Origin of the sequence: Egicoccus halophilus (assembly GCF_004300825.1) — a bacterium.
Taxonomy (GTDB): Bacteria; Actinomycetota; Nitriliruptoria; order Nitriliruptorales; family Nitriliruptoraceae; genus Egicoccus; species Egicoccus halophilus.
The window spans coordinates 800,996-1,723,741 of sequence record NZ_CP036250.1 but is presented as its reverse complement, the minus strand read 5'-3'; the positions used below and the strand labels follow the sequence as shown (position 1 = coordinate 1,723,741).

Genomic DNA, 922,746 nt, shown 5'->3' with positions numbered 1-922,746 from the left:
GGCAACCCGAGCGCCATCGCCTCGATCGGCGCGACCGCGAACCCCTCGTGACGCGAGGGCAGCACGAACACGTCCGCCGCCGACTGGTAGACGAGCAGCTCCTGCCGGTCGGCGACGTACTCGTCGCGCCACCGCACCGAGGACCACGCCGGCCCAGCGAGACGCCGGTGCAGCTCCGCGGCGTCCGGGCCGGTGCCGACCAGCAACAGCACCGTCTCGCCGTCGGGGCCGGTACCGCGCACCCGCGACCACGCGTCGAGCAGGACGTCGAGTCCCTTCCGGTGGATCGTGACCCGTCCGTACCACAGCACGACCCGCGCGGCGTCGGGGATCCCGAGCCGGGCCCGGGCTGCCGTACGGTCCGGTGCCGGTGACCCGGCGAGGTCGAGGGCGTTGGGGACCGGCGCGATCCGCTCGGGTGGCACGTCGTAGTCGGCCATCACCCGGGCGCGCTCGTCGGCCGAGGCGATCATCAGTCCGGCCGCCGCCCGGACGGCCCGGCGACGTACCAGCGCGTCGAGGCGACTGCGGGGACGCACGCCTCCCTGGAAGGTGGCGTACACCGGCACCCGGAGCAGGCGGCCGAGAGCGACGAGCACGTCGAAGCGGGCGTGCTCGTACTCCTGGGTCAGCACGGCCTCGGCGCGGCATCGGCGCAGCTCGGACGCCAGGGCGAGCAGCGGCAGCGAACCGTACGAGGCGAGCGACTTCAGCGACCGGCGTCCCGCGAAGCGTCGCCCGAGCGCCCGCAGCAGGCGGTGGCGACGTGGGGCCGGCAGGATCGTGACGGCCGCGCCGGTCGGCCGGTGCCGGAACCGCGTCACCGTGCCCACCCGGGCGGAGACGTGCACCAGCGTGGTGCGCACACCGACGCGGGCGAGCGCCTCGACGTAGGCGAACAACCAACCACCGGTCAGCTCGTCGCGGAAGCGTCGGAGGTCCACGCCGATCGTGTCGTGGAAGTCCTCGAACAGGTCGCCCCACATCACCAGTACGAGGCGTCGTTCGTCGTCCGTCACCGACCGCGTGACGGTGTCGCGCGCGCCGGTCACGGCGTCACCGCCAGCGCCGCACGGACCCAGCCGTCGCTGCCGTCGGGCCATGGTGGTGAGGGGCGAACCCAGGCCCGCCCCAGTCGCGAACGCGGCTCCTCGGTGGCGACCCGCGCCGGCAGCGGGACCAGCGTGCGGGCGACTCGGCGGCCGGCACCGGGGTGCCCGGCGCGACGGGCACGCCAGGCCAACCGTCGGGCCGCGGCCCGGTCCCCCGCGCGCAGCGCACCGTTGCCGACCCAGCGGTAGAGGTCCTCACGATCGAGCGGTGCGCCGTCACGCAGGTCGCGATGGCGGACGTCGAGGACGTCGACGCCCTGCAGCATGCGGGCGACCCCGCGGGACATGTTGCCGCCGTGGAAGCGGTAGGCGACCACCGGGTCGGCCACGAGCCCCGGCGCGCCGCCCCGCGCGAGGCGGATCCACAGGTCCCAGTCCTCGGCCGCCGGCAGCGACGGGTCGAACCCGTCGAGCTCGCGCAGCACGTCACGGCGGACGACGACGTTGGACCCCCCTCCCGGGACGACGTTGCGCCAGGGCAGCTGCCGCCACTCCCCCGCAGCCACCGGGTTGACCCGCACCAGCCGTCCGGCCGGGCCGATGTCCAGCCCGGCGCCGTAGGACCACGCCGCATCGGCGCGTTCCGCTGCGGCCAGCTGCCGAGCCAGCTTGTCCGGTGCCCACAGGTCGTCGTCGTCGACGAAGGCGACCCACGGGGCGCGCGCCTCGGCGAGCCCGGCGTTGCGGGCAGCCGGCAGGCCACGCGGCCGGTCGGCGGTCAGGCACCGCACCCGCGGATCGTCGCGCCCCTGCACCCAGGCGGCGGTGCCGTCGGTCGAGCCCTCGTCGACGACCACCACCTCCAGCGTCACCCCGCGCTGGCCGAGCACCGTGTGCAGGGTCTGGGCCAGCAGCGGCAACCGGTCCCGGGTCGGGATCACGACCGTGACGTCCGCGCTCATCGCCCGCCCCGATCCCGCAGCAGCACGCGCAACCGTGCCCGTCGGCGTCCTGCAGCGTGTCGCAGCGCAGCCAGCCACGGACGGCGGTAGGGCAGCCACGCCCGCCGCAGGGCCCGACGCAGCCGGGGGTCGGTGACGCCACGCGCACGCAGGTGCGCCTCGTACCAGGTGAGCCAGTCGCGCAGCGCCGCGTGGTAGTGCTCGCCGGTCGTGACGGCCACCAGCTGCCCGGGATGACGCCGGTAGCGGTCCCAGACCCGGCTCGAGACCCACACGTCGGCGACCAGGTAGGCCTTGCCGAGGAATCCCTGGTCCTCGAGGACCGGGTGCACGTGTTCCTCCCAGCCACCGATCTGCTCGACGAGCTCCCGGCGCAGCAGCCACGACGACGGGCACGGGGCGACGCCACGGCCGAGCGGGCTCAGTCGCACGGCCAGCTCCGGCGGTCGGTGGATCCGGTCGGGCTCCACCCCGATCGGCATGATCCGGTCCTCGCGTTCGGCCGCAGCACCGGCCCAGCTCCACCAGTACCGCGAGGCGCCCACGACCAGGCCGACCTGCGGATGGCGATCCAGGATCGCGACCTGCTCGGCCAGCTTGTCGGGCTCCCAGACGTCGTCGGCGTCATGCACCGCGAGGTAGCGCCCCCGGGCGGCACGGACCCCGAGGTTGCGGGCGGCTGCGGGACCCCGATTGGCGTGCGCCGGATGCTCCACGTGGCGCACCCGGCCCGGATGCTCGCGTGCGCAGGCGCGGGCGAGGTCCGTGCTCCCGTCGGTGGCCCCGTCGTCGGCGAGGACCAGCTCCCAGTCCCGATAGGTCTGCGCGAACACGCCGGCGATCGCCTCGGGCAGGAAGCGGTGGTCGTCATGGAAGATCAGCACGACCGACACGGTCGGGGCGGCGCCCACCGCCGCGGCGTCCACCGCGTCGGCGCTCACGGCGGTCCCGCCGCGGCGTCGTCGTACAGCAGGCGCAACACGTCGTCGGGCAGCTCGTGGCGCTGCACCCGACGGCCGGCGCTCCCCCGTTCGCCGGTGTCGACCACGTGCGCCGGCCGTGGCGGTCGGGGATGGGCCGTGCGGGCCATGCCGCGCAGGCCCGGCCCCGGACGGGTGCGTGCGGCCCGGAGGTAGGCGGCCGCGGCCGGCAGCCGCCGCCCGGCGCGCAGCCAGCTCATCGCGATCCACAGGTGGGTCGGACCCGGATCCAGCGGCCGACCGTCGCGCGCGTCCCGCCAGCGGCGATCCAGCACCGTGAGCTCGCGCAGGATCCCCTCGGGATGCAACGACATCGCCCCCGGGTGCAGGCGGTAGGCCACGCCGATCCCGGATGCGGCGGCCGGCGGTCCGCCCTCCCGTAGGCGCATCCACAGGTCCCAGTCGGCCAGGTGCCCGAGCCCGGCGTCGAACCCCCCGGCGGCGACGAAGGCGTCGCGGCGGACCAGCACGTTCGACGCCCCGGCCGGGATCACGTTCTTGGTCGGCAGCCGTGCGACGACCTCGGTGGGGACGGGTGGCGGCATCACCTGCCACACGACCGGCCCGGCGGCGAACTTCACCGCGCCGGTGTAGGCCCAGTCCGCCCCGACCTCGACCAGCGCGTCGAGCTGGTCCGCGAGCTTGCCCGGGGCCCACAGGTCGTCGTCGTCGCAGAACGCCACGACGTCGGCGTCGACGACCTCGGCGCCGCGGTTGCGTGCCCGGGCCACGCCGCCGGCGCGTTCGCTGCGCACGACGGTCAGCCGGGGGTCACCCGTCAGCTCGGCCAGCGCGTCCGTCTGCGGGGTGGCGGAGCCGTCGTCGACGACCACCACCTGCAGCGCGACGTCGCGCTGGGCGAGGATGCTGCGCACCGTGCGTCGCAACAGCACCGGCCGGTCCTTGCTCGGCACGACCACGGCCACGCTCAGTCCCACGGCCGCGCCAGTCCCCGCAGCACGGTGGTGCGGAAGCGGTCGATCGGGAGATGCCCCAGGTCCCAGCGTCCGCGTCGCATCGGCTCGTCGTCGGCGCGTGCCACCCGCTTGGCCGTGGTCCAGGCGCTGAGGTAGCCGGCGTCGCGGGTCGCCGCGGCGACCCGGGCGTCGGCGTGCCCGTGCGGGTAGGCGAAGCGACGCAGTGGGGTCGCGAGCTCCGCCGCGAGCTCGTCCCGCCCCGCGGTCAGCGCCGCGCGCAGGGCCGCGTCCGGCAGACTCGGCAACGACGGGTGCGCGAACGTGTGGAAACCGATCTCCATGCCGGCGGCGACCAGTGCGCCGGCCTGGTCGCGCGTCATGGTGTCGCTGCCACCCGTGGCGCGCGAGGTCAGCCGCAGGGACCCCGGCGTGCCGGTCAGCGCGCCGGCCAGCGCACGAACATCGGTCGTGGGCGCCAGCCCGAGTGCGGCGGCGACCGTGGCCACGCCCGACGACCGCGCGCAGCTCTCGAGGTGTTCCCACCAGTACGGCCCGGCCGCGGTGCGCCAGCGTCCCGACAGGAAGAAGGTCGCCGGCAGATCTCGCGCCCGTAGCAGCGGCAGCGTCTCGCGGACGTGTCCGGGGTCGTCGTCGTCGAAGGTCAACGCGAACGCCGGGCGTCTCCGTCGGCCGAGGTGCTCGAGCTCCGCCAGCGCGACGACGTCGCCGAGCTCCCGCAGGACGTCGAGCTGCTCGGCCAGGTCAGCGGTCGCGACGCTGCGGACGACCTCGTCCTCGCCGGGTCCCTCCGGACGGACACGGTGCCACAACAGCACGAGCCCGCGACCGCGCCGCCCCGCCGACGCGGCGGCCACCCGCTGCGCGACCCGCTGCTCCACGACGCGGTCCGCGACCGCACGTCCTCGCCGCTTCACCGACTGCATCGCGGCAGGGTAGCCGGGGCGGATCCGGCGCCCCGGGCTCACGCGGCGGCCACCCGGATGCGTGCACAGACCAGCACCGGGAACCGCGCGTCCGCGTCCGCCAACTCCCGGGTCCGCAACTCCTCGGCGGCGATGCCGTGGAGCGCGGCGGTCGCCGCGACGAGGTTGCCGTAGCCGGTCACCTCGACGGCGGCGTCGGGCGCCGCCCGGCGGACGGCGGCAGCGAGGCCGGCCGGCCAGTACCGCCAGCGGTCGAGGCCGGCGGGCATCCGCTCGTCGTGGGGAACCAGCGCCGGCACGGCGACCAGCAGCACGCCGCCGGGCCGCAGCGCCTGGAGGCAGTTGCCCAGCGCGAGGTCCGGCTCGGCGACGTACTGCAACGTCTGCACCACGAGCAGTGCGTCGAACCGGGCCGTCGGAAGGCTGCCGGGGATGCCGAGGTCGGCCACGAGCGTCGCCCGCGGGTTGCCGGCGTGGAGGTCGATGATCTCCACCTGCTCCACCGACGGGCCACCGAACCGGCGCGTGTAGTGGTCCTCGGCGATCTCGCCGACGACGCCGCGCAGGTCCTCGCGGTGCCGTTCGAGCCAGCGTTCGAGGTAGTACCGGTCGACCGGCGTGCCACGGTCGAAGCCGAACACGTCGCTGACCGGCCGCATGCGCCGCAGACCGCCCCAGCGCGGCCGGCGCAGCCTGCGTCGCAGCCACCGCCGCCACGTCACGGGCAGCCGCCGCCACCACCCCGCGACCGGTCCGGTCACCCGTGCACTCCCCGGTTCGTCGGCCGTGGACGATAGCGCCGCTGGCAGCCTGGATTGCCGGACTAGTCGTGCCGGGCGGTTTGCGGACAACGCCGGAGCGCCGTGACGAACTGGCTCCGCGACCAGTCGTGACTCGTTACCGTCTCCCCGTCGTCGGTCGACCACGGGGGATCCGCCATGCCGGGGCTCCCCCGTCACGTGTCCGACCGACGGCGGCGACCGGACACGGGTGTCGACGGTCCCGCCGAACACCAGCCGTCCGGAGTGGAGGAACGACGTCGATGACCGACGCCGTCCCACCACGCCCCGGGACCCCGCGCCGCCTGATCGGCGGACACGTCCGCGACGCCCTGCTGCGTCTTCCGGCCCGGCTGCAGCCGGCCAAGGTCCGGCACCGGCAGGAGTGGGCGATCGGCGTCACGACCGGCCCGCACCTGCACGCCCTGCAGCCGAACGGTGCGGAGGCACTGGCGATCACGACCGCCGAGATCGACGACGTCCCGGCCGACATCGTCGCCGATCCCTTCCTGATCTGCTCGGGTGGGCGTCGTCTGCTGTTCTTCGAGGTGCTCAACCGGCGCAGCGGACGGGGCGAGATCGGCCTGGCCGAGCACACCGGCGCCGGCCGTTGGCGGTACCGCGGACGCGTACTCGTCGAGCCGTTCCACCTGTCCTATCCCCACGTGTTCCACCACGAGGGCTGCTGGTACCTGGTGCCGGAGACCGCCGAGGTGGAGCAGGTACGGCTGTACCGCGCGGTCACCTTCCCGGATCGGTGGGAGTACGTGACGACGCTGCTGGAGGGCGGGTACTTCCACGACGCCACCCCGTTCCGGCACCAGGGGCGGTGGTGGATGTTCGTCGAGACCTCGTCCGCGTTCGACACGCTGCGGCTCTACGTCGCCGACGCGTTGACCGGCCCGTGGCGGGAACACCCGGCCAGTCCGGTCGTCGCCGGTGACGCCAGCCGCGCGCGGCCGGCCGGTCCGGTCGTCGTGGACGAGTCGGGCCCGATCCGCTTCTCGCAGGACTGCCTCGGTGACTACGGACGGCGGGTGGACGCCTGGCGGATCGTCGAGCTGACGCCTGACGCCTACGTCGAGGAGCCGCTCGGTCCGGTCCTCACGGCCAGCGGCGTGGGATGGAACGCGACCGGCATGCACCACGTCTGTCCGGTGCGACGACCGGACGGCACCTGGGAAGCCGCCGTCGACGGTCGTGGGCCCGGACGACCGCGGATCCCGACAGCAACGATGAACGTGCGCCCGATCCGATCGGGCCGATCCAGAGGAGCAGGTTCGTGAACCCCTTGTCCGGTGCCGCCCAGGCCGCTCGGCTGCGACGCGACTGGCTGCAGACCCGTGCCAAGGTCCTGCGGCCGGCACTGCGCACCCTCGAACTGCGGACCGAGGTGCGACCGGCACGCGGCGCCGTGCTGCTGTCCTACATGACCGAGGCGTTCGCCTTGCAGGACGGCACCTTCCCCGCGCCGCACACCAACCTGTGGGAGTGCCGGGAGATCGCCCGTACCTATCTCGAGCTCGGCTACGACGTCGACGTCGTCAACTACCGCAACTTCCTGTTCACCCCGCGGCGGCACTACGACCTCGTCATCGACACCCGCAACAACCTCGAGCGACTCGCGCCCTTGCTCGACGACGACTGCATCCGGGTGCACCACATCGAGGTCCAGCACCTGTTGTTCCAGAACGCGGCCGAGTTCGACCGTCTGGTCGATTTGCAGCAGCGGCGTGGCGTGTCGCTGCAGCCCCGTCGGGTCGAGCGCAGGACCAACCTCGCGATCGAACACGCCGACCTCGGCGTGCTCTACGGCGGCCGGCACGCCGCCCAGCGGTGGGCGTACGCGGGCAAGCCGCTCTACCCCGTTCCGGGCACCCCCATCCGGACGTTCGACCGGCCGGTCGAGAAGGACGTCGACCGGGTGCGCAACCGCTTCGTGTTCCTGAGCAGCGGCGGACTGGTCCTGCGCGGCCTCGACCTGGTGCTCGAGGCGTTCGCCGAGCTGCCGGACTGCCATCTGACCGTCTGCGGCCCGATCGACGACGAACCCGACTTCCGCGCGGCCTTCCACCGGGAGCTGTTCGAGACGCCCAACATCACCACCCTCGGCTGGGTGGACGTCACCGGGCCGCAGTTCGAGGCGCTCATGCGCGACACCATCGGTCTCGTGTATCCCACGGCCTCCGATGCGCAGTCGGGCTCGGTCATCACCGCGATGCATGCCGGCCTGATCCCGATCATGACGCCGGCGGCCGGCATCGACGCGCCCGCCGACGCCGCGGTCGTGCTGCAGGAGGCCAGCGTCGCGTCGATCCGGTCAGCGGTCGGCGAACTGGCCGCTCGCAGCACCGACGAGCTGCGCCAGGCGGCCGACCGCGCCTGGACCTATGCCCGGTCCACGCACACGCGGAGCCGCTTCGCCGCCGCTTACCGCGAGCTCGCGGCGGGGCTGGTCGGCGATGCGCCGATGCCGCGGCCGGTACACGTCCCGACCGCAACGGTCAGCGACGACGAGGCGGACGCGGTCGGGCTTCGTCGCTGAGCGCCTGCACGATGCCGTCGGCGAACCGCCGGGCCATCTCCTCGACGGTGTAGGACGCGCGGGAACGACGACAGCCCTCGGCGAGTCGCGTGCGCCGTCGCGGGTCGAGCAGCAGCTCGGCCACGGCGGCGCCGTAGACTCGCGGGTCACCTCCGTCGGCGACCAGGACGCCGTCCACGTCGTCGGTCACGTAGGCGATCTCCGGCGGGTGTGGACGGTCCGAGCTGGCGACCGGTGGCACTGCTCCCGCGAAGGCGTCCAGGACGACCAGGCCGGCCCAGGCCGGGATGAGCAGGACGTCGGCGACGGCGAGCAGCTCCGCCTTGCCGGCACCGAAGCGCGCGCCGACGTAGTGCAGCCAGGGGCGTCGTTGCGCCGCCTCACGGACCACCGGCTCGAGCGGGCCGGCGCCGGCGATCACCAGGTGGAAGTCGGGCACCCGCTCGCGGACGGCATCGGCCGCAGCGATCACGTCAGGCAACTGCTTGTCGTGCGAGAGCCCGCCCACGAACAGGCCGACGTGCTGCTCGGGCAGGTCGAGCTCCGCCCGGATCCGACGGCGATCGGCGACATCGAGTCCGTCGACGAGGCCGGCCAGTGCCTGCGTGTCCACGGCGTTGCGGACATCGGTGATGCGCTCGCGCGGGAAGCCGGTCGCCGCGACCAGGTCCGCGGACTCCGAGGTGTAGGCGAACCACCAGTGACACTGGGGCGTCAGGCGTGCCTTGACCCACTCGCCGACCTTGCTGGTCTGTTCGGCGTGGTTGCGGCCGTGGCCCCAGTAGGCGAGGCGTCGTCGCCCGAGCAGCTGCTCCAGGCTCAGCCGGTAGTTGATGACGTGGCGGCTGGCCTGCTCCACGATCACCAGGTCACCGCGTCGGACCAGCTCGCGGCAGCGTTGCCAGAGCAGCTCACGACCGCCGAGCGGGAGTCGCCGCATCGGCACGTGGTGCGCCCACGGCAGGTCGACGGCGTCGCCCCAGACGTCCTGGTCCGCCGGAGGATTGCTGTGCACGAGGTCGAGGTCGATCCCGGCCTCGTCGAGACGACGTCGCAACAGCCGGTAGAACGGCACGCGGTACTGCAGGACCACCGCCTGCACGATCACGACCCTCGGACGCGCAGCCTTGCGCTCGCGGTGCCTCACGCGACGCTCCGGAGGATTCCAGGAGCTCGGCGAGAACGCAGCGACCTCGACGCGCCGTCGCTAGGGTCCGCCCCTGCGGCGACCGGCCGGCTCTCGGGGGGGATGCGATGCGCGTGTTGGTGTCGGCGTACGCCTGCGAGCCACATGCCGGCTCCGAGCCGGGGGGCGGGTGGAACTGGTCGGTCGCCCTGGCCCGTGCCGGTCACCGGGTGACGGTGCTGACCCTGCCCAACACGCGGCCGCAGATCGCGGCGGAGTTGGCGCGACACCCGGTCCCGGGCCTCGAGTTCGTCCATGTTCCTGCACCACGATGGTCGCAGCGGGTCCCCGGTCAGGCGGGAGTCTACGTCCACTACCTCGCTTGGCAGTGGCGAGCCCACCGGGTCGCGCGGCGCCGGCTCGCCTCCGACCCCGTCGACGTCGTCCACCACGTCTCCTACGGCAGCCTGTCCCTCGGGTCGCTGCTCGGACGCCTGCCCGTGCCGTTCGTGCTGGGCCCGGTGGGTGGCGGCCAGTGCACCCCGCCCCGTCTACGAAGGATGTACGCCTCCGGGTGGACCGCCGAGGTCGCGCGACGGGTGGTCGTCCGCTACCTGCTGCGCCTGGTTCCGACCGCACGTCTGGCCGTGCGCGACGCCGCGGTGGTGCTCGTGGCCAACGACGAGACCGCCGAACTCGCCGAGCGGTTGGGAGCCAGGCAGACGATCCCGATGGCCGACGTCGGCGTCTCGGCGGACGCCCTCGTGCCGTCCGACGTGCCGTCCGGGGCCGACAGGCTCCGGCTGCTGTGGGTCGGTCGCTACTACGCGCGCAAGGGTCTGCCGCTGGCGCTGCGGGCGATGGCCGCCCTGCCCCGGGACCTCGACGTGACCCTGCGGATCGTCGGTCACGGCCCGCTGGAAGCGGAGCTTCCCGCGATGGTCGCGCGGCTCGGTGTGGAGGACCGCGTGCAACTCGTCGGTCGCGTCGCCCACGAAAACATCGCGCAGGAGTACCGGGCCAGCGATGCGCTGCTGTTCACCAGCCTGCGCGACTCCGGCGGGGTGCAGATGCTCGAGGCGCTGTCACAGGGCTGCCCGGTGATCGCCCTCGACCACCAGGGCGCCGCCGTGATCCTCGACGACGCAGCGGCGTGCAAGGTCCCGGTGTCGGACGTCGCTGGCACGGTCGCCGGGCTGCGCGACGCCATCGTCGCCCTGGCCGAGGACCCCGAGCGGCGGCGTCGGATGCGTGCCGCCAGCCTCGAGCTCGCACGTCAGCACACCTGGGAGGGCAAGGCGGATACCGTCGGCCGGATCTACGAGCAGGTCGTGCGCGACGCGGCCCGCTGACGACGCGGCCCGCTGCCGACGCGGCCCGCTGACGCCGTCAGGCCGGCTTGCTGACCAGCACGTTGCCCACGGCGAGGTGTCGCAGTCCGGTGCGCTGCAGGACGTCCACGGCATCCCGCGCCGACGCGACGATCGGTGCCCCGTGCAGGTTGAACGAGGTGTTGAGCAGCACGCCCCGTCCGGTCCGCTCGCGGAAGAGGGTGACCAGCCGGTGCAGGTCCGGGTTCTGCCGCTGGTGCAGCACCTGCGGTCGCGCGGTCCGGTCGTAGGGCTGGATGGCGGCCGGGAACTGATCGGAGCGCCGGGTGTCGAAGGTCATCATCATGTGGGGCGAGCGCAGACCCTTGGGGTTGTGCAGGTACTCCTGGGCGTCCTCGGCCCGGACGATCGGCGCGAACGGCATCCAGAAGTCGCGGCTCTTGATCATGTCGTTGATGACCTTGACCACCTCGACGCTGCTCGGGTCGGCCAGCAGCGAACGGTTGCCCAGCGCCCGGGCGCCGAACTCCATCGGACCCTTCGCCCGCGCGACGACCTGCCCGGCGACCAACAGCTCCGCCACCGCGGCCTCGATGTCGTCGGGACGCTGGACCTCGAACCCGTCGCGGCGGAGGTCGCCGACGAGCGCGCCGACCTCGGCGTCGCTGATCGTCGGACCCCAGTACACGTCGTCGACCGGCTGCACCCGACCGCCGCCGTCGAGCGAGGTGTGCCGTTCGAAGGCCGCGCCCATGGCGTTGGACTCGTCGCCACACGACGGGAAGACGAACAGGTCGTCGAGTCCGTCGATCTGCCCGATCCGTTGGTTCGCCTTCACGTTCATGAAGACCCCACCGGCGACGGCGACCCTGGGGATGCCCGTGGCGGCGATGGCGTTCTCCACCCAGGTCACCAGGTGCTGCTCGGTGAAGCGCTGGAGCCCGGCGGCGATCCAGTCGAACCGGTGCAGTTCGAGGCGCTGGCGGAAGTAGCCGTAGGCGTGGTCGAGATGTGGGACGTCGTCGCGCCGTTCCCAGCTGAGCCCGTCGTCGGCGAAGCGCAGCACGCCGTCGAACTGCGCGAAACTCCGCTGCGCGCCGCTGTCGGGGGCGTAGGGCGCCAGGCCCATCAGCTTGTACTCGTGCTCCAGCGGCACCATGCCCGACAGCGCGGTGACGGTCGCGTAGACGCTGCCCAGGGAGCTTCCCCCCTTGACGGTGGCCAGGGGGTCGGAGAGCTGTCCGGCCTGTCCGATCCGGACGCTCGCCGACAGGCCGTCACCCTGCCCGTCGCAGGTGAGCACCAGGACCGGCTCGTCGTCCCACGGCGAGCCGTGGTAGGCGGCCGCGGCGTGCGAGGTCTGGTGCTCGACGAACGCGAGCCGCTCGAGCGGCAGACCTGCCGCACGCGCCTCCGCACGTCGTTCGGCGCGCCGCTGCCGGCGTCGGACGCGATACAGCGGCGACCGCCGGGCCGCCCGACGCACGCGCGCGTTGACGCGGTCGCCCTCGACGTAGGACCGGATGAGGTCCGTACCCGTGAAGGCACCGGGGATGTGCTCGCTGGCGACGGCGACACCGTCGAGCTGCTCGGGATCGGTCTCCGTCGCCTGCAGCAACCAGGCGACCGACTGCTGCGGGAAGCAGTAGTGGTTCTTGATGCGCGTGAAGCGCTCCTCCTGCACCGCGGCGACCACCCGGCCGTCCTCCACCAGGCAGGCCGAAGCGTTGTGCTGGTCGTTGACACCGAGAATACGCACGCGTCCCCCATCGTCCCTGTCATGTCCCGAAGTGCACCGTAGTGAGGCATCTGCCCGAGCGCGACCGGCGGCTCCCGACCGTCAGCGCGCGTCGCACGCGCGACAAGGTGACCGCGTGCTCCGCGATCCCGACGGGTACCGCGCACCGGAACCCACTACCCTTCCGCCCCGCACAGTCGCGGCTGGACGTCGCGGGGGGCGCGCGACAGGGGAAGCGTTCGTGGCACAGGTCTCCGTGGTCATCTCGACCTACAACCGGCGTCGATTGCTGTCCGCGGCACTCGACAGCGCGCTGGGCCAGCGCGACGTCGACCACGAGGTCATCGTGGTCGACAACGGCTCCGAGGACGACACCCGCGCGTTCCTGCGCGAACACGACCACCCGCGACTGCGGGTGATCCGCAACGAGACCTCCCTCGGCAGCGTCGGTGGGCGCAACACCGGCCTGGCCGCGGCCACCGGGCGCTGGGTCAGCTTCCTCGACGACGACGACCTGTGGGCGCCGGACAAGCTCGGGGCCCAGATCGCCGCCGTGGAGGCGACGGGGCGCCACTGGGCCTACACCGGCTGCGTCCACATCGACGGCGCCGACCAGATCATCGGTGGCCGTCCGGCGCTGCCACCAGCACAACTGATGGCCGAGCTCCCCTACCGGTTCGTGCTGCCGGGGGGCATGTCGAACGTGCTGTGGGAACGCGGGCGTCTGGGAGGCGACGAACTGCTCGACCCGCGGCTGCCGTTCCCGGCCGACTGGGACGTGGCCTTGCGGCTCTCGCGCAGCGGCCCCCCGGCGCTGGTGCCGCGTCCGCTGGTCGCCTACCGGCAGCACGGCAGCAACATGTCCCGCAACCGCGCCAACCTGCACGCCGAGCTGCGGATCTTCGAGGAGAAGCGGGCCGACCTGGCCGACGGCCGTCCCATCGACTGGGGTGCCCAGTACCGCTTCGAGGCCGGCGAGGAACTGCGGGCCGGTGCCCGTCTGCCGGCGGCGCGCGCCTACGCCCGGGCGATCCGTGCCGGGGACCTGCCGTCGCTGGCACGCTGCGGCGCGGTCGTCCTGCCGAGGCGCGCGCAACGCTGGTTCCGCGACCGGCTGCTCTCCGACGCCGACTGGGTCGCCGACGCCGAACGCTGGCTGCGGGCCAGCAACGGCGACACTGCGGGGCCCGGTCCCGGCCGAGACGCAGCTCAGTAGCGCCGTTCGAGCGCTTCCAGGAACGCCCGTCGGGCGCTGACGCCTCGCCTGGCGTCCGCCCGGGTCGGGTCCAGGGTGGCGCCCGACGCCTCGAGGTAGCGCCGGAACTCGACCGGCGCGTCACCGACCCGGACCCCGGCGGCGTCGGCGTAGGCACGCAGGCAGGCGCCCACCCAGCCGCCGCCGTCGAGCCCGTGCAGGACGGTGGTCAGGTCGGGACGACCCAGCAGTGCGCTGCCCTGGACGAGGAAGTGGAAGACGTCTTCGAAGGGCGGTCGCTCGTCGTCGGCCACTTCCCAGTCGACCAGGCACCAGCCGTCCCGGGTCGGCAACAGGTTCCACGGCGCCATGTCGCCGTGCCCGTTGCCCCCCGCCCCCCGACCGCTGGCCCGGTGGAACGCGCCGAGTGCGGCGGCCACGTCCGGATGCAACCGCCAGGGGTCGGCGCACACCCGCCAGCGCACGGGGGCCGTCGCGAGCCGTCCCGGATCGGCGTGTCGCAGCTCGGGGGCCCACAGCGGTGCGGGCAGAAGCGGTCCGAAACGCTGCAGGTTCGCGGCCTCGCGCGCGAGTTGCGCCTGCCCGACCTCGTCCGCACTGACCTTCACCACCAACTGGGCACGCGCGTGCCGATCCAGCACGAGCACCAGGGCGCGGCCGGCGTGGTTGCTCCGTGCCGTGGCGACGGTCCCTCCGGGAGGCACGAGGTCACCGACGGCGTCCAACACCCAGGCGGCGGGCCGGGTGGGGGTCAGTACCCGCAACGCGCCCACCCGCGTCACGGTGCCGGCCGCGGCCCACATCGCCAACGCCCGCGGGCTGACCGGTCGATGGATGCGCAGTCCCGCCAGGGAGGCGCGACGCGGCGTCCGCGGCAGCACGAAGCGGGCGTCGCGAGCGGTGGGCAACGCGACCCACTGTGCTGCGGCCGTCGCGGCACGCTCGAACGCGAACGGCAGGACGTCCTCCGGGGGCTGGCGGGCGTCCCACAGCAGCATGCGGCGGCGCGAACGGGCCAGTCGCCGCCATCGCGCGTTCTGACGCGCCAGTTCCTCGGCCGGCAGCTCCGCCTTGCGGGCCAGCAGTTCCTCCACCGGTGCCGCGAGGACGATGCTGCGGTCGGGCCGCGGGAGCAGCAGCCCGAGCAGCCGGTGCAACCGCGGACGCGCCGTCAGTCGGTACCGGCGAGGGTCGACCGCGAGGTCCTCCCAGCCACGCTCGAGCACCACCGTGCCACCGGCGCGGACCACCGGGCGCACCCGGAGCAGCCAGCCCAGCACATAGTCGAGGTACAGGTAGACCAGCTTGAGCGCGGACGCGCCCGGCCCGTACGGCGGATCGCGATGCGGGTCGGTGACCGGCCCCTCGTGACGGGTCTTGCCGGGCAGCACCCTCGGCCGGTGGTGCAGGTGCAACACCGGGCCCGGCGCGGCGGCGTCGCACAACACCGACGCCACGTGGGACTTCCCGCTGCCGTCGGGACCGGCGACCACCAGCACCGTTCCCCGCGCACCCGTGCTCGAGTGCCCTCGGGCTCCGCCCTGTCGCACGTCGTCCCTCTCGCCCCGCCGCAGGCTATCCGGACCCCCGCCCCGGCGAGCCTGATTGGACCGACGGATCGAGCAGCGCCAGCAGCGCCGCTGCGACGCGTTCGGGGACGAACGGCGCCACGCGTTGCGGCCCCTCGCGTCGCAACTGCTCGCGACGGACCGGGTCGTCGAGCACCCGCAGGATCCCGTCGGCGACCGCCTCGACGTCGCCGACCGGCACGAGCTCGCCGTAGCGTCCGTCCTCGAGCAACCACCTCGGCCCGGACGGGCAGTCGGTGCTCACGACCGGCGTGCCGAGCGCCAACGCCTCGAGCAGCGAGAGCGGCAGCCCCTCGTTGCGCGACGTCAGCGCGAAGACGTCCGCGCGCGCCACCAGCGGCAACGGATTGGACACGAAGCCGAGGAGCGCGATGCGGTCGGCGATGCCCGCCGACCGGGCGAACGCCTCGAGCCGCGCCTGCAGGCCCGCGTCCGACGGTCGGCCGACGACGGCCAGGCGCACCGTCCGTCCGGTGCGTTCGTTGACCCGCGCGACGGCCCGCAGCAACGTCTCGGGATCCTTGCGGGGGTGCACGTTCGCGACGCTGACGACCACCGGGACGTCGGCGTCGTCCGCGAACCACGGATGGTCCGGATCCTCGGCGGCGAGCACCGCAAGGCGGTCCCAGCGCGTCAACGGCGGCGGGACGACCGCGACCTTGTCGCGCACGCCCGGGAAGGTGCCGGTGAGGTCCTCGGCGATCTCGGGCGCGACCCCGACCACGGCATCGGCCAGCGGCAGCAACCGGGCGTTGACGAGATCACGGACCCGGCGGTGGGTCCAGGCGTAGCTCGAGTAGTGGTTGTGCTCGACGGTGACCACGAACGGTCGGTGCCGCAGCCAGCGGGTTGCCAGCACGGCGGCCCGGGACGGGCCGTTGCCGTGGGCGTACACGACGTCGGGGCGGAAGCGGCGGATCACGGCGCGCAGCCGCGGGATCGCCGGCCACGTGCGCGACGACGAGATCGAGAGATCCAGCGTCCGGGTCCCGGCGACCGCCGGCCGCCCCGTCGGCGCGGAGCCGGCGACCAGCAGCACCTCGTGGCCGAGGCGGGCGGTCTGCTCGGCGAGGACGGTCGCCACGTCGGCGATGGCACGCCCGTTGAAGGCGTGGACGAAGACCAGGACCCTCATCCGTACGGTGCCCGACGCGGATCCCGGCCGCCAGGGGTGGTGACGACCTCGTGGTCGCGGGCGACCTCGGCGAGCCAGCCGTCGCGGTCCTCGGGGACGATGCGGTCGTGGTCGCGGATCAGCGTCACGACCGGGCAGCGCGGGGCGAGGTGGTACAGGAACCACAGCCGGCTGAGGGCCGTCCGGGGCTCGAGCAGGCTGCGGGCCAGGCACCAGGCCTCGACGCGGCGCATGGCGGCGAGGTCCCAGCGGCCGGCGACCACCGCGTCGATGCCCCGCTGCAGCGGCCGGCGGGCCGGGCCGACCAGCCGGGTGGCGGCCGTCGCACCGGCCGGGTCGGCCGCCAGCAGCTCGGCGACCCGCTTGGTGCGCAGGCCCTCCTCGTTGGCCCCACCGCCCCGGCGGGTGCCGTTCATCAACAGCTTGATGACGCCCTCCGCGCCGGGGCGCACCCGTCGGAACCCGCGTTCGTCGCGTTCGCTGAGCGCCTGCAGGTCCCGGTCGTCGACCAGGGTCGAGCCGCGCCAGGTGCCACACTGCTTGACGTCGAGTTGGACGAGGAACGGCGAGTCGGGGTCCAGCGCGAGGTAGTGCGGACCCTGGGGGATGTGCCGGCACACGATGACCGGGCCCAGGCCGTTGCGCGCCGCCCAGGCCTCGAAGACCGCCCGGATGGCGTCCCAGTCCTCCGGCGGGCCGAGCGAGTCGACGTCGCCGGTGCCCGCGAAGGCCGAGTCGACGTTCTTCCAGATCGCCCAGCCCGGGTGGCGTTCGGTCAGCTCCCGCAGCAGCGGCAACCACAGTGCCGTGCGGTCGTACGCGCCCTCCACCCCGACCTCCCCGCCGCCCCGAGGACGGGAACGCTAGCCGACCCCGCGCGGTGCCGAGCCGAGTGCCGCGAGCTGCCGCAGCCAGCTGGCAGCGACCTGGTCCCAGCCCAGGTGCTCGGCCACGTGACGACGGGCCCGCTGTCCCACGGCGGCGGCCTGCGGTGCGATCAGGCGCCGCAACCCGTCCGCGAGGTCCTCGACCGTCGGGGGCACGACCAGGCAGGCACCCGCGGCGCCCAGCTCCCGCGCCAGCGGATACGGGGTGGCCAGGCACGGCACGCCCAGCGCCGCCGCCTCGGCCAGCGAGTTGCCGAAGCCCTCCCAGCGCGAGGGGTAGACCAGGCCACGGGCGCGGGCCACGACCCGCCACTTGTGTTCGCCGTGCACCGGCGGGCCGACGGTGACGACGTCGGCGAGCCCGAGGTCCGCGACCAGGCCCTCGACGCGCACGCGACCACCCCGCCAGTCCGAGCCGTGCAGCCGCAGCTGCGGGCGTCGGCCGGCCGGCAGGGCCGCGCAGGCCCGCAGCAACAGGTCGATGCCCTTGTGCTCGGGGTCGTAGCGTCCGAGGTACAGGACGTAGCCGCCGCTGCCGCCGTCCCAGGACGTGTGTCCGGGTGGGACCACGCCGTTGGGGGCGACCAGCAGCCGCACCGGGACCTCGAGCTCGTCGAGGTGGCGGCCCTGTTCGGGGAAGAAGACGTGCACCGCGGCAGCGTCCGCGACCAGGCGCCGCTCCCCCAGCTGCCACCACACGCGCTTGGCCCGGGCTCGACGCTGCAGGATCAGTGGGTCGTAGGCGCCCCGGGGCGCCAGCACGTAGGGCACCCGCTGGCGGCGGGCGGCCGCCCCCAGGCGCAGGTTGGCGGCCGTCCAGGCCGAGTTGAGCACCAACCAGTCGGCGCCACCCAGTGGTCCGAGGCCGTCGACCGGCACCCGGAGGGCTCCCCGACCGACGTGCCGGATCGGCCACCAGCGCACCCCGTCCTCGTCGAACGGTCGGCCGCGGCCGTCGAAGGCGATCACGGGCACGGCACCCTGCCGCGCCCACGCCTCGGCGAGCCGCCGCACGGAGTTGGTGATGCCGCCGTCACCGACCCGTGCCCGCGGGTGGTAGTTGACGATGCGCACGACGCTCCCCGCTAGGGTCGACGGACGTGCCCCCAGGCAGGAGAGCCGCCCTGTCCCGTGCCGCGGACCCGACGGTCGTCATCGTGCAGCGGGCGATCCGACGCTATCGCGCCGGGTTCTTCGACCGCCTCCGCGACGACCTGGCGGTCGACGGCATCCGGCTGGAGGTGCTGCACAGTACCCCGCCACCGGAGCGCGACCCGCGCGACGACGCGCTGGAGGTGCCGTGGGCGACCCGCCTGCCCTCCCGCACGGTCGCGGTGGCGGGCCGGACCCTGCAGTGGCAGCCGCTGGTCCCCTCACTGCGCACCGCCGACCTGGTGATCGTGGAGCAGGCGTCCAAGCTGGTGCTCAACCACCGGCTGCTCGCGCGCCAGCGTCGCGGCGGGGCGCCGGTCGCGTTCTGGGGGCACGGCCGCAACTTCGGCGACGACCCGCATCCGGCCGGTGAGTGGCTCAAGGCCCGGGTCTCCCGGCAGGCGCACTGGTGGTTCGCCTACACCGCGCGCTCCGCCGAGGTCGTCCGCGGGCTGGGCGTCGACGCGCAGCGCATCACGGTCGTCGACAACGCCATCGACACCCGGCGTCTGCACGCGGACCTCGCCGCGGCGGCCCAGGGACCGGCCGCACGCCTTCGCGCGCAGCTCGGCCTCGGCGACGGACCGGTCGGGCTGTTCCTGGGCACGTTGCGGGCCGAGAAGGGCCTCGACCTGTTGCTGGAGGCCGCCGACCACATCCACGCCCGACGTCCCGACTTCTCGCTGCTGGTCGTCGGCGGGGGCGAGCTCGGCCGGATCGCCGAACTCGGGGGCGCCCCTCGCCCGTGGTTGCACGTGCTGGGTTCGCGCTACGGCGTGGACGCCGCGGCGGCGCTGCAGCTCGCCGACGTGCTGCTGCTGCCGGCCGCCATCGGACTGGTCGTGATCGACAGCTTCGTCGCCGAGGTCCCGATCGTCACCATCGCGGGCCGCGCCCACAAGCCCGAGATCGCCTACGCCGTGGACGGGGCCAACGCGGTGCTGCTGCCGGAGACGACGGACGCCGCGGGCTACGCGGAGGCGACCCTGGCGCTGCTCGACGATCCCGGGCAGCTGGCACGGCTGCGCGAGGGCTGCCGGCAGGCCGCTGCCCGCCACACGCTCGAACGGATGGTTCAGCGGTTCGCGGAGGGCATCCGTGCGGCACTGGCGGCCCCGCCGCGCTGAGTGCCCCGACGCGCCAGCCACCGTGCGGCCCAGGTGGGCACCATCCCGAGGATCGCGGGAACGGTCAACGCCAGGATCAGCAGGTCGCTCACCAGCGAGACGCTGGCGACATAGCGCAGGTCGGTCGCCACGTGCTCCTGCATCGGCCGGCCGTCGTCGCGCTCGGTGACCTGCCACAGGCCCGTGATGCCGGGCTTGACCGCGTGACGGGCGTGCTGCCAGGCGGCGTAGACGGCCACGACCTCGGGCAGTTCGGGACGGGGGCCGACCATGCTGAGGTCCCCACGCATGACGTTGACCAGCTGCGGGAGCTCGTCGAGGCTCGTCCGTCGCAGGAAACGCCCGAGACGGGTGTGACGCGGGTCGTCGGGCGTCTTGTGGGTCCGGCGGCGTCCCTCGGGGGCCTGCCGACGTTCCTGCTGCCGCCGCTCGGCGACCCGCCGTTCGGGTCCGTCGTAGGGTGCGGTCGAGACCCGACGGTCCGTGCTGCCGCGCCGGTCGGTGGCGGCGCGCCGGTCGGGACGGGCCACACCCGTGGCGTCGCGACGCCGGTCGCTCTGCATCGTGCGGAACTTCAGCATCTGGATCCGGCGGCCGTCGAGGCCGACCCGTTCCTGGCGGTAGAGCACCCCCGCCCCGAGCTCGTACCGGACGAGCACGGCCACCAACGCGAACAGCGGACTCAGCACGAGCAGCAGCACGGCCGCCACGGTCCGGTCGAACACCGGCTTGACGAACCGCTCGTAGGGCGAGCGCACGCGCCCGGCCTCCGGTGCCGGCACCGGAGCCGAGGGCCCGCCCTGGGGCGCGGTCGGCAGGTGCTTCGCGTCCCCGACGAATGACGTGTCCCCGTGCATGCCCCAACTCCATGACCACGTCGTCGATGACGTCGTCCGCGTCCCCTGGGACGTCGTCACCTGTTCGGCCCGGCGTCCGTTCCGGCCACCGGAGGGATGATAACTACCTGCGACCGCACGAGCGCCGATTGCGACCGTTCGGTCGGTACAGTCTGTCCGATCGTCCGGTTGGCCGGCTTTGTCGTCGGTTCGCGGGGAGGAGGGGCAGCTCGTGTCGGACCATGACACCTTGGCACGACCACAGCCGTCGCCGTCCGATCCGCGCTCGGGCGGACGGTCCCGCTGGCTCTGGCTCGGGGCGCTGGTCGTCGTCGCAGGATGGCTCCTGCTGGCCGGAATGCTGCTCTTCGACGCCCAGGGTCACCTGCGCGCGGCACAGGGCGAGCTGCCGGGCGCGGTCGCCGCCCTGGCGGCCAGTGACCTCGACACGGCTCGCGCGACCCTCGCGGCGGCGGAGGCCGACCTCACCGCGGCGGCCGACCGGCTGCGGTCCCCAGCGGTCGTCCCCCTCCGCTTCGTCCCCGTGTTCGGGCGCGACCTGCGCGCGGTCACGGCGGTCGCCGACGGCGGCGAGCGCGTGACCGTCGCCGCCGGCGAGCTCGCCGAGGCGCTGGCGGGGCTGACCGCGCCCCCCACGACCGCGGCCTCGACGGGCGGGCTGCCCGTGGCCGCCGTGCAGGGCCTGGCCGACCCGATGAACTCGACCGCCCGGACGCTACGGGCGGCGCTGACCGACATCGAGGCGGCCGTCGACTCCGGCCGCGTGCGTCAGGTCAGCGAGGGACGACGACAGGTCCTCGAGCTGCTCGAGCCTGCCACCACGAGCGCCGAGACCGCGGCCGCGCTGACGGCGACGCTGCCGGCGTTCCTGGGCAACGACGGCGAGCGGCACTACCTCGTCGGCGCCTCGACCCCGGCGGCGCTGGGCGGCACGGGCGGGTTCGTCGGCTCCACCGCCGCGCTGCGCGTCACCGACGGCGAGCTGACCTTCGGTCGCTTCGAGCCGGCCGACGAGTTCCCGGTCCTGCCCGCCGACCAGCTGCCCGCACCGGTCGCCGAGGACGCCCAGCGCTGGAGCCGCTACGGCGGCACCGGGGACTTCCTGACCCTCAACCGTTCGGCGCACTTCCCCGCCGCCGCCCGGGCGATGGTCCAGCACTGGGAGACCACCCACGACCAGCAGCTCGACGGCATGATCGTCGTCGACCCGTTCGCGCTGCGGGCGCTGCTCGCCCTGTCGGGGCCGGCGCCGGTCCCCGGCACCGAGTTCGTGCTCGACGCCGACAACGTGGTCGACTTCGTCGCCAACGAGGCCTACGAGGAGCTGGGCTTCGGTGCCGAGCGCAAGGAGCTGCTCGGCGCCGTCGCCGCGATGACCCTGCAGCGGTTCCTGGTCACCGGCGCGGGGATGCAGGACCCGACGGCACTCGCCTCGGCGATGACCGAGCTCGCCGCTCGCGGCCACCTGCTGCTGTACTCCGAACACGACGACGAGCAGCAGGCGTTCGCCCGCACGCCGGTCGCCGGCGCGCTGGCCGATCCCCCGGGCGAACTCGTGAACGTCGTCGCCAACAACGGCACCGCGACCAAGATCGACTTCTTCGGCCGCCGGGAGCTCGAGCTGGACGTCGACCTGCTCGAGAGCGGCACGTCGGCGACCCGGATGCGGTTGACGATCGTCAACGACGCCCCGTCGGAGGGGTACCCGCGTCACATCATCGGCCCGAACAACCCGACCCTGGACGCCGGGGACAACCTCCTCGACCTCAGCGTCTACCTCGCCACCGCCGCCCGGTTCGTCGAGACACCGGCCGGCGAACCGTCGCTGCCCGCGTTCGAGGAGACCGAGCTCGGCCACCCGGTGCACGACCACTGGGTCCGGATCCCCTCCGGCACGTCCGTCTCCCGCGAGTACGCCTGGCAGACCGACCACGCCCACACCGAGACCGACGACGGCGAGGTCGTCTACCGACTGCTGCTGCAGGGACAGACGGTGTTGCAGCCGACCGAGGTGACGGTGCGGATGGCCGTCCCCGACGGCTTCACGGTGGTCGACCTGCCGCCGGACGCCGAGGACCTCGGCGACACCGTGCAGCTGTCGACCGACAACCAGGGCGAGGACCTGCGTTTCGAGGTCCGGCTCCGACCGGCCGGGTGAGTGCCCGAGGCGCACACCGTCTCGGACCTGACCCGACGAACGGAGCCCAACGGCAGACACCGGCCACGCTGCGTGCTAGCGTCGACTCGCTGAGCAAACGACACTCGCTGAGCAGACGACAGGGGTCGAACATGCGGGGCACGGTCATCGGAGTGGTCGCGGCGGGTCTGCTGACCGTCGGGTCGGCCGCCGGGGCACAGGAAGCCGGCGACGACAACATCTGCCACTACGACCCCACCGCCGAGGTGTGCGTCGACGAGCCCGACGAGGTGCTCGACCGTGACGTCGAACGGGCCGAGCCGCTGCAGCCGAAGCTGGCCGACACCGGTGGCGACCTCGGCCTGGCGGTCTTCGGCGGCTCCGCGCTGCTGCTGGGTGCCGGCATCGTCGCCGCGACCCGCCGACGCGGGGACGCCCTGAGCGACTGACCGCTCGCACCAACCGACGAACGGCAGCACCCTCCGGGGTCGCTGCCGTTCTTCCGTTTCGGCTTCCGACGACACGACGAACCGGCGACATGGGACGGCGGTCTCGCCTACCGTCCGGTATGGCTCGAGGATTCCACCGTCCCCGGGGAGACGCATGCGGTTGCCGACATGACCAGGACGACCGGCCCGGCGGTCGTCACGCCGGTGACCTCGGTGCGCCCACCTCGGCCACGGCATTGGCCGGCACTCGTCGTCGCGACCGCGCTGATGCTCGCCTGGCTGCTCGTACTCCCCCGCGTGCTCGACCACATGTTCGTCGACGGCGTGTCCTACCTCGACATCGCCGAGCACTATCTCGCCGGCCGGTGGGACGTCGCGGTCAATGCCTACTGGAGTCCGCTGTGGTCGTGGCTGGCCGTGCCGGTGCTGGCCACCGGAGCGGACCACTTCCTCACCGCGCGTGTGCTCGGACTGTTCTCCGCGCTGCTGACGCTGCTCGTCGTGCATCGTTGGCTCCTGCGACTGGGCGTCGACGCGGGTGCTGCGGGGATCGTCCTCGCGGGTGGGTTGCCGTTCCTGCTGGCGGCTTCGGTCCTGGCGAGCCCCGACCTCCTGCTCGTCGCGATCCTGCTCACCCACCTCGACCTCGCGACCCGAGCCGACGCGTGGCGACCGCGGACGGCCGCGCTCGCCGGCGCCCTGGCCGGCTCGGCGTACCTCACCAAGCTGTTCGCGCTCCCGTTCCTGGTCGTGATGGTTCCGCTCCTCGTCGGATTGCAGGTGTGGCGCGACCCGGCGCGGACCCGGACGTGGGTGCGGGCCGGCGTGGTGCAGTTCGGCGTCTTCCTGGCCGTCGTCGCGGCCTGGGCGAGCGTGCTGAGCATCGACCTCGGCCGTCCGAGCGTCGGGACGGCGGCCGAGGTCAACCTCGAGACGACCGCCGAGGGGTCGCACGGGACGCCGATGATCCACGGCGGTCTGACCGAGCCGCCGCATGCGACGTCGTCGAGCCCATGGGAGGACCCGGCTCGCCTCAACCAGCACCCGGGCCGAACGGCGCGCACCGACCGCGCGGATGCCACGCCACCGGGGACGCAGCCCGTCACACGGGCGCCGGCACGTCCGGAGCCGCGAGCGGGCATGGTCGGCGTCGTCGAGGCCAGGCTGCGTGCCGTGGGCGTCAACCTCCAACGGGCCGGCGACGAGTTGCGGCGTTGGCGATTCTTCGTGCCCGTCGCCCTGCTGGCCCAACTGCCGCTGTGGTGGCGGGCGCGGCCCCGCGACCTCGGGCTCGTCGCGCTGCCGGTCGCCAGTGCCGTGTATCTGGGTGGCCTGCTCGCCATCCACCTCGATGAGCGTTACGCCTGGTTCGCGTTGCTGGCCCTGCTGCCCGGGGCGACGGCCGGGGCGGTCACCACCGGGCACCGGCTGTGGGGTCGCGGCCTCGGACGGGAGTGGGACCTCGGCGTGATGCGGCGTCGTCCGTATCGATGGGTCCTCGTGGCCGTGATCGCGTGCACGCTGCTGTGGCCCGGGCTCCGCTACCTGACCGCAACCATCCGCAGCGCTCCGCACGCGGCTCCCCTCGCGCGGGAACTCGAGCCGGATCTGCTCGACGGCCGCGAGGTGGCATCCGACAGCGACTGGATCGCGACCATGCAGCTGTGCGCCCACGCCGGATGCCGCTACCACGGGATCACGGGCCCCGGGCTGCATGCCGACTGGCGGCGACAACTCGCAACCCACCGGATCGACGTCTATCTCGTCTGGGACCCGACGAACCTGCCTCCTGGCGTCGGAGCCCGCGTGTACACCGCCACCAGTGCGGGCGGCGTGCAACACCAACTGCACGTCGTCGACACGCGCACGCTTCCTGCGGGCTGACCGACACGACGCACCCCGATGCCCGATCGCGTCGGGTCGGCTGGCCGGTCGGGACACCACGGTCGTTTATCTTGGACGGCCGCGCCCCCGGTTCCCGCCCCCCGCCCCCGCCCCGAGGTAGTCCCGCATGGCAGACGTGCCCACGCTCAGCGCCGGACAGGTCCTCGACGTCAGCCTCGAGTCGCGGATGGAGCAGGCGTTCCTCGACTACTCGATGTCGGTCATCGTCGGTCGTGCGCTGCCCGACGTCCGCGACGGGCTCAAGCCGGTGCAGCGCCGCATCCTGTACTCGATGTACGAGTCGGGACTGCACCCCGACCGTCCCTACCGCAAGTGCGCCTCGGCCGTCGGTGAGGTCATGAAGACCTACCACCCGCACGGTGACTCCTCGATCTACGACGCGCTGGTGCGCATGGCGCAGGAGTTCGCCACCCGCGAACCGCTGGTCGACGGGCACGGCAACTTCGGCTCGATCGACGGCGACCCGCCGGCGGCGATGCGCTACACCGAGGCCCGCCTGTCACCACTGGCGATGGAACTGCTGGCGGGCATCGACGAGGAGACCGTCGACTTCGTCGACAACTACGACGGCTACGACACCGAGCCGGTCGTGCTCCCCGCGCGCTTCCCCAACCTGCTGGTCAACGGCGCGTCGGGCATCGCGGTCGGCATGGCGACCAACATCCCGCCGCACAACCTCGGGGAGGTGATCGACGCGTGCCTGACGCTGCTCGAGGATCCCGACGCCGACCTCGACCGGCTGATGCGGCACGTGCCGGCGCCGGACTTCCCGACCGGGGCGCGCATCGTCGAGGGTGACGGCATCCGCGACGCCTACGCCGCCGGCCGTGGCGCCGTCGCCGTCGAGGCCGTCGCCTCGACCGAGACGCGCACCGGCAACCTGCCCCGCATCGTGATCACGGAGATCCCCTACCAGGTCAACAAGTCGGCGCTGCTGCAACGCATCGCCGACCTGGTCTCCAACCGCAAGATCGACGCGATCCGTGACCTGCGCGACGAGTCCTCGCGCGACGGCATGCGCATCGTCATCGAGCTCAAGCGCGGCGAGGATCCGGGCAAGGTGCTCGAGCGGCTGTACCGGTCCACCGACCTGCGCACGAACTTCAACGTCAACCTGGTCGCGCTCGTCGACGGGGCACCGCGCACGCTGGGTCTGGTCGACTGCCTGCGCCACTACCTCGCCCACCAGCGCGACGTGCTGACCCGCCGCACCGAGCACCGGTTGCGCAAGGCCCGCGACCGCGCCCACGTCGTGGAGGGCCTGCTGCTCGCCCTCGACCACCTCGACGAGGTCATCGCGCTCATCCGCGGCAGCGAGTCGGCCGCGCATGCCCGTACCGGACTGATCGAACGTTTCGCGATGTCCGAGATCCAGGCGCAGGCCGTCCTCGACATGCAGCTGCGGCGGCTGGCCGCGCTCGAGCGGGCCGCACTGGAGGACGAGTACCAGCAGCTCCAGGGCCGCATCGCCCGCCTGGAGGAGATCCTCGGGGACGCGTCGGTGCTCGACGGCCTGCTCGGCGACGAACTGCGCGAGATCAAGCGGCTGCACGCCACCCCACGCCGCTCGCGGATCGTCGGGGCCGGCATCAGCGCCGAGGACGTGCTGGCCGGCGGGTCGCAGGCCGGGTTCGAGGCGCAGGAGGTGACCGTGCTGGTGACCCGCGGCGGCTACCTCAAGCCGCTGGCACGCCGGCGTGCCACACCGGCCCACAAGCATCCTCACGACCCGTTGGTCGCGGTGCTGCGCTGCACCACCGACGACACCCTGCTGCTGGTCGACGAGGCCGGCACGGGTCACCGGGTCGGCGTCGGCGACGTCCCGGTCGTCAAGGCCAACCAGCGGGGCACGCACGTCGGTGGACTCCTCGGTGGCGGTCCGGACGCGAAGCTGGCCGGGGCGGTCGTGCTCGGCGAGGACGAGGCCGTCACGCTGGTGACCGTGTCCGCGGCCGGGCAGGTGAAGCGCACCGCGATGTCGGAGTTCGCCGACGCGCGGCAACGCTCGCTGCAGGCGGCCGGTGTCAAGGACGACGACCACCTCGCCGCCGTCGCGACGTGCCGGGACGACGACGACCTGCTGCTGGCCCACACGGGCGGCTACGTCACGCGCTTCCCCGCCGGCGAGGTCCGCACCATGGGACGCACCGCCAGCGGCGTCGCCGGCATGAGCGTGCCGAAGGGAGCGCGGATCGTGTCGTTGTCGGTCACGCCGGCCGACGCGACCGACGTCGAGGTGCTGACCGTGGCCGCCGACGCCACGGCCAAGCGCACGCCGCTGGCCGAGTACCCGGCCAAGGGGCGCGGCGGCAAGGGCCTGATGACGGGCGCGTCCGAGCTGCTGTGGTGCGGCGTGGCCAGCGATCTGCACCTGCACGGCGACGACCCGGTCGTCGTGCGGGCCGTGGACCTGACGCCGGCCAAGCGTGCCGGTCGCGGTGAGCCGCTCGGGGTCGAGGTGGCTGGTCCGGCCGTCCCCGAAGCGATGACGCCGGGCACCGAATGAGGCGAACTTCTCGGCCCGCCGGACGGTTGCGGTTGCCCGGCTCGGCGGTCGGTGCCCCGTAGGCTGGCTGGTGGCCGGGCCGCGTCGATGCCGTCCCGCCTCCCTGCGCTCAGGAGTCGTCGTGCAGTCCGAACTGCAGCAGTTGACCGCCGAGATCCCGGTCGTCCAGGCCCGCGCCCGTGGCGAGGTCCGCTGGTTCAACCAGGAGAAGGGCTACGGCTTCATCGCGCCGGACGACGGCAGCGACGACGTCTTCGTGCGCTACTCCGCGATCGACGGCGACGGGTTCAAGACGCTCGCCGCCGGACAGCAGGTCACCTACGAACGCAGCGACGACGGTCGTGGCCCCCGCGCGTTGCAGGTCCGGCCGGCCTGACGTCGGCGTGCACCGGCCGTCGGCGTGCGCCGGGGCACGTGCACGTCGGCCAGGCCCGTGGCGGGCTGCTGCCGGTGGCGGTCAGGAACGCTCGTCGAGCGGGAGGCTGCCGTCGGCCCGGTGGGCGTCGGCGTGGATGGTGAGCAGCTGCTCGTCGACCGGTGGGGCGTGCGAGTCGAGCACGTCCAGCCCGGCCAGGTGCCGGGTGACGGGACCCTCGGCGCGGTCGAACGCGCGCGCCCGGGCCAGCACGTCGGCGACCTCCTGGTCCATCCGCGCGTGCTGGGCGAGGTGTTCCTCCCAGTCGTGCACGACGAAGAACTCGGTGATCCGGGTGGGACGGTCCGCGTCGCGGTACAGCGACCACCGGTGCGCACCGGTGCGGAAGCGTTGGCGGCGCAGATCGCGCATCACCGCCAGGAACTCCTCGGCGTCGTCGTGGTCGATCTCCCACGTGTTGGCCACGAGCACCGGCGAGCCGGCCACGTGCCGGGCGTGGCGGGGCACGTGCCAGTCGTCGGGGGCGGCCGGCTCGTCGAACTCCCCCAGCACGGGCAGGCCGAGCCGGAAGGCCAGCAACCCGAGCAGCACCGTGCCGACGTTGAACACCGCCACCGACGTCCCGGCGCCGACCCACTCGGCCAGCGCCCCGGCGGCGAACGCCCCGACCGGCTGCACCCCGATCGCCAGCACGTACAGCGACACGACCCGGCTGCGGACCCACCGCGGCGCCAGCAGCTGCACGGTCGCGTTCATCGTGACCAGCGTGTAGACCCAGCACAACCCGTTGACCGCCAACGCCGCGCCGGCGAGGACCGGGTGGGGGGCGACCCCGAACACCACTCCGGACACCCCGAAGGTCAGCACCGCACCCGGCAGCATCCGTCCGGCGAAGCGGACCCGGGCCCGTTCACGGGTCAGCACGCCCACGAGCGCGCCGGCACCGAACAGGCCGTAGAGCACGCCGAAGCCGGTACCGCCCAGCCCGAGCTCGGTCGACACCACCGGCAGCAACGACTGGATGCTGGCGGTCGTCAGTGCGAACGTGGCCGTGACCCCGAGCAGCACCCGGATCGGCCGGGTGAAGCGGGCGTAGCGCACCCCGGCCGCGGTGGAACGCCACAGCGGCTGACGGCGGGTGTCCTCGACCTTCGCGCGCGGGAAGGTCAGCAGCACGCCGACGATCGCGAGGTACGAGGCGGCGTTGGCCCCGAAGGCGCTGCTGGCGAACCCGGCCCCGACGACGATCCCCCCGATGGCCGGACCGATCGCCCGCGCGACGTTGAACGCGCCGGAGTTGAGCGTGATCGCCTGGGCCATCATCCTGCGCGGCACGAGATCGGGGATCAGCGTCTGGAACGACGGCAGGCCGATGGCGTTGCCGACGCCGAGCACGAACGTCAGCCCGAGCAGCCAGTAGGGCGTGAGGATGCCGGTCGCCGTCATCACCGCCATCGCCGCGACCGCCAACGCGCTGGTGAACTGCCCGATCAGCATCAGGGTGCGACGGTCGACGATGTCCGCCAGTGCGCCGGCCGGCAGGGTCAACAGCAGCCGCGGCATCGTCAGGGAGGTGGTCACCAGCGCGACCAGCAGCGGCGAGTTGGTCATCTCCTGCATGACCCAGGGCGCGGCGGTCAACTGCAGGAACGTGCCGAGGTGGCTGACCAGCGCCGCGATCCAGATGCGGCGGTACTCGGGCACCTGCAGCGGCGCGAACGTCGTCACCGGCGCCTGCTGGGGCGCCGGTGACGTCGGGGTCAGTCGGGTCGGGTCGGTGGTCACGGGGCCCAGTCAAGCGCACACGGACGGGGCCGCCGATCGGCGGCCCCGCCTGCGTGGTGGTGGTCAGCGTTCGTGCCGGCGCGGGTCGTCGGCCGGCACGTGCACCATCCGCTGTCCGGGTGCCTGCTCGGGTGCTTCGAAGCTCCCCAGCAGCGACGACTCGCCGCGGTCCCAGGAACCCAGCACGTGCTCGGTCAGCTTCGCCTCGAGCCGGCACAGCGCCAGGGCCCCGAACACGACCTCGCCGAGTCGGTCCGGGTCCTGCTCGACCAGCCCACCGGCCAGGTCGGTGGCGGCGACGGTCTGGTGGTGGGCGTCGGCCACCACGTGCGTGTCGAAGAACAAGCACGTCCACGGGTCGAACTCGAGCCGGCGCAGCGCCGTGCCGAACCGGGCCATGGTCGTCACCGAGGACATCTCGAACACCGCGAGGTGCCCGATGACCGCGCCCAGCCAGCGCCGGTGCAGTCCGAACATCGACACCAGGTTCACCGTCGCGAGCGTGATCCCCGGCAGCAGGTCGAGGTAGTGGTTTGGCCGCGCGGACAACCCCAGTCGCTCCATCGTCAACGCGTACAGCTCGGCGTGGACGTCCTGGTCCACCCCGTCGCCGTACTCGTCGGCCTGGATCTCCACCAGCGCCGCCTTGGGCCGGCCGCCCAGCCGGGGGATCGCCCAGCTGTGCGGGTCGGCCTCCTTGAGCTGCCACGCGGTGCGGTGGATCGCCTGCTCGCGGAACTGGTGCAGGTCCCCCTCGGCCTCGATGAACTTCGAGATCGAGCGCCCCTCGCCGCTGCCGTCGTCGGTCGTCAGCTGTTGCAGGAAGGTCGTGACGTCGTCGACGTCGGGCATGTCCCCCACGAGCTCGACCAGACCCGCCTCGAAGCGCTGCTCGAGCTGGCCACGCAGCCGGATCAGGTCCGGGTGCCACTCCCAGCGCTCGTCGACGCCCTCGACCCCGCGGTAGTGCAGTTCGTAGACGAGATACAGCGCGAGGTGGGTGTCCTCGCCGGTGAGCGGGTCGTCCTCCGGCGCCGGCCACAGCGGCAGGTCGTGCGGCGCGCGGGTCAGGTGCTCCACGAGGAAGCTGCTGACCGGCCCGCGCGGCGTCGGCAGCGGGCAGGGCAGGTGCCGACCCGGGGTCTGCACCGGGCGGGGGGCCCCGTCGGTGATCGGGGTCGCCGACGACGTCTCGCGCGGCGTTTCGATCGCAGTCACGGCTGTTCGTCCTTTGGGTCCGCCTCGCCACCAGGAACGGCGGGGCTGGTCGCTCGACCTCGAGGACGGTACGAAGCGGAGCTGGTGAGGCCGCGACCCGTGAGCCGACCGGCCGGCCATGACCCGCCCGCTGCGGCGGCCGTACGGGCAGCGACCCTGTCCGTCGCCTGAATCCGCTCGGACGCGTCACGCCAGGGTGGGCAGCTCCTGCTGCAGCCGCGCGACGGGGGCGAACAGGTCCCCCTGGGCCTCGACGCGGGCGATCACGTCGTCGAGCTCGAAGCGCAGCGCCTCGGGATCACCGTCGTCGGCCGCGTCGGACACCTCGTCCCAGGTCACCGGCGTGGACACCGTCGGACGCTCGCGTGCGCGGGGCGAGTAGACACACACGGTCGTCTTGGTCAGCGTGTTCTGGTACCAGTCGATCAGCACCCTGCCCACGCGTTCGGTCTTGGTCTGCCTGGAGACGACCAGCTCCGGATGGACCCGCTCGAGCAGTTGCGCGATCTGCTGGGAGAACCCACTGGTGTCGTCGTAGGTGACGCCCTCGACGTTGAGCGGCACGTACAGCTGCAGACCCTTGCCCCCGGAGGTCTTGGGCACGGCGGTCAGCGACAGCCGGTCGAACACCTCGCGCAGGCGCAGTGCCACCTGCGCGCAGGTGATCACGTCGGCGGGCGCGCCGGGGTCGAGGTCGAACACCACCGCTCGGGGCGTGGACGGATCGGGCGCCCGGCCCATCGGCACGTGCAGCTCCAGCGCGCCGAGGTTGCCGGCCCACACCAGCGCGGCGGTGTCGGCGAGGTCGCAGTGCTCGACGAGCTCCTCGCGTTCCCCCGGTCGCGGTCGGCGACGCTCCTCGGGTGGGATCGGTCGGCCCCAACGACCGGTCCCCCGCTTGGGCAGCGTCGTGGTGGCCAGCCAGTCCGGCTTGTGCGGTGGGCAGCGCTTCTCGAAGAAGCTCTGGCCCTCGACCCCGTCCGGGTAGCGCTTGAACGTCACCGGTCGGTGCGCGAGGTGGGGCAGCATCGCCGGCGCGATCGCGACCAGGTAGTTGAGGAACGCCGCCTTGGTGGTGCCGCGCTGCGGCCAGTACACCTTCCCGAGATTCGACACGCTCAGCCGGCGCACCACCGACGTCCCGTCGGCGGCGGTCCCGGGCACCTCGACGGTCTGGCGCTGCGCCGCACCCGTCGCCATCAGGCCGTGTCGCGTCGACCGGCGTCGCGCGGCTCGTCCCCGGCCTTCGCGGCCGACAGCGACGCCTCGAGCGCCGCCATCAGGTCGACGACGTCACCGGCGTCGCGCTCGGGCGTGCTCGCCTCGGCGAGGTCCTCGCCCTCGGCCTTGCGCTCGATCAGCTCCAGCACCCGCTGCCGGTGCTCGTCCTCGTAACGGGTCGGGTCCCACGCGACGGTCATCGACTCGATCAGGCTGCTCGCCATGGTCAGTTCGCGGTCGGCCACCTCGACGTCCTCGGGGAGGCCGTCGAGCTGCGCGGGCGAGACCACCTCGTCGTGGTAGAGCAGCGTCGAGACGGCGAGCGCAGGTCCGACCGGGCGCAACACCGCGAGGTACTGCTTGCTGCGCAACGTGAACCGGGCCACGCCGGCCTTGCCGGTCTCCTGCATCGCGCGGCGCAGCAACTCGTAGGACTTGCCGCCCATCTCGCCGGGCAGCAGGTAGTAGGACGACTCGTACTGCAGCGGCTCGATGTCGGCGAGGTCGACGAAGTCCTCGATGTCGATCGCACGCGACCGCCCCGGATCCAGCGCCTTGAGCTCGTCGGGATCGAGCACGACGTAGCGGTCGGGCGCGATCTCGTAGCCCTTGACGATCTGGTCCTGGGTGACCTCCTCGCCGTCGTTCGCCGCGACCTTGCGGTGGCGGATGCGCGAGTTGTCCCCCCGCCGGACCTCGCGGAAGCTGACCTTCTTCGACTGGGTGGCGGTCACCAGCTTCACCGGGATGTTGACCAGCCCGAAGCTGATCGCGCCGTTCCAGATCGCGCGTGGCATCGCGCCCTCCTCGGTTCCGCGTGCGCACGGTGCGGTGGGCAGACGCCACGGCGGCCCGCGACGTCGCGCCCGACGGGCGGTGCGCGCACGAGGCACGGTAGCGCTGCCGATGGTCGCGTCGCTGGCCGGACGGCGGGTCGGCGGCCGGTCAGGTCTCGCGCACGACCTCACCGGCGGCCTTGTCGGCGCGGCGGCCGAGGTAGACCGGATGGCGCAGCCGGCCGTCGGGGGTCCACTCGGTGAAGCGCACGTCGATCACCAGCTCCGGGTCGGCGAAGCACGCGTCGCGGTGCTCGACCGGGTCGACGAACGGTGAGTCCCGGCGCGGTGTCAGCGCCGCCTCCAGCGCGGCGATCTCCCGTTCCGACAGGCCCGACCCGACCCCGCCGGCGTAGCGCAGCCCGGTCGCGTCGTGGACGCCGACGAGCAGCGAGCCGATCCGCCCCGAGCGGTGCCCCTTGCCGGGCCGCCAGCCGCCGACCACCACCTCCTGGCGGCGGGCGAGCCGCAGCTTCACCCAGGCGTTCGAGCGCACGCCCGGCCGGTAGGGCGCGTCGAGACGCTTGGCGACCACGCCCTCGAGATCGCGGGCGCGGGCGATCGTCAGCGCCGCGTCGAGGTCGTCGGTGTCGGGCGGGACCGACCACGGCCCGCCACCGGCCAGCTCCAGCTCCGCCAGTGCGGCCCGACGGCGCTGTTGCGGCCAGGCCAGTCGGTCGTCGCCGTCGAGCGAGAGCAGGTCGAACAGCAGCAGCGCGACCGGTCGCGCCGCCGCGGCACGGGCCGCACGCGTCGGGTCGGCGAGGTGCATGCGCGGCTGCAACGCCGCGAACGACGGCCGGCCCTGCTCGTCGAAGGCGACGACCTCGCCGTCGAGCACGGCGGGACGTCCGATCGCGTCCGCCAGCCCGGTGAGCTCGGGATACCGGGCGGTGACGTCGACGCCGTTGCGGCTGCGCAGCTGCAGCCGGCCGTCGGTGTCGACACCGACGAGCGCCCGGACACCGTCCCACTTGAACTCGTACCGGTGCCCGGTCCGGACCTCCTGCTCACGGCCGGGCACGGCCAGCATCGGTCGGAGGGCGGCGAGGTCCATGCGGGTCCCGACGGCGGCGACGGTTGCGGGGCCGGGACGGTCCGCGACCCTTCGGTAGCGTGCCGCACGGCCGGTCCGAACGGAGTGTCGAACATGAACGAGCGTCTGGTGCTGCGTCCGGTCCGCGACGAGGACGCCCCGCGACTGATCGCGCTGATCGGGGCCGCCTACGACGAGTACCCCGGCTGTGTGCTCGACCTGCCCGAGCTCGACGACGACCTGCCCGTGCCGGCCACGACCGCGGCCCGCCGGGGCGGCCGCTGGTGGGTGCTCGAGGACGAGGGCCGCCTGGTCGGCAGCGTCGGTACCGGCGCGTTGCAGGACGACGGCAGCGTGGAGCTCAAGCGGCTCTACGTCGCCGCCTCCCATCGCCGGCGGGGACTGGCCAGCCTGCTCGTCGGCCGGGTCGAGGCCCAGGCCGCCGGCGTCGGCGCGTCCCGGGTCGTGCTGTGGTCCGACACCCGCTTCCTCGACGCCCACCGGCTCTACACCGGCGCCGGGTTCGTCGACACCGGGGCGCGTCGCGACCTGCACGACCCGTCGCACACGACCGAGATCGAGTTCGCCAAGCCGGTCGAGGTCGAGCCGTCCCTGCACGCCGTCCGGTCGTGGGACGGCCCGTTCGGTGTCGAGCAGGTGCGCTGGCTCGACCTGCCCGACGGGGCGAGCTTCCTCGGGGAGGTGCCGGGCACCGGTGACGACCACCTCGGCGGCCCGGTCGCCTACACGGTCGAGGTCGACGACGCCTGGCGCACCCGCCGGGCCACGGTCGCCGGCCCGCACGGCCGGCAGGTGCTCACCAGCGACGGCGCTGGCCGCTGGTGGCGCGACGGCGAACCGGCCGACGACCTCGCCGGCTGCCTCGACGTCGACGTCGAGGTGACCCCGCTGACCAACACGCTGCCGATCCGCCGCGCCGGCGCCGGTGACGTGCGCGCGGCGTGGGTCCGCGTCCCCGGACCGACCATCGAGCCGCTCGGCCAGACCTACACCGACGAGGGCGGGGGCCGGTGGACCTATCGCAGCGGCGGCGGGTTCGTCGCGGACCTCACCGTCGACGACGACGGGTTGGTCGTCGACTACGCCGCGGTCGACGACGCCGGCACCCGCACCGCGGTCTGGTCCCGCCGCTGACCGCCGCCCGGTGACGACCTCCCGACGCCGAGGCACGACCCGACGGGCCGATCGGCACGCGGAGTCGGGCGGGAAGTCCCGGGTGCTCGCGGGTCCGGTGATCGACAGTGACCGGTGACGGCCGACTCCCGGGCCGTCCCCGCACACCCAGGAGCACCGCTCGTGCGCACCATCCGCCAGGTCGCCATCGCCGACGGCCGCCGCATCACCCTCGAGCAGTCCGTCACCAGCATGCAGGGCGTGCCGCTGCGCTGGCTCGTCCACGAGGCCGGCCCCGACAGCCGCACCATCGGTGCCGTCGTGCGGGCCGGCGCCGAACTCCCCTGGCGTGCCGACGCCGGGCCGCTGCAGTGTGCACACCTGTCGTTCGGGCACACCGCCATCACCACCGCGGTCCGTGACGTCGTCGACGCCGCCGCCCGCTGAGGACGTGACGGCTTCCCTCGCGGCAGCGGGTGCGCGGGCAGCCGCGCCCGGGACCGCGTGGCGCGGCGGTGTTGCGGGACGGACGTAGGCTTGGCGCCTCCCGTCCCCCCAGGAGTGCCCGTGTCGGCCGACCGCGTCGTGCCCGAGGACCGAGACGACTTCGTCGGGCGCGTGATCGGGACCGAGGACGCGACCCCGTTGGAGTTCTGGGTCGGGGTCGCGCCCGAGCGGTTCCTGCAACTCGACGACGTGGTGGCGTTGCAGCGCACGCCGCCCGGCCGCGACCCGGTGTCGATCTACGGCATCGTCAGCCAGGTCCGGGCCCGCCACGAGGGCGCCCGGTTCGACTCGGACGTGTTCCTGATCGAGGACGGCGTGCTGCCCGCCGAGGTGGCCGAGGCCGCCAAGGTGCTCAGCACCCGGTTCGAGCCCGAGGTGTTCGTCCCACCGCTGCCGGGCCAGGCCGTGCTGAAGGCCGAGGGCCACGACCGCGACCAGGCGCTGTTCTTCGACCGGATGGCCTCGCGCCTGCCGGCCGGGCTGTCCCGCGACGGCCAGCCGGTGTTCGTCGACCTGGAGTTCCTCGACGGCACCCGGGGTGCCCACGTCAACATCTCCGGGGTGTCGGGCGTGGCGACCAAGACCACCTACGCCACCTTCCTGCTGCACAGCCTGTTCACCTCGGGGGTCGTGCCGGCCGCCCACAACGCCAAGGCGCTGATCTTCAACGTCAAGGGCGAGGACCTGCTCTTCCTCGACCACGCCAACCGCAAGCTCGACGACACCCAGCGCGACCGGTACGCCGCCCTGGGGCTTCCCGCCAGCGCGTTCCGGTCGGTCGACTTCTGGGCGCCGCCCCGACGCGGCGCCAGCAGCGCCGCGCCCGACACCGGCGCCCGCAGCGAGGGCATCACCTCGTTCGCCTGGTCGCTCGAGGAGTTCTGCCGGGACGGCCTGCTGCCGTTCCTGTTCGCGGACGCCGGTGACGACCGCCAGCAGTACACGATGGTGGTCCACAACGTCACCGCCCAACTGGAGCGCACCGCCGTCCCGATCGGTGACGGTGCGGTCTCGATCGACGGTGAGTCGGCCCGCACCTTCCGCGAGCTGATCGACCTGATCGCTGCGCGGGTCCAGGACGAGCTGACCGCACCGGAGTGGGCCGGACGTGCGGTCGGCATCGGCACGGTCAACGCCTTCGTCCGCCGCCTCTACGGCTCGCAGCGCCACCTCGAGCACCTGATCCGGGGTGACCTGTCCGACCCACGCCGACACCGCATCTCGCACGACGCCCAGGTCACCGTGGTCGACATCCACAACCTCAACGACCGGGCCAAGCGGTTCGTCGTCGGGGTCGTGCTCCAGCGCGCCTTCGAGGCCAAGGAACGCTCCGGCAGCCCGGACCCGTTGACGTTCGTCGTGCTCGACGAGCTCAACAAGTACGCCCCACGCGACGGGACCTCCCCCATCAAGGAGATCCTGCTCGACGTCGCCGAACGTGGACGCTCGCTGGGCATGATCCTGATCGGCGCCCAGCAGACCGCCTCGGAGGTCGAGCGGCGGGTGGTCGCCAACTCGGCCATCCGCATCGTCGGTCGCCTCGACGCCGCCGAGGCGTCCCGCGAGGAGTACGGCTTCCTGCCGCCCGTGCACCGCCAGCGCGCCACCATCGTCAAGCCGGGAACCATGATCGTCAGCCAGCCGCAGCTCCCGGTGCCGCTGGTGGTCGAGTTCCCGTTCCCGGCCTGGGCGACCCGTCCGTCGGAGGCCGGCGAGGGTCCGCCCCGGCCCGACGGCGCGCTGGTCACCCAGCCCGACGACCCGTTCGCCGACCTCGACGCCGGTGACGGCGGACTGCCGTTCTGAGGATCAGATCGTGCTCTGCTGGCGGGTGATCTCGATCGCCTCGCGGTAGAACGCGTTGGACTCCAACAACCGCTGCGGCGCGTCGATGGCCTGCAGCCGCCCGTCGACGACCACCATCACCCGGTTGCAGATCGACAGCGTCGACATCCGGTGGGCGACCAGGAACAGGATCATCTCGCCCTTGAGCGAGCGCAACGACTCCTGCACGCCCATCTCGGACTTGACGTCGAGCGCGCTGGTCGGTTCGTCGAGGATCAGCACGTCCGGGTCGCCGGCCAGCGCACGCGCCAGGCACAGCCGCTGCCGTTGCCCCCCGGACACCGCCGAGACCCGCTCACCGACGACGGTGTCGTAGCCGTCGGGCAGCGCCAGGATCTCGTCGTGGATGTGTGCCCGTCGGGCCGCCTGCTCGACCGCCTCCTGCGGGATGTCGGGGCGGTAGAAGCGGATGTTCTCGGACACGGTCCCCCAGATCAGCTGCGGGGTCTGCGGGACGTAGGCGACCCGACGGTTCCACTCCGCGCGGCGGAAGCGTCGCGCGTCCTCGCCGTTGACGTGCAGGCGGCCCTCGTCGGGATCGCGCAGCCGCAGCAGCAGTTGCACGAGCGTCGACTTGCCGGCCCCCGACGGTCCGACGACGCCGATGGCCTCGCCCGCGGCCACCTCGAAGTCGACCTCCGTGAGCACCGGATCACCGGGTTGGTAGGCGAACGAGACCGTGTCCATCCCGAGCCGCTCGACGGGCGGCAGGGGCTCGGCGCCGTCCTGCTTGGGGTGCTCGGCGTAGTGCGTCAGGGACTGCCGCAGGCGGTCCATGAACGGGACCAGCTCGTCCATCTGCGTGACCGCGCTCTGCAGTTGCTGTCCGTAGCTGACCGAGCGGATCAGGATCAGGACCACGGCCCCGAGCGAGGCCAGCTGGTCGCCCCCGACGACGGCCACGATCGCGAGCGCGAGGATCAGCAGCAGCAGCGCGACGCTCTGGTAGAGCACCGGGACGAGCTTGCCGAGGAAGCGGGTGCGCAGCAGCGGCAGCCGCACCAACTCGATGCGGCGGTGGAAGCCGTCGCGGTACTCCTGCGACGGGCCGAAGACCTGGATCTCCTCGGCCATGCGCACGACTTCCTGCATGCCCTGGGAGTACTCGACGTTCTCCGCGCTGAGCGCCTTGGCGTGGCCACGCAGCCGACGCGAGAGCGGCTGGAGCAGCACGAACAACAGCGCCGAGGTGACGATCAGCACCAGCGCGGTGGGCAGGCTCAGCACGAACGCCGACGCGACCAGGGTCAGGAACATCAGCAGGGCGCTCATCGCCTGCCCGAGCAGCACGATCGCCTTCGAGGTGCTGGAGACGTGACCGCCCATCAGGGCCTGGAAGTGGCCGTCGCGCTCGGAGGCCTGCACCGACCACGACGTGCGCGTGAAGGCCTCGAACAGCTGCTGGCGCAGGTTCGCCATCGCGTTGGCGCTCATCGCCGCCGGTAGGTAGGCGGTCAGGATCTGGAACCCGCCGCGGACGACCGCGAGCGCGAATCCGATCCACAGCAGCGTCACGGTCGACGCCGTCGTCTCGAGCGGCCCCAACGACAGCGCGACACTGCCGCGTCCCTCCGAGAGGCTGGCGGCCAGGGCGGCGATCAACGCGAGCAGCACGGCCTCGGCGAGACCGACGCCGACCGACGACGCCCCGAGCCCCAACAGCTTGCCGCGCGAGGCACCGAGGAAGGGCGACACCCGCCGCCAGGCGTTGCCGGCCCGGCGCAGCAGCGCGAGCCGGGAGCGACGGGACGGGCGGTTCGCCAACACGACTCCTCGAGACGGCGACAACGGACAGTGGAGCAGGGGACGGGAGCGGTGGCGACCCGACGGGGCGTCAGGCGACGCCGCGGACGCGGCGACGGGCCCGGCGGACGACGTCGGGGACGAGCGTTCGCCCGAGCAGCTCCCAGGCGCGGATGGTGGTCGGCGACAGCAGGCACGCCCGTGCCGCCAGGTGCCGGGCGGTGCGGAGGTCGCCGGAGGCGGCGACGCGGTGACGGCGGGCGCTCTCGAGCAGGAACAGGTGCGCCACGCCAGCACGTCGCAGCTCGCCGCGGTGACGACCGTACAGGACGTCACGCGCGGCGAGGTTGGCGTCCAGCTCGAGCGACTTGCGGGGTTGGTCGGCGGGGTCGTGGTAGCGCGACAGCGGCTGCGGGACCACCTCGACGTCGAAGAAGCGGGCCACCCGCAGCCAGTACTCGTAGTCCTCGATGGCGGGGATGGACTCGTCGAAGAACCCGACGGTCGCCACGACCTCGCGTCGCAGGACCACGCTGGAGGTCCCGTGCACGACGTTGCGTCGCAACAGCTGCGCATGGAGGTCCCCCTGGTGGGTGGCCCGACGCGGACGGCGGTTCCCGAGGCCGTCGTCGTCCTCGACCCCGGCGTACACCATGGCGACGGAGGCGGGCAGCGCGGCGAACCGGCGCATCTGGCGGGCGAGCTTGTCGGGGAACCATTCGTCGTCGGAGTCGAGGAAGGCGAGGTAGTCGCCCCGTGCCGCACGGATGCCGCGGTTGCGTGCGGCGCTCACGCCCTGGTTGGGGACCTGGCGCAGGTAGCGCACGCGGGGGTCGGGATGGTTCGCCACCACCGGCTGGGTGCCGTCGGTCGAGCCGTCGTCGACCACCAGGACCTCGAGGTCGGCCATCGTCTGGCGCAGCGCGCTGTCGAGCGCCCGGGTCAGCAGGTGCACCCGGTTGTAGGTGGGCACCAGCACGCTGACCAGCGGACGCCGCGGCGTCACCGTCACCGACGCCGGTGCCGGCACCACGTCGAGGGCGGCGCGCGCCGAGCGCTGTCCGAAGTCGATCTCGACGTCGATCTCGGCGTCGAGATCGACGTCGATCTCGGCGTCGAGGCCGTCCGGCGCGGCACCCTGGCGTGCCGTCCCCGACCCCGGGCGGGCGTGGCGGCGCCGCTCGAGCCGGTCGCGGACGCCGTCGATCCCCCGCAGCCGTACCCGTCGGGTCTCCTCGGCCGCACGGTGGGCGAGACGGGCGGGGAGCGCCGGTCGCTCGAGCGCGGCCAGGGTGCGACAGCGCCGTGCCAGGGCCGGATCGGCGACCTCGGCGAGAGCGGCGACGTCGAGGAACGCCCGGGCGACGGCATGGCGGTGGCGGGGCAGCTCGCCCTCGAGTTCCAGCCGGTAGCGGACCTTGCGGACGACCTCGAAGCGCGAACGCACGCCGCGGGCGGTCGTCCGGGTGTCGCTCAGCGAGGTGGCCGCCTCGTGGCGGCGGTAGAGCAGCTCACCCCGGGACGCCTCGACCATCGGCGTGCCCCCGACCAGCGCACGCAGCACCAGGTCGCCGTCCTGGTTGTTGTGCAGCCGCTCGTCCCATCGGCCGGCCCGCTCGAACGCCTCGCGCGACCACAGCACGGCACTGGTCGGGTGGTACCAGCCGGTCAACCAGGCGTCGAGCGGGTCCTCCCCCGCCCGCCGGGGCCGACACGAACGGCGCCGGCGGACCCAGCGGCCGTCCACGGCCTGCAGACGTGACCACGGCGCGAGGGCGACACCGTCGGGAGCCTCGGCGAGCGCCTCCACCAGCCCGGCGAGCGTGTCGGGCGCGGCGACGTCGTCGGCGTCCACGAACCACAGCGCGTCACCGCTCGCCTGGTCCGCGCCGAGGTTGCGCGCAAAGGGCGCCCCATGACCAGCGCTGCGCAGCAGACGCACATGGGCGGGCCACCGCGCGACGAACCGTCGGGCGATCTCCGGGCTCGCATCGCTCGACCCGTCGTCGACCACGAGCACCTCCGCGGGTGGGGAGGTCTGCTCGAGGAGCGAGCCGAGGGTCTGGGCGAGATGGGTCTCCCCGTCGCGACAGGGGACGATGGCGGTGACGGTCATGGCGCGCAACGTAGTGCCGGCGACCGCCACCGAGGACCACGGCCGGCGCGCCGACCACGGTGCGTCATCGCGCGAGCGCTCGCTACGGTGTGTCTAGACACGACGATTCGACGCCACATGGACATCACGCTCGCCTCGCTCGGCATCCGCCGTCTCGTGCTGCTCTCCCGCAGCACGGTGGACGGTCAGCCGCGGCTCGGTGACTGGCAGCTGGCCAACGTGCTGTCCCGGCGCCTGCCGCTGCTGTACGTCGCCCCGCCGGTCGTCGCCCGGCCGTTGGCGACGGCGCGGGCCCGGACGCGCCCCCGGGTCGACCTGCGCGACGTCGACGGCCTGCAGACGCTGCAGACGGTCGTGCCCCCCGGCAGCGACCGACGCGACGCCGCCCAGCTCGGCGACGCCGCCCTGAGCTGGCAGCTGCGTCGCCAGCTGGGCCCGCGGGCCGCCCAGGACACGGTGCTGGTGATCTCCGACCCTCGCCGCGGCCCGCTGTCGAGCGTGGCGCGCCGCCTGGCGGTCTACTGGCGCCGGGACCGCTTCGGCGCGCACGGTGGGACGCGCCACGTCCGCCACCTCGCCGCCCGTGACGACGCGCTGCTGCGCCGATGCGACCTCGTGATCGGGATCTCCCCCGAGCTGGTCGAGGAGGCCCGGGAGGTGGGGACCCGGGCGACGTGGATCCCCAACGGCGTGGACTTCGCCCACTTCGCCGGCGTCGAGCTGGACGTCGACGTCACCGGCCGGCGACCGCAGATCGGTTTCGTCGGTGGGCTGTCCTGGCGCGTGGACGTGGAACTGCTGTGCGAGCTGGCCCACCGCAGGCCCGACTGGGACGTGCACGTCCACGGTCCCGGTGCGGCCGAGCTGCCGGACATCGACAACCTCCACGTCCACGGCGAGGTCGACTACCGCGAACTGCCCCGGGTGATGGCCGGGTTGGACGTCGGCGTGATCCCCTACGTCGACAATGCCTTCAACCGCGCGTCGTTCCCGCTCAAGACCTTCGAGTACCTGGCCGCGGGCGTGCCCGTCGTCTCGACCGACATCCCGGCGCTGGCGGGCTACGCACCCTACGTCCGGTGCGCCGCGGACGTCGGCAGCTTCGTGGCGGCCGTCGACGCGGCACTGACCCCGCCGTTCACCCGCGAAGACGCCCGGGCCTTCGCGGCCGACCAGACCTGGGACCGCCGGGCGGACGCGTTCCTCGCCACGGTGGCCGACACCCTGCGCCAGACCGCCGCGAGCACCGCCGGGCGGTGATCGCCGGCGGTGCCCGGACGTGCGGACGTCCGGTGGCGGCGCGTCACGGGCGCTGGCGGCGCGGGCGGTGCTCGCCGGCCGCTCCCCCGGTGGTGGCGACCACCTGCAGGTGGCTCGACAGGCGACGTACCTGCCGCCGGACGTCGAACTCCTCCTCGACGCGACGTCGGGCGGCGGAACCCAGTGCGCCGGCGAAGGCCGGGTCCTCGTGCAGTCGGCGCAGGTGTCGCGCGAGCGTCGCGTCGTCGCCCTCGGGCGCGAGCAGCCCGCTGCGTCGGTCCTCGACCAGCTCCGGGATGCCGGAGTGGTGACTGGCCACGACCGGCAGGCCGGTCGCCATCGCCTCCATGAGCACGACCGGGATGCCCTCGGTGTCCCCGTCGGCCGCGGTCACGCTCGGACACAGCAGCACGTCGTGCGCCTGCAGGGACGCCACCACCTGCTCGCGTGGTCGCGACCCGAGGAACGTGACCCGGTCGTCGAGCCCGCGGTCGCGGACCTGCTGCTCGAGGGTCACGCGCAGCGGCCCGTCGCCGATCACCCGGTAGTGCGCGTCGATCCCCTGCTCGCGCAGGCGGGCCACCGCGTCGATGCCGTGGGTCAGGCCCTTCTTCTCCACCAGTCGACACACCGACAGGATCCGCAGTCGCCCGGTCGGGTCGGGTCGACGGTCGGGGCGCGAGAACTGCTCGACGTCGACACCCATGCGATGGACGACCAGCTTGTGGGCGGGTGCACCGAGCGCCGAGAGCCGCTCGCGCCAGTGCTCGCTGACGGGCAGCAGCAACTCCCCCTCGGCGAACAGCCGGTCGAACGCGCGGGGACCGAAGCGTTCCACGTGGCGGCTGACGTCGAAGCCATGGAAGGCGGTCACCACCGGGGCCGGCAGGCCCAGGTGACCACGGACCTCGACCAGGTCGCGACCGAGCACCCCGAAGTGGGCGTGGAAGACGTCGGCGTCCCCGAGGTCGTGCAGCACGGGCACGAGGTCGAGCAGTTCGCGGCGACGGCCGAGCGACAGCCTGCGGTCGGCCAGCAACGACGCGGTCGCGCGCGGCGCCACCCGCAACGCCGCGAGCAGCGACCGTGCCGCATGCGTCCGCCGAGCCGCACGCCCGGACGGCGGCGGCTGGCGGTAGCGGATCCGCCGCACCACCGGGTCGGGAACGGTCCCGGGTGCGGGCGCCTCGCCGGGTCGGGGCGGCTCGGCCAGCACGGTCAACCGGTGGCCGGCATCGAGCAGCCCGACGAGCTGGTCGAGGACGAAGGTCTTCGACACGGCCGGGAAGTCGCCGACGAGCGCGACGACGTGCAGCGGCTCGGCTCCGGGTTCCATACGGCTTCCTGGGTCGGGGCAGCCGGCGGCGCCCCCGCGGCACGCCGTCGCGACGCCTGGCTCAGCGCGAGGAGAGGTCCCGCGCCCACTCGGTGGGTAGCTGACGCCGGTCGAGCACCCAGGAGCGCACCCGGGTGGTGACGGCCACACCGAGGAACAGGGCCAGTCCCGGCCACGACGTCGGCCGACGCAGCGCCTGCTGCAGATGGGCCAACGTGGAGCTGGTCGTGGGCGGTGACAGCGGCACCTCGGTCTGGCGCTCGAGCGCGCGGTTGAGTCGCTGCACGCGCACGGCGCGGCGCAACTGCAGGCGCAGCGAGCGTGGCGGTTCGATCGCGAACGGCAGCGCGACCGACGCCCGGTTGGCGGCCGGCACGAGTCGCTGCACGAAGGCGTCGTCGGGGAGGTCCAGCGGCCAGCGGTCGAAACGGGCCCGGCCATCGGCGTCGAGCGCGAACGCCCCCGCACCGATGTAGCCCTCGCCGAACACCGGCAGCTGCTCGACGAACCGGAAGTACTCGCGCACCGCCCACGTGCGCTCGCCGAGGGCGAAACGGAGCCGCGGTGCGACGGCCTCGATGCCCGGCTGCGCGAGGCGGTCCACCAGCGCACGCGCGCCCGCCGTCGTCAGCTGCACGTCGGCGTCGAGGTAGATGCGTGGGAAGGCGCCGACGGCCTCGTCGCCGGCCTGCAGGGCCGCCTGCTTCGATGCCTGGGGGATCGAGCGCACGCGCACGCCGGGGTGGCGCGCCGCCCGCTCGGCCGTGTCGTCACGGCACGCGTTGCAGACGACCACGACCTCGAACTCGCCCTCCCCGGCCTCCGCGAGCAGGCTCGTCAGACACCGGTCGATGACCGCGGCCTCGTCGTGGGCCGGCACGATCACCGCGGCGCGGGGCGGCGCGGTCAACGCCGCACCGCCGGACGCGGCGTCGGTTCACCGATGGCTCGCACGTCTCCCCCGTTCGTGGGTCACCACGGTCGGCGTGACCCTACCGATCCCGGCGGACGGATGGGCTCACCAGCGGCGGACCTGGCGGTCGGGCGTGTTCACCACGCGGCGAGCACGTCGGCGACCGCAGCCGGGTCCACGCGGAGGTCGCGGTCGATGGGGCGGCCCTCGCCGACACCGGTCCCCGCGACGAGCCAGTAGGGATGTCCGAGTGCCGCGGCCAGGGCATAGAAGTTCGGGTTGGGAAAGCTCAGGTCGGCGATCTCGATCACGGCGGTCCCCCGCGGGCAGAACAGCATGTTGGTCAGCCCGGCGCCGTGCGGCGCCGCGAGGACCTGCGTGTCGCGCATCAGCGCGACCTGCGCGTCGAAGTCGAGTTCTTCCATGAACACCCGCTCGAACCCGGCGTCGGCGAACAGCGGCCACACCTCGTCCTCGTTGACCAGCCGGCGACGGTTGGCCCGGTCGCGCGAGACGTAGACGCGCCGTCGTCCCGCCGGCACGGCGTCGAGCCCGTGCGCACGTTGCAGCGCGCACAGCAGCTCCGGGCGGAAGCGGTCGGTGCCCACGAGGGTCAACCGGCCGACGCGCAGGGGGCGTGACGGGTCGAAGGTGCGAAACCTCGCGGGGTCCATGCCGAGCTGGCGCAGGGACGCCTCCATCGCCGGGCTGCGCACGGGTGGGAGCAGGACGTCGTCGAGTTCGCCGCGCTCGCGCAGCAGCAGCAGCTTCGGCAGGTGCGCGGTCAGCCAGTGCGAATGGTTGTCGTAGACCCGCTCGAGCACCCAGGTGGCGCGTTCCATCCGCGCCGGTGGCGGCGCCGCCCGCAGCGTGCGGGCATGCGGGTGACGGAAGCGGATCTCGCGCAGGTCCAGCGCGTGCCCCTCGCGGGTGACCAGCGCCGGGTAGAAATCGTCGCCGCGATCGGGGTCGCGGTACCAGGTCACGGTCACGTCGGGCAGCGTGGCCACGAACGTCTCACCGCCGGTGCGCGCCGGCACGTCCCGGAACGCGTAGCCCCACCACCCGGCGTCGCCGGGCAGTTCCTCGCGCTCGGAGACGTTGCGTGGCAGCGGAGCGTGCGCGACCGCCTCCGGGTGCACGGTCTCGTAGCGGACGGTCCCCCGCCCGTTCGCATGGGAAGCATGCTCGGCGACCGTCTCGCGCGGCAACCACCGCCAGCCGAGCCACGCGGGCGGTACTCCCCGTCCCAGCGCACGACGGCCGAGCGGTTCGAGACCACGCTGCAGGCGGGAGCGGAGCAGGGCGATCCCTTCGTGACACGGACGAGCGGGCGCCCACCACGCTAGCTGCGCGCGCTGGTCACCGGACGGCGTCCCGCTCCGCCGAACCGGCTGCCCGGTCGCCGGACCGCCCGACGGCGCGACCGGAGGCTGGACCGGCCGAGGGCGAGTCGGCGGCAGGGTCGGTCACCTGCAGTGACCATCGGCCGAGACCGGCCCGGGGCAGGTGGGCGAGCAACGTCGCGATGAACAGGCCGGCACCGACCATCTCCAGCCCCTCTTCGACGCACGTCAGCACCAGGTAGCCGACGCTGTCGTAGCCGTGGGTCGTGGCGTAGGCGCCACCGAGCATCTCGACCCCGACCGCGCCCCCCACGAACACGCCGCCGGCGAGCAGGAACCCCCAGCGGGTGCGGGCGGGCAGGCGCCGCAGGAACGGTACGAACGCGAGTGCGAACAGGGCGACGGCGACGATCGCCGGCACCACCCAGGCGAAGTACAGCAGGCCGCCGCTGATCTCGAGCCGGTCGCGGACCGGATCGACGAGCAGCTCGTGCCAGCTGCCGAACTCGTCGATCGCCAGTGCCAGGAACGCGACCGCCAGCAGCGTCCAGTACCAGCGGTCACGGCGGCGATCGACCTGCTTCCGCCACGCGATGACGGCCAGGAGCGCACCGGCCCCGAGCAGCAACGTGGTGGCGAACAGGGTCGCCAGGCTCTGTTCCGAGCCGACGTGCACCAGCTTGAGCGCCAACGAGCCGGTCCGGCTCGGCGAGCGCCACTCGAGCAACTGGACGACGAACGTCGAGGCGACGAACACGGCGGCGAGGCTCAACACCACCCCGAGCACGAGGCGGGGACGAATCCGCACGTCGATCGGTCGGTCGTCCACGTCGGCTCCGGTCGCTCGGTCCTGCGTCTCGTCGTCGGTGGTCGTGCCGTCGCCGCCCCGACACCGCTACGTGACCTCCCCGTCACCCAGCCGCCGCCCACCCTACTGCTCGCGGTGGTCGGCGTCCGGCGTGCGTGCCGGGACGACGCCGGCCGAGGGTGGTCGACCGACCCGTCGCGGCCCACTAGCGTCACCGCGACCGGAGGTCACCCGTCGTGCCGACAATCCGAACGTCCCGTGCCCTCGGCGTGGCTCTCGCCGCCGCGCTGACGCTGTCCGCCTGCACCGGCAACGGGGCGTCCGACCCCGAGGCCGGGTCAGCCGTCGACCGCGACGACCCGAGCGCGGCGCCGGGTGCGACCGCCGAGCCGGACGCCGACACACCGGACGGGCAACGCGACTGCGCCGGGGCAGGACCGACCGACGAACTGACAAATCTGACCGGGTCGGACGCCGCCGAGGTCGCCAGCCGGGTCGCCGAGCAGACGCACACGTGCGCCGACGTGGTCGTCGTCGCCGACACCACCACCCCGTGGGCACCGACGCTGGCGGCGCCGGTCGCGGCGGCCGTCGACGCGCCGCTGCTGACGGTCGACGGCACCGTCGGCACGACCGTGACCGACGTCATCGGACGTCTCGCACCGCGCCGGGTCATCACCGTCGGACTGCCCGCGGATCGCACCGCGGACCTCACGGCCGCGCTCGGCGACGACGACGGGATCGACGTCGTGGAGCTCGGCTCCTCGCTCGGTGCGGACACCGCCGGGGACGGCGCCACCGGCGACCCCGACGTCGATCCGACCGACGACCCGACCGACGACCCGACCGACGACCCGACCGACGACCCCGCGGACGGCCCCGCGAACGGTCCCGCCGACGAGGAGCCGAGCGCTGCCGGCACCGACACCGGGGCCACGGACGGCACGGACGAGGGAGCCGGCGCGCTGCCGCTCGCCGTCGAGGTCGTCGAGCACCTCGAGGCCGCACACGTGCTGGCCGTCGTGGAGGGAGACACCGGCTCGCGCGCCGCCGCACTCGCGCGTGCGGGCGAGGGAACGCCGCTGCTGCCGCTGCCCGAGGACGCGGACGCGCTCGAAGCGGCCGTGACCACGCTGCCGGCCTCGCTGCGCCTCGAGGTCCTCGCCCGGAGCGAGGACGACGCGCAGGAGCTGGCCGGACGACTGGTCGACCTCGGCGTCGACGCGGAGGCCAGCACCACCGCACGCTTCGACGGCGAGCCCGCCGAGGTCGCGTGGTTGGCCGACCCGACCGACGAGGCCGGCTACGCGCTCGCCGCCGCCGCGGCCGGCGGCCGCGACGAGGCCCTGCTCCCGGTCGACGGCCAGGCGCCCTGGCGCGACCCCGAGCGCACGCAGCGTCTGCAGCAGGTCGATCCCCAGCGGCTCGCGCTCGTGGGTGCCCTCGACGCCGAGGCCGCCGACTGGCAGCTGCGCACGGTGCTCGGCTCGCCGCCCCTGCCCAACGGCGGCTACACGCTGTTCGACCGCGAGCGGATGGTGGCGCTGTACGGCACCCCCGGCTCGCCGGTGCTCGGTGCCCTCGGCGAGCAGGGGCTCGACGCGACCATCGCGCGGCTGCGGGAGGTCGCCGAGCCCTACGGTGCCGACGGCTACGAGGTCCTGCCGGCGTTCGAGATCATCACGACCGTCGCCGCGGCGCAGGCCGGCAGCCGCGGCGACTACAGCAACCGGATCGACCCGGACGTGCTGTGGCCGTGGATCGAGCGGGCCGCCGAGGAGGGCATCTACGTCATCCTCGATCTGCAGCCGGGGCGCACCGACTTCCTCGACCAGGCCCGCGAGTACGAGGACCTGCTGCGCGAGCCGCACGTCGGACTCGCGCTGGACCCCGAGTGGCGGCTGCGCGACGACCAGGTGCACCTGCGACAGATCGGTGCGGTCGAGGCGGAAGAGGTCCAGCGGGTCGCCGACTGGCTGGCCGAACTGGTCCGCGAGGAGCAGTTGCCGCAGAAGCTGCTGCTGCTGCACCAGTTCCGCTTCTCGATGCTGCCCGACCGGGACACCATCGAGGTCGGTCCCGAACTCGCCGGCGTGGTGCACATGGACGGCCAGGGCCCGCTCGGCGTGAAATACGACACCTATGCGGCGATCACCGCCGGTGCCGAGGACCGCTGGCTGTGGGGCTGGAAGAACTTCTACGACGAGGACTCGCCCACCGCCACCCCGTCGCAGGTCCTGGACCTCGATCCGCTGCCGGTGTTCGTCTCCTACCAGTGACGGACCCGGGCTCGAGCGGCATCAGGCCGCAGCGGCGTACACGACCACGTTGTCGACGTAGTGCCGGGTGCTGCGGTCGAACTCGCCGCCGCACGTGATCAGCGTGAGGCGTCGCTCGCTCGTGACCGGCCAGATGTCGTCGACCGGCAACTCGTCCTTGGGCGTACGGGTCGAGGACTCGACCACGAACTCGGCGACGTCGCCACGGTCGTAGTGGACCAGGATGATGTCGCCGGCCACGAGTTCACGCAGTCGGAAGAACACGTCGGGGCCCTGTCGCGAGTCGACGTGCGCGGCGATGGCGGCCGGTCCGGGGTGGCCGGGCATGGGGCCCTCGGCGTACCAGCCGGCGAGACCGAAGTCGGGCACCTCCATGGCGCCGTCGTCGGCCAGCCCGAGCGACACCAGCTCCGCGTCGACCGCGATCGCGGGGACGGCGACCCGGACGGGGATGCCGTCGGGAACCGCCGGCTCGACCGGTGCGGCGACGGGAGGCGGGGTGGCGTCCGGGGTCATGGCCGGCGCCGGCGGGGCGGCGAACTCTTCGCCCGAGTCGACGGCGCAACTGCCGAGGGCCAGCATGACCGCGGCCGCCGCCACCGCGACGAGGCGGTGGCGGCGGCCGACGCGGAACGTCGGCGACACGTCGGTCAACGACGCAGGAGGCGACGCGTGCCGGACAGGCCGGTGACGGCGGCCAGCCCGAGCAGGCCAACGAGCGCGGTCAGGCCGGTGTCCTCGGCGGCACCGCCCGCGCCGGCCTCGACCCGGTTGGGCCGGACGACCGCGACCGGCGTCGCGCCACCGTTCGACGTGCCACCGGTGCTGCCCCCGGTGCTGCTCCCGGTGCTGCCCCCGGTGCTGCCCCCGGTGCCACCACCGGTGCCGGCCGGGACGATCTCTCCTGCGCTCAGCGCCAGGTAGCCGGACTCCTGCGCGGCGACCGCCACGTAGAAGTCGAGCTGACGACCCGTCGGGACGGCGAAGTCGAAGCTGCCGACCCCGTCGCTACCGGCGTTCGCGACACCGACGACGTCGGGTTCGCCGAACAGCTCGAAGGCCTCCTCGTCGTCGATCTCGCCCGCCTCGAGGTCCGCGACGAGGTCACCGAGGTCGCGGATCTGCTCGACGAGCTGTTGCAGGCTGAAGTACTGGACCGCGTACGCGAACTCCCCGGCGGTCATGTCCTGCGCGGTGCAGGTACCGGTGGTGCCGGCGGTGACGGGGTCCGGGCAGTCGAGCTCCCCGAAGGTCAGCTCGAAGCCACCGAACACGAGGCCGTAGAACTCGTGGTGGAAGGTCTCGGCGCCGGACCGTCCCTGACGCACGACACCGAACAGTTCACCGACGAGCACCTCGGCGGGCACGGCGAACGCGAAGGTCGCGGTGCCGTCGGCGGCCGGCGTGAGCACCTGCTCGTAGACCTCGATCGGGCGGTCCTCCACGTCCTCGCCCGCCTCACCGAGGTCCGCCTCGGTGAGGCCGAACAGCTCGCCCTCGAACACGGCGTCGGCAGCGGGGTCGAGCCCTTCGGCGACACAGGTGACGCGCTCGCCCGGTACGAACAGGTAGGCGACCTCGTCCTCGTCGTCGAGCCGTTCCGCGTCGCAGCGGACGGCCTGGGTCCCCACGGGCGCGCCGTCGCCGTCCTCGGTCGGCTCCCCGCCGGTGGCGGGCTCGTCGGTCCCCGTACCGGGCTCTGCGGGTTCGGGTCGTGCGTTCCCCGGCTCCTCCGTGCCCGGCGCCTGGGTACCGGGTGCGTCGGTCCCCGGCTCCCCCGTCCCGGGTTCCCCCGTCCCGGGTTCCCCGGTCCCGGGTGCCGGCGCGTCCCCGTCGGCCTCCGACGGGTCGGTTCCGGTCTCGGCCGGATCACCCGTCCCCGCCGACGGCTCCCCGACGTCGCTCGGCGTGTCGACGACCGCACCGTCGTCCTCGACCTGCGCGAGGGCGCTGGGAGCGGCGACCGCTCCGGCGGCGAGCGTCGCCGCCAGCGCCCCGGCCAGCAGGGCGCGGTGACGACGCAAGAGCAGAGCTGACTGCATGAACGTGTACCCCTCGTGAGATGGCGTGGCCGAGAGCCCCGATTGGCCGGCACACGCGACGTCGCGAACGCGACCGAGGGAAGATACGAAACACCCGACCGATTCTTCCGCCGTTCGGCCGCCCCGAGCGTTCAGCGCATCTTCAGACAGCACCGTCGGCGGGCGGCGGCCGAATGTGCTGCACACGAGCCGGCACCCACGCCGGTCTTCCACCGCCGCGTGGCGTGGCGGGGTTGGACGGACGCGTCGCAGCGGCTCCGTAGAGTGGCGCCATGCGCATCCTCCACACCAGTGACTGGCACGTCGGTCGCACCGTCCGCGGCCGTAGCCGTGCCGACGAACACCGGGCCGTGCTCGCCGAGATCGCCGGCATCGCCCACGAACGCGAGGTCGACCTGATCCTGGTCGCCGGCGACCAGTTCGACACCGCCGCCCCCTCGGCGGAGTCCGAGGCGATCGTCTACCGCGCGTTGCTCGACCTCGCGGCGACGGGCGCGCACGTGGTCGTGCTCGCCGGCAATCACGACAACCCGCGGCGGTGGGCGGCGGTGCGTCCGCTGCTCGAGCTCGGCAACGTGCACCTCGCCGACCGCATCCTGCGCCCCGACCAGGGCGGTGTGCTCGACCTGCCCACGCCCTCGGGCGAGGTGGCCCGCGTCGCACTCGTGCCGTTCCTCTCCCAGCGCTCGATCGTGACCGGCGACCAACTGATGGCGCACGACGCCGCGCAACAGTCCTCGACCTACGCCGACCGGGCGCGGCGGATCCTCGCGGCGCTGACGGCGGACTTCGGCTCCGGCGACACCGTCGACGTGGTCGCCGGCCACCTCACGGTCGCCTCCGGCGAGCCGGTGCTCGGTGGAGGCGAACGGCAGGCCCACACGATCTTCGACTACGTGGTCCCTCCGCAGGCCTTCCCCGCCACCGCCCACTACGTCGCGCTCGGGCACCTCCACCTTCCCCACCGGGTGCCGGGGCCGGCACCGACCTGGTACTGCGGCTCGCCGTTGCACCTCGACTTCGGCGAGGCGGACCGGGGCGCGAAGCAGGTCCTGCTGGTCGAGGCGGCCCCGGACACGCCGGCGAAGGTGGAGGGTGTCGACCTCACGGCCGGCCGTCGGATGCGCACGCTGCGCGGCAGTGTCGAGCAGGTGCTGGCCCGCGGCCGCGAGCTCGGCGACGACTTCGTGCGGGTGCAGCTCGAGGAGCCGCCGCGTCCCGGCCTGGCCGACCAGGTGCGTGACGCCCTGCCGCAGGCGGTCGACGTCAGCGTGCTCCGACCGACCGACGACGACGCCCCGGGCACGGAGCTCGACGCGGCGTTCGACGCCCAGGACCTGCGCCAGTCCCCGGTCGCGTTGTTCGCCGAGTACCTCGCCGACCAGGGCATCGCCGATCCGCGCCTGGACCGGCTGTTCGCCGAGCTCCTCGAGGAGACCATCCGCCCCGAGCCCGGCGAGGCGACGAGTGAACGCAGCGAGCGCGGCGCGCGAGACGCCCCCAGTGGCGGGAGGGAGCAGGCATGAGGCCGACCAGACTGGAGCTGGAGGGGTTCAGCAGCTTCCGGGACGCGACCACGGTCGAGTTCGCCGATGCGGAGCTGTTCGTGCTGTCGGGTCCGACGGGCGCGGGGAAGAGCTCCTTGATCGACGCGGTGGTGTTCGCGCTGTACGGCAACGTGCCGCGCTACGACGACCGGCGGCTCATCGCCCCGATCGTGAACCAGGGCCGCAACGAAGCCCGGGTGCGGCTGACGTTCACGATCGCCGAACGCACCTATCAGGCCACGCGCGTGGTGCGTCGCACGAAGACCGGCGCCACCACCAAGGAGGCGCGGCTCGAGGACGTCACCGCGGGCGGTGTGGTGACGTTGGCGGGCAACGCCGACGAGCTGTCCGCGGCGGTCGGGCGGCTGCTGGGTCTCAGCTTCGAACAGTTCACCCGTTCGGTGGTGCTCCCCCAGGGAGCGTTCGACCGGTTCCTGTTCGCCAAGCCCGCCGAGCGCGCCGACCTGCTGGTGCAGCTGCTCGACCTCGGGGTGTACGAGGCCATCGGCAAGCGCGCCCGGTTGCGTGCGACCCAGGCCGAGGCGCGGGTCGCCGAACTGCAGCGACGGCTCGACGGGGAGCTGGCCGAGGCCACGCCGCAGGCACGCGACCAGGTTGCCGCGCGGCTGGACACGTTGCGGCAGCTCGCGGTCCGCTGCGAGGAGCTGCAGCCGCAGCTCGACGAGATCGTCGAGGAGGGCCGCCGTCGACGGCAGGAGGCCGACGAGGCCAAGCGGTCCGCCGCGGTGCTGACCGACCTGCGACAGCCACCCGGTACGGCCGAGCTCGGGGGGCAGCTGCGCGAGGCCACCGAGCGGCGCACGGCGGCGGAGGCGACGCTCGCCGAGGCATCGGCCGCAGTGGAGAGCGCGGAGCAGACCCTCGAGGCGCTCCCGGCCGGTGAGGACGTCGCGACGCTGGCCCGGGTCCTCGAGGAGCTGGCGGCGGCCGACGCCCGCCGGCAGGAGCTGACGCAGGCAGCGCGCCAGGCGGCCCGCGACGCCGCCGACGCCACGACCGAGGAGGCCCGCAGCGCACAGGCGGTCTCCGACGCGCGCGAGGCCGTGGAGGCGGCCACACGCAGCGAGCTCGCCGCCACGCTGGCCGAACACCTCGAGGTCGGCGCCGACTGCCCGGTCTGCCACGCCGAGGTGCGGCTCCTGCCCTCCCATCCACCGGCCGAACGCACCGACGCGGCCCGCGCCGCGCTGCGCACCGCGGAGCAGGCGCTCGAGACGGCCCGTCGCGCACAGGGGACGGCCGAACGACAGGCGGCGGCGACCGACCAGGCCGTCGTGGCCCACGCCGAGCGCCTCGAGGAGTTGGCCGCCCGCCGCGACGACGTGGCCGGGTCGCTCGGCGTCGCCGCCGACCCGGCGGCCGTGACGGCGCTGCAGCAGCGGGTGCGCACGGCGCAGCAGGCCCTCACGGGTGCCCGCGGCGTCGAACGTCAGGCGCGGGCCGACGCACGTGCCGCCGCGGCGGCGTCCGACGAGCTACGCAGCCGCGAACGTGCCGCCTGGACCGCCTTCGACGCCGCCCGCGACGCCGTCGCGGCCCTCTCGCCGCCGGCCGTCGACCGCAACGACCTCGTCGCCGCCTGGCAGGAGCTGCTCGCGTGGGCTCGCGAGCAGGTCCCGCAGGCCAGCCAGCGCGCCGCGACCGCGCTCCAGGAGGTCGAGCGGGCCAAGGCCCGCTGGCGCGAACTCGACGGCCGACTGCGCGCGGAGTGCGTCGGCGCCGGCGTCGGCGTCGAGCTGCCGGCCGGAACCGCGCCGGCGCTCGCCGTCGCCACGGCGCGCGAACGGGCCAGTTCCCGACTCGAGGTGCTCGAGGACCGGCTGGCACGCGCCGGGCAGGCGCGCGAGGAGCTGACGGCGGCCCGCGAGGCGCAGGCGGTGGCCAAGGCCCTGGGCGACCACCTGCGTGCCGACGGGTTCGAACGCTGGCTGCTGAACCGGGCCCTGCGACTGCTCGTGGTCGGCGCGTCGGGGATCCTGCGCGACCTGTCGTCGGGTGCGTACTCGCTCGCCCTCGACGACACCAACCAGTTCCTCGTCGTCGACCACCGCAATGCCGACGAGCCACGCACGGTGCGCAGCCTGTCCGGCGGCGAGCGCTTCCTGGCCTCCCTGGCCCTGGCCCTGGCCCTGGCGGAGCACGTCGCCGACCTCGCGGCCGAGGGCGCCGCGCGGCTCGAGTCGCTGTTCCTCGACGAGGGGTTCGGCACGCTCGACGCCGACACGCTCGACGTGGTCGCGGCGGCCATCGAGGAGCTCGGCAGCCGCGGGCGGATGGTCGGCATCGTGACCCACGTCGCCGACCTGGCCGAGCGCCTGCCGGTGCGCTTCGAGGTGCGCAAGGGCCCGTCCGGCTCGGTGGTCCGGCGGCTGTCCGCCGGCGAGACCCTGACCGACGCCGGACCCGACGTCGAGGTCGGGACCGCAGCGGCGACGGTCGCTGCCGCCGCACCGCTCGACGAGGGGGGCGCCGCGTGAGGCTCGCCGTGGACAGCTGGTCACCGGAGTTCGGTGCCCCCGGAGGCGGCGACGACCTGCCGACCGGGCCGGGCGAGGTCGATCCGACCGTCGAGGTCCCCGTCGACCGGTGGGCGCCCCGCGCGCCGGCTACGACCCCCGACGTCCCGGTCGGGTTCGTCGACGGCGTGCGGCGCGTCGAAGGTGTCGTGTGGGGCAACGGCGACGGCCCCGACGGTGAGGTCCGCCAGGCCGCCGCCGTCTCCATCGCGGCCGGCGCCGTGTGCTGCGCCGGCGAGCGGGCCACGATCACCTCGGCCGAGGTGCAGCGGTTGCTGGTCGGACCGGCCGGTTTCGCGCCGCTGACCACCCGCGCCGGACGATTCGAGCCACGGGCGGTCGCCGACGACGACCCGGCGGCACTCCAGCGTGGCATGCAGGAGCGGCTGCGACGGCTGGAGCGGCGCCTGCTCGACCGACTGCGCTGGCCCGACGAGGTCGGCGAGATCGGACTGCTGGTGCTCGACGGGCCCCTGGACGGCTCGGTCGAGGTGGACCACGCGATCGGCTACGTCAAGAGCCACCACGTGGCCTACCTGCCCGAGGAGGTGCGCCACGTCGTCGGGGCGTTGCTGCCCGGGCAGCGCACACCGCTGTTCCTCGCGCAGTCCTCCTGGACCCGCTTCTCGTGGTACCTGCGTCTGCCCTACGGCGGGGAGCATCCGTGGGCCGGCATCGTGCGGTGCGAGGCGAGCGCCGACGTCGGTGTCGGCGAGGCCGCGCGCCTGGCCGACCTCGCCGCGGCCCGGCTGCCCCGATTCGCCTCCCGACCGCACAAGGACCGGCGCGCACCGCAGAACCTGTATCCCATCGCCGGGCTGGAGCGGCACCTCAAGCGTCTGCTCGGCGACGGCAACCACGTGCTGCGGGCCCTGCGTGAAGCCGCCGCCGACACCCGGCGGGCAGCCAGCTGACACCGGCGCCCGCCGCTCGACGACCGCGCTCCACCCGACCGCCGAACGGCACACGACCGCCGGAGGAGCCCAGCCGATGAGCGAGACGTTCGACCGACTGCGCCGCGGTGCGCTCTACCGCGCCGACGACCCGGACATCGCCGCGGCCAACGCCCGCGCCCAGCGACTGCTCGACCAGTACGACGCCACCGGCCACGACGAGCAGGCAGGGCGCGACGAGCTGCTGCGGGAGCTGCTCGGTTCGTGCGGCGAGGACGTGGTGGTCAAGCCGACGTTCCGGTGCGACCTGCCCGCCGGCGTGGTCGCCGTGGGCAACCCGGCGCGGGTGCTGCGGGAGATCGACGAGCGCGACCGGGTCGAGGTCCCCGACCTCGGGCCGCGCTGACGACTCAGACGGTCGGAGCGGCAGCCAGCTGGGTCGAGATCTCGTCGGCCCAGGCCGCGATGGCGGCCCAGTCGCGGAAGTCGCCTTCCGGCGCCCGTACGACCCGGGCCAGCGCCCGCTCACCGACGCTCATGACCGAGCGGTCCAGCTTGCCCGCGAACACGCGGTGCTCACGGGCACCGAACCGGTCGAGCAGGTCCCGCGGTTCCTGCGCCGTCTCCAACGGCCGCGGCGGGTCCCCCACCGGTCCGGACGAGAACAGCCACAGCGGCCGCTCCGCGAGCTCGTCGCCGAGTCGGGCGACGAGCAGCCGGGCCGCCTCGACCCACCGACCGGCGTACACGGCGCTGCCGAGTACGACCGCGTCGTAGCCGTCGAGGTCGGTGACGACCTCGGCGTCGGCGACGACGACCCGCAGGCCGTGGCCGGCCAGGCGTTCACCGAGACACGCGGCGATCTCCCGGGTGCTGCCGTGCCGGGACGCGGTCGCGATCAGGACCTGCATGGCCGTACCTCCTCCGAGGGACATCCGAGCCGCCGACGGGCTCCTCGTGTCGCAGCATGCGCCTGAGGTGTCGGTACCGGCAGGGCACAGCGGTCCCTGCCGCGCCGGGTCCAAGGTCCCACCTGGCCGGCGGATGTCCGCTCGACCGTGGTCTGTCGGCCACCGTCGGTCGGTAGCGTTCGTCACGAGCCGGCGAGATGGGACGCGCGTGGGAAACTCCCTGGACGAGCTGGGGCCCAGCAGTGCCACGGGGGCACTGCGCTGGAGCGAGGAACGGTTTCGGCTCCTGGTGGAGAGCGTCTCCGACTACGCCATCTATCTGCTCGACGTCTCCGGCCGCGTGGAGAGTTGGAACCCGGGCGCGCAGCGGCTGAAGGGCTACCGCCCCGACGAGATCATCGGCCAGCACTACTCGGTGTTCTACACCGCGCCCGACCGGGCCGACCGGCTCCCCGACCGCCTGCTGGCGACCGCCCGCGAGCAGGGACGCACCCGGCACAGCGGCTGGCGGGTCCGCAAGGACGGCACCCGCTTCTGGGCCGACGCGGTCATCACCGCCCTGTTCGACGACGACGGGCAGCACACCGGCTTCGCCAAGGTCACCCGCGACATGACCGAGGCCCACCTGGCCACCGAGGCGCGGGAACGGGCGCTCGAAGAGCGCCAACAGGCGGTGCAACGGCTGGAGGAGCTCGACCGCTGGCGTCGCGACTTCGTCTCGATGATCGCCCACGACCTGCAGACCCCGATCGTCGGCATCAACGGCTTCCTCGACCTGGTCCTGGCCGGGCAGATCCCCGACGACGAACTGCCCGACGTCCACGAACGTCTGCGTTCCAACGCCCGCTCGATGCAGGAGCTGGTCGACAACCTGCGGGCGTACACACTGTTGCAGGAGGGACGGGTCGAGTTCCGACCCCAGCAGCTCCCCCTGGCCGACTTCACCGCCCAGCTGCTGGCCGACATGGCCCCGGTCCTGCGCGAGCACACCACCCGCGTCGACGTCCCGGACGACCTGCGGATCTCCATCGACCGGCAGGCGTTGGAGCGGATCCTGCGCAACCTGCTCGGCAACGCCGCCCGGCACACGCCGCCGGGGACCACGGTCAGCATCCGCGCCCACCGACAGGGGCCGACGGTGATCGTCGAGGTGCACGACGACGGGCCGGGCATCCCCGACGACCTGCTCGAGCGGATGTTCGAACGCTTCGAGCGGGGCAGCAGCGGCGGGACCGGTCTCGGGCTGGCGATCGCGCGCCAGCTGGTCGAGCTCCACGACGGCGCCATCGAGGTGATCAGCGAGCCGGGCGCCGGCGCGGTGTTCCGCCTGCGGTTGCCCGACACCGACCGGTCACGCGACGCTCACCCCGAGGACTCCGCGAGGTAGCGCCGCACCAGCCGGACGGGCGCCCGCCACTGCGGCAGGTGGTCGGAGCCGCCGATCCGTTCGGTCGTCCCCGGTCGTGCGAGCGCGAGGCGCCGCACCTCGTCCCGACGCGCCATCGTGCTCCTCCTCCGGTGTGCGTGCGAAGCTGCTGCCTCCTCGACGAGGTCGACCCCGGGATCGGCCCGAAACTCGTCGGTCGTCCACCGATGAGTTCCACCCGTCGGCGTCGTCTCCCGACGGGTGGAAACGACACGAGGAGGAACGCATGACCGGGGTACGACTGCTGGTCGGGACGGCGAAGGGCGCGTTCGTGCTGCGGTCCGACGAGCGACGGCAGTCCTGGGACGTGCAGGGACCGCTGTTCGGCGGGTGGGAGGTGTTCCACGTCCAGGGTTCGCCGGTCGACCCGGACCGCCTCTACGCCTCCCAGGCCGGTGGCTGGTTCGGCCAGATCGTGCAGCGCTCCGACGACGGCGGACGGTCATGGGAGCCGGTCGGCAACGAGTTCGCCTACGACGGCGACCCCGGCACCCACCAGTGGTACGACGGGACCCCGCACCCGTGGGAGTTCGCCAAGGTCTGGCACCTCGAACCGTCGCTGACCGACCGCGACGTCGTCTACGCCGGCATCGAGGATGCGGCGCTGTTCCGCTCCGACGACGGCGGGACGAGCTGGACCGAGCTGGCGGGGTTGCGCAAGGGCACCTCCGGATCTTCCTGGCAGCCGGGCGCCGGCGGGTTGTGCCTGCACACGATCGTGCTCGATCCCAGCGACGACCAGCGGATCCTCGTGGCCATCTCGGCGGCCGGGGTGTTCCTGTCCGAGGACGGCGGCGCGACGTTCCGGCCGGCGAACCAGGGACTCGCCTCGGGCGAGATCCCCGAGGAGGAGGCCGAGGTCGGCCACTGCGTCCACAAGATCGCCCGGCACCCCTCGCGCCCCCGCACGCTGTACATGCAGAAGCACTGGGACGTGATGCGCTCCGACGACGGCGGCGGCTCGTGGTACGAGGTCAGCGGCGACCTGCCCACCGACTTCGGCTTCGTCGTCGACGTCCACGCCCACGAGCCCGAGACGGTCTACGTCGTGCCGATCAAGAGCGACGCCGAGCACTACCCGATCGACGGGGCGCTCAAGGTCTTCCGCAGCCGCACCGGGGGCGGCGAGTGGGAGCCGCTGACCAAGGGACTGCCGCAAGCGCACTGCTACACCAACGTCCTGCGCGACGCGCTCGCGGTCGACCGGCTCGAGTCGTGTGGCGTGTACGTCGGCACCACCAGTGGGCAGCTGTTCGGTTCCGCCGACGCCGGGGACTCGTGGTCGCCGATCGTGACCGGCCTGCCGCGGATCCTGTCGGTCGAAGCGCAGACGCTGCCATGACCACGACCGAACCCACCGACGCCGCGGGTCCGCCGGCGACCGCCGCGCGTGTCCGCGTGAAGCTCCCCACGCACCTGCGCACGCTCGCGCGGACCGGCAGCGAGGTCCACCTCGAGGTCGCGACCCCGGTGACCGTCCGCGCCGTGCTGGACGCACTCGAGACCACCTACCCGGTCCTGCGCGGCACGATCCGCGACCATGGCACGGGCCGTCGGCGGGCGTTCGTGCGGTTCTACGCCTGCGGGCGCGACCTGTCGCACGACCCGGTCGACGACCCGCTGCCGGAGGCGGTCGTACGCGGCGACGAGCCGTTCGCCGTGGTCGGCGCCATGGCCGGCGGCTGACGTCCCCGGCGGCTCCTCGCGTCGTGACACCGCTCCCGCCGTCCAGCCGCGTCCGCCGGTCAGTCCCAGCGGAACCGGCGCGCTGCCACGACGCCGAGGCCGAGGGCCCAAGCCACCAGGACGACGAGGTGGAGCGTCGCCACGCCCTCGCCGGTCCAGGCCGCCTGCAACCCGTGCAGCGTCGCACCGGCCGGGAGGAACTCCCCGACGCGTGCCATCACCTCGGGCAGCTGGTCGGCCGGCACCATCAGGCCGCCGAGCAGCAACTGCGGGAAGAACAGCCCCATGCCGATCGCCGTGGCGGTGCTGGCCTTGGGCGCCAACGCGGCGACGGCGACACCCATGGCGTACAGCGCCGCCGCACCGAGCGCGAGGATCCCGACCACCCCGCCGGCCGAGGTGGGCACGCTCACGCCGAACCCGAACACCGCCACCGCGGCGGTCAACGCCAGACTGCCGACGAGCATGCCGAGGTGGACGAGCAGCTGCGCGCCGAGCAGGGCGCCCGGGTGGACCGGCGTCGTCGCCATCCGACGCAGCACCCCGCGCTCCCGGTAGCTGGCCAGCGTCACCGGCAGGACCTGCAGGGGCAGCATCGTCACGACCAGCACGAGCGCGATCGGGACGATGAAGATCTCGAAGGCGGTGAACCCGCCGAGCTCCGGGATCCGCTCCCGCATCCCGTCGCCCAGTCCGAAGCCGACCAGCAGGCCGAGCGGCAGGAGGAACGTCAGGGGCAGTGCCGACCGGTCCCGTCGCACCAGGGCGAACTCGGTGGCGGTCAGCCGGGCCAGCGGGCTCATGCGGTCACCTCGTCGTGGGCGTCGTCACGCAGTTCGTCGGGAACCTGGTCACGACCGGTGATGGCGACGAAGGCGTCCTCGAGGCTGGGTTGTCCGAGGTTGGCGCGCACGACGACGGCCCCGGCGTCGTGAACGGCCCCGACGACGGCGTGCAACAGGTCACCGTCACCGGTCACCACCAGCTCCTCGCCCTCGTGGCGCACCTCGCTGACGACGCCGAGCCCGGCCAGGACGGCGGTGTCCACCGGCGGGACGGTCCGCAACCGCAGCTGGGCGCCGGCCTGCACACCGGCGACGAGCCCGGCCGGTGTGTCGACGGCGACCACCCGGCCGCGATCGAGGACGGCGAGGCGGTCGCACAGCCGCTCGGCCTCGTCCATGAGGTGGGTCACGAGCACGACCGTGACGCCGGAGGCGCGGACCTGCTCGATCAGGTGCCAGGTGTCCCGGCGGGCCCGCGGATCGAGGCCGGTGGTGAGTTCGTCGAGCACGGCGATCCGTGGGTTGCCCACCAGCGCGAGCGCGATCGACAGGCGCTGCTGCTGACCGCCGGAGAGGTCCTCGAAGGCGGTCGTGGCCTTGTCGTGCAGGCCGAGCTCGCGCAGGAGCCGGTCCGGGTCGGCAGGGTCACGGTAGAAGGAGGCGTACAGCTCCAGCGCCTCCCGCACGCGCAACGCCTCCGGCAGGCGGCTCTCCTGCAACTGGACGCCGACCTGCTCGTGCACGCGACGGCCGTCGACCTGCGGGTCCAGCCCGAGGACCCGCACACGTCCGGCGTCCGGGCGTCGCAGTCCGACCAGGCACTCGACGAGCGTGGTCTTGCCGGCCCCGTTGGGGCCGAGGATGCCGAAGATCTCCCCGTCCTCGATCTCGAGCGACACGTCGTCGACGGCGACCGTGTCGCCGTACCGCTTGTGCAGCCCCTGCACCTCGATGACGGGCATCGCCGGTCTCCTGTCGTCCTCGGTGCCGAACGTCGGAACACCGTCGATCTACCGACCGGGGTCGACGATAGGCCGCGTGACGCGGCCGGGCGCCCTGTTCGTCCACGACACCGACCGCCCACGACCGCGCATCGGGCCACGGCGACGGCCGGCGGCGGCTACAACTGCGCGGCGCGGCAGCGTCGGGCCGCCGCACCGGGAGACCCCATGCTGCAGACGCGTCATGTCGTCGCCGCCGCCGAACTCGGCACGCTGGGCGGTGAACCGGACGCGCACGGGCGGGCGGTGGCCCTACTGGCGGACGCCCTGCGCTGCGACGCCGGCCAACTGGTGGCCGAGACCGCGACCGGGCCGCAGTCCCTCGCGACGCGCGGCTATCCCTCGACCCTGGCCTGGCACGCGACGCACACCTTCCGCGCCACCCCCTGGTGGTCGCTGGTGTCGGGTGCCGCCCTGCCGCCGTCCATCTCCGAGCTCCCGGAGGCCGGCTTCCAGCAGAGCGCGTTCTTCGAGCAGCACCTCGAACCCGCCGGCTTCCGCGACGGCTTGTCGGTGGCGCTGCGGCGCGATGGGCAGCTCGTCGGCATGGCCCACTTCTCGGCCGTCGACGAGCGGACCTTCGATCGTAGTGCCCGCGAGTTCCTCGGCGCCATCGGCGACAGCCTGGCCCGGTTGGTCGACCGGCGCCACCCGCGTCACCAGGCGTGTCCCGGGTGCTGCCCGCCGGACGCGTCGACCGCGGCCTGGTCGACCGACGGCGGGTGGATGCCCTACCCGGGCCGGACGGCTCCGCCGGTGCTGGCGGATCCGGACGACGAGGCGGTCGTGTTGCGGGCGGCCCGGACGCTCGACGGGGACACCACCTTCCTGCTGCGGCACGGTCGTGACCTGCACCGCCTCCGTCTGCACCGGGTTCCGTCGGCCGCGGTCGACGGCGGTGCCGTGCTGGTGACGAGCCACCAGGTGGACGCGCCGGCCGGCCTCACCGAACGGGAACTGCAGGTGCTCACCGCGCTGGCAACCGGGGCCTCGAGCCAGGCGATCGCCGACGACCTCGTGGTGAGCGTGCGGACCGTCCACACCCACGTCGAACGCCTGCTGGCCAAGCTCGCGTGTGCGAACCGGACCGAGGCGGCCCTGTTGGCGCGGCGTGACGGGCTGCTGCTGCCGGTCGCCGACCACCGTCGGCTCGCCGACGTCGGCCGGGTCCTCGCACGCCCCGGCGGGACGCCGCCGAATCGGTAGTCCTACCGACGCCGGCCGTGGCCCCCGTCCGTACCGTTCCCCCGGTCCACCTCGGGAGCGGGTGGTCGAAGCGGGCGAGGGAGGAACCGAGCATGGACGTCGACGAGTACACGCGAGCTGACGCGACCGAGTTGGCCGAGCTGATCCGCACCGGCCAGGTCAGCGCCGGTGAGGCCGCCACCGCGGCCCGGACCGTCCTCGACGCGGTCGAGCCGACGCTCAACGCCGTGGTCGAGGGACCGTTCGACACCCCGCTGGCGCATGCGGAGGACGGCCCCTTCGCGGGCGTGCCGTTCGTCGTCAAGGACCTGGTCCTGCACGCCGAGGGCGTGCCGCACCACATGGGCTCGCGGCTGCTCGGACCTGGCGTCCCGTTCCCGTACGACTCGGAGCTGATGCGGCGGTTCCGTGCCGCCGGCCTGGCGACCATCGGCGTCAGCGCCGCCCCGGAGTTCGGGTTCAGCACGGTCACCGAACCGGTGTTCCACGGCCCGACCCGCAACCCGTGGGACCCGCAGCGCTCCCCCGGTGGGTCCAGCGGCGGCTCGGCCGCCCTGGTCGCCGCCGGCGTCGTGCCGGTCGCCCACGCCAACGACGGCGGCGGCTCGATCCGCATCCCGGCGGCGTTCAGCGGACTCGTCGGCCTCAAGCCCTCCCGCGGACGGGTCAGCCCCGGACCCGACTACGCCGACCCGCTGTTCGGTCTGGGCGTCGAGTTCGCGCTCACCCGCACCGTGCGTGACAGCGCCGGACTGTTCGACGCGGTCCACGGCGCCGCCCCCGGTGACGGCCACCTGCTGCCCGACCCACCGGCCCCCTACCGCCGCCTGGCCGAGGCCGGCAGCCGCCCGCTGCGCATCGCCGTCAGCACCGCGCCGTTGTGTGGGCCGCTTCTCCGGGAGGGCCGTGCCGTCGACCCGGCCTGCTCCCAGGCCGTGCGCGACGTCGCTGCCGCGCTCGAGCAGTTGGGGCACCACGTCGAGGAGGCGGCTCCCGCGCTGGATGCCGAAGCGTTCGACGACGCCAACCTCAAGGTGTGGTGCAGCTTCCTCGCGGACGGTCTCGCCGGTGTCGCCGCGGCGTTGGGCGTCACGCCCGGGCCCGACACGGTCGAGGCGACGACGCTGGCCTGCGCGGAGTACGGCGCCTCGCTGTCGGCCCTCGACCTCTACGCGGTCGAGCGGGTGTTCAACACCGTCACGCGTGGCATGGCCGCGTTCCACCAGGACTACGACCTGCTGTTGACGCCGACCGCAGCCGTCCCGAACGTCGCCATCGGCGAACTGCGTGGCGACGACCCGTCGTTGGGTGCGCAGGGCTGGTACGACGCCATCTTCACCGTGGCGCCGTTCACGGCGCTCGCGAACGTGACCGGCAACCCGGCGATCAGCCTGCCGATGGGCACCTCGCCCGAGGGATGGCCGGTCGGCGTGCAGTTCTCGGCGCCGTACGCCGACGAGGCCACGCTGCTCGCGCTGGCCGGTGACCTCGAGCGCGCCCACCCGTGGTCCACGCGCCGGGCTCCCGTGCTGGTCGGCTGACGGCTCGAGCGACGCGCGGTCACTCGCTGGGTGGGGTCGTGGGCGCCGTCGAGGGTGATGCGTGCGGCGGCGCCTCGATCCGGACCCGTTCGGCGATGCGTCGCCGTACGGAGAGCACCTCGAAGCCGCGGCCGGCCAGCGCGATCCGGTCGCCGGCCACGGGTATCCGACCGAGCTGTTCGACGACCAGTCCGCCGATCGTGATGGCCTCACCGTCGTCCACCTCGACCGGCACCCCGAGGTCCTCGAGGTCGTGCACGGGGAAGCTTCCCGGCACCACCATGGCCCCGCCCGCCTCCCGGACCACCGTCTGCACGTCGCGGTCGTGCTCGTCGTAGATCTCGCCGACGAGCTCCTCGACCAGGTCCTCCACGGTGATGATCCCCTCCACCCCACCGTGCTCGGACACGACCAGGGCCAACTGCTGCCGCGCGGACTGCAGCTCCCGCAGTGCCACGACGGCGTTGAGCGACTCGGGCAGGGCGGTCGCCGGCCGGGCATGGTCGCCGACGAGACCGGCCCGCCCCACCAGCCCCAGCACCGACACGGTCCTGTCCGCGTCGTCCAGTTCGTCGGTGAACACCGGTGCTCGACTGTGACCGGCAGCGGCCAGCCGTCGCAGCGCCTGCTCGACCGGCGTGTCCGCCGCGAGGGCGACCACCCGCGAGCGCGGCACGACGATCTGCCGCAAGGTGCGGTCCGCGACCTCGAGCGCACCGTCGATGATTTGACGCTGCTGGTCGGTGTAGGACGTCTGCGCCGCGACCAGATCGCGGATCTCCTCGCTGGTGACGGCCTGACGGTCCACGTCCGGATCGCCCCGGAACAACCGGACCGTGAGGTCGGTGGCGAGCGAGAGCAGCCAGATCGCCGGCGCCACGACCTTCGACACCAGCATCAGTGGCCGAGCCGCCAGCAGACCCCAACTCTCGGCCCGTTGCATCGCCAGACGCTTCGGCGCCAGCTCACCGAAGACCAGGGTCACGAACGTCAGGCCGAGCGTGATCGTGAGGATCGCCGCGGGGCGGGCCGCTCCTCCGAGGAAGGACAGGGGCTCGACCAGCGGTTCGGCCAGCGCCACCGCTGCGGTCGCGGACGCCAGGAACCCGGCGAGCGTGATCCCGATCTGGATCGTGGACAGGAACCGGTTCGGTTCCCGCGCCAACTGCGCGAGTGCCCGACCGGCCGTCGAACGCTGCTCGAGGCGCGCCAGCTGGCCTTCCCGCAGGGAGATCAACGCGATCTCCGAACCCGCGAACGCCGCATTGAGCACGATGAGGAACGCGACCAGCCCGAGCTGGACGCCGATGTCGTTCACAGGTGACCGCGACCTCGAAGAAGGGGACGCCAGCGTACGGCAGTCGACCGCCGGCCATGGGCGGCCGCGTCGTGATCGCCGGGAACCCGCTCGGCGTCCGGCGCCGCGACCGCCGTGTCGGACTCAGGCCCAGCCGAGCTCGTGGAGCCGGTCGTCGTCGATGCCGAGGTGGTGGGCGAACTCGTGCACGACGGTCACGTAGATCTCGTCGACGAGGTGGTCCTCGTCCTCGCACACGTCACACAGCGCGAGCCGGAAGATGCGGATCACGTCCGGCATCGCACCGGCGTACTCGTCGCGTTCGGTGAGCGGGATGCCCTCGTAGATCCCGAGCAGGTCCGGCTCGTCCTCGTGGCGGTCCTCGACCAGGACCACCACGTTGTCGAACTGCGCGAACAGCTCGTCGGGGACCTCGTCGAGGGCCTCCCCGACGAGCTGTTCGAAACGTTCCTCCGGCAGGGGCTGCACGCGCAGGTCAGCGCAGCTTCGTACCGGCCGAACGCAGCATCTGGCAGGCCTCGACGACCCGCTGCGCCATGCCCTCCTCGGCCGCCTTGCCCCACGAGCGCGGGTCGTAGACCTTCTTGTTGCCGACCTCGCCGTCGACCTTGAGCACGCCGTCGTAGTTGCGGAACATGTGCTCGACGACCGGGCGCGTGAACGCGTACTGCGTGTCGGTGTCGATGTTCATCTTGACCACGCCGTGGTCGAGCGCCTCGTGGATCTCCTCGACCGTCGAGCCCGAGCCGCCGTGGAAGACCAGGTCGAACGGCTGCTTGCGCTCCGACGAGCCGGCGACCGCGTCCTGCAGGTCCTTGAGGATCGATGGACGCAGCTGCACGTGCCCGGGCTTGTAGACGCCGTGGACGTTGCCGAAGGTGGCGGCCAGCAGGTAACGGCCCTCGTCCCCGGTGCCCAGCGTCTCCGCGACACGCATGGCGTCACCCGGCGTCGAGTACAGCTTCTCGCTCATCTCCCCGACGATGCCGTCCTCCTCACCGCCGACGACGCCGATCTCCATCTCCATGATCGTCCGGCCCGACCGGCACAGCTCGTGCAGCTCGGCCGCGATCGACAGGTTCTCCTCGAGCTCGACCGCCGAGCCGTCCCACATGTGCGAGTTGAACAGCGGCGCCTCGCCCCGCTCGACCCGCTGGCGCGACAGGTCCGCGAGCGGACGCATGAAGTCGTCGAGCTTGTCCTTGGGGCAGTGGTCGGTGTGCAGCGCGACGTTGACCGGGTACTGCTCGGCGACGACCTTGGCGTACTCGGCGAACGCGACCGCGCCGGTCACCATGTGCTTCTTGGTCGGTCCCGACCAGTAGGCGGCCCCACCGGTGGACACCTGCACGATCCCGTCGCTCTCGGCCTCGGCGAGGCCGGCGAGGGCCGCGTTCAGCGTCTGCGACGAGGTGACGTTGATCGCCGGGTAGGCGAAGGCGCCCCGCTTGGCGCGGTCGAGCATCTCCTCGTAGACCTCGGGCGTTGCGATCGGCATGTGGCAGCTCCTGTTGGCGTGGTGGCGGACGCGTGCGGGTGCGGTGTCACCGCGGGTGCGGATGCGGCGGGAGGTTCCCGTTCTACCCCAAGCCGACGAAGGAGGCGAGGTCCCTGGCGACGGCGTCGGCGCGTGCGAGCAACTCGGTCGAGCGCGCCTCGAGGTCGTCGTCCTGCCGCAGCTCGCCGCGCAGGTCGACGTAGATCTTGAGCTTCGGTTCGGTCCCCGACGGGCGGATCAGCGCACGACCGTCGGTGAGCTCGATCGCGACCATGTCGTGCGCCTCGAGCCACGGTGGACGCTGCTCGGCGCCGACGCGGTAGTCGAGGGTCGACAGCACCTGTTGGCCGGCCAGCTCCTCGGGGACCCGCTCGGCCAACGACGCCATGGCCTGGGCGATCTCGGCCAGCCCGGCGGTGCCGGGGCGGGTGATCGAGTGCTGGTGGCTGACCCACAGGCCGTGGCGCCGGTACAGCTCCTCGAGTCGGTCGGCGACGGTGCGGCCCTCGGCCGCCAGCGACCGGGCCAGGCCGGCGAACGCGACCGCGGCACCGATGCCGTCCTTGTCACGCACGACCGTGCCCACCGACGAGCCGAGCGCCTCCTCGAAGCCGTAGACGAACGAGCGCCCGTCGGCCCGCTCGAGGTCACGCGCCGCCGCGCAGATCCACTTGAACCCGGTCAGGGTGAACTCGGCGTGGGCGCCGTGGGCGGCGGCGACGTCGCGGAACATCGGGGTGGACACGATCGAGGCCACCACCAGCGGGCGGTCGGCGTCGGTCCCGGACAGCAGGTGATCGGTGAGCAGCACGCCGATCTGGTTGCCGGTCAACAGCCGGTAGCCGCCGGCACCGTCGGGGACCGCGGCGGCCAGCCGGTCGGCATCGGGGTCGTTGGCGATCACCAGGTCCGCGTCGACCTCGCGGGCCAGCTCGACCGCGGCGTCCATCGCGCCCGGCTCCTCGGGATTCGGGAAGCGCACGGTCGGGAAGCGGCCGTCGGGCTCGGCCTGCGAGGGCACCACGTGCAGGTCGTCGAACCCGGCCGCGGCCATCGCCCGCTGCACCAGTTCGCCGCCGACCCCGTGCAACGGCGTGTAGACCAGTGTCAGGTCGGGCCCCGGCGTGTCCGGACGCGCCGCCGCGAGCTCGTCGAGGTAGCGGTCCACCACCGACGCCGGCACCGGCGCGACGAGTTCGCTGGCCAGCGGGTCGGCGAGCGGGAGGTCCTTCGCGGGGCCGACGGCCTCGATGGCGGCCGCGATGGCCGCGTCGGCGGGCGGCACGATCTGCGCGGCGCCCTCGGCGTAGACCTTGTAGCCGTTGTACTCGGGCGGGTTGTGACTGGCCGTGATCACCACTGCTGCCGCCGCGTCGAGGACCTTCTGTGCGTAGGCGACCAGCGGGGTCGGACGCGGCGAGGGGAACCACCGCACCTGCAGGCCCGCGCCGGCGAACACCGCCACGGCGTCACGGGCGAAGGTCTCCGAGTCGAGCCGGGCGTCGAAGCCCACGACCACGCCCCGTTGGGCCGCGTCGGGCACCGTGGCGAGCAGATGGTCGGCCAGCCCACGGCTGGTCCGGCGCACCACCGCCCGGTTCATGCGGTTGGTGCCGGCGCCGACGACGCCGCGCAGTCCGGCGGTGCCGAACTCCAGCGGCACGCCGACCCGTTCCTGCAGCTCGGCCTCGTCGCCGGCGTCCACCAGCGACTGCAGCTCGGCGCGGGTGGTCTCGTCGGGGTCACCCGCGATCCAGGCCGTGGCACGGGCCTGCAGGTCGGCGAGGGCGGCGGTGGTGGCGTCATCGTGTGCAGTCATGTCGGCGAGCCTAGGCGGGCACCGGCGTCGGCGACCCCACCGGGGGGCCGTGCCGTCGACCACCGGTAGGCCGACCAGACCAGGGCGGCCAGGTCAGGCGAGCCCCTCGACGATCCGGATGTCGCGCACCGCGCCGTCGCCCAACGCCTCGAGCGCCGCCTGGTAGTCGGCGCTCTCGTAGCACGCCACGGCACGTTCGACCGCCGGGAACTCGATGACGACCGTGCGCTCGTCCGCGGCCGCCTCGTACACCGCCGCCGGCATGCCACGGGCGAGGAACCGGCCGTCGAAGGCCGCGATCGCGGGGCCGGCGAGCTCCGCGTAGGCGCGCAACCGGTCGGTGTCACGGACGCTGCGGACCGTGTTGATCCAGTAGGCCTTCGGCATCGGGCCCTCTCGGGTCGGGAGGCGGCGGACACGAGCCATCCTGCCCGACACGTGCCGGTCCCGCCGGTCGGGTCAGTGGCCGGTCGCGCGGGCGAGCACGGCGGTGGCCAGACCGTGCAGCCAGTCACGTCGCTGCGGCAGGTGGCGAGCCTGCGGGTTGAGTGCCACCGAGTCGATCAGGCCGTGCACGGCCATCACGGTCCCGCGGGCCTCGGCGTCGTCGAGCGCCGGGGCACGGCGGCGCAGGGCGTCCACCCACGCGTCGAGGTAGCGACGGTGGTTGCGGTCGGCCAGCCGCCGGTAGTCCTCGGGCAGGTGACGCAGCTCGCGCACCAGCAGCACCAGCGCCGAGGGCTGGCCGAGGGCGAGTTCGAGCTGGGCGTCGAGCAGGGTGTCCAACGCCTCGTCGGGCGGTTGGGTCGCCGCCCGGTCGATCGCGGGTCGCAACTGGCCCCAGATCCGGTCGAGCACCGCCATCAGCAGCGCGTCCTTGGACGCGAAGTGGCGGTACAGGCCCGGGCCGGAGATGCCGGCGGCGGCACCGAGGTCGTCGACACTCGTGCCGTGGAAGCCGTGCTCGAGGAACAGCTGCTCGGCCGCGTCGAGGACGGCCTCGCGACGCCGCCGCCCCCGCGAGGTCGCGGGGACGGCGGCCGCCGGGGTCGGATCACCGGCCGGGACGCTCACAGTCCGAGCACGTCGCCGAGCAGCCGGCGGTGCAGGTGCGGGTCGCCGAGCAGCAGCTTGGTCGCCTTGGCCCGCTTGAAGTACAGGTGCGCGTCGTGCTCCCAGGTGAACCCGATGCCGCCGTGCAGCTGGATGCCGTCGGCGGCGATCGCCTCGTACACCTCGCTGCACAGTGCCTTGGCCAGCGGCGCGGCGATCGCGATCTCCTCGCGGTCGCCGGCGGCCACGGCGCGCGCGGCGTGCAGCGCGGCCGAACGGGCGGCCTCGAGCTTCACGAGGTCCTCGGCGAGCCGGTGCTTGACCGACTGGAACGACCCGATGGCGCGACCGAACTGGATGCGCTCGCGGGCGTAGCCGGTGGTCAGGTGCAGCACCTGCTGCGCGCCGCCGACCTGCTCACAGGCGATCGCGACGATCCCGGCCGCGACCGCGTCGTGCAGTGCGGTCACCGCCTCACCGGCCAGTCGGTCGTCCTCGGGCACGCGTACCCCGTCGTAGCGGATGCTCGCCAACGGCCGGGTCAGGTCCAGCGTCGGCAGCGACTCCCGGGCGAGCCCGGCCGCCTCGGCGGGCACGACGAACAGCTGCAGTCCGTCCTCGCTGGTCGCGGCCGTCACCAGGAGGTCGGCGGTGTGACCGTCGACGACGTAGCCGGCGGCGCCCTCGAGCACCCAACCGTCGCCGTCGCGGGTGGCGGTCACGCCCGGGTCGGCGGTCATGCGCCCGCGCTCGTCGAGGTGGGCCAGAGCGAGTCGGCTGGCACCGGTGGCGACGTCGGGCAACCACCGGGCCTGTTGCTCGGCGGAGGCGCCGACCTGCAGGGCGGTGGTGCCCAGCACCGCACTCGACAGCAGCGGCGCGGGCAGCAGCCGCTTGCCGGCCTCCTCGATCACGATGGCCAGCTCGACGAAGCTCGAGCCCGCGCCACCGTGCTCCTCCGCGATCGTCAGGCCGAGCAGGCCGTACTCGCCCAACTCCTTCCAGGCCGCGTCGTCGAGGGCGGTGTCGGTCTGCATCACCTCGCGGACGCGCTCGGAGGTGGCGCGCGCGCCGAGGAAGTCGCGCAGCATCTCGCGCAACTGCCGTTGTTCGTCGGTCTCGACGAAGGTCACCGCCGTCGCGGGACGCTGGGTGTCCGTGGTCATGTCCGTCTCCCTCGCGTCAGCTGCGCGGCACGTCGCGCCAGGCGACGTTCTTGTCGACCCGTGGCTCACCGGGCAGACCGAGCACCCGTTCGCCGAGGATGTTCTTCATGATCTCGCTCGTCCCGCCCTCGATCGAGTTGGCCCGCGAGCGCAGGTAGGCCTTGTGGACGTCCTCGGTGCGCGAGGAGGTCAGCTCCGGACGGACGAACTCGTAGCCGGCCGGGTAGGTCATGCCGTCGGGGCCGAGCAGGTCGATGGCGAACGAGGTGATCGCCTTGTTGAGGTCCGCCCAGTGCAGCTTGGCGGTGGAGCCCTCCGGTCCGGGGGTGCCGCGCTTGGCGGCCTCGCCGGCACGGATCGCCGTCAGACGCAGTGCCTCGGCCTCGATCCAGTAGGCCAGCAGCTGGTCGCGGGCGACCGGGTCGTCGCGGTCGGTGCGCTCCCAGGCCGCGACCGCGTGGGCGATGGCGCCGCTGCCGCGCGGCGCGACGTTGCCGCCGATGGCGACCCGCTCGTTCATCAGCGTGGTCATCGCGACCGACCAGCCCTCCCCGACCTCGCCGATGCGGAACTCGTCGGGCACATGGGCGTCGTCGAAGTAGACCTCGTTGAACTCCGCCTCACCGGTGATCTGGTACAGCGGGCGCACGTCGACGCCGGGCGCCTCCATGTCGACCACGAAGTAGGTCAACCCGGCGTGCTTGGGCACGTCCGGATCGGTGCGGGTCACCAGCAGACCCCACTTGGCGAGGTGCGCCAGGGTGTTCCACACCTTCTGCCCGTTGACCACCCAGGTGTCGCCCTCGCGGACCGCGGTCGTCGACAGGGCCGCCAGGTCCGAGCCGGCGCCCGGCTCGGAGAACAGCTGGCACCAGACCTCCTCGGTGGTGAACATCGGGCGCAGCCAGCGGCGCTGCTGCTCCTCGGTGCCGTGCGCGATCAGCGTGCCGGCGCCCATCCCGATGCCCAGGATGTTGCGGTAGCGGTTGGCGACCGAGCCGCCGGCGGCCTCGATGCGACGATTGATCTCGGACTGCCAGCGGGGGCCGACCCCGAGTCCGCCCAGCCCCTCGGGGAACTGCACCCAGGCCAGGCCGTGGTCGAACTGGGCGCCCCAGAACTCCTGCTCCGGCGTGTCCGCCGGCGGGTGCGAGGCGAACAGTGCCTCGAGCTGGTGCTCCACCCGTGCGCGTTCGTCGGTACTCACGCGAACGTCTCCCTCCCGAAAGTGAACGATCACTAACCGCAGCCTACCCACCCCCGCCGCGCACGACACGCTCCGGCACCGAGGTGTGCCCTCGCCGGCATCGCGGTGGTCGGCGCCTCCGGGCGGAGGGTCGGGCTCAGGCGCGCCGGGCGGCCCGGCGGCGTCGGCCGGCGCGGCTGGCGCCGTAGGTCGGGCGACGCAGACGGTTGACGAGTCCGACCGGTACCAGGTCGCGGCCGGTGTGCCAGGGGTCGAAGTCGACCGTGCCGTCGTCCGTCGGGCGAGGGTCCGGCGTCACCCGCACCCGGGCCAGCACCGGGCCGCCGGCGATGGCCACGACGAACGCTGGCGGTGCAGCGCCGTCGGCGACCTCGGCGTAGGTGCGCCGCGGTTCGCCTGCGGCCGCGTGGGCCACCAACGTGCGTCGCCCGAGGTGCGGCAGTTCGTAGGGCAACAGCGTCGAGTAGCTCGTCGTCAGGGCCCGGGCGGGACGCAGCACGTGTCGGCCCACCGGCCCGGCGCCCGTCGACGTCAACAGCAGGTCCTGGTCGCGACCGGCGCCGTACGTGTCGGGCAGCTTGACCGCGAGACCGAGCAGATCGGGGGCACCCACCGGCAGGCCGACACCCCGGGAGAGCCGGACGATCGCCGGGCGGCTCGCCGCGAGCAGCGGCGAGCCGCGCAGCAGCTGCCCGGCCTGCGGGGTCGGCTCCCAACGGGCGGCGAACACCAGTCCGCGGGGGTGGAACGCCCGCGCGCCCCGGAGGAAGGCCAGCGCTCGGAAGCCGGTCGGGAGCACGGCCACGGGGTTCTCCTGCTCGGCGGGACGTCGCGCACCGTCCGTCCACGGGCGCCAGCGCCGCCGCCATCGGTCGGTCGGTCGGTCGCGCACGCCAGCGAAGCGGTCACCGGCCGACGGCGGGACCCGCGCCACCGTCGTCCGCCGGGCGTCTCGCGGTGACGTCGACCGGGTACGACGTGACCGTACGGAGGTCGGCGACCACGGCCCGCGACGATCCGACGTCGCGCCCCCTGCGGACGACGGGGTGGCCCCGGCCTGCCGGACACGAGCCACCGTGCGCGTACCTGCGTAGCGTGCCGCTCGACGCGTGCCGTCCGGCCGAGTCGGGGATCAGCAGGGGGACCCATGGTTGCCGCGGGCCGCGACGTGACCCTCGACCTGATCCGTGGACTGTGCCTGGTGTCCATGACGCTCGCCCACCTCGCGCCCGGCTCCGTGCCGGACCGGGTGGTCAAGGCCGGCACGACCTCGCTGTTCGACGGGGCGTCGGGGTTCTTCCTGATCTCGGGCATCGTGCTCGGGCTCGTGCATCAGCGCCGGGCTGCGACCGTGCCGCTGCGCACCGTGGAAGAGGCCTCCCTGCGGCGGGCCGGCCTGCTCTACGTCGCCCACGTCGTACCGCTCGTCATCGCCCTGCTCGTCGCGCAGCAGGTGGCGACCGCCGCGGCGTGGACGGACGTGGCGCGCTACGGCGGCTGGGACGGCGCGCTGACGGCGGCCGCCACCCTGCAGCTCAATCCGCAGTACTTCGGCATCCTGAGTGTCTACATCGTGCTGATGCTGCTCGTCGCGGCCCTGCTGCCGCTGTTCCGGGCCGAGCGCCTGTGGACGGTCGCGGCGATCGTCGCCGGCGTGTACGTCGCCGCGTGGCTCGCACCGGTCCCCTTCACGCTGCCGGAGGCGCCGGGGGTTCGTGGCTTCTGGTCGTGGGGCGGCTGGCAGGCGCTGTTCTTCGTCGGGATGCTGCTCGGCTGGCGCTGGGAACGCTGGGAGCTGCGCCGCTGGCTCACCGACCGGCGCACCGTCGCCGTCGTCGCGCTGGTCACCGGCGCGCTGATCGCCTTCGCGCGGCTGCTCGTGATGGACGTGCCGGTCACGCCGGGCGGCGTCGTCGAGGAGGAGTTGCGTTTCGCGCTCTACGGCAAGGGCGCCATGGGGCCGCTGCGGATCCTGGTGTCGCTGGGCGGCGTCGCCCTGCTGTACGCCGTCGTGCAGTTCGTCACCGACCGCGGCTGGTTCGCCGGCGTCCGACGCGCCGTCGCCCGCATCGGACGCAAGGCGCTGGACGCGTTCGTGATCTCCCGCTTCGCCATCGTCGCCCTTCCGTTCCTGCCCTTCTCCGGACGCAGCGGATGGATCGCCGCCGGCTACGCCCTGCTCACCCTCGTGGTGAGCTGGGCCTGGGCGGGATTCCGCGAGGGCCAGGCGCGTACCCGCCGGGAGCGTGCCGCGGCGACGACGCCGACGACCACCGCGGTCACGGGTAGGCGTGACGGTAGGTCAGACTGATCCGGGGCCCGGCGCTGGCGACCTTGGGGACCGTGTGTTGCCAGGTCCGCTGACAGCTGCCGCCCATCACCAGCAGGTCCCCGGCACCGAGCGAGAACCCGATGCTGGCGCCCCCGTCGCGCGGCCGGAGCCGAAAGGTCCGCGGCTCGCCGAGCGAGACGATGGCGATCACTGCCTGCGGCAGGTCGCGGGCGATGCGGTCGCCGTGCCAGGCCACCGAGTCGCGCCCGTCGCGGTAGAGGTTCGCGCCCACCCGCTCGAAGTGTCGGCCGTAGCGTGCGTCGAGCAGTCGTCCGATCCGGGGCAGGATCTCGAGCCCCGCCGGCGGGTCGGCGACCGGGATGCTGGCCGTCAGCCGCGGTTGCAGCAGATCCTGCCCGTGGAGCCGCTGGGTGCGCTGCCCCCACGGCAGCTCCTGCAGTGCCGTGGCGAACACCTCGTCGGCCCCCTGCAACCATCCCGGCAGGTGGTCGACCCAGGCCCCGGCGGACAGCTCGGTGCGCACGAGGGCGTCGAAGTCCTCGTCCACGCTCGGGGCACAGGCCCCCAACAGTGAGCTCTGCCAGGCGAAGTCGCTCATGCGGCCCAGCCTATCGAACATCCGTTCGACTCACCGTGCGTCGTCACTCGGACCGCAGGTCGACGAGCTCGTAGCGTGGCGCCCGGGCCGGCCCGCCGTGGCAGGTGAGCGGCACCGGCTCGGTGTCGTGTGCGGTCACCAGCTCGGCGCGCAGCCGCCCGCCACCCGGTTCGAGGAACCGCACGACGTGCCGGTCGCCCTGCCGCTCGACGTCCACCACCTCGATCGCGTCCGTGCCCTGCACGTCGAGCCGCTCCCGTACCAGCACCTCGGCCGCCTGGACCGGGAAGGCGTGGCAGGAACGACCCCGGAAGTGGCGCAGCTCGATGCGTCCACCCTCGTGGGCCGCCACGACGGTCCGGGCGCTGGCGGGGTCGAGCTGCCCGTAGAACAGCCCGTCGGGCAGGCACACGAGGTTGCCGGCGAACCGGTCACCGCCCACGTGCGAGCACTCCCAGACCCGCTGCCCCACCACCTCGGCGAGCTCCTGCGCGACGGGCAGGCCGAACTTGGCGCAGCAGGGGTCGTGCTTGCCGTTGGTGCACACGAGGTAGAGCGGATCGATCACCCGCACGCCCCCGACCGTGGTGCCCTCGCGCAGCCCCTGCAGGTCGAGGTCGAGCACGTCGTCGACGTGGTCGAGCTCGAGCGCCTCGAGCCAGCTGCCGTGCGCTGTCGTGACGCCCGCGTACAGCCGGCGTTCCGTGCCCAACGGCCGCTCCCCGCCCGGACGCCGCAGCAGCAGGACCCGGGCCGGCAGCTCGCGCGCCACCGCCTCCAGGTGGGCGGCCACCGACGGCGGCAGGTCGGACTCCGCGACCGCGTCGCGGCCCCACGGGCCGGGTTGCTCGAGCAGCAGCCACCGTCGTGCCCGTGAGGCGGTGCCCAACGGCCGCTCCCCGCGGGCGCGCGAGCCCATGGCGCAACGCCCGGTCACGCCCGGTCCTCGGCTCCCCGGTCGAGCGTGAGCAGCCCCTCCCGTACCAGCCGACGACAGAGCACCAAGCGGCTGCCCTCGTCGAGCTGGTCGTCGAGATCGACCGGCCGGAGCCGGTCCTGCGCGACGATCCGGCCCAGCGTGTCGGACAGAGCGGCCGGCAGCCGCAGTCGGCGGTCGGCCAGGACCAACTCGACCGCGTCGGCCGCCGCGACCACCCGGGCACCGGTGCCCGCACGCACGCGCAGCGGCGTGAGGTCGTCGAGTTCGTCCAGTGCGAGCAGGTCCCGGAGGCCACCGCGCCGATCCGGGACGCGGTTGGTCCAGAAGTCCTCGGCCGCGTCGGTCAGGGCGGCCTCGGCGTCCCCGGCACGCAGGGCGTCCGCCAGCGCCTCGAGACCGGCGGCGAGCTGCTCGCGGTGGGCCGTGGGCTCGTTCGCCCACCCGGCCGGCACCGTGGCGTCGAGATCCACCTCGGTCAACGCCCGGTCGAACACCCGGCGGGCCAGCGTCGACCACCGCATCGTCCGCACACCGATCGTCAGGTGCAGGGACGGCAGCTCGACGGTCTGCGCGGCGTGTCGGGTGCCCGCCGGCAGGTAGAGCACGTCACCGGGCTTGAGCTCGAGGTCCCACGGCTCGTCCTGCCCGGGCGGGTGCACGACCCAGCGCTTGACACCGTGGGTCTGGACCGCGAACACGTCGTGCGGGTCCTCGTGCAGGTGCAGGCCCTGTGCCACCGGTGGCGTGAGGTAGGCGTTGGCCTGCACCGGGTGGGTGAGCTCGGCCTCGAGGGCGCGGCACAGCTCGGCGACGGGTCGCCACGAGCGGTGCAGGCCCTGCAGCACCACGCTGGCGCCGTCGGCGAAGGCCGCGTGCACGGCGGCGACGTCGGCGAGGTCGTCGACCGGGCGCGATCCGATCCGCACGCGCCGGGTGACGCGGGAGGACGGCACCGTGGCCCCGTCCTTCACCAGCCGGAACGAGGGGGCGCGCAACCCCGCGGTGGCGACGATGTCGTCGACGTGGTCGAGCCCCAACAGGTCGTCGAAGACGTCGGGGGCGCCGGCCGGAATGTGCAACGGGGCCTTCCCGAACACGTCGTCCAGGAAGGCCCGAGCATCCCCGACCAGGCGCGCCAGGGACGAGGTGCTGGTCGTCATGTCAGGCGTCGGTCCCGTCGGCGTCCGCACCGTCGGTGGCGTCACCGTCGGCCGTGTCGGTCGCGTCACCGTCGCTGCCGTCGGCGTCGGCACCGTCGGCGTCGCCCGTGTCGCCGTCCTGGACGTCGGTGGCGTCGCCGTCCTGGACGTCGGCGGTCGGGCTGGTCGCCGTCCCGCCCACGGTCTCGATGTCGGCGTCGGTCAGACCCTGCACTCGCATCGGTGCCTCCTCGAAGTCGCTGAGAGATGCACCGAGCCTAGGCCCGCCGCACCGCGCCCGGGCGGGGCCGTCCGGGCAGGCCGGTAGCCATCCGCGCCCGAGGACGGCCCCACGCGAGCGTCGGTTCCGCAACCAGTCCGGACCGCGGCGACCCGTTCGCGCCCATGCCCGCTACGGGCCGAGCGTCACTTCTCGGCGAACTGCGCCGAGGCGGCCTGTTCACTGCCGGGGGCGACGTCCGGGCGCCAGGCCAGCATCGCGTCGGTCAGCCGTCCGTTGCGGGCGGTGAGGAACTGCCGCCGGGAGCGCGACGCCGAGTTGCGCGGGAGGCGGTGCAGCTCGGCCACGTTGGCGGCGATCTGGTGCTGCGCCGCCGCCGCGCAGCTGCGGGAACACACCGTCCCGACCGCGGAGTCGTCACCACAGACGACGCAGCCGGTCAGCTCGAGCGCGTCGAGATCCGCCGCCGTCGGCGGTGGAGAGGAGGAAGAGGGGATCAGCACGGTGGGCGCCTGTCGTCGAAGTCGGTAGACGCCAGGTCCCGTTGCTTGACACCCGACCAGACGACCGTACCGAGCCACTGGACAACCCGCAAGAGCGCTGATAGGCGCTGGCGAGAACGCTACGCGTGGCGGATCCAGCGACCACCGGAGGCTGCGACGTTCTGCCCGACGCGGCGCCGCGGAACCCGGACGCGACGCGTTCGACCCGGGCGCGACGAGTCGACGGCGCGACCCGCGTCCTGATCGACGGCGCGTCCCGCGTCCTGGTCGGCCGCCGGGCTCGCCACGGCTCCCCGACGCTTCCGGTCCTCCTCCTCCGCTTCGATCGCCGCTTCGATCGCCTTCGTGGCGGCGTGCCGCCCGAGCACCCGGTACGCCTCGAAGCGCTCACCGGTGTAGAGCTGGCTCGTCGTCGGGTTGGCCGGGAACACCTTGTCCTTGGCGGCGTAGGCCCGCACGTCCCAGGGGAGGTCGTCGACCAACGCCGGGCGCAGGTACACCAGGCGTCCCGTCGTCCCGGGTGCGTCGCGGAACCGATACTCCCCGAGCTGGTAGGGGCGGCGGAACCGGACCGGCGCGTCGGGATCCGACCGCGGCTCGAGCATCTCGCCGGGGTCGAGGTCGACGTCCACCCCGGGGTCGACGCGTGCCGCGGCCAGCGACTCCCCCAGCGCGGCGGCGAACGCCCCGGGTGGTCCCCCGACGCGTCCAGGCAGTAGATCTCGGTGCACCCGCGGCGCAGCAGTTCCACCAGGCCGAGGTTGTCGTCGTGGCCACCGTCGGTCACGTACAGGAACCGACGGTCCTTGCCGTGCGACCCGGCAACCTCCCGCAGCAGGGCGAAGGGCCTCGGCACCCCCGGGGCGCTGCACCAGTCGACGATCCGCGGATGGCGGCGGTGCCAGTGCAGCCACCGCCGCTTCAGACGACCGCGCCGCGTCGTCGCCCCGCGTGGCACCAGGTTCGGCCGGTACGGACCCCCGTCTGCGCGCCCGGGCTCGGACGGAACGCCCGACGCGACCACGGCCGCGACGTTCGAGGGGTTGGGCAACCAGACGCCGAGACGCAGGTTGGCCAGGGCCAGCAGGAACCGCAGCGAGGGACGCGTCATCTTCCCCATCGACGGGGCGATGGCCGCCCCGGAGATGGCGACCGCGGCCGGCACGGTGAGCCGCCCCCTTCGGCGGGTCGGCCGCTTGTCCGGCTTGTCCGCTGGCCGGTGCACACCGTTGACGTACCACTCGTAGTCACGGGTCGCCAGCCGACCGACGAGCCCTCCGCCGACCTCCCGGGGGCCGAAGACGAAAGGGTGCACCGCGGTCGGACGCAGCCGCTGCGGGCCGACGCACACCGGTCGACACGACGAGAACGAGCGACGGCCACCCCCGGAAGGGCGGCCGTCGCTCGTGTCGTGGAGCGGATGACGAGATTCGAACTCGCGACCTCCACCTTGGCAAGGTGGCGCTCTAGCCAACTGAGCTACATCCGCGTGCGGTTGGGAAAGGTAACCGGCCCGGCCGCGCGGAGCAAAACGGCGCAGCCGGGTGCGCTCAGCCGGCGCCGACGCCCCGCCCCGAGGACCCGAAACCACCCGCTCCACGCGCCGTGTCGTCCAACGCATCGACCTCCCGTACCAACGCACGTCCGACCCGCTGGAGCAACAGTTGCGCGACCCGCTCGCCCCGGGCGAGGGTGACCGGCTCGGCGCCCAGGTTGACCAGCAGCACCAGTACCTCGCCGCGGTAGCCGGCGTCGATCGTCCCGGGCGCATTGGCCACCGTCAGCCCGTGGCGACGCGCGAGTCCCGAGCGCGGATGGACGAGACCGACCCACCCCGGCGGGATCGCGAGCGCCAGTCCCGTCGGCACCGCGGCCCGCGCGCCGGGGGCGACGACGACCTCCTCGGTGCTGCTGAGGTCGAGCCCCGCGTCACCGGCATGGGCGTAGGTGGGCACGACCGCGTCCGGGTGCAGGCGTCGCACGGACAGGACCACGTCGTCGAACACGTCGTCACGCACGTCGTCGCTCACGTCGTCTCCTCGACCTCGCCGGGACGTCAGCGGTCGCGGGCGGTGGCGGTCACGGCGTCCGCGCACCGGCAGAGGTCGTCGAAGGCGTCGCGCAGGTACCCGGTGACCCGCTCGATGTCGGGCAGCGTGTCGTAGTCGGCCGTGAAGCCGAAGTTGAGCCAGCCGTCGGTCGAGGTCAGTCCGACCGCGTACGACTGGGTCGCGGTCAACGGCGTGAACGGGAACGACCCGATCAGTCGGGCGCCGAGGCAGTACACCGGTTGCTGCGGACCCGGGACGTTGGTGACCAGGAAGTTGAACAACCGGCTGTGCACGGCCGCCCGGGCGGCCATCGCGTGCAGCGTCGGCGGTGCGAACTCCCCCAACCCGATCAGGAAGTCGGCGCCGACGGCATGGTGGGTCGAGCGGACGCCGGCCATCGCCTCGTGGCAGATGCGCAACCGCTCGATCGGGTCCTGCTCGAACACCGGCAGGTCGACGAACACCGACACGACCCGGTTGCCCAACGCGTGTTGCTCGGATCCGGCGCGGGTGCTCACCGGCACCATGGCGCGCAACCACAGGCGGTCGGTCACCGCCCCGTGGCCACGCAGGTAGCGGCCCGTGGCGTCGGCGACGGCCGCCAGCACCACGTCGTTGACGGTCGTGCCGAACGTGTCCTTGACCCGCTTGGCCTCCTCGAGCGCGATGCGCTGGATGGCGAAGCGCCGGTGGGGACCGGGCGGCTGGTTGAGCAGGCTGCGCGGCGCGCCGTGCACGAGCGTCGCACGCGTCATCGAGGCGGCCACGCGACCCAGCGACATCGCCCGCCGCAGCGTGGTCGTCGGTGCGGCGACCAGCCGGCCACCCGCGGTCACCAGGGCGGCCGGGTTGCGCAACGCGTCGCGGGCGGCGTCGCGCAGCAACTGCCCGGCGCCGGGGGTGGGCGCCGGCGACCACGGCGACGGCGACGGCAACTGCGGCGCCACGTCGGGCTCGGTGTCCAGCAGCACGCTGGTCAGGTCGATGCCCGAACGCCCGTCGACCATCGCGTGGTGGGTCTTGTTGAGCACGGCGAACCGACCGTCCTCGAGCCCCTCGATGACGTAGAGCTCCCACAGCGGGCGGTCACGGTCCAGCGGACGCGACAGGATGCGGGCGCAGTACTCGCTCAACTGCTGGATCGAGCCCGGCCGCGGCAGCGCGGCGTGACGCACGTGGTAGGAGAGGTCGAAGTGCTCGTCGTCCACCCACACCGGATTGCCCACCGGCAGCGGCGGAGCGGCGAGCTTCTGCCGGTAGCGGGGCACCAGGGACAGTCGGGCACGCACCAGCCGCAGGAACCGGGTGTGGTCGAAGTCCTCCGGGCCGTCCGGACCGGTCGGACGGTCGAAGACCATCAGGCTGCCACCGTGCATGTGCCGGTCGGGCGCCTCCATCGACAGGAACACCGCGTCGAGGGCACTCAGCCGCTCGCCGTGCTCCCGGCCGTCGGCGTCCCGACCGGAACGGTCCCGACCGTCGCGGTCCCGCAGCTCACCGGCTCGCTCGTCCACGCGCGTCCTTTCGACCGCCTGTCGTGCGTCCCGGGCGAGCGTACTGCTCGCCGTCCGTCCTCAACGCGGCGCCATGCGCAGTGACCCGTCGAGCCGGATCACCTCGCCGTTGAGATAGGAGTTCTCGACGATCTGGCTGGCCAGCAGGCCGAACTCGTCGGGGCGTCCGAGGCGGTGCGGGTGCGGGATGTCCTCGGCCAGCGCGGTGCGCGCCTCCGCGGGCAGGCCGGCCAGCATCGGCGTGTCGAAGGTGCCCGGCGCGATGGTGCAGACCCGGATCTGGTGGCGGGCCAGGTCCCGCGCGACCGGCAGGGTCAGCCCGGCGACCCCGCCCTTGGAGGCGCTGTAGGCGGCCTGACCGATCTGGCCGTCGAAGGCGGCGATGGAGGCGGTGTTGACGATCACGCCGCGGTCGCCGTCGTCGGGCTCGTTGTACGCCATCGCCTGGGCGGCCAGGCGCAGGACGTTGAACGTGCCGATCAGGTTGACCTCGACGACCTTGCGGAACAGCTCGAGGTCGTGGGGGCCCTGCTTGCCCAGCACGCGCGACGCCCAGCCCACACCGGCGCAGTTGACCGCCACCCGCAACTCCCCGACCTCGCTGGCCTGGGCGATCGCCTCGGACACCGCGTCGGGGTCGGTCACGTCGGTGGGGACGAACCGTGCCCGCTCCCCCACCTGCTCGGCGGCGGCGTCCCCGTCGGCACTGGGCAGGTCGAGCAGCAGCACGTGCGCACCCTTGGCGTGCAGGGCCCGGGCGGTGGCGTTGCCGAGGCCGGAGGCACCTCCGGTGACGAGGGCGACGGAACGGTCGGTGAGCTGCACGATGGCCTCCAGGCACGGCGGACGTCGCAGCGACGCGACGGCGCGTCAGGCTAGCGAGCACGGGGCCGGTGCCCGCAGCCGCACGGTGTCCCGCCGGACCGCCCTCAGGGCGTGCGCAGCTCGAAGACCACGGCCGCGTCCACGCCGGCCTGCTTCCCGGCCTGCCGTGCCCAGGAGCGCAACTGCAGGATCGTGTCCTGCCCTCCCTCGTCGCCGAGCTCGCGCAGGTACACCTCGTGGTGGCGCAGGGACGCGATGCCGGCCTCGAGGTGGTCGCTGACGTCGACCACGTGGGTCGGTGCGGTCGAACCCGAGAACGCGACGAACTCGACCGGGTCGCACGGCTCGCCCTCCTCCGGGAACACCCAGGGGTTGGCGGCGTCGCGCGCGGCGTCGAGCATCGCCACGCCGACCGCCCGGTGATCGACGTGGTTCCAGCTGGTCCCGCCCCACGAGTCGCGGTAGCTGATGCCGATCAGCACGTCGGGGCGGTGGCGACGGATCGCCGCGGCGAGGTCCCGGCGCAGGACGAGGTCGGCGACCACGAGCCCGTCGGGGTGGTCGAGGAACTCGAGCACCTCGACCCCGATCTCGTCGCAGCTGGCGCGCTGCTCGCGTTCGCGCAGCGGCGCGGCCTCGTCGGGTGGGATGGTCGCGATGCCGGCCTCGCCTCGCGTGACCAGCAGGTAGCGCACGTCCTTGCCCTGCGCGGTCCAGCGGGCCACGGCGCTGGCGGCGCCCCACTCCATGTCGTCGGGATGGGCCACGATGGCCAGCGCCCGGTCCCAGTCCTCCGGCAGGGTCTCGAGCTCGCCCATGGGGTCCCTCCTCCGTCTCGACGTCTGTCTGCGGGGCACGCTAGGTCACCGGATGCCACCTGTCCGCACGCGGGCGGGGTCACCGTCCGCGCGCGCTCAGGAACCGCTCGCGGGCCTCGGCGTGGTCGACCAGTGGGGCGGGGTAGCCGTCGTCCACACCGGCGAACAGCGTGTCCCGCGCGGCCCACGGTTCGTGCACCGCGCCGCCGGGCAGGTCGGCCAGCTCGGGCACGTGAGCCCGCACGTAGCCCCCGTCAGGATCGAAGCGCTGCCCCTGCGTGACCGGGTTGAACATGCGGTTGGGGCGCGAGTCGGTGCCCGTCCCGGCCACCCACTGCCACTGCGCGAAGTTGTTGGCGAGGTCGCCGTCGACCAGCCAGTCCATGAAGTGCCAGGCACCGAGCCGCCAGTCGACGTAGAGGTGCTTGGTCAGGAACGACGCGGTCAGCAGCCGCACCCGGTTGTGCATCCACCCCTCGCGGCGCAGTTGCCGCATGCCGGCGTCGACCACCGGATAGCCGGTCTCCCCGGCCTGCCAGGCGGCGAACGCCTCCTCGTCGACGCGCCAACGGTCACCGCGGCCGCGCAGCTCGGCGTACGGCAGGTCCGGGTTGGCGGCCAGCAGCTGGGTGTTGAACTCGCGCCAGCACAGCTGGCGGACGAACGACTCGTGGCCGGTGCGGCGACGGTCGACCCGCGCGTCGATCTCCGCCGGCGACAGGCAGCCGAAGTGCAGGTCCGCGGAGAGCCGGGACGTGTGCGCCGCCAGCCGGTCCCGGGTGTAGGCGTAGCCGGCCACCTCGTTCGCCTCGAACCAGGCGTCGAGGCGCTCGCGGGCCGCGGTCTCGCCGCCGGTCAGGACCTCGGGCGAGCGCTCGCCCTCGACCAGCGCGTGCCAGGCCGGGAGGTCACCGGGCACGACCGCGTCCGGCAGCACCACCTCGTCGGGCGGTGCGAGCAGTGGCCGGCGGCGCTGTGCCTCCCATCGGCGCCAGTACGGCGTGAACACGCGGAAGTGGTCGCCGCCGGTGGGGCGGACCGCCTCGGGCGCCACCACCGTGACGCCCGGATGCTGGGAGACGCTGAACCCGTGCTCGGCACCACGTGCCTGCAGGCCCGCGACCCGGCGTCGGGCGTGGGCGCTGTGGTCGGCCGACAGGCGGACGCGGTCGGCGCCGGTGACGCGACAGACCTCGACGACCTCGGCGAGGGTGTCGCCGCGCCGGACGACGAGGTCGCCACCGCGCTCGCGCAGCCGGGCCCGCAGGTCGGTGAGCGCCTCGACGAGGTAGCCGATCCGGTTGGGCGCGGCGTAGCGCGAGGCCAGGATGCCGGTGTCGAGCACGAACAGCGGCACGACGCGGTCGGCCTCGGCCGCGGCGGCGGCGAGCGCCGGGTGGTCGGTCACCCGCAGGTCGCGGGTGAACAGGACGACGGTGGTGGTCACGATCGGGTCCGACGATGGCAGCGAGCAGGCGAGGGAATTCGACGCCGTCGCGGCGGTGGACGGGAGGACGGCGGACGGAGGAGACCCGGACCGGCGGTGTCCCGACCGCCGGCTAGATATCCCACGGTCGTAGGTGTCAAGCAGCCAGGGTGAGCCGGTGTGCCCAGGCGATGTGTTCGTCGTAGAGGGTGTGGTGGCGTAGGCAGCCGTGGAGGATGCCCACGAGCCGGTTGCCGAGGGCGCGCAGGGCGCGGTGGTGGGTGTCGCCCGCGGCGCGGCGTTGGTCGTAGAAGGCGCGTGCGCCGGGGCTGGCGGTGATGGCGGAGAAGGCCCACTGGTAGCAGGCGTCAGCCAGGCGTTTGTTGCGGGCGTAGCGGGCGAGCACGACGTGGTGTTTGCCGGAGGCTTTGGTGATCGGTGACGTGCCGGCGTAGTTCTTGCGAGACTTCGCGGTGTCGTAGCGGTTCGGGTCATCGCCGAACTCTGCGAGCACCCGGGCGCCGAGGATCATCCCCAGTCCTGGCAGGGAACGGATGATCTTGGCGTCCGGGTGCGCCTCAAAACGTTCGTTCAACTGCTGTTCGAGCTGGCTGATCTGGGTCTGGATCGTGGCGATGACCGCGACCAGCGAGGACACCACCTCGCCCATCGTGTCGGCGACGATGGCGGGGGCGTGGAGATGCTCGGCGCGCAGGGCGGTCTGGATCTCGATGGTGCGCCGGTCGATGTTGCGTTGCCGGCCCCCACGCCGGAGTGCCGCGGCGATCTTGGATCGTGACAGCCGCCGGCCCTGCTCAGGCGTCGACGCAACCGCCAAGAGCGCCAGCGCGTCACCCGACGCCAGATCGTCGAACGCTTCGAGTGCAGCGGGGTAGAACTCCCGCAACGTCGAGCGCAGCTGGTTGGCCTGCCGCTGACGGGTCCACACCAGCCCCTGATGGGCCCGTGCGAGCACCTTGACCGCGACGGCGAGCTCGCTGTCGCCGGCCACGGGCCGGTGGTTGCGCACATCGGTGCGGGCCAGGTCGGCTAGCACCTTGGCGTCCCCGGGGTCGGACTTCGCACCCGAGGTCGAGTGCCGTGTCCGGTAGGCGGCGGTCGAGACCGGGTTCACCGCGAACACCCGGTAGCCGGCAGCCACCAGCGCGGCGACGAACAGGCCCCGGTCGGTCTCTGTCGCGATCACCACGCTGGCCGGGTCCTGGGCGTGCTCGGCGATCAGGGCATGGAACCTGGCGATCCCTTCGACCCCGTCAGCTAGTCGCACCTGCGCGAGCTGCCGACCCTCGCGGTCCTGCAGGTGAACGTCGTGATGATCCTCTGCCCAATCGTGTCCTACGAACAACGCATCCATCGTCCTCCCGATCGTCGTGTGAGCCGAGGCGACCAGCAGCGCCCTAATGGTTCAGTGCTCGAAGCACGTCATCCCACCAGCCATCAAGGTCGACCTCACCGACCAGCCGGCGCACGATCTAGCCGTAGAACTCGAGGTCCTGCGTCATACAGTGCTGACCGACCGGCGGCTCTCGACCATCCTGCAGTAACACCGGACGGTCGACACCCATTAGCGTCGCCGCGATGAGCGACCCGAAGCCCGCAGACCGCCCGCGCGACGACCCGGTCGACGACGCCGACGCGGTCCTGTCCCGCTTCAGCCCGCCGGTGCGCACGTGGTTCGCGACCACCTTCGCGGCGCCGACCGGCGCGCAGGTCCAGGGCTGGCCGGCGATCGCGGCGGGCGAGCACACCCTGATCCTCGCGCCGACCGGCTCGGGCAAGACGCTGACCGCGTTCCTGTGGGCGATCGACCGGCTCATGACCGCGCCGGTGCCGGCCAAGGACCAACGGCTGCGGGTGGTGTACGTCTCCCCGCTGCGGGCCCTGGCCGTCGACGTCGACCGCAACCTGCGGGCCCCGATCGAGGGCATCCGCCTCGCGGCCGAGCGGCTCGGGCACGGTGGCCGGGGCGGGGACGCCGCGACGGCGGTGCACCGGCCCGAGGTCGGCGTGCGGACCGGGGACACACCCGCGAGCGAGCGCGAACGCCTGCGCCGCACCCCGCCGGACGTGTTGATCACCACGCCCGAGTCGCTGTACCTGATGCTGACGTCGCGGGCACGCGAGACGCTGCGTTCCGTCGAGACCGTCATCATCGACGAGATCCACGCGCTCGCACCCACCAAGCGCGGCAGCCACCTCGCGCTCAGCCTCGAACGGCTCGAGCACGAGGTCCGCCACGGCGGGCTCGAACCCGACCAGGCACCGCGGCCCGCGCCGCAGCGGGTGGCGCTGTCGGCCACGCAACGACCGCTCGACGAGGTCGCCCGGTTCCTCGGCGGGCAGGAGCAGGGGCGCCCACGGCCGGTGACGATCGTCGACGCCGGGGTGCGCAAGCCACTGGAGTTGCAGGTCGTCGTCCCGGTCGAGGACATGGGCGACCTCGGCTCGGAGCTGCCGAGCGAGGACGCGCTGCCGCTGTCCGGCGGTCCCGCCGCGGCCGGGCCGGCGCGACGCTCGATCTGGCCGGCGGTGCACCCACGGCTGCTCGACTTCGTGCTCGAGCACCGATCGACGCTGATCTTCGTCAACGCCCGCCGGCTCGCCGAACGCCTGGCCGCCAAGCTCAACGAGCTGCACGCCCTGCGTGAGCACGAGGCGAGTCTGCGGGCGCAGGGCCTGCAGGGAGCGGAGCTCGAGGCGGCACTCGACGACTACGGGCGGGACCGCGACGCCCCACCGCCCGAGCTGGTCAAGGCCCACCACGGCTCGCTGTCACGCGAGCGGCGCCTCGCCATCGAGGACGAGCTCAAGTCCGGGCGGCTGCGCGGACTCGTCGCGACCTCCTCGCTGGAGCTCGGCATCGACATGGGCGCGGTCGACCTGGTCGTGCAGGTCGCCTCCCCCGGTGCGGTCAGCCGCGGCCTGCAGCGCATCGGCCGTGCCGGCCACCAGGTCGGCGAGCCCTCGCGCGGGGTGCTGTTCCCCAAGTACCGCGGGGACCTGGTCGAGACCGCCGTCGTCGTGCAGCGCATGCACGCGGGCGAGATCGAGTCGACCCGCTACCCGCGCAACCCGCTCGACGTGCTCGCCCAGCAGGTCGTGGCGATGGTCGCGCTCGAGGAGTGGACGATCGAGGACCTCGCCGAGGTCGTGCGCCGGGCGGCGCCGTTCGCCGAGTTGGCCGACGAGGTGCTGTTCGCCGTGCTCGACCTGCTCGCGGGCCGCTACCCGTCCGACGAGTTCAGCGAGCTGCGACCCCGGCTGGTGTGGGACCGCGTGGCGGGGACGGTGCGGGGCCGCGCCGGCGCGCAGCGCCTGGCGGTCACCAACCCGGGGACCATCCCCGACCGGGGCCTGTTCGGCGTGTTCCTGCCCGACGGCACGCGGGTCGGCGAGCTCGACGAGGAGATGGTCCACGAGTCGCGGCCCGGCGAGACGTTCGTGCTCGGCGCCTCGACCTGGCGCATCGAGGACATCACCCACGAGCGGGTCGTGGTCACCCCCGCGCCCGGTGAGCCCGGCAAGCTGCCGTTCTGGCACGGTGACGGCCCCGGGCGGCCGCTCGAGCTCGGCCGGGCCATCGGCACCTTCCACCGCGAGGTCCACGCCGCCGCCGGCGACGACCGCGACGCCGAGGTGGCCCGGCTGCGCGAGCAGGCCGACCTCGACCCGTGGGCGGCCGACAACCTCGTGGCCTACCTCGAGGAGCAGGCACAGGTCACCGGCGCGCTGCCCGACGACCGGACGATCGTCGTCGAGCGCTTCCGCGACGAGCTCGGCGACTGGCGGGTGTGCCTGCTCTCGCCGTTCGGGGCGCAGGTCCACGCGCCGTGGGCGATGGCGATCGAACGCCGCCTGCGTGCGGTCGGACTCGATCCGGAGATGCTGTGGGCCGACGACGGGATCGTCGTGCGACTGCAGGAGGCGGAGGAGGAGCTTCCTCTCGAGGAGCTGCTGATCGACCCCGACGAGGTCGAGTCGCTGGTCGTGGACCAGCTCGCCGGCACGGCCCTGTTCACGACCGTGTTCCGCGAGGCCGCCGGCCGGGCGCTGCTGCTGCCCAAGCGCCGCCCGGGCCAGCGCACGGCCCTGTGGCAGCAACGCCAGCGCGCCGCCGACCTGCTCCAGGTCGCCTCGCGCTACCCGAGCTTCCCGATCCTGCTCGAGGCCACGCGCGAGTGTCTGCAGGACGTGTTCGACCTGCCCGGACTGCGCGACCTGCTGCGCGACCTGCGGGCGCGCAAGGTGCGCCTGGTCACCGTCGAGACCCCCTCGGCGTCCCCGTTCGCCCAGTCGCTGCTGTTCGGCTGGGTCGGGCAGTACATGTACGAGTACGACGCACCGCTGGCCGAGCGTCGCGCGGCGGCACTGGCGTTGGACGCCGATCTGCTGCGTGAACTGCTCGGCGGCGACGAGTTGCGCGAGCTGCTCGACGCCGACGTGCTTGCCGCCCTCGAGCGCGAGCTCCAGCATCTCGCGCCGCTGGACGCCCCCGCCGGGGTGGGCGAGGTCGAGGCGGGCCTCGACCGTCGGGCCCGGGACGCCGACGAACTGCACGACGTGCTGCGCCGACTGGGCGAGCTGACCGCGGCCGAGCTCGCCGAGCGGGCCGTCGAGGACCCGACCGGCTGGCTGGAGCAGCTGCTGACCGAGCGCCGCGCCATCGAGGTCCGCCTCGGCGGCGAGGTGCGCTACGCCGCCGCCGAGGACGCGAGCCGGCTGCGCGACGCGATCGGCGTGGCCCTGCCGCCGGGCCTGCCCGCGGCCTTCACCGACCCCGTCGACGACCCGCTCGGCGACCTCGTCGCCCGCTACGCCCGCACCCACGGCCCGTTCCCCATCGGTGAGTGCGCGGCCCGGCTGACGCTCCCGGTCGAACGGGTCGAGGCGACCCTGCGCTGGCTGGAGCGCCAGGACCGGGTCCTGCATGGCGAGTTCCGACCGGGGGGCGTGCAGCGTGAGTGGGTCGACCGCGAGGTGCTGCGCCGGCTCAAGCGACGCTCGCTCGCGGCGCTGCGGGCCGAGGTCGAGCCGGTCGACGCCGGGGCGCTGGGCCGGTTCCTGCCCGTGTGGCAGCAGGTGCGGGCGGCGTCGGGCGGCTCGCGACGCGGACTCGACGCGCTGGTGGAGACGGTCGGGCAGCTGCAGGGGGTGCCGGTGCCGGCGTCGGTGCTCGAGGCCGACGTGCTGCCGGCCCGCCTCGATGGCTACCGGGCCAGTGACCTCGACCAGCTCGTGGCCGCCGGTGAGGTGGTGTGGCTGGGGGTCGAACCGCTCGGTGCCAGCGACGGACGGGTGGTGCTGTGCTTCCGTGACCAGGTGGCGCTGCTGGCACCCGAACCGGTCGGCGAACCGCCCGAGGGCGACGTGCACGACGCCCTGCGTGCGCACCTCGCGCAGCGGGGTGCGTCGTTCTGGCCCGAGTTGTTCGCCGCCTCGGGGGTCGCCGACCAGGATCTCGTGTTGGCCGCCCTGTGGGACCTCGTGTGGGCCGGCGAGGTCACCAACGACACCTACGCGCCGGTCCGTGCCCTGGGGGCGCCGCGGCGCGGTGGTACCGGCGGGCGGGGTGGCCGCCCACGTCCGGGACGGCTCACCCGCCTGGGACCGCCGTCGGCCCAGGGGCGCTGGTCGCTGACCCGGGACCTGCTCACCCCCGCCCCGACCCGGACCGAGCGCACCCATGCGCTCGCCGAGCAGCTGCTCGAGCGCCACGGGGTGCTCACCCGGGAGGCGCTGCGTGTCGAGTCGATCGTTGGCGGGTTCAGTGCGGTCTATCCGGTGCTCAAGGCGATGGAGGAGGCCGGTCAGGTCCGGCGCGGCTACGTCGTCTCCGGCCTCGGAGCGGCGCAATTCGCCGTTTCCGGGGCGATGGACCGCCTTCGCGGACATCGGGAGGTGCCCGAGGAGGAGCTGTACGTCGACGCCGCCGACCGTGGCGAGGGCCGGGTCGTGCTTCTCGCCGCCACCGACCCGGCCCAGCCCTACGGCGCCGCGTTGCCCTGGCCCGACAGCCCGGGGCGACCCGCGCGGGCGGCCGGCGCGTTCGTGCTCCTCGTGGACGGTCGACCGGCGCTGTTCATCGAGCGCGGCGGGCGCAGCCTGGCCACCTTCGGCCATCCGCAGCCACCGCAGCGATGGCTCGCCGCCCTGGGGTGGCTGGTCAGCGGCGGCCGGCTGCGCAAGCTCGAGGTCACCCGGGTGGACGGCGTCGCCGTCCACGAGCAGCCCACGTGGGTCGCGGCCCTGGAGCAGGCCGGCTTCACCGTCGGCTACCGGGGTCTGACGCGTCGTTCCTGAGCCGCCCGTCGCGTGGCCGGGCCCCTTCGGCGCGGGTCGGGTGCTGGCGTTGTGTGCAGCACGGGTTCTATGGTCCCCGGCCGGTCCGCTCCCGAAATTCACACCGAAGGAGACCGTCATGGCGGAATCGCTGATCGTGCAGAGCAAGGTGAAGGAGGCCGTCAAGGGCCTCGAGCTGCGGATGGACTCGAGCCTTCCCGACGCGCTCAACGAAAAGATCAACGCGCTGCTCCAGGACGCCGCTGCGCGTGCCAAGGAGAACGGCCGCGGCACCCTGCGTCCGTACGACCTCTGAGAGCAGCGTCGGTGGGAGCGGCTCACGCCGCATCCCACCGTCGGCCGGCCTTCCGCCGGCCACCGGACACCGACGAGCCCCCGCCGCGTGCGGGGGCTCGTCGCGTGTGTCGGCGTTGCCGGGGCGGTGGTGCGCGCCGTGGCGGGTCGCCGACGCGTCGTACGCTGAGTTCATGCCCGAGGGAGACACGATTCATCGCACGGCCGCGGCGCTGCGCCCGGTGCTGGTCGGCAAGCCGCTGACCCGCGTCGAGGTCCCGCGTGTCCGACCGCCGCTACCGGCGATCGGCGCGACCGTCGAACGGGTCGAGGCCCGTGGCAAGCACCTGCTCATCACCACCTCCGACGGCCTGGTCGTGCACACCCATCAGCGCATGACCGGTTCGTGGCACGTCTACCGGCCGGGTGAGCGGTGGCGGAAGTCGCCGCGGGCGGCCCGGGTCGTGCTGGCGGTCCCCGGTGCGGTGGCGGTGTGCTTCGCCGCACCGGTCGTCGAAATCCTCGACCAGTCCGGGCTGCGCCGTCATCCCGCCCTGCGACGGCTCGGTCCGGACCTGTGCGACCCCGCACCCGACCTCGACGAGGTGCGCCAACGCGTCGCCCGCCAGGACCCGTCGCGTGCGATCGGCGAGGTACTGCTCGACCAGACCGTCGCGTGCGGGATCGGCAACGTCTACCGCTGCGACGTCGCGTTCCTCCACGGCGTCGACCCGCACGCCGTGCTCGGGACGGTGCCCGACACGGTGGTCGACGCCCTGTTCGCCACGGCCGGCCGGCTGCTGCGCGCCAACCTCGACGCCGCCGAGCGCACGACCGTGACCGGCGCACCACCGGGGACGTTGTGGGTGTACGGCCGCGGCGCCCAGCCCTGTCGACGCTGCGGGATCCCGGTGGCGTCGGGACATCTCGGTGAGCAGCAGCGCCTCGTGTACTGGTGCCCGCTCTGTCAGCCGTCCGGGGCCACCGGCACCGTCACGGTCCAGGACGCCGGAGCGGACGACACGGTCGGCTGACCGGCATGCTGGGGGCCGGGACATCGGCGCGGTCGCGTCGGCCTTCGCGGACCGCGCCCCGCGGCGCGGGGTACGCTGCGCCGCCATGAGCACGAGCACCGCAGCGACCTCCCCGACCGACCGCCCGGGCCGGATCCCCGCCGAACGCCTGGCGGCCTGGCGGGCGTTCCTCGAGGCGCACGCGCGCGTGACCGAGGTCCTCGCCCGCGAGTTGCGTGACGAGGTGGACCTGCCGCTGGCCTGGTACGACGTGCTGGTGCACCTGCAGGAGGCGGACGACCAGCGCCTGCGCATGCAGGAGCTCGCCGAGGCGGTGCTGCTGTCCAAGAGCGGCCTGACCCGGCTGGTCGATCGCATGGAGTCGGAGGGGCTCGTGCGACGGGCGGCCTGCCCCGACGACCGTCGCGGCACCTTCGCGGAGCTGACCGAGCACGGGTTCGCCACGCTCAAGGCGACCGCTCCGACGCACCTGCGGGGGGTCGACGAGCACTTCACGTCCCTGCTCGACGAGGACGAGGCCCGCGTGCTCGCCGCCGCGCTGCAGCGCATCGCCGAGCGCGCGCGGGACACCGGCTCGGCCTGACGCGCCCGGACCACCGTCGGCGTCTGCCTCCCCGGCCGAGCCCCGAGAACGCGGTCGGGCGACGCGCCCGCTAGTTTCGGGGGTGATCCCCGCCGCTCTCGACCTACCAGGAGACCCCTGCCCGATGAGCGAAAACAAGGACACGCTCACCATCACCGACAACCGCACCGGGCGCACCTACGAGGTCCCGGTCGAGGACGGCGCGATCCGGGCGATGGACCTGCGCCAGATCAAGGTGGACGACGACGACTTCGGCCTGCTCGCCTACGACCCGGCGTTCAAGAACACGGCCAACGTCCGCAGCGACGTCACCTTCATCGACGGCGACGCCGGCATCCTGCGCTACCGCGGCTACCCGATCGAGCAGCTCGCGGACAACTCGTCGTTCCTCGAGGTCGCCTACCTGCTCATCAACGGCGAGCTGCCGACGCAGGACCAGCTCGACGGGTGGGTGTACGAGATCACGCACCACACGTTCATCCACGAGAACATCAAGCAGTTCATGGACGGGTTCCACCACGACGCGCACCCGATGGGGATGCTCGTGTCGACGGTCGGGGCCCTGTCGACCTTCTACCCCGAGGCCAAGGACATCGGTGACGCCGACAACCGGCACAAGCAGATCGTCCGGCTGATCGCGAAGTTCCCGACGCTGGCGTCCTTCGCCTACCGGCACTCGGTCGGGATGCGCTACGCCTATCCCGACAACGACCTGTCGTTCGCGGGCAACTTCCTCAACATGATGTGGAAGACCACCGAGCTCAAGTACGAGCCGGACCCGGTGCTCGAGCGTGCCATGGACGTGCTGCTCATCCTGCACGCCGACCACGAGCAGAACTGCTCGACGACCACCATGCGCACCATCGGATCGTCGGACGCCGACCCCTACTCGGCGGCGGCCGGTGCCACCTCGGCGCTGTACGGACCCAAGCACGGCGGCGCCAACGAGGCCGTGCTGACGATGCTCGAGGAGATCGGCTCGGTCGATCAGATCCCCGACTACGTCAAGGCCGCCAAGGAGGGCAAGTTCCGCCTGATGGGCTTCGGCCACCGGGTGTACAAGAACTACGACCCGCGCGCGAAGGTGATCCGCCAGCTCGCCCACGAGGTGTTCGAGGTCACCGGCAAGAACGCGCTGCTCGACATCGCGGTGGAGCTCGAGAAAATCGCGCTCGAGGACGAGTACTTCGTCCAGCGCAAGCTCTACCCCAACGTCGACTTCTACTCGGGGATCATCTACCAGGCGATGGGCTTCCCGACCTCGATGTTCCCCGTGCTGTTCGCCATGGGGCGCATCCCTGGCTGGCTCGCGCACTGGCAGGAGAACCTGCTCGACAGCGAGCAGGCCATCGTCCGGCCCCGCCAGCTCTACGTCGGCGAGGGCGAGCGCGACTACGTCCAGGTCACCGACCGCTGACCGGAAGCGCTCCACCCACGCACTCGGCGACGGCCGGCGCCCCAGGCGCCGGCCGTCGACGTCCCCACCGGCCTTCTCACGCCGGTTCACCGCGCTCCCCTCACGCGTGTTGGCCGCCCTCCTCTCACCTGCGCGCCTACCCCCGCCTCCCGGCCGGCCCTTGGCCGACGCACGTGCGTCCTCATCCGCACGGACCCGTCCTTCGACGCACGTGCGTGGACCGACGATCCGCACGTGCGTCCTCATCCGCACGGACCCGTGCTTCGACGCACGTGCGTCCAGGCCGCGGGCCGGCCGGCCGCGGTGCGGTTGTCCACCGTGAGATGCCTGCCGGGCGGTCGCTGCGGCGGTGCGTCCGCAAGACTGCCAGGCATGGGATGGTACGAACTGCACCGGATCGCGCGGCACGGGGTCGTGTGTCTCGCGGACGCGCCGATGGCCGGGATCCCGCGGCAGACGCTGCAGTCGAAGGCGCAGCGTGAGCGATGGCGGATGGTGGCCCCCGGCGTCTGGTTGCTGCCCGGAGCTCCGGCCTCCGGGGTGGCCCGTGCCTACGGTGCGACGCGGGGCGTGGCGGGCAGCGTCGCCACGGGCTGGACGGCAGCGAACCTCCACGGCCTGCTCCGAGCCGCCCCCGCCCGCGTCGAACTGCTGCGTCCGGTCGGTGTCGGCGACATCACCACCCAACAGCTGGTCGCACGTCGGACGCGGTCGCTGCCGGCCGTGGACCGCACGACGATCGATGGCGTCGCGGTGGTCACGGCCGCTCGGATGCTGCGCGAGCTGGCCCGGCGTGCCGACGCGGCGCGCTTGCGCAACCTCGTCATCGACGCGCGGGTCCGGGACCGGGCGATCCTCGCCGAGGTCGCCGCGCTGCTCGAGCGCGACCAACGGTTCCCCGGGCGTCGCCGACTGTCTGCACTCGTCTCGGAGTTGCAGGACGACGGCTCGGACTCGGGCTTCGAGTTCCACGCCGTCGGACGACTGCGCGAGGAGGGACTGGCGCCCGACCGTCAGCAGGAGGCGGTAAAGACGCACCTCGGGCCCCGGTTCTTCGATCTCGTGTGGCTCGCACAGGGTGTGGCCGTCGAGTGCCTCGGGTTCAGCTTCCACGCCAGCGCGGCACAACTGAAGCGTGACGTGGAGCGGCAGAACGCCATCGCCGCGGCCGGCGACCAGTGGCTCGTGCTCGGGCTGACGTGGGAGATGTTCCACCGCGAGTGGCCGGAGTTCGTCGCGGTGCTCCGCACGTGCCTCGAGCTGCGTGCCACGCGTCGCGCCGGCGGGCGCTGACCCGGAAAGCGCAACGGGCGCTGACCCGGAAAGCGCAACGAGGCCCCACCGAAGGCGCCAGGGCCCCCGAAGGCGCCAGGCCCCCGAAGGCGCCAGGGCCCCCGAAGGCGCCAGGCCCCCGAAGGCGCCAGGCCCGACGCACGTGCGTCCCCGGCCGGCGAGATCCGGACCAGGACGCACGCACGGAGGCGCCCCCGACGCACGTGCGTCCTGGACCGGTGGTTCGGACCAGGACGCACGTGTGCCGTCGCGCGGGGGCGGCCGCGGGCGGACGCCGACCGGACCGCCCGCACGCGGCCCGGCGTGGCGATTCGCGGGTCAGGGGGTCTGGGCGTGGTCCTCGGCGGTGACCAGGGGACGGCCGGCGACGGCCTGGCTGATTCCGGTCTGGTCGAGGTGTCGGCACAGCCCACCGAGGAAGAACGGGAAGCCCGCACCGAGGATCATGCCGGTGTCGATGTCGCGGGCGTCGGCGACCGTGCCGTCGTCGAGCATCCGCGCACACTCGTCGGCGGCTGCCTCGAGCGCCACCCGGCGGATCTCGTCGGCGCTCATCGGCGTCGCGTCCGCGTCCACCTCGACGGCCGCACGCACCGCCGCGAAGACCTCACCGCCGGCGGACCAGTCGTAGATCCCCGGCACGTCGGCGTGGGCGATGGCGCGGAAGTTGTCGTCGATCACGAACCGGTCGGGGAAGGCCTCGGCGAGCGTCTCGGCGGTGTGGAACGCGACCTGGAGCCCGACCAGGCCGAACAGCTCGAACGGCCCCATCGGCAGCCCGAGGCCCTTGACCGCCTCGTCGATCTCGCGGAAGTCGTTGCCGCGCCGCAACGCCTGCACGGCGGTGCCGTTGAAGCGGCTGAGCAACCGGTTGACGATGAACGCCGGCCGGTCGGCGCACTGCACGCCGGTCTTGCGCAGCTTCTTCGCCACGTCGAAGGCGGTCGCCATCGCCGCGTCGGACACGCCCTCGGGGCGGATCACCTCGACCAGCGGCAGGACCGCCACCGGGTTGAAGAAGTGGAACCCGACGACCCGTTCCGGGTGCGCAAGCTTCGCCGCCATCTCCCCCACCGACAGCGACGAGGTGTTGGTGGCCAGGACGGCGCCCTCGTCGAGCACCTCCTCGAGGTCGGCGAAGATGGCCTGCTTGAGGTCCATGCGCTCGAGGACGGCCTCGATCACCCAGTCGGCGCCCCGGACGTCGTCGTACGAGGTGGTGTAGGTGACCAGCCCCTTGAGGAACGCGGCCTTGCCGGGCTTGAGGCGGCCCTTGGCCACCTGCTTGTCGAGTTCGCCCTCGACGTGCTCGCGGCAGCGGTCGAGAACGCCCTCGTCGATGTCCTTCAGCACCAGCGGCAGTTCGAGTCGCTGCAGGTGCAGGGCACCGAGCTGGGCACCCATCAGGCCGGCACCGACCACGGCCACCTTCGACAGCCGGCGTGGCGGTGCGTCGGGTCGCCAGGGCTGCTTCTTCGCCCGGTTCTGCACCAGGTCGAACGCGTAGACCGACGCCTGGGCCTGGTCGGCCGGCAGCAGCTGCGCGAGCGCCTCGGACTCCTTGCGGCGGCCCTCGTCGAGGTCACCACCACGGGCGGCGAACTCGATCAGCTCCAGCGCCAGGTACGGCGCGCGGGTGGCGCCGTGCACCTTCGCGTCGACGAACGCGCGGACGTCGGTCAGCGCCTCGTCGAGGCCCTCGGTCGGGTCGACCCCGTCGGCCCCCGGACGCTCGATGGTCTCCTGCCCGGTCACCAATCGCTCGAGCAGGGCGAGCGACTCGTCGAGGAACACGGCCGAGTCGATCAGCCGGTCGGCGAACCCGCGTTCGAAGGCCTCCCGGGGCTTCATCACCTTGTTGTTGTTGAGCGCGTTGACCACGATGGCGTCGAGGGCGTTGCGGGCACCGACGACCCGGGGGGCGAGCTGCGTGCCGCCCCAACCGGGAACGATCGACAGGAACACCTCCGGGAACGCGATCGCGGCCGCGCCGGTCGACACGGTGCGGTAGTCGCAGTGCAGGGCGATCTCGAGTCCACCACCCATGCAGGCGCCGTTGATGGCGGCCAGGGTCGGGAACGGCAGCGCCATCAGGCGGGCGAAGACGGCATGACCGCCCTCGCCGCCCGCACGGGCAGCCTCGGCGTCCATGCCGGTGAACTGGGTCAGGTCGGCGCCGACGGCGAAGATGAACTGCTTGCCGGTGAGCAGCAGTCCCTTGACGTCGGTCTGTGTCTCGAACTCGTCGAGGGCCTCGTCGAGCGACGCGAGGGCCTGCGCCCCGAAGGTGTTGGGCTTGGTGTGGTCCCGACCGTTGTCCATGGTCAGGATCGCGAGCCGGCCGGCCGTCGGCGAGTCGTCGTAGGTGAGCTTGAAGCGCGTGTACACCCGGTCGCGGGTGGCCGTCGAGTTGGCGTCGTCAGACATCGGTCACTCCCAGAGAGGTCGAGGTGGTGCGTGCCGCGGGTCCGGAGGGGGTCACACCCGCTCCCACAGCACGGCGGCGCCCATGCCCAGCCCGACACACATGGTGGTCAGCCCGAGCCGGGCGTCGGGGGTGCGCTGGAAGTAGGTGGCGACCTCCATCGCGAGCCGCGCGCCGGAGAACGCCAGCGGGTGGCCCATGGCGATCGCCCCGCCGTAGGGTTGACGTGCGGCGCGTCGAGCGGCAGGCCGAAGTGGTCGAGGAAGGCGACGCACTGGACCGCGAAGGCCTCGTTCATGTCGATGACGTCGAGGTCGTCGATCGACAGGCCCCGGCGTGCGAGCAGCTTCTCGGTGGCCGGGATCGGACCCGACCCCATCGTCTCGGGCTCGACGCCGACGAACACGTAGTCGCGGATGCGCATGGTCGGCGTCAGCCCGTACTCGTCGACGGCCGTCCCCGACGCGAGCAGCACGCCGCCGGCGCCGTCGTTGAGGCCGGCCGCATTGCCGGCGGTGACGTACCCGCCGGGGCGGAACGGCGAGCGCAGCTTGGTCAGGTCCTGCATCGTGGTGCCCGGCCGGGGGTGTTCGTCGACCCGCACGACCCGCCAGCCGTCCTCGGCCGACCACACCGTGGCCGGCACGACGTGGGTGTCGAAGGCACCGTCGGCCTGCGCCTTGCCGACCCGCTCCTGCGACCCCAGCGCGTACTCGTCACAGCGCTCGCGCGTGACCGCGGGGAACTCGTCGTGCAGGTTCTCGGCCGTGTTGCCCATCACGAGGGCGGAGCCGTCGACGAGGCGGTCCGACAGGAACCGCGGATTCGGGTCGACCTCGGCCCCCATCGGGTGGTGGCCCATGTGCTCCACGCCACCGGCGAGCACGAGGTCCTGCGCGCCGACGCGGATGGCGTTGGCCCCGTTGACGATGGCGGTCAGGGCGCCGGCGCACATGCGGTCGAGTGCGTAGCCGGGGACCTGCTTGCCGAGTCCGGCGAGGATCGCCAGCGACCGGCCCAGGGTCAGTCCCTGGTCACCGACCTGGGCGGTCGCGGCCCAGACCACGTCGTCGATCCGGTCGGCCGGCACGGACGGGTTGCGGTCCAGCAGCGCACGGATGGCACGTACGGACAGGTCGTCGGCGCGGGTGCCGGCGTAGTAGCCGGTGTCCTTGGCCCGCCCGATGGGCAGACGGACGCCGTCGACGTAGTAGGCGTCGGAGAGCTCGGGCACGTTCGGTTCCGTTCGGTCGGGCAACGCGGCGTCGGACCGACGGGACGACCACCGGTGCCTCCCGTCACGGAACGATGTTCGCGCATCCGTTCCGCGGCGCGCAAGGTGACACCGGCGTCATGCCACCCCGGCCCCGTACGGCACCCCAGGACCCTGGGGCGTTCAGGCGAAGCGGTCCTCGATCTCGGCCTCGGCCTGCTCGAGACGGGTCTGGGCGTCCTCCCAGGCGGTCATCAGGTCGCTCGCGCGGTCCTTGGCCTGACCGTGCTCGGCCACCAGCCCCTTGACCCGGTTCCCGTCGGCGTACACGTCCGGGTCGGCGAGCTCGCGAGTGAGCTCGGCGACGCGCGCCTCGACACGCGCCAGTTCCTTCTCGACGCGCGCGACCTCGCGCTTGAGGTCCTTGGTCGCCTGGTGGCGGGCGTTGCGCCGCTCGGCCGCCCGGCGTTTGTCGACCGGTCCGCGTCCCTCGCCACCGCGTCCCTCGCCACCGCGTCCCTCGCCGCCGCGTCCGTTCCCGCCGCGTCCGTTCCCGGAACCGGCCGCCGGGCTCGTGCCAGCAGGGCGTCCGTCGGCGGGCCGCCGGCTCGTGGGCGCGCCACCGCGTGCACCGGGGTTCGCGGCGCGGCGGGACTGCAGCTCCTCGAAGGTGCCGTCGAACCACCGGGCGCGGCCGCCACCGACCTCGACGATGGCGTCGGCGACACCACGGATGACGTGGCGGTCGTGGGTGATCAGCAGCACCGTGCCCGGATAGGCCAGCAGCGCGTCCTCGAGGACGTCGCGGCTGGCGAGGTCGAGATGGTTGGTCGGTTCGTCGAGCAGCAGCAGGTTCACCGGCGACGCCATCACCTTGGCCAGTCCCAGCCGGGTGCGCTCGCCGCCGGAGAGCTCCCCCACCCGCCGGTCGGCGAGGTCACCCGGGAACCCGAACGCCCCCAGCATCGTGCGGGCGTTGACCTGCCGGTGGCGCTCCCCCAACGCGGTGCGGAACTCCTCCACGACGGTGCGGTCGAGGTCGAGCACCTCGGCCTGGTGCTGGTCGACCACCGCCACGTCGACGTTGTGCCCCAACGTGATCTCGCCCGCGTCGGCGGACAGCGATCCGGCCAGCAGGCGCAGCAGCGTGGTCTTTCCCGCGCCGTTCGGTCCGGTCATGGCGACCTTGCGGCCCCGTTCGATGACCAGGTCGACGCCGTCGAGCACGGCCGTGTCGCCGTAGGACATCCGTACGCCCGACAACTCGGCGACGACCCGCCCCGAGCGCTGGGGTTCGGGGAAGGCGAACCGGGCCACGAGCTGGCGGTGGTCGGGGATGTCGATGCGTTCGACGCGGTCGACCGCCTTGATGCGGGACTGGACCTGGCGCGCCTTGGACGCCTTGTAGCGGAAGCGCTCGATGAACCGCTCCGCCTGGGCCAGCTGGCGGTCCTGCTGCGACTTGGCGGCCCGCAACTGGGCCAGGCGCTCCTCGCGCTGGGCGACGAACGAGGCGAACCCACCCTGCTCGGCAGCGGTCGTGCCACCCCGCACCGTGTACTCGGTGGCGGTGCCGGCCGCGACCTCGACGATCCGGTCGGCGACCGCGTCGATGAAGTCACGGTCGTGGCTGACGAACAACAGGCCGCCCGGCAGGTCCGCCAGGGTCTGCTCCAGCCACGCGATGGTGTCGAGGTCGAGGTGGTTGGTCGGCTCGTCGAGCACCAGCAGGTCCGGCTTGCTCAGCAGCAGCCGGGCCAGGGCGACCCGCACCCGCCAGCCGCCGGAGAGCTCGCCCGTGGACCGGTCGGCGTCCTGGGGCGCGAACCCGAGACCGGCCAGCACCCGGTGCGCCTCGGCCTCGACCTCGTAGCCGCCGAGCTGGGTGAAGCGGTCCTGCACGTGCGCGTAGCGGCCGAGGAACCGCTCCTGCTCGGCCTCGTCGGTGGTGTGCTCGATGCGCCGTTCGAGCTCACGCAGCTCGGTCTCGAACTGCAGGATGTGACCGGCGCCCTCGAGGACGTGCCCGAGCACCGTGCCCGATTCCCCGACCGCGTCGACGACGTCCTGCGGCAGCCAGCCGATGCGCAGGTCCTTGGGCCGGCTCACGGTGCCCTGGTCCGGCTCCCGGTTGCCGACGACCACGTTGAGCAGGGTGGTCTTGCCGGCACCGTTGCCACCGACGAGCGCGACGCGCCGCCCCGGCGGGAACCGCAACGAGACGTCGGAGAACAGCGTGCGGGCCCCGAACGAGACACCGACACCGGACAGGGAGATCACGACGGGCCTCGCGGAAACGGCGGTGGCGAGCCGATGAGCCTACCCTCCGCCGCCATGCACCTGATGTCGCTCGACAACGTCGCGGCGTCCGTGGAGGGCCGGACCCTCTTCACGGGCGCCTCCTTCGGCCTGACCTCGGACGATCGCGTCGGCCTGGTCGGCCCCAACGGCTCGGGGAAGACCACGCTGCTGCGGATCATCGCGGGCGAGCGCCCGCCCGACGCCGGCAGCGTCGTCCCGCGCAGCGGCCTGCGCATCGGGATGCTCTCGCAGCAGCCCCGCCTCACCGACGAACGCGCGCTCGACGTCGTGCTCGCCGGGGATCCCACCGCGGCACCGCACGAGGCCGAACGGCTGCTCGACGTGGTCGGCATCGACCCCGAGCAGTCCACCGCGCGGATGTCGGGCGGCCAGCGACGGCGCGTCGCGGTCGCGCAGACCCTGCTCGCGCCCTCGGACCTGCTGATCCTCGACGAGCCGACCAACCATCTCGACGTCGACACCATCGACTGGCTCGAGGACGAACTGCGGCGGCGGGCGAGCGGGCTGGTGTTGGTCACCCACGACCGCTACGTGCTCGAGCGGCTCGCCAACCGGATGCTCGACCTCGCCGACGCCGGCACGTCCGGGACGGAGCGACCCCGCCAGGTCCACTGGCACGAGGGGTCGTACTCGTCGCTGCTCGAGGCCCGCGCCGAACGGGCCGCCTCGCGCGAGCGCTCCACCGCCCGCGCCCGCAACCTGCTGCGCAAGGAGGTCGCCTGGCTGCGTCGCGGCCCCAAGGCCCGCTCCTCCAAGCCCCGGTTCCGGGTCGAGCAGGTCGAGGTCCTGCGCGATGCGGCCGCCGGGGACCTCGAGGCGAAGCCGCTGGACCTCGGCACCGGACGCACCCGGCTCGGCAACGACGTGCTCGACCTGCGCGAGGTCACCGTCCGCCGTGGCGAGCACACGGTGCTCGACCGTGTCGACCTCGGCATCGGCCCGGGCGAGCGGGTCGGGATCGTGGGTCCCAACGGGGCCGGCAAGACCACCCTGCTGCACGTGCTCACCGGTCGGCTCGCGCCGGACGCGGGTGAGGTCCGTGTCGGTACCACGGTCGAGTTGGCGCTCTACGAGCAGGAACTGCGAGCCCCGGGACCGGCGGGACCCACCTCAGCCGGCAGCAGCGCCGGTGACGAGAACCGCACCGTGCTCGACACGGTGCTCGACATCGCCCCGTTCGTCCCGCTCGCCAACGGCGAGACGCTGCCCGCGCACCGGTTGGCGGAGCGCTTCGGCTTCGACGGACAACTGCAGCGCACCCCGCTGGAACGGCTCTCGGGCGGCGAGCGTCGGCGGGTCGCGCTGCTGCACCTGCTGGTCGCCGCGCCCAACGTGCTGGTGCTCGACGAGCCCACCAACGACCTCGACCTCGACACGCTCACGGTCCTCGAGGACCACCTCGACGGTTTCCGGGGCACCCTGGTGGTCGCCTCGCACGACCGCTACGTACTCGACCGGCTCACCGACCGCATCGTCGCCGTGGAACACGGCCGGCTCACCGAGCACCTCGACTGGGAGTCCTACCGCAACGAGCACCGGCTGCGGACCCGCGCCGCCGCCGACCGCGCGGCCGCCGAGGCCGCGGCCCCCACGGCCAGCGCCCAGGACAACAAGGCCCGGCAGGCGGCCCGCAAGGAGGCACGCCGGCTCGAGCAGCAGGTCGAGCGCCTCGGGGCGCGTCGGGACCGTCTGCACGCCGACATGGCCGCGGCCGCCACCGATGTCGCCCGGCTGGGCCGACTGCAGGCCGAGCTCCACCAGGTCGAGGGGGAGTTGACCGCCGCCGAGGACCGCTGGCTCGAGCTCACCGTCGACTGAGCCACGCACGCCGGGTGGGGGACCCACCGTGGACCGAACTGAAGAACAGCTGAGAGTCCGTGCCGGGGTCGTCGCCGCCACGAATCCGCAGGTCCGGTTGGGGCAGCCGGCCGGTAGGGTGCGAGCGAGCGTGGACGAGCAGGCGCCACCGGGGCGATCCGGGGGCATGCCGGGGGGTGAGCGTGGCCGAGACGGGCATCATCGCGGACCGGACCGGACTGCAGGAGCTGTGGTCGCGGGCGGCGGGGCGTGGGTACGTCCTGCTGAGCGAGATCCACGAGCTGCACGACCCGCTCGAGGATCCCGCCGGCTGGCCGGACGAGATCGCCACCATCGCCCGTGACGCCGGGCTGGAGGTGGTCGACGACCTGACCAGCGACGTGCCTCCACCGCCGTCGTCACTGCTCACGTCCACCACCGACGGTGTCCGCCACTACCTCAACGCCATCGGCCGCGTCGCGCTGCTCACGGCCGAGGAGGAGGTCGACCTCGCCAAGCGCTACCACGCGGGCGTGGCCGCGGCGACCGCGCTCCAGCGCGACGCCCTCCCGAGCCCGCGCCGCGCACAGCTGCGGCGTCTGGTCGAGGACGGCGCACGCGCACAGGAACGGCTGGTCACCGCGAACCTGCGGCTGGTCGTGTCGGTCGCCCGGCGCTACCTCGGCCGCGGCCTGTCCCTGCTGGAACTGGTGCAGGAGGGCAACCTCGGGCTGATGCGCGGCGTGGAGAAGTTCGACCACACCAAGGGCTACAAGTTCTCGACCTACGCGACCTGGTGGATCCGTCAGGCCCTCACGCGCGGCACCGCGAACAAGGCCCGCTCGGTCCGCCTCCCGGTGCACGTGCACGAACTGGTCGCCAAGGTGCGGCGCACCGAGTTCGAGCTGTTGCAGACGCTCGGGCGCGAGGCCACCGACGAGGAGGTCGCCGAGGACCTCGGGTTGAGCCTGCCACGACTGCGTGAGCTGCGCCTGGCCGGCCGCGAGATCACCTCGCTGGACCGCAGCGTCGGCGAGGACAGCGACGCCACGCTCGGCGACCTCGTCGCCGACGAGGACGCCGAGGACCCGGAGCTGCTCGCCACGGCGGGCATGGCGCGCCGCGAGGTGGTGCTGGCACTCGAGAGCCTCCACGAACGCGAACGGGGCGTGCTCGAGCTGCGCTACGGGCTGTCGGGCGACGAGCCCCGCACGCTCGAGGAGATCGGCGAGCTCTACGGCGTCACCCGCGAGCGGATCCGGCAGATCGAGAAGAAGACGCTGGCCAAGCTCCGGCACCCCTCCCACGCCCACCGTCTCCGGGCCTTCGCCACCGACCTGTAGGCCGGCTGGTGGCCGGCCGCCGTCCGATCCGCGGTGGCGGGCACGACCGCCCGTCGGCCGCGCTGGTTAGCGTGCTGCCGGTTCGACCAGGACGGGGTGCATGCGAACGCGGGCAGCGGCACGTGGCGGCATCGGGATCGCCGCGGTGGCCGCGCTCGCACTGCTGACGAGCGTTCTCGTCGGCGCCTCGCCCTCGCCTCCCTGGTCGTCCCCGGCCGGTGACCTCGCCGGCCCGGACACCGCGTCGGACGCCGTCCTCGACCCGACACGGACGCGACCGGCCGAGACCCCGACCGTCGACGAGGCCGCGCCCCCGCCCCCGCCCGACCCGTCCGCTCCGGACGGGCCGGCGACGGACGTCGCCGGTGGCGACCCCGGACCCGGTCCCGCGGCCGACGCGCCGCTGTGTCCCGGGTTCTCGGGACTGGGTCGCGCGAACCCGCTCGACGACGTGCTCGCCGGCCAGGTGGTCCTCAACGACCGCGCGCCCGTGGACGTCCGCGACGGCGCCGGGGGGATCGACTGGGGTCTGGACCCCTACGGCGACGCGACCTGGCGGCTGTGGTTCTCCTCGTTGCGCTGGCTCGGGTCGGCGATCCGTGCCGAGGACCCCGCGGGCCTGCGCTTCGCCCAGGACGTGGTGGCCGACTGGGCCGAGCGACACGAGGTCGCCGAGCTGACCGGGCAGGCCGCCGAGGCGGTCCGCCACCGCGCCAACGTGCTCATCTGCCTGCGCGAGCGGACGGGACCGGCCGACGGACTCGACGAACTCCTGGCCGACCACGCCGAGTTCCTGATCGAGCACTACAGCGGGGACTGGAATCACGGGCTCGACGACAACCTCGCCCTGTACGCGGTCGGCTGCGCGCTCGAGGACGACGACCTGCGCGACCACGCCCGCGAGCGCACCGAGGTGCTCGCCGCGGCCGCCCTGCATCCCGACGGCGGCAGCAACGAGCAGGCACCGGGCTACGACCTCTACGTCCACCGCCGGTTCGCGCTGCTGCTCGACCACGTCGAGCACTGCGGTGACGAGGTGTCCGACGACCTGCGCGAGCGCGTCGAGGCCATGCCGGCCTTCCTCGCCCACGCCACCAAGCCCGACGGCCACCTGCCCAACATCGGTGACTCGTACGCCACGGACCGTCCCGACGACGTCGAGGGCACCCCGATGGCCCACGCGCACCACCTCGGTGCGCAGGGGACGCCGCCCGACGCGCGCACCGCGGTGTTCGAGGTCGGGTACGCCTTCGGCCGCTCCTCGTGGGGCACGGGCGGTCAGGACTTCACCGACGCGTCCTGGTGGGCACTGCGCTTCGGCCCCGAACGCCTCGTGCACGGCCACGAGGACCGCACCTCGCTGCTCTGGTACGCCCGCGGCCGCGACCTGCTCGTCGACTCCGGCCACGTGGGGTACCAGGACACGTCCTACCGGGCGTTCCTGCGTGGCCTGCGGGCGCACAACGTGCTCACGATCGAGGACGAGCCGTTCGACAGCGCGCCGACCGAGCTGCTCGTGACCGACTTCCGCGACGGTGCGGACGTCCTCGCGGTCCGCGACCCGTCGTACCCGCGCTTCCCTCGGGAGCGGACCGTGATGATCGCCTCCTCCCCCGACGTGGTCGTCGTGCTCGACCGCGCAGCCGGGCCGGAGCCGCGGACCATGACCCAGCACTGGCACCTGCCCGCCGAGCTGACGGCGCACGTGACCGCTCCGGGACGGGTCGAGGCCGAGGCCGACGACACGACGCTGGTCGTCGAGCAGGTCCCGTGGCCCGGGACCTCCGTACCGTCGGACGGCACCGAGGTCGTCGTCGGCCGGGAGGATCCCTACCAGGGCTGGCGCTCACCGCGGGTGCACGAGCGCGTCGCGGCACCGACGGTCGAGTTCCGCCACACCACCGACGACCTCGCGCTGGTGACGGTCCTGGCGGCCGTGGATCCGCGGGCCGAGGTCCGCACCTCCCTGCACGCCGATGGCGACGGACACCGGCTCGAGGTCGTCGCCGGCGACGAGGCGCTGACCGCGGACATCGATGCCGAAGGTCGGATCACCCGCAGCGACTGACGCAGCGCACCCGGCGCCCCGCCGCCGTACCCTCGTCCGCCGAGTCCCGGTGGAAGGCAGACGGTGGCCTCGTTCGAACTGTTGGCGCTGCTGGGCCTGCTCGTCGTCGTGGCGCTGGTCCCGACGCTGTTCGTCGGCCTCGCGCGCGCCGTCGCCTGGGCCGAGGGGCTCGTCGTGCAGGTGCGGGCCGTCCCGTCGCGTCCGGGTCGGACCACCCGCCCGGGTCGGACCACCCACACGGGTCAGACCACGCGCCCGCCCGAGCGCCAGAAGACCCCCCGGTCGCGGTCGAGCAGCCCTTCGTCGACGAGGTGGCGTCGCAGGCTCGCGTAGTCGTCGTGGAACGGTGCGAGCAGTGCGTTGACCTCCGCCTCGGTGTAACGGCGCCCGGGCTCGAACTCGAGCGCCAACCGTTCGAGCACGACCAGGCGCTTGCTCCACGAGGCGGGGATCTCGGTCAGCCGCTGGCCGGTGAAGAACCGACCGAGGACGTCCGCCTCGTCGGATGTCATGCCGAAGGCGATCCGCGGGTGCGGTGGTGCGGCCTGTGGCAGCTGTTGCGACACCGACCGCCAGGCGGCCTCGTCGAGGCGGTAGCGCTCCCCCTCGCGCGTGACCAACCCGGCCTGCACCAGCGGCGCGAGCGTGCGTACGACGTCCCGACGGCGGACACCGGTCGACGTCGCGAGGTCGTCGGCACTCGCCCAGCGCAGCGCGACGGCGCCGACCACGGCGAGACGCGAGGGCTCGAGCAGGGTGCGCAGCAGATCCATGGCGTCCATGGACCCAGGTGTAGCGGCACTAGGATCGCCGTGTGCGCCCCCTTCCCCGCCCTGCCGTCCTGCTCGGCCTGCTGATCGGCGCCGTCGCGGTGTCGACGTCGGCGATCCTGGCCCGCGTCGCCATGGGCGAGGACCCCGGGGTCGCCACCGCCGCCCAGGGCAGCGCACCGGCCCTCGCCGTGGCCTTCTGGCGCACGGCCCTGGGGGCACTGGCGCTGGCCCCGTCGGCCGTGCGCCGCCAGCGCCGAGCGGGTCGGCCACTGACGACCGTCCGCCACCGACAGCTGTTCGGCTCCGGGTGTTCCCTGGCGCTGCACTTCGCGCTGTTCCAGGGGGCACTGGCGTTGACCACCGTGGCCAGCGCGGTGACCCTGGTCACCATGTCGCCGGTGTTCGTCGCGCTGGGCGGCTGGTGGTGGCTGCACGAGCGGACCGAGCGCCGCACGGTGGTCGGCATGGCGCTGACGATCGTGGGGGCGGTCGTGATCGGGGTCGGTGACGCCACGGCACTGGACTTCGGCCGGCAGGCGCTGCTGGGGGACGCGATGGCCTTCGGTGGGGCGATCGCCATCACCGGCTACCTGCTCGTCGGGCGGGTCGCCCGACGTGACGTCCCCGCGACGGTGTACTCGTGCGTCGTGTACGCCTGGGCCGCCCTGGTCCTGCTCGTCGTGTGCCTGCTGCTGCGCGTACCGCTGGTGGGCTACGCCCCGACCACCTGGCTCGCCATCGCCGGGATCGTGATCGGTCCGCAGTTGCTCGGCCACACCGTGTTCAACACGTTGCTCGCCAGCGTGCCGGCCACCGTGGTGTCGATCGTGGTGCTCTCCGAACCGGTCGGCGCCGGACTGCTCGCCTGGCTGCTGCTCGACGAACTGCCGGCCGGGCCGTTCGCGTTCGGCGCACCACTGGTACTGATCGGCGTGGCGATCGCGACCGCGCGACGCCGGCGGGCACGCGAGGCCGCCGAGGTCACCGCCCGCGAGACCTGAGCCGCGACGCCACGCGACCGCCAGCGCTCAGAACAGCAGCGGCAGGGTCGGGCGCTCCTCGACCACCCCGACGATCGCGCCGCTCACGGCACCCGCCCGGGCCAGGGTGTCGATCCGCGCCGCCAGCGCCACGGGATCCTCGTCGGCCGAGAGCACCGTGTCGCGCACGACGACGAGCATCGTCCCGCGCACGCGGCGGGCGGCCGCCAGCCAGCCGGCATCGACGGCGGCCCGAGGCGCGCGCAGCAGCGTGGCGTCCTGCTCGTCGACCAGGCGCAGGTCGTCGGCGTCCACGGAGAAACCGATCCGGGCACCACGCGGCAGGTCGACCCCGAGGAAGCCGGCGATCGCCGGCAGACCGCGCTCGTCCAGTGCCGCCAACAACCGCGGTCCCCGGCCGTGGGGCCCGACCGCCGCCACCAGCAGCGGCAGGCCGCGGACCTGCAGGAAGCGCAGGTGCACCGGGTCGTCGACGGCCGCCTGCGCACTCACGACGCCACCAGGCGACGGTGGGTCAGCGCCGAGACCCGACGGGTCACCGCGTCGGGAGCCCGGCGGGCCGCAGCCGCCACCACGCGGTCGGCGCGGCTCGGGGTGACGACCGCCCGGCCCCGCGCGAAGCCGCGCAACGCGTGCGTCACGACCTCGTCGGGTGACCGGACCAGGACCGGGGAGGACGTCGGCAACCGCTGGCCCGACGCCGCCGCGAAGCCCGTGGCCGTCAGCCCGGGGGCCACGACGCTCACGGTGACGCGGGTTCCCCGGGTCTCCTCGTGCAGGGCCTGCCCGAGGGCGTGCACGAACGCCTTCGAGGCCCCGTAGACGGCCGCGAACGGATCCGGTTGCCAGCCCGCCAGCGACCCGACCTGCACGATGCCGCCGGTGTCGCGGGCCAGCAGCTGCGGCAGCACCGCCCGGCTGCAGCGCAGCAGGGCGACGGCGTTGAGCGTGGTCAGCCGCGTCTGCTCGTCCACGTCCAGCTCACCGAACGCGCCGTAGGCACCCACGCCGGCCGCGTTGACCAGCAGGTCGACCGGAGCCGTGGTGGCGGCGAGCCGCTCCTCCACCCGGCGGGTCTCGGCCGGCCGGGTGAGGTCGGCGCCCAGCACCTCCGTCACCGTGGGCAGCGTGTCCGCCAGGGCGTGCAGGTGCTGCGCACGGCGGGCGACCAGCACCACCTCGACGCCCCGGTCCGCGAGGTGCCGGGCGAAGGCTTCGCCGATGCCGGAGGAGGCACCGGTGACCAGCGCGCGTCGGACGCGACCCTGCACCCGTTCTCCTTCTGGCTCGCGGCGATCCTGGACGGAACGAGGCTACTGGTTCGCTACCGTCGGCTCCGACGTCACGACCGCCAGGACCCGCCGTGCCCCCTCCTCCCGCGTCGCCCCGCGTCCTCGCCGTGGACGGCAACTCCCTCGGGCACCGGGGCTTCCACAGCGCTCGCGCGGAGGCCGAACGCGAGGGATGGTCGATCCCGTTCGTGACCGGTGCGGTGGTCGGGATGCTCGCCTCCGCCTGGATCGAGGGTCCCTACGACGCGGTCGTGGTCGGCTTCGACCACCCGACCAACCAGCGCAAGCTCGACCATCCCGAGTACAAGGCCAATCGCGCCGCCACGCACCCCGACCTGCCCGGTCACCTCCAGGCGTTGCGTGGCCATCTGCGCGACTGCGGGTTCACCGTCGCCGAGATCCACGGTGCCGAGGCCGACGACCTGCTCGCCGCCACGGTGGACACCTGCGCCGAACGCGGGTGGCCCTGTGACGTGCTCAGCTCCGACCGGGACCTGACCGCGCTGGTGGGGCCGAACACCCGGCTGCTGCGTCCACGCGCGACCTTCGCCGACCTCAAGGTCTACGACGAGGCCGCCGTGCAGGACGAGTACGGCGTGCCGCCCGCCGGTTACACCGACCTCGCCGCGCTGCGCGGTGACCCGTCCGACGGTCTGGCGGGCGCCACCGGCATCGGCCCGAAGATGGCGGCCCGTCTGGTGCGCGACTACGGCAGCGTCCTGGCCATGTACGACGCGCTGCAACATCTGGCCCCGCGGGTCGAGGCGGCGCTGCGTTCCAGTCGCGACCGCGTGCTGCGCAACCTCGAGCTGATGGCGCCGATCCCCCACCTGTCCGTCGACGTCGAGGGCGCCGTGGCCGCCGGCGTCGACCACCGCCGGGTCGAGGCCACGATGGACGGTCTCGGTCTGTACGCGGCCGCCCGTCGCTTCGTCCGTGCCGTCACCACGCCGCCGCCACCGCCACTCCCGCCGATCCCGTCGGATCCCGACGACCTGGTCGGTGCCTTCGCCGCGGCCGCGCCCACCCCGGTGACCACCTCGCCGGTGTCCGGTGAGCAGGTCAGCCTGTTCTGAGGGCGGCCCTCCCGCTGACCGGTGACCCGGGGCGGTTTGCACGGTTGGCACTTCGACGTCGCGCGATCGCCGGGCACCGCTCCGTACGGTCGTCGGCGACGCGCCCGACCACTGCGGTCGGTGCCCCGGACCAGAGGTGTCCGGCCCCCGACGTCGCCTTCGACAACGGGTTCCCTACCAGGAAGGACCAGCTGTGGCCATCCGACTCGGAGACGAGGCCCCGAACTTCACCGCTCCCACCACCGAGGGTGAGCTCAACTTCCACGACTGGAAGGGCGACGACTGGGCGGTGCTGTTCAGCCACCCGAAGGACTACACCCCGGTCTGCACCACCGAGCTCGGTGCCGTCGCCAACCTCAAGGACGAGTTCGACAAGCGCGGCGTGAAGGTCATCGGCCTGTCCGTGAGTCCGCTCGAGGACCACGAGGGCTGGGACAAGGACATCGAGGAGACCCAGGGCACGGCCCTGAACTTCCCGCTCATCGCCGACCCGGAGCGCAAGGTCGCCGACCTGTACGACATGGTGCACCCCAACGCCGACGACACCGCCACGGTGCGCTCGGTGTTCGTCGTCGGACCCGACAACAAGATCAAGCTCACGCTGACCTACCCGGCCGCCACGGGCCGGAACTTCGACGAGCTGATCCGCGTCCTCGACTCGCTGCAGCTCACCTCGACCCAGGGCCTGGCGACGCCGGCGAACTGGACCAAGGGTGACCGCGTCATCGTCACCCCGGCCGTCTCCGACGAGGACGCCAAGGAGCGGTTCGAGAACTTCGAGGCCAAGCGCCCGTACCTGCGCTACGTCGACGACCCGACCGCCTGACCGGCTCTCGGGACACCACCTCGCCCGACGCCCGAAGGCGTCGGGCGCGGCGCATGGTCGAGGTACCGTCCGACGGATGCGGCGCTTCTCGGTCCCCGGCCCCCTCGACCTGCTGACGTCCCTGCGTCCGCTGGTGCACTCGGCGCAGGATCCGACCATCCGCCTGCGGGCGACCGGGGTCGCCCGTTGCACCCGGACCCCCGACGGACCCGGAACGATCGAGGTCACGCGCGCGGGCGATGACGGGTTCGTCGCCCGCGCCTGGGGCCCCGGAGCCGCGTGGCTGCTCGATCGCGCCCCGGCACTGATCGGTGCGGACGACGACCGCACGGGCTTCCGGCCCGAACTGCACCCGCACGTGGCGCGTGCGGCGCACCGCCGTCCCGGCCTCCGACTGGGCCGCACGGGCGTCGCGTGGGACGGGCTCGTGCCCACCATCCTCGCCCAGCGCGTGACCTCGATCGAGGCGGCCCGCAGTTGGACGCGACTGGTACGGGCCCACGGGGAGGCGGCGCCCGGTCCCTACGACCTGCGGCTGCACCCGGCCCCCGACGTGCTCGCCGCACTGCCCTACTGGGCCTATCACCGCTTCGGCGTCGAACGCCACCGTGCCGAGGCGATCGTCGCGGCCGCGCGGTCCGCCGAGCGCATCCAGGCGGCGTTGACGCGTCCCGGACATGCCGCGGGCGAGACGATCTGCGGGATCCGGGGCCTGGGTCCCTGGACGGCGGCACTCGTGCTGCGCATCGCCACGGGCGACCCGGACCAGGTCGAGGTCGGCGACTTCCACGTCAAGAACCAGGTCGCGTGGGCCCTGGCCGGTGAACCGCGCGCGACCGACGAGCGCATGCTCGAACTGCTGGCTCCCTTCGCCGGGCACCGCGGGCGGGTCGTGCGCCTGCTGCTGGCGACCGGGGTGCGCGCGCCGACCTACGGCGCCAGGCAGCGGATCGTGGCGATCGAACGCCTCTGAGATGTCGTTCGTGCGCGGGAGGCGGACGACGACCGGCGCTCAGCCGGAGCTGTGCCCCGGGAAGACCCGCGCGGCGGGGTCGATGTAGACCGCCGCGTTGTTGACGGCGGTCGCCGCCTCACCGAAACCGACCGCGATCAGGCGCACCTTGCCCTCGTACTCGGTGATGTCCCCGGCGGCGAAGACCCCCTCGATCGAGGTCTGCATCCGCGTGTCGACGAGCACGTGCCGACCGTCGATCTCGATGTCCCACGACTTGAGCGGACCGAGGTCGGAGGTGAAACCGAGCGCGGCGACGACCGCCTGCACCTTGATCGTCTCCCGCTCGTCGGTCTTGTTGGAGAAGACCGTCGCCTCCTCGAGCCGGTCGGCGCCACGCAGCTGCGCGACCTCGGTGAACGTGAGCACGCGTACCGACGAGGCGTACAGCTTCTGGACCGAGTCCTCGTGGGCGCGGAAGCGGTCGCGCCGGTGGATCAGCGTGATCGAACGGGCGATGCCCTCGAGGTTGAGCGCCCAGTCCACCGCGCTGTCACCACCGCCGACGATCAGCACGTCGAGGTCCCGCATCGTCTCGAGTTCGCGGACGAAGTACACCAGCCCGCGTCCCTCGAACTCGGCCGCGTCCGGCAGCGGTCGGGGCGTGAAGGTGCCGATGCCCCCGGTGATCAGCACCGACCTGGTCGACACCTGCTCGCCCTTGTGCGTGCCGATCGTGAACGAGCCGTCGTCGTGCCGGGTCAACGTCTCGGCCCGGTGACCCAGCACGTAGGCGGGGTCGTAGGCGGCGGCCTGCTCGACGCAACGCTCGATGAGCTCCTGGCCCTTGATGGCGGGGAAGCCGGCGACGTCGTAGATCAGCTTCTCCGGATACAGCGCGGCGACCTGCCCACCCGGTTCGGGCAGCGAGTCGACCACCGCCGTGCGCATGCCCCGGAACCCGGCGTAGTACGCCGCGTAGAGGCCGGCCGGTCCGGCGCCGATGATGGTCAGGTCCACGGACTGTGTCGCCACGCTCGTTCTCGTTTCGTCGCTCCGACCCACCGCGCCGGATCACCGTAAACGCTCGACCACCACGGGCCCGTATCGGGTGGCGCGCGGTGCGTACCCGCTCGCGCGCCAAACGCTCGATGGGCTGAACGGCGTTCCGGTGGAGGAACTCAGCAGCGCACGACGACGGGCGGCACGCCGAGCGGGCCGGCCGGCGGTCCGGCGTCCACATCGCCGTCGGGGTCGGCGTCGGCGTCGACGTCGACGTCGGCGTCGACGTCGGCGTCGGGGTCGGCGTCGGCGGCGTCGTCGACCGGAGCCTCGTCCTCCGCGCTGGCCCCACCCTCGTGGCCCGCTTCGCCCTCGTCGCCCTCGTCGCCCGCCCCGCCCTCGTCCCCGTCGGCGCGCGCATCGCTCTCGGCGTCCTGCGGTGCCATCCGGACGTCGTCACCGACGGCCGGTTGCCGCACCTCGCACTGCTGCACGTCGGCGGCCAGCAGCAGGACCACCTCGTCCATCAGCGTGCGTACGAGCCACCGGCCGCGCTCGGCGTCGTTGCCGATGACGGCGAGGTGGTAGCGGCTGCCGTCGTCGCCGACCACGGCACCGGAGAGGCTGAGCACGTCGCTCAACGTCCCGGTCTTGCCGAAGAAGCGTCCGGCCGCCGGCGTGCCCCGCAACCGACGCTGCAGCGTCCCGCTCTCCCCCATCACGGCCTGCAGGGAGGCCCAGGTGACGGTCTGCTCGCCGCTCCACATGGTGCGGTCGAGGTCGACCAGCAGCCGGGCCGTGACGCGGTCGTCGCGCGAGAGCCCGGAACCGTCGGCGAAGGCCGCGCCGGAGTGGTCCACGCCGAGCTCGTCGAGCGCGGCCTTGACCGCGCGTTCCGAACGCTCCCAGCCGGCGCCTCCGGTGCGCTCGCGGCCGACGACGTGGAACAGGTGGTCGGTGAGGTGGTTGTCGCTGCGCTGGACCGCGAAGCGCAGGATGTCGACCAGCGGTGGACTGGCGACCTCCGCCAGTCCGCGTTCGTGGGCCGCGAGCCGGCGAGCGGCGTGCGCCTCGCCGTCGACCACCACCTCACGTTCGACGAGCAGGCGACGCAACTCCCTGGCCGCCTGCAACCGCGGGTCGGGGGCGAGCTCGACGCGCGCCAGCGGCGGGTCCAGGCCGGCGAGGCGCTCCTCGATCTGCTCGCGGGTGCCGATCAGCGGGATGCTCACGCGGTCGAGTTCCGTGTCCGTGTCCGTGTCCCCGTCCGACACCGCCACCTGCTCGGCCCGCTCGGCGTCGAGGTGCGGCCAGCGGATCGAGGTGGCCAGGCCGCCGTCGACGGTGAGTCCGCTGATGTAGCGGGCGTCGAAGTCGGCGAAGTAGCTGGGCCGCCAGCCCTCGGCACCGACGGGGTCGGCGTACCCCGGAGCGATGCCGCGCACGTTCCCGGTCACCCGTCGCAGTCCGGCCTCGACGAGCTGGTCGGCGAGCGACTCGAGCGGGGTGCGCGGCCGCGCCGGGTAGATCCAGCGCCCGTACTCGGGCGTCGCGAGCGTCGGGTCACCCGACCCGACCAGCACGAGATCGCCGTCCAACGTCCCGTCCGGTCCGATCGGGGCGGTCGCGTCGACCCGTGTGCGCAGGCGGTGGTCGGCGCCGAGCGTGGTGAGCGCCGCGGCGGCGGTGACGATCTTGAGCGTGCTGGCCGGCAGCACGTCCCGGTCCGCCTCGTGCGCCGCGACCTCGCGGCCGTGGGCGTCGGTGACCAGCACCGCCAGGTCCGCACCGTCCAGCGTTTCGACGGCGCCGGCGATCAGCAGCTCGAGCTGCGCGACCAACCGGTCGCGGGACTCCGGTGGTGGCGGTGGCGGTGGATCCGGCACCGACTCGGGCTCGGCCGGGACCGGGGCCACCTCCGGCTCGGCCGGGCGAGCCGCCTCCGGCGATGCCGGCGCCTCCGGCGGCGAGGCCGGCGCGGGTGCGTCGCCGTCAGGTGAGCAGGCACCGAGCAGCAGCGCCCCGACGAGCACGAGCGCGGTCACCGGGCCCGACGCCCGACCGCGCGGGGAAACCCACCGCCGTGGCCCCCGAGCGTCAGCTCGGGGCATCGACGTCGGCGGCGGCGCGGAGCGGAGCGAGCACGCCCGCCGCCCCCGAGCGTCAGCTCGGGGCATCGACGTCGGCGGCGGCGCGGAGCGGAGCGAGCACGCCCGCCGCCCCCGAGCGTCAGCTCGGGGCATCGACGGAGTCGAGCAGACCGCGCAGCTGGAACCCACGCGACGGGTGACGGAGCTTGGTCAGCGTCTTCTTCTCGATCTGCCTTATACGTTCGCGGGTCAGCCCGAACTGGGCCCCGATGTCCTCGAGCGTGTGTTCCTCGCCGTCCATCAGCCCGTAGCGCAGCATCAACACGGTCCGCTCGCGGTCGGTCAGCGCCGACAGCGCCCGCTCCACTTCGCGCTTGGCGAGGACCGCGGTGGCCGACGACTCCGGGTCGACCGCGTCCTCGTCAGCGACGAGCTCACCCATGGTGGCGTCGCCGTCCTCACCGATCGGCTTGTCGAGCGAGGCGACGTCCTGGGCAGCGAGCTTGACCTCACGCAGACGCTCGACCGGCAGTCCGAGCTCCGCAGCGATCTCGTGCTCGGTGGGCTCCCGTCCGAGCTGCTGCAACAACGCGAACTCGGCGTAGCGGACCTTGCCCATCAGCTCGTGGACGTGGACCGGCAGCCGGACCGTGCGGCCGGTGTTCGCCAGACCGCGCTGCAGTGCCTGGCGGATCCACCACGTCGCGTACGTGGAGAACTTGTAGCCCTTGGTGTGGTCGAACTTCTCGACCCCTCGGATGAGCCCGAGGTTGCCCTCCTGTATCAACGACAGCAGGTCCACACCGCGTCCGCGGAACTTGCGCGCGACCGACACGACCAGGCGCAGGTTCGCCCGGATCATGTGGTCCTTGGCGCGCTCGCCGCCGCGGGTGACCATCCGCAGCTGTGCCTTGCGGCGCGGCGTCAGCTTCTGTCCCGACCCGAGCAGCGCGGCCGCGGCCAGACCGGCCTGGTAGCGCTTGGCGAGGTCGACCTCCTGCTCCGGGGTGAGCAGATCGGTGCGACCGATCTCGTTGAGGTACTGGCGCACCGAGTCCGAGGAGGCCGACAGCGGCGTCGCCTCGGGACGGTCGGCGTCCTCCACCAGGTCGTCGAGGACCTGCATGTTGAGGTCGCGCGCCCGCTGGGCGGTGTCCTCGACCCAGTTGTCGGGCATCGTCAACGGGTCGAACAGGTCGTTGAGTTCCGACAGCAGCACGTAGCCACGGGAGGCGCCGCGCTCGAACAACTCGGAGGTGGGAGTGACGTCGCTCAAGAGGTTGTTCCGTCTCGTGCTGGCTCGCTGGCGGACCCGGACGGCGTGGCCTCGACGCGCCGCGACAGGTCGCGGCCCGGCAGAGTACGGGCGATCTCCCGACCCGTCTCCGGTTGCGCTTCCCGGGGCCGCGGACGGTACCCCCCTTTCGGCCAGTCGGCTCGCGCCCCCGCCGCTGCGACGGGGTCGCCGGTGCCGGGGCCCGTCTGGCGCACGCGCGGAACCCGACCGGTTCAGTCGACGCGTCGGGATGCCGATCGCGTCGCCCCCCACAGCAGCAGGCAGGCGACGACGAGGAGCGCCAGACCGGTGACCGGTAGCTGCCCGGGCGCGTCCGGTACCACGAACCCCCGGCCGGCGAAGGTGGCCAGGGCAGCGCACGCGGCGAGCGTGGACGCGACGACCGGCACCGGGGCCAGTCGACGCGTCCGCAGCCGTTGCACGCCCGCGACGGTGCGCCGTTCCACGGGCAGCACGGCTCGGGCCAGGACGATCGTGACGGCGGCATGGGCGACGAACCAGAGGGGTCGGGTGGCCCACCAGCCGGCGGAGGCGACCGGCATGCGCAGCAGTTCGCGACCGGGCGGCACCGCCAGCGCCACGCCGAGCACGGCGACCATGGCCGTCAGGTGCCACAGGTAGACGGTCATCGACACCATGCCGAGCCGAGCCGTCGCCCGTTGCACCCGGGGACGCCCGAGCCAGGTCGACAGGCGTCGGTGGGCCAGCATCAGCACGCCGAGGTGGCCGACCGAGAGCACGACGATCGCCAGACTCGGCGGCGTGTTGTTGCTGCGGACCTCGCCGGGCACCCCCACCATGGACAGCGGGTACAGGTCGAGACCCCGGGTGATCAGGTACAGCCCGCCGATCCCGACGCCGGCCAGCAGCGTCCAGACACGCCGGCCGGCGGCCCGGAGTCGACCGTCCTGCCAGAAGAACCCGAGCTGGTGGACGCTGCCCCACACGAGCGGGAACTGCAGCCAGCCGACGACCGGCACCCCGAGGCCCCGGCCGAGGACCTCGACGACCAGGGCGGCGGCGAGCAGCGCCGCGAGCGCGCGGACGCCGGACCGGTCGTGCCAGGCGAGCAGCGCCGGCGTGGCGGCGACGAGCAGCACGTAGACGGCGAGGAACCACACCGGCACCGCGACGACCTGCGTGGCCTCGTGCAGGGTCTCCGGGGCGAGCCGTGCCTGACGGACGGCGAGGGCGGCGACCGGCACCCAGAAGGCGACCAGCGGCAGCGTCGGCACGACCAGTCGTAGCCACCGTCCGGCGAGCCAGGCGCCGTACCCGCCGCCAGCGACGCGGTGGGAGCGCCAACTGGTGGCGTTGGCGAACGCACCCGCCAGCATGAACAACCCGATGACCTGCGCCCCCCAGGTCAACCACTGCGTCCACGGGGCCGCGGCGAGCAGGTGCTCGACGGCGATGCCACCGTCGGGGTGGAGCTGCACCCCGGCCAGCAGCCAGTGGCCGAGCGCGACCACCAGCAGGCTTGCCGCTCGGACGAGATCGACCACCCGGTCACGTCCGTCGGCGACGGCCACCGCCGTCTCGGATGTCGCCAGTTCCGTCGCCACGGTCGTCGCTCCCGGTCGTGCGACGCACCAGTGCGTCGTCGACGTGAGCATCCGCCCACCGACGGCCCTCGAACGTGGGGGCTGGCCCCTGGATCTGCCGGGGGTACCCCCACGACCGGAACGCGATCGACCGGGTCAGCGCTCGACGGCGGCCGGTGGCACGTCCCACCCGTACGCGCCCGGGTCCAGGGCCCGCCGACCGTCCGACGGCGTGGGTCAGCGGGACTCGTCCGGCCCGCCGGCACCGGAACCCTCGCCGGCACCGGGCCCTTCGCGCAGGTAACGCATCCAGGCGTCGTCGACCCGCTCCTCCTCCGTGCGCCGGTCGGCACGCGAGGGGTGGGGCCCGGCATCGTCGGCCGCGGTCACCACGGTCGCGCCCTGCGGGTCGTGGCGACGACCGTGGCCGTGGTCATGCCCGTGAGCGAGGGAGGGGGCATCGGGAGGACGACGCACGGCGACGGTCGCCGCCAGTGCCGTCGTCAACGGCACGGCAGCGATCAACCCCAGGGAACCGACCACCGTCTTGACGATCTCGACGGCGAGGATCTCGGAGTTGACGAGTTCGAGCACCGGGACCGGCCCGGTCGAGAACAGCACGAGCAGGGTCAGCGACGCTCCGGCGTAGGCCAGGAACAGCGTGTTGACCACGGAGGCGATGTGGTCGCGCCCGACCTTCATGGCGCGGGCGAACAGTGTCCGCCACGGCAGGGTGCGGTCGGTGTCGTGCAGCGCGAACACGGTCGACGCCTGGCTGACCGTGACGTCGTCGAGGACGCCGAGCGCCGCGATGATCAGACCGGCGAGCACCAGGCCGCGCAGGTCGATGCCCTCGACGGCGAACCGGACCAGGCCAGCCTCCTCGGAGGCGAAACCGGTGATGCGCGCGTGCTCGATGAACGCCACGCCGAGCAGGATCGTCAGCAGCAGGGCGACGCTGGTCCCCACGATGGCCGCCGTCGTCATCGGGTTGACCCCGTGGGCCAGGTACAGCGTGACGATCATCACGGCGATCGACCCGACCAGGGCGACGAGGAACGGGCTCGCACCGGCGAGGATCGCGGGCACGACGAACTGCACCACGATGAGCAGGCTCAGCGCGAGCCCGAGCAGCGAACGCAGGCCGTGGAAGCGCCCGATGGCGAGCACCGCCAGCACGAACACCCCGATCAGCAACCCCAGCGCGGGCAACCGTTGGAAGTCGGCCACGAAGTAGTTCTGGGTCCCGTCCCCCACGTTGGCAGCCTGGAGTTCGACCCGATCACCGACGCGGAAGTCGGGATACCCCTCGGCGGCGGCCCGGATCGTCGTGGTCGTCCCGGCGTCGGGCCCCTCGAGCAGTTCCGCCTCCAGGACGACCTCGTCCCCGAAGCCGCCGGCGACGGGGTCGTCCTCCCCGGCGATGACCTCGACCTCGCGCAGCACGGCCGTGTAGCGGTCGTCGAGCGGGGGCTCGTCGGACAGCTCGCGCGGCGCCGGCCACAGCGCGACCATGCCGACGATCGTGGCCACGAGCAGGACACCGACGACGCCGAGCAACCAGCGGTGGGTGCGGTCCTGGAGCATGTCGGGTCCGGTTCCGGGACGAGGACGAGGGACGGGCCGGATGCTACGACGGCCCTGGCGCGGTCGCCGTGGTCGGGGTCGGAGCGCACCTCGACCGGCCGCGGCGACCGGGCGCGGAACACGACGACGCCCGCCGGTGGGGAGACCGGCGGGCGTGGGGAGGTCGCGACGGCGCTGCCGTCGGGGCGGACCTCAGGCGGCCCGGTCGAGCACGTCGAGCAGTCCGGAGAGGTTGTGGGCGCGCGACGGGTGGCGAAGCTTGGCCAGGGCGCGGTTCTGCATCTGGCGGATCCGCTCGCGGGTCAGGCTGAAGTGCGCACCGATCTCCTCGAGGGTCTGGGGCTCTTCGCCGTGGAGACCGAACCGGAGCACCAGGATGATCCGCTCGCGCTCGTCGAGTGCGCCGAGCGCGGCCTCGATCTGCGCGAAGGCGTCCCCCTCGAGCGCGGTCTCGGCCGGGTCGACCACGCCGGCGTCGGGGATCAGGTCGCCCATCGTGGCGTCGCCGTCCTCACCGATCGGCCGGTCGAGGCTGACCAGTTCCTGCATCGCCTCGCGGACCTCACGGACCCGCTGGGCGGTCAGGCCGACCTCCTCGGCGATCTCGTCCTCGGTCGGGTCGGCACCCTTCTGCTGGCGCAGACGCAGTTCGGCGGAGCGGAGCTTGCCGTACAGCTCCCAGACGTGCGCGGGGACACGGATCGTGCGGCCCTTGGAGGCCACGCCGCGCTGCAGGGCCTGACGGATCCACCAGACGGCGTAGGTCGAGAACTTGTAGCCCTTGGTGTGGTCGAACTTCTCGACCGCGCGCAGCAGGCCGAGGTTGCCCTCCTGGATCAGCTCGATGAAGTCGAGGTCGCGTCCAGAGAACTTGCGGGCCTGCGGGACCACGAGCCGCAGGTTGGCCTGCACCATGCGTTCCTTGGCGCGCTCGCCGTCGCGGCTGACCTGGCGCATGCGGGCCTTCTGCGTCCGCGTCAGCTTGCGGCCGGAGCTCAGGATCTCGTCGGCGGCCATGCCAGCCTGGTAGCGCTTGGCCAGGTCCGCCTCGTCCTCCTTGGTGAGCAGGGCGTGGCGGCCGGCGTCGTTGAGGTACTGCCGCACCAGGTCGGTGGTCATGGCCCCGGTGTACTCCGCGACCTCCTCGGGCGCGTCGTCGGCGACGTCGTCGACGACCTGGGTGCCCTGGGTACGGATCTCGGCGACCACGTCATCGAGCCACGTGTCGCCGTGGAGTTCCGGCGCGTGCAGGTCCTGGAGTTCGGAGAGCAGTACGTAGCCACGCTCGGACGAGCGTTCGAGAAGTTCCTCGACGGCCACTTCTGCGGTGGGGAGTTCGGTCGGGTTCACCGTGGTCCTCCTCGACGGATCGGAGGGCGAGAGCGCGTCCGGGAGCGGGACGCGTGCGCGGGTGGGGGGCGGGCCGAGGGCGCGTTTCGGCCGGGTGACCCACCTGCGGCGAGGTGTGGGTTCCACCCTCGCACGTCTGGTTCGGAGCCGCGGAGGTCGCGGTGCCGACGCTGGGACGGGGGATGCGAGGAGGGGCGGGGCGATGGTGTCCCTCCGGCCGCGTCACGTGGCCGGAACACCGTCAGGTGGTACAACGCCACTATCGGTCGTTTCCGTCCACCGCCAGTCAGGGTGCGCAACGAGCGCACGAAACGACCCAGTCCGGTCGCTTTCCGCCCGAAGCTGCGCGACTAGTGCACACGCCCCTCGGGCGGATGCCGTCCCCGGTCAGTCAGCCGACACGAGCTCCACCTTCAGGCCGTCCGGGTCCTCGCAGAACAACGCGTAGTGCTCGGGCCCACCGGCCAGCGGGTGACGGTCCTCGTACAGCACCCGGCACCCACGCGCACGCACCGCGTCGGTGAGGCGGTCCACGTCCGCCCGGTCGCGCACACGGAAGGCGAGGTGGTTCAACCCGACGCCCCGCCGGTCGGCACCTCGTTCCGGCCGCGGCGCCTGGACGAACACCAGGTAGGCCGTGCCCAAGCGGAACGAGATCCCCTCGTCCCACTCCTGGTAGACCTCGTAGCCGAGCTCGGGCAGCAGCCACCCCCAGAACGCGACGCTGCGCTCGAGGTCGGCGACGTACAACTCGAGGTGATGCAGCATCCCCGGGAACGGCTGGACGGCGAGCGTCGACGGCGTCGGATCGGAGGTGGGCACGAGGGCGGTCCTGTGCGGCGACGTTGTCGCCGGGGACGCTATCGCTCCCGGGCCACCCGGCGCGTGCGCAGACCGGCGACGTGGTCCCCGACCACCACGACACCCTCGGCCGTGAGACGACGGGCGTGCTCCACCTCCAGGCCGGGCACCAGTCGACCGGCGGAGGTCACCACCCGCCACCACGGCAGGGGGCGCGACGTCGTGCGCAGCACCCGTCCGACCGCCCGCGCCGCGCCCGGTCGACCCGCCTCCGCGGCGACCTCGCCGTAGGTGGCCACCGTGCCCACCGGCAGACGCGCGACGACCGTCTCGATCGCCTCCCCGAAGCTCGTGCCTGCTGCCATGCCCGGACGCTACCGCGCGCCGCGACAACAGCTAGCGTGCCGGCGCACCCGTCGCCAGGAGTCCGTGTGATCACCGCCTTCGTGCTGCTCGACGTCCAGACCGACCAGGTGCCCGAGGTGGCCGAAGCGCTGTGCGACGTCGAGGGCGTGGTGGAGGTCTACTCCGTCACCGGCCGCTACGACCTGATCTGCAAGGTCAAGGTGGCCCGCAACGAGGACCTCGCCGACGTCGTGACCGGCCGGGTCGGCAAGATCCCGGGCGTGGCCGGCTCGGAGACGGTCATCGCCTTCCGCAGCTACTCACCGCGTGTGCTCGACGCGGGATTCGCGCTCGGGCAGGACCCCGTCTGATCCCGCCGCGGGCGGGGCGCCGTCCCCGTTCGCGCCGGGTGCGTCCCCGTCGGACGCCTCCGTGTCCCCGACCGGACCGGCGCCGTCCGACGACACGGAGGTGGCCGGCTGCGGCTTGCCCGGGTAGGCGATCCGGGGGTGATAGATGCCGACCAACGACTCCACGATGGTGTCACGAGCGGTCATCAGCTCGCGGAACGTCAGGTCGCACTCCTCGAACTGCCCGTCGTCGACCCGCTCCTGCAGCAGCCGGTCGACGGTCGACTCGATGTCGTCGCGCGGCAGGGTGCCGCGCGACATCGCCATGGCCCGGGTCGCCGCCTCGCAGCAGTCGGCCAGCAGCAGCACGGCCGCCTCCTTGCTGCGCGGCTTGTGCCCCTTGTAACGGAAGTGCTCCTCGTCGACCGCGTCGTGGTCCCCACCGGCGGCCTCGACCGCCCGGTCGAAGAAGTAGCTCACCAGCATCGTGCCGTGGTGCGAGCCGATGCAGGCCACGACCTCCGGCGGCAGCCGGTACTCGGTCGCCATCTCCACACCGTCGACGACGTGGTTCTGGATGATGACCGCCGACACCTCCGGTTCGAGGTCGTCGTGCGGGTTGGCGATGCCCTGCTGGTTCTCGATGAAGAAGTGCGGCTGCCGGACCTTGCCGATGTCGTGGTAGAGCGCCGCGACACTGCCCAGCAGCGGCTGGGCCCCGATCGCCCGGCAGGCGCGCTCGCACAGCGAGGCCACCATCACCGAGTGGTTGTACGAGCCGAGCGCCTTCGCCTCGAGCTCGCGCAACAACGGATGGTTGCGGTCGGCGAGGTCCAGCAGCGCGGTGACCGTCGGCAGCCGGAACAGGTTCTCCAGGAACGGCATCGCGCCCTGGACCGCGATCGCCGTCACGAGGCCGTTGAGCGCGCCGGCGAGCACCGCCGTGACCAGCTCGTCGCGCGGCCCGAACACGAGCACCAGCACCGCCGCGAGCACCGGGTAGCTCAGGCCGGCCCGCAACGTCGCCGAACGCAGGTCCGACCGCGAGCTGATCCGGGTCGTCAACGGGACGCTGACCAGGACGGCCGCCGCGGCGAACAACGCGACCGGCGCCGCCGAGGGCTCCACGAGCAGCACGAGCACGGCGGCCGGCAGCATGGTCGAGATGCCGACCACCGGATGGATCAACAGCGCGGCGAGCATCGCCAGCGCCCCGGCCGGCACCACGTAGGCCCAACCGTTCGAGGTCGCACCCGTCACCGCGGTCGCCCCCACGACGAGCCCGGCGTAGGCGGTGACCAGCAGCCCCAGCAGCAGCAGCTTCTTGCCGGTCACCCACACGCGCGGCTGCATCCGGTGCAGGTAGACCCCGCCGATGACCGCCACCATGGCCATCGCGGCCAACGCCCGCAGCAACGCGCGGGCCGGCGAGGAGCCGCTCAGGCCGAGGCTCTCGATCGCCCGCGCCTGCATGGGCCCGACGATCTCGCCCTCGCGCACGATCGCCTGCCCCGGCCGCCAGGTCGAGGCGAGCTCCTCGGTCTCCTCCGCGGCCCGCTCGCGACGCGCCGTGGTCGCATCCGGGTCCACCACCACGGTCGGACGCATCACGGTCCGGAGCACCGGATCCACGATCGTCTCCGCCGTGTCCCCCGGCAACGACTGCACGGCCAGCTCCACCGGCAACTGGTCGGCCAGCAGTTGCTGGACCTCGTCCTCGGGCACCGGCTGGCGCGCGAAGCCCTGCGCGATGGCGACCGTCACCTGTTCCACGGTCGCCAGCTGGGTCAGCGGCACCGACAGCAGCGCGTCGAGGACCTCGGGTTCGAGGCCGAGCTGCTCCTGTTCGAGCGCCTCGAGCTGCTGGGCCCGACTCGGCGTCATCGGCGGGACGTCACCACCGGCGTCGGGTGGCTCCCGGACCCCGCGCACCGCCGCGAAGATCTGGCGCGTCTCGCTGACGATCTCGGCCTGCGCCCCCGGGTTGAACACCTCGACCGGATCCACCGACTGCGCCGCCGTCTGGCGTGCCTGTTCGGTGGCCTCCTCGTCGACCTCACGGATCGCCTCGTCGGCGAACACCGTCCGTGGCGCCGGCTCACCCTCGCGGATCGGTTGTTCGTCGGCGACGGCGCCGATCGCCACCACCAACGGCACCACGACCACGACGAGCAGCACCGCGGCGATGCGGTGCCACACCAGGGAGCGGACCGCCCCGTTCGTGCTCACTCGTCCTCGAGTCCTCGACGTCCCGAGCGGCGCCGTGACACGCCCGACGGCGTGCTGACGGATCCGCACCGCCTCCAGTGTCGCGCATCGGGAGCCGTCCTGCTCGGCCGCGACTCGATACCGGTGGACCGGGCCCACTACGCTGGCCGGTCGTCGTCCGTGAGCAAGGCCTGCCGTGTCCGAGTCCCCGCTGCCCGCGCGGTCCCGCCGTGGCACCGGTCCACGCGCCATGGACGACGGCGCGGACGGCGACCCCTCCCCCTGGGTCGCACTCGCCCGCGAGGACTGGGCGGCACTGCGCTCCGCGACCCCGTTGACGCTGTCCGAGGCGGACCTCGCCCAGCTGCGCGGCATCAACACCCGCGTGTCGCTCGACGAGGTCGCCGACGTCTACCTCCCGCTGTCCCGGCTGCTCAACCTCTACGTCGCCGCGACCCAGGACCTGCACCGGGCCACCGACACGTTCCTCGGATCACTGGCGGCCAAGGTCCCGTTCGTGATCGGGATCGCCGGGTCGGTGGCGGTCGGCAAGTCGACCACCTCCCGCATCCTGCAGGCGTTGCTCTCCCGCTGGCCGGACCACCCCGAGGTCGCGCTGGTCACCACGGACGGGTTCCTGTGGCCCAACGCCGAACTCGAACGCCGGGGACTGATGGAGCGCAAAGGTTTCCCCGAGTCCTACGACGTGGCCAGCCTGGTCCGCTTCGTCGCGCGGGTGAAGGCCGGGGAGCCCGAGGTCGCGGCACCCGTCTACAGCCACCTCACCTACGACATCGTCCCCGACGAGCGGGTCCTGGTGCGTCAGCCGGACATCCTCATCCTCGAAGGCCTCAACGTCCTGCAGACCGGCACCGCCGCCGACGAGCGGCGGGTGTTCGTGTCCGACTTCTTCGACTTCTCGATCTACGTCGACGCCGCCGAGCAGGACGTCGAGCGCTGGTACGTCGAGCGCTTCCGCACCCTGCGTGGCACCGCCTTCCGCGACCCGCGTTCGTACTTCCGGCGCTACGCCGGCCTCACCGACGACCAGGCCGACGCCACCGCGCGCGACATCTGGGCCCGGATCAACGGGGTCAACCTGCGCGACAACGTGCTGCCGACCCGGTCGCGAGCCGACCTCGTGCTGCAGAAGGCCGCCGACCACGCCGTGCACACCGTCCACCTGCGCAAGCTCTGATCTGTTGCCGCCGGTTCCTGACGGGGCTGGTGGGGACTCCGGACGACGGTGGTGGCGAACGGTCACCGGCGGCGGCGCGCGTCGGGCGGTGGCCCGCAGGCGGACCTCCGAGCGCGCCGGTTCCTGACGGGGCTGGTGGGGACTCCGGACGACGGTGGTGGCGAACGGTCACCGGCGGCGGCGCGCGTCGGGCGGTGGCCCGCAGGCGGACCTCCGAGCGCGCCGGTTCCTGACGGGGCTGGTGGGGACTCCGGACGACGGTGGTGGCGAACGGTCACCGGCGGCGGCGCGCGTCGGGCGGTGGCCCGCAGGCGGACCTCCGAGCGCGCCGGCTCCTGAGGGGGCTGGTGGGGCGGAGGTGTCCGGCGCCTCGGCGGTCAGCCGCCGGTGGTGAGCACGCTGGGGGGCGGGGCACCGACCGGGTGCCAGGTCGCGAGCACCGCCCGCAGGGCCGTCACCGTGGCCAGCGGTTGGTCGAGCAGCAGGTGGTGGTGCGCCTCGGGCACCTTCACGAACGGCACCCCGGCGGCAGCGGCCGGTGAACCGGCCACCAGCTCGCGCATGTGCGCGATGACCTCGTCGTCCACGATCGCCGAGCGTGCCCCGTTGACGATCGCCAGCCGGCACGCCGCCCGGGTGAGGTCCTCGGCGTAGTCGCTCGGCCGGCTCGGACCGGTCCGCTCCACGAACACGCGTGGGTCGAACTTCCAGCGCCATCTCCCGTCGTCGAAGCGTCGCAGACTGTGCCGAGCCACCTCGCGCAGCAACCACGGCTCGGCCTCGGGCTGCGGAGGCACGAGGTGGAAGTGCTCCATGCCGGTGGCCAGGTCCGGGTACGCCTTGGGCTGGCGGAACATGCTGCGGCCGCGCCGACCGGCCTCCTCGGTCTCCGGGTCGGGCCGACGGATCGGGGCGTCGAGGACGATCGCGCCGTCGAGCGCGGCACCGTGCCGCGCCGCCGCGACGACCGTCACGAAGCCGCCCATCGAGTGGCCGACGACGACCGGTCGCCGTGGGCCGACGCGCTCGTGCTCGGCGACCGCCACCACCTCCTGTGCCCACCACTCCGCCCGGTACCGCTCCCGGTGGGCGCTGTCGCCGTGCCCGGACAGGTCGACCGCGACGACCCGGTGTTCCTCGGCGAGCAGGGGCGCGAGGGAACTCCACCAGTGGGCGTGCGCGGCGCCGCCGTGCACGAGTACGAGCACGGGGTCCCCGGGCCGCCCCCAGGCCAGGTAGGCGATGTCCACCCGGTCCACCGTCAGCACGTGCGACTCCGGCGTCGCCGCCAGCGAAGCCGCGAACCAGGCCGGCGCGACGGTCGGGTCCGCGGTCATGCAACTCCTCGACGCTCGACGACGCCACGAGCCTATGCGGACCCGGGTGGTCCTCCGAGTGCGGTAGCGTCGGCCGGTCCGCGTCGCCGAGTCCCAGGCCCTGCCCGTTGCATGCTCCCGCCCGCGGTAGCGCCACCTTCACCCCTGCGGACACCGCCCTGCTGCTCACCCTGGGCAGCATGTGGGGTCTGTCGTTCCTGTTCATCGAGCTCGGCCTGCGCGGTCTGGGTCCGGTGTCGATCGTCGCCGGACGCACGTTCATCGGTGCGACCGTGCTGCTCGTCGCCGTCGCGTTCCGCCGGCAGCGCACGCCGCGGTCGTGGCGGTGGTGGGGGCACGTGGCCGTGCTCGGGGTGCTCTCCAACGCGGTCCCATGGACGGCGGTCGCCGCGGCCCAACGCGCCATCCCCTCCGGCCTGGCCGCGCTGCTGATGGCGCTGGTACCGAGCAGCACCTTCCTCGTGGCCGCGTCGCTGCGCATGGAGCGGGTCACCGCCGCGCGGATCGCCGGGCTCGCGATGGCCCTCGCCGGTGTCGGCATCATCGTGGCGCCGGACCTCGGCGACCGTGGCCGGGTCCTCGCCGTGGTCACCGTCGTGGCGGCGACGGTGCTCTACGCGGGCGGCGCGGTGTACGCCAAGCGCTACGTCTCCGGGACCGCCGCCCCCCTGATGATCGCCACGGGCCAGGTCCTGACCGCCTTCCTGGCCGCCCTGCCGATGGCGCTGGTGATCGAGGGCGTCCCCACCCGTGCGGCGTTGCGGGCGGACGTCCTGGGCGCCGTGGCCGCCCTCGGCGTGTTCGGAACGGGCCTGGCCTACCTCGTCTTCTACCTGCTGATCGCGCGGGTCGGCGCGACCAACACCACGCTGACCACCTACCTGATCCCGCTGGTGGCGGTGGTCGCCGGCGCGCTGTTCCTCGGCGAGCGGCTCGGCGCACCGGCGCTGGCCGGCGGCGTCGCCATCGTCCTCGGGATCTGGCTGGCCCAGCGGCGCGCACCCGGCCCCGTGGAACAGCTCGAGCGGCTCAAGACCTAGCATCGTCGTCCCGCCAGTCCGCCAGTCCGCCAGTCCGCGAGGTGCCCGTGCCCGTCGACGTGCTCTCCCCGCTCCGCAGGACCTGGACCATCACGGCCGTCGGCGTCGTCCTGCTCGCCGCCGTCGTGTACGTCACCGCGGCGCCGGAATCGACGCTCCCGCCGGCGCTGCCGGTGCTGCTGGTCGGGCTGACGGGGATCGCGGCCGTCGGCGGGGTCGTCGGCGCCGAGCGCTCGCTGCTGGCGCAGCGGCCGGAACCCGGCGCGGCGGCGGCCCTGCTGCGCATGCAGGCCTGGCTCCAGTTCGCCGTCCTGCTGTTCCCGCTGCTGCTCTCGGTCGCCGCGGCGTACGTGCTCGGACCCGCCTGGGTGGTGGCCCCTGGCGCGGTGGCCGCACTCGCCGGCCTGGCCGTGAGCCGTCCGACAGCCGACCGGGTCGGCCGCATCGAAGGCGCCTGGGGCGTCGAGCCCGGCACCATCGCGGACGGCCGGCCCGCGACCGGCAGCGCCGTCGGCGACGACCCCGCCGCCGACGACGTCCAGACCGACGCCCACCACGTTCGCCGCGACGACAGGGACTCGAACCGATGACGACGACCGACTACGACGCGATCCTGCTGGTGTCCTTCGGAGGCCCCGAGCAGGAGGCCGACGTGATCCCGTTCATGGAACGGGTCACCGCCGGTCGCGGCATCCCCCGCGAACGGCTCGAGGAGGTCAGCCAGCACTACTTCCAGTTCGGCGGCCGCTCCCCCATCAACGACCAGAACCGGGCCCTGAAGGCGGCGCTGGAGACGTTGATCGCCACCGAGGGCCCGGACCTGCCGGTCTACTGGGGCAACCGGAACTGGCATCCGCTGCTCGCCGACACCCTGCGCGAGATGCGTGACGACGGCGTGCGCCGGGCGTTGTGCTTCGTCACGAGCGCCTACTCGTCGTACTCGGGCTGCCGGCAGTACCGCGAGAACCTCGCCGCCGCGCGTGCCGAGGTCGGCGACGGCGCCCCCGAACTGGACAAGATCCGCGTCTACTACAACCACCCGGGATTCGTCGAGCCGCAGGTCTCGATCATCCGGGACGCCCTGGGGCAGCTGCCCGAGGACGTCCGCGACGACGCCGCGTTGGTGTTCACCACGCACTCCATCCCCACCACCATGTCGCGCCACAGCGACTACGAGGTGCAGCACTACGAGACCTGTCGGCTGGTCGCGGAGGCGTTCCCGGGCCGTCCGTGGCAGCTGGTCTACAACTCGCGCTCGGGTCCCGCGTTCGTGCCATGGCTCGAACCCGACGTCAACGACCACCTCGAGCAGCTCGCCGGACAGGGCACGCGGGCGGTCGTGGTCGTACCCATCGGGTTCATCTCGGACCACATGGAGGTCATCTACGACCTCGACGTCGAGGCCGCAGCCACCGCCGGGCGGCTGGGGCTGGCGTTCGCGCGCGCCGCGACCGTGGGCACCGACGACCGGTTCGTGCGCGGCATCCGCGACCTGGTCCTGGAACGGGTCGCCGGAGGGCCGGTGGCGGCGCTGGGCACCCGCGGACCGAACTGGGACGTGTGCCCGGTCGACTGCTGCTTCACGCCCGGCCAGGAGGCCAGGCCGACGGTCGCCCAGGCCGCATCCCGACCGCGTCCCGGCGCCGACCGCCCGGGGGCCTGACTCCCGCCGCGGCACGAACGGCGCCGCCGAGCACGAGGCAGGACGGCGGGCACCGGAGCGACGCTCGCGCCGCGCGGCGAGCTCACGTGGCCACGGATGCCTCCAGGACCCGGCGCAGGTCGCGGGCCAGCGACGCGACCTGCGCACGCAGGGCCGCGTCCGGGTCGGTGGTCCCCTCCACCCGCTGCTCGAGCCGGATGGCCAGGTCCCCCGCCTCGACCTGCCCGAAGGTGCCCAGCGTGCCCGCCAGCCGGTGCGAGCGTGCGCGCACCTCGGCCCAGGCCTCGGCATCGGCGGGCGCGTCGAGGACGCGGACGGCTGCCGACTCGAGCGCTCGGGCCGTGGCGATCTGCTCCGGCGCCACCTGCTGCCACAGGGCCGCGATCGCCGCGGTCATCGGGTCCCCGCTCACGGCCGGTCCCAGCCCAGGAGCCCGGCGATGTCACCGGCCAGCGTCATGGGGTCGAACGGCTTGCTGATGACGCCGTCGACCCCCAACGCCCGGAGCCGCTCGATCTCGCTGCGCTGGGCCTTCGCCGTGAGGAACAGCACGCGCAGGTCCGCGCCGCCGGGCAGCGCCCGCAGCCGCTCGAGGGTCTGCGGGCCATCCTCGACCGGCATCATCACGTCGAGCAGCACGACGTCGGGCCGCACGGTCCCGACGGCGGCGGCCGCCTCGACCGCACTGCCCGCCTCGGTGACCGACCAGCCGGCGACCCGTTCGAGTCCCAGACGCGCCACCATCCGGATGGCGTCCTCGTCGTCGACGATCAGGACGTGTGGTGTCACCTGTGGACCTCGCTGTCCGCGGCCTCGCTGCCGGTGGGCAGGGCCGGCAGTGTCAGGTGGAAGCGGCTGCCGGAGCCGCCCTCGGACTCCACCTCGAGCCGGCCGCCGTGCTGTTCGACCAGCCCACGCGCGATCGGGAGCCCGAGACCGGTGCCTTCCTTCTCCCGACGGTCGGAGCCGTCGGCCTGACCGAACCGCTCGAAGATGCGCTGCTGGGCGTCGAGCGCGATCCCCGGTCCCTCGTCCGCCACGGTGAGGACCAGCCCCTCGGGTGCCGTCCGACACGAGACCCGCACGGTGCCGCCCGTCGGCGAGAACTTGATCGCGTTCCCGAGCAGGTTCGTCAGTACCTGCACCATCCGGTCGACGTCCACGAACACCGGAACCGGCTCCACGGCGGTCGCGATGGTCACCCCGGCCTCGTCGGCGAGCCCACCGACGTTGTCGAGCGCCGCGACCGTGAGCTCGCGCGCGTCGGAGGGCTCGCGTCGCAGGTCGAGGTGGCCGCCGACCATCCGCTCGAGGTCGAGGATGTCGTTGACGAGACGGATCAGCCGTTCCGTGCTGCTGTGGGTGACCTCGAGCAGGCTGCGGACGTCGGCGGGCAGCACGCCGGTGACGCCGCCCAGCACCAGCGCCAGCGTGCCCTTGATCGAGGTCAACGGGGTGCGCAGCTCGTGGCTGACCGTGGCGACGAACTCGTCCTTGAGCCGCTCGACGGTCCGACGTTCCTCCACGTCCCGGATCATCAGCACCGCTCCGCTGACGACGCCGTCGGCGACCAACGGGGTCGAGACGTACTCGGCGGAGAACGTGGTGCCGTCGGCGCGGTGGTAGCGCTCCTCGAGACTCTCGCAGGGACGCCCCGTCACCAGGGTCTGTCGGCTCGGACACTCCTGCCAGGGATACGGCGACCCGTCGTCGCGGTGGTGATGGAACCGGGTGTGCAGGTCCTCGCCCAGCAGCTCCCCCTCGGGCACGACGAACAGCCGGTGCGCCGCCGGGTTGGCGTACTGGATACGACCGTCGCGGTCGAGGCCGACGATCGCGTCCGCGGCGGCGTCGAGGATGGACGCGTACAGCTGCCGCAGGTTCTGCAGGGCCGCGTCGTGGCGACGTCGGTCGGTGACGTCACGGCCGACCACGACGTAGGTGTCGGTGCCGTTGGCGCTCGCGACGGTCACCTCGAGGGGGACGGCGGCGCCGTCGGGCCGCGCCACCTCGATCTCCGCGCGCAGCGGTGTCCGCAGCCTGCCGGCACCCAGCAGCTCCTCCAGCGCCGCCCGCGAGGTGCCCGTGGGGGGCAGCAGATCGGGAACGGCCGCGCCGTGCAGCACCTCCGACGGACGTCCGAGCAGTCGGCTCGCGGCCGCGTTGGAGGCCTCGATCCGGCCCGCGCGGTCGAACACCAGAATGCCGTCGCCCATGGCCCCCGTGATGGCCTCCAACCGTTGCCGCAGGCGGCGTTCCTGCAGCGTCACGGCGGCCAACTGCGTGCGGTCGAGCTCGGCCTCGACCCAACCGGCGAGGTCGGCGAGCAGGCTGAGCTGGTCCGCCTCCAACGCACGCGGCGCGACGTCGGCGACGCACAGCGACCCCAGCACGTGCCCCCCGGGCCCGCGCACCGGCATGCCGAAGTAGGCGCGCAGTCGTGGGTCCGTGGTGACCATCGGGTTGTCCACGAACCGCGGGTCGTCGAGTGCCTCCTCGACCAGTACCGGGCGGCCGTCACCGACCACGTGCGCGCAGAAGGATCGCTCGCGTTCCACCGTGGCGCCCTGGTCCATGCCGACGGCCGACTTGGCCCACTGGGCCTCGGCGGTGACCAGGTTCACCATCGCGATCGGCATGCCGAGCAACCGGCCGACCGTGCGGGTGATGCGGTCGAACCGCTCCTCCGCATCCGTGCCGACCAGGGCCAACGCGTCGAGGGCCGCGAGCCTCGCGGCCTCGTCCTCGGGGATACGCGGCGGATGCAGGGTCGACCTTTCCGGGTCGCGGAGCAGTATGCCCGGCCGGGCCGGGGACGCACGCAGCGGCCCGTGCACCCGGTCGGCGCGTCGCCCGGGTCGGATAGCGTTGCGGCATGGAACTCCTCCTCGTCCGACACGCGCAGCCCGAGTGGTCCCGCGACCGCACCGCCCGGGTCGACCCGGGTCTGACACCCCGCGGGCACGAGCAGGCGCGCCGTGTCGCCGAGCGGCTCGCCGCCGGCACCTTCGACCGGTTGCTGGTCTCCACCGCCACCCGCGCGCGCGAGACGGCCGCGCCGTTGCGCGCGCTGGTGCCCGACGTCGCGGCCGAGGAACGGGAGTGGCTGCACGAGATCCGGATGCCGGCGGCCTGGGAGGGCACCCCGCAGGAGGAGGTCGAGCGGGTCTTCCGTGAGGCACGCGTGCGTGGCCGCGAGGACTGGTGGAACGGCATCCCCGACGGTGAGAGCTTCCGGGACTTCCACGCACGGGTGACCGCCGGCCTCGAGCAGGAGCTGGCCGGGCTCGGCCTGCAGCGCGACGACCATGGGTTCTGGCAGCTGCCCGAGCACCGCCCACGGGTGGTCGTCGTCGCCCACGCCGGCACCAACAGTGTCGTCCTCGGCCACCTGTTGGGGCTGGCACCCGAGCCCTGGGAGTGGGAACGCTTCGCCTCCGACCACGCCTCGGTGACGCTGCTGCGCACGACCCGGATCGCCAGCGGACACGTCTTCAGCCTGCAACGCTTCAGCGACGTCGGCCACCTGCCGGACACGCTCGTCACGGGCTAGACCGGCCGGGCCGCCGGGGGGCCGCTTTCCCCGCGCGTGTACAGGGACCGGTGCCCGACGTGCCACACTCCGCCCGCCCAGCGGCACCCTCCAGGAGCATCCGTGAGCACCGACGTCGACCAGGACTGGGGGCCTCGTGTGCGCGGCGGCGGACGCCGACGACGGCCGACGGCCGTGCGCGTGCTGGCGGGCCTGCTGCTGCTCGTGCTGCTGGCGGTGGCACTGCTCGCCGCCTGGGTCACCACCCGCATCCCCAAGCTCGACGTCGACGGCCTGGCGCGCAGTGGCTCCCCGATGCACGTGCTCGTGGTCGGTTCCGACAGCCGCGAGTCGTTGAGCCCCGAGGAACGCCGCGAACTGTCCACCGGCAGCGCCGAGGGCGAGCGCACCGACACGATCTTCCTGTTGAGCGTCCGCGGACGGGACGCCGCGCTGCTCGCCTTCCCCCGGGACCTGCTGGTGCGCCGCTGCGACGGCTCGGAAGGTCGGATCAACGCCGCCGTGCAGATCGACGGACCGAGCTGCCTGGTCCAGACCGTGCGCGAGCTGTCGGGCATCCCCGTCCACCACTACCTCGAGGTCACCTTCGGTGGGTTCCGCGACGTCGTGGACGCCGTCGGCGGGGTGGAGTTGTGCCTCGAGGAGCCGATCGACGACCGCGACGCCGGCATCGACCTGCCGGCGGGCTGTCAGACCCTCGACGGTCGCGACGCGCTCGGCTACGTCCGGGTGCGCAAGATCGACGACGACTTCGGCCGCATCGGGCGCCAGCAGACGTTCCTGCGGGCGCTGGCGGGACGTATCGCCGACCCGGCCACCCTGCTGCACCCCGGTCGGGTGATCGCGCTGTCCAACGAGGCCGGTGACGCGGTCGCCGCGGACCGGCGGCTGGGCCTGCTGCCGCTCGCCCGCCTGGCCTGGGGCGGGCGGGCACTGGCCGACGGCAGCGCCACGACCTCGGTCGTGCCGGCCGACCCCGGCCGTACGTCGGGCGGCGCGGACGTGCTCTACGTGCGTCGCGCCGAAGCCGAGACCCTGTTCGCCAGCTTCCGCGACGGCAGCGTGTTCGACGGCAGCGCAGGCGAGGCGGGCATCGTCCCCGGCGAGGTCGCGGTCCGCGTCCTCAACGGCGCGGGCGTGACCGGGTTGGCCGGCCAGGTCGGGCAACTGCTCGAGTCACGTGGCTACGAGGTGGTCGGCGTGGGCAACGCCGAGGTGACCGACACCTCGGTGGTGCGCTACCCACCCGGCCAGGGGTCCGGCGCGGCGCTGGTCGCCAACGAGGTACCCGGCGGCGCGCGCACCGAGGAGTCCGGTGAGGTCGAGCACATCACGCTGGTACTGGGGCGGGACGCGGCGACGGCCGGCTGACGGCGCCGGTCAGCGACGCGTTCCCCGCAGCGGTCGGGCCGTGCGGGGATCCTGTGGCCAGGCGTGCTTGGGGTAGCGGCCGCGCAGCTCCGCACGCACCTGCGGATAGGCCCGCTCCCAGAACCCGGCCAGGTCGTCGGTGATCTGCACGGGCCGACGGGCCGGGGACAGCAGGTGCAGGACCACCGGCACCCGACCGTCGACGACCGCCGGGGTCGTCGTCGCCCCGAACAACTCCTGGAGCCGCACGGCCAGCACCGGTCGCAGACCGGTGTAGTCCAACCGGACGCGCGACCCGGAGGGCACCACCACCGCTTCCGGCGCCAGGCGATCGAGTTCGCGGCCGCCGCCCGGCAGTCGGGCGCGCACGACGTCGGCGACCGACACACGCCGCAGGTCGGCGCGGCGACGGGCACGGAGCAGGAACGGGGCGAGGCTCGTGTCCAGGGTCGCGGTCAGTGCGGCGTCCGAGACGTCCGGCCAGGGAGCACCGAGCTCCCGGTGCACCAGCTGGGCACGTGCCTGCAGCTGCCGGTCCGCCGCCGACCAGCCGAGCAGTCCGAGTCCCTGCTCGCGCAGCCCGTCGAGCAACGCGTCGAGCACCGCGTCCGGTGCCGGGTCGGCCAGCGGCGAGCGGCGCAGCACGAGCGCGCCGAACTGCTCACGTCGCTCGGTCACCACGTCCCCGGCGCGCCAGGCGACCTCCTCGACGACCGTGACCTCGTCCTCGAGCAGCTCGCGTGCCACCTCGGGATCCAGCGGCGCGGCCAGGTGGATGCGGGCCTCGCGCTCGCCCCGGTCCACGGCGGCGACGGCGAGCAGTGGCTCGTCGGCCAGTACGTCCGCGTCCGGCAGACGGGCCCCACGACCGTTGGCGAGCAGGAACGACCCTCGTCCGCCACGGGCCTGCCCGACCCGGTCAGGCCAGCCGAGCGCCACCAGCACCCCGACCGAGCGGTCCTCGTCGAGCTCGGGCGCTGGCGCACGTGGCGCCGGCAGTGCCTCACAGGCACGTTCGAGCCGGCCGACCTCGCGCCGGAGACGTGCCCGGGCGCCGGGCCGTACGGCGGCGTCCCCCGGCAGGGGCGTCCCGCGCAGCGCCGCGAGACGGACCCCGAGGTCGGCGACCGAGGCCGGGTGCCGGACGCGCACCGGGTCGCGGTCCCCGAGCACGGCGGCGATCTCCACGGCCAGGGACCCGAGCCCGAGGTCCCGCCCACGGACCAGGAGCTGCCCGATCCGCGGATGCACCGGGAGGCCCGCGAGACGACGACCGTGACGGGTGATGCGCCCCTCGCCGTCCAGCGCACCGAGTTCGGTCAGCGTCTCGCGGGCCCGGTACCAGCCGGCCGGGTCGGGTTGGTCGAGCAGGGCGAGCTCCTCCACCGCCGCGCCCCAGGCGGCCACCTCCAGGACGGCGCCCGTGAGGTCGTCGGTGCGGATCGCCGGCCGCGGGAACGCGTCGCGGCTCGGGTGCTCGGTCGCCGGCCACAGCCGGACGCAGTGCCCGGGGGCCGTGCGACCCGCACGTCCGGAACGTTGCTCGGCCGCCGCCCGCGACGCGGGCACCGTCACCAGGCCGGTCATGCCGGTCCGGGGATCGAAGCGGGGCTCCCGTGCGAGACCGGCGTCGACCACGACACGCACCCCCTCGATGGTCAGGCTCGACTCGGCCACGTCGGTGGCGAGCACGACCTTGCGCCGGCCGGCGACCGCGGGCGACAGGGCACGGTCCTGTTCCTCGGCGGGCAGACGCCCGTGCAGCGCGCGCACGTCGACGGTGGCCGGCAGCGCCCGACGGCCGAGTTCCCGGGCGCTGCGGGAGATCTCGGCCACGCCGGGCAGGAACACCAGCACGTCACCGGGCACCTCGACCAGCACCCGTGCCACGGCGTCGGCGACCGCGTCGGCCAACCGGCCGGGCGCCGGCCGGTCGCGGTGCTCGACCGTGACCGCGTGGCGACGTCCCGATGCCCGCACGACCGGAACGGCACCCGCCGGGGCGGACGGACCGGCCAGCAGCGCGGCGACGCGCCCGCCGTCGAGCGTCGCGGACGCCACCAGCACCCGCAGGTCGTCGCGCAACGCCGAGCGGCTCTCCAGCGCGAAGGCGAGCGCCAGGTCCGATTCCAGGTTGCGTTCGTGGAACTCGTCGAAGAACAGCGTGCCGACGCCGTCCAGTGCGGGATCGCGCTGGAGCCGCCGCAGCAGCACCCCCTCGGTCACGACCTCGATGCGGGTCCGTCGCGAGGTGCGCCGATCGTCGCGGGTCGTGAGTCCGACGGTGCCCCCCACCGATTCGCCGAGCGCCTCGGCCAACCGGCGCGCCGCGGCGCGTGCCGCGACCCGGCGGGGTTCGAGCAGGACCAACCGCCCGTCGAGCCCGGACGCGAGCAGGGCGAGCGGCACCCGGGTGGTCTTGCCGGCGCCCGGCGGAGCCTCGAGCACGACCCGACCGGCTCCGGCGAGACCGTCCGTGACGGCAGGCAGGACGGCCTCGACGGGGAGGTCGGTCGACGGTTGCGGGCGGGCGGACATCGACCACGACGCTAACCAGCCGGGCGGTCGGACCGAAACCGCACGTCGGTCCTTCAGCGCCCGCCGGTGGCTGCCGACGATGAGTCGGGCGCCGACGACCGCGTCCCGTCGCGTCCCGGTTGCGGGCCGGGCACGTGCCAGGCACCCGCGTCACCGACGTGTCCACCCGAAGCACTCCGGAGGCCCGCCATGTCCGCGACGACGGTGGGCGCGCTCCCCCGCCACGTGTTGCACGTCCGCGTCGCGCTGCCGGTGGTGGCCTTGGCGGTGCTGCTGTACGCGACCGGCTTCGGCCCCGCGCTCGTCGTGGTGCTGCTGCTGCCCGCGACCGCCGCCATCCGCACCGCCGGCGTCCGCAGTGCCCGGTACGGGTTGGGTTGGGCCGCTGCGACCGTGCTGGCGGGACAACTCGCCACGGTCGTCGGGCTCGCCCCGTCGCGCCTCGATCACCTCGCCGGGACGGCCCTGGCCGGACTCGGACTGACGACGCTGCTGCTCGCGGGAGTCCGGATGCTCCTGCTCGCCGAGACCCTCGGCGCTGCCGCCCGGCAGCTCGCCGGCGCGCGGGCACGACCGGCGACGGCCGCCCGCACGTCCGCCGGCGGAGGCGACGCGGACGACGTCGCCGACGGCCCGGCCCCGGCACGCACGCGCGAGCTCCCGGCGCTGCACGACCCGCTCACCCGCCTGGCCAGCCGCGCCCTGCTGCTCGACCGGCTCGAGCACACCGCCGCGCGGGCCGGGCGCTCCGGTGGCCCCTACGCGGTGCTCCACCTCGATCTCGACGGGTTCCAGACCGTCAACGACGCCCACGGCCACCGGATCGGTGACCTCGTGCTGCAGACCGTCGCCGACCGACTGCTGGACGCCGTCCGCGGCGCCGACACGGTGGCGCGGACCAGTGCCGACGAGTTCGCCGTCCTGCTCGACCACGGCAGCACGCCGGTCGACGCGGCCAAGGTCGCGCAACGGATGCTGGCGGCGGTGCGGCTCCCGATCCCCGTCGGCGGCCGTCGCCTGCAGCTGTCCGCCAGCATCGGCATCGCCCACGCCGAGCCCGACACCGACGCTGCGGAGGTCCTGCGCAACGCCGCCATCGCGATGCACCTGGCCAGGCAGGGCGGCGGCGACCGCTTCGAGGTGTTCGAGACCTCCATGCACGTCCGGGTCGTCGAGCGGCTGGAACTCGAGTCCGACCTCGCCCGTGCCGTCGAGCACGGCGAGCTCGAGGTCCACTACCAGCCCATCGTGCGGCTGGCCGACCGTCGCATCGTCGGCTTCGAGGCACTCGTGCGCTGGCCTCACCCGACCCGCGGCAGCGTGCAGCCCAGCCGGTTCGTCCCCCTGGCCGAGCAGAGCGACCTGATCGCGCCACTCGGCCGCCTGGTGCTCGGCGAGGCCGGGCGTCAGCTCGCCCGCTGGCGCGAGGAGCTGCCCGGGGCGCAGGCGCTCGTCGTCAGCGTGAACGTGTCCGTGCACCAGCTCACCCGCGGCGATCTGGCCGCCGACGTCGCCGCCGTCCTGCACGAGGCCGGACTGCCGCCCACGCCCTGACCCTCGAGCTGACCGAGTCCGCCCTGGTGCCCGACACCGCGACGACCATCGCCACGCTCGAGCGCCTCAAGCGGCTCGGGGTCCGCATCGCCGTGGACGACTTCGGGACCGGCTACTCGTCGCTGGCGTACCTGCACCGGTTCCCCGTCGACGTGCTGAAGATCGACCGCTCGTTCGTGACGTCGGTCGCCGCCGGACGCCAGAACCCGGCCCTGGCCCGCGCCATCGTCGAACTCGGCCGGTCGCTCGACCTGCTCACGGTCGCCGAGGGCATCGAGCACGAGGTCGAACTGGCGCAGTTCCGCGCGCTCGACTGCACCCTCGGCCAGGGCTACCTGTTCTCGGAGCCCGTCGACGCGCCGACGGCCACACAGCTGCTCGCCGACCAGTTGCCGCGACGCCGACCGGCCGTCCACCGCCGCGTGGGCCAGGTCGCCGGCTAGATATCCCACGGTCGTAGGTGTCAAGCAGCCAGGGTGAGCCGGTGTGCCCAGGCGATGTGTTCGTCGTAGAGGGTGTGGTGGCGTAGGCAGCCGTGGAGGATGCCCACGAGCCGGTTGCCGAGGGCGCGCAGGGCGCGGTGGTGGGTGTCGCCCGCGGCGCGGCGTTGGTCGTAGAAGGCGCGTGCGCCGGGGCTGGCGGTGATGGCGGAGAAGGCCCACTGGTAGCAGGCGTCAGCCAGGCGTTTGTTGCGGGCGTAGCGGGCGAGCACGACGTGGTGTTTGCCGGAGGCTTTGGTGATCGGTGACGTGCCGGCGTAGTTCTTGCGAGACTTCGCGGTGTCGTAGCGGTTCGGGTCATCGCCGAACTCTGCGAGCACCCGGGCGCCGAGGATCATCCCCAGTCCTGGCAGGGAACGGATGATCTTGGCGTCCGGGTGCGCCTCAAAACGTTCGTTCAACTGCTGTTCGAGCTGGCTGATCTGGGTCTGGATCGTGGCGATGACCGCGACCAGCGAGGACACCACCTCGCCCATCGTGTCGGCGACGATGGCGGGGGCGTGGAGATGCTCGGCGCGCAGGGCGGTCTGGATCTCGATGGTGCGCCGGTCGATGTTGCGTTGCCGGCCCCCACGCCGGAGTGCCGCGGCGATCTTGGATCGTGACAGCCGCCGGCCCTGCTCAGGCGTCGACGCAACCGCCAAGAGCGCCAGCGCGTCACCCGACGCCAGATCGTCGAACGCTTCGAGTGCAGCGGGGTAGAACTCCCGCAACGTCGAGCGCAGCTGGTTGGCCTGCCGCTGACGGGTCCACACCAGCCCCTGATGGGCCCGTGCGAGCACCTTGACCGCGACGGCGAGCTCGCTGTCGCCGGCCACGGGCCGGTGGTTGTGCACATCGGTGCGGGCCAGGTCGGCTAGCACCTTGGCGTCCCCGGGGTCGGACTTCGCACCCGAGGTCGAGTGCCGTGTCCGGTAGGCGGCGGTCGAGACCGGGTTCACCGCGAACACCCGGTAGCCGGCAGCCACCAGCGCGGCGACGAACAGGCCCCGGTCGGTCTCTGTCGCGATCACCACGCTGGCCGGGTCCTGGGCGTGCTCGGCGATCAGGGCATGGAACCTGGCGATCCCTTCGACCCCGTCAGCTAGTCGCACCTGCGCGAGCTGCCGACCCTCGCGGTCCTGCAGGTGAACGTCGTGATGATCCTCTGCCCAATCGTGTCCTACGAACAACGCATCCATCGTCCTCCCGATCGTCGTGTGAGCCGAGGCGACCAGCAGCGCCCTAATGGTTCAGTGCTCGAAGCACGTCATCCCACCAGCCATCAAGGTCGACCTCACCGACCAGCCGGCGCACGATCTAGCCGTAGAACTCGAGGTCCTGCGTCATACAGTGCTGACCGACCGGCGGCTCTCGACCATCCTGCAGTAACACCGGACGGTCGACACCCATTAGCGTTCCCGCGCCGGGGACGCGACGAAGGGAAGCCCCGTGGGCATCGTGGTACGGATCCTGATCAACGCGGCAGCACTGTGGGTCGCCGTCGCGGTCCTGCCCGGACTCGAGTTCACGGGCACGTGGCTCGCACTGCTGGGCGTCGCACTGCTGCTGGGCGTGATCAACGTGATCGTCAAACCGGTCCTGAGCGTGCTGTCGCTGCCGCTGGTCGTGCTCACCCTCGGGTTGTTCCTGCTGGTGGTCAACGCCATCGTGCTCGCGATCGTGATCGCCCTGTCGAACGCCTTCGACCTCGGGCTCACCTCCGACGGCTTCGGCTGGACCTTCCTCGGCGCGGTGGTGGTGTCGATCGTCAGCTGGGGTCTCGAGAGCGTGACCGGCACCCGCTGAAGGGACGGCCCGGGGCACCGGGAGGTCGCTCGCCGGCCCGGTCGGGACTGCCTACGCTCGACGGCCCGTCGAACGAGAGGCCGCACGTGACGTCCGTCGACCCCGGGCTGACCGGCCAGACCGTCGAGCTGCTCCAGCAGCTGATCCGCAACGCCTGCGTCAACGACGGGGCGCCGGGCTCCGGGGAGGAGTCACGCAACGCGGAGCTGCTCACCGGCCACCTCGACGGCCTCGAGCTGACCAGCTACGAGCCGCTGCCCGGCCGCCGCAGCCTGCTGGTGTCCCTGCCCGGCACCGACCCCGACGCGCCGACCGTGCTGCTGATGGGGCACACCGACGTCGTACCGGTGTCCCCCGACGACTGGCGCGAGGACCCCTTCGGTGGCGAGTTGATCGACGGCGAGGTGTGGGGCCGCGGCGCGGTCGACATGCTCAACCTGACCGCCTCGATGGCGGTCGCCGTGCGGGAACTGCACCGTCGGGGCCGGCCGCTGCGCGGGACGCTGAAGTTCCTCGCCGTCGCCGACGAGGAGGCCGGCGGGACCTGGGGCGCCGACTGGATCACCGCCAACGCGTGGGACGACGTCGCCTGCGACTACGTGCTCACCGAGAACGGCGGCATCCCCGCGCCGATGGCGTCGGGTCCCAAGCTCGTGATGACCGTGGCCGAGAAGGGCATCGGCTGGCGGCGGATCACCGTGCGTGGCACGCCGGGACACGGCTCGATGCCCTACGGCGCCGACAACGCGCTGGTGCTCGCGGCCGAGGTCGTGCGGCGCCTGCAGGCCTACTCGCCACGCGCCGTCGTCGGTGAGCTCTGGCGCGGCCTGGTCGACGCGATGGCCCTGCCCGACCAGCAACGCGACGCGCTGCTCGACCCGGGCCGGTTGCGCGACGCGCTGACCACGATGGACCCGAAGCTGGCGCGCTACTGCCACGCCATGACGCACACCACCTTCAGCCCCAACGTGATCCGCGGCGGGGACAAGACCAACATCATCCCCGACCGGGTCGAACTCGAGGTCGACATCCGCACGCTGCCGGGCGTCACCAGCGAGGACGTGGACGCGATGCTCGCCGAAGCGCTCGGCGACCTCGCCGAGCGGGTCGAACTGTCGCCGGTCGTCAAGGAACGCCCGGCCTCGGCCTCGGCGGTCGGCACCCCGATGTGGGACACGCTCGCGCGACGCGCACGGGCGGCGCACCCCGACGCCGAGGTGCTGCCGTGGATGCTCGTCGGGGGCACCGACGCGGCGTTCTTCCGTCGCCGCGGCGTGCCGAGCTACGGCGCCGGGCTGTTCAGCGCCAAGGCCTCGCTCCAGGAGTTCCAGTCGCGGTTCCACGGGCACGACGAACGCATCGACGTCGACTCGCTCGGTCTGTCGACCCAGCTGTGGCTCGACGTCGCCGAGGACCTGCTCGCCTGACCAGCTGTTGACTGCGTCCGGCACCGGTCGGACGTACGGGCTATGGTCCGGCCCATGCTGGAGTTCTTCCTCAGGGGGCAGTCGGTGACGCCGTTCATCGTCATCGGCGTCGTCGGGTTGGCCCTCGTCGTGCTCTCGCTCGTGCTCGGTGAGGTCTTCGAGGGTCTGCTCGGAGGGCTCGACCTCGACGTGGGCGGCGGGCTGTTCTCCGCCCCGGTGCTGGGCTCGTTCCTGGCCAGTTTCGGCTTCGGTGCGGCCCTGATCATCTACACGACGGGGGCGGGTGCCGCCGTGGGCGCCGTCGGCGGACTCGCCAGCGGCCTCGTCGTGGGGGGTGTCGCGCTGGGCATGATGCGATCGCTGGTCAACATGCCCACCGACGAGACCGTCACGACCAGCAGCCTGACGGGCGCTGCCGGGGTGGTCATCACGGCCATCCCCGCCGACGGGTTCGGCGAGGTGACCATCCGCCACCACGGCAGCCAGCACAAGTACAACGCGCGGGCCACCGACGGGCCGATCCCTGCCGGTGCCCCCGTCCGCGTGACCGCCGTGCTCTCCGCCTCGGCCGTGCAGGTCGAGCCCGCCTGACGACCGACCTCCCGCTCCCCCCGCCGCACAAGGCCGTGCCATGCTCGACTTCGTCCTCGAATCGCCGTTGGTCGCCGCCATCATCGGCGCCGTGGTCCTGCTGATCCTGGTCGCGTACCTGATCGTCAGCCGGATCAAGGTCGCCGGCCCCAACGAGGCCTACATCATCACCGGCCGCAAGGGCTCGCCGGTGAAGAACCCCGAGACCGGGCAGGTCTCGCACGACATGAGCGGCCAGAAGGTCATCATGGGGGCGAGCGTGTTCGTGCTGCCCTTCGTGCAGCGCCTGCACGTGATGGACCTCTCCAGCCGCCGGATCTCGGTGTCCATCCGCGGGGCCGTGTCGGCACAGGGCATCAAGGCCGACCTCGACGGCGTCGCCGTGGTCAAGGTCGGCGGCAACGAGGACGCCATCCGCGCCGCCTCCCAGCGCTTCCTCACCCAGCAGAAGGAGGTCGAGACCTTCACCACGGAGGTGCTCGCAGGTTCGTTGCGCGCGATCGTGGGCCGCTTGACCATCGACGAGATCATCAAGGACCGGGCCCGGTTCGCCTCGGCCGTCGCCGAGGAGGCCGAGGTGTCGCTCACCAACCAGGGGCTGACGCTCGACACCTTCCAGTTGCAGGACATCCAGTCCGAAGGCGACTACCTGCAGGACCTCGGTCGCCCGGAGGCGGCCCGCGTCGAGCAGGACGCCAAGATCGCCGAGGCGCGCGCCAACCAGGCCGCCGAGGAGGAGCGACTGCGGGCCGACGAGGCCATCGCCGTCCAGCAGCGTCAGCTCGAGCTGCGCAAGGCCGAGATCAAGGCCGAGATCGACCAGGCGCAGGCGCAGGCGGCCGCGGCCGGACCGCTGCGTGAGGCGGCCCGGAACCGCGAGGTCATCCAGGAACAGCAGCTGGTCGCCGAACAGGAGGCAACGCTGCGCGACCGACAGCTCGACGCCGAGATCCGCAAGCCCGCCGACGCCGAGCGCTACCGCATCGAGCAGGAGGCCGAGGCACGCAAGAACGCCGCCATCCTCGACGCGGAGGCCGAGAAGGCCCGCCGTGCCCGCATGGCGGAGGCGGTCGAGCTCGAGGGACGCGCCGAGGCGGAGGCGATCCGGGCCAAGGGTGAGGCCGAGGCCGAGGCCCGCAACAACAACGCACAGGCGTTCAAGCAGTACGGCGACGCCGCGATCATCGACCTGCTCACCCAGATCCTGCCCGACCTCGTCAGCGCGGCGTCCGAGCCGATCAGCGCGGTGGACAAGATCACCGTGATCTCGACCGACGGCGCGTCGGACCTGACCAGGAGCGTCGCCAGCAACGTCGAACAGGGCATCCAGATCGGCTCCGACCTCACCGGACTCGACCTCAAGGCGCTCCTCGGGCGCCTCGGTGGTCAGGACGACGACGCCTGAGGTCGCGCATGTCCCCGTCCGCTCCCCCTCCCGGCCGGTCGTCACTCGACGAGTTGGCGGCACTGCTGCAGCGCTGGCAGCTCGCCGGCCGCCCGGCCGAACGCGGACGGGTGGCGGCCGACGCGACGAGCTTCGTCCGCGGGTTGTCCGGCGACGAGCGTCGGGCCCTCGGCCGGGCGCTGGCCGACACCGGGTTCGCCGGCGTTGCCGGCCGACTCCACGACGACGCCGCCGAGACGCCCGACCCGGCAACGGTCGACGGACTGCTCGATCTCGACACCGACACGACGCTGGAGGTGCTCACCCGCCTCGAGACCGACGTCGGGTCCGCCGCCCAACCTCCGCCACCACCTCGCGAACCGGTGCCCGATCTCCCGCGGTCCGCACCCGTCTGGGAGACGGCCGTGCCGACGCCACTCGACCGGCCCGCGCCGGCGCCGGCGGCCTCCCCGCAACCCGTCGCCACCGCGCAACCCGCCCCGGCCTCGCGAACCGAGGCTCCTGCGGAGCCGGTTTCCTCCCCCTCGGACTCCGCCGGTTCCCCGCAGCCCCCGCAGCCCCCGGACGCGGCGCGACCCACTACAGCTGCCGCGGACGGTTCCATCGCGCGCCCGCGGACGACGGTGCAACCCGCGGCCACGACACCGCTCGAGGCACCGCCCGAGACACCGCTCGAGGCAACGGCGCCGTCCGCGGTCCCCGTCGAGGCGGACGTGGCCGGCGCACCGGGCACCAGCAGGCGTCCGGGCACTCCCCCGCTGCCGGCGCGCGCTGGCGGGCCGGCCGGGGAGGCGACGCCGGCGCGCGGTCGCGACCACGCGTCGGCGCGGATCCAGACGCTCACCCGGCAGCTGGCCGAGGCCCCGACCCGCGACGCGCTCGTCGAGCTCGACGCGCTGCCGGACGGCTGGCAGCGCCGGCGCGCCGTCGATCGTCTGCTCGACGCCGGCGTGCTGGACGGCATCGCTCCCGAGGCGCTGCTGGGCCGTTTCGGCCGCGACGGGGACCGCGTCCGGGTCGCGGCCCGGCTGCTCGAGGTGGGCCGCCTCGGCCCCGAGGAACTGACCGCCCTGCTGCCCGACGGTGCGGCGCGCCGACTCGGCCGCCGGGCGCGACGCGGCGGGTGACGCGATGGAGGGCCTGGCGGGGCTGATCGCCGGCGTCGGCTACGCGTCCGGGCTCAACCTCTACGCCGTCGTCGCCCTGCTGGGCCTGTTCGGCCGGTACGGCGGCGCGGACGTGCCCGCCGTGTTCGTGCGCACCGACGTGCTCGTGCTCGCGGGACTGCTGTTCCTGGTCGAGTTCGTCGTCGACAAGATCCCGTACCTCGATGACCTGTGGGACCTCGTGCACACCGCGATCCGGCCACTCGGCGCGGTCGGGGTCGCCTGGCTGCTGACCGGTGACGCCGGGGCCTGGGAACAGGCGGGGTCGTCGCTGGCTGCCGGCGGGTTGGCAACCGTCAGCCATGCCATCAAGGCGACGACCCGCGTCGCGGTGAACGCCTCGCCCGAGCCGATCTCCAACAGCATCGTCAGCCTGACCGAGGACGGGCTGGTGGCGGCCGTGGTCTGGCTCGCGGTCACCAATCCCGTGGCGGCGATCGTCGCGGTCGTGGTCCTGCTCGTCGCCGGCGCGGTGCTGGTCGCGTTCGTCTGGCGCGCCGCGCGCCGCAGCTGGCGGCAGTGGCGCCGGCGGCGCCGCCGACCCGACGGTGACGTGGTCACGCGGACGGCCGCGAACGGCGACCGCCGCCGGCCGGGCGCCTGAGCGACCGGACCGGCGGCGGTGGTACGTCGGTGGGTGCTACGAGAGCTCCGCCTTGAGGGCCGCGACGGCCGCACGGACGTCGGTCGCCTCGACGGCGCCGAGGTCGCGCTCGACGAAGCCGAGGAACGTCACGGCCTGCTTGGACCGGCCGCGGTCGGCGGCACCCTGCGCCTGGTCCAGGGAGCGCTCGATCTTGGTCAGTGCCTTGTCGCCGATGCCGTCGACCCGCACGAGCTGGTCGAGGGAGGCGCGCACCAGCGCGAACGACGCCGGGTGCTCGTAGCGCGCCTGCGTCTGCGGGTTGGTCTGGTCCTCACGGACGGTGAGCGCCGCGTCGATCTCGTTCTGCGTGAGCTCGTCGCTGCCCGACAGCTCCAGCACGTCGAAGCCGCGGGTGATGTCGGTGCCGTAGACCATGCCGTCGTACCAGTAGGCCGACCAGAAGCCTCCGCGCTGCTGCGCGCCGTCCGGGTCGGTCTGGATCGGCCCGCGGTCGAACCAGGCCAGCTCGACCGGGTTCGACGAGTCGGTGAAGTCGAACACCGTCATGCCGCCCTGGTACCAGGCCTGCACCATGACATCACGACCCGGGATCGGGATCAGGTTGCCGTTGTGGGCGACGCAGATCTCGTTCCACTCCTGGTCCGGCGGGATCTTGTAGTAGCTCTTGAACTCGAGGTCGATCGAGCCGTCGTCACCACGCACGACGTCGTAGATGCCGTTGGCACCCCACTCGGGCCGCTCGGCCTCGGTGCAGTAGCCCTGGCCGCCGCCACCCCACTCGTCGGTGAAGACCACCTTCGTGCCGTCGTTGTTGAACGTCGCCGAGTGCCAGTAGGCGAAGTTGCCGTCGGCCACGGCGGCCACCCGCTGCGGGTTGCGGGGGTCGGTGATGTCGATCAGGAGGCCGTTGCCCTCACACGCGCCGGCCGCGAGCCCGAGCTCGGGATAGGCGGTGATGTCGTGGCAGGCGTCCGAGACCGGGCTCGGCGACCAGATGCCCCGGCGCCGGTGGTCGGGACCGGACGGGTGCAGCGGCGTCGGCGGGGACTGCTGCAGGCCGTCGATCCGGCCGTCCTCGGCCATCAGGCGCGGACCGTCGGCGAGCAGCACGGCGTCCTGCGGCCGGGCCAGCGGGACCTCGACGATGTCGATGCGCCAGCGGGCGTCGTCCTCGTACGGCGTCTGCCCCGACGAGGCGGTGCGGCAGCCGAGCGCCGCACCGGGCGCGTCACGACGGACCGACGAGGTCCCCGAGATGTACAGGAACGCGCTCTCGCCGGCCGGGTCGGGCACGTAGGTGTGCGTGTGCGAGCCGCGGCAGGTCTGGACCGCGGCCACCTGCTGCGGACGGGCCTTGTTGCTGATGTCGAACACCCGGATGCCGGCGAAGCGCTCGTTGGTCGCGTTCGCCGACGTCGTGCAGTCGGTGTAGCTGGTGTTGTAGGTCTGTACCGACACGAACAGCAGATCGCCCTCGACGGACACGTCGTGCTGGTTGCCGGGACAGGCGACGGTGGAGACCAGTCGCGGGCTGTCGGCGTCGGCGACGTCGTAGATGTTGAAGCCGCCGTAGTTGCCGACGATCACGTGGCCGTCGGTGAACGCCATGTCGGAGTTCGTGCGGTCGGCCGCCTGCTCCGTGCGTGGCGTCGTCGAGCGGTGCTCCACGTTGGGCGTCATCGCCGATTCGGCGTCGAAGATGCCCGGGGCCAGTCCGCGCCGCGTCGGTTCGTCGGTCGCCGAGGCGGTGGGGGCGAGCCCCACCACCAGCGCGCTGGTTGCGACGGCCACGGCAACGCGCCGTGCGCGCCCCGCGTGTCGGATACTCATCGAGGTCGTCCCTCCGGATCCGCCGGGCGGTTCTCACCCGGTCGAACTAGTACCGTAGACCCGGTCCGTTCGGACCAGGGCCGAAGGGAGGCGCCCCTGCGCACCAGGCGCCCGATCCCGCGCGGTCAGACGCGCAGCGCCTCGTCGGCCGCGGAGCGCCAGCCCTCCTCGGCCGCCAGCCCGTAGACGCCCCGTCGCCGCGTGGCGATCGCCTCGTCGACGAGCAGCTCCCGCCGCTGCTCACAACCGGCCTGGCGCAGCAACGTGTCGGCGTCGGGGGCCGGCGGCGGGTCGGACAGCTGCGGGCCCGGGGGCAACCCGGCCAGCACACCGTCGATGGCCTCGGTGACCTGCTGGTAGGTCAGCCGGTTGACCGCGCACTCGACCGGCGCGGCGAGGTGCATCACGTCGAGGGCGTCGGAGAGGGCGAGCAGCGACGGGCCGAGGGCGAGCTCGCGCCTGCTGGGCAGCACGTCGTGCAGGACCGGGAACGTGCGGTGCTGCTCGGCGAGCGTCGACAGGTCCCTCGCGAGCTGTTGCAGCAGCGGCTCGGCCTGTCGGAACGTCGTCCCGTCGTAGGCCCGCGACACGATCTGCGCGGCGTCGTGGCCGAGCGCGTAGGTCTGCCGGGCCGTACTGCGCTCGTGGGCCGCTGCCGAGGTCAGCGACAGCAGGTAGGTCACCTCCAGCGTCACGGTGAACAGACCCGTTCCCGAGGCGACCACGGTGACGAGACGACCCAGGGTGTTGGTCGTCGAGAGGTCCCCCGTGCCCAGCGTGAAGATGGAGAACCCGGCCACGTAGAGCGTGTCGAGCAGCCCGAGCGGCGTGTCCTGACCGGTGACGACGACGCCGACGGCCGGATCGAGCAACGCGATCGTCCAGGCCGCCCACAGTCCGAGCGTCCACGAGACGACGACCGCGATGGTCATGGCCAGCCCCGCCGTCCGCGTCAGCCGGCGCGGCAGGATCCGAGCCACGCGGCGGCCGAGCCGGAGCACGCTGGAGGCGATCGGGCCGGTCTTCTCGCTCAGGTTGATGGTGGTGCGGATGGCGTCGCGCAGCACGAACAGTGCGAGGGTGGCACCCAGGGCGATCAGCACGTGGTTCGACTCGCGGCGTCAGCGGACGTGGCGTGGTGGCGTGAGCCAAGCCCGTCCGACGGTGGCGTGCACCGCGGCGGCTCTGGCCGAGCGGCCCCGCCGGTATCGTCGTCGCGCACCGCCACAGGAGGTACGAGGTGCGATTCCTGGACGAGCTGCGGCCGACGACCGATCTGACCTACGAGGACGTGTTCCTCGTGCCGGGACGCTCGGAGGTGACCTCGCGCCTCGACGTCGACCTCGCGTCGGTCGACGGCACCGGGACCACGGTCCCGTTGGTGGCGGCCAACATGACCGCCGTCTCCGGACGGCGGATGGCCGAGACGCTGGCCCGCCGAGGCGGACTGGCCGTGCTCCCGCAGGACATCCCGCTCGACATCGTCGAGGACGTCGTCGCGTGGGTGAAGTCGCGGCATCCGGTGTTCGAGACGCCCATCACGCTCGCCCCCACCGACACCGTCGGCGACGCGCTGCAACTGATCAACAAGCGGGCACACGGCGCGATCGTGGTGGTGGACGGCGGAGCGCCGGTCGGTGTGGTCACGCCGGTCGACCTCCAGGACGTCGATCGGTTCACGCAGGTCGGGCAGGTCATGACCGACTCCCCCGTCACGTTGCCGGCCGACGTCGATGCACGCGCGGCGTTCGACGCGCTCACCGAGGCACGTCACCGGCTCGCGCCGGTCGTCGACGCCGACGGCGCGCTGGTGGGTCTGCTGACCCGCACCGGCGCGCTGCGCTCGACGATCCACCGGCCCAACCTCGACGCCGACGGACACCTGCGCATCGCCGCGGCCGTCGGGGTCAGCGGGGACGCCGGCGACAAGGCCGCCCGGCTGTTGAAGCTCGGCGTCGACACCCTGGTGCTCGACACCGCCCACGGTCACCAGGGTCGGATGCTCGACGCGCTGCAGGCCGTACGCGACCTCGACCCGCAGGTACCGGTCGTGGCCGGCAACGTCGTCACCGAGCAGGGGGTGACCGACCTCGTGGAGGCCGGGGCCGACATCTGCAAGGTCGGCGTCGGTCCGGGCGCGATGTGCACCACCCGGATGATGACCGGCGTCGGCCGTCCGCAGTTCTCGGCGGTGCTCGCCTGCGCCCGGGAGGCGACGCGCCTGGGCGCCTCCGTGTGGGCCGACGGCGGCGTGCGCCACCCACGTGACGTGGCCCTCGCACTGGCGGCCGGTGCCACCAACGTCATGGTCGGCTCGTGGTTCGCCGGCACGCACGAGTCGCCGGGTGACCTCGAGCACGACGCCGACGGGCGGGCGTTCAAGATCTCCTTCGGGATGGCCTCGGCCCGGGCGGTCAAGCAGCGCACGGAGGGCGAGAGCGCCTTCGACCGCGCGCGCAAGGGCCTGTTCGAAGAGGGCATCAGTTCGGGCCACATGTATCTCGACCCGCAGCGGCCGGGCGTCGAGGACCTCGTGGACACCATCGTCGCCGGTGTGCGCAGCGCCTGCACCTACGTGGGCGCACGCACCCTGCCCGAGTTCGCCGAGCAGGCCGTGGTCGGCGTCCAGACCCGGTCGGGCTACGCCGAGGGACGCCCGCTCGCGCGCGGCTGGTGAGCCGCGCGCGAGCGGTGGTGGCTCAGGCCTGCGTGATCTCGTCGATGCGGTCGAGCACGTCGTCGGTCAGCTTGGGCAGCACCTCGAGGGCCCGCATGTTCTCGTGCACCTGCTCGACCCGGGACGCGCCGGTGATGACGGTCGAGACGTGCGGGTTCTTCGCGCACCAGGCCAGGGCCAACTGCGCGAGGCTGCACTCGAGCTCGTCGGCGACCTCCTTGAGCTGGCGCACGATCGCGTTCTGCTGCTCGTTGGTCAGCTGCTCGGCGAGCCAGCCGAACCCCTCGAGCGCACCGCGGCTGCCCTCGGGTACGCCGTCGAGGTACTTGCCGGTGAGCAGGCCCGACGCGAGCGGCGACCAGATCGTGGTTCCCAGCCCGATGTCGTCGTAGAGCCGCGCGTACTCCTTCTCGACGCGTCGCCGGTGGAACAGGTTGTACTGCGGCTGTTCGACGACCGGCTTGTGCCAACCGTGCCGGTCGGCGACGTCCCAGGCGGCGCGGATCTCGTCGGCCGACCACTCCGAGGTGCCCCAGTACAGCGCCCAGCCACGCTCGATCGCGTCCGACATCGCGCGGACGGTCTCCTCGATGGGCGTCTCCGGGTCGGGACGGTGGCAGTACACGAGGTCGAGGTAGTCGAGGTCGAAGCGGTCCAGCGAGTCCTCGATCGCCTCGAGCAGGTACTTGCGGTTGAGGGTGTTGCTCGTGTTCGGGCCGTCGTGCAGGCCCCAGAAGTACTTCGAGGACACCAGGAACTCGTGCCGCTTCCAGCCGAGCTCCCGGATGGCCTGGCCCATGATCCGTTCCGACTCGCCGCCCGCGTAGGCCTCGGCGTTGTCGAAGAAGTTGACCCCGGCCTGCTTGGCGGCGTCGAGGCACTCGATGGCGCGCTGCACGTCGACCTGGTTCTTGAACGTCACCCAGGAGCCGAACGACAGCACGCTGACCTTGATGCCGGCGTGGCCGAGACGGCGGTACTGCATCTGCATGTGGTCCTCCAGGATTGGTGGGGCGGGGAGCGGACCGCGACGGGTCGGACGTCGTCACGGGCCCCACGCGAGCGCGTTCGCGCACGCACGCGACGTCGGATGGCCGCGGGTCGCCTGCGTCGGCAGCCTAGGAGGCCGGCCCGCCAGCCGATGGTGGCCTGCCGGTAGGGTCGGTGGCCGGAACGCACCTGGACCAGGAGGCGCGATGACACGGGTGATGGTGACCGGGGCGACCGGGTTCGTCGGCGGACGGATCGTCGCCGCCCTGCGCGAGCGGCGCAACGAGGTCGTGGCCGCCGTGCGGACGCCGTCGGAGGCACTCGACCGGCTCGGTGTCGTCCAACACACGGTGCCGCTCGACGACGCCGACGCACTCGCCCGGGTGGCGAGTGGTGCCGACGCACTCGTGCACGCGGCCGCGGCCGCCGGCCCCGACCTCGCCGCCGCGCGGGTCGTCAACACGCTCGGCACCCGCACCCTGGTCACCGCCGCACGCACCGCCGGGGTGCCCCGCTTCGTGCACGTCTCGACCACGGCGGTGTACGACCTCCCCGCGGTCGGGGACGCCGAGGTGGCCGAGGACGCGCCCTTGGTCTCCGCCGAGGGCGGCGCGAGCCCCTACGCCGTCACCAAGGCGGAGGCCGAGGCGGAGGTGGCCCGCGGCGGCGCCCAGGGCCTGTCGGTCGCGATCCTGCGCCCACCGGCGGTGCTGGGAGCCGGCCCGACCTCGACCTGGGGGCGACGCATCCCCCAGCGCTACCGCGACGGTGAACTGCACGCGGTCGCCCCCGCGTCGACGTTCGGCTGGGTCCACGTCGACGACCTCACCGATGCCGTGCTCGCAGCGCTCGACACCGAGGTCGAGGCCACCCTCAACGTGGTCGGCGGTCACACCACGTTCGGGGGCTATCTCGCCGCGTTGCGCGCGTTCCTGCCCACCGCCCCCGCAACGGCGGCGGTCAACGACGACGTACCCTGGCAGGGGCGCTACGCCGACGACCGGCTGCCCCGGGTGCTGGGCCTCCACCCCACCCGCAGCTTCGAGGCCGCGATGGCCGAGATCCGCACCGACTGGGTCTGAGCGCCCTCCCTCCGAGGACCTTCCCCGGGGCGTCGAGCGCGCCACCGGCGTGTACGGGCGGCCCCGGCGGGTTCCCGGCTGCGAGGACCGACAGGGCGTATCGTCCCCGGCGACCGGTCGGTGGACGCCGCTGACCGGACGAGACGGCGACGACGACGTGGACGTGGACGAGACGACCAGATTCCTCGCGGGCCGCTACGTGCTGCTCGACCAGCTCGGCTCTGGTGGCGCGGGCGCGGTGTGGCGTGCGCACGACGAGGTCCTCGACCGGACCGTCGCGGTCAAGTTGCTGCACCGGGACCTCGCCCGCGACCCGGCCACGGCCGCGCGATTCCGCGCCGAGGCGTCGGCCGCGGCGAAGCTGACCCACCCCAACGCGGTGGTGATCTACGACATCGGCTCGGTCGCCGGCAGCGACTACCTGGTGATGGAGCTCGTCGAGGGCGGCACCCTCGACGACGTGCTCGACCAGGGACCGCTGACGCCGGGTGTGGCGGCCGCCGTCGGTGCCCAGGTGGCGCGCGCGCTGGGCACGGCACACGCGCGCGGCCTCGTGCACCGCGACGTCAAACCGGCCAACGTGCTGGTGACCGCGGAGGGCACCGCGAAGGTGGCCGACTTCGGCATCGCGCGCGCCCTGGGCGAGGCGACCTCCCGTCTGACCACCCCGGGTCAGGTGGTGGGAACGGCGCGCTACCTCGCTCCCGAACAACTGCGCGACCAGCCCATCGACGCGCGCGCCGACGTCTACGCCGTGGGACTGCTGCTGCACCAGGCGGTGACCGGTCGCCTGCCCTTCGGCGAGGGCACCGCGGTGGAGGTCGCCTCGCGGCGGCTCGTGGCCGACGGGTTGCCGCGACCCAGCGCGACGGGCGTCCACCTGCCAGCCGGCCTCGACGAGGTCATCGCCCGGGCCACGTCGATGGAGCCGGGCACGCGCTATCCCGACGGCACGGCCCTCGCGACGGCGCTCGGCCCGCTCGCCGCGCCCGACGCCGCCGCCGAGCTCGCCGCCCGCGTCGCCCGGGCCGCACAGGAACCGCTCGACCGGACCGCACCGTCCCCCCGTGCCACCGCCGGCCGTCCTCCGACCGCCCCGCCGGCGCCGGACACCGGCGGCACGGCCGCACTCCCGGCCTGGCGTGGCGCCACCTGGTCGCCCGGCGACGACCCGGACGTGACCGACCCGCGCCGCCGGACCTCCGTGCCCGCGACCGCCGCCGTCGGCGCGAGCCGCACGTCGCGTGCCGGCGAACCGGCGTCCGGCCCGCGGACCGCCGCACACGTCGCGCCCGCCGGGTCCCACGCCGACGAGCCCGACACCGCCGCGCCGGCCGGGCGCCGTCGCAACTGGCTGCCGTGGCTGGTGACGCTGCTCGCCCTGCTCGCCGTCGCCTGGCTGCTGTTCGCCGACCACCTCGGTACCGACGGGGCGGACGCGCCGGACGAGGAGCAACAACCGCTCGACAGCGAGGGCGACGCGCCGACGGGTGAGCTCGTCACCCGGCCGATCACGGCGACCGGCGACCACGACCCGTTCGGTGGCGGCTCGGAGAATCCCGACCTGCTCGACCGGGCCATCGACGGGGATCCCGACACCGCGTGGACGACCGTCGGCTACAACAGCGCCGCCCTCGGCAACCTCAAGGACGGCGTCGGTCTGTGGCTCGGACTCGACGAGCCCGCCGCGCTCGAGCAGGTGACGATCACCACCGACCATCCCGGCTACGACCTGACGGTGTACGTCGGGAACGGGCCGCCGACGCCCGGCACCGGACCGGACGAGTGGGGTCGTGCGGCCGGCGAGGTCTCCTCGGCGGGCGAGGTCGCCGAGATCCCGCTGCAGGACGCGCAGGGCGACACCGTGCTGTTGTGGTTCACCAACCTCGGCCCCGACGGCGGCCGGTACCGGGCCAGCGTCGCCGACGTCGAGGTGTCCGGCCGCTGACCCGTGACGCGGCCGGACCGCACCCTCGTGCGGACACCGTCGCGGCCGCAGCGAGCCCGGCCTACGATGCCGCGTCGTCCGCTCACGTCAGGACCGCGCCCGTGACCAGCACGATGCCACCGGCCATGCCCGGCTCCCGCCGTGCCGTTCCCGACCACCTCGACGCGGCCCAGTGCGCCCGTCTGCGCTGGCTGCTCGAGGACCCGGACCACTGGGTGCGGCGCAACCGCTGGGAGCGCTTCCTGCTGCAGGGTGACGAGTCGGTCGTCGTGCGCACCGATTCGCTGACGTCCGACCAGCGGGCCGCGGCGCTGGCATGGCTGCGCCAGCAGCGCCACCGACTGCACGCGGCGCTCGAGGGCGGCCGCCGGGCGCCGGAGGGATGGCTCGAGGCCTTCCCCCTCTACGACCGCCTCGGTGGCGAGTTCGGGCACCTGACCGCTCGTCGCTGACGTCAGTTCCGTCGTCGTCGCCGGCTCCGCCACGAAGGCAGGACCGGCGAGGGGTCCTCGTCGAGCTCTCCACGGCGCCCGCCCAGCGGACGTGGTCCACCGACGTCGGTCTGGTGACGCAGCCGCAGCTCGTTGGCGACCGCGGACGCCACCGCAGCCAGTGGGACCGCCAGGAAGGCCCCGACCACGCCGACCAGCACGGTGCCGGCCACCAGCACGGCCAGCACCATGATCGGATGCAGCGGCACGGCGACCAGGCGGCGCATGATCAGCGGCTGCAGGACGTCGGACTCGACCTGTTGCACGGCGATCACGATCGCCAGCACGATCAGCGCCGTGGTGGGGCCGCCGTCGGCGAGCGCCACCAACACGGCCAGCAACCCGGACACGAACGCCCCGATGATCGGCACGAAACCGCCGATGAACACCAGCGCCGCCAACGGCAGCACGAGGGGCACGCCGACGACGGCCAGGCCGATCGCGATGCCGATCGCGTCGATCGCGGCCACCAGGGCCGTCCCCCGCACGTAGCCGGCCAGGGCGTCCCAGGCGCGCTGCCCGACGCCACGCAGGGTGTCCCGGTGCGCTTCGGGCGCCCGCGCCAGGCACCAGCCCGACAACCGGTCGGCGTCCTTGACCAGGAAGAACAGCAGCACCAGCGCGAGGATCAGCGCGACCGCGAACTCGACCGCGGTGACCAGGGCGAGCAGCGCTCCCATCGCCAGGGCACCGGTCTGCTGCTCGAACTGCTGCAGGGCCTGTTCCCCGAACTGCTGCAGCTGTACCGGATCGAACCCGAGCGGACCGCCCTCGAGCCAGTCGAGCAGGTCCTGCACGGCCACCAGCACGGTCGGTACGAGCTCGCGGGTCTGCGCCACGAGCAGCGGCACGAGCGCGAGCAACGCACCGAGCACGAGCGCGACCCCGCCGAACACGACCACGAAGGCGGCGAAGGCGGGACGCCACCCGGCCCGAACCAGGCGCCGGGTCGGTGGTCCGGCCAGCGTGGCCAGGATCAGGGCGACCAGCAGCGGCACGGTGACCAGCGACAGTCTCGTCGCGACCTGGACGACGACCGCCGCGGCCAGCACCAGCAGCAGCAGACGCCAGGCCCACGCCGCGGCCGTGGCCAGCCACGACGGCACCCGGTCCTGCTCCCGCACCGGACCCGTCAACCGTGCCTCGCTCGCCCGTCCGCCCCGACGCGCGCGAGCCTAGAACAGCCGCAGCGCCAGGCGGCCCTCAACCGGCCCGACGGAGGGCCGTGGCAGGCAGGACGACCTCGACGGGACGCCCGTCGAGCGCCTGCCGCAGGTCGGCGGCCAATCCCTTCGCAGCCTGCTCGGCGAGGTAGGCCAGCGCCAGCGAGCCGTACTCGCGTCCGTCGCGGAGGAGGAACCGCACGGCCGGCGTTCCGGACTCGGTGCGTCCGTCGGCGTCGACCCGTTCGAGGGCGTCGAGCGGCACCCGGTGCGTGCGCCAGAAGGTCCGCACGCAGACCCGGTCGCGTGTCGGTTCGATGCGCGCCCCGGTCCGCAACGCCCGCAACGCCCCGAGCAGGCTCACCACCCCCGCGAGCCCGCCCCCTGCGGCCGGATCCCCGGAGACCACGGCGACCACCATGCCCGCCCCGACACCGGCCAACAACACCGGAACCAGCAACAGCGCCCGACCGATCCACGAACCCCGCACGTCGCCCCCCTTGCACGCACGCCGACTGTTCCCGTCGAGGCCGCCGGGCGCAACGACCCGACGACGATCACGGTCGTCGACGCGCGTTGCTCGCGCGAGGCGGGCGCGACGACCGTGGACGTGGGAGCGTTCCGGGCCAGGTGTGGCGGGCGCCGGGCGCGGTCGGAGCGCGACTGCCACGGCGGACGTGGGTCGACGCTCCACCGGAGCTTGCCGCAGGCGTGGAGTGGAGATCCGTGGGCACCTCGAACGACCCGGCGCGGGAGGGCTCGCCGACGTCCGTCCCGCGGGTCGCGCGTCACCGACCGTGGGTCTTCGTCGCCCTGTCGGCCCTCACCGTGCTGTGGCTGCTCGTGCAGGCGACGGCGGCGATCCGCAACAACGACCGGGCCTATCCGGTCACCGCCTACGCGATGTTCTCGCGCCCGACCGACGGCGAGCAGGTCGAGTGGCGGTTGCTGACCGGAAGCGCTCCCGAGCGTGTCGTCGCCCCGGGCGACTACGGTCTGACCCGGCTGCAGCTCAAGTCCCACCTCGGCGGGCTCGCCCGACAGGTCGAGGAGGGGGAACCGATCGACGACGAACTGCGCGTGCTGGCCGACGTCCTCGCCGATCGACACGACACCCGGGTATCGGGTCTGCGGCTGGTCGAACTCCGCACGGGATCCACCGACGACCGCCCGCGCGTCCGGGAGGTCAGCGCGTGGCAACGTTGACCCGACGCTGGCAGGCGTTCTGGTTCCCGGCCGTCCCGCTCGAGCGGCTCGCGATCTTCCGTGTCGCCGTGAGCGTCTTCGCGTTCCTCGACGTCGTGGTCGCCAGTCGCTACCTGCTCGGCTACCCGTCGGTCGCCCCGGTCTTCTTCGACCCGGTCTACCTGCTCGCCGGGTTCTCGCTCATGGGCCTCGACGTGCACCCGGTCCTGCCGACCGGGGCGTTCTCGGCGTTGTTCGGGCTGCTGCTGACCAGCCTGGCCGCTGCCGCGATCGGGTGGCGCACCCGGATCGCACTGGCCGTGGCCGCGCCGCTGTACCTCTACTTCTGGGCGGTCTTCAACTCCTGGGGCAAGATCAACCACGGCAAGATCCCGGTCGTCTTCGCCCTGTTCGTCCTGGCCGTGGCGCCGGCCGGCGCCAGGCTCGGCCGTGACGCGCTCCGCCGACGTCGCCGCGTCGTCGCGACCGAGGCGGACGCCGACCCGCTCGCCGGTTGGGCCCTTCGTGTCGTGGGCGTCGTGGTGGTCGCGTCCTACCTGCTGTCGGTCTACGCCAAGCTGGACAACACCGGACCCTCCTGGCCGCTCCAGCCGGTCCTGGCCATGCACCTGCGCGACGCCGGCGGCACGCTGGCGACGCTCCTCTCGCGTCAGCGGGAACTGCTCGTCGTGCTGCAGTCGGTCACCCTCCTGGCCGAGGCGCTGGCGTTCCTCGCGTTCACCAAGGGTCGGTCGCGCAACGTCGTGCTCGCGGTGCTGGGCAGCTTCCACGTCGTCTCCTTCGTGCTGATCGGCACCGAGTTCTTCGGCTTCGTGGTGTGCTACCTGGTCTTCTTCGACACGGAGGTCGGCCTGCGCCGGCTGGAGCAGCGCTGGCCGGGTCTGTCGACGACGATCCGTGGTCGCCGACCGTCCGCGGAGGTGCCCGTGTGAACGTCCCCGTCCCCTTCGTCGCGGCCGAGGCGCTGCAGCGCCGCCTGGTACCGGCCGCCACCGACCTCGACGGCGCCCTGCAGGAGCTGGCCAGGACCGTCGGTGAGTTGCTGGGGGCGCTGCCCGTGACCCTGGTGGCGGTCGTGGTGGGTCTCGGCGTCTGGCGCCTGCGGTTCCCGTTCGCCGGGGCCGTCGCCGCCGGGTCGATCCACCTCGCCGCCGCGACCGGGCTGTGGTCGGCCACCGCCGCCACCGCGCTGCACGCGACACTCGTCGCCCTGTTGGCATGGCCGTTGGCCGCCGTGGCCCGCTGGACGGCCCGATCGGCGCCCCGACTGCCCGCTGCGCTGCGCCGCCGGCAGGTCCTGGTGCCGCTCGTGTCGGCCCTCGTGCCGGTCGGCCTGACCGGCTGGGCGATCCTGCTCGGACGGACCTGGGTGCTGGCCGCCGTGGCGGCCACGGCGCTGGCGGCCGCGGTCGGGGCAGCCGCGCCACACGACCGGTTCCCGCGGATGCTGCCCACCCTGCTCGTCTCGCTGGCGGTCGTCCTGCTCGCCGGCATGCTCGGTGGCCCGGGGCTCGGCGCCGACCTGGTGCGGGCGGTTCCCACGGGCGAGATTCGCGACAGTCTCGCCACCGCCGTGGCGATCGCGGCGCTGATCGCCCTGACCACGGCCGTCGCGTCGACCAGCGGCCGCGACCCGGCCGCGTCAGCGACCGGGTCGGACGTGTCGGACGCGCCGACGGCGCGACGCCCCCTCGCCCAGGAGCCGGCGTGAGCTTCGAGGACCTCCGCGACCACGGCGACGGCGCGGTCCTCCGCGCCGACGTGTGCATCGTCGGCGGCGGGCCGGCGGGCATCACGCTCGCGCTGCACCTGGCCGAGGCCGGTGCCGAGGTGGCGTTGCTCGAGGGCGGCGGCGAGCGGTTCGACGCCGAGGTCCAGGCGCTGTACGCCGGTGACGTCGTCGGCTACGCGGACCGACCGCTCGACGTCAGCCGGCTGCGCTACTTCGGCGGATCGAGCAACCACTGGGAGGGGGTGTCACGCCCACTCGACCGGTCGGACTTCGCCGTCGCGCCCTCGGGCTCGTTGCCGGGCTGGCCCATCGACGAGGACGACCTTCGGGGGTACTACCCGCGCACGCACGAACTGCTGCAACTCGGCGACGCCCGCTACGAGCCCGAACGCTGGGCCGAGCAGACCGGCCGTTCCCTGCTGGCACTCGAGCATGGTCACCTGCGCAACGACGTGCTGTTCCGCAGCCCACCCACGGTGTTCGGCCGTGCGTACGGCCAGGACCTCGCCGACGCCGGCGTGCGGGTGTACCTGCACGCCAACGTCGTCGAGTTGCTCGGCGACCGGAACCGGGTGACCGGGGTGCGCACGGCCCAGTTCGACGGCACCACCCAGCAGGTGCACGCCGACACCGTCGTCCTGGCCACGGGCGGCATCGAGAACGCCCGTCTCCTGCTCAACTCGCCCGACGCGGACGGGCGCGTGCGCGGTGACCGTGGTGGATTGGTGGGATGCTGCTTCATGGAGCACCCGCACGCCGATGCCGGCTATCTGTTGTGCGACCCGGACCTCGACCTGTCGTTCTACACCCGGGAGCAGCCCATCGCGCAGGACGCAACGGTCCGCGCGACGTTCACGTTCCGCGAGGAGAGCCGGACGCAGCGGGGCATGAACAACGTGACGGCGATCCTTCGCGAGGTGGACGAGACCGACCAGGCCTCGGTGCGCTCGTCACTGCCGGGACTCGCCGGGATCGAGCAGTTGCGGGGGCGGCTGCAGGGGCCCGAGCGCACCCTGCGGGCCTACCACGTCGAGTTGATGGCCGAACAGTTGCCCAACGCCCAGAGCCGGATCCAGGTCACCGGTGCCCGACGGGACGCGCTGGGACAGCCGGTCAGCCAGCAGTCCTGGCAGCTGCTCCCGCGCGACCACGACACCCTGCGCTCCGCGATGGAGCTGCTGGCGGCCGGCCTGGCCGACGTCGGTGTCGGCCGGGTGCACAGTCTCGTGCACGACCGGCAGGAGCTCTACGTCAAGGGCGGAAACCACCACATGGGCACGACCCGGATGAGCGAGGACCCCGCCGCGGGGGTCGTCGATCCGGACGGTCGCGTGCACGGCAGCGAGGGCCTGTACGTCGCGGGCTCGTCGGTGTTCCCGACCGGCGGGTACGCCAATCCGACCTTCACGATCGTCGCGCTGAGCCTGCGGCTGGCCGACCACCTGCGGGAGCTGCGCTGATGGCCACCGGCCCGACCCTGTCCCGCCGCCAACTGCTCGGCGGCGCCCTGGTGTTGACGGCGGCGACCCTTCCCGCCGTCGGACGGGTCGTGCTCGACGCACCGGCGGGCGGCCCCGACCCACTCGCCAACCGACTGCTCACGCTGTTCGACCGGAACGCCCTGCGACCGCTCGGCCGGGCCGTGCTGGGCGAGCTGCCGCCAGGCACCACCTCGTCGAGCCTCGCCCGTCAGCTGGTACCCGGCGTCGGGAGCGTGGCCGCCGCGGACCGCGTGCCCGACGAGGTGCTGCTGGACGCCCTGGCGGCGGAGGTCGCGCACGAGTACGAGGTCGGCCGGGTGCGGCTCGTCGAGGGTTGGCTGCTCGCCGACACCGAGGCACGGCTGTGCGCGCTGGCGGCGCTGACCTGAAGCCACCGAGCGCGTACGTGCACCGACCTCAGGGCCACAGCGCGACGGCGAGCGGGGCGACGACCAGTGCCGGCAGGAAGTTCGCGACGCGGATCGGCCGGAGGTCGAGCAGCCGCAGCCCGATCCCGATCACGAGGAAACCACCGACCGCCCCGATGGCCGCGATCATCACCTCGGTGGCGACCGGACCGAGCGCAGCGGCCGCCAACGTCAGCCCGCCCTGGTAGACCAGCAGCGGCACGGCGGCGAAGGCGACGCCCAGGCCGAGCGCCGACGCGAAGGCCAGCGCCGCGAAGCCGTCGAGCACCGACTTCACCGACAGCAACTGGATGCTGCCGGTCAGCCCGTCCTCGATCGCACCGAGCACGGCCAGTGGCCCGACGCACACCAGCAGCGTGGTGACCACGAAGCCCTCGACGAAACGGGCCCGTCGGTCGTCGCTGTCGGGAGCAGCGGTGTCGAGGTCCCCCGGGACCGGGTCGGATCCGACGGGACCGCCGACGCGTCGGGAACCGGGAGCGTCAGCGGCCACGGTCGGGACCGACGCGCTTCCGAGCACGAGGTCCCGCAGCCGCTCGCCGGCCCGGGTCAGGCGGCCCTCGACGTCGACGAGCTCCCCGAGGATGCCGCCCACCAGCAGCGACCCGAGGACGAGCAGCACAGCACCGCGACCGAGCCGGTCCCCGAGCTCCGGCCCGAACGTCGTGAGCGCGTCGGCGATGCCGAGCACCACCACGAACAGCCCGAGCACGTCGGTCACCGAGCCGCGCACACGCGCCGGCAGCCGGCCGCCGAGCGCGGCGCCGGCCAGGGCGCCCACCACGATGGCGCCGACGTTGAGCAGGGTTCCGGTCACGACGGGCGCAAGGTAGCCGCTGCCCGTGACCGGCCGGTGCGCCGTGTCGATCGACGAGACCACCGACGACACGACCGGCGAGCGGCGTCGATCAGCGACCGTGCCCATCGGCGAGCGCGTCGAGCGCGGCCACGTCGTCGTCGGAGAGCTCGACCTCGGACGCCGCCACGTTCTCCTCGAGATGCGCGACCGACGAGGTCCCCGGGATCGGCAGCTGCACGGGCGAGGTCCGCAACAGCCAGGCCAGGGCGAGCTGCGAGGGGGTCGCGCCGGTCCGCGACGCGAGCTCGTCGAGCGGGCCACCCGCCCGAGCGAGGTCCCCGGTGGCGATGGGGAACCACGGGATGAACCCGATGCCGTCCCGCTCGCAGCGTTCCAGGACGTCCTGCGAGCCGCGGTCGAGCAGGTTGTAGCGGTTCTGCACCGTGGCGACGGGCAGCACCTGCTGCGCACGCGCGAGCTCGTCGACGCCGACCTCCGAGAGGCCGACGTGGCGGATCTTGCCCTCGTCGCGCAGCTCGGCGAGCACCCCGAACTGCTCCTGTTCGGGCACCTGGTCGTCGATGCGGTGGAGCTGGAACAGCTCGATCCGTTCGACGTCGAGGCGCCGCAGACTCATCTCACAGGCGAAGCGGAGGTACTCGGGGCGACCCAACTGGTGCCAGCGGTCGGGGCCGGTGCGGATCAGGCCGGCCTTGGTCGCCACGGTCACGCCGTCGTAGGGGTCAGCACCGCCGGAGTGCAGCGCCTCGCGGATCAGGTCCTCGGAGACGAACGGCCCATAGCTGTCCGCCGTGTCGATGAAGTCGACACCGAGCTCGACCGCGCGGCGCAGGACCCGTACCGCCTCGTCGTGATCGGCCGGTGCTCCCCAGATGCCCGGTCCGGTGATGCGCATGGCCCCGTAGCCGAGGCGGTGGACCGTCAGGTCGCCCCCGATGGCGAACGTGCCGGACGCGGTGGCGGGCGCGGTGCTGCTCATGCGGGCTCCGAGGGTGCGCGGGGGTCGGGCGGTCGCGAACCTAGGGCGTGCAGCGCGATCGCGCCGGCCGCCGCCACGTTCAACGAGTCCACGCCGTCGTGCATCGCGATCCGTGCGGCTCGGCTCGCCCCGCCGATGGCACCCGCGCTGAGGCCGGGCCCCTCGGCACCGAGCAGGAGCGCCACGCGCGCGGCCGGACGGGCCATCGTGGCGAGGTCCACCGCGTCGGGGCGCGGCGTCAGCGCGACGGTGGCAAACCCGGCGGCGTGCAGCTGCGGGAGGCTGGTCTCCAGGGCGTCGACACGGGCGAAGGGGACGTGCAGCACGTGGCCCATCGAGACCCGCACGCTGCGCCGGTAGAGCGGATCGGCGCAGCCCGGCGCCAACAGGACCGCGTCCGCACCCAGTCCACGAGCGGAGCGGAACAGCGTGCCCAGGTTCTCGTGGTCGTTGAGCCCCTCGAGCACGAGCACGGTGTCGGCCGAGGACAACACCTGCGCCAACGGCACCGCCGGCTGCCGTCCGCCGCAACCGAGCACCCCCTGGTGCAGCTTGAACCGCACCAGCTCGTAGAGCAGGTCGCGGGCCACCACGTACACCGGCAGGTCCGGGTGCGCGGCGAGCGGGGCACGCATCGCCGCGAGCTGCTCCTCGACGACGAGCACCGAACGGGTGGGGTACGCCGAGCGCAGCAACTCCCCGACGACATTGGGCCCCTCGGCGATGAACACGCCGAGTCGATGCTCGTAGCGCTTGCGCAGGGCCGGATCGTTGAGGGCGGCGTAGTCGGCCAGACGCTCGTCGCGCGGATCGTCGATCCGGACGAGGGTCACGACCCGCGACGCTCGCGACGGAGGCGCTCGCGGTCGGCGCGCGCGGCGGCCTCGGCCTGCTCGGCGGTCGGCGCGCTCCCGCCGAGGTGCGCTGGCTGCCACCAGGTGTCGTCGGGCCCCGACGGTGCCTGCGGGTAGGTGCGCTGCAGTTCGTCGACCATCGCCGCGACGGCCGCCATCAGACGCTCGTGGACCGCGGTCGCGTCCTCGTCGGGGGTGTACGCGATCGGCGGACCGAACGCGACGGTGACCACCAGCCCACGGAACAGCCGCGGCTTGCGACCCTTGGTGTAGACCCGGTGGGTTCCCCACACCGCACCCGGGATCAGTGGCGCCCCGGCGTCCATCGCCATGCGGGCCGCCCCGGGCCGGCCGGCCAGCGGCACGAAGGAGCGGCTGATGGTGCCCTCCGGGAACATGCCGACGAGGTGCCCGGCCGCCAGCGCGTCGGCCACCTCGCGCAGCGCGACGCGGGTGTTGCCCCCACGGTCGACCGCGATGTGCCCCATCGCCCGCATCAGCGGCCCCGACACCGGGTGGTCGAAGACCTCGCGCTTGGCGACGAACCGGAGGCGGCGACGGCCCTGGTGGCGCACCCCGTAACCGGCGAACACGAAGTCGAGGTAGCCGATGTGGTTGGTCGCGACGACACCGGGTCCGGTGGCCGGGACGTGCTCGTGACCGCGCACCCGGACGTCCCAACGCAGGACGCGGAACAGGGTGATGACGAGACCGATGACGATCGTGTAGACGGGGTTCACCGGAAGGCTCCTTGTCACCGGCGGCGGCGCCGAGCCTGCGTCGCCGCGGGTCGCCATGGGGTCGGGAGGGCTCAGACGGGCTGGGTCCAGTCGTGGGGGTCGGCTGCCTCGCCCCGCTGGATGGCCAGCAGCGCCTCGCGCAGCCGGGCGGTGTTGGGACCCATGCTGCCGTCGCCGACGGGATGACGCCGACCGCCGTGGACGAACGCGCCGACCGGGGCGAGGACCGCGGCGGTGCCGGCCAGCGCCGCCTCCCCGGTGCGCGCCCAGTCCAGCACCTCCTCGATGCCCAGGTCGCGTTCCTCGACCTCGTAGCCCAGGTCGCGGGCCAACGTCAGGATCGAGTCGCGGGTCACGCCGTGGAGGAACGACGGGTCCAACGCCTTGGTGACCACGCGCCGGTCGTCGAGCAGCAGGAAGTTGGCGGCCCCGGTCTCCTGCACGTCCCCGCCGGGGGCGAACAGGACCTGGTCGGCGCCGTGCTCGGCCCGGGCGCGGCGGGTGACCCCGAGCGCCATCGCGTAGTTGGCGCCGCACTTGACCTGACCGAACTGCGGCGTGGTGCGCGGCAGCTCGGTCTCGATCGCGAGCGTCAACCCGCCGTCGCCACGGAAGTAGTCACCCACCGGGCTGGCCAGCACGTACAGCAACGCCTCGGTCGACGGGGCCGCCGCCGCACCGATGTTGGGGTCCACCCCCAGCAGCACCGGGCGCAGGTACAGCGCTCCCGGAGCCGGCGGGACGTCGTCGAGGTTGGCGGCGACCAGTTCGCGCAGTGCGCCGGTGACCAGCTCGACCGGCGGCACCGGCAGCGACAACAGCTCGGCCGAGACCCCGAGCCGCTCGGCGTGCCGCTGGGGCCGGAACAGGCGCACCTTGCCGTCCACCCCCGGATGGGCCTTGAGCCCTTCGAAGCACGCGGAGCCGTAGTGCAGGGCGTGCGCCGCCGGGTGGAGCTCGACCGGGCCGGTGGGGACCACCTCGACCGCGCCGAAGACGCCGTCGTCCGTGGTCGCCAACGCCATCCTCGACGCCATGACGGTCCCGAACGCCGGTGCCGGGGTGGTCGAGACGCTCATGTTCGCTTCCTCCACGATCCGCCTCCCGCGTGGTGGGCGGCGAGGTCGCGGGAGCGTAACCGGCCGAGGCGGCGATCTCGCCGCTCACGCGGCGACGATCCGGACGAGCCTGCTGGCGTGGACGCTCGTCGACTGCCCGCGTACGGATGCCCGTTCTCCGCCACCCGCCCCTGACCGTCGGGTGGTGTCCGGGCACCGCCGTTCGATCGCCGCCGGCAGACTCCGCCCACCCTTCGTACACCTCCACGTCCTGTTCGTGCCGCAGCGCCGCCGTTACACCTGACCTCGACCGAACAACCCGAACGAAATCCCAGGAGGACACCGTGTACATCGGCCTCGGAACGCTGCTGCTCATCATCATCCTCATCCTGCTGTTCGCCTGAACCCCGCCCACGAACCGACTCGGGGGAAAGGCAACGACATGGCAGTGGATCTCAAGAGCGACACCGATCGGGTCAAGAGGGAGTTCGACGACCTGTCGAACTCGACACAGGTGTTCATCTGGTGCCTGGTCGGGCTCGGCGTGATCGTCGGTCTCCTCCTCGGCGGCGCCGTCGGGTACGGCGTGGCCGTCGAGGAAGTCGAGGGACGCGACTGCATCGAACACGACGACGAGCTCTACTGCGCCAACGACGGCGCAGGCACGACCGACGACGCGGCCGGCGAGACCGGCTGACTCGTCCCAGCGACGACGTCAGCGGAGACGGGCGCCAGAACGGCGCCCGTCTCCGCTGCATGTCCCGACGACCTGCGGAGCCTGGTGTGAACGACCGCGACTACGACCTGGTGCTGTTCGGCGCGACCGGTTTCACCGGCCGGCTCGTCGCCGGGCACCTGGCCCGCCGGACCGCCGGGACCACCGTGCGCTGGGCGGTGGCCGGCCGCTCCCGCGACCGGCTGCGAGCGCTCGCCGACGAGCTGGCCGGTCGTGCGCCGGCCGTCGAGGTCGTCGACCTCGACGACACCGACGGTCTCCGACGGTTGACGGCACGCACCGCCGTGGTCGCCAGCACCGCCGGACCCTTCGTCCGGCTCGGCGAGCCGTTGGTGGCCGCCTGTGTCGACACGACCACCGACTACGCCGACATCACGGGTGAGCCGGGCTTCGTCGCGCTCGTGCGCGACCGCTACGGCCAGCCCGCACTCGACGCCGGGGTGCGGCTGGTCACCTGCTGCGGATTCGACTCGGTCCCCCACGACCTCGGGGCCCGGTTCACCGCCGGCCTCCTGCCCCAGGACACCGAAGTGTCCGTGCGGGCCTACGTGCGGGCCGACGCGCGCTTCAGCGGTGGGACCGCCCACAGCGCCCTGGACGCGATCGCCTCGCGACGGATCGGCGACGCTGGACGTCCGGCGCCGGGTGCGCCCTCCCTACGACGGGTCCACGGCCTGGCGCTCCGACCCCACCGGGCCCCCGCCGACCTCGACGGGTACGGCGTCCCGTTGCCGACCGTGGATCCGGCGATCGTGCTGCGCTCCGCGCGGGCGCTGCCCGGCTACGGACGCTCGTTCGGCTACGGGCACTACGCGCTGGTCGGGAACCTGCCCCTCGCCGCGGCCGGCCTCGCCGGTGCCTCGGTGTTCGGGGTCGCGGCGGCGCTGCCGCCGACGCGCACGCTGCTACGCAAGCTGCTGCCGGCCGCCGGCACCGGGCCGTCCGCCGAGCGGCGGGCACGCAGTTCGTTCTCGGTCACCTTCGTCGGGAAGGGAGGCGGCCACACGGTCGTCACGCGCGTGTCCGGCGGCGATCCCGGCTACGACGAGACGGCACGGATGCTGGGCGAGGCCGCCTTGTCGCTGGCGCAGGACGATGCTGGCGAACTCACGGGGGCGCTGACGCCCGCCATGGCGCTCGGGGAGCCCTACCGCACCCGGCTCGAGCACCAGGGACTGGCCTTCGACGTGCTCGCCGCTGCCGACGACGACGCGGCCTGAACATGCCCGGCTCCTCCGCACACGCCCGCCCGCTCGTGCTCGAACGACCCGTCTGGTCGCTGGCCGCCCTGTGGCGCTTCGCAGCCGCCGGCCTGGTGCTCGCCGCGGCGTTGACCGGGGTCGGTCTCGGGTTGCAGTCCGACGGCCTGCCCGCGGGGGACGCGGCGACCTTCGACGCCGCCGCATCGGCCAGACGCGCCTGGACCGTGTCCGTCGCCCGCCTGCTGTCGTTCCTCGCCGACCTCGAGGTGGTGGCACTACTCACGGCCGTGCTCGGCACGGGTGTCTACCTCCGGGTCCGGCGTTGGGACCTCGTGTGGCTGGTCGTCGCGGCGGTCGGCGGGGCGCTGCTCGTCACCGGTGCCATCAAACTGCTCACCGACCGTGCCCGTCCCGAGGGGGCCCTGACGACCACGATCAGTTCGTCGTTCCCCTCCGGCCACGCGGTGCGTGGCATGGTCGTCTACGGGCTGGTGGCCTGGCTGGTGTTGCGTTGGGCCCGTCCCCGGCGGCTCGGTCCCCTCGACCTGCGCCACGTCACCATCGCCGTGGCGCTCCTGCTGGCCGCACTGACCGGACTCAGCCGCGTGTGGTTGGCCGTGCACTGGGCCAGCGACGTGCTGTTCGGCTACGCGCTCGGTGCGACGTGGCTGCTGACCACCCTCGTGGTGACCCGTCCGCGGCGTCTGCCCGCGGCGGACGTGGCGACCTCCACGGACGGATGGGCCGGAACGCCGCCGACCGACGGTCCCCCGACCGACGAGCAGGTCGACGCAGACCGGCACGGCCGGGGCGACCTAGGTTCCGGTACATGACCTCACTCACCTGCCTCGCCCTGAACTGCTCGCTCAAGGCCGACGGACCGTCGAACACCGACGTGCTGCTCGGTCAGGCGCTCGACGCGCTCGCCGAACACGACGTCACCGGCGAGGTCGTCCGCGTCGCCGCGCACGACGTCCTGCCGGGTGTCACGTCCGAGGCCCAGGGACCCGGTGACGACTGGCCCGCCCTGCGCGAGCGCGTGCTGGCCGCCGACATCCTCCTGCTCGGCACCCCGGTCTGGCTCGGCAACCCCTCCTCCGTCTGCAAGCGGGTCCTGGAACGCCTGGACGCGTTCATCAGCGAGACCGACGACCAGGGCCGGATGGTCAGCTTCGGCAAGGTTGCCGGCGTCGTGGTCACCGGCAACGAGGACGGCGCCCACAACATCGCCGCGCAGCTCTACCAGGGTCTGTCCGACGTCGGCTTCACCATTCCCACCAACGCGACCACCTACTGGGTCGGCGAGGCGATGGGTTCGGTCGACTACGGCGACCTCGACGAGACCCCCGAGAAGGTGGCGCAGACCACCTCGATGATGGCTGCGAACCTGGCTCACGTCGCCCGGCTGCTGCGGCAGCACCCGTACCCGCCGGTGAGCTGACCCGCCGCCGCCCCGCGACCTCCCGTCCGCCTGCTCGGACCCTCGACGCCGACCGGCGTCGCCGTCGATCAGCGGAAGCGCTGCTCGAGGAAGGGGTCCCCGACGTCGTGGTAACCGCGTTCCTCCCAGTAGCCGGGGACGTCACGGTCGAGCAGACGGATCTCGGTCACCCACTTGACGCTCTTCCAGCCGTACCGACTCGGGACGACCAGCCGCAACGGACCGCCGTGCTCCCGCGTCAGCGGCTCACCGTCGTGGGCCCAGGCCAGCAGCACGTCGTCTCGGCGGAGCACCTCGAGGTCGAGGTTGGTGGTGTAGGCGGGGTGCCCGGCCACGATCGCGTGCGTCGCCCCCGGTCGTGCGCCGGCCAGCTCCAGCACGTCCCGGACGCGCAGACCGGTCCAGTCGTTGTCGAGGCGGGACCATCCGGTGACGCAGTGGAAGTCGCTGCGGTCGGTGACCGTCGGCATCGCCTGCAGCTGGGCCAGCGACCAGCGGCGACGCTCGACGACCTGTCCGGTCACCGTCAACGTCCAGCGCTGGTCGGGCGTGTCGGGCATCCGGCCCACGTGCAGCACCGGGAAGCCGGCGGTCAGGTGCTGGTTGGGCGGTATCCGTGCCGGCTCGACGCCCCGGGTCGGTGCCCTCCGCACGCCGGGCGAGGGTCCCGCGAACGAGGCCACGAGCGCACGGTCCAGATCGCCGATGCGGCGCGAGACCTGGGAGGCCAACGCGCGGCGGCGCTCGTCGTCGGTCACCTCGTCGAGCAGGTCACGAGCGCGTTCGAGGACCTCTCCCGCCTGACCGATGACGGCCGACTCGTCGCGGCGGGCGGGGGCCGCCTTGACGATCTCGTCGGCGCGGACCAGCAGCTCGGTGATCCGGGTCTCGGCGTCCACGGCGGCTCCTGACGACGGCGGCCCGCGGCACTCAACCACGTCGTCGCACGGACCCGCGAACGCGGTGCGCTCCCGACGGCCGCGCGTGTGCGGGCCTCAGCTCGACAGACGCTCGAGCAGTCCGGCGACGAAGGCCTCGGCCGCCTGCAGCTGGGCGTGCTCGATCCACTCGTCGGCGACGTGGGCCTGGTCGATCGATCCGGGCCCGCAGACGACCGTGGACAGTCCCGCGGCCTGGAAGTGGCCACCGTCGGTGCCGAACGCGACCGTACGGGACGGCCCGGTGTAGCCGGTCAGTCCGCGGCACAACGTCTCGGCCGGGCCGCCGTCCTCGTCGGCCAACGCCCGGGCCATCGCGTCGACCACGAACTCGATCCGCCCGTCACCGCTGCCGCGTCGCAGCCGGGGCAGCACCTCCTGGTCGGCGAAGCGGCGGACCTCGTCGAGGATCGCCTCCGAGTCGTCGGCGGGGACCGGCCGGTACTCCCAGGCGAGTTCGCACCGGCGCGGCACGATGTTGATGGCCTGACCACCCTCGATCGTGGCCAGGTTGACGGTGGTGTGGGGCGGATCGAAGCGTTCGTCGGCGGCAGCCGTCTCGAGCCGGATCGCGAGGTCGTCGAGGAACGTCGCGATGCGCGCCGCGGCCGCGACCGCGTTCGCGGCCCGCTGGGGTTGGCTCGAATGGGCGTCGCGGCCGTCGACGACCGTGGTGAAGGCCCGCACGCCCTTGTGGGCGGTGACCACCTCCATCGAGGTCGGCTCACCGATGACGACCGACTCGGGGCGCGGCTGAGTGGCCACGAGCCGTTCGACGAGGCTCGGCGCCCCCACCGTGCCGACCTCCTCGTCGTACGAGAACGCGAGGATCACCGGTCGCCGCAGATCGGCCGCCAGCATGCTCGGCAGCGCCGCCAGCACCACGGCGAGGAAGCCCTTCATGTCCGCGACGCCACGGCCGTACAGACGGCCGTCGTCGGCGGCATGCATCGCGAACGGGTCCCGGCTCCAGGGCTGGCCGGCGACCGGGACGCAGTCGGTGTGGCCCGACAGCACGACCCCGCCCTCGACCGCCGGGCCGATGCGGGCGATCAGGTTGGCGCAGGTGCCGTCGGGGCTCCACACGCGCTCGTGCGGAACACCGTGGTCGTCGAGCAGCGCCTCGATGAACCCGAGCAGGTGCAGGTTCGGGTGCCGGGCGGTCGTGTCCATTCCGACCAGCGCGTCCAACAACTCCAGCGTGTCCAGGGCGGTGCTCCTCGCCGCTCGCCGGGCGCCGACCGTAGCGGGCCGTCGAGGCGGACCTCCGACGCCTCAGTCGAACAGACCGTCGAGGGTCTCCTGTTCGCGTTGCTGCCAGTGCGCGACGTCGTCGTGGGCCTCGGCGATCTCGTCGTCATCGAGGTGGTGCGCACCGTCAGGCGTCACGCGACACACGTCGATCGGGCCGCCGACACTCGGCGAGGTGACGGTCAGGGCGTCGATCACCCGCACGATCCCCATCAGGCCGTAGCGGACCGGACGCTTGACCATGCGGAAGTGCGCCAGCAGGGCACCCGCCTGCTGCGCCATGGGCGCCCCACTGCCGATGGCGTGGAAGCCGATGTCCTCGTACCGGCTCACCAGGCCGGTCGGGTTGATCTCCACCATCCAGGGCTCGTCGCGGGTGTAGCCGGCGGCCAGGACGTAGGCCGACGGCGTGGCGCCGAGCGATTCGCCCGGGACGTCCTCGATGAAGTTGTCGTAGTGGTGGCGCAGGATCGGCAGGGTCCGTGCCTGCAGTGCCCGGCCGACGTCCGTGGCCTCGAGCACCGTTCCCGAGGACTCGTGCAGGTCGGCGGCGAGGTCGTTGAGCACGCCGCGGGCGCCACTGCCACCCCAGGCGGCGTGCGAGCCCAGCGCGTGCAGCTTCTGCGCCGGATAGCTCATGCCGCGGTCGTTCTCGGTGATCTGGGTGTCGGCTCCGATGACGAGCCCGTCCGTGCAACGCAGCGCGAGTACGACGGTCACGTGGCCTCTCCTCCGCTCGGGGTCCTCAGCCAAGCCGCCGGTCGGCTCGCTGCCGCCCGACGGGCGCGGCCGTCGGACCGTGACCGATACCGTGCGCCGCCGTCCGACCAACGCTGGTGGTGCCCTTGTCCACGTCCACCGTCCCTGCCGCCGACCGCCGCGCGATCGTGCGCGACGCGGTCGGCATCGGCGTGGCGACCGGGACCTTCGGGCTGTCCTACGGTGCCATCGCGGTCGCCGCCGGGCTGAGCCTGCCGCAGACCGTGGCACTGTCGCTGCTGATGTTCACCGGTGCCTCGCAGTTCGCCCTGGTCGGGGTCGTGGGCGCGGGTGGTGGTCCGCTGGCGTCCGCGGCGACCGCCGTGCTGTTGGGCACCCGCAACGCGCTGTACGGCCTGCGGTTGAGCTCGCTGTTGCACACCCGTGGTCCGCGACGGCTGCTCGCCTCGCAGCTGGTCATCGACGAGAGCGCCGCGATGGCCGTGGCGCAGCCGGACGCGGCACGCTCGCGCGTCGGCTTCTGGGCCACGGGCGTGGCCGTCTTCGTGCTGTGGAACCTCGGCACCGTGATCGGTGCGGTCGGCGCCGACCTGCTCGAGGACCCGGCCGCGTTCGGTCTGGACGTCGCCGGGCCGGCCGCGTTCGTCGCCCTGCTCGCCCCTCGCCTGCGCGACGTGCCGGCATGGGTGGTGGCGGTGGTGGCCGCGCTCACGGCCATCGCCGTGGTGCCGTTCGTGCCGGCCGGCATGCCGGTCCTGGTGGCGGCCGCCGTGGCGGCGGTCATCGCGCTGTTCGGCCGCGAGCGCCCGGTGGTCGGAACCGCTGCCGAGCCCCCCGACGAGGGCGAGTCGTGAGCGCGGCCGCCCTGTGGACGGCGGTCGTCGCCGGCTCGCTCGGCTGCTACCTCGTCAAGCTGGCTGGTCTGTCCGTGCCCGATCGTGTGCTCGAGGATCCACGGGTGCGCCGCGTCGCCGCCATGCTGCCCGTCGCCCTGCTGGCCGCCCTGGTGGCCGTGCAGACCGTCGCCGACGGCACCCGTCTGGTGCTCGACGCCCGTCTCGCCGGGGTGGGCGTCGCCGTGCTCGCCGTCGCCCTGCGCGCCCCGTTCCTCGTCGTCGTGCTCGCAGCCATGCTCAGCACGGCGCTGCTGCGCCTGTGACCGCTGTGCGCGGCCGCCGGCAGCAGGCCGGAACCGTGGCACGACGCGAACGAGCCGGGCACGGGGCCCGGCTCGTTCTCGTGGGAGAGGTGGTGCAGATGGAGCGGGTGCTGCTGACGGAGGGAGATCGTGGGGATCCGCCGGTCCCGAACCGGCCACCAGTCTCGCTGGGGCTGCTCGGGGGGCCGCTCGGGACGCACGACGAGTGTGCGCGCACGCGAGGCGCCTGCCCACCGGTCGAACCGACGGGGGCGCCGGCCGTTCGGTCCCCTGGCGGACGACCACGCGTGGGTGGAGCCACCCTTCCCCCCGACCTCGGCACCGGCGTCCGGGGCGAGCCCGGGCACGCAGGCGACGGGCCGGGCAGTCGCCTGCCCGGCCCGTCGGAGACTTCCCGCCGCACGGCGCCCGTCGGGCGCCAGCGGTCAGAGCAGCCCGAGCTTGACGCCCTGCGACACGGCACCGGCGCGGTTGCGCACGCCGAGCTTGTCGTAGAGCTCCTGCGCGTAGGCCTTGACGGTGCGCTCGGTCACGCCGAGCTGTTCACCGATCTCAGAATTGGTCATCCCCTCGGCCATGCCCTCCAGCACCTGCTGCTGGCGCGGCGAGAGGTGCGGCCCGGTCTCGACCTTCGGCATCTCGAACACCATCGTGGCGTCCTCGCGCTGCATGGCAGCGGCGGGGTCCTCGAGGGTGGCGGTCAGCGGGCCGAAGCTGATCCGGTCGCCGTGACGGACGACGGTCGGCCCGGCGATGGCCTCGTTGTTGACCTTCGTGCCCGAGCTCGAACCGAGGTCGGTGACGATGAGCACGTTGCCGTCCTTGCGGATCTCCGCGTGGACGCGCGAGACGCGTGGGTCGGGCAGCACGTAGCCGTTGTCCTCGCGGCGCCCGAGCGTGGCGACGTCCTTGTCCACCCGCAGCCGGAGTCCGGCCAGGATGGGGTCGTCGAACCGCAGTGTGGGAACCGGGACGATCTTCTGGGCCTTGGGGGCCTGGGCTTGCATGGGCTGCACGGCGACTCCTCGCGTCGTGTCACGTTCGACCGGCTTCGTTCCGTCGAACTGGGAACCGCGAAACTCCACACTTCGCGGTGTGCGCCGAGTCTGACCTACCGGCCCGGACGAATGGCAGCGACCGCCTGGCCAGTCGACGCCATCTTTCGCCGGTGGCCGTCCGACCAGTCCGGCGCCGAGCGTCGCTGCGCCGACGTCGCCGGCGGCAGGATCAGTCCTCGGCCTCCTCCCCGTTGCCGAGGCTGTCGTCGACCTCGCCGCCGCCCTCGTCGTCCGCGTCGGCGCCCACGTCGTCGGCGTCCTCGTCGTCCGCGGCCCCGTCGTCCGCCGCCTCGTCCTCGTCGAGCCCGTCCGCGTCCGCCTGGGCGTCCTGGTCCATGTCGCCGTCGGGTGCGACGACGGCACAGGCCGCACGGTCGCCCCCGTCGCCGGTGTCGCGGGTGGCCTGGTCGGGACCCGGTTCGTCCGCGTCGTCGGACTGGTAACGGTCCGGGATGTGACCCAGGTTGTCGGGGTCGGCGTGGATCATCACCGCCAGCCCGTCCGGCGGCAGGTCGGCGAACCGGAACGCGGTCGTGAGGAAGGTGACGTAGGCACCGGTGTCGTTGACGAGCAGTGGCGGGAAGTCGCCCGGGTGCTCACCGTGGTCGGTGTCCGCAGGGGCCCAGTGCCCGCCGGCACCCTGGAAGGGCCCCTCGGGGTCGTCCGGATCGCAGGTCGGGTTCTCGTGCAGGTGGAAACCGCGCCAACCGGACTCGTCGAGCCCGTCGACCTGTGCCTCGACGAGCACGCCGTCGCTGGTCTCGGACATCGACACCGTGCCGACGGTCTGACCGTCCACGTCGACGAACTCACCGCTGACCCGCTGGTCGTCGGTCGTGGTCGCCGGGCCCGTGTCCTCACCGGGCGAGAGTTCCTCGCCCTCGACGTCGCCGACGTCCGCGGTGCCCTCGACCCCGTCGGTCTGGTCCGCCGTCGGGGACTCACCGTCCTCGCACGCCGCCAGGACCAGCGCCGGTGCCAGCAGCAGTCCGGCGACCGTACGTCGTGTGGAGCGCATGACTACCCCCGTCGTCGGGCACCCCACGCGGGCGCCGTGGGGCACCCTGGCAGGCCGGCGTCGCCCGTGCGCCGGCCGACCCGGCCGTCGGGCCAAGGTCCTGCGGTCGGTGGAGCTTGGCCGCCGGGCGCCGACCGGGCAGGCTGTGGTCCGGGACGAGGAGGAACCACCGTGGGACGCTGCCTGATCGTGGCCAACCAGACCCTGGGCGGGGCGAAGCTCGACGCGGCCGTGCGGGAACGGATCGACGCCGGGGTCCGGGACTTCCACGTCGTCGTCCCGTTGACCGAACTCGGCTACGAGGTGGCGGTGTGGTCCCCGCCGGACCCGTTCTTCGCGTTGCCGGCGGTGCCGATGGAGGACGTCAACGACGCCCGTGCCGAGGCGCGACGTCGGTGCGAACTGCGCTTGCAGCGCATGCTCGAGCGGTTGCGGGACGCCGGTGGCCGCGCCGAGGGCGAACTCGGCGATCCCGACGGCGCCGAAGCGGTCCGTCAGGCCCTGCAACACGTGCGGGTCGACGAGGTCCTGGTCTCGACCCTGCCGCCCGGCCTGTCGCGCTGGCTGCGCCTGGACCTGCCCAGTCGCATCGCCCGTGTCGTCGACGTCCCCGTCACCACCGTGGAGGCCGAGGAATGACCGGCCGGGCGACTCATGCCGTCGGCGGTGGTGCCGGCCGTGCCATCACGTCCGCGATCGGCCGCAGCGAGAACCACGGCACGTCCGTCGGCCGCTCCTCGCGTTCGCGCAGCAGCGCCGGCACCTCCTGGAGCGGGGTGAACGCCACCTTCCCGGCCACGAGCCCGCCGACGGCGCTCGCCAGGCCACGGTCGACCGCGGCCTCGACGAGGTAGTCGACGCCACGGACCGCCAGCCGCGTGGCCTGGATGCGATCGAAGGGCGACGGGTTGCCACCGGTCTGGACGTGGCCGAGGATCGCCTGACGGACGTCGAAGAGGTTGCCGCCCTCCTTCTCGAACAGTGCCCACAAAAACGGCGTGGTGTAGACCTCGTCCGCTTCCTCGGCCCGGATCACCAGCCCCAGGCTCTGCCCGTTGCGGAAGCTCTCGGTCAGCCCGCGAACGTGGTCCTGCAGCGCGTCGAGGGTGATGCCCTCCTCGGGGGTGTAGATGCGCTCGGCACCGGTGGCCATGCCGCTGGTCAGCGCCAGATAGCCCGACGACTTGCCCATCACCTCCACCACGAAGCAGCGCCGGGAGGCGACGGCCGACTGCTTGATCTTGTCGACGTCACTGACGATCGAGTTGAGCGCCGTGTCGACGCCGATGGACAACTCGGTGCCCGGGACGTCGTTGTTGATGGTCGCCGGCAGGCACACGATCGGCAGGTCGAGGGCCGGGTGCTCGTCGCGGGCGGTGAGCAGCGCGTGCGCCGCCTCGTAGCCGGACAGGCCCCCGATCATCAGCAGCCCGTCGATGCGCTGCTCCTCGACCGTGCGGGCGATCGCCGCCAGTTCGTCGGCCCCGAGCACCAGGCGGCTGGTCCCGAGCTCCGCTCCTCCCCGCGAGACCCAGCCACTGACGCTCATCCAGTCGAGTTGCGCCACGTCCCCGTCGCGCAGCCCCTTGAAGCCCCGCTGCACGCCCAGCATGGTGTGCCCGCGGTCGAGCCCCACCCGCACGGCGGCACGGGCAGCGGTGTTCATCCCCGGCGCCGGGCCGCCGGCATGCAGCACCGCGAGTCGCAACGAGGGCTCGCTGTCGATGGGCGGGCTCGGTTGCGCACGCACGAGGGTCCGCAGGGTCTCGAACGACTCGGCGAAGCTGCCGCCGCGCAGCAGCATGGCCTCGTCGTACTCCTGCCGCTGGAGGTGGTCGGCGACCGCGTGCGTGCGCTCCACCGCCTCCATCAGCGGCGACGAGGTGATCCGGTTGCGCCGGATGCCGATGAGCTTCGGTTCCTCGTCCGGCCCGAGCCGCAGCAGCTCCTGCACCGCGTGGTAGCCGCACTGCGTCGACAGGTTGCGGTCGAACGCGGAGGTCGCCCCGCCGCGCTGGACGTGCCCGAGGATCGTGACCCGGGTGTCCTCCCCCAGGCCTTCCTCGAGGATCTTCTGCACCCGGTCGGCGGTGATCGGCTCACCGTGGAGGTCGCGGGCGCCCTCGGCGACGACCACGAGGTTGGACCGGCGGCCGATGCGGCGGCCGGCGCGCACCATCGACTGCAGCGAGGCCTCCCAGTCGTCGATCTGCGGCGGGTTCTCCGGGATGAACGCCCAGTTCGCGCCGGTCGCGAGCGCCGACATCAGGGCGAGGTAGCCACAGTTGCGCCCCATCACCTCGACGACGAACGAGCGCTGGTGGCTCGCCGCGGTCGCGTGGATCGCGTCGATCGCCTCGGTGATGCGGTGCAGGGCCGTGTCGGCACCGATGGTCATGTCGGTGCCGAACATGTCGTTGTCGATCGAGCCGACCATGCCGGTCAGCCGCAGGTGCGGGTGCGCGGCGGCGACGTCCGCGTCGAGCTCACCAGCTTCCACGAGCTCCTCGAGCAGCTCGGGCCACTCGGAACGGAACAGGTTGGCGCCGGTGAGGCTGCCGTCGCCGCCGATGACCACCAGCGCGTCGATCCCGTGCGCCAGCAGGTTGGCGGCGGCCTGCCGCCGGCCGTCGCGGGTGCGGAAGCGGTCCGAGCGCGCGGTGCCGATCACGGTGCCGCCGCGGTGCAGGATCCCGCCGACGTCGTGCGATCCCATCGGCCGGATGGCGTCCCCGCCCTCGACCATCCCGCGGAAGCCCTCGTAGATCGCGTAGACGTCCACGCCTTCGGCCAGCGCGGTGCGCACCACGGCGCGCACGGCGGCGTTCATGCCGGGCGCGTCGCCTCCGCTGGTGAGGACGCCGATGCTGTCGGGTCGGTTCATGTCGCGTCGTGCTCCGGGCGCAGGGGGAACGTCCACGTGGTCTCCGTCGGTCTGGCGTGCTGATTAGCCGCCACACGCGAGCGGGGCAAGGTGGCCGTCCTGGCCACCTCGCCCCGGAGCCTGCGTGGAGCTCGCGCCCGCGCCGGCGTCAGCGCCCCTTCTTCGGGCCACCGGCGTGCGGTGGTGGCCCGGGCTGCCCCGCGTGGGGCGGGCGGCCCGGCTGGCCGGCGTGCGGCGGCGGGCAGCCCTTGCCCTGGCCGTTGCCCGGACGGTCCGGACACGGCTCGGGGTCGGTCCCCGGGTCCTGGTCACCGACGACGAACACCGCCGTGGTCCGCGCCGGCACCGAGAAGGTGCGCGTGGCCGCGTCGTAGGCGGACGAGCGCACGACCGGATCGGTCGACGCCGCCTGCACCGGGTGCAGGCGCCAGTCGCCGTCCGCCACCTCGGCGTCGTCGAGCACGTACGGGTCGGCCGAGGCGTTGAAGACCACGACCAGGTCGGCGTAGGCGTCCTCGCCGCCCGTCAGCGACATCGCGATGACGCCGAGGGTGGCGTCGTCACCGGTGTCGTGGAAGCGCAACTGTTCCTGCACCTGCTCGGCGGTGCGCAGGCGGAACAGCGCCGAGGAGTCCCGTATCGCGAGCAGCTCCCGGAAGTGCTCGGCGTTGCGGTCGATGTCGGCGGGCGCCGGTGCCGGCAGCCCACGCAGCAGCGGCCGCATCACGTCCCAGTTGTCGCGGTTCTTCTCGGCGGGCGGCAGCCCGACCCCCCAGTTGTTGGTCTGCCGGCTGAAGTCGAGCCGGTTGAACCAGTCCCCGGAGTCGTAGCTGTCGCGGTCCAGCGACTTGCTGCGCAGCAGGTCGCTGCCGGCGTGGAAGAACGGCGTGCCCTGGGCGAGCGCCACGACCGACAGGCCGAGGTTCTGCGCCCGCACCCGCTCCGCCATCGGCGCGTCGGTCGGCAGCTTGTACTGGATGGCGTCGAACAGCGTCTCGTTGTCGTGCTTGGAGACGTAGACGACGTTGTCGGTCGGCACCTCGGCGTAGCCGGCGGGCGAGCCGCCGTAGTCGAGCTCCCGCCCGGCCTTCACCGTGCCGTCGGCCGCCTCGAACCGGTAGTCGGCCAGGTTGCCGGCCAGCCCGATGCGCACCAGGTCGGCGAGCTGCCGGGCCCGGGTCGCCTGCTGGGCGGCCGTGCCCTGGTCGGTCGCGTTGGGGTCGACGGCCAGGCCGGTGACGAACCCCTGTTCGCGCAGCCCGCCGAACGGGCTGCCGCCCCGGGCCCCGTCACGCAACCGGTCGTTGAAGGTGCCGATGCCGGTCCCGGCGAGGTTGTGCTGCGTGGCCTGTACGAAGCGGGCGTCGTTCTCGACCTCGCCGAAGTTCCAACCCTCGCCGTAGAGCACGATCTTCGCCCCGTCGACGCCGTGCTCGGCGATCGTCAGCCCGTCCAGCGCCTCCCGCAGACGCAGCATCTGCGCCTTCGGGTGGTGACCCATCAGATCGAAGCGGAACCCGTCGACCTGATACTCGGTGGCCCAGGTGAGCACCGAGTCGATCATCAGCTTCTCCATCATGGCGTGCTCGGTCGCCGTGTTGGGGCAGCACGTGGAGGTCTCGATGACGCCGGTGTCGGACAGGCGGTGGTAGTAGCCGGGCACGATCTTGTCGAGGACGCCGCGGGAGTCCTGCCCCGCCGCGTGCGTGTGGTTGTAGACCACGTCGTTGACGACGCGCAGCCCGGTGCGGTTGATCGCCGCGACCATCTCGCGGTACTCGCGGATCCGCCGGGGACCGTCGGGGTCGGTGCTGTAGCTCCCCTCGGGCGTGGTGTAGTGGAACGGGTCGTAACCCCAGTTGAACCCGTCCCGGTCCCGCACCGCGGCGACCGCGGCCTGCGGTCCCTCCGAGGCCGGGTCGCCGTCGAAGGCGATGTCCGGCTCGACGCGGTCGGCCGGGTCCTCGGGGATGGTGGCGAGGTCGAAGGTCGGCAGCAGGTGCAGGTGGGACAGCCCGGCCCCGGCCAGGGCGGCGAGGTGGCGCATCCCGTCGGTGTCGGGGGAGGTGAAGGCCCGGTAGGTGCCCCGGTGCGGTGCCGGGACGGTGCGGTCGGAGATCGAGAAGTCACGGACGTGCAGTTCGTAGACGCTCAGCTCGTGCTGACCGGCGAACGCGGGCTTGGTCAGCGCGTCCCAGCCGCGCGGTCGGAGGTCGGCGTCCGAGAGCCGGACGAACTGTGAGCGCGTCGAGTCCATCGCCAGCGACACCGAGTACGGGTCGGTGACGAGGTTGGTCTCGACCCGGCCGGTCTCGGGCACGTAGACCTCGACCTCGTAGAGGTAGTACCTGCGGTTCCAGGTCGGCGAGCCGGCCACCGACCACACGCCGCCGTCGCGGGTCGCCTCGACGACCTGTCGCGGCTCGGTCGCGGTCGAGGTGTCGAACACGTGCACGGCGACGCGCTTGGCGGTCGGTGCCCACAGGTGGAGGCTCGGCCGCCGGTCCTGCCAGGTCAGCCCGAGGTCGGCGTCGGTGGCGTAGCGCTCGTCGAGCACCCCCGGCAGCTGCAGCGAGGTGGCCGCGAACAGCGTGCCGTCCGCGGTGGTCGCCGACACGGCGAGCTGCCCGGTGAGCCACGCGTCGAGGTCGACCTCCTCGGGGACCGACAGCGCGGCGCGTCCGGCGAGGTGGCGGAACCCGTCGCGCTGTGTGACCGCGTCCGGCAGCCCACCGTCGAGGACCTCGAGCTCCACCGCGTCGCCGCCGCTCACCCCGCCGTCGACGACGGCCAGGCCGCCCTCGGCCGCGTGGTGCAGCCGGTAGGTCGCCCCGGCCGGGGTGTCGAAGGGCCAGGCGATCAGGCCACTCGTGACGAAGGAGGCCCGGGCCTGCCGCAGGTCGGTGCTGCCGCCGGCCGGTCCGTTCCTCACCACGGGCAACAGGTACTCCTCGACACCCGACAGGATCCACACCTCGTGGCCGTAGCGTTGCAGGTCCAGGGTCTGGTCCTGCGGAAGGTCCTTGGTGTCGCCCCGGTGCAGGAGGTAGTTGAGCGATTCGGCGCCGGCGTCGAGCGGCACCTCGAACACCGGGCCGAAGCCGTCCGCGCCGGCCGGACGACGTGGCGTGGTCCACCCGGGGTCGGGCGCACCGTTCCAGGTGTGCAGGCCCCAGAAGTCGGTGTAGTCGTCGCTGGTCGCGTCGCCGTAGTCCCCGTCGGGCCGGTGGTAGTGCAGCACGGCGAGGTTCAGCGCCGCGGCGCGTGACGCGTGCACGGTCGGGTCGCCGGCACGCAGCCAGGCGCTCGGCGTGTCCGCCGGCGTCAGGAACAGGTCGGGCTCGAGCTCCTTGTCGGCGCCGCGACGGAGGATGAAGCCCAGTTGGGCGTCGACGTCGTCGACGGGGACCTCCCACCAGACGCCGTAGCCGTCGCGTCCGTCGGGTGGGCGTGGCGCGTCCCAGTCGGTGCCCGCACCGTCGGCGAGCGCGTCGCCCCACAGGTGCAGCCCGAGACCGCTGCCCGCGTCCCCGTCGGCGAGTTCGTAGCGGATGGTGACGTGGCCCTGCGCCGCCGCCTGGGAGGTGTACAGCGTCGGATCGCCCTGCTTCACCCACACCTCGGGGGTGCGGCGCGGGTCGAAGACGAGGTCGGCGTCCGGGTCCTTGGTGTCGGTGCCGATGCGTCCGACGACCAGACCGACCTCCTCGGCACCCGGCGCGAGCTCGAGCCAGGTGAAGCGGCCGTACTCGGTCTCACCCGTGAAGGGCTTGTGGTCGGGCCACTCGCGCTGCTCGGACGGGTCGAGGTCACCCCAGGGGTGCACGCCCCACTGGTCCTCGTCACCTGCGGCGCGCTGGTAGTGCACGACCGCGTGGTCGCGCTCCACGCCCGGCGGCGGCTCGACCGGGTCGTCGCCGGCGAGCACCTCGAAGCGCAGGTCGGCGTCCCCACCGTCGGTCGGCGGCGTGAAGTGCACACGCAGCCGCTGCCCCTCGGTCAGCTCGGCCCGCAGGTTGTCGCCGCCGCGGATGCCGCCCTCGCCGTAGTTGACGTCCCAGCCGCCGTCGAGGGCGACCTTGAACTCGTAGCTGCCGGCCGGCAGCCCCGTCGAGGTCCAGGTGTAGGTGCCGTCGCCGTCGAGGTCCTGCAGCCAGGTGCGGAAGCAGTCCGGCTGCCAGTCACCGGGGCAGCCGACCTCGCTCTGGACGTCGCCCGGGACGGTCGCGAACACGTGCTGGACCGAGTTCGCGACCCAGCCGGTGCGGTGGCTGAAGCGGAACGTGACCGTGGTCGGCTCGGCCAGCGTCAGGCTCAGGTTCGGGCCGTCGAGCACCCCGCCGGCGCCGTGGTTGCGCTCCCACGAGCCGTCGAGCGCGACCTTGTACTGCCAGGTGCCGGCCGGCAGGTCGAAGCTGCCACGCCACACGTCGCCGGTCGTGTCATAGGTCAGTGCCGTGGCCTCGCAGTCGGGCTGCCAGTCGCCGGTACAGCCGAGCTCGGACTGGAACTCGCCGGGCAGCACGACCAGGTCCGGCACGTCGGCCGGCGGGGTGTCGTCGGGACCGGGGGCCGGCGGCAGCGCACCGGTGACCTCGAACACCTCGGCGTCGCGCGTGTCGAGCGCGAGCTCGAGGCCGCCGTCGCTGCTGGTGGCCGTGCCGCCCTCGAGCAGCCCGGCGAGTGCCACGCCGGCGGGCACCTCGGCGCCGTACAGCTCGGCGAGGTCGACCGCGCGCGCGCCACCGCGGTTGATCACGGTCAGCAGGCGCTGGGCGTCGGAGACGCGTTCGAACAGGTAGAGGTCCCCGGCGGCGTGGACGGTGCGGTACTCGCCGTCGGCCAACGCGGGCTCGGTGTCGCGAAGGGCGTTGAGATCCTGCACCAGCGCCGCGACGTCCTCGTCGGGGCGCTGCAGCACGAAGCCGTCGCTGTCGGCATGGGGCCAGGTCGCGTCGTCCCACGGCATCGGCTCGCGGTACCAGCGGTCCACCCAGCCGCCCTCGGCGGCCTCGGTGTTGGCGGTCTGGCCCATGCCGAGCTCGGTGCCCTGGTAGACGATCACCGAGCCGGGCAGGGTGAACTGGGTCGTGATCGCGAGCTGCAGACGCTCGCGTGCCGCCGCGTCGTTGCCGGCGCGGAACACGAACCGCTGGACGTCGTGGTTGTCGAGGAAGCTCGGCGTCACGAAGCTGTCGTCGTAGGCGGCCAGGTCGGCGCGCACGGCGCCGTCGAGGCCGGCGAGCGAGGCGTTGCCCGCCAACGTCGACGTGAACGCGTCGTGCAGTGGGAAGTTCACCGCACCGTGCAGGGTGTCCTGGTAGCTCGCGATCGCGTCGCGCGGCGACCAGATCTCCCCGAACAGGTACTTGTCGCCCTCCATGTCGGCGACCCGGTCGCGCAGCGCGGCGAGGAAGCGCTGGTTGTCGTCGGTGCCCTCGGAGTCGACCGAACCGGGTCCCTTCGCGTGGTCGATGCGGAACCCGTCGAAGCCGAGGTCCTCGAGCCAGAACGGCACCACCTCGTCGAGCAGGTGGCGCGAGGCCGGCGTGTCGGGGGTCAGCAGGTCGAGTTCGGGCAGCTCGTCGATGCCGAAGAACTTCTGGTAGTCGGAGCAGTCCTCGTTGAACCGGTACCAGTCGACGTAGGGGCTGTCCTGGCAGCGCGTGCGTGCGTCGACGAAGAACGGGTGCTCGTCGCTGGTGTGGTTGGGCACGAAGTCGTAGACGATGCGCAGGCCGCGGTCGTGCACCTCGTCGACCAGGGCACGGACCGCCTCGACGTCGCCGAAGTTCGGGTCGACCGCGAGGAAGTCGGTCGGGTGGTAGCCGTGGAAGTACTTGTTGTCGTAGATCGGCCCGAGCCAGATGGTGTCGAACCCGAGTTCCTCGATGTGGTCGAGGCCCGCGCGGACCCCGTCGACGTCACCGCCCATCCAGTCCTTGAGCGCCTCGCTGAAGTCGAGCGAGGGGTCGACGTCGGGGTTGCCCGGGTCGCCGTCGCGGAAACGGTCGACGAACACCTGGTAGATCGAGGCCGTTCGGGCCCAGTCGGGGGCGGGTTGGGCCTCGGCCGATCCCGCACCGGGCGAATCGAGCCGCGCCGCCGAGTCGGGCGACACGGGTTGCGCCCCCGCGACGGCCGGTAGGGCGGTGAGCAACAGGGCGCAGGCCAGCAGGCCCGCCGACAGACGTCGCACGGCAGTTCTCCCTCTCTCCCGGTCCACGGACCGTCCCGGGCCCGTGCCCGCCACTCAAGCTTGCAGTGATGTTGCATGACAAGTAGAGAATTGCTGCAAGATTTTCCACCTCGGGCCCACCGCGGTCCGCTCGGGCCAGGAACTGGCGCGGAGACCGGCCTGGCTGACGGTTGCCGTCACTTCTCCGCGCGACCGCCGGGGCGTCCCCCGACGCGCAGCGGCCGTGTCACCATCGACGCGGAGCGCGACAGGCGCGCGACGGACGACGGCATCGCGCACGCCGGCGGGACGCGCGCGCCGGCGGGACCACTCAGTCGAGCCGGCCCATCAGGGCGACGCCCTCGAGGTCGTCGTGGAGCAGGTGCTGGAGGAAGACCCGCTCGACGCCGGCGTCGTCGAGCTCGGCCAGGCGTTGCCCCGCCTGGTCGAGCGTGCCGAGCACCCACACGTCGCGGCGGGCGTCGAGCCAGTCGTCGAGCGGCTGCTCGCTGCCGCCCAGCGCGTGCAGCCGGCCGGCCCGGTCCCGGAAGTCGGCCTCGTCCTCCCCCAGGACGCAGCCGGTCATCAACGAGAAGCGCAGCGGCTCACGTCCGGCCTCGTCACAGGCACGCAGGATGTTGCCGCGTCGTTCGCGGACCTCCTCGAGCGTCGCGTAGACGGTGTTGTACTCGTCGGCCCACCGGGCGGCGAGTGCCGCCGCACGTGGACCGGCCTTGCCCCCGAGGATGATCGGCAACCGCGACTGCACCGGCTTCGGACGTGCTTCGCAGCCCTCGAGCCGGTAGTGCTCGCCGGCGAAGTCGAACCGTTCCTCCTCGAACTGCCGGCGGACGATCTCGAGCTGCTCGGCGAAGACGTCGTAGCGGGTGCCGAGGTCGTGGAACGGGAACCCGTAGGTGCGGTGCTCGAGGTCGTGCCAGCCGGCACCGAAGCCCAGTTCGACGCGGCCGCCCGACACGTGGTCCGCCGTCACCACGCCCTTGGCCAACACCGACGGGTGGCGGAACGACGCCGGCGAGACCATGGTCCCGAGCCGGATGCCGGTCGTGACCGCACCGAGCGCCGTGATCGTCCCCCAGGCGTCCAACGAGCTGCGTTCGGTGATGCTCTCCACCGATTGGTAGTGGTCCGAGCGGAACAGGCCCTCGAGTCCAGCCTCCTCCACGGCGTGGGCGAGCGCCACCCACTGCTCCCAGCTCACGCTCTCCTGGCCTTCGATCATGAGGTTCCGTCGCACCGTGCCGCTCCTCGCGCCGCTCGACCACCATCGGGTCCGTACCCGCCGCACGGGCTGTACGGCCTCCGGCCACATCCAAGCCGCCGGGCGCTCCGGTCGCGAACGGGCGCGACACGGCTAGGGTCGAGGTGGCCCGGCCGAGGGACGCGCGCACGGCCCGCCGTGCCGCGTCGCGACGCACCTTCGGCCACGGCAGGCTGACGCGGGGCACGGGTGCCGCTGCGACGGGCGCGGGTCACCGAGGGCCCCGGACGGGTGCCAGGGACGCGAGGAACAGGAGCACGGGTGGAGTACCGGCGGTTGGGCGACTCCGGACTGGTGGTGTCCGCGGTCGGGCTCGGTGGCAACAACTTCGGACGCCGCCTGGATCTCCCGGGTTCCCGGGCGGTGGTCGAGGCCGCGCTCGACGCGGGCATCACCCTGATCGACACCGCCGACGTGTACGGCGACTCGGAGGAGTATCTCGGCAAGATCCTGACCGGGCGCCGCGACGAGGTGGTCCTCGCGACCAAGTTCGGCATGGCGGTCGACCACAACGGTCCGTCCTGGCAGGCCCGGGGCTCGCGCGCCTATGTCCGCCGCGCCGTCGAGTCGTCGCTGCGTCGGCTGCGTACCGACCACATCGATCTCTACCAGTTGCATGCCCCCGATCCGGCGACGCCGATCGAGGAGACCCTCGGCGCGATGACCGAGCTGGTCCACGAGGGCAAGGTCCGCTACCTCGGTTCGTCGAACCTCGCCGGCTGGCAGATCGTCGATGCCGACTGGACCGCCACGTCGTCGGGACTCGAGCGCTTCGTCAGTGCGCAGAACCACTACAGCCTGCTCGAGCGCGACGTCGAGGCCGAGGTCGTCCCGGCCTGCGAACACCTCGGCATCGGCCTGCTGCCCTACTTCCCGCTCGCCAGCGGGCTGCTCACCGGCAAGTACCGCCGCGGCGAGCCGGCCCCCGAGGGCACCCGGCTGCACGGTTCGCAGCGAGCGCAGCGATGGCTGAACGACGAGCGCTTCGACGTGGTGGAGGCGCTGCAGGACTTCGCCGACGCCCGCGGCATCGGGTTGCTGGACGTCGCCGTCGGTGGGCTCGCCGCCCAGCCCGCCGTCGGGTCGGTCATCGCCGGGGCCACCGCTGCCGACCAGGTCGTCGCGAACGTCGCCGCCGCTGCCTGGACACCGACCGAGGAGGACCTCGAGGAGCTCGACCGCCTGGCACCGACCCCCCGCTCGGCGTGAGCGGGCGTCGGGCGCGGCCTGCGACGACCCCGGTCGCGACGGCCGCAGCCGCGGACGACCGACGTCCGCGCCGGTGACCGGACGCTGACCGACGGGGACGCCGAGCGAGGAGGACGAGCACTGGATCAGCGCGCGCGCCGGTTCCTCGCGGCATGCACGGTCGTCGCGAGCGTCGCCGTGTGTCTCGCCCTGGTCGTGGCCTGGCGGGATCCGCGCCCCCTCGCGGACTGGTACGTCCTCGGCGTGGTCGTGGTCGGGGTCGTGGTGACGGCGTTCCCCCTCGTGCTCGGCCTCGGCCGGCACCGTGCCGCCTACGTGCTCGACGGCACGGTGTTCGTCCTGGCCGTCCTGCTGCTCCCCCCACCACAGGCGTTTTTGGCCATGACGCTGCCGACGGCCGGCTACGAGCTCGCGGCCCGACGCCGTGGACTGCGCCGACGGCTGTACTTCGCGTCCGGCACCGCGGTGTCGAACGCCGTCACGGTGGCGCTCTTCGCCGCGTTCGATCGATTCGTCGGCACGGACTGGCTCCGGGTGCCGCTCGCCCTGGTGCTCGCGTTCGCCAGCCTCGGGCTCTACCACGCCGGGATGCTGGTGCTGCTGCGGCTGCGGGGCCAGCGCCCCCCCGCGCACCACGGTCTGTTGCCGTTCCTGTTCCCCGCCTTCGGCGTCTATGCCGTGTCGGCCCTGGTGGGGGCCGCGATCGCCGAGGTCGGCACGATCGGTCCGCTCGCCTTCGGCCTCGCCGTCGCCACGGCGAGCGCGTTCCACCTGTTGTACTGGCAGTACCGCAACATGGTGGCCGCCCGCACCCGGACGGACCTGCTCTTCCAGCTGGCGGCGGAGCTGCCGACACTGGTGACACCGGCCGCGATCGAGCGGCGGGTCCGGGTCCTGGCCGCCGAACTGCTCAGTGTCGAGGACGTCGAGTTGCATCAGCAGGCGCCGCCCACCTCGGTGGTGTCCGCGGCGCTGACGGTCCGCGGACGTGCCCGGTGGCTGGTGCCGACGTCGACGATCAGCAACCTGCGACGGGAGCTCGACGCCGACCGCCGGGCGTTGCAGACGGTCGCCCGCGTGGCCGAGAACGCGCTCGAACGGCTCGAGTTCGAGTCCGAGCTGCGCGCCGAGTCCCGACGCGACCCGCTCACCGGCGTGCTCAACCGCACCGCGTTCGACGACCAGCTGCAGGCGGCGATCGCCCGCGCCCGCCGCGACGGCCGCGGCTTCGCCATCGCCTACGGCGACCTCGACGGCTTCAAACCCATCAACGACGCCCACGGCCACCAGGTCGGTGACGAGGTGCTGCGGGTGGTCGCCCGACGGCTATCGGAGGAGACCCGCGAGGGTGATGCCGTCGCCCGCATCGGCGGAGACGAGTTCGTCCTGCTGCTGCACGCGGCCGAACGGGAGTCCGACGTCCTGGCCGCCATCGACCATGCCGGCGCCGCCGTCGAGCAGCCGATCGAGGTCGGCGCGCTGACCCTGCAGGTCGGCATCAGCCTCGGGTGGGCACGCTGGCCCTCCGACGGCGACGCGTCGCACGAGCTGATCCGCGCGGCCGACGCCAGGATGTACGAGGTCAAGCGCCGACGCTGACCTCGCGTGGCCCGTCGCCCCGTTCCGCGGTCGCCTCCCGCCTCCGGGGCGGTTCACCGCCTCACGGTCGCCTCTCCGCCGCCTGGTCCCGACCGGGACGTCGGGTCGAGGGTCCCGGTCAGGTCGGGACCTGCGGCGGGCAGGCACGGGTCGTGTGCCTGGAGCGGCACACCCGGGGGTGGTCGACACTTGCTGTCAACGGCACCCCACCAGAAACGGTGCCACGGCCACCGAAAGAGCCCACGATGAGCACCCAGGTCACCGAACCCCGTACCGGCACCGCCCCACAGGTCGAGCTGAAGCTGCGTCCGAACCTGCTGTTCACCATCGTCGCGATCGGCGCGATCGTGGTCGGCGCGTTCTCCGCGCTGGGCGGCATCGGCGGGGCGATCTACACCTACCAGACCGCCGCGGTGGAGAACATCGTCACCCCCGACGACGCGGTCATCCCCGGCATCGACGTGCGTGGCCCGATCTCGATGTGGGTCCAGTCCGACATCATCACCTCCCACCAGCTCGCGGGCACCGACGGGCTGCGCTACGCCGAGATGGAACGGGTCGTCCCCCAGATCGACGAGGCCACCGGTGAGGTCGTGCTCGACGAGGCCGGCGAGCCGGTCATGGTGCCAAACGAGGCCCGGATGTCCTGGATCACCGCGACCAGCCTGACCAGCGTGCTGGCCCTGGGAATCCTGTCCTACGCCTTCTCGGCCTTCGCGTTCGTGGTCGGGCTGACCCTGGTCGGGCTCGGGCTGGTCGTGCTCAAGCTGCGCCGCGACGCGGTCGCCTTCGCCTGACACCGCACCACCCGACGTCTCCGCACACGACGGATCGGCAAGCTCCCCAGATCGGCAAGCTCCCCAGATCGGCAAGCTCCGCAGGGGTGGGGTCGCACGAGGGCCGGTGGCATCCGCCACCGGCCCTCCTGCCTGCACCACCGACACGACCCGCCACCCCCGACGCGACGCAGGTCGAACGGGCAGTTCCCGGATGCGGGACTCCCGGTGAGGGTGCCGGTAGGCTGTCGACACGTGGTGGTGCGGTGGCACGCCACCGCACCGGTACGACTGGGGCTGGATCTCTCCGCGCCACGAGCGCAGGAACGCCGAACAGCAGCAGCGTGGATCCGGTCACCGCGTCCCCGCCAGGGGACGCCTGACATGGTGGCATCGCCGGCCTCCACGGCCGGCACCCGACCCGACGGGGCGGCCGTCTCCGACCGCTCCGCCGACGAGCTCCGGCGCTCCGGACCGGGAGCTCGACGGGGACGAGACGACGTGCGTTCCGACGTCGCACGACGCGCCCGCCCAGGGCGTGTGCGGGCGTACAGGCACGAAAGAGACGACCATCAGCACGACGACAGCACCCCGGCCGGTCACGCTCGGTGACTACCGCGACCTCGCTCAGGCCCACCTCGACGGCCTCGCCGACGCGTCGGAGACCGCGGTCCTGCAGGCCCACCACGACGAGTGGGTCGAAGCCCTGCAGTCGCTCCGCCAGGACGTCCAGGCCACGATCGACCGCCTGCGCAAGGAACTGCACGGTCCCGAGCGGGCGCTGGTGCTCGCCGACTTCGAGGACGAGCGTGAGCGGGTCGACGACATGCTCGTCGAGCTCACCGGACGCGATCCGCGCCGCCCGGCCCGGCGCGAGGACCCCGAACGCCAGCAGGAGCCGCCCGCGCCCGTCCGCCCGCCGGTCGTCGGGGTGGCGCAGCTGCAACTGACCTGGGACCGCGGCGACGTGGTGGCCTGGGCAGGCGGGTTCGAGGCCGACAGCGACGACACCGAGTCGCTGCGCACCCGGCTCAAGCAGGTCGGAGCCGGCAGCGACGTGTGGGGGGACCACGAGCCGCTCAAGCTCCCGACCGGTGACCGGGTCGACGCCGTGGCCGCGCCGGTGCGCAGCTCCCTGGGCTGGCTGGTCGCGCTCAACGGCACCCACGACGACGAGGCCCTGGGTGCGTCGGTGACGTGGATGGGGCTGGCCGCCGCGCTGGCGGTGCGTCTGGTCGCCCACGGACGCATGGTCCCCCAGCTGCAGAAGGTCGGTGACGCACCCGCCAACCGGTCGTTCTTCGCCGTTCGCTGGGACGCGACGCTCATCGACCACGACGAGCTCACCGCGCTGGCCCGCTCGATGCCGGGCGTCGTGGCGGCGCTCGACCGTCGCGACCCGCGCGCGATCACCCGCTCGATCGTCGCGACCTTCGTCGACGCGATCTGTCGGGAGGCCGCCTCGCGGGTCGAGGTGCCCGCACCGCCGCCCCAACCGCGCAGCGCCTCCGAGGTCGCCGAGGCCGTCCTGGGACGGCTCGACGGCTCGACGTTCGAGGCGTTGCACCAGCAGGGCAGCGAGATCGCCAAGGGCCTCAAGACCTGGGCCGAGGGTGTCACCGGCGCCCCGAAGGTCGGTCTGACCGTCCAGCTCGACCCGCCCGACGAGGGCGACGCGTGGCTGCTGCGAACGTTGACCTCGGCGGCCGGCCGCAAGGAGGAGCCGGTCGAAGCGGCCATGTCGCGGGCCAAGCACGAACGCAAGGAGACCATCAAGCGCGAGCTCGAGCGCCTCGAGGGTCTCTACGAGCCGCTGGCCCGGGGCAAGGACACCCGTCGCGGCCAGGTGATCCTGTCGCAGGACGAGGCCTGGGACCTGATGGCCCACACCGGTCCGGTGCTGGTCGCGGCCGGCTTCGAGGTGCGGGTCCCGCCGCTGGCCAAGAAGAAGGCGACCCCGTCGCTGCGGGTGACCTCCACCGGTGAGCACGAGACCGCCGTCGGCGCCCAGCAGCTGTCCAGTGTGCGCTGGTCGGCGGTGTTCGACGACGTCGAGCTGACGGCCGACGACATCCAGCGGCTCGCCAAGGAGTCGCGCCCGCTGGTCAAGTCGCACGGCCAGTGGGTCGAGGTCGACCACGCCGACCTCGAGGCGGCCGCCGCCGCGCTCGCCGAGCGGCAGAACCAGACCCGGCTCACCGGCGCGGACATGCTGCGCTACGCGCTCGGGCTCGACGGCACGGCACTGGGCCGGCCGGTGTCGGTCGGCGGCGAGGGTTGGGCGGCCGATCTGCTGCACAGCGCCCGCAACATCCCGGCGCAGCCGCCGACCTCGCCCGAGGGGTTCGAGGGCGAGCTGCGCAGCTACCAGGCCAACGCGCTCGCGTGGCTCGAGTTCCTCGACGAAGCGGGGCTCGGCGGGTGCCTCGCCCTGGACATGGGGCTGGGCAAGACGCCGACGCTGCTCGCCCATCTCCGGCTGTCCCGCGGTGAGGGCCCCGTGCTGGTCATCGCCCCGCCGGCCGTCGTCGGCAACTGGGCCTCCGAAGCGGCCAAGTTCGTCCCCGAACTGCAGGTGCAGGTGCACCACGGCGTCGACCGCACCGAGGGAGCGAAGCTCGCCGAGGTCGTCGCCGACACCGACGTGCTGCTGACCACCTACGGCACCGCCCTGCGCGACGTCGAGGCGCTGGCCGCCATCGCGTGGAACAAGGTCGTGCTCGACGAGGCCCAGGTCATCAAGAACCCGACCTCGGAGACCGCGCAGCAGTTGCGCCGGCTCGAGGCCCGCAACCGGGTCGTGCTCACCGGTACGCCGATCGAGAACGGCCTGGGCGACCTGTGGGCGCTGATGGACTTCATCAACCCGGGGCTGCTCGGTGACCGGGCGACGTTCGTGGCGCAGATGCAGAGGGCGTCCGAGGCCGGCTCGACCGCCGAGTCGGCGCTCAAGACGCTCAACGGCGTGCTGGTGTTCCGTCGCACCAAGGCAGAACCGGTCATCGCCCAGGAGCTGCCCGACCGCATCGACGCACTCGACCACTGCCCGATGACGCCGGAGCAGATCGGCCTGTACCAGGCGGTGCTCGACGAGCTGGTGGCCGAGACCGCCGAGACAGAGCCCGGCGCGCCCAAGAAGAAGGGTGCGGTGCTGGCCGCCATCACCGCGCTGAAGCAGATCTGCAACCACCCGGCCGCCTACACCGGTGACGAGGGCGAGCTCGCGGGACGCTCCGGCAAGCTCACCCGGCTCGAGGAGATCGTCGACAACGTCTTCGAGGCCGGCGAACGGATGCTGATCTTCACCCACTTCGCCAGCTGGGGCGAGCGTCTCGCCGCGCACCTGACGGCCCGCACGGGCGTGCCGATCGCCTGTTACCACGGTGGGCTCGCCCGCGGCCGGCGCGACCGGTTGGTCACCGAGTTCCAGGCCGAGACCGGCCCGGGCGCGATGGTGCTCTCGCTCAAGGCCGGCGGCACCGGACTGAACCTCACCGCCGCGAGCCACGTGGTGCTCTACGACCGCTGGTGGAACCCGGCGGTCGAGGACCAGGCCCGTGACCGGGTGTGGCGCATCGGCCAGACCCGCACCGTGGTGGCCCACCGCCTGGTGTGTCCGGGCACCGTCGACGAGCGGGTCGAGGAGGTCGTGTCCGGCAAGCGCCAGATCGCCGACCTCGTGCTGCCGAAGTCCAGTTCGGTCGACGACCTCGACTCCGAGCAGCTGCGCCGGGCGCTGGGACTGGACACCGCCGCGGTGCTCACCGACGAGACCACCGCGCTGGTGACCACCGACGCAGGAGGACAGGCATGAGTGCGGCCCGCAACAATCCCGAGGGCTCCGGTCGCCGCTCGTCGCGCAACCGACGCGGCCGCAACCGCGGGAGCAATCCGCCGGCCGCGAAGGACGAGCGCCGTTCCGGCCAACGCGGCGGTCAGAGCAGCGGCAGCGGCGGCAACCCGGGCGGGAACAAGTCGAGCCGTGGCAGCAACCGGCGCAACCGGGGACGCAGCCGCAACCAGCCCGACCCGGTCGCGCTGTGGGGGGACCCGGCGCAACTGCCGGAGACCGAGACCGGCGTGCACATCACCGACGACCCGGCTGCGGTGCCGCGTTCGCTGGGCACGCCGCCCCTCCCCGGCCACGAGCAGATCGCGGCCAACTACTTCGCGGTGGTCTACGACCGGGCGGTCGCCACCGCCGGTGCCCTGGCCGCGGCCGGCGGCCTGATCGACCCGGACGGCCTCGTCGAGGACGACGAGGACTGACCGGCCCCTGGGCGCTGACAGCACGCTTGCGTCCAGAAGCTCAGGTCGGCGGCCGGCGGCGTCGACACTCCGGATCGACGGCCGGACCTCGGTGGTGCGGCCACGACCCCGTGGGGCCGCGCCATGCTCCTTCCTCCTCGTGTCCGCCGGCGTGGTATCGCCGCCCTCCTCGCCGCTGCTCTCGCGGTGACGAGCTTCGCCTCGCCGGTGCTGGCGCAGCCCGACGTCGACGGCGCCTCCGGCGTCGGCGACGTCCCGAAGCTCGGCATCGAGCTCCCCGAGCGCCCGTCGGCCGCACGCCTGCGCGAGCTGCGCGCGTCGGCTTCGACCACCCGCCACGCGACGGCGCAGGCGCCGGACCCGACCGACGCGTCCGCGGCCAACCTCCGCGGCCGGGCGCACGTGTACAACGACTACTGCGGTGACTCCGCGTCGTCACGGATGGACCTGCGCACGGCGGAGATCCGTGACTACGGGGTGTCCGTGCCGGGGTTGCTCGGCTTCGCCTTCACCACCTGCCGTGCGATCTCCCGCGCCGACCTGACCGGCGGCGTGACCCTGTTCCTGACGACCTCGGCCGGCCGGGACTTCTTCGTCGACGTCCTCGAGTTCGAGGGCCGACTTGTCGGGGTCGTGGTGGACCTGGACCTCGGCCAGGTGGTCTTCCGTGGCGACGCCCACCTATCCAGCGATGGCCATGGGGCCGAATTCGCGTTCCCGGGAGCGCGCCTGGGATCGCCGAGCGCGATCGCGTTCGAGGTCGTCGCCTTCGACGACGCCACGGTCGAACTCGACTGGATGCCGGAGGAGGGCGAACGCGTCGGCCTCTGGCCCGTGGAATCCTGCCAGTTCGTCGACTTCGCGACCCGGACCGTCGTCGCCGAACCCGGCGCGCTGCCGTTGGCGCTGGCCGCCGCGGAGGCCGCCGGCCTCGTCCCCACCTCGGTGCACGAGGCGTCGGGCCGCTTCGACGTGGTCCTCGACGTCGACGGGACCGACGCGGCGCTGCGGACGTTGCCCGGGGTCGCCGACGTCGAGGCGACCGAGCTGCTCGAACAGGCGGCGTTCGACGCCGGCGCGGACGCGGGCACCGTCACGGCCGCCGACGCCGGTGCCTGGTGGCGCGCGCAGGTGCGTGCCCCCTCGCCCACCGGCGCCGTCACCGGTGCCGGGGTCACGATCGGCGTCATCGACGACGGTGTCGACGGCTCACGCCCCGAGTTCGGTGGCCGGGTCGACGTCGGCCGCGACCTGGTGGCCGGCCGTCCCCTCGCCGCGAACGCCAACTCCGACCGCGGTGGGCACGGCACGTTCGTGGCCGGGGTCGCCGCCGCCTCGCCGACCGCGCGGGTGACCGGCATCGCGCCGGGTGCCCGCATCCGTCCGTATCAGGTGTTCGACTTCGCCGGCTGCGCGAGCCCGACCGCGGTCGCCGCCGGGATCGACGCCGCCGTCCGCGACGGCGTGCACGTGCTCAACCTGTCGCTCGGTGGGCTCGGCCGCACCCCGCCCCCGATCGCCGAGGCGCTGGTCCGGGCGCAGCAGGCCGCCACCGTCGTGATCGCTGCGGCGGGCAACGACGGGTTGGTCGACCGCCCCGCCTACCCGGCCGAGCACGCGTCCACGATCGCCGTCGGTGCGACCGACGCGTCGGGCGTGCGCACGCCCTACTCCAACCGTGCCTCGTGGCTCGATCTGGTGGCGCCGGGCGGCAACGGCACGACCGAGGCGAGCGGCATCCTCGGGCTCGGCGAACGCGGTGACTACGGGGTCGAGAACGGCACGTCGTTCGCGGCGCCGGTCGTGTCCGGTGCCGCCGCGCTGTACCTGCAGGCCAGCAACCACCGCGTCGCGGACCTGCGCACGAACCTCGGCGCCACCGCGTCGGATCGCGGCGCCCGCGGGCGCGACCCCGAGTACGGGTTCGGCCTGCTCGACGTCGAGAAGTTGCTCACCACCACCCGTGCCCGCCCGGTGGCCAGCGTGCGCGACATCACGGCGACCTGCCGCAACGCGGCCGCCGGTCGGTTCCCCGACGTCGCCCCGACCTCCACGCACGCCCGTGGGGTCGACTGCGTCGCCCATTACGGCATCGCCGGCGGCTACCGGGACGGTGACTACCGCCCGGGTGCCGCGGTCACCCGCGGACAGATGGCGACGTTCGTCGTCAACACCATCGAGCAGAGCGGCGGCACGCTGCCCACACGGCCGTTGCCGCTCACGGACATCGCCGGGCACGCCCACGAGGCGTCGATCCGCAAGCTCGCCTCGGCCGGGATCGTCTCCGGCTACGCCGACGACAGCTACCGCCCGAATGCCTCCGTCACGCGGGCACAGATGGCGACGTTCCTGGTCAAGGCGCTGGAGTACCGCACGGACCGGACGCTGACGGTGGCCGAGGCCGGGTACTTCTCCGACGTGACGGGCGCCCACCAGTCCAACGTCGACAAGGCGGCGGCGGCCGGGCTCACCGGCGGCAGCAACACCGGCCAGTACCTCCCCGCCGGCCAGGTGACCCGCGGCCAGATGGGATCGTTCCTCGCCCGCACCGTGGCCTACCTCGTCGACCACGGTCACACCCGGCCCCGTTGAGTCGCGCACGCCCCCGGGTACGGTCGCGTTCCGACGTCGACCGCCCGGGGGCCTTGCCGTGGCAGCGCAGACCTGTGCGCAGTGTGCGGCGAGCTGGCCGCGCCGCAGCCGCTGGTGCGGGCACTGCGGTACCCCCCTGCCGGCCGTGGCCAGCGCCGACCGGGGCGACCGGAGGCAGGCCCGCCGGCCCCGGCCCGCAGGCCCTGCGGTGCTGGCCGTGCTCGCCGTCGCAGTGGTCGCGGCAGGCCTGGCCACGCTGGCCCGGCTCCCGGCCCCGGACCTCACGCCGCCCGGGTCCGCACGGGACCTCGATGTGGAGCTGCCCGCCGATGCCCGCCCGGGACCCACGACCGACGACGACGCTGGCGGCGGGAACGGGTCGGACGGTACGACCGGGGACGGCGACCGGGCGCCGACCCCGTGCTTCCCGGGCGGCTGTCCCGTGTGGGTGGCCGACGAGGTCGACCACCGCAACGTCTGGGTCGGCGACGACCTGGCCGTGCACGCCGGCAGGAGCGGACTGCTCGGCATCGACCTCGACACCGGAGCGGTCCGTTGGCGACGGCCGGGTGGCGACGCCACGGCGGCATTCCCCTGGCACTACGCCGTGCAGGCAGCCGTGGACCGGGACGGCGTCGCCGTGGTCGACGACAGGGTGCTGCGGGTCCACGACCCGCTCGACGGTCGTCCCCGCGGCGAGCTGGTGCTGCCCTTCGAGCGACTCCACGACCTGCGTTGGAGCGAAGGGGTGTTGCAGGTCACCGGCGGTGGATGGCAGGCGGCCGGCCCGGACGTGTTGCTGTTCGTGTCCGCGGACGCGACCTTGCAGCACGCCGAGGAAGGCCTCGACGGTGTCGCGTTGCTCGACGAGGACACGCTGCTGACCCTCGACGGGGACCGGCAGCGGCTGCGTCTTCGGGGGGCGTCCGACGGTGCCGTGCGCTGGGAGTCGGCGGGCCGGTCCGTGTGGGCCACGGTGGGTGCGACGGTCGTGCACGCGATCGACGACGACGGTGCGGTGACTTCCGTGGATCGTGCCACCGGTGCGCAGCTCGCCACGACCGGCGTCGAGGGCCACGACCGGCCGGAGCCACTCGACGACTGGCTGCTGGTGCGCACCGACGAGGGTCGCACGTTGGTCGACCCACGCGCCGGCAGCGAACCGGTGCGGCTCCCGCCGGCACCCCGCCGTACCCCGGGCGCCGCGGTCGCGGTGCAGGACCGGGTGGTGTTCGCCGAGGTGACCGCCGGCGGCGACCTGGCCGTGGTGGCGGCGGACCGCGACGGTGGTGGCGCCAGCGAGCTGCTCGTCGCCGGCGACGACCTCGATGCGCGCTCGCGGGTCGAGGATCACGTCCTGCAGGTCCCCGACGCCCCCTCGGACGTGGTCGACGTCGTCCTCGGCGGCGGGCGCGTCCTCGTACGGCTGTCCGTCGACCCGCTCGAGGTGGTCGCGGTGGATCGGCGGGAGCTCCCCACCGGCGCGCAGGTCGCCTGGCACGACGGCGTGACGCTGGTCCGGCATGCGGGCGTGACCCGGGTCCTGGGGACGGCCGGGTCGGTCGAGCTGCCCGGAACCGTCGAGGTCGCCGCCACCGACCCCCTGCTGCTGCACGGCTCGCCCGGTCTGCTCCGCCTCGACCGTCGCACCCTGTTCGACACGGCCGGCTGACGTCCGGCACGACGGACGACACCACGCTCACCGGACGGCGAGGGCGGCGGCGACGTCGGTGACCAGGCCGGCGACGACCTCCTCGCCGGCGTGCGGCCGGGAGGTCGCCTCGTCGAGGTAGGTGTCGCGGCGAATCTCGAGCATCACCGACACGATCCGGGGGTCGCCCAGGTGCGCCGTGGGAACGAACGTGCCCGCGAAGGGCTCGTCGGCGGTGGTCGCGAGCCCGGCCGCCGCCGCCAGGTCCTCGACCGTGCCACGGACGTCGGGTGGTGTGTGGTCCGGTGTCGTCCCCACGCACAGCGGCGGTCGGGCGGCCTCCCCGTGCCGCTCGTAGGGCAACGCCACGGAAGGGTACGAGTGCACGTCGACGATCACGCAGCGCCCGAAGGCGGCCAACGTCGCGTCGACGAGCGCGGTCAGCGCCACGTGGTACGGACGGAACCAGCGGTCGAGCAGCAATTCGCGGCGCGCGGCGTCGGGCCACCGCAGCGGCCGGAGATCGCTGGTGGCGGTGTAGACGGCGCCCATGCCCACCGCCTCCATCTCCTCGAGATCCGGATCGAGGAAGCGTTCGGGATCGACGACCAGTCGGGAGCAGCGGTTGACGAACCGGGTGGCGCCGACCGAGGCCGTCCCGGCCGCCAGGACGTCGGTGCGGTGATCGGTCATGCGGCGCACTTCCTCGACGAGGGCGGCGTCGTCGAGCAGCAGCTCGTCGCGGACGTCGGCCGGGAGCTCGGTGCCGGCGTGCGGGACGTGGACGACCACCGGCGTGACTGCCACGTCCGGGCGCAGGACCGCGAAACCGTTCATGCCGCTCACCTGTCGCGTCGGCCGCCTGGGAGGCGGTGCACTCTACGGGTGCGTGCGTCAGGACCGGCGTCGCGCGCGCCGGGGCGCCTTCGGCGCTGAAGGGCTCCTGAGTGCCTGAATTCGGCCTGAGTCGCCTTCCCTCCCGACGGCGGTGGCCGCCCCGTACGGGCGCGCGAGGTGCCCCGGTCGGGCGTCGTGACCGCCCCGTCCTTCGACCCCACCCGCGGCCCGGGCCCCCTCCCGCGGCACCGTAGCTTGGAGCCATACCAAGACCTCGAACACGGATGGAACCGCTTCATGCAGATCCGACGACTGACTGCGATCGCCGCGGCTGGTGCCCTGGCCTTCGGTGCCGTCGCCTGTGAGGACGACACCGGCACGGACACCACCGACACCACGACCGACACCACGACCGACACCACCGACGACGGTCTCACCGACAACGGCGACGACGGTCTCACCGACAACGGTGACGACGGTCTCACCGACAACGGTGACGACAACGGCCTCACCGACGACAACGGTGACGACGGCCTCACCGACAACGGTGACGACAACGGCCTCACCGACGACAACGGTGACGACGGTCTCACCGACAACGGTGACGACAACGGCCTGACCGACGACAACGGCCTCACCGACAACGGTGACGACAACGGCCTCACCGACGACAACGGCTGAGTCGCTCCCCGCATCGCCATCCCGGCCGCTCCGCACCTCGGAGCGGCCGGTGGTGTATCCGGTTGCTCTCCCTACCGTGACGGCGCGGGATCGAGCCGTGGATCGAGCGCCGTGAGGACGTAGATTCCCTCCTCGCGCCACATCGCGATCACGCCGGGCCGGTCGTCGACGGCGAGACGGACGTCGTAGACCGGGGCGATCCGATCGCGGTAGCACTCCCGCTTCACCACCGTGTCGGGGCGACGGTCACCTCGGCGGCGCATCAGCAACCGGTCGTAGGGCACGTCGTGGTCCGCGAGCCAGCGCCGGATCACGGCCTCGTGCTCGTCAGGGCGCCCGGTGAGCAGCACGACCGCCGCATGATTGGCGACCCAGCCGACGAGGTCGACCAGCGCTCGCACCGGCGCGTCACGGGACATGCCGGCGAAGAACGCCGGCCAGTCCTTGCGTCCCGGCCCCGCCAGGTGGTGCTCGCGCCAGGCCGCGGAGGTCAGCGTGCCGTCGAGGTCGACGACGACGGCGGGAGGCCGGCCGGCACGGTGGTCCGCCGCGACGTTCGCTGGTGGTGCCGGGAGCGCGACGGGCACTCGACGGACCACGGTGGCGGCATCGACGGCGTCGGCCGACGACAGCACGTGCACGACGGCGAACGCCTCGTCGGTGAGCCCCGGCACCTGCCGCGCGAAGGTGGCGTGCTGGCGTTCGACCACGTCGGCGGCGACCGGGCGCTCCCGACGTGCCGCCGCACGTCGCCGGCAGATCTCCAGTGGCAGGTCGAGGGCGATGAGCGCGGCCGGCAGGTCGTGCCGCCGCGCCGTGCCGAGCAGACGGGCCCGCTCCCGTCGGGTCGTGTTGGTCGCGTCGACCACGGTGAAGCGGCGTCGGCGCGCCCGCTTGTCGAGCAGGAACCGGAGCAGACCGAACGCGTCGGCCGTCGCTCCCTGGTCGTCGGCGTCACCGGAGACGAGCTCGCGGGCGTGATCGGACGAGACGACGTCGGCGGCGGCGAAGTGGCGGGCGGCGAAGCTCGACTTGCCGCAGCCGGCCGGGCCGGCCAGGACCACCAGTCCTGGATCGGGGACCTCGAGCACGGGTCGAGCAGAAGACACGGGACCTCCGAGGCGCTCGTCGTCGACGGTCCGGCCAGGATCGGCCAGCACCCGCGGTTGCTGGTGCCCGGGTGGCCCGGCCGGACGGGCACACCACGGCCAGGGCGGTCCCCTTCGACCGGAGCCGGCCGACAGACAGCCGGGGCACCGACGTGCTGCCCTGGGGCGCCGTGGGCAGCGTGTGCCGCCAGGACGACAGCTCCGCCGAGACCGAACAGGACGTCGATGGCCTGGTACGACCTGCAGACCGCCTTCACCCTCGACGCGCCCTCCGAGCGGGTCTTCGCCGTCCTGGTCGAGCCGTACGACTTCCTGGCCGGCTGGGACCGGGTGTCCGACGTCGAACAGCTCGTCGCCGGTGACGTGGACGGTGTCGGTGCCGTGCACCGCGGCACCGTTCGCGCCGCCCTGCCCTACACGCTCACCTGGCAGATGACCACCGTGCGGGCCGAGTGGCCCTGCCTGCTGGAGTGGGAGGCGCGCGGTGACCTCGAGGGGCACGGCCTGTGGCGCATGTGGGACGACGGCGAGCAGACCGCCATCCGCTTCCGGTGGCAGGTCCGCACCACGCCCGCGTGGATGAACCTGCTGGCGCCGATCGGCCGACCGGTGCTGCGCTGGAGCCACGACCGGGCGATGTCGGCCGGCGCCTGCGCGCTGGCGGACTACCTGGGCGCGTCGGTGTCGGACGTCTCGGCCTGGTGAGCCGCCAACAGGGCGAGCACTTCCTCGTCGCTGGTCTGGGCGAAGTCGGTGTACCACTGCCCCACCGCACGGAAGGCGTCGGGCACGACCGGACACACCACCTCGTCGACCTCCTCGGCCAGCGCACGGACACCGGAGGCCGCGCCGACCGGGACGGCCAGGACGAGCCGTGCCGGTCGACCGGCGCGCACCGCTCGGCAGGCGGCGACGGCGGTCGCGCCGGTCGCGAGCCCGTCGTCGACCACCACCACGCTCCGACCGGTCAACGGTGGCAGCGGCCGTCCCTGTCGATAGCGGTGGACGCGCCGCTCGAGCTCCCGCCGCTCGGTCGCCTCGACCGCGGCGAGCGCGCCCTCGTCGAGGCGCAGCCGTTCGACCATGGTGGCGTCCAGGACACGCACGTCCGGTTCGGCGATGGCGCCGATGGCGAGCTCCGGCTGCGAGGGAGCACCGAGCTTGCGTACGACGACGACGTCGAGCGGCGCGTCGAGCGCGGCCGCGACGGGTGCAGCGATTGGCACCCCGCCGCGCGGCAGTGCCAGCACGACCGGGTCGTCGAGCTCCCGGGCGCGCAGGAGGTCGGCCAGCCGGTGGCCGGCGTCGGTCCGGTCGGCGAAGTGCACGATTCTGCTCCCGTTCGCGAGCTGGTCCTCCGGCGCCCGCCGGCTCGCCGCCGGGCGGGTCCCCACCGTGCGCGACGGTGCGCCACGACGCAAGCCGGCTGCCCGGAGCGCGGCCACGGGGCCTCGACACGGCGCTACAGCCAGCCGCTGCGCTTGAACAGGCGGTACAGGGCCAGGCAGATCGTCGCCATGGCCACCAGCACGGCGTGATCGCCGTACCTCCAGGTGAGTTCGGGCATGTGCGCGAAGTTCCTGCCGGAGACGCCGTCGACGAAGCGGGCCACGGCGAGTCCCACCGGAGGTCAGTCCTGCCCGTCGCCGTCCGACCCGGCGGAGGCGGGCAGTGCGCGGCTGCGCTGGGCGACGCCGGGAGCGCCGTAGGGGTAGTCGGCGACCGGCGGTGCGCTGACCCCGTCGAGCCGCGCCATCTCGTCGTCGTCGAGCCGCAGCCCGGCCGCCGCGAGGTTGTCGTCGAGCTGCTCGGTGGTGCGGGCACCGAGGATGACGGAGGTGACCATCGGGCGCTGGGCGACCCAGGCCAGCGCCACCTGCGCCATGCTCACCCCGCGGTCCTCGGCAATGGCCCGGACCACGTCGATGGTGTCCCACGTGCGATCGAGCGCCGAGCGACGGCTGTAGGCCTCCATGCCGCGTTCGGGGTCCTCCCCGAGGCGGGTGACACCCGACGGCGTCTCGTCACGGGAGTACTTGCCGGTCAGCCATCCACCGCCCAGCGGCGACCACGGCAGCAGTCCGAGGCCGTTGTCCTCGCAGGCGGGCACGATCTCCCACTCGATCTCGCGGACCAGCAGGTTGTACTGCGGCTGCAGGGTGACCGGGACGGACCAGCCGCGGAACTCGCAGCGGTCGACGACCTTCTGCAGCTGCCAGCCGGTGTAGTTCGACAGCCCGACGTAGCGGATCTTGCCGGCGCGCACCGCGTCGTCGAGGAAGCGGAAGGTCTCCTCGATCGGCGTCAACGGATCGAAGCTGTGGACCTGGTAGAGGTCGATGGTGTCCACGCCCAGCCGGTGCAGCGAGGCATCGAGTGCTCGACCGAGGTGACGTGCCGACAGACCGAGGTCGTTGACGTCCTCACCGGTCGGGAACCGGCCCTTGGAGGCGATGACCATCGCGTCGCGCACGCGGGCGGGTCGGTCGGCGAGCCAGCGCCCGATGATCTCCTCCGACACCGTGCCGCTGTAGACGTCGGCGGTGTCGATCAGGTTCCCGCCGGCGTCCGCGTAACGGTCGAGCTGTTCGTGGGCACCGGTCTCGTCGGTCTCCTGCCCGAAGGTCATGGTGCCCAGGGCGAGGTGCGAGACGACGCAGCCGCTGCGGCCGAGCGTGCGGTACTCCACGGGAACTCCTGTCGCGGGGGCGGGATCGGGAGCGAGACCGCGACGCTACCGTTCGCGCGCACCACCGAAAACCGCCCGCAGACCTCGGAAGCGCCGCGTGGACCAGTGGGTGGGCGTCGACGTCGGCGCGAGGCGCAAGGGTTTCCACCTCGCGGCCGTGGACGCCGAGGGGGTCGTGTGGCTGGCGGGGGCGTCGGGTACCGCGGCGGTGACCGACGCCGGGTCCTGGATCGCCGGGCGCGCCCCGCGCGGGTCGGCGTCGACGCGCCGCCGGCGTGGGCGCCGGGTGGCGCAGCCGCCCGGCCCGACGAGGTCGCCTTCGCCCGGGCCGGGGTGTGCGCGATCCGCTTCACGCCCGACGCCGCCACCGCGGCCGCCCGCACCGACGGCTACTACGCCTGGATCGAGCACGGCCTGGAACTGTGGGAAGCACTGCGTCGGGACGGGATCGAATCGGTGGAGGTGTTCCCGACCGCGTCGTGGACGTGCTGGCTGGGCCCCCGGGACGGGCGCAGCCGGGCAGCCTGGACCGCCGCCGGCGTCACCGCGCTGTACGACGCCGGGGTGGTGCGGGGCGAGCGGCCCGGCAACCAGGACGAGTGCGATGCCCTCGCCGCGGCCCTGACCGCCCGTCTCGCCGACGCGCCCGGCACCCGACGTTTCGGTCCCCTGGTCGTCCCGCCGACCGGCGCGCCCTGGTGTCCGGCGCGCCCTGGTGACCGACGCAGGTGCTGCTGCGCCGTTCGTGGCCGCTGCCGACGTCGGAGCCGACCACCGGTCGTCACCGTCGGCGAGGTTCCCACGGGGCGTGGCACCCTGGCTCGCCGGGTACCGGACGGAAACCGCCCGCGGCATCGGAGACACGACACTGGACGGTCCAGAGGAACTGGTGGACGCCTATCTCGCGGCAATCGTCGAGGTGGACCTCGACCGTCGTCGACTCGTGGTCGAGCCGGCGCCGGCAGACACCGTCGAGGGCTCGTTCCCGGACGGCTGCGCGCACCTGCACGTGATGACGGCACACAACCCCCGCTCACGGGTCCTGCCGGCGGCCGAGAACGCCGCTCGCAACCGGCGCCTGGCCGGCGACCTCCTCGCCGCCGGCCTCGACCACCATCCTGCGCTCGGTCGCTCCCCCGACGGGACCTGGCGCGAGCCGTCCTACGCGCTCGTGGACGTCGACGAGGCGGTGGTCCTCGACCTCGCCGACCGGTTCGGGCAGCACGCGGTCTACCGATGGACCCCGCACGAGCGGGCCGTGGTGTGGACCGGCGCCCAGCGGGGCCGTGTCGACCGCCAGGGGTGGCGACAGCGCTGAGGCGACGTGCGGCAGGTGGTCGCCTCGACGGCCGACGCTCGACGCCGCACCGAAGGCGCCGACGAACTGGGATACAGTGACGTATCCCAAGCCGACTCGCCGGCTGCCTCCTCTCTCCTCCAGGTTCCTTGCGCATGCCTCCTGCCGAGATGCCGCGCGGCCGTGCCCACGCACGCCGCGCATCACGCCGTCGCCCCACGCGCACGTCCGTGGCCGCCACCACCATCGGTGCCCTCGCCCTCGCCGGGGTGACCGGGGTGGCGGTCGGCGCGCGTGCGCTCCCCGCCTTCGCCTGCGAGGACGTTGGCGACCGTCCCGCGGCCGCCCTGGTCACCGCTCGCCTCGCCGACGACGGCGAGGTGCTCGAGACCAGTCGCCAGCTCGTCGTCGACGGCGTCGCCTGCGACCTCGACGGCACCGACGAGCCGAACCTGTCGGTCGCGGCCAGCGTCCTGCACCAGGCCGCCGACGGCACGTCGTTGGAGGCCAACCAGCTCGAGCAGCAGACCGAACCGGTCACCACGCTCGTCGCCGTGCGCGACACGACCGCCCGGCGAGCCACCGTTCCCGTCGACGGCCCGCAGGGTCTCGAGGAGCGCTCGGTGCGCCTGGGGGTGCCGCAGCTGGTGACGGTCACGCTGCGCTACCCGGGTTCGTGGGAGGTCACCGCCCCGTCGGCCAACGGGGTGGCCGTGCGGGTCACCGAGCAGGAGATCGAGGTCAGCACCACCGACCTGCTGTTCCCGCCGTTGACGGGCACCGAGCTGGCCCTCCAGGTCGGGGCGGTGCCGGGCGCCGGTACCCCTGACGTGCGCGTGGAGGCCACGCCCCTGTCCGACGACGCCGAGGTCGACCTCAGCGAGGAGTTGCTCGATCGCGACAGCGCCGCCGTGCTGGCCGCCCTGTCCAGCCTCACCGGCGACGGCGCCGAGGCCCTGGTCGAGGGCGCCGACGGCCTGGCCGAGGGCGGCGACGCCCTCGCCGAGGGGGCCGACGAACTGGCCGGCGGGCTGGACGAGCTCGCCGACGGGGTCGGACAGCTCGACGCTGGCCTGGACGAGCTCGCCGACGGCTCGCAGGAACTGGCCGGCGGCGGCGCGGAACTGGCCGCCGGCAATGCCCAGCTCGCCGCCGGCAGTGCCGAGCTGGCCGACGGCACCGCGCAGCTGGCCGCCGGACTGCCGCAGCTCGCGCAGGGAGCACAGGCGGTCGCCGCCGGCACCCGGGAGCTGGCCGACCAGCTGGGCACCGCGGCCGCGGGCGCCGACGACCTGGCCGACGGGGGCCGGGAACTGGCCGTCGGCGCCCGTCAGCTGGCCGAGGGCACCGGTGAACTCGCTGCCGGCGCCGTCGAACTGCGCGACGGCCTGCGCGAGGCGGTCGGGAAGCAGCTGCCAGCCGACGTCCTCGCCGAACTCCCGCCGGAGCTGCTGGCCGAACTCCCGCCGGAGGTGCTCGACGGCCTCGAGCACGCCGGCGCGGCCGTGGAGGGCGTCCTGGCCTTCGCCGACGGACTGGTCGCCAACTTCACCGAGCTGGCCGCCGGCGCCGACGCGGTGGCCGACGGCGTCGATGCGCTGGCCACCGGCAACCGGGAACTCGCCGCCGGGCTCGGCGCCGCGACCCAGGGCACCGGCGCGCTCGCCGACGGCGCCGGACAACTCGCCGACGGGATCGACGAGCTCGCCGGTGGCGCCGGACAACTCGCCGCCGGGGTCGACGAGCTCGCCGGTGGTGCCGGACAACTGGCGGCCGGCAGTGCCGGACTCGCCGACGGCCTGGCCGGCTTCGCCGCCGGCACCGGGGCCCTCAACGACGGCTCGGGGCAGCTCGCCGACGGCGCGGTCGGGGCCGCCGACGGCGCCGGCGAGTTCGCCGACGGACTGGGCGAGTTCGCCGACGGGCTGGGCGAGTTCGCCGACGGTGCCGCGGAGCTGCCCGAGGCCGTGGACGAGATCGTCGCCACCGCCGACCGCGCCGGTCAGCGCAGCGCCGCGACCAACGCCCTGCTGGTCGAGGGACGCCTGCGGGCCGATGCCCTGACCGGCGACGACGCCGACGCCGTCTCCTACGCCCTGGCCCATGCGGGCGAGCGTCCCGGATCACCGTGGTGGTGGGGGCTGCTGGCCGCCGTGGTGGCCGCCGGTGCCGGTGGCGCCTGGTTCTGGCAGCGCAGGAGCCGGGCATGAGCGCCGACACCACCGACGGCCACGGCGCGGGCCGTCGCCGCCGCACCCGTGCCGAGCAGCAGGCCGAGACCCGCGCGCGCCTGATCGAGGCCGCCGCCGAGGTCTTCGCCTCGCACGGCTTCGAGGGTGCCTCGATCGACCTGATCACCGAGCGTGCCGGCTACTCACGGGGCGCGTTCTACTCCAACTTCTCCGACAAGGCGGAGCTGTTGCTGGAGCTGTCGGCGGTCCGCATGGGCGACTTCGCCCGCGTGCTGCCCGACATCCTCGCCGCCTCCGACGAGGACCGCATCGGTGAGGCCGCCCGGTGGCTCACCGATCAGCCCCCGCACACCGAGGTGCTGCTGCTGGTCGAGCTCGCGCGGTTGCGCGACGAGCACACCGACGCCCAGCAGCTGCTCGCCCGGCTGACGGACTCGACCCTGGGCTTCGTCGACGACGTGCTCGACGAGGCCGACGAGACGCTCGCCACGCCGGCGGCGCACGACCGGCTGCGCCTGACGCGGGCCATCCTCGCCGCCATCACCGGCGCACAGCTGCTGCGCCACCTCGGTGTCGAGATGGACGCGCGGACCATGGAACTGTTGTTGGCCGGGGTACTGCGGTCCCCCGTGCTCACGGAGGAAACCGTCTCGTGAGTCGTGTCCTGGACCTGCTGGCGCGGATCGCGATCCGCGTCCCGGCCCTCACCCTGCTCGGCCTGCTCGCCGCCACGGTCGGCCTCGGGGCCGCTGCCGCGACCCTCGAGGTCGACACCGGCATGGACTCGTTCGCGCCGGAGGGCGGCGCCGCGGCCACCCTCGACGCGATCGAGGAACGCTTCGGCACGGTCGCCAGCGTCCAGCTGCTGGTCGACGACGGTCCGCAGGGCAACGTGCTGGACCGCACCGGCCTCCAGGTCGCCCAGCGACTCGAGGACGCCCTCGCCGGTGACACGACCGTGGCCGCGGCGTTCGCCCCGTCCCGCTCCGACGAACCGGCCGTCATCACCTGGGGCCTGCCGTTCCTCGCCGGCCTCGAGAACGGCGCGTCCGACCTCGACGACTTCGACGACGGCACCCTGCAGGTGTTCGTCGACACCGTCGCCGAGCAGGCCGGCGACCAGATCGAGGGACTGCTCAGCGACGACCTCGAGACCGATCCCGCCCGCGCACGCAGCGGCCTGGTACAGGTGGAACTCGACACCGCCGCGCCCTACGAGGTCCGCGCGGAGGCGTCGCGTGCCATCGAGCGGGTCGCCGCGGAGACCGACACCGCCGACCTGCGCGTGTCGGTGCTGTCGATGACCGCCATCGAGGACGGCATCGCGGGCGCACTCGAGCGCGACCTGCCGGTGCTGCTCGGCACCTCGCTGCTGCTCGTGCTGGGCGTGCTCGCCTGGCTGTTCCGGTCGGTGTCCGACGTCGTGGTCGGGTTCACCGGCCTGATCGCGTCCATCGTGTGGATGGCCGGCTTCGGCGCGCTGCTCGGCCCGGAGTTCCTCGGGCTCATCGGACCGATGAACCAGATCTCCATCGCCGTGCCGGTCCTGCTCGTCGGGCTGGGCATCGACTACTCGGTACACCTCACCTCGCGCTACCGCGAACAGCGGGCCCATGGCGACCGCCCCGACGACGCCGCCCGCGTCGCGCTGCGCACGGTCGGGGTCGCCCTGGTGCTGGCCACCGTCGCCTCGGTCGCCGGGTTCCTGGCCAACATCGTCACGCCGCTGCCGCCGATCGCCGATTTCGGCGTGCTCGCCGCGGTCGGCATCGTGTCCGCATTCGTCATCCTCGGGGCGTTCGTCCCTGCGACCCGGGTGCTGCTCGACCGTCGCCACGACGCCGCCGGCGAGGCCGACGAGACCGGGGCCGCCGCCAAGCGCGTCGCTGGCACCGACCCCCGCTGGGTGCAGCTGACCACCCACCTCGCCACCCGGCACATCACGCCGGTCCTCGCCGTCACGGCCGTGCTGCTGGTCGCCGGTGGGGTCGCCGCCACGGGGCTGTCGACCGAGTTCGACGACCGCGACTTCCTGCCCGAGGGCGACCCGGTCATCGTCGTGCTCGACCGGCTCGAGGCGCAGTTCGGCGGTGACGTCAGCGAGCGCACCTACGTGCTCGTCGACGGTGATCCGAGCGATCCGGAGCTGCTCGCCACGGTTGCGGCCTTCGAGAACCGACTCGCGGACGTCGACGACGTGCGCACCGCCGGCAACCGGGCCCAGGTGCAGTCACCGTTCCGCTTCGTCGACCAGCTCGGCGAGCAGGCCGAGGGGGCGCGCGACCGGATCGCCGACGAGCTCGACGACTGGCGCGACCCACAGGCTGCCGCCGCCCGCATCGAGTTGCCCGACACCATCGACCCCGAGCTCGTCGAGGGCCAGGACGATGCGGCGGTCGAGCTCCCCCAGGACCTGATCGACGCTCTGCGGCCGCGCCTGCCGGCCGACCGTGCCCCGACCGCGGCGATGATCGCGACCTCCGACCAGGACGAACTGCGCCGGCAGATCCGCGACGCCCTGGCCGACGACATCGCCGCGGAGCGTCCCGACGCGCTCGACGACGCGACGCTGGCCGAGCTCGCCGAGCGGGACGCGTCGGAGCTCACCCTGGGTGCGCTGGCCGACGCCGGCTACCCACTGGACCGCCTCGACGCGGACGAACGTCGACAGCTCGAACTGCTCGAAGACCTCGAGGCCGCCGGCTGGGAGGCACCCGCGGGAGGCGAACGTCCCGTCGACGGCCCGTCGCTGCGGTCCCAGCTCGACGTCGTCGCCACCTACGAGCCCGAGGACCTGGGCCGGCTGATGGACGCCGACGGCGTGGTCCTGATCGTGTCGACCGCCGCCGGTTCCGAGGGCGCCGAGGCACTGGCCGACGACCTGCGCGACGCCGCCGAGCCGATGCAGGACGCCGGTGGCGAGGTCACGGTCGTCTCCAATCCACTGATGCAGGCCGAGATCATCGAGTCGCTGTCGGCCGCGCAGCTGTGGGCGATCCTCATCAGCCTCGCCGCCGCCGCGGTGCTGCTGGTGACGGCGACCCTGTTCAGCTCGCGAAGCGTGATGCTGGGCCTGATCGGCATCGTGCCCTCCACCGTGGCGCTGGTGCTGGTGCTCGGGGCGATGTACCCGCTGGGGCTCGCGTTCAACGCGCTCACCGCCACCGTCGCCTCGATCGCGGTCGGCATCGGCGTGCCCTACGGCATCCACCTGATCAACCGCTTCCGTGAGGCCCGCGAGGAAGGTCTGGCCCCCGACGATGCCGTGACCGACACGCTGCGCAACACCGGTGCCGCGCTGATCGGGTCGGCCGTGACGACGGGACTGGCGTTCGCGGTGCTGATGCTGTCCGAGTCGACGCCGATCAGCCAGTTCGGGGCCGTCAGCACCATGATGATCGTCTTCGCCGTCCTGGCGTGCCTGTTCGTGCAGCCGGCGCTGCTGGTGCTGTGGGGCCGCCACCACGCGGATCCCGGGGAACCGCCGGTGGAGCGCGACTCGGCGCCCGCGCCGCGGCCCGCCGAGGCGGGCATGGCCTGAGGCTCGTCGCAGCAGCCTGACGTTCGCAGCCGGGCAGGGGCGTGCGCCCCGGTCCTGCCTTTCGGTCGCGTGCCCACGGAGCACCAGCTCGGCGCCCTGTCCACCGGTCATGCCGCGGATGGCCGGCGAAGTGCAGGGCCGTGCGGTGGTCACCCCCAACGCCTGACGCGCGGCTCCTCGGGGCGTTGGTCCCGTGCGGCACCGGGCCCAACGCCCCTGGGGGGCCGGTCGACGGCGGCGTACCGTCGACCACCGAGCGCCTCACCGATTCGGGGACAGGCGCCGGGGCCGCACGGTGACCTTCTGGTGTCACGCGAGGCGTGCGGCCCGCTCCCAGGCCGCCCCGGCGCTCTCCTCCGGGGCGGCCTGCTCCCTTCCCGGCCGAGCACCGAAGTGGGCGTTCCGGAGCAGTGTGTGAGAGCAACGAGCCCGTGGTGTGCGACCACCGCTCAGGCCTGACCGAGCGCTTGCACCGGGGCGGCCGGCGCCGATGGGACCAACATCAGGGACGTGCGGTGGACCTCTCCCAGCCACCGCGACCGCGGTCGGAAACTCCCGTCCACCGCTCGAGAAGCGCCCCGCTCCCAGGCCGCCCCGGTTCCCTCTCTCCCGGGGCGGCCTGCTGTTTCCCCACCTCCCCCCACCGACGGGCGAGGGCCGGACACCGGTGCCGGGGATGCCCGTCGCTCGACCGACCCGGTGCGCGTCCGCGGTCGGCTCAGGGGACGCGCAGGACGACCTTGCCGCGGACGCTGCCGCCGCTGGCCTCGGCGACCGCGTCACGCACCGCGTCGAGGTCGTGCACCGACTGCACGTGCGGGGTGAGTCTGCCGGCGTCGGCCAGTTCGGCGAGCGCCGTGAGGTGGGCCACGTCCGGCCGGACGAAGACGTAGCTCCCGCCGCGCTCCGCGGCCGCCTGCGGGTCGAGGATGGACACGACCCGGCCCGGCTTCGTCAACACCTCGTCGCTGGCCTCCAGCGCCCCGTCGGCGACGAAGTCGGCCACCGCGGTCACGCCCTCGGGTGCCAGCTCGCGGAGCCGATCGGCGAGCCCGTCACCGTAGGTGACCGGCTCGCCGCCGAGCTCGCGCAGGAAGTCGTGGTTGGGCTCGCTGCAGGTCCCGATCACGCGGGCACCGCGAGCCACGGCGATCTGGGTGGCGAGGTGACCGACGCCACCGGTCGCCGCGTGGATCAGCAGCGTGTCCCCCTCGCTCACCTCGAGGTCCTCGACCAGCGCCTGCCAGGCGGTCATGCCGGCCAACGGCAGACAGCCCGCCGCCACGGCGTCCAGGGAGGCGGGTGCCGGGGCCACACCGCGGGCGGGCACCGCGACGAGCTCGGCCCAGGTGCCGGTGCCGACGACGTCCTTGCGGGCATAGCCGAACACCTGTTGGCCGACCTCGACGTGCCGGACGGCCGGGCCCGCGCCGACGACCTCGCCGGCGACGTCCCAGCCCGGCACGAGCGGCCACAGCACCGGCCAGGCCGCGTCGAGATGACCCTCGACGATCTTGTAGTCGACCGGGTTGATGCTGGCGGCCCGGACCCGGACCAGGACGTCGTCCGGGCCGACGCGGGGATCGTCGAGCTCCCGGACCTGCAGGACGTCGGGTCCTCCGTACTCGTCGGCGACGACAGCGCGCATGAATGCCTGCTCCGGTTCGGCGGTGGCGAGGCCGCAGCGTGCCGAGCGCACACGCGACGACGCGTCCCGGCCCCTCCCGCATGGCCATGGCTGCACGCGACGGTGACGGCGGCGACTGCTTCCATGGGGGCACGGTGCGCCCGGCGGTCCGGCGTGCACCGCAGCACGGAGGCAGCACGGAGGCGGTTTCCCCGACGGATCGACACAGGCGCCGATGACCGACCTGCACCACGCCCGCGCCACGGAGCTGCTCGCCATGCTCGTCGCCGGCGAGGTCAGCAGCCGCGAACTCGTCGACCTGCACCTCGAGCGGATCGAACGGCTCGATCCGGAGTTGCAGGCGCTGGTGACCGTGGACGCCGACCGTGCACGCACCCGCGCGGCCGCGTGCGACGGCCAGCGGGTGCGGGGCCTCGCCCGCGGACCGTTGCACGGCCTGCCGATGACGCTGAAGGACGCGTTCGCCACGGCCGGCCTGCGCACCACGGCCGGGTTGCCCGGACTGGCCGACCACCTACCGACCCGCGATGCGGCCGCGGTCGCGCGACTGCGTGCCGCAGGTGCCGTCGTGCTGGGAAAGACGTCCTGCCCACCGGAGGTCAGCGGTCAGCAGACCGGCAACGCCCTGATCGGCACGACCCGCAACCCGTGGGATCCTGCGCGCAGTACCGGAGGCTCGTCGGGTGGGGCCGCGGCGGCACTGGCGGCCGGCCTGACCCCGCTCGAGCTCGGCAGCGACCTCGGCGGGTCGATCCGGCAGCCAGCGGCGTTCTGCGGGGTGTTCGGCCACTACCCCACCCACGGCCTGGTCCCGGCCCGCGGCCATCTGCCGTCGTTGCCGGTCGACGACGTCGAGGCGACCGAGGACCTGCTCGGCGTCGGTCCGATGGCCCGCTCGACCGCCGACCTCACGTTGGCGCTGGACGTGCTGGCCGGCGCTGACGACGTCCGCGGACGCGGCTGGCGCCTGCAGCTACCGGCACCGCCCGCGCACGAGGGCGCACGCGGGCTCCGGGTCGCGGTGTGGGACGACGACGAGGCCTTCCCGGTCGACCGCGCCGTCCGCGACGGGCTCCGGCGCGCTGCGGCGGGCCTGGCGGGCATCGGCGCGCGCGTCGACGAGCAGGCCCGCCCCGGCTTCTCCCTGACGGACGCGGAACGGATCGGCTTCGACCTGTGGGTGGCCGCGTCGAGCGCGTCGCTGTCGGACGAGGAGGTCGACGAGCAGCGTCGACGAGCCACCGAACGGCCCGACGACGACGACCGCATCGCCCGTCGGGCGCGTGCGGCCAGCATGACCCACCGCGACTGGCTCCACCTCGATGCTCGCCGGCGCCGTCTGCAACGCGCCTGGGACGAGTTCTTCCTGCGCTTCGACGTGCTGTTGTGCCCGGTCGTCCCGGTGGTCGCCTATCCAGCCGATCCGGACCCGACACGGGCACACGACTTCGACCACCGCGCCGAGCAGGTGATCGAGGTCGACGGCCACCCGCGTCCGTACCTCGACCAGCTGGTGTGGACCACGGCGGTCGGCGCGGCACGGTTGCCGTCCACGGTCGTTCCGATGGGTCCTTCGCCCGACGGCCTGCCGGTCGGCATCCAGGTCGTGGGGCGCCCCTACGCCGACCGGACCACCCTGCGGGTGTCCGCCCTGCTCGAGTCGCTCACCGGCGGGTTCCAGCCACCACCCGGCTACTGACGCCGGAGCACGTCCGTCAGCTTCCGGTCACCGGGTCGAGCGGGATGGCGGCGCGCGGCACGGCCAGGCCCCGCACCCCCGGTGTGAGGCGGAACAGCGCACCGGCGTGATCGCCCTCACCGCCGACCTCGGGTCCGCCGGTGGTGACGTAGAGGACGTCGAGATCCGGGCCGCCGAACGCACAGCTGGTCGGGTGGCTGACGGGGAACTCGACGAAGGCGTCCAGGGTGCCGTCGGGCAGGTAGCGACGCACGACGCCGGCGCTCCACAACGCCGTCCAGACGGCTCCCTCGGCGTCCACGGTCAAGCCGTCGGGCAGTCCGCCCTCGTCGCCGAGGTCGACGAACGTCCGTCGGTCGGTCACCTCGCCGCCTGCGCCCAGCGTCAAGGCGTCGATCCGGCCGCTCGGCGTGTCGGCGTGGTAGAGCAGGTGCCCGTCGGGCGAGAACCCGAGCCCGTTGCTGACCGTCAGACCGTCGCGCACGAGCTGCACCGCGCCGTGCTCGTCGACGCGGTGCAGCTGACCGTGGCCGGTCTCCTCCTCGAGGTCCATCGTGCCGATCAGCACGGCACCGTCGGGGGCGACGGTGGCGTCGTTGCAACGAACCCGGTCGTCGTCGGCCTGCAGTGGTGTCACGAGCCGAGGCGCGTGAGCGGACGCGGTCGGATCGAGGACGCCGAGGCCGTCACGCAGACCGACCAGGAGCGACCCGTCGGCGTGCGGCAGCACCGCGGTGACGAAGTCGTCGTGGTCGAGCAGGATCCGGCTGCTCCCGGCGTCCGGGTCGTGGGCGAGAACACGCCCGGCCTCGATGTCGACGTACAGCAGGCGACCGGAGGCGGCGTCCCACAGTGGACCCTCGCCGAGCTGGCAACGGAGCTCGTCGGCGGGTGATGCGGACAGGATGCGGGTCACGGCGCTTCCTCGGTCGAGCGGTCGTCGGCCTCGTCGAGCGCGTCGAGCACGGAGGCGACGAGCTCGTCGACGGGGGCACGAGCGTCGAGGCGCAGGTCGGCGGCCTCGGCGAAGCACCGTTGGCGGCGGGCCAACAAGGCGTCGGCAGCGTCCGGGTCGAGCGGACGCCGGTGAGCACCGGTGGCCATGCGAGAGACGAGCTCACCGACCGGCACGTCGAGCCACACCACCGTGGCGCGGTCGGCCAGCGCCTCGCGACATCGCGGCGCCTCCACGACCCAGCCCGCCGCGGCGACGACCGCGGGGCGTTCGTCCGCGAGCGCGTCGAGGAGCACCTCCTCCTCGAGGTGGTGGAGGTGGTCGATGCCGTCGGCGGCGGCGATCTCGGCGCCGGTATGGCCGGTACGTGCCTCGAGGTCGACGTCGCCGTCACGCAGCGGTCGGTCGAGGCGTGCCGCGAGCGCCACCCCGGTGGTGGTCTTGCCGGCGCCCATCATCCCCACCAGGACGACGTGCCGGTCCGAGCGTTCGCGCTCGTCGGAGCCAGACACGGTCAGCTCCGCACGGCGTGACCGCCGAACTGCTGACGCAGGGCCGCGATGACCCGCATCGCCAGCGGGTCGTCCTGACGCGAGGCGAAACGGGCGTAGAGCGCGGCCGTGATCACCGGTGCTGGCGTCGCGGTGGCGATTGCCTCCTCGACGGTCCAGCGGCCCTCGCCGGAGTCCTCGGCCCAGCCGCGGATGGCCGCGAAGCTCTCCTCGTCCTCCAGCGCCCGCACCAGCAGGTCGAGCAACCAGGAACGGACCACGCTGCCGTGCTGCCACCCACGGACGACTTCGGTGACGTCGACATCACCGGGTCCGCCCGCCTCGAGCAGTTCGATGCCCTCCGCGAAGGCCTGCATCATGCCGTACTCGATGCCGTTGTGGATCATCTTGGCGTAGTGACCGGCACCGACGGGGCCGGCGTGCGAGAACCCGCCCTCCTCGGGACGCAGCGCGTCGAACACCGGTTGCAGCCGGGCGACGGCGGCATCGGTGCCGCCGACCATGAGCGCATATCCCTCGTCGTAGCCCCAGACGCCCCCGGAGACCCCGGCGTCGACGAGTTCGAGGCCGTGTTCGCGCAGCCGCTCGGCCCGGGCGACGGTGGTGCGCCAGTTGGCGTTGCCGCCGTCGACGATGGTGTCGCCGTCGTCGAGGTGGTCGACGAGCTGGTCGATGGTGTCGTCGGTGGGGGCGCCGGCAGGCAGCATGAGCCAGACCAGGCGCGGTGACGGCAGCGCGTCGACGAGCGCGGCGAGGTCGGCGACCTCGGCCAGTCCGGGATCGCGGTCGTAGGCGACCACCTCGATGCCGCGGTCGCGCAGTCGGCGGGTCATGTTGCCGCCCATACGTCCCAGTCCGACCATGCCGAGCGTCGTCACGTCGCCTCTTCCTCTCGGGTGCTGCCTGGACCGTTCGCGTCGTCACGTTGGGGCGGGCAGCGACCTGCCGGATGGGGGCGTCCCACGGGCCGTCGCCGTTCTGTACGCCGCGTCCGCGACGCGTGGTGAGGTCCAGACGCTACTCGTCGCGCCGGGCACTGGCAGCCGGAAGCCCACCCCGTCAGCCGTCTGCTCGAGGGGACGTCGGGGCCCGCTGGACTGGTGGTCTGGCGAGTCCCGGACCTGGCGGGCTGGGTGAGCGGGGGCGGTCAGTCGCTGGACGTGCGCACCGCCTGGATCTGCTGCACCGACACCTGTTCGGTGGTTGCCGGGCCCGGCAGCTCTCCCAGCTCGAACGAGCCGTTGAGTTCCTCCAGCGGCGAGGAGACGACGTACGACGCTCCGTAGACGATGTTCGCGGACACCGCGTAGGTGCCGGCCGGGCCCTCGAGCGTGGACGCCACCGCGAACGTGTAGGAACAGTCCGTCGACTGCGACGCGAAGGCGACGGACGTGTCGTAGATGGATCCGGGTCCGTCACACGTCACGGCACCGCCGTCGCCCAGGGACCAGTCGACCCGCAAGGGCGCCAACGTGGCCGTCACCGAGATCGACCCGGCGGTGACGGTCGCCGACCGTGGTTCCCACGCCTGCGGTTCGATGGCCAGCCACGAGGGAAGGCCGGTCACGTGCGGCGCCGGTTGCGCCGGCGCCAACCGGAGCTCCCCCGTCCCGGCCTCCACCGACCCGAACGCCGTCTGGATCACCTCACGCAGCAATGCCTGCGGGCCGACGTCGTCGGTCTCGTCACCCGGCACGTACCACCGGTACAGGTCATCTCCATCGCAGTTGACGATGTACCAACGCGCATCCGCCGGGAAGTAGGACGTGTCGATCTGGTCGACATACGGATCCCAAGACCCAACCGACTTGTACTGGCAAGGGCTAGAAACTGCACTTGTCTCTTTCCCCCGTTCGGGGGAGGATCCGGGAGACGACGGTCGACGGTCAACGGCCACTATATCGACCGTCGATCCATCCGTTTTCGCACTGCCGCCGCTACAGATAATCGATTTGCAAGGTGGCTCCTTCTGAGCCCTGCCGCTCTCCTCTTCACCGTCGGCTTGCGCCGAGGCGGGCGCCAAGGCACACAGGATCAGCACACCCGACGCGAAGCAGGCTTGGAGAGCCCGTCCGACCGGCATTCCCAGCCTCCGCCGCAGCAGCAGACCTCTGACCGACGCCCTCGCAACCAGCACCGCCACCACGTCAGCAGTTCTCCACTTCCGCCAAACCGATCTCAGTCACCCGGTATTGAAGTGGCTTATCTTCCTCTAAGCGCACTAGCTCAACGAGCCGTTCTCGTGCCATAAACCTCACGCCAGCGGACTCAATTAAGTCGAGGGATGACTGTTCATACAAGCCGGTCCGTGGTCCTGTTCGAACGCATTCGCGCACAACGGCAGACCCACCGTTGAAATCTCGCACGTACATCCGAAGCACCTCAGAATCTGGCGAAAGTTCACGACCACCGGACTCACGAAGATGCGCAACAGTCCCTACAACGTCTTCATACGCCTCGCCAACATGAGTCAGTGACAAGACTTCCTCATCAACATGGCCGCTCGTATACGAGTCTTGTTCTGCCGTATACGCACGAGCAGCCGCAGTGAGGAGCTCTAGCTCGAGCTCGTCGTGGATGTCGTTGTCGGGGTCGGGTTTCAATTCTGGCAGTGGCGCGTAGAGGGGCTCGCCTTCTTCGATCACCGGGTCCGGATTCGGGTCCGCCTCGTCGCCCGGATCGGGCTCCGCTGATGCGTCGGGTTCGGGGGTCTCGACATGCTGCGCTTCGGGCAGCGGTTCGGTCTCGGCCCCAGCCTCGACTTCTTGCGGTGCGCCGGTACACGAGGACAACACCACCGCCGCAGCCACCGCTCCGGCGAGCCGTGCGCGGCCCCCGCTCCGCTTCGTCCCCACTGGCGAACCCCCCATTCCGTGCCCCCACGTGGTCGCTCACGTCCTCCCGGACGACAGCTGGACCATACCCATGCGGTACTAGTCACGCCAGGGTTCGTCCACAGTCACGCGCATCGCATCGCGTTCGGCGCGCCTCCTCCCCGACGGTCCGGGACGGGCCGAAACCTCGACGGGTCAGACGAAGAACAGCAACAGCAGGAACCCACCGACGAGCGCGTAGCCCAGTGCCGGCGCCATGGTGCGTCGCAGCACGTCTCCCTCCGCCCCCGTGAGGCCGACCGTGGCTCCGGCAGCCACGATGTTGTGGGGACAGACGATGTTGCCGACCGCCGAGCCGTACCCCTGTGCTGCGACCATCGGCGTCAACGGCAGTTCGAGTGCCTCGGCGGTGGCCGCCTGCAGGTCGGTGAAGAGCACGTTCGACGCCGTCGCGGACCCGGTGACGAACGTGCCGAGCACCCCCACGAACGGTGCCAGCACGGGCCACGCGCCTCCGGCGGCGGCGGCGGCTGCCTCCGCCAACGACTGGGTCATGCCGCCGTGCACCATGGTGCGCGCCAACGACAACATGGCGACCAGCGCGACCGTGACGCCACCGAGCTGCGCGAACGTGGTTCGCAGGGCCCCACGAACGGCGACCGGCGCCGCCCTGGTGAGCAGCGCGGCCCCGACGAACGACAGCGCGAGCAACGTGCCCGGATGCGCCAGCGGTCGGAACGAGCCGGTGAAGCCGCCCGGCAGGCTCCACGCCAGTTCGATCGCACGCAGCGGGTCCCGGATCGGTGGCACCAGTCGCGTGAGCAGCACCAGCACGATGAGCGCGAGGTAGGGGGCGGCGGCACGCAGCAGTTCGCCCGCGCCCGGTGCGTTCTCGACGGTGGCGGTACCGCCGGGGCGCTCGGGTGCCAGTTCGGGGGCCTCGTGATCGCCACGCCGCGGCCGTTCGATCGGTGGCGCCGGCGAGGCCACCGGCGGCGGAACGACCGAGGCGTCGTTGGTGCGCACCCGCCGGCGGCCGGCCAGTTTCAGTGCCGCCACGAAGACGGCGATGCCGATCAGTGAGCCGCCCAACGTCGGCAACTCCGGGCCGACGTACGTCGCGATGGCCCAGTACGGCACCAGGAACGCCGCACCTGCCAGGGCGGTCCATCCCCAGATGGCGCCCCGTGCCGGCTGGCCGACGGCCTTCGACGCGACCACCATCATGACGACCAGCAGCACCCATCCGGCCAGCAGGTGCAGTTGGGCGGTCGCTCCCGCGATCTCCAGCCCCGGCAGCCCGGTCGCTGCGGTCTGGGGCACGATGGGCGTACCGATCGCCCCGAACGACACGCCGATGGCGTGGCCCAGCATCGCGACCAGCACCGCGTCGAGCGCCCGGTACCCGACCCCGACCAGGAAGGGGGCGGCCAGCGCGACCGAGGCCCCGAACCCGGCGGCCCCCTCGACGAACAGCGCGAAGAACCAGCCGATCAGCAGGGCGAACAGCCGCGGATCGGCGGCCAGGCCGCCCAACGCCCGGCGCAACGTGTCGGTCGCGCCCGTACCGACCTGCAGGTGGTGGATCGCCAGGGCGGGGATGACGATCCACAGGATGGTCGCCGAGGTGAACAGCGCCTCGCTGAACGTGCCGACGAACGCGCCGGCGCCGGGCGCGTCGGCCGGCGTCCCGCGACCGAAGTCGAACGCGGTCACCGCGATGAGCAGGGCGAGTGCCGCACCGACGAGCCCGGCCCGGGATGCCGCCCAACGTCGACCGACCATCAACACCAGCACCACGAGGATCGGGATACCGGCGAGGAGTGCGGCCATGGTGCGTCCAGTCGTCGCGGCCACGCGAGCCAAGCAGCCCGGTGCGCTCGATGCCTACGGACAGGATCGACCGGACGGGAGGCCGCGGCAGCAGCCGATGGTCCCGTGCCGGCGTGACACTCGGCCGCCGGCCCAGCACCATCCGTGCCGAAGCTGGCACGGGCCCGGCCCCTGCATCCGCCGCTCGTCGAGCCGTGCGTCGGGTCGCGCCTCGGGTGGCGCCTCGGGTCGCGCCTCGGGTCGCGCCTCGGGTCGCGCCTCGGGTCGGGCCTCGGGTCGGGCGTCGGGTCGCGCGCCATTCGTCCCAGGCGTCGGATCTCCCATGCGTGGAGTCGTGAAAGCAGCGATCGCTTCCACGACTCCACGGATGAGGTGGCGATCCGTGGGCCAGCGCCAGCGGACACCCGGCAACGGCACGAGGGAACGTCTCCCCAGCGAGCGTCGCGCGCCGGAAGCCCGTCACGCCGTGAGCTCGCGTCGTGCGTGCGGAACAGGTGCAGCGGGCGGCCGAAGGCCGCCCGCTGCATCTGCACGTCCGGTTCCGCAGGGTGTCAGTCCCAGTCGGGACCACCCTCGGGGTCGATGAGCCGCTCCTGACGCTCGAGTTCCCCGATGCGCTGGAGCTCGTCGTCGTCCAGCTCGAAGTCGAAGACGGCGAAGTTGGTCCGGATCCGGTCGGGGTTGCCAGACTTGGGGATGGCGACCGTGTCCGGCTTCTGCAGCATCCAACGCAGGGTGACCTGGGCGGCCGACACGCCGTGTGCCTCGCCGATCTCGGTCAACGTGGCATCGTCACTGACGTTGCCACGGGCGAGCGGCGAATAGGCGGTGAGGAAACCACCGTGCTCCTCGAGCACCCGTTCGATCGCGTCGACCCCCAGGTAGGGGTGGTGCTCCACCTGGTCGGTGATGATCCCGGGCGAAAGCTCGTAGGCACGGGCGAGCAGCCTGGACGGGAAGTTCGACACGCCGATCGAACGGGTCAGCCCGTCGTCGACGAGCGCGGTCATCGCCTCGAGGGTCGCCTCGAGCGGCGCGACGTGCTCGGCCGGCCAGTGCAGCAGGATGAGGTCGACCTGCTCGACGCCGAGCTTGCGCAGGCTCTGCTCGCTGGAGGCACGCACGTCCTCGGGCTTGGCGTTCGACGGCTTGATCTTGGTGGTCAACCACACGTCGCCGCGATCGACCTCGCTGTCGGCGATGGCCCGACCCACCTCCTCCTCGTTGTCGTAGCCCTGCGCCGTGTCGACGTGGCGGTAGCCGACCTCCAGTGCGGTACGGGTCGACCGGTAGGCGTCCTCACCGTCGAGTTCGAACGTGCCGAACCCGAGCCGCGGGACGGTGAGACCGTTGTCGAGTGAGATCGTGGGACCCATGCATGCTCCGAGTGGGATGTCGCGGGCACGGTACGGCCACCCCCCTACCCGGCTCGACCGTCGGGTCCGACGGTCGGAGGTGGTCCGTCGCCGCACCGGTGGCCGAACGAGGCGGTGGGCGACGCCACCGGCCGCGTCGGACGCACGCACGGGCGTCCGGCGCGGGCGTCCGGCGCGGGCGGGCAACAGGACGACGAGCGGTCAGTAGCGGGGCCAGGTCCCGGCGAACGGCACCTGTCCGACACTGGGCGCCTCCCAGTCGCACACCCCGTCGGGGAACAGCGAGTGCAGGCGCTCGTGCTGCGTCGGGGTGAACTCGACCCCGTACTCCTCGAGGTCGACCGGTCGCAGCGTGCAGGCGATGACGTCGGAGGCGACCGAGGAGCCGGCCACGATCCGCGGCGTCGCCGCCGGCGGCATCAGCGTCTCGCACTGACCGAACACGCCGTACTCGGCGACCTCGAGGATGCGCTCCCCTTCACGGGTCCAACAGCTGTCGACGGCATCGTCGGGCCGGCGGTCGACGACCACCTCGGCCAACGGGCGACCCGAGGCGTCGGCGGCGATCGCATCCAACCAGTCCGCCATGGTGTCCAACCAGCGGCCCTGCATGGCGGCGTTGCCGACGCTGCCCGACGGCGCCCGCCACATCACCTGGTTGTCGGCGTGGCCGAAGGCGTCCTCCAACCGTTCACGCACGGTGAACGTGTGGCTGTAGGTGTGGAAGTCGGCTGGATCGGTGTACGGGCGCACGTCGAGGATCGGGACGTCGGACAGCGCGCCGCCGAGTGCCATCTGGCCGGTCGCGTACGCGATCTCGAGCGCGTCGCGGTCCGCGACCGACCGCTCGCCGACGACGTTGCCGTCCTGGTCGAAGCCGCCGACGCGTTCGTTGACGGCGAGGAACTGCTCGACGCCGATGGTGCCCGCCTGCAGTGCCCCGAGCCCGTACTGGACGCCGACGTTGTCGAACACACGTCGGGCGAAGCCGGTCTCGGGATCGGCGCCCCAGACGTTGATCATCGAGTCGAAGGTGGTGCAACGCACCCCGTCCGGGTTGGTCACCGGGTGGTAGCGCTCCGCGACGGGCACGTTGGACGAGCACCCGGTGGGCGCGACCAGCACGTCGGCGAAGGCGAGGTCCCACAGCAGACACGACGTGGCGGTGTGGTAGCCGGTCACCGCGTTCTGTTGGGCGGGGCTCAGGCCGCTGCCGGCGAAGGCGCGGCGCAGCAGGCGGCAGTCGGCCGGTTCGCTGAGCTGCGAGTCCTGGAAGGTCAGCTGCGGCACCAGCCCGTCGAGGATGCCCGGATAGTCGTTGGCGATGAGGTGCTGCTGGATGGCACCGCCGGAGCCACCGGTGCCCATCGTCCAGCGCGGGACGGTGCGCAGTTCTTCGGTCACGTGCTCCTTGACCATCATCGCGGTCTCGGCCGACAGCACCGCGTTGCAGGCGGTGCCGTGCACGTTGAGGCTGCCGGAGGCGACGGCGAGGCCGCGCGAGAGTTCCGCGTCGCTGAGCACGGTGCCCAGGCTGAGCGAACCCTGATGGAATCCGGTGCCGCACCCGCCGCCGAAGTTGTAGACCAGCCCACCGTTCCAGCCGGCACCGACCTCACCGCCCTCGGCGAGCACGGCGAAGCGGTAGATCGAACGGTTGATGACGCCACTCTCGACCCGCACGACGTAGTCGACGGTGCGTCCGTCGCGGGTCGTGGTCGTGGCCAGGTCGGACGGGCGGTCCTGCGGGTCGGCCAGCGGTTGGAAGCTGCCACCCGTCGTGCGGTAGTACCAGACCACCTGGGCCGGCACCGCGCAGGTCGCCGGGTCGGTCGGTGTACCCAGACCGGCCTGCTCGGTGGTGCAGGAGAACGGCGTCTGGTGCGGGCCGGAGAACACCGGGCCGCTGCTCGGGTGGTTGACGACCTCGAGGGCAGCGGTGGGCCGCCCCTGGCCGTTGCCGGTGCCGCTGACCCGGATGGTGTTCGTGCCGGGACGCAGGCCCTCCACGAGCCCGACGAGCCGGCGAGGGTCGGACGGATCGGGGGTGAAGGCGTCCGAGACGTCGCGTCCGGCGGCCAGCACCCGGACCTGGTGCTGGGGCACGTTCCGGGGCACGTCGATGCCGACGAGCACGTCACCGCCGGTGACCATGTCGGCCCGGGTCGACAGCGCCTCGACGGTGAACGCCCGGTCCTGCCCCGGTGGTCCGTTCCCATCGGGACCCCGTTCCGGACTGGCGCTGGCGGCGACTGGCAGGGTCGCGGCGAACAGACCCGCGACGGCCAGGATGGTGGCGCCTCGGCGCCACCGTCGCGTACGACATTGCACGGTGCTCTCCCTCTCCCAGGCATGGCCGCCGCTGGTCACCGGGCTCCCGACCGGCGCGGACGCGACCGTCCGGGACGCTAACAGAGCACCACGACACCGGTCCGTGAGACGCCGTCCCAGCCCACGCCGGGCGCAGCCGGGTACGCAGCCGGGTACGCACGGGTACATGGGGGCGCGGCCGAAACGAGGGCCCTGACCTGCCCAGCCGACGGATCCGGCGGGTGTGCAACGTCGGAACCCGCTCGCGTGCCGCCGGCGAGGACCGACGACGACGGTTCAGCGCGGTCGGAAGTCGCCGGGCAGCACCTCGGGCCGGATCCCGTCGGCGATGTCGACCTCGGCGGCGATCCGCAGTGCCCGGTCCGACGAGCGGAACACGCCGAAGTACACCCACCGGTCGTCGGTGCGCCGTTCGAGGTCATAGGTCCGGGGGTCCTCGGCGACGCGGACCACCCGCCAGCGGCCGTTGCGCGCTTCCCAGGACGGCGGCGAGCCGTCGATCCGACGGGTCGCGTACGCGCCTCGGGTGTTGCGCCGCCAGACGTCGCCAGAGACGGCGGTCCGAACCGAGCGACGTCGGTCAGCGATGCTCGAGAGCACGTCGGCGGCGACGGCCCGGCGTTCAGCGGCGCGCCGGCTCAGCCCGTCGACCCGCGAGACCAGGCCGTCCCAACCGTCGAGGTCGTGCCGCGGCGGCAACGGCGGCCCCCAACCGAGTTGTTCGAGCGTCGCGTTGCCCTTGCGCACGTTGCAGGGCCAGCAGGCGCTGACGAGGTTGTCGAGGTCGTCGGCCGGACCACCGACCGAGGCGGCGAGCAGGTGGTCGTCCGTGGCGTACTGCCAGTAGAACGCCGGATGCGTGCCGTCCATGCGCCAGCCGGGGGCACGCGGGAAGACGTCCGGACCGAAGCGCATCGCGGCGGCGGCCATCGCCTCGAGCGCCTCACGGGCGACGGTGCGGGTGCCGCAGTAGCGGCACCGGTAGCCGTCACGGGCGAACATCGCGGCGATGGTCACCGGGCTCGCGTCACCGCTGCGCCCGCGGCTCGCGACCGGCGGACGATGCAACGGCAGCGGTGGTAGCGGCCAACGCCGGATGCGAACGGCGTCGCTGGCCTCCCGGACCACCTCGGCGTCGTCCTGCGACAGCGCCGCGGCCAGGCGTGCCAGCTCGTCCGGGTAGCCGTCATCACCGTCACCGACGACGGCCGCCTCGAAGCTGAACGTCGTGTACGAGGCCACGCCGGTGTCCTGCCCTCTCCCGCGGTCCGCGAGCACCGCGTCCCCTGGTCGGCTCGGCGTCGGAGAAGTGGCCTTCACCGACCGCTTCCCCGACGCCGCTCGGCCGCCCCGGCCGTGCCCACGCGAACCGAAGTCGACCACGGCGGTGTGACACGAACATCACGCCGAACCGCGTCCGGACCGCCGGACGTCGACGCGACGTCGGGACCGCGCTCAGTCGACCGCCATCTCGCCCAGCTCCGACCACCCGTTCTGGTCGAGCGTGACGTTCACGACCTTCGGGGTGTGGAGCAGGTGCGGGGGCAGATCACGTCGGGCCTGCTGGAAATGGTCGGAGTTGACGTGGGCGGCGCCGGCCTCGTCGTCGCGGAACGCCTCCACGAGGACGTACTCGTGCGGGTCCTCGAGCGAGCGTGACCAGTCGAACCACAAACAGCCCTCTTCGGCGCGGGTCGCGGCGGTGAACGCCGAGGCGATCTCGGGCCAACGGTCGGCGGACTCGGGCTTCACCTGGAACTTGGCGGTGATGAAGATCACGGATGCAGCCTTCGCGAATCGGAACGGTCAGTTGTCGCCGGCGCCGTCGTCGGGCGACTCGGTGGTCTCGTCGAGCGGGACGGGGCCGCCCTCGGTGCCCGCGTCGTCGCACCCGAACAGCACGACGGCGAACGTCAGGGCGGTCAAGGACGCACGGACACGCATGGGACGACTCCAGGCTCGCGGGTGCCGCACGGTAGGCGCCCACACCACCGCCCCTCCCCGGCCGGCCGTCGACCGACGCGTCGCCCAGGCTGGACCGACGCGTCGCCCAGGCTGGACCGACGCGTCGCCCAGGCTCGACCGACGCGTCGCCCCGTCGCCGGGCGACCCCCTGGCGCCGGGCGTGGGGAGGGACGCACGGCGAATGCTCCGGACCGCACCGCGCCCGTCGCCGGCTGCCATCTTGCCGATGTGCCTCCGGCACGTCACGCTGGTGGTCAAACGGACGAGGAAGGAACCTCGATGCTCCACCTGTTCAAGCTCGCTGCCGCCGCCGTGGTCGGTATCTGGGCCGCGTTCCGCGCCGTCGAGGAGGGCTTCGCCGCCTGGGTGCGTCGCGAGACCCGTCAGCGTGAGGCTGCCGGACTCGCCCCGGCCTGACCGCAGCCGCAGCCGGCAGCCACACCGGCCGTACGATGTCGCCGGTCGTCCCCCCTGGGGGCGGCCGGCTTGCGTTTCGTGCGAGGCCACCGTCGAGGAGGCCCGAGCCGCGAGGCCCTCCGACGAGGCTCTCCCCCCGTCGCTGCGGTGCGGCGCCGTCGATGTGCGGGGTGCGACGCCGTCCGGTGTCTCGCATGCGCTCGACGTGGCCGAGGCGTCGTCTCTCGGGGTCGTCGCCGACGACTTCCTGATGGACTGGCGGCGACGTCACTGGCAGCCGTGACACTGGACGCATGGAACTCTCGATCCTCGCCTCCGTGGTCAATGCGGTGCTCGCCTGGTGGCGACGCCCCCTCACCGACACGTCGACCTTCCAGCATCCGGTCGGCCCCCACACCGTCTTCTGCGAGTTCTGCAGCGACTGGCATCCACCCGACAACTGCGCCGGTTCGTGGCCTTGAACGGCCCGCACGGCGCCGGCCGGACGGCTGGGTCGGTGCCCGGGCGCGCCCGACCGCACGCCGGCGACGACGAACGGGCGTGGCGAAGCACGACCGGTCGTGCGCTGCGCGAAGCCGCCGGCCGGACGCGGCGTTGCGGACCTGCGCCCGTGCGACGCTGCGAGCCTGATCGGTACGCGGGTACGGAGCAACGGGATGGTCGACCGGGCGGGATGGAAGGTCCAACTCGACCCTGCTGACGCGGACTCCGCCGCCGGGAGCAGTGCGCGAGCGATGGCGGCCGAGCTCGCCGCCGGCAAGAGCGGCTTCCGACGCTTCGCCGAGCGGCTCTTCGACGTCAAGACGCCGGAGCGGGCCTGGGCCAAGGGGGCGGCCGGCGAGGAAGCGGTCGGCCGACGCCTCGCTCGCCTGCCCGAACCGTGGGCGGTCGTGCACGACCTGCCGATCGGCACGCGTGGCGCGAACCTCGATCATCTGGTGCTCGGCCCGTCTGGCGTCTTCTCGCTCAACACCAAGCACCTCTCCGGGCGGGTGACCGTCTACGACCGGGCGGTCCTGGTGAACGGCCGCAAGACGGACGTCGTACCGAAGCTGCTTCGCGAGGCGGCCTTGGTGCAGAAGCGCCTGACGGCCGCGGCCGGCCAGGACGTCAACGTCTGGGCGGTACTGGTGGTGATGGGCTGCGAACTCGAGATTCGGCGGCGTCCCTCGGACTTCTCCGTCGTCGGGCGGCGTTCGCTCCCGCGCTGGTTCGTTCGGCAGCGAGCGACCGCGTGGCCACCAGCGCAGATCGCCGAGCTCGAACGGCTCGCCCGCTGGCCCCAGACGTGGACGCCGGCACGCCCGCGGCAAGCACCGGCGCGCACGCCGTCAGGATTGCCTCGGCACTTGCCGACCCCGACACCTGCGACGACGCCGACACCACCGACGCCGACACCACCGCTGCGGGCGGCGGCGGCCACCAAGCCACCACCACCCCCAGTGAGCCGGGACGCGAGCCACGCGCCGATCGCTGCGGTCGCGTCGCCCGTGTTCGCCGTACGGGAGTGGCAGCGCTACGGCAGGCACCGCTACTACGCCAACACCTCCGAGGGGCGCACCCTCGGCTGGATCGACGTGCCCACCGGCGAGTTGCACGTCGTGGCGCCCGCCGACGAGGAAGCGGTCGCCGGTCGCCTGCGTGCCGCACGGGCAGCGGCGCTGGCGCGCCGGCGCGAGGTGACGACCGAGCGCTGACCCCGACGGCGATCCGGGGACGGGGCGCCGACGGCTTGCTTCAGCCGCGACCCAGCGCGTGCGCGACCGCGACGGCGAGACCGACCGAGGTGGGCCGGGCCCAGGCGACCGTGTTGTCCGGGCGGACCAGGATCCAGCCGTCGCTGCCGCCGAGCAGGGCGCGCAGCCGCCCGGACGGGTCGGTGTGGCCGCCGGGGCCGACGTGCAGCACCGCCGTCCCCGAGCGCCCGCTGGCAACCTCGCGGTCAACGCGGTCAACGCGGTCAACGCGGTCAACGCGGTCAACGCGGTCAACGCGGTCAACGCGGTCAACGCGGTCAACGCGGGCAACGCGGTCGCCGCGGCCGTAGCGGGCTCCGTCCGGCGCGCCGGTCACGCGCAGCAGCACCGGCCCGATCGGCAGCAGATCGGAGAGGCGACACTCGCGACCTTCGGGTGTGCGCACCCGTGGGTCGGGGAGCCGGATCCCCGGCGCACGTCCGGACCGTGGCAGCAACGGGGACGTCGACGGGCGCAGGTCCGTCATCGTGAGACGTCGCAGTGCCGCCCGCTCCAGCGGCGGGACACGCAGCGCCAGCCGCTGCAGCGCGAACAGGGTGCGCCGCAGCCGCCTCGGTGAGAGCAGGAACAGCCGCGTCACGACGTCGGTGAACCGCGACACGTCGCCGACCACGACGTCGCGCCGCTCGGTCTCGTAGGCGCCGAGCAGGCGCTCGGCGTCGCCGTCGGCGAGTGCGCCGGCCAGCAGCCACGACAGCGTGAACGCGTCCTGGACACCGGCGTTCATGCCCTGGCCCCCGACCGGGCTGTGCACGTGGGCCGCGTCACCGGCCAGGAGCACCCGTCCTTGACGGAACCGGGGGCTGGCGCGGCGGTGGATGTGGAAGCGGCTGCTCCAGACGACCTCGCCGCCACCCGGACCGAGTACGAGGTCGGTCAGGCGCCGTACCTCGGCGTCGGTGACCGCGTCGACCTCGCTGCGGTCACGGGGGTCGAGGTGGATGAGTCGCCACCGCCCCGGTCGGAACCGGACGGCGACCGTGAGGCCGCCGTCGCGATCGTGCAGACGCGGCCACGGCAGTCGGTCGCGGTGGTCGTCGATGGCGATGTCGGCGAGCACCGGTCGCAGGCGGTAGGTCGACCCGTCGAAGGACAGGCCGAGAGCCCGGCGGACGAAGCTGCCCGCTCCGTCGCATCCGACGACCCAGTCGGCGTCCAGCGTCCGCGACCTCCCGTCGCGACGGTAAACCAGCGTGGCCGACGCCCCCTCCTGCTCGAGGCCGGTCACCTCGGCGTCGAAGACCACGTCGCTGCGACCGGACTCGCGGAGCGCGTCGAGCAGCAGCCGTTCGGTGCCGGACTGCTCGAGCAGCAGCAGACCCGGCCGGTCGACCTCGTCGTCGAGCCGGGTGAGGTCGGCGTGCAGCAACGGTCGAGCGTCTGCGGCGACGTCGGTGAGCGTCACCTGGTCGATCAGATGACCAGCGTCGAGGAAGCGCTGCTCGATCCCCCAACGGCGCAGCGCGTCGCGGGTGCGGACGTGGATGCCGGCCGCCTTCGAGTGCTCGCTCAGCCGGTTCGCGCGTTCGAGCACGACGCTGTCGACGCCGTGCCGGGCCAGCCCGAGCGCCAGGGCGAGCCCGACGGGACCGGCACCGACGATCGCCACGGACGTCGTGGCGGGGACGGCTGCTGGCGAGGACATTCGGACCTTCGGCGACGTGGCCCGCCCACCCTACGAGTCCGCCGGGGCGATTCCCAGCGTCAGTTCGTCAGCAGGCCGCCGTCGACGGGCAGGGTGATCCCGGTCACGTAGCTCGACGCGTCCGAGGCGAGGAAGACGACCGCCGCGACGAACTCCTCGGGTTCGCCCTTGCGTCCGGCGGGGACGCGCCCGATCATCTGCTCCAGGTAGCCGTCGGGGTACTGGTCGGTCATCTCCGAGGCGAAGAAGCCGGGTGCGATCGCGTTGACCCGGATGCCCTTGCGGCCGGTCCACTGGGCGGCGAGGTCCCGGGTCAGGCCGATGATGGCGGCCTTCGACGACGCGTACGCGGCCTGTGGCAACCCGGCGGTGGTGAAGCCGAGCACACTGCCGACGTTGATGATGGACGCGCCCGGCTGCATGACGCGGCCGCAGGCCTGGGCCATCCAGTAGCTGCCGTGCAGGTTGATGTCAGTGACCTGCCGGAACTGCTCGGGGGTCTCACGGGTGGCCGGAACGGCGGTGCCGATGCCGGCGTTGTTGAGCAGGACGTCGACCTTGCCGAAGGTCTCGGTCGCGGTGCCCACGGCGCGCTCGGCCGTCGCCGGGTCGGCGACGTCACCGGGGACGACCACGCAGCGGCGGCCGAGGGCCTCGACCTGGCGTTGGGTGTCAGCCAGCTTCTCGGCCCGGCGGGCGACGAGCACCAGGTCGGCGCCTGCCGCCGCGAGGCCCGCCGCGGCGGACACGCCGAGTCCGGACGACGCACCGGTCACGATCGCGACCTTGTCGTCGAGGGCGAAACGGGAGAGGACGTCCACAGCTGGCTCCGATCGCGACACGTGGCCCGACGACCCTAGGCGAGGGCATCGGATCCGTCGCCGTCGACCGCGACGAACCACGTCGCGGTCGGCCGCGCGGTCGACGCCGACGGAGGGACCGGACCGACATCACCCTGCCCGTGGACGACGCCGGCGACTCGCGCAGCGTTGGTCGGTGGCCGTCCGTGCCGGTCCGCATCGAAGGCGGCACGGTCGGTGACCGAAGTGCGCGGCCGGCGGGCCGTCATGGGATCGCCACGGGCGGATCCTCTCCCGCGGGCGGCTACCGCGATCTCGCCCGTCCTCGACCGGAGAACTGCCTGATGAAGATCGACAAGGACCAGATCACCGACATGCTCAAGCAGCGAGGTGACGACCAGCAGGCGCAGCAGGCCGACAAGGAACTGCCGCAGCAGGTCGACACCGAGGACGAGCAGGACCAGAACCTGCTGCAGAAGTTCGGCATCGACCCGCAGGCGCTCGCCAAGCAGTTCCTCGGCGGCAAGGGCATCCCGGGCATGTGAGCCCGCACGCCGCGATCCGGGTGGCGGGCCGTTGCGGTCCGCCACCGCTGCGGTCCGCCACCGCGGCGACATCGCCTCGACACCGGGAGGCACGTGGGGTACCTGTTCCGCTCGCTCCCGGCCCCGAACAAACGAGTGTGCATGGTTACCCACAGCATCGAACTGCTGACCTGCGCCGAGTACGGCTGCCCGGGTTGCGACTACCGCCACTTCCGGCGCACCGCGGACGGCCAGCAGCTGACGGAGGTTCCCGACGCCGGGCTGTACACCGCTGAACAGCTCGCCGTCCTCGGTCGGGCCGCCCTGGCCACCGGAGCGGTCGGACGCTGACCGCCATCGCACGGTCGGAAACTCCGTACGGCCCGGCCGGACGTGCCGTGCGGCCGCCGCGAACGTAGGGTCGGCGTCCCCTGCGAAGAAGGTGTGGCATGGCAACGGTGGTCATCGTCGGTGACGGACCGGGTGGGCTCGGCGCGGCCCTGTTCCTGGCTCGTGCGGAGCACGACACACGCGTGTACGGCACGGACAAGACGGCGATGCACCACGCACACCTGCACAACTACCTGGGCATCGAGGAACTCGGCGGCAGCGAGTTCCAGCAGATCGCCCGGCGCCAGGTGACGGCGGCCGGCGCCTCGCTTGACGAGACCGAGGTGGAGTCGGTCGAGCGTCGCGACGACCGCTTCGTAATCACGCTCGACGGCGGCACCACGGTCGAGGCCAACTACCTGGTCCTGGCCGGCGGGAAGTCGGCGCAGTCGCTGGCCGCCCAGGCGGGCGCGACGGTCGAGGACGGGCGGGTGTCGGTCGACGTGGAGTACCGCACGGACGTCGACCGTCTCTACGCCGTCGGACGGCTGGTCCGTCCCGAACGCAGCCAAGCGATCATCTCCGCCGGCGCGGGCGCAACGGTCGCGCTCGACATCCTCTCCCGGGAAGCGGGCAAGGACGTCCACGACTGGGACAGCCCGCCCGAGCAGTGACGAAGGGCTGGAGGGCCCCGGTCGCGCTCGTGGCCCGGACCGCGGCGGATGGCCCGGTCGACGCCGTCGTGGCCTTCACCACGGGCACGCGGGTACGAAGCCGTCCGGCGTGTCGGCGTGGATCGCCGGCCGGTCGAACGCCTGACGCCAGCCGCCGAGCGGACGGTGCCGTGCGGCGAGTTCCTCCGCGTGCTGCTGCAGCCGGTGCCGTTCGGCCGCGGCACGCGCACCGACGCGTCGGACGTCCACACCGACCACCGGCACGTCGTCCGAGTTCGCTCCGACACCGCCGACGGCGAGCTGCCGAACCCGGAGACGCGCCCGGGTGCCGTCGCGGACCGCCGAGGTGAGCACCCACGCATGTGCGACCGTCGGACGGCCCGGCTGCTGCAGCTCGCGCACGCGTACGGGCAGGGCGAGCACGGCAGCATCCGAGGCGAGTTCCCCGGTGATCACCGCGAGCTCGGTGAGTGGGTGACCTTCTCGCCGTGGCGCTCGCGCCGGCTGTCGACCACGATGTCGGCCGTGCCGTCGGTGAAACAGACCAGCAGCGGTGCCGGTCGCCGCTCCCCACCGAGCGTTCCGAGGAAGCCCGTCAGCCACGACTCGTGGTCCGCCCAGGTGATCGGCGTCGTCATCGCGACTCCTGACGTGCCGTCGACGGCGAGGGTCGCGTGTGCGGCGGCCGCCGGCGGCGGACCGCGTCGCGGGCGAGTTCGCGGACACGACGCCGGTGGACCGGACGGACCTGTCGCTCGACGCGTGCCGCGACCGGGGTGAAGCCGTAGCGGTCCTGCCAGCCGGGCCGCGACCTCCACGACCATGCCCCACCGCGACAGCGCGTAGGCGAGCCCGAGCGGACCCGGGCCGTCACCGTCGGGGACGGAACTGGACAGCGCGTGGCGCAGCATCGCCCTCCAGATCCCGTCGTCGCCCGACTCCCGGCGCTGCCAACGCACGGCGCCGTCGTCCTCGATCTCCCGCTCGAGCAGGTGGGCCGTCACGGTGACCTCGTCGCCCAGGCGTTCGGCGACCTCGACCACGATGCCGTAGGTCGCCAGCGCGGCACGCAGGTCCGGGTCGGCGACCCTCGGGTCGGTCGTCCGGGCCTGGCTGAACACCAGCAACTGGCGGATGCCGAGCTCGGGCACGAGCGCGCTCAACAGGCGCGGCAGCTCGTGGTGCCGGTCCTGGAGCATCCCGAGCCCGGCCTGCACCGCAACGTCGGGCGGCCGTTTTCGAAGCCGTACAGCGTCGGACGCACCGGCAGGCCGCGCCCTACCGGCACCGCAGCCTCAGCGCGGGCGCTCCCGATCGGATCGTCCCAGCGTGGCGGGCATCCCATGCCGCTCCCCTCGGTTCACGTCGGTGCAGCTTTGCCCACGATCGGTACGCGGGCCCCTCGGACCGTGCCCCGCCTGTGGACAGCCACCTCGGCCGACGGCCATGGTGCCGACCACCGTCGGCTTGCTTGGGTGAGGTCCGCGGGGGGGACGGCCGGCGTCCGGCGTCGACCGCCGCCCCACCTCCGCATCGACCCAAGGGAATGCCGTGCACGCCACCACCTCGATGACGCCGTTCGAAGCGGTCAACCACTTCTTCCAACGGGCGGCCGCGATCGACCGCCTGAGCGACGAGGCGATCGACGTGCTGTCCGGCACCTTCCGGGAGTTGCGCGTGCAGATCGCGGTGCGCTGCGAGAGTGGCAGCCGCAACGTCTTCTACGGCTATCGCGTCCAGCACAACGCCGCCCGCGGCCCCTACAAGGGCGGCATCCGTTTCCATCCGGACGCCGATCTCGAGGAGGTGCGGGCCCTGGCATCGCTGATGACCTGGAAGACGGCACTGGTCGACGTCCCCTTCGGGGGCGCCAAAGGCGGCGTCCAGGTCGACCCGATCAAGCTGAGCACGGTCGACCTCGAGCGGATCACCCGCCGCTACACCGAGCAGATCGGCCACATCATCGGGCCGACGCGGGACATCCCGGCGCCGGACATGAACACCAACGCGCAGACCATGAGCTGGATCCTCGACCAGTACGGCCGCCGCTACGGGCACACACTGGGCATCGTCACCGGCAAGCCGGTGGTGCTGGGTGGGTCACTCGGCCGGGAGCAGGCGACCGGCCGGGGCACGGTCGTGGTGCTCGACGAGGCGGTCCGTGACCTCGGCCTCGGGGTGCCGTCCGAGGTGTCGGTGGCGATCCAGGGCTTCGGCAACGTCGGGTCGTGGGCGGCGGTCACGGCGGCCGAGCGTGGCTACCGGGTCGTCGCCGTCTCCGACGTCGGTGGCGGCATCCACGCGCCCGGCGGTCTGGACATCGAGGCCGTCCGTGTCCACCTCGCCGAGCACGGCACGGTCGCCGACCTGCCGGGCACCGAGCCGATCAGCAACGACGAGCTGCTCGAGTTGGACGTCGACGTGCTGATCCCGGCCGCGCTCGGCGAGGTCGTCACCCACGACAACGCCGACCGCATCCGGGCCCGCATCGTCGTCGAGGGGGCGAACCACCCCGTGACACCAGCTGCGGACGAGATGCTCGCCGAGCGGGGTGTGGTGGTCGTGCCCGACATCCTGGCCAACGCGGGCGGCGTGACGGTCAGCTACTTCGAGTGGGTGCAGAACAGCCAGGACCTGCGCTGGGAACTCGAGGACGTCAACCGTCGCCTCGACACCAAGCTGCAGACCGCCTACCAGCAGTGTCGACGGTTCCAGGCCGAGCGGGCCGGCGAGGCCAAGGCATGGGGCGGCGACCGGTTGACGCTCCGCGAGGCGGCGTTCGCACTCGCGGTCGAGCGCGTCGCGGAGGCAGCGACCCTCCGCGGCTACATCTGAGTCACCGGGACCACGAGGAGCGAGGTGATCCGCGGCCACGCTCTCAGCGGGACGCCTCGGCGCCGGGGACGAGGACGGCGCTCCGCAGGATCAGGTCACAGACCTCGTGCACGTGCAGGACGTCGAGGCTCCTCGACTCGAGCAGCACCTGGATCGACAGCCCGTCGATCAGGCCGATGACCGCGTTGGCCAGGACCTGCGGATCACCCGGCTGCATCGTGCCGTCGCGCTGCCCCTCCGCGATGATCTCGGCCACGCGGCTGCGCCACGCGCCGTAGACCACGTCGTTGAGCTCCCGCAGGTCCGGGTCGTGCAGCGCCCCCACCCACAACTCGGCCCACACCTTCCACGCCTCGACCGTCACCGGCGACTCCGGCAGATACGAGGCGATGAGGCTGCGCAGGCGCACCACCGCGTCGCCGTCGCTGTCCAGGATCGCCGCGCGACGTGCCAACGACGCCTGGAAGTTGTGCTCGAACGCCGCCCGGATGAGGGCACGCTTGGTCGCGAAGTAGTAGTGCACCGTCCCGCTGCTGCACCCCACCCGCTGGGCGACGTCGGTCACCCGCAGGGAACGGAACCCGACCTCGGCCGCCACTTCGCAGGTCGCCCCCAGGATCTGCTCGCGTCGTGCCGCGACGACGCTCGTGCGGGTCATGACGTCCCCCTGTTCGGAGCTGGTCGTCGGGCGGCCGGCGACATCGACCCGAGGGTCGCGTCCCGCTGCGCCCATGCCACCACCTGCCTCGCCTGGTCGAGCACCGCCTGTCCGGCCGACTCGGCGGACAGGTAGGCGACGTGCGGGGTGACGACGCACCTCGGGTGGTCCACGAGCGGATGCGGCGCCACCGGGGGTTCCTCGGCCAGCACGTCCAGTGCCGCCCCCGCGAGGTGGCACTCGTCGAGCGCGTCGAGCAGTGCCGTCTCGTCGAGCACCGCGCCGCGCGCGACGTTGACGACCACGGCGTCGGCCGGGAGCAGGGCCAGCTCGCGCGCCCCGATCAGCCCCCGGGTCGCGGCGACGAGCGGTACGTGCAGGCTGAGCACGTCCGCACGGACCAGCAGCTCGTCCAGCGTGTCGGCGCGGGCGACGCCCGACGGCCAGTCCGGCGTCGTCGTGGCCGGGTCGTGGCCGACGACCTCGCCGACCAGCACCTGCGCCCGCCGCGCCACCGCACGGCCGATCCGCCCCATGCCCACGATCCCCCACGTCAGCTCCGAAGGGCGTCGCAACACCTGCGCCGTCGGGTCCCACGCCCCCGCCCGCACGGCACGGTCGAACACCACCACGCCACGCAGCGCGGCCAGTGCCAGCGCCAGCGTGTGGGTCGCGACCTCCTCGGTCGCGACCGCCGGGAGGTTCGCGACCCGGACACCACGGGCTGCGGCGGCGGCCAGGTCGATGCCGTCGGTGCCGACCGAGCGGGTGACGATCCCCCGCAGCCGCGGCAGCCGCTCGAGCTCCGGTTCGCCGATGCGCTGGTAGCCGACCAGCAGGTAGTCCGCGTCGGCGTGCGAGCCGGCCGACCATCCGGCCTCGGACCTGGGCGGGCGCACCTCGACGCCGGCCGCACACAGCAGGTCGACCCCCGGGCCGAGGTCCTCCTCGGGCGAGGCGTCGGTGTAGACCGCTACCGGCACACCGACGGCAGCCGCGGCGGTCACGTCGGCGAACCGAAGTGGTCTGCCAACAGCGCGACGTTGCGGTCGGCCAGGTCGAGGGCCGCCTCGCGCAACGACACCTGCCGCGCGTCGGCGTCGGCGACGACCGCCTTCACCAGGCGCCGCATCGTCGCCGAGGTCTTGGCGAACGAGGCCTCGGCAGTCGGTTCCACGTCGCCGTACACGACCCACCACCACCAGGCGTTGGTCGCCAGGTTGGTGAGGAAGTCGGGCAGCACCTCCACGCCACGGTCGCGCAGCCGCTCCTCCGCGGCGGGCAGGGTCGGCAGGTTCGCGCCCTCGGCCACCACCCCGGCGCGGACGTCGTCGACCTGGTCGACGTCGAGGACGTAGGACATCGCAGCCGGCACCAGCAGGTCGGCGTCGAGCCGGTACCAGTCGGTGCCGTCGCGCTGCGCGAGGGCCCCGACCCGGTCCCGGTCGACGACGCCGGACGCGTCCCGGACGCGCAGCAGCGCCTCGACGTCGAGGCCGTCCTCGTCGACGAGCAGTCCGGCCCGGTCGACGACCCCGACGACCCGGACGCCGGCCCGGGCGAGGTAGCGCGCGGTGGCCCCGCCGATCGACCCGAACCCCTGCACGACCGCGGTGAGCCGTGCGGGGTCGCGGCCACGCAGTTCGGCGTGTGCGACGGCGGCCTCGGCGACGCCGTACCCGCCGACGAGGTCCCCGAGCCCCACGCCGTCGACCTCGACGGCGAACGCCCGGGCGAGCCGGTCGCGGGCCGCCTCGGCGTCGTCGAGTCGGGCGAACACCGCCTCGACCGTCGACCGCAGGCCGATGCGGTGCGCGATCCGGTCGAGGGTCTCCTGTCGGACGCCGAAGTCCTCGCCGGTGGTCCACTGCTGTTCCACGACCGGCTTGATGGCACCGAGGAACCGGTGCAGGACCGCCTCCGCGTCCGGGGACGCCGGGTCGAGGTCGAGCCCGCCCTTGGCACCGCCCAACGGCAGGTAGCGGTCCGCGGGGTCGTAGACGATGGCTTCCTTGCGGCTCATGCCGCGTGCCAGGCCGGCGACCTCCTCGAGGTCGCAGCCGGCACGCACCCGCAGCCCGCCACTGGCGAGGCCGCGCACGAGCCGGTCGATCACCACGTAGCCGGGGGTGCCCGTCACCGGGTCGCGCCAGGTGATCTCGAGCAGGGGTGGCACCGTCACGGCGGCCTCCTTCACGGGGTGGACCCGGTGATCGTCTCGGGCACCCGCAGCAGCGTCGGGCGGTCGGCGGTCAGTGCGGTCTCGAGCAGCTCGGGCAACTGCGCCAACGTCCCGACCTCGTGGCCGTGACAGCCCAGCGCCCGGGCGGCGGCGGGAAGGTCGACGGCCGGCAGCTCGGTGCCGAGCGGGGTCTCGTCCCGCTCGAGCATCTCGCGGCGGATCTCGCCGTAGCCGCCGTTGTCGACGACGAGCACCGGCAGCGCCAGTCCGGCCTGTGCCGCGGCGGCGAGCTCGGGCAGCGTGAACATGACGCCCCCGTCGCCGAGGACGGCGACGACGTCGGTGTCAGGGCTGGCCAGCTTGGCACCCATGGCGGCCGGCAGGCCGTAGCCGAGCGTGCCCAGACCGGTCGGGTACAGGAACGCGCCCGGCCGGTGGCGGGGCAGGTTCGCCAGCACGCCGTAGTAGCAGGCCATCGTGCTGTCGCCGGCCACGACGGCATCATCGGCGAGCACCTCGGCGAGCACGTCGACGAGCCCGAGCCAGTCCGCGCCCTCCTTGCGGGCGTCGTCGCGCAGCCGCTGCCGCCACTGGGCCGCCCGGGCCTCGGCCTCGGCCCGGGTCTCGGCCGTGGCCACGTCGGTGGTCGTGTCCCCCGCGTCGGGGAGCCGAGCGAGCAGTGCGTCCAGCGTCGTCGCGGCGTCACCGGCCAGGGCCACCCGGGGACGGGCGTTGCGCACCAGCTGGCCGGCGTCGATGTCGACGTGGACGAGCTTGCCGTCGGTCGGCAGCGGGCCGTACCACAGGTCGGCCGGAGCGAGCTCGGTGCCGACGGCGACGACCGCGTCGCTGTCCTCCGCCAGCGCCTGCACCGCCGGATGATGGACCCCGGCACCGACCGCGAGCGGGTGGCGTTCGGCCAGCACGCCCTTGCCGTTGGTGGTGGCGACCACGCTCGCCCCCAGGCGTTCCGCCAGCCGCCGCACCTGCGCGGCCGCGGACCGGGCGCCCCCGCCGACGACCAGCACCGGACGCCGGGCGTCGGCGAGGAAGGCGGCGGCAGCGGCGAGGGCGTCGTCGGACGGGCACGGACGCGCGGTCGCCACCGGAGCGACGTCGGGCGTCGGCGCCGACGCCTCGAGCAGGTCGAGCGGCACCTCGAGGTGCACCGGGCGCGGCCGACCGGCGGTCATCGCGACGAACGCCTCGGCGACGGCACCGGGGATCTCGGCGACCGAGGTGACCCGGTGGCTGTAGGCGACCACCGCGTCCATCGCCCCGGTCTGGTCCTTCACCTCGTGCAGGTAGCCGTTGCCACGGGCCGGATGTGCCAGCGGCAGCCCCGGGGAGACGGCCAGCACCGGGACGGAGTCCGAGTACGCCTGCGCGAGCGCCGCAGAGACGTTCAGTGCCGCCGGACCGGTGGTGGTGATCACGACTCCGGGCCGTCCGCTGATCCGCGCATAGCCGTCGGCGGCGTAGCCGGCGCCCTGCTCGTGTCGGGGCGACACGTGTCGGATCCCGTGCGCGTCGAGGGCGGCGTAGATGGCGAGGTTGTGCGTGCCGGGGATGCCGAAGACGAGGTCGACGCCGTGGGCCGCCAACGCCCGGACGACCGCTTCGCCGCCGGTGCGCTCGATCATGGGGTGCTCCTGTCCGGCTGGCGACGAGGCCAGCGGTGACGTTCGGACGGCGGTCAGCGCGTCGACGGGGAGGAGATCTCCGCTGCCGGCTCGGCAGCAGCGGACGGGGAGGTCGCCGCGATTCCGGCACCGCCGTTCCCGGCACCGTCGTTCGCGGCACCGTCGTTCGCCGCACCGTCGTTCGCGGCACCGTCGGCGGGCAGGACCACGGCCGCGTCGGCGTCCCAGGTGACCACCACGGAGGCCCCCGGGGTGGGCGGCGGCTCGCTGGCGGGCACCCGTACGACCAGCACCCGGCCGTCGTCGACGACGAGTTCGCTGCGGAACTCCGAGCCGAGGTAGATCGTCTCGCGCACCGTCGCGGTCAGGGCGTTGGACGCGGCCGGGGGCTCGGTGCCGGCCGGCAGCAGTCGCAGCTTCTCGGGGCGGACCACGACGTCGGCGCGGGTACCGGGGACGCGCCCGGCGGTGTGCAGCATCCGACCGGTCGGCGCGTCGTGGCAGACGCCGTCGCGGACGTCGCAGACGAAGACGTTGGACTCGCCGAGGAACTCCGCGGTGTAGCGCTCGGCGGGGCGTTCGTAGAGCTCGGTGGGTTCACCGACCTGGACGACCCGGCCGTCGCGCAGCAGCGCGATGCGGTCGGACATCGCCAGCGCCTCCTGTTGATCGTGGGTGACGAACACGAAGGTGATGCCGAGCTCGCGGTGCAGGCGCTTGATCTCGAGCTGCAGTTGTTCGCGCAGTCGCTTGTCGAGCGCACCCAACGGTTCGTCCATCAGCAGCACGCTCGGGTGGAAGACGATGGCGCGGGCGAACGCGACCCGCTGCTGCTGCCCGCCGGAGAGCTCGGAAGGGCGGCGCTCCACGAGGTGCGCCAGTTCGACGGTGTCGAGGGCCTCGAGCACCCGACGCCGCACCTCGTCCTTGCGCACCCGCCGGCGACGCAGCGGGAAGGCGACGTTGTCGAACACGTTCATGTGCGGGAACAGCGCGTAGTGCTGGAACACCATGCCGAGGTCACGCTTCTGTGGCGGCACGCGGGTGAGGTCGCGGTCGGCGACCCGGATGGTGCCTTCGGTGGCCGGCACGAACCCGGCGATGATGTTGAGCAGGGTCGACTTGCCCGACCCGCTCGCCCCGAGCAGCGTGAGGAACTCCCCCGCCCGGATGTCGAGGCGGACACGGTCGAGCGCGACGACGTCGCGGTAGTGCTTGGAGACGCCCTGGACGCTGATCGCGGCCCCGGCCACCCCGGTCGCTCCAGCGGTGCTCATGGTGTCTCCGTGTCGTTGGCGCGCAGTCGGCGTCGCCGCAGCAGGCGACCGAGTGCGGCGAGGGTGAACAGCGTCAGGGTCATCAGCAGCAACAGGCTCGAGATCGCCGCGACGGTCGGGTCGACCGAGACCCGCACGCCGGACCACATCCGGACCGGCAGCGTCGTCACCTGCGGCCCCGACAGGAAGATGCTGGTGACGACCTCGTCCCAGGAGATGACGAACGCGAACAGCGCGCCGGCCAGCATGCTCGGGCCGATCAACGGCAGCGTGATTCGGAAGAACGTGCTGAGCGGACCGGCACCGAGGTTCTGCGCGGCGAGTTCGAGCCGCCGGTCGAAGCCGTAGAGCGCGGCGACGACGTTGATCGTCACGTAGGGCACCGCGAGCGCGGTGTGGACCAGCACGAACCCGAGCGTGGTCTCGGTCAGACCCAACTGCAGGAACACCGCGTAGACGGCCAGGCCGATGATGACGTAGGGCACGATGATCGGGGCCAGCACCAGGCCGGTGACCAACGAGCGCAGCGGCAGCCGGCCGCGCACCATCCCGAGCGCGGCGAGCGTCCCGAGCACGACCGACGCGACGGTCACCAGCAGCGCGATCCGCAGGCTGGTCAGTGCGCTCTCGGTCCAGGTCGGGGTGGCGAAGAAGTTCTCGTACCAGCGCAGCGACCACGCCTCGGGCGGGAACTGCAGCAGGGTGGCGTCGGAGAACGACATCGGCACGATGATCACGACCGGCAGCAGCAGGAACACCGCGGTGAGGACCGCGAGGGTCACCAACGCGCCGCGGGTGAGTTGACGGGTGGTCATCGGCTCACACCCAGGTGCCGGCGCAGGTCGACGAACCGGTTGACCAACGCCAGCAGCACCATGGTGGTGACGAGCAGCACGGCGGCGAGCGCCGCGGCGAAGCCCCAGCGGAGCACGGCGCTGACCTGTTGCACGATCAGTTCGCCCAGCATGATGTTGCCCGGTCCCCCGAGCAGCGCCGGGGTGATGTAGAAGCCGAGCGACTGGATGAAGACGAGCAGCAGTCCGGCGGCCGCGCCGGGGATGGTGAGCGGCACGAAGATCCGCCAGAACGCGAACGCCGGTGAGGCACCGAGCCCTTCGGCGGCCTGCACCAGCCGCAGGTCGATGCTGCGCATGCTGGCGTACAGCGGCAGCACGAGGAACGGCAACAGGACCTGCACCATGCCGATCACGACACCGGTGAAGTTGCGCATCAGCGCGACCGGTTCGTCGATGACCCCCCAGGCGAGCAGCGTCTGGTTGATGACCCCGGTGTTGCCCAGCAGCAGGACCAACGCGAAGCTGCGCACGAGCAGGCTGGTCCAGAACGGCACCAGCACGACGACCAGCAGCACCGAGCGCCACAACGGGCTGGCCAACGTCATCAGGTAGGCGTACGGGTAGCCGATCAGCAGCGTGACGCCGGTCACCAGCAACGCGGTCACGAACGTGTTGACCAGCACGTTGAGGTACACCGGGCTGCCGAAGAACGCGCGGTAGTTGTCCAGACCCAACGTCGGGTCGGTGAAGCTGCGGCTGAAGATGATCGCCAGCGGCGCGACGAAGACGACCAGCAGAAAGGCGACGAGCGGCAGGGTGAGCCCACCCCAGCCGTCCAGTGCCAGCCGTTCGCGCCAGCTGGCGTTCGTCGCCGGGAGGGGCGGCCCGGCCGGCTGCGGCGCCTCGGGAGGCGCCGCAGCCGCGTCGGGAGCGGAGGTCATCCGGCTGCCATCCACTCGTTGAGGCGCTCGGAGACCGGATCGTAGTGCTCGGACCAGTAGCGGTAGTCCATGACCGAGGCACGCTGGGCGGCGTTGTCCGGATGCGTCGGCAGCTCGATGGCGACGTCGTCGTCGATGAACTCCATCGCGGCCTCGTTGACCGGCGCGTAGGCACTGGCGTTGGCGTAGTCCGCCTGCGCCTGCGGGTTGTTGAGGAACCAGTCCATCCATTCCTGGGCGAGCTCGGTGTTGGGATAGCCCTGGGGGATGATGAGCTGGTCGTAGGACAGCAGGTGCTCGTTCCACTCGTTGGCGACCGGCTGTCCCGCTTCGGCGGCCTCGAAGATGCGGCCGTTCCAGGCCTGGATCAACGGCACCTCACCGCTGGAGACCAGCTGGACCTGCTCCTGACCGGTGTCGTAGAAGACGATGTCGTCCTTGATGGAGTCGAGCTTGGCGAACGCGCGGTCGATGTCGAGCGGGTAGAGCTCGTCGGGGGCGACGCCGTCGGCGAGCAGTGCCGCCTCGAACATGGCGCCGGTGGCGTAGCGCCAGAAGCCGCGCTGGCCCGGGAACGCCTCGGTGTCGAAGAACTCCGCCCACGACGTCGGGTGCTCCCCGGTCGGGAAGGTCTCGGTGTTGTAGGCGATGGTGAAGGCGTACTCGAGGATCGGCACCGCGCAGTCGTCGACGAACTGCTCGTCGATGGCGGAGACGTCGACCACGTCGAAGTCGATCGGCGTGGCCCAGCCGTTCTCGCAGGCGGTGTGGGCGAAGTTCGGCTCGACCTCGACCGCGCCCCACGTGACCCGCTCGGACTCGACCTGCGCCCGGATCTTGGCGTAGTCGCTCGGCGAATCCTGCCGGATCTCGACGTCCTGCTCCTCGGCCCACGGCATCACGAGGGCGTCGACGGTCATCTCCTGGTCCTCACCGCCCCACATGACCACGGTCAGGTCGGTGGCCTCGTCGGCGGCAGCCGGCTCGGCGCTGCCTCCTTCCGCGTCGTCGCTCCCCCCACACGCGGTCGCCGCCAAGGACAGCGCGGCCATCGCCGCGACCGTTCTTCGTGCAGCACAAGACAAAACCATGAACTCCCCATTCTCCAGGGCGCCAGTTGACTGGCGCGTCAATCAAACCCTGCTCTGCACGGTTTCCCCTGTCAAGGAGGCCCGCCGCGCACGGCGAATTCGTCGACAAAGCGCACAACCGCACGTCCGAGGTTGACGCGACCCGCTGCGAAGCGCTTGGTGCCGCTGCCCGCCGACTGCAGCGACACGCTCGCCGAGGGCTGGGTCGGTGCCGCGAACGCCTCGTGCTCGACCGCGACCTCTCGACCTCGTCGAAGGAGCGGGCCGGCTCACTCCGCAGCGCGACACGCGTCCTCGGCGGCGGTCGTCAGCTCGTCGACCTTCGCGCGGAAACCGGCAACGGCCCGCCGCGGCAGCGCACGGTCGGAGAAGATGCTCGCGAGTTGGGCGTAGTACCACGCGGTCTGGTCAGCGGACACGGAGAACCGGTTCCAGACGTCCGCCCCGGGCCCGTGGGGCTCGGTGGCGTCGGCCACGATGGCCGAGGCGTTGTGCAGCTTGTCGCACAGCGACACCAGTGCTGCCGGGTGCCCGGCAGCCACGAGCCCTCGGAGGTGTTCGAGGTAGGCGGCCTTGCGCGGTTTCCACGGCGCCTTCGGTTCGCCTTCCTCGCAAACGGCGTCGGAGAGCGCCTCGACGACGTCGGCGACCTCGTCACCGAACCTCGCACGGACGTCGTCGAGTCGGGGACGCCCGCCACCGTCCTCGACGACGTCGTGCAGTACCGCCGAGGTCGCCTGCACCTCGTTGCCGCCGTGCTCGAGCACCAGCGCGGCGACCGCGATCGGGTGACTGAGGTAGGGCACCGCCGTGCCCTTGCGGACCTGCGCACCATGGGCCTCGGCGGCGTAGCGCACCGCCTCGGCGAACCGTCCGTGCAACTCGATCTCCGACAAGCGGCCTCCGGATGGGACAGGTGACGCCCGTAGCATGACCGAGCCCTGCGACACGTCGCCGAGGATGCGCGCGTCTACCCGTCAGCGCCGAACGTCGTCTGGGCGTCCGCGCCGTCCCCGTTGCGGATCGGGACGGCGAGGCTGGCCCACATGCCGAGGTGGGTGAGGAAGGCGAGCGTGGCCACGCCGGTCGCACCGTCGCGCTGCCAGGTGACGTGCACCTCGCCGAGGCCGGCGTCGGGGGTGTCCACGTCCCGCAGTTCCTGGCGGTGCACGTACCAGTGCGCATCGAGTTGCGGCTGCAGCGAGGCGAACCGTTGCGAGACCTCCTGTGGCCGGGCGGGCTTCGCCGCTGCGGGCGACGCGAGGCCGGTCTCGGTCACCACGATGGCGCATCCGTGATGGACGGCCACCTCGCGCAGTCGTGCGGCGACGACGGACGCCGCGTCGCCGGACCGAGCGACGGCGGACATGCGGTCGATGACGACGAGCGACGGAGGCAACCCGGCGCGTTCCGCCAACGCCGACACGGCGAGTGCGAGCGTCACCGGCGTGACGGCACCGTCGGCAACGGCCCAGGACAGCGGCTGTCTCAGCAGCTCCCTGCGGGCCCGGCGGCCACGACGCTCGGCGTCGGCGGGTCGAGGTCGCGCCGACCACTCGCGCAACGGCACGCGTCCGATCGACGACAGCAGGCGCAGGTCGAGCTGCTCGGCGCGGAGGTGGTCGCTGAGGAAGAGGACCGGACGTTCTTCCCTGCACGCGACGTCGTGTGCCAAGCGCAGGGCCAGCGCGGTGACCCCCACCCCCGGTTCGCCCGTCACGAGCGTGAGCCCGGGCGCCGGGAGACCCCCGATGCGGTCGAGCTCACCGAGACCTGCCTGCAGGCGCGACGACGGTCGATCGCGTCCGGCAGGAACAGCGACCGGTGACGCGTCACCGGCCTGGTGGAGAACGAGCGTCATCCCGACACCTCGCCGACCGACTCGCGTCGCTCGTCTACCCACAGGACACCGCCGGCCGGGACGACCGGCACCGTGACGTCCTCGCTTCTCCCACCCATACGCTGCCTCCGCTCGTCCGCTGCCTGGCGCATCGTCGGACAGGCAGTCTGGAGCAGGGGTGTGACCGGCAGCGTCGAGCGGGTCAGGCGTACGTCGAGCGGGTCAGGCGTGCGTCGACGCACCCGAGGGAGCGCCCGAGGCTCGACGCGATGAGCGCGATGCCCGGAGCCCGGCCGGAGCGCACCCGGCGGCCGTCCGCGGTGACGTCCTGGCTCGTGTCACAGGTGTCGGGCACCATGCGGTCCGCTCGAGGTGAACGGGGGCCGTGTGGGTCTGCAGGTGTGGCGTTCGGAACGCGCCGACGGTCTGGTACGGCCGTTGGCGGAGCTGTTGGCGACGCCGCCGGCCGACCCGTTCGAGCGGGACGTCGTCGCGGTCCCGACCGCCGGCATCGAACGCTGGATCGCGCAGGAGCTGTCGTTGCGGCTCGGCGCGGCCGCCGGCGCGACCGACGGCATCTGCGCCAACGTCGACTTCCCGTTCCCGGGCACGCTGGTCACGATGGCGTTGGAGGCCACGGGCGAGCTCCCCGACGACGCCGACCCCTGGCGGCCCGACCGGCTGGTGTGGCCGCTCCTCGAACTGGCCGAGACGGACCCGAAGGCCGACTGCTGGGGTCCGGCCCGCAGCCACCTCGAGTCGGCGCGCGACGGCCGCCGCTTCTCCGCAGCCCGCCGGCTGGTCGACCTGTTCGACCGCTACGCCGTCCACCGTCCCGAGATGGTGCTGGACTGGGCCGACGGCCACGACGTCGGCCCCGACGGTGCCGCGATCGCCGACCGGCACGCCTGGCAACCGCAGCTGTGGCGGCGGCTGCGCGAGCGGGTCGACACGCCCAGCAGCGCGGAGCGGCTGACCGACGTCGCCGTCCGGCTCGAGGCCGGCGACGTGCAGCTGGACCTGCCGCAGCGGCTGTCGATCTTCGGGCTCAGCGCCCTGCCCGCGAGCTACCTGCGGGTGCTGATGGCGCTCGCGACCACCCGCGACGTGCACCTGTTCCTGCGACACCCGTCGCCGGCGCTGTGGGACCGGATCCGCGACGTGCACGCCACGACGACGCCGCCCAGGGGGCCGCGGCGGACGGACGCGACGGCGGACACGCCGCAGCATCCGCTGCTGCGCTCCTGGGGCCGCGACGCCCGCGAGATGCAGACCGTCTTCGCCGCCCTCGGCGCCCCCGACGCCGACCACCGCCCGGTGCCGGAGCCGCCGACCACGCTGCTGGGCCGGATCCAGGCCGACCTCCGCGCCGACCGCCCAGCGGTCCGCGTCCCGACCGCTGGCGACCGCCGCCCGCTGTTGGCAGCCGGCGACGACTCGCTGCAGGTGCACGCCGCCCACGGCCGCATGCGACAGGTCCAGGTCCTGCGCGACACCGTGCTGCACCTGCTCGCCGACGACGAACGGCTCGAGCCACGCGACATCATCGTCATGTGCCCCGACGTGGAGGCGTTCGCGCCGCTGGTCGACGCCGTCTTCAGCACCGAGGTCGCCACGTCCTCGGGCAGCACCACACCGCTGCGGGTCCGCATCGCCGACCGCTCCCTGCGGCAGACCAACCCGACGCTCAAGGTCGTCGCGCAGCTGCTCGACCTGGCCGACGCCCGCCTCACCGGCGCCCAGGTGCTCGACCTGCTGGCGCGCGAGCCGGTCCGGCGGCGGTTCCGGTTCGACGCCCAGGAGCTCGAGCGCATCGAGGGCTGGCTGCCGGAGCTCGGCATCCGGTGGGGCATCGACGCCGAGGACCGGGTCCGGTTCGACCTCGACGGCGTCGACGTCAACACCTGGCGCTCCGGGCTGCGGCGGTTGCTGACCGGCATCGTCATGGCCGACGAGGACCACCGCCTGGTCGCCGGCATCCTGCCGTTCGACGACGTCGAGGGCAGCGACGTCGAGCTCGCCGGCCGCTTCGCGGAGTGCGTCGAGCGGCTGACGGCCGCCGTCTGCGAGCTGCGGGATCCCCGCCCGCTCGGCGCCTGGCGCGACACGATCCTCGCCGTCACCGACCGGCTCACCGCCACCGGCACTCCCGACCGGTGGCAGCGGCTGCAACTGCACCGCGTCCTCGACGAGTTGACCGACGCCGCCCGGACCGCCGCGGACGCCACCGGCGAGGGCACCGCCGCGCCGGTCGAGCTCAGCCTCGCGGAGGTGCGCGTCCTCCTCGGCGACCGGCTGCGTGGCCGCCCGTCACGGGCCAGCCACCGCACCGGCGACCTCACGGTCTCCACCCTCGTGCCGATGCGGGCGGTCCCTCACCGGGTGGTGTGCCTGCTCGGCATGGACGACGGCGCGTTCCCGCGCCGCACCGTCGCCGACGGCGACGACCTGATCGAGCTCGAGCCGTTCGTCGGCGATCGCGACGCGCGCACCGAGGACCGCCAGTTGCTGCTCGACGCGCTGCTCTCGGCCACCGACCACCTCGTCATCACCTACTCCGGCCGTGACGAGCGCACCAACGAGCCGCTGCCGCCGGCCGTGCCGGTCGGGGAACTCCTCGACGTCGTCGACGCGACCGTGCGGAGTCCCGAAGGGCGCGCCCGTGACGCGGTGGTCGTCGAGCACCCGCTGCAGCCGTTCGACGTCCGCAACTTCACGCACGGCGAGGTCCGCGGCGAGCAGCCCTGGAGTTTCGATGCCTCGGCACTCGCCGGCGCCACGGCACGCGCCGGCGGTCTCGCCGACCCGCGACCGTTCCTGCCCCAGCCACTGCCCACGCCCGACCGGGACGTCCTCGACCTCACCTCGTTGATCCGGTTCGTCGAGCACCCGACCCGGGCGTTCCTCGCCGACCGGCTCGGTGTGTGGCTGCGGCAGGCCGACGACGCCCCCGAGGACGGCATCCCGCTGGACGTGGCGGGGCTCGCGAAGTGGCAGATCGGCGACCGTCTGCTGACGGCACTCCTCCAGGGGCACCGCCGGGAGCAGTGGGAGCCGGTGGAACGAGCCCGGGGAACCCTCCCGCCCGAGCCGCTCGCCAGCCAGCTGCTGGACGAGGTGTGTCCTGCCGCCGAAGCCATCGCCGAGGCGTCACGCGACCTGCTCGGTGACGGCGAGGTGTCGGCCATCGACATCGACGTGCGGCTCGACGACGGCCGCCGGCTCGTCGGCACCGTCGGCGGCATCCGCGGCACGACCATCGGTGACGTGACGTTCTCCGGGCTGAAGGGCAAGGCGCGGCTGGCCGCCTACGTCCGCCTCCTGGCACTCACGCTGACCCACCCGGAGACGGCGTGGGAGGCCCTGGTCGTCGCGCAGTGCAAGGACAAGACCAAGAACACCGTGGAGTGGTCCCGCCTGACGACCCGCGGGAACGACGCGTCGGCACGCCACGCGTGGGCAACCGCGTCGCTGGTGATCCTGCTCGATCTCTACGACCGTGGTATGCGGGCGCCAGCGCCGCTGTACCCCGGACTGTCCCCCGCGCTCGCCGAAGCGGCCGCCGGTGGGAAGCAACCCTGGTCGGCGTCGAAGGCGTGGGAGACCACCTACCCCACCTATCCCCAGGACGACCTCGACCCGTGTCACGTCGCGGTGCTCGGAGGGATCGCGAGCTTCGCCGAACTGCTCGCCGACCCGCCGCTCGACGACGAGACCGGGCACCCGTGGCCCGAGTGCGAGGAACGGGTGGTCGCCTGGGCACGGCGGCTGTGGGAGCCGGTGCTCGAGGTCGAGACGAAGGGCAAGCAGTGACGGCGCACACCACCCCCCACACCGCCCCCGAGGCGGCCCGGTTCGAGTTGACCGGTGACCTGCCCCGTGGGCGCACCATCCTCGAGGCCAGCGCCGGGACCGGCAAGACCTTCGCGATCGCCGGGCTCGTGGCCCGCTACGTCGTCGAGGACGGCGTGCCGCTTCCTCAGCTGCTGGTCGTCACGTTCACGCGTGCCGCCACCGCCGAACTACGCGAACGGGTCCGCGAGCGGCTCGTCACCACCGCCGAGCAGCTGACCCGCCGCCTCGCGGGCGAGCCGGTCCCGGGCGGTGACGAGGTCCTCGCCCTGCTGTGCGACCCGGCGGTCGGGCAGGAGGAGCTGCGTCTTCGGCTCGACCGGGCCAGCACGGCCGTGGCCGACTTCGACGCCGCCACCATCTCCACCATCCACGGCTTCTGCCAGCAGGTGCTGCGCACGCTCGGCTTCCGCGTCGACGCCGACCCGGACGCCACCGTCCTGCAGGATCAGAGCGAACTGGTCGCCACCGTGGTCGACGACCTGCTGGTGCAGCTCGCCACCCGGCACGGGCTCGCGGCGGTCAGGCGCAAGGACCTGATCGACGTGGCCGAGAAGCTGGTCAACAACCCCGACGCACGCATCGTGCCCGCCGTCGACACCGACGCCGACGTGGCCGACCTCGACGGCGACGCCGAGGTCCGTGCCTGGCTCGCCCACCGGCTGCGCAGCGGACTCGCCCGCCGCAAGCGCGACCAGCGGCAGCTCTCCTACGACGACCTGCTGACCCAGCTCCGCGACGCGCTCGTCGACCCCGACAACGGCCGTGCGGCCGCCGCAGCGCTGCGCGAGCGCTACCGCATCGCCCTCATCGACGAGTTCCAGGACACCGACCCGGTGCAGTGGGACATCCTCTCGCGTGCCTTCGCCGACCCGCAGGCGACGCTGGTACTGATCGGCGACCCCAAGCAGGCCATCTACTCCTTCCGTGGCGCCGACATCCACGCCTACCTCGACGCTGTCGACACCGCCGACGTCCGCGCCACGTTGACCACCAACTGGCGCTCCGACGCGCCGCTGCTGCAGGCGCTCGACACACTGCTCGACGGCGCCACCTTCGGTGACCCGCAGATCGCCTACCGCCAGGTCGAGGCGGCCCCCGGTCACCGGGGCCCCCGCATCACCGGCGGCCGCGCGCCACTGCGGTTGCGGGTGCTCCCCCACGGCAACGGGCTGCAGAGCTGGCGTGGCTGTGTCAACGCGCCAGCCGCCCGCGACCACATCGCCCGTGACCTCGCCGCCCAGACCGTCGAGCTGCTGCAGTCCGACACCGCCGTCCTGTGCGGCGGCGACGACCGCCGTCCGCTGCACGCCGGCGACGTCGCGGTGCTCGTGCGTACCAACGCCGAGGCGGTGCAGGTGCACCGGGCGCTGCGCGACGTCGACGTCCCCGCCATCATCAACGGGGTCGGCAGCGTGTTCGACACCTCGGCGGCCATGGAGTGGCAGCGGCTGCTCGACGCGCTCGAGCAGCCCGCCAACGGCAGCCGGGCTCGTGCCGTCGCCCTGACCAGTTGGCTCGGTTGGACCGGGGAACAGCTCGCCACCGCCGACGACGACACGTTCGCCGACCTGCACGACCAGCTGCACCGCTGGGCGGAGGTCCTGCGCGAACGGGGTGTCGCCTCGCTGGTGAGGACCATCTCCGACGACACCGACCTGTCGGCACGCCTGCTCGGTGTGACCGGTGGCGAGCGACACCTCACCGACCTGGACCACCTCGGTCAGCTGCTGCACCGTGCGGCCGTCGAGGAACAGCTCGGCACGGCTGCCCTGACGTCGTGGCTCACACGCGCGATCGCGCAGGTCGACGACGACCAGGTGCCCGCCGAGGAGCGTGCCCGTCGGCTCGAGTCCGACGCCCGCGCCGTGCAGATCCTCACGGTGCACCGCAGCAAGGGCCTGGAGTACCCGGTGGTGTTCGCCCCCTATCTCTGGTCGCCGGGCCTCTTGAACCCGCCCGTGCCGACCTTCACCACGGACGGTCGCCGCACCCTCGACGTCGGCGGCAAGCGCGAGGACGACTGGGACGACCACCGCGCGCTCGCCCGCCAGGAGATCGCCGGCGAAGGGCTGCGACTGCTCTACGTCGCCCTCACCCGCGCCGAACACGAGTTGGTCGTGTGGTGGGCTCCCTGTCAGGACAGCCACAAGGCCGGACTCGGTCGGGTGCTGTTCGCCCGTGACGGGCAGGGACGGCTCGACACGACGACCACCGCACCCAGGGTGCCCGACGACGCGACCGCCAAGCACCACCTCGACGCGCTCGAAGCAGCGGCCGGCGGCATGCTGTCGGTCGAGCACACACCGCGATGGCCCGCCAAGGACCGGTGGGAGGCGCCTGCCTTCGGCGAGACCGCCCTCGAGGCCGCCGTGTTCGACCGGCACCTCGACCGGGCCTGGTACCGGACGTCGTACTCGGCGATCACCGCCCGGGCGCACCACCGCCCCGTTGTCGGCTCCGAGGTCACCGAGGACGTCGTCGACGACGAGACGCTCGAGCCGGCACCACTCGGCGTCACCGGCGAGCGTGCGACCGACACCTCGAGCGCTCCCGAGACCGCGATGCCGACGTTGTTCGACGCGGTGGCGGCGGCGTCCGGGTCCGCACCGGTGCCGCTGGCCGACATGCCCGGCGGCACCGACGTCGGCACGTTCACCCACGTGGTGCTCGAACACGTCGACTTCGCCGCCGACGACCTGCGCCACGAGGTGGCACGCGTCACCGCCGAGGCGAAGCAGCGGTTGCGCACCGACGTCGGGGACGTCGACGTGTTCGTCGACGGGCTCGTCGCCGCGATCGACACGCCGCTCGGGCCCCTCGCCGGCGGGCAGGCGCTGCGGGACCTCGGGACCGCCGACCGGCTGAACGAGTTGGACTTCGAGCTGCCGCTCGACCCGCAGCTGTCCGGCGGTGTCACCGTCGGCCGCATCGCCCAGCTGTTGGACGACACGCTGCCGGCCGACGACCCGCTGTCCGACTACGGCCGGGAGCTCGCCGCAGCAGGACTCGACGGTGACCTGCGCGGCTTCCTCGCCGGCAGCATCGACCTCGTGCTGCGCGTGCCGGACGGTGACGGTGGGCAGCGGTTCCTCGTGGCCGACCACAAGACCAACCGGCTCGGCACCTCGGGTCAACCGCTCGTGGCCGACGACTACCGCCACGACGCGCTGGTCGACGCCATGGTGCGTGGCCACTACCCACTCCAGGCGCTGCTGTACCAGGTGGCCCTGCACCGCTACCTGCGCTGGCGGGTGACCGACTACCGGCCGGAACAGCACCTCGGCGGTGCGCTGTACCTGTTCGTTCGCGGCATGACCGGCCCCGACACGCCGGTCGTCGACGGCTGCCCGCACGGCGTGTTCGCCTGGCAGCCGCCGGCCGCGTTGATCGAGGCCGTCAGCGACCTGTTCGACGGAGGTGCCGCATGAGCGCGACGCTGCTGCCCGACGACCACCGCAGCGACCCGTACGAGGCCCGCTTCGTCGTCGACTGCCCGCCGACGCTCGTGCCGTACAACCTCGCGGGCGTGCTGCATCCCGCCGACGTGCACACGGCCGTGACGCTGTGCCGGATCACGGGCTGCGACGACCCGCAGGTGTTGCTGGCGGTCGCGCTCGCCGTACGCGGGCCGAGGGTCGGACACGTCTGTGTCGACCTCGCCGAGGTCGCCGACACCGTCGTCGCCGACGACGAGACCGCCGAGCAGGTCGCCGCGCTGCCGTGGCCGGCCGACGTCGCGGTCTGGTGTGACGCACTGGCGGCCGCCGACGGGCTCGTCGGCGCACCCGGCGCGGACACCCGGCACCCGCTGACACTGGACGGCACCCGGCTCTATCTCGACCGCTACTGGCGCTACGAGCAGCTGGTCGCCGAGCAGCTCCGCCGCCGCGCCGCCCGACCGGCCGACGACGTCGACGTCACGGTGCTCCGCACCGGGCTCGACGAGCTGTTCGGCGAGGCACCGGGAGACGGCGAGGTGGATCTGCAGCGGCTCGCCGCCGCGACCGCCGTGTTGCGCCGCCTCGCGGTGGTCGCCGGCGGACCGGGGACCGGCAAGACCACGACGGTGTCGCGGGTGCTGGCGCTGCTCGACCAGCAGGCCGCCGCGGCCGGGAACCCGCCTCCGCGGGTCGCCCTCGTCGCCCCGACCGGCAAGGCCGCCGCCCGGCTCGAGGAGTCGCTCCGGCAGGCGCTCGAGCGCGACGACTACGACGACGCGGTACGTGAACGGCTCGCCGCGGCCCAGGCTTCGACGATCCACCGGCTGCTGCGCCGCCACCCCGGCAGCAGCACCCGCTTCCGCCACCACGCCGGCGAGCCGCTCCCCCACGACGTCGTCGTGGTCGACGAGACCTCGATGGTGTCGCTCTCGCTGATGGCGAAGCTGCTCGACGCCTGCGCCGACCACACCCGGGTCGTCCTCGTCGGTGACCCGCAGCAGCTGCGCTCGGTCGAAGCCGGCGCGGTCCTCGGCGACATCGTCGGACCGTCGCTGCACGGCCTGCGACTCAGCGAACCGGCCCGCGAGCGACTCGCCGCGGCGAGCGGTGTCGACCTGCCGTCCGGGCCCGTCCGCCGGGCCGGCAACGACGGTGACGTCGGCACCACCAGCGACGCCGGCACCACCGGCGACGTGGGGGGCATCCGGGACGGCATCGTCGTGTTGCAGCGCGTGCACCGCTACGGCACGAAGTCCGGTATCGCCGAGCTGGCGAGCGCCATCCAGTCCGGCGACGCCGACGCGGTCGTGGCCCTGTTGCGCAACGGGCCCGACGACGTCACCTGGGTCGAGCGGGCCGACGACGCCGACGCCGAGTCGCCCGCCGCCCTCGCCAGCGTGACGGCCGCCGTCACCGCGGTCGGCCGGCGGGTGCGGCAGGCCGCCGAGGACGGTCACGCCGCGGCGGCACTCGGCGGGCTCGACGAACTGCGGGTGCTGTGTGCCCACCGGCGCGGCCCGTTCGGGGTGGCGGCGTGGGTGCCGATGGTCGAGGGGTGGCTCGGGACGACGGCCGCCTCGACCCGCGAGACGTGGCTGCCGGGCCGGCCGGTGCTGGTGACCGAGAACGACCACCAGCTCAAGATCTACAACGGCGACGTCGGCGTGGTGGTCGCCACCGAACAGGGGCCCCGGGTGGCGTTCCCGACCATCGAGGGGCCTCGACTGCTGTCCCCGAGTCGGCTCGAGTCGACCGAGACGGTGCACGCCATGACGATCCACAAGAGCCAGGGCTCGCAGTTCACCCACGCGGTCGTGGTGTTGCCCGACGCGAACTCCCGGATCCTGTCGCGCGAGCTGTTCTACACCGGCGTCACCCGCGCCGAACGGCAGGTCACGGTCGTCGGCTCCGAGGCCGCCGTCCGCGCCGCCGTCCACCACGTCGTCCGCCGGGCCTCCGGTCTCCGCGACCACCTCTGGCGGCCCTAGCAACGCTCGTTGCCGATGCCCACGGGAACCCCGGCCTCGCACGCTGGCGCGACCGTGACGTCGAACTGCGCGGGGATCGTCCACAGCCCCACGAGGACCCGAGCGCCGCGGCGACGGGACGCGTGCGAAGGTCGTTCCCTGCACCAGACGAGGCGGTTCCGTGGACGATCGAGCGCTCGACTCCACCTCCCGTCAACGGCAGGTGCTCGCCGCGCTGCGACGCCTGCACGAGCGCAACGGGTCGCCCCGTCGCTGCGGGAGTTGGCCGACGAGGTCGGCCTCGCCTCCCCCAGCAGCGTGCTGCACCACGTCCGGGTGCTGGAGCACCACGGCGCGATCGAGCGGCGCGCCGGCGCGGCCCGCACCGTCACGGCCACCGGTCCCCCGGCGACCGACGACCCTCTCACGGCGGCGGCGACCCCGCCGCCGGCAGTCCGAGCCCCGCCACCGGCGTGAACTCGACCCGCTCGGACATGCCAGCGATCAGCGGGCGCGCCCCGGCGATGGCGTCCTGGACGCTCGACAGCTCGAGCGACGCCTGGTGCGCGTCCGCGTCGGTCCACACCTCGTAGACGTAGACCGCATCGGGTGCGTCCTCGCGACGGCTGACCACGTACAGCAGACACCCGTGATCACCCAGCTCCTGCGTCCCCGCGACGAGGTGGCCGGCCAACTCCTCGCCGTGTCCCTCGGTCGCGTCGATGCGTCCGTGCAGCCCGTACATCCTCGCTCCTGTCGCCTCGACCCGGACGGCGCACCCTGCCACGTCCGGCTGCTCGTGCACCGCATCATCGACATCGAGGACCGCACCGGCCCGTCGGCGCGCGACGACGCTGCCCACGACCCACGACCGGTGCCTCGACCCCTGACGCGACGAGCGTGACCCGGTTCGACGAAGGGCTGACCACTCGACGTCGACCGCCTACGGTGCCGGGAACACGGGGAAGGTTGCGACGTGGGCGGCGCGGTGTGCGAGTGTTGTGGCGCGGCGGCGATGCGGCCGACGAGCCGCGCCCGACGGCTCCGCGACTGGTTCGACAGCGGCATCCATGGCATCGTCCGCCACCGCTGCAGCGTCTGCGGTGACGCGAGTTCGCATGGCGGCCGCGGCTACGTCCTGGTGCGCCCGCGGTCCCGTGGGCAGCAGCTGCTGAGGATGCCGGTCGACCTGGTGCAGGCGCTGCGGTGGGAACGCACCTGGCACCCGGTCCCCCGGTTCTACGCGTTCGTGGGCGTCGGGGCGCTCGTGCCCGCCACGGTCCTGGCCGCGCGGCTTCCTCGACGCCGACTGCTCGCGCTCGCCGGGACGCCGGCGGCCGCGATCGTCGGCGCCTTCGGGTGGTCGATGACCACCGCGGGTGGTCCCGACGGCCGCCGCGCGGTCGGCATGATCATCGCGCCGCAGCGGACGCGGCAACGCGTCGAGGCCGAGCGGCTCGCGCTGGTCCGGCGAGGCGTCGCCGAGCTGCCGCCGCTCGTGCCCGCCGACTGGGACGGCGAGATCCGCCTCGGCGGCCACGGCACCAGCAGCGGTCCCGGCAGTGACCAGCGGCTCGTGTCAGTGTCCGTGACGGCAGAGCACCGGGTCACCGGTGTCGGCGGACGGGTCCGGTCGCTGGACATCACGGTCGACCGGGACGTCGCTCGCAGCGAGCGCGACATCCTCGAACGCCTCGCCGACCTCGAGCGGGATCCGGACGCCGACCAACCTCCCGACGAGGCCGACGAGGCCGACGAGGCCACGCTGCTCCGCTGGTTGCAGGACCGGGACCGGCGGCGCGAACACCGGGCTGAACAGCTCGCCGACGCCTGGCACGAGATCACCGTCGTCGTCGAAGGAGCTCCGGTGACCGTCCGCCAGGCGGTCGGCGACGACGCCGCCGTTGCCGGGTTCCGGCACGACGGACTCGAGGTCTCGGTCGAGGCCCGGGGTCTGTCGACCGACGGGCTGCGGCTGCGACGGGTCACCGACGTCGAACCGCTGATCGACGCCATGCTCCGCCACGAACGCGCGGTGCTGGGCGGCCCGCGGTCCGACGAGCGGCCACGACGGAGCTTGCGACGTCGACGTCTCGGCAGCGGCTTCAGCGGCGTGGCGCTCACCTCGAACTCGTGATCCGCCTCGACGTGTCGGTCCGGGTGGTGCCGGCGCACCAGGTTCCGGTACGCCCGCCGGATCTCCCGGCCGTCGCACCTCGAGCGACGCCGAGCACCGCGTACGGATCCTGCAGGTGACACCACTCCACGCGGACGCCCGGGACGGTGCTGCCGCGGCCGATCGCCACGGCGGCCGAGGTCACGCCCGGCACCGCTGCTCGCCACAGCCGGACGCGTGCGATCCGAGTCCCCGTCAGTCCTGCTTGCGGGCGATCGCCTCCGCGAGTTCCTGCTTGGTCATCTTCGAGCGACCCTCGACGTCGAGGCGCTTCGCCCGCTCGTACAGCTCCGCCTTCGTGTTGCCGAACACGTCGACCCCGCCGGCTGTCCGACCGTCGGTCCCCGGTCCGCCACGCGCCGCCCGCTCGTCGGAGGGGCCCGGGTCGTCCTTGGGTTCCCAGTGGTCCCCGACCTTCTCGAACGAGTGCTTCACCGCCGCGTAGGCGGTCCGGTTCGCCCGCGCCTCGTCGCCGTCGTAGGTCTCCAGCGCCGAGTCGTGTGCCTTCGCGAACGTGCGCTGCGCCTTCTTCGGCGACCGCTGGAGCGTTCCCGGCAGGTCGCTCGGCTTCTCGATCGGCATCGCCACCCTCCTCACACCGCCCGGCCAGGTGCCCGGGCACCGGAACCCTCTGCCCGGGCACCCTGCCCCGCGGACCGCCGACCCCATGCGACGCGCCCCGCCGAAACGTCCGTGGCCGTTCGCAGGACGACGGAGGGCACCGCCTGCTTGGCGCCCCGTGCCCGTACCGGCACCCTGCGGCGGCGCTGCATCGCTCGGCTGCATCGCTCGGCTGCATCGCTCGGCTGCATCGCTTTCGGGGGGACAGGATGGGACACCTGTGGCCGCCAACGACGGTGGTCACCTCCGAGAGCTGCGAGCGCTGGTGCCACGACTCGGCCTCACCGGCGCTCGCATCTGGGTCAGCAACGTCAACGCGCAGAGCCGACAGTCGCTGGCCGGCGAGGAGGTCGTCTGGCTCCGCCGGCCCCGGTCCCGGAGCCTGCCCGACGCACTGGCGAACGCCGTGGCCGCCCGTCGCTGGCCGGCCGACTGCTGCAGGGCATCCGCAGATCCGCTGCTACAGCCAGGACGACCGCTGGTGCGACCGTCGCTGGAGCTATCGCGGCAGCGTCTTCGACGACTTCAGGGTGACCGCCACCGCACCGCGTCCGCTGCGCCGCTGGTCGTCTCGGTCGGCTCGTCGATCGTCTCGGCGTTCCCCCGACTGGTCGCCCACATGGTCGAGCTGCTGCCCGCCGACGCGTCCGTGTGCTGGCAGACCGGCGACACCGACCCTGCCGTGCTGACCCGCCTCGGCGTCGACGGGGCCCGCACGCTCGACGCCGCCATCCTCGAGCGCGCCGTGCGTGAGGCCGATCTCGTGGTCTGTCATGCCGGGACCGGTTCGGCGCTCATGGCCATGGGCGCCGGCACCATGCCGGTGCTGGTGCCCCGTGACCCCACGTTCGGGGAGCACATCGACGCCCACCAGGCCGAACTCGCCGACCGGCTCGCGCGGGGGACGGGCTGACCGTCAGCCGCCGGGTCGAGGACCTGCGGGCGGAGGACCTCGCGCACGCCGCCCGCCACCGCGTCCACCGTCACGCCGAACCGCCCGGCTTTCCGCTCCAGCCGTGACCGGCACGCGCCGCCGCCAGCGGCGGCGGCGGGCACGTGACCGGTCAGACGACTGCCGCGAGCAGGTCGGTGACCGCGGTGCGGAACGTCGCGGGAGCGAACGGTTCGGCGTGGCGGCGAACGTCGTCGGCGGGGAGCGCCAGCCGGTCGAGTTCGCGCAGCCCGGCCTGCATCTCGCGGACGTCCAGCGCGTCGAAGAACCACCCGCTGGCCCCCTCGACGACCGTCTCGAGGTAGCCGCCGGCGCGCAGCGCCAGTGTCGGCGTCCCGAACGACGCCGCCTCGGGTGGGGTCAGCCCCAGGTCCTCGAACGACGCCGCGAGCAGACACCCGGCCGCGGCGTACAGCCACGCCAGCTGCGCGTCGGTCACCGACCGCAACCAGCGCACGTTCGCCGGAGCACGCCGAACCATCAACTCACGCAGCGGCCCGTCACCGACGACGACGAACGTGCGCTCCGGGGTCGCCTCGGCGGCAGCCAGCACGAACTCGACGTTCTTGTAGGGCAGCAGCCGCGACACGACCAGCACGAACGGCTCCGCCTCCCGCACCGCCCGCGGCAGGCCGACGTCGCTGGGCGAGGCGGCCAGGAGGTCGGCCGAGACCGGCGGATGGATCACGGCGTGGACCTCGCGCCGGTAGCGCTGCCGAATGCGGCGCGCGACGTTGTGCGAGTTGGCGAGGTAGACGTCGGCTTCCGCCGCCGACCGCCGGTCCAGCCGCCGCAACCGCGGCCACAGCGTCGCTTCCAAACCGGCGCGGGCCAGCCGATGACCGGCCAGGTACTCGTCGGACTGGTACAGCCAGCGGGGCGGGTTGTGGCAGTAGACGATCTTGCGGCCCTCGGTCGGCACCAGGTGCGCCCAGCCGCTCGAGGAGACGAACAGCACGTCCTCGCGGGGACGCAGCGAGCCGACCGCCGGCGCGTAGAACGGCAGGGCGAGCCGATGCCGCTGCCGCAACGGGCGTACCTGGTTCAGCCACGAGGGCCGGACGTCGACGTCCGCGAAGCCCGGGAAGGTCGCTTCGGGCACGTACAAGCTGGTGTACATCGGCGCGCCGGGGAACGCGCGGGTCAACTCCAGCGCGACCCGTTCTGCGCCACCCCGTTGCGTCAGGTAGTCGTGTGCGAGCGCAACCGACGGTGCCAACGGATCCCCTGACGTCCCCGGGGCCCCCGCGACCCCGGCCCCCCGCAGCCGCCGATCCTTGCGGGGGGAACCAGCCTCCGCCGCGGGACGAGCGCCCAGGGGGGCGACATTCTCGCATACCGCACCGAATGCCGTCCCCGATCGCGGTGTGCACGCGAACGCCCACCCAACGCCACCGACACCCCTGCCCGTGTGGCGTATCCGGTCACAGTCGCCGCGTCATCTCGAAGCCGCGGGACCAGTAGCCGTCGCCCTCGAGCACGGAGGCCCCATCGGCGTCGCCCCCCAGGGTCGGTCCGTTGGCCGAGCGTCGCGAGTGGACGAAGCGGTGCGCGCCGTCGTCGTCCACACCGACGTAGATCCCGACGTGGTCGATGCGACCGTCGGCGTCATCGGGCGAGTCGAAGAACACCAGGTCGCCGGCCTGCAGCACCTCCGCGTCCAGTTCGCCGTCGGCGATCGGGACGACGCCCGGGGCCTCGGCGGCCTGCTCGAACGAGCGGCGCGGCAGCGACGCGCCGCCGTCGGGGCGCAGGCTCATCGGCATCCCGTGCCGGAACCCGAACACCGTGCGGACGTAACCCGAGCAGTCCAACGCCCGGTACTCCTCCGGGTCGGCCGGGTCGAGGCGTCCGCCGTAGCGCGCGTCGACGCCGAGGAAGTCGTGCCAGTCGGCACCGACGGGCCGCGAGCCGTCGGGCTGCAACGGCCCGTACGCGGCCGGACCGGACACCAGCTGCCCCGCGCCGTCGATCACCTCGGGAGCGTCGGCGAAGTACTGCGTCGACACCTCGAGCACGTCGGCGCTCCTGTCGGCCAGCGCGCCGGCCAGCCACGAGCGGTCGATCTCGCCGTCGAACGGCCGCTCGAGGACCCGCACCCACACGTCGGTGGTGACCGCGGTCGCATCCGGCTCGTCGAAGGTGCGCTCGGGGCCACGGACCACCACCGTCGAGGCCTCGTCGGTGAAGGTCGCCAGCCACCGCCCCTCGGCATCGGTGACCACGGAGCGCGCGGGGTCCTCGACGCGCACGACCTCGGCCTGCAGCGCCGTGGTCTCGGCCGCCGCGGCCACCGCGTCCAGCAGCGAGACCGGCCCGCCCACCAGCTCGCCGCGGTGGGCAACGGTCGCCTGGACCAGGACGGTCGAGGACACCAGCAGCACGCCGGCGGCGACCAGGGACCTGGAGATCTTGCGCACGAACACCCCGTCGAAGGACACGAGTGACTCCCGGGCAGCAAGCGGGAGCCGAGAACGGACGAGCGCTGGCGTGGTCACATCCGCCCGTCGGGACACCAACGAAGGTACAGAGACCGACCGCACGTGCAACCGGGTCAGCTCCCGTCGATCTGGGCGGCGAATCGGGCAAATCCGGCGCGAGAGAGAACGATCCGCGCGCGCTCCTCCCCCTCGGCCGGGGCTGGGCTACCGCGAAGCGGGTCGTTGGTCCTAGCTTGTCCGACCGGGACACCACGCCGTCCGGGACGACGGCCCCAGGACCGACGTGCTCCCCGAGGACCATGGCCGACTTCGTACTGCTCTCCGGCGACGACGCCGTCACGTTCACCGTGGCGGCGGCGCTCCTGCTGCTGCTCGTGCTCGGCGTCCTCGAACGTCGCCGCAACCGCCGCTCGCTCGACGCGGTCCCGGTGCGCATCAGCGTCAACGGCTCACGCGGCAAGTCCACGATCACCCGCCTGTTGCTCGGGGCGCTCTCCGCCGGCGGCCGACGCACCGTGGGCAAGACCACCGGTACCGAACCGAAGATCCTGCTCGGTTGGTCCGGCGAGGAGGTCGACCTGGAGCGTCGCCCCGAGGGCCCCAACATCAGCGAGCAGCGGCTGGTCAACCGGCGCGCCGCCGACGAGCGCGCCGACGCGATGGTCGTCGAATGCATGGCGGTCGACCCCGAGTACCAGCTGACGTTCCATCGCGACCTGATGGAGGTCAACCTCCTGGTCATCTGCAACGCGCTGCAGGACCACCTCGACGTGATGGGCCCCACCGTCGACGACGTCGCCGACGTGTTCGCCCAGAGCATCCCGACCGACGGCACGGTCGTGGTCGTCCCCGACGACTACACCGAGCTCTACCGACGGGTCGCGACCGAGCGCGGCAGCCAACTGCTGGTCGCCGACCCGTCCGCGGTCACCGAGGAGCAGCTGGCCGGCTTCGACCACCTGGTGCTCGACGAGCACGTCGCGGTGGCGTTGGCCGTCACCCGCTCGCTGGGCATCGACGACGAGGTGGCACTGCGCGGCATGCACGAGGCCCCCGTCGACCGCTACGCCATGCGCATCCTGCCGGTCGGTGACCCGCAGGAGCCGGCGTACTTCGTCAACGGCTTCGCGGTCAACGACCCGACCTCGACGCTGGCGGTCTGGGACCACCTGCAGGAGCGGGCCCTGCCCTCCGGGGAACTCACCGTCATCGTCCACTGCCGGTCGGACCGGGTCAGCCGCACGGAGCTGTTCGCGACCGACGTGCTGCCCAAGCTCCCGATCGACACGCTGGTGATCACCGGCGAGCAGACCCGCGCGATCCTCGACGCGGTCGCCGCCGGCACCATCGACGTCGACGACGTCGTCGATCTCACCGACCGACCCCCCACCGATGCGGTCGACAAGCTGCGCGACCGGCTCTCCGGCCAGATCGTGTACGGCATCGGCAACCTGCACGGCGGCGCGACCGAGTTGATCGCCGCCATCGAGGACCTCGCCGTCGACCCCTCCCCCACGCGCGGAGCCGCCTGATGTTCGGAACCGAGCTCTACCTGTCCCTGGTGATCGGGGTCGCCGTCAGTCTGATCTACGCCGAGCGCACCGGCGTGATCCCGGCGGGCATGGTCGTCCCCGGCTACCTCGCGCTGGTCCTCGACCAGGTGCTGTTCGTCGGGGCGATCTTCCTGATCAGCTTCACCACCTTCCTCGTCGTGCACTACGGCGTGTCGCGGTGGGTCATCCTCTACGGCCGCCGTCGCTTCGTGGCGATGCTCGGTGTGGGGATCCTGCTCAAGCTGATCTTCGACTACCTGTATCCCGCCCTGCCGTTCGAGGTGTACGAGTTCCGCGGCATCGGGGTCATCGTCCCCGGACTGGTCGCCAACTCGATCGCCCGTCAGGGACTGCCGCACACGCTGCTCTCGACGCTCCTGCTCGCCGGCGTGACGTTCCTGCTGGTGTTCGGCGTCAACCTGATCTTCGGGTGAGCCGATGACCGACTCCAACCCCCCGATCGACGCGCCGGCCACCACCTGGCGCGGCCGGCTGCAACGCCTGCTGCGCCGCCAGGCCCGCCGCGCCGGTCGCGACACCGGCGTCGCGCTGGCCATCACCGCCCTGGTCGTCGGCGCCGTCCACGGCTTCGGGGTGCTGGAGGGCGATCCGGCCGTCGCCGCCCCGCTCGACGACGACGCGGTGTTCCGGGCCGCGATGGTGGGCGACATCATGTTCGGTCGCCACGTCGAGGTCGCGGCCGAACGCCACGGTCACGCGCAACTGCTCGACGAGGTCGCCCCCCTGTTCGACGACGCCGACTACGTGACCGGCAACCTCGAGCAGGTCGTCACCGAGGATCCGGACGCACTTCCCGAGGCCGACAAACTCATCCACCTCTCCAGCGACCCGCGCGCCGTGCAGGCGCTGGTCGACGCCGGGTTCACGACCATGGCGCTGGCCAACAACCACCTGATGGACCATGGCATCCCGGGCCTGCGCGACACCGTCGCCGCCCTCGACGCCGCCGGACTCGCCCACACCGGCGCCGGCGAGTCATTGGCCGAGGCGATCGAGATCGACTACCAGGAGCACAACGGGCTCACCGTCGCGACCCTGTCGTTCAGCGACGCCTACGTGGTCGGCTTCGTGGCGTTGGCGTTCCAGGGCGGCGTGCTCTCGGCCGAGCCCGACCGCATGAGCCGGCTCATCCGCGAGGCGTCGTTCAACGCCGACCTGGTGGTCACCCACTTCCACTGGGGCACCGAATACGGCTTCGCGGCCAACCGCGACCAGCGCGAACTCGCCGAGCTCGCCGCCCTGGCCGGCGCCGACATCGTCATCGGTCACCACCCGCACGTGCTGCAGACGGTGGAGACGATCGACGACACGCTGGTGTTCTACAGCCTCGGCAACTTCGTGTTCGACCAGGGCTGGTCGCGCACCCGCGAGTCGGCGGTGGCCCGCTACCAGCTCGCCGAGGACGGCACCGCCCGCATCGAGATGATCCCGGTCGAGGTGCGTGACGGTGCACCGCGTCTGCTGTCGGGACCGCTCGAGGCCTACCGCCGGGCACGCATCTTCCAGCGTCTCGGCGGCGGCGAGGGCCTCGAGTGGCGCCAGGAGGGCGGCTCGCTGGTGGCCGAGATCGACCACGCACACGTGCTTCCGGAGACCACCTCATGATGACCGACCGCTGGCTCAACTACGTGCTCTCGGTGGTCGTCGTGCTCGGCATGGTCGGCGTCGCGATCTACAACCAACCCCGCGACCGACAGGAACGCGCCGAGTTCCTCGACCAGGAGCTCACCGAGCTCGAGGCGGACGACTGGGAACCGCCCAGCGACCGTGACCCCGTCCAGCTCCAACGGCGCGCCGAGGCCGCTCCCGTCGACGACGACGAGGAGGAGGTGGTCGAGGAGACCGAACTGCTCGACGAGTACGGCGTCAGCGCCAGCCACCCGGTCGCCGTCGACGTGGGCATGCAGGTGCTCGACGCCGGCGGCAATGCCGTGGATGCCGCCGTGGCCGTCGCCTACGCACTCGGGGTCGCCGAGCCGTTCGGCTCCGGCGTCGGCGGTGGCGGGTCCCTGCTGCTGCACCCGACCGAGGGCGAGCCGCGCTACTACGACTACCGCGAGACCGCCCCACTGAGCGGCGAGCTGCCCGCTTCCGACATCGGCGTGCCCGGCTTCGTGGCCGGCATGGAGCATATCCACGAGCAGCACGGATCACTGGCGCTCGACAGCCTGATCGAGTACGCGGCCCGGCTCGCCGAGGACGGCGTCGAGGTCGACGACTACCTCGCGGCCCGGCTCCAGGGCGCCGCCTACCGCATGCCGATCCACCTGCTGCCACGATGGTTCCCGAACGGCACCCCGATCGCCGCCGGGGAGACGCTGCACCAGCCCGAGTACGCCGAGGCCCTGCGGATGATCCAGGAGCAGGGCGCCGAGGTCATGTACACCGGGGAGCTCGCCGAGCAGATCGCCGACACCGTCGGTGGCCTCGAGCTCGAGGACCTCGCCGCCTACGAGGTGCTGGAGACCGAACCGGCGGTCGGCAGCTTCGCCGGACGCCGCATCGTCTCCGGTGGTGCGCCCGTGAGCGGCCCGCCGGTCATCCAGCTGCTGCAGATCGCCGATGCGGGCGGCATCGCCGACCTCGACCCCTACGGGGTCGACGGCATCCACCTGATGGCGCAGGCCTGGCGAGCGGCCAACGACCAGCGCTCCGCGTTCGTCGGCGACCCCAGCATGGAGGACGTCGACCTCGACGCGCTGCTCGACCCGGCCTACACCCAGGCGCTGGCGGACGCGATCCCGGACGACGGGTTCGTCCCGGTCGGCGAGGACGAGGGCGCGATCTCGTTCGAGACCGACACCACCCACGTGGTGGTCGTGGACCGCGACGGCAACGTCGTGTCGATGACGAACACGCTCAGCAACTTCTTCGGTTCAGGACTGCCCGTCTCCGGGTTCTTCCTCAACGACCAGCTCAAGAACTTCGACCCGGAACCGGACTCGATCAACGCGATCGCTCCCGGTAAGCGCCCCCGCAGCTTCGTCACGCCGACGGTGGTGCTCGACGACCAGGACCGGCCCGAGCTGGCGATCGGCTCCCCCGGCGGCCGCCGCATCCCCAACATCGTCGCGCAGGTGATCGTCCGGTGGGCCGCCCACGGCCAGCCGCTCGAGGAGGCGATCATGGGACCGCGCTTCCACCTCGAACGCTCGCGTCTCGAACTCGAGGAGTCCGTCGGCGGCGACGCGTCGAGCCAACTCGCCGCGCGTGGCTACGAGGTCACCACCCAGGTCCCGACCACCGAGTACTTCGGCGGCGTGCAGGCCCTGCGCATCGACTGGGACCAACGCACCATCGAGGGCGCGGACGACACCCGCCGCACCGGCACCTGGGCGTCCGGCGGCGGGTGAGCGCCGGTCCTCCGGCGAGGTCCCGACCGGCGGGATCCTGTGCCCGGCCGTCCTCGACCGGCTCGACGAGCGGTGACCATGCCGCGCCCGATCGGTGCGCTCCCGACGTGGCGCTGGGCCGGTGCGCCCCGCACCGGCCCAGCCGTCCTCCTCGACACGTGCCCCACGTGACGTCGGTCAGGGGGTGAAGCGCACCAGCGAGGCGCTCGGGAAGAACGCACCGATGGTGGCGTACACCGCTCCGTCGTCGGTCACCTCCACCGTCGAGGGGAACGGCACCTCGGCGAAGGTGGTGACCTGGCCGCCGGAGACGTGGCTGATCCGACCGCCGAACAGCTCCGCGACGTAGATGCTCCCGTCGGCGGCCACCGCGAGGTCGACCGCGCCGCTCAACCCCTCGGCGACCCGGCTGACGGCGCCGGTGCGACGGTCGACGCGGAACACCCCGCCGGTGCCGGGCAGCTCCGGGAAGCCAGGCAGCGACGAGACGTACAGGGCCCCGTCCGCACCCACCTCGACATCGGTCGGGACCGGCTCGGCACGGTAGGTCGCCCCCTCCACGCAAGCGGGCAGCGGCAGCTCGTACTCCTGCTCGACGAGCGCGACGACGTCGGGGGTGAACACCACCTCGACCGGTGGGAGCACGGCAACGGTGCTGATCCGACCGTTGCGTGACACCTTCAGGATCGAGTTGCCGGCGGCGTCGGCGACGAACCAGTCCCCGCCGGCGATGGCGACCGCGTACGGATTGGACTCGACGATCCCGTCGTAGGGCTCGAGGGGGAACCCGCCCAACTGCTCGGCGCAGGTGGCGTCGACCCCGGTGAAGCCGTAGCGGGCGCCCCGGTCCGGGTTCGCGCGGGCCTCGTACGCCTCGAGGTCGGTCACCGTCGTGGTGCGGCCGTTGGGCAGCACCCGCGTCAGCCCGGTCGGTCCCCCGCCGACGACCGCGACGTTGCCGCGGCCGGTCGCGTCGACCCCACCGATCGGTCCCTCGAAGGCGCTCGAGCGCCGGCCCTGCTTGTCGATGGCCGTCAGCGTCGAGAACGACTCGGCGACGTAGACGGTCCCGTCGTCGCCGATCGCGAGGCCGAGGGGCAGTTGCAGGTCTTCCGCGAGCGTGGTGGGCGTCGGCGCGGCCGATGCCGGCGACACGGTTGCCGTCGTCAGCACCAGGCCCAGCCCGGCGGCCGCGGCACGGCGGGTGCTGCGGCGTCGTACGTGCTCGGACACGAGCGTTTCCTCTCCAGCGGGTGGCTGCCCGGTGCAGCCGTCGTCCCTGCCCGGCAGCGTCCGACCCGGAGGTTGGGGCGAGCTTGGGTCGCCGTTGCGGCGCAGGGCAACGGGGTGGTCGAAGTGGGCACAACCGGCCGTCAACCGCCGGGCAAGCCCGCACCCGCAGGTTGCGGCCGTCGGCGCGGCCGGGCGTGGACGCGCACCGCACGGGCCGCATCACCCTCCCACTCCGCGTCTCCTCGGCGCAGGACCCCGACGACCAGCAGGTGCGACGACCAGCACGTCGATGCCCACAGGAGCACCACGATGACCAGCACCTCCACCACCGCCACCTCGACGCTCCCCGCGCCGGGCATCCCCGCCCCGGCCACCGACGCTGCCCCCGGCCCCCCGCCCGACGCCCTGGACTGGTACGCGCACAACTGGGACCGCGCCCGCCGCTTCGCCGCCGCCCGACTGCGCGACACCACCGAGGCCGAGGACGTCGCCAGTGACGTCCTGCTGCGCGTGTGGGCCCGCTGGGAACGGATCGGACGTCCCGACGACCCCGACGCCTACCTCTTCCGCGCGCTGCGCAACGAGCTGGTGACCCGCTATCGCCGTCGCGACCTCGAACGGCGGACGATGGATCGCCGACCGACGCCGAGCGTGATCGACGCGGGCCCCGAGGAGCACGTCGCGCACCGTGACGAGGTCGACCGACTGCTCGAACAGCTCGCCCCTGCCGACCGCCGCACGGTGGTGGCGCACTACCTCGAGGACCGCTCCTGTGACGACATCGCACAGGAGCTCTCGCTGGCCACGGCCAGCGTCCGCAGCCGGCTGCACCGCTCCCGCCGTCAGCTCGCCGCGAGCGCGGTCACGCGTCAGCCGTGACCCGAGGCGCGAACGCGGCGAACAACCGGCCGTAGGCGTGCTCACCGATGGCCGTCCCCAGGGCCCGGGCGCGCGCGAGTTCCGCCTCGGCCTCCGCCCGGTCCCCGGCGAGCAGGTGGACCTCTGCGAGCAGCAGCCGCCAGCAGGTGGTCGCATGCCGTTGCCCGGCCACCAGCAGCTGCTCGCACGCCTCGGCCATCCGGGGAGCCTGGACCGCCGGGTCGGCGCCCGTGCGCGCCAGCGCCCAGCCGTGCAGCGGCGTGACCAGCGTCGCCAGGAAGTGCAGACCCGTCCGCTCGCACAGCGCCAGGCACTCGTCGAGCTGCGCACGCACCAGTTCGGGACGATCGATCGTCGCGCACGTCCAGGCAGCGAACAGCAGCGCGTACCCGAGCGAGAACGGGGTGCCGACCGTACGGGCCTGGGCGATCAGGTCCGCGACCGCCGCCTCGGCCGCCGCCACCTCGCCGTACAACCCGTGCGCGATCGAACAGGCGACACCGAGCGACACCGACAGGTGCTCGGGCGTGATGGCCAGATCCACCGGACCCGCCTCCGCCTCGGCCTGCCGTCCACGACGCAGGTGCTCGCGCACGAGCGCCGGGTCCTCGCCACGGAACAGGCGCGTGTAGGCCGCGGCGAGGTGGGCGGCCACCCGCACGGCCGGGTCCGCTCCGGGCACCTCGGCGCGGGCGAGCAGCTCGGTGACCAGCTCGATCGACGCGTCCAGCTGCCCGCGGGTGGTCACGTTCGTCCACAGCGACCACCACAGCGCGAGGACGTCGAGGTCCAACCCCACCTGCCCGTCGAGCTCCCGCAGCCGCGACCCGACGAGTTCGTCGATGTCGTTGGCGACCCAACCACGACCGCGCGTGAGGACGTCGACCAGCCGCAGCCGCACCGCCAGCTCCAGACCGGGATCGTCGTTCCCGGCGTGCGAGAGCAGGTGCAGGGCACGGCGCAGGTGCTGCTCGGCCTGCTCCCAGGCGTACACGGCCAGGGCCTCGTCGGCGGCCGTGCGCAGCCAGGCGATCACCCGCGCCACGTCGACGACGTCCGCGGCCAGCCACAGGTGCTGGGCGACGGTGGCGGCCGGTGGCTGCCCGGCCGCCTCGAGGGCGGTGGCGGCCGCCGCGTGCAACCGGGCAGCTCGGCCCGGTGTCAGCTCCTCGTCGAGGGTCTCGCGCACCAACGCGTGCACGAACCGGTACGCCCCACCGGCCTGAGCACCCGCCCCGCCGGCATGGCCGGTCACCTCGACCAGCGCATGCTCGATGGCGACGTCGAGGTGGTCGAGGACGTCGAGCACGTCCATCCCCGTGACCCGGGCGAGCAGCCGGGCGTCGACGTCCTGCCCGAGCACGGCCGCCGCCTCGAGCACCCGACGCGTCCCGACGGGCACCAACTGCAACCGGCGCAGCAGCACGTGCCGCACACCGACGGGGACCGCGCCACGCAGATCGTCGTCGTCGTGCTCGAGCGCGAAGGCGGCCAGCTGCCGGGTGAAGAACGGATTGCCGCCCCCGCGACGCACGAGCTCGTCGACGAGCGTCGGGTCGGGCGCGGAGCCGGCCACGTCCGAGGCGATGGCCGCGACGTCCTCCAGTCCGAGGGCGCCGAGCTCGAGCGTCGTCGACGACGGCTCACGGGCGAGCTCGGCCAGGGCCGCGTCCAGCTCGGCGGTGCGGTCGGCGGCGGCACGACGATAGGCGCCGGCGAGGCAGACACCGGCCGGCGCCGCCCGGGCCGCCAGGAAGGTCAGCAACTGCAGCGACGGCAGGTCGGCCCAGTGCAGGTCGTCGACGACGACCACCAGCCCGCCTCCGTCGGCCCGTGCGGCGAGACGGTCGAGGAAGGTCGCGACCGCCTCGTAGAGCGTGAAGCGCGCCAGACCCGGGTCCGCGCCGAGCCCGGCCGGTTCGCTCCCCGCGCGTGCCGCCAGCTCGGGGACCAGCTGGGTGATCGGCGCCGCCGCGTCGGCCAGCGCCGCCCGTAGGGCCGCCCCGTCGAGATCCGCGGCGAGCTGGCGCAGCACCTCGACCCAGGGCCAGAACGCCGGCACCCCCTCGGCGTCGAGGCAGCGGCCGAACGCGACGGGGACCCCCGCGACGCGCGCCGCGGTCGCCAGCTCACGCAGCAGCGAGGTCTTGCCGATGCCGGGCTCGCCGGCCAGCAGCGTCGTTCCGCCGCGTCCGACGCGAGCGGCGTCGAGCGCAGCACGCAGGGCCCGGCGTTCGCTGCGACGGCCGAACAGGGCCGCACCCGGCACCGTGGCCGCGCCGGCGTCGACCGCGGCGGTGTCGACGGGGGTGCCGGTGTCGACGGGCGGCACCGACGACGTCGGCGGCGGGGACGCGGGGGGTCCGCCGTCGACGGACGTGGAGGAGGTGACGGCCGGGCCGGGCGTCGAGCTCGACTCGCCGGAAACCGAGCTCGACTCGCCGGAAACCGAGCTCGACTCGCCGGAAACCGAGCTCGACTCGCCGGAAACCGAGCTCGACTCGTCGGATGTCGCCGGAGTGAGGCCGCGGTCCTGGCGCAGGATGCGGTCGACGAGCTCGCGGAGTTCCTGGCTGGGGTCGAGGCCGAGTTCCTCGGCGAGTTCGGCACGGAATCCGGCCGCGACCTGCAGTGCCTCGGGACTGCGACCGGCGCGGTGCAGCGCCAGCATCAGCTGTCGTCGCGGTCGCTCGCGCAGGCGGTGGTGGCCGACGTGGGCCTCGAGCTCGGGAATCACCTCGAGGTGCTGGCCCAGTGCCAGCAGCACCTCGACGCGGTCCTCCGTCGCCGTCAAGCGCAGCTCGTCGAGCTTGGCGACGACCGGCTGGGCGTAGGGCTCGGTCGCGACGTCCGCCAGCGCCTCACCCCGCCAGGCGGCCAGCGCCTCGTCGAGCGCCAGGAGGCCGGCGCGCGCGGCGCCCCGGGCGACCGCGTCCCGCCCCTGCCGAGCCAGCCGTTCGAACCGGTGCAGGTCGATGGCGTCCGGCGCGATGGTCAACCCGTAGCCACGTCCTCCCGTGACGATGACCGGCGGCGCACCGGGCTCCTGCAGCAGGCGCCGCAGGTTCGACACGTACGAGCGCAGGGACACCAACGGCTGCGGCGGGGGCTGCTCCCCCCACAGATCCGCGACCAACCGGTCAGCGGGCACGGTGCGCCCGGTCTCGAGCAGCAGAAGCACGAGCAGGGCACGCAGTTTCGGCGCGCCGATCGCCACCGGCGTGCCGCCACGGTGGACCTCCAGCGGTCCGAGCAGGCGGAACTCCAACCCTCACCCCCTGCCGTCGACACTCCACACGTCGACGGGCCGATCTCCGGGGGACCGGCCAAGCTCACCGCAACGTAGCCCCAAGCAACGCGGCGCAGGCTCGGTTCGTCGGATCCGAGCGAGGCGGTCGCGGTGCGCACCCTGGTCCTGGACGTCCCCGGCGCCCACTGTGGTGCCTGCCGCGCCGCGATCGTCAGCGCACTGCAGGCCGCGGTCGGCGTCGTGTCGACCGAGGTCGACGTCCGACGCCGACTCGCGACCGTGACCTTCGACGAGCACCGCGTGACGGCCGCGGCCCTGCGCGACCTGCTCGCCACGGCCGGCTACCCGCCGGCCTGATCCAGGTGACGGGTGGACTCGACCGGTCGTGTTCTTGGCCCGGACGGGCAGGCGCTTCCCGACGCCGGCCGGCGGTCCGCCACGGTCAGGTGGCAGGCCGGTCGATCGGGGCCGGGACGTCCACCGGGGCGGCGAGGTCGCGCGGAGCCGTCGCCGGCGCCCCTGGCGTACCGCCGGCACCAGCCGTCCCGCCGGCACCGGCCGTGGCGTCGGACCCCGTGTCGGCGTCGGACCCCGTGTCGGCCGACACCACCTCGATGTCGCCGCCACCCTCCGACGAGCCCCTGTCGACGAGCGCCGGGTCGATCCGGTTGCGGTCGACCCCGGTGCCCTGGGCGTAGGACAGATGACCACCGAGGTAGCCACCGGCCCCCGCGGCGGTGGCACCGGCCAGCGCGGCGATCAGTGCACGGATCCGCCGGCCACGCCACGACGACGTCATCGAGGTCGCGTACATCCCCAGCGCGACGGTGTTCGCGGCGGCGTGAGCGACCCCCACCCGCTTCGCGGACGGCTCGGCACGCTGCCACTCGACCAGTCCCGTCGCGACGGTCGGGGCGGCGGCGAGCAGGCCGACCGCCGTCAGCGTCGACGCCGCACCGGAGTACCGGCGCGGCCCGAGCAGCCGCAGCACCGTGGCGCTGGTCCAGGTCCCCAGGGGCAGCAGCATCAGCAACGGGTGCAGCGTGTGGCCGAACGAGCGGCCCTCGAGCGCCCGGCGGGTGGCGGGGTCCAGCAGCTTCGCCGGCATCGCCTGCTCGAGCGCGTTCACGGCCGCGTCGAGGCGTTCGTCCTCTTCCAGGCCGACGGCGAGATCGTAGGGATGGCGCATCGGGGCACACCTTTCGGGCCAGGGACCGGCGTCGCCGGTCGAGGTCGACGACGCTAGGAGCCTGCCCGCCGGCGCGACACCGGTGAACCGACCGGCCGGCCAACCCACCGTGGCCGCCGGCACGCCGGCACCGACCAGCCACGTGGCGCCCCGGACACCGCCACCGGGCTGCACGGGGTACCCCGTGCGGCCCCGACGTGCCGGATCAGGCGGCGACCGTCACCGCGCGGGTCGACCAGCGTCGTCGCAGCGTCTGCACCGCCAGGTCGAGCAGCACGACCGCGACGTGTGCGGCGAGGGCGATCAGGACCTGCTCCATGGGGCCTCCCGGCTCGTGTGCCCGCCCTCGAGGATGACGTCGGCAGGTGACCGGGACGCCTGCCCGGGATGACGCCGGGGTGAACACTCGTCGCCCCAGCGGTGACGTGGTCCTCGCCGCGGCGAGGACTACGGTTGCCGGCCGCACTCCCACCGCCGGAGGACACCGCTCATGGACCGCGTCGTCTCGCTGCTGCCCTCCACCACGGAGATCGTGCACGCGCTCGGCTGCGGGGACCGCCTCGTCGGCCGCTCCCACGAGTGCGACCATCCCGCCGGGGTCGAGCGGCTCCCGATCGTGACCGAGCCGAAGGCTCCCATGACGGGGACCTCCGCCGAGGTCGACCGTCAGGTCCGCACCATCCTCGAACAGGCCTTGTCGGTCTACCGGGTGCACACCGACGTGCTCGTCGAGCTGGACCCGACCGTGGTGCTGACCCAGTCGCAGTGCGAGGTGTGCGCCGTCAGCGCCGACGAGGTGCAGCAGGCCGTCGACGTCCATCTCGACGGCCACGCCGAGGTGGTGGCGCTGGAACCCAACGGGCTCGCCGACGTGTACGCCGACGTTCGCCGGGTCGCGGTTGCACTCGGGGTGCCCGAGCGCGGCGAGCAGCTGGTCGCGGACATGACCGCACGCATCGACGCGGTCACCCGGCGCACCGCGGACCTGCCTCGGCGTCGGGTGCTCACGCTCGAGTGGATCGAGCCGCTCATGGCGGCCGGCAACTGGATGCCCGAACTGCTCGCGGCGGCGGGTGGACAGGAGCTGTTCGGCGTCGCCGGTCGCCACTCCCCCTGGCTGGAGTTCGACGCCGTGCGCGCGGCCGATCCCGAGGTGATCGTGATCCTGCCGTGCGGGTTCGACCTGCCTCGCACGCGCGAGGAGGCGGCCGTGCTGCGCGAACTGCCGGGTTGGTCCCAGCTGCGCGCGGTGCGCGAGGGCCGGGTGGCGTTGACCGACGGCAACCGCTTCTTCAACCGCCCCGGCCCTCGGCTGGCCGAGTCGACCGAGATCCTGGCCGAGATCCTGCACCCCGACGTCGTCGCGCCTGCGCACCGCGGAGACGCCTGGGAGCCCTTCCCGACGGCCTGATCTCCTGCGGGTCCGACCGCCGTCGTCCACCGGGGCGCCAGGACGCCGTCCCTGCGGCCGGCGTCGTCCCGACTCAGGCCTCGGCGCGTACCTGCACCGGTTCGGGCCGCTTGCAGGCGACGGCGTCCCCGCTGGACACCCCGCGGACGCGACGACCGACCCAGGGCAGCAGGTGCCGACGGACCCAGCGGACGTCACCGGCCAGCTTGGCGGTGCGGGCCGCCGGCACCCCCGATGGCAGCGGCGTCCGCCACCAGCCGACCGGGCCGCCACGGATCGCCTCGTCGTCGATCCCGAGCACCTCGAGGACGGCGCCGGCGACCCGCCGGTGCCCCTCGGGGGCGAGATGGAGACGGTCCTCGTCCCACACCCGGCGGTCCTGCAACGCGGCGACACCGCCGACGTCGACCAGGCGCGCACCGGTGCGCTGCGCGGTCCGTCGCACACCGGCGTTGAACAACGCGAACTTCCGGGCCAGTGCGTCGGCGAGACGGCCGGTGCCGCCGGCCCGCTCGAGCACCGTGAAGAGCACCACCTCGGCACCACCGGCCCGCAGCTCGCGCACCGCCTGCTCGTAGCGGCGCACCAGCGCCTCGACCTCGACCTTGGGGCGCAGCACGTCGTTGCCGCCGGCGTGGAACGAGAACACGTCCGCGTCCAGCGCCAGCGCGGCCGGGAGCTGGTCCGCGACGACCTCGTCGAGCAGCTTGCCGCGCACGGCCAGGTTCGCGTACGACAGCGTCCCGTCGGCGTTCGCCCGCGCGAGCCCCTCCGCGACCCGGTCGGACCAGCCACGGTGCCGGCCGTCCGGGCCGAGCTCGTCGTGCAGCCCTTCGGTGAACGAGTCCCCACAGGCGACGAAGCGACGCACCTCCACACGAACCTCCCGGATCCGACCACCGACACGGGGACCGGACGGTACCCGCGTCGCGGCCAGCGACGGCAGGCAGGAGCGGGGTACCGTCCGCGGCCATGTCCGCTGCCATCGCCCCTGCGCCCGCCGCCACCGCCGCCCCCCTCGAGCTGGGCGGCCTGACGGTGTGGCCACCGGTGGTGCTCGCGCCCATGGCCGGCGTCACCAACGCTCCGTTCCGCACGTTGTGCCGCCGCAACGGCGGCGGGCTGTACGTCTCGGAGATGGTCGGCGCGCGCGGACTGGTGGAGGGCAACCACACCTCGCAGTGGAAGGCGTCGTTCGCCCCGGGCGAGTCCCCGCGCTCGATCCAGCTCTACACGATCGACCCGGACGACGCCGCGGCGGCCACGCGCCTGCTCGTCGAGCAGGGGGCGCCCGACGGGCAGGGCGGCCTCGCACCGGTCGACCACCTCGACCTGAACTTCGGCTGCCCCGCGCCGAAGGTGACCCGGCACGGGGGCGGCTCGGCCCTGCCGTGGCGCACCGACCTGTACGCCGCGATCGTGGCCGCCACCGTCGCCGCCGCCGGCGAGGTCCCCGTCACCGTCAAGACCCGCAAGGGCATCGACGACGACCACCTGACCTACCTCGAGGCGGGACGCATCGCCGCCGACCTCGGGGTCGCCGCGATCACGCTGCACGGCCGCACCACCGAGGAACGCTACGGCCCGCCGGCGGACTGGCGCGCGATCGCCCGGCTGGTCGAGGCGGTCCCGGACCTGCCGGTGCTCGGCAACGGTGACATCTGGGAGGCGGCCGACGCCCTGCGGATGGTGGCCGAGACCGGCTGCGCCGGCGTCGTCGTCGGGCGCGGCTGTCTCGGTCGACCGTGGCTGTTCCGGGACCTGCAGGCCGCGTTCGAGGGCCGGGCCGTGCCGTCACCGCCGGAGCTCGGCGAGGTCTGCGACCTGCTGGTCGAGCACGCCGAACTGCTGGTCGCCGGCCTCGGCCCCGACCAGGGCATCCGCGAGTTCCGCAAGCATCCCGGCTGGTACCTGCAGGGCTTCCCGGTCGGCGGTGAGCTGCGCCGGGCGCTCAACCAGGTGGGATCCGTCGACGAGCTCCGCGAGCGTCTCGCCCCGCTCGAGCGCACGGTGCCCTTCGACGAGACGGTGCGTCGCCGCCCGCGCGGCCACACCGACCGGCCCAGACGCCCCCACCTGCCCGCGGGGTGGCTGGACTCCCGCACCTCCGGGGCACCGCTTCCCCCCCAGGCCGCCGCGGTGGTGTCCGGTGGCTGACCCACCCCTCGTGCTCGCCTCCGCCAGCCCGCGACGTGCGCAACTGCTCGCGCGGCTGGACCTGCACCCCGAGGTGCGCCCCCCGTCGGTCGACGAGACCCCCGGCGCGGCCGAGGGGCCCGCCGATCTCGTCCGGCGTCTCGCCGCGCTCAAGGCCATGGCGACCGAGGCCACCGACGACGAGGTGGTCGTCGCCGCCGACACCGAGGTCGTGCTCGACGGCCGGGTGCTGGGCAAGCCGGCCGATCGCGACGACGCCGCCGCGATGCTGCGGGCGCTGTCGGGACGTGGCCACGAGGTCCTCACGGGCGTCGCCGTCCGCCACGGCCCGATCGTGCACGTGGACGTGGTGCGTACCACGGTCATCTTCCGGACCCTCACCGACGACGAGCTCACCTGGTACCTCGACACGGGCGAACCGTTCGACAAGGCCGGCGGCTACGGACTGCAGGGAGCCGGCGCGGTCCTGGTCGAACGCCTCGAGGGCTCCGACACCAACGTCATCGGTCTGCCGCTGGCCGAGACGGTCGTCCTGCTGCGCCACGTCGGACTCGACGTCCTGCGCCCCTGATCCGCGCCGGCGCCGCGCCGACGCGACCCCGAGCCCGTCCGACGGACCCTCGCACGCCGATGCCGCCCCGCGTCCCTCCGGTCAGTTGCGCAGGTAGGACGCGCCGTTGACGTCCACGATCGCCCCGGTGGCGTACTCGGTGCCGGGCGTGGCCAGGAACACGATGGTGCGTGCGATCTCGTCCGGATCGGCCGCACGGCCCAGCGGCGACTGGGCCCGGATCGCCGCACCGCGTGCACCGGCGAGGTGGTCCTCGGTCATGTCGGTCTCGACGAAGCCGGGCGCGACGGTGGTCACGAAGATGCCGTGCGGCGCCAGCTCCTGCGCGAGCGACTGGCCGAGGCTGTTGAGTCCCGCCTTGGCGGCCCCGTAGGCCGTGTGGCCGGGCTCGCCGCGGAACGCGCCGCGGGAGGAGACGTTGACGATGCGTCCGCCGCCGGCCGCGATCAGGTGCGGGACCGCCCGGTGGATGAGGTTCGCCGGCCCGATCAGGTTGGTGCCCAACGTCCGCTGCCACGCCGCCTGCCAGGCCGCGTAGTCCGTGCCGGTGACGGGGTGGTCCTCGTAGATGCCGGCGTTGTTCACCACCACGTCGAGCCGTCCGCACGCCGCGACCACGTCCGAGACGAGGTCGTCGACGGCGACCGGGTCGGCGAGGTCGGCCGCCAGCGCGAGGTGGCCGTCGCCGGGCAGCTCGGCCAGGGTCGCCTCAGCCGCCGTCCGGTCCGCGCGGAAGTGCACCACCACCCGTGCGCCGGCCTCGGCGAAGCGCCGGCAGGTCGCGCGGCCGATGCCGCGGGAGCCGCCCGTGACCAGCGCCACCCTGCCCTCGAACGCCACGTCCACCACGCCTCCTGCCTCGCGGGCGCGGAGGCTAGCCGCTGACGTCGCGGTAGCGCTCGAGCAGCGCCGCGACCGGGTCCCACAACGGCGAGCGCGGCGCGCAGCGGTCCCGTGCCTGCTCGAGCGCCCGCAGGGCGCTCCGCAGCTCGCGTTCGTCGGCGGTGAGGTCGAGTTCGGCGGCCTGACCGTCGAGCTCCAACAGCGGGACGGTCGCCTGGCTGGCGGCGTCCGCCAACAGGTCGAGCAGGAGTTCCTTCTGGCGGACGCGCGCGGCCTGCTCGGGGTAGCGTCGCGGGCACGGCCAGACCACGTCGACGGTGTCGTCCCACAGCGCCGCCAGCGCCGGGCTCGGGTCCACCTGGAGCGAGGTGGCCATCACCGGCCGGCCGTCGCCGACGGCCTCCTGCCTCACGGCGCGCTGGACCGCGTGCACGGCGGCGTGCAGCGAGGGGTCGCTCATGCTGTAGCCGACGAACACCAGATGGTTGGTCAGCAGCAGCATCTGCAGCACCCCGGCGAGCGCGCCCCGTTCGGCCTGGAAGTCGAGCAACTGGTCGCGGGTGAGCAGCGGGTCGCCACCCTCGCCGCCGAGGCTGCCATGGAGCTTGACCAGCCGGCGGTCCCCGCCGGGGTGGGGCACGATCGCGACCTCGTCCCCGGCCGTCTCGCAGGCACGTTCGTAGCCGCGGTCGTAGTTGGTGGTGATCGCATCCAGCGCACCGAGGTTGGCCAACTCCACGTGCAGCAGCGAGGGCCGCTCGATCGCGAGTCGTTCGGCGAGCCGTTCGCGCAAGGCCGGGCTGCCACCGGGGTCGAGGTTGGAGATCACCTGGGCACGCGCGAACGGATCCGTCATGTGGAGCCGGTCCTGCGCGGACAGGCGCTCGAACAGCTGCGCCGCGCCCACCGGCGAGAGCTCGTCGAGCAGCGCCGACCACGTCGGCTGTCCGGCGGCACGACTCACACCGGCACCGAAGAACGGCACGAGCTGACCGACGGCGGCCCGCTCGGCCAGCGCCTCGAGTTCGGTACTCGCCGGGCGTTCCTCGACGTCGCCACCGGCGATGCAGCCGCGGCGCCAGCGGGCGAACACCTCGTCACGGTAGGAGCACTGGTCCACGCCGGGGCGCTCGGCCCACAGCCGGCGACGCCAGTGCCGGCACAGCGCCTCGTTGGTGGCCGACGAAGCGACGAGCACCACGTCGAGGTCGTGCTCGACGACGGCGGCGTCGAGCACCCGCAGCAGCGCGCTGACGACCGCGCCGGGTCGCGTACCCAGACCGTTGGCACCCGTGCCCACGACGGGCAGCCCGACCAGCGGACGCACCCGGCCCGCCACCCCGCCGGTCAGGTCCCGCGCCGCCTGCGCGAGGAAGCGCTCGACCCGGCCGAGCAACAGCTCGAGGGTGGCGGCGACGTCACCGTCGGAACCGTCGGGCGGATGCAGCCCCGCGGTGGCCGCCAGCCACACCTGCGGTCGTGCCGGGTCGTCGACGGTCGCCGCGGAGATGCGCTGGGGCTCGTCGGGCCAGGACGTGCCCGGCGCCGGCGGCTCGCCGACCAGCGCGCGCCAGGCCCCGCTGACCGACATCGTCTCGGTCGTGGGCACCAGGACGGCGTCACAGGCCAACTGCGTGAGATCGCCCCGGACCACGAAGACGTGTCCCGGCTCGCGCATGGTCGCCACCTCCGAACCCTCGCACCACGTGCCGGAGCGGCACACCCCCGCCCACCGGCGCGGCCCACCGTCCGGCACGGCCGTCGGCGATGCCGTCGCACGCTACTGCGCGCTCGGGACGCGGCCGACGGGATCCGGTCGCCCGGACGGCACCGGCCGGCGCCTCGCCGCCCGCACGCTTGCCCCGGGTACGAAGTGGCCGACCGGGGAGGCGTCGGGCGACGTCCACGGACCCGGTGCGGCCCGCGTGGCCGAACCCCCCACCTCCGTCAGGCAGGAAGCGCATGTACCGGCTCGCCCTCGAGGGTGTGGCGCCCGGCGAGGTCCTCGCCAAGACCGTCTACGACGACACCGGCCGGCCCCTGTTGACGGCCGGGACGACCTTGACGGCTGCCTACGTCCAGGCGCTGCGCCACCGCGGCCTGTTGTCGGTCTTCGTCCGCGACGGCCTCGCCGACGACGTGGTCCCCAGCGACCTCGTCAGCGAGCAGGTGCGCGCCACCATCACCGGACACGTCGCCGGCACCTTCACCTCGGTCGCGTTGGTGGCCGACGAACGCGGTCCCGGCGCCGACGGCGTCGCCGGCATGGTCGACCGACTCGGCGAACGACCGCTCGAGCTCGGTGAGCCCGCGACCCGCGCCATCGGTGAGCTCTACGCCGACGTCGAGTACCTCATCAACGAGGTGCTGGAGAACGACAGCGCCGCTGGTCTCGAGTCGCTCAAGACCCACAGTTCCTACACCTTCGAGCACTCCGTCGACGTGGCCGTGGTCGGGGCACTGCTGGGACGGCGACTCGGTCTGCCTCACGACCGGTTGCGCGAGTTGACGCTGGGCTGCCTGATGCACGACATCGGCAAGACCTACATCGACCGGGTCATCCTGGAGAAGCCCGGGCCGCTCACCGGCGAGGAGTTCGCCGTCATCCAGCAGCATCCGTACCTGGGCTTCGAACTGCTGCGGCGGATGCCGTTCCAGAGCCTGCTGCCCGCCCACGTGTCCTACCAGCACCACGAGAAGCAGGGCGGCGGGGGCTATCCGCGCGGACTCGTCGGCGACAACACGGTCGCCGGGCGCACCGCCCACGAGCGCGCCGGTGCCGGGCGGATGTTGCTCATCGCGGAGATCGGTGCGGTGGCGGACGTCTACAGCGCCTTGGCCTCCGACCGGCCCTACCGGCGCGCGCTGCCCCCCGACCAGGTGGCGGCCACGTTGACGCACATGGCCGGGACGCACCTGAACCGGGAGATCGTGGGCTGGCTACGACGGCTCGTTCCGGCCTACCCGGTGGGCAGCTGGGTCGAGGTCCAGCCCGGCAGCGTCCACGCCGGCTGGCGCGGGGTCGTCACCTCGGTACCGCTGGCGGCGGTCGACGAGCCGTCCGTCCGGCTCGTGCTCGACGCCGACGGCGAGGAGGTGGCCGATCCCGTCGAGCTCGACCTGCGCCGGAGTCCGGGGCTGCGGCTGGCCTCGCTCGCACCCGGCGCGCACGCCCCCATGCACCGGCGGCAGCCCGCCGAACGACGCACCGCCTGACCGTCGATCCTCCGAGCCGGTCGCAGCACCACCGTGGTCGACACCGGGGCACCCAACCGCTGCTCCCCCGCATCGGCGCGCTCGCGCCGAGGTGTCAGACCGGCACGCCACCGGGATGCACGACCTGTCGGACGGTGCGTCCTGCCGCGAGTTCGTCGAGTGCGGCGTTGAGGTCCTCGAGTGCGAGCGAGGAGCTGTGCATGCGCTCCACCGGCAACCGGCCGCCCCGCCACAGCTCGATCAACGCCGGGATGTCGCGCTGCGGCACCGACCCGCCCAGGTAGCTGCCGGTCAGCGTGCGGGCCTCGCCGACCAACTGCACGGCCGGGATGGTCAGCTCCTGCGAGGGGTGCGGCAGACCGATGGCGACCGTCGTGCCACCGCGGCGGGTGACCGCCCAGGCGTCCCCGAGCACCCGCGCCGAGCCGACCGCCTCGAACGCGTGACGGACGCCACCGGGCACCAGTTCGCGGACGGTGTCGACCACGTCCTCGACGCCGATGGCAGAGGTGGCGCCGAGCTCGAGGGCGAGTTCGCGCTTGGCCTCGAGGGGGTCGACGGCGATGATCGGATGGGCGCCGGCGACGACCGCCCCGAGCACGGCCGCGAGCCCGACGCCGCCCAGCCCGAACACGGCCACCGACTCGCCCGGCCGCACCTGTGCCGAGGAGAGCACCGCGCCGGCGCCGGTCAGCAGCGCGCACCCGAACAGCGCTGCGGTCGCGAAGGGCACCTCGTCGGGAACCACGACCACCGAGCCGCGGTCGACCACGACGTGCTCGGCGAACGCGGACACCCCGAGGTGGTGGTGGACCTCCTGTCCGCCGAGCGTCCCCCATCGGCGTCCGCCGCGCAGCAGCTCACCCGAGGTGTTGGCCGCCGCGGCCCGCTCGCACAGCGCCGGACGCCCGGCCGCGCACTCGGCGCAGGTCCCGCAGCGGGGCACGAACACGAGCACGACGTGGTCGCCGACCTCGACGTCGGTCACGCCGGCACCCACCTCGACGACCTCGCCCGCCGCCTCGTGCCCCAGCACCATCGGGGTCGGACGCGGCCGGTTGCCGTCGACCACCGACAGGTCGGAGTGACACAGACCTGCCGCCTCCACGCGTACGAGCAGCTCGCCGGCACCGGGAGGAGCCAGGTCGAGCTCGACGATCTCGAGCGGACGGCTCCGGGCGTAGGGCGGCTCGCGGTCGGTCGCGACCAGGACGGCAGCACGCGTGCGCAACAACGACCTCCCCGTCGTCGATTGGCCGCCGCACCCTAGTGGGGCGGCGACGCGCCGGCTCAGTCGACCGAGAAACGCAGCGCCGAGCGGTGCAGGTACGCCTCGCCCGGCTCGAGCACCGGCGAGGGGAACGCGGGCTGGTTGACCGCGTCGGGGAACTGCTGCGGTTCGAGGCAGAGCCCGGTGTGCCGCGCGTACGCCCGCCCGGCCCGGCCCACGACGGAGCCGTCGAGCTGGTTGCCGGTGTAGAATTGCACGCCCGGTTGGTCGGTCCACAGCTCCAGCCGGCGGCCGCTGGTCGGTTCGGACACCCGGGCAGCGAGGCGGACCTCACCGGGTTCGCCGTCGACCACGAGGTTGTGGTCGAACCCTCCCGCGACGGTGTCGACCAGGGCCGGGAGCCGGTCACCGATGCGCACCGCACGCCGGCAGTCCAGCGGGGTGCCGGCGACCTCGGCGATGTCCCCGGTGGGGATCTGCCCGTCGTCCACCGGTGTCCAGCGCTGGGCGAAGAGCTGGACCTCGTGGTCCTCGACCGTGCCGACCGGCTCACCGGCGAGGTTGACGTAGGCGTGATTGGTCAGGTTCACCGGCGTGCGCGCGTCGGTGCCGGCGCGGTAGGTGAGGCGGACCTCGCCGTCGACGACCTCGTAGACCGCCGTCACCTCCAGGCGACCCGGGTACCCCTCCTCACCGTCGGGGGAGACGTGATGGAACTCGACGCGCTGCGGCGAGACGTCCACCACCTCCCACACGACCCGCGCCAACGACCGCTCGCCACCGCCGTGCAGATGGTGTTCGCCCTCGTTGGGGGTCAACGCGAACCGGCGACCGTCCAGCACGAACGACGCCCCGCCGATCCGGTTGGCGACCCGTCCCACGGTCGCACCCAGGAACCCGTCCCCGGAGACGTAGCCGGACACGTGGTCGTGGCCGAGCACCACGTCGGCCAGTCGCCCGGAACGGTCCGGGGCCCGCACCGCGACCAGCGTCGCGCCGTAGTCGCTGACCGCCACCTCGAGCGTCCCGTCGGTGAGCGGGAACCGGTGGGTCGGACGGCCGTCGGGCGTGGTGCCGAAGTCGTCGGCGGACACGGTGGAGCACTTTCGTCGGAGACGCACGGACCGCGACTCTACGAGACCGGCGCCCCGCCGTGCCCCGGAGCGCCGCTGCCCCGGCCGGGCGGCCGGGCGCGGCGCCGAGTCCACGCGTGCGGCCCCCTAGCGTGGTCGACGACTGCCCGCGACGTCCGCATCCCGCACGAGGTCGAACATGCCGTCCACCTCCTCCCTCGGCAAGCTCGCCCTGGCCGCCACCGGCGGGGCCCTCGCGGCACGCGGTCTCCAGCGGTTGCCGCAGGCGCGCTTCGCCGGCATGAGCGGCACCTCGATCGCCGCGCCCGGCGCCGCCGGTTGGGTCACCGACTTCCTCAACGCCGCCTACTTCCGGCGGGACGCGGACCAGCGCAGCACCGCCGACCTGCGGCTCGCGTTCGGCATCCTGACCACCCGTTGGCACCGGGCCGGCGCCCGTCGCCTGCGCGCCGCCGACGTCGCCCCGTTCCACAAGGCGTTCGGCCGCGACCGGTTCGTCGACGACGCCGACAGCCCGCGCGGCACGCTCAACACCCGGCAGCTGCGCGAGGGTGCGGCCCGCCTGCTCGGGGACTGGTTCCTCGGCGCCTGGGACGACCCCACCCGACGTGCGTACGGCATCGCGTTCCCCGAGGTCGCCGACCGCGAGGCCTATCTGCCCGAGCTGCGGCTCGACCACGCCAAGCTGGGCGGGATCACCCCACCGCAGTCCCCCGCCGCCGAGCAGACCTGGCACACCTACCCGCCGGTGCTGCTGGGCGACGAGGCCGCCGCCGGACGCGCGCTCGAGCTGCTCACGCAGCCACAGACCTGGCCCGACTACGGCTCCTCGCTCGGCCGCTTCACCCCGGTGCGCTCCGGCGGGCTGGACGGCCAGACCTTCGAGATCGAGGTGCTGGGCGAGCCGGTCGGCCCCATCCCGGTGCTGCTGCGCGCCTACGTCACCGTCACCGAACTGCTCACCGCCGGCGACGCGCTCGACGGCTACACCGCCCGACTCAACGAGACCTTCGCCCGCTACGCGCCCTTCGACCCGGATCCGCTGCCCGAGGGCGCGGCACCCGCGGCGCTCATCGAGCTGACCACCCACGCCGGGCACTTCCTCGGCCGAGCCCGCAACCGGCTGCTGGTCTTCACCGCCGACGGTCAGGCCTGGGTGCGCGCGGTCGGCAACTGGGACCCGCTCGACTGGCACCTCGACCGCCTCTACGCCGGCATGGGCCGCTACTGCCAGCACGCCTTCTGGGGCATGGGGCAGGCCCACGAATCGGTGCTGCACCAGCTCGCCGATGCGGTCCGCAGCGACCTCGGGGGGCGCCGGTGACCCGCCACGACGCCATCGTCATCGGCGCCGGTCCCAACGGTCTGGCCGCCGCCATCACCCTCGCGCGCGCCGGACGCGACGTCGTGCTCTGCGAGGCCGCCGACGCCCCCGGTGGCGCGGTTCGCACGCAGGAGCTCACCCTGCCCGGGTTCCTGCACGACACCTTCTCCAGCGTCTACCCGGCCGGTGCCGCCTCCCCGGTGTTCGCCCGCTGGCCGCTGGAGGACTTCGGGCTCGAATGGGTCCACCCGGCCGTGTCGATGGCGCACCCGTTCCCCGACGGTGGAGCGGTCGCGCTCCACCAGTCGCTGGAGCGCACCGCCGCCTCGCTCGATGCCTCCCACGCCGGAGACGGCGCGGCCTGGGAACAGTTCGCCGGGCCGCTGCTCGAGGTGTTCCCCCAGCTGCGCCGGACGATGATCGGCGGCTGGTTCCCGGTCGTCGGTCCCGCCGGGCTGCTCGCCCGACACGGGATGCAGGGCACGCTGGAGTTCGCTCGTCTGCTCCTGGCCTCCGCCCGGACCTTCTCCACCGAACTGTTCGCGGGGCCGCGGGCGCAGGCATGGCTGGCCGGGTCCTGCCTGCACGGCGACGTCGCTGCCGACGACGCCGGCAGCGCGATCACCGGTACCTACCTGCAGCTGCTCGGACACTTCGTCGGCTGGCCCTCCCCGCGCGGCGGCGCACAGCGGCTCGCCGACGCGCTCGCCGGCTACCTCGAGTCGCTCGGCGGCACCCTGCGCGTCAACAGCCGGGTGACGAAGGTCATCACCGCCGGCGGCCGCACCGCCGGGGTCGAGCTGGCCAACGGCGAGCGTCTGCGCGCCAACGTCGTCGTCGCCGACCTGCTGCCCGGTGGGCTGCTGTCGGTCGCCGGCGACGCGCTCGGCAGCGCCTACCGCGCCCGCCTCGAGCGCTACCGACTCGGACCGGCGACCGTGAAGGTCGACTGGGCCCTCGACGACGTCGTGCCGTGGACCGCCGACGAGGCCCGCGGGGCGGGCACCGTCCACGTCGGCGGGCACCTCGAGGACCTCGTCGACGCCCAGCGCACCGTCGGCGCCGGGCGACTGCCCGAGCGCCCGTTCCTGCTGTTCGGTCAGCAGTCGGTCGCCGACCCGAGCCGGGCGCCCGAGGGCAAGCACACCGCCTGGGCCTACACCCGCGTACCGCAGTCGCACCGGTTCGACGCCGACGGCGTGACCGCGTTCGCCGAGCGCATCGACGCGCAGATCGAGCGCTTCGCCCCCGGATTCCGCGACCGGGTCCTGGCCCGCCACGTGATGGGTCCCACCGACCTCGAGGAGCGCAACGCCAACCTGCCCGGCGGTGACGTCGGCGGGGGCTCGTACGCCATCGACCAGCTCATCTTCCGTCCCGTGCCCGGCGTGTCCCCGTACCGCACCACCGTCGAGGGTCTCTACCTCGGTTCCGCCGCCACGTTCCCCGGCGGTGCGGTCCACGGCGCCTGCGGTCACGCCGCCGCCCGAGTCGCCCTGACCGAGGGTCGTGTCCGCCGCTGGCTGTGAGCGTTCCGTCGGGGACGACGTCGCGATCGACTGCGGTGGGTGACCACCGCTGCCGGACGCCGGTCAGTTGTTGCCGAAGAGGTTGCGCAGATTGTCGAGGATGCGCTCCACGACGTTGTCGACCGCCTCGTCGTCGATCTGGGGCAGGTCGGGAAGCTGGATGCCGCCGCCGTCCCCGCCACCGTCACCGTCAGCCGGTTGCTCGGCGGGCGGGTCGGCGGGCTGCTCGGGAACGGGGGCCTGGTCGAGCTGCTCCTCGCGCTGATCGAGCTGGCGTTCCCGGTCGTTGAGCGCGAGTTCACGCTCGTCGAGCCGTTCGCCACGCTCGTCGAGCTGTTCGGTCCGGTCGTCGAGCGCGGCGGAGCGTTCGTCCAGGGCCTGCTGCTGCTCGGCGACGGCTGCGTCGCTCTCCCCGGCGGCCGCCTCCAGCTCGCTGACCTGGGCCTCGAGCTCCGCGATGCGCGCGTCGCGTTCGGCCACCTCGGCCTCGAGGGCCGTGACCCGTTCGTCGGCGGCGGCGACCGCACCGTCCTCGTCGCCGCCGGTGGCCAGGGCGACCACGACGAACGCGAGGGCGAAGCCGAGCAGCGCCCCGACGAGCCCGATCAGCAGGTCGCGTCGCCGGCGTTCCTTGCGCGCGTCCTCGGCGAGCCGGTCGGCCTCGGCGAGCTCCTCGTCGGTCTCGGCGGACACGCCCCCGGCGGCCCCGCGTTCGGCCTGGTCGCCGTGCCACGGCTGCTCGTAGGTCAGCGGCTGCCGCCCGCCGCCCGCCTCGGTGCTGCCCAGGGCGCGGGTCCGGTCACCGGTGCCGTCATCGGGGCCGATCCGGCGGGTCGCGTCCGCGGGCATCGAGCGGTCGTCCGAGACCCGTCGGGTCGCGTCGGGTGGACCGCCGGACCCACCGACCCGTCGGGTGACGTCGTCGGGACCGTCGTTGCTGCTCACGGTCGACCTCCTGCCTGGCGCGGCCGGCCGCGTCGACCGGCGGGGTGGTGTCGGCGACCGTAGCGGGGGCATGGGCGCGGTGAGCGCAGCCCGACCCGACACGGTCCGCAGCCCGGACCGTTGCGACACCGGCCGGGTCATTGCGCCGTCCGCACGCACGGTCCGGTCGACCAGCCGGGTTCAGCGGGAGGAGCGGCAGACTGCGTCGTCCGTTCGACAGCGATCGGACCTCGCGACGGGAACCGAACCTCCCGACGCTGGGCGAAGCCCCGATCGTCCGCCTCCCCACCGACCGAACGCGCCGCCCGGCCGACCCGACCCCGACCTGCCCCGACCTCGCCAGGACCGATGACGTTGCCGAACGCCACCCCAACCGCCCCCGCACCCCGGTTCCTGCGCGGTCGATCGTGGTCGTTCACGGTGCTCGGTGTGGTGGCGGCGTTGGCGGGTCTGCTCTCGCTCGCCTTCGCCCCGAGCGAGCGCACGGTGGCGCTCGACGTCGTCGACGGCGACGACCCGCCGTCCGGCTCGGGCTCGTCCGTGGCCGTCGGGTCGGACGAGCTCCCCGGCGACCCGGACCTCGAGGCCCGCATCGCCGACGACGTCGTGGCCTACGTCAACAGCGAGCGTCGGGCGCGGAGCATGACCCTGCTCGGGATCCTCGACGACACCCACGCGACCGCCGCGAACGAGGCCCGACTCCGGGACCAGGAACCGGACCGCGACCTGCTCGAGGCGTACGGCGAGGAGGCGGTCGTGGCCCGGGAACTGCACGTCCGGCTCGGCACCGGTACCCGCAGCGGTGAGGCGGTGGCCGGGTGGGTCGCCAACGACCAGGCCGACACGCTGCTCGACCGGAGCGCGACCGGCATCGCCGTGGCGGCAGCCTGCCAGCCGGGTGAACGCGGCGGCGACCTGGTCATCACCGTGCACGTGGTGCAGTCGGCGAGCGGTCCGACGGCGCCGGGACCGATCGCCGACGATCGTCCGGGAGCGGGACGCGGTGAGGCGTGCCAGTTCGCCGACCTCGCGACCGGACCGACGGCGCAGGACGGCACGCTCGCGCCGGCGGCCGTGACGCTGGCGGCCACGGTCGCGCTGGCGTTGGCGCTGCTCGAGTGGCAGCGGCGGCGGCACCGGGCCGGACTGCTCGCCTCGCCTCAGCGCGTCGCGCCCCCCGACGGCCCGGACGAGGAACGCTCGGTCTGAGGCTCGTCGCCACGGCGGCGCCGCGCGGCCAGGACGAGCGCCGACGTGGCCAGCACCGCCATCACGGCCGGGCCCCGGTCCCCGCTGAGCGCCGCGAGGAGCCGGGTCACCGGCGGGTCCGGCAGCAACTGCCAGTAGGACGTCTCCTGGCGGGCGCCGGCCCAGGAGAAGCTGACGTGCACGTGGTCGGTGTGGGGGCTGGTGCCGGTGTAGGGCCGCCACCCGTCCCGCGCGCGCGATGCCGACCAGATCTGCCGGTCCCAGATCACGTACATCACCCCGAGCCGCCGTGCCATGGCGAACTCGTTGCCCTCGGCGTCGGTGGCCAGCAACCAGTCGAGCACCTGGTCGGCAGCGGCGGCCTCGACCGGGTCGGACGCGTCGAGCATCCAGTCCCAGCCGCGGCCCTCCTTGTGCTCGCTGCGGCCCCCGACGTCACAGGCGCGCACGATGCCGCCGTCGCGACCCGGGTGGGCCGCCAGCACGAAGTCCCGGAAGGCCTCCACGCCGGGCTGTGGTTCGGGACGGCACTCGCGCTGGTACTCCCGCCCGGCGAGTGCCTCGATCGGTCCCGGCTCCGCGTGTCCGTGGACGTGGGTCGGCAGTGGCGCGGCCGCGGCCGCTGGACCCACGACGCCGAGGGTGCCGACGAGCAGCGTCAGGCCGAGCAGGGCCGAGCGCGCACCGACGGGGGCACGGCGGGTCCGCAACACCGGGGAGTCAGTCCTCGTGGGGGTAGGTCACGCCGACCTGCCGCCGCAGCTCGTCGAGCCACCGCAGGGTGGTGAGACTGAGCGCGAGGGGCATGCGGGGCGACTCGGTCCGGCCGTCCTCGAGGCAGCGCACCACCTCGTCGACCTCGTACTCGAAGCCGGCCTCGGTCCCCTGCAGGTCGTGTTCCTCGACCACGGTACTGCCCTGCCGCAGGGTGAGCCGACCCGCGTGGTGGAAGGGACCGTGGACGCGCAGGCTGCCCTCGGCACCGGACACCGTGGCCTCGACCCCGGTGTCGGCCACGAACGAGCACGACCACGACGACAGCCGTCCACCCCCGTGGCGCATCGCGACAGCGACGGTGGCGTCCACGCCGCTGTCGGCCAACTCGCCCAGGGCGAACGCCCGCTCGGGGGTGCCGAGCAGTCCGGTGGCGAACGTCAGCGGGTAGACACCGACGTCGAGCAGCGCCCCGCCGCCCAGCTCGCGGGCGAACCAGCGCCGGTCGGTGTCCGGTGTGGCGGCGATGCCGAAGTCGGCCTGGACGAGCAGGGGCTCGCCGATGTGTCCGGCGGCGATGCGCCGTTCGACCTCCAGGAAGGCCGGTTGGAAGCGCATCCACATCGCCTCCATGCAGAAGACCCCGGCGGTACGCGCCGCGGCGGCGACCTCCTCGGCCTGCTCGAGATCGAGGGTGAACGGCTTCTCGACCAGGACCGGCACGCCCGCCTCGATGCAGGCGAGCGCGTCGGCGTGGTGTCGATCGTTGGTCGTGGCGACGTAGACGACGTCGACGTCCTCGGGCCGCGCGAGCAGGTCGTGGTGGCGACCGTGGTGACGGGCGATGCCGTGCTCCTCGGCGAACGCGGCCGCTCGGGCCGGGTCCCCGGAGCCCACGGCGGCCACCTCGCCACCACGCGCCCGGGCGGCGGCGACCATCTTGCGGGCGATGCCGCCCGTCCCCAGGATCCCCCACCGCAGTGACATGTCGTCCTCCTCCATCGGCGCGGTCCCGCGCACGCCGACGCCGGATCCGCTGCGGACGGCGGACATCGATGACGACCGCGGCCGGGGACGGACGCTACCGGGGCGAGGGACATCGACGCGTCACCCACGACCCGCCCGGCCGCCGCACGGTGGGTGCCGTCCAGCAGGCGCTCCCCGACGGCAGGGAAGCGGCCCCCTGGCGCTACCGTGACGCCCTTCGGGGACCGTCGGCGTCCCGGAGTCGCGGGGGAGGTCGCGCACGTGCAGGGATCGCCTCCGGCCGCGCCGCGTCCCGGCGATCCGCGCAGCACCGGACCGCGGCCGCCCGCCGGCTGGCGCGACGTCGTCTGGCTCGCCCTGGCGGTGGGAATCGCCGCCGTCACCGCGTTGCAGTTCGTCCGCCTGGCCTGGACCGCGCTCGGCGGGGACCTGCCCGTCACCACCGGCGGCCTGGTGCTCGCCTTCGTCATCACGGTCGTGTGGCTGCTCACGATCCACTGGCTGGTCGCCGGTTCCTGGCGGCGCAGTGTGTGGGGTTGTCCCTTCGAGCACACCGAGGCGGCCGTCGCCGAGCGACGCTGCCAGCGGCACCCGCTGGTGGCCGGCGGCGGGTCCGGTCCCTGGGAGGGCGGTTGCCGGACCGGCTGACGCACTGGTACCTTCTCCGCTCGGCCCAGCACCGGTGGTAGTCCTGCTGCGCCGGTTCGCACGTTTGCCACGCAAGCCGCTTCCCGGCGAGCGCGAACCAGAGAGCGCGCGGCTACGCCGCCCCGCACGAGAACGAGACGAGCCTTCCGCCATGGCCAACATCAAGTCCCAGATCAAGCGCAACCGCCAGAACGAGGCGCGCCACGAGCGCAACAAGGCGGTCCGTTCGCGACTGAAGACGTACAGCCGCCGGTTCCAGACCGCGGTCGAGGCGGGCGACAAGTCGGCGGCCGAGAGCGCCTTCGCCGACGCCTCCAAGGCCCTCGACAAGGCGGCCAACAAGGGCGTCATCCACAAGAACAACGCGGCCAACCGCAAGTCGGGCATGGCCAAGCGGCTGCAGAGCATCTGACGCTCCCGCACGTCACGCACGGCGCCCTTTCGGGGCGCCGTGCGCCGTTTGGGACCCGAGGCGCGCTCGTCGGCACGCTGCGGGAGCCGGTCCTCACCGCTCGGGCCACTCCCCCTGCCGGGTGAACGCCACCTTGCGCATCACCTGGCGGGCCTCGTCACGGGCCTGCTCGGTCGAGGTCTCCGCGGCGATCAGCTCCTCGAGGCGCTGGTGCAGCGGCGTGCCGAGCACCCACGGGATCCGCGGCTCGACCAGGGCGCGCTGCGCGTCGGACAACGACGCCTGCGCGAACCGCTCGGCCAGCGCCTCGCTGTGACGTTCGAGCCACCCGAGCAGATTGCGCCGGTGGGTCGGCGTCAGCTCCTCCAAGGGCCGGCTCACGCCTGACGCCGAGTTCCAGATCCGTCGTTGCAGCAGCACCGACGGATCGAGTTGCCGGGGAGAACGACCGCCCGGCGATCGCTGCAGCTCCAGCAGCTGCCGCACCCGACGGTGCAGCGGCGCGAGCTCGTCGAGCGGCGCCTCGCCCGCGCGCAGCCGGTCCAGCCGCGTCTCGTCGGCGGGCGCGAAGGCCGAGGCGTAGCTCGAGTGGTGGGTGTAGAGCTGCCGGGCGACCTCCCGCAGCGTGTGCTCGTCGGCTTCGTCGAGCAGCACCGTGCGGCCGTCGACCAACGTGAACTCGCGATCCTGGTTGACCTCGTCCGGGTCCAGCGTGATCCGCACCACGTCGTGGCCCTCCCGCGTCGACGAGTCGCCACACCCAACCCTACGTCGCGGTCGGTGTCCGCGAGCGCACGCGCCGTCCGCGCGGACTCCGTTCCCGACGCTCGGGGGTCCTAGCATCCCGGTGAGGACCCCCGACCTCGAGGGAGACGTGGCGGAGCCGACGGCAGCGACACCGGCAGGACCCGACGACGACCGGACCGGCACGTGGCCGGAACAGGACCAGACGCATCCGCTTCCCGCGAGTACGGCCAGTCACGAACGGGTGCTGACCGCGCTGGCGGACCTGGACCACGATCGCCCCGAGGTGCTGCAGGCGTTCGCCCGCGCGGCCCTGCGCCGCGTACCGGCCCACCAGCTGCGGGGGGCCGACGCCCCGGCAGCCGCACGACGGCTGCTCGAGGCGTTCACGGCGATCGACCGCCGACGCGAGGGCGAGATCAACATCTCGCTGCGCGTACCGCCGACCGGTCTCGACGGACGGCCGGCGCTGACCTCCGTCGTCGAGGTCGCCTCCGAGGACCGGCCCTTCCTGCTGTCCACGGTCACCGACGAGCTCGAACGCCTCGGTTACCGGGTGGTGCGCTCGCTGCACCCGATCGTCGGCGTGGAACGCGATCCGGACGGCCGGCTGGTCGGCATCGTCCCGGCACGGACCGCCCACGAGCGCGAGTCGCTGCTGCACCTCGAGCTCGGCGAGCGGCTGACCGACGACGACGCCCGGGAGCTGTGCCGCCGACTGCGCCGCCTCGTCGACGACGTGATGATCGCCACCAGCGACTACGACGCCATGCGCGCGCGGATCCGCGAGGTCGGGTCCCAGCTGGCCGAGGGACGCTGGTCCCCGGTCGCCGGTGACGAGCAGGCCGAGGTCGCGGCGTTGCTCGACTGGCTGCTCGACGAGAACCTGATCGTGCTCGGCATCCGTGAGTACGAACTCGCCGACCACGACGGGCGCCGCTGCGCCACCGTCGTCGCCGGGTCCGGGCTCGGGCTGCTGCGCGACGAGTCCACCTCCCGCTTCGCCGAACCCGTCGCCGTCGACGAGCTGCCGGCCTCCGAACGCGACCACCTCGAACGTCCGCAGCTGCTGACCGTCACCCGCACGAACCGGCTGTCGACCGTGCAACGCCGGGTGCGCATGGAGTACTTCGGCCTCTCGCGTGTCGGCGAGGACGGACAGGTCGTCGGGGAGTTCCGCATCCTCGGGCTGTTCACCCGCAAGGGGTACACCGAACCGGCCCGCACCACCCCGGTCCTGCGCGAGAAGCTGCGGCGGATCCTCGAGGCCGAGGACGTCGTCGCCGGGTCGCACGACGAGATCACCCTGCTCTCGTTGTTCCAGGCCCTGCCCAAGGACGAGCTGTTCCAGTCCTCGACCGGAGCGCTGCACCGCACCCTGGTCGGGCTGCTGCATGCCGAGGAACACCGCGAGATCCGCACGCTGACCCGGATCGACCACCACACCCGGACGGTGTCGGTGCTGATCGCGGTGCCCCGCGACGTCTACTCACCGCAGTTGCGCGAACGGCTGGAAGCGCTGCTCACCGAGGTCTACGGGGCCGAGCGCATCGACGTGGAGGTGTCGCTGGGCGACCGCAACGAGGCACTGACCCGCTTCCTGCTCCAGCTCGGCGACGAGGTTCCCGAGGTGCCGCTGGCCGACCTGCAGCAGCGGGTGCGTGCCCTGGCCCGCTCCTGGCTGGAGGAGCTGCGTACCCGGCTGCGTGCCCTGCTCGACGAGGGCGAGGCCCACCGACTGACCGTCGAGGTCGGTGCCCGCCTGCCCCGGGCCTACCGCGACACCGTCCCCACCGAGGTGGCCGTGCAGGACGTGGTCCTGCTCGACCGGCTCCTGAGCGGCCGACACGACCTGCTGGTCCGGCTCCAGCAGGGCGACGACGGGCTCGTGCGGCTCAAGGCCGCCAAGCTCGGGACACCGCTGGAGCTGTCCGGGTTCCTGCCCATCCTCGAGAGCCTCGGCCTGGTCGTCACCGAGGAGATCCCGCACCCGCTCGAACGCACCGCCGGCGGCGAGAAGGTGCAGTTGCACGACTTCGGGATGCGCACCGAGGACGTCGACGTCGTCGCCGACGGGCCGCGCCTCGCCGACGCGGTCCTGGCCGCCTGGCGCGGCCACCTCGAGGTCGACTCGCTCAACCGACTGGTCCTGCGGGCCGGGCTGTCCTGGCGCGACGTCGCGCTCCTGCGGGCCTACCGTCGCTACCGTCGACAGGTCGGCACGGCGTACACCCCCGAGTACGTCAACGACGCCATCGTGGCCCACCCGGAGGTCGTGCGGGCGCTCCTGGCGCACTTCTCCACCCGCTTCGACCCGCACGTGCAGGCTGACGACGAGGACCTCGAGGCCTCCCGACGACGCGTCGTGGACGCCTGCGACCGCATCGATCGCCTCGACCACGACCGCATCCTGCGCGGCATGCTCGACCTGATCGAGGCCACGCTCCGCACCAACGCCTTCCGCGAGGACGCCGTCGCCGACGGGTCCGGCGAACCCTACGTCGCGTTCAAGATGGACCCGGCCCGCGTGCCGGGCATGCCGACACCGGCCCCCTACCGCGAGATCTTCGTCCACTCGCCACGGGTCGAGGGCGTCCACCTGCGCGGCGGTCCCGTGGCACGCGGGGGGCTGCGCTGGTCCGACCGCAAGGACGACGTGCGTACCGAGGTCCTCGACCTCGTCAAGGCGCAGATGCTCAAGAACGCCCTGATCGTCCCGACCGGAGCGAAGGGCGGTTTCGTGCTGATGCGCGAACCCGACTCGCCCGAGGCCCGCAGGGACGAGGTCCGCCGACAGTACGTCACGTTCGTGCGAGGCCTGCTCGACGTCACCGACGACCTCGCGGGCGACGACGTCGTCGGCCCGACCGGTGTGGTCCGTCGTGACGGTGACGACCACTACCTCGTCGTCGCCGCCGACCGGGGCACCGCGACCTTCTCGGACACGGCCAACGAGCTCGCCCGCCGCTACGGGTTCTGGCTCGACGACGCCTTCGCCTCCGGCGGCTCCAACGGCTACGACCACAAGGCGCTCGGGGTCACCGCCAAGGGCGCCTGGGTGGCCGTGCAGCGCCACTTCCGCGAACTCGGCGTGGACGTGCAGATCGAGCCGATCTCGGTGGTCGGCATCGGCGACATGTCCGGGGACGTGTTCGGCAACGGCATGCTGCGCTCCCGCGCGACCCGGCTGGTCGCCGCCTTCGACCACCGACACATCTTCCTCGACCCGGACCCGGACCCCGAGGTGGCGTTCGCCGAGCGCGAGCGCCTGTTCGGGCTGCCGGGGTCGAGCTGGGACGACTACGACCGTGACCGGCTGTCGGCCGGCGGCGGGATCCACCCCCGCAGCGTGCGCGCGATCCCGCTCTCCGACGAGGTCCGGGCCCTGCTGCGGGTGGACGCCGAGTCGCTCAGCCCTCCCGAGCTGATCCGCGCCGTACTGCGCGCACCGGTCGACCTGTTGTTCGCCGGCGGCATCGGCACCTACGTCAAGTCGTCCTCGGAACGCCACGACGAGGTCGGCGACCGCACCAACGACGAGGTCCGGGTCGACGCCAGCGACCTGCGGGCACGCGTCATCGCCGAGGGCGCCAACCTGTCGATCACCCAACGCGGGCGCATCGAGTACGCCCGGCACGGTGGCCGCGTCAACCAGGACGCGATCGACAACGCCGCCGGGGTGTCCACCTCGGACCACGAGGTGAACCTCAAGATCCTGCTGACCCTGGCGGTCGAGGACGGCCGGATCACCCAGCGGCAGCGGGACGACCTGCTCGCGGAGCTCGCCGACGACGTCGTCGACGCCGTGCTGTGCGAGGTCGACCGGCAGGCCGCGGCGCTGTCGCAGGAACTCGCCCGCAGCCCCGACAGCCTCGACGCCTACGGACAGCTGCTCACCCGGCTCGAGACGACCGCAGGCCTCGACCGCGACGTGCAGATCCTGCCGGGCGCCGACGAGCTGGCGGCCCGGGCCGAGTCGGGCGCGGGTCTGCTGCGACCGGAGCTCGCCACCCTGCTCGCGTGGGCCAAACGGGACGTCAAGGAGCAGCTGCTCGCCTCGCCCGTGCCCGACCAGGACCTGCTGCAACCGCTGCTGGCCGACTACTTCCCCGACCGGGTGACCGAGTCCTTCGCCGATCTGCTCCCGCGGCACCGGCTGCGCCGGGAGCTGATCGCGACGATGGCCGCGAACGACGTCGTCGACCGGATGGGCGTGACGTTCCCGACCTCGCTCGCCGACGCGGCCGGCGTGCCGGTCACCGACGTCGTGCTCGCCTACGTCGTGGCCCGCGAGGAGGTCGACGCGCCACACTGGTGGGACCAGCTCGAGGCCGCCCAGTCCCTGCACGACCCGCAGCGGGCGCTGGAGCTCGAACAGCTCGTCGACCGACTCGTGGCACGGATCTCCTCGACGGTGCTGCTCGACCCGTTGCTGCGCGATCCTGCGTCGCTGCTCGACCGCGACCGTCCCGTCGCGGAGGAGCTCCGCGCCAACATGCTCACGCTGGGGACCCCGGCCCAGCGCCGGGCCCGCGTCGCCCACGCCCGGTGGCTCGTCGACGACCTCGTGCATCCGGATCTGGCGCGCTTCCTGGCGTGCGCCGGTGACCTCGCCATGATCCCCGACGTGGCCTACGTGCTGGCCCGCGCCCCGGGCAAGCGCGGCGCGTCCGACGTCGCCGACGCGTTCCTGCGTCTGGGCGAGACGCTCGGGATCGACCGCATCGAGCAGGCGCTCGAGCGCGCACAGGTCCTCACGCCCTGGGCCCGTCGACAGCGCGGTGGCCTGGCCAACGACCTGCGCCGGCTGCGGCGGGAGGCCGCGCACGCCGCCCTCGAACGGTTCCCGGACGACGACGAGGCCACCGCGGTCCGCCGGTTCCTCGACGAACGTCCGGATGCACTCGAGCGTGTCTCGACGCTCGTGCGCGCCGCCGACAACCAGGACCATCAGAGTCTCGACGCGATCGCCGTTGCGGCCCGGACCATCCGCGACGCCATCGACCGGGGGGCCTAGGTCGCGCTCGCCCGTCGCCTCCCGGAGCGAACGGTCCGGGTGCGACGGGCGCGGAGCCGTCGGCTCGTCGACCGGACCTGGCTCGTCAGGCGGGGGCGAGGGGATGAAAGGGGCGGCCGACGTGGCGGGGGGTGGCGACCTCGAGGATGGCGAGTTCGAGGAGTAGGTGGTCGGGCAGGTCGGCGCCCTTGAGGTCGACGTCGAGTTGGGCGAGCCGGTCGTGACACCAGGCGAGCTCGCCCGGGTTGAACGCGCCGGCGAGCGCCTGCAGCCGGCGGTGCTGTCCGGGGGACACGCCGGCGTCCTTCGGGCCGGCGCCGCTGCGCACCCGCAACAACTGCCGCATCCGGAAGGTGAGCGCACCGAGGATGGCCAGGGGGGCCTCCCCCGACTCCAGCGACCCGCGTACGGCGACCAGCGCTGCCGCGGGATCCCGTTCGGCGACCGCGTCGGCGATCGCGAACCCGGAGCGGCGCCCGTGCCCTTCGACGGACGACTCGACGTGCTCGGCGGTCAGCGTCGCCACACCACTGTGGGTGGCACAGACCGAACCGACCTTCGAGGCGATCGTGCCGGGGTCGTTGCCGGCATGGGCGAGCAGCGCCGTGATCGCGGTCGCGTCCGCCTTGCGTCGCAGCCGCCGGAACTCCTCCCCGACCAGGCGCTGCCAGCCCCGGTCGTCCCAGTCGGGCGGGGTCTTGACGTCGAGGCGTTCCCCGTGCTCCTTGACGAGCTTGGCGACCTTCTGGATCTTGCCGGCACCGCGGGCCACGAGGACCAGGACCGCCTCGTCGGTCGGCGCGGCGACGTAGGCCTCCACCTCGGCCTTGAGCTGCCCCGAGATGCCCTCCGCACCGCGCACCACGACACAGGTCCGGCCGCCGAACAGGGATGCGGTCCGCAGTTCGGGCAGATGGTCGGTCTCCTGCACGTCGCAGGTCTCGACCGCGAGCTCGGGGTCCTGCTCGCGCAGGTCGGTCAGCACGCGCTCGAGTTCGCGGTGCAGGAGCAGGTCGTCGTCGCCGACGAGCAGCAGCACGGGAGTCATGCCGGCAGCCTACCGACGCCCGGCAGCGGCCACGGGACGCGGCCGGCGCCGTGTGCGCCCCGGTGCCCCGTCGGGGCCGCTCGGTCCGCGCCCGCTCCCGCGCCGGCGCGGGGACCGGCACCCGCACCGTGCCGTCGACGTCGGTGCGGTGCACCTCCGTGCCGAGCTCGGCCAGCACCCGCCTCGTCGATGGTGACGGGTGGCCGTAGGTGTTGTCCACACCGACGCCGATGACCGCCACCTGTGGTGCGACCGCCCGCAGGAACGCCGGATCGGTGGTCGCCGCGCCGTGGTGGGGAACGGCGAGCAGGTCCGCTGCGAGCGGCGCCGGACGACGGTCCTGTTCCGCACGCTCCAACAGGTCGCGTTGCGCGGCCTGTTCGGTGTCCCCCGCGAACAGCGCCCGGCGGTCCTGCCAGGTCACGCGCAACACGATCGAGCTGTCGTTGAGCTCCGAGGGCGCATGTCGGTAGGGGCGACCCGGGTCCGGGCCGAGCACCTCCAGCCCGAGGTCACCGAGCGTGACGCGGTCACCGGTCGCCGGCCCACGGATCGGCACGCCCCGCGACCCGGCGGTCGACACCAGCGCGGCGAGGTGTGGCGAGTCGGCGCCCACGGTGCGCAACCAGATCGCACCGACCCGGACACGGCGCACCACCTCGGCGGCCCCGCCGACGTGGTCGGCGTGCGGATGGGTGACGACCAACAGGTCGAGCGTGCGCCGGCCGTTGCTGTGCAGCCAGTCGGCGGCGCGACCGTCCTCCCCCGCATCGACCAGCACCCGGGCCTCGGGTGACTCGACGAGGAAGGCGTCCCCCTGGCCGACGTCGATGGCGGTGACGACCAGGCTTGCGGGCGCACGGCCCCCCACGGCGGCGGGCGCCAGTGAGGCCGCGAACAGGACCAGTGTCGCGAGCGCCGTACCGCGGGCGGCACGCGTGCGGGGCGGCAGGACCAGGGCCGCGCAGCCGGCCAGCAACGCCGCGACCGTCAGGGGCCGGGCGAGCTCCGCACCGCCGCCGCGTCCCGCGAAGGTGTGCGCCACGGCCAGCACGCCCCGGGCTGGCCAGCCGGCCAGTGCGAAGACCCACGTCCCCGCCTCGAGGTGGACGGCGGCGACCACCGCCGCCACGAAGCCGATCGACGCCGCGAGTGCCGCGACCGGGACGGCGAGCAGGTTGGCCGGCACGGAGGCGAGCGGCACCGTGCCGAAGGTGGTCAGCAACAGCGGCACGACGGCGATCTGCGCCCCCAGCGTGACCGCCAGCAGGTCCGCGACCCGGCCCGGCATCCGCCGCAGGCGCCGCCGGACGAGGGGCGCGACGACGAGGACTCCCGCGGTGGCGGTCGCCGACAGCAGCAGTCCGAGCGAGCCGGCCAGCCGCGGGTCGAGCAGCACCAACAGCACCGCGGCGCCCGCGAGTGCATGACGGGCGTCGCGCGCATGACCACGCGCCCCGGCGAGCAGGACGATCCCGGCCATGGCGCCCGCCCGCAGCACGGAGGGCTCGAAGCGGGTGAGGAACGCGAACCACGCCAGGGTCGTCGCCAGCACGACCCGTCGCAGCGGGGCCGGCAGGCGCAGCACGAGACACGTCCCGAGCACCCCGGCGGTCACCAGCGCGACATGGGTCCCCGACACCGCCGTGAGGTGGGTGAGGGAGGTTGCCTGCATCGCCGCGCGGTCGACCTCGGGCAGTTCACGGGTGTCCCCGGTGGCCAGGCCGGCGAGCAGTCCTCCGACCGACGGCGGCGTGCGCCCGGCAGCGGCACGCCGAACCCGGTCGCGGACGTGTTCGCTGACCCGCGCCCACACTCCACCGCCACCGAGCTCGTCCCAGCGGCGGACGTCGAGCGCGACGGTGGCGTGCTGGCGGGCCAGCCACCGGCCGTACCCGCCGTCGGGGAGCGGGCGGGCCGTCGCCCGGGCGGCGAACCGCGAGCCGAGGGCCGGCGGGTCGTCGGTCTCCAACGTGGTGGTCGCCCGCTCGCGGGTGACGGTCCCATCGACGCCCGTGACACGGACGACGACGTGCCAACCGGTCGCGATCCGGCGTGGTTCGTGCACGACCGCGCCGGTCAGCTCCGCCTGGCCGCCCTGGTCCGCCAGCGCCGGCAACAGCCCCCACGGCGCCGTCGCCACGCGCGCGGCGCTCGTCGCGACCCCCACGGCGAGCACCGTCACGAGCAGCCACCCACCGACCGCCGCGGCACCCGGCGTGTACGCCCCGACGATCGGCGACCCACGGGTGCCCGCACCGGCCCGTCGGGCGGGACGCGTGTCGTGGCGCAGGGCGCGTCCGGCGGTCACGGCCGCACCGACGGCCAGCACGGCGGTGAACGTGACCCACGCCCACGGGTGCGGTGCCGCCCCGAGGTGCTCCCCGATCGCCGCCCCGAGGACCAGCGCGACCGCCCACAGCGGCAGCGGGCCGAGCACCTCGCCGGTCGGTGGTCGACGCCAGGCGGCCTCCTCGGCGTCGCTCACGACACCGTGACGCGGTCGGCGAGCTGCTGGAAGGTCTTCTCCCCGATGCCGGGCACGTCGCGCAGGTCCCCCGGCACGGCGAAGGGCCCGTGCTCCTCGCGGTGACGCACGATCGCGGCCGACTTGCTCGGCCCGATTCCCGGCAGGCTCTGGAGCAGCTCCTCGGTGGCGTGGTTGAGGTCGACCCGTCCGTCCGCGGCCGTCCCCTCGCCTGCGCCGTCCGACCGCGGCGGTGCCGTACCCGCCTCCCCGGGCGGCGCGACCGTGGCGGGCGGCGGGTCCTCGCCCTGTCGTGGGAGGTGGACGTGCTCACCGTCGTGCAGGACCCGGGCGAGGTTGAGGTGCTCCAGCGCGGCGTCGTCGCTCGCCCCGCCGGCCGCCCGGACGGCGTCCGCGACACGGGCACCGCCGCGCAGGGTGACCACCCCAGGCGTCTGCACCGCGCCGGTGACGTGCACGACCAGCTCGGCCGGCTCCGGGCCGGCCGTGTCGCCACCGGCTCCCGGTCGCGACGCACCGGGATCGGCGTCGACACCGTGCCGGAGACCCTGCGTGTCCTGGTGGGCCCGGTCGTGGGACGCCGCCTGCCCGTTCCCCGCGAGACCTGCTGACGCGCCGGTCGGCCCGTCACCGCCCGGGCCCAGCGGTCCGGCAGACGGCTCACCGGGCAGGCCATCGGCAGCGTCCCCGGGCAGGCCGGCCGCGGCGTTCGCGGGTCCCTCGGGCCGCTGCGCGGCCTGCCACACGAACAGACCGGTTGCGGCGACCGCCCCGAGCAGCAGCAGGACGAGACCGGCGGCCTCGGCGGGAGTCGCCTGCAACCACCCGCGCGTCCGCCCCCGCCAGTCACTCGTCGAGGTGTCGTCCATGGCACGCAGCCTGCCCGTCGTCCGACGAACCGACACCGCGAACCGCGCGGGCGCTGTGGACGACGAACCGACACCGCGACGTGCGCCGCCCGCTGCCGCTACGGACGGGGGGCGACGGCGACGCCGACGGCGCCCGGTCCGACGTGGGTGCCGACGATCGGGCCCATCAGCGTCTCGAGGCGGTCGACCACCTCGATCCGGTCCTCGAGCCGCTCCCACACCGACGCGGCCCGTTCGGGCGCCACCGCGTGGGCGACCACCACGTCGACGGGGCGACCCGCCGTCCGCTGCGCGAGCCGTTCGGCGACTCGGTCCAGCGCCCGCTGCCAGGTCCGGGTGCGCTCGCGGACCTCGACCCGCCCGTCGGCGACCTCGAGCACCGGCTTGACCCGCAGGACGTTGCCCACGGCTGCCTGTGCGCCGGTCAACCGCCCTCCCCGCTTCAGGTGGGCCAGGTCGTCGACGACCAACAGGCTGCAGGTGCCCGCACTGGCCTGCCGGGCCGCGGCGACGACCTGGGCGACGCTGCCGCCCCCTGCCGCCACCTCGTGGGCACGCAACACCGCCAGCCCGAGCGCCCCGCCGACGAGACGGGTGTCCACCACCTCGACCGGCAGGCCGGCGCGGGCGGCACGCTGCCGGGCCAGCTCGACCGTTCCCGACAACGACGACGACACGTGCAGTGAGACCACCGCGTCGTGGCCGTCGTCGGCGCAGTCGGCGTAGGCCTCCTCGAACCACACCGGTGCCGGCTGCGAGGTCGTCGGCAGCCGTGAGGCGGTGGCGAGACGGGTGTAGAACTGCTCGTCGGAGACCGTGACCCCGGAGACCAGCACCTCGTCCCCGAACGCCACCGACAGCGGCACGACCCGGATCCCGAGCCGCTCGACGAGCTCGACCGGCAGGTCACAGGTCGAGTCGGTCACCACCGCGACGCGTTGTCCCACCCGGCACTCTCCTGTGCGCCCGCAGCCTAACGCCGACCCGGGCCCGGTCCCGACGGCCTGGCGGTGGCCACGTCACCGTCCACGACCTCAGTCGACCGCTGCCGCGGTCCCGCGGGCCAGCAGATGGCCCAGGGTCAACCGTGCGACCCGCTCGGGCTGCTCGAGGTGCAGGAAGTGGCCGGCGTCGTCGATGATCACCGTCCGTGACGCGGGATGCGGCAGCCGGCCCTCCGCCCGCTCCGCCCACTCGACCCCGATGCAGCCGTCCTGCCGACCGTGCAGCACGAGATGCGGTTGGGGCGGCAGCGTCACCCGCGGCGAGAGCGCCCGGCGGCGCAGCACCGCCGGCGCGAACCCCCGGTAGTAGGCGACCATGGCCCGTCCCGCGCCCGGGCTGCGCACCGCGGCCTTCAGTGGCGCGAGATCGTCCTCGGTCGGCTCGTACCCGGGCGACCAGCGCTTCCAGAGCCGGACGTACCCGGCGGCGTCGCCGGCGGCGAGGCGGTGGTCGGCCCCCGGTACCAGGGCCGCCAGCGCGTAACGCGAGCGCGCCAACTGGCGACCGTCACCGGCCACCCCGGCGAGCACCCGCTCGGGGGGGACCGCGAGCGTCACCAACCGGCGCCACCGCTCCGGCGCGGCCGCGGCCGCCCGCATCGCGGCGATCGCCCCCCAGTCGTGTCCGACCAGCACCGCGTCGCGACTGCCGCCGAACGCGCGGTGCAGGGCGTTGACGTCGGCGGTGAGCGTGTCGGGGTCGATGCGCTTGTCGGCCGGGACGTCGGTCGGCGGGTACCCACGCGACCATGGCGCGACGGCGTGGAACCCGGCATCCGCCAGGGCGGGGAGCAGGTGGCGGAAGGTGGCCGGCGTGTCCGGGAAGCCGTGCAGGCACAGTGCCAGGGGGCCGTCGGCGGGCCCCTGCTCGCGGTAGGCGAAGCGCAGCCCGTTGGCGCGCACGAAGCGTGCGGTCACCGTGGCTTCTCCCTGTCCGGCCGTGCGTGGTGACCCGAAACTACCCCTCCGGCCGCGACCGACCGGACGGAAGGAGGCGATCCCGCGCCCGGGGCCGGCTCGCATAGTCAGGACCGATACGCCGCCGCCGGACCCGCTGGACGGGCCCGGCACCCCGGCGGTGACGCCGGTGATCCGGTGGACCGATCCGCCCGCAGCGCCGCTCCCGCGGCCCACACGAAGGACGTCCCGTGGCGAAGTACGGCTTCACCCTCTTCTCGGAGCTCAACGGACCCAAGGAGATGGTCGCGCAGGCCGTCGCCGCCGAGCAGGCCGGTGGGATCGACTTCCTCGGCATGTCCGACCACTTCCACCCGTGGCTCAGCCGCCACACCGACAGCCCCTTCGCCTGGACCGCACTGGGTGCGGTGGCCACCGCAACCGAACGGCTCGAGCTGGTGACGCTCGTGACCTGCCCGTTCCTGCGCTACCACCCCACCATCATCGCGCAGGCCGCGGCGACGGTGCAGATCCTGTCCGACAACCGCTTCACGCTCGGGCTCGGCGCCGGCGAGAACCTCTCCGAGCACATCGTCGGACGGGGCTGGCCGGCCGTGGACGTCCGGCACGAGATGTTCGAGGAGTCGGTCGAGATCATCCGCGAGCTCTGGGAGGGCGGTTGGGTCACCTACCGCGGCGAGCACCTCACCGCGCAGGACGCCAAGCTGCACACCCTTCCCGAACAGGCACCGCGCATCGCGCTCGCCGCCTCGGGTCCGCAGTCGATCGAGCTCGCCGTCGAGTTCGGCGACGACATCGTCTGCGACTCGCCCGACCCCGACGTCGTCGGAGGCTTCAAGGCGCAGAAGTCGGACGGGCGCGCCTACGCGCAGATCCCGGTCGCCTACGACGAGGACGTCGACACCGCCCTCGACCACGCCCACCACTTCGCGTTCGGTGCGACCGGCTGGAAGGTGATGTCCGAGCTGCCCAACATCCCGGGCTTCGACGCGACCGCCGCGCTCGTCGACGACGACGCCATCCAGGAACTGGTGGTCACCGGCAACGACCCGGCGCCCCTCGTCGAGAAGATCCAGCAGGCGGTCGAGACCGGTTACGACCACGTCGCCGTGGTGCAGGTCGGTCCCGAGCGCACCGAGCGGTTCCAGGACTGGTTCACCCAGAAGGTCCGCCCGGCACTTCCCTGACCGCCACGCCGAGGCACGTCCTGCGGCGCTGCGGTCGGCAGCGCCACGCCAGGAACGACGGCAGACACCTTCGCCGGGACCGGCGCGGCCACGGTGGCCGCGCCGGATCGCCGGAGGTCAGACGACGAGGTTGACGAGCCTGCCGGGCACGACGACGACCTTCCGGGGTTCGTCGGTGACCTGGTCGGCGACCGCGGCGCGGGCGGCGGCCTCGGTGGTCTCCCGGTCGGCGTCGGCGGCCACCCTCACGCGCGCACGCAGCTTGCCGTTGACCTGCACGACGATGGTGACCTCGTCCTCGACGAGCAGCGAGGTGTCGGCCTGCGGCCACCGCTGTTCGTGGACCGAGTCGCTGTGGCCGAACCGTCGCCACAGCTCCTCGGTGATGAACGGGCAGATCGGCGCGAGCAGTGTCAGCAGCGTCTCGAGCGCGTCGCGGACCGCCGGACCGTGGGCTTCCTTGCGCGTCGCGTCGAGCACGGCGTTGGTCAGCGTCATCAGCTTGGCGATGACGGTGTTGTACTTGCGCGCCGTGTAGTCCTCGCTCGCCCCGACGATGGCCTCGGCGGTCGCCTTGCGCAGCGCCGCGACGGCGTCGGACTCGCCGGGCTCGCCCAGTCCGGCCTCCTCACGGGCGATCTGTTCGAGGCTCAGGCGCCACACGCGCGAGAGCCACTTGTGCATGCCGCCGGGTGACACGTCGGCCCAGTCGATGTCGTCCTCGGGCGGCGAGGCGAACAGCATCGTGCCACGCAGGACGTCGGCGCCGTAGGTCTCGTACACCTCCCCCGGCACGACGAGGTTGCCCTTCGACTTCGACATCGCCGCGCCGCCGAGGATGACCTGTCCCTGGCTGAGCAGCGCCTGGAACGGCTCGTCGGCGGCGACCAGGCCACGGTCGCGCATGGCCTTGACCACGAACCGGGCGTAGAGCAGGTGCAGCACGGCGTGCTCGACACCACCGGTGTACTGGTCGGCCGGCAGCCACCGGCCGGCGGCGTCGACGGGCCAGGCCTGCGTGTCACTGCGGGGGTCGAGGTAGCGCAGGAAGTACCACGACGAGTCGACGAACGTGTCCATCGTGTCCGTGTCGCGGACGGCGTCGTCGGACCCGCACTGCGGGCAGGCCACCTCGTGCTTCCAGGTGGGGTGCATCGCCAGCGGCGAGCCGGCGACCGAGAAGTCGAGGTCGTCGGGCAGGCGGACCGGCAGCTGGTCCTCCGGTACGGCGACCTCGCCGCACGAGGGGCAGTGCAGGATCGGGATCGGTGCACCCCACGAACGCTGCCGGGAGATCAGCCAGTCGCGCAGGCGGTAGTTGACGGTCGCCTTGGCGATACCACGCTGTTCGAGGTCGGCGGTGATGCGCCGCTTGGTCTCACGCCAGTCGAGCCCGTCGTAGTCGGCCGAGTTGACCGTGTGACCGTCGCCGGCGTACGCCCCGGTCATGGTGGCACCGTCCAGGGCGGTGCCGTCGTCGGGGGCGACCACGACCCGGACCTCGAGGCCCTCCTGCCGGGCGAAGTCGAAGTCACGCTGGTCGTGGGCGGGCACGGCCATGATCGCGCCGGTCCCGTAGTCCATCAGCACGTAGTCGGCGGCGTAGGCCGGGATCGCCTCGCCCGTGGCCGGGTTGCGCATGTCGAAGTTCAGGCGCAGGCCGCGCTTGGCCCGGCCGGCGCCCTTCTCCGACGCCGTCGCCTCGAAGCCCGCCTGTCGTTCGATCTCCGACTTGCGCGAGACCTCGTCCATGAACGCCCGGTAGTCGGCGTCGTCGCCCATGCGGGCCTCGACGAGCGGGTGCTCGGGTGCGAACACGAAGTAGGTCGCGCCGTAGAGGGTGTCGGGACGGGTCGTGTAGACCACGACCCGCTCGTCGGCGTCCGCCTCGTGCCCGTCGGCGTCCGGTTCTGCGGTACGGAAGGTGACCTCGGCGCCCTCGGAGCGCCCGATCCAGTTGCGCTGCAGGGTCTTGACCCGTTCGGGCCAGTCGAGCGACGGCAGCGCGTCGAGCAGTTCGTCGGCGTAGTCGGTGATGCGGAAGAACCACTGGGTCAGGGGCTTGCGGACCACCACGGTGCCGCAGCGCTCGCAGGCACCGTCGACGACCTGCTCGTTGGCGAGCACGGTCTGGCAGCCCTCGCACCAGTTGACGGCGGCGGCGCGGCGGTGGGCGAGGCCGGCGTCGAACAGCTGCAGGAACAGCCACTGGGTCCAGCGGTAGTACTCCGGGTCGCAGGTGTGCAGCACCCGGTCCCAGTCGAACGAGTAGCCGAGGCGGGCGATGGTGGCGCGCTGCTCGGCGATGTTGTCGTAGGTCCACTTCGCCGGGTCGGCGCCGCGGTTGCGGGCGGCGTTCTCGGCCGGCAAACCGAACGCGTCCCAGCCGATCGGGTTGAGCACGTTGCGACCCTGCATGCGTAGGTGACGCACCAACGTGTCGTGGATCGAGAAGATCTCCGCGTGCCCCATGTGCAGGTCGCCGCTGGGGTACGGGAACATCGTCAGGGCGTAGAAGCCGTCCGCATCGGCGTTCGCCTCGAGCGGGAGCGAGTAGGTGCGCTCGTCGTGCCAGCGCGCCGCCAGGGCGGGCTCGAACGCGAGCGGCTCGTAACGCTCGACCTCGGTCGCGGGGGTCGCCTGCCCGTCGCTCACGGACACTCCTTCGCAGTCGATCAGCGGTGTGCGCACCGCGCCACATCACGCCACATGGACGTCCGCGGGAGCGTAGCCGCCAGGGGCACCTCCCCCGGTCGGACCGCAGGCCGCCGCGAGGTGCTGCCCGACGCCCGGTTCGACCCATCCGCCACCACCGTGTACATTGCGCCGCCGCACGGCACGCAGCGCGTGGCAGGCGAAACACGGGCCGGTAGCGCAGTCCGGCAGCGCACCTCCATGGCATGGAGGGGGTCGTGGGTTCAAATCCCATCCGGTCCACCCTCGACGAAGCCCCGCTGGGACGTCCCAGCGGGGCTTCGTCGTTTCTCGAGCCTTCGCTCCTGCTGATGGAGAGACTCCCGATCGCCGCTGCTGACATGCTGTCGACGGGCTGCCTGCCCTCGATTCCGTCAGCGACGTTCGTGCTTCCAGAGGGTCAGCTCGCCGTTGCGGTCAGTGCGTCCCGCAGCGTCGTCGGTCGCCGCCCGAGGAGGTCGGCGAGGTCGGTGGAGGTGGTGTCGAGCGCACCGGCCGCGATCGCTGCCTCGGCGCCGACCAGCATCGCCACCAACGGCGTCGGCAGTCCGGCCTGGAGCATCGTCTGCCGGAAGTCGGCCAGGGACACGTCGTGGTGGGCGATGTCCTGGCCGGTCGCCGCGGCGACCGCCTCGGCGAGCTCGGCCTGGGTGAACGCCTCGCCGTCGAGCTCGTACACCCGGCCGGCGTGGTCGCCGTCGGTCAGCACGACCGCCGCTGCCTCGCGAATCCGCACGGGTGGCACCGGCGACGCGGCCGTCACCGGCGGCGCTGAGCACGGCGCCGGTCTGCTGGTACGTCGCCAGCTGTCCGGTGTAGTTCTCGAGGTACCAGTCGTTGCGGAGCACGACCGTCGGCAGTCCGGACGCGGCGAGCGACGCCTCGGTGACGCGGTGGTCCACGGCCAGCGACACGGGGCTGTCCTCGGCGTTCAGCAGGCTGGTGTAGACCATCAGCTCCACACCGGCGCGGACGGCAGCCTCGATCACGTGGTGGTGCTGCGCGATGCGTCGGCCTTCCTCCGTGGCGGAGACGAGCAGCAGCCGGTCGCCCGCCTGCAGGACCGCGTCGAACGTGGCCGGGTCGTCGAAGTCGATCCGGGCGGTGCGCACGCCTCGGTCGGCCAGGGCCGCGAGCCGCTGCTCGTCCCGGCCGCCGGCCACGATCTCCTCGGGCCGGACCCCACGTTTTCCCATGTCCATCCTGATCACCGGCGCCACCGGCGCCTACGGCCGACGCGTCGTGATCCACCTGCTCGAGCCGGCCCTTCGAGATGAACGTGGGTGGGCCGCTGCCGGGGATGCCGTGAGAGGGGTGTAGGGCCCGCGAGGATGGAGGTGTCTACGCCACCCATCCACGAGGCCCTACGTGACCCACGCTACCTGTCTGCTTGCCCTGCCCGAGTTCGAGATCGCCGACGTCTGGGAGTTCGTCGAGGAGACCATCGTCCGCATCGTGATGCCCCGCAGCGAGCGTCCGTGCACCCGTTGCGGCGTGCTCGCCCTGCACCGTGTCCACGACCGAGCCGTGCACCGCGTTCGTGACCTGCCCGTGGCCGGTCGTCCGGTCGTGCTGCTGTGGGCCAAGCGCGTGCTGGTCTGTGCCGAGGGGTGCGGCACGTTCCGGGAACGGGCGGCCACGATCGAGCCACGGGCGTGCCTGACCATGCGTGCCCGTGCCGAGGCGGTCCGGCTGGTCTCGGGCGAGAACCGCTCGATCGCTTCGGTCGCCGCCACGTTCGGGGTGTCGTGGGACACCGTGATGCGGGCGGTGCGCGACGACGCCGAGACCGTGCTGGCCGAGCACGATGGTCAGTGCGTGGTCGCGTTCGGCCTCGACGAGACCGTGATGAACCCGTCCCGTTCGCACACCCGCCGCCGCTCCGTAACCGTGTTCGTCGACCTCGACCGTCACCGCGTGATCGACGTCGTCGAGGGCCGCCACGCGGCTGCGGTCACGGCTGGCTCGAGCAGCAGGATCCTGTCTGGCGGGCCCAGGTCGCCACCGTGGCGCTCGACCCGCACGCCGGCTACCGCACCGCGGCCACCGACCCGCAGGTCGGGTTCGACAACGCCCGGCTGGTCGCGGACTGCTTCCACGTCGTCAAGCTCGCCAACGCCGCGATCGACGACGTCCGACGCCGCGTCCAGCAGGCCACGTGCGGCCATCGGGGCCGCAAGCACGACCCGCAGCGCCGTTGGATCGGGCGGCACCATGCGCGTCGTCGTCTGCGCACCGAAAGGACCCCGTCGGCTGGAGCCGACGGGGCCCTCACGTCTGTCGCGCCGTCGCGCTGGCGGGGTCCGGGCACGGACCCACGGCCGGCGCAGACGGTCATTCCTGGCGACCCTCGTACTGCTCGGGGGTCGTGTCGGCCGCGTTGGCCCCACGGGTGCCGAGCGGCTCGGGTTCGCCGACGGTGGTGTCACGTTGGGTCTGCCGCTCCTGCTCGGCGTTGATCTCCGCGCCGAGCAGCACGACGAAGCCCGTCAGCAGCAGCCACAGCATCAGCACGATGACGCCGGCGAACGCGCCGTAGGTCTCGCCGAAGTTGCCGAAGTTCTCCACGTAGAGCGTGAAAGCGGCCGAGCCGAGCAGCCACAGCACCGTCGCGACGACGGCACCGATGCTGACCCACTTGAATCCGGGGTTGTCCCGGTCGGGCGCGACCTTGTAGATGATGCCGAGCGAGCCGATGACCAGCAGGGCGAGTACCGGCCACTGCAGGATCCGGATGGCCGTCTCGCCCGCCTGACCCAGACCGAGCTCGCCGAGGGCGGCCGGGAGGACCGCGATCAGACCGAGCGTCAGCAGCAGGAACACGATGCCGCCGAGCGTCAGCGCCAGCGCGAGGCCGCGCTTGATCGGGAACTTGCGCCGGTCGACCTCGTTGTAGGCGGCGTTGACACCCTCCATCAGGCCGGCCATGCCGCCCGAGGCGCTCCACAGTGCCAACGCGAGCGAGATGACCAGCGCGAACGACAGCGCCCCGGTGCCGCCCTCGGCCACGGCAGACATCTGGTCGGTGATGATCCCGGAGATGTCGTCAGGCAGGTAGCCGGCGAACTGGTCGACCTGCTGCTCGATCTGCTCCGGGTCCGCGACCAGCCCCCAGATGGTGATGGCGGCGATGATGGTCGGGAACAGCGCGAGCAGCGCCTTGAAGGCGACACCCGCCGCGAGCAGCGAGACGTGGTCGTTCTTCAGTTCCGTGACGACGCGCTTGCCGACGGCCTTCCAGCCGCCTGCCGGGATGTCGGTCGGGGACTGCGCGCCCCGGCCGTCGTCCGCCTGGTCGCCGCCCTGGTCGCCGCCCTGGTCGCGGCGCGCCTCGTCGGCGCGCTCGTCAGCGTTGCGGACGTCGATGACCTCGTCCTGCCGGCTCGATCCGGCAGCGGTCTGCCCGCTGGCGGAGTTGCGGTCGGTGAGCCCCACGGTCTCGCTCCTCTCTGGTTCGTCGCGGTGTCGGGCCCGTCGCGATGACGGGCCCGACACGCACGTCGGTCGCGGTCAGCGCTGGTCCTTGACCGTCTGCGCCGAGTCCTTCGCGTGGCCCTGCACCTGGTCGGCAGCGCCCTGGGCCTGCGACTTGGTGCGGTCGACCGCCTGCTGCGCGGACTGCTTGGTGTCCTCGACCGCCTGCTGCGCGTGCTCCTGGAGGTCGTCCTTCATCTCCTGGCCGGCACCCTGCAGCTGCTGCCTGACGGGGTCCTCGAAGGTGTCGCGGAGTTCTCCTGCGAGCTCCTCCTCGGCACGGGTGGCCGGGAGCAGCGAGCCGAGGAGCGCTCCGGCACCGAACGCGATCAGTCCGGCCGCGAGCGGGTTGCCGCGGGTGGCCTGCTCCACGCGCTGCGGGCTCTGCTGGATCGCCTCCGAGGCGTCGTGCAGCGTGCCGCTGGCACTGTCGGCCAGCCCCTGCGCCCGGCCCTTGGCGTCGTCGGCCATGCCCTGCGCGCGGTCCTTGGCGTCGTCGGCCATGCCCTGGGCACGGCCCTTCACCTCGTCGCTGTCGGGCGTGTTGCCCATGACGGCATCCTTCGCGCGCTGGAACTTGCCCCGAACCTTCTCGGTCTGCCGCTCCTTGATGCGTTGCGGGCTGACCCGGTCCTCGAGCTCGGCCAGCGTGCGGTCCATGTCCGACCGCGTGCGCGCGATCTCGCGCTTGAGCTGCTCGGGGTCCTGGGGCGTGTCGGTGGTCGCGTACTGACTCATGAACTCATCCGATCCTGGACGACCTGCTTGTCCTCTTGCAGGGTCTCGACGGTCTCGTGGGGGGTGAAGTCGACCTGCTCGAACCGCTTCTTGCCGGCCATGCCGATCACGGCGGCGGCGATACCGAAGACGATGCCGACGATCAGGAAGGCCAGACCGGTGGGCATCACGGCGGCGAGACCCCAGGCTGCGGCCCAGGCGAGCAGGAACACGGTCACCAGGCCGAGCAGGCCGGCGACGACGAACATGCCGCTGGCCTTGGCGGCGGTGGTCGCCTCGCGCTTGATCTCGATCTTGGCGAGCTCGACCTCCTGCCGGAACAGCAGGGTGACGTCGTCACCGAGTCGGCTGACGAGGTCACTCAGCGAGGCGTTGGGGCCTGGCGGCGGGGCCGAGGCGGTGTCGACCCGCAGGTCGTCGACCGCCTCGGAGCCGTGCGGAGTGGGGGTGCTGCTCATCGGGGGCTCCCTCCGGGCGTGTCGGTGCCGGGCAGCGCGCTGGGCGCGGACGTCGGCGGCGGGACGACCCCACCGGTCGGGCTACCGGCACTGGGCAACGGCGGCGGCGTGGTGCCGGAACTCCCGGCGGCGCCGGTCGTGCCGGAGGTCCCACCGGGGATACCGGCGGTGCCGCCGGTGCCGGTCGCCATGCCGCCGGTACCGGCGGACGTGGGCGAGCTCAGACCCGAGGGCGAACCGGTGCGGCGCGACGAGGTGCCGCCGGCGGACCCGTTGCCTTCGTGCTCCTGGGCGGCCTGTGCGCCACGAGCGAGCCGCGAGGCGGCGAAGCCGGCGACGGCGGCGCCGAGGAGGAACACCCCGGGCTTGCGTCGGGCGTAGCGCTGGACCTCGTCGATCATGCCGTCGAAGCCGAGCTGGTCGACCCGGCCCGCGAGCTGGTCGACCTGTCCGGCCAGCCGCTGCGCGTAGTCACCGACCGGACCGGCCTCCTCGACGTTGCCGTCGGCGAGGGCGTGCACCCGGGAACCGAGCGTCCCGATGACCTCCCCGAAGGCGTCCGTCTGCTGACGGGCCTGCCGGTGCAGCTGCTGCTTGGCGTCCTGCGCCAGGTCCTGGGCGTGGCCCATGGCCTCGTTGGCCACGTTGCCGGCCTGGGACTTGGCGGTCCCGGCCACCTCGCTGGCCTGCTGCTTGGCGTCCTCGGCGACCTCGCGACCCTCTTGCTTGCCGAGGTCCACGGTGTCGTTGTCGTCCTGGTTGCTGGTGGTCCCGTACGTCTGTGGCTGTGCCACGTCGTTCCCTCCGTCTTGGGGCGGCCGACGCCTCTGGGCGCGCATCGGCCGGGGAACACAGCAAACGGGGTCGACAGCCGTTCGCGGACAGGGGAGGCTGGTCCCAGGTCCATGACACCGCCCCACCGGTGGCCGCGGCCGGCGGCCGTCCGGGCGCAACGAGGTGGTCGGAGGACCAGTCCCGCCTCCGAGGAATTGCGCGAAACCCCGTTTCCGGGGGCACGCAGCGGCAGTTGACCGGGCAATGGTCAGGCGCTTGCCGACTTGGTCCAGCTGAGCAGGACGTGTGGGCGTGGATCGCGGACGGATCGGGGCGGATCCGTGCGGATCGGGGCGAATCCGACCCGATCCGAGGCAGCGAAGCCAGCCCCGAGGGGCCGGGAGCGCCGCGCCGACGGGCCGCGCGACGCCGAACCACTGCAGTGGGCGCAGGGGCGGCCGATGGACCCGTTCGAAACCGCCCTCGTCCGCGGCACCGACGCCGCTCCCCCACGTCTCGGATGTGTTCGTGTTCGACCCCGCAATCGCCGACGCCGCTCTCGCCGACGCCACCGACCTCTGGCAACTGCTGTGGCCGGCGGTGGCCATCGCCCTGCTCCGCATCGGCGACGTGTCCCTCAACGTGTTCAAGACCGTGTTCGTGGTCCAGCAACGACGCTGGCTGGCGGCGACGACGTCCGGTCTGGAGGCCGGCACGTGGCTCGCCGCGGCCGGGATCGTCTTCGCCGACATGACCCCGCTGCGCACGGCGGGGTTCGTCGTCGGCGTCGCCGCCGGCACCTTCGTCGGCGTGCAGCTCACCGGGCGCCTGCGACTGGGCATGGCCACGGTGCGGGTCTACGCCGACGCCACCCGCTGTGACGAGGTCGGGCGACCCCTGGATCTCGGTCACGGCATCGCCCGGGCCATCCACGCGGCCGGGTTCGGCGCGACCGTGTTCCGGGGCACCGGCTACAAGGGCGACGTCGACATGGTCCTGGCGACGGTCCGCCGCCGCGACGCCGACCGGGTGCTGGCCATCGCCCGTGCGGTCGACGAGCAGTCCTTCGCGGCCATCGACAACGCCGTCCATCCCGCGCCCGTGCCCGGGGTCACCCCCGCCGGCCGCGTCTAGGAACGCCTCGTCCGACCTCGACGGTGCGCGTGCAGCCGCCTCAGGCGACCACGGCCGGCTGCCGGCCGACACGCAGTTCGCGGGGCAGGTGGGCGATCTCGTTGTAGCGCTCGAGCGCCGGCGATCCGCCGTCGGTGGACACCAGCTCGGTCACCGACGCGTTGTGGACCGTGCCCAGCGTCGCCGGCGGCAACCCGAGCAGGGCGTGCGTCCCGTGCCAGATCGGGCCCCCATGGGTGACCGCCACGGTCACCCCGTCCTGCGGCGTGTCCGCCAGCAGTTCGCGCAGCACCGGGACGATTCGGGCGACGAAGACCGCGTCGGTCTCCCCGTCGATCTCGGCCACGACCTCGTCGTCGCGTTCGCGCCACCGCCGCCAACGCTCGGCGTCGCGCTCCGCGACCTCGTCGCGCGTCAACCCCTCCCAGGCGCCGAAGCTGCGTTCGCGCAGCCTGGCGTCGGTGACCGGCTCGCCCCCGAGCGCGTCGAGCAACGGCTGCGCCGTCTGCTGACAGCGCAACAGGTCCGAGACCACCACCCGGGCATCGGGGTGTCCCTCGGCGAGCGCCGCACCGGTGGCCCGTGCCTGGGCCGAGCCGGTGTCCGACAAGCCGGCGCACTGCTGACCCTGGATGCGACCGGTGGCGTTCCAGATCGACTCACCGTGGCGCACCAGCACCAGGCGCCTCATGCGTCGGCCTCGAGGGAGCGGTCCGTACCGAGCCGCGCCGGGCTCGCACCCACGGGCTCGCCGGTCCGCACGTCGCGCCGCGGAACATCGGCCCACAGCCGTTCGAGCGCGTAGAACTCGCGTTCCTCGGTCGAGAACAGGTGGCAGACCAGGTCGCCGTAGTCGAGGACCAGCCAGCCGCCCTCGGCGGTGCCCTCACGACGCAGCGGCTTGCGTCCGTGCTCACGCTGGAGGCGCTCCTCGACCGACTCGGCGGTCGCCTTCAGCTGTCGATCGCTCGCGGTCGTGGCCAGGAGGAACACGTCCACCAGGGCGAGCAGGTCGGCGACCTCGAGGATGGTGAGGTCGGTGGCCTTCGTGTCGTCGGCCGCATCGGCAGCGGCGACGGCGAGCGCGACGGCTTCGTCGGTGGCGGGCACGGGCAGGCTCGTTCGTCGATGGACGGATCGTGTCGAGCCAGGGAACCACAGCCGCCCGACGGGCGCGAGACGACGACGCGGGCGTGCGTGGGAGGTCGGGCTCGGCGCTCGAGCGCCGCAGCAGCGTCGCCCCGTCACACTGCTCACCGCTGTCCGTGCCGTCGCCCACGGCGGCACCGGGGGACGACCGTCGCCACCCGTCAGCGACGCCCGTCGCGGTCGTCGGCCCCCAGGACGACCGTCAGATCCACCCCGTCGCCGAGGTTCTCGCCGCGCTCGATCACCCCGCGGCGCAGCACGTCACGCAGGTCGGCGGCCACGACGAGCGCGTCCGCACCGTCCCGGTGCACCAGGATCCGCGTCACGGACCCGGGCTGGGCGGTCGCGTCGACGGTGAAGACGGTGAACCCGGCGTCGCGCAGCGTCGTGGCGTCCGTCGCGTGGACGTCCCCGGTGACCAGCCGCACGATCGGTTCACGGGACGCGACCGCCGCCGGTGTGGCGACTCCCGAGGGGTCGAGGTCGACCACGGGCAGCGTGACGGGTCCGAGCGAGGTGGCGCCGATCGCCGTCGCGGCAAGCGTGCCCAGCGCGGCCAGGCCGGCGACCTTCGCCAGGGCACGCAGCAGCGAGGACCCCGGTCGACGCGCCCGCCGGCGCAGGCGTCGCCGCTGCGCCGCGGACGCCGTCCGGTGCGTCCACCCTGCTCCGTCGCGGTCCACTGCTCACTCCACGTACAGCCGATGATCTCGGACGTACCGGTCGACCGCTTCGGGCACGAGGTAACGGGTCGATCGTCCCGATGCGTAGCGGGCCCGCAGGTCGGTCGACGAGATCTCCAGACGTGGGACCTCGAGGCGCTCGACCCGGTCGGCGAAACGCGGGGCGACGTGCAACTCGTGGCCCGGACGGGTGACGGCCACGAACGCTGCCGCGGCGAGCGCGTCGTCGGGGCGGTGCCACTGCTCCAGAGCGGCGACGGCGTCCGCCCCGAGCAGGAACGTCCACCGGGTCCCCGGCTCGTCGGCGTGCAGGTCGGCCAGCGTCTGCGCGGTGTAGGTCGGCCCGTCACGTGCGGTCTCACGGACGTCGACCGACAGGTGCGGGTCCTCGGCCACGGCGGCGCGGGTCATCGCCACCCGGTGCGCCGGGGCGCCCACCGTGCGCTTCATCCAGGGGTCACCGGCGACGAGCAGCCGGACCTCGTCGAGCCCGAGGTCGACCCGCGCGGACTCGGCGACCACGAGGTGGCCGAGGTGCGGCGGGTCGAAGGTCCCACCGAGCAGGCCGACCCGGGCGGGCACGCTCAGCTCGGCTGGAAGCGGAAGCGGAGCTGGTCGCGCACGTCGTCGGGCAGCTCGGGCAGCTCGTCGCGCGGCACCGAGTAGGTGGCCAGGTCGAACAGGTCGGTGAACACCCGGTGCCGGCGGGCGGCGGCCTCGAGGTACTCGTGCCCGGCGGTCCCGCCGGTGCCGATGCGCCCGCCGATGGTGCGGTGGACCAGCTGGGCGTGGGCGTTGCGGAAGGCGTGGAAGCCGATGTCGAGGTCGACCAGCGTGCGCAGCATCCGGTGGGGCGTGTGGAACGCCGGCTCGTCGCGGTAGAGGCTGATCAGCAGCGCGGCGAGGAAGGCCTCGTGCGACAGCCGTCGGCGGCCCTGGGCCCGCAGCTGTTCCCACCGCTCGCGGTCGAACAGCGTCGCGAACGTCTCCACCGTGGTCTCGAACGCGTCGAGCTGCTGCTGACGACTGACCTCGTCGAGGTTCGCGTTGGTGGCCACGATCTGTCGGTCGCGTTCGATCATGGTCGTGACGGCGTCCCGGTAGGCGGCCCAGAAGTCGAAGGCGCCGAAGCGCAGGAACGGCGTTCGTGCCAGCCAGGCGTCGAGCGCGCCGAGCAGGGTCGGCTCCGACTCGGACGCCTCGACCCGGGCCGCGTGCTCGCGCGAGAGCCGTGAGGTGTAGTGGGATCCCTGGATCTTCATCCGCTTGGCCGGATCGAGACCGAGCCGGTTCTCGATCAACCGGAACTGCAGCGACTGGAACCCGCTGGCCGGGATCAGCTGATCACGGAAGTCGAGGAAGTCCAGCGGCGTCATGGTCTCGAGCACCGCGAACTGCTGGACGAGCAGCGGCTGGATCTCGTTGATCCGCTCGAGCCGGTGCAGCACCTGGCCCATGTCGCGCTCGTCGACCGGTGCCTGCGACAGGGTGCCGATGACCGCGTCGAGCTCCCACAGGATCTGCTTGAACCACAGTTCGAACGCCTGATGAGTGACGATGAACAGCAACTCGTCGTGCGCCGGGTCACCGCCGTCCTCGCTGGAGGCGAGCCGCTGCGCAGCGAGCACCTCGTCCAGACCCAGATAGTCCCAGTAGTAGCGCACCCGTTGCACCCGCCGACCTCCGCACCCGCGACCTGCCGCGCACGCTATCGGCCGCGCGCGCCGGTTCCAGCCTCGGCCACCGACGGTGGCGCGCGCCGGGGCGGCGACCGGCTGCCGACACCGCCGGCTTCAGTCCCGGCCGAGGGTGGCGGTGATGCCGACGATGGACGCGACGGCGACACCGGCGAGCACCACCCGCAGCCAGCCCGGCACGTCGACCTCCGCCACCAGCACCATCAGGTCCACGGCCTGCTCCTGTTCCGCAGCCGAGTCGGGTTCGTCACCGTCCCTGCTCCGGTTCACCGTAGGCTGGCGGCGACGACGAGGAGGCGGCCGTGGACGAGCGGGTGGCCGACGTGCTGGCCGAGGGGCCGCCACCGGTCAACGGGTTGCTGCAGCGGGTGCTCGACTTCGTGCAGGCATTGCGACGTGCCGGGGTGGGACCCACCCAGTCCGAGGCGATCGACGCGGTCCGCACGCTCCCGCACCTGGACCTGCTCGACCGCACCCAGCTGCGCGAGGCGTTGGCGGCGGTGACGGTCACCTCGGTGACCCATCGCCGCGCGTTCGACGACCTGTTCGCGCTCTACTTCCCCGCCCGTCCCGCCGGTGACGGCAGCGACCGCGCCGTCGAGGACGCCGGCGACGGCGACGGCGAGCTCGACCCCGAGTCCTACCTCGACGAACTGCTCGACCGGCTGATGGAGGGTGACGAGGAGACGATCCGGCAGATGGCCCGGCTCGCCGTCGACCAGTTCGGCCGCGTCGAGGGCCGTGACGGCGGGGTCTCGTACTTCCAGTACAAGGTCTTTCGCGCCGTCGACCTGCAGCAACTGCTGCGCGACATGCTGGGACGAACCGTCGACGACGCCGAGCAGCTCACTCCGCTGCAGGAGCGGCTGCACCGCGACGAGTTCGAGGCGCGGCTGCGGGCATTCCGGCAGGAGGTCGAGGCGGAGATCCGGCGTCGCGCGGCGGCCGATCGGGGACTGGAGCAGGTCGCCGACCGCATGACCCGGCCGCCCGTCGAGGAACTCGACTTCTTCCACCTGTCGGTCGAGGACCAGGCGGCCCTGCGGGCACAGATCCGGCCCCTGGCCCGCAAGCTGGCCTCGCGCGTGTCGGTCAAGCGCCGACAGGGCAAGGACGGACGCCTCGACGTACGACGCACCGTGCGCGAGTCGTTGTCGACCGGTGGCGTGCCGTTCGATCCCCACTTCCGCCCCCGCCGTCCCCACAAGCCGGAGCTGTTCGTCATCTGTGACGTGTCGGGGTCGGTGGCCTCGTTCGCCCGGTTCACGCTGCTGCTCGTGCACGCGCTGCAGGAGCAGTTCAGCAAGGTGCGCTCGTTCGCCTTCATCGACACGCTGGACGAGGTCACACGGCTGTTCGAGCGAGGGGACCCCACCGACGCGATGCAGCGGATGCTCGCCGAGGCGGAGCTCGTCTGGCTCGACGGCCACTCCGACTACGGCCACTCGCTCGAGCGGTTCCACACCCGCTACGCCCGCGACCTGACGCCGCGTTCGACCGTGCTCATCCTCGGCGACGCCCGCAACAACTATCGGCAGGCCAATGCCTGGGTGCTGCAGGACCTGGCCCGACGTGCCCGACGCGTGTACTGGTTGAATCCGGAGCCGATCCAGTTCTGGGACACCGGCGACTCGATCTCGTCGTCCTACGCCCGCTTCGTCGAGGACATGGTCGAGGTCCGCAACCTCAAGCAGCTCGCGACGTTCGTCGAGCGCATCGCGTAGCGAGAGCACGCAGGAATCACGAGCGCATCGCGTAGCGAGAGCACGCAGGAATCACGAGCGCATCGCGTAGCGAGAGCACGCAGGAATCACGAGCGCATCGCGTAGCGAGAGCACGCCCGAAGAAGTGAGCGCATCGCGTAGCGAGAGCACGCAGGAATCACGAGCGCATCGCGAGGTACCGATCCACTCAGGCGTCGCCGTAGACGACGGCGACGGCGCCGTCCTCGCTGGTGACGAGCACGACGGTGGCGTTCCCGACGCGTACGGCATCGACCAGGCGCGCCTGCGACGCTTCGGGGCGGTAGCCGGACGCGCCCTGCTCCCCCGGCCCGACGACGAAGCTCGAGGTTCCTGCGACCACGAGCGTGGCGTCGTCCAGGGGCACGATGCCGACCCGTCCGTCGAACGCCTCACCGGCGGGGTCGGGGCGTGAGGCCCGCTGGCGCGTGGCGCCCTCGGCGAGGTCGACGAGGCGCACCTCGACGTCCGTGCCGGTGTCGACCACGACGGTGGCCGTGTCGCCGGCGAGCGAAGCGGTCACCGGCACGGCGGCATCGAGGTCGTCCGCCCAGCGCAGCGATCCGTCGGCACTGTCGAGCGCGACCAGGCTCGCCTCGCCCTGCCGGTCCTCGCGCGAGAGGCCCAGCAACGTCGTGTCCGTGTCGACGTCGAGCACGTCGACCCACACCGGCGTGTCGCCCGCGGGGGCGGCGTCGAGCAGCGCGGGAAGCTCGAGGCTCCAGACGCCGGCACCGGTGTCGCGCGTGAACGCGCTCACGATCGGGGTCTCGTCCTCGACGGTGGTCCGACGCCCGACGACGACCAGGTCGTCCCCGATCTGCGCGTCGAGCCGCTCCCCGGTGATGCCGGGCGGGATCTCCGGCACGTCGAGGTGCGACGCCCAGATCTGTCCCTGGTGGGCGTCGCGCAGCTCGAGCTCGGGGAACTCGCCGTCCTCCTCGACCCGGAACAGCAGCAGCTGGCCGTCCGCGGCGTCGAGGAAGAAGGCGAAGGACGTACCGACCGTGGCGGTGTCGAGGCAGTCACCGGCGTCGAGGCGGGCGTCGAGCGGCAGGAACGCGTCGGTCTGTCCGGTGCCGGGGTTGATCAGCGCGAGGTCGTACAGGCTCGGGCCGCTCCCCACGACCGTTCCGCTGCCGACGTCGACCGCACCGGCGGCCTCGACGGCGGCGACGTCGATCACGGTGGTGGTCGTGCCGGTGGCCGCCACCAGACGCTCGCCGGCCGTCCCGACCGGGGTCAGACCCTCGGCCCCGAGCACGTCGACGGCACCGGTCACCGGCCCGAGGCGGTCGGGCAGGATGCCGGTCAGGAAGTCGAGCAGGACCTGACGCTCGTCGTCGAACAGGTCGCCGAGGCCGTCCGTGAGCACCGTCTCGAGGTCGCCGGCGGTGCCGGCCGGCACGGTGTCGACGGCGATGTCCGCGCAGGCCGAACGGGTGAACACGGAGGCCGCGACGACGCCGACGACGATCAGCAGCACCATCGCGAGGGCACCGATGGCGAGCACACGCCGGTCGGCGGACAGCGGGTCGTCGCTGGTCCCCCGCACCGGGTCGAGGTCCTCGGGGACCGTGGGATCGCTCACTGGACGGCGCTCGTCAGTTCATCTCGGGGCGCGGCGGCAGCTTGAGGTGCGCCGCGGCCTTCTCGACGTCCTGCTGGTACTTCAGCAGCACGTTCAGGGTGCTGCGCGCCACGCCCTCGTCGACGGCGTCGAACCCGAGCTCGAGCAGGGTGCGTGCCCAGTCGAGCGTCTCGGAGATCGACGGTGGCTTCTTCAACTCGAGCTGGCGCAGGGAGCGCACGATGCGCACGAGCTGGTCGGCGAGCGCCTCCGGCGCCTCGGGCACCCGGGAGAGCACGATCTGCTTCTCCCGCTCGACCGACGGATAGTCGAGGTGGAGGTACAGGCAGCGACGCTTGAGGGCCTCGGACAGCTCCCGGGTGTTGTTCGAGGTCAACACCACGAACGGGTGCCGGCTGCCCCGCACGGTGCCGAGCTCCGGGATGGTGACCTGGAAGTCGGACAGGATCTCGAGCAGCAACGCCTCGAACTCGAAGTCGACCTTGTCGACCTCGTCGATGAGCAGGACCACGTCACCGGGGTGGCGCAGCGCCCGCAGCAGTGGCCGCTCGAGCAGGTAGTCCTCGCCGAACAGGTCGTCCTCGACCGCGTCCCAGCTCTCGCCGCCGGCGGTGTCCCCGCCACGGGCGTGCGTGATGCGGAGCAACTGCTTCTTGTAGTTCCACTCGTAGAGCGCCTTGGCCTCGTCGAGCCCCTCGTAGCACTGCAGGCGGATCAGCTCCGCCCCGCGGGCGGCGGCGACGGCCTTGGCCAATTCGGTCTTGCCGACACCGGCGGGCCCCTCGACGAGCACCGGCTTGTGCAGCCGCTCGGCGAGGTAGGTGACGGTCTCGATCGACGCGTCGGGGAGGTACCCGACCGCGGACAGACGTTCGCGGACGTCGACCACACCGCCGAACTCGCTGGGGTTGCTGGACACGCCGGGTGCTTTCGCCGGAGGGCGGGACGGGCGCGGGCCGGTGCCGGGACCACGTCGGCGGCCGCAGGACGCCGGCCGGGAGGCTACGGCAGGTCGTGCCCCGGCGACCAACCGGTGCCCGATGGCTCCGCCGTGGCCTTCCGGACACGCGACACGGTTCGGCGTCGTGCAACGAGCCGGTCAGGCGATCGGCGCGGCACGCAGGTGGTCGACGAGCAACGGCAGCACCCGCGCGTCGACGAACGCGTCGGGCAGGTCGTGCCCCAGACCGGCGACCACCTCGAGCCGGGAGCCGGCGATGGCGGCCGCGGTCGCCGCACCACCGGAGACGTCGATCAACGGGTCGCGGTCACCGTGCACGACCAACGTCGGTGCGGCGACGGCGCCGAGCCGGGCCGTACGGTCGCCGTCGCCCCGGATGGCGAGCAGTTGCCGGGCGGTGCCCTGCGGGTGCACCCCGCGCGCGAACTCGACCGCCGCGCGGGCCCGCACGGCGTCCTCGTCGACCCGGCCGGGGCTGCCCACGGCCCGAGCGACGGCGAGGGCGTGCTCGACGTACGCATCCGGGTCGGCGACCGGCGCCGGCGTGGTGAGCACCCAGCGGACCGACGCGTGCGTCTGCCCCGTGTCGGCCGCGCCGGTCATCGACATCAGCGACGTCAACGAGGCGACCCGTCGGGGCGTGCCCAGGGCGACGTGCTGGGCGATCATGCCGCCCATGGAGATCCCGACCACGTGGCAGCGACCGTCCACCCCGACCTGGTCGAGCACCGTGACCAGGTCCGCGGCCAGGTCGGCGAGCCCGTAGGGCGCGACCGGCCAGCCGTCGGCACCACGCGGGAGGTCGGCGACCTCACCGGGCAGCACGGTGGCGCGACCGACGTCACGGTTGTCGGCGGTGACGGTGCGGTAGCCGGCGGCGTGCAGCCCGTCGAGCAGTCGCGGCGACCAACCGGTGCGCTGCATGCCGAGGCCGGCGGCGAGCAGCACCGGCTCCCCGTCGGCCGGCCCGTCGACGACCACGTCGAGGACGACCGGGGTGCCGTCGTGGTCCCCGACCGTCACCGGGGTGCCCTCGAGCGGCCCGGCGAAGCTCCCGTAGGTGGCCTGCAGCGTCATGCGTCCGTGCCCTCCCCCGTCCCGGCGTGGTCGACGAGGGCGTCGAGCACCAGTTCGGCGGTCACGAGATTGGTGGCGAGCGGTACGGCGTGGATGTCGCACAGCTTGAGCAGGGCCTGGATGTCGGGCTCGTGGGGATGGGCGGTCATCGGGTCGCGCAGGAACAACACGGCGAGCACGTCGCCGTCGACCAGTCGCGCGCCGATCTGCACGTCGCCGCCGACGGGCCCCGAGAGCACCCGCTCGACCTCCAGGCCGGTCGCCTCGGCGATGCGCCCACCGGTCGTGCCGGTCGCCAGCAGCCGGAAGCAGGCCAGCTCGTCGCGACGACGCTCACAGAACGCCACCAGCTCGTCCTTGCGGGCGTCGTGGGCGATCAACGCCAGCGCGGCGCCCGGTTGCGGACTCGCCACGGCCGTCTCCTGTCCCGTTCGGCGGCGGCACCCTAGCCACGGGCGGCCGACGACGACCACCGGACGGGGTCGGCGGCTGCGGACGCGTCGCTGCACGCCACTAGCGTGGTCGGCAGCCGACGAGGAGACCGAGCGCCGTGCGTGCCGTGCGATTCCACGAGAACGGTGGGCCCGAGGTACTGCGGGTCGAGGATGCCGACGAGCCGCGTCCGGGCCCCGGCGAGCTCGTCGTCGAGGTGCTCGCGGCGGGCGTCAACTTCGTCGACACCTACCAGCGCAGCGGTGCCTACCCGCTCGAGCTCCCCAGCGGCCTGGGGCTCGAGGGCGCCGGCGTCGTTCGCGCCGTCGGCGAGGGCGTCGAGCATCGACGTGAGGGCGACCGGGTGGCCTGGGCCGACCAGCTCGGCTCGTACGCGCAGCTGACGAGTGTCGCCGCCGATCGCACCGTGCTGGTCCCCGAGGGGGTCGAGCCGGATCTGGCCGCCGCGCTGATGCTGCAGGGCCTCACCGCCCACTACCTGACCAGTTCCACCTACAAGCTGGGCAGCGACGACACGGCGCTGGTGTACGCCGCGGCCGGTGGGGTCGGTCGCCTGTTGGTGCAGCTGGCCAAGCGGCGCGGCGCACGCGTACTGGCCTGCACGTCCACCGACGACAAGGAGGCGGAGGTCCGCCGGCTGGGTGCCGACGAGGTGATCCGGTATCGCGACGTCGACCTGGTCGCCGCGGTGCGGGAGCACACCGACGGTCAGGGCGTCGACGTGGCCTACGACTCGGTGGGGCGCGACACGTTCGCCGCCTCGCTCGACGCCCTGCACCCGCGCGGCATGCTCGTCCTCTACGGCGCGTCGTCGGGCAAGGTCGAACCGCTCGACCCGCAGGTGCTCAACGCCAAGGGGTCGCTGTACCTCACGCGTCCGTCGCTGCACGACTACGTCGCGACGTCGGACGCGCTCGAGTGGCGGGCCAACGCCCTGTTCGAGCTGGTCTCGCAGGAGCAACTCGAGGTGCACGTGCACGCACGCCACGCCCTCGACGAGGTGGCGCAGGCCCATCGGGACCTCGAGTCCGGGCAGACCGCCGGCAAGCTGCTGCTGCAGCCGTGACCGTCGCTGGCCCGGTGTGAACGACGACGCCGCTTCCACCCTCGATCCGGACCCGGACGACGAGTTCTCGCCGCGGGAGCGGCTGGCCGCGGTGCTCGAGCGCCGCCTGGACGTGCCCATGGCCGTCCTCGCGGTCGTGTGGGCCGCACTGGTCGCCTACGAACTGGTGGCCCCCGGCGAGCAGCGTCCGGTACTGGCCACGGCCGGCAACGTGATCTGGATCGTGTTCGTGGTCGAGTTCGTGGTGAAGCTGGCCGTGTCGGGGCACCCCGGCCGGTTCCTGCGCCGTCGGTGGCCCTCGCTGTTGTTCCTGGTGCTGCCGGTCCTGCGGGTGCTGCGCATCGCCCGGGCGCTGCGGGTGGTGCGGGTGCTCCCGGCCGCCCGGGTGGTCGGTTCGTCCTACCGCGCCGTGGGGACGGCGCGCGGGCTGGCGGCCGGCCGGCTGCAGTTCCTCGCGGTCACGACCGGGATCGTGGCGCTGGGCGGTGGGCAGCTGCTGTACGTGCTCGAGCGCGGCCGCGACGGAGCCGTCGCCTCGCTCGGTGATGCGCTGTACTGGTCGGCCAACCTCGCGATCGCCTCGAACCTCGTGCACACGCCGGTGACGTTGGCCGGCCGGCTGCTGAGCCTGGTCCTGACCGTGTACGCGATCATCGTGTTCGCGTCCCTGGCGGGAACGTTGGGCGCGTTCTTCGTCGAGTCCCGCCAGGAGCGCGCCACCCTCGAGGAGGAAGGAGACGACCCGTGACCACGCCACCGCGCACCCGGGCCGTGGAGGCGGCCGAGGAACTCGGCATCGACCACGAGGTCCGGGTCATCGAACGGGCCGGCAGCCTCGAGGAGGCCGCCGACCGCCTCGGCGTGCCGGTCGACCGGCTGTGCAAGACGCTGGTCGTGCGGCGTGCCGAGGGCGAGCACCTGCTGGTGGTCGTGCCCGGCTCACGGCAGCTCGACTGGCCCAAGCTGCGGGCCCACCTCGGCGTCTCCCGGCTGTCGTTGCCCGACGCCGACGAGGCCCGCGCGGCGACCGGCTACGAGCGCGGGACGATCACCCCGCTGGGGACGGTGCGACCCCTGCCGGTGGTCGTCGACGCCGAGGCCGCCGCTGCCGAGCGCATCGCCGTCGGGGGTGGCGCGCACGGCGTGTCGCTGCTGCTGTCCCCCGCCGACCTGGTCGCGGCCGTCGATGCCGCCGTCGTCGACGTGACCCGGGCCGGCTGACCGCCCGAACGACCCACGAGCACCGGAGGAACCGTGCGCGCGATCCGTATCACCGAGTTCGGAGGCCCCGAGGTCCTGCAGTTCGTCGACGACGAGGCGGAACCCACCGCCGGCGACGGCGAGGTGCTGCTCGAGGTGTCGGCCGCCGGCTGCAACTACGCCGACACCCATCAGGCCGAGAACTCCTATCTGGCACCGTCGTCGCTGCCGCTGGTCCCGGGCGCCGAGGCGGTGGGCACCACGCCCGACGGCCGTCGGGTCGTCGCGCTGCTCGCCGGCGGCGGCTACGCCGAGCGAGCCGTCGCGGCTGAGGCCCTGACCTTCGCGGTCCCCGACGAGGTCGACGACGGACAGGCACTGGCGCTGGTGCTTCAGGGCACGACCGCCTGGCACCTGCTGCGGACCTCGGCCCGGCTCCAGGCGGGCGAGTCGGTGGTCGTGCACGCCGCCGCCGGCGGGGTGGGAACCCTGGCGGTGCAGCTGGCACGACGGTGGGGCGCCGGCCGGATCGTGGCCGTCGCCTCCAGCGAGGAGAAGCGCGAGCTGGCGCGTGAGCTGGGGGCGGACGTGGCGGTGGACGCCGGCGTCGACGACCTCGCGTCCGCCCTGCGGGACGCCAACGGCGGCCGGCGGGTGGACGTCGTGCTGGAGATGGTCGGCGGCCCGACGACCGACGCGAGCCTGGCCGCGCTCGCGCCCTTCGGGCGGCTGGTGTTCTACGGGATGGCGTCGCGTCGGCCGCCGACCCCGGTCGCGCCAGCCGCGCTGATGAGCCGGTCGCAGGGCGTGATCGGGTTCTGGCTGGCACACGCGATGCGTGACCCCGACCGGCTGTTGGCCGAGCCGATGCGGGAACTGTTCTCCCTGACCGCGGCCGGTGACCTGCGGCCGGTCGTCGGCGGGACCTACGCGCTCTCCGACGCGGCGCAGGCGCACCGCGACCTGCGTGAACGGCGGACGGTCGGCAAGGTGTGGCTCGACCCGGGACGCTGATCGGGCACGGTCCCGAGGAGGGGCGGACACATGGGCGGGCCGAGCGACGAGGGCCTCGGCCACGACGCGCTGGCCGCCGGGGAGCGCCTGCGGCGGTTCGCCTCCGCCTGCGAGGACCGCTCGCCGCTGTACGCGCACCTGGCCCGGTCCGCGGCGGACGACCCGGACGTGGCCGGGTTGCTGACGGCCGCGCCGAGCGCACCCCTGGGCCATCCGACCCTGCTGTTCGCCGCCGTGCACGACCTGGTGCTCCTCGGCGCGGCTCCCGCGCTGGCCGCGTGGTACCCGAGCGTCGGCGGGACACGCACGACCACCGACGGGGACCCGTGGCCGATCTTCCGGGCCACCTCGTTGGGCCAGCGGTCGGAGGTCGAGCACCGCATCCGGACCCGACGCACCCAGACCAACGAGGTCGGCCGCTCGTCGGCCCTGCTGCTCGCGCTGCGGGCGGTCGAGCAGCAGGTCGGGCGCCCACTCGCCTGGCTCGACGTCGGCACGTCCGCCGGCCTGACCCTGCGCGCCGACCGGTTCCGTCACGCGCTGGTCGGCGACGACGGACCGGCCTCGGCGGCCGTGCTCGGACCGGCCGACGCGACCGTGCGCCTCACGTGCCGGGTCGGCGGGGACCCGCCGGCCGACCGGTTGCCGTCGCTGGCCTGGCGCGCCGGCCTGGACGCGGCCCCGGTCGACCTCACCGACGACGACGCACGCCGGTGGCTGCAGGCGTGCGTGTGGCCCGAGCAGACCGACCGGTTGGCGCGCCTGCGGGCCGCGCTGCAGGTGGCCGTCGACGTCCCGGTGCCCGTGACGGCCGGCGATGCGGTCACCGACCTCGCCGACGCGGCCGCAGCTGCGCCGGCGGACGCGACGCTGGTGGTCACCCACACCTGGGTGCTGGCCTACCTCGACGCCGCCGCACGCCAGGCGTTCGACGCGGCCCTGGCGGCGCTCGGAGCGGAGCGGGACGTCGAGCGCATCGGGATGGAGGACGGGGGCCTGCTGCCGGGCACCCGACGCGACGGGGTCTCGCGCAGCTTCCTGGGCCGTACCAGCTGGCACGGCGGCCGGCGCCGCGACCAGGTCCTGGGAACGGTCGACGACCACGGCCGCTGGCTGCGGTGGCGGCCGCGCCCCGTGGACGGCGCAGCAGCCGCCGGGGCCTGAGAACCGGCTCAGCTGCAGCTCGGCGAACCCTCATCGACGGTTCACGACCGTCCCAGGTCGCTCCCGCACGCTGTCCGACGTCGGGAACAAGCCCGGACGCCACGGCGGCGGCTGAGACCGCTCTCAGCTCAGACCCAGTGGCGGCTCAGGTCGACCCGGCAGGCTGGACGCCGAACCACCTAGGAGCCTGATCCATGAAGCACCTCCCGCGTTGGAAGACCGCCACCGCCACCGCCGCGACCGCCGCGGTCGCGGCCGGTGCCTTCGGCCTGAGCTCCGCCGTGGCCGGCCCTGATGCCGCGCCGGAGGCGATCGAGCTGCAGGTCGAGGAGCGTCTCGGCGAGCCGGTGCCCACGGCGACGTCCGACCCGACCGACTCGCCCACGAGCGCGTCGAGCGCGGCGAGCGCATGGACGCCGCACGCCGCTGGCAGGTCGCCTCGATGGTGACCGCCGCAGCGAGCCTCGGCATCGGCGCACTCACGTCCCGACACCGTCGACAGCGTCGACACCTGAGCGGGAACGAACCGGTCGCGCCCCGGTCTGCGGGGCAGCAGCGAGGGCTACCCTCTGCGGTCATGCGCCCCTGGATCCTGCCCCTGGCCACCGGCGTCACCGCGGTGGCGTTGCTGGCGACCAGCGTCGGCCTGGTCGTCCAGACGCGGCGCGCGTCGGAGGCGGAGGCCCGTGCCGAGGCGCTGGCCGTCCAGGTCGAGCAGTTGCGCGACCGGGTGCACGAGCTCGAGGCCGGCGGCGCGTCCGACGCCACCGGAGGCCTGCGCGACCTGCTCGAGGGGCTGCTCGACGGGGATGCCGGTCTCGGTGGGCTCGGTGGGCTGCTCGGCGAGCTGTTCGACCCGGACGGGCGCGCGCCGACGGGGACACCGAGTGCCGCGCCGGGTGCGGCCTGCCTGACCCCGGACGGCGCCGGCGGTCTCGGCGGGTTGCTCGGCGACGGCCCACTCGGGGACGGCACGCTCGGTGACCTGCTCGACCAGGACGCGCTCGGAGGCCTGCTCGGGGAACGGTTCACGCCTTTCGAGGACACCGGCACCGATGCGCTGCCCGACGACCCGGATGCGCTGGTCTCGACGCTGGTGCCCCAGGTCGCCGCCGAACGGCAGCTGGCCTGGACCGATCCCGTCGAGGTGGACTTCCTGACGCCGGCCGAACTGTCCGACCGGCTCGACGCGCTGCTCGCCGAGGACGTCGATCCGGCCGCCGACGAGGCCGCCGAGCGTCTGCTGAGCGCCCTCGGGGCGATCCCGGCCGAGCTCGATCTCGCGACGGTGCGCCGGCAGCTGCTCGACGACCAGGTGGCCGGCTTCTACGTGCCCGAGACCGGGGAACTGGTCGTCCGGGTGCCCGAGGACGGCCGGATCGGTACCCTCGACCGGATCACGCTCGCCCATGAACTGCAGCACGCGCTGGCCGACCAGACCCTCGGGCTGCCCGACCTCGAGGCGTTGGCCGAGGCCGGCAGCGACCGGCTCCTGGCGGCGCAGGCGGTGGTCGAGGGCGATGCCACGCTGTTCATGCACCGCTGGGCGCTGGCGCACGTCCCGCTGGCCGACCAGCTCGCCGCGGCCGGCGGTGAGGAGGCCGCCCGCGCGCAGGCGGGCCTCGACGGTGTCCCGGCGCACCTGCGACGGGAGCTGCTGTTCCCCTACACCGAAGGGCTGGACTGGGTCTGCGACCGCTGGCGCGAGGGTGGCTGGGAGGCCGTCGACGCCGCGTACGCCGACCCGCCGTCGACCACCGCCGAGATCCTGTTCGGCGTCGCCGCCCACGCCGGCCGGAGCCTCGACGGCCCGACCGTCCCCGACGGCTACGAGGAGGTGCTTGCCGACGAGTTCGGCGCCGCCCCGCTGCAGTGGTTGTTCGAGGCACCCGGCGGCGACGAGGCAGCCGCCCTGCCCGCCCCGGCCGCTGCGGCCGCGGCGTGGGCCGGCGGTCGCGTGGGCGTGTTCGCCGACGGACCGGCGACGGCCGTGGGGCTGGTCCTCGGCGACGGCACCGGGACCCTGTGCGACGACCTCGCCGCCTGGTACGCCGCCGCCTTCCCGGACGCGACGGTCGTGACGTCCGCCGACGTGCACGAGTTCACCGGACCCGACCGGCACGCCCGCCTGCGTTGCGAGGCCGACACGGTCCGGCTCGCCATCGCACCCGACGCCGTCACGGCCCGCGACGTGTTCACCGGCTGACACGACGACGGGCGGCCCGTAGGCCGCCCGTCATGGTTCGTGTCCGCGTCCGCGTCGGCCTCAGCCGTCGAGGTCCGCGAGCATCTGCTGCATGCGGCTCATCTCGATCTCCTGGTCGGAGACGATGTGCATCGCGAACTGGCTGATCTCCGGCTCCTGGCCGCCCTCGGCCGCGAACAGCTCCTCGACCATCTGCAGGGCCCCGGCGTGGTGGCGCATCATCGACTCGAGGAACAGCCGGTCGAACGTCTCGCCCTCGGCGGCCTCGAGCTCGGCGAACTCCTCCTCGGTGAGCATGCCCGGCATCAGTTCGCCCTCGTGGCCCTCGTGCTCGGCGAGCAGGCTCGGGACCTCCTCGTCGCGCTCCTCGAGCCAGCGCCGCATGAGGTCGATCTCGTCCTCCTGCGAGATGTCCATGCGCTCGGCGAACAGCGGCAGGTCCTCGCGTTCGGTGCGGTCCTCGACCAGGCGGGTCATGCGCAGCGCCTGCGCGTGGTGCGGGATCATGCCCTGCATGAACGCCACGTCGGCATCGGTGGCGCTCGGCGGCTCGACGGCCTCGGCCGCCTCCTCCGGGGTCAGCTCGCGGCTGGGCTCGCCCGGCGCCCCCGGCTGGATGATGCGCGGCTCGGACGACGCCGCCGCCGGCTCCTCCTCGGCGGTGCCGCCGGTGCACCCGGCCGCGACGACGCCGACGACCACGGCCATCGAGATCAACGAAACTCGCTTCATGCACTGCTCCCCGCGTGTGCGCTGGCTGCCTGCTCCCGGAGACCTGCGGCCTCGGCGCGCCGGGTTCAGAGTAGCTTCCGACCGTCGTCGCGCGAGCGGCATGACGGGGAACCGGCGCGCCGGCCGCACGACGACGGGAGCAAGCGGGAGCCAACACGGGGCAACACTCGGGAGGGTGTGCACAACATGAAGAAATTCCTGACCCGTCCTGCGCGTCGACGCGCAGGACGTTCCGCGTTCGCGGCACTTGCCGCGACCGCGCTGCTGGCCGGCGCGCTGCCGGCCTCGGCAGCCACGCTGCCGACCGACTCGCTGCCGGAGGGCAGCGAGGAGATCGGGCTCGAGAGCTTCGCGGCGGAGTCCGCCGACGCACCCGGGTACCCGACGACCGACGACCCGCGCGTGGGGCTCGAGCCGGGCGCCGGCGACACCGCCGGCGAGGCCATCAGCAACCTCGAGAAGCTCGCGAGCCTGCCCATGGCGCCCGGCGCCAGCACGAACTCGGACCTCGCCTTCACGGGCGACTACGTGGTCTCGGGCAACTACAACGGGTTCAACGTCTACGACGTGTCCGACCCGTCGGACCCGCAGCTGACCACCTCGGTCATCTGCCCCGGCAGCCAGAACGACGTCTCGGTCTACGGCGACCTGCTGTTCCTGTCCGTGGAGTCGACGGCCGGCAAGATCGACTGCACCAGCGGCGGCGTCACCTCGGAGAACCGGTTCCGCGGCGTGCGCATCTTCGACATCAGCGACATCGAGAACCCCGTTCTCCTGCCCGGTGTGCAGACCTGCAAGGGCTCGCACACCCACACGGTGGTCGAGGACCCCAACGACCCCGACAACGTCTACATCTACGTGTCGGGCACGGCCGGCGTCCGCTCGACCGCGGAGCTCGACATCTGCTCCACGGGCAGCACGCTGGTCGACCCGAACACCTCGCACTTCTCGATCACCGTGATCAAGGTGCCGCTCGACGCGCCCGAGACCGCGGCGATCGTCAACCGCAACGCGCGCATCTTCTCGACCTGTGGTGACAACTCCTGCGAGGACCAGCACGCCGAGGGCTCGCTCAACGGGCTCCCCGGCTCGGGTCGTCAGCCCACCTACCCGGAGGACTCCCCGCGCGCGCCCGGTGGTCAGAGCGTCTCGCAGACCTACCAGTGCCACGACATCACCGCCTACCCGGAGATCGGGCTCGCGGCCGGCGCCTGCCAGGGACGCGGCCTGCTGCTCGACATCACCGACCCGGCCAACCCCAGCCGCATCGACGCCGTCGAGGACTACAACTTCGCCTACTGGCACTCGGCGACGTTCAACAACGACGGCACCACGGTCGTCTTCACCGACGAGTGGGGCGGCGGCTCGGGTGCGCGCTGCCGTGCGACCGACCCGCTGACCTGGGGCGCCAACGCCATCTTCGACGTGGTCCAGACCGAGGACGGCCCGAAGATGGAGTTCGCCTCCTACTTCAAGCTGCCGATGGTCCAGACCAACCAGGAGAACTGCGTCGCCCACAACGGCTCGCTGATCCCGGTCCCCGGCCGTGACATCATGGTGCAGGCCTGGTATCAGGGCGGCACCACGGTCTTCGACTTCACCGACTCGAAGAACCCGGTGGAGATCGCCTACTTCGACCGTGGCCCGAACCACCCGACGCAGCTGCAGACCGGTGGCTTCTGGTCGACCTACTGGCACAACGGCTACCTGTACGGCAACGAGATCGCGCGCGGGTTCGACGTCTTCGACCTCACCCCGTCCGAGTTCCTCAGCGCCGCGGAGATCGCCGCCGCCAAGCAGGTCACCTTCGACGAGTACAACGTCCAGGGCCAGCAGGAGCTGACCTGGCCGGCGACCTTCACCACCGTGCGTGGGTGGCAGGCCTCCGCCAAGCACCAGGGCGCGATCGGCGCCGACCTCGACGCCCAGGTGACGAAGTTCGTCGACCGCGCCGAGCAGGCGGCCGGCGCCAACAACGCCAAGCAGCGCAACAACGACGTCGCGCAGCTGCGCGCGGTCAGCAACCAGCTCGGCGACAGCGACGTGGAGCAGGGCCTGAAGGCCGCGCTGCACGAGCTCGCCGACACGCTGAGCAAGTGAGTCGCGTCCGGCGCCCGTGACCTGGTCACGGGCGCCGGCGGTGACACCGACACGCCGGTGGGCCGTCCTCGACCGAGGACGGCCCACCGGCGTGTTTCGACCCGGTTTCGCGGCCAACGACGGGCACGGCGCGCGCTTCTCGCCCCCGACCGCGTGGCATCGTCGGACGTGGGGGGTAGGTTCGCCGCGGTCACCGTCCGTTGGGAGACGGGACAGTGACGTGCTCGCAGAGGACCTCGTCGACGGGACAGGCCCCGACCGGGCGCCGGACATCCGCAGCAGCATGCTGCAAGGAGAGAGTCGTGTGAACCGACGCACCCACCACTCGATCGGGGGACGGACGAGACGGGGGTTGACCGCAGCGACCTGCGCGGCCCTGCTGGCCACCTCGCTGTCCACCGCGGCCGTCGCCCAGGAGGCGGACCCGCGCGGCAACCTCGCCCCGGGGACCGACGTCGAGGCCGACGGCAACGCGTTCACGGTGCCCAACGCCGACGCGGAGACCGTCGCGTCCAACATGGAGCACCTCGCCAACCGCCCCAAGCCGCGGTGGACGAACGCCGCCGGGCAGGACTCCGCGGCGGGCGCCTTCAACTACAGCAACATCGGCTCCGACCTGGCCTTCACCGGCGACCACGCCATCAGCGGCAACTACCGCGGCTTCGGCGTCTACGACATCTCCGACCCCGCGGCGCCGGTGCTCACCACCACGGTGAACTGTCCCGGCGGCCAGGGTGACGTGTCGGTGTACGGCGACCTGCTGTTCATGTCGGTGGAGTCGACGGCCGGCCGCACCGACTGCTCGACCAGCACCGCCTCGCCGGTGTTCCGCGGCGTGCGCATCTTCGACATCAGCGACCTCGCCAACCCGCAGTACATCGCCGGTGTCCAGACCTGCCGCGGGTCGCACACCCACACGATCGTCGAGGACCCGAGCGACCCGGCGAACGTCTACGTCTACGTGTCCGGCACCGCCGGGGTCCGCTCCGCGGCACAGCTCGCCGGCTGCACCAATCCGACCAACGCGAACACGCTCGCGGCGCACCTCGACGCCAACGGCGACCCGATCTCCACCTCGCGGTTCCTGGTCGAGGTCATCAAGGTGCCGCTCGCGACGCCTGCGGATGCCGCGGTCGTCAACGAGGCCCGGCTGATGGCCGACGAGGCGACCGGGAGCCCGGCCGGCCTGTGGCCCGGTGGCAACCACGGTGAGGGGACACAGTCGACGGCGGCGACCGACGCCTGCCACGACATCACGGCCTACCCCGAGATCGGCCTGGCCGCCGGCGCCTGCGAGGGCAACGGCCTCCTGATCGACATCTCCGACCCGGCCGACCCCCAGCGGATCGACGAGGTACTCGACCCGAACTTCGCCTACTGGCACTCCGCGACCTTCAGCAACGACGGCACCAAGGTCGTGTTCACCGACGAGTGGGGCGGCGGGGTCGGCGCGCGTTGCCGGACCACCGACCCGGACAACTGGGGCGCCAACGCCATCTTCGACCTCGTCGACGGCAAGCTCGAGTTCGCCAGCTACTACAAGATCCCCAACGTCCAGAACACCAACGAGACCTGCGTGGCCCACAACGGCTCGCTGGTCCCGGTGCCGGGCCGCGACATCATGGTGCAGGCCTGGTACGAGGGCGGCGCGTCGGTGTTCGACTTCACCGACTCGGCCAACCCGGTGGAGATCGCCTACTTCGACCGCGGGCCCTACGCCCCGCAGCCGACGTTCCACCAGGGCGGTTACTGGTCGATCTACTGGTACAACGGCCACATCTACGGCAACGAGATCTTCCTCGGCTTCGACTCGTGGAAGCTCACGCCGAGCGCCGACCTGAGCGAGGTCGAGCTGGCGGCCATGGAGCAGGTCCAGCTGGATGAGTTCAACCCCCAGGCGCAGACCCGCTTCACCTGGCCGGCGTCGTTCACCACGGTGCGGGCGTGGCACGCCGCCGCGCAGCGCCAGGGGGTCCTGGCCAGCAACGTCGACCGGAACCTGACCCGGTTCATCGACCGTGCCGAGCTGGCGGCCAACGCCAGCAACAGCAAGCAGCGCAACAACGACGTCGCGCAGCTGCGCGCCGTCAGCAACCAGCTCGGCTCCAGCGACGTCGAGCAGGACCTCAAGCAGGCCCTGCTCGAGCTGGCCGACGAGCTGGCCGACTGAGCACCGACGACGGGTCACCGCGGTGACCCGTCGTCCGCGGCAACACGGCGGGCCGCCCCGAGAGGGGCGGCCCGCCGTCGTCGGTGTGCCGAGGGGTCAGAGGAGCACGAGGTCGTCGCGGTGCACGACCTCGCGGGCGAACCCGGACCCGAACGCCTCGGCCGCGTCGCTGGTGGACCGTCCCGCGATCCGGCGCAGGTCGTCGACCGAGTAGTTGCTCAGGCCCCGGGCGACCAGCCGACCGTCTGGACCGCGCACCTCGACGGCGTCGCCGGACGCGAACTCGCCGTCGGCGTGCACGACGCCGACCGACAGCAGCGAGGCGCCCCCGACCCGCAGCGCGTGAACGGCCCCGTCGTTGACATGGACCTGCCCGTGGGCGCGCAGCGCGAAGCCGATCCACAGGCGTCGGGCCTCGAGCCGCTGCGGCTGCGCCACGAACCAGGTACCGACCGCGCCGCCCTCGACGACCTCGGCGAGCACGCCCGGCCGCCGGGCGTCGGCCACGACCGTGTGCGTGGCCGAGCGCACCGCGACGCGGGCCGAGCCGACCTTGGTCCGCATCCCGCCGGAGCCGACGTAGGACCCGACCCCGCCGATGGAGGCGTCGTCGAGTGCGTCGACGTCGTCGACCCGTTCGATCAGTCCGACCTCGGCGGACGTGCGCGGATCGGCGTCGTAGAGCCCCTCGACGTCGCTGAGCAGCACCAGCAGCTGCGCGTCGAGCATCGAGGCGACCAGCGCGGCGAGGTGGTCGTTGTCACCGTAGGCGAGCTCCTCGGTGGCCACCGCGTCGTTCTCGTTGATGATCGGCATCGCCCCGAGCTCCAGCAGCCGCCGCAGCGTGGTGCGCGCATTGAGGTAGCGGCCCCGGCGCACGAAGTCGTCCTGGCTGAGCAGGATCTGTGCGGCCGCCCGACCCGAGCGGGCCAACACCTGCTGGTACTCGTGGATCAGCTCCCCCTGCCCCACCGCCGCGCATGCCTGGAGGGTCGGCAGGTCGGTCGGACGCCGCTCGAGGCCGAGCAGGCCCATGCCGGCAGCGACGGCACCCGACGACACGAGCACCACCCGCGTGCCCGCCTGCTGGGCGGCCACCAGTTGCTCGGCGATGTTGGCGACCTGCCCGCGGTCGAGCCGACCGTCGTGCCCGCGCAACGACGACGAGCCCACCTTCACCACGCACAACGCGGGGCGCGCGAAGCGGCGTGCCGACCCGTCGGTCACGCTCCCACCTCGGGCTCGTCCCCGCGCTCCTCCTCCTCGGAGGCACCGTCGTCGGACAGCCCGTCGTCGCCGACGTCCTCGGGGTCGTGCTCGCCGGCGAGGATCGCCTCGCGCTCCTCGGCGGGCAGGTCGTCGAGGTCCGGGTCGAAGTCGAACACCAGGTCGCCGATGACGACCTCGTCGCCCTTGCGGGCACCGGCGTCGACCAACGCCTTCTCGACCCCGGCCCGTCGCAGCCGCCCCTGCAGGTAGCGCACGGCCTCCCAGTCCTCGAGCGGCAGCATCTGCACCCACCGGGCCATGCGCTCCCCCGTGACGACGTAGCCCTCGTCGCTCGGCGTGACCGTGAAGTCCCGCTCACCGGCCGAGCTCAGCCGCAGCACGACCTCCTCGTCGGTGGACGGGACGGTCTCGACGAGCACGTCACCGCGCACCTCGCGCTCCGCGGCGACCAGGGCCCCGAGCCGGTAGCGCAACGCGTCGAGGCCGACGCCGGAGATCGCCGACACCGTCAGCACCTCCTCGCCGGCGCCCGTGAGCTGCTCGAGGACCAGGTCCGCCATCGCCTCGCCGTCGGGAAGGTCGAGCTTGTTGAGCACGACCAGCTGGGGGCGTTCGAGCAGCGTCGGGTCGTGGCGACGCAACTCCTCGCGCAGGACCGCGAGGTCGCGCACCGGGTCGCGATCCGGCTCCATCGGCACGGCGTCGAGCACGTGCAGCAGCACCAGGCAGCGCTCGATGTGGCGCAGGAACTGGATCCCGAGGCCCTTGCCCTCCGCGGCGCCCTCGATCAGGCCCGGCACGTCGGCGAGCACCACGTCGATCGGCTGCCCCTCGGCGTCCGATCCGGCCCGCATCACGCCGAGGTGGGGCGTGAGCGTGGTGAACGGCCACGCCTCGATGCGGGGGCGCGCCGAGGACAGGCGCGACACCAACGAGGACTTGCCGGCGGACGGGAAGCCGACCAGGCCGACGTCGGCGATCACCTTCAGCTCGAGCCGCAGGGAACGGTCGGTGACCTTCTCCCCCCGCTCGGCGAAGCGTGGCAGCCGGCGGTAGCGGGTCGCGAACGCCGCATTGCCACGGCCGCCGCGACCGCCCCGTCCGGCCACCCAGCGCTGCCCGTCGGTGACCAGGTCGGCGAGGACCACCCCGGTGTCCCGTTCACGGACCACGGTGCCCAACGGGACCGGGATGACCTCGTCGCGCCCTTCTGCGCCGGTGCGGTTCTGTCCGGAGCCGTGGCCGCCGTTGCCACCGCGCCGGTGGGGCGTGCGATGCAGGTCGAGCAGCGAGGTGGTGTTGCGGTCGGCGACCAGCACCACGTCGCCTCCACGTCCACCGTCACCGCCGTCGGGGCCGCCGCGGGGCACGTGGGCCTCCCGGCGCATCGACACCGAGCCGTTGCCGCCGTCACCGCCGCGCACGTGCACCGTGCACTCGTCGACGAAGCTCGGGGTGTCCACGCGTGTGCTCCGAAGCTGGGGAACGGTCGGCCGGGGAAGCGCTCGTCGAAGCCTAGGCGCCGGCGGAGATCGTGGCCGCACCGCGCCGCCGACCGGGGGACGGGCCGTCAGGAACGACGTCGAGGGCGGCCCGTGCGGGCCGCCCTCGACGTGGAGTCGTTCGTCGTCGTCAGTCCTGGGTCGGCAGGACCGAGACGGTGGTGCGGGTGCGCGTCTTGTGGAAGCTGACGGCACCGTCGGCGAGCGCGAACAGCGTGTCGTCGCCGCCACGGCCGACGTTCTCACCCGGGTGCACCTTGGTGCCACGCTGACGGACGATGATGCCGCCGGCACGGATGGTCTCGCCGCCGTACTTCTTCACGCCGAGGCGCTTCGCGTTGGAATCGCGGCCGTTGTTGGACGAGCCGCCGCCCTTCTTGTGCGCCATGTCAGATCTCCTCGATGCGGACGGTCGTCCGGTGCTGGCGGTGGCCCCGCCGCTTGTGCTGCCGGGACTTGTTCTTGTAGGTGAACACCCGGATGCGCTGACCCTTGTCGTGACCGGTGATGGTCGCACGCACGGCGCGCCCCTCGAGGTCACCACCCGCGGTCACGTCGCCCTCGTCACCCACGACCAGCACGGGTACGAGTTCGACGGCGTCACCGACCTCACCGGTCAGCTTCTCGATCGTGACTTCCTGACCGGGCTGCACCCGGTACTGCTTGCCGCCCGTCGCGATGACCGCGTACACGGTGGCCTCCTCGGTCTGCCGGCGCCCCGCATGCCGAGGCGTCACGTGATAGGTCGCTGATCCGTCCCGGTCCCGGTGCCGTTCCGGCCGTGTGCCAGCGCACGGGGCGTGGCGAGTCGGTCGTTCGAGGACCGGGGCGTCGGGCGAAGGGCGAGACGAGCGCGCGAAAGGCCGCGTAGGGCCACGCGCGTCCGGGGAAGGTACCGGCGGGGGCCCGGACCGGTCAACCGGCGCCGCGGCCCGTCCGTCGGACCGCTCGTCGGCACCGGGGGCCGGGCAGTGATCACCCGCGCACGGCCTGCCACAGGATGCCCGGCACCTGGCGGCGCTCACCGGTGGCGACCAGACGTGCCAGCTTGGGAGCGAGCTTCGCGGCGCCCCGGTGGGTGTGGAACCACACCGGCTTCATCGGGGGGCGGAACGGGCCACGGACGACCGTCTTCTCCACGTCCTCGAGCAGGTAGGTGTTGTGCACCACCCCGGTGCCCGACTGGATGTCGGTCGGCTCGGCGCCCGGGTAGGCGCCCCAGGTGGTGGACACCATGCCGTAGGGCACGGCGGACCAGTGGTTGACCACCACCGAGCCGTAACGCAGCCGGTCGATGGCCCGCTCCACGGCGTTGGCGATCTCCGGGTCCTTGAGCGAGTCCGGGTGCACCAGGAGCGATGCCGACAGGGTTCCCCACAGCGTGTCGTTGCAGAACGCGACCGCGGCTTCGAGGTAGTCCGCGACCGAGCGCGGGGCGTCGAGTGCCACCTCGCCGAAGACGCCGCAGAAGGCCTCGGTCGTGAAGGCGACGTCGTCGATCGTGTGCGCGTCGAGGTCCGGGATCAACGTGAACGGCAAACGGTCGGGGTGGTCGTCGTCGGGGGCGTCCCCGAACCATTCGGCGCTCGGGTGCGCGTCGGTGAACTGCCGCCACCGGTCGACCGCGCCCGGGTAGTAGGGCACGCGCGGCTCCGCGCCTCGCAGGGAGTCGCGCACGGCGTCGAGCAGCTTGCGCCGTTTGGCCCACTGCCGGTGCTGGACGACCACGCGTGCAGCGATGCAGTTGAACCCGCCGTTGTTGACCAGCATGGAGGCGATGTTGTCGCCGTGGAAGGCGAGGTCCTTGTCGTTCCAGGGACCGGGGACGACGATGACGGGGCTGACGTTGCCGAGCTCTGCCGTGACCGGCTTGTCGAGACGGCGTTCACCGGCGGCCTTGCGGCGCGCGCCCGCTTCCCCGGTGCCGAACACGATCGCGTCGTAGGTCTTGTCCGACCCGGTGACGTGGATGGTGTCGACCTCCGGGTGATCGGTCAGGTGGCGACCGACCTCGGCACCGCCGTAGACGATGCGCAGGAAGCCCTCGCGCACCAACGGCTGGAACGCGGCGGCGACGTGCGGGCCGAGGTGGGCGTTGACCGGGTTCATCTTGAGCAGCACGACGCGGTTGCGCGCGAACAGCTCGTAGAGGGCGTCCATCGGCCCGATCGAGGAGACGTTGCCGGCGCCGAGCACGAGTGCCACCGTCGGCTCGCTGACGGTCCCTTCGCGATGGATCCGACCGATGCGCGCCTCGGCCCGGTCGAGTGGGACGTCGGGACGCAGGCGGATCTCCCCGGTGAACTGGGGGAACATCAGCTGGTCGACGGTGTCGGACGGGAACACGCGCGCCACGACCTGCCCGTTGGCCGCGACCTCGAGCGACGGTGGCTGCGGACGGCCGGTCTCGACGATCTGGCCGAGGCTGCGTTGCAGCAGGCGGAGGTTGCGCAGCACCATGACCGGACCGGAGATCCAGTCCTCCCCCATCAGCGGCGAGTCGCTGCGGATGCCCTTGGCCGCAGCCGCAGCCGTCGCCCAGGCGGGTGCCGAGGCGAGCGTGTCGTCGACGAGCTCCTCGAGCAGCGCGAGGCGTGCGGGGACGTCCGTGTCGATCCAGACCGGGGCCCGTTCACGCAGCGTCGCCAAGGCCGCGTCGATGGCCTCGGGTGCCGTGGGCGGGATGCCGTCACCCGGTTCCGGGATGGCCAGGGTCCCCGTCCAGCTCGCCGTCATGCTGCCTCCTCGCGACGCCGACCCCACGCCGGTGCGCACACGCGCCGAGGGTAGCCAGCGCCGCCCCGCGCTCGCCCGGTCGCCGGACGAGGAGCCGGGTCACCGACTGTGCGTGCCGGCACGCCAGCTGGCGTGCAGGCCGGCGTAGATGCCGCCGCCGTCGACCAGGTCGCCGTGGGGACCGCGTTCGACGAGCTCGCCGCCGTCGAAGACGAGTACCTCGTCGGCGGCCTCGGCGGTCGACAACCGGTGGGCGATGGTGATGGTCGTGCGCCCGCTGGTGAGCCCGACCAGTGCCCGCTGCAGGCGGACCTCGGTGGCGGGATCGACCGCGGAGGTCGCCTCGTCGAGCACGAGCAGGTCGGGGTTGGCGACGTAGGCACGGGCGAGGGCGACCAGCTGTCGCTCCCCGGCCGACAGGGCGTTGCCCCGCTCCCCCACGCGCGTCTGGAGCCCCTGGGGCAGCTCGGCGACCCAGTCGGCCAGGCCGAGCTCGACCATCGCCAGCTCGAGGTCGTCGTCGTCGATGGAGGGCTGCCCCTGACGGACGTTGGAGGCGATGGTGCCGTCGAACAGCATCCCGTCCTGGGGCACCATGACCACGCGTCGGCGCAGCGAGTCGAAGCGCACCCGTCGCAGGTCGGTGCCGGCCAGCAGCACGCGGCCCTCGCTGGGGTCCATCAGGCGGGTGAGCAGCTTGGCGAAGGTGGTCTTGCCGGATCCGGTCTCCCCCACCACGGCGACCCGCGTCTGCGGGACGATGTCGAGGTGGACGTCGCGCAGCACCAGCGGCCCGGACGCGTCACGGCCCGACTCGCCCACCCGCGGGTAGCGGAAGGCGACGTGGTCGAAGGTGACGCCGATCGGACCGTCGGGCAGGTCGACACCGTCGTCGGCGGGGTCGGCGACGTCGGGATCGAGGTCGAGGACGTCGAGGACGCGGCGCCAGCCGGCCACGGCGGTCTGCCCCTCGTTGATGACCTCCGTCGCCATCAGGACCGGCTCGACGAACAGGGCGATCAGGAACAGGAACGCCAGGACCGTGCCGGGCGTGAGATCGCCGTCGATGCCGAGGAAGACCCCCGTGGCGACCGCGCCGGCGGTCGCCACGCCGGCGAAGACCTCACCGCTGCCGGAGAACAGCGCCGAGAGCCTGCCGGCCCGGATGGCGGCGCTGCGGTGGTCCTCGATGCGCCCGTCGAGTCGCCGCTGGGTGCGGCGCTCGATGCCGTAGGCCCGCACGACCGGCGCACCGACGACCGTCTCGGCCAGTGCACCGAGCAGGTGGCCGACCCGCTCACGCACGGCGAGGTAGGCGGCGGTGAGGCGGACCTGGAACGCCCGGGCGACGAACAGGAACGGCAGGAAGACGACCAGCACGACCAGGGTCAGCTGCCAGGAGTAGTACAGCATCACCAGCAAGGAGACGGTCAACTGCCCGGTGGCGGTGATGAGGTTGAGCCCGGCCCACTGCATGAACCGGCTGATCTCGTCGATGTCGCTGGTGACCCGGGCGGTGAGCGATCCGCGCTGCTGCGTGGCCTGGTGGAGCATCGACAGGTCGTGGATGTGCCGGAACGCCCGCACCCGGAGATTGGACAGCGCGGTCTCCACGACCGTGGCCAACCGCCAGTTCATCCAGCCGCTGGCCGCGGCGGTGATCAGCACCGCGATCCCGGCCAGGACGACGGCGGTGGTGACCGCCCCGAGGTCGACGCCGCCACCGGCACCGCCGAGGCCGTCGTCGATGGTCCGCTGCACCGCGATGGGCACGATGGCGCGACCGGCCGTGGCGAGCAGGGCGAGCAGCAGGGTGGCGGGCAGACCCGTGCGCAGCTCGGGGCTCAGCGAGATCCCGCGGACCAACGTCCGCCACGCCCCTTCCGGTGGCGTCGGCGTGACCGTCGACGAGGTGGTGGTCGCGCTCATCGCCGTGTCCCTCCCCCGGCGTGGGCGCGCCGTTCGGCATCCGCCTCTCGCGCCTGCTCCTCGTAGGCGGTGACCAGCGCGGCGTAGGCGGGTACGTCGCGGACCAGGTCCACGTGCGCACCGCGGCCGGCGATGCGGCCGTCACGGACGAACACCACCTCGTCGGCGAGGGCGATCGATCCGCGCCGGTAGGCGACGACGACCACCGTGGAGGGCAGGGCGGCGTCCGACAGGCCGCGCAGGATGGCGGACTCGACCGACGGGTCGACGGCCGAGGTGGCGTCGTCGAGCACCAGCAGTCGGGGTTTGCGGATCAGGGCCCGCGCCAGCGCGATGCGTTGGCGTTGCCCGCCCGAGAGGCTGGCACCGCGCTCGCCGACCTCGGTGTCGTAGCCGTCGGGCAGGCTGGAGACGAAGTCGTGCGCCTGCGCGAGCCTCGCGGCTGCCTCGACCTCCTCGTCGGTGTGGTCGGCCCCGAGGGTGATGTTCTCCCGGATGGTGTCGTCGAAGAGGAACGCCTCCTGGAACACGATGGCGACGTCGGCGGCGAGCCGGTCGCGGTCCAGTTCGCGCACGTCGCGGCCGTCGAAGGTGACGACGCCCGTGTCGGGGTCGTAGAGCCGCACCAGCAACGCCGCGACGGTGGACTTGCCCGATCCGGTCGGCCCGACCAGCGCGATGGTGCGGCCCGCCTCGACGTCGAAGGTCAGGCCGGTCACCCCGCGGGGCGCGGGCACGCCGGCGTCGGCGCCCGTGTGGGCGCGTGGCGCCTGACCGGCCACCGGCTCGGCTTCCGGTCGTCCGACGGCGAGGTCGGGACTGCCCGCCGAGAGGTCCTCACGGTCGCTGCTCGGGTGGAGGTAGCCGACCTCCTCGAGCCCGGTCTCGGCGCCGCCGTCGCGCGTGTCGCGGTGGCGCCCGTAGACCATGTCACCGACCGCGGTCAGGACGCGCTGCACGCGGTCCCAGCCGACGATCGCGCGGGGCAGCTCGCCGAGCAACCACCCGAACACGCGTATCGGCAGGGCGACCAGACGGAACAGGTAGGCGAAGGTCACCAACGCCCCGGCGTTGAGGGCACCGTCGCGCACCCGCATGGCACCGACGAGCAGGATCAGCAGGATCCCGATGTTGGGCAGGGCCTCGATGACCGGGTCGAAGAACGCCCGCAGACGCCCGACCACGATCATCTTGTCGCGCAGGTCCTCGGAGATGCCCCGGAACCGGCCGGCCTCGGCGGCCTCGCGCCCCATGGTCTTGACGACCAGCGCGGCGTCGAACGACTCGTGGGCGACCTCGGACACCTCGGCCCGCGCCTGTTGTGCCACCGTCGCGGCATGGCGCATCTTGCGTTGGTAGTACCAGTTCGCCAGGCCGAGCAGGGGGCCGACGGAGAAGCCGATGGCGGCCAGGAACGGATCGGTGGCCACGAGCAGGAACCCGGTGATCAGCAGCAACAGCGTGGCCCCGAACGCCATCGGCAGCGGGGCCGCGACGAAGAACGCCGACTCGACGTCCGCGTTGGCGTTGGACAGCAGTTCGCCGGTCGGGTGGCGTCGGTGCCAGGAGATCGGCAGCTGCAGATAGCGGCGGGTGACCTGGCGCCGGTAGTCCGCCTGGAGCCCGTACTGGGCGACGTAGGCGCCGTAGCGGCGGCCGAACACCCCGATCGACTTGAGCGTGGCGACGCCGACGATGCCGGCCAGCCCGAGCGCGAGCAGCCCGCGGTCGTACGCCCCGTCGTCGAAGGCGGGGAGGATGACCTCGTCGGTCACCCAGCCGAGCACGAGCGACGAGGCGACGGTCATGCCGGCGTACAGGGTCGCACCGGCCATGCCCCAGGCGAACGGTCGAGGGGCCGACCGCAGGGCCTGGGCGACGACGACGGCGCCACGCCGGACGATGCCGTCGCGGGCGCGTGGCGTGGGGCGGGAGTTCACGGCGCTCATCGTGCCGAGACTACCGCCTCGATTCGACACCTCTCGACGGGGGCGCCGCGAGGTTCGGCAAGCTTCGAATGCCGGTCCGTCGTCCGGCCCGGTGCGGCCGAACGCGCGCCCTCAGCCCGTGGTCGCCGGACGCTCACCATCACCGTACGGTGCCGTCCCGTTCGGCGCGGCGGGAGCGCGGTCCGCGGCCTCGACGGGCGCACCGACGGCGGCCCCCTCCTCGAGGGCGTGACGCACGAGCGCGAGTGCGTCCTCGGGTGCGGCACCCAACTGCTGCGCGGTCGCGGCGAAGCGTTCGGCCGCGGCCTGCAGGCGCCCGCGCGTGTCGGGCGGGACCTCGACGGGCGGGTGATCGACGACGCGGGTGCCGCGCCGACCGCGACTGACGACGAGACCGGCCTGCTCGAGTTCGCGGTAGGCCCGGGCGACGGTTCCCGGGGCGATCGCCAGGTCGGCCGCGAGCTGCCGGATCGGTGGCAGCCGGCGGCCGGCGGGCAGGCCGCCGCTGGCGACCAGTCCCGCGATCTGGGCCCGCAGCTGCTCGTAGGGAGGTACGGGCGAACCCGCTTCGACGGCGACTCTCATGTCGGGCTCCCGGTGGCCGTGCGCGGGGTGACGGCCGTCATCGGCGCACCGACGCGGCCGGCCGGGCGGGCACCCGACCGCGATGCCCCGAGCCGTACCCGAGCCAGAGCGCGATGACCCCGAAGATCGCCGCCAGGCCGAGCACCAGGCCGAGCACGCCACCACCGAGCGCCTCGGGTCCCATCACCGCCCGCTGCACCGAGGCGATCGCGAGGACCAGCAGCAGCGCCCCGGCGGCCCCGGCCGTGGCATGGGCGGCCGAGGAGCGCAGGACGTCGTCGAGGAGGAGGCGTCCGCCGTCCAGGCCGCGCTGCGGGCGACGCACCACCCAGCGTTGGATGCCGGCGACCCCGGCCGCGAGGACGACGGCGACCGCCAGCGGTGCATCGGGCAGGACGCCGAACCGTGCCCAGGCCACCAACCCCGCGACGACGGCGACCGCGGCGAAGGCGGGCGCCAGCCAGCGCGCCCAGCCGGTGAGGTAGGCGGCCGGGGTCCGGACCTCGAGCGACGCACTGCCGTCAGGACCGGGTGCCGGCCGACGCCGGGTCGCCTCGCCCACCGTCGCACCCAGCAGATAGCCCGCCAGCGCGAGCGTGAGCGGGTCGAGGGGCCAGACGTTGTAGCGGTCGAGCAGCGCCATCACCTGGTCGCTCGGTGGCGTGCCCAGCACGTCCAGGGCGAGGTCGTAGGCGATCGACGGTGCGACCGCGAACGCGGCGCCGGTGACCGCCGGCACCGTCCGCCACAGGCGCAGGCGCCGCAGTTCCGTCCGCACGAGGGGGGCGGTGGCCGGCGGCAGGTGCCGGCGGGCGGCCCACACCTCGGCGGCGAGCGGTGTCACGCGTCGGCCGGCGTAGACCAGGGCGACGACTCCCGGGACGACGACCTGCAGGGCCGTCGGCCGCAGCGGCACCTGCCACAGTGCGGCGAACATCGCCGCGTTCGGCAGGTCGACGAGCAGCACGAGGGCGACCGCGACGACCGTCGCCACCGCGATCACCACCAGGGCGAGCGGCACGGCACCGGCGACGGCGCGCACGGACGCACGGCGGTCCGCCGCCGGCCACCGCACCCACCGCGCGGCCGGGACCCACAGTGCCGCGGCGAGCAGCAGCACCAGCGCGCCGGTGAGCGCCCACGGCCATCCCGCCGACGCTGGGTCCGACGACGGTTGCGCCACCAGCCCGAGCGGCACGAGGCCGGCGACCGCCAGCCCGACCGCGACGAGAACGGCGCCGCGACCACCGCGACGCTCTCCGCGCCCGTCGCTCCCGCCGGGCGACCCGTCGCCGGTCCCGATCGACTCGTGCGTGCCGACGTCCTGCCTGTTCATGCCCCGGCCCCTTGGTTTGTGTCAAGAGATTGATACAAACCAACGTCCGGGTTTGTGTCAAGCATTCGATACAAACGCCGACGCCCCGCCGACAGCGGCGGGGCGTCGGGCACGACCTCGCGGGCCCACGCAAGGGGCGAGGTCAGTCGATCTCGCTGACCAGCCCGCGGCCGTCGCACTCCTGGCAGGTGTGGCTGAAGGACTCGACCAGCCCCTGACTGACGTTCTTGCGCGTCATCTGCACCAGGCCGAGCTTGGAGACGTCCGAGACGCGGGTCTTGGTGCGGTCGCGCAGCAGTTCACGCTTGAGCCGTCGCACGACCTGCTCCTGGTTCGACTTCAGCAGCATGTCGATGAAGTCGATGACGATGATCCCGCCCATGTCCCGCAGACGCAGCTGACGAACGATCTCGTCGGCGGCCTCCAGGTTGGTCTTGAGGACCACCTCCTCGAGGTTGGTGTCACCGTTGCCGGTGAACTTGCCGGTGTTGACGTCGATGACCTTCATCGCCTCGGTGGTCTCGATGATCAGGTACCCGCCGGAGGGCAACCAGACCTTCCTGCCCATGGCCTTGCGGAGCTGGTCGGAGACGTCGTAGGCGTCGAACAGCGCCGGCAGGTCCTTGCGTCGTTCCCGGGCGGCCTCGAGGTCGACCGTTCCCGAGTCGAGCTCGGCCTGCACCTGCGGGTCGGTGACCCGCTCGCCCTGGCTGCTCGCGTCGCCGTCACCGTCACCGTCGTCGGGCGTGTCGTGGCCGTCCGCGTCCGTCGCGACCGGCGTCGCCTCGGCCACGGCGTCGTCGGCCGGGGTGCTGCCGTCGGCCGAGGGAGCACCGGCCGCCTTGGAGCGGGCGTCGGTGGTCGGTGCCCCGTAGAGCTCGACCTTGTCGAGCAGCTCCGGGGCCACCTCGTCGAGGTAGTCGCGGACCTGGTGGTAGAGGTCCTCCTCGTCGACGATGCAGCGCTCGAACTCCGGACCGAAGTTGTCACGGATGACCTTGACGACGAGCGGCGGTTCCTCGTAGACCGGTGTCAGGGCCTTGGCCCCGTCGGCGGCCTCCTCGACCCGTCGCCACTTCGCGAGCAGGCGCTCGAGGTCGGCGGTGAGCTGGTCGTCGCTGGCACCTTCCGCCGCCGTGCGGACGATCACCCCGTGCTCGGACGGCTTGACCTTCTTGACCACCTTGCGAAGACGGTCGCGTTCCCGGTCGGTCAGCTTGCGGCTGATGCCGAACAGGTCGGAGTTCGGGGCGAGCACCATGTAGCGGCCGGCCAGCGACAGGTGCATCGTCAGGCGCGGCCCCTTCGAACCCATCGGGTCCTTGGTGACCTGCACCAGCACCTTCTGGCCCGGCTTGAGGACGTTCTCGATCCGTTCCTCGGCGCCCTCCTCCAGGTCGAGCTCGTCGTAGAGCACCTCGCCGGCGTACAACACGCCGTTGCGGCCCTTGCCGATGTCGAGGAATGCGGCCTCCATGCCCGGCAGGACGTTCTGCACCCGCGCCATGTAGATGTTGCCGACGAAGGTGACGTCCTCCTTGCGGGTGACGTAGTGCTCCACGACGGTGCGGTCCTCGAGCACCGCGATCTGCGTGCGGTCCTCACGGGCGGTCACGAGCATCGTGCGTGGCGGGCCCTCGAGTATGGCGCGGCGGACCTCCTCGGAGACCCCGCCGGGCCGCTGCTGGCGCCCACGACCGCCACTGCCGCCGTTGCGGGAACCACCGTTGCCACCGTTGCGTCGACCACGCTTGGCCGCCAGCCGGGTGCCGCCCTTGGCCATCGCCGCCTCGACGTCGTCGTCGGCGTCCTGCCCGCCGTCGGCGTCCGCGGCGGCCTCCCGGCCCTCGCCCTTGCCCCGGTCCTGGTGCTTCGTGCCGCCCTTGCCGTCGGCGTCGCCACCCTTGCCGTCGGCGTCGCCCTTGCCGGCGGCACCGCCGGAGGTGCCGTCGTCGCGACCGGATGCGTCGTCGCGACCGGATGCGTCGTCGTCGCCACCGGCCCCTTCGGACCGGCCCTTGCCCCCACGACCACGACCACGACCGCCGCGCCCTCGCCGGCCACGACGGCGACGGCGACGGCCACCGCCCTCGCCGTCCTCGTCCTCGTCCGGGGTCGACGCCTCGGACGCGGCGTCGCGCGCCTCGGTGTCCGTGGATGCGGCCGGATCGGCGCCGGTGGACGTCGCCGACGTCTCGACGTCCTCGTCCGTGTCGGCGTCCGGGGCGACGGCGACCGCGTCCTCGGCATCGTCCGTGCCGCGCGAGGCCGCCGCCACGTCCGGGTCGGACGGGTCGACGTCCGCGGCCGTGGCCGTGGCCGCATCGTCCGGCCCGGCGTCCGCCGACGTGGTGTCCGCGGTCCTCTTCCCCGCCGTCTTGCGGGAGGTCTTCTTCGCCGCCGTCTTGCGCGAGGTGGTCTTGCGCCCCGCGGTCTTGCGGCTGCGCGTGGAGCGACTGCGTCCGCCGGCGGCCGGTTCGACGTCCCCGCCCTCCGAGGCGTCGACCACCTCGTCGCCGCTCGCGGCCGACGAGGGGTCGACGTCGTCCGGCGAGGCGGCCTCCCGGGCGGCCGCCTCGCCGGAGGAGACCTCCGCGGGCACCTCGTCGACGGCCTCGTCAGGCGCGGCGTCGGTCGACGCCTCGGCGGGTGTGTCGTCGGCCGGGGCACGGCGGCTGCGGCTGCGGGTACGCGTGGTGCCCGACGCGCTGCCGGACCTCGACCGCTCACGGCGGCGGGTCGACGGGGCCTCGTCGGTGCTGGAGGTGCGCTCCTCGTTCTCGGGGTTGTCGGGCGTCGTCGGGTCGGTCACTGAAGGACTCGCTTGGTCAGGCGGCCTCCGCGTCGACGTCGAGCACCAGCGGTTCGACCTGGCCACTGAGGGCCTCGCGCAGTCCCTGCTCGACGTGCTCGCCCTGGGCCACCCGGCGGGTGATCGGTGGGTCGGCGACGTCGTCGTGGGACAGTGCGGCCTTGAGGTCGTGCGGTCGAACGGTCGGGCCGTCGTTGCGGAGCACCGCGCGTAGGACGGTGCGCGCGCCGTCGGTGGTGGCGTCGCCGCCACCACTGCCGGCGCGGTACGACACGGCGAGGGCGAGGATCGCGGGGCGCACGTCGATCGTCCGGTCGCCGTCGGGGCGGTGTCGGACGACCTCGGCGCGGTCCGCCGCGAGCAACGCGTCGCTGCGTCGCCGGAGCAGGTCCGCCAGGGCGGCGGCATCGGCGCTGGGCCACTCCTGCTCCCAGAGGGTGGCCCGCAGCATGCGCGCCAACTTCGGCGCGCCGTCGGGCACTTCCAGGTAGGTCGTGATGTCCATGCCCTCGGGAAGGGTCGCGGACAGCCGTGCGAGATCACCGGCCGGGGCGATGGGCACGGCGAAGGTCAACTCGGCGTACTCGCCGGTGGACTCGTACCCCACCGACAGGGCATCGGGGAAGGACACCTTGGCGTGCGGGGTGAAGCCTTCCGAGTACGCGATCGGCAGGTCGGCCCGGCGCAGCGCCCGCTCCCAGACGGACGTCAGGTCACGCGCCGAGACGAAGCGCGTGCGGCCCTGTTTGGTCCATCGGATGCGGATCCGTTGCTGCTGCACGGGTCCTCCAGGTGGCGGTCGGGACGGCGGAGGCCGTCCGGGGGCGACCGTCGGTCGGTGGGCGAACCCTACCCGCCGGCGGCGTAGCGTTCGGGCGTGGTCGGCAGCGTGTCCTTGCCGCCGAGGTTCGAGGGCAGGACCGGCAGCGAGAACCCGCCGCTGTAGCCGGTGTCGTGCTCGATCGACAGACCGGGGCACACGCCGCAGTCGTAGCAGGGCGACCAGCGGCAGTCGTCGAGCTGCTTGTCGGACCGGGCGTCCTCCCAGTCCTCCCACAGCCAGCTCTTCTCGAGCCCACTGTCGAGGTGGTCCCAGGGCAGCGCTTCCTTCTCGTCGCGCTCGCGGTAGCTGAACCAGTCCAGCGAGACACCGGTCTCGTCCATGGCCTGCCGCCAGGTGTCGAGCGTGGGCATCTCGTGCCAGCCGTCGAAGCGGGCGCCGAGGCGCCAGGCCCGCTCGACGGCAGGTGCCACCCGCCGGTCACCGCGGGCGAGCAGCCCCTCGATGACCCCCTCCTCGGGGTCGTTGGTGCGCAGCTTCAGGCCACCGTGGTCCTTGATGGCGTGACGGATCATCGACAGCTTGCGCCGGATCTCCTCGGGCGGGTCCTGCGGCGCCCACTGGAACGGCGTGTGCGGCTTGGGGACGAAGCCACCGACCGAGATCGTGACCTTGTTGGCACGGCCGTGCTTGCGCGCGATCTCGTAGGTCCGGATCCCGAGGTCGGCGATGGCCAGCACGTCCTCGTCGGTCTCGGTGGGAAGTCCGACCATGAAGTAGAGCTTGATGTGCCGCCAGCCCTCGCTGAAGGCGACCTCGGCCGTACGCAGCAGGTCGGCCTCGGAGACCATCTTGTTGATGACCGCGCGCATGCGCTCGGAGCCCGCCTCGGGGGCGAAGGTCAGGCCGGTCCGACGGCCGTTGCGCGACAACTCGTTGGACAGCGTCACGTTGAAGGCGTCGACACGCGTCGAGGGCAGCGAGAGCGACGTGACCGTGCCCTCGTAGGCGTCGGCGAGATCGCGCGCCACCGGGCCGATTGCGGAGTGGTCCGCCGAGGACAGCGACAACAGGCCGACCTCCTCGAAGCCGGTGTTGCGCACGCCCTCCTCCACCAGCTTCTGGATGGTCTCGGGCCGCCGTTCACGGACCGGCCGGGTGATCATGCCGGCCTGGCAGAAGCGGCACCCTCGGGTGCAACCGCGGAAGATCTCGACGCTGAAGCGCTCGTGGACCGTCTCGGTCATCGGGACGATCTGCTGCTTCGGGTACTGCCACTCCTCGAGGTCCTGGATGGTGCGCTTGGGGACGATGGCGGGAGCGCCCGCTTCGGTCGGAACGGTCTGCTTCAGCCGGCCGTCGTCGGTGTAGCGCGGGGTGTAGAAGGCCGGGACGTAGACGCCCTCGACCGCCGCCAGGCGGCGCAGCAGTTCCCGGCGGTCGGTCGATCCGGTGGCCTTGAAGGCGCGCACGGCGTCGTCGACCTCGAGGGTGACCTGCTCGCCGTCCCCCATGACCGCGGCGTCGATGAACGGTGCCAGCGGCTCGGGGTTGTAGGCGGCGTGGCCGCCGACGAGCACGATCGGGTCCTCGACGCTGCGCTGGTCGGCGTGGATCGGCACGGCACCGAGGTCGAGCAGGTTGAGCAGGTTGGTGTGCCCGAGCTCGTGCGGGAGCGAGACCCCGAAGACGTCGAAGGCCCACAGCGGTCGGTGCGCCTCGAGGGAGAACGCCGGGATGCCGCGCTCACGCAGCAGTTCCTCGAGGTCGATCCAGGGTGCGTACGCGCGCTCCGCCATCGAGGTGGCGCGCTCGTTGAGCAGCTCGTAGAGGATCTGGATGCCCTGGTTGGGCTGGCCCACCTCGTAGGTGTCCGGGTAGCACAGCAGCCAACGGGTCTGCACGGCCCGCCACGAGGTGACCACCTGGTTGTGCTCCCCGCCCACGTACTGGGCGGGCTTGCGCACCCGCGGCAGCAGGGGCTCGAGCGCCTCGTAGTATCCGGGCGGCACCGTGGCCGCCTCACCGGGGAGGCGGAACTCACCGCGCGCGCCGCGGGGCGGCGTGGCGGGAACGGACGTCGTCGGCGCAGTGCCGAGCATGGATCCTCCGAAGCCGTTGGGCAGGCGTGGCCGGGAACCGGACGGCGGGACCTCGACGGTGCCCGGCCGTCGCAACGGCGGTCACGGGCGAGCGAGGGTCGGGAGCGAGCGACGTGCGGGCGCGGACGGCGAGGCACCGCACGCCCTGGCGCGACGTCGGGCGCACCGCGCCACGGACCGGTTCCAGGTCGCGACGAGCGTACCAACGCCCTCTGCACCCGCACGCGGGGGGCGACCGGCGCCGGAGCTCACCCGTTGCCGAAACGCCGGCCGAGGAGGATCGCCACGGCACTGGCCAGGACCGCGAGGCAGGCGAGGGCGACCGGGATGGTCGCCAGCCCGGCGACGGTCCCGATCAGGCCGACCAGGAACGGCGAGATCGTCGCGCCGGTGATCGCCGCGAGCACCGCCGCCGTCGTCGCGCCACGGGCATCGGGCAGGGCCCGCGGCAACCAGACCATGGCGGTGGGGAACACCGGCGCGAAGCACAACCCGGCCACGACCAGCGCGTAGGGCGCGAACGCCGGCACGCTCGCGGCAGCCAGGGCGAGGGCCGCGACCGGGAGGACCGCCTGGATCAGGCGCCCCGGCTGCACGCGCGCGAGCACGAACGCGAACAGGAACCGCCCACCGGTGATGGCCAGCCAGAACCCCGACGTCCAGCGGGCGGCGGCGTCGGCCTGCCAGCCGCGGAACTCCACGTAGGTGGCCAGCCAGGTCGCGGTCGCGGCCTCCGCGGCCACGTAGGTCCCGAAGACCAGCGAGAACGCGATCACGTGCGACCGCGGCGGTGGCCGTCGACCGAGGTCGATCGCCGGTCGCGGCGGCGTGGCGGTGGTGCGCATGAGCGGGATCGCGGCCAGCGCGACCGCGCCGACCAGCAGGAACGCGACCCGGTGGCCGGCGACCGAGAGCACCAGCGGCAGGGTCACCGCCCCGAGGCCGAAGACCCCGTGCATGCAGGCGACGATCGTGGCCGACCGTGGACCGGTGTCGAGCGGGTAGACCGAGTTCATGCCGTTGGACAGCAGGCCGAAGCCGACACCCAGTCCGGCCGCGGTGAGCAGCACCAACGCCATGGAGGGGGCCACGGCCACGGCCAGGGCCCCCAGGCCCAGCACCGCCACCCCGATGGCCAACCAGCGACCCGACCCGGCCCGCCTGGCGGCCCAGGCCCACAGCAGGATCCCGAACAGCGACGTGAACGGGTGCACGGTCGCCGGCAGGCCGGAGACGAACTCGCTGACGTCGAACAGGCGGCGGAAGGTCGGCGCGGCAGGACCGTAGAGCGAGGCGACCCCACCCGAGACGAAGAAGCCGAGGAAGCCGCCGACGAACGCGAGGCGCGAGAGGCGGAAGCCGGTCGCCTCGGCCGGGTCGGAGGTGGTCGTCATCGACTCAGAACCGGCGCATGTGGACGTTGAGGAGCAGCCCCATCAGGCCGAACCACACGATCAGGGAGGTACCGCCGTAGCTGACGAACGGCAGGGGGATGCCGGTGACCGGCATGATCCCGACGTTCATGCCCACGTTGATGAACACCTGCATCGCCAACATGGCCACGACGCCGGCGGCCAGCAGGGTGCCGAACAGGTCCTTGGCCAGCACCGCGATCCGCAGGCCGCGCCAGATCAGCACGAGGAACAGCGCGAGCACCGCTCCGGCGCCGAGGAAGCCGAACTCCTCGCCGACGACGGTGAAGATGAAGTCGGTGTGGTTCTCCGGCACGAACGCGAGCGCGGTCTGGGTGCCCTGGAACAGGCCCTTGCCGAACATCTGTCCCGAGCCGATGGCGATCTCGGACTGCTCGGTCTGGAACCGCAACGTGCGGTCCAGGCTCGGGTCACCCGCCCGGGCGAACGCCGTGAGCCGGTTGAGCTGGTACTGGTCGAGCACGTCCTGGGTCAGGGCGAACACGACCGCGCCGACGCCGGCGATCCCGAGCCCGACCAGGTAGCGGGCGGGCAGGTTGGCCACGAGCAGCAGCACCGCGAGCAGCCACAGGAAGACCAACGAGGTCCCGAGGTCGGGCTGCAGGAACACCAGGCCCATCGGCAGGACGGTCAGCCCCAGGGCGATGCCGAGCGTCGGCGGCCAGGGCTCGCCCTTGCGCTCGTGGAGCCAGGCGGCCAGCGTGATCAGCACGGCGACCTTGGCGACCTCGGAGGGCTGCAGCTGGAAACCGCCCAGCACGATCCAGCGTTGGGAACCGCCACGGGCGGTGCCCAGCGGGGTCAGTACGAGCACCAGGAACGCCAGGGAACCCGCATACAGCACCGCGGTGTAGCTGCGCAGGTGCCGGTAGTCGATCACGGCCGCGGCGACGAGCACCACGACGCCGATCACGAGCGCGATCAGCTGGCGGCTGACGTAGAGCGTCGGCGGCAGGCCCTGTTGGGTCAGTGCCGCGAGCTTGGCGCTGTAGATCATCACGATGCCGACGCCCGTCAGCGCCAGGCCCGTCAGCACCAGGATGGGGTCGAGGTGCTTGACCGGGGCGTAGGCGTCCATCCACCGGTCCTGGACCCGCTCACGCATCAACCGCTGGGTGCGGTCCTGCCCGTAGCCGACCTCCATCCTCCACCTCCTTGTCGTGCGCGCTCGACGGTGCCGACGACCCGGCCGGCGGCCGGGCACAACGAACCTGCGCTCAGTCGTAGATCGCGTCGCCGGTGACGAACTCGTTGTCCGCGGCGTCCACGATGCCGAACAGGTGCTCGAAGATGTTGCGGGCGATGGGTGCCGCGGTCTGGGAGCCGCCACCGCCCTCCTCGACGTTGACGACTACGACGTAGCGGGGGTCGTCGGCCGGGGCGTAGGCCGCGAACCAGGCGTAGGGCACCTTGGGCTTGAGCTCGGCGGTGCCCGTCTTGCCGGCCACCGGGTACTCCCCGAGCGGGAACGGCTCCCCACGCCGGAAGGCGCCGTAGGCCGTGCCGCGCTCGTGCATCACGACCTCGCGCAGGCCGCGCTGGATCTCCCCGAGCTCGGCGTCGTCGAGCCCGAGCTCGCCGATCACCTCGGGCTCGATCTCGCGCACCACCTCGCCGTCGGGGGCGACCACGCGCTGACCGATCAACGGCTGGTGGAGCGTGCCGCCGTTGGCGATCGCCGCGTAGTGCGCCGCCACCTGCAGGGGTGTCGTGAGGATCTCGCCCTGACCGATCGAGGTGTTGACCGCGTCGCCACCGCGCCAGGTCCCACCGGTCGCGCAGTTGTCCTCCAGCACGGCCCGACGGTAGGAGCCGGGGTCCGCCGCCTCGGCCTGCGCGCACCACAGGTCGCGCCGCTCGAGCCAGGTGTTGTACTTGTCCTCGCGGCTGGGGATGTGCCCGGCGAGCTCCGAGGGCAGGTCGATGCCCAGCCGTCGACCGAACCCCATCCGCTCGGAGATCGTCGGAAGGATCTCCTCGACGTCGTCCTGGCTCTGTTCGCGCTGCCACTGTCGGTGGGCCAACTCGTAGAAGTACGTGTCGCAGGAGCGGCGCAGGGCCTCGGCGATCCCCATGGCGCCCTCGTCGGCCGGGTTCCAGTTGCGGAAGGTGATCCCGCCGAGCTCCCAGGAGCCGGGACAGGGCATCGCGGTGTACGGACCGACCAGGCCTGCCTCCATGAAGCCCGCCCCGGTCACCGTCTTGAAGACGGACCCGGGCGGGTACTCGCCCTGGATGGCCCGGTTGAGCATCGGCGCGTGGGTGTCCTCGTCGCCGGCCTCGAGGTTCGGGAACAGGTAGCGCGCGTAGTCGGTGGACAGTCCCCCGACGAACTCGCTCGGATCGAAGGTCGGATACGACGCCATGGCCTTGACCCGACCGTCGGTCACGTCGAGCACGATCGCCGAACCGGCCGGCGAGGGCAGGTTGCGGCCACTGACGGTGTGCAGCTCGTCGCGGCTGGCGACGATGCCCGCCTCCAGCAGCGTCTCCACCGCCCGCTGCAGATCCAGGTCGAGGGAGGTGACCAGGTCGTTGCCGGGTTGGGGCTCGGTCTCCCCCACGACGTCGACGACGGTGTTGCGGGCCGTGACCTGCAGGGTGCGCCGTCCCGGCCGGCCCCGCAGGTCCGACTCGTAGACGTTCTCCAGGCCGGTGCGTCCCACCTGCTCCCCGCCGCGGTACTCCGCGAACGCCGGATCGGCGAGCTCGTCCTGGCTGATCTGGTTGAGGTAGCCGACGAGGTGCGCGGCGAGGTCGCCGTGCGGATAGGTGCGCACGGGCAGCACCTCGGCGATGACGCCGGGGAACAACTCCTGCTGGCTCCGGACGGCGAACACCACCTCCTGGGTGACGTCGAAGGCAACGGGCACGTGTCCGAGCGGGCTGTAGTGCTGGCTCGTCAGGCGCTCGACGACGTCGTCACGCTCGAGCTGGAGCAGGGCGCCGAGCCGGTCGAGGACCTTCTCGGCGGTCTCGTCGGTGGGCCGGCCGGCACCGTCGAGCAGCAGCTGCCGGTCGGCGCTGATGGTGAGCGACGGGCGGTTGCGGACCAGTTCGGTGCCGTCGTCGCCGAGCATGCGCCCACGGGGAGCATCGACGAAGACGGTGCGCAGCCGGTTGGTGTCGGCGAGTTCGGCGAAGCGGTCGCCGGCGAGCACCTGCAGGAACCACAGGCGCGAGAAGAGGGCCACGAACAACGCGAGGACCAGGACGGTCAGGAACGTCAGGCGCAGTGCGGGCGAGGTATCGGCGTTCGCCATGCCACTCACCAGGGGGTGCGAAGGGCGTGCAGGGTCTGGCTGGCCGCAGTGGCCACGACCGGCGGTTCGCCGGACGTCCTTCGCGGTGGAGGGACGGAGGCGAACGGTACCAGTGCCGCGAGCACGCGCCCGCAGCCCACCGTGTTCCCACCACCACCCGCAGTTACCCCGCCCTCCTGACGTCGCCTGCCCCCTCTCCGCAACGCTGCCCCGGGATCCGCTCGCACGCCGGAAGACCGGCGCCCCCGCCGGTCCCGGCCCCGGGTTCAGTCCAGCGTGCCGGGTCCCGACAGCGGGAAGTGGTGGGACAGGGGGCGTACGAGGGCGAGGACGGCCGGGGCGAGCAGGGTGTTGTAGAGCGCGACGGCGACGGACCCCTGGACGAGGAGCGTCGGCGTCATGCGGTCCTCACCCAGCAGCAGGGACAGCAGCCCGTACCCGGCCGTACCGAGCAGTCCGGACAGGAAGGCGACGATGAGGGGCGCCGTGAGCGACTCGAGGGCGAGATAGGGCCGGGCGAGGCCGACGGCGAGACCGACGACGGTGAACACCAGTGCGGCGAGCCCGACCGGCGACTGGCTGACGAGCAGATCGGTGAGCAGGCCGGCGGCGAAGCCCACCCGCAGGCCGGACAGGGGGCCGTCACGCAGGGCGACGGCGACGGTGACCAGCAGCAGCAGGTCGGGCCGGAAGCCGCCGATCGTGACGAGCGGGAACAGGGCGGTCTGCAGCAGGGCGCCGGTCACGAGCAGCAGCCCGACGGCCAGCACGCGCACGATCACGGCTCGCCCCCGTCGTCCGGCTCGGCGGCGCCACCGTCGGCTGCCTCGCCGTCGGCTGCCTCGTCGCCCGCTGCCTCCTCGTCCTGGTCGACGATGGCCGGACCGGGCGGCGGGATGAACTCGGGATCGGGTGCGTCCTCGAAGGGGGCCAGCTCCGCCACGGGTTCGCTGGTCACCACCAGCACGTGGTGGATCCGGGTGAAGTCGACGAACGGCTGCACCTGGACGTCGAGGACCAGACCGGCGGACACGTCACCGACGGTGGCGACCGAGCCGATCGGGATGCCACCGGGGAAGGCCCCCGACTGGTAGGCGGAGGTGACGATCTCGTCACCGACCTCGATCTCGGCCTCCGGGTCGAACGGCTGGAACAGCATCGGGTCGCCGCCCCGGCCGACGACGGTGCCCGTCTCGCCGTTGGCCGCGTGCCTGGCGGGAGCGCCGAAGTTGGGGTCGATGGCCAACAGCACCCGCGCCGCGTTCGGTTCGACCTGGATGACCCGTCCGACCAGCCCGTCGCCGTTGACGACCGGCATGTCGCGTCGGAGCCCGTCCGCACTGCCGACGTCGATGACCACCGTCCACTCGAAACCGGTGGGCCCGAGGGCGACCACGCGCGCGGCGACGGCGTCCACCCCGGTGTCGTCGCGGAGATCGAGCAGTTCCCGCAGTTCCGCGTTCTCGCGCTGGATGTCGATCACGGAGCGCTGCCGGCCCCGCAGCGCGGCGACCTCGTCGCGCAGGCGCTGGTTCTCCGCGCGGGTCCGGAACACGTCGCGCACGCCGCCGAACGCGTCACCGATGGGCCGCACGACCGTCAGCAGCCCGTCCTGCACGGGCCGGAAGACGGTCGTGATGCCGCCTCGGAGACGGTCGAGCGGGCCGTCGCCCTCGGAACGGAAGTCGATCGTGACCAGCACCAGCGACAGCAGGACGAGAGCGACGAGCAGCACGCGCGCGCGTCGACGCTGGAACACCGCCGGTGGTCAGTGACGCGAGGAGGAGATCAGCACCTTCTTGAGGGCTTCGAACTCCTCGAGGCACTTGCCCGAGCCGATCGCGACCGACGACAGCGGGTTCTCGGTGATGTGGATCGGCATGCCCGTCTCGTGCTTGAGCCGCTCGTCGAGGCCGCGCAGCAGGCCGCCGCCGCCGGTCAGCACGATGCCCTTGTCCATGATGTCGGCGGCGAGCTCCGGCGGCGTCTTGTCGAGGGTGTTCTTGACCGCGTCGATGACCGCGTTGACCGGCTCCTCGATGGCCTTGCGGATCTCGTCGGCGCTGACGATGATCGTCTTGGGCAGCCCGGAGACCAGGTCACGACCGCGGATCTCGGCATGGGGCTCGTCGGCCAGCGGGAACGCCGAGCCGATCGCCATCTTGATCTCCTCGGCGGTGCGCTCGCCGAGCATCAGCGAGTACTCCTTCTTGATGTAGGAGATGATCGAGTCGTCGAGTTCGTCACCCCCGATGCGGATCGACTGGCTGGTGACGATGCCACCGAGCGAGATGACGGCGACCTCCGTGGTGCCGCCACCGATGTCGACCACCATGTTGCCGGCCGGCTCGTGGACCGGCAGACCGGAGCCGATGGCCGCGGCCATGGGCTCCTCGATGATGTAGGCCGCGCGGGCGCCGGCCTGGATCGTGGCGTCCTCGACGGCGCGCTGTTCGACCCCGGTGATGCCGGAGGGGACGCAGACGACGACGCGCGGCTTGGCCAGGAACCGGCGCTTGTGCACGGCCTGGATGAAGTAGCGCAGCATCTTCTCGGTCACGTCGAAGTCGGCGATGACACCGTCCCTGAGCGGCCGGATCGCCATGATGTGGCCCGGGGTACGGCCGATCATGCGCTTGGCCTCGGCGCCGACCGCGAGGATCGCGCCGTTCTTGGTGTTGATGGCCACGACCGACGGCTCGTTGAGGACGATGCCGCGCCCGCGCACGTAGACGAGCGTGTTCGCGGTGCCGAGGTCCACGGCCATGTCGCGGCCGAGGAACTGGAAGGTGTTGCCGAGATTCGCAGCCACGGGACGACCTGCCGGGCTCGGGGAAAGGAGGAAACGCGACCCCCGCTGACGCCGTCGAGGGGCTGGAGGCGAGTGCCGCACCGGGTGGGGCGTCCGACGCGAACGCGTCCCCCCACGGGCCGCGGCGATGCTAACACTTGGGCCCCGGACCCGCGTCCGAGGGTGGCCGTCCCGACACGATGCGGCGGACCCCTCGAGTCGTCGGTCGGCTCGCTCACCACACCCCACGCCGGGCGAGGCTGACCCAGTGGCGGCCCCCCACCACGAGGTGGTCGAGCAGCTCCACGCCGATCAGCTCCCCGGCCCGCGCCAGGCGGCGGGTGACCGCCTCGTCGTCGCCGGAGGGGGTGGCATCACCCGAGGGATGGTTGTGCGCGAGCACGAGCGCCGAGGCGTTGACGAGCAGGGCCTCGCGGAACACCTCGCGGGGGGCCATGAACGTGTGGTCGATGGAGCCGATGCTGACCGTCGCGATCCGCAACAGGCGGTGCTTGGTGTCGAGGAACGCGGCGACACAGCGCTCGCGGTCGCGCCGGGCGAGCTCGGGGACGAGCAGGTCGGCGGCGACCTCCGGACGGTCGACGACCGTCCGCTCGGGTCCACCGGGGACGTAGGTCGTCGGATCGCATGCCCGGCATGCGGGGAGCAGGGCGACCTGGCCACCGGGCGTACCCGCGCTCCAGGTCCCGGCCGCGATCACCGCGGCGGTGCCCGTGGTACCGGTGACGCCCATGCCCGCTCCCTCGTGGTCGAGGGCGTCAGTCTGCCGGAGGTCCACGGCGCCCGCCCGTCCGGCCGCTCGCGGGCTGGGGACAACCACGCGTACGGCGGCACGCGCCGCTGGCCGGCGGACGACGCGGGGGCGCGTCGGGCGCGCCCCCGCGGTCACCGGTCAGAAACGATCCGGGAAGAAGATGCCCAGTTCGCGCTCCGCGCTCTCGGGGCTGTCCGAGCCGTGCACGATGTTCTCACCGATCTCGGTGGCGAAGTCGCCGCGGATGCTGCCGGGGGTCGCGTCGAGCGGGTTGGTCGCGCCCATCAGGGTGCGCATGCCGGCGATGGCACCCTCACCGGAGACGCACAGGGCGACCAGCGGTCCGGAGGTGATGAATGCCACGAGTTCGCCGAAGAACGGACGCTCACGGTGCTCGGCGTAGTGCTCCTCGGCCTTCTCCCGCTCGAGGGTGCGCAGTTCGAGCGCCTCGAGCCGGAAGCCCTTGCGCTCGATACGGGCGATCACCTCGCCGACCAGCCCGCGCTGGACGCCGTCGGGCTTGACGAGGATGAGGGTGCGTTCGGTGGCCACTTCGGGCTCCTTGGGGGTGGGATCGCGCGGCAGGTTGCCCGTCCGCGCCGGAGGGGACAAGTCGGGAGGCGAACGGCTACTGCTCTTCCTCGATCAGACGGTCGAGTGCCTCCTGCAGGGCGTCGTCGTCGGCGAGCAGTGCCGAGAGTTCCTCGGCCTCCTCGGCGAGGTCGCCCACGGGCCCCTCGTCGAGGTCCTCGGGTTCGAGCACGACGGTGTCGTCGGTGTCCTCGACCGGCAGGTACCGGCCACGCGCGGCACCGACGGTGTGCAGCGAGCCGGCGACCAGGATGCCGTCGCCGTCACCGGCGACCGCCTCGGCCGACGCGAGGGCGGCGGCGAGGTCGTCGGCCACCTCGACGGCGGTGCCGGTGCCCTGCCAGACCGCCACGGCCGCGTCGTGCATCCGCTCGAGGCTGGCTGCGCGAGGCTCGTCGAGGGCGGTCACCACGACGTGGGAGGCGACGTCACGGAACGCGCCCAGGATGCCGGCGACGTCCTTGTCGTCGAGGCAGGCGGCGACGAGCACGAGTTCGCGGAACCCGAACGACTCGTCGAGCGCGGCCGCCGAGGCCCGTGCACCGTGCGGGTTGTGCGCACCGTCGAGCACGATGGTGGGCTCGCGGTGCACGAGTTCGAGCCGCCCCGGGACCACGACCGCGCCGAGCCCGTGCCGCACCACCTCGTCGTCCATGGCCGCGAAGCTCACGCCGGTGAAGGCGGCGAAGGCCGCGAGTGCCAGTGCGGCGTTGTCGGCCTGGTGCTGGCCGAACAACGGCAGCAGGATCTCATCGATCACGCGGTCACCGACCCGCAGCGTCAACAGTTGGCCGCCGACGGCGACGCGCCGGTCGAGCACCGCGAAGTCCTCGTCGGCACGCCACAGGGTGGCACCGGCCTCGGCGACGGCAGCCTCGATCACCGCATCGACCTCCGGCTGCTGCGCCGCGGTGACGACCATCGCCCCGGGCTTGACGATGCCCACCTTCTCGGACGCGACCTCGGCCGGGGTACCGCCCAGCTGCGGATGGTCGAGATCGATGGTGTTGAGCACCGCCACCTCGCCGCGCACGAGGTTGGTGGCGTCCCAGCGCCCGCCCATGCCGACCTCGAAGACGCCGACGTCGACGGGGAGGTCGGCGAACCACCAGTAGGCCATCGCCGTGAGCTGCTCGAAGAACGTGACCCGGTCGGCGTCGGGACCGGTCGCCGCCTGCGCCGCCTGGTCGAGCAGCTCGGTGAGCACGGCGACCTCGTCGTGCACCGCAGCGAAGCGGGCCTCGGAGATGGGCCGGCCGGCGACCGAGAGCCGCTCGCGGACCGTCTGCAGGTGCGGAGAGGTGTAGGTGCCGGCCGACAGGCCCGCCGCGGAGCACAGCGCACCGACCATGCGCACCACCGAGCCCTTGCCGTTGGTGCCGGTCACGTGGACCGACGGGTAGGCCGTCTGGGGGTCACCCAGCAGCTGCGCGAGCCGCGTGATCCGCGACAGGTCCGGCACCATGCGGCCGGGACCGCGCGCGTCCAGCGCGTCGAGCGCACGGGCGAAGTCGGGGTCGGTCGGCGTCACGGATGGCCTCGGCAGGTCGACGGGTGCACTGCGCGCGAGGCTAGTGCCCGGCCCGCGATCCCGAGGTCGCCGGCGGCCCGCCCGTCAGGCCCTGGCAGCCAGCCGCGCCTGTCGGGCCGCGCGCTTCTCCTCCTGCCGGGTCGCCATCGCGTCGAGGCCGTCGAGGAACTCCGCGAGGCGCTCGCGCGCCTGTTCGGCGGCCGCGTCGAGCCCCTCGAGCTCGAACACCCTCCAGTGGCGCAGCAGGGGCCAGATGACCTCGTCGTGGTGGACCCGCAGGTCGTAGATCCCGGCGTTGGCGATCTGCACCGCCTTGCGCTGGAACTCGCGCATGCCGTTGCCCGGCATCTCGAAGCCCACCACCTCGTCGGTGATGGCCTCCACGGCCGCCGACGGGTCGACGTGCATCGAGGCCGCCAGCAGGTTGCGGTAGAAGACCATGTGCAGGTTCTCGTCCTTCGAGATCCGCGCCATGATGCGGTCGGCGACCGGGTCGTCGCTGTAGCGGCCCGTGTTGCGGTGGCTGATGCGGGTCGCGAGCTCCTGGAACGACACGTAGGCCATGCCGCGCAGCGTGTCCTTGCCGTCGCGGTCGTAGCCGGTCATCACCTGCTGCATGCGGTTGCGTTCCAGCTGGTAGGGATCGATGGCGCGGGTGACGACGAGGTAGTCACGCAGCACGATCGAGTGCCGCCCCTCCTCGGCGGTCCAGCGGTGGATCCAGTTGATCCAGGCCCCGTCACCGCTGGCGAACATGTCGTGGATCTCGCGGTGGTACGAGGGCAGGTTGTCCTCGGTGAGCAGGTTCACCTCGAACGCGATCTGGGCCACGCCGGTGAGCCGCGACTGGTCGGGCGTCCACGGGTCCTTGTCGAAGTCGCGTCCCACCGAGTACGGGATGTAGTCGTGCGGGAACCACTCGTCGGCGAGCTCCTCGTGCCGGCGCAGCTCCTGCTCGGCGACGGGCTCGAGCTCGACGAGCAGCTCAGGGTCGGACAGGCGGGTGGCGGACATCGGCACTCCGGGCGAGGACGGAAACGAGCTACCCGACCGTAACCTACGTTGACGTAGGCATCAACCGTCGGTCGTCGCTGGTGACCGGCGCAGCACCCCGCCGCGACGGTCCTTCGCGCACCCGACGGAGACCGCCCCCCGTCGGGTCGGGCGCGCGGCCGGCTCCTGCCTTGCCCGTCAGAGGTCCGACAGCGCGTCGACGCGTTCGCGGAGCTGGCCGATCTGGTCGTGCAGTTCCTCGCGGCGGGCGCGTTCGCGGTCGACGACCTCGGTGGGAGCCCGCTCGACGAACGAGGCGTTGCCGAGCTTGTTCTCGACGCGTTGCAGGTCGCCCTCGGCCTTGGCCAGTTCCTTGGTGAGCCGGCCGAGCTCGGCCTCGACGTCGATCAGACCGGCGAGCTCGACCTGCGCGCTGCCACCGCCGAACACGATCGTCGAGGTGCCGGGCCGCTCGTCGATCTCGCCCACGAACGTGAGCCCGGACAGCCCCGCGAGGGAGCCGATCAGCGCCTGCTGTTCCTCCAGCAACGTCCGGTGCTCGCTGGCCAGCGTGAGCTCGAACCGCGCGGAGGGGGCGATGCCGTTCTGCGAGCGGAACCGACGCACCTCGGTGACCAGGTCGCGCAGGACGCCGAAGTCGGCCCGGGCGGACGCGTCGTGGTCGTCGGACCGGCCCTGCGGCCAGGCGGCGACCATCAGCGAGTCGCGGCCACCGCTCGCACCGGTGAGCGTGCGCCACAGCTCCTCGGTGACGAACGGGGTGAGCGGGTGCAGCAGCCGCAGCAGGTCGTCGAGCACCCGGGCGAGGACGGCCTGCACGGTGGCACGGGCCTCGGGGTCGTCGCCGTACACCCGTGGCTTGACCGCCTCGAGGTACCAGTCGGCGAGCTCGTCCCAGGCGAAGTGGTACAGCGCACCGGCGATGCGGGCCCAGTCCCAGGTCTCGTAGGCGTCCTCGACGTCACGGCGGGCCTGCTCGAGCGCGGAGAGGATCCAGCGGTCCTCGAGCAGCAGCCGGTCGGCCGGCGGGAGGTCACCGGGGCGGGTGTCGTCGAGCACGCGCAGCGCGAACCCGACGATGTTCCACAACTTGTTGGTGAAACGCTTGGCGCCCTCGACCCATTCAGGGGCGAGCGGCACGTCCGTGCCCGGCGAGCAGTGCTGGAACAGCGCGAACCGCAGGGCGTCGGCGCCGTAGGCGTCGATGAACTCGAGCGGGTCGATGACGTTGCCGAAGCTCTTCGACATCTTCTTGCCGTACTGGTCCCGGACCATGCCGTGGTTGTAGATGACCCGGAACGGCACGTCGTCGAGGAACCACAGCCCCATCATCAGCATCCGGGAGACCCAGAAGGTGTTGATGTCGTAGCCGGTCTCGAGGACGGCCGTCGGGTACCAGGTCCGCAGTTCGGCGGTGTCGCTGTCGGGGCCCTCCCAGCCGAACACGGTGAAGGGCCACAGCGCGGACGAGAACCAGGTGTCGAGGACGTCGGGGTCCTGCCCGAGCGCCCCCGCGCCGCATTCGGCACAGCTCGTGGGGTCCTGCTGCGCGACGGTGATGTGCCCGTCGGGGCAGTACCAGGCCGGGATGCGGTGCCCCCACCAGATCTGGCGCGAGATGGTCCAGTCGTGCAGGTTGTCGAGCCAGTCGAGGAAGCGCTTGGTGAACCTCTCGGGGACGAGCACGGTCCGGCCGTCGCGCACGGCGGCGGCGGCCTTGTCGGCGAGCGGACGGACCTCGACGAACCACTGGTCGGACAGACGCGGTTCGACGACCGTGCCACAGCGCGAGCAGTGGCCGACGGCGTGCTCGTGCTCGTCGACGGCGAGCAGCAGGCCCAGCGCGTCGAGCTCCTCCTTGACGCGCGTGCGGGCCTCGAAGCGGTCGAGGCCGGCGAAGGGTGCGCCCACGACGTCGGTCAGCGTCGCGTCGTCGGCCATGATGTCGAGGATCTCGAGGTCGTGGCGCAGCGCGATGGCATGGTCGTTGGGGTCGTGGGCAGGCGTGATCTTGACGGCGCCGGAGCCGAACTCGGGATCGACGTAGTCGTCGGCGACGATCGGGAAGGTGCGGTCCTGGAACGGGTGGCGGACGTGCCGGCCGACGAGGTCGGTGTAGCGCTCGTCGTCGGGGTGCACGGCGATCGCGGTGTCCCCGAGCATCGTCTCGGCCCGGGTCGTGGCGACCTCGATGCCCTGGTCGGGGTCGTCGGCGAACGGGTAGCGGAACCGGGCGAGTTCACCGACGGCGTCGTCGTGCTCGACCTCGATGTCGGACAGGGCGGTGTTACAGCGTGGGCACCAGTTGATCAGGCGGTTGCCGCGGTAGATCAGTCCCTGGTCGTAGAGGCTCGTGAACACGGCGCGGACGGCGCGGGAGCGGGGCTCGTCGAAGGTGAAGGCCTCGCGGTCCCAGTCGAGCGACGAGCCGAGCTTGCGCAGCTGCTGCAGGATCATCCCGCCGGACTGGTCGCGCCAGGTCCAGACGCGCTCGACGAACGCCTCGCGTCCGAGGTCGTGACGGGTGAGCCCGTCGGCCGCGAGCTGCTTCTCGACCACGTTCTGCGTGGCGATGCCGGCGTGGTCCATGCCCGGGACCCAGACCGCGTTCCTGCCCTGCATCCGCGCCCGGCGGACCATCGCGTCCTCGATCGCGTTGGTCAGCGCGTGGCCGATGTGCAGCGCGCCGGTGACGTTCGGCGGCGGGATGACGATCGAGAACGGCTCCCCGTCGGCGTCCGGGTCGGCGGAGAACAGGCCGGCCTGCAACCAGTCCTCGTAGAGGTCGGCCTCCACGGCCGCCGGGTCGTAGGCCTTGGACAACTCGCTCACGGCGTCGGTCGCTTTCGGTCACTCGGGCGTCGGCGGGTGCACCCACAGGGCACCGTCGGCCGAGCGTAGCGACGACGGCCGCGGCTCCCGAGCGCGGCCGGACGTGCGCGCGCCGTCGGCGCCGTCACGCGGCCAGCAGTCGACGGCCGGCGGAGGGCAGCGCCGACCACCAGTGGCCGAAGCGGGCGTAGGCACGCGGGTCGCGCCCGGCGAACAGCGTCGCGAGCGAGCGCGCCTCACCGGCCAGCTCCTTCCAGTCGGGCGCGGGGATCGGCGCCAGTGGGGTGACCTCGATGCCGTCCTCGACCGGCCGCCAGACGCCGCTGACCCGGCCGTCGACGAGCACCGTGGGCAGCACGTCGCCGTTGCGGCGGATGACCAGGGGGCGCAGCTCGGTCGGCAGCACCCGGCGGCGGTCGGCGTGGGCGAGCAGCACGCTGTCCCACATCGCCAGCAGGCGCGGTGGTGCCGGTACGTCCTCGTCGGGCAGCAGCCCGTCGGCGACGTCGTGGAGCACCTCACCCTCGGGGCCCTCGTGGACCACCAGCTCGGCAGCGAGCGCCGCGATCGCCGCACGGACGTCGGTCCGCCTGCGCAGGGTGAACTGGGCCACGTCGGCGACGCTGGCCGGCCCGAAGCCGGCGAGGTGACGACGCACGAGGTGCTGCAGCGCGACGTCGGCGGGCGGTCGCGGCGCCGACGTCGGTGCGGCGACGAACCGTGGGCGACGACCGAACGACCACGGATCGTCCGTGGGCGCGTGCACCAGCGGTGCGAAGGCGCGCAGCGCCCACCACAGACCCGGACCGGGCGCGGTGTCGACCAGCTCGGCCAGGTGCGCCTCGCACGCGGCCCGGTCCCGTGGTTCGGCGGCGAACGCGACCAGGGCGGGCACCAGCGCGTCGGCGTCGGCGGCGGTCAGTCCACCGCCGGTGAACCGGCGGTCGCCGAGCCGGGTCGCACGCAGCGTCGGCAGCATCGCCTGGTGCAGCACCGGGTACTCCCGGGCGTCGACCGCGTGCAGGGTGATCCGCATCAGCGACGCCTTGACCAGCGCGGACCGGGCGAAGGCGTCGTCGAGGTCGGCCGGGTCGAAGTCGGCGAGGCGGTTCCACAGGGCGACATAGGGCGACACCGGCTCCTGGGCCTGCAGCGCGACGACCCCCGAGGGCGTCGACCACGTCGAGCGGCGCACGTGCCAGCAACAGCTGCCGGGCCAGCGTCGCCCGGTTCAGCCGACGCGCGGACAGCTTCATCCGCTGGCGTCGGCACCCGGACCGGCAGCCTCGGGGACGACCTCGGCCGGGTCGGTGTTGGCGCCGCAGACCAGCAACCCCACCCGCTCCCCCGGTGCCGGTCGGTAGCGCCCGGAGGTCAGCGCGGCCAGCGCGGTCGCGCCACCGGGTTCCGCCACGAGTCGGGCGGCGGCCCACAGGCGGCGCTGCGCGGCGGCGACCTCCTTGTCGGTCACCAGCAGGGCGTCGTCGATCCAACGCTGTGCCGCCCAGGCGTGGTCCCCGAGCCGTCGGGCACCGAGCGCCGAGGCGGCGAGCCCACCGACCTCGACGTCGACCGGGCCGCCCGCCCGCCGCGCGGCGTGCATCGCCGGCGTGCCCGCGGTCTCCACGCCGACGAGTCGGACGTCGTCGCCGACCCAGGCCGCGGCACCCGCGATCAGCCCGCCGCCACCAACGGCCACGAGCAGCGTGTCGAGATCGCCGACGTCCTCGAGCAGCTCGGCGGTGGCGGTGCCCTGACCGGCGACGACCTCGGCCTGGTCGTAGGCGTGGGCACGCAGGGCCCCGGTGGCGGCGACGTGCGCGTCGGCGGCCGCGAGCGCGTCGGCGTAGTAGCCCGGCACCACGTGGACGTCGGCACCGAGCTCGGCCAGGGGGCGCAGCTTCGCCGGCGGGGAGGTGTCGGGGACGAAGACGGCGGCGGGATGTCCCAGCCGGCGCGCCGCCCAGGCGACGGCCAGGCCGAAGTTCCCGCCCGACGCCGCGACGACGCCGGCCGGCGGCACCTCGACGCCGGTCAGCAGCGAGGCCGCGCCACGGACCTTGAACGAGCCGGTCGGTTGCAGCAGGTCCAGCTTCGCCGCGACCGGACCCGGCAGTCCGAGCGCGTCGGGTTCGAGGACCAGCACCGGCGTGCGGCGCACCGCCCCGGCGACACGGCGCGCGGCGGCCTCGACGTCGGGGCGGGTGACGGGATCCATGCCGGCGACGCTACCCGAGCAGCTCCGGCACCGGTGCCGGAGCACGGCAGCGCGCCTCGTTGCCGTGTCCGACCACCGACCGTGAAGCAGCAGGTACGCGGTCGGGTCAGGAGGCGGGGACGACCGGGGCGAGTTCGGCGGGTACCCGTTGGGTCAGCAGCGCCGGGACGTCCCTGGCGGGCACCGGACGCCCCAGGCCGAACCCCTGGGCGTGCGCACAGCCGAGCGCGGCGACGGCCTGCAGGTCGGCGTCCGACTCGACCCCCTCGGCCACCACGTCGAGGTCGAGCGCGTCCGCGAGCCCGACGATCGCGCGTACGAACGGCAGCCGCGACGGATCGTCGCCGAGTCCGAGGACGAAGCTGCGGTCGATCTTGAGCTGTTGGACCGGGAGCCGCTGCAACGTCGCCAGCGACGAGTAGCCGGTGCCGAAGTCGTCGATCGACAGGGTGACGCCGAGCTCGCGCAACCGGTGCAACGTGGCGCCGGCCCGGTCGCCCTCGCGCACCAGCAGGCTCTCGGTGACCTCCAGGTACAACCGGTCCGCCGGCACGCCGGCATCCCCCAGCATGGCCGCGACCTCGTCGACCAGGGTCGGGTCCTGGAGTTGACGCACCGACAGGTTCACCGCCACGTGCAGCTCGTCGGCGGCCGGCCCGAGCTCGGTGCGCCAGGCGGCGAGCTGGGACACGGCCTCGCGCAGTACCCAGTGCCCGATGGCCCCGATCGTGCCGGTGCGTTCGGCGACCGCGACGAATCGGTCGGGACCAAGGAGCCCGAGCGTCGGATGGTTCCAGCGCACGAGGACCTCGAGACCGTCGGGTGTCGACGCCCCGACCGGCCAGATCGGCTGGAAGCGCAGCACCAACTCGTCGCGCTCGACGGCGCCCTGCAGCTCCGCTCCCAGCGTCACGGCACGGTCGGCGTCGGCGCGCATGTGGCCGGTGTAGTGCACCACCTTGCCCGAGCCGGTCACCTTGGCCGCGAACATGGCCAGGTCGGCGTCGGCGATCAGCCGGTCGGCGTCGAGGTCACCGGGATCGGACAGTCGCACGCCGATGCTCGCCGACACCAGCAGTTGCTGCCCTCGGAGCTCGAGCGGTCGCACCAGCGCGGTCGCCAACCGGTCGCCGAGCGCCGCGGCGCCCGCCTGGTCGACGATCCCCGCCGCGACCACGACGAACTCGTCACCTCCCACGCGGGCGACCGTGTCCTGCTCCTTGACCGAACTCCGCAGCCGCCGGGCGACCGCGAGCAGCAGTTCGTCCCCGGCAGCGTGCCCCAGGACGTCGTTGACGGGTTTGAACCGGTCGAGGTCGACGAAGGCGACCGCGACCCGATGGCCCGTCTGGGTGGCGCCGCACAGCGCCTGCTCGAGCCGGTCCTTGAGCAGCGAGCGGTTGGCCAGACCCGTCAGGTCGTCGTGCAGCGCCAGGTGCTCGAGCTGCCGCTGCTGGGCCAACCGGTTACTGATGTCCCAGTGGCTGACCACCGCGCCGGTGTGGTGCCCGCGTTCGTGCACGGGCCGGACGTGCAGCTCCGCCGGGAAGACGCCGCCGCCCGGACGACGCAGCTCGACGTGGTCGAGGTGGTGCTCACCGCCTGACAGCGTCAGCCGGCACGGCAGGCAGTCACCGGCCGGCAGGTGCAACAGCTCGTGGACGTGCCGACCGACGAGCTCGTCCGCGGGAACGTCGAGCAGCTCGGTGAGCGCCTGGTTGACGAACAGCACCCGTCCGGCCCGGTCGACGCCGTAGATCGGCCGGGGCGCGGCGGCCAGGACGTCCTCGGCCCGGAAGCGTTCACGCTCGCTCGCGCGCCAGGCGGCGAGGCTCGCCAGGCTCGCCAGGACGACGAACCCGCCGTGGATCAGCGCCCACAGGGCGGGGCGCGCGATCGCGGCCTCGTGGACGAACACGCGCTGCGGTGCCAGCTGCCCCACCACCCCGTGGTGGAGCACCACCCAACCGATGCACAGCAGGTACGGCAACCAGCGCTGGTAGAGGGTCACCAGCGCGACGACGGCGAAGAAGTGGAAGTGGCTCTCGGTCAGGCCCCCGGTGACGTGCACCAGCAGAGCGCTGCAACCCACCAGCGCGGTCGTTGCCAGTCCCGTCCGCCAGGGACGCGACAGCCGGCGCGAGCTCGCCGCCAGGGCGACACCGCCCAACACGGTGAGCTCCGTTACCAGGTGGCCGAGGGACTCCCCCCACCACCAGCCGACGAGGAACAGCACCGGCAGGTGCACCGCCAGTACCCGCAGCACCACGCGGTGACGCGCGTCGAAGGCACGCTCGGACGCGACGACCCCAACGGGCACGGACGACCGCAGCCGCCCCCACCACGCGGTCACCGCCGGACCTCGTCGTCGACCCCTCGGGACGCCCGACCGACCGAGAAACGCCCCGCCGGGCCGTCGGCGGGGCGTCGTCGTGCATCCGGGTCGCTCACGCGGACCGTTCCTGCGGTTCCTCGAGCTTGCGCAGCTTGCTGTGCGGGACCAGGGTCGGGTTGACCTTCTCGCGCACGGTGTCCGCGGTGATGACGCAGCGTCCGACGTCCTGACGCGAGGGCAGCTCGTACATGGTGCTGAGCAGCACCTCCTCGAGGATCGCCCGCAGCCCCCGGGCGCCGGTCTGGCGCAGGACGGCGAGGTCGGCGATCGCCACGAGCGCGTCGGCGTCGAACTCGAGCTCCACACCGTCGTACTCGAAGAACTTCGCGTACTGCTTGGTCAGGGCGTTGCGCGGCCCGGTCAGGATGTCCACCAGCGCGTCGCGCTCGAGGGGCTCCACGGAGCTGACGATGGGCAGTCGGCCGATGAACTCCGGGATCAGGCCGTAGCGCACCAGGTCCTCGGGCAGCACGTTGCGCAGCAGCTGGGCGAGGTCGTCACCCCGGGCGGCCGCCACGTCGGCGCCGAACCCGACCCCGCGCCGGCCCTGGCGCTGCTCGACGACCTGCTCGAGTCCGGCGAACGCACCACCACAGATGAACAGGATGTTGCCCGTGTCGATCTGGATGAATTCCTGGTGGGGGTGCTTGCGTCCGCCCTGTGGCGGCACGGAGGCGACCGTCCCCTCGAGGATCTTGAGCAGCGCCTGCTGGACCCCTTCACCCGAGACGTCCCGCGTGATCGACGGGTTGTCCGACTTCCGGGCGATCTTGTCGACCTCGTCGATGTAGATGATCCCGGTCTCGGCCTTCTTGACGTCGAAGTCGGCCGCCTGGATCAGCTTGAGCAGGATGTTCTCGACGTCCTCGCCGACGTAGCCGGCCTCGGTCAGCGCCGTGGCGTCGGCGATCGCGAACGGGACGTTGAGCAGCTTGGCGAGCGTCTGCGCGAGCAGGGTCTTTCCCGACCCGGTCGGCCCGAGCAGCAGGATGTTCGACTTCTGCAGCTCGACGTCCTCGCCCGAGACGTTCGCGCCCACCTGGATGCGCTTGTAGTGGTTGTAGACCGCGACCGCGAGGGTCTTCTTCGCCGCGTCCTGGCCCACGACGTACTCGTTGAGGAACGAGTAGATCTCCTTGGGCTTGGGCAGCTCGTCGAGTTGGAGGTCGGCCGGCTCGGCGAGCTCCTCCTCGATGATCTCGTTGCACAGGTCGATGCACTCGTCGCAGATGTACACGCCGGGGCCGGCGATGAGCTTCTTGACCTGTTTCTGCGACTTGCCGCAGAACGAGCACTTCAGCAGGGCGTCGCCCTCACCGAACTTCGCCATCGCGGCCCTCCACGTTGCGTCGCCTGCCCATCGGACACGAGCTGCCACCGAACCCGGGCGGTCCCCCGACCGCTCCGGTGGCTCGCGGCGATGGTAACGACCGTCGCCGCCGTGCGCTGCCAAGCGGCGGCAGGCCGGGCCTGGCTCAGCGGACCGCGCGCTCCTGCGCCTTGCGGCTGGCGATGATCTCGTCGACGATCCCGTAGTCCTTGGCCATCTCGGCGTCGAGGATGAAGTCGCGGTCGGTGTCCTTGTCGATCTCCTCGGGCGTCTTGTGGGTCTTCTCCGCGAGGATCTCGTTGAGCAGGTCACGCATGCGCAGGATCTCGCGCGCCTGGATCTCGATGTCGACCGACTGGCCCTCGGCGCCACCGGAGGGCTGGTGCAGCAGGATGCGCGAGTGCGGGAGGGCGAAGCGCTTGCCGGGGGTGCCGGCAGCGAGCAGCACCGCGGCGGCCGAGGCCGCCTGCCCCATGCAGATCGTCTGCACGTCCGGCTTGATGTACTCCATCGTGTCGTAGATGGCGAACAGCGCCGTGATCGACCCGCCCGGCGAGTTGATGTAGAGCGCGATGTCCTTGTCCGGGTCCTCGGACTCGAGGTGCAGCAGCTGCGCCATGATGACGTTGGCGATCTCGTCGTTGACCGGCGTGCCGAGGAAGATGATCCGCTGCTGCAGCAGGCGCGAGTAGATGTCGAACGCGCGCTCGCCGCGGTTGGTCTGCTCGATGACGGTCGGGACCAGGTAGTTGGTCGGCGACGGCGTCGAATGGATGAAGTCCACCGCGGTTCCTCTCGGGCATGCATGACGGCTGGTCGCCGACTGTACCCGTGGCTCGGAGCGCGACCGGAGGGTTGCGTCGCGCCGCCTCATGCTGACCGATCGGTGGCGACGACCGTGGCTGAGCCCTGGCCGATCGGCCGCGCGGGGTGGCCAGCACGCAGGGGCACCCCCTACCGTCGTCAGCCAGTGCAACGTGTTGTCGAGGAGATCCCGTGCGATTGCGCAACCTGACCGCCGCGGCCGCCGTCGCGGTCCTCGTCGCCGCCTGTGGCGGGAACGGGGACGAGACCGAGCCCGAGGCCGCCCCGGAGACCGAGTCCGGCACGACCGCCGACCCGGCCGAGGACGACGCGGTCACCGAACCCGAACTGCCCGACCCCGACGACTTCATCACCGACGGGGAGTTCCGCGGGCAGGGCGTGGTCCTGCCGATCCCCGAGGGCTGGAGCGTCGACGAGTTCTCGCTGCTGCAGGGGCTCGTCGTCGCCGTCGACGACGAGGACCCGAGCCAGCAGCTCGCCGCGCAGGCCATCGACGCCTCGGCGCTCGCCGCCGAGGAGGAGATCGACTTCGACGAGCTGCTCGAGCTCCAGCGCAACCAGTTCGGTGACCTCGCCGAGGAGGCCGAACCGGTCGTCGACGAGGAGGTCGAGCTCAGCGGAGCCGACCGGGCGCACCGCCTGCGCTTCGACGAGGTGACCATCGAGGAGCAGCCGGCCTTCTCGCTGGACCTGATCCTGGCCGACGACGGCGACGGCACGGTCGCGCTGTTCAACTACGCCGCACCCAGTGAGGCCTTCGACGAGGACATCGTCGAACTGATGCTCGCGGGCGCCGGTATCGACCCCGACAGCGACCCGCTGGGTCCCGAGCCGCTGCCCCAGCAGGGCCCGGAAGGGACCGAGGACGGGCTGACCGACGAGCCCCAGCCGGTCGAGCCCGACGAGGGCGCCGGCGACGGGGCCGAGGCGCCCGACGCTGCCGAGCAGAACGGCGACGAGCCCACCGAGGACACCGACACCGAGGGCTGAGCCTTCGGTGCGACGACGAAGCGGGCGCCCGCCTCCGAGATGGAGGCGGGCGCCCGTCGTTCACGGTGCGGCGGTGGCCGTCAGCTGCGTGCGCCGTCCGCGTCCTCGTCCGCGGCGGCCTCGGTGTCGACCTCGGCAGCGGCGGCGTCCGGAGTGTCGGCGACCTCGGCGTCGGAGCGCTCCCCCTCGGCGTCCGGAGTGTCGCCAGCCTCGGTCGCGTCGGGGTCGTCGAGCAGTCCGAGCTCGATCAGCACCTCGTCGGACGGGCCACCCTCGACCTGCGCGGACGCGACGATGGCGTCGATGGTCTTGCGACGCAGGATGTCCCCCACCAGCGCCGGCAGGCTGCCCTGCTGCTGGATGACGCGGGCGATCTCCTGGGGCGAGACCCCGTTGGACTGCGCGTGCCGGACGATCTCCTGGTCGATGTCACCCGGCTGCAGGTCGAGCTCGAGCGTGGACGACAGCGCGTCGAGGACGAGCTGGGCCTTCACCGTCTCCTCGGCCTGGGTCTGGGCGTTGGCCTCGAACTCCTCGCGCGAGGTCTCCTCCATCGCGAACAGCTGGTCGACCTCGATGCCGAAGCGCTCGGCCTGGTGTTCGAGCTGGTGGATGCGCCCCTGCTTGTCGGCCTCCACCATCGAGGGGGGCAGCGGGACGTCGACCCGGGCCAGGTAGGCCTCGAGGATGCGGCCGCGCAGCTCGTGCTGGGCCTGCTCGACCCGGCGTCGCAACAACGAGTTGCGCAGGTCGCGCTTGAGCTCGTCGAGCGTGTCGAACCCGGACGCCGTCTGGGCGAAGTCGTCGTCGAGCTCCGGCAGGGTCTTCTCCCGGACGTCCTTGACGGTCACGAAGAAGGTGGCCTGCTCACCACCGTGCTCCGGGTACTCCTCGGGCAGCGCGTCCTCGTAGGAGAACTCGTCGCCGGCGCTCTTGCCGACGAGCTCCTCGTCGAGCTTCGGCGTCACGCCCTGCGAGCCGATCTCGTACAGCGCGTCCTCGACGCGGGCCGACTCGAGCTCGCTGCCCTCGACCTCGACCCGGAGGTCGAGCGTGGCCAGGTCGCCGTCCTGCGCGGCCCGCTCCACCTCGTCGACCTCGGCGAAGCGCTCACGCAGCTGCTCGAGCTGTTCGTCGACGTCCTCGTCGTCGACGTCCCACTCGGGGAAGGTCACCGAGATGCCGTCGTGTGCCGGCGGGTCGAAGCTCGGCCGCACCTCGATGGTCGCGGTGAACGTGCAGCCCTCGGCCTCGTCGAAGGTCTCGACGTCGACCTCGGGCTGTGCGACCGCGTCGATCTCCTCGCTGCGCAGCGCCTCGACGTAGTAGTCGGACAGCGAGTTCTCCATGGCGGTCTGGGCGATCACGCCCTCGCCGAAGCGCTGCTCGAGCAGGCGGCGCGGCGCCTTGCCGGGCCGGAAGCCCGGCAGGCTGACCTGCTTGGCGAGCTCACGGGCAGCGCGGTCGAAGGCCTGCTTCACACGCTTGGGCTCGACCTCGACGGTCAGCTTGACCTTGACCGGGTCGAGGGACTCGACGGACGTCTTCACGTTGGGTGGCTTTCGTCAACTTCGGCTCGCGGGCACGGGCCTGCGGTGGGCGGCACGGGGTGCTCCCGGGCAGTGCGGTGCGCGGGTGGCTCCCGACGGCGAGGGTGGTGCGGGACGGTACGGCACTCGGCCGCGGCGCCTCGTCGGGCATGCCGGCACGCCGGCCGCCGCCGGTCGGGACCGCGATCGTTCCATCTCGGACGCGTCGTGTCCATCCGGCGCGCGGCGGCGACGTGGCGGAGCGATAGGCTCCGCGCCGCCACGGGGTGTGGCGCAGCTTGGTTAGCGCGCCTGCTTTGGGAGCAGGAGGCCGCCGGTTCGAATCCGGCCACCCCGACCGATCCGCCTCCGGCGGACACGTCCCCGCGCCGACGATCGGCCTCGCCGGCGCGCCCTTCGCTCGACGCGACCGGGGCGCAGGGACGGAGGGCACCGGGGCCTGACCGGCGTCACCGTCAGCGACGGCGCGAGGACTCCTGCTTGGTCACGTGCTTGTCGATCTGACGGAACAGGTCGTCGCGGACCTCGCCGACCGCGGTGTCGAGCCGACGCTCGGTGGAAGTCGCCACCAGCTTGGGCAGCCCGCTGATCCAGCACTCGAGCGCGACGCGCTGCTGATCGCTGTCGCGGCCCTTGACGGAGATCTCGAGCTCGACCTGCTCCGCCTCCCAGCGCTGCAGGCGCCGGTCGAGCTTGCCGGAGAGGATCTCGGTGACGCGGTCGTAGTCCTCGGGCTGGAACTCGGGGACGATGCGCAGTCGCTCCGCGATGGTCGTCATGGGCTCGCTACCTCGCTCGGTCGGACGGTCGGGATCGGACGGTGAGACGGGAGCGGCGGACCGCATCGGCGGGCGCGCACCCGTCGAGGGCGACGGTAGGCCGCGCGGCCCGGGTCGGGTGCCCGCCGATGCGGTCCGCCGACCGGGCCGGGCGACGCGTCCGGCACGTTCGCTACGCTCCGTGGGCACCTCGCGGGTGTAGCTCAATGGCTAGAGCTCCAGTCTTCCAAACTGGTGATGAGGGTTCGATTCCCTTCACCCGCTCCGAATGCGCGCCCGAGACCTGCCGTGCGGGTCCCGGGCGCGGCCGTGGGTGAAGGCCGTCGAGCTGGACGGCGCGGGCTACCGCCCGGCGGCGCCACCCGCCTAGGCTGCGCGCCGTCGCCCAGCCACCTGTGAGGGAGCGCCGTCGTGTCCAGTGTCGCGAGCAGCAGCACCGACCACCACGTCCTGAGCGACGTGATCCCCGGGACCTGGGTCCGCGACGGCCTGCTCGCGGTCGGCTTCGCGGGTGCCATCGCCGCGTCGGCGCAGATGCAGTTCGCCCTGCCGGGAACGACCGTGCCCTTCACGGCACAGACCTTCGCGGTCCTGGCCGGTGCGCTGGCGCTGGGCCGCGGACGGGCCGCCGTCGGCTCGCTGCTCTACCTCGCCCTCGGCGTCGTCGGCCTGCCGTGGTTCTCGGGCGCCGGTCCGCACACGATCGGCTACATCGTCGGCTTCGTGGCCGCGGCCGCCCTCGTGGGCACCCTGGCACGCCGCCTGGGGACCGACCGCCCGGGTCGGGTGGTGCTCGCCATGGCGGCCGGCAACCTGGTGATCTGGGCGTGTGGCGCGACCGGCCTGGCCCTGGTGCTCGGCCTGTCCCCCGTCGAGGCGATCGCCGCCGGTGTGGTGCCGTTCCTGCTCGGGGACGCGGTCAAGCTGCTGGCGGCCGCCGGCGTCCTGCCGGCGACCTGGGCCCTGGTCCGGGGTGTGCAGCGGCGCCGGTCACCGCTGCGGGCACGGCACACCGGCGCCTGAGCGCGTGCCCCGATCGCTCAGCGACGCTTGGGCATCACGATCCACAGGACCAGGTAGGCCAGTTCGCTCGCACCCGTGATCGCGAAGATCACGAACAGCAGCCGAACCAGGAACGGGCTGAACCCGTAGTGCTGCGCGATACCGCTGCACACACCGGCGATCAGTCGTCCGTCCCGGCGTCCCGGTCGGTCGAGTCGGTCACTACGGCCCATGGTGTCCTCCTGGTCCAGGTGTCGCGCACGCACGGCGTGCACGGTCGTCGGTCGCCTGTCACCCTGCCAGGCGACCGACGACGACGAACGGGGTCGGGGTGACCGAACGCAAGCCGACCGGCGTGAGCTGGGAGTCGTGGATCGAACGACAGATCCGTCAGGCGCAGGAACGCGGCGACTTCGACGGCCTGCCGGGGGCGGGGCGACCGATCGACGACCTGCACGCGCCGCGGGACGAGAACTGGTGGATCAGGAAGAAGCTCGAGCGGGAGCGGATCGCGACCCTGCCGCCCGCGCTGGCCATCCGGCACGAACGCGACGAGGCCATGCAGCGGGTCACCGAGGCACGCTCCGAGGCGCAGGCGCGCGACATCCTCGAGGCGCTCAACGCCCGCATCCGTCGCGTCAACTCGACCGTCACCTTCGGTCCGTCGACCTCGATCGGGGTCGTGGACGTCGAGACGGTGCTGCAAGCGTGGCGGCGCGGGCGCGGCCAGCCGTCGGACGCCGCACCCGAGGCCCGGATCAGCCCGCCAGCGCCTCGCTGATCGGCGTGTCGCCGCCGGCCAGGTCGAAGCGCTGTCCGATCGTGGCCGGCTCGGCGAGGCAGACCGCGATGGTGGCGGCGACGTCCTCGCGCGGGATCTCGGCCCCGGGGGACGCCTCGAGGGTGACGCGGCCCGTCCCGGGCTCGTCGGTCAGTCCGACCGGTCGGACGATCGTGTGGTCCAGGCCGCTGGCGGCCAGTGCCTCGTCGGCACGCCCCTTCGCCCGCAGGTAGACGTCGAACACCTCCTCGCCCTGGTGGTCGGCGTCGGCACCGATCGAGCTGACGATGACGTAGCGCGAGACGCCGGCGAGCCTGGCTGCCTCGATCAGCTTCACCGCACCACCGTGGTCGACGGTCTCCTTGCGCTCGGGGCCGCTGCCGGGTCCCGCCCCGGCGGCGAACACCACGGCGTCGACCTGCCCGACGGCCTCGGCCAGCGCTTCGGCGTCGGCTTCCTCGAGGTCGCACAGGACCGGCTCCGCGCCGTGCTCCCGGATCTGCTCGAACTGCTCGGTCCGGCGCACGATCGAACGGACCTCGTCGCCGTTCTGGGTGAGGATCCGGGCGAGGTGGCGGGCGATGGTGCCGTTGCCTCCGGCGATGGCGACGCGCATGCGGTTGCTCCTGGGGACGCGGGACGGACGAGGGCGGGAGGACGCGGGGATGACGAGGCGCGGCCCGTGGTCGGCGGGCACGGCCGTCGTGACGCCACGCTCCGGGGCCGGGTCCCGACCGACGCTAGCGACGGGATAGGCTGGCCGGCGTGGCGGCGACCTGGCCGCCCGACGCGACGACACCCGGGGAGCTCGGGACAGCCGGGCTGAGAGGGTGACCGCCTCCTCGTGCGTCCGCCGTGCCACCGTGCGCGACGAACGGGAGAGCGTCACCGACCCGTGGAACCTGAGCCGGGTAATGCCGGCGGAGGGAGGTGCCACGATGCTGATGGACCCAGCGGCCGACCCGGCCGACGTCGTGGTGCTCCTCGGTGGGGACCCGCTGCCCGGACACGGGCTGCCCGAGCTGCCGTCGCGGGCCTTCGTGATCGCCGCGGACTCGGGACTGCACCTGGCCCGCGACCACGGCCTGCCCGTCCACCTGCTCGTCGGTGACCTCGACTCGGTGGACGCCGCGCAACTGGCCGCGATCCGCGCCGACGGTGTGCCGGTCCAGCAGCATCCGGTGGACAAGGACCGCACGGACCTGGCGATCGCGTTGGATGTGGCGGTGGGGCTCGCCCCCGCCCGGGTGACCCTGCTGGGCGGCCACGGCGGTCGCCTCGACCACCTGCTCGGCAACGCCCTGGTCCTGGCGTCGTCGGCCTACGCCGCGATCGAGCTCACGGCACGGGTCGCCGGCGCCACCATCACGGTGGTGCGCGAGCATCGGACGCTGCACGGCACGGCTGGCGACCTCGTCAGCCTGCTCCCGGTCGCCGGCGACGCCCGTGGCATCACGACCGAGGGCCTGCGGTTCGCCCTGCGCGACGAGGACCTCGCCGCCGGGTCGACGCGTGGCATCAGCAATTCCTTCCTGTCGGATCGCGCCACCGTGCGCGTGCGTGCCGGCGTCCTGCTGGCCGTACAGCCCGGACCGACCGATCCCGAACCCGCCTGAGGAGTAGGCATGCGCACACGAGCGCGCACCCTGGCCGGCGCCACCGCGCTGGCGATGTTGGCCGCGGCCTGTCAGCAACAGGACCCGGCCGCGATCGACGATCCCGAACCGACCGAGGACGAGACCGGTGCGGACGACATGTCGCCGCCGCCCGACACCATCGAGCAGACCACGCTCGTGCTGATGACCCACGACTCGTTCGACGTCGACGAGGAGGTCCTGGCCGCGTTCACCGACGAGAGCGGCATCGGCGTGGACCTCGCGCCTGCCGGGGACGCCGGCGCGACGGTCAACCAGGCCATCCTCACCCGTGACGCGCCGCTGGGCGACGTGCTCTTCGGCGTCGACAACACCTTCCTCTCGCGGGCACTCGAGGCCGACCTGTTCGTGGCCTACGAGTCACCGGAGCTGGAGCAGGTCGACGAGCAGTTCGTCCTCGACGACGAGCACCGGGTCACGCCGGTCACCCGCGGCGACGTGTGCCTGAACTACGACCGGGCCTGGTTCGAGGAGAACGACGTCCCTCTGCCCGACGACCTCGCCGACCTGACCGACGAGGCCTACGCCGGCCGGCTGGCGGTCATGAACCCGGCCACCTCCTCCCCCGGGCTCGCCTTCCTGCTGGCCACGGTCGAACGCTTCGGCGAGGACGGCTACCTCGACTTCTGGGAGGCGCTGGTCGACAACGACGTGCTGGTCACCGACGGCTGGTCGGAGGCCTACTACGACGAGTTCAGCGCCACCGGTGAGGGCGACCGTCCACTGGTGGTCTCCTACGCGTCGAGCCCGCCGGCCGAGGTGTACTACGCCGACCCGCCGCCCGACGAGGCACCGACCGGCGTGATCGAGGCGTCCTGCTTCCGCCAGGTCGAGTTCGCCGGGATCCTGCAGGGCACCGAGCACGAGGCCGAGGCGCGTCTGCTGATCGACTTCCTGATCGGGCCGGAGTTCCAGGAGCAGCTGCCGCTGACGATGTTCGTCTTCCCGGTGCGCACCGACGCGTCGCTGCCCGAGGTGTTCGAGACCCACGCGGTGCTGCCCGACGACCCGCTGGAGCTCGCCCCCGAGACGATCGGCGAGGGCCGCGACGCATGGATCGAGGCCTGGACGAGCACGGTCCTGCGGTGACCCTCCGCGAGCGCGCGGCACGGTGGCTGCCGTTCACCGTGCCGGCGCTCTTCCTCGCCGTCTTCTTCGTGCTGCCGGCGGGCACGATCGTGCTCACCGGCCTGCGGCCCGAGGGACGCCTCGATCTCGGCACGCTGCCGAGGGTCCTGTCCGATCCGGGGACCCTGCGCGTCGCGTGGTTCACCCTGTGGCAGGCCGCCGCCTCGACGGCCTTGACGCTGGTGCTGGGTCTGCCGGGCGCCTATGCCCTGACCCGCCTGCGGTTCCGGGGGCGGGCCGCCCTGCGGGCTGCCGTCATGGTGCCGTTCGTCCTGCCCACCGTGGTCGTCGGCAGTGCCTTCCTGGCACTGCTCGGCCCACGTAGTCCGGTCAACGCGGCCTCGGTCGCGCTGCTGGGCGAGGCGGCACCGACCCTCGACCTGCGCCGGACCGTGACCGCGATCCTGCTGGCCCACGTGTTCTTCAACTACGCGGTGGTGGTCCGCAGCGTCGGTGGCCTGTGGGAGCACCTCGACCCGCGGCTGGAGGACGCCGCACGAACGCTGGGCGCCTCACGCTGGCGGGTGTTCCGGGAGGTCTCCTGGCCGCTGCTGCGTCCGGCGGTCGCGTCCTCGGCGGCGATCGTGTTCCTGTTCACGTTCACCTCGTTCGGGGTCGTGCTGATCCTGGGGGGCCCCGGGCGGGCGACCATCGAGGTCGAGATCTACCGGGCGACGGTGCAGTTGCTGAACCTCCCGCTGGCGTCGGTGCTGGCGCTGCTGCAACTGGCCGCGGTGACCGCGGCGCTGGTCGCCTACGGCCGACTGCAGCGCCGCGTCACCCGCCAGCCGTTGCGCAGCGCGGGCAGCACCGCCCGACCGCCACGCACCGTCGGCGAGCGGCTGTTCCTGGCCGTCAACCTGGCCGTGATCGTGCTCCTCGTGCTCGCCCCGTTGCTCGTCCTCGTGGAACGCTCACTCGCCGTCGACGGCGGCTACGGCTTCGCGCACTACCGGGCGCTGTTCAGCGACCAGCGCAGCACCGTGCTGGCGGTCGCGCCGCTCGAGGCGATCCGCAACTCGGTCGTGTTCGGGCTGGCAGCAGCCCTCGTGGCGCTGGTGGTCGGCGGTTGTGCCGCCACGGCGGCCTCCCGACCGGGACGTGCCGGGCGCGTGCTCGACCGGGCCCTGATGCTGCCGCTGGGCACCTCGGCGGCGACCGTCGGCTTCGGCTTCCTGCTCGCGCTGGCCCGGCCGCCGCTGGACCTGCGCGGCTCGCTGCTGCTGGTCCCGGCGGCGCAGGCGCTGATCGCCACGCCGTTCGTGGTCCGCACGTTGCTCCCGGTGCTGCGCTCCATCGACCAGCGCCTGCGTGACGCGGCCGCGACCCTGGGGGCGACACCACGGCGCGTGTGGCGGGAGGTCGACCTGCCGATCGTCGGCCGGGCCGTGCTCGCCGCCGTCGGGTTCTCGTTCGCGATCGCGGTCGGCGAGTTCGGCGCCACGGTGTTCCTCGCCCGGGGGCAGACGCCCACCATGCCGGTGGCGATCTTCCGGCTGCTGGGCCGGCCGGGCGTGGCCAACTTCGGCCAGGCGATGGCGATGTCGACGATCCTGATGTTCGTGACCGCGTCGGCGGTCGCGGTCCTCGATCGGCTCCGGGTGGGCCAGGTGGGACGGTTCTAGATGCTGCGGGTGCACGACGTCCGGATCCGCTACGCCGACCGGCTGGCCGTCGACGGCGTCGACCTCACCGTCGGTGACGGCGAGGTCGTGGCCGTGCTCGGTCCGAGCGGCTGCGGCAAGTCCACGCTGCTGCGGGCCGTTGCCGGGCTCGAACCGCTGGACGACGGCACGATCGTGCTCGACGGGCACGATCTCGCCGGGCGGCGCCCGGACCAGCGTCCCGTCGGGTTGATGTTCCAGGACCACGCCCTGTTCCCCCACCGCGACGTCGGCGACAACGTCGGTTTCGGGCCACGGATGCAGGGGCTGCCGGCCGACGTCGTCACCGCGCGCACCCGCGAGGCCCTTGCCCTGGTGGAGCTCGCGGGCGCCGAGCGACGCGAGGTGACCGAACTCTCCGGCGGCGAGCAGCAACGGGTGGCGCTGGCACGCGCCGTGGCCGTCCACCCCCGACTGCTGATGCTCGACGAGCCACTCGGATCGCTGGACCGTGCCCTGCGGGACCAGCTGCTGGCGCAGTTGCCCGAGGTGTTCGGCCGCGTCGGCTGCGGCGTGCTCTACGTCACCCACGACCAGGACGAGGCGCTCACGCTGGCCGACCGGGTGGCGGTGATGCGAGCCGGACGGTTGCTGCAGGTGGCCGAGCCACCGGTGTTGTGGTCGCAGCCGGTCGACGAGTTCGTGGCCGGCTTCCTCGGGCTCGACCAGGTGGTCGACGTCCGGGTCGCCGACGGCCGGGCGGACTCGCCGTTCGGCCCGGTCCCGCTGCCGGGGGCACGCGAGGGGGCGGGACGACTGCTCGTGCTCCCCGACGCCCTCGACCTGTTGCCCGGGGGCGGCGCCGGGAGCGGCGCGCACGAGGGCCCCGGACTCGACGGGGTCGTCGTCCGGCGACGGTTCGCGGCCGACCGCACCCTGCTGGTGGTCGCGGCCGCCGGACGGACCTGGGAGGTACCGGCCCCGCGCGGCGAGCGGGCCGGCCGGCCCGGAACGCCGGTGCGCCTGCGTCTCGACCCCACGCGTGTGCACCTGTTCGCTGGTCGTGCCTCCGGCGGATGACGCCGGACGGTGCGGCTATCGTGGCCCGCACCGTCCCGACCCGGGAACACGGCCTCGAGGTCGCGGAGGACGTCGCCCGAAGGAGTTCCCGGTGCAGCAGGGCGATCGCCCCGAGCCGCGGCGTGTCGAGAGGCTCGATCTCGCCGCGATGCCCGCCGACGGCGCGTATGCCGCCGCACTGCAGCATCTCGGGCATCTGCTGATCGACGGGACGGAACTGCGCGAGGTCCTGCTCGAGGTCGTCGCCGGCATCCGTCTGGCCGTCCCCCACGTCGATGCCGTGAGCGTCACCACGCTCGACGAGGATGGCGCGTACACGACCGCCGTCAGCACCGACCCGCGGGCGCAACGGGTCGACGAGCTCGAGCACCGCGAGCACCTCGGCCCCTGCGTCGTGGCGTTCGAGACCGGCGAGCGCCAGCTCGTCACCGACGTCCGCGAGGACGAGCGGTGGCCGGCCTTCAACGCTGCCGCGGAGACCGCCGGTTTCCGCTGCGTCGCGGGACTGCCCCTGCACGCCGGCGGTGCAGTACAGGGGGCGCTGAACCTGTTCGCCGCGCAACCGCACGGGCTCGACGAGGACGACCTCGACCGATGTCGCCGGCTCGTCCCCGCCGTCGGCGCTGCGCTGGCCAACGCGCGCGCCCTGCTCGGCTCGGAACGTCTCGCACAACAGCACGAGCGGCGCCTGCAGGAGATCGCCGTCCTCCACCAGGCCGTCGGCGTCCTGATGGCGGACCGGGGTTGTGACGCCCGGACGGCCGCCTCACTGCTCGAACGGACCGCCGAGGCGACCAGCCGGACCCTGCACGACGTCGCCGAGCAGATCGTGGGCAGCCTCACCGACGGCTGAGCGCGCCCGGCGCCGAGGAGCTGGGCGGCGCCGGGGCACGCGCGGATCAGCCCGCCGCGTCACGCATGGCCTGCCGGGCGTGTTCGTCGCCCAACGCGATCGGCGCGCCGACCGCCTCGTCGGGAATGGCGAAGGCGTCCACCAGCACCGACGCGAACGGCCGCAGCTGCGTGCACAGCTCGTTGACCGCTGCCGTGACGGCCTTCGAGCGCTGCGCGTCGAAGCGTCCGTGCTCGAGGTACCAGCCGCGTTCCGCCTCGATGACGCTCAAGGCGTAGAGGTCACAGAGCCGGTCGAGCAGCGCCGCCACCTCGGTGTCCTCGCAGGCCTCGATCCGGGCCGCGAAGCTCTCGAGCACCACCCGGTCGACCGAGGCCCGCGCCGCGAGCAGGACGTGGTCCTGGACGTCGTTGAAGACGTCGAAGCCGTCGCCACCGGCGTCCACGCCGGCCTTGAGACGACGTGCCACCCCGGCGATGACGTGCTGCTCGCGCCAGGCGAAGGTCTGCAGCTGCCATGCCCGGTCGTGCAGGTCGGTGTCCTCGTCGCGGCTGACGATGCCCGTGATCGACTGCCACAGCTGTCGTGCGGCGGTGCGCTCGACGACGGTCTCCACGAGCTGGTCCGCGACCCAACGCGCCATCCCGAAGGTGTCCATCGAACCGAACTCGCTGCGGTAGTCGGTCAGCAGCCCCTTGGCGACCAACTGCAGGAGCACCGTGTTGTCACCCTCGAACGTCGTGAAGACGTCGGTGTCGGCCTTCAGTTGCGTCAGGCGGTTCTCGGACAGGTAGCCGTTGCCGCCACAGGCCTCGCGGCTGGTCTGGATCGCCTCGGTGGCGTGCCAGGTGGTGGCCGCCTTGATGCCCGCCGCGCGCGCCTCGAGCTCCTGGCGGTCGGTCATCTCCCCGGACGCCTCCTCGTCGGCGAACGAGGTGTGCAACCGTTCCAGCAGGTCCTGCTGGGCGGCGTGCAGGGCGTAGGTCTTCGCCAGCAGCGGCAGCAGGCGCCGCTGGTGCTGTCGGAAGTCGAACAGCACCGCCTCGCGCTCACCGTCGGGCGACCGGAACTGGCGGCGCACCCCGGCGTAGCGCACCGCGATGGTCAAGGCGGTCTTGGTGGCCGAGAGGGCGGAGCCCGACACGCTGGCCCGCCCCGTGACCAGGGTCCCGAGCATGGTGAAGAAGCGGCGGGAGGGCTGCTCGATCGGGCTGGTGTAGGTGCCGTCCTCGGCGACCTGACCGAAGCGGTCGAGCAGGTTGGTCCGCGGCACGCGGACCTGCTCGAAGCGCAGACGGCCGTTGTCGACCCCGTTGAGCCCGCCCTTGTGGCCGCAGTCCTCGATGGTGACGCCGGGCATCGCCTCACCGTGCTCGTCACGGATCGGGACGAGGAAGCAGTGCACGCCGTGCGAGGCACCGTCGGTGATCAACTGGGCGAACACCGCCGCCATCCGACCGTCGCGGGCGGCGTTGCCGATGTAGTCCTTGCGGGCGTCCTCGTCGGGGGTGTGCACGACCCATTCCTGCGTGTCCGGGTCGTAGGTGGCGGTGGTGCGCAGCGACTGGACGTCGGAGCCGTGACCGGTCTCGGTCATGGCGAAGCAGCCCGGCAGGTCGAGGCTGATGACCTCGGGCAGGTAGCGCGAACGGTGCTCCTCGCCACCGAGGTTGAGGATCGCGCCGCCGAACAGTCCCCACTGGACCCCGGCCTTGACCATCAGGGACAGGTCGCCGTGGGCCAGCATCTCGAAGGACGTCAGCGCGCCGCCGAGGTCGTCACCACCCCCGTACCGCTCGGGGAACAGCAGGCCGGGACCGTCGGACTTGGCGAGGTGACGGGCCTGCTCCATGGTCCGCTGGCGATGCTCCTCGAGCGACAGGCCGTGGACGGGGGCGAGCAGCGGGTGGCGCAACTCCTCCCGGCTGCGGTCGCGCACCTCGGCCCAGCGGCCGTCGAGGTGGGCCTGGACGCGCTCGGCGGTGACGCGCTCGCCGTCGAGTGGCGGCAGCTCACTGGTGGCACTCATGCGGATGCTCCTGACGGGAGGGCGAGCGACCCGGTCAGATGCCGTCTCCGGCCGGACCGGTCGCGCAGGGTGAAACGCCAGCCGTCGTCCGTACGCGTGGTGTGCAGCGCGACGGTGGCAGGCAGCAGGACGGGCTGTCGGAAGTCGACGTCGAGGCGGACCGGACCGGCCGGGCGCTCCGCCACGGCGGCGACACAGCGGGCGGCGGTCCACATGCCGTGCGCGATCGGTCGGGAGAAGCCGCCCAGGCGCGCGGTCAGCGGGTGCAGGTGGATGGGGTTGCGGTCGCCGGACACTGCGGCGTACCGGCGGCCGAGGCCACCCTCGAGGCGCCACACGGCCGTCGGCGGTGGTGTGCCGTCGGCCGGACCGGGCTCGCTCGTCGTGTCGGCGGGAGCGGGGCCGTCCGTGCTGGTGGCTCCTTCCGTGCGGCCCGGACCGTCCGTGTCGCCCGGACCGTCCGTGCCGCCCGGACCGTCCGTGCCGGTGGATCCGCGACGCAGGTAGGTGCTGCTGGCGTTCCACACCGGTTCGCCGTCGCGCTCGATCTCGACCAGGACGTCGAACTGCCGGCCCCGTCGGTGTGGTCGCAGGTGCCGGGCGCGCACCCGGAGCTCGAGGCGATCCCCGACACGGATGGAGGTGCGCTGATGGACGTGTTGGGCCACGTGGACCAGCCCGGGCAGGGCGAAGGGGAAGTCCCGCGCCGCCATCAACTGGACCGCGAGCGGGAACGCCAACAGATGCGGGTAGGTCGGCGGGACCGCGTCGGCGAGCCCGAAGCCGCAGACGGCCGTGTAGTCGGCGACGTGTCGGCGGTCGACCACGACGTCGGACACCACCAGCGTCCGCTCGGGCAGCGTGTCGCCGCTGCGGCCGGCCAGGCCGGCCAGGCCGGCCAGGGAGCGGGCGTAGAGCCGGCCGAGCCCGGGCAGGGCCGGCAGCTCGACCACGTCGTCGCGCGGCGTGTCGGCCATCGTCAAGCCCCCAGCAGCGACTGGCCGCAGACCCGCACGACCTGACCGTTGACGGCGCCCGAGCGCACGTCGGCGAGCCACGAGACGGCCTCGGCGACGTCGACGGGTCGGCCACCCTGGTTGAGGCTGTTCATCCGTCGGCCGGCCTCGCGCACCCCGACGGGCATGCGCTCGGTCATCGCCGTCTCGATGAACCCGGGCGCGACGGCGTTGCTGGTCGCGTCCCGGTCGGCGAGCTCGTCCGCCAGCGCCTCCACGCGGCCGATGACGCCGGCCTTCGAGGCGCCGTAGTTGGTCTGCCCCCGGTTGCCGGCGATCCCACCGATGGACGACACGCCGACGATGCGCCCACCGGGGCGCAGCAGGTCGGCGTCGAGCAGCGCCTCGTCGAGCCGCTCCTGGCTGACGAGGTTGACCTCGAGGACCGCGTCCCAGCGGGCGTCGTCCATGCCGGCCAGCGTCTTGTCCCGCGTGATGCCGGCGTTGTGGACCACGACGTCGACGCCGCCGTGCCGCTCGCGCAGGTGGTCGACGAGCGCCTGCGGGGCGCCCTCGGCGGTGACGTCGAGGTGCAGCGTGCTGCCGCCGACGTGGTTGGCGACCCGGGCGAGCGCCTCGCCCTGGGCCGGGACGTCGGCGCACACGACGTGGGCACCGTCACGGGCCAGGACGGCGGCCATCGAGGCGCCGATGCCCTGCGCCGCGCCGGTGACCAGCGCGACGCGTCCGGTGTGGGGCCGCGCGGGGTCGTCCACGACGATCTCGCCGCCGGCACTCGGTCGCAGCGTCACGACCTGGCCGGCGACGAACGCCGAGCGCGCCGAGAGCAGGAACGCCAGCGTCGAGGTGGCCTCGTGCTCGGCGCCCTCGGCGATGCGCACGAGGTTGCAGGTCGAGCCCTGCCGCAGCTCCTTGCCGAGCGAGCGGGTGAAGCCCTCGATGGCGCGCTGGGCGGTGCGTCGCCGCACGCTGCCCTCGTCGGTCGCGCCCGCGAGTACGAGCAACCGGGCGTTGGGGGCGGTACGACGGATCGCGGCGGCGAAGAAGGTGTACAGCTCGCGCAGCCGCGCGCTGTCGTCGATGCCGCTGGCGTCGAACACCAGTGCGCCGTAGCGGACCGTCTCGTCCTCGTGCGGCTCGCGGTGGACGTCGGCGTCGGCGTCGGTGAGGACGCCGAGGACCGCGTCGAGCAGCCGCCCGCCCGCGGCCGCACCGACCAGGGCCGGGTGCTCGAGCAGCGGCTGCCCGGGCGCGTACCGGCGCAGCGGCTGGGGCACGGGCAGGCTCAGCGCGTCGGCGACCTGGCGGCCGACCGACGAGGTGACCAGTTGTTGGTAGCGATCGGGCACGTCAGTCCTCCTGCTTCTCGAGGATGGCGACGACGCCGTTGCCGCCGGCGGCGCAGATGGAGATCAACGCACGGCCGCCACCGCGCTCGTGCAACAGCTTGGCGGCCGTGGAGACGATGCGGCCGCCGGTGGCGGCGAACGGGTGCCCGGTCGCCAGCGACGAGCCGGTGACGTTGAGCTTGCCACGGTCGATCGATCCCAGCGCGGCGTCGCGACCGAGCCGCTCGCGGCAGTAGGTCTCGTCCTCCCACGCCGCCAGCGTGGTGAGCACGGTCGAGGCGAAGGCCTCGTGGATCTCGTAGACGTCGAAGTCCTGCAGCGTCAGCCCCGCCCTGTCGAGCATGCGCGGCACGGCGTGGACGGGCGCCATCAGCAGCCCCTCGGGCTCCCCGTCGCCGTCACCGTGCACGTGGTCGACCGCGGCGGTCTCGGCGTGGGTGAGGTGGGCGAGCACCGGTAGCCCCTGCGCGGCGGCCCACTCGTCGGAGCCGAGCAGCACCGTGGAGGCGCCGTCGGACAGCGGCGTCGAGTTGCCGGCCGTCATCGTGGCCGCCTCCCCCAGCGTGTCCGTGCCGAACACCGGCCGGAGCTTCGCGAGCTTCTCCACCGACGTGTCGGGCCGCAGGTTCTGGTCGCGTTCGAGGCCGAGGAACGGGGTGACGAGGTCGTCGAGGAAGCCACGGTCGTAGGCCGCGGCAAGGTTGACGTGGCTGGTGACCGCCAGCTCGTCCTGGGCCTCGCGGGAGATCCCCCAGCGGTCGGCGGTGACGGCCGCGTGCTCCCCCATCGACAGCCCGGTGCGCGGTTCGGCGTTGCGTGGCAGGTCGGGTACCAGCTGTCCGGGCCGCAACCGGGCCAGCACCTGCAGCCGCTGCTGCAGCGTGCGGGCGGCGTTGAGGTCGAGCAGCACGCGACGCAGGTCCTCGTTGAGCGCGACGGGGGCGTCGCTGGCCGTGTCCGAGCCTCCCGCGACGCCCCACTCGATCTGCCCGAGGGCGATCTTGTTGGCCACGTTGATCGTCGTCTCGAGCCCGGTGCCGCACGCCATCTGGACGTCGTAGGCCGGCGTCGCCGAGTCGAGCGACGACCCGAGCACGACCTCGCGCGTGAGGTTGAAGTCGCGGCTGTGCTTGAGCACCGCGCCGGCGACCACCTCGCCGGCGCGCTGCCCGGCGAGCCCGAAGCGGGCCACCAGCCCCTCGAGTGCGGCCGTGAGCAGGTCGCTGTTGCTGGCCCGGGCGTACGGGCCGTGCTGCCGGCCGAACGGGGTGCGGTTGCCACCGAGGATGGCGGCGGGGCGCGCGTGCATGGTCGTCGTCCTTGGCAGATGGAGCGCGAGCTACAGCAAGCGTTCCGCGTGCTGGCCGCTGGCGCCACCGTGCCACACGGGCGAGCGACCACGTCCCGTTGCCGACGTCGACGTCAGGTCGAGTGGCGGACGACGAGCTCGGTGGGCAGCACGACGTGCCGGGGCGCGGACTCGCCGGCCAGGCGGGCGCACAGCAGCTCGACCAGGCGACCACCCATCTGGTCGATCGGCTGCCGGACCGTGGTCAGCGGCGGCTGGGCGGAGGCGGCGACCAGCGAGTCGTCGAACCCGACCACGGCCACGTCCTCGGGCACCCGCCGGCCAACGGCCGCCAGCGCCTGCAGGGCACCGACGGCCGCGAGGTCGGAGGCCGCCACCACGCCGTCGAGGTCGGGTTCGCGCGCGAGCAGCGTCCTCATGGCCCGCGCCCCGCCCTCGCGGGTGAAGTCCCCGACGGCCTCGAGCGTCGGCGCCTCGGGCAGGCCGGCCGCGGCCCGGGCGCGACGGAAGCCGGTCAGCCGGTCGCGTGCGGCCACCATGTCGGGCGGGCCGGCGAGCGCACCGACGTGCCGGCGGCCGCCGGCGAGCAGGTGGGTCGTGGCGAGCTCGGCACCGCCGAGGTTGTCGACGTCGACCCAGGACACGGGCAACTGGTCGTCGATCGGCCGACCACCGAGCACGACCGGCACGCCGTGCGCGTGCAGCCGCTGCGGCAGTGGGTCGTCGCCGTGCAGCGAGAGCAGCAGGGCACCGTCGGCGTGGCCGCCGGTGAGATAGCGCTCGATGCGGTCGCGCTCGCGGGAGCCGTCGGGGTCGAGCTGCGGATCGGCGGCGGCGAGCAGCAGCACGAGTTGCAGCTCGGTGCGGGCGACCGCGCTGCTGACGGCTCGGACGATGCCGGCGAAGAACGGCTCGTCGAAGACGCGCGACTCCGGTTCGCGTACCACGAGCGCGATGGTGCCGGTCCGGCGGGTGGCCAACGAGCGGGCGGCGCGGTTGGGCACGTAGCCGAGTCGCGCCACCGCCTCCTCGACCGCCCGACGCGCCTCCGCCGACACGCGGGGGGAGCCGGTGACGACGCGGCTGACGGTCGAGCGCGACACCCCCGCCGCCCGGGCGACCTCCTGCAGCGTCGGGGCGGTCGGGCGCGGCGTGGGCGGCTGGCTCACCGCGGAGCCGAACCCGACCGGGACGCCAGCAGCTCGCGGTACCAGTGCGCGGAGGCCTTCGGCGTGCGCTCGAGCGTGTCCCGGTCGACCCGCACGATGCCGAACGTGCGCTTGTACCCCTCGGCCCACTCGAAGTTGTCGAGCAGCGTCCAGACGTAGAACGCCCGCAGGTCGACGCCGTCCTGGGCCGCCTGTGCGAAGGCCTCGAGGTGGCGGTCGAGGTAGCTGATGCGGTCGTGGTCGTCGACGCGGCCCTCGGCGTCGGGGACGTCGGGGAACGCCCCGCCGGTCTCGGTGATCGCCATGGGCACGCCGTAGTCGGCGTGCAGACGCACGAGCAGGTCGTACAGGCCGCTGGCGTCGATCGTCCAGCCCATCTCGCTGGTGGGCTCCGGGCCGGGCAGTTCGACGAGTTCGTCCTGTCCGGGGCCGGCGGGCGTCCCACCGTCGTGGCCTTGGCTGCGTGCACCGATGTAGACCGGCGTGTAGTAGTTGAGGCCGAGCAGGTCGACGGGGGCGGCGATCTCCTCGAGGTCACCGTCGCGGTGCAGGGCGGGCAGGTCGGCGATGGGCTCCCAGGCGGCGAGGACCTCGTCGGGATAGATCCCACGGAACAACGGATCGGTCCAGACGCGGTTGCGGATCGCGTCGCCGAGCGCCGCGGCGGCGTGGTCCTCGGCCGCGTCGGAGGCGGGACGCACCGGAGCCGGGTTGAGCACGATGCCGATGTTCGCCCCGTCGCCGAGCACCTCGCGCATGACCCGCGACCCGCGGCCGTGGGCGAGCAGGAGATGATGGGTCGCGGCGACGGCACGACGGGGGCTGCGCACGCCCGGTGCGTGGACGCCGACGTCGTAGCCGAGGAAGGCGGAGCACCAGGGTTCGTTGAGCGTCGACCAGTCGCGCACCCGGTCGCCGAGGTGCTCGGTGACGATGCGGGCATAGGTCGCGAACGCGTCGACGATCGACCGCTGTGCCCAGCCGCCGGCCGTCTCGAGCGCCTGCGGGAGGTCCCAGTGGTACAGGGTCGCCAGGGGGGTGATCCCGCGCGCCAGCAGCCCGTCGACGAGACGGTCGTAGAACGCCAGGCCGCGCGGCTCGAGCCGCTGACCGTCGGGCAGCACGCGCGGCCAGGCGATCGAGAACCGGTAGGCGTCGACCCCGAGCCACGCCAGCAGGTCGAGGTCCTCCTCGAGCCGGTGGTAGTGGTCGCAGCCCGGCTCGCCGGTGTCGCCGTCGGCGATCGCACCGGGGACGCGTCCGAAGACGTCCCAGATGGAGTCCCCCCGTCCGTCGACGTCGGTGGCACCCTCGATCTGGTAGCTCGAGGTCGCGACCCCGAAGCGCAGGCCGGGCAGGCGGTCGGCGTCGAACGTCATGCAGGCTCCTGTCGTCAACGTCGGCGAGGGCGCTGCCCTCGCCGTGGGCCCGCCGCGCTCGCACGGTCGGTCGGGCCGGTTCGCCGCCCCGGACGTGCAACGTCCCCGGGCGCCACGACGCTCCCGACACCGCAAACGGCGTGGGAGCGCTCCCACATCTTCGTGGGCGGACCGGCCCTTGTCAACGCCGACCGAGCGGGACGCCCGTCGGCGCGCACCGACGGGCGGAATGTTACAAACGGATCACGGCAGGTCGTCACGTACCCTACGGTGGCAGTCGTAGGTTGGCCCGCTCCGACCTACCCGCCCGCTCGGAGGGAGAGCGAGTGGTCCCAGATCCAGCGGCGTCCCCGGATGCCGCACGGAAGAAGGTCGACAGCAATGCGTCATTCGAAGAGGTTGGCCGCGGCGATGGCCGCGTCCGCGCTTGTGCTCGCCGCCTGTGGTGGCGACGGTGACGGGGAGACGGCGACCGGCAACGGCAACGGCAACGGCAATGGCGGCGAAGAGGGCGGCGACGAGCTCGCCGGCACCGAGGTGTCCATCTTCGGCGCGCCGACCAGCGTCGAGGGTGACGCGATCAACGCCGTCATCCAGGAGTACTTCAACGAGCCGACCGGCGCCAACGCCGTCTACGAGGGCTCGGACCAGTTCGAGTCGCAGATCCAGATCCGCGTCGACGGGGGCAACCCGCCCGACATCGCGATCTACCCGCAGCCCGGTGCGGTCGTCGACCAGGCCGAGCAGGGCAACGCCATCTCGCTCGAGTCGATGGGCTTCGACATCGCCGACCTCGAGGAGCGTTTCGGCGAGTACCTGATCTCGCTCGGCGAGTACGAGGGCGAGCACTACGGCATCCCGACCAACGTCAACTACAAGTCGTTGGTCTGGTACAACGTCCCGGTCTTCGAGGCCGAGGGGTACGAGATCCCGGAGACCTGGGACGACCTGATCGCCCTCTCCGAGCAGATGGTCGCCGACGGCTACACGCCCTGGGCGATCGGGACCGGCTCCGACGACGCCACCGGATGGCCCGCCACGGACTGGATGGAGGACATCGTCCTGCGCCAGGCCGGCACCGACGTCTACGACGGTTGGGTCGAGAACGAGGTGGCCTTCGACGACCCGGAGATCGTCGGGGCCGCGGAGACCTTCGACGAGATCCTCTCCGGTGAGGGCTTCGTCGTCGGCGGCCGCCAGGCCATCCCCGACATCGACTTCCGCGACGCACCCGCCGCCATCATCGGTGACGAGCCCGACGCCCTGCTGCACCGGCAGGCGTCCTTCATCACCAACTTCTTCCCCGACGGGGCGGAGTTCAACACCGACTACGGCGTCTTCCCGTTCCCGAGCATCGACGGCAACGACGGCGCGCTGATCGCCGGTGAGCTGGCGGTCGTCTTCGAGGACCGTCCCGAGGTGCGCGAGTTCATCGAGGTGTTCACCGGCGAGGAGGCCCAGTGCGCCCAGGGCAGCTTCGCCGAGGTCGCCCGCATCTCGCCGAACGTCAACACCACGGCGGACTGCTACGAGGACGAGGTCGTCGCGACCGCGGCCGACAACACCCTGACCGCTCTGCGTGAGGGCACGGCGCGCTTCGACGCCTCGGACCTCATGCCGCCGCAGGTCGGCTCCGGGTCGTTCTGGACCGCCATGAACGAGTGGATGCGCGGCGGCGACATCGAGTCGCTGTTCGCCGACGTGGAGAACAGCTGGCCGGCCGACTGACCCGGCCGGGTCGTACGAGCGGGGGGTGTCGCGGTCGCGGCACCCCCCGCTCGCGTCCGAGCCGTCGAGGCGGAGGTCCACCGGCAGCGGGGGCAACCGAGACGACGGCGGCACGACTGGCTAGCGTGCGAATGCGGCTGCATGGGAGGGAAACCGTGACGACGACACCCCCACCACCGACCACCCAGGTGGAGGACGAGGACACCGACGCCTCACCGGTCGTACCGGGTCAGGCGTCCGATCCGAAGAAGCTCGCGATCGGGATCGGCCTGCTGGTCCTGACCGCCTTCATCGCGTTGACGGCCTTCGAGTGGATGCGCACGACCGAGGCCAACCGCGCCTTCGTGGTCGCCGTCGCACTGCTGGTGGGCGTCGTCGGCGTGTTCGCGATGTTCCTGCTGCTCGACCGGGTCACCGACGGCCTCCCGCTGCGTCTGCAGGAGACGGTGCGACCCTGGATGTACGTGGGCCCGGCGCTGGTGCTGCTCGGGATCTTCCTGCTCTATCCGGCCATCCGGACCATCATCCTCGGCTTCCAGGGCCCGAACGGCACCGATTTCGTCGGTGCCGGCAACTTCGCCAACATCTGGAGCGACGGTTCCCTGCGACGCTCGGTCGTCAACACGCTGATGTGGATGATCGTCGTCCCCGCGCTCGCCGTCAGCATCGGCCTGGTCTTCGCCGTGCTCGCCGACCGACTCCGCCGGGGCGAGTCGCTGGCGAAGTCGCTCATCTTCCTGCCGATGGCGATCTCGTTCGTGGGCGCCAGCGTCGTGTGGGGCTTCGTCTACGACTTCCAGGCCTTCGGCAACCAGACGGGCCTGCTGAACGGGCTGATGGTCGCCCTCGGTCGCGACCCGGTCGCGTGGACCTCGGTCTATCCCTGGAACAACTTCTTCCTGATGATCATCATGGTCTGGATGCAGACCGGCTTCGCCATGGTGATCCTCTCGGCGGCGATCAAGGGCGTTCCCGAGGACATCATCGAGGCCGCACGGATCGACGGGGCCAGCGAACTGCAGGTCTTCGCCCGCATCATCGTGCCCTCGATCATGTCGGCGATCGTGGTGGTCACGACCACGATGATCATCAACGTGCTCAAGATCTTCGACATCGTGTGGGTCATGACCGGTGGCCGTGACGGCACCGAGGTCATCGCCGAGCGCATGATCCGGTGGTCGTTCACCTTCCGCGACCAGGGACAGGGCGCGGCCATCGCCACGATGCTGTTCGTGCTCGTCATCCCGGTCATGGTCTGGAACGTCAAGCGCTTCCGCGCCGAGGAGGAGATCCGATGAGCACCGCCACCGCCCCGGACACGGAGACCGGCTCGACCGCCGCGCCGAGCCCCACCGGCACGAAGTCCTCCGACAGCGGCTGGTTCGTGCGCATCGCCGTGATCGCCATCGTCGCGATCTGGCTGGTACCGACCGTCGGCCTGTTCATCTCGTCGTTCCGCACCCGGGAGTACATCAACGCCGAGGGCTGGTGGACCGCCTTCGTCCGCCCCTTCGCCGAGAACCAGTGGACGATCGACAACTACGCCACCGTGCTCGGCCAGGCCCGCGGGTTCGGGGCTGCCTTCGTCAACAGCCTCGCGGTGACCATCCCGGCGACGATCATCCCGATCACCATCGCGCTGTTCGCCGCCTACGCCTTCTCCTGGATGCAGTTCAAGGGCCGCTACCTGCTGTTCGTGGGAGTCGTCGCCCTGATCGCGGTGCCGCTGCACGTGGCGCTGATCCCGGTCCTGCGCCTGTACCAGAGCGGGATGGAGGTGTTCGGCATCACGATCTTCCCGGCGCTGCAACTGCAGGGCAGTTTCCCGGCCATGTGGCTGGCCCACACGGGCTTCGGCCTCCCGCTGGCGATCTACCTGCTGCGCAACTACGTCGGTTCGCTGCCGTCCTCGATCATCGAGTCGGCACGGGTCGACGGCGCCTCGCACATGCAGATCTTCACCCGGCTGATCGTGCCGCTGTCCGTGCCGGCGATCGCCGCGTTCGCGACCCTGCAGTTCCTGTGGGTCTGGAACGACCTGCTCGTCGCCCTGGTGTTCCTCGGCGGCACCCCGGACGTGCGGGTGCTGCAGGTGGCGTTGGCCGACCTGCAGGGCGCCTTCGGACAGAACCGGCACATCCTGCCCGCGGCGGCGTTCGTGACCATGGCGCTGCCGATGGTCGTGTTCTTCTCCCTGCAGCGCTTCTTCGTCCGTGGCCTGACCGCAGGGGCCGTGAAGGGGTAGTCGGTGCCGCGTTCGCGCACGAGCAACGAGGGCACGCTGTTCGGCGGCGGGGAGATCCCTCCCCGCCGCCGTTGGCTCGCGATCGTGGCCGCCAGCATGGTGATGCAGTTCGCCTACTGGCCGGCCGTCACCGCCCTGGCCGCGTCCCACGAGGACCAGCCCATCCCGACCGAACTGTTGCTGTTCGGCCTCGCCCTGGTGCCGCTGACCTTCCTGGTACTGGCCTTCGGTTCGCGGCACCGACAGGCTCCCTCGGCGGTGCTGCGTGCCATGGGGCTGTTCGTGGCCGCCGGCGCTGCGGTGGTGCTGCTCAACCCGATCGTCGGGCTGGTCGCCGCCTTCGGCGCGGGCGGTGCGGCTGCCCTGCGCCGACCGGGCGGCTCGCGGCCGTGGTCGCGTGTCGTCGCGCTCGTCGCCGCCTGCCTGTACCTGCTGGTGCTGCTGCTGGCCGGCGCGGGTGACTTCGCCATCGTCAGCGCGGCGGCACTCCCCCTGGTCGCCGTGGGCCTGGCCGACGAGGTCGACGCGGGTCGGGCACCCGCCGACGACGAGGCCCCGTGAACGGTCGCGACCAGGGAGGCGCGTGGCGGCGCTACGTCGCCATCGGCGACAGCACCACCGAGGGCATGGACGATCCCTGGCCCGACCCACCCGGTACGCCCGGTGGGACGGGCGCCTACCGGGGTTGGGCCGACCGCTTCGCCGTGCATCTCGACGTCGCCCGCGGTGGTGGGCTCGAGTACGCCAACCTGGCGGTGCGCGGCCGCACCACCGCGGCGATCCGGGCCGAGCAGGTGGGGCCGGCGCTCGCCCTGCGGCCGCACCTGGTGACCGTCGTGTCGGGCATGAACGACCTGCTGCGCCCCGGCCTCGACCTGGCCGAGGTCGGTGACGACCTGCACGCGATGCAGGTGGCGTTCATCCGCACGGGGGCGACCGTGGTGAGCTTCACGCTGCCGGACCTCGGCACCGTGCTCCCCCTGGCCCGCCCGTTGCGGCGACGCCTGCTCGCCCTCAACGACCACATCCGGGACGCCAGCGACCGGTCCGGTGCCCTGCTGCTCGATCTGGCCGCCTGGCCGGTCGCCAACGACCCGCGGCTGTGGAGCGCGGACCGGTTGCACGCCAACGGTGCCGGCCACGAGCGCATCGCCGCCGCCCTCGCCCACCGCGTCGGACTCCCGGGGGCGACCGCTGCCTGGCAGCAGCCGCTCCCGCCACCGCCGTCGCGCCCACGAGGAGAGGTGCTGGCGGCCGAATGGAGCTGGACACGGCGCCACCTCGGCCCCTGGCTGCTGCGACGGCTGCGCAGGCGCTCGTCCGGGGACGGGATCACCGCCAAGCGCCCGCGACCGCTGCCGGTCACGCGAGACTGACCTCCTCGGTCTCGGCCGCACGTTCGGGGGCGCGTCGCTCGACCCGGCGCAGGGCACGGGTGAGGAACAGGCGGGTGACGTTGCCGAGCGCGATCACCACGGCGGCGACGCACAGGGCACGCAGCGCGGCGTCGACCGGCGTGATCGCCCCGGAGGCCATCATGGCCAGGATCGGGAGCAGGGTGACCATGCCGCCGATGGCGAAGGTCCGGCGCAGGGGTCCCGCACTCATCGGAACGGCACCATGTCACGGATGGCCAGCGCCACGTCCAACGGCTGGGCCCGCTCGGCGCTCGCCCGGGCGGGGCCGTAGCCGAGCACCAGGCCGAGCTCCAGTGCCGCACGGATCGCGTCGGGCAGGAACTCCTGGCTCGCCCACGACGCGGCGAGCGGGTCGGCGTGGAGCAGGTCGCGCCAACCCTTGCCCCCGACCACCAGGTGCAGCCATCGGCCGGTCCGGGCCCGTTCCATCCACTCGAGGCTGCGCGGTGAGCCCGTGACCGCGGCGGCCACGTCACCGAGTGCCAGCACCGGCTCGTTCAGGTTCGCGACCGGCATGCCGATCGTGCGGGCGAGCCCACGGGCCCGCGGTCCCACCAGCAGCGAGCGGCCGGACGGCAGTGGACGGCACAGCGGGCGCAGCGACTCCGCCAACGCGAAGGTCCAGGCGAGGTCGTCGGCCGGTTCGGCCACCGCGAGCGACTGCACGAAGTCGACCGGCAGACCGAGACGGATCAGTGAGGTGCGCGACCAGACACGCCCCTCGGTGGGCTCCATCGGCTCGTCGACGACGAGCAGGGTCGGCGCCGCCGTGGCGACGGTCTGGGCGCCCGGCGCCGCCTCACGCGGCACGACGACGGCACCGGCCGGTGCGTCGGCCCAGGCCGGCCGGTCGAACTCGTCGGCCCGGGGCCGGGCCACGGCCGCCGCGTCCGCGGTCGGCCAGGTGACGGGCGTCATCGACGGGTGACCGGCGGGTGTCGCCGCCAGCGCTGCGGCGGCGACCGTCGGAGCCGGAGCGGCGGCGACCGTCACGGCCGGAGCGGCGGCCGGAGCCGGAGCGGCGGCGACCGCCGCTTGCTGGGGCACGAGCTGCCGACGCAGGAAGGTGGCGAAGTCCACCTCCTCGGGGGCCTCGTCCGCATCGGCGAGCAGCCGGTCGATCGGGCTGGCCGACGGCGTCGGTTCCCACTCGGCGACCGCGGGCCCGGCGACCGGTGCAGCGGGGGCCACCGTCGCCGGGGCCACGGTCGGGGCCACGGCGGAGGCCGGCGGCACGGCTGGCGCCGGGCGCTCGCCCTCGGCGGCGTGGATCTGCACGACCTCCTTGGCGAAGAAGCCGGCGAACCCGCCACGCAGGACCCGCTTGGCGGCCAGGATCCGGGCGCCGGCGCCGTAGGTGGCGTGGACCTCGGCAAGGGCGGCCTGGGCCGTCGACGCCTCGGCGACGAAGGTGGCGCCGGGGACCGGTGTGGCCGGCCCGCGCCGGGCGCGAGTCGTTTCAGACGTCTGCGTGCGCGACACCAAGGGCTCCGATCACGTTCAGCTGCAGGTGGTTGGGCAGTTCGGGGTAGGCGAGGACGGCGACGTCGACGCCGGAGGCGGTCAGGGCGTCGCGCAACGGACGCCGCAGGAGCTGGCCGCAGATGATCGCGACGGGGGTGCCGGCGCTGCGTTGCACGAGGTCGGCGGCCTCCGCGATCAGCGGCGCGAGCCGCTCGGGTTCGACGACCAGCTGCAACGTCCCGTCGATGTCACGGACGCGCTCGTGCAGCTCGCCCTCGATCACCGGGGACAGGGTGATGGCACCCAGGTGGCCGTCGGGGGCGACGCGGGCGACGATGCCGGCACCGATGGCGACGCGGGCCGCACCGACGAGCTGGTCCATCGAGCGGGTCTCGCGCGCCCGGGTCGAGACGGCCTCCACGACGCGGCCGAGGTCGCGGATGCTGACCCGCTCGCGCAGCAGCTCACGCAGGACGTCGTGGAGCAGCGCCATCGGCAACGTCTCGGTGCCGACCTCGTCGGCCAGCAGTGGTTCGTCATAACGCAACGACTCGACCAGCTGCTGCACCTGTTGACGCGAGAGCAGCTCACCGGCGTGGCGGCGGGCGATCTCGGCCAGGTGGGTGACCACGACCGCCGAACGGTCGACGACGGTCGCCCCGGTGGCGGTGACCCGGCTGCGCGCCTCCATCGGGACCCAGTAGGCCTTGAGGCCGAACACCGGCTCCACGGTCTCCTCGCCGGGCACGCCGCCGAGTTCACCGTCCACGGCCGGCAGCGCCAGCACCCGGTCGCGCGGCGCGGTGCCGCGGGCCACCTCGACCCCGTGCAGCAGGATCCGGTAGCTGCCGGCGGGCAGCGTGACGTCGTCGGCCGTACGGACCAGCGGCATCACCAGTCCGAGCTCCTCGCCGATCTGACGGCGCAGCGCCCGGACCCGTTGGAGCAGGTCCCCGCCGACCTCCGGGTCGGTCAGGTCCAACACGTCGTAGGCGAGGTGGAGCTCGAGCGGCTCCACGCGCAGCTGGTCGATCAGCGCCCGCGGGTCGTCGGGGTCCAGGCGCACCACACCGTCGGCGTCGGCGCCGTCGGCGGCCGCCTGGGCGACGGCCGCGGCGTTGTCACCGGCCGCGCGGGAGGCCATCACGAGCAGCGAGACCACGATGACGAGGAAGGGCAGCTTGGGCAGGCCGGGCAGCAGGCCGAGCCCGCCCATCACGCCGGCGGCGATGCGCAGCACGCGCGGGTCGCGCATGAGCTGCCGGCCGACGATCGGCCCGAGGTCCTCCTCGCCGTCGACGCGCGACACGAGCAGACCGGTGGCGGCCGAGACCAGCAGTGCGGGGATCTGGCTGATGAGGCCGTCACCGACGGTCAACAGCGAGTAGGTCGAGGCCGCCTCCCCCGCCGACAGGCCGGCGACGGTGATGCCGATGACCAGACCGCCGATCAGGTTGATCGCCGTGATGATGATGCCGGCGATCGCGTCGCCCTTGACGAACTTCGACGCACCGTCCATCGCGCCGTAGAAGTCGGACTCCTGGGAGATGCGGGTGCGGCGTTCGCGGGCCTCGGCCTCGTTGATGAGCCCGGCGGCCAGATCGGCGTCGATCGCCATCTGCTTGCCCGGCATCGCGTCGAGGGCGAAGCGGGCGCCGACCTCGGCGACGCGGCCGGCACCATTGGTGATGACCACGAACTGGATGACCACCAGGATCAGGAAGACCACCAGGCCGACGATGATCGAGCCGCCGACGACGAACGAACCGAAGGTCGCGATCACCTTGCCGGCGTACCCCTCGAGCAGGATCAGCCGCGTGGAGGAGACGTTGAGCGCGAGACGCATCAGGGTGGTGAGCAGGATCAGCGACGGGAAGCTCGACAGCGCCAGCGTGTCACGCAGCGTCAGCACCGACAGCAGGATCAGCAGCGCGAACGCGAGGTTGAGGGCCAGCATGAGGTCGAGCAGCATCGGCGGGATCGGCACCACCATCATGATGACCGCGCCGATGAGCAGCAGCGGAACGGCGGTGCGCGCGAGGTTGCGGCCGCCCTTGGCGGTGGTGGGAAGCGTGCTCATGCGCCGACCTTCTGCAGCTTGCGGCTCGCCGGACCGCGGCCGGAGCGGCGGTAGGCGGTGGCCAGGACGACGGCGACGGCCTCGTACAGCGCGGCCGGGACGTGCTGGCCGACCTTGCAGCCCTGGAACAGGGCGCGGGCGAGGGGGATGTCGGGGGTGATCGGGACGCCGTGACGGCGGGCGATGGACTTGAGCTTGTCCGCCACCAGGTCGGCACCCTTGGCGACGACCCGCGGCGCGCCCTCGTCGGGGTCGTAGCGCAGCGCGACGCACAGGTGGGTCGGGTTGGTGACCAGCACGTCGGCGGTGGCCACGTCCTGCATCATGCGGTTTCGCGACAGGTCGCTGGCCCGGCGCCGGCGCTGGGCACGCACCAGCGGGTCACCCTCGCTGTCCTTGTGCTCGCGCTTGATCTCGTGGTGGCTCATCTTCATCTGGCTGTTGGTACGCCAGCGCTGGAAGGCGTAGTCGGCGCCGGCGATGAGCAGGGCGAGCAGTGCGGCGCGCAGAATGATCGAGCCGAGCGCGGAGCTGATCCGCTGCAGGCCGCCCCCGAGTGCGCGGTCGCTGAGCAGGTGCTCGGGCCACTTCGCCAGGGTCGGCCAGACGACCGCGCCCACCGCACCGAGCTTGAGCATCGAGCGCAGCAGCTCCCAGCTGGCAACGGCCGGCTTGAACTTCTCCAGGCCCTTCTTCAACGACAGGTTCTTCAACTTCGGCTTGGCGAGCTTCATGTTGACCTTGAAGCCGACCTGGCTGACGCTGGCGAGCACCCCGACGACGACGGCGATGGCGAGGAACGGGCCGGCCATCACGATCATCATCTGCAGGGCCCGCGGGCCCGCGTCGGTCAACGCGTCGGCGCTGCCGGCGGTGCGGAAGACCTCGGCGAAGTGGCCGGCACTCGTGTACAGGATCGACGATCCGACCGTGGCCAGGATGCCGATCAGTCCCGCGAACGAGGCCGCGACCGCGACCTCCTGCGAGCGTGCCACCGTGCCCTCGTCGCGCGCCTTCTTGCGACGCTGCGGCGTGGCCCTCTCGGTCTTGCCGTCCTTCGCCACGTGCTGGGTCCTCGGTCGAAGCTGCTGACCGGCCCGTCCGTGGCCTTCTCGCGCGCGGATCCATCCGCACGCAAGTCGTGTCGGCACGACGCCCCGCGCCTCAAGCAGTCAGGGGTCAGCCGACCGGGCCGGTCCCCCCCAGGCCGCGCAGCGCCGCCTCGAGCGACCGCACCACGGAGGACTCGACCAGCGCGATCGCGTCGGGGAACAGCACCCAGGCCGAGCCGACGACGGTGATGGCCGCGAGGATCTTCGCCGGCATGCCGAGCATGAAGACGTTGGCCTGGGGCGCGAAACGGGCCGCGAGGCCCATGGCGAGCTCCAGCATCAGCAGCACCCCGATCACCGGCAGGGCGAGCTCGACGGCGGAGCGCAGCAGGGCGGAGACCAGCTCGATCACCACGCCCGTCAGCCCGGGGCGGGGGGTCAGGACCGCGTCGAGCGGCAGGATCCGGGTACTGGCGACCAGCCCGCCGATCAACAGGGCGAGTCCGCCACCGACGATGAACAACGCCAGGCCCGTGAGGTGGAACAGACGGGCGAAGACGCCCCCCTGATCACCCTGCATCGGGTCGAAGACGGTCGCCAGCGACAGACCGGAGACGAGGTCGATGATGCCGCCGGCGGAGGTGAACAGGTGCAGCAGCACGCCGCTGACCCAGCCCATCGCCATCCCGATCGCGGCATTGACGGCCCCGGCGACGAACAGCTCCCCCGGCTCGACGACGCCGGAGACCGGCTGCGCCATCGCCAGGGCCACGGCGAAGGTGATCGACAGCCGCGCCGGCGCCGGCAGCGCCCGGCCGGTCACCGGCGAGGCGACGGCGAACGCGGCCACGCGGGTCACGGCCAGCACGAGCCCGACGGCCCAGGCGCTGTCGACGGGGATCACGACGTCCATCAGCGGAGCAGCTCCTGGCGGCGGGTCAACCGGCACCGACGAGGGACGGGATCGACGACCACAGCGACGAGGCGAAGTTCACGACCTCGCGCAGCATCCAGTTGCCGCTGACGAGCAGCACGGCGGCCATCCCCAGCACCTTGGGCACGAAGCTCAGGGTCTGCTCCTGGATCTGGGTGACGGTCTGGAACAGCGACACGCCGACGCCGACCACCAGCACCACGATGAGCAGCGGTCCGGCCAGCTTGGAGGCCACCAGCATGCCGTTGGCGAAGATCTCGAGGACCTGCACGTCACTCATGACGCATCCTTCTCGGGGACCGGGAGGGTCCTCCGTCGCCTGGGCGGCGGGGTCGGTGGAGCGGGGTCGGGGGTCAGATGCCCACGACCGAGGAGACGAGCGAACGGGCGATCAACGCCCAGCCGTCGACGAGCACGAACAGCAGCAGCTTGAGGGGCAACGAGACGAACACCGGCGGCAGCATGACCATGCCGAGCGACATCAGGACCGCGGCCACGACCAGGTCGACGATCAGGAACGGCACGAAGATCACGAAGCCGATGGTGAACGCCGTCCGCAGCTCGGAGATCACGAACGCCGGGATCAGCGTCGTCGGACCGACCTCGGAGGCGTTGGCCGGGGCGTCCTGGCCCGCCATCTCCGTGAACATGCGCAGGTCGGACTCGCGGGTCTGGGCCAGCATGAAGGTGCGGAAGGGCTCGTAGCCGGCCTCGGCGGCCTGCATGGCGTCGAGCTCACCGGCCAGCATCGGCTGGACGGCCACCTCGTTGACCTGCGAGAACGTGGGTCCCATGGCGAACAGCGTCAGGAAGATCGCGAGTCCGAGCAGGACCTGCGCGGGTGGCACCGTCTGCAGACCGAGGCCGTTGCGCACCAGGCTGAGCACGATGATGAACCGGGTGAAGGTCGTCATCAGCAGCAGCAGCACGGGTGCCATCGCGGCGACCGACAGCAGCAGGACGAGCGTGACCGTGCGCGACAGGCCGCCTTCGGCGTCGTCGAGGGTGACGGTCAGACTGCTCGCGTCCTCCACGCCGACGGCGTTCTGTGCGGTCAGCTCGTCCGGCAGGACGGGCACCAGCGGCGCGGCGGGGGCGCTCGGCTCGACCTGGGCAGTGGCGGGCCCGGCCAGCACCGTCAGCAGCAGCCCCACGAGCAGGATGAGCGGGACGAGACGGACGAGCGAGGCCGGACGGGCCGGACGCGGGTCAGCGGCGGAGCGGGACACGGATCGGCCTTCCCGCGCCGCCCTGCGGCGGCGAGACTCGGACCGTCATCGCACGGAGACGGTCGACGAGGCCGATCCCTGGCCCTGCATCGGTGGTGGACGAGCCGACCGGGCCGAGCAGCGCCTCCAGCGCGTCGGTCTCCGGCAGCGTCCGGTCCTGCGGAGCGACGTCCATGCGCTCCAGTGCGTCGAGGTCGAGGAACACCTCGGCGTCTTCGTCGGCAGCCGCGTCGGCGGGCGCCGGCAGTTCCGTGAGCAGTTCGATGCCCTTCTCGCCGGCCCCCACGAGCAGGCGGCGTCCGTCGATCTCGACGACGGCGACGACCGCGTTGCGGTGCAGGGCGGTCCGGCTGAGCACCCGTACGCCGTTGGGCTGCGCGGCCTTCATCCGTCGCAGCAGCAGCGGCAGGGCGGCCAGGACGGCGAGCAGCAGCAGGCCGAGGAGCGGGGAGTCGGTCACGCGCCCACCCGCCCGAGCAGTTCGGAGATGCGTACGCCGAGCTCGTCACCGACGACGACCACGTCGCCGCGGGCGACGGGCGTGCCGTTGGCGAGCACGTCGACGGGGGCACCGGCGAGGCGGTCGAGCTCCACGACGCTGCCCTCCTGCAGGCGCAGCAGCTCCCGCAGTGGCAGCCGGACCCGCCCGAGCTCGACCGTCACGGTGAGCTCCACGTCGGCGAGCAGGTGGAGATCACCGGGGGTACCGAGACCGGCGCCGGCGGTCAGGTCGGGCAGTTCGGCGCGGATGGCGGACTCGGGGGTCACGGGGCGAGCTCCTGGTCGAAGGTGGCGTAGGGGTCGGTGAGGGGGGCGACGGCCGGTGGCTCGACGATCTGGACCGCCAGTCGCCGGCGACGTCGCCCGAGGTGGGCACTGCCCAGCTCGCGGCCGTCGCACAGCAGGCGGGCGGGCAGCCCGACCGGGTGGTCGAGCGAGAGCACGTCACCGGGCCGCAGCGCCGCGAACACCGAGGCGGGCAACGGTGAGCCGCCGAGCTGGACCTGGAGCTCGAGCTGTGCGTCGAGCAGCGCACCGCGGGCGACCTGACCGCTCAGCGCGTGGTCCTCGTCGACGCTGCCGCCGGCGAGCTGGCCGAGGTGGGCGAGCACGGGGGCGACCGGGTAGCCGATGCTGATCAGCCCCTGGGCGGGCAGGTCACCGCGCACCTCGACCCGGTAGGTGAGCAGCAGCAACAGCTCGCCGGGCGCGGACAGGTGCATTGGCTGCGGGGTCGTCTCGATGCCCAGCAGTTCGGATGGCTCCCCATCGATCTCGGTGAGCGCCTCGTCGATGGCCCGCACGGCGGGCAGCAGCAGGCCGTCGGCGATCAGACCGGCCTCGAGCTCGGTCGGACGACGGGGCACCGCGGTGTCGGCCGGGTCACCCACACCGCCCAGCAGCCGCTCGACGAGCAGGAGCGCCAGCGGCAGGTCGAGGTCGATCAGCGCGGTCGCGCCGAGCGGACCCACCCGCACGCTGGCGAGCGCCGTCGGCGACGGCAACGTCTTGACGTAGTCGTCGACCGACAGCTGCTCGGTCGCGAGGTGCTCGATCTCCAGCGCGGCCTGGGTCGAGTTCGACCAGGTGCTCGTCAGCCGGCGGACGAACGCCTCGTGGGCACTCTCGAACACCACGACCGCGTCCCGGCTGATCCGGCTGGGTCGACGGAAGTCGACCGGCGTCACGGTCGTGGTGGACACGTCGGCCAGGGCTCGGCTCACGATTACCTCCACGAAGTCGAGGGAACCGTCGGCCGGGCCCAGGCCGGGTCAAGCGGTCAGCTGCGGTGGCAGCCGGGCGGCGCCCCCGGCGGGAAAGAACCCGCGAAGAGGCCGCCGGACCGCTTCACTGGACCAGCAGTTCGGTCAGCACGACCCGCCGCACCACGTCGTCGCCCCAGATGGCACGGGCATCGGCGGTCAGTGCCTGGCGCAGTTGGTCGGACCCCTCGGCGCTGCGCAGCTGATCGGCCTGCATGGCGGCGATCTCCTGGAGCAGGGCGTCCTGGAGCAGGGCCTGCTTCGGTTCGATCAGCGCGGGGTCGGTCCCCTCACTGAGCACGATCGCCAGCGACACGCGGGCGTGGCTCGGCGAGGAGACCCCCAGCGTGGTCGTCAGCGGCTCGAAGGTCACGATCTCGCCGTCGACGGGCTCCGCCGCCTCGGCGTCCTGCGGTGCCAGGAGCAGGAACCATGCAGCGGCTGCGGTGATCACCACGGCGAGCGCGCCGACCAGGACGAACAGCTTCTTCTTGGACTTGGGTGTGGTCTCGACGACCTCGGCCTGGCTCATGCCTGCGCCTCCTCTTCCATCAGTACGACGATGTCGACGCGCCGGTTCTTGGACCGGTTCGCCGGTGACGAGTTGGGCACGAGCGGGCGGAACTCCCCGTATCCCACCGCGCCGACCTTGGCCGGTGGCAGACCGTGCTCCTTCACCAGGAACTTCAGGACCGCGACGGCGCGGTCGGTGGACAGGTTCCAGTTGTCGTACCCGCCGCGACGCAGGGGCAGGTCGTCGGTGTAGCCCTCGATGAGGATCTGGTTGGGGAACTCCCCCAGGATCTGCGCGACCTTGCCCAGCACGTCGCGGCCCCGCGGGTTGATCGCGGTGCTGCCGAGGGCGAACAACACGTCGTCGGTCGCGATCGAGACCACCAGCCCCCGTTCCTCGCGACGCTGCTCGACCAGCGCGTCGAGGCCGGCCTCGGCGAGCGCCTCGGTCAGCTTCGCCGAGATCTCCTCCAGCTGCGCCTCACGCCGGGTCGCGTTGGCCTCCGCGGCGGCGTCGATCATGGCCTGGACGGCCTGCGTGCCGGGTTGCTCGGGGTCCATGCCGCTGCCGTCGGGCAGCAGGCCGCTGGACTCGGGCAGGATCCCCTCGGCGGAGTTGTTGCCGAACGGGACCGACAGGCCCTGCACGAACGCGGCGAACTTCATCGCGTCGACGGTCGACATCGAGTACAGCATCACGAAGAACGCCATCAGCAGCGTCACCATGTCGCCGTACGTACCGAGCCAGCGGTCGCTGCCGCCGCCGTCGCTCTTCTTGCGGCGCGTGTCCCGTGCCATCTCAGGCCGCCTCCCCCGGCTTGCCGAGCCGGTCGGCGACGCCGATGCGCTCGGACGGCGGCAGGTAGGACTCGAGACGTTCGATGACCCCGCGCGGGCTGGCGCCACGACGGATCGTGAGGATGCCGTCCAGGGCGACGTCCATGGCGGCGAGTTCGAGTTCGTTCATCCGACCCAGCCGCTCGGCCACGGGGTTGAACAGCAGGTTGGCGAACATCACGCCGTACAGCGTCGTCAGCAGCGCGAGCGCCATGCCCTTGCCCAGCTGCGACGGGTCGGAGAGGTTGCCGAGCATGTTGATCAGACCGATGACCGTGCCGACCATGCCGAAGGTCGGCGCATAGCCGGCCAGCGACTTGAAGAACGCGATGGCGATGCCATGCCGGTCGTCGGTCGCCGCGACCTCGATCTCGAGCGTGTCGCGCAGGACCTCCTCGTCGACGCCGTCGACCAGCAACTGGACGCCGGTGCGCACGAAGCGGTCCTCGATGGTCTCGAGTCGAGCCTCGAGCGCCAGCATGCCGTCACGGCGGGCCACCTCGGCGAGCTGCGCGAGCTGGGTGATGGTGGTTTGCACGTCGAGCGAGTCGCCCTTGATGGCCTTGACGGTCGACTTGGGCAGGCTGCCGATGTCCGCCTTGCGGAAGGCCATCAGACCGGCGCCGAGGGCGCCGAGCAGCACGAGCACGGCCGACGACGGGCCGATCAGCGGCGCGAACGAGTTCCCGTCGATGATCGTGGCGATGATGATGCCGAGCAGGGCGAGGACGAGCCCGCCGAGGAACAGGGGATCCACGGTCAGTTCTCCTCGTCGCGCACGATGGAGAGCACCGGCGTCGTGGTGCGCAGGTCGTCGGCGGCGACGAGCAGCGAGGCCCGGAAGGCCACGATGCGGTCCACCACGACCTGGGGGAGCTCCTCGATCAGGACGCGACGGTTGTCGACCAGGGTCAACACCGTGTCGGGCGTCGCTTCGATCGATTCGATGAGGTCCGCGTTGATGAACAGGGGTTCGCCGCGGAGTCGGTGCACCAGGATCACCGCCGCACCTCCTTGTGCCGGCATCCGAACGGGCAGATCCTTCTGCCCTCTGCTTGGTGATCGGCTGCCCGGCTTCCGACTGAAGCGTCGTCGTGCGCCACGCACGGCCGGGTCGGGCCGGACGGCGGTGAGCGGCTGCTGTACCGCGTCGCTGCAGTGGCGGGCCGACGGGCCGAACAAGGGACGAACGTGACACGGTGGAGGGACGCGCAGCGATGACCGGACGGCCCGCATGGTCATCGGACGGCGGGCTTCCGGCTCGCACTGGACGACGTCGTACCCGGCGACCCACGCCTGGCGCCACGGTCCTGGCCGAGAAGGTCGAGGACGCCGCGACCTGGTCCCGCGCGCTGGCGTGCGGCGCCGCGCTGCTGCAGGGCTACTTCGTCACCCGGCCCGAGACGGTGCGTCCGATGCGCACGCTGGCGTTGCCGGCCCCGCACCTCGCCCTGTTGCGACGCTGTCGCGACGAGACGCTCGACCTCCACGCGGTCCCGCACTCATCGGCGGTGACCTGCAGCTCGCCGACCGCTTCCTCCGCCTGCTGCGCTACGAGGCCGGGTGGCGACCGGTGACCTCCATCCTCGACGGCCTGCTGGTGCTCGGCGAACGCGCCGCCCGAACGCCCGCGCCCCTGCCGACGTGACGGCAGGGGCGCGAGCGGTGGAGGCGTCGTCAGCGCTTGAGGTTGACCAGCTCCTGCAGCAGTTCGTCGCTGGTGGAGATGGTGCGGGCGTTGGCCTGGAAGCCACGCTGGGCGAGGATCAGGTTGGTGAACTCGGCCGCGAGGTCGACGTTCGACATCTCGAGGGTGCCCGACTGCAGGCCACCGAGGCCCTGGGCGGCGTCACCCGGTGCACCCAGGACGACCGCGCCGGCCGCGTCGCCGGCGTCGAACAGGCCGTTGCCGACCCGGGTGAGGCCGCCGGGGTTGGGGAACCGGGCCAGCTGGATCTGTCCGAGCACCTGGTTCTGGCCGTTGACCCGCCCGTTGATGGTCCCGTCCGAGCCGACCGAGACGTCGGTGGCGTTCTGGACGTTGATCGGGCCGTTGACGCCGACCACCCGCAGACCGTCGGGCGTGACCATGTTGCCGGCGCTGTCGACGCCGAAGGCGCCCGCCCGGGTGTAGAAGTTGGTCCCGGCGTTGTCCTGCACGACGAAGAACCCGTCGCCCTGGATCGCCACGTCGGTGGCACGGCCGGTGACCTGCGAGGCGCCCTGGCTGAAGACCAGGTCGGTCGCGGCGACGGCGGACCCGAGGCCGAGCTGCATCGGGTTGGTGCCGCCCTGGTTGCCGCCGCCGGCGGTGCCGCCGCGGACGACCTGGGTCAGGGTCTCCTGGAAGGTGGTCCGCACGGCCTTGTAGCCGGCGGTGTTGACGTTGGCGACGTTGTTGCCCGTCACGTCCATCATCGTCTGGTGCGAGCGCAGCCCGGAGACCGCGGAGAACATGGAACGCAGCATGGAGGTTTCCTTCGCCCGATCAGGCGTCGATGGCGACGGCGGTGCCGCCGGGTGCGGGGGTGCGACGGATCTCGGTGACCTGGTCGAAGGGGACTTCCTGTCCCCCGATCTCCAGGACCGGACCCAGCGTGGTGTAACGAACGGCGTCGACGACGCCCCGCACCGTGGTGCCATCCGTGGCGAGTGCGTGCACGTTCGTGCCGACCATCCCGGCGGCGGCCACGGCGTTCTGCAGGCCGAGGTCACGCCGCTGGAGGCTGGCGAGCTGCTGGACGGCGTCGAGCTGCGCGAGCTGCGCCGTCTGCATCATCATGGCGGAGGGATCGGAGGGGTTGAGCGGGTTCTGGTAGCGCAGCTGCGCCACCATCAACTGCAGGAACCCGTCGCTGCCCAGGCCGCCGAGCGCGGTCAGGGCCGCGTCACCGGTTGGCAGGCCGGCGCTCCCACCGATCCCGCTGATCATCGTCATGTGGTGGTCTCCTACAGGTGGACGCCCGGGCGCCGCCCGGCCGTGTTCGCGTCGGTCGTCCGCGGGGCAGCGCGGCCCGCAGACACCGGGGACCCGTCGGGGTGGTCCCGGTCGTCGGACCGCGACTGCCCGCCACGACCGTCGCCGGCGAGGTCGAAGCCGCGCTCCCGGAGTGCGTCGGCCGCCGCGCGCACGAGTTCACGGCTCGCGTCACGTTGGTCGCCCAGTACGTGCAGGCGCACGGCACCGTCCTCGATCGCCACACGCAGGCGGAAGTCGCCGAACTCCAGCGTGACCTCCCGCGGCGGCGGCGTCAGCTCGAGCCGCTCGAGCACGTCGAGCACGCGCTGGACCCCGGACGCGGACGCGACCGGCGCCGGCGGACGCTCGCCGCTGGCCCCGGTCATCGCCTCGGCCCCGGCCGGCGCGGCGTCGAGCACCACGGCGGAGGCCGCGGTACCGCTCGGGGCCGTTGATCCGGTCGCCTGTCGCACCGCCGGCGGGAAGCCTTCGCTCGCGGAGATTTCGGCACCGGCACGCGGGGACGGGGCGGGGTCACCGTCGGCGTCGAGCGCCTCGACCACCTCGGCGTTCGTGGTCGGCGACGGGGCCGGCTGGGACCGGACGGGACCCGGCGCGGATGCTCCGGCGTCCGCGTCCGGCGCTGCCGCCGACGCGCTCGACGGTTCGAGGTCCGGCGCCGGGAGGTCTCCGGCGACGGCGGCACCGTCTCCGACGGACGCGACCGTGTCCGCGTCGCCTGCCCCGTCCGCGTCGGCCGGCGCCCCGGCGCCAGGGGCGACGACGGGGTCGGCCGCGTCGGTGACCTGCGGCGCCGGCTGGGCCAGCAGTGCCGCCAGCGCCTGCGCGAGCGGCCAGGCCGGGGCGAGGAGTTCGGACGCGACCTCGCCCACGTCCGGTTCGGGCCGGTCGTCGACGGAGTCGCCCGCGACGACGGGCACGTCGGCGAGCAGGCTCGCCGAGGTCGTGGCCGGCTCCGGGGCCGCCGTGGCGTCGGTCTGCGGATAGGCGACCAGGCCGGCGAGCACGGCCAGGAAGTCGCCCTCGGCCGCAGCGTCGTCGTTGCCGGTCATGCCCGTCGTGGCGGGCGAGGCCGTCGTGGCGGGCGAGGCCGTCGTGGCGGGCGAGGCCGTCGTGGGGAATCGGATCAACGCCACTGCTCCCAGGTGTTCGTCACGCGTTCGACGTAGCGTTGGGTCTCTTGGATGCGGGGAATGCCGCCGGCCTGGGCGACCCGGTTCGGGCCGGCGTTGTAGGCCGCCAGTGCGAGTTCCGGGCGGCCGAAACGGTCGAGCTGCTGCTTGAGGTAACGGGCGCCGCCACGCAGGTTGTCCAGGGGATCGTGTGGGTCGACCCGCAGTCCGGCCGCGGTGCCCGGCATGAGCTGCGCGAGCCCGATGGCGCCGGCACGCGAGCGCGCGTCCGGATCGAAGTTGGACTCGTGGCGCACCAGGGCGGCGAGCAGTGCCGGGTCGAGACCGACCTCGTTCGCCGCCTGCTCGATGGCGCCGGCCCACGGCCGGCCGGCGGCGGGGAGCCGGTTCACCCAGGTACCGGAGACGCCGCTCGCGGCCGATGTGCCCGCGGCCGCCGGCGCCCCGGGGACGGTCCGGGCGCCGGAGGCGCCGGACGCGTCCGGTGCGGTGGCGACGGGCGTGCCACCGGGCGTGGAAGTCGACGCGCCCGCGGGTGGGCCGACGAGCGGCGTGGCGCTCGAGGCGGCCAGTTCGGCCGGGAACGACGGCGTCCGCGCCGCGGTGTTCGACGCGCCGCCCGCGCCCGACGGGCGCGACGCGGTCGCGGCCAACACGGGGGTGGACGGCTGGAAGGACTGGATGCGGCCCTGGATCGCGGCGATGCGCGCCTGCGCGTCGACCATGCCGCTGGCACCGAGCGTCATCATGGTCGGCGCCGCCAGCTCTCGAGCGCGACCGCGTCCAGCTGCGACTCGGCCGCACGGCTGGCCCGGGCGGCGGCTTCGCTGCCGCGCCGCTCCGCCAGGCGCTGGGCGCTGCGCCGCGCGATCGCGGCCTGCACGCGCCGTTCGTCGGCGGCCTCGGCCTGCGAGCGCGCGGCCAGCTCGCCGTCACGGGCCCGCTCGACGGCCTCGGTCAGCGCCAGGCTGCCCAGCCGGTGCTGGTGCAGGTCGCCGACCGAGCCGAACGCCGTCGGGGCGCTGCGCTGCTCGAGCGCGCTGACGGCCGACGACCGGCGTTGTCCGGCCAGACGCACCTGCAGGTCCGCGGCCGCCTGTTCGGCGAGTCGACGGCGTTCGATGCCCTCGCGCACCTGCAGCACGACGTTCATCCGGTCTCGCTTCACGCCGTTGCCTCCTCGGTGGCCCGCAGTCGTGCCGCGAGCTCGGCGATCCGCATCCATGCGTCGTCGGAGGTCACCACGTCCTGTGATGACTGGGTCAGGAAGGCGACGAGGTCGTCCATCAGGGACAGGGCCGCGTCGGCCACGCGGTCGCTGCCGGGCACGTAGGCGCCGACCTCGACCAGGTCACGTACCCGGTCGGCCGCGGCCAGGGACCGCCTTAGCGTTTGGGCGTCGGCCTGCTGCTGTGGGGTCGTGACGGTGGTCGCGAGTCGGCTGAGGCTCGCCAGCGGGTCGATGGCGGGGAACCGCCCCGCCGTGGTCAACGACCGGTCGAGCACGAGGTGGCCGTCGAGGATCGACCGGGCGGCGTCGGCGACCGGCTCGTCGTGGTCGCCGCCCTCGACCAGCACGGTGTAGAAGGCGGTGATGGTCCCGACCTCGCGCGGGCCGGAACGCTCGAGCAGCCGGGGCAGCAACGCGAACACCGACGGCGGATACCCCTTGGAGGTCGGTGGCTCGCCGGCGGCGAGGCCGACCTCACGCTGGGCGGTGGCCAGTCGGGTCAACGAGTCCACGGTCAGCAACACGTCATGGCCGTCGTCGGCGAAGGCCTCGGCCACCCGGGTGGCCAGGAACGCCGCCCGCAGGCGCAGCAGCGCCGGCTCGTCGGAGGTGGCGACCACCACCACGCTGCGTGCCAGGCCCTCCGGACCGAGCACGTCCTCGACGAACTCGCGGACCTCACGGCCACGTTCGCCGACCAGCGCGATGACCGACCGGGATGCGGTCGTGCCGCGGACCATCATCGCCAGCAGCGTCGACTTGCCCACCCCGGAACCGGCGAACAGGCCCATGCGCTGGCCACGTCCCACGGTGCACAGCGTGTCGATCAGCTTCACGCCCGTGTCGAGAGGATCCTCGACCCGTTGGCGTGCGAGCGCGTTTGGCGCCGCCGCGTCGACACCGTCGTGCGGGGCGTCGATCGGACCCTTGCCGTCGATCGGTCGTCCGAGCGCGTCGACGATCCGCCCGAGCAGGGCGTCACCGATCGGCGAGGTCAACGGTCCGGGCCGCGGTCGCACCACGTCGCCGCGGGCGATGCCGGCGGTGGTCCCCAGCAGCAGGGCGCGGGCGGCGTGGTCGTCGACCGCGACCACCTCACCGACCCGGGTCTCGCCGCGCACCTCGACGTCGACGGCGTCACCGACCGCGAGGCGCAGACCGCGCAGCTCGACCTCCGTGCCGACCACCCGCGACACCGAGCCGCGGCTGACCGCGCGCAGCAGGGTGCCGGTCACGGCGCTCCCCCGGGCACGTCGGTGATCCAGCCCTCGGCCCGCAACCGGGTCGCGGCTTCGAGCAGGGCGGCCCGGGTCAGCTCGGCCCCGCCCCAGGCGCCGCGCAGGACGACGTCGCCCGGCGCGACCGACGGGTCGGCGGCGAGCCGCAGTCGGGCGTCGCGCGGCGTGTCGACGAGGGCGGCGTGGTCCTGCGGGTGCAGCAGCACCTCGAGCGGGTCGTCGTCGAGCACGCTGGCGGCCTGGCGGGCCCGCTCGAGCAGCGCCAGTGCGGACGCCGGCGGCGTCGCCCCGAGCACGTCGGTCGCGAGCGCGGTGGCCAACGTCAGGTCCGCCTCCCGGGTCGCCGCCCGCTGGGCGAGCAGCTCACCGAACAGCGTGTCCAGGCGGGCCCCGATCTCGCCGGCGGACGCCGACGACGCCCGCCGGCCGGCCGCCTCGCCCTCGGCGTACGCCCGGGCGCTGGCCAGCGAGACGGCCTGCTCCACGACCGCCGCGGTGGCGGGGTCGAGCACGGGAACCGGCGCGACGAGCCGGTGCGCGTCCTCGCGGACCTCCACGCGCAGCAGCTCAGCCAACGAACTCCTCCTGGCCGCGCGACATCGTGATGACGCCTTCCTTCTCGAGCTCGTACACCAGCCGCACGACGTTGGTCTGCGCGGCCTCCACGTCCTTGAGGCGCACCTGCCCCATGAGGTCCATCTCCTCGGCGACCGACGTGCGGGCGCGCTCGGAGAGGTTGCGCAGCAGGGCCTCCTGCAACTCCGTGGACACGCCCTTGAGGGCCGTCGCGAGCTGGGCCGGCTCCACCTGGCGCAGCAGTTCCTGCAACGCGCGGTCCTGGAGGGTGATGAGGTCCTCGAAGACGAACATCAGGGCACGGACGCGTTCGGCCAGCGCCGGGTCGGTCGTCTCGAGCTCGGACATGATCGCGCGCTCGGTGGCACGGTCGCTCTGGTTGAGCAGGTCGGCGAGCTCCTTGACCCCGTCGCGTCGACCGCTGCGGCGACGCACCTCCCCCAGCCGCGAGCGGAACGACTCCTCGATGCGGCGCACGACGTCGGCGTCGGCGCGCTCCAGGGTCGCCAGCCGGCTGGCCACCGACACCTGGACCTGCGGGTCGAACCCGCCCAGCAGGGTGGCACCGAGCCGCGCGGGCAGGTGGGCGAGCACGACCGCGATCGTCTGCGGGCTCTCCTCTCGCAGGTGCTGCAGGATCTCCGCCGGTTCGTGCATCCGCAGGAAGTGGAACGGTGCCGACTGCGACGAGGCGAGCAGCCGGTCGACGATCTCGTCGGCCTCCTCGCCGTAGCGCGAGCGCAGCATCTCCCGGGCGTGGTGTTCGCCACCGCTGAGCAACGCGGCGTGCGCCTCCGCCTCGGCGCGGAACTCGGTCAGGATCGACTCGAGCTGGAGCGGCGGGACGTCGCCGAGCTGGGCCACCTCGAGGGCGACCTGCTCGACCTCCTCCTCGCTGAGGTGCTCGAGGACCTTCGACGACAGCTGCGGGCCGACGGCGACCAGGACGGCGGCGGCCTTCTGGGCGCGACCGAGCACGAGTGCGGTGCCGTTCACGAGGGCACCTCCGATCCCTGGCGGTTGGGGGTGGGGACGAGGACCGGGGTCATACCGAGGTCCTCCGGTCGGCGAGCCAACCGCGGAGCAGGGAGGCGATCTCCTCGGGCTGCCGCTCGACCATCGCCGCGACCTCGTCCTGGATGCTGGGACCGGTCGGCAGCGGTTCGGGCTCGTCGACGACGTCGAGCGGCACGGCGGTGCGGACCTGGGCGGGGACGACCTTCTCCTCGACGACGCCCTTGTCCTTCTTGCGGCGCGTCATGAGGAACAGCATGACCGCGATCAGCACGATCAGGGCGAGCGCGAGGTAGGTCTCGAGACCTCCCAGCAGTCCCGGTTCGGCTTCCTCGGCGGGTGCGGCGTCCTCGGCCGGGGTGGTGACGCGGGTGATGGCGATCGCGTCCTCGCGCAGGGCGAGGTCGATGCCGGCCGCGGCGCCCACCAGCTCGCGCAGCTGCGCGTCGGTGACCTCCGAGCCGTTCTCGACCACCAGGGCGACCGAGAGCTGCTCGACGGTCCCGGGTGCCTGCACGGTGCGGGTGGTGGTCCGCCCGACACCGAACTCGGTGCTGGCGTCCTCGCGGGTGTAGTTGCTCGGACCGTTGCCGGTCGGCAGCGGTCCGCCGTCGACCCCGGCGATGCCACCGGCGGCCAGGCCCTCGCCCTCGAACTCCTCGAGGCTGCTGGAGCTGCGCAGCGGCGTCCCCTCGGCGTCGAAGGTCTCGGTCTGGATCTCCGACTCGTCGAAGTTCAGCCCGGCGCGGACCGCGACCGAGGCCGGGAAGCCCGTGGCACGCTGGACCAGCGCCTGCAGGTCGGCGTTCATGGCCGACTCGAACTCGCGGGTCAGGCGCTGCTGCCGGTCGCTGACGCCGCCGATGACGCCCTCGCCGGGGGTGTGCAACACGTTGCCGGCCGTGTCCGCGACGGTGACCCTGTCGGGGGTCAGCCCCTCGACCGCGGACGACACCAGCAGCGTGATCGCCTCGACCTGGTTGCTGTTGACGGGCCGGGCGGCGCGGATCAGCACGCTCGCCGACGCCGGCTCACGCTGGTCGGTGAACAGGGTCTCCTCGGGCAGCACCAGGCGCACGGTGGCACTGTCGATGCCGTCCATCGCCCCCAGCGTCCGGGACAGCTCGCCTTCGACGGCGCGCTGCAGGTCGACCCGCTGGCGGAAGTCGGAGATGCCCAGCGCCTGGTTGTCCAGCAGCTCGTACCCCGGAACGCTGGGGGTACCGCTGACCCCCACCGAGGCGAGGTCGGCCCGGACCCGGTGCAGCTGCTGCTGGGGCACCAGCACCCGCGAACCGTCGAGCTGGTAGGGCACGCCCTGGCTCTCGAGCTCGGTCACGACCTCGGACAGCTCCTTGTCCTCGAGCCCGGCGTACAGCAGGGCGTAGCTGGGCGTGGTGATCCAACGTACGAACGGCACGGCGGCCATCACCAGCACCACGACGGCGACGACGATGCCGACCCGCTGGGCGGGGGGCAGCGAGCGCACCAGGCCGTTCAGGCGGTCCTTGAGCTCCACGAGCGATCAGTCCTGTGGGTGGGGGCGTCGGTGGGTGACCAGGTCAGACCTGGATCCGCATGACTTCCTGGTAGGCCTCCAGCGCGCGGTCGCGCACCTGGACGAGCATGTCGACGGCGAGACCGGCCTGGCTGGTGGCGGCCATCACCTCGTGGATGCGGGTCGAGCCGCCGCTGGCGACGTCCTCGACGAGGGCGTCGGCGGTGTGCTCGAGCGCCGAGACCTGCTGCAGGCCACGGCCGAGCGCCTCCCCGAAGCCGGGGGCGGGCGTGCCGGCCTCGAGCCCCGAGATCGGGGTGGGCAGGGCGGGAGCGACGGGCAGTGCCGACGCGATGGCGGGAATGGCCATTACTGGGAGCCTCCAAGGCGAAGCGCGGCCTGGTAGGCCTCCTTCGCGGATTCGACGGTGCGGAGATTGGCCTGGTAGGCCCGCTGGGCGATCATCATGTCGACCATCTGCGAGCCGAGGTCGACGACCGGTTGGGTGACCGTCCCCTGCTCGTCGGCCAGCGGGTGGTCGGGGTCGTAGGTGCGGGCGGGGTCGCCGCCGTCGCGGACCTGCTGGGCGACGTGGACGCCGGAACCGGTGGACGCGAACGGTCCCCCACCCAGCGGACGCGCGACCAGCTGCAGCGCCCGGAAGGGCTCCTCGCCACCGGGCGCCACCGTGTTGGCGTTGGCGATGTTGTGGGCGATGGTGTCGAGCCAGTGGTGGGCGAAACCGACCCCGGTCCGACCGATGTTCATCGACGAGAAGCTCATCGGCGGCCGCCCATCGCCACGCGGAGCTGACCGACCTTGTAGTTGAACGAGGTGATCATGGCGTCGCGGTGCAGGCCGTCCTTCATGGAGCCGATCAGCTCGGTCTCCATGTCGACGCTGTTGCCCCGCGCGTCGACGATGGAGGGCGTGGCGACCACGTCGGGTGCCGCGGCGCCGGCGGGGTCACGTCGCCGCAACGCGTCGCGCAGCGAGGTCTCGAAGTTGTTGGTGCTGGCCCGGAAGTTCGGGGTCTCGCTGTTGGCGATGTTGTTGGCACGAAGCGTGCCCCGCATCGCGAGGCCGTCGAGCGCGCGCAGCGCCGCCGACGTCGTCACATCCCACATGGATCCTGCCCTTTCAGGACAACACGAAAGGAGGAGGCAGAGCGCCTCCTCCATGAGCCGTTCGGGTATCCGTACCGAGTTGTCTCGATGACCGTCGGCCACCGGGCCGGACGCTGAAGCGGTGCGGGCCGCGGGTCGGACCGCGTGTCCGCGCCCAGCGGTGTCAGCTGGCGTAGGCCGTGCCGGCACGCCGCCGCTGGGCGACGTCCCCGAGCTCGGCACGCACCGAGCCGAGCTGCCCGTGGACGCGTCGCTGCAACCCGGTGATGCGGACCGCGAGGCGTTCGGCCCGGGGGCGCAGGGCCTCGGGAAGCGGGCCCAACCCGGCGGGCGGCGCCCAGGTCGGCATCGGCGCGAGCTCGCCCGCGTCGAGCGCCGCCTGCAGGGTGACCACCCCGCGCTCGAGCTGGTCGAGCACGTCGGGCCAGCCGTCGGCGAGCCGAGGTGCGGGCTGCGGGGCCGCGGACGTCACCCGGTCACCGCGGCGACCGGCGCGGTGTTCACGCACGCCTGCTCCCAGGCGTCGCGCAGACCGACCAGCACCTGCGCCACGTCGTCGAGGCCGTCGGCCGACTTGGTGACGTTGGCCGTCACCAGCCGGTCGATGCAGAAGTCGTACAGGGCAGCGAGGTTGGCCGCGACCTTGCCGCCACGCTCGTGGTCGAGGGTGACGGCCAGTTCGGTCACGATCGCCTGCGCACGACCGAGGCAGTCGTTGACGTCCTCGAGGTCGACCGGCGTCGCGGCCAGGCCGCGACCCGCACGGGCGATCTCGGCCAGGGCGCCGTTGTAGAGCATGAGGACCAGCTGGGCCGGTGAGGCGGTCTGCGCCGCCTGCTGCCGGTAGAACTGCTGGGGCTGTGCGTACATGGGACCGTCCTCGTTCGTTCTCAGAACTGGTTGAGGTTGCGCAGCCCCGAGAGCTGCCCGGCCAACCAGTTGCCCTGCGCGTTCATCTGGGCGAGCGCCGACTCCATGGCGACGAACTGCCGCCGGAGCGTCGACTCCCGGGTCTCCAGGCGCTGCTGGAACCCGTCGATGCGCGTCTGGAACACGTTGATCTGGTCGGCAATGCCCTTGCGCGCTCTAGCGACCAGCCCGTCCACGCCCTCGGCCGCGCGCAGGACGGTGTGCACGTTGCCGGCGAGTCCGGGTCGGAAGGCGATCGCGACCGGCTCGTCGCTCTTCTCCGTGCCGTTCCACGACAGCGAGATCCCGGCGCCCGGGCCGGTGCTCGCGGTCAGCTGACGGCCGGCACCCGTCATCGGCAGCCACACCGGGTCGTTGCCGGCCACCGCGATCTCGCCGACCACGCTCTGTCCCGGCGCGAAGGCGAAACCACCCGAGCCGAGCGACCTCCCGTCGGCACCGAGCTCCTGGATCGTGAACGTCGACGCCGGACCCATCCGGCTCTCCTCGATCACCAGCGAGTCCCCGTCGCGACGGGCGGAGAGCGTCGCGATCTGGGCCGTCCGCAACGCGGCGTTGAGCGCGTCGACGATCTCGGACGCGCCCATCGTGGCCGGGTCGAGCGTCACGGTCGCGGTGCGCCCGGCCGACTGGATGCGGAACGTCTTGGCCTCCTCGAACCCGCCCGGCGCCGTGGCGCGCGTCGCGCTCGCCGGCTGGAGGATCCGAACCTGGTACGTGCCGGCCTGGGTGGCGACCCCGCCGATGACGCCGGTGGCCCGGGCGTCGTCGGGCGTGGCGGTGCGGCCGAACAGGCGGCCGACCGCGTCGAAGTCCTCTTGCAGCGCCGTACGCAGCTTCGCGTCGTCCAGCGTCACGGTCCCGGTGCGGTCGACCGTGATCCCGAGCTGCGCGGCACTGGAGAACGGCCCGTCGGTGGCGCCCGGTGGGGCGCTGACGGCGGTGCGGAGCTGGTCGAGCAACCGCCGGGCGGCCGGGTCGCCCTGCAGGGCGCCGGCGGTCTTCGCGGTCGCGTCGTAGCGCGTGAGGTCGTTGAGGGTCTTGATCGCGCCGTTGAGCGCCTCGACGTAGGTCTTGACCGCGGTGACGGCCGCCTCGGGGTCACGCTGGGAGGTCACGGTGACCGGGTCGCCGTTGGTGGCCTTGCGCAGCGTGAGCGTCGCGCCGGGGACGAGGTCGGTCACGGTGTTGCTCGAACGACGTACGACGATGGCGTCGTCCCCGGTGCCCAGCCGCAGCACCGCGTCCTGGGCACTCTGCAGCACCCGCATGCCGTCGGGTTGGTCCGCGGTCGCCGGTGCGAGCTGGGCCAGGCCCGTGGTGCTTGACACCTGCACGGTGTTGGCCGCACCGCTGTCCTTCGAGGAGATCAGCAGGCGGTGTTCGTCGTCGCCGGTCTTGACCACGGAGGCGGTGACGCCGGCGTTGGCACGGTTCAGCTTGTTCGCGATCGTCTGCAGGCTGTCGCCGGCCACGACGTCGATCGACACCGGGTCCTTGGTGCCGACCTGCACGTCGAGGCGACCGGTTGCCGCGAGCGGGTCGGTGGCCGAGCGGAACACCCCGCTCGTCACCTGCTGGGGGCGCGCGAGCTGCTCGACCGAGAAGCTGACCGAACCGGTGGCGGAGGTCGCGGCGCGTGCCACCCCGACCGCGTCGGTGTTCGACGAGGACACCGTGACCAGGCTGGAGAAGCGGTCCGGGCGGGAGATCGCATCGACCGCGGTGCGCAACGACGACAGCTTGGTGTTGACCTGCGACCAGGCGTTGTCGACGCCGCGCAGCTGCGCCTGCGTCGACTGCAGTCGCGTCACCGGCTGACGTTCGAGCGCCATCAACTGGTTGATGATGCCGGTGGTGTCGAGACCGGAGGCGATGCCACCGATCGAGAACATGCCCGAACTGCTCATGCGAGCTCCTCCCGTACCTGGAGCGGGTATGCCGAGGGGTGGCGCCCCGATCGCTCGGGAGCGCCACCCCTGGAGGTGTTGCGGTGGATCAGCGGAGCAGGGACAGGACGCCCTGGGGCACCTGGTTCGCCTGCGCCAGCATCGCGGTGCCGGCCTGCGACAGGATCTGCGAGCGGGTGAAGCTCACCATCTCCTGCGCCATGTCGGTGTCGCGGATGCGGGACTCGGCGGCGGAGAGGTTCTCCACGGCGACCGAGACGTTGCGGATGGTGCTCTCCATGCGGTTCTGGAAGGCACCCAGCTCCGCACGGTTGGTCGACACGTTCACGATGGCGTCGTCGAGCGCGTCCAGGAAGGCGTCGGTGTCGCCAGCCGTCGGAGCAGCAGCGCCAGCAGCGCCACCGGCCTCCGGAGCGCCCTCCGTGCCCTCGCCACCGTCTGCGGTCTCGGCACCCTCGACCTCTTCGCCACCCTCGACCTCTTCGCCACCCTCGCCCCCTTCGACGGCACCAGCGCCACCGGCAGGCGGCGTCGTGGCGGTCGCGGGGACGACGGTGAACTTGTCGAGGCCCAGGTCCTCCGAGCTCACGCCCTTGATGGTGACCGAGGTGTTCTGGCCGGAGTTGGCACCGACCTGGAACTTGAACTCCTGGCCTTCCTTGCCGCCGTTCAGGATCTTCTTGGTCCCGAACTGCGTCTGCTCGGCGATCCGGTCGAGCTCTTCGCGCAGCGCCGAGATCTCGCCCTGGTTGGCCTGGAGCGAGGTCTCGTCGTTGGTACCGGTGTTGGCGGACTGGACGACCAGGTCACGCATGCGCTGCAGGATCGAGTGGACCTCGGTCTGCGCGCCCTCGGCGGTCTGCACGAGGCTGATCGCGTCCTGGGCGTTGCGCGTGGCGACCTTCAGGCCACCGATCTGGCTGCGCAGGTTCTCGCTGTTGACGAGACCCGACGCGTCGTCGGCGGCGCGGTTGATGCGGAACCCGCTGGACAGCTTCTCCAGCGACTTGGCCTGCGAACCCTGCGTCTCCGACAGGTTGCGGTACGCGTTGAACGCGGCGATGTTCTGGTTGATGCGCATGTGGGCTCGACCTCCGTGTCTTGGCCCTTCGGTTGCCGGCTCTTGCCGGCGTGCTGCTTCCATCGGCTCACCGCCCGGACCCCTGAAGCACCGGGTCGAAAAAAGTTCTGCGGCTCAGGGCGCGAGCTCGTCGAGGGTCTGGAGCAGCCGTTCGCTGCTGAAGGGTTTGACGAGCATGCGCACGTCGGCGGTGGTGCGCGTCGGTGCCTGCCCGGAGGTGAACAGCAGCACGGGCAACCGGGGCCGGCTTGCGCGGGCCCGCTCCACCAGACGCCACCCCGGCAGACCGGGCAGGGCGAGCTCGGCGACCAGCACGTCACCGCCCTGCTGCTCCAGCAACCGCAGGCCCGTCTCGCCGTCGGCGCAGGCCAGCACCCGGTGCCCGGCCGTGGCCAGCATCTCGGTGACCAGGCGGCGGGCACGTTCGTTGGGGTCCACGAGCACCACCAGCCGCCCGGCACCGTCCCCGACGGGGCGCTCGTCGACGTCGACGTCGTCGGTGGCGACGGGCAACGCGAGCGCGATGGTCGTCCCCTCGCCCGGCACGGAGTGGACGTCGATCATCCCGTCGATCTGCTGCACGAAGCTGAGCACCGTGGGCAGACCCAGTCCGCTACCGCGGGCGCCGGGCTTGGTCGAGAACAGCGGTTCGAACGCGCGGGTGAGCGTCTCGTCCTCCATGCCGGTGCCGTCGTCGAGGACCGCGAGACGCACGTGACGACGACCCGCGTCCAGCGGCGGCCGCGGACCGGAGGTGAACCCGCCCGGCGCCGCAGTGTCGGTGACCCGGGCCCGCACGACGATGGTGCCGCCCTCGGGCAGCGCGTCGTTGCTGTTGCGCAGGAGCTGCTCCAACGCCTGCTCCAGACCGTCCGTGTCCACCCGCACGGCGGGAAGGTCGTCGGGCAGGTCGAGCTCCACCGTCACCCCCTCGGCCAGTGCGGGAGCGAGCCGGGCGTGCACGGACGCGACGGCGCGGTGCAGGTCGACCGGCTCGGTGGCACCGTCACCGCCGGCGAACTCCATCAGCTTGCGCGCCAGCGCCTCGGTCCGGTCGACGGCCTGCCGGATCTGGTCGAGGTCGTCGAGGATCGTCTCGACCGGCCCGTCGCCGACCCGGGGCGCCAGGTCCTGCACCGATCCGCTCGCCAGGTCCAGGTACGAGCTCAACACCGTGATCAGGTTCTTCAGGTCGTGCGCGACGCCGCCGGCGAGCCTGCCGGCGAGATCGAGCCGCTGGGCCTGCGCCAGCTGCTCGGACAGCCGGGCGCGCTCCTGCACCACCCCGGTCCGTTCGTCGTCCCACCGCGACGTTCCGGCGATGGGCTCGTGCTGGCCGGCGCCGGTCGGGCTCACTCGTCCGAGCCCAACCACCGGTAGCCGACCCCGGCCTCGGTCGCGACGTAGCGAGGTGCGCTGGCGTCGTCGCCGAGCTTCTGTCGCAGCGCGCGCAGGTGGACCCGCAGGCTGTCGCGGGCCTCGTCACCGTGCTTGTCCGACCACACCGCCGCGATGATGTCGCGGTAGGTGAGCAGTTTGCCCGGGTTGGCGACCAGCACCTCGAGCAGCTTCCACTGCAGCGGGGTCAGGCGCACCTCCTCGCCGGCGACCCGAACCCGCCGGGCGGAGAGGTCGACGGCGAGGTCGCCCACCTGCACCGTCGGCTGCTCGATGGCGGTGACCGCGGCCGTGCCGGACCGACGCAGGATCGCCCCGAGCCGCGCGCGCAGCTCCTCCATGGAGAACGGCTTGTCGATGAAGTCGTCCGCCCCGGCGTCGAGCGCCAGGACGCGGGCACGCTCGCTGCCCGAACCCGACAACAGCACGATCGGGACCGCGGTCCAGGCCCGCAGACGTTTGACGACCTCGATCCCGTCGAGGTCGGGCAGCCGCAGGTCGAGCAGCACGACGTCGGGTGAGGCGGCCGCCGCAGCCGCCAGGCCGTCCTCGCCGTTGCGGGCCACGATCACGTCGTGACCGGCACGGGTGAGGCCGCGTCCCAACGCGGTCAGGATCTGCGGTTCGTCGTCGACCGCGAGAACCTTCGCCACGTCGCGTGCCCCTGCCGCCGGAACTAGACCGTGCCGCAGCGTAGAGGGCGCACTCCGCGTGGGCACGGTCCGCGGTGCCGGCGCGCGGTCAGGGCCACGGCACGGGGCGGGGCGGAGGCGGGGGCGGGGGCGGGGGCAGGGGCAGGGGCAGGGGCGGGAGATCAGATCACGCGGCGGATGGCGTGCGGTGTGCCGCGGGTCATCTCGGCGTACTTGACCACGTCACCGGTGCGTGGGGCGTGGATCATCTTGTTGCCACCCGCGTAGATGCCGATGTGGTTGGGTCGGTTGCCTTCGCCGTACCAGAACACCAGGTCGCCGGGTCGGGCCTCGGCGAGACTGGCGATCGGTCGTCCGGCCTTCGACTGGTCCACGCTGACGCGGGGCAGTTTCACCCCGAGGTCGCCGAACGTGCGCTGCACGAAGCCGGAACAGTCGAGTCCGTTCGGGCTCGTCCCGCCCCAACGGTAGGGGACGCCGAGATAGCGCTCGCTCGCGGCCAGGACCCGCGCGCCGGCCGATCCGTCCGCAGCCGCGACGTTGCCGACCGGTCGGGCCGCCGCGACGCCGCCGACGGCCGGGGTGGCGGGCGACGCACCGACCGGGGTGGCGGGCGACGCACCGGCGCCGATGGGGGCCGGAGGGAGCTCGACGACGCTGGCGGCCGCGATCGTCTGCGCGACCTGGTCCGCGTCGGCGTCGGCGAGTGCGGACACCATGGTTCCGAGCGAGACGGTCGGCAACCGGGTCGGGTCGAACCGGGACGTGGCCGCCTGCAGGGCCGCGGCGAACCCCGCGGGGGGAACGCCGTTGGTCCCGGGGGCAGCCGCCGGTGCAGGACCGACGGACGGTTGGAGTGCAGATACGGGCACGCGTGGACCTCCTCGTCCCCTGCCCGTCGGCGTGCAACCCGACGGCCCAACCGACCCCTGCCCGACGTGCGCACGACGCTCGGCCCGGCGCCCGGACGGGTGGGACACGTGCACGGCGACCGAGGGCGAAGTCCTCAAGCCGGCGCCCCGGCGGCCGACGGCTGCCGGCATGAGACGAGACCGACGTGCCCTCGAAGACCTCAGCCACTGCCTCTGGGAAGAGCGGCAGGTGGTCACCCACCTGTTGTTCAAGCTCACGGTGACCCGGCTGTTGCTCGCCGCGGACGAACGCCGCTTCGTGGCCCAGGCCCTGGCCGAGGTCGAGACGGCGGTCGACGCGCTGCGCCAGGACGAGTACCGCCGCGACGAGGCGTTGCGGGTGCTGGCCGGCCTGTGGGGCACCGACCCGCTGCTGCTCACGCTGGCGGAGCTGGCCCGGCTGGCCCCGCCACCGTTCGACCACACCTTCGCCGACCACGCCGGCGCGTTCCGGGCGTTGGCGGCGGAGATCGACCACGTCGCCCGGGAGAACCGCGTCCTCGCCCAGGGCGACCTGCAGATGGTCGCCGACCAACTCGACCACCTCACCGGGCCCCAGCTCCCGGTGGCATCGACCTACGACGCATCCGGACAACTCGACGCCACCACCGGCGTCGGGCGCCGGCTGCGGGAGGTGTTCTAAGTGTCCTTCGTCGGCCTCTACACCGGTCTCAGCGGCGTCCGCGCCGCCCAGGTCGGCATCGACATCACGAGCCACAACGTGGCCAACGCCGCCACGCCCGGCTACACGCGCCAGCGGGTCGAGCTCGCCGCGCGTCCGACCTACCAGGCGCCCGGGGCCAACATCGGCACGGGCGTCGACGTCACCACGATCGGCCGGCTGCGCGACGGGTTCCTCGACGCGCGCTTCCGCACCGCGGTCGCCGACCACGCGGCCTCGTCGGTGCGCGGCGACCTGCTCGGTCGGCTCGAGCAGCTGACCGGTGAGCCCCAGCAGGGGGTCTCGACCCGCCTGACCCGGCTGTGGGAGGCGGCGGAGTCGTGGGCCAACAACCCGGCCGACCCCGCGACGCGCCGTCAGGTGCTCAGCGAGCTGTCCTCGGTGTCCGACACGCTGCGCTCGACCGCCGCCGCCTGGGACGCGCTGGAGGCCGACGTCACCTCCCGACGCGACACCCAGGTGGCGATGGTGAACAAGACGCTCGAGTCGCTCGCCGCTCTCGACCAGCGCATCGCCGACACCGACCCGACACGGGTCGGACCCGACCTGTACGACCAGCGTGACCTGCTGCTCGACGAGGTCGCGCGCCTGACCGGCGGCGAGGTGCGCATCGACACCGAGGGCCGTGCGCTGGTGACCGTGCCCGGTGCCGACGGCCAGCCCGTCGACCTGCTGCGCACCGGCGAGCGCGCCAAGCTGTTCGTCGACGCCGACGCCGGGTCGATCGCCGTGGTCACCCTCGACGCGACCGATGCCGACGGCGCGCCCGTGGTGGCGGCCGGCGGCGAGATCGGTGGACTCCACCAGGTGCTCAGCGCCGACCTGCCGCAGTGGCGCCGGGAACTCGACGCCTTCACCGAGGCCTTCGTCGCCGCGGTGAACGGGGTCAACGCCGGCGGCGCCGTCGCCGACGGTGACGGCGGATCCCGGCCCGGCGACGTGCTGATGACGTTCGAGCCCGGCAACGCCGCGGCCAGCGTCCGGCTCGCCGACGGGGTCGGCGTCGGTCACCTCGCCGCCGGCGCCCTGCCGACCACCGACGGGGTCCACGACCCCTCGCTGGCCCCGGCCCCCAACGACGGCCGCAACGCGCGGCTGTTCGCGGATCTGCGCACGGCCAGGCTCGACGCGGACGGCAACCCGACCGCCGGTGGCAGCAGCCTCGAGAACCGGCTCGCCGACCTGGTCGTCGGACTGGCCGCCGACGTCCGCGCCGCCAAGGGCGCGGCCGACGGGGCCCGCGCCGTCTCGGTCGGGGCGGAGCTCGCCCGGCTGCAGGAGCACGGGGTCAGCCTCGACGAGGAGATGGTCGGGCTCGTGCGCTACCAGCGTTCGCTGGAGGCGGCCAGCCGGGTCATGACCGCGGTCGACGAGGCCCTGGACGTGTTGATCAACCGCACCGGCATCGTCGGTCGCTGAGGAGGACCCCTGTCATGCGAATCACCAGCGAGGCGATGGTGCTGCGGTCGGTCGACCGGCTCCAGTCGCGGCTGGCGCTCTACGAGCGCTCCCAGACCGAGTTGGCCACCGGCCGCCGGATCCTGCAGCCCTCCGACGACCCGGCCGGCACCCGCCGCGCCCTGTCGTTGCAGTCGTCGCTGCAGGGCCGCGAGCAGGAGTTGGCGAACATCTCCGACGCCCGCGGCTGGCTGGACACGGCCGACACCCATCTGCAGACGGTCACCACACGGCTCGCCCGCGTCCGTGACCTCGCGACCCAGGGTGCCAGCGACCAGGACGACAACGTCCGCAGGGCGCTGGCGGCCGAGATCCGGCAGATCACCGAGGAGCTGGCCGGCATGGCCAGCACCACGCACCTCGACCGTCCGTTGTTCGGCGGTTTCGGGACCGGTGAGCAGGTCCGCAGGGTCGACGGCGCCTGGCAGTTCCCCGACGCCCGTCAGGCCGGCGAGCCCGACCAGATCACGCGGCGGGTCAGCGACAGCGAGCAGGTCCGCATCAACGTGACCGCGGCCGAGTGGCTGGGCACCGAGGTCGTCGGCACCGACGACCAGGGCGCTCCGGTCCAGGGTCCGCAGCTGCTGAACTTCCTCGAGCGACTCGCCACCGAACTCGAGACCGGCGACGACCCCGCCGTGGTCGGCGAGTCCCTCGCCCTCATCCAGACCGCCACCGTCAAGGTGACGGACACCCTCGCGCAGATCGGTGCCGCGACCAACCGGGTCGAGTCCGCCCGGGCCCGGGCACTGGACCTGCAACTGACCCTGCGCAGCGAGCTGTCGCAGGTGGAGAACATCGACATGGCCCAAGGAATCATGGAACTTCAGGTGCAACAGGTCGCCTACGAGGCAACCCTGCAGGCATTGGCGAAGGCGCTGCCGCCGTCGCTGGTGGCGTTCCTGCGATGAGTGCCTCCGCCACCCTCCCCGCCCGTGCCGAAGGAGTGCCCGTGAGCGTGCCGGACGAGCCCCGGGTCCTGCGTTTCCGCGACGGGATCCCGGGCTTCCCCACCGCCCTCCGTTTCGTCCTGTCCGACCTCACCGACGACGGCACCTTCCAGCTGCTGACCAACGTCGAGGACCCGTCGCTGGCGCTCGTGGTCGCCTCGCCGTGGTTGTTCTTCCCCGACTACACCCCCGAACTGCCGGTCGGCGACCAGGTCGTGCTGGGCATCGACCGTCCGGAGGAGGCGGTGCTGTTCTGCACCGTCATCGCCGACGACGAGACCGAGGCGCTGCACCTCAACCTGCGGGCCCCCTTCGTCCTCAACGCCCGCACCCTGGCCGCACGGCAAGTCGTGTTGGAGGACACCGGGCTACCGTTGCGAGCCACCGTCACAGCAGGAGGCTGAGCGGGTGCTCGTACTCTCTCGCCGGATCGGCGAGTCCATCGTGATCGGCAACCAGGTCACCATCACCGTGCTCGAGGTGCGTGGCGACCAGGTGCGCATCGGGGTCGACGCCCCGCGTGAGGTGCAGGTGCACCGCGAGGAGGTGTGGCAGGCGCTGCAGGAGGAGAACGCACGCGCTGCCGACACCGCCGACCGCGCCCGCCGACTCGTCGCCCGCATGCCCCAGGCGGCCCGCCGTCCCGACGACGGACCGCCCAAGCCGCCGGGCTAGACGCCGACGTGCCCTCGAAGACCCGTGCGCTCGCACGGGTCCTCGAGGCATTGGGCGCCCGCCGGACGCGCTGCCGCGGAGCGCCGCACCCGGGAACGGGGCCTCGGACTCCCCCGGCTGACGTCGACCGAGCGCCTGGCGGCCACGAGGCGGCCGTGAGGCGGCCCGGCACCAGAACGCACCGGCCCGCTCGGGCCGGTGCGTTCGTGTGTCGTCGCGGTCGAGCGCTCAGACGATGACGGCGGCCTCGGCGGCGGCGAGTCGCTGACGCACGTCCTCGGCGGCTGCCCCCAACACGGCGGCGGCACGCGCGCGGGCGTCGGCGACGCCGTTCGTGGCCGTGCGCAGCCGCACGACGACGTCGGTGAACAGCGCGTGGGTGTCGGGGTCGACGGCACCCGCGAGCTCGGTGGCCGAGGCGTCCACGGGAAGTCCCGCGGTCGCGAGGACCAACGTACGGCCGAGTTCGAGTGCGGCCAGGCGTTCCGCAGCCTGTTCGAGGTCCTCCATCGCCTGGACGAGGAATCGCTCCTCGTCGGCGACCACGAGCAGTTCGAGCGCACGCAGCCGCGATTCGACGGCCTCGAGGGCCGTGGCCTGGCGGTGCAGGAGGGTGACGAGCTGGTCGTACACGGGAACAGGACCTTCTTTCCATGGAGTGGAACTCCGCTCCCTTCCCGTCGGCGACGCACCGAGGGTCTGAAGCCCTATCCCCGGGGGCCGAACGGCCGATGACCACGGAACGCGACCGACACACCCGACGACTCGTCACGCATAGTGGTCAAACTGCCACGTTGTGAAGTCGCCGGGAAGCTGCCGGCGGCGGCTGTGAAGGCGGCGTGAAGGCGACTCCGGTCGCTGGCTCCGACGGCCGAAGCTGTCCCCGTACCCACCGGGGCCACTTTTTCGCAGGAGCCGCAGAGCCGATGACCACCGCCACCGCCACCGCGACCGCCACGGGCGTGTCCACCGCCGTCGACGTCAACGCGCTGGTCGAGGAGCACCTCTACCTGGTCGGCCACGTGGTCAACCAGCTCTCGGCCCGCTTCCCGCGCCACGTCGACCGCGACGAGCTGCGTGGCGCCGGCGCGGCCGGTCTGGTCGACGCCGCCCACCGCTACGACCCCTCCACCGGGGTGCCCTTCGGCCGCTACGCCGCGATCCGCATCCGTGGTGCGGTGCTCGACGCGACCCGCTCGCGTGACTGGGCGACCCGGCGGCTGCGTCGTGACCTGCGCACGATCGAGTCGACCCAGGCCGAGCTCGAGGAGAAGCTGCAGCGCCGTCCCGACGACGCCGAGATCGCCGAGGCGATGGGCACCGACGAGTCCGCGGTCCGCTCGCGACGGGCGGCCGCGGTGACCTCCACGCTGCTGACGCTGGACCGTCCGGTGCGTGAGGACGAGTCGGGCGGGGTGCTCGGTGACCGGCTGGTCGAGCAGGACACCGCGTGGCTGCCCGAGGCCGCGCTGGAGCACAACGAGCTCGTCGGCACGCTGCGCACCGCGATCGCGCACCTGCCCGAGCTGCCCCGCAAGGTCCTGGTCGAGCACCACTTCGAGGGCCGGTTGCTGCGCGACATCGCCGACGACCTCGGGGTGACCGAGGCCCGCGCGTCGCAGCTGCGTCACGAGGCCCTGCACGCGCTGCAGGCCTACTTCGGGACCGCCTACGACAACGTGCCCACCGTGCCCGCCGACGCCCCGGGCAAGCGCCGCCGTGCCGCCTACGTCGCCCAGGTCTCGACCAACACCACCTGGCGCACCCGCCTCACCGGCGACGACGCCGCCGACCTCACCACGTCCTTCGCCTGATGCCGGCCGTCGAGATCGACGTCCCGCTCGTCCGGCTCGACGAGCTGGGACATCCCGCGCCCCCCACCACCGAACTGCGCCTGCGCTGCCTCGGGGTCCCCGACAGCGCCAGGGGACGGCTCACCTCCGTGGGGACCGTGCTGGTCGAGGACGACGACGCCGCCGTCGATGCGATCGTGCTCTCGACGCGTCTCGCACCCGACGAGCTCGCCGCCGCCGAACGACAGCTCGCCGAGGTGGGCCGGCCCACGATCGTGCTGGCCCACACCGGCGCCGAACGGCTCGCGGTGCAGCTGGTCGAGGCCGGCGCCGACGCGATCGTCGGCGAGGGCAACGAGGAGGCCCTGCTCGGTCTGGTCAACCCCGACCGCTCCCCCAACACCCTGCTGACCTCGTACGAGCGACGCTTCGGCTCCGACAGTGCGAGCAGCCGAGGACTCGACCCGGCCACCGGGCTGCTCGACCGCGGCACGTTCGAACGCCGCATCGCCACCCTCGGTGACGCCGACGACGAACCGCGGGTCGCGTTCGTGAAGATCCTCTCCGACCGCTGGAGCACCCCGGAGGCCGACCCGGTCGTCGCCGTGCAGCGGCGACGGCTGGCCACGGCACTCTCGCACCTGGTCACGACCACGCGCAGCGAGCTCTACGCCACCAGCCACGGCGAGTTCGGACTCGTCGGCCCGACGCTGAGCCCCCACGACATGCAGCGGCTCGGGCGCCAGATTGGCGAGATCGTGAGCACCTTCCGCGATCGCGGGCTGCCCCTGCGCGCGGTGATCGGCCACGCCGGACCGGAGTCGACCACCGACCCCGAACAGCTGCTCGAGCTCGCCCGCCGCGCCGTCGAGGTCGCCGTCGCCGACGGCAGCACCGGCGTGCTCGGGGCCGAGGATCTCTCCCTGGGCGTGTCCACGACCACGGAGCTCGAGGTCGTCGTCCGCATGCTCGACCAGGTCGAGCCGCTGTTGCCCGAGGGGCGCGGCCACGGTGAGCGTGTCGGTCGCGTCTCCGCCGAACTGGCCCGCCTACGTGGCTGGTCCCCGGGCGCCGTCGCCCGGGCTCGGCTGGCCGGGCACCTCCACGACGTCGGTCGCGCCGGACTGCCCACCGCTGCCGTCGGCGGCCCCGGTGAACTCACCGGTGAACTGCTCGAGGCCTGGCGGACCTTCCCGACCCGCTCGGCCAGCATGTTGCGCCTGACGGCCGGCGCCGCCGTGGCCGCCGCCGTGCAGTCGCAGCGCGAGCGCTGGGACGGCAACGGCTTCCCCGAAGGCATCCGCAGCACCGACATCCCCGATGCGGCCCGTCTGCTGGCGGTCGCCCACGCCATCGACGAGATCACCGCCGAGGGCGCCAGCAGCGCGACGCTGGCCTCACGGCTGGCCGAGCGCAGCGGTACCGAGCTGGACCCCGAACTGGTGGACACCGCGCTGGACAACCTGACCGCACTGCTGCACGCGCGACTGGGCTGACCCCGGCCGGCGGGCCATACTGCCCGTCCCTGCCGACCCGGGGGTCCATGGACCTGGTGCGTCCGCTCTTCGCCGGCCAGCTGCTGTTGGCCGGCATGGCGGCGAAGTTGGCCATCGGCTACACCCGCCTCGGCCGTGAGCGCGACGTCGAACACGGTGGATGGGCTGGTGGGCCGGGGTGCTCGCGCTCGCGTTGGCCGTCAACGCGATCACCTTCGAGCTGCCGACCGCCCTCGTCCCGGCCGCCATCACCATCCGGGCCGCGCTGCTCGCGACGGCGGCGATCTGTGCCGTGCCGGCGTTGGCGGCGCTCGCGGCCGGCCGATCCCCCGGCGGCTGCTGGCGGTGCTCGTCGCGGCCGCCGTGCTGCGGCTCGGGCTGTGGATCGGCACCGACCTCGTCTTCGCCCACCAGCTCGACGCCAGTGGTTATCCCGTGTACGGCCCCTGGGTGTTCGCCAGCGCCGTCCCGCTCATCGGCGGGGTCGCCGGCTACCTGGTCTGGGTGACCGCGACCTGGAGCGGTGACCGGGCCGAGACCCTGCTCACCGCCGGCGGTGTGCTCGCCGGGTTCGCCGTGCTGCTGGTGTCCTTCCTGGTCGAGGACGAACCGGTCGCCGAACTGCTGACCGGCTACTGGCTGGCGCCGCCGCTCATCGCGCTCGAGATCGTCCGCTCGCGGCGGGCGTCGTACGCCCGGGCACGCGCAGCCGAGGACCGTCGTCGGGCCGCTGCGGCGGACGCGGAGCTCGCCGCCAGCGAACGCCTGCACCGGCTGGCACTCGCGGCCGCGGGCATGGGCACCTTCGAGTCCGACACCAGCCGCCGGGTCGGCCACCTGGTCTCCGCGCATGCAGGAGCTGCACGGTCTCGCTCCCGGCGCGTTCGACGGCCGGCTGTCGACGGCGCTGGCCTGCCTGCATCCCGACGACCGGGACGGTGCGCGCGCCTGGCTCGCGCGACGCGGCGGTGTCACCTACGAGTACCGGGTGGTGCTCGACGACGGCTCGATCCGGTGGCTCGAGGCGCAGGCCCGCGTGGTCGACGAGGACCGGGCCATCGGGGTCGTCCGGGACGTGACCGCTCGCCATGCGGCCGAGGACCAGCTGCGCTACCGGGCCCAGCACGACGGGCTCACCGGACTGCACAACCGTGCGGTACTGCGCGAGCGGCTGGCCGAGACGACCGCGGCCCGACGGCCGGCGAGCCTGCTCCTGCTCGATCTCGACGGCTTCAAGGACGTCAACGACACGTTCGGGCACTCGGTCGGCGACGACGTCCTGGTCGAGGTCGCCGACCGGCTGCGACGGACGCTGCCCGACGGGGTACTGGTGGTCCGGCTCGGCGGCGACGAGTTCGCGGCGGTCGTACCGGGCGACAGCGGCGAGCAGGTGGCCGGCGAGCTGCTCACCGCCCTCGAGCCCCCCTTCCGTCTCGGCGACCTCGAGCTCAGCATCGGAGGCAGTGTCGGCGTCTCCCGGACCCCCGAGCACGGTGTCGACCCGGAGACGCTGCTGCGACGGGCCGACGCGGCCATGTACCGGGCCAAGGCCCAAAGCGGGACCTGGCACACCTACCGGCCCAGCGACGAGGTCCGCGCGGCCCGCCGCCTCCAGCTCGTCGCCCAGTTGCGCGAGGCGCTGCAGGGCGAGCACGGACCGACGCTCGTCTACCAACCCAAGCTCGACCTGCGCACCGGTGGAGTGTCCGCCGTCGAGGGCCTGGCCCGCTGGCGCGACCGCGACGGCCAGGAGGTCTCCCCGGTGGAGTTCGTCCCGCTGGCCGAGCAGTACGGCCTGCAGAACGCGCTCACGAGCCGGGTGCTCGACGAGGCCTGCCGGCAGATCGCGCGCTGGCGTGACGAGGGGCTCGACGTCGGGGTGGCGGTGAACGTCTCCCCGTCGGTGCTGATCGATCCCGGGTTCGTCGCGCTCGTCCGTGCGACGATCGAGGACTGCGCGATCCCGCCGGCGTCGGTGACCCTGGAGGTGACCGAGACCGTCTTCGCCGAGGAGAGCGACGACCTCGACGCCGTCCTGCGGCGGCTGCGACGGCTCGGCGTGCAGCTGGCCATCGACGACTTCGGCAGCGGATACGCCTCGATCGGCTACCTGCGCCGGCTGAAGGTCGACGAGCTGAAGCTCGACCGCTCCTTCACCTTCGACCTGCTCGGTGACCGGGACGCCGAGGCGATCGTGGCGTCGACGATCGCGCTCGCCCACGCGCTCGGCCAGCGGGTGGTGGCCGAGGGGGTCGAGTCCGCGGCCATCCGCGACCGGCTCACCGAGCTCGGTTGCGACGTCGCCCAGGGCTTCGCGATCCACCGCCCCGACACCGCCGAGGTGATCGCGTCCTGGCTGCGGGCCGGCCGCCACGGACACGGCGGATGCCCGGGCGAACGGGCCGGGTCGGGGTGACCCGCCGATCGACGTCGGGTACCGCACGCGCGGCACCCGACGTCAACCGAGCAGGGTGAGCAGGCCCTCGCCGTAGCCGTCGACGGTCACGTGCCAGTCCTGGCGCCGGCTGGGTTCGCGGGCGATCGACACGAGGTCCTCGGCGACCTCGCCGGGCACGGGCACCAGCTCGCGGAACACGACGTGGGGGGTGGTCGGACTGTTCATCAGCTTGGCCGCCACGTTGACGACCTCGTGGAGGAACTCCAGCAGTTCCTCGTCGAGTTCGCCGGCCTCCTGCACCTGGGTACGGGTCTCCATCGGTGGCAGCATCGCGATCGACGCCGCCATGGCCGCCGCCAGGTCGAGATCGGCGACGGCGACCGCGGCGGCCTTGCCGTCGTCGAAGCGGTAGCCCGCGAGATACGAGGGCCGTTCGGGACGCAGTTCCTGCGCCCCTGCCCCCCGCACCGTCACCGAGCGACCGAGCAGGTCGCGCAGCAGATCACGGTAGGAGGCCCGGGCCGGCATCGGACACCGCATGTCAGATCACCCCGGCGAGCGCCTGGTCGATCGACTCCGGCGTGAACGGCTTGCTCACGAGGAACTTGGCGCCGTTGGACTTGGCGAGCTCGTGCATCTCCGGGGTCGACTCGGAGGTCACGAACCCGAAGGTGACCGCCACGCCGGCGTCGTTGAGCGCCTGCAGGAACTCGATGCCGGTCATCTCGGGCATGTTCCAGTCCGAGAGCACGAGGTCGGGCTTCTCGGCCTGAACGGTGTCGAATCCTTCCTTGCCGTCGGCGGCCTCGATGATCGTGGCCCCGGCGACGCGGTCGAGGTTGGAGAGGGCGCGCTTGACGATGGCGCGCATGGCCTTGCTGTCGTCGACTACGAGGATCTTCACGGGTCGGATCTTTCCTGTCCGGGAGGGATGGGACGGCGGGTGTGGCGGAAGCTGCTGGGATCGTGCGGGTGACGCAGGATCAGGCGCGGCGCTCGAGCATCGTCATGACGACCAGCTCTCCGTCGCAGTCGGCGGTGACGCGGTCGACGACCTGGGCGCTGGGGATGTGCACCGAGTAGTTCTGGCCGGTGGTGACGGCCGGGAGCGAGAGCTGACAGTTCCCGGCGAGCAGGGACTTGACGTTGCCCCCGGTCATGTTGGCGAGCTCGCCGACGGTGTCGGAGATCTCGTCCTCGGTGACCTCGTCCGGTTCCGAGCCGAACATCAGCGCGGTGGCCTGCCGGGCGAGCGACTCCGCGCACTGCACGGTGACCGCGCCCGACCAGTCGCCGGTGATCTGCACGCAGCCGGTGACGACCCGCTCGGCGGGATCGTGCTGGTCGCGCGTGTGCGACGGCTTGAGGTCCAGGCCGAGGATCGCGGCCCAGATGTCGGCGCCGATCTGTTGCAGGTCGATTGTTGCGGTGTCCATCTCGGAAGGGTCCTTTCGGGGGCCGGGCGACCCGGGTCAGCGGGGGCGGTAGGCGGTGGCGCGATCGACGGTGATCCGCTCGAAGCGGTCATCGACGTTGAGGGTCGTCTCGGCGGTGCCGAGCATGAGCAGGCCGTCCGGCCGCAGGACCTCTCGGACCTTGCCGAGGATCTGCTGCTTGGTCGGCAGGTCGAAGTAGATGAGGACGTTGCGCAGGAAGATGACGTCCACCTGCGGCACGAACGGCCACGTCGACACCAGGTTGAGCGATCGGAACTCGACCATGCCGCGCAGCTGCTCGCGGATCTGCCAGTACTGCCCGTCGCGTCGGAAGTGCTTGACCAGCAGCGGCGCCGGCAACCCCCGGTTGACCTCGAGCTGGGTGTAGCGACCGGCGGCCGAGCGCCCCAGCATCTCCGCGGACAGGTCCGTGGCGATGATGCGGATGTTCCAGCTGTCGACGATGTGCGGGAACCGGTCGCGCAGCATCATCGCCAGCGAGTACGGCTCCTGTCCGCTGGAGCAGGCCGCGTTCCAGAACGTCAGCGTCCGTTGGGCGGCCCGCTTCTGGACCAGCTCGGGGATCCACACCTTCTCCAGCGCCGTCCACGGGTGCAGGTCCCGGAAGAAGCTGGTCTCGTTGGTGGTCATGGCGTCGACGACCAGGTCGTGCAGTGGACCGCTGCGCTGGGTCCGCAGTCGGGCGACCAGCTCGGTCAGCGAACCGAGGCCGTTGCGACGGGCCACCGGCGCGAGCCGGGACTCGAGCAGGTAGCTCTTCGACTCGTCGATGACGATCGCCGAACGCTGTCGGACCAACTCCCGCAGGTAGGTCAGGTCCGATGCCGTCAGGGTCGTGGTGTCGGTGGTGGTCATCGCCGTCCTCCGAACGCAGCCAGCGGGGTGGGCGGTCGCCGGTCGGTCGCGACGCGACCGGCCTCGGGTGCGCAACGGCCGACCGCGGTGCGTCGGCGGATGGCCCCGGCCAGCTCCTGCAGGGGCAGGATCTCGTCGGCGACGCCGGCCGCCGCCACCGCTCCGGGCATGCCCCAGACGACACTGCTCGCCTCGTCCTGGGCCAGGACACGACCGCCCGCGGCGACGATGTGCTCGCTGCCGTTGCGGCCGTCGGCCCCCATGCCGGTCAGCACGAGCCCGAGGGTGTTGGGGCCGTACACCCCGGCGGCCGTGCGGAACAGCACGTCCACCGCGGGGCGGCAGGAGTTCTCGGGGGGGCCCTCGTTGAGGGCCGTGCGTACCTCGGTGCCGACCCGCTGGACGGTCAGGTGACGGTTTCCCGGCGCGATGAGCACCTGGCCGGGGATCACGGGCTGGCGGTCGCCGGCCTCGCGCACCCGCAGGGCACAGGTGGCGTCGAGCCGGTCGGCGAGCAGACGGGTGAACATCGGCGGCATGTGCTGGACGATGAGGACGGGAACCGGCAGGTCGGCGGGCAGCTGCGGGAGCAGCGCTGCCAACGCGTTGGGTCCCCCGGTCGACACGCCGACGACCACGGCGTCGACCCGCGTCGGGGTGGTGGTCCGTCCGGTCGCGCGCAGCGCGGGCGAGAGCCGTGCCCGGGGTGCCGCGGCGGGGGGCGGGATGACGACCGGTCGCTTGCCGGACAGCGCGTGCACCCGGGGCAACAGTTCCGCCTTGACCCGCTGCTGGGCCTCGGCCACGGAGCCGACGTTGGCGGGCTTGGTGACGTAGTCGTTGGCGCCGCGCAGCAGCGCCTCCATGGTCGTCGCCGCACCGCGCTCGGTGAGCGTCGAGAACATGATGACCGGCAGGCGCGGGTACTGGGCGCGAATGGCCGACAGCGTGGCGAGCCCGTCCATCTCGGGCATCTCGACGTCGAGGGTCACCACGTCGGGGTTGACCTGGGGGATCTTGGCCAGCGCGATCCGACCGTTGGGCGCGGTGCCGACGACCTCGATGGTGGGATCCTCGGCGAGCGCGTCGGTCACGATCTTGCGGACCACCACCGCGTCGTCGACGACGAGCACGCGGACACGGGTCACGCGACACCCCCGGTGAGCGCACCGGGCATCTCCATGCCGAGCAGCTCGAGCTTCTCGCGGATCACCCCGGCCGTGAACGGCTTCATGGCGTACTCGTCCGCCCCGGCCTCGAGGGCGGCGATCATCCGGTCCAGGTCGGACTCGGTGGTGACCATGAGCAGCTTCATCGACGCGTAGGCCGGGTTGGCTCGCACGATCTTGAGGAAACTCAGCCCGTCGAGGACCGGCATGTTCCAGTCGACCAGCGCGAGGTCCACGGGACCGTGGTCGGCCAGCCACGTCAGCGCGAGCTGGCCGTCGGCGGCGTCGGCGGTGGAGAACCCGAGCGACTGGAGGATGCGCGACAGGATGGCGCGGGTGGCCCGGGAGTCGTCGATGACGAGAGCGCGCACCGTGGATGCCTTTCCGTGGACGACGGTCGCCGACAGGGCCACCGGTCTCGGCCGGCCCGTGTCTGGCGATCTCATCGGCACCGCTGAAGCCGGCTACAGGGTTCCGGGAGGCCGTCGAGGCCCCCTCACACGACTTCTTCACAACGCGTCGACGCCCGCCGGAAGGCCGGCGGGCGTCGTCGTCTCGAGCGGTGATCGGTCAGCCGAGGTAGCTGCTGCCGACCGGCTGGTGGTCGTGGACCGGGACGGCCGGAGCAGCCGGGACGGTGGCCGGCGACGACGCACCGTCCCCACCACGCGACACCGGACGGCTTCCCGCCGCCGACGCCCTGGCACCCTCGACCAGCGCCTGCAGTCCATCGGCCACCTCGCGGAGTTCCGCCGCCGACTGCTGCGTACGCGCCGCACCCTCGGACGTGTCCCCCGCCGCCCGCGCCACCGACACGATGTTCTCCGCGATCTCCGACGACCCCCGCGCCGCCTCGTTGACGTTGCGCGAGATCTCGTTGGTCGTCGCCGTCTGCTCCTCCACCGCCGACGCGATCGTGTTCTGCATGTCCGCGATCCGCGCGATCACCTCACTGATCTGCCCGATCGCGTCCACCGCCTCCCCGGTGTCACTCTGGATCGACTGCACCCGACTCGCGATCTCCTCGGTCGCCTTCGCGGTCTGGTTCGCGAGCTCCTTGACCTCACCAGCCACCACCGCGAACCCCTTGCCCGCCTCACCCGCACGCGCCGCCTCGATCGTGGCGTTGAGCGCCAACAGGTTCGTCTGCTCCGCGATCGAGGTGATCACCTCGATGACCTTGCCGATCTCCGCCGACGAGGTCCCCAACGCCGACACCTTCTCGTTGGACAACTCCGCCGAACGCACCGCCTCCGACGCCACCCGACTCGCCTCGGCCGACGACGACGCGATCTCCCGCACGCTGGCCGACATCTCCTCCACCGCCGTCGCCACCGTCTGCACGTTGGAGCTGACCTGCTCACCAGCAGCCGCCACCACGTTCGACTGCGCCGCCGTCTCCTCACTCGCCGCCGCAACCTGCGCCGACACCGCCGCCAACTCCTCCGCCGACGCCCCCACCTGCTCCGAACTCGTACGGACCCCCATGGCGATGCTCCGACCGACAAACAGCGCGAGCGCCAGCGCGACCGCGGCGACAACCGCCATGGCGACGTACACGGCGAGCTTGGTCTCGCGGTACTCCGCGGCCGTGTCGGCGGCGACCACCCACAGCTGTTCGTCCTGCAGGGCGACAAGGTCTTCGATGCTGGTGACGAGCTCGTCGCCGAGTTGCGCCGCTTGGCTGCGCAGCTGTTGGAAGCCCGCCTCGTCATCGGCGAGCACCGTGTCGATCTGCTGAGTCCATACGGGCTCGATGGTCTGGGCCAGGGCAATGGTCGCGTCGATCTGCGCGACCTGCGCGTCGGTCGAGTTCGCCTTGAGCTCTTCGAGGCGTTCGGCCACTGCGGCGAGGCCTTCGCGCATCATCTGCTGGTTGCGCCGAGCCTCATCAACCTCGCTCCGCTCAGCGGCCACAACGCCGCGCAGGGTGTCGCGATTGGCCTGGACGATCTGCCGGCGCACCCCGACCGCCTCGCGGGTGTCGGTCTGGACCTGCGCCTTTGCCACGCCGGCTTCGTAGATGTAGGTCACGCGGGAGATGGTGAAGAAGCTGAGCACTCCGAACAGGACGATGACGAGCGCGAAGCTGGCAACCAGCTTGCGCTGCAGGGACAGGGCAGCGATCACGGCGAGTTCCTTTCCGAACACGAGGGACGTTTGGACGCCCCGGTGTTTCCGGTGGCGCACCTTCGCGTCCGCCCGTCGGCACCGCTGAGACCGGCTACAGGGTTCCGGGAGGCCGTCGAGGCCCCCTCACACGACTTCTTCACAACGCGTCGACGCCCGCCGGAAGGCCGGCGGGCGTCGTCGTCTCGAGCGGTGATCGGTCAGCCGAGGTAGCTGCTGCCGACCGGCTGGTGGTCGTAGACCGGCGCGGCCGGCACGGCCGGGGCGACCGGTGCGACCGGTGCGGAGGCACCGTCCCCACCACGCGACACCGGACGGCTTCCCACCGCCGACGCCCTGGCACCCTCGACCAGCGCCTGCAGTCCCTCGGCCACCTCACGGAGCTCCGCCGCGGCCTGCTGCGTACGCGCCGCACCCTGCGAGGTGTCCCCCGCCGCCTGCGCCACCGACACGATGTTCTCCGCGATCTCCGACGACCCCCGCGCCGCCTCGTTGACGTTGCGCGAGATCTCGTTGGTCGTCGCCGTCTGCTCCTCCACCGCCGACGCGATCGTGTTCTGCATGTCCGCGATCCGCCCGATCACCTCCGAGATCTGTCCGATGGTGTCGACCGCCAGCTCCGAGTCGGTCTGGATCGACTGCACGCGGCTCGCGATCTCCTCGGTGGCCTTCGCGGTCTCCTTGGCGAGTTCCTTGACCTCGTTGGCGACCACCGCGAAGCCCTTGCCCGCCTCACCGGCACGCGCCGCCTCGATCGTGGCATTCAGCGCCAACAGGTTGGTCTGCTCCGCAATCGAGGTGATCACCTCGATGACCTTGCCGATCTCCGCACTCGACACCCCCAACGCCGCGACCTTCTCGTTGGACAGCTCGACGCTGCGGACCGCCTCGCCGGCCACCCGACTCGCCTCCGCCGACGACGACGCGATCTCGCGCACCGACGCCGACATCTCCTCCACCGCCGTCGCCACCGTCTGCACGTTGGAGCTCACCTGCTCACCAGCAGCCGCCACCACGTTCGACTGCGCCGCCGTCTCCTCACTCGCCGCCGCAACCTGCGCCGACACCGCCGCCAACTCCTCCGCCGACGCTCCCACCTTCCCCGACGACGCACTCACGCCGCGAACGGTCGATCGGGCGACGACGAGTGCGGTTCCCAGGGCCAACAGCGCGGTCAGGGCGGCCACGGCGATGGCGGCCGAACGCAGCTCGGCGTAGTTCGCCTCGGCCGCCCGATAGGTCGCCTGGCCGTCCGCGACCAGTTCCTCGACCAGTTCCCCGACCACGGCGGCCGTCTGCTCCCAGGCCGCGACCGCGGCGGCGTCCTGGTCGCGCGCAGCGGCGAGGTCGCCTGCGGCCGCGAGCTCGAGTCCGGTGCCCCAGACCTGCTCGGCTTCGGTGTAGTCGGCGACGAAGCGGTCGAACAGCGCCCGCTCCGCAGGGTCCAGATCACCGTCGTCGAGCCGCTGCAGCTCGTCGTGCATCTGCGTCGTCGCACCGGCGAAGCCCTCCGCCGCGGCACGCCGGACGTTGGGATCGTCACTGTAGATCGCGCGCGAGAACCCACCATCGAGGTCACCGAGCACGACCGAGGCACTGAGCGCCGCCTCCGTCAGCAGGTACTCGCGGTAGTAGAGCTGCTTGAGGTCCTCGGCGGTACGCCCGAGCCCGACCAGCAACCAGACCGTGAGCAGGCCGAACAGCACCACCGTGGTGACCGACGGCAGCAACATCTTCTTGTGCAACGAGACGCGCGCGAGCACGAGCAGGACCTTTCCCGAGAAGGCGGGCCCGGGCCCGCTGGGGAGCGACGTCTTCACTCCCGATCACCGCACCCGTCGGCCAGGTACCGGCGCACTCCACGGATGTGCGTGGATTCGGGACCTTCGTCCCTCGGATGCGGGACTCGGGTGCTCGGCTGGTCGCGGACATGCCACCGGGCCGGCCTGGAACGGCCGGCCCGGATGCACCGCGAGGTCGGGCGTGCGTCAGCCGAGGTAGCTCCCGGCCGACCCGTTGCCGCCGTGTCCGTTGCCGCCGTGTCCGTTGCCGTTGCCGCTGCCGTTGCCGTTGGTCACCGGCGGCACCGGTACCTCGAACGGCGCCAGCGACCCGGCCGACAGCGTGGCCGACGCCCCGTCGCCACCACGGGTCGTCGCGTCCGACGTCGAGGCCTTGCCGGCACCGTCGACCAGCGCCTGCAACCCGTCGGCCACCTCCCGCAGCTCCGCCGCGGCCTGCTGGGTGCGCGACGCACCCTGGGACGTGTCACCGGCCGCCTGCGCCACCGACACGATGTTCTCCGCGATCTCCGAGGACCCTCGCGCCGCCTCGTTGACGCTGCGCGAGATCTCGTTGGTCGTCGCGGTCTGCTCCTCCACCGCGCTCGCGATCGTGTTCTGCATGTCCGCGATCCGTGCGATGACCTCGGTGATCTGCCCGATCGCGACGACCGCCTCGTCGGAGTCGCTCTGGATGGCCGCGATCCGCGACGAGATCTCCCCCGTCGCCTTCGCGGTCTGGTTCGCGAGCTCCTTGACCTCACCGGCGACCACCGCGAAGCCCTTGCCCGCCTCACCCGCACGCGCCGCCTCGATGGTGGCGTTGAGGGCCAACAGGTTGGTCTGCTCCGCGATCGAGGTGATCACCTCGATGACCTTGCCGATCTCCGCACTCGACACCCCCAACGCCGCGACCTTCTCGTTGGACAACTCCGCCGAACGCACCGCCTCCGACGCCACCCGACTCGCCTCCGCCGACGACGACGCGATCTCCCGCACGCTGGCCGACATCTCCTCCACCGCCGTCGCCACCGTCTGCACGTTGGAGCTCACCTGCTCACCAGCGGCCGCCACCACGTTCGACTGCGCCGCGGTCTCCCTCGACGCCGCCGCGACCTGTCCGGACACCGCGGCGAGTTCGTCGGACGAGGCACCGAGGCGACCCGCCGTCTGCGCCACCTGGCGGGCGACCTGACGCGAGACGTACCACGACAGGCCGCCACCGACGAGCAGTGCCAGCGCGATGGCGAGATACATGCCCCAGGCGACCTTCTGGCTGGTCTCGGCCAGTTCGGCCGGGTAGGCCTCGAGCAGTGGCTCGTAGATGTCGCTGCTGAGCGTGTCGATGTTCGCACGGAAGGTGTCGAACGCCGCGTTGAGGCCGCTGTAGGTGGCGAGGATCTCGGCGGTGTCGGCCCCGCTCGAGGCCAACGCGACCAGGCGCGCACCCTCGCGCTCCCAGGCGGCGTGGTCCTGGGCGTAGCGGTCCCAGATCTCCTGCTCACCGGGGTAGCCGTTGCTGAGGGCCTGGTACTCGGCGAAGCGGTCGATGGTCTGCTGCAGGTTCTCCTGATAGGTCACCATGGCCGCCTGCCCGTCCTCGGGACGCTGGGCGAACAGCACCTCGCCGAGCGCCTTCTGGGCCTGGTAGGCGTCACGGTCGATGTTGAGCAGCTGCTCCGACGCGTTGACGTCGTGCCGGACGAAGTCGTCGGTGCGTGCGGCCATGCCGCTCGTCGAGACGATGCCGACGGCGGCCGTCGCGGTCGCGGCCACGAGCAGGACGCCGCTCAGGGTGAGGAGTCGAGCCTGGATGCCGATGCGCTGGAACATGTCGTGATCTCCTGTCGCCGGCCACCGTCTCCGGCGGGGAAGGGCGTCTGCGGGAACGAGTGACGTCCGTGTCGGCTGCATTCCCCGAGACCTGCACGATTCCGACGGGTATCGATGCCCTGCGTCCGTCCGGCCACGACGACGAGGGGCCCCGCCGGTTGGCGGGGCCCCTCGCGGTGCGCCGTGGGGGTGCGCACGTGGGGTGACGTCAGGCCGCGGTCGGCAGCTGCACCGTGCGCTGGACGTCGAGGATGAGCAGAAGTCGGTCGTCGAGCTTGTAGGCCCCGGTGATGAGTTCCCGGGCGACGCCCTCGACCGTGTCCGGCGGCGTCTCGAAGCTGTGCTCGTCGACGTGGACGACGTCACCGATCTCGTCGACGAGGAAGCTCACCTCGCCCTCCGGTGTGCGGACGACCACGTTCATGGCCTCCTGGCCCTCGGGACGCTCGGGCAGCTCGAGGCGGCGTCGCAGGTCGATCGCGGTGACGATCTGCCCGCGGAGGTTGATCAGTCCCTGGACCACCGGGTTCGACCGCGGCACCGCGGTCAGCGCCTGGGGCCGGATGACCTCCTGGACCTGGTGCACCTCGATGCCGAAGGTGAGGTGGTCGAGACGGAAGGTGCAGAACTCGTTGTCGGTCGTCATGTCGGTCACGCTCCCAGGAAGGTGTCGGACGCGAAGCGGGCGGGATCGACGGTCGCGACGATCGCCGCGACGTCGAGGACGTCGGTGACCCGCTCCTGGATGACCGCCGAGCCGAGCAGCCCCGGACGGCCGTCGCCCTGGTCGAGGTGCAGCTCCTGCTCGACGATGTCGAGGATGGCGTCGACCACGATGCCGACGGCACGGCCGGCGACCTCGTGCACGACCACCTCGAGCGGCCCCTCGCCGTTGCCGCCGCCGTAGACGCCGATCGCGTCCCCGAGGCGGACCAGCGGCAGGATCTCGTCGCGGTACTGCACGACCTCCTTGCCCGACGCCCACTCCACGGTGGCCGGGTCGAAGGTCTCCAGGCGCGAGACCTCCGAGAGCGCCACGGCCGCGCGGCGGTCGGCGACGCCGACGAGCAGCAGCGTCCGGCGGGCGTCGTTGGCCGCGACCGCCTCGTCCCGGTCGGTCAGGCTCGCGGACCGCTCACGGGCCTCGGACACGACCCGGGCGCGCTGGGCGATGCCGAGCACGTCGAGGATCAGCGCGATGCGCCCATCCCCCATGATCGTCGCGCCGGCGAACAGCGTGGCGTCCTTGAGGTGCCCACCGAGCGGCTTGACGACGATCTCCTGGGTGTCGGTGATGTCGTCGACGACCAGGCCGAACTGGTGCCCGTCGGCCTGCAGCACGACGATGTTGATCACGTCGCGGGCGTCGTCCCGACGGGTGTGTCCGAGTTCGTCGTCGAGGCGGACGATCGGCAGCAGGCGGCCCCGCAGGCGGTAGACCGGCGCACCGTGCAGCAGTTCGATGCCGGTACGGGCCTGCTCGCCCTCGAGCCGGACCAGCTCGAGCAGGTTGAGCTGCGGGATGGCGTAGCGGTCGCCCTGCGAGCTGACGACCAGGGCCGGGATGATGGCCAGGGTCAGCGGGATCTTGACCTTGAAGGTGGTGCCCTGCCCGAGCTCGGTGTTGACGTCGACGGTGCCGCCGATGCGCTCGATGTTGGTGCGCACGACGTCCATACCGACGCCACGGCCGGAGACGTTGGTGACCTTGGCCGCGGTGGAGAACCCGGCGCCGAAGATCAGCTGCAACGCCTCGCGCTCACTCATCGCCCCGGCCTGCTGGGCGCTGATCAGTCCCTTCTCGAGCGCCTTGGCCTTGAGCTTGGTGGCGTCGATGCCGGCACCGTCGTCGGCGATCTCGATGTTGACCTGCCCACCTTCGTGGTAGGCGCGCAGCACCAGGTGACCGGTGGCGGACTTGCCCGCCGCGACGCGCTGCTCGGACGTCTCGATACCGTGGTCGACGGCGTTGCGCACGAGGTGCGTCAGCGGGTCCTTGATGGCCTCGATGATGGTCTTGTCGAGCTCGGTGTCCTGGCCCTCCATGACGAGGTCGACCTGCTTGCCGACCGAGAGGGACAGGTCACGGACGACGCGCGGCAGCTTGTTCCACACGTTGCCGATCGGCTGCATGCGCGTCTTCATGACGCCTTCCTGCAGCTCGGTCGTGATCAGGTTCAGCCGCTGGGAGGCGCTGGCGAAGGAGCTGTCCTGGTCCTCGGTGACCAACTGCACGATCTGGTTGCGGGCGAGCACCAGTTCACCGACGAGGTTCATCAGCTCGTCGAGCAGCCCGACGTCGACCCGGATCGAGCTGTCGGCCAGGCCCCGCGCGGATGCCTGGCTGGCGAGGGTCTGGTCGACCTCCCCCACCGGGACCTTCGCCTGCTCCATCAGGATCTCGCCCAGCGGGCGGCTGTCCCCGAGCTCCTGCGCGTGCAGCGCGAGCGCGACGTCGTCGGCGCTGGCCACGCCCTGCTCCACGAGCAGGTCACCGAGCCGCTTGGGCGGCTCGGTGTCCCCGACCGGGTCAGCGGTCGTGCCGGTCCCGACGGGCGTCACGTCGGCGAGGGGGGCCGCGGCCGGCGGCGCGACGACGGCGGACTCGCCCGCGTGCAGCCGCTCGAGGGTGGCGACGAGTTCGGCGTGGTCGGCCTCGCCCTCCTGACCGGTGGCCTCGATGTCCCCGAGCATGCCGCGCAGGGCATCGCCGGTGGCCAGCAGGGCGCTGGCGATCTCGTTGGTGACCACCAGCTCGCCGTCGCGGAGCTTGCCGAGCAGGTTCTCGGCGACGTGCGAGACGGACTCGAGCCGCTCGAAACCGAAGAATCCGCAGGTGCCCTTGATGGTGTGGATGGTGCGGAAGATGCTGCCGAGCACCTCGCCGTCGGACGGGGCGCGCTCGAGTGCGAGCAGGTCCTCGTCGTAGCGGTCGAGGTTCTCGTAGCTCTCGACCAGGAACTCCCCGACGATCTCGTCGATCTCGCTCACGGACAGGCCTCGTTGCTGCGGCCGCCCGGTCGGCGGCCTCGTGAGCGCCCCGTCGGCGCGCCACCCGTCCGGTCAAGCGATCCGGCCGCTCGAGCGATCCGGCGGCGCGCGTGCACGTCCACGGCGCCCGCTCGGCACCGTGACGAGGGGGCGGCGCGAGCCGGTCGGCGCCTACCGCCGGACGGCGACCGGTGCCGGACGCTCCTCGGGCACGAACAGGTAGTCGTCCTCGCCGGGCACCGGACCGTCGACCGTCTCGAGCGCGCCGCGGCGATAGCGGTAGACGCGGTAGCCGTGGGCGGCGACCGCCGCCAGCACGTCGGCGCCGGTGGCGTTCTCCCGCGCCTGGTGCAGGTCGTCGGCCTCGAGCACGACCAGCGGACGGTGGTCCTGGAGCACCTGCGCGGCACCCGCCAGCACCTTGAGCTCCGCCCCTTCGACGTCGCACTTGAGCAGGTCGACCCGTTCGAGGCCCTCGTCGGTGACGACGTCGTCGAGCCGCCGGGTGGGGACCACGATCTCCCGGTGGGGCAGGCGGGCGAAGGCGGCGGTCGCCGACCGGTCCGGCGCCGAGCCGTGGAAGTGTGCGCGTGTCGGTACGACCGGGATGCGCAGCGGCAGGGTGCCGGCCGCGTCCGACAGGGCGACCTGGTACAGGCGCACCCGGTCGTCGAGACGGGTCATGCGGACCAGGCGGCGCAGCATCGACAGCGAACCGGGCCGCGGTTCGAACCCGAGCACCCGGCCCGTGGGCCCCACACCGGCGGCCATCACGAGCAGGTGGGCACCACCGGCGGCGCCGACGTCGAGGCACACCTGTCCGGGGCGCACCAACCGGCGCAGCAGGAACAGCTCCTTCTCCAGGAACGGGATCCGGTCGACGGCACGTTCGAGCGGACTGGGGCGGCCGTCGTCGGAACGGTCGTCGCGGGCAGGGCCGGCCACGTCGGCTCCTCGTGGGTTCAGGGCAACGCAGGAGGCCCGGACTCTACGAGGTCGGACCCGGCGAGGGAGGTCCGAGGGCCCGGCAGGTCGGGCCTCTCGCCCGCCGTGCGGACGGCGGTGGGTCGGTACCGTCCGCGCCGTCGTCGTCGAGGTTCCTGCGATGTTCGTGTTCCGTACCCGCCACCTGCTGGTCGCCGTCGCGTTGGCCGCCGCCTGCGGTGGTGGCGGCGGTGAGGACGCGGGCGCCTCGGGGGACGTGGACCTCGCCCGCGGCGAGCAGCTGTTCGCCGCCAACTGCGCCGCCTGTCACGGCCCGGAGGGTCAGGGCACGACCGCCGGGCCGCCGCTGGTCCACGAAATCTACGAGCCGGGCCACCATCCCGACGAGGCGTTCCACCGGGCGGTGCAGGAGGGTGTGCCGGCCCACCACTGGAACTCCGGCGACATGCCGCCGATCGGCGGGCTCGACCGCGACGACGTCGACGACGTCGTGGCCTGGGTGCGCGAGGTGCAGCGCGAGGCCGGCATCGGCTGAACTTCCCGACCGTCCGGTCGGGGACGCAGGCGGGGAGACCGGCGCAGACGCGCCAAACTGGTCCCATGTCCTTCCAAACGTTCGGGCGCGGTCTGCGCAGCCTCACCGGGGTCCTGGTGGTGGTCTTCGTCCTCGGCCTGCTGGCGCTCGCACCGGTCATGCCGTTCGTGATCGCGGCGGCCGACACGGTCGACGCGACCCGTGACCAGGTCGTGGACCGTCCCCCGTTGCCCGAGCAGTTGCCGGTCGCGGCCGAGATCTCCACCGTCCACGAGGCGGGTGGCGAGCGCATCGCCGACCTGTCGGGGGTCGAGCGGCGCGAGGTGGTCGCGCTCGAGCAGATCCCCCAGGTGATGATCGACGCCGTGCTGGCCATCGAGGACGACGAGTTCTACGAGCACAACGGCGTCAACCACCAGTCGGTCCTGCGGGCCCTGGCACGCAACGTCGCCGCCGGCGGGATCGAGGAGGGTGCCTCGACCATCACCCAGCAGTACGTCAAGATGACGCTGCTCGATCCGCAGCAGACGCTGGACCGCAAGATGCACGAGGTGGTGTGGGCGGTCGAGCTCGAGCAGCGCCTGAGCAAGGACGAGATCCTCGAGCGCTACCTCAACGCGGTCTACCTGGGGCAGGGCGTGTACGGCGTCGGCACCGCGGCCGAGCACTACTTCAACAAGCCGGTCGAGGACCTGACACTGGCCGAGGCGGCGACGCTGGCCGGCACCATCCAGGCTCCGTCGGTGACGAACCCGGTCAGCAACGCCGAGGCCGCCGAACGTCGACGCAACGTGGTCCTGTCGCGGATGCAGTTCCAGGGCATGATCGACGCCGAACAGGTCGAACAGGCCCGCACGGAGGGCATCGAGCTCGACATCCGCAGCCGTGAGGTCGCCGAGCCGTTCTGGATCGACTACGTCAAGCGCCTGGTCTACGACCAGAACGTGACCCTGCAGCCCGGCCTGCAGGAGGCCGTCGGGGCCACCCGGGACGAGCGCATCGACGCGCTGTTCGAGGGCGGCCTGCGGATCTACACCACCCTCGACCCCGCCATGCACGCCCAGGCGAGCGAGACCCTGTCCAGCTACCTCGACGACCCGGTCGAGGACCCGCTCGGCTCCCTGATCACCATCGAACACGAGTCCGGTGCCCTGCGCGCGCTCGCGCTGGGCCCGCGCCAGTTCGGGGCCTGCCCCGAGGACGCCGACGACGACGAGCCGTGCGTGACCACCCAGGTCAACCCGGCCATGCCGGACGCCGGCGGTTCCGGTCGGCAGCCGGGCTCCGCCTTCAAGCCGATCGTCGCGGCGGCCGCCCTGCAGGACGGCGTGCAGTTCGAGGACGAGTACGACACGCCGTCGGGCGAACCGGTCGAGGGCTGCGGTGACCCCGGCGAGGACTACGAGCCCCGCAACTTCGACGGCGCCGACACCGGCGAGATGGATCTCGTCGAAGCCATGCGCACGTCGAACAACGTCTACTTCGTCAAGCTCGCCCGCGACCTCGGCATCGACCGGGTCGTCGAGTCGGCGCGCGAACACGGCATCCGCAACGCCCCCAGCCTCGACGGCTTCGGCACCCGGTCGTGCTCCATCGCGCTGGGTACGGCCGAGATGTTCCCGCTCGAGGTGGCTGCCGCCTACGGGGTGTGGGCCAACGACGGCGTCTACTGCGCGCCGTACCTGATCGAGCGGATCGAGAACCGTTGGGGCGAGGTCGTCTATCAGCACGAGCCGCGCTGTGAGCGGGTGCTCGCCTCGCACCGTGCCGGCGAGATGCGCAGCCTGCTCGCGCAACCGACCGGGTCCGGCGGGACCGCGCCGGTGGTCGGCCGGACCGTCGGCGAGGCGTACGGCAAGACCGGGACGACGCAGAACTTCGCCGACGCGTGGTTCGTCGGCTTCGCCGGCCCCTACTCGACCGCGGCGTGGGTCGGCTTCGAGCAGCCGCAACCGCTGACGGACCTCACCATCGGCGGGACCTATCACGAGCGGGTGACCGGCGGTGCGGTCCCGGCTCCCATCTGGGCCGACTACATGGCGGCGATCCTCGACCAGTGACCGCACCGCGCCGACGGGCAGGTGCAGACGGCCGGCAGCGGACGGGCCCGCCCGGGCCACCGCTACCCTCCGCGGCGCACGGGCGCCCGTAGCTCAGCTGGACAGAGCACCGGACTTCTAATCCGACGGTCGCAGGTTCGAATCCTGCCGGGCGCGCTCGAACTCGCCCGCCCCCGGCGGGTCGCGCCCCGTCGCGCCGTCCCTGGTCCTTGCCCCGTGCTGCCTCCGGCCGATGGGGAGGGTTCCCGTCCGCTGTCGCCGACTCGAGAAAGGTCCTCCTGGCATGGGTCACCCCACGCTGCCCGCGGGATACGCCGCCTGTCTCGCGATGACCTCCACCGGTGCGCCGCTGGGCACCGTGTTGCAGACGATCGTCGAGATGATCGAGGCCGACCTGCCGGGCAGCCTCGGGTCCGTGATGCTGCTCGGGGACGACGACCGACTGCGGGTGGCCGCCGCTCCGTCCCTGCCCGCCGCCTGGATCGAGCGCCTCGCCGAGGGAGTCCCACCGGACCCCCGGGTCGGCTCGTGCGGTCGGGCGGCCGCCCTGCTGCAGCCGGTGGTGAGTGCGAACATCCCGACCGACCCGGCATGGCGCGACTTCGCCGCCGACGCCGTCGCCAGTGGCCTGCGGGCGTGCTGGTCGACACCGATCATCGGACTGCAGGGCGCGCTCGGTTCGTTCGGGGTCTACTTCCCCACCCCACGCCGACCCGTCGGCCAGCAGCTGCAGCAACTGGCCGGCTACGCCCAGATCGCCGCGGTGGCGGTGCAGAACGCCGTCGCCGACGCCCGGAACACCGGCCGGGACGGCGCCGATCCGCTCACCGGCCTGCGGGACGCGAACGCCCTGGAGCGACTCGTGACCGACGCGGTCGCCGACGGCGACCTCGTCACCGTGCTCATGGTCGAGGTCGGGCGCCTGCGCGAGTGCAACGCCGCGTTCGGCCCGGCAGCCGGGGACGAACTGCTGCGGCAGGCTGCCCAGCGGTTGTGCAACCTGAACTCGGCCGCGCGCACGTTCCGCCTCTTCGGCGACGAGTTCGCGCTCGTCCTGCCCGGGGTCGACGCTGCCACCGGCCGGTTGACGGCGGAACGCACGCTGCAGGCGCTGCGGGCGCCGTACGCCGTCGCCGGCACCGGCTTCACCGCCGCGCCCCGGGTCGGCCTCGTCAGCCAGGAACGACCCGGCACGCCGGACACCGAGGGCCTGCTCGCCGGGGCACGAGCGGCGTTGCGCACCGCCGTCCGCAGCGGCACCGACCTCGAGGTCCACGCGGAGCCGACGACGCGCGACGGCCGGCTCGCCGACCACATCGGACGGGAGAACCGGCTGCGCGACGGCCTGGCCGCCGGCGAGGTGGTCCTGCACTACCAGCCCCAGTACGACCTGACCTCCGGCACGCTCGTGGCCGCCGAGGCACTGGTGCGTTGGGAGCACCCCGAGGAAGGGCTGCTGCTGCCCGGCGCCTTCCTCCACGTCCTCGCCACGGGCCACCTCCGACGCGCCTTGACCGAGGTCGTCCTCGAGCAGGCCTGCCGCGACCTGGCGACGTGGGGTGCCGACACGCACGGGGTCTCGGTGGCCGTCAACGTCTCTGCCGACGAGTTGACCGATCCGGACCTCGTGGACCGCGTGCGGACCCTGTTGCGACGCCACGGGGTGCCGGGCACCGCGTTGCAGGTGGAGATCACCGAACAGGTGGTCTTCGCCGACCTCAGCAGCCTGCGTCGGACGATCGAAGGGCTACGGGCGCTCGACGTGCGGGTGTCCATCGACGACTTCGGCACCGGGTACTCGTCGCTGCACCACGCCCGGCAACTGCCGGTCGACGCCCTCAAGATCGACCGCAGCTTCGTGCGCGGCTGCGTCGAGGATCCCCACGACGCCTCCGTGATCGCCTCGGTCGTGGGCCTGGCCGAGGGGCTCGGCGTCGACGTCGTCGCCGAGGGCGTCGAGACCGAGGCGCAGCTCGAGGCCGTCCGCCGCCTCGGCTGTGACCTCGGACAGGGCTTCCTGTGGAGCCCCGCCGTGCCACCCGAGCAGTTCCACGGCCTGCTCACCGCACGCCCGGCTCCCACGTCGACGCCCCCGCGGGTGGTCGCCACGGCTCCGCCCCCGATCACGCCCCCGATCAGGTCGGTGGGCGCGCCCTCGATCGCGCCCCCGATCGCGCCGGCGATCGCGTCGATGGGCGCGCCGCCGTTCGCGGCCGCCGCCGAGGCCGTAGTGCACTACCTCGCCGACCACGTCCCGTTCGGTCTGTGGGCCGTCACCCGCTACGACGGGGAACGACAGCGCTACCTGTACGTGGCCGATCGCGCCTACGGCCTGCAGCGTGGCGGTGCCCACGCCTGGGAAGACGCCTACTGCACCGCCATGGTCGCCGGTGAAGCACCGCCGATCGCCCCGGACGCGGCGGCGGTCCCCCGTTACGCGGCGGCCGGGATCAACCGGCAGGTGAAGATCGGTGCCTACGCCGGCGTCCCACTCTGGCACGCCGACGGCGAGCTGTTCGGCAGCCTCTGCGGCGTGGACCCGGATCGGCAGTCCGAACGCCTGCACGACCACCAGCCGCTGCTCGAACTGCTCGGTGAGCTGCTCTCGTCCGTGCTGGCCGGCGAGGAACGGACCACGGCGGCGACGTCGACCCACCTGCCGACCCGGCAGCAGCGGCAGACGGGCCGCGAGCTCGCCCCGGCGTCGGTACCCGAGGGCCCGGAGGGCTGGCAGCAGCGGACGACGGCGCTCGAGGAACGGTTCTCGGTCCTCGGTGACCCCGCGAGCGTCCTGGTCGTCCACCTCGGGTCGACCGCTGCCGACCAGCACGACGGCCAGCGTCGGGCCGTGGCGCGGGTGCTGGCCGAACACCGCACGGCGGCCGAGGTGGTCGCCGCACTGGACGGGAGGCGCTTCGCCGTCCTGCTGCGCCGCCCACCGCGGGCGACCGCGGCGGTGGCCGACGCCGTGGCCGACGCCCTGCACGTCGCCGGCGTGCGCGCCGCCGTCGGGCACGCGCCGGTCGAGATCGGCGGTTCCGTCGCCGACGCCCTGCGGGCCGCCGATGCCCGCACGGACGAGCACCGGACACGACGCCGGGCGGGCTGACTGGTTGGGTGCGGCCGGCGACGAGGAGTGACGGCCGTGCAGTTGGTACGCGACGACGGGCGACTGCGTACGTTCGCCCTGCTGCTGAGCCTGCGCAGCCTCGCCGGCATGACGGCCGGGGTACTGGTGGCGCTGGGCGTCGCCTGGCTCGACCGGCTCGTCGGCGTCCGGATCCCGGTGGCACCCGAGACGGCGCAGGGCGTGCTCGCCTCCTTCGTCGGGGGCGTCCTGACGATCGCGGTGTTCGCCCTGTGGATGCGCACCGTGGTGGTCGGGCTCGCCTCGAGCCAGGTCTCCTCGCGGGTGCTGGCCGCCTATCTCGACGACCGCTTCCAACGGCAGGTCCTCGGCGTGATGGTGGGCATGCTCGCCTATCTGGTGGCGACGGTGGTCGTCTACCCCGACACGGGCGAGGGCGTGCCGCTGCTGCTGTCCTCGCTCAGTGCGGCGGTCGTGGTCGCGGCGCTGATCGGGGTGCTGTTGGCCATGCGGCACGCGGTCGGCAGCCTCTCGGTCCCCAGCGTCGTGCGCACGTTGACCGACCAGGTGCTCGAGCTGCTCGCGGACCCGCCCTGGCCGAACGAGGCCGGAACGGCGGAGGTACCCGATCCGGACGCGCCGGGCACCACCGTGACCAGCCGCGACCTCGGCTGGGTCCAGCGGATCGATCATCGGGCGCTGATCGACGCCCTGCCGGCCGGCGCGACGCTGGTGCTCCACGCCGACGTCGGGGAGTTCGTCGCCGAGGGCGAGACGATCGGACATCTCGACGTCGACGTGGAGCCGCCGGTCGTCGACGCGGTGCTGGCGGCCTTCCGTCTCGAGCGGACCCGTTCCAACCGCCGAGACCTGGCCTACGCCGTCCAGCAGTTGGTGGACGTCGCGCAGCACGCCATGGCGCCACATTCGGCGGACACGTCCTCGGCGCACGAGGCGCTGGTCCATCTCCGCGCGGTCCTGCACCTGCTGCTGCGCCGCGGCACCGCCTCGGGCTGCCTGCGCGGCGAGGACGGGCGCACGGTCGTCTCCCCCACCGCCTGGGCACCCGCCGACCACCTGCGGTCGGTCTTCGACCGACTGAACGCGGGTGCCAGCACCGACCCGGTGTCCCGACGCGCCGTGGTGCGCACCCTGGGACTGCTCGAGGCGACCGCCCGTGAGGTCGGCGACCAGGCGAGCGTGGACGTCCTCGTCGAACACCAGGAACGGATACCGACGGCCGATGCCCCTCCGACCCCGGCACCGGGACCGGACGGCGGCGCCGCGTCGTAACGTGACGGATCCACGACGAGGGAGCGCACGATGTCCGACCAGCCGTTCGGTGACGACCCGGCCAGCAACGAGCCCCGCCATCCCGACGAGCAGGCCGAGCTGCGCGAGCGCAGCGAGGGCGCGAGCGAGGACAACGTGACGGGCACGGACAACTTCCGTGCCGACGACACCGCGCCCGGCGTCGACCCCGACGAGGCGGATGCCTGACCCGACCGTCGAGGTGTCAGCCCACCCCGCCACCCCGAGGCCGGACCATGGAGGCGCCGATTCCCGACATCCCGGACGACGACGAGCGCGCGCGACGGACCCTGGCGTACGCGGTCCTGCGCGGGATCGTCCACGACCTCAACAACCCCTTGGCGAGCGTCACGATGGCCATCGCCGCCCTGCGCACCATCGACGACCCGGTGCAGCGCAGCGAACTGCTCGACCTCACCGAGCAGGCGGCGCTGCGGGCCGGTGCGGTCGCCCACGACGCGGCACTGCGCTACGCCCCGACGGACGCGGCCGCGACCGCCGGGACGCTGCACGCGCTGGCCACCGAGGTGCAGCGTCGGTGCGACGACCGTGGGCTCGAGGTGGCGGTGTCGCTGCCCGCCCCGGCCGGGAACGGGCCGGGTGTCGGGGAGCCCGCTGCCGTGGGCGTCCGGATGGACGCGGCGCTGCTCCCGGCGGCACTGGTCGCGTTGGCTGCGGACGCACACGACGCGCCGGGCCGCTCGCGACCGGTCACGCTCGCGTTCGACGTCGTCGACGACGCGCTGCTGGTGCGCCTGCACGACGACGGCGAGGCACCGGCCGAGGCGGTCCAGCGACGGCCGTTCGTACCGGTCGGGCCCGACGGTGACGAACACGGCCGTGGCGTGGGTCTCGCCGTCGCCGCCGCACGCGCCCACCTGGTCGCCGTCGGCGGCGCCGTGGACCTGCGACACACCGACGCGGGTGAGACCGTGCTCACCGTGCGGATCCCGGAGGTGGTGACCGGCGCGGGAGCGTCCACGGCAGCCGCTGGGGAGGCCGAGGAGACGGCCGCCGACGGGGCCGGGGCCACCGGGCGCCGGGCGTTGGTCGTCGACGACGACGAGACGCTGTGCACGCTGCTGGCCATGGTTCTCGAGCGGACCGGCTGGCGGGTCCACGTCGCCGCCGACGGTGAGCAGGCCGAACGCGTCGTCGCCGCCCAGCCGGTCGAGCTGGTGCTGCTCGACGTGCACCTCGAACGGGAGTTGGGTCCCGAGGTCGCTGCGCGGCTCGACCGGCTGCGTCCGGGGCTGCTCGAGACGGTCGTGTACCTGACCGGCGACCCGCCCCGGGACGGGATGCTGGAGGGACGTCCGACGCTGGCCAAGCCGTTCGACCTCGCGGAGCTCGACCGGGTCGTGCGTCGGACGGGGGCGGCGGAGGGCTGACACGGGGCGGCGGCGGCTTTGCCGATCACGGACCCGTGCCGTACGCTTCGCAGCCGTGCCGGGCGACCGGCACGCCTTGGTGGGTGTAGCTCAGCTTGGTTAGAGCGCTTGGTTGTGATCCAAGAGGCCGGGGGTTCAAGTCCCCTCATCCACCCTGTGTGCTGCGGTTCGTCGGGATGGGGTACCGTTCCGCACCGCGCACGCGCCGCTAGCTCAATTGGTAGAGCATCCGGCTCTTAACCGGCAGGTTCGGGGTTCGAGTCCCTGGCGGCGCACCATCGAGAACCGGCCCGTCGTGGCCGGTTCTCGGCGTTTCGGGGGCTTCCCCGCTGCCGCACCGTGGGGACACGACGGGCCGCCGAAGCAGCCTGCCGCGGCGGCCGTCCGACCGCCTCCGGGTGGTGTCCGGCGCGACGGCCACGCACGGACGAACGGCCCGCCAGGCGGTGCTGGCGAGCCGTTCGTCCGTTGCCGCCGCACGAGGTGCGCGGTCCCCCGTGCGACGCCTTCCGGGTCAGGGCCTGCCGACGTCGCTGCGCGCGGCCGCGTTGCGGATCTGGGCCGCTTCACGTGCCGTCAGCACGCCGTCCGCCCGCAGACCCCGGATCACCTCGTCGACGTGCCGGACGAAGGCGCCGTGGTTGGTCCAGCTGCCCTCGTCGTCGACGAGGTCGTTGACGGTGCAACCGTCGGCGGCCGCGTGGTTGGCGACGCCGCTGTCCACGCCGCCGACGACCACGTTCGCACGCGGGTCGGGGTGCGGGCACGGGCCGGTGTCGATGCGCACGTCGACGCGGTTCCAGGCCTCGACGTTGCCGGCGACGTCGATCGCGCGGTACTCGACCACGTGGTCGCCGTCGTCCTCGAGGCGGAACGGACCGTCGTGGACGTGGCGGCGGTCCTCCCCGACGCGGCGGTACTCGATCCGGTCGATCCCGGACGTGGCGTCGGTCGCGGACAGCGTGACCGTGACGGTCCCGGTGTACACGCCCCGGTCCACCGGACCCTCCAGCGCCACCGTGCTCGTCGGCGCCGTGGTGTCGATCCGCACGGTCATGGTGCGGATCGCCTCCTCGTTGCCCGCTGCGTCGGTCGAGCGGTACGCGAGCTCGTGCACGCCGTCGCTGGCGAGGACGATGGGCTCGTCGTAGGCGGTCCAGTCCCCGTCGCCGAGCCGGTACTCGGTCGAGGCGACCGGGCTCTGCTCGTCCTGCGCCTCGAGGGTCACCGTCACGGGCGAGGTGAACCAGCCGTCGTCGCCGTCGGGCTCGCCCGGCGCCGTCGCGACGGTGGTGACCGGCGGGGTGACGTCCGGCTCCTCCAGCGGCGCCAGTCGCAGGTTGCGGTAGAAGACCGTGTCACCGCCACCGTGGTTCTGCACCCCGATGAAGCCCTGCGAGAGGTCGCGTGCCGGGTCGGTGCTGACGAAGTCGTTCACCAACGTGCCGTTGAGGAAGACCCGGATCCGGTCGTCGGTGACCTCGAGCTCGTACTCGTTCCAGGCGCCCGGCGGGTTGATCGACGCGGCGACCGCGTCGGGGTCGGCCCCCTGGAAGGTGTAGATCGCACCGGTCGTGCGATCGGGGGCATCGGTCGGGTCGATCTGGATCTCGTAGCCGTGGTCGACGGCCACCCACGGGTCGTCGCCCGGGTTCGGGAACCCGAGGAACACCCCGCCGTTGTGGTCACCGGGGATCTTCCAGTCCAGCTTCAGCGAGTAGTCGCCGAAGTCCTCGGCCGTGTACCACAGCAGCCCCATGCCACCGTGGGTGCGCAGCGAGCAGTCGGCGACGCGACCGAACGCTCCGGCACCGGCGAGCCGCCAGGCGGTCAGGCTCTCGAGCGTGCCGTCGAACAGGCTGGTGTACCCGGCTTCCGGCTCGAAGGGCGCGCACAGGTCGCGGTCGTCGCGCAACGTCAGCAGGTCGAGGTTGACGTTGCCGTCGTCGCCCGCCTCGTAGCGCAGGGTGATGGTGTTCTCGCCGGCGCGCAGGTCGAGCTCGCGGGTGGCGAACGCCCACGTCTGCCAGTCGCCGGTGCTCGGCAGCGCCCAGGGGCCGACCCGTTCGCCGTTGACGTGCAGCGACACCGTCTTGGTGCCCGGCGCCGGGTGCGGACCGTTGGCGTAGCGCAGGTGGACGGGCTGGCTGCCGGCCTCGTCGGCCTGCACGGTGAAGGTCACGCCGGCGCCCTGGTTGTTGAAGCCGTCGACGAACCCGGAGCCGGAGAAGCCGTTGTGCTCGGTGGTGACGCCCGCACCGCCGGTCAGCGCGGCTTCCTCGGCCTCGTAGTACCCGAGGTCGGCCGGGCCGACGTAGCCGGGCACGACGTTGGCCGTGTACCAGACCTCCGTGCTCCACAGCTCCTCGCCGTCCTCGGCGGTGAAGGGACGCGGCGAGTGCAGGTGCACCACGTGGCCGGGACGGATGCCCGGGATCTCCAGCGAGACGGTGCGGCCGTCCTCACCGACGGTGGCAGCGGTCACCGCCAGCTGCTCCTCGCCGATCTTCGGGCCGCCGTACGCCGCCGAGGCGTTGTAGCGCCACTGCGACACGCGGTAGCGGGAGGCGAGTTCCTCGCGGGTCTCCGACGACAGCGGCTTGGTGTAGGTGAGCTCGAAGCCGGTCTCGGTGATCTCGGTGGACAGGACGTCCATCGTGACCGTGTCGTTCGCGGTCAGCTTCTGCAGCCCGTAGCGCAGCTTGCCCGGCTGGGCCCAGTTGCCGTCGTAACCGATGCCACCGATGTAGATGTCACCGTCGGGTCCGACGTCGACCTGGTTGACCCCGGCCTCGAGCCCCTGGGTCATGCGGTACAGCGCGCCCTGCTGCTGGCCCTCCACCTCGTCGAGGGAGACCCGCTGCAGGCCACCGTAGGTCACGTCACCGATGGCGAGCTGGCCGGCGAACATCCCCTCCTCGATCACGACCGGGGTCGAGGGCGAGTTGGAGATCTCGTTGTGCGGCATCCACACGACCGGCGGGGTCACCGGCTGGTCGTCGAAGCGGCCGCTGACGGTCTCGCCGGTGTCGGGGTCCACGAAGGTGGTGTAGTGGTTGTAGAAGCCACCCTCCTCGATGCGGACGAGCTTGCTCGACGGGACCCATCCGCCCTGGTTGTCGGTGATCAGCAGTGCACCGTCGGGACCGAACTGGATGCCGTTGGGCGTGCGCAGACCGCCGGCGATGTACTCGAGCTCGCCGGTCTCGCGGTCGATCCTCACGACCGTCCCCCGGTCGGCGGCCGGCTGCGGGACGGTGCTGTCACCGCTGCGCTCCAGCGCGACGGAGAGAGCGACGTAGAAGCTGCCGTCGCGGTAGGGCAGACCGAAGGCGAACTCGTGGAAGTTGCCGCCGTGCGGCCAGCTCGCGAGGCGGTCGCGCCCCTCGTAGAAGCCGTCGCCGTTGCCGTCCACCAGCCGGTCGAGACCGGTCTTGTCGGCGACGTACACCATCCCCTCGACGACCGCGACGCCCTGGGGCTCCTCGAGGCCGGAGGCGATCTCGGTGACGGTCACCTCGTCGAGGTCGACCTCGCCCTGCACGTCGGTGACGCGGTAGAGCTTGCCGTTGGACGAGCTCTGGGAGGCGCCCCAGGTCAGCAGGGCGAGGCTGCCGTCGTCGAACCAGGCCATGCCGGACACGTCGGGCTGGAAATCGTCGTTCGGCCGCAGGTCGGTCAGGTCGAAGCTCGGGTGCACGCCGGCGAGCGGTGCGCCGTCGCCGGGGCTCTCGTCGACACCCTCGCAGTACTTGATGCCGGGGCTGACGACGCGGGCGCCGCCACCCTCGGTGCTGAGCACCCAGTTGGGCACGACCTCGAAGGTGTCCTGACCCGGCGCGCGCCACAGCAGCGCGAGGGCGGCACCACCACCGGCCTGGAAGTAGTCGATCTCCACGGCGTGGGTACCGGCGGTCAGCTCGATCGAGCCGTCCTTCGGGGTGGCGCCGTGCAGCCCGTCGTGGTCGATGACCTCGGTGCCGTCGATCGACAGTCGCGAGCCGTCGTCGCTCACCAGGCGGAAGTCGTAGGAGCCGGTCTCGGGGACCTCGAGGTCGGCGACGACCTGGGCGACGTAGTTGACGTCGTGGCCACCGAAGTCGGCAGGCGTCAGCCAGTTGATCTCCGGACGCAGCACGTCGACGTTCGGGGTCTGTCCGGTCCGCAACGTGCAGATCTGCTGCAGGCCGATGCCGACGTCGTACACCCGCAGCGTGACGCCCTGCTCGTCGGTCCCCTCGGCGGAGCCGGCAGGCCGATCGCGCAGTACGACGTGGTCGACGTTGATGTTGCCGTCGTCACCGTCGCCGACGAGGAGGTCGAGCGAGGAGGAACCGGCCGGCAGCGTGACGGGAACCGACACCTGCTGCCAGGACGACCACTCCCCGCTGACCGGGAAGCGCACCCGGGTGTCGGTCTCACCGGCACGAAGCGTCGCGGTACGGAAGTCGAGCCCGATCGCGCCCTCGCCGTTCGCGTAGCGGATCGTGACGACGTAGTCGCCCGCCGCGGGCGCGTCCACGTCGAAGCGGATCCCGGCCCCGGCGCCCATGCTGTCGACGAAGCCACTGCCGGTGTGACCGGGGTGGTTGCTGGCGACACCCGCACCGCCGGAGAGCACGGCCGACTCCGCCTCGCAGCGGACGTCGAGTCCGCACGGCGCCTGCTCCTGGGCGAGCACCGGCGGCGTCGCGCCGAAGCCCGTCGCGACCATGGCGAGGACCAGCAGCAGGCCGACGATGCGGCTCCGGCTGCGGTCGGGCGTGGTTGGTACGGCTGCGGTTCGAGCCGTCGACGTGAACATACGCACACTCCCGGGCGGCCGGGTCCCGCACCCGGCCTTTCTCCCGCGGCGGCGAACGCTAGACGGACTTCCGACGGAGAACAAGCAAAACTTCGAAGTTACCGATCACATCGTGCCGACTTTTGCCGACGATCTGCATTACCCGTCCCCGGCACGCTTTCCCACGGTCGCACGTGCTCAGGAACCGACGGAGCCCGGGCCGCAAGGCCCGGGCTCCGTCGTGCTACCGGTTCAGCGGATCAACGCACCGGGGTCAGGACGTAACCGTCCGCCGCCAGGACGTCGAGCGACCGCTTGATGAACGAGCCCATCTGGTCACGACGCACGTTCTGGCCGGGGCCGAACGTGGTCGGTGTGGTGCCCTGGGTGATGCCCAGGTGCGCCGCGATCTCGATGTTCTCGAAGTGACGGCTCGCAGCGATGTCGGTGAAGGCGCTCGCCTCCGCCGCCAGCTCCTCGTCCAGGATGTACTCGAGCGAGTTCACCAGGAAGGAGGTCATCTGCTCGCGCGTGACCGCCCGACCCGGCGCGTACACGCCCTCGGAACGACCCTGCACGATGCCGAGCTCCGCCAACTGGTTGATCGCCAGCTCGTGGTGGCCACCGTCGTCGCCGAAGGCGTCGTCCGGCGAGGCCGGCAGCTGCACACCTGCGACGCGGAGCATGTTGGCGATGAAGGTCGCCATCTGGTCACGACGGACGTCGCTGCCCGGCATGTACTCACCGTCGGTGTTGCCCTGCGAGATCCCCAGACCACCGATGCAGCGGATGTTGTCCGCGTGACGGCCTCCGGTCACGTCCGGGAACTGCAGCGGCGCCACGTCGGTGCAGGCGTCCGCCACGAACGGCGGCTCCTCGTCGATGTAGACCGTCAGCTCGCGCACGGCCTCCTCGTTGCCGGCAACGTCGACACCGAACCACTTCAGCGTGGTCGTCTCGTCCAGCGAGATCGGCTCCGCACTGTCACGGGCGCCGCCCGTCGGGTGCGTGTCGTGACCCCAACGCTGCACGGTCGGCGAGTCGGTGGTCGGCGTGGTCCCGTCCGTGGTGTAGTGGACGGTCGCCGGCTCATCCGAGGCGAAGAACACGTCGGCCGCACCGTCGTAGTTCACGTCACCGCGGACGTTGGGACGCGTGGTCGGCGCCTGGTCGTCCTGCTCGAACTCCAGGGCCACCTCGAGCATCCCGTAGATGCCGTTGGCGAACTCCATCGACTGGTTCCACCCCTCGTCCATGAACGTGGGGAAGAAGCCACCCGGCGACACCCAGCCGGTGTTGCCCTGGCCGGTGTAGACGTTCGCGCCGGCCTCGAAGCTCCAGCCGAACACGGGACGACCCTCTTCGAGCCCGTCGTACCAGAAGTGGTCGGCCGAGTTGCCGGCCGCCGAGTACAGCACGTCGATGATCGGGCCGGTACGACCCGGCTCGATGACCGTGCCACGGTGCTCGGCGATGCGACCCAGGATGGTCTCCGACGCCTCGAAGAAAAACTCCTCGACGCCGAGGTCGGGACGCGGGGCCGGGATGCGGCCCGGGGTCCGGTAGGTGCCCGGCGCCCACATGAAGTAGCCACCGTGCGTGTGGATGTTCATCGAGAACCGGATGTTCGGGTTCTGCTCGACGACCCAGACCGAGTTCTGCGCCTCCGGCTCGGACAGCTCGTTCGGCCCGGCGAAGACGTCGCTGACACACGACGTGCTCGCACCCGAGTAGCCGTCGAACAGGCTGTACCGCGCGAAGTTGCGGTTGAGGTCCACGCCCCAGGCGTTGCGGGCGTTGACGTCGGAGTAGAGCTCGTCGCAGTAGCGCGTCAGGTTGCGCCGCTGCGTGGTGTTGTCGTAGCGCGAGTAGTCGGTGCCGTCGCGGTTGACGGTCGGGATGATGAAGATGTCGAGGTTGTCGACCAGCTCGGTCGTCAGCGGGTCGGTGCCGTAGTTGCGCAGCAGCCGGGTCGCGGTCTCGACGGCGACGACGGGGGTGACCCACTCACGGGCGTGCTCCTGCGAGTAGGCGAAGACACCGGTCTTCGACCCGTCGCGGTGCGCGCCGATGCGCAGCATGTACACGTCACGCGGCCCACGGTCGATCTTGTGGGTCGGCGCGTTGAGGTGGTCGGACAGGTTCTGCTGGCCGAGCGTCGGCACGACACCGCCGCCCTCGCTGCCCCGGTAGGTGAAGGCCCGCACGAGGTCGTTGACCTCGTCCGAGGCGTTGATGGCCGCGATGACCTCGGCGGCGGTCGACGTCACGACGCCGTCACCGTCGGTCGCCGGGGTGACCCGCACGATCTGCCGCTGGTTGTTGCCGCTGCCGGCCGTGTCGCGGACGACGCCCAGGTCCTGGCCGGCGACGCCGGTGTCCAGGATCTCGAACGTGATCTGGTTGCCGCCCTCGTGGCCCCAGTCCAGCGACTCGACGTTGACGGTCGATTCGCCGGGGGTGCCGTTGGTCGCCACGTACGCCAGCATCGCCTTGCGCTGGTAGCCGTTGGTCTGGTTGGGCAGCTCGACCAGGTCGGTCAGCTCCGGGTACTGCTCGTGCAGCAGCGTGATGGCGTTGGTCGAGTCGACCGAGTCCAGGTAGCCGGGCACGAAGCCGTACTGGAAGCCCTCCGGGTAGCCGATCTCGTCGTAGGGCGCCCAGGTGCTGGTCGGGACGACGAGTTCCTCGAGCAGCTCCTCCTCACCGGTCAGCTCGCCCTCGGCGTCGCGCAGACGCTCGAAGAGCCGCACCTCGACCGTGTCGGGCAGGGTCCCGCCCCGGACGAGCACCGGGCGGCTCACCCGGTGGTAGATGTACTGCCCGGCGTCCGAGAACACGTTGAGCGTCCGGGTGGTGGTCTCCCCGTCCTCCTCGTAGGAGATCTCCATGCGGTCGTCGCGGGCGTTCGCGCTGGTCGTGTCGTCGAACAGCGAGCGCACCTCGATCGACAGGAAGTTGCCCGAGTAGTTCGTGAACGTGTCGGCCCGCAGCACGCGCAGGAACTCGGTGTCGTCCACCGGCGGCGGAACCGCGGCGAGCTCGAGGTCGGCAGCGGCCGCCGAGCGCAGGAACGCCGTCGAGTAGGAGGTCGCCGACGTCGTCTGCAGCGCCTGCATCTTCAGTTCGAGTTCACGCTGCTCGGCCTGCTGGCGCGAGATCAGGTCCTCGATCTCCGTCTGCTCGATGGACCCGAGGAACTCGTCCTCGGCCTCCTCCGGTGTCGGCAGGTCGCTGACGTCCTCGATGTGGACGCCGAGTCCCTCGAGGATCTCGATCTCCTCGTCGGTGACGAAGGCGGCCGAGCGCACCCGGCCGTCGTCGACCTGGTCGTGCCAGTGCGCGAGGTCGATCTGGTGGAAGGTCTCCAGGTTCGACAGTGCCGTGTAGCTCTCGACCTCGATGAGGGCGAGCTTGGTCGTCGGCAGCCCGGGGAAGACGAGTTCCTCGTCGTCCGGTGCGGTCGGGTCGGCTTCCGCACCGCCGGTCACGGCGGTCGTCAGCCCGATGGCAAGTACTGCGGAAAGCAGCGCAGATGTGGCGCGCCACCTTCGCAGATGTCCGGCGGTTGTCACCGGCATCCCTCTCTGTCTGAGGACCGGCGCTCACCGGTCCGAACGGGTGAGTCGGCTCCCGGCCGGTGCGAGCGCCCCACTGCGCTCACACCACCCTCACCCACGTGGCACCACAGACGGTGCGTGCGCCGGTGTCAAGGCCGTGCGCGCGGGACGACGTCGTCCGGCGCCGCGACCGGCGACGTGCTTGGTGACGTACCCGCGCGGCGGCACCCACCCGAGGAACCGCGACACGCAGCCGGAGGGCGCCGTGTCGCCGCCGTCGAGCAGCGCCCGCAGCGCGGCGACGTGGGCGTCGTAGGCCTTGGTGCCCGCCCGGGTCATGGCCACCCACGTCTCACTGCCGGGTCCCCGCCCGGTCTTGCGGCTCTTGACGTACCCCGCGTCCTGCAGCGCCCTGAGCTGCTTGGAGAGGTCCGGCGCCGTGAGCCCCAGCCGCTGCTGCAGCACGGCGAAGGTGACGGACTCGAAGGCGCCCAGGACGGCCATGATCCGCAACCGTTTCGGCGCGTGGATGACGAGATCGAGCTCGGGCATCACTCGAGCCCTTGCTCGCGTGCCATCGTCTCCGCCGCACGCCGGAACCAGCGCGCGTTGACGACGCCGGCCAGGGCCGCCGCCGGGCCGACGAGTCGGGGACCCGCCGGCATCGGGCACCGCCGTCAGCGCACGCTGGAGGTGATGTCGACGTCGAGGTTGCCGCGCGTCGCGTTCGAGTAGGGGCACACCTGGTGGGCGCCGGCGACGAGCGCGTCGGCCACCGCCCGGTCGACGCGCTCGAGCTCGACGTGCAACGCGACGGTCAGGCCGAAGCCCCCGTCACCGTCGGGGCCGATCCCGACCTCGGCCCGTACCGACGAACCGGCGATCTCGGTCCCCTCGCGGCGGGCCACGGACTGCAACGCCGAGTGGAAGCAGGCCGCGTAGCCGGCCGCGAACAGCTGCTCGGGATTGGTGGCGCCCCCGGCGCCCCCGAGTTCCTTCGGTGTGGCCACGTCGAGGTCGACGAAGCCGTCGGTGGAGCGCACGTGACCGTCGCGGCCACCGCCGGTCGAGGTTGCCTGCGCGGTGTAGAGCGCGTCCATGGGTGGATTCCGTTCTCACTCGTCGTCCGAGCGTCGCGTCGCCGGACCGTCGATGTCGAGTTTCGAGTTCGAGGGCGAGGGCGAGGTCCGGCACAGTGGAGCAGAACGAACGTGCTATCTCGCGGAAGACCAGCGCGACGCTGGTGGCCGGCCTCGACGAGCTGCTCACCGGCATCGGCTGACGCCGGCGAGCAGGTGTCCCGGGCGCCGGGTCGGGCCAGGGGACCCCAGCGCCCTGCGGCGGCGCGGGACGGCACGGGTCGCGGAGTCCGGCCGTCAGGAGGTCCGAAGGGCCGAGTCCGACGCACGCTCCCCCAGGCCGACGCCTCGTACGGTCGCCCGGAACGACCGACGCGACGGGGGAATCGATGGCGTCCCGGCTACGAACGATGCTCGGTGGAACCGCGATCCTCGCGCTCGCGCTGACGGGGTGCGACGACACGCCCGATGACACCGCGTCGTCGACGACCGGCACCGATGCCGACGGGACCGCCGGCGCGCCGGACGCGGAGGATGCGGATGCCGAGGACACGGGTGCCGCGGCCCCGCAGGAGGCGGACGAGGAGCCGCAGCCGATCATCGAGGCGGTGACCGAGGGCCTCGACCAGCCCTGGGGGCTGGCCTTCCTCGACGGTGGACCGCTGCTGCTGGTCACCCAGCTGCCCGGGACCCTGTCGGTCGTCGACACCGACACGGGCGAGGTCACCGACCTCGCCGGCGTCCCGGAGGTCGTCGTCGAGGGACAGGGCGGACTGCTCGACGTCGCCGTCGACCCGGACGACGACTGGATCTACCTCACCCACGTCTCCGCCGACGACGGGGCGACGAGCACCCACCTGTCACGTGCCCGGCTCGACCTCGACGCGGCCCGGCTCGACGACGTCGAGGTGCTGTTCGCGGTGGACCCGTTCCTGCCCGAGCCACCGGTCCACTTCGGCTCGCGCGTCGTCGTCGGTCCCGACGAGCACCTGTACGTCACGGTCGGCGATCGCGGCTCCAAGGACTTCGACGACCACCCGTCGCAGGACCCGTCCAACCATCTCGGCACCACGATCCGGCTCGCGCCCGACGGATCGGTCCCCCAGGACAACCCCTTCGTCGACGACCCCGACGTCCGCGACGAGATCTTCACCTTCGGCCACCGCAACGTCCAGGGCATGGCGGTGCATCCCGACACCGGCAAGCTGTGGCAGAGCGAGCACGGCGAGGAGGACGGTGACGAGCTCAACGTCCTCCGGGCCGGCGGCAACTACGGTTGGCCCGTCGCCACGACCGCCTGCGAGTACGGCACCGACGTCCCGGTCGGCGAGCATCCCGACGAGCGCGACGACACGGTGCCACCGGTGCGGTACTGGGAGTGCGGCACCGGTGGGTTCGCCCCGGGTGGCATGACGTTCTACGACGGCGACCAGTTCCCGGCCTGGCAGGGCGACCTGTTCGTCGCGGGCCTGGCCACACAGGAGCTGGCCCGCTTCGCCGTCGACGGCGACACCGCCGAGGAGGTCGAGCGGCTGCTGGGCGACGAGGGCTGGCGCATCCGCGACGTCGAGGCGGGACCGCACGACGGGGCGCTGTACCTCGCCCTCGACGAGGCCGAGGTGCCGATCGTGCGGCTGGTGGCGGAGGACGGCGGCTGACGAGTCCGGGTCACCGGCCCGGTCCGGCCGCCCGTGGTCAGGAGTCCGCGGAAGGGCCGTCCGCGGGCGGCTCGTCGCCCGGCTCCACGCCGCCGGTCTCGACCACGGCGTCGACCACGGCGTCGGGGATGGCGCCGGGGCCGTGCCGGTCGAGGAGCCAGGCGTCGATGCGTCGCCACCAACCGAACAGCCACGACTCGGCGCCGACCCGGTCGCCGGGGACCTCGGCGGCCGGTACCCGCCAGGCCTGGACCTCGACCTGGCTGTCCATCGGCAGGCCACGCCACAGGTCGACCGCGCTCGAGAGATCCTCGAGACCCGTGTGCGCGACGAACACCACGTCCGCGTGCGGGGCGGCGGACAACGCCGCCAGCGCTCCGCCGGTCCGGGGGGCGAGCACGTGGCGCATCTCGCGGGCGCGTTCGGCGTCCGCGTGCCGGTCGAGTTCCTCGAGCCTGGCGATCGAGTGCAGCCGGCGTGCCGGGGTGAAGTTGCGCCCCTCGGGGAACAGCACCAGCGCGTCCAGCGGTCCCAGACCTGCAGCGAGTGCGGCGACGGCCGCCGTGCCGGTCCCCGACGGCGCGCCCGAGGCCACGAAGTACGTGGGGATCCGGTTCAGGCCGACGTCGAGGGCCGGCGCCCACTGCAGGTCCTCACGCAGCACGATGCGCGGTCGCAGCCGCCGCTGCAGCAGCCCGTGGACGAGCAGGAAGGAGTCCCCCGGGCCGGCGTGACGGCTGAGCACGACGACCGGGCCGGGCCGGCCGCCGTCCGGGTCGGGCCCGTCGAGCCCGTCGAGCTCGCCGGGCTCGACCGGCAGGGCCTGCTCGTCGTCGAGTGACACCGCGAGCCGGAAGGTGCGACGGGCCGTGACGAACAGCGCCGCCAGGTAGGTCCGCATGACGGCGTAGTGGGCCGCCTGCCAGCGTTCGCGTCCGAGGTGGCGCCCGAACCCGCTCGCGAGCCACAGCACCAGCAGTGCCAGCAGCGCCACGGACTCGGCGAGCAGGAACACGACGAGGAACAGCAGGATCCGCAGCGGCCGCAGACGACCGGGCAGCACCGGCGACGCGAAGGCGGCGACCAGCAGGGTCAACGGCAGGGACGTGATCAGCAGCAGCGTCAGCAGCGGTACGGCCGGCGCGAGCACGAGCCGGCGGACCCAGCGGGGCGGCAGCACGTTCAGCCCTCCGGGGCGCCGACGAGGTCGGTGAGGTAGACCGACGACGCGAGGTAGGCGCTCTGCAGCCGCTCGGCCGCCCGGGTGGTGTCGCGGTAGCGGAACTGCGCCGGGTCGTTGTAGTCCATGCCCTCGGTGATCCCGGTCGGCAGCACGTGGACCTCGACGTCGTCGGGGACCCGCGACATCGCCTCGACGAACCGGTGGCGGCGGGCGATCTCGAAGGCGACCAGGCCGACCTCCCAGGCGCGCGTCGGCACGGTCAACGGCTGCTCGACCCGGCCGACCTGCAGGACGTAGATGCGCCGCGCTCCGAGCTCGAGCGCCCGCCCGACCGGGATCGAGTCCACGAGTCCGCCGTCGAGGTAGTGGTCGCTGCCGATGACCACCGGCGGCAGCAGCCCGGGGACCGCCGTGGTGGCCAGCAGGGCCTCGATCAACGGTCCGTCGTCGAACCACTGGGCCGCGGCACGCTCGATGCTGGCGGCCACGCACTGGAACGGCAGTTCGAGGGCACCGAACGTGCGCGCCGGCAGGTGCGAGAGCAGCAGCCGGCGCAGGCGGTGGTTGCCGTGCAGGTGGATCCGGCTGCGCGTGAAGGTGGTCGCCCGCTCCAGCAGCGACGCCTCGAACGGGCTGTACTCGGCGAGATTGGTCCACAGGCTGCGCAGACGCTCGACCGCGTCGTCGGGGCGGGCGGCCAGCATGGCGCCGTTGATGGCGCCGACGGAGGTGCCCACGACGAGGTCCGGTCGGACGCCGTGCTCCTGCAGCGCCTGCAGCATCCCGATCTGCACCGCCCCGTGGATGCCGCCGCCACCGAGGACGACGGCCACCTCGGGTCGGGGCGCGTCCTGCGCTGGCGTCACCGCCACCTCGTCGCTCGTCGGGCGCCGGCACCCTACCGACCGCCCAGCAGGGGACGATCCTCCAGGAGGGGAACGGTCGTCGCCGGGCACGGGCCGTCGCCCGGCGACGCGGCCGGTCGGGCGGGGTGCGGCCGCACCCGGTCGCTAGCGTTCGGGCCGTGGGACCCTCCAGCGACGATCCGACCCGACCGGTCACGGTGCACCGTGGCGGACGAAGCAGTGCCCCCGGACCCGTGACCCGCCGTGTCCGCCGGCTGTTCGAGACCGGCGGCGAGGGGTTCCGCGACCTCGCCTTCGTGCAGGTCGCCAGCACCATGCACGACACCCTGGTCGCGGTGGGCCTCGCGGGCACGCTCTTCTTCGGTGTGCCCTCGACCGAGGCACGCACCAACGTGGCGCTGTACCTGCTGTTGACCGTGGCACCGTTCGCGGTCATCGGGCCGGTGCTCGGCCGGACCCTGCGCCGCAGCCCGCTGGCGGTGCGCACCGCACTGGTCGTCGCGGCCGCCGGCCGAGGGGTGCTGGCCGCGCTGGTGGCCCTCGATCCGACCGGCTGGTGGTTGTTCCCGGCCGCGTTCGGCCTGCTGCTGCTCTCCCGCGTGCACGCGATCACCCGTCACGCCCTGCTGCCGATCGCGCTCGACTCGCGGCACGCCCTGGTCGCCGCCAACGGGCGGCTGGCCTGGATCGGCACGCTCGCGGGCGGGGTGGCCGGGGCGCTCGGGGCGCTGGTGCTGTGGCTGGCCGGCGCGTGGGCGGCGCTCGGGCTGGCGTCGCTCGCGGCGTTCGTCGCCGCCTGGCTCGGACGTCGTCTACCGGATCCCGAGCCCGACCTCGTGGCGCTCCCACCGGAGGCGGGTGAGGTCCCCCGCCACAAGCGCCACCTGCCCCCGTCGGTGCGGGCCGCGCAGCTGTCCACGGCGGTCGTCCGCGGCCTCAACGGATTCCTGCTGCTGCTGCTGGCGTTCGCCTTCCACCAGCAGCAGGACGCCTGGCTGGACTTCGGCGCGTTGCTGGCCGCCGGCGGGGCCGGCTTCGCGCTGGCCTCGCTGACCGCTCCGGTGCTGGAGCGTCGGCTGCGCGAGGAGCCGATGGTGGTCGCCGCGCTGGCGGTCGAGGCGGCGGCCGCGTTCCTCGCCGGGCAGGCGTTCGGCCTGCTCACCGGTGCGGTGCTCGCGCTCGCGGCGGGGTTCGCCTGGGGAACCGCGAAGCTCGCCTTCGACGGACTGTTGCAGGGCAGCGTGGAGGCCGAACGCCGCGGTGTCGCCTTCACCCGCTCGGAGACCATGTTCGCGATCGCCTGGGTGGTCGGCGCCGTGATCCCGACCGCGATCCCGTTGCCGACCGGCTTCTACCTGGCGGTCGCCGGCTTCGTCGCGCTCACCGCGCAGGTCCTCTACGTCGGCCGTCTCGTGGGCGTGTCCACCGATCGCGAGAACGCGGCGGCGGACGACGACGGGACGGTGGACGACGACGCACCGGACGAGGACCTGGCGGGCGAGTCGACGGCTGACGGAATGCCCGGGATGAACACGGCGACCGAGACCTGACCGTGCCCGACCCGGCAGGGTCGCCCCTCGGGCGGCCCTGCCGGGGGTGGTCTGCTGCGCCGCGATGCCCCCTACGGTCGGGGGCGAGCCGTCGAGGAGTGCGACCGATGTCCGAACCGTCCCCGCAACCGCAGCGGCCCGGTGCCGAGCGCACCGGCGACTCCTGGTTCGCCCGCCGGAGCTGGGTGTTCGGCGTGGCGATCGGTCTGACCGTGATCGGCACCTGGATCGCGGGGATCGTCGGCCTGCTGATCTCACTGGTGATCGCCGGGATCTTCCTCGTGATCGCCACCCGTTGAGGCCACGGGGCGGCATCGGCCGTCGTACGCTGCCCGTACGGCGAGCGTGGCGGAACCGGCAGACGCGCTGGGTTTAGGTCCCAGTGGGCTCACCAGCCTGTGGGGGTTCGAGTCCCCCCGCTCGCACCCGTCCCCCGCTGGTGTCGTGGCTCGCCCGCCCGGGACGACGGCTGCCCGGACCACGCTGCGCGCGATCGATGCGCCTGCGGGACGGCACACCGGGCTCGCACACAGGCGTCGGTCGGACACCCCCATGCGGTCCGGACCGGGCGGTCCAGCGGCTTGACTCGGCGAGTCACAGGAGGCCGCCGTGCGCAGGTTGCAGTGCTACGTCCCGACCGGTTCGGGTGCCGAGGTCCTCGCCCGCGCCGCCGCGGCGGGCGCCACCGACGGCGTCCGTCTCGACGGTCGCGACGCCGACGACACGCCGCAGGAGCTCCTGCTGCTGTACCTGCCCAACGACCGCTTCGACGACGTGCTGGAGGTGCTCGAGGACGTCGACGACCTGCGGCTGACGTTCCAGCGCGACAGCGTGGTCGCCCTGTCCCCGCCGGCGGAGGAGTTGCCCGACCAGGTCAGCGACGTCACCTCCCGCGGACCGCTCGAGATGCTCGTCGAAGGCCTCCAGAGCCTGGGGGCCTGGCCGCCGTTCCTGGTCTACTCCGCGACCGCCGGTGCGGTGGTGTGGGCCGGGCTCGTCTCCGAGACGGTGTTCCTGTTGACCGCGGCCATGCTGATCGCCCCCTACGCGGCACCGGCCATGACGACGGCGCTGGCGACCGCGCGCGGCGACGGGCTGCTCCTGCGGCGCAGCGTCGGCCGCTACCTGGCAGCGGTCGCCACCACGGCCGTCACGGCCGCACTGCTCACCCTCGTCACCGGCGAGTCGGCACCCACGGAGTTGATGCTCCAGGTCGCCGACGTCTCCGCGATGTCGGTGCTGCTGCCGATGGCGGCCGGCGTCGCCGGCGCGCTGGGCTTCAGCCGTGCCGATCGGACCGGCATCGTGTCCGGCGCCGGCATCGGGATGCTCGTCGCCCTGGCGCTGGCGCCCCAGGCGGGGCTGCTCGGCATCGGTCTCGCGCTCGGCGAGGCGCGCATCGTGGGCTCGGCCGCCTTCGTGGCGACCCTGCAGCTGGTCGGGATCAACGTGGCCGCGAGCCTGGTGTTCCACCTGCTCGGCGTCCGTCGGCAGGTGCCACGGGTGCGGGACGGCAGCCTGGTGGCGTCCCTCGGCGCGGCGGCGGCGACCGCCGTGGCGTTGGTGGGCCTGCTCGTGCTGCAGTGGCAGACCGCGCCCGACCTCACCCGCGAGACGGTGATGACCCGGGCCGAGGCGATCACCCTGTCGTTCCTCGACGAGCAACCCGGCATCGTCGCCACGGACGCGGTCGCCCGCTTCCCCCTGGCCGACAACCTCCCGATCGAGGTGTTCGCCCTGCGGGCCCAGGCCGTGGCGCTCTCCGCCGATGCCGCGAGCGGCGACGAGTTGACCGCCGCGCTCGACGAACGGCTGCGCGAGGAGTTCCCCTCCACGAACCCGACCGTCGTCGTGAGCGTCGAGCGGGGCAGTTGACGCGCTGACCACCGTTACGCCGGCTCGCCCGACGGCTCACCGGTCGGTCCAGCCGGCGAGGACGGCCGTCGTCCGTACCGACACGGCACCGGGACGGGTCTGTCGACTCCGTACGTTGCCTACGACGAGCGGGGAGGCTGTGGTTGCGGACATCTGGACCGACGCAGAGCCGGAACAGCCGAGGCGCGGGAACGGACGGCTGGGTAGCGGCCGCCATCACCGGCGTGGTCGCCGGACTGGTCGGCACTGCGGTGATGACCGCCGGCGAGAAACTCGAGCAACGGCTGACCGGCCGGCCGGACTCGTTCGTCCCGGCGCACGCCCTCGAACGACTGTTGACGCTCGAGGAGCGGCCCGACCGGGAGCGGGTCGTGCTCAACCACGCGATGCACTGGGGCACCGGCGCTGTCGTCGGCGCGTTTCGCGGGGTGATGGCCCGCGCAGGGCTGGACGGCATCCGCGGCTCGCTGCTGCATCACCTGCCGGTGCGGTTGACCACCGACCAGGTGCTTGAGAACGCGACCGGCGTCGGGGCACCGCCCTGGACCTGGCCGCGCGACGAGCAGGTCGTCGACGTGCTCCACAAGGTCGTCTACAGCGTCGTGACCGGCCTGGTCGCCGACCGTCTCGCGCTCACCACACCGGACCGGGAGCCGGTCCGACGTTGAGCGCTCGGCCCGACGCCAACGGCCCGTCCGGCGACGGTGCCCGCAAGGTGAACACGAGCGCGGACCCGACCCCGATCCAGCCTCCCGCAGAACGTCCGAAGCCATGTTTCGAAGCCCGAAGGACCCCGCATGACGTTCTCGCTCGTCGTCACCGACCCGACCACCGGCCACGTCGGTGTGGCCGCCATGACCGCCATGCCCGGCGTGGGCAAGCTCGTCGCCCATGCCCGGGCCCGCTCCGGCGCCGCCGCGTCCCAGGCGATGATGAACCCCTACCTCGCCTTCGACGGTCTCGCGCTGGTCGGCCAGGGCATCCCCGCTGACCAGGCGCTCGACTACCTCGTCGCGCAGGATCCCGGCCGCGAGGGACGCCAGTTCGGCCTGGTCGACTTCCAGGGACGCTCGGCCAGCCACACCGGTTCGCTGCCCGAGGACTTCAAGGGGCACCGCACCGGCCCGCACTACGCCTGCCAGGGCAACCGCCTCGCCGGCCCGGAGGTGCTCGACGCCGCCGTCGAGGCCTACTCCGCGCACGATGGCGAGGAGCTGATCGACCGGCTGCTCGCCGCGCTGGCCGCCGGCGAGGAGCAGGGCGGTGACACCAAGGGGCACCGGTCGGCGACCGTCGTGATCATGGGGACCGAGCTCTATCCGCTGTGGGACCTGCGCATCGACGACACCGACGACCCCCTCACGCTGCTTCGGCAGCAGAAGGAGACCTTCGCCGAGGAGCTGATACCGGAGGTGGAGATGCTGCCGACACGGATCGACCCCCTCGGCGGCTTCGACTACCAGGGCAGCGCCGGCGCCGTCTGATGACCCCGCCATCCACAGCCCCGTCCAACACGGACCACGTCGAGGTCGCCGTCGTCGGTGCCGGGCTCTCCGGGTTGGTCGCCGCCCGTCGGCTGGCCAGCACCGGACGCGACGTGGTGGTGTTCGAAGCCCGCGACCGGGTGGGCGGTCGCATCAGCAACGTCGAGGTCGACGGCATCACCCTCGAGGCGGGCGCGCAATTCGTCGGCCCCGGACAGGATCGCGTCGCGCGACTCGCCGAGGAGCTGGGCGTCGACACCTACCCGGCGTACGACCGCGGCGATCCGGTCCTCGAGGTCGGCGGCCGCACCGCACACATGCGCGGCCCTCTGCCACCGCTCGGACCACTGGCCGCCACGGAGGTGGTGCTGGCGGCCCGCTGGCTGGTGCGCACCGCGCAGCGGCTGCCCGGCGGGCGACCGTGGGACGGTCCCGACGCCCGGCTCCTGGACGGCGAGACGTTCGCGACCTGGATCGACCGACACCTGCACGGCCGGGTTCCGCGTGGGGTGTTCCGTGCCGGTTGCCGAGTGGTGTTCTCCGCAGAGCCGGAGCAGGTGTCGCTGCTGCACGTGCTGTTCTTCGTCCGGTTCGCCGACGGGGTCGTGCCGCTGGTGGCCGGTGAGGGAGGTGCGCACGAGCGCCGCTTCGTTGGCGGTTCCGGTCGGCTGCCCCAGCGGCTGGCCGACGGACTCGAGGGTCACATCCGGCTCGGTGAGCCCGTCCGACGCCTCGAGCAGACGGCTGACCGGGTGGTGCTCACGACCGGGCACGGCACCTGCAGCGCCGATGCGGTGATCGTCGCCGTCCCCCCGGCGCTGGCCGCACGTCTCGACGTCACCCCGGCACTCCCGTCGGCCCGCCAGCAACTGCTGCAACGCCTGCCGATGGGGCAGGCGGTGAAGGTGCAGGCGACGTATCCGACGCCGTTCTGGCGCGCCGACGGTCGCTCGGGCCAGCTGTTGAGTGACATCGGGCCGTGCAGCGCGGTGTTCGACAACACGCCCCCGGGGAGCGGACCCGGCGTGCTGATGGGCTTCGTCACCGGCCGCCCGGCGCTGCGCTTCCTCACGCTCGACCCGGCGCACCGTCGGGCAGCGGCCCTCGGCAGCTTCGCCCGGGCGGCCGGTCCGGCGGCCCGGCGGCCGCGCGACTACGTCGAACACGACTGGACCGGTGACCCGTGGACCCGTGGCGGATACTTCGGAGTGCCGGGGCCGGGCATGTGGTCGCAGGTCGGCCACGTCCTACGCACGCCGGTCGGACGGATCCACTGGGCCGGCACGGAGACCGCCGAGCGTTGGTTCGGCTATCTCGACGGCGCGGTGGAGGCCGGGGAGCGGGCCGCCGACGAGGTCGTGCAGCGCCTCACGATCGAGCGGGCCCGACCCGGGAGCGACCTTGCCCATCCCGCCGCCGGCGTGCCGACGTGAACCGGCTCACGACGCGCCGGGGCTGTGACGGTCACCGCCGTGGTGGCATGCGCCGTCCTCCGGCGGCTAACGTCCCGCGCATCGACGCCGAGGGAGTCCCCCGCACCGGGGGCTGAGAGTGCGCCAGGCGGGCGCGGTACCTCGGAACCTGATCCGGTTCACACCGGCGGAGGAAGCGCGTCATGCTGGCCACGTCCGTCAGTCTTGCCCTGCTCGCGATCACGCTCGCGGCGTTCGTCGGCATCGGTCTGCGGGGCCGCTCCCCCGCCGAGCCGGGGACCGATCCGGTGGCGGACTTCACCGTCGCCCGGGGCACGCAGGGCCCAGGTGTGCTCGGGTTGTCGTTCGTGGCCTCCGGCCTCGGGGCGTGGATCCTGTTCGCCCCACCGGAGCTCGGTGCGGTGCTCGGCATCGTCCCGGTGGTCGGCTACGCGCTGGCGGCGGCGGGTCCCTTCCTCGTCCTGGCGGCCGTCGGCCCCCGCCTGCGTCGGATCGTGCCATCGGGCCAGGGCCTGGCCGAGTTCGTGCGTGTCCGGTTCGGGCCGACGGGTGGACGCCTGGTCGCCGGCGTGTCGCTGCTCTACATGGGCGTGTTCGTCGCCGCGGAGCTGGTCGCCATCGGCGGCATGGTCGAGCTGCTCGGCGGCGTGCCCCGCGAGGTGACCGTGCCGGCCGTGGTGGTCGCCACCCTGGCCTACACGGCCACCGGGGGCCTGCGGGCCTCCCTGCGGACCGACCGCTGGCAGGCGTGGCTGGTGCTGGCCCTACTGCTGGTGGCGGGCACCGTCGCGCTGCGGTGGGTCGACGCGCCCGTCCCCGCCGCTCGCCAGCTCGGCCTGCTCGAGGTCGCCCGTCCGGGGCTCGAGAGCGCGTTCACGCTCGTGCTCGCGGTCACCGCCGCCAACCTGTTCCACCACGGCTACTGGCAGCGCGTGTGGTCCGCCCGCGACGACCGGGCACTGCGGCACGGCGCGCTGCTCGGCGCGGCGGTGACCGTGCCCTTGATGCTGCTCGCCGGCGGGCTCGGGGTGCTGGCGGCGGCCGCCGGCGTGGTCGAGGTACCCGCCCTGTCGGTGTTCGCGCTCGTCGGCCGTCTCCCCGACGTGGTCGTCGCCCTCGTGCTGGTGCTGGGCGTGGCGCTGGTCGCCTCCTCGGTCGACACGCTGGAGAACGGGCTGGCGGCCCTGCTGGTCGCCGAACGGCCCGGCCTGCGGCTCGACCAGGCCCGCCTGCTCACCGTCGTGGTGGTGCTGCCCGCCGCGATCGTCGGGCTGGTCGCCACCTCGGTCCTGCAGCTGTTCCTCGTCGCCGACCTGCTGGCGGCCGTGCTGCTCCTCCCGGCCCTGCTGGGGCTGTGGCCGCGGGCGACCACGGCCGGATTGCGCGCCGGCGTGCTCGGCGGGGTGGTCGGCGCGCTGGGCGCTGCCTGGCTCGCGACCGGCTCGTTGGCCGGTGCCGCCGCGGCCGTGACGTTCCCCGACGCGGTGCCGACCCTGCCACCGTTCCTCGGGGCGGTGCTCGGCAGTGGGCTCGCGGCGCTCGGCGTGTCCGTGCTCGGCGGACGCCGCACCGACCTCGACGACCTCGACGCGCGCGTGCGCGCCCGCGTCGGCTGACGTCGACCGCGTCCCCCGGGGCCGACCGGGAGCCGACCAGCGAGCGCGTTCAGTCGGCGGCAGGCAGTTCGAGGACGAAGCACGCCCCGGTGGGCGTCGCCGGCCGGTAGCTGAGCTCGCCGCCGTGGTGGCGGGCGAGCTGCCGGGCGATGAACAGCCCGAGACCGAGCCCGACCGCGCCCGGATCGAGGCGGGTGTACTTCCGGAACACGTGCTCGGCCTTGCTCATCGGGATCCCCGGACCGCGGTCCTCGACCGTGACGCACACCCGCGTGTCGTGTCGGGTGACCGCGACCCTGACCGGGCCGGACGCCGGCGCGTGCACGCGCACGTTGTCGAGCAGGTGTCCGAGCAGCTGACGCAAACGGTCCGGGTCCCCGACGACGTCGGCGTCGGTGTGGCGCAGATCGATGCGTTCGCGCAGCTCCGGCGGGCCCTCGGTCACGAGCTCGTGGAGGACCGCATGCAGCGCGACCGGCTGTCGGGCGAGCAGCAGGCCGCCCCGGTCGAGCGCGGCGGCGTCGGCGGTCTGCGAGAGCACCCCCGTCAGGCGGGTCACCTGGCGGCGCAGGCCCGCGACGACCTCCGGGTCGGCGTCCGCGGCCGCGAGCAGGTCGGCGTACATCGACACGATCGTCAGCGGGGTGCGGGTCTGGTGGGCGAGATCGGCCACGACCCGGTCGACGTCGATCCGCCAGCCACCGTCCGGGCCGGCCTTCGCGTCCGGTCCCGGGCCGATCTCCGGCAGCAGGTCGCGGAACTCCTCGGGCGGCAGCGCGCGGCTCCAGTGGAAGCCCTGCCCGACGTGGCAGCCGAGCTCGCGCACGACCCGCAACTGCTCGGGGTCCTCGATGCCCTCGGCGACGACCGTCAGACCGAGCCCGTCCGCCAGCCCGCAGATGGCCGCGACGACCGCCGCGTCGGGGGGCTGGCTGGCGATGTGGGTCACGAAGCTGCGATCGATCTTGAGCGTGCTGGTCGGCAGCCGTCGGGCGTGGCTGAGCGAGGAGTACCCGGTACCGAAGTCGTCGATGGCGATGCGCACGCCCAGCGACGTCAGCCGTCGCAGCGTCGCCGCGGCACCGGCCTCGTCGACGAACGCCGCCTGCTCGGTCACCTCCACCACCAGCGCCGACCCGGGCAGCCCGGTCGCCGCCAGCGCGTCGGCCACCCGGTCGTAGAGCTGGGCGTCCTGCAGCTGGGCGGCGGAGACGTTGAACGACACCGGCAGCAGCAACCCCGGCCGGGTCATGCGCCAGTCGGCGAGGTCGCGACAGACCCGGTCGATCACGAGTTGGCTGAGCTCACGCTCCAGACCGGCGGCCTCGAGGACCGGCAGGAACCGGCCCGGGAGGAGCACGCCACGGTCGGGATGCCGCCAGCGCACCAGCGCCTCGGCGCCGACGAGCATCCCGGTGTGCAGGTCGTACTGCGGCTGGTAGTGGACCGTCACCTCGCCGACGTCCAGTGCCCGGCGCAGGTCCTGCTCGAGCTCGAGACGGTCGGTGGTGGCCGGGCGCGGTGCTCCCCCGGCGACCACCACCGTGCCACGCTCGCTCCGGCCGCGCTCCATCGCGTCGATCGCGAGCCGCGCCAGCTCCGCCGGGTCCCGGTCCGGGCTCTCCGCCAGGACCAGCCCCACCGCCGACGCGACGTGGAAGTCGCGTCCGGCGATCACGAACGGGGCCCGCAACGCCTCGGCGAACCCCGTGGCGGCCTCACGCAGCGCCGCCTCGTCGGGGCCGTCGAGGACCACGAGGAAGACGTTGCCGACACCACGCAGGAGCCGTCGGTCCCCACCCGCCCGGTCCGCGAGCCGTGCGGCGGCGTCGCGCAGCAGTTGGTCACCGGCCTCGAACCCGAAGGCGTCGTTGCAGTCCCGGAGGCGGCCGACCTCGACCGCCGCGACCGCGGGGAGCCCCACGACGGTCTCCCGGACCTCCTCGAGCACCGCCGGCAGCCGGTCGTTGACGGGCAGACCGGTGACCGGGTCCAGCGACCGGGCGGTGTCGAGCGCTTGCGACGAGTGCGCCAACAGCACGGCGACCGCGGCCATGTGGGCGTGGGCGACCAGGCGCTCACGCTCGTCGTCCGTCGGCGCCCGGGCCTGCCGATGATGGACCCCGACGACGCCGAGCGGCCCACGCGGGCCGACGAGCGGCGCCGACCAACAGGCCCGCAAGCCGGACGTGACGGCGACGTCGATGACCTCGGACCGGCACGGGTCGGCGGCGAGGTCGCGACTCACCGCCACTGCTCCCGTGGCGGCGGCACGCGCCAGCGGCGTTCCGTCGGCTGCGGTCGCGGACCCGTCGGTCATGGCGTCGTGCCAGGCAGCGGGGAGTGACGGGGCGCACGCCAGGGACAGGCGACCGTCGGGCTCGAGCAGCAGCACCGAGCCGCACGCGCCGGGCAGCTCGGTCTCGATGCGGGTGACGACCGCCGTCAGCACGGCGGTCAGCGACGCCCCGCTGGCCGCCAGTGCCAGCGGGCTGTCGGCGACGACCGACGACGGTGCGGGCGTGGAGCCGACGTCGTCGGACGGCGGGTCACGCCACATGGTCCCCTCCCTGGGTTCTTCCCTGGCCCGTTCGGGCCGGATGGCGGAGGGTACGTGACCCGAACGGGTGACCACCACCGCGGCCGACGGTGACGGCCGGCCGCCCTCACGACCAGTCGCGCGCCACCTCGTCGATCGGGGTGCTGCCGGGACGGGGCGCGGGCGCCGTCCCGCCGGTGGCGGTCCGCGAGAGGCGTGGCGCCGCGGCGGCCTGCACCTGCCCGTCGCGTTCGACGAGGCTGCCGCGCGCGGCCAGCTGCGGGTGGCCGGGTGCCTCGGCGAAGGTCAGCACCGGGGTCACGCACGCGTCGGTGCCATCGAACAGCGCCGCCCAGTCGTCCCGGGCGCGGGTGGCGAAGACGGCCGTGAAGGTGTCGCGCAGCTGCGGCCAACCCGCCGGGTCGTACTGCGCCGGCAGGCCGTCGGGATCCAGCTCGAGCCCGGCCAGCAGCTGGGCGTAGAAGGCCGGCTCGAGGGCACCGACGGCGACGTGGCGGTCGTCGGCACAGCGGTAGGTGGTGTAGAACGGCGCGCCGCCGTCGAGCAGGTTCGATCCGGGCCGGTCCTGCCAGGCGCCCTGCCCGCGCAGTCCCCACACCAGCTGCGCGAGGTTGACGACCCCGTCGACGATGGCCGCGTCGACGACCTGCCCCCGGCCCGAGCGCTCCCGCTCGAACAGCGCCGCCAGGACGCCGACCAGCAGGTAGAGCGAGCCGCCGCCGTAGTCGCCGACCAGGTTGAGCGGCACCGCCGGCGGCCCGTCCTGCGGCCCGATCGCGTGCAGCACGCCGGTCACCGACAGGTAGTTGAGGTCATGACCGGCGCGCTGGGCCCACGGCCCGTCGGCACCCCAGCCGGTCATGCGGGCGTACACGAGTCGCGGGTTGCGGGCCGTGAGCACGTCGGGGCCGATGCCGAGCCGGTCGGTGACCCCCGGCCGGAACCCGTCGACGAGCACGTCGGCACGGTCGAGCAGGGCCAGGACGGCGTCGAGGTCGTCGGCGTCGCGCAGGTCCGCCGCGACCGACCGACGGCCGCGCAGCACCGGGTCACGCGAGGGATCGGTCAGCACGGCCAACCCGCCACCGGGGCGCTCGACGCGCACCACGTCGGCGCCGAGATCGGCCAGCACCATCGCCGCGTGGGGGCCCGGCCCGATCCCGCCGAGCTCCACGACCCGTACGCCCTGCAACGGTCCGCTCATGCGTCGCTCCCTCGGAACGGATCGGTCGCATCCTCGACGGTCGCGCGCACGGCCACCAAATCGCCACACCCCAACGACCCGACGAACCGACGGCCCCACGACCCCAGCACCCCACGGCGCCGTCGGCCGATCAGCCGGCGACGTGGCGCGAGATCCCGCGTCGGCGGCTCAGACGTTGCGTCGGTACTGGCCGCCGACCTCGAACAGCGCGTCGGTGATCTGGCCGAGGCTGCAGGAACGCACGGCGTCCATCAGCACGTCGAAGACGTTGCCGCCGGAGGTCGCCGCGTCCTGCAGCCTGGCCAGCTGCCGGGCTCCCTCGTCGGCGTGCCGGTCCCGGAACGACTGCACCCGCTCGAGCTGGGAGCGCTTCTCGTCCTCGGTGGCGCGCATCAGCTCCACCTCGGCCTCCGGTTCGCCGTCGGCGTCCTCGCGCAGGAACGTGTTGACGCCGACGATCGGCAGGCTGCCGTCGTGCTTGCGGTGCTCGTAGAGCAGCGACTCGTCCTGGATCCTGCCGCGCTGGTAGCCGGTCTCCATCGCGCCGAGCACGCCGCCACGGTTGGCGATGCGGTCGAACTCGGCGAGCACGGCCTGCTCCACCAGGTCGGTCAGCTCGTCGACGATCGCGGCGCCCTGCAGCGGGTTCTCGTTCTTCGACAGCCCCCACTCCTGGTCGATGATCATCTGGATCGCGAGCGCCCGGCGGACCGACGACTCGGTCGGCGTGGTGACCGCCTCGTCGTAGGCGTTGGTGTGCAGCGAGTTGGTGTTGTCGTAGATCGCGCACAGCGCCTGCAGGGTGGTGCGGATGTCGTTGAAGTCCATCTCCTGGGCGTGCAGGGACCGCCCCGAGGTCTGGACGTGGTACTTGAGCCTCTGTGCGCGGTCGTCGGCGCCGTAGCGGTCGCGCATCGCGATGGCCCAGATGCGGCGGGCGACGCGCCCCATCACGGTGTACTCGGCGTCCATGCCGTTGGAGAAGAAGAACGAGAAGTTGGGCGCGAAGTCGTCGACGTCCATGCCGCGGGCGAGGTAGGCCTCCACGTAGGTGAACCCGTTGGCCAGCGTGAACGCGAGCTGCGAGATCGGGTTCGCTCCCGCCTCGGCGATGTGGTAGCCGGAGATCGACACCGAGTAGAAGTTGCGGACCTGGTGATCGATGAACCATTCCTGCACGTCCGCCATGCACCGCAGGGCGAACTCGGTCGAGAAGATGCAGGTGTTCTGGCCCTGGTCTTCCTTGAGGATGTCGGCCTGCACGGTGCCGCGCACCTCGCGCAGCGCCCGCGCCCGGACCTGGTCGGCCTCCGCGGCGTCGGGTTCGCGGCCGTGCTCCTCGCAGAACGCCTCGAGCTGCTGGTCGATCGCGGTGTTGAGGAACATCGCCAGGATCGTCGGCGCCGGCCCGTTGATCGTCATCGACACCGAGGTCGTCGGCGAGCACAGGTCGAAGCCGTCGTAGAGGGCCTTCATGTCGTCGAGTGTGGCGATCGAGACGCCCGACGTGCCGACCTTGCCGTAGACGTCGGGACGCTCGGCGGGGTCGCGGCCGTAGAGGGTGACCGAGTCGAACGCCGTCGACAGCCGCGTCGCCGGATTGCCCTTGGCGAGGTAGTGGAACCGCCGGTTGGTGCGGAAGGGATCGCCCTCACCGGCGAACATCCGCGCCGGGGCCTCACCGTCGCGCTTGAAGGGGAACACCCCGCCGGTGTACGGGAAGCGCCCCGGCAGGTTCTCGCCACGCAGGAAGTGCAACAGGTCACCGTCGTCGTGCAGGCGCGGCAGCGCCACGCGCGGCACCTTCGATCCCGACAGCGTCTCGCGGGTCAACGGCACCCGGAACTCACGGTCGCGCACGGTGTAGGCGAACTCGTCACCCGAGTAGGCCTCCACGGTCGCGGGCCAGTCCTCCAGCAGCCGGTCGACCTCCGGCGCGATCCCCGAGGCGAGTGCGTCCAGGCGCTGCTGCAGGACGTCACGGATCTCGCCTGCGGCGTCGTCGAGTTCGGCCAGTGCACCGCGCAGGTGCTGACGACGCCGCACGAGCTCGGCCTGCCGGGCGGTCGTGGCGTGGTAGTCGCGCACGGCGTCGGCGATCTCGGACAGGTAGCGCTCCCGACCGGTGGGCAGGACACCGGAGAGTCCGGTCGAGACGCGGGTGTCCACCTGCGGCAGCACGCCGTCGTCCCCGATCAGCCCGTGCGGACGGAGCACCCGTGTCAGCTCCTGGTACAGCGCGGTGACCCCGTCGTCGTCGAAACGGGCGGCGGAGGTCCCGAAGACCGGCATCTGCTCCCACCGGGTCCCGAAGGCCTCCCGGTTGCGCACCAGCTGCCGGGCCACGTCCCGGCGGGCGTCGTCGGCTCCGCGGCGCTCGAACTTGTTGACGGCGACGGCGTCGGCGAAGTCGAGCATGTCGATCTTCTCGAGCTGCGACGCCGCACCGAACTCCGGGGTCATGACGTACAGCGACGTGTCCACGAACGGCACGATGCCGGCGTCGCCCTGCCCGATGCCGGGCGTCTCGACGATGACCAGGTCGAAACCGGCCGCCTTGCAGGCCGCGATGGTGTCCTCGAGGTGCCCCGGGATCTCCGAGTCGTGACTGCGGGTCGCGATCGAGCGGAAGAACACCCGGCCCGGCGTGATCGCGTTCATGCGGATGCGGTCGCCCAGCAGCGCGCCGCCACCCCGGCGACGGGACGGGTCGATGGCGAGCACCGCGATCCGCAGCTTGTCCTGCTGGTCGCGGCGGAAACGTCGCACCAGCTCGTCGGTGAGCGAGGACTTGCCCGCCCCACCCGTACCCGTGATGCCGAGCACGGGGACCCGGCGGGTGGCCGCCGCCTCGCGCACCGCGTCGAGCAGCCCGTCGGTCCGGCCGGCCTCGAAGCGGGTGATGGCACGGGCCAGCGCCGCCTCGTCCCCGAGCAGGAGGTCATCGACCTCGGGCGCCTGCACCGCCAGGTCGACGTCGCAGGCAGCGATCATGGTGTTGATCATCCCGGGCAGACCGAGCTGCTGGCCGTCGCCGGGCGAGAAGATGCGGGCGACCCCGCGCTCGTGGAGCAGCTCGATCTCCTCGGGGACGATCACGCCGCCGCCACCGCCGTACACCTGGACGTGCCCGACGCCGCGCTCGCGCAACCGCTCGACGAGGTAGCTGAAGTATTCGACGTGGCCGCCCTGGTAGGAGCTGACGGCGACGCCCTGGACGTCCTCCTGCACCGCCGCGGTCACGACCTCCTCGACACTGCGGTCGTGCCCGAGGTGGATGACCTCGGCGCCCTGGGACTGCAGCAGGCGTCGCATGATGTTGATGGCGGCGTCGTGCCCGTCGAACAGGCTCCCGGAGGTCACGAACCGGACCGGGTTGCTGGGCACGTGCAGCGAAGACGGCTCGGACACGGGGCTCCCTCTCCCGTCGAGGTACTAGGACATCCTAGCATTTTCGCCCGCCCCGGCCCCGGTCGACGGGGCGGTGGGCGTCGCCTCAGAAGTCGCCGGCGCGGCGCCGCATCGAGCGCAGCACGTCCACGAGCGTCCGGGCCTGGTCGGGGTCGAGTCCCGGGTCGGCGAAGACGGTGGCGTTGAGCCGGCGCGTGGCCTCCAGTGCCCGCTCCCGGCCCGCGTCGGTGAGCCCGGCCAGGGTCGTACGACGGTCGGTCGGGTGGCGCCGCCGGGTCACCAGGCCCTGCTTGACCAGCCGTTGCACGGCGCTGGTGACGCTGGTGGCATGGACCTGCAGGCGCGAACCGATCACCACCAGCGGCAACGAGCCGCTGCGACTGAAGTGCAGCAGCATCAGGACCTCGTAGCGGGCCAGACTGAGCTCGAGGTCACGCAGCTGCTCGTCGATCCGGGCGAGCAGGATCTGCTGCGAACGCACGACCGAGGTGACCACGGCCATGCCGTCGGCCGCGCCATCCCATCCGTGCTCGACCCACAGCCGATGCGCCTCGGCGATCGGGTCGAACGGCAACGGCTCGGTCACGCGGGTCCTGCCGGACGAAGAGGCGACGAGCGGCGCAGGCTAGTCGCGCCGTGCGCCACGTCCGTGGAAGCGGTCGTCACCGTACGGACCGTGGGCCGGTGCCGCGGTCCGCGCGGCGTCGGCACCGCGGGCGCACGGTCACCCGCCGGCCCGCGCGGCGTCGGTCGGGGGCAGTAGCGTCCGACGCGACGACGAGGTCGACGCACGAGGACGACGGCGGTGGAGGCTCGAGGGCCCGGGGCGTTGCCCAACGTCCTGGTGATCGGAGCGATGAAGGCGGGGACGAGTGCGCTGCACCGCTACCTCGACGCCCATCCCGACGCGGCGATGTCCGCGCCGAAGGAACTCGGGTTCTTCTTCGACGAGCGGTCGGATCCCGACGAGCTGACGCCGCCGACCACGCGGCCGGAGACGGCCGAGGGCTGGTCGCTCGGGGGCAACTGGTTCCGGGGGCTCGACTGGTACCGGTCGCACTTCGACCCCGCGGCACCGGTGCGCGGCGAGTCCTCCCCCGGCTACACCTCGCCCGACCACCCGGCCGCGGCCGCCCGCGCCGCCGCCCTGCTCGGCAGGGCGGTCACCCTGGTGATGCTCGTACGCGACCCGGTCGCGCGCGCCGTGTCCCAGTACGCCCACCATCACCGCGAGGGCGCGGAACCTCGTCCCCTCGCGCAGGCACTGCTCGACCCCGGCAGCCAGTACCTGCAGCGCAGCCGGTACCACGCCTGCCTGCGGCCGTGGCTCGACGCGTTCGGCGCGGACCGCCTCGTCGTGGTCGTGCAGGAGGAGCTGCGCACCCGGCGACGCGAGACCCTGCGTCGGGTGTACGCGGCGGTCGGCCTCGACCCCGACCACTGGGACGACGGGCTGGCCCGGGAGTGGCACGTCGGCGAGGGCGCCCCCGCCGTGTCGCCCCGTCTGCACGGACAGCTGCGCGAGGCGTTGGCCGACGACACCGACCGGCTGCGCCAACTGCTCGACCGGGAGCTGCCCTGGGCCTGCTGAGCGCCCGGTGCGAACGCGCACCGGGACGCGACGCGCTCAGCCGCGGCCGGCGTCCAGCCACGGCCACGGCGAGGGACGGCCGAGCAGGAATCCCTGCGCCAACTCCACCCGAGGCGCGCGAGCTCGCGCAGCTCACCGGGTCGTTCCACGCCCTCGGCGACGGCGGGCGGACATCGCCGAGGTCGGCCGCCACCCGGTCGTTTCGAGCGGTCCGCGCGAATCTCCCGATCCCGGCCCCGGATCTCGCCGAGTCGATCCTCACCGGGCGACTGCGGGTGGTCGCCGTCGGGTGGCCGGGCATCGACGGGGATGCGCACCTGCGCCACCTGCTTGGCTGTCGCCGTTCGACGGACCGCGACGGGCGAGGTGACGTGAGATTCGGACTGGTCGGCACCGGGTACTGGGCCGCCGAGGTGCATGCGCCGGCGCTCGCCGGCGCGCCGGACGTCGAGCTCGTCGGCGTGTGGGGCCGGGATGCCGCCAAGGCCGCGGACGTGGTGGCGCCGCACGACGCCCGTGCCTACGACGACGTCGACGCGCTGTTCGCGGACGTGGACGCCGTGTCGTTCGCGGTGCCACCCGACGTGCAGGCCTCGCTGGCCGTCCGCGCCGCCGAGGCCGGGTGCCACCTGTTGCTCGAGAAGCCGGTCGCGCTCGACGCCGGCGCCGCCGCCGCGGTCGTCGAGGCCTGCGCGGCGGCGGGTGTCGCCTCGATCGTGTTCCTCACCTCCCGGTTCGACCCGGGCATCGCGCGCTGGCTCGAGGAGACCGCCGCGGAGTCGGGCTGGCTCGGCGGACAAGCGACGCTGCTGGCGGCACTCGACACGCCGGGCAACCCCTTCGGCGACTCGCCCTGGCGTCGCGAGCACGGGGCACTGTGGGACGTCGGTCCGCACGTGCTCTCGCTGCTGCTGCCGGTGCTCGGCGAGGTCGAGGCGGTCCGCGCCGCACGTGGCCCCCGCGACACCGTCCATCTCGCACTGCGGCACACCGGCGGTGCGTCGAGCCAGCTCGTGCTCAGCCTCACCATGCCGGAGACCGCGGCCGGGCAGCGCGTGGCCTTCTACGGGGAGCCCGGTTGGCGCGAGCTGCCGACCGGACTGGCCTTCGAGGCCCGCGACGCCTTCGCCGAGGCGATCCGTGCCCTGCAACAGGCGGCCGCCACCGGTGAGGCGCATCCGTGCGACGTGCGCTTCGGCGCCCGGATCGTCGACGTGCTCGACGCCGCCGCGCGCGACCTCACCGGCTGAGCACCGTCGGTGAGGTCGCGCGCGCCGGCCGACGTGCCGGGGCGGTCAGGCCCCCGGCACGTTCGCCCGCTCGGCGTCGATGGTCGTGGTCGGCCCGTGCCCGGTGTGCACGACCGTGTCTCCCGGCAGCGTCAGCAGTCGGTCGCGGATCGAGGCGACGATGGTGTCGTGGTCCGAGTACGACCGGCCGGTCGCGCCGGGGCCCCCCTCGAACAACGTGTCGCCGGAGAACACCGCCCCGAGCGCCGGCGCGTGGAAGCACACCGCCCCGGGCGCGTGCCCCGGGGTGTGCAGCACCTCGAGGCTGATCCCCGCCACCTCGAGCAACTGTCCGTCGGCGAGTTCGCCGTCGGGAGCCCGATCGGGGTGGGTCAGGTCCCACACGACCCGGTCGTCGGGGTGCAGCAGCACCGGGGCGTCGACCAACGCCCCGAGCTCCGGCGCCACGCGGACGTGGTCGTCGTGGGCATGGGTGCAGGCGATCGCGACCACTCGACGGTCGCCGACGGCGGCGGCGATGGCAGCGGCGTCGTGCGGGGCGTCGAGGACGACGACCTCCTGGTCGTCACCGACGATCCAGACGTTGTTGTCGACGTCCCAGGTGCCGCCGTCGAGGCTGAAGGTGCCCGACGTGACCAGGTGCTCGATACGCGCCGTCACAGGACCACCACCGAGCGCAGCACCTCGCCGTGGTGCATCTTCTCGAAGGCCGACTCGACGTCGTCGAGGGTGATCCGTTCGGTCACGAACGCGTCGAGGTCGAGCCGGCCCTGCCGGTAGAGGTCGACCAGCATCGGGAAGTCGCGTGAGGGCAGGCAGTCGCCGTACCAGGACGACTTGACCGCTCCCCCACGGGAGAAGACGTCGATCAGCGGCAGTTCGAACGTCATGTCGGGCGTGGGCACGCCGACGAGGACGACCGTGCCCGCCAGGTCACGCGCGTAGAAGGCCTGCCGGAACGTCTCCGGGCGGCCGACCGCGTCGACGACGACGTCGGCACCGTGGCCGCCGGTGAGCTCCTGCACGGCCTCGACGACGTCGACCTCGCGGGCGTTGACGGTGTGGGTCGCACCGAAGCCCTCGGCCCACTCGAGCTTCTTGTCGTCGACGTCGACGGCGATGATCGTCGACGCGCCGGCGAGCTGCGCGCCGGCGATGGCGGCGTCGCCGACGCCACCGCAGCCGATCACCGCGATCGACTGGCCGCGCGTGATGCCGCCGGTGTTGATCGCCGCACCGATGCCGGCCATGACGCCGCAGCCGAGCAGGCCGACCGCGGCCGGGTCGGCCTCCGGGTCGACCTTGGTGCACTGCCCGGCGTGCACCAGCGTCTTCTCGGCGAACGCGCCGATGCCCAGCGCCGGCGAGAGCGGCGTCCCGTCCTCCAGGGTCATCGGTTGGGCCGCGTTGTACGTGGCGAAGCAGTACTGCAGCTCACCGCGCTTGCAGGCCCGACAGGTCCCGCACACCGCCCGCCAGTTGAGGACCACGAAGTCGCCCGGTTCGAGGTCCTCCACACCGTCCCCGACGGCCTCGACGACACCGGCGGCCTCGTGACCGAGCAGGAACGGGAACTCGTCGTTGATCCCGCCCTCGCGGTAGTGCAGGTCGGTGTGGCACACGCCGCAGGTCTGCACCTGCACCAGCGCCTCGCCGGGTCCCGGGTCCGGCACCAGGATGGTCTCCACCGTCACCGGCTCGTTCTTCGCCTTCGCCACGACCGCTCTGACCGCGTGTGCCACGACGTTCCCTCTCGCTCGCTTCGACCTGCATCGCGGCGGAGCCTACTTCGCGCACAGGGACGCACCCCGGCCGTCGGGTGGGAGCTCCCGCGCTATCCGCCGCTACCGACGGTCTCGAACTCGTCGGGACCCAGCTGCCGTGGCGCGCCGGAGAGGACCCCCGAGATGTTGCGGAACGGCTCGCCGATGCGCATACCGGACCCGTCGATCGTGATCTGTCGGATGTCGCGGTCGTGGACCGACCCGCGCATCTTGAGCACGGAGATGGCCCGCTTGACCTCGCCCTGCACCTCGACGTAGCGCAGCAGGACGATGGCGTCGGTCAGGGTCGAGATGTGCGACTCCGTCACCGACTCCCCGCCCATGAGGCTCGGGGTCGTGGCCGTGTACATCCCGGTCACCTCCTGCTCCTTGAGCATGGACGTGATCCCGATGACGAAGTGCCGGAAGCCGCGCAGGGTCGAGGCGCGCTCCAGCGCCGACAGCGAGTCCAACGCGAAGCGGCGTGGGGCGAAGGTCCGCACCTCGTCGGTGACCTTGACCAGGTGCTCCTCGAGGGACGCGGTCTCCGGATAGGCCGCGACGATGCGCAACAGCCCGTCGCGTTCCATCTGCTCGTAGTCCACCCCCCACCCCAGCGCGTTGCGGACCAGCTGTGCCCGACTCTCCTCGAAGGCGAACAGCAGGCACCGTTCCTGGTTGCGCGCCCCACCCGCGAGGAACTCGGTGACCGTCAGCGTCTTGCCCGTGCCCGTCGCTCCCGAGACCAGGCTGATCGAGTCGCGGAACGGTCCACCACCACACATCCGGTCCAGCTCGTCGTTTCCGGAGCGGATCCGCTCCGAGCGCGACTGCAGGGTGGTCAGGGCCGCGTCCGCCAGCGGCAACGCGACGATGCCGCGGTCGTTGATGACCGCGAACGGGAACTCGCCCTTGCGGTGGGTCGTCCCGCGGAACTTGAGGATCTGCATGGTCCGGCGCGCCGCCTCGTCCTCGAGGATGTTGCGCAGGATCACCACGTCCTCGGCCACGAACTCCTCGACGTTCCAGCGACTGATGTCGCCGTACTCGCTGGTGCGCTCGACCGTCATGACCGCGGTCACGTCGAGCTCACGCAGGCCCCGGGCCAGGCGGCGCAGCTCCCGACGCACCCGCCCGCTGTCGGAGAACTCGCTGAAGACCGCACCCAGCGAGTCCACCACCACCCGCTTGGCCCCGACCGCCTCGACCGCCCGCTCGATGCGGATCATCAGTGCGTCGAAGTCCCACGAGCCGTCCAGGGCCAGGTCGTTGGCCGGATCCGGCGAGGCGTCGACGAAGCGCCAGCGCCCGGCCTCTTCCCAGGCCTGGACGTCCCAACCGAGCGAGACGAGGTTGCGGCGCAGGTCGACGGGTGTCTCCTCGAACGTGACGAAGACGCCCGTTTCGTCGTGCTCGAGGATGCCGCCGGCGAGGAACTGCGAGGCGAACAGCGTCTTGGCCGAGCCGGCGGAGCCGGCCACGATCGTCGTCCGACCGACCGGCAGCCCCCCGTGCGCCATCGTGTCGAAGCCCGGGATCCCCGTCGGCACCTTCTGTACCGGCGTGATCGGCATGGGGCACCTCGTCGCAGGTGACCGCCTCGGCCGCACGGCTGTCGTACGCGGGCCGGTCGCCGACCCGGACCCTAGCCGTCCGCCCCCGCTACGGTGCGCGCTCGGCGACCGGCCGGCGCGGGGACCCTCGGGTGCCGTCGGCGGGAGCCGACGGGGCACTCGGACACCTGGGGTGGGCGACGTGAGAGCTGCGACGACGGCGGACCCGGCAGCCGTGCCGGTACCGCGCGCGTTGCGTGGCGCGGTCGCCGCGACGCTGCGACGCTGGCGCGAGAGCACCGGCACGGACGTCGAGCCCGACGCGTCGTCGTTGGCCGACGCGCTCGCCGACGGGCTGGTGTCGGTCGGCTACCAACCGGTGGTCGAGCTGGCCACGGGCCGACCGGTGGCGGTCGAGGCCCTGGTCCGCCTCGACGACCCACCGAGCCCGGCGCTGGCCGACGCCACCGGCATCGTCGCGGTGGCCGAGCGCAGCGGGCTCGTGCCCGCCCTCGGTGCCCACGTGCTCGTGCAGGCCTGCTGCCAACTGGCCGCCTGGCGACGGGAGTCCGCGCTCGCCTCCCTGCGCCTGCACGTCAACGTCTCGCCGCTGCAGCTCGGCGGCGGCGAGGTCGTCGACCTGGTGCGCCGCGCCCTGGCGGCCACCGCGCTGCCGGCCGACGCGCTGGTCGTCGAGGTGACCGAGACGGCGGCGTTCTCGCCGCTCGACGCCGGCCACCAGGACCTGCACACGCTGGCCGGACTCGGCGTGGGCATCGCGCTCGACGACTTCGGCACGGGCTTCGCCACGCTCGACCTGCTCGCGTCGGCACCGTTCACGATGCTGAAGCTCGACCACTCCTTCGTCGCGGCCGTGGGGACGCAGGCCGGCCCCGCCCGCGGACGGGCGCTGGTCGTGCAGGCGGCGATCGGACTCGGCACCTCGCTGGGCCTGCAGGTCGTCGCCGAGGGCATCGAACGCCACGAGCAGGTGGTCCGCCTGCGCGAGTGGGGCTGCGAGCTGGGGCAGGGTTTCCACTACGCCGACGCCGGCGACGGCGAGACCGTGCGCGCGTTCTCGCGCGCGGCCGCCGAGCGACCGCTCCCCCCGGCACCTCCCCGGTTGAGCGGCCCCGCACTCGATCTGGCCACGGCGGCGGCGACCGTGGTCGTGGCCGGGGACCCACGTCCCGGCTCCCTGCGCGCCGACGCGCTCGAGGCGGCCCGGGTGGTGGGCTCGGCACTGTCGTTGCCGCAGGACCGGATCGACCGCGTGGCCCTGCTCGCACCCCTGATCGGTACTGGTGACCTGCTCCAGGTGTTGCGGACGGTGCACGCCGCGCCGGCGTGGCTGGAACTCGAGGCCGGGCTGGCACACGCCCCGGCGCTGGATCCCGGCGCCCACCCGGGAGCCGTTGCCGCCGCCGTCGCACGCCTGGTCGTCGCCCGCCGGATCGACCGCGCCCTCGACGACACGCTCGACGACCTGCTCGGCGACGCGGATCGCGGCGAACGGCAGCGCCTGGTGGACCGGCTCTCCGCCTGGTGGCACGGCGGCGCCGTCTCGGCACCTCCCGCCCCGGCGCTGGCCGAGCTCGCGCAACGCCTGCGCGGGCGCGACGACGCGGCGGCACGCCTGCGCGGCCTGGTCGGCGTCGCCCAGGCCATCGGCACCCCCGGCGACCTGCTCGACGTCCTCGAAGTGGCCGCGGACGCGGCCCGCGCGACGCTGGGGGCCGCGACGGTCACGGTCTCGCGCTGGGAGCGCGACGCCGGTCAGCTCCGCCTGCTGGTCAACGCCGGCGAGATCGCGGCCGGCATCGAGCGTCGCCCCGCCGGTGCCGTCCACGACCTCGACGACGTCCCGGGAACCCGTCGGATGTTGTTGGAGCGCGGCGTGCTGCTGATCGCGACCGACGACCCCAGCACCAGTGACCGGGCGAGCGCCCTGCTGCGGCACTGGGGACGCGGTTCCGCCATCGGGGTGCCCATCGTCGTCGACGGCGCGGTGTGGGGCGCACTGCTGGCCACCACCGCGCTCGCCGAGGCGCCCTTCACCGCCGCCGACGTCGGCTATGCCGATGCGGTCGCCGGTTTCGTCGGCCTGGCGATCAGCCGGACCGACCACCTCGACCACCTCGCCCGGCTCGCCGGCGAGGACGCCATGACCCGGCTCGCCAACCGGCGCCGGTTCGAGGCCCACGCCGGCGAGCTGTTGGCGGCGAGCACGGACACCACCCCGGTCACGGTCGTCATGCTGGACGTCAACGGCCTCAAGGAGGTCAACGACGTCTTCGGTCACGCGGCCGGCGACGAACTGCTCATCACCGTCGGTGAGGTCCTCAGCCGGGTGGCGATCCCCCATGCGGACGCGCTGGCGGCGCGACTCGGCGGGGACGAGTTCTGCCTGGTGCTCCCCGGGAACGCCGAGCTCGCGCTCGAACTCGTGTCGCGCCTGCTGACCATGCTCGCCGACGCCCCGGGTCAGCCGCGCGCCGCGATCGGCGTGGCCACCTCCACGCCCGAGGACCGGTCGCTGAGCGCGCTGCTCGCCCGCGCCGACACCGCGCAGTACCGCGCGAAGACGTCCGGGGTGGCGGTCGTGCTCGACGACGGGCGCCCCGCGCCGACGGCCCGCCGGACCGAACCGTTCCCCGCCCGCTCCGTACGGCCCGGCCGGGAGCGGCCCGGCCGGGCCGTCGAGACCTCGCTCGCCCGCTGGAGTCGTGGCGTCGACGGTGCACCCGACCCCCGCGAGGCCCTGAGCAGTCTCGGTGAGGCCGTGCTGAGCCTGGTCGACGGCAACCGCTGGACGTTGAGCCGGGCGCTGCCCGGCAGCTCGGTGCTCTCGACGGCCGCCCGTCACCTGCGCCGTCGTCGTCCGCTCGCCTCGTTCGACCCGCCCCAGGACGACGACGAGTTCCGCATCGAGGACTATCCGGTGACGGCCGCGGCGTTCGACGACGGGCAGGGCTTCGCCGTCGAGGTCGACGACCCCGCCGCGGACCCCGACGAACGCGCCATCCTCGATGCCGAGGGGTTCCGGTGGGTCGTCGCCGTGACCCAGACGGATGCCGCCGGCACCCGCTGGCTGCTGGAGTGCTACGGCGACGACGAGAGCCGGCCGACCGCGGAGGTCGTTCCCCTGGTCGAGGCGCTGGCATCCCGTACGCTGGGACATCCGGTCCGGTGCGTCCGATGAGTCGGACCCGTCGGGTCCTGCGTTCCCGCCGCCGACCGCCCCACCCTCCCTCCCTCACCGTCCGTTCGCGAGGAACGCTGTGAACCTGCGTGTACCGCCGCAGCTGCCCCGGCAGCTGCCCGACTACCTGCCCGGACGCATCCACGTCCTGGAGGAGTCCCGATGGCCCGCCGGCGAGTGGGTCACCAACGGCGTGCGCGTCCTGGTCCCCCGCTACGGACTCGAGGTCTTCACCCTCGATCCCGAGATCGACCCCGAGCGTGTCCGCTGGCACGCCGGGCGGACCGTGCACCCGCTCGAGGCCTCGTACGTGTCGCTGCTGCACGAGCGTCGGCTGTACGTCCTGCGTGGCCGCCACGTGCTCGCCGCCCACCTCGCCGCCGGCAGCGACCGGATCCCCGCCCAGCTCTACCGCCGGGTCCCGGGCACGCAGCCGCCGCCGGTGATCGACCGCTCGTCGCTCGCGGTGGACACCGGTGAGGCGTCACCGGTCGATGCCGGGCGTCGCCTGGTCGCCGACGTGCCGTCGGCCGGCCGGATCGCACCGGTCGGCTGAGCGAACCACACACCGGTGTCCCGTGAGCGAGCACGGCGTGTCGAGCTCCCTCGCCCCGTCCGTGGCCTGGAGGCACGGGAGACCGCCGGCCCGGGAGACCGCCGGCCCGGGAGACCGCCGGTCCGAGATCAGGTCCGCGCCGAGGCCCCGGAGGTGTCCAGGCGCCCCTCGGCCAGCGCCGTCGCGAGCGAGGGCGCCAGCGGCAGTCGCGGGATCAGCGTGGCCTGCACCGCGTGGTACAGGTCCGGCTTGCCGGCCCAGACGCTCGCCGCGGGACGGTTGTCCGGGTCGAGCTCGTGCCGCCACGACCCGGCCTCCCGGTCGACGAAGACGTCCTCGGCGTACGTCCACCAGGTGCGGTACCAGTCGGCGTAGACCGCCTCACCGCTGGCCAGGTACAGCGCCGCCGCCGCGTTGGTCGCCTCGTTGACCACCCAGTGCAGCCGGTTGCGGACGACCGGCGTCCCGTCGAAGTCGGTCGTGTAGACGAACCCGGGCGCACCGTCCACGGACCACCCGTCCTCGACGGCGCGTCGGAACTGCGCCGCCGCGTCGCTGCGCAGCTGCGTGCCCGCGCCCGCCTGCGACACCTCCGGATGCCGGGCGGCCTCGAGGTGCAGCGCGAGGCGGGCCCACTCGAAGCCGTGCCCCACCGTGGCGCCGAAGGGGCGGAACGGGTGCGCCGGCTGGTCGTGGTGGTAGTCGAGGCGTGGCCGCCAGTCGGGATCGAAGTGCTCCGGCAGGCGCCAGCCGTGGCCACCGGCTGCGCCGTGCACGAAGCGGTGCACGATCCGGTCGGCCCGTTGGAGCCAGACCTCGTCGCCGGTCACGTCCGCGGCCGCCAGGTAGGCCTCGACGGTGTGCATGTTGGCGTTGGCGCCGCGGTAGTCCTCGAGGTCAGCGAACCCCCGGTCGAGGTAGACGTCGACGACCGCGCCGTCGCCCTCGTGGAAGAAGTGGCGCTCCTGCACGGCCAGTGCCTCGTCGAGGACGGCCTCGGCGCCGGGACGTTGCGCGACGACGGCCGAGGTCGCGGCCAACACGACGAAGGCGTGCTCGTAGGCGCCCTTGGTCGGGGTGGTCGGACCGTCGGCGCCCACGGCCGCGTACCAGCCGCCGTGCTCGTCGTCGTGCAGTCGACCGGCGAGGGCGGCGATCCCGTGGTCGACCAGCTCGGCCGCGCCGTCGACGCCGAGCAGGTGCCCGAGGGCGTAGACGTGCGTCATCCGGCAGGTGATCCACAGCTCGACGTCGCGATCGAGATCCGGCGTGCCGTCGTCCTGGAGCCACGCGAACCCGCCGGCGGGATGGCGGCCGCGGCGGCCGAAGGCCAACAGCCGTTCGGTCTCGGCTTCCAGCCGGTTGACCTCGGACACACCGATCGGTGCCGTCATCCCGCGTCCTCTCGCTCCCGCCCCCGGACGGGCGAGGGCGCATCCTGCCGCGCCGGTGGGCACCTGCCAAGCCGGGCGACGGCTCACCAGCCGCCGACGCCGAGCAGGGTCGGGAGGACGGTGCCGAACAGGTAGCCGAGGATGCCGGCGAACCCGGCCAGCGACAGGATCTCCAGGCCCGACGCCCACCACGAGCGGGCCGTCCAACGGGCCTTGACGGCGCCGATCGCGAACAGCACGCCACCGGTCGACAGTGTGGCGAGCACCAGCGCACCCTCCCCCTCGGCGAACAGGAACGGCAGGACCGGCACGAGCGCGCCGCCGGCGAACGCGCCACCCATGACCAACGCACCGCGCAGGGGCGAGCCGACCGTCTCGCGTCCGAGCGCGGAGGTCAGACCGAGCTCCTTGGCCACCATCGTCGCCAGCAGCGAGTCGGGGTGGCGCGCGACCAGGCGGGCGACCTCCCGGGCGTCGTCGGCCGGCATGCCCTCCTCCATGAACAGCCAGGCCACCTCGGCCTCGGCCTCCGCCGGCCGCTCGACGACCTCGCGACGCTCGTCGTCGAGGTGCCAGTCGAAGATCTCGTCCTGGCTCTTCGAGCCCATGTACTCGCCGACGGCCATGGAGAAGATGCCGGCCACCGCGGCCGCGAGACCCGCGACGAGCACCGCCCGGTTGTCGCTGCTGGCGCCCACCACGGCCGCCACGACCGCCAACGTCGACACGAGACCGTCCTGGGCCCCGAAGACCAGTTCGCGCACCTCGCCGAGCACCGACACGCGTCGGCGTTCGTCCTGGATGGAGGCGGCGATCTGCTCGAGCGGGTAGTCACGCGCGGCAGGGGACCGGGGAACCGACGAGGTGCTCATGAGCGGGCCTTCGTGCGCGAACGGCGGTGGTCCGCGCGTGCCCGGGAGGAAGGGAAGGCGAAGCTTCGTCCACGATTCCGGGCCCGCGTGTCCAGTGAAACGCCTCCCGCCGCTCGGCGCAACGAAAGGTAGGCTCCCCTGCCGCTGACGCTCGGCCGCCGTCGCACCCGGCCCGCCCGACGGTCCCTCGACCGACGTCTGCCTCCACGTCCCGCCGCGGCCACCCGGGGACGCCGCACCGCCGACCTTCGTGGGGTCCACGGGCACGCAGCGGCTCGTAGGCTCGCGCCGGTGCCGACGCCGAGAGGGGCAGACGATGCGTGCGGTGGTGTTCGAGGGGACGGGTGGCAACGAGGTCGTGCACGTGCGTGAGCGACCCGATCCGATCCCCCGCGGCAGCGAGGTCGTGGTCGCCGTGCGGCACGCCGGGATCAACCCCGCCGACCTGCTCCAGCGACGCGGCCACTACCCCGCCCCGCCGGGGGCCCCCGACGACGTCCCCGGGCTCGAGGTCGCGGGTGAGGTCGTGCTCACGGGTGACCGTGCCCGCCGCTGGCGACCCGGTGACCGGGTGTTCGGCCTCGTCGGCGGCGGTGGACTCGCCGAGCGGGTCGTGGTCGACGAGTCCAACCTCGCTCCGGTTCCGTCCTCGCTCGACGAGGCGGAGGCGGCCGCCGTCCCCGAGGCGTTCGTGACGGCCCACGACGCGCTGCGCACGCAGGCCGGGCTGACCCCCGGTGAACGGGTCCTGGTCCAGGGCGCAACCGGTGGGGTCGGGACGGCCGCCCTGCAGCTCGTCACCGCCATGGGCGCTCGTGCCTACGGCGTCAGCCGGTCGGAGGCCGGACGGGAGCTCGTGGCTTCGTTGGGTGCCACGCCCATCGCCGACGACGACGTGGTGGCCGGCGTCCGCGAACACGCCGGCGCGATCGACGTCGTGCTCGAGCTCGTGGGGGCGCCGCAGGTCCCCGCCGACCTCGAGGTGCTGGCGACGGGCGGCCGTGTCGTGGTCGTCGGCGTCGGTGCCGGCGCGAAGGTCGAGGTGAACCTGCTGGCCCTGATGGGGCGCCGTGCCCGGCTGATCGGCACGGTGCTGCGGGCCCGTGACGTGCCGGAGAAGGCCGCGGCCATGCGGGCGTTCGAGCGGGAGGTCGTGCCGCTGCTCGCCTCCGGTGCGGTACGCCCGCTGGTCGACACCACCTACCCGGCGGACGCCGTCCGTGAGGCATTCGACCACCTCGCCGCCGCCGGCAAGCGCGGCAAGCTGTTGCTCGACTTCGGCTGACGCAGCGGCGGTCAGGTGGTCGCGGCCTTGACCGTCGCCGACCACGTCAGGGCGTCGGTGTGGGCGCGGGCCAGCTGCCGTGGCCCCAGGCCCAGCAGACGCCCGCCCCGCACCAGCCGCTCCCACTCGGCCTTCTCGCTGGCCAGTTGCAGCTCGAGCAGTTCGCGCAGCGGGCCGCTGCCGTGTTCGAGGGCCTCGCGGACGTCACCCTCGACGGGCAGCGCGTCCAGCGCCTGCGCATCGAGGAAGCCGTCCGGGCCGAGGACGGAGAACATCCCGAGGACGAACGCCTCGAGACGCCGGTGGCCGCCGCGCAGCTCCTCGAGCAGCTCACATCCGCGGGCCCGGGCGCTGGCGACCGCGACGAGCTCACGGGGTGCCTCGCGTGCCGTGGACGACAGCAGCAACAGCCCGACCCAGCGCTGCACGGCCCGGACGCCCAGCAGCACGAGCCCGTGGTGGATCGACTCGATCTCCCGCCAACCGCACGCCGCATGGACCAGTCGCAGGAACCGGTCCGAGAGCGTCAGGTCGGCACGGATCAGACGCTCCACCTCGGCGAGGTCGACCTCGTCGCTGGCCAGCGCCCGCAACAGCGCCAGGTGTCCGGGCGCGAGCCCCAGTGGCCGTATCCCACGCACCGCCCGGGGCCGGGTGAAGAAGAACCCCTGGACCAGCTCGGCACCCGCGGCGACGAGCGCGTCGAAGCCGTCCGGGTCCTCCACGCCGGCGACGACCACCCGGTGCCGGTCGGCAGCCAGTTCCCGCACGACACCGACCACCGCACGCCAGTCCCCGCCCACGGCGACGACCTTGACCGCGTCGACGATGCCGTACAGCCCACGGCGCGGATCGTCCGGTCCGGCGCCGGCGAGGACCACCCGGAACCCGGCGTCACGGTGTCGACGCAGTGCCGTCCCGAGTTCCTCGACCTCGTCGTGGCCGTCGGGCACCTCGAAGACCAACCCGAGGGTCGGCACGTCGAGCAGCGCCCCCGACGTCAGCAGCGACCGGGGCACCTCGATCCAGGCGTCCTCACCACCGGTCAGCTCGTGCAGTCCCATCGCGAGCACGCCGTCGACGAGCACCCGCGCGGTCGCGTGCGCATCGCCGCCGTCGGTGTCGGTCGACGACCGCCCATCGGCACCGGTCGACGACCGCCCATCGGCACCGGTCGACGACCGCCCATCGGCACCGGTCGACGACCGCCCATCGGCACCGGCCTCGTGGTAGAGCAGCTCGTAGCCCACGACCGCGAGCTCGGCGTCGAGGATCGGCTGCCTCGAGATCAGCACCTCCCCCAGGAGATCGTGCATGCGTCGACTCCTCCTTCGTGGCCGGGCGGCTGCCCGGGCGGTGCGGGCGGGTTCGGGGCGTTCGAGCGGACGGTGGGTGGACGTCCCGGAACACGTCGCGGATCGGCCGCGGAGGGGCGCCACCTCCGACACCTTAGGTGGCCCGGCGGTCACGGCGTGTTGTCACCCGACCGGGTCAGATCGACGGCCGGATGGACCGTTCCCCGTCTCCGTCCGGCTCCGCCTGTCGGCCACCGGTCGTGGATCTTTCGTGCTCACCGGCCGACCTCCGTCGGCCGGCCGAGCCTCGGCCGCGCAACCCGGCGTCCGCGACGCAAGGCTGTCGCACATGACGACGACTCCCCACCTGACCTCCGGCATCCTGCTCGACCTCGACGGCACGCTGGTGGACTCGGTCCACCAGCACGTGGTCGCCTGGCACGAAGCCTTCCACGCGGCGGGCTACACGGTTCCGCAGTGGCGCATCCACGCCGGTATCGGCATGGGCAGCGACCGCATCGTGCCGTGGTTGCTCGGTCGCCACGTCGACGATGCCGACGCACTCGCCGACGACCACACCCGCCGCTTCCTCGACACCGTCGACACGCTCGAGCCCACCGAGGGTGCGCGCGACCTGCTCGACGACCTCGATCGTCGCGGCGTGTCCTACATCATCTCGACCTCGGCCAGCACGACCGAGCGCGAGGCGCTGTTCGAGGTGCTCGGCCGCGACGACCTGCCCTACACCGACGCCGACGCGGTCGACAGCTCCAAGCCGGCCCCCGACCTGCTGCTGTCCTCCTGCGTGCAGGCCGGCATCGACCCGGCCCGGGCCATCATGGTCGGAGACGCGCCCTGGGACGCACTGGCGGCGTTGCGCGCCGGCATGAGCGCCGTGGCCGTGCGTTGCGGCGGGTTCGGTGACGACGCCCTGACCGGCGCGGGGGCCCAGCGCGTGGTGGACGCTCCGCGGCAGCTCGTCGGCCAGCTGTAGCCTCCGCCGCCGAGCCCCTGTCCGCACGCCGCGCGAAGGACCTCGTTCGTGGCTGACATCCTCGCCCCTGCCGACGACTGGCCGGTCGACACCGCCGGCGTCGGCGTCACCGACGCCGAGGCCACCCTCGAGCTCCGTGGCGCCGTCGACACGGTGCTGCCCTTCGCCTCGGTGACCAAACCGCTGGCCGCCTATGCCGTGTTGGTCGCCGTGCAGGACGGGGTGGTCCACCTCGACGAACCGGCCGGCCCCGAGGGCGCGACCGTGCGGCACCTGCTGGCCCACGCCGCCGGGCTGTCCTTCGACGGCACCGGACCGACCGGCGCCCCAGGGAGGCGCCGCATGTACTCCAACGTCGGGTACGACCTGCTCGGCGACCTGGTGGCCGAACGGGTCGGGACCCCGTTCGCCGAGCACCTCGCCCACGAGGTGCTCGATCCCCTGGGCATGCACGACACCGTGCTCGACGGGTCGCCGGCCAAGGACGGGCGGGGCACCGTGGTCGACCTGCTCGCGTTCTGCCGTGAGCTGCTCGCGCCGACCCTGCTCGACAGCGAACTGGCCCGCGAGGCGACCACGGTCGCGTTCCCCGGTCTCGACGGCGTCCTGCCCGGTCACGGCCGCCAGCAGCCCAACGACTGGGGGCTCGGCTTCGAGATCAAGGACGGCAAGCAGCCGCACTGGACCGGGGCGCAGCTCTCCGCGGCCTCGTTCGGTCACTTCGGTCAGAGTGGATCGTTCGTGATCGTCGACCCCGAGGCGGGCGTCGGGCTGGCGTCGCTGGCCGACCGCCCCTTCGGTGACTGGTGTCGCGAGGCCTGGCCGACGGTGCAGGACGCCGCCGTCGCGGCGTACGGCCGGTGAAGGTGCTGATCGCCGGCTGCGGCGACCTCGGTACGGAGACGGCGCTGCGCCTGCAGCGCGCCGGCCACCAGGTCGTCGGGCTGCGCCGCGATCCGTCGGTGCTGCCGCCACAGGTGACCGGTCTGGCCGGGGACCTCGGGGCCAGCCTGCCACCCCTGCCCGCCGACGTCGACGCGGTGGTGTTCGCCGCCGCACCGGACGAACGGTCCGCCGACGCCTACCGGCGGGTCTACGCCGACGGGCTCACGCGGGTCCTCGACGGTCTCGTGGACGCGGGCGCGACCCCGCGCCGAGTGCTGTTCGTCTCCAGCACGGCCGTGTACGGCGTGACCGACGGCGGTTGGGTCGACGAGACGACGCCGACCGAGCCGGCCTCCGACACCGGCCGCGTGCTGGTCGAGACCGAACGCCGTCTGCTGACGGGGCCCTTCCCGGGGACCACGTTCCGCCTCGCCGGGATCTACGGTCCGGGGCGCACCCGGCTCGTCGACCAGGTCCGGGAGGGCCGGGCCAGCGTCCCCGAGCCGCCGGTGCACGCCAACCGCATCCACCGCGACGACGCCGCTGCCGCGATCGTGCACCTGCTCACCGGCACGGCGCCGCTCGGCGAGGTCTACCTCGGCGTCGATCACGCCCCCGTCGACCGCGGTGAGGTGGTGCGCTGGCTGGCCGAGCGGCTCGGGGTGCCCGCGCCGGAGCCGGGGCCCGATCGACGCTCGCGCGGCGGGGACAAGCGCTGCCGCAACGACCGCCTGCTCGGGACGGGGTTCGCCTTCACCTACCCCACCTACCGCGAGGGCTACGCGGCCGTCCTCGCCGGCCAGGGCACCCGCCACCCCTGACCTCCGACCACGCGCGGCGCCGTGGCCCGCGCCACCGCCGGTGCCCCCGCGCGCGATCACGCCGTTCCCGCCGCGCACACCGTTGCCCTCGCGCGCGGCCGCCCGGCTCCCCCGGCGTGTCTGCCGCCCTCCGTGGAGTCGTGGAAGAACCCACCCCATCCACCACTCCACGGGTGCACACGACACCACCAGCCTCCCCGGACGCGTGGAGTCGGGGAAGAACGCATCCCATCCACGACTCCACGGATGCGTGCCGGGCGCCACGAGGTGCCGGCCGCCCACGAGGTGCCGGCCCAAGGGATCGTCCACAGGCCGAAGGTGACGCCCCTGACCGTGACCGCATCGTCCGGCGATGCTGCGGACATGTGGAACGACTTCTTCGCACACTGCCGGGCGGCGGGCGGACCGGTGCACGTGCACGCCGCGGCGGCCACGACTGCGGTCCCCGTTGCGCGCCTACGCGCCCGCGCGCATCGCGAGAACTGGTGGTTCCCCTTCCGCGACGTGGTGGCACCTCCCGGGACGCCTGTTCGACCCGAGACCTGGGCGCTGGCGGCCGTCGCACGGGCCCGCGGACCTCGACCGGACGCTCCGCACCCGGCAGCGCTGACGAGGTGGTCGGCGGTGGCCGCCTACGGCGTCGGCAAGGCCTGGCCCACGGCCGTCGAGGTGACGATACGTGCCGACCGGCGACTCGCCGACGGCCCACGCATGGCCCCCTTGCGGCCCGGGCGCCGTTCGACGTCCGCGAACGCCAGGTCGGTGGCATCGGACTCCCCGTCGTGCTGCCCACGCGGCTCGTGCGCGATCTCGCCCCGGTCACGACGGTGCCGCGCCTCACCATCCTCGTCATCGACCTGGTACAGCAACGCCACCTCCGCCTCGACGATCTCGCCCGCCTGCTCGACGAGCATCCGCGCTTCCCCGGCCGGCCGAGGATCGCCGCGGTGCTCGACCGCCTCGAGGCGACCGGTCGGGTCGACGCGGGCAGCGAACTGGCGATGCGGGACCGGCTCACCGCCGCCGGGGTGCCGCTCGACCCGGGACAGGTCCGGGTGGTCTGCCGCGACGGCGTGCCGCTCCACTTCGACCTCGGCATCGCGCGGATCGGGTTCCTCGTCGAACTCCAGTCGATGCGTGCCCACGCCACCCGCGAGCAGTTGCGTGGGGACGTCCGCCGCGCCAACCAACTGGCGCGGCTTCCCGACGGCTGGCGGGTCGTGCAGGCCAGCATCGAGGACCTCGACGACGGGTGGCCGGACTTCCTCGCCCTGGTCCGCGAGGTCGTGACCGAGCAGTCGCAGCGGTGGCTGGGTCGCCCGTGGCCGTGATGCGCGCGGGTGACGTGGTGGCGGAGCAGACGTCAGCGGTGCGCGGGGTCGGGCGCGATCTCCCCGGTCTGGACCTTCCACAGCGCGGCATAGCGGCCGTCGGCGGCCACCAGCTCGTCGTGCGTGCCCGCCTCGACGACACGCCCGGCGTCCAGGACGTGGATGCGGTCGGCGTGCCGGATGGTCGACAGCCGGTGCGCGATCACGATGGTGGTGCGGTCGCGCGCGACCCGGGCCAGCGAGCGCTGGATCGCGGCCTCCGTCTCGTTGTCGACCGCTGACGTGGCCTCGTCGAGCACCAGCACCGGCGGGTCGCGCAGGATCGCCCGGGCGATCGACAGGCGCTGGCGCTGCCCACCCGACAGCTTCTGCCCGCGTTCGCCGACCACCGTGTCGTAGCCGTCGGGCAGGGCCTCGACGAAGTCGGCCGCCTCGGCCAGCGCGGCGGCCGCGCGGACCTGCTCGTCGGACGCGTCGGGGCGTCCGTAGACGAGGTTCTCCCGCACCGTGCCGTGGAACAGGAACACGTCCTGGCTGACCAGTCCGATCGCCGCCCGGAGGTCGTCGAGCCGCAGCTCGCGGAGGTCGTGCCCGTCGAGGCGCACGGCCCCGCCGGTCGGGTCGTACAGCCGCAGCAGCAGCTTGACGACGGTCGACTTCCCGGCGCCCGTCGCACCAACGATGGCGTGGGTCTGGCCGGCGGGGATGCGCAGGTCGATGCCGTGCAGCACGTCACCGCCGGTGGCGTAGGCGAAGCGCACGTGCTCGAAGGCGACCTCACCGGCGACCTGCGGCAGTGGACGGTTCCCGCCCTCGATGGCCCGTGGCGTCGCCAACAGGTCGAGCACCCGGTGCGTCGAGGCCATCGCCCGCTGGTACTGGTCGAGCACCTGACCCAGCTGCGTGAGCGGCCACAGCAGCCGCTGCACCATGAACACCATCAACGTGTAGACCCCGACCGCCAGCCGACCGTCGAGGGTCATCAGCCCGCCGAAGATCAGGATGGCGGTGAAGCCGGCGAGGATCGGCATCCGGATCAGCGGCACGAACGCCGAGGAGAGCCAGATCGCCCGGCGGTTGGCCTGGCGGTAGTCCTCCGACTCCGCCGTGACCCGGCCCAGTTCCCGACGTTCGGCACCGAAGGCCTTGATGGTCGCGATGCCCCCGAGCGCGTTGGCCAGCGACCCGCTCAGGATGCCGACCCGGGCACGGATGTCGGCATAGCGGGGTTCGAGCAGGCGCTGGAACCGGATCGAGCCCCACACGATCAGCGGGACCGGCAGGACGGCGAGGACGCCGATGCCCGGCGCGTACCACAGGTAGGTGCCGCCGATCACCACGACCGACGTGGCGATGTGGATGATCAGCATCAGCCCCTGGTCGAGGAAGCGCTCGAGCTGGTTGACGTCGTCGTTGAGCACGGCCAGCAAGCCGCCGGTGCTGCGGTCCTCGAAGGCGGCCAGGTCGAGCGACTGCACGTGTTCGTAGGCGTCGACGCGCAGCTCGTGCTCGACCGTCTGGGCCAGGTTCCGCCACAGGACCTCGGCCCAATAGTCGGTCGCCGACTCCAGCACCCAGACCGCGACGGTGAGCACGCCGAGCACGACCAGTTCGTCCCGTTGCGAGGTGAGACCGAACACCCGCCCGATCAGCGACTCCCCCTCGCCGGCGGCCACGACGTCGACGGCCATCGCGATCAGGTACGGCGGCGCGATGTCGAACAGGGTGTTGAGCACGGAGGCGAAGGTCGCCAGCAGCGCCTGCCGCCGGCGGTGGCGGGCGTAGCGCCACAGCCGGAGCAACGGCGCGGAGCCGCGTTCGGGCACAGCGGGGGCGGATGCGGGCACGGGCGGCTACCGGAGGGCACGACGACGGGGCAGGTTCGGCAGCGTAGGGCAACCTCACCTCGACTCCGGACCGGCCGGTCCGGCGTCGACGGTCGATGGCCCGCCGGCGCGCGGCGTCCGCGACCGGTGACGGCGGCACCCGACCTCCGTGAGGCGGTGCGTCGACGCCGGTCGGTCGGCAGCGGGCCGGTGCCCGACCGACGGCGGTGGGCACTTGCAGCGACCGGTGTCCCTGGCACGGTGGGCATCGAGACCACGCGACCGAAAGAGCCACCACATGGCCGATGACCGCAAGCACCTGCCGCAGGACTCGAGCCAGGGGACGCAGGACTTCCAGCTCGTGCAGGTCCTCCACGAGTCCCGCAACATGGCCGCCGCGAACGGTGCCTTCGAGGACGACGGCGACTCCGCCTGGCGTGAGCTCGGCGGCCGCATCGATCGCATCCTCGACCGGCTCGGGGTCGACGGCGGCGAACCCGCGACGCGTCCCGCGGCCGGCATGGACCGGCTCGAGCGATCCAGCTTCCCGGTCGAGCTGGACACCACCGACCGCGCCGTCGCCTCGTTGCGGGCCCTCGGTGACCGCACCGACCGCGACCAGCTGGAGCTGGCCAACCGCGCGATCCGCGACCTCGAGGACGTCCTGCGCTGAGACGCGCCTTCCGAGCCGAGCGATCAGCCGCCGAAGAGTGCCTCGACCCGCGGGAGGATCGCCCGCAGCGCCGCACCGCGGTGGCTGATCGTGTTCTTCTCCTCCGGCGACAGCTCCGCGTTGGTGCGGCCGTCACCGGCGGGGTCGCTGACGAAGTGCGGGTCGTAGCCGAAGCCGTTGGCCCCGCGCGCTTCCTCGACGACACGTCCCTCCATCGTGCCCCGCACGACGTGTTCCGTCCCGTCGGGCGTGACCAGCGCGACGGCGGCCACGAACCGGGCGGTCCGCTCCCGCGGTGGCACGTCGGCCAGCGCCGCGACCAGCTTGGCGTTGTTGGCCGCGTCGTCGCCGTGGACGCCGGCGTAGCGGGCCGAGTGCACCCCCGGAGCACCGCCGAGCGCGTCGACCTCCAGGCCCGAGTCGTCGGCGATGGCGGGTGCACCCGTCGCCGCGGCGCAGGCCCGCGCCTTGAGCAGGGCGTTCGCCTCGAAGGTGTCGCCGTCCTCGGGCGGCGAGGGCACCCCGAGGTCGGTCATCGGCACCACCGCGACGTCGAGGTGAGCGAGCAACGCCTGCAGTTCAGCGAGCTTCTTGGCGTTGCCGGTCGCGACCACGAGGCGTCGGGTCACGCCGCGCCCCCTTCGAGCGCGGCCAGCTGCCGGGCGAACAACTGCTCGCAGCCGGCCAACGCCAGGTCGAGCATGCGATCGAGTTGCGCCCGGTCGAACGGCGCCCCCTCCGCCGTGCCCTGCACCTCGACGAGCCGGCCGTCGGCGGTCGCGACGACGTTCATGTCGACCTCCGCGCGCACGTCCTCGACGTAGGGCAGGTCGAGGACCGGCTGCCCGTCGACGATCCCGACCGACACGGCCGCGACCTGCCCGGCGAGGTGACGCTCCCAGCCACGGGCCCGCAGTGCCTGCGCGAGCGCGACCCAGCCGCCGGTGATGGCGGCGGTGCGGGTCCCGCCGTCGGCCTCGAGCACGTCACAGTCCACCGTCACGGTCACGTCCGGCAGCCGGTCGAGCGCCACGACGCTGCGCAGGCTGCGCCCGATCAGGCGCTCGATCTCCTTCGAACGGCCGCCGGGGCCGGTCCGCTCGCGCCGCGAGCGGTCGGTCGTCGCGCCCGGCAACATCGCGTACTCGGCGGTGACCCAGCCGCGCCGCTCCCGGAAGCGGGGCGCACCGTCCTCGACCGACGCCGCACACAGCACCGAGGTCCCACCGATCTCGATGGCGGCCGATCCGGCCGGGTTGCGCTGGACGCCGACCCGCAGGTCGACGGGGCGCAACTGGTCGGCGGCGCGACCGTCGGGACGGGTGGCAGCGGACACGTCGGGCTCCTGGCTCGGGGGTCGACACGCTAGTGCGTTCCCGCGACACCCCGGCCGGCCCGGGTCAACGGTCACAGCACCCAGGAGCGCAGGTCGACGGCCGCGCCGAGGGGCCCGTCGAAGACCTCCGCGGCCTCGGCGACCGACCGTACGGGGTCCAGGGAACCGGCCACGTGGGTCAGCACGAGCCGGGCGACGCCGGCCGCACGGGCCACCTCACCGGCACCTCGGGCCGTCAGGTGCAGGTCGGGCGGGAAGTCGGCCGCGTCCCCCTGCCAGGTGGCCTCGCACAGCAACAGGTCGGCGCCCCTGGCGAAGTCGACCAGCCCCGGACCGCCGGCGGAGTCCGAGGAGTACACCAGGCGTCGCCCGTCGTGCTCGACCGCGACGGCCAGCGTCGGCACCGAGTGGACGCTGTCGGCGAAGGTCAGCCGCATCGGTCCGACGTCGCGCACGTCACCACTGCGCACCTCCGTGACGTCGAACACCTGGGCCAGTCCCGCGTGCCCGTCGGAGAGGAGCCCGGCGATGGTGTCGACGACCTCGGGGGCGGCGTGCAGCGGCACACGCGCCGGCCGGGGTTCGGCGTGGCGCAGCGCGTGGTATATGCCGACGAGGTCGATGCAGTGGTCGGGATGCCGGTGCGTGACGACGATCGCGTCGAGCTCCTCGACCCGACACAGCCGCTGCAGGTTGGCGGTCGAGCCGTTGCCGCAGTCGACCAGCACCCGGGTGCCGTCGGCCTCAACGAGGTAGCCGGAGCAGACCCGACCCGGGCCGGTGTGCGACCCGGCACAGCCGAGCACCGTCAACTCCACGCCGCCTCCCTCCGTCGGATCGCTCGCCAGCCTACGCGGACCACGCGACACGGGCCCCGCCGCGACGCCGGTGCCCGTCGTCGTGCGCCGGCCGGGCTCAGGCCCACAGGGTGCCGGAGATGCGGGTGGCGATCTCCCGGACGTCGCCGGGCGCGTAGGCGCCCGTGGAGAGGTACTTCCAGCCGCCGTCGGGCGAGAGGGCGACGACCGTCGAGCCCGCCGGCAGCCGCTTGCACACCCGGACCGCCACGGCCAGCGAGGCACCGGTGGACACCCCGGCGAAGATGCCCTCCACCTCGGCGAGCTCGCGGGTGTACTGCAGCGCCTTGAGGGAGTCGACCTTGATGCGGCTGTCGAGCACCGACTGGTCGAGGACCTCGGGCACGTAGCCCTCGTCGAGGTTGCGCAGACCGTAGACGAGGTCGCCGTACTCGGGCTCGGCCGCGAACACCTTGATGTCGGGGTCGTGGCGCTTGAGCCGCCTCCCGACGCCGGTCACCGTGCCGCCGGTGCCGAGTCCGGCCACGAACGCGGTGACCTCGGGCAGGTCGGCCAGGATCTCCGGGGCGGTCGTCTCGTAGTGCGCCAGGGCGTTGGCCGGGTTGCCGTACTGGAACGGCATGAACAGCGCGGGGTCGGCGGCGGCGAGCTCGCGGGCCAACCGCACCGAGCCGTTCGATCCCTCGCTCGCGGGCGAGAACACCAGCTCGACGCCGAACATGGTCAGCAGCTGTCGGCGCTCCTCCGAGGTGTTCTCCGGCATCACACACGTCAGCGGATAGCCCTTGACCTTGCAGACGGCCGCCAGCGCGATACCGGTGTTGCCGGAGGTCGGCTCGAGCACCCGCTGACCCGGCACCAGCTCACCGGCACGCTCGGCCTGCTCGATCAGGTACTTGGCGACCCGGTCCTTGACCGATCCGGTCGGGTTGTGGCCCTCGAGCTTGAGGTAGATGCGGTAGCCGTCGGGCGACAGACGCGGCAGTCCGACCAGCGGCGTGTTGCCGATGGCCTGCGAGACGTCGTCGAAGCGCATGCGGCAACCCAGGGGAGTCGGCCGCGATCGCCGGGTGCGTCAGCGAGCGCCGCCAGCGACCGCCGGCATGATGGCGATCTCGGTGTCGTCCTCGACGGGGGTGTCGAGACCCTCGACGTAGCGGATGTCCTCGTCGTCGACGTAGACGTTGATGAAGCCGCGCACGTCCTCGCCGTCGAACAGCTGCTCCTGCAGGCCGGGGTGCGAGCCGGTCAGGTCGTGGAACACCTCACGGACCGTCCCGCCCTCGGCCTCGACCTTGGCCTGGTTGTCGGTGTGCTTGCGCAGCACGGTGGGGATGCGGACGACAGGCATGGGAGCGGCTACCTCACGGTCGGGAGGAACGGGTGCGGTGTTGGCGACCGCGGTCACCGGGCGCGAGGCGCCTCGGACCGGGGTTCGAGGGGGCCGCAGCCTAGCCGTCCAGCACGACGGGACCGGCCCCGCAGGGGACAACGCGGCGAACCCGGTCGACCTTCCCGTTCCGTCCCTCAGGACGACAGCCGGGCCGTGAGCGCACGCCAGCGCTGCCAGGTGTCGGTCCACAGCAGGTAGTCACCGGTCTGGTGCAGGTGCCCCTGCGCATCGGTGAAGGCCTCGGCCCGCCGTTCCGAGGGCAGGTCGTAGCGCGACTCGTACTCGTCGAGGCGCTCCCGGGCCTCCGCCGCCGCCTGGTCGAGTGTCACCACCCGCACGTGGCCACCGGTCAGCAAACCCCCGGGCGCCGCTCGATCGGTCATCATCCCCACCTCCGCGTGACGAGGCGGGCAGTATGGCGCGACCGGAGGGCGAAAGCGTGGAGGTGGCACCGTTCCGGCCGGCCGACGGTGACGACGGGTCGGGCGCGGTCACCGTCGCCGGGCCGCTGCGGCGCCGACCGCGACGCCCCACCGGTGCGGTACCCGTACGGTCGTGAGCGCACCCGAGTCCAGCGACCCGACCGTCACCGGCATCCTGCCGGTGGTGGCCGACCTGCCGGCCGACGCCCCACCGGAGGCCCACGCCGAGGCCGCCGGACTCGTCTACGTCTCCGACGACGAACCCGGGATCCGCCGGGTCAAGCGGGGTCGCGGGTTCTCCTACGTCCGCGACGACGGGACCGTGCTCGAGGGCGAGGGGCGCGAACGTTGCCAGGCGCTGGCGATCCCGCCGGCCTGGACCGACGTGTGGATCTGCGAGGACGAACGCGGCCACCTGCAGGCCACCGGCGTGGACGACGCCGGCCGCAAGCAGCACCGCTACCACCCCCGCTGGCGGGCCGTGCGCGACGCGACCAAGTTCCACCGCATGCAGGCCTTCTCCGAGGCGTTGCCCCGCATCCGCGCCGCGGTCGATCGCGACCTGCGCAAACGCCGCCTGTGCCGGGAGCGGGTACTGGCGCTGGTCGTGGCCTTGCTCGACGAGACCCTGATCCGCATCGGCAGCCGGGAACCGGACGACGAGGGCGGCGCGATCGGGTTGACCACCCTGGCGTGTGACCACGTCGACGTCCACGGCGACCGGGTCCACTTCACCTTTCCGGGCAAGTCCGGGCAGGAACAGGACCTCGAGGTCCGTCACCCCCGTCTCGCGCGGCAGTTGCTGCGTTGCGAGGAGATCCCCGGACAGCGGCTGTTCGCCTGGCAGGACGCCGACGAGTGGCGGCACGTCGACTCGGGCGAGGTCAACGACTACCTGCGGGAGATCGCCGGCGACGAGTTGACCGCCAAGGACTTCCGCACGTGGGGCGGCACCGTCGTGGCCGCCGACACCCTGCGCCGGCTCGGTGCCCCGGCCGACGAGCGGGAGGCCGACGCCAACGTGCTCGCCGCCGTCGACGCGGCAGCCGAACGGCTCGGCAACACCCGGGCCGTGTGCCGGGCCAGCTACCTCGACCCGCGGGTGCCCAAGGCCTACCGCTTCGGGCACTTCGACGCCGCCTGGGACGACGACCCCGACGAGGTCGACGGGCTCTCCCCCGCCGAGCGGGCCGTGCAGCGACTGGTCGACCTCGAACTGCCGCCGTCGCAGGACCTGGCGTCCACCGACGACTAGGCCGCCGCTGCACCCGGCCCCCACCCGGTAGGTTGACGTCCACGTCAACACGCCGGCCGTCGACACGGCGGACCGACCGTCGCGACGTCGCCGCCCGTCCGACGTCCGTCCCGCCCGAGGCCCGCCCCATGTCCGCCGCCATGCCCAACGCCAGCTACTCGATCACCCTGCGCCTGCGCATGAGCGCCGACGACCCGAGCGCGATCGGCCGCACGACCACCGCGATCGGTGAGGCCGCCGGCGCGGTGACCGCGCTCGACTTCGTCGAGACCCAGCGCGATGTCGTGGTGATCGACGTGACGGTCAACGCCGGCGACGCCGCCCACGCCGAGGGCATCACGGACGCCGTCGACGCACTCGACGGCGTCGAGGTCCACCGGGTGTCCGACCGGACCTTCCTGCTGCACCTGCGTGGCAAGCTCGAGGTGCGCTCGCGGGTGCCCCTGGCCACCCGTGACGACCTGTCGATGGCCTACACGCCGGGGGTGGCGCGGGTCTGTCGCGCCATCGCCGACACGCCCGACGACGCCCGGCGGCTGACGATCAAGGGCAACACCGTCGCGATCGTGACCGACGGCAGCGCCGTGCTCGGGCTCGGCGACATCGGTCCCGCCGCGGCGTTGCCGGTCATGGAGGGCAAGGCCGCGCTGTTCAAGCGGTTCGCCGGCATCGACGCCTGGCCGGTGTGCCTCGACACCAAGGACCCCGACCAGATCGTGCGCACGGTCGAGGCGATCGCCCCGGTGTACGGCGGCATCAACCTCGAGGACATCTCCGCCCCCCGGTGCTTCGAGATCGAGGACCGGCTGCGGGCGTCGTTGGACATCCCGGTGTTCCACGACGACCAGCACGGCACCGCCATCGTCGTCATGGCGGCGTTGATCAACGCGCTGCGCCTGGTCGACAAGCGCCTCGACGACGTCACCGTGGCGCTGTCGGGAGCCGGTGCCGCCGGCATGGCGATCGCGCGACTGCTGCTGCGCGAGGGCGTGGGCGAGCTGCTGGTCGCGGACGCCGACGGCATCATCGGCGGGGACAGTCACCCGTGTGTCCACGAGAGCCACGTGTGGCTGCGTGAGCGCACCAACCACGAGCGGCGCTCGGGCACGATCACCGACGCGATCGCCGGCGCCGACGTCTTCATCGGGGTCAGCGCCCCGAACCTGCTGCGTCCCGAGGACCTGCGCACCATGCGCCCCGACCCGGTCGTGTTCGCCCTGGCCAACCCCGACCCGGAGATCGACCCCGTCGGTGCGCGTCAGCACGCCGCCGTGGTCGCCACCGGCCGCAGCGACCAGCCCAACCAGATCAACAACGTGCTCGCGTTCCCCGGCATCTTCCGGGGCGCGCTCGACGCCCGCGCCCGCTACATCACCGAGGACATGAAGGCGGCGGCGGCCCGCGCCCTGGCCGAGGTCGTCACCGAGGACGAACTGCACCCCTCGCACATCATCCCGAGCGTGTTCAGCGACCGGGTCGTGCCGGTGGTCGCCGACGCGGTCCGTCGCCAGGCCGAGGCCGAGGCGGAAGCGAACCGCTCGCTGACCGCCGAGGTCACCGAGTAGGCCGACCCGGACGCGCCCCCGGACCGGTGGCGTCCGGGTCGGGCGAGTAGCGTCCGACGTCACCATGCGGACCCTCTCCCCCGACCACGCGCGGCGCATCGCCCTGACGGCGATGGGTTTCGGCCGGCCACGCCCCCCGGCCGGCCAGCGCCGCGACGTGCGTCACCTGCGGCGCGTGCTCGACACGGTCGACATCGTGCAGCTCGACAGCGTCAACGTGCTCGCGCGGGCCCACGAGTTGCCGTTCTGGTCCCGGCTCGGCCCGCACGACCGCGCCGGTCGCGACCGGTGGCTGTGGCACTCCCGCGAGTTGTTCGACGGCTGGATCCACGTCGCGTCGCTGACCGCGGTCGAGGTGTGGCCACTGCTGCACTTCCGGCGGGCGGCCGCCCGACCGCCCGAGGATCCCGCGTACGTGGCCCGGGTCCGTGACGAGGTCACCCGTCGCGGGCCGACGAGTGTGCGCGACCTGTCGGACCCGGGGCGCCGCACCGGGCCGTGGTGGGGCATCCCGAAGGGCCGGGCCGCGCTCGAGCGGCTGTTCTTCCGCGGGGAGCTCGCCATCGACCATCGCACGCCGTCGTTCCTGACGGTGTTCGACCTCACCGAACGGGTGCTGCCCGCCGACGTGCTCGCCGTCGAGCCGCCCCCGCGTCGCGAGGCGATCGACCGTCTGCTCCTGCGGGCCGCCCGGGCCCACGGCATCGGGACCGCCGCCGACCTCGCCGACCACCACCGTCTGCAGGTCTCCGAGGTCCGCCCCCGGCTGGCCGCGCTCGCGGAGGCGGACCGACTCGAGGAGGTACGGGTGCGCGGCTGGGGGGCCGAGCCGGTCTACCGCCACCCGGAGGCGACGTCGGCCCGCCGGTTCCCGGCGCGGACCCTGCTGTCCCCGTTCGACCCGCTGGTCTGGCGGCGCGAACGCGCCGAGCGCCTGTACGACTTCCGCTACCGCATCGAGATCTACGTCCCGGAGGCGCAACGGGTCCACGGCTACTACGTGCTGCCGTTCCTGCTCGGCGAACGGCTGGCCGCACGCGTCGACCTCAAGGCCGACCGCCGGACGGGCCGGCTGCTGGTCCGTGGCGCGTTCGCCGAACCCGACGTCGACCGGACGCACGTCGCCCGCGAGCTGGCCGCCGAGCTCACCGAACTCGCGGCCTGGCTCGAGGTCCCCGGGATCGTCGTCGACGACCGCGGGGACCTGGCGGAGGCGCTGCAGCGGGCGATCGACTGACCCGACGCGTCACCAGGCGCCGGCGCGGTCGAGGAAGCTCGCGAGTTGGGCACGGGTCACCGGCTCGGCGGGACGGAACGTGCCGTCGCCGTAGCCCTCGGCGACGTCGTGCTCGGCGACGGCCGCGATCGCTGCGGCATGGGTCGCGTCGGCCGGCACGTCGTCGAACGGCGGTGGACCGTCGGCCTCGAGTGCGAACGCCCGCGCGAGCAGCGTCGCCATCTGCGCCCGGTTGACCGACGTGCCGGGCCGGAACGTGCCGTCGGGGTAGCCGGTCACGAGGCCGCGGTCGGCAGCCGCGGCGATCGCCTCGGCGTGCGTGGCGCCCGCCGGCACGTCGGCGAAGGGCGGCGTAGCGTCAGAGGTGAGTTGCAGGACCCGGGTCAACATCGCCGTCATCTGGTCGCGACGGACGTCGTGGCCGGGCCGGAAGTACCCGTCGGCGAAGCCGGAGACGATGTCGGCCTCGGCAGCGGCGTGGACGGCGTCGCGGTGGGTGTCGCCGAAGAGCACGTCGGGGAACACCCACCCGTGGACGGGCACGCCGAGCCGGCCCGCCAACCGGTCGCGCTCGGCGTCGTTGGGCCATCCGGACGGCGCGCAGCCCTCGAGCGAGATCGACTGCTGCTGCATGACCGGGGCCGGGGCGCCGGGGGACGGGCAGCCGTGGTGGCCGAAGCCCAGGAAGTGGCCGACCTCGTGGTTGACCAGGTACTGCCGGTACAGCCAGCGGGGTGCGCCGGCGTCCTGCCACGCCGGGGTGGTCTCGCGCCAGTTGCGGTCGTTGATCAGCACCTGCTCACCGACACGGCAGCTGTAGTCGGGGCTGCATCCCGGCGCCGCGGCGTCGACCTCGGCCGGCGAGGCCAGGATCAGCCGGAAGTCCCCGCCCGAGGCGACCGGGACGAACTCGACACTGCCGCCCAGCGTCCACCCGCGTGCGTCACCGAGCACGGCGGCCGCGTCACCGGCGAAGGCCGTGACGTCGGTGGCGACCGCTCCGCGCGACTCGACCGTGTAGGTGACCGTGTGCGGCTCGGCCGCGACGGCGGCGAGGTCCCCGGGGTCGTAGGTCGGGCCGAGGTCCGGTGAGGCGGCCGCCGGCAGTGCGGATGCGGCGAGCGTTCCCAGCGTCGCCGTCACGAGCAGCGCGAACGATCGTCGGACCCGGACCTGCATGCGAAGGCTCCCCTCGGCGTCCCAACCACCGTGGGCGGCACGCGTGGATCCGGCCACCGCCGTCCCCTGTCCGCCCGGACGCCGCCGAACGGACGCCCCTGGGACGGACGCCCCTGGGACGGACGCCGTGCCGGACGCCGTCGACGGGCGCCCCGAGGGCACGCGAGTCCGGACGCGAGGGAGGGCGCGGTCAGGCGTCGCCGCGACGCCTGGCCAGCAGCTCCGGCAGCTCGCGCACCCGCTGGAGCTGGTGCAGCGCCGTGGCCTCGGGAAGCTCGTCGTGGCGCCGCAGTCCGCTGCGGTCGAGCTCCTCACCGGCGCGGCGCAGATCGGCGTCGCGCAACGGCGGGAAGGCTTCGAGCGGTGCCGCGTCGGCGTCGGCGAACACGACCCAGTGCGTGCCGTGCCGGTCGGTCCACCGACCCACCAGCCCGTCGACGGCGCTGGCGAGCTGCCAGGCGCGCACGTGCGGACCGACCTGCTTCTCCACTTGTCGGGCGACCTCGACCACGACCGGCGCGAACGCCCAGCCACGTCGGATCAGGGGCAGCAAACTCGGCATCAGACCACCTCGTCCGGGACGACGACCGGCTTCTCGGTGACCACGCCGTCGATGATCGAGAACCCCCGGATGTCGGGGTGGTCACGGTCCTGCAGGGTGACGATCAGGTAGGTCGCCTCCGGGTACGCCGCCAACCGGATGTCCGTCGCCGACGGATAGGCCTGCGTGTGGGTGTGCGAGTGGTAGATCGCCAGGCCCCAACCCGCGTCCTCGATCTCGCGCATCGCACGCAGCAGCTGCTTGGCGTCCATGACGTAGTACGTCATGGACCGCTCCGCGTTGTCGATCGGGAAGTGGACGCAGCTGCCGTCCGGACGGATCCCGAGCAGCCCACACACCTCGTACGGGAAGTCCGACCAGGCGTGCTCCACCAGCGCGTCCCACGTGGCGCGGTCCAGCGCGAAGGCGGGGACGGTGTGCAGCGACGGCGTGGCGGCGTTCACGTGACGGCCTCCTCGTGGCGGCGTGCTCTGCGACGCCACACCGTCGGGACCGTACCCGAGCCGCCACGACCGCCTCCGGTGGCCTAGCGTCCAGACCCGCGCCGACACGTGCTGCCCGCCCGCGTCCCCGCGCCCGCCCACAACACCGCGCCACTGCGCCGGACGCGCCCGCGCCCGCGCGCCCGTCCGGGAGGTCCGCCATGCCGCTGCACCCGAAGGTCCATGCCTACGCCACCGCGAAGAACTTCGCCGCCCTGACGACGTTGTTCGAGGACGGCACGCCGCAGACCCAGGTGATGTGGGTCGACGCCGACGCCGACCACCTGCTGATCAACACCGAGGTGCACCGGCAGAAGTTCCGCAACGTCTCGCGCGATCCCCGGGTGACGGTGCTGATCTGGGACGCGGAGAACCCCTACCGCTACGTCGAGGTCCGTGGGCGGGTCGTCGAGGTCGTCCACGGTCAGCCGGCACGCGACCACATCGATGCCTGCGCCCGCCGCTACGTCGGACGGGACTACGACCCGGAGGCGATCACCTCGGAGCGCGTGCTGCTGCGCATCGCTCCCGACCGGGAGCTCGTTCGCGGGGCGTGAGCGCGGATCGCCCGGGGCCTAGGGTGGTCGCCGGCGAGAGGACACGGCGATGAGCCAGGCGGTGTTCGACGGACGACGGCGGCGGCAGTTGGGCGCCCTCGCCGACACGTTCGTGCCGGCGGTGCGTCCGCCGGCCGTCGAGGCGGACGACCCGCACGGCTTCTGGGGGCGTCGGGCCAGCGACCTCGACCTCGTCGACGGCCTGGTCGAGCAGCTCGGGGACGTGCTCGACGACGATGCGCTCGACGCCCTGGGACGGTTGCTCGACCTGTTGCGGGTCGTCGGGTTCGCTCACCTGCCGCAGTCGGGCCGCGAGACGGTGCTGCGCGGCCTGGCCGCGGCGTCGTCCGAGGCCCGTGACGGCCTGGACGGTCTGCGTGCCCTGGTCGCCCAGCGCTTCTACGGACAGCTCGACGACACGGGCCGCAACCCGAACTGGCCGCAACTGGGCTATCCCGGCCCGCCGGCGGTCGAGGCCCCGCCGCGGCACCTGCGGAGCTGGTCACCGCCGCCCGACGACCCCGCCCCCCGGTTGCGGGCCGACGCCGTGGTCGTCGGCTCGGGCGCCGGCGGCGGCGTCATCGCCGCCGAACTGGCCGCAGCCGGCTTCGAGGTGGTGATCCTGGAGGCCGCGGTCCACCGCGAGGCCCCCGACTTCCCGCCCGACGAGCTCACCGCCCTGCGGCAGCTGTACTGGCGCGGCGGGCTGTCCCCGACCGACGACGGCAACGTCGCCGTGCTGGCGGGTGCGGCGCTGGGCGGGGGCACCACCGTCAACTGGCTCAACTGCGTGCGACCGTCCGAGCAGGTGCGCCGGCAGTGGGCCTCCGAACACGGACTCCTCGGCGTGGACGGCCCCGAGTTCGACCGCCACCTCGATGCCGTGCTCGGGCGGATCGGCGCCAACGCCGACGCCAGCGACCTCAACGGCGTCAACCGCCGGCTGGCGCAGGGCGCGTCGGCGCTCGGTCTCGACTGGACCGTCGCCACCCGCAACGCCGAGCGGGCCACCTACGACCCCGAACTGGCCGGCCACACCGGCTTCGGCGACCGCAGTGGCAACAAGCAGTCGACCGCGACCACCTACCTGCGTGACGCCCAGGCCGACGGGGCACGCCTGGTCTGCGGCGCCCGGGTACGCCGCGTGACGACCCGTGCCGGTGCAGCCACCGGGGTCGAGGCCACCGTGCGGCGGCCCGACGGCCGCAGCGTCGATCTCGTCGTCGCGGCCCCGCAGGTCGTGGTGGCCGCCGGGGCACTCGAGACGCCGGCACTGCTGCTGCGCTCGGGCATCGGTGGGCCCGCGGTGGGCCGCTACCTGCGTCTGCACCCGGTGCCGATGGTCGGCGGGTTCTACGACGAGGACCTGCGCCACTGGTGGGGGCCACCGCAGGCCACGATCGTGACCGCCCACACCGACGTCGTCGACGGTTTCGGCTACCTGGTCGAGACCCCGCACCTGCACCCGGCCGTCTCGGCCGCGGCGGTGCCGTGGCGCTCCGGGCGGGACCACAAGCTGCTGATGGGTCGCTTCGCGCACAACGGCGTGTTCATCGCCGTGACCCGCGACCACGGCGGCGGGACCGTGACGCTCGATGCCGCCGGCGAGGCGGTCGTGCGTTATCCGCTGACCGACCCGCTCGACCGCGAGGTGCGCCGCCACGCTGTGCGCACCCTGGTCGAACTGCACGTGGCCGCGGGTGCCCGCGTCGTGTTCGACACCGACCGCCGGCTGGCGATGTGGCGGCGGGGCGAGGACCTCGACGCGTTCGTGCGTGCGCGACAGGACGCACGCGAGGGCGCCGGCGGCCGGGTGCTGTTCAGCGCCCACCAGATGGGCTCGGCCCGGATGGGCACCGATCCGCGGGCGAGCGTGGCGACCCCGGACGGCCAGCTGCACGACGTCCGCGGCGTGTGGATCGGGGACACCTCGGCGTTCCCGAGCGCCGTGGGCGCCAACCCGATGCTGACGACCATGGCCCTGGCGCGACGCACGGCCGGCGCGCTGCTGGCGACGTCGGCGGCCCCGTCGGCGGCCACGGCGGCGACCCCGCGCGGTCCGGGTCTGCCGTCCTGACCCGGGCCCGTCAGGCCACGATCTGGATGGTGGCGGACGGGCCGTCGGTCAGCTCGCCGATCACCGCCGCGGTGTGACCGCCGTCCGTGAGCTGCGCGACCAGGTCGACCGCGGCGGCCCGGGCCGGGACGGCCAGCAACAGGCCACCCGAGGTCTGCGCGTCGGCGAGCACCACGAGCTGGCCCTCGTCGACGCCGGCGGCGAGCTCGAGGTGGTCACGCACGTGGGCGAGGTTGCGCTGCGTGCCACCGGGGACCTCGCCGCGGGCGAGCAGGTCGGCGACCCCGGGCAGCCTCGGCACCGCGGCGGCGTCGAGCCGTGCGGCGACCCCGCTGGCCAGCAGCACCTCCCGCAGGTGGTTGAGCAGCCCGAACCCGGTCACGTCCGTGCCGGCACGCGTGCCGCACGCCAGCGCCGCCTGCGCCGCGTCCCCGTTGGACCGGGTCATCTCGGCGACGGCGGCCGCGTACGCACCGGCGAGCTCCCCGCCCGGGCCGTGCGCCTCCGGCGGGCGGCGCTTGACGGCCGTGGTCACGAGCCCGGTACCCAGCGGCTTGGTGAGCACCAGCGTGTCGCCGGGGCGGCCCTGCGTGTTGCGCAGCATCCGCTCGGGGTCGAGTTCGCCGACGACCGCCTGCCCGTACAGCGGCTCGGCACCGTCGATCGTGTGGCCGCCGGCGACGACCCAGCCGCCGTCGTTCGCCGCGGCCTGACCGGCCTCCAGCACCTCGGTCAGCAGCGTCAACGGCAGTCGCTCCCGCGGCCAGGCCGCGAACGCGAGCCCGAACAGCGGCCGGCCCCCCATGGCGAACACGTCGCTGCCCGCGTTGACGGCCGCGATACGACCCCAGGTCGCCGCGTCGTCCACGATCGGGGTGAACACGTCGATCGTGGCGACCAGCGCACGACCGTCGGGGCGACGCCACACGAGCGCGTCGTCACCGTGCTCGCGTCCGACGATCAGGTCCGGCGAACGCGCCGGGGTCAACCCGGCCATCACCTGGCCCAACTCGGTCGGTGACAGCTTGCAGGCGCAGCCGGCACCGTGGGAGTAGGCGGTCAGACGGACCGGTCCGCCCGGCGCGCAAGACGCCGCGTCAGTGACCACGGAACGCCTCCTCGAGCCACCACGAGCCGCGCGGCGCGGCGATCTTCGCGTCGACGAGCAGGGGACGCTCCCGTGGGCCGTCGAGCCACGTGCGCACCGGTGCCAGGTCGTCGACGTCGCGGACGGTGACGGCCGCGTAGCCGTACCCGCGGGCGATGGCGGCGTGGTCGGTGGGCGGGAACGTGACGGTGCGCAGGTCGGCGGTGTCGCCGAAGTGGTGCACCTCGGCGCCGTAGCCGCCGTCGTCGTAGACGACCACCACCATCGGCAGCCCCAGCCGGGTCACCGTGTCGAGTTCGCTGGCGCCCATCAGCAGCCCGCCGTCGCCGACCGCCGCGACGGGCAACCGGTCCGGCTGTGCCAGCGCGGCGCCGATGGCGGTCGCGAGCCCGAGCCCGACCGACTGGAACGCCTGGGTGAAACAGAACCCGCGTTCGTCGGGCACCTCGAGGAACATGCTCGGATAGCCCATGAAGTTACCGGAGTCGACCGCGACCACCCGTTCGGCCGGCAGCAGGTCGTCGAGCGCGATCGTCAACGTGCGCGGATCGATGCGGCCACCGCCGCCCCAGTCGTCGTAGTCGACGTCACGCCACCGTCGGCCGGCGCGCAGCCGGGCCGCCACGGCCTCGCTGCGGTACCCGTCGGCGGCCTCGCGTCCCCGGTCGGGCCCGGCCGTGACGGCGAGGGTGACGGCGGCGGCGGTCGAGCGGCTGTCGCCGATCACGGCGAGGTCGACCCGGCGGTGGGTACCGATCGCGGCCGCGTCGAGGTCGACCTGGACGATGGTGGCGCCGGGTCCGATCAGCCGGCCGTGCCGGGTGGTCCAACCGTTGAGGGCGCACCCGAAGGCGACCACGAGATCGGCGCTGCGCAGCAGCTCGGCGGCCAACGGGGTCGAGAACCCTCCGGCGACGTCGAGGCTCCACGGGTCGGCGGCGAACAGGCCCTTCGCGACCGCCGAGGTGGCCAGCAACGCACCCGTGGCGTGGGCCAGGGCCCGCAGTTCGGCGGCGGCGTGGCGGGCCCCGCGACCGGCGACCAGGACGGGCCGGCGGGCCTCGGCGAGGCGGCGAGCCAGCGCCACGACCGCCTCGGGGGCGGGCGAGGGCGGCGTCGGCGCCACCGGGTGGGCCGCTGGCGCGACGTCCTCGGCCGCCGGCATCGCCTGCACGTCCAGCGGCAACTGGAGCACGACGGTGCGGCGCTCGGCACGGGCGGTGGCGACGGCCCGTGCCGCCTCCTCGGCGGCCGTGGCCGCGCCGGTGACCCGCAGGGACACGGCGCCGACGGCCGCGGCGAGCGCGGGCTGGTCCACCCGGAAGTTGGCCTGACGTGCGCCCGCCGCCGTCTCGGCGGCCAGCACCACCAGCGGCGTCCGGCTCTTGGCCGCTTCGGTGACACCGGTGAGCGCGTTGGTGAGGCCACAGCCCTGGTGCAGGCTGACCGCCCCGACCTCGCCGCTGGTGCGGGCCCAGGCGTCGGCCATGGTGGCCGCGCCGCCCTCGTGGCGGGCCGCGACGTAGTCGGCGCCGGCGGCGAGCAGGGCGTTGGTGACCGCGAAGTTGCCGCTGCCGACGACCCCGAAGACCCGCCGGACGCCGAGGTCGGCGAGGGTGCGTCCGACGACCTCGGCGACCGTGGGGGTCACGACGTGCGCTCGACCAGCGCGAGCACCCGGGCGGGGCTGCCCGATCCGCCCACGATCGGCAGGGGTGCCGCGACGACCACGGCGCCGCGCGCGGGCAGTCGACCGAGGTTGCGCAGCTGGGTCAGGCCGTACCGGCCGGCACCGAGCAGGAAGCCGTGGCACGGGAACGGCGGGTCGAAACCGGCCGCCGCACCGGCGTCGGTGCCGACCGTCTCCACGCCGAGGCCGAGCAGTTCGGTCTCCTCGGCCAGGTAGCGCGCACAGGCAACGGAGATGCCGGGCGTGTGCGGCCCGTCGTCGTCGGCGTTGGCGAAGGCGGCCGGGTCCTCGCCGCGGGCGTCCCAGCCGGTGCGGTACAGCAGCCACCCGCGGGCCGGCAGCGGCCCGTGCTCGGCCTCCCAGGCGTGGACGTCGTCGACCTCGAGCAGGAAGTCGGGGTCCTCGGCGACCCGGTCGGTGACGTCGAGCACGACCGCCGGGCCGACCAGCCGCGACGGCGGCACGGTCGCGACGTCGTCACCGTCCTGCCCGGTCACCCAGTGCACCGGGGCGTCGAAGTGGGTCCCGGTGTGCTCGCCGGTGGTGATGTTGTTCCAGTACCAGGCCGGGCCGCGCTCGTCGTACCGGCTGATCTCGTGCAGTCGGAACGGTTCGGTCTGTCCGAAGGGCTCCGGGAGCGCGAGGATCGGGGTGTCGGCGTGCAGCGGCGCGGTCAGGTCGATGACCTCGATCGTGCCGTCGACCAGCCGCGCGGCGACGTCGTCCAGGCTGCCCATGCTTCGGCTCGCTTCCTCGGTTCGGCGGGAACCTACGACGTGGGGACCGCCCACGTCCACGCTCGCGTCGAGACACCCGCGCCCGAGGTGACGGCGCGGGGGATGCTCCGGTCGGCGCGCCGACCCGTCGGCCCGTAGCCTGCCGCCGTCATGCGCGCCGTTCCTCCCCCCGCGGACCTGCCGGACCTGTCCCGCCTCGAGCGGGCGGTCGTCGACTGTCGCGCCTGTCCGCGGCTGGTGGCCTGGCGCGAGCAGGTCGCCCGCGACAAGCGCCGGGCGTTCGCCGACCAGGACTACTGGGGCCGTCCGGTCCCGGGCTTCGGTGATCCGGCCGCTCGGGTGCTGGTGGTCGGGCTCGCACCGGCTGCGCACGGCGCCAACCGCACCGGACGGATCTTCACCGGTGACCGTTCCGGCGACTGGCTGTACGCCTCGCTGCACCGGACCGGGTTCGCCAACCAGGCCACCTCGGTGTCCCGCGACGACGGCCTGCACCTGACCGGCGCGTGGGTGACGGCACCGGTGCGATGTGCGCCGCCGGCCAACAAGCCCACCCCGGCCGAACGCGACCGGTGCCGGCCCTACCTCGCGGCCGAGTTCGCGTTGCTCCCCTGGCGGGTGGTGATCGCGCTCGGCGGCTTCGCCTGGGACGTGGTGCTCGGCCACCGGGGCTGGGAAGGACGCAAACCGCGCTTCGGGCACGGTGCCGAGGCCGCGCTCCCCGACGGGCGGATCCTGCTCGGCAGCTATCACGTCTCGCAGCAGAACACGTTCACGGGCCGGCTGACCGAGGACATGCTCGACGCGGTGTTCGTCCGCGCACGCGAGCTCGCCGCGGCGTGAGCGCGACCACCCGAGCGGCCACCTCGCCCACTGGTCGGTCCACCGCCGCGCCGGAGGCTCTAGCGTTACGCCGACCACGGCCGCACCAAGGAGCCCCATGCCCGCGAACGCCGAGGGGTCGGACCGCCTCGAGAAGCAACTCGGTCTGCTCGACGTCTACGCGATCTGCACCGGTGCGATGTTCGCCTCGGGATTCTTCCTGCTGCCCGGCATCGCCGCCGCCAACGCCGGCCCGTCGGTGGTGCTCGCATACTTCGTCTCGAGCCTGCTGATGGTGCCGGCGATGTACTCCATCGCCGAGCTGTCCAGCGCGATGCCACGGGCGGCCGGCACCTACTTCTTCATCCACCGCAGCATGGGTCCGCTGGCCGGGACCGTCGGCGGCCTGGGCGCCTGGGCCGTCCTCATCGCCAAGAGCGCGTTCGCCCTGGTCGGCATGGGGGCCTACCTGACGATCTTCATCGACGTCCCGATCGTGCCGGTCGCCGTCGCCCTCACGGTGGCCTTCGGGGTGCTCAACGTGCTGGGTGCCAAGGAGACCGCGCGCCTGCAGGTGTGGTTGGTCGCCGTGCTCGTCGCGGTCATGGTCTTCTTCATCGTCCACGGCATCTGGGGCGTCGTGGGCGACGAGGTCGCCATCGAGCGCTTCCGACCCTTCGCCCCGTTCGGCTTCGACGGGTTCGTCTCCACCATCGGGCTGGTGTTCATCTCCTACGCCGGGCTGACGAAGGTGTCCTCCGCCGCCGAGGAGATCCGGGATCTCGACCGCAATCTGCCGCTGGGCATGATCCTCGCGCTGGTGACGGTGGGCACGATCTACACCGCCGGCGTCGCCATCCTCGTCGGGTTCACGCCCGCCGAGGAACTGCGTGACGACCTGACCCCGGTCGCGACGGCCGGGACCGAGGTGTTCGCCTGGATGCCACCCGCCGTGGCGCTCGGCCTGGTGGTGCTCGCCGCCGTGACGGCGTTCGCCTCGACCGGCAACGCCGGGATCCTGACCGCCTCGCGCTACCCGCTCGCCATGGCGCGTGACCGGCTGCTGTGGTCGGGGTTCGACCGCCTCGGGAGGTTCGGGACCCCGACGTTGAGCGTCGTGACGACCTGTGCGCTGATGATCGCGGCGATCGTGTTCCTCGACGTCGAGCGGCTGGCCAGCCTCGGCAGTGCCTTCCTGCTGCTGCTGTTCGCGCTGATCAACCTGTCGGTGATCCTGATGCGCGAGAGCCGACTCGAGTCCTACGCCCCCGGCTACCGCTCGCCGCTGTACCCGTGGATGCAGATCCTGGGGTTCGTGGCCACGTTCGGGCTGATCTTCACGCTCGGCGTCTTCTACGTCGGCTTCGTGGTCGGCATCATCCTCGTCAGCGCCCTGTGGTTCCGCTACTACGTGCGTCCGCGCGTGGCCCGCCGCGGCGCCATCTACGGGCTGTTCCGCCGCCTCGGCGAGGTGCACGACGCCGGCGTCGACGAGGAGCTGTGGGGGATCCTGCAGGAGCGCGGACCGAGCGAGATCGATTCGTTCGACGAGCTCGTCGCCCGGGCCCACGTGATCACCATCGACAACCGGGCCGAGCTGTCGGCCGTCGAGGAGGACGTCCGACGGATCCTGAGCGGGGTCGCGCCCGACAACGGCCTCGCGGAGCGCATCCGCACCGGCACGCAGAACGGGATCCTCCCGGAGCGGGCACCGGCGGCCGTGTTCGACGTCCGGCTGCCCGACCTCGAGCACAGCGAGCTCGTCCTCATCCGCGCCCCGCAGGGGGTCCGCATCCGCAACGCGGGACGGTTCCCCGGCGCCGGCAGCGACACCGAGCAGCCCGAGCAGCGGGGCCTGGTCACGGCGCTGCTGTTCCTGGTCACGCCGGAGGCCGCGGCGACCCAGCGGCTGCGGGTGATGGCACAGCTGGTGTCGACGGTCGAGGCGTCCGGCTTCGTGCGCGCCTGGCGGCGGGCCGAGAGCGACCAGGCACTGCTCGAGACCCTGATGCGCCGCGAACGCTTCGCGTCGCTCGTCGTCGGGGACACCGGACCGACGGCACGGATGGTCGACCGCCGGCTGCGGGAGCTCTCCTTCCCGGGTGACACGCTCGTGGCCATGGTCTGGCGGGGCGAGCACACCATCGTCCCGGACGGCGACACGCTGCTGCGCGAGGGGGACCGCCTGACCATCATCGGTTCCCCCGAGCACGTCCAGAGCCTGCTCGACCCCGACGGCGAGTCACCCCAACCGACGAACTGACGCGGGACGACCCTCAGATCGCCGGACAGGGGGCCTGCACGACCTCGAGCGTGCGGACGAGGAAGGTCGCCATCTGGTCGCGACGGACGGCGTCGGCGGGCGCGAACCTCGTCGCGGTGACGCCCGAGGCGATCCCGAGGCCGTGCGCCAGGTCGATGCTGCCGGCGTGCACGCTGCCGCGGGTGTCCGTGAAACCGCTCGCCGACGCGGTCGCGAACCGCTCGCCGTTGGCGACCTCGGCGGCCCGGACCAGCATGGTCGCCATCTGCGCCCGTGTCACCCGACCGGCCGGGTCGAACACCCCGCGGCTGTTGCCCTGGATGACCCCGAGCGCCGTGAGCTGGTCCACCGGGCGGGCGTGCGGGCCACTCGTGACGTCGGACCAGACGCTGCGCGGCTGCTCGGGCAGCGGTGCACCGGACGCCTCCAACGTGCGAGCCAGGAACGACGCCATCTGGTCACGTCGGACGTTGCCGCCCGGGTGGAAGTTGCCGTCGGCGCCGCCCTGGGCGATCCCGAGCCCGCCGAGGCAGGCGATGTTCGCCGCGTGCGTGCCACCTCGGACGTCCGCGAAGCGGCGAGCGACGACGTCGGCGCAGACCCGCGGTCCCGCACCGGACGCCTGCACCGGAACGGGCACCGGGTCGGCCGGCGCGGACGCCGGCGTCGCCACGCCCGTCGCCGGGAGTTCGGACGCGGCGACCGGTGCCGGGGACCACGGCGCGGTTCCGAGGACCACTGCCGTCGCGAGGGGCACGAATCGACGCAACATACGGAGGTTCCAGTGAGCGGCCGTAGGTCAGCCATCGACGTGTTCCGGCCGATCTTGAGGGCTCCGTCGAAAAGCGCGCAGGCGCTCGGGCACGTCGCTCGATCGGCCACGATCCGTCGTCGTGCCGCAGGGCGGCCCGGGGGCGGCCGCCGACCCGCGTCAGGTACCCGGCAGGCGGGCGCGCAGGCCGCGGAGCAGTTCACGGGGGCGCTGCTGTTCGCTCTGCCGGGCACCGGTGACCACCACGGCGCCGGTGACCACCACGGTGGCCCAGCGGGTGCAACGCAGGGCGGTCCGCAGCCGCGGCAGGTCGCCCGGGTCCGCGGCCGGCGCGACGTCGGCGTCACCCGGTCCGGGCGTGCGGGCACGGACGCGGCGGGCCAGCTCGGCCCGCGTGAGCTCCAGGGCCACGGCCGTCCCGATCAGGGCGGTGCGCAACACCGAGGTCCGAGCGGCTCCCTGTTGGGCGACCAGACGGCTGCGGTTGCCGATCGTCAACCCGATCCCGGCGGCGGCGAACACGGGAACGGTCGCCAGACGGCCGAACTCCCACGGCACGGCGAGCCGTTCGGCGACCTCCGACGATCCGGCCACCGATCGGCGGCGTGCTGCTTCCATCACCACCGTCTCGGCCAGCGCGCCGCCGAACCAGGCGGCCTGGCTGACGTCGTGGAGGGCTCGTCGCAGGGTCTGGTCGCCGGACATCGTTGGCCTCGTCATCGGTGACCCCCACCATGGCCCGCCGGCCGGGACCCCGCGCGTCCCGGCCACGGTCCGACGGCGGGAGACCGGTGACCGCGGGCGCGAGCGAACGGGGTCCGCGCCGTCGTCGGTCAGGCCCGTCCCGCGTCCTCCGGGCCACCGCCCGCACGACCCGCCTCGGGCACGCCGTCGGCTCCGTGCCCGGGTACCGGCGCGTCACCATCGGGTGGCTCCTCCGCCGCACGCTCGGCCGCGTCCTGCTGCTCGAGCAGCTGCTGCGCCTCCCACAGGTCCAGCCCGGAACCCCGTAGCAGGTCCACGGACGTGGCCCGGACCTGCCCGACCACCCGGGCGAGCGACAGCGACCACCGGTCGGGGAACAGCGCCCCCGCGTGGGTCGCGGCGTGCAGGGCCACCCGTCGCACCGCCGCCGGCGGCCCGTCGGCCGTCAGTTGGTCACCCAACGAGCGCACGCCGACGGCGAGGTCCTCGACGGCTTCGGCGACGGCCGCCCGGGCACCGGCAGGCGCGTCGGGCGGCGGCGACGACGAGAGCAGCGCGATGCTGGCCCGGGCCAGCACCCGGGTGTTGCGCACGGCGAGGTCGAGCTGCCACAACGCCCCGGCATGCGCCCGCAACTGCTCGAGGATCGCCCGCCGCCCGTAGGTGAGCTGCGCGAGGTCCTGCGCGTCGGCCAGTGCCCGGTGCAGCCCCTGCAGCTGTGGATCGAGGTCACGCGCGTGCAACAGCGCCCGGCGCGCCACCTCCACGTCCCCGGCCCGCAACGCGTCGGCCGTCTCACCCAGCGTCGCGGCCAGCCCGTCGAACACCGGTTGGGCGGCACGCGCGACCTGCGGGACCGGTGCCCCTCGCAGCAGCACCTGGCCGACGAGCACGCCGATCGCCCCGCCGATCACGGCGTGGAACACCCGGTGCGGCACCAGTGACGCCGTCGGCGGCAGCAGGGTCGCGACCAGGATGGCCGAGATGGCGGCCTGGTTGACCACCAGCACCGTGCCGCCGACCAGCGTCGCTGCGAGCATGGCGAGCACCACGACGGTCACGATCTGGACGACCCCGGTGCCGATCGCCAGGACGAGCAGGTCACCGACCAGGATGCCCAGCGCCACGCCGCCAGCGAGGTCGACGGCGCGGCGGGCAGGTGCTCCGGACGCGGCCCCCAGCGTGATGACGGCCGCGACCGGCGCGAAGAACGGCAGCTCGTAGCCGAACACCTCGGTGGCCACCAGCCAGGCGAGACCGACCGCCGATGCCGTCTGCAGGATGGTGCGCCCCGCGGCCCGCAGGCGGGCGGACGCGCGCACGATCGCCGGCGGCAGCCGCCGGACGCGCCGAGGCGAGGTGTCGCCGCTCACGCCCCGCCGCGGTGCTGCGCGCGCAGGTCGCCGACCTCGACACACTCGAGCGGGACACCGTCGACCTCGCCCGGCAGTTGCCGGCCCGTGGCGGCGTCGACGACGTACACGCGCAGGCAGTGGTCACCGATGCCGATGCCCCGCACACCGGGACGAGCACCCAGCACCTCACGGGCCGTGCGCTTCGCGGCCAGCAGTCGGCGTGCCTCGGAGGACGGCTCGGAGGCAGACATCGGCGACACGGACGCGGGACCTCCTCGACGACGGCACACGTCGGCTGCACCAAGCCTACGGCGCCGTCGGTGCCGGCGGTGCGACGCCGGCACCGCGCGGCCTCCTCAGGTGGCTGCCTCGCCGACCACCTGCGCGTCGAGGGCCGCGAGCACCTCACCGATGGCGTTGCCGAAGGTGACCCCGCCGCCGCCGGCGAACAGCAGCGCCACCGGTTGCCGCGTGACGGCGTCGACGATCAACGATCCGGAGTCCCCGCCGTCGCTGAAGTCGTCACCGCCGATGCCGACCACCGCGAGCTGGTCCAGGAACGACAGGGTCCGGGTGTCGAAGCGCACCTCGATGTCGGCGGCGACGTCCACGACCACACCGACGGTGTGCTCGGTCGTGCGGCCGTGCTTGCGCACCGACTGGTAGAGCGCGGCCTCCGCCACCGGGGGGACCGGCGCCCCGATGTGCGCGATGCGTGGACGGACCGAGGCGGGGTCGAACAGGCGGGCCACCGCCGCGTCCACGAGGTTGCCCTCGTCGCGGCGCAGCGGCACCGCGGCGTGCAGCACGCCGATCGGGTCGTCCGGGTCGCCGCCGTCCATCGACGCGGGCTGCACGATCGCGTCGCCGGGTGTCGCCCGGTCGCTGTCGGCCAGCACGTGGTTGTTCGACAGCACGAACCGCTCGCCCGGCGCGTCGGCCAACGTCACGAGGCAGCCGAGCGTGCCGGCGGTCACGTCGACGTGCCCGATGCTCACACCGCAGTCGACCGGATCGCGCAGCGCGCGCAGGTCACCCACCACCACCACGTCGGTCGGCCGACCGTCCACCTCGGTGGGCACCTGCTCGGCCCGCGTGAGCTCGCGCACGGGCCGCTTGGCCCGGACGTAGACCCGGACCGCCAGGTCCTCGGCGATGGCGCTGCCGACGACCTTGGCCCCGTACCCGACCCCGACCACGTTGCCGGCCCGCGGGAGCCGCAGGGGGGCACCCGCCGCCGCGGCCACGGCCGGGGCGTCCGCTCCCGGTCCGAACATCTGCCCGAGGAGCTCGGTCTTGTAGTGGCGGGCCTCGGCCCGTACCTGCGCTCGATCCGGCACACCCGTCCTCCTGCCGTGCGGCGGACGATCCGCCGCGGATGCTCGACGCTCGACAGTCGAGCAGGTGGGTGCGACCCGTGCTCCGTCGAGGACGGGTCACCGGCTGCCGGCATCCCCGAGCCGGGCCGCTTCAGGGCACCAGGTGCGGGCCCGACGTCTCCGGCGGTCCCGATCGCGTGGCGTAGAGATCGGCGTCGGCGCGGGCCAGCAGGGTCGCCAGGTCGTCGCCCGGCGACGAGGTCGCGACCCCGAAGCTCCAGGCACCGGTGGACGCCCGACGCAGACGCTGGAGCAGCTGCCGGGCGGCCTCCGCGTCGGTGTCGGGCAGCAGGAACACGAACTCGTCCCCGCCGATGCGGGCGAGCACGTCCCCGGCGCGGATGCCGCGACGCCACTCGGCGACCAGCTCGACGAGCACCCGGTCGCCCTCGGCGTGCCCCAGGCGGTCGTTGACCTGCTTGAACCCGTCGAGGTCGACCACCACGGCCGCGAGCGCACCGCCGACGCGGGCACGCTCGAGCAGGCGTTGCCCGCGGCGCTCCAGCCCGCGTCGGTTGCTGGCACCGGTGAGCGGGTCGGTCAGGGCCAGGCGTCGCAGCTCGCCGTGCGCCCGCGCGAGCAGTTCTCCGGCCACCAGCGCCGAGAGGGCCACCACCGCGAAGGCCGACCACCCGGCACCACCACCCACGGACCGTTGCAGACCGACCGCCAGGGCCGAGGCCGCCACCAGGCCGTGCAGGCGCGTGGCACGTGGTCCGAGACAGATGGCACCGAACAGGGTCACCCACACGGCCGAGATCCCGGAGGCCACCGCTCCTGCCGCGGTCCCGGCGCTGCCGACCGACACCCCGATACCGAGGCTGTAGAGCAGCAGCAGCCCGTGCACCAGTCGACGCGGCAGCCAGGGTCGGGCGAGCACCAGCGTGACGACGAGTGCGGCCACGCCGGCCAGGACGGCGTTGGTGGCCCTCGGCGTCACGGGTGTCGGCGGCAACAGCGCCCCGTACAGGCACAGGCTCCCGCTGACGCCGTAGAGCGTCAACAACCCGAGTCGCGACGACGGCCACGGGCGTCGCCCACCGGTGGGCCCGGAGGCGCCCGGCACGGTGGCGTCGGGGTCGGTGAGGCTCATGTCGGGGTCCCTGTCGGCCGCTTCGATCCCGGGCCCAGTGGCAGGCGGTCACCGCCGCGGTACCGCCCGTCCACCGCCCACCGCGCCGGTGCGACGACCGTGGGCGCGCGGGCGTTGTAGCCGGTCGCGGGCGCCCGGCGTGCGGACCTGTCCGGCCGGTGGCCACCCGGCGAAGCACCGTGGACGTACGTCCTCGTGGCGCTCGTGCGCGAGCCGACCGGCCTCGCCTAGCGTCGTTGCCGTCCGGCGAGCCTGGCCGGCGAGTCGGGAAGGAAAGCCGTGGGAGTGTCGAACCGCCGCGTGAGCATCCGCGCCGTGTCCCCCTCCGTCGATGGTGGGCGCTACCCCGCCAAGACCTCGCGGGGCGAGACGATCGTCGTGGAGGCCGACGTCTTCGCCGACTCCCACGACCTGATCCGCGCCGCGGTCTGTTGGCGACGGCCGGGGCAGCGGCGCTGGACCGAGGCGCCGATGCGGCCGCTGCTCAACGACCGTTGGCGCGGGGAGTTCGTGCTCGACGACCTCGGACGCTACGAGTTCCGGATCACGGGCTGGATCGACCGGTTCGGCAGCTGGCAGCGCGACACCCGCAAGAAGCTCGACGCCGGCGTGGCGACCGACGTCGACCTCGCCATCGGCGCCGAGCTGATCGACGACGTGCTCGGACGCGCCACCACGGAGGACGCCGACCTGCTGCGGGCCCTGCGCGACCAGCTGCTCGACACCTCCGCCGACGCCGACCAGCGGGCGAGCGCGCCGCTGTCCCCCGAGACCGGCGAGCTCGTGGCGCGCAACGACGAACGCCGCTTCGCCACCGCCTCGGACCGTTATCCGTTGCGTGTGGACCGCGAACGGGCCCGCTTCTCCACCTGGTACGAGCTTTTCCCGCGCTCCACCTCGCCCGACCCCGCCCGCTCCGGCACCTTCGACGACGTGATCGACCGACTGCCCTACGTGCAGGCGCTGGGCTTCGACGTGCTCTACCTGCCGCCGATCCATCCGATCGGCAAGGTGCACCGCAAGGGCCGCAACAACGCCGTGGCGGCCGAGGCCGGCGATCCGGGCTCCCCCTGGGCGATCGGGTCGGACGAGGGCGGCCACGACGCCGTCCATCCCGAGCTCGGCACGATGGACGACTTCCGCCGCCTCGTCGCGGCGTGCGACGACCACGGCCTCGAGTTGGCGCTCGACATCGCCTTCCAGTGCGCCCCCGACCACCCGTGGGTCCGCGAGCACCCGGAGTGGTTCAAGAAGCGCCCCGACGGTTCGATCCAGTACGCGGAGAACCCGCCCAAGAAGTACCAGGACATCTACCCGCTGGACTTCGAGACCGAGGACGCCGAGGGCCTGTGGAACGCGCTCAAGGGCGTGTTCGACCACTGGATCGCCGAGGGGGTGCGGATCTTCCGGGTCGACAACCCGCACACCAAGGCGTTCCCGTTCTGGGAGTGGTGCCTCAACGCCCTGCTCGACGAGCACCCGGACCTGATCTTCCTGTCCGAGTCGTTCACGCGCCCGAAGGTGATGCAGGAACTGGCCCGCATCGGCTTCAACCAGTCCTACACCTACTTCGCCTGGAAGAACGCGAAGTGGGAGCTCGAGCAGTACTACGCGGAGCTGTTCCTCACCGAGGTGCGCGACTACTTCCGGCCCAACTCGTGGCCGAACACGCCCGACATCCTCACCGAGTTCCTCCAGCACGGTGGCCGCGGGGCGTTCGTGCAGAAGCTCGTGCTCGCCGCGACGCTGACCGCCAACTACGGCATCTACGGGCCGGCGTTCGAGCTCATGCTGCACGAGGCCCGCCCGGGCGCCGAGGAGTACCTCGACAACGAGAAGTACGAGGTCAGGCACTGGGACCTCGACCAGCCGCACTCCCTGGCGGAGATGATCCGCCTGGTCAACCGCGTACGCAACGAGAACCCGGCGTTGCAGCAGGACCGCGGCTTCGCGCTGCACGCGATCGACAACGAGCAGCTGTTCGCCTACTCCAAGCGCGACCCGCAGTCGGGCAACACCGTGCTGGTGGTGGTCAACCTCGACCCGCAGTGGAAGCAGGCCGGCACGACCTGGCTCGACCTCGGCGCGCTCGGGATCGAACGCGACGACCAGCCCTTCACCGTCCACGACCGCATCGGCGGCGCCCGCTACACCTGGCACGGACGCAGCAACTACGTGGAGCTCGACCCCAACGTCAGCCCCGCGCACGTGTTCGTGGTGGAGCCGCACCCCGCCTGACCCCCCCCGGAGGCCAATCGATGAGCAGCTCGACCGGCCAGCACGGCGACGAGCTCGACGAGCAGTGGTACCGCGACGCGGTCATCTACTCGTGCCACGTGCGTTCGTTCCAGGACAGCAACGGAGACGGCTTCGGGGACTTCAAGGGCCTCACGCAGCGTCTGGACTACCTCCAGGACCTCGGGATCACGGCGATCTGGCTGTTGCCGTTCTACCCGTCGCCGCTGCGCGACGACGGCTACGACATCGCCGACTACACCTCGATCCACCCCGACTACGGCACGATGCGCCAGTTCAAGCGCTTCGTGAAGGAGGCCCACGCCCGTGGGCTCAAGGTCATCACCGAGCTGGTGATCAACCACACCTCCGACCAGCACCCCTGGTTCCAGCGGGCCGTCCGCAGCCCCGCCGGCAGCCGCTGGCGCGACTGGTACGTCTGGGAGGACACCCCCGAGCGCTACCCCGACGTCCGGATCATCTTCCAGGACTTCGAGACCTCGAACTGGACGTGGCACCCGGAGGCGGGCCAGTACTACTGGCACCGGTTCTACAGCCACCAGCCGGACCTCAACTTCGACAACCCGGAGGTCCGCGAGGCCGTCAAGGAGGCGCTCGACTTCTGGGCCGACATCGGCGTGGACGGCTTCCGTCTCGACGCGATCCCGTACCTGTACGAGCGCGACGAGACCAACGGCGAGAACCTGCCCGAGACCCACGCGTACCTCAAGGAGCTGCGGGCACACCTCGACGAGCACTGGCCGGGCCGGATGTTCCTGGCCGAGGCCAACCAGTGGCCCGAGGACGCCGCCGCCTACTTCGGCGACGGCGACGAGTGCCACATGAACTTCCACTTCCCGCTGATGCCGCGGCTGTACATGGGGGTCAGCCAGGAGGACCGCTTCCCGGTCCTCGACATCCTCGACCAGACCCCCGAGATCCCCGACAACACCCAGTGGGCGCTGTTCCTGCGCAACCACGACGAGCTCACGCTCGAGATGGTCACCGACGAAGAGCGCGACTTCATGTACCGCGCCTACGCCCACGACCCACGCATGCGCATCAACCTCGGCATCCGGCGTCGGCTGGCACCGCTGCTGGGCAACGACCGGCGCCTGATCGAGCTGATGAACTCGCTGCTGATGTCGATGCCGGGCACGCCGGTGCTGTACTACGGCGACGAGATCGGCATGGGCGACAACATCTGGCTCGGCGACCGCAACGGGGTGCGCACCCCGATGCAGTGGTCGGCGGACCGCAACGCCGGCTTCAGCGACGCCAACCCGCAGCGGCTGTACCTGCCCGCCGTGATCGACCCCGAGTACCACTACGAGACCATCAACGTCGAGTCGCAGCAGGAGAACCCGGCGTCGCTGCTGTGGTGGATGAAGCGGCTGATCGCCCTGCGTCAGCGGCACCACCACGTGTTCGGTCGGGGTGCCATCGACTTCGTCAACCCCGACAACCCCAAGGTGCTGGCCTACGTGCGGCGCTGGTCACCACCCGGCAGCACCGACGCCGCCGACGAGCAGCGCGTCCTGGTCGTGGCCAACCTCTCGCGCAACGCCCAGGCCGCCCAACTGCCGCTGCAGGAGTTCCAGGGCCTGTCCCTGGTGGAGATGTTCGGGCGCACCGCGTTCCCTCCGGTGACCGACACGCCGTACACGCTCACGCTCGGCCCGTACCAGTTCTACTGGTTCAGTCTCGAGCGTGCCCCCAGCCGCCTCAGCCTGTCCAACATGCGCGAGTACGCCGGTGCCCGCACCGTCGAGAGCGACCCGGAGCCCCCGGAGGTCACCGTCGGCGGCGAGTGGCGGGCACTGCTGCGCGGCCGTGGCCGCGAGCGACTCGAAGCGGTGCTCCCCGACATCCTGCTGCGGCAACGCTGGTTCGGCGGCAAGGCCCGTGCCATCCAGGGCGTCGCGATCGAGGACGTGGCACCGATCGGCCGCGGCGAGGACGCCGACCTGCACCTGCTGGTCGCCCGGGTCGACTACGCCGAGGGCGAACCCGAGCGCTACGTGGTCGCGCTGGGCTTCGCCACCGGCGAGGAGGCCGGACGCCTCGCCGCCGTCGCGCCGAACGCCGTGCTGGCCACCGTGCGGGGGCGCGGCCAGCGAGCGCAGTCGGGCGTGCTGTTCGACGCGCTGCACGACGAGACCGCCGGCAGGCTCCTGCTCGACACGATCGCCCGCAACCGCAAGTACCGCACCAGCGCGGGCGAACTCGTCGGCCGTCGCGAGACGCGGCTCACCGACGTGGCCGAGCTCACCCCCCGGGTGCTGCGCGGCGAGCAGAGCAACACCTCGATCATCTTCGGTGACCGGTACCTGATGAAGGTGCTGCGCCGTCTCGACGCCGGCGAGTCGCCGGACGTGGAGATCGGCCGCTATCTCACCGGCCGGCTCGACCACGTCCCCGAACTGCTCGGCACCATCGACCACCAGTCGAAGTCCGACCGGGCGAACGCCACCCTGGCGGTCCTCCAGCGGTTCGTGCCCAACGAGGGCGACGCGTGGGTCTTCACCCTCGACGAGCTCGAACGGTTCGCCGAACGCGCGCTGACCGACCCGCCCGACACCGGACGCGAACTGCCCGACGGCCATCCCGCGTTCGAGTTGGCGCGCTCGCCGCTGCCGGAGACCGCGCACGACGTCATCGGCCCGTTCCTCGACGCGACCATCCTGCTCGGCCGGCGCACCGCCGAGCTGCACTGCGCCCTGGCGTCCAGCGACGACCCGGCGTTCGCACCCGAACCGTTCAGCACCCTCTACCAGCGCTCGCTGTACCAGTCGATGCGCAACGCCCTGCGCCGCGGACTGCAGCAGGCCCGCAAGGCCGCCGACACCGTCGAGGACCCGGGGACACGCGAACGCATCGTGGCGCTGGCCGAGCGCGAGGGCGAGATCCTCGAGCGGCTGCGGGTGCTCTCGCGGACCCGCATCGAGACCATGCGCATCCGCACCCACGGCGACTACCACCTGGGTCAGGTGCTGTGGACCGGCCGCGACTTCGTGATCATCGACTTCGAGGGCGAACCGTCCCGTCCGCTGGGCGAGCGGCGTCTGAAGCGCTCACCGCTGCGCGACGTGGCCGGCATGCTGCGCTCCTACCAGTACGCGACCGACTCGGCCCTGCGGTTCCAGGTCGAACGTGGCGCCGTGACCCCCGACCGGCACGGCTACGAGGAACTGCGCGGCTGGCTGTCCTACTGGCACCGCTGGGTGAGCGCGGCGTTCCTCAACGGCTACCTCGACGGCGCGGCGGGTCAGCCGTTCCTGCCCGACGACCCGGAGCACACCGGGATCCTGCTCGACGCGTTCCTGCTCGAGAAGGCCGTCTACGAGCTCGGCTACGAGTTGAACAACCGCCCCGAGTGGGTCGACATCCCGCTGCGCGGGATCGCCGACGTCCTGGGCGACTGACACCGCCACGCGGCGGGCGACCCCGCCCGACGTCACCCCCATCCTCCCGACATCCCCGAGCGAAGCGAGCAGTCATGGCTGGCACCGGCAAGAAGAAGCAGGCCACGCCCGACGTCCCGGGTACCGACGCCACGGCGGGTACCGACGCCCCGGCGCGTGCCGACGCCCCGGCGAGTACGGGCGCGACGTCGCTGACGTCGCTGCTGACCGACGACGACCTGTACCTGTTCAACGAGGGTTCGCACTTCCGGCTCGCGGACAAGCTCGGTGCCCACCTGCGCACGGTCGACGGCGTCGACGGCGTGCACTTCGGCGTGTGGGCACCCAACGCCGAGCAGGTCTCGGTGATGGGTGACTTCAACGACTGGGACAAGGACGCCAACCAGCTCGCCCCCCGCGGGGTGTCGGGCGTCTGGGAGGGCTTCGTCCCCGGGGTCGGTCACGGCGACACCTACAAGTTCCACGTCCGCTCGCGGCACGAGGGCTACCGGGTCGACAAGGCCGACCCGATGGCCGTCCACACCGAGACCCCGCCCAAGACCGGTTCGAAGGTGTGGGACCTCGCCTACGACTGGCACGACGACGACTGGCTCGCGCGCCGCGAGCAGCACCAGGCCCTCGAGCAGCCGATGGCGGTCTACGAACTGCACGTCGGTTCGTGGCGGACCGTCCCGGAGGAGGACAACCGGCCGCTCACCTACCGGGAGCTGGCCGAACCGCTCATCGCCCACGTGCAGGAGCTCGGCTTCACCCACGTGGAGCTGATGCCGGTCACCGAGCACCCCTTCGGCGGCTCGTGGGGGTACCAGACCACCGGGTACTTCGCCCCGACCTCACGCTTCGGCACCCCGCAGGACTTCAAGTACCTGGTCGACCAGCTGCACCAGGCCGGCATCGGCGTCATCCTGGACTGGGTGCCCTCGCACTTCCCGTCCGACGAGCACGGCCTGGCGTACTTCGACGGCACCCACCTGTACGAGCACGCCGACCCGCGCAAGGGCTACCACCCCGACTGGAACAGCTACATCTTCAACTACGGCCGGCCCGAGGTCGTCAGCTTCCTGCTCTCGTCGGCGCTGTTCTGGCTCGAGGAGTACCACATCGACGGCATCCGGGTCGACGCCGTCGCCTCGATGCTCTACCTCGACTACTCGCGCAAGGACGGCGAGTGGATCCCCAACGAGTGGGGCGGCAACGAGAACCTCGAGGCGATCGCCTTCCTGCGCCGCTTCAACGAGGAGATCTACGCCGCCTTCCCGGGCGTGCAGACGATCGCCGAGGAGTCGACCGCCTGGCCGATGGTGTCGCGCCCGACCTACATCGGGGGACTCGGCTTCGGCATGAAGTGGGACATGGGGTGGATGCACGACACCCTGGCCTACTTTCAGGAAGACCCCATCCACCGCCGGTACCACCACGACCAACTCACGTTCCGGGCCATCTACGCCTACACGGAGAACTACGCCCTGCCCCTGTCGCACGACGAGGTCGTGCACGGCAAGGGGTCGCTGCTGACCAAGATGCCCGGCGACGAGTGGCAGAAGTTCGCCAACCTGCGGGCCCTGTACGGCTACATGTTCACCCAGCCCGGCAAGAAGCTGTTGTTCATGGGGCAGGAGTTCGGGCAGTGGCAGGAGTGGAGCCACGAGCGTTCGCTCGACTGGCACCTGCTCCAGCACGAGCGCCACGAGGGCCTGCAGCGCTGCCTGGGTGACCTCGCCCGCCTCTACCGCGACGAGCCGGCGCTGCACGACGGCGACGCCGACGCGGCCGGGTTCGCCTGGGTCGACGCGACCGACTGGGAACAGTCGGTGATCGCCTACCGGCGGCGCACCCGCGACGGCGACCGCGAGGTGGTCGTGGTGCTCAACCTCACGCCCGTGCCGCGCGAGAACTACCGCGTCGGCGTGCCGCGTCGCGGGTACTGGACCGAGCGGTTCAACTCCGACGCCGCCGACTACGGCGGGTCGGGCACCGGCAACTCCGGCGGCGCGCACACCACACCGCTGCCCTACCACGGTCACGACCACTCGGTGAACCTGACCCTGCCGCCGTTGGGCGTGCTCGTCCTGTCGCACGACCCCTCGCGTACGGAGGACTGACGCCGACGAGGGAGGAGCGGCCTTCCCGAGGCCCTATCCTCCCTCGTCCGTTCGACCAGTCTTCCGGAGCTGCCGATGGACCGCTACGTCTGCGTGCACGGCCACTTCTACCAGCCACCACGCGAGAACCCCTGGCTCGAGCAGGTCGAGCAGCAGGACTCGGCGTGGCCGTTCCACGACTGGAACGCGCGCATCACCGCGGAGTGCTACGGGCCCAACACCTCGGCCCGGATCCTCGGTGACGACGGGCGCATCGAACGCCTGGTCAACAACTACGCCCGCATGAGCTTCAACCTCGGGCCGACGCTGCTGGCCTGGATGGCCGACCACGCCCCCGAGGTCCACGCCGGCATCGTCGAGGCCGACCGGCGCAGTGCCCAACGTTTCGGTGGCCACGGCTCGGCGATGGCGCAGGTCTACAACCACGCCATCCTGCCGCTGGCGAACGCCCGCGACCAGCAGACCCAGGTCGTGTGGGGCCTGTACGACTTCGAGCGCCGCTTCGGCCGGCCCGCCGAGGGCATGTGGTTGGCCGAGACCGCCGCCGACACCGCGTCGTTGGAGGCGCTGGCGGCCCACGGCGTGCGCTTCACCGTCCTGTCGCCCTACCAGGCCGCCGCCGTTCGGCCGCTGTCGGGTGCCGCGTCGGGTCCCGGCACCACCGCGGACACCGCGGACACCGCCGACACCGCCGACGTCGCGGCCCGCGTGGCTGGCGCGGACGCCGCGGCCGGCTGGACCGACGTGACCGGCGGCCGGGTCGACCCCACCCGCCCCTACCGGGTCCGACTGCCCTCGGGCCGCAGCATCGACGTGTTCTTCTACGACGCGCGGGTGTCCCAGGCGGTCGCCTTCGAGGGCCTGCTGTACTCCGGCGACCGGCTCGCCGAGCGGCTCCTGCACGCCTTCGGCGACCGCGAGGGCCAGCAGCTGGTCCACATCGCCACCGACGGGGAGAGCTACGGCCACCACCACCGGCACGGCGAGATGGCGCTCGCCCACGCCCTGCACCGGCTGTCCAACACCGACGGCGTGCGCCTGACCAACTACGGCGAGTACCTCGAACGGTTCCCGCCCACCGTCGAGGCCCGCATCGTGGAGAACAGCTCCTGGAGCTGCGCCCACGGCATCGAACGCTGGCGTTCCGACTGCGGGTGCACCAACGGCGAGACCGGTGGGCAGCAGGCCTGGCGCGGACCGCTGCGCGAGGCGCTGGACTTCCTGCGTGACGAGGTCGGCCCCGCCTTCGAGACCACCGCCGCCCGGTACCTGTCGGATCCGTGGCACGCCCGCGACCGCTACGTGGAGGTCGTACACGACCGCTCCCCCGCGCACCTGCGGGCCTGGCTCGGGCGCCACGCGAGCCGGCCGCTCGACGAGGACGCGACCGTCGAGGTGCTGCGCCTGTTCGAGCTCCAGCGCCACGCGATGCTGATGTACACCAGCTGCGGCTGGTTCTTCGACGAGCTCTCGCGCATCGAGACCGTGCAGATCCTCGCCTACGCCGCGCGGGTGATCGAGCTCGCCGAACAGGTGCTCGACCTGCCCGAGCTCGAGGAGCAGTTCCTGGTGCGCCTGGCCAAGGCGCCGAGCAACCTGCCGCAGTTCGGGGACGGCCGCAACGTCTACGAGCAGCTGGTGCGCCCGACGCGGTCGAACTTCCGCAAGGTCGCGGCCCACTTCGCCATCAGCGGTCTGTTCCGCACCTACGGGCGCACGGAACGGGTCGGCTGCTACGAGGTCGAGCGGGTCGACGAGCACGTCTCCGAAGCCGGCCGCGCGAAGGTCGGCTACGGCCGGATCACCGTGCGCTCCACCGTGACGCGGGCCGAGAACGCCTACGAGTACGGCGTGATGCACTTCGGCGACCACAACGTGCTGTGCGGCGTGCGGGCCGCGGGGTCCGACCCCGCCTACGCCGCCATGTGCGACGACCTCGCCGCGGCGTTCGACGAGGCGAACTTCCCCGACACCATCCGCACCCTCGACGAGCACTTCGGACGTGACGCGTACTCGTTGCGCGACCTGTTCCGCGACGAGCAGCGGCGCCTGCTCGAGACCGTGCTCGACTCGACGCTGGCCGACGTGGAGAACACGTACCGCTCGATCTACCGCGGGCGCGCCCCGCTGATGCGGTTCCTGGCCGGCATCGACGCCAAGGTGCCGCCGGCCCTGCGCAGCGCCGCCGAGGTGGTCGTCAACGCCGAACTGCGCGAGGCACTCTCCAACGGTGACCCGGACCCGTCGCACGTGCAGTCGCTGATCGAGGAGGCGGAACGGTTCTCGGTCGCCCTCGACGCCGACGGACTCGCCCACGCCTTCGGTGAGCTGCTGGACCGGGTCACGCTGGTGGTGGCGCGCGCCGTCGACGACGACGCGACGTTCGGCGTGTTCGGTCCCGAGCAGGTCCGGGTGTTCACCCGGTTGTCGACGCTGCTCGACATCGCCGAGACGTTGCCGTTCGACGTCGACCTCGCCGCGGCGCAGAACCTCGCCTGGCGGGTGCGTCGGGAACGGCGCGAGGGGCTCGACCGACGCGCCGCCGACGGCAACGAGACCGCGCGCACCTGGATCGACGCGATCGACCGCTTCACCGAACGGCTCGGTTTCGCCCTGGCCTGACCGCGCCGGACCCGGGATCCTCGCCGTGTCCGGTGGGGACCTCGGAGCTCGCCGGTGCACGCCCGGCGACGACCAGCAGCACGAGACTCGCGCCGCCGGCGAGGGCGAAGGCGGCCGGCAGGCCCACGGCCCCGGCGACCGCCCCGGCCAACGGCGTGGCGACCGCCTGGCCGGCGCCGAGGGCCAGGAAACAGGCCCGGACGCCCACCGTCGCGTCCGGCCAGGTGGCGACCGCCCACAGGATCCCGAGCCCGGTGAGCGCCATGAAGGCGGCGCCGAAGGCACCGGCCGACACCAGCGCGGCCACGACCGGAACCTGCGGCAGTGCGAGCACCGTGAGCGCGACCAGCCACGGGACACTCCACCAACGGATCGCCGCCGGCAGGCCACGCCGACGCGCGGTCACGCCGGCCGAGCCTCCCAGCAGTCCGCTCACGCCGAGCAACACCCAGAACCCGACCGACCACGCCTCGGCGAGCCCGGCCTCGAGGACCCGCTGGCGGGCGAAGGTCCAGTAGGGCGCGCTCGTCGCGCCGAGGACGAACGACGCCACGAGCAGTCCGACGGCGGCACCCGACGGTGACCACCGGCGCGTCGAAGCGTCGGCCCGGGCCGGGACCGGCGCGGCGTCGTCGGGCTCGGTGTCGTCCGGCTCGACACCGTCCTGCAGGGCGCGGACGGTCGCGGACGCGACGAGGGCGGCGACCGCCGCGAACACCAGCCAGGTCTGCCGCCAGGCGGCGCCGCACAGCACCGCCGGCGCGGACACGGCGAGCCCGAGACTCGTCCCGCTGTTGACCCAGGTCTGGGCCGCCGACCGGCGCGCGGCCGCCACCCGGCGGGTCACCACCTGGGCGAGGGCGGGTGAGGCGAGCCCGCTGCCGAGCCCCGCGACCGCGACCGCCGCGCCGAGGGTGACGGCCCCCACGCTGCCGGCGACGGCGGCCAGCCCGACCGCGCTGGCCGCGGCGGCGCCGGCCGCGACCGCTCGCGGGCCGAGACGGCGCACGCAGCGGGGTGCGGCCACCAGACCGACGCCGTACCCCATGTGCGAGAGCCCGCCCACCACGCCGAGCGCCGTCGAGGACAACGCCAGTGCCTCGGCGAACCGGGGCACGAACAGCCCGTAGGCATACCGCCCGAAGCCGTAGGTGACGGCGATGACGGCGAGTCCGGCCAACAGGACCGGACGGTCGGTGCGTCGCATGCCGGACCGCCTCTCCACGACCGGTCACGGTCGTTGCGTCGACAACCCCAATAGACCGATCGGTCTACTTGGTGGCGGTTACGCTACGGACCATGACGACCCGGCGCAACGCGGCTCCCACGACACCTCGACCGGTGCCCCGTCGGCGTCTGCTCGACGCTGCCGACGAGCTGTTCTACGCCCACGGCATCGTCAACACGGGCGTCGACGCCCTGCTGAAGCGGGCCGGGGTCGCCCGCAAGAGCCTCTACGACCAGTTCGGGGGCAAGGACGGGCTGATCGTCGCCTACCTGCAGGAACGCGACGAGCGCTGGCAGCAGCACCTCGAACGCGTGATCACGGCGACCCCCGACGCCGACGGCCGCCTGCTGGCGGTGTTCGACGCGCTCGAGCAGTGGGATCCGTCACCGCACCGACGACGCGGCTGCGCCTTCCTCGACGCCCTGGTCGAGGTCGCCGACCCCGACCATCCCGCTTCCGCGGCGGTGGCCGACCACTGGCGGACGTTACGCACCCGGCTGACCGAACTGGCGTCCGAGGCCGGCGTCGCGGACGCGGCCGCGCTGGCCGAGGAGCTCGAGCTGCTCTACCGCGGGGCGCTGACGACGCTGATGACCGAACCGGCCGCGCCCGCCGTCGCCCGCGCCCGCCGCCTGGCCGCCGCACGGCTCGCCACGGCCCCGCGGGCCGGCACCTGACCCGAGGACACCGCGCGCGCCGCGAGGCGGGGGTCGGACGGCGGCCGCCGGGGGTGGCGGCACCCGACGTCGCCGCGCAGACTCGCGCGGCCATCCCGCTGTCCACGCGAGCCCGGAGTCGCCCGGTGTCCCACCACGCCCACCACGACCACCTCGGCGCCACCGCGCTCGACGACGGCTCGACCCGCTTCCTGGTGTGGGCGCCGGACGCCGAACGCGTCGAGGTCGTCCTCGCCGAGGGCGAGCGCGTCGAGCCCCTGACGGCGACCGACCGCGGCTACCACGAGGCGGTGGTGTCCGGCGTCGGCCCGGGCGACACCTACCGGCTGCGTCTGCACCGGCCCGACGAGGAGCCGGTGGACCGCAACGACCCGGCCTCGCGGTGGCAACCCGAGGGACTGCACGGCCCGTCCGCGGTGGACGACCCGCACCACGACTTCACCGACGACGGCTGGGTCGCGCCGCCGCTGCACGAACAGGTCCTCTACGAACTGCACGTCGGCACGTTCACGCCCGAGGGCACCTTCGACGCGATCGTCCCCCGCCTGGGCGACCTGCGGGAGCTGGGCGTCACGGCGATCGAGCTGCTGCCCGTCTGGCAGTTCCCCGGCGAGCGCAACTGGGGCTACGACGGCGTCCTGCCCTACGCCGTGCAGCACTCCTACGGCGGGCCGGCCGGCCTGCGACGCCTGGTCGACGCGGCGCACGCGGCCGGGATCTCGGTCGTGCTCGACGTCGTCTACAACCACTTCGGGCCGGAGGGCAACCACCTGCCCGAGTTCGGGCCGTACCTGACCGACCGCTACGACACCCCCTGGGGTCAGGCCGTCAACGTCGACGGCCCGCACAGCGACGCCGTCCGGCGCTACTTCGTGGAGAACGCGGTCCGCTGGGTGCGCGAGTTCCACGTCGACGGGCTGCGCCTCGACGCGGTGCACGCGATCCCCGACCAGTCCGCGGTGCACCTGCTCGAGGAGCTCGCCCGCGAGGTCCACGCCGAGGCCCGTCGGCTGGGGCGTTCGGCGTTCCTGGTCGCCGAGTCCGACCTCGCCGACCCACGCCTGGTCCGCTCCCCCGACCTCGGCGGTCACGGTCTCGACGGGCAGTGGCTCGACGACGTCCACCACGCCCTGCACGTCGCCTTCACCGGCGAACAGACCGGCTACTACGAGGACTTCGACGGCCTGGTCGACCTGCAACGCGCCCTGCGCGACCGCTACGTGATGGCCGGCCGCTACTCACCGCACCGGCAGCGCACCGTCGGGCGCTCCGGGCGCGACGTCCCCTACTTCCGCTTCGTCGCGTGCACGCAGAACCACGACCAGGTCGGCAACCGCATGCTCGGTGAGCGCCAGAGCCACCTGCTCGAGCCCGGGCAACTGCGGGCGTCCGCCGGCGCGCTGCTGCTCGCGCCGTTCACCCCGATGCTGTGGATGGGGCAGGAGTACGCCGAGACCGCCCCGTTCCAGTACTTCGTGTCGCACACCGACCCGGAGCTGGTCGAGGCGGTCCGCACCGGCCGGCGCCGCGAGTTCGCCTACTTCGCCGACCAGGGCGAGGCACCCGACCCGCAGGCGACCGAGACCTTCGAGCGCAGCCGGCTCGACTGGTCGCGGCGCGACGCCGACGGGCACGCGACCGTCCTGGCGCTGTACCGCGAGCTGCTGCGGTTGCGGCGGGAGCTTCCGGCGCTGACCGCGCCCGACGCCGACGAGGCCACCTCGACACTGCACGCGGCACAGACGCTGTCCTGGCGACGCGGCCGTGCGTCGGTCCCGGCCGACGACGTGATGGTCGTCGTGCACGCCGGCGACGACGCCGTCGAGGTCCCCCTGCCGCCCGACGCGGCGTGGGAACTGGTGCTCGACACCGCCGAGACCCGTTTCGACGGTCCCGGTGGGGTCGTGGTGCGCGACGGTGTGCTGCACCTGCCCGGTACGGCCACCGCACTGCTGCGTCGGGCCTGAACACCGGGCACGAGGGCCGTCGCCCGGCGCTGGGCACCGGCCGGAGCGCCCGGACGTACGGACCGGCACGGCGGGCGGATGGACGTTCGGCGGCCTTCCCGGGCGTCCCGGCGTGCCGGCACCCGTCAAGATGCTTGACGTCGTCGGACGACGACGCGTTCCGTGATTCCACGGTGCGATCGATGGTGAGGACGACCGCGTGACGCTCGAAATCTGGCCCGGACAGCCGTACCCGCTCGGGGCGACCTACGACGGGTTCGGAACCAACTTCGCCCTCTTCAGCGAGGCGGCGGAGAAGGTCCAACTGTGCCTGTTCGACGAGGACGACGAGGAACGCTGCGTCGACCTCAACGAGGTGACCGGGCACGTCTGGCACGCCTACCTGCCCGCGATCGGCCCCGGTCAGCGCTACGGCTACCGGGTGCACGGCCCCTACGACCCGGCGCAGGGGCTGCGCTGCAACCCGAACAAGCTGCTGATCGACCCCTACGCCAAGGCCGTCGACGGTGAGTTGCAGTGGGGGCAGCCGGTGTTCGGCTACACGTTCGGCGACCCCGACGGACCGATGAACACCGAGGACAGCGCCCCCTACGTGCCGCGCAGCGTCGTCGCCAACCCGTTCTTCGACTGGGGCGAGGACCGCCATCCGCGGGTCCCGATGCACAAGTCGGTCATCTACGAGGTGCACACCAAGGGCCTGACGCAGCTGCACCCGGACGTGCCCGAGTCGCAGCGAGGCACCTACGCCGGGTTGTCGCACCCGTCGGTGATCGAGTACCTGCAGGACCTCGGGGTGACCGCGGTCGAGTTGCTGCCGGTGCACCGCCACGTCCCCGAGTCCGACCTCGTCGAGCGCGGCCTGACCAACTACTGGGGCTACAACTCGATCGCCTATCTCGCCCCGCACGACGGCTACGCGTCGGGCAGCGCCGAGCAGGCCGTCACCGAGTTCAAGCAGATGGTCAAGACCCTGCACCGGGCGGGCATCGAGGTCATCCTCGACGTGGTCTACAACCACACCGCCGAGGGCAACCACCTCGGGCCGACCCTGACGCTCAAGGGCATCGACAACGCCGCCTACTACCGGCTGGTCGACGACGACCCGCGCTACTACATGGACTACACCGGCACCGGCAACTCCATGAACATGCGCCACCCCCACGTGCTGCAGCTGATCATGGACTCGCTGCGCTACTGGGTCAACGAGATGCACGTCGACGGGTTCCGGTTCGACCTCGCCTCCACGCTCGCCCGGGAACTGCACGACGTCGACCGGCTGTCGACCTTCTTCGAGGTCATCCAGCAGGACCCGGTCATCAGCCAGGTCAAGCTCATCGCCGAGCCGTGGGACGTCGGCGAGGGCGGCTACCAGGTCGGCAACTTCCCGCCGCTGTGGTCGGAGTGGAACGGGATGTACCGCGACACGATCCGCGACTTCTGGCGGGGTGAGTCCGCGACCCTGCCCGAGTTCGCCTCCCGGCTGACCGGCAGCTCGGACCTCTACGAGTCCGACACCCGGCGTCCGGGCGCCTCGATCAACTTCGTCACCGCCCACGACGGCTTCACCCTCGCCGACCTCGTGGCCTACAACGACAAGCACAACGAGGCCAACGGCGAGGGCAACCGGGACGGCACCGACGACAACCGCTCGTGGAACTGCGGGGTCGAGGGGCCGACCGACGACCCGGACGTCCTCGCGCTGCGTGCCCGCCAGCAACGCAACTTCCTGACCACCCTGCTGCTGAGCCAGGGCGTGCCGATGCTGCTCGGCGGGGACGAGATCGGCCGGTCGCAGGGCGGCAACAACAACGCCTACTGCCAGGACACCGACATCTCCTGGTTCGACTGGGAGACCGTCGACACCGAGCTGCTGGCCTTCACGACCGGGCTGATCGAGCTGCGACGCGACCATCCGGTGTTCCGCCGGCGTCGCTGGTTCCAGGGTCGCCCGCTGCGCGGCGAGGAGATCGACGACATCGGCTGGCTGACGCCGGACGGCAACGAGATGGACGACGACGACTGGGACGCGAGCTTCGCGAAGTCGTTGCAGGTGTTCCTCAACGGCCATGGGATCCCGAGCCCCGATCCGCGCGGGCAGCAGATCGTCGACGCATCGTTCCTGATCCTGTTCAACGCCAGCGACCAGACCATCGAGTTCACCCTGCCGCCCGCCGCCTGGGGCGAACGTTGGCAGGTGGCGGTGGACACCGCCGCGAAGGTCCTGCCCGAGTCCGGGGAGATCCTGCCCGCGAGCGGCGCCTGCAAGGTGCTCGGACGCGGCATCGTGGTGCTGCGGGAGCTCGAGGCGTGAGCGGGCGGCACGTTCCGACCGGCACCTACCGGCTGCAACTCCATGCCGGCTTCCCGTTCACCGCGGCAGCCGACGAGGTGCCCTACCTCGCCGAGCTCGGGGTGTCGCACCTCTACCTGTCCCCGTCGCTGCAGGCGGCACCCGGCAGCACCCACGGCTACGACGTGGTCGACCCCGGCCGGCTCAGCGACGAGCTCGGCGGCGACGCCGGCTTCGCGCGTCTCGCCGACGCGTGCCGGTCCCACGGCCTGCACCTGGTGCTCGACCTGGTCCCCAACCACGTCGGGTTGGTCAGCCCGGCCAACCCGTGGTGGGTGGACGTGCTGCGCCACGGTCCCGACAGCCGCTACGCCGACCACTTCGACATCCGATGGCAGCGACGCGGCGACGGCCCGCCACAGGTGCTCGTCCCCCACCTCGGTCAGCCGCTCGAGGTGGAGCTCACCGAGGCCGACGACCTGCGTCTGTCCCACGAGCCGGCCGGCGACGACCCCGAGGACGGCTATCAGGTCGTCTACCACGAGCACGCCTGGCCGGTCCGCCCCGGTTCGCTCGCGGCGGTCGGTCACGACCCGGCCGACGTCGCGGGCACCCTGGCCGCCTTCGATCGCGACCGGGGGCGGCTGTTCTCCCTGCTCGGGCAGCAGCACTACCGACTGGTGCACTGGCAGCGGGCCAACCGCGAGCTCAACTACCGCCGCTTCTTCGACATCACCACGCTCGGTGGTCTGCGGGTCGAGGACCCCCAGGTCTTCGACGACGCCCATCGCCGGGCCCTGGAGCTGATCGCCGACGGCATCGTGACCGGGCTGCGCATCGACCATCCCGACGGCCTGTACGACCCGCTGGGCTACTTCGCCCAGCTGCGCGAGGCCGCGCCAGACGCCTGGATCGTGGTCGAGAAGATCCTCGAGGCCGACGAGCCGCTGCGCGCCGACTGGCCCGTGGACGGCACCACCGGGTACGAGTTCGCCAACGCGGTGCTCGGCCTGTTCGTCGAGCCGGGCGCCGCCGAGGTGCTCGACGAGCTCTACGGCCGGCTCGCGGCCCGCGACGGCGACCTCGAGGCGACCGAGTACGCCGCGATCGTGCAGCGCGCCAAGCACCGGGTCCTCGATCACCTGCTCGTCGCCGAGTTCGACGGCCTGTGCACCGCCTTCGCCGACCTGGCCCGCCAGGCCGGCGTGGTCGCCGAGCCCGACGAGCTGTCCGCGGCCCTGCGTGCGGTCGTGGTCGCCTTCCCGGTCTACCGCACCTACGTCCGCGCCGAGCTCGCCTCGGTCGCGGACCTCGATCGCCGCTACGTGCGGGCCGCGGTCGCGCGGGCACGCGCCGGGCACCCGGAACTCGACGAGGCGCTGGACCTGCTCGAGGAGGTGCTGCTGCTCGACCAGGTCGGGGTCGGGACCACCGAGTTCGTCATGCGCTTCCAGCAGCTCACCGGCCCGGCGATGGCCAAGGGCGTCGAGGACACCGTCTTCTACCGCTACCTGCGCTTCGCGGCGGTCAACGAGGTCGGTGGTGACCCGAGCTCGCTCGGCACCGAACTGGCCGCGTTCCACGAGGCCAACCGACGACGCCAGCGTGACTGGCCCACCAGCATGCTGTCCACGTCGACGCACGACACCAAGCGCAGCGAGGACGTGCGCGCACGACTGGCGGTCCTCTCCGAGGTGCCCGACCTGTGGGTGCGTGCGGTCGAGGAGTGGTTCACCCTCACCGAACGGCACCGCGGTGCACGTGGCCCGGCTGCGGTCCACGAGTACCTCACCCTGCAGACCCTGTTGGGCGCCTGGCCGATCACCGCCGAGCGTGCGGTCACCTATCTGCACAAGGCCGCCCGTGAGGGCAAGCAGTACACGGACTGGATCGAGACCGACGCCGCCTACGAGGCGGACCTCGAGGCGTACGTCCGGGGGCTGCTCGACGACGACGAGGTGACGACCGCGCTCGACACGCTGCTCGAGCGGGTGCGTCCCGCCGGCCGGCTGACCTCCCTGTCGCAGACGCTGCTCAAGCTGACCTCCCCGGGCATCCCGGACGTCTACCAGGGCACCGAGCGCTGGGACCTGTCGCTGGTCGACCCGGACAACCGCCGTCCGGTGGACTTCGACGGTCACCGGGAGCTGCTCAAGGAACTGCAGGCGGACGCGCATCCGGTGGAGCTGTTGAGCCGGATGGACGAGGGCGCCGCGAAGCTGTGGGTCACCCACGTGGCGCTGCGACTCCGACGCGAGCAGCCGGCGGTGTTCGGTGCCGACGGCGACTACGCCCCGTTGTGGGCCGACGGTCCGCGCGACCGGCACGTGGTGGCCTTCCTGCGCGCCGGTCGGGTCGCGACCGTCGCACCCCGTCTGGTGATGGGGCTCGGGGGCCGGTTCGAGAACTGGGACTGGCAGGGGACGTCGCTGACACTGCCGACCGGCACCTGGCGCTGCCGCCTGACCGGCCAGGTCGTCGACGGCGGCCGCCCGGTCGCCCTGGCCGAGATCCTGACCGCCTTCCCGGTCGCCCTGCTGGTCCGAGACGAGGACGCCTGATGGCCGATGCCGCCCGAGACGACGTGGAGCACCCCGGCCCGCAGCGCCGCACCGACGAGGAGCGGCGTCGCACCGGCGGCCGTTCCGTCGAGCCCGACGGCTGGGGCATCGTGACCGCGTACGAGGACGCGTTCGGCGCCTGGGCCGAGGTCCCGGCCGAGACGCGTGACGCGCTGGTCCGGGCCATGGGCGGCGACCCGGCCGAGGACCGACCGCCGCAGGTCGACGCGGTCCTGGTCGTGCGCGTGGGCGAGACGGTGTCCGTGCCCGGCGCCGTGGAACTGCGCCTGGAGGACGGCACGCAGCGAACGCTCGAGGGCAGCGTCCCCGACGACGTCCCGACGGGCTACCACGACCTCGTGGTCGAGGGCCGGGACACGCCGCGGCGACTCATCGTCAGCCCCGGCCGCTGCCACCTGCCCGACGACCTGGTCGGTTGGGGCTGGTCGGTGCAGTTGTACGCCGCGCGGTCCGCCGGCAGTTGGGGCATCGGTGACTTCGCCGACCTGCGCCACCTCGCCAGCTGGTCGGCCGACCTCGGCGCCTCGACGATGCTGATCAACCCGCTCGACGCGGTGACGCCCGTCGCCCCGCGCGAGACGAGCCCGTACTACCCCACCTCCCGCCGGTTCCTCGACCCGATCTACCTGCGCCTCGACGAGGTGCCCGGGGCGAGCGACCTCGAGGGCTTCGACCGGCTCGCGGACGACGGGCGCGCCCTCACCGACGACCGGCCCATCGACCGCGACCGGGTGATGGCCGCCAAGCTGGAGGTGCTCGAGCGGTTGTGGCGCGAGGGTGACGGGTGCGGGGACGAGGACGAGTTCCTGCGCTTCGCCCAACAACGCGGCGAGGCCCTGGCGGTCTTCGCCACCTTCTGTGCGCTCGCGGAGCACCACGGGACCGGCTGGCGCCAGTGGCCGGCCGAGCACCGGCACCCCGCCAACGAGGCGGTCGGCACGTTCTCCCGGGAGCACGCCGACCGGGTCCGCTTCCACTGCTGGCTGCAGTGGTTGTGCGACGAGCAGCTGCGCTCCGCCGGTGCGCCGCTCGCGTTGCTCGGGGACCTGCCCATCGGTGCCGACCCCGACGGCGCCGACGCCTGGGCGTGGCAGGACGTGCTCGCGACCGGTGTGAGCGTCGGCGCGCCGCCCGACGAGCTCGGCCCCCAGGGACAGAACTGGACGCTGCCGGCGTTCGTGCCCTGGAAGCTCGAGGCTGCCCGCTACGAACCGTTCATCGACATCGTCCGGGCGGCGCTGCGGCACGTCGGCGGTCTGCGGATCGACCACGTCCTGGGCCTGTTCCGGATGTTCTGGATCCCCCCGGAGGGCACCGCCGCGGACGGCGCCTACGTCAAGATGCCGACCGACGACCTGTTCGACATCCTCGCGCTCGAGTCGCAGCGCGCCGGCGCCTTCGTGGTCGGCGAGGACCTCGGCACCGTCCCCGAGGGGGTCCGCGAGGAGCTCGACGACCGCGACGTGCTGCGCTACCAGGTGTGGTGGTTCGAACAGGACCCGCTCGAGGACTGGAGCGAGAAGGCGCTCGCGTCGGTGTCGACGCACGACCTGCCGACGGTGGCGGGCGTGTGGAGCGGCGATGACGCCCGCATGCAGGCCGCACTGGGGCACGAACCCGACGAGGAATGGCACGCGACCCTGCGCGAGCGCATCGTCGAGGCGACGGGCGTGCCCGCGGACGCCTCCGCCGCCGAGGCCGTGGTGGCGCTGCACCGTCATCTGGCGTCCGCCCCCAACCAGCTCGTGCTGGCGCAGCTCGACGACGCGGTCGCCGCGCCCCACCGCCCCAACGTGCCGGGCACGGACCGCACCGCCCGGCCGGAGAACTGGGCACTGCCCCTGCCGGTGCGCCTCGAGGACCTGCCGGAGCACCCGACCGTGCAGGCGGTGAACACCGCCATGTCCCACGGTCGCTCGCAGGCCGCGGGCCGGACCCCGCGCGACTGACCCGCCAGGCGGTCCAAGCGCGGGACGGCGCACCGGCGGCGTTCCGGTGCGGTTCGGTCGTGCGCTGCGCGTCCGGGGTCCGGACAACTCGGACAGGGCAGTTGACGACACCGGCCCCGTCCGGAAGAACTACGCCTTCCTGGGGATGAGCTGGGGGGAGAGCCCGGCCGACGCCCCGCCAGCGCGGCCGTCCCCGACGGTCGCTCGGGACCACCGGTCGGGAGTGCCCGGTGGGCCCACGAGGCGGTCGGAGAGACGGCCGCGAGAGAAGGCACCTGCCCATGCGACACAAGCGGCCGTACTGGCTGGTGGCCGGGCTCACCCTGGCCATCTCCCCCTTGACGGCGATGCCCGTCACGGCATCCCCGGCGACGGACCCGTCACCGGCGACGTCGTTCCTCACCGGACCCAACACCGGCGACCCGGACGACATCGCGATCGAGCACCTCCGGCGCGAGGCGGCCACCTATGGCCTCACCGCCGCCGACCTGACCGAACTGACCGTCCGCTCGAGCTTCACCAGTGCCGCGAACGGTGCGACGCACGTCAACCTCAACCAGCAGCACCAGGGCCTCGAGGTGTTCGGCGCCGACACGACCGTGACGATCGCGGCCGACGGCGCCGTGGCCTACGTCGGTGGGACGTCGGTCAGCGGGCTGCACCCGGCGCCGGGGGGCGCCGCCGGCCTCGACGCCCCGGAGGCCGTCGAGGCGGCCGCCGACGCCCTGGATCTCGACGAGCCCGAGGGCCTGCGCACGCTGCAGCGGCGCCGTAGCGGCGACACGCCCGAGGTGGTCCTCACCGACGGCGGCATCTCCGACGAACCGATCACGGCGCGGCGCGGCTGGCACCCGACCGAGCAGGGCCTGCGTCCGGCCTGGCAGGTCGTGATCGACGACGCCACCGACGTCCACCTGTGGAACGCCACCGTCGACGCCGCGACCGGTGACCTGCTCGACGTCGACGACTGGACCGTCGTCCACGACGAGCACGAGCTGGCCGACCGCCTGCAGCAGCCAGCCGACCAGACCGCGGCAGCGGCGGCGCGCCTGTCCGCCGGCCACCGCCCGGGGGCGACCACGTTCGTGTCCGGCGACCCCGTCCGTGACGGGTCGTCCTACCGGATCTTCCCCGGCGAGAGCCCCGACGACGGCGACCGTGTCGTGTCGACCGAGCCGGCCGACGGCACCGCGTCCCCGTTCGGGTGGCACGACGTGTCGGGCACGCCCGAGCCGGACTACACCATCACCCGCGGCAACAACGTGCACGCCTACACCGACCGCGACGCCGACAACCAGCCCGACCCGGGCAGCGAGCCCGACGGTGGGCCGGGTCTGACGTTCGACGACCCGATCGACCTCGGCGAGCACCCGCAGAACGCCACCGAGGCGGCGCTCACCAACCTGTTCTGGTGGTGCAACGTCAGCCACGACCTGTTCCATCTGTACGGCTTCGACGAGCCGGCCGGCAACTTCCAGGTCAACAACTACGGCCGTGGCGGCGTCGGCGGCGACGACGTGCGCTGCGAGGGCATGGACGGCTCCGGCCAGAACAACGCCAACTTCTCCACCCCGGCCGCCGACGGTGGACGGCCTCGGATGCAGACCATGATCGAGTTCGGGTCGGGGCTGCCCAACGCGGTGACGATCGACGCCGGACCGGCCGCGGGCACCTACCTCGCCCAGTACGCCCGGTTCACGCCGGCGCCGACCTCGACCGGCACCGCCGGGGCGCTCCACCTCGTCGACGACGGCGTCGGCGCACCCAACGACGGCTGCCAGCCGTACACGTTGCCGGCGGGCGCCATCGCCGTGGTCGACACCACCACGGCCTGCACCAACCACACCCAGGCCCGCAACGCCGAGTCGGCGGGTGCCGCGGCGGTGGTCGTCGTGCACACCGCGGCGACGCCGGCGCTGATGACCGGGTCGATGAACCCGCGCGTGAACATCCCGGCGATCCGCGTCGGGGCCAACGACGGTGCCACCATCAAGGCCGCGCTCGCCGACGGTCCGGTGGCCGGCTCGGTGCACCGCAACCTCGACCGCCCACCGATGCGGGTCGGTGACCTCGACGTCGCGACCATCATCCACGAGTACGGCCACGGCGTGTCGCTGCGCCTGACCGGCGGGCCCGGCGTGAACTGCCTGAGCGGCAACGAACAGGCCGGCGAGGGCTGGAGCGACTTCTTCGCGCTGGTCGCGCTGCTCGACGCCGAACTCGACGACCCCGAGGGCCCGCGCGGGATCTTCCCGTACGTGGTGTTCCAGCCGCCGCGGGCCGACGGTGCCGGGCTGCGGCCACGTCCCTACTCGCGCAACATGGAGATCCAGCCGTTCACCTACGACAGCATCAAGAGCGGTGGCTGGCTGAACGGCGGGTCGCTCTCGGCGCCCCACGGCATCGGTCACGGGTTCGCCGCGGTGATGTGGGACCTGACCTGGGACCTGATCGACGTGCACGGGTTCAACCCGAACCTGTACGACGACTGGTCGACCGGCGGCAACAACCTGTCGCTGCAGCTGGTGATGGACGGGCTCAAGATCCAGGGCTGCAACCCGGGTCTGCTCGACGTGCGCGACGCCATCATCGTCGCCGACGAACTACTGACCGGAGGGGACAACGCCTGCACGCTGTGGTCGACCTTCGCCCGGCGCGGGTTCGGCTACCGCGCCGAGCAGGGCACGACCAACCGCAACGACAACACCGAGGCGTACGACACCCACCCGGACTGTCTGCGGCCGCTGCTGAGCCCGGTCTCCACGACCGCGCTCGACGACCGCGACGCCGGCGCGACGGTGCCGGTGCGCTTCGACCTGGGTCGCAACCAGGGCCTGGACGTGTTCGCGAGCAACGCGCCGTACTCACGCCAGGTCGACTGCGACACCCGGCAGGTCGTCAGCCAAGGCGAGCACGTCACGCCGCGTGCCGTGCCGGTGACCACCGGCAGCCCCGGCAAGACCGGTCTGTCGGTCAACGCGCGCGGCGTCTACCACTACCTGTGGCAGACCGAGGCGGCGTGGGTCGGAACCTGCCGTGAGCTGGTGGTGACGATGCGGGACGGCACGCAGTACCGCGCCGTGTTCCGGTTCGTCTGACGCACGCAGAAGGCGGTGACGCCGGGTCCGGAAGGTGGATCCCGGACCGGCGTCACCGCCTGGCGCCTGGTGATCGGGGTCAGCGCCCCGAGGGAATGATCACCGGCGGCCATCGTGCCGCTGGGTCAGCCGCGCCCCCGACCGGTCGCGACGTACGCGACGCACTGGCCCTGGTTGGGGAAGGCCGGGTAGCGGTAGGTCGACCAGTTGCGGTTGCGGCAGTCCGCCGCCCGCTCGGGCCGGGCGAAGACGCCGATGGTCCGAGCGGTCTCGGCGAAGCCGTCGGGACCGGTGAACACGCGCTGGCCCCACCAGGTCGGTGTCGTGACGTCGAAGTCCTCGACCAGGTCGAGGTACTCGACCCCGCCGCTGTTGCCGCTCCAGGACCAGGCGATCCAGCCCAGGCCCAGCCGTCGGGTCTCGGCCAGGATCGCGTCCTCGTCCGGGTTGCCGTCGGAGTGGTCGTGGCCGAACTCGCCCACGACCAGCGGCAGCTGCCGCTCGACGAAGCCCTCCAGGTAGGTGGTGATCCGCGCCGCGTCCGCGTACACGCCGTACATGTGGATCGAGAACACCGTGTTGCGGTGCGGGTCCGCGGCGAAGACCTCGTCGGCCTGCTCGAACATGGTCCAGGACCAGTCCTGGCCCCAGTTGGGTGCGTCGACCATCAGCAGGTGGTCGAAACCGGCTGCTCGCAGCCGCTGGATCGCCTCGCTGGTCTCCGCGGCCCAGACCTCGCCGACCTCGGGCTGGTTGCCGAACGGCTCGTTGCCGATGTTGACGATGACGACGTCCTCACGGCCCTCGAGGGCGGGCTGCACCTCGAGCCACCAGTCCACGGCCTCGGCCAGCGTCGACGCGTCCGGCGACGCCCACTCGTCGCCGTAGCCGGTCGTGTCGTGGACCTCGAGCACGCAGACCAACTGGTTGGCGATGCAGGCGTCCACGACCTCGGTGACGCTGTCGACGTCGTCGTAGCCGTAGCCCTGGCGTCCGTTGCTCAGCACCACGCGCACGGCGTTCGCCCCGGTCGAGGCGATGGCCGCGAACTGCTCGGCCGGGTCGTAGGTGTGCGAGTACCAGGTGTGCGGGTAGCTGAGCCCGCGCAGCAGGACGTCGTCACCGTTGGCGTCGGCGATGCGGCCCTGGTCGGTGACGGTGAAGCCGCCACCCGGTTCGCTGGCGCCCGGCGGTCCGGCATGCGCCGGTGGTGCTGCCGAGGCCGGCCCCGCGGCCAGCGTCAGCGGCAGGGCGGCCGCGGCCAGCGCGGCCAGCCAACGCCGGCCGGTCGGTGCCGTGCGATTCTCCCGGGTCATGTGTTCTCCCTCACTCGTGTCCGTTGCGCTCTGCGGCTTCGCCGGTCAGTTCCGGCAGGTCGTTGACCGCGCGCAGCACGGGTCGGCGCACCACGGCGTCGGCGTGCTCGGCCTTCGCGCCGCGGATCGTGAGCTCGCGGGTCTCGCCGGGCAGCAGCGTCAGCAGCAGGTCCGAGGCGACCGCGTCCGCCGGCAGCGGGCGACCGTCGAGGGTCAGCCGGTCCGGGAACACGGCGAGGTCACGGACGAAGCTGTTGGCCGTGATCCGCAGCCGCAGCCCGTCGTCGACCACCTCGACCTCGGTGTCCCACGCGGCGGGCGGGTAGGCGAGCTCGGTGTCGCGGGTCCAGTACCAGCTCGTGCGCCCGTGGCCGTCGGCGTCGACGAGCAGTACCTCGCGCCGCTCGTCGTGTGCCACGGCGAGCTCGTCGGCGAGCCGGGCCCGACCGACCCCGGTCGCCGGTGCGGCGAGCTCGACCTTCGACTCGGCCAGCACGGTGCCGTCGAAGCGCACCCGCCGCACCACGACCCCGGCCTGCCAGTCCTCGGGCTGGTCGTTGATCGCCACCAGCGCCAGACCGTCGGTGTCGGGCTGGACGACCACCCGCCGGGGCGCGAACGCGTCGCGCAGGGCGTACCACAGCGGCTTGAGCCGCTCGTCGCTGTCGACCGCCGCCCACGAGACGACCGGCCAGCAGTCGTTGAGCTGCCAGACGACCGCGCCCGAGCACCGCTCGAGCGCCCGCAGGTGGTCCACACCGACGGTGAGCGCCCGGGCCTGGTTGAGCTGCGCGAGCCACAGCCAGTCGTCACCCGAGGCGACCTCCGGGAAGTGCTCCGCGAGTCCGCGCCGCAGTTTGTGCACGCCGTTCTCGGCCCGCAGGTGGTGGACGACGGCCTCGTTGTCCAGGGTCAGCTCCCCGTCCGGCACACCGTGACGCATCGTGGCGTGCGTGGCCGGACCACAGAAGCCGAACTCGGCCACGAACGCCGGCTCCCGGTCGCGGTAGTGCAGGTAGTCCTCGTCGTTCCACACGTTCCAGATGTGCGACACGCCCTGCGCGTCGTCGTTGGGGTGCACCGCGAGGTCCCCGGAGGTGGGGCTGCCCGGCAGGTACGGGCGCGTCGGGTCGAGCTCGGCCACGATCGCCGGCAGGGTCTCGTAGTAGTAGGTGCTCCCCCAGGGGCGGTCGCCGAGGACCTCCTGCCAGCCCCAGTCGTGCCAACCCCAGGTGCACTCGTTGTTGCCGTTCCACAGCACCAGCGACGGGTGGGTGGACCGCTCGGCGACGGCCTCGCGCGCCTCGGCCTCGACCTCGGCGCGGAACGCGTCGGTCTCCGGGTACGCGGCGCAGGCGAACAGGAAGTCCTGCCACACCAGCACGCCGGTCGCGTCGCAGTGCTCGTAGAAGTCGGGCGACTCGTAGATGCCACCGCCCCAGACGCGCAGCAGGTTGGCGTTGGCGGCGATCGCCTGGTCGATGCGACGGGCGTAGCGGGCGGCGTCGACCTCGGAGGGGAACGGCGTGTCGGGGATCCAGTTGAAGCCACGCACCGGGATCCGCTGGCCGTTGACGGTCAGCTGCCAGCCGGTGCCGACGGCGTCGGGCTCCTCGACGACCTCGACGGTGCGGAAGCCCACGCGGCGCTCGGCGCGGTCGACCACCTCGTCGCCGGCGAGCAACTCGACGCTCACGTCGTAGCGGGCCTGCTCACCGAAGCCGATCGGCCACCACGGGCGCACGTCGTCGACGTCGAGGGCGACCACGCCGTGCTCGGCGTCCACCGGCGCCTCGGCGGTGCGGCCGTCGACGGTGACGCGCACCCGCAGGTCCGCCTCGCCGCCGGTCCGGGCCACGTCCACGGCGAGCTCGAGGTGACCGGTCGTGTCGACGAGGGTGGCCAGCGGACGCACCGAGGCCAGTCGTGCCGTCGACCACGACTCGAGCGCGATCGGCCGCCAGATGCCGGCCGTGACGAACACCGGCCCCCAGTCCCAGCCGAAGTTGCAGGCCATCTTGCGCACGTAGGGGTAGTGGACCGCCTCGGTGGCCGGCAGCAGACCGACCTCGTCGCGGACCCGGTCGACCTCGTCGTGGACGGGCAGGAACACCACCTCGAGGTCGTTGTCGCCCTCGCGCAGGCGATCCGTGACGTCGAAGCGGTGGGTGCGGTGCATGTTGCGGGTGGCCCCGAGCAGCTCGCCGTTGAGCCGCACCTCGGCGACCGTGTCGAGCCCCTCGCACACGAGCTCGACCCGCTCGGCCCCGTCGGGCTGCCAGGCCACGGTGGTGGCGTACGACCAGGTCGAGCGGCCGATCCAGTGCTGGTCGTGCTCGCGCAGGCCGACGACGGGGTCGTCGATACGCCCGTCGCGCAGCAGGTCGGTGTGGACGGTGCCGGGCACGACCGCGGCGACCGGACGGTCGTCGAAGCCGGCGGGCGTGCCCTTCCCGGGCGTGCGCAGGCGCAGCTGCCAGCCGTCGCTCAGCTCGGTGCGGGTTCGGGTAGATGCGGTCGACATGGAGGCCTCGGGAACGGCAGGAATGCGGGGCGGGGGGCTAGGGACGGGGGGTCAGCCGGTCTGCTGGCGGTGGGCGGCGAGCAGGTCGCGGTACCAGCGGCCGCTGGCCTTGACGGTGCGCTCGAGCGTGTCGTAGTCGACGCGCACGATGCCGAACCGCTTGGCGTAGCCGTAGGCCCACTCGAAGTTGTCCATCAGTGACCAGGCGAGGTAGCCGGCGACGTCGACCCCGGCGTCGATCGCGTCGGCGACCGCGGCGAGGTGGTCGGCGAGGAACTGCTGCCGGTCGGCGTCCTGGACGACCCCGTCGGCGTCGACGTCGGCGTCGGGGAACGCCGCGCCGTTCTCGCAGATCAGGATCGGCGGGACCGGCCACTCGGCGTGCAGGCGCTGGAGCAGGTCGCGCAACCCGTGCGGTTCGATGCCCCAGCCCATCTCGGTGGTCGGTTCGGGCGGGGCGAGCCAGTCGACGTGCTCGGAGCCGGGGTGGGCCGAGTCGTAGGTCGGCTCGCCCTCGCCGGCCTGCACGTGGTGCTGGCTGTAGTAGTTGACCCCGAGGACGTCGAGCGGCTGGGCGATGCGCTCGAGGTCACCGTCGTGCACGGTGTCGCCGGCGCGGAAGCGCTCGTGCAGGTCGAGGACCTCGTCGGGATAGCGGCCGAGCAGCGTGGTGTCGAGCCACAGCCGGTTCTGCAACGCGTCGATGGTGGCGGCGGCGCGGCGGTCGGCCTCGTCGTCACCGGAGGCGATCACGCCGTAGAGGTTGGGCACGATGCCGAAACGGTGGTCGTCCCCGGCGGCCTGCTCGCGCATGGCCGCCACGGCGTCGCCGTGCGAGAGCAGCAGGTGGTGAGCGGCCCGGAACGCCGCCCGCGGATCGGTCAGGCCGGGTGCGTGCCGGCCGAGGCCGTAGCCGAGGAACGACGCGCACCAGGGTTCGTTGTGGGTCGTCCAGGTCCGCACCGCGTCGCCGAGGTGGTCGTGGACGATGGTCGCGTAGCGCGTGAAGGCGTCGACGACGTCACGGTTGGCCCAGCCGCCGCGGTCCTGCAGCGCCTGCGGCAGGTCCCAGTGGTAGAGGGTGACGACCGGTTCGATGCCCGCGTCGACCAGCGCGTCGACCAGCCGACGGTAGAACGCGAGCCCGCGCGCCTCGATCTCGCCGTCGCCGTCAGGGACGATGCGCGGCCACGCGATCGAGAACCGGTAGGCCGACAGGCCGAGGTCCGCCATCAACGCCACGTCCTCGCGGAAGCGGTGGTAGTGGTCGACGGCGACGTCGCCGGTCTCGCCACCGGCGGTGCGACCGGGCGTGTGGCTGTAGGTGTCCCAGATCGAGGGCCCGCGACCGTCGACGTCGACGGCCCCCTCGATCTGGTACGAGGAGGTGGCGGCACCGAACAGGAAGCCGGAGGGGAAGCGGGCGGCGAGCGTCTCGACGCCGCTCGCGGTCGGGTGGGTCGTGGTCATGCGACGGCCTCCTTCGCGGCGGGGCAGGGATCGTCGGTGTCCATGGCGAAGCAGCCGACGTAGTGGCCGGGGAAGGCCTCGACCATCCCGGCGGGCGCGTCGCCGGGCGTGGCCTCGCGCTCGTGGTAGATGCAGCGGCCACGCAGCTCGGCCTCGCGGGCCGCCTCGACCGCCTCGACCTCGTCCCAGCGCTTGTCGAGCTGGGGCACGGATGCCAGCAGGTTGCGGGTGTAGGGGTGCAACGGGTCACCGAACACCGACTGGGTGACGCCACTCTCGACGACCCGCCCCCGGTAGAGGATCACCACGCGGTCGCTGACGTAGTTGCCCAGCGACAGATCGTGGGTGATGAACAGGATCCCCAGCCCACGTCCCTTGAGCTCGCCGAGCAGGTTGAGCACGTCGATGCGGGTCGACGCGTCGAGCATGCTGATGATCTCGTCGGCGACCAGCAGGTCGATGTCGAGCAGCAGCGCCCGGGCGATCAGCAGCCGCTGCAGCTGCCCGCCGGAGAGTTGGTGCGGGAACTTGCCCAGCACGTCGGCCGGCTCGAGGCTGACCGCCTTGATCGCGTCGTGCAGCTTCGCGCGCCAGTCGGCGTCGCTGACCTTGGGGAAGTACGACGAGCGCAGGGTCTCGTAGGTGCGGTCGATCTTGAAGATCGGGTTGTACGAGCTGAACGGGTCCTGGAAGACGCCCTGCGCCTGCCGGTAGTACTCGCGCAGCGCGCCGCGCTTGAGCCCGCCGACGTCGGTGCCCTCGAAGCGGATGGCCCCGTCGGTGGTCGAGATCAGCTTGAGCACCATGCGGCCCAGCGTGGACTTGCCCGAACCGGACTCCCCGATGAGCGAGACCACCTCGCCACGCTGGACGTCGAAGCTGACGTCGCGTACGGCGTGCAGTTCGTCGGTACCGAAGGTGCCGACCTTGTAGACCTTGTTGACGCGTTCGACGGTGAGCATCAGCCGATCACCGCCCAGCACGCGACCTGGTGGTTGGGCGCGACCTCGACGAAGGGTGGCGTCTCGATGCACTTGTCGTGCGCCAGCGGACACCGGTCACGGAACCGACAGCCCGTGGGTGGATCGAGCAACGAGGGGGGTCGCCCCGGGATGCCCTCGAGCTGGCGTTCCTCGTAGCGGACCCCCACCTCCGGCAGCGCGCCGATCAGCATCTTGGTGTAGGGGTGCAGCGGTTGCTCGATGATGGTGTCGGTCGACGCCTTCTCGGCGAGGTGGCCGGCGTACATCACCATGATGGTGTCGGCGATCTGGTACAGGACCGAGATGTCGTGGGTGACCACGATCATGGAGCGGACGAACCCGCGGTCGCGGAACTCGACCAGCGCCCGCGCCACGGCCTTCTGGCTGGAGACGTCGAGTGCGGAGGTGACCTCGTCACCGATGAGCAGCGACGGGTCGAGCAGGGTCGAGAGCACCAGCACCATGCGCTGCTTCATGCCGCCCGACAGCTCGATCGGATAGCGCTCGAGGACGTCGGTGGACAACCCCACGAGCTCGACACGGCGTTCGAGCTCCGGACGGATCTCCTCGAAGCTCTCGCCGCGCGACTCGAGCAGTTCGCGGACCATGCGCCCGATCTTGCGGGTCGGGTTCATGGCGCTCATCGCGTACTGCGGGATGAGCGAGACGTCCTTGAACCGGTGCTTGCGCATGGCCTTGTCGTCGCCGATCGGCAGCTCGCGACCGTCGAGCTGCACCTTGCCGCCGACGTGACGCATCCGGCTGTCGAAGCGGATCAACGACTTGCCGAGCGTGGTCTTGCCGCAGCCGGACTCGCCGGCGAGTCCCATGATCTCGCCGTCGTCGATGCGGAACGAGGCGCCGTCGAGCGCCCGGACGCTGCCCCGCATGGTGTGGTAGTGGACCCGGAGGTCGTCGACCTGGAGGCTCATGTCACATCTCCCGCAGCTTGGGGTTGAACACCTCGTCGAGCCCGACGTTCATGATGTACAGCGCCCCGACGATGGCCGTGATGCCGGCACCGGGCGGGACGAACCACCACCACAGGCCGAGGTAGAGCGAGCTCCACTGCATGGCCTGGTTCATCATCAACCCGAGCGAGATCGCGTTGGTCGGTCCGAGCCCGATGAAGTCGAGCGCCGCAGCCGTCAGGATCGACCCGCCGAACAGCAGCACGAAGGTCATGAACAGGTACGAGTACATGTTCGGCGCGACCTCGCGCCGGATGACGGTGCGGGTGGGCAGCCCCGACAACTTGGCGAGGTCGACGAAGTCGCGGCTGCGCAGCGAGAAGGTCTGGGCCCGCACGGCGCGGGCGACCCAGGGCCAGCTGAACAGGCCGATGTAGAGCGCCTGCATCGGCACGCTGCGCACGCCGAGGTAGGCGTTGATGATGATCAGCACCACGAAGCCCGGGATGACGAGCACGATGTTGGTGAGCATGCTCAGCAGCTCGTCGATCCACCCGCCGCGGTAGCCGGCCACGAAGCCGATCGTCATCCCGACGGCTGCCGCGACCCCGCCGCCGAGCAGGCCCACGACGTAGGTCGAGCGCAGACCGGCGACGAACTGCACGAACACGTCCTGGCCGAACATCGTGGTGCCGAACCAGTACTCGGCCGACGGCGGCAGCTGCGGTGCGGCCACGTAGTCGGTCGGTCCGTGGTCGAACATCGCCGGTCCGACCAGACCGAGCACCAGCAGACCGAACACGACGATCAGCGCGCCGATCACCTTCGGGTTGCGCAGCGCGAAGTACAGCGTCTCGCGCTTCCGCCCCGCGACGACCACCCCGTCGCTGAGCGCGCCCGGGTAGGCCGGGTCCGGCGCCGCCTGGGGCGACTCGGGCAGATCCGAGCCACCCTCGACGTGCTCGCCCTCGACGGGCTGGTCGCGGTCGCTCTGCTGGTCGCCGGAGACCGGCTGGCTGCCGTTGGTCGTACGGCCGGAAGAGGTCTCGGACCTGCTCATGCGGTCGCCCCCTGCAGTCCGGTCCGGGTCCGTGGGTCGACCAGGACGTAGACGATGTCGATGACGAAGTTGGCCGCGAGCACGCCGATCACGACGAACAGCAGCGTGCCCTGCAGCAGGAAGAAGTCCTGGTTGTTGATGGCCTGCAGGATGAGGTTGCCGATGCCCGGGTAGGCGAAGACGACCTCGGTGACCAGTGCGCCACCGATGATGACGCCGAGCTGCAACGCGAGCCCGGTGATCTGCGGCAGCAGCGCGTTGCGGAACGCGTAGCGCCGCACGAGCTTGGCCGGCGCGCCCAGCGCGTCGAGGTAGTTGGCGTAGTCGGCCTCGAGCTCGTAGATCACGAGGTTGCGCATGCCGATCGCCCAGCCACCGAGCGCCACCAGGAACAGCGACAGGAACGGCAGGAACCAGTGCTGGAGCAGGTCCCAGACGAATGCCCAGCTCAGCGAGGGACGCAGGCCGAAGCTGTAGCCGCCGGCTACGGGGAAGAAGCCGCCGACGACCCCGAGGCTCCAGGCGAGCAGGATCGCCAGCCACATGTAGGGCGTGGCCGTGAGCAGGTAGCCCACCGGCAGGGCGGTGTTGTCCAACCACTTGTTGCGCGCCGCCATGGCGCCGACCTTGTTGCCCACGATCCAGCTGAGCAGGATGGCCGGCAGCATCAGCGCGAGCGTGTAGGGCACGGCGCGCATGATCACCTCGCCGACCGGGGTCGGGAACAACCAGATGCTCACGCCGAGGTTGCCCTGCAGGATCTCGGTCCAGTAGTTGAGGTACTGCTGCCAGACCGGCAGGTCGAAACCGAAGATGTTGTTGTAGTAGTCGCGCATCGGCTCGATCGACTGCGGGTGCGACACCGCCGCGCGGGTCAGCATCCGCTGCACGGGGTCACCCGGCATCAGCCGCGGGATCACCCAGTTGAGCGTGACGGCGACGAAGAACGTCAGGCCGTAGATCAGTGACTTGCGGGCGAAGTACTTGCCCATGGCGACCACTCCCCTTGGTCGGCCCGGCGCCGAGCACACGGGCACCGAGCGGCGGCGGCTCCTGCGCGGGAGCCTGGTGGGGAAGCGCCTCCGACGACTGGAGGGTGTCGACGGAGGCGCTTCCCGCCGTCCCCGCCCCGCGGCAGGCGCGGGACGGGGACGGGAGCGGTCAGTTCGCGGGCTCGAGCTGCGCGAGCATCTCGACCGTGCCGAACTCCCAGAACCCACCCCAGGTGCTGGGGTAGATGTCGTTGTCACCGCCGTCGGTCGGCCAGTTGGTCCACTGCACCGGGTTGTACTGGGCCCACAGGCCGTTGTACCAGAGCGGGATCATGGGCATCTCGGTCAGCGACAGCTCCTGCAGTTGCGAGAGCGTCTCCTGGAACTCCGGCGTGCCGGTCTCCGTGCGCGAGAGCTCCTGCACCAGGTCCCAGGCCTCGTCGTTCTCGTAGCGACCGAAGTTGCCGGAGAACATCTGCTCGGTGATCGGCTGGTAGAACAGGTAGTTGTAGTAGCTCCACGGCGTGTTGCTGAGCGTGGTCCAGTTGTTGATCACGAGGTCGAAGTCACCGGTGGTACGGGCGTCGTCGAGGGCACCCGCGTCGGGGAACTCGGCGACGACGTTGATCCCGGACGCCTGCGCGCTCTCGGCGATGACGCGGGCGGCCTCCATCCAGTCGGTCCACCCGGCCGGCACGATCAGCGACAGTTCGATCGCGTCCCCACCGGGGGTCTCGACGAAGCCGTCACCGTCGGAGTCCTCGTAGCCGGCGTCGGCCAGGATCTGCTGCGCCTGCTCGGGGTCGTAGCTGTGGCCGTGCTCCTGCGCGACCTGCTCGTCGTAGTAGTCGCTGAACACCGGCAGCAGCCCCGACGGGTGGGCCGCCTGGACGATGTTGCCGTAGGCCCCGTTGACGATCCGGTCGACGTCGATCGAGAACGCCAGCGCCCGACGGAACTCGGCGTCGTCGGTCGGTTCCTGCGTGGTGTTGGCGACCAGCATCGCGGTGTTCGCCGAGAGCATGTAGGGCGGCTCGTCGAAGTAGGTCTCGACCTGGCCCCGCTCGACGAGCTGGGTGATGCCGGGAAGGAAGTTGTTGGACAGGTCGAGGCCGTTCTGCAGCAGCAGACCCAGGGCGACCTCGTTGGAGGGGTTGACGATGTCGACGATGTAGCGCATCGGCATCTCGAGGCCGAGCGCCTCGATGCCCCACCAGTCGTCGTTGCGCTCCCAGACCATGCGGTCGGCGCCGTGGCTGGAGTAGCGGAACGCACCCGAACCGATCGGGTCCTCGTTGGCGTTGGCGACGTACTCCTCTGGCGCCCACTCCCCGACGATGTGCTCGGGGACGATCATGGTGCCGTACAGGAAGTTGTCCCACTCCTGGTAGCGCGGGTCGGAGAAGGTGAACTCGATGGTCTGCTCACCGGTGGCCTCGGCGCTCTCGAGCCAGTTCCACAGGTTCGCGGTGCCGACGGTCTCGGTCTCCTGGCCCATGCCGACCGTGAACAGCACGTCGTCGACGGTGAGCGACTCACCGTCCTGCCAGGTCAGGCCGTCGCGCAGGGTCAGTTCGTAGACGTCCTCCGAGGTCCACTCGCCGCTCTCGGCCAGCCACGGCTCGAGCTCGACCGTGTGCGGGTCGAAGATGAACAGCGGCTCGTAGAGTGCCCCGCGGACACCGGTCGCCTCGCCGGACTCCGGGATCGGGTTCCAGCTCGACGGCGGACCCCACTGGGTGCCGCTGGTGAACAAGGTCTCCTCGCGGGGGTACTCGCCGACGAGCGCCTCCGCTTCCTGCATGCCCTCGACGTCCTCGGCAGGTGCGGCGGCGTCGCCGTCCTCGCCACCCGCCGGAGCGGCTCCGTCGTCCGTGGTGGTCTGACCGCCGCCGCCGCAGGCGGCGACCAGCGTCGCCACGGCGAGCCCGGCGCTCGCGCGTCGTACCCATCGTCCCATGATGCTGCTCTCCCTCGTCGTCAGCCTGTGGGAGAAGAGGTCCGCGGGTACGCCGAGCACGGCCCTCCGCCAGGAGGTGCCTGCGACGTACGACGTGGCCGGTGGCCTGGGCGATCCCTCTCCCGCCCGAACCCACTAAACCGATTCAGTTACCCCATGTCAACCGCAAGGCAGCAAGTGGGGACCTCTGCCCCGCAGCACTAGGGTCCGACGGACGAGCCCGTGGAGACGACATGACGAACGAGATGCGCTGGCTGACCGGGACCCGCAGCGCCCTGCTGGTCGAGGCGCCCGAGGGACGGGTCCCGATCGTGCGGGCGTGGGGACCCGCGCCGGTGGACGACGACGCCGCCGGAGCCGTCGCCGCCAGCACCCCGGCCCAGACCCAGGCGACCGTCGACGCCCCGCTGCCCCTGGACCTGCTGCCCATGCACGCCACCGGATGGCAGGGCTCGCCGGCGTTGCGCGGCGCGTTCCTGGACGGCACCGGCTGGGCACCCGACCTCGACGCGGTGACCACGATCTGGTCGCCCGACGGACTGGTCACCGTCGCCGACGACACGACCCGTGGGCTGCGACTGCACGTCGAGCTGCGCATCGACGACCACGACGTCGTCCGGGCGCGCGCCGCGGTGACCAACCTGCGGGGCGGTGCCACGCCCAGCGGGACGTCGTTCCCCTCGCGCACCCCGGGACTGGGCCGACCGCGCCCCGCGCCCCCCGGCCCCGACGACTACCGGCTCGACGCGCTGCGGGTCACGCTGCCCGTCGGTGACCGCGCGCGGGAGGTCCTCGACGTCGCCGGCCGCTGGGTCCGCGAGTTCTCCCTGCAACGCCACCCGTGGCAGGTGGGGCGCATCGAACGGGTCAACGTCCGGGGGCGCACCTCGCACGAGGACCCGCCGCTGCTGCTCGCCGGCAGCACCGGCTGCAGCGACGAGGCCGGCCAGGTGTGGGCGGCCCACCTCGCCTGGTCGGGCAACAGCGAGCTGCGTGCCGAGCGCACCGCCGACGGTTTCGCCCTGCTGCAGCTGGGTGAGCACCTGCACCCGGGCGAGATCCTGCTCGCCCCCGGCGAGACCTACGTCACCCCCGCCGTGTACGCGGTCGCGTCGGCCAGCGGCCTCAACGGCGTCTCCGACGCCTTCCACGCGTTCGTGCGCGCCCGCCCCTCGCACCCCCGCACGCCCCGCCCGGTCACCCTCAACACCTGGGAGGCGGTGTACTTCGACCACGACGCCGACACGCTCGAGCGGCTGGCCGACGTCGCCGCCGAGCTCGGCGTCGAACGCTTCGTGCTCGACGACGGCTGGTTCCTCGGCCGGCGCGACGACACCGCCGGTCTCGGCGACTGGTACGTCGACCCACAGGTGCACCCCGAGGGCCTCGCGCCGTTGGCACGGCGCGTGCGGGAACGTGGCATGCAGTTCGGGCTGTGGTTCGAGCCGGAGATGGTCAACCCCGACTCGGAGCTGTTCCGCGCCGACCCCTCCGTCGCGCTGTCGCGGACCTCGGGGCCGACCACGCGCAACCAGCACGTGCTCGACATCGCGCGCGAGGACCTGGCCGCCCTGCTGCGCGACCGGCTGCACGCGCTGATCGACGAGACCGGCGCGGCCTACCTCAAGTGGGACTACAACCGCGACCACGTCGCCGCGGAACGTGACGGGATCGCCGCCACCTCCGCCCACGTGCACGCCCTGTACGACCTGATCGACGACGTGCTGGCCGGCCACGACGGCCTGGAGATCGAGAGCTGCTCGGGCGGCGGCGGGCGCGTCGACCTCGGCATCCTCGCCCGCACCTCCCGGGTGTGGGCCTCCGACACCAACGACCCGGTCGAGCGGCAGGCGATCCAGCGCACGCTCTCGCTGCTGCTGCCCCCGGAGCTGGTCGGATCGCACGTCGGGCCCGCCACGGCCCACACCACCGCACGGACCACCAGCCTCTCGCTGCGGCTCGCGACGGCGTTCTTCGGGCACCTCGGCATCGAGTGGGACCTCACCCGCACCAGCGAGCAGGAGCGCGACCAGCTGCGACGCGCGATCACCCGCTACCGCGCGTGGCGTCCCGTGCTGCACGGGGGGCGGGTCGTGCGGGTCGACCACCCCGACGAGCACGCGCTCGTGCACGGCGTGGTGACGCCGGAGCGCGCGCTGTTCTGTCACGTCCAGGCGACGAGCTCGGCCTGGGCGCGCGCGAGTGCGGTGCGGCTGCCCGGGCTCGTCGCCGAGCGTCGCTACCGCGTCGAGCTGGTCGACGAGCTGACCGATCCCCCGGCCGGCGGCCGCCCCCCCGCCTGGTACGCCGAGGGTCACGTGACGGCGAGCGGCGCCCACCTCGCGGGGCACGGCGTCGCCCTCCACGCCCACCACCCGCAGACCGCCACCGTGCTCGCCGTCACCGCGTGCGACACCGTCACCTGAGCACCAGCGCGGTGCGTCGGCGGTCAGCGGCCGCGACGCCGCTGTCGGCGGCTCCGGGTGCCGGCGGTCAGCGGCCGCGGCTGCGGCGCGCCCGCGGGGGTCCGGAGGGCGGCGGGGCGGTGGTGTCACGCACGACCAGCTCGGGGTTGCGCAGCGGTGGGGTGGCGACGGGCACGCCCCCGATCCGCGCCAGCAGTTCGGCGGCGACCAGCCGGCCGATGCCGACGACGTCCTGACGCACGGTGGTCAGCGGCGGCGAGGTGTGGGCGGCCAGCGTGATGTCGTCGTAGCCGATCACCGACACCTCGTCGGGGATCCGCCAGCCGTCGCGGTGCAGGCTCGCCATGCCGGCGGTCGCCATCAGGTCGTTGGCGTAGACGATCGCCGTCGGTGGCTGCGGGCCGTCCAGCAGCTGCTCGGTCGCGGCAGCGCCACCGGGACCGGTGAAGTCGCTGTGGACCAGCAGGTCCGGTTCGTGCCCGGCGGCCACCATGGCGTCGTGCCAGGCGTCGCGGCGCCGCCGGGCGTGCTGCATGTTGGACGGGCCGGCCACGTAGGCGATGCGACGATGGCCGAGCTCGAGCAGGTGGCGCACGGCCATGGTGGTCCCGGCCGACTCGTCGGGCCCCAGCGTCGGGTAGGGGGTCTGGGCCGTCGCGTCACCGGCGAGCACCGCCGGCAGCCCGGTCCCTTCGAGCACCGCGAAGCGCGGGTCGTCCTCACGGGCGTCGGTGAGCACGAAGCCGTCGACGCGCCCGGCGTGCGCCATACGGCGGTAGGCGGCCGCCTCGGCCTCCTGCCCGCCGGTGATGACCTGCAGCACCAGTGCCTGGTCGAGCGGTGAGAGCACCATCTCCAGTCCGGCGAGGAACTGGCTGAAGAACGGGTCGGCACTGAGCAGCTCGACCGGGCGGGCGAAGACGAAGCCCACGGCGTTGGCCCGGTCGCTGGCCAGTGCCCGCGCCCGGGCGCTGGGACGCCAGCCCAACTCGTCGGCGACGCGCAGGATCCGGGCGCGGGTGTCGGTCCCGATGCCCGGCCGGTCGTTGAGCGCGAAGGACACCGCGCTGCGCGACACGCCGGCGGCGCGGGCGACGTCGGCGATGGTGATGCGACCCGGTCGTGGCGTCACCGGTGTCGCCCCGTGGGCCGGAGGCGCCCCGTCGGTCGCCGGCGCCCCGGGTGTCGGAGGTGTCCCGTCTGTCGGAGGCGCCCCGGGCGGGGCCTGATCGGTGCTCACGGCAGCCCCCGGGGGTCTGGCGACGGACGACAACGGCCGCGGGGCCGACGGACGGCGCGGGACGTGCGGGCACGGCGAGCGCCGCGGCGCCCCGTTCCGCCCGGTTACGAAAGCGCGTTCCCCGGTTCGCGTCAAACGACGTCGTGCGTTGCGGCCCGCGGGCCGTGCTCACCCGGCAGCCTCGTCGAGTGCCAGGATGGGGGCCGCCCGCAGGATCGGCCGCAGCGCGGGTCGCTGCTCCCCACCGGCGAGTTCGGCCTCCTCCGCGACCGCCCGGTGGTAGACGCCGACGGTCGCGGCCGCCACCGACGCCCAGTCGTAGCGGTCCCGGATGCGTGCGTGCGCGCGGGCCACCATGCCCTGCGCCAGTTCACGGTCGGCCAGCACCCGGGTCAGCGCACCGGCCAGCTCGCCCGCGTCCTGGGGCGGGAAGCTCAGTCCCGAGCCGCCCGCGACGATCTCGCGCAGCCCGCCGGTGTCGCCGGCCACCACGGGGGTGCCGCACGCCATCGCCTCGACCGCGACCAGGCCGAACGGCTCGTAGATGCTGGGCGCCACCGCGACGTCGGCGGCCGCGTAGTGCAGGCGGAGTTCGTGGTCGGCGAGGAAGCCGGTGAAGTGCACGTGGCGGCGCAGCCCGAGTTCGCGGACCCGACGCCGCAGCGTCGCCGAGTAGGTCCCGATCCCGGCGATGAAGAACTTGACCGGACCGACGGCCGCCCGCACCTCCTGCAGGGCCTCCAGCACCGTCTGCACCCCCTTCTCGTACTCGAGCCTCCCGGCGAACAGCACCATGCGGGTGCGCGGTCCGACCAGGGTGCGACGGAAGTCGGCCACCTCGTCGGCCGGGAGCGCGAAGTCGCGCACGGCGACCCCGTTGGGGACCACGTCCACCTTGTCGTCGGGAAGAGCGAAGATGTCCTCCACCTGCTCACGCATGTAGGTCGAGCAGGTGATGACCCGGCGGGCCTCGTAGGTCAGCCACCACTCGACCTGGTGGATGAGCTTGTTCATGGGGCCCGGCAGCCAGCCCTGGTGGCGGCCGTACTCGGTGGCGTGGACGGTCGCCACCAGCGGCAGCCCGAACGCCTCCTTGATGCCGGCCGCGGCGTAGGCGACCAACCAGTCGTGGGCGTGCACCACGTCGACGTCGTAGCGGCGGGCGAGACCGGCCGCGGCGGCCTGGACCCGGTTGTTGAACGCGAGCACCCACGGCACCAGGTCCTCGAACGGGATGACCGGGGGCGCCTCGGGCACCCGCACGACGTGGACGCCCTCGCGCCATTCCTCGAGCGGGACGTCGCCCACCTCGCCGCCGGCGGCCGCCGCGTGCGACGACGGGCCGCGGGTGACGACGTGGACGTCGTGGCCCTGCGCGACGAGGTTGCGGGCGAGCGCCGCGCAGTGGCGGCCGAGCCCACCGACGACGTGTGGGGGGTACTCCCAGGTCAGCATCAGGACGCGCATGCCGCAAGCGTGCCACGGCCGCCGACCGTCCCTCGCATCCGGTCGGTCCGGCGGCCGGGCCGCGGACCCTCACGCCGCGGGGCGCAGCGCCTCCCGCAGGGCCCCACGCAGCTCGCCGTGGACGAAGCGGAACCCGGCGTCGAGCAGCCGCTGCGGGACCGCCCGCTGGCTGACGCTGGCCAGCGTCCGGCCCATCTCGCCGTACAGCGCCGTGACGGCGAAGGTCGGGATGGGCAGCACGGTCGGTCGGCGCAGGACCTCACCGAGGAGGCGGGTCAGTTCCGCGTTGGTCACCGGTTCGGGCCCGGTCAGGTTCACCGGCCCCTCGAGGTCGTGCTCGAGCAGGAACCGCAGGGCCCGGACCTCGTCGGTCAGCGAGATCCACGGCACGTACTGCCGACCGGAGCCGACCTTGCCGCCGACGCCGAGCTTGAACGGCAGTTCGATCTTGTCGATCAGGGGACCGTCGGCCGCGATCACGACGCCGGTGCGCGGATGCACGACCCGGATCCCGCCAGCCCGGGCCGGTTCGGCCGCCGCCTCCCAGTCGGCGCACACGCCGGCGAGGAAGTCGTCGCCGGGCGTGGACACCTCGGTGAGCACCTCGTCGCCGCGGTCCCCGTAGAACCCGACCGCCGAGCCCGACACCAGCACCGGGGGCGGTGCGTCCAGCCCCACCAGCGTCCGGGCCAGCAGCGTCGTGCCCTGCACGCGGCTGTCGTGGATGCGTCGTTTGGTGTCCTCGCTCCAGCGCGCGTCGCCGATCGGTTCACCGGCGAGGTGGACGACCCCGTCGAGCCCCTCGAGCCCCGCAGCGTCGATGTGACCGGCGGCGGGGTCCCACACCACGTCCCCGGCGGCGGCCGCCGACGGGTCGCGGGTGACCGCGACCACCTGGTGGCCGTCGCCCTGCAGGTCCTCGGTCAGCGCCCGACCGATCAGTCCGGTGGCACCCGTGATCGCGATCCTCACCTGCGCTGCTCCTGTCTCGACGCGTTCGCCCGAGGTTCGCAGGTCAGCCGGCAGGCGGACGGGTGTCCTCCCCGGCCGGGGAGCCGAGGCGACGCACCACCGCGTCGGCCAGGCGACCGGCCGCGGCCGGCTCGGTGCGCAGGTACAGGTCGGGTTCGGTCGCCTCGAGCTCCGCCAACTGCAGCTGGCCGACCTCGTCCTCGAGCAGGTCGACCCGCGCCACCAGCAGGTCGTGGCCCGTGGCCTCGACGATCCAGCGCACCAGCGCCTCGGTGTCGACGTCCAGCGTCTCGCTGGCGTAGCGGCCGCCGAACTCCTCCTGGATGCGGAACTCGCCGCCACTGGGCACCTTGCGCACCGCGTGGCTGACCGCCCCGTCGACCACGACCACCGACAGCTCACCGCGGGTCTCGACCGCGGCGAGGTAGGGCTGCACGAGGACGTCACCGACCGCCAGCTCGGCGTCGAGATGCGCCTGCGCGTCCGGGTCCCCGACCGTGACGCGCGCCAGGCCGCTCGCGCCCGCACCGACCGCCGGCTTGACGATGGCGGTGCGCCAGCCACGTGCCACGAGCAGCTCGTCGAGCACGACGCGGTCCCCCTGACCGAGCCAGGCCGTCGGCACCACGGGAGCCCCGCGCTCCTCGAGCTCGAGCAGGTAGGACTTGTGGGTGTTCCAGCGCAGCACGTCGGGCGGGTTGAACAGGCGGGTGCGCTCGCCGGCGGCCGCGGCCCAGGCGACGAACTCGTCGCGCCGTCCCGGGTAGTCCCAGGTGGTGCGCACCAGGGCGAGGTCGAACGTCGACCAGTCCACCGCCGGGTCGTCCCACCGGGGCTCGGTCACCCGCACCCCACGGTCCTCGAGTGCGGTGACCAGCGCGTCGTCGACCGCCTCCAGGAAGTCGAGGTCGACGGCGGCCGTGACGAGAGCGACGTGCATGCAACGAGTCCTGTCGGGACGGATGGCGGCGGGGAGGGCGGCTCAGCCGGTGCGGCGGTCGGGAAGGAACGGCAGGTCGGTGCGCACGCGGGCGACCACGGCCGGGTCGAGGTCGGCGAACAGCACCGTCTCGCTCCCCGCCGCCGACACGAGCGTCTCCCCCAGCGGGTCGACCACCCGGCTGTCGCCGGTGTAGCGCAGCCCGCCCCCTTCGCCGACGCGGTTGACGCCGACGACATAGGCCTGGTTCTCGATCGCGCGCGCGTCGAGCAGGGTCCGCCAGTGGTGGCGGCGCGCGGCCGGCCAGTTGGCGACCACCAGGTAGGCGTCGGTGTCGCGGGCGACGGCCCAGAACTCGTCGGCGAACCGCAGGTCGTAGCAGACGAACAGGCCGAGGCGGACGCCCTCGACGTCGACCGTGAGCGGCGCCTTGCCGGCGGCGAAGCGCTCGTGCTCCCCGGCGTAGCGGAACGGTTGGATCTTGTCGTAACGGTGGTGCCGGCCGTCGGGTGACACCAGCAGCAGCGCGTTGACCGGCAGGTCGTGCTCCTCGGCCTGCAGCGCCAGCGAGCCGGCCACCCACACGTCGTGGCGACTGGCCTGCTCCGCCATCCACGTCGCGATCGGCCCGTCGAGGGGCTCCGCGGTGGTGTGGGTGTTCATCGAGAACCCGGTGGCGAACATCTCCGAGAAGGCGACCAGTCGCGCGCCGCCGGCGGCGGCCGCGGCGACGCGGCCGTCGAGGGCGCGCAGCGTCGCCTCGCGGTCCTCCCAGACGATGTCGTGCTGGACGGCAGCGATCCTCACGGTCGTGCTCCTGCGACGTCACGGGCGTGCAGGAGCCGGTCCACGCCCTCGGCGAGGACCGGCTCGGGCTTGCAGATGGCCAGGCGGACCAGCGAGCGGACCGGGGCGGGGTCGCGCACGAAGGCCGCGACCGGGACGGCGGCGACCCCGAGCGCGGCGGGTGCCCAGCGGCAGAACGCCTCGCCGTCCTCGTGTCCGAGCGAGCGCACGTCGAGGGTGACGAAGTACCCGCCGGCCGGCGAGTGCACCGCCGCACCACCGGCACGCAGCCGGTCGACGACGAGGTCCCGGCGACGTCGGTGGCGTTCGCGGAGCGCGTCGAACCACGCGTCCCCGGCGTCGAGGCCGGCGGCCACGCCGTACTGCAGGGGCGTCCCGCCCGAGAAGGACAGGAACTGCTTGGTCGTGCGCAGCGCCGCGGTCAGCGGTGGCGGCGCGCAGGCCCAGCCGACCTTCCAGCCGGTGCACGAGAACGTCTTGCCGGCCGAGGAGACGGTGACGGTGCGCTCGCGCATGCCCGGCCACGTCGCCAGCGGCCGGTGTCGGCCGTCGTAGACGAGATGTTCGTAGACCTCGTCGGTCACGGCGAGCAGGTCGTGCTCGCGGCACAGTTCGGCGACCGCCGCCAACGCGGCGTCGGACAGCACCGTGCCGGTGGGGTTGTGCGGGGTGTTGAGGAGCACCAGGCGGGTGCGCGGCGTCACCGCGGCGCGCAGCGCGTCGAGGTCGAGGGCGAAGTCCGGCGCTCGCAGCGGCACCCGTACCTCGACCGCGCCGGCCAGCGTCAGCACGGCGGTGTAGGCGTCGTAGGTCGGCTCGAGCACGAGCACCTCGTCGCCGGGCTCGCACAGTGCGAGCAGGCTCGCCGCGACGGCCTCCGTGGCGCCGAAGGTGATGCTGATCTCCGTGTCGGGGTCCAGTTCGAGGCTGTAGCACCGGCGCTGGTGGTCGGCGACGGCCCGTCGGAGCGCCGCCACCCCCGGCCCGGGGGCGTACTGGTGGTGGCCCGCCCGCATGGCGTCGACGACCGCGTCGACCATCAGCGCCGGTGGGTCCTCGTCGGGGAACCCCTGGCCGAGGTTGACCGCGTCGTGCGCGAGGGCCAGCGCGGTCATCTCGCCGAAGATGGTGGTGCCGAACCCGCGCATGCGGGCGACCAGTGGCGCGGTCGGACGCTCACTCATGCCGGACGCTCCTGTTCACCGACCTGGTGCGTGCGCGGGACCCGTCGGTCGGGGGCCGGCGTGGCGTCGAGATGACGCAGGCCGTTCCACAGCAGGTTGACCACGTGGGCGGCGACGACCTCACGGGGCGGTTCGCGCACCTCGAGCCACCACTCCCCGACCAGGGCCACGGCCCCCACGAGCATGCGGGCGTACATCGGCGCGGTGTCCTCGTCGAAGCCCCGCTCGCCGAACTCGTCGACGAGCAGTCGCTCGGCGCGCACGGCGACGTCGTCGAGGACCGAGGCGAGCGTGCCGTCGCTGGCGCCGACCGGCGCGTCGCGCACCAGCACGCGGAAGCCGTCCTCGTGGTCCTCGATGTAGGTGAGGAACGCCTCGGCGGCGGACTCGGCGACCAGTCGGGGATGGACGGCTTCGAACGAACCCGCGATCGCCCGCGTCAGCCGCTGCACCTCGCGGTCCACGACCACGGCGTACAGGCCTTCCTTGCCCCCGAAATGCTGGTACACGACCGGCTTGGAGACCCCGGCGCGGTCGGCGATCTCCTCGATCGCCGCCCCCCGGTACCCACGCTCGGCGAAGACGGACCGGGCCACGTCGATCAGCTGCTCACGTCGTTCGGGGGCGGCCATCCGCACCCGCCTGACGGTGGTCACACCGGCTCCTCACGCCCGTTGGTTGCGTGCCGGCCAACCTACCGTGCGCCGGAGACGGCGAGCGTCTGCTGGCCGGGCCGGCGGCGCGCCGGCTTCAGGCGCGCGAGCGGGTCCGTCGCGCCAACTGCGTGGACGAGGGCAGCTTGATGTCGCGAGCCAGTCGGAGCTTCTGCATCCCGCGGATGACCACCCAGGAGATGTCGAACTCCCACCAGCGCAACCCGTGTCGCGCGGAGGCGGGGAAGGCGTGGTGACCGTTGTGCCAACCCTCACCGAACCCGATCAGGGCCATCACCGGGTTGTTGCGGCTCTCGTCGTGCGCGGCCCACGGGCGCGTGCCGAAGACGTGACAGATCGAGTTGATCGACCAGGTGACGTGGTGCAGCAGGAAGACCCGCACCAGCCCGCCCCACAGGAACCCGGTCAGCGCACCGGCGAAGGACATCGTCAGCAGCCCCCCGAGCAGGGCCGGCAGCGCGAACGACGCCAGGATCAGCCACGGGAAGGCGCGGCTGACCCGCACGATCGCGCGGTCCTTGAGCAGGTCGGGCGCCCAGGCCTGCTGGACCGTCTTCTCCGGCCCGAGCATCCAGCCGGTGTGGGCGAACCACAGCCCCTTGAGCATGCCACGCAACCCGTCACCGGCGGCGACGTGCGGGGAGTGCGGGTCGCCCGGCCGGTCCGAGTAGGCGTGGTGACGACGGTGGGTGGCGACCCAGTCGATCACGGCGCCCTGGATGGCCATCGATCCGGCCACGGCGAACAGCACCCGCACCCACTGTGGGACCCGGAAGCTCTGGTGGGTGAACAGTCGGTGGAAACCGACGGTGATGCCGAGCCCGGTGAAGAAGTAGAACCCGAGCAGCAGGCCGACGTCGACACCACTGACCCCGCGGCCCCATCCCCACCACAGTGCGGCGGCGACACCGGCCAGGGGCAGCACCACGGCGACCGACATCGCGAAGCGCTGCCACCGCAGCGCCCGGGGCGAGGCCAGCTCGACCCCGCGGACGGGCGCCGGCCCGGACCGAGGTGGCACGGAAGAGGCGGAAGCGGAGGTGGAGGACACGCGATCTCCCAGCGTTCGGCGGGTCCGGCTACGGAACCAGCTACGGAAGAGGAAGTTACGGTGCCGTAGGCGGCCGCGCGAACGGCGGACCACCACCGCCCGTCCGGGAGCGCGGGCGGGGTCGATAGGGTGTCGCCCTCACGCGTCCGAGGAGCCGTGTGCCGACGCTGTCCGAGGAAGTGCGCCGTGAGGTCGCCCGCGCGCGCGCACTGCTGCATCCGGCGCTCGACGGGCTCGCCGACGAACTGCGCCGTGCCAGTGGCCGGGTCACGCCCACCGCGAAGGACGACGGCACGCCGGTCACCGCGCTCGACCACGAGGTCGACGACCGGCTCCGCACGGTGCTCGAGCGCGAGTTGCCCGACCACGGGGTGCTCAGCGAGGAGCACGACACCGTCGTCCCGGACACCGAGTGGTGCTGGGTCGTCGACCCGATCGACGGCACGTCGAACTTCACCGCAGGACTGCCGTGGTGGTGCGTGTCCGTCGCCCTGACCCACGGCGGCGAGGTCGTGTATGCGACGATCGACGCGCCCGCGCTCGGTCGCCGCTACGAGGCGGTCCGCGGCGAGGGGGCCACCCGCGACGGCGAGACCGTCCGCGTCCGCGGACCGGTGGCCTGGGACGACGCGTCGCAGGGGCACGTCCCGGTGATGCTGACGACCGGCACGGCCCGTCGGGCACGAGGGGCCGGCCTGGCCCTCAATCCGCGCGTCATGGGGTCGACGGCCCTGGACCTGGCCGTCGTGGCCGAAGGCGTCGCCGCAGCCTCTGTCGCGGCCATCCCGCACGTGTGGGACGTCGCCGCGGGGATGCTGCTGGTCCGCGAGGCCGGTGGCGCGGTGGTGACCCTCGACGGTGACGAGCTGCTCCCGTTGCGCGCCGGCGACGACCACGCCCGGATGCACGCGCAGACGGCTGCGGGTGCGGATCCCGACGCCGTGCGCGCACTGGCTCGCCGGCTCCTGCCCGACTGAGCGCGCCCACACAGACCGCACGGCAACGGCTCCACGCAACGACGGCACCCACCGCCGTGAGGCGGTGGGTGCCGTCGTCAGGTCTGGAGCGTGCTGCTCAGCCCTCGGTCTCGGTGTCGTCCATGGTGTCGTCACCCATGGTGTCGTCTTCCAGGGTGTCGTCCGTCGCACCATCGTCGGTCATGGTGTCGTCCGTCGCACCATCGTCGGTCATGGTGTCGTCCGTCGCACCATCGTCGGTCATGGTGTCGTCCGTCGCACCATCGTCGGTCATGGTGTCGTCCGTCGCACCATCGTCGGTCATGGTGTCGTCGGTCATGGTGTCGTCGGTGCCGGTGTCGGTGGTGGTGTCCGTGGTGTCGGTACCGGTGTCACCGCCATCGTCACAGGCAGCGCCAGCCAGTGCGAGACCAGCGACGGCAGCGATCGACAGGAAGCGCTTGCGGAGCAGCATCTGGTGTTCTCCTTGGTCAGGGGTCCCAGCCGGGAGCGGCCGGGGTGCTGGGGGAAGCGTCACTCACCGGACGGTGAGGGCATCGCATCCCCGCCACCCTCCGGCCACTGGCCCGCGTACGGGCGGTGGCCGGGGGGCCGTGTCCGCCGGAGCGCGGTCGGACAGCAAGCGGGAGCCCCCGTTCGGCACCCCCATGCTGACCTACGACCGCGGTCGTTGATACCCCGCCACTCCGGACGGGCGGCCATGGCCGCCGGGCCACGCCCCACCGGACGTCACGCCTGCTGGCATTCGGCGGCCGAGGCGTTCCCGCGGCGAATCGGTACGGTGCGGTCGAGGTTCGGGCGGCCGAGGAGCGGGCGTGACCGAGGACGTGACCGCACTCCCGTCGCGGGCGATGTGGGCCTGCTGGGGGCTGGTCCTCGCCGGTGGCATCGCCGTCGTGGCCGCCGCGGCGGCGGCCCTGCTCGATCCCTGTACCCGGGCCGGCGCGTGCACCCCCGACTCGCTGGTGGTGGCCGGACGGCTCGCGTTGCTCGGCACAGCGCTCGCGGTGGCCGGGATCGGCGGATGCGCCTGGGTGTTCCTACACCGACGGTGAGTCGCGGCGTGTCTCCGGCGCCTGGGCCTCGTCGGGGGCGTCGTCGGCTCCGGGCCCCGCGAGATCCACGAACGAGTACGGCGGCCACGGCCCCAGGAAGCGGACCTGCGCCGCAGGCTGTTCCTCCTGCAGGCGGGCCAGCTCCCGTCCGAGCACGTCCACGCCGTCCCGCGGCGTGAGCAGCGAGGCCGCGAGCACCGCCACCTCGCCGTCACGTGCGGTCGTACGCCGGGCCTCGTCGAGGTCCTCGACCAGGGCGACGATCCGCCGTCGGACCTCCGGGTACCAGGCGTCGGCGATCTCGTCGGCGACCTGGCGCCGGAGTCGGTCGAGCCGCTTGTCGAGCAGTCGCCGCACGCCGGCCGACTTGCCTTCCATCTCCTGCTGCAGACGCACGACCTCCGGCGCGTCCGCGGCGACCGTGGCCCGCTCGAGACTGAGCTCCAGGCGCAGCTCGACCCGGTCGCGCAACTCCTCGAGCCGGCTGCGCAGCTCCGGACCCTGCTCGTCGAGCCACGCCAGCAGCCGCTCGACGGCGGGTTGCTGGTCGCCACGGACGAGCACGTTGAAGGTGACCGGCAGGGCCGTGCCGATCGCGTCCCAGGCCCGTTCGATCACTTCGCTGTGCTCGACGATCCAGCGCCGCACGTCGTCGTCGGCCCCCTGGTAGGGACCGGTGTCGTTCTCGGCGACCAGCGCGACCAACCCGTGCGGGCCCTCGACGGCGACCACCTCGACCCCGTCGATCCCGCGGCCGGGGACGTCGTCGACGTCGGGCAGCGGACCGGGCACGATCGCGTAGACGTACAGGTCTGCGCTCACGAATGCAGCTCGCTCTCCTCGGCCCAACGCTGCGGATTGATCAGCTTGTCGATGACCTCGTCCACGACGTCGTCGAGGCCCCGACGCAGGTCGGCCACCGAGGTGGTGATGCCGTGATCCGCCTTGAGCTCCTCGAGGGCCTCCTCGAGCTCCAACAGGGCGTTGCCGAGGCGTTCCTGCTCCTCCTCGGTCAGGTCGCCGTGCTCGATGCGCCGCAGCGCCTGCGACTCGAGCGCCTCCTCGATGATCTCGACCAGCGTGACCACCAGCGAGAGCACCCCGTGCTTGAGGCTCTGTTCATCGACTGTGAGCGCCATCGCCTTCTCCTGCGTCGACCGCCGGGACGTCCTGTGCCGCCAGGGCACGCACCGCCTGTTGCCAGCGGGGTGGGTCCGAGGGTGCCAGCCGGATGCTGCCGCCGTCGGTGTGGACGACGAGCACCCGTCCGGACCCGGTCGGGGTCCGGTCGCTCACCAGCTCGACCCCGCGGATCTGCTCCCGACGCACCACGACGGCGGCGCGGGCGTCGTGCGGCGAGATCCAACTGAGCACGGCGTCACGACTGATCCGCCCGGTCCCGCCGCGCCACAGTGGCGCCCCTACGCGCGGTTCCTGGTACCAGACGTGCCCCTCGAGCAGCGGACGTTCGTCCTGCTCGGCGATCTCGATGGGTTGTTCGGGCAGCGCCACGCCATGACGCTCGAGGGCGACCCGCAGCCCGGTGTACAGCCGCAACGGATCGGCGGCCGTGAGCAGCGCATGGTCGTCGTCGGCGAGCTCGAGCCGGAGTCGGGGGCGCGGCTCTCCGCCGACCGTGCGCTGCATCTGCAGCCGCACGTCCCGGATCGCCTCGAGCGGTGCCTGCCACAGCAGCTCGCGGGGTTCGCGCCGGAAGGCGAACAGGCGCCGGTCGGTCAGGTAGAGGTTGCCGGGTCGCCAGATCTCGGCGAAGTCGCGCTGCAGGTAGGAGCCGGTCATGTGCACGGCCAGCTGCTCGCCGTCCTCGAACGGCACGTCCTGGATGCTCGAGCGGCGCACCCACTCGCGGGTGGCGGCGTCCCAGTCGCGCAGCATCCCGTGGTCGAGCATGGTCTGCATACCGGCCAGCGTGGCGCGCAGGTTGACGCCGATGAGGGGGATGTCGGCGACCGCGATGATCAGGTCGAGGTCGAGGTAGACACCGCGGTTGAGCAGGACCTCGATCAGCTCGGGCAGCGTGGCCCGGACGTCGCGGGTCGGCTCGAGGGCAGCGGGCTCATCCATCCTGCTCGGCGCCTGCGGCCGATTCGCGCGGTGCGCCACGGTCGTCCGACGTCGTACGCTCGGCGTCGCGGTCCCCGCCCTCGTCGAGTTCGGGCGTCGACGCCTGTCCCTGGGCCAGGGCGCGGGCGCTCTGCCAGCCACACCACGGGCACGACTCGCGCAGCAGCTCCTCGGTGGGGACCCGCTTGCCGCAGTCGGGGCACGCTTCCTTGGCGATGAGCGTCTCCTGCCAGGCCAGCGTCGAGGTGTTGGTCCCGGAGGGGAACTCGAGCCCGTAGCGGGCGGCCGTGTCGAACGAGGCGAGGGCCGCACGGATCTTCACCCCCAGCAACTCGACGCCGGCCACCGACACCATGATGTCGGCGTTGAGGACCAGGCCCTTGTCGAGCAACGTCTCGATGACGTGGACCAGGCTCCCCTCACGGTCTCGGTGCGGTTGGACGGCGGCGTTGACCACGACGCACTCTCCCCGGAAGGTGGCGGACTGGCGCCCCTGCGACGCCGGACGTTCGCGACCCATCCTCGCGGTCCCCGGGACAGGCCACAACCGGAGACCGTGCACGAACGGCCGGTCCCGACATGCGGAACGATCGCTCCTGCGGCAGGACGAGACCCCGCCGAGTGCTCGGCGGGGTCTCGTCCCTGCAGGCGTCGCATCGCGCGGGTGGTTCCGTGCGACGGAGGCATGGACAGGACCCGCTCCCGTCGCCCCCTCGGCGGAGCGGCGGACGGTCGCGTCAGCGATCCATGGCGTTGTGCAGGAACGTCGCCATGTGCCCACGCGTCACCGGGGTGTTGGGCCGGTAGCTGCCGTCCTCGTATCCTCGGGCGACGCCTGCCGCGGCGATCGCCCGGATGGCGTTCTCGTGCGTCGTCCCCCGGATGTCGCGGAAGACCTGCGGCCCGGCCGGGTACTGGAAGGCCTGTTGGAGGAAGGCCGCCATCTGGCCGCGGGTGACGGCGGCGTCGGGACGGAAGGTGCCGCCCTCGTAGCCCTGTGCGATGCCGGCGTGGGCGACCGCGTCGATGGCCGCGGCGTGCGTACCGGTCACGTCGGAGAAGCGTCCGGCGGGCCCGGCCGGCAACTCCAACGCCCGGTGCAGGAAGCTCGCCATCTGGGCTCGCGTGACGTGCTCGTCCTGCCGGAAGGTGCGGTCCCGGTAGCCCGCGGCGATGCGTGCGCCGGCGACGCGGAAGATGTTGTCCGCGTGGGTGCCCGTGACGTCGGTCAGGTCGACCTCCGCGAGGACGTCGAACGGCGGGCTGATGGTCCAGCGGTGCACGAGCGTCACGAGGTGTCGGCCGTCGGCGGCGTACCCGCGGACCTCGAAGCGATGGTCACCGACCGGGAGCCCGCCGTACCGGGCCGATGCGGGACACGCCGATTCCCACGTCCCGAACCGGCACCTCAGTGTCGCGACCGCCGCATCGGCCTCCCACGACAGGTCCGCGTACGGCGAGATGGTGACCGCACGGGGCACGGTGGTGAAGCGCGCCGGGGATGGGCCCGTGCCCTCCCACACCACCGTGAAGCTGGTGGCGGGAAGGCCCGCTGCGACCACCTGGTACTCGTGCGGCCCGACCCCACGGGTGCCGCCGCGCTGGGTATCGGTGTGGTCGAGCTCGATGCCGACCGTCCCGGCGAGCGCGGTGCCCGACCGCAGATCTTCTCGTGGCCCCGCGTCGACGGGGTCATCGATGACGGAGCCGATGCCCTGGATCCAGGCGGTCATCGCGCCGCTGCTCACCTGGTTCGCGGGGAAGAACCGGGGTCCGTCGGCGACGATGACGCCGCTCGCCACGAGCGCATCGATGTTGGCAGCCTGGGCGCTGTGGACCGGGACGTCCTCGAAGACACCACCAGCCACGTCCGGCAACGGTCGTACGGTCTCGAGCATGCGCCGCAGCATGGTCGCCGCCTGCGCTCGGGTGACCGCCCCCTCGGGTCGGAACGTCCCGTCCCCCTGGCCGCTCATCAGCTGCCGGTCGATGACGAACGCCAGGTCCCGGGCCACCGGATGGCTGGGGTCGAGGTCCTCGTACCGCCCGAGCACCTCCCGGACCTGCGCCGGGCTCGGGAAGTCGTCCGGAGCGATCATGCCGGCCGTGATCGAGGCACGGACGAGCCAGGTGGCGAACGCGGCACGATCGAGCGTGACATCGTCGACGACGAGGTCGACGCGTCCGTCGAGCGGCGCACCCGAACGGTCGGTCAACCCGGTGATCCCGAGCGTCGTCGACGCGTCGACCGGCAGGGCCCAGGTGTCGGGCCCGCGTCGGTCGGCACCCGGGATCGTCACGCTCGGTGCGGCGACCGCCATGGCGGTCGTCGACGTGGCCGTGATCGCTGCGGTGGCCGGGTCGGGTGCCGCGGCAGCCGCGGCGGTCGGGAAGAACGAGGCGGCCGCGAGCGTCACGGCGGTGGCGGTGGACAGGCGGCGGTGCGGACGCATGCGGCGTTCCCCCGTTGATCGCTCGGCCGCCGGTGCGGTCGATGCGCCGCGGACCCTAAGCGGCGGACCGCCCGGTATCCGCCGGTCCGACCCCCGGCCGCTGACCTGCGCGCGGGACGCGCTCCGAGGTCGTCGGCCGGCCTCCAGGACGCAGACGATCGGTCAGCGGAGACCGTCGACGCACGAGTCGACCTCGATGGCCCCGATGTCGACGTGCGGCTGGTTCAGCAACGCGGCCGCGCGGTCTGGGACCGCACCTCGACACGACGGAGACCCCGCCGAATACTCGGCGGGGTCTCGTCTCTGCAGGCGTCGATCGCGCCCTGGTTCCGTGCGATGGAGGCGTGGACAGGACCCGGTTCCGTCGCTCCCTTGGTGGAGCGGCGGTCGGTCGCCCGTCCCCTCGGCGCGGCCCTTGGTGGCCGATCCGGAGGCGCGTTCATCACACGAGCTTGGGAGGCGTCCGGGGAGGTGCACCCTCCGTCGAACGTCTCGCGGTGGGGTGTTCGGTGAAAGCCCGCAGCCATGGCTACGGGATCACAGGGCAGGTGTCTCCGAGGTGGTGCCGGGGGGCCTCCACACGCCGAACCCCGCATTCATCACACGGCCTTTCAACGAACAGTTGCAGTCACCCGACCGGCCGCACCGCGTGCTCCCAGTCGCTGTGGACCCGTCGCCACTCGGCAGAGCGGTTGCCCGGGTGGGTGAGCGCGTACCACCGTGCGCGGTACTCACCGACGCGCAAGGTGCCGGGCTGGCCGTAGCCCTCGAGGCGAAGGCCGCGCGCCGGGACCCCGTCGGCACCATCGACGATCTGGCGCAGGGCGGCTTGTGCCTCCCTGCCCAGCGACACGACCGTCGCCGCGTCGGTCGCAGTCAACTCAGCCCGCAGTCGGCCTCGCTCCTCGGATACCACCGTCGAGACGAGTTGGCGCGGTGTCGGGCGAGCCGGCAGGTTCGCCGGGGGGAGGCCGGCCAACACGGCGAACGGCTCGTACACGTCGCGGATGCGGTCGGCTTGCTCGGCGCGGCCGCCGGTACCTGACTTCACAAAGAAGCGGGGTATGAGGTCGGTGAACATCGTTCGTTGCGAGTCGACGCCCAGGGGACCGAGGACTCTGTCGACGACGGAGCGTCCCGAAGTGCCGTTCATCGTCTCGCGAACGTGCCCGTGCTGCCCCGGTTCGTCCCCGGGCACAAAGCCGACCCTTTGTTGCCAGTCCGCAACGAGGGGCACCGGGTCGGGGTTCACCCCGTCCCAGAACACAGTGGGTTCGACATCGACTGCGAGTGCACCAACGCGAACTGGCAGACCGTGCGACTCGGTGGCCCATGACGGTAGGTCCCACCGCACGTGCAGCGCGCTCGGGTAGACGCCGACTACGGCGACCGCCGCTGGTGCCTGCTTCGGCAGTCGGCTGATGCGTCTGGTTGACGAAGCGCCGAACGGGAACTGATCACTCATGCGCGCCCCCGCCGGTCGCCCGGTTAGCCTTCTCGAATCGATCAGCAGCCTGCGTGTCACTCGTGACCGTATGGTGCGCCGACTCCTTGCGGCTGCCGTAGGGTGGAGTTCATGGGGAAGTACCTGAACCGTGGCATGTACGACCTCGTCGAGGTCGCACACCTGCTCGGCGTTGATCCAGATCGGGTCGTGAGGTGGTCAACGCCGACACGTTCCCGCGCGGCGATCGTTCCACCCGCGCTCGACCCCCTGTTCACGTTCCACGACCTCATCAGCCTGCTCGTCGTCGCCAAGCTCGTCGAGCGACAGGTGAGCAATGAACAGTTGGCCGACGGTGTAGCCACGCTCTCAGCGGAGCTGGGGACCGATCGCCCCTTGGCGCGCGAGGAACTGCGCGACAACATCGCAACCATGGGACGGGCATTCTTCGCGCGCCTTCGCGGCGAGTGGGTCGACGTGGGTCGGGGTGGGCAGCGAGCGTTCCCTGAAGTCGTCCTTCCGGCCCTCAAGCAGGTCGAGTACGGCGACGACCACTTCGCGGCCATCTGGCGCCCTCGCAAGGGTGTCTGGCTGAACCCGCGAGTACAGGCTGGTTCCGCCTGCATCGACGGCACGCGGGTGCCGACCGAAGTCCTGGCGCGAGCGGTGGCGTTGGGTGAGTCGCCGGAAGACGTAGCCGACAACTACGAACTGGACGTCGCAACTGTCCTGACGGCAGCTGCCTACGAGCACCAACTGGCTGCTGCCTGAGTCGATCGGTTGCCGGACTGGCCCCCACACCCCGGAACAGAACCCGCCTGCTCTTCGACGAGCAGGCCAGCCCCCTGGTCGCCAAGGCGCTCGCGGCACTGAAGCTGCGCGTCTCGCACGTGGGAGCCGAGGGTCAACCTGTCCGTGGCTCCGACGACGAGACGGTTCTGCGTCAGGCTCAGGCCACCAATCAGGTGATCGTCACCCAGAACCACGACATGCTGGTGCTCTGCGCAGATGAGTCCGCACCGGTCGTCTGGCTGGACCCACGGGACAAGGACCTCAGGCGCGAGGCGATGGTGGTCCTCTGCTTCAGCCAGATCAACGCGTGGCAACATCTGCTTGATGACGCCGACGGACCTGTGTGCATCGTGGCGAGGAAGACCAGCTGCGAAGCCATCCCGTTGGAGGTCGCTCGTCGCCGGGCCTTGGAGCGGGGCAAGAGGCGGCGTCGCGAGATGCGAAGGCAACGACCTGCAGCCGACGGAGGTCTCTTCCAGAATGATGCCGGCTCATCCGCAACTGAAGGCTTGTAGCCTGCGATCGTCGGGTAAGCGCAGCGACGCTACCGCATCGCCCGGAGGTGCCAGAAGAACCGGACGATGCGCAAGACGCCGCCGTTGGCCGCCCCAGGTGGACGGGGCTCGAACAGGCGAGGGAGTGTCCTGCCACAGCACAATGCCGACCTTGCACTTCTCGGCGAGGGCGTAGAGCGCCGCGACCTGTCCGTCGGTGAGCTTGCTCATGGTGAAGAGGTGGTTCACGGCGTCGTCTCCTCTCGGCGCATCGACGATCGGCTGGCATGGAAAGGATCCGGCCCGCCTGTCGGTGCGGAGGGTCAGGTTGTGCGGCGCCCCAGCGAGTGTGGAGGGTGCGCCCCGATAATCCAGCCTTACGTCAACCGGGCAGGTCGGTCGGGTGACTGTGGCGCCACAGCAACAGCTCGGCAGCGAGCTGCCCGAGGAGCCCGTGTGCGTCGAGCGGGTCGAGCGCGAGGTCGGTGCTGCCCTGGCGTACGAGCCGGCTGCGACGGATGAGCCGCTCGAGCTCGTCGTTGTCGGGCCGGCGCTCGAGTGGCTCGCCCGCCGGCGCGGTGAGGACCGGGTCCAGTCCGAGGGCTCGTCGCGCTTCGTGGACGACCACGCGCCAGCTGCGGGCCTCACCGAACCCCTGCCGCTCGTGGTGCTGCGTCATGCGCTCGGCGTAGATCGCGATGCGCTGCACCGCCTCCTCGAGGGTTGGCGCCTCGCTCGCTTCTTCGTTCATCGACCCGGTCCCTCCCGCACCGCCCTGTCGTGGCGCAGTGTCGCTGCGGGCTGTGACGTGACCCGCCGGCGCTCGGGTCGACGGCTCGGGCCGCACTGCAGATTTACGGTCCGGTGACGAAGTCGTCGCGCAACCGGGCCCGGACGGGTCGGCTCCGGTCGAGCTCGAGCACACCTGCCTCCTCGAGGACGACAGCAACCCAGTTCGCGGTCTCACGCTTCACGTAGCGCTTCAGGTGGGCGCTGAGGGAGCCCTTCTCGGACTCGGTGTCGAAGGTCCCCGTCGTGAGCAGCCAGCCGCGACCGTCGAAGACCCCGGGGATCTCCTCGAGCGCCTCCCAGGGCAGGCGGGTGTGCGACTGTCCTTGACCGAGCAGCAGCACGATGCCGCGCTCATCGAGTGTTGCAAGAGTGAAGATGGCGCCGGTCGGCGTTTGGAGCTGCGTGCCGGCTGCGAGGTGGTCGCGAAGGGCGCGTTCCACCGGCCCCGGTGCAGATGGGCGGGACATCACGCGCGTCCGGACTGGTGGCGCCAGACGGTGTGATCGACGGCGCGCAGGGACACGTCGACCCCCCAGCGGCGTGTGAGCTCGTCGCGGAGCGCGCTCATCAGGTCAAGCGCGTCACGCCAGCCGAAGTCTTGTCCGAGAACCTCGTGGAGCCAGGCGATGACCATGACGTCTGGCTTGCTGGACTCGGCGCCGCACAGCATCCGGAAGTACTCGAAGGTCACGGGGCCGAGGCCATCGACACTGGTCCATGCGAGCTTCTGGGTCTCGTAGGTTTCGTCGTTCGGGGTCAGCGCGACATCCTGGCGTCGCCGTACGCCTGCGGCGACGAGTGCCTGCGCCGCGTCGATCACGAGTTCCGCCTTGAGACGGTGAGTCCCGGAGCGGTTGTCGAACACGTCGTTCGCGGCCGCTTCGCCGCTCACCGCGGAGAGACGGTTCGCCAACATCGACACGTCGTGATGGTCAGGTGCGTCTCGCTCGACGGGAAGAGGCGCGATTTCTGTCAGGTCGGCCCACTCGGCGTAGCTGGACACAACGCGGGTGACGCCTTCGTAGCGGGCTTGGATCGAGAAGACCGCGTCGACGACGGCGAGCCCGGAGTCGCGGTAGCCGTCGGGGATCTGCAACCCGTCGGGAGCCGGGCAGAACGACTCGAACGCGTCGGCGAGAGCAGCGCGGGTGGTGTCGTCAACGTCCATGAGGAGTCTCAAGGTCGAGTTCGGGGGTGTCGTGACGTTCGGCGGCACGGCGGTGGACGTAGCGCAGCATCCAGGTCTTGACGATGTTGGCGTAGGCGGGGTCGTCGAGAAGGCGTTTGCCGAGGTCGGTGTTGTGCTCCATGGCGTCGATGACGGCTTCCATGAACGCGTCGTTGAACGCGTACTGGAAGGTCTGCTCGTCGTTGACGGCGGCCTGCTGCTGCAGCTCCGGGTTGGCCGACATCCGTTCGCCGACAGCTTGGTAGAAGATCTTGTCGTCGTCGGTGACCTCAGCGCCGAACCGGTCGTTGATCGCGTCGACGACCTCGGACAGCAGGGCCACCTCGTCGTCGGTGAGGCTGCCTTGGCCGGTGCCGGTGAAGGCAGTCTGGTCGTGTTCGCCGCCCTCGAGGTGGATGTCCTCGGTGCCGCGCTCGGCGAGCTTGAGGTGGGTGAGCTCGAGCTCGTCGGACAGGTCCAGCGCAGTGCCGGCGCGGGCGCCGATGCGCCGGAGCAGCATTTTGGCGTAGGGGTAGGCCTTCTCGAACTCCTCGTCGGCGTAAGGCAGGACCTGAGCCAGGAAGGCGTACATGCGGGTGAACTGCGCCAGCGCGGTCCGGAAGGTCTCCTGCTGTTCCTCGTCGAGTGCCTCGAACCGGCCTTCGGCTGGGGCGAGCGCGGCGTGCAGCAGCGGGTGGGCGGTGCGGTCGTCAGGGGTGGAGGTGAACCAGGCTTGCGCGAACGTGTCGAGGTCGGCCTCGTCGAGCACGTGGTGGTCCTCGAGCCGCTGCCACACCTCATACAGCGTCTGGTCGTCGGTGGGGACGCCGACGGGGCCGTCGTAGAACGGCTCGAACGCGGCGGCGATGTCGTCGCGGTCGTTGACGAAGTCGAGGACGAAGGTGTCGTCTTTGCCATCGCGGGAGCGGTTGAGCCGGCCGAGCGTCTGCACCGCGGCGACGCCGTCGAGCTTCTTGTCGACGTACATCGTGTGCAGCTTCGGCTGGTCGAACCCAGTCTGGTACTTCTCGGCCACGACCATCAGGTGCATGTCATCGCCGTCGAAGCGGCGGACGGTCCGAGTCTCACCGAAGCCGTTCATGGACGCTTCGGTGTGCTCGACCTCCGGCGCGTCGGGGTCTTGGACCTTGCCGGAGAAGGCAACCACGACGCCAAGGTCGTAGCCCTGCTCGGCGATGTAGCGGTCGAGGGCTTGCTTGTAGCGGACCGCAGCGAGCCGGCTGCGTGTGACCACCATCGCCTTGGCTTGCCCGCCGATGCGGTGACGGACGTGCTGCCGGTAGTGCTCGACGATGACCTGGGCCTTCTCGGCAATCATCGCCGGGTGCAGAACCGCGTACTTGGTGACCGCCGAGGAGGCCTTGGACTTCTCGACCTCGGCGCCCGACTCGGTGGTGACCTTCCAGAACGTCGCGTAGGTGGTGTAGTTGCGCAACGTGTCGAGGATGAATCCCTCCTCGATGGCCTGCCGCATCGAGTACAGGTGGAACGGTCGCAGCTTGCCGTCCGGATGTCGGGTTCCGAACAGCTCGAGCGTCTTACCCTTCGGAGTGGCCGTGAACGCGAACATCGACACGTTGTCCGGCCGCCCCCGCGCCTTGGCCGACGCCGCCACCGCCTCAGCGACCGGGTCCGCGTCGTCGTAGACCGCCCACTCCTCCGCCGCGAGCGCGACCTCCTCACCCGCGCCGAGGTCCGCCGGCCGCAAGACCTCTTTGAGCTGCTTGGCCGACTCCCCCGACTGCGACGAGTGCGCCTCGTCGATCAGCACCGCGTACCGGCCCCCGCCGGCGTCGCGGATCGCTTCGAGCTGCGCAGCGAACGGAAACTTCTGCAACGTGGAAACCACGATCCGGGTCGACGGACGCGACAGCGCATCCGCCAGCTCACGCGACGAGTCGACCGACACGACCTTCCCAGCAGCCGACGCGTGCTCGAACTGCGCCACCGTGGCCGAGAGTTGCGCGTCGAGCACCCGCCGGTCGGTGATCACGATGACCTTGTCGAAGACCCGGTCCGTCCCGGCCGGGTCGGTCAACCCGGTCAGCCGGTGAGCGAGCCAGCCGATGGTGTTCGACTTGCCCGATCCGGCCGAATGGACGACGAGGTAGGACTGGCCAGCTCCGTGGGTGCGGGCGTGCGCTTCGAGCTTGCGGACCGCGTCCCACTGATGAAACCGCGGGAAGATCATCCGTGTCGTCGAGCCCGGGTCGGCCGGATCGGCCGGGGTGACGTGCACGAACCGGTGCAGCAGATCGAGCCAGTTGTCCCGCTGCCACACCTGCCGCCACAGATAGGACGTCTTGTGCGACCCGTCGCCCGGGTCGTAGTTCCCCGCGCCGCCGGCCCCATCGGGCGACGAGCCGCGGTTGAACGGCAGAAACCTCGTCGTCGGCCCCGTCAGGCGGGTGGCCATCATCACCGCGTCGGTGTCGACCGCAAAGTGCACCACCGACCGGAACCCCAGCAGCGTGTCGGACGGGTCACGGTCGTGGCGGTACTGGCGCACCGCCTGCTTCACCAACTGGCCCGTCAGCGAGTTCTTCAACTCCGCGTCCGCGACCGGGATCCCGTTGACGTACAGCGCCAGGTCGACCTCGCCCCAGGTGCCGTCGGGCTTGCGGACCGGTGCCTCCAACACGACCGTCAGCCGGTTCGCTTCGTAGGCGGCGACCAGGTCGGCGTTGAGATCGTTGGCGGGCTTGAACTGACAGAACGAGAACCGCGCCCCGCCCCGGACCTTCTTCCCGCCACGCAGCAGCCCGAGCGCCCGACCAGGTTCCTTGTCGAGGTCCTTGGCGACGATGTCCGCCAACTGCTGCTGCCAGCCAGCGCCGGCGACCGACGCGAACTTCTCGACCGCCGCCGGCTGCGTCGCCTCGAGATAGCCGACCAGGTCGTCGACCAGCAGCCGCGTCGCCCGGTCGACTTCGGCCGCTGGACGCTGCTGCCAACCTGAGCCCGCGACCATCTCGACAGCGATGTCGCGCTGGAACTGTCCCTCGTCGTGCATCGGCATGCCTTCAGACCTCCGCCCGAGACCAGGCAGCATGTTCGGCCACGACTCGGAAGTAGCGTCCACTGCCGTGAGTCAGGGTCTGCGTCGCCGAGGGTGGCAGCCAGCGGGCGGCTCCGGGACCGACGGTCGCACCGATCAAGTCGGCGGAAACGTCCCACCGTCGCGCGATGTCGTCGAAGCCGAGACCTGGTGCGTTCCCGGGCGCGAGGTCGTTCCCGACCGCCTTGGCTGATCTCACGAGCTGCGTCATTGCATCGCGTGCAGCCTCGGCGTACGGCTTGCCCGTGACCTTCTTGCCATCGCCGCGCAGGTCCTCGAGGTCCGGTGCCAACGGGCAGTCGACCATCAGGTAGCGGGCGCCGATCCAGCGCCAGGCCATCCCGGTCGTAACCCGAAGCGCCACGACGGCGATGGCCAGCGCATCCGCCGGGCCACCCGACCGATGCGCCGTCGCGAGCAGGGCCGCCGGCGGCGGCACGTCCGTGTGCGGCGGGCTGTGCTGGTCGCCGGCAAGGAAGCGTCGCACCCCTTCACGCCCGATCATGTCCAGATATGCACCGGCCCATGCCACCGACTGGCGCAGTTCGTCAGGGCTCGGCCCCGACGAAATAGCACTCATGTTGATTGCCATCAGCCTGTCTCCGTGACCCGCCGCAGGTAGCGCGCCCTGACGGTGGCAAGCGGCACTGTCGTCCCGTCCCGTTCGACCGCCCAGAACGCCCACCCATTGGTAGCTTTGCCGGCCCGGACGTGCGACCCGGCCGCCGACGGTGTTGCGAACCGCTGCCCGTCGATGGTCAGGCCGCCGTCGCTGCCGACAACCGCCGTCGCCGGGGCTGATGCCTGCGTCGAGCTCACACGCTCCTCTACGACGAGGTCACCGGCGGCGACGAGGTCCGCAATCGTCACGTTGTACTGACGTGGCGCGGGCCGCACCGGTGACTCCGACGGCGCGTCCTCGTCGAAGGCATCGGGCGAACAACCCAGCAACCGCATCACCGCCGAGATCGGCGTCACCGCCGCCTCCAACGCGATCCGGTCGTAGGCCGGCAGCGTCTCGTCCTGCGGCCGGTTCCCGTTCGACAGCTTGGCGAGCGACGCGCCATCAAGCAGGTCGTACAGCCGGCCCTCAAGCCAGCCGACCTGCGCCGAGTGCCACCCGTGCGTCGTGTCCCGCACCACCATCAGCGCCCGCGCCCAGTGGTCCTTGCCCTTCAGGTGCTGCTTCAGCCGCGTTCGTAGGCCCGCCGGCGCCTTCCCCACGTACACACCGAACGCCCCGTCCAGCGCCACGGGATCGAGCAGCAGGTACACCCCCGGGGCGTCCCACGACTCGTCCACCCCATGCACCGACTGCCGGTCCACCACGGCCATCCGCAGCGCCGCGTTCGAATCGAACACCACCACCGGCACCCCGGGCTCCGACGCAAGCAGCGCCGTCACCGGCAACGCATCCCCCGTCACCGCCACCTCACACCTCCAACTCGCCCGTCACCGCCGCCGTGATCAGGGCGCGGCGACGCTCCCAAAGCAGTTCGGCCTGACGCCGGAGTCGATCAACACCGTCCCGGACTCGAGCCGCCAGGGACGAGACCTCTTCGACAACAGCTCCCTGAGCCTCAAGCGGGATGTTCGGGACCGGGATCCCCCCCAACTCGGAGGTCGGGAACGACTGCTGAATGGCCCCCTGAGTACGCAAGCGGATGTGTTCCCTTGCAAGGCCGGAGTTCAACGTGTAAGCCAAGAAGACGGGATCAATGAGGCGACGATCCGGACGGATGAGCAGCAAACCTGAGCTGTTGCCTCCGATCGCCCACTCAGGGACGACAGCGGAAACGCCAGCATCTCCCGTACGAACCATCAATACGTCGCCGGGCTCAAGCATGCTCTTGGAGTTCGCCTTGTTGGCGTCCGCGTCGATGTGGACCAGATTGCTCGGCAGAACGTGGTTGCGTTCGATGTTGACGCCTCGCAGAAACGGCGGCCCTGCCGGCGCCATCAACTCTGCGGGACGGACTACGACTCCCACCGTGAGCCGTGTAGTTCTGTACTGCAGGGGCACCAACTCGGGGCTGGATCCCCATATCCGGTACTCGATGAACGCCTCAAGGCGTTCCAAGACCAGTTGTTGCAGGTCTGCGTTCCTCTCGAGCAGCCGATCGATGCTGGCGGTCTCGGTGTCGAGGTAATCCGCGATGCGCCGCTGCACGGCAAGCGAAGGGCGCGGGACGGGCGCTTGGGTCACATCCTGCTGTCGTAGGGCGTGCCGCGTCACGCCGCGGGCGTGCTGTTCGAAGTAGTCGCGCAGTGGATGCGCCTGGAGGGCCCAGTAGAGGAACCGACCGTCGATTCCTGCGCGTGGACGGAGAAGGCTTGTGTGGTACCCGAGCACCGTTCCCGGGAGGTCCTCGGCGACCCAGGCGGCGATTGCGATGTCGTCTGCGGTCTCGGAGTCTTTGGTGATGAGGACGTCGTCACGCTGTAGTTCAAAGCGTCTGATCTCGCCAGCTGTGGCTGTGCCTTGCATGAACGACAGCTCGTTCGTGATGCGGTCGCCGTAGTAAACGTCGGTGTAGTTGCAGAGGCGCACCGGTGTCTCGCTCTCGTTGGCAACCTTGTCGACGCTGCTCGGTCGCACAAGTGCAAGATGTCCCAGCGGGACCGTCGGAGTGGCGGTCATTCGGTGACCTCGGCGAGAAGCTGAAAAATTTCGGCTTCGACTTGCTTGATATCGGCGTCGATCTCGGCGAGGGGGCGGGGCGGCTGGTAGCGGTAAAAGATGCGGGTGAAGGGGATCTCGTAGCCGAGCTTGGTCTTGGTGTGGTCGACCCAGGCGTCGGGGGCGTGTGGGAGGACCTCGGCCTTGAGGTGGTCATCGACGCCGTCGGTGAGCACGTCGATAGTGTCGTCGTCGGGCTGGTAGGTGTCTGGCAGCGGGACGGCTTCCTGCCCGCGCAGGTCTGGGTCGGGCTGCGGACGGCCCTTGGCGTCGACGACTGGCTCAGCGTCCGGGTCGGGGACGGTGAGCGCGGCGGCAATGGCGTCCTTGGCCTTTTTCAGCAGTGCCGTGAAGCCGTCGGCCTTCTTGACGCGGGTGATGGCGTCGGCCGCGGTGAGCCCGTTCGCCGGCAGGTCGGCGACGGTCTGTTCGATGCCGGCCAGGATGTCCTCGGCGCGGTCGGCGTCGGACTTGCGGACCTGTGCGGCGTTCCAGTCGGGTGAGGTGCGGAGCCGTTCGACGGCTGCAGCACCCCCCTCGTAGCGGGCCCGTAGCGGTCGTTCGATGGTGACGCGGCGGAACCCGAACCGGTGATTGGGGATGAGCTTGGCTTGCTCCCCATCGGCGTCGAGGCCGTGGTAGAGGGCGACGATGCGTTCGATGTGCTCATCGGCGAGCTCGTTGCGCTTGGCGCCGAGGCTCTTGCGCATCTTGCGGAACTGCTGGCGGGCGTCGATGAGCTGGACGTTCCCGGTGCGTTCGGGTGCCTTGCGGTTGGTGATGATCCAGATGTAGGTCGAGATGCCGGTGTTGTAGAACAGCTGGTCGGGCAGCGCGACGATTGCCTCGAGCAGGTCGTTCTCGATCAGGTAGCGGCGGATCTCCGATTCGCCACCGCCGGGAGCGCCGGAGAACAGCGGCGAGCCGTTCATGATGATCGCGAGCCGTCCGCCGCCGGTGCCGGTGGCGTGGTCGTAGGGCTTGAGCTTGGACAGCAGGTGCAGCAGGAACAGCAGCTGTCCGTCGCCCTTGGCGGGCAGGCCCGGTCCGAACCGGCCATCGTGACCGAGCTCGGCGTGTTCGCGCTCGAGCGGGGCGGCGTAGCCCTTCCAGTCGACCCCGAACGGCGGGTTGGTGATGGCGTAGTCGGCTGCGAGCGTCGGGAAGGCGTCTTCGGTGAGGCTGTTACCGAACGCGACGTTGTCGGCATCCTGCCCCTTGATGAGCAGGTCGGCCTTGCAGATGGCGTACGACTCGTCGTTGATCTCCTGCAGGTGTGGGATCAGCCGTGCCTGGCTGTTGCGCGACCGCAGGTGCTCCTCGAACACCGACGCCATACCACCGGTGCCGGCGCAGCTGTCGAGCATGGTGACGATTGCGCCAGGCTGGGCGAGCCGGTCCCAGTCGGCTGCCGCGAGAAGTTCGACGCACAGCGCGATGACCTCACGGGGTGTGAAGTGCTCACCTGCGGTCTCGTTGGACTGCTCAGCGAACCGGCGGATGAGCTCCTCGAACAGGTAGCCCATGTCGAGGTTGGAAACCCGGTTGGGGTGCAGGTCGATGTCAACGAATCGGGCGAGGATCGGGTAGAGCAGGTTGGCGCCGTGCAGCTTGTCGATCTGCGTGTCGAACCCGAACTTCTCGATCACGTCACGGGCGTTGGGCGAGAACGCCTCGATGTAGGCACGCAAGTTGGCCGGGACGTTGTCCTCGTCGTCGATGAGCCGGTCGAAGGTCAGCTGGTGGGTGTTGTAGAACGACCGGCCTGAGACGGACCGGAGGACCGGTTCGCGGTTCTCGATGCCTTGCTCGGCCAGTTTCGTGTCGCGCTCGAGCACCGCCTGCTTGGTGTCGAGCAACGCCTGGTCGAGACGACGTAGGACCACGAGCGGGAGGATGACGTCGCCGTAGTCGTGAGCCTTGTAGGTCCCTCGCAGCAGGTCTGCGATTGCCCAGATCAGCCCGACCGCTTCCCCATGCGTGTACGCCGCCACTGTTACTCCTCGCGTTGCCGACTGCACCCCGCCCCCGCTGTCCCAGCTGGCCAGCCTGCGGCCAACGCCACTGTAGGCGTTGGCCGTCGGTGGGCCGGAACCGTGTTTGGGCGGTCAGGGTGTCCACTGTCAGCCGAGGGGCAACCGGCCGCGACAAGGTGGATCGCCTCTTCGCTACGCCGGACGAGCACGCTGCGTGTCAGCCGTGATGAGGTTCGCCGACATCGAGATGAGTGCGTAGCGCTGGGATCCAAGGGTCCCCAGCGGCATGGTCGTGCCAGACGTGGATGCTGGCGACCGTCATACCCCCCTCCGATTCGCGGTGCATCGAGACGTCGACGGCGTAGACGCCGGCCGCGGAGTCGCCGGCGAACTGGAGCGCACGCTCGGCCGCTGCCCGTAGGGCCAACTCGAGCGAGGTCCATCGGCCGGGCACTCGGAGCCGGTAGCAGGTCCACTCGGACGGGTCGTCGAACGGGTCGTCGTAGTTGTCGAAAAGTAGGAAGATCACGTCGTTTGTCTCCGGTAGCTGTCGGTCTGCAGCCTCGTTGGTGAGCTGCGTCGAGAACCGTCCGTGGCTCCTGTCGAGATGCAATCGCGCCACGGCCCGTACGGGCCGTGGCGCGGCGTTGCCTCACAGCCGCTCGGCGAAGCTTCCCTGCGCGACCGTGCACGCACGCGTGTCCGGTCAGGTGGGCGCGGCAGCGGGGCTGCGGCTGGTCAGAGTGCTCCGCGCTCGTCGACAGGCGGGTTCGGCACCTGGTCGGGCCGCTGGAACAGCGCCTTCGTACGTGCGACCTTGAGACGCAGCGGCTGGCCGGACAAGGCTGCCCTCAGGCCGGCTGCGCTGGAGAGGATGAGCCAGGGCATGTCGCTGATGTTGAGCAGCGTCCACCGGTCGTCCTGCTCGAGTCGACGGACGCAGACGAGCGCCGGCAGGCTGCCGCGTCCGACCGCGACGACGACCCATGCGGCAACCGTCGGCGAGGCATCGGGAGACCATCCCATCAGCGAGACCATCGCCGCCATCCTGCGTGGGGTTGCCAGCAGCTGGTCCAGCTTGGCGGTCATGGCCGCTCGCGTCTGCGGGCTACATGGCAGCAGCAGGGCGTCGCCCCGGTCGTCCACGGCGATGGCCATGTCGTACTCGGCAGGGTCGGACCCGAAACGGTCGACCGAGCTGGCGACGAGCTGGGTGAAGCGTTCGAGCTCAGCGTGGCTGACGGGGGCGTTGTTGACGTTGAACATGTCGTCTCCTTGTCGGTGGAACCGCAAGACCGTGACGACGTGCCGACTTCCCGCAGCCGGCAACAACAAGCCGGCTGCCGTTCTCCCGGAGCCGTGGACGCGATTCTCGACTGGGCGGCTCACACCCACGGTCGCGGGCCGGGACGGTTGCACGCTCTCGAGCTCGGCGGACCGTGATCGGTATGGACACCACACACGCTCCCGCCCTCCATCCGCTCCCGACCGCTATCGGCCAGCTGCTGACCAGCTACCGGCCGCGCTGCCTCACCGAACCGCACTGGACCGCCTGTCGCGGTGAGGTCATCGCCCTCGTCGCCGCCGCACCTCCGGCGGACGAAGACGATGCCCGCGCACTGCTGGGCGCCGCCGTGGCCCTGATGGCGTGGGCTGCGCCGCAGCTGCCGGACGCCAGCCTCGCGCAGCTGCTGACCGGCTCATGGGTCGAGCGCTTCGCCGTGACCTGGCGCCGCCAGGGCCGGTCGGACAACAGCCTGCGCAATCACCTCTCGGCACTGCACCGCCTCCAGCGCACCTTGAACGGTGAAGACGGCTCGCGGCGCAAGAACCGGACCGACCAGTCGGGTGCCCGGACCCCGGTCCCCTACGGCCCACCCGAGTTCTCGGCCATTCGTGCCGCCGCGGCTCACGCCCCCGACCACATCGCGGCTGCGCTCGAGTGCGCGATCACCCTGCACGAGCGCGGTGTGATCGAGCCGGAGGCATTCGAGCACGGTCTTGACCAGGCGGCGTGGAAGGAAGCAAAGGGGTGGCTGCGCGAGCACCGGCTGCCGCCACTGGACGCGGCTGAGCTGCGACGCGCCTGGACCTTCGCGATCATGCGGCGGACCTCGCTGTTCGAGGCGGTGAGTATCGGTCTGACGGGTGCCGAGATCGACCGACTGCGTGACCACCTCCCCACCGACGGGCGCGCAAGCCGCGCTGCACTGCGCCACTTCTGAACCTACGCATCCAGGTCGCGCCCCCGCTCAGCGGGGGCGCGCATCTTTCGCACACCCAGGACCCGTTCGGTGCGGGCGAATGCCCGCACCAAGCACGTCCTCACGGTCCATCACGTCCACCGAACACAGGAGTTGGACGTGACAAACAAGAAGGTCAGCAAGGCTGCCGTCCGACGGCTGGCGCAGGAGATCAACAGCCGCCACCAGGGCCGGCAGCTCCCGCGCGAACTGCAGCTGCTGCTCGACGGATACACCCCGGCAAGCATCGCACCGCAGACCTACCAGTCGGTCAAGCCGACCATGAACGAGATCATGCGGCGCACCACCACCACCGGCCCGGAGAAGTTCCGCCAACAGCGCCAGTACGTCGCGCAGCTGGCGGCGTGGAGCCACGAACACGGCCTGTCACTCGAGCCGGAGCTGCTGCTCACGGTCGGACGCATCGTTACGTTCATCGCCTCGCCGAGGTGCGCACACCTCAGCGACGCGTCCCGCGCCGACCTGCGAAGCGACCTGCTCGAGATCGCCAAGCAGGCGAACCCGGCCTACGACGGCATCAGACGCGCCCAACCCATCGCGCGGCCACGGGTGAAGCCGCCGTATCTCCCCGCCGAGGCCGCCACGATCGTCCGGGTCGCTCGCAACCAGAAGACGGCTGTCCGGCGACAGAGCATGTGCGCCGTCGTCGGCCTCGGTCTCGGCGCTGGGCTCGACTCGACCGACATCAAGCCACTGCGTCGCTGCCACGTCGTCGAGGTGGACACCAACCAGCTCGACGTGCACGTGTCGGGTCGCCGCCCCCGCATCGTTCCGGTCCGGAATCGGTACGTCGATCTCGTGCGAGACGGGCTCACGGGACTTCGCCCGAACGATCTGGTGATCGGACGCAACGAGGACCGCAAGGACGTGGTCAACCGGGTTGTGGCTCAGGCGGTCATCCCCTCCACGTGCCCGCACGTCGAGCAGACCCGGCTGCGGGCGACCTACCTCGCGGAGTTGATCCAGATCAACCTTCCGTTGCTCGACCTTCTCGACATCGCCGGGCTGAAGTCCGTGCAGACACTCGTGGACATCGCCCGCTACCTGCGCGAGCAGGAGAGCGACCGATGATCACCATCGGCCAGTACCTCGTCGCCTGCCACCTCGTAGACGCCCACGGGGCCGCCGAGCGGTTCGAAGCCTTCTGCTACCCGGCCAAGCAGGGGCGGCGAAATCTGTCTCCGCGGACGTTCCTGATCGGCAGCCTGCTGAGCATCCAGACCAACGGCAGCATGCGTTACAACGACGTCCACGCCGTACTCACGACGGCGATCCCGCCGTTCGCCATGGTCGAACTCGGCGTCGCCGTGGCCGACCGTCACGAGGACGGGCCCCGCGTGGCTCGCGTCTGCCTGACGCAGGACCACCTCTACAACTTCACCCGGCTCCTTCGGAAGCGTTGCCGTGCAGATGGGCAAGCGATCGAGCCTGCCACCAAGGATGCGCTGCTCGACGTCGTCAACCGCATCATCCGAGCGACGCTGCCGACCCGCCCGGACGGTTCCAGCGCCTACTGCGTCGACGAGACCGGCGTTTGGGCCTGGAACAAGGGACGCAAGGTGCCAAAGGCGGTGAAGGACCGTCCCGAGTACCTCGAAGACGACATCACCGTCGAGGAGGTCCGCAAGGCCCAGGCGCGCAGGTCGGTCGACCCCGACGGCGCGTGGGGGCGCAAGACGAAGAAGGCCGGAGGTAGCGAGGCCTTCTTCGGCTACTCGATGCACGGGATGGTGCGCGCACCGAGGCTCGATACCGGCTACGGGGACTGCCCCGGCTTTGGTTGACATCTAACGTGGGCCGACGGTCCACGGGAAGGATGTCGCAATGCCGAAGCACTACCCGCCCGAGTTCAAGCGTGACGTTGTCGCGGTCGCCCGCACCAGCGGCCTGACCCAGGAGGAGATCGCCCGAGACTTCGGGATCTCGACCCACTCGGTCCAGCGCTGGGTCAAGCAGGCCGACGTCGACGACGGCATCACCGAGGGCACCACCACCGCTGCCCAGGACGAGCTGAACGCGTTGAAGCGTCGCAACCGGGTGCTCGAGCAAGAGGTCGAGATCCTGCGTCGCGCGACGGCGTACTTTGCCAAGGATGCGGCCCCAAAATGACCTACCCGCTGGTCCTCGACCTCGCCGACGACGGGATCCCCGTCACGGTGACCTGCCGGGTGGTGGGCTTCTCCACCGCAGGGTTCTACAAGTGGCGCGCCAACCCGATCTCGAACCGTGACTGGGATGACGCCCACCTGATCAACGCCATCATCGACATCCACGCCGACGATCCCGAGTTCGGCTACCGGTTCATCGCCGACGAACTCGAAGCCGCCGGCCACGTCGCGTCGGAGAACCGGGTGCACCGGCTGTGTTCGCTGCAAAAGGTCGCCTCGTCCATCCTGCGCAAGCAGCGCGGGTCCGGCAAGACCCCCGGGCCGCCGGTCCACGACGACCACGTCAACCGGATCTTTCACGCCGAGCGGCCCGATCAGATCTGGCTGACCGACATCTCCGAGCACCCCACGGGTGAGGGCAAGCTCTACATCTGCGCGGTCAAAGACGTCTGCTCCCGCCGCATCGTGGGGTATGCGATCGGGCCGCGCATGACCTCTCAGCTGGCCGACGCGGCGCTGCGCACCGCGATCGCCAGACGCCGACCGACCGGCACCGTCGTTGTTCACTCCGATAGGGGCGGTCAGTTCCGATCACGCCGCTACCAGCGAACCCTGCGGGCCCACGGGCTGATCGGATCGATGGGCCGGGTGTCCTCCGCGGGCGACAACGCCGCGATGGAGAGCTTCTTCGCGCTGCTGCAGAAGAACGTCCTCAACCGCCACACCTGGACCACCCGCGAGGAGTTGCGCCTCGCGGTCATCATCTGGATCGAACGCACCTATCACCGTCGCCGTCGGCAACGCGCACTTGGCCGTCTCACCCCGGTCGAGTTCGAAGCCCTCATCGGCAACACTGACCTTGCTCGCGCAGCATGACCCCGCACAACCGCCGTCAACCAAAGTCTGGGCAGACCCACGAGTCCGAACCGCTACTGCTCGAGTATCTGGACCTCACCCCGGCATCTACGGATCTCGTTCGCTCCACCTTGGCCATGATCGACGGGATGCGTGCCGCCGGTAGCGAGGTCACCGAACTCATCGTCGACCGCCACTACAGCTACAAGCGTAACGAGCGCTGGGCCGAGGAACTCCGCAAGCGTGGGGTCCGCCAGGTGCTCGACCTGCGCAGCGAGGACTGCACAGGGTTCGAGGACGCGGACAACGCCCGCGTCGCCGCCGGCGTACCCCACTGCCCGTCGACTCCCGAGCACCTCGGGCGACTTGCGCGGCCTGGCCCCGCCGAGAAGCGCCCGAGGTCGCTCTGTGGCCCGGACGGTGCTGACGCCCGCTACGACGACCGGATGGCGAAGCTGAACCTGTTCCGCGAGCAGATCGAGCTTCGCCAGAGGTTCGCGCTCGAACGGCACGGACCGGGCAACGGCAACCCGCTCGACAGCCGTTGGGGGTGCCCGGCGGCCGCCGGAAAGCTCGGGTGCGAGCTCCGACCTGGAACGGTCGAGGCCGCGACCCCCCTCGGCCTACCTGTCGTCGAGGGACCGGCAGACCTCTCGCCACTCCCGAAGGTCTGCACGCAGCGAACCGTGACCCTGCGTCACCAGGACCTTCAGCCCAAGCTTCAGCAGGAGCACTACTGGGGCAGTCACGACTGGGAGGTGTCCTACGCACGCCGATCCCGGGTCGAAGGGTTCTTCGGCACGCTCAAGGACGCCTCCGTCGGCAACCTCCGCCGCGACGCGTTCCGAGGCGACTGCCTTGGTGTCAACGGACATCGGGATCTCCCCGGTGGCGGACGTGAGACCTCCCCGGTGGTGGACAGCAGTTCTCCCCAGCCGCGGACATGAGATCTCCCCACGGGGTCAGGCCAGGGGCGTCACCCCCTTGCCGTCGCGGGCTTGGGCGAACCGGTAGGAGTCGCCGTCGGTGACCACGACGTGGGCGTGGTGCATGAACCGGTCGACCGCGGCGGTGGCGATGGTGGTGGGCAGCAGCTGGTCGAACCCGCCGGGGTGGATGTTGCTCGAGATGGCGACCGAGCGACGTTCGTAGGCAGCATCGATCACGCGGAACAGCGCTTCGGCGGCCTCGGCGGGGACGGGGAGCAGGCCGATGTCATCGATGACGACCAGGTCGGCCTTCAACACCCGGTTGACGGCTTTGGCGACCGAGTCGTCCGCACGATGTCGGGTGACGAGCCGGCCGAGGGACTCGATGGTGAACCACGCGACCATCAGCCCGTCATCGATTGCGGCCTGACCGAGGGCTTCGAGCAGGTGTGACTTCCCGGTCCCGGACGGTCCGACCACGGCCAGGTTCTCGGCCCGCCGGACCCATTCGAGGGTGCGTAGCGCCTGTTGGGTCGCCGCCGGGATCGTCGAGGCGGTCTCGCGCCAGGTGTCGAAGGTCTTGCCGGTCGGAAACCCGGCCCGGCGTCGGCGGTTGCGGATGGTGGCGGCGTCCCGGCCTTGCGCTTCCTCGGCGAGCAGGACCCGGACGAGCTCGGCAGGTTCCCAACGTTGCGCTTTGGCGGTGGGCAGCACGTCGACGGCGGCCTTGCGCAGGTAGGGCAGCCGCAGCCGTCGGGCGAGCGCTTCGACCTCGGCGTCGAGGGCTTGGGACTTCGAGACGGTCATCGGCCGACCTCCGCCCAACGCGACGTGCCGGTCTGCAGCGAGTGGCCCTCGACGAGCGGGACCACGACCCCGTCACCGTTGCTGCGACGCCGATGCCGCAGGATCGAGGCGAGATCGCCTTCGGCGAACCGGCCGGCCTGCGCGGCGGCAGCCAGCGCGGCGTCGACCTCGGCCTGGTCGTAGACCGCGGCGAACTCGACCGCCTGGTTCATCTTCATCCGAACCCGCGCGGTCCCGGCCGCAGCGGCGGCGGTCAACCAGGCCGCCGCTCCCGGCCCGAGCGCGAGGAACGCGGCCTCGCCCGGCGTGCGAGGCGCCGGGCGGTGCTCGAGAATCTTCGACGCCGACCGGGGCGGGTAGTGCGATAGATCCAGCCGCGGCGTGCCGGGGGTGGAGACCAGGTGGCGGGCGACCTCGGTCACGCCGTCACGGCCCTGGTGGGCGATGACGACCTCGTCGCCGTCGACGCGGACGAACACGGTCTGGTCGATCAGCTGGTGTGGGACCGAGTAGCGCACCCCACCCAGCGAGATCACCGAACTGCGCGACACCACCCGGGTTTCGCCCAACGCGGCCACGTAGGGGTCACGGGGCACCGGGTGGAGCCGTGCCTGTTCCTCGGCGAGCATGTCGACCGGGGGCCGGCCGGTCTCACGATGCGGGCGGGCGTTGATGTGCTCACACCACATGGCGGCCTCAGCCCGCAGCTCGGCGAAGCTGTGGTAGGCGTCGCGCAGGTTCGCCGTGGTCGGGACCAGATCCGCCTTCGCGATCCGCACAGTCGCTTCCGAGCCGCCCTTGGACTCCGGATCGGCCGGCACGCAGGTGGTGATCTGGGTGCCGTAGTGGCGGCCCGCGGCGGCCATGTCGGGATGGCGGACCGGGATCCCGGCGACATGCTCGGCCGTGACGGTCTTCTCGTTGTCGGTCAACGTGTAGGTCGCGATGCCCTCCACCCGACGGAACGTCTCGTCCAGGCACGACAGCACGGTCGGCAGGGTGCGGTCCCACACCGGGATCACCACCCGGAAACGGCTCCACGCCAGCCAGGCACAAAACAGCAGCGTCGCCCGCCCGGCGATCCTCGGTCCGGTGCCCCAGTCGAACTGCAACCAGCCGCCCGGTTCAGTGATCCAGGGCCGATACACCCGACGTCGTCCCGCCGCGTAGTGGTACTTGGCCTCGGCAACCGCCCGGCGCGTCGTGCGGTCGGTGCCGTCAAACCCCATCGCGGTCAGCCGCTCGTGCACGACATCGGCCCGGATGTCGCCCTCGGAACGTTCGACGAGCTCTTCGATCTTGGCCCGGTAGCCGTCGATCATCGACGGCCGCGGCACGCTGGCCGACGGGTCGGCAGCCGCGGCACGGCGCTCGACGTAATGCTTGACGGTGTGGTGGTCGCAGCCAGCCAACCTGGACGCGCCGCGGTAGGTGCCCACGAGGTCGTAGGCCTCCAAAATCTCCATGATCTCTCCGGCAGACTTGATCCCGATCCCTCCTGGTCGGCGACGCTTCAGCACCGCCGTCGTACCGGGAGGGATCACTCGTTCACGACAACCGTGACGAGCACAACGGACAACACCGGGGAGATCTGATGTCCGCGGGGAGCTTTCGTGTCCGCCACCGGGGAGGTCCGCTGTCCGCCTACGGGGAGAATCTCATGTCCGCCGACACTTGGACTCCGCCTCCTCCACGTCGGCTTGTCCTCCGCCGTCACCAACGTGCGCCTCGCCCGCAAGTGGCACCTCAAGACCGGCAACCGGCTCGACCTCCCGGACGTACTGTTCGCAAGTTTCGACCCGCCCACCGAGTTCGCCCTCGAAGACGCTGCCTGATCCACCACGCCCGGACGCCACTGCACCGTCGTCGCAGTGGTGTCCTGCGCTCTCGCGGCGGGCAGCACACGGCGCGAGACGCCTCAGCCTCAGCACCACCTGAAGACCCTGGGGACGGACACCTCGCCATCCGCGGTGTCACGCAACTGCCGCGCAGCTGAACGGGTCGATACCGCCGTGCGTGCGCTGACGGGCGGTCCTCCACCCACGGGCACCCGGCACAACCCTGGTCGCGGCGAAGTTCGAGGGCGAGGTCATGCGTGGCGTCTGATCCGGTGACTCGCGGCCGTACCGCCTACGCCATGACGGCCGGCTCGAAGCGTTGGCACACACTCGGCAACCTCTCCACACCGATCGCCCTGTCAACGGACTCGTCGCCGTCGCGGAACACGTCGATGATTGGCAACATCACCGCACTCCGGTGGCCATCCTGAGACGCACCGACGAAGGGCGAAGCAGTCATGGACTGGGAAGCAGTGGCAACGATCACCGCGCTCCTCGGTGTGGTCGTGACCTTCTTCTTCAACATCCGGTCGAATCGACTGACGCGACAGGGGCTTGACCAAGACCGAGAACTGGCCCGTCAGCGCATGGAACAGGACCAGGCGGTCGCCGAAGCCACCGCGACCCGCTCCGAGCGGGCCGCCGAGGTGGCCGAAGAGCACTCCTCGCGCATCGTGGACGCCCTCGAGAAGATCGCCGCCAGTGGAAGCGTCAGCGCCCACAGCGCACCGGCATCCAAAGTGAGATGGCAGCTGCGCCACGAACAAGGCGACCGGTACCGCCTGACGAACGAGGGCGATCTCACCGCACACACCGTCGAGCTCGACACCGACGAGACCCTGCCACTGCATGCCCTCGAGGGCGACCCCGACGAGGTCGGGCCTGGCGAGGCACTCAGCTTCATCGCTTCCACCTCCATGCATACCCGTGACCGAACCCTCACCGTCACCTGGGCCGAAGCCAACACCGATCACCGCCAACGCTGGCGCAACCCCCTCCCCCCACGTCCCTCACGCCGAGCCTGAGCCGCACAATCCAGACGCCGGCTCATCGCCAGCGGCAGCCGACCGCGACCAGGAGACCTGCAAGCGGACACGACAGAGACCCCGCCGAATACTCGGCGGGGTCTCGTCTCTGCAGGCGTCGATCGCGCCCTGGTTCCGTGCGATGGAGGCGTGGACAGGACCCGGTTCCGTCGCTCCCTTGGTGGAGCGGCGGTCGGTCGCCCGTCCCCTCGGCGCGGCCCTTGGTGGCCGATCCGGAGGCGCGTTCATCACACGAGCTTGGGAGGCGTCCGGGGAGGTGCACCCTCCGTCGAACGTCTCGCGGTGGAGCTGCCGGGAGTCGAACCCGGGTCCCGCGGTCCCGAAGCTCGGGGCTCTACGTGCGTAGGTCCTGGATGATCTCGGATGCGGTGCTCCAGGGCCAGACAGCTTCCGCATCCATACCGTCGAAGATTTCCCACGGGTGCCCGACGGTCGGAGCACCCACGGTGGAGCCTCGTGATGTCGATCCGGTCCCCCTACGAGGCGTCAGGGGCGGATCGTCGCGGGTGTTTAGGCCGCGAGGGCCAGGTCAGTGTCCTTGGCAGTTATGGTTTCCCACGCGTTTTGTCGAGGTCGCGTGAGCACCCTCGGCACGCTCCCATGGCAACGGACTGACCACGGTCGAGACCGAATCAGCCCCAGGAGTGAAACAGGGTCGTGGTGCGCGATCGACGCTCTGCAGTTCTCAAACCGGCCGTGTGGTGCTTCGACCGGGCCCAGAAGTATAACTCGCCCCGCCACGGCCGCCAGCGGTTGTTGACCGGACGGCCACCGACGCGGCGGCCGCGACGGGGGGTCGAGCCGTACCCGAGGGGCACCTGTCGGCTGGGATCGCCGCCATCGAAGCGGCTGGGATCGCCGCCATCGAAGCGGCTGGGATCGCCGCCATCGAAGCGGCTGGGATCAACGCCGCTGCTTGAGCGCCCGCTCGATCTCGCGCTGCGCGTCGCGCTTGGCGGCCGTCTGGCGCTTGTCGGCGACGTTCTTGCCGCGTCCGACCGCGAACTCGAGCTTGGCCCGTCCACTGCGGAAGTACAGCCGGGTGGGCACCAGCGACACGCCCTTGGTCTCCACGGCGGAACGCAACCGTTCGAGCTCACGACGATGCAGCAGCAGCTTGCGCGGCCGGACCGGGTCGTGGTTGTTGCGGTTGCCGTACTCGTACTCGGGAATGTGGGCCTGCATCAGCCAGGCCTGCCCGTCACGGTCGACCTTGACCCACGCCTCGGTGAGCGAACCCTTGCCGCCCCGCAGCGACTTGACCTCGGTGCCCACGAGCGCCAGGCCGGCCTCGTAGCTGTCGTCGAGGTGGTAGTCGAAACGGGCACGACGGTTGCTGACGATCAGCTTGGTGCCGTCGCCCTTGCCCTGCTGCTGCTTCGTCTTCGCCATGACCGGCGAGCGTAGCGGCGGAAGCGCGGGCGGTCCCGACCGCGGTCAGCAGCCGAGGTACGGGCACGGGTCGGTGCGGCTGCCACCCTTCCAGATCTCGAAGTGCAGGTGCGGCCCGGTCGAGTGGCCCGTCGAGCCCTCGTAGCCGAGGACCTGGCCCTTGCTGACCGAGCTGCCGGTCCCGACCGCGAGGCTCGACATGTGGCCGTACAGCGACAGGTCGCCGTCGAGGTGGTCGACGATCACGCACAGGCCGTAGCCGCCGCCGCAATTGGTGGTGTGCACCACGCCGGCCCGGCTGGCCAGGATCGGTGGGGTCCCTCCGAGCTGGCTGGTGCAGGCGATGTCGACGCCCTGGTGCATGCGCCCCCAACGGGTGCCGAATCGCGAGGTGACCCGGCCGCACGCGGCCGGCCACCCCCACGACGAGCCGGTCGACGGCGGACTCGCCTGGCCTCCGCCCCCACTGCCGGCTCCACCGCCGCTCCCGCCGGAGCCCGAGCCGCTCCCCCCGCCGGCGCTGCCGCCGCTGGCGCCACTCCCCGACCCGGAGCCACTCCCCGACCCGGAGCCGGAGCCGCCGCTCGAAGCACTGCCACCGTTCGTACCGCTGCCACCCGAGCTCGAGCCGCCGCCCCCCGCGTTCGAGCCGCTCCTGGTCTCGGCCTCGCGTGCCGCGCGCGCCTCGGCCTCGCGGCGCTCTGCCGCCTCGCGGCGCTCTGCCGCCTCGCGGCGCTCGGCGGCCTCGCGGTCCCGACGCTCCTGCTCGATGCGCTCCTGGGCCGCCCGCTCCTCGGCGGCGCGTTCGCGGGCGGCCTGCTCCTCGGCCTCGCGCTGCGCGGCCTCCTGCGCCCGTCGGCGGGCGAGCGCGGCGATCTCGCCCTCGAGTCGTTCGGCGTCGGCCCCGACCGCGACGAGGTGGGCCTCGATGCTCGAGCGGTCCTCGAGGATCGCCTCGAGCGCCGCCTGCTGCTCGGTGCGCCGCTCGGCGACGACCAGCGTCTGCGCCTGCTGCTCGGCCACGGCCCGCGCGACCGCATCCGCGGCGCCTGCGGCCTGGGCCTCGTGGTGCTGCGCGTCCGCGGCCGCCTGCTCGGCGGCCGCCACCTGCTGCTCGGCGGTGACGCGCAGACGCTCCGCCTCGTGGCGTTGCGCGGCCACGGTCTCGAGCAGCCGGACCACCTCCTCGACGAGGTCCCGGTCGTTGGACATGACCCGGCCGACGTAGGTGGAGGTGTTGAGGAAGTCGGCGATGTCGCGCACCCCGGTGAACACCTCGGTGAACGACACCTGGCCGTACTTGAACGCTGCCCGGATGCGGGCGTCGAGGCGCTGCTGCTGCTCGGCCAGTTCGTCCTCGGTGGCCTCGAGCTCCCGCGTGAGCCGACGCAACGCCGTCCTGGTGGCGGCCGCGTGCCGCTCCGCGTCCTCGGCGGCCTCCGTGGCCTCGGCGGCGGCGGCGCGGGCGGCGTCCAGGTCCGCGCGCGCGGTCGTCAACTCGTCCTGGCGCGCGCCGAGTTCGCGCTCGGCCTGCTGCAGCGCGGCATCGGCCGCGGCCAGGCGGCCCCGGGCGTCGTGCTCCTGGGTACGGACCTCGCCCAGCTGCTCACGACCGGCCTCCGCCTGACGTTGACGCTCGGCGAGCTCGCGTTCGAGGTCGGCAGGTTGCGCCGTGGCCACGGCCGGCAACAACAGCAGCGCGGCCGTCCCGGCGAGGAGACGACGCAGTCGGCGCGACACGGCCACGGCCCTCATTCCACTGGACGACCGGGCACGCTAACACCAGGGTGCATGCACAACAACACACCTCGTGTCACCCGGGCACCGCGTCCACCGGTCCACGGCCGCTCGGGGAGCGGACGTCCCGCCCGCCGGACGACACCGTCGGGGCCGAGGCGTCAGACGTCCAGGAAGCGGCGCAGGGCGACGACCGAGGAGAACGCCGCGATCCCGACGCCCGCGGCGAGCAGCCACGGTCCGACGGCGATGACGTGCGCGGCGTCGATGAAGGGCATCAGTTCGATGTCGCGACGCAACTGGGCGGCGACGCGGGGCACCGAGGCGTACAGCAGGCCCCACGACAGGAAGGCACCGAGCACCCCGGCGAGGACCCCCTCGAGCACGAACGGCAGGCGGATGTACCAGTTGCTCGCGCCGACGAGCTTCATGATCGAGGTCTGCTCGCGCCGGGCGAAGGCCGCGACCCGGATCGTGTTGGCGATCAGCACCCCGGCCGCGACCAGCTGGATCGCCGCGACGATCAGCGCGGCGTTGCGGATCACGTTGGTGAAACGCAGGAACTGGTCGAGCACCTGACGCTGGTCGACGATCTCCTCGACGCCCGGGTAGGCCTCGAACTGCTCGGCGATGACGTTGAACAGCTGCGGGTTCTCCAGGCGCACCCGGAACGAGGCCGGCAGGACGTCCGGGTCGACCGACTCGACGAGGTTGGGCTGGTCACGGAACAGCTCGACGAACCGGTCGTAGGCGTCCTGCTTGGACTCGAAGAACACCTCGGCGACCACCGGCTGGTCCTCGAGGTCCTCGCGCAGCTGCTGCTGCTGCTCGTCGGTGATCTCCGGGCAGGTGCGACCGTCGCAGAGGAAGATCGACACCTCGACCTGACCGACCCAGTCATCGGTGGCGAGCTCGACCTGGTCGGAGAGCAACAGACTGGCCCCGAGCAGCGTCAGCGAGACGGTGACCGACAGGATCACCGCGACCGTCATCATGAGGTTGCGCCGGAGACCGACGAAGGCCTCCTGCAGGATGTAGCGCCAACGCGCGGACATACGCTGTCCTTGTTCCTTCGAGCCTTGCGTGCAGGCAGCGCCGGACCGCCGCCGGGGCGGTGTCGACGCGGGGATCGTCAGCCGGCGTAGCCGTAGACGCCGCGGGACTGGTCACGGACCACCACGCCGTTCTCGAGCTCGACGACGCGCCGGCGCATCGAGTCGACGATGTGCTGGTCGTGGGTCGCCATCACCACGGTGGCACCCGTGCGGTTGATCCGGTCGAGCAGCTTCATGATGCCGACCGAGGTCGACGGGTCGAGGTTCCCCGTCGGCTCGTCGCAGAGCAGGATGCGCGGGTGGTTGACGAACGCCCGGGCGACCGAGACCCGCTGCTGCTGGCCACCGGAGAGCTCGTGCGGCTGAGCCTTCGCCTTGCTGTCGAGTCCGACCAGCTCCAGCACCTCGGGCACGCGCCGGTCGATCTCGCGCCGGTGCTTGCCGATGACCTCCATCGCGAACGCGACGTTCTCGTAGACGGTCTTGTTCGCGAGCAGCTTGAAGTCCTGGAAGACGTAGCCGATCTCGCGACGCAGCATCGGGACCTTCCACGAGCGCAGGGTGCCGAGGTTCTTGCCGGCCACCCAGATCTCACCCTCGTCGGGGCGCTGCTCGTGGGTGAGCAGCTTCATGAAGGTGGACTTGCCGGACCCGGACGGGCCGACGACGAACACGAACTCGCCCTTGGCGACCTCGAGGGACACGTCGGCGAGTGCCACGACCTCGTCGTCGGCGCCGCGCTTGAAGGTCTTGGTGACGTTGCGGAGCGTGATCACGACGGATCCTCCGACGGGGACGACGAGCACGTCGTCGACGAGGTGCTGGCGCCGCCCGGATCGGGTGCGACGGAACGGGGCGACGGCCGGCGCCAAGGGGGCGGCCGTCGGTCGACCGGGCAGCGTATCGAAGGCCCGCCCTTCAGCGGGACCCGAAACGCGCGTCAGGCCTCCTGCGCCTCGCGGACGCGTCAGGCCTCCTGCGCCTCGCGGACGCGTCAGGCCTCCTGCGCCTCGCGGACGCGGCGACGCAACTCGGCCTCGATGAGGCCGTCGAGGTCGCCGTCGAGGACCGACTGCACGTTGCCGGTCTCGTGCTCGGAGCGCAGGTCCTTGACCATCTGGTACGGGTGCAGCACGTAGCTGCGGATCTGCGAGCCGAACCCGACGTTCTGCACCGCGCCACGCAGCTCGTCGAGCTGTTCGGCGCGCTTGAGTCGCTCGAGCTCGGCCAGCTTCGCCTTGAGCACGCGCAGCGCGGCCGCCTTGTTCTGGTGCTGGGACTTCTCGTTCTGACAGCTCGCGACCAGGCCGGTCGGCAGGTGCGTGATCCGCACCGCCGAGTCGGTGGTGTTGACCGACTGACCGCCAGGACCCGACGAGCGGTAGACGTCGACCCGGATGTCCTCGTCGGGGACGGCGACCTCCTCGTCGACCTCCGGCAGGACCGGGACCACGTCCACCAGCGCGAACGACGTCTGCCGGCGCGCCTGGGAGTCGAACGGGCTGATGCGGACCAGCCGGTGCACGCCGTGCTCGGCGTTGAGCCAGCCGTAGGCGTCGGCGCCGCGCACCTCGAAGGTGGTCGACTTCAGCCCCGCCTCCTCGCCGTAGGACTGGTCGAACACCTCGGTGTCGAACCCCCGCGTCTCCGCCCAGCGCAGGTACATCCGCTGCAGCATCTGCGCCCAGTCCATGGCGTCCACACCGCCTTCGCCGGCGTGGATGGAGACGATGGCGTCGTCGTGGTCGTGCTCGCCACCGAGCATGGTCGCGATCTCGAACCGGTCGAGTTCGGCGGCGACCGCCTGCAGACCGGCGACCACCTCGTCGGCCGAGCCCTCGTCACCCTCCTCGGCCGCGAGCTCGTCCAGCACCTCGAGGTCGTCGAGGCGGGCCACCAACGCGTCGTAGCGTTGCACGTCACCCTCCACGCGGGAGAGCTCCGTGGTCACCCCCCGGGCCCGGTCCGGGTCGTCCCACAGGCCCGGCGACCCCGCCAGCTCCTGCAGCTCCTCGAGCCGCTGCCGCTTGCCGGCGATGTCGAGGTCGGACTCGAGTTGCGCGACGCGGCCGCGCGACGCGGCGATGTCGTCGGCGTGGGTGTCCGGCATGGACCTTCGGCTCCTGCAGCGAGTGGTCGAGCGCACGCCGCAGGACCGTCCCCGGTCCGCGGCGCACCGGCGTCGATGCTACCGAGCGGCGCCGACGCCCCCGCGCGACGCCGCCGGAGGGTGTCCGTGCACCACCCGCCGCCCGGGCGGACGGACCGATCCGCGCTCCGCGCGATCGAGCGCTGGGCGCGCGCCGACGGGGCGAACGGCAACCTCGCGCCGCGGTTCGCCGTCACGTCGTTCGGAGCGGCACGACGCGCGTGTTCCGCCCGATAGCCGCGAGGAGCCGTCATGGAACACCTGCTCGTGGTCGCCGGCGTTCTGGCGACCGCCACCTTCGCCACCGGGGTGCTGCTGCCGGTGCTCGCCCGTCGGGAGGCGTCCGACGACGCCCGTGCGGAGGTCCACCGCAGCCTCACCGACGAACTGTCGGCCGGCCGCCCGGGTGCCGTGGCGCGCTGACCGGGGTCCGGCACCGTGCAGTAACGTTCCCGACCCGGGAGGCGCCCGTCGTCCCGGGTCGGCCGCGTGACGACCCGCGCCGGCCGTGAAGGAGTCGGCCGTGTCCGCGTTCCCGTCCGGCGCGTCCGGCCCGGAGGTGGCCCACCGCGACCTGCAGGCCCTGCCGAAGGTCGAACTGCACGTCCACCTCGAGGGCTCGATCGCCGCACCGACCGCCGTGGACCTCGCCCGCCGACACGGCGAGGACCCCGAGCAGGTGCTCGAGGTCGTCCGCGGGGACGACGGGGAACTGGGCTATCCGTCGCCCTTCCGGGACTTCGACCACTTCGTCACGACCTTCCTGGCCACGACCCGGCAGGTGCGGACGCCCGACGATCTGGCCACGGTCGCCGCCGCCTTCGCCCGGGGGCAGGCCGCGCAGGGCGTGCGCTGGACCGAGGCCACCTTCACCGCCCTCACCCTCGTCGACAACGGCATGGAGCCGGCCGCGATGTGGCAGGCGCTGCGGGAGGGCTTCGCGGAGGTCCCCGACACCCGTGTCGGCCTGATCGTCGACAGCGTCCGCAACCTCGGTGTCGAGGCCAGCCACCGGACCGTCGCACTCGTGGAGGCGGCCGACGCGCCGATCGTCGGTCTCGGCCTGACCGGGGTGGAGGGTTCGGTCCCCGAGCGCGAGTTCGCCCACCTGCGCGAGGCGGCCGACACGCTCGGCCTCGGCCTGGCCGTGCATGCCGGCGAGACCGGCACCCCCGACAACGTCCGTGCCGCCCTCGACGAGCTCGGGGCGCAGCGCATCGGACACGGCATCGCCGCCGCGCAGGACCCGTCGCTGCTCGAGCGACTCGCGCGCGAGGGCGTCGTGCTCGAGGTGTGCCCGAGCTCCAACGTGACCCTGTCGATCGTGCCCGACCTCGACGCCCATCCGCTGCCGGCCCTGTGGGCGGCCGACGTCCCGGTCACCATCAACAGCGACGACCCGCCGTTCTTCGCCACCACCCTGAGCGAGGAGCTCCTCATCGCGAGCCGACTGTTGGCGCTCACCCGACGGGGACTGGCCGACCTGCAGCGCCGCGCGATGCGCGCCGCCTTCGCCCCGGCGGACGTCCGCAGGCAGGTCCTGCGGCAGATCGACGCCTGGGACGCCGGCTGGGACGTCTGACCCGCCGGCGTCCCCGTCGACGTCAGGCCTTCGTGGCGCTCGTGACGATGTCGAAGTGCCACAGCTCGGATCCCGTCGCGGCCGGCCCGCCACCGGAGCCACCCGGCGCACCGCCGCCGGCTCCCTGCGGCCCACCGCCGGCGGGGACGCCGGGGTGACCGCCGCCCTCGCTGGCCTCCGCACGCGCCGCCTCGCCCTGGCTCTGCGCGTGCCCCTTCTGGAACGCCTGCGAGTTCATCCAGTTCTCGAACGACTCCTCGTCGCGCCAACGGGTGACGACGAGGTAGCGATCGAAGCCCTCGGTCGGGCGCAGCAGCTCGAACGACTCGAAGCCGTCGACCTTCTCCACCTCACCGGCACGGGCGGAGAAGCGCTGTTCGAGCACCTCGCCCCGGCCCTCGGGCACCTGCAGGACGTTGATCTTCACGACGGACACGGCGGGTTCCTCTGCTCGCGTCGAGGGCCGGAACCGGCCCTCGCCCGGACGGCCACGTCGGACCGTCACCTGGACCACGAGCCTAGGGCGTCGACGTCGACGCGGCCCCTCGGCGCCCGGTCGACGGCTCGTCCAGCCGCCGCCCGGGTTCACCACCCGAGCGTGCCCGGACCTCCCTTGAACGGTCCGACGACGCGCGAGGTGATCCAGCCGCCGTAGAAGTCGCCCTCGACGGCCCGGACGGTCTCGCCGTCGACCGTGATCCGCTCGACCCGTTGCGGGTAGAAGGCGAGATGGTCGGCGAGTCGCCGGAAGGCCGCGGTCGGCTGGGGGTACCACCAGCACACCTGGGGCAGTCGTTCGTCCCCGACGACGAGGTCCGCGTAGGCGGCCTGCCCCTTGTACTCGCACCAGCTCCGCGCCGCCGAGGGCGCCAGGCACGTCCGGTCGACGTCGTGGGGTGGCAGGTAGTAGACGGGTGGATGGGAGGTCTCGCACACCCGCAGCGCCCGCCGGCTGTCGGCGACGATTCGTCCGGCGTGCGTGACGACCACGTGCTCCTCGCTCGGGTCGAGGACCGGCGGGCGTGGGTAGTCCCAGACCGATTCCTGGCCGGGACCGACGGGATCGGGGCGCGGACGTCGCAAGGAAGCTTCCTCGTCGTGCGGGGGCTCGCGGAGGGGTTCGAGACGTGCGGTCGCGTGGATCCGTACGCTCCCGCCCCCGGGCGTCCCGACAGCGACGAGGCAGCAGATGGTCAAGATCCCCGACGCGGCCGAGCACCGTCGCCGGTTCGCCGCGCTGCCGTTGAGCGAGCGGCGGGCCGTCGTGCGGGCCGTGAACCGGGGCGTGGCGGTCGACAAGCGCAAGCACGCCCCGCTGGCGGTCGTCCTCGCCCGGCGGCAGATGCGCCTGTGGCGGTGGGCATGGGTCTGCGGTGCCGCCATCGGCGCGATCGGCGTCGTGGACGGCTGGCAGGCCATGCTCGTCAACGCGCTCATCGGCACGACCATGCTCGGCCTGGTCGGTCGTCACTGGTTCGTGCGTGCCCGTCGGGCCGAGCAGGCCAACCTCGCCCTGGCCGAGGGCCGCGGCCGAGGCCAGAAGCGCTCGTCCTCCGGGCGCGCCCGGGCGGGCGCCCACGCGACCGGTACGGCGCCCCCCGCACGCGAGCGCCTGCGCGAACGCCTCGGACGCGGCCGGCCGCGTCGCTCGGACCCGGCCGGCCGTTGACGACTCACGCCCGCAACAGACCGCGGGCGACCTCGGTGACGTGCTCGACCGTGAAGCCGAACACCTCGAACAGCTTCTCGGCGGGTGCGGAGGCCCCGAAGCGTTCCATGGCGACGATCACGCCGGCGTCGCCGACCCAGCGTTCCCAGCCGAAGCCGGCGGCGGCCTCGACCGCGACCCGGGCCCGCACCTGCGGCGGCAGCACCTCGTCGCGGTAGGCCTGGTCCTGGGCCGCGAAGCGCTCCCACGACGGCATCGACACGACCCGGGCGGCCACGCCGTCGGCCGCCAACTGCTCGGCCGCGCCGAGGCACAGCTGCACCTCGGAGCCGGTGCCGATCAGCACCACCTGCGGGTCGGCGCCCTCGTCGCCGTCGGGGTGCACGTCACGCAGCACGTAGGCGCCGCGCTCGACCGCACCCTCGGGCCGGTCCCCCAGCGGCGGCAGGCCCTGCCGCGTCAGCGCCAGCACGCTCGGGCCGTCGTGCTCGAGCGCCAGCTTCCAGGCGGCGACGGTCTCGGCGCCGTCGGCGGGCCGCAGCACCGTCAGGCCCGGGATCGCCCGCAGCGCCGGCAGGTGCTCGACCGGCTGGTGGGTGGGGCCGTCCTCACCCAGGCCGATCGAGTCGTGGGTCATCACGTAGACGACCCGCTGCTGCATCAACGCCGAGAGGCGGATCGCCGGCCGGCAGTAGTCGGTGAAGATCAGGAAGGTGGCGACGTAGGGGATCACCCCGCCGTGCAGTGCCATGCCGTTGGCGATCGACGCCATCGCGTGCTCGCGCACCCCGAACCGGACGTTGCGACCGGTGCGGTCGGTGGCGCTGAAGTCCCCGCCGCCCTCGACGTCGGTGTTGTTGGACGCCGCGAGGTCGGCCGATCCGCCGAACAGCTCCGGGACCCGCTCGGCGATCGCGTTGATCACCGCGCCGGAGTGCTGGCGGGTGGCCGCCTTGTCGTCCAGCGTCGGCAACGCGTCGGTCCAGTCCGCCGGCAGCTCACCGCGCACGACGCGCCGCTCGAACTCGTCGGCCAGTTCCGGGTGCGCCTCGCGGTACGCGGCGAAGCGCTGCTCCCAGGCCTCGCGGCGCTCGCGGCCACGCTCGGACAGGTCGAGGTGGTCGCGCACGTCGTCGGGGACGGTGAACGGCTCCAGGTCCCAGCCCATGGCCTGCTTGGTCGCGGCGATCTCGTCGGGGCCCAGCGGGGAACCGTGGGCCTTGGACGTCCCGGCCTTGTTGGGCGCCCCGTGACCGATGACGGTCCGCACGGCGATCAACGACGGACGCTCGTCGGCGTCCGCGGCCGCGATCGCGGCCCGCAGCGCGTCGAGATCGGTGACGTCCTCGACCCGCTGGGTGTGCCAGCCGTAGGCGTCGAAGCGGGCCAGCACGTCCTCGGTGAAGGCGATCTCGGTGCGGCCGTCGATGGTGATGGCGTTGTCGTCGTAGAGGTAGGTGAGGCGACCGAGCCGCAGGTGGCCGGCGAGCGAGGCGGCCTCGGCGGCGACACCCTCCATCAGGTCACCGTCGGAGACGATGCCGTAGACCCGGTGGTCGACGATCTCGTGCCCGGGCCGGTTGAACTCGGCGGCGAGCCGCTCGGCGGCCAGCGCCATCCCGATGCCGTTGGCCACGCCCTGACCGAGCGGGCCGGTCGTGGTCTCGACCGCGTCGAGCAGGAAGTTCTCCGGGTGCCCCGCCGTCGGCGAACCCCACTGGCGGAAGTGCTGCAGGTCGTCGAGGTTCGGACGCGCGAAGCCGGCCAGGTGCAGCGCGGCGTACAGCAGCATCGACCCGTGCCCGGCGGAGAGCACGAAACGGTCGCGGTCGGGCCAGTCGACCTGGGTCGGGTCGAGCCGCATCACCTCGTTGAACAGCACGTACGCCATCGGTGCGCACCCCATCGGCATCCCGGGGTGCCCGGAGTTCGCCTGTTGGACGGCGTCCATGGCCAGGGTGCGGACGGTGTCGATGGACCGCTGGGCGAGTTCGGCGGACATGCGTGCTCCGGGGTGGGGCGACAGGATGGTCACGGACCGGTCGGAAACGTTTTCGTCCGACGGCGGACACGTACCCGGCCAGTCTGCCACAGGTGTGACGCGCCGTCGCGTGACGGTCGATGGCGGCCGTGCCCACGGCGGCGCTTATCCTCGGCCGCCCGCCCGGGAGAGGCCGACCATGCCACCACTGACCCAGCGCCTCACCCTCCGGCTCGCGCTGGAGAACGCGCCCGGCATGCTGGCCCGGGTGACCGGCGTGCTCGAGGCGTGCGGCGCCGAACTGCTCGCCACCCAGCGCACCGACGAGCAGCGCCACGTGGTCTTCCGCGACGTGACCGTCGAGGTCCGCGACGACGCACACGGCGACGCGGTGGCCGCCGCCCTGGTCGAGGCGGAAGGGGTCGAGGTGCTCTCCATCCTCGACGACGTGCTGGCCGCACACGAGGGCGGCAAGATCCGGGTGGAGCTCACCCGCGACGTCCGCGGCCCCCAGGACCTGTCGCTGGTCTACACCCCCGGCGTGGCCAAGGTGTGCCAGCTGATCGCCGAGGATCCGGTCGCCGCCTACCGGTTCACGATCCGCTCGAACTCCGTCGCCATCGTCACCGACGGCTCGGCGGTGCTGGGCCTGGGCGACATCGGCCCGCTCGCCTCGCTGCCGGTGATGGAGGGCAAGGCGATGCTGCTGAAGTCCTTCGGTGGCGTCGACGCCTACCCCATCCTGGTCGACGAGCAGGATCCCGACGCCTTCGTGGACACCGTCGCCCGCATCGCCAGCGGCTTCGGCGGCATCAACCTCGAGGACATCGCCGCACCCCGCTGCTTCGAGATCGAGGGCAAGCTGCGCCAGCGGCTCGACGTGCCCGTGTTCCACGACGACCAGCACGGCACCGCGGTGGTCGTGCTCGCGGCGTTGATGAACGCCGCGAGGGTCGTGGACCGCGAGCTCACCTCGTTGCGGGTGGTCGTCCAGGGCGTCGGGTCGGCCGGCGTGGCGATCGTGAACCTGCTGCGCGCGGCCGGCATCACCGACATCGTCCCGGTCGACGTCGACGGCATCCTGGAACCGCGTCGGCGTGGGATGGACCCGATCCGGCGGCGTCTGGCCCGACAGGTCAACCCACGCCAGCTCACCGGAGGCAAGGAGGTGGCCCTGCGCGACGCGGACGTGTTCGTCGGCGTGTCGGGCCCGGACTCGCTGCCGCTCGAGCTCGTGCAGGCCATGGCGCCGGACCGGATCGTGTTCGCGCTGGCCAACCCCACGCCCGAGATCCACCCCGACCTCGCCCGTGAGCACGTCCGCGTGATGGCGACCGGACGGTCCGACTTCCCCAACCAGATCAACAACGTGCTGTGTTTCCCGGGCCTGTTCCGCGGCCTGCTCGATGCCGCCGCCACCGCCGTGACCGACGAGATGAAGGTCGCTGCCGCTGCCGGCATCGCCTCGATCGTCGGGGACGACCTCGCCCCCGACTACGTCGTGCCCTCCCCGTTCGACCGCTCGGTCGTGCCGGTGGTGGCCGAGGCCGTCGCGGCGACCGCCCGTGCCCAGGGGCACGTGCGCCCCGGGTCGTCGGGGTCGCGGGACTCCGAGTCGCAGGCCGCGTTGCACGAGGCCGCCCGACGGGCCGTCAAGCGCGCCGTGGCCGCCCGGTTCGCCGGTGAACCCGGCCGCAGCGTGCCCTCGTCGGACGACTGACGGCGACGACGACCGGTGGGGTCACCGACGTGGGTCGTCCGGGTCCGCGACCGCCGCCGTGGCCGTCCGCGCCGCCCGGTCCGGCACCTCGTCGGAGGTCGCGGAGCCGGCCCGGACCCACAGCGCGTCACGGATCTCGCGCAGCAGCACGAGCTGCTCGGCATCGGCGTCGGACCCGGGGGCGGGCTCGGCCTCGTCGGCATGTTCCCGCCGCAGGCGGTTGTAGGCCTCGACGATGGCGAACAGCACCAACGCCACCAGCGGAAAATTCACCAGTGCCGTGAGCACGGCACCGACCGATCCGGCGCACTCGCCGCGACGCAGCCGAACCGGCCGATCGCGTCGAAGTCGGGTTCCCCGAACAGCAGGGCGATCAGCGGCATGATCAGCCGCTCGACCAGCGCGTTGACCACGCCGGTGACCGCGCCACCCATCACGAAGCCGACCGCGAGGTCGACGAAGCTGCCCCGGGCGACGAACTCCCGGAACTCGCGCACGACGGAGGGGCGCCGGCTGCCCGGCCGGAGTCGCCCGCTCACCGGTCCAGCGACCCGAGCCAGTCGGCGAGCGGGCCCTCGAGCTCCTGCAGGACCTGGACCGCGCCGCGGGGCGTGCCGTCCGGGCTCGCCGCGCCGGTCACCTGCAACGAGTGGTCCCCGCCCTCGACGACCTGCAGGGTGGCCCGCCGGGGCAGCTTGCGCACGTGCTCCTCGAACAGGTCCCGGGTGAAGAAGGGATCGCGGTCCCCCTGGAGGAACAGGCACGGCACGGGCACCGAGGGCCAGTGGTCGACGCGCAGCTTGTCCGGCTTGCCGGGCGGGTGCAGCGGGTAGCCGTAGAACAGCAACCCGGCGGCCGCGGGCCGGTCCTCCGCGGCCGCCATCGCGGTGGCCAGCGACGCGACCCGGCCCCCGTAGGACTTACCGCCGAGCACCCAGCCGGGTCCGGCGGTGGGCAGGCCCTCGTCGCGCAACAGCGCGTCCGCGGCCGCCCACAACGACAGGAACGGCGCCACCGAGCTCTCGGCGCGGGGCGCGGCCCGACGTCCCGCCTCGCGATAGGGCAGGTTGGCTCGCACGACGACGCAGCCGAGCCCGGCGAGGACCTCGGCCAGGGCGACCAGGCCCTCACCGTCGAGGTCACCGCCGGCGCCGTGGGTGAGCAGCACCGGTGGCCGCGACACCTCGTCGGGCACGTGCAGGGACGCGGTCACGTGGTCGACGTTGGCGGCGGTGACCGGCAGGGAGCGTCGTTCGGTACTCACGAGGCCTCGCTGGGGAAGTCGTGCCGCTCGGCGGCGAGGTCGGTGCCGGACGAACCGTCCAGTCGGCCCGAGGCCGCCCGCGAACGGGCGTCGACTCCGGCCGTCGGGTCGCCGGGATGGACACCGCGACCACGCGTGAGCGCGGGCACGTCCGGGCCCAACACGCGACAGGACTCCTCGATCGGCGGCACGGGCGAGAGGGCGCCAACCTACTACGCCGGCCACGACCAGCCACCCGGAACGCCCGCGAGGCCACGGGTGGAGGCCGGCGACCTTCCGGTCGCCGGCTCCACCGGTCCGCGACGCCGCCCTAGTCGTGGTGCCGACGTTCGGGGACCACCACCACCACCGGGCAGAGGCTGTGGGTGACCACCTGCTGGCTCACCGAGCCCAGCAGCAGCCCGCGGAAACCGCCCAGCCCGCGGGCGCCGACGACGGCCAGGTCGGCGTCGGCCGCGCGGCCGCAGAGCACCCCGGCCGCACCGCCGGCCTGCACGGTGACCTCGTAGGGCACCGTCGGCCGCGGCACGATCTTGCCGACCATCTCCTCGACGAGCTCGCGGGCGGCAGCCTGCAGCTCGCTGTCGCTGGCGATGTCGGTCACCACCATGCCGGGGACGTAGGCCACCTCGGGGCGCAGGTAGGCGTGGACGAGCTCCAGTTCGGCGCCGCGGAGCTCGGCCTCGGCGAACGCCCACTCCAGGGCGCGACGGGCGTGCTCGGAGGCGTCGATGCCGACGACGATCCTGTTCATGTCCGGCTCCTCTCGACGCCGCTTCCCCACGACGTCTGCCACCAGCGTGGTCCGGTCCGCGCCGTGCCGGCAGGGCGACAGGTCCCCGGAACGACGGCCGAACGACCCGGGCCCTAGCATGCGCTCACGTGCCGCCCTCGTCGTCAAGGACTGCCATGCGGTATCCGGAGCGGCTGCTGTCCGAGGACGAGGACGTCCTGCTGATGTTCCGTCCGCACTGGAAGGTGCTGCTGCCGGCCCTGCTGTGGGCGATGCTGCTGGCCGCGCTCGCCGGGGCGGCCGTGGCGGCCCTCGACCCACCGTGGCAGTGGGTCGCCGCCGGAGGTGCGGCGCTGGTGTGGTTGCTGCTCGCCGGTCGTTCGGTCCTGCGGTGGTGGTTCACCGCCTACGTGCTGACGACCGAGCGCATCGTGGTGCGTCGCGGCATGGTGGCCCGCACCGGTGTCGAGATCCCGCTCGAGCAGGTCACCAACGTGCTGTTCAGCCAGTCCGTGCTCGAACGCCTGCTGCGCTACGGCGACGTGGTCCTCGAGGCGGCCGGCAGCCAGGGCCGCAGCGAACTGCACGACATCCCGGACCCGGAGGGCTTCCAGCACGACGTCTACAAGGCCCGGGGGTTGCGGATGTTGCACCACCGCACCGGTGGACGACCGGCCGCCGACCCGGTCGCGGTGCTGGAACGGTTGGCCGACCTGCGCGAGCGCGGACACCTCAGCGACGAGGAGTTCGAGACCGAGAAGCAACGCCTGCTCGGCCGCTGACCGAGGTCCCCGCGACCCGGGACCTGCGACCCTGCCTGCGCACGCCCCCGTGCGCGACCGTGGCCTCCCAGAACCCCGAGGAGGTCCCCGGATGCGTACCGAGTCCGTTCCCGTCACCACGGTGGTCCGCACGCCCGTCGCGACCATCGCCCCCACCGCGACCCTGGAGGCCGCGGCGTCCGCCCTGGCGGCCGCCGAGCTCGGCCTGCTCGTGGTCCTGGACCCGACCGGCATCCGTGGGGTGCTCTCGGAGCGGGACATCGTCACGGCGGTCGCCGACGGTGCCGACCTGTCGCTCGAGCGGGTGGTGGACCACGCGGTCACCGACGTGCTCGGCATCGAGTCGACGGCGTCGCTGGCCGACGCCGCCCGGCTGATGGACGAGGCCGGCGTGCGTCACCTGCTGGTCACCGACCGGGTCGGCGCGACGATCGGGGTCGTCTCGATCCGCGACGTCCTGGCGGGAATGTTGGGGGCGGTCCCCGCCTGAGCCGCCGCGTCGGCGGATCCGGACCGTTGCGACACCGAAGCCCGGCGGGCACCGCTCACCCCGGCCGCTCCCGGTCCCAGTCGCTGATGGGACGTGCGGGCTCGGCCACCGAGCCGGCGGCGTCGCCGCGCGCCGGGGGCGGTGGCGTGACCCCTTCCACCATCCGCAGCGTCGGCAGGGCGTACGGGTGCTGCTGCGCCAGCCAGACCAGCACGCCCTCGCGGATCTCGCAGCGCAGGTCCCACGACGAGGGCGCGTCGGGGGCGCTGGCCAGCACCCGGACCTCCATCGTTCGGTCGTGGCTCTCGACGACCTGGGCCACCACCACGTCGCCGTCATGGTGTCGCGAGGCGGCGGCCAGCTCCTTCACCACCGCACGCAGCTCGTCCATCGGGACCCGGTGGTCGAGGCGCAGGTGGACCGAGCCGATCAGGCGTGCCTCGTTCTTGGTCCAGTTCTGGAACGGTGTCTCGAGGAAGTACGACGTCGGCAGGACCAGCCGACGCCAGTCCCAGATGCGCACGACCACGTGCGTCAGCGTGATCTCCTCGACGGTGCCCCACTCCCCCTCGATCACGACGTCGTCGTTGATCGTCAGCGGTTCGGAGAAGGCGATCTGGATGCCGGCGAAGACGTTGCGCAGCAGTCCCTGTGCCGCGATGCCGGCGATGATGCCGGCCAGCCCGGCCGAGGCGAGCAGCGAGGCTCCGACGGCACGCACGGCGGGGAAGGTCAGCAGCGTCACCGACGCGGCGAGCACCACCACACCCATGATCGCGACCCGTCGCAGCAGCCGTAGCTGGGTGACCCGCCGCCGACTGTGCGGGTCGCGCAGGTCCCGCTCGATGCGCAGGCGCCCCTCGACGACGCCGTTGAGGACGTTGATGAGCAGCGCCGCGACCCCGGCGACGAGCAGCAGCTCGAGCAGGTGCACGGTGCGCGCGGCCGCCGGATCCTCGAGGGGCGTGAACGGCACCGCGACCAACGCCCCGAACAGCGCACCCACGACCCGCCCCTGCCAGCGCGGGCGGTCGAGCAGCGCGGCGGAGGTGTCGGACCGCCACAGCGTGAACAGGGTGCGTTGGACGAGGAAGGCGCCGAGCAGCCCCAGCAGCAGGCCCACGCCCAGGATGGTCAGCGTCCCCGCCAGCCAGACGCTGCCCTCGACGATGGTCTCGGTGGTGTCGACCGGGGCACCTCCTCGACGCCCGTGGCGTCCTCGACATCCGGCAGGGTCAATCGGTACGGCGGTCGCCACCGCGGTGCACGTCCCGGCACCGTCCGGTCAGCCGGCACCCGCGTCCGGCGTCGCTGCCGCCGGCGGCCGCACCAGCATCGAGGTGCCGGCCAGGGCCGGCAGCCAGGCCGCCAGCACCCGGTAGACGAGCACCACGGTGGTGGCCTCGGACGCGGGCGTCCCGAGCGCGACGAACGCCCCGACCATGCCGCTCTCGACGAACCCGACCCCACCGGGGGTGACCGGGATCGCCGCACCGAGCTGGGACACGCCGAACCCCACGAGCAGCACCGTCAGCGACACCCCGTCACCGAAGGCGAGGAACACCAGCGCCAGCGCCGCGATGTCCGCGGACCAGTTCACCGACGACCAGGCGATCACCCGCAGCAGCCGCGCCAGCGTCGGCGGGTCGTCGTGGACGACGTCGAGCGACCGGCGCCAGCCGTCGACGCGCTCGGCCAGCACGCGGTGCAGCCGACCGAGACGGCCCAGCAGCCGATCGGCCACCGACGGCGAGCGCAGCACGGCCACGACGCTCGCCACGACGGCGAGGAGCACCACCACCAGCGCGGCGACGCCCACCACCGCGATCCCGGGCAGCTCCGCGTCGAGGAACGCCGGCCAGATCCCCCCGGCCGCGATCAGCGCGATGGTCACCGTGGCCAGCGTGGCCGTGAGCACCATGCTGGCGGTGGCCTGCGGCGCGCTGAGTCCGAACCGCTGCAGCCGCTGCACGATCAGCGCGCCGGCGACCGCTCCGCCGCCGGGCACCGTCTGGCTCACGGTGAACGCGGACATGGACACGTTCAGCGCCTCGGGCTGTCGTAGTCGGCCACGCACGGCCAGGGCACTGCTGCGGTGCACCTGCGCCAGCGTCACGAGCGTCACCGCTTCCAGCAGCAGGGCGAGCAGCAGCGGCCAGACGGTGGCCCGGCGGACCGCTTCGAGCGCGTCCTGGATCCCGACGAACGCGAGTCCGACCGTGTACGTCACCACCACCAGGCCGGCGCCGATGGCGAGGCGTCGACGCGGACTCGCCGAGCTCGAGGACGCGTCCGCGCCCGCTTCGTCCGTCACGCCTGCTCCGCCGCCCGTCCGGTCCGCGGCCGGTCTCGGTCCACCGCGGTCGTTGGCGCCGGACGCTAGGCGACCGCGGACACGGGCCCGGGCAGCCGACCCCGGTCAGGCGGCGGGACGGGCCGCTGCCGACGCCGCCGCGAGCAGCCGCCGGTGGGCCGCGGCGAACCGACGTCCGATGACGGGTGCGGGCGGCCGCGCACCGCCCTGCCCGTCGGGGACGTCGGTGCACGCCTGGCGCTCGAGTGCCCGGGTCCGCGTCCAGGCGGCGTCGAGCGCGCCGGTCTCGAGTTCGGTCGCGACGCGGGCGGCGAGGTCGTCGAGCCGGGTGCGCAGCGTCAGGCCGGCGCCGGTGTCGGTGGACGCCGACCCGAGCGGGCCGCGGGTGGGAGCGGGGTCGCGGGTGGGAGCGGGGTCGCGGGTGGGAGCGGAGTCGCGGGTGGTGGAGGGATGGCGCATGGTCGTGCCTTTCGTGTCGACCACGACCTTGCGCTGCGGACTTGACCCGGACGAGTGGCAGGAGCGACGATGCTCGAAAGGATCCTGCCACTCCCGGCGTCGTCGTTCCCGGCGGTCCGGAGCGGCCCCGATCGGGAGCGCGGACGTATGGGGCACCTCGTGGCGGCGGTCGTCCCGGACGGCGCCGACCCGTTCGAGTTCGCCGTCGCCGCCGAGGTGTTCGGCAGCCCGCGACCGGAGATCCCCGGCTGGGCGTACGAGTTCGTGCTCGCGTCGGCCGGTGGGGTCGCCGCGATCGTCGGTGGCGCCCGCCTGCACACCGACCACGACCTCGCGGTCCTGTCCCGGGCCGACACGGTGGTCGTCCCCGGCGGCGAGGTGCACCGACCCAACGACCCGTCGGTCGTCGCGGCCGTCGCCGCGGCCGCCGCGCGTGGCGCACGGGTGCTGTCGTTCTGCAGCGGGGCGTTCGTGCTCGCCGAGGCCGGACTGCTCGACGGACGCCGGGCGACGACCCACTGGAAGTTCACCGGCGAGTTCCGCCGCCGCTTCCCCCGCGTCCAGGTCGACCCCAACGTGCTGTTCGTGGACGAGGGCGACGTGCTGACCTCCGCCGGGACGGCGGCCGGCATCGACCTGGCGCTGCACGTGGTGCGGCGTGACCTCGGCGCGGAGGCGGCCCGGGTCGTCGCCCGACGGATGGTCGTCCCACCACATCGCGAGGGCGGGCAGGCCCAGTTCATCGACGGGGCGTCGACACCCCGTGTCCGTCCCGACGAGCTCGCCGGGGTCCTCACCTGGGCACGACGCTCTCTCGAGCACGACCTGTCGGTCGCGTCGCTCGCCGCGCGGGCCAACATGAGCGAGCGGACCTTCGCGCGCCGCTTCAAGGAGACCACCGGGACGACCCCGTTCCGGTGGCTGCTCGTGCAGCGCCTGCAGCGGGCGCAGGAACTGCTCGAGACCTCGGACCTCGACGTCGACCACGTCGCACGACGGGCCGGCTTCGGCTCGGCCGCCAACCTCCGGGAGCACTTCCGGCGCGAGTTGGACACCACCCCGTCGGCCTACCGACGCTGCTTCGCCGGCTCCCGTTGCGGTGCCTGAACCGCCGCAGGCGACCGCGGCGCGTGCAGCAGGCGTTCGGGAGCACGCGTCGGGAGCGACCGGTCGATGTGCCAGACTACGCGCCGTGCCCGCCGCCGCCCGCCCCAGCTACTCGGCCACGTCGCTGCTCGACGTGGCCGTGCAGGTGTTCAACGAGCGCGGCTACGACGGCACCTCGATGGGCGACCTGGCCGCCGCGCTCGGCATCACCAAGTCGAGCATCTACCACCACGTGGCGGGCAAGGAGGCCCTGCTCGGCCTCGCCCTCGACCGCGCACTGTCGGCGCTGTTCGCGGTCCTCGACGAGCCGGGGGCGGCCGAGGGCCGTGCCCGCGACCGCCTCGAGCACGTGGTGCGCCGCAGCGTGGCCGTGCTCGACCGCGAGCTGCCGTTCGTGACGCTGCTGCTGCGCGTGCGGGGCAACACCCCCACCGAACAGGCCGCCCTGGCCCGTCGTCGCGAGTTCGACCGCCGGGTCGCCGATCTGGTCGCGGAGGCGATCGCGGACGGCGACCTGCGCGACGACCTCGATCCGGCGCTGGTGACCCGGCTGCTGTTCGGGACCGTCAACTCGCTCGTGGAGTGGTACCGGCCCGGCCGCGGCGCCAGCGCCGACGAGGTCGCCGACGCCCTGGTCGAGATGACCCTCGGCGGCCTGGAACGCTGACACCTCAGCGTTCGGCGAGCCAGGCGCGGACGGCGGCGGTGAAGCGTTCGGTCGCCGGCGCGTCGTGGACGTCGAGGTCGGGGTCCATGAACAGGTGGCCGGTGCCGGGATACTCGTGGTACTCGACGAGCTCGTCGGGGACGGCGTCGCGCAGGGCTGCGACCTCGTCGTCGGGCTGCCACGGGTCCCCCGGCGCGTGGTGCAGCTGCAGTGGCACGCCAGCGGGCCAACGCGACAGGCCGAGATCGATCGGCGTGATCGCGGCCTGGACCGACACGATGCCGCGGGTCCCCGGCCGATTGCCGCCGAGCAGCATCGCCGGCGCCGCGCCCATGCTGAACCCGACGTACACCAGCTCCGGCGCGAGGTTGAGCACGCCGGCCTCGGCACGCGCCAGCAGGGTCGTGAACTCGATGCGGTCGCGTTCGGCGACGCCCTCGTGGACGTCGGTGAAGGTCGCACCGGCGTAGAGGTCGGGGACGGCGACCGTGTGCCCGTCCTCGCGCAGCACCTGGGCGAACGCCTCGATCGCGGGGCGCCGTCCCAGCGCCGAGTGGAACACCACGACGTCGACCATGCTCGCCTTCCTTCCGTCGTCGCGGCCACCCTAGGGCCGGACCCGGACCGATCCGGTCCGGGACGCCGTCCCGACGGATTCCGTCACCGGCGCGGGAAACCGCACCACACGCCGCAGCCCGGACCCAGCCGCCCCGACGGATTCCGTCACCGGCGCGAGAAACCGCACCACACGCCGCAGCCCCGACCCGCCGCCCCGACGGATTCCGTCACCGGCGCGAGAAACCGCACCACACGCCGCAGCCCCGACCCGCCGCCCCGACGGATTCCGTCACCGGCGCGGGAAACCGCACCACACGCCGCGGCCCGGACCCGACGGGCGGGTGCGGTCGACGCGTCAGCGCGGCTCGCGCAGGTCGCGGACGCGCCTGGCCTTGCCGATGGAGCGCGTGATCGCGGCCGGGTCGACCACCTCGACCCCGACGCTGACGCCGATGCGGGCCTTGACCCGCTCCCGCAACGTCGCGGCGGCGCGCTCGCGCTCGTCGGTCGCGGTCAACTCGCCGTCGCGGGCCTCGACACGGACGGTCAGCTGGTCCATCCGCTCGGGGCGGCTCAGCACGCACTCGAAATGCGGCGCGAGGCCGGGCACGTCGAGCAGCAGCTCCTCGACCTGCGAGGGGAACAGGTTCACCCCGCGCAGGATGATCATGTCGTCGCTGCGGCCGGTGATCTTCTCGATGCGCCGCATGCTGCGGGCCGTGCCCGGCAGCAGCCGCGTCAGGTCACGCGTGCGGTAGCGCACGATCGGCATGGCCTGCTTGGTCAGCGAGGTGAAGACCAGCTCGCCCTCCTCGCCGTCGGGCAGGACCTTCCCGGTGACCGGGTCGATCACCTCCGGGTAGAAGTGGTCCTCCCAGACGTGCAGGCCGTCCTTGGTCTCGACGCACTCGTTGGCGACGCCGGGACCGATCACCTCGGACAGGCCGTAGATGTCGACGGCGTGCATGTCGCAGGTGTCCTCGACCTCGCGGCGCACGGCGTCGGTCCACGGCTCGGCACCGAAGACGCCGACCTGCAGCGAGGTGGCCGCCGGGTCGACGCCCTGCTCCCGCATCTCGTCGATCAGCGCCAGCATGTAGCTCGGCGTGACCAGGATCGCCTCCGGGGCGAAGTCCACGATCAGCTGGATCTGTCGTTCGGTCATGCCGCCCGAGACCGGGATCACGGTGCAGCCGAGCCGCTCGGCGCCGTAGTGCGCCCCGAGCCCGCCGGTGAACAGCCCGTAGCCGTAGGCCACGTGCACCTTCATCCCGGGCCGTACGCCCGAGGCCCGCAGCGAGCGCGCCACGACGGACGCCCACACGTCGAGGTCGGCGGCGGTGTAGGCGACCACCGTGGGCTTGCCGGTGGTGCCCGACGAGGCGTGGACGCGCGCCACCTGCTCCTGCGGGACCGCGAGCATCCCGAAGGGGTAGTTGTCGCGCAGGTCCTGCTTCGCCGTGAACGGGAAGCGTGCCAGGTCGTCCAGCGAGCGCAGGTCGTCGGGGTGGACCTCGGCGGCCTCGAACGCCTTGCGGTAGTGCGGGACGGCGTCGTAGGCGTGCCGCAGCGACCACTGCAGCCGCTCGAGCTGCAACCCGCGGATCTCGTCGACCGACGCGATCTCGATCGGGTCGAGGGTCTCGCGCGGCGGCGTCAGGTTCTGCATGCGTGTCACTCCCAGGGAAAGAAGCCCTGCCCCGACTTCTTGCCGAGCCTGCCGTCGGCGACCATCTGCCGCAGCAGCGCCGGCGGCTCGAACCGCGGGCCGAGTTCGGCGGCGAGGTACTCGGCGATCCCGAGCCGGACGTCGAGGCCGACGAGGTCGGTCAGGCGCAGCGGCCCGACCGGGTGCTTGTAGCCCAGCCGCAGGGCGGTGTCGATGTCCTCGGCGGAGGCGACGCCGTCCTCGACCATGCGGATGGCCTCGAGCCCGAGCGCCACCCCCAGCCGCGAGGTCGCGAACCCGGGGGCGTCGCCGACCTCGATGGTGGTCAGACCCAGCCGCTCACCGAGCTCGGCCGCGGTGCGCATCGCGTCGGCACCGGTGTCGGCACCCCGGATCAGCTCCAGCAAATCGGAGGCCGGCACCGGGTTGAAGAAGTGCATGCCGCAGAACCGCTCGGGCCGCCGCAGTCCGCCGGCGAGCCCGTCGATCGACAACGACGACGTGTTGGAGCCGATGACGGTGTCGTCGGCGACCGCGCCCTCGATCCGGGCCAACAGCTCGGCCTTGAGCCCGGGCACCTCCGGCACGGCCTCGACGACCACCTCGACGTCCGCCAACGCGTCGGGGGTCCCGGCGACGGCCAGCCGCGCCAGCAGTCCGTCCACGTCCGCGTCGAGGTAGCCACGCTGCGCCGCACGGGTGAGGCTGCCGGCGACCCGCTCGCGCGCCGCCGCGGCCTCGGTGTCGTCGCGCTCGACGAGCACCACCTCGACGTCGTTGGCGAGCAGCCGGTGGACGATGCCGACGCCCATGGTGCCGCCGCCGGCGACGCCGGCCCGGGTGGGCGCCGTCACGACGACACCTCACGGCGGACGATGGTGAGCACGTCGTACGCCGCCACGACGTCGCCGTCCTGGTTGAGGACCTCGACGTCCCAGGTGACGGTCCCCTGGTCCGGTTCGCGGCGGGTGACCTTGTCCTTGCAGGTCAGGAACAGCTTGATGCGGTCGCCGGGGTACACCGGGGTGAGGAACCGCAGGTTCTCGAGGCCGAAGTTCGCCAGCACCGGCCCGGGCTCGGGCTTGACGAACAGGCCGGCGGCGGCCGAGACGAGGAAGTAGCCGTGGGCGACCCGGCCCTCGAAGATCGGGCTGGCCTTGGCGGCCTCCTCGTCCATGTGGGCGTAGAAGGTGTCGCCGGACAGCGCCGCGAAGGCCTCGATGTCGTCGAGCGTGATCTCGCGCTCGTCGGTCTCGAGCGCGTCACCGATCCGCAGCTCGTCGTAGGTCAGCGTGAACGGGTGGTCGACGTCGAGGTGACGCGGCGCGCCTGGCGCGTAGCGACCGGTCAGGCGCGTGATCAGCTCGGGCGAGCCGGTCAACGCGGTGCGCTGCAGGAAGTGGTGCATGCCGCGCACGCCGCCCATCTCCTCGCCACCGCCGGCCCGGCCGGGCCCGCCGTGGACCAGGTGCGGGAGCGGGGTGCCGTGGCCGGTCTGCGTATCGGCGCTGACGTCGTCGACGAACAGCAGCCGCCCGTGGTGGGAGGCGATCCCGGTGAACAGCGTGGCGGCGTCGGGGTCGGAGGCGTCGCCGAACACCGACGTGACGAGGCTGCCACCGCCGCGCTGGACGAGTGCGACCGCTTCGTCGGCGTCGGTGTAGGGGATCAGCGTGGCGACCGGGCCGAACGGCTCGAGTTCGTGGACGGCGTCGAACCCGCGGTCCTCGAGCAGCAGCACCGTCGGCGCGAGGAAGGCGTCGGGGGCGACGTCACCGATCAGCTCGGGCTCGTCGTCGCCGACGACCTTGCGGCAGCCGGCCAGCAGCTTCTCGATGGTGCGCTCGACGTCCTGCTTCTGCGAGGCGCTGACGAGCGCCCCCATGCGCACGCGCTCGTCGGTGGGGTCCCCGATGGTGACCTTCGCGAGCCGCTCGCGCAGCCCCTCGACGACCGCGTCGACCGCCGCCTCGGGGACCAGTGCGCGACGGATCGCGGTGCACCGCTGACCGGCCTTGGTGGTCAGCTCGCGCGCGATCTCCTTGACGAAGCGCTGGACGTGCGCGTCGTCCGTCGCGGCCGAGGGCAGCAGGACCGAGGCGTTGAGCGAGTCGGTCTCGGTCACGAACGTCGCCGAGCGGGCGGTGAAGGCCCGGTGTCCGCGCAGCACCTCGGCGGTGGCGGCCGAGCCGGTGAACCCGACCACGTCGCGACCGTCGAGGTGGTCGAACAGGTCGCCCGGGTGGCCGGCGACGAACTGGATGGCGCCCTCGGGGAACACCCCCGACGCGATCACGTGACGGTAGAGCGCCTCGGCGACCTGGGCGGTCTGCGGGGCCGGCTTGACGATCACGGGCATGCCCGCGGCCAGTGCGGGCGCGAGCTTCTCGAGCGACCCCCAGCAGGGGAAGTTGTAGGCGTTGATCTGCACGGCGACGCCGTGCCTGGGCGTCCAGACGTGCTGGCCGAGGAAGCTGCCGTCCTTGGACAGGTGCTCGGGCGGACCGTCCACGGCGACGTGCGCGTTGGGCAGCTCGCGCCGCACCTTGGACGCGTAGGTCGCGAGCACGCCGATCCCACCGTCGACGTCGACCCAGGCGTCCTTGGGCGTCGCGCCGGTCTGCGCCGACAGGGCGTAGAGCTCGTCCTTGTGCGCCGCGATGACGCCGACGAGTTCCTTGAGCTTCGCCGCGCGTTCGTGGAAGGTCAGCGCGCGCAGGGCCGGCCCCCCGACCTCGCGGGCGTGGCGCACCACGGCGCCCATGTCGATGCCCGCCGCGGTGCTCACGGCCAGCACCTCTCCGGTCAGCGCGTTGGGGACGGGCTCGCCGTCGCCCTCCGGGGTCACCCACTCGCCGACGACGTAGCTCTGCAGCGCCGGGGGCGCGTCGGTTGCCATCGTGCTCTCCTCACGACTCGTCGGCGCGCCGACGCCCGCTTCCCCGGGCGGCCGGCGCGCCGTTCAGAAGGTCTTGAACGCCTCGAACGGTTGCTGGCACTGCTCACAGAACCGTAGGTCACGACACGGCGTCGGGCCGAAGTCGGAGTCGCGGACCGTGTCGGTGGCGCCGCAGTACGGGCACGGTCGCGGGTCGGCGTCCGCGGCCGGCGACGGGGTGACGAGCAGCGGCAGCGCCGGCCGGCCCTCCGGCCGCGGGCTCGGGACCGCGCCACCGGGTGGGGCGATGCCGAACTCGCGCAGCCGCTCGCGTCCGGTCGCGTCGATGCGGTCAGGCGTCCAGGGCGGGTCGAAGCGGAAGCGGACCACGACCGCGTCGACACCGTCGACCTCGCGCACCGCGTCGACGACGTCGCGCTCGATCATCTCGGTCGCGGGGCAGCCGGAGAAGGTCGGCAGCAGCTCGACCCGCACCGTGCCGTCGTCGGCGACCGCGAGGTCGTGGACCATGCCGAGCATGCCGATCGTGACCGGCGGGAGCTCGGGGTCGGGGACGTCCTCGACCGCCCGACGCACTGCGACGGGGTCGACGGTGGTGCTGCCGGTGGTCACCACCGGGCTCCGGGGTCGGCGCGGTACAGCGCGGTCATCTCGGGCCACACGTCGTCGGTGAAGTCGGCGGTGTGGCGGCCGGCACGCCCACCGGCTGCCTCGGCGGGCGCCTGCGCGTCGTCGGCCGGGACGAGGTCCCCGAGCCCGGCGGTCACCAGGACCGGCGCCGCCGACTCGAGCCACACCGGCCGCAGACCGGGGTGCCCACCGGGGAACACACCGTCGGCGACCGCCTCGTGCTCGCCGGGAGCGGGCTCGAACAGTCCGAACGACTCGGGCAGCACGACCGCCAGGGCGTCGGCGAACCGGCCCCGGGCGCCGTCGTCGCCGGTCAGTCGGGCGAACCAGTGATCGGCGTGCTCGCGGTGGTAGCGCAGTTCGTGGGCGAGCTTGATCGCCAGGGCCGCCACCTCGGCGTCGTTGGAGCCCGACAGTGCCTGCAGCCGCGCGGCCTCGACGTGCACGTGGACCCAGTGCCGCGCCAGGGTGAAGGCGAAGTCCCGGGGTGGCCGCTCGCACACGACCGCGTGCCGGTAGCCGTCGGCGTCGCGGCCGAGACCCAGCGCGTCGACGCCGGCGCGCAGGTCGCCGTCGAACCCGGCGCCCTGGAGCAGCACCCGGTACCACAGGTCGGCGTGGCTGATGCCGTCCTGGGCGATCGTGGAGAAGGCGAGGTCCTCCTCGAGCGACGGGGCGACACCGGTCCAGTGCGACGAACGGTGGCCGGTGACGAGGTTGTCGTCGGCGACGGCGAGCAGGACCTGGGCGCGCGGCGTGTGCAGGTCGGGCAACGCCAGGTCGGGGCCGGTGAGCACGCTCGACATCGTCACACCTCCACCTTCGCGTTCGCGTTGCGGCCGGGGGCCGGACGCTCGCGCAGGTGCGAACGGCCGCGGCGGTCGGCGGCCTCCCGCGCCGCCTGACGCTTCTCCCGGAACCCGGAGTAGCCGGCCTGGAGCCGGTAGTCCATGTCGATCTCGTGGGTCACCAGCGACGGGTCACCGAGCCGGAACAGCTGGTCGGCGGGGACCACGGCGTAGTCCACGCCCTCCTTGTGGCGGAAGTGGGTCTCGCGCACGAGCAGCAGCGCGGTCTGCGCGTCGGCGGCGTGGACGGCGCCGACGTGCTCGAGCGGGTCGTCGGCCTTGCGGCGGCCGAACACCTCGAAGACGGGCATGACGGTCCTCCTCAGGCCGCGGCGACGACCGGTGCACGGTCACCGGTGACGATCTGTCGGACCCACTCGTGGTCACGCGCCAACGCCTGGCGCCAGTACAACCGCGAGGCGGTCGCCGGGGTCGGCTCACCCTTGACGATCTGCTTGAGCTTGTCCCAGTCCGGCTCGGTGTAGGACCAGGCCTTGGTGTCCGCGTCGTAGCGCAGCGCCGGGTCGGGGGTCTCGATGCCCATGTCCCACATCTTCGGGACGTAGGTGTTGATCCACTCCTGGCGCGACTGCTCGTTGGTGCGGCTCTTGACGCCCCAGTGGATCATCGGGTCGTCCTCGGCGGCGACGTCGGTGCCGAAGAAGTGCATGATCGGCTCCCACCAGCGGTTGACCGCCTCCTGGAGCATCGCGAACTGCTCGTCGGTGCCGCTGGCCATGGCGAGCATGATGTCCTCGCCGTGGCGGTAGTGCAGCGACTCCTCGGCGACCACGCGGCGCATGACGCGCACGTAGGGCAGGTAGGAGGTCTCGAGCAACGCCCGCTGGGTGACGATCGCGGCGCCGTCGACCAGGAACCCGATGCAGGCCACGTCGCCCCACGAGTGCGTCGGGTAGTGGAAGACGTTGTGGAACTTGCCGCGACCGGCGATGAGGTCGTCGTACATCTGCTGGCGCGGCTTGCCCAGCGTCTCGGCGACGCGGTAGATCAGGTGCGCGTGGCCGACCTCGTCCTGGACCTTGGCGGCCAGCGAGCGCTTGCGACGCAGCGACGGTGCCCGGGCGATCCACTCGCGCTCCGGCAGCGCCCCCATGATCTCCGAGTTGGCGTGCATCTCGATGAACTTGAGGTTGAGCTGCCGGTAGGTCTCGGGCATCCAGTCGGTCGCCTCGACCTTGCCGCCGGCGTGCAGGTGCGCGAGGAACTCCTCGGTCCGCTGCTCGTCGGTCGTCTGCGTTGCCGCGACCATCGCCTCGCCTCTCGTCGTCGAAACTCTCGGGCGCCCGGACCGGCCGTGCGTGCGCCGCCGCGGATCGTGCGCCGCAACGCATGGCCCCGCGCGTGAACTGCCGAACCGACGCCGAACCGAACGCGGCCGAACCGAACGTTCGGTCGGTAGGGTACCGCAGGCCCTCGTCGGACTCAACCCCCGCATGACGGCTGTTCCGCCACACCGCGACTCCCCCGCTCGCCGCCACGCGTGGGGCAGGTCTCGACGTCGTGGCGGCGCCAGCCGCCGGCGCGGGCGCCCTCCACGGCATCCGTGGAGCCGTGGAAGACGCCACCCGTTCCACGACTCCACGGGTCCGACTCGGGTCGCGACGAACCTTCCATGCGTGGAGTCGTGAACGATCTCCGTCGTTCCACGACTCCACACCTGGGGACGGCGCGCCGGGGGCATTCGCGCGCGTCCACGCTCGACGCGCGGCACCCGGGTCGCAACGAGCGTCCGGGGCCGCGAGGACGTCGCTCGACGTCGGCCGACCGCCGTGCGCGCACTAGTCCGTGCACCGCAGCGGACAGTGGCCACATGGCCTACACTGCTCATCGACGCCGTCGTGGGGGGTGGCCCCGGTCGGCCGGCACGTTCGGGAGGCGTGCCGGCCGACCGCGCGTGCCGGTCCGGGCACGGCGACCGGCGGAGCCTGCGCGTCGGGCCGGCCGGGCGAGCCGTCGACCGGCGCCCGAGCCCGTCGACCGGCGCCGAGCGGCCGTACGAGTCGCTGCCACCCAGCGAGTAGGTTGTGGACGTCCCCGGCACCCGGCGGATGGATGGCCCCTGCGCGCGCGTCGACGCGCCCCCCGGGCCGGTCACCACCGCCGGCGACGACGACGTGGAACGGCTTCCCACATGACCAAGATCATCTACACCTACACCGACGAGGCACCGGCGCTGGCCACGCACTCGCTGCTGCCCGTCGTCGAGGCCTTCGCCGGCGCCGCGGGCGTCGAGGTGGAGACGCGTGACATCTCGCTGGCCGGGCGCATCCTCGCCGCCTTCGCCGACCGTCTGCCCGAGGACCAGCGCGTCCCCGACGCCCTCGGCGAGCTCGGTGAACTGGCCAAGACGCCCGAGGCCAACATCATCAAGCTGCCCAACATCAGCGCCTCGATCCCGCAGCTCAAGGCCGCGGTCAAGGAGCTGCAGGCAGCCGGCTACGACCTGCCCGACTACCCCGAGTCGCCCGCCGACGACGACGAGCGTGACGCCAGGGCCCGCTACGACGCCGTCAAGGGCAGCGCGGTGAACCCGGTGCTGCGCGAGGGCAACTCCGACCGGCGCGCGCCGTCGGCCGTCAAGGAGTACGCCCGCAAGCACCCGCACTCGATGGGTGAGTGGTCCGCGGACTCGCAGTCCCACGTCGCCACCATGGGCCGCGGGGACTTCCGCAGCTCGGAGCGCTCCACGACCGTCGACGCTCCCACCGACGTGCGCATCGAACTGGTCGACGCCGACGGCGGGACGAGCGTGCTCAAGGCGTCCACGCCGCTGCAGGCCGGCGAGGTCATCGACGCGGCGGTGATGCGCAAGGCGGCCCTGGTCGAGTTCCTGCGCGAGCAGGTCGAGGACGCCCGGCAGCAGGGCGTGCTGTTCAGCGTGCACCTCAAGGCCACGATGATGAAGGTGTCCGACCCGATCATCTTCGGGCACGCCGTGCGCGCCTACTACGGCGAGCTGTTCGAGCAGCACGGTGACACCTTCCGTCGGCTCGGCGTCAGTGCCAACGACGGCATGGCCAGCCTCGAGTCGGCCCTCGACCAGCTCTCGGACGACGAGCGCGAGGCCATCACCGCCGACATCGCGGCCGCCTACGAGCGCGGTCCGGACCTGGCGCAGGTCGACTCGAACCGCGGGATCACCAACCTGCACGTGCCGTCCGACGTGATCGTCGACGCCTCGATGCCGGCCATGATCCGCACGTCCGGCCAGATGTGGAACGCCGACGACGAGACCCAGGACGCCAAGGCGGTCATCCCCGACTCCTCGTACGCCGCGCTCTACCAGGAGACGATCGAGCACTGCAAGCAGCACGGGGCCTTCGACCCGTCCACGATGGGCACGGTGCCCAACGTCGGACTGATGGCGCAGAAGGCCGAGGAGTACGGCTCCCACGACAAGACCTTCGAGATCCCGGCCGCCGGCACCGTCCGGGTCGTGAGCGCCGACGGCGACACCCTGCTCGAGCACGACGTCGAGGAGGGCGACATCTGGCGCATGTGCCAGACCAAGGACGCCCCGATCCGCGACTGGGTGAAGCTGGCCGTCAACCGGGCCCGTGCCACCGGCTGGCCGGCGGTCTTCTGGCTCGACCGCGACCGCGCCCACGACGCCGAGCTGCTGAAGAAGGTCGAGGTCGAGCTCGAGGGGCACGACACCGACGGCCTGCAGATCGAGATCCTGCCGGTGGCCGAGGCAACCCGCTTCACGCTCGAGCGGGCGCGCAACGGCGAGAACACCATCTCGGTGACCGGCAACGTCCTGCGTGACTACCTCACCGACCTGTTCCCGATCCTCGAGCTCGGCACCAGTGCGAAGATGCTCTCGATCGTGCCACTGATGCGCGGCGGCGGGCTGTTCGAGACCGGTGCCGGCGGCTCGGCGCCCAAGCACGTGCAGCAGTTCGTCAAGGAGAACCACCTGCGGTGGGACTCGCTGGGCGAGTTCCTGGCGCTGACGGTCTCCTTCGAGCACTTCGCCGAGCAGGCCGGCAACCCCAAGGGGCAGGTGCTGGCCGACACCCTCGACCGGGCGATCGGCACCCTGCTCGAGGAGGGCCGCTCGCCGCAGCGCAAGGTCGGCCAGCTCGACAACCGGGGCAGCCACTTCTACCTCGCGTTGTACTGGGCGCGTGAGCTCGCCGGGCAGTCCGCCGACACCGAGCTCGCCGAGGCCTTCACGCCGCTGGCCGAGCAGCTCGGCGAGCAGGAGGACACGATCGTCGAGGAGCTCGCCGGCGCACAGGGCTCGCCGGTCGAGCTCGGCGGCTACTACTGGGTGGACCGCGACAAGGTGACCGAGGCCATGCGCCCGAGCGCGACCTTCAACGGGATCCTCGACGGGTTCGCCGCCTGAGGCGACCCCGGACGGGCCCACGGCATCCGCACCCGAGCCCACCCACGACGACGACGGAGAGGAGCGCCGATTCCGGCGCTCCTCTCCGTCGTCGCACCGCGGTGCATCGGCGCCGCGCTGCGTCGGCCCGGCCCGACGCCGGATCCACCCGGCGTCGCCGCGCGAGCCGCTGCTAGCGTGCTGGTCCGAGGACCCGGCCCACGGACCAGGCATGAACGACGGCAAGGCGGGAACGTCACGGCGCCGCAGCGGACTGGCCTGGTTGGTCCGCATGCTCGACGCGTCCGACCTCGACGTCCGGGTCCTGCCCGAGCTCGCCACGGCCGTGTTCCCCCACGCCGGCCAGCACGGGAGCTGGGAGGTCTACTGCCGCTCCGGCGACCCGGCCCCCCAGGTGGCGGTGTACTCGCTGCACCCGCGCGAGGTGCCCGCCAGACACCGCGCGGCGATGGCGACGCTGTTGACGCGGGCCAACTACGGGCTGCTGATCGGCAACTTCGAACTCGACCTCGCCGACGGTGAGCTGCGGTTCAAGACCAGCCTCGACCACGGCGCGGACCAGCTCACCGGCACGCTGCTCGCCTCGCTGATCGAACACAACGTGGCGGCCTTCGACCGCTACCTGCCGGCGCTCGACGCCGTGCTCGACGGCGAGGTCGAGGAGGCCGACCGACGCCTGCAGGTCGCGGAGGCCGACGCCACCTGACGGCGTGGAGCGCTGCCTCGCCGTGGGTGGCACGCCCGCCACGCCCTCGCTACGGTGCCCGCAGCAGACGCCGAGGGAGCCCGCCGGACCGGGGGCTGAGATCGCGCCGGGCGGGCGCGGTACCTCGGAACCTGATCCGGGTCATGCCGGCGGAGGGAGCGCGTCGTGCGGGTTCCGAGCTTCCCGCCCCTGCACGTCATCACCGACGACCGTCCCGGTCGCGACGTCCTCGCGACCGTCACGGCGGCCCTGTCGGCCGGTGCCCCGTGCATCCAGGTGCGGACCAAGCACGGCCGCGACCGCGACCGGCTGACGCTGGCACGCGCGGTCGTCGAGCGGTGCCGGGAGGCGTCGGCGACCTGCATCGTCAACGACCGCATCGACCTGGCGCTCGCGGCCGACGCCGACGGGGTGCACCTCGGTGCCGACGACCTCCCGGTCGCCGTGGCCCGCAGGCTCGTCGCTACCCGCCTCGTCGGCGGCACGGCACGCGATCCCGCGCAGGCCCGTCGGCTGGTCGCCGAGGGCGCGGACTACCTCGGGGTCGGCCCCGTCCACGCCACCACGACCAAGGACGGCCTGCCCGCCCCGCTCGGCCTCACCGGCCTGCGACAGGTCGTGCAGGCCGTCGACGTCCCCGTGGTCGCCATCGCCGGTATCACGGTGGCGCGCGTCGCCGAGGTCGTGGAGGCCGGCGCCCGCGGGATCGCCGTCATCGGCGCGGTCGCCGACGCGGACGACCCGGCCACCGCGACGGCTGCGCTGCTCGACGCGCTGGCCGACGCCGGTACGGCGGACGGGGCATGACCGACACGGTCGTCGTCGGTGGCGGGCTGGTCGGCCTGGCCGTGGCCTGGCGCGCTGCCGCCCGGGGCGTGGACGTGACGCTCGTCGACGCCGACCCCGGCAGCGGGGCCTCGGGTGTCGCCGCCGGCATGCTGGCGCCGGTCACCGAAGCGGCCTACGGCGAAGAGGCCCTGCTCGCGCTCAACACCCTCTCGGCGCGGTCGTGGGCCGACTTCGCCGCGGACCTCGGGCGCGCCAGCGGCATCGACGTCGGCTACCGCGACGATCCGACCCTGCTGGTCGCGCTCGACGGCGACGACCTGGCGGCGGTCGACGAACTGCTGGCCTTCCAGCAGCGACTGGGGCTCGACGTGACGCGCCTGCGCAGTCGTGACTGTCGCGCACACGAGCCCCTGCTCCACCCGCGGGTGCGCGGCGGCGTGCTGGCGCGCGACGACCACCGGGTCGACGCCCAACAGGTCGTCCGGGCGCTGCTGGTCGCGGCGACCCGCGCCGGCGTACGGCTCGAACGCCAGCACGCGACCGCGCTCGACCACGCCGACGGCCGGGTCCGGGGCGTGCGACTGGCCGAGGGCTCATCGCTCTCGGCACGGCAGGTCGTGCTCGCGGCCGGTACCTGGTCGGCGGACCTGCACGGGCTCCCCGTCGGCGTGCGCCCGCCGGTGCGGCCGGTCAAGGGCCAGCTGCTGGTGCTGCGGGCGGGGCGGGACGAGCCCCGGCCGGTCACCACCGTGCGGGCCCTGGCCCGTGGGCGGACCGTCTACCTCGTGCCCCGTGACGACGGCCGGCTCGTGGTCGGCGCGACCCAGGAGGAACGCGGCCACGACGTCCGCGTCACCGCCGGTGGGGTGCGTCAGTTGCTCGACGACGCGGTGGCGGTGATGCCGGGAGTGGACGAGCTGACGTTGCTCGACACCCGCGCCGGCCTGCGTCCGGCGACCCCCGACAACCGTCCGCTGATCGGTCCGACCGAGCTCGACGGGCTGCTGCTCGCCACCGGTCACCACCGCAACGGCGCGCTGCTCACGCCCCTGACCGCCGACGCCGTCACCGACCTGCTCACCGACCGCACGCCGGCGGTCGACCTCTCGTCGGTCGACCCCCGCCGCTTCTCGGAGGTACGCGCATGAGCATTGTCCTCAACGGCCGACCGATCCCGGTCGCCGCGGGCACCACCGTCGGCGAACTCGTCGACGCGACCGTTCCCGACCGCCGTGGCGTGGCGGTCGCCGTCGACGGGACCGTCGTCCCACGCACCGCCTGGGACGCCACCGAGCTGCCGTCGTCCGCCACCGTCGAGCTCGTCGGCGCTGTCCAGGGAGGCTGACCGTGTCCGACGCCACCGACGTGCTCCTGCCGCCGCTGCGCATCGGGAGCCTGACCCTGACGTCCCGGCTGATCCTGGGCACCGGCGGCATCACGAACCTGGAGGTCCTCGAACAGGCGGTCGCCGCCTCGGGGACCGAGCTGGTCACCGTCGCCCTGCGGCGGGTGACCGACCGGGGTCCCGGCTCCCTGCTCGACCTGCTCGAGCGCACCGGTGTCGAGGTCCTGCCCAACACCGCCGGCTGCGCCACCGCGACCGAGGCCGTCCAGCTGGCAAGGCTCGCCCGCGAGGCGTTCGGGACCCGCCGGGTGAAGCTCGAGGTGATCGGCGACGAGCACACGCTGCTGCCCGACGTCGTCGAGACCCTCGACGCCGCCGAGACCCTCGTCGACGAGGGCTTCGAGGTGTTCGCCTACACCAACGACGACCCCGTCACGGCCCTGCGGCTGGCCGACCTCGGCTGCGTCGCCGTCATGCCGCTCGGCTCCCCCATCGGCAGCGGCATGGGGATCGCCAACCCCACCAACCTCGCGATCATCCGCGAGCAGCTCGAGGTACCCGTCGTCCTCGACGCCGGCATCGGGACCGCCTCCGACGCGGCGTTGGCCATGGAGGCGGGCTGCGACGCCGTCCTGCTCGCCTCGGCCGTCACCCGGGCACAGGACCCGCCCGCCATGGCCCGCGCCATGCGCTGCGCCGTCGAGGCGGGATGGCTCGCACGCCGCGCCGGACGCATCCCCCGCCGTCGCTTCGCGGTCGCCTCGACCACCGACGTGGGGCGGCCGCAGCTCGGCTCCGCGTCGGGCACGCCGTGACCCGCCCACCGGTCCCGCGGCTGCTACTGGTGACCGACCGTCGACAGGCACGCGCCGATCTCGTCGACACGCTCGCCGCGGCCGTCGAGGTGGTCCCGACCGGCGCCGCCGACGACGTCGCGGTCCTGCTGCGCGACCGCGACCTGCCCGCCGGCCCCCGGGCACGTCTGGCCGGCCGCCTCGCCGAGCGGCTCGCACCGCGCGGGATCCGCCTGCTGATCGCCGGGGACCCCGTGCTCGCCGCGCGGGTCGGTGCCGCCGGCGTGCACCTCGCGGCGCACGAGGCGCTCCCCACCGGGGTGCGGCCGGGTCTGCTCACCCGCTCCTGTCACGACCGCGACGAGGTTCGCGCGGGCGTGCGCGACCGGCTCGACGCGCTCGTGGTCGCCCCCGTCGCCCCCACGCGGTCCAAGCCCGGTCACGGGCCGGCGCTCGGCACCGGGGGCGTACGACGCCTGGCCACCGAGGCCGGCGCGACGCCCGTCCTCGCGCTCGGCGGGGTGGACGTCGCCTCGGTCCCCCACTGGCTCGCGCAGGGCGCGTGGGGCGTGGCCGTGATGGGCGCGCTCATGCGCACCGACGCCCCCGACGCGCTCGTCGCCGACCTGCTGGCCGCCCTCGCGGCGGCGGCCCCCTCCTCGACCACCGGAGCACGCCCATGACGGACTCGTCCCCGACGCCCACCCCGCTCGATGCGTCCCCGACGCCCACCCCGCTCGATGCGTCCCCGACGCCCACCCCTCCGGTCACGCTCAGCATCGCCGGGTCGGACTCCGGGGGCGGCGCCGGCCTGCAGGCCGACCTGCGTGCCTTCGCCGCGTTCGGTTGCTTCGGCACCACGGTGGTCACGGCCGTCACCGCCCAGAACACCTGCGGCGTCAGCGACGTGCACGTCATCCCGACCGCCAGCGTCGAGCGGCAACTCGCGGCGGTCCTCGACGACCTGCCCGTCGTGGCGGTCAAGACCGGCATGCTCGCCACGACCGAGCTCGTCGGGCTGGTCGCCGACGCCGCCGCGGACGGCCGACTGCCACAACTCGTCGTCGACCCGGTGCTCGTGTCGGCCACCGGGCACCGGCTGCTCGAGCCGGCCGCGGTGGCCGCCTACGTCGAACGGCTCCTGCCGCTCGCGAGCGTGGTCACGCCCAACGTCCCCGAGGCGGAGGTCCTCACCGGCCGCCGCATCACCGGGCTCGACGACGCCCGGGCCGCCGCCCGCGACCTGGCCGGCACCGGCACCCGGGTCGTGGTCGTCAAGGGCGGCCACCTCGACGGTCCCCGGGCCGTCGACGTGGTCCTGGCCGACGGCGAGGAGCACCTGCTCGACGCCGCCCGGATCGACACGCCCAACGTCCACGGCACGGGCTGCACGTTCGCCGCGGCGACCGCCGCCGGACTCGCCCGCGGCGACGCCCCGGCCGACGCGGTGGCCGCCGCCAAGGACTACGTCACCACCTGTCTGCAGCGGGCCGCCGGCTGGCGTCTGGGTGGCGGCCCCGGACCGCTGGACCACCTCGGCATCACGGTCGCGGGCTGACCACGACGGACGAGACGAGGCCACGACGGACGAGACGAGGCCGCGACGGACGAGACGAGGCCGCGACGGCGGAGACACGCCTGCCGACGTGAGGCACCGACTGGCAGCGAGCTTGCGCAACCTGGCGGCACTGCCGGTGGTCGTGGCGGGCGCGACCCGCGACGCTGCGTCCTCGCCGTCCACCGCTCGCCGTGCAGGAGCCGTGCCATGTCCGACGCCCTGATCGTCATCGATGTCCAGCGCGGGTTCGCCGATCCGGCCTGGGGGCGCCGCGACGACGTCGACGCCGAGTCCAACATCGCCGCCCTGCTCGCCGCCTGGCGCGAGCGTGGTGCGCCGATCGTGCTCGTCCGGCACGACTCGGTCCTGCCCGACTCCCCGCTCCGTCCGGGCCGGACCCGGCAATGACCTGCTCGAGACCGTCGCCGGCGACGCCGACCTGCTGGTGACCAAGACCGTGAACTCGAGTTTCTACGGTGAGCCGGACCTCGACACCTGGTTGCGCGAGCGCGGCATCGACGCCGTCACCGTGTGCGGCATCTCGACCAACCACTGCTGCGAGACCACGGCGCGCATGGCCGGCAACCTCGGCTACGCCGTCCGGTTCGTCCTCGACGCCACCGTGGCGTTCGACCGTCGAGGGCCCGACGGCGAGGTGGTGCCGGCCGAGACGATCCGGCGGGTGACGGCTGCGAACCTGCACGACGAGTTCGCCGCGGTGGTCTCGACCGCCGAGGTGCTGCGGCCCACCGCGTCGACGCTCGGATGAGCTCGCGACCTGCGGCCCATCGGTCCGCGGCCCGACCGCACGGCAGCCCCGCGGCAGCGGCTCGGCGACGCTCGTGACGCTCGGCGTCAGGGCAGTGCCGCGGACTCCACCCCCGCGAACCCGGGGCCGGTCCTCGGCGCCCGTTCGCCCGCACCGTCCGGCGTGGCGGCGGGGCGTGGCACGGCCGTCGTGAGCTCGAGCGGGCGTTGCCACCAGCTGACGTCGTGCCAGGCACCGAGCTTGAAGCCCACGGCCGTGAAGACCCCGACGTGCGCGAAACCGAGCGTCTCGTGCAGCCGCACGGCGGGCTCGTTGGGCAGGGTCACGCTCGCGAGTGCCCGGCGGAAACCCAGGTCCAGCAGCTCGCGCAGCAGCGCCCGGTACAGCGCGATCCCGACCCCGCCGCGCCGTGCGTCGGCCGTGACGTACACCGAGGTCTCGACCGCGCCGCGGTAGCCCGCCCGCGCTCGGTGCGCTCCCGACGTGGCGAACCCGAGGCAGGCCCCGTCCCGGGTGGCGACCAGGAAGCGGTGCTCGCGTTGGGCGTCCTCGATGCGCTGCCACATCGTGGCCACCGTCGGCGGCGACAGCTCGAACGTCGCTGGTGAGCTCACCACCGCCTCGGCGTAGATGCGCTGGACGGGTGCCGCGTCCCGACGCGGATCGGCTGCCCGGATGCAGATCGTCAACGTCACCTCCTCGACTGCTGCGGGCGCAGCCTGCCGGGGGCGCGTTGCCGGCCCGTTTCTGGCGCGCGAACTCCTCGCGACGTCCGAGGCCGGTTGCGCACCCGGCGCGGGCCCGCAGCCGGCGGGTCCGGTGTGACCACGGACCCGTTCGGTGCCGTCCGGGCCTGCCGCCGCACTTCCCAGCGCGAAGCCGTTGACAACGGCGCCGGAGGTCCCGTAGCGTGTGTAAACGTTCTCGACAACGATTTCTCGGACCACTGGTCCGCGAGATTCCGCGGACCTGGCGGTCCCCGGGGAGGAGTGGGGAACGGTGTCGCCCACCGGGAGGAGGCGGCAGGGATCCGCGGCCGAGCGCCGCACCGGGAGGGACAGGTGGCGAACACCACGCGCAGGACGGTGACGATCACCGACGTGGCGGAAGCCGCCGGCGTGTCCGTCGCCACGGTCTCGCGCGTGATGAACAACCGCTACGGCGTCGCGGCCAAGACCGTCGAGCACGTGCGCACGGTGATCGAGGAGCTTGGCTACGAGGGCAGCCTCGTCGCCCGCAGCATGCGCAGCCGGCGGACCAACGTCATCGGGGTCATCATCATGGACCTCGAGCCCTTCAGCACCGAGCTGCTCAAGGGCGCGGCGCGGGCGATCCACGCGTCGGAGTACGACCTGATCGTGTACTCGGCCGGTGGACACACCACCTACGAGCACCCCGGCTGGGAACGTCGCCTCGTGGCGCGTCTCAACGGCTCCCTGACCGACGGCACCATCCTGGTGACCCCGACGGTGATGGAGATCACGACCGACTCCCCGATCGTCGCCATCGACCCGCACATCGGCGCCAAGGGGCTGCCGGCCATCGCCTCGAACAACTACGACGGCGCCCGCATCGCGATGGACCACCTCACCAAGCTCGGCCACCAGCGCATCGGCTTCATCGGTGGCCGGCCCGACCTGGAGAGTGCGCAGCGCCGTCACGCGGGGTACGTCGACGGGCTCGAGTCGGCCGGACTCGCCCTCGACGAGACCCTGGTGCGCATCGGTGACTACACGCGCGAGGTCGCGCTCACCTGTGCCACCGACCTGCTGGACCTGCCCGAGCCGCCGACGGCGATCTTCGCCGCCAACGACGAGTCGGCGATCGCCGCCCTGCTCGCGGCACGTGAGCGGGGCCTGCGGGTGCCTGACGAACTGTCGGTGATCGGCTTCGACAACCTGCCCGAGGCCGCGCTGACGGATCCACCACTGACCACGGTCGACCAGTCCGTCCAACAGATGGGCTACGAGGCCACCAAGCTGTTGTTCGCGCAGATCGAGGACCCGACCCGTGCCCCGGTCCAGCTCACGCTGCCGACCGAGCTCGTGGAACGCGCCTCGACCCGCGCGGTCTCGCTCGACTGACGGTGTTCGTGGCGCGCCCGCCGGGAACGGCGCGTGCCAGCGACAGCCGCCGGGAACCGAAAGGGCCGCCACGACCGAGCAACGAACGGGGACCCGTGAACGTCATGAAAACGTTCTCGACAACGATGCCGGACGGTCCGGCAGCACCACCGCAATCCATCCATCGATCCACTGGGGAGAGGGAACACCGGTGAGACACCACACGAGGAGAGGCGCCGCGGTCGCGATGGCGATGGCCCTGGCGGCCACCGCCTGCGGCGGAGGCGACGAGCAGGTCGCGCCCGACGGCGCGACCACCGACGGCGACGAGCAGGCCGCGGGGACCGACGGCGACGCCGAGGGCACGATCTCGCTCTGGCACATCCAGACCGAGGTCGCCGACCAGGCGCTGATCGACGACGCCGTCGCCCGCTACGAGGCCGACAACCCGGGCGTGGACGTCGACGTCACCGCGATCGAGAACGACAGCTACAAGACCCAGATCCGCGTCGCGGTGGGTGCCAACGAGGCGCCGTGCATCTTCCCGTCCTGGGGCGGTGGCACGCTGGCCGAGTACGTCGACGCCGGCCAGGTCGTCGACCTCACCGACTACGTCGAGCAGGACGGCTACCGCGACCGCTTCGTCGACGCGGCCTGGTCGGTCGTGGAGATCGACGACCGGGTCTACGGTGTGCCGGTCGAGAACAGCGCCGCCGCGCTGGTCTGGTACAACCGCTCGCTGTTCGAGGAGCAGGGGCTCGAGCCGCCGCAGGACTGGGACGAGCTGCTCGAGGTCGTCGACGCGTTCAACGAGGCCGGGATCGCCCCGTTCGCGCTGGCGAACCAGGCGCCCTGGACCGGCTCGATGTACTACATGTACATCGCCGACCGGCTCGGCGGTCCCGACACCTTCGCCGCCGCCGCCAACCGCACCGGCGGATCGTTCGAGGACCCGGTGTTCATCGAGGCCGGTGAGCGCCTGCAGGAGCTCGTCGAGCGCGACGCCTTCGCCTCCGGCTTCAACGGCATGGACTGGGACGCCGGCGAGTCGCGGCAGCTGATCTACGCCGGCAACGCCGCCATGGAGTTGATGGGCAACTGGAACATCAACATCTTCCGGGGCGAGAACGAGCAGTTCTTCGAGGAGAACATCGGCGTCACCACCTTCCCCGCCATCGAGGAGGGCGACGGTGACCCGACCAACGTCGTCGGCACCATCGGCGACAACTTCTACCACGTGTCGAGCAACTGCGAACTGCAGGACGAGGCGTTCGAGGTCATCCAGTACCTGATCGACGACGAGTCGGTCGAGGCCCGCGTCGACAACGGGCGCATCCCGCCGGTCGAGGGCTTCGAGGCCGAGGACGAGGTCACGGCCGAGGTGTTCTCGATCCTCGAGCAGGCCGACAGCGTGCAGCTCTGGTACGACCAGTTCCTGCCGCCGGAGCTCGCCGACGTGCACCTGAGCACCACCCAGGCGCTGTTCGCCCTCAGCATCACGCCCGAGGAGGCCGCCGCACAGATGGAGGCCGCCGCGGTCCAGTACTTCGGGGAGTGACACCATGCCGGTGCGGCAACCGACCACACCGGCGGTGAGTGCCGACGCCCCGGCGGAGGACGCACTGCGTCCTCCGCCGGGGTCGGGCTCCCGCCGACGGCGCTGGATGGACGCCGAACGCCTGATCGTCCCGGCGTTCCTGGCACCCGCGATGCTGTTCATCGCGGTCTACCTGCTCTGGCCCATCGGGCAGACGGTCCAGCTCAGCTTCTTCTCCTGGAACGGCGTCAGCCCCGTCCGGGACTTCGTCGGCATGGAGAACTGGAGCCGGCTCGCCAACGACCCGGTGTTCTGGCTCGCCTTCCGGAACAACGTCCTGCTGATCGTGCTCTCGATCGGGATCCAGATCCCGATCTCGATGGCGTTGGCCGTCCTGCTCGACCGGTTGCACAACCGGCTCGGCAAGATCCTCCAGGCGGTCTGGTTCATCCCGATGCTGCTGTCCACGGTCGCCATCGGGGTGCTGTTCACCAACGTCTACAACCCCAACTTCGGCATGCTCAACCGCGGGCTGGAGGCCGTCGGTCTCGGCAACCTCACCCGCGCGTGGCTCGGCGAGCCCGAGACGGCCCTGTTCGCCGTCATCGTGGTGGTCATCTGGCAGTTCGTGCCGTTCTACATGATCCTGTTCGCGGCGGCACTCGGGGACCTCTCCGAGGACCTGCGCGGTGCGGCCCTGATCGACGGTGCCACGGAGCGCCAGTACTTCTTCCGGGTGGCACTGCCCGCCCTCAAGCCCGTGATCGGTGTCGCCGTCACCCTGTCGATCATCGGTTCGCTGAAGTACTTCGACATCGTCTGGGTGATGACCCAGGGTGGACCGGTCAACGCGACCGAACTGATGGCCACCTACATGTTCCGCTCGGCGTTCCGGGCCAACCAGGTCGGCTACGGCTCGACGATCGCCTCCGCGCTGTTCCTGACCGTGCTGGTCGCGTCGTTGATCTTCATGGCCTGGCGCACCCAGCGGCGCAAGGCAGAGGAGCGAGGATGAGCACCGCCACCGCACCGTCCACCGCCACGCGCTCCGGCGACGGCCCCGACCGGCGGCGCCGGCTCCGGCCGACGCGTCTGGCCGGCAAGGGCCTGCTCGTCGCGCTCGCGCTGTTGTGGCTCGCGATCGCCGGCGGACCGCTGGCGTTCCTCGTGCTCACCTCGTTCAAGGGGCAGTTCGAACTGCTCACCGAGGCGTTGTGGGCCTGGCCGCAGGATCCGACGCTGGAGAACTTCCGGCTCGTGCTCGAGAACGACTTCTTCGTCTTCCTGCGCAACTCCACCGTGGTCGTGAGCATCTCGGTCGTCCTGGTGCTGCTCGTCAGCGCGATGGCCTCGTACGTGTTCGCCCGGATCCCGTTCAAGCTCCGCACGCCGCTGTTCGCGCTGGTCGTCGCCGGCCTGATCGTCCCCATCCACGTGACCCTCATCCCGATCTTCCTGCTCACCCGCGACCTCGGCATCTACGACTCGATCTGGGCGCTGATCGGCCCCTACGTCGCCTTCAACGTGCCGGTGTCGGTCCTGATCCTCACCGGCTTCATGCAGGCCATCCCGGGCGAGCTCGAGGAGGCCGCGCGGGTCGACGGCGCCGGGCCCGTCCGCCGCTTCTGGTCGGTGGTCCTGCCGCTGACCCGCCCCGGGATGATCACCGTCGCCATCTACAACGGCGTGGTGCTGTGGAACGAGTTCGTCTTCGCGTTCGTGCTCACCACCAGCCGCGCCAACCGCACCCTGCCGCTGGCCATCTGGGACTTCCAGGGCCAGTACGGCAACAACGTCCCCGTCGTGATGTCGGTGCTCACGCTGACGGCGCTGCCGTTGGTGATCGCCTACCTGCTGGGTCAGGAACGCATCACGCGCGGCATCATGGCCGGTGCCCTCAAGGGCTGACCACCGCCCACGCCGCGGTGCGCGTCCGGTTGCCTGACCCCTCACCCGTGTCCCCGATCCACCTCCCGCCCGGCGGCCGATGCCTTGCGGCCGCCGGCGGTGACCAGGAGCTGTGCCCGTGACCACGCAGACGCCGACCGACTCGGCCCCGCTGCCCTACCAGGACGCTGACCGTCCCCTCGACGAGCGCGTCGCCGACCTGCTGGCGCGGATGACGCCGGAGGAGAAGCGCGCGCAGCTCGGCAGCGCCTGGGTGTTCCAACTGCTCGAGGGCAAGCAGCTCTCGCGCACCGCCGCCGAGAAGCTGCTCCACCTCGGTCTCGGCCAGATCACCCGTATCTCGGGAGCGAGCGACCTCGGTGCCGTCGAGGCCGCCGACCTGGCCGACCAGATCCAGCGCTACCTCGTCGAGGAGACCCGTCTGGGCATCCCGGCGATGGTCCACGAGGAGAACTGCGCCGGCTTCATGGCCCGGGAGGCGACCATCTTCCCGCAGGCCATCGGCATCGCCAGCACCTGGCAGCCCGAGCTCGCCGCGGCGGTCGCCGACGTGGCCCGACGCCAGATGCGCGCCGGCGGTGCCCACCAGGGCCTCGCGCCGGTGCTCGACGTGTGCCGTGACGCCCGCTGGGGCCGGCTCGAGGAGACCTACGGCGAGGACCCCTACCTGATCTCCCGCATGGGCGTGGCGTTCGTCCGCGGCATGCAGGGCGAGCTGGGTCCGACCGGCGTGGCCGCCACCGGCAAGCACTTCGTCGGCTACGGCGTGTCCGAGGGCGGGATGAACTGGGCGCCGGCGCACATCCCGCCGCGCGAGCTACGCGAGGTGTTCCTGTCCCCGTTCGAGGCGGCGGTCCAGGAGGCCGGCCTGCGCTCGATGATGAACGGCTACCACGAGCTCGACGGCGTGCCGTGCGGGGCGTCGAGGGAGCTGCTGACCACGATCCTGCGCGACGAGTGGGGCTTCGACGGCATCGTGGTGTCCGACTACTTCTCGGTCGCCCAGCTGTGGGAGTACCACCAGGTCGCCGGTGACAAGGCGGCCGCGGCCGCGATGGCGCTCGAGGCCGGCATCGACGTCGAGCTGCCCAGCACCGACTGCTACGACGGTCCGCTGGCGCAGGCGTTGGCGACCGGGCTGCTCGACGAGGCGGTCGTCGACGAGGCCGTCCGCCGGGTGCTGAAGCTCAAGTTCGAGCTCGGCCTGTTCGAGCACCCCTACGTCGACCGCGACGCCGCCGAGCCGTTCGACACGCCGCAACAGCGCGAGCTGGCCCGCCACATCGCCCGTCAGTCGCTGGTGCTGCTCAAGAACGACGACGCGCTGCTGCCGCTGGCGCCGTCGACGGCCCGCATCGCCGTGATCGGTCCGAACGCCGACAGCAGTCGCAACCTCATCGGCGACTACGCCTACCCGTCGCACATCGACTCGCTGCGCGAGATGCAGGAGGACAACACCTTCGGGGTCCCGATGCCCGACGGCATGGACCTGCACGCGCAGACCGTGCCGATCACCAGCGTGCTCGACGCGTTGCGCGAGCAGCTGCCCGACACCGAGGTGACCTTCACCCCGGGCTGTGACCTGACCGACCCGTCGACCGACGGCTTCGCCGACGCGGTCGCCGCCGCACGCGACGCCGACGTGGCGGTCGTGGTCGTGGGTGACCGTGCCGGCCTGACCTGGGACGCGACCTCGGGCGAGACCCGCGACCGCTCGAGTCTCGACCTGCCCGGCGTGCAGGAGCAGCTCGTGCGGGCCGTCGCGGAGACCGGCACCCCGGTCGTCGCGGTACTCGTCGTCGGTCGCCCCGCGGGCAGCACCTGGCTGCACGAGCACTGCCGGGCCGTGCTGCTGGCCTGGCTTCCCGGCGAGGAGGGCGGCCCGGCCATCGCGGAGGCCGTCACCGGCGCGGTGACGCCCGGCGGCAAGCTGCCGGTGTCCTTCCCGCGCTCGGTCGGCCAGGTCCCGGTGTACTACGGCCACAAGACCTCCGGTGGCCGCTCGCACTGGAAGGGCGACTACGTCGACGAGCCGTCCTCGCCGCGCTACCCGTTCGGTCACGGCCTGAGCTACACCACCTTCGAGGTGTCGGGTGGCGAGCTGTCCGCGCAGCAGGTGGCGGCCGGCGACGAGGTCGGCGTCACCGTGCAGGTGCGCAACACCGGCGAGGTCGCTGGCGACGAGGTCGTGCAGTGCTACACGCGCTCGCGGGGCACCTCGGTGACCCGGCCGGTGCTCGAGCTGCGTGGCTTCACGCGGGTGCACCTCGAGCCGGGGGCGAGCGCCACGGTGACCTTCCGCCTCGACACCACCCAGCTCGGCTTCTACGACCGGGCGTTCGACTTCGTCGTCGAGCCGGGTGAGGTCGAGGTCCACGTCGGGCGCTCCAGCGTCGAGCTCGACGTGTCCAGCGCGTTCACGATCACCGGCGAGCCGCTGCGGGTCGACACCAAGGTGTTCGACTCGCAGGTCGAGGTGTCGTAGTCCTCGACCGGTCACGTCCGGTCGACGCCGTCCGGGGTGCGTCCCTCCCGCACCCCGGACGGCGACTGGCGTCACGGTCCGCCGCCGCGGTCAACCGTCGCGGTCACCGGGGTCGCGGTCAGCCGTCGCGGTCACGCTGTCGCGGACCTCGCGCCGCAGCACCTTGCCGATCTGGGTCCGCGGCAACGCGTCGATCGCGACGACACGCCGCGGGACCTTGTAGCCGGCCAGGTGCTCACGGCAGTGCGCGCGCAGCCGTTCGGGCTCGCCGGGCTCCCCTCGCCAGACGACCGCGGCGACGACCTCCTCGCCGCCTCCGGCGCCCGGCACGCCGACGACCGCCGCGTCGTCCACCTCGGGTGCCAGTCGCAGCACCGACTCGACCTCGGAGGGGTAGACGTTGAAGCCCCCGGTGATGATCAGTTCCTTGATCCGGTCGACGACGGTGACGAATCCGTCGGCGTCCTGCACCACGACGTCCCCGGTGCGCACCCAGCCGCCGGCGTGCAGGGCCCTGGCGGTCTCCTGCGGCCGGTTCCAGTAGCCGGCGAACACCTGCGGTCCGCGGATCAGCAGCTCACCGGCCTCGCCCACGGGCCGGTCGGTGTCCGGGTCCTCCGGGTCGACCACCCGGATCTCGGTGGACGGGAACGGCACGCCGACCGTCCCGGGTCGTCGCGCCGACGACATGGGGTTGCCGAGCGCGATGGGTGAGGTCTCGGTCATCCCGTAGCCCTCGACGAGCAGCCCGCCGGTGACCGCCTCCCAGCGCTCGACGATGGCGGGGGGCAGCGACATCGCCCCCGAGATCGCGTAGCGGACCGAGGACAGGTCCGCGCCGGTCGCCTCGGCACGCTCGGCGAGGCGTTCGTACACGGGCGGGACGGCCGGCAGGAACGTCGGCGGGCGACGTCGCGTGGCGTCGAGCACCTGGTCGACGTCGAAGCGCGGGAACAGCACGATCGTCGCGCCGATCGACACGGCGGTGGTCAGGCACAACGTCAGACCGTAGGCGTGGAACAGCGGCAGGATGCCGTAGAAGACCTCGTCGCCGTCGCGCAGGCCCGGGACCCAGGCCCGCGACTGCAGCACGTTGGCCAACAGGTTGCGGTGCGAGAGGATCGCCAACTTGGGCGCGCCGGTGGTGCCGCCGGTGTACTGCAGCAGCGCGACGTCCGTCGGTGCGGGGCGGGGGTGTCCCGACGACACCGGGGCGGCCGCGGCGACCTCACGGTCCCAGTCGCGCGCGCCGGGCGCCGGTCCGGTCATCGCCTCGCGGGTCGCCCGCGCCCGCGCGACCGGCAGACGCAGCGCGAGGCGCTTGGTCCACGGCAGCGCCCGGGTGAGGTCCACGGCGAAGACCGTCTCGACGGCGGTCGACCCGCGACGCTCGTCGACGACCGGGACGACCTTGTCCCAGGCGACGACCACGCGGGCGCCGTGGTCGGCGAACTGCTGCTCGAGCTCGTCGGCGGTGTAGAGCGGGTTGTGCTCGACGACGACCGCCCCGAGGCGGAGGGCGGCGTAGAACGCCACCACGTGCTGGGGGCAGTTGGGCAGCACCAGCGCGACCCGGTCCCCCGCCGTGACGCCCGCCGCGCGCAGCACCTCGGCGCCGCGGTCGACCGCCGCGGCCAGCTCGGCGTAGGTCGTCGTACCGCCGAGGAAGTCGAGGGCGGCCCGGTCAGGGACGCGGCGCGCCGCGTCGTCGAGCAGGTCGACCAGGCTGCGGTCGGGTACCTCGACCTCGTGCGGGACGCCTGGGGCGTACTGCGCGAGCCAGGGGCGGGGGTCGGTCACGTCGTCTCCGGTCGCCGGCGGTTTCCGGCGACGGAGGTTACGGTCCGGTAGGGACGGACTCGCCGGTCACACCGGCCGGTCGTCCTCGTCGTACTCGACGACCTGCTGCTGCTCGAGGACGTCGGGGGTGGCCGGGGTGTCGTCGGGCAGGTCACCCACGACGCCGTCGTCCTCGATCGCACCGTCGAGGCCCTGGCGCTGCTCGAGCTCGTCCGGGTGCACCGGTGTCGGGTCCTGGCTCATCTGGTTCCTCCACGGGTCGTCAGGTGGCGAGGGCAGCAGACGACCGCCGTGCCGGCTGCCCCCGGACGCCGTCGACCGGTCACGGTCGCCCTCGAACCGACCGGTCACGGTCGCCCTCGAACCGACCGGTCACGGTCGCCCTCGAACCGACCGGTCACGGTCGCCCTCGAACCGACCGGTCACGGTCGCCCTCGAACCGACCGGTCACGGTCGCCCTCGAACCGACCGGTCACGGTCGCAACTCAGGTCGATTCGACGTGGGGGTCGCTCTCGGGCCGACCGCGCGCCCCGGCCGTGCCGTGGCGCCGTTCGGTGCGCAGCGCCCGGGTCATGGCCACGCACATCCCGATGAGCAGCAACGCCAGCGGCAGGCCGGTCGTGATCTGGAAGGTGCGCATCGCCTGCAGCCCACCGGCGACGAGCAGCATGGCGCCGACCAGTCCTTCGGCGACGGCCCAGAACACCCGGGTGCGCCGCGGCGGGTCGAGGTCGCCCCCGGAGGCGAGCATGTCGATCACGAACGAGGCCGAGTCCGACGAGGTCACGAAGTAGACCGCGATCACGACGAGCCCGACCAGCGACACCACCGTCGACAGCGGGAAGGCCTCGAAGAACACGAAGATCGCCGCGGGCAGGTTGTCGATCGCGGTGTCGAGCAGGCGCTCGTCGCCGGCGAGCACCCGCTGCAGCGCGAGGTGCCCGAACACGCCGTACCACAGGAAGATCACCAGCGTCGGCACGAACAGCACGCCGAGCACGAACTCGCGGATGGTCCGGCCGCGGGAGACGCGGGCGATGAAGATGCCCACGAACGGCGACCACGCCAGCCACCAGCCCCAGTAGAACAGCGTCCAGTCCGCCATCCAGTCCGGGTCGGCGTACGCGGTCCCCCGCAGCGCCGTCTCGGGCAGGGTCTGCACGTAGCGGCCGATGCTCTCGACGGTCGCGGTCAGGGCGTACCCGGTCGGGCCGAGCAGCAGCACGTAGGCGAGCACCACCAACCCGAGCACGAACGCGGTCTGGCTCAGCCGCTTGATGCCGCGGTCGAGCCCGGAGATGACCGACACGAGCGCCGCCGCGGTCGCCAGGGCGATGATCCACAGCTGCACGTTCAGCGTGGCCTCGAGGTCGAACAGGTGCGCGAGCCCGGCCGCCCCCTGCTGGGCACCGATGCCGAGGGTGGTGGCCACCCCGAACATGGTCCCGAGGATGGCGAAGACGTCGATGGCGTGGCCGGCCGGGCCGTACACCCGGTCGCCGAGCAGCGGCTGCAGCGTCGAGCGCATCGCCATCGGCAGGCCGCGCCGGAACACGACGTAGGCCAGCACGAGCCCGACGACCGCGTAGATGGCCCACCCGTGCAGCCCCCAGTGCAGGAACGTCAGGTTGACCGCCCGCTGCGCCGCGGCCGGGGTCTCGGCGTCGCCGTAGGGCGGGGTGGCGAAGTGGTTCAGCGGTTCGGCGACCGACCAGAACAGCACGCCGATCCCCATGCCGGCGCTGAACAGCATCGCGAACCAGGTGACGTAGCCGTAGTCCGGGCGTGCGTCGTCGGGGCCGAGGCGGACGTTGCCGTAGCGCCCGAACGCGGTCCACAGCACGAACACGAGGAAGCAGCTGGCGACCAGCGAGTAGAACCACCCGAGTTCGTCGACGATGAAGCCCTGTACCCCGCCGAACACCCGGTCGGCGGCGTCGGGCGCCACGACCCCGAAGACGGCCAGGGCCACCACCAGGACGGCCGAGGTGACGAAGACGGGCAGGTTCGCGGCGTCCCCGAGGAGGCGGCGCAGCGGCGTCGGGCGGGATGGTGCCGACTCGGTGTCCACGATGCTCCAACGGGTGACGGTAGGCGGTCGGAACTCCGCAGGGTCTACCAGCCCGAGGGCACCGCCGCCCCACCGTCCAGCGGACGGGCGCGGCCGGCGTCCCCCGCTCGCGGGGCCGATCTAGGGTGCAGGAGCACGGCCTCGGGCCACCTGGGCCACGGGTCGCTGTCCGCCGGAGGAGAGGCCCATGGTTCGCAGCACGATGATGGACCACCCGCTCACGCTGACACAGGTCCTCGAGCACGGTCGCAAGGTCCACGGACGCGCGAAGATCGTGACGTGGCAGGGCGACCATGCCCGTGAGGTCACGTTCACGGACACCTACGAGCGGATGGGGCGGCTGGCCAGGGGCCTCGCCTCGCTGGGCGTCGGTGAGGGCGACGTGGTCGGCACGTTCTGCTGGAACTCCCAGGAGCACTTCGAGGCCTACTTCGCCATCCCGTGCATGGGCGCCGTGCTGCACATGCTCAACATCCGCCTGTTCCCCGACCAGCTCGCGTACGTGGTCAACGACGGCGGCGACCGGGTCGTGATCGTCGACGACACCCTGGTCCCCGCCCTGGCCCGGGTGCTCGACGAGATCCCGCAGGTCGAGCACTTCGTGGTGGTCGGCGACGGTGACGCCTCCGCGCTGCCGGCCGAGAAGGTCGTCCGCTACGACGACCTGCTCGCCGCCCAGGAGCCCGGCCACGACTGGCCCGAGCTCGACGAACGCCAGGCCGCGGCGATGTGTTACACGAGCGGGACGACCGGCAACCCCAAGGGGGTCGTGTACTCGCACCGCTCCAACTGGACCCACACGTTCGGTGCCGCCGTCGGCGGGCTGGGCATCAGCGACCGCGACCGGCTGCTGCTGGTGGTGCCGCAGTTCCACGCCAACGCGTGGGGGTTGGTCTATCTCGGCTGGATGCTGGGCGCCGACATCCTGCAACCGGCGCAGTACCTGCAGCCCGAGCCGCTGGTCGCCTTCATCGAGGACCAGCGGCCGACCTGTTCGGCGGCGGTCCCGACGGTCTGGAACGGCGTGCTCCAGTACGGCATGCAGACCGACATCGACCTGTCGTCGCTGGACTGGGTGGTCGTGGGCGGCAGCGCCGTCCCGCGCGCGCTGATCGAGGCCTACGAGACCCGTTGGGGGGTCGAGATCGTGCAGGCCTGGGGCATGACCGAGATGTCCCCGCTGGGGGCGGTCGCCAACCCGCCGGCAGGCACCGACCCGCAGGAGTCGATCGACTGGCGGGCGAAGACCGGACGGGTCGCGCCGGGTGTCGACACCCGCATCGTCGATCCCCACGGGACCGAGCTGCCCTGGGACGGCACGGCGATGGGCGAGATCCAGGTGCGCGGCCCGTGGATCGCCGCCAGCTACCACGGCGAGGCCGACGACGCGGACAGGTTCACCGCCGACGGGTGGCTGCGCACCGGTGACGTCGGCACGATCGACGACCGCGGCTTCCTGCAGATCGTCGACCGCACCAAGGACGTGATCAAGTCCGGCGGCGAGTGGATCAGCTCCGTCGACCTCGAGAACGCGATCATGGGCCACGCGGACGTCGTGGAGGCGGCCGTCATCGGGGTGCCCGACGAGCGCTGGGACGAGCGCCCCCTGGCCGCGGTGGTGCTGCGGGCGGGGGCGACGACCACCGCGGAGGAGCTCAACGCCTACCTCGCCGACCGGGTCGCGAAGTGGTGGCTGCCGGAGCGCTACACGTTCGTCACGGAGATCCCGAAGACCAGCGTGGGCAAGTTCTCCAAGAAGGACCTGCGCGGCAGCTTCGAGACGGGCGACCTCGAGGTGGTCCGCGCCGACGGCTGAGGGGTACGTCGGGTCGGGCGGACCAGGTCGAGGCGTCGTCGGGCGCGAGGAGCCGTCCTCGGCCCCCGGACTCAGCGGTGCGGTGGCGCTGCGCTCCGGTCGTGGGCGACGAGCGCCTCGGCCGCGGCCACGACCTGGGCCTCGTCGACCAGCACCGTGTCGGCGGCGGGTCCGAGCGGGACGTAGCTGTCCTCGGCGCTGACACTGTCGAGTGGCTGGCGGGCGCCGCTGCGGGCGAGGGCGGCGATCACGGCGTCGGCGATCCCGCCGCCGGTCCGCCGGCACTCGTCGACGACGAGCACCGCCCGACACGCCGCGGCGTGCGCTTCGAGCGCCGCGGTGGGCAGCGGGTTGAGCCAGCGCAGGTCGAGCACGCGGGCCTCGATCCCCCGGCCGCGCAACGCCTCGGCGGCCCGCAGCGACATCCGTACGCCGTTGCCGTAGGTGACCAGCAGCACGTCGTCGGCCTCGGGCCGGTGCACGCCGACCTCGCCGGGCAGCAGCAGTTCGGACGGGTCGGGGTAGTCGCTCAGCCAGCCGCCGTCGCCGGGGGTGTGCAGGTCGCGTTCGTGGTAGAGCGCGATCGGCTCGAGGAAGGCGACCACCCGCCCTTCGTGCTCCGCCAGCGCGAGACAGCCGCGCAGCATGCGCGCCGCGTCGTCGCCGCGGCTGGGTACCGCCAGCACCAGCCCGGGGATCTCCCGCAGGGCGCCGATCGCGTGGTCGTTGTGGAAGTGTCCCCCGAAGCCCTTCTGGTAGGCCAGCCCGGCGATGCGCACCACCATCGGCGTCCGGTAGGCACCGTTGGAGAAGAACGACGTCGAGCAGGCCTCGCCGCGCAGCTGGTCGAGCGCGTTGTGCAGGTAGGCGAGGTACTGGATCTCCGGGACGGGCAGGTGTCCCAGCAGCGCCGTGCCCTGGGCGACGCCGAGGACGGTGGTCTCGTCGAGCAGCGTGTCGAACACCCGCCGGGGACCGAAGGCGTCGAGGAGGCCCGCGGTGACGTGGTAGACGCCGCCCTTGCGGGCCACGTCCTCGCCGAACACCAGCGTGTTCGGCCGCCGCAGCAGTTCATCCTTGAGCGCCGCGTTGAGCAACGCCCCCATGGTGCGCCGGGTCGGCGCCACCGCCTGCTCGGGCAGCGCGTCCCCGAACAGCTCGCGGCGCGCCCGCGCGTCGACGGGTGGCGGGGCGGTGACGTCACGGTGCTCACCGCGCGGATCCAGCGGCGGCAGCGGTGCGACGACCTCGGCCGCGCGGGTGAGCCGGGGACGCGCGGCCACCTCGGGGGCCCGTGCCCGGGCCCGGGCACGGGTGGCCTCGACGATCCCGCGCAGCTGCCGGGGCGTCGCGGCACCGGTGGCCAGCAGCCGTCGGGCGGTGCGCAGCAGCGGGTCGTCGGCCTCGGCGGCGCGGATGTCGTCGAGCGGGCGGTAGGCCGACTCGACGTCGCTGCCGGCGTGCCCCCACAGCCGCACCGTCGGCAGGTGCAGGAACACCGGCGCCCGCTGGTCGCGACAGTCGTCGAGCGCCGCCTCGACGCTCGCCCAGACCTCGTCGAGCTCCCCCTCGGCACGGTGGTAGCGCAGGCCGGGTAGCCGACCGAACGTGGTCTCGACCCAGCGCGCGGGCGTGGGCACCGAGATGCCGATGCCGTTGTCCTCGCACAGGAACACGATCGGCACGCCGTTGCCCCGCCGCCGGGCCCAGCGGGCGCTGTTGAACGCCGTCAGGGCGCTGGCGTGGTTGGCCGAGGCGTCCCCGAACGAGGCCAGCACCACGCTGTCGTCCGGGATCGGCAGGGGGTGGGTGCCCCGGCCGGCGCGGCCGATGGCGAGTGCCGCACCGACCGCCTTGGGCAGGTGCGAGGCGATGGTCGAGGTCTGCGGCGGGATCCAGCCCGTCGCCGAGCCCCACACCTTGTGCCGGCCACCCGAGGCCGGGTCGTCGCGGTTCGCGCACAGGCTCGCGAGGGTGTCCTCGATCCCGTCGGTGCCCAGCTGCCGGGCGCGGGCCATCACCAGTCCGCCGGAGCGGTAGTGCAGCAGGCACGGGTCGGTCGGACGCAGCAGGGCGCCGACGACCGCGTTGGCCTCGTGTCCCGCCGAGGAGATGGTGTAGTAGCCGACCCCGTCGGCCTTCAGCTCGCGGGCGACCACGTCCAGCACCCGGGAGCGGACCATGTCCTCGAACAGCGCCACGGCCCGCCCGACGGTCAGTGACGGCGCCGACGGCAGGGCGTCGTCGGGGGCGAGCGCGGCCGGCGGCGACGCGTGCGCTGCGGCGTCGACGTCGGCCAGCGCCCGGTCCAGGGCCGCCTCCACGACGGCCACGCGATCCGAGGTCATGTCCTGGCTCCTGGGACGGGGCGCCGCCGTGTCTAGCAGGGCGGCGCCCCCACGTCGGTAGCCTCGGGGGGTCGTCTTTCGGCAGGAGCTGTCCGTGTCCGCAGGCACCGCCTCTGCCGCGCGCCGCTCCGGCCCCGCCGGCGACCTGCTCACCGGCGACGACGCGCTCACGGCCGTCCTCGAGCGGGCGGCGCCCGGGGCGGTCACCACCCGCGCCTCGGACCGGCTGTCGTTCGCCCACGACGCCTCCCACTACCTGCTCGTCCCGCAGGCGGTGGTCACGCCGCGTGACGCGACCGAGGTCGCGGCGCTGCTGCGTGTCAGCGCCGCGCACGGGGTGCCGCTGACGTTCCGCTCGGGCGGCACCAGCCTGTCGGGACAGGCGATCGCGGACGGGGTGCTGGTCGACACCCGCCGCCACTTCCGCGACGTCGAGGTCCTCGACGACGGCCGCCGGGTGCGGGTGCGCCCGGGCGCGACCGTGCGGGCCGTCAACCTGCGCCTGGCCCCCTCCGGCCGCAAGCTGGGTCCGGACCCGGCCAGCGAGTCGGCCTGCACCATCGGCGGCGTGGTCGCCAACAACTCCAGCGGCATGGCCTGCGGCACCGAGTTCAACACCTACCGCACGCTCGAGTCGGCGGTGCTGGTGCTGCCCAGCGGCACCGTGGTCGACACCGCCGCCCCCGACGCCGACACGCGGCTGCGGGCCCTCGAACCGGAGCTGCACGCCGGCCTGGTCCGCCTGCGCGACCGGGTGCGCGGCAACCCGGACTCGGTGCGGCGCATCCGGCAGCTGTTCGCCATCAAGAACACCATGGGGTACGGCGTCAACGCCTTCCTCGACCACACCGATCCGGTCGAACTGCTGCTGCGCCTGACCGTCGGCAGCGAGGGCACGCTGGCGTTCGTCGCCGAGGCCACGTTCGCGACCGTGCCCGCCCACCCGCACGCCGCCACCGCACTGCTGCTGTTCGACGACCTCGCGGCCGCCACCGCCTCCCTGCCGGCCCTCGTGGCCGCCGAGCTGGCCACGATCGAACTGCTGGACGCGACCAGCCTGCGCGTCGCCCAGCGCGACCCGCAGGCGATCCCGGCGCTGCGGGCACTGGCCGTCGACCGGCAGGCCGCGCTGCTGGTGGAGCACCAGGAACCGACCGCCGAGGCACTCGCCGAACGCACCGCCACGACCGCCGGGGTGCTCGCCGGGCTGCCGCTGTCGACGCCGGGGGCGCTCGACCCCGACGCGGCGGCCCGCGCGGCGCTGTGGCACATCCGCAAGGGCCTGTACGCCGCGGTGGCCGGTGCGCGCCCGTCGGGGACGACCGCCCTGCTCGAGGACGTCGCGGTGCCGGTCGAACGCCTGCTGCCGACCTGCGAGGCGCTGACGTCGCTGTTCGACCGGCACGGCTACCGCGACAGCGTGATCTTCGGCCACGCCAAGGACGGCAACGTCCACTTCCTGCTCAACGAGGACTTTGCGCGCGGCGAGCGGCTCGAGCACTACCTCGCCTTCACCGAGGACCTGGTGGAGCTGGTGCTCGGCCACGGCGGCACGCTCAAGGCCGAGCACGGCACCGGCCGGATGATGTCGCCCTACGTCCGTCGTCAGTACGGCGACGAGCTCTACGACGTGATGCGCGAGCTCAAGCGGCTGGTGGACCCGAACGGGTTGCTCAACCCGGGCGTGCTGCTCGACGACGACCCGAGGGCGCACGTCCGCGCGCTCAAGCCGACCCCGACCGTGGAGGCCGAGGTCGACCGCTGTGTCGAGTGCGGCTACTGCGAGCCCGTCTGCCCGAGCCAGGACCTGACGACCACGCCGCGGCGCCGGATCGTGCTGCGCCGCGAGATGGCACTGGCCCGCGAGGCCGGTGACACGGCCCTGCTCGCACGGCTCGAGGAGGAGTACCGCTACGACGGCAACGACACCTGCGCCGTCGACGGCATGTGCGCGACCGCCTGCCCGGTGCAGATCGACACCGGCGCACTCACGCGACGCCTGCGCGCCGAACAGCGGGGACCGCTCGAGCAGCGGGCCTGGGCCGGTGCCGCCCGCCACTGGGACGGCGCCACCCGGGCCGGCGCGGCCGCGCTCAGTGTGGCCCGCGCCGTGCCGGCGCCGCTGCCGGTCGTGGCGACGCGCACCGCCCGGGCGGCGCTGGGCGCCGAGACGGTGCCCGCGTGGACGCCCGACCTCCCCACCGGTGGCACCCGCCGCCGGCCGCGCGAGGCGACGCAGGCGCGGGCGGTCGTCTTCCCGGCCTGCATCTCCACCCTGTTCGGCCCCGCCGACGCCGCCGCCGGTGGGGTCGACTCCGCCGCCGACGGCGCCGGGAGCGCGCCAACCCCGGTCGCCGGGGTGCAGGACGCGCTGCTGGCGCTGTGCGAGCGTGCCGGGGTGGCCGTCCGCGTGCCCGAGCGCATCGCCGCGCTGTGCTGCGGCACCCCGTGGAAGTCCAAGGGCCTGACCGCGGGACACGCCGCCATGCGCGACCGGGTGGTCCCCGCCCTGCTGGCGGCCACCGGTGACGGCGCACTGCCGGTGGTGGTGGACGCGAGCTCGTGCACCGAGGGGTTGACCGGCCTGCTCGCCGGGACCGGCATCCGGGTGGTCGACGCGGTCGTCTTCGTCGACGAGATCGTGCTCCCCCGCCTGCCACCCGCCGCACGCGTCGGCTCGGCCGTGCTGCACCGCACCTGCTCGTCGACCCAGCTCGGCGTCGATCCCGCGCTGCGCCGGGTCGCTGCGGCGGCCGCCGAGGTGGTGCACGAACCGGTCGACTGGAGCTGCTGCGCCTTCGCCGGCGACCGCGGTCTGCTGCATCCGGAGCTGACCGCGAGCGCCACCGCGGCCGAGGCGGCCGCGGTGCGCGGGCTGTCGGCCGACGCGCACGTGTCGGTCAACCGCACCTGCGAGCTCGGGCTCAGCCGGGCGACCGGACGCAGCTACCGCCACGTGCTGGAACTGCTCGAGGCGGTCACCCGCCCGCCCGCGCCGGCCTGAGGTGTCGGCGGCTCAGCCCGGTGTGCTGCCGCTGCCGCTCGCCACGACCACGTCACCGTTCCACCGCCACGAGGTGCCCTGCACCAGCGCCAACAGCAGACGACGTTCCTCGGCGCGACCGGCCATGCCGGCCCGGAAGGTGTCGTCGTCGACCGTCGGGATACCGGCCCGGCGCAGCGGCGCGAGGTCCGGCAGGGGCGGGGCCTGCGTGGCGTCCGCGCCGTGGTCACGGGCGACGAGGTCGGTGAAGCGCTCCAGCGCGACGCGGGTCGGTCGCAGCACCATCGGGTGTGGCCGGACCGAGGGGGCCACGCCGTGCTCGAGCAGCGACAGCGCCTCGTCGAGCGCGGCGATGCCCGGCTCGATGGCGCTGTGGCGGTGAGGGCTGTGGAAGTAGTGCAGCACCGGATAGGACAGGAACTGCTGGGCGAGGACGTTGATCTGCGGGGCCAACTGGTGCAGGTGGGGACGCAGTTCGTCGAAGCCCTGCCCGTCCCAGGCGTTGCACAGCATGTGCTGGGCGTCGGTGCCCAGACCGTAGGAGAGGCTCGCCAGCTCCCGACGCTTGACGACGCCCGAGACGACCGGGATGAAGAAGGACACGGTCATGGTCAGCAGGACGAACCCGGTGCTGGTGGCCACGGCGGTGAGCACCTGCCACAGCGCACCGTTGGGCGCGTAGTCCCCCAGCCCGACCGTGAACACCGTGTAGCCGGCGAAGTAGACCACGGACCAGAAGTCGGCGACCTCGCCACGGTCGACGTTGATCACGGCTTCCGGGCCGGCGGCGAAGACCAGCGTCCAACCGATCCACATGCCCCCGGCCCAGGTGATCAACATCGAGAGCAGCACGGTCGGACCGACGACCAGGAGCAGCGGCGAGTCCGGCCGCCGCGCGAAGCGGCGACCGAGCCGCCACAGCCCCAGCGACACCCGCTTGGTGATCGGGCCCCCGAGGTGGACGGCGGTGACCGCGGTCAGGAACGCGTCGAGGAACACGACCACGACCATGAGCAGCCCGGGCACCAACAGCCAGTATCTCACCCTCGGGTGCCTCGCCTCGGAGTCGTCGGGGCCCGTTCGTGCGCGCCGAGGCGGCCGGCGGCTGCCACGGAGGGGCGGCCGACGTCCTCGTCACGTGGACGTGGAGCCTGACAGCTGCCGACGCGCCGCACCGGCCCGCACCACGCCCGCCCGGTCATCCGATGCCTCGTGGCGAAGCGTCTCGTCAGACGTCGCAGCTGGTGAGCTCGCCGGTCTGGACGTGCTCGTAGAGCGGGCCGTCCCAGTGGACCCAGTTCGGGTCGTTCTCGATCCGGTCGTAGCAGTCGGCGATGTCCTGCAGGATCTGCGCGCACCAGGCGTCACCGTTTTCGTGCCCCATGCCGAGGTCGTCGCAGGCGTTGCTGGTGTCGTCCGGCACGGGCGAGGGCGGCGGCTCGGGTGCCGCCGGCGGCGCGAGGGTCGGCGCCGGCACGGCCGCGGCACCTGGCTCGTCGGCGGCACCGTCCTCGGCGGGCTCGGCACGGGCGGCGGTGGCGAGCCGGTCGGTGGCCGTCTCGGCGGCGGCCTGCTGCACCGCGAGCTGCACGGTGAGCTGTTCGACCTGTTCCTCGAGCTGCTCGACCTGCGTCTGCAGCTCGCGGTTCTCGACCGTGGCGGCGTCGCGTCGGCCGGCGGCGTCCTCGTCGGCGGCGGCCATCGAGGACCGCAGCTCCTCGATCTCCGCGTCGCGTTCGGCGAGGCGCTGCTGGGTCGCGGCGAGCTCGGACTCGGCGGCCGAGCGGCTGTTGACGAGGACGACCACGGCGATGGCGAGCCCCACGGCCACGAGGCCGAGGGCGGCGAGCGGGAGCCAGCGGCGGAGTTCCATGCGGGTCCTTCGGGGAGGCGGGCGGATCTGGGCGGGATCGGGACGAGGTCGAGCGGTCGGCGGTGCCGGAACGTGCTGGGCAGGCCGGGGCGTGCCGGGCAGGGCCGGAGCGCGCCGGCAGGGCGGAGCGCGCCGGCGGGCAGGGTGCCCGCTACCGCAGCGGAACGCGATCCGGGGCGGCGTCGGAGAAGGTGACGCCCTCGCGTCGCCGGCGGTCGACGTCGAGGTGCAGGACGTCCGGGCGGGCGTAGTGCCCGGTGGGGTCGAAGTTGTGGCGTTCCTCGTCGACCCGGGACCGGTCGAGGTCGGCGATGACCAGCCCGGCCTCCCCCGCGACCGGTTCGACCAGCCAGCTGCCGTCGGGGGCCGCCACGGCCGACCCGCCGTCGCGGTCCACCCCACCGGCCTCGGCCAGCTCGTCGTACAGCGGGAAGTCGCGCGGGATGTCGTCCATCGACAGCAGCGCGCCGGCGGCGAGCGACCACACCCGGCCCTCGCGGGCGACGAACCGGGTGATGTCGCGGGTCAGGGCCACCGAGCCGGGCCACACCGAGACGTGGAGGTCCTCGCCGCCGGCGTACATCGCCGCGCGCGCGAGCGGCATCCAGTTCTCCCAGCAGTTGAGCCCGCCGACGCGCCAGCCCGAGGGGAGTGCGTGGACCCGCAGCCCGTGGCCGTCACCGGGCGCCCACACCAGCCGTTCCTCGAACGTCGGCCGCAGCTTGCGGTGGGCACCGACCACGCCGGAGACCGGGTCGAGCGCGACCAGGGTGGCGTAGACGCTGCCGCGCCCGGGCCCGCCGCCGCGTTCGGTGACGCCGAGGTGGACGAAGACGCCGAGGTCGGCGGCGGCCTCGCGGATCGTGGCGAGCTCCGGCCCGTCGAGCTCGACGGCGGCGGCCAGGTAGGCCGCGTAGGCGCGCTTCTGCTTCGCGTCGTCGAAGCGTGCGCCGCCGGTCTCCGACACCCAGACCGGATACCCGGACAGGAACGTCTCGCCGAAGGCCAACAGGTCCACCGACGCCGCCGCGGCCTGCTCGAGGCAGGACACGACGAGCTTGGTCCCGCCCTCAGGATCGAGCCAGGCGGGATGGAACTGGGCGGCGGCGACACGCATCGGCGGCTCCTGGGCGGCGCGGGACACGCAGTATCCCGCGCCGCCGTGACCGACGACGACGCCGCCGCGGACGTCGGTCAGCTGCTGCTGGAGAAGGCGGCGTCGAACGACGCGCTCGGGGCCTCGAAGGCGAGGCCGCGGACGAACTCGAGCGCTTCGGGGGCGCCGACGAGGCGGTCCATCCCGGCGTCCTCCCACTCGATCGAGATCGGCCCGTCGTAGCCGATCGCGTTGAGCATGCGGAAGCACTCCTCCCACGGCACGTCACCGTGGCCGGTGGAGACGAAGTCCCAGCCGCGACGCGGGTCGGCCCACGCCAGGTGCGAGCCGAGCCGGCCGTTGCGGCCGTTGCCGACCCGACGCTTCGCGTCCTTGCAGTCGACGTGGTAGATCCGGTCCTGGAAGTCCCACAGGAAGCCGACCGGGTCGAGGTCCTGCCACACGAAGTGGCTCGGGTCCCAGTTGAGCCCGAACGCCTCGCGGTGGCCGATGGCCTCCAGCGCCCGCACGGTCGTCCAGTAGTCGTAGGCGATCTCCGAGGGGTGCACCTCGTGGGCGAAGCGCACGCCGCACTCGTCGAAGACGTCGAGGATCGGGTTCCACCGGTCGGCGAAGTCCTGGTAGCCGGCGTCGATGACGTCCTGCCCGACCGGCGGGAACATCGCCACGTACTTCCAGATCGACGAGCCGGTGAACCCGACGACCACGTCGACGCCGAGCCGCTGGGCGGCGCGGGCCGTCATCTGCATCTCCTCGGCGGCGCGCTGCCGCACGCCCTCCGGGTCGCCGTCGCCCCACACGCGCGGCGAGACGATGTCGCGGTGGCGATGGTCGATCGGGTCGTCGCAGACCGCCTGGCCCTTGAGGTGGTTCGAGATCGCGTGCAGCTGCAGGCCGTGCCGCTCGAACAGCGCGAGGCGGTCCTGGACGTAGTCGTCGTCCTCGGCCGCGCGCCACGGGTCGAGGTGGTCGCCCCAGCAGGCGAGCTCGAGCCCGTCGTAGCCCCACTCGGCGGCGAGACGCGCCACCTCCTCGAGCGGCAGGTCGGCCCACTGGCCGGTGAACAACGTGATCGGTCGGGTCATGCCGTTGCCTTCTTCTCTGGTCGGTGCGATGTCGGTCACGGCGTCGTGGTGCGAAGCGTCCGGAGCGTCCGCGCGTTCAGGCCTCGACCTGCGCCCACCGGCCCGAGTCCGCGCTGGCCTCGACCGCCGCGAGGACGCGCTGGACCTGCAGTCCGTCGGCGAAGGTCGGTGCCGGGTCGCGTCCCTCGGCGATCGCGGTGACGAGGTCGACGACCTGGTGGCTGAAGCCGTGCTCGTAGCCCAGGCCGTGCCCCGGCGGCCACCAGCCCTCCACCCACGGGTGCTCCTCCTCGGTGACCAGGATGCGACGGAAGCCGGCGGTCGTCGCCGCCTCCGTGGCGTCGAGGAACTCCAGGACGTTCATGTCCTCGAAGTCGAACGCCAGGCTGCCCTGCGAGCCGTTGACCTCGAGGCGCAGCGCGTTCTTGCGTCCGGTGGCGAAGCGGGTGGCCTCGAACACGCCGAGCGCCCCGCCGGCGAACCGGCCGACGAACGCCGCCGCGTCGTCGACGGTGACCGGCCCGCGGCCGGTGTCGGCGTCACCGTCGAGCCCGTGGTCGCCGGGCGGCAGCGGCCGCTCGGTCACGAACGTGGTGGTCGTGCCGGTGAGCTCGGTCAGCACGTCACCCAGCACGTGCTGCGCGAGGTCGATGGCGTGGGCACCGATGTCGCCCAGCGCGCCCGAGCCGGCGAGGTGCTTCTGCAGCCGCCAGGTCAGCGGCGCCTCGGGGTCGACGATCCAGTCCTGGAGGTACTGCGCCCGCACGTGGCGGATCTCGCCGAGGCGGCCGTCGCGGACGAGCTGGCGGGCCAGCGCGACGGCGGGCACCCGCCGGTAGGTGAAGCCGACCATGGTGCGCACGCCGTCGGCGGCGGCACGCTCGGCGGCGGCCACCATCCGCTCGGCCTCCTCGACGGTGTTGGCCAACGGCTTCTCGCACAGCACGTGCTTGCCGGCCTCGAGCGCCGCGACGGCGATGTCGCAGTGGGTGTCGCCCGGCGTGCAGATGTCGACGAGGTCGACGTCGTCGCGCTCGACGGCGCGGCGCCAGTCGGTCTCCGTGTCCGCCCAGCCGAGCTGGTCGGCGGCCTGTTGCGCGCGCTGCTCGTCGCGGCCGACGAGCACGGTCATCTCCGGCGCCAGGGGCAGGTCGAACATGCGCGGCGCGGTGCGCCAGGCCTGCGAGTGGGCCGCCCCCATGAAGGCGTGGCCGATCATCGCGACACGCAACGGTGGGGCGGCGTTCCTGGCACTCATGCGATCACTTTCGTCTTCCACGGGAGGGTGGCGGCGCGTCCCGGGACGTGTGCCGTGCACGCGAGCGGGATCGAGCTGGCTGGCCCTCGAGCGCGGCGGTCGCGCGGTCCCGGGCAGGGGCCATACCCGTTCGGGCCATGCGGACGGCCCTTGATAGTGCAGCGCGTTGCCGGACGCAAGGGCGATGGGCCGCGCTCCTGGGGACGGCGTCCGGCGCGACCGCCCGACGAGGACGCGTCACCGCGTGCGAGTACCATCGACCCCGTGATGATGGTGTCGCGTCTCGTCCCGGCGGTCGTCCATCGCCGCCGTGCAGCGTCGATCCCCGGGAGGGACACGTGCCGTTGACCCGATCGTCGGCCGGGACCGACCCGGTCTTCCACCGCCGCCACCGGTGGCTGACGGTGGCGCTGCTCGCGCACGTGCCGCCGCTGCTCGCCCTGTCGATGGCCGTCGGCGGCAACCGCCTCGGCCATGCCCTGGTCGAGACGTCCGTCCCGCTCCTGGGGCTGTGGGTGATCGGCCTGCGTGCCTCCCACCAGCGCCTGGCCGCGTCCGCCACCACGTTCGGGCTGCTCACCGCCTCCGCGCTGGTCGTGCACACCACGGGCGGTCAACCCGAGGCCCACTTCCACTTCTTCCTGGTCGTCGCCGCGGTGGCCCTGTACCGCGACCTCGTGGTGTTCGGGGTCGCCGCTGCGTTCGTGGTCGTCCACCACGCCGCGCTGACGCTCATCTCGCCGACGTCGGTGTTCGCCGACCCCGCCGTCGCCGACCAGCCGGTGATGTGGGCCGTGGTCCACGGCAGCTACATCGCCGCGGTCGCTGCCGTCCACGCCGTCGGACTGCGCGACGTCGAACGGGCCAGCCGCGAGACGGCCCGCCTGCAGGCCGACCTCGAACACGCCGGTGAGGCGCGTGCGAACGCGTTGGCCCTGCACGACACGGTCGTGCAGGGCCTGACCGCGACGGTGTACGCCCAGCAGGTCGGCCGGCACGACCTGGCCGGCGACGCGGCCGCGGCCGCACTGACCGCCGCGAAGCGGGTCGTGTCCGACCTGCTCGAGGGACGCCCGGCCGACCGGAGCACCCTGGTACGCGAGGACGCCGCACTCGACCGGCTGTCGCCTCCATGACCGCACGGGTGCTGCTCGTCGACGACACCGAGATGATCCGGCTCGTCGTCCGGATCTCGCTCGAGCGCGACGGACGATTCACCGTCGTCGGGGAAGCGGCGAACGGTCGCGAGGGGGTGGAGCGCGCCGTCGAGCTGCAGCCCGACCTGGTGGTGATGGACCTGTCCATGCCGGTGATGGACGGCATCGAGGCGACCCGGCTGCTCCAGCAGCAGCTGCCGGACCTCCGCGTCGTCGTCCTCACCGGCTTCGCCGAGCCGCAGATGCTGCGGGCGGCCCGCGAGGCCGGCGCCTGCGAGCTGGTGGAGAAGGGCGGCGACCTGACCCGACTCGCCGACGTGCTCGCGGACACGCTCGAGAACTGCTGACGTCGCGGCCGGTCGGTGCGTCCGACCGGCGCACGGGTGGCGACCGCCGGCCAGGAGCCATCGGTCGCCGATCTGGACAGGGTCACCTTGCCCTGCCGCGCCGCGGTGGACCGGCGGAAGGTGGGAGGTGGACGACGCGTCCGGAGCCGGCCGTCGTCCGGAGGTTTCCCCATGAGGCCCATCCGCATCGTCTCCTTGGTGGCCGGGATCCTGCTCGTCGTCGTCGGCGTGGGACTCGGCACCGCTGGCACCACCGTGCTCGTCACCTCCGCCGCGAACGGCGACGAGGACGGCTTCCTCACCACCCCCACCTTCGACCTGCAGACGTCCGCGTACGCGATCACGGCCGAGGAGCTCGAGCTCGTCGCCTCCCCCGCGGACTGGGCGCCTGCCCGGGAGCTCGAGCTGCGGCTCACCGTCACGCCCGACACCGGCCCGGTCTTCGTCGGGCTGGCGCCACGCGACGACGTGGCGCGCTACCTCGACGGTGTCGCCCACGACGAGGTGCAACGCCTCGACCTGCCGGATGCCGCCTTCACCGCCCGTGCCGTTGACCGGACCCCCGCTCCCCCCGCCGAGCAGGACTTCTGGGCCGCCAGCGTCGAGGGCAGCGGCCGTCAGACGCTGGACTGGACGGCCGAACCGGGCCGCTGGGCGGTCGTGGTCATGAACCCCGACGCCACGCCCGGCCTCGCCGTCACGGCCCGTGCCGGCGTCCAGTCGTCGCTGCTGGTCCCGCTGGGGGCCGGCGCGCTGGCCGCCGGGCTCATGCTGCTCGCCGCCGGTGTCGCGCTGATCGTCGGCGCGCTCGCCCGGCAGGGCACGGGCGCCCGGCAGGGCACGGGCGTCGGGCAGACCGGGACCGAGGCGCCGCTGGGCGCGGCGGGCCCGGCGACGCCGACGTGCTCGCCGGTGGCCGTCGTCGGCCGGCTCGACCGGCCGAGCCGAGGGCTGTGGCTGGTCAAGTGGCTGCTGCTCGTCCCGCACGCGATCGTGCTCGTCGCGCTGTGGATCACCTTCGTGGTGCTCACGCTCGTCGCCGGCGTCGCGATCCTGTTCACCGGCCGCTACCCACCCAGCCTGTTCGACGTCAACGTCGGCATCCTGCGGTGGAGCTGGCGGGTGTCCTTCTACGGCTATGCCGCGCTGGGCACGGACCGCTACCCGCCGTTCACGCTCGAACCGGCCGACTACCCGGCCGACCTCACCATCGTCCACCCCGAGCGGCTCTCCCGCGGCCTCGTGCTCGTCAAGTGGTGGCTGCTCGCCCTTCCCCACTACCTCGTCCTGGCCGTGCTGACCGGTGGCGGTGGCAGCTGGGTCGTCGCCGAGGCCGGCGACGGGACCGGCTGGCGCCTCGCGCTGGGCGGTGGCGTGCTCGGAATCCTGGTCCTGGTGGCCGCGGTCGCGCTGCTGTTCACCGCCCGGTACCCGACGGGCCTGTTCGACCTCGTGGTCGGCATCAACCGCTGGGCGTTCCGCGTGATCGCCTACGCGGCGTTGATGACCGACGAGTACCCGCCGTTCCGGCTCGACCTCGGCGGTGGCGAGCCCACGCCGCCCACCGCGCCGCAGGCACCGACCGGCGGTCCCACCCACGCACCGGTCCCCACGGGTCAGCCCGTGTGACGTCCGCGACGGTGGCCGGGCGCGGCGACGCGCCCGGCCGCCGTCCCCGGCGGGAAAGGCACGACGATGAGCAACCGCGACGCCGGCGCGGCCGCTGGTGGCGGGCGATCTACGGCCTCGGCATCTTCGGCGCCCTGGTCTGGTTCTGGCAGCAGGCCGACACGTTCTGGGAGCACCCGTTGGCGATCCTCCAGGGGCTGTTCTGGCCCGCCTTCCTGGTCTACGAGGTGTTCCGCACCCTGACGTGATGCCGGGTGCTCGTACGTGTGGATGCACTCCGGCACGGGGGCACGGTGGCGCTACGACTTCGACGGCGATTGCACCGAGCGTCGCGACGAGCCCGACGAGCCCTGGTACGGCCGCTGACGTCCGGGCCGGCGGGTCCGGTGGCGGCACCGTGCCGGTCGGCCGAGTCCCTGCCCGACGGTGTGGTCGGACGGCCACCTCGCCGCCGACCAGCGCCCGGCACGTTGTCGCCCCGGCAGGTGCGGGAACGCCGAGGCAGCGGCGACGGCCTCCCACCACACGACGCCGGAAGGCGTGCCGACACTCGGACGCACTGCCGCGGGATCCGCTCCGGACCGACCGAGGAGGAACGCATGGACACCTACACCGCAGCGCTCACGATCGACCGTCCCCGCGACGAGGTCTACGACCGGCTCCAGCGCTTCGAGACCTACCCCGCGTTCATGGACAGTGCCGACGAGGTGCGGCGCGACGGCGACCGGCTGCACTGGAGGATGTCGCTGGGCCCGGTGACGCGGGAGTACGAGGCCCGGATCACCGCCGAGGAACCCGGGGAGCGCATCGCCTGGCGCACCGACGAGGACGACGTGCAGGAGGCCGGCGAGTTCCGGCTGACCGACGCCGGCGAGGGGGCCACCGACGTCCGCCTCGAGGCGTCCTACGACCTCGACAGCGCCGCGTTGCAGTTCGCCGACGCCGTCGACTTCCTCGAGAAGAAGGTCGAGGACGACCTGCGGCACCTCAAGGAGTACCTCGAGAAGGACTGACCGGACAGGCGACTCACCGGCGCCCGTCGTCGGCGGGCCCGGTGAGCGGCGCCACGCCCCACGCGGAGGCACCGTCCCGGTCGACGGCGTCGAGCGTCCGCTCCCACGACGCGGTGAGCTCGGCGCGCAGCTGCGGGTGGCGGTCCTCGGCCAGCGCCGTGCCGACGTCGACGACCAGGTGCCGGGACCGGTCCACCCACAGCGGCACGTAGCCGACGTCGGTGACCTCGAAGCTCCCCGGTTCGGTCTCGGTCACCTCGAAGTGGGCGAGGATCCCGTCCTGGGAGTTCGGACCGGTGAACTCGGCGTGCATGTTGGAGAGCAGGTTGCCCACGCCGTGAGCCGTCACCCGGTCGTGGACGCGCTCGATGGGCTGCACGACGTGGGCGTGGTGGCCGATGATCAGGTCCACGCCCCCGTCGGCCAGCAGCACCTCGGCGTTGTCGCGCTGCGCCTCGGACGGTTCGACGTGGTACTCGCGGCCCTGGTGCAGGCTCAGCACGACGAACTCCGCGCCGGCGTCGCGCGCCCGGTCGGCCTCGGCGAGGATGGCGTCGTGGTCGGTGACGTCGACCATCCACGCGCCGTCCTCGGGCATCGGCACGTCGTTGATCCCGTAGGTGGAGGACAGGTGCGCGACGGTGACCCCGGCGACCTCCAGCAGCGTCGTCGCGGCCGACTCGGCCCGGGTCCGGGCCGTTCCGGCATGCGCGACCCCGACCCGGTCGAGCGCGTCCAGCGTCCCCACCAAGCCCTCCACCCCGCCGTCGAGGGAGTGGTTGTGGGCGGTCGAGCAGGTGTCGAAGCCGGCGTCCGCGATCGCGTCGGCCAGCTGGTACGGCGAGAGGAACAGCGGCTGGTTCGTCGCCGTACGGACGTCGCCGCCGCCGTAGAGCTCGGCGTTGTCCGGCGACAGCGGCACCTCGAGGTGGCACACCGCCAGGTCGGCCGCCTGCAGGTGCGGGGCGATCTCGGCGAACATCGGCCGGAAATAGTACGCCTCGCCGGACTCGGCGCCGTACTGCGCGGCCCGGTCGATGACGGCCATGTGGGGCAGGATGTCCCCGCCGCCGACGATCGTGAACGAGCGTGCCGGCTGCTCCGGGAGGTCGAGCTGGTCGGTCTCCACGCTCGCCGACGGCGGCAGGTCGGCTTCCGGTGCCGGTGCCTCGTCGAGGGTGAACTCCGCTGCGCCGACGTCGCCCGGCCCGCTGCTCGCGTCGGGCGGTTCGGCGAGGTCGAGGACCGTCTCCTCGTCCGCGTCCCCGATGGCCGTCGGAGGACCGGCTCCCGGAGCGCAGGCGGCGGCGACCAACAGCGGCGCGGCGGTCAGCAGTCGACGGGTCAGCAGGTTCGGAACTCCACGTCACGGTCACCTGTGAGCCTAACGGGCTCGTGTCACCGCCCCCGCGTAGGTTCACACGAAGCGCAGCCACCAAGGAGGCGTCGTTGGGACGCGCCGACGCCAGCGTCTGCGGGTGGCGGCAAGGGGGAAGCGATGCACGGGGACAATGGCCGGCATCTACGAGGTGCGCTGCCGGCAGGGTCACCAGCTTCACCGCCTGTTCTGCCCGCTCGGCCGCAACCATCCCGGAGGACCCGCGCTGGTGATGCTCGACGGCGACTCCAAGCCAAACCGAACGGCGATGCACGGGTCCGTCTATCGACGAGTCCGTCAACAACGGACGCGTACGAGGCGACCCGCCACCTCGACTTCACCTAGCGGCGAGCATCTGCTCCACCGAGTTCTGCTCGCGAATTTCGAGCCGCAGACCGGAGCGCCTCGGCGATCGACATCATCGTCGCCAAGGTCGGGTTCGCCGAGGGCGCGGTGAACAGCCGCCGCAGAGACGCAGCGTTCCGGTCGTCCCGAAGGGCCAACTCCTCGCGGGTCCAGCCCAGCTCGCTGAGCCGGTCCACGATGACGTTCACGACATCATCGAACGCCCGGATCTCGGCCAGCTCGGCCTCGACCGCAGCGGCGAACCCCGGTGCGCGCCGTCCGCGTTCTTCGATCACTCGCTCGAGTGCACTCATCTGCGCCCCAATTCCAACGACTACCGCCCACGTCGCGTGGGTCAGCCTGGGGTGATCCACCGGTCGCGCATCAGCTCGGTGACGAGCTCGTCCAGCAGCTGCTCCTCATGGACGGCGCGACCGCGGGCGATGATGGCGGCGGACAGTTCGGGGTCCCAGCTTGCTTCGGGTGGAACTGCCCCGAGCGGCCGGCTGGCGCTCGTCGCCGCCTCCTCGTACGCCGTCCGTCCCATACGCCACGGGGTGGCGCCGAACCGGTCGATCAACAGGTTGCCGATGCGAACCCCACCACCGTCGAAATCGGCGTGGAAGTCCAGCACCACACCAGCGTCCACGAGCTGGCCGAGCAGGGTCTGCACGGACCCCGACGGCTGCCCGTCGGTGCACACCAGCGGTGGCGTCGCCGGACCACACCGGTCGGTGACCGCCGCAGCCACGGTCGGGTTCTCGCACACCAGGACGCGCTGGCGCCGCAGCGACGTCCAGTCCGCCGGATGACGAACCAACAGCCGCAGGGTGATACGGCACGGTTCGCCGGCGTCGGCGTGCTCGCGCAGGGTCGTCGCCAGCAACCCATCACCGCTCGGCCGCAGGCCGGCGACGAGCACCGGTGCGGACAGCTCGTCGAGCAGGACGCCGACCCTGGCCCACAGCGCTCGCCGCTCGGCGGCACGGCGATCGCGTCGCGGCAGGCCGGTGACCGACTCGATGCCGCGGAGCACGAGCGTGGACAGCGAGGTGCCGTCGTCCAGCGCGTGACTGTCGCCCAGGCTGGTCGCGGCCAGCTGCGGCAGCGGCACCGCGTCGGCGGGCAGTCGACGGAGGACCTCCAGCGCCTGATCGCCGAGTTGCGCGGCGACCTCGGCGTCGCCGGCCAACCGGCGCAGCAGCCCGGTGGTCGCCAGCTCGTCCGCCCAGGCCACCAGCGTCGGGTCGACGTCCTCGGCGTCGGTGCGCAACCGGTCGTGGACGAGACGCCATCGGCGCTGCTCGGCGGCCGCCGCCGCGGGCCGGTCGAGCACCGGGCCGCGGAGCGTCTCCACCAACGATCGCAGGTCGGGCGCGATGCCGGCGTGCGCGAGGATGCGTTCGAGGTCCGCCACCTCGACGCTGACGGAGCCGGCCGTGGTGGGACGACGACCCGTGAGCCGTTCGACCGCCTCGCGTTGCGCGTCGGTCGGGTGGGCGAGGCGGAGGCGTCCGTGGAGCGGCTGTCCCCGTTCGAGCCGCGCCTGCAGCCGGTCGACGATCCAGGTGAGCTCCTCGCCGAACAGCGCGACCGCTCGGCCCCGGTCGACGGTCACGGTGCCGTTTCCTGGCGGTCACCGTCGACGACCTCGAGGCGGTCGCGGCCGTTCCACCGCCAGCGGTGCACGCCGATGGCGTCGATGCCCGGCCGGGTGGACAGCTGGTGGATCGCGATCGCCGGCACCGTCGGGTAGCAGGCCCACTCGCGTTCGCTGGTCATGACGACGTCGAGGTCGAAGCGGACCAACAGGTCCAGGCACTTGGCCCGCATGTCACCGTCGATGCCGACGAACGCCTCGTCGAGGGCGATGAGCCGGGGCGCGTGCTCGTCGGCGCTGCGGTAGTGGGCCGCGGCGGCGGCGAACTGCGGCACGGTCAGCGCGAGGGCCTTCTCCCCGCCCGAGCCGGTGCCGTGGGTGCGACGGGTCAGCCGGACCCACGTGCCCTCCTGCTCGCGCTCGACGGCGAACAGGTGCCAACGGCGGTAGTCCAACGCCTGGGTGAGGTGTTCCTGCCAGGTCGCGGTGTCGTCGGCGTCGCGGACCTCCCGGATGCGGGCCTGCAGGAACGCGCCGAGCGCCTCGCGGTCCTGGACGGACCAGACGTGGTCGGCGGCCAGCAGGCGCCGCCTGGCGTCGGCGAGGGCCTCGGGCCCGTCCACCCGGGGCTTCCAGCTGAACCGCAGTCGCATGCCCGTGCTCGTCGGTCGGGCCGCGAGCTCGGCGTTCATCGCGGCGACCATCGCCTCGCCGGCGCGGATGAGCTCGTGCAGTTGCGTGGCGACCTCGCCGACGAGGTGGTTCTCGAGCACCTCGCGCTCGCGGGCGTCGAGCAGGCTCTGGCGGTGGATGACCTCGTCGGCGAGCTGGGCGCCGAGTTCGGGCATCGTGGTGGCACGCCCCTGGAACGCGGTGGTGACGACGAACAGGTCGTCGTCGAAGGTGCCGGTGGGCTGCAGCGCGTGGGGCAACAGGGCCTGCTCGAGGGTGGTGTAGTGGCCGTGCAGCCCGCGCTGGACGCGTTCCCAGTCCGGGTCGTCCGCGGCGACGGCCCCCAGTTCGTCGTTGACCCGTCGCGCGGTCCGCACCGCCGGGTCGGGGGCCCATGAGGCGTCCCCGTCGGCCACGTCGGCGTCATAGTCGACCCCGGCGACGGCGAGGAAGCCGGCACGGACCAGTCGGCGGAGGTGCTCGACCTCGCCAGCGCGGTCGGCCTCCTGCTCGGCGAGCGTGCCGGTGAGCTGCTCGGCTTCGGTGGCGGCGCTGGTGCGGGCGACGACCTGCTCCTCGCGCTGGCTGGCCACCTGCTCGCGTTGGTCGGACAGGCGCTGCTGGCGCGCGCGGGCCTGCTCGACGCGGGCGATGATCTCCGCGGCGGAGCGACCGACGGCTGCCTGGAGCGTGTCGCGCCGGGTGGCGGCGTCGGCGGCCGCACGGCGCGCCGCACGCACCTGCTCGTGCCGTCGGTTCCGCTCGCCTGCGGCGCGGTCGCGTTCGAGGGTGGCGCTGTCGAGCGTGCGGAGATCGGCGGCGTGGACCTTGAGCGCGGCCCACAGCTCGGTGAGCGCGGCGCGATAGACGGCGAGGTCGGCGAGCAACGCCTGGGGATCCGTCGCGCGGTCGGGCAGGCCGAGGTCGGCGGCGACGTCGTCGCGTGCGGTCGCGGCGGCCTCGAGGCGCGCATGCCGCTCGGCGACCTCCGCCTCGACGGCGGCGACCCGTTCGCGATGGTGGCGCACCTGCGCGCCGGCGTGGTCGAGCGCGAACCGGGCCTGACGTACGGCGTCCTCGTCGGGCGCGGAGGCGCGCTCAGCCTCCGCGGTGGCGACGCGCCGGGTGACCTCGTGATGCTGCCGGGCGAGGTCGTGCTGTTGCTCGTCGAGGGCGGCCAGCTGCGCGTCCAACTCGGCGAGCCGGCGCTGGCGGGCGCGTTCCCGGGCGGCATGGCCCAGGTGGGCGATCTCGTCCTTGCGCCAGCGGCCGTGCAGCGGGCCCAGACGCCAGCGTCCGTCGGCGGCGACCCAGACCTCACCGTCCTCCGTGGCGGCGATGCGCGCGAGCAGCGCCGTGACGTGCTCGGGCGGTACCGCGGCGGCGGCGGTGTCGCCGGGTGCGGCGTCCGGGATCAGCACGGACGTCAGCCCGCCGTCGGGTCGCGGTGGGGCGTCGGTGGGGACCAGGACGGTGTCGTCGGCGTCGACGAGCGCGCCGTCGGGCGCGACCCAGGCATCGAGCAGCCCGGCGGCCTCCAGGCCGGCCTCGTAGCCGGCGGCGTCGCCCGGTTCGACGCCGGCCGCCAGGTCGACCAGCCGCCACAGCGGCGCGCCCGGCCGACCCACACGTGACGCGGGATCACGGGTGTGCGGGGCGGGAGGTGGGATCGCGACCCCGGCCGCCACCTCATCACGTTCGGCGGACGCCGCAGAGCGCGCGGCCTCGAGCGTCCGCTCGTCGGCGTCGAGGGCGGTGAGCCGTCGCGTCGCGTGCTCGCGTACGACGGCGAGCGCCCGGTCGGCAGCGGAGGTGACGGGTCCGGCGCCGTCACCGTTCCAGCTGGAGATCGCCTCGATGACCGACTCGACGTCGAGGTCGGCGAGCACGCCCAGCTCGCCGACCCACGCCCGCAGCGCGCCGACCGTGGAGGTCCGCGCCTCGTCGAGCGCCGTCTCGGCCGCCGCTGCGGCGTCGTGTGCCCGGTCGAGCTCGCTGGTGCGTTCGTCGAGACGGCTGCGGGCGGTGCCGAGCTCGCGCTCGAACTGCTCGACCTGTCGGCCGAGGGTGACGAGGTGGTCGGCCGCACGCTGCATCCGCGCGGTCGACTCGTCCAGCCGGCGACGGGCGTCCTCGACCGCCCGCTCGTCACGCACGTCGGGCAGCGTCAGCGGGGCGAGCGTCCGCTCGTGCACGTCGGCCAGGCCGGTCGCCGTCGCGGCCTCACCCGCCGTCCCGGTGGCTTCGGTCACCTCCGTGCGCGACGTGGCTGCGTGCTCCTCGGCCCGGTCGCGCACCTCGGCGCGGTGCGCGGCGTCCTCCTCGGCGCGGGCGAGGTCGTCGGTACGCGCGTCCGCGGCCGCGGCCAACTCGTCGGCGCGGGCCCGGGCGGCATCGAGTTCGCGGGCGGCCTCCATCTCCGGCGAGGCCTCGAGGGTGCGCACCTCGACAGCGGCGGACCGCTCGGCGTCGGACAGCTGTTCGCGCTGCGCTTCGAGCCGTGCCACCTCGGCGTCGGCGTCGTCCCGGCGGCGTTCGGCGTTCCGGAGGTCCGCGCGCAGCCGTTCGTAGCGGGAGTTGGCGCGGGTCACGGCGGTGGCCCGACGACGGGCGGCGACCTGCCCGTAGCTGCGGTAGGCCGTCAGGAACGTGTCGGTGGCGGCCTGGGCGGCCTGGTAGCCCGCGAGTTGGTCGCGGTCGTCGTCGAGCGCCCGGAACGCCTCGGCGACGTCCGCGATCACGGCGGACGGCAGGGGAGGCAGCGCTTCGGACAGCGCCTCGGACAGCAGGGACTCGTCGAGCTGTCGGGACAGCTGGGGGCGCCGCAACTGCACGAGCAGGTCGACCAGTGCCTCGTACCGGTGCTCGCCGAGCCCGAACAGGGTGCGGTCGAGCACCCGGCGGTAGTCGGTGGCCGTGTCGAGCACCTGGCCGTGGTCGCCGATCGCCTCGATCAGCCGCTCGCGGGTGAGCGCGTGTCCCGCGTCGGCGATCAGGGACAGCTCGTCGCCGATGCGCTGGTCGGTGACGAAGAACCAACGACGCGGAGCGCCCCTTCCGGCGCTCGCGCGCATGCCGCAGCCGATGGTGAGGAACCGCTCCCCCGCGGCCTCGCCGTCCGCGGCGTCGTCGTCTGCGGCGTCGTCGGACGTCGTGCGACGGCCGAGTTCCAGCCAGGCGTAGCCGAGCCGGTCGTCGTGCTTGCCCAGCAGCAGGTTCCATTCCATGCGCTTGGCGGTGTCGCCGTCGGGTTCGACGCGGTGTGGTTCCATCTGCCCGTCGAAGAGGAACGGCACCGTCAACGCCAGCACGCGCGACTTGCCGGTGCCGTTGTTGCCGCGCAGCAGCAGGCGCCCGTCCTCGAACGCGAAGGTCTCGTCATCGAAGCGGTACAGGTTGACCAGCCCGACGCGTAGCGGCTGCCAACGGGTCCGTCCCGGCCTGGGCAGACCGGAGCCCACCGCGGCGCCCGGGGGCGTGTCGGGCGAAGCGTCGAGGGTCGGAGGGGCGTCGGTCACGGGGCGTCCTGGTCGAACAGCTGCAGGCTGGGCGGGAGCAGGGGCTCGTCGACGGCGTAGCGGGCGATCGGCGGGCGCGGCAGGACGCCGGCGTCGGTCACGACGACGAGGTCGAGCGCGGCCAGCCGGCCGACCGCGTCGGCGGTGAGTGTCGGGCCGTTGGCCGGGTCGGTGGCGTCCTTGCGCCAGTGGGCGGCGTGCCGTACGGCGAGCTCGGCGGTGTGGGCCTCGAGCTCGTGGAACGGCACCGGTGTGCCCGGTCGTGCACGAAGGGCGCGTGCCAGGTGCTCGGCGAGCAGCAGGGTGAGGTGGCCGTCGGTGCCCTCTTCGGGGATGCGCAGGTCGGTCGCGTCGCCACGGTCGTCGAGCAGGGCGATGCCCTCGGCCCGGATCTCAGGCACGAGCCCGGTCGCCTCGGTGATGGCGCCGAGGATGCGGGCGCGTTGGGACGTGAGGTAGGCCAGCTCGGCGTCGTCGAGCTCGTCGTAGGCGAGCACGGCGTCGTCGAGCAGTCGACGTGTCAGCCGGTGACGGATGGCGCGGTTGCGTGCGTCGGTGGTGTCGGGGACCGGCTCCTCGGTGATGGCGGCCAACCGGTCGTCGAGGTGGACGGCGTCGACGGTGGTCGGGGGCCGACGGGTGGCCAGCATCGCGGCCAGCGCGGCGCGGTCGACGGCGTACAACGCGTCGCCGGCGCCGGTCACGTAGGCGGCCTCGTCCCCGTCGACACGACGCAGCACCTTGAGGGCGAGCAGCAGGCGGGCGACGGCCACGAGGTCGCGTCGTTCGTCACGGGTCTCGAGGGTGAAACGCACCCCGGCGGCAGCCAGCTGCTCGTCGGCCGCGACGCTGCCGACGATGCGTTCGGCGAGCCGCCCCAGGGCGGTCTGGCGTTCCTCCCCCTCCAGCGCGGCAAGGGCGAGGCAGAGCAGCACGTAGCGCCGCCGGGAGAAGGGCGGGTCACCCGGACGGGCGCGCGCCCCGCGGGTGCCGTCGGTCAGCCGGGCGGGGGTCTTGCGCAGACGGGCATGGGAGCGGTCGACGTGCAGGATCCAGCCGGTTTCGGAGGCCAGCCAGTCGCGCAGGGCCGTGGCCTGCCGCCGCACGGCGGGGAAGGCGTCGTCGGTCGCGGGCAGCAGCGGCCGCATCAGCAGGGTCCGCAGCGCCAGTCGGAACTCGTGGCGCTCGGCCGCCTCGAGTTGCTCGCGCAGCTCGGACACGGGGGCGTCGACGGTGCTCACGAGGCCGCCCGGACGCGCGCCGCCTCGCGGATGTGGACCCAGTGGTCCGGACCGGACAGCACACCGGCCGTCGTGTGGACGTGGGCCCGACCGCCGTCGCCGGTGGGGACGAGTTCGAGCTCGAGGGCACCGTCGGCGCTGGTGGCGACCACGGGCGCCCGCCGGTCGACGGCCTCGGCGAGGGCGGCGGCGAGCAGGTCGAGGAACAGCTCGAAGGCGACCGGATCCAACGGGCCGAGCTCGCCCAGTCGCACGGGCCCGTCGGTGCACAGCTGGGCGCGGGCGGCGGCGAGCTGGGCGGCTTCCTCGGCGGCGAGACGCGCGAGCAGCTGCTTCTCGCGGCTGCGGTCGATGATGCCGTTGACCCGCCCGCGTCGCGTGGTGCGACCGGTCCGGCGCAGCCGGGGACTGATGCGCACCGGTGGGCCATCGAGCCAGCTGGTGGCGGCCGGGACGGGCGACTGGTCCCGTTCCGCCAGTGTGTCCTGGTCGACGGCCAGGTGGCGGGCGGGTGCGAGCGAGAACGCGGCACGCCACAGCCGGTGGGCGTCGGCGTCGGCGTCGCAGGCGGCGAACCAGCGGGCGAGGGCGCGCAGGTCGCCGGCCCGGTCCGAACGGGACAGGCGCCGCTCGTTGACCTCGGCGATGGCCTGCAACAGCGCGGGGATCGCCGCGCGTGCCCGGGCGCGCAGCAGCTCGGCCTGGGCGGGACGCTCGCCGTCGGGCAGGAACCATCCGACCAGCCCGGCCCAGCGGGCCTGCCAGCTCGCCCGTGCGGCGGCCCGGTCGTCCTCGCTGGGGGCGAGGGCGTCGGCCAGCTCCCGGTCGGCCGCGATCTGGAGCAACCGCTCGACGGCGGGCCCCTCGAGGTCGCGCAGCAGCGCGGCGATGTGTGCCTGGGCGACGACGAGCTCGCCGATGAACCGTTCCAGGTAGCCGAGCAGGGCGTCCTTGTAGGCCAGCAGCGCGTCGACATCGATGGCGTGCAGGTCGACGGTGCGCTGCAGGCTGGCCACGAACGTCTGTGCGCGGTCGGTCAACTCCTCGAAGCGGCCCCACAGCGAACGCAGGGTCAGATGCACCTTGCCCACGTCGAGGTCGTCGGGCAGCGACGACCCGTGGGCGCCCGACGGCTCGTCGACCGCGAGGTGCTCACGCAGTTGCTGCAGCAGGTCGCGGATGTCGCCGAGGGCGGCGGTCTGCAGCTCACCGGACCGGCGGAGCCCCTGCTCGAACACCTCCAGGGCGCGCTCGGTCGCCTCGCCTTCGGGCGTGAGCCGGTACAGGAAGCGGGCGCGGTAGAACTCCTCCACCGTGGCGACCTCGGCGGTGTCCGGATCGGCCGACAGATTGCCCCAGCTCACCAGCTGGCGGAGCGCCGCATCGACCTCGCCGACATCGGCACGCCCGGGGAGCGCCGCCACGACGTCGGACGGCCGCAGATGCAGCACGAACCGCGCCTTCGCGTCGGCGAAGACGTCGAGCACCTCGCGGTAGTGGTGACGCTTGTCCGCAGCGAGGTGGGCGAACGTGCCGTAGTCGGTTGGCACCGGGTGCGGTTCTCCCGTCGGGCGCTGGAGCTCGTCACCCAAGGCTAGTGGTGAGGGGGACTCCGACCACGTCGTGTTGCCCCCGGAGACGCCGTCCGCGGTCTTGTCGGCAGTGCGGGGGCCGCAGCTAGCCTGTCCCGCAAGAGAGGGGACATGGATGGCCGAGTTGTACTGGGGTACGACGAGTGACTTCGTCGAGCAAGCGACACAGAACACGATCGCCGAGACGCTGCGGCAGGCGTTCTTCGATCAGCTCGGCTTCGAGCCATCGCCATCCGAGCTCCGTTCGTGGCGAAACTCGCTGAAAGCGCTGGCGAACGCGGTGAGGTACGGCGGGTTCCTCGACCACGGGATCTTCCTCGAATTTCAGCTGCCGATGAGTTCCCGTCGCATCGATGCGCTCATCACCGGCCACGACCACCAAGGACGGCCCGGCGCGGTGCTGGTGGAACTCAAACAGTGGGACCATGCCGAACTCTCGGACGTGCCCGACTGCGTCGGCGTCATGTATGGAGGACGGCTGCGCGACCAGCTGCACCCGTCAGCGCAGGCCGGGCAGTACCGCGAGTATCTGGCGGATACGCACACAGCGTTCCACGACGCCGCCGTCACACTCGGGGCGTGCTCGTTCCTTCATGATCTGCCCTACGACGACCGGTCGGAGTTGTACGACCGCCGCTACGCGCACCTGCTCGGAATCTATCCGCTCTTCGCCGGTGACCGCCTCGACGAGCTCATCACCTTCCTCGATGACCGGCTCGGCGGTGGCAACGGCCTCGGCGTACTGCGAACGGTGAGAGAGGGTCGGTACCGGCCCCACCGCAAGCTGTTGGAGCACACCGCGGAGATGATCAAACAGGAGCCGAGCTACGTGCTGCTCGACGAACAGCAGGTCGTGCTGAAGTCGATCCTCTCCGCAGTCGACCAGGCGGTCAGCCTCGACCAGAAGACCGTCTTCATCGTCCGGGGCGGTCCTGGCACCGGGAAGTCCGTTCTGGCGCTGAACCTTGTCGCAGAGCTCTCCGCCGCCGGCTACGCCACCCACCACGCGACCGGTTCGTCCGCGTTCACGCAGACAGTCCGCAAGCTCGTCGGCACCCGCGCGGCCAAGCAATTCAACTACTTCAACTCCTACCTCAACGCCGAGGAGAACGAACTCGACGTCCTGATCTGCGACGAGGCCCACCGGATCCGCGAGTACTCCTGGAACCGGTGGACGAAGAAGAAGGCTGACGACCCTGACCGTCCACAGATCGACGAGATCCTCAGCGTCGCCCGCGTCTCGGTGTTCTTCATCGACGATTTGCAGGCCGTGCGCCGCAACGAGATCGGTGACAGCGGCTGGATCGAGACGCTCGCCGAACGGCGTGGCGCCGAGGTCCGCGAGCACCAACTCGAGATCCAGTTCCGCTGCGGAGGCTCGGACGGCTACGTCCGGTGGCTCGAGAACACGCTCGGCATTCGCCGCACCGCCAACGCGCTCTGGAGTGGCGATCCGAACTTCGAGTTCGACATCGTCGACAGTCCGCAGGAACTCGACGCGCTCGTCCGGAGCCGTGCGGAGCAGGGACACAGCGCCCGGCTCGTCGCAGGCTACTGCTGGTCCTGGTCGAAGCCGACGGGGGAAGGCGAGCTTCCCGCCGACGTCCAGATCGACGGCTGGTCGCGCCCCTGGAACGCCCGTCCAGACGCTGGGCGGCTTGCGGCTGGGATCCCCAAGTCGCACCTGTGGGCCAGCGAGCCCGGCGGTCTGGAGCAGGTCGGATGCATCTACACCGCCCAAGGCTTCGAGTTCGACTACGTCGGTGTCATCTTCGGTGACGACCTCGTCTACCGACCCCGGGAAGGGTGGGTCGGGCGCTCAGAGTTCTCGAAGGACAGCGGGCTCAAGCGCGGACTCGACGCCGAGGAGTTCACGGCGCTGGTGAAGAACACGTACCGCGTCCTGCTCAGCCGCGGGTTGAAAGGCTGCTACGTGTACTTCACCGACGAGAAGACCCGAGACTTCTTCGAGAGCCGCATCGACATCGCAGCCATCGCGCTGGCAGCCGAGCGGGCCGCCGGGTACCGGGCCGACGCCCCATGAGCACCGACTCGATGGCCGACCTGCGGCAGACGCTGCGCGCCTTCGCTCGCGAGCGGGACTGGGAGCAGTTCCAGACCCCGAAGAACCTGGTCATGGCGTTGTCCGGCGAGGTCGGCGAACTCACCGAGATCTTCCAATGGCTCACCGCCGAGGAGTCAGCGGCGGTGATGGAAGGTGGGCGTTCCGCCGACGTCGAGGACGAGCTCGCGGACGTGCTGATCTACCTCGTCCGCCTCGCCGACGTCCTGGGCGTCGACCTCGTCGCGGCCGCCCAGGCGAAGATGATCAGAAACGAGACCCGGTTCCCTGCGGCCGCCGTTCGCGGACAGGCAACGCGGAGCCCTGATCGGTCAGCGCGGGACAGCTGATCGCCACCACCGACGGCCCGTCTCCTTCGTGCGATTCCTCGTCCGGTCGGTGAGGACGGCCTGCGGGTGCGTCATCGGCACGGCCCGGTGAGGGCGGCGCGCGCGAGGGCGATCCCGTCGGGCGTGACCGTGCCCGGCCAGGCGCGGCGGTCGCGCTCGAACGCGCCGAGCCGGCGCAGCAGGCGGACGTCGTCGACGACCAGGTGGCCGGCGGTGCGCGGGTCGACCGGCTGGCCCTCCCCGACGGCCCAACCCAGCGCGGTGAGCAGCGCCGCCACCCGCACCTCGGCGTCGTCGGTGGCCCCTGCGGCCATCAGCGCGAGCAGCAGCACGCCCGCCTGCCACCCGGCGTCGGCCGCATCCCGGCCACCGACGGGGAGTGCGCCGGCGACGTGCTGCCACAGCCCGACCGGGTCGTCGGCGAGGGCCCGCGCCCGCGGCGTGGGCACCAGCCGACCCTTGAACTTGCGCAGCAGCTGGAGCCGCTGGCCGGTCTCGCGCAGCTGGAGCACCGGGTAGGTCAGGTCCTCGCGGTTGCCCTTGCCGATCCACTCGTCGCCCAGGTCGAGCTCGTCGAAGATGCGCTGCACGACCGCCGGCGGCAGGTAGCCGGCCGCGGTCAGCTTCACCCCGTCGCCGACCGTGTCGAGCAGCACCCGCAACGGCCGCAGCATGCGGGCCGCCCGCGCCTCGTCGACGTCGTCGCCCCCGTCCGCCGTGGACGCCAGCGTCCGCAGCTGCCGTTCCGTGGCGGTGTCGCGGGCCCGCAGCAGCAGCGCGGCGAGCTTCGCCCCGACGCGGCACGGGACCGGCGGGCGGCCGTCGAGGTCGAGCGCCTGGAGCCGGTCGCTGACGGCGGCCGGGTCGAACGGCACGAGGCCGAGCTCGCCGGGGGTGATCTCGCGTCCCCACCAGCCGGCGACCTCCGCGAGGGCCCGCCGGTGTCCGGGGGAGCTCGGGTCGGCGGCGGTCACGACCGTGCGGTAGCCGCCGATCCCGCCGCAGTCCTCGGGCGGCCCGGCGCCGGCACCGTCGAGCAACGTCGCCCGGCCCGGTGGGATCCGGCCGTCGTCGACGTCCTCGACCTCGACGTCCAGCCACCAGTTGTCGCCGTAGTCGTACTGGTAGTGCAGCCGCTCCCCCGGCGCGGCGAGCAGCTCGTCGACCCGGACGTCCCACGTCGGCCTGGCCAACTCGTCGCCGTCCGCCACGGCGAGGTCGGCCGTGCACGCGAACACCGCCTCCGGCTCGCCCTGCGGGCCGGTCGTGAACCGGTGCAGGTGGCGGTCCTCCCAGCCGAACGCGACCTGCAGCACGTCGTGCAGGTCGTCGAGGCCGAGGTCGGACGCCACCTCGATCCGTCGCCACACCGGCGGGGAGGCGTCCGCGAGCTGGACGTGCAGCCGGAGCGTCGTCGGCGTCTCGCGGCGCGGATGTCGCCGTCCTTCGGCGACGGAGGTGTCGGCCATCGGCTCACCAGCCCTTCTGGTCGATCAGCTGCACCAGGTCGCGTTCGCGGACCTGGCCGGTTCGTGACGGACGTCGCACGCGTCAGTCGGCGGGGCGGGGCACGTGTCCGCTCGGCGCGTGGCCGGGGGTCGCCGGTGCGCTCGACACGACGAGCACCGTCGCCGTCGACCGGCCCGCGTGGTGCAGCCCGTGCGGGACGGCCGCGTCGAAGTGGATCGCGTCGCCGGCCGCGAGCTGCACGAGCTCCCCGTCGAGCTCGACCGTCGCCTCGCCGTCGAGCACGTGGATCCACTCCTCCCCGGCGTGCTGGACGAGCGCCGGACGACGCCGTGGACGCAGCTCGACCCGCACCACCTGCAGCGCCGAACCGAGCGCGCTCATGGCGACGTAGCGCCCGTCGGGGCTGTCGTGCACCGGGGCCTCGGCCGCACGCACGACGTGGGGCGCGTCGCCGGGTTCGTCGTCGACGAGCTGGCTCAGCGACATGCCGTACGTACGGGCGAGCTGCATCAGCGTCCCGATCGACGGCTGCCGCTGGCCCTTCTCGATCCGCGACAGGTGCGAGGGCGAGCCGCCGGTGCGTTCGGCGACCTCGCCGAGCGTCAGCCGCTGCTGCTCGCGGATCTCACGCAGCCGGCGCCCGATCCAGCGCGACGCGTCGTCCGCTTCGTCGACGTCCACCCGGGTCCCTGTCTGCCGACGCCCTTCCCCGACGGGGCAACGTAGGCGGTGCGCCTCGGCGACGCCGCTCCCGGCCCCGGACGCTTTGCCTAAAAGGCAAGTTCGTTCGCCTCTGAGGCTTGACAGCCGGCGGACGGTGCGTCAGGGTGGACACCGGGAGCAGGGAAGGTGGGTCCATGATCGGGACGGGTGCCGTGCACGAGCCGGTGACCGACGAGCTCGACCTCGGGGAGCTGCCCGAGCGGCGGAGCTCGGTCGAGGAGGAACGCGAACACCGCAAGCGACAGCTGGCGATCGCGTTCCGCATGTTCGCCCGCCACGGGTTCGACGAGGGGGTGGCGGGACACCTCACCGCCCGGGACCCGGAGTTCCCCGAGCGGTTCTGGGTGAACCCGTTCGCCGTGCACTTCTCGCGGATCCGGGTCAGCGACCTGCTGCTCATCGACGAACACGGTCACGTGGTGCACGGCGGGCGGCGGACCAACAAGGCCGCGTTCGCGATCCACTCGGCGATCCACGCCGCCCGGCCCGACGTCGTCGCGATCGCCCACGCCCACTCGCTGCACGGACGTGCCTGGGCGGCCCTCGACCGCACGCTCGATCCGATCGTGCAGGAGGCCTGCGCGTTCTACGACGACCACATCCTGTTCGACGAGTACGAGGGTCTCGTGCTCGAGGTGCAGGAGGGGCGACGGATCGCCGAGCGGCTCGGCACCGCCCGGGCCGCGATCCTGCGCCACCACGGCCTGTTGACGGTGGGAGGCTCCGTCGAGGAGGCCGCGTGGTGGTTCATCGCCATGGACCGCTCGTGCCAGCTGCAGCTGCTGGCCGAGGCGGCCGGCCGCCCCCGCGTGATGACCGACGGCGAGGCGCGCACGGCGGCCCGCCAGTTCGGCAACGCCAACATGGCGCGCCACAACTTCCGGTCGTTCGCGGAAGCCATCGTGGCGCAGGAACCGGACGTCCTCGACTGAGCTGGCGCCGCATGCCTGCGGCTGGGAGACCGAACATGACGCACTTCGTGCTGGTTGCAGGTTCGTGGGGCGGCGGGTGGATCTGGCAACCCGTCCGGCAGCGGCTGGAGGCGGCCGGCCACCGGGTCGAGACGCCGACGCTGCCCGGTCTCGGGGAACGTCACCATCTCGCCACTCCCGGGACCGGCCTCACCGACCACGTCGAGGACCTCGTGGACCTGCTCGACCGGACCGACGCCGCCGACGTCGTGCTCGTCGGGCACAGCTACGGCGGCATGGTGGTGACCGGTGCCGCCGCCGCACGCCCGGAGCGCATCCGCCAGGTGGTCTACCTGGACGCCTTCGTTCCCGAGGCCGGGCAGTCGGCGTTCGACCTGCAGCCGTGGTTGCGCGACGCGTTCGCCGCAGCCGCGCTACCGGAGCGCCCGTGGCTGGTCGCCCCGCTCGACTTCGCGGCCCTGGGCGTCGAGGACCCGGACGCGCTCGAGCTGCTCGCGCGCCGGTCGACGCCGCTGCCGCTGCGGACCCACGAGGAACCGTCCGCCGTGTCCGCGCCGGACGCGGCGTCGGGCATCCGCCGCTCCTACCTGCACTGCACGGCGGCGCCGTTCTTCGCGGACACGGCCGCGGCCGTCGCCGCGGACGGTTTCGAGGTGACGACCATCGACGCCGGGCACATGGCGTTGGTGACCCATCCGGACCTGGTCGCGCAGGCGCTGTCGACCGCGGTGCAGGAGCCCGCCGCCGCTCCGGCGTGAACCGGCCTTGCGACGGCGGCGGCCGGGGCGTCGCACCGCTGCACCGCGCCCGCCCGGTCAGCGCTGGTCCGGACGGTGCGGTTTCACCCGGCGTGGGGTCCGGCCCGGTCGGCGGACGGCACGCGCCGGCGGAGCGAGGCGATCACCAGGTCCAGGCCGAACTCGTAGCGCTCCGCGAACGACCCGACGGCCAGGTGCGGCAGCACCCGGTGCAGGGCGGGATGGTCCGCCGGGGACAGGGCGTCGTCGAGTTCGGCGCCGCCCGCCGCCGGCGCGTCCTGCTCCTCCTGGGTCAGACCGAGGGTGAAGTAGATGAGCGTCCAGCAGGACCAGGCCGCCTCCCGCTCGCCGAGGCCCGCCTCGAGCAGCGTGCCGACGACCGCCTCGGCCAGCCGCAACGTGTGCGGTTCGGCCGCGTACGTCCCGGCCATCAGCCGCGCCCCGTCCCGGTGCGCGAGCAGGGCGGCCCGGTAGCGACCCAGCAGGACCCGCAGACGCCCGTCCCAGTCCGACGGCAGGTCGTCGAGGGACACCTCGGCGAGCGCACCGTCGGCCGTCAGCTGCAGCAGCCGGTGCTTGGTCTTGACGTGCCAGGACACCGTGTTGAGGTGCACGCCGAGCCGTCGCGCGACCGCCCGGAGCGTGACCCCCTCGACCCCCTGCGCGTCCAGCAGCTCGAGGGCGGCGGCGACGATCTCGCTCTCGCGTGTGGTCTGCGGCACGGCTGCCCTCGCGATCCGGTCACCGACCAACCCTAGTTCCCGCCGACCGGTCGTCACGGGCCGTACCCACCAGAGGAGGAAGACGCATGAGCATCCGACACCTGAACCCCGCCGGCGTGCACGCGCAGCCGCAGCTGATCACCCAGGTGGTGGCCGTGGACGAGCGCACGCTGGTCCACCTGTCGGGCCAGGTCGCGTGGGACGAGCACGGCGACCCGGTCGCACCGGGTGACCACGTCGCCCAGGCGGCGCAGGTGCGCCGCAACGTCGAGGCCTGCCTGGCGTCGATCGGCGCCACCGACGCCGACATCGTCAAGGAGACGATCTACGTGGTGGACCACCGACCCGAACGGCTGCCCGCCATCCTCGGCGCCCTGCGCGGGTCGGGCGACGCGACGCCACCGGCGAGCACCTACCTCGGTGTCGCGGCCCTGTTCGCCCCCGAGTTCGTGATCGAGGTCGACCTCGTGGTCGCCGTCGCGCGCTGACACCTCGCCGTCGAGCGCTGACACCTCGCCGTCGCGCGCTGACACCTCGCCGTCGTCCGCCCTCCGCCGCGGGACACCACACCCCTTGCAATTGGTCGGTGACCAAGGATACTCCGTTCGGGAGCTTGTTCACTGACCAAGGGAGTGCGGGATGCGGACGGAACACACGCAGGTGTTGGTGGTCGGCGCAGGAGCGGTCGGGCTGTCGTCCGCGCTGCTGCTCGGCCGGTCGGGCATCTCGTGCATCGCCATCGACCGACGCCGCGAGACCAGCGACCATCCGCGAGCGCGCGGGCTGAACCTGCGCACCACCGAGCTGCTGCGCCAGTGGGGGTTGCAGCCCGCGATGCAGCGGGCGGCACTCCCCCGCGAGGACTCGGCGTTCGCCTTCCGCGAGGAGACGCTGGTCGGTCGCGAGTACGGCCGCACCGAGACCAACGACGGCAGCGACGCGCCGACGCCGACGCCCCGGATGCTGGTCCCGCAGTACGTCATCGAGGACGAACTGCGTCTGCGTGCCCGCGAGTGCGCCGACGTACGGTTCCGGACCGAGCTGCTCGACTTCTCGCACGACGCGAACGGGGTCACCGCACGGGTGCGTGACCTCGACGACGGCGAGGAGCACGAGATCCGCGCCGACTACCTGGTCGGGGCCGACGGCCCCGCCAGCACGGTGCGTTCGAGCCTGGGCATCGAGCTCGAGGGCATCCCGCTGCTCAGCTACTGGATGGGGGTCTACTGGCGCAGCGCGGATCCCCGCCTGTGGGAGGCCTACCTGCGCCGACCGGGGGTCGGCATCTTCTGCATCGCCCCCGGGCGGATCGTCGCGTTCTCGCTCGTGGACCGGGTCGACCGCTGGATGGCGTTCGTGGTGCTCCCGCCGACCGAGGTCCGGCCGCAGACGCCGAGCGACGAGGAGGCGGCCGCGCTGGTCGAGGCGGCGTCCGGCACTCCCGGGTTGGACCTGGAGGTGATCAACACGGCCGTGTGGCGGGTGAGCTCGCAGGTGGCGCCGCGCTACCGCGACGGGCGGGTGCTGCTGGCGGGGGACGCGGCACACCTGCTGCCGCACACCGGCGGGCTCGGCATGAACACCGGCATCCAGGACGCCCACAACCTGGCGTGGAAGCTCGCGCTCGTGCTGCGGGGACGGGCCGGCGAGTCGCTGCTCGACACCTACGGGACCGAACGGATCCCGGTCGCACGCCAGAACGCCGACTGGTGTGTCGGCAACGGCGAGACGCTGCGCCGCATCGTGGGTTCGGCGTTGACCGGTGACGAGGAAGGGCTCGCGGCGGCGATCAAGGACGAGAACGCCCACGTGCGCCAGGACGGCGCGGACCTCGGCGCGTCGTACGTCTCCGAGGCGGTGGTGCCCGACGGCACGGAACCGCCACCGGTCGGGCAGACCCGCTACGTCCCGACCGGCCGTCCGGGGCACCGGGCGCCGCACCTGTGGTTGGAACACGACGGCGTCCGCTTCTCCACCATCGACCTGCTGCACGCCCGCTTCGTGCTGCTGGCAGGGCCGCAGGGGGGTCCGTGGCGCGATGCGGCGAAGGCCCACGCGGACCGCACCGACCTGCCGCTGATCGCCGCCTGTGTCGGCGCCGACGCCGAGCTGGTCGACGTCGACGACGACTTCCTGTCGACGTACGGGATCGAGGCGACGGGCGCCGTGCTGGTGCGACCCGACGGCCACGTCGCCTGGCGCAGCAGCAACGGCGACCCGGCACCGGCCGAGAAGCTGCGCACCGTCCTGTCGTCGATCCTCGCCGCGCCGTCGACGTGACCGAAGAAGCCCGGCGCACTGGCGGCGCCATCGGCGCTGTGCTTGCGTGCATGCACACGGTTCGGGAGGAGCGGGCATGGCGACCGGGTACCTGTGGCACGAGCTGTTCGGCTGGCACGACACCGGCACGAACACGGGCCTGTTCGGCTCGAACCCGGCGGCGGGGCTGCAGCCGCTGCAGCACTTCGAGAACGCCGAGACCAAGACGCGGATGAACTCCCTCGTCGGCGCGAGCGGGCTCCTGGAGCACCTCGTGCCGCTGGCGCCACGGCCGGCGACCGACGAGGAGCTGCAGCGGGTGCACCGCGCGGCACACGTCCAGCGCATCCGCGAGGAGAGCGCGCTGCCCAAGGGCGGCGACGCCGGCGACGGGCTGAGCCCCTTCGGCCACGGCGGGTTCGAGATCGCCGCGCTCGCGGCCGGTGGCGCGATCGTCGCGGCCGAAGCGGTGATGTCCGGCCAGGTCACCAACGCCTACGCGCTCATCCGGCCACCGGGCCACCACGCGACGCCCGAGACCGGCATGGGCTTCTGCATCTTCTCGAACCTCGCCGTCGCGGCCCGTCACCTGCAGGCGACCGGCCAGGCGTCACGGATCGCCGTGGTCGACTGGGACGTGCACCACGGCAACGGCACGCAGGCGACCTTCTGGGAGGACCCCGAGGTCCTGACCATCTCGGTGCACCAGGACAACGTCTTCCCGCCCGACTCCGGTGCGCTGGACGAGCAGGGAGCCGGGGCGGCGGCGGGCACCGCCATCAACGTGCCGCTGCCGGCAGGATCCGGCGTCGGCGCCTACCTCGACGTCTTCACCCGGGTGGTGGTCCCCGCCCTGGACGCGTTCGGCCCCGAGATCGTCCTCGTCGCCTCCGGGTTCGACGCGTCGGCTGCGGATCCGTTGGCGCGGCAGATGATGACCGCCAACGGCTACCGCCAGCTCACCGAGCTGCTGATGGACGCCGCGAACCGGCTGTGCGACGGCAGGCTGATGATGACGCACGAGGGCGGCTACAGCCCCGCCTACGTCCCCTTCTGCGGGCTCGCCGTGCTCGAGGCCCTCTCCGGACACCAGACCGGCATCGAGGATCCCTTCGACCCGATCTTCAGCGGCTTCGCCGGCCAGGAACTGCAACCACACCAGGCGGAGGTCATCGACGCCGCCGCCGCCCTCGCGCAACAGCTCGCGACCGACTGACCCGCCGACACGCCGGCGGCGGCGCCTCGCCGGCTCCGTGTCTGCCTACCTGCCCGCTCCCGACGGCGGGTGGAGGTTTCACGGTGATCGCCGACTAGCGTGACTGCCCGTCGGTTCGAAGTGCGCCTCGCGATCATCACCTGGATCGAGCGCACCTACCACCGTCGCCGCCGGCAACGCGCACTCGGCCGTCTCACCCCGGTCGGGTTCGAAGCCCTCATCGGCAACACTGACCTCGCTCAAGCAGCATGACCCCGCACAACCGCCGTCAACCAAAGTCTGGGCAGTCCCGCCGACGCTTCTTCAGGCATCTTCGCTGGTCTGCAGCATGCCACCGACTCCAGGTAAATTCGGTTGGGCTCTGCCAGTGAACCCGGAGGGGCGCAACGGCAGCTTCCCTGGGAAGCTGAAGGCGGCACGGTGCTTACGAATGCGTTCGGCTCCCCGGGACGAGGCTAACGGCTTCTGGAGATCGCGGAAATTTCGCAAGTGGACGGCGTGGGGGAATCATGTCAGCGGGGCGAGGCAAGCGAACGTGGCGTCGGATCATATCTCCGAAGCCAGGACGGTCGTCGAATCGTTCTGCCGCAGGTCCCATCCCGCCTCCCGCCTCAAAGCTCGAGGTGCCGACCCGTCGGGTTCCGGAGCAGGCCAACGAGCACGGGGCCGCGCCGCAACCCTTCACCGCGACGGACATCTCTTGGATGCCGCCTCCCCCGGTAGTGGCGAAGCCGGCCCTGCCCCCGACGCCGACTCGGGCGCCGGCATCTCTCGACTCACTGCAGACGAGCACCTCAACGTCGGAGTCCGCGGACGCGGTCGAGCAGACACCGTCGCGTTCCCCTGAGCCGGTGCATCTAGCCCTTTCCCACGCCAGCGCAGGGAAGCGTCTATCAGCTTCCACACCGCTAGGCCAGCTACGCGTTGACGCGGGGTTCTCCCAAGAGGCGGTTGCCAAGCGCCTCGGCCTCGCAGCACAGGCGACCGTGTCGATGCTCGAGCGGGGCACCAAACCTCTCACTCATGAGCTGGCCGAGGCCATGGCGTCGTTGTACGGCGTCTCTATGCAGGCGGTCATCGAGGCTGCTCCGGTGCTTGACAGTACGGTTCAGCAGACCGCACTTGGCTACGCAGAGGATCTGACCAGCATCTCGGCTGCGGCCTGCAAGGCCCGACGCTTTCGCATTGGTGAGGCTTCCGCTACAGCGGTTCCGGCTTCACCGGTCGAGGACGCCGACCCTGTTTTTCAAACGGAAGCCGACCTGTCCCGTGGCGAGGATCAAGTCCGCGGTGTCGACTGGTTCGACGGTTCGGACGCCCACTCGGTCAGGCGCCGTGAGCTGCGGATGTCTGCTCTTGCGAAAGGGTTCACTCCACTTCAGGCTGAGCGGGTCGCGGTCGCCGGCCATCCTCCCCTGCACGAGGCCCTCGCCACCTACGGCTTCTATCGAGAACTCGAGAGGCTTTCCGACGACTTCAAAAGGCAGGCCGATGTAGGTCGCGACGCCGGTATGCCCTTGGTCGCGAACCTTGCCCTCCGCTTGATGCACGATGCCGCCACCCGCCACGGCGCTCAACGCTACGCGGTGGCCCTATCAGCGCTTCGTCTAGCTGACGAACCGCAAACTGGCCACGGTTCCCCGGCCAGAGCCGATGGGCCTCCGACTGAACCCCGGCGTGTCCTGGAGGGGCTCCGAGATGTGGTCAGTGATCGCAGCGCGCTCCTCCTAGACGAGCGAGGTACCGGCTCCGCGCGTCGGTTCGACGCCTACGCAACGGCAACACGAGGCGACGACGTTCTCGCCGCCGGCTTCGATCATCGACGAGGCGTGGTTCGTGCGATCAACTTGTCCTCTTTGTCGACCCCTCCCCGCACAGCTTCGGGCGCGGAGCCCGCCTTCGACATCCCGCGACAGTCGCTCGTCGACGAGGCGAAGCGCTCTCTCGAGGCCCTTCGCCCTGACGAGGGCTCCGTTCGGGTCACCGCAGCAATCGGCTCAGACGTCACCGTCCCGAGCACCGTTTCCGAACAGCCGCCGGGTGCCGCCCACGATGCGGAGGTACAACCAGAGAGCAGTCGACCGTCGCTGCCCACCGCTATCGCTCTCACTGTTGAGGGGCACCACCTCTTCCTCGACCGCGAGACGAGGATGGGCGGGGCTATCGGTTTCGTACTCACCGACCCCGACACGGGCCAGCCAGCGCGAGCCGGCGTTCGGATCAGCGAGACGAACGAACTGCCGGAGACCGTCCTTCTCGGCGAAGAACGTTTGAGTCTCGCTCCCGCTCACCGGTGGCTGCCCGAGGAGCGGCGCTACTCGAACGAGCCCGAGCCCTTCGACCGTGTACGTGCCATCGCAACCCACCTCGTCATCGCGGGTAGGAGTTTCGACCTCGACCTGCGTGTCGCGCGCCGGTCCAGCGAGCAGTGGACGGTGCGAGCCAAGCTGACGTCTACGGAGAGCGCTGGCGCCACCAGTGGGGAGAGCAACATGCCGCCGAAGCCGAGCATCAAGGGAGCCCCGGTGCTGCCGACCCCGCTCTTCAAGCTCGACGGTCGATGGAACTGGCGGTGGTCCGTGCGCACCGGCGACACGCATGTGATGTTGCCTCGTGAGCTCTTCGAGATGAACGGCATCGGCACGGAGCCGCTCACCTCAGTGCCCCTTCCTGACGGCACGAGCGTCGAGCTCGCACCGACGAAGTACGGCACAGGATTCAGCGTGCAGCGGGTCGGAGCGCTACGCAAGGCATCTCGGGGTCAGCCGGGCGATTACGTTTTCATCGGTGTCGACATCGACGCCACGCTTGTCTTTCACCGGGTCACGAAACAGCTGATGGGTCGGGTGCAGTCCCACATGAAACTCGCCTCACTGCTCTGCGGATTGACCGATGATCACCCAACCTTGTCCGCCGTGCTGTGGGCTCTTGGCGTCGAGGACGAGTCAGGAACCATCGACGACGCCATAGCCATCTGCGAGCAACGCTCCGACGGCCCGCTTGTTCGGGAGCTCCGGTCGCACGCAAGCGAAGCCGGCCTGCCGCCGGACCTCGACGAGATCTTCAAGGCCCTGTAGCTAGGAGCCGCGGTTGCACGAGCTTCTGGAAGTGCCGCGTGACCGCCGGACCTGGCGCGGTCGATTGGCGCTCGAGCACTTCGAGAAGCCGCGTCGCGCCGACGTACGCGTATCGGTTGGCGGTCTGAATCTGCGCGGACGGTTCATCAAGAATCTGAATGGCTTCTTCGAACGGCATGCCCTCGTAGCGATAGCCGTGGCGCACTGCGACCGTCGCGATCAAGGCCATCAGCGGAATATCTCCACTAATGAGAACACCGATGTTGTCGTGGAAGCGCCGTACCTCCAGCTTCTCGCCTTCGGGCGGGTCTAGCTCCTCGGCAACCGCGAGCTTGAGGGCAGTCGACCACAGATCGAAGACCCGAGGAAAGGGCTTCGCTGCCGTCACTTTCTCGCTGCCAGCGACGAACGCCTGCTTGGCCGACTCCATGCGATCGTGCTTCGGCAGCGTAAGTGGCCCGGTGTAGGGATTGAAGCCTTGGGCGTAACGACTCACGCCGACCTCCTCACGAGTGAGCTCGACTCGTCGCCAGCACGTTCACAGACGAGGCAGTACTCACGGTGGCTGCATGCGCACACCACCGACCGCGTGTCGTCGAACTGGCGGTTCACTAGGTCGCCTGAACCCTGATTCGTCACGGTCAACGTCAAACTCGATGCATCGAGCATCTCCTCGATGCCACTGATCTCAGATCGTGTCAACAACAGTACGAGCTGGACGCATTCCTTGCTCATGACCTCGAAGACGTTGCGACGAACTGAGGGGTCCATCATGCCGAGCGGTGTATCGATGACGTGCGGAGCACGAACACCTGCCGTCTCTCCGAGGGCGAGCACGAAGGCGTTAGTCAACGCTCTTTTTGAGGCCCCGTTGAACTGATGGGCGACATCCATCCGCCTACCATCGATCCCGATACCTGCCACCTCGAAGGTCTCCGTATCGGATCTCGTGACGCGAACTTCCGCGAGAATTTCATGGTTGCCGATCATGCCCCTGAAGAGATCGTTCATTCGCGAGGACAACGCTTCGACATCTTCGACCGTACGCCACGTCTTGGCTCGGCGAAGGACCTCAAGGAGGTCCTGGTAGAGGGAAGACTTGATGCTGATGTCACCGGCGGTGTGGGCCCTCCGGCGAGCAGCGTCAAGCTGTCGATCCGCCGTCACGACGTCGTCGTAGGCCGCCTTGAGCTCACGCGCGAGGCCGGCGATCGCCTTGTCGAGCTCCTTGTCACGCTCACGCAAGGTCAACAGCTGCCTACGCAGGCCTTCGACTGGTGAGTCTTTCACCATGGCAAGTCGAGGTTCGAGATCATCGATGTTGCGCTCCGCGTCGATGATCTCGTCGCGGGCCTCCTTTTGGGCTTGAGCGGAGGTCGCGAGCTGCTCGAGCCAGCTGTTGTGCTGCAGGCTTTCGAGCTGACCGTGAAGGTGGTAATAGAGGTCTCCAGCGTGGTTCGCGGAACGCGTTTCCTCCTCGGATTGCGCGACCAACTTCGTGACGTTCTCGTGGCGCTCGCGGTCGGCGGGCCCTCCCTGAGGATCGAGGCCGCACCCGCACATACAGATGCCCTCTTCGAGCCGCCTCCGCACCCACCAAAGGTAAGTGGCGGGAACGACTCCCGATTCAACGAGAGGCTCCGCGCGCTCGACGAAATCCATCAGCGCGGGAGCAGCCGCGGTGTACGTGAAGGGAGCCGATGTGAGGGTGCGCGCTTCTTCGCGCTCAGCCAGCGCGAGCTTCTCGCGACTCTTCTTCAGCCGCTTCTCTGCTCTAGCAACCTGTCGCTGAAGTTCATCCGGGTCGCCGGAGCGCAAGAGCTCATCTCGCCGCTCCTCGAGGTCGTTGATCTCTGCGGCGAGGGCTCGGCGTTCCTCCTCGTGCTTCGCGAGGTCGACCTTGATTCTGGCGTGGTGCTCCTGCGCCTCACTCTGCTTCTGACTGGCTTCAGCGAGGGCGCCGCTTCCAGTGGACTTCGCCAGCTCCTTGTCAAGGTCTTTTGATCGCTGCACGGCCTTGGCTCGGACCGCATCGATGAGATCGAGCCCGAGCAAGGATTGAACTGCCTCGGTTACGTTGCCGCGCAGGCTCGAGGCGGCAGCCTTCTTGCTCGAAGAGACGAGCTCCTCTTCATCGAGTCCACCGACGTAGTCGGTAGCCTTGTCTCCGTCAGTGAAAAAGAACTCTCGCAGCCGCCACGGGAGAAGCGTCTCAAGGGTGTCCTCGTCGCCAGCCGTCCCGTCAGCGAACGTGAACTCCGCCTCAGAGAGCGTCCGTTCCCAGCCGTCCTCCGACGGCTTCACCTCGGAGAAGCGCCGGATCGTGGCCTCCTTGAGACCATCCGCGCTTTCCACGTCCACGTCGAGTTCGACGGAGACCAGGATGGGGCCATCCTCCGGCATGCGGTGATCTGGCGGGTGGAGCCGGTACCTCCGAGCTCCAGGGAGAGACTCGTCGCCGTAGATGGCCCACTCCATCGCCCGCAGGAAGGTGGTCTTGCCGCTGCCGTTCTCTGCCCTCAGCACGGTCACTCGGCCGTCCGTCGCGAAGTCGACAACGGCGTCACGGAAGACCAAGAAGTTCGAGAGGCGAATCTGTTTGAACCTGATCACGTCTGCCCCTGCCGCACTTGCTGAACCGCCTGAGTCAGGGCGTTCGCGTTGAGGTCATGAATTGCGACGCCCCGCTCGGTAGCGTTTGTACGCTCGTTATTTATCAAGTTCATTATGAACGCGCCGAGGATGCGAGCGTACTCATCAGAGTGGAGCAACTCCGCCCAGGGCTCGCCGCCAGCGCAGACCCGGGCCTCGGCCACGGCCGCCGTCTCGCGGCGTAGAACTTCGCCGAGAGCTTCCGTGTTCCCGATCGCTGCGGCGCGCTCTCGGTCGCGCGATGCCGTAGTCACCTCTGGCCTCCTGTGCTTTCCCGGAGCAGCTGCGTGATCACGCGAGCCGCGCCGTCGTCTGCGTGCTGATTCGCTGCGAAACGCGCGAAGGCTTCGATACGCACGAGCTCCCCGTCGATGTATCGCTGCGCCGCTGGTGTCGGTTCCGCATCAGCCGGCGGAAGAACGACGAAGTCGACGATAGTCGCTCGGCCCTTCCCAGGTGCCATGCGCAGGACTCGCCCACGCCGCTGAGTCCACTCGCGCTCCGTACCCGTCGAGGAGAACAGGAAGGCGGTCGTGATCTCCGGGATGTTGAAACCCTCGTCGAGAACCTTCATCGCGTTCAGCACAGCGATCTCACCCGCTCTAAAACGCTCGACAATCTCCTGCACCAAGTGGAGGTTCGGCGTCTCCTGGTAGGTGATTCGGGCGTTCGAGACATTGCGGCCATCGAGCAGATCCTGCACCTCACCGAGCTGGCTGCTCTCACGCGCACTCGAGTAGATCAACGTGTGCGAGAGCGGGGAGGGTCCGTACCGCTCTAGGGCTCGAGCGAGCGCCGGCAGTTTCCCGGCGGCGGTGTCGAGGAACGCTCGGCGTCGACGCACAGCGGCGGCGTATGCCGGGTTCTCACTGAAGGTGGCGTTTGGGCGATAGGCTGCCCCGATCTTCCGCGTCAGCTCGTTGAATTCCTCGACCTCATCCCAGTTCAGTCGGACGACCTCAACGTAGTAGTCGTATTCGACGAGGCAAGACCCGATCGCCTGGTCGAGGCCGTACTCGAAGACGGTGTCGCCGAAGTAGCCGTACATCTGCGTGGTCCCCTCCACATCGTACTGTCGCGAAGGAGTGGCTGAGAGTCCGAGTCGCTTTGCGAAGCCCTCAGGAGGGTCGCTGATGAAACGTGTCGCACCAAGCCGATGGACCTCGTCACCGACGAGCATGGTCGCGACCCCAAGGTCCGCGGCGTCCTGAACCAACGCATCGAATTCCGGATCTCCGAGAAGATGGTGCGTCACGATGACGCAGCCAAAGCTCCGTGCCCCGAGGGTCAGCTCGCTTATGAGCTCGTTCAACTGGGAGAACTTCCCGAGACGACTCCCTGAGCTCGCGGTCGGGAGAGCGGCATCGATGCCGAAACGAGAACAGTCCTCGGCCCACTGGTGAAGCAGGGGCGTGAAAGGGACTGCGATCGTCAGGAGCGTCGGTCCCTCGGTTTCGTAGTGGGCCCTGACGGCTGACACCAACGCGGTCCACGTCTTGCCAGCGCCTGTCGCCATCTCCATGACGCCACGACGCCCCGCAGCTTCCCAAGCCAAGACTGCCTCACGTTGGTGCTCGTAGGGAGGCCTCGTCCAGTTCAGCCATTCGGGTATGAACGGCTCTCCGTCGCTCGCTGACACATGCGGCACCTCAATCTTGGCCACCGGGTCGGCGATGAGCCAGAGGTCACCTACCTTCCTGGCTGCACGTTCGAGGTCTTCTTCGGTCGGCTCGAAATCGGATTTCCAGGTTTCGATCCACTCATTCAGCAGTGCGTCGCTCATCGGGTAGAGCGGAACCGAGCGCCCCTCAAACACGTCCGAGAAGCTCTCCCTCAGTGGCCCGACGTGCCCCTCCGTGCCGGCCACCCACGACGGAAACACGGACATCGATTCGCTGTTGACCCGCAGAGCCTGTCGGGTCGCGTTCGCTGACCCCGCGACGTAGACCACATGGCCGTTATGTCCCTCGGCGCGTTCGCGGTCGGAGAACTCCCATGTCTTCTCGTGGAACCGTCCACCAGGCACCACTGCGATATCGAGACGTAGGCGGTTGGAGGCTAGTAGCCAAGCGAAGCACCGAAGGGTGTGCTCCTCGACCGCGTCGACGGTGAGGCTCCGTGGTGCGCGGAGCAGCCCCATTCGGAGTACGTCCTCGAGCACCCTGCGCGGGTCGGCGGCTGCCTCGAGCACCGCGGCGGCGTCTTGGTCGGACAGCCAAGGCGATACGACGAATTCTATGGGTGGAGGCTCATCCTCGCGAGCGAGGAACGCCGTCAACCCAGCCGACACTTGACCCAGCACATGCGACGTGAAGTAGGCGAACTGCCCGCGGACTCTGTACGCCTCGGCGAAGCAAGGGTTGAGGACGTCGCTGACGAGCGGATCGCGCGGCAATCGATAGGTCCTGCTCCCGAGATCGAGGTCAGGCAGCCCCATCCCCATCTCCTTAGATGCGCATTCAAGTCCGATAATCCTGGTGGAAATAGTACACGCCTCCGCACCGTCTTCCCTTGCAGTGCCGCGGTCGAAGCGCGTCGACCATGGAAAGTATCGCGTGCCCTAAGCGCGCTCGGTAACGTTTTCGGTGGTGTTCGTGACTACCGTCGCCCCAATAGCGCATCAAGTGGCGTGATCGAACGAAACCCGCGACCCCGTAGTGTCGCTCCAACACTCCTATTCGTGGATGTCAAAGCGCGCAGACTGTGCAGGCCATTGTGTCGTCGTCTGCGTCTAGCGCCTCACTGAGCGCATCGACGAGCGGAAGATCTCGCTTCCGTTCCTTCGCTCGTTCCATCGCCTGGCGGTGACGGTCAATGATCTCATCCCGCCTCGAGAGGAGCTCATCGAGCGTCTCGCCCTGTGACCAGGTGTACTGGCGGCCGGCCATAGCATAGTCGTCGTATGACGCATCACCGGTGAGGCCGGCCTCGGTCAGGACCTTCCGCTCGATCTGCTTGGCGCGCTCGAACAGGTCGGGGTGTCGATCGGCGAGGCCGACCCACTCGGACTTGCGCTGATAGAAGCAGAAGTAGCAACCGGACCTCGTTCGCCACTCGTAGTAGGAGGGCAGGCCGATCCCGGAGTCGTCGAGTATCCGCATCACTCCATCGTGGTCGATGCCGTCATTGACGAATGGAAAGACCGCACTGATGTTCGGCTTCGTGGAGACGTAGCCCTTTCGGTTTGACTCGTCCGCCCGGATGGCGACGTAGGAGATTGCCGGATCGTCGCCGATCCACTCTTCGATCGGCTTGATCTTCATATTCTTCGTGCACCAACGCATCTGGGGTGAGGGCAGGGCGCCTCGGAAGACTTCGAACCAGTGGTCGAAGCCACGGTCCGCGTTCAGCCGGGTGATGGGCTGGCCGAGGGCGGCCTCGAGCTTCGTCAGATACTCGTACGTCTCCGGGAGCTCGGCGCCCGTGTCACAGAAAAAGTAGTCGATATCTAGTTCTGGGCGGGTCCGGCGAAGGTAGAGGGCCAGCGCTGAGGAGTCCTTTCCGCCAGAGATACCGCAGATGTGTCGGACACTGTCAGGCATGCCGTCGCTCCGTCTTCTCGTCGAAAACTTCTGGTTGCTGGGCACCATCTTGATCGAACAGGCGTGCAGCGAGAATCGCGATCAACGCTCGCGTCGCTGACGCCTCATCGCCGGTTGTCGTCCTGGCATTCTCCACGAGGTCTGTGACATGGACTGCCAAGGCATCGAGCTCCGTCGCGCGCACGGCCACGACTTCGGACACCTGCTCGCCACTTTCGCGCGTCAGGTCAAGAGCGAAGGCGTCGAAGCCGTCTCCCGTCTGCGCACGGGTCCGCCGTGCGTGGGCGAGAGCGGCGACGCGCCGGAAAGAGGATGCCACCTCCCTGATACGGGCGAGAAAGCCTGGAATGTCTGCATCGATCCACTCTGAGGGCGGCGTACCCGTGACTGCGGTGGCTACCTGTTGGGCGAAAGTGGCCTCGTCGAGGCTCGACGCCATCCGCGCTAGGCCAGTGAACGTCCGGACCGGGGGACTCACGAGTTCGACGTCATCGAGCAGGGCGGCATCTCCCGAAATTACTTCGAGAGTTTTGGCGTGAGCGGCTCCGAGAACAACCGCCACGATCCGGCGACACAGCGCCGGGTACGCATCCTCGATCGCCTCGACCGCGCGCGCGACTCGGCGGACGAACTCCGGAATCTCCGAATCACCCATCGCGTCTGGACCCCGCCCCGACGCGGGAAGGGACCCAAAACCCACAGCGTGGGGAAGAGCTTCGAAGAGCAGCACATCCGGTTCCTGGACCGATACCAAAGCATCTCGGACCGCGCGAGTCATGGAGACACGGTCCTGATCCACTGTGGCATCCCACACTGCGGAGAATCGCTTGGACTTGCGCGTGTACGTAGTCCCACTGATGTGGAACGGGCGGAGGAGTAGCAAGACGACGGAAAGCACGGTCGATCTATCCGGCGTCGGGACATCCGGTCTTGCCAGCGCCTCTGTCAAGAGTTCAACTGTCTGAGACCGCTTCGATTGCTCCCCGCTCGATGCGAGGTGTTTGACGGCGAAGTTGTCTGGGTTCCGCACCATCCGCTCAGACATCGCGGCATCCAGCCGCGGCTTGAAGGTGCCGTGCTCATAGACCGCGATGTCGTGCGCGTTGTGGATGAGGCCGGCAGTCAGCACGACCGTCGCCACGCCAAAGCGCAACCCATACGGGGGGCGCATGAGCTCATCAAGTACGTGTCGGATCGAGATGGCGTTGCCGATGGCCTGGCGCAGGGTCTGGTTGAGGTGTCGCCACACCGGAATCCAGTCCTCTGTCGGCTGAGGAGCCGCGAAACCATGGCCCGAGCGGTGAAGTCCAGAGTCCTGGAGGACCGCACGGAACATGCCTACCTCGGGTCCATCTCCCTCGAGACCAAGGCGGGGTTCGACGGCGCGGGTCGGCGTCAACGCTGCTTCCAAGAGAATCCGCCGTGCTTTCGCACCCTGCGAGGTCAGCTCAGCACGGTTGATAGCCTCATAACGGACGACCGGACTCTCGCTGTAGACCTCGTCGACGACATCCGACAAGGCGTCGGACCCGCGCAGTGGTTTCAAGTCCCGTTCGTCGCCCGACGGAGGATTGACCCAGACCCACCGAGCATCAGTGCCATATGCGATGCCGATCCGGTGTTCGAGCACCTGCCTCGCCAAGGCAAGTCGCTCCGCGAGCTCCCGCCTCGCCGCGCGATCGTCCGCCTGAAGGTTGGGGTCCTCGAGCACGACCCGAAGTGCCGCGACCTCGATGGTGGCTGCGAGCATCGCGTCGAGGTGTTCAGTCGTCGGCTCCACGACCACGACGGGATAGGCCTCATCCTCCGGCAACGGCCGAGTCCCAGAACTGCTCAACGCGTAGACGAGAACGCCGTCGCGGACGTCCGACGGCCGAGGCACCTCAACCCGTGCGGTCATCTCATCGGCAAAGGTTCGGGCGAACGCTCGCATGACGTTGGACTTGATCGAGTGCCGAGCAGCGACAAGGGGGCGCAGAGGCACGGTGTCCCGAAGGACTTGCGCCACCGACCCTCGCCGGAGCTCGCGTCGCGCACTCGTCAGGGCAGTTGGGATGTCGAAGTCCGAGCCTTGCCAAATTCGATACTCGGAGGCGAAATCTCGATAGGTGAGGATGCCTAGCTGCTCAAGCTCACCGAGCCTCGCCCTCACCGCTTTCGAATCGGCCAGTGCCGGCTCAGTTCCTCTGAGCGCGAACTCAATGAGATCCGCCGACGCACGCAGGGCACCGGCCGAGGCCACCAGGTTCAGGACGCCAACGACCTTCAGGACCCGGAGCTGGGCGGACGAGAGCCCGTGTGAGTCCCGAATCGCTGTCTCGATCTCGACCCATCGGTTGGCGTCTCGCGAAGCGCCTACGAATGTCGATGCCGACTCGACGAAGTAGTCGTAGACACGGTCAAGCCTCACCCACGGACGCGCCTCTCCGTCGAGCCGAGTACTCCGAGTGAAGGAAGTCAGCGACTGGGGCTCATCCGAGGCAAGGAATGAGAACAGCGTCCGCTCGTTCTGTCCGTAGCGGGCGCACAACGCGGGAAGGACGAGCAGGGTCGACGGATGGAGCGGGAAACACGACTCGACGAGCTCGCGACTGGCCACGGTGGCAAGGCCCGCATCTTCGGCCTCGGCGAGAACCTCGTCGACCGCCTCACCCCTCAGGTCCAAGTAGCCGCGATCGGCCGAGTGTTCGAGCGCCGCGGCGATCAGGCCGCGGGTGGCAGCTGCCGAGTCGACGTATGAGATGTCCTCGAAACGGCCTTGGACCTTCGCCCACTCGCGACGCTGCGCCGCCGATGTGTCGACTGCGTACGCCTCGAACGCCAAGTGTTGGATGGTCACGAGGACCAGCGGCAGACGCCGCTCCCCGGACGACCACTCAGCGAGTTCCTGCAGCAGGTATAGGTCTCCTTCGGTACCGGACTCCGCGTACGCCTCGAGATTCTTGCCGAATTCGTCCACAATCAGGAGGATCGGCTTGCGCTTCGCCAGCTCCGTGATGAGTTCATGAACCTCGTGGTAGGAAGGCGAGGCGAACCTCGGCGACATCGCGCGCTCGAGAGCCGTGGCGATTTTCTCACGGACTTCTTTGGCTATCCGAGCACGGCGAGCACCTCGATCCAAGGCCCGTAGGACTGTCGTCGTGATGGGCTCTCGTTGCGGTGCCGTAATTACTGCTCGCACGAACCCGCCCGTTCCGGCACCCATGGTGCGGCGTGCCACGTCAAGCTGTTCAGCGGTGGCCGGATCATGTTCCTGCAGGAGGCGGAGTGCGTTGTTGTGCGAGCCAGAGTTGGTTCGCCCGAGCAGGGCATCGAGGAAGACGGCGAGGGACGACTTACCCGAGCCGTAGGGGCCCGTGATCGAGAAAGCGCGGGACCCGCCGTCTCGGGCCATTCCGGCCACGACGCGCCGTATTACCTCGAGGCTACGAGCGGTCGGGAGGTAGCCCTCGATCTGGCTCTCCTGTTCGCCGTCACGATCGAGGCGGACCGATCGAGCGAAGCGACCGCGAACTTGTACGTGATCGTCCAGCCGAGTCATGGTCATGTCCAGTCTCCGAGATGGAACTGCGCACTCGGCAGGTACGGCGTTTCCGGCTCCGGTGATGAGGCGCCGAGCCGTCGGTAGTGAGCATGAAGCACGCGTGCCGCGACTAGTCCAAACGACTCGTCTCCTATAACCGCCAGGGCCTCGGAGCCGCCGGTATTCACCATCCCGATTAGGCCGGGCGCCTCTTCCGCCGCCTGAGCAAGCAGGTCAGCAAGATCGCGCTCCGTCAGCTTCAGCGCCCGCCCCGGCCCCCCCTGCTCGCTGGCAAGCGTGGCCACCAGCACTTGTCGGGCGGTGTTTCCCGTGCGCGACAGGAAGTCGAGACACGCGAACGCTGCGACGGCCGCTGGAAGCCCCGGCTTCGGGCCGACACCGAAGCGGAAGCGGCCGATCTCGTCCGTCTCTCGAATGAGAGTGAGCGGAACGAGCGGAGCGTCGAGATCGTCATCAAGCGCGTCCCGCCTACGCGAACCAGACGTACCGGCATACGCGCGCAGCAGGGCCAGCACGTCCTTCTTCACCGTGCCGCGATGTGCCGGCTTCGGCTGATTCCACGTCGAGGTCGTCTCGACCTGAGCTTGCACGTGCTCGAGAAGCTGTTCGATCGTGAACTCAACCGCGGGGAACGTGTGGAAGGCAGTCCACCATACGGGCAAGTAGCCGCCCGGAGAAAGTGCCATCCAGTGGAGCAACCACCAGGTACCAGTGTCCTCCAACCAGGGGTCGAGCCCGGACACAGTGTCCAGGAGGGACTGGCCAAGGATCGTGGGCTCGCCAGCCGGTGCGCGGCGGCCGGGAACCTTCTGTTCCTCGATGAGCCGGAAGGCTTGTAGCCAGAACCTGATCGAGCGGGCCTGGTTCTTCCCGACGCCGAGGCGGTGGTGAGCGTCATCGTCGTTGAAGATGTACTCCCCGTCGCGCGCACGGAGGTCTGTTAGGTAGTCCGGATCCGCGACGGCGTCATAGCCCCGCTTGAGCCAGCTGTAACGGGGCGTGAAGGTCTCGTGCCGTCCGAAGGTCGCGTGAAGTGACTGCTTGATGGCGACGCTCACTAGGCAGCTCCATTCAGTTCGCGGAGGCGTTCGGCGGAAGTAGCGAGTAGCTCGATCGCCCGATCGACCTCTTCTTCGGTTGTGTACCGACCCACGGACAGGCGGATGCTCTCCTCCGCTGCTTCGGTCGGCAGGCCCATCGCGGTGAGGACGTGCGACGGGGTTGGAACTGCCGCAGTGCAGGCCGAGCCCGAGGAGAAGGCGACAGCCGGTGTGTTGACAACCATCGCGTCGGCGTCCACGCCCTCGATCCTGACGTTGGATGTGTTCGGTAGGCGCGGTGCATCCTTGCCGTGGACTGTGACACCGCCGAGTCGGCTGGCGAGACCCACCTCGAGTCGATCGCGGAGCTGCGCCATCCGAGGTAGGTCGGAGTCGATGCGCCGTTGAGCGAGCTCGAGTGCGGCCGCGAAGCCGACGATACCCGGGAGGTTGAGGGTCCCCGAACGAAGCCCTCGCTCGTGCCCCCCGCCATGCAGCAGCGGCTCCAGCTTGAACTGACTGCCAGGCCGCGGAGCCACGAGCGCTCCGATCCCTTGGGGACCGTAGACCTTGTGCGCCGAGACGGCGAGGATGTCTGCGACACCAAGGTCGAGCGAACACTTGCCGGGCACCTGCGTCGCGTCGCAAACGTACGCAGCGCCGACCCGCCGAGCGATCTCGGCCACCTCGCCGACTGGGTTGATGACGCCCGTCTCGTTGTTGGCTGCCATGACGGCGACGGCGAACGTTCGGTCCGTCACTGCCGCGCATAGGGCATCGAGGTCCACAACCCCGTCCGGGCGCGGCGCGACGGTCAAGACGTCGACGCCATCCGTTGCTGCGAGCCACTCCGCGACGTCAAGGACGGCCTTGTGTTCAGTGGCGCCGACGATCAGCTGGTCCCGAGCTCCGCGAGTCCGCCCTAGGCCCTTCAAGGCGGTGTTGAGCGCCTCGGTCGAGCCGGAGGTCCAGACGACCCGCCGCGAGTCGACGCCCAGGGCATCGGCGACGTCGTCGCGAGCGGTCTCAACCGTCGCTGCAGCCCTGCGACCACGTGGGTGCGTTGAAGCGGCGTTGCCGAACCCGGATGTGAAATGAGGCAAGATGGCATCAACCACGGCCGGATCTACCGGCGTGGTTGCATTGTTGTCGAGGTAGATACCCACGCACCGGACCGTACTAGGTGCCTGACACCGTGCACCGAATCTGTCCCTAACCGGCTACCCGGCGACATCCGCAAGCCGCGTCGTCGCCTCTGGACGGCTCCTCTCCGACGCGCCAAGGCACACGGCTCCGCTCCGGACCGTACGAGCCCGGCCGCACGCAAGGTGCCTAGGCACGTTCCTCGGGGGCCTTCAGGACCAACGCAGCTGTCGAGTACGGCCCTTCGGACTCGACCGGCACACTGAGCTCACGTCACGCTCGCGCCTCGCCCGCGCAGTTAGGCATCCTCGTCCTCTGACTCTTGGGCTTCGTCGTCGCGAGGAAGTTCCTCCGTGGCAGACCACCATGCGGCGAACTGCTCACTGGATACGCCAAACCACGCTTCTAGACCCGCCCGCAGCTCCGCACGAACCTCGTCACGAGCCCTCTGGCTTGCGTCGTCACGAGTGAGGAGAGGATCCAGCCTCCGCAACTCAGCGTCGCGTTCCTTTACGCGATACGAGAAGTAGCCCACGCGAGCTTCACCAACAAGCGCGGGGATATCGATCTCGCTCAAACGCGAATCCGACGATGACCGCATTCCTGCGGCAAGAACCTCCAACCAGAAGTATCTAAACTCGACACCTCGAGGGGTGTTCATGTCGGTGATGCGGTTCACCGCGTCATCAACGCGAGAGCTCATCACAGTCCACGGGGCGTCCGGAAAGGACGACGCATCGGCCGAAAAGTAGCCGTTTACACCGGCAATGAAATCGTTCGCAACCGCGACTATCGAATCACCGTAAGCACCAGCCCGATCTGCGATGGTTGCCACCGCGAGGAGCATGCCGAGCTGGCACGCCGCGGTCCGGTAAACGTCGTACATGCGGTTGCAGGAGAGCACCGCTTCGTCAGAGAGCTCCGAACGACCTAGGGAAGTCGCGCGCAGGCGACCGAACTCTTTCTCCTTCTGACGAAGAAGGTTCCATGCCGCAACGAGTTCCTGGGCAGAGTCTGGAACATCCCTGCTTCCGAAGCGAGTGGTGTAATAGTCGTGCGAGTCCTTGAGCACCCAGTACATGCCCACACCCTCGAAAACAGCTTCCTTCGCCAGCCCTTCAACCTCGGTACCGGCAGGCCCCCAGGCGCCGCGCATCTGGCGAAGGGCGTCCACGTGCGCCCTGTAGGGCATCACCTCGGAGAAGAGCCGCAGCGTCGACGTGCCCCAGCCTGCGAGGTAGGCCGATTCGAGATCGCTACGCCGACTCGATGGGAAGTGCGTGGCCGTGACACTGGATCTGCGGAAGATTCGCTCGCCTTCAATTACTTCGATAGGCCACTCTGAGACACCAAGCTGTGCCCGGAAGCGAGCCTCGCGGGGCGCGTCCCTCCCGCGGCCCCGCCCATAACTCACGTCAAGGCGTTCGATGACTTTCGGTGGCCCATGAATCACTCGATCGAGAAGCTCGTTCAGAATTCCAACAGTGGTCAGCACGGTCCATCGGGCCGTGCGTGTTTGGGTTTCAGGATTATCGTAGTCTATTGCGTACAACGGCACCGAATATGACTCCGATTCATCGGCTTCACCGCGTAGCTCATTAAGAGTCGCGCGTACGAAGATGTGAATCAAGTTGTCGTCCGACAAAAGGATCAATCGCGCTTCGCTCGGTGGACGAGCGGTCTGATTCACGTCCACAAATACGCGGCGCGCCACGGCGACCGGATCTGAATCGGCTCCCCGTACTTCCGGAAACCAGCACAAGGCGACCGGTATCTCGAGATCCTCTGGAAGACCGGTGGCCATGAGACGTCTCACAGGCTCCTCATAGAAATGCCTGTACAAGTCAGCTTGAGAATCAGTGGCCCAAAGATCGTTGACGGTCCGATGAATCGCAAGTAGCGCCATCGCACGGTGCTGACCATCTAGAACGACCAGTGACGCATTGCGCCGATGCCAACTGAGTCTCGCATAGCGGGAGAAGTGTTCCTGGCCGTCGCCGTCAAGCAGGCGATCTACGCGGAAAAACTCTCCGTATTCCTCACGACGCCATTGGCCGCCTTCGACCTCAACGGATGTCGCCGGATCTCCGACGACATCAGGAAAGTAGCCCGAGTGCGCTGTTCTTGTTATGGGTAGGATGACCGCGAGGATCGGTGGGAAGAACGACGGAGTGTTCTGCAACGGGTTCCGAAAGAGATAGGGAATCATCTGTGTAGCAACGCGATGATCATCGATATCTCGCTGCAACAACTGATTGAAGTTCATGCGGCTGACGGGCAATACTTCCCGGACAGGCCTAAGATGTTCGGTTAGCGACGTGGACTGACTTGCCCCGGCCTGACCAATTTTTGCACTTGTCAGTAAGTAGCTTACCCGTCCACTAGCGCTCGAGAAGCTGCCAAATCTTCCGGATACCTCTTCGGTATACTGATAGCGTTCCACCGAGAGTCCAAATACGCTATCTGACATCACTTTCGTCCCATCGACGGTCGCCAGCTGCGGTTCAAGTAGTGCTCCAGCGAGAACACCAATCTGCGAAACTGTTCTGGGCTTTCACCGGCAACCGGCAGCATCGGCATGCAGGCATACGTCAGCGACTCTGGGGCGAGATCTGCTAGCGCCGCCCGTATTGCGAACTTTCCTTCTGTGGTTGTCGAGGCGCCGTCGCCCCCGTCGGCACTTCCGGAGGTGAGCCGATCGAGTTCGACCATGTGTTCGGTCAGACGTGTTCGCAAGGGGCGGTCCGTCGCGCCGATATAGATCGGTGGCGAAAAGATTGGTGTCAACATGTGCGCAGCTTCGAGCAAACGTCGCCGTTGTTGGGCATCCTGGCTGACGACGGACAGGTATCGGTCGCCATCTTCAGGCATGTCCGATTCGTCGATTCCCGTCCGCACCTCTCCCGTCCACTGTTGCCCAAAGCTGCCCTGCATCGACACGGTGAGTGTCTCGTCAGAGTGCGGACGCATGAGCGCCCTCAGAAAGGCGATGAATCGCTGCTGTCCAACATTCTCGCCTCCCACACTTGGAGCCTTGTCCCAGTCTTCTCGCCCTGGCCGAGTGTGGACGAACCACGCGTAGACGCCCGGCGACTCCGGCGCATCGTCGGTACGGGCGCCGTTGCCGAGGAAAATTCCGTCCGGGATGGGCACCAGTGCAGGGTTCCTTCTAGGGCCGGTTGCCGCTGAGTAGCCTAGCCGTCCGATTTCGATTGCACGCAGGGGGCGCCGTGGGAAACGGCAACGCACCGGTCACGTGGTTTGGCGTAGCCGTGGCAGGGCTCACGGCTTCGGCAGGGCTCGCCCTTGCGCTCGTGGTTGTCCTGCGGACCAGGGACGCTGACGTTCTCGCGGTTGTGGCGCTCGTCCTCGCGGTCGTTAGCCTGCTCTCGCAGCTGATGATCGCGCTAGCTCAGTTCTTCGCTGCTTCCCAGCAGCAGGCGGCCAATGCTGACCTAAATCAGCAGACACAAACAGCTCTCGCCGAGATTCGGTCGCTCACAGCGGACCTGTCACAACGTCTCGCGTATCAGATCGAACGGCTAACGGAAGTATCATCGGATCGCGACTCGCGCGCTCATCCGCCTGTCCTCAGGGACCCATTTCACGTCGGCTCGGCAGATGCGAACGTGCGCGCCCACCGGCACGACGACTCTGACGGCGTTGAGTTGAGTGCAGGATCGCTCGCCGCGTGGCTAGAGAGCAGCGGCTGTTCGGAAGTCCAGATTGCGGAGAGCCCTGTGCCTCATGTTCGCTGGGTCTCGCTCGATGGCATCAGCTGCATCGCCACCGTCCTCTCTGCAGTCACCATACGCAGTGACAAGCTTCGGCAGCACCAGCGTCTCGCGCGTCAAGTCGAGGGCCCTAGCGGAGCGCACTGCCGGTTCATTGTTTGTCCGTCGCCGGCGCCTGCGGACTTCGCGCCAGAGAGTGATGTGACGTGGGTCGACTGGAACAACCGCCGAGCGGACTTACTCGAGTCGCCGGCATGAGCCCTAGCCGGTGAAGATCGCACGCCTGAAGATGCAAGCATGGACCGACTTACTGGCGGCGGAAGTGGTTGTACCCCAACGAGGAGACCAAGTCGGGCTCACCGCTGGGTCGGCCGCCAGCGATCGTGCGGGGCGCTGCGCGACGGAGCGATGCTCGTCGCGCAGCTGAACCCTTACACGCCTGAGATCAGAGGAGGCGGCGAAGGGCTTTTCGGTGTCCTGCAGAACGGACTCTCGACGTCGATGACGTCAAGCAAGCCGAGCCAAACCGTCCCCAGGTGTCGCACAGCCACCGTCGCACAGGAACCGGAACCGCGTCCGTGACCTGTAACCCGGGTACCGGAGCCAATGCCTCAACTACGTCCCGGGACACCACACGCCGCCCCCAGACCGGCGGTAACGGAGCGTGTTCGTCGCCTCCCAAAACCATGGCACCCATACGGCACCCATGAATGCGAAAAGGCCCCGAAGGGCCTTTTCGTGGTAGCGGGGGGACTGCGTGGCGCTTCGCCCCCCGACCTTACGAGCTCGGCATCTCCGCAGGTAGAGGCCTGGTGCAGGGGTACCTGCACCCCTGTTCGGGCCGTCGAAGTGACCCCGCGAGGCCAGAAATGGGACGAGGAACTCGGTGAGGAACGGTGCCACCACAGGTCTTCTCCAGTCGGAGACGCAGCGTACGGCGCTTGCGGGACAGCGCACCGCCGGGTGACAGTCTGAGCGGCGGCAGCCAAGGGGGATGACATGGTCGACAGGTTCGTCTGGCCGCGCTCCGGGGAGTCGAGCAACCTCGAGGCGCTTGCCTTCCTGCAGCGGGCAGTGGCATAGACCGCTGTAGGTGACGGAGCACCCGCTGTCCGTCCGTCTGGAGTGGGGCCGGCGGCTCCAGCGCTGCTGGGACGGTTCAAAGTCCGTACTGCTGCCGTGTTGCGAGGTTGGCCTCGAGTGTTCTCATCGCTTCGCGCAGCGCCGGCGACGCTTCGTCCTCATCGACGACGCGGCCGAGCAGTTCGGGGACGAGGTCGGTCCCGCGTGACAGCCCGAGTCGTTCCTCCGCGATCCAGCGCTTGAATGAAACCCGCATGCCAGTCAGGTCCACCTCACGATGGAGTCCCGTGGCGTGGTGTAGGACCGTGCGTTGGTTGTCAGTGCCGGGGTGCTGCTGGCAGGGACGGTAGACGGTCCTCGTCCTCGAGGAGCGCGGCCACGGAGCCGGCGGCGATGTAGCGGCGGTCGGCGGCGATCATCTCGTCGTTCATCTCGACGAGCAGCGCGCCGACGAGGCGGATGACGGACTCGGTGTTGGGGAAGATCTGCACGACGTCGGTGCGGCGCTTGAGCTCGCGGTTGAGCCGTTCGATCGGGTTGTTGGACCAGATCTTGGACCAGTGCGCCGGCGGGTAGCCGGTGTAGGCGAGCAGGTCGGTCTCCATGGCCTCGAGCCGCTCGGCCACGGTGGGGGCGAGCTTCTCGAGCTGGTCGACGACCTGACGCAGCTGGGCGATGGCGGTGTCGCGGTCGGGCTGGGCGAAGATGGTGCGGATCAGTGCGGAGATCACCGACCGCTGCTGGCTCTTGGCGACCGCGAGCAGGTTGCGCATCGCGTGCACCCTGCAGCGCTGCCAGCCAGAGCCCTGCAGGACCTTGCGGATCGCGGCCTTGAGGCCGGCGTGGGCGTCGGAGATGACCAGCTTCACGCCGGCCAGGCCCCGCTCACGCAGGTCGCGGAGAAACTCGGTCCAGAACGTCTCGTTCTCCGAGTCGCCGACATCGACCCCGAGGACCTCACGGTGGCCGTCAGCACGCAGCCCGGTCGCGATCACGACCGCCTTGGACACGACCTGCCCGCCCTCGCGCACATGGACGTAGGTCGCGTCGAGCCAGACGTACACGAACGGCTGATGGTCCAACCGGCGGGTGCGTAGCGCGGTGACATCAGCGTCGATGCCCTTGCAGATCCTGCTCACCGACGACTTGGAGATCCCGCTGTCGCAACCGAGCGCCTTGACCAGATCGTCGACCTTCCTGGTCGAGGTACCGGTGATGTAGGCGGTCATGATCACCGCCCACAGGGCCTTGTCGATCCGCCGGCGCGGCTCGAGCAGCTCGGGGAAGAAGCTGCCCTTGCGCAGCTTGGGGATCGCGACCTCGAGATCACCCGCCGGGGTGGACAGCCGCTTCGGGCGATGCCCGTTGCGTTGCGCCAGGCGGGTCGGGGCCCGCTCGCCGTGCTCGGCGCCGATCCGGCCGGTCAGTTCGGCCTCGATCAACTCCTGCATGGCGGCGGCCAGGATGTCGGCCAGCGAACTCGCCAGCGTCGCGTCGGTGCCGGTCAGCAGCTCAGCCAGATCGGATAGGGCAGACTCGTAGTGGGCCATCGTGTCGAACCTCTTCGTGTAGGAGCTTGGAGATTCGCACGGTGGCCCGCCTACATCCGTGAGGACTCGGCGGGCCTGTTCCTACACCACTACGTGGGACTCACCCCACCTCACGGCGCCACCGGGCGATCTCTGCGGTCCAGTAGCCGTCATCGGAGTCCAGGCGATCGGCGGTCACCGCGTCGAAGCGGCGAACGACGGTCACCAGGGGCAATGCGGCGATGATGTCGGGTTCGGAGTACGGGAGGAACTCGAGATCATCGCGAGGAGCCTGCTTGAGCAGCGAGAGGATCAGCTTCTCCTCGTCTGTAGGGCGCTCCGGCTCACCCCCGCGAAGCGTCTCTACCCGAACGTTGTCGAGCAGGGCGAACAGCGGCATCCCGAGGCGACCGAGGAACTCGGAATCGACGATCGCCCGGACGTTCTTGGCGCCTCTCAGCGGCAGGACACGGTGTCGGCGGACATGAGATTCTCCCCGTAGGCGGACAGCGGACCTCCCCGGTGGCGGACACGAAAGCTCCCCGCGGACATCAGATCTCCCCGGTGTTGTCCATCGTGCTCGTCACGGTTGTCGTGAACGAGTGATCCCTCCCGGTACGACGGCGGTGCTGAAGCGTCGCCGACCAGGAGGGATCGGGATCAAGTCTGCCGGAGAGATCATGGAGATTTTGGAGGCCTACGACCTCGTGGGCACCTACCGCGGCGCGTCCAGGTTGGCTGGCTGCGACCACCACACCGTCAAGCATTACGTCGAGCGCCGTGCCGCGGCTGCCGACCCGTCGGCCAGCGTGCCGCGGCCGTCGATGATCGACGGCTACCGGGCCAAGATCGAAGAGCTCGTCGAACGTTCCGAGGGCGACATCCGGGCCGATGTCGTGCACGAGCGGCTGACCGCGATGGGGTTTGACGGCACCGACCGCACGACGCGCCGGGCGGTTGCCGAGGCCAAGTACCACTACGCGGCGGGACGACGTCGGGTGTATCGGCCCTGGATCACTGAACCGGGCGGCTGGTTGCAGTTCGACTGGGGCACCGGACCGAGGATCGCCGGGCGGGCGACGCTGCTGTTTTGTGCCTGGCTGGCGTGGAGCCGTTTCCGGGTGGTGATCCCGGTGTGGGACCGCACCCTGCCGACCGTGCTGTCGTGCCTGGACGAGACGTTCCGTCGGGTGGAGGGCATCGCGACCTACACGTTGACCGACAACGAGAAGACCGTCACGGCCGAGCATGTCGCCGGGATCCCGGTCCGCCATCCCGACATGGCCGCCGCGGGCCGCCACTACGGCACCCAGATCACCACCTGCGTGCCGGCCGATCCGGAGTCCAAGGGCGGCTCGGAAGCGACTGTGCGGATCGCGAAGGCGGATCTGGTCCCGACCACGGCGAACCTGCGCGACGCCTACCACAGCTTCGCCGAGCTGCGGGCTGAGGCCGCCATGTGGTGTGAGCACATCAACGCCCGCCCGCATCGTGAGACCGGCCGGCCCCCGGTCGACATGCTCGCCGAGGAACAGGCACGGCTCCACCCGGTGCCCCGTGACCCCTACGTGGCCGCGTTGGGCGAAACCCGGGTGTGTCGCGCAGTTCGGTGATCTCGCTGGGTGGGGTGCGCTACTCGGTCCCACACCAGCTGATCGACCAGACCGTGTTCGTCCGCGTCGACGGCGACGAGGTCGTCATCGCCCACCAGGGCCGTGACGGCGTGACCGAGGTCGCCCGCCACCTGGTCTCCACCCCCGGCACGCCGCGGCTGGATCTATCGCACTACCCGCCCCGGTCGGCGTCGAAGATCCTCGAGCACCGCCCGGCACCTCGCACGCCGGGCGAGGCCGCGTTCCTCGCGCTCGGCCCGGGAGCGGCGGCCTGGTTGACCGCCGCCGCTGCGGCCAGGACCGCGCGGGTTCGGATGAAGATGAACCAGGCGGTCGAATTCGCCGCGGTCTACGACCAGGCCGAGGTCGACGCCGCGCTGGCCACAGCCGCCAAGGCCGGCCGGTTCGCCGAAGGCGATCTCGCCTCGATTCTGCGGCATCGGCGTCGCAGCAACGGTGACGGGGTCGTGGTCCCGCTCGTCGAGGGGCACTCGCTGCAGACCGGCACGTCGCGTTGGGCGGAGGTCGGCCGATGACCGTCTCGAAGTCCCAAGCCCTCGACGCCGAGGTCGAAGCGCTCGCCCGACGGCTGCGGCTGCCCTACCTGCGCAAGGCCGCCGTCGACGTGCTGCCCACCGCCAAAGCGCAACGTTGGGAACCTGCCGAGCTCGTCCGGGTCCTGCTCGCTGAAGAAGCCCAGGGCCGGGACGCCGCCACGATCCGCAACCGCCGGCGCCGCGCCGGGTTTCCGACCGGCAAGACCTTCGACACGTGGCGAGCTGACGCCTCGACGATCCCGCCCTCGACCCAGCAGGCGTTGCGCACCCTCGAATGGGTCCGCCGGGCCGAGAACCTGGCCGTGGTCGGACCGTCCGGGACCGGCAAGTCGCATCTGCTCGAAGCCCTCGGTCAGGCCGCGATCGATGACGGGCTGGTGGTCGCGTGGTTCACCATCGAGTCCCTCGGCAGGCTCGTGACCCGACATCGTGCGGACGACTCGGTCGCTAAAGCCGTCAATCGGGTGTTGAAGGCCGACCTGGTCGTCATCGACGACATCGGGCTGCTCCCCGTCCCCGCCGAGGCCGCCGAAGCGCTGTTCCGCGTCATCGACGCCGCCTACGAACGTCGCTCGGTCGCCATCTCGAGCAACATCCACCCCGGCGGGTTCGACCAGCTGCTGCCCACCACCATCGCCACCGCCGCCGTCGACCGGTTCATGCACCACGCCCACGTCGTGGTCACCGACGGCGACTCCTACCGGTTCGCCCAAGCCCGCGACGGCAAGGGGGTGACGCCCCTGGCCTGACCCCGTGGGGAGATCTCATGTCCGCGGCTGGGGAGAACTGCTGTCCACCACCGGGGAGGTCTCACGTCCGCCACCGGGGAGATCCCGATGTCCGTTGACACTGGGTGGAGCGGTGCTGGCCGACCACCTTGCAGGCACGCCGTTCTGACACCCCGAACCGCTCACGCAGCATCGCAACGGCGCTGCGCTTGCGGTCCGGGGTCAGAAGTTTCCCTCCGAGATCTCACGCAGCATCGCCTTGTCCAGCTCCGCCTCGGCCAGCAGCTTCTTCAGCCGGGCGTTCTCGCGCTCGAGTTCCTTGAGCCGCTTGGCCTCGTTGGCCTTCATCCCGCTGTACTGCGACAGCCACCGATGCCAGGTCGACTCCGCGACCTCCAGGTGCCGGCAGACCTGCTCGAGCGGCTTGCCGGCCGCGAGCAGCTTGTGTCCCTCGGCGAGCTTGCGGATGATCTGTTCCGGCGTGTGCCGCCGGCGCTTGGAACTCATCGTGTCGTGATCCTCCAGCCCGAACACGGGCATCAGAGTCGCACAACACCTGGACCACTACGAAGGGCTCACCTCAGGGGCCCTCGTCGCGGATGTCGACGGACGGCTGGGTGAACCGCGAGTACTCCTCGACGAGGGGTCGGCAAACGGTGAAGGCGTCCACCCGTCGTCTGCCCCTGGTCGCGGTCTAGCTAGCGACAGGGGTGGTAGTTGTAGGGGGCGACGTCGAGACGAGGTTCAGGGCTGCGCGGCCACGCTCTGCGTGCTGCCGCACTCGGCTGGCGATTCGGGCCATCTCGCGTGCGAGTCCCTCGAGATCGCGGTTGAGATCGATGACCACGACCTCGATCTCCGGTCCACCACGAACGACACGGTAGATCGCGGACTCGGCCTCGCCGGCGGCGTAGACCAGCAGGGTCGACGGAAGGCCGGCTGCCCGTGCGTACGCATGCACCTGGTACAGATCCGGGTGCTTATACCCGGCAGCCGTCAGCCGCTTGTACTTGACATCACCGACGAAGATCGGACGTCCCGCCTGGATCCATGAGAGGTCAGGTTCGAGGCCCACGCGCGCGCCCTCGTCGAGGGTCAGTCGGGTGTCGCCCTGCGGGAACGTCCTCGAGTCGAGAGCGAGCTGCTCTCGCAGGGCGCCGACGATGAAGTCCTCGAAGACCTCGTTCATGTTGAAGAGGATCGCGTCCGCGGAACCCACCGGTGTACCCGCTTCGACGGAGCTGTTGCTAAGGATCAACGCCGCCATGGCCAGAGCCGGCCGGTAGTGATGGTCGAGGCGAGTCGACGAGACTCGAGGGAGCCGTCGCGGGTCGTAGCGGACCGCGGTCACACCGTCGAGGCGGTCCAGCGCCATGAGCAGGCGTCGGCGTGTCCGATCGGTGCGAAGCCGGAGCGACCGCAGCCGGAGCACGGCCGCAAGCAGGATCCGGTTGGGGTCGATGTCGATCGTGTGATCGTCGTACGCGATGTTGATGGGCAGCATGCGCCCGAACTCACGGCGGACCTGGGCGGCCATGTCGATCCGGCCGCGGATCGCGACGCCGCGTTCCGCGCGATGCCGGTAGCCCCGGACGACGCCACGCTCGAGGGTGCGTTCCAGCCGCAGCGCGTAGGCGGCGGCGACGACCTCGAGTAGGTCCGCGTCCCGGCCGTACTCGGCGAGCTCGTCGCCCCAGAACTCGTCACGGATCGAGTAGGTGAGCAGGTTTAACAGCCGCTGGATCCCGATCTTGGGTGCGATGTCGAACTGACGGTCGCGTACCCGGACGACACCGACCGTCGAGCCGGGACGCACCTCGTACAGGTCCGTTGTGCCGCTGACCGGCGTGACCGTCACGCTGGCTGCCAGCAGCGCGTCGCGTTCGGCCGCCGAGAGCCGGGTCGGACCCGTCGGTTGGTACTCGCGGAGGGGGACGTGCTCAGCCATCGACGGGCGCCCCGTCGACCAGGTCAGCTGCCTCGCCGTTGCCGGCGGTGACTGGCGGCGGCTCGGGGTCGGGTGTGCTGGCGGTGACGGACGCACGGAGCGCTTCGAAGTCGAAGTCGCGGATCCGTTCGGACTGGTCGAACAGTCGTTCTTGGACGTGCGGGAGCACTGCGTGCGTCCAGGTGAGCCGTGCAAGTTCCTCGGTCAGGTCCGGCTGCAGGAAGTGGGACGGACCGATCGCACCGTCGCGATCGTCGAGCAGCTGGTTGGCGCGGTCGACGACATCGGCGAGCCAGGTCAGTGCCGGGTGCTCGTCGGCGAGGTAGCGCGCGAGCAGACCCTTCACGGGTGTGACATCCGGGGCGAATTCCACGAACCAGAACCGACGTCGCAGCGCCGAGTCGAGCAGCGCGATCGACCGGTCGGCCGTGTTCATCGTGCCGATCACGTAGAGGTTCTCGGGCAGCGTGAACGGCGTGCCCGTGTACTGCATGCGGGCGCTCTCACCCCGGTACTCGAGCAGGAAGTACAGTTCGCCCAGGACCTTGGCGACGTTCGCCCGGTTCAGCTCGTCGATGATCAGGACGAAGGTAGCGTTCTCGGACTGGCGGGCCTTGCGGGCCAGTTCGACAAGGGGCCCATCGCGCAGGACGAACGTGCCCTCCTCGGTCGGCCGGTAGCCCTGCACGAAGTCTTCGTAGGCATACGAGGCGTGGAACTGGACCAGCCGGACGTCACCTTCGGTGCCTGCGATCGACTCGGCCAGCTTCCGGGCAATGAACGTCTTACCGGTGCCGGGTGGCCCTTGGAAGATGACCTGGCGTCGCTTCTCGAGCAGGCGGAACACCTGGGGAAGGAACTTGGACCCGAGGTGATACCGCTCCGAGAGTTCACGGAGCCGGTCGTCCAGCGATGCGACGCCGACGCCGTTGCTCAGGTCCGTCTCCTCGTCACTCTCTCCCTCTTCGACGGCCCCCCCTCGCCACCTCAGGAACGCAACGCGGTCACTCTCGGGCCAGTCGGCGGGGGGTTCCGTGGATGCCAGAGTCCAGATCAGCGACTGGGCGTCGAGGCGATCGCGGAGCTCGAGACCTCGGGCCTCCGCCTCGAAGATGAACGTGTCAAACAGGTCCAACGCGGCCAGATAGCGCGCGGTTGCACCTGCCTGGCTGTCGGGTGCGGACACGCCGACCAGCGCCGCGAACTTGGTGATGGGTGTGGGCCGGAACGGGGGGTGCGACTCGTTGAGGATCAGGACGGACAGGAGGTTGGCGAAGGACCCGCTGCCGGTCGTCTGCGCCTGCTCCAGCCACTTCACCGCAGTCTCGTAAGCCGCCGCGTCGTCGCGCCGCGAGCGCACGGAGGTGATCTCGCGTGTCGCCGTCACCGGATCCGCCCGCATCAGTTCGGCGAGGTCGCTGCTGACGCGATAGTTCACAAGGTTGTTCCGCAGCGCCGCAGCCACGCCGTTCGTGAACGCCTCGGGGTCGGAGGCATCGAGCGCATCGATCTGACGGTTGACGTCGAGCTTGTAGTCGCGCTCTTGCGTGTCGAAATCAGGTTGCGCGTACCACCGCTTGGCCCACCCGATGGCGGTGCCCCACTTGCTCGTGTCGGGCTGCCACTTCTGCTTGACATCGTCATCGTAGAAGTGGAATCCCGCACTGTGGATCGGCGTCAGCCCGACGCGAATCTGCTTGAGCTGCCGGTCCAGATCGTGTGTGGGCTCGGTCACCAGCTCGGCGAACCGAACGGCGATCTTCTGCTTCGCCTGAGCCGCAATGATCGGCTCGAACACGTCCGGGTGGAACAGATGGATCAGGCCGTGGTGCGTCGACGGGGCGTGGTGCGGCTTGAGGCCGAAAACGAAGTCCTTCAGCTCCCACGGGTCGTCCAGCAACCGTTGCTGCTGCTCGCCCTGGAGCCGCTTGAACTCGCGGGTGAACTCGGCCAGGTACGAGACCTGGAGGTCCGCACGGGTCAGGTACCACGTACCGGGATGCCAGAGACCACCCTCAAAGACCGCTCGGACGTCCTCAGGCAGCGCCGCGTCCGGCGAGGACCAGTGCAGCGCCGTCAGGACGCGATCCGCTTTGGAGGCAGCGGACACTCCCGACGGATGGCACGGGAGATAGTACAGGACGAGCAGCTCGGCCGCGAGTTGCCGGGCCGCGGCAGATGCATCGCTGAGCTGGATGTTCATCTTCTCGAGGAACGTTCCAGTCTCGGGATCGCGTGCCCCGACGAAGTGGGCGTAAAAGTCGTCGACGACATCGGGAGTCCAGATCTGCTCCCCGGGGGTGAGCAGGCTGCCCGTGCCGATCAGTACGTCGGAGATCAGCCGCGACATGTAGCCGTAGACCGGCCCGCCACCGTCAACGCGGCTGCTTGCCAAGTTCCTCTGGTCGGTCACGCCCCAACTCCTGTCGTGCAGACGCCCGAACGATTCGGACAGTCGACGCTACGCGAGCTGCCCGTCCAACGCGGACGAAGTCCCCTCAGACAGCACAAAGACCCGGTAACGGAGCGTGGGCGTCACCTCACAAACCATGGCACCCATACGGCCCCCATGAAATGCGAAAAGGCCCCGAAGGGCCTTTTCGTGGTAGCGGGGGCAGGATTTGAACCTGCGACCTCCGGGTTATGAGCCCGGCGAGCTGACCGAACTGCTCCACCCCGCGCCGATGTGCGTAACGTACCCGGTCCCCCCGTCGGAACGCCAATCGGGCACAGAACGGCCCTCTCGCCCGTTTCCGGCACTTCGCCGGGTCCCTGACCTGGGCTCGAGGCCGGCCGGTCGGGCGCGTGGTCGGTCTGGTGAAGCAACCCGTGCGGCGTTGCACCGACCGTGACGCAGATGGCCGACCGTGACGCGAGCGCCCGACGTCCGGCCGCGGCGGCGGCAGCCGGACGTCTTCCTGCACCGGCGCGGGAAAACGCACGCTGGACACCCCGCCGCGTGAGACGTGGCGACGGTTTCCTTCACGGGCGCGGGAAACCGCCATCGTGGCGGTCGACGCCCGTCACCTCGAGAGCGGCCGGAACGTCCACCCCCAGAGACGCGACGCGGCCCGGGCCGTGGTGGCCCGGGCCGCGTCCTCGCAGCAAGAAGCCGCGGATCAGGCGTCGTCGTCGGTGACGTCGCCGATCGGGTCACCACCGTCACCGCCCTGCTCGAGCTCCTCGAGCAGTTCGGCGTCGGTCTGCTCGTCCTCGTCGGCACCATCCTCGGCACCGTCGGCGCCCTGCTCGACGAGTTCGTCGACCGTCAGGCCCTGGGCCTCGGCCGCCTCCTCGAGCAGCTGACGGGCCTCCTCGACCGACTGCTGGTACTCGGCGAGGTTGCCGTCGCGCAGCGCGAGTTCCGCGTCGGCGAACGCCTCCAGCGCCTGCCGCAGCAGGTTCTGCGACACCGTGACCTCACCGGTCGGCGGTTCGGTGTCCTCGTCGGCCTCGGCACCGTCGTCGACCAGGCCCGGATCGTCCTCCGGCCCCGCCGGGTCGATGCCCGGATCGCGGGCTTCCTCGTCGATGATCGACTCGGGCACCGCGATCCCCAGCAGCTGCGCCAACGCCCCGGCGAACGTGGTGTCGAACGCGGTCCGGTTGCCCATCACCAGCGCGACACGCGCCAGCTCCGGGATCTCGGCCTGCGGGTTGAGCAGGAACAGCGGCTGCACGTACAGCAGCGAGTCCGCGATCGGCAGCACCTGCAGGTTGCCGCGACGGACCTGCACGCCCTCGCGGTCACGCAGGGTGATGTAGGCCGAGATGTCGTCGTCCTGCTCGATGCGGGCCTGCGCCTGCAACGGCCCCAGCACCTGCGAGTCGGTCGGGAACCGCACCGCGAACAGCTCGTTGAGGTTCTCGCCGTCGGACCGCCCGGCCAGCCACGCGACCATGTTCTCGCGACCCAGCGCCAGGTACGGCTGGATCAGCACGAACTCCTCGGTCTCCTCGCCGGGCAGACGCATCAGCAGGTAGTACGGCTGTAGCGCCCGCTGGTTGGAGGCCCCGGTCAGGTCGGTCGTCGCCCCCTGACCCTGGTTGGCCGCGAAGGCCGGGTCACGCGGGATCGACCACTCGTCGGCGCGGTTGTAGAACGGCGCCGCGTTGGGGATGTGGTAGGTGCGGTACAGGTCCGCCTGCAGGCGGAACAGGTCCTGCGGATACCGGAAGTGCGCGACGATCTCGTCGGGGGCCTCGCCCATCGGCTCGACGATGCCGGGGAAGATGTCCACCCAGGCGTCGAGGATGGGGTCGTCCTCCTCCACCCGGTACAGGGTCACGTCACCGTCGTAGGCGTCGACGACCGCCTTGACCGAGTTGCGCACGTAGTTGACCGGCACCTGCCGCTGACCGAGGTTCAGCGTGCCCCGCTCGCTGTAAGGGTAGGCGTTGGAGGTCGTGTACGCGTCGATGATCCACTGCACCCGCCCGTTGCTGACCACCGGGTACGGCGCGCTGTCGAGCTCGAGGAACGGCGCGACCTGGCGGACACGTTCGCTGACGTGGCGGTTGAAGATGATCCGCGACTCGTCGGTGATGAAGTTGGTCAGCAGCAGGTTGTAGTCCCCGAAGCGCAGGGCGAAGGCCAAGCGCCGGGAGAGCGAACCGATGTCGACGCCGCCGGCGCCGTCGTAGACGGTCGTGACCTGCTCGGTGCCGTCGGGCGACTCGAAGTCGAGCTCCTCGGCGTCGGTGCGCACGAGGTTGAACGGCGGGTTGGCGAAGTTGCCGAAGTACACGCCCGGCTCGTCGCCGGGGACGACCTCGTCCTCACCGGCCGGCGGGATGTTCGCGGCCAGGAACACCGGCTGGCCCTGCTCGTTGGCGGTGTTGACCTGCGAGGCGACCACGCCGAACCCGTGGGTGTAGGTCAGGTGCCGGTTCTGCCACGAGTCGGTCTCGGCGGGCAGCTCCGACAGGTCACGGGTGGCGATCATGACCTGGCGCAGCTCGCCGTCGATCTCGTAGCGGTCGATCGCGACGTCGTTGAACTGGTAGTACGGGCGCAGCGACTGCAGCTGCTGGAAGGTGGTCTCGAGGACCTCCGGTTCCCACAGCCGGACGTTGCGCAGCGTGATCTCGTTGTCGATGACGTCGCCCTCGTCGAGGTCGTTGGCGATGTCGAACGGTTGCAGGCCGACCTCGTCGAGCCCGAACGCGAGACGGGTGGCCTCGAGGTTGCGTTCGATGAAGTCCTGCTCGCGCGCCAGCTCCTGCGGGTCGACCCGCAGCCGCTGGATGGCGGCCGGGTAGGCGCCCTGGAGGATGATCGAGGCGACGATGAGCAGGGCCAGCGCCGCGCCCGGCAGCAGGAAGCCGCGCTGGCGGATCGCCAGCAGCACCAGCACGATCGCGATCGCGCTGACGCCGAGCAGCAGGTACAGCGCGGGCAGCTCGGCGTTGACGTCGGTGTAGGACGCACCGGTGACCGTGCCGCGATCGGAGTACAGCAGCTGGTAGCGGTCCAGCCAGTAGCCCCAGGCGAACACGGCCAGCGCCGCGGCGACCAGCACCGCCAGGTGCGCCTTGACCGACGGCAGGACCTTCTCGCCCTCGGCCTCGGGGCGGATGCCACCGAGCAGGTAGTGCGCCCCGGCGGTCAGCATCAGCGTCAGGATCAGCGACGTGAACAGCCACGTCTGCAGGAACGACAGGAACGGCAGGTCGAACAGGTAGAAGCCGAGGTCGACGCCGAACTGCGCGTCGGTGGTCCCGACCTCACCACCGTTGAGCCACAGCAGGAACGACTCCCACTGGGCGCTCACGGCCGCGCCGGAGGTGAAGCCGAACACCGCGGCCACGCCGGCGATGAGCCAGGGCAGGTACGGGTCGGCCATCTCGCGGTAGCGCTGGATCTGGGCCTGCTGCGGCGTCGAGGGGATGTAGAACGGCCGCAGACGCCGGGCGACCAACAGGTTGCCGGCGATGAGCGCGGCCAGCAGGAGGCCGAAGGCGACACCCAAGCCGACGCGTGTGGCGAGCAGGGTGGTGAAGACGTCGCGGTAGCCGCGTTCGTCGAACCACCAGAGGTCCGTCAGGAGCACGGCGATGCGGTTGGCACTGAAGACGACGAGCAGGACGCCGAGCACCACCACGGTGCCCAGACGCCGCCGTACGAGATCGCCCACGACCGGCCTTTCGATAAGCCTTCGAATCCCGCCCGGGCGGTCGGGCGGGTCCCGCGCAGACGCGACGCCGGGAGGGCGCACCGCGACCTCCGCGTCGGCGGGCGTGGTCTGCGACCGGGCCGCGGATCGGGAGTGCGGCACCAGCGCGGATACGCCCGTCCGCGGGAGACTGAGGCTATCCGGACCCCCGTACAGGGGCCAGTTCGCCAAGGTCTCTTCAGCCGGTCGCGCGTGGGCCGGGCGGCCGGAACGCGGCGCCCGTCCGGCCCGGCCCGGTCACCGGGCGGCCGCGGTGTCCCGCGACGCCGCGCCGGCCTCGTCGTTCGCGCCCGGGAGCGCGACGGCGTCGGCGGGCACCTCGTCGCGGGCCAGGGCGTCGAGGGCCGCCAGGGCCTCGTCGAGCGTGCCCACCGGGACCAGCAGCACGTCGCTGGTCACCGGGGTGTCCACGGCCTGGTCGAGATTGCCGCGCGGCACCAGGAAGACGTCGGCGCCGTGGCCGCCGTCGGCCCGCGCGGTCGCGCCCAGCACCTTCTGCTGGATGCCGCCGATCGCGCCGACCTCGCCGTCGCGCGACAGCGTGCCCGTCCCGGCCACGACCGTGCCGTCGGTGAGGTCCTCGGGCCCGAGCGCCTCGACGATCGAGAGCGCGAACATCAACCCGGCGGAGGGCCCACCGATGACCCCGGCGTCGATGACCACCTCGACCGGCAGGTCGAGCTCGGTCGACAGCAGCACGCCGACGTAGGGCCGCAGCGCGTCGTCCGACGCGGCACCGAGCACCACCTCGACGTCGCGGGACGCGTCGCCACGCCGGACCTCGAGCGCCAGCCGGTCGCCGGGCGCGCGGGCCTGCACCGCGGTGACCACGCCGCGGTTGTCCGTGACGGCATGGCCGTCGACGGCCACGATCACGTCGCCGACCTCGAGCTCGTCGGTGACGGCGTCCTCGACCACGGCCGTGACCAGCGCCCCCTCCCCGACGACCTCGAAGCCCAGCTCGTCGAGCGCCGCCAACGTCGCGGTGAGCTGGCTGTCGGCCATCAGCGCCGCGTTGTATTCGGCCACCTCGTCGCGGTCGCTGCCTGGCGGGAAGACCTGGTCGCGCGGGACGGTCTCCACCACCCCCGACGCGCGCGAGCGCAACCACTCGGCGAGGCCGAGGTCCTCGTCGACCGCGACGGTCGTCAGCAGCAGCTCGCCCGTCGACGGGTACGAGCGCGCACCGGAGACCTCGAGCAGGCGCAGGACGTCCTCGGCCGGACCGGGACGCATCGCGACGTAGCAGGCGGGCTGGCTCTGCAGCAGCTCGCACGGCACCAGGCCGCGCGCGAGGGCACCACCGGTCGTCAGCGCGGCGAGCGCGACCACCAGGGAGACCACCACCGACCAGCGACGCACAGCCACTCCGAGTCCGCCCCCGAACGAAAGGAGGGTACCGACGTCGGGTGCCGGTCGGCTCAGCGTTCGAGTCGTCGGCGGTGCTGCTGACGGCGACGGACCTCGCGGGTGGCGAGCACCCCGACCATGCCGGCGGCGGCCAACGACGCCGAACGCACGGTCCGACGCTGGGTGCGCAGTCCCCCCACGGCCACGAACGGGCCGTGTTCGCGCACCATCTCGTCGAGGGCGTCACGGTTGCTGTGGCGCGGTCGCCAGCCGGTCCCGACCAGCTTCGCCGGCGACGCCACCCACGGATGCACGAGGTGGGCGACCATCCCCGGTGGCTGCTCGCCGATGCCGAGCCGCCACAGCCGCTCGGCCAGCGAGATCGCGACCTCCTCGGGCACCGCGACCGTCCGCCGGCCGACGATGGCGGTGACCTCGTCCATCGACAGCCAGCCCTCGGCGGCGACGTTGTAGGCACCGTCGAGGTCGCGGTCGATCACGTGCAGCAACGCGGCCACGAGGTCCTCGACGTGCACGAACTGCAGCGGCGGCTTGTGTCCGCGCACCAGGGTCACCCGCGGCGACTCGAACAGGCGGGTGAGGAAGTTGTCCACCCCGGGCCCGAGCACGATCGCCGGCCGCAGCACGCTCAGCGACAGCTCCGGGTGTGCCTGCGCCCAGGGCCACAGCCAGGCCTCGACCTGCGCCTTGTGCTCGGCGTAGGGGAAGTCGGGGGTGCCCCGCAGCGGACTGTCCTCGGTCAGCGGCAGGTCGTTGTCCGCATGGGCGCCGTAGGCCGCCACCGAGGACACGTACACCAGCCGCCGCACGCCCGCGCGGGCGGCCGCCTCGAACACGCGTCGGCTGCCGTCGACGTTGACCGCACGCATCGCGCGCTCGTCGTGCGACGGGTCGAGCGCGAAGGCGAGGTGGACGACCACGTCGGCGTGGCGGAACGTGTCGGTCAGGTCCGCGTCGCGCACGTCGGCGCGCCGGAACGCCAGCTTCGACGCCTTCAGCCCCCGCGGGGCGTCCAGGTCGAGCCCGTGCACGCGCTCGACGTCGTCGCGACGCTCGAGGGCGGCGACCAGGTGTCGCCCGATGTAGCCCCCGACCCCCGTGATCGCGACGGTGGTCACGTCGCCCTCCTCGGCCGCTCGCCGCGTACCGTAGCGAGGGCCCCGCCCGGGCGAGACGGCCCCGGCCGTCCCGCCGCCGGCCCCAGACGCCGCATCCGGCGCCGATGCCGGGATCCGGCTCCCGATTCCGAACTGATGAGGCCTGTTGTGAGTGACGACCCCCTCCGCCCTGGTGACGACGAGCCCGAAGAGGAGGGCTTCGACCTGAGCGACCTGTTCGGTGCCGGCAGTCCGTTCGGCGGCGAGCTGCCGCCGGAGTTCAACGCCATGCTCGAGAAGCTCGGCGGCAGCGAGGGACTGGCGGCGATGGGCGCCCAGCTCTCACAGCTGTTCGCCGGCGGCATGGGCGCCACGGGACCGGTCGACTGGAACCTCGCCAGCCGCGTCGCGCTCCAGCTGGCGGCCGACGGTGACCGCGGCCCGACCCCCGAGGAGGAGTCCCGGGCCCGCCAGGCGTTCGAGCTGGCCGAGCACTGGCTCGACGACAGCCCGCTGCCGGCATCGCCCGACGCGGGCCGCCTGCTGGTCGCCTCCCGGCAGACGTGGGTGAACGCCGCGCTGGTGGCGCTGCGCCCGCTGGTCGAGCCCGTCGCCCGCGCGTCGAGCGACGCGATGGTCGCCCTGGCGCAGGAGCAGCTGGGCGAGCTCGGACCGGAAGGCCCCGCGGGCCTGCCCGGGCTCGAAGGACTGCCCCCCGGCATCGGTGACTTCCTCGGCAACCTCGGCGGCATGGACCTGGGCGCGATGCTGCGTCCCGCCGGCGCCGCGCTGATGGGGCTGCAGGCCGGCCAGGTCGTCGGCCGCCTCGCGCAGCAGCTGCTGGGCCAGTACGACCTCGGCATCCCCACGGCGCCCCGGGCCGAGGCGTACGTCCTCGCGGTCAACGTCCACCGGGAGTTCGACGGCTGGGACCTCGACCCGATGGAGGTCGCGGTCGTGCTCGCCCTCACCGAGGCCGCGCACCGCCGGCTGTTCCACGCGGTGCCGTGGCTGGAGGCCCACGTGCAGTCGCTCGTGGCCCGCTTCGCCAGCGGCACCACCATCGACGCCGAGCGGATGCGGCAGGTCTCCGAGGACCTGATGATGGGGGTCGACCCGGACGACCCCGACTCCCTGCAGGCCGCGATGGAGCGGGCGGCACAGGTGCGCGTGGAGCCGACCGCCGACCAGCTGCGGGTGCTCGAGCGCCTGCAGGCGGTCGTCTGCCTGGTCGGGGCGTGGGCCCGCCACGAGGCGGCACGCGTCGCCGGCGACCGGCTGCCGGGACAGGGCCGCGTCGAGGAGGTGCTGCGCCGCCGCCGCGCCACCCGCGGTGACGGCGAGGAGCTGCTCGCGGCGCTGCTCGGCCTGGACCTCAAGCCGGCCGACGAGACGGTCGGCGAGTCGTTCGTGCGGGCGGTGGAGGCCGCGCTCGGGCCGCAGGGCCTGCACCGGGCGCTCGCGCACCCGGAGAACCTGCCCGACGCGACCGAGCTCGCCGACCCCTCGGCGTGGCTCGAGCGGACCGCCGAGGACCACGACGTCCCCGACGACCTCAGCGAGCTGCTCAGCGGTGACTTCGGCGAGGCGCCGGTGGAGGGCAGCGCCGAGGAACGCCTGCGTCAGCAGGACGACGACGACGACGCCGACGGGAACTCGTCCCCGTCCTGAGGCGACGACGACGGGTCCGCCGCGGCGGGCCCGTCGCGGTCACCGATCACCGCGGGCAGGCGCCCGTCGTCGTCCGGCATCGCTGCGGCGCGCCCGTCGCCGTCCGGGATCACCGCGGGCAGGCGTCCGTCGTCGCCCGGCGTCGCCGCGGCCAGGCGTCCGGCGTCGTAGCCCTCGAGCCAGCCGCGCGCCCGCTCGGTCGCCGGGTAGCGCCGCACCAGCGCGCGGAACGCCGGACCGTGGCCACGTTCGCGCAGGTGGGCGAGCTCGTGCACCAGCACCGCGTCGAGCACCCAGTCCGGGGCGCTCGCCAGCCGGTCGCTGATCCGGATGTCACGGGTCTCGGGCGTACACGACCCGTGGCGTCGTCCCATGCGTGAGGACCACTGCACGGAGCGGAACGCCACCCCGTCGAGGTAGCGCGCCGCGAGCCGGCGCGCCCGCGCCTCGAGCGCCACGTCGCCGCCGAGCTGGTCACGGCGGTGCCGCCGGGTGATCCTGCCCACGAGCTGCTCGATGAGCCGCTCCTCCTCGGCGGTGCCCAGCCCGGCCGGCAGACGCACCACGACGGCGCCACCGTCCAGCGCGGCCGACGCGCTACGGCGCCGCCGCGGGCTGCGGTGGATCTGCAGCTGCGGGCGGCCCGGCTCGGCGGGTCGGTACTCCACGGCCACGCGTACTCCTTCGTCGCCGGCCTCGCCGGGCCGGGCACCGAGTAGCACAACCTCCCGGGCACGGTCGTCCTCCGGCGTGGCCCGTGCGAGGCTCGCACGAGCCCGGGCGCAGCGCCCGGACCGCGCTCGTCCACAGCGTGTGGACGGAATGTGGACGGCAAGCGGCCGCTGGGACCCCTCCCACCGGCGCCGTCACCCGGACCCACCCGGCACCGCCCCGCGCGATCCCCACCTCGTCCACAGGTGATCCACACCCGAACGGGGTTCTTCCCCAGGCGTTGTGGACGAGTGGGTCGACAGGCCCGCCGACCCGCCCATACGGTGCTCGCGAGGTCCCCAGTACCGGGCCGGCACGACGCTCCACGGGGAAGGGAGCGCCGGGTCGGTACCGGGCTGGGGACGCTCCTTTTGCGCCGACTACCCTCCCCCGGGTCCGTCGTTCGCTGCAGCAGGAGCCACCGTGGCCGAGTCCGGCGCCGCCTTCTTCGACCTCGACCGCACCCTCATCGGGGGGTCGTCGGCCTTCTACTTCGGGATCGCGGCCTGGCGCAACAAGCTCATCCCGACCGGCGACCTGGTCAGTGACGCCGCCAACGCGGTGACCTACAAGCTGTTCGGCGCCACCGACGAACGCTCCGAGGCCGTCCGCGACCGCATCCTGCACGCCGTCGAGGGCGCCGAGCAGTCGGAGCTGCTCGCGCTCAACGAGCACATCATCCCCCGCATCCTCGAACAGGTACGCCCGGAGTCGCGTGGGCTGATCGACATGCACCACGAGGCCGGCCGCGACTGCTACATCCTGTCAGCCTCCCCCGTCGAGCTCGTCGACCCGTTGGCACGTGCCCTGGGCATGGAGGGTGGGCTCGGCACCGTCTCCGAGGTGCAGGACGGTCGCTACACCGGACGCCTGGACGGGCCGTTCCTGTACGGCGAGGGCAAGGCCGAGGCGATCGAGAAGCTCGCGACCGAACGGGGCTACGACCTGCGGCTGTCCTACTCGTACAGCGACTCCGCCTCCGACCTGCCCATGATGGAGATGGTCGGGCACCCGGTCGCGGTCAACCCGGACCGGCCGCTGGAGTCGGTGGCCCACCAGCGCGGTTGGCCGATCGTGATCTTCTCACGCCGGACCAAGCAGGTCGTGAAGCTGACCACCGCCGCGGGCGGCTCCGCCGCGGCGGCGACGGCCACCTACCTGCTCGGTCGCCGTCACGGCCGGATCGTCTCCGAGGCCGCCACCGCCCGGCGTCTGCGGTTGTGGCGGTGAGCGAGGCCGACGTCCGCCACACCGTCGGCGCGCACCTGGCCGGACTGGTGCGACGCGCCGACGAGCTCGCGCGCCTGCTCCCGGAACGCGAGACGGGCGACGAGCGCGTCGAGGCGCGCCGCCGCGAGGCGACGCTGGCGAGCCTGCGGCTGGACGGCTCACCGGTCGCGACCTGGCCCGACCCGGCCCGGCTGGCCGCCCTCGACCCGGACGCCGCTGTCCGGGGCGACGCCGGCGGTGAGGGCACGCGCGGCAGCTGGTTCGACACCATGCGGACCTTCGACGACCCGCCGGACGAGGACCTGCAACTGCGGGAGCTGCGCGGGGTCCTGGCGGCGCTGGCCGCCGACGACCTCGTCGAGGACCTGGCCCGGGCCCCCGCCACGGCCCTGCGGGAGCTGCACCGCCGGCTGACCGTCGGCCTGGTGGCCGGGGACCGCGCCGGTCGGCTCCGCAGGACCGAGCAGGCGGTGCACGACGCCAGCGTGGGCCGCATCGTGTACTTCACCGCCGACCCCGAGGCGCTGCCGGCCGCGTTCGACGCACTGGTGGGCTGGCTCGCCGGACCGGCCACCGAGCTGCCCGTGGTCGTCGCGTCCGGGATCCTGCACCTGCGCCTGCTGCAACTGCATCCCTTCGAGGCCGCCAACGGCCGCCTGGCGCGGGCGGCCGCCCGACTGTGGCTGCGCCGGGGCGCACGGGACCCCCTCGGTCTCGCCGTCCCCGAGCTCGCCCTGGCTCGGGACCCGCTCGGCTACCACGAGGAGGTGGCGCGCAGCAGCCGGCGCCGGGACGCCAGCGTGTGGCTCGAACGGTGGGCCGAGGCCGTCGTCGACGGGCTGCGCGGGTCGGCCCGCGACCTCGGTCTGCTGCGGCCCGAGGTCGACGCCACCGCCCTGGCGCCGCTCGGCACGAACTTCACCGTCGCCGACGTCCGCGACCTGCCCACGGTCGCGGACCTGCCCGCGGCCGTCGAGCAGCTCGAGCGCTGGCTCGACGCCGGCCTGGTGGAACGGGTCCCCGGCAGCCGCGGCCTGCGCTTCCTCGTCCCTGGCCCCGCGGTCGCCGGGAACGGCTGACACCGCTGCCGAAGGGTGGTGACCCCTGCCCGTTCAGCGGTGGTCGACCCGAGCGCCGGGCGACCATCGACCTGGCCGTTCCCTGCCGTTCGACGGGTTCGGGGTCCTACCGTCGCCACTTCCTCCCACGGGAAGTGTTGCGCCATGACCGTCGCGAACTCCACCGGGGCGCCGTCCGTCCCCGACGGCGCGTCGCCGCTCACCCTGCGTGCCCCCGCGACCGACGACGTGCGCGGCGCCTTCCTGCACCTCGCCGAACGCTTCCAGCCCGAGGAGGCCCGCGGCCTCGACGCGCGGTGGGTCATCGATCTGCACGACCACCCCGTCGGGGCGACGACGTTCCACGTCCGCGACGGCAACATCCTGGTCTCGCCCGGCGCCCAGGCGGACCCCGACGCCTGCCTGCGCACGGACGCCGCGACCTGGCTCGACCTCGTCTCGGGCCGCCAGGACGGCGTCGCCGCGTTCCGGGCCGACCGCATCGAGGTCGAGGGCGACCTCAACCTCGCCGCCCGCTTCGAGACCATGTTCGCGCCAGGGCCCGAGGCGCGGCGCCTGCTGCGCACGGTGGAGACCACCGTCAAGGGCGTGAAGCTCGAGTCCCTCGTCGCCGGCTCCGGCACCCCGGTGCTGCTGCTGCACGGCCTGGGGGCCAACAAGGTCTCGTTCCTGCCCCTGCTCGACGGCCTCGCCGACGCCCACGAGGTCCACGCGCTGGACCTGCCCGGCTTCGGCAAGTCCGACAAGCCCCTGCCGACCGGCAAGCGCTACACGATGGCGTGGATGGCCGACGTCGTCCACGGCTACCTGGTCAGCACCGGCCTGCGCCGGGTGCACGTGGTCGGCAACTCGATGGGCGGTCGGATCGCGGTCGAGCTGGCGATGCGACACCCCGAGACGGTGGCGAGCGTCGTCGGGCTCGGGGCCGCCGTCGCGTTCGACGAGTACCAACGGTTCGGGCCACTGTTGCGCTTCACCCGCCCGCACTGGTTCGGTGCCGCGCCGCTCCCGCTGAAGCGCGAATGGGTCGAGGCCGGCATCCGCGAGCTGTTCTGCGAGCCCGACCGGCTGCCGGAGGCCAACCTGCGGGCCGCCACCGAGGACACCTGGCGCTCCCTGCAGGACCCGGCCTCCCGGCTGGCGCTGCTGGCCTGTGCCCGTCACCTCGGGGCCGAGAAGGCCGGGGGGCGACGCTGCTACTGGACGCGCCTGTCGACGCTGCGCACGCCGAGCCTGTGGGTCTTCGGCAGCCGGGACCGGCTGGTCCGCCACCGCTACGCGGCACGGGTCGAGGCGGCGCTGCCCACCGCGACCGTGGACGTCTGGGACGACGTCGGTCACGTGCCCCAGTACGAGGCCCCCGAGCGTGCGACGACGACCGTGCGCGACTGGATCGCCTCGGTCGGCGACGAACGCGCCTGACCCTGCGCACCGTCGGCGCCGCGGTCAGCCCGCGTCGAGGAACCGGCGGACGGCGTCGAGGTACTCGCTCGGCGCCTCCGCCATCGGCACGTGCCCGACGGCCGGCAGCGAGGTCAGCTGCCAGTCGGGGCGCCGCTGTTCGAGGGCGTCGATGACCGCCCGTCCGACGAGGCGGTCGGCGTCGCCCCACACCACCATGGTGGGCACGTGGATCTCCTCGACGGCCTGCACCAGCTCGCGTGAGCGCAGCATCGCCGACACCAGCGACTCGGCCGCGCCGACCAGCCCCTCCCGCCGCCAGGCGTCGTCGCGTCCGGCGGCGAGGTTCTCGAGACCGATCGCCTGCAGCTCCGGCGGCACGCGCTCCGGGTCGCCGTGCAGGAACTTCGCGGTCTGCTCCCACTCGCGTTCCGGGCTGAGCTGGGCCTGCATCGCCCGGACCGCCAGCGAGCCGACGCCGGGCACCAGGAACGGCACGAACCGCAGCAGCGTCGCCGGATGGATCTTGTACATCTTCGCGCGTGCGGTCGGCAGCGCGGGCGAGGCCAGCACGAGCCGTTCGACGCGTTCGGGCGCCCGGTCGGCGAGCAGGACGGCGAGCATCCCGCCCATCGAGTTGCCGTGCACGACCGCGCGTGACCAGCCGAGCTTGCGCAGGAACGCGTGCAGGAACGCCACGTTGGCCGGGATGCGACTCGCCCGCGGGTGCGGGAGCTCGGTCGTGCCGAACCCCGGCAGGTCCGGGGCGGCCACCGGCCCGCGCTCGGCGAGCCCGGGCATCACCTCGATCCAGTTCGTGGCCGATCCGCCGAGCCCGTGGATCAGCAGCTGCGGCGTGCCGTCCTCGGGGCCGTCCGCCCACAGGGTGTGCACGGCGGTCCCGGCGAGGTCGATCGTCTCGCTGCGGACCCCGGCCCAGCGCTCGCTGCGCTCCCCCCAGTCGACGATGCTCCCGTCGGCGGACGTCGACGTCGGCTCGGCGGTCGGTGGCGCCGGCTCGGCGACCGGTGGCGTCGGCTCGGGCGTCGGGTCCGTGGTCATGTGCGCTCCTGGGCGAGCAGATCGGCGAGATCCTCGGGGGTGGTGACGGGACGCTCGCAGGCGAGGCCCCGGCAGACGTAGGCGGCCGGGGCGCCGTCGACCGGCCCACGACCGGCGAGCAGGGGGACGGCGTCGCCGTGGTCCGGTTCGGCCACCACCACCAGCAGTCCCGCACGGGGCGTGGCGTTGGCGACCCGCGCGAGCGCGTCGCGCTGCGGACCGGGCGCGCCCACGATCGCGACCTCCCGTTCGCCGCCGGCGAGGGCCTCGAGCTGGCGGAGCAGCCACCCGTAGCCGGTGGGCGAGCGACGGGCGCCGTCCTGGAACAGCCGCACCCCCTCGTCCGCGCGTTCGCGCCAGTGCAGCTCCCCGGTCGCGCCGGCCAGCAGCCGGCACACCTCGACCATCACCGACGTGCCGGCCGGGGTGGCGTTGTCCCAGGTGTCCTTGGGGCGGGTGAACAGCGCCTCGGCGTCGTGGGCGGTCTGGAACCAGCCGCCCTCCGCGTCGTCGTGGAACCGCTCGTCGGCGTCGCGGGCGAGCGCGAGCGCCCGCGCGAACCAGACCGGCTCCCCGGTGGCCTGGAACAGCTCCAGGTCGGCGAGCGCGAGGCCGGCGACGTCCTCGAGGAAGCCCGGAGCGCCGACGTGGCCGTCCTGCCAGGAGTGGAACAGCTCGCCGTCGACCACCAGGTGCTCGTGCAGGAAGCTGGCGGTCGAGGTGGCGGCGAGCACCCAGCCGGGCTCGTCGAGCAGCCGCCCGGCGCGGGCCAGGCCCCGCACGGCGTAGGCGTTCCAACTGGTGAGGACCTTGTCGTCGACGCCCGGGGGGACCCGGCTCGTGCGACGCTCCAGCAGGGCGAGACGCACCCGCTGCCACTGCTCGTCGAAGGCGTCGGGGTCGAGCCCGCGCTGCTCGGCGAAGCGCTGGCGCGGCACCGGCTCGTGCAGGACGTTGGTGCCCTCCCAGTTGCCGCTCGGGGTGGCGCCGAGGAAGGCGGTCCAGCGGTCGGGGTCGGCGTCGATCGCCTGGAGCACCTCGACCAGCTCGTCGTGGGACCACACGAAGTAGCGGCCCTCGACGCCCTCGGAGTCGGCGTCGGTGGCGGACACGAACGCGCCACCGCTGGTGCGCAGCTCCGTGAGCAGGTAGTCGACGGTGGAACGCGCGACCCGGGCGAGGTCCTCGCCGCCGGTGAGCGCGGCCGCCGTCGCGTAGGCCGGCAGCAGCAGCGCGTTGTCGTAGAGCATCTTCTCGAAGTGCGGGACCAGCCACCGGGCGTCGGTCGAGTAGCGGGCGAACCCGCCGGCGAGCTGGTCGTGGATCCCGCCCCGGGCCATCGCGTCGAGCGCCTGCACGCTCGCGGCGAGCGCGTCGGGGTCGCGGGTGCGGGCGTGGCGGGCCAGCAGCCACTCGATGGTCATCGCCTGGGGGAACTTCGGCGCCCGCCCGAAGCCGCCGAGCTCCCGGTCCCAGGCGCGTTCCAGCACCAGCTGGGCGGCGTCGTCGACGACGGTGAGGTCGACCGCGTCGGCCAGGCTGGCCTCGCGGTGCTCGTCGAGGGCCGTCGCGATCGAGGTGGCCGACTCCAGCACCTCCTCGCGCCGTTCGCTCCAGGCGTCGCTGACCGCGGCGGCCACCTGGGGGAACGAGGCCATGCCGCGCACCGGGCGCTTGGGCCAGTAGGTCCCGGCGTAGAAGGGACGCCCCTGGTGCGGGGTGAGGAACACGCTCATCGGCCAGCCGCCGGAACCGGTCAGCGCCGTCACGGCCTGCATGTACACCGCGTCGACGTCGGGACGTTCCTCCCGGTCGACCTTGACGTTGACGAACCGCTCGTTGAGCAGCGCGGCGATCTCGTCGTCCTCGAAGCTCTCGTGCGCCATCACGTGGCACCAGTGACAGGCGCTGTACCCGACGGACAGGAAGATCGGCACGTCACGGCGCTGTGCCTCGGCGAACGCCTCCTCCCCCCACGGATACCAGTCCACCGGGTTGTCGGCGTGTTGACGCAGATAGGGCGAGCGTTGGTCGGCGAGCCGGTTGGCCACGAGGAGGTCCATCGGTCGTGTACCCGACGAGCAGACCGTAGACACCGGCCGCCGGCCAGCCGCGGCGTTGGCCGATGGTCGGCTGACCCGGGGCTCACCCGGTAGCGTCGGGCAGCTCGTCGAGCGTCACGTCGATCTCCTGCTCCTCGCCGTTGCGGACCACCGACAACGTCACGCTCTCGCCGACGTCGTACTGCCGCAGCGCGCCGAGCAGGTCACCGAGGCTGTCGGTGTCCTCGCCCTCGATCGCGACGATCACGTCGCCCTGGGTCAGTCCGGCCTCCGCGGCGGGCGCGCCCTCCTCCACGGCGCCGACGAGCACCCCGACCTCCCGGCCGATGCCGAACCGCTCCGCGAGCTGCGGGGTCAGACCCACGCCCTGGATGCCGAGGTAGGGATGGGCGACCACGCCGTCGGCGATCAGCTGCTCGACCACGGGGAGCACGGTGGTCGACGGGATCGCGAACCCGAGCCCCTGCGCGACCGCCTGCCCCTGTGGCCCGTCCACCACCGCGACGTTGATCCCCATCACCGTGCCGGCGGCGTCGACCAGGGCGCCGCCGGAGTTGCCCGACGAGATCGCGGCGTCGGTCTGGATCAGCCCGACCAGTGCCGGTCCCCCGTCCGGGGCGGTGGGCAGCGAGCGCTCGACGCCCGAGACGATGCCGCTGGTGGCCGTGTTCTGGAACCCGAGCGGGTTGCCCAGCGCGAGCGCGAGCGCGCCGATCTCGGGCAGGTCCTGCGCGAACCGGGCCGGCGGCAACGGCTCGTCGGGCTCGATGCGCAGCACCGCCAGGTCGGTGCGCACGTCGCTGGCGACCACCTCGGCGGGATAGCGCGACCCGTCGGCGAGCACCACCGTGATCCCCTGCGCCGGCTCGACCACGTGCGCGTTGGTCACGATGTGGCCCTCGGCGTCCCACACCACGCCGCTGCCGGCCCCCTGCCCGACCGCGCCGCCCTGCTGGGCGACGAACTCGATGGCGACGGTCGACGGTGCCACCTCGCGCACCAGCTCGGGCAGGTCGACCCCGGCGGCGGCGCCACCCTCGACGACCTCGTCGTCCACGACCGGCGCGTCCGGCTGCGTGGTGGCCTGGTCGTCGACCGGGTCCGGTTCCTCCTCGGCCGGGTCGCACGCCACCAGGGCGAGGCCGAGCGCGGCCGCGGCCGTCAGCCGCCGCACCGGGCGGGTCCGCGCCGGGCGGGCCGACGTCGACGCGCTCCACGCCGGCTGATCACCGGCCGGGGACGACGCGCAACGGACTCGGACGCGACCGGACATGCGGGCTCCTGGCAGGACGGCGTCCGCAACGTACGCAGCCGCCCGGAGCGCGCCCCGGCCGGCTGGTCATGTGACCGCGGCCCACGTCACGACCCGAGGTCGTCGCGGGGTCCGGGTTGCGCGGGCCGGGCGGCGTCCGGGGCGGGACGCGGGGTGGGTGCGAACAGGCCGAACACCGCGATGCCGAGCGGGAGCACGAGCAGCGCGAGCAGGACCTGCACGTAGCTGCCGGTGAGGTCCCGGCCCAGGGACAGCGCCAGCGGGCCGAAGGCCGTCGAGGCGACGCTGATGGAGGCCACCACGCCGCGGATGGCCCCGAGGTTCGGGATGCCGAACAGCTTCGGGAACGACGCCGCCTCCAGCGCCCGCGCCGACGAACCGGCCGCGCCGATGAGCATGCCGTAGCCGACCGCCGACCACCCCGGCGACACGAACGGCACCGCCACCATCGCCCCGGCCATGGCGAGCATGGAGACCAGCAGGACCCACCGGGCCGCGAAGCGGTCGACCATGCTGCCGACGAGCAGCGTCGCACCGATCGAAGCCACGGTCTGCGGCAGGAAGTTGGCCGCCGCCTCGACCGGGGTCAGCCCCTGCTCGCCGAGCAGGTCGATCTGGTGGAAGGCGAGGCCCGTGCCGATCATGCCGGTCGTGGCGACGGCACCCGAGACCGCCCAGAACATCGGGGTCCTGAGGGCCTGCGCCCGGGTGAAGGCGGGCCCGGTGGCCGGACGCCCCGCGGGGTCCCCCGCGTCGGTCGGGACCCCGTCGACGTGCTGGCCCACGTCGGCCGGACGGTCGATCAGCCCACCGAGGGCGATGGGCAGCACGACGGCCCACACCGCGACGGCCAGCACCAACCACGCCAGCCGCCAACCGGTGATCTCGATCACGTACGCCGAGACGATCGGGACCAGCGACAGCAGTCCGCCGCCCGCGGCGGTGGCGACGCCGATCGCGAACCCCCGCCGCCGGTCGAACCACGGTGCGACCGAGGTGGTCGACACCAGGCTCAGGCCGCCCTGCCCGAACATCCGGATGCCGGCGAACCCGATCGTCAGCGTGACGAGCCCGACCACGCCCGACATCGCGGCGAGCATGACGCCGAACAGCCCGCCGACGACCGCCATGGCGAAGCGGGAGCCCCGTTCGTCGAGCAGGCGCCCGATGCGGGGCATCGTCGTCGCACCGACGAGCGTGCCGACCAGGTAGGCCGTGGAGACCTGCGAGCGGGTCAGGTCGAGGCCCGCCATCAGGTGGTCCACGAACACGCTGACGCCGGCCGTCTGGCCCGGGCCCGTCATCCCGAGGCCGATGGCGGCGAGCACGACGATGCGCCACCCGGAGAAGCGGGTGGACGGGCGGGGCGGGAGGGGTGCGAGCACGGGCAGACCGTCGAGGGAGCGGGGCGGGGCGCCCGAGGAGGAGGTGCGCACCGGAGGGGCAGGTCCGGAGGCGGGAAAGCGGTCGATCGTAACCGTCCGTCGCGACCGCTTCGGACGAGATCCGTCGAACGCCAGCCGGTCTAGCCTCGTCGGCCGAGCGGGAGGCAGGGCATGGCGACACGCGGCGTCGAGAGTCCGGTTGGCGGGACCGTCACGTCGATCGCGGTCACGGCCGGCGGGACCGTGTCCGCGGGCGACCTGCTCGTCGCCGTCGAGGTCATGAAGATGGAGCATCCGGTGACCGCGCCGTCGGACGGCACCGTCGACGCCGTCCTGGTCGAGCTCGGCGCGCTGGTCGAGGCCGGGACGCCGCTCGTCCGGCTGGCGCCGCTCGAGGCCGCCGACGCCCCGGCTCCCGACGTCCCGGCTCCCGACGTCCCGGCAACCGACGTCCCGGCAACCGACGTCCCGGCTACCGACGTCCCGGCTACCGACACGGCGGTCTCCGACACCGGGGACGGGGACGTCCCCGACCGGCAGGACCTCGCCCGGCTGCGGGAGCGACGCGCCCGCCTGCGCGACGACGCGCGCCCCGACGCCGTGGCCCGACGACACGCGCAGGGCTCGCGCACGGCCCGGGAGAACGTCGCGGCACTCCTCGACCCGGGCAGCTTCGTGGAGTACGGCGGGCTGGCCGTCGCGGCGCAGCGGCGCCGGCGGGACCTCGACGACCTGCTCGCCAGCACGCCGGCCGACGGGCTGGTCACCGGCATCGGCACGGTCCACGCCGACCGGCTCGACCCCGAACGCTCCCGGGTGGCCGTCGCCGCCTACGACTACACCGTGCTGGCGGGGACGCAGGGCCAGACCAACCACGCCAAGCTCGACCGCCTGCTCGGGTTGTGCGAGCGGCTGCGTCTGCCGCTGGTGGTGTTCGCCGAGGGCGGCGGTGGCCGGCCCGGCGACACCGACGGCCTGGGCGCCTCCTGGCTCGACGTGACCACGTTCGGCGCGTTCGCGCGACTGTCGGGCCAGGTGCCGCTGGTCGCGGTGGTCAACGGCCGCTGCTTCGCCGGCAACGCCGCGTTGGCGGGCTGCGCCGACGTCGTGATCGCCACCCGCTCGGCGCGCCTGGGCATGGCCGGCCCGGCGATGATCGAGGGTGGCGGTCTGGGGCGGGTCGACGCCGACGACATCGGTCCGGCGTCGATGCACGCCCGCACCGGGGCGGTCGACGTGCTCGTCGACGACGAGCTCGCGGCCGCCGCGGTCGCCCGCCGCTACCTCGGCCACCTGCAGGGACCGCACGCGACCGGCACCGCCGCCGACCAGGCCGCGCTGCGCGACGCCGTCCCCGAGCACCGCAAGCAGGTCTACGACGTGCGCGCGATCGTCGAGCGGCTGGCCGACGTCGACAGCGTGCTCGAGCTGCGGCGCGACGCCGCGCCCGGCATGGTCACCGCGCTGGCCCGACTCGGCGGACGCCCGGTCGGGATCCTCGCCAACGACCCGACGCACCTCGGCGGCGCGATCGACGCCGACGGCGCCGACTCCGCCGCACGGCTGCTCGGGCTGTGCGACGCGCACGGACTGCCGGTGGTGGTGCTGTGCGACACGCCCGGGTTCATGGTCGGCCCCGACGCCGAGGAGGCCGCGGGCGTACGCCGCTTCGGCCGGCTGTTCCTCGCCGGGGCGAACCTGTCGGTGCCGCTGCTGGCGGTGGTGCTGCGCAAGGCCTACGGGCTCGGGCCCAGGCGATGCTGGGCGGCTCCCTGCGGGCGCCGGTCGTGACGCTGGGCTGGCCGACCGCGGAACTCGGACCCATGGGACTCGAGGGGGCCGTCCGGCTCGGCTTCCGTCGGGAGCTCGAGGCGATCCCCGACGCGCAGGAGCGGGCCGCGCGGGAGCGCGAGCTCGTGGCCGCCGCGCAGGCGAACGCGAGCGGCCTCAACGTGGCCACCTACGCCGAGATCGACGACGTCGTGGACCCGGCCGAGACCCGCGACCGGCTCGTCGCCACGCTCGCGGCCGCGGCGGGCGACGTGCCGGCACCGACCCGCCGCCACGTCCCCGTCTGGTGACCCCACCACCGCCCGGCACGCTCGTCGCCCGACGGTGGGAGCTCAGCTGAAGACGACGTTGTCCAGCCGGAGCTCGGGGTGGTCCGCACGGACCCGCTCCGCGACCCAGCGGCTGCGGAACAGGGCCATCGGCACGTCGTCGGAGCGGTAGTAGACCGACACGTCGCGCAGCGTGCGCAGCTTGGGAACCGAGGCCTCGTCGGTGGCCCGGGCCGACTCGTAGGTCGCCGCACGCAGGCGGACCGGCGCACCGAACTCGTGCTCGAGCCGCCAGGTGGCGACGTCGAACTGCAGCTGCCCGACCGCCGCCAGCAACGGCTCCTGGTCGCCGAGGTCGGGGTGACGCAGCACCTGGATCACGCCCTCCTGGTCGAGCTGCTCGAGGCCGCGGCGGAACTGCTTGACCTTGCTGCGATCGGCCGGCGTGCACACCGAGAAGTGCTCGGGCGTGAACGTCGGCGGCGGCGGGAACTCGACCCTGGCGCCGTCGAAGAGCGTGTCGCCGATGCGCAGGTCGGTCGCGTTGACCAGGCCGACGATGTCCCCCGGGTAGGCGACGTCGACCGTCTCGCGCTCGCGGCCGAACACCTGGTGGGCGTACTTGGCCACCACCCGTTTGCCGTTGCGGGCGCAGGTCAGGGCGGTCCCGCGCTCGAAGGTGCCCGAGCACACCCGCACGAACGCGAGCCGGTCGCGGTGCCGCGGGTCGAGGTTGGCCTGCACCTTGAACACGAAGCCGGAGAACGGGTCGTCGATCGCGCGGCGGTCGCCGTCGCGCGTCTCGCGCGGACCCGGCGGGGGGGCCAGTCCCGCGACCGCGTCCAGCAGCAGCCGGACGCCGAAGTTCGCCAGGGCCGAGCCGAAGAACACCGGCGTCGACTCCCCGGCCAGGAAGCGCTTGACGTCCACGTCCTTGCCGAGCTCGTCGAGCAGCGCGAGTTCCTCGCCCGCCATGCCGGACGGGTCGAGCGCGTCGCGCCACGGTTCGGACGACTCGGCGCCGGCCCGGCTGCCGTGGGCGGAGTCGCCGTAGGCGTGGAAGCTCGCGTCCCGGCGGTCGACGACTCCGGTGAACCGGCCCTCGGGCACCACCGGCCAGGTGACCGGGTGGGCGTCGATGCCCAGCTTGGCCTCGATGTCGTCGAGGATCTCGAGCGGCTCGGGAGCCGGGCGGTCCATCTTGTTGACGAAGGTGATGATCGGCGTGCCGCGGCGGCGGCAGACCGCGTAGAGCTTCTCGGTCTGCGGCTCGACCCCGTTGACGGCGTCGATCACCATCACCGCGGCGTCCACGCCCGAGAGCACCCGGTAGGTGTCCTCGGAGAAGTCGCGGTGTCCCGGGGTGTCGAGCAGGTTGAACACGTGGCCGTCGTGCTCGAAGCGCATGACCGCCGAGCTGACCGAGATGCCGCGCTTCTGTTCGAGCTCGAGCCAGTCGGAGGCGGTGGAGCGCTCGACCTTGCGGCTCTTGACCGCACCGGCCTCCTGGATCGCGCCACTGTAGAGGAGGAACTTCTCCGTCAGCGTGGTCTTGCCGGCGTCGGGGTGCGAGATGATGGCGAACGTGCGCCGCCGTGCCGCCTCGCGCTGCGGGTCCATGGTGTCTTTCCTGCAAGAGAACGGACGGGTTCGTTCCGGCGCCCCCGGAGCAGCCTCGTGCCCGTCGCCGGTCGAGGTGGCGGCACCGTCGGCATCGAAGGTAGCCCGCAGCGCCCCCGCCCCCGACCAATTCCCATCCTCCCGCCCGGCCTGCCGCCACCGGCGCTCCGGTACGGTCGCGCGGCGTCCGGATCGAGATCCTGCTGGCAGCCGCTCTGGGGACCCACGGACGTTGCTCCCCTTTCGTCGCACCGCGGCTCGCCATGGATCCCGCCAGGGTTGTGTGCCGCGCGTGCCCGTACGTTGCGAGACCCCCGTGCCGCAGATCCGCTCCCGAACCACCGCCGACCCCCGCCCGCGGTCGGCCCGCCTGCGCGAACAGTGGTGGCAGGACCCCAGGACCGAGCTGCTCGCCGGCCTGGTGGTCGCGCTCGCCCTGATCCCCGAGGCCATCGCCTTCTCGCTGATCGCCGGCGTGGACCCGAAGGTCGGCCTCTACGCCTCGTTCTCCATCGCGATCATCCTCGCGTTCGCCGGCGGTCGTCCGGCGATGATCTCCGCCGCGACCGGCGCGATGGCACTGCTGATGGTGCCGCTGGTGCGCGAGCACGGGGTCGAGTACCTGTTCGCCGCCACCGTCGTCACCGGCGTGCTGCAGCTGGTGCTCGGCTGGCTCGGCATCGGCAACCTGATGCGGTTCGTGCCGCGCACGGTGATGACCGGGTTCGTCAACGCCCTGGCCGTGCTGATCTTCCTCGCCCAGTTGCCCTACGTCGTCGAGGAGGGTTGGGCCGTGTGGGCCATGGTCGCGGGCGGCCTGGCGATCATGTACGCCCTGCCGCGGATCACCAGGGTCGTTCCGGCGCCGCTGGTCGCCATCGTCGCGCTGACCGCCGTCGCCGTCGCCTTCGACGTGCGCGTCCCGACCGTCGGCGGGATGGGTGAGCTCCCCGACACGCTGCCGGTGCTCGGCATCCCGGCGGTCCCGCTGACGCTCGAGACCCTGCAGATCGTGGCGCCCTACGCGCTCGCCCTCGCCTTCGTCGGCCTGCTCGAGTCGCTGCTGACCGCGCAGCTGCTCGACGACGTCACCGGCACCCCGTCCGACAAGGGCCGCGAGTCGCGGGCGCAGGGCCTGGCCAACGTCGCCACCGGGTTCCTCGGCGGCATGGCCGGCTGCGCCATGATCGGCCAGTCGATGATCAACGTGCGCTCCGGTGCACGCACGCGCCTGTCGACGCTGTCCGCGGGCGTGTTCCTGCTGGTGCTGATCCTGCTGCTCGGTGACCTCGTGGCGCTGATCCCGATGGCGGCGCTGGTGGCCGTCATGGTGGTCGTGGCCGTCGCGACCTTCGAGTGGAGCAGCCTCAAGCTCAACACGCTGCGACGGACGCCGAAGACCGAGACGCTGGTCATGCTCGTCACCGTCGGCGTGGTCGTCGTCACCCACAACCTCGCCTACGGCGTGATCGCCGGGGTGCTGCTCGCCATGGTCGTCTTCACCCGCCGGGCCGCGCACCACGCCCGGATGTTCCGGGTGCTCGACCCCACCGGGCGCGTCCGCAGCTACGTGGTCATGGGCGAGCTGTTCTTCGCCTCCGCCAACCAGCTGGTGCACGAGTTCGACGTCACCGAAGCGGTCGACGAGGTGGTCATCGACCTGCACCAGGCCGAGGTGTGGGACTCGTCGGCGGTCGTCGTGCTCGACGGCATCGTGGCCCGCTTCGCCGCCCGCGGCGTGCCCGCCACGATCGTGGGGCTCTCCGACCACAGTGCCGAGCTGCACGAGCGGCTCACCGGGCAGCTCACCGCCGCCCACTGAGCACCTCGTACGGCGGCCACGGCCCTCCGCGAGAAGGGCCGTGGCCGCCGTCGTTCGTTGTTCCTTGGTGGGGGAAGCGGGCTCAGACCTGCGCGACCGGGAGCGAGCAGTGCGCCCCGAACGTCGCCGGATCCGCCACCCGTGCATCGAAGCTGGCGGTGCTGATCGCCGCCACGGGCGCCGGCAGGGTGTCGTCGTCGGACGCGACCCGCACGCCGATGCCGTGGACGTCGTTGACCAGGCCGCCCTCGGCGTTGGTGACCGGTGCCTGGCGCAGCACGCCGAGTCGCCGTCCGCTGGCGACGTCGACCACGGCGACGCCGGGCTGCTGGCCGCTGGCGGCGTGGATGGCCCCCGACCGGGGTGTCGGCCCCCGCTGGGTGACGTACAGCAGTCGACCGTCGGGGCTGTAGTCGAGGATGTCGGGCGTGTCGGCGATCGCCGGGATCCGCCGCGTCACCTCGAGGGTCTCGGCATCGATGACCAGGGCGTTGTCGGTGAGGCGGTTGACCTGCCAGTACTCGCTGCCGTCACGCGTGACGCGCAGGCCGTGGGCGTCGAACCCCTCGGTGTCGCGGACGTCGAGCAGCTCGTAGGTCCGGGGGTCGATGACGTACCACTCGCCGTTGCTGTCCGCGCCCGGCTCCACCCGGCCCGACCAGTTGACGATCACCCGGTCCTCGGTCACCGAGATCCCGCAGTTGGCCCGCACCTGCTGCGGGTCGAAGGCCGCGTCGGGCACCAGCGTGCCCGAGGCGAGGTCGAGCACCACCAGTGCGCCCTGGTTCCAGCTCGGTCCGAGCGTGATCCAGGCCTGCGACGAGTCGGCGGTGTACTGGTGGCAGATGGGACTGTACGACGGGTACTCCCAGCCGTTGGCCGCCTCGAGCGGCGCCACCAGGTCCTCGAGCTGCAGCTCCCGGCCGATCGCGAAACCCGGCTCGTCGGCGTCGAGGTCGAGCGGGATCTCGACCATCTTGCGCGCCTGCGCCGGGATGGGGGCGCCGTAAGGGTCGGTCGGGTTCGCGCGGGTGCTGTGTCGGCCCGCCGTGCCGATGACCGCGACCCACACGGCCGAGTCGTCGGGGGTGACCGCCGCCATGTGGCTGCCGGGACCGGTGGGCAGCACCTCGACGACCTGCTTGCTGCGGGCGTCGACGACGATGGTCACCCCACCGGCGGTCGCGGCCACGAACGCGTAGCGCTGCCGGGAGTCGAACTCGATCATGTGCGGCACGGTGAACTGCCCCGTGGGCGCGGCCGCGAAGCCAGCGTCGCGCAGCGCCTGCGGGCGCACGTCGATGGTGACGAGCTCCTCGAACCCGGCGTCGCCGTCGTAGACGTGGATGCGGTCGGTGCCCTGGTCCAGCGCCCACACCTCGCCGCCGGCGGTGCGCACGTCGGCCCGACCGATCTCGGCGAGCAGGCGGGTCACCACGCTGGCGGCCTGGTCACGACGGGTGACGGCCCCGGGCGCGAAGGTGCTGTCCCGTCGGCCCAGCAGCAGCCACTGCTCGGCGGCCGCGTCGACGTTGGCGCGGTGCGCGGCCGAGGCGACGTCCGGGAAGGCGCCGCGCGCGGCGGCCAGCACGTCCAGGCCCCGGGCGTGCGACAGCGCCCGGACCATCAGGCTGGCGAACTGCTCGCGGGTGACCGGCGCGTCGCCGCCGAACGAACCGTCGGTGCGGCCCTGCACCACCCCGACGGCCTGCAGGCGCCGCACGTTGTCACGGTGGGCCGCCGCGACGTCGCCGAATGCGCTCCCCTCGTCGGGCGCCGGCAACGTCACCCCGCCCTGCTCGAGGGCCCGGGCCACCAGCGAGGCGGCCTGCGCCCGCGTGACGGCGCGCTCGGGCGCGAAGCGTTCGGCGGTGACCCCGCGCACGAGGTCACGCGCGTGGGCGCAGTCGATCGCGTCGGCGTGGGCCGTGCCCGCGACGACGTCGACGAAGGGCGCACGGGGCACCGCCTCGCCGCACGGCCCGTCGCCGGGGGCGTGCCCGGCCGACGCCGTCGAGGCGGCGACGGGCGCGACACCCGTCGACACCGCCAGTGCCGCGGCCAGCACCGCGGAGGTCCATCTGCGCCGCATGGGCGTACTCCTCGTGTTCGGGGACACGGGAGGGCACACGCCCACCACCGGCACGACACCGGGATCCCGTGCGGCGAACGCTACGGAGACCTCCGTGCGCCGAGGAACGGGTGGGGAGCAAACGGTGCGAACCCGGCACGACCCGCCGCCCGGCAGCGCGGGCGACGGGTCGTCGGTCGGGGTCGTCGGTCGGGGTCGCCGGGCGGGCTCGCCGGTCAGACGCGCGCCGGTGCCGGGCGTGCCGCGGCACCGTCGACCAGGCGCTGCAGGTCGCGTGCCAGGGCGCCGAGCTGGTCGGCGGCGGCGAGCGTGCTGGCGGCGGCCGAGCCGGACCCGCGGGAGGCGTCGGCCACGCCGGCGACGTTCTCGGCGATCTGTGCACTGCCGGCCGCGGCCTCGGCGACGCTCCGGGCGATCTCGTGGGTCGCGGCGGTCTGCTCCCCGACGGCCGCGGCGATGGTGGCCTGCAGCTGCGCGACCCGCCCGATGACCTCCTCGATCCGCTCGATGGAGGCGACCGCGCCCTCGGCGTCGGCCCGGATCGCCTCGATGCGGCGCGTGATCTCCTCGGTCGCCTGGGCGGTCTGGGTGGAGAGGTTCTTCACCTCGCCGGCCACGACGGCGAACCCCTTGCCGGCCTCGCCGGCACGGGCCGCTTCGATGGTGGCGTTGAGGGCCAGCAGGTTGGTCTGCTGGGCGATCTCGGCGATGGCCTCCACGACCCCGCCGATCTGGGCGCTGGAGTGCCCCAGCGCCGCCACGGTCGTGCTGGTCTGGGCGACCACGGCGACCGCCTCCTCGGCGACCTGCGACGCCTGGCTGGCGCTCGTGGCGATCTCACTGGTGCTGGCGTTCATCTCCTCCACCGCGGTCGCGACCGTCGCGACGTTCGCGGACACCTGCTCGCCGGCGGAGGCCGCCACCGAGGCCTGGTCGGTCACGGCGTCGACCGAGCCGGCGAGGTCGCCGCTGACCTGTCCGAGGTCGAGCGCCTGGCCGTCGAGGGTCGCGGCGGCCCGCTGCAGGCGCCGCGCGATCGACCCGGCGACGAGCCAGCCGAAGCCCATCGCGGCCGCGGCGACGGTCGCCATCGCGGCCAGCGTCGCGACCCGGTTCGCGCTCGAGGCGGCGTTGCCGTCGGCCTCGGCCGTGTCGGCCGTGGCCTGCTGCGCGGCGGCGTAGTCGGTGGCCAGCTCCAGGGCGTGCGTCGTCGACGGCTCGACCGCCGCCTCGAAGCGTTGCCGGGCACCGGCCTCGTCCCCGGCGGCGAGCCGGGTCATGACGTCGGCGACCTGCGTCTCGAGGTCGACGCTCGCCGTGACGAGTTCGGCGGCCAGGGCCGAGTCACCGACCTCCAGCTCGTCGAGGAGTGCCTGCGCCTGCGCCTGCGCCGCCGCCTGCGCGCGCTGGTGCGTGTCGCGTTCGGTCGGTTCGTCGGCCAGCAGCATCTTGGCGAGCTGGCCGTCGCGGTGCAGCAGGGCGATCCGCAGCTCGTTGGCGACCTGCACGTTGGCACCGGACTGTTCCCGGGCGGCGGCCGTGCTGCGGGCGATGCCCTCCGAGTCCGACACCCGCCAACCGGCCACGGCGAGGAACACGAGGATGAGGAGCGCGAAACTGCCCAGCAGGCGGGCTCGCAACGACAGGGTGTGCACGGGGCTCCTCCATGAGCGCTGATCCGGCAGGGAGGACCGCCCTGTCGGCACCGCTGCGCAGGAACCAAGCGCTACCGCGCGGTACCGCTCGTCACCGGGTGCTCAGGCGGTGTGCGCGGAGGAGCGCTCCTGGACCTCACGGGTCGCCGCCTCCGGGTCCTCCCGCCCGGCAGCCCTGGCGTAGGCGTCGCGCTCGAGGCGGTAGAGGTTGCGACGCACGTTGTTCCACTCCTCCTTGTCGAGCTGGAGGGTGGCCAGTTCCTCGGCGAGCTGCCGCAGCTCGTCGAGGTCCGGCTCGTCACCGTTCTCGAGCTGCTCGCGCTGCTCGCGCATGCGGTCCTCGATCCGCTGCGAGGCGTCGTCCCAGGTGAAGTAGACCACCCGCTCGTCGAGTTCCTCGGCCAGCACGGCCAGCACCCGGGTCGCCGGCTTCTGGTCGCCGATCACGGACAGGTCGGCGGCGTGCACGGTCACCTCGAACCAGTTGCCCCCCGCGTCGTGCCCGCGGATCGCCTTCATCTTGTCGGCGACGTCGCGACAGAAGATGTGCCCGAGCACGAAGCCGAGCAGGCGGAACATGCTCTTGATGGACCGCTCGGGCTCGGTGACCTCCGCCTCGATCCCCCGGCGTCGCAGCGAGGCGACGACGTGGTCGACGGCGGCGTCGTAGGTGCCGCTCGGGATCATGACCATCATGCGCTCGACGCTGAAGCGCCGGATCAGGTACGAGGTCTTGACGAACGGCACCACCACGATCACGCCGCACACGGCCAGCCCGATGACCGGCGTGTACCAGAAGCCGTGCCACAGGTGCTCCCACGTGGAACGGGTGCGTCCGCCCTCGTTGTTGTGCATCCGGCTGACGGTGAGCCCCACCACGAGCGGGATCACCAGCGCGGTCCCGAGCGCGATCCAGCGGATCAGCTGGTCGTCGTCGGGCGCGAACGGGATGATCATCTCCCCCAGCTGCGGGAAGGCGATGGCGGCGACGACCGGCACCCAGGTGATCGACAGCAGGCCGACGGCCGCCATCTTGTCGTCGTCGCGCGACGGCATGCGGCCGAAGAACGCCATCGTGGCCAGCCCGAAGACCTTGCTGAAGGTCTTGGCGATGCCGTACACCACGACACGAACGAACGGCACGGTCGTCCCTTTCCGAGGTCGGATCGACCGTAACGCCTCGCTCCCGCGACCCGCCCCGAACGGCACCGACCGCGAGGACGGGCGGGTTCACGCGGGCAGGAGGCTGACCTCGTCCACCTCGACGCGGTTGCGCCCGTTGCGCTTGGCGGCGTACAGGGCCCGGTCGGCCGCGCCGACCAGCTCGTCGGCGGAGCAGCCGAGTGCGGGCACGCTGGTCACGCCGAAGGACGCGGTCACCTTCGCGAAGCCCTGGCTGCCGGCGAACACCCGCTCGAGCGCGGCCCGCAGGCGTTCGGCCAGCTGCTGGGCGTCGTCGACCGTGCCCTCGCGTACCAGCACGGCGAACTCCTCGCCGCCGTAGCGGTAGACGGTGTCGCTGCTGCGCACCATGCCGGCGAGCGTCTCGCCGATCATGCGCAGGACCTCGTCGCCGTGCAGGTGCCCGTAGGTGTCGTTGAGCTGCTTGAAGTGGTCGACGTCGAGCAGCAGGAACCCGAGCGGCCGGCCGTAGCGCTTGCTGCGCTCGAGCTCGACCTGCAGGTCACCGTCGAGGCGGCGCCGGTTGAACAGCTGGGTCAGCGCGTCGACCTGGGCCAGCTCCTGCGACTGGTGGTGCAGACGCGCGGCCTCGAGGGCGGCGGCGCCGTGGATCGCGAGCGTCTCGAGCGGCTCGATGAGGTCCTCGACGAGGTCCGTCGGCGCATCGGTCAGCTCGAGCACGCCGACGACCCGGCCACCGACGATGAGCGGGAAGGCCCAGCCCGGGTGGTCGCCGACGACGACGGCGGGTCGGGCGTCACGGGCGGCCAGTCCGACACCACCGTCGCCGACGCCGACGGGCGGGAGGTCCGGCGTGGTACCGCGGGGCCGGCTCGAGTCGTGGATCGCGACCAACGACGACCCGTCGCTGATCCACACGACGGCGCGCTGCACGTCGGCGATGCGCTTGGCGGCCTCGGCCAGCGTCTCGGCGACGTAGCGCACGTTGAGGCTGCCGGCGATCTCGCGGGCGACGTCGAGGATCGAGCGCAGGACGGTCGCGGCCCGCTCGGTGTGCTGCTGCTCGCGCAGCAGTGCCGCCCGGTCGCGGCGCAGCTGCTCGCTGGCGTCCTCGAGCCCACGGGCCAGCGCCTGCAGCTCGGCCGGCCCGTCGAGGTCGTGGACCTCGGGCGCGTGCCCGGCCGCGAGCCGGTCCATGCCGGCGAGCAGGTCGGTGATGGGACGGGCGACCGCGCCGGCGAGCCGACGCGAGGCGTGCCGGGCGATCAGCGCCACCACCACCACGAGCAGCAGGGCGCCGCCGAGCCCGGCCGACAGCGCCGAACGCTCGGCGTGCAGCGCGACGTCGCGGCGGGCGGCGGCCTGGTCGATGGCGGTCTGGTGGGTCACCCGGTAGCGGGCGAACAGCACGCTGCCCTCCTGCAGCAGGCGCGACCGCTCGACCGTGCCGAGCCCGGTGCGGTCGAGGGCGCGGGCCTGTTGGGCCCACTGCTGCAGCCAGGCCTCCTGGGCGAGCCGGAGGTCGAGGATCGACCGGTCGAGGGCCGCGTCGTTGCCGAGCAGGTCGGCGAAGCCGCCGGCCGCCCGGTCGACGGTCGCCCGCCCGTGGTCGGCGACCGCGAGGTACTCGTCCTCCCCGGTCGCGATCCAGCCCGACAGGCCCGACTCCATGTCGACCATGCCCTCGTGGGCCTCGCGCATCGTGCGGGTGACGACGGTGTCCTGACGTACGTCGGGGTGCAGGAACGCGAGCACGACCGTGGACAGGACGGCGAGCACCAGCAGCAGCGCGACGACCGCGGCGAGCACCCCACGGAACGACCGCCGCAGGTCGGCGACGAGCCCACGCGCGGGGCGGGGCGGTCGGGACGGGCGCGACAGGGACATGCGGGTTCTCGGCAGGCTGGGCGGACGGTGGCGGCGCAGACGGCGCTGGCCCCCTTCCGATCGGCCGTCCGGCCGCCGGGCTCAAGCGCTGGAGGAGCCCGCGTCCGCGCCGGGGAGCTCGCGGGCCAGCAGGGCGACCCGGTGGTCACCGTGCCACTGCCGGCCGACCTCGACGAACCCGCGGGCACGGTGGAACGCCAGCGAGACCTCGTTGGGCGGCTCGACGTTGACCTCGCAGGTGACCTCGGCGCGACCGGTCGCACGCGCCCGCTCCTCGACCGCGTCGTACAACCGCGAGGCCACGCCCCGACGCCGGGCACGTGGGGCGACCGCGACCCGGTCGACGTAGAGGTGGTCGCTGCCGCGGTCCTCGAAGAAGCGGTAGTTCGGGCTGGCGTAGTCGCTGCCCGGCGCGAGGGCCAGCACCAGGCCGAGCAGCCCGTCGTCGTCGACCGCCACGAGGGCGAGCTCGCACTGCGCGAGCAGCGCCACCAGGCCCGGGCGCGTCAGCGGGCCGACGTCGGGGACCTCGGCGGCGTTGCGTGCCAGCATCGCCTCGAGGTCGCCGTCGGCGGCGGGGCGCAGGTGCACGTCGGCCGGCTCCTTCGGACGGGACGGGTGGCGGGGCGGGACGGGTGGCGGGGCGGGTGCCGGGACGGGAGGTGTCCACGGCGGACGGTCGCCACCGAAGGGAGGGGCACGCTACCCGTCCGTCGCCGGGGTGCCCCCTCTAGGCTTCGCCACGCCCGCGACGACAGGCGGTGGCATGGGTCGCGAGATCGACGAAGTGCGCTTCACCCGGGAGGACCGGCAGCAGTACCGCGAGAAGGTCAAGCGCAGCGTCGACGTGCTGCGCCGGATGCTCGACGCGGGCGCGTTCGAGACCGAGCGCAAGCTGGTCGGCGTCGAGGTGGAGTTCTACGTCGTCGACACCGACGGCGCGCCGATGATGATCAACGCCGAACTGCTCGACCGGCTCGAGTCCGCGGACTTCCAGACCGAGCTGGCGCAGTTCAACATCGAGTTCAACCTCGCCCCGCACAAGCTCGTGAGCACCGTGTTCCGCGAGATCGAGGAGGAGCTCGAGACCTCGTTCCTGCACGCCCACCGCCGCGCGCAGGAGCTCGACGCCCACGTCGTGATGATCGGCATCATGCCGACGCTGCGCGACCTCGACGTGACGCTGCAGAACCTCTCGGCGAGCCCGCGCTACCACCTGCTCAACCAGCAGGTCCTGGAGGCCCGGGGCGAGGACCTCCAGGTCGAGATCGAGGGGCCGGAACGCCTGACGACGCAGGTCAGCTCCATCACCATGGAGGCGGCCGCCACCTCGGTGCAGCTGCACCTGCAGGTCAGCCCGGAGGGCTTCCCGACGGTGTGGAACGCGGCGCAGGCGGCTGCCGCCGCCCAGATCGCCGTGGGCGCGAACTCGCCGTTCCTGCTCGGCAAGGAGCTGTGGCGCGAGACCCGTATCGCGCTGTTCGAGCAGTCCATCGACACCCGCACCGAGGAGCTCGCCGCCCAGGGGGTGCGGCCACGGGTGTGGTTCGGGGAGAAGTGGATCGGCAGCCTGCTGGACCTGTTCGACGAGAACGTGAAGTACTTCCCGTCGCTGCTGCCGCTGCTCGACGACGAGGAGCCCGAAGCGGTGCTCGAGGCCGGCGGTGTGCCGCACCTGCCGGAGCTGGTGCTGCACAACGGCACCGTCTACCGCTGGAACCGGCCGGTCTACGCCGTCGCCCGCGGCAAGCCGCACCTACGGGTCGAGAACCGGGTGCTGCCCGCCGGGCCGTCGGTCGTGGACACCGTCGCCAACGCCGCGTTCTACTTCGGTCTCGTACGGGCCCTGGCCGACCTCGAGCAGCCCATCGACCGGCAGCTGTCGTTCGCGGCCGCGTGCGACAACTTCTTCGCCGCCGCCAAGCACGGCATCGAGTCGGAGCTGTTCTGGCCCGGGGTGGGGGCCGTGCCGGCCAGCGAACTGGTGCTGCGCACGTTGTTGCCGCTGGCCCACCGGGGCCTCGACGCATGGCACGTCGACCGTCGCGATCGTGACCACTACCTGGGCATCATCGAGCAGCGGTGCCTCAAGCGCATCACCGGCGCCGGCTGGCAGGTGCGCACCGTGCGCCGCCTGCTCGACGAGGGATGCACGCGGCCCGACGCCATCATCGAGATGGTGCGCCGCTACATGGCCGGCATGCGCAGCAACGAGCCCGTGCACACCTGGGACTGATCCGGGCGACGCCGCGGGGTCGGCGCCGCCCAGGTACCGCGGCGGACACCCACACGTCGAGGTCGCTCCGCGGCTCAGTCGTCGGCGCGCTCGGCGCGGCGACGCAGCAGGACGTCGGTGAGCAGCCCGGCACCGATGCCGAGCAACCACACGTCCTTGGCGACCGTCAGACCCTGCTGGGTCGGCTTCACGCTGCCCTCCTCGCGCATGCCGGGCACCCGGGCGTACAGGCCGAGCAGACCGGCGCTGAAGGCGGTCAGCGCGGCGGCGGCCACACCGGTCGGCACCAGCGGCGTCAGCAGGGCCGCACCGAGTGCCACCTCGCCCTTCGACAGCGACCCGACGAACGACTGCGGGTCGACCGACCGGACCGGCGGGTAGGCGGTCGCCGCCATGCCGTGCAGGGCCGCGGCCGTCTCCGGGTCGGGATCGCGCTTGTCGAGGCCGGAGTTCAGGATCAGCGCGCCGGCGGCGATGCGCGGCGCGACGTGCCAGGCCTTGAACGGCAGCAGTGCCATGAGGAACACCTCGGGGAGGAGCGGAAGCGGTCGGGCGGGAACGCGTGTGCGGCCGGACGCGGGCCGGCCACACGAGTCGTTCACCTCGCAACCACAGCGTCGCCGTCCCACCGCCGTCGAGGCGGGTCCCGACCCGGCGGGTCGGCCACCATCGCCGACGTCAGGCCGCGACCTCGACCGTGACGGTGTGCCAGCCGGTGGCGCCGTCGGGGCGGACGCCGCGCCGACCCTCGGGCTGGGTCTCACCGCGTCCGTCGGTGGCGCGGACCCGGATCCGGTGGCTGCCCGGGGTCGCGTCCCAGCGCAGGACCCACTGCCGCCAGGTGTCGTCCCCGACGGCGGCCGCCAGCTCGGCCGGCTGCCAGTCACCGTCGTCGACCTGCACCTCGACCTGCGCGATGCCGCGCGTCGGGGCCCAGGCGACCCCGGCGATGGGCGTCCGCCCGGCGGTCAGCTCGCTGCGGCCGGCCGGCACGTCGATGCGCGACTGGGTCCGCACCGGCGCCTCGACCGCGTAGCCGCGTGGCACCCAGTAGTGGTCGAAGCGGTCGAAGCGGGTCAGTTCGATCTCGGCCAGCCACTTCGTCGATCCCACGTAGCCGTACAGGCCCGGGGTGACCAACCGCAGCGGGAAGCCGTGCTCGGCCGGCAGCGGCTCACCGTTCATCCCGACGACCACCAGCGTGTCGCGGTCGTAGGCGGCGGCCACCGGGAAGCCGCCCGTGTACCCGTCGGTCGAGCGGCCCACGACCTGGTCGGCGTCGGGCGACACGCCGGCCTCGTCGAGCAGCTCGCGCAGCGGCAGGCCGAGCCAGGCGGCGTTGCCGATCAGGTCCCCGCCGACCTCGTTGCTGACGCAGGCCATGGTGATCGGCACCTCGACCAGGTCCCGCCGCAGCAGGTCGTCGACGCGCAGCGACAGCGGCCGCTCCACCATGCCGGTGACCTGCAGGCGGTGGGTCGCCGGGTCGATGCGGGGCACCTGCAGGGCCGTGTCGATGCGGTAGAACGCGTCGTTGGGGGTGAACAGCGGCGTGGCCCCCGCGACGTCGAGTGCCGCGTCCGGTGGCGCCGGCAGGTCCCGGCGCGCGCTCGGGGCGGGCAGGGTCAGCGCCGCCCGGGCCGCCTCCACGTCGAAGCGGGCGAGCAGGACGCGGGCGGCCGTGCCGGTGGCCGCCGCCCCGGCGGCCACCGCGGCGGCGAGCACGAGGAAGCGCCGGCGCCCCGGGTCCGCGCTGCCGCCCGCGGGACCATGCTCGCGACCGACGCCGGGACCGGCGCCGGCGACGCCGAGCCGGGCCTGCGCCGCCGTCAGCACCAGCAGGACCGCGACGCCGGGAACGATGGCCGCCAGTCCGGGCACGGCGGCCGCGGGACCGAAGCCCGGGTCCGCGAGCCCGGCCAGCGCCGCGACCGCGCCGAGCGCCACCACCCCGACCAGCGCCAGCCCCGGCCGACGACGCGCGAGCACCCCGAGGGCGGCCGCCGCGAGCGCCAGGACGACCAGCACCCCGGCCACGAGCAGCGGCTTGTCGGCGGTCCCGAACGTGTCGATGGCCCACGCCGTCAACGCCGCGGGGGCGCCTTCGATCACCCGGTCGGCGATCGCCACCACCGGGCCGGGCCAGGCGGGCACCAGCGCGGCGGTCACCTCCCCCACCGCCACGGCGGACGCGGCGGCGAGCACGCCGCTGAGTGCGCCGTACGGGCGCGGCGCGGCCGGCGCGAGCGCGGTGTCGGGCGAGGAGGTCGTCGGGCTGGTGTCGGTGTCCATGGAGGTGGTTCGTTCCGGCGGCGTCGGGGGTTGGCCACCGTCGCCGTCCGTCCGCCGCAGCGCGAGCCCGTTCGGGCGGTGCACCGCACGCCGGCGGCCGGGTCCGGCCGTGGCTCCCTAGGCTGCCGCGCCGTGGACCCTGCCTTCCGTTTCCTGTCCGACGACGTCCCCGACGAGCTCCTCGCGCTCGGGGACCGTGCGCTGCTGCGCGAACTCGCGCGGCCGACCCTGGTCCGCGTCCCGGGCACGGGCGCCCAGCCGCCGCGCGCGGTGGTGACCCTGCTGCACGGCGACGAGTCGACCGGGCCGCAGGCGATGCTGCGGGTGCTGCGCCACCGGCGGCGTGTCGCCGCCGCGCCGCTGCCCTTCGACCTCTACGTCGTGTTCGGCAACGTCGAGGCCGCGCTGCACGGTCCGGGGTTCGCGCACCGGTTCCTCGACGACCAGGAGGACTTCAACCGGGTGTGGGGGCTGCCGGCGACCACGCCGCAGCGCCGGGCGGCGGCGGGCATCCTCGCCGAGCTGCGGGCCGCCGGGCTGGAGTCCGTCGTCGACGTGCACAACAACACCGGCGACAACCCGTTCTACGCGATCGTGACCCGGCTGACGCCCGAGACCCTGAACCTGGCCACGCTGTTCACGACCACGCTGCTGCGCTGGGACCTGCAGGCCGCCACGCTGATGGAGGCCCTGCACGACGACTGCGCGACCATCGCGGTCGAGTGCGGGCTGCCGGGCCGCCCGGAGTCGCTCGCCTTCGCCGTCGACGCCCTGCGCCGCTACCTCGGGGAGGGCCCGCTGCCCACCGACCGGGTGGTCCGCGACCTCGACCTGCTCGGCGAGCTGCGCAAGGTCACCGTGCGTCCCGACGTGCGCTTCCGCTTCGGCGGGGACCTCGCCCCCGACACCGACCTGGTGCTCGAGGCCGATGCCGACGTGCACAACTTCGTCGCCGTGGACGCCGGGCACGTGCTCGGCCGCACCCGCGACGGCGCCCCGCTGCCGGTGTGCGCGAGGGCCGCCGACGGCCGTGACGTCACCGACGAACACTTCGCGGTCGTCGAGGGGCGCCTGGTCGTGACGCGCCCGAGCACGCCGGTGATGATGACGCGCACGGTGGAGGCGACCCGCAAGGACTGCCTGTTCTACCTCGCCTCGGCCCTGCCACCACCGGTTGTCTGAGCGTCCTCGCGCAGCACCCGGTGCACCCACAGCGCGCCGATCAACACCGGCAACGCCATCACCAGCGCGGCCGCACGGGCCCCGAACACCTCGGCGACCGCTCCGTCGAGCAGCGCCGCGAACGGGCGGGTGCCCACGAACGCGAGGCTCCACAACGCCATGACCCGCCCGAGCTCCTCGGCCGGCACCTCCGACTGCAGGCGGACCGTCGAGCGGGTCACGCCGGCCAGGAAACCGCCGCCCGAGACGGCCAGAGCCGCCATCGCCAGCGGCAGGGTCGGCGCCACGGCCAGCAGCGCCATGCCGACGCCCTGGACGACCATCGCCCCGACCAGGGCGTGCCGACGCCGACGCAGCCAACCGAGCAGGGTGAACGCCGTCAGCGTGGCTCCGGTGCCGAAGGCGGCCACCAGCAGACCGGCGTCGAGGTCCGAGCCACCGAACACCTCGCGGGCCAGCTCCGGCGTGAGGGTGTTGATCGGATCGGTGGTGGTGGACAGCGCCATGACCGCCACCAGCAGCGCTGCCCAGGTCCGTTGGTCCCGCACGGTCCGCACGGTCGCGAACAGGCTCGGTCGCACACCGACGGTGCGTCGTTGCGGGCGGGGCCGCACGACCATCAGGGCCGCGACGAAGGCCAGGAACGAGGCGGCGTTGAGCGCGAACGCGACCCCGTAGCCGGCCCGCTCGACCACGAGTGCGCCGAGCACCGGGCCGACGGCGCGGGCGAGGTTGAAGGTGACCGAGTTCAGCGACAGGGCCGCGTCGAGGTCGTCGGGCTCGACCAGCAGCGGTACCAGCGCCAGCAGGGCCGGGACCATGAACGCCAGCGCGAGCCCGAGCACGCCGGCCGCGCCGACCACCACCGCCGCGGTGACCCGACCGGTCAGGGTGAGCAGCGCGAGCACGGCACCGACGGACGCTGCGGCGACCTGCGTGACGATCAGCAGCCGGCGGCGGTCGAACCGGTCGGCCGCCGCGCCCGCGAGCGGGGCCAGCGCGAACGCCCCGAAGAACTGGGCGAAGTTGACCGCGCCGACCAGCAGCGTCGATCCGGTCAACTCGTGGACGAGCAGCCCGGCGGCGATGTTCTGGAACCAGGTGCCGATGTTGGACAGCGAGTTGCCGAGGAAGTAGGTCCCGAAGTCGCGCTGCCGCAGGACGCGCAGCGCGCCGTGCTGCCCGCCGCTCACCCCGACGCGTGCTGGGCGACGTGGCCGAGGTCGGGCGCGCCGCGGTCGCCCTCCGACGCCGGCTCCACCCCGGCGAACAGGTCGGCCTCGGGGGGCTGCACCGTCACGTCGCTGCGCAGCACGTGGAACCCCTCGTAGGGGAACACCTCGCGCTCGACGTCGCGCGGGACCGCGAACCAGAACCCGTCCGGGTCGATCTGGGTCACGTGGGCGAGCAGCGCCGCGTCCCGACGCTCGAACCAGTCCCCGCACGCGACCAGCGCCTCGGGATCGGGGCCCTCGAACCGCTCGGGGCGGTGTTCGAGCCACTCGGCGAACGGGCTCTGACCCGTGCGCTCCAGCATCGCCTCGTGCAGCGCCAGGACCCGCCCGCGCGGGAAGACGCCGCTGGCGTACACCTTGGCCACCCGCCACGGGCCGGCGTCGGCGCCCGGCTCGGCGACGTCGAGCTCGGCGTCGGGGTCCTCGGCGAGCTCCAGCGCCCGCATCGTCACCGCATGGCACATGATGTGGTCGGGGTGCGGGTAGCCGCCGTCCTCGGGATAGGTGACCACCACCTGCGGGCGCTCGTGGCGCAGCAGGGCGGCCAGGCGCCGGGCCGGCTCGTCCACCGGCGTGCGGGCGAACGAGCCCTCGGGCACGTCCTCGGGGTTCTCGTGGTAGCCCGAGTCCCGGTACCCGAGCCCGTGGGTGCGGGTGAAACCGATCGCGGCCACGGCTGCGGCCAGCTCCCGGGCGCGGGTCACGCCCATGTCCTCGGGGGCGACGGCGGTGGCACTGGGGTTGAGCACCTCACCGGCCTCCCCGCCGGTCAGGGTCACGAGCACCACCTCGGCGCCCTCGTCGGCGTACCGGGCGGCGGTGGCGGCACCCTTCGACGACTCGTCGTCGGGATGGGCGTGGACGAACAGCAGACGGCGGTTCACTCGGATTCCTTTTCGCGGGCGACCCCGCGGCGGGCCGCCCACGACGCGGCCAGCCGGGCGCCGCCCGGGGTTCGGTGCAACTCGTCGATGCCGGCCTGCACGAAGGCGGCGGCGGCGTCGACCTCGGTCTGATCGCCCTGGAGGCGGATCAGCATCCTCGCCCCCGGGTAGCTGCCCAGCCGCACCCGCGGGAACCGTGCGAGCACCTCGGCGAAGAGCACGTTGAGGGTCGACTCGGGGAACGGGTGCTCGATCTCCACGATCGTCGGCAGCGGGTTGCGTCCGGCCAGTAGCTGCGGCTCGATCGCCTCGTCGACGATGGCGCGGAACTCGCCCGGGACACCGGGCAGGATCGCGATGGTGGCCCCGCCCTCGGCGTCGCAGCCACCGTCGACGTCCACGGCGACGCCGGGGACCCAGCCCGAACGGCGACGCAGCAGCCGGCTGCCGGCCGGGATGCGGGCCATGCGGTGGAAGTGGTGCGCGAAGGCGTCGGTGACCTCCACCCCCTGCTCCCGCGTCCAGTCGAGCGCACCGTCGAGCCGTCCGGCGATGACCGGGTCCTCGACCAGGCCCCGCCCGAGGCTCGCCGCGACGGCCTCGTAGGTGATGTCGTCGGGGGTCGAGCCGATGCCCCCGGAGGTCACCACCAGCCGCGGCCGGGTCCGCGCCAGCTCGAGCTGCAGGGCCTCGTCGATCGCGTCGGGTTCGTCGGGGACCACCTGGACCCGGGTCAGCGGCACCCCGTGGGCGGTGAGACGGCCCGCGAGCCAACCGGAGTTCGCGTCGACGACGTGACCACCGAGGATCTCGTCACCGATGACCACCATCGAGGCCTCGAGCACGACACGTCCCCTCACCGGGTGCCCGCACCCAGCGGGCGGAGCGCAGCGACGGAGGAGCCTACCCAGCCTGCGCCGGTGCCACCCGAGCCGGCTGCTACCGTCCGCCAGCGTGTACCTCAGCCGCGACGACGCCCGCAGCGACGTGATCCTGGCCGGCGCGACCACCCTCTTCGGAGGGCTCGTGATCGGCCTGCTGACCGCGTTGCCGCTCTACCCCGGCCCCGGGACGGTCCTGGGGTCGTTCCTCGACATCGCGTGGATCTTCGTCCTGACCGGCCTGGTGCCGTGGCTGCTGGCCCGCTACCGCCAGGACCGGATCGCCGCGTTCGGGCTCGACGGGCCGCGCACGGGCTGGCGGACGGGACTGGCCCTGGCGGTGCCGGCGGTCGTGCTCGGCGTGCTCCACCAGCTCGTCACCGCCGGGGCGGACACCCGCCTGCTCGGACGCGTCGGCGGCGCCGGGTTCCTGACCATGGACGCGGTTGCGGCGGCCGCCCTCGGCCTGCTCTCGTTCGCAGTGGCCACCGCCGGCGCGCTGCTGCTCACCTGCTTCCTCGTCGTGCGCGGACGGGAGGCGTTCCGCTCCCCCGACGTGTCGCTGACCGAACTGCTGCGGACCTTCGGCGTCGGCGCCGCCGGGGTCGCGCTCTTGACCGGGCTGCTGCGCGCCATCGGTGCCGCCCCACTGCTGCCCAGCGTGCTCCAGGTGGCCGGACTCCTGGCGCTCGTGCTCGTCGCGGACCGGCTCGTGCCGCCGCGGCGGACCATCCCACGAGCGGCGGTGCTCACCCCCGTCGCCGTGCTCGGCATCGCCCACGTGTTCGCCTTCGGGGGGCTGTTCCGCGGGGACCTGCTGAGCGGGCTGTACGCCGGCTCCCTGGCGGCCGGCACGGCGACCATCACCGCGGTGCTGCTCGCCAGCCGGGACCGGGCGTGGGCGGTCGTGCCGCTGTTCGCCGCCCTGCACTGGTGGCCGAGCTGCCTGAGTCCGCTGCCGATGGAGTTCTTCGCCGCCGGCTGCTGACCGCGACCCCCACGACGTCAGGCCGTCGGCGCCTGCATGCCCGACAGTCCCGCCAGCCGGCAGAAGGTCCGGTCCACCAGCTCCATCGGCAGCACCGGCCCCCGTGCGAGCCGGTCGGCGAGGTGGTCGGCCCGGATCGTCTCCACCCGGGCGTCGGCGGCACCGTTCCGGTCACGGCCGACCGGCGAGGCCGGTCCCACGACCGCCAACAGGCGCACGGGGACCTGACGACCGCCGTCGACCTCGTCGAGCAGCCGGCGGGCGACTCCGGCGGCCCGGCTCGACGCCTCGCACCCGGCGCACGTCGGCGCGCGACCGGACGGCAGCCGCCGACGGCGCACCCCGTCCGGCGGTCCGGGCGGACACACGTCGACGATCGCCACCCCCGCCGGGCCGACGATCAGCCGCGGCCAGGGCGCGCCGAGCTCCACGCTGCGGTGCTCGACCGGGTCGAGTGCGTCGATGGCGGCCGCCGTGCCGGCGGCGAGAGCGCGATCGTGCCCGGTCTGCTGCCACGACCGACGCCGCGGCGACGACACCAGCAGCATGGACACCACGAGCAGCGTCAGCGCTCCCGGGACCTCGACCGCCGGACCGACCACCTCGCTCCCGCCGGCGAGGAGCAGCAGCGCACCGAAGGCCGCCGCGAGCGCCAGTGTCCACGCGGCGAGACGCGCGCACGCGCGGGCACCCTCCACACCGGACCTGCTCCCCGACATCGCCCCGCCCCCCGTGCGGACCCCTGCCCTCGACCGTCACGATATCCGTGCGGCTCCCGGGTTGTCGCCCCCGCCGATCAGCCGAGACGGGGGTGGTGCTGGCACCACCCCCGTGCCGCTCGTCGCCGGAGCTCAGGCCTCGAGCGTGCGGTAGGCCGCGATCCGCTCGGCGTGTCGCGCCCGCTTGTCGGCGTCGCGGACCCCGAGCCCTTCCTCGGGGGCACCGACGAGGATCCCGATCTTGCCGGCGTGCAGGTTGTGGTGCATCTCGTAGGCACCCTCGGCAGCCCGCTCGAGCGGATAGGTCTTGGACAGGATGGGGTGGATCATGCCGCGGTCGACGAGGTCGTTGGCCAGCCAGGCCTCGTGGTAGTTGGCGAAGTGGCTGCCGAGGATCCGCTTGAGGTGCATCCACAGGTAGCGGTTGTCGTACTCGTGCAGGTAGCCGGTGGTGGACGCGCAGGTCACGACCGTCCCGCCCCGCTTGCAGACGAACACCGACGCACCGAAGGTCGTGCGTCCGGGGTGTTCGAAGACGATGTCGGGGTCACGACCGACGAGCTCCCGGATGCGGGCCCCGAAGCGGCGCATCTCGCCGTAGTCGGGCGAGCCGTCCCCGGCGGTGAACCGGTAGCCCTCGGCCTTGCGGTCGATCACGTGCTCGACGCCGATGGAGCGCAGCAGCGCGGCCTTCTCGGGGCTCGAGACCACGCACACCGGGACGCCGCCGCCGTTGAGGACGAACTGGGTCGCGAAGCCGCCGATGCCGCCGGTCGCCCCCCACACGAGCACGACGTCACCCTGCTTCATCCGGGCGGCGTTCTCCCCCACCAGCATGCGGTAGCTGGTCGCCATCACCAGGCCCAGCGACGCCGCCTCCTCCCAGCTGAGGTGCGTCGGCATCGGCATGAGCTGATTGGCCTTGACCATCGAGAGGTCTGCGAGCGAGCCGAAGTTGGTCTCGAAGCCCCAGATCTTCTGCCCGGGGTCGAGCATCGAGTCCTCGTGGCCCTCGGGCCCCTCGAGGTCGACGTAGTTGCAGTGGACGGTGACCCGGTCGCCGGGCCGCCAGCGGGTCACCCCCGGCCCCGTGCGCACGACGACCCCGGCCGCGTCGGATCCGACGATGTGGTGGTCGAGGTCGTGCCGGGCGCCGAGCTCACCCGTGCGTCCCATCCGCTCGAGGAACCCGAACGTCGGCAGCGGCTCGAAGATCGAGGTCCACACCGTGTTGTAGTTGAGCGCCGACGCCATCGGCGCGATCAGGACCTCGTTGGGTCCCAGCGGGGGGATCGGGACCTCGTCGACGTGCAACGAGCGGCGCGGGTCCTTGTCCTGCGACGCGACGCCGTCGAACAGGTCGACCTCGGACTTGCGCACGACCGCGGCACGCATCGTGGCGGGCAGGGGGACGCGTCCGAGCTCCTCGCCCGGCGCCTCGTCGAGAATGGCCTGGTGGATCGCCTCCATGAACCTCTCCATGCACGAAGCTCGCCGGGCTCCCAGGCCGCCCTCCGCAGCCACCGGCGCCTCGACGCTAGCGATCCGACCGGGTCGGGTCGGAACTCACGGGCTCAGGAGGCGTCGTCGGGAGGCAGCTCGCCACGGCGGCGACCGTCGGACGAGCCACCGTCGCGCCGGCCGGCACCGCCCGATCCGACGTCGGGCTCGTCGCGCTCGATCTCGACCACCTCGACGTCGAGCACCTCGCCGCGACCGGCACGTTCCCGGCGACGGGGCCCGGCACCGGTGTCCTGGCGACCGAACGCGCCTCCCAGCGGGCGGATCCGGCGCCGGACCTGCGCGGCGACGACCCGGCGGGTGGGTGGCAGCAGGAACAGGAACCCGACGACGTCGGTCACGAACCCGGGCGTGAGCAGCAGCGTTCCGCCGACCAGCACCAGGGCGCCCTGGGCGACCTCGTCCCCGGGCCAGCGCAGCTCGTCGAGCGCCCGCCGGAACTGTTGCCAGGCGCGCCGGCCCTCGCGCTTGAGCAGCCAGGCACCGATGAGGCTGTCGACCACCAGCAGTGCAATGGTCCACGGCGTCCCGATCACGCCGGCGACCTGGAGAATGACCGTCAGCTCGACGAGCGGGACGATCACGAACGCGAGGACGAGGAGAACTGGCATGCAGCGAGCGTACGCGGTGTCCCGACTGCGCTCGGCGAGACGTGACCCGTCCCGGGTGAGGTTGGAGGGCGTGCACGCGCTCAAGCACGCGGTGCGCTTCGGCGCCGAGATCGAGGTGGTCGCCACCCCCGACCGCGACGAGCTCGAACGGTTGCTGACGACGTTGGCACCCGACGTCACCCTGCCGGTCGCACCGGTGGACGTGGACGCCGCCACCTGGGCCACGCTGGTCGGTCGGGAGCTGCCCTCGCCGGTCCTGGCGGTGGCGGTGCGCCCGCCGGTCGCGGCCCTGCCGGACCTGGACCGTCGCGGGCGGCTGGTCGTGCTCGAACAGCCGCGCCACCTGGGCAACCTCGGCGCGGTCGTACGGGTCGCGGCCGCGGCGGACGCGGCCGGGGTGTGCGTCATCGGCGACGCCGACCCGTGGCACCCGACGGCGGTACGCGCGGCGGCCGGCCTGCAGTTCGCATTGCCGGCCTGCGGGCGACTCGACACCCTGCCGGAGCTCGGTCGCCCGCTGGTCGCACTCGATCCCGACGGCGCGGCCCTCGGCCCCCGGACCCTGCCGGCGGACGCCGCGGTGGTGCTCGGCACCGAGCGTGGCGGGCTCAGCGCGGGGCTGCGCCGACGGGCCGACACCACCGTGCGGATCCCGATGCGGGCGGGCGTCTCCAGCCTCAACCTGGCCACCGCCGCCGCCGTCGTCCTCTACGCCTGACCGGGTCGCGCGAGGCAGTACGGTGCCGGAACCGAAGGGGAACGCATCGGCGTGATCCGTTCCGTGACCGGGGAGTCGAGCGATGGGCACCGTCGAGCAGCACGGCTTCTTCCAGGCGCCGCCGCGCCTGCGCGACGAGTGGGAGGACGACCTGGCGCTGCGCCGCTGCCTGGAGCGGCTGCTGCCGACCGATGTCCACCACGGGGTCGTGCCGACGCTCGCGGAGCTGGGACGGCTCGCGGCCACCGACCTCAAGGCCTGGTCGGACGCGATGGACGATCCGGCCGAGGAGCCGCGCCTGCGCCCGTTCGACGCCTGGGGCAACCGCGTCGACCGCGTCGAGACCTCCCCGTACTGGGCGCGCATCGCCGAGGTGGCTGCGACCCACGGGGTGGTGGCGACCGCCTACGAGCGGGCGCACGGCGAGCACTCCCGGGTGCACCAGTTCGCGCTCGCCTACCTGTTCGCCCCGTCCAGTGCGCTCTACAGCTGTCCGCTCGCGATGACCGACGGCGCGGCGAAGACGCTGCTCGTGCACGGGGACCGGGAGCTGGTCGAGCGGGCCGTGCCGCGCCTGACCAGCCGCGATCCCGCCACGGCATGGACCTCCGGGCAGTGGATGACGGAGCGGCCCGGTGGCTCCGACGTCGGTCGCACGGAGACGGTCGCCCGTGCCGAGGGGCCGCTGTGGCGCCTGACCGGCACCAAGTGGTTCACCTCGGCGGTGACGGCCGACATGGCGCTGACGCTGGCCCGCCCGGAGGGCAACGGCCCGGGTGGCCGCGGCCTGGCGATGTTCTACGTCGAGGTGCGCGACGCACACGGCCGGCTCAACGACCTGCGCGTGCTGCGGCTGAAGTCGAAGCTCGGGACCCGGCAGATGCCGACGGCCGAGCTCGCGCTCGACGGCACCCTCGCGCAGCTCGTCGGCCCGCCCGCCGACGGCACCCGCAACATCACGCCCATGCTCACCGTGACGCGGTTGTGGAACGCGGTCACGGCCGCGTCCGGGCTGCGGCGGGCGCTGGCACTCGCCCGCGACTACGCCGGCCGACGCGAGGCGTTCGGGAGCGCGCTCGTCGACCAGCCCCTCCACCAGGCGACGCTGGCGTGGCTGCGTGTGCAGCACGAGTCGTCGCTGCAGCTCGCCTTCCACGCCGTGGCGTTGCTCGGCCGGGACGAGGCCGGTGTCGCCACCGAGCGCGAGCAGCAGGCCCTGCGCCTGCTGCTGCCCATCACCAAGCTCACGACCGGCAAGCAGGCCGTGGCCGGTGCCTCGGAGGCGCTCGAGGCGTTCGGGGGCGCCGGCTACATCGAGGACACCCACCTGCCACAGCTGCTGCGCGACGCCCAGGTCCTGCCGATCTGGGAGGGCACCACCAACGTGCTGTCGTTGGACGTCGTGCGGGCCCTGGGAGACCACCGCACGCTGGCCGCCTACGTCGAGGAGGTCCGGCGCGCCGCCGGGCTCGCCACGTCCGCACCCCTGGCGACGGTGGGCAAGCTGGCCGTCGACGCGGCCGACCACGCCAGCCGCTGGGTGACACCGGCGGCCGACGCCGGTCCGGCCGCGCTGCAGCACGGCGCGCGACGACTCGCGCTGACGCTGGGCCGGGCGTTGCAGGCCGCGCTGCTGGCCGCCCAGGCGCAGCACGACCTCGACGTCCACGCCGACGGCCGGGCGACCGCCGTCGCGCAACGCTTCGCCGCCGAGGGCCTGGATCTGCTCGAGGCGCCCGGCGACTCGCTGACCACGGACGCCGCCCTGGCCCGCGACGACGTGCTGCCCTGGCTCGCCGAGGACGGTTGAGCCTCCCCGACCACGTCTCGCGCCGCCACGCACGGGGACCGCCCGGACCGGCGCCGTGCGCGGCTCGCCCTCGTCCTCGGGCGGGCAGCGGGCCGGCCGACCGGAGCGGCGACCGGCGCGCGGGCGCGCGCCGGCACGCCTTCGGGCAGGAGGACCCTGTGGCCCGCGCCACCCGCTCCAGCACGTCGCCCCGCCGTTGGCGCCGCCGCGCGGTCGCGGCGAGCGCGCCGGACCCGACGACGGTGGGGCGCCTGCTGTTCACCGCCCGACAGCCGCCCGTCGCTCCGCGCCCTCCGTCCGCCGACCCCGCGGCGCCGGACGACGCGACACCCACCGACCCGGCACGCACCGATCCGGCACCCGACCACCCGGCCGCGGGCGACCCGGCACCCGACCACCCGGCGGCCGCGGGCGACCCGGCACCCGACCACCCGGCGGCCGAGGCGTCCGTGCGCCCGCGCACGACGGTGCACGCCGCCGCGCTCGACCACCGCTCGCCGCCCCTGACGCTCACGCCGTCCCAGGCGCTGCGACTGGCGGCGCGGGGCCCGGCCGACGTCCGTCGGCCGGACGCCGGTGTCGGCCGTGTGGAGGCGTCCCTCAGCCCTCGCGGGTGATCGCCCGCGAGATGACCAGTTGCTGGATCTCCTTGGTGCCCTCGAAGATCTCGTAGATCTTCGCGTCCCGGGAGAACTTCTCCACGTCGAACTCGCGGCTGTAGCCGAAACCACCGTGGATCTGGATGGCCTCGTCGGCGACGCGGACGGCGACCCGGCCGGCGTGGAGCTTGGCCATCGAGCCCTCGGCGTGCAGGAACGGGGTCTGCGTCACCGCCATGTTGATGCCCCGCCAGCACAGCAGGCGCGCCGCGTCGATGTCGGTGGCCATGTCGGCGAGCTTGAACGCGATCGCCTGGTGCTGGACGATCGGCACCCCGAACGTCTCGCGCTGCCGGGCGTAGGTCACCGAGGCGTCGTAGGCGGCGCGAGCCACCCCGACGGCCTGGATGCCGACGATCGGTCGCGTGGCCTCGAAGGTCGACAGGGCCCCCGAACGTCGCTCCCGGTCGGGGTTGCGGGCCCGTTCGAGCTTGGCGTCGAGACGGTCCTGTCCGCCGAGCAACTGCTCGTCGGGCACGAAGCAGTCGGTCATCGCGAGCTCGGCCGTGTGCGAGGCCCGGATGCCGAGCTTGCGGGTCTTCTTCGTCTGCGCGAACCCCTCGGCGTCACCGGTGACCAGGAACGACGCCTGCCCGCGGTGCCCGAGCGAGGGGTCCACGGTCGCGACGACCACGTGCACGTCGGCGATGCCGCCGTTGGTGATCCAGATCTTCTCCCCGTCGAGCAACCAGCCGCCGTCCACCTTCGTGGCCCGCGTGCGGATCCGGGACACGTCCGAGCCGGCGCCCGGCTCGGAGACGGCGTAGGCCCCGACCTTCACGTCGTCGGGCGTACCGAAGATGCGGGGCGCCCAGGTGCCGATCTGCTCGCCCGTGCCGGTCGCCACCAGGCCGGCCAGCGCGAGGCCCGAGCCGAAGATCGCCAGACCGATGCCGGCGCACCCCCAGAACGTCTCCTCGAGCACCAGTGCCGAGGTGATCCCGCTCGGGTCCTGGCCGACCATCTGGTAGTAGTCGAGGCCGTAGAGCCCGATCCCGGCGGCCTTCTGCACCACCGGCCAGGGGAACTCCTCCGCCTCGTCGTAGTGGCGGTGGACCGGCACCCCGTCGACGGTCGCCTCGCGCATCTCCCGCCGGGCGAAGTCGTGCGCCCACTGGCGGGTCTGCTGCTGTTCGTCGGTCAGGGTGAGGTCGAAGACCACGGCCGCTCCTCGGGCGCGAGTGGAACGCATCGGCGCGGAACCTACTCGACGGCCGGTACGCGGCTAGGCGAACGGGCGTCGGGCCGGTGCGTCGTCGGCCAGGGCCGCCCGCACGATCTCGACCGTCGGGGTGCCGTGCGACAACACCCGCTGGTGGAAACGGCGGACGTCGACGTCGCCACCGGCCGCGTCCTCGACCTCGCGGCGCAGGTCCCCCAGCTCCTCACCCCCGACGAAGTACGAGCACAGCTGCCCGGAGGTGACCTTGGCACGCACCAGCTTGCCCTCGGCCTCGGCGCGCTCCTGGAACGCCCGGCAGGTCAACAGCTCGAGCGCCTGCTCGTCCGCGAGCTCCCCCGCGTGCAGGCCGACGTCGAGCAGCGCGTTCGTGGCGATACGGAGCTCGAGCTTGCGTTGGGTGATCCGGTAGTCGTCACCGTCGACCGCCGAGGTGTCGCCGTCCCCGAAGCCGGCCCGGACCGCCTCGCGCTCGATGTACACCGCCCACCCCTCGGCGAAGGCCGGCCGTGCGAGCAGCCGTCGCGCCACGCGCGGGTGTTGCGAGGCGTGCTCGAGCTGCACGAAGTGGCCGGGGTAGCCCTCGTGGATGGCCAGCGAACGCAACTGCGCCGGGTTGTACTCGCGCAGGAAGGACTCGGCGAGGTCGTCGTCCCAGGAGTCGGGGACGGGCGAGAGGTAGTACGTGCACCCGGTGTCGGGCTCGAGCGGGGGCGCCTGCGTGATGAAGGCGACCGCGATCCCGCGCAGGTAGTCGGGTACCTCGGTCACGGTCAGGCGCTCGGCCGGCGGGACGTCGGTGAGCCCGGACGCGAGCGCGAAGGCACGCGCCTCGTCGACCGCACGCCGGGCCTCGGGCACGAGTTGGTCGCGGGGGACCTGGCGATCGGCGACCTGCGCGAGCACCCGGCGGAGGAGCTCGTCGGTGTCGTCGGGCCTTGCCTCGCCCGGGAAGCGTCGCTGCCACGTCGCGGCCGCCAGCTCGGCCATCTCGGCGCAGACCTCGCCGATCCAGTCCCGGGCACGCGACTCGATCTCGGCCGGCGCCATCGAGGTGCCCAGCGCCGCGCGCAGCGTGACCTCGTGCTCCTGCGGGCCCAGCCGCCACGGCGCGGACGGCTCGTCGTGCAACTCGTCGAGCAGGGCCGCGTAGGCCTCGAGGCCCTCGGCCGCGACCTCGCCGGCGTCCCGTGCGTGGGTGACGTCGCCGGCGAGTTGCTCCGCCCGCCGGGGCAGCTCGTCGCGGACGAGCTCGATCAGGCCCGGCAACCGCTGGAGGGCGACGTCGAGGTGCGGCGCCGGCGAGGACCGCAGCAGCGAACCGGCCTGCTCCAGCAGCACCGGCACCCGACGGGCCCGCGCGACGGCGGCGGCGAGGCGGCGGCGCTGTTCGGTCACGGGCAGGTCGAGCCGGCGCAGGTGCTCGTGGATGCCGGCGGAGATGGTCTCGAGCGCAGCCAGCGGGTCCAGCACGTACCGCGGGCGCACGTCGAGCAGGAACTGGCGGTACTCGAGCTCGTCGGCGAGCAGCTGCAGGTCGCCAGCCGCCTCGCGGTCGTCGCCGGCCCCGGCCGCCGGGACCTCGGCCAGGGCCACCCGCACCTCGGCGGCCAGGACGGCCAGGTCACGGCTGCGCGCCGCCAGCGCCACCGGCGAGAGGTCGGGCAGTTCACCGTCGCGATCACGGATCCCCAGGCGCGTCGCCTCGACCGGCGCGTGGTCGCGCACATGGTCGAGATAGCGGCCGACCAGTTCGTCCGCACGCGCCAGGTGGTCGCTCACGTCCCCTCCGTGTCGAACGTTCCGGTTGCTCGGACTCGGACGGCGACGCTAGTCCCGGACCGCACCCTGCTCGTGGTGCCCGGCCGGCCGGGGTCGGTGCGATAGCCTGTACCCGGCCCACAGGGCCGTTCGCAGGCGCCAATTCCGGGTTGCGACCCTTCTCTTTCGGGTTGCGACCCGGTGTGCGGCGCCAGCGCACCGGTCCGTCGCTGCGCGCCAGCGGCGCTGTTGGCCGCCGCCGCGGGCGCCGACGCGTCCCCGGGCCGCCGGGTGCGGACGACACCTCGTCCCGCCGGCCAGAGCGAGTTGCGATCCAGCAGGCGTGCCGTGAGGTTCGAAGGCGCCGGGGATCGCCCGGACGAGAGAACCCTGTGACGAAGACGTTCCGTGACCTCGGTGTCGACGCCGCCCTGTGCGACGCGCTCGAGGCGCAAGGCATCATCCATCCGTTCCCCATCCAGGAACTGACCCTCCCGCTGGCGCTCGGTCGCAACGACCTCATCGCGCAGGCGCGGACCGGGACCGGCAAGACCCTGGGCTTCGGCCTGCCCCTGCTCCAGCAGGTCGACGCGGACCTGCGCGCGACCCAGGCGCTGGTGATCGTCCCGACCCGCGAACTGTGCGTGCAGGTCCACGACGACCTCCGCATCGGTGAGCACCGCGACCTGACGACCATCAGCGTGTACGGCGGCGTCGGCTTCGAGGAGCAGACCGCGGCCCTGCAGGGCGGTGTGCACGTCGTCGTCGGCACGCCCGGGCGCCTGCTCGACCACCTCAAGCGCGGCAACCTCGATCTCTCGCAGGTCAAGGTGCTCGTGCTCGACGAGGCCGACGAGATGCTCGACATGGGCTTCCTGCCCGACGTGGAGCGGCTCATCGAGCGCTGCCCGGCCGAGGGCCGCCACACGATGCTGTTCAGCGCCACGATGCCGACGGCGATCGTGAAGATGGCACGGCGCTACCTGCACCACCCGACGTTCATGCGGGCGGACAGCGAGGAGCACGAGACCGCGCCGAACGTGGCGCAGCACTTCTTCAGCGTCCACCGCATGGACAAGCCGCGGGTGCTCGCGCGCATCCTGCAGTCGCCCGGGCGCGGGCGGTGCTACGTGTTCGTGCGCACCAAGAACATGGCGGACCGCCTCGTCAACGACCTCGAGGAACTGCAGGTCCCGGCGATCGCGATCCACGGCGACCTGCGTCAGCAGACCCGGGAGAAGAACCTCGACCGCTTCCGCTCGGGCAAGGCCGACGTGCTGGTGGCCACGGAGGTCGCCGCCCGCGGTATCGACGTGACCGGGGTCACGCACGTCGTCAACTACGACTGTCCCGACGACGAGAAGATGTACCTGCACCGCATCGGCCGCACCGCCCGCGCCGGCAACGCCGGCGTCGCGGTCACCTTCGCGGAGTTCAACGAGGCCGGCCGCCTCAACGTCATCCGCAAGGCCGTCGGCGCGACCGACACCGACGTCCACCAGATCTTCTCGACCTCGCCGATGCTGGCCGAGTTGTTCGACCTGCCCGACGACAAGCCGTGGGACCACCTCTCCCGGCGCCCGCGCGACGGCGGCGACGGCGGTGGGCGACGCACGGACGGACCGCGCAAGGGGCGCTCCGACGGGCGTCCCAAGAACCGACGTGACCGCGAGGGCAGCGGACGGGACCGGGACGCGGCGCGGGACCGCCCACGCGACCCGGACGCCGGACGCGCCGCCGATGCCGGACGCGGGGACGACCGCAGCGGTGGACGTCCCGACCGCCCCGGACGCGACTCGTCGACCCGCGACGACCGCGGGCGCAACGACCGCACCCGCGACGACCGTGGGCGCGACGACGACGCCGCACGCGACTCGTCGGCGCGCGACGCCAAGGCGGGAGACGCGTCGGCGGGCGATACGTCGGCGCGCGACCGCACCCGCGACGATCGCACCCGCGACGACCGTGGACGCGACGACCGGGACCGCGGCGACCGTTCCGGACAGAACGGGCCGGAGGAGGCTCCCTCCCCGACCGGCCGCAGCCGCGAACGCACCCGCGTCCGACGCCGTGACCGCGACGAGGCTGCGCAGGGGCGCGACGAGCGCCGCGACCGCGACGACGCCCCGCGGACGCGGGACGAGCCCCGCGACGACGCGAACCCGGCGGACCGCGACGACGCGTCCCGTCCGAGCGCGGGCAGCGGTCGGACGCGGGCCCGTGCCGGTGCCCGTGCCCGGACCCGTGACGATGCCGCGCCGTCGCGTGGCCGTCCCCGCGACGCGGACGCCGGCCGCGCGAGCAGCGACGCCGACGGTGACGCGAACGGCGACGAGCCCGCGTCCCGCAGCCGGAACCGCGCCCGCCGTGGCGAGCGCAGCGACACCTCCGGACGCGACCGTGGCGGACGTTCCCGCGGCACGGACCGCGACGACACCGAGGGGTCCACGGGCGAGGCCGACACCGGCGGCGGCAGGGACGACCGTTCCGGCCGGCGTGGGACCCGCGGCGACAACCGCTCCGCGAACACGCGGTCGGGTGGCTCGGGCTCCGGCGGCAACCGCTCCGGCGGCTCGCGGTCCGGCAACAGCCGGTCGAAGGGCAAGGGCGGCGGCGGGCAGCGCGGCGACGACCGGCAGCAGCTCCCGCCCGTACCCGGACTGCAGGTCGCGCGTCGTGGCGCCGAGGCCAGGGGCGACGGCGATCCCCAGCTCGCCCGCCGGGTCAAGGTCGAGCACCTGCCCTGAGGCCGCCCGACACCGTGGCGCCTGGCCGGACACCGTGGCGCCCGGCCGGGCCGCCGCGGTGGTTCCCGGCCGCGTCGACGGCGTCAGGAGCCCGGGAGTTGTGACCGCAGGACGCGCAGCGCCTGCCCCAGCTCGACGTGGAGCCAGGCGCGACGTCCACAGGTGGGGCAACGGCTGAAGATCCGGCTGCGGAAGGGCAGCCACAGCGAGGGCGGCCGCAGCAGGCGCAGTGCCTCCAGCAGACTGACTCCCCGCAGCACGCCGCACGACCGGCACGTCACCTCGATCTGTGGCGGCGGTGCGGCCGTCGGCGCCGTGCTGTACAGGGCCTCCTTGCCCTGACCGTCGCGCACGCGCGGCACGGTGGGATCCGGCTTGCGCACCCGGTCGAACGGCGACGTCGGCGGATCAGACACGGGTGCCCTCCGGCACCCCGAGGACCTCGGCCTGGCGCCGGGGCGTCCACCCGGCGGCCTCGAGCAGCTCCTCGTCGACCTCGAGCCCCAGCAGCTGTCTGGCGATGGCCCGGTAGGCCGCGACTCCGGGCACGTCGGCCCCGGCGCCCACCAGGGTCTCCCCGGAGGTCGGCGACTCCGCGAAGCGGACCGACTTGCGCACCGGCGGTCCGACCAGAGGCAGCTCGTAGCGCGACAACAGGTCGCGCAGGACCTCGCGGCTGTGCCGGGTGCGCGGGTCGAACATGGTGGCCAGCAACCCTCGGACCTCGAGTCCGCGGTTGGTCAGCCGCCGCACGTCGGCGATGGTGTCGAGCAGTTGCGAGACCCCCCGGTGTGACAGCGTCTCGCACTGGACCGGGATGACGACCTCGTCGGCGGCCGTCAGTCCGTTGATGGTCAGCACGCCGAGCGAGGGGGCGCAGTCGACGAACACCGCGTCGTAGCTGTCCAGCAGGTCGGTGAGCTCCCCGCGCAGCAGGTACTCGCGACCGGTGCGCGAGAGCAGCGTCACCTCGGCGCCGGCCAGGTCGATGTTGGCCGGCGCGACGTCCACCTCACCGTGCTGCACGATCGTCTCGGCCAGCCGGACCCGTCCCACCACCGTGTCGTGCAGCGACGGTTCGGTGGTGTCCGGGTCGTAGCCGAGCGAGAAGGTCAGACAGGCCTGCGGGTCGAGGTCGACCACCAGCACGGCGCGGCTGAGCTCGGCCATCGCCGCCGCCACGTTGAGACAGGAGGTGGTCTTTCCCACGCCACCCTTCTGGTTGGCGAACGCGTACACGGTCGCGGGCACGGGGACTCCGGTGGTCGAGGGCGACGGTGCCTCGGCGGGGAGCCTATCCAGCACCCGCAGGCTCCCCCGAGGGCGCCGTGCGCCCGGCGGGTCACGGCAGTGCCGAGGCGCCCGCGACGTAGGCCTGCACGGCGGTGGCGACGAGCTCGATCGAGATCGCGATCAGCAGCATCCCCATGACCCGCGTGACCAGGTGGATGCCGTTGTCCTTGAGCAGTCGCTCGAGCAACTCGGCGTAGCGCATGGTGAGGTAGACGACCAGCAGCACGGCCGCGATCGCCAGCGCCACGGTCAGCTGTCGGCCGACGTCCAGCGGTCCGGTCTCCGACCCCGACATGAACACCATCGCGGCCGAGATGGCACCGGGCCCGGCCAGCAGCGGCACGCCGAGCGGCACCACCGCCACGTTGACCCCCTCGGCGGCGCTGGGCACCAGGATGTCCCCCTTGAGCATCTCGAGGGCCGTGAGGAAGAGCACCACGCCGCCGCCCGCCTGCAGCGCCGGAAGCCCGATCGACAGGCTGGCGAGGATCTGCGTGCCGAAGAACGCGAACACGTAGACGATGACCGCCGCCGCGGTCATCGCGTGCCGCGCCGTGCGCCGTCGCCGTGCCGCGGTGTCCGTGGCGGTCAGCGCCAGGAACACCGGCACGTTGCCCAGCGGATCCATGATGACCAGCAGCGTCACGAACGCCTGCACCGCGAGCGCGAGATCCAGGGCGAACGGCAGGTCCATCGGCGGCGCTCCGTGGGCAGCAGCAGGGTCTGTCCGCAGCGGAGGAGGCACGCGGAGCATCGCGGACGACGGCGAGCCCGGCGGGGTCCGGCCGGATCCCCGAGGACGTTGCCCCGGACCGAGGGGTCCACCGGGCCGTCGGCCGACGTTCCCGAGACCGGGCGGCTTCGCGCCGGGCGTCGGTTCGCCGGAAGCGTAGCGAAGCGCTACAGCAGCCCGAGCTTGGCGGCCTCGGCCACGGCACCCGCACGGTTGCGCACGCCGAGCTTGTCGTAGAGCTCCTGCGCGTAGGCCTTGACGGTCCGCTCGGTGACCCCGAGCTGCTCGCCGATCTCGGAGTTGGTCATCCCCTCGGCCATCAGCTCGAGGACCTGCTGCTGTCGCGGCGAGAGGTGCGGCCCGGTCTCCACCTTCGGCACCTCGAACACCATGGTGGCGTCCTCCGCCTGGGAGGCGGCGGCCGGGTCCTCGAAGGTGGCGGTGACGGGACCGAAGCTGACGCGGTCACCATGACGGATCACCGCAGGGCCGTGGATCTCCTCGCCGTTGACCTTGGTCCCGGCGCTCGAGCCGAGGTCGGTGACGATCACCGCGCTGGCCTCCTTGCGAATCTCGGCGTGCAGCCGGGACACGCGCGGATCCGGGATCACGTACGCGTTGTCGTCCCGCCGTCCGATCGTCGCCACGTCGCGATCGAGCCGGACCACCCGACCGGCGAGCGCGCCCTCGCCGAAGTGCAGCGTCGGGACGGGAACGATCTTCTGGGCCTTCTGGACCTGCTGGGGCTCCAAGTGGGGTTCCTCCGCACATCGTCACATCGTCGCTGGGGTCGGGATCACGCCGCCCGAGCCACGGGCAGCGGCCCCGTTCGCGGCCGAGTCTGGCCGACCGGACGGGTGGACGGACACCGCCCGACCCGTCACGCAGGCGTGGCCGGACGGCCCCCGTCCGTGCGGCCAGTCTGTCAGGCTGCCGGCTCCGGGGAAAGTCCGGGTTCGCGCCCGGTTCAGGCGCGACGCCAGGTCCGGAGCCGCTCGACGACCTCGCGCTCGGTCGTGGCGCGCCCCAGTGGGTTGTCCTTGCCGGCCCCGTGGTAGTCCGAGCCGGCGGTGACCTCGAGCCCGAGTCCGGAGGCGAGGTCGCGGTAGCGCCGTCGGTGCTCGTCGGTGTGGTCGGGGTGGTCCGCCTCGATGCCGGCCAGCCCGCCGGCGGCCATGCGCTCGACCACCTCGTCGGCGAGACCCGGCCCCAACGCCCGGCCGTCGTTGGCCGGTGCGCCGCGGCCGGGCTCGCCGGGGACGCCGAACAGACCGGGGTGTGCCAGCACGGCCACGCCCCCGGAGGCGACGAGCAGCTCGACGGCCCGTTCGGGGGTGACGGCGTGCTTCTCGACGTAGGCGGGCCCGCCGTCGGCGAGCCACCGGTCGAACACGGTCCGGGTGTCGGGTGCTGCGCCGGTCTCCACGACGGCCTGGGCGAGATGGGGCCGGCCGATCGGCGCCTCACCGGCCAGTTCCTGGACCCGCGCGAAGGCGACCTCGATCCCGAGGGCGTGGAACTTCTCCACGATGGCCCGCGCCCGGTCCTCGCGCTCGTTGCGCAGCCGCTCGAGCTCGTCGACCAGCGGTCCGTACCCGGGATCGATCCAGTACCCGAGCACGTGCACCGACGACCCGTCGAGCTCGGCCGAGAACTCGGTGCCGAGCACCACCTCGAGGCCGGTGCCGTCGGCCGCGGCGGTCGCCGGCCCGTAGGAGGCGGTGGTGTCGTGGTCGGTGACGCCGAGACCCTCGAGACCCAGTTCGACCGCGTCCCGCACGTTCTGCTCGGGCGTCGTGGTGCCGTCGGAGAAGGTGGTGTGGGTGTGCAGGTCGAAACCGGCCACGGAAGCAGTCCTCGATCGCTTACGAGCCGGGGACGGTAACGGCACCACGACGCAGGTGCCCGCCGACGGGGGTCCGGACGGCGAGGGGTCGGGTGGGTCCTACCAGCCCAGCAGCCGCAGCGGCAGCAGGACCACTCCGAACAGCAGGGGCACCAGGCCGACGGCGCCGAGCACGACGGCCGCGGTGGCCAGGCCACGTCCGCCCTCGCCGGACACCGCGATCTGCCGACGGGCGACGACCCCGACGACGATGCCCGCGAGCGACGTCAGGCCGCCGAACCACAGCAGCGACAGCACGAACGCCACGATCGCCAGCGCGTTGGTGCGGCTGGCCGCGGCGACGGCGGGCGCCGCGGACCGGTCACGTCGGTGCTCGGTCCAGCCCTCGCCGTCCCACCAACGGAGGCGACCCGCGTCCTGCTGGTCGTCGTACCAGCCCGCCGGTGGGTGTTGCATCAGCATCCTGCTCGACTGGCCGGGCTCGCAGGGCGCGGCTCAGAACGCATTGTGCCCGGTGAGCATGCGACCGATGATCAGGTGCTGCACCTGACTGGTGCCCTCGTAGAGGGTCGTGACGCGGGCGTCGCGCAGCATGCGCTGGACCGGGTACTCGTCGATGTAGCCGTAGCCACCGTGGACCTGTACGGCCCGGTCGGCACAGCGCACCGAGGCCTCGGTGCAGAACAGCTTGGCGGTGGAGATCTCGAGCGTCGCGCGTTCCCCCGTCTGCAGCTTGGCGACCACCTGGTCGAGCAGGCCACGACAGGCCTGGACGTCGACGTGCATCGCCGCCAGCAGCTCCTGCACCAGCTGCTTGGAGGCGATGGGGCTGCCGAACTGCTCGCGCTCCTCGGCGTAGCGCAGGCTGACCTCCAGGGCCTCGCGCGCGAGCCCGGCGGCTCCCGAGGCCAGGGAGAAGCGACCGTCGTCGAGGGCGGAGAGCGCCACCTTCATCCCGCCGCCGACCTCGCCGAGCACGGCGTCGTCGCCGACGCGGACGCGTTCGAGGAAGATCTCGGCCGTGTCGCCGGCGCGCAGTCCGAGCTTGCCGTGGATGGCACGCCCGCCGTAGCCGGGGGTGTCCTGCGGGACCAGGAAGCAGGTGATGCCGCGGTCCTCGCCGTCGACGACCGCACGGGCGAAGATCTTGGTGACCGCCCCGCGACTGCCGTTGGTGATGAAGATCTTCGCGCCGTCGATCACCCAGCCGTCGCCGTCGCGGACGGCCCGGGTGGTCATCTGCGAGGGGTTGGAGCCGGCGCCCGGTTCGGTCAGCCCGAACGCGCCCAGTTCGCCGACGCACAGCCCCGGCAGCCAGCGCTGCTTCTGCTCCTCGGTGCCCCACCGGACGATGGACTTGCCGACCAGGCCGACGTTGACCGAGACCAGCGAGCGGATCGAGGAGTCCGCGGCGCCCAGCTCCTCGATGACCACGCGGTAGCCGGCGGGGTCGAGGCCGACGCCGCCGTACTCCTCGGGGATGGCTGCCCCGAGGATCCCGAGCTCCGCGAGACCGGGGAGCAGCTCGGCCGGATAGGACTCCTCGCGGTCGCGCTGACGGGCGTGGGGGCGGATCTCCGCGTCACAGAAGTCCCGCACGGTCTGGCGCAGCGCGTCCAGTTCGGTGCTCACGGCCCGTCCTCCCACGTCGCCGGGTGGGGCGGCTGCCGTCCGTCCCCGGAGCCGGACGCTAGCGAAGCGCCCCGGCCCGGACGAAGGTCGGCCGTCGCGGACGGCACCCGGCCGCGACCACCGGTTGCATGGCCCGTGCAGACGAAGGGGTGACGTGCCGCAGTTCCTGCGAGGATTCCTCTGGATCCAGCTCTACGTGCTGGTGTCGGTGGTGCCGTTGGCGTTCGCGTTGCTCGGCGAGACGCCGCCGGGCCGCGACTTCGTCACCGAGCTGTCGGTGGCGCTCGGCTTCGTCGGCCTGGCGATGTTGGGGTTGCAGTTCGCGATCACGGCCCGCTTCGGTTCGGTGGCCGCCCCCTTCGGCATGGACGTGGTCATCCGCTTCCACCGGCTGATCTCGCTGGTGGCGTTCGCCTTCGTCCTCGCCCACCCGATCCTGCTGTTCGTCACCGATCCGGCGACGTTGGAGCTGCTGCGTTTCTGGGACGCGCCGTGGCGGGCCCGCTTCGGCCTGGCCTCCGTGGTGCTGCTCGTCGCGCTCGTGGTCACCAGCGTCTACCGCACCCGCCTGGGGCTGAGCTACGAGGTCTGGAAGGTCGCCCACGGCGTCCTGGCCGTCGCCATCGTCGCCACGGCGCTGCTGCACGTGCAGTTGGTCGGCTACTACGTCGCCACGGTCTGGAAGCAGGTGCTGTGGGTGCTGATGTCGGCCGCGCTGGTCGGTGTGCTCGGCTGGGTGCGCATCGTCAAGCCGGTGCTGCAGCTGCGTCAGCCGTGGGAGGTCGTGTCGGTCGAGCCCGAACGCGGCGACGCGTGGACGGTGACGTTGCGCCCGGTGGGTCACGACGGGCTGCGCGCCCTGCCGGGTCAGTACGCCTGGCTGATCGTGGACGGCACGCCGTTCTCGGCCGAGGAGCACCCCTACTCGCTGTCCGGCTCGACCGAGCGCGAGGACGGCCACGTGTCGTTCACCATCAAGGCGTTGGGCGACTGGAGTGCCCAGGCCGGGGACATCGAACCGGGCACGCGCGCCTACGTCGACGGCCCCTACGGGGTGTTCTCCCCCGACCGCAACGAGGCGCCGGGGTTCCTGTTCGTCGCGGGCGGGGTGGGCATCACGCCGTTCCTCGGCATCCTCCAGACGATGGCCGACCGCGGCGACCGCCGGCCGATCACGCTCGTCCACGCCGGCCCGACGCTCGACGAACTGATCGGTCTGGAACACGTCGAGTCCCTGCGCGACCAGCTGGACCTCGAGCTCGTGCTGGTGCTCGAGGAGCCGCCCGATGGCTGGGAGGGGGAGACCGGGCTGCCGGACGCGGACCTGCTCGACCGGGTCGCGCCCGACCGGCAGCGGACCCGCTGGCAGTACTTCGTGTGCGGTCCCCCGCCGATGCTCGACGCGGTGGAGGAGGCGCTCGAGCAACACGGCGTGCCGATGGAACAGATCCAGATCGAGCGTTTCGACCTCGCCTGACAACCGCCCGCGACGGCAAGGACCAACCGTGCGTCACCGCGCGACCGACCGACTCGTGCTCGGCATCACCGTGCTGTTGCTGCTGGCCAGCGTGGCGTTCGCGGCCTTCCAGAGCTGACGGCGCGACGGACACCGTCCGAGCGGCCTGGCGCGGCTATGCTCCCGGGCGCCTCGCGTGGGAGCGCGGAAACCGCACCAGCGCCACTCGCGCCCGTTTCGCCGAGAGGGAGACCATGGCCCGGGTCCAGCTGATGTCCGCCATGGCGTTCGACATCGACAAGCACGAGTCGACCGGGGTGGCCGACCCGGTCATCCGGGTCCTGGGCGAGTTGCCGGGCACGGCCCAGCCGTTCGGCATCCACCGGGTCTACAAGGGCTCGCAGGGCACCTACGAGGAGGTCCTGGTCCTCGTCGATCCCGACGGCACCGTGATCTGGGAGTCCGCACCCCGCTACGTCGAGTTGCGTGGGGCGATGTTCGAGGACCTGTTCCGCCGGCGTGTCGAGGAGCGGATCCCGATCACCTCCGGGGCCGAGCATGTCCTGGTGTTCTACCTCGACGGGGAGATCGCCGGCCGGATCCCGGTGTTCATCGACGCACCGGAGTCGGTCACCAGTGCCGGCGTCCTGCTCGAGGCGGCCGAGACCGCCCTGAAGAAGGGCTCGATCTGCTGGATCCGGATCCCCCAGCCCGACGGCAGCACGCTCTCGCGCCCGGCGTGGTACGTGCAGCAGGGCGCGAAGCTGTTCGTGGTCAAGGGGGAGACCGAGCAGCGACTGCCCAACCTCGAGCACAACGACGTGGTGAGCGTGGTGGTCAAGTCCAAGGAGATCAAGGCGACCATCGGGGAGCTGACCTGCGACGTGCGGGTGATCGGTGACGAGGAGGAGTTCGAGCGGATCGCGGCCCTCGGACTCGGGACGCGACTGAACCTGCCCGACGGCAACGCCGCCCTCGAGCGGTGGAAGCAGCACTGCACGGTCGTGGAGCTGACCCCGCGGGGCTGAGCACCCGCGGCTGCCCGCTGCTCGTCGCACGTGGCCGGCTGCTCGTCGATCGCGAGGTCAGCGACGCCGTCTGCGCCGGCGGCGCCACCACCAGCCGACGACCCCGAGCAGCAGCACACCCGCCACCGCCAGTCCGGCGACCACCGGGGGTGCGAGCACCGCGGGCGCGTCCGCCCGGGCGGTGACCAGGCGCGGTTCCCCGACCGGCAGCTCCCAGTGCAGGGTGCGCGCGACACCGGTGAGACCGAGCCAGCTGCCGCCCGTGACCTGCTCGGCGTCGTGCTCGGCGACGGCACCCGGCAGGGTGACCACCAGCCGGGCCCGGACCGCGTCGTCCACGAGCGCCGCGAGCTCGTCACCGGACGGACCGAGCGGTTCCCCGTCCTGCCGCGCCCCCGCGGTGGCGGGCGGACGCAGCCCCGCGACGCCGTCGAGCGTCGTCGCCCCGACCGCGTCGACCGTCAGGTCGAGATCGATCAGCAGCGCGGGATCGCCGTCGGACAGGCCGCTGCTCAGCTCGCGCAACGCATCGGTGAGGGCCTGCGGGTCGACGGCCCGGGTCGCGAGCCGGACCCGCTCCCCGCCGTCGTCGGTGAGCGTGCGCTCGACCTGCCAGTCGTCCACCTCGACGGCGACGGCCGACAGCTCGGCGAACGGGTCGACGGCGAGCGCGTCCAGTTCGGCCACCGCGTCGGGATCCAGGTACAGCTCCAGCCCCGCCGTGCCCGATCCGTCACGTTGGACGACGAGCTGACCGGTGACGTCGATCCGACAGCCCGCGGCGACCAGCACGACCAGCAGCAGCGGCAGCAGCGAGCGCAGGACACGACGGGGACCGGGAGCGGGCACGAAGGGGCCTCGGAGGACGGGCGAACGCGGGCGAGCAGGCAGCGGGCGAGGGTAGTCAGCCGACGCACGGACGGACTTCAGCCGTTGCGGTGACGGCCGACCCGGGGGGCGACCACACCTCGACAGGAGCTGCCCGTGTCCACGGATCTGCCGGCATCCGTGCCGGACGCCGCTGCGGCACCCGGCTGGCGTCGCCTGCGCATCGGCGAGGTGCTGGTCGAGGCCGGCGCGCTGACCGCCGACCAGGTCGCCCATGCGCTCCACCGCAAGGAGCCGGACGAACGCCTCGGTGACACCGTCGTCCGGCTGGGCATGTGCACGGAGGCCGACGTCGCCGACGCCGTCGCCAGCCGGCTCAACCTGCCCCGGGTCGACGTGCTGGTGACCCGCCCGACCCGCGAGGCGCTCGACCAGGTCCCGGTGGAGCTCGCCGAGCAGTTCGGCCTGCTGCCGCTGTCGTTCGACGGGGGAACACTCGTCGTCGCAACGGCGGACCCGAACCTCGAACGGCTCGACGACCTGCGGATCCTCACCCGGGCCCGGCACGTCCAGCCGGTGATCGCCGCGACCTCGGCGCTGCGTCTGGCGCGCCGGCAGGCCTACCGTGCCGAGCTGTCGCTGTCCGACCAGGCGAACGCACCCGAGCGCGAGGAGGCCGACGGCAGTGCGTCGGAGTCCAGTCCGGTCGTGCAGTTCGTCGAGTCGCTGGTGAGCGAGGCCCTCGTCGCACGGGCCAGCGACCTGCACCTCGAGCCCGACGTCGACGGGCTGCGGGTCCGCATGCGCGTCGACGGGTTGCTGCGCGACGTGACCCGCGTGCCGGCGCAGATCCGCGGCCAGGTGCTCTCGCGCATCAAGATCATGGCGCAGCTCGACATCGCCGAACGTCGTCTGCCCCAGGACGGTCGCGCGCTGGTGCGGACCGGCGCCGGTGACGTCGACCTGCGTGTGGCGACGATGCCGACCATGCACGGCGAGAAGGGGGTGCTGCGGTTGCTCGCCCGTGGGACCGACCGGGTGACGATCGGGGAGCTCGGCATGCACGCCGACGTCCGCGGCGGGTTCGTCGAGGCCCTGGCACGACCGCAGGGACTGGTGCTGGTCACCGGGCCGACCGGGTCGGGCAAGACCACGACCCTGTACGCCGGGCTGGCGGCCATCACCGACGAGACCCGCAACATCGTCACGCTCGAGGACCCGATCGAGTACGAGCTGCCGGGGATCAACCAGACCCAGGTCAACCCCCGCATCGGTTTCACGTTCGCCCGGGGGCTGCGACACATCCTGCGCCAGGACCCCGACGTGGTGCTCGTCGGGGAGATCCGCGACCAGGAGACCGCCCAGCTGGCCGTGGAGGCGGCGACCACCGGCCACCTGGTGCTCGCCACGCTGCACACCAACGACGCGCCGAGCTCCGTCGCCCGCCTGATCGATCTCGGCGCCGACCGGTTCCTGGTGTGCTCCTCGTTGCTCCAGGTCCTCGGGCAGCGCCTGGCACGCAAGATCTGCACCGGGTGCCCGGTCGTCGACGAGCCGACCGACGAGGTGCTGCGGCGGCTCGGCATCCCGCGCGCCGCCCTGGAGACCGCCTCGCCCCGCCGGGGTGCCGGCTGTCCCGCCTGCGAGTACACCGGGGAGCTCGGGCGGGTGTCGGTGACCGAGCTGCTGCGGATGACCCCGGCGCTGCGCCACCTGCTGGCCGGCGACGTCACCGAACACCAGATCGCGGTCGTGGGCCGTCGAGAGGGCATGCGCCCGCTGCGTGAGGACGCGTTGACGCGTGCGTGGCGCGGTGAGATCACCTTCGCCGAGGTGCTGCGCACGACGCCGGAACCGACCGCGACCCGGGCGGACGCCCAGGTCGCCTGACCCTCGTCCACGCCCGGTCGAGCCGGGAAACGGGCGACGGTACGCTGACACGGCGGGCTGCGGGCTCCTGCTCGACAGGTTCCCGGCCGTCCCGCCCCGTACCCGACGAAGGTGTCCGTCGTGCCCACGAAGGAGCAGGTCCTCGAGGTCCTCGCGACCGTCGACGACCCGGAGATCGACAAGCCCATCACCGAACTCGGCATGGTCGAGGAGGTGGTCATCGAGGGCAGCCGCGTCGGGGTGAAGATCAAGCTGACGGTCCCGGGCTGTCCGCTCAAGGACCGCATCACCCGCGACGTCACCAACGCGGTGCGCCAGCTGCCCGGCGTCGACGACGTCCAGGTCGCCTTCGGGTCGATGAACGACGACGAACGCTCGCAGTTGTCGGCCAACCTGCGCGCGGAACGCGGCGCCGCCAACCCGCAGATGGACATCGCCTTCGCGTCGGCCGACTCGCCGACGAAGGTGATCGCGGTCGCCTCCGGCAAGGGTGGTGTCGGCAAGTCCTCGGTCACGGTGAACCTCGCCGTCGCGCTGGCGCAGCAGGGCCACAGCGTCGGCGTGCTCGACGCCGACATCTGGGGCTACTCGATCCCGCGCATGCTCGGGGTCTCCGGGAAGCCGGTCGCGTTCGAGGGCATGGTGATGCCCCTGCAGGCGCACGGCTGCAAGGTCATCTCCATCGGGTTCTTCACCGATCCCGACCGCTCGGTGATCTGGCGCGGGCCGATGCTGCACCGGGCGCTGCAGCAGTTCCTCGGCGACGTCCACTGGGGTGAGCTCGACTTCCTGCTGTGCGACCTGCCGCCCGGCACGGGTGACATCGCCATCTCGCTGGCCCAGATGCTGCCGAACGCCGACATGGTGGTCGTGACCACCCCGCAGCAGGCGGCCCAGAAGGTCGCCCTGCGGGCCGGGAAGGCCACCGAGCAGACCGGCATGAAGGTCGCCGGTGTCATCGAGAACATGGCGACGTTCACCTGCCCCGACTGCGGCTCGACCCACGACGTGTTCGGCTCCGGCGGCGGGCAGGAGCTTGCCGACGCGCTCGACACGGACCTGCTGGGACGCATCCCGATCGACCCGCGCCTGCGCGAGGGCGGCGACGCCGGCCTGCCGCTGGTGCTGTCCAACCCGGACGTGCCCGCGTCCATCGCGGTGAAGCAGGTCGCCGAGCAGATCGCCTCGCGCAAGCGCTCGATCATCGGGCGTTCGCTGCCGCTGAGCGTGTCCTGACCCTCAGCGCTCCCGGCGGCGGGCCCACCGCCGCCGGGTCGACCGGACGGCGGCGTCGCTGAGCACGCCGACGCCCCAGCCGGCGACGACGTCGGTGAAGTGGTGCACGCCGACGTAGCAGCGCGACACGGCCACCGCGGCAGAGCCGAGGTGCAGCCACCGTCGCCGCCCCCGGCCGACGTGGGGCACCAGGGCGGCCGCCATGGCGCTGGCGACGGCGACGTGCCCGCTCGGCCAGGACGAGCCGGCCGGGACGGCCACCAGCCGGTCGGCGCCCTCCACGACGTAGGGACGCTCCCGGCCGATCAGGGGCTTGGTCCCCTGCGCGCCCCCCCACGCCGCGAGGCCGGCCAACGCCACGTCGACGGCCGCGCGACGTCGGCCGGTCGCCGCCAGCACCGCCGCGCAGCCGGCCAGGCCGTACACCGACCCGAGGTCGGTCCCCGCGGCGACCAGCACGTCGATCCGCCGGCCGAGCGGATAGGCCAGCGCCTTGGCCGCACGCCGGTCGAGGGCCGCGGAGCGTCCTGAACGCACGGCGGCGTAGGACGCCACGACGGTTCCCACCGCGGCCGCCTGGGTCCGCCGACCGACCGGCGGGGTCGGCAGGGGTGCACGGCGCCGCATCCTCACGTCGCCTCCGGGTCGAAGGGTGGCGGATCGTCGTCGGCACGGGGCGTCGGGCCGGCGCCACCCCCACCCGGGCGCTGCCCGCTGCCCGCGAGCGCGTCCCCGAACGGCCGGGTGATCGCCCGACGGGTCTCGTCCAGTTCCCGGCTCACGCCGCGGATCTCCCGGTCGAGGTCCTCGAGATCGGCCGCCCGCTTGAACTCGGTCAGGCCACGTTGGGTCTCCGAGCGCAGCCGCGCGAGCAGCTTCGCCCCGTTGCGCGCCAGCTCCGGCAACTTGTCGGGCCCGAACACGAGCAGGGCGACGACGGCGATGACGAGCAGCTCCTGCGGACCCGGCACGGTGGAGGTCCCTCGTCGGCGTGGTCGGCGGAATCAGCGGAGATCGGCCCGCAGGCTAGCCGCCCCGACCCGGACGGGTCAGCGGGGACGTTCACCCAGGGTCACTGCGACGGTGAGCTCCTCGCCGTCGCGGATCAGGCCGAGGTCGATGGCCTCGCCGGGCTGACGACGCCGGACCTCGGCGACCAGTTCGGACATCGTCGCCAGCGGTTCACCGTCCACCTCGACGATGATGTCCCCCGGCCGGATCCCGGCCTCGGCGGCGCCGGTGTCGTCCTGCACGGCGTCGACCAGCGCACCGCGGGGCGCGGCGAGCCCGAACTCCTCGGCGGTCTCGGGTGACACGTCGATCCCGGAGATCCCCAGCAGCGGGTGGCGCACGAAGCCGTCCTGGATCAGCTGGTCGGCGGACACGACCGCCTGCTCGGCGGACACCGCGAAACCGACGCCCTGGCTCGCCCCGGTGCGGGTCAGGATGGCGGTGTTGATGCCCACGAGCCGTCCCCGTGCGTCGACCAGGGCCCCGCCGGAGTTGCCGGGGTTGATCGCGGCGTCGGTCTGGATGACCGACGGGATCACCAGCGCGGCGTTGTCCTGCTCGTCGACCCGGATCTCCCGATTGAGCGCCGAGATGATGCCGGAGGTGACCGAGGCGTCGAGGCCGAAGGGCGATCCGATCGCGACGACCTGTTCACCGACGATCAGCGGGTCGTCGACCGCGTCGCGCAGGTTGACCGCCGGCAGGTCGGTGCGATCGACGAGCAGGACCGCGAGGTCGTTGAGCTGGTCGCTGCCGATGATCTGCGCGTCGAGGACGTCACCGTTGGACAACCGCACGCGGACGTCCGAGGCACCCTCGACGACGTGGTGGTTGGTGAGGATGTAGCCGTCGGAGCGGTAGATGACCCCCGACCCGAGCGCCGGCGCGGCGTTGATCGTGGCACCACCGGGCGTGACGGGCACGTCGATGGTGACCACGGACGGGGTCACGGCCTGCGCCACGGCCGGGACGACCGCGCCGAAGTCCCCGTCCACCTCGATGGCCGGGGCCGAGACCGGACTGGGACCGGTGTCCCCGCCGGGGACGACCAACGCGAGCGTCGCCGCCGTGCCGATGGCGGCACCCAGCACACCACCCACCAGGGCACCGAGCAGTCCTCCCCGACTCCGCCGGGGCTCGGGGGCGTCCACCGTGCCCGTGGTGTCGGGCGGGCGCACCGACCCGACCGGGGATCCGGGACCGGCACTCGACTCGTCCCAGCCGGACGGCGGCGGCTGCGGGAAGCGGGCGATCGGTTCGGTGGCCGATGTCAGCGGCGGGGTCGTCCGCTGGTCCGAGCCGGCTCCCGCCCCGGAAACGACGGCGGACGACCCGGTCGCCTCGGCGGACCCCGGGATGACGTCCGTCGACGCACGGGCGGCGCCGGGGTCCCCGAAGGACACCGGGGTGTCCCCACTGCGCCAGGGGCGCCGCCATTCCTCGCGGTCGTAGCTCACGTCTCGCTCCGCTCGAGCGGCCACAGCCAGCTCGTCATCCGCCCCACGCCGCGGGCCAACCGGCGCAGCATGCTGGGTGGGGGGTCGTTGGGCAAACCGGCCACGACGGTCAACAGTTCGTCGACGGGGGCGTCCGTGATGGCCGTGAACGTCCGGTCGTTGCCCCGCCAGATCACCCGCCGGGGCTCGGAGCCGGGCAACCGCCAGACCGTCACGCCGTCGGGTCCGACCAGCATGGGCGCCTCCTCGACGGCCCGCGGGGACAGCCGCCCCTGCTGCTCGAACACCGAGAGGGTATAGAGCCCGTCGTCGTAGACCAGGTGCAGGGTGGGCACGCTGGCCTCGGGACGCTCGAAGCCGCCGACGAGCTCGTAGCCGTCGGGCAGGCGCGCCGGTGCCACGAAGCCCGCACGGCGCAACGCCACGAGATCGGCCGGCGCGAGCGCGTAGGCCTCGACGTCCAGTCCCTCCGGGTCCGGTGCCACCACCTGGGCGTCGACCACCTCGAGGTCGGTGTAGGCCACCACGCGGAGCGGTTCACCGTCGACCGTGAAGGTCTCGCGCCGCACGATCAGATCGGTGTCGAGGTCGAGGTACACCACCTCGCGGTCGCGCTCCCGTCCGTGCTCACGCAGCCGCACCACGCGCGCCGGTCCCGTGTCGAGCGTGACCGGTTCGTCCAGGACCTGCACGGTGTACTTGCCGGCGAGCCGGTCGAGGTCGATGGCCGAGCCGCGCTCCATCCCCCCCAACCGCAGCAGCGTCCCCGACGAGCGCAGGAACGCTTCCTCCCCGACCCGGCCGACCTCCCAGCCGTCGGCCTTGGCGACCGTCAGACCCCCGTCGACGCCGCGGGTCACCTGGACCTCGGTGAGCTGTGGGCCCTCGCGGCTGAACGAGGCGACCAGCAGCCGGCCGGTGTGCGGCACCTCCCTGGCTGCGGCGATCCCCCGCTCCAGCCAGGCCACGGCATCGCGGTCGCCGTCCCCGGTGGCCTGCGCCCCGATGGCCTGCGCCCCGATGGCCTGCGCCGCGGTGGCCGGTACCTCGGCAACGGCGGCGGCCGCCGGCGCGGACCCGAGCAGGACGCACACCAGGCCGCCTGCGGACAGCCGGACCCTCACGAGCCGTCGAGCCCGAACGGTGCCGGCAGCGGGCCGTCACCGGTGCGCGCGAGGTGGTCGATCAGGAACAGTTCGGCCGGGGGGACGACCTCGCCGGTGTCCTCCCCGACGAGATAGGCGAGACCGAACAACGCCATGGTCGCGGCGACCCCCGCCGAGGCGAGCCGCAGGCCGCGCGAGACCTGGTGCACGACACCCGGACGCTCGAGCTGGCCGACCGCGACCAGCGGGGCCGGCGTGGCGCCCCACCGCCGCAGCGCGTCGCGGGTACGCCGCAGCGCCTCGAGCTCGTGCAGACAGGTCGGGCAGTCGGCGAGGTGGCGCGTCACGGCCATCGCCCGGGACTCGTCCAGTTCGTCGTCGAGGAACGCCGAGATGCGGTCACCGCTGACGTGCTTCTCAGCCACGGTCGTCCTCCGCCGCCTCGGCCTCCGCCTCGAGTGCGCTGCGCAGGGCCTTGCGGCCCCGGTGGATGCGGCTGCGCACCGTGCCGATCGGCCAGTCGAGCGCGTCGGAGATCTCCTCGTAGCTCAGGCCCTGGACGTCACAGAGCACCACGGCGGTCCGGAACGAGGCCGGCAGGTCGTCGAGGGCCGTCTCGAGGTCGCTGCGCAACACGCCGGCCTCGAGCGTCTCGGCAGGGCCCGGTTCCGACTCGCTGGGCTGCTTCCACTCCTCGTCGGGCAGCGGCTCGAGCCGCACGCGCGTGTGGCGTCGGACCCGGTCCAGGAACAGGTTCTTCGTGATCCGGTACAGCCACCCCTCGAACGTGCCCGGCTGGTAGCGGTCGAGGTTGCGGTAGACGCGGACGAAGACGTCCTGCGCGAGGTCGCGTGCCTCGTCCCGGTCACCGGTGAGCCGGTACGCCATCGTGTAGACCATCTCGCCGTACTCCTCGGCGATCTGGTCCCAGTCGGGCACCGCCCCGACCAGTCGCGGGTAGTGCTCGAGGGTGCCCGGCGCGCTCGTCGGCGCGCCCCGACGAACGGTGTCGTCGCGCAGGTCGGGCGGCGAAGCGAAGGAACGCTGGGGCAAGGTGCTCCCGGACATCGACGGAGGTACCGGACGAGCCAGCGGCGAGGATAACCCCCGTCTGCCGCCGCTCGGGCCCGATGGGCCTGTCGGCGCACACGTTCCGGCCGCCGGCGCCGGTACGCCCGACGCGCGCCACGGTCAGAAGAAGCGCACCTTCGCCGCGAACTCGGCCGCGGGCGCGAGGATGACGGCCAGGTAGTACATGCCCGTCGACGCCTGGATGCTGCGCCCCCCCTCGCGGGCGAGCTTGAGGTTGAACCCGGCGATCAGGGCGATGAGCGCCAGCACACCGATCCCGAGGGTCAGCGTCATGGAGCCGATGCGCAGGATCGGCGAGAACGTCTGGGCGCAGGCCTGGAAGGCCGCACCGGTCAGGTCCTCGCAGGGAGCGGGATTGCGTCCCGACAGCAGCACGGAGACCAGCCCGGCGACGACGGCGGCGATGTTCGTCCAGGCCATCACGACCATGTAGCGGTTCGTCAGCCGGCGTTCGACCAGGTACCAGTGCCCGAGCACCATCCCGGCCCAGATCCCGCCGAGCAGCAGCGAGCCGAGCAGCAGCTCCGCGACGCCCTGCGGCAGGCCCCCGGCACCGTCGCGGGCGGCACGGATCGCGGCCAGGGGCACGAACGAGGCCAGCCCGGCGAGCGTCCCCGCGCCGCCGACGAGCCGGGCGAGGACCGCCGGGGCCGGCACGACCAGCAGCAGTGCCGCCAGACCGGACGCGATCGCGAGCACCAGCAGCAACGTCAGCGCGAGCTGACCGTCGGACGCCGACGCCGTCGACTCCAGCGTGCGCACCGGAGCCCGCAGCGACCCCCAGGCCCCCCAGGCCAGCAACGCGACCAGCGCGGCGCTGAGCACCTCGTAGCCATGGCGCACGGCGCCCCAGGTGGGGAAGAACCAGACCAGGGCGCTGCCGCCGACGGCGGTCATGGCCAGGACCAGCGCGAGGATCGCGGCAGGGGCCTCCACGGCGAGCACTCCTCCAGCAGCAGGGTGCCACGACCACACACGCGGGAGCGGGCGGCGGGCGCGAACAGGATGCGACCCGCCACGGGCCGCGGCGCGCAGCCTGCCAGCCGGGCCCCGGTCGTGCCCAATGGGGGCGGCCGCGCGTGCGGCACCCGCGACCCCGAGCGGTCACGGGCGGCGCCCGGAGCCCGCCCGCGTACCGCCCTCGGCGAGGGCTCAGCCCTCCCCGTCGCCGCCGGTGTCCGCGTCGACGTCGATGTCGACCTCGTCGGGCACCTGCACCTCCGTGCCCCCACCGCCGTCGTCGCCACCGCCGAACGGGTTGCCGAACAACCACACCAGCAGCGCGACGATCACGACGATGCCGAGCAGCACGGCGATCACCGTGCCGGCACCGCCACCACCGCCACCGTTGGTCACGATGACCTCGCGCTCACGCGCCGGCGGCTGCTGCTCGGGATCGTTGGGTGGCTGCGCCATGACGACTCCTCCTGGTTCGGGAAGGCTGGTCGGGCTCTCGCTGCCTCGCCGCGGGTCGATGCCCGCCCCCGTGCCGGCGGTGCGCCGGTCAGGATGCGACTCCCCGACCCGGCCACGGCCGGCCGATGGACCGGCCGAACCGCCGCACGTGCGGATCCGGGTGGCTGTCCGGCCACCCCGGCCCCATCCGTGCGGCCGGTGGACGAACGACGCCGAACTCCCCGACATCCGTTGCGGCGGCGGGCGTGCGGTCGACAGGTACGCTCGACCGGTCCGGGCCGTCGGCCCCTCGACGGCGGACTCGCTCGCCGACGCCGCCTGGCACGCCGCCTGCGACGTCGCCCGTGGCCGCCGTCCTGCCACCATCCGTCTCCCGCGAACGCCTGCGGTCTCCCGCCTGCTGTCTACGAGTGAGGACGCATCATGGGTCGCTGTGACCCCGGCCTGAAGCTCAAGCGCGAGCTGACCGTCACCGAGGAACACACCGCCGCCGAGCTCGGCTCCGGCGACGTCCCGCTGCTCGGGACGCCGGCGCTGCTGGCGCTGGCCGAGAGCGCCTGCGTGCAGGCCATCTGCGAGGACCTGCCCGAGGGGCAGACCTCGGTGGGCGCCTGGGCCGAGGTCGAGCACCTGCGTGCCACCCCCGTGGGGCGCACCGTCCGCGCCAGCGCGACCCTGATCGGGCACCACGGGCGCCGCCTCGAGTTCAACGTCCTGGTCGAGGACGAGGGCGAGCCGGTGGCCCGGATCCGCCATCGCCGCGTGCTCGTCGACCGCGAGCGTTTCCTGGCCAAGGTCCAGCGCACCACCGCCGCCACCACGGCCTGACCACGCGCCGCGCGTCGGCTCGCGTCGGCACGTGTCCGGGGCCGGTCATCCCACGTAGCGCCAGGCACCGGCGTGGGTCCGCCAGGTCCGTCGCGCGTCGCTGGGCTCGCCGAGCTCCCCGTCGACGTCGTCACGCAGGTCGTGCCCCTGCACGCTGACCTCGCGGCCACGGGCGAGCAGCACGTCGTCGCGCTCGAGATGGGTGCCGCGCTGCAACGCCAGGCCGAAGGCCGCCCGCTCGAGCGGCCCGGTCGCCTGCACCACGACCACGTCGAGGAGCCCGTCGGTCGGGTCGGCGTCCGGGGCGACCCGGGCGCCTCCGCCGAAGCTGGTGCCGTTGCAGACCGCGACCAGCAACGTCGGCCCGTCGCTGAGACGTCGGCCGTCGACCACCACCTCGACCGGCTCGCTGGTCTCGGTCACCCCGGCCAGCAGCGCACCGACGGGGTAGGCGAGCCCGGACAGCGAGGACTTCAGGGCGTCGGCCCTGGCCGCCGCCGTCGCCCCGAGCCCCAGGTGCAGGGCGTTGACACAGGCGCGCCCGCCGTCCTCGACCAGCAGGTCCATCGGTCGTGGGACGGCAGCGAGCAGGTGGCGCGCCGCCGCCGCCGGGTCCTCGAGCGGCACGCCCAGGGCACGGGCGAAGTCGTTCCCGGTCCCCAACGGCAGCAGTCCGACCGGGATGTCGCGTCGGTCGGTCGCGTGCAGACGGCCGACCGCGACGTGCAACGACCCGTCGCCGCCGCACACCACCAGCGTGCGCCCGTCCAGGTCGTCGAGCACCCCGTCGACGTCCGACTCGCGCTCGCAGGCGCGGACCTCGACCTCGGCACCGGCCCCGGTCAGGACCTCGCCGGCGGCGTCGACCGCCGACTCCTGGGCGCTGCCCGCCGCGGCGTTGACGAGCAGCACGTACCCCCCGCCCACCGCACCGGCCGCGGCGTTCATCCGGCCCGCAACCAGCGCAGCAGCGTCCGCACCGGCACGCCCGTCGCCCCCTTGGTGTGGTAGCCGCTCGCCTCGTCGGTCCAGGCGACCCCGGCGATGTCGAGGTGGGCCCACGGGATGCCCTCACCGACGAACCGGTGCAGGAACAGCCCGGCGAAGATCGTGCCGGCGGAGCGGCTGCCGGAGTTGCGCAGGTCGGCGATGGCACCCTCGAGCCGCTCGCCGTACTGCTCGTTCGCCAGCGGCAGCCGCCAGAACGGCTCGCCGCTGTGGGCCGACGCGTCGAGCAGTCGCTCGGCGAGCGTGTCGTCGGACGCCATCAGCACGCCGATGCGTTCACCGAGTGCGACGACCGCCGCACCGGTGAGCGTCGCGACGTCCACGATCGCGTCGGGCTGCAGCTCTGAGGCGTGCACCAGCGCGTCGCCGAGCACCAGGCGGCCCTCGGCGTCGGTGTTGATCACCTCGACGGTGGTCCCGCCCTTCATGGTGAGCACGTCGCTGACACGGGTCGCGGTGCCCGAGGGCATGTTCTCGGCCAGCGCCAGCAGACCGGTCACCTTCACCGGCAGTCGCAGTTCGGCGGCGGCACGCACGACCGCGGCGACCGTGGCCGCCCCGGCCATGTCCATCTTCATGGTCTCCATCGACTCGGACGGCTTGAGCGAGATGCCCCCGGTGTCGAAGGTGATGCCCTTGCCGACCAGCGCCACCGAGCGCTCGGCGCCGTCGGGCTCGTAGGTGAGCTCCACCAGCCGCGGCGGCTCCGACGACCCCCGCCCGACCCCGAGGATGCCGCCGTAGCCACCCTCGACCAGCGCCTGCTCGTCGAGGATCCGGACCCGGACGTCGGTGCCCGCGAAGGCCTCCGCGACCCGATCGGCCAGCGCCGGCGGGCGCTTGTCCTGCGGCGGCGTGTTCACCAGGTCGCGCGCGAAGCGGGTCGCCCCCGCCACGGCCTCGGCCTCGTGCACCGCCGTGCGCGCCGCCTCGACGTCGGCGACCTGCAACGTCACCGACTCGAGCTGGTGGGCCGCGGGCGCCGAGCGGTAGGCCGAGAACCGGTAGCTGCCGAGCAGCAACCCTTCGACGACGGCGGCGACCGCGTCGCCGGCGTCGGCGTCGGTCACGGCCCCTGGCAGGTCGGTGGCCAGGGACTCGATCCGCTCGGCGGCGCCGGCGACGGCCGCGGCGGCGCGGCGCAACTGGTCGGTACCGGCCCGCTCCACCGGCCCGAGACCGACCACGACGACCGTCGCGGCGGCGACCGCGCCCCGCGTCGGCACGCGTGCCAGCTCACCCGGGCCGGCCCGGAAGCCGACGGCGGACAGCTCGGCGGTCAGGTCGACGCCCAGCGCCTCGCCGAGTTGCGCGGCGGCACCGGCCAGGACGGGCGGCGCCTGGTCGCCCTCGCCGGCGAAGGCGGCGACGGCCAGCAGGGCGGCGTCGCTGCTGGCGAGTGGTTCGGCGGTGACGTCCACGCGGGGCACGGGCTCTCCTGGACAGGTCGGGGGTCGGCCTGCGCGAGCCTAGTGACCCGCGCGCGCCCCTACGATGGGCACATGGACGCCACGCCTCCCGATGCACCCGACACGCCCGGTCCGGCCGCCGACCCCGCGGTGTTGCCGGTCGACCTGCGCGACTACGTCCGCTTCCGCGACGCAGCGGCCACCCGCGTGCGCGTGTTCGCGACACCGCGGCTCGCCCTCGACCTGTGGTGTCTGCAGCCACAGCAGGCGACCGGCGTCCTGCACGATCCCGAGCGCGACACGAGCTACACCGTGGTCGGTGGTCGATCGTGGTTCGTGACCGACGAGGGCGAGATCGGCCTGGACCCGATGGGTGCCCTGCTCGTCCGTGCCGGCACCGTCCACGGGATCGACAACCGGGCCCCCGATCCGCTGATCGTGCTGGCCGTCACCTCCCCGCCCGATCCGACGCCTCCCGACGTCCCCGAGGCCGACGACGGTCTGGCGATCCGCTACGACGAGGCCGCGCCCGGGCCGTTGCGCCGCGCGCTGACGCGCTTCCTCGGCGGCGACTGACGTCCCGCTCGGATCCCTCGGTCGGCGCGTCGACCGCGAGCGGCGCGGTTGATCGTTCGTCGGTGGCGTCCGGCCGACCCGACCGCTTGCCTCGGTGTCGCCGTTTCCCACGGCAGCCATCCCGACGGAGGACCGAACCCACGATGCACGACGCCGAGCACGCCCTGATCATTCCCGACGACGACCTCGGGATCGACCGCGACGACGACGGCGGCGGCGGTTCCGGTTGGGCCGGCCGCCTGCTGTGGCTCGCCATCGGTGCCGTGCTCGGCGCCGTGGCGACCTACTTCGCCGACCCGGACCGTGGCAACGCCCGCCGGGCGGAGCTCGCACAACGCGCCTCCTCCACCGGCCGGGACCTGCAGGAGCAGGCCGTCGACCAGGGGCGCGACCTCGCCCAGCGTTCGGTCGGTGCGGCGATCGATGCCGTGCCCGAGGTGAGCGACCCCTCCGACGAGAAGCTGCACGAACGGGTCCGCGCCCAGGCCATCGGTCCGGCCGACGCCGCGACCGCCAAGCTCGTCACCACCGTCCGTGACGGCGTGGTGGAGGTCCGGGGGCAGGTCGACACCGACACCCAGCGGCGGGAACTGCTGCAGCGGGTCGCGGACGTCGACGGCGTCCGGGAGGTCGTCGACCTCACGCACCTGCCGCACGAGCCGGCCCCCACGCGCAGCTGACGGACGCCCGGTCCGACGCTCCGGGCGGGCACCGTCCCGGAGCGTCGGCGTGGTGCGGTTCGGTCAGCGCGCAGCCGCGTCCGCGCCCGGTGGGTCCGACTCGGCCAGCGCGGCCAGCCGGGCCAGACTCCGCCCGAAGATGCGTCGCAGCACCGGCAGCACGAGCGTCGAGGCGCCCCACTCGCCCAGCCGGCCCAGCGGCGGATCGATCTGTTCCCACCAGGTCACCCGGGTGACGTCCTCGCCGAGCGGGGTCAGCACGAACGCGCCCGTCCCGGTGATGATCGAGCCGAGGTGGGTGACCTCGAGATAGCCCGGCGCCTCCCAGCCGGTGACCCGCATCACGTCCTGCACGGTCACCCCGAGCAGGTTGGTGGGGCAGCGCAGGGTCACCCCCACGCCCTCGCGCGCCGGCGTGAGGACCTCGACCGCCTTGGCGTCGAGCATCCAGTCCGGTTGGCGCTCCCACGTCGTGAGCACGTCCCAGACCCGGGCGCGGGGTGCCGCCACGTCCTGGACCACCTCGAGCCGCATCGGACCTCCTGCCTGCCGGTCGTGACCGGGGTTCGGACCCTACGCCGTCCGCGATGGGTCGCGGGGTCCGACCCGCCACGGTGACCGGCGTCCGGACGGGGCGGGCGGGCGGGCCGATCACGGCGACGGCGGTCCCCCATTAGGCTTCGCTCGCCATCGGCGCCCGACCCGGCGCCACGGTCCGGCACCGCCGGACCGCATCCCCGCCCGCTCGGGCGCGCGCCAGGCGGCGCCGCGACCAGGGCACCCGACCTCCAAGGACCGGCCCATGTTCGCCGACATCGACGGCAACACCATCCAGTACAACAGCTACGGCGAGGGCCCACCCGTCGTGTTCGTCCACGGTCTCGGCGGCAGCGCCAACGTCTGGCACGGCGTCATGCAGGCCATGAAGCAGCACCACCACTGCATCGCCCTCGACCTCCGCGGTCACGGCCGCAGCCAGGGCCGCGGCAAGTTCTCCGTGGAGGGCTGGGCCAAGGACGTGCACAAGCTCATCCGCCACCTCGAGTTGCCCGCGGTGACGCTCGTCGGCCACTCGCTGGGCACGCTGATCGTCCAGCACCTCGCCCAGACCTCGCCCGAGACCTGCGACCAGCTCGTGCTCGTCGGCGGGATCTCCTACTTCCAGCCCCCCACCGCCGACGCCTACCGCGAGCGCGCCGAACTGGTGGAGAAGGACGGTCTCGACCCGCTGGTCGACGCCTGGCTGGAGGGCGCCGTCTCCCCCCAGTCGCACGCCACGCACGGCGGCACCGTCGGGCTGCTGCGCGAACTGTTCCTGCGCAACGAGCCGCAGAGCTACGCCAAGTCCTGCCGTGCCCTGGCCGACGCCCCCAAGATCCGCCGCGACGAGATCGGCCAGCCGACGCTGGTCGTCACGGGCGCCCACGACCGCTCCACCCCGCTGGCCATGGCGGAGGAGCTCAAGGCCTCGATCCCGGTCAGCCGCGTCAAGGTGCTGCCCGACGTCGGCCACTGGTCACCGGTCGAGTCCCCCGGCGCCGTCGCCGCCGCCGTCCTCGAGTTCCTCACCTGATCGATCCCATCCACCACCCCCATCGTCTCGCTCGCTCCGCTCGCTCGTTGCCCCACCTGATCGATCCCATCCACCACCCCCATCGTCTCGCTCGCTCCGCTCGCTCGTTGCCCCACCTGATCGATCCCACCCACCTCCCCGATCGTCTCGCTCGCTCCGCTCGCCTGACGTCAGGGGCTCGTCGAGGGTCGCGACCAGCAGGACCGCGGCGGACACGACCGCCGTCGCGGCGGCGACGAACCACGTGAGCACGGTGGGCCTTCCGTTGCGGTCGGGCGCGCCGGCCTCCCGCGGAGCACCGCCGTGACGCTACTCGCCTTCCCCGCGCTCGACGAGGCGCCGCACGTGGCGCGCCTCGCGGCCTTCGCCGCCGACGCCGTCGCCGCCGGGGTCGTGGACCGGGCACTGCTGCTCGACGGTGGCTCCCGCGACGGCACCCCGCAGCTCGCGGCCCGGCACGGCCTGGAGGTCGTCGACGCGCGGGCGCTGACCGGTGGACGGGCACTGCGCGGCAAGGGCGACGCCGTCGCCGCGCTGCTGCGGACGACCGACCACGACCGGCTGGTGCTGCTCGACGCCGACGTCGAGGGGCTGGCCACCGCCAGCGTGACCCGGTTGCTCGCGGCGCTCACCCGGCCGGTCGCGCTGGTCAAGGGGGTGTGCCGGCGTCTGGATCCCGCGACCGGCACCGTGCGCTCCGGCCGTGTCAGCGAACTCGTCGCCCGGCCCGCCCTCGAACTCCTCGGCAGCCGGCTGGCCGGCCTGCGCGATCCCCTCTCCGGTCAGGTCGCCGTGCACGTTCCCTCCGTCCGCGACCTCGACCTGCACCCCGGCTACGGGCTGGAGCTGTCGATGCTGCTCGCCCTCGAACAGCGCCACGGCGCCGGGGCCGTTGCCGAGGTGGACCTCGAACCGATCGCCCACCGGCACAAGGACGTCGACGAACTGGCCGTCGTCGCCCGTGAGGTCCTGGCGGTCGCGCTGGGCGCCGCAGCCGCGCGCGGGGCATCCTGGCGCCCCGACCCGGACCCGGAGCGACCGTGAACCCGCGCCTGATGGGGATCGTCAACCTCAATCCCGATTCGTTCTCCACCGCGGGCGAGGAGGTCGACGACGCCACCGCCCGCGCGTTGCGGCTGGTCGACACCGGCGCCGAGGTGATCGACCTCGGCGCACAGAGCGCCTCGCCGAGCACGCCGGTCGTCCCGGCCGAGGACGAGCTCGCGGTGCTGACCCCGGTGGTCACCGAGCTGGCCGCCCGCGGCGTGACGGTCAGTGTCGACACCTACAAGCCGGCCGTGGCCGCCGGCGTCGTCGCCGCCGGCGCCCGCCTCGTCAACGACTACTCCGGCAGCGACGACGCCGAGATGCTCGAGGTCGTGGCCGGCACCGACGCGCAGTTCGTGCTCACCCACAACATCGGGCCGGTGAAGCAACGACTCACCGACCCCAACCTCTACGACGACGTGGTGCTCGAGGTCGGGGACTGGTTCGCCCGGCAACTCGAGCGACTGGCCGCGCACGGCGTCGCGCCCGAACGCGTCGTGCTCGACCCCGGCATCGACCTGTCCAAGACCCCGGCACAGACCGTCGCGGTCCTCGCCGGCCTGCCCGACCTGCGCGCCAGGTTCTCCAACCCCCTGCTCGTGGCGATCTCCCGCAAGGACTTCATCGGCACGATCGCCCGGGCGGTCCCCCACGAGCGCGGTCCCGGCACGCTCGCCGCCCTGGTCCCGCTGGTGCGGATCGACGACACCATCGCCCGGGTCCACGACGTCGCGGCCGCGCGGCAGTTCCTCGACGTGCTCGGCGTGCTCGAGGGCCGAGCGACCCTCGACCGCGACGCGGTGCTCGACCCGGCGCTGTACCGCTCCGACGGTCGCAGCGGCGGCACCGGTGCTGCCGCAGCCGCGGGGTCCTGAGCACCTGCGCCGTCTCTCACGCGCCGACGGGCCGAGCCGGCGTCGTCGCACGGGTACCTGCGCACGCGGATGTCGGCGTTCCCACCGCCACCCGGCATGCTGCGTACACCCGTACGAAGGTCCAGGGAATGCGCGTCCGTGCCCCCCTCGTCGGCGTCGCCCTGCTGGCCGGCGCCTGCGCGTCCACGCCCGCCGACCCCGAGGTGGTCGCGGCGGCCGACGAGGCGACGACCGAGCCCGCCCCGTCGGCCCCACTGACGCTCGCGTTCGTGGGCGACATCCACTTCGCCGACCAGCTCGGCGGAATCGCCGCCACGGACCCGGGGGCGGTGCTCGCCGGGGTCAGGGCCGCCTGGGCCGATGCCGACCTCGTCATCGGCAACCTCGAGACGGCCGTCACCGAGGGCGGCACCCCGGAACCCAAGCAGTTCACCTTCCGCACCCCGGCGACGTCGCTCGCAGCGCTGTCGAGCGCCGGGATCGACGCGGTGTCGTTGGCGAACAACCACGCCGGCGACTACGGCGCGGACGGACTCCGCGACACCCTGGCCGCCGCCGACGGCAGCGGACTCGCCTTCGTCGGGATCGGCGCCGACGAGCGCCAGGCCGCCGGACCGGTCTGGTTCGAGCGGCACGGGTGGGACGTCGCCGTCCTCGCCGCCACCGACGTCCTCGACTCGTTCGCGCAGGAGACCTGGGTCGCCGGTGACGGGCGGACGGGCATCGCCTCGGTGAAGGAGCCGTACACCGACCACTTCGTGGAGCAGGTCGCCACGACGGCGGCCGAGGCCGACCTGACGCTCGTCTACCTGCACTGGGGTCGCGAGAAGGACACCTGTCCCACCGACCGTCAGCGCGAGCTCGCGCAGCGGCTCGCGCAGGCCGGCGCCGACGTCGTGGTCGGCACGCACGCCCACCGCGTGCAGGGCGGCGGCCGGTCCCCCGACGGCGCACTGGTGCACTACGGGCTCGGCAACTTCGTGTTCGACACGCCGCCCGGCGAGGGCGAGCACGCCGGCGTCTACGTCGTCGAGGTCGCGCTCGACGGCACCACGATCGACCGGTGGCTGCCCGTGCGTCTCGACGGTGGTCTGCCGGTCCTGCTCGAGGGCCAGCAGGCCGCGGCGGGCGCCGAGCGCTACGCGGCCGCCGTCGCCTGCACCGACCTGCTCAGCCGACCGTGATGCCGCGCACCGCCACCTCGACGGCCAGGCAGCGGTCCTCGACGTAGTCCATCCCGGCCTGTTCGGCCACGGTGCGGGCCTCGGACGACCGCAGGCCCGTCTGCAGCCACAGCGCGGGAGCACCGATCGCGGCGGCCTCGCGGGCCACCTGCGGCGTGTGCTCGACGCGACGGAAGACGTCGACCAGGTCCACGGGGGCGTCGAGCTCCGCGAGACTCGCCACCGCGGGCGTACCGAGCACCTCCCCGACCCGGGGATTGACCGGCACGAGCTCGTAGCCGGCCTGGAGCAATCGCCGCATCACGCCGTGGCTGGGACGCGACGGGTCGTCGGACGCACCCACCACGGCGATGCGTCGGGTCCGGCGCAGCAGCTCGTCGATGCCGGCGTCGTCGGTGACGTCCACGGGGCGACCTCCTCGTGTGGGACCGGACAGGCTACGGTGCGACGAGCCGCGCACCCCCGGGAGGATGGCCGCATGGCACGTGTCGGTATGCCCCGCAAGTGGGTGTTCGTGTGCATCAACGAGCGACCGCAGGAGCACCCGCGACCGTCGTGCCTCCGCCGGGGTGCGGCCGACGTGTTCGAGGCCATGCGCGAGGAGACCGGCCGGCAGGGACTCGTCGACGTCAAGGTGGTCGCCTCCGGCTGCCTCGAGCCCTGCATGGTCGGACCCGGCATCTACGTGGCCCCCGACGACGTCTGGTACGGCGGCGTGACCGTCGAGGACGTCCCGCGGATCGTCGAGGAGCATCTCGCCGGCGACCGTCCGGTGGAATTCCTGCGCATCGGCCGGGAGGAGTTCGCACTCTCTCCGCTGCAGGGCCGCACCGATCTCCCGCCGGGCATGATCCCTCCGGCCTGACACGACCGACGCACGCCGACCGCTCGTCGGTCTGCGGTGACCGCGCCACCACGCTGCGTCAGCGGCCGGAAATGCCGCCTTCCCCGCGGGTGTCCGTACCCTTGACGCGGCACGTCCAGAGGCGGGACGCCGGCGAGAACGCCGCTCTCCCGCCCTCGACGACGGCATCGACGGCACGTGACCCGTGCGTCGTTGCCAGCGCCCGCACCCGAGACGCTCGCGACGCCACCCGTCCGCCCGCGCAGGAGGGAGCCGTTCCCCGTGATCGACCATGACCTCCCTGACCTCCCCCTGCTGGGGTACGACGCCATCGAGTTCTGGGTCGGCAACGCCAAGCAGGCCGCGCACTACTACCGCTCGGCGTTCGGGTTCCGGGTCGTCGCCTACGCCGGTCCCGAGACCGGCGTCCGTGGCCACGCGTCCTACGTGCTGCAGCAGCGGGCGATCCGCTTCGTCGTCACCTCGGGCCTGTCACCCGACCACGAGGTCACCCGCCACGCTCACCGCCACGGCGACGGCATCCGCGACGTCGCCTTCCGGGTCACCGACGCCGAGGACGCCTTTCGCATCGCCGTCGAGCGCGGCGCCGAGGCGCACCTCGAACCGACCGTGGAGGAGGACGTCCACGGCAAGGTCGTGCGGGCCTCGATCCGCACCTACGGCGACACCATCCACTCCTTCGTGCAGCGTGACGACTACTCCGGCATCCACCTGCCCGGCTTCGAGGAGGTCGGTCACGACCCCGTCGCACGCCCCGTGGGCCTGTCGTCGGTCGACCACGTCGTCGGCAACGTCGCCGCCGGCGAGATGGATCGCTGGGCCGGCTTCTACGAGCGCATCCTGGGGTTCTCCCAGCTGCGCCACTTCGACGACGAGGACATCTCCACCGAGTACTCGGCGTTGATGTCGAAGGTGCTCTGGGACGGGCACGGTCGCATCAAGATGCCGATCAACGAGCCCGCCGAGGGCCGCAAGCGGTCACAGATCGAGGAGTTCCTGGACGCCTACGGCGGCCCGGGGGTCCAGCATCTCGCCCTGTCCACCGGTGACATCGTCGGGACGGTGCAGACCATGCGGGCCAACGGGGTGTCGTTCCTGCCGGTGCCGGCCGAGTACTACACCGAGGCCCGCGCACGCGTCGGTGACGTCGACGAGTCCTGGGACGACCTCGCCGCGCTCGGCATCCTCGTCGACCGCGACGAGGAGGGGTACCTGCTGCAGATCTTCACCGAACCGGTGCAGGACCGCCCCACCGTGTTCTACGAGATCATCCAGCGCCACGGGTCCCGCGGTTTCGGCGCCGGCAACTTCCGCGCCCTGTTCGAAGCCATCGAACGCGAACAGGCCCGCCGCGGCAACCTCTGACGCACTCCGGCGAGCGGTTACCCGCGCCCACGACGGAAACCACCAACGCCCGCACCCCGGCCGGCCCTCGCACCACGCGGTTTCCCGCGCCCACGACGGAAACCGCCGATCCCCCGCCCCGCCAACCCGCCCACCGAACGACCCCTGCGCAGGCGACCACCCCGCCCGCAGCGGACCCGCTGCGGGCGAGATGGTCGGGAAAAGAAGCGTCCCCCCGGTGGGAGGGCCGGGGGGACGTCTTGCGCTCGGGCTCGGGACTCGCGGGGGGATGCTGTAAGTGGGAGAGAGAGCATCCGGGCGGTGGGAGAGCCGCCGGGTGGGAGAGGTGCGAGACCGGTCATCGCCCGAGCGGTGACGCGAGGAGGCTGGGAGAGGGAGCGTTGCCGCCTCGCGTACGTTTATGCAGTTGTGCCGGAGTCGCGCGGTGGGGCCGGTCGTAGTGCCTACCCCGAGCGCCGCGGAGTGTCGATTCCGGTTGGCCCGGTGCTCGATTCGGAGGGAGAGCCGAACCGTGCCCTTTGGCCTGGTACGAGGTACGGTACCACGGCCGGCGTTCCGGTCCAACTCTTCCGAGCCTTCACATTGGACTGCCATTGGATGATCCAATCCGCGAAAGTGGTCCGCACCTCGCTGGCATTCTCGACCAGGCGCTGACCGGCGACGGACCGCTGTACCGACAGCTCGCCGACGGTCTCAAGCGGGCCGTGGACCGGGGCGAGATCCCGCTGGGCACGGTGTTGCCGCCCGAGCGTGTCCTGGCGCGGTCGCTGTCGGTCAGCCGCGCCACCGTGGTCGCGGCCTACGACCGCCTCAAGAACGAGGGCTGGCTCGAGAGCCGGCAGGGCTCGGGCACGTGGGTCCGCCGCCCGGAGGGCGAGGACCGGGGCGGCGTCGACGCGGTGGCCACCGCCCGTCTGTTCCTCTCCGACGACAAGGCCGACCAGCGGACGGGTCCCGGCGAGCCGCCGATGCCCGACGACGAGGACCTGATCGACCTCTCCGTCGCCGCGGTGACCGGCTCGCCGATGGTGGTGGACATCCTCACCTCGTTGTCCCCCGACGACGTCTCCTCGCTGGTCGCCCACCACGGGTACGTCCCGCACGGCCTGCGGGCCCTGCGCGAGATCGTCGCCGCCCGCTTCACCGTCGCGGGCCTGCCCTCCAGCGAGGACCAGATCCTGGCCACGACCGGTGCCCACCAGGGCATTTCGCTGGTGGCCCGCCAGACGCTCCAGCGCGGGGACACCGTGTTGGTGGAGAGCCCGACCTTTCCCGGCGCCCTCGACGTCTTCCGTCGCTTCGGTGCCCGCATGGTGCCCCTGCCGGTCGACGGCCACGGTGCACGGACCGAGGTGCTGCCCGACCTGCTGGCCCGGACCGAGCCCAAGCTGGTGTACGTGTCCCCCAACTTCCACAATCCGACGGGGACGGTCCTGCCGGAGCAACGTCGGCGCGTGCTCGCCGAGCTGGCGGACCGCACCGGGATCGTGGTCCTCGAGGACCTCGCGATGGGCGACGTCGACCTCGACGCGGCACCGTTGCCGCCACCGATCGCGGCGTTCTCGGACGGTACGGGGGCCATCCACACCCTGGGTTCCACGGCCAAGCTGTTCTGGGCCGGACTGCGGGTGGGCTGGCTGCGGTCCCCGGCGAGCTGGACCGTGCGCATGCTGGCGACCAAGACGGTCGCCGACCTCGGCACCCCGCTGCTCAGTCAACTGCTGGCCGTCCGGCTGCTCGAGCACGCGGACCAGGTCCTGGCCGACCGGCGGGCGGAACTGCTGCCGCAGCGCGACCTGCTCGCCGATCTGCTGACCGAGCACCTGCCGCAGTGGCAGTGGCAGCTGCCCTCGGGCGGGCTGTCGCTGTGGGTCACCTTGCCGGCCGGCAACGCCGAGGAGTTCGCGGAGCTGGCCCTGCGCCACGGGGTGTCGGTCGTCCCGGGTCCGGCCCTGTCGGTCGACGAGGGCAACCGGCGGGGGCTGCGGCTGGTGTTCTCCCGGCCCGAGCCGGTCCTGCGCGAAGGGGTCCGCCGACTGGCCGCGGCCTGGCAGGCCTACGAACCGATCGCCTCGCGCGCCCCCACCCGGCTGCTCGTCTGAGCGGCACCGTCCTGCGGCTCCCCGTCGACCACCTCGCGGGGTCACGTGGCCCCGACCGTCCCGGGTCGTGGCCGCGGGCGTACCGCGATCTACGATGCCCGCTCGACGAGGCGGTCCGCCGCGCCGGCGCACCGACACGCCGGCGCACGCGGGCAGATATGGGGAGCTGCCATGGCCATCAGCCGCGAGGTGGACGACGCGGGCGTGCTGACGATCACGCTCGACGACGGGGAGAAGAACGCGCTCGTGCCCGAGACCTTCGACGCGTTGATCGACGCGTTCGACGCGGACACCGACGCGCAGGCCGTGGTCCTCGCCGGACGGCCGGGCATCTTCACCGCCGGGCTGAACGTCAAGTGGATGGCCGCGAACGGTGGCGCGGGCGTCGAGCGCCTGCTGGTCCGCTTCGGCGAGTGCCTGATGCGGGTGTGGACCGACCCCCGGCCCACCGTCTGCGCCGCGACGGGGCACGCGATCGCCGCCGGCACGATGTTCGCCATGGCCTGCGACCACGCCGTCGCCGCCGAGGGCGGCTGGTGGGGGTTGACCGAGACGCAGATCGACTTCGAGCTGCCCGAGTTCGGCATCGCGCTGGCCCGGCACAACGTGCGCACCGACCGGCTCGAGGACCTGCTGCTGCCGGGCCGACGCATCGACGCGGCCGCGGCGGTCGAGGCCGGGTTCGCCGACGAGGTGGTCGCTGCGGACGACGTCCTCGCGACCGCACGCGCCCGCGCGGCCGAGCTCGCCAGCCTGCCGTCGCGCAGCTACGCCGGCACCAAGCGCCGGCTGCGCGCCACCGACGCGCAGGCGGTGCTGGCCGGTCTGCCGACCGACATCGCGGCGCTGACGGCGCACCTGCCGGTCTGACCCGGCTCAGCCGGGCGTCGGCACGATCGGGAGCCCGGCGCCCGGCGGGACCGAACCGGCCGGGCGCTGCAGCGTGAGCCGGACCTCCATCGCGCCGTGCTCGTCGGGGTCGGGATGCTCGAGGGCGAGGCGCTCCAGACCGGCGGCCCGGTAGGCGGCCAGCTCGCTGGGGGCCTGCGCCCACGGCGGGCCCTGCCAGGTACGCGAGACCTCGTTCGAGCTCGCCACCAGCGAGACGGCGAGGACCACCCCGCCGGGCGCCGCCAGCCGGCCGACGGCGTGCATCGCCGCGTCGCGGACCACACCGGGCAGCGACTGCACCGTGCGCACCTCGACGACGAGGCCGAAGGCCCCGACCAGCTCGTCGGGCAGTTCGAGCAGGTCCACGACCCGCCAGTCGACCGGCGAGCGGCGGAAGCGCCGCTGCGCCCAGGCCACGGCGCTCGGAGCGACGTCGAAGGCGACCACGTCGAAGTCCCGCCGCGCCAGCTCCGCCGCGTCGTCACCGAGTCCACAGCCGACCACGACCGCCCGGCGTCCGGGTGGGGTCACCACCGGGTCGTCGAGCCAGTCGACGACGTACGGGTGCGGCGTCTGCTGCGCCCAGGGAACGGCGTCCGGGTCGCGGTCGGCACCGGCGTACAGCGGCTCGAACCAGCCGGTCGGGCGGCCCGCCTCGAGGTGCTCGGCGACCAGCGCACCCGGGTCGGGCGCCACCGGAGGGGTGCGCCGCAGGAACCGGGGCACGAGACGGTCGGCCCGGCTCAGGTCGCGTCCGGGATCTCGTAGGCCGAGACCTTGGGGTGGTCGACCTTGGTCACACCGACGCTGCTGGCGCCGCCGGGCGAACCCAGACCGGTGACGGCCGGCTCGAAGTACTCGGCGTTGATGGCCGTGAACTGGCCCCACTCGGACGGGACGTCGTCGGCGTAGAAGATCGCCTCCACCGGACAGGCCGGTTCGCAGGCGCCGCAGTCGATGCACTCCACGGGGTGGATGTAGAGCATCCGGTCACCCTCGTAGATGCAGTCGACCGGGCACTCCTGCACGCAGGCGGTGTCCTTGACGTCCATGCACGGTTCGGCGATGACGTACGTCACGCGGCTCTCCTCACGGTCAACGGCTCCCGAGTCGGCCCGCTCCCAGCGGGACCGCCCTGCCGACCGCCCGTCCTCGGTCGACCCGTCACGATCGCCAGTCTAACGAGCCGCGGCGCGTCGCGGCCCATCGAATCCGGGAGGCCGCCCGGTACGGGGCGGACACGCCACGACGACGGGGCACCGGCAGGCCACCCCGTCGTCACCTGCACCGGCGTCCGGCCGCTCAGGCGTCCCAGCCGGCCACGGTCGGGTGGTCCTTGTCGACCGCCCCGACGGTCGCTGCCCCACCGGGCGAACCGAGACCGGTCACGCTGTCGGCGAAGAACTCGGCGTTGATCGGCGTGAACTGGGCCCACTCGTCCGGGACGTCGTCCTCGTAGAAGATGGCCTCGACGGGGCAGACGGGCTCGCAGGCGCCGCAGTCGATGCACTCCTCGGGGTGGATGTAGAGCATCCGGTCACCCTCGTAGATGCAGTCGACAGGGCACTCCTCGACGCAGGCCTTGTCCTTCACGTCGATGCAGGGCTCGGCGATGGTGTACGTCACGGACGACCTCCTGGCTGCTCGGTGCGCACGCTAGGCGCTGGACCCCGGTCGTGCGCGGCCATCGCGGGTCCGGCCGACCGAGTTTCCGGGGCGACAACCTACTGCCTCCCCGAGCCGGGGATCGCCACCGGGGACGGGCGATGGTCCGGGGGCGGGCGAGGTTCGACACCCACCGTTCACCTCGGTCACCTAGGTTTTCGCACGGCCGGTGCTGCCGGCACCGCCGTACCGTGAGGACGCCGACGCATGACGGATGCACGCCGCCGTGGGAACCCGCGGGTCGCGCCAGCACTGGCACCGCCCGGGACCGACCTCGGGGACCCGGAGCCCGCGAAGCCCCGCGCTCCGGCGATCGTGCCCGGCACCGTCCCCGCCGACTGGGTGCGGACGCGCGAGCGCACCGTGTCGATCCTCGACTTCCACCCGCAGGGCGCCGACGGGCAGGTCCGACACCTCAACCGCGAGCTGTCGTGGCTGCAGTTCGACGAGCGGGTGCTGGCGCTGGCCGAGAACCCCGGTGTGCCGCTGCTGGAACGGGCGAAGTTCCTCGCCATCTTCACCTCGAACCTCGACGAGTTCTTCCAGGTCCGGGTCGCCGGGCTCAAGGAGCAGGTCGCCGCCGGGGTGACCGGCTCCGGGGCCGACGGGATCCCCCCTGCGGACCAGCTGCTCGTCATCGACGCGCTCGCCTCGGAGTTCTCCACCCGCGCCGCCCGGCTGTTCCGCGACGAACTGGTGCCGGCGCTCGACGCCCACGGCATCCGCTTCTCGAACTGGGACACCCTCGACGACGAGGACCGCGACCACCTCGTCCAGGTGTTCGACGAGACGATCTTCCCGGTGCTCACGCCGTTGGCCGTGGACCCGGCCCACCCGTTCCCGTACCTGTCGAACCTCTCGCTCAACCTCGCCGTGGTGGTCCGCGACCCCGACGACGGCGAGCGGCGCTTCGCCCGCATCAAGGTGCCACCGGTCCTGCCGCGCTTCGTCGTGCTGCCCGACGGCGAACGGTTCGTTCCGCTCGAGCAGGTCATCGCGGCCCACCTGCCGCGGCTGTTCGCCGGCCTCGAGATCGTCGAGCACCACGTCTTCCGCGTCACCCGCAACGCCGACTTCGAGGTCGAGGAGGACGAGGCCGACGACCTGTTGCTCGCCATCGAGACCGAGCTCACCCGACGCCGCTTCGGGAGCCTGGTGCGGCTCGAGGTCGAGCCCGAGATGTCCGCCTCGGTGCTCGAACTGCTCCTGCGCGAGCTCGAGATCACCGACGACGAGGTGATCCTGCTGCCGGGACCACTCGACCTCTCGGGACTGTGGGCGCTGTACGAGCTCGACCGTCCCGACCTGAAGTACGCACCGATGGTCACGGTGACCCAGCCGCGCCTGACCACGGCGATGACCGGTGATCACCAGGGACTGTTCGCCACCCTGCGCGAGGGTGACGTCCTGGTCCAGCACCCCTACGACTCGTTCACCACCTCCGTACGCGCCTTCCTGGAGGCGGCGGCGACCGATCCGCAGGTGCTGGCGATCAAGATCACCCTGTACCGGACCTCCGGACGCAACAGCCCGATCACCCAGGCCCTGCTCGACGCCGCCGCCGAGGGAAAACAGGTCGTGGCGCTCGTGGAGCTCAAGGCGCGCTTCGACGAGGAGGCGAACATCGCCTGGGCGCGGGTGCTGGAGGAGGCGGGCGTGCACGTCGCCTACGGCGTCGTGGGCCTCAAGACCCACACCAAGATCTGTCTGGTCGTGCGCGACGACGGCGACCGCGTCCGCCGCTACGCCCACATCGGGACCGGCAACTACAACGACAAGACCGCGCGCATCTACGAGGACGTGGGGCTGCTCACCGCCGACCCGGACATCGGGGCCGACCTCAGCGACCTGTTCAACGTGCTCACCGGGTACTCCCGGCAGGCCGACTTCCGCAAGCTGCTGATCGCACCGACGACCTTCCGCCGACGCATGCTCGAGCTGATCGACCGCGAACGCGACGCCGAGGACGGCCACGTCCTGGCCAAGATGAACAGTCTGGTCGACCCCCGGATCATCGAGGGCCTCTACGCCGCCTCCCAGGCCGGCACCCCCGTCGACCTGATCGTGCGCGGCGTGTGCTGCCTGCGTCCCGGCGTGCCCGGACTGTCCGACAACATCCGGGTCCGCTCCGTCGTCGGACAGTTCCTCGAGCACTCGCGGATCTACCGCTTCGGCAGCCCGGCGCGTGGGTTCGACTACGTCATCGGCTCGGGCGACTGGATGCCGCGCAACCTCGACCGCCGGGTGGAGGCCCTGGTCCCGATCGAGGACCCCGGTCTGCAGGCCCGACTCGAGGAGATCCTGCAGGTGGCCCTGCACGACGACCTGCTGGCCTGGGAACTGCGACCGGACAGCACCTGGGTCCCCGTCGAAGCGCACGTGGGGCTCGACACCCACCAGACCCTGCGTGAGCGGGCCCGCCAGCGTCTGCGCTGACCGGGCGCACCGAAAGGTTCGACGTGCCCCTGTTGCTGCTCCGCCACGTCCATGCCGGTGACCGCCGGTCCTGGGACGGCGACGACCGGCGCCGACCCGCCTCCGAGCGCGGTCGCCGCCAGGCCGTCGGCATCGTCGAACAGTACGCCGACCTCCCCGTGCGCCGCATCCTCACCAGCCCCTACACCCGCTGCGTGGAGAGTGTCGAGCCGCTCGCGGCCGCGCGGGGCGTCGAGGTCGAGCGCGACGACGCGCTCGCGGAGGGGGTGCCGTTGGACGTGGTGCACCGCCTGTTCGCCCAGGCCGGTCCCGACGCGGTGCTGTGCTCCCATGGGGACGTGATCGGCATGGTCGTGCGGGACCTGCACGACCGGGGCGTCGACGTCGGCGGCCCCGACGGGCTGCGCTGGGCGAAGGGCAGCACCTGGCTGCTCGCCGGCGCGGACCCCCGCCGGCCGGCCTCGGTCCGGTACCTGCCGCCGCCCCAGCGACCCTAGGCTCGATCCCCATGCGTGCGTCCGTCCTCGACCTCGGCAGCAACTCGTTCCACGTCCTGGTCGCCGACGTGGACGACGGTCGCGTGGTGCCGGTCCTGCGACAACGCGAGATGCTGCACCTGGGGGCCGTCGTCGCCCGCCACGGGGCCATCCCGGACGAGGAGCGGGCGAACGCCGCCGCCACGGCCGGTCACCTCGCCGACCTCGCGCGACGGTCGGGCGCCGGCGAGGTGACCGCCGTCGCGACCGCCGCGATCCGCGACGCCGACAACGGCAGCGAGGTGCTGGCGGCGATCGAGGCCGCCACCGGCGTCCCCGTGCGGATCCTGCCCGGCGAGGAGGAGGCCCGCCTGTCCTACCTCGGCGTGCGTTCGTCGGTCGCGCTCGAGGCGGATCCCACGCTCGTGCTCGACCTGGGTGGTGGGTCGCTCGAGTTCGCGATCGGGCACGGCGGCACGCTGGACTGGGCCGCGTCGACCCCGCTCGGCAGCAGCCGCCTGTCCACCTCGCTGAAGAAGGACCCCCCGGGCAAGGGCGACCTGCGTCGTCTGCGTGCACTGGTCGACGAGCACGTCGACCCGTTGGTCCCCACGGTGTGGACCAGTGCGCCGCGCACGGTCATCGCCCTGGGCGGGACGGTGCGGGCGCTGGCGCGCCTGGTCGCCGCCGACCGTGGCGTGTGGCTGCCGGCGGAGACGGTCACCAACCAACTGCACGTCCCCGCCGGGGCGCTGCGGGCCGTGCGCGACCGCCTGCTCGAGCTCGACTACGTCCAGCGACTCGACCTGCCCGGGATGAAGGACACCCGGGCCGACCACGTCCACGTCGCGGCCACCGTGCTGGTCGACGTGCTCGAGCGCCTCGCCGTCGACGAGGTGGTCATCAGCGACGCCGGTATCCGCGAGGGGCTGCTGCTCGATGCGCGCGGCGTCACCGAGGTGCCACCCGCCGCGGAGCTGCGGCGGCGGGAGATCGAGCGGGTCGCGACCACGTTCGTGCCCGAGGACCCGCACCCGACGCACGTCGCCGCACTGGCCGGTCTGCTGTTCGACGAGCTCGTCGACCTGCACGGGCTCGGTGACGACGACCGCGAACTGCTGGTGCACGCCGCTGCCCTGCACACGATCGGCGAAGCACTCGCCCTGCGGCGCTCACACCGGCACGGGGCCTACCTGCTGGAGAACGCCGAGCTCCGCGGCTTCTCCCCCCGCGACGTCGCCATGCTCGCCACCCTGGTGCGCTTCCACGGTGCCCGGGGCCTGGACCGCCGGTTCCCGCCGACCGCCAGCCTCGACCCGGATCGCCGTGGCCGCTGCGAACGGCTGCTGCCGCTGCTGCAGGTCGCCGACGTGCTCGACCGTGCCCGCGACCAGGCGGTCCACGACGTGCACGCGCTCGACGACGACGGCGAGGTGCTGACGATCGCCGTCCAGGGCGATCCGCACCTGGTGCCCTCCGACCTCGGTCGCCGGGTGGCGTGGTTCCAGCGCGTGTTCGAGCGCCGGCTGCAGCTTGTCGACGCCGACACCGACGACGCACTGCACTGACCCTCGGTTACGGTCGTGCCTATGAGCGACGACCCGCATGACCCCGATCCACGGTCCCCCGACCGCGTCCCACCGCGTGCCGGGCTGCGGGCCCGCGCCGTGCACCGCGTCACGCCCGACGACGTCGGGCGGCGCGTGTCGGTGCGTCACCTGGTGCCCGACGCCGACCGCGGTCCGGTCCCCACCGACGTGGTGGGACGCCTGCTCGCCATGGACGACGACGTGCTGCTGCTCGTCGACCGCGAGCACCGGCTGCAGGTCGTCGACGCCGCGGGCGTCCTCGCGTCCCGGGTGGTGCCGCCACATCCCCGCCTCCCCGCGGAACCGGAGGGGGTCGGCACCCGCGAGCGGCCGCTGGAACGCCAGGCCGCCCGGGTGGTGGTGCTCGACCCGCTCGAACGACTCCTGCTCGTCGCGCATGCGCCGTCGACGACCCGCCGCGTGTGGACCGCGCCGGGTGGCGGACTGGAGCCCGGCGAGTCGCACGAGCAGGCGGCGGTGCGGGAGCTGCGCGAGGAGCTCGGCATCGAGGTCGAACTCGGCCCGTGGGTCTGGTGGCGGCGCGTGTCGTTCGCGTTCCGCGGCCTGTGGCTCGACCAGGCCGAGCGCTGGTTCCTGGCCCGTGCGGAGGTGGACGTCGCCGCCGCGCCGCTGGACGACCTCGGCGCCGTCGAGGCCCGCTGGTGGACGCTCGACGAGCTGTCGACGACGCCCGAGCTGCTGGCGCCGGCGGCACTGCCGCAGCACCTGGTGACGCTCCTCGCGGACGGCCCGCCCGCCGAGCCCGTCGACGTCGGCTCCTGAGCGCGCGACCGTGGACGGGCGATGCCGCGCGGACCGACCGCGGGGCCGGTCACCTCACCCGGCGCTCGTCGTCCACCTCGACGCCCTCGGCGCGCAGGAGCGGCGCCTGCACCGGGGCGTGGGTCCGGTAGAGCCTGCCGGTCGCCGGAACGACCCGCCACCACGGCAGGCCGGGCACGCGCCGCAGGACGTTGGCGACCGCCTGCGCGCTGCCGGGTCGGCCGGCTTCCGCCGCGACGTCGCCGTAGGTCACGACCTCCCCGGCCGCCAGGGCCTGCACCACCGCGACGACGGCGCGCTGGTAGGGCGTGAGCGCCTCGGGCGGCTCGGGGTGCCCACCGGGTGGCAGCGGTGGCGGTGGCCGCGTCACAACGCCCGCACGGGGTCGGGGTGCCGCTCGCGCCGAGCCAGCGAGCGGACCACGGCGAGGCCGCCGTGCCGCCGGACCGCCAACCGCGCGAGGACGGCCGCGACCTCCTCGTGGGCGGCGTCCGGCAGCGCGACCGGTTCGGCGTCCACGCTCACGGACAGGTCGTCGACGTGCACGACCAGCTCCACCAGCCGGGTCCGCAGGTACTCGTCGACCGAGATCGTCACGCCGTCGAGGACCGTGACGGTGTCGTCGGGCGACACGCGGTCGAGCGCGTCGGTCAGCGACCGCTGCGCCGCGGTGAACGCGTCGAGCAGACCGTCGCGCCCGGCGGCGGCCGCGGCGGTGGCACGCGCACGCACCGAGCGGTGGAACGCGCTGTCGACCGGGTCGTGGTCGGCGAGCACGGCGAGGAAGTAGCCGACCGCGTCGCTCGTGGCCGGGACGTCCGGGCTCGCCGAGCTCAGGTAGCCGTCCACCGTCAGCACGGCCCGGGCGAGGTGGGCGGCGAGCCCGGCCACGGAGTAGTCGGGCAGCGCGCTGGCGTCGTCCCACCGTCGCGCGACCGCGTCGGAGGCCAGCAGCGGCCGTGCCGCGCCGGCGGTCGCCAGAAAGCTCGCGGCGACGTTCACGACTCGAGCTGACGGGTCAGCACCAGGGTCAGCACGGTCGCGTTGCGGGTCCAGGGCTCGGTCCGGTCCTTGCCCGGCGGGTCGTACTTGGCGTGGAAGGCGGCCAGCGCGGCATCGCGCCGCGGATCGTCGTCCTGCAGGAACGACGCCCGCCCGAGCCAGGCACGCCCGCCGACGCGCAGCACGCCCTGCTCCTCGTTCTGCAGGTTCAGGCACCACTGGGTCAGACCACCCGAGCCCGACATCAGGAAGACCCCACCCTCGGCCGGCACGAACCACAGCTCGGCCGTGTGACGACGCGCCGTGACCCGGCCCTGCGTCGAGAGCAGGCAGTAGTGCTCGTCGAGCAGGTCCGCCGGCACGTCCACCGTCTCACTCCTCCTGTTCGGCACCCGCCACATCCGGGAAGGCCACGTCGACGACGACCGGGCGGTGGTCGGAGCCTCGGGCGTCGCCCACCCAGGCGTCCACCGGATCGAGGTCCCGTACCAGTATCCAGTCGATGCGCAGCACGGCGGGCACACTCCGGTCGGCCGGCCAGGTGAACCCCATCCCCCGGCCGACCTCCCGCTGCGGATCGCGGAAGCCGACACCGGTCAGGCGACGGTAGGCGACCGACCGGTCGTTCGAGTTGAGGTCCCCGGCGACCACCGTGGGGACGTCCGGGTCGAGCGCGTCGAGGACACGGCCGACCTCGGCCCGACGGACCTCGCCCTCGAGTTCGAGCCGCTCCAGCACGGACGCGCCGCACGCCGGACAGGGCGAGATCAGGTGCAGGGGGACGACCTGCAGCGCTCGCCCGTCGACCTCGAGTTCGACGACGAACGTCGCCCGCGAGACCTCCGAGGCCTCCTCCACGCCGGTGACCGCGACGACGGGGTGACGCGACCACACGCCGACGCCGCCCACGCCGGGGCTCTGCTCGACGTGGGCGTACGGGTAGCGCTCCGCCAACGCCGCGGCGAGGGCCTGCTCACGCGGCGGGAAGACCTCCTGGAGCACCAGCACGTCCGGCGTCACCTCGTCGACCAGGTCGAGCACGTGCTGCTCGCCCTCGGTGTGCACGTACGTGTTGAAGCTCGCGATGCGCAGGTCGGCGTCACCCTCGGCGGGCGCACCGACGAAGGCGGTGCCGTAGGCCCACGCCCAGGCCAGCGCCGGCACGGCGAACCACAGCGCCGCTCGCGGATCGCGCAGCAGCACGGCGAGCACGACCAGCCCCAACGACGGCAACGTCCACCAGAACGTGGACAGGTTGACCAGCACCGTCCAGGGCGTGTCCCCGACCGTCGCCCACAGCACGAGCACCAGCACGGTGAACGCGGCGTAGAGCGCCCCGAGCGCGCGCAGCGCCGGGCGGCGCATCAGGACCCCGCCGGCGCGGGACAGCAGGGATCGTCCACTCGACTCAGTCGGCGGCCTGGCCGAGGCGGTGCACCATGACGCGGTTGGTCCCGCCGTGCCCGCCGGGGATGCCGGAGACGATGACGACCGTGTCCCCCCGCACGCCGTAGCCCTTCTCGAGGCAGATCTCCTCGGCGGCCAGGATCAGGTCGCGCGAATGGTCCTTCATCGGCACGACCGCGCCGTTGGTGCCCCACATCAGCGCCAGGCGCCGGACGGTCGCCTCCTCGGTGGTCAGCCCGATGACCGGCTGCTCGGGCCGGAACTTCGACACCAGCTGCACGGAGGCACCCGAGAAGCTGAACACCAGGATCGCGGTCGCGTCCACGTCGTCGGCGACCTGCTTGGCCGCCTTGGCGACGACGCGGGCCAACACCTGACCGGTGACCGGCGGGATCGGGTGCAGCCGCTCGGACGCCGCCTCGGCGTACTCGATGATGCGCGCCATGGTGCGCACGGCCTCGACCGGGTACCGGCCGGCGGCCGTCTCGCCCGAGAGCATCACCGCGTCGGTGCCGTCGAAGATGGCGTTGGCGACGTCGGACGCCTCCGCGCGTGTCGGACGTGGGCTGCGGATCATCGAGTCGAGCATCTCGGTGGCGGTGATGACCGGCTTGCTGTGGCGGTTGGCGAGGTCGATCATCTCCTTCTGGATCGCCGGCACCTTCTCCGGACCGACCTCGACCCCGAGGTCGCCGCGCGCCACCATGACCGCGTCGGTCTCCTTGATGATCGCCTCGAGGTCGTCGACCGCCTCCGGTCGCTCGAGCTTGGCCACGATCGGCTGGTCACCACCGTGCGCCCGCACGAGGTCGCGGACCTCGCGCACGTCCTCGGGACGTCGCACGAACGACAGGGCGATCCAGTCGACGCCGATCTCCACCATCGTGGCGACGTCCTCGCGGTCCTTGTCCGTCAAGGACTTCGCGCTCACGGCGACACCGGGGAGGTTGACGCCCTTGCGTGACTTGGCCGGACCCCCGGCCACGACCCGGGCGTGCACGCGGTTGCCCTCGACGCGCGAGACCACCAGACGCAGCAGGCCGTCGTCCATCAGGATCAACGCACCCGGGTCGACGTCCTCGGCGAGGTGCTCGTAGACCACCGGCAGGACCGGGACGCCGCCCTCGTCGTGGGAGTCGACCGTCTCGACACCGCTGACGAGGATCACCTCACCACCGTCCTCGAGCAGGATCCCCTCGTCGGGAACCATCCCCAGACGGATCTTGGGACCCTGCAGGTCACCGAGGCTGCCCACGTTGCGGCCCACCTCGGCCGCGATCGCGTGGATGCGGTCCAGGCGGCGCTGGTGGTCCTCCTTGGTGCCGTGGGAGAAGTTCAGGCGGACCACGTCGACCCCGGCCGCGATCGCGGCACGCAGGCGGTCGGGGTCGTCCAGGGCAGGACCCAGGGTGGCGACGATCTTGGCACGACGCACGAGAGCCTCAGGAGCTTGGGAGCAGGCGGCGGAAGGCCGCATCGTAGGCGGTCCCTAGCCGCCGTCGTCGCCCACCTCCGTCGGGGGGTCGGCCCCCTCCGTCGGGGGGTCGGTCCCCTCGGTCGGGGGGTCGGTCCCCTCGGTCGGGGGGTCGGTCCCCTCGGTCGGGGGGTCGGTCCCCTCCGGGGCGGCCGGGTCGCCCGCACGCGCCGGCGCGCCGGGGATCGCGGACCGCACACCGTCGCGCAGTTCGACGTACGCCGCGTCCAGGGGGTCGCGCTCGGCGAGCGGCCCGGGGGTGAGCACGAACACGTCGTCGACCAGGCCGAGGTCCCACTCGGTCTCGACCTCGTCGGCGACGACCGCTTCGACCACCGGGAGCAGGATCGGCTGCCAGCGCACCGACCACGCCAGCACCGTCGACGCCTCGAACCGCTCCCCCGCCAGCGCCTCCATCGGTGCCGACAGCCGCAGGCCCGCGTCCCGCGCGGTGGCGAGCAACGCATCGGTCTGCCACCCGACGTCGAGCACCAGCACCGACGCTCCCTCGGCCGCCGCCTGCGCGACGGCGTCGGCGGCCGCGGCGGCGGACGTCGGGAACGACTCGTGCAGCTCGGTCCCACCCACGCCCGCCCGCAGGCCCGCCCGGAACCGTGGCATCCCGACCCGGTCCGGAGCCAGGACGGCCGCCACGGCGCCGTCCCCGGCGGCGGCCGCGGCGGCCACACCCACCAGGTGGCCCAGCTCCTCGAAGCGCACGTCGACGAGCCAGACGCCGTCGGGGCGGTCGGCGCCGGGGGCCGCCGTGGCCGGCACGACACAGAACCGGGTGCGGGGATGGCGCTCGGCCAGCTCGGTCGCCAGCCGCCCCCCGTCGTCACCGACCAGACACACCAGGTCCGTGCCCCGCCGGGCGAACAGCCGCGCGAGGTCCCCGACGAACGCAGGTCCGTCCGGCGTCACCATGCGCAGCTCACCGACCCCGTCGGGCAGCCGGTGGGCCGACACGTTGCCCAGCGCCCGCAGCTGCGCCGCCTGCGGGTCCCCCGGCCCCGCGACGGGTGGCACCACCACCGCCGCTCGCAGGCCCGCGGCGGTCGGGGCGGGAGGCGGCTCGGGTGCCGGGACGGGCACCGGCTCCGGCTGAGGGCCGGTGCAGCCGGCGGGGCCGAGCACGACCGCGAGCGCCGCCAGACCGACCAGCCGCAGCCAACCGGCGATCCGCACCCGGCGGCCGGTCGACCGCCGGCGCACCCTCATCGACGTCCCCACGCAGTTGGCAGCGCCTCGGACACGCGTAGGCTACCGGCGGCCGTACCCACGACGGCCGCGAAGCGATCCGTGCAGGAGTGCCCCGTGTCCGCAGTCACCGTCCTCGACGACCCGGTCGCTGGCATCCAGCTCGCCTCGTTGCGCGACGAGCGCACGACGCCGGAGCACTTCCGGCATCATGCGCAGCGCCTCGGGTCGATGCTGGCGCTGCGGGCGGTGGCGGACCTGCCGGGTGCCACCTCGACCGTGCAGACGCCGTTGGGACCCTCGCCGGCGAACGGACCGGGTCGCACCATCGTCGCGGTCCCGGTCCTGCGTGCCGGCCTCGGGTTGCTGGCCGGTGTCCACGACGTCCTGCCGACCGCGCTCGTGGGCATGATCGGGCTGGAGCGTGACGCGGCCACCCTCCAGGCCCGCCGCTACTACTTCAAGGTGCCACCGCTCGACGGTGCGTGGGTGCTCGTGCTCGAACCGATGCTGGCCACCGGCGGCTCGGCCTCCGACGCGGTCAAGGCCCTCGACGCCGAAGGCGCCGAGCAGGTCACCGTGCTGTCCGTCGTGGCCACCCGGCAGGGGGTGGACCGCATCCTCGACGAGAACCCCGGGGTACGGATCGTGACCGCCGCGATCGACCCGCGACTGGACGAGAACGGCTACATCGACCCGGGACTGGGCGACTTCGGCGACCGGCTGTTCGGCACGCCGCACTGAGCCGCACGCGATCGGTCACACTGCGCTGCTCGTCGCGGTCGGACGGGTCGGGCGACGACACCGCCGTCCCGCCGTCCCCCAGACAGGTCTGCCGTGCATCCCGCCACCTCCCGTAGTGCGTCCGCCGGTTGGCGGGGCGCGGTGACCGGCATCGCGTTGGTCGTCGCCGCCACCGCGGTGCTCGGCCTCGTGGCGTTGGGCGTGGCCGCGCTCGCGGCCGGGCTGCGCTGAAGCACCCGTGTCCCTGCGCCCCGACGGCCGTGACCTGCGCATCATCGGCTTCTACCTCGGCAAGATCGCCATGGCGCTGGCGTTGATGATGGCGCTGCCGTTGCTGGTCGCCGTCCCGCTCGGGGAGTGGGACTCGGCCACCGCCCTGCTGGCGGGAGTGGGCATCGCCGCGGTCGTGTGGCAGATGGCCGAGTGGCGGCTGCAGACCCGCGCTTCACTGACCTGGGCCCACGGCACGGTCGTGGTCGCCCTGGCCTGGCTGGTCGGATCCCTGCTGGCCGCCGTGCCGCTGTTCCTCTCGGGACACTTCGGTGACTTCCTCGACGCCTGGTTCGAGGCGATGTCGGGCCTGACCACCTCCGGGTTGTCGGTGGTGCAGGACGTCGACCACCTGTCGTACTCGATGAACTTCTACCGGCACCTGACGCACTTCGCCGGCGGGCAGGGCATCGTGATCGTGGCGCTGTCGCTGTTCACCGCCGGTGGCGCGCAGATCGGCACGCTCTACGTCGCCGAGGGCCGCGACGAGCGCATCGTTCCCAGCGTCGTGCGCACGGCCCGCTTCATCTACCTCATCGCCGGTGCCTACCTGCTGGCCGGCACGCTGGCGTTGTTCGCGGCGATGAGCGCGGCCGGCCTCGGCGGGTGGCGTGGCCTGTGGCACGCGGTCAACATCTTCTTCGCCGCCTTCGACACCGGGGGGTTCTCGCCGTACTCGAGCTCGATCGCCTACTACCACTCGCTCGGGGTCGAGTCGGTCGTCATGGTGCTGATGGTGGCCGGCACCATGTCGTTCGCCCTGCACTACGCGTTGTGGAACGGGCGCCACCGGGAGTTGCTGCGCAACCTCGAGGTGCGCACGATCACGCTCACCCTGGCCGCCTTCAGCGTCCTGGCCCTGTACGGGCTGGCGAGGGCGGGGACCTACACCGGGACCGCGGGGCTGTTCCGCAAGGGCTTCTTCACCATGCTCTCGGCGCACTCCGGGACGGGCTTCGCCGTCAACGCCGGCACCCTGTACGTCACCGACTGGGGCGTGCTCGCCCCGGCAGCCGTGGTCGCCGTGATGGCCCTCGGTGGCATGGCCGGATCGACGGCCGGCGGCATCAAGGCCCTGCGCATCGGGCTGACGGTCAAGGGCCTGCTGCGAGAGGTCGAGCGCCTGCTGCGCCCCGAGTCGGCCGTGACCGTGGCGACCTACCACTCGGGCAAGCGGCGCATCCTGCAGCCGCCGGCGCTGATCGCGGCCACCACGGTGCTGCTGCTGTACGTGCTGACCTATCTCGCCGGGGCGCTGGTCGGTCTGCTCTACGGGCAGTGGGAGGTCACCGAGACCATCTTCGAGTCGGTCTCGGCGGCGGCCAACGTCGGGCTGTCGGTCGGCATCACGGGACCCGACATGCCGCGCGGTCTCCAGGTCACCTACCTGTTGCAGATGTGGCTCGGCCGGCTGGAGTTCATGGCGGCGTTCGCGCTGGTCGGCTACGGCGTCTCCCTGGTCGGGAGGCGACGCTGATGGTGCGCGGACGCGGCCCCGCCGGCCGACTGCTGATCGCCCCGGTCGTCTTCCTGATCGTCCTCGTCGTCGGACTGCAACTGCTCGACACCACGGTCGCGCGCACGCCCGACCCCGCCCTCGACCTGCGCGCCGGCCTGCCGGCCGAGGCCGGCGAGGTCGTGCGCTGCGAACGCGAGCAACTCGACACCCTGCCCGCCGAGCAACTCGCCGAACGCTTCGACCCCGACGGGCGGGTCACCTCGGCGATGGTGACGGCCTGTCCCGCGGCCTTCGACGGCCGCCGGGTGACCTACGCCGGCGAACTGGTCGGCGATCTGCTGCGTCGCGACGGCGGCGCCTGGGTGCAGGTCAACGACGACGACTACGCGCTCGTCACCGGGCCGCTCGGCAGCCACACCGAGCGTCGCGGCGGCAACCAGGGTCTGGCCGTCTGGTTGCCCGACGACCTGCCCGACGGCCTGGTCGCGGGACGAGCGGACCGCCGCGGCGACGTCGTCCTGGTCACCGGCGTCGTGCACCGCCAGGACCCGGCCGACGGTGGCGGGTTGAGCGTGCGTGCCGACCGCCTCGAGGTGCTGGCGCCGGCGACCGACGTCGAGCTGGCGGTCGATCCCGGCCAGGCCGTGCTGGCCGGCGTCGCGATCGCTGCAGCCGCGGCGATCTGGCTGCTGCGCCGGCGTCAGGGGCCCTGAGACGCACGCATGCTCGGCTCGGCTCGGCTCGACCGACCGGGTCCGGCGGCGGCGCGCGCCGCCGCCGCCGGTGCGGCTCAACCCGCCAGCAGCGACAGTCGCAACGTGCGACGCGGGTTGTCCGCGTTGGCGTCGACCACCACGATGCTCTGCCAGGTGCCCAGCGCCAGCCGCCCGTCGTCGACCGGCACGCTCAGGCTCGGGCTGATGAACGCCGGCAGCACGTGGTCGGCCCCGTGCCCGGGGCTGCCGTGACGGTGCCGCCAGCGCTCGTCGCGCGGCAGCAACGTGTCGAGGTGCCCCGCGAGGTCGTCGTCGGAGCCGGCGCCGGTCTCCAGCAGGGCCAGCCCGGCGGTGGCGTGGGGCAGGAACACGTGCAGCAGGCCGTCGCCGCCGACGTCGGCTGCGAAGGCCGCACACGCGTCGGTCACGTCGGTGATCCGTCGGTCACCGGTGTGCAGCGTCACTTCGGTGGTGCGCACGTCTCACCCCTGCAGCCGGCGGTAGTCGGAGGCGTAGTACAGCAGCGGGTCGCCGGCCGGACCGACGCCCAGGTCGACGACCTCGCCGACGACGATGTCGTGGTCGCCCGCGACGTGGACGGCCGCCAGCCGACAGTCGACCCACCCGACGCCACCGTCGAGCACCGGCGCCCCGGTGACCGCGGTGGTGTGACCGACGTCGGCGAACTGGTCCGTGTCGGGCCGGCCCGGGTCGGCGAACCAGGCCGACAGCGCCGCCTGGTCCGCGGCCAGGAAGGTCAGCGCGAACGCGGCCGCGTCCCGGACCCGTTCGGCCATGACGGCGCCACGCTCCACGCAGACGAGCACGAGTTTCGGCTCGAGCGACACCGAGGAGACCGCGTTGGCGGTCATCCCGTGCGGGACGGCGTCGACGACGGTCGTCATCACGCTGACACCGGTCGCGAACCGGCCGAGCACCGTCCGGAACTCGTTCCCCGGATCGACGGCATCACGTCGCGGCGGCGTCAGCGGCGGCTGAGGGTCGGCCACATCCCAGGTCCTGGTCGACGGGCTTCGGGCATCTGCCCCACCCTAGCCAGCGTCCGGGGACCCACCGGCGCCCTCGATGCCGACGAACAGGTCCGTCTCCGGCCGCTCGTCCGGCGGCGTCCCGTCCTCGAGGACGTACTGTTCGAGCGCGAACGCGTCGACCACCGCGGCATCGGGGGTGTTGAGGAAGAAGCTGCCCTCACCGATCTGCGTCCGGTGCGCCGCCATCGCCGCCCGCTTGCGTGCCAGCCACCGCGTGATGTCGATCTCGGCCGTGACCGCCTCGTCGGGGACCCCGAACGGCAGCTCCGCGGCGTCGGCCACCTCGTGTTCCCCGAACGGCGACGCCAGTCCCGCACCGAGCAGCGCCCGGTGCATCCGCAGCAGTCGCTGCTGCCCGAAGGCGTGCACGTAGCGCTTGGGGACCTGCCACGGCTCACCCGGCACGTCGGCCTCGGCGTCGGCCGCCAGCGTCACCGCCCGCACGGTGACGGCGTGGGCCTTGACGTGGTCGGGATGGCCGTAGGTGCCGCGCTCGTCGTCGGAGACGACCACGTGCGGCCGCACCTGCCGTACGACGGCAGCCAGGCGTGCTGCGGCCTCGTCGAGGTCGGCGCGGTGGAAGCTGTCGGGATGGTCGTTGGCGGCACTGCCGGCCATCCCACTGTCGCGGTACCCGAGCCGGTGGTGCTCGCGGACGCCCAGGGCGTCGAGCGCCGCGGCCAGTTCGCGGCGCCGGTGAGCGACCAGGTCCTCGCCACCGAGGTCGATCCCCGCCAGGTTCTCGCCCTCCTCGCCGCCCGTGCACGTCACCACGACGGCACGACGCCCGTCGTCGACCGTGCGGGCGAGCAACCCGCCACAGGCGATCGACTCGTCGTCGGGATGGGGATGGACGCACAGCAGGGTCGGAACCCGGGCCACGACAGCTCCTGTTCACGAGGACGACGCCGCATCGGGACCGCCGACGCGCTGCCGACGTGCTGCCGACGTCCCGCCGAGGTACGTGCGACGACCCGCGGGCCGCGGGCACCGGGCATCGTGCCACAGCACGGCCCGGTCCCCCGGCGCGGCTAGCCTTGCGGGTCGGACACGGCAGGGAGCATCCATGGGCAGCGGCGGGTCGAGGGTCGACGACGGCCTGCGCGTGCACTTCGTCGACACCGCCGCGGACGTGTCCGACGCGCTGACGGCGCTGGACGCACCCGTGCTCGGCGTCGACGTCGAGCGGGCCGACGCGGACCGCTACTACCGGCGGGCCGCGCTGATCCAGATCGGGGTGCCGGGGCACTGCCTGCTGCTCGACGGGGTGACGCTCGGCGCCCTGCCCGACGTCGACGACTTCCTGGCCGCCGGGGACCGACTCGTCGTGCTCCATGCGTTGGAGAACGACTTCGAACCGTTGGCCGCCAAGGCGATCCGTCCCCCGCGGGTGGCCGACACGGCCGTCGCGGCGTCGGTGCTGGGGCTGCCGACCGGCCTGAGCGCGTTGCTGGCCGAGGTGCTCGAGGTCGAGCTCACCGCCGACAAGGAGGCCTACCAGCGCGCCGACTGGGAAGAGCGTCCCCTCTCGGACGGCATGGCGGCCTACGCCGCCGGTGACGTGGTGCACCTCCCACAGTTGTGGCAGCGCCTGGCGCAGCGGCTGGCGGACAGCGGGCGCAGCTCCTGGTACGAGCAGGAGCTCGCGGCCACGATCGACCGCTCCCGGCAGGACGCCCGCGACTGGACCCGCGTCAAGGGCGCCGGCCGCCTGTCGGGCGAGCAGCGCGCCGTCCTGCGCGAGGTCTGGCAGGAGCGCGAGCGACTCGCGCGGGAGCACGACATCGCCCCCAACCGGCTGGTCCACGACGACGTCCTGCGGTCGATCGCGACCGAACCACCGCGCACCATGCCGCAGCTGGTACGCCGCAGCCAGCGTCGTCGCAACCTGCTGCGCCGGCACGGCGAGGCCCTGTTCGCCGCCGTCGAGCGCGGGCAGGCAGGCCCACCCGTCCTCCGCGAGTCCTCGGGCCGTCGCTGGACGGACCGCGACCGTGACCTCTACGACCAGCTGCGCAAGGCACGTTCCGCCGTGGCCGAGGAACTCGGCATCGACGCCGGCGTGCTGTGCCCGTCCAAGCCGCTGTGGCGGGCCGTCGCCGGCGCCCCCGGCGACGGCGGCGAGCTGTGCGCGTCGGTCGGACTGCGGCCGTGGCAGGCCGAGGTGCTCGCGACCCCGCTGTGGGAGGCCTACGTGGCGGCGGGCGGCCTCGACCGCCCCGCCCCCGACGGTGCCGTCGACGGCGACGAGGGCTGAGCCGGGACCGCCGAAGCGGTCACCGGCCCGTCACGCCCACTCAGGCCGGGCGGCCCTGCAGCCGACGCGAGAGCGCCGCGGGCAGCGCGAACTCGACGTCCTCGTCGATCACCGTGACGGTGCGGACCTTCTGCAGCCCGCGCTGGCGGAACCAGTCGATCACGTCCTCCACGAGCACCTCCGGTGCGGACGCCCCGGAGGTCAGCCCGACGGTGTCCGCGCCCTCGACCCAGGCCGGGTCGATGTCGGCGGCCGAGTCGATCAGGTACGCCGGCGTGCCGCGGTCGCGGGACACCTCGACGAGGCGCTTGGAGTTCGACGAGGTCTGCGAACCGACCACCAGGATGACGTCGGTCGCCTCGGCCAACTCCTTCACCGCGTCCTGGCGGTTCTGCGTCGCGTAGCAGATGTCGTCCTTGCGGGGCTGGTGCAGCAGGGGGAAACGCTGGCGCAGCCGGTCCACGACCGCCGAGGTCTCGTCCATCGACAGCGTGGTCTGCGTGATGTAGGCCACGTTGGCGTCGTCGGCGTAGTCGAGTGCGTCCACGTCGTCGGCCGTCTCGACCAGGCGGATCGACCGGGGCGCCTGGCCCATGGTGCCGACGACCTCCTGATGGCCCTCGTGGCCGATCAGCACGATGTCCATCTCGGCCTGCGCGTACCGGCGCGCCTCGTTGTGGACCTTCGTGACCAGCGGGCACGTCGCGTCGACGAGCGTGTGGCCGAGGCGCTTGGAGTTCTCGAACGCCTCCGGGGGCGAGCCGTGCGCGGAGAACACGACCACCGCACCCTCGGGGACCTCGGTCTCGTCCTCGACGAACACCGCCCCCTCACGGCGCAGCGACGCGACCACGTGGGTGTTGTGGACGATCTCGTGACGGACGTAGACCGGGGCGCCGTGGACCTCGAGGGCCTTCTCGACGATCAGCACGGCACGGTCGACGCCCGCGCAGAAACCGCGCGGTGCCGCGAGCAGGAGCGTGGTGGGAGCCATGCCCCGAGGGTAGCGACACGGGCGCGGGGGCCGTTGGGCATACTCTGCGCTGGTGGCCCGGTCGGAAGACCGGGCCGTGTCGTGAGGAAGTTCGTGCCGTGCACATCATCATCGGCGGGTGCGGGCGGCTGGGCGCGGAGATCGCCGACCGTCTGTCCGAGGACGCCGACACCGACGTCGTCGTGTGTGACGTCGACCCCCTGGCGTTCGACCGCCTGGGTTCGGCGTTCAACGGCGAGACCGTGGTGGGCGACTGCACCGACCGCGACGTGCTCGAGCAGGCCGGGGTCCAGCGCGCCGACGGACTGATCGCCGTGACGCGGTTCGACAACGCCAACCTGATGGCGGTCGAGATCGCCACCCACCTCTACGACGTCCCCCGCACGATCGCCCGGCTGTTCAACCCCGAACGCGAGGACGTCTACCGCAAGCTCGGCGTGCGTTACGTCTCGGGTACCGGCCTGATCGCGAAGCTGTTCCTCAACGAGTTCCGCGACGAGAGCTATCCGTTGCACGTGGCCTTCTCCGACACCGACGTCTCGGTCGTCGAACTCGAGATGGACACCCCGGGTCACGGCATGACCGTCGAGGAGTTCGAGGTCGACGGTCAGCTGCGGGTGGCCGCGGTCCGGCGGGGCACCCGGGTGTTCATTCCCGACCGCAGCGACCGCCTCGAGCGCGACGACGTGGTCACCGCCGCGATGAAGCCGGCCGCGCACCGACGCATCGCCGAGCTCGTGCGCGATCCGTTCGACCGCGAACGCAGCTACGCGGACCGGAGGTGAGGACATGTACGTCGTGATCGCCGGCGGTGGCAAGATCGGCCGCTACATCGCCAGGGACATGGTCGAGAAGGGCCATGAGGTGACCGTGGTGGAGCGCATCGGCTCGCGCTGCGAACAGCTGGTGGCCGAGACCGACGTGCTCGTCATCGAGGGTGACGCGTGCGACGTGCGCTACCTCGAGCAGGCCCATGCCGACCGCGCCGACGTCTTCGTCGCCACCACCCACGAGGACGACGACAACCTCGTGTCCTGCCAGCTCGCGAAGATCGAGTTCGGCGTGAAGCGGGCCATCAGCCGGGTCAACACGCCCAAGAACGTCGAGATCTTCGACCGTCTCGGCATCGAGCCGGTGTCCTCGACCCGACTGATCTCGGAGCTGCTCGAGAACGAGTTCTCCATCGGCGAGCTGATCCACCTGACCAGCCTCAAGGGCGGCCGGGTCAGCCTGGTCGAACTGCGCATCCCGAGCGGCCCCGGCGCGCCCAGGCCGCGGGCGATCGAGAAGCTCGACCTGCCCAACGAGGCCGTGCTGGTCGCCATCTTCCGGGGCGACGAGACCGTCATCCCGCGTGGTGGCGCCCAACTGCTGCCCGGTGACGAGGTCGTGCTGCTGACCAGCCCCGACCTCGAGCACCGGATCACGAGCTCGCTGCTGGGTCGGCGGTGAGGGTCCGCGACGACCGTGGTGGGACCGGGCCGCGGGCCGCGGCCCGGGGCATCGGGCTGCTCGTGGCGTTGTTCGTGCTCGCCATCGCCGCCGCCACCGGCGTCGCCGCCCTCACCCTGTTGCTGGCGGGCTGAGCCGTGCTGCTGCGCCCGGGCGCCGACGACCTGCGGTTGATCGGGTACTACCTCGGCAAGGTGCTGCTGGGGTTGGGCCTCGTCATGGCCGGCGCCGCCGTGGTCGCGGCCGCGCTGGCGGAGTGGAACACGCTGTCGGCGTTCGTGATCGGCGCGTCGCTGTGCGGCATCGTCGGGGGTGCCAGCGAGGCCAAACTCGCGACGCGTCAGCAGCTGACGTGGGCCCACGGCATGGTGACCGTGGCGCTGGCCTGGCTGGTCGGCGCCATCTTCGCCGCCGTGCCGTTCCACCTCTCGGGTCACTATGAGGACTGGCTGTCCGCGGTCTTCGAGGGCATGTCGGCGCTCACGACGACCGGGTTGTCGGTCGTCAGCGACCTCGACCACACCACCCTGTCGATGGACTTCTACCGGCATCTGCTCCACTTCGCCGGTGGCCAGGGCATCATCATCGTAGTGCTGTCGTTGTTCGCCGCCGGCGGTGGTCGCATCGGCACGCTGTACGTGGCCGAGGCGCGTGACGAACGCATCCTGCCCAATTTCATCCGTACGGCCCGCTTCATCTTCCGCGTGGCGGCGACGTTCCTCGTGGTCGGGACCGCGGCGTTGTTCGTGGCGCTGCTGGTGGCCGGCTTCACCCCGGGCCGCGCCGTCTACCACGCCGTGCTGCTGTTCTTCGCCGCCTTCGACACCGGCGGCTTCGCGCCGATGCAGGCATCCATCGCCTACTACCACTCGTTCGCGGTCGAGGTGGTGGTCATGGTGCTGCTGCTCGCCGGCTCGCTGTCGTTCGGGCTGCACTTCGCCCTGTGGAACGCGGACTGGCGCCAGGTGCTGCGTCACCTCGAGACCCGTACGCTCGCCCTGTCGTCCGGCCTGTTGTTCCTGGTCGTCTGCTTCGGCCTGGTGCGCTCGGGTGCGTACGACGAGCTCGAACCGCTCATCCGCAAGGGCTTCTTCACCCTGTTGTCCTCGGTGTCCAGCGCCGGGGCGCAGGTCAACGCCGGCGAGACCTACCTCACCGACTGGGGCGTGCTGGCGCCGGCCGCGATCGTGGCGGCAATGGCGATCGGCGGCATGGCGTCCTCCACCGCCGGCGGGATCAAGGCCCTGCGGGTGGGCATCGCCGCCAAGACCCTGGTGCACGACGTCCGCAAGCTGCTCAACCCGGAGTCGGCCGTGGTCGTCACGACCTACCACGTCGGCAAGCGGCAGATCCTGCGCGACCAGACCGCCCGCGCCGCCACGTCCGTACTGCTGCTGTTCGTGGTCACCTATCTCGCCGGCGCCATGATCGGACTGGCCTACGGCTCCTACGACATCACCCAGACGCTGTTCGAGTCGGTGTCCGCCGCCTCCAACATCGGCTTGTCCATCGGGGTCACCGATCCCGGCATGCCACGCGGGCTGATGGCGGTCTACCTCGTGCAGATGTGGCTCGGTCGGCTCGAGTTCGTGGCCGTCTTCGCCATGCTCGGTTACCTCGTGTCCCTCGCCCGCGGGCGGGCGTCGACATGAGCACAGTTCGCGCAAACCGTCATCGTCGGCGTCCGACGCGTTGGATCCTGGTCGCCGCACTCGCCCTGTTGGTATCCGTCCTCGCCGGGACCGAGCTGCTGCTGCGCGCCAAACCACTGGTCGACACCACACCCTTCCTCGTGACCGACCTCCCGCCGGTCGCGCTCGAGACCGAACCATCGGTCTGTCGACGTGGTGCCGACCAAGATCTCGTCGACACGATCGGCGCCACGATCGGCGCAGGCGGCCGCATCACCTCCCCGCACGTCTACGCCTGTCCCGCCGCGTTCGACGGACGGCGCGTGACCTATGTCGGCGAGCCCGTCGGCGAACTCATTCGGCGCCGCAGTGGCGTCTGGGTCCAGGTCAACGACGACGACTACGCGCTCGAGGTCGGCCCGATGGGCGCGCACCGCGAGTCCCGCGGCTTCAGCAGCGGCCTGTCGGTGTGGTTGCCCGACGGCTTGCACGAGCAGATCGACGGGGTCGGGCGACCCGGGCGCCGTGGTGACATCGTGCTGCTCGAAGGGGTCCTGCTGCGCGCCGATCCCGACGACGGCGGTGGCATCACGCTGCGTGCCGACCACCTCGAGGTCGTCGCGCCGACCGTGGAGGTCCCCGAGCCCTTCCACGCCCTTCAGGCGATCGTCGCGGGCGTACTCGCGGCGCTGGCCGCAGCGACGCTGCTGTGGTCACGCGCGACCGGGCGACGGTGACGCGATCGCGGTGACGCCGTGGCCGGGCGGTGCGCGCGTCAGCGCTTGTCGGTCAGGCCGGCCTCCTGCGAGGACGGGCACAGCGGCTCGACGACACAGTCCTCGCAGTGGGGACGGCGCGCGTGGCAGGTGCGCCGCCCGTGGTGGATGAGCAGGTCCGAGACGTCGAGCCAGCGCTCACGGGGGTACAGCTGCATCAGGTCGCGCTCGATCTTCTTCGGGTCCTCCTCGCGGGTCAGGCGCAGTCGCCGGGCGAGCCGGGCGACGTGGGTGTCCACCACCACCCCGACGTGGGTCCCGAAGCCGTTGGACAGCACCACGTTGGCGGTCTTGCGGGCCACGCCCGGCAGGGCCAGCAGCTCCTCCATCGTGCCCGGCACCTCGCCGTCGTGGTGCTCGAGGAGCAGCCGGGCGGTCGCCTGCACGTTCTTGGCCTTCTGCCGGAACAGCCCGAGCGATCCGATGAGCCCTTCGATGCGCTCGAGCGGCGCCTCGGCGAAGGCCTCGGGACCGGGCAGTTCCCGGAACAGCACCCGGGTGACCTCGTTGACCTTCACGTCGGTCGACTGCGCCGAGAGCATGGTCGCGACCAGCAGTTCCCACCGGTCGGAGAACGCCAACGCGATCGTGGCGTCCGGCAGCACCCGCGCCAACTCGTCGAGGATCACGGGGGCGCGCAGCGTCTTGCCGCGCTCACGGGTGAGGTCGTCGGGGATCATGCCGCCGGAGGCTAGCCGGCCGCTGCCGCCGGTCCGCCGGGCCTTGCCGCGTGGTGCCCGGTGGGTTGCGCCGGTTCGCTTCCCTGCGGCGGCCGACCGGGCCTGGGACCCGGCTGGTGCCGGGGGGCGGAGGTGGGTGGCGGAGGCGGTGGGGTAGGTTGGAGAACATGAGCACGCACGCGCCGACGCCGTCCGCGGCCGCGACCGACGAGGGGTGCGCGAGCTGTGCGCCGCCCGACGCGGCCGCCGTCGTGGCGGACCCCCCGGACGACGAGGCGCTCGCCGCGCTGGCCAAGGCGCTGGGGCACCCCTCGCGGCTGAAGATCCTCCGGCTGCTGACCGAGCGCGAGACGTGCATCACCCGCGACGTGGTCGACGAGTTGCCGCTGGCGCAGTCGACCGTCTCCGAGCACCTGCGCATCCTGCGTGAGGCGGGCCTGGTCCAGGTCTCGGCCGACGGGGTGCGCAGCACCTACTGCGTCTCGCCCACCGGCCTGGCGCTGCTCAAGGCGGGCGTCGCCAACCTCTGACCGCGGCCGGCGGCGCCCGGTCACCCGCCCGCGACGCCCGGCACGCGCGAGACCACACGTGATCGGGGGTGCGCCACCGGCCTTCATCGCGTATCGTCGTTTCACGATGAAGCCCGCCGCCGGATCGCCTGCCCGCGACTCCGCGCTCCCGCAAGGAATACGCCGTGCGTGACCACCTCGACGACGCCGTCGACGACACCGTCGACGCGTTCGACGTCGCCACCGGCACGCCGGCCGACGAGGCCCCCACCGGCGGACTCGGCACCTTCGAGCGGCTGCTGTCGCTGTGGGTCGCGCTGGCGATCGTGGCGGGGATCGCGCTCGGTCAGCTCGCTCCCGCCGTCCCCGAGACGCTGGCCCGCTTCGAGTACGCCTCGGTGTCGCTGCCGGTGGCCGTCCTGATCTGGGCCATGATCTTCCCGATGATGGTGCAGGTCGACTTCGGCGCCATCGTGGGCGTGCGCCGGGAACCGCGCGGGCTCGCGGTCACGACCGCGGTCAACTGGCTGGTCAAGCCGTTCACCATGTTCGCCATCGCCTGGTTCTTCCTGCTGGTCGTGTTCGCCCCGCTCATCCCCGAGGACCTCGGCCGCGAGTACCTCGCCGGCGCGATCCTGCTCGGTGCCGCCCCGTGCACCGCCATGGTGTTCGTCTGGAGCTACCTGACCCGTGGTGACGCCGGCTACACCCTGGTGCAGGTGGCGGTCAACGACCTCGTCATGCTGGTCGCCTTCGCCCCCGTCGTGGTGTTGCTGCTCGGGATCTCCGACATCCAGGTGCCGTGGGACACCGTCGGACTGTCGGTCCTGCTCTACATCGTGATCCCCCTGGTCGCCGGCTGGCTGACCCGCACGGCACTGGTCCGTCGCCGCGGCGCCGCCTGGTTCGAGCGCGACTTCCTGCGCCGGATCGCCCCCGTCACCCCGACGGGCCTGATCGTCACGCTGGTGCTGCTGTTCGCCTTCCAGGGCGAGGTGATCCTCGACAACCCACTGCACATCGTGCTGATCGCCGTGCCGCTGACGGTCCAGACGGTGTTCATCTTCTGGCTCGGGTACCGGGTCATGCAGGCGATGCGCCTGCGCCACGAGATCGCGGCGCCGGGCGCGATGATCGGCGCCAGCAACTTCTTCGAGTTGGCGGTGGCGGTGGCGATCGCGCTGTTCGGGCTGCAGTCGGGTGCGGCGCTCGCGACCGTGGTCGGCGTCCTGGTCGAGGTGCCGCTGATGCTCGCGCTCGTGCGCTACGCCAACCGCACCCGCGACCGGTTCCCGACGGCGACCACCGAGCCCGCATGAGCGGCCTCGACGGTGAGCGCCGCCTGCCACGCCTCACGGCCGCGGCACGGGCGTCGCTGCGCGACCGTGCGGTCGTGCTGCGCACCGCCGCCCGCAACGGCTGCTGCGGCGGCCAGGTGCGCGTGCCCGTGGCCGAGTTCGGCCCTCCCGTGAACCCGGCCGGTTACCACCGCCTCGAGCACGAGGCAACGGTCTGGTACGTCGAGCCGGATCTGCTCGCCAGTGCCGGCCGCTGGGAGCTCGACGCGGTGGGGATCGGCCGGTGGCGCCGGCTGCAGCTCGACGGCGCCGAAGCGCTGCCGGCCACCGGCGCCTGAGCCCCCGCCCGCACCGTGGGCCCCGCCCCGGGCCGCCGGGCCGGCATCGTCGGCGGACGTCCCCCGGCGTCAGCCGCGCGGCTCGACGGGGATCGTCACGGTGAAGGTGGTCCCCTCGCCCAGCAGGCTCTCGACGCGCACGCTGCCACCATGTCGTTCCACGGCGTGCCGGACGATCGCGAGGCCGAGCCCGGTGCCGCCCGTCTCGCGTGAGCGGGCGGTGTCGACCCGGTAGAAGCGCTCGAAGACCCGCGACAGGTCCTGCTGCGGGATCCCGATCCCGGTGTCGCGCACGAGCAGCACGTAGGTGCCGCCCTCGGGCACGAGGCTGACGTCGACACTGCCGCCGGGCCGGTTGTACTGGACGGCGTTGCCGACGAGGTTCTTCACGATCACCTCGAGGTCACCGGGCACGCCGGCGACGAACGCCCGGTCGGGCGCGTCGACGCCGATCTCGACCTCGCGCTGCTCGGCGCGCGCCAACTGGCCGACGACGACCTGGCGGACGAGCTCGGCGAGGTCGACCGGCACCCGCTCGAGCGGTCCACGTTCCTCGAGCCGCCGCAGGTCGAGCAGGTCGTGGACGAGTCGGGTGAGACGCTCCGCCTCGCCGTTGAGCTGGTTGACCAGCGAGGGCACCCGGTCCGGGTCCCGCTTGATGGTGACCTGCAGGGCCTCGGCGAGCGACTGGATGCCGGTGACCGGGGTCTTGAGCTCGTGGGAGGCGTTGACGACGAAGTTGCGTCGCAGTTCCTCCACGCGCCGTTCGCGGGTCCGGTCGGTGATCAGCACCAGTGTCTCGTCGCCCACGAGCGACACGGCCGATCGCAGTTCGTGCTCGCCGTGCTCGGCATCCACGACGACCGGCGTGCGCGACTCGCGGGCCTCGCGGACCGCGCCCGCCAGTGCCGCCGAGCCGACCGCCTGCACGACCGTGATGTCCCCGGCGTCGACGGGGATCCCGAGCAGGTCGCGGGCGGCGTCATTGGCGGCGAGCAGGCGTCCTTCGGCCGAGAACAGCAGCGAGGGCTGCACCAGCGAGTCCACCAGCTCCCGGCGCCAGGGTCGCTCACGGGCGATGCGTTCCCCCCGGCGGGCGTACGCCGCGCCCAGCGCGTTGAGGGCGATGCCGAGCTGGCGCCAGCCGGCGCCACCACGCAGCACCAGCGTCCGGTGGTCCGGCGCGCCGACCCAGGCGTTGACCCGCTCGGCGAGCCGGGCCAGGCGCCGGTTCTCGGCCGCGTCCGCACCCACACCGACGAGGATCGCCAGGGCCAGCACCAGCGCGAGCCCGAGGCCGGCCGGCGCCGCGCGAGCCAGCGCGAACGCCGCCAGCCCCAGGCCGAGGGCGAGCAGCAGCGGGCGCGGGTTCACGAGTCGGCGAACCGGTAGCCCACCCCGCGCACGGTCTGGATCCGGGACGGCGCCTCCGGCTCCTTCTCGACCCGGGTCCGCAGTCGGCGGATGTGGACGTCGAGGGTCTTGGTGTCCCCGACGTAGTCGCTGCCCCAGATCTCGTCGATCAGCTGCCCGCGGGTCAGGACCCGCCCGGCGTGCTCGACCAGGTAGGCGAGCAGCTCGAACTCCTTGGGCGGCAGGTCGACGAGCTCCCCGTCGACGCGGACCTCGTGGCGGACGCGGTCGACGCGCACGCCGGCCGCCTCGACCGGTGCCTCGTCGTCGGCGACGTCCTGCAGCGGGGCCCGTCGCAGCACCGCCTTGATCCGGGCCACCAGTTCCCGGGTGGAGAACGGCTTGGTGACGTAGTCGTCCGCTCCGAGCTCGAGCCCGACCACGCGGTCGACCTCGGCCTCGCGGGCGGTCAGCATGATGATCGGCACGTCGGAGCGGGCGCGGATCGTGCGGCAGATCTCCGTGCCCGACATGCCGGGCAGCATCAGGTCGAGCACCACGAGGTCAGGCCGCACCCGCTCCCAGGCGGGAACCGCGTCGAGGCCGTCCTTGACCCAGGCGACCTGGAAGCCCTCGGCCTCGAGCGTGATGGCCAGGCCCTCGGCGATCGACTTCTCGTCCTCGACGAGCAGCAGCTTCGGCATCGGTGGTCCGTCCTCGTGGTGGGGTTAGGCTGCAACGGAAGGGGGTGGCGTGTGCGCAACGATCTCGAGTCCCAGCTCGACCAGCTGCTGACCCGCGTGGTGGGGATGAGCGAGCGTGCCGACGGCATGCTGACCGAGGCACTGCAGGCGTTCGAGCTCGGTGACGTGGCGGCGGCCCGACGCGTCACGGCGGCCGACGCCGAGGTCGACCGCGCCTACGAGCAGGTCCAGCAGGGCGTCCTCGCGGTGGTCGCGCTGCACGGGCCGGTGGCCAGCGACCTGCGCCTGCTGACCTCGCTCATCCACGTCAGCCTCCACGTCGAGCGCATGGGTGACTACGCGTCGGGCGTGGCCCGTACCGTCGAGCGCGTCCGCGAACTGCCGGCCGATCCAGGTCTGGTCGATCAGCTGCTGGAGATGGGCGGCCGGGCGCGCGAGGTCACGCGGGCGGCCATGCAGTCGTTCGTGCACCTCGACGTCGAGGCCGCCAAGACCTGCGCCCGCCTCGACGACGACGTCGACCGGCTCTACCTCGGCATCTTCCATCGCCTGGTGCGGCTCGCCGCCGCCGACGAACACCGGCTGGAGTGGGCGACCCACATGATCCAGTTGGTGCGCCAACTCGAACGCTACGCCGACCACGGCGTCGACGTGGCCGAGCAGGCCGTGTTCGCCGTCACCGGCCGCACCGTCGAGCTCTCGTCGTTCGACGCGGGCTGACGCCCGAGAGGCGGTCACGGCTCCAGACGTCCGACGTCGACGCGTTCCCCCGTCACCGCGAAGCACGCATGCTGGGCGAAGGCGACCCCGTGGTCGGCGATCCGCTCGAGGTAGCGCGCGAGGAGACCGAGCAGGACGAGTTCGGCCGGGTCGGTCACCTGCTCCCGGACCTCGGCGAGCAGGTGCACCTGCAGGTGGTCGACGGACTCGTCGAGCTGGTTGACCTCGTGGACGGCCAGGCCGTCGCGTTGGCGCCAGGCGTCGATCCCACGCCGCAGCACCTCGACGGTGCGGGCGGCGAAGTCCTCGAGCGTGGTCCGGATCTCCTGCGGCATGCGGGTGGCGTCCACGTGGTCGGTCGCCTCGGCGACGTGACGGACCAGCGCGGCGGTCCGATCGACCGACAGGATGAGGCGCAGGATGCCGACGAGCCGGCGCAGGTCCCCGGCCACCGGTGCCTCACGCGCGAGCAGCAGGAAGCCCTGTTCCTCGACGTGCCGGCACCGCCCCTGGACGTCGTAGGTCGCCACGCGCAGTTCGTCCACCGCTCCGTGGTCGGCGTGCAGCAGGGCGCGCACGGCCCGAGGCAGGGCATCGACCAGCGTCAGCGCGCTGCTGATCAGTTCGTCGTCGATCTCGTCGAGCCACTCCTGGAACCCCGCACGGACGGGGCCCGTCGGCTCCGGGAACGGGGGCATCACGATGTCGCGCAGTCGCGCGGCGAGGGACGCCTCGCGCCGCGTGGGGCGCTGGCCGGCCTGACCCTTGACCACATCGACGTCCTCGCTCGGTAGACGGCAGTCAAGCGTCCGCGGGTGACGAGACGACGAGCGTCGGGTAGCGGCCCGGTGAACGCCGTCGCCCTCCGGACACCTCGCCCGGGGCGACGGCACGGTGCGCTCGCGCGGCCCGCGCCACCACCGCCCGGACCGACGGCATGCCGTCGCCCACCGTTCACCAGCGGTTCACCTGGCGAGGGTACACATCGAGCTTGCAGCGCTGGCGTCTCTCCCCGCACCCGGAGTCCTTCGTGGCCGAGCATCAGCACCTGAACACCGAACCCGCACCGGCGTCACCTCCGGTGGGCGTCGAGCAGCGCCGGGTGCGCGTGGAGCCGTCGGAGGCGCACGTGGCCGCGCACCACCACGACGCACCCACCGAGGAAGCCACGGCGGTCGAGCACGTCTTCGACCTTCGCGGCGTCGGCGTCCACTACGGCGACTTCACCGCGCTCCAGGACGTGAGCATGGGGCTGCCTCGCAACCAGATCACCGCGTTGATCGGTCCGTCCGGGTGCGGTAAGTCGACCCTGCTGCGCTGCCTGAACCGCATGAACGACCTGGTGGGATCCGCGCGCGTGACCGGCGAGGTGATCTACAACGGGGAGAACATCTACGACGCCGACATCGACCCGGTGGAGGTGCGGCGTCGGATCGGCATGGTGTTCCAGAAGCCGAATCCCTTCCCCAAGTCGATCTACGACAACGTGGCGTTCGGGCCGCGGCTCAACGGTCAGCGCAAGGGCCTCGACGACACGGTCGAACAGGCGCTGCGCGGCGCCGCCCTGTGGGACGAGGTCAAGGACAAGCTCGGCGACTCCGGGCTGGCCCTGTCCGGCGGTCAGCAGCAGCGGTTGTGCATCGCCCGAGCCATCGCCACCGAACCCGACGTCATCCTCATGGACGAACCCTGCTCCGCGCTGGACCCGATCGCGACCCTCAAGATCGAGGACCTCATGCGCGAACTGCGTGAGTCCTACACGATCGTGGTCGTGACGCACAACATGCAGCAGGCGGCCCGCGTCTCGGATCGGACCGCGTTCTTCACCGTCAACATCGACGACCACGTCGGGATGCGCACCGGGGCGTTGGTCGAGTACGACGACACCGAGAAGATCTTCACGCAGGCGTCCGACGAGCGCACCGAGGCCTACATCACCGGCCGCTTCGGTTGACCTGCCCGGGTCCGGCTGGCACTGGCTGACGTCCGGACCCGGCGGCACGGCATCGCCGCGCAAGCCAGAAGGCCCGACCTCCTCGAGGTCGGGCCTTCTGGCGTCCGCAGGACGTGGGGCTCAGTTCCCGCCGGTCAGCTGGCTCCTGCGCGCGATCAGGCGAGCGCCGATCGTGAACAGCAGCACCAGCAGCATCAGGGTGAGCGCGCCGGCCCAGGCGCGCGCGATCGCCGGTTGAAAGGCCCCGCGCGCGCCCTCGAGCACCTGCAGAGGGATCGCGCCCTGGGGTCGGCCGACGAGGTCGGTCACCAACGCCCGCGCGCCGAGCGCGGTCAGCAGCAGTGGAGCGGTCTCACCGGCACCTCGCGCCACGGCGAGCATCGACGAGGTGGCCAGCCCCGGACCGGCGGCTGGCAGTACCACGCGGGTGACGACCTGCCGTCGACGTGCCCCCAGCCCGTAGGCGGCGTTGCGCAGGTCCTGCGGCACCAGCCGCAGCACCTCCTCGCTGGAGCGCACGACGATCGGCAGCATCAGGACGGCCAGACCGACGGCGCCGGGCAGCGTGCCGAAACCGAGGCCACCGCTGATCACCAGGGACGAGAAGACGAACAGACCGACGAAGATCGACGGCACCCCGGTCATGACGTCGGTGAAGAACCGCACGACGGGGACCAGCTTCGACTCGCGGTACTCGACCAGGAAGATCGCGGCCGTCACGCCGAGGGGAACGGCGAGGAGCACGGCGATCGCGGTCATGTAGATGGTGCCGAAGATCATCGGGAGGTAGCCGCCGCCCTCCGCCGTCGGGTTGAACGGTGGATTGGACGTCAGGAACTCCCAGCCGAAGGCCGGCAGCCCTCGTTGCACGGTCACCCCGATGACGATGAACAAGGGGATGACGGCGCAGGCGACGGCGAACAGCAGCAGGCTGCGCATGGCGAAGTCCGTGCGCTCGCGCGCCGGGGCGTTGCCGACCTTGGTCCGCAGGCTGCGGCGCGCGGCGGGGGCGTCGGGGGTCGTGAGCGTGGTCACAGTGCGGCGTCTCCGGAGACGGTGCCCATACGGCTGACGACGATGCGCGCGCCGACGTTGACGAGCATGGTGAGCAGGAACAGTGACACGCCGAGGGCCATCAGCGCCCGCAGGTACTCCGGCGAGGCCTCCCGGAAGGCGGCGGCGATCTGGGCGGCCACGGTGTTGGCCGTGTTGAGCGGCTCGAAGGCGACCTGCGCGCCGGCACCCATGATGAGCAGCACCGCGATGGTCTCCCCCAGGGCCCGGCCGAGACCGAGCATCGCGCCCCCGATGATGCCCGCGCGGCTGCGCGGCAGGACCACGTGGCGCATGACCTCCCAGCGGGTGGCGCCGAGGCCGAAGGCGGCCCACCGCTCGTCGGTCGGCACCTGGGCGAACACCTCGCGGATCACCGCGCTGGTGATGGGCAGGATCATGATCGCGAGCACGACGCTGGCGAACAGCAGATTGAAGGCCCGGACGTTGCCGCCGAAGAAGGGCAGGAAGCTCAGCACGTCATTGAGCCACACCCAGAACGGGTAGAGCACCTGGGCGAGGAACTGCGCACCGACGATGCCGTAGACGACGCTGGGCACCGCGGCGAGCAGGTCGACGGTGTAGGTCAACGGCTGCTTGATGCGCTTCGGGGCCAGCTGCGTGAGGTAGAGCGCGATGCCGACCGCCAGGGGGACCGCGATGGCGAGGGCGATGAGGCTCGAGTAGACGGTGCCGGCGAGGAACGGCAGCGCGCCGTAGGTCCCGGTGATCTCCCCACCCCGCGCATCGCCGGGTTGCCAGGTCGTGCCGAACAGGAAGCCGAGGACGCCTTCCTTCTGGAAGACGGGCAGGGCATCGCTGGCCGTCGAGGTGAGCATCCAGGCCAGGACGAGGAGCACGAGGATGCCCGCGCCCATGACGACCGCCTTGAAGGTCGGGTCCGCCATACGGGCACGGCGGGACGCCCGCAGGCGGGAAGGTTCAGGAGGGGCGGAGAGCGCCATTGCTGCCTCGGGAGGAGTGTCGGACGGAAGTGACCGGGTCGCGTCGGATGCGGAAGGTCGGGAAGCGCGCCGGCGGCGGTGGGCCGTCGCGGCCCACCGCCGCGAGCGGTGTCAGGGAGAGCCCGTGGCTCAGCCTTCCTCGTTGATGCGCTCGACCTTCTCGAGCGCCAACTGCTGCGCGCTCTCGGCGAGCGGTGCGTAGCCGAGGTCGGACGCGTCCTGGTCGCCCTCCTCGAGCGTCCAGGTCAGGAAGGCCTGGAGCGCCTCGGCGTCGGCCTGCTCGTACCCGCAGGTCCAGGCCAGGATCCAGGTCGCACCGGCGATCGGGTAGCCCTCGCCCCCGACGCCCAGGATGTTGAAGCGCAGGTCGTCGGGCAGCTCGATGCCGTCGGCGGCCGCGGAGACCGTCTCGGTGGTCGGCTCGACCGCGTTGCCGTCGGCGTTGATCACGTCGGCGACGTCGAGGCCGGCGGCGACCGCGTACTCCAGCGACAGGTACCCGATGCCGCCCGGCTGCGAGACGATCGCGTTGGCGACACCGTCGTTCTGCTCACCGGCGACGACCCCGTCGAACCACTCGATCTCCGAGCCGGCCCCGTAGGCCTCCGACCACGAGGACGACTCGTCGTCGAGGTAGGTCGTGAAGATCGACGTGGTCCCGGAACCGTCGGCGCGGACGGCGACCGTCAGCTCCTGGTCCGGCAGCTCGACGCCCTCGTTGAGCTCGGCGATGGCCGGGTCGTTGATGTTGGTGATCTCACCGGCGAAGATGTCGGCGATGGTCTCCCCGTCGAGCACGAGGTCGTCCAGGCCGTCGATGTTGTAGGCGATGACGACACCACCGAAGACGGTCGGGATGTGCAGGACCTCGTCGGCCTCACACTGCCGGGCCTCGAGCGCCTCGTCCTGCTCCTCGTCGCCCATGGCGGCGTCGGTACCGGCGAACGCCACCTGCTGGCTGATGAACTGCTCACGGCCGCCGCTCGAGCCGATCGACTCGTACTGCAGGCTGACACCCGGCTCGACGCCCTGGAACTCACCGATCCAGGTCTGGTAGAGGGGGTTGGGGAACGAGGCTCCGGCGCCGAGGAGGTCGGCCGAGATGCCCTCGCCAGCGGCGTCGTCGGAGGCGGCGTCGTCCCCAGCGACGTCGTCGGTCGCGTCCGTGGTGGCCTCGGGGTCGTCGTCGGCCTGCTGCTCGGCCTCCTCGGCGCTGGGCGCGGAGTCGAGGTCGTCACCGCCGCCGCATGCGGCAGCCGCGAGCGAGAAGGCCGCGACGGCAGCCAGGGTGCGGGAGTGTGCGCGAACGCGCATGGATGGGTTCTCCTACGCAAGTAGTTGGAGCGGATGAGAAGGAAGCTACGGTCGCTTTCTGGCCGCCAACCTGCGCCGAGGTGAACGGCCGCTGAACGCGAACGTGAACGTTGGGAGAACGCCGAACGCCAGCCGCGACGACCACGAGCGAGGCGCATGGACGAGCACACCTGGGAGAACGACCGCGGTGGACACCTGTGGCCCAAGGACCACGAAGCGGTCGCGTCCGACGGCGTCCGCGTCCGCTACACCGTCCTCGGACGGGAGCACCGCGCCACACCACCGATCGTGCTCTGCGCCGGCTACGTGTGCCCGGACACGTACTGGCGCTCGCTGGCCGAGGACCTCGCCGACCGGCATCGCGTCGTGGTCCTCAACTATCGTGGCATCGGCGCCTCGACCTCGCCGGACCGGTCCGGGCGTCGCCGACGGGACCGCGCCGAGGACTTCCGCATCGAGCGCCTCGCCGAGGACGTCGCCGCCGTCTGCGACGCGGAAGCGGTCACTGCCGCGGTCGTGATCGGGCACTCGATGGGATGTCAGGTCGCCTTCGCGCTCTGGCGGGCCCGTCCGGACCTCGTCGCCGGGCTGGTCCTGGTCACCGGCCCCTACGCGTCACCGCTGCGCACCTTCTACGGCCGCGACCTCGGCGCCCGGCTGTTCCCCCTCGCCTACGCGGCCGCGCCGCTGATCCCGACCGTGGTACGACGACTCGCCATGCAGACACCCCGCCTACCGGTGGCGATGCCGGTCGCACGCGCCCTGCGTGCGCTCGGCCCCTACACGCCCGACGAGGCGATGGTCGGCTACTTCCGTCACCTCGGCGAGCTCGACCCGGAGGCGATGCTGCAGGTCGCCCGGGGCATGCACGAGTTCGACGCCGGCCCCTGGCTGTCCGAGGTGGACGTCCCCACGTTGATCCTCACCGGCGGCGCCGACCCGTGGACGCCTCCGGAGGTCGGCGAGGGAATGGCGTCCACGATGCCGGACGCGGAGCTCGCCATCGTCGAGGACGGCACCCACGGGGCGCTGATCGAGTTCCCGGACGAGATCGCCGACACGGTGGCGGACTTCCTGCACCGGCGTCTGGGCGCCCCGTCACGGCCGCGGCGCGGCGCCCCGGGGCGGATCGTGCCGGCGACCCCGCTCCCCGACTGACCCGGCGGCGTCTCAGCAGGTGGCGCAGGCCGGGGCCGCCGACGCCCGCCGCCAGAGCCGCCCCGACGTCAGGCGCCGACCCGCGACACGCGAACGGGCGGCGCGTCGTTCGCGGACCCGGGTGTTGTGGCGCGCGGCCGCCTCGTAGGCGATCCGCCGTTCCATCGTCATCACGTACAACAAGCTCGTCGGTTCCATCGGTCGTCTCCTCTCGAACGTCGTACTCGGTTGGAAGGGGCTCAGCAGCAGGACGACGCCGCGGAGGGCCCGGCAGCGAACGTCGCGCTGTCGGCGAGGACGGTGTAGATCTCCCAGGGGGCACCGTCGGGGTCGGTGACCCAGACCTTGTCCTGCGTCGCGTAGCAACAGGTCTCGCCGCGCCGCTCGTCGGTCGCCAGCCCGGCCGCCGAGAGCCGGGTGGCCGCCTGCTCGACCTCGGCGGGCCCGTCCGCTTCGACACCGAGGTGGTTGAGCGTCCCGCCCGACGGCCCCTCGAGCAGCACGAGCTTCAACGGCGGTTCCTCGACGGCGAAGTTGGCGTAACCGGGACGCCGCTTGGCCGGCTCGACGCCGAAGAGCGTGGTGTAGAAGGCCACGGCAGCGTCGAGGTCCTGCACATCGAGCGCGAGTTGTACCCGGGACATGGTCGTTTCCCTTCTTTCGTCGTGCTTCCGTCGTGCGCCATCCATCGATGAGCATCGATGGAACTGTAGGCCTTTCCATCGATGGTCGTCGATGGGTTTCTCCCGTCCGTGCGCACAACGCATTGACGAACATCGATGCGCTGGTCACCCTGCCAGCAGACGAAGGGAATCGCCGTGGACGTCCAGACCATCGAGCCGTGCTGCGCGCCGGTGCTGCAGTCCCCGATCGACGACAACCAGGCCGAGCAGCTCGCGGCGGCGTTCAAGCTGCTCGCCGACCCCGTCCGCCTCCGACTGCTGTCGCTGATCGCCAACGCACCCGACGGCGAGGCATGCGTCTGCGATCTCACCGCACCCCTCGAGCGGTCGCAGCCCACGATCTCCCATCACCTGTCGGCGCTGGCCGCCGCGGGGCTGGTCGAACGCGAGCAGCGCGGACGCTGGGCCTACTTCCGGGTGGACCGCGAGCGAGTGGCCGTGCTGCGGCGAGCACTCGACCTGCCATCCTGATCCACGAACGGCCCCCGCGCTCGCGACGATCACGGGTCCGTCGAACCGGCGCCCCGCCGGCGCTCCTTCCATTCGGAAACCTCGACGCCGGCGGTCCACTCAGCTATTGTTGAGTCAATGATCACTGAGTCGAAATCTGGGATCGAGCGGCGCGCCGCCGTCCACCGCGCGCTCGGCGAGCCGACGCGCCTGCGGATCGTCGACGCCCTGCACGTGTCCGACCGCTCGCCGAAGGACCTCGCCGATCTGGTCGGGGTGTCGACCAACCTGTTGGCGTTCCACCTCAACGTGCTCGAGGACATCGGCCTGGTCACGCGTTCGCCGTCCCAGGGCGACCAACGTCGCCGCTACGTGATGCTGCGCGCCGACCGGCTCGCCGGGACGCTCGCTCCGCCGCCGCTCGACCACCCGGGAGACGGCGTGCTGTTCGTCTGCACCGGCAACTCGGCCCGCTCGCAGCTCGCCGCCGCGCTCTGGCACGCCCGCACGGGTCGACCGGCGCTCTCCGCCGGGACCCGGCCGGCGCCACGGGTCCATCCCCTGGCCGTCGAGGTCGCCCGTAGCTGCGGCGTCGACCTCGAGGACGCCGTCCCGCGCGGGTTCGACACGCTGATCGAGTCGCCCGACCTCGTGGTGTCGGTGTGCGACCGGGCGCACGAGTCCGCGCTGCCCTTCGAGGTCCCGTCGTTGCACTGGTCGGTCCCCGACCCGGCCGCCGGCGGTCACGACGACTTCCTCCAGACCCTGGAGGACATCGACGGGCGGGTCGACCGACTCGCCCGTGCGTTGGCGCCGGCCTGAGGTAGGTCGGCCCGTCCGGGAGCAGCGAAGCATGGATCACGACCACGACCTCGGGCGCCGACAGGCGCTGGGCCCGATGACCGAACGCCTCCACCGCCAGTTCGCCGGCACCTTCAACGAGCAGACGATCGAGCGACTCCTCGCCGACTCGTTCGACCGGTTGCGGGCCTCGGCGCACTACGACGCGTTCCTGCCACTGCTCGCGGAGCGGTTCGCCGTCGAGCGGCTGCTCGCCGTGGCCCGCACGCGGGACGGGGCCGCGGACCGCACCCCGACCGTGTTGTTCCTGTGCGTCCACAACGCCGGCCGCTCGCAGATGGCCGCCGGGTTCCTCGAACACCTCGCCGCCGGGCGCGTCCACGTGCTCTCGGGTGGGTCGGCGCCCTCGGAGCGGATCAACCCCGCCGTCGTCGAGGCGATGGCGGAGGTCGGCATCGACATCACCGCGAGCTACCCCAAGCCGTGGACCGAGGAGACCCTGGCAGCGGCCGACGTCGTGGTCACCATGGGTTGCGGCGACGCCTGCCCCGTCCTGCCGGGCACGCGCTACCTGGACTGGGAGCTCGACGACCCCGCGGGCCGTGCGCTCGAGGAGGTCCGTCCGATCCGCGACGCGATCCAGCAGCGGGTGCACACCCTGCTCGAGGAGCTCGTCGGTCCACGCACCCCGGCCTGATCGAGATCCGGCGGCGTCCGCCCACGCCGGTCCCGAGCGCGTCGGGCGACGTCCCCTGCCAGCCCGGGACCCGGGCCGACGTCGGCCAGGGTCATGCGCGGACCTGCCGACGGACCCGCAGCGCCGGCACCACCGCGGCGAGGTAGGCGAGCCCGACCAGCCCCCAGGCACGCGGGTACCCGCCGGTGGCGACGAGCCGTCCCGCCAACGGTGGGGCCAGCCACATGCCGGTGTAGAAGGCCGCGGTGACCCACGCCGCCGTGCGCCCTGCATCCGCCACCGGGCTGTGGATGGCGACCAGGAGGAAGGCGACCGCCGGCCAGGTGGTGCCGGTGGCACCGAAGAGCACCGTGCCGATCCACACGGCTGGAGGGCTCCAGGCACCGGCGGCCACCACGAGAACCGCGGCGATCGCACCACCCGACATCACCAGCAAGGCGCGGTGATCGGCCCCGCCGGTGCGACGCAGCACCGGTCCCAACACCGAACGGCACACCAGCGCCACGGCGCCGTACAGCGCGGCGGTCGCGCCGGCGACCCCGATGGACAGGCCCACGGCATCGACCCCGAAGGACGGGAGGTAGGCGATCACCACCGAGGTCCCGGCACCCATGCAGGCGGCATACCCGGCCAGTGCCCGCTGGACCGAACGCGCGCGGCGGGTCGGGACGTCGAGCGCCGCCTCGGCGACACCAGCCGACCTCGCGGTCCCGGTCGACACCAGACGACGGTCGTCGGGGGCCCGCCAGGCGACCACCAGACCTGCCGCCGCGACCACGGCGGTGACCCGCAGCGCGTCACGCCAGCCGAGCCCGACCACGTGCGCCGCGGCGAGGCCGCCGGCCGCGAGCGCCCCGGCCTGCACGCCCGCCTGCGCCACCCCGACGAGGGTGTTGCGCAGGTCCTCGGTCGGTGCCGCCGTCGCCCACCGGATGGTGCCCGGGTTGGCGAAGGCCATCGCGGCGCCACACGGCACCAACGCCAGCAGGAGCGCGCCGCGGGACCCCGCCAGCGACGCCGCGGTCAGTGCCGGTACGGAGAGCAGGAGCAGCAGCAGGCAGGATCGCCGGCCGCCCAGCCGGTCCACGAGCGGACCGGCGAGGGGCGAGCCGAACACCGCGACGGTGTAGAGCCCGGCGAACAGCAACCCGACGTCGGCGGTGGCCAGGCCGAGGTCGTCGCGCAGCTGTGGCCCGAACGCCCCGAGCGCGAACGGCGGGAAGGTGCCGATCAGCAGGCTCAGTGCCAGCGCACCCGCCCACGAGACGCGCCCGGTCACGGCACGGGCGGAGCGTCTCGACCCGTCCGTGTGCCGTTGCGGTCCCGCTCGCCCGCCGTCGCCTCCGTGTCTCCCAGGGACGCGTCCGGCGCGGCCGCCACTCCGAGGGTGGTGTCCTCCGTGTCCGGCCGCCCCGGGAGGACGACGTTGAGCAGCACGGCCAGGAAGCCGGCCGGCACGATCCCGGTCACGAGCAGCACGCGCAGCTGCTCCGGCGCCAGCGCCACGAGGTCGGGCACCGCGGCCATCCCCTGCCCGACGCCGACCGCGACGGCGATGATCAGCAGGTCGCGGCGGTCGAGCCGGGACTCGGCCAGCAGGCGCACCCCGGCCGCCCCCACCATCGCGAACATGACGATCGCCGCGCCCCCCAGCACGGCGGGCGGCATCACGGCGATGACCGCCGCGATCTTCGGGAACAGCCCGGCCAGGACGAGGAAGACGGCACCGATCGAGACCACGTGGCGGCTCATCACGCCGGTGAACGCGACCAGGCCGACGTTCTGGCTGAACGAGGTGTTGGGCAGCGCGCTGAACAGCGAGGCGAAGGCCGTGCCGACGCCGTCCGCCATCACGCCGCCCGACAGCTCCCGGTCGGTCACGTCACGCCCGGCCCCTCCCTTGGTCACTGCGGCGAGGTCACCGATCGTCTCGACCGACGTGGCGATGGCCATGACCGACATGCCGATCACCGCGGCGGCCGGGAAGCTCAGACCGAACTCGAGCGGCATCGGGAACGAGAACCAGGCCGCCTCGGCGATCTGGGACCCGTCGACCTTGCCGAACGGGATCGCGGCGAGGTAGCCGACGACGAGACCGACCAGCACCGCCGCGGCGCTCAGGACGCCACGGCCCATGGCGTAGGTCACGAGGATGGTCAGCAGCACGAGGCCGGCCAACAGCAGGTTGCTCGGCGAGCCGAAGTCCTCCGCGCCCGCACCGCCGCCGGCGAGGTTGACGCCGGTCGGCAACAGCCCGATGCCGATGACCAGCACCACGATGCCGCTCACCAGCGGCGGGAACAGCGACTTCAGCCAGCGCAGGCTCAACCCGAGCGCGACCTGCACGACCCCCGCGACGATGGCGCCGCCGAAGATCGCCGAGAGGCCGAACTCCGAGGCCAGCGGGATGGAGATGACCAGGAACCCGAAGCTGGTGCCCTGGACGACGGGCAGCCGGGCACCCACGGGCCCGATGCCGATGGTCTGCAACAGCGTGGTCAGGCCGGCCACCAGCAGGGCGACCTGCACCAGGAACGCCGTCTCGCCGGTGGCCGCGCCCACGACTCCGGCGAGGATGATCGGGATGGTGACGTTGCTCGCCACCATGACCAGCACGTGCTGCAGGCCCAGGGGGATCGCCTCACGCAGTGGCGGCATGTCCTCGACGTCGTAGAGGACGTCGACGTCGGACCGATCCACGGTGCTCATGTTCGCTCCTTCGAGATGGCGGCCTCCCAACCGCGGGGCCGACCCTACGCCAGGTCGGCACCAACGGTTCGGCAACCCTCGTCAGGAGCGGTGCCCTCGTCTTGTGGAGTTTCCGCGCCCGCGGCGCGACCCCGCGACGCGACGGGGCGCCGGACCCTTGTGGTCCGGCGCCCCGTCGGGGCTCGACCGGTCAGCGCGTCGGCCCCTTGCCGGGCGTCGTCCGCTCGATCGAGAACAGGGTCGTCGTGCCCGACACCTCGTTGGCGACGACCAGCATCGGCCGACCCGTCGGGCTGTCCTTGCCCGCGACGAACAGCAACCCCTCGGCGCCCAGGTCCCCCGCCGCCGAGGTGCCGGGCTCGGCCGAGAAGTCGCGGTTGTCCAGGTACTGCACGAACTGCGGCGCACGCGGGTCGGTGACGTCGTAGACCATCACCCCGCCGATGCGTTCGAGGCCGACGAACGCGTAGTCGCGGCCGTCGACGCGACCGACCACCACGTCCTCGGGTTCCGGTCCCTTGTCGTCGCTGCGCGACTCGAACGAGTGCTCGCGGTGGTTCGAGTTGAAGTACGACGGGAAGGTCGCGGCGGTGATCCGCTCGAAGTCGGCCCCCGAGTCGTACAGCTGCTCGCCGTCGGCGGTCCAGATCGAGAACGAGCGGGCCCCGAAGGCGTGGGCCGCCTCGAGGCAGCCGTCCTCGCCGCGACCCAGGGTCGTCGTGACGTTCAGGCGCCCGAGGGCGGCGTTGTCGCGCAGCTGTGCCACGGTGTCGATGCCGTTGTCGGCGGCGAGGAACGCCGCCACGGGTGACCCCGGGCACGCGGCCGGCAGGTCGGCGGTCCAGGCACGGAACCGGCTGACCTCGCTGTAGCCGGACCACTCGCGGGCGTCGCCCTCGTTCGCCGTCACCAACAGTGTCTGCCCGCGCCACAGGTAGCTGTCGAACCCGTCGGGCTGGTACAGCCCACGCACCGGCCAGTTCGCGACGTTGACGGCGTCGTCGCGGTCCGAGACGTCGAGTTCGTTGCCGACCGCCAGGTGGTCCTTGGTCCCCAGCGGGCGGATGTCGGTGAACCGGCCGGCACGGACGTCGAGCACCGCGACGGCGTTCGCCTCCTGCAGCATCACGTAGGCCGTCCGCGAGCGGGCGTCGGCGACGACGTACTCGGGCTCGAGGTTGCGCGACACGTAGCGGTCGCCGTGCACGTCCGGACCGAAGACCCGGACCTCGGGGTGCAGCGTGCGGTCCCCGTCCTCGTCCCAGGCATGGAACGTCGCCGTGCGCACGTCGTCCTGGGTGACCCGCAGTGGGTTGCCGACCGGGACCAGGCTGACGCTGCCCTCCGGGTCGACGGTGTAGGCGTCGTTCGGCTCCCCCTCGTTGGCCACGAGCAGCGTCCGGCCGTCGGGCGTGAAGGTCAGCATGTCCGGCAGCGCACCGACCCGCACCGCGTTGACCGCCTGCAGCGCCCGGTCGAAGAACACCACCCAGCCGTCGTCGGTCTTGTCCGCCGCCTCGACGGCGACGGCGATCGTGCCGCTGCGCACGGCGACCGAGTTCGCGACGCCGCGGACGTCGACCCGTGAGCCGTCGGCGGCGCGCACGCCCGCGGTCACCAGGTCGCCGACCTTGCGGGGCCGCGACGGTTCGGCGACATCGAGCACCTCGACCGTCCCGGCCGTGGCGTTGACGACGAACAGCCGCTGTGTGGCCGGGTCGTGGGCGACGATCTCGGCCGCCGACGCGTCGAACACACCGGTCTCGTAGGTGCCCAGGACCGACAACTCGATCCCGACCGGTCGAGCGCCGACCGGACCGGGCGCGGTCGGTGCGGCCAGCGCCGCGCTCGCCGTGCTCACCGCGGCGGCGAGTGCCGCCCCCACCAGGAAACTCGTTCGCATGGACCCCTCGTCCGACGTGGCCGACCGCTCGACGACGGGCCGACCTGGGTTGCGGCCAGCCAACCCCGGCCGGGTGAACGGACGCTGTCGCCGCGACGACGGGAACGCGACAGCTGGCCGCTGCCGGGGAGGCGGTCGGCTCCTGCGGCGGGCCCCGGTTCGGGCGCGGCGCAGCGTTGTCCCCGCGTGACCGAAGCGTTCATCCGGCCGTCACCGCCACGTGTCCGACCGCCCGTAGCGTCGGCCCCATGCGCACCGCGGTGATCGAGGTCGGCGGCACCACCACGCGAGCCGTGGTCGCCGAGCCGACCCCCGGTCGCGGGCACGTGGTGCACCTCGACCGCCGGATCGTGCTGGGCCTGCAGCGGGCGATCGACCGCGACGGCGAGGTCGGCGAGGGGCTGCGACTGCTGGTCGCCGAGACCGTGCGACGCCTGGCCCAGGAGTGCCGGCGGCACGGCGCGGCCCGCCTCGTGGCCGCCGTCGACGCCACCGTGGCGGTCGCGAGCGACCGGGACGACCTCGTCCGCCTGCTGGACCGGACCCTGCAGGTGCCGGTGCGGGTCCGCAGCGTCCTCGACGAGGCGCGTCTGCTCCTGCACGCGGTGGGGATCGGACCGGGCACCGGGCCCGCCGTCGTGGCCGACATCGGTGAGCGACACACCCGCCTCGTGCGGCGCGACCCGCGGGGCCTGCGGGTGCAGGACCTGCCGGGCCCGTCCGCCGACGCGACCGTCGCCCGCGACCTCGTCGCCGCTCACCACGGGACCGTCGGGTACCCGAGCACCGTCGTGCCCGAGCCGGACCAGCGGGGGCCGGCCACCTCCCCACCGGTACCCGTGGTGACCGGCCCGGTGACCGCTGCCGTGGGCCGCACGCTGCTGCACCGCCGGTACGGGCCGCTCGCCCCGCCGCCCGACCGGCTCCGCGTCGGCCCCCAGGACCTCGCCGCACTCGACCGCGAACTGACCAACGCCACCCCCACCCAGCGGCTGCTGCTGCCCGCCGTGGACCCGGAGGAGGCCGACCTCGTCACCCTCGGTACCGCCTACCTGCTTGCCCTCGTCGACCGGCTGGAGGTGCGTGCGGTCGAGGTGTCCCTCGCCGCCACCACCGACGGGCAGGTGCTCGAGGCGCTCGGACTCGACACCGCCCCCGGCGCACGTCGGGCCGCCGCCGTCACGACCCGGACCCGGACCGGGCACGCGCGGCGGACCGCACACCTCGCCACCGCCCTCGCCGGCGGCCTCGCCGGTGCGCTGGGATGGACGGCCGCTGACCGCGCCCTGCTGGTCGACGCCGCCCGCCTCCACGACGGCGGCGATCCCATCGACCACACCGATCCCGAGCGACGGCGCGAGCACGCCGAGCACCTGGTGCGGCACGGCCTGCCCGGCACCGACCCCACCACGGTCGTCGAACTCGCCTGCCTCGTGTGGTGTCACCAGGGGCCGCCACCCGGCGACCACGTCCCGATCTACCCGCGCCTGCCGGCGGCCCGTCGCCACACGGTCACCGAACTCGCCGCCGCGCTCCGGCTGGCGTGCGCCCTGGACCGCGGCACCCCCGCGGCCGTGGAGGCCGTGAGGGTCCGGGTCACCAGCGACCAGCTCGCGGTCCTGCTGCTCGCCGACGCTCCCGTCGACGCCACCCTCGCGGCGGTGGCGGCGGAACAGGGCACGATCGAGCAGGCGCTGCGGCGCGTGCTCGCCGTCTGCCCGGCCACGCCGCTCGCGGCACCGCCCGTGGTCGCCCCCGCCGCCGCCGCCGACACCGACGGCAACCGCGACACCGACGGCGACGTCAGTAGTCGACCGAGGCGTAGCGCCGAAGCTTCTCGAACCGGTGCCGGGCCGTGATCAGCCGCACCGTTCCCGACTTGCCGCGCATCACCAGCGACTGCGTGATCGCGCCCTTGCCGCGGAACTGCACGCCGTTCACCAGCTGCCCGGGCGTGATACCGGTCGCACTGAAGAAGCAGTCCTCGCTGTCGACCAGGTCGTCGGCCGTGAGCACCTGGTCCAGGTCGTAGCCCGCGTCGAGTGCCGCCCGCCGCTCGTCGTCGTTGCGCGGCCACAACCGGCCGAGGATCTGCCCGTCGAGCGCCTTGACCGCGCACGCCGTGATCACCCCCTCAGGGGTGCCCCCGATCCCGTACAGGACGTCCACCTCGGGCCGCTCGTCCCAGGCGGCCAGGATGCCGCCCGCCACGTCGCCGTCGGTGATCAGCTGCAGGCGGGCACCGACCTCCCGGACCTGCCGCTTGGCCTCCTCGTGACGGTCGCGGTCGAGCATGATGACCGTCAGGTCCCGCAGTTCCTTGTCGTGCGCCGCCGCGACCGCACGCAGGTTGTCGACCAGCGGACGGTCGAGGTCGACCGCCTCGGCCGCCTCGGCGCCGACCACCAGCTTCTCCATGTAGACGCACGGGCCCGGATCGAACATCGTCCCCGCCGGAGCGGCGGCCAGGACCGCCAACGAACCCGGACGGCCCTCGGCCAGCAACCGCGTGCCGTCGATCGGGTCCACGGCGATGTCGACCTGCGGTGGACGGCCGGTGCCGACCGCCTCGCCGTTGAACAGCATGGGGGCCTCGTCCTTCTCCCCCTCGCCGATCACGACCGTGCCGTCCATCTCGATCGTCTCGAGCATCTTGCGCATGGCGTCGACGGCGGCCTGGTCACCGTCCTCCTTGCGACCCAGTCCCTGCCAGCGGGCAGCGGCCAGCGCCGCCGCCTCGGTCACACGCACGATCTCGATCGCCAGGTTGCGATCCGGCTTCTCGGCGTTCACGCGACTCCCTCCATCCCCGCACGGGGTTCCCTCGTTGGCGCACCGCCGACTCTAGGACGCCGTCGCGGCCGCATCACACTCGGCGGGGGCGAACCGTCCGAGGCAGGTCACGGTCCAGCCCCGGCGCCAGCCCGCCCGTCTCCGCGTGGGCCCGCAGGGCGTCGTTCTCGTACGCCACCCGGTTGCGGACCCCACCGTGGTCGTTGAACAGGCGCTTGAGCAGCGCGACCGTGTCCGGGTCCCGTCGCGCGACCTCGTCCAGCCACACCCTGGCGGCGTCCGACGTCCCGCCCGGCGGCACCAATCGCTGCGCGAACCCGGCCGCGAACGCCTCCTCGGCGGGCACGTCCCGACTCGAGAGCACCCAGTCCTTGGCCACCGACAACCCCACCTGCCCCACCGTGCGGGCGGTTCCCACCGGCACACCGTGGATCGCGCCCGGGAACCGCAGCACCGCGTCCCGCGCCAGCACCCGCAGGTCACAGGCACCCACGAGCTCCACGCCGCCACCGACCGCATACCCCTCGACGGCGGCCGCGGTCGGGACCCGCAACAGCGTCAGCTGCTCGTACACCGTGGTGAACAGCTCCATCCGCCGACGCCCGTCGTCGGGGAGCTCCTCCCGCAGGTCCGCGCCGGCCGAGAACGCGCCGCCCGCCCCCGTGACCAGCACGCCACGCAGCCGCGCGTCACGGTCGGCGTCGTCGAGCGCGTCCGACAGCGCCACCAACAACGCCGTGTCCATCGCGTTGCGCACGGCCGGGCGCGACAGCGTGATCACCCGCAGCGTTCCCGCCGGGATCTCGACGAGCTCGACGGCGACGGGCTCGGACACGGCGACTCCTCGGGACGCGACGGACGAGCCGAGCCTAGGGCGACGCCCGAGCGGGGCGCCTCTCACGGTACGCAGCCGTCCAGGCAGTAGCCTGCAGGCATGCCGCAGCACACGCGACGCCGCCTGGTCTCCCTGGTCCGCCGCCACGACGCGGACCTCGCCGAGGCTGCCCTGTTGATCGGGGCGGAGGCCGATCCGCGACTCGACGTCGATCGGGCACTGCTCCGGCTCGACGCGCTCGCCGACGGGCTGCGCTCCCAGGGGTTCGCCAGCGGCGACCCGCACAGCGACGCCGCCGCCCTGAGCGGCTACCTCGCCCGCCAGCAGGGCTTCGACGCCGCTCCTGAGCGCACACCCACGACGGTCCTGCTCCCCGAGGTGCTCGACGGCAAACGCGGTGTGCCGGTCACGCTCACCACGCTGTACGTCTCGATCGCCCGGCGACTCCGGGTGCCGGCGTTCCCGATCGCGCTGCCCGGACTGGTCGTCGTCGGCATCGCCGCCGGGGAGCGTCCCCTCGTCATCGATCCGTCGCAGGGTGGCGAACGCCTCGACGAGGACCGCCTCGCCGACCACGTCGCACGTGCCACCACGGGCCAACTCGCCTTCCGCCGTTCGATGCTGCGCCCCTCCCCCGCGGTGAACGTCGTGCGCCGCCAACTCAACGAACTGACCCGCGCCTACCTGGCCGAGCAGCGGCATCTCGACGCCCGCTGGGCGGTCGAGCTCAAGCTGCTGCTGCCCAACCGGATGCCCGACGACCACCGCGTCCACGGTGACCTGCTGACGCAGGCCGGTCAGTTCGACCGCGCTGCCGCCGCCTACGAGACCTACCTCGACCTCGTCGGTCCGGACGCCAGCGACGCCGAGGAGGTCCGCCGCGCCGCCATCCGCGCGCGCGCCCGGCTCAATTAGGTTGCCGGCCGTTCCTCCATCGCCGGGGGCACGAGGCCGGACGGTGGCGGGAACCGGACTGGTCACGGCCGGCGGGCACGCCCGCGGTGCACACGTCGCCCACCGCTCGGTGCTCACCGCGTCACCGGCCGTTCCTCCATCGCCGGGGGGTGTGAAGCCGGACGGTGGCGGGAACCGGACTGGTCACGGCCGGCGGGCACGCCCGCGGTGCACACGTCGCCCACCGCTCGGTGCTCACCGCGTCACCGGCCGTTCCTCCCTCGCCGGGGGGTGTGAAGCCGGACGGTGGCGGGAACCGGACCGGTCACGCCGGCGGGCACGCCCGCGGTGCACACGTCGCCGCGGCGCACACGTGCCCAGGCCGCGCGAGGTCGGGCGACGACCGCGTCAGGCCCGCTCCACCTTGCGGTAGAGGCGCACCGCGAGGACCGCGAACACGGCCGTGATCCCGACGATCCACGCCAGCGCGGCGACGACCTGCCCACCGACGGTCTGCCCGGGCAGCAGCGCCGCCGGTCCCAGCATCAGGGCCCGCAAGGCGTTGGCGATGACGGTGATCGGCTGGTGGTCGGCGAACACCCGCAGCCAGTCGGGCATGGTCTGGGTCGGCAGGAACACCGACGAGGCGAAGACCAACGGGAAGACCGGCAGCATCACGGCGGACTGCGCCGCCTCCGGGTTGCGGACCGCCAGGCCGATCGTCGCCATCACCCACGACAGCGCGTAGCCGAACAGCAGCGCCACCGCGAAGCCGCCGAGGAAGCCGAACACGCTCGTCTCCCAGCGGAACCCGATCGCGAACCCGACCACCAGCATCAGCCCGAGGACCGCGGCGTTGCGCAGGAGGTCGGCCAGGGTGCGTCCGGCGAGGACGGCGGACCGCGACATCGGCAGCGAACGGAACCGGTCGATGACGCCCTTGTCGAGGTCCTCGGTCAACCCCATCGCGGTCTGGCCGGCCCCGAAGGTGGCGATCTGGATCAGCAGCCCCGGCATCAGCCACTGGATGTAGGCGTAACCCTCCGGCAGCGAGCCGCCGATGGCACCACCGAACACGTAGTTGAACAGCAGCAGGAACATCACCGGCTGGATGGTGGAGAACAACAACAACTGCGGCAGCCGGACGTTTCGCAGCAGGTTGCGGCGGGTCAGCACCAGCGTGTCGGTCAGCGTGCGGCGCAGACCGATGCGCCCGTCGTCGGCACCACCGCCGGGGAGGCGGACGTCGGCGGGAACGGCGGTCATCGGCGGACCTCCTCGAGCGCAGCGGCGGCGTCGCGCGGATCGGTGGCGGTCGACGCACCGGCCGGCCCTTCGCCGGTCAGCGCGAGGAACACGTCGTCCAGGCTGGGCTTGAGCAGGGCGACGTCGGTCGGCTCGATCCCGAGCTCGTCGAGCCGGCGGACCACCGCCAGCAAGGTCGCGGTGCCCGCGCGCGCCGGAGCCCGCAGGTGGCCGCGCACGGCGTCGACCGTCGGGGCGTCGCCGGTCAGCTCCTCCAGCACGGTCGCCACCGTGCCGCGATCGGGTTCGACGGCGCCGATCTCCAGCACGGCGGTCTCGAGGGCCTCCTTGAGTTCGTCGGCCGTGCCCTCGGTGACGATGCGCCCGCGGTCGATGACCCCGATGCGGTGGGCGAGCTGGTCGGCCTCCTCGAGGTACTGCGTGGTGAGCAGCACGGTGGTGCCGTCGCGCACGAGCCCCTCGATCAGCTCCCACAGGTGCAGGCGGTTGCGCGGGTCGATGCCGGTCGTCGGCTCGTCGAGGAACAGCACCTCGGGGCGGCCGACGAGCGACGCGGCGAGGTCGAGCCGGCGGCGCATCCCCCCCGAGTAGGTGCGCACGAGCCGCGAGGCCTCGTCGCGCAGGCCGACGCCGTCGAGCACGCCGTCGGCGCGGCGTCGCGACTCGCGGGCGGAGAGGCCGTAGAGGCGGCCGACCATCTCGACGTTCTCGCGGCCGCTGAGGTAGTCGTCGACGGCGGCGAACTGTCCGGCCAGCCCGATGCGCGTCCGCGCGCGGACCGGGTCGGCGAGGACGTCGATGCCGGCGACACGGACCGCGCCGCGCGTCGGGCGCAGCAGGGTCGCGAGCACCCGGATCAGGGTGGTCTTGCCGGCCCCGTTGGGGCCGAGCAACCCGTAGACGATGCCGGCCTCGAAGGCGAGGTCGACCCCCGCCAGGGCACGCACGTCGTCGCCGAAGGTGTGGTGCAGGTCGCGCACCGACACCAGCGGGTCGGTGGGTGGCGCGAGGGACATGGCGGATTCCTCAGTACGGAGCGACGCGGGCGAGGCCCGCGGCGAACGGGGACGGTCGGCGTCTCAGGCGGGGTCGAGACCGCGCCAGACGCCGTCGACCGCGCGGGTGAGCGCGGTGGCGTCGTCGGGGGCGCCGGGGACCACGCCCCAGGCGTGGGAGGTGACGGCGTGGAAGAGGACGCTGCCGAGCAGCGCGGTCACGACCGCGTGCGGGTCGGCGTCGGGATGGACCCGGCCCAGCCGCTGCTCGGCCGCGAGCCAGGCGGCGAGATGGTCGAGCGTGGACCAGGGACCGCCGCCGCGCGCGGCCACCTCCTGGACGTGCTCGCGCATCGCGTCGGGGGTGGAGAGCATCGCCGCGAGGTGGCCGGCGCCGCGGCGGTAGAACGCCAGCGCCAGCTCGGCGATCTCGGCCAGGCGCTCGCGGACGTCCTGCTCGCCGGGCGTGTGCCGCAGCTCCGCGGCCCGGGCGGGGAAGCGCATCAGCCGTTCCTTCACGGCCGCGCCGACGAGGTGCTCCTTGCTGCCGAAGTGGTTGTAGATCGAGCCCTCCGAGCAGCCGGCCTCCCGGGCGATCCGCTTGGTCGTCACCGACGCCGGCCCCTCACGCTCGATGAGGCGCGCCGCGGCATCGAGGAGCCGGTCCTCGAGTGGGGGCATGCGCAACTCCTGCGGCCTCAGGGGAACCCCCGGCCATGCGCGGTCATCGACCGAAGCGTGCCGGAGTTCACGGGATGACGGTCCCTCCGCCGGGAACGACCGACTGAGTGTGCGCTCACTCACTCGCCACGTCAAGGCAGGCCGGGGGCCATCGCCCGACTGTGCGCGTGGCGGGCAAACTGAAGCAATGCTGAACTACTTGCGGCACAGTGGCCGACGCGTCCGGTGCACACCCGCGCGCGCCCATCCCCGCAGCACCCCGAGGACCGGTCATGGCCCGTACCGCCAGCAACGTCGAACGCATCCGCCAACCGTTCACCTGGCGGCAGGGGCTGCGCATCGCGCTCGTCGTCGTCGGCATCGCCGGTGGCGTCGCCATCGCGCTCGCCCTCACGCCGCGCGGCGACACGCTGGCCTTCGACGTCGGCCTGGCCCGTGGCGCGGCGCTCGGACTGTTGCTCGGGATCGTCGCCGCGGCGTTGGTGCCCAGCGGCCGCGGGCCGGTGACCGCGCCCAGGGTCCGACCGAGCGGCTTCGACGCCCTGAGGGCCGAGCTCGCGGCGGACCCGATGCCGGCGGACCACGCGAACGACGTCGCCGCCGACCGGGCGGCCGACGGCGACGTCGCGGTCCGGGAGCCGGAGGTCGCCGGCGAGCGCTGACCCGCCCGCGACCGCGCCCCCGGCGCGACGCGTCAGAAGATCGTGGCGGCGTGCTCGGCCAACGGACTGCGCACGCCCTTGCTCAGGGTCACGTGCCCGAACAGCGGGCTGCCCTTCATCTTCTCGATCAGCGCCGCCATGCCGCCGTACGGGGAGATGTAGGGGTTGTCGACCTGACCCAGGTCGCCGCAGAACACGACCTTGGACCCCGTCGCCATCCTCGTGAGCACGACCTTGAGCGCCGAGAGCTCGATGTTCTGCGCCTCGTCGACGATCACGAACTCGTCGGTGATCGAGCGACCACGCAGGTAGGTGATCGCGGCGAGCTCGAGCTGACCCCGGTCGATCAGCGAGTCGATGGTCGACTGGATCTGCCGGTGCTCACGAGCCCCACGCGGGGCGGTGGCCGGCTCGTTGCGACGCAGCAGCGCGTACAGGTTGTCGTGCACCGCGGCCATCCACGGCGCCAGCTTCTCGTCGAGGTCGCCGGGCAGGTAGCCGATCTCCTGCCGCCCCACGGCGATCAACGGCCGGTACACCGACAACCGCCGGTAGGCGGTCGCCTCGAGCACCTGCTCGAGGCCGGCCGCCAGCGCCAGGAACGTCTTGCCGGTCCCGGCCATGCCCATCAGCGACACACACGGCACGTCGGGGTCGAGCAGCAGGTCGATCGCGAAGGTCTGCCGCACGTCGCGTGGCGCCATGCCGAACACCGCCCGGTGACCGGCGACCCGGTGCACGGTCGCGCTGCCCTCGTCGTCGACGTCGAGGACCCGACCGAGCCCGGACGACGAGCGCCCCGCCTTGAGCACCAGGCACGCGTTGGGCCACAGGGCGCCGCCGGCGGGCCGCAGGTCGACCTCGTCGCGCTCGAGGACCGCCTTGCCGTCGCGGTGCAGGGCGTCGAGGAAGGCGGGGTCGACCTCGAGCTCGACGATGCCCACGTCGTGCTCGCTGGTGCGGGCGGTGTCGCCACGGTAGTCCTCGACCTCGACCCCGAGCTGGCTCGCCTTGATCCGCAGCCCCGCGTCCTTGGTCACCAGCGTGCCGCGCAGACCGATCGCGACGCACAGGATCCGGTGGTCCGCCTTCGCCTTGTCGAGGTAGGGGGGCAGCGGGACGTCGACGTGGTTCGACTCGATGCGCACCGACCCACCCGAGGGCAGCGGCAGCGCGTCGCGCAGCCCACCGGGCTGCTGCACCCGAAGATCCTCGATGGCACGCAGGGCGAGCCGGGCGTTGCGTCCGACGTCGTCCATCTGCGTCTTCTTGCGGTCGAGTTCCTCGATCACGACCAACGGGAGCACGACGTCGTGCTCGTCGAAGCGGAACAGCGCGTTCGGGTCCGCCAGCAGCACGCAGGTGTCGAGCACGTAGGTACGCCCACCCCGGTGCGCGCGGGGCCGGGTGGTGGCACGGGTCATCGTCGACATGAGCAGCTCTCCAGCCAGGGCCAACGCGGCGACGGCGCACCGCCGTCGGCTCCGGAACGACGAACGCCACCCCATCGGGGTGGCGTGAGCAGTGCGGTGATGGTCGCGGCGGGTGCCGGGCGGACGGCGAGCGCGTCCGGCAGCCGGTCGGGCATCGACGGCAGCGGGCCCGAGGTCGGCGGCAGCCCCGTCAAGAAATCCCGGGAGAGGTGGTCGGGTGGCAGATGCGGCACCGTGTTCGTCCCGATCGTCTCGGTCGCCGTACCGCCCCTCGAAGCGACGTCCGGCGCGTCGGGTGCACGCCGTTCGGCGCGCGCCGGCGACGCTAGCGCCGGGCCCGGCCGACTCCTCGCAACCTCCCCCGTTTCGGCCCGACGTTCACCGGACGGCCAACCGCCGGTCACCGCGACGGCAGGATGCCTCGACTACCGTTGAGGAAACGCCGGCGCACGCCGGCAACCGTCGACCGAACCGAGGCACCCATGGCCGACCGCCCGACCGTGCTGTTCCTGTGCGTCCACAACGCGGGGCGCTCCCAGATGGCCGCGGGGTGGCTGCGCACCCTCGCCGGCGACGGCGTCCGCGTGCTCTCCGCCGGCTCCCGACCCGCGGATGCGGTCAACCCCGCCGCCGTGGAGGCCATGCAGGAGGTCGGCATCGACATCGCCGACGCCCAGCCGCAGCGCTGGACCGACGAGGCGCTCGCGAGCACGGATGTGGTCGTCACCATGGGTTGTGGCGACGAGTGCCCCTACGTGCCGGGCACGCGCTACCTGGACTGGGAGCTGCCCGACCCCGCCGGCCAGGGGGTGGAGGCGGTGCGCCCCATCCGTGACGACATCGAACGCCGGGTCCGGGGCCTGCTCGACGAGCTCGGGGTGACGCCCGCCGCATGACTCGCCCGTCGGAGTCGCTCGCCCGCCGCCTGACGACCACCGACGCGGTCGTCGTCGGTCTCGGCGCCATGATCGGGGCCGGCGTGTTCGCCGCCCCGGGACCGGCCGCGGCCGCGGCCGGCTCGTGGCTGCTGGTGGGGCTGGCACTCGCCGCGCTGGTCGCCTACGCCAATGCGACCTCCTCGGCGCAGCTCGCGTCCCTGTACCCGCAGGCCGGCGGGACCCACGTCTACGCCCGCGAGCGGCTCGGCGACTACTGGGGCTTCCTGGCGGGCTGGTCGTTCGTGGTCGGCAAGACGGCGAGCCTGGCCGCCATGGCGCTCACCCTCGGCGCCCATGTCGCACCGGACGCCGCGCGTCCGGTGGCCGTCGCGGCGGTCGTGGCCATGGCGACGGTCAACGTCCTCGGCGTCGAGAAGACCGCCCGACTGAGCCGGGTCATCGTCTCGTTGACGCTCGCGGCCCTGGCGTTCGCGGTCGTCGCGGCACTCGCCGGGGACCCGTCGCCGACCCGGCTCGACGCGACCCTGCCAACCGGCCCGTACGGGGTCCTGCAGGCGGGCGGGCTGCTGTTCTTCGCCTTCGCCGGCTACGCGCGGCTCGCCACGCTCGGCGAGGAGGTCCGCGACCCGACCGTCACGATCCCGAAGGCGATCCCGCTCGCACTCGGCATCGTGGTGGTGGTGTACGCGGTGGTGCTCAGCGCGGCGCTGCTGGCGGTCGGCCCCCAGGTCCTGGCCGCGTCGCCGGCGCCGTTGGTCGCGGCGGTCGAGGCGGGCCCGCTGGGCGCACTCGCCGGCGTGGTGCGGGGCGGCGCGGCCATCGCCGCGGCCGGCGTGCTGCTCTCGCTGCTCGCCGGCGTGAGCCGGACGGCGTTGTCGATGGCCCGCCGCCGCGAGCTGCCGGGTGTCCTCGACGCGGTGCACCCCCGTCGCCGCACGCCGCACCGGGCCGAGCTGACGGCGGCCGCACTGGTCTGCGCGATCCTGCTGGTCGCGGACCTGCGCGGTGCGATCGGGTTCAGCTCCTTCGCCGTGCTGACCTACTACGCGCTGGCCAACGCCTCGGCCTGGACGCTGCGCGACGACGAACGCCGCTGGCCCCGGGGGTTGGCCGCCGGTGGCGTCGCCCTGTGCGTCGTGCTGGCGTTCACACTGCCGGGCGTGGCCGTCGTCGGCGGCCTCGTGCTGCTGTCGAGCGGCAGCCTCGTGTGGGTCGCCACCCGGTCCCGCCACCGCACCTGACCGCCCCCGACCTGCCCGGCCGCCGCCGTTCAGCCGCGCAGCACCCCGACGGCCAGCATCCCCATGACCACGGCGACCGAGGCGTCCAGCACCCGCCAGGTGACGGCATGGGCGAACAGCGGGCGCAGCAGCCGGGCCGCCACGCCCAGCCCCGTGAACCACAGCACGCTGGCCAGCAGCGCGCCGGCGCCGAACGCCCAGCGATCGGCACCCTGGGCGGCGGCGACCGCCCCGAGCACCAGCACGGTGTCGACGTAGAAGTGGGGGTTCAGCCAGGTCAGCGCCAGCGTCGTGAGCACGATGGCCCGACGTGGCGCGCCGGTGGTCCGGGTGACCTCGAGCCGGTCGGCGGAGCGCAGCGCCCGCCGGGCGGCGAGCACGGCATAGCTGCCGAGGTAGAGCCCGCCGGCCCAGCGCAGCAACAGGGTGACGACGGGGGCGTGCTCGAGCAGGGCGCCGGCACCGGCGACCACCGCGGAGATCAGCAGCAGGTCCGACGCCACGCACAGGGCGACGACGACCGCGACGTGCTCGCCGAGCAGGCCCTGGCGGAGCACGAACGCGTTCTGGGGACCGATCGCGGCGATGAGCGCCAGCCCAAGGCCGAGACCGGAGACGACGGGGAGCAACAGGGAGATGTCCATGCCCGACAGGCTCACCGACCGCGCCGAATAAGTACAGTGCAACATTCTTCGGTGACATCAGAGGAACTGTCGTGGACGTCGACCTGGCGCACCTGCGTGCGCTGCGAGCAGCCGTGGACGAGGGGTCGCTCGACGGTGCCGCCCGTGTCCTGCACGTCACGCCGTCGGCGATCAGCCAGCGTCTCAAGGCGCTCGAGTTGTCGGCAGGACGGGTGGTGCTGGTGCGATCGAAGCCCGTGCGGGTCACCGAGGCGGGACGGATGCTGCTGCGCCTCGCACGGCAGATCGAGCTGGTGACCGCCGAGGCCGTCGCCGAGGTCGCCGACGAGGCCGGCGGCCCGGTCGAGCTGGCCCTGGCGGTCAACGCCGACTCGCTGGCGACCTGGCTGGTCCCTGCCCTGGCGGAGCTGCGCGACGAGATGACCTTCGACCTGCATCGGCACGACGAGGAGGAGACGGCCGCGCTGCTGCGCGACGGGACCGTCGTCGCGGCCGTCACCTCGGCGGCCGCGACGGTCGCCGGTTGCCGCGCGTCGCCGCTCGGGACGATGCGCTACCGCCCGGCGGCGACGCCGGCGTTCGTGCGCACCTGGTTTCCCCAGGGACCGACGGTCGAGGCCCTGCAGCGGTCCCCGGTGGTCCACTTCGACCGCAGCGACGACCTGCAGCGCGGCTGGCTGCGGGCCCGCTGCGGGGACGCGGCCGCGCCGCCGGCGTCCCACGTGCCCTCGTCGGACGGGTTCGAGCGGGCGGTCCGCTGCGGGCTCGGATGGGGCATGCTGACCGAGTGGCAGCTGACCGAGCTCGCCGACGACGTCGAGGTCGTCGACCCGGACGTGGTCGTCGAGGTCCCGCTGTTCTGGCAGCGGTGGAAGCTGCGCTCGGCGTCGCTGGACCGTCTCTCGGACGTCGTGCTCGCCGCTGGCCGCCGGGCGCTGGGCCACCCGTCCGCGACCTGACGCCGCTCAGCGGCCGTAGCGGCGCGTTCGACGTCGGCGCGTGCGCGGGCCGCCGCGCCGCGAGGCCGCTCAGCGGCCGTAGCGGCGCGTTCGACGCTGATAGTCACGCAGGGCACGGAGGAAGTCGACGCGGCGGAAGTCGGGCCAGTAGGCGTCGCAGAAGTAGTACTCGCTGTGGGCCGACTGCCACAGCAGGAACCCGGAGAGACGGACCTCGCCCGAGGTCCGGATGATGAGGTCGGGGTCCGGCAGTCCGGTGGTGTACAGGTGGTCACCGATGTCCTCGGGACACAGCGACGCAGCGACGTCCTCGAGCGTGCGGCCCTCGTCGGCCCGGGCGAGCAGCAGCTTGCGCAGCGCGTCGGCGATCTCCTGACGTCCGCCGTAGCCGACGGCGACCTGCACCCGCAGGCGGTCGTTCGCGGCCGTGGCGCGCTCGACCTCCGTGAGCGCCGTCCGGGTGTCCTCGGGCAGCAGGTCCAGGGCGCCGACGGCCGTGAGGCGCAGTCCGCGCCCGTCCTCGGCGAGGCGGTGGACCGTCTCCTCGATGATGGAGAGCAGCCGGCTGACCTCCTGGTGGTCGCGACCGAGGTTGTCGGTCGACAGCAGCCACAGCGTGACGTAGGGGACGCCGAGCTCGAGGCACCAGCCGAGGAAGTGGTCGATCTTGGCGGCCCCCAGCGCGTGCCCGTGGCTGGGGTCGTCGAGCCCACGCTCCCGGGCGAAGCGACGGTTGCCGTCGAGGATGACCCCGACGTGCTGAGGCAACGGCCCGCCGGCGAGTTCGTCGGCGAGCCGTCGTTCGTAGAGCCGGTAGGCCACGTCCGCGACACCCATGTGGCGGATGCTACTCGCCGCCCGTGGCTGCCCGGTCACGCGATTGGCGGCCCACGGGTGCGGCCTGCTAGAGTCAGGGCTCTTCACGCCCGGGCCGCGCGGTCCGGGCGTTCGTCGTGGCGGCGCGCAGGCGATGCGCCGCACGACCCTTTCGTTGCCGTCGACGAGCACGAGGTGCCAACCGTGGCCGAGACGTGGCTGAGCCAAGAGGCGTACGACCGTCTGAGCGAGGAGCTCGAGACGCTCAAGACCGAGGGTCGCGAGCACATCTCCGCGGAGATCGAGACCGCCCGCGCCCACGGTGACCTCAAGGAGAACGCCGAGTACCACTCGGCCAAGGAAGAGCAGGGCAAGATGGAAGCCCGCATCCGGCAGCTGGAGTCGCTGCTGCGTGATGCCCGCATCGGCCAGCCCCAGGACACCGACGAGGTGCGGCCGGGACTGGTCGTGGCGCTCGATGTCGACGGCGACGAGGAGACCTACCTCGTCGGGTCGCGCGAGGACCACCACGACGAGTTCGACATCCTGTCGGCCGATTCGCCGATGGGCCGGGCGGTCCTGGGTCGTAAGACGGGTGACACCGTCAGCTTCGAAACCCCGGCGGGCATGACGTTGTCGGTGACGGTGCAGGACATCCGCACGCCGTGACGCCGGTGGGCGCCGACCGAGGCAGGACCTAGTCCGTCCGGGCGAGGGGTACTACGGCAGAAGATCACCCGCGTGCGAGCCACCGAACGGGCGGTCGGGAGGTTCCATACCCCGACCGATCGCGGAAGGTTCTCACGTGCAGCCCAGCGCCCCTCTTGCCGGCGACTCGGGCAGCGCCGTCGCCTCGACCATCCCGGTGTCCGGAGAGCTCCTCCCGCCGGTCGGTGTGCCGGCCTCGCCGGAGACCACGCTGCTGGTCTGTGACGCGCGACCGGTGGTCCGTGCCGGCCTGCGCGCCATCCTCACGGGGTCGTCGGTCGTCGGGGAGTGCGGCCTCGAGGACGCGGTCGACCGGATCCAGTTGCTGCGACCGTCGGTGCTGATCGCCGGACTCCGCGACGACGACCCGGAGACCTTCCGGGTGGTCGCGAGCGCCAAGGCCCTGCACCCCGCGCTGCGGGTGCTCGTGGTCGCCGACGGTGCGACGGTGATCGATCTGCGCGAGGCCGTCATCGCCGGGGTCGACAGCTTCCTGCTGACGAGCGCCCCCGCAGAGGAACTGCGCGACGCCGTGGTGCGCACCGCCCGTGCCGAGCGGGTGATCTCTCCCTCCATCGCGATGCAGCTGGCGGGGAGCTGGCGCAGTGAACCCCGCGAGTCGGGTGCGTCGGCGCTGACGCCGCGTGAGCTCGAGGTCCTGCAGTTGCTGGCCGAGGGCCTCACCAACCAGCAGGTGGGGACGCGCCTCGGCCTCTCCGCGCGCACGGTCAAGACCCACGTGCAGAACCTGCTCGTCAAGCTCGACGTTCCCGACCGCACCGGGGCCGTCGCACGCGCCTTCCGCCTCGGCCTCATCCGCTGAATCGCGGCGGGGCCGTCAGGACACGTCGGGATCGAGCCCCGCGCGCAACCACGCGACGACCTCGCGCATGCCTTCGTAGGCCGCCAGCCGCGCCGCGTCGTCGCCGACCTCCTCCGCCGTGGCGACCAGGCGGGCGAGGTGGTCGACGCCGGAGACCCCGAGCTCGAGGACGCCCTCGCTGCCACCGCTGGCCCATCGCGCGAGCACGTAACGCACCAGCGCCCCCACGGGCAGACCGCTGGCCGCGCTGAGTCCCTGCAGGGTGACCAACGGATCGAGGTGACCGTACGCGGCGACGTCCGCGCGCAGACCGGCGAACGCGTCGCTGCCGGCCGGGCCGTCCCAGCGCTCGAGCCGGACGGTCGGCGCCCCGGGGGCGGCGGCCACCTCGGATCCGTCCGGGTTCAGGACAACCGCTCGACGACCATCGCCATGCCCTGGCCGCCGCCGACGCACATCGACTCGATCCCGAAGGTCGCGTCGCGGTGCCGCAGGCCGTTGAGCAGCGTGTTGGTGATGCGGGCCCCGGTCATCCCGAACGGGTGCCCGCAGGCGATCGACCCCCCGTGCGGGTTGAGCCGGTCGATGTCGATGCCCAGCTCACGCGCCGAGGGGATCACCTGCGCGGCGAACGCCTCGTTGATCTCGACGATGTCGATGTCCCCGATGCTCATCCCGGCGTGGTCGAGCGCCTGACGGATCGCGCCGACCGGGCCGAGACCCATGATCTCGGGGTCGAGCGCCGAGACCCCGGTCGACACGATGCGGGCCAGCGGCTCGATGCCCAGCTCGGCCGCCTTGGTGTCGCTCATGACGACCACCGCCGCCGCGCCGTCGTTGAGCGGGCAGGCATTGCCGGCGGTGACCGTGCCGTCGGGCCGGAAGACCGGTTGGAGCTCGGCGAGCTTGTCGCGTTCGGTCGACGGGCGCGGCGAGTCGTCCCGGGTCATCGTCTCCCCGTTGGGGAGGTCGATGGGGGTGATCTCCCGCTCCCAGAAGCCTTCGGCGTCGGCCTTGGCGTAGCGCATCTGCGACTCGTAGGCGAAGTCGTCCTGTTCCTCGCGCGAGATGCCCCTGATGCTGGCCACGTTCTCGGCCGTCTGCCCCATGGGGATGTAGATGTCGGACAGACCCTCCGGCGCCTCCCAACCCGTGGCGCCCTGCTGCGCCCGCTGCTCGGTGCGTGCCTCGGCGTCCGCGAACCGGGGGTTGTGCGTGTCCGGCAACGAGTCGGAGTTTCCCTTCACGAACCGGGACACCAGCTCGACACCGGCGGAGACGAACACGTCCCCCTCGCCGGCCTTGATGGCGTGGAACGCCATGCGGGTGGTCTGCAGCGACGACGAGCAGTAACGCGTCACGGTCGTGCCGGGAACCTCCCAGCCGAGCAGGGTCGTCACGACGCGGGCCATGTTGAAGCCCTGCTCCCCGCCGGGCAGGCCGCAACCGAGGTGCACGTCGACGACGTCGGACGGCGCCAGCTGCGGCACCTGGTCCATCGCCGCCTGGATGATGGTCGCGGTCAGGTCGTCGGGACGCAGCTCGATCATCGAGCCCTTGAAGGCCCGGCCGATCGGCGTTCGAGCGGCGGCGACGATCACGGCTTCGGGCATGTTCAGTCCTCCGGCACAGCGCACGGCCACCGGTCGGACCGCGCTCCCGTCGTCGATGTTAACGCTTGCTCACATCGACGGCCGCCGAGACGACGGTGCCCGCGGCGCAGCTCGCCGCGGGCACCCGTCGTCGAGATCGCTCAGCCCTCGCTCGCGCCGAGCGTGAAGTTGGCGAGCCAGCCCTGCAGACCGACCAGCTCGATGGCGTCGAGCTGGGTCTCGTAGAAGTCGAGGTGCTCCTCTTCCTCGCGCAGCGCCTCGGCGAGCAGCTCGCGGGTGCCGTTGTCCCCGACCTCCTGGCACAGGGCGATACCGGCGTTGAGCTTGTCGACGGCTTCTGCCTCGCGGGCCATGGCGAGCTGCAGCATCTCCTGGGCACTCTCCCCGATCTGCACGGTGTTCATGCGCTGCAGGTTGGGGTGCCCGTCGAGGAACAGGATGCGGTCGATGTACTTGTCCGCGTCCTCCATCTCCTCCAGGGAGTACTTCTTGAACACCTCGCCGAGCCCGTACAGGCCCCAGTTGTTCAGCATGCGGTAGTTGAGCCAGTACTGGTTGATGAGCGTCAGCTCGAACGTGAGGATGTCGTTGAGCAACTCGAGAACGCGCTCGTCACCACGCATGGACATGCTCCTGGGGTCGTCGGGTCGAGGGGCCACCGCACGCCGCGGCGCTCGGACCTCGCACCCTAGGTCACCCGGCCGCCGGGCGCGCCACGGCGGCTGCCGGCAGGACGGGTGCACGGTGCCCGCCGCCGCGCCGTGCCGCCTGCCGCAGACCGACGAGGTCGGGCTGCCGGATCGCCGCGGCGGCCTCGGCGAGCAGGTCCTCGATGGTCGGGACGCAGCCGCCGCACACCGTTGCGGCCCCGCAGGCATCGCTCACGCCGTCGACGTCGACCGCCCCCGCAGCGATCGCTGCCCGGATGTGGCGGTCACTCACGACGTTGCAGTGGCAGACGTACACGGCGGACCTCGTGGAACCGGCGCGACGGCCGGGTCGGCGACGCCCGTAGATTAGGTGAGCCTCACCTGGCGCGCCAGTGCCGGGTGCCTCAGGTGGCGGTGACCGCACGCGCGGTGAACCTGCCGCCCACCGACTCCACCGCGACGGGCAGGCCGAAGCAGGCCGACACCGGTCCGTTCCGCAGCACCTCGCCCACCGGCCCCTGAGCCACGACGGTCCCCTCGCGCAGCAGCAGCGCGCGGCGGATGCCGCGCGGCAACTCCTCGAGGTGATGGGTGACCAGCACGGTCGTCGGCCCTCCCGGTTCGTCCAGCAGCGCGTCGAGATCACGCAGCAGCGACTCCCGACCGCCGAGATCCAGACCGGCGAACGGCTCGTCCAGCAGCAGCAGCGCCGGTTCGGCGACCAGCGCCCGGGCGATGCGCACCCGCTGGCGCTCCCCCTGCGACAGGGTGTCGACGCGGCGACCGGCGAGGTGCCCCGCACCGACCCGCTCGAGCGCCCGCTGGGCCGTGGCACGCACCTGCGGGTCGTCGAGGATCCCCGGCGCGGGCCACAGGCTCCCACGGCGCGCCGCCGCGACCAACGGCAGCGCGTCGGCGCGCACGTGGAGCAGGTCGTCGAGGGCCGTACTGACGAAGCCGACGCTGGCCCGCAGTGGACGCAGGTCCGCGGCGCCGAAACGCACACCCAGGACCGACGCGTCCCCGTCCGAGGGGAACCGATAGGTCGACAGCACCCGCAGCAACGTGGTCTTGCCCGAACCGTTGGGACCGAGGACCGCGAGGTGCTCACCGGCCGCCAGCGCCAACTGCACGCCGTGCAGCAACCTCGCCCCGTCGACCCGTACCCCGACCCCGCACAGCTCGACGACCGGCGATGCCTCGGCGTGCACTCGGGCTCCTCGTGCGGACCACCCGTCGTCGGGCGGGCGGGCATGATCGTAGCGCCGACGGCCGGTGGGACGATCGGTTCCCGATCGTTCCGAGGACGTCGAGAACCGGCCCAGAACGGCACGGATCGGCCGATCTCTGCCGTTGCGCGGATTGGGGCGCACCCCCGCACGATCGCTACCGTGTCCACGAGGGTCGCAGCCCGGTGGAGGGCCGGGCACCTTCCCGGGAGGAACACCGAACCATGCCGTTCGCGTTGCCGAATGCCACGTCCGTCACCGCCAATCCCACGCAGGCCGAGCTCCGGGAGTGGGTGCTCGAATTCATGCCACGGGTCACCGAGACCGAGTTCGGCAACCTGAACTACCAGGCTCGGATCCTGGCCCGACTGACGCCCTCGACCTTCTTCGTCTCCGACGCCCCCACCGGCAAGCAGGTGATGGCGCGCGACGAGGCCGAGCAGTGGGCGGCCAAGCAGGACGCCTACGTCGCCGAGCAGGACATGGTCCTGATGGAGGGCTACATCGGCCCGGACCCGGCGTTCCGCACCGGCACCCGGCTGTTCATGGAGAAGTCCAACAGCAACGTGCCGGCCATGCAGCAGCAGCTGTACTTCCCGCGCGACGAGGACTGGACGCCGGAGTTCACGGTGATCTACACGCCCGGCCTGCGGGTTCCCGAACACCACGAGGAGTGCCTGATCCTCGTCGACCTCGACAACTACGTCACGCGCGTCATGGGCTCCGACTACTTCGGGGAGTCCAAGATGGGCGGTCTGCGGATGTGGAACAAGCTGGTCTACGACCGTGGCGGGCTCGCGATGCACTCCGGCGCGAAGACCTTCCCCGCGGAGTCGACGGCCGACGGCGCCGAGCGACTCGCGCTGATCATCGGGCTGTCGGGCACCGGCAAGACCACCACCACGTTCCGCAACGTCAAGGGATCGCTGCCGGTGCAGGACGACTTCATCGCCTTGATGCCGGGCGGAACCGTCCACACCACGGAGAACGGCTGCTTCGCCAAGTCGTTCGGGCTCGACCCCGACGACGAGCCGACGATCTACGGCGGCGCCACCCGCCCCGACGCCTGGCTCGAATCGGTGGCCGTGGACCCCGAGACCGGCAAGGTCGACTTCTTCGACGACAGCTACACCGCCAACGGCCGGGTGACCTTCCCGCTGGAGAACATCCGTCACCGGGACCCCCGGGACCTGCCGAAGGCGCACTACCTGTTCATCCTCAACCGCAACGAGAACCTGATCCCGGCGGTCGCCAAGCTCAAGCCGGAGCAGGCCGCCTACTACTTCATGCTCGGCGAGACGAAGGGCACCTCGGCCGGCGGGGCCCACGAGGCCGGCAAGAACCTGCGGGTCCCGGGAACCAACCCGTTCTGGTTCGAGGAGGAGTCCTCGATGGGCAACCGGTTCCTCGAACTGCTCGAGACCTGTGAGCTCGAGGTCTACCTGTTCAACACCGGCCGGGTCGGCGGCCCCGACGACGACGAGCGTTCGAAGAAGGTGCGCATCCCCCACTCGGCGGCCGTCCAGGAGGCGATCGTCGACGGCACGATCGAGTGGGAGGAGGACCCGGACTTCGGCTACCTCGTCGCCTCGTCACTGCCCGGCATCGACGACGACGAACTGCTCCAGCCGCGCAAGCTCTACGAGCGGCAGGGGCGGATGGACGAGTACCGGGCGCTGGTCGAGCGGCTCGCGACCGAGCGGGCCGAGTACCTGGCGAAGTTCACCTCGCTGGACCAGTCGATCGTGAAGGCCGGCTGACACGCGGGCGACGACCGCAGGAGGGGCCCGCGCATGCGGGCCCCTCCTGCGTGCTGCTGCGGTCCACCGGCCGGGACGCCGGCGGGACGGCGTCGCTCAGGCCGAGACGACGTCGGCGGTGGCGACGGGCTCGGCGGTGAGGCGGGTGCGCCAGGTGGTGTTGGTCGAGACCTGGGCGACGTAGGCGGCACGGCGGCGCTTGCCCGGGGCGTCGGCGGGCACGGTGGGCACGTTGTCGTAGGCGGTCCCGAAGTAGGCCTGCAGCGCGTGCAGGGCCTCGTGACGCAGCTGCGACGCGCGGGCCTCGGTCACCCCGAGGTCGTCGGCGATGTCGCGCAGCAACCGGCCCTCGAAGTGGTGCTCGACCAGGACCTTGCGGGGCAGCTCGGGCAGGTGCGCGATCGCGGTGCGCAGCGTGCCGACGAGCTCGTTGTGCTCCAGCGCGGCCTCGGGCAGCCACGCGGTGTCCTGCTCGACCAGCCGGTCACCGAGCACCCCGCCCGACTCGTCCTCACGCACCGGACGGTCCAGCGTCAGCAGCGTGGAGGTCACCGCGGCCGCCCGTCGCGAGCGGACCGCGGACTCGTCGGTGCCCATCGCCTCGGCGATCTCGGCGTCGTCGGGACGGCGCTGCAGCTTCTCCTCGAGCTCGGCCTGGGTCGACTCGATCGTGCGCAGGTCACGACGCAGCCGCCGGGTCGCCCAGTCACGCGAGCGGGTCGCGTCGAGCACCGCACCACGGATGCGGATCGCGGCGTAGCGGCCGAAGGGCACCCCGGTGGAGGGGTCGTAGCGGTGGGCGGCGTCGACCAGACCGGCCGCGCCGGCGCCACGCAGCTCGTCGCGGTCGACGTGGCGCGGGAAGCGGGCCGAGAGCTGGTTGACCACGTGGCCGACCAGGTAGAGGTGCTCCTCGACCAGCGCGTTGACGTCGACGGCGGTGGACACGCCCGTGGCGGTCGCGGTGGCGGTGGCGGTGGTCATGGCGATCGTGGCTCCCGGTGGCGTTCGTCCCTGCGGCAAGTCGGACGATGCCCCAGTCCCGGCCCGGGACCGTCACCGCTTCACGCTCCCTTCACGCCACCTTCCGCCATGTTCCCGGGCGCTTCACGACGTGCTCATGCAACCGCCCTGTGTTATTGACGGAGGTAGGGGCGAACGGGCACATCCAGCGCCGTCGACCGTTCCCAAACCGACTCTTGCGTCGACGCCGGGCCGGTCGACCGTCAACGCACCAAGGGGTCGCGCGCCACCGGGCAGGACATGCAGCGCGGCCCCCCGCGTCCGCGCGGCAGTTCGTAGGACGGGATCGTGTGGACCTCGATCCCCGCGGTGTCGAGGATCTCGTTGGTGGCGACGTTGCGCTCGTAGGCCACCACCACCCCCGGCCGCACGGCCAACGTGTTGTTGGCGTCGTTCCACTGCTCGCGCTCGGCGCGGATCGACCCGAGTGCCGGCTCGATCGCCCGGGCATGGTCGAGCCCGGCCGCCCAGGCCAGCCCCTGCAGGAACCCGGCGTGCTCGGCGACGTGCAACCCCCCGCCCGGGCGCGGGGTGACGGCGTACGCCCGCAGGCTGGCCGTCATCGTCGGGTAGGTGATGAACGCGTCGACGTCGACCTGGGTCACGATCGTGTCGAGGTGCATCGCGGCGCGCACCTTGGGCAGGTCGACGGCCAGGACGCGGTCGACGACGCCGGCCTCGAACAGCCGGGTCGCGAGCGCCTCGACCCCGGCCGGCGTGGTGCGCTCGGACATGCCGACCGCGAGCCCACGCTCGCCGACCACCAGCAGGTCGCCGCCCTCGAAGGTGGCCGGGAACCACTCGGTTCCCTCCCCGCCGAACCAGATCGGCGCCTCGGCGAAGCGGGGATGGTGGGAGTACACGGTGCGCAGCAGGTCGGTCTCGCGGCGGCGCACCAGACGGTTCATCGGGGAGAGGACGACCCCCTCCCCGATCCAGGCCGAGGAGTCACGCGTGAAGACCGCGTTGGGCAGCGGCTGCAGCAGCATCTGCGTCTGCCCGCTGACCGTGGTGACCAACCCGTCGCCGGGGCCGACCTCCTCGACCGACACCCCGCCGATCAGGTGCTCCACCAACTGTGCCGGTGGATTGTCCAGCAGCAGGTCACGGATGCGACCGACGGCCTGCGGGCCACAGTCGCGCTCGGTGACGTGCCGCTCGACGACCCGGCGTGCCACGGCATCGTCGGCGACCACCTCGGCGAGCAACGCCTCGACGTAGAGCACCTCGACGTCGAGCCCGCGCAGCACGTCGGCGAACGCGTCGTGCTCGGCCTGGGCGTGCTCGACCCACAGCAGCTCGTCGAACAGCAGCTGGTCCATGTTGCTGGGCGTGATGCGCTCGACCTCCGTGCCCGGCCGGTGCAGCAGCACGGTGCGCAGCTGGCCGACCTCGGAGCGGACCGAGGGTGCCGTGACCGGCGTCGAGGTCTCGACCGGGGCGGCACCGGTCATCGGTCCTCACCCCACCCGGGCGAGGAGGGATGGGCACCGAGTCGGCCGCGAGGCTCGAACCAACGGCCCTCCACCGGCAGCAGCTCCAGGGTCAGGCGCGGCAGCGGTTCGCCGAACAGCCCCTCGATGGTTTCGAGGTCGACGAAGCGCACCCCCTGCGCCGTCGAGAGCCCGCCGGCGTACTCCGCGAAGCCGAGCACGTTGACCGCCACGCCGCGGTCGGCGAGCTCCTCGAGGGGGCCGAGGAACGCCCGCGCGTCGTTGGAGCCCACGTACACCGCGTCGAGGTCGCCCTGGTCGAAGCGTTCCCACAGGTGCTCGACCATGTCGTCGTCGACGTCGCTGTCGCCGTGCTTGGGCTTGGCGAACACCCGGTAGCCCTGCTCGAGCAGCCACATGACCCACCCGCGCATCGGACCCGCGACGTGCGGCGCGACGTTGACGAACACGGCCGCCTCGACCTCGTCGTCACCCTCGGCGTGATCGACCAGCCAGGAGCCCAGCACCGCCAGGTCCGGCCGCTCCTTGGGCGTCGGCTTGCCCTCGATGATGTTCGCCAACGTCATGTCGACGTTGGGTGCGTCCCACACCAGCACGTGACGTCCCACGAGCGGCTCCTGTCCACGGCGATCGACCCGCACCCTAGGCCGCGGACCCGGGACCACCGCACGACGTGGCACGATCCCGTGGACACCCGCGCCCCGAGCACGACGGAGGAAGACGTGGCACGCCTGCTCCCCGACGAGGTCGACGACTACCTGACCGGCCTGGCCGGCATCGGCCTCACCGACCCCGTGCTCGAGGAGATGGAGGCGCGCGCCCGCGAGCACCGCTTCCCGATCGTGGGCCGCGCCGTCGGCCGCCACCTCGAGCTGCAGGCGCGGGCCGTCGGTGCCCGGCGCGTGATGGAGCTCGGCAGCGGGTACGGCTACTCGGCGTACTTCTTCGCCCGGGCGGTCGGCGAGGACGGCGAGGTGGTGTGCACCGACGGTGACCCGGACAACGCGGCCCGGGCCGAGGGCTACCTGCGCCGGGCCGGGCTGTGGGACCGCGTCGACTACCACGTCGGTGACGCACTCACGAGCTTCGCCGGGGTCGAGGGCGAGTTCGACGTCGTGTACTGCGACGTCGACAAGGACGGCTACCCCGACGCCTGGGAGGCCGCCCGTGACCGGGTCCGCGTCGGCGGGCTGTGGATCTGCGACAACACGCTGTGGGGCGGTCGGGTCGCCGGCGTGCCCGCCGAACCCGACGAGTTCCGTGACCGGGTCACGCCCGACATCGTCGCCATGACCCGCGCGGTCGCCGAGGACGAGCGCTACGTGAGCTCGCTGGTGCCGCTGCGCGACGGCGTGCTGGTCGCCCTGCGCGTCGCCTGAGCACCGGCGGGCGAGGGTTCAACCGGCGTCGACGGCGCGGAAGCGCAGGGACGTCTCGCTGCCGAGCTGGCCGACGACGAGCTCGTCCCCCTCGACCACGGTGGTGAACGCCCGGCCGAGCCCGTCGAGGGCCGCCGTCTGCGCGGGCTGGTCCTCGAGGCAGACGCCGTCGGGGTCGGCGTACTCGGCGCTCCAGGCCGGGACGGCCACCTCGGCCCCGGCGACGACCCACTCGGCCTCGACGGTGAAGCAGTCGGCGGTCACCGTGTACGTGCCCTCGCCGACGTGCAGGGCGACCCGGTCGGTGACACGGACGACGCTCGCGTCGGGCCCCTCGCCGTGCTGGATCGCGACCAGCTGCCAGCGCCCGCGCATCGTCCGGTCCGCCGCGGGAGCGAGCCGTTCGTACACCAGTCGCGTGTCGGGTCCGCGCAGCGTCAGGACGTCACCCTCCGCCAATTCCACGGCCAGCGTTCCGGACGGATGCCAGGCGTCGAGGTAGCGCCGCTCGACCGCGAGCAACGGCTCGTCGCAGCCCATGCCGGTGGAGGACAGCCACTCGAGGACGAGCTCGCCGCCGTCCAGCGCGTAGGCGGCGTCGTAGGCGTTGCAGGCGGCGGTGCCGTGCAGCGTGCCCTCGTCCGGGTCGAGACGCAGGGTGACGTGGGCGTCGTCGGGAACGGCCAGCACACCGTCGCCGACCTGCCCGTCGACGAGCATCCAGGTGTCGTCGCCGACGCGGGACTCGAGGTCTTCCGTCGCCGGGTCCTCGGTCGCCGGGTCCTCGGTCGCCGGGTCTCCGGTCGCCGGGTCTCCGGTCGCCGGGTCTCCGGTCGCCGGCGCCTCGGGCCCCGCATCGCTCGGCGCGTCGACAGGGGCGGCGACGGGTGGGACGTTGTCCGCGCAGCCGACCGCGAGGGCCGACAGGGCGACGAGGGGAAGGAGTCGTGGGGTGCGCATGCCGGTGGGACGTCGTACGTGCCGCGACGGTTCCCGCGGGTCGGCCCCGCTCAGCCGGCGACGGGGCCCCGGCTGGCGACGACGTAGACACCGACGACGATGATCACCGCGCCGAGCACGCGGACCGGGTCGAGGGCGACGGCCCGGCCCACCACTCCGCTGGCCTCCAGGGCGAAGCCGAGGACCAACTGCACGCCGGTCACGATCGCCAGCGTCGAGGCGAGCCCGAGCCCGCTGACCGCCACCGCGATGCCGGTGACCAGCAACATGCCGGCCACGCCGGCGAGCAGCCCCCACGGTGCCTGGCGGACGGCGGCCACCTCGAAGCCCAGTCGCGGGGCGACCAGCACACCGAGCGTGCCGAACACCAGGCCGGCCAGGTGCACCCAGAAGGCCGCCACGAAGGGGTTGAGGTTCGCGCCGAACGCGCCGATCAGCGCGGACTGGATGGCGATGAGCGCGCCGGCGAGCACGGCGGCGAGGACGGCGATGGGCACGACGGGTCCTTGGCGGGCGGTTGCAGGCGGCGACGCGAGGCCGAGCCGACCGAGCCTAGCGGCGACGCGGAAACGCCTCGGACGGCGCTGCCCGTCGCGGCCCGTCATGAGTTGGGGGCGCGCGCGGGCGGCCGGTTACGCTCACCGACGGGAGCACGACAGGCAGTGGGCACGACCCTGCGGGACGCCGACGCGATGCGTCGCTCGCGTGGGTCGAGACGGCCGAGAGGTGCGATCGTGAGTGAGCGACGTGGTCCCGAACCGACCGTGGCGGACGGTGCGGCCCGGCCCGAACGGGACCGGCCGTGGCTGATGCGCACCTACTCGGGGCACTCCTCGGCCGCGGCCTCCAACGCGCTCTACCGCGCCAACCTCGCCAAGGGCCAGACCGGCCTGTCGGTCGCCTTCGACCTGCCGACGCAGACCGGCTACGACAGCGACCACGTGCTCGCCCGCGGCGAGGTCGGCAAGGTCGGTGTCCCGGTCACCTCGCTGGATGACCTGCGGACCTTGTTCGACGGCATTCCGCTCGACCGCATGAACACGTCGATGACGATCAACGCCACGGCGATGTGGCTGCTGGCCCTCTACGTCGCGGTCGCCGAGGAGCAGGGCGCCGACGTCGCCGCGCTCGCCGGCACGACGCAGAACGACATCGTCAAGGAGTACCTCTCGCGCGGGACCTACGCGTTCCCGCCCACGCCGTCGATGCGGCTGACCACCGACGTCGTCGCCTGGACGGTGCGGCACCTGCCGCGCTGGAACCCGCTCAACATCTGCAGCTACCACCTGCAGGAGGCCGGCGCGACGCCGGTGCAGGAGCTCGCGTTCGCGCTCGCCAACGCCATCGCGGTACTCGACGCCGTCCGGGAGCGCGGCCAGGTGCCCGAGGAGGAGTTCGGGCAGGTCGTCGGTCGCATCTCCTTCTTCGTCAACGCCGGCATCCGGTTCGTCGAGGAGGTCGCCAAGCTGCGTGCCTTCGTCGAGCTGTGGGACCGCATCACCCGCGAGCGCTACGGCGTGACCGATCCGAAGCTGCGCCGGTTCCGCTACGGCGTGCAGGTCAACTCGCTCGGCCTGACCGAGCAGCAGCCGGAGAACAACATCGCCCGCATCCTGATCGAGATGCTGGGCGTGACGCTGTCGAAGGGCGCCCGGGCCCGGGCGGTGCAGCTGCCCGCCTGGAACGAGGCGCTCGGCCTGCCGCGGCCGTGGGACCAGCAGCTCAGCCTGCGGATGCAGCAGGTGCTCGCCTTCGAGACCGACCTGCTCGAACACGACGACCTGTTCGACGGCTCCGTGGTGATGGAGCGCAAGGTCGCCGGGCTGGTCGAGGCGGCCCAGGCACTGCTCGACGACGTGCTCGCGCGCGGCGGCGCGCTCGAGGCGGTCGACTTCATGAAGTCGGAACTCGTGCGCTCGAACGCCGAGCGCCTGCGTCGCATCGAGTCGGGCGAACAGCAGGTCGTCGGCGTCAACGTCTTCCCCACCGGGGAGCCCTCCCCACTGCTCGACGACGAGGGCGGCATCCTCGTGGTCGACGACGCGGCGGAGGCCGAACAGCTGGCGCGGCTCGAAGCCTGGCGTGCGCGCCGCGACGAGGCCGCCGTGGCCGCCGCCCTCGCCGAACTCCGACGCGTGGCGGCGACCGACGACAACCTGATGCCCGCGTCCATCGCGTGCGCGCGGGCGGGGGTCACGACCGGCGAGTGGACGGGCGTGCTGCGCGAGGTGTTCGGCGAGTACCGCGGCCCGACCGGGGTCGGCGGACAGGCGCTGACCTCGGGCGGCGCGCTGGCCTCCCAGCTCGAGACCGCGCGGCGGCGGGTGCACGAGGTCGAGGCGCGCCTCGGGCGCAAGCTGCGCATCCTCGTCGGCAAGCCCGGCCTCGACGGACACTCCAACGGCGCCGAGCAGGTGGCGCTGCGGGCCCGTGACCTCGGGATGGAGGTCGTCTACGAGGGCATCCGGCTGACCCCGGAGCAGATCGTGCGGGCTGCCGTCGACGAGGACGTCCACGTCGTCGGTCTGTCGATCCTGTCGGGCTCGCACCTCTCGCTGGTCCCGCAGGTGGTGGCGGGCCTGCGGCGCGAGGGGCACGACGTCCCGGTCGTCGCCGGGGGGATCATCCCGCCGGCCGACGCCCGCCGGCTGCGCGAGTCGGGCGTGGCCGCGGTGTTCACCCCCAAGGACTTCGAGCTCACCGACCTGCTGGTCGAGGTCGCGGAGCTGGCCGCGGCGCGCGCCGCCGTCTGAACCGGAGCCGGCACCGGCGCGGTCGAGGCGCGGTCGCCGGCCGCTTTCGTGCCCACACAACCGTGCGTCACGCAACGAGTGCCACCGCATGGAGGCGCGCAGCCTGCGCCGTCGCGCCGCCCCGCGCCCGTCGTGCGCGGGAAGCGCCCGGAGCAACGGCGAACGCGGCCGAATCCCACCTCCGACGCAACCGGACTGGCACGGTCCACGTCTTCAGGGGCACTTCAGTCGCTATCAGGGTGACTGGCGGGGGCGGACCAGGGGTGGTCCGCGGAAGGGCACATCATGTCGGGGATCTCGTCGTCGCGTGCGCGCGCAACCGCGTCGGACGGAGCAGCGCAACTCGATCGCCGGCAGTTCCTCGCCGGCGCGGGCCGAGGAGCCGCCGGCGCCGTCGGCCTGCGCGTGCTCGGCGCCGCCGGAGCCGGCGGGCTGGCCAGCCTGCTGTCGGTCACGCCGGCGGCCGCTTCCGAGGGCCAGCACCGCGGCCACCGCGCCGACCGCTACAGCGGTCAGGTCGTCGCGGACTGGTACCGCACCGTCTACCAGGCCATCATGGACGAGGGCACGACGCCCCCGCCGGCGGCCCGCATCTACGCTTGCCTCGCCATCGCCGCCTACGAGGCCGTGGTGGACGGGGCACCGCGTCTGCGGTCGCTGGCGGGCCAGCTCAACGGCTTGACCGCGACACCCCGCCCGGACCGCTCCGCGCTGCACTGGCCGACGGTGGCCTCGGCGGCGATCGCCGCCTGTGCGGACGGGGTCCTGCACGCCGCGTCGGCCTCGCTGCGCCAGCAACTGGTGGGCCACTTCGCGACCCACCTCGAACAGGAGCGCCGCGCCGGCGTGGCCGCCGACGTCCTGCGCCTGTCGGTGGCACACGGCCAGCGCGTCGGGACCCACGTCGCCGCCTGGGCCGCCGGTGACGGCGCCGACACCACGGTCGGACGCGTCTACGCCCCGCCCGTCGGCCCGGACCTGTGGCGCTCGACCCCACCGAACTTCGGGCCGGCCATCGACCCCCACTGGGGGGCGAGCGTGCGGCCGATGGCGCTGCCTTCGCCCGACGCCTGCGCACCGCCGCCGCCGCCGGCCGCGTTCAGCACCGATGCGAACTCGGCGTTCCGGGCCCAGGCCGACGCGGTGCTGGCGGCCTTCGACGCACTGACCGACGAGCACCGTTCGATCGCGATGTTCTGGCGCGACAACCCGATCACCAGCGGGCTGCCGTCGGGCCACTGGATGCTGTTGGTCGGGCAACTGTGCACCGAGCGCGGACTGACGCTCGACCGCACGGTCGAGGCCCACGCCATGGCCGGCATCGCGTTGGCCGACGCCTTCACCTCCTGCTGGTACCACAAGTACGTCCACAACCTGCTCCGGCCGGTGTCGTACATCCGCGAGCACGTGCCGGGCCGCGAGCAGTGGCTCTCCTACGTCAACACGCCGCAGTTCCCCGAGTACACCTCCGGGCACTCGGTCGCGTCCCGGGCGGTCGCGACCGTGCTGACGGCCACGATGGGCACCTTCCCCTACACCGATCGCGTCCACGACCTGCGCAACCCGCACCTCGGGCACCGCTCGTTCGCGTCGTTCGACGCGGCGGCCGACGAGGCAGCGCACTCGCGACTGCTCGGCGGCATCCACTACCCGATGGGCATCGACGTCGGCAAGACCCAGGGCGACCGCGTCGGCCAGACCGTCCTGCAGCGCGTCACGACCCGTCGTTGACCACGGGCGGCCGCGCCGCCCACCGATGTCCTGCCCCGTCGGGGCGGCGACCACCGTCCCTCGGGACGACCTACGAGCAAGGAACCACCATGCAGGCACTGACCATGCGCGCCTCCCGGCGCGCGGCGGCGCTCGCCGCCACCCTCGCCGCGACGATGGCCCTCACCGCCGTCGGGACCGACGCCGCCGAGGCGCGCGAGCGGTCCAGCTACCGCTCCAGCGGCAACTTCGCCTCGGCGCAGTGGATCCAGGTCGACGACGTGCCCGTCGGACAGAACCCCACCGTCGGCAACGTCCACCGCGGGTGGCTCGACGTCGAGCCCAGCGGCAAGGACCGCGCCGACGTCTGGGGTTGGATCGAGGACTTCGACTGCGAGCCCGGCGAACTCCCCGGCCACGGCGGTCACGGCTTCGAGGAGGAGGAGCCGTCGGGCTGCGTCCACGTCGGTGAGCGGTGGATCGACGGCTACGACGTGTCGTTCACGATGGACAAGAAGCTCTCGAGCGCCCGCCTGAGCGCGCCGGCCGGCGTGATCACGGTGGCCGGCGGGCACGGTGACGGCGACTTCTTCGCCCAGCCGCCGGTCGACATGGTCTGGAACGGCGTCGGCGACGTGCGCAGGAGCAGCTGGCGGGAGACCGAGAAGGTCGGCAGGACGACCTACACCTACAGCTACTCGAGCACCAGCCGCGAGGCCACGATGAGCGGCCGCTTCGGGCCGATGGGCTTCGACCCGGCGCTCTCGGGCGGCCAGTTCGGCTCCCGCACGGTGAGCTCGAAGTCCTCGACGAAGTAACGGTCCGCGAGGAGACATGGAACGCCCCCGGCCGAGGCCGGGGGCGTTCCGTGTTCCGGTGCGGTCAGCTGCAGGCGAGCTTGCTGGCGACGTTGCTCAGCGCGTTCGCCGCGTTGCCCTTGCCGTTGCCGCCCTTGGCGACCTGCGCCTGCGCGTTGGCGATGCCGTTGCAGCCCGGGTGCTGCGCCGGCGTCGTCGGAGCGACGACCACCGGCGGGGCCGGCGCGACCCAGGTGTCGACCGCGAGCTGCGCGGCCGCCTGGTTGGCCTGGGCGATCGCCAGCCGTCCCTCGAGCGCTGCCAGCGCCGCCGCCGCGTCGGTGACGGCAGCGGTCGCGCCGTCGACCTCGGTCATGGCGTCGGCCAGGTCCGCCTTCTCGTCGGCCAGGTCACCGGCGGCCGAGAGCTCGGCCGCCTTGGCGTCGTCGAGCTTCTCCTCCGCCACGACCAGCGCGTCCGCGGTGGTGTCCGCCGCCGCCCGCTTCGAGACGAGGACGGCGTTGGCGTCCGCCGAGTCGTCGTCGGCCTGGCGCTGCGAGATGGTGGCGTCAGCGAGCTGGCCTTCGGCAGCGGCCAGCCGTGCTTCGGCGTCGGTCAACGCCGTGTCCGCCTCGACCAGCCCGGTACGCGCCGTGTCCAGGGCGTCGGTCGCGCCGGCGAAGGCGTCCGCCGCGTCCTGCAGGGCCGTGCCGGTGGTCGTGACGCGCTGGTCCGCGACCGCGTACTCCTTGGTGGCGTTCTCGAGCTGCGTCGTGGCAGCGTCGAGGACGGCGGAGGTGCGCTCGACCTCGGCGTCGGCGTCGGCCAGCTCGGCACGCGCAGCGCTCAGCTCCGCGTCCGCCACCGCCTGCGTCGACTGGGTCGTGGTCAGCGCGGCCTGGGCGTCGGTGAGCTGCTGCTGTGCGGCAGCGACACCCGCCTCCGCGTTGGCGACCACGCCCTTCTGGGTGTTCAGCTTGGTGAGAGCCGCGGCGCGATCGGCACGGCACGTGACCTGCGCGGCGCTCTGCGCGTTCTCGTTGCACGCGAACGCGTCGTACGCCGCCTGCAGCGCGTCGCGCTCCGAGATGGCTGCGGACAGGGCGGCGCGGGTGCCCGCGAGCTTCGACGTCTCGAGGTCCACCGCGGCCTGGGCGTCGGCGACCGCGTCGGCCGCCTGCTTGGCGAGCTGCTCGGCAGCGACGACGAGTCCGGCGGCGTCCTCCTGGTCGCCGAGGGCGTCCTGGTGAGCCGTCGTGGCGGCCTCGTGGGCCCCGTCGGCGATGTCGACCGCACCGGCGGCGACCGTCCGAGCCTCGAGCGCCAGCTCGTGGTCCGTCGTTGCGGTGGTGACCTTCGCCTGGGCGGCCACGGCGGCCTGCTCGGCGCTGGTCACCGCGCTCGCGGCGTCGTCACGCTGTTGCGTCGCATCGGCGACGTCCGCGACGGCGGCGTCGAACTCGGTCTGCGCCGCCGCGACCGCGGTCGCGGCCTTGGCGGCCGCCTGGGCGGCCGCTTCTGCCTCGGCAGTCGCCTCGACGAGCGCGGACTGTGCCGCGTTGTCGGCGTCGGACGCCCCTTCGACGGCCACCTGGGCAGCGGCGACCGCGGCGACCGCGGAAGCGTGGGCCTCGACGGCCGCGTCGTATGCCCGCTGGGCCGCCGCCTGGGCGGCCTCCGCGGAAGCGAGCCGCTGCTCGGCAGCGGCGAGGTCACCGGCGGCGTCCTCGACGTCCGCCTCGAGTGCCTCAACCTCTGCGGTCGCGGTGGCGAGTGCGTCCTCCAACTCCTCGAGCGACGACTGCTCGGCGGAAACCGTGTCGGTCGAAGCGGCGAGCGCGGGCCCCGCGAACGCCGTCAACGACGTCGTGATGGCGCAGAGCGCCAAGAACTTGCGCATGTGTGTGGTCCTTCCCGGGACGCCGGTATGGCGTCGGATCCAGCGGGAAGGTGTGTCGGTTTCGCCCCTGGCTCCCCAACCGGCTCGGCGACCAACTACCGCCGGTTGGATCAGTGCCCCACACCTACCGGAGAGTGCCCCTTGCAGTTCTCCAGCTCCTTGCGGAAAGCAGTGAAGCGAACGCGCAGTGTTACCGTCGCCCGACCAATAACTTTGTGCGTTCAATGACACACATTCCGTTACCGGAAGCGAGGTGCCGCTGCCCTCGCTAGACCCACCGGTTCGTGCCGCCGACCATCAATATTGATGAACTCTCCGCCGGTTTCAGATTCGGCTCAGGTTCGAGCCCGAGAGTTCCTGTTGCGAGCGAAGGGCTTCGCAATGGTGTGAGGCAACGATCCACTGGGCGGTAGTTGGTCGCCGAGTCCGGTGGGGAGCCAGGGCGAACCCGACGCACCCCCAAGGTTTGGACGCCGCATCAGGTCGGCGTCCCGAGTACAGGGGAGGGTGCCTCGTGGCGCCTCGAACTTCCGTGACACCGTCGCCGCGACGCGGCCACCTGCGTTCCGTCATCGCCTTCACGCTGGCGGTGCTGATGTTGCTGCCCAACGTGGCACTGGCACAGACCGACACGTCGCCGTGGATCACCAGCGACAAGGACGACTACGCCCCCGGCGAGCTCGTCACGCTGACCGGCGGCAACTGGCAGCCGGGCGAGACCGTCAACATCGACGTCGACGACGACCAGACCAAGACCTGGCGTCGCAACGTCGACGTGGTCGCCGACGCGGACGGCAGGATCGTCGACGCGTTCAACCTGCCGAACTGGTTCGTGGCGACCTACGAGGTCGTCGCCACCGGCGCGGTGTCCGGGACGGTGACCCACGGCTTCACGGACGGCAACCTCCGCTTCCTTACCACGAACAACGCCACCAACTTCGAGGCGACCTGGACCAAGCACACCAGCAGCGCTTGCCCCGCCGGGAACGTCAGTGGTTCGAGGCCGACCAGCGCCTCGGGCACCGTGCGCCACTCACCGGGCAACACGCTGGCCGCCGGCGCCAGCAATGGCGAGTGGATCCGCGTCACGGCACCGGCAACGATCGGCTCGATGGTCTTCTCGAGTTGGACCGGACCGAGCAACTTCTCGACCACCGACGCGACGCTGTGCGCCCCCGGCTTCGGGGACAACGGCACGAACGACTACACCGCCAACTACGTGCAGGCTCCCGCGGCTCCGGTGAAGACGACCACGTCGATCAACGCGGTCAGCGGAGCCGGCACCTTCGGCGGGTCCGCCACCTACACCGCGACGCTGAGCGCCGGCTCCACGGGCGTCGGCGGCAAGACCGTCGCCTTCTCCGTCGGTGACACCACCATCGGCTCGGCCACGACCAACGCGTCGGGCGTCACCTCCCTGACCGCGGACCTCGGCGGCCGGAACGCCGGCTCCCACCCGGTGACCGCGACCTTCACCGAGGACGGCACGCACCTCGGCAGCACCGGCAACGGCACGCTGACCGTCGCCAAGGCGCCTTCGAGCACCGTCGTCAGCTGCCCGGCCGACACGACCTACGACGGCTCGGCGCAGACCCCGTGCACGGCGAAGGCCACCGGCGCCGGCGGCCTGGACCAGACCGTCCCGGTCACCCACACCGACAACGTGAACGCCGGCACGGCGACGGCGGCGGCCAGCTTCGCCGCGACCACCAACCACCTCGCCAGCACCGACAGCACGACCTTCACCATCGACAAGGCCGCCACCACCACGACGGTGACCTGTCCGTCGAGCCGGCCGTACACCGGTTCGCCCCTCACGCCCTGCTCGGCGGAGGTCACCGGTGTCGCCGGCTTCAAGCAGCCGGTCGAGGTCGTCTACTCCGCGAACACCAACGCGGGCACGGCCACGGCGACCGCCGACTTCGCCGGCACCACGAACCACCGGAGCAGCCGCGGGACCGCCCAGTTCGCCATCGACCGGGTCGCCCAAAGCACGCTGACCATCACCACCCCCGACCGCGGCACCTTCGGTGACACCCTGGAGCTGGGAGCCACCGGCGGCAGCGGCACCGGCGCCATCGGCTTCGCGGTGAGCAGCGGCAGCGACGCCTGCCGCATCGGCACCGGCGCGAACGCCGGGAAGCTGGAGATCACCCGCGGCACCGGGACCTGCGAGGTCGTGGCCACCCGCGCCGGCGACGACAACCACGAGGCGAGCACCGCCACCAAGACGGTCGCCGTCGCGAAGGCGACCACCGAGCTGACCCTGAGCGGGCTGAGCCGGGTCTACAACGGCTCGACTTTCGCGGCGACGGTGACGACCTCGGTCGGTGACCTCACCGGCATCTCGGTGAGCTACTCGCGCGATGGCGAGTCGGCGAGCCCGCGGAACGCCGGCAGCTACCGCGTGCAGGCCTCGCTGGACCACCCCGACTACCGGGCCGAGACGGTCGTCGACACGCTCGTCGTCACCCCGAAGCCACTGAGCGGCAGCTTCGTCGTCGCCGACAAGGTCTACGACGGCAGCCGCGACGCCACGGTCTCCGACCCCGCACTGGACGGCGTCGTCGAGGGTGACGAGGTCCGCCTCGAGCTCCGCTCCGCGGCCTTCACAACCAGCAGCGCCGGCACCGGAGTCGTCGTCACCGCCGAGGCCACCCTCGCCGGCAAGCACGCGGCCAACTACACGGTTCCCGCCGTCGCCACGGCGAAGGCGGACATCACCCCGAAGACCCTGACGGGCAGCTTCACCGCCGCCGACAAGGTCTACGACCGCACCACCACCGCCACCGTCTCCGGCCGCACGCTCACCGGCGTCATCGACGGCGACCAGGTCACCCTCGACCTCGCCAACGCCGGCTTCGCCAGCAAGGACGTCGCCGACGACATCGACGTGACCGCCACCGCCAGCCTCACCGGCGACCACGCGGCCAACTACACGCTGGCTCCCGTCGCCGCCGCGAAGGCGGACATCACCCCCAAGACCCTGACCGGCAGCTTCACCGCCGCCGACAAGGTCTACGACCGCACCACCACCGCCACCGTCTCCGGCCGCACGCTCACCGGCGTCATCGACGGCGACCAGGTCACCCTCGACCTCGCCAACGCCGGCTTCGCCAGCAAGGACGTCGCCGACGACATCGACGTGACCGCCAGCGCCAGCCTCACCGGCGACCACGCGGCCAACTACACGCTGGCTCCCGTGGCCGCCGCGAAGGCGAACATCACCCCCAAGACCCTGACCGGCAGCTTCACCGCCGCGAACAAGGTCTACGACGGCACCACCACCGCCGTGGCGATGGCCAAGACGCTCGACGGCGCGCTCGGTGACGACGTGGTCACCCTCGTACTCCGGGACGTCACCTTCGCCAGCAAGAACGCGGCGACCGGCATCAAGGTGACCGCGGGCAAGGCCTCGATCGAAGGCGCCGATGCCCGCAACTACACCCTGGCCTCCGTCGGTAACACCAGCGCCAACATCGGCCACCGTGTGGTGGAGGTCGTCGCGACGGCCGAGGACAAGGTCTACGACGGCACCACCGCCGCCGAGGTCACGCTGTCGGTCGAGGACGTCCTCGAGGGCGAGACGGTCTCGGCCAAGGGCGACGCGCAGTTCGCGGACCGGCACGTCGGCACGGACAAGACGGTCACCGTCAGCGGCATCTCGCTCGTGGGCGACGACGCCAGCAACTACGCGCCGAAGCTCACGGAGGTGACCGCGACGGCGTCGATCACGACGATGGCCGTCACCGGGTCCTTCACCGTCGCGGACAAGGTCTACGACGGCACCACCGCCGCCGACGTTCGCAGCGTCGAACTCACCGGTGTCAAGAAGGGTGACGAGGTCAGCCTGCAACTGCAGGGCGCGACCTTCGACACCAAGGACGCCGGGAGGGGCAAGACCGTCACGGCGGTGGACCCTGCGCTGCACGGCCCCGACGCTGGCAACTACGCCCTGACCGTCGCCGACACCACGGCCGACATCACCCCGAAGGGCATCACCGGCACCTTCGCCGCCGCCAACAAGACCTACGACGGCACCACCACCGCCGAGGTCAAGGCCACCAGCCTGGTCGGCACGGTCGACGGTGACAAGGTGCAGCTGACCGGCGGCACCGCCACCTTCGACGACAAGAACGTTGGCACCGCCAAGACCGTCACCCTCACCGGCGCCAAGCTCGAGGGCGAGGACGCCGCCAACTACACCTGGAACGGTGTGTCGACCACCACGGCCGACATCACCGCCCGGTCGCTGACCGTGACCGCCAACGCCACCAGCAGGACCTACGACGGCACCACCGCCGCGTCGGTTTCGCTGTCCACCGACAAGCTGTCGGGTGACGTGGTCACCGCCGCGCACGCGGCCGCCGCGTTCGACGACAAGCTGGTGGGCACGGGCAAGACCGTGACCGTGACCGGCATCACGATCGCTGGTGCGGACGCCCGCAACTACACCCTGAGCAACACGACGGCGACGTCCAGCGCGGACATCACCAAGCGGTCCGTGACCGGCTCGTTCGCCGCCGCCAACAAGGTCTTCGACGGCACCACCGCGGCGTCGGCCAGCGACCGCAGCCTGGCCGACGTGGTCGTCGGCGACGCTGTCCGACTGACGGGTGGGACGGCGACGTTCGACACCGCAGCGGTCGGATCGGGCAAGACGGTGACGCTGAACGGGGCGTCGTTGTCGGGCACGGACGCGGGCAACTACACCCTCGTCGTACCCGTCACCGCCAAGGCGTCGATCACCGCCTGGAACGCCCAGGGTCACGGCTTCCACCAGCCGGTCGGCGCGGCCAACTCGGTCTTCGTCGCCGCCCCGGCGACGGCGCCCGCGGCGACCGCCAGCACCGTCTGGAACAGCGCCAAGGGCGGCTCGACGATCCCGCTGAAGTTCAACGTCCTCGCCGGTGGGGTCGAGCAGACCACCACCGCAGCGGTGACGGGCTTCACGGCCACCAAGTTGACCTGCAACACCGGGGCCACCAGTGACGAGGTCGACTTCGTCACCACCGGCAGCACCACGCTCCGGTACGACGCGGCGGACAAGCAGTTCATCCAGAACTGGCAGACGCCGAAGGTGACGGCGGACGGTTGCTACCGCGCGACGGTGACGTTCGCGGACGGCTCCTCCCTCTCGGCCTTCTTCCGCCTGCGCAAGTAACACGACCGCACGCACGGCCCGACTGGACGACGGGGCGGCCCTTCCAGGGCTGCCCCGTCGGCGTTTGCACGCCGACGTTCGGCGTCGCACGGAGGCCGGACGGTCGACCCACCGCACAACGCCGCCCGGCCGGCCCCGCGCCGGACGGGCGCTCCCTAGCATCCGCGCATGCCAACCAGTACGCCACGCCTGCTGGTCGTCGAGGACGACGACGCCATTCGTGAGGTCGTGTCCACGACCTTGCGCCTCGAGGGCTATGCCGTCGAGGCCCTCGCCGACGGTCTGACCGCGCACCAGGCCGCCCGGGCGTTCCGGCCGGACCTCGCCATCCTCGACGTCCGGCTGCCCAACGGGCCGAGCGGACTGAGCGTCGCCCGGTTGCTGCGCGAGGGCAGCGACCTGCCGATCCTGTTCCTCACGGCGGCCGACTCGGTCGACGACCGGCTCGCCGGCTTCGACGCCGGCGGCGACGACTACCTCGTCAAGCCGTTCGTGATGGCCGAGCTCCTGGCCCGCGTCAACGCGCTGCTGCGCCGTTCCGGCCGGCTCGTGTCCCAGACCTGGCAGGTCGGCGACCTCGTCGTCGACGAGGAACGCCGCAGCGTCCACCGCGCCGGCGCAGCGGTGGCGCTGACCACCAAGGAGTTCGACCTGCTCGTCGCCCTCGCCCGTCACCCGGACCGGGTGCTGTCCAAGGTGCAGCTGCTGGCGAGCCTGTGGGGGTTCGACGCCGTCGACGGCAACCTCGTCGAGGTCCACGTCTCCTCGTTGCGGCGCAAGCTCGAACAGCACGGCCCGCGCGTCATCCAGACGGTGCGTGGCGCCGGGTACCGCCTCCGCGTCCCCGAGTGATGCACACCCCCTCCCTGCGCTCGCGGGTCACCGGCGGCGGTGTCGCCGTCGTCGCGCTCGTGGTGGTCCTGCTGCTCGTCTCCGTCTACGTCACGCTCGAGCAGGCGTTGGAACGCAACCTCGAAGAGGTGCTCGACGCCCGTGTCGAGCTGACCCGCGAACTGGCCGGCCGCCTGGAACCCGACGCGCTCGCCACCGCGCTGCAGGCCAGCGGTGTCCCGGCCCGGATCACGACCGCCGACGGCACGGTGCGCCGCTCGGCCCCGGTCCCGCGCTTCCACGGCAGCGCGCCGGCCCTCACCGACGGCACCGAGGACGCCGTGACGCGGACGCTCCTCCTGCCCGCGGGGGCGACCGCCGAGGTGTTCGCGACCCGGGCCGGGGTCGAGGCGACGCTGCGCGACTTCCTCCTGCTCGCCAGCTCCGGCGCCGTCGTCGCCGTCGTCGTGGCCCTGCTGCTGTTCCGACGGGCGGCGGGTGCGGCCCTGGCCCCGCTCGACCACGTCGTCGCGGCCGCCGACCGCACCGGCGCCGGCACGCTGGACCTGCGCCTGCGCCCCGACGACCCGGACACCGAGCTCGGGCGGCTGGCCACCGCCTACGACGACATGCTCGACCGGCTCGAGGAGGCGCTCGAGGAGACCCGCTCGGCGCAGCAGCGCACCCGCCGCTTCGTCGACGACGCCGCCCACCAGCTCCGTACGCCGTTGACCTCGGTGCGGCTGGCGGTCGAGACGCTGCTCGTCGGCGTGGACGGCGACACCCGCGAGGCACTCTTCGGGCACCTCGTCACGGAGACCGCCCGGGCCACCCGACTGCTCAACGCGCTGCTGACCCTCGCGCGCCTCGACCAGGAGCGACCGCCCCGGCGCGTCGGGATCGACCTCGTGCGCGCCTGCCGCGAGGAACTCGAGCGCATGGCCAGCCTGGCACCCCACCTGGCGTTCGAGGTGCGCACCGGTGCCGGCGTGGGCCTGCCCTCCGACGCCGGGCTCGAGGCCGCGGTCGACCCCGAGGAACTCGTCGAGGCACTGGGCAACCTGCTCGACAACGCCCGCCGGCACGCGGCCTCGCAGGTCGTCGTCACCGTGGCCGTGCACGACGACACGGCGGTGCTCCGCGTCGAGGACGACGGGCCCGGACTCGCGCCGGCCGACGCCGAGGCCGCCTTCGAACGCTTCCAGACGCTGGACGGCCTCGGTGGCACCGGTCTCGGGCTGCCGATCGCCCGGGCCATCGCGAACCGGCACGGTGGCACCCTGACCTACGCGGGCAGGGGCTTCGAGCTGCGGCTGCCGGTCGCGGCGCCCGCCCCGACCTGAAGCCGCCTCGTCAGCTGACGCAGGTCCCGAACGGGGACCACGTCGGCCGCGTCCACGCCGAACTCCGCGACCTGCAGGGCGTCCGGCGCCAGGACGACCACGAGCGCGTCAGGCGCGGCGTCGCGCAGCAGCGCCACGAGCCGGGCACCGAGGGCACCGCTGAGCGTGAGGTCGACGACGAGGACCCCGACCGGTTCGAGCAGGGCGATCTCGAGCAGTTCGTGCCAGCGACCGACCTCCCAGGCGACCTCCCAGCCGGCCCGTTCCACCGCTGCCCGGACCGCCGGCCGCAGGTCCGCCGTGGTGGGGCACAACACGGCCGCGAGCGACGCCGGTCGGTGCACGCGGTCCATGGGTGTTCCTCTCGGCCCGAACCTGGACGAGCCGGCGTCCAGCGGGCCTGCTCCCACCCTTCCCCGCAGGACTGAAGTGAGCCTGAACCGCCCGTGACGCGTGGGGAGAACGGGCGATGGGCGCCCCATGGGCGCCCATCGCGTTCCGGTCCGTGCGTGTGGCCGTCAGCTCAACGCGACACCGTTGACCTGCAACCCGCCACCGACGACGACGGTCTCGAGGTTGTCGTCGAAGACGAAGCCGCTCTGCTCCGCCGGGCACGTCCCGATCGCCGGACCGTCGACGGTCGTGGCCTCGCCGGCGAAGCCGGTCAGCCAGAAGCCGGTGATCTGGTTGCGGACCCGCTCGGTGTGCGACACGACGCCGCTGGTCGTGGTGACCCGGGAGCGCTCCTGCACCGTCACGACCTCCTTGCCGCTGTTGCCGGCCTCGTGGGTCTTGGTGCACGACCAGGAGACCTCGGCGACGCTCTCGAAGGTGAAGACGAGCGCGTCGGCCCGGTCCTGCAGCTGCTTGTTGTTCCAGCCGAGCACGGTCTGGACGTCGCCCTTGCCGACGAAGCCCGCGCCGGTGGCCGGGTCGAGCTCGACGGCGGCCGACGCGGCCGTCGCGGAGAACGTGAGCGCGGCGGCGGCCGCCACGGTGGACGCGAGGATCTTGCGCATGGTGTGTGCCTTCCCAGCAGCGGGTGACGCTGCGACATCGGGAAGGTGTGTCGGTTTCGCCCCTGACTCCCCGGTTGGCTCGGCGACCATCTACCGCCAGCCGGATCCTCGCCCCACACCTCGATCGGAGTTCCGGAGCCGCCCCTGGCTCCTGGCCGCGAGTGGACCAGCCGGCGGCCACCCCGTCACGTGCACCGGTTCCGGCATGCGGGGCGCGCCGGCCCTCTCCCCACGATTGAGGTACTTCCTGGCCGGCGCGCGCACGGGTCGCGACGACGTGGTAGCCCCACGGCGTCGTGCCCGGTACGCCGTCAGACCTGCGCGTCGACGTCGAAGCGGAAGCCCCGGTCGAGCAGGTCCTCGACGAAGGCGGCGATCTCGGGGTCGGCGTCCGTCGGCAGCGACGACGCGAGGGCCTGCGCGAAGTCGCGGGCGGTCGCGTTGATCTCGCGGTCGAACGCGGAGGTGTCCCCGGTGGGTCCGTACAGCGACGGCTCCTGCGCGGCCGCCTCCATCAGCGACCGCCAGGCGTCGAGGTGTCCGAGGTACACGGTGCGCACCGACTCGGCCGCCGCCGTCCCCAGTGGCTCGTCGAGGTCCTGGCGTGCGGCCGTGATGGCTGCCGCGCCGTCCTGGGAGACGGTGCGCACGGCGGCGAGGAAGGCGTCGAGGTCGGCCGGGTCCGCCGCGGCGAACACCTGACCGAGCTCCTGCTGATAGCGCAGCATGGTCCGCTCGGACGCCTCGATGCCCTGCAGCAGCTGCGCGAAGTCGGCGTCGCTGCCCGTGTGGGCGTCCGGCTCCGGGGGGTCGAGGTCACCGGGAACCGTCGGCGCCTGCGGTGGCCCGGGCGTCGGGTCCGCCGGTCCCGACGGCGCGGCGGCGTCGACGGTCGGACGCTCGAAGGCGCCGGCCAGGAACAGGCCGGACGCCACGAGCACCAGCACGACCACGATCGCCGCGCCTCCCGCCAACCGGCGGCGACGTCGCCGGCGACGCACGGGCGGAGGGACCGGCGGGCCGTCGTCCGTCGTCGGTCCTCCTGTCCACGCCCCCGCGTCGGGGGGCGCGGCCGGCCAGGCATGCCGTTCGCGCGGCGACTCGTCCACGACCGACCTCGACCTTCCCCGGCGAATCGACCGCAGCACGGTAGCGAGCGCGTGACGGCCATGGTCCGCCGACGCGCGTCGTGCGCGGGTCAGGCGCGGTGCAGCGGATAGCCCTCGCCCTCGAGCGCCGAGCGCAGGGCCGCCACGTGGTCGTGCCCGCGGGTCTCGAGCTCGAGCACGACCTCGACCTGTCCGAGCCGCAGGCGGTGCTCGAGTCGGTGGTGGGACACGCCGACGACGTTGGCGCGCTGATCACCGAGCAGACGCAGCAGCCGGGACAGCTGCCCGGGGGTGTCGGGAACCTGGGTCCGCAGGGTCACGTAGCGCCCCTCGGTGGTCAGCCCGCCGGTCACCAGGTGCTGGAGCATCAGCGGATCGATGTTGCCGCCACTGAGCGTGACGACCGTCGGCGAGGAGGCGTCGACCTCGACGCGCCCCGACAGCAGGGCGGCGACCCCTGCCGCGCCCGCCGGTTCGACCACCAGCTTGGCCCGCTCGAGCAGCAGCACGACCGCCCGGGCGATCTCCTCGTCGTCGACCGCGACGACCTCGTCCACCAGCTGGCGCGCGTGCGCCAGCGTCAGCTCGCCGGGGCGTTTGACCGCGATGCCGTCGGCGATGGTGTCGCAGGTCGGCGACGCGATCGCCTCGCCGGCCGCCATCGACGCCGGGAAGCTCGCCGAACCCGCGGCCTGCACACCGATGATGCGCACGTCGGGTCGCAGCGCCCGCAGCGCGACCGCGACCCCGGCCAGCAGTCCGCCGCCCCCGACACAGACCACCACGGTGCCGAGGTCGGGGACCTGCTCGAGCAGCTCGAGCCCGAGCGTGCCCTGTCCGGCGATGATGTCGGGATGGTCGAAGGGGTGGACGAAGACGCTGCCGGTCTCCTGGGCGTGCTCGAGCGCCGTGGCCAGGGCCTCGTCGAAGGTGTCGCCCTCGAGCCGGACCTCGGCGCCGTAGCCCTGGGTCGCGTCGACCTTGGGCAGCGGCGCCTCCCGCGGCATGAACACCGTCGCCCGCACCCCCTGCAGCTTTGCCGCCAGCGCGACGCCCTGCGCGTGGTTGCCGGCCGACGCGCACACGACGCCGCGGCGACGCTCGTCGTCGGAGAGCCGTGCGATGCGGTGGTGGGCCCCTCGCAGTTTGAACGAGCCGGTGCGTTGCAGGTTCTCGCACTTGAGCCGCACGTCCCCGCCGACGAGGTCCCCGATCGCCCGCGAATGCTCCACCGGTGTGGTCTCGATCACGCCCCGCAACGACGCCTGCGCCGCGCGCACCGCCTCGACACCGACGAGCTGCTCCACCTCGGGTTCCTTCTCCGGCTCCCGGCAGCGTAGTGAAGCCCGAGGGACCCCCTCTTCGGAGCGGCGGGCCACCCGGACGGCAGCGACGCCGTACCGCGCGGTAGGCGCTTCATGGTCCGGTCACCGCACCGCGGTCCGCTCTCCCCGCCCATCGCGGGACCGACGAGGGCGACGACCGCACGACACCCTCGTCGTGCCAGGACGACGGAACCTGCCCATGGATGGCCTCGCCCGCTTCCTCCCCCGCGGTGGTCAGTTGCCGCCCGAGCAGAGCGACGCACGTCACCGCCTCATGACGGTCGCCCTGGCGCTGCACCTCCCGGTGCTGCTGGTCGTCGGGGCCCTGCGCGGCCAGTCGCTGCTCCACCTCGGCGTCGAGCTGCTGTGGCTGCCGGCGGCACTGGTGATCGTGACCCGGACCGGCCTGCGCCGTCAGGTACGGGAGGTCGTCGTCGCCCTCGCCCTGCTCGGCTGCTCGGCGGTGCTGATCCATCTCATGGATGGCGCCACCGAGGCCCACTTCCACTTCTTCGTCGTGCTCCCGCTGCTGGTCCTCTACGAGCGCTGGTAGCCGCTGCTGGCCGCCATCGGCTTCGTCGTCGTGCACCACGTGTCCATGGCGGTCACCGCACCGCAGCTACTGTTCAGCACCGACGAGGCCCGGGCCCTGCCGCTGGTCTACGTGCTCGTGCACGCCGCGTTCGTGCTCGCGGCCGAAGCCGTCCTGGTCGCGTTCTGGAAGTTCGCCGAGGACGCCCGCACGCAGGCCACCGCCGCCCAGGAGCGCACCGTCGCCCAGCAGCAGCGCGACCTCGCCTGCCGCGCCGCCACCCAGGCGACGACCCAGACCCGCGTCGCGGAGCTGTCCGACTCCGCCACCCAGGTGCGCACGGCTGCCTCGGACGTCTCCGAGGTGTTGCGCGAGCTGTCGTCCACCGCGGCCACCATCGAGCAGGAGGCCACCGCCTCGACGGCCGTCGCCGACCAGGCGGCCGCCGGGACCGCGTCGGCCCGAGCGCTCGTCGAACGGCTCAGCGCTTCCACGGCGGAGGTCGAGGACGTCGTGCGGTTCATCACCTCGGTCGCGGACCGGACCAACCTGCTGGCGCTCAACGCGACCATCGAGGCCGCCCGGGCCGGCGAGGCGGGGCGCGGGTTCGCCGTGGTCGCCCAGCAGGTCAAGGAACTGGCGGTCCAGACCGCCGAGGCGACCGACCACATCGGCCAGCAGCTCGGTGCCATCCTCCAGGGCCGTCGGTTCGTGCCCCGCTGACCGAGGGCTTAGCCTGTCGCCGTGCCCTGCGCGCGACTCCGACGGCGAGCCGGTCGCCGTCCGCGCCCGGCGCCGACTTGCGAGGTCGCACCCGATGTCCGAAGCGCAGTTCCGTACGGCCCACGACACGATGGGCGAGATGCAGATCCCGGTGGAGGCGCTGTGGGGCGCCAGCACCCAGCGCGCCGTGGAGAACTTCCCGGTCTCCGGTCAGCCCGTGCCGCTCGAGGTCGTGCACGCGCACGCGATGCTCAAGTGGGCGGCCGCGACCGCCAACGAGGACACCGGCGTGGTCGACAGCGAGGTCGCCGACGCGATCCGCCGTGCCGCGGACGAGGTCATCGACGGCCGACTCGACGAGCACTTCCCCGTCGACGTGTTCCAGACCGGCTCGGGCACCTCGACCAACATGAACGTCAACGAGGTCGTCGCCAACCGCGCCAAGCAGCTGCTCGGCGAGGAGCTGTCGTCGTCGAAGGTGCATCCCAACGACCACGTCAACGCCTCGCAGTCCTCCAACGACACCTTCCCGACCTCCGTCCACGTCGCCGTCGCCCGGGTGGCCAAGGACGAGACCGTGCCGGCGCTGCAGCACCTCGCCGCGACCCTGCGCGAGAAGTCCGCGGCGTGGGCGGGCGTGGTGAAGTCCGGCCGCACGCACCTGATGGATGCCACCCCGGTGACCCTCGGGCAGGAGTTCGGCGGGTACGCACGGCAGATCGAGCTCGGCGTCACCCGGCTCGAACGCTCGCTGGAGTCGGTGTACGAGCTCGCACTCGGCGGCACCGCCGTGGGGACCGGCCTCAACTGCCCGCCCGGGTTCGTCGACCGGGTGATCGGCCTGCTCGCCGACCGCACCGGCCTGCCCTTCCGCGAGGCCGAGGACCACTTCGAGGCCCAGGGTTCCCGCGACGCGCTCGTCGACGTCTCCGGCGCGCTCAAGACGATCGCGATCAGCCTGATCAAAATCGCCAACGACGTGCGCTGGATGGCCTCCGGCCCGCGCACCGGCCTGTACGAACTGCAGCTGCCGGAGATCCAGCCGGGCTCCTCGATCATGCCGGGCAAGGTCAACCCGGTCATCCCCGAGTCGGTGCGGCAGGTGGCCGCGCAGGTGATCGGCAACGACGCGGCCGTGACCGTCGGCGGCCTGTCCGGCGAGCTCGAGCTCAACGTCATGATCCCGCTGATGGCCCGCAACGTCATCGAGTCCGAGCGTCTGCTCGCCGCCGTCAGCCGTGTCTTCGTCGACAAGTGCCTCGCGGACACCGAACCCACCGACCAGGGCCCGCAGCTGGTGGAGCGCTCGCTGATGCAGGTGACCGCCCTGGTGCCCGAGATCGGCTACGAGCGCTCGGCGGCGTTGGCCAAGCAGGCCCACAAGCAGGGCAAGACCCTGCGCGAGGTGGCGCTCGAGGACGGCGTCGCCGAGGACACCCTCGACCGGGTGCTCGACTACCAGCGCATGACCGAAGGCGGCATCCTCTGAGGATGCCGGACACGTCCGCGACCACGACCGCCACGTCCGCCGCCACCGGGGCGCCGGACGTGGCCGTCGTCGTGCCCGCCCACGCCGCCTCGGACGCGCTGCGCCGCTGCCTCGAGGCGCTGCGGGCCTGCGACCCGCCGGCCACCGAGCTGGTGGTGGTGGTCGACGGCGCCGATCCCGACACGATCGCACTGGCCGAGCGCCACGCCGACCGCGTCGTCGCCCTGCCCGACACCGGCGGTCCGGCCCGCGCCCGCAACGCCGGTGTGGCCGCCAGCGTGTCGGACCTGATCTTCTTCGTCGACTCCGACGTGGTGGTCCGACCCGACTTCGTCGGCCGCATCCAGGCCCGGTTCCTGACCCGGCCGACGATGGACGCGATGATCGGCTCCTACGACGCGACGCCGCCGGAGGAGAACCTGCTCTCGCAGTACAAGAACCTGCTCAACCACTACGTCCACCAGCGGGCCGGCAACGACGGGTGGACCTTCTGGGGGGCCTGCGGAGCCATCCGCCGGTCGGTGTTCGAACGCGTCGGCGGCTTCGACGAGTCCTACACCCGCCCGTGCATCGAGGACATCGAGCTCGGTCACCGGCTGCACGCCGCCGGTCACCGCATCGAGGTCGCCAAGGACGTCCAGGTCACCCACCTCAAGCGGTGGACGGCCCGCACGCTGCTGCGGGCCGACGTGCTCGACCGCGCCCTGCCGTGGAGCGAACTGATCGTCGAGCGCGCCGGCTTCACCGACGACCTCAACATCTCCCGCGCCCAGCGGGGCAAGGCCGTGCTGGCCAGCGCCGGCCTGGCCGGGGCCGCGGTGGGGCTCGTCGGCCCCCGTCGGTTGCGACGCCCGTCGCGTGGAGTCCTGGCCGGGTCGGTGACGGCGCTGGCCGTGCTGGACGCGCCGTTGCTGCGCTTCTTCGCCCGGCAGCGTGGTCCCGCGTTCGCCGTGGGGGCGACCGCGTGGCACTGGTGGTCCTACGTCTACAGCGCGGCCACCTTCGGCACCGTGCTCGCGCGCCGGGTGCTGCGTCGCCGTGGGTAGCTGACCCGCTGCGTCCACGGACGCCTCGGCGTCCGGCGGCGCCGGGACACCGACGTCAGCCGCCGGCGCGGTCGGCCAACCGGGCGGCGAGGTGGTCGCCGAGCCGGCGGGTGAGTGCCAGGATGGTCATCGTGGGTGCGGCACTGTGTCCGGTCGGGAACACCGAGCTGCTGGCGACGTAGAGGTTGTCGGTCCCGAACACCCGCGTGTCGCGGTCGACGACGCCTTCGGCGGGGTCGTCGGCCATGCGGGTGGCACCGATGTGGTGGGCGGCGTCGACCCACTCCTCCAGCGACGGCTCGTCGGTGCCGAGGTCCAGGGTTCCGATGCCGGCGGCCGTCATCCGCCGCGACAGCGAGGCGATCACCTGGCGGAACGAGGCATGGTCGAGCTCGTCGAGCTGCCAGTCGATCACCAGCCGGCGCACGCCGAGCTCGTCGCGCTCCTCGGCCAGCCGCAGGCGGCTGTCGGGATTGGGGGCCTGCTCGACGTACATGCTGGCCCGATAGTGCGCGATCGGGCCGGTGCCCTCGCGGTACCGCGTGCGCTGCAGGACCTTGCGGACCGCACCGGGCCGACGCAGCAGCTCCCACGCGGCCGAGACGGCCGCGGCGGGCCGACGTGCGCGCACGGCCTCGCGCAACGCCGCCACCTCGCGCTCGGGATAGTCCACCTGGTAGGTGCGCACCGGGCTGAGGTAGACGGCGTGGTCGAGGGTCCGCTCGTCGCGCTGCACCTCGTCGGCGAGTGCCAGACTGACGTGGAAGCGCGGTTTGGGGTCCGTGCGGGTCCACGGCTCGATGAGCGTCATGCCCGGGCCGGGGTGCAGCCGGGCATGCTTGCTCTTGGGATGGTCCATGTGGAAGCGGCCCACCAGGCCGGTGGCGTTGCCGATGCCACCGGGCACCTGGCGGTCGGAGGCCAGCAGCAGCCGCGCCGACTCCAGGCCGCCGGTGGCGAGCACGACCGCGTCGGCCTCGACCGCGAACCGGCGGCCGTCGAGTGCGGCGAAGGCGACCGACCGCACCCGGCGGTGGGCGTCGTCGAGCACCAGCTCGGTGGCCGTGGCGCCGAGGACCACCTCGACCTGCTCGGCGCGTTCGAGCTCGTCGACCCGGTCCCGTCCCGGCCGGCTCGGACGCTGCTGCCAGTAGTGGAACGACAGCTCGAGGCCGGCCGCGTCGAGCCGCTCGCTGGCCCGGCGCACGTCCGGTCGGGCCGCGAAGGCGTCGAAGTCGCCCAGCCCGTAGTCGCGGGCCACCTCGGCGTAGTACGGCAGCAGCTCGTCGAAGCCGATCGGCCAGCCGCTGTGGGGGACCCACGGGCGCGGCGCGAGGTCGAGTGGGTCGAACGCCCGCCACTTGCCGGTCCAGATGTTCGAGGTGCCGCCGAGCTGGCGCACGCGGAACTCGCCGCGGAACACCGGCGGCAGGTAGGGCGTGAACGGGCTGTCGGGTGCCGGGGTGCGGACCTCGCGCCCGACGCTTTCGAAGCGGGCGAGCTCCTGGATCCGTGAGTCGAACTCCCGACGACCGGACTCGAGCAGCACGACACGGTGGCCGTCACCCGCCAGGCGCAGGGCGAGGTCGATACCGGCGAACCCGGCGCCGACCACGACGACCTCGGCGTGCAGGCGGGCGTCGTCGGGCAGTTCGTCGACGTCCCGGATCATCGGATCACCACCGCGTGCAGCGCCGCGGGCATGGCGTGCTCGGTCACCGCGCCGGGTCCGCGGTGCGCCATCGTGTCGTACTGGCGCAGCACGAACCGGTCGAGTCTCGGCAGCAGCTTCATCAGGACCTCGTTGCACACCCGCAGGGGCGGGAAGACGTCGCACTGTTGGTTGATCCGCTGGAGCAGGATCGCGACCGTCGTGTAGGGGCCGCTCGACCCCTGCAACGTCCGGAAGCCCGACCACTCGCGGAACAGGTGACGCAGCCCGTAGGGCGTCAGATGGAAGTAGTTGTGCGGCGCGCCGTGGAAGGGGAACACCGCACTGGCGGTGACGACCAACCGTCCACCGGGCCGCAGGATCCGGTGCAGTTGCGCGATCAGGGCGGCCGGTTCGGCGACGTGCTCGAGCAGGCCGGTGCACACCGCCACGTCGTAGCTGGCGTCGGGGACCTCGGCCAGGGCACCGTAGGCCGGGTCGGTGTGCACGTCCGCGTCGGCGCCGGGGCGGGCCGTGATGGTGTGGGCGTTCGGGAACAGACGCGCCCGGTCGATGTCGAGGCTGTGCACCACCAGGGCCGGCTCGTCGGTGGCCTGTGCGGCGACGAAGCGCTCGAGGCTGACACGCGACAACCGGCGGCGGCTGAACGAGAACCGGCAGGCGCGCAGCCACAACCGGCCCAGCGGCCCGGGTCGACCCGGGTCGGGCATGGGTCCTCCGGCGGTCGACGGCGATGGGGCCCCGGACACGGACACGGCCAGGACACCGCGGAGCATGCCACAGTCGCCCGCCCGTCCTCCGTGCGCCGGCGGCAGGGGCGGGAGCGTGCCGTCTCGCCGTGCCCGCTGCTAGAACGGCGCCGACCCCGCGACCGGAGCACCATGTCCACGCCGCTGCTGAGCATCGTCGTCCCGACCCGGGACCGCCACGAACTGCTGCGGGCCGCCGTCGACAGCGCCCTCGCGCAGACCCTGCGCGACGAGGTGGAGGTCGTGGTGGTCGACGACGGCTCGCGCACGCCGGTCGACCTTCCGCACGACCCCCGGCTGCGGATCGTTCGGCACGAGCGTTCGACGGGCGGCGCGGCGGCCCGCAACGCCGGCACCACGGCCGCCACCGGCCGGCTGGTCGCCTACCTCGACGACGACGACGAGCTCGTCCCGCACTTCGCCGAGGTGTCGCTCGCCGGACTCGAGGCCAGCCGGCTGCCGCCACCGGTCGGGGTGTTGAGCACCCTCGAGGCGGTGGACCCGCAGGGCCGCCTCCTGGAGCGCAAACGGCCCCAGGCCTCGCCGCGCGGGAGCTGGTACGGCCTCGAGGACCGCCTTGCCGGACGCAGCTTCCACGCCAAGCAGACCCTGGTGGTCGAACGGCGCGTGCTGCTCGACCTCGGTGGCTGGGACGAACGGTTCCGCTCGCGCGTGCACACCGAGCTGTTCCTGCGCCTGAACCGGGTGTGCTCCCTGGACGCGATCGACGAACCGACCTACCGGCTGCTGGTCCACCCCGGGCCGCGGGTGTCGAGCGACCCGGAGCTGCGACAGCGCAGCTTCACGCAGCTGTTCGACGTCCATGCCGAGGCGTTCGCGGCCCGTCCCCGCGGCGCGGCGCGCTTCCTGCTCGACCACGCCGAACAGTCGTGGCGAGACGGACAGCGCACGGCCGCCGCACGCGCCGTGACCCAGGCCCTGCGCCGCGCCCCGGGATTCGCGGCCTGGGAGCTCGGCGGACGGGCCCGGCACCGGTTGCGGGAGCGCGTCGCCCAGCGCTGACCGCCTCGACCGCCCCCGGATCCGCACGACGACGCTGCGCTCCTCTACGGTCCCCCCGCTCCGCGTCGCCGGACCGCGCGAGCACGCGCATCCGCCCACCGTGCGAGACCGCCGAACCCGAGGTGCTCCGTTGTCCACCCCCTGGCTCGTCACCGGCGCCGCCGGCTTCATCGGGATGCACCTGACCGAGCGGCTCGCCGCCGTCGGGCAGCGGGTCGTCGCCGTCGACGACCTCCAGGCGACCTACGAACCGGCCCTGACCGCGGCCCGATGGCGGCGGGTGCAGCAGCTCGACGCGGTCGAGGCCGTGCCGCTCGACGTCACCGACGAGGCCGGCACCGCCGCACTGCTCGCGCGGGTCCGCCCACCCGTGGTGATCCACCTCGCCGCCCGCGCCGGCGTCCGTGGTTCGCACCTCGAACCGATGGCGTACCTGCGCAGCAACGTGCTCGGCTTCGCCAACGTCCTCGAGCAGGCGCGCGCCACCGGGGTCGGTCACGTCGTGTACGCCTCGTCGAGTTCCGTCTACGGCGACGACGCCCCGGTCCCCTTCCGCGTCGAGCATCCCGCGGACCACCCCGTGAGCGTGTACGCCGCGACGAAACGGGCCGACGAACTGCTCGCCCACAGCTACGCCCACGCCTTCGGGCTGCCCTGCACGGGCCTGCGGCTGTTCACCGTCTACGGCCCGTGGGGACGGCCGGACATGGCGTACTTCGCCTTCGCCGACGCCATCCACGCCGGCCGCCCGCTGCAGGTCTTCGGCGACGGTTCGGCCCTGCGCGACTTCACCTACGTCGACGACGTCGTCGACGCGATCCTGGGGCTCGCCGACCAGCCCCCGACCGGCCCCGGCGGCGCGGACGTCGGCGGCGCCGACGCCCCGTGGCGGGTCTACAACGTCGGCCACGGCGGGCAGGCCACGGTCGCCGAACTGATCGAGGCGCTCGAGCAGCGACTCGGCCGGTCCGCCCGGCGGGTCCACCTGCCCGCGCACACCGGGGACGTGCGACGCACCCACGCCGACACCACGCCGCTGCGCGAGCGCCTGGGCCGGTCCCCCGCCACCCCACTGGCCGCCGGTCTCGACCGTTTCGCCGCGTGGTTCCTCGACCACCGAGCGGGTGTCCCGGCGCCGACCACGACGCCGCCGACGAGCCACTGACGGCGTCGTCGGCGACCGTGCCCGACCCGGCGGGCGGGGCGGGTGTTCGCCGCCCCCACCCGCGGCCTCCTACGCTCGCAGCCTCCCCGGTCGCACCACCGGGGGCGGCCCCAGTGCCACCCACCACCGTCGACGGGGAACCGTGATGTCGGAGACGTCCGTGACAACCAGCGCTGCCGGCAGCGACGACCGGGTGGTCGTCGTCGGCGCCGGACCCGCCGGCCTGACCGCCGCCTGGGTCCTGCACCAGGGCGGCACCGACGTCGAGGTCCTCGAGGCCGACCCCCGCAAGGTCGGCGGCATCTCCCGGACCGAGACCTACGAGGGGTTCCGCTTCGACATCGGCGGCCACCGCTTCTTCACCAAGGCCGACGACGTCGTCGACCTGTGGCACCAGATGCTGCCCGACGACCAGTGGTTGCGAGTGCAGCGCATGTCCCGCATCTTCTACGACGGCAAGTTCTTCGACTACCCGCTGCGGGCCGGTGACGCGCTGCGCAAGCTCGGGCTGGTCAACTCGGTGCTGTGCGTGCTGTCGTACCTGCGCGCGAAAGCGTTCCCGCGCCGGACGGTGACCAGCTTCGAGGACTGGATCGTCAACAACTTCGGGGAGCGGCTCTACCGGATCTTCTTCAAGACCGACACCGAGAAGGTCTGGGGCCGCCCCTGCACCGCCATCTCGGCGGACTGGGCGTCCCAACGCATCAAGGGCCTGTCGCTGCTGTCCGCGGTGGTCAACGCGCTGCCCTGGCGCGGCCGCCGCCGCGGCAACGGCAGCATCAAGACGCTCATCGAGGAGTTCGAGTACCCCCGCTTCGGACCCGGCCAGCTGTGGGAGCACGCCACCGAGCGCCTGCGGGCCGAGGGGCAGCAGGTCCACCTCGACGCGCGCGTGGTCGAGGTGCACCACGCCGGCGGGTCGGTGGACCACCTCGTGGTCGAGCAGGGCGGGCAGCGACGCGAGGTCCGCGGCAGCGACTACATCGCCACCATGCCCCTGCGCTCGCTGGTCCGCGCGATGCACCCGCCCGCGCCGGCACACGTGCGCGAGGCCGCCGAGTCGCTGCACTACCGCGACTACCTCACGGTCGTGCTGATCGTGGACCAGCCCGAGGTGTTCCCGGACAACTGGATCTACATCCACGAGCCCGAGGTCCAGCTCGGACGCATCCAGAACTACAAGAACTGGTCGATCGAGATGGTCGACGACCCGGCGCGCACCGCCCTGGGCCTGGAGTACTTCACCAACCGCGGCGACCTGGACCTGTGGGAGATGGACGACGAGCAGCTGTTCGCCCTCGGCATCCGCGAGGCCGCGCAGATCGGTCTGGTCGATCCGCAGCGGGTCGTCGACGGCACCGTGGTGCGCATGGCCAAGGCCTACCCGGTCTACGACGAGCACTACAAGGAGCACACCGCCACGATCCGTACGTGGCTCGACGAGGCGGTCAAGAACCTGCAGACGGTCGGCCGCAACGGCATGCACAAGTACAACAACCAGGACCACTCCATGATGGCCGCCCTGCTCGCGGCCCGGAACCTGCTCGGTGAGGACTTCGACCCCTGGAAGGTCAACACCGACGCCGAGTACCACGAGGAGCAGCGCGAGGACCCCGACCAGGCCGGCCGGCTGATCCCCGGGCGTGTCGCACCGCCGGCGAACTGACGTGTTCACCTCCGTCCGCCACCTCGTCGCCCTCGTCGGTCGCGAACACCGCGGCCGGTGGCTCGCGGTGCTGTTGCTGGCGCTGGCGGCCTCCGGGCTCGAGGTCCTCAGCGCGATGCTCGTGTTCGCCCTGCTGGCCCGCATCACCTCCGAGGTGTCGGGGTTCGAGTTCCCGGTGATCGGGGACCTGCGCGAGCTGCTGCCGGTCGACGAGATGACGCTGCTGCTGGTCGTCGGCGGGATCGTGGCCGGGTTCTTCGTCCTGCGCGGCGCCGTCATCCTCCTGCAGGCCTACGTGCAGTACCGGGTGGCCGAGAACGCCGGTGCCCGGCTCGCGACCCGCCTGCTGGCCGGCTACCTGGCCATGCCCGCCACCTTCCATCTCGCCCGCAACTCCTCGGAGCTGATCCGCAACGCCTTCGACACCGTCCAGCAGTTCGTCCGCGAGGCCCTCCTGCCGCTGGTGAAGCTGGTCTCCCACGCGATCCTGATCGTCGGGCTGCTCGCCGTGCTGCTGCTCACCGCACCCGCGGCCACGTTCTTCGCCGTCGCGGTGCTCGGGCCGCTGACGTGGCTGCTGCTGCGGATCGTGCACCCACGCGTCAAGCGGATGGGCAACGTCTCGCAGGCGATGTCGCGTCGCACGCTGCAGACCCTGCAGGAGGGGCTGGCGGGCTGGCGCGACATCACCGTGCTGGGCCGGCAGCGCGCCTTCGTCGAACGCTTCCGGGTCGACCGCCGTGAGCTGTCACGGGTGCGCTACCTGCGCTCGACCGCCAAGGAGATCCCGCGGGTCGCCATCGAGACCGGCCTGATCCTGTTCATCTTCGCCTTCCTGGGCGTGGCGGTGATCGTCGGTGACGGCGCCCTCGAGGCCCTGCCGGTGCTCGGGCTGTTCGGCTACGTGGCGTTGCGGCTGCAACCCTCGCTCAACGAGGTCCTGCACGCCGCGAACTCGCTGAAGTTCGCGGCCGCCGGGATCGAGCACCTGCACGCCGACCTCGCCTCCTTCGACCCCGACCGCTCGCTGCCCGAGCCGGCCGCGGCAACGCGTCCGCTGACCGACGAACTCCGGCTGGTCGGCGTCGCGGCGCGCTACCCCGACACGCACGAGGACGTCCTGAGCGACGTCGACGTCACGATCCGCGCCGGCGAGTACGTCGGCATCGTCGGGCCGACCGGCAGCGGAAAGTCCACGCTGGTGGATCTCCTGCTCGGTCTGCTGGAGCCCAGCGCGGGGCAGATCCTGCTCGACGGTCGCCCGTTGTCGGCGGACGTCGCCGGGTGGCAGGCCACCGTCGGCGCCGTGCACCAGAACGTGTTCCTCGTCGACGCCTCGCTGCGCCGCAACATCGCCCTCGGCGTGCCCGTGGCCGAGATCGACGAGGAGCGGGTCCTCGAGGCCGTCCGCCTGGCGCAGCTCGACCGCTTCGTCGCGTCCCTGCCCGAGGGTCTGGACACCGTCATCGGCGAGGACGGCGTGCGCGTCTCCGGAGGCCAGCGCCAACGCCTGGCCGTCGCGCGGGCCCTGTACCGCCGGCCCTCCACGATCGTGTTCGACGAGGGCACCTCGGCGCTCGACCGCGGGACCGAGTCGCAGCTCATGCAGGCACTCGAACAGCTGCGGGGCCAACGCACGATCATCGCCGTGGCCCACCGGCTGAGCACGGTGCAGCACTGCGACAAGGTCATCCTGGTCGACGCCGGCCGGGTGGTGGACGTCGCCCCGCTCGACGTCCTGGCCGCACGTCACGGCGAACTGCTCGGCGCCCCCTGAGCGCGCCGCCAACGGCGCCGCTCGTCGAAGAACCCGACCGCGTTGGCGAGCTGCGTCACCACCAGCAGGGCGCTGAGCAGCACCGCCCGGGGCGCCGGGACGCGACCGAACGGGTAGGTGACGAGCCGGAGATAGAACTGCGGTCCCTCGACCCGCAGACCGCGTTCCCCGGTGGCGGCGCGACGCCGGTGCAGGTCGTGGGCTCCGCGGCCGTAGTTGAGGTGCTGGCGGACGAGCCCGCGCACGCCCATGGCATGGTGGTGGTGGACGACGGCGAGCGGCGCCTCGCGCAGCGGGCACCCGGTGGCGTGCCACCGTTCGCACAGTTCCCGGTCCTCACCGCCCGGCCGCGGGAAGCCGGTGTCGAAGCCGCCGAGCTGCCGGAAGGCCGCGGTCGGCACGGCCAGGTTGTTGCTGGCGAAGAAGCGGCTCGGGTGGTCGTCGTCCCACCACTGGTAGAGGAACGCGACCAACTGCTGGCTGGCCTCGGCCGCGGCGTCACCCTCGACCGCGTTGACGACCCGTCCCCCGAGCATCGCCGTGGGGTCGGCCTCGGCGGCCGCGAGCAGGTGTCGCAGCCAGTCGGGTGCCGGTCGGCAGTCGTCGTCGGTGAAGGCCAGCAGCGGTGCGCGGGCCACCTCGGCACCGGTGTTGCGGGCCGCGGCCGGTCCTGCGTTCGTCTGCCGGTGGACCCGTACCTGCAGGCGCGAGGAGAACGCCTCGCCGGTGGGTGCCAGCGGCTCGGGACTGCCGTCGTCGACGACGACCACCTCGAAGGCCTCGCGCGCCAGGTCCTGGGCGGCGAGGGCCTCGAGCAGCGCGGCGAGCCGGTCGGGTCGACGGAACGCCGGCACGACCACGCTGATGCGCGGGACGGCGGTCACGGCCGCTCACCGGACGGGGGCGAGGACGGGGGCGAGGACGCGGGCAGCGCCGGTGGTGCCGGCGGGGCCGACAGCAGGCGACGGTCGCGCCGGTCGAGGTGCTGCAGACGGTCCATCTCGAAGGTCGCCAGCACGTCGGGGGCCGCGCCGGGGCCGCGCAGATACCCGACGGCCTGCCCGGCGGCGTCGAGGACGAGCGCGGCGATCAGACCCGGCAGCACGGCCGGGAACAACTCCGCGTGCGAGCGCCCCGGTGCCAGGCGCTCGTCGAAGAACCGCTTGAGCCGGACCAGCGGGATCAGCGGCGAGGCCAACGCGTAGAACAGGCGACGGGCGAACGACCAGCCGGCGTCCTCGGCCCGCTCGGCGCCGTAGAGACGGCCGGCGTTGAAGCGCAGGTCGGCGGTGGCGGCCAACGTCGACGGGTTGGCGTGGGTGATCGAGGCGTCGGGTGCGAGGTACATCCGTCCGCCGGCCTGGCGCAGACGCTCGTGCAGGTCACCGTCACGACCGACGTGCCGGGGCAACTCGTCACCGAACGCCGCGACGGCCTCGCGGCGGTAGGTCGCGTTGTGACTGGGCACGTCGTCCATCTCGCCGGCGTGGTCGCGGTCGATCCACCAGCCGTAGCCGAGCATCAGGTTCGCCCAGCTGAAGCTCGAGTCGGGGTTGGCGTTGCCCATGACCGAGCCGACCGAGACCCAGTCGCCCTGCTCGTAGGCGGCGAGGACGGCCCGGATCCACCCCGCCTGGACGTAGGCGTGGTCCTCGATCGTGGCGACGACCGGCGCGCTGGCCGCCAGCATGCCCCGGGCAGCGGCCCGGTCGACGTTGTCGATCGGGCCGACGGGCACGACGGTGAGCTGCCCGAAGGCGGCGAGTTCCGCCGGCTCGGCGTCGGCGACCGCCGCCTCGTCGGGCGCCACCAGCACCAGTTCGGTGTCCTCGACGCCATCCTGCACCCGCAGGTGCGCGACGGTGCGCCGCAGTTGGGCGAAGTCGTGGGGGGTGACCACGATCACGGAGAGGGCGGGCGTCGGCACGGAAGCGTCCTTGTTCGGGAGCAGGCGTCGGGAGCAGGCGTCTCGGGGAGCAGGCGTCGTCTCAGGTGGTCGCGCGGGTGCGGGCCTCGTCGTAGAGGGCCAGCAGTCGTCGCAGCACGACCGGTTCGGCGTGACGTGCCAGGGCGGTGGCGCGGGCGGCCGTTCCCAGCGCCTCGCAACGGTCGCGGTCGACGAGCAGCTCGGCCAGCGCCGACGTCAGCGACCCTACCGATCCCGGTACGACGTGCCGGCCGGTCCGGCCGTCCTCGACGACCTCGGCCGGTCCCCCGTGACCGCTGACCACCGCGGCGGTGCCCCGCATCATGGCCTCGAGGGCGACGTTGCCGAGCGGTTCCTCCCAACGCCCGGGGATCACCTGCACCCACGCCGGATCGAACGCGTCCTCGACCTCGGCGCGGGGTCGATGGCCCAGCAGCTGCACGACGTCGCGCAGGTCGAGCTCGTCCACCAGTGCCTCGAGCTCGGCGCGCTGGGGCCCGTCGCCCGCGATCACCAGCCGGACGCCCCCGACGACGCCGCGGACCTCGGCGACGGCACGCACCAGCAGGTCGGCGCCCTTCTCGGGCACGAGCCGACCGGCGAAGACGACGGTGGGGGGCGAGGTCAGTGGCGGCCGCGGCGCGCGCTCGCGCACGCCGTTGCCCAGCACTCCCACGCCGCGGACGCCGTTCTCCGCCAGCCGACGGCGCATCGTCTCGCTCAGGGTGACCGCCACGTCGACCGCGCCCGCCAGCGCGCGCCACAGCCGCTGCTGGGACAGGTCGAGCGCCCACGACTGCGGCGTCACGCACCGGTTGCGCAGGCACACCGTGCCGGCCGGCACCGTGCACCGGCTCCCGTCGGGCAACAGCTTGGTGCCCCGCGGACAGATGGCCTTGTAGTACACGATCTGCCACAGCGTCGGCGTGTCGCGCAGCACCGGCAGGATCAGCGGCGAGAGCTGCGTCAGGAACATGCGCAGGTGCACCACGTCGGGCGCGAACCGGTCGAGTTCGCGCCGCAGGGCCGCGGCCGCGACCGGGTTCGCGGTCTGGTTGAGCACCCGCAGCTTGGGGCGGGTGGTGCCGAAGGTGGTGGTGTCGGCCTGTGACGCACCACCGAGATCCGAGGCGCTGGAAGCGAACAGACGCACCTCGTGCCCCGCCTCGCGCAGCAGCTCGCGCAGCCGCAGCATCTGCAGCTCCGCACCCCCGACGGGACTCGCCCCGTCGTTGACGAGCAGGATCCTCACCGCGACCGGTCCGCCGGCGCCAACTCGACGACGGTGCGTTGCGCCGCGGCACGCTCGGCCGCGTCGACCAGGAGGGCCACGTGCTGGCCGTCCCCGATCGTGGCCGGCGCCACCGGCGGGGTCCCGCCCGCGACCGTGCGCACGAACGCGTCGACGGCCTGCGCGAACGACGGCTCCCCGGGCGGTCGCAACCCGTCGAGCGTCGCCGAGGCGCCTTCGACGACCACCCGCGCCGCGGCCTGCAGCCGTTCCCGGGGCGTGGTGGGGCCGGCGGCCGGCAGCAGCCGGGGGCGTCGACGGGCCATGCGGTCGAGCTCGAGGGTCGCCCGTTCGCCGAACAGCTCCACCCGGTCGGTCTGGGCGGCGGCCAGCGTGGCGAGGACCTGGGCACTGACACCGTCGGCGAAGGTGAGCGTGAGCTGCACCGTGTCGTCCTCGGTGCGTCGTGAGGAGGTCACCGCCGCGACGGTCGCGACCTCGGCGTCGAACAGGTGCACGAGCAGGTCGAGGTGGTGGGTCGCGAGGTCGAGCAGCGCCCCACCACCCGTCGCGCGGGAGCGCTTCCAGTCCGGCAGCTGGCGCGGCGAGGAGGCGAACACCGTGCGGGCCCCTACGAGCCGACCGAGCGATCCCTCGGCGAGGGCGTCACGGGCCTGGCCGTACAGGGGGTGGAACCGGAAGTTGAAGCCGACCACTCCGTGCCGCCCGCTGGCCCGCCACGCCGCGGCGATCCGGTCGGCGGCCGGCAGGTCGGGCGCGAGGGGCTTCTCCACGTAGACGTGCACCCCGGCCTCGAAGGCGGCCACGGCGACCGCTTCGTGCCGGTGCGTCGGGACGCACACCACCACGGCCTCCAGGCCGGGGGCCCTCAGCAGGGTCCCGACGTCGGCCACGACGGGCACCCCTGGAGCTGCGGCGACCGCCGCGGACCGCGACGTGGGATCCGGGTCGGCGATGCCGACCAGCTCCACGCCCGGATGGTCCCGCAGGGCCGGGAGATGGAACATCCGCGCGATGCGTCCGCATCCGACCAGGCCGACCCCGACCGGGGGCCTGGCCGCCGTCTCGGCGCCTGTCACCTGCGTGCCCGTTCCTCGTCGACGTGTGCCGGGTGAGACTAGTGGCCGACGCGCGGGCGGTGGTCGGCGCGGAGCCCGGCCGCCCGTCCGCGACCGACGGTCGTTCAGCTGCCGGCACCGACGGCCAGCCGTGGTCGCAGCCCCTCGGCGCCCACGTCGTACACCGTCAGCAACCGCCCGTCGTCGGGGGTCTCGAGCCCTGCGACCTCGTCCTCGTCGCCGGCCCAGACCAGCAGCAGGTCCACCTCCGCCGCGTGCAGTTCCTCGGCGATGCCGGCCGCGTCCCGGGCCTCGGGACGTCCGAGGTAGTCGCAGCCGACGCGGAAGCACAACAGGTGGGTGGCCTGCCAGTCGTCCACGGTGGCGGCCCGCCCCTCGAGACCCTCGTCGAGCGCGGCGGCGACGACGCTGACCCGCTCGTGCGCGCCCACGCGCGGCAGCAGGCCGTGCAGGGACGTGAGCGTCACCGTGACCACCGTGGCGACGCCGACCACCAGTCGCCACCGGGGACGGACGGCGAAGGCGTCCAGTCCGACGGCCGCGGCCGGCACCAGGGTGAGGATCGGGAACCACAGATAGCGCTCGATCGCGATGATCAGCAACAGGCCACCGGCGGCCACGGCACCGGTCAGCAGCGGCGCGACCAGCGCGGCGGCCGGTGGTTCGCGCCGACGCGCCGCCGCGGCCAGCGCGACCAGCGCGAGCAGGACGAACGGTGCGCCGCGCCGCAGGACCGATCCGAGCGCGATCCGACCGTTGGCGACGGCCAGCGCCAGTCGACCGGTGGCGTCGCGCTCCCCGAGCCCCTCGCCCTCGTACTCGTCGCGCACCGGCACCGGGAGTTCGGCGGGCTCCTCCCAGGCGCTGAAGCCCTCGGGCCGGACCGGCTCGTACAGACCCGGCACGTTGAAGGGGTTGCCGGCCGAGCCCGGCGCCACCAGTGCCGAGTTGAAGCCGGCCGCGGTGCTCCAGGTCGGGGTGCCGTAGACGGCGGTGAGCGCGGCCGCCCAGGCACCGACCACCACGAGCAGCCCGGCGAGAGCCGCTGCGACCGCGGGGAGGGCCCGGCGCAGCAGGACCGGTACGCGCCGCGTCGGCACCCGCCCCGGCGGGCCGAGCAGTGCCTGGCAGAGCACCGCCAGTGGCAGGGCGACCAGGGCCACCGGCGCGGCGTACGAGCGCGCGAGCACCGCCAGCCCGGCCCACACGCCGGCGGAGACCGCCGCACGGACACGGACCTCGGACGGACGCAGCAGTACCTCGAGCGAGCGCAGCAGGGCGGCGGACATCAGCACGTCGGCGTACAGGCCGAACAGGGCGTTGTAGACCAGGAACGGGGCCGTCGCGAGCAGGAGCACGTCGGTGGCCCAGGCACTCGCGCCCGCCCGGCGGCACAGGGCACCGAGCGGGAACAGCAGCAGCACCGCACCGACGAGCAGCACCACCCGCAGCGCGGTCAGCGCCGGCACCCCGACGGCGAGCAGTGGGACCGCCAGCCACGACAGCAGCGGTCCCCAGTAGCCGTTGACCGCGGCCGGCAGGTCCCCGGCCAGCCACCGCTCGGCGACGACGGCGTAGGACGGTCCGTCGGGGTTGCCGTAGTGCCCGACGAACGGCAACAGGGCGGCCCAACCCAGCACCACCAGGGCGAACGGTGCCCAGCGCCGCAGGGTCGCGGCGCCCGCCGACGCAACGGCCGGGCGGGTCACCGTCGATGTGCCCTCGCCCACGTGTCCTCCGACGGCCTCGTCCGTGTCCCGGCGTCTGCGACCGGCAGCATAGGACCGGGCCCGCGGACCACCGGCCTCCCGGTCGGACGATCCGGAGCGCTGTAGGCTTCCCGCCGCCACCGCGCCACCGAGGAAGGGTCGTCCGTGACGTCGCAGGGCATCACCGGGCTGCCGCGCCTGGTCGTCGTCTCCGTGCAGGGCAACAAGAGCCTGCCGGCGGAGCGACTGGCCGACCTCGAACGGCTCGCCACGGTCGACTACCTCGCCCGCGAGGACGCGATGAGCCCGGACGAGGCGATCGCCGCCTTCGCCGACGCGGACGTCGTGGCCGTCACCCCCAAGGTCTCGCCGCCGCTGACCGGCGACCTCGTCGCCCGGCTGCCCCGTCTGCGCGGGATCGTGCTGCACGCGACCGGCTACGACTTCGTCGACGTCGCCGCGCTGCAACGGCAGGGGGTGGTGGTCAGCACGCTGCCCTCCTACAGCACCCGCTCGGTGGCCGAGCAGACCATCGGCATGCTGCTCGCGCTCTCCTCGCGACTGCACCTGGGCAACGACCGCTCCCGCGGCCTGGTGGCGCCGACCACGTCCCTGCGCGGTTTCGAGCTGGCCGGCCGCACACTCGGCATCATCGGCTGCGGTCGGATCGGCAGCACCGTGGCCGCGTTGGCGCAGGGTCTGGGCATGACGACCATCGCGCACGACATCGCCCCCAAGCCGGTCACCGGCGTGACCTACGTCGAGCGCGACGAACTGCTCGACCGCAGCCACGTCGTGTCGTTGCACACCCCCCTGGCCTGGGGAGCTCCCCCCATGCTCGGGGCGGCCGAGTTCGCGCGGATGCCCGAGGGTTCCGTACTGGTCAACTCGAGCCGCAGCGCGCTGGTCGACGACGACGCCATGATCGACGCCATCCGCCGGGGCCACCTGCGCGGCTACGCCGTCGACGACGAGACGCTCGGTGGCCCCCGGGTCGACGACCTGCTGCGGGAGGGCCGCATCCTGCAGACCGGCCACTCGGCATGGTGGACCGACGAGGTGCTCGAGCGCGGCGCGACGATGTGGGCCGACGCGATCGTGGCGATGCTGACCGGCGAGCCGACCAACGTCGCCGTCCCGCTGAGCGTCGACGGCCCGCTCGTGGCCGCCGAACCCGACGTCCTGCGCGCCGCCAGCGCCTGAGCCGGCCGAACCGCGACTCCGCCCGCCCCGATCCCCGAGGCGGGCGATTTCGTCGCGTCAGTCCTCGGGGAGGTAGTCGTCGGCGTAGTACTCGACCCCGAGGTGCGTGATCTGCTCCTCGCCCATCAGCCAACGCAAGGTGTTCTTGAGCTTGGTCTGCTGGATGAACAGGTCGTGCTCCGGGTACAGGCCCGGCGCGACCTGTGGCGCCTTGAAGTAGAAGCTCAGCCACTCCTGGATGCCGGACATCCCCGCGCGGGCGGCCAGGTCGAGGAACAGCGCCAGGTCGAGGCACAGCGGCGCGGCCAGGATCGAGTCGCGGCAGAGGAAGTCGACCTTCAACTGCATCGGGTAGCCGAGCCACCCGAAGAAGTCGATGTTGTCCCAGCCCTCCTTGTTGTCGCCGCGGGGCGGGTAGTAGTTGATGCGCACGACGTGGTGGAGGTCGCCGTAGAGCTCGGGGTAGGTCTCCGGCTGCAGGATCGTGTCCAGCACCCCGAGCTTCGAGGTCTCCTTGGTCTTGAACGACTCCGGGTCGTCGAGGACCTCACCGTCACGGTTGCCCAGGATGTTGGTCGAGTACCAGCCCGCCATCCCGAGCATGCGCGCCTTGAACATGGGTGCGAGGACGGTCTTGACCAGGGTCTGCCCGGTCTTGAAGTCCTTGCCGCAGATGGGCACGCCGTGGTCGGAGGCGAACTGGCGCAACACCGGCGTGTCCAGGGTCAGGTTCGGTGCGCCGTTGGCGACGGGCACCCCCTCGAGCAGGGCGGCGTAGGCGTAGAGCATCGACGGGCTGATCGCGGGGTCGTCGGCGTCGATGGCGGCCTCGAAGGCATCGAGGTCCTGGTGGACGGCCGAGGGCTCGATGTAGACCTCGGTCGAGCCACACCAGATCATCACCATGCGGTCGCAGCCGTGCTCCTCGCGGAAGTCGCGCAGATCGGCACGGATGCCCTCGAGCAGCGCCCGCTTGGACCGGTCGCTCTTGACGTTGGGACCGTCGAGCTTCTTGACGTAGGCCGGGTCGAAGGCGGCCGGCATCGGTCGGATCTCGCGCAGCGCGTCCGCGATCGGCTCGAGGTGCCGCGCGGTGTCGAGCACGCCGGCGTTGGCGGCCGAGACGTAGGCGTCGTCGGGGAACGGGTCCCACGCACCGAAGACGATGTCGTCGAGGGCGGCGAGCGGCACGAAGTCCCGGATCACCGGCGCACGCTCCTCGGTGCGCTTGCCGAGCCGGATGGTGCCCATCTGCGACAGCGACCCGACCGGCTCGGCCATGCCACGGCGGATGAGCTCCACGCCGGCGATGAACGTGGTCGCGACGGCGCCGAGGCCGACGCAGACGACGCCGAGCTTGCCCTCGGCAGCGGCGATGTCGGGGGCGGGGAGACGCGGCTCGGTCGCGGCATCGGTCACGGGTTGCTCCGCTCACGCAGGGAGGTCGGCGCCACCTCGACTCGCTGGCGCCCGGACCTGACAGGGTAGGCGGCGCGACGGCGACCACGCGCCACCCGGCGTGCCACCCGGCCGGTCGGCGGGCGGATCGCTGCCGGCCCCTCCTCCCACGTCCTCCGCCGACCCGGCTCAGGGTGGCAGCGGCCCGGGTACCGCCAGGTGGTTGCCCTGCCCGGCGTGGACCCCGAGCTCCTGCACGGCGGTGGGCACCAAGCGGACGATCTGCACCGGCTGCGCCGAGGGGTCGACGCCCGCGAGCAGCGTCGACATCGGCGGGACGGCTGCGCTTGCCTGCATGCCGGCACTCCCCCGTGGCCCGCGGGGAGCGTAGGCAATCCGAACCGGTCAGGTGGTACCAGCGACCTCCTCGATGGCGCCGGCCACGGCGAGATGCAACTCGCCGAGATGGTCCTCGTCGAGCGGGCGGCCGTCGGCATCGCGGACGGAGAACACGTCGACCACCTCGCGACCGAGGGTCTGGATGCGGGCGACGACGATGTCGAGCTCCAGCTCCGCGAGCGCGGTCGCGATGGCGTACAACACGCCGACGCGGTCCCGGGTGCGCACCTCGACCAGCGTGGCCCGACCCGCGCCGTCGAGCTGTGCGGTGATGGTCGTGGGCACGTCGTTCCCACCGCCCGACCGTCGGGTGACGGCACGTGCCTGGCGCAGGACCCGGGCCCGGATGGCGAGCTTGCCGGCCGCCGCCTCGGCGAGGTCGCCCTCGACGGCGACCCACCAGGCGCCCGTCGCCCCCTCCGGCGGGCGGACCTTGAAGGTGTCGACGGCCAGGCCGTCCTCCCGGGAGAACGCGTCGGCGGCGAGGATCGACCCGGCGTGGAGGGCGACCACGCCCGCCACCTTGGCGAACCACCCGGGATGATCGAGGGCGACCACGTCGAGTTCGTCGACGCGTCCGTCGTCGACCGCGAGGTCCTCCCCGGGGGTCACGCGGGTGCGGACCTCCGTGGCGCCGGGCGCGTGCGCGGCCATCAGGGTGTGGCGCACCACCGCCCGCGGCGAGACGGAGCGGGCGTAGCGCGTGGGCAGCAGCGCCAGGTGCTCACGCACCAAGGCCGCGTCGGCACCGAGCTCCGGTGCCAGGCGCTGGGCCTCCCGCACGGTCGCGACGGCGGCCTCGCGCTCCCGGTCGGACGCGGTCGCGGCGTCGTCCTGGTCGTCGAGCACGGCGCTGACTTTCGTGATGAGGGTGTGCAGCAGACTGGCCGTCCACGGGCTCCAGGCGGTCGGACCCGTCGCCAGCCCGTCGGCTGCGGCGAGCAGATGCAAGCACGCCAGCGTCGAGCGGTCCCCCACGGCGTCGGCCAGTTCACCCAGCAGCTCGGGGTCGGTCACGTCGCGTCGGCGGGCCGCGTCGGGCAGCAGCAGATGCAGGCGCACGAGTCGTGCCACGAGGTCGATGGTGCCAGGCGCAGCGCCCATGCGTGTGGCGATCGCACGAGCGAGCGGCACACCGGTCTGTGCGTGCGGTTCACCAACCGCCTTGCCCACGTCGTGGAGGAGTACCCCGAGCAGCAGGCCCTCGCGGTCCTCGACCAGGCGCAGGGTCTCCGCGGCCCACGACTCGCGGCGCACGAGGTCGCCCAGCGCGGCCACCGCGTGCCAGGCGTGCCGGTCGAGGCTGTAGCGGTGGTACGGGTTGCGTTGCGGCCGCCCGCGCAGCGGCTCCCACTCCGGCAGCATCGCGGTGAGCACGCCGACGTCGTCGAGCTCGGCCAGCGCCGACAGCATGACGCCACCGCGCCACAACACCCGCACGAACCGGTCACGTTCCGGGTCGGACCAGTGCCAGCCGGGCCGGCCGTCCTCGACGTGGCGTCGTAGCCGTGCCGCGCTGCTGCGGTCGAGCACCGCGCCGGTGTCCGCGAGGGCGGTGAACAGGCGACCCGGGAGCCCGGACGCGTCCAGGTCCTGCGCCGCGGGGAGTCGCAGGACGCCGTCGACGAGCTCGAAGTCGTCGTGCTCCCGTTCGGTCGGACGCCGCCGGCGGCGGGCCCCCCGCGCGAGATCGGCGTCGATCAACGACCAGGCCCGACGGTGCACGTGGTCGACGGTGCGGGCGGCGAGGAACAGCTCACGCAGCAGCTCGTGCGCGGCGAGCGAGTGCTCGTCGCGGTCCTCGTAGCCGAGCTGGCGTGCGACGGCGTCCTGCAGGTCCAGCCGCAGGACCTCGTGCTTGCCCCGTAGCGCGGCGCCCGCGGTGCGTGCCGCCTCGAGGTGCAGCGCCACCCTGGCGGTCAGGAGGCGCTCACGGGCATGCACGAGCCGCGGACGGTCGGCCGCTCCGAGGTAGCCCGCCGGCACCAGGGCATCCAGTCCGCGGACGCCGACCAGGGCCGCCGCGGCCCAGGCCAACGACTGCACGTCCCGCAGGCCCCCGGCACCGTTCTTCAGGTCGGGCTCGAGCGCCTCCGCGGCGTCACCGGCCTTCCGCCGCCGTTCGTCGTCGGCGCGACGCAGGGCCGTGAGGAACCGATGGGGTCGTTGCCGGAGTCGCCGGAGCACCTCGACGTGCACGGACTGCACGAGGCCGCGGTCCCCGGCGACCGTACGCAGGTCGAGCATCGCGGTCGCCGTGTCGAGGTCGTCGACGGCACCGATCGCCTCCCGTCGGTCGCGCACGGCGTAGCCGACGGCCATCCCCGCGTCCCACAGCGGGTAGACCACCTGCCGGACCACGTGCTCGAGCGCCGGTTGCTCGAGACGGTCGTGCAGGATCAGCAGGTCGAGGTCCGAGCCGGGGCACAGCTCACGCCGGCCGTAGCCCCCGACCGCGACCACCGCGAGCCGGTGGTCGGCGACCGCGGGGGCGGACAGGCGCCCCAGCGCGTCGTCGACCTCGGCGCTCCACGCCTCGCACCACGCGCGCCCGGCCGGAGGCCCGGCGTCGACCAGTTCCTGTCGGCGTCGGCGCAACCCCGCCGCCACGGCCGTCGCCGCCGGCGGCCCGGGTGCCGTCGTGCCGGCGGCATGGTCCGACGTCACGGCCGGCTCAGATGGCGTCACCGTCCCGCTCACCGGTCCGGATCCGCACGATCCGCTCGACCGGGGTCACGTACACCTTGCCGTCGCCGACCTGGCCCGTCTGTGCGTGCTTGGCGACGGCCTCCACCACGTCGTCGACCTGCACGTCGGACGCCAGGATCTCGAGTTTCACCTTCGGGACGAACTCCACGGTGTACTCGGCGCCGCGATAGACCTCCGTGTGGCCGCGCTGGCGGCCGTACCCGCGCACCTCGCTGACGGTCAGTCCCTGGACACCGAGATCCTGGAGGGCCTCCTTGACCTCGTCGAGCTTGTGCGGCTTCACGATCGCCGTGACCAGCTTCACGTCGTCCTCCTTCACCGGCGCCGGGCGCCGCGTCACCGCGGGAACGGCCGACGCTCGTCCCCACCACCGCGGACGGGCCGCGGTCGCGGCAGCATCGTGCAGCGCGGTGTCCCGACCGTGTCCCCGTCGTTTCGGCGGCGTTACGCCCCGCTCGGTCCCCTCGGGTCCGGCTGCGGGAACGTCAGGACCGACGCGGCGTAGCCGTGCAGCGAGGACCTTCCCCGGCCGGCCGGACCGAACTGCCCGGCGCAGACGGCCCCGGCGACCGGGCCGCCGAGCGCCAGCTCCACGGCGCGCACGTCGTGGTCGGCGACGCCGAACAGCGACCGGCCCCGTCCGGTGCAGGTGAACAGCAGACTGCCCAGCGCCGGACCGCCGTGGGCGAGGGTCGATGCGAGGTCCTCCTCGGCCGTCGACGGGTCACGAACCTGGAACTGGACGGTCTGGCCGACGCGTGGCAGGTCGCCCACGGTGATGCCGCCCGACTCCGGGTCGATCGCCAGCACCCCTCGGACGAGGAAGTCCCCCACGGCATAGGTGTCACGGACCTCTTCGGCGACCAGGCCGATCTGCAGGCCGCCACGTTCGAGCAGCCGACGCTCGTCGTCGTCGAGTTCGTGCAACACCTGCTCCAGGCGGCGGGCGGCCGGCTCACCGCCGAGCGCGAGGATGCGGTTGCGTTCCACCGTCGTGACCGTGAGCGGCGCGCCGATCGGGCGGCAGCCCTGGGACACCAGCGCCCGCGCGCCGACACCGCGCAGGACCACCCCGACGGCACCGTCCTCGTGCACGGTGCCGTCCAGGACCAGGCGGCTGCGACCGGCGCCGCCGGTCACGAGGCCCCCGACGACGACGGCGCCGTCTCCGTCCGCCGTCGTCCGCAGCACCACCTCGGCGGCCGGGTAGGACAACGGGTCCGCCAGCAACAGGACCACGTCCCCGGGTCGGGTGTCGGGCCAACCGGCGACGGCCATGCCGCCCGTCGGCGTCCGCAACGACCAGGACCGGAAGGGCTGCGGTGTGCCGCTCGGCAGTCGGGCGCCCCAGACCACGACCCCGGGACCGGACTCGACCTCCGCACCCGGGCCGACGACGCCCGCCGCGACCGCGCCGACCAGCACTCCCGGTTCGAGCCGGGTCTCGACGGCCAACGCCGCGGCCTCGAGGCTCGCGAACTGCTCCGGGCGGACGAAGACGACCGCCAGGTCACAGGCGTCACCCAGGTCGGCACCGACCGCGTCGGCGGCCTCTGCGGCGGCGAGGGCGCCCTCGGGGGTCCTCGACAGCGACGCCGCGGTCCGCAACGGGCATCCTTCGAGCCGGGGGCGCTTCTCAGCGGCGAGCCTATGGCGCACGTCAGCGGTCACGTGGCCGTCGCCGCCGGCCAACGACGGCAGGAGCACCGCCCCACCGCGCCGAGACGTGCGAAAGACGCACGGACGGGCACACCGACACGCGTTTCCGCGTTGACTCAGGTGTGGCGGTCCGCCCCTGACCGCCATCGCGCGCCAACTACCCCGACGCCCCATCGGGAGGCGCGCCGGTGAGCACACACCCTTCCCCCAAGGGTCGCTCACCCGCCGGTCGACGCCGTGCCCCGCGCGTCCCGGCTTGGACGGACCCCCGGCTCCCCCGCCGGGGGTCCGTTTCTTTCTCGCCACACGGCTGCTCGGACGTCGTCGCGCGCACGCGACCTGCGGATGCGGACGCCTGCCGTGGACCTGGTGAGCGATCGCCGCACGGATGCTTCAGGATCGTGAGCTTCCAGCCGACGGGCGACGTGCCAGCCTCTGCCGACCCGGTGGTGGCGACGTCCACCGAGGAGGAGGCGCGCGTGGTCCGCTCCACCACCGCGGCCCACCGGTGTCCGGCCCGGCGCCGCCGCTGCGCCGCCGGCGTGCTGACCGGCCTCCTGCTCGGCCTGGCCCCGACCCCGGTGTGGGCAATCGAGCCGCCCGGCCTGCCACCGGCTGCGGACGTCGACGAGCCGGCAGCCACCACCGTCGACGCTTCCGAGCCGGAATCCGCCCCCACGCCCACCGAACCGGACTCCGCCCCCACACCCACCGAACCGGACTCCGCCCCCACGCCCACCGAACCGGACTCCGCCCCCACGCCCACCGAACCCGGTCCCGATCCGCTCGAGGACGAGGCGCCCGCCGACGCGGTGGAGGAGGCCGTGGCCGACGCACCCGCCGACGAGGTCGCGCCTCCGGTGGCCCCACCGGCCGACGGCACGATCGCGACGCCGGCCCCCGCCTCGCCAGGCACGGGGCCCGCGCTCGACGAGAAGGTCCGCGAGACGGTCGCGACCCTCGATGCCGAGACCCTGAAGGCCGCCGCCAAGCTCGACGCGTCCACCCTGCAGACGACCGCCAGCCTCGACCTGCGGACCGTGAAGGTGGCCGCGGCCGCCGACGAACAGACCTACCGACGGCTCGCCGGCCTCGACGCCCCGACGCTGCAGGCGGTCACGGCGCTCGACCGGCGCACGCTCCACGCCACGGCGACCCTCGACGGTCCGACGCTGCGTCTGACCGCGACACTGGACGAACCGACCCGGCAGGCCGTCACGGCACTCGACGCCTGGACGCTCAAGGCGCTCACCACGCTCGACGCGTCCGAACTGGACGCCGTGCTCACGCGTGACGACGAACGCGTCCGCACCGGGACCTCGCTCGACGAACGCTCGCGTCGCCGGCTCGACCGGCTCGACGAGACGACCTTCCGAGCGGTCACGGGGCTGCAGGAGCGGGCCCTGCGTGAGGGCCAGGTCCTGGAGAGCCGCGCCCTGCGGACCGCCGTGCGGCTCGACGGTGACGCCCTGCGCATCGCCACGTCCCTCGACGAGCCGACGCTGCGCGCCGTCACCGCACTGCACGAGCTGGCGTCGAGCGCCCGCACCCCGCTCGACGGGGGAACCCTGTGGGCGGTCGCCGCGCTCGACGAAGGCGTCGTCCGTCTGGCCGCCACCTTCCACGAGGCGACCATCCGCCTCGCCGCCACCCTCGACCCCGAGGTCCTGCAGGCCGCCGCGGCCTGGCTGCTCGAGCTCGACCGGGGTGCCGTCGGCGACGACGCCCCGTACGAGCCCACGATCGGTCCCGGGACCGTGGTCGTCGACGGAAACGTCGCTGCAGGATTCGACGGAAACGTCGCTGCAGGATTCGACGGAAACGTCGCCACAGGACCCGACGGAAACGTCGCTGCAGGATTCGACGGAAACGTCGCCACAGGACCCGACGGAAACGTCGCCACAGGACCCGACGGAAACGTCGCCACAGGACCCGACGGAAACGTCACCGCAGGACCCGACGGAAACGTCGCCACAGGACCCGACGGAAACGTCACCGCAGGACCCGACGGAAACGTCACCGCAGGACCCGACGGAAACGTCACCGCAGGACCCGACGGAAACGTCACCGCAGGACCCGACGGAAACGGTGCTGGGCCGCAGATGATCGGCGGTGACGCCGGCACGGACGCGGCCGCCGCCTCGACGACCGCGTCCGGGAACGCGACGGCCACGACGACCGGGGCCGCGGCCCTGGTCCTGCTGGACCGGCTGACCGGGCCCGTCCTCCGCGGCCTGGAATCGGGTGGTCGCGCACTGCGCGACACCGGACGCGTGGTCGCCGACACCCTGCCGATCCCCACCCGTTCGTTCGGTGTGCCGACCGCGCTGCTCGCCACGCTCGCCGGGTATCTGGCCCTGCAACGCCGATTCCGTTCCGGCGCGCTCCCCATGTCGACCGGGCAACGCCCCGGTGAGTTCGGGACCTCCACCCGCCATCCGCTCTGAGCGTCCGAGCGGGATCCGCCGAGCGGCCCGGAACGGGCGCACAACGGACGGCGACTACAGGTCTGCGCGAACCTGCCGATGGCAGACGAGCAGTCGTCCCCCGCGGCCCGCGGGGGACCCTGGTCCTGGAGCCCCTGTGACGCCACGTCCCGTGCAGGTCACCACACGCCTGGCCGCAGCCGTGACCGTCGCGGCCGTGCTGTCGCTGTGCCTGCCCGGCGCGGCCCTCGCCGCCCCCGGTGCAGGTGTCGCCGCCGGACGAGCCGCTGATGCCACCTCCGGTGCGACCGGGCGGACGTCCGCGGCGATCACCCGCGCGGAGCGCGCCGCCGAGGCCGCCAACACGCGCGCGGCCGAGGCGCGGCAGCGCGCCGAGGTCCAGGCCGAGCAGGCACGCTCGCGCGCGGCCGAGGCGGCGGCGAAGGCGACCGACCGGGCCGCCGGCAAGGGTGCGAAGACCGCCGCCGGAGCGCCTGGCCGCGCCGCGACGACCCCGGCTCCCACGGCTCCGAGCCGCCCGGTCACCCCTGCGGCTCCCGCGACGCCGGGCCGCGCTGCGGCCACGCCCGCCGCCGGCGCCCCGGGCCGGTCCGTCGCCGCCGACCGCGCGGCGGACCGCAGCCGTACGTCTCCCGGAGCCACCCGGCGGCCGGCCGCCCGGGCACCGTCGACCGACGAGGGAGTCCGCGCTGCCAATGGGGTCGCCACCGACCGCGCGGCCGGCGAGGGGCCCGGTGAGCGCGCACCGGTGTCGCCGATCCAGGGTGCGACGACGACCCCGCCGACCGCCGCGGAGCGGCCCGCACCCGTCGCCGAGGTGCGGTCACCGGCGCGCCCGCGCCCGACGTCCGTGGCGCCGATCGAACTGCCGGACGCCGACCGTGACCTCGATCCGGCAGCTGCCGGTGACGGACCCGAGGCCGCCACCACCGCGGACGCCGACACGTCGGCGGCCCCCACCGTCGCGGACGACGAGATCGCCCACGACGAGATCGCCCACGACGAGGTCGCCGATGCGGGCGGTCGGGCCGGGGATCGCCGCGACGCTTCGGCCGACACCCGTGCCGGTGGCGACGGAGTTCCGGCGGACGGCATCGCCGATGACCAGGACAGCTTCGACGCCGGCATGGCGGCCGTCCGGGAGACCGGTCGTGTGCTGATCGGCCTCCTTCCGCCGCCCGTCCGCTCGTTCGGGCTTCCCGGCGTTCTCGCCGCGGCCTTCGCCGCCTACGCCCTCGTGCAACGCCGGATGGGACGTGGTCTGCTACCCATGTCCGCCGCGATGCTGCCCGGGCAGGAGAGCAGCCGTGACCATCACCGCCTCTGACGATCACGCTCGTCGGGCGCGTCTGCATGCCATCACGGTCGGGCGGCTCGTCGTCGCCGCCGGACTGGCGCTGTACCTCGCCACGCTCGGGCACGACCTGGTCGACCCGGCCGGCCGGGAACTGCTGGCCATCGCCGCGATCGCGCACCTGTCCCTCAACGCCCTCGTGCTGGTCACCGTGCGGCCCGGTTCGCTGCGTCTGGCCACCGAGATCACCACGGTCGTCGACGCCGCGGCCATCGCGATCGTGGTGGCCGTCACCGGAGGGGTCGCCAGCCCGTTGGCCTGGTTGTTCCTGCTCGAGGCCGTCGCCGTCACGCTCGTGTTCGGCTGGGGCGGCGGGGTGCGTGCCGCGGTGGTGCTCGCTCTCGGGGTGCTCTGGGTCAACGCCGTCCCGCCTCCCGCCCTGCCGCAGGCCGTCGACGCCACACAACCGCTCGACCCGAGCCTCGCCCTGGCCCTCGACCCGACGTTGCGCACGGCCTGGCTGCTGATCGGCCTGTTGGGGGTCACCGGGCTGGTCGGTGTGCTCAGCGACCTCGCCGAACGCGACCTGCGACGCTGGCTCGACGACCTCAACATGCTGCGTGAGGTGACCCGCGAGCTCGACCCACGCCGCGGGATGGACCGCGTCTGCGAGGCACTGGCGGCCACGATGGTCGAGCAGCTCGACTACCGAGGTGCCGTGGTCTGGGTCATGCGGGACCTGCGTCTGCACGCCGTCGCCACGGCCGGCGCCGCCGGCCTCGGGGACCTCGAATTGGCCGTGCCGCTGTCCCCGGCCACCCAACCGGTGCTGTACTGCGCAGAGACCGGTGCGCCGGCCCTGCTGCGTCGCAGCGACGCCCGGCCGGAGACGCTCCAGCGCGCGCACGGCGCCGAGGCCCCGCTGGTGCTGCTGCCCCTGTTCGCCGACTCACGGCTGCTCGCGCTGATCAGCGCCGAGGTGCCGCGACCGGTCCTGCGCCGCCCCAGCCTGCGTGGTGCCGACATCCGCCGGTTGCAGATGGTGGCCGAGGAGGCCGCGCTGCTGCTGGACAACGCCCGCCTGCAGTCCGATCTGCGCGAGTTGGCCACCACCGACGGCCTGACCGGGCTGCCGAACCATCGGTACCTGCAGCAGCGGCTCGGCGAGGAGGTGGCCCGGGTCACCCGCAACGCCGAGGAAGGCGAGCTCGGTCCCCTGTCGGTGGCGCTGTTCGATCTCGACCACTTCAAGGCCATCAACGACAGCTACGGCCATCCAACCGGCGACGCGGTACTCGTCGCGGTCTCGCGGGCCGCCGACGACCTGCTGCGATCGAGCGACGTCGTGTGCCGCTACGGCGGCGAGGAGTTCGCACTCGTGCTCGTCGACACCGGTGCGGACGAAGCCGTCCGGGCCTGCCAACGGCTGGCCGAACGGATCCGTTCGTTGCGCCTGCAGGCCGAGGACGGTCGGGAGCTCGGCACGATCACGGCCTCCTTCGGCGTGGCCACGACCCTGGGCGGGGCGCTGGACCGCCCGCAGCTGATCGCGGGCGCCGACCGGGCCCTGTACGCCGCGAAGCGTGCCGGCCGCGACCGGGTCGTCCACCTCGATCGGCTCGACGAGCGTGGACAGGACGAGGCACTCGTCGTACCCGTGCCCGAGGTCGAGACCGACCTGCGCTCACGCGGCGGACGGCGTTAGCGCAGCCGACGACGGACGGCGGACGCCCCGGCCGTGGCCGGGGCGTCGCGGAGCACTGGGTCGCGCGTCGGCTCAGCTGTCGAGACGCTCGATCATCAGCTGCGCGGCTTCGGAAGGGTTCATCGCCACCGAGATGCCGTA

786 protein-coding genes, 9 tRNA genes, 1 other RNA gene and 14 pseudogenes (2 of these 810 only partly in view) are annotated in these 922,746 nt (G+C 72.7%); 328 read left to right on the top strand and 482 right to left on the bottom strand.

The window, feature by feature from the left end; all coding sequences use genetic code 11:
• The 6 genes from ELR47_RS07655 to ELR47_RS07630 form a co-directional block, all read right to left on the bottom strand.
• Positions 1-1,052: the 5' portion of a glycosyltransferase family 4 protein gene (locus tag ELR47_RS07655; protein ID WP_205745508.1), read on the bottom strand. The gene continues 277 nt to the left of window position 1, outside the view; only the first 1,052 of its 1,329 coding nucleotides appear in the window; the start codon lies at positions 1,050-1,052; its stop codon lies beyond the left edge, outside the window.
• Positions 1,049-2,014, bottom strand: a complete 966-nt coding sequence (locus ELR47_RS07650; RefSeq protein WP_130649357.1) for a glycosyltransferase family 2 protein — start codon at positions 2,012-2,014, stop codon at positions 1,049-1,051. The genes ELR47_RS07655 and ELR47_RS07650 overlap by 4 nt, the downstream gene beginning before the upstream one ends.
• Positions 2,011-2,955, bottom strand: coding sequence for a glycosyltransferase family 2 protein (locus ELR47_RS18250; RefSeq protein ID WP_165403921.1), 945 nt, complete (start codon positions 2,953-2,955; stop codon positions 2,011-2,013). Before ELR47_RS18250 ends, ELR47_RS07650 begins: the two co-directional genes overlap by 4 nt.
• Entirely contained in the window at positions 2,952-3,932 is a 981-nt protein-coding gene (locus ELR47_RS07640) for a glycosyltransferase family 2 protein (RefSeq protein ID WP_165403920.1), read from the bottom strand. The genes ELR47_RS18250 and ELR47_RS07640 overlap by 4 nt, the downstream gene beginning before the upstream one ends.
• Entirely contained in the window at positions 3,923-4,810 is an 888-nt protein-coding gene (locus ELR47_RS07635) for a polysaccharide deacetylase family protein (protein WP_130649355.1), read from the bottom strand. The genes ELR47_RS07640 and ELR47_RS07635 overlap by 10 nt, the downstream gene beginning before the upstream one ends.
• Positions 4,811-4,893: 83 nt before the next feature.
• Positions 4,894-5,616, bottom strand: a complete 723-nt coding sequence (locus ELR47_RS07630) for a methyltransferase domain-containing protein (RefSeq protein ID WP_130649354.1) — start codon at positions 5,614-5,616, stop codon at positions 4,894-4,896.
• A 281-nt stretch (positions 5,617-5,897) separates the two neighbouring features.
• Here ELR47_RS07630 and ELR47_RS07625 point away from each other — a divergent pair, with 281 nt between their 5' ends.
• Both ELR47_RS07625 and ELR47_RS07620 read left to right on the top strand, forming a co-directional pair.
• Positions 5,898-6,920: a glucosamine inositolphosphorylceramide transferase family protein gene (locus tag ELR47_RS07625; RefSeq protein WP_188584386.1), complete on the top strand. Its 1,023-nt coding sequence runs from the start codon at positions 5,898-5,900 to the stop codon at positions 6,918-6,920.
• Positions 6,917-8,179, top strand: coding sequence for a glycosyltransferase (locus ELR47_RS07620; protein WP_130649353.1), 1,263 nt, complete (start codon positions 6,917-6,919; stop codon positions 8,177-8,179). Before ELR47_RS07625 ends, ELR47_RS07620 begins: the two co-directional genes overlap by 4 nt.
• Here the strand turns inward: ELR47_RS07620 and ELR47_RS07615 are convergent.
• Positions 8,139-9,326: a glycosyltransferase family 4 protein gene (locus tag ELR47_RS07615; protein WP_130649352.1), complete on the bottom strand. Its 1,188-nt coding sequence runs from the start codon at positions 9,324-9,326 to the stop codon at positions 8,139-8,141. The genes ELR47_RS07620 and ELR47_RS07615 overlap by 41 nt on opposite strands.
• A gap of 107 nt (positions 9,327-9,433) precedes the next feature.
• Here ELR47_RS07615 and ELR47_RS07610 point away from each other — a divergent pair, with 107 nt between their 5' ends.
• Positions 9,434-10,657, top strand: a complete 1,224-nt coding sequence (locus ELR47_RS07610; protein ID WP_130649351.1) for a glycosyltransferase family 4 protein — start codon at positions 9,434-9,436, stop codon at positions 10,655-10,657.
• A 37-nt stretch (positions 10,658-10,694) separates the two neighbouring features.
• Here ELR47_RS07610 and ELR47_RS07605 read toward each other — a convergent pair whose 3' ends face one another.
• Complete coding sequence (locus ELR47_RS07605) at positions 10,695-12,395, bottom strand: carbamoyltransferase C-terminal domain-containing protein (RefSeq protein WP_130649350.1); 1,701 nt, start codon at positions 12,393-12,395, stop codon at positions 10,695-10,697.
• Positions 12,396-12,615: 220 nt separating this feature from the next.
• Between ELR47_RS07605 and ELR47_RS07600 the strand changes: the two genes are divergently transcribed.
• A complete protein-coding gene (locus tag ELR47_RS07600; protein WP_165403919.1) occupies positions 12,616-13,590 on the top strand; it encodes a glycosyltransferase family 2 protein in 975 nt (324 codons plus the stop codon).
• On the opposite strand, the gene ELR47_RS07595 is transcribed toward ELR47_RS07600, so the two are convergent.
• From ELR47_RS07595 to ELR47_RS07580, 4 genes are all read right to left on the bottom strand, one after another.
• Positions 13,584-15,083 carry a hypothetical protein gene (locus tag ELR47_RS07595; RefSeq protein ID WP_130649348.1) on the bottom strand — a complete coding sequence of 500 codons (1,500 nt, stop codon included), beginning with the start codon at positions 15,081-15,083 and terminating at the stop codon, positions 13,584-13,586. The genes ELR47_RS07600 and ELR47_RS07595 overlap by 7 nt on opposite strands.
• 82 nt (positions 15,084-15,165) lie before the next feature.
• The gene (locus ELR47_RS07590) at positions 15,166-16,314 is read right to left on the bottom strand and encodes a glycosyltransferase (protein ID WP_130649347.1); all 1,149 of its coding nucleotides are present in this window, start codon (positions 16,312-16,314) and stop codon (positions 15,166-15,168) included.
• Positions 16,311-17,144, bottom strand: a complete 834-nt coding sequence (locus ELR47_RS07585; protein WP_130649346.1) for a hypothetical protein — start codon at positions 17,142-17,144, stop codon at positions 16,311-16,313. Before ELR47_RS07585 ends, ELR47_RS07590 begins: the two co-directional genes overlap by 4 nt.
• 33 nt (positions 17,145-17,177) lie before the next feature.
• Positions 17,178-18,275 (bottom strand): glycosyltransferase, encoded by a 1,098-nt coding sequence (locus ELR47_RS07580; RefSeq protein ID WP_165403918.1) that lies wholly within the window; start codon positions 18,273-18,275, stop codon positions 17,178-17,180.
• Positions 18,276-18,358: 83 nt separating this feature from the next.
• On the opposite strand from ELR47_RS07580, the gene ELR47_RS07575 reads away from it, so the two are divergent.
• Positions 18,359-19,480, top strand: a complete 1,122-nt coding sequence (locus ELR47_RS07575; protein ID WP_165403917.1) for a glycosyltransferase family 4 protein — start codon at positions 18,359-18,361, stop codon at positions 19,478-19,480.
• Here the strand turns inward: ELR47_RS07575 and ELR47_RS07570 are convergent.
• Entirely contained in the window at positions 19,429-20,337 is a 909-nt protein-coding gene (locus ELR47_RS07570; protein ID WP_130649343.1) for a sugar transferase, read from the bottom strand. The genes ELR47_RS07575 and ELR47_RS07570 overlap by 52 nt on opposite strands.
• A 211-nt stretch (positions 20,338-20,548) precedes the next feature.
• Here ELR47_RS07570 and ELR47_RS07565 point away from each other — a divergent pair, with 211 nt between their 5' ends.
• From ELR47_RS07565 to ELR47_RS07545, 5 genes are all read left to right on the top strand, one after another.
• Entirely contained in the window at positions 20,549-22,495 is a 1,947-nt protein-coding gene (locus ELR47_RS07565; RefSeq protein ID WP_130649342.1) for a DUF4012 domain-containing protein, read from the top strand.
• A 131-nt stretch (positions 22,496-22,626) separates the two neighbouring features.
• Positions 22,627-22,923, top strand: coding sequence for a hypothetical protein (locus ELR47_RS07560; RefSeq protein ID WP_130649341.1), 297 nt, complete (start codon positions 22,627-22,629; stop codon positions 22,921-22,923).
• 168 nt (positions 22,924-23,091) lie between these two features.
• Positions 23,092-24,807 (top strand): hypothetical protein, encoded by a 1,716-nt coding sequence (locus ELR47_RS07555; protein WP_130649340.1) that lies wholly within the window; start codon positions 23,092-23,094, stop codon positions 24,805-24,807.
• Positions 24,808-24,934: 127 nt separating this feature from the next.
• Entirely contained in the window at positions 24,935-27,334 is a 2,400-nt protein-coding gene (locus tag ELR47_RS07550) for a DNA gyrase/topoisomerase IV subunit A (protein WP_130649339.1), read from the top strand.
• 121 nt (positions 27,335-27,455) lie between these two features.
• Positions 27,456-27,710 (top strand): cold-shock protein, encoded by a 255-nt coding sequence (locus ELR47_RS07545; RefSeq protein ID WP_370469412.1) that lies wholly within the window; start codon positions 27,456-27,458, stop codon positions 27,708-27,710.
• A gap of 81 nt (positions 27,711-27,791) precedes the next feature.
• Here the strand turns inward: ELR47_RS07545 and ELR47_RS07540 are convergent, their stop codons facing one another.
• From ELR47_RS07540 to ligD, 5 genes are all read right to left on the bottom strand, one after another.
• Positions 27,792-29,438 (bottom strand): MFS transporter, encoded by a 1,647-nt coding sequence (locus tag ELR47_RS07540; RefSeq protein ID WP_165403916.1) that lies wholly within the window; start codon positions 29,436-29,438, stop codon positions 27,792-27,794.
• 120 nt (positions 29,439-29,558) lie between these two features.
• The gene (locus ELR47_RS07535; protein WP_205745507.1) at positions 29,559-30,713 is read right to left on the bottom strand and encodes an iron-containing redox enzyme family protein; all 1,155 of its coding nucleotides are present in this window, start codon (positions 30,711-30,713) and stop codon (positions 29,559-29,561) included.
• A 186-nt stretch (positions 30,714-30,899) separates the two neighbouring features.
• Positions 30,900-31,913, bottom strand: coding sequence for a DNA polymerase domain-containing protein (locus ELR47_RS07530; protein ID WP_205745506.1), 1,014 nt, complete (start codon positions 31,911-31,913; stop codon positions 30,900-30,902).
• Positions 31,913-32,731, bottom strand: a complete 819-nt coding sequence (ku, locus tag ELR47_RS07525; RefSeq protein ID WP_130649336.1) for a non-homologous end joining protein Ku — start codon at positions 32,729-32,731, stop codon at positions 31,913-31,915. Before ku ends, ELR47_RS07530 begins: the two co-directional genes overlap by 1 nt.
• A gap of 148 nt (positions 32,732-32,879) precedes the next feature.
• Positions 32,880-33,827, bottom strand: coding sequence for a non-homologous end-joining DNA ligase (ligD, locus tag ELR47_RS07520; protein WP_165403915.1), 948 nt, complete (start codon positions 33,825-33,827; stop codon positions 32,880-32,882).
• A gap of 93 nt (positions 33,828-33,920) precedes the next feature.
• On the opposite strand from ligD, the gene ELR47_RS07515 reads away from it, so the two are divergent.
• From ELR47_RS07515 to ELR47_RS07505, 3 genes are all read left to right on the top strand, one after another.
• Entirely contained in the window at positions 33,921-34,961 is a 1,041-nt protein-coding gene (locus ELR47_RS07515) for a putative glycolipid-binding domain-containing protein (protein ID WP_130649334.1), read from the top strand.
• 162 nt (positions 34,962-35,123) lie between these two features.
• Positions 35,124-35,387 (top strand): hypothetical protein, encoded by a 264-nt coding sequence (locus ELR47_RS07510; RefSeq protein ID WP_130649333.1) that lies wholly within the window; start codon positions 35,124-35,126, stop codon positions 35,385-35,387.
• Between the two features lie 120 nt (positions 35,388-35,507).
• Positions 35,508-37,253, top strand: coding sequence for an ATP-binding protein (locus ELR47_RS07505; protein WP_205745505.1), 1,746 nt, complete (start codon positions 35,508-35,510; stop codon positions 37,251-37,253).
• Positions 37,254-37,256: 3 nt separating this feature from the next.
• Here the strand turns inward: ELR47_RS07505 and ELR47_RS07500 are convergent, their stop codons facing one another.
• Positions 37,257-39,056, bottom strand: coding sequence for an ABC transporter ATP-binding protein (locus ELR47_RS07500; protein WP_165403914.1), 1,800 nt, complete (start codon positions 39,054-39,056; stop codon positions 37,257-37,259).
• A 70-nt stretch (positions 39,057-39,126) separates the two neighbouring features.
• Positions 39,127-41,151 carry a glycosyltransferase family 2 protein gene (locus ELR47_RS07495; RefSeq protein WP_130649331.1) on the bottom strand — a complete coding sequence of 675 codons (2,025 nt, stop codon included), beginning with the start codon at positions 41,149-41,151 and terminating at the stop codon, positions 39,127-39,129.
• Between the two features lie 117 nt (positions 41,152-41,268).
• Here ELR47_RS07495 and ELR47_RS07490 point away from each other — a divergent pair, with 117 nt between their 5' ends.
• A complete protein-coding gene (locus tag ELR47_RS07490; protein ID WP_165403913.1) occupies positions 41,269-42,411 on the top strand; it encodes a glycosyltransferase in 1,143 nt (380 codons plus the stop codon).
• A gap of 43 nt (positions 42,412-42,454) precedes the next feature.
• On the opposite strand, the gene ELR47_RS07485 is transcribed toward ELR47_RS07490, so the two are convergent.
• From ELR47_RS07485 to ELR47_RS07470, 4 genes are all read right to left on the bottom strand, one after another.
• The gene (locus tag ELR47_RS07485; protein WP_165403912.1) at positions 42,455-43,747 is read right to left on the bottom strand and encodes a glycosyltransferase; all 1,293 of its coding nucleotides are present in this window, start codon (positions 43,745-43,747) and stop codon (positions 42,455-42,457) included.
• Positions 43,748-43,808: 61 nt separating this feature from the next.
• Complete coding sequence (locus ELR47_RS07480; RefSeq protein ID WP_130649328.1) at positions 43,809-44,657, bottom strand: glycosyltransferase; 849 nt, start codon at positions 44,655-44,657, stop codon at positions 43,809-43,811.
• A gap of 140 nt (positions 44,658-44,797) precedes the next feature.
• Positions 44,798-45,802 (bottom strand): glycosyltransferase family 61 protein, encoded by a 1,005-nt coding sequence (locus ELR47_RS07475; RefSeq protein WP_130649327.1) that lies wholly within the window; start codon positions 45,800-45,802, stop codon positions 44,798-44,800.
• A 220-nt stretch (positions 45,803-46,022) separates the two neighbouring features.
• A complete protein-coding gene (locus ELR47_RS07470) occupies positions 46,023-46,835 on the bottom strand; it encodes a hypothetical protein (RefSeq protein WP_130649326.1) in 813 nt (270 codons plus the stop codon).
• A gap of 215 nt (positions 46,836-47,050) precedes the next feature.
• On the opposite strand from ELR47_RS07470, the gene ELR47_RS07465 reads away from it, so the two are divergent.
• Positions 47,051-49,093 carry a hypothetical protein gene (locus ELR47_RS07465; protein WP_130649325.1) on the top strand — a complete coding sequence of 681 codons (2,043 nt, stop codon included), beginning with the start codon at positions 47,051-47,053 and terminating at the stop codon, positions 49,091-49,093.
• 21 nt (positions 49,094-49,114) lie between these two features.
• On the opposite strand, the gene ELR47_RS07460 is transcribed toward ELR47_RS07465, so the two are convergent.
• The gene (locus ELR47_RS07460) at positions 49,115-49,738 is read right to left on the bottom strand and encodes a class F sortase (protein WP_130649324.1); all 624 of its coding nucleotides are present in this window, start codon (positions 49,736-49,738) and stop codon (positions 49,115-49,117) included.
• A 5-nt stretch (positions 49,739-49,743) separates the two neighbouring features.
• Complete coding sequence (locus tag ELR47_RS07455; RefSeq protein WP_130649323.1) at positions 49,744-51,135, bottom strand: ICP22 family protein; 1,392 nt, start codon at positions 51,133-51,135, stop codon at positions 49,744-49,746.
• A gap of 272 nt (positions 51,136-51,407) precedes the next feature.
• Here ELR47_RS07455 and ELR47_RS07450 point away from each other — a divergent pair, with 272 nt between their 5' ends.
• The 4 genes from ELR47_RS07450 (at position 51,408) to ELR47_RS07435 (ending at position 56,518) form a co-directional block, all read left to right on the top strand.
• A complete protein-coding gene (locus ELR47_RS07450) occupies positions 51,408-52,661 on the top strand; it encodes an exonuclease SbcCD subunit D (RefSeq protein WP_130649322.1) in 1,254 nt (417 codons plus the stop codon).
• Positions 52,658-55,180, top strand: a complete 2,523-nt coding sequence (locus ELR47_RS07445; RefSeq protein ID WP_130649321.1) for an AAA family ATPase — start codon at positions 52,658-52,660, stop codon at positions 55,178-55,180. The genes ELR47_RS07450 and ELR47_RS07445 overlap by 4 nt, the downstream gene beginning before the upstream one ends.
• Positions 55,177-56,133 carry a hypothetical protein gene (locus ELR47_RS07440; protein WP_130649320.1) on the top strand — a complete coding sequence of 319 codons (957 nt, stop codon included), beginning with the start codon at positions 55,177-55,179 and terminating at the stop codon, positions 56,131-56,133. The genes ELR47_RS07445 and ELR47_RS07440 overlap by 4 nt, the downstream gene beginning before the upstream one ends.
• Positions 56,134-56,209: 76 nt before the next feature.
• Positions 56,210-56,518 carry a maltose acetyltransferase domain-containing protein gene (locus ELR47_RS07435; RefSeq protein ID WP_130649319.1) on the top strand — a complete coding sequence of 103 codons (309 nt, stop codon included), beginning with the start codon at positions 56,210-56,212 and terminating at the stop codon, positions 56,516-56,518.
• Positions 56,519-56,522: 4 nt separating this feature from the next.
• On the opposite strand, the gene ELR47_RS07430 is transcribed toward ELR47_RS07435, so the two are convergent.
• Positions 56,523-57,023, bottom strand: coding sequence for a flavodoxin domain-containing protein (locus ELR47_RS07430; protein WP_130649318.1), 501 nt, complete (start codon positions 57,021-57,023; stop codon positions 56,523-56,525).
• Positions 57,024-57,279: 256 nt separating this feature from the next.
• Here ELR47_RS07430 and ELR47_RS19465 point away from each other — a divergent pair.
• Both ELR47_RS19465 and ELR47_RS07425 read left to right on the top strand, forming a co-directional pair.
• Positions 57,280-57,642 (top strand): annotated as a pseudogene (locus tag ELR47_RS19465) (PAS domain-containing protein); the annotation flags it as partial.
• Positions 57,634-58,410, top strand: a complete 777-nt coding sequence (locus ELR47_RS07425) for a sensor histidine kinase (RefSeq protein ID WP_440588483.1) — start codon at positions 57,634-57,636, stop codon at positions 58,408-58,410. The pseudogene ELR47_RS19465 and the gene ELR47_RS07425, both read left to right, overlap by 9 nt.
• Here the strand turns inward: ELR47_RS07425 and ELR47_RS18245 are convergent.
• Positions 58,386-58,526 (bottom strand): hypothetical protein, encoded by a 141-nt coding sequence (locus ELR47_RS18245; protein ID WP_165403910.1) that lies wholly within the window; start codon positions 58,524-58,526, stop codon positions 58,386-58,388. The two genes, ELR47_RS07425 and ELR47_RS18245, sit on opposite strands and share 25 nt — an antisense overlap.
• Before the next feature lie 149 nt (positions 58,527-58,675).
• Between ELR47_RS18245 and ELR47_RS07420 the strand changes: the two genes are divergently transcribed.
• Entirely contained in the window at positions 58,676-59,791 is a 1,116-nt protein-coding gene (locus ELR47_RS07420) for a WD40/YVTN/BNR-like repeat-containing protein (RefSeq protein WP_130649316.1), read from the top strand.
• A complete protein-coding gene (locus ELR47_RS07415; RefSeq protein ID WP_130649315.1) occupies positions 59,788-60,135 on the top strand; it encodes a MoaD/ThiS family protein in 348 nt (115 codons plus the stop codon). The genes ELR47_RS07420 and ELR47_RS07415 overlap by 4 nt, the downstream gene beginning before the upstream one ends.
• Before the next feature lie 59 nt (positions 60,136-60,194).
• On the opposite strand, the gene ELR47_RS07410 is transcribed toward ELR47_RS07415, so the two are convergent.
• Both ELR47_RS07410 and ELR47_RS07405 read right to left on the bottom strand, forming a co-directional pair.
• The gene (locus ELR47_RS07410) at positions 60,195-60,938 is read right to left on the bottom strand and encodes an ABC transporter permease (protein WP_130649314.1); all 744 of its coding nucleotides are present in this window, start codon (positions 60,936-60,938) and stop codon (positions 60,195-60,197) included.
• The gene (locus tag ELR47_RS07405) at positions 60,935-61,882 is read right to left on the bottom strand and encodes an ABC transporter ATP-binding protein (RefSeq protein ID WP_130649313.1); all 948 of its coding nucleotides are present in this window, start codon (positions 61,880-61,882) and stop codon (positions 60,935-60,937) included. The genes ELR47_RS07410 and ELR47_RS07405 overlap by 4 nt, the downstream gene beginning before the upstream one ends.
• A gap of 207 nt (positions 61,883-62,089) precedes the next feature.
• Here ELR47_RS07405 and ELR47_RS07400 point away from each other — a divergent pair, with 207 nt between their 5' ends.
• Positions 62,090-63,127 (top strand): LuxR C-terminal-related transcriptional regulator, encoded by a 1,038-nt coding sequence (locus tag ELR47_RS07400; protein WP_130649312.1) that lies wholly within the window; start codon positions 62,090-62,092, stop codon positions 63,125-63,127.
• A 92-nt stretch (positions 63,128-63,219) separates the two neighbouring features.
• Positions 63,220-64,668 (top strand): amidase, encoded by a 1,449-nt coding sequence (locus tag ELR47_RS07395; RefSeq protein ID WP_130649311.1) that lies wholly within the window; start codon positions 63,220-63,222, stop codon positions 64,666-64,668.
• Between the two features lie 19 nt (positions 64,669-64,687).
• Here the strand turns inward: ELR47_RS07395 and ELR47_RS07390 are convergent, their stop codons facing one another.
• The 9 genes from ELR47_RS07390 to ELR47_RS07350 all read right to left on the bottom strand — a co-directional run bounded on the left by ELR47_RS07390 (position 64,688) and on the right by ELR47_RS07350 (position 73,534).
• Positions 64,688-65,986: a hemolysin family protein gene (locus tag ELR47_RS07390; protein WP_205745504.1), complete on the bottom strand. Its 1,299-nt coding sequence runs from the start codon at positions 65,984-65,986 to the stop codon at positions 64,688-64,690.
• Between the two features lie 123 nt (positions 65,987-66,109).
• Entirely contained in the window at positions 66,110-66,454 is a 345-nt protein-coding gene (locus ELR47_RS07385) for a metallopeptidase family protein (protein ID WP_205745503.1), read from the bottom strand.
• Between the two features lie 7 nt (positions 66,455-66,461).
• Positions 66,462-67,484, bottom strand: a complete 1,023-nt coding sequence (gene fbaA, locus ELR47_RS07380) for a class II fructose-bisphosphate aldolase (protein ID WP_130649309.1) — start codon at positions 67,482-67,484, stop codon at positions 66,462-66,464.
• A gap of 82 nt (positions 67,485-67,566) precedes the next feature.
• Complete coding sequence (locus ELR47_RS07375) at positions 67,567-69,303, bottom strand: phospho-sugar mutase (RefSeq protein ID WP_130649308.1); 1,737 nt, start codon at positions 69,301-69,303, stop codon at positions 67,567-67,569.
• Positions 69,304-69,396: 93 nt separating this feature from the next.
• The gene (locus ELR47_RS07370; RefSeq protein WP_130649307.1) at positions 69,397-69,690 is read right to left on the bottom strand and encodes a DUF1330 domain-containing protein; all 294 of its coding nucleotides are present in this window, start codon (positions 69,688-69,690) and stop codon (positions 69,397-69,399) included.
• Positions 69,691-69,762: 72 nt separating this feature from the next.
• Positions 69,763-70,377: a TetR/AcrR family transcriptional regulator gene (locus tag ELR47_RS07365; RefSeq protein ID WP_165403909.1), complete on the bottom strand. Its 615-nt coding sequence runs from the start codon at positions 70,375-70,377 to the stop codon at positions 69,763-69,765.
• Positions 70,374-71,522 (bottom strand): acyl-CoA dehydrogenase family protein, encoded by a 1,149-nt coding sequence (locus ELR47_RS07360; protein ID WP_130649305.1) that lies wholly within the window; start codon positions 71,520-71,522, stop codon positions 70,374-70,376. The genes ELR47_RS07365 and ELR47_RS07360 overlap by 4 nt, the downstream gene beginning before the upstream one ends.
• Positions 71,523-71,538: 16 nt before the next feature.
• Complete coding sequence (locus ELR47_RS07355) at positions 71,539-72,729, bottom strand: acyl-CoA dehydrogenase family protein (RefSeq protein ID WP_130649304.1); 1,191 nt, start codon at positions 72,727-72,729, stop codon at positions 71,539-71,541.
• 136 nt (positions 72,730-72,865) lie between these two features.
• Positions 72,866-73,534 carry a catalase family protein gene (locus tag ELR47_RS07350; RefSeq protein ID WP_130649303.1) on the bottom strand — a complete coding sequence of 223 codons (669 nt, stop codon included), beginning with the start codon at positions 73,532-73,534 and terminating at the stop codon, positions 72,866-72,868.
• 342 nt (positions 73,535-73,876) lie between these two features.
• On the opposite strand from ELR47_RS07350, the gene opgC reads away from it, so the two are divergent.
• A complete protein-coding gene (gene opgC / locus ELR47_RS07345) occupies positions 73,877-75,040 on the top strand; it encodes an OpgC domain-containing protein (RefSeq protein WP_130649302.1) in 1,164 nt (387 codons plus the stop codon).
• Here the strand turns inward: opgC and ELR47_RS07340 are convergent.
• The 13 genes from ELR47_RS07340 to ELR47_RS07280 form a co-directional block, all read right to left on the bottom strand.
• On the bottom strand, positions 75,009-75,641 hold the full coding sequence (locus ELR47_RS07340; protein WP_205745502.1) for an alpha-ketoglutarate-dependent dioxygenase AlkB: 633 nt from the start codon (positions 75,639-75,641) through the stop codon (positions 75,009-75,011). The genes opgC and ELR47_RS07340 overlap by 32 nt on opposite strands.
• Positions 75,642-75,663: 22 nt before the next feature.
• Positions 75,664-76,557, bottom strand: coding sequence for a sucrase ferredoxin (locus ELR47_RS07335; protein ID WP_130649301.1), 894 nt, complete (start codon positions 76,555-76,557; stop codon positions 75,664-75,666).
• Positions 76,554-77,720 (bottom strand): cupin domain-containing protein, encoded by a 1,167-nt coding sequence (locus ELR47_RS07330; RefSeq protein ID WP_130649300.1) that lies wholly within the window; start codon positions 77,718-77,720, stop codon positions 76,554-76,556. Before ELR47_RS07330 ends, ELR47_RS07335 begins: the two co-directional genes overlap by 4 nt.
• Before the next feature lies 1 nt (position 77,721).
• Entirely contained in the window at positions 77,722-77,940 is a 219-nt protein-coding gene (locus ELR47_RS07325; RefSeq protein ID WP_130649299.1) for a hypothetical protein, read from the bottom strand.
• A gap of 185 nt (positions 77,941-78,125) precedes the next feature.
• The gene (locus ELR47_RS07320; RefSeq protein WP_130649298.1) at positions 78,126-78,443 is read right to left on the bottom strand and encodes a hypothetical protein; all 318 of its coding nucleotides are present in this window, start codon (positions 78,441-78,443) and stop codon (positions 78,126-78,128) included.
• Between the two features lie 119 nt (positions 78,444-78,562).
• Complete coding sequence (locus tag ELR47_RS07315; protein ID WP_130649297.1) at positions 78,563-79,174, bottom strand: hypothetical protein; 612 nt, start codon at positions 79,172-79,174, stop codon at positions 78,563-78,565.
• Positions 79,175-79,855: 681 nt separating this feature from the next.
• Positions 79,856-79,932, bottom strand: a tRNA-Gly gene (locus tag ELR47_RS07310).
• Between the two features lie 61 nt (positions 79,933-79,993).
• Positions 79,994-80,473, bottom strand: a complete 480-nt coding sequence (gene dut, locus ELR47_RS07305; protein WP_205745501.1) for a dUTP diphosphatase — start codon at positions 80,471-80,473, stop codon at positions 79,994-79,996.
• Between the two features lie 26 nt (positions 80,474-80,499).
• A complete protein-coding gene (locus ELR47_RS07300) occupies positions 80,500-82,008 on the bottom strand; it encodes a WS/DGAT/MGAT family O-acyltransferase (RefSeq protein WP_130649296.1) in 1,509 nt (502 codons plus the stop codon).
• A gap of 60 nt (positions 82,009-82,068) precedes the next feature.
• Complete coding sequence (locus ELR47_RS07295) at positions 82,069-82,833, bottom strand: 3-hydroxyacyl-CoA dehydrogenase (RefSeq protein ID WP_130649295.1); 765 nt, start codon at positions 82,831-82,833, stop codon at positions 82,069-82,071.
• 104 nt (positions 82,834-82,937) lie between these two features.
• Entirely contained in the window at positions 82,938-83,651 is a 714-nt protein-coding gene (locus ELR47_RS07290) for a PIG-L deacetylase family protein (RefSeq protein ID WP_130649294.1), read from the bottom strand.
• A gap of 79 nt (positions 83,652-83,730) precedes the next feature.
• Positions 83,731-85,098 (bottom strand): cryptochrome/photolyase family protein, encoded by a 1,368-nt coding sequence (locus tag ELR47_RS07285; protein ID WP_130649293.1) that lies wholly within the window; start codon positions 85,096-85,098, stop codon positions 83,731-83,733.
• Between the two features lie 136 nt (positions 85,099-85,234).
• On the bottom strand, positions 85,235-86,452 hold the full coding sequence (locus tag ELR47_RS07280; RefSeq protein ID WP_130649292.1) for an IS110 family RNA-guided transposase: 1,218 nt from the start codon (positions 86,450-86,452) through the stop codon (positions 85,235-85,237).
• Between the two features lie 224 nt (positions 86,453-86,676).
• Between ELR47_RS07280 and ELR47_RS07275 the strand changes: the two genes are divergently transcribed.
• From ELR47_RS07275 to ELR47_RS07250, 6 genes are all read left to right on the top strand, one after another.
• Positions 86,677-91,398, top strand: a complete 4,722-nt coding sequence (locus tag ELR47_RS07275) for an Lhr family helicase (protein ID WP_130649291.1) — start codon at positions 86,677-86,679, stop codon at positions 91,396-91,398.
• A 118-nt stretch (positions 91,399-91,516) separates the two neighbouring features.
• The gene (locus ELR47_RS07270; RefSeq protein WP_130649290.1) at positions 91,517-91,693 is read left to right on the top strand and encodes a DUF1931 domain-containing protein; all 177 of its coding nucleotides are present in this window, start codon (positions 91,517-91,519) and stop codon (positions 91,691-91,693) included.
• Between the two features lie 172 nt (positions 91,694-91,865).
• A complete protein-coding gene (locus tag ELR47_RS07265) occupies positions 91,866-92,705 on the top strand; it encodes an Fpg/Nei family DNA glycosylase (RefSeq protein ID WP_130649289.1) in 840 nt (279 codons plus the stop codon).
• Positions 92,706-92,790: 85 nt separating this feature from the next.
• The gene (locus tag ELR47_RS07260) at positions 92,791-93,288 is read left to right on the top strand and encodes a MarR family winged helix-turn-helix transcriptional regulator (RefSeq protein ID WP_130649288.1); all 498 of its coding nucleotides are present in this window, start codon (positions 92,791-92,793) and stop codon (positions 93,286-93,288) included.
• 124 nt (positions 93,289-93,412) lie between these two features.
• Positions 93,413-94,705 (top strand): citrate synthase, encoded by a 1,293-nt coding sequence (locus ELR47_RS07255; RefSeq protein WP_130649287.1) that lies wholly within the window; start codon positions 93,413-93,415, stop codon positions 94,703-94,705.
• Positions 94,706-95,077: 372 nt separating this feature from the next.
• Positions 95,078-95,998, top strand: a complete 921-nt coding sequence (locus tag ELR47_RS07250; protein WP_130649286.1) for a type IV toxin-antitoxin system AbiEi family antitoxin — start codon at positions 95,078-95,080, stop codon at positions 95,996-95,998.
• A gap of 318 nt (positions 95,999-96,316) precedes the next feature.
• On the opposite strand, the gene ELR47_RS07245 is transcribed toward ELR47_RS07250, so the two are convergent.
• The 3 genes and pseudogenes from ELR47_RS07245 to abc-f form a co-directional block, all read right to left on the bottom strand.
• Positions 96,317-98,425, bottom strand: coding sequence for a 3-hydroxyacyl-CoA dehydrogenase NAD-binding domain-containing protein (locus ELR47_RS07245; protein WP_130649285.1), 2,109 nt, complete (start codon positions 98,423-98,425; stop codon positions 96,317-96,319).
• A gap of 51 nt (positions 98,426-98,476) precedes the next feature.
• Positions 98,477-99,657, bottom strand: a pseudogene (locus ELR47_RS07240) (thiolase family protein).
• A 162-nt stretch (positions 99,658-99,819) separates the two neighbouring features.
• Positions 99,820-101,916 (bottom strand): ribosomal protection-like ABC-F family protein, encoded by a 2,097-nt coding sequence (gene abc-f / locus ELR47_RS07235; protein WP_130649284.1) that lies wholly within the window; start codon positions 101,914-101,916, stop codon positions 99,820-99,822.
• Between the two features lie 33 nt (positions 101,917-101,949).
• On the opposite strand from abc-f, the gene ELR47_RS07230 reads away from it, so the two are divergent.
• The 3 genes from ELR47_RS07230 (at position 101,950) to ELR47_RS07220 (ending at position 107,166) form a co-directional block, all read left to right on the top strand.
• Complete coding sequence (locus ELR47_RS07230) at positions 101,950-103,776, top strand: ABC-F family ATP-binding cassette domain-containing protein (protein WP_130649283.1); 1,827 nt, start codon at positions 101,950-101,952, stop codon at positions 103,774-103,776.
• A gap of 182 nt (positions 103,777-103,958) precedes the next feature.
• Complete coding sequence (locus tag ELR47_RS07225; protein ID WP_205745500.1) at positions 103,959-105,098, top strand: sigma-70 family RNA polymerase sigma factor; 1,140 nt, start codon at positions 103,959-103,961, stop codon at positions 105,096-105,098.
• Positions 105,099-105,198: 100 nt separating this feature from the next.
• Entirely contained in the window at positions 105,199-107,166 is a 1,968-nt protein-coding gene (locus ELR47_RS07220; RefSeq protein WP_130649282.1) for a heparinase II/III domain-containing protein, read from the top strand.
• A 242-nt stretch (positions 107,167-107,408) separates the two neighbouring features.
• Here ELR47_RS07220 and ELR47_RS07215 read toward each other — a convergent pair whose 3' ends face one another.
• Entirely contained in the window at positions 107,409-107,939 is a 531-nt protein-coding gene (locus tag ELR47_RS07215) for a DUF2087 domain-containing protein (RefSeq protein ID WP_130649281.1), read from the bottom strand.
• Positions 107,940-107,980: 41 nt separating this feature from the next.
• Between ELR47_RS07215 and ELR47_RS07210 the strand changes: the two genes are divergently transcribed.
• Positions 107,981-108,940, top strand: coding sequence for a DMT family transporter (locus tag ELR47_RS07210; RefSeq protein ID WP_130649280.1), 960 nt, complete (start codon positions 107,981-107,983; stop codon positions 108,938-108,940).
• A gap of 27 nt (positions 108,941-108,967) precedes the next feature.
• Here ELR47_RS07210 and ELR47_RS07205 read toward each other — a convergent pair whose 3' ends face one another.
• Positions 108,968-109,432 carry a hypothetical protein gene (locus ELR47_RS07205; RefSeq protein WP_130649279.1) on the bottom strand — a complete coding sequence of 155 codons (465 nt, stop codon included), beginning with the start codon at positions 109,430-109,432 and terminating at the stop codon, positions 108,968-108,970.
• The gene (locus ELR47_RS07200) at positions 109,429-110,211 is read right to left on the bottom strand and encodes an SDR family NAD(P)-dependent oxidoreductase (RefSeq protein WP_130649278.1); all 783 of its coding nucleotides are present in this window, start codon (positions 110,209-110,211) and stop codon (positions 109,429-109,431) included. Before ELR47_RS07200 ends, ELR47_RS07205 begins: the two co-directional genes overlap by 4 nt.
• Positions 110,212-110,303: 92 nt before the next feature.
• Here ELR47_RS07200 and ELR47_RS07195 point away from each other — a divergent pair, with 92 nt between their 5' ends.
• The 3 genes from ELR47_RS07195 to ELR47_RS07185 all read left to right on the top strand — a co-directional run bounded on the left by ELR47_RS07195 (position 110,304) and on the right by ELR47_RS07185 (position 113,107).
• Positions 110,304-111,308, top strand: coding sequence for a 5'-3' exonuclease (locus ELR47_RS07195; RefSeq protein WP_130649277.1), 1,005 nt, complete (start codon positions 110,304-110,306; stop codon positions 111,306-111,308).
• A 193-nt stretch (positions 111,309-111,501) separates the two neighbouring features.
• Positions 111,502-112,134, top strand: coding sequence for a peroxiredoxin (locus tag ELR47_RS07190; protein WP_130649276.1), 633 nt, complete (start codon positions 111,502-111,504; stop codon positions 112,132-112,134).
• Positions 112,135-112,210: 76 nt separating this feature from the next.
• Positions 112,211-113,107 carry a DNA-3-methyladenine glycosylase family protein gene (locus tag ELR47_RS07185; protein ID WP_130649275.1) on the top strand — a complete coding sequence of 299 codons (897 nt, stop codon included), beginning with the start codon at positions 112,211-112,213 and terminating at the stop codon, positions 113,105-113,107.
• A 39-nt stretch (positions 113,108-113,146) separates the two neighbouring features.
• On the opposite strand, the gene ELR47_RS07180 is transcribed toward ELR47_RS07185, so the two are convergent.
• From ELR47_RS07180 to ELR47_RS07145, 8 genes are all read right to left on the bottom strand, one after another.
• Positions 113,147-114,121: an NAD(P)/FAD-dependent oxidoreductase gene (locus ELR47_RS07180; protein ID WP_205745499.1), complete on the bottom strand. Its 975-nt coding sequence runs from the start codon at positions 114,119-114,121 to the stop codon at positions 113,147-113,149.
• 146 nt (positions 114,122-114,267) lie between these two features.
• Positions 114,268-116,133, bottom strand: coding sequence for a D-alanyl-D-alanine carboxypeptidase/D-alanyl-D-alanine endopeptidase (gene dacB / locus ELR47_RS07175; RefSeq protein ID WP_130649273.1), 1,866 nt, complete (start codon positions 116,131-116,133; stop codon positions 114,268-114,270).
• A gap of 184 nt (positions 116,134-116,317) precedes the next feature.
• The gene (locus tag ELR47_RS07170; protein WP_130649272.1) at positions 116,318-117,454 is read right to left on the bottom strand and encodes a sigma-70 family RNA polymerase sigma factor; all 1,137 of its coding nucleotides are present in this window, start codon (positions 117,452-117,454) and stop codon (positions 116,318-116,320) included.
• A gap of 233 nt (positions 117,455-117,687) precedes the next feature.
• Positions 117,688-119,040 carry an acyltransferase family protein gene (locus ELR47_RS07165; protein ID WP_165403908.1) on the bottom strand — a complete coding sequence of 451 codons (1,353 nt, stop codon included), beginning with the start codon at positions 119,038-119,040 and terminating at the stop codon, positions 117,688-117,690.
• Positions 119,041-119,256: 216 nt separating this feature from the next.
• Complete coding sequence (locus ELR47_RS07160; RefSeq protein WP_130649270.1) at positions 119,257-120,606, bottom strand: YibE/F family protein; 1,350 nt, start codon at positions 120,604-120,606, stop codon at positions 119,257-119,259.
• Positions 120,607-120,798: 192 nt separating this feature from the next.
• Entirely contained in the window at positions 120,799-121,956 is a 1,158-nt protein-coding gene (locus ELR47_RS07155; RefSeq protein WP_130649269.1) for a sigma-70 family RNA polymerase sigma factor, read from the bottom strand.
• A 387-nt stretch (positions 121,957-122,343) separates the two neighbouring features.
• On the bottom strand, positions 122,344-122,721 hold the full coding sequence (locus tag ELR47_RS07150) for a VOC family protein (RefSeq protein ID WP_370469431.1): 378 nt from the start codon (positions 122,719-122,721) through the stop codon (positions 122,344-122,346).
• Between the two features lie 95 nt (positions 122,722-122,816).
• Positions 122,817-123,122: an MGMT family protein gene (locus ELR47_RS07145; RefSeq protein ID WP_130649268.1), complete on the bottom strand. Its 306-nt coding sequence runs from the start codon at positions 123,120-123,122 to the stop codon at positions 122,817-122,819.
• A 66-nt stretch (positions 123,123-123,188) separates the two neighbouring features.
• On the opposite strand from ELR47_RS07145, the gene ELR47_RS07140 reads away from it, so the two are divergent.
• Positions 123,189-123,473 (top strand): Lrp/AsnC family transcriptional regulator, encoded by a 285-nt coding sequence (locus tag ELR47_RS07140; RefSeq protein WP_130649267.1) that lies wholly within the window; start codon positions 123,189-123,191, stop codon positions 123,471-123,473.
• On the opposite strand, the gene ELR47_RS07135 is transcribed toward ELR47_RS07140, so the two are convergent.
• The gene (locus tag ELR47_RS07135; protein WP_165403907.1) at positions 123,423-125,681 is read right to left on the bottom strand and encodes an HD family phosphohydrolase; all 2,259 of its coding nucleotides are present in this window, start codon (positions 125,679-125,681) and stop codon (positions 123,423-123,425) included. The two genes, ELR47_RS07140 and ELR47_RS07135, sit on opposite strands and share 51 nt — an antisense overlap.
• 229 nt (positions 125,682-125,910) lie before the next feature.
• Between ELR47_RS07135 and coaA the strand changes: the two genes are divergently transcribed.
• A complete protein-coding gene (coaA, locus tag ELR47_RS07130; protein ID WP_130649265.1) occupies positions 125,911-126,858 on the top strand; it encodes a type I pantothenate kinase in 948 nt (315 codons plus the stop codon).
• Positions 126,859-127,235: 377 nt separating this feature from the next.
• Here coaA and ELR47_RS07125 read toward each other — a convergent pair whose 3' ends face one another.
• On the bottom strand, positions 127,236-128,195 hold the full coding sequence (locus ELR47_RS07125; protein WP_130649264.1) for an alpha/beta fold hydrolase: 960 nt from the start codon (positions 128,193-128,195) through the stop codon (positions 127,236-127,238).
• A 107-nt stretch (positions 128,196-128,302) separates the two neighbouring features.
• On the opposite strand from ELR47_RS07125, the gene ELR47_RS07120 reads away from it, so the two are divergent.
• The 3 genes from ELR47_RS07120 to ELR47_RS07110 are packed head-to-tail and all read left to right on the top strand — an operon-like array spanning position 128,303 to position 130,898.
• Complete coding sequence (locus tag ELR47_RS07120; RefSeq protein ID WP_130649263.1) at positions 128,303-129,235, top strand: DMT family transporter; 933 nt, start codon at positions 128,303-128,305, stop codon at positions 129,233-129,235.
• Between the two features lie 47 nt (positions 129,236-129,282).
• Entirely contained in the window at positions 129,283-129,825 is a 543-nt protein-coding gene (locus ELR47_RS07115; protein WP_130649262.1) for a hypothetical protein, read from the top strand.
• Entirely contained in the window at positions 129,822-130,898 is a 1,077-nt protein-coding gene (locus ELR47_RS07110; RefSeq protein WP_130649261.1) for a ferrochelatase, read from the top strand. Before ELR47_RS07115 ends, ELR47_RS07110 begins: the two co-directional genes overlap by 4 nt.
• Positions 130,899-130,980: 82 nt before the next feature.
• Here the strand turns inward: ELR47_RS07110 and ELR47_RS07105 are convergent, their stop codons facing one another.
• From ELR47_RS07105 to ELR47_RS07095, 3 genes are read right to left on the bottom strand one after another with little or no spacing between them, the layout of a single operon-like run.
• Positions 130,981-131,310, bottom strand: coding sequence for an Hpt domain-containing protein (locus ELR47_RS07105; RefSeq protein ID WP_130649260.1), 330 nt, complete (start codon positions 131,308-131,310; stop codon positions 130,981-130,983).
• Positions 131,307-131,687 carry a response regulator gene (locus tag ELR47_RS07100; protein WP_130649259.1) on the bottom strand — a complete coding sequence of 127 codons (381 nt, stop codon included), beginning with the start codon at positions 131,685-131,687 and terminating at the stop codon, positions 131,307-131,309. The genes ELR47_RS07105 and ELR47_RS07100 overlap by 4 nt, the downstream gene beginning before the upstream one ends.
• On the bottom strand, positions 131,684-133,735 hold the full coding sequence (locus ELR47_RS07095; RefSeq protein WP_165403906.1) for an ATP-binding protein: 2,052 nt from the start codon (positions 133,733-133,735) through the stop codon (positions 131,684-131,686). Before ELR47_RS07095 ends, ELR47_RS07100 begins: the two co-directional genes overlap by 4 nt.
• 38 nt (positions 133,736-133,773) lie before the next feature.
• Here ELR47_RS07095 and ELR47_RS07090 point away from each other — a divergent pair, with 38 nt between their 5' ends.
• Both ELR47_RS07090 and ELR47_RS07085 read left to right on the top strand, forming a co-directional pair.
• Positions 133,774-134,451 carry a histidine phosphatase family protein gene (locus ELR47_RS07090; protein WP_130649257.1) on the top strand — a complete coding sequence of 226 codons (678 nt, stop codon included), beginning with the start codon at positions 133,774-133,776 and terminating at the stop codon, positions 134,449-134,451.
• Between the two features lie 102 nt (positions 134,452-134,553).
• The gene (locus tag ELR47_RS07085) at positions 134,554-135,822 is read left to right on the top strand and encodes an LCP family protein (RefSeq protein ID WP_130649256.1); all 1,269 of its coding nucleotides are present in this window, start codon (positions 134,554-134,556) and stop codon (positions 135,820-135,822) included.
• 9 nt (positions 135,823-135,831) lie between these two features.
• On the opposite strand, the gene hrpB is transcribed toward ELR47_RS07085, so the two are convergent.
• Positions 135,832-138,360: an ATP-dependent helicase HrpB gene (gene hrpB / locus ELR47_RS07080; protein ID WP_130649255.1), complete on the bottom strand. Its 2,529-nt coding sequence runs from the start codon at positions 138,358-138,360 to the stop codon at positions 135,832-135,834.
• A 189-nt stretch (positions 138,361-138,549) separates the two neighbouring features.
• Between hrpB and ELR47_RS07075 the strand changes: the two are divergent.
• Positions 138,550-140,357, top strand: a pseudogene (locus ELR47_RS07075) (putative bifunctional diguanylate cyclase/phosphodiesterase).
• A 20-nt stretch (positions 140,358-140,377) separates the two neighbouring features.
• Here ELR47_RS07075 and ELR47_RS07065 read toward each other — a convergent pair.
• The gene (locus ELR47_RS07065; RefSeq protein ID WP_130649252.1) at positions 140,378-141,595 is read right to left on the bottom strand and encodes an IS110 family RNA-guided transposase; all 1,218 of its coding nucleotides are present in this window, start codon (positions 141,593-141,595) and stop codon (positions 140,378-140,380) included.
• Positions 141,596-141,845: 250 nt separating this feature from the next.
• Here ELR47_RS07065 and ELR47_RS07060 point away from each other — a divergent pair, with 250 nt between their 5' ends.
• From ELR47_RS07060 to ELR47_RS07035, 6 genes are all read left to right on the top strand, one after another.
• A complete protein-coding gene (locus ELR47_RS07060; protein WP_130649251.1) occupies positions 141,846-142,202 on the top strand; it encodes a phage holin family protein in 357 nt (118 codons plus the stop codon).
• An 86-nt stretch (positions 142,203-142,288) separates the two neighbouring features.
• Positions 142,289-143,629, top strand: a complete 1,341-nt coding sequence (locus ELR47_RS07055) for a M20/M25/M40 family metallo-hydrolase (RefSeq protein ID WP_130649250.1) — start codon at positions 142,289-142,291, stop codon at positions 143,627-143,629.
• A 54-nt stretch (positions 143,630-143,683) separates the two neighbouring features.
• The gene (locus ELR47_RS07050; RefSeq protein ID WP_130649249.1) at positions 143,684-144,220 is read left to right on the top strand and encodes an NfeD family protein; all 537 of its coding nucleotides are present in this window, start codon (positions 143,684-143,686) and stop codon (positions 144,218-144,220) included.
• A 40-nt stretch (positions 144,221-144,260) separates the two neighbouring features.
• Positions 144,261-145,625 carry a flotillin family protein gene (locus tag ELR47_RS07045; RefSeq protein ID WP_130649248.1) on the top strand — a complete coding sequence of 455 codons (1,365 nt, stop codon included), beginning with the start codon at positions 144,261-144,263 and terminating at the stop codon, positions 145,623-145,625.
• Positions 145,626-145,633: 8 nt separating this feature from the next.
• Positions 145,634-146,752, top strand: a complete 1,119-nt coding sequence (locus tag ELR47_RS07040; protein WP_130649247.1) for a hypothetical protein — start codon at positions 145,634-145,636, stop codon at positions 146,750-146,752.
• A gap of 4 nt (positions 146,753-146,756) precedes the next feature.
• Positions 146,757-147,395: a DUF4126 domain-containing protein gene (locus ELR47_RS07035; RefSeq protein WP_130649246.1), complete on the top strand. Its 639-nt coding sequence runs from the start codon at positions 146,757-146,759 to the stop codon at positions 147,393-147,395.
• Between the two features lie 36 nt (positions 147,396-147,431).
• Here ELR47_RS07035 and ELR47_RS07030 read toward each other — a convergent pair whose 3' ends face one another.
• Both ELR47_RS07030 and ELR47_RS07025 read right to left on the bottom strand, forming a co-directional pair.
• Positions 147,432-149,228 carry an LVIVD repeat-containing protein gene (locus ELR47_RS07030; protein ID WP_130649245.1) on the bottom strand — a complete coding sequence of 599 codons (1,797 nt, stop codon included), beginning with the start codon at positions 149,226-149,228 and terminating at the stop codon, positions 147,432-147,434.
• A gap of 125 nt (positions 149,229-149,353) precedes the next feature.
• Positions 149,354-150,331 (bottom strand): hypothetical protein, encoded by a 978-nt coding sequence (locus tag ELR47_RS07025; RefSeq protein WP_130649244.1) that lies wholly within the window; start codon positions 150,329-150,331, stop codon positions 149,354-149,356.
• 137 nt (positions 150,332-150,468) lie between these two features.
• On the opposite strand from ELR47_RS07025, the gene ELR47_RS07020 reads away from it, so the two are divergent.
• On the top strand, positions 150,469-151,905 hold the full coding sequence (locus ELR47_RS07020; RefSeq protein ID WP_130649243.1) for a GuaB1 family IMP dehydrogenase-related protein: 1,437 nt from the start codon (positions 150,469-150,471) through the stop codon (positions 151,903-151,905).
• A 22-nt stretch (positions 151,906-151,927) separates the two neighbouring features.
• Here ELR47_RS07020 and ELR47_RS07015 read toward each other — a convergent pair whose 3' ends face one another.
• Entirely contained in the window at positions 151,928-152,890 is a 963-nt protein-coding gene (locus tag ELR47_RS07015) for a potassium channel beta subunit family protein (RefSeq protein WP_130649242.1), read from the bottom strand.
• Between the two features lie 211 nt (positions 152,891-153,101).
• On the opposite strand from ELR47_RS07015, the gene ELR47_RS07010 reads away from it, so the two are divergent.
• The 3 genes from ELR47_RS07010 to ELR47_RS07000 all read left to right on the top strand — a co-directional run bounded on the left by ELR47_RS07010 (position 153,102) and on the right by ELR47_RS07000 (position 156,377).
• Positions 153,102-153,977: an NAD-dependent epimerase/dehydratase family protein gene (locus tag ELR47_RS07010; RefSeq protein WP_165403905.1), complete on the top strand. Its 876-nt coding sequence runs from the start codon at positions 153,102-153,104 to the stop codon at positions 153,975-153,977.
• A 163-nt stretch (positions 153,978-154,140) separates the two neighbouring features.
• The gene (locus tag ELR47_RS07005; RefSeq protein ID WP_165403904.1) at positions 154,141-155,925 is read left to right on the top strand and encodes a serine/threonine-protein kinase; all 1,785 of its coding nucleotides are present in this window, start codon (positions 154,141-154,143) and stop codon (positions 155,923-155,925) included.
• Positions 155,926-156,026: 101 nt separating this feature from the next.
• Positions 156,027-156,377: a hypothetical protein gene (locus tag ELR47_RS07000; RefSeq protein ID WP_130649239.1), complete on the top strand. Its 351-nt coding sequence runs from the start codon at positions 156,027-156,029 to the stop codon at positions 156,375-156,377.
• A gap of 2 nt (positions 156,378-156,379) precedes the next feature.
• Here ELR47_RS07000 and ELR47_RS06995 read toward each other — a convergent pair whose 3' ends face one another.
• Positions 156,380-157,552: an AI-2E family transporter gene (locus ELR47_RS06995; protein ID WP_130649238.1), complete on the bottom strand. Its 1,173-nt coding sequence runs from the start codon at positions 157,550-157,552 to the stop codon at positions 156,380-156,382.
• A 67-nt stretch (positions 157,553-157,619) separates the two neighbouring features.
• Positions 157,620-158,069, bottom strand: a complete 450-nt coding sequence (locus ELR47_RS06990; RefSeq protein ID WP_130649237.1) for a hypothetical protein — start codon at positions 158,067-158,069, stop codon at positions 157,620-157,622.
• Between the two features lie 236 nt (positions 158,070-158,305).
• On the opposite strand from ELR47_RS06990, the gene ELR47_RS06985 reads away from it, so the two are divergent.
• Genes ELR47_RS06985 through ELR47_RS06970 form a run of 5 tightly spaced genes read left to right on the top strand, consistent with a single transcriptional unit; the run spans position 158,306 to position 162,387 of the window.
• Positions 158,306-158,785, top strand: coding sequence for a hypothetical protein (locus ELR47_RS06985; RefSeq protein WP_130649236.1), 480 nt, complete (start codon positions 158,306-158,308; stop codon positions 158,783-158,785).
• Complete coding sequence (locus tag ELR47_RS06980) at positions 158,773-159,717, top strand: HTTM domain-containing protein (protein WP_130649235.1); 945 nt, start codon at positions 158,773-158,775, stop codon at positions 159,715-159,717. The genes ELR47_RS06985 and ELR47_RS06980 overlap by 13 nt, the downstream gene beginning before the upstream one ends.
• Positions 159,714-160,496, top strand: coding sequence for a hypothetical protein (locus ELR47_RS18240; protein ID WP_165403903.1), 783 nt, complete (start codon positions 159,714-159,716; stop codon positions 160,494-160,496). Before ELR47_RS06980 ends, ELR47_RS18240 begins: the two co-directional genes overlap by 4 nt.
• Complete coding sequence (locus ELR47_RS06975; protein ID WP_165403902.1) at positions 160,493-161,977, top strand: FAD-dependent oxidoreductase; 1,485 nt, start codon at positions 160,493-160,495, stop codon at positions 161,975-161,977. The genes ELR47_RS18240 and ELR47_RS06975 overlap by 4 nt, the downstream gene beginning before the upstream one ends.
• The gene (locus ELR47_RS06970) at positions 161,977-162,387 is read left to right on the top strand and encodes a hypothetical protein (protein WP_130649233.1); all 411 of its coding nucleotides are present in this window, start codon (positions 161,977-161,979) and stop codon (positions 162,385-162,387) included. The genes ELR47_RS06975 and ELR47_RS06970 overlap by 1 nt, the downstream gene beginning before the upstream one ends.
• Positions 162,388-162,415: 28 nt before the next feature.
• On the opposite strand, the gene ELR47_RS06965 is transcribed toward ELR47_RS06970, so the two are convergent.
• The 5 genes from ELR47_RS06965 to ilvE form a co-directional block, all read right to left on the bottom strand.
• Positions 162,416-163,351: a DUF554 domain-containing protein gene (locus ELR47_RS06965; RefSeq protein ID WP_130649232.1), complete on the bottom strand. Its 936-nt coding sequence runs from the start codon at positions 163,349-163,351 to the stop codon at positions 162,416-162,418.
• Positions 163,335-164,225: an aldo/keto reductase gene (locus ELR47_RS06960; RefSeq protein WP_130649231.1), complete on the bottom strand. Its 891-nt coding sequence runs from the start codon at positions 164,223-164,225 to the stop codon at positions 163,335-163,337. The genes ELR47_RS06965 and ELR47_RS06960 overlap by 17 nt, the downstream gene beginning before the upstream one ends.
• On the bottom strand, positions 164,222-165,058 hold the full coding sequence (locus tag ELR47_RS06955) for a TrmH family RNA methyltransferase (protein ID WP_130649230.1): 837 nt from the start codon (positions 165,056-165,058) through the stop codon (positions 164,222-164,224). The genes ELR47_RS06960 and ELR47_RS06955 overlap by 4 nt, the downstream gene beginning before the upstream one ends.
• Positions 165,055-165,819 (bottom strand): lysophospholipid acyltransferase family protein, encoded by a 765-nt coding sequence (locus ELR47_RS06950; RefSeq protein ID WP_205745496.1) that lies wholly within the window; start codon positions 165,817-165,819, stop codon positions 165,055-165,057. Before ELR47_RS06950 ends, ELR47_RS06955 begins: the two co-directional genes overlap by 4 nt.
• A 71-nt stretch (positions 165,820-165,890) precedes the next feature.
• A complete protein-coding gene (gene ilvE, locus ELR47_RS06945) occupies positions 165,891-166,898 on the bottom strand; it encodes a branched-chain-amino-acid transaminase (RefSeq protein WP_130649228.1) in 1,008 nt (335 codons plus the stop codon).
• Between the two features lie 427 nt (positions 166,899-167,325).
• On the opposite strand from ilvE, the gene ELR47_RS06940 reads away from it, so the two are divergent.
• The 4 genes from ELR47_RS06940 (at position 167,326) to ELR47_RS06925 (ending at position 170,256) form a co-directional block, all read left to right on the top strand.
• Positions 167,326-167,574: a hypothetical protein gene (locus tag ELR47_RS06940; protein WP_130649227.1), complete on the top strand. Its 249-nt coding sequence runs from the start codon at positions 167,326-167,328 to the stop codon at positions 167,572-167,574.
• Between the two features lie 86 nt (positions 167,575-167,660).
• Positions 167,661-168,833: a saccharopine dehydrogenase family protein gene (locus ELR47_RS06935; protein WP_205745495.1), complete on the top strand. Its 1,173-nt coding sequence runs from the start codon at positions 167,661-167,663 to the stop codon at positions 168,831-168,833.
• A gap of 2 nt (positions 168,834-168,835) precedes the next feature.
• Complete coding sequence (locus ELR47_RS06930) at positions 168,836-169,648, top strand: phosphatase PAP2 family protein (RefSeq protein WP_130649225.1); 813 nt, start codon at positions 168,836-168,838, stop codon at positions 169,646-169,648.
• Complete coding sequence (locus tag ELR47_RS06925) at positions 169,645-170,256, top strand: flavodoxin family protein (RefSeq protein ID WP_130649224.1); 612 nt, start codon at positions 169,645-169,647, stop codon at positions 170,254-170,256. Before ELR47_RS06930 ends, ELR47_RS06925 begins: the two co-directional genes overlap by 4 nt.
• A gap of 68 nt (positions 170,257-170,324) precedes the next feature.
• Here the strand turns inward: ELR47_RS06925 and ELR47_RS18640 are convergent, their stop codons facing one another.
• The 3 genes from ELR47_RS18640 to ELR47_RS06910 form a co-directional block, all read right to left on the bottom strand.
• Complete coding sequence (locus tag ELR47_RS18640) at positions 170,325-171,155, bottom strand: sulfite oxidase-like oxidoreductase (RefSeq protein ID WP_205745494.1); 831 nt, start codon at positions 171,153-171,155, stop codon at positions 170,325-170,327.
• Positions 171,156-171,251: 96 nt separating this feature from the next.
• Positions 171,252-172,403, bottom strand: coding sequence for an acetylornithine deacetylase (gene argE / locus ELR47_RS06915; RefSeq protein ID WP_130649223.1), 1,152 nt, complete (start codon positions 172,401-172,403; stop codon positions 171,252-171,254).
• A gap of 66 nt (positions 172,404-172,469) precedes the next feature.
• Positions 172,470-173,165 (bottom strand): proteasome protein, encoded by a 696-nt coding sequence (locus ELR47_RS06910; protein ID WP_130649222.1) that lies wholly within the window; start codon positions 173,163-173,165, stop codon positions 172,470-172,472.
• A gap of 119 nt (positions 173,166-173,284) precedes the next feature.
• Between ELR47_RS06910 and ELR47_RS18855 the strand changes: the two genes are divergently transcribed.
• Both ELR47_RS18855 and ELR47_RS18850 read left to right on the top strand, forming a co-directional pair.
• On the top strand, positions 173,285-174,019 hold the full coding sequence (locus ELR47_RS18855; RefSeq protein WP_130651258.1) for an AzlC family ABC transporter permease: 735 nt from the start codon (positions 173,285-173,287) through the stop codon (positions 174,017-174,019).
• A complete protein-coding gene (locus ELR47_RS18850) occupies positions 174,016-174,324 on the top strand; it encodes an AzlD domain-containing protein (RefSeq protein ID WP_165403901.1) in 309 nt (102 codons plus the stop codon). The genes ELR47_RS18855 and ELR47_RS18850 overlap by 4 nt, the downstream gene beginning before the upstream one ends.
• A gap of 425 nt (positions 174,325-174,749) precedes the next feature.
• Here the strand turns inward: ELR47_RS18850 and ELR47_RS06895 are convergent, their stop codons facing one another.
• Together ELR47_RS06895 and ELR47_RS06890 are read right to left on the bottom strand one after the other, a co-directional pair.
• Entirely contained in the window at positions 174,750-175,331 is a 582-nt protein-coding gene (locus ELR47_RS06895; RefSeq protein WP_229730699.1) for an FHA domain-containing protein, read from the bottom strand.
• 220 nt (positions 175,332-175,551) lie between these two features.
• A complete protein-coding gene (locus ELR47_RS06890; RefSeq protein ID WP_130649220.1) occupies positions 175,552-176,400 on the bottom strand; it encodes a superoxide dismutase family protein in 849 nt (282 codons plus the stop codon).
• A gap of 171 nt (positions 176,401-176,571) precedes the next feature.
• Here ELR47_RS06890 and ELR47_RS06885 point away from each other — a divergent pair, with 171 nt between their 5' ends.
• On the top strand, positions 176,572-177,039 hold the full coding sequence (locus ELR47_RS06885) for a hypothetical protein (RefSeq protein ID WP_130649219.1): 468 nt from the start codon (positions 176,572-176,574) through the stop codon (positions 177,037-177,039).
• A 13-nt stretch (positions 177,040-177,052) separates the two neighbouring features.
• Here ELR47_RS06885 and ELR47_RS06880 read toward each other — a convergent pair whose 3' ends face one another.
• From ELR47_RS06880 to ELR47_RS06870, 3 genes are all read right to left on the bottom strand, one after another.
• Positions 177,053-179,284 carry a 6-phosphofructokinase gene (locus ELR47_RS06880; RefSeq protein WP_130649218.1) on the bottom strand — a complete coding sequence of 744 codons (2,232 nt, stop codon included), beginning with the start codon at positions 179,282-179,284 and terminating at the stop codon, positions 177,053-177,055.
• Positions 179,285-179,432: 148 nt separating this feature from the next.
• Entirely contained in the window at positions 179,433-185,483 is a 6,051-nt protein-coding gene (pulA, locus tag ELR47_RS06875) for a pullulanase-type alpha-1,6-glucosidase (protein ID WP_130649217.1), read from the bottom strand.
• A gap of 310 nt (positions 185,484-185,793) precedes the next feature.
• Positions 185,794-186,720 (bottom strand): LLM class flavin-dependent oxidoreductase, encoded by a 927-nt coding sequence (locus ELR47_RS06870; RefSeq protein WP_165403900.1) that lies wholly within the window; start codon positions 186,718-186,720, stop codon positions 185,794-185,796.
• A 285-nt stretch (positions 186,721-187,005) separates the two neighbouring features.
• Here ELR47_RS06870 and ELR47_RS06865 point away from each other — a divergent pair, with 285 nt between their 5' ends.
• From ELR47_RS06865 to ELR47_RS06835, 7 genes are all read left to right on the top strand, one after another.
• Positions 187,006-187,953 (top strand): aldo/keto reductase, encoded by a 948-nt coding sequence (locus ELR47_RS06865; RefSeq protein ID WP_130649215.1) that lies wholly within the window; start codon positions 187,006-187,008, stop codon positions 187,951-187,953.
• Between the two features lie 177 nt (positions 187,954-188,130).
• The gene (locus tag ELR47_RS06860) at positions 188,131-189,552 is read left to right on the top strand and encodes a GGDEF domain-containing protein (protein WP_130649214.1); all 1,422 of its coding nucleotides are present in this window, start codon (positions 188,131-188,133) and stop codon (positions 189,550-189,552) included.
• 245 nt (positions 189,553-189,797) lie between these two features.
• On the top strand, positions 189,798-190,349 hold the full coding sequence (locus tag ELR47_RS06855) for a hypothetical protein (RefSeq protein ID WP_130649213.1): 552 nt from the start codon (positions 189,798-189,800) through the stop codon (positions 190,347-190,349).
• A 517-nt stretch (positions 190,350-190,866) separates the two neighbouring features.
• Positions 190,867-194,142 carry a DEAD/DEAH box helicase gene (locus ELR47_RS06850; RefSeq protein WP_130649212.1) on the top strand — a complete coding sequence of 1,092 codons (3,276 nt, stop codon included), beginning with the start codon at positions 190,867-190,869 and terminating at the stop codon, positions 194,140-194,142.
• Complete coding sequence (locus ELR47_RS06845; protein WP_130649211.1) at positions 194,139-194,597, top strand: hypothetical protein; 459 nt, start codon at positions 194,139-194,141, stop codon at positions 194,595-194,597. Before ELR47_RS06850 ends, ELR47_RS06845 begins: the two co-directional genes overlap by 4 nt.
• A 123-nt stretch (positions 194,598-194,720) precedes the next feature.
• The gene (locus tag ELR47_RS06840) at positions 194,721-197,189 is read left to right on the top strand and encodes a S8 family peptidase (RefSeq protein WP_130649210.1); all 2,469 of its coding nucleotides are present in this window, start codon (positions 194,721-194,723) and stop codon (positions 197,187-197,189) included.
• A 217-nt stretch (positions 197,190-197,406) separates the two neighbouring features.
• The gene (locus tag ELR47_RS06835; RefSeq protein ID WP_130649209.1) at positions 197,407-198,861 is read left to right on the top strand and encodes a hypothetical protein; all 1,455 of its coding nucleotides are present in this window, start codon (positions 197,407-197,409) and stop codon (positions 198,859-198,861) included.
• A 27-nt stretch (positions 198,862-198,888) separates the two neighbouring features.
• Here the strand turns inward: ELR47_RS06835 and ELR47_RS06830 are convergent, their stop codons facing one another.
• The gene (locus ELR47_RS06830; protein ID WP_130649208.1) at positions 198,889-199,677 is read right to left on the bottom strand and encodes an N-formylglutamate amidohydrolase; all 789 of its coding nucleotides are present in this window, start codon (positions 199,675-199,677) and stop codon (positions 198,889-198,891) included.
• A gap of 297 nt (positions 199,678-199,974) precedes the next feature.
• On the opposite strand from ELR47_RS06830, the gene ELR47_RS18235 reads away from it, so the two are divergent.
• A complete protein-coding gene (locus ELR47_RS18235) occupies positions 199,975-200,358 on the top strand; it encodes a hypothetical protein (protein WP_165403899.1) in 384 nt (127 codons plus the stop codon).
• Positions 200,359-200,429: 71 nt separating this feature from the next.
• On the opposite strand, the gene ELR47_RS06820 is transcribed toward ELR47_RS18235, so the two are convergent.
• Positions 200,430-201,467 carry an AAA family ATPase gene (locus tag ELR47_RS06820; protein WP_165403898.1) on the bottom strand — a complete coding sequence of 346 codons (1,038 nt, stop codon included), beginning with the start codon at positions 201,465-201,467 and terminating at the stop codon, positions 200,430-200,432.
• Positions 201,468-201,692: 225 nt separating this feature from the next.
• Between ELR47_RS06820 and ELR47_RS06815 the strand changes: the two genes are divergently transcribed.
• Positions 201,693-202,172: an SRPBCC family protein gene (locus tag ELR47_RS06815; protein WP_165403897.1), complete on the top strand. Its 480-nt coding sequence runs from the start codon at positions 201,693-201,695 to the stop codon at positions 202,170-202,172.
• Here the strand turns inward: ELR47_RS06815 and ELR47_RS06810 are convergent.
• The 3 genes from ELR47_RS06810 to ELR47_RS06805 form a co-directional block, all read right to left on the bottom strand.
• Positions 202,133-202,795, bottom strand: coding sequence for a phosphoribosyltransferase (locus ELR47_RS06810; protein ID WP_130649205.1), 663 nt, complete (start codon positions 202,793-202,795; stop codon positions 202,133-202,135). The genes ELR47_RS06815 and ELR47_RS06810 overlap by 40 nt on opposite strands.
• 134 nt (positions 202,796-202,929) lie before the next feature.
• Positions 202,930-203,091 carry a CorA family divalent cation transporter gene (locus tag ELR47_RS18230; RefSeq protein ID WP_165403896.1) on the bottom strand — a complete coding sequence of 54 codons (162 nt, stop codon included), beginning with the start codon at positions 203,089-203,091 and terminating at the stop codon, positions 202,930-202,932.
• Between the two features lie 6 nt (positions 203,092-203,097).
• Positions 203,098-204,156, bottom strand: a complete 1,059-nt coding sequence (locus ELR47_RS06805; protein WP_130649204.1) for an aldo/keto reductase — start codon at positions 204,154-204,156, stop codon at positions 203,098-203,100.
• Between the two features lie 889 nt (positions 204,157-205,045).
• Between ELR47_RS06805 and ELR47_RS06800 the strand changes: the two genes are divergently transcribed.
• From ELR47_RS06800 to ELR47_RS06785, 4 genes are all read left to right on the top strand, one after another.
• The gene (locus ELR47_RS06800) at positions 205,046-205,474 is read left to right on the top strand and encodes a DUF3293 domain-containing protein (RefSeq protein ID WP_130649203.1); all 429 of its coding nucleotides are present in this window, start codon (positions 205,046-205,048) and stop codon (positions 205,472-205,474) included.
• Between the two features lie 209 nt (positions 205,475-205,683).
• A complete protein-coding gene (locus tag ELR47_RS06795; RefSeq protein WP_130649202.1) occupies positions 205,684-207,663 on the top strand; it encodes a YhgE/Pip domain-containing protein in 1,980 nt (659 codons plus the stop codon).
• Positions 207,660-208,301: a TetR/AcrR family transcriptional regulator gene (locus ELR47_RS06790; protein WP_130649201.1), complete on the top strand. Its 642-nt coding sequence runs from the start codon at positions 207,660-207,662 to the stop codon at positions 208,299-208,301. The genes ELR47_RS06795 and ELR47_RS06790 overlap by 4 nt, the downstream gene beginning before the upstream one ends.
• Positions 208,298-211,186 (top strand): efflux RND transporter permease subunit, encoded by a 2,889-nt coding sequence (locus ELR47_RS06785; protein ID WP_130649200.1) that lies wholly within the window; start codon positions 208,298-208,300, stop codon positions 211,184-211,186. Before ELR47_RS06790 ends, ELR47_RS06785 begins: the two co-directional genes overlap by 4 nt.
• A gap of 718 nt (positions 211,187-211,904) precedes the next feature.
• Here ELR47_RS06785 and ELR47_RS06780 read toward each other — a convergent pair.
• Complete coding sequence (locus ELR47_RS06780) at positions 211,905-212,834, bottom strand: NADP-dependent oxidoreductase (protein WP_130649199.1); 930 nt, start codon at positions 212,832-212,834, stop codon at positions 211,905-211,907.
• Between the two features lie 214 nt (positions 212,835-213,048).
• On the opposite strand from ELR47_RS06780, the gene ELR47_RS06775 reads away from it, so the two are divergent.
• The gene (locus ELR47_RS06775) at positions 213,049-214,533 is read left to right on the top strand and encodes an amidase (RefSeq protein ID WP_130649198.1); all 1,485 of its coding nucleotides are present in this window, start codon (positions 213,049-213,051) and stop codon (positions 214,531-214,533) included.
• Positions 214,534-214,549: 16 nt separating this feature from the next.
• Here ELR47_RS06775 and ELR47_RS06770 read toward each other — a convergent pair whose 3' ends face one another.
• The 11 genes from ELR47_RS06770 to ELR47_RS18225 all read right to left on the bottom strand — a co-directional run bounded on the left by ELR47_RS06770 (position 214,550) and on the right by ELR47_RS18225 (position 226,318).
• On the bottom strand, positions 214,550-215,449 hold the full coding sequence (locus ELR47_RS06770) for an SMP-30/gluconolactonase/LRE family protein (RefSeq protein ID WP_205745491.1): 900 nt from the start codon (positions 215,447-215,449) through the stop codon (positions 214,550-214,552).
• Positions 215,446-216,000 (bottom strand): shikimate kinase, encoded by a 555-nt coding sequence (locus tag ELR47_RS06765; protein ID WP_130649197.1) that lies wholly within the window; start codon positions 215,998-216,000, stop codon positions 215,446-215,448. The genes ELR47_RS06770 and ELR47_RS06765 overlap by 4 nt, the downstream gene beginning before the upstream one ends.
• Before the next feature lie 2 nt (positions 216,001-216,002).
• On the bottom strand, positions 216,003-216,878 hold the full coding sequence (gnd, locus tag ELR47_RS06760) for a phosphogluconate dehydrogenase (NAD(+)-dependent, decarboxylating) (RefSeq protein ID WP_229730590.1): 876 nt from the start codon (positions 216,876-216,878) through the stop codon (positions 216,003-216,005).
• A gap of 269 nt (positions 216,879-217,147) precedes the next feature.
• Positions 217,148-218,146, bottom strand: a complete 999-nt coding sequence (locus ELR47_RS06755) for a hypothetical protein (RefSeq protein WP_130649196.1) — start codon at positions 218,144-218,146, stop codon at positions 217,148-217,150.
• A gap of 1 nt (position 218,147) precedes the next feature.
• Entirely contained in the window at positions 218,148-218,810 is a 663-nt protein-coding gene (locus ELR47_RS06750; RefSeq protein ID WP_130649195.1) for a hypothetical protein, read from the bottom strand.
• A 219-nt stretch (positions 218,811-219,029) separates the two neighbouring features.
• A complete protein-coding gene (locus ELR47_RS06745) occupies positions 219,030-220,667 on the bottom strand; it encodes an L-lactate permease (RefSeq protein ID WP_130649194.1) in 1,638 nt (545 codons plus the stop codon).
• A gap of 551 nt (positions 220,668-221,218) precedes the next feature.
• Positions 221,219-222,043: an aldo/keto reductase gene (locus ELR47_RS06740; RefSeq protein ID WP_130649193.1), complete on the bottom strand. Its 825-nt coding sequence runs from the start codon at positions 222,041-222,043 to the stop codon at positions 221,219-221,221.
• A 201-nt stretch (positions 222,044-222,244) separates the two neighbouring features.
• Positions 222,245-224,374 (bottom strand): DUF6351 family protein, encoded by a 2,130-nt coding sequence (locus ELR47_RS06735; protein WP_130649192.1) that lies wholly within the window; start codon positions 224,372-224,374, stop codon positions 222,245-222,247.
• 276 nt (positions 224,375-224,650) lie between these two features.
• Positions 224,651-225,616 carry an HNH endonuclease gene (locus ELR47_RS06730; protein ID WP_205745490.1) on the bottom strand — a complete coding sequence of 322 codons (966 nt, stop codon included), beginning with the start codon at positions 225,614-225,616 and terminating at the stop codon, positions 224,651-224,653.
• 213 nt (positions 225,617-225,829) lie between these two features.
• Positions 225,830-226,153 (bottom strand): putative quinol monooxygenase, encoded by a 324-nt coding sequence (locus tag ELR47_RS06725; protein ID WP_130649191.1) that lies wholly within the window; start codon positions 226,151-226,153, stop codon positions 225,830-225,832.
• Between the two features lie 27 nt (positions 226,154-226,180).
• A complete protein-coding gene (locus tag ELR47_RS18225; protein WP_165403895.1) occupies positions 226,181-226,318 on the bottom strand; it encodes a hypothetical protein in 138 nt (45 codons plus the stop codon).
• A 300-nt stretch (positions 226,319-226,618) separates the two neighbouring features.
• Here ELR47_RS18225 and ELR47_RS18220 point away from each other — a divergent pair, with 300 nt between their 5' ends.
• From ELR47_RS18220 to ELR47_RS06720, 3 genes are all read left to right on the top strand, one after another.
• Entirely contained in the window at positions 226,619-226,756 is a 138-nt protein-coding gene (locus ELR47_RS18220) for a hypothetical protein (protein ID WP_165403894.1), read from the top strand.
• Positions 226,757-227,049: 293 nt separating this feature from the next.
• A complete protein-coding gene (locus ELR47_RS18215) occupies positions 227,050-227,217 on the top strand; it encodes a hypothetical protein (protein ID WP_165403893.1) in 168 nt (55 codons plus the stop codon).
• Positions 227,218-227,412: 195 nt separating this feature from the next.
• Complete coding sequence (locus ELR47_RS06720; RefSeq protein ID WP_130649190.1) at positions 227,413-228,453, top strand: nuclease-related domain-containing protein; 1,041 nt, start codon at positions 227,413-227,415, stop codon at positions 228,451-228,453.
• A 40-nt stretch (positions 228,454-228,493) separates the two neighbouring features.
• Here the strand turns inward: ELR47_RS06720 and ELR47_RS06715 are convergent, their stop codons facing one another.
• Both ELR47_RS06715 and ELR47_RS06710 read right to left on the bottom strand, forming a co-directional pair.
• Positions 228,494-230,158 (bottom strand): FAD-dependent oxidoreductase, encoded by a 1,665-nt coding sequence (locus tag ELR47_RS06715; RefSeq protein WP_130649189.1) that lies wholly within the window; start codon positions 230,156-230,158, stop codon positions 228,494-228,496.
• A 59-nt stretch (positions 230,159-230,217) separates the two neighbouring features.
• Positions 230,218-230,979 (bottom strand): SDR family NAD(P)-dependent oxidoreductase, encoded by a 762-nt coding sequence (locus ELR47_RS06710; RefSeq protein WP_130649188.1) that lies wholly within the window; start codon positions 230,977-230,979, stop codon positions 230,218-230,220.
• Between the two features lie 323 nt (positions 230,980-231,302).
• Between ELR47_RS06710 and ELR47_RS06705 the strand changes: the two genes are divergently transcribed.
• The 3 genes from ELR47_RS06705 (at position 231,303) to ELR47_RS06695 (ending at position 232,486) form a co-directional block, all read left to right on the top strand.
• Positions 231,303-231,503 carry a hypothetical protein gene (locus tag ELR47_RS06705; protein ID WP_130649187.1) on the top strand — a complete coding sequence of 67 codons (201 nt, stop codon included), beginning with the start codon at positions 231,303-231,305 and terminating at the stop codon, positions 231,501-231,503.
• Positions 231,504-231,644: 141 nt separating this feature from the next.
• On the top strand, positions 231,645-231,833 hold the full coding sequence (locus ELR47_RS06700) for a hypothetical protein (protein ID WP_130649186.1): 189 nt from the start codon (positions 231,645-231,647) through the stop codon (positions 231,831-231,833).
• 98 nt (positions 231,834-231,931) lie between these two features.
• Complete coding sequence (locus ELR47_RS06695; RefSeq protein ID WP_130649185.1) at positions 231,932-232,486, top strand: FAD-dependent oxidoreductase; 555 nt, start codon at positions 231,932-231,934, stop codon at positions 232,484-232,486.
• A 75-nt stretch (positions 232,487-232,561) separates the two neighbouring features.
• Here ELR47_RS06695 and ELR47_RS06690 read toward each other — a convergent pair whose 3' ends face one another.
• The gene (locus ELR47_RS06690) at positions 232,562-232,942 is read right to left on the bottom strand and encodes a hypothetical protein (RefSeq protein WP_130649184.1); all 381 of its coding nucleotides are present in this window, start codon (positions 232,940-232,942) and stop codon (positions 232,562-232,564) included.
• Complete coding sequence (locus tag ELR47_RS06685; protein ID WP_130649183.1) at positions 232,939-233,703, bottom strand: hypothetical protein; 765 nt, start codon at positions 233,701-233,703, stop codon at positions 232,939-232,941. Before ELR47_RS06685 ends, ELR47_RS06690 begins: the two co-directional genes overlap by 4 nt.
• 352 nt (positions 233,704-234,055) lie before the next feature.
• Between ELR47_RS06685 and ELR47_RS06680 the strand changes: the two genes are divergently transcribed.
• Complete coding sequence (locus ELR47_RS06680; RefSeq protein WP_130651253.1) at positions 234,056-235,321, top strand: Glu/Leu/Phe/Val family dehydrogenase; 1,266 nt, start codon at positions 234,056-234,058, stop codon at positions 235,319-235,321.
• A gap of 43 nt (positions 235,322-235,364) precedes the next feature.
• Here ELR47_RS06680 and ELR47_RS06675 read toward each other — a convergent pair whose 3' ends face one another.
• The 11 genes from ELR47_RS06675 to ELR47_RS18210 all read right to left on the bottom strand — a co-directional run bounded on the left by ELR47_RS06675 (position 235,365) and on the right by ELR47_RS18210 (position 246,108).
• On the bottom strand, positions 235,365-235,979 hold the full coding sequence (locus ELR47_RS06675) for a TetR/AcrR family transcriptional regulator (RefSeq protein WP_130649182.1): 615 nt from the start codon (positions 235,977-235,979) through the stop codon (positions 235,365-235,367).
• Positions 235,976-236,986, bottom strand: coding sequence for an NAD(P)-dependent oxidoreductase (locus ELR47_RS06670; RefSeq protein ID WP_130649181.1), 1,011 nt, complete (start codon positions 236,984-236,986; stop codon positions 235,976-235,978). The genes ELR47_RS06675 and ELR47_RS06670 overlap by 4 nt, the downstream gene beginning before the upstream one ends.
• The gene (locus ELR47_RS06665; protein ID WP_205745488.1) at positions 236,983-238,161 is read right to left on the bottom strand and encodes a Glu/Leu/Phe/Val dehydrogenase dimerization domain-containing protein; all 1,179 of its coding nucleotides are present in this window, start codon (positions 238,159-238,161) and stop codon (positions 236,983-236,985) included. The genes ELR47_RS06670 and ELR47_RS06665 overlap by 4 nt, the downstream gene beginning before the upstream one ends.
• Before the next feature lie 11 nt (positions 238,162-238,172).
• Positions 238,173-239,804 (bottom strand): 5-guanidino-2-oxopentanoate decarboxylase, encoded by a 1,632-nt coding sequence (locus ELR47_RS06660; RefSeq protein WP_130649180.1) that lies wholly within the window; start codon positions 239,802-239,804, stop codon positions 238,173-238,175.
• Positions 239,805-239,857: 53 nt separating this feature from the next.
• The gene (locus ELR47_RS06655; protein ID WP_130649179.1) at positions 239,858-241,081 is read right to left on the bottom strand and encodes an ABC transporter ATP-binding protein; all 1,224 of its coding nucleotides are present in this window, start codon (positions 241,079-241,081) and stop codon (positions 239,858-239,860) included.
• On the bottom strand, positions 241,078-241,896 hold the full coding sequence (locus ELR47_RS06650) for an ABC transporter permease (RefSeq protein ID WP_130649178.1): 819 nt from the start codon (positions 241,894-241,896) through the stop codon (positions 241,078-241,080). The genes ELR47_RS06655 and ELR47_RS06650 overlap by 4 nt, the downstream gene beginning before the upstream one ends.
• Positions 241,893-242,819, bottom strand: coding sequence for an ABC transporter permease (locus tag ELR47_RS06645; protein ID WP_130649177.1), 927 nt, complete (start codon positions 242,817-242,819; stop codon positions 241,893-241,895). The genes ELR47_RS06650 and ELR47_RS06645 overlap by 4 nt, the downstream gene beginning before the upstream one ends.
• On the bottom strand, positions 242,816-243,871 hold the full coding sequence (locus ELR47_RS06640) for an ABC transporter substrate-binding protein (RefSeq protein WP_205745487.1): 1,056 nt from the start codon (positions 243,869-243,871) through the stop codon (positions 242,816-242,818). The genes ELR47_RS06645 and ELR47_RS06640 overlap by 4 nt, the downstream gene beginning before the upstream one ends.
• A gap of 308 nt (positions 243,872-244,179) precedes the next feature.
• On the bottom strand, positions 244,180-244,806 hold the full coding sequence (locus ELR47_RS06635; RefSeq protein WP_165403892.1) for an HD domain-containing protein: 627 nt from the start codon (positions 244,804-244,806) through the stop codon (positions 244,180-244,182).
• A gap of 74 nt (positions 244,807-244,880) precedes the next feature.
• The gene (locus ELR47_RS06630; protein ID WP_130649174.1) at positions 244,881-245,771 is read right to left on the bottom strand and encodes a DnaB-like helicase C-terminal domain-containing protein; all 891 of its coding nucleotides are present in this window, start codon (positions 245,769-245,771) and stop codon (positions 244,881-244,883) included.
• A 181-nt stretch (positions 245,772-245,952) separates the two neighbouring features.
• Positions 245,953-246,108 carry a hypothetical protein gene (locus ELR47_RS18210; RefSeq protein ID WP_165403891.1) on the bottom strand — a complete coding sequence of 52 codons (156 nt, stop codon included), beginning with the start codon at positions 246,106-246,108 and terminating at the stop codon, positions 245,953-245,955.
• A gap of 29 nt (positions 246,109-246,137) precedes the next feature.
• Here ELR47_RS18210 and recC point away from each other — a divergent pair, with 29 nt between their 5' ends.
• From recC to ELR47_RS19330, 4 genes are read left to right on the top strand one after another with little or no spacing between them, the layout of a single operon-like run.
• Positions 246,138-249,563, top strand: coding sequence for an exodeoxyribonuclease V subunit gamma (gene recC, locus ELR47_RS06625; protein WP_165403890.1), 3,426 nt, complete (start codon positions 246,138-246,140; stop codon positions 249,561-249,563).
• Positions 249,560-253,033, top strand: coding sequence for a UvrD-helicase domain-containing protein (locus ELR47_RS06620; protein WP_130649172.1), 3,474 nt, complete (start codon positions 249,560-249,562; stop codon positions 253,031-253,033). The genes recC and ELR47_RS06620 overlap by 4 nt, the downstream gene beginning before the upstream one ends.
• Positions 253,030-255,033, top strand: a complete 2,004-nt coding sequence (gene recD / locus ELR47_RS06615) for an exodeoxyribonuclease V subunit alpha (protein ID WP_130649171.1) — start codon at positions 253,030-253,032, stop codon at positions 255,031-255,033. Before ELR47_RS06620 ends, recD begins: the two co-directional genes overlap by 4 nt.
• Before the next feature lie 15 nt (positions 255,034-255,048).
• Entirely contained in the window at positions 255,049-255,489 is a 441-nt protein-coding gene (locus ELR47_RS19330; protein ID WP_130649170.1) for a LexA family protein, read from the top strand.
• On the opposite strand, the gene ELR47_RS06605 is transcribed toward ELR47_RS19330, so the two are convergent.
• Positions 255,437-255,757, bottom strand: a complete 321-nt coding sequence (locus ELR47_RS06605) for a putative quinol monooxygenase (protein WP_130649169.1) — start codon at positions 255,755-255,757, stop codon at positions 255,437-255,439. The genes ELR47_RS19330 and ELR47_RS06605 overlap by 53 nt on opposite strands.
• Before the next feature lie 270 nt (positions 255,758-256,027).
• On the opposite strand from ELR47_RS06605, the gene ELR47_RS06600 reads away from it, so the two are divergent.
• Positions 256,028-257,149, top strand: coding sequence for a hypothetical protein (locus tag ELR47_RS06600; protein WP_130649168.1), 1,122 nt, complete (start codon positions 256,028-256,030; stop codon positions 257,147-257,149).
• Positions 257,150-257,383: 234 nt separating this feature from the next.
• Here ELR47_RS06600 and ELR47_RS06595 read toward each other — a convergent pair whose 3' ends face one another.
• On the bottom strand, positions 257,384-257,770 hold the full coding sequence (locus ELR47_RS06595) for a ChaB family protein (RefSeq protein WP_130649167.1): 387 nt from the start codon (positions 257,768-257,770) through the stop codon (positions 257,384-257,386).
• 259 nt (positions 257,771-258,029) lie between these two features.
• On the opposite strand from ELR47_RS06595, the gene ELR47_RS06590 reads away from it, so the two are divergent.
• Entirely contained in the window at positions 258,030-258,722 is a 693-nt protein-coding gene (locus tag ELR47_RS06590; protein ID WP_165403889.1) for a glycosyltransferase, read from the top strand.
• Between the two features lie 151 nt (positions 258,723-258,873).
• Here ELR47_RS06590 and ELR47_RS06585 read toward each other — a convergent pair whose 3' ends face one another.
• Together ELR47_RS06585 and ELR47_RS06580 are read right to left on the bottom strand one after the other, a co-directional pair.
• Positions 258,874-259,980 (bottom strand): glycosyltransferase, encoded by a 1,107-nt coding sequence (locus ELR47_RS06585; protein ID WP_130649165.1) that lies wholly within the window; start codon positions 259,978-259,980, stop codon positions 258,874-258,876.
• Between the two features lie 205 nt (positions 259,981-260,185).
• The gene (locus tag ELR47_RS06580; protein ID WP_130649164.1) at positions 260,186-261,202 is read right to left on the bottom strand and encodes a C40 family peptidase; all 1,017 of its coding nucleotides are present in this window, start codon (positions 261,200-261,202) and stop codon (positions 260,186-260,188) included.
• A 299-nt stretch (positions 261,203-261,501) separates the two neighbouring features.
• Between ELR47_RS06580 and pgsB the strand changes: the two genes are divergently transcribed.
• From pgsB to ELR47_RS06560, 4 genes are read left to right on the top strand one after another with little or no spacing between them, the layout of a single operon-like run.
• Positions 261,502-262,734: a poly-gamma-glutamate synthase PgsB gene (gene pgsB / locus ELR47_RS06575; protein ID WP_130649163.1), complete on the top strand. Its 1,233-nt coding sequence runs from the start codon at positions 261,502-261,504 to the stop codon at positions 262,732-262,734.
• Entirely contained in the window at positions 262,734-263,189 is a 456-nt protein-coding gene (gene pgsC / locus ELR47_RS06570) for a poly-gamma-glutamate biosynthesis protein PgsC (RefSeq protein WP_130649162.1), read from the top strand. Before pgsB ends, pgsC begins: the two co-directional genes overlap by 1 nt.
• A 4-nt stretch (positions 263,190-263,193) precedes the next feature.
• Entirely contained in the window at positions 263,194-264,381 is a 1,188-nt protein-coding gene (locus ELR47_RS06565) for a CapA family protein (RefSeq protein ID WP_130649161.1), read from the top strand.
• Positions 264,378-266,129 carry a gamma-glutamyltransferase family protein gene (locus tag ELR47_RS06560; protein ID WP_130649160.1) on the top strand — a complete coding sequence of 584 codons (1,752 nt, stop codon included), beginning with the start codon at positions 264,378-264,380 and terminating at the stop codon, positions 266,127-266,129. Before ELR47_RS06565 ends, ELR47_RS06560 begins: the two co-directional genes overlap by 4 nt.
• Positions 266,130-266,306: 177 nt before the next feature.
• Here ELR47_RS06560 and ELR47_RS06555 read toward each other — a convergent pair whose 3' ends face one another.
• The gene (locus ELR47_RS06555; protein WP_165403888.1) at positions 266,307-267,362 is read right to left on the bottom strand and encodes a ScyD/ScyE family protein; all 1,056 of its coding nucleotides are present in this window, start codon (positions 267,360-267,362) and stop codon (positions 266,307-266,309) included.
• A 309-nt stretch (positions 267,363-267,671) separates the two neighbouring features.
• Between ELR47_RS06555 and ELR47_RS06550 the strand changes: the two genes are divergently transcribed.
• Entirely contained in the window at positions 267,672-268,241 is a 570-nt protein-coding gene (locus ELR47_RS06550; protein WP_130649158.1) for an RNA polymerase sigma factor, read from the top strand.
• Here the strand turns inward: ELR47_RS06550 and ELR47_RS06545 are convergent.
• Positions 268,225-271,509 carry an ATP-binding protein gene (locus ELR47_RS06545; protein ID WP_130649157.1) on the bottom strand — a complete coding sequence of 1,095 codons (3,285 nt, stop codon included), beginning with the start codon at positions 271,507-271,509 and terminating at the stop codon, positions 268,225-268,227. The two genes, ELR47_RS06550 and ELR47_RS06545, sit on opposite strands and share 17 nt — an antisense overlap.
• Before the next feature lie 132 nt (positions 271,510-271,641).
• Between ELR47_RS06545 and ELR47_RS06540 the strand changes: the two genes are divergently transcribed.
• A complete protein-coding gene (locus ELR47_RS06540; RefSeq protein WP_130649156.1) occupies positions 271,642-271,848 on the top strand; it encodes a heavy-metal-associated domain-containing protein in 207 nt (68 codons plus the stop codon).
• Between the two features lie 85 nt (positions 271,849-271,933).
• On the opposite strand, the gene ELR47_RS06535 is transcribed toward ELR47_RS06540, so the two are convergent.
• The gene (locus ELR47_RS06535; RefSeq protein WP_130649155.1) at positions 271,934-272,680 is read right to left on the bottom strand and encodes a DUF2231 domain-containing protein; all 747 of its coding nucleotides are present in this window, start codon (positions 272,678-272,680) and stop codon (positions 271,934-271,936) included.
• A 490-nt stretch (positions 272,681-273,170) separates the two neighbouring features.
• On the opposite strand from ELR47_RS06535, the gene ELR47_RS06530 reads away from it, so the two are divergent.
• Positions 273,171-274,091 (top strand): cobalamin-binding protein, encoded by a 921-nt coding sequence (locus ELR47_RS06530; protein ID WP_130649154.1) that lies wholly within the window; start codon positions 273,171-273,173, stop codon positions 274,089-274,091.
• 73 nt (positions 274,092-274,164) lie between these two features.
• On the opposite strand, the gene ELR47_RS06525 is transcribed toward ELR47_RS06530, so the two are convergent.
• Positions 274,165-274,968, bottom strand: coding sequence for an SGNH/GDSL hydrolase family protein (locus tag ELR47_RS06525; RefSeq protein ID WP_205745485.1), 804 nt, complete (start codon positions 274,966-274,968; stop codon positions 274,165-274,167).
• Positions 274,969-275,063: 95 nt separating this feature from the next.
• Here ELR47_RS06525 and dusB point away from each other — a divergent pair, with 95 nt between their 5' ends.
• Both dusB and ELR47_RS06515 read left to right on the top strand, forming a co-directional pair.
• A complete protein-coding gene (gene dusB / locus ELR47_RS06520) occupies positions 275,064-276,248 on the top strand; it encodes a tRNA dihydrouridine synthase DusB (RefSeq protein ID WP_130649153.1) in 1,185 nt (394 codons plus the stop codon).
• Positions 276,241-276,819 carry a Maf family protein gene (locus ELR47_RS06515; protein WP_130649152.1) on the top strand — a complete coding sequence of 193 codons (579 nt, stop codon included), beginning with the start codon at positions 276,241-276,243 and terminating at the stop codon, positions 276,817-276,819. The genes dusB and ELR47_RS06515 overlap by 8 nt, the downstream gene beginning before the upstream one ends.
• Before the next feature lie 81 nt (positions 276,820-276,900).
• On the opposite strand, the gene ELR47_RS06510 is transcribed toward ELR47_RS06515, so the two are convergent.
• Positions 276,901-277,665, bottom strand: a complete 765-nt coding sequence (locus ELR47_RS06510; protein ID WP_205745484.1) for an SDR family NAD(P)-dependent oxidoreductase — start codon at positions 277,663-277,665, stop codon at positions 276,901-276,903.
• A 28-nt stretch (positions 277,666-277,693) separates the two neighbouring features.
• Positions 277,694-279,340, bottom strand: a complete 1,647-nt coding sequence (locus ELR47_RS06505) for an SIR2 family protein (protein WP_130649150.1) — start codon at positions 279,338-279,340, stop codon at positions 277,694-277,696.
• A 284-nt stretch (positions 279,341-279,624) separates the two neighbouring features.
• Between ELR47_RS06505 and ELR47_RS06500 the strand changes: the two genes are divergently transcribed.
• On the top strand, positions 279,625-280,878 hold the full coding sequence (locus ELR47_RS06500; protein WP_165403887.1) for an HD-GYP domain-containing protein: 1,254 nt from the start codon (positions 279,625-279,627) through the stop codon (positions 280,876-280,878).
• A gap of 94 nt (positions 280,879-280,972) precedes the next feature.
• Here ELR47_RS06500 and ELR47_RS06495 read toward each other — a convergent pair whose 3' ends face one another.
• Together ELR47_RS06495 and ELR47_RS06490 are read right to left on the bottom strand one after the other, a co-directional pair.
• Positions 280,973-282,109, bottom strand: coding sequence for an alcohol dehydrogenase catalytic domain-containing protein (locus ELR47_RS06495; protein ID WP_130649148.1), 1,137 nt, complete (start codon positions 282,107-282,109; stop codon positions 280,973-280,975).
• Between the two features lie 59 nt (positions 282,110-282,168).
• Positions 282,169-283,203, bottom strand: a complete 1,035-nt coding sequence (locus tag ELR47_RS06490) for an aldose epimerase family protein (RefSeq protein ID WP_130649147.1) — start codon at positions 283,201-283,203, stop codon at positions 282,169-282,171.
• Between the two features lie 178 nt (positions 283,204-283,381).
• Between ELR47_RS06490 and ELR47_RS18205 the strand changes: the two genes are divergently transcribed.
• Together ELR47_RS18205 and ELR47_RS06480 are read left to right on the top strand one after the other, a co-directional pair.
• Complete coding sequence (locus ELR47_RS18205) at positions 283,382-284,527, top strand: hypothetical protein (protein WP_165403886.1); 1,146 nt, start codon at positions 283,382-283,384, stop codon at positions 284,525-284,527.
• On the top strand, positions 284,524-286,056 hold the full coding sequence (locus tag ELR47_RS06480) for a phytoene desaturase family protein (RefSeq protein ID WP_165403885.1): 1,533 nt from the start codon (positions 284,524-284,526) through the stop codon (positions 286,054-286,056). The genes ELR47_RS18205 and ELR47_RS06480 overlap by 4 nt, the downstream gene beginning before the upstream one ends.
• Before the next feature lie 63 nt (positions 286,057-286,119).
• Here the strand turns inward: ELR47_RS06480 and ELR47_RS06475 are convergent, their stop codons facing one another.
• Positions 286,120-287,001 (bottom strand): hypothetical protein, encoded by an 882-nt coding sequence (locus tag ELR47_RS06475; protein WP_130649146.1) that lies wholly within the window; start codon positions 286,999-287,001, stop codon positions 286,120-286,122.
• Positions 287,002-287,355: 354 nt separating this feature from the next.
• On the opposite strand from ELR47_RS06475, the gene ELR47_RS06470 reads away from it, so the two are divergent.
• On the top strand, positions 287,356-288,210 hold the full coding sequence (locus tag ELR47_RS06470) for a hypothetical protein (protein ID WP_130649145.1): 855 nt from the start codon (positions 287,356-287,358) through the stop codon (positions 288,208-288,210).
• Here the strand turns inward: ELR47_RS06470 and ELR47_RS06465 are convergent.
• Together ELR47_RS06465 and ELR47_RS06460 are read right to left on the bottom strand one after the other, a co-directional pair.
• Entirely contained in the window at positions 288,162-288,923 is a 762-nt protein-coding gene (locus tag ELR47_RS06465) for a VldE C-terminal domain-containing protein (RefSeq protein WP_130649144.1), read from the bottom strand. The two genes, ELR47_RS06470 and ELR47_RS06465, sit on opposite strands and share 49 nt — an antisense overlap.
• A gap of 7 nt (positions 288,924-288,930) precedes the next feature.
• Positions 288,931-289,911: a Gfo/Idh/MocA family protein gene (locus ELR47_RS06460; protein WP_165403884.1), complete on the bottom strand. Its 981-nt coding sequence runs from the start codon at positions 289,909-289,911 to the stop codon at positions 288,931-288,933.
• A 261-nt stretch (positions 289,912-290,172) separates the two neighbouring features.
• On the opposite strand from ELR47_RS06460, the gene ELR47_RS06455 reads away from it, so the two are divergent.
• Both ELR47_RS06455 and rpsT read left to right on the top strand, forming a co-directional pair.
• Entirely contained in the window at positions 290,173-290,559 is a 387-nt protein-coding gene (locus ELR47_RS06455; RefSeq protein ID WP_130649142.1) for a hypothetical protein, read from the top strand.
• A 151-nt stretch (positions 290,560-290,710) separates the two neighbouring features.
• Positions 290,711-290,971, top strand: coding sequence for a 30S ribosomal protein S20 (gene rpsT / locus ELR47_RS06450; protein WP_130649141.1), 261 nt, complete (start codon positions 290,711-290,713; stop codon positions 290,969-290,971).
• A 93-nt stretch (positions 290,972-291,064) separates the two neighbouring features.
• Here rpsT and ELR47_RS06445 read toward each other — a convergent pair whose 3' ends face one another.
• Positions 291,065-291,697: a hypothetical protein gene (locus ELR47_RS06445; RefSeq protein ID WP_165403883.1), complete on the bottom strand. Its 633-nt coding sequence runs from the start codon at positions 291,695-291,697 to the stop codon at positions 291,065-291,067.
• A 121-nt stretch (positions 291,698-291,818) separates the two neighbouring features.
• Here ELR47_RS06445 and ELR47_RS06440 point away from each other — a divergent pair, with 121 nt between their 5' ends.
• The gene (locus ELR47_RS06440) at positions 291,819-296,732 is read left to right on the top strand and encodes an NAD-glutamate dehydrogenase (protein ID WP_165403882.1); all 4,914 of its coding nucleotides are present in this window, start codon (positions 291,819-291,821) and stop codon (positions 296,730-296,732) included.
• Between the two features lie 85 nt (positions 296,733-296,817).
• On the opposite strand, the gene holA is transcribed toward ELR47_RS06440, so the two are convergent.
• From holA to ELR47_RS06410, 5 genes and pseudogenes are all read right to left on the bottom strand, one after another.
• The gene (gene holA, locus ELR47_RS06435; RefSeq protein ID WP_130649138.1) at positions 296,818-297,780 is read right to left on the bottom strand and encodes a DNA polymerase III subunit delta; all 963 of its coding nucleotides are present in this window, start codon (positions 297,778-297,780) and stop codon (positions 296,818-296,820) included.
• Between the two features lie 334 nt (positions 297,781-298,114).
• Positions 298,115-299,596 (bottom strand): annotated as a pseudogene (locus tag ELR47_RS19325) (ComEC/Rec2 family competence protein); the annotation flags it as partial.
• A 668-nt stretch (positions 299,597-300,264) separates the two neighbouring features.
• Positions 300,265-301,137: a ComEA family DNA-binding protein gene (locus ELR47_RS06420; RefSeq protein ID WP_130649136.1), complete on the bottom strand. Its 873-nt coding sequence runs from the start codon at positions 301,135-301,137 to the stop codon at positions 300,265-300,267.
• A 98-nt stretch (positions 301,138-301,235) separates the two neighbouring features.
• Complete coding sequence (locus ELR47_RS06415; RefSeq protein WP_130649135.1) at positions 301,236-302,084, bottom strand: DegV family protein; 849 nt, start codon at positions 302,082-302,084, stop codon at positions 301,236-301,238.
• 87 nt (positions 302,085-302,171) lie between these two features.
• Positions 302,172-303,059 carry an alpha/beta fold hydrolase gene (locus ELR47_RS06410; RefSeq protein WP_205745483.1) on the bottom strand — a complete coding sequence of 296 codons (888 nt, stop codon included), beginning with the start codon at positions 303,057-303,059 and terminating at the stop codon, positions 302,172-302,174.
• 230 nt (positions 303,060-303,289) lie between these two features.
• Here ELR47_RS06410 and ELR47_RS06405 point away from each other — a divergent pair, with 230 nt between their 5' ends.
• On the top strand, positions 303,290-304,246 hold the full coding sequence (locus tag ELR47_RS06405) for a TIGR03557 family F420-dependent LLM class oxidoreductase (protein WP_205745482.1): 957 nt from the start codon (positions 303,290-303,292) through the stop codon (positions 304,244-304,246).
• Between the two features lie 117 nt (positions 304,247-304,363).
• Here ELR47_RS06405 and leuS read toward each other — a convergent pair whose 3' ends face one another.
• A complete protein-coding gene (gene leuS / locus ELR47_RS06400; protein WP_130649134.1) occupies positions 304,364-306,907 on the bottom strand; it encodes a leucine--tRNA ligase in 2,544 nt (847 codons plus the stop codon).
• A 202-nt stretch (positions 306,908-307,109) separates the two neighbouring features.
• Between leuS and ELR47_RS06395 the strand changes: the two genes are divergently transcribed.
• A tRNA-Ala gene (locus ELR47_RS06395) sits at positions 307,110-307,183 on the top strand.
• Between the two features lie 157 nt (positions 307,184-307,340).
• Here the strand turns inward: ELR47_RS06395 and ELR47_RS18845 are convergent.
• On the bottom strand, positions 307,341-307,676 hold the full coding sequence (locus ELR47_RS18845) for a Rossmann-fold NAD(P)-binding domain-containing protein (RefSeq protein WP_229730586.1): 336 nt from the start codon (positions 307,674-307,676) through the stop codon (positions 307,341-307,343).
• A gap of 61 nt (positions 307,677-307,737) precedes the next feature.
• Positions 307,738-308,136 (bottom strand): annotated as a pseudogene (locus tag ELR47_RS19320) (NAD(P)H-binding protein); the annotation flags it as partial.
• On the opposite strand from ELR47_RS19320, the gene ELR47_RS19095 reads away from it, so the two are divergent.
• The 3 genes and pseudogenes from ELR47_RS19095 to ELR47_RS19310 all read left to right on the top strand — a co-directional run.
• Positions 308,135-308,260, top strand: coding sequence for a hypothetical protein (locus tag ELR47_RS19095; RefSeq protein ID WP_268234463.1), 126 nt, complete (start codon positions 308,135-308,137; stop codon positions 308,258-308,260). The pseudogene ELR47_RS19320 and the gene ELR47_RS19095 overlap by 2 nt on opposite strands.
• A gap of 138 nt (positions 308,261-308,398) precedes the next feature.
• Positions 308,399-308,659: pseudogene (locus tag ELR47_RS19315) on the top strand (transposase family protein); the annotation flags it as partial.
• Positions 308,551-309,084 (top strand): annotated as a pseudogene (locus tag ELR47_RS19310) (transposase); the annotation flags it as partial. The pseudogenes ELR47_RS19315 and ELR47_RS19310, both read left to right, overlap by 109 nt.
• A 190-nt stretch (positions 309,085-309,274) precedes the next feature.
• Here ELR47_RS19310 and ELR47_RS06370 read toward each other — a convergent pair.
• The 4 genes from ELR47_RS06370 to ELR47_RS18620 all read right to left on the bottom strand — a co-directional run bounded on the left by ELR47_RS06370 (position 309,275) and on the right by ELR47_RS18620 (position 312,404).
• Entirely contained in the window at positions 309,275-310,375 is a 1,101-nt protein-coding gene (locus ELR47_RS06370; RefSeq protein ID WP_205745480.1) for a YihY/virulence factor BrkB family protein, read from the bottom strand.
• 75 nt (positions 310,376-310,450) lie between these two features.
• Complete coding sequence (locus ELR47_RS06365) at positions 310,451-311,152, bottom strand: DUF3618 domain-containing protein (RefSeq protein WP_130649131.1); 702 nt, start codon at positions 311,150-311,152, stop codon at positions 310,451-310,453.
• Entirely contained in the window at positions 311,149-311,610 is a 462-nt protein-coding gene (locus tag ELR47_RS06360; protein ID WP_130649130.1) for a phage holin family protein, read from the bottom strand. Before ELR47_RS06360 ends, ELR47_RS06365 begins: the two co-directional genes overlap by 4 nt.
• Entirely contained in the window at positions 311,607-312,404 is a 798-nt protein-coding gene (locus tag ELR47_RS18620) for a hypothetical protein (RefSeq protein WP_188584410.1), read from the bottom strand. Before ELR47_RS18620 ends, ELR47_RS06360 begins: the two co-directional genes overlap by 4 nt.
• Positions 312,405-312,912: 508 nt before the next feature.
• Here ELR47_RS18620 and ELR47_RS06350 point away from each other — a divergent pair.
• A complete protein-coding gene (locus ELR47_RS06350) occupies positions 312,913-313,518 on the top strand; it encodes a DUF5698 domain-containing protein (RefSeq protein ID WP_130649129.1) in 606 nt (201 codons plus the stop codon).
• A 40-nt stretch (positions 313,519-313,558) separates the two neighbouring features.
• Here the strand turns inward: ELR47_RS06350 and ELR47_RS06345 are convergent, their stop codons facing one another.
• The 5 genes from ELR47_RS06345 to ELR47_RS06325 all read right to left on the bottom strand — a co-directional run bounded on the left by ELR47_RS06345 (position 313,559) and on the right by ELR47_RS06325 (position 317,023).
• Positions 313,559-314,209 (bottom strand): histidine phosphatase family protein, encoded by a 651-nt coding sequence (locus ELR47_RS06345; RefSeq protein ID WP_130649128.1) that lies wholly within the window; start codon positions 314,207-314,209, stop codon positions 313,559-313,561.
• Entirely contained in the window at positions 314,206-314,628 is a 423-nt protein-coding gene (rsfS, locus tag ELR47_RS06340; protein WP_130649127.1) for a ribosome silencing factor, read from the bottom strand. The genes ELR47_RS06345 and rsfS overlap by 4 nt, the downstream gene beginning before the upstream one ends.
• Positions 314,629-314,828: 200 nt before the next feature.
• Positions 314,829-315,350, bottom strand: coding sequence for a LytR C-terminal domain-containing protein (locus ELR47_RS06335; protein WP_130649126.1), 522 nt, complete (start codon positions 315,348-315,350; stop codon positions 314,829-314,831).
• A gap of 3 nt (positions 315,351-315,353) precedes the next feature.
• Positions 315,354-315,932, bottom strand: coding sequence for a nicotinate-nucleotide adenylyltransferase (nadD, locus tag ELR47_RS06330; RefSeq protein ID WP_165403879.1), 579 nt, complete (start codon positions 315,930-315,932; stop codon positions 315,354-315,356).
• Positions 315,933-315,934: 2 nt separating this feature from the next.
• The gene (locus tag ELR47_RS06325; protein ID WP_130649125.1) at positions 315,935-317,023 is read right to left on the bottom strand and encodes a tryptophan 2,3-dioxygenase family protein; all 1,089 of its coding nucleotides are present in this window, start codon (positions 317,021-317,023) and stop codon (positions 315,935-315,937) included.
• A gap of 326 nt (positions 317,024-317,349) precedes the next feature.
• Between ELR47_RS06325 and ELR47_RS06320 the strand changes: the two genes are divergently transcribed.
• Positions 317,350-318,771, top strand: coding sequence for a vWA domain-containing protein (locus tag ELR47_RS06320; protein WP_205745479.1), 1,422 nt, complete (start codon positions 317,350-317,352; stop codon positions 318,769-318,771).
• Between the two features lie 187 nt (positions 318,772-318,958).
• Here ELR47_RS06320 and ELR47_RS06315 read toward each other — a convergent pair whose 3' ends face one another.
• From ELR47_RS06315 to ELR47_RS06300, 4 genes are all read right to left on the bottom strand, one after another.
• A complete protein-coding gene (locus tag ELR47_RS06315) occupies positions 318,959-320,380 on the bottom strand; it encodes a PQQ-binding-like beta-propeller repeat protein (RefSeq protein ID WP_130649124.1) in 1,422 nt (473 codons plus the stop codon).
• A 13-nt stretch (positions 320,381-320,393) separates the two neighbouring features.
• A complete protein-coding gene (locus tag ELR47_RS06310) occupies positions 320,394-321,299 on the bottom strand; it encodes an AAA family ATPase (protein WP_165403878.1) in 906 nt (301 codons plus the stop codon).
• A 180-nt stretch (positions 321,300-321,479) separates the two neighbouring features.
• On the bottom strand, positions 321,480-322,418 hold the full coding sequence (locus tag ELR47_RS06305; protein ID WP_130649122.1) for an alpha/beta fold hydrolase: 939 nt from the start codon (positions 322,416-322,418) through the stop codon (positions 321,480-321,482).
• Positions 322,415-322,831, bottom strand: coding sequence for a methylglyoxal synthase (locus tag ELR47_RS06300; protein ID WP_130649121.1), 417 nt, complete (start codon positions 322,829-322,831; stop codon positions 322,415-322,417). The genes ELR47_RS06305 and ELR47_RS06300 overlap by 4 nt, the downstream gene beginning before the upstream one ends.
• 137 nt (positions 322,832-322,968) lie before the next feature.
• On the opposite strand from ELR47_RS06300, the gene ELR47_RS06295 reads away from it, so the two are divergent.
• The 7 genes from ELR47_RS06295 to ELR47_RS06265 all read left to right on the top strand — a co-directional run bounded on the left by ELR47_RS06295 (position 322,969) and on the right by ELR47_RS06265 (position 329,521).
• On the top strand, positions 322,969-323,937 hold the full coding sequence (locus ELR47_RS06295) for a quinone oxidoreductase family protein (RefSeq protein WP_130649120.1): 969 nt from the start codon (positions 322,969-322,971) through the stop codon (positions 323,935-323,937).
• A 16-nt stretch (positions 323,938-323,953) separates the two neighbouring features.
• On the top strand, positions 323,954-324,685 hold the full coding sequence (locus tag ELR47_RS06290; RefSeq protein WP_130649119.1) for an ion transporter: 732 nt from the start codon (positions 323,954-323,956) through the stop codon (positions 324,683-324,685).
• Positions 324,682-325,158, top strand: a complete 477-nt coding sequence (locus ELR47_RS06285; protein WP_130649118.1) for an aminoacyl-tRNA deacylase — start codon at positions 324,682-324,684, stop codon at positions 325,156-325,158. Before ELR47_RS06290 ends, ELR47_RS06285 begins: the two co-directional genes overlap by 4 nt.
• A 33-nt stretch (positions 325,159-325,191) precedes the next feature.
• Positions 325,192-326,151, top strand: coding sequence for a quinone oxidoreductase family protein (locus ELR47_RS06280; RefSeq protein ID WP_130649117.1), 960 nt, complete (start codon positions 325,192-325,194; stop codon positions 326,149-326,151).
• Positions 326,152-326,181: 30 nt separating this feature from the next.
• Complete coding sequence (locus ELR47_RS06275; protein ID WP_130649116.1) at positions 326,182-327,315, top strand: DUF2332 domain-containing protein; 1,134 nt, start codon at positions 326,182-326,184, stop codon at positions 327,313-327,315.
• A 194-nt stretch (positions 327,316-327,509) separates the two neighbouring features.
• Positions 327,510-327,764, top strand: coding sequence for a hypothetical protein (locus tag ELR47_RS06270; RefSeq protein WP_130649115.1), 255 nt, complete (start codon positions 327,510-327,512; stop codon positions 327,762-327,764).
• Positions 327,725-329,521 carry a hypothetical protein gene (locus ELR47_RS06265; protein WP_165403877.1) on the top strand — a complete coding sequence of 599 codons (1,797 nt, stop codon included), beginning with the start codon at positions 327,725-327,727 and terminating at the stop codon, positions 329,519-329,521. The genes ELR47_RS06270 and ELR47_RS06265 overlap by 40 nt, the downstream gene beginning before the upstream one ends.
• A 60-nt stretch (positions 329,522-329,581) precedes the next feature.
• On the opposite strand, the gene ELR47_RS06260 is transcribed toward ELR47_RS06265, so the two are convergent.
• Positions 329,582-330,253, bottom strand: coding sequence for a DUF305 domain-containing protein (locus tag ELR47_RS06260; protein ID WP_130649113.1), 672 nt, complete (start codon positions 330,251-330,253; stop codon positions 329,582-329,584).
• Positions 330,254-330,439: 186 nt separating this feature from the next.
• Between ELR47_RS06260 and ELR47_RS06255 the strand changes: the two genes are divergently transcribed.
• Positions 330,440-332,353, top strand: coding sequence for an LVIVD repeat-containing protein (locus ELR47_RS06255; protein WP_130649112.1), 1,914 nt, complete (start codon positions 330,440-330,442; stop codon positions 332,351-332,353).
• Positions 332,354-332,657: 304 nt separating this feature from the next.
• Positions 332,658-334,523, top strand: a complete 1,866-nt coding sequence (locus ELR47_RS06250; RefSeq protein WP_205745478.1) for an LVIVD repeat-containing protein — start codon at positions 332,658-332,660, stop codon at positions 334,521-334,523.
• Between the two features lie 96 nt (positions 334,524-334,619).
• On the opposite strand, the gene proB is transcribed toward ELR47_RS06250, so the two are convergent.
• From proB to ELR47_RS06110, 28 genes and pseudogenes are all read right to left on the bottom strand, one after another.
• Positions 334,620-335,750 (bottom strand): glutamate 5-kinase, encoded by a 1,131-nt coding sequence (gene proB / locus ELR47_RS06245; RefSeq protein ID WP_205745477.1) that lies wholly within the window; start codon positions 335,748-335,750, stop codon positions 334,620-334,622.
• A 51-nt stretch (positions 335,751-335,801) separates the two neighbouring features.
• Positions 335,802-337,216, bottom strand: a pseudogene (gene obgE / locus ELR47_RS06240) (GTPase ObgE); the annotation flags it as partial.
• 169 nt (positions 337,217-337,385) lie between these two features.
• Positions 337,386-337,643 (bottom strand): 50S ribosomal protein L27, encoded by a 258-nt coding sequence (gene rpmA, locus ELR47_RS06235; RefSeq protein ID WP_130649110.1) that lies wholly within the window; start codon positions 337,641-337,643, stop codon positions 337,386-337,388.
• Between the two features lies 1 nt (position 337,644).
• A complete protein-coding gene (rplU, locus tag ELR47_RS06230) occupies positions 337,645-337,947 on the bottom strand; it encodes a 50S ribosomal protein L21 (RefSeq protein WP_130649109.1) in 303 nt (100 codons plus the stop codon).
• A gap of 283 nt (positions 337,948-338,230) precedes the next feature.
• A complete protein-coding gene (locus ELR47_RS06225) occupies positions 338,231-339,991 on the bottom strand; it encodes an aldehyde dehydrogenase family protein (RefSeq protein ID WP_130649108.1) in 1,761 nt (586 codons plus the stop codon).
• A gap of 99 nt (positions 339,992-340,090) precedes the next feature.
• Positions 340,091-341,920, bottom strand: coding sequence for an ABC transporter ATP-binding protein (locus tag ELR47_RS06220; RefSeq protein WP_130649107.1), 1,830 nt, complete (start codon positions 341,918-341,920; stop codon positions 340,091-340,093).
• Complete coding sequence (locus ELR47_RS06215) at positions 341,917-343,869, bottom strand: ABC transporter ATP-binding protein (protein ID WP_130649106.1); 1,953 nt, start codon at positions 343,867-343,869, stop codon at positions 341,917-341,919. The genes ELR47_RS06220 and ELR47_RS06215 overlap by 4 nt, the downstream gene beginning before the upstream one ends.
• 111 nt (positions 343,870-343,980) lie before the next feature.
• The gene (locus tag ELR47_RS06210) at positions 343,981-344,454 is read right to left on the bottom strand and encodes a GntR family transcriptional regulator (protein WP_130649105.1); all 474 of its coding nucleotides are present in this window, start codon (positions 344,452-344,454) and stop codon (positions 343,981-343,983) included.
• Positions 344,455-344,491: 37 nt separating this feature from the next.
• Complete coding sequence (locus ELR47_RS06205; RefSeq protein ID WP_130649104.1) at positions 344,492-345,790, bottom strand: hypothetical protein; 1,299 nt, start codon at positions 345,788-345,790, stop codon at positions 344,492-344,494.
• A gap of 142 nt (positions 345,791-345,932) precedes the next feature.
• A complete protein-coding gene (locus ELR47_RS18615; protein WP_130649103.1) occupies positions 345,933-348,602 on the bottom strand; it encodes a ribonuclease E/G in 2,670 nt (889 codons plus the stop codon).
• A 16-nt stretch (positions 348,603-348,618) separates the two neighbouring features.
• Positions 348,619-349,383, bottom strand: coding sequence for a TIGR03936 family radical SAM-associated protein (locus ELR47_RS06195; RefSeq protein ID WP_165403876.1), 765 nt, complete (start codon positions 349,381-349,383; stop codon positions 348,619-348,621).
• A gap of 68 nt (positions 349,384-349,451) precedes the next feature.
• Positions 349,452-351,485: a TIGR03960 family B12-binding radical SAM protein gene (locus ELR47_RS06190; protein ID WP_130649101.1), complete on the bottom strand. Its 2,034-nt coding sequence runs from the start codon at positions 351,483-351,485 to the stop codon at positions 349,452-349,454.
• Between the two features lie 248 nt (positions 351,486-351,733).
• Complete coding sequence (locus ELR47_RS06185) at positions 351,734-352,879, bottom strand: MFS transporter (protein ID WP_130649100.1); 1,146 nt, start codon at positions 352,877-352,879, stop codon at positions 351,734-351,736.
• 4 nt (positions 352,880-352,883) lie between these two features.
• Positions 352,884-354,062, bottom strand: a complete 1,179-nt coding sequence (gene rodA, locus ELR47_RS06180; RefSeq protein WP_130649099.1) for a rod shape-determining protein RodA — start codon at positions 354,060-354,062, stop codon at positions 352,884-352,886.
• 73 nt (positions 354,063-354,135) lie between these two features.
• The gene (mrdA, locus tag ELR47_RS06175) at positions 354,136-356,181 is read right to left on the bottom strand and encodes a penicillin-binding protein 2 (RefSeq protein WP_130649098.1); all 2,046 of its coding nucleotides are present in this window, start codon (positions 356,179-356,181) and stop codon (positions 354,136-354,138) included.
• 266 nt (positions 356,182-356,447) lie between these two features.
• Entirely contained in the window at positions 356,448-356,963 is a 516-nt protein-coding gene (gene mreD / locus ELR47_RS06170; protein WP_130649097.1) for a rod shape-determining protein MreD, read from the bottom strand.
• Positions 356,960-357,916 (bottom strand): rod shape-determining protein MreC, encoded by a 957-nt coding sequence (mreC, locus tag ELR47_RS06165; protein ID WP_165403875.1) that lies wholly within the window; start codon positions 357,914-357,916, stop codon positions 356,960-356,962. The genes mreD and mreC overlap by 4 nt, the downstream gene beginning before the upstream one ends.
• 33 nt (positions 357,917-357,949) lie before the next feature.
• Entirely contained in the window at positions 357,950-358,993 is a 1,044-nt protein-coding gene (locus ELR47_RS06160) for a rod shape-determining protein (RefSeq protein WP_268234462.1), read from the bottom strand.
• Positions 358,994-359,207: 214 nt separating this feature from the next.
• Entirely contained in the window at positions 359,208-359,726 is a 519-nt protein-coding gene (radC, locus tag ELR47_RS06155; protein ID WP_130649095.1) for a RadC family protein, read from the bottom strand.
• A 159-nt stretch (positions 359,727-359,885) separates the two neighbouring features.
• Positions 359,886-360,299: a nucleoside-diphosphate kinase gene (ndk, locus tag ELR47_RS06150; RefSeq protein ID WP_130649094.1), complete on the bottom strand. Its 414-nt coding sequence runs from the start codon at positions 360,297-360,299 to the stop codon at positions 359,886-359,888.
• 76 nt (positions 360,300-360,375) lie between these two features.
• Positions 360,376-361,869, bottom strand: coding sequence for a bifunctional folylpolyglutamate synthase/dihydrofolate synthase (locus ELR47_RS06145; protein ID WP_205745475.1), 1,494 nt, complete (start codon positions 361,867-361,869; stop codon positions 360,376-360,378).
• Between the two features lie 84 nt (positions 361,870-361,953).
• Positions 361,954-362,883: an acyl-ACP desaturase gene (locus ELR47_RS06140; RefSeq protein ID WP_130649093.1), complete on the bottom strand. Its 930-nt coding sequence runs from the start codon at positions 362,881-362,883 to the stop codon at positions 361,954-361,956.
• Between the two features lie 177 nt (positions 362,884-363,060).
• A complete protein-coding gene (locus ELR47_RS06135; protein ID WP_130649092.1) occupies positions 363,061-365,715 on the bottom strand; it encodes a valine--tRNA ligase in 2,655 nt (884 codons plus the stop codon).
• A gap of 124 nt (positions 365,716-365,839) precedes the next feature.
• Positions 365,840-366,910 carry a winged helix DNA-binding domain-containing protein gene (locus ELR47_RS06130; RefSeq protein WP_205745474.1) on the bottom strand — a complete coding sequence of 357 codons (1,071 nt, stop codon included), beginning with the start codon at positions 366,908-366,910 and terminating at the stop codon, positions 365,840-365,842.
• A gap of 57 nt (positions 366,911-366,967) precedes the next feature.
• A complete protein-coding gene (locus tag ELR47_RS06125; protein WP_130649091.1) occupies positions 366,968-367,933 on the bottom strand; it encodes a serine/threonine dehydratase in 966 nt (321 codons plus the stop codon).
• Positions 367,934-368,039: 106 nt separating this feature from the next.
• Positions 368,040-370,253 (bottom strand): putative bifunctional diguanylate cyclase/phosphodiesterase, encoded by a 2,214-nt coding sequence (locus ELR47_RS06120; protein ID WP_165403874.1) that lies wholly within the window; start codon positions 370,251-370,253, stop codon positions 368,040-368,042.
• A gap of 127 nt (positions 370,254-370,380) precedes the next feature.
• Complete coding sequence (gene clpX / locus ELR47_RS06115; protein ID WP_130649089.1) at positions 370,381-371,658, bottom strand: ATP-dependent Clp protease ATP-binding subunit ClpX; 1,278 nt, start codon at positions 371,656-371,658, stop codon at positions 370,381-370,383.
• 145 nt (positions 371,659-371,803) lie between these two features.
• Positions 371,804-372,442, bottom strand: a complete 639-nt coding sequence (locus ELR47_RS06110; protein ID WP_308420347.1) for an ATP-dependent Clp protease proteolytic subunit — start codon at positions 372,440-372,442, stop codon at positions 371,804-371,806.
• 212 nt (positions 372,443-372,654) lie between these two features.
• Here ELR47_RS06110 and ELR47_RS06105 point away from each other — a divergent pair, with 212 nt between their 5' ends.
• Positions 372,655-373,473, top strand: coding sequence for a hypothetical protein (locus ELR47_RS06105; RefSeq protein WP_130649087.1), 819 nt, complete (start codon positions 372,655-372,657; stop codon positions 373,471-373,473).
• A gap of 80 nt (positions 373,474-373,553) precedes the next feature.
• Here ELR47_RS06105 and tig read toward each other — a convergent pair whose 3' ends face one another.
• Positions 373,554-375,023, bottom strand: coding sequence for a trigger factor (gene tig / locus ELR47_RS06100; RefSeq protein WP_130649086.1), 1,470 nt, complete (start codon positions 375,021-375,023; stop codon positions 373,554-373,556).
• Between the two features lie 262 nt (positions 375,024-375,285).
• On the opposite strand from tig, the gene ELR47_RS06095 reads away from it, so the two are divergent.
• Positions 375,286-375,360 (top strand) — tRNA-Pro (locus ELR47_RS06095).
• Between the two features lie 118 nt (positions 375,361-375,478).
• On the opposite strand, the gene ELR47_RS06090 is transcribed toward ELR47_RS06095, so the two are convergent.
• On the bottom strand, positions 375,479-375,802 hold the full coding sequence (locus tag ELR47_RS06090; protein WP_130649085.1) for an HPF/RaiA family ribosome-associated protein: 324 nt from the start codon (positions 375,800-375,802) through the stop codon (positions 375,479-375,481).
• 192 nt (positions 375,803-375,994) lie between these two features.
• Here ELR47_RS06090 and ELR47_RS06085 point away from each other — a divergent pair.
• Positions 375,995-376,066, top strand: a tRNA-Gly gene (locus ELR47_RS06085).
• A gap of 147 nt (positions 376,067-376,213) precedes the next feature.
• On the top strand, positions 376,214-376,825 hold the full coding sequence (locus tag ELR47_RS06080) for a biotin transporter BioY (RefSeq protein WP_205745473.1): 612 nt from the start codon (positions 376,214-376,216) through the stop codon (positions 376,823-376,825).
• 17 nt (positions 376,826-376,842) lie between these two features.
• Here ELR47_RS06080 and ELR47_RS06075 read toward each other — a convergent pair whose 3' ends face one another.
• Positions 376,843-377,037: a PspC domain-containing protein gene (locus tag ELR47_RS06075; protein WP_130649084.1), complete on the bottom strand. Its 195-nt coding sequence runs from the start codon at positions 377,035-377,037 to the stop codon at positions 376,843-376,845.
• A gap of 98 nt (positions 377,038-377,135) precedes the next feature.
• On the opposite strand from ELR47_RS06075, the gene ELR47_RS06070 reads away from it, so the two are divergent.
• Positions 377,136-377,585 carry a DnaJ family domain-containing protein gene (locus tag ELR47_RS06070; RefSeq protein WP_130649083.1) on the top strand — a complete coding sequence of 150 codons (450 nt, stop codon included), beginning with the start codon at positions 377,136-377,138 and terminating at the stop codon, positions 377,583-377,585.
• Here ELR47_RS06070 and ELR47_RS06065 read toward each other — a convergent pair.
• Complete coding sequence (locus tag ELR47_RS06065) at positions 377,563-378,201, bottom strand: SDR family oxidoreductase (RefSeq protein WP_130649082.1); 639 nt, start codon at positions 378,199-378,201, stop codon at positions 377,563-377,565. The two genes, ELR47_RS06070 and ELR47_RS06065, sit on opposite strands and share 23 nt — an antisense overlap.
• Positions 378,202-378,523: 322 nt before the next feature.
• Here ELR47_RS06065 and ELR47_RS06060 point away from each other — a divergent pair, with 322 nt between their 5' ends.
• The 5 genes from ELR47_RS06060 (at position 378,524) to ELR47_RS06040 (ending at position 383,905) form a co-directional block, all read left to right on the top strand.
• Entirely contained in the window at positions 378,524-379,201 is a 678-nt protein-coding gene (locus tag ELR47_RS06060; protein ID WP_130649081.1) for a thiamine diphosphokinase, read from the top strand.
• 9 nt (positions 379,202-379,210) lie between these two features.
• On the top strand, positions 379,211-380,329 hold the full coding sequence (locus ELR47_RS06055) for a thiamine ABC transporter substrate-binding protein (protein ID WP_130649080.1): 1,119 nt from the start codon (positions 379,211-379,213) through the stop codon (positions 380,327-380,329).
• Positions 380,293-381,993, top strand: coding sequence for an ABC transporter permease (locus ELR47_RS06050; protein WP_130649079.1), 1,701 nt, complete (start codon positions 380,293-380,295; stop codon positions 381,991-381,993). Before ELR47_RS06055 ends, ELR47_RS06050 begins: the two co-directional genes overlap by 37 nt.
• Positions 381,994-383,052, top strand: coding sequence for an ABC transporter ATP-binding protein (locus ELR47_RS06045; RefSeq protein WP_130649078.1), 1,059 nt, complete (start codon positions 381,994-381,996; stop codon positions 383,050-383,052).
• Between the two features lie 91 nt (positions 383,053-383,143).
• Positions 383,144-383,905 carry a GAF and ANTAR domain-containing protein gene (locus ELR47_RS06040; RefSeq protein WP_130649077.1) on the top strand — a complete coding sequence of 254 codons (762 nt, stop codon included), beginning with the start codon at positions 383,144-383,146 and terminating at the stop codon, positions 383,903-383,905.
• 46 nt (positions 383,906-383,951) lie between these two features.
• On the opposite strand, the gene ELR47_RS06035 is transcribed toward ELR47_RS06040, so the two are convergent.
• From ELR47_RS06035 to ELR47_RS06010, 6 genes are all read right to left on the bottom strand, one after another.
• Positions 383,952-385,934, bottom strand: coding sequence for an acyl-CoA dehydrogenase family protein (locus ELR47_RS06035; RefSeq protein ID WP_130649076.1), 1,983 nt, complete (start codon positions 385,932-385,934; stop codon positions 383,952-383,954).
• Positions 385,931-386,911: a MaoC/PaaZ C-terminal domain-containing protein gene (locus ELR47_RS06030; protein ID WP_130649075.1), complete on the bottom strand. Its 981-nt coding sequence runs from the start codon at positions 386,909-386,911 to the stop codon at positions 385,931-385,933. Before ELR47_RS06030 ends, ELR47_RS06035 begins: the two co-directional genes overlap by 4 nt.
• A 2-nt stretch (positions 386,912-386,913) precedes the next feature.
• On the bottom strand, positions 386,914-388,260 hold the full coding sequence (locus ELR47_RS06025) for a 3-oxoacyl-ACP reductase (protein WP_130649074.1): 1,347 nt from the start codon (positions 388,258-388,260) through the stop codon (positions 386,914-386,916).
• A 1-nt stretch (position 388,261) separates the two neighbouring features.
• Positions 388,262-389,569: an acetyl-CoA C-acetyltransferase gene (locus ELR47_RS06020; protein WP_130649073.1), complete on the bottom strand. Its 1,308-nt coding sequence runs from the start codon at positions 389,567-389,569 to the stop codon at positions 388,262-388,264.
• A gap of 113 nt (positions 389,570-389,682) precedes the next feature.
• Complete coding sequence (locus ELR47_RS06015; protein ID WP_130649072.1) at positions 389,683-390,738, bottom strand: LacI family DNA-binding transcriptional regulator; 1,056 nt, start codon at positions 390,736-390,738, stop codon at positions 389,683-389,685.
• The gene (locus ELR47_RS06010) at positions 390,735-392,117 is read right to left on the bottom strand and encodes a GH1 family beta-glucosidase (protein WP_130649071.1); all 1,383 of its coding nucleotides are present in this window, start codon (positions 392,115-392,117) and stop codon (positions 390,735-390,737) included. Before ELR47_RS06010 ends, ELR47_RS06015 begins: the two co-directional genes overlap by 4 nt.
• A 381-nt stretch (positions 392,118-392,498) precedes the next feature.
• Here ELR47_RS06010 and ELR47_RS06005 point away from each other — a divergent pair, with 381 nt between their 5' ends.
• The 5 genes from ELR47_RS06005 (at position 392,499) to ELR47_RS05985 (ending at position 397,466) form a co-directional block, all read left to right on the top strand.
• Positions 392,499-393,845, top strand: a complete 1,347-nt coding sequence (locus tag ELR47_RS06005; RefSeq protein WP_165403873.1) for an ABC transporter substrate-binding protein — start codon at positions 392,499-392,501, stop codon at positions 393,843-393,845.
• 155 nt (positions 393,846-394,000) lie between these two features.
• Positions 394,001-395,143 (top strand): carbohydrate ABC transporter permease, encoded by a 1,143-nt coding sequence (locus ELR47_RS06000; RefSeq protein WP_205745472.1) that lies wholly within the window; start codon positions 394,001-394,003, stop codon positions 395,141-395,143.
• A complete protein-coding gene (locus tag ELR47_RS05995; RefSeq protein WP_130649069.1) occupies positions 395,140-396,090 on the top strand; it encodes a carbohydrate ABC transporter permease in 951 nt (316 codons plus the stop codon). The genes ELR47_RS06000 and ELR47_RS05995 overlap by 4 nt, the downstream gene beginning before the upstream one ends.
• 3 nt (positions 396,091-396,093) lie before the next feature.
• A complete protein-coding gene (locus ELR47_RS05990; RefSeq protein ID WP_130649068.1) occupies positions 396,094-396,651 on the top strand; it encodes a hypothetical protein in 558 nt (185 codons plus the stop codon).
• The gene (locus tag ELR47_RS05985) at positions 396,648-397,466 is read left to right on the top strand and encodes an SGNH/GDSL hydrolase family protein (protein WP_130649067.1); all 819 of its coding nucleotides are present in this window, start codon (positions 396,648-396,650) and stop codon (positions 397,464-397,466) included. Before ELR47_RS05990 ends, ELR47_RS05985 begins: the two co-directional genes overlap by 4 nt.
• Here ELR47_RS05985 and ELR47_RS05980 read toward each other — a convergent pair.
• The 33 genes from ELR47_RS05980 to ELR47_RS05820 all read right to left on the bottom strand — a co-directional run bounded on the left by ELR47_RS05980 (position 397,453) and on the right by ELR47_RS05820 (position 425,021).
• Positions 397,453-397,698 carry a hypothetical protein gene (locus ELR47_RS05980; RefSeq protein WP_130649066.1) on the bottom strand — a complete coding sequence of 82 codons (246 nt, stop codon included), beginning with the start codon at positions 397,696-397,698 and terminating at the stop codon, positions 397,453-397,455. The two genes, ELR47_RS05985 and ELR47_RS05980, sit on opposite strands and share 14 nt — an antisense overlap.
• A complete protein-coding gene (locus tag ELR47_RS05975; protein ID WP_130649065.1) occupies positions 397,695-398,990 on the bottom strand; it encodes a hypothetical protein in 1,296 nt (431 codons plus the stop codon). Before ELR47_RS05975 ends, ELR47_RS05980 begins: the two co-directional genes overlap by 4 nt.
• Positions 398,968-401,052, bottom strand: a complete 2,085-nt coding sequence (locus tag ELR47_RS05970) for a flagellar biosynthesis protein FlhA (RefSeq protein WP_130649064.1) — start codon at positions 401,050-401,052, stop codon at positions 398,968-398,970. The genes ELR47_RS05975 and ELR47_RS05970 overlap by 23 nt, the downstream gene beginning before the upstream one ends.
• Positions 401,049-402,116: an EscU/YscU/HrcU family type III secretion system export apparatus switch protein gene (locus tag ELR47_RS05965; protein ID WP_165403872.1), complete on the bottom strand. Its 1,068-nt coding sequence runs from the start codon at positions 402,114-402,116 to the stop codon at positions 401,049-401,051. Before ELR47_RS05965 ends, ELR47_RS05970 begins: the two co-directional genes overlap by 4 nt.
• A 115-nt stretch (positions 402,117-402,231) precedes the next feature.
• Positions 402,232-403,017, bottom strand: coding sequence for a flagellar biosynthetic protein FliR (locus ELR47_RS05960; RefSeq protein ID WP_130649062.1), 786 nt, complete (start codon positions 403,015-403,017; stop codon positions 402,232-402,234).
• Positions 403,018-403,042: 25 nt separating this feature from the next.
• Positions 403,043-403,318, bottom strand: coding sequence for a flagellar biosynthetic protein FliQ (locus ELR47_RS05955; RefSeq protein WP_130649061.1), 276 nt, complete (start codon positions 403,316-403,318; stop codon positions 403,043-403,045).
• Between the two features lie 73 nt (positions 403,319-403,391).
• Positions 403,392-404,267, bottom strand: a complete 876-nt coding sequence (fliP, locus tag ELR47_RS05950; protein ID WP_130649060.1) for a flagellar type III secretion system pore protein FliP — start codon at positions 404,265-404,267, stop codon at positions 403,392-403,394.
• Positions 404,248-404,727 (bottom strand): flagellar biosynthetic protein FliO, encoded by a 480-nt coding sequence (locus ELR47_RS05945; RefSeq protein ID WP_130649059.1) that lies wholly within the window; start codon positions 404,725-404,727, stop codon positions 404,248-404,250. The genes fliP and ELR47_RS05945 overlap by 20 nt, the downstream gene beginning before the upstream one ends.
• Complete coding sequence (fliN, locus tag ELR47_RS05940) at positions 404,724-405,035, bottom strand: flagellar motor switch protein FliN (RefSeq protein WP_165403871.1); 312 nt, start codon at positions 405,033-405,035, stop codon at positions 404,724-404,726. Before fliN ends, ELR47_RS05945 begins: the two co-directional genes overlap by 4 nt.
• Positions 405,032-405,991 carry a flagellar motor switch protein FliM gene (locus ELR47_RS05935; RefSeq protein WP_130649057.1) on the bottom strand — a complete coding sequence of 320 codons (960 nt, stop codon included), beginning with the start codon at positions 405,989-405,991 and terminating at the stop codon, positions 405,032-405,034. The genes fliN and ELR47_RS05935 overlap by 4 nt, the downstream gene beginning before the upstream one ends.
• Before the next feature lie 124 nt (positions 405,992-406,115).
• Positions 406,116-406,562, bottom strand: a complete 447-nt coding sequence (locus tag ELR47_RS05930) for a flagellar basal body-associated FliL family protein (RefSeq protein ID WP_130649056.1) — start codon at positions 406,560-406,562, stop codon at positions 406,116-406,118.
• Positions 406,559-407,341: an OmpA/MotB family protein gene (locus ELR47_RS05925; RefSeq protein ID WP_130649055.1), complete on the bottom strand. Its 783-nt coding sequence runs from the start codon at positions 407,339-407,341 to the stop codon at positions 406,559-406,561. Before ELR47_RS05925 ends, ELR47_RS05930 begins: the two co-directional genes overlap by 4 nt.
• A gap of 1 nt (position 407,342) precedes the next feature.
• The gene (locus tag ELR47_RS05920; RefSeq protein WP_130649054.1) at positions 407,343-408,137 is read right to left on the bottom strand and encodes a motility protein A; all 795 of its coding nucleotides are present in this window, start codon (positions 408,135-408,137) and stop codon (positions 407,343-407,345) included.
• 2 nt (positions 408,138-408,139) lie between these two features.
• Positions 408,140-408,382 carry a flagellar FlbD family protein gene (locus tag ELR47_RS05915; RefSeq protein WP_130649053.1) on the bottom strand — a complete coding sequence of 81 codons (243 nt, stop codon included), beginning with the start codon at positions 408,380-408,382 and terminating at the stop codon, positions 408,140-408,142.
• A gap of 675 nt (positions 408,383-409,057) precedes the next feature.
• Complete coding sequence (gene flgF / locus ELR47_RS05910) at positions 409,058-409,849, bottom strand: flagellar basal-body rod protein FlgF (RefSeq protein WP_130649052.1); 792 nt, start codon at positions 409,847-409,849, stop codon at positions 409,058-409,060.
• Between the two features lie 19 nt (positions 409,850-409,868).
• Positions 409,869-410,318, bottom strand: coding sequence for a flagellar hook assembly protein FlgD (locus ELR47_RS05905; protein WP_130649051.1), 450 nt, complete (start codon positions 410,316-410,318; stop codon positions 409,869-409,871).
• Between the two features lie 11 nt (positions 410,319-410,329).
• Positions 410,330-411,412, bottom strand: coding sequence for a hypothetical protein (locus ELR47_RS05900; protein WP_130649050.1), 1,083 nt, complete (start codon positions 411,410-411,412; stop codon positions 410,330-410,332).
• 74 nt (positions 411,413-411,486) lie between these two features.
• Positions 411,487-412,242, bottom strand: coding sequence for a lytic transglycosylase domain-containing protein (locus ELR47_RS05895; RefSeq protein WP_205745471.1), 756 nt, complete (start codon positions 412,240-412,242; stop codon positions 411,487-411,489).
• Positions 412,239-412,661 carry a hypothetical protein gene (locus ELR47_RS05890; protein ID WP_130649049.1) on the bottom strand — a complete coding sequence of 141 codons (423 nt, stop codon included), beginning with the start codon at positions 412,659-412,661 and terminating at the stop codon, positions 412,239-412,241. Before ELR47_RS05890 ends, ELR47_RS05895 begins: the two co-directional genes overlap by 4 nt.
• Positions 412,658-413,959 carry a FliI/YscN family ATPase gene (locus ELR47_RS05885; RefSeq protein ID WP_205745470.1) on the bottom strand — a complete coding sequence of 434 codons (1,302 nt, stop codon included), beginning with the start codon at positions 413,957-413,959 and terminating at the stop codon, positions 412,658-412,660. The genes ELR47_RS05890 and ELR47_RS05885 overlap by 4 nt, the downstream gene beginning before the upstream one ends.
• A complete protein-coding gene (locus tag ELR47_RS05880) occupies positions 413,956-414,537 on the bottom strand; it encodes a FliH/SctL family protein (protein ID WP_130649047.1) in 582 nt (193 codons plus the stop codon). Before ELR47_RS05880 ends, ELR47_RS05885 begins: the two co-directional genes overlap by 4 nt.
• Complete coding sequence (fliG, locus tag ELR47_RS05875) at positions 414,530-415,534, bottom strand: flagellar motor switch protein FliG (RefSeq protein WP_165403870.1); 1,005 nt, start codon at positions 415,532-415,534, stop codon at positions 414,530-414,532. Before fliG ends, ELR47_RS05880 begins: the two co-directional genes overlap by 8 nt.
• A 49-nt stretch (positions 415,535-415,583) precedes the next feature.
• On the bottom strand, positions 415,584-417,071 hold the full coding sequence (gene fliF, locus ELR47_RS05870; RefSeq protein WP_130649045.1) for a flagellar basal-body MS-ring/collar protein FliF: 1,488 nt from the start codon (positions 417,069-417,071) through the stop codon (positions 415,584-415,586).
• Positions 417,072-417,114: 43 nt separating this feature from the next.
• The gene (gene fliE, locus ELR47_RS05865) at positions 417,115-417,420 is read right to left on the bottom strand and encodes a flagellar hook-basal body complex protein FliE (RefSeq protein ID WP_130649044.1); all 306 of its coding nucleotides are present in this window, start codon (positions 417,418-417,420) and stop codon (positions 417,115-417,117) included.
• A complete protein-coding gene (locus ELR47_RS05860) occupies positions 417,420-417,833 on the bottom strand; it encodes a flagellar basal body rod protein FlgC (protein ID WP_130649043.1) in 414 nt (137 codons plus the stop codon). The genes fliE and ELR47_RS05860 overlap by 1 nt, the downstream gene beginning before the upstream one ends.
• On the bottom strand, positions 417,830-418,177 hold the full coding sequence (locus tag ELR47_RS05855) for a flagellar basal body rod protein FlgB (protein ID WP_130649042.1): 348 nt from the start codon (positions 418,175-418,177) through the stop codon (positions 417,830-417,832). Before ELR47_RS05855 ends, ELR47_RS05860 begins: the two co-directional genes overlap by 4 nt.
• Positions 418,178-418,340: 163 nt before the next feature.
• Positions 418,341-418,649: a hypothetical protein gene (locus ELR47_RS05850; protein ID WP_130649041.1), complete on the bottom strand. Its 309-nt coding sequence runs from the start codon at positions 418,647-418,649 to the stop codon at positions 418,341-418,343.
• Positions 418,646-419,047: a flagellar export chaperone FliS gene (gene fliS, locus ELR47_RS05845; protein WP_130649040.1), complete on the bottom strand. Its 402-nt coding sequence runs from the start codon at positions 419,045-419,047 to the stop codon at positions 418,646-418,648. The genes ELR47_RS05850 and fliS overlap by 4 nt, the downstream gene beginning before the upstream one ends.
• Before the next feature lie 20 nt (positions 419,048-419,067).
• Entirely contained in the window at positions 419,068-421,017 is a 1,950-nt protein-coding gene (fliD, locus tag ELR47_RS05840) for a flagellar filament capping protein FliD (protein WP_130649039.1), read from the bottom strand.
• An 88-nt stretch (positions 421,018-421,105) separates the two neighbouring features.
• Complete coding sequence (locus tag ELR47_RS05835) at positions 421,106-422,098, bottom strand: flagellin N-terminal helical domain-containing protein (RefSeq protein WP_130649038.1); 993 nt, start codon at positions 422,096-422,098, stop codon at positions 421,106-421,108.
• Positions 422,099-422,212: 114 nt separating this feature from the next.
• Entirely contained in the window at positions 422,213-423,379 is a 1,167-nt protein-coding gene (locus tag ELR47_RS05830; RefSeq protein WP_130649037.1) for a hybrid sensor histidine kinase/response regulator, read from the bottom strand.
• Between the two features lie 71 nt (positions 423,380-423,450).
• Positions 423,451-424,149, bottom strand: coding sequence for a response regulator transcription factor (locus tag ELR47_RS05825; protein ID WP_130649036.1), 699 nt, complete (start codon positions 424,147-424,149; stop codon positions 423,451-423,453).
• Between the two features lie 161 nt (positions 424,150-424,310).
• A complete protein-coding gene (locus ELR47_RS05820; protein WP_205745469.1) occupies positions 424,311-425,021 on the bottom strand; it encodes a C40 family peptidase in 711 nt (236 codons plus the stop codon).
• Positions 425,022-425,190: 169 nt separating this feature from the next.
• Here ELR47_RS05820 and flgN point away from each other — a divergent pair, with 169 nt between their 5' ends.
• From flgN to csrA, 5 genes are read left to right on the top strand one after another with little or no spacing between them, the layout of a single operon-like run.
• A complete protein-coding gene (flgN, locus tag ELR47_RS18195; protein WP_165403869.1) occupies positions 425,191-425,703 on the top strand; it encodes a flagellar export chaperone FlgN in 513 nt (170 codons plus the stop codon).
• Positions 425,704-427,161 (top strand): flagellar hook-associated protein FlgK, encoded by a 1,458-nt coding sequence (gene flgK / locus ELR47_RS05810; RefSeq protein WP_130649034.1) that lies wholly within the window; start codon positions 425,704-425,706, stop codon positions 427,159-427,161. It begins immediately after the preceding gene.
• 14 nt (positions 427,162-427,175) lie between these two features.
• Positions 427,176-428,111: a flagellin N-terminal helical domain-containing protein gene (locus ELR47_RS05805; protein WP_130649033.1), complete on the top strand. Its 936-nt coding sequence runs from the start codon at positions 427,176-427,178 to the stop codon at positions 428,109-428,111.
• A gap of 41 nt (positions 428,112-428,152) precedes the next feature.
• Positions 428,153-428,554, top strand: a complete 402-nt coding sequence (gene fliW, locus ELR47_RS05800; protein ID WP_165403868.1) for a flagellar assembly protein FliW — start codon at positions 428,153-428,155, stop codon at positions 428,552-428,554.
• Positions 428,555-428,558: 4 nt separating this feature from the next.
• Positions 428,559-428,825 (top strand): carbon storage regulator CsrA, encoded by a 267-nt coding sequence (gene csrA / locus ELR47_RS19235; RefSeq protein WP_130649031.1) that lies wholly within the window; start codon positions 428,559-428,561, stop codon positions 428,823-428,825.
• Positions 428,826-429,053: 228 nt separating this feature from the next.
• On the opposite strand, the gene ELR47_RS05790 is transcribed toward csrA, so the two are convergent.
• Positions 429,054-429,458: a hypothetical protein gene (locus tag ELR47_RS05790; protein WP_130649030.1), complete on the bottom strand. Its 405-nt coding sequence runs from the start codon at positions 429,456-429,458 to the stop codon at positions 429,054-429,056.
• Positions 429,459-429,751: 293 nt separating this feature from the next.
• On the opposite strand from ELR47_RS05790, the gene ELR47_RS05785 reads away from it, so the two are divergent.
• The 3 genes from ELR47_RS05785 (at position 429,752) to ELR47_RS05775 (ending at position 434,530) form a co-directional block, all read left to right on the top strand.
• On the top strand, positions 429,752-430,639 hold the full coding sequence (locus ELR47_RS05785) for a sigma-70 family RNA polymerase sigma factor (RefSeq protein WP_130649029.1): 888 nt from the start codon (positions 429,752-429,754) through the stop codon (positions 430,637-430,639).
• Complete coding sequence (locus ELR47_RS05780; RefSeq protein ID WP_130649028.1) at positions 430,639-432,114, top strand: HD domain-containing phosphohydrolase; 1,476 nt, start codon at positions 430,639-430,641, stop codon at positions 432,112-432,114. The genes ELR47_RS05785 and ELR47_RS05780 overlap by 1 nt, the downstream gene beginning before the upstream one ends.
• A gap of 730 nt (positions 432,115-432,844) precedes the next feature.
• Positions 432,845-434,530, top strand: coding sequence for a putative bifunctional diguanylate cyclase/phosphodiesterase (locus ELR47_RS05775; protein ID WP_268234468.1), 1,686 nt, complete (start codon positions 432,845-432,847; stop codon positions 434,528-434,530).
• Positions 434,531-434,572: 42 nt separating this feature from the next.
• Here the strand turns inward: ELR47_RS05775 and ELR47_RS05770 are convergent, their stop codons facing one another.
• From ELR47_RS05770 to ELR47_RS05715, 12 genes are all read right to left on the bottom strand, one after another.
• Entirely contained in the window at positions 434,573-435,052 is a 480-nt protein-coding gene (locus ELR47_RS05770; protein ID WP_130649026.1) for a hypothetical protein, read from the bottom strand.
• 1 nt (position 435,053) lies between these two features.
• Complete coding sequence (locus ELR47_RS05765; RefSeq protein ID WP_130649025.1) at positions 435,054-435,416, bottom strand: response regulator; 363 nt, start codon at positions 435,414-435,416, stop codon at positions 435,054-435,056.
• 79 nt (positions 435,417-435,495) lie between these two features.
• A complete protein-coding gene (locus tag ELR47_RS05760) occupies positions 435,496-435,948 on the bottom strand; it encodes a chemotaxis protein CheX (protein WP_130649024.1) in 453 nt (150 codons plus the stop codon).
• Positions 435,949-435,984: 36 nt separating this feature from the next.
• The gene (locus ELR47_RS05755; RefSeq protein ID WP_130649023.1) at positions 435,985-436,824 is read right to left on the bottom strand and encodes a CheR family methyltransferase; all 840 of its coding nucleotides are present in this window, start codon (positions 436,822-436,824) and stop codon (positions 435,985-435,987) included.
• Positions 436,821-437,972 carry a protein-glutamate methylesterase/protein-glutamine glutaminase gene (locus tag ELR47_RS05750; RefSeq protein ID WP_130649022.1) on the bottom strand — a complete coding sequence of 384 codons (1,152 nt, stop codon included), beginning with the start codon at positions 437,970-437,972 and terminating at the stop codon, positions 436,821-436,823. Before ELR47_RS05750 ends, ELR47_RS05755 begins: the two co-directional genes overlap by 4 nt.
• A complete protein-coding gene (locus tag ELR47_RS05745) occupies positions 437,969-438,364 on the bottom strand; it encodes a response regulator (protein WP_130649021.1) in 396 nt (131 codons plus the stop codon). Before ELR47_RS05745 ends, ELR47_RS05750 begins: the two co-directional genes overlap by 4 nt.
• Before the next feature lie 199 nt (positions 438,365-438,563).
• On the bottom strand, positions 438,564-440,123 hold the full coding sequence (locus ELR47_RS05740) for a methyl-accepting chemotaxis protein (RefSeq protein WP_229730660.1): 1,560 nt from the start codon (positions 440,121-440,123) through the stop codon (positions 438,564-438,566).
• Positions 440,124-440,323: 200 nt separating this feature from the next.
• Positions 440,324-441,943: a methyl-accepting chemotaxis protein gene (locus ELR47_RS05735; RefSeq protein ID WP_205745468.1), complete on the bottom strand. Its 1,620-nt coding sequence runs from the start codon at positions 441,941-441,943 to the stop codon at positions 440,324-440,326.
• Positions 441,944-442,111: 168 nt separating this feature from the next.
• Positions 442,112-443,737, bottom strand: coding sequence for a methyl-accepting chemotaxis protein (locus tag ELR47_RS05730; RefSeq protein WP_165403867.1), 1,626 nt, complete (start codon positions 443,735-443,737; stop codon positions 442,112-442,114).
• Between the two features lie 208 nt (positions 443,738-443,945).
• Positions 443,946-444,383: a chemotaxis protein CheW gene (locus ELR47_RS05725; RefSeq protein ID WP_130649019.1), complete on the bottom strand. Its 438-nt coding sequence runs from the start codon at positions 444,381-444,383 to the stop codon at positions 443,946-443,948.
• Between the two features lie 5 nt (positions 444,384-444,388).
• A complete protein-coding gene (locus ELR47_RS05720) occupies positions 444,389-446,728 on the bottom strand; it encodes a chemotaxis protein CheA (RefSeq protein ID WP_130649018.1) in 2,340 nt (779 codons plus the stop codon).
• 171 nt (positions 446,729-446,899) lie between these two features.
• Positions 446,900-447,673 carry an FkbM family methyltransferase gene (locus tag ELR47_RS05715; RefSeq protein WP_130649017.1) on the bottom strand — a complete coding sequence of 258 codons (774 nt, stop codon included), beginning with the start codon at positions 447,671-447,673 and terminating at the stop codon, positions 446,900-446,902.
• Between the two features lie 160 nt (positions 447,674-447,833).
• On the opposite strand from ELR47_RS05715, the gene ELR47_RS05710 reads away from it, so the two are divergent.
• From ELR47_RS05710 to ELR47_RS05675, 9 genes are all read left to right on the top strand, one after another.
• On the top strand, positions 447,834-448,208 hold the full coding sequence (locus tag ELR47_RS05710) for a c-type cytochrome (protein WP_130649016.1): 375 nt from the start codon (positions 447,834-447,836) through the stop codon (positions 448,206-448,208).
• Between the two features lie 65 nt (positions 448,209-448,273).
• Positions 448,274-450,268: a transglycosylase domain-containing protein gene (locus tag ELR47_RS05705; protein WP_130649015.1), complete on the top strand. Its 1,995-nt coding sequence runs from the start codon at positions 448,274-448,276 to the stop codon at positions 450,266-450,268.
• Positions 450,269-450,350: 82 nt separating this feature from the next.
• Positions 450,351-450,424 (top strand) — tRNA-Arg (locus ELR47_RS05700).
• A gap of 127 nt (positions 450,425-450,551) precedes the next feature.
• Entirely contained in the window at positions 450,552-453,377 is a 2,826-nt protein-coding gene (locus ELR47_RS05695) for a GGDEF domain-containing protein (RefSeq protein ID WP_165403866.1), read from the top strand.
• A 36-nt stretch (positions 453,378-453,413) separates the two neighbouring features.
• Positions 453,414-454,649 (top strand): DUF2254 family protein, encoded by a 1,236-nt coding sequence (locus ELR47_RS05690; protein ID WP_130649013.1) that lies wholly within the window; start codon positions 453,414-453,416, stop codon positions 454,647-454,649.
• 30 nt (positions 454,650-454,679) lie between these two features.
• A complete protein-coding gene (locus tag ELR47_RS18190; RefSeq protein ID WP_165403865.1) occupies positions 454,680-454,856 on the top strand; it encodes a hypothetical protein in 177 nt (58 codons plus the stop codon).
• A 47-nt stretch (positions 454,857-454,903) separates the two neighbouring features.
• On the top strand, positions 454,904-456,058 hold the full coding sequence (locus tag ELR47_RS05685; RefSeq protein WP_130649012.1) for an ATP-binding response regulator: 1,155 nt from the start codon (positions 454,904-454,906) through the stop codon (positions 456,056-456,058).
• Positions 456,059-456,137: 79 nt separating this feature from the next.
• Positions 456,138-456,212 (top strand) — tRNA-His (locus ELR47_RS05680).
• A gap of 48 nt (positions 456,213-456,260) precedes the next feature.
• A tRNA-Lys gene (locus ELR47_RS05675) sits at positions 456,261-456,336 on the top strand.
• A gap of 236 nt (positions 456,337-456,572) precedes the next feature.
• Here the strand turns inward: ELR47_RS05675 and ELR47_RS05670 are convergent.
• The 4 genes from ELR47_RS05670 to ELR47_RS05655 all read right to left on the bottom strand — a co-directional run bounded on the left by ELR47_RS05670 (position 456,573) and on the right by ELR47_RS05655 (position 465,501).
• Complete coding sequence (locus ELR47_RS05670) at positions 456,573-460,862, bottom strand: OmpL47-type beta-barrel domain-containing protein (RefSeq protein ID WP_130649011.1); 4,290 nt, start codon at positions 460,860-460,862, stop codon at positions 456,573-456,575.
• 239 nt (positions 460,863-461,101) lie between these two features.
• Positions 461,102-464,332, bottom strand: a complete 3,231-nt coding sequence (locus tag ELR47_RS05665; protein ID WP_165403864.1) for a M14 family zinc carboxypeptidase — start codon at positions 464,330-464,332, stop codon at positions 461,102-461,104.
• A gap of 180 nt (positions 464,333-464,512) precedes the next feature.
• The gene (locus ELR47_RS05660; protein ID WP_130649009.1) at positions 464,513-464,953 is read right to left on the bottom strand and encodes a transcriptional regulator; all 441 of its coding nucleotides are present in this window, start codon (positions 464,951-464,953) and stop codon (positions 464,513-464,515) included.
• 125 nt (positions 464,954-465,078) lie between these two features.
• Complete coding sequence (locus ELR47_RS05655; RefSeq protein ID WP_130649008.1) at positions 465,079-465,501, bottom strand: organic hydroperoxide resistance protein; 423 nt, start codon at positions 465,499-465,501, stop codon at positions 465,079-465,081.
• A gap of 389 nt (positions 465,502-465,890) precedes the next feature.
• On the opposite strand from ELR47_RS05655, the gene ELR47_RS05650 reads away from it, so the two are divergent.
• Positions 465,891-467,138, top strand: coding sequence for a PQQ-dependent sugar dehydrogenase (locus ELR47_RS05650; protein WP_205745467.1), 1,248 nt, complete (start codon positions 465,891-465,893; stop codon positions 467,136-467,138).
• 37 nt (positions 467,139-467,175) lie between these two features.
• On the opposite strand, the gene ELR47_RS05645 is transcribed toward ELR47_RS05650, so the two are convergent.
• A complete protein-coding gene (locus ELR47_RS05645) occupies positions 467,176-468,318 on the bottom strand; it encodes a lysophospholipid acyltransferase family protein (RefSeq protein WP_205745466.1) in 1,143 nt (380 codons plus the stop codon).
• A 2-nt stretch (positions 468,319-468,320) separates the two neighbouring features.
• A complete protein-coding gene (locus ELR47_RS05640) occupies positions 468,321-469,193 on the bottom strand; it encodes a patatin-like phospholipase family protein (RefSeq protein ID WP_205745465.1) in 873 nt (290 codons plus the stop codon).
• A 227-nt stretch (positions 469,194-469,420) separates the two neighbouring features.
• On the opposite strand from ELR47_RS05640, the gene ELR47_RS05635 reads away from it, so the two are divergent.
• The 8 genes from ELR47_RS05635 (at position 469,421) to ELR47_RS05600 (ending at position 477,145) form a co-directional block, all read left to right on the top strand.
• The gene (locus ELR47_RS05635) at positions 469,421-470,737 is read left to right on the top strand and encodes an MFS transporter (RefSeq protein WP_130649006.1); all 1,317 of its coding nucleotides are present in this window, start codon (positions 469,421-469,423) and stop codon (positions 470,735-470,737) included.
• Between the two features lie 107 nt (positions 470,738-470,844).
• A complete protein-coding gene (locus ELR47_RS05630) occupies positions 470,845-471,036 on the top strand; it encodes a hypothetical protein (protein WP_130649005.1) in 192 nt (63 codons plus the stop codon).
• 40 nt (positions 471,037-471,076) lie between these two features.
• Positions 471,077-471,162: transfer RNA gene (locus ELR47_RS05625), tRNA-Leu, on the top strand.
• Between the two features lie 184 nt (positions 471,163-471,346).
• Positions 471,347-472,612, top strand: a complete 1,266-nt coding sequence (locus ELR47_RS05620; RefSeq protein ID WP_130649004.1) for a DUF389 domain-containing protein — start codon at positions 471,347-471,349, stop codon at positions 472,610-472,612.
• A gap of 254 nt (positions 472,613-472,866) precedes the next feature.
• Positions 472,867-473,280, top strand: coding sequence for a hypothetical protein (locus ELR47_RS05615; RefSeq protein ID WP_130649003.1), 414 nt, complete (start codon positions 472,867-472,869; stop codon positions 473,278-473,280).
• A 129-nt stretch (positions 473,281-473,409) separates the two neighbouring features.
• Positions 473,410-474,096, top strand: a complete 687-nt coding sequence (locus ELR47_RS05610; RefSeq protein WP_130649002.1) for a DUF1028 domain-containing protein — start codon at positions 473,410-473,412, stop codon at positions 474,094-474,096.
• Positions 474,096-475,529 carry a flavin monoamine oxidase family protein gene (locus tag ELR47_RS05605; RefSeq protein ID WP_130649001.1) on the top strand — a complete coding sequence of 478 codons (1,434 nt, stop codon included), beginning with the start codon at positions 474,096-474,098 and terminating at the stop codon, positions 475,527-475,529. The genes ELR47_RS05610 and ELR47_RS05605 overlap by 1 nt, the downstream gene beginning before the upstream one ends.
• Positions 475,530-475,711: 182 nt before the next feature.
• Positions 475,712-477,145 carry a sodium:solute symporter family transporter gene (locus ELR47_RS05600; protein ID WP_130649000.1) on the top strand — a complete coding sequence of 478 codons (1,434 nt, stop codon included), beginning with the start codon at positions 475,712-475,714 and terminating at the stop codon, positions 477,143-477,145.
• 49 nt (positions 477,146-477,194) lie between these two features.
• On the opposite strand, the gene ELR47_RS05595 is transcribed toward ELR47_RS05600, so the two are convergent.
• From ELR47_RS05595 to ELR47_RS05580, 4 genes are all read right to left on the bottom strand, one after another.
• Positions 477,195-479,705 carry an EAL domain-containing protein gene (locus tag ELR47_RS05595; protein WP_130648999.1) on the bottom strand — a complete coding sequence of 837 codons (2,511 nt, stop codon included), beginning with the start codon at positions 479,703-479,705 and terminating at the stop codon, positions 477,195-477,197.
• Between the two features lie 106 nt (positions 479,706-479,811).
• Positions 479,812-480,909 (bottom strand): CaiB/BaiF CoA transferase family protein, encoded by a 1,098-nt coding sequence (locus ELR47_RS05590; RefSeq protein ID WP_130648998.1) that lies wholly within the window; start codon positions 480,907-480,909, stop codon positions 479,812-479,814.
• Between the two features lie 168 nt (positions 480,910-481,077).
• Complete coding sequence (gene icmF / locus ELR47_RS05585; protein ID WP_130648997.1) at positions 481,078-484,320, bottom strand: fused isobutyryl-CoA mutase/GTPase IcmF; 3,243 nt, start codon at positions 484,318-484,320, stop codon at positions 481,078-481,080.
• 85 nt (positions 484,321-484,405) lie between these two features.
• On the bottom strand, positions 484,406-484,906 hold the full coding sequence (locus ELR47_RS05580) for a MarR family winged helix-turn-helix transcriptional regulator (RefSeq protein ID WP_205745464.1): 501 nt from the start codon (positions 484,904-484,906) through the stop codon (positions 484,406-484,408).
• Between the two features lie 219 nt (positions 484,907-485,125).
• Here ELR47_RS05580 and ELR47_RS05575 point away from each other — a divergent pair, with 219 nt between their 5' ends.
• On the top strand, positions 485,126-485,911 hold the full coding sequence (locus ELR47_RS05575) for a sulfotransferase (RefSeq protein WP_130648996.1): 786 nt from the start codon (positions 485,126-485,128) through the stop codon (positions 485,909-485,911).
• A gap of 371 nt (positions 485,912-486,282) precedes the next feature.
• Entirely contained in the window at positions 486,283-487,161 is an 879-nt protein-coding gene (locus ELR47_RS05570) for a Gfo/Idh/MocA family protein (protein ID WP_130648995.1), read from the top strand.
• 45 nt (positions 487,162-487,206) lie between these two features.
• On the opposite strand, the gene ELR47_RS05565 is transcribed toward ELR47_RS05570, so the two are convergent.
• The 3 genes from ELR47_RS05565 to kaiC form a co-directional block, all read right to left on the bottom strand.
• Positions 487,207-487,821, bottom strand: a complete 615-nt coding sequence (locus tag ELR47_RS05565) for an MBL fold metallo-hydrolase (protein ID WP_130648994.1) — start codon at positions 487,819-487,821, stop codon at positions 487,207-487,209.
• On the bottom strand, positions 487,818-488,903 hold the full coding sequence (locus ELR47_RS05560) for an S-(hydroxymethyl)mycothiol dehydrogenase (protein ID WP_130648993.1): 1,086 nt from the start codon (positions 488,901-488,903) through the stop codon (positions 487,818-487,820). The genes ELR47_RS05565 and ELR47_RS05560 overlap by 4 nt, the downstream gene beginning before the upstream one ends.
• A 92-nt stretch (positions 488,904-488,995) precedes the next feature.
• Complete coding sequence (kaiC, locus tag ELR47_RS05555) at positions 488,996-490,498, bottom strand: circadian clock protein KaiC (RefSeq protein ID WP_130648992.1); 1,503 nt, start codon at positions 490,496-490,498, stop codon at positions 488,996-488,998.
• 181 nt (positions 490,499-490,679) lie between these two features.
• Here kaiC and ELR47_RS05550 point away from each other — a divergent pair, with 181 nt between their 5' ends.
• Positions 490,680-493,679 carry an EAL domain-containing protein gene (locus tag ELR47_RS05550; RefSeq protein ID WP_165403863.1) on the top strand — a complete coding sequence of 1,000 codons (3,000 nt, stop codon included), beginning with the start codon at positions 490,680-490,682 and terminating at the stop codon, positions 493,677-493,679.
• A gap of 79 nt (positions 493,680-493,758) precedes the next feature.
• Positions 493,759-494,235: a hypothetical protein gene (locus tag ELR47_RS05545; protein ID WP_130648990.1), complete on the top strand. Its 477-nt coding sequence runs from the start codon at positions 493,759-493,761 to the stop codon at positions 494,233-494,235.
• Between the two features lie 128 nt (positions 494,236-494,363).
• Here the strand turns inward: ELR47_RS05545 and ELR47_RS05540 are convergent, their stop codons facing one another.
• Positions 494,364-495,629 carry an AGE family epimerase/isomerase gene (locus ELR47_RS05540; RefSeq protein ID WP_130648989.1) on the bottom strand — a complete coding sequence of 422 codons (1,266 nt, stop codon included), beginning with the start codon at positions 495,627-495,629 and terminating at the stop codon, positions 494,364-494,366.
• A gap of 83 nt (positions 495,630-495,712) precedes the next feature.
• A complete protein-coding gene (locus tag ELR47_RS05535; RefSeq protein ID WP_130648988.1) occupies positions 495,713-496,501 on the bottom strand; it encodes a VIT1/CCC1 transporter family protein in 789 nt (262 codons plus the stop codon).
• 316 nt (positions 496,502-496,817) lie between these two features.
• On the opposite strand from ELR47_RS05535, the gene ELR47_RS05530 reads away from it, so the two are divergent.
• On the top strand, positions 496,818-497,786 hold the full coding sequence (locus ELR47_RS05530) for a zinc-binding dehydrogenase (protein ID WP_130648987.1): 969 nt from the start codon (positions 496,818-496,820) through the stop codon (positions 497,784-497,786).
• 11 nt (positions 497,787-497,797) lie between these two features.
• Here ELR47_RS05530 and ELR47_RS05525 read toward each other — a convergent pair whose 3' ends face one another.
• The gene (locus ELR47_RS05525) at positions 497,798-499,102 is read right to left on the bottom strand and encodes an EAL and HDOD domain-containing protein (protein WP_130648986.1); all 1,305 of its coding nucleotides are present in this window, start codon (positions 499,100-499,102) and stop codon (positions 497,798-497,800) included.
• A gap of 328 nt (positions 499,103-499,430) precedes the next feature.
• Between ELR47_RS05525 and ELR47_RS05520 the strand changes: the two genes are divergently transcribed.
• The 4 genes from ELR47_RS05520 to ELR47_RS05505 all read left to right on the top strand — a co-directional run bounded on the left by ELR47_RS05520 (position 499,431) and on the right by ELR47_RS05505 (position 503,112).
• Positions 499,431-500,075 carry an HAD family hydrolase gene (locus ELR47_RS05520; RefSeq protein WP_165403862.1) on the top strand — a complete coding sequence of 215 codons (645 nt, stop codon included), beginning with the start codon at positions 499,431-499,433 and terminating at the stop codon, positions 500,073-500,075.
• 48 nt (positions 500,076-500,123) lie between these two features.
• Entirely contained in the window at positions 500,124-500,939 is an 816-nt protein-coding gene (locus ELR47_RS05515) for a serine hydrolase domain-containing protein (RefSeq protein ID WP_130648984.1), read from the top strand.
• A complete protein-coding gene (locus tag ELR47_RS05510; protein ID WP_130648983.1) occupies positions 500,936-501,781 on the top strand; it encodes an SDR family oxidoreductase in 846 nt (281 codons plus the stop codon). Before ELR47_RS05515 ends, ELR47_RS05510 begins: the two co-directional genes overlap by 4 nt.
• A gap of 782 nt (positions 501,782-502,563) precedes the next feature.
• Positions 502,564-503,112 (top strand): hypothetical protein, encoded by a 549-nt coding sequence (locus ELR47_RS05505; protein WP_130648982.1) that lies wholly within the window; start codon positions 502,564-502,566, stop codon positions 503,110-503,112.
• A 32-nt stretch (positions 503,113-503,144) separates the two neighbouring features.
• On the opposite strand, the gene ELR47_RS05500 is transcribed toward ELR47_RS05505, so the two are convergent.
• Positions 503,145-504,959 carry an ABC transporter ATP-binding protein gene (locus ELR47_RS05500; RefSeq protein WP_205745463.1) on the bottom strand — a complete coding sequence of 605 codons (1,815 nt, stop codon included), beginning with the start codon at positions 504,957-504,959 and terminating at the stop codon, positions 503,145-503,147.
• A gap of 277 nt (positions 504,960-505,236) precedes the next feature.
• Between ELR47_RS05500 and ELR47_RS05495 the strand changes: the two genes are divergently transcribed.
• A complete protein-coding gene (locus ELR47_RS05495) occupies positions 505,237-505,611 on the top strand; it encodes a hypothetical protein (RefSeq protein ID WP_130648981.1) in 375 nt (124 codons plus the stop codon).
• A gap of 23 nt (positions 505,612-505,634) precedes the next feature.
• Here ELR47_RS05495 and rdgB read toward each other — a convergent pair whose 3' ends face one another.
• From rdgB to ELR47_RS05465, 6 genes are all read right to left on the bottom strand, one after another.
• Complete coding sequence (gene rdgB, locus ELR47_RS05490; RefSeq protein ID WP_130648980.1) at positions 505,635-506,240, bottom strand: RdgB/HAM1 family non-canonical purine NTP pyrophosphatase; 606 nt, start codon at positions 506,238-506,240, stop codon at positions 505,635-505,637.
• Positions 506,237-506,947: a ribonuclease PH gene (rph, locus tag ELR47_RS05485; protein WP_130648979.1), complete on the bottom strand. Its 711-nt coding sequence runs from the start codon at positions 506,945-506,947 to the stop codon at positions 506,237-506,239. The genes rdgB and rph overlap by 4 nt, the downstream gene beginning before the upstream one ends.
• A 71-nt stretch (positions 506,948-507,018) precedes the next feature.
• Positions 507,019-507,765, bottom strand: a complete 747-nt coding sequence (locus tag ELR47_RS05480) for an MBL fold metallo-hydrolase (protein ID WP_165403861.1) — start codon at positions 507,763-507,765, stop codon at positions 507,019-507,021.
• Positions 507,766-507,862: 97 nt separating this feature from the next.
• The gene (locus tag ELR47_RS05475; RefSeq protein WP_130648977.1) at positions 507,863-508,801 is read right to left on the bottom strand and encodes a PLP-dependent cysteine synthase family protein; all 939 of its coding nucleotides are present in this window, start codon (positions 508,799-508,801) and stop codon (positions 507,863-507,865) included.
• Positions 508,802-508,840: 39 nt separating this feature from the next.
• Complete coding sequence (locus ELR47_RS05470; protein WP_130648976.1) at positions 508,841-509,116, bottom strand: MoaD/ThiS family protein; 276 nt, start codon at positions 509,114-509,116, stop codon at positions 508,841-508,843.
• Positions 509,117-509,292: 176 nt separating this feature from the next.
• Complete coding sequence (locus ELR47_RS05465; protein WP_130648975.1) at positions 509,293-509,541, bottom strand: hypothetical protein; 249 nt, start codon at positions 509,539-509,541, stop codon at positions 509,293-509,295.
• A 172-nt stretch (positions 509,542-509,713) separates the two neighbouring features.
• On the opposite strand from ELR47_RS05465, the gene ELR47_RS05460 reads away from it, so the two are divergent.
• From ELR47_RS05460 to ELR47_RS05450, 3 genes are all read left to right on the top strand, one after another.
• A complete protein-coding gene (locus ELR47_RS05460; RefSeq protein ID WP_130648974.1) occupies positions 509,714-510,835 on the top strand; it encodes a DNA topoisomerase IB in 1,122 nt (373 codons plus the stop codon).
• A gap of 128 nt (positions 510,836-510,963) precedes the next feature.
• Entirely contained in the window at positions 510,964-512,400 is a 1,437-nt protein-coding gene (locus ELR47_RS05455; RefSeq protein WP_130648973.1) for an NAD-dependent malic enzyme, read from the top strand.
• A gap of 64 nt (positions 512,401-512,464) precedes the next feature.
• On the top strand, positions 512,465-513,637 hold the full coding sequence (locus tag ELR47_RS05450) for a winged helix-turn-helix domain-containing protein (RefSeq protein WP_130648972.1): 1,173 nt from the start codon (positions 512,465-512,467) through the stop codon (positions 513,635-513,637).
• Positions 513,638-513,646: 9 nt separating this feature from the next.
• Here ELR47_RS05450 and ELR47_RS05445 read toward each other — a convergent pair whose 3' ends face one another.
• The 3 genes from ELR47_RS05445 to ELR47_RS05435 all read right to left on the bottom strand — a co-directional run bounded on the left by ELR47_RS05445 (position 513,647) and on the right by ELR47_RS05435 (position 515,821).
• Positions 513,647-514,816, bottom strand: a complete 1,170-nt coding sequence (locus ELR47_RS05445; RefSeq protein WP_130648971.1) for an S-layer homology domain-containing protein — start codon at positions 514,814-514,816, stop codon at positions 513,647-513,649.
• Between the two features lie 190 nt (positions 514,817-515,006).
• Complete coding sequence (locus tag ELR47_RS05440) at positions 515,007-515,378, bottom strand: hypothetical protein (RefSeq protein WP_130648970.1); 372 nt, start codon at positions 515,376-515,378, stop codon at positions 515,007-515,009.
• On the bottom strand, positions 515,378-515,821 hold the full coding sequence (locus ELR47_RS05435) for a M67 family metallopeptidase (RefSeq protein WP_205745462.1): 444 nt from the start codon (positions 515,819-515,821) through the stop codon (positions 515,378-515,380). The genes ELR47_RS05440 and ELR47_RS05435 overlap by 1 nt, the downstream gene beginning before the upstream one ends.
• 200 nt (positions 515,822-516,021) lie before the next feature.
• Here ELR47_RS05435 and ELR47_RS05430 point away from each other — a divergent pair, with 200 nt between their 5' ends.
• A complete protein-coding gene (locus ELR47_RS05430; RefSeq protein ID WP_130648969.1) occupies positions 516,022-516,417 on the top strand; it encodes a TIGR03618 family F420-dependent PPOX class oxidoreductase in 396 nt (131 codons plus the stop codon).
• A gap of 49 nt (positions 516,418-516,466) precedes the next feature.
• Positions 516,467-518,494, top strand: coding sequence for a GMC family oxidoreductase N-terminal domain-containing protein (locus ELR47_RS05425; protein ID WP_130648968.1), 2,028 nt, complete (start codon positions 516,467-516,469; stop codon positions 518,492-518,494).
• Positions 518,495-518,504: 10 nt separating this feature from the next.
• Here ELR47_RS05425 and selD read toward each other — a convergent pair whose 3' ends face one another.
• From selD to ELR47_RS05410, 3 genes are read right to left on the bottom strand one after another with little or no spacing between them, the layout of a single operon-like run.
• Entirely contained in the window at positions 518,505-519,602 is a 1,098-nt protein-coding gene (gene selD, locus ELR47_RS05420; RefSeq protein ID WP_130648967.1) for a selenide, water dikinase SelD, read from the bottom strand.
• A complete protein-coding gene (locus ELR47_RS05415) occupies positions 519,592-521,253 on the bottom strand; it encodes a thiamine pyrophosphate-binding protein (protein WP_130648966.1) in 1,662 nt (553 codons plus the stop codon). The genes selD and ELR47_RS05415 overlap by 11 nt, the downstream gene beginning before the upstream one ends.
• On the bottom strand, positions 521,250-522,029 hold the full coding sequence (locus tag ELR47_RS05410; protein WP_130648965.1) for a cyclase family protein: 780 nt from the start codon (positions 522,027-522,029) through the stop codon (positions 521,250-521,252). The genes ELR47_RS05415 and ELR47_RS05410 overlap by 4 nt, the downstream gene beginning before the upstream one ends.
• Before the next feature lie 150 nt (positions 522,030-522,179).
• Here ELR47_RS05410 and ELR47_RS05405 point away from each other — a divergent pair, with 150 nt between their 5' ends.
• Entirely contained in the window at positions 522,180-522,872 is a 693-nt protein-coding gene (locus tag ELR47_RS05405) for a uracil-DNA glycosylase (protein WP_130648964.1), read from the top strand.
• A 97-nt stretch (positions 522,873-522,969) separates the two neighbouring features.
• Positions 522,970-525,114: an amino acid permease gene (locus ELR47_RS05400; protein WP_130648963.1), complete on the top strand. Its 2,145-nt coding sequence runs from the start codon at positions 522,970-522,972 to the stop codon at positions 525,112-525,114.
• Between the two features lie 13 nt (positions 525,115-525,127).
• Here ELR47_RS05400 and ELR47_RS05395 read toward each other — a convergent pair whose 3' ends face one another.
• From ELR47_RS05395 to ELR47_RS05370, 6 genes are all read right to left on the bottom strand, one after another.
• Positions 525,128-525,886, bottom strand: a complete 759-nt coding sequence (locus ELR47_RS05395; RefSeq protein WP_130648962.1) for an S-layer homology domain-containing protein — start codon at positions 525,884-525,886, stop codon at positions 525,128-525,130.
• 159 nt (positions 525,887-526,045) lie between these two features.
• A complete protein-coding gene (locus ELR47_RS05390) occupies positions 526,046-526,591 on the bottom strand; it encodes a hypothetical protein (RefSeq protein WP_130648961.1) in 546 nt (181 codons plus the stop codon).
• Between the two features lie 128 nt (positions 526,592-526,719).
• Positions 526,720-527,964, bottom strand: coding sequence for an FUSC family protein (locus ELR47_RS05385; RefSeq protein ID WP_130648960.1), 1,245 nt, complete (start codon positions 527,962-527,964; stop codon positions 526,720-526,722).
• Positions 527,961-528,206, bottom strand: a complete 246-nt coding sequence (locus ELR47_RS05380; protein WP_130648959.1) for a hypothetical protein — start codon at positions 528,204-528,206, stop codon at positions 527,961-527,963. The genes ELR47_RS05385 and ELR47_RS05380 overlap by 4 nt, the downstream gene beginning before the upstream one ends.
• A gap of 96 nt (positions 528,207-528,302) precedes the next feature.
• Positions 528,303-529,286, bottom strand: a complete 984-nt coding sequence (locus ELR47_RS05375; protein WP_130648958.1) for a hypothetical protein — start codon at positions 529,284-529,286, stop codon at positions 528,303-528,305.
• A 130-nt stretch (positions 529,287-529,416) separates the two neighbouring features.
• The gene (locus ELR47_RS05370; RefSeq protein WP_130648957.1) at positions 529,417-530,418 is read right to left on the bottom strand and encodes a GGDEF domain-containing protein; all 1,002 of its coding nucleotides are present in this window, start codon (positions 530,416-530,418) and stop codon (positions 529,417-529,419) included.
• Positions 530,419-530,697: 279 nt separating this feature from the next.
• Between ELR47_RS05370 and ELR47_RS05365 the strand changes: the two genes are divergently transcribed.
• The 4 genes from ELR47_RS05365 to ELR47_RS05350 all read left to right on the top strand — a co-directional run bounded on the left by ELR47_RS05365 (position 530,698) and on the right by ELR47_RS05350 (position 540,802).
• Positions 530,698-532,656, top strand: a complete 1,959-nt coding sequence (locus tag ELR47_RS05365; RefSeq protein WP_130648956.1) for an alpha-1,4-glucan--maltose-1-phosphate maltosyltransferase — start codon at positions 530,698-530,700, stop codon at positions 532,654-532,656.
• Between the two features lie 20 nt (positions 532,657-532,676).
• Complete coding sequence (gene treS / locus ELR47_RS05360; RefSeq protein WP_130648955.1) at positions 532,677-536,078, top strand: maltose alpha-D-glucosyltransferase; 3,402 nt, start codon at positions 532,677-532,679, stop codon at positions 536,076-536,078.
• A 74-nt stretch (positions 536,079-536,152) separates the two neighbouring features.
• Complete coding sequence (gene glgB / locus ELR47_RS05355; RefSeq protein WP_130648954.1) at positions 536,153-538,180, top strand: 1,4-alpha-glucan branching protein GlgB; 2,028 nt, start codon at positions 536,153-536,155, stop codon at positions 538,178-538,180.
• A gap of 75 nt (positions 538,181-538,255) precedes the next feature.
• Positions 538,256-540,802 (top strand): DUF3536 domain-containing protein, encoded by a 2,547-nt coding sequence (locus tag ELR47_RS05350; protein WP_130648953.1) that lies wholly within the window; start codon positions 538,256-538,258, stop codon positions 540,800-540,802.
• Here ELR47_RS05350 and ELR47_RS05345 read toward each other — a convergent pair.
• On the bottom strand, positions 540,771-542,009 hold the full coding sequence (locus ELR47_RS05345) for an MFS transporter (protein ID WP_130648952.1): 1,239 nt from the start codon (positions 542,007-542,009) through the stop codon (positions 540,771-540,773). The genes ELR47_RS05350 and ELR47_RS05345 overlap by 32 nt on opposite strands.
• Positions 542,010-542,143: 134 nt before the next feature.
• On the opposite strand from ELR47_RS05345, the gene ELR47_RS18610 reads away from it, so the two are divergent.
• From ELR47_RS18610 to ELR47_RS05315, 6 genes are all read left to right on the top strand, one after another.
• Positions 542,144-542,707 carry a TetR/AcrR family transcriptional regulator gene (locus ELR47_RS18610; RefSeq protein WP_188584429.1) on the top strand — a complete coding sequence of 188 codons (564 nt, stop codon included), beginning with the start codon at positions 542,144-542,146 and terminating at the stop codon, positions 542,705-542,707.
• A gap of 125 nt (positions 542,708-542,832) precedes the next feature.
• Positions 542,833-544,674 carry a malto-oligosyltrehalose trehalohydrolase gene (gene treZ, locus ELR47_RS05335; RefSeq protein WP_165403860.1) on the top strand — a complete coding sequence of 614 codons (1,842 nt, stop codon included), beginning with the start codon at positions 542,833-542,835 and terminating at the stop codon, positions 544,672-544,674.
• 199 nt (positions 544,675-544,873) lie between these two features.
• Entirely contained in the window at positions 544,874-546,985 is a 2,112-nt protein-coding gene (gene glgX, locus ELR47_RS05330) for a glycogen debranching protein GlgX (protein WP_205745461.1), read from the top strand.
• Positions 546,982-549,525, top strand: a complete 2,544-nt coding sequence (gene treY, locus ELR47_RS05325; protein ID WP_130648948.1) for a malto-oligosyltrehalose synthase — start codon at positions 546,982-546,984, stop codon at positions 549,523-549,525. Before glgX ends, treY begins: the two co-directional genes overlap by 4 nt.
• Entirely contained in the window at positions 549,525-551,495 is a 1,971-nt protein-coding gene (malQ, locus tag ELR47_RS05320) for a 4-alpha-glucanotransferase (protein ID WP_130648947.1), read from the top strand. Before treY ends, malQ begins: the two co-directional genes overlap by 1 nt.
• 281 nt (positions 551,496-551,776) lie before the next feature.
• On the top strand, positions 551,777-554,593 hold the full coding sequence (locus ELR47_RS05315) for a M36 family metallopeptidase (protein WP_205745460.1): 2,817 nt from the start codon (positions 551,777-551,779) through the stop codon (positions 554,591-554,593).
• 125 nt (positions 554,594-554,718) lie between these two features.
• On the opposite strand, the gene ELR47_RS05310 is transcribed toward ELR47_RS05315, so the two are convergent.
• The 8 genes from ELR47_RS05310 to ELR47_RS05275 form a co-directional block, all read right to left on the bottom strand.
• Entirely contained in the window at positions 554,719-555,909 is a 1,191-nt protein-coding gene (locus ELR47_RS05310) for a glycoside hydrolase family 5 protein (protein WP_130648946.1), read from the bottom strand.
• Positions 555,910-555,919: 10 nt separating this feature from the next.
• Positions 555,920-558,433, bottom strand: a complete 2,514-nt coding sequence (locus tag ELR47_RS05305; protein ID WP_130648945.1) for a glycoside hydrolase family 2 protein — start codon at positions 558,431-558,433, stop codon at positions 555,920-555,922.
• Between the two features lie 51 nt (positions 558,434-558,484).
• Positions 558,485-559,903 (bottom strand): GH1 family beta-glucosidase, encoded by a 1,419-nt coding sequence (locus ELR47_RS05300; protein ID WP_130648944.1) that lies wholly within the window; start codon positions 559,901-559,903, stop codon positions 558,485-558,487.
• Entirely contained in the window at positions 559,900-560,865 is a 966-nt protein-coding gene (locus ELR47_RS05295; RefSeq protein WP_130651230.1) for an ABC transporter ATP-binding protein, read from the bottom strand. The genes ELR47_RS05300 and ELR47_RS05295 overlap by 4 nt, the downstream gene beginning before the upstream one ends.
• Positions 560,865-561,818 (bottom strand): ABC transporter ATP-binding protein, encoded by a 954-nt coding sequence (locus ELR47_RS05290; protein WP_130648943.1) that lies wholly within the window; start codon positions 561,816-561,818, stop codon positions 560,865-560,867. The genes ELR47_RS05295 and ELR47_RS05290 overlap by 1 nt, the downstream gene beginning before the upstream one ends.
• Position 561,819: 1 nt before the next feature.
• On the bottom strand, positions 561,820-562,737 hold the full coding sequence (locus ELR47_RS05285; RefSeq protein WP_370469424.1) for an ABC transporter permease: 918 nt from the start codon (positions 562,735-562,737) through the stop codon (positions 561,820-561,822).
• A gap of 116 nt (positions 562,738-562,853) precedes the next feature.
• A complete protein-coding gene (locus ELR47_RS05280; RefSeq protein ID WP_130648941.1) occupies positions 562,854-563,849 on the bottom strand; it encodes an ABC transporter permease in 996 nt (331 codons plus the stop codon).
• A gap of 169 nt (positions 563,850-564,018) precedes the next feature.
• Positions 564,019-565,809 (bottom strand): ABC transporter substrate-binding protein, encoded by a 1,791-nt coding sequence (locus tag ELR47_RS05275; protein WP_130648940.1) that lies wholly within the window; start codon positions 565,807-565,809, stop codon positions 564,019-564,021.
• Positions 565,810-566,042: 233 nt separating this feature from the next.
• On the opposite strand from ELR47_RS05275, the gene ELR47_RS05270 reads away from it, so the two are divergent.
• The gene (locus ELR47_RS05270; protein WP_130648939.1) at positions 566,043-568,235 is read left to right on the top strand and encodes an alpha-galactosidase; all 2,193 of its coding nucleotides are present in this window, start codon (positions 566,043-566,045) and stop codon (positions 568,233-568,235) included.
• Positions 568,236-568,302: 67 nt separating this feature from the next.
• On the opposite strand, the gene ELR47_RS05265 is transcribed toward ELR47_RS05270, so the two are convergent.
• The 8 genes from ELR47_RS05265 to ELR47_RS05225 all read right to left on the bottom strand — a co-directional run bounded on the left by ELR47_RS05265 (position 568,303) and on the right by ELR47_RS05225 (position 576,570).
• Positions 568,303-569,367 (bottom strand): LacI family DNA-binding transcriptional regulator, encoded by a 1,065-nt coding sequence (locus tag ELR47_RS05265; protein WP_130648938.1) that lies wholly within the window; start codon positions 569,365-569,367, stop codon positions 568,303-568,305.
• Between the two features lie 276 nt (positions 569,368-569,643).
• On the bottom strand, positions 569,644-570,942 hold the full coding sequence (locus tag ELR47_RS05255) for a glycosyltransferase family 4 protein (protein WP_130648937.1): 1,299 nt from the start codon (positions 570,940-570,942) through the stop codon (positions 569,644-569,646).
• 69 nt (positions 570,943-571,011) lie between these two features.
• Positions 571,012-571,914 carry a TIGR01777 family oxidoreductase gene (locus ELR47_RS05250; protein ID WP_130648936.1) on the bottom strand — a complete coding sequence of 301 codons (903 nt, stop codon included), beginning with the start codon at positions 571,912-571,914 and terminating at the stop codon, positions 571,012-571,014.
• A gap of 43 nt (positions 571,915-571,957) precedes the next feature.
• Positions 571,958-572,854, bottom strand: a complete 897-nt coding sequence (locus ELR47_RS05245) for an ATP-grasp domain-containing protein (protein ID WP_130648935.1) — start codon at positions 572,852-572,854, stop codon at positions 571,958-571,960.
• Positions 572,855-572,896: 42 nt separating this feature from the next.
• Positions 572,897-573,661 carry a nitrilase-related carbon-nitrogen hydrolase gene (locus tag ELR47_RS05240; protein WP_130648934.1) on the bottom strand — a complete coding sequence of 255 codons (765 nt, stop codon included), beginning with the start codon at positions 573,659-573,661 and terminating at the stop codon, positions 572,897-572,899.
• The gene (locus ELR47_RS05235; protein ID WP_130648933.1) at positions 573,658-574,845 is read right to left on the bottom strand and encodes an aminotransferase class I/II-fold pyridoxal phosphate-dependent enzyme; all 1,188 of its coding nucleotides are present in this window, start codon (positions 574,843-574,845) and stop codon (positions 573,658-573,660) included. Before ELR47_RS05235 ends, ELR47_RS05240 begins: the two co-directional genes overlap by 4 nt.
• The gene (locus ELR47_RS05230) at positions 574,842-575,501 is read right to left on the bottom strand and encodes a TetR/AcrR family transcriptional regulator (RefSeq protein ID WP_205745459.1); all 660 of its coding nucleotides are present in this window, start codon (positions 575,499-575,501) and stop codon (positions 574,842-574,844) included. The genes ELR47_RS05235 and ELR47_RS05230 overlap by 4 nt, the downstream gene beginning before the upstream one ends.
• 94 nt (positions 575,502-575,595) lie before the next feature.
• Positions 575,596-576,570 carry an acyl-CoA desaturase gene (locus ELR47_RS05225; RefSeq protein WP_205745458.1) on the bottom strand — a complete coding sequence of 325 codons (975 nt, stop codon included), beginning with the start codon at positions 576,568-576,570 and terminating at the stop codon, positions 575,596-575,598.
• Between the two features lie 158 nt (positions 576,571-576,728).
• Here ELR47_RS05225 and ELR47_RS05220 point away from each other — a divergent pair, with 158 nt between their 5' ends.
• On the top strand, positions 576,729-577,547 hold the full coding sequence (locus tag ELR47_RS05220) for an inositol monophosphatase family protein (RefSeq protein ID WP_130648932.1): 819 nt from the start codon (positions 576,729-576,731) through the stop codon (positions 577,545-577,547).
• A 97-nt stretch (positions 577,548-577,644) separates the two neighbouring features.
• On the opposite strand, the gene ELR47_RS05215 is transcribed toward ELR47_RS05220, so the two are convergent.
• The gene (locus ELR47_RS05215; RefSeq protein WP_130648931.1) at positions 577,645-578,001 is read right to left on the bottom strand and encodes a hypothetical protein; all 357 of its coding nucleotides are present in this window, start codon (positions 577,999-578,001) and stop codon (positions 577,645-577,647) included.
• Between the two features lie 361 nt (positions 578,002-578,362).
• Here ELR47_RS05215 and ELR47_RS05210 point away from each other — a divergent pair, with 361 nt between their 5' ends.
• The gene (locus tag ELR47_RS05210) at positions 578,363-578,602 is read left to right on the top strand and encodes a hypothetical protein (RefSeq protein WP_130648930.1); all 240 of its coding nucleotides are present in this window, start codon (positions 578,363-578,365) and stop codon (positions 578,600-578,602) included.
• Here the strand turns inward: ELR47_RS05210 and ELR47_RS05205 are convergent.
• From ELR47_RS05205 to ELR47_RS05180, 6 genes are all read right to left on the bottom strand, one after another.
• Positions 578,588-579,424, bottom strand: coding sequence for a GvpL/GvpF family gas vesicle protein (locus tag ELR47_RS05205; RefSeq protein ID WP_165403859.1), 837 nt, complete (start codon positions 579,422-579,424; stop codon positions 578,588-578,590). The two genes, ELR47_RS05210 and ELR47_RS05205, sit on opposite strands and share 15 nt — an antisense overlap.
• Complete coding sequence (gene gvpK / locus ELR47_RS05200) at positions 579,421-579,741, bottom strand: gas vesicle protein GvpK (RefSeq protein ID WP_130648928.1); 321 nt, start codon at positions 579,739-579,741, stop codon at positions 579,421-579,423. The genes ELR47_RS05205 and gvpK overlap by 4 nt, the downstream gene beginning before the upstream one ends.
• On the bottom strand, positions 579,722-580,687 hold the full coding sequence (gene gvpJ, locus ELR47_RS05195; RefSeq protein ID WP_130648927.1) for a gas vesicle protein GvpJ: 966 nt from the start codon (positions 580,685-580,687) through the stop codon (positions 579,722-579,724). The genes gvpK and gvpJ overlap by 20 nt, the downstream gene beginning before the upstream one ends.
• Positions 580,680-581,207, bottom strand: coding sequence for a gas vesicle protein (locus ELR47_RS19090; protein ID WP_130648926.1), 528 nt, complete (start codon positions 581,205-581,207; stop codon positions 580,680-580,682). Before ELR47_RS19090 ends, gvpJ begins: the two co-directional genes overlap by 8 nt.
• Positions 581,208-581,424: 217 nt before the next feature.
• Complete coding sequence (locus tag ELR47_RS05185; RefSeq protein ID WP_130648925.1) at positions 581,425-583,140, bottom strand: S-layer homology domain-containing protein; 1,716 nt, start codon at positions 583,138-583,140, stop codon at positions 581,425-581,427.
• Positions 583,141-583,768: 628 nt separating this feature from the next.
• Entirely contained in the window at positions 583,769-584,605 is an 837-nt protein-coding gene (locus ELR47_RS05180) for a hypothetical protein (RefSeq protein ID WP_130648924.1), read from the bottom strand.
• 111 nt (positions 584,606-584,716) lie between these two features.
• Here ELR47_RS05180 and ELR47_RS05175 point away from each other — a divergent pair, with 111 nt between their 5' ends.
• Together ELR47_RS05175 and ELR47_RS05170 are read left to right on the top strand one after the other, a co-directional pair.
• The gene (locus ELR47_RS05175; protein WP_130648923.1) at positions 584,717-585,355 is read left to right on the top strand and encodes a DUF433 domain-containing protein; all 639 of its coding nucleotides are present in this window, start codon (positions 584,717-584,719) and stop codon (positions 585,353-585,355) included.
• A complete protein-coding gene (locus tag ELR47_RS05170) occupies positions 585,352-585,891 on the top strand; it encodes a DUF5615 family PIN-like protein (RefSeq protein WP_165404192.1) in 540 nt (179 codons plus the stop codon). Before ELR47_RS05175 ends, ELR47_RS05170 begins: the two co-directional genes overlap by 4 nt.
• Here the strand turns inward: ELR47_RS05170 and ELR47_RS05165 are convergent.
• The 11 genes from ELR47_RS05165 to ELR47_RS05115 all read right to left on the bottom strand — a co-directional run bounded on the left by ELR47_RS05165 (position 585,868) and on the right by ELR47_RS05115 (position 596,831).
• On the bottom strand, positions 585,868-586,119 hold the full coding sequence (locus ELR47_RS05165; RefSeq protein ID WP_130648921.1) for a hypothetical protein: 252 nt from the start codon (positions 586,117-586,119) through the stop codon (positions 585,868-585,870). The genes ELR47_RS05170 and ELR47_RS05165 overlap by 24 nt on opposite strands.
• Before the next feature lie 133 nt (positions 586,120-586,252).
• Positions 586,253-586,621 (bottom strand): hypothetical protein, encoded by a 369-nt coding sequence (locus ELR47_RS05160; RefSeq protein ID WP_130648920.1) that lies wholly within the window; start codon positions 586,619-586,621, stop codon positions 586,253-586,255.
• 103 nt (positions 586,622-586,724) lie between these two features.
• Positions 586,725-587,129, bottom strand: a complete 405-nt coding sequence (locus ELR47_RS05155) for a hypothetical protein (protein ID WP_130648919.1) — start codon at positions 587,127-587,129, stop codon at positions 586,725-586,727.
• The gene (locus ELR47_RS05150) at positions 587,129-587,830 is read right to left on the bottom strand and encodes a hypothetical protein (protein ID WP_130648918.1); all 702 of its coding nucleotides are present in this window, start codon (positions 587,828-587,830) and stop codon (positions 587,129-587,131) included. Before ELR47_RS05150 ends, ELR47_RS05155 begins: the two co-directional genes overlap by 1 nt.
• Entirely contained in the window at positions 587,820-590,870 is a 3,051-nt protein-coding gene (locus ELR47_RS05145) for a type I restriction endonuclease subunit R (protein WP_165403858.1), read from the bottom strand. The genes ELR47_RS05150 and ELR47_RS05145 overlap by 11 nt, the downstream gene beginning before the upstream one ends.
• 4 nt (positions 590,871-590,874) lie before the next feature.
• Positions 590,875-591,501 (bottom strand): hypothetical protein, encoded by a 627-nt coding sequence (locus ELR47_RS05140; protein ID WP_130648916.1) that lies wholly within the window; start codon positions 591,499-591,501, stop codon positions 590,875-590,877.
• Positions 591,501-592,340, bottom strand: a complete 840-nt coding sequence (locus tag ELR47_RS05135; protein WP_130648915.1) for a restriction system modified-DNA reader domain-containing protein — start codon at positions 592,338-592,340, stop codon at positions 591,501-591,503. The genes ELR47_RS05140 and ELR47_RS05135 overlap by 1 nt, the downstream gene beginning before the upstream one ends.
• A 1-nt stretch (position 592,341) precedes the next feature.
• On the bottom strand, positions 592,342-593,550 hold the full coding sequence (locus tag ELR47_RS05130; RefSeq protein ID WP_130648914.1) for a restriction endonuclease subunit S domain-containing protein: 1,209 nt from the start codon (positions 593,548-593,550) through the stop codon (positions 592,342-592,344).
• Positions 593,547-595,583 carry a type I restriction-modification system subunit M gene (locus tag ELR47_RS05125; protein WP_130648913.1) on the bottom strand — a complete coding sequence of 679 codons (2,037 nt, stop codon included), beginning with the start codon at positions 595,581-595,583 and terminating at the stop codon, positions 593,547-593,549. Before ELR47_RS05125 ends, ELR47_RS05130 begins: the two co-directional genes overlap by 4 nt.
• A gap of 199 nt (positions 595,584-595,782) precedes the next feature.
• Positions 595,783-596,178 carry a hypothetical protein gene (locus ELR47_RS05120; protein ID WP_130648912.1) on the bottom strand — a complete coding sequence of 132 codons (396 nt, stop codon included), beginning with the start codon at positions 596,176-596,178 and terminating at the stop codon, positions 595,783-595,785.
• Between the two features lie 125 nt (positions 596,179-596,303).
• A complete protein-coding gene (locus tag ELR47_RS05115; RefSeq protein WP_130648911.1) occupies positions 596,304-596,831 on the bottom strand; it encodes a hypothetical protein in 528 nt (175 codons plus the stop codon).
• A gap of 182 nt (positions 596,832-597,013) precedes the next feature.
• On the opposite strand from ELR47_RS05115, the gene ELR47_RS05110 reads away from it, so the two are divergent.
• The 5 genes from ELR47_RS05110 (at position 597,014) to ELR47_RS05090 (ending at position 601,739) form a co-directional block, all read left to right on the top strand.
• Positions 597,014-597,790, top strand: a complete 777-nt coding sequence (locus ELR47_RS05110) for a hypothetical protein (RefSeq protein WP_130648910.1) — start codon at positions 597,014-597,016, stop codon at positions 597,788-597,790.
• 138 nt (positions 597,791-597,928) lie between these two features.
• Positions 597,929-598,900: a hypothetical protein gene (locus tag ELR47_RS05105; protein WP_130648909.1), complete on the top strand. Its 972-nt coding sequence runs from the start codon at positions 597,929-597,931 to the stop codon at positions 598,898-598,900.
• A complete protein-coding gene (locus ELR47_RS05100) occupies positions 598,897-599,613 on the top strand; it encodes a hypothetical protein (RefSeq protein WP_130648908.1) in 717 nt (238 codons plus the stop codon). Before ELR47_RS05105 ends, ELR47_RS05100 begins: the two co-directional genes overlap by 4 nt.
• 40 nt (positions 599,614-599,653) lie before the next feature.
• Positions 599,654-600,813 (top strand): IS3 family transposase gene (locus ELR47_RS05095; protein ID WP_130648907.1). Its coding sequence is split into 2 segments (ribosomal slippage): positions 599,654-599,927 and positions 599,927-600,813, totalling 1,161 coding nucleotides; the frame shifts between segments, so codons are not numbered across the junction.
• On the top strand, positions 600,810-601,739 hold the full coding sequence (locus tag ELR47_RS05090) for a hypothetical protein (protein WP_130648906.1): 930 nt from the start codon (positions 600,810-600,812) through the stop codon (positions 601,737-601,739). The genes ELR47_RS05095 and ELR47_RS05090 overlap by 4 nt, the downstream gene beginning before the upstream one ends.
• Positions 601,740-601,754: 15 nt before the next feature.
• Here ELR47_RS05090 and istB (ELR47_RS05085) read toward each other — a convergent pair whose 3' ends face one another.
• Positions 601,755-602,528 (bottom strand): IS21-like element helper ATPase IstB, encoded by a 774-nt coding sequence (gene istB / locus ELR47_RS05085; RefSeq protein ID WP_130648905.1) that lies wholly within the window; start codon positions 602,526-602,528, stop codon positions 601,755-601,757.
• Positions 602,525-604,015 (bottom strand): IS21 family transposase, encoded by a 1,491-nt coding sequence (istA, locus tag ELR47_RS05080; RefSeq protein ID WP_130651227.1) that lies wholly within the window; start codon positions 604,013-604,015, stop codon positions 602,525-602,527. Before istA (ELR47_RS05080) ends, istB (ELR47_RS05085) begins: the two co-directional genes overlap by 4 nt.
• A gap of 213 nt (positions 604,016-604,228) precedes the next feature.
• Between istA (ELR47_RS05080) and ELR47_RS19085 the strand changes: the two genes are divergently transcribed.
• On the top strand, positions 604,229-604,363 hold the full coding sequence (locus ELR47_RS19085) for a hypothetical protein (protein ID WP_268234472.1): 135 nt from the start codon (positions 604,229-604,231) through the stop codon (positions 604,361-604,363).
• 476 nt (positions 604,364-604,839) lie between these two features.
• A complete protein-coding gene (locus ELR47_RS05075; RefSeq protein WP_130648904.1) occupies positions 604,840-605,391 on the top strand; it encodes a hypothetical protein in 552 nt (183 codons plus the stop codon).
• Positions 605,392-605,692: 301 nt separating this feature from the next.
• Here ELR47_RS05075 and ssrA read toward each other — a convergent pair.
• The 6 genes from ssrA to prfB form a co-directional block, all read right to left on the bottom strand.
• Positions 605,693-606,052, bottom strand: a transfer-messenger RNA (tmRNA) gene (gene ssrA, locus ELR47_RS05070).
• Positions 606,053-606,315: 263 nt separating this feature from the next.
• Positions 606,316-606,804 carry an SsrA-binding protein SmpB gene (gene smpB, locus ELR47_RS05065; RefSeq protein WP_130648903.1) on the bottom strand — a complete coding sequence of 163 codons (489 nt, stop codon included), beginning with the start codon at positions 606,802-606,804 and terminating at the stop codon, positions 606,316-606,318.
• 45 nt (positions 606,805-606,849) lie between these two features.
• Positions 606,850-608,550 (bottom strand): M23 family metallopeptidase, encoded by a 1,701-nt coding sequence (locus tag ELR47_RS05060; protein WP_130648902.1) that lies wholly within the window; start codon positions 608,548-608,550, stop codon positions 606,850-606,852.
• Between the two features lie 152 nt (positions 608,551-608,702).
• Complete coding sequence (gene ftsX / locus ELR47_RS05055; protein WP_130648901.1) at positions 608,703-609,596, bottom strand: permease-like cell division protein FtsX; 894 nt, start codon at positions 609,594-609,596, stop codon at positions 608,703-608,705.
• A 77-nt stretch (positions 609,597-609,673) separates the two neighbouring features.
• On the bottom strand, positions 609,674-610,372 hold the full coding sequence (ftsE, locus tag ELR47_RS05050; RefSeq protein WP_130648900.1) for a cell division ATP-binding protein FtsE: 699 nt from the start codon (positions 610,370-610,372) through the stop codon (positions 609,674-609,676).
• A 218-nt stretch (positions 610,373-610,590) separates the two neighbouring features.
• Positions 610,591-611,706: a peptide chain release factor 2 gene (prfB, locus tag ELR47_RS05045; RefSeq protein ID WP_130648899.1), complete on the bottom strand. Its 1,116-nt coding sequence runs from the start codon at positions 611,704-611,706 to the stop codon at positions 610,591-610,593.
• 291 nt (positions 611,707-611,997) lie between these two features.
• Here prfB and ELR47_RS18180 point away from each other — a divergent pair, with 291 nt between their 5' ends.
• Together ELR47_RS18180 and add are read left to right on the top strand one after the other, a co-directional pair.
• Positions 611,998-612,168: a hypothetical protein gene (locus ELR47_RS18180; protein ID WP_165403857.1), complete on the top strand. Its 171-nt coding sequence runs from the start codon at positions 611,998-612,000 to the stop codon at positions 612,166-612,168.
• 100 nt (positions 612,169-612,268) lie between these two features.
• Complete coding sequence (add, locus tag ELR47_RS05040) at positions 612,269-613,327, top strand: adenosine deaminase (RefSeq protein WP_165403856.1); 1,059 nt, start codon at positions 612,269-612,271, stop codon at positions 613,325-613,327.
• A 22-nt stretch (positions 613,328-613,349) separates the two neighbouring features.
• Here add and ELR47_RS05035 read toward each other — a convergent pair whose 3' ends face one another.
• Both ELR47_RS05035 and ELR47_RS18605 read right to left on the bottom strand, forming a co-directional pair.
• Positions 613,350-613,763: an antibiotic biosynthesis monooxygenase family protein gene (locus tag ELR47_RS05035; RefSeq protein WP_130648897.1), complete on the bottom strand. Its 414-nt coding sequence runs from the start codon at positions 613,761-613,763 to the stop codon at positions 613,350-613,352.
• 149 nt (positions 613,764-613,912) lie between these two features.
• Complete coding sequence (locus ELR47_RS18605; RefSeq protein WP_205745457.1) at positions 613,913-614,410, bottom strand: DUF427 domain-containing protein; 498 nt, start codon at positions 614,408-614,410, stop codon at positions 613,913-613,915.
• A 106-nt stretch (positions 614,411-614,516) separates the two neighbouring features.
• On the opposite strand from ELR47_RS18605, the gene ELR47_RS18600 reads away from it, so the two are divergent.
• Complete coding sequence (locus ELR47_RS18600; protein WP_205745456.1) at positions 614,517-614,996, top strand: hypothetical protein; 480 nt, start codon at positions 614,517-614,519, stop codon at positions 614,994-614,996.
• Positions 614,997-615,000: 4 nt separating this feature from the next.
• Here ELR47_RS18600 and tkt read toward each other — a convergent pair whose 3' ends face one another.
• The gene (tkt, locus tag ELR47_RS05020; RefSeq protein WP_130648895.1) at positions 615,001-616,998 is read right to left on the bottom strand and encodes a transketolase; all 1,998 of its coding nucleotides are present in this window, start codon (positions 616,996-616,998) and stop codon (positions 615,001-615,003) included.
• Positions 616,999-617,176: 178 nt separating this feature from the next.
• On the opposite strand from tkt, the gene ELR47_RS05015 reads away from it, so the two are divergent.
• On the top strand, positions 617,177-618,697 hold the full coding sequence (locus ELR47_RS05015) for an NAD-dependent malic enzyme (RefSeq protein WP_130648894.1): 1,521 nt from the start codon (positions 617,177-617,179) through the stop codon (positions 618,695-618,697).
• A 21-nt stretch (positions 618,698-618,718) separates the two neighbouring features.
• Here the strand turns inward: ELR47_RS05015 and ELR47_RS19080 are convergent, their stop codons facing one another.
• The 5 genes from ELR47_RS19080 to ELR47_RS05000 all read right to left on the bottom strand — a co-directional run bounded on the left by ELR47_RS19080 (position 618,719) and on the right by ELR47_RS05000 (position 620,715).
• Positions 618,719-618,985, bottom strand: a complete 267-nt coding sequence (locus tag ELR47_RS19080) for an MscL family protein (protein WP_165403855.1) — start codon at positions 618,983-618,985, stop codon at positions 618,719-618,721.
• Positions 618,967-619,236, bottom strand: coding sequence for an MscL family protein (locus ELR47_RS19075; protein ID WP_165403854.1), 270 nt, complete (start codon positions 619,234-619,236; stop codon positions 618,967-618,969). Before ELR47_RS19075 ends, ELR47_RS19080 begins: the two co-directional genes overlap by 19 nt.
• On the bottom strand, positions 619,233-619,961 hold the full coding sequence (locus ELR47_RS18170) for an alpha/beta hydrolase family protein (RefSeq protein WP_165403853.1): 729 nt from the start codon (positions 619,959-619,961) through the stop codon (positions 619,233-619,235). Before ELR47_RS18170 ends, ELR47_RS19075 begins: the two co-directional genes overlap by 4 nt.
• On the bottom strand, positions 619,958-620,125 hold the full coding sequence (locus ELR47_RS18165; RefSeq protein WP_165403852.1) for a hypothetical protein: 168 nt from the start codon (positions 620,123-620,125) through the stop codon (positions 619,958-619,960). Before ELR47_RS18165 ends, ELR47_RS18170 begins: the two co-directional genes overlap by 4 nt.
• A gap of 146 nt (positions 620,126-620,271) precedes the next feature.
• The gene (locus tag ELR47_RS05000; RefSeq protein ID WP_130648891.1) at positions 620,272-620,715 is read right to left on the bottom strand and encodes a universal stress protein; all 444 of its coding nucleotides are present in this window, start codon (positions 620,713-620,715) and stop codon (positions 620,272-620,274) included.
• Between the two features lie 155 nt (positions 620,716-620,870).
• Between ELR47_RS05000 and ELR47_RS04995 the strand changes: the two genes are divergently transcribed.
• Positions 620,871-621,476, top strand: a complete 606-nt coding sequence (locus ELR47_RS04995; protein ID WP_130651225.1) for a PH domain-containing protein — start codon at positions 620,871-620,873, stop codon at positions 621,474-621,476.
• 91 nt (positions 621,477-621,567) lie between these two features.
• Positions 621,568-621,966 (top strand): CBS domain-containing protein, encoded by a 399-nt coding sequence (locus tag ELR47_RS04990; RefSeq protein WP_130648890.1) that lies wholly within the window; start codon positions 621,568-621,570, stop codon positions 621,964-621,966.
• Between the two features lie 55 nt (positions 621,967-622,021).
• On the opposite strand, the gene ELR47_RS04985 is transcribed toward ELR47_RS04990, so the two are convergent.
• The 3 genes from ELR47_RS04985 to ELR47_RS04975 form a co-directional block, all read right to left on the bottom strand.
• Positions 622,022-623,224, bottom strand: a complete 1,203-nt coding sequence (locus tag ELR47_RS04985) for a mechanosensitive ion channel family protein (protein WP_130648889.1) — start codon at positions 623,222-623,224, stop codon at positions 622,022-622,024.
• A gap of 27 nt (positions 623,225-623,251) precedes the next feature.
• The gene (locus ELR47_RS04980; protein WP_130648888.1) at positions 623,252-624,280 is read right to left on the bottom strand and encodes a lysylphosphatidylglycerol synthase transmembrane domain-containing protein; all 1,029 of its coding nucleotides are present in this window, start codon (positions 624,278-624,280) and stop codon (positions 623,252-623,254) included.
• 105 nt (positions 624,281-624,385) lie between these two features.
• Complete coding sequence (locus ELR47_RS04975; protein ID WP_130648887.1) at positions 624,386-624,739, bottom strand: hypothetical protein; 354 nt, start codon at positions 624,737-624,739, stop codon at positions 624,386-624,388.
• 147 nt (positions 624,740-624,886) lie between these two features.
• Here ELR47_RS04975 and ELR47_RS04970 point away from each other — a divergent pair, with 147 nt between their 5' ends.
• Complete coding sequence (locus ELR47_RS04970; RefSeq protein ID WP_130648886.1) at positions 624,887-625,846, top strand: helix-turn-helix domain-containing protein; 960 nt, start codon at positions 624,887-624,889, stop codon at positions 625,844-625,846.
• Between the two features lie 85 nt (positions 625,847-625,931).
• Positions 625,932-626,513: a TetR/AcrR family transcriptional regulator gene (locus ELR47_RS04965; RefSeq protein WP_130648885.1), complete on the top strand. Its 582-nt coding sequence runs from the start codon at positions 625,932-625,934 to the stop codon at positions 626,511-626,513.
• A gap of 4 nt (positions 626,514-626,517) precedes the next feature.
• Here ELR47_RS04965 and ELR47_RS04960 read toward each other — a convergent pair whose 3' ends face one another.
• The 8 genes from ELR47_RS04960 to paaA form a co-directional block, all read right to left on the bottom strand.
• Positions 626,518-627,090: a dienelactone hydrolase family protein gene (locus tag ELR47_RS04960; RefSeq protein WP_130648884.1), complete on the bottom strand. Its 573-nt coding sequence runs from the start codon at positions 627,088-627,090 to the stop codon at positions 626,518-626,520.
• A gap of 336 nt (positions 627,091-627,426) precedes the next feature.
• Complete coding sequence (gene paaK / locus ELR47_RS04955) at positions 627,427-628,740, bottom strand: phenylacetate--CoA ligase PaaK (protein WP_130648883.1); 1,314 nt, start codon at positions 628,738-628,740, stop codon at positions 627,427-627,429.
• A gap of 5 nt (positions 628,741-628,745) precedes the next feature.
• Positions 628,746-629,594: a 3-hydroxyacyl-CoA dehydrogenase family protein gene (locus tag ELR47_RS04950; protein WP_130648882.1), complete on the bottom strand. Its 849-nt coding sequence runs from the start codon at positions 629,592-629,594 to the stop codon at positions 628,746-628,748.
• Positions 629,591-631,639: a phenylacetic acid degradation bifunctional protein PaaZ gene (gene paaZ, locus ELR47_RS04945; protein WP_130648881.1), complete on the bottom strand. Its 2,049-nt coding sequence runs from the start codon at positions 631,637-631,639 to the stop codon at positions 629,591-629,593. The genes ELR47_RS04950 and paaZ overlap by 4 nt, the downstream gene beginning before the upstream one ends.
• A gap of 63 nt (positions 631,640-631,702) precedes the next feature.
• Positions 631,703-632,251: a 1,2-phenylacetyl-CoA epoxidase subunit PaaD gene (paaD, locus tag ELR47_RS04940; protein ID WP_188584448.1), complete on the bottom strand. Its 549-nt coding sequence runs from the start codon at positions 632,249-632,251 to the stop codon at positions 631,703-631,705.
• A complete protein-coding gene (paaC, locus tag ELR47_RS04935; protein WP_229730694.1) occupies positions 632,248-633,075 on the bottom strand; it encodes a 1,2-phenylacetyl-CoA epoxidase subunit PaaC in 828 nt (275 codons plus the stop codon). The genes paaD and paaC overlap by 4 nt, the downstream gene beginning before the upstream one ends.
• A 2-nt stretch (positions 633,076-633,077) precedes the next feature.
• Complete coding sequence (locus ELR47_RS04930; protein WP_130648879.1) at positions 633,078-633,428, bottom strand: hypothetical protein; 351 nt, start codon at positions 633,426-633,428, stop codon at positions 633,078-633,080.
• Between the two features lie 11 nt (positions 633,429-633,439).
• Entirely contained in the window at positions 633,440-634,387 is a 948-nt protein-coding gene (gene paaA / locus ELR47_RS04925) for a 1,2-phenylacetyl-CoA epoxidase subunit PaaA (RefSeq protein WP_130648878.1), read from the bottom strand.
• 882 nt (positions 634,388-635,269) lie between these two features.
• On the opposite strand from paaA, the gene ELR47_RS04920 reads away from it, so the two are divergent.
• The 9 genes and pseudogenes from ELR47_RS04920 (at position 635,270) to ELR47_RS19305 (ending at position 643,453) form a co-directional block, all read left to right on the top strand.
• Complete coding sequence (locus tag ELR47_RS04920) at positions 635,270-637,492, top strand: NADP-dependent isocitrate dehydrogenase (RefSeq protein ID WP_130648877.1); 2,223 nt, start codon at positions 635,270-635,272, stop codon at positions 637,490-637,492.
• A gap of 211 nt (positions 637,493-637,703) precedes the next feature.
• Complete coding sequence (locus ELR47_RS04915; protein WP_130648876.1) at positions 637,704-638,198, top strand: YbjN domain-containing protein; 495 nt, start codon at positions 637,704-637,706, stop codon at positions 638,196-638,198.
• Between the two features lie 165 nt (positions 638,199-638,363).
• A complete protein-coding gene (gene thiE, locus ELR47_RS04910) occupies positions 638,364-639,005 on the top strand; it encodes a thiamine phosphate synthase (RefSeq protein ID WP_205745455.1) in 642 nt (213 codons plus the stop codon).
• Positions 639,002-640,135, top strand: a complete 1,134-nt coding sequence (gene thiO / locus ELR47_RS04905) for a glycine oxidase ThiO (RefSeq protein WP_130648875.1) — start codon at positions 639,002-639,004, stop codon at positions 640,133-640,135. Before thiE ends, thiO begins: the two co-directional genes overlap by 4 nt.
• Positions 640,132-640,332, top strand: a complete 201-nt coding sequence (thiS, locus tag ELR47_RS04900; RefSeq protein ID WP_130648874.1) for a sulfur carrier protein ThiS — start codon at positions 640,132-640,134, stop codon at positions 640,330-640,332. The genes thiO and thiS overlap by 4 nt, the downstream gene beginning before the upstream one ends.
• A 20-nt stretch (positions 640,333-640,352) precedes the next feature.
• Positions 640,353-641,147: a thiazole synthase gene (locus tag ELR47_RS04895; RefSeq protein ID WP_130651222.1), complete on the top strand. Its 795-nt coding sequence runs from the start codon at positions 640,353-640,355 to the stop codon at positions 641,145-641,147.
• A 29-nt stretch (positions 641,148-641,176) separates the two neighbouring features.
• Positions 641,177-641,809 (top strand): thiamine phosphate synthase, encoded by a 633-nt coding sequence (locus ELR47_RS04890; protein ID WP_205745454.1) that lies wholly within the window; start codon positions 641,177-641,179, stop codon positions 641,807-641,809.
• Positions 641,806-642,684, top strand: coding sequence for a bifunctional hydroxymethylpyrimidine kinase/phosphomethylpyrimidine kinase (gene thiD / locus ELR47_RS04885; RefSeq protein WP_130648872.1), 879 nt, complete (start codon positions 641,806-641,808; stop codon positions 642,682-642,684). Before ELR47_RS04890 ends, thiD begins: the two co-directional genes overlap by 4 nt.
• Before the next feature lie 207 nt (positions 642,685-642,891).
• Positions 642,892-643,453 (top strand): annotated as a pseudogene (locus ELR47_RS19305) (cysteine hydrolase family protein).
• A gap of 86 nt (positions 643,454-643,539) precedes the next feature.
• Here the strand turns inward: ELR47_RS19305 and ELR47_RS04875 are convergent.
• Positions 643,540-644,142 carry a GNAT family N-acetyltransferase gene (locus ELR47_RS04875; RefSeq protein ID WP_130648871.1) on the bottom strand — a complete coding sequence of 201 codons (603 nt, stop codon included), beginning with the start codon at positions 644,140-644,142 and terminating at the stop codon, positions 643,540-643,542.
• A gap of 372 nt (positions 644,143-644,514) precedes the next feature.
• Between ELR47_RS04875 and ELR47_RS04870 the strand changes: the two genes are divergently transcribed.
• The 5 genes from ELR47_RS04870 (at position 644,515) to ELR47_RS04850 (ending at position 651,446) form a co-directional block, all read left to right on the top strand.
• Complete coding sequence (locus tag ELR47_RS04870) at positions 644,515-645,537, top strand: LacI family DNA-binding transcriptional regulator (RefSeq protein WP_205745451.1); 1,023 nt, start codon at positions 644,515-644,517, stop codon at positions 645,535-645,537.
• A gap of 226 nt (positions 645,538-645,763) precedes the next feature.
• On the top strand, positions 645,764-647,074 hold the full coding sequence (locus tag ELR47_RS04865; RefSeq protein WP_130648870.1) for an extracellular solute-binding protein: 1,311 nt from the start codon (positions 645,764-645,766) through the stop codon (positions 647,072-647,074).
• Positions 647,075-647,180: 106 nt separating this feature from the next.
• Positions 647,181-648,068 (top strand): carbohydrate ABC transporter permease, encoded by an 888-nt coding sequence (locus ELR47_RS04860; RefSeq protein ID WP_130648869.1) that lies wholly within the window; start codon positions 647,181-647,183, stop codon positions 648,066-648,068.
• A complete protein-coding gene (locus ELR47_RS04855) occupies positions 648,065-648,961 on the top strand; it encodes a carbohydrate ABC transporter permease (RefSeq protein ID WP_130648868.1) in 897 nt (298 codons plus the stop codon). The genes ELR47_RS04860 and ELR47_RS04855 overlap by 4 nt, the downstream gene beginning before the upstream one ends.
• Before the next feature lie 211 nt (positions 648,962-649,172).
• Positions 649,173-651,446, top strand: a complete 2,274-nt coding sequence (locus ELR47_RS04850) for a glycoside hydrolase family 3 N-terminal domain-containing protein (RefSeq protein ID WP_130651220.1) — start codon at positions 649,173-649,175, stop codon at positions 651,444-651,446.
• 90 nt (positions 651,447-651,536) lie between these two features.
• Here the strand turns inward: ELR47_RS04850 and ELR47_RS04845 are convergent, their stop codons facing one another.
• From ELR47_RS04845 to ELR47_RS04840, 3 genes are all read right to left on the bottom strand, one after another.
• Positions 651,537-653,246: a long-chain-fatty-acid--CoA ligase gene (locus tag ELR47_RS04845; protein WP_130648867.1), complete on the bottom strand. Its 1,710-nt coding sequence runs from the start codon at positions 653,244-653,246 to the stop codon at positions 651,537-651,539.
• 66 nt (positions 653,247-653,312) lie between these two features.
• Positions 653,313-653,489 carry a hypothetical protein gene (locus tag ELR47_RS18160; protein ID WP_165403851.1) on the bottom strand — a complete coding sequence of 59 codons (177 nt, stop codon included), beginning with the start codon at positions 653,487-653,489 and terminating at the stop codon, positions 653,313-653,315.
• Between the two features lie 242 nt (positions 653,490-653,731).
• Complete coding sequence (locus ELR47_RS04840; protein ID WP_165403850.1) at positions 653,732-655,318, bottom strand: BCCT family transporter; 1,587 nt, start codon at positions 655,316-655,318, stop codon at positions 653,732-653,734.
• Positions 655,319-655,505: 187 nt separating this feature from the next.
• On the opposite strand from ELR47_RS04840, the gene ELR47_RS04835 reads away from it, so the two are divergent.
• The gene (locus ELR47_RS04835; protein WP_130648865.1) at positions 655,506-657,134 is read left to right on the top strand and encodes a long-chain fatty acid--CoA ligase; all 1,629 of its coding nucleotides are present in this window, start codon (positions 655,506-655,508) and stop codon (positions 657,132-657,134) included.
• Between the two features lie 71 nt (positions 657,135-657,205).
• On the opposite strand, the gene ELR47_RS04830 is transcribed toward ELR47_RS04835, so the two are convergent.
• Positions 657,206-659,482, bottom strand: a complete 2,277-nt coding sequence (locus ELR47_RS04830) for a thiamine pyrophosphate-dependent enzyme (RefSeq protein WP_205745449.1) — start codon at positions 659,480-659,482, stop codon at positions 657,206-657,208.
• A gap of 88 nt (positions 659,483-659,570) precedes the next feature.
• On the opposite strand from ELR47_RS04830, the gene ELR47_RS04825 reads away from it, so the two are divergent.
• Positions 659,571-662,486 carry an FAD-binding and (Fe-S)-binding domain-containing protein gene (locus tag ELR47_RS04825; RefSeq protein ID WP_370469430.1) on the top strand — a complete coding sequence of 972 codons (2,916 nt, stop codon included), beginning with the start codon at positions 659,571-659,573 and terminating at the stop codon, positions 662,484-662,486.
• Positions 662,487-662,498: 12 nt separating this feature from the next.
• Here the strand turns inward: ELR47_RS04825 and ELR47_RS04820 are convergent, their stop codons facing one another.
• The 5 genes from ELR47_RS04820 to ELR47_RS04800 all read right to left on the bottom strand — a co-directional run bounded on the left by ELR47_RS04820 (position 662,499) and on the right by ELR47_RS04800 (position 667,819).
• Positions 662,499-663,530 carry a potassium channel family protein gene (locus tag ELR47_RS04820; RefSeq protein ID WP_130648864.1) on the bottom strand — a complete coding sequence of 344 codons (1,032 nt, stop codon included), beginning with the start codon at positions 663,528-663,530 and terminating at the stop codon, positions 662,499-662,501.
• Positions 663,531-663,714: 184 nt separating this feature from the next.
• Positions 663,715-664,359, bottom strand: a complete 645-nt coding sequence (locus ELR47_RS04815) for a hypothetical protein (RefSeq protein ID WP_130648863.1) — start codon at positions 664,357-664,359, stop codon at positions 663,715-663,717.
• Between the two features lie 151 nt (positions 664,360-664,510).
• Positions 664,511-665,476, bottom strand: a complete 966-nt coding sequence (locus ELR47_RS04810; RefSeq protein ID WP_130648862.1) for a carbon-nitrogen hydrolase family protein — start codon at positions 665,474-665,476, stop codon at positions 664,511-664,513.
• A 77-nt stretch (positions 665,477-665,553) separates the two neighbouring features.
• Positions 665,554-666,561, bottom strand: a complete 1,008-nt coding sequence (locus tag ELR47_RS04805) for a sugar phosphate isomerase/epimerase family protein (RefSeq protein WP_130648861.1) — start codon at positions 666,559-666,561, stop codon at positions 665,554-665,556.
• A 76-nt stretch (positions 666,562-666,637) separates the two neighbouring features.
• Complete coding sequence (locus ELR47_RS04800; protein ID WP_130648860.1) at positions 666,638-667,819, bottom strand: Gfo/Idh/MocA family protein; 1,182 nt, start codon at positions 667,817-667,819, stop codon at positions 666,638-666,640.
• A 344-nt stretch (positions 667,820-668,163) separates the two neighbouring features.
• Between ELR47_RS04800 and ELR47_RS04795 the strand changes: the two genes are divergently transcribed.
• The 5 genes and pseudogenes from ELR47_RS04795 to ELR47_RS04775 all read left to right on the top strand — a co-directional run bounded on the left by ELR47_RS04795 (position 668,164) and on the right by ELR47_RS04775 (position 671,965).
• Positions 668,164-668,955 carry a hypothetical protein gene (locus ELR47_RS04795; RefSeq protein ID WP_130648859.1) on the top strand — a complete coding sequence of 264 codons (792 nt, stop codon included), beginning with the start codon at positions 668,164-668,166 and terminating at the stop codon, positions 668,953-668,955.
• Positions 668,952-669,323 (top strand): response regulator, encoded by a 372-nt coding sequence (locus ELR47_RS04790; RefSeq protein WP_130648858.1) that lies wholly within the window; start codon positions 668,952-668,954, stop codon positions 669,321-669,323. The genes ELR47_RS04795 and ELR47_RS04790 overlap by 4 nt, the downstream gene beginning before the upstream one ends.
• Positions 669,324-669,494: 171 nt before the next feature.
• Positions 669,495-670,952 (top strand): DUF4389 domain-containing protein, encoded by a 1,458-nt coding sequence (locus tag ELR47_RS04785; protein WP_130648857.1) that lies wholly within the window; start codon positions 669,495-669,497, stop codon positions 670,950-670,952.
• Between the two features lie 66 nt (positions 670,953-671,018).
• Positions 671,019-671,200 (top strand): annotated as a pseudogene (locus ELR47_RS04780) (hypothetical protein).
• Positions 671,201-671,551: 351 nt separating this feature from the next.
• Entirely contained in the window at positions 671,552-671,965 is a 414-nt protein-coding gene (locus tag ELR47_RS04775) for an SRPBCC family protein (RefSeq protein ID WP_130648856.1), read from the top strand.
• A 13-nt stretch (positions 671,966-671,978) separates the two neighbouring features.
• Here the strand turns inward: ELR47_RS04775 and ELR47_RS04770 are convergent, their stop codons facing one another.
• From ELR47_RS04770 to ELR47_RS04745, 6 genes are all read right to left on the bottom strand, one after another.
• Entirely contained in the window at positions 671,979-673,280 is a 1,302-nt protein-coding gene (locus ELR47_RS04770) for a CapA family protein (protein ID WP_130648855.1), read from the bottom strand.
• 404 nt (positions 673,281-673,684) lie between these two features.
• The gene (locus ELR47_RS04765; RefSeq protein ID WP_130648854.1) at positions 673,685-674,002 is read right to left on the bottom strand and encodes a hypothetical protein; all 318 of its coding nucleotides are present in this window, start codon (positions 674,000-674,002) and stop codon (positions 673,685-673,687) included.
• Between the two features lie 41 nt (positions 674,003-674,043).
• Entirely contained in the window at positions 674,044-675,306 is a 1,263-nt protein-coding gene (locus ELR47_RS04760) for a TIGR02679 family protein (RefSeq protein ID WP_130648853.1), read from the bottom strand.
• The gene (locus tag ELR47_RS04755) at positions 675,303-679,478 is read right to left on the bottom strand and encodes a TIGR02680 family protein (protein ID WP_130648852.1); all 4,176 of its coding nucleotides are present in this window, start codon (positions 679,476-679,478) and stop codon (positions 675,303-675,305) included. Before ELR47_RS04755 ends, ELR47_RS04760 begins: the two co-directional genes overlap by 4 nt.
• The gene (locus ELR47_RS04750; protein WP_205745446.1) at positions 679,475-680,719 is read right to left on the bottom strand and encodes a TIGR02678 family protein; all 1,245 of its coding nucleotides are present in this window, start codon (positions 680,717-680,719) and stop codon (positions 679,475-679,477) included. The genes ELR47_RS04755 and ELR47_RS04750 overlap by 4 nt, the downstream gene beginning before the upstream one ends.
• Positions 680,716-682,269: a TIGR02677 family protein gene (locus ELR47_RS04745; protein WP_130648851.1), complete on the bottom strand. Its 1,554-nt coding sequence runs from the start codon at positions 682,267-682,269 to the stop codon at positions 680,716-680,718. Before ELR47_RS04745 ends, ELR47_RS04750 begins: the two co-directional genes overlap by 4 nt.
• 157 nt (positions 682,270-682,426) lie before the next feature.
• Here ELR47_RS04745 and ELR47_RS04740 point away from each other — a divergent pair, with 157 nt between their 5' ends.
• Together ELR47_RS04740 and ELR47_RS04735 are read left to right on the top strand one after the other, a co-directional pair.
• On the top strand, positions 682,427-684,355 hold the full coding sequence (locus tag ELR47_RS04740) for a DUF2075 domain-containing protein (protein WP_130648850.1): 1,929 nt from the start codon (positions 682,427-682,429) through the stop codon (positions 684,353-684,355).
• Positions 684,352-684,723 carry a nucleotide pyrophosphohydrolase gene (locus ELR47_RS04735; RefSeq protein ID WP_130648849.1) on the top strand — a complete coding sequence of 124 codons (372 nt, stop codon included), beginning with the start codon at positions 684,352-684,354 and terminating at the stop codon, positions 684,721-684,723. Before ELR47_RS04740 ends, ELR47_RS04735 begins: the two co-directional genes overlap by 4 nt.
• Positions 684,724-684,794: 71 nt before the next feature.
• Here the strand turns inward: ELR47_RS04735 and ELR47_RS04730 are convergent, their stop codons facing one another.
• Positions 684,795-686,192: a plasmid pRiA4b ORF-3 family protein gene (locus ELR47_RS04730; RefSeq protein WP_130648848.1), complete on the bottom strand. Its 1,398-nt coding sequence runs from the start codon at positions 686,190-686,192 to the stop codon at positions 684,795-684,797.
• Between the two features lie 82 nt (positions 686,193-686,274).
• Positions 686,275-686,874: a helix-turn-helix domain-containing protein gene (locus tag ELR47_RS04725; RefSeq protein WP_130648847.1), complete on the bottom strand. Its 600-nt coding sequence runs from the start codon at positions 686,872-686,874 to the stop codon at positions 686,275-686,277.
• 176 nt (positions 686,875-687,050) lie between these two features.
• On the opposite strand from ELR47_RS04725, the gene ELR47_RS04720 reads away from it, so the two are divergent.
• The gene (locus ELR47_RS04720) at positions 687,051-687,848 is read left to right on the top strand and encodes a class II aldolase/adducin family protein (protein ID WP_130648846.1); all 798 of its coding nucleotides are present in this window, start codon (positions 687,051-687,053) and stop codon (positions 687,846-687,848) included.
• A gap of 35 nt (positions 687,849-687,883) precedes the next feature.
• Positions 687,884-688,606: an alpha/beta fold hydrolase gene (locus ELR47_RS04715; RefSeq protein WP_165403849.1), complete on the top strand. Its 723-nt coding sequence runs from the start codon at positions 687,884-687,886 to the stop codon at positions 688,604-688,606.
• An 83-nt stretch (positions 688,607-688,689) separates the two neighbouring features.
• Here the strand turns inward: ELR47_RS04715 and ELR47_RS04710 are convergent, their stop codons facing one another.
• On the bottom strand, positions 688,690-689,328 hold the full coding sequence (locus ELR47_RS04710; protein ID WP_229730691.1) for a TetR/AcrR family transcriptional regulator C-terminal domain-containing protein: 639 nt from the start codon (positions 689,326-689,328) through the stop codon (positions 688,690-688,692).
• 86 nt (positions 689,329-689,414) lie between these two features.
• Between ELR47_RS04710 and ELR47_RS04705 the strand changes: the two genes are divergently transcribed.
• From ELR47_RS04705 to ELR47_RS04690, 5 genes and pseudogenes are all read left to right on the top strand, one after another.
• Positions 689,415-689,816, top strand: coding sequence for a RidA family protein (locus tag ELR47_RS04705; protein ID WP_130648844.1), 402 nt, complete (start codon positions 689,415-689,417; stop codon positions 689,814-689,816).
• Positions 689,817-689,967: 151 nt separating this feature from the next.
• A complete protein-coding gene (locus ELR47_RS04700; RefSeq protein WP_130648843.1) occupies positions 689,968-691,608 on the top strand; it encodes an FAD-dependent monooxygenase in 1,641 nt (546 codons plus the stop codon).
• 76 nt (positions 691,609-691,684) lie between these two features.
• Positions 691,685-692,803 (top strand): class II histone deacetylase, encoded by a 1,119-nt coding sequence (locus ELR47_RS04695; protein ID WP_130648842.1) that lies wholly within the window; start codon positions 691,685-691,687, stop codon positions 692,801-692,803.
• A gap of 111 nt (positions 692,804-692,914) precedes the next feature.
• Positions 692,915-693,055 (top strand): annotated as a pseudogene (locus ELR47_RS18155) (IS3 family transposase); the annotation flags it as partial.
• A gap of 257 nt (positions 693,056-693,312) precedes the next feature.
• On the top strand, positions 693,313-695,880 hold the full coding sequence (locus ELR47_RS04690; RefSeq protein ID WP_130648841.1) for a helix-turn-helix domain-containing protein: 2,568 nt from the start codon (positions 693,313-693,315) through the stop codon (positions 695,878-695,880).
• Here the strand turns inward: ELR47_RS04690 and ELR47_RS04685 are convergent.
• From ELR47_RS04685 to ELR47_RS04645, 9 genes are all read right to left on the bottom strand, one after another.
• The gene (locus ELR47_RS04685) at positions 695,867-696,376 is read right to left on the bottom strand and encodes a hypothetical protein (RefSeq protein ID WP_130648840.1); all 510 of its coding nucleotides are present in this window, start codon (positions 696,374-696,376) and stop codon (positions 695,867-695,869) included. The two genes, ELR47_RS04690 and ELR47_RS04685, sit on opposite strands and share 14 nt — an antisense overlap.
• On the bottom strand, positions 696,373-698,493 hold the full coding sequence (locus ELR47_RS04680) for an AAA family ATPase (protein WP_130648839.1): 2,121 nt from the start codon (positions 698,491-698,493) through the stop codon (positions 696,373-696,375). The genes ELR47_RS04685 and ELR47_RS04680 overlap by 4 nt, the downstream gene beginning before the upstream one ends.
• Before the next feature lie 289 nt (positions 698,494-698,782).
• Complete coding sequence (locus ELR47_RS04675) at positions 698,783-700,969, bottom strand: DEAD/DEAH box helicase family protein (protein WP_165403846.1); 2,187 nt, start codon at positions 700,967-700,969, stop codon at positions 698,783-698,785.
• A gap of 250 nt (positions 700,970-701,219) precedes the next feature.
• Entirely contained in the window at positions 701,220-702,074 is an 855-nt protein-coding gene (locus ELR47_RS04670) for a phosphoadenosine phosphosulfate reductase domain-containing protein (protein ID WP_130648837.1), read from the bottom strand.
• Complete coding sequence (locus ELR47_RS04665) at positions 702,067-705,615, bottom strand: hypothetical protein (protein WP_130648836.1); 3,549 nt, start codon at positions 705,613-705,615, stop codon at positions 702,067-702,069. Before ELR47_RS04665 ends, ELR47_RS04670 begins: the two co-directional genes overlap by 8 nt.
• A 2-nt stretch (positions 705,616-705,617) precedes the next feature.
• Positions 705,618-706,676, bottom strand: a complete 1,059-nt coding sequence (locus tag ELR47_RS04660) for a DUF4007 family protein (protein ID WP_130648835.1) — start codon at positions 706,674-706,676, stop codon at positions 705,618-705,620.
• A complete protein-coding gene (locus tag ELR47_RS04655; protein WP_205745444.1) occupies positions 706,676-707,824 on the bottom strand; it encodes a cysteine desulfurase family protein in 1,149 nt (382 codons plus the stop codon). Before ELR47_RS04655 ends, ELR47_RS04660 begins: the two co-directional genes overlap by 1 nt.
• Positions 707,825-708,099: 275 nt before the next feature.
• Positions 708,100-710,067: a ParB N-terminal domain-containing protein gene (locus ELR47_RS04650; RefSeq protein ID WP_165403845.1), complete on the bottom strand. Its 1,968-nt coding sequence runs from the start codon at positions 710,065-710,067 to the stop codon at positions 708,100-708,102.
• Positions 710,068-710,270: 203 nt separating this feature from the next.
• Positions 710,271-710,954 carry a hypothetical protein gene (locus ELR47_RS04645; RefSeq protein ID WP_130648833.1) on the bottom strand — a complete coding sequence of 228 codons (684 nt, stop codon included), beginning with the start codon at positions 710,952-710,954 and terminating at the stop codon, positions 710,271-710,273.
• 77 nt (positions 710,955-711,031) lie between these two features.
• Here ELR47_RS04645 and ELR47_RS04640 point away from each other — a divergent pair, with 77 nt between their 5' ends.
• Positions 711,032-711,793 (top strand): hypothetical protein, encoded by a 762-nt coding sequence (locus ELR47_RS04640; RefSeq protein WP_130648832.1) that lies wholly within the window; start codon positions 711,032-711,034, stop codon positions 711,791-711,793.
• Between the two features lie 901 nt (positions 711,794-712,694).
• Here ELR47_RS04640 and ELR47_RS04635 read toward each other — a convergent pair.
• From ELR47_RS04635 to ELR47_RS04625, 3 genes are all read right to left on the bottom strand, one after another.
• On the bottom strand, positions 712,695-712,889 hold the full coding sequence (locus ELR47_RS04635) for a hypothetical protein (RefSeq protein ID WP_130648831.1): 195 nt from the start codon (positions 712,887-712,889) through the stop codon (positions 712,695-712,697).
• Between the two features lie 46 nt (positions 712,890-712,935).
• Entirely contained in the window at positions 712,936-714,168 is a 1,233-nt protein-coding gene (locus ELR47_RS04630) for an IS256 family transposase (RefSeq protein WP_229730690.1), read from the bottom strand.
• 100 nt (positions 714,169-714,268) lie between these two features.
• Entirely contained in the window at positions 714,269-714,547 is a 279-nt protein-coding gene (locus tag ELR47_RS04625) for a hypothetical protein (RefSeq protein WP_130648830.1), read from the bottom strand.
• A 259-nt stretch (positions 714,548-714,806) separates the two neighbouring features.
• Here ELR47_RS04625 and istA (ELR47_RS19230) point away from each other — a divergent pair.
• Both istA (ELR47_RS19230) and istB (ELR47_RS04615) read left to right on the top strand, forming a co-directional pair.
• Positions 714,807-716,296 (top strand): annotated as a pseudogene (istA, locus tag ELR47_RS19230) (IS21 family transposase).
• Positions 716,293-717,066 carry an IS21-like element helper ATPase IstB gene (gene istB / locus ELR47_RS04615; RefSeq protein ID WP_130648829.1) on the top strand — a complete coding sequence of 258 codons (774 nt, stop codon included), beginning with the start codon at positions 716,293-716,295 and terminating at the stop codon, positions 717,064-717,066. The pseudogene istA (ELR47_RS19230) and the gene istB (ELR47_RS04615) overlap by 4 nt, the downstream one beginning before the upstream one ends.
• 103 nt (positions 717,067-717,169) lie before the next feature.
• Here the strand turns inward: istB (ELR47_RS04615) and ELR47_RS04610 are convergent.
• From ELR47_RS04610 to ELR47_RS04580, 7 genes and pseudogenes are all read right to left on the bottom strand, one after another.
• Positions 717,170-717,552, bottom strand: a pseudogene (locus ELR47_RS04610) (transposase); the annotation flags it as partial.
• Positions 717,553-717,739: 187 nt separating this feature from the next.
• The gene (locus ELR47_RS04605) at positions 717,740-718,993 is read right to left on the bottom strand and encodes an McrC family protein (RefSeq protein WP_130648828.1); all 1,254 of its coding nucleotides are present in this window, start codon (positions 718,991-718,993) and stop codon (positions 717,740-717,742) included.
• Complete coding sequence (locus ELR47_RS04600; RefSeq protein ID WP_130648827.1) at positions 718,986-721,406, bottom strand: AAA family ATPase; 2,421 nt, start codon at positions 721,404-721,406, stop codon at positions 718,986-718,988. The genes ELR47_RS04605 and ELR47_RS04600 overlap by 8 nt, the downstream gene beginning before the upstream one ends.
• 190 nt (positions 721,407-721,596) lie before the next feature.
• Positions 721,597-721,674, bottom strand: a tRNA-Met gene (locus ELR47_RS04595).
• Between the two features lie 438 nt (positions 721,675-722,112).
• Entirely contained in the window at positions 722,113-725,130 is a 3,018-nt protein-coding gene (locus ELR47_RS04590; RefSeq protein WP_165403844.1) for a UPF0182 family membrane protein, read from the bottom strand.
• A 276-nt stretch (positions 725,131-725,406) separates the two neighbouring features.
• Positions 725,407-726,537, bottom strand: coding sequence for a YlbL family protein (locus ELR47_RS04585; protein WP_130648825.1), 1,131 nt, complete (start codon positions 726,535-726,537; stop codon positions 725,407-725,409).
• A 53-nt stretch (positions 726,538-726,590) separates the two neighbouring features.
• Entirely contained in the window at positions 726,591-727,658 is a 1,068-nt protein-coding gene (locus tag ELR47_RS04580; protein WP_165403843.1) for an NAD-dependent epimerase/dehydratase family protein, read from the bottom strand.
• Positions 727,659-727,805: 147 nt separating this feature from the next.
• Between ELR47_RS04580 and ELR47_RS04575 the strand changes: the two genes are divergently transcribed.
• Positions 727,806-729,308, top strand: coding sequence for a zinc-dependent metalloprotease (locus ELR47_RS04575; RefSeq protein ID WP_165403842.1), 1,503 nt, complete (start codon positions 727,806-727,808; stop codon positions 729,306-729,308).
• Here the strand turns inward: ELR47_RS04575 and ELR47_RS04570 are convergent.
• A complete protein-coding gene (locus tag ELR47_RS04570) occupies positions 729,260-729,976 on the bottom strand; it encodes a M48 metallopeptidase family protein (RefSeq protein WP_130648822.1) in 717 nt (238 codons plus the stop codon). The two genes, ELR47_RS04575 and ELR47_RS04570, sit on opposite strands and share 49 nt — an antisense overlap.
• Before the next feature lie 466 nt (positions 729,977-730,442).
• Here ELR47_RS04570 and ELR47_RS04565 point away from each other — a divergent pair, with 466 nt between their 5' ends.
• From ELR47_RS04565 to ELR47_RS04555, 3 genes are all read left to right on the top strand, one after another.
• A complete protein-coding gene (locus ELR47_RS04565; RefSeq protein WP_130648821.1) occupies positions 730,443-731,249 on the top strand; it encodes an HAD family hydrolase in 807 nt (268 codons plus the stop codon).
• Complete coding sequence (locus ELR47_RS04560; protein WP_130648820.1) at positions 731,246-732,328, top strand: Fic family protein; 1,083 nt, start codon at positions 731,246-731,248, stop codon at positions 732,326-732,328. Before ELR47_RS04565 ends, ELR47_RS04560 begins: the two co-directional genes overlap by 4 nt.
• A gap of 144 nt (positions 732,329-732,472) precedes the next feature.
• Positions 732,473-733,750 (top strand): alpha/beta fold hydrolase, encoded by a 1,278-nt coding sequence (locus tag ELR47_RS04555; protein ID WP_130648819.1) that lies wholly within the window; start codon positions 732,473-732,475, stop codon positions 733,748-733,750.
• Positions 733,751-733,774: 24 nt separating this feature from the next.
• Here ELR47_RS04555 and ELR47_RS04550 read toward each other — a convergent pair whose 3' ends face one another.
• The 4 genes from ELR47_RS04550 to ELR47_RS04535 form a co-directional block, all read right to left on the bottom strand.
• A complete protein-coding gene (locus ELR47_RS04550; RefSeq protein ID WP_130648818.1) occupies positions 733,775-734,791 on the bottom strand; it encodes an alpha/beta fold hydrolase in 1,017 nt (338 codons plus the stop codon).
• On the bottom strand, positions 734,788-736,854 hold the full coding sequence (locus ELR47_RS04545; RefSeq protein ID WP_130648817.1) for a thioredoxin domain-containing protein: 2,067 nt from the start codon (positions 736,852-736,854) through the stop codon (positions 734,788-734,790). Before ELR47_RS04545 ends, ELR47_RS04550 begins: the two co-directional genes overlap by 4 nt.
• An 82-nt stretch (positions 736,855-736,936) precedes the next feature.
• Positions 736,937-738,028, bottom strand: coding sequence for a S1C family serine protease (locus ELR47_RS04540; protein ID WP_165403841.1), 1,092 nt, complete (start codon positions 738,026-738,028; stop codon positions 736,937-736,939).
• 185 nt (positions 738,029-738,213) lie between these two features.
• The gene (locus ELR47_RS04535; RefSeq protein WP_165403840.1) at positions 738,214-739,512 is read right to left on the bottom strand and encodes an MFS transporter; all 1,299 of its coding nucleotides are present in this window, start codon (positions 739,510-739,512) and stop codon (positions 738,214-738,216) included.
• 171 nt (positions 739,513-739,683) lie between these two features.
• Between ELR47_RS04535 and ELR47_RS04530 the strand changes: the two are divergent.
• Positions 739,684-741,593, top strand: a pseudogene (locus ELR47_RS04530) (carboxyl transferase domain-containing protein).
• Positions 741,594-741,635: 42 nt separating this feature from the next.
• Here ELR47_RS04530 and ELR47_RS04525 read toward each other — a convergent pair.
• Entirely contained in the window at positions 741,636-743,192 is a 1,557-nt protein-coding gene (locus ELR47_RS04525; RefSeq protein ID WP_130648814.1) for a peptide chain release factor 3, read from the bottom strand.
• A 316-nt stretch (positions 743,193-743,508) separates the two neighbouring features.
• Here ELR47_RS04525 and ELR47_RS04520 point away from each other — a divergent pair, with 316 nt between their 5' ends.
• Positions 743,509-745,014, top strand: a complete 1,506-nt coding sequence (locus ELR47_RS04520) for a SulP family inorganic anion transporter (protein WP_205745441.1) — start codon at positions 743,509-743,511, stop codon at positions 745,012-745,014.
• 82 nt (positions 745,015-745,096) lie between these two features.
• On the opposite strand, the gene ELR47_RS04515 is transcribed toward ELR47_RS04520, so the two are convergent.
• From ELR47_RS04515 to ELR47_RS04495, 5 genes are all read right to left on the bottom strand, one after another.
• On the bottom strand, positions 745,097-747,106 hold the full coding sequence (locus ELR47_RS04515) for an S-layer homology domain-containing protein (protein WP_130648812.1): 2,010 nt from the start codon (positions 747,104-747,106) through the stop codon (positions 745,097-745,099).
• A 215-nt stretch (positions 747,107-747,321) separates the two neighbouring features.
• A complete protein-coding gene (locus ELR47_RS04510) occupies positions 747,322-748,761 on the bottom strand; it encodes a methyl-accepting chemotaxis protein (protein ID WP_130648811.1) in 1,440 nt (479 codons plus the stop codon).
• Positions 748,762-748,863: 102 nt separating this feature from the next.
• Positions 748,864-749,904 (bottom strand): class-II aminoacyl-tRNA synthetase family protein, encoded by a 1,041-nt coding sequence (locus tag ELR47_RS04505; RefSeq protein ID WP_130648810.1) that lies wholly within the window; start codon positions 749,902-749,904, stop codon positions 748,864-748,866.
• 87 nt (positions 749,905-749,991) lie between these two features.
• Positions 749,992-751,791, bottom strand: a complete 1,800-nt coding sequence (locus tag ELR47_RS04500) for a diguanylate cyclase (protein ID WP_130648809.1) — start codon at positions 751,789-751,791, stop codon at positions 749,992-749,994.
• Between the two features lie 81 nt (positions 751,792-751,872).
• Positions 751,873-752,382, bottom strand: a complete 510-nt coding sequence (locus tag ELR47_RS04495; protein WP_130648808.1) for a GNAT family N-acetyltransferase — start codon at positions 752,380-752,382, stop codon at positions 751,873-751,875.
• Positions 752,383-752,557: 175 nt separating this feature from the next.
• Here ELR47_RS04495 and ELR47_RS04490 point away from each other — a divergent pair, with 175 nt between their 5' ends.
• A complete protein-coding gene (locus tag ELR47_RS04490) occupies positions 752,558-754,027 on the top strand; it encodes a glutamate-cysteine ligase family protein (protein ID WP_130648807.1) in 1,470 nt (489 codons plus the stop codon).
• A gap of 74 nt (positions 754,028-754,101) precedes the next feature.
• On the opposite strand, the gene ELR47_RS04485 is transcribed toward ELR47_RS04490, so the two are convergent.
• Together ELR47_RS04485 and ELR47_RS04480 are read right to left on the bottom strand one after the other, a co-directional pair.
• Entirely contained in the window at positions 754,102-754,545 is a 444-nt protein-coding gene (locus ELR47_RS04485; protein ID WP_130648806.1) for a hypothetical protein, read from the bottom strand.
• Positions 754,546-754,705: 160 nt separating this feature from the next.
• On the bottom strand, positions 754,706-756,319 hold the full coding sequence (locus tag ELR47_RS04480) for a molybdopterin-dependent oxidoreductase (protein ID WP_130648805.1): 1,614 nt from the start codon (positions 756,317-756,319) through the stop codon (positions 754,706-754,708).
• A 132-nt stretch (positions 756,320-756,451) separates the two neighbouring features.
• On the opposite strand from ELR47_RS04480, the gene ELR47_RS04475 reads away from it, so the two are divergent.
• A complete protein-coding gene (locus ELR47_RS04475; protein ID WP_130648804.1) occupies positions 756,452-757,501 on the top strand; it encodes a M14 family metallopeptidase in 1,050 nt (349 codons plus the stop codon).
• Here the strand turns inward: ELR47_RS04475 and ELR47_RS04470 are convergent.
• The 3 genes from ELR47_RS04470 to ELR47_RS04460 are packed head-to-tail and all read right to left on the bottom strand — an operon-like array spanning position 757,465 to position 760,480.
• The gene (locus ELR47_RS04470; protein ID WP_130648803.1) at positions 757,465-758,694 is read right to left on the bottom strand and encodes an MFS transporter; all 1,230 of its coding nucleotides are present in this window, start codon (positions 758,692-758,694) and stop codon (positions 757,465-757,467) included. The genes ELR47_RS04475 and ELR47_RS04470 overlap by 37 nt on opposite strands.
• Positions 758,691-759,620, bottom strand: coding sequence for a mycothiol conjugate amidase Mca (gene mca, locus ELR47_RS04465; protein ID WP_205745440.1), 930 nt, complete (start codon positions 759,618-759,620; stop codon positions 758,691-758,693). The genes ELR47_RS04470 and mca overlap by 4 nt, the downstream gene beginning before the upstream one ends.
• The gene (locus ELR47_RS04460; protein ID WP_130648802.1) at positions 759,617-760,480 is read right to left on the bottom strand and encodes a competence/damage-inducible protein A; all 864 of its coding nucleotides are present in this window, start codon (positions 760,478-760,480) and stop codon (positions 759,617-759,619) included. Before ELR47_RS04460 ends, mca begins: the two co-directional genes overlap by 4 nt.
• A gap of 94 nt (positions 760,481-760,574) precedes the next feature.
• On the opposite strand from ELR47_RS04460, the gene ELR47_RS04455 reads away from it, so the two are divergent.
• Positions 760,575-761,489 carry a hypothetical protein gene (locus tag ELR47_RS04455; RefSeq protein WP_130648801.1) on the top strand — a complete coding sequence of 305 codons (915 nt, stop codon included), beginning with the start codon at positions 760,575-760,577 and terminating at the stop codon, positions 761,487-761,489.
• A 17-nt stretch (positions 761,490-761,506) separates the two neighbouring features.
• Here the strand turns inward: ELR47_RS04455 and ELR47_RS04450 are convergent, their stop codons facing one another.
• From ELR47_RS04450 to ELR47_RS04440, 3 genes are all read right to left on the bottom strand, one after another.
• Complete coding sequence (locus tag ELR47_RS04450; RefSeq protein WP_130648800.1) at positions 761,507-762,187, bottom strand: hypothetical protein; 681 nt, start codon at positions 762,185-762,187, stop codon at positions 761,507-761,509.
• 153 nt (positions 762,188-762,340) lie between these two features.
• Complete coding sequence (gene ccrA, locus ELR47_RS04445; protein WP_130648799.1) at positions 762,341-763,690, bottom strand: crotonyl-CoA carboxylase/reductase; 1,350 nt, start codon at positions 763,688-763,690, stop codon at positions 762,341-762,343.
• Between the two features lie 92 nt (positions 763,691-763,782).
• Entirely contained in the window at positions 763,783-764,340 is a 558-nt protein-coding gene (locus ELR47_RS04440) for an FxsA family protein (RefSeq protein ID WP_130648798.1), read from the bottom strand.
• On the opposite strand from ELR47_RS04440, the gene ELR47_RS04435 reads away from it, so the two are divergent.
• The 3 genes from ELR47_RS04435 (at position 764,339) to ELR47_RS04425 (ending at position 767,485) form a co-directional block, all read left to right on the top strand.
• Complete coding sequence (locus tag ELR47_RS04435) at positions 764,339-765,058, top strand: TrmH family RNA methyltransferase (RefSeq protein ID WP_130648797.1); 720 nt, start codon at positions 764,339-764,341, stop codon at positions 765,056-765,058. The genes ELR47_RS04440 and ELR47_RS04435 overlap by 2 nt on opposite strands.
• Positions 765,059-765,140: 82 nt before the next feature.
• A complete protein-coding gene (locus ELR47_RS04430) occupies positions 765,141-766,868 on the top strand; it encodes an acyl-CoA dehydrogenase family protein (protein ID WP_130648796.1) in 1,728 nt (575 codons plus the stop codon).
• Positions 766,869-767,026: 158 nt separating this feature from the next.
• The gene (locus tag ELR47_RS04425; RefSeq protein WP_130648795.1) at positions 767,027-767,485 is read left to right on the top strand and encodes a hypothetical protein; all 459 of its coding nucleotides are present in this window, start codon (positions 767,027-767,029) and stop codon (positions 767,483-767,485) included.
• On the opposite strand, the gene ELR47_RS04420 is transcribed toward ELR47_RS04425, so the two are convergent.
• Together ELR47_RS04420 and ELR47_RS04415 are read right to left on the bottom strand one after the other, a co-directional pair.
• Positions 767,469-768,689, bottom strand: coding sequence for an acyl-CoA dehydrogenase family protein (locus ELR47_RS04420; protein ID WP_229730676.1), 1,221 nt, complete (start codon positions 768,687-768,689; stop codon positions 767,469-767,471). The two genes, ELR47_RS04425 and ELR47_RS04420, sit on opposite strands and share 17 nt — an antisense overlap.
• Before the next feature lie 63 nt (positions 768,690-768,752).
• Complete coding sequence (locus ELR47_RS04415; RefSeq protein ID WP_130648793.1) at positions 768,753-770,489, bottom strand: DUF885 domain-containing protein; 1,737 nt, start codon at positions 770,487-770,489, stop codon at positions 768,753-768,755.
• A gap of 371 nt (positions 770,490-770,860) precedes the next feature.
• On the opposite strand from ELR47_RS04415, the gene ELR47_RS04410 reads away from it, so the two are divergent.
• The gene (locus ELR47_RS04410; protein ID WP_130648792.1) at positions 770,861-773,215 is read left to right on the top strand and encodes a DEAD/DEAH box helicase; all 2,355 of its coding nucleotides are present in this window, start codon (positions 770,861-770,863) and stop codon (positions 773,213-773,215) included.
• 83 nt (positions 773,216-773,298) lie between these two features.
• Here ELR47_RS04410 and ELR47_RS04405 read toward each other — a convergent pair whose 3' ends face one another.
• The 7 genes from ELR47_RS04405 to ELR47_RS04375 all read right to left on the bottom strand — a co-directional run bounded on the left by ELR47_RS04405 (position 773,299) and on the right by ELR47_RS04375 (position 778,719).
• A complete protein-coding gene (locus ELR47_RS04405; protein ID WP_130648791.1) occupies positions 773,299-773,631 on the bottom strand; it encodes a hypothetical protein in 333 nt (110 codons plus the stop codon).
• Positions 773,624-774,466, bottom strand: a complete 843-nt coding sequence (locus tag ELR47_RS04400; protein ID WP_130648790.1) for a ParA family protein — start codon at positions 774,464-774,466, stop codon at positions 773,624-773,626. The genes ELR47_RS04405 and ELR47_RS04400 overlap by 8 nt, the downstream gene beginning before the upstream one ends.
• Positions 774,467-774,557: 91 nt before the next feature.
• A complete protein-coding gene (locus tag ELR47_RS04395; protein WP_130648789.1) occupies positions 774,558-775,202 on the bottom strand; it encodes a MarC family protein in 645 nt (214 codons plus the stop codon).
• Between the two features lie 206 nt (positions 775,203-775,408).
• Positions 775,409-775,993 (bottom strand): FHA domain-containing protein, encoded by a 585-nt coding sequence (locus tag ELR47_RS04390; protein WP_130648788.1) that lies wholly within the window; start codon positions 775,991-775,993, stop codon positions 775,409-775,411.
• A 215-nt stretch (positions 775,994-776,208) separates the two neighbouring features.
• A complete protein-coding gene (locus ELR47_RS04385; protein WP_130648787.1) occupies positions 776,209-777,087 on the bottom strand; it encodes a PHP domain-containing protein in 879 nt (292 codons plus the stop codon).
• 99 nt (positions 777,088-777,186) lie between these two features.
• Positions 777,187-777,543 carry a DUF4190 domain-containing protein gene (locus ELR47_RS04380; RefSeq protein ID WP_205745438.1) on the bottom strand — a complete coding sequence of 119 codons (357 nt, stop codon included), beginning with the start codon at positions 777,541-777,543 and terminating at the stop codon, positions 777,187-777,189.
• A 39-nt stretch (positions 777,544-777,582) separates the two neighbouring features.
• A complete protein-coding gene (locus ELR47_RS04375) occupies positions 777,583-778,719 on the bottom strand; it encodes an acyl-CoA dehydrogenase family protein (RefSeq protein ID WP_205745437.1) in 1,137 nt (378 codons plus the stop codon).
• 154 nt (positions 778,720-778,873) lie between these two features.
• On the opposite strand from ELR47_RS04375, the gene ELR47_RS04370 reads away from it, so the two are divergent.
• Both ELR47_RS04370 and ELR47_RS04365 read left to right on the top strand, forming a co-directional pair.
• Positions 778,874-780,196 carry a ferredoxin reductase family protein gene (locus tag ELR47_RS04370; protein WP_130648784.1) on the top strand — a complete coding sequence of 441 codons (1,323 nt, stop codon included), beginning with the start codon at positions 778,874-778,876 and terminating at the stop codon, positions 780,194-780,196.
• A gap of 233 nt (positions 780,197-780,429) precedes the next feature.
• Positions 780,430-781,203, top strand: a complete 774-nt coding sequence (locus ELR47_RS04365; protein ID WP_130648783.1) for a hypothetical protein — start codon at positions 780,430-780,432, stop codon at positions 781,201-781,203.
• 57 nt (positions 781,204-781,260) lie between these two features.
• On the opposite strand, the gene ELR47_RS04360 is transcribed toward ELR47_RS04365, so the two are convergent.
• Complete coding sequence (locus ELR47_RS04360) at positions 781,261-782,052, bottom strand: hypothetical protein (protein ID WP_130648782.1); 792 nt, start codon at positions 782,050-782,052, stop codon at positions 781,261-781,263.
• A gap of 135 nt (positions 782,053-782,187) precedes the next feature.
• Here ELR47_RS04360 and ELR47_RS04355 point away from each other — a divergent pair, with 135 nt between their 5' ends.
• Both ELR47_RS04355 and ELR47_RS04350 read left to right on the top strand, forming a co-directional pair.
• Entirely contained in the window at positions 782,188-783,921 is a 1,734-nt protein-coding gene (locus ELR47_RS04355) for a GspE/PulE family protein (protein WP_130648781.1), read from the top strand.
• 120 nt (positions 783,922-784,041) lie between these two features.
• A complete protein-coding gene (locus tag ELR47_RS04350) occupies positions 784,042-785,157 on the top strand; it encodes an Mrp/NBP35 family ATP-binding protein (protein WP_205745436.1) in 1,116 nt (371 codons plus the stop codon).
• A gap of 3 nt (positions 785,158-785,160) precedes the next feature.
• Here ELR47_RS04350 and ELR47_RS04345 read toward each other — a convergent pair whose 3' ends face one another.
• From ELR47_RS04345 to ELR47_RS04310, 8 genes are all read right to left on the bottom strand, one after another.
• Positions 785,161-785,724, bottom strand: a complete 564-nt coding sequence (locus tag ELR47_RS04345) for a phosphatase PAP2 family protein (protein ID WP_165403839.1) — start codon at positions 785,722-785,724, stop codon at positions 785,161-785,163.
• A 62-nt stretch (positions 785,725-785,786) separates the two neighbouring features.
• Positions 785,787-786,128 (bottom strand): Sec-independent protein translocase subunit TatA/TatB, encoded by a 342-nt coding sequence (locus ELR47_RS18585; protein WP_188584439.1) that lies wholly within the window; start codon positions 786,126-786,128, stop codon positions 785,787-785,789.
• Positions 786,129-786,206: 78 nt separating this feature from the next.
• The gene (locus ELR47_RS04335) at positions 786,207-787,625 is read right to left on the bottom strand and encodes a S1C family serine protease (protein ID WP_130648778.1); all 1,419 of its coding nucleotides are present in this window, start codon (positions 787,623-787,625) and stop codon (positions 786,207-786,209) included.
• Positions 787,622-788,749 (bottom strand): hypothetical protein, encoded by a 1,128-nt coding sequence (locus tag ELR47_RS04330; RefSeq protein ID WP_130648777.1) that lies wholly within the window; start codon positions 788,747-788,749, stop codon positions 787,622-787,624. Before ELR47_RS04330 ends, ELR47_RS04335 begins: the two co-directional genes overlap by 4 nt.
• Positions 788,746-789,156, bottom strand: coding sequence for an anti-sigma factor family protein (locus ELR47_RS04325; protein ID WP_130648776.1), 411 nt, complete (start codon positions 789,154-789,156; stop codon positions 788,746-788,748). The genes ELR47_RS04330 and ELR47_RS04325 overlap by 4 nt, the downstream gene beginning before the upstream one ends.
• Positions 789,149-789,784 carry a sigma-70 family RNA polymerase sigma factor gene (locus ELR47_RS04320; RefSeq protein WP_165403838.1) on the bottom strand — a complete coding sequence of 212 codons (636 nt, stop codon included), beginning with the start codon at positions 789,782-789,784 and terminating at the stop codon, positions 789,149-789,151. Before ELR47_RS04320 ends, ELR47_RS04325 begins: the two co-directional genes overlap by 8 nt.
• A 138-nt stretch (positions 789,785-789,922) precedes the next feature.
• Positions 789,923-790,759 carry a hypothetical protein gene (locus ELR47_RS04315; protein WP_130648774.1) on the bottom strand — a complete coding sequence of 279 codons (837 nt, stop codon included), beginning with the start codon at positions 790,757-790,759 and terminating at the stop codon, positions 789,923-789,925.
• A 216-nt stretch (positions 790,760-790,975) separates the two neighbouring features.
• Positions 790,976-791,239, bottom strand: a complete 264-nt coding sequence (locus tag ELR47_RS04310; protein ID WP_130648773.1) for a hypothetical protein — start codon at positions 791,237-791,239, stop codon at positions 790,976-790,978.
• 423 nt (positions 791,240-791,662) lie between these two features.
• Between ELR47_RS04310 and ELR47_RS04305 the strand changes: the two genes are divergently transcribed.
• Complete coding sequence (locus ELR47_RS04305; RefSeq protein WP_130648772.1) at positions 791,663-792,067, top strand: thioesterase family protein; 405 nt, start codon at positions 791,663-791,665, stop codon at positions 792,065-792,067.
• A gap of 45 nt (positions 792,068-792,112) precedes the next feature.
• On the opposite strand, the gene ELR47_RS04300 is transcribed toward ELR47_RS04305, so the two are convergent.
• Positions 792,113-793,015, bottom strand: a complete 903-nt coding sequence (locus tag ELR47_RS04300) for a diacylglycerol/lipid kinase family protein (RefSeq protein ID WP_130648771.1) — start codon at positions 793,013-793,015, stop codon at positions 792,113-792,115.
• Positions 793,012-794,505 (bottom strand): leucyl aminopeptidase, encoded by a 1,494-nt coding sequence (locus tag ELR47_RS04295; RefSeq protein WP_205745435.1) that lies wholly within the window; start codon positions 794,503-794,505, stop codon positions 793,012-793,014. Before ELR47_RS04295 ends, ELR47_RS04300 begins: the two co-directional genes overlap by 4 nt.
• Before the next feature lie 72 nt (positions 794,506-794,577).
• Here ELR47_RS04295 and ELR47_RS04290 point away from each other — a divergent pair, with 72 nt between their 5' ends.
• Together ELR47_RS04290 and ELR47_RS04285 are read left to right on the top strand one after the other, a co-directional pair.
• Positions 794,578-795,060, top strand: a complete 483-nt coding sequence (locus ELR47_RS04290; protein ID WP_130648770.1) for a cupin domain-containing protein — start codon at positions 794,578-794,580, stop codon at positions 795,058-795,060.
• A 143-nt stretch (positions 795,061-795,203) separates the two neighbouring features.
• Complete coding sequence (locus ELR47_RS04285) at positions 795,204-795,740, top strand: BON domain-containing protein (protein ID WP_130648769.1); 537 nt, start codon at positions 795,204-795,206, stop codon at positions 795,738-795,740.
• A gap of 63 nt (positions 795,741-795,803) precedes the next feature.
• Here the strand turns inward: ELR47_RS04285 and ELR47_RS04280 are convergent, their stop codons facing one another.
• Positions 795,804-796,274, bottom strand: coding sequence for an SRPBCC family protein (locus ELR47_RS04280; RefSeq protein ID WP_130648768.1), 471 nt, complete (start codon positions 796,272-796,274; stop codon positions 795,804-795,806).
• Positions 796,275-796,542: 268 nt separating this feature from the next.
• Here ELR47_RS04280 and ELR47_RS04275 point away from each other — a divergent pair, with 268 nt between their 5' ends.
• From ELR47_RS04275 to ELR47_RS04260, 4 genes are all read left to right on the top strand, one after another.
• On the top strand, positions 796,543-797,313 hold the full coding sequence (locus ELR47_RS04275) for an alpha/beta fold hydrolase (protein ID WP_130648767.1): 771 nt from the start codon (positions 796,543-796,545) through the stop codon (positions 797,311-797,313).
• A 303-nt stretch (positions 797,314-797,616) separates the two neighbouring features.
• A complete protein-coding gene (locus ELR47_RS04270; protein ID WP_130648766.1) occupies positions 797,617-798,357 on the top strand; it encodes a glycosyltransferase in 741 nt (246 codons plus the stop codon).
• Complete coding sequence (gene folP, locus ELR47_RS04265; RefSeq protein ID WP_130648765.1) at positions 798,354-799,235, top strand: dihydropteroate synthase; 882 nt, start codon at positions 798,354-798,356, stop codon at positions 799,233-799,235. Before ELR47_RS04270 ends, folP begins: the two co-directional genes overlap by 4 nt.
• Before the next feature lie 128 nt (positions 799,236-799,363).
• A complete protein-coding gene (locus ELR47_RS04260) occupies positions 799,364-800,419 on the top strand; it encodes a CapA family protein (RefSeq protein WP_130648764.1) in 1,056 nt (351 codons plus the stop codon).
• Here ELR47_RS04260 and ELR47_RS04255 read toward each other — a convergent pair.
• Positions 800,406-800,825, bottom strand: a complete 420-nt coding sequence (locus tag ELR47_RS04255; RefSeq protein WP_130648763.1) for a CoA-binding protein — start codon at positions 800,823-800,825, stop codon at positions 800,406-800,408. The genes ELR47_RS04260 and ELR47_RS04255 overlap by 14 nt on opposite strands.
• Positions 800,826-800,897: 72 nt before the next feature.
• On the opposite strand from ELR47_RS04255, the gene ELR47_RS04250 reads away from it, so the two are divergent.
• From ELR47_RS04250 to ELR47_RS04235, 4 genes are all read left to right on the top strand, one after another.
• A complete protein-coding gene (locus ELR47_RS04250; RefSeq protein WP_130648762.1) occupies positions 800,898-801,284 on the top strand; it encodes a (2Fe-2S) ferredoxin domain-containing protein in 387 nt (128 codons plus the stop codon).
• A 261-nt stretch (positions 801,285-801,545) separates the two neighbouring features.
• Positions 801,546-802,649 carry a 4-hydroxyphenylpyruvate dioxygenase gene (gene hppD / locus ELR47_RS04245; RefSeq protein ID WP_130648761.1) on the top strand — a complete coding sequence of 368 codons (1,104 nt, stop codon included), beginning with the start codon at positions 801,546-801,548 and terminating at the stop codon, positions 802,647-802,649.
• Positions 802,650-803,242: 593 nt separating this feature from the next.
• Positions 803,243-804,751, top strand: coding sequence for an aminotransferase-like domain-containing protein (locus tag ELR47_RS04240; RefSeq protein WP_165403837.1), 1,509 nt, complete (start codon positions 803,243-803,245; stop codon positions 804,749-804,751).
• 171 nt (positions 804,752-804,922) lie between these two features.
• Complete coding sequence (locus tag ELR47_RS04235; protein ID WP_130648759.1) at positions 804,923-805,621, top strand: enoyl-CoA hydratase-related protein; 699 nt, start codon at positions 804,923-804,925, stop codon at positions 805,619-805,621.
• Between the two features lie 6 nt (positions 805,622-805,627).
• On the opposite strand, the gene ELR47_RS04230 is transcribed toward ELR47_RS04235, so the two are convergent.
• The 3 genes from ELR47_RS04230 to fdxA (ELR47_RS04220) all read right to left on the bottom strand — a co-directional run bounded on the left by ELR47_RS04230 (position 805,628) and on the right by fdxA (ELR47_RS04220) (position 807,268).
• Positions 805,628-806,368, bottom strand: coding sequence for a class I SAM-dependent methyltransferase (locus ELR47_RS04230; protein WP_165403836.1), 741 nt, complete (start codon positions 806,366-806,368; stop codon positions 805,628-805,630).
• 17 nt (positions 806,369-806,385) lie between these two features.
• Positions 806,386-806,721 carry a ferredoxin gene (gene fdxA / locus ELR47_RS04225; RefSeq protein WP_130648757.1) on the bottom strand — a complete coding sequence of 112 codons (336 nt, stop codon included), beginning with the start codon at positions 806,719-806,721 and terminating at the stop codon, positions 806,386-806,388.
• Positions 806,722-806,944: 223 nt separating this feature from the next.
• Complete coding sequence (gene fdxA, locus ELR47_RS04220; protein ID WP_130648756.1) at positions 806,945-807,268, bottom strand: ferredoxin; 324 nt, start codon at positions 807,266-807,268, stop codon at positions 806,945-806,947.
• Positions 807,269-807,514: 246 nt separating this feature from the next.
• Between fdxA (ELR47_RS04220) and ELR47_RS04215 the strand changes: the two genes are divergently transcribed.
• Genes ELR47_RS04215 through ELR47_RS04200 form a run of 4 tightly spaced genes read left to right on the top strand, consistent with a single transcriptional unit; the run spans position 807,515 to position 812,591 of the window.
• A complete protein-coding gene (locus tag ELR47_RS04215) occupies positions 807,515-809,743 on the top strand; it encodes an RNA degradosome polyphosphate kinase (RefSeq protein WP_130648755.1) in 2,229 nt (742 codons plus the stop codon).
• 23 nt (positions 809,744-809,766) lie between these two features.
• The gene (locus tag ELR47_RS04210) at positions 809,767-810,240 is read left to right on the top strand and encodes a SixA phosphatase family protein (protein ID WP_165403835.1); all 474 of its coding nucleotides are present in this window, start codon (positions 809,767-809,769) and stop codon (positions 810,238-810,240) included.
• An 11-nt stretch (positions 810,241-810,251) separates the two neighbouring features.
• A complete protein-coding gene (locus tag ELR47_RS04205) occupies positions 810,252-811,787 on the top strand; it encodes a Ppx/GppA phosphatase family protein (RefSeq protein ID WP_130648753.1) in 1,536 nt (511 codons plus the stop codon).
• A 21-nt stretch (positions 811,788-811,808) separates the two neighbouring features.
• Complete coding sequence (locus tag ELR47_RS04200) at positions 811,809-812,591, top strand: NUDIX hydrolase (RefSeq protein WP_205745434.1); 783 nt, start codon at positions 811,809-811,811, stop codon at positions 812,589-812,591.
• Between the two features lie 49 nt (positions 812,592-812,640).
• On the opposite strand, the gene ELR47_RS04195 is transcribed toward ELR47_RS04200, so the two are convergent.
• The 6 genes from ELR47_RS04195 to ELR47_RS18150 are packed head-to-tail and all read right to left on the bottom strand — an operon-like array spanning position 812,641 to position 817,695.
• Positions 812,641-812,961 (bottom strand): MGMT family protein, encoded by a 321-nt coding sequence (locus tag ELR47_RS04195; protein ID WP_130648752.1) that lies wholly within the window; start codon positions 812,959-812,961, stop codon positions 812,641-812,643.
• Entirely contained in the window at positions 812,958-813,593 is a 636-nt protein-coding gene (locus ELR47_RS04190) for a maleylpyruvate isomerase N-terminal domain-containing protein (RefSeq protein ID WP_165403834.1), read from the bottom strand. The genes ELR47_RS04195 and ELR47_RS04190 overlap by 4 nt, the downstream gene beginning before the upstream one ends.
• Positions 813,590-813,961 carry a nitroreductase/quinone reductase family protein gene (locus tag ELR47_RS04185; protein WP_165403833.1) on the bottom strand — a complete coding sequence of 124 codons (372 nt, stop codon included), beginning with the start codon at positions 813,959-813,961 and terminating at the stop codon, positions 813,590-813,592. The genes ELR47_RS04190 and ELR47_RS04185 overlap by 4 nt, the downstream gene beginning before the upstream one ends.
• A gap of 4 nt (positions 813,962-813,965) precedes the next feature.
• Entirely contained in the window at positions 813,966-814,958 is a 993-nt protein-coding gene (locus ELR47_RS04180) for an endonuclease/exonuclease/phosphatase family protein (protein ID WP_130648749.1), read from the bottom strand.
• A 43-nt stretch (positions 814,959-815,001) separates the two neighbouring features.
• Positions 815,002-816,435, bottom strand: a complete 1,434-nt coding sequence (pyk, locus tag ELR47_RS04175) for a pyruvate kinase (RefSeq protein ID WP_130648748.1) — start codon at positions 816,433-816,435, stop codon at positions 815,002-815,004.
• 54 nt (positions 816,436-816,489) lie between these two features.
• Positions 816,490-817,695 carry a hypothetical protein gene (locus tag ELR47_RS18150; RefSeq protein WP_165403727.1) on the bottom strand — a complete coding sequence of 402 codons (1,206 nt, stop codon included), beginning with the start codon at positions 817,693-817,695 and terminating at the stop codon, positions 816,490-816,492.
• 96 nt (positions 817,696-817,791) lie between these two features.
• Here ELR47_RS18150 and upp point away from each other — a divergent pair, with 96 nt between their 5' ends.
• From upp to ELR47_RS04155, 4 genes are all read left to right on the top strand, one after another.
• Entirely contained in the window at positions 817,792-818,418 is a 627-nt protein-coding gene (gene upp, locus ELR47_RS18145) for a uracil phosphoribosyltransferase (RefSeq protein WP_165403832.1), read from the top strand.
• A gap of 93 nt (positions 818,419-818,511) precedes the next feature.
• Positions 818,512-818,649 carry a hypothetical protein gene (locus tag ELR47_RS18140; RefSeq protein ID WP_165403831.1) on the top strand — a complete coding sequence of 46 codons (138 nt, stop codon included), beginning with the start codon at positions 818,512-818,514 and terminating at the stop codon, positions 818,647-818,649.
• A 7-nt stretch (positions 818,650-818,656) separates the two neighbouring features.
• Positions 818,657-820,165 carry a TrkH family potassium uptake protein gene (locus ELR47_RS04160; RefSeq protein WP_130648745.1) on the top strand — a complete coding sequence of 503 codons (1,509 nt, stop codon included), beginning with the start codon at positions 818,657-818,659 and terminating at the stop codon, positions 820,163-820,165.
• Positions 820,165-820,860, top strand: coding sequence for a hypothetical protein (locus tag ELR47_RS04155; protein ID WP_130648744.1), 696 nt, complete (start codon positions 820,165-820,167; stop codon positions 820,858-820,860). The genes ELR47_RS04160 and ELR47_RS04155 overlap by 1 nt, the downstream gene beginning before the upstream one ends.
• A 77-nt stretch (positions 820,861-820,937) precedes the next feature.
• Here ELR47_RS04155 and ELR47_RS04150 read toward each other — a convergent pair whose 3' ends face one another.
• Genes ELR47_RS04150 through mshB form a run of 3 tightly spaced genes read right to left on the bottom strand, consistent with a single transcriptional unit; the run spans position 820,938 to position 822,797 of the window.
• Positions 820,938-821,342, bottom strand: a complete 405-nt coding sequence (locus ELR47_RS04150) for a YjbQ family protein (protein WP_130648743.1) — start codon at positions 821,340-821,342, stop codon at positions 820,938-820,940.
• Positions 821,343-821,345: 3 nt separating this feature from the next.
• Positions 821,346-821,873 (bottom strand): flavin reductase family protein, encoded by a 528-nt coding sequence (locus tag ELR47_RS04145; protein ID WP_130648742.1) that lies wholly within the window; start codon positions 821,871-821,873, stop codon positions 821,346-821,348.
• A gap of 42 nt (positions 821,874-821,915) precedes the next feature.
• Complete coding sequence (gene mshB, locus ELR47_RS04140) at positions 821,916-822,797, bottom strand: N-acetyl-1-D-myo-inositol-2-amino-2-deoxy-alpha-D-glucopyranoside deacetylase (protein ID WP_205745433.1); 882 nt, start codon at positions 822,795-822,797, stop codon at positions 821,916-821,918.
• A gap of 184 nt (positions 822,798-822,981) precedes the next feature.
• Between mshB and ELR47_RS04135 the strand changes: the two genes are divergently transcribed.
• Entirely contained in the window at positions 822,982-824,172 is a 1,191-nt protein-coding gene (locus tag ELR47_RS04135; RefSeq protein ID WP_130648741.1) for a ribonuclease D, read from the top strand.
• Between the two features lie 40 nt (positions 824,173-824,212).
• On the opposite strand, the gene ELR47_RS04130 is transcribed toward ELR47_RS04135, so the two are convergent.
• On the bottom strand, positions 824,213-825,166 hold the full coding sequence (locus ELR47_RS04130; RefSeq protein ID WP_130648740.1) for a 4-hydroxy-3-methylbut-2-enyl diphosphate reductase: 954 nt from the start codon (positions 825,164-825,166) through the stop codon (positions 824,213-824,215).
• A 98-nt stretch (positions 825,167-825,264) separates the two neighbouring features.
• On the opposite strand from ELR47_RS04130, the gene ELR47_RS04125 reads away from it, so the two are divergent.
• Genes ELR47_RS04125 through ELR47_RS04110 form a run of 5 tightly spaced genes read left to right on the top strand, consistent with a single transcriptional unit; the run spans position 825,265 to position 828,986 of the window.
• Complete coding sequence (locus ELR47_RS04125; RefSeq protein WP_165403830.1) at positions 825,265-825,951, top strand: potassium channel family protein; 687 nt, start codon at positions 825,265-825,267, stop codon at positions 825,949-825,951.
• Positions 825,952-825,955: 4 nt separating this feature from the next.
• Complete coding sequence (locus ELR47_RS04120) at positions 825,956-826,618, top strand: potassium channel family protein (protein ID WP_130648738.1); 663 nt, start codon at positions 825,956-825,958, stop codon at positions 826,616-826,618.
• Positions 826,615-826,752: a hypothetical protein gene (locus tag ELR47_RS18135; protein ID WP_165403829.1), complete on the top strand. Its 138-nt coding sequence runs from the start codon at positions 826,615-826,617 to the stop codon at positions 826,750-826,752. The genes ELR47_RS04120 and ELR47_RS18135 overlap by 4 nt, the downstream gene beginning before the upstream one ends.
• A gap of 3 nt (positions 826,753-826,755) precedes the next feature.
• Positions 826,756-828,270: a TrkH family potassium uptake protein gene (locus tag ELR47_RS04115; RefSeq protein ID WP_130648737.1), complete on the top strand. Its 1,515-nt coding sequence runs from the start codon at positions 826,756-826,758 to the stop codon at positions 828,268-828,270.
• Positions 828,267-828,986: a hypothetical protein gene (locus tag ELR47_RS04110; RefSeq protein WP_130648736.1), complete on the top strand. Its 720-nt coding sequence runs from the start codon at positions 828,267-828,269 to the stop codon at positions 828,984-828,986. Before ELR47_RS04115 ends, ELR47_RS04110 begins: the two co-directional genes overlap by 4 nt.
• 38 nt (positions 828,987-829,024) lie before the next feature.
• Here ELR47_RS04110 and nth read toward each other — a convergent pair whose 3' ends face one another.
• Complete coding sequence (gene nth / locus ELR47_RS04105) at positions 829,025-829,705, bottom strand: endonuclease III (RefSeq protein WP_130648735.1); 681 nt, start codon at positions 829,703-829,705, stop codon at positions 829,025-829,027.
• A 167-nt stretch (positions 829,706-829,872) separates the two neighbouring features.
• Between nth and ELR47_RS04100 the strand changes: the two genes are divergently transcribed.
• The 3 genes from ELR47_RS04100 (at position 829,873) to ELR47_RS04090 (ending at position 831,850) form a co-directional block, all read left to right on the top strand.
• Complete coding sequence (locus tag ELR47_RS04100) at positions 829,873-830,235, top strand: ArsR/SmtB family transcription factor (protein ID WP_130648734.1); 363 nt, start codon at positions 829,873-829,875, stop codon at positions 830,233-830,235.
• 164 nt (positions 830,236-830,399) lie between these two features.
• A complete protein-coding gene (arsB, locus tag ELR47_RS04095; protein WP_130648733.1) occupies positions 830,400-831,533 on the top strand; it encodes an ACR3 family arsenite efflux transporter in 1,134 nt (377 codons plus the stop codon).
• Positions 831,530-831,850: a CC/Se motif family (seleno)protein gene (locus ELR47_RS04090; protein ID WP_130648732.1), complete on the top strand. Its 321-nt coding sequence runs from the start codon at positions 831,530-831,532 to the stop codon at positions 831,848-831,850. The genes arsB and ELR47_RS04090 overlap by 4 nt, the downstream gene beginning before the upstream one ends.
• Positions 831,851-831,919: 69 nt before the next feature.
• Here ELR47_RS04090 and ELR47_RS04085 read toward each other — a convergent pair whose 3' ends face one another.
• Together ELR47_RS04085 and ELR47_RS04080 are read right to left on the bottom strand one after the other, a co-directional pair.
• Positions 831,920-833,224: a sensor histidine kinase gene (locus ELR47_RS04085; RefSeq protein WP_130648731.1), complete on the bottom strand. Its 1,305-nt coding sequence runs from the start codon at positions 833,222-833,224 to the stop codon at positions 831,920-831,922.
• Positions 833,221-833,907, bottom strand: coding sequence for a response regulator transcription factor (locus ELR47_RS04080; protein ID WP_130648730.1), 687 nt, complete (start codon positions 833,905-833,907; stop codon positions 833,221-833,223). The genes ELR47_RS04085 and ELR47_RS04080 overlap by 4 nt, the downstream gene beginning before the upstream one ends.
• A gap of 51 nt (positions 833,908-833,958) precedes the next feature.
• Between ELR47_RS04080 and phoU the strand changes: the two genes are divergently transcribed.
• Complete coding sequence (gene phoU, locus ELR47_RS04075; protein WP_130648729.1) at positions 833,959-834,627, top strand: phosphate signaling complex protein PhoU; 669 nt, start codon at positions 833,959-833,961, stop codon at positions 834,625-834,627.
• Positions 834,628-834,641: 14 nt separating this feature from the next.
• Here the strand turns inward: phoU and ELR47_RS04070 are convergent, their stop codons facing one another.
• Positions 834,642-835,400, bottom strand: a complete 759-nt coding sequence (locus ELR47_RS04070; protein ID WP_130648728.1) for a phosphate signaling complex PhoU family protein — start codon at positions 835,398-835,400, stop codon at positions 834,642-834,644.
• Positions 835,401-835,756: 356 nt separating this feature from the next.
• Here ELR47_RS04070 and pstB point away from each other — a divergent pair, with 356 nt between their 5' ends.
• Positions 835,757-836,581 carry a phosphate ABC transporter ATP-binding protein PstB gene (gene pstB / locus ELR47_RS04060; protein ID WP_229730681.1) on the top strand — a complete coding sequence of 275 codons (825 nt, stop codon included), beginning with the start codon at positions 835,757-835,759 and terminating at the stop codon, positions 836,579-836,581.
• Between the two features lie 120 nt (positions 836,582-836,701).
• Here pstB and pstA read toward each other — a convergent pair whose 3' ends face one another.
• The 3 genes from pstA to pstS all read right to left on the bottom strand — a co-directional run bounded on the left by pstA (position 836,702) and on the right by pstS (position 839,913).
• A complete protein-coding gene (pstA, locus tag ELR47_RS04055; RefSeq protein ID WP_205745432.1) occupies positions 836,702-837,616 on the bottom strand; it encodes a phosphate ABC transporter permease PstA in 915 nt (304 codons plus the stop codon).
• Positions 837,613-838,542: a phosphate ABC transporter permease subunit PstC gene (gene pstC, locus ELR47_RS04050; protein ID WP_205745431.1), complete on the bottom strand. Its 930-nt coding sequence runs from the start codon at positions 838,540-838,542 to the stop codon at positions 837,613-837,615. The genes pstA and pstC overlap by 4 nt, the downstream gene beginning before the upstream one ends.
• A gap of 186 nt (positions 838,543-838,728) precedes the next feature.
• Entirely contained in the window at positions 838,729-839,913 is a 1,185-nt protein-coding gene (gene pstS, locus ELR47_RS04045; RefSeq protein ID WP_130648724.1) for a phosphate ABC transporter substrate-binding protein PstS, read from the bottom strand.
• A 156-nt stretch (positions 839,914-840,069) separates the two neighbouring features.
• Between pstS and ELR47_RS04040 the strand changes: the two genes are divergently transcribed.
• A complete protein-coding gene (locus ELR47_RS04040; RefSeq protein WP_130648723.1) occupies positions 840,070-841,071 on the top strand; it encodes an alpha/beta fold hydrolase in 1,002 nt (333 codons plus the stop codon).
• A 12-nt stretch (positions 841,072-841,083) separates the two neighbouring features.
• On the opposite strand, the gene ELR47_RS04035 is transcribed toward ELR47_RS04040, so the two are convergent.
• Both ELR47_RS04035 and ELR47_RS04030 read right to left on the bottom strand, forming a co-directional pair.
• Entirely contained in the window at positions 841,084-841,269 is a 186-nt protein-coding gene (locus ELR47_RS04035) for a hypothetical protein (RefSeq protein WP_130648722.1), read from the bottom strand.
• Positions 841,270-841,310: 41 nt separating this feature from the next.
• On the bottom strand, positions 841,311-841,715 hold the full coding sequence (locus ELR47_RS04030) for an ArsI/CadI family heavy metal resistance metalloenzyme (protein WP_130648721.1): 405 nt from the start codon (positions 841,713-841,715) through the stop codon (positions 841,311-841,313).
• 135 nt (positions 841,716-841,850) lie between these two features.
• On the opposite strand from ELR47_RS04030, the gene ELR47_RS04025 reads away from it, so the two are divergent.
• The 3 genes from ELR47_RS04025 (at position 841,851) to ELR47_RS04015 (ending at position 843,702) form a co-directional block, all read left to right on the top strand.
• Positions 841,851-842,225, top strand: coding sequence for an ArsR/SmtB family transcription factor (locus tag ELR47_RS04025; protein WP_130648720.1), 375 nt, complete (start codon positions 841,851-841,853; stop codon positions 842,223-842,225).
• 117 nt (positions 842,226-842,342) lie between these two features.
• The gene (locus tag ELR47_RS04020) at positions 842,343-843,026 is read left to right on the top strand and encodes an arsenate reductase/protein-tyrosine-phosphatase family protein (protein WP_130648719.1); all 684 of its coding nucleotides are present in this window, start codon (positions 842,343-842,345) and stop codon (positions 843,024-843,026) included.
• A gap of 31 nt (positions 843,027-843,057) precedes the next feature.
• Positions 843,058-843,702, top strand: coding sequence for an arsenate reductase ArsC (locus tag ELR47_RS04015; protein ID WP_130648718.1), 645 nt, complete (start codon positions 843,058-843,060; stop codon positions 843,700-843,702).
• Positions 843,703-843,793: 91 nt separating this feature from the next.
• Here ELR47_RS04015 and ELR47_RS04010 read toward each other — a convergent pair whose 3' ends face one another.
• From ELR47_RS04010 to ELR47_RS04000, 3 genes are all read right to left on the bottom strand, one after another.
• Entirely contained in the window at positions 843,794-844,981 is a 1,188-nt protein-coding gene (locus ELR47_RS04010) for an MFS transporter (RefSeq protein WP_130648717.1), read from the bottom strand.
• Positions 844,978-846,411, bottom strand: a complete 1,434-nt coding sequence (locus tag ELR47_RS04005) for a uracil-xanthine permease family protein (protein ID WP_130648716.1) — start codon at positions 846,409-846,411, stop codon at positions 844,978-844,980. Before ELR47_RS04005 ends, ELR47_RS04010 begins: the two co-directional genes overlap by 4 nt.
• Before the next feature lie 190 nt (positions 846,412-846,601).
• Positions 846,602-848,314: a choice-of-anchor I family protein gene (locus tag ELR47_RS04000; protein WP_130648715.1), complete on the bottom strand. Its 1,713-nt coding sequence runs from the start codon at positions 848,312-848,314 to the stop codon at positions 846,602-846,604.
• Positions 848,315-848,562: 248 nt separating this feature from the next.
• Here ELR47_RS04000 and ELR47_RS03995 point away from each other — a divergent pair, with 248 nt between their 5' ends.
• Positions 848,563-850,173, top strand: a complete 1,611-nt coding sequence (locus ELR47_RS03995) for a hypothetical protein (protein ID WP_130648714.1) — start codon at positions 848,563-848,565, stop codon at positions 850,171-850,173.
• Here ELR47_RS03995 and glpX read toward each other — a convergent pair.
• Together glpX and ELR47_RS03985 are read right to left on the bottom strand one after the other, a co-directional pair.
• Positions 850,118-851,107, bottom strand: coding sequence for a class II fructose-bisphosphatase (gene glpX / locus ELR47_RS03990; RefSeq protein ID WP_130648713.1), 990 nt, complete (start codon positions 851,105-851,107; stop codon positions 850,118-850,120). The two genes, ELR47_RS03995 and glpX, sit on opposite strands and share 56 nt — an antisense overlap.
• A gap of 73 nt (positions 851,108-851,180) precedes the next feature.
• Positions 851,181-851,942 carry an enoyl-CoA hydratase/isomerase family protein gene (locus ELR47_RS03985; RefSeq protein WP_130648712.1) on the bottom strand — a complete coding sequence of 254 codons (762 nt, stop codon included), beginning with the start codon at positions 851,940-851,942 and terminating at the stop codon, positions 851,181-851,183.
• A 99-nt stretch (positions 851,943-852,041) separates the two neighbouring features.
• Between ELR47_RS03985 and ELR47_RS03980 the strand changes: the two genes are divergently transcribed.
• Positions 852,042-852,857 carry a transglutaminase family protein gene (locus tag ELR47_RS03980; protein WP_130648711.1) on the top strand — a complete coding sequence of 272 codons (816 nt, stop codon included), beginning with the start codon at positions 852,042-852,044 and terminating at the stop codon, positions 852,855-852,857.
• A gap of 387 nt (positions 852,858-853,244) precedes the next feature.
• On the opposite strand, the gene ELR47_RS03975 is transcribed toward ELR47_RS03980, so the two are convergent.
• The 3 genes from ELR47_RS03975 to ELR47_RS03965 form a co-directional block, all read right to left on the bottom strand.
• Positions 853,245-854,102, bottom strand: a complete 858-nt coding sequence (locus ELR47_RS03975) for an ABC transporter permease (protein ID WP_130648710.1) — start codon at positions 854,100-854,102, stop codon at positions 853,245-853,247.
• Complete coding sequence (locus ELR47_RS03970; protein WP_130648709.1) at positions 854,099-855,118, bottom strand: ATP-binding cassette domain-containing protein; 1,020 nt, start codon at positions 855,116-855,118, stop codon at positions 854,099-854,101. Before ELR47_RS03970 ends, ELR47_RS03975 begins: the two co-directional genes overlap by 4 nt.
• A gap of 63 nt (positions 855,119-855,181) precedes the next feature.
• Entirely contained in the window at positions 855,182-855,778 is a 597-nt protein-coding gene (locus ELR47_RS03965; protein WP_130648708.1) for a TetR/AcrR family transcriptional regulator, read from the bottom strand.
• Positions 855,779-856,050: 272 nt separating this feature from the next.
• Between ELR47_RS03965 and ELR47_RS03960 the strand changes: the two genes are divergently transcribed.
• The gene (locus ELR47_RS03960) at positions 856,051-856,440 is read left to right on the top strand and encodes a hypothetical protein (protein ID WP_130648707.1); all 390 of its coding nucleotides are present in this window, start codon (positions 856,051-856,053) and stop codon (positions 856,438-856,440) included.
• A gap of 32 nt (positions 856,441-856,472) precedes the next feature.
• Here the strand turns inward: ELR47_RS03960 and ELR47_RS03955 are convergent, their stop codons facing one another.
• Positions 856,473-857,873 (bottom strand): PhoH family protein, encoded by a 1,401-nt coding sequence (locus ELR47_RS03955; protein WP_205745430.1) that lies wholly within the window; start codon positions 857,871-857,873, stop codon positions 856,473-856,475.
• A 482-nt stretch (positions 857,874-858,355) separates the two neighbouring features.
• Here ELR47_RS03955 and ELR47_RS03950 point away from each other — a divergent pair, with 482 nt between their 5' ends.
• Together ELR47_RS03950 and ELR47_RS03945 are read left to right on the top strand one after the other, a co-directional pair.
• Complete coding sequence (locus ELR47_RS03950) at positions 858,356-858,769, top strand: arsenate reductase ArsC (RefSeq protein ID WP_130648706.1); 414 nt, start codon at positions 858,356-858,358, stop codon at positions 858,767-858,769.
• A complete protein-coding gene (locus tag ELR47_RS03945) occupies positions 858,766-860,013 on the top strand; it encodes an APC family permease (protein ID WP_130648705.1) in 1,248 nt (415 codons plus the stop codon). Before ELR47_RS03950 ends, ELR47_RS03945 begins: the two co-directional genes overlap by 4 nt.
• A 29-nt stretch (positions 860,014-860,042) precedes the next feature.
• On the opposite strand, the gene ELR47_RS03940 is transcribed toward ELR47_RS03945, so the two are convergent.
• Entirely contained in the window at positions 860,043-860,672 is a 630-nt protein-coding gene (locus ELR47_RS03940; protein WP_205745429.1) for a LysE/ArgO family amino acid transporter, read from the bottom strand.
• Positions 860,673-860,728: 56 nt separating this feature from the next.
• Here ELR47_RS03940 and ELR47_RS03935 point away from each other — a divergent pair, with 56 nt between their 5' ends.
• Positions 860,729-861,616, top strand: coding sequence for an ArgP/LysG family DNA-binding transcriptional regulator (locus ELR47_RS03935; RefSeq protein WP_130648704.1), 888 nt, complete (start codon positions 860,729-860,731; stop codon positions 861,614-861,616).
• 69 nt (positions 861,617-861,685) lie between these two features.
• On the opposite strand, the gene ELR47_RS03930 is transcribed toward ELR47_RS03935, so the two are convergent.
• Positions 861,686-862,453, bottom strand: a complete 768-nt coding sequence (locus tag ELR47_RS03930) for an isoprenyl transferase (protein WP_130648703.1) — start codon at positions 862,451-862,453, stop codon at positions 861,686-861,688.
• 183 nt (positions 862,454-862,636) lie between these two features.
• On the opposite strand from ELR47_RS03930, the gene ELR47_RS03925 reads away from it, so the two are divergent.
• On the top strand, positions 862,637-863,101 hold the full coding sequence (locus ELR47_RS03925; RefSeq protein WP_229730679.1) for a GreA/GreB family elongation factor: 465 nt from the start codon (positions 862,637-862,639) through the stop codon (positions 863,099-863,101).
• Positions 863,102-863,237: 136 nt separating this feature from the next.
• Positions 863,238-863,963 carry a response regulator transcription factor gene (locus ELR47_RS03920; protein ID WP_130648701.1) on the top strand — a complete coding sequence of 242 codons (726 nt, stop codon included), beginning with the start codon at positions 863,238-863,240 and terminating at the stop codon, positions 863,961-863,963.
• A gap of 15 nt (positions 863,964-863,978) precedes the next feature.
• On the opposite strand, the gene ELR47_RS03915 is transcribed toward ELR47_RS03920, so the two are convergent.
• The 5 genes from ELR47_RS03915 to ELR47_RS03895 all read right to left on the bottom strand — a co-directional run bounded on the left by ELR47_RS03915 (position 863,979) and on the right by ELR47_RS03895 (position 867,437).
• Positions 863,979-864,350 (bottom strand): DUF6027 family protein, encoded by a 372-nt coding sequence (locus tag ELR47_RS03915; RefSeq protein ID WP_205745428.1) that lies wholly within the window; start codon positions 864,348-864,350, stop codon positions 863,979-863,981.
• A 17-nt stretch (positions 864,351-864,367) separates the two neighbouring features.
• Complete coding sequence (locus ELR47_RS03910) at positions 864,368-865,576, bottom strand: acetyl-CoA C-acetyltransferase (RefSeq protein WP_130648700.1); 1,209 nt, start codon at positions 865,574-865,576, stop codon at positions 864,368-864,370.
• A gap of 140 nt (positions 865,577-865,716) precedes the next feature.
• Positions 865,717-866,199: a bacterioferritin gene (gene bfr / locus ELR47_RS03905; protein WP_130648699.1), complete on the bottom strand. Its 483-nt coding sequence runs from the start codon at positions 866,197-866,199 to the stop codon at positions 865,717-865,719.
• 70 nt (positions 866,200-866,269) lie between these two features.
• Positions 866,270-866,542 carry a (2Fe-2S)-binding protein gene (locus ELR47_RS03900; protein ID WP_130648698.1) on the bottom strand — a complete coding sequence of 91 codons (273 nt, stop codon included), beginning with the start codon at positions 866,540-866,542 and terminating at the stop codon, positions 866,270-866,272.
• Positions 866,543-866,630: 88 nt separating this feature from the next.
• Positions 866,631-867,437, bottom strand: coding sequence for an ABC transporter ATP-binding protein (locus ELR47_RS03895; RefSeq protein ID WP_130648697.1), 807 nt, complete (start codon positions 867,435-867,437; stop codon positions 866,631-866,633).
• 242 nt (positions 867,438-867,679) lie between these two features.
• On the opposite strand from ELR47_RS03895, the gene ELR47_RS03890 reads away from it, so the two are divergent.
• Positions 867,680-869,215: a phosphoenolpyruvate carboxykinase gene (locus ELR47_RS03890; protein ID WP_165403828.1), complete on the top strand. Its 1,536-nt coding sequence runs from the start codon at positions 867,680-867,682 to the stop codon at positions 869,213-869,215.
• A 96-nt stretch (positions 869,216-869,311) separates the two neighbouring features.
• Here the strand turns inward: ELR47_RS03890 and ELR47_RS03885 are convergent, their stop codons facing one another.
• The 3 genes from ELR47_RS03885 to ELR47_RS03875 all read right to left on the bottom strand — a co-directional run bounded on the left by ELR47_RS03885 (position 869,312) and on the right by ELR47_RS03875 (position 872,300).
• Positions 869,312-870,199, bottom strand: a complete 888-nt coding sequence (locus ELR47_RS03885; protein ID WP_130648695.1) for a sigma-70 family RNA polymerase sigma factor — start codon at positions 870,197-870,199, stop codon at positions 869,312-869,314.
• 242 nt (positions 870,200-870,441) lie between these two features.
• Complete coding sequence (locus tag ELR47_RS03880) at positions 870,442-871,692, bottom strand: arginine deiminase (RefSeq protein ID WP_130648694.1); 1,251 nt, start codon at positions 871,690-871,692, stop codon at positions 870,442-870,444.
• Positions 871,689-872,300 (bottom strand): NYN domain-containing protein, encoded by a 612-nt coding sequence (locus tag ELR47_RS03875; RefSeq protein ID WP_205745427.1) that lies wholly within the window; start codon positions 872,298-872,300, stop codon positions 871,689-871,691. Before ELR47_RS03875 ends, ELR47_RS03880 begins: the two co-directional genes overlap by 4 nt.
• A 114-nt stretch (positions 872,301-872,414) precedes the next feature.
• On the opposite strand from ELR47_RS03875, the gene ELR47_RS03870 reads away from it, so the two are divergent.
• Positions 872,415-873,071 carry an O-methyltransferase gene (locus ELR47_RS03870; RefSeq protein ID WP_130648692.1) on the top strand — a complete coding sequence of 219 codons (657 nt, stop codon included), beginning with the start codon at positions 872,415-872,417 and terminating at the stop codon, positions 873,069-873,071.
• Between the two features lie 18 nt (positions 873,072-873,089).
• On the opposite strand, the gene ELR47_RS03860 is transcribed toward ELR47_RS03870, so the two are convergent.
• Complete coding sequence (locus tag ELR47_RS03860; RefSeq protein WP_130648691.1) at positions 873,090-874,031, bottom strand: META domain-containing protein; 942 nt, start codon at positions 874,029-874,031, stop codon at positions 873,090-873,092.
• Between the two features lie 50 nt (positions 874,032-874,081).
• Positions 874,082-874,528: a DMT family transporter gene (locus tag ELR47_RS03855; protein WP_165403827.1), complete on the bottom strand. Its 447-nt coding sequence runs from the start codon at positions 874,526-874,528 to the stop codon at positions 874,082-874,084.
• Between the two features lie 312 nt (positions 874,529-874,840).
• On the opposite strand from ELR47_RS03855, the gene ELR47_RS03850 reads away from it, so the two are divergent.
• From ELR47_RS03850 to ELR47_RS03840, 3 genes are all read left to right on the top strand, one after another.
• Complete coding sequence (locus ELR47_RS03850) at positions 874,841-876,784, top strand: protein meaA (RefSeq protein ID WP_370469415.1); 1,944 nt, start codon at positions 874,841-874,843, stop codon at positions 876,782-876,784.
• Positions 876,785-877,069: 285 nt separating this feature from the next.
• Positions 877,070-878,515: a vanadium-dependent haloperoxidase gene (locus tag ELR47_RS03845; protein ID WP_130648689.1), complete on the top strand. Its 1,446-nt coding sequence runs from the start codon at positions 877,070-877,072 to the stop codon at positions 878,513-878,515.
• An 89-nt stretch (positions 878,516-878,604) separates the two neighbouring features.
• On the top strand, positions 878,605-879,312 hold the full coding sequence (locus ELR47_RS03840; protein ID WP_130648688.1) for a hypothetical protein: 708 nt from the start codon (positions 878,605-878,607) through the stop codon (positions 879,310-879,312).
• Positions 879,313-879,376: 64 nt separating this feature from the next.
• Here ELR47_RS03840 and ELR47_RS03835 read toward each other — a convergent pair whose 3' ends face one another.
• Entirely contained in the window at positions 879,377-881,191 is a 1,815-nt protein-coding gene (locus ELR47_RS03835; RefSeq protein WP_130648687.1) for a hypothetical protein, read from the bottom strand.
• Between the two features lie 532 nt (positions 881,192-881,723).
• Here ELR47_RS03835 and ELR47_RS03830 point away from each other — a divergent pair.
• From ELR47_RS03830 to ELR47_RS03820, 3 genes are all read left to right on the top strand, one after another.
• Entirely contained in the window at positions 881,724-886,355 is a 4,632-nt protein-coding gene (locus tag ELR47_RS03830; RefSeq protein ID WP_130648686.1) for a YDG domain-containing protein, read from the top strand.
• 168 nt (positions 886,356-886,523) lie between these two features.
• On the top strand, positions 886,524-887,207 hold the full coding sequence (locus tag ELR47_RS03825; protein ID WP_130648685.1) for a response regulator transcription factor: 684 nt from the start codon (positions 886,524-886,526) through the stop codon (positions 887,205-887,207).
• Positions 887,207-888,529 carry a HAMP domain-containing sensor histidine kinase gene (locus tag ELR47_RS03820; RefSeq protein WP_130648684.1) on the top strand — a complete coding sequence of 441 codons (1,323 nt, stop codon included), beginning with the start codon at positions 887,207-887,209 and terminating at the stop codon, positions 888,527-888,529. The genes ELR47_RS03825 and ELR47_RS03820 overlap by 1 nt, the downstream gene beginning before the upstream one ends.
• Here the strand turns inward: ELR47_RS03820 and ELR47_RS03815 are convergent.
• The 4 genes from ELR47_RS03815 to ilvA form a co-directional block, all read right to left on the bottom strand.
• Positions 888,472-888,882 carry a hypothetical protein gene (locus ELR47_RS03815; RefSeq protein ID WP_130648683.1) on the bottom strand — a complete coding sequence of 137 codons (411 nt, stop codon included), beginning with the start codon at positions 888,880-888,882 and terminating at the stop codon, positions 888,472-888,474. The genes ELR47_RS03820 and ELR47_RS03815 overlap by 58 nt on opposite strands.
• A gap of 165 nt (positions 888,883-889,047) precedes the next feature.
• Positions 889,048-889,548: a hypothetical protein gene (locus ELR47_RS03810; protein ID WP_130648682.1), complete on the bottom strand. Its 501-nt coding sequence runs from the start codon at positions 889,546-889,548 to the stop codon at positions 889,048-889,050.
• 311 nt (positions 889,549-889,859) lie between these two features.
• The gene (locus ELR47_RS03805) at positions 889,860-890,522 is read right to left on the bottom strand and encodes a hypothetical protein (protein WP_130648681.1); all 663 of its coding nucleotides are present in this window, start codon (positions 890,520-890,522) and stop codon (positions 889,860-889,862) included.
• Positions 890,523-890,746: 224 nt separating this feature from the next.
• On the bottom strand, positions 890,747-891,964 hold the full coding sequence (ilvA, locus tag ELR47_RS03800; protein WP_130648680.1) for a threonine ammonia-lyase: 1,218 nt from the start codon (positions 891,962-891,964) through the stop codon (positions 890,747-890,749).
• A gap of 217 nt (positions 891,965-892,181) precedes the next feature.
• Here ilvA and ELR47_RS03795 point away from each other — a divergent pair, with 217 nt between their 5' ends.
• From ELR47_RS03795 to ELR47_RS03780, 4 genes are all read left to right on the top strand, one after another.
• Positions 892,182-892,535, top strand: coding sequence for a hypothetical protein (locus ELR47_RS03795; RefSeq protein WP_130648679.1), 354 nt, complete (start codon positions 892,182-892,184; stop codon positions 892,533-892,535).
• 45 nt (positions 892,536-892,580) lie between these two features.
• A complete protein-coding gene (locus ELR47_RS03790; RefSeq protein WP_130648678.1) occupies positions 892,581-893,237 on the top strand; it encodes a methyl-accepting chemotaxis protein in 657 nt (218 codons plus the stop codon).
• 94 nt (positions 893,238-893,331) lie between these two features.
• Complete coding sequence (locus ELR47_RS03785) at positions 893,332-894,726, top strand: class II fumarate hydratase (protein WP_130648677.1); 1,395 nt, start codon at positions 893,332-893,334, stop codon at positions 894,724-894,726.
• 2 nt (positions 894,727-894,728) lie between these two features.
• Positions 894,729-895,772: a glycosyltransferase family 2 protein gene (locus ELR47_RS03780; RefSeq protein WP_130648676.1), complete on the top strand. Its 1,044-nt coding sequence runs from the start codon at positions 894,729-894,731 to the stop codon at positions 895,770-895,772.
• 55 nt (positions 895,773-895,827) lie between these two features.
• On the opposite strand, the gene ELR47_RS03775 is transcribed toward ELR47_RS03780, so the two are convergent.
• Together ELR47_RS03775 and ELR47_RS03770 are read right to left on the bottom strand one after the other, a co-directional pair.
• Positions 895,828-897,444 (bottom strand): GMC oxidoreductase, encoded by a 1,617-nt coding sequence (locus ELR47_RS03775; protein ID WP_130648675.1) that lies wholly within the window; start codon positions 897,442-897,444, stop codon positions 895,828-895,830.
• The gene (locus tag ELR47_RS03770; protein WP_165403826.1) at positions 897,441-898,154 is read right to left on the bottom strand and encodes a class I SAM-dependent methyltransferase; all 714 of its coding nucleotides are present in this window, start codon (positions 898,152-898,154) and stop codon (positions 897,441-897,443) included. Before ELR47_RS03770 ends, ELR47_RS03775 begins: the two co-directional genes overlap by 4 nt.
• Before the next feature lie 171 nt (positions 898,155-898,325).
• On the opposite strand from ELR47_RS03770, the gene ELR47_RS03765 reads away from it, so the two are divergent.
• The 4 genes from ELR47_RS03765 to ELR47_RS03750 all read left to right on the top strand — a co-directional run bounded on the left by ELR47_RS03765 (position 898,326) and on the right by ELR47_RS03750 (position 903,824).
• Positions 898,326-899,216, top strand: a complete 891-nt coding sequence (locus ELR47_RS03765; protein WP_130648673.1) for a glycosyltransferase family 2 protein — start codon at positions 898,326-898,328, stop codon at positions 899,214-899,216.
• A gap of 130 nt (positions 899,217-899,346) precedes the next feature.
• Positions 899,347-900,381: an NAD-dependent epimerase/dehydratase family protein gene (locus ELR47_RS03760; protein WP_130648672.1), complete on the top strand. Its 1,035-nt coding sequence runs from the start codon at positions 899,347-899,349 to the stop codon at positions 900,379-900,381.
• 160 nt (positions 900,382-900,541) lie between these two features.
• Complete coding sequence (locus ELR47_RS03755; protein ID WP_205745425.1) at positions 900,542-902,047, top strand: NAD(P)/FAD-dependent oxidoreductase; 1,506 nt, start codon at positions 900,542-900,544, stop codon at positions 902,045-902,047.
• A gap of 1 nt (position 902,048) precedes the next feature.
• Positions 902,049-903,824 (top strand): ABC transporter ATP-binding protein, encoded by a 1,776-nt coding sequence (locus ELR47_RS03750; RefSeq protein WP_130648670.1) that lies wholly within the window; start codon positions 902,049-902,051, stop codon positions 903,822-903,824.
• Here the strand turns inward: ELR47_RS03750 and ELR47_RS03745 are convergent.
• From ELR47_RS03745 to ELR47_RS03725, 5 genes are all read right to left on the bottom strand, one after another.
• Positions 903,797-904,708 carry a glycosyltransferase family 2 protein gene (locus ELR47_RS03745; protein ID WP_130648669.1) on the bottom strand — a complete coding sequence of 304 codons (912 nt, stop codon included), beginning with the start codon at positions 904,706-904,708 and terminating at the stop codon, positions 903,797-903,799. The two genes, ELR47_RS03750 and ELR47_RS03745, sit on opposite strands and share 28 nt — an antisense overlap.
• Positions 904,705-905,751, bottom strand: a complete 1,047-nt coding sequence (locus tag ELR47_RS03740) for a glycosyltransferase (protein WP_165403825.1) — start codon at positions 905,749-905,751, stop codon at positions 904,705-904,707. The genes ELR47_RS03745 and ELR47_RS03740 overlap by 4 nt, the downstream gene beginning before the upstream one ends.
• A 61-nt stretch (positions 905,752-905,812) precedes the next feature.
• Positions 905,813-907,003 (bottom strand): glycosyltransferase family 4 protein, encoded by a 1,191-nt coding sequence (locus ELR47_RS03735; protein ID WP_130648667.1) that lies wholly within the window; start codon positions 907,001-907,003, stop codon positions 905,813-905,815.
• The gene (locus tag ELR47_RS03730) at positions 907,000-908,082 is read right to left on the bottom strand and encodes a Gfo/Idh/MocA family protein (RefSeq protein WP_268234457.1); all 1,083 of its coding nucleotides are present in this window, start codon (positions 908,080-908,082) and stop codon (positions 907,000-907,002) included. The genes ELR47_RS03735 and ELR47_RS03730 overlap by 4 nt, the downstream gene beginning before the upstream one ends.
• 104 nt (positions 908,083-908,186) lie before the next feature.
• Entirely contained in the window at positions 908,187-909,812 is a 1,626-nt protein-coding gene (locus ELR47_RS03725; protein ID WP_130648665.1) for a hypothetical protein, read from the bottom strand.
• Between the two features lie 144 nt (positions 909,813-909,956).
• Here ELR47_RS03725 and ELR47_RS03720 point away from each other — a divergent pair, with 144 nt between their 5' ends.
• On the top strand, positions 909,957-910,994 hold the full coding sequence (locus ELR47_RS03720; protein ID WP_130648664.1) for a 2-hydroxyacid dehydrogenase: 1,038 nt from the start codon (positions 909,957-909,959) through the stop codon (positions 910,992-910,994).
• 57 nt (positions 910,995-911,051) lie between these two features.
• Here ELR47_RS03720 and ELR47_RS03715 read toward each other — a convergent pair whose 3' ends face one another.
• The 5 genes from ELR47_RS03715 to ELR47_RS03700 all read right to left on the bottom strand — a co-directional run bounded on the left by ELR47_RS03715 (position 911,052) and on the right by ELR47_RS03700 (position 917,108).
• The gene (locus tag ELR47_RS03715) at positions 911,052-912,413 is read right to left on the bottom strand and encodes an inositol-3-phosphate synthase (RefSeq protein WP_188584392.1); all 1,362 of its coding nucleotides are present in this window, start codon (positions 912,411-912,413) and stop codon (positions 911,052-911,054) included.
• A 168-nt stretch (positions 912,414-912,581) separates the two neighbouring features.
• Positions 912,582-912,749 carry a hypothetical protein gene (locus tag ELR47_RS18130; RefSeq protein ID WP_165403824.1) on the bottom strand — a complete coding sequence of 56 codons (168 nt, stop codon included), beginning with the start codon at positions 912,747-912,749 and terminating at the stop codon, positions 912,582-912,584.
• Between the two features lie 48 nt (positions 912,750-912,797).
• Entirely contained in the window at positions 912,798-915,479 is a 2,682-nt protein-coding gene (glnD, locus tag ELR47_RS03710) for a [protein-PII] uridylyltransferase (protein ID WP_165403823.1), read from the bottom strand.
• Positions 915,466-915,804: a P-II family nitrogen regulator gene (locus tag ELR47_RS03705; protein ID WP_188584391.1), complete on the bottom strand. Its 339-nt coding sequence runs from the start codon at positions 915,802-915,804 to the stop codon at positions 915,466-915,468. The genes glnD and ELR47_RS03705 overlap by 14 nt, the downstream gene beginning before the upstream one ends.
• A gap of 140 nt (positions 915,805-915,944) precedes the next feature.
• Complete coding sequence (locus tag ELR47_RS03700; protein WP_165403822.1) at positions 915,945-917,108, bottom strand: FIST N-terminal domain-containing protein; 1,164 nt, start codon at positions 917,106-917,108, stop codon at positions 915,945-915,947.
• 530 nt (positions 917,109-917,638) lie between these two features.
• Here ELR47_RS03700 and ELR47_RS03695 point away from each other — a divergent pair.
• The 3 genes from ELR47_RS03695 (at position 917,639) to ELR47_RS03685 (ending at position 922,605) form a co-directional block, all read left to right on the top strand.
• Positions 917,639-919,606, top strand: a complete 1,968-nt coding sequence (locus tag ELR47_RS03695; protein ID WP_130648660.1) for a hypothetical protein — start codon at positions 917,639-917,641, stop codon at positions 919,604-919,606.
• Positions 919,607-919,742: 136 nt separating this feature from the next.
• Positions 919,743-920,933, top strand: a complete 1,191-nt coding sequence (locus ELR47_RS03690) for a hypothetical protein (RefSeq protein WP_130648659.1) — start codon at positions 919,743-919,745, stop codon at positions 920,931-920,933.
• The gene (locus ELR47_RS03685) at positions 920,914-922,605 is read left to right on the top strand and encodes a GGDEF domain-containing protein (protein WP_130648658.1); all 1,692 of its coding nucleotides are present in this window, start codon (positions 920,914-920,916) and stop codon (positions 922,603-922,605) included. The genes ELR47_RS03690 and ELR47_RS03685 overlap by 20 nt, the downstream gene beginning before the upstream one ends.
• A gap of 72 nt (positions 922,606-922,677) precedes the next feature.
• Here ELR47_RS03685 and sucD read toward each other — a convergent pair whose 3' ends face one another.
• Positions 922,678-922,746, bottom strand: the 3' end of a protein-coding gene (sucD, locus tag ELR47_RS03680; RefSeq protein WP_130648657.1) for a succinate--CoA ligase subunit alpha. Its footprint extends 822 nt past the window's final position; the window shows 69 of its 891 coding nt (coding positions 823-891); its start codon lies beyond the right edge, outside the window — the gene reads right to left on this strand; its stop codon occupies positions 922,678-922,680.

Coding starts and splice junctions, on each gene's coding strand:
- ELR47_RS05805 (WP_130649033.1), top strand. CDS start 427,176: ATGCGAATCACCAGCGAGGCGATGGTGCTGCGGTCGGTCGACCGGCTC.
- ELR47_RS04035 (WP_130648722.1), bottom strand. CDS start 841,269: ATGGAACCGACGAGCTTGTTGTACGTGATGACGATGGAACGGCGGATC.
- ELR47_RS06890 (WP_130649220.1), bottom strand. CDS start 176,400: ATGCGCTCCACACGACGTACGGTCGCCGGACTGCTGCTGGCACCGGCG.
- ftsX (WP_130648901.1), bottom strand. CDS start 609,596: ATGTCCGCGCGTTGGCGCTACATCCTGCAGGAGGCCTTCGTCGGTCTC.
- flgN (WP_165403869.1), top strand. CDS start 425,191: ATGAGACGAGACCGACGTGCCCTCGAAGACCTCAGCCACTGCCTCTGG.
- ELR47_RS05540 (WP_130648989.1), bottom strand. CDS start 495,629: ATGACGGCACCGATCGGTGTGTCCGAGGTCAACCGGCTGGAAGCCGAG.
- mrdA (WP_130649098.1), bottom strand. CDS start 356,181: ATGGCGAACGCCGATACCTCGCCCGCACTGCGCCTGACGTTCCTGACC.
- ELR47_RS05175 (WP_130648923.1), top strand. CDS start 584,717: ATGGGGAAGTACCTGAACCGTGGCATGTACGACCTCGTCGAGGTCGCA.
- ELR47_RS05295 (WP_130651230.1), bottom strand. CDS start 560,865: ATGCTCACCGTCGAACGCGTCAACAAGGTCTACAAGGTCGGCACCTTC.
- ELR47_RS06460 (WP_165403884.1), bottom strand. CDS start 289,911: ATGTCACTGCGGTGGGGGATCCTGGGGACGGGCGGCATCGCCCGCAAG.
- ELR47_RS05130 (WP_130648914.1), bottom strand. CDS start 593,550: ATGACCGCCACTCCGACGGTCCCGCTGGGACATCTTGCACTTGTGCGA.
- ELR47_RS06205 (WP_130649104.1), bottom strand. CDS start 345,790: ATGAACAGGCAGGACGTCGGCACGCACGAGTCGATCGGGACCGGCGAC.
- ELR47_RS06345 (WP_130649128.1), bottom strand. CDS start 314,209: ATGAGGCGCCTGGTGCTGGTGCGCCACGGTGAGTCGATCTGGAACGCC.
- ELR47_RS03965 (WP_130648708.1), bottom strand. CDS start 855,778: ATGCCCCCACTCGAGGACCGGCTCCTCGATGCCGCGGCGCGCCTCATC.
- ELR47_RS03795 (WP_130648679.1), top strand. CDS start 892,182: ATGGATGGCCTCGCCCGCTTCCTCCCCCGCGGTGGTCAGTTGCCGCCC.
- ELR47_RS06600 (WP_130649168.1), top strand. CDS start 256,028: ATGCGGCCGACGAGCCGCGCCCGACGGCTCCGCGACTGGTTCGACAGC.
- ELR47_RS07035 (WP_130649246.1), top strand. CDS start 146,757: ATGGAGGGCCTGGCGGGGCTGATCGCCGGCGTCGGCTACGCGTCCGGG.
- ELR47_RS06965 (WP_130649232.1), bottom strand. CDS start 163,351: ATGGGCACGGTCGCTGATCGACGCCGCTCGCCGGTCGTGTCGTCGGTG.
- ELR47_RS06815 (WP_165403897.1), top strand. CDS start 201,693: ATGGCCTGGTACGACCTGCAGACCGCCTTCACCCTCGACGCGCCCTCC.
- ELR47_RS04740 (WP_130648850.1), top strand. CDS start 682,427: ATGGCCGAGTTGTACTGGGGTACGACGAGTGACTTCGTCGAGCAAGCG.
- ELR47_RS06780 (WP_130649199.1), bottom strand. CDS start 212,834: ATGCGCGCTGTCGTCGCCGACGAGTACGGAGGACCCGACGTCCTGCAG.
- paaC (WP_229730694.1), bottom strand. CDS start 633,075: ATGTCGAGCGTGCTCACCGGCCCCGACCTGGCGTTGCCCGACCTGCAC.
- ELR47_RS05395 (WP_130648962.1), bottom strand. CDS start 525,886: ATGTTGCGTCGATTCGTGCCCCTCGCGACGGCAGTGGTCCTCGGAACC.
- ELR47_RS04365 (WP_130648783.1), top strand. CDS start 780,430: ATGGCCCGGGTCCAGCTGATGTCCGCCATGGCGTTCGACATCGACAAG.
- ELR47_RS05475 (WP_130648977.1), bottom strand. CDS start 508,801: ATGCGCTTCGACGACGTCTCGCAGGCCATCGGCAACACGCCGCTGGTC.
- ELR47_RS03840 (WP_130648688.1), top strand. CDS start 878,605: ATGCAGGCACTGACCATGCGCGCCTCCCGGCGCGCGGCGGCGCTCGCC.
- ELR47_RS06565 (WP_130649161.1), top strand. CDS start 263,194: ATGACCGACTCCAACCCCCCGATCGACGCGCCGGCCACCACCTGGCGC.
- ELR47_RS06255 (WP_130649112.1), top strand. CDS start 330,440: ATGAAGAAATTCCTGACCCGTCCTGCGCGTCGACGCGCAGGACGTTCC.
- ELR47_RS04715 (WP_165403849.1), top strand. CDS start 687,884: ATGACGCACTTCGTGCTGGTTGCAGGTTCGTGGGGCGGCGGGTGGATC.
- ELR47_RS05400 (WP_130648963.1), top strand. CDS start 522,970: ATGCCCGCGAACGCCGAGGGGTCGGACCGCCTCGAGAAGCAACTCGGT.
- ELR47_RS05290 (WP_130648943.1), bottom strand. CDS start 561,818: ATGAGCCTCCAGGTCGACGACCTCCGGGTCCACTACCACACCATGCGG.
- ELR47_RS04790 (WP_130648858.1), top strand. CDS start 668,952: ATGACCGCACGGGTGCTGCTCGTCGACGACACCGAGATGATCCGGCTC.
- ELR47_RS04775 (WP_130648856.1), top strand. CDS start 671,552: ATGGACACCTACACCGCAGCGCTCACGATCGACCGTCCCCGCGACGAG.
- ELR47_RS06210 (WP_130649105.1), bottom strand. CDS start 344,454: ATGAGAGTCGCCGTCGAAGCGGGTTCGCCCGTACCTCCCTACGAGCAG.
- ELR47_RS06365 (WP_130649131.1), bottom strand. CDS start 311,152: ATGAGTCAGTACGCGACCACCGACACGCCCCAGGACCCCGAGCAGCTC.
- ELR47_RS07255 (WP_130649287.1), top strand. CDS start 93,413: ATGAGCGAAAACAAGGACACGCTCACCATCACCGACAACCGCACCGGG.
- ELR47_RS07400 (WP_130649312.1), top strand. CDS start 62,090: ATGCTGCAGACGCGTCATGTCGTCGCCGCCGCCGAACTCGGCACGCTG.
- ELR47_RS05615 (WP_130649003.1), top strand. CDS start 472,867: ATGACCGCCGGCGAGAAACTCGAGCAACGGCTGACCGGCCGGCCGGAC.
- ELR47_RS07495 (WP_130649331.1), bottom strand. CDS start 41,151: ATGACCGTCACCGCCATCGTCCCCTGTCGCGACGGGGAGACCCATCTC.
- ELR47_RS04290 (WP_130648770.1), top strand. CDS start 794,578: ATGGACGCCACGCCTCCCGATGCACCCGACACGCCCGGTCCGGCCGCC.
- ELR47_RS05770 (WP_130649026.1), bottom strand. CDS start 435,052: ATGCGGTGTCCGATGCCGGCCCGGGCCTCCTACCGTGATCTGCTGCGC.
- ELR47_RS04155 (WP_130648744.1), top strand. CDS start 820,165: ATGGTGCGCGGACGCGGCCCCGCCGGCCGACTGCTGATCGCCCCGGTC.
- ELR47_RS03995 (WP_130648714.1), top strand. CDS start 848,563: ATGCGCACCGCGGTGATCGAGGTCGGCGGCACCACCACGCGAGCCGTG.
- ELR47_RS06655 (WP_130649179.1), bottom strand. CDS start 241,081: ATGAGCACCGCTGGAGCGACCGGGGTGGCCGGGGCCGCGATCAGCGTC.
- ELR47_RS05150 (WP_130648918.1), bottom strand. CDS start 587,830: ATGGACGTTGACGACACCACCCGCGCTGCTCTCGCCGACGCGTTCGAG.
- ELR47_RS04280 (WP_130648768.1), bottom strand. CDS start 796,274: ATGCGGCTCGAGGTGGTCCAGGACGTGGCGGCACCCCGCGCCCGGGTC.
- ELR47_RS04920 (WP_130648877.1), top strand. CDS start 635,270: ATGACCAAGATCATCTACACCTACACCGACGAGGCACCGGCGCTGGCC.
- ELR47_RS06595 (WP_130649167.1), bottom strand. CDS start 257,770: ATGCCGATCGAGAAGCCGAGCGACCTGCCGGGAACGCTCCAGCGGTCG.
- ELR47_RS04395 (WP_130648789.1), bottom strand. CDS start 775,202: ATGGACCTGCCGTTCGCCCTGGATCTCGCGCTCGCGGTGCAGGCGTTC.
- ELR47_RS07405 (WP_130649313.1), bottom strand. CDS start 61,882: ATGCCCGTCATCGAGGTGCAGGGGCTGCACAAGCGGTACGGCGACACG.
- paaK (WP_130648883.1), bottom strand. CDS start 628,740: ATGCAGAACCTGACGCCGCCGCGCGAGACCCTCGACCCGATCGAGATC.
- ELR47_RS06270 (WP_130649115.1), top strand. CDS start 327,510: ATGAAGCACCTCCCGCGTTGGAAGACCGCCACCGCCACCGCCGCGACC.
- ELR47_RS04810 (WP_130648862.1), bottom strand. CDS start 665,476: ATGCGTGTCGCCGCCGCCCAGTTCCATCCCGCCTGGCTCGATCCTGAG.
- ELR47_RS06700 (WP_130649186.1), top strand. CDS start 231,645: ATGGTTACCCACAGCATCGAACTGCTGACCTGCGCCGAGTACGGCTGC.
- ELR47_RS04120 (WP_130648738.1), top strand. CDS start 825,956: ATGTACGTCGTGATCGCCGGCGGTGGCAAGATCGGCCGCTACATCGCC.
- ELR47_RS04015 (WP_130648718.1), top strand. CDS start 843,058: ATGGATCACGACCACGACCTCGGGCGCCGACAGGCGCTGGGCCCGATG.
- ELR47_RS05405 (WP_130648964.1), top strand. CDS start 522,180: ATGCGCGCCGTTCCTCCCCCCGCGGACCTGCCGGACCTGTCCCGCCTC.
- ELR47_RS04705 (WP_130648844.1), top strand. CDS start 689,415: ATGAGCATCCGACACCTGAACCCCGCCGGCGTGCACGCGCAGCCGCAG.
- ELR47_RS06640 (WP_205745487.1), bottom strand. CDS start 243,871: ATGGCCGCGCTGTCCTTGGCGGCGACCGCGTGTGGGGGGAGCGACGAC.
- ELR47_RS04970 (WP_130648886.1), top strand. CDS start 624,887: ATGGGGCACCTCGTGGCGGCGGTCGTCCCGGACGGCGCCGACCCGTTC.
- ELR47_RS03970 (WP_130648709.1), bottom strand. CDS start 855,118: ATGTCCCTCGCGCCACCCACCGACCCGCTGGTGTCGGTGCGCGACCTG.
- ELR47_RS05655 (WP_130649008.1), bottom strand. CDS start 465,501: ATGGACGCGCTCTACACCGCGCAGGCAACCTCGACCGGCGGTGGCCGC.
- ELR47_RS06055 (WP_130649080.1), top strand. CDS start 379,211: ATGCGCACACGAGCGCGCACCCTGGCCGGCGCCACCGCGCTGGCGATG.
- ELR47_RS05345 (WP_130648952.1), bottom strand. CDS start 542,009: ATGCGACGCACCGACCGTCCGGTCCTGTTGGCCGGACTCGCCGTCATC.
- ELR47_RS05525 (WP_130648986.1), bottom strand. CDS start 499,102: ATGCACGATCTCCTGGGGGAGGTGCTGATCTCGAGGCAGCCGATCCTC.
- paaA (WP_130648878.1), bottom strand. CDS start 634,387: ATGGTCGCGGCAACGCAGACGACCGACGAGCAGCGGACCGAGGAGTTC.
- ELR47_RS06020 (WP_130649073.1), bottom strand. CDS start 389,569: ATGCACGCGCGCCCCGCCGCCATCCTCGGTGGCAACCGCACCCCGTTC.
- ELR47_RS05780 (WP_130649028.1), top strand. CDS start 430,639: ATGCCGGCCGTCGAGATCGACGTCCCGCTCGTCCGGCTCGACGAGCTG.
- ELR47_RS05140 (WP_130648916.1), bottom strand. CDS start 591,501: ATGGCAATCAACATGAGTGCTATTTCGTCGGGGCCGAGCCCTGACGAA.
- ELR47_RS07145 (WP_130649268.1), bottom strand. CDS start 123,122: ATGGCAGCAGGCACGAGCTTCGGGGAGGCGATCGAGACGGTCGTCGCG.
- ELR47_RS05705 (WP_130649015.1), top strand. CDS start 448,274: ATGTCCTTCCAAACGTTCGGGCGCGGTCTGCGCAGCCTCACCGGGGTC.
- ELR47_RS04805 (WP_130648861.1), bottom strand. CDS start 666,561: ATGACCCGACCGATCACGTTGTTCACCGGCCAGTGGGCCGACCTGCCG.
- ELR47_RS05235 (WP_130648933.1), bottom strand. CDS start 574,845: ATGAGTGAGCGTCCGACCGCGCCACTGGTCGCCCGCATGCGCGGGTTC.
- ELR47_RS18130 (WP_165403824.1), bottom strand. CDS start 912,749: ATGCAGGCAAGCGCAGCCGTCCCGCCGATGTCGACGCTGCTCGCGGGC.
- ELR47_RS05905 (WP_130649051.1), bottom strand. CDS start 410,318: ATGACGATGATCAGCGGGATCGGTGGGAGCGCCGGCCTGCCAACCGGT.
- ELR47_RS05660 (WP_130649009.1), bottom strand. CDS start 464,953: ATGCCCGAGCTCGATCTCGTCATCCACGCGCCGAAACGGTTGCGGATC.
- ELR47_RS06895 (WP_229730699.1), bottom strand. CDS start 175,331: ATGCAAGCCCAGGCCCCCAAGGCCCAGAAGATCGTCCCGGTTCCCACA.
- ELR47_RS06045 (WP_130649078.1), top strand. CDS start 381,994: ATGCTGCGGGTGCACGACGTCCGGATCCGCTACGCCGACCGGCTGGCC.
- ELR47_RS05370 (WP_130648957.1), bottom strand. CDS start 530,418: ATGAGCCTCACCGACCCCGACGCCACCGTGCCGGGCGCCTCCGGGCCC.
- ELR47_RS04480 (WP_130648805.1), bottom strand. CDS start 756,319: ATGGACACCGACACCAGCCCGACGACCTCCTCGCCCGACACCGCGCTC.
- ELR47_RS07265 (WP_130649289.1), top strand. CDS start 91,866: ATGCCCGAGGGAGACACGATTCATCGCACGGCCGCGGCGCTGCGCCCG.
- ELR47_RS05955 (WP_130649061.1), bottom strand. CDS start 403,318: ATGAGTGACGTGCAGGTCCTCGAGATCTTCGCCAACGGCATGCTGGTG.
- ELR47_RS05520 (WP_165403862.1), top strand. CDS start 499,431: ATGACGACGACTCCCCACCTGACCTCCGGCATCCTGCTCGACCTCGAC.
- ELR47_RS18600 (WP_205745456.1), top strand. CDS start 614,517: ATGGTCAAGATCCCCGACGCGGCCGAGCACCGTCGCCGGTTCGCCGCG.
- ELR47_RS06220 (WP_130649107.1), bottom strand. CDS start 341,920: ATGAGCGCGACCACCACCTCGTCGACGGTCACGCCGACGCCACCGGAA.
- ELR47_RS07455 (WP_130649323.1), bottom strand. CDS start 51,135: ATGCAGTCAGCTCTGCTCTTGCGTCGTCACCGCGCCCTGCTGGCCGGG.
- ELR47_RS04960 (WP_130648884.1), bottom strand. CDS start 627,090: ATGGTCGACGTCGTGGTGTTCCACTCGGCGCTGGGACGGCGCCCCGCG.
- thiD (WP_130648872.1), top strand. CDS start 641,806: ATGACGGACTCGTCCCCGACGCCCACCCCGCTCGATGCGTCCCCGACG.
- ELR47_RS04675 (WP_165403846.1), bottom strand. CDS start 700,969: ATGGGGCTGCCTGACCTCGATCTCGGGAGCAGGACCTATCGATTGCCG.
- ELR47_RS07185 (WP_130649275.1), top strand. CDS start 112,211: ATGCGGCGCTTCTCGGTCCCCGGCCCCCTCGACCTGCTGACGTCCCTG.
- ELR47_RS07325 (WP_130649299.1), bottom strand. CDS start 77,940: ATGCGAGTGCAGGGTCTGACCGACGCCGACATCGAGACCGTGGGCGGG.
- ELR47_RS04215 (WP_130648755.1), top strand. CDS start 807,515: ATGACGGATGCACGCCGCCGTGGGAACCCGCGGGTCGCGCCAGCACTG.
- ELR47_RS05470 (WP_130648976.1), bottom strand. CDS start 509,116: ATGCCTGTCGTCCGCATCCCCACCGTGCTGCGCAAGCACACCGACAAC.
- ELR47_RS07550 (WP_130649339.1), top strand. CDS start 24,935: ATGGCAGACGTGCCCACGCTCAGCGCCGGACAGGTCCTCGACGTCAGC.
- ELR47_RS07110 (WP_130649261.1), top strand. CDS start 129,822: ATGACGACGACCGACTACGACGCGATCCTGCTGGTGTCCTTCGGAGGC.
- holA (WP_130649138.1), bottom strand. CDS start 297,780: ATGACTCCCGTGCTGCTGCTCGTCGGCGACGACGACCTGCTCCTGCAC.
- ELR47_RS03960 (WP_130648707.1), top strand. CDS start 856,051: ATGGCCCGTACCGCCAGCAACGTCGAACGCATCCGCCAACCGTTCACC.
- ELR47_RS05425 (WP_130648968.1), top strand. CDS start 516,467: ATGAGCCAGGCGGTGTTCGACGGACGACGGCGGCGGCAGTTGGGCGCC.
- ELR47_RS04250 (WP_130648762.1), top strand. CDS start 800,898: ATGGCACGTGTCGGTATGCCCCGCAAGTGGGTGTTCGTGTGCATCAAC.
- ELR47_RS05495 (WP_130648981.1), top strand. CDS start 505,237: ATGGCCGATGACCGCAAGCACCTGCCGCAGGACTCGAGCCAGGGGACG.
- ELR47_RS07610 (WP_130649351.1), top strand. CDS start 9,434: ATGCGCGTGTTGGTGTCGGCGTACGCCTGCGAGCCACATGCCGGCTCC.
- ELR47_RS04490 (WP_130648807.1), top strand. CDS start 752,558: ATGGGTCGCGAGATCGACGAAGTGCGCTTCACCCGGGAGGACCGGCAG.
- ELR47_RS07445 (WP_130649321.1), top strand. CDS start 52,658: ATGAGGCCGACCAGACTGGAGCTGGAGGGGTTCAGCAGCTTCCGGGAC.
- ELR47_RS07570 (WP_130649343.1), bottom strand. CDS start 20,337: ATGCACGGGGACACGTCATTCGTCGGGGACGCGAAGCACCTGCCGACC.
- ELR47_RS04555 (WP_130648819.1), top strand. CDS start 732,473: ATGACCGTCGCGAACTCCACCGGGGCGCCGTCCGTCCCCGACGGCGCG.
- ELR47_RS06505 (WP_130649150.1), bottom strand. CDS start 279,340: ATGCGCGAGCCGGGACACGTCTTCGTGGTCCGGGGCGATCTCACGCAG.
- ELR47_RS04515 (WP_130648812.1), bottom strand. CDS start 747,106: ATGCGGCGCAGATGGACCTCCGCGGTGCTGGCCGCGGCACTGGCGGTG.
- prfB (WP_130648899.1), bottom strand. CDS start 611,706: ATGCCGGACACCCACGCCGACGACATCGCCGCGTCGCGCGGCCGCGTC.
- ELR47_RS06705 (WP_130649187.1), top strand. CDS start 231,303: ATGAAGATCGACAAGGACCAGATCACCGACATGCTCAAGCAGCGAGGT.
- ELR47_RS06125 (WP_130649091.1), bottom strand. CDS start 367,933: ATGGATCCCGTCACCCGCCCCGACGTCGAGGCCGCCGCGCGCCGTGTC.
- coaA (WP_130649265.1), top strand. CDS start 125,911: ATGGACGACGGCGCGGACGGCGACCCCTCCCCCTGGGTCGCACTCGCC.
- ELR47_RS05785 (WP_130649029.1), top strand. CDS start 429,752: ATGACCACCGCCACCGCCACCGCGACCGCCACGGGCGTGTCCACCGCC.
- ELR47_RS03820 (WP_130648684.1), top strand. CDS start 887,207: ATGCACACCCCCTCCCTGCGCTCGCGGGTCACCGGCGGCGGTGTCGCC.
- ELR47_RS04700 (WP_130648843.1), top strand. CDS start 689,968: ATGCGGACGGAACACACGCAGGTGTTGGTGGTCGGCGCAGGAGCGGTC.
- ELR47_RS18205 (WP_165403886.1), top strand. CDS start 283,382: ATGCCGTCCACCTCCTCCCTCGGCAAGCTCGCCCTGGCCGCCACCGGC.
- ELR47_RS04625 (WP_130648830.1), bottom strand. CDS start 714,547: ATGCCGCTGTTCGCCCTGCTCGACAACGTTCGGGTAGAGACGCTTCGC.
- ELR47_RS06660 (WP_130649180.1), bottom strand. CDS start 239,804: ATGATCGAGCGCACCGGCGGCGAAGCGGTCGTCCGGGCGTTGGCGGCC.
- ELR47_RS05450 (WP_130648972.1), top strand. CDS start 512,465: ATGCGGACCCTCTCCCCCGACCACGCGCGGCGCATCGCCCTGACGGCG.
- ELR47_RS04720 (WP_130648846.1), top strand. CDS start 687,051: ATGATCGGGACGGGTGCCGTGCACGAGCCGGTGACCGACGAGCTCGAC.
- radC (WP_130649095.1), bottom strand. CDS start 359,726: ATGGGCGTCACCGGTACCACGGGCACCGCCGCGGTGATCGCGGCCGGG.
- ELR47_RS07245 (WP_130649285.1), bottom strand. CDS start 98,425: ATGTCTGACGACGCCAACTCGACGGCCACCCGCGACCGGGTGTACACG.
- ELR47_RS03950 (WP_130648706.1), top strand. CDS start 858,356: ATGGCCGACCGCCCGACCGTGCTGTTCCTGTGCGTCCACAACGCGGGG.
- ELR47_RS05595 (WP_130648999.1), bottom strand. CDS start 479,705: ATGTGGCGTGACCCGCCGTCCGACGACGTCGGCTCCACGCCCGCACCG.
- ELR47_RS04100 (WP_130648734.1), top strand. CDS start 829,873: ATGAGCACGCACGCGCCGACGCCGTCCGCGGCCGCGACCGACGAGGGG.
- ELR47_RS06930 (WP_130649225.1), top strand. CDS start 168,836: ATGCCCGGCTCCTCCGCACACGCCCGCCCGCTCGTGCTCGAACGACCC.
- ELR47_RS04855 (WP_130648868.1), top strand. CDS start 648,065: ATGAGCACCGCCACCGCACCGTCCACCGCCACGCGCTCCGGCGACGGC.
- ELR47_RS07395 (WP_130649311.1), top strand. CDS start 63,220: ATGGACGTCGACGAGTACACGCGAGCTGACGCGACCGAGTTGGCCGAG.
- thiS (WP_130648874.1), top strand. CDS start 640,132: ATGAGCATTGTCCTCAACGGCCGACCGATCCCGGTCGCCGCGGGCACC.
- ELR47_RS07515 (WP_130649334.1), top strand. CDS start 33,921: ATGAACGAGCGTCTGGTGCTGCGTCCGGTCCGCGACGAGGACGCCCCG.
- ELR47_RS03975 (WP_130648710.1), bottom strand. CDS start 854,102: ATGACCGCCGTTCCCGCCGACGTCCGCCTCCCCGGCGGTGGTGCCGAC.
- ELR47_RS05270 (WP_130648939.1), top strand. CDS start 566,043: ATGACGAACGAGATGCGCTGGCTGACCGGGACCCGCAGCGCCCTGCTG.
- ELR47_RS04865 (WP_130648870.1), top strand. CDS start 645,764: ATGGCGATGGCCCTGGCGGCCACCGCCTGCGGCGGAGGCGACGAGCAG.
- ELR47_RS03860 (WP_130648691.1), bottom strand. CDS start 874,031: ATGCGCACCCCACGACTCCTTCCCCTCGTCGCCCTGTCGGCCCTCGCG.
- ELR47_RS06855 (WP_130649213.1), top strand. CDS start 189,798: ATGAGCACCCAGGTCACCGAACCCCGTACCGGCACCGCCCCACAGGTC.
- ELR47_RS05255 (WP_130648937.1), bottom strand. CDS start 570,942: ATGCGCGTCCTGATGCTGACCTGGGAGTACCCCCCACACGTCGTCGGT.
- ELR47_RS03945 (WP_130648705.1), top strand. CDS start 858,766: ATGACTCGCCCGTCGGAGTCGCTCGCCCGCCGCCTGACGACCACCGAC.
- ELR47_RS07360 (WP_130649305.1), bottom strand. CDS start 71,522: ATGACCACGGACACCCAGCGTCCCGCGACGGCGGTGACCTTCGTCGAG.
- ELR47_RS06645 (WP_130649177.1), bottom strand. CDS start 242,819: ATGACCTCCGCTCCCGACGCGGCTGCGGCGCCTCCCGAGGCGCCGCAG.
- ELR47_RS05695 (WP_165403866.1), top strand. CDS start 450,552: ATGGGTCACCCCACGCTGCCCGCGGGATACGCCGCCTGTCTCGCGATG.
- pstS (WP_130648724.1), bottom strand. CDS start 839,913: ATGCGCGTTCGCGCACACTCCCGCACCCTGGCTGCCGTCGCGGCCTTC.
- ELR47_RS19090 (WP_130648926.1), bottom strand. CDS start 581,207: ATGGGTCGCGAACGTCCGGCGTCGCAGGGGCGCCAGTCCGCCACCTTC.
- ELR47_RS18190 (WP_165403865.1), top strand. CDS start 454,680: ATGTCCGACCAGCCGTTCGGTGACGACCCGGCCAGCAACGAGCCCCGC.
- ELR47_RS04665 (WP_130648836.1), bottom strand. CDS start 705,615: ATGACTCGGCTGGACGATCACGTACAAGTTCGCGGTCGCTTCGCTCGA.
- malQ (WP_130648947.1), top strand. CDS start 549,525: ATGGCCGATGCCGCCCGAGACGACGTGGAGCACCCCGGCCCGCAGCGC.
- ELR47_RS07220 (WP_130649282.1), top strand. CDS start 105,199: ATGCGAACGCGGGCAGCGGCACGTGGCGGCATCGGGATCGCCGCGGTG.
- ELR47_RS04850 (WP_130651220.1), top strand. CDS start 649,173: ATGACGCCGGAGGAGAAGCGCGCGCAGCTCGGCAGCGCCTGGGTGTTC.
- ELR47_RS04915 (WP_130648876.1), top strand. CDS start 637,704: ATGAACGACGGCAAGGCGGGAACGTCACGGCGCCGCAGCGGACTGGCC.
- smpB (WP_130648903.1), bottom strand. CDS start 606,804: ATGGCGAAGACGAAGCAGCAGCAGGGCAAGGGCGACGGCACCAAGCTG.
- ELR47_RS06140 (WP_130649093.1), bottom strand. CDS start 362,883: ATGTCCGCCACCCGCCTGTCCGACCCTGAGCTGCTCGTCGAGCTCGAG.
- ELR47_RS07010 (WP_165403905.1), top strand. CDS start 153,102: ATGACACGGGTGATGGTGACCGGGGCGACCGGGTTCGTCGGCGGACGG.
- ELR47_RS05185 (WP_130648925.1), bottom strand. CDS start 583,140: ATGCGTCCGCACCGCCGCCTGTCCACCGCCACCGCCGTGACGCTCGCG.
- ELR47_RS03825 (WP_130648685.1), top strand. CDS start 886,524: ATGCCAACCAGTACGCCACGCCTGCTGGTCGTCGAGGACGACGACGCC.
- ELR47_RS06190 (WP_130649101.1), bottom strand. CDS start 351,485: ATGCTCGGCACTGCGCCGACGACGTCCGTTCCCGCCACGCCGCCCCGC.
- ELR47_RS07290 (WP_130649294.1), bottom strand. CDS start 83,651: ATGGGCGAGCTCGAGACCCTGCCGGAGGACTGGGACCGGGCGCTGGCC.
- ELR47_RS06925 (WP_130649224.1), top strand. CDS start 169,645: ATGACCTCACTCACCTGCCTCGCCCTGAACTGCTCGCTCAAGGCCGAC.
- istB (WP_130648829.1), top strand. CDS start 716,293: ATGACCGTCTCGAAGTCCCAAGCCCTCGACGCCGAGGTCGAAGCGCTC.
- rpsT (WP_130649141.1), top strand. CDS start 290,711: ATGGCCAACATCAAGTCCCAGATCAAGCGCAACCGCCAGAACGAGGCG.
- ELR47_RS07410 (WP_130649314.1), bottom strand. CDS start 60,938: ATGAGCCCGCTGGCCCGGCTGACCGCCACCGAGTTCGCCCTGGTGCGA.
- ELR47_RS07430 (WP_130649318.1), bottom strand. CDS start 57,023: ATGCAGGTCCTGATCGCGACCGCGTCCCGGCACGGCAGCACCCGGGAG.
- ELR47_RS04735 (WP_130648849.1), top strand. CDS start 684,352: ATGAGCACCGACTCGATGGCCGACCTGCGGCAGACGCTGCGCGCCTTC.
- ELR47_RS05900 (WP_130649050.1), bottom strand. CDS start 411,412: ATGACCGGCAACGACGACGCTGCGGCCGAGGGCGACTTCCTGGCCGTG.
- istB (WP_130648905.1), bottom strand. CDS start 602,528: ATGACCGTCTCGAAGTCCCAAGCCCTCGACGCCGAGGTCGAAGCGCTC.
- ELR47_RS07375 (WP_130649308.1), bottom strand. CDS start 69,303: ATGACTGCACACGATGACGCCACCACCGCCGCCCTCGCCGACCTGCAG.
- ELR47_RS04830 (WP_205745449.1), bottom strand. CDS start 659,482: ATGACCTCGGATCGCGTGGCCGTCGTGGAGGCGGCCCTGGACCGGGCG.
- ELR47_RS07045 (WP_130649248.1), top strand. CDS start 144,261: ATGCTCGACTTCGTCCTCGAATCGCCGTTGGTCGCCGCCATCATCGGC.
- gvpJ (WP_130648927.1), bottom strand. CDS start 580,687: ATGGATGAGCCCGCTGCCCTCGAGCCGACCCGCGACGTCCGGGCCACG.
- ELR47_RS05160 (WP_130648920.1), bottom strand. CDS start 586,621: ATGAACGAAGAAGCGAGCGAGGCGCCAACCCTCGAGGAGGCGGTGCAG.
- ELR47_RS07415 (WP_130649315.1), top strand. CDS start 59,788: ATGACCACGACCGAACCCACCGACGCCGCGGGTCCGCCGGCGACCGCC.
- ELR47_RS05685 (WP_130649012.1), top strand. CDS start 454,904: ATGGAGGCGCCGATTCCCGACATCCCGGACGACGACGAGCGCGCGCGA.
- pstC (WP_205745431.1), bottom strand. CDS start 838,542: ATGGCGGACCCGACCTTCAAGGCGGTCGTCATGGGCGCGGGCATCCTC.
- ccrA (WP_130648799.1), bottom strand. CDS start 763,690: ATGGAGAGGTTCATGGAGGCGATCCACCAGGCCATTCTCGACGAGGCG.
- ELR47_RS07250 (WP_130649286.1), top strand. CDS start 95,078: ATGGGATGGTACGAACTGCACCGGATCGCGCGGCACGGGGTCGTGTGT.
- ELR47_RS04305 (WP_130648772.1), top strand. CDS start 791,663: ATGGGTCGCTGTGACCCCGGCCTGAAGCTCAAGCGCGAGCTGACCGTC.
- ELR47_RS04430 (WP_130648796.1), top strand. CDS start 765,141: ATGGGCACCGTCGAGCAGCACGGCTTCTTCCAGGCGCCGCCGCGCCTG.
- ELR47_RS04000 (WP_130648715.1), bottom strand. CDS start 848,314: ATGCGAACGAGTTTCCTGGTGGGGGCGGCACTCGCCGCCGCGGTGAGC.
- ELR47_RS06745 (WP_130649194.1), bottom strand. CDS start 220,667: ATGGCCGCACTCCTCGCCGGTATCCCGATCCTCGTGGTGCTGGTGTTG.
- ELR47_RS07560 (WP_130649341.1), top strand. CDS start 22,627: ATGCGGGGCACGGTCATCGGAGTGGTCGCGGCGGGTCTGCTGACCGTC.
- ELR47_RS05610 (WP_130649002.1), top strand. CDS start 473,410: ATGACGTTCTCGCTCGTCGTCACCGACCCGACCACCGGCCACGTCGGT.
- ELR47_RS05855 (WP_130649042.1), bottom strand. CDS start 418,177: ATGTGGGATGTGACGACGTCGGCGGCGCTGCGCGCGCTCGACGGCCTC.
- ELR47_RS06185 (WP_130649100.1), bottom strand. CDS start 352,879: ATGACGACCACCTCCGACCCGGCCGAGGCGACCGGCTTCCGCCTCTCG.
- ELR47_RS06675 (WP_130649182.1), bottom strand. CDS start 235,979: ATGACCCGCACGAGCGTCGTCGCGGCACGACGCGAGCAGATCCTGGGG.
- ELR47_RS05310 (WP_130648946.1), bottom strand. CDS start 555,909: ATGACCCGGGAGAATCGCACGGCACCGACCGGCCGGCGTTGGCTGGCC.
- ELR47_RS05605 (WP_130649001.1), top strand. CDS start 474,096: ATGACCCCGCCATCCACAGCCCCGTCCAACACGGACCACGTCGAGGTC.
- ELR47_RS06215 (WP_130649106.1), bottom strand. CDS start 343,869: ATGAGCGCCGTGAACTCCCGCCCCACGCCACGCGCCCGCGACGGCATC.
- ELR47_RS06535 (WP_130649155.1), bottom strand. CDS start 272,680: ATGCGCCATCCCTACGATCTCGCCGTCGGCCTGGAAGAGGACGAACGC.
- ELR47_RS07125 (WP_130649264.1), bottom strand. CDS start 128,195: ATGACCGCGGACCCGACCGTCGCGCCGGCCTGGTTCGCGGCTTCGCTG.
- ELR47_RS04285 (WP_130648769.1), top strand. CDS start 795,204: ATGCACGACGCCGAGCACGCCCTGATCATTCCCGACGACGACCTCGGG.
- ELR47_RS04020 (WP_130648719.1), top strand. CDS start 842,343: ATGATCACTGAGTCGAAATCTGGGATCGAGCGGCGCGCCGCCGTCCAC.
- ELR47_RS05930 (WP_130649056.1), bottom strand. CDS start 406,562: ATGAGCCAGGCCGAGGTCGTCGAGACCACACCCAAGTCCAAGAAGAAG.
- ELR47_RS03770 (WP_165403826.1), bottom strand. CDS start 898,154: ATGCCCGACCCGGGTCGACCCGGGCCGCTGGGCCGGTTGTGGCTGCGC.
- ELR47_RS04110 (WP_130648736.1), top strand. CDS start 828,267: ATGAGCACAGTTCGCGCAAACCGTCATCGTCGGCGTCCGACGCGTTGG.
- ELR47_RS07015 (WP_130649242.1), bottom strand. CDS start 152,890: ATGCAGTACCGCCGTCTCGGCCACGCCGGCATCAAGGTCAGCGTGCTG.
- ELR47_RS06845 (WP_130649211.1), top strand. CDS start 194,139: ATGAGTGCGGCCCGCAACAATCCCGAGGGCTCCGGTCGCCGCTCGTCG.
- ELR47_RS05590 (WP_130648998.1), bottom strand. CDS start 480,909: ATGAGCGGACCGTTGCAGGGCGTACGGGTCGTGGAGCTCGGCGGGATC.
- ELR47_RS06010 (WP_130649071.1), bottom strand. CDS start 392,117: ATGACGTTCGACGCCGACCGCCTGCCCGGCCTGCGCTTCGGGGTCGCG.
- ELR47_RS05430 (WP_130648969.1), top strand. CDS start 516,022: ATGCCGCTGCACCCGAAGGTCCATGCCTACGCCACCGCGAAGAACTTC.
- ELR47_RS07270 (WP_130649290.1), top strand. CDS start 91,517: ATGGCGGAATCGCTGATCGTGCAGAGCAAGGTGAAGGAGGCCGTCAAG.
- ELR47_RS06720 (WP_130649190.1), top strand. CDS start 227,413: ATGGTCGACCGGGCGGGATGGAAGGTCCAACTCGACCCTGCTGACGCG.
- ELR47_RS05145 (WP_165403858.1), bottom strand. CDS start 590,870: ATGCCGATGCACGACGAGGGACAGTTCCAGCGCGACATCGCTGTCGAG.
- ELR47_RS07215 (WP_130649281.1), bottom strand. CDS start 107,939: ATGGATCTGCTGCGCACCCTGCTCGAGCCCTCGCGTCTCGCCGTGGTC.
- ELR47_RS04930 (WP_130648879.1), bottom strand. CDS start 633,428: ATGCCCGTCTTCGAGGTGTTCGGCCGCCGCAAGGCCGACGACCCGCTC.
- ELR47_RS03885 (WP_130648695.1), bottom strand. CDS start 870,199: ATGACCACCGCCACCGCCACCGCGACCGCCACGGGCGTGTCCACCGCC.
- ELR47_RS05755 (WP_130649023.1), bottom strand. CDS start 436,824: ATGACCACCACCGACACCACGACCCTGACGGCATCGGACCTGACCTAC.
- ELR47_RS03980 (WP_130648711.1), top strand. CDS start 852,042: ATGCCGCAGCACACGCGACGCCGCCTGGTCTCCCTGGTCCGCCGCCAC.
- ELR47_RS06560 (WP_130649160.1), top strand. CDS start 264,378: ATGATGACCGACCGCTGGCTCAACTACGTGCTCTCGGTGGTCGTCGTG.
- ELR47_RS07650 (WP_130649357.1), bottom strand. CDS start 2,014: ATGAGCGCGGACGTCACGGTCGTGATCCCGACCCGGGACCGGTTGCCG.
- ELR47_RS03765 (WP_130648673.1), top strand. CDS start 898,326: ATGTCCACGCCGCTGCTGAGCATCGTCGTCCCGACCCGGGACCGCCAC.
- ELR47_RS04550 (WP_130648818.1), bottom strand. CDS start 734,791: ATGACCACGGACCCGACGCCCGAGCCGACGCCACCGGTCGCCGAGCCG.
- ELR47_RS04835 (WP_130648865.1), top strand. CDS start 655,506: ATGGTTCGCAGCACGATGATGGACCACCCGCTCACGCTGACACAGGTC.
- fbaA (WP_130649309.1), bottom strand. CDS start 67,484: ATGCCGATCGCAACGCCCGAGGTCTACGAGGAGATGCTCGACCGCGCC.
- ELR47_RS18150 (WP_165403727.1), bottom strand. CDS start 817,695: ATGAGGGTGCGCCGGCGGTCGACCGGCCGCCGGGTGCGGATCGCCGGT.
- ELR47_RS04300 (WP_130648771.1), bottom strand. CDS start 793,015: ATGAACGCCGCGGCCGGTGCGGTGGGCGGGGGGTACGTGCTGCTCGTC.
- ELR47_RS05670 (WP_130649011.1), bottom strand. CDS start 460,862: ATGTTCACGTCGACGGCTCGAACCGCAGCCGTACCAACCACGCCCGAC.
- ku (WP_130649336.1), bottom strand. CDS start 32,731: ATGCCACGCGCGATCTGGAACGGCGCGATCAGCTTCGGGCTGGTCAAC.
- ELR47_RS03955 (WP_205745430.1), bottom strand. CDS start 857,873: ATGTCGACGATGACCCGTGCCACCACCCGGCCCCGCGCGCACCGGGGT.
- ELR47_RS04260 (WP_130648764.1), top strand. CDS start 799,364: ATGCGCGTCCGTGCCCCCCTCGTCGGCGTCGCCCTGCTGGCCGGCGCC.
- ELR47_RS18180 (WP_165403857.1), top strand. CDS start 611,998: ATGGAACACCTGCTCGTGGTCGCCGGCGTTCTGGCGACCGCCACCTTC.
- ELR47_RS05600 (WP_130649000.1), top strand. CDS start 475,712: ATGCTGGCCACGTCCGTCAGTCTTGCCCTGCTCGCGATCACGCTCGCG.
- ELR47_RS04080 (WP_130648730.1), bottom strand. CDS start 833,907: ATGCCGAAGCTGCTGCTCGTCGAGGACGAGAAGTCGATCGCCGAGGGC.
- ELR47_RS05015 (WP_130648894.1), top strand. CDS start 617,177: ATGCCACCACTGACCCAGCGCCTCACCCTCCGGCTCGCGCTGGAGAAC.
- ELR47_RS07330 (WP_130649300.1), bottom strand. CDS start 77,720: ATGACGACCAGCACCTCGTCCCTGGCGCGCCTGGTCGGGGATGCTCGG.
- ELR47_RS03845 (WP_130648689.1), top strand. CDS start 877,070: ATGTCGGGGATCTCGTCGTCGCGTGCGCGCGCAACCGCGTCGGACGGA.
- ELR47_RS03810 (WP_130648682.1), bottom strand. CDS start 889,548: ATGCGCAAGATCCTCGCGTCCACCGTGGCGGCCGCCGCCGCGCTCACG.
- ELR47_RS04650 (WP_165403845.1), bottom strand. CDS start 710,067: ATGAACTTCAATCAGTTGTTGCAGCGAGATATCGATGATCATCGCGTT.
- ELR47_RS07065 (WP_130649252.1), bottom strand. CDS start 141,595: ATGGATGCGTTGTTCGTAGGACACGATTGGGCAGAGGATCATCACGAC.
- ELR47_RS18210 (WP_165403891.1), bottom strand. CDS start 246,108: ATGGTGCCCGACACCTGTGACACGAGCCAGGACGTCACCGCGGACGGC.
- ELR47_RS04545 (WP_130648817.1), bottom strand. CDS start 736,854: ATGGACCTCCTCGTGGCCAACCGGCTCGCCGACCAACGCTCGCCCTAT.
- ELR47_RS05110 (WP_130648910.1), top strand. CDS start 597,014: ATGGACACCACACACGCTCCCGCCCTCCATCCGCTCCCGACCGCTATC.
- pgsC (WP_130649162.1), top strand. CDS start 262,734: ATGTTCGGAACCGAGCTCTACCTGTCCCTGGTGATCGGGGTCGCCGTC.
- ELR47_RS03880 (WP_130648694.1), bottom strand. CDS start 871,692: ATGACCGGTGCCGCCCCGGTCGAGACCTCGACGCCGGTCACGGCACCC.
- ELR47_RS06360 (WP_130649130.1), bottom strand. CDS start 311,610: ATGAGCAGCACCCCCACTCCGCACGGCTCCGAGGCGGTCGACGACCTG.
- ELR47_RS06305 (WP_130649122.1), bottom strand. CDS start 322,418: ATGACGCTGCAGGCCACCTACGGGAGCTTCGCCGGGCCGCTCGAGGGC.
- ELR47_RS04040 (WP_130648723.1), top strand. CDS start 840,070: ATGGACGAGCACACCTGGGAGAACGACCGCGGTGGACACCTGTGGCCC.
- rodA (WP_130649099.1), bottom strand. CDS start 354,062: ATGGAGGTCGGCTACGGGCAGGACCGCACCCAGCGGTTGATGCGTGAG.
- ELR47_RS05115 (WP_130648911.1), bottom strand. CDS start 596,831: ATGTTCAACGTCAACAACGCCCCCGTCAGCCACGCTGAGCTCGAACGC.
- ELR47_RS06970 (WP_130649233.1), top strand. CDS start 161,977: ATGGCCACCGGCCCGACCCTGTCCCGCCGCCAACTGCTCGGCGGCGCC.
- ELR47_RS06960 (WP_130649231.1), bottom strand. CDS start 164,225: ATGAGCAGCACCGCGCCCGCCACCGCGTCCGGCACGTTCGCCATCGGG.
- ELR47_RS05315 (WP_205745460.1), top strand. CDS start 551,777: ATGCGACACAAGCGGCCGTACTGGCTGGTGGCCGGGCTCACCCTGGCC.
- ELR47_RS05630 (WP_130649005.1), top strand. CDS start 470,845: ATGTCCGAACCGTCCCCGCAACCGCAGCGGCCCGGTGCCGAGCGCACC.
- ELR47_RS07590 (WP_130649347.1), bottom strand. CDS start 16,314: ATGAGGGTCCTGGTCTTCGTCCACGCCTTCAACGGGCGTGCCATCGCC.
- ELR47_RS04485 (WP_130648806.1), bottom strand. CDS start 754,545: ATGGCACTGCTGCCGTTCAAGGCCTGGCACGTCGCGCCGCGCATCGCC.
- kaiC (WP_130648992.1), bottom strand. CDS start 490,498: ATGCCGATCACGCCGGTACAGAAGGTGCCGACGGGGATCCCGGGCTTC.
- ELR47_RS06775 (WP_130649198.1), top strand. CDS start 213,049: ATGACCGACCTGCACCACGCCCGCGCCACGGAGCTGCTCGCCATGCTC.
- ELR47_RS05925 (WP_130649055.1), bottom strand. CDS start 407,341: ATGGCACGGGACACGCGCCGCAAGAAGAGCGACGGCGGCGGCAGCGAC.
- ELR47_RS18160 (WP_165403851.1), bottom strand. CDS start 653,489: ATGAGCCAGGACCCGACACCGGTGCACCCGGACGAGCTCGAGCAGCGC.
- ELR47_RS06550 (WP_130649158.1), top strand. CDS start 267,672: ATGACCAGCACCTCCACCACCGCCACCTCGACGCTCCCCGCGCCGGGC.
- ELR47_RS03790 (WP_130648678.1), top strand. CDS start 892,581: ATGGCGGTCACCGCACCGCAGCTACTGTTCAGCACCGACGAGGCCCGG.
- ELR47_RS06650 (WP_130649178.1), bottom strand. CDS start 241,896: ATGACCACCCGTCAACTCACCCGCGGCGCGTTGGTGACCCTCGCGGTC.
- ELR47_RS05710 (WP_130649016.1), top strand. CDS start 447,834: ATGTTCGTGTTCCGTACCCGCCACCTGCTGGTCGCCGTCGCGTTGGCC.
- ELR47_RS05305 (WP_130648945.1), bottom strand. CDS start 558,433: ATGTCGACCGCATCTACCCGAACCCGCACCGAGCTGAGCGACGGCTGG.
- ELR47_RS04730 (WP_130648848.1), bottom strand. CDS start 686,192: ATGGCCGACACCTCCGTCGCCGAAGGACGGCGACATCCGCGCCGCGAG.
- ELR47_RS04630 (WP_229730690.1), bottom strand. CDS start 714,168: ATGGCCCACTACGAGTCTGCCCTATCCGATCTGGCTGAGCTGCTGACC.
- ELR47_RS04005 (WP_130648716.1), bottom strand. CDS start 846,411: ATGAGCACCGTGGATCGGTCCGACGTCGACGTCCTCTACGACGTCGAG.
- ELR47_RS06265 (WP_165403877.1), top strand. CDS start 327,725: ATGGACGCCGCACGCCGCTGGCAGGTCGCCTCGATGGTGACCGCCGCA.
- ELR47_RS06830 (WP_130649208.1), bottom strand. CDS start 199,677: ATGAACGGTTTCGCGGTCCTGCGCCCGGACGTGGCAGTCACGCCGGTG.
- ELR47_RS05280 (WP_130648941.1), bottom strand. CDS start 563,849: ATGGGCAAGTACTTCGCCCGCAAGTCACTGATCTACGGCCTGACGTTC.
- ELR47_RS18245 (WP_165403910.1), bottom strand. CDS start 58,526: ATGGCGCGTCGGGACGAGGTGCGGCGCCTCGCGCTCGCACGACCGGGG.
- ELR47_RS06030 (WP_130649075.1), bottom strand. CDS start 386,911: ATGGCCGACACGCCGCGCGACGACGTGGTCGAGCTGCCGGCCCTGCCC.
- recD (WP_130649171.1), top strand. CDS start 253,030: ATGAGCGCGACGCTGCTGCCCGACGACCACCGCAGCGACCCGTACGAG.
- ELR47_RS18220 (WP_165403894.1), top strand. CDS start 226,619: ATGCTCCACCTGTTCAAGCTCGCTGCCGCCGCCGTGGTCGGTATCTGG.
- ELR47_RS03910 (WP_130648700.1), bottom strand. CDS start 865,576: ATGCCCGAAGCCGTGATCGTCGCCGCCGCTCGAACGCCGATCGGCCGG.
- ELR47_RS04135 (WP_130648741.1), top strand. CDS start 822,982: ATGGGCAGCGGCGGGTCGAGGGTCGACGACGGCCTGCGCGTGCACTTC.
- ELR47_RS06060 (WP_130649081.1), top strand. CDS start 378,524: ATGCTGATGGACCCAGCGGCCGACCCGGCCGACGTCGTGGTGCTCCTC.
- ELR47_RS06530 (WP_130649154.1), top strand. CDS start 273,171: ATGGACCGCGTCGTCTCGCTGCTGCCCTCCACCACGGAGATCGTGCAC.
- ELR47_RS07280 (WP_130649292.1), bottom strand. CDS start 86,452: ATGGATGCGTTGTTCGTAGGACACGATTGGGCAGAGGATCATCACGAC.
- fliS (WP_130649040.1), bottom strand. CDS start 419,047: ATGTACGCACAGCCCCAGCAGTTCTACCGGCAGCAGGCGGCGCAGACC.
- ELR47_RS05535 (WP_130648988.1), bottom strand. CDS start 496,501: ATGAGCACCTCGTCGGTTCCCCGGTCCCCTGCCGCGCGTGACTACCCG.
- opgC (WP_130649302.1), top strand. CDS start 73,877: ATGGTTGCCGCGGGCCGCGACGTGACCCTCGACCTGATCCGTGGACTG.
- ELR47_RS05980 (WP_130649066.1), bottom strand. CDS start 397,698: ATGAGTGCGGGACCCCTGCGCCGGACCTTCGCCATCGGCGGCATGGTC.
- ELR47_RS05445 (WP_130648971.1), bottom strand. CDS start 514,816: ATGCAGGTCCGGGTCCGACGATCGTTCGCGCTGCTCGTGACGGCGACG.
- ELR47_RS05970 (WP_130649064.1), bottom strand. CDS start 401,052: ATGAGCACGCTTCCCACCACCGCCAAGGGCGGCCGCAACCTCGCGCGC.
- ELR47_RS04500 (WP_130648809.1), bottom strand. CDS start 751,791: ATGTCCCTGTCGCGCCCGTCCCGACCGCCCCGCCCCGCGCGTGGGCTC.
- ELR47_RS06420 (WP_130649136.1), bottom strand. CDS start 301,137: ATGGACGACACCTCGACGAGTGACTGGCGGGGGCGGACGCGCGGGTGG.
- ELR47_RS04130 (WP_130648740.1), bottom strand. CDS start 825,166: ATGGCTCCCACCACGCTCCTGCTCGCGGCACCGCGCGGTTTCTGCGCG.
- ELR47_RS07340 (WP_205745502.1), bottom strand. CDS start 75,641: ATGTTCGATAGGCTGGGCCGCATGAGCGACTTCGCCTGGCAGAGCTCA.
- ELR47_RS04525 (WP_130648814.1), bottom strand. CDS start 743,192: ATGGACCCGCAGCGCGAGGCGGCACGGCGGCGCACGTTCGCCATCATC.
- fliE (WP_130649044.1), bottom strand. CDS start 417,420: ATGGCCATTCCCGCCATCGCGTCGGCACTGCCCGTCGCTCCCGCCCTG.
- ELR47_RS04090 (WP_130648732.1), top strand. CDS start 831,530: ATGAGCGGCCTCGACGGTGAGCGCCGCCTGCCACGCCTCACGGCCGCG.
- ELR47_RS07160 (WP_130649270.1), bottom strand. CDS start 120,606: ATGCTCCAGGACCGCACCCACCGCTGGTTGCTCGGCGTCGTCGGTGTC.
- ELR47_RS06275 (WP_130649116.1), top strand. CDS start 326,182: ATGGGCGGGCCGAGCGACGAGGGCCTCGGCCACGACGCGCTGGCCGCC.
- ELR47_RS05155 (WP_130648919.1), bottom strand. CDS start 587,129: ATGTCCCGCCCATCTGCACCGGGGCCGGTGGAACGCGCCCTTCGCGAC.
- ELR47_RS06035 (WP_130649076.1), bottom strand. CDS start 385,934: ATGAGTGCCACCAGTGAGCTGCCGCCACTCGACGGCGAGCGCGTCACC.
- ELR47_RS04995 (WP_130651225.1), top strand. CDS start 620,871: ATGCGGTATCCGGAGCGGCTGCTGTCCGAGGACGAGGACGTCCTGCTG.
- ELR47_RS04785 (WP_130648857.1), top strand. CDS start 669,495: ATGAGGCCCATCCGCATCGTCTCCTTGGTGGCCGGGATCCTGCTCGTC.
- fliD (WP_130649039.1), bottom strand. CDS start 421,017: ATGAGCAGTTCGGGCATGTTCTCGATCGGTGGCATCGCCTCCGGTCTC.
- ELR47_RS19330 (WP_130649170.1), top strand. CDS start 255,049: ATGCCCACGGGAACCCCGGCCTCGCACGCTGGCGCGACCGTGACGTCG.
- treS (WP_130648955.1), top strand. CDS start 532,677: ATGAGCAGCTCGACCGGCCAGCACGGCGACGAGCTCGACGAGCAGTGG.
- ELR47_RS06260 (WP_130649113.1), bottom strand. CDS start 330,253: ATGAAGCGAGTTTCGTTGATCTCGATGGCCGTGGTCGTCGGCGTCGTC.
- ELR47_RS07435 (WP_130649319.1), top strand. CDS start 56,210: ATGAGCGAGACGTTCGACCGACTGCGCCGCGGTGCGCTCTACCGCGCC.
- hrpB (WP_130649255.1), bottom strand. CDS start 138,360: ATGTCCGCCCGCCCGCAACCGTCGACCGACCTCCCCGTCGAGGCCGTC.
- ELR47_RS04025 (WP_130648720.1), top strand. CDS start 841,851: ATGCGCTGGTCACCCTGCCAGCAGACGAAGGGAATCGCCGTGGACGTC.
- ELR47_RS04205 (WP_130648753.1), top strand. CDS start 810,252: ATGCGTGCGTCCGTCCTCGACCTCGGCAGCAACTCGTTCCACGTCCTG.
- ELR47_RS03785 (WP_130648677.1), top strand. CDS start 893,332: ATGTCCGAAGCGCAGTTCCGTACGGCCCACGACACGATGGGCGAGATG.
- ELR47_RS07450 (WP_130649322.1), top strand. CDS start 51,408: ATGCGCATCCTCCACACCAGTGACTGGCACGTCGGTCGCACCGTCCGC.
- ELR47_RS04200 (WP_205745434.1), top strand. CDS start 811,809: ATGAGCGACGACCCGCATGACCCCGATCCACGGTCCCCCGACCGCGTC.
- ELR47_RS05300 (WP_130648944.1), bottom strand. CDS start 559,903: ATGACCACGACCCACCCGACCGCGAGCGGCGTCGAGACGCTCGCCGCC.
- pgsB (WP_130649163.1), top strand. CDS start 261,502: ATGGCCGACTTCGTACTGCTCTCCGGCGACGACGCCGTCACGTTCACC.
- ELR47_RS03850 (WP_370469415.1), top strand. CDS start 874,841: ATGCGCACCTACTCGGGGCACTCCTCGGCCGCGGCCTCCAACGCGCTC.
- nth (WP_130648735.1), bottom strand. CDS start 829,705: ATGATCCCCGACGACCTCACCCGTGAGCGCGGCAAGACGCTGCGCGCC.
- ELR47_RS04435 (WP_130648797.1), top strand. CDS start 764,339: ATGCAGCGAGCGTACGCGGTGTCCCGACTGCGCTCGGCGAGACGTGAC.
- ELR47_RS18215 (WP_165403893.1), top strand. CDS start 227,050: ATGGAACTCTCGATCCTCGCCTCCGTGGTCAATGCGGTGCTCGCCTGG.
- paaZ (WP_130648881.1), bottom strand. CDS start 631,639: ATGGCAACCGACGCGCCCCCGGCGCTGCAGAGCTACGTCGTCGGCGAG.
- ELR47_RS06680 (WP_130651253.1), top strand. CDS start 234,056: ATGACGCCGTTCGAAGCGGTCAACCACTTCTTCCAACGGGCGGCCGCG.
- ELR47_RS05275 (WP_130648940.1), bottom strand. CDS start 565,809: ATGGGACGATGGGTACGACGCGCGAGCGCCGGGCTCGCCGTGGCGACG.
- ELR47_RS07555 (WP_130649340.1), top strand. CDS start 23,092: ATGACCAGGACGACCGGCCCGGCGGTCGTCACGCCGGTGACCTCGGTG.
- ELR47_RS06075 (WP_130649084.1), bottom strand. CDS start 377,037: ATGGGCCGTAGTGACCGACTCGACCGACCGGGACGCCGGGACGGACGA.
- ELR47_RS05860 (WP_130649043.1), bottom strand. CDS start 417,833: ATGAGCTTCTCGTCGATGAACATCGGTCGGACCGGGGTCGGTTTCGCC.
- ELR47_RS07490 (WP_165403913.1), top strand. CDS start 41,269: ATGGACATCACGCTCGCCTCGCTCGGCATCCGCCGTCTCGTGCTGCTC.
- gvpK (WP_130648928.1), bottom strand. CDS start 579,741: ATGGCGCTCACAGTCGATGAACAGAGCCTCAAGCACGGGGTGCTCTCG.
- ELR47_RS07050 (WP_130649249.1), top strand. CDS start 143,684: ATGCTGGAGTTCTTCCTCAGGGGGCAGTCGGTGACGCCGTTCATCGTC.
- dusB (WP_130649153.1), top strand. CDS start 275,064: ATGTCCGCTGCCATCGCCCCTGCGCCCGCCGCCACCGCCGCCCCCCTC.
- ELR47_RS07530 (WP_205745506.1), bottom strand. CDS start 31,913: ATGGCGACGGGTGCGGCGCAGCGCCAGACCGTCGAGGTGCCCGGGACC.
- ELR47_RS06880 (WP_130649218.1), bottom strand. CDS start 179,284: ATGAACCGACCCGACAGCATCGGCGTCCTCACCAGCGGAGGCGACGCG.
- ELR47_RS04180 (WP_130648749.1), bottom strand. CDS start 814,958: ATGCGCCGCCCGGCGCTGCGCGCGCTCGGGGCGCTCTACGCCGCGTTC.
- ELR47_RS05455 (WP_130648973.1), top strand. CDS start 510,964: ATGTCCGCCGCCATGCCCAACGCCAGCTACTCGATCACCCTGCGCCTG.
- ELR47_RS05760 (WP_130649024.1), bottom strand. CDS start 435,948: ATGGACACCGCAACAATCGACCTGCAACAGATCGGCGCCGACATCTGG.
- ELR47_RS18225 (WP_165403895.1), bottom strand. CDS start 226,318: ATGCGTGTCCGTGCGTCCTTGACCGCCCTGACGTTCGCCGTCGTGCTG.
- ELR47_RS06500 (WP_165403887.1), top strand. CDS start 279,625: ATGTACCGGCTCGCCCTCGAGGGTGTGGCGCCCGGCGAGGTCCTCGCC.
- ELR47_RS04860 (WP_130648869.1), top strand. CDS start 647,181: ATGGACGCCGAACGCCTGATCGTCCCGGCGTTCCTGGCACCCGCGATG.
- flgF (WP_130649052.1), bottom strand. CDS start 409,849: ATGCTGCGTTCCATGTTCTCCGCGGTCTCCGGGCTGCGCTCGCACCAG.
- ELR47_RS05245 (WP_130648935.1), bottom strand. CDS start 572,854: ATGCACGTCGCTCTCGTCACGGCCGCCGTCGACCTCGACTTCCTGGAG.
- ELR47_RS04275 (WP_130648767.1), top strand. CDS start 796,543: ATGTTCGCCGACATCGACGGCAACACCATCCAGTACAACAGCTACGGC.
- ELR47_RS03890 (WP_165403828.1), top strand. CDS start 867,680: ATGCCGTTCGCGTTGCCGAATGCCACGTCCGTCACCGCCAATCCCACG.
- ELR47_RS04235 (WP_130648759.1), top strand. CDS start 804,923: ATGGCCATCAGCCGCGAGGTGGACGACGCGGGCGTGCTGACGATCACG.
- ELR47_RS18235 (WP_165403899.1), top strand. CDS start 199,975: ATGCAGATCCGACGACTGACTGCGATCGCCGCGGCTGGTGCCCTGGCC.
- ELR47_RS06065 (WP_130649082.1), bottom strand. CDS start 378,201: ATGCGCGTCGCCATCGCCGGAGGCAACGGCACCATCGCCCGCCACCTC.
- ELR47_RS06090 (WP_130649085.1), bottom strand. CDS start 375,802: ATGACGACCATCGCGGAGCGACTGCGCATCGTCCCCGAGTTCCAGCCC.
- ELR47_RS06715 (WP_130649189.1), bottom strand. CDS start 230,158: ATGTCCTCGCCAGCAGCCGTCCCCGCCACGACGTCCGTGGCGATCGTC.
- ELR47_RS06695 (WP_130649185.1), top strand. CDS start 231,932: ATGGCAACGGTGGTCATCGTCGGTGACGGACCGGGTGGGCTCGGCGCG.
- ELR47_RS03930 (WP_130648703.1), bottom strand. CDS start 862,453: ATGGGTGTCGCGGACGTGGCCTACCGGCTCTACGAACGACGGCTCGCC.
- ELR47_RS03835 (WP_130648687.1), bottom strand. CDS start 881,191: ATGCGCAAGTTCTTGGCGCTCTGCGCCATCACGACGTCGTTGACGGCG.
- ELR47_RS07485 (WP_165403912.1), bottom strand. CDS start 43,747: ATGGAACCCGGAGCCGAGCCGCTGCACGTCGTCGCGCTCGTCGGCGAC.
- ELR47_RS05650 (WP_205745467.1), top strand. CDS start 465,891: ATGCTCGGTGGAACCGCGATCCTCGCGCTCGCGCTGACGGGGTGCGAC.
- ELR47_RS06840 (WP_130649210.1), top strand. CDS start 194,721: ATGCTCCTTCCTCCTCGTGTCCGCCGGCGTGGTATCGCCGCCCTCCTC.
- ELR47_RS07625 (WP_188584386.1), top strand. CDS start 5,898: ATGACCGACGCCGTCCCACCACGCCCCGGGACCCCGCGCCGCCTGATC.
- ELR47_RS07230 (WP_130649283.1), top strand. CDS start 101,950: ATGAGCCTACCCTCCGCCGCCATGCACCTGATGTCGCTCGACAACGTC.
- ELR47_RS05960 (WP_130649062.1), bottom strand. CDS start 403,017: ATGGACGTCGTGATCCCCGTCGACAGCGCCTGGGCCGTCGGGCTCGTG.
- ilvE (WP_130649228.1), bottom strand. CDS start 166,898: ATGAGCGTCTCGACCACCCCGGCACCGGCGTTCGGGACCGTCATGGCG.
- ELR47_RS06225 (WP_130649108.1), bottom strand. CDS start 339,991: ATGACGGCGAGCTGGACGGGGACCCTGGCCATCCCGGAACCGGGTGAC.
- ELR47_RS07425 (WP_440588483.1), top strand. CDS start 57,634: ATGACCGAGGCCCACCTGGCCACCGAGGCGCGGGAACGGGCGCTCGAA.
- clpX (WP_130649089.1), bottom strand. CDS start 371,658: ATGGCGAAGTTCGGTGAGGGCGACGCCCTGCTGAAGTGCTCGTTCTGC.
- ELR47_RS05090 (WP_130648906.1), top strand. CDS start 600,810: ATGACCCCGCACAACCGCCGTCAACCAAAGTCTGGGCAGACCCACGAG.
- ELR47_RS07260 (WP_130649288.1), top strand. CDS start 92,791: ATGAGCACGAGCACCGCAGCGACCTCCCCGACCGACCGCCCGGGCCGG.
- ELR47_RS04605 (WP_130648828.1), bottom strand. CDS start 718,993: ATGGCTGAGCACGTCCCCCTCCGCGAGTACCAACCGACGGGTCCGACC.
- ELR47_RS04800 (WP_130648860.1), bottom strand. CDS start 667,819: ATGAGTGCCAGGAACGCCGCCCCACCGTTGCGTGTCGCGATGATCGGC.
- ELR47_RS04670 (WP_130648837.1), bottom strand. CDS start 702,074: ATGCCTGACAGTGTCCGACACATCTGCGGTATCTCTGGCGGAAAGGAC.
- ELR47_RS06050 (WP_130649079.1), top strand. CDS start 380,293: ATGGATCGAGGCCTGGACGAGCACGGTCCTGCGGTGACCCTCCGCGAG.
- ELR47_RS03775 (WP_130648675.1), bottom strand. CDS start 897,444: ATGATCCGGGACGTCGACGAACTGCCCGACGACGCCCGCCTGCACGCC.
- ELR47_RS06790 (WP_130649201.1), top strand. CDS start 207,660: ATGAGCGCCGACACCACCGACGGCCACGGCGCGGGCCGTCGCCGCCGC.
- tkt (WP_130648895.1), bottom strand. CDS start 616,998: ATGTCCGCCGAACTCGCCCAGCGGTCCATCGACACCGTCCGCACCCTG.
- ELR47_RS06740 (WP_130649193.1), bottom strand. CDS start 222,043: ATGGGTCCCACGATCTCACTCGACAACGGTCTCACCGTCCCGCGGCTC.
- ELR47_RS06605 (WP_130649169.1), bottom strand. CDS start 255,757: ATGTACGGGCTGCACGGACGCATCGACGCGACCGAGGGACACGGCGAG.
- ELR47_RS04440 (WP_130648798.1), bottom strand. CDS start 764,340: ATGCCAGTTCTCCTCGTCCTCGCGTTCGTGATCGTCCCGCTCGTCGAG.
- ligD (WP_165403915.1), bottom strand. CDS start 33,827: ATGGACCTCGCCGCCCTCCGACCGATGCTGGCCGTGCCCGGCCGTGAG.
- ELR47_RS06005 (WP_165403873.1), top strand. CDS start 392,499: ATGCGTCATTCGAAGAGGTTGGCCGCGGCGATGGCCGCGTCCGCGCTT.
- ELR47_RS05410 (WP_130648965.1), bottom strand. CDS start 522,029: ATGGGCAGCCTGGACGACGTCGCCGCGCGGCTGGTCGACGGCACGATC.
- rpmA (WP_130649110.1), bottom strand. CDS start 337,643: ATGGCGCACAAGAAGGGCGGCGGCTCGTCCAACAACGGCCGCGATTCC.
- ELR47_RS05730 (WP_165403867.1), bottom strand. CDS start 443,737: ATGTTCCAGCGCATCGGCATCCAGGCTCGACTCCTCACCCTGAGCGGC.
- ELR47_RS05725 (WP_130649019.1), bottom strand. CDS start 444,383: ATGACGACCGACAACGAGTTCTGCACCTTCCGTCTCGACCACCTCACC.
- ELR47_RS07420 (WP_130649316.1), top strand. CDS start 58,676: ATGACCGGGGTACGACTGCTGGTCGGGACGGCGAAGGGCGCGTTCGTG.
- ELR47_RS03815 (WP_130648683.1), bottom strand. CDS start 888,882: ATGGACCGCGTGCACCGACCGGCGTCGCTCGCGGCCGTGTTGTGCCCC.
- ELR47_RS04990 (WP_130648890.1), top strand. CDS start 621,568: ATGCGTACCGAGTCCGTTCCCGTCACCACGGTGGTCCGCACGCCCGTC.
- ELR47_RS03780 (WP_130648676.1), top strand. CDS start 894,729: ATGCCGGACACGTCCGCGACCACGACCGCCACGTCCGCCGCCACCGGG.
- ELR47_RS19095 (WP_268234463.1), top strand. CDS start 308,135: ATGTCCATCCTGATCACCGGCGCCACCGGCGCCTACGGCCGACGCGTC.
- ELR47_RS04380 (WP_205745438.1), bottom strand. CDS start 777,543: ATGCAACACCCACCGGCGGGCTGGTACGACGACCAGCAGGACGCGGGT.
- ELR47_RS07030 (WP_130649245.1), bottom strand. CDS start 149,228: ATGAGTATCCGACACGCGGGGCGCGCACGGCGCGTTGCCGTGGCCGTC.
- thiO (WP_130648875.1), top strand. CDS start 639,002: ATGACCGACACGGTCGTCGTCGGTGGCGGGCTGGTCGGCCTGGCCGTG.
- ELR47_RS05100 (WP_130648908.1), top strand. CDS start 598,897: ATGATCACCATCGGCCAGTACCTCGTCGCCTGCCACCTCGTAGACGCC.
- ELR47_RS04765 (WP_130648854.1), bottom strand. CDS start 674,002: ATGAGTGCACTCGAGCGAGTGATCGAAGAACGCGGACGGCGCGCACCG.
- ELR47_RS06630 (WP_130649174.1), bottom strand. CDS start 245,771: ATGACGCTCGTTCTCCACCAGGCCGGTGACGCGTCACCGGTCGCTGTT.
- ELR47_RS07040 (WP_130649247.1), top strand. CDS start 145,634: ATGTCCCCGTCCGCTCCCCCTCCCGGCCGGTCGTCACTCGACGAGTTG.
- glgB (WP_130648954.1), top strand. CDS start 536,153: ATGGCTGGCACCGGCAAGAAGAAGCAGGCCACGCCCGACGTCCCGGGT.
- ELR47_RS04030 (WP_130648721.1), bottom strand. CDS start 841,715: ATGTCCCGGGTACAACTCGCGCTCGATGTGCAGGACCTCGACGCTGCC.
- ELR47_RS05390 (WP_130648961.1), bottom strand. CDS start 526,591: ATGTCCGGCGACCAGACCCTGCGACGAGCCCTCCACGACGTCAGCCAG.
- ELR47_RS07275 (WP_130649291.1), top strand. CDS start 86,677: ATGAGCGACCCGAAGCCCGCAGACCGCCCGCGCGACGACCCGGTCGAC.
- ELR47_RS05215 (WP_130648931.1), bottom strand. CDS start 578,001: ATGCTGCTCCGCAAGCGCTTCCTGTCGATCGCTGCCGTCGCTGGTCTC.
- ELR47_RS05895 (WP_205745471.1), bottom strand. CDS start 412,242: ATGATGACGCTCGGTGCCAGCGGCATGGTCGACGCGCAGGCGCGCATC.
- bfr (WP_130648699.1), bottom strand. CDS start 866,199: ATGCGTGGTGACGAGCGCGTTCTCGAGTTGCTCAACGACATCCTCACG.
- ELR47_RS04690 (WP_130648841.1), top strand. CDS start 693,313: ATGTCAGCGGGGCGAGGCAAGCGAACGTGGCGTCGGATCATATCTCCG.
- ELR47_RS07090 (WP_130649257.1), top strand. CDS start 133,774: ATGGAACTCCTCCTCGTCCGACACGCGCAGCCCGAGTGGTCCCGCGAC.
- ELR47_RS05180 (WP_130648924.1), bottom strand. CDS start 584,605: ATGAGTGATCAGTTCCCGTTCGGCGCTTCGTCAACCAGACGCATCAGC.
- ELR47_RS05465 (WP_130648975.1), bottom strand. CDS start 509,541: ATGACCGATCGAGCGGCGCCCGGGGGTTTGCTGACCGGTGGCCACGTG.
- ELR47_RS05350 (WP_130648953.1), top strand. CDS start 538,256: ATGGACCGCTACGTCTGCGTGCACGGCCACTTCTACCAGCCACCACGC.
- ELR47_RS05835 (WP_130649038.1), bottom strand. CDS start 422,098: ATGCGCATCAACCAGAACATCGCCGCGTTCAACGCGTACCGCAACCTG.
- ELR47_RS04310 (WP_130648773.1), bottom strand. CDS start 791,239: ATGGCGCAGCCACCCAACGATCCCGAGCAGCAGCCGCCGGCGCGTGAG.
- ELR47_RS04975 (WP_130648887.1), bottom strand. CDS start 624,739: ATGCGCCATCCCTCCACCACCCGCGACTCCGCTCCCACCCGCGACCCC.
- ELR47_RS05000 (WP_130648891.1), bottom strand. CDS start 620,715: ATGAACAGGATCGTCGTCGGCATCGACGCCTCCGAGCACGCCCGTCGC.
- ELR47_RS04815 (WP_130648863.1), bottom strand. CDS start 664,359: ATGGAACTCCGCCGCTGGCTCCCGCTCGCCGCCCTCGGCCTCGTGGCC.
- ELR47_RS05530 (WP_130648987.1), top strand. CDS start 496,818: ATGCGTGCGGTGGTGTTCGAGGGGACGGGTGGCAACGAGGTCGTGCAC.
- ELR47_RS07370 (WP_130649307.1), bottom strand. CDS start 69,690: ATGCCGAAGGCCTACTGGATCAACACGGTCCGCAGCGTCCGTGACACC.
- ELR47_RS05440 (WP_130648970.1), bottom strand. CDS start 515,378: ATGCCGAGTTTGCTGCCCCTGATCCGACGTGGCTGGGCGTTCGCGCCG.
- ELR47_RS05995 (WP_130649069.1), top strand. CDS start 395,140: ATGAGCACCGCCACCGCCCCGGACACGGAGACCGGCTCGACCGCCGCG.
- ELR47_RS04695 (WP_130648842.1), top strand. CDS start 691,685: ATGGCGACCGGGTACCTGTGGCACGAGCTGTTCGGCTGGCACGACACC.